This is a genomic window from Desulfosporosinus meridiei DSM 13257 (assembly GCF_000231385.2).
In the GTDB taxonomy this organism is placed as follows: domain Bacteria; phylum Bacillota; class Desulfitobacteriia; order Desulfitobacteriales; family Desulfitobacteriaceae; genus Desulfosporosinus; species Desulfosporosinus meridiei.
The window spans coordinates 2,209,215-3,131,960 of record NC_018515.1; the positions used below are offsets into that span (position 1 = coordinate 2,209,215).

The following is a 922,746-nucleotide window of genomic DNA, read 5'->3' on the forward strand; positions in this document are numbered from 1 at the left end:
CTTTAGTATTTGATGTACTAGTTGGCTTTTGGCGATATAAGGTCAGATATGATAGAATAAAGGCTCCTCAATACAAAACAAAAGAGGGGCCTTTATTATGTTGAGAGGAATAAATTGGAATATATCGTATATCTATGAAAGAGGACTTTATAGTTACTGCGTCGAATAAAAATGAGTTGCAGTACTTAAGAAATTGAAAGATTGAAGGAGCGATTATGGATTTTATATTAGCACTGGTTGATTTTATTCTTCATGTTGACAAACACTTGGTCGAGATAATTAGTGATTACGGAACATGGACCTACTTAATCCTTTTTGTGATTATCTTCAGTGAAACGGGGTTTGTGGTTACTCCTTTCCTCCCGGGGGATTCGTTGCTTTTTGTAATTGGAGCTTTAGGCGCTAAAGGAGCTTTAAGCTTTGAGTTTGCGCTTATATTGCTAATCGTTGCAGCTTTAGGGGGCAACACCTTAAATTATTTTATTGGAAAAATAATTGGACACCGCATACTTGCCATGAAAAATTCTCGCATCATCAAGAAGGAGTACCTTAACAAGACTCATGCTTTTTATGCCAAGCATGGCGGTAAGGCTATCATATTTTCTCGTTTTGTCCCCATAATTCGAACCTTTGCACCTTTTGTGGCTGGACTGGGTAAAATGAGCTTTTTGAGATATAGTATCTATAATATTATCGGTGGTGTTTCGTGGGTTTTATTATTTATGTTTGCAGGGTACTTCTTTGGAAACATTCCTACCGTGAAGGACAATTTCACCTATGTAATTTTTGCCATCATCTTTGTTTCCTTGCTGCCTACAATTATTCCGTATCTTCGCAGTAAACGAAGATAGGGTCAGTAATCCTGTAAAGGTTGACGCAAGATAGTAGTGTTGATTCTTTACGAATACGAAGGATGCAGGGGCATTTAAAGTTCACATTATAATCCATACTTTTTGCACAAAAATAGCAGATTTTTAGGATCTGCTATTTTCTTGTTAGTTTGGCCTGCCACGCGCATATCCTAATAGGTGAAAGTCTCTGACACACTCTTGAAGAAATCATATAGAAGCGTTTATGTATGACGTATCACTAGGATAACTGAATGTTGATTGTGACAAGATTGGTTACATCAAATCCATTTACAAAAAATTTACAAAGGGTTTTTTTCCTTTATCAAGAATATTAATAATGTCTGGAAGAGCGTGAAAGAATTATGCCACAAAATCGTTATAAAGAAGTTTCAAAAGGGGCTTGTTAACCAATAATAGCTTACTATTCTATTTAATCGTATTGATAAAATCTATGAAATCTCCACAGAGAAAGGGGTAGCAGATGGAAATAATTCATTCATTTAATTTATCGCTCTGGCAGTGGGTATGGGTAATTATAGCTGCATTCTTGGTTGGATTCTCCAAAACTGGAATGAGCGGATTTTTAATGCCTGTAATACCTATTGTTGCTTCCGTATTTGGCGGGAAGGAGTCTACGGGTATTATACTGCCCCTGCTTATCGTAGGGGATGCTTTTGCCTTATACTATTACCGGCGCCATGCAGATTGGAGTAATATTAAAAAGCTTTTGCCTTGGACATACGTTGGATTAATCATAGGAGTAATAGCGGGAAGCAACGTTAATGACAAACAATTTAAGATGTTCATTGCCATCTCAGTGATCTTATGTTTAATCATCTTAATCTATATGGAAAAAAAAGGTGAGAACTTTGAGGTTCCGAAGGGTGCGTGGTTTTATGCTGCCATGGGAGCCCTTAGTGGTTTTACTTCTATGATCGGTAACGCTGCCGGTTCTATATTCAGTATCTACTTACTAGCCATGGGTTTTAAAAAGAATGGCTTCATGGGGACAACTGCCTGGTTCTTTTTTATTGTCAATTTATCTAAAGTACCATTACAAGTCCTATTCTGGCATAATATCTCTTTCAAAACTCTGGGTCTTACTATAGGTATGCTTCCTGCAATTGCGGCAGGTGCTCTATTAGGGGCTATCGTCATTAAGAAGGTAAACGAAAAACAATTTCGTATTCTTATCATCGTCATGACAGCAGTTGCTGCGGTAAGACTGTTATTATAAACAATTTAAGTGTAAAAATGAGGCTTAATGTGGTTACAAAAGGAAGGTCTGCTCAGTACTCTCATTGGAAACGATGAGGGTTTCTTTTTTTATTAACTTCAAATTTTTATTAAAAGGGCTTGTAACTTCTGATGGGCTCTTAAATCCCCTTCGAAAGAAGATCTTGGCAAATTCTTCAGTAATGCTCTTTGAAAACTTACTACAATAGTGTAAAATTACACTGAAAGGGTGAATTTCTAATGACCAGAGACGATTTTATTGCCAAGGCTTCGGAAAAATTGAAGCTAATCCGAATTGAAAGGGATTACACCCAAGACAAAATGGCTGAGATATTGGGTATCTCTAAAAAGACTTTAGTACAGATAGAGAAAAGTCGAACAAACCTGGGGTGGGCTGGTGCAGTAGTCTTATGCACAATTTTTAGAGGCAGTGAAGTTTTGGAAATGACTTTTGGCGGAGATACTCAAGACCTTATTCAATCCTTAGCTTTTACCGATTACGAGGTCAACGAAATAGCTAACGAGAAAACCATGGGCGGAAAGATATGGTGGACAAATATCGAATGCTCAGATCAGTTTCGTATTCAGCAGAACATAATATCCAGGCACTTTAGGATTCTCGATAGTAAGGACCGAAGAATCTGCTCCTCCTTTGAGCATGAGTACATTCGCAAAAGATTTAGAGAGCTTTCCGGAGAAGGGGGAACAGACTAAATTGTTAAACTTTCTTAAAGCATACGTGGAATCTATGAGGCTGTACTATGCATTCGTCACCGGGATTGCCGGTTGGATTGGAATGGCGTTTTATGAGTACATCGCCAAGTCTCCCTTTCAGACCGTGGAGGTAGTACCCGAGACGGAGAAAAAGGCTGTTGTATTAATCATGCTCTTTCTTAGTTGGGGTATTAACCAGATTATTAATGATTATCTAGGCTTGGCAGAGGATCGAGTCAATGCTCCAAATCGTCCTATGGTCACTGGCGAACTTGATCCCAGGAAAGCACTAATCTTAACGGGAGTATTGCTAAGCTTATCTTTACTGACCACATATTCTTATTTGGAACCAATTGCCCTTTTTCCCGCAATCTTAGGAATTTTATTAAATATTGTTTATGAGTACGCTAAGGCTTATGGAGTTTTTGGCAATATCATCTTCGGCCTTATGATTTCTACCTGCACGGCCTACGGGTTCTTAGCAGCCGGGCCGACAACCTCGCCCTATTTTACCGAAAGCCGGGTCTCGGTCTTGATTTTAGTGGCAGTTATGAATGGTTTAATGACCTTCTATACATATTTCAAAGACTATGAAGGAGATAAAGCGGCAGGTAAACGAACCATCATCGTGCGTTTAGGGGTAGAGAAGTCCAGATATTTAGCAGCCGTCTCCTCTTTGTTTCCGACGGTTATCTTTTTGTTTTTATATCTCAACAATTTCATCGAAGCCAGAGTCAACAATATGTTTCTCATTCTGGCAGGACTAACCTTATTCCTCGAGCTGTGGACTGGCTACCTTTACTATCAAAACCCTCAGGGGGAGAGAACTTATTATTCCTTAGTAGCAAATTTTCGCTCCTGTATCTGTGGTCAGGCTACTCTGATTGCCCTGTTTAATACTGAACTGGCCATGATCCTATTTCTAGTATCTTATATGTTTGTAGGTTTTCTATTTGACCTGCACACCGACCCGAAATCTTAGGACGTTCCCGCAAAGAATCACTCAATTTGCGTAAAGAGTGGTTTTTAGGGGCTAGATCAGCAGGAGGTTAACATGCAACTCTTCGAGCCCGCCAGAATAGGCAATTGTCAATTGAAAAATAGGATCATTCGGTCAGCAACCTTTGAAGGGATGTGCGATTCTCAAGGCCACCCCTTACCGAAATATTATCAGCTCTATGAACAATTGGCTTCCGGTGGAGTGGGTGGAATCATTACAGGCTTTGTCTATATCTCTCCTGAAGGAAAAGCAATGCAGCCCGGTCAGGCGGGAATGGACAGTGAGGAGAAGATTCAGTTTTTTAGGTCTGTTACTGAGAGAGTACATCAAGACGGCTGTAAGATATTTTTGCAGCTTGCCCACACCGGCAGGCAGACACGGAAAAAGGAAACCGGACAAGAGGTCTGGGGTGTATCCAGTAAAAGATCCCTGTATTTCGGAGGGTCTCCTCGGAAATTAAGCACTGAACAAGTATATGGATTGGTTAAGCAATTTGGCAAGGCTGCAATGTCTGCACAAGCCGCCGGATTTGACGGAGTACAGGTTCACGCAGCCCACGGTTACCTAATTCACCAGTTTATCTTGCCGGCAATCAATAATCGACAGGATGAGTTTGGAATTAATAATGAAAGTATGCTAGGCACAAAGTTCCTGGAGCTTGTGCTAAAAGAAATTCGTAATAAATGTGGAAGAGAATTTACTTTGTTAGTTAAGGTTAGCGGAAGTGATGATTACTATCCCAGGTTTACCAAGGATCAGTTTACCAACCTGATCCGCTTTCTAGATGATCAGAAGGTTGATGGTATAGAGATAAGTTATGGGACAATGGATAATCCTTTAAACATCTTTCGCGGAGATGTCCCTCTGAAAGTAATCTTAAAACATAACCCGATTTTTAAATATTCCTATGACCTGAAAGCAATCCCCAGATCACTACATAATGCCTTGATTTACTGTCTAATGAAGGTAAAATTAAAACCTTTTACGCCAGTTTATAATCTTAACTATGCCAAAATTGCTAAATCATTAACCAACATTCCCGTAATTTGCGTAGGAGGTTTTCGAACCGGAGAGGAAATCCGGCATTGTCTGGACAAGGAGTTTGCAGATTTCGTTAGTTTGTGCAGGCCGCTCATTTGTGAACCGGACTTCGTTCAGAAACTCTATCAAGACAAAGATTATAGCTCTAAATGCCTCAATTGCAATATCTGTGCGGTGATGTGCGATTCAGATCGGCCAACCAGGTGTTATCGGAAAGGATGATTAGTGATGAATATTGAAGACAGAGTTATTAATTCGGTAAAAGGCGTTTTAGATAAACGTCCCGAGGTAACCTTAGACAGTCGTTTGCTTGAAGATCTATTAGTAGATTCTTTAGACAAACTAATGGTTCTCTCGGCAATTGAGGATGAATTTAGCATAGAGATCGAAGAAGAATTTGCTGATGTACATACGGTCAAGGATATAGTTGTTAAGTTGAAGGCGAGGGGTTTTTAGAGGAGATGGATCGAAAAGATTTTTATAAGAGGTTATGGGTGGATGAGAGTCTCGCTGAAGTCACGGGATATAATCCCTATTACTTGCCGGTTAATTCTGGTCTTAATGAACGACTGTTAGTCAAAGGGTGTAAAATGATTGACCTGGCCTCGAATAATTACTTGGGTCTGGCAACGGACAGTCGAGTAAAACAAGCTGCTATAGAGGCTGTTCAGAAATATGGAGTTTCCCTTTGCGGTACGCCCATCGCGACGGGGTATATTGATTTGTTCCAAAGGTTGGAGGAAGAATTATCGAGCTTTGTTGGCTTGGAGAGAACTGTTATTCTTCCTTCTTGCTACCAGGCTAACAACGGGTTATTCAGTTGTCTTGCCGGTTCTGAGGATCTGATTGTTGTTGACAAGTTGGTTCATTCTTCCTTGATTCAAGGGATTAAAACAGCAGGATGTAAAATCAGGCCTTTCTTGCATAATAATCTGAATCACTTAGAAGGAATCTTGCAAAGATCAAGCAGCTATCGGCAGGTTTTCGTTGTGACTGAGTCTGTTTTTTCGACGGAAGGCAGTGTTGCTCCCTTTAAAGAGATCGTTCAATTGTGTGAAAAGTACGGGGCCATGCCAATCATTGATGATTCACATGGTATCGGAGTGTTGGGTAAATCTGGCCAAGGTATCCTTGAAGAACAAAAAATTGAAGGATATCAAGGAATCTATACTGCCTCTTTAGGAAAAGCTCTGGCTAATTCCGGTGGAATGATCAGCGGAGAAAAGAGGGTCATAGAGTATCTCAAGTATTATTGCTCCCATCTCGTCTACTCTACAGCTCTTTCACCGGCGGTATTAGCGGGGGTTAGTGCTGTTCTGGATATTATTAGAGTGGAATTTGCAGGGATTAAGCATAGGCTTAATTCTTATCAACGACAAATCCATAAATCCCTAAGCGAAGGGGGATTTGAGGTAGCTGCCAGTGCAGCTCCTATTAATTCCATTCAAACCGGCAGTAAAGAAGTAACTTTTAGTCTGGCGCAGAAGCTCTATGCCAAGGGGATTCTCTCAACACCCTTTATAGAGCCCTCTGTTCCCCTAAACCAAGGACGGGTAAGACTGATTGCCGGAGCCGGCCTCTCTCAAGGGACTGTTAATGAAGCGATTGCGATTATTAAAAGGATAGGTGCCTCATGAGGTGTTTGTTGATCTTGAACCCCGGTTCTCAGGGGGGCAAAAGTAAAGCAAAGTTTGAGAGGATTTTTGCTTTTCTCCATAAGAATAGGGTGAAGTTTGATTATAGGTTGACAAAGACTCTGGATGACGCTTATACCTTCTCCTTAGCAGGAAATAAAAAAGGTTATGATGTGATCCTTGCTGTAGGAGGAGACGGAACGATTAACAGGGTGATCAGTGGGTTTTATGACTTGCAGGGCAAAAGGATTTCTAATTCCAAGCTGGCAGTGATTCATACGGGAACCAGTCCGGATTTTTGCAAGAGCTATAATTTGCCCTTAGAAATCGACCAGGCCCTAAACGCTGTTCTGGAGGGCAAGACTGTTCAAATTCCCATGGCTAAGATTACATATCTCAGTGAATATGATGAAAAGTTGGACGGCAAGCCACTCAGCCTAGCCCATGAAAAGCTTCAAACCAGTTATTTTGCCTGCTGCGCTAATATTGGGATTGGAGCCTCCGTGGCCAGGGGGGCGAATAATGGGATAAGAGACTATCTCGGAGATTTTGCCGGAACCTTAGTTTCCCTGATCAAGGCGCTGATCAGTTATCATCCCGTTAACTTCTCTGTTCGTATTGACGGAAAACAAGAGGTTTTAGAGAAGGCTTATAATATCTTTGTGGGTAAGACCACTTATATAGCGTCTGGGCTAAAAGTGAAAAACGAGTTAGCTTTAAATGACCCTCGGCTCTATGGTTTAATCATTCAAAAGCTTGGTCTTGTGAATTGGGTCAATGTCTTGAAAAAGCTATATAGTGGGGATGAGTTTGCTAATAATGCTGCAATGTCTTTGCTATATGTTCACAAGATGGAGATTTTCGGAAATCCTGCAAATAATGAAATTGAGTTTGATGGAGATCCAAGAGGATTTTTACCATGTAAAATTGAGCCTGCTGGGGAGGCTTTAGATGTAATCTGTCCACAGGATGGGTTACTCCGTTAGGGGATAGATGGTCAAGTGAGAAGGTTGATGATGAGTAGAGAAAAAGAATTGATCGAAGTTATCAATAAACAAATGCCTAGGAGTTCCAGTCAAGTTAATCACCTTTTTGAGTCGGATTCGGAAATCGTGACCTTCCACGGTAAGGGTCTTCTCTATAATATTGATGAATTTTCGGAAGAAGACTTATTTCGGGAAGATGACCCTTACAGGCTGGGCTGGAATATGGCCATAGGCAGTATCAGTGACATTCTGGCCTCAGGAGGCAGTCCTAAGTTTTATGCTCATAGCATGGTTGTTCGAGATTCCTGGAGTACGGAGTATATTGAAAAGCTGGCTCGAGGAATCGCCCAGGTAATTAAGGAAGCAGGTGCCGCTTTTATCGGCGGAGATTTTGGGATATCTAAAACCTGGAGATACACCGGTTCAGTCATTGGCGAGCTTGCAAGTAAAAGCTTATTAAGAAGCGGGGCTAAAGTGGGAGACAGAATTTATATTACCGGTGGCATAGGCAGAGGGAATGTGGAAGCTGCCCTCCAACTATATGGAGATAACTTATTAGTAATGAGTCTCACAGGAGGATGGAAAAACCTCTTGCCCTTGAGAAGTAAAGAAGCTGAGCTTATACGGAAATACAGCCGTTGCTGTATGGATACCAGCGATGGAGTCTTTAATGCCTTACGAATGATTTCAGAATTGAGCAGAACAGGATTTTTTATTGACAACCTACCCTATGTGAAAAGTGGATTATTTTTAGCTAAGACTCTTAACCTGCCCAAGGAAATACTGTTTTTAGGGGAATGTGGAGAGTACGAATTGCTCTTTACCTTGAGTGAAAAGAGAGAAGAGGGGTTCCTAAAAACTGCCGGGGAGCGGAAGTTGACATTTCATAAAATTGGGATAGTTAAAGAACCGGGGTCCCAAATTCTTTGGGAAAAAGGACGAGGGATAGATTTTCGGGCGTATGACCTGCGGGCCAGAGATTACTCAGATCCTAAAGACTATTTGCGGAAGGTCGTAAATTTTCTCAAGGAGGCAGCAAAATGAATCGAAGAGTTGTTATCACGGGGATAGGGCCGGCTACAGCTTGCGGAATTGGCAAAAGAGATTTTACTGCAGGTGTTTTCGGACAAAAGACCTGTCTGGCTGAGATCCCAGTGAGTTATGAACAAAACTATCAGTTTAAATCCAAATATTTCGTACCAAAGCCAATCTTTTCTTTAACCGATCTAGGGTTCCATAAGTCAGTGGAAGGAATGATGGAAGAGGCTGCGCGAATCTCAATCTTGTGTACAAAGCTGGCCTTAGAAGATGCTGGCTTTAAGATTATTAGTGGAGAAAAGTATCTCCAGGTAGAGGGCTTGGAAAACAGCGGGACGATTATTGGTATTGGGATGAGCAGCCTGCAGACTGCCTTCGACTCTTATACCGCCCATATATCTGATAAGGAAAAGTCAGTTGCCCAGCTAAACCCAAACCACATTCAAAGTCCCAATCAGCCTAGGTTTAACAGAATGGTCATTCCCATACTGATGACCAATTCCCCGGCAGCTTGGATATCCATCCTCTTTGGACTTGAGGGGTTCAGTTACACTCTTAACGCTTCCTGCGCTTCGGGAACATTTGCAGTTGGTGAGGGATATCGAGCTATTAGTGGGGGTAGAAGTGATGTGATCTTAACTGGGGGTGTTGAGGCCTTAACAGAAAAGAAGGGCGCAATCATGAGAGGCTTTGATATGCTCTCAACTCTTACCAGGTCAGAAGACGGGCGGCCTCAGCCTTTTTCGCGGCAAAGAAGCGGTTTTCTCTTCAATGAAGGGGCAGGATGTGTTCTTGTTCTGGAAGAGTTAGAACGGGCTCGAGCTAGAGGGGCAGATATATATGCTGAGATTGTAGGGTATGAGGCAGGCAGTGATGCCTACAGCATAGTTCAGATGGACCCCAGCGGAAATAATATTGCTGATCTTTATGAAAAGATTTGCCGAGGGATTGAGGTTGATTATCTGAACGCTCATGGCACAGGGACAAGGACAAATGACGAAATTGAGGCTAAGGTAATTCAAAAGATTTTTGGGGATCGGAGCAAGCAACCTTTTATAAATTCTACCAAGGGAATATTGGGGCACAGCATCGGGGCCAGTGGAGCCCTTGAAGCAGCTATAACTGCAATTTCTATCAAAGAATCCAGAATCCATGGTAACTTAACCTCTGATTCCCTGGATAATCTAAATCTTCCTTTGGAGACGATCACGACTCCCATTGAATATGCCTTATCTGCCTCTTATGGCTTTGGCGGGCATAATGCTTTAATCCTTTTCAAGAGGTACCAAGAAAATGGCTAAGAAGGGGGTTTTGATTACAGGTGGGACAGGATTTATCGGGAGTCATATTGCCAGGGCTTTTTGCGAAAATCAGGTAAAGGTTGGCTGCTTGATCAGGAATGACAGCCAATTAGCGAACTTAGAAGGGTTGCCTGTAGAACTAGAGACAGGAGATATTAGAAATATCGGGGAATTAAGAGAAGTTTTCCGTGGTTATGAGTGGGTAATTCACAATGCTGCAAAAGTAGCGGACTGGGGGAACTATCGGGAATTCTACCAAACGAATGTTGTTGGTACAGTCAATGTATTAAAGGCTTGCGTCCAGGCGGGCATAAAAAACGTTCTTATGACCGGATCAAATTCTGTCTATGGGGAGGAAAACTGTTTTGTCCTTAAGGACGAAGAATCCCCCTATAATTCACATTACCCATACTTGGGAGATGGTATTTTCCCCTGCAAGTTAAACTACTACCGTGATACAAAAGCAATGGCCAAACAAGAGGCTTTAGCTTTTGCCCAGAAGCATGATTTGAATCTAACTATTTTAGAGCCTGTTTGGGTCTATGGAGAGAGAGAATTTAACACCGGATTTTACGAATATCTTAAAACTGCGAAAGCTGGAATTCCCTTAGTCCCGGGTGCTAAGAAGAACAAATTCCACGTTGTCTATGCAGGCGACTTGGCTAGAGCCTATTTTTTAGCTTACAGAAAACAGCTGACAGGCCAGCATTGTATTCTGATCGGTAACGAGCAACCTGAAAATATGGATAGAATCTATGAACTTTTCTGCTCGGCAGCTGGATTAAGAAAACCCGGCAATCTGCCCAAAGCCTTAGGCTATCCTCTGGCTTTTCTCATGGAACTAATCTTTACAATCTTCAAAGCTCAGAATCCACCCCTTTTAACTCGAGGGAGAGTGAATATGTTCTATGACAATATTGAGTTTTCTGTTGAAAAGGCTAACCATATCCTAGGCTTCCGAAACTCCTTTAGTCTGGAGGAAGGGATCAAAAGAACAGTTTCATGGTATAAGGAGCAAGGCTTGATTTAATGCTTAGCTTTAGCTGAACAAGTTTACCTATGATAGATAGGAGGTAGCCTATGGTAAATGTAAGGAATATTACAGGTTTAGAGAGAACTTTCTTCAACTTAAGGTTGAAAATAAGCACTTTTTTCTACTTTCTTTCGTCTCTGAGGAAAGGCGAGCTTTCTATGCAGGAGTTTATTCTAGTATTGAGAAGGCTGCTTCTTTTTGTCTCCAGAATGAAGCAGAATAAATTTGTTAATATTGAGGGAAAGACTCGCCTGGGACTGTATATCCCCGGCTTTCCATCCGCCGCATTTCACACCGCCTGTCGGAAATTTAATCAATTTGAGGGAAAGATGCCTTGTACTACAGTCTTGTTATCGATTACATCAGCTTGCCCTTATCATTGCCAGCATTGTTATCAGAAACTTGATAAGGGTAAGGATGTGGATATTAAAGTATTAATAGGGATAGTCCGTAAGCTTCAGGAAATGGGAGTAGCTTTCTTTAATATCGAAGGTGGGGAGCCCTTTTTTGCTTATGAACGGCTTAAACAGGTATGCCAAGCTATAGATTCAAGATCTGAGATCTGGATCAATTCCACAGGTGCGGGCATGACTAAAGAAAGACTTGCAGAACTTAGCGGGCTGAATGTGACCGCGGTCATGTTTTCCTTGCATAGCCCCGATGCCAAGCTCTTTAACAAATTTATGGGGAAAGACTCTGCCTGGGAAACCATGAAGGCTGGAGTTGAGATGTGCCACGAAGCGGGTTTGGCGGTGGCTTTTAATACCTGCTTAATGCGGGAAGATTTCTATAACGGTATATTCGAAGGAATTATGGAGGCAGCCAAGGATTTCAAGGCTTGTTTGATCCAAATAATTAAGCCAAAGCCAGCGGGAGGGTGGCTGGAAAAAGGAGTTGTCGAATTCACCCCCCAGGACATTAAATATGTCAAAGGGAGGGTCAACCACTACAACTTACATAAGAAGATGGCTAGATATCCGGCTATCTCCGCACAAATCATTGAAGAAGATAAGTCGGTTTTTGGTTGTACTGCCGGGGGAACCGACAGATTTTATATCAATGCCAAGGGAGATCTACAGCCTTGTGAGTTTTTAAATATCTCCTTTGGTAACATAATCAAGGACAAATTTGAAGATATCTACTCCAAAATGCGTACTTGCTTTACATGGGGCGGAGAGGGTTATCTCTGTGAAAGCTGTTCGCAAGAAATTCATAGACTTTATGAGGAGAATGGCTTAGACACCCTCCCTCTGACCCCGGAGTTGTCAGAGAAGATCTATAGTTCCTGGGAGCGGGGAAGGAAAACGGATTTATATGAGAGGTTGGAGCGGATGAGGTAGAGCAATCACTATCGATATCCGGAAATTTTATTGTGTAACTTTTGGCTTGAAAATGAGTAAGAACATGGATTTTATGGGAATGTTAATGGCGGGATGAGGTTGTAGATATTTTATTTCATTCCATTCCAAGAATTACGCGCCCCTATACAAATTGTGTGGGGGCTTTTTTGTTCTATCACGGTTCTCTTTACAGAAAGCTAAATAATAGTTTATGATCTAAAGTAATTAATAATATACTGATAAAATCCAAACTATAAGTGAGGTAACTATGTCCGACTACATACTAACCTACTCAAAGATCAAGTTCTTTCCACTGGAACCAATTATGGAAGACATTAAGATTGAGGATATTGCCCACTCATTATCACTGATGACCAGGGTCAACGGTCATTGCAGTCACTTTTACTCAGTTGGGCAGCACTCAATTCTTTGCTATAGGGAGGCCAAAAGCCGAGGGTATTCCGAGCGAGTACAACTCGGATGCCTTATACATGATGCAAGTGAAAGTTATATTTCAGATTTGACAAGGCCGGTCAAGAAAAACCTCCCGGAGTACTTTGCAATTGAGGAAAAATTACAAAGTGTTATTTATGATAGATTTGGCCTAGGGGATTTGTCAGATGAAGAGCGGAAACAAATTGAAAATGTGGATGATACTCTTCTGCACTATGAGTTTGAAACATTAATGGAGTTTCCGATTTTTGATGTCCCACCGAAGAAGGGGATGGAACATGAATTTTCACTTCGGGATTTTGCCAGTGTAGAAAATGAATTTATATCTGTATTTAAGAACTTATATAATCAGGAGAATTAGAATGAAAAGCAAAACAAAGCTAGTTCGAAAACCAAGAACCAGAGCTCTTTTTAATACAGGCACACGCCCTCATAAAACGAACAAAGACTATACCAGAAAAGTAAAGCACAAAGAAAGTGCTTATGAAGATGGTGCGCAATAGCAACAGTAGGGATTAGAGGCGTATAAATTGTTTGGTTAAGTACATACTGCAATAAAACTTGAATTACTGGAGGCTATGTTTTAATGCAGCTATCTAACGATAACGATCAGGAAACAGATAATATACAAAAAGGCGGAGTAATTAGTGAAAACCTTGCGTCTAAACCTCAGGTTTTAAGCGATAAGAAACTTATTAAAGAAGAAGTCAAGCGACGACTTATCTCAGGTATCCAAACAGCAGCCCTGGAGTATGATTCTCTATATAATGAAGAGAAAGCAACCTTAAATAAGGATTATGTATTGTTGAGTCTGCTCTTTCAGAGAATGTTTTTTTATAAATTAAACGAGAAGCTCTCAGGGTTATCCTGCGACCATACCCTTCGATTCACTAAGCAGATCTTAACTCAGATGCAATTTAAAAGGGGAAAAATTAACGAGATAATTGATGTATTCAAAAAGAATGGTGGACAGTGTGATTGTGAGATTCTTTATAATGTGGAGAGTCAATTAATCGGAAAATAATTGTACCTAAAGAATTGCTGCGAAGAAGTTCGAGGATTTCTAGAATAAAGAATTTATGGAACCTGATCAAAGAATAATAGCTTACGAAAAACAGAGGAGGCTCCTATTTGTGAATGTAACTCTGGAATGTATTCCTTGCTATATAAAGCAAACGATTAATACCTTGGCACAAACTGAAATCACTGAGGAAAAAGCGAGAGAAATAATTCATGGAACCCTGCCCCTTATTTCCAGCTTAGATCCTCAAAGAACTCCGGCAGAGAACTCAACCATTATTCTTAGAAGAGCAAATGAGCTGTTGGGAATCGAGGATCCCTTTCATAAGGCTAAGAAAGAATCTAATGATTTGGCCCTTGAACTTCTTCCTCAACTCAAAGAGAGAATTCAGAAAAGTGCAGACCCCCTGTTAATGTCTTTGCAAATCGCAGTTGCCGGGAATATCATTGATATGGGTATTCTGAAGGATTTTGATGTTGAGAAGAGTATTCAGGAGGCCTTGGCTAAAAGTTTTACGCGGGACGATTATGTTTCTTTCCAACAAAGTCTAAATGAAGCCCAGGAGATATTGATTCTCGGAGATAACAGTGGGGAAATTGTCTTTGATAAGTTACTAGCTGAACAGCTTTTAGAATATGGGCTAAAGGTGACTTATGCCGTTAAAGATCAACCGATTTTAAATGATGCCACCATGGAAGACGCGGCTTATGTAGGAATGGGAGGGCAGATTCGGGTGATTTCGAACGGCAGTGGTTTTCTAGGGACGATTCTCCAAGACTGTTCGCCTGACTTCCTGGATGTATATAAATCGGCAGGCTTAGTGATCAGCAAGGGACAGGCAAATTATGAATCCCTCGAAGAACTTGGTAAAGATGATAGAAGGTTATATTTTTTGCTGCGAGCCAAATGTGAGATTGTCGCCGAAAACTTAGGGGTTAAACTTAATGAAATGGTGTTTTGCCGTAGTTGAAAATGCTTAAAAGGTGATAGTAGTAGTAGCCTGTCTGCACCTTAAAGGGTAACAGACAGGCTACTACTATGCTTCGTAACAGTTTTAATCCAAAAATAACCAAGGGGAACTCTGTGAAATTTTTCTTCTGACTCGCATATAGTTAAACGTTACTAGCCGAGAAGGGAGATACATACATGGAAGAGGATGCCAACCCTGCGGAATTGTCACAACTTCAAAACTTTCTGAAAAGGTATAAACCCTTTCTAATTATTCTTGGTATTCTAATGACGGCAATCGGACTGATCACTCTTACACTGGTTATATATACCTGGGACAGAGGGCAGATTGTTAGGGGTGTTGAATTAGAAATCCCTTTAGAAGAGCTAACTATTGAGGAAGCTCGAGATAAATTGGAACAACAGAGAAATGAATATTACCAAAGATCTGTTCATTTCATTGCGGACGATAAAAATTTTGTAATTAATATGAAGGATCTGGGTTTTACTTATGACTATCAAGAACCACTTCAAGAGGCTTATTTGATTGGTAGAGAAGGAACAATCTTGGATAAAGCTGTCAGCAAATATAAAGCAAGCTTTGGAATTATAAAAGAACCTAATTATCAATGGGATGATTTAATCCTAGCAGAGGCCCTGACTACTCATTCTTCGTTTTTAAACATGCCGGCTCAGGATGCACACTTTTTGATTAACCCAGATAATTCCCTGGATATAATCCCGGAAAATCAAGGAAAAGAAGTTGACCTCGATTCGCTTGCCCAGATCGTAAAGACACAGGCATTAAAGGGGGACAATTCAATCGTTGTTCCTTTCAAAGAAGTCAAACCCGCAATTACAAAAAAGAATCTTGAACTCGTCAATAAAAGCGATGTTATAAGTGAATACACCACAACTTTTGATCAGACCCTAATCGAGCGATCACTCAACATTAAACTTGCGGCAAAAGCAATTGATGGTAAGGTATTAAAACCAGGAGAAATATTCTCTTTTAATAATACCGTAGGTCCCAGAACAGAAGAGGCAGGTTACCAGACTTCTATGATAATTGAAGGGAATACATTCGTCCCTGGTCTAGGGGGAGGAGTATGTCAGGTTTCCAGTACTCTTTACAATGCTGTTTGCCTAGCTGCGCCTGCCTTAAGTGTGGTTGAACGTTCTCCTCATAGCTTGCCTGTGAAATATGTTCCCCTAGGACAGGACGCAACAGTGGCTTATCCTAACCTGGATTTTAAATTTCAAAATCTCTCAGAAGGATACCTCCTGATTAGGAGTATTGTTAATAGCAATACGTTAACGTTTAGGATATATGGAAAGCCCAAAGAACTGTCCTAACGATACCATCAACTATTTAATTAACCGCACTTTTAAAAGTGCGGTTTTTGTGTGGTGCAGGATCAATAGTTAAATAGGAATATTTTTACTTACATAGAACCCTAGCCATTAAGTTCATACTAATCATTAAAGTGATAAAGTATAAAATTTGATAGGGTGAGTTATACTTTGTTTTTGATGTTATAGGCAGAAGGGACTGTTTTAATGTGTTGAATTTATTCAAGTACTTAAAACCATACACAGCTATGATTGCAGGGGCTTTGGTGCTGATTTTTTTACAAACTTTAGGGGATCTTTATCTCCCGACCTTAATGTCAGATATTATCAATGATGGGGTGTTACATGGTGATACTGACAAGATTATGCAGATCGGTGGATTTATGCTTTTAGTCGCTGGGGGAGGAGCCTTGAGTTCGATCTTAGCTACTTACTTGTCTTCAAAATCTGCAGTAGGCTTAGGCACAATCTTACGCAGTAAAGTGTTTAAGGTGGTGGAAAGCTATTCGCTTCATGAATTTGATAAGATTGGAACTGCCACACTAATTACACGAACCACCAATGATATTAACCAGATTCAGATGGTTACTGTAATGATTTTGCGTATGATGGTCAGCGCTCCGATGATGGCGGTTGGGGGTATCATAATGGCACTACAGGAAGATAAAGAGCTTACCTGGGTGCTTGCCGTTGCTATACCGGTTCTGACGATTGTTATTGCCTTGATTGCCTCCAGGATGATCCCTCTTTTTAGATTAGTCCAAGTAAAAATTGATAGAATTAATCTTGTCCTGCGAGAAAAGCTGACAGGGATTCGGGTAATACGTGCTTTTAATACCGTAGAACTTGAAATGAAACGGTTTGACGATGCTAATGTGGATCTTACAGATAACTATATTAAGGTTAATAAAATTATGGCATACATGATGCCCTCCATTATGTTAATTATGAACTTTACTTCCTTAGCTGTGCTCTGGTTTGGCGGAATCCGAATTAGCAATGGCAGTATGGATCTGGGTGCACTCGCGGCTTTTACCCAATATGCAATGCAGATAATGTTCTCGATGTTAATGCTGTCTGTGATGTTTATTATGGTACCCCGTGCCCAGGCTGCAGCTGTGAGAATTAATGAAGTTTTGGATACGATCCCTGAGATTACGGATCCCAGTAAACGAATAGACTCCTTTACTGAAAAAGGCCATGTGCAATTCAGAGATGTTACCTTTTCCTATCATGGTGCTGAGGAACCCGCATTAAGTAACATATCCTTTGAGGCTCAACCCGGAAAAGTGACAGCTATTATAGGAAGTACCGGGTCGGGAAAATCCACCCTAATTAATCTGATTCCAAGATTCTATGATGTGGACAGTGGAAGTATTCAGGTTGACGGAGTAGATGTAAGGGAAATGACCCAGGAAACCCTGCGTGCAAAGATCGGATTCGTACCCCAAAGATCCCAGCTGTTTTCTGGAACTATCCGGGAGAATATTCGATTCGGCAATGAGCAGGTCACGGATGAAGAAATTAAACAAGCTGCTGAAATCGCTCAAGCAGGTGATTTTATTGAAAATTTTGAGGGCGGCTTTGAACACCATATAACCCAAGGTGGAACCAATGTATCAGGAGGACAGAAACAGCGCCTTTCCATAGCTAGAGCATTGGCCAGAAAACCTGAGGTCTATATTTTTGACGATAGTTTCTCAGCACTTGATTTTAAAACTGATGCACGATTGAGAGCAGCTTTAAAAAAGGAAATTGCTGAGGAAACAGTTATCATTGTAGCCCAGCGGGTAGGGACTGTCATGGATGCTGATAATATTATTGTATTGGATAAAGGACAGATCTCGGGAATGGGGACACATAAAGAACTATTAGCTACCAACGATGTATATCGTGAAATTGTTGCTTCACAGTTGTCAGAGGAGGAAATCGCATGAGTGAAGATAGACCACAAAATCCCGGCCCAAGACCTGGAGGGGGTGGGGGAGGCTTTGGGGGTGGTTTTGGAGCGCCAGTTCAAAAACCTAAGAACTTTAAAGCAAGTTTAAAAAGGCTAATCAAATATTTGAGTCCCCATAAAACCAACCTCATGGTTGTATTTATATTTGCGGTTGCCAGTACGATCTTTACCATAGCCGCTCCTAAAGTAACCAGTAAAGCGATGAATAAGCTTCAGGATGGATATATGGCCAAGATGATGCTTAGAGAAATGACTGAGGCCCAGACCCAGGTTACCCAGCAAATAAAGACACAAATGAATCAAATGCAGAAAACTCCAGGTCTTGGGCAGAGTCAACAATCTCCGGATCCTGAAACCCTTCGAGGAGTTCAAGAGTTTATGAATCTGCCAATGCTTAGTTCGGTGACAGACCCTAATCAAAAAGCAGACATTGTTCAGCAGATGTTGAATCTAGTAAAGAAAATGCCTGTGAGTCAAACTGAGGGACAATCGATAAAATTAACTGAGGATCAAATAAATGGAGTAATTCGTTCCATACGTGAAACCAATGGGGAATATGACTTTAATTATATAGGAAGGATTGTTTTAATCCTGATAGGAATGTATTTAATTAGTGCTGTCTTTAGTTTAGTTATGGGTTTAGTGATGTCGGGAGTGGCTCAGAAAACCGTTCGAGATATGCGCAGACAAATTGATCTAAAACTAAATAATTTGCCCTTGAGGTATTTTGATAAACATCCTCATGGCGACATCTTAAGCCGTGTTACCAATGATGTTGATACTATTGCAACTACATTGCAGCAAAGTTTAACACAAATTATCACGTCCCTAATTACAATTATCGGTTATATCATTATGATGCTGACGATTAGCCCAATACTTACTCTTATAGTTGTAGCTACATTACCTTTGTACATTATTTCGACCGCCACTATTGCGAAGAAATCTCAAAAGTATTTTGCTGCCCAACAGAAAGAACTGGGACAGCTCAGCGGGCATGTGGAAGAAATGTATACCGGGCATAAAATTGTTAAAGTCTTTGGTCGAGAGAAAGACTCAATAGATAAATTTGACGCAATTAACGACAGATTGCAGACAGCAGGCTGGAAAGCGCAATTCATTTCGGGGATCATGTTTCCTCTGATGAACTTTATCAGCAATATAGGCTATGTAGGTATTAGTATAGTTGGAGGAATCTGGATTACCCGAAATTTACTTGGGCTGGGTGACATTTTAGCCTTTATCCAATATTCAAGGTCTTTTACCATGCCTATTGCGCAAACTGCAAATATTGCCAACGTGATTCAATCCACAGTAGCTTGCGCAGAACGAGTTTTTGAGATTCTTGATGAAGAGGAAGAAATACCTGATAAATCTAAGGCTCAAATCATTGAGTTCTCGAAAGGGCAGGTAAGCTTTGAACAGGTAGATTTTCGTTATGAAGAAGATGTACCTTTAATTGAAGATATGAATCTCAATGTAGAACCAGGCCACACAGTTGCTATTGTTGGCCCGACTGGTGCGGGCAAAACCACCTTAGTAAATCTGCTAATGCGGTTTTACGAAATTAACTCAGGAACAATTAGGATAGATGGGGTTGATATCAGAGATCTAAAACGCAGCGAACTGAGAAAGATGTTTGGCATGGTATTGCAAGACACATGGCTGTTCAATGGAACAATTAAAGAGAATATAGCCTATGGAAAACAAGGAGCAACGACGGAAGAAATTGTGCAGGCGGCTAAAGCTGCACATGCAGATCACTTCATCAGAACATTGCCTGATGGCTACAATACGATGCTCAATGAGGAGGCAACGAATATTTCCCAGGGTCAAAAACAATTGCTAACCATAGCACGAGCCATTCTGGCAGATCCGAAAATTTTAATTCTTGACGAAGCCACCAGTAGCGTGGATACCAGAACAGAAGTTTTGATTCAAAAGGCTATGGCAAACCTTATGAAGGACAGAACTAATTTTGTTATTGCCCACCGGTTGTCGACGATACGTGATTCTGAACTAATCTTAGTCATGAACAATGGCAAGATCATAGAAATGGGTAACCATATAGAACTGCTTGAAAAAGCTGGTTTCTATGCAGATCTTTACTACAGTCAATTTTCCGAAAGTCTGGATACTAAGACTGGGTAGAGTAAGTAATCCTGTTTTAAGTTCAATTTAAGCCAATCCTCATCTTAGAAAAAGGGCGTTGTAAACTCCTTAGCAGTTTAAACGTCCTCTTCTATTACTAGCTTAACGGCTCGTTCAATTCAAAAGAAAAAGACTAAATGGTATATTCTATGGTAAAATATTCACGTAAAGAATTACGTGGGTAAACAACGATTTATCTAATTTAGATGATGCTTTCTCAGGTTTAAGGGGGATTTTCATGACGGAAGTTACATACACAGAAACACAATTCGCACCTGCAAAACGTTTATTAGATGGGGAAATTAAAATACAAGCAGAGCAAATAATAGATCAAAATTTAGTGCCTGACCTTTTTAAACTCATACCCAGTGTAATACTTGTGTTAAACAAAGAGAGGCAAGTCATTTATTCTAATGATGTTTTACTGGAAACTATAGGTGTTTCAGATAGAAGAAAATTCTTAGGTATGCGGCCGGGGGAATTGTTAAATTGTATTCACTCAAATACGACGAAGGGTGGTTGCGGAACCACAGAAAATTGCAGCGTTTGCGGATCTATTCAGGCAATCCTGGAATCACAGATAACCAAAGCACCGATTGCCAAGGAATGTCTGTTAACGGTGAATACCGAGCGGGGGGAAGAATGTTTAGAACTTTCAATTTATGCCGCGCCCATTAAACATGATTTTACATTATTTATAGTGAGAGATATTAGTGAAGAAAAGAAACGACAGATGTATGAACGGGTTTTTTTTCACGACTTGATTAACTCATCGGGAGCGGCTAAAGGACTTATTTCTTTACTAAAAGAGATTACGGACATAAATGAGGCGAGGGAATTGTCAACCTACGCCTTCGAGGCGATAGAACAGGTACTTGAAGAGATTAATAGTCAAAAGTCTTTAAGAAATGCCGAAAATGGCACGCTTAACTTAAACCTATCAGAATTCAGAGTAAAGGAACTCGTTGAAAAGCTAGTTGAACAGTATAAAAAGAATAACAGTGTCACATGTCCAATAGAAGTTAAATGCGATATTGATGTGATGGTTTTCAGTGATGTTGTTTTGGTTAGACGTGTCCTTAATAACATGCTGAAAAATGCTCTTGAATCATCCTATATGGATACTGTAACGGTTGAGGGGATAAAGAAGGATGGCTACGTAGAATTTAAAGTGAATAATAGACAATATATACCGAAAGATATCCAACTACAAATGTTTAAACGTACTTTTTCAACCAAAGGGGAAGGACGGGGATTAGGCACTTATAGTATGAAACTCTTAGGAGAGAAATATCTGGGTGGGTATATTAAATTTGTCTCAACAGAGGAATTTGGGACAACATTTGTTTTTGGCTTACCAATCCGAAAGGTTCAGAATCAAGCAATTTCATATTTTAACTAATTAAATTTATGTCATGTATCACGCTCCCCTCAATAGGTGTCAATGGTAGGTGTCAACGGGACGTTTTGTTTGCCCAGTATGAGCTTAGGAATGGTAGAAAGAAATAAATATATTGATCTGGGCTAGCAATCCCTTGCTCGATCGCATAAACAGCATTTTCTTTTAGATGATAGCCTCATCTAGAGGAAAGTGTTTTTTTATGTGCATCCATGACAGTTGATGCTCTTTGAGAATAAGAACATTTTCAAGATAAAAATTGGATTGGGCTAGAACAATTCGTCTGATATTAAAGCACAACCTGCGGGTAATGCTTCAATTTTCCTGTGATAGATGCAGAATAAGAAGTAAAGCAAGGGGACGTTTATGTTTGCAGATTGGCAAACAAAACGTCCCCTTGACATACTCTGATAATTTTGACTTATCAACCAAGGATAGATAGGAACTAAATCTTTATCCTTATTATGAGAAGACAAAACTTCGAAAATTGTAGAAAATATTAGTGTAAAGAAAAAAATCTGAAAAGAGCGTTTCTAAATAAAATTGCTTTAAGAGGTGGCATCGTGATTAACAAAAAACGACTATATAATCGCCTGATGGAGTTAGGGGAAATAGGTAAACAGGAATCTGGGGGTATAACTAGATTGGCCTTTACCCCGGAGGACCGTAGAGCAAAAGATCTCGTCACTTCCTATATGAAAGAAGCAGGTTTAAGTGTGCGAGAGGATGCGGTCGGTAATATTATTGGGCGCAGGGAAGGTCGTAATCCAGAAGCCCCGGCGGTTGTCACTGGCTCTCATGTTGATTCTGTATATAACGGCGGAATCTTCGACGGTGCATTAGGAATAATCGGAGGCATAGAGGTTCTGCAAACCATGCAGGAACAGGGCATTAAGACCGAACATCCTATTGAAGTCTATGCATTTAATGATGAAGAGGGGGCTCGTTTTAGCTTCAGTATGATGGGCAGCAGGGGAATGATCGGCAGTCTGAAACCTGAAGATTTAGAGCTGAAAGATAAAGAGGGAATCTCTCTGGCAACAATTATGAAAGCTCAGGGTATGGATCCGACGATGATTCGTTGTGCCGCTCGCACTAAAGGCACTATAAAAGCTTTTATCGAATTGCATATCGAACAAGGTAAGGTGCTTGAGAAGAATAATCAATCAGTAGGGATTGTCACAGGGATAGTTAATGAATTATGGCTTAAATGTACCTTTAAAGGTGAGGCAGGACATGCCGGAACAACACCCATGACAATGAGACATGACGCACTAGTTGCAGCCGCCGAATTTGTCCAAACTGTTGAACAGGAAGCCAGGAAGACCGGTACAACGGTTGCTACTGTTGGGAAAATGAGTGTTTTACCGGGCGGAATTAATATTATCCCGGGAACGGTTGAAATTACTCTAGATTTAAGAGATCTCAATCAAGAAGTTAGCGATCAAGTCGAAGATGCGATTTTTAAAGAAGCGAAACGAATTTGCCGCGAAAGAAATCTGGAAATGCGTACTGAAGTGTTACAGCGCATCCCGCCTTCACTTTGTTCGGAAGAGTTTCAACTTGCGGCCAAAGCAGCTTTTGAAAAATTAGGATTTGAACCCTTTTATCTGCCAAGCGGGGCTGGTCATGATGCCATGCAGGTGGTAAACATCTGTCCTATCGGTATGATCTTCATAAGATCAAAAGATGGAATCAGCCATAATCCGGCTGAATGGAGTTCGCCGGAGGATTGTGCGGATGGAGTTAATGTTCTCTTCCATACTCTTTTGAGTCTGGCAAATTAGTTTCAATTCGGTTCCAAAGGAGGGATGCCGAAATAATACATATTGTCATTGTCTATGTAGGCCTGATACTGGTTAGTTGATTAATGCTAATTCTATGAATAAGAGAGAGGGCATGCATGTGTTTAATTTAGTCATTAAAAATGGTAAGGTCGTAACTGCTGATAGAATTTTTGAAGCATCTGTTTGTGTTAATGATGGTAAAATTGCGGCAATTATTGATGCGGGAAATTCTGTTGAAGCAGAGGAAGTTATCGATGCTAAAGGAAGTTATCTTTTTCCGGGAGCTATCGATAGTCATGCACACTTAAATGATCCAGGTTACTGCTGGAGAGAGGATTATGCCCACGGCTCAGCAGCCGCTGCAGTTGGGGGATGTACAACAATTGTTGATATGCCTCTTCAAAATGAACCAGCCTTGACGGATGGAAAAATTTTCGATAAGAAGGAAGAAACAGTTTCTCCCAACGCCTATGTAGATTATTGCTTCTGGGGGGGCTTGGTTGACTACAACTTAGATAAATTGCCAGAACTCGATGCCAAAGGTTGCGTGGCCTTTAAATCCTTTATTGGCCCGGTTTCTCCTGATTATGTTTCCTTATCTATTGGGCAAGCCAAAGAAGCTTTGGAAATATTAAAAGATTGTGGAGGACGTGCAGGTTTCCATTGTGAAGATTATTCTATTATCAAATGGGAAGAAGCCAGAGCACAAAGAAAAGAGAAGAATGATTGGCAGGATTTTCTGAATACCAGACCGGTTATTGCAGAACTTATTGCCACCCAAAACATACTTGAACTGGCTCGGGAACTAGATGCCAAAGTTCATATCTGTCATGTAAGTCACCCCAAGGTAGCCAAAATAATTCGAGATGCTCAGTTAGAAGGTGTCGATGTAACAGGTGAGACCTGCGGTCACTACCTGACCTTTACAGATCAAGATGTCATCAAGAATGGAAGCTTGTTCAAATGTGCGCCTCCTTTAAGAGAAGCCAGTGCGGTTGAAGAAATGTGGGAATATGTGAACAACGGAACCTTATCCTGTATCGGATCTGATCACTCACCTTGCGAATTAAGTGAGAAGAGTGAAGAAAAACACGGAATTTTTGGAGCCTGGGGTGGGATCAGTGCCATTCAAAATGTAATGCAAGTTGTATTTAGCGAAGGGGTAGTCAAGAGAGGCTATAATCCTACTTTACTGGCTCGATCCTTAAGTGAAGGTCCGGCAAAGGCTTTCGGAATCTATGGTAAAAAAGGTGCGATTGAAGTTGGATTCGATGCTGACCTGGTCATTCTCGATCCTGAACTGGATTGGGAAATTACACCGGATTCCTTGCATTATCTCAATAAAATTTCTGCTTTCGTAGGCTTAAAGGGCAAAGGGCTGCCTGTATGTACCTTAGTAAGAGGTCAGGTAGTTGCCAAGGATGGTCAAGTAGTGGGTCAAAAGGGATTTGGCGAACTTGTGAAAAAATTGAAGTAGGGGGGATAGTACATGAGCAAGCGTTATGATGTTGTCATTCGCAACGGAATGCTTATTTGTCCGGAAGGCGTGAAGAAAGCGGATGTAGCCGTTAGTGACGAAAAGATTGTAGAAATAGGCTGCGAACTATCCGGGGATGCTAAAGAAACTATTGATGCTGCTGGTAAATATGTATTTCCCGGAGCAACAGACGGGCATGTTCATTTTAATGACCCAGGAAGAACTGAATGGGAAACTATAACAACCGGCAGCAGTGCTCTGGCAGCGGGTGGTGGAGTTGCTTACTTTGATATGCCCCTTAATTGCAACCCCTGTACACTGGACGCTAAAAACTTTAATGCCAAGCTTGCTGTGGCACAGAAAGATTCTCTCGTCGATTATGGATTCTGGGGAGGGCTCACTCCTAAAAATTTAGATAACCTTGAAGAGCTTGCAGAGTGTGGGGTAATAGGATTTAAAGCATTTTCCTGCTTTAGTGGAATTGACGAGTTCGAAAGAATGGACGATTTTACCGCATTAGTAGGCATGGAAAAATTGGCCAAGCTTGGCTTGCCTCTTATGGTGCATTGTGAAAATGCAGAAATTACAAGGGATTTAACGACCTTAGCACTTGCTAATAACAAGACTACAGTAAGGGATTATTTTGCAGCCCGTCCGCCAATTACGGAAATTGAAAATGTATCTCGAATGATTACCTTTGCAGAAGAGACAGGCTGTAAATTAATCATAGCCCATATCAGTACAGCCAAGGCTGTAGAGTTAGTAACTCAGGCCAGAAGCAGGGGAGTGGACGTTTGCTGCGAAACGATTGGACATTATTTGATTCTTACTGATGATGATGTGGAACGTTTAGGAACTGTCGCAAAATGCTCGCCGCCTATTCGCAATAATGGGAACCAAACAAAAATGTGGGCTAAACTGCTAAACGGCGAGATAGCCTTTGTATCCTCCGATCATTCACCCTGTGATCCGAAATTGAAAGATGGTGAGTTCTTAAAGGTTTGGGGTGGAATCTCAGCTTGCCAGACAACTCTCCCGGGCCTGCTTACCCATGCCTACCATGAACGGAAAGTTCCCCTTGAGGAAATCGCCAGATTAACTGCACAAAATGTTAATGAAATTTTCAAGATACAGGGGAAAGGGAAAATTGCACTAGGTTATGATGGAGACTTTGCCTTGGTAGACCTAGACAAGGAATTCACATTGCAGGCCGAAGATCTTTTCTATAAGTACCAAGTAAGTCCTTATGTTGGAGACAGATTCCGTGGGACTGTTACTCAAACAATTCTCAGGGGAACAACAGTGTTTAAAGATGGAAAGATTGTATCAAATCCCATTGGCAAACATCTGAGACCTAATTTGTAAACCACGATTACAGAAATAAGGACAGATATAAAAGAAGGAGTTGGGTGTAGGATGTCAACAAATACAGAAGCTGCAACTGCTACGCAGATCCAACATACCGGTGTGGATGAATCACTAATTCCCAAAACCCTAGAGGGTAGAACAGTAGGCCCCATAGACTATATGTTTATGTGGATTGGAGACGGTGTTAATTTAGGTAATATGACCCTGGGAGCCAGTTTGGTTGTTGCCGGAATTGCGACTCTAAATCTATTTCAGACATTTGCAGCAGCTATTATTGCCATTGGAATTATTTCAACTATTTTTGCTCTAAACGATCGGCTTGGCTACAGAACAGGGATACCTTATGTTGTCCAGCTGAGAATGTCTTTTGGAATCAAAGGTTCAGTTATCTCATCCCTTTTGCGTGGAATCCCCGCCATTGTCTGGTACGGCTTTCAAAGCTGGATCGGCGGTACTGCCTTAAACGAAATTGCCAAGGTATTTACAGGCGGTGCCTTTGATAATGTTGCAGTTTGCTTTGTAGTACTTCAATTAGTTCAAATCGGACTTTCCTTGTATGGCTTCCATGCCATTAAATGGGTAGAATCCCTTACTTCAATTGTTATTATGCTCGCTCTTGTTTATGTGTTTGGTGTTCTTCTGACATCTCATAGTGCGGTAATTGCTGAAAAATGGGTACATGCCAAAGGCTCATGGGGCTTGCCGTTCTTTGCCTTCATTATGATGTTTATGGGGAACTACGCAGCCATCTTCTTAAGTGCTGCAGACTATTCGAGAGAATTAAAAGCAGGGATAAGCGACGGAAAACGCGGATTCTTGTACTTCCTTCCTATATTAATAGCCTACGGCTTCGTACTGGCAATTGGTGCAATGCTTGCTTCTGCAACGGGGATATCTAATCCAGTGAAAGCCTTTGCAATCGTAGTCGATAATTCTTACATTACAGTCTTTGTATCGGCCTTTATTGTTATGGGTGCTATTGCAGTTAACATGGTTGCCAATATTATTCCGCCTACCTATGTTATCACTCTAATTACAAAGCTTAAGTACAAAGTGGCAGTTACAATAACCGGATTACTTGCGTTAGGTTCCTTCCCCTGGGTTCTTGTTCAGGATTCGTCGGCAAAAGGACTGGGTATGTTCATCCTGATATATTCCGCATTTTTAGGCCCCATTGTTTCAATTCTATTAATTGATTACTATGTCTTCAGAAAGCAAAAAGTAGATATTGTTGATCTGTACAAAGAAAACGGCCCTTATTCAGGATATAATCCGGCAGCAGTGCTGGCCATGCTGATTGGTGCAGCGGCAGCTTTTACCAAAGTAGAGCTGGCTTGGATTATCGGGTTGGTCGTGGCCGGGATCTCCTATTATCTTTTGACTAAGTTTGCCTTTAAAGATTCAAAGTTTAAAAAGGGTACGATCTTTGAATAAATTTCCTTCTGAAAGTTAAAGATTGAAAAGGCATTTCACAAACAAGTAAGGGAAATGCCTTTTTATACAATGGAGCTTGGTTGCGGAGGAGAGCCGTCCACTGTCATAGATAGTCAGTAAGAACTGTTCCCCCTGTTTAACTGAATTAGAGTTGAATCTCAAAAGTTACCCCAAGATCGCGGATTTGACAATCCCCATCGTAGAGAGGCTCAATGGAATCAGCGGTGGTTTCTTTACGGGTTGCTAAAATATAGCCAAAGGACTCTTCAAGCGGGAGAATTGTGCCATGCCAAACGCCACGGTGGATGACAAAGGCCGTATAACTTTCCAGTAAAAAGCAGCGTACTGAATCTGGTGAGGGCAGAGCTTCCAGGTCATTAGGGTCTGTGGCGGGAGCAACACTTATGATAGCAGGGCCGCCATAGAGGGGGAAGAACCCTTGGGTGACTTTTAAATGGCGTTCCAAGGCTGAAAACTTAAATTCCTTTCGTTTAAGTAAAGCATACACGAATTCGGCTGAGCCATCATCCACCTCAAAAGGGATTCGGTCGGCAAAAATTGGAGGTGTAGTCTTAATAGGAGGAATTCCCGGCTCACGCATCAGCAGATGACCATAAGGTGCAAAGGCTTCTTTAGTAAAGGGTTCGACTTTAATGATACGATTCATATTGAAAATGTCCCCTTTCAGTTTTGGTTCACAGTAGTTCTGATTCAATCTATAATTACTCATTCCCGTGCTTTTATCCTTTTACTACTATTGATGATGGTCAGGCTGTTCATTTATCCTAATTTCCTAACTCGGATTCATCCCAAAAATCTAGCAGCCTGATTTAAGGTTAATGGTTTATCCAAGATTGATATTTATTTGGGTTCCCATTTGACCATTTATTCTAAAGGTTGCCTTAAGCAAAGTGACGAATATATGACAATAGTCAAAATCTTGTTAATTTGAAAGGAGAAGTTATCTATGGGTTATCCAAATGATCTTTTAGCTACGAGGGCAATAGTCAAACATGGCAGATATGCATTGATTCCACCGGAAGGGCGTGTGAAAAACGTCATTCCTAATTTAGAGAATTGTAATACAAGTATAATTGCCTCTCCCGAGTTAGGGCCGAAGTTTGCAATGTATACTGTTGAAGTATTACCAAATGGCGGCACAACCACTGATTTCAAAGAAGAGGGGATTGAAACATTCGTTTATTGTATGGGAGGAGCAGGAACCGTAACTGTTGAGGGCAAGACTTATGAACTTACGGATGGCGGCTTTGTTTTTGCACCTGCCTCATTAGGAGTAGGACTGAAAAATTCAAGCAACGAACCATGGAAACTTCTTCTTTATAAACAACGTTATCGACCATTAGTGGGTTATGAAGCTAGAATTGTTGTAGGCAACTTAAATGATATCCCTGATGAAGCTTATGATGGTATGGAAAATGTTCGTATTAAAAACGTGCTACCTACTGAATTGGGCTTTGATGTTAATTTTCATACGCTTAGTTTTTATCCTGGCGGGTGTCATCCTTTCGTAGAAACCCACGTTCAGGAACATGGCCTGTATTTTCTAGAGGGTGAGGGAGTTTATTTGATTGACGATAAATGGCTTCCTGTGAAAACAGAGGATTTCATCTGGTTTGGTCCGTATGTCCCTCAAGCCTACTATGGTGCGGGAAGAAAACCTTCCACTTATATTTATACTAAAGATTGCAATCGGGACATTGAGCTGTAAAATAGAATTACGAATTAAAATACGAGGTTCGAAACTTAATCGAACCTCGTATTTCAAAACACTCTTATATTATTTAAGGCATATTGAAATCTGCAGTTTGAAAAATCGAACCTTATAGATAACAAGGGGGGTATCACACTGGAAATCACGGTAAAAGATGCCATGAAAATTGGCCCCTTAAGCACATCTGAAATTGTGGCCGGTTATCAAACGTTAGAAAATGTTGTCAAAGGCGTAACTATAATGGAAGCACCTGATATTGTAAATTGGCTGGCTGGTGGAGAGCTGCTTCTTACCAGTTTGTATGCCGCGCCTGCCGGAACCTTGAACTATAAAGATTTTGTAAGAAAGCTCGCTGAGAAAGGCGTAGCAGCCATAGCCATTAAAGTTGGTCGGTTTGTGGAACGAATTCCAGAGGATATGATCGAAGCAGCTAATCAATACGGCTTACCTATTATTGAGCTTGATGCTAATGTGCGATTTGTGGATGTCATGTATCCTATCATGGCTGAACTCTTTAATAATCAAGTCGTTAAATTAAATTACTACAAAATTATTCAGGAGCGTTTTACAGCCTTAGCATTACACTGTCTAGGGTTAGAAAAGATTATTAGAACTCTTGAAGATTTAATCGGAAATCCCGTTGCGGTTTATGATCGCAATTTTAAAAGCATGAGTACAACTACTCCTCAGATTGAAAAATTTATCGAGATTGCAGATTTATTTCAAAAGGAAAGCTTGAATGAAAAACTATCCTTCTATCGTCAGATGGTACGATTTCCGGATCTTGGCGAAGAACCCGTTCCTCAGGTTGTAGTACCAATACGGGCATTTAATCAAGTAAAAGCCTATCTCACCGTAGTAGAGAAGAATAAACGACTCCAAGAGATGGATTTAATTTGTTTAGAACATGCCGCTACTGTTGTTACTCTTGATTTAGTGAAGAAAGTAGCTGTACAGGAAGTTGAACAGAAATTTCAGAATGACCTGTTAGAAAATCTAATAACAGGAAATACAGCGCTTAATAATACTCTGGAAAGGGCTGCCTTAATCGGATGGGATTTAACTAAGTCCTATACGATTGTCCTTTTTGATATTGATAACATCGACGGGATTTTAGCGAATACTAAGGAGAGCCCGGATAAAATGTATTTGCAAGAGTTAAAATCTGACGTCGTTTCCATAATTACTAATGCTGTTAGAAGACACACAAAGAATTTTATCCTCGGGACGAAAAATGATGCGATTATTTTGCTTTGGCCCTCGCCTGAAGTTTACAATGGCCTCCTAGATCAGATCAAGAAGACAGGGAAAGAGATCCAGGAACAAATTAAAAAGAAAGTTAAATCTGTTTCCGTTGCCATTGGAATTGGAGATGTTGCTCTAAAAGTTGACGAAATCCCTAGGAGTTTTAAAGAAGCACGAGATGCAATTACCTTTGGTCGAATGATTCAAGGTCAACATGTTATCGAAGCTTTCTCTGAATTGGGTGTGTTTCGGATTTTGTGTAAGTTTGCGGAGAGAAATGAATTACATAGTTTTGTCCCGAAGCAACTGCTTGTTTTAATGGAGCATGATAAAACCAATGAAGCAGACCTCCTGAAAACTCTAGAAATTTTCTTAGACTGTAATGGGAATGCCAGTAAAGCTGCCAAAAAACTTTTTATACATTATAAAACAATACTTTATCGACTAGAAAGGATTAAAGAAATTACCGGTATGGATTTAGAAACTAATGAACATCGCTTGGAAATTGAGATGGGCTTGAAAATAATCCGCCTGCTAGGAAATGAACATAATAATTTTTAACATGTAGGATTTGACAATAGCCTTTGAATAATCTTAATTTAAAAACTTCAAAAGTCAGCACAGGTAATACGAATTGAAATAATTAAGTAATGAATCTTTCCTTGTTCTGAGCATCGAACGATGCTCATTTTTTTTAGTGGTAGCTGGGAGATCTAATCAAAATTATAATATGAAATTACTGATTAAAAGCTATCAGGATACACAAACTATCATGGTGATAAAAAAGTTCAAGCTTTACTAATGAAAGGAAAAAATATGGAAGTGAGTAAAAAGACCAACAACTTCATCGATGAGTACATTTTGAAATTTCCAGTTGATATCCAGGAGATACTTAAGTCTTTAAGAGACGTTATTAAGAAATCTGCACCAGATGCACATGAAAAGATAAGTTATCAAATGCCTACTTTTGATTTGCATGGAAACTTAGTGCATTTTGCTGCTTATAAAAATCATATTGGATTTTATCCAACTCCCAGTGGAATTGAGGCTTTCAAAGTTGAATTGTCGGAGTATAAAGGGGCAAAAGGTTCTGTACAATTTCCCATCGCCGAGCCACTACCCTTTGATTTGATAAGCAGAATTGTCAAGTTTAGAGTTGCCGAAAATATAAAACAGTGGGAAGACAAATCGAAGAAAAAACGATAATCATAAAGCTATGATAAATATTTTTTGAATACTATAAGTATTTCCTTTTTTGTGGAAGGATTTATGATAATTAGCCAGAATTGATAAAATAGCAACAATTAAAATGTCTATGGGCTGATTCTCAGGAAATATGGAGGGAAAGTGTAAAATGAATGAAGATGTTGCGATTATAGAAGGAGTTTATGATATCGCTTCACCTGAAGTGCCGGCTTCTCTTCATAGATGGGGAAGGAAAGTATGGCTTCGTGACATAGAGATTGGAGCTAAGGGAAAGCTCCTATTCTATGATGAAGATGGAGTGTGTAAGATTACGACTCTTAGTCGAATTACCGATATTACTAAAACTCCTGAGGGGATAGGAATATATACTCAATGTAGTATTTATAAACTTAAGATGTTAAATAAATCCTAAATAGGTTTTATTACCTTAAAAAATAATAGTCAATAGGTTTTTAAAGATAAAGCAGTGTCCGATAATCATCTGATACTGTTTTTTGCTATTTTTTCTTAAATACGAACCCCAATATAAGTATAAAATGAAGAGAAAAGATGAAATTTAATTGACGTTTACCAAAAGAGGAAATAATAACCTAAAGAGTTAGCAAAAACTCAAGTATAAATAATATTATATGAATAATTAAAGTGATGTTAATCTTTAATGCTAAAAATGGATTAATCTACAAATTGACGCTACATTTTTGTCATGCTACGATATCAATGCAATAGGAACTTCTGCAAAGTGAAGTTTAAATCGCAAATTTCTATCAAACCTATTTAATTATCTCTGGCTTAATGAGGTGATATATGAAAAAGTTTGCATTCTTATTAGCATTAGTTTTAATTATGGTTAGTTCAATTGCAGCAGGGACTTTGGCTATGTACAACGTTTCTATTGATACCTTAGCTAAAGGAAGTGTGGTTGCCAAAGAGTTCATTTTTGTTGGGGAAGGAACAGACAGCTTTCAGGAGGGACTAAAGATTGCTCCTTCAGAGACAGCCCAATGGCAGTTTAAGGTTAAAAACTATGAAAACCATATTGTCTCTGAAACGGATATCTATTATAAATTAACTTTTAATGTACAGGCTTTGCCGGGTAAAGCTGCCATAGAACCTTTGACTGTCACAGTTAAGGATCTCAATGGCACAGTGCTTAACAGTGTTACAGGAGTTGGGACTTTTGATGTTTTAGGTCAATTTTCACTTGCTGTGAATGGTCAAGAACGGGACTTCTTAGTGGAAGTGAACTGGCCGACAGAAGGGACTTCTGACATTAATTATGCCGGTATCAACTATGGTTCAATGATCAACGTAGATGCTATTGCCTCCCAAATTCCGTTAAAAGCTACTGACCCGGATCCAGTTGATCCACCCCAAGTCAGCGTCCGTTATGAAACCACAGTTCCGTGGCAAAATGGACAAAGTGGCAATTACCAATACGAATATAAGGTAACAATCACTAATAATTCTACAGAGCCTATTTACAATTGGAGTATAGCCTTTAACCTCCCCACAGATAAACTGACCAGTGCTTGGAGCAATGCCAACCTGGTATCTGATACACCAAAGGGATACTACAAATTCCTCAATCCCGGCTATAATAACCAATTAACAGATAGTATATTGCCTGGGAAAAGCGTATCCTTCCGAGGCCCTGCTAAAGGAATGGGCACTGAAGCAATTCGTTCCGTCATTGTAGGTGGAAGCAATATAACTGATTTAACAAACGTAGATTTATTATGTCAATTTGGAAAGGCGTCTCTAAATTAGAGGCCTTATTAAATCTCTCAATTATGCTGAGGAGGGAGGATATGAGAAAAAAGGTTCTTTTGATTCTTGCCTTAAGTGCTGTACTGTTTGTTTCTCTTACCGTTGGTACTCTATCCAGCTATACATCGGTTTCAAGCTTCGGTATCAGCATTTATTCGGATTTAGATAAAGCCAAGAACTAAATTTTGAAATTTTGTTAAGTATCTTAAACCAAATTTATAATTGGAGGTTAAATAATGAAAAAGGCACTAACAACTATTGCACTTGTACTGATTTTATCAACATCTGTGATCGCAGGGACTCTAGCAATGTATACTACAACTATTGATAATGTTGCTGAAGGCAGCGTTGTTGCTAAAGAATTTGTCTTAGTAGAAGGAGGTACGGATACCTTTGAGAAAAATGTAAAAATTGCTCCGGCTGAAACAGTGGATTGGCAGTTTAGTGTGAAAAACTATGATGGCGCGATAATAAGTGAGACAGCGATGGATGTCAATTATACTGTTGATGTTGTTGCAGAAGATGGAAAAAGCGTGATTGCGCCCTTAGAAGTAAGTATCAAAGATGCCGATGGTCAAGTTGTTGGAGGTTTAACTTCGAACGGTAAAATTGAATTCTCTGACGAATTCGCCTTGAATACAAGTGGTCAGGAAAAAGTTTATACTGTATCTTTAAACTGGCCAAGTAATGATAATGCTGATAAAACTTATGCAGGAGCTGATTATGGTACAGCTGTTAAAGTGTCAGTGACAGGAACTCAAAAGTAACCTGCCTGTGGTAGGCGTGTAAAGAAATTTATGACTGAGTATAGAGAAATAAAGATCCAAAGAGAAACAGAGTACGACTATATAAATCGTGCTCTGTTTCTCTTTGGTTTCTCTAGTCCATAGCTCTGATTTTTTACTTGAGGATAGGGCATAATAGGTGAAAGAGGGTTGAAATTTATGACGCCTACAAAGTATACGACACAAGAACAAATAGAGGCAATGCGCAAAGAAATTCTCCAGGAAAAGCAGAAGCTATTAAATGTTTCGGAAAGGAAAAAATCATTCCGAGGCTGGCGTCCACAAGGAAAGCAGATTGTAAGAAGCATCAGTGGAGCTATATTTTTGGGGGTTAGTTTATTTTTAATTTGGTCGATTATATCAATTCAAATGACAAAAAGCAGGGGTGAAATCCCGAATGTCTTAGGATTTCAGCTTTTAGAAATTGAATCCGGCAGTATGGAGCCTACTCTGGAAATAGGGGCTGTAATTGTCAGTAGGAAACCTAAGGATGCTGAAAGTGCTTTAAGAGTAAATGACATTGTTACCTTCAAAACCCTGTCTGAGGCTGTGGTTACCCATCGGATCGTTGAGATTATTGATAATGAAAATGGCAGCAAAGCTTATCGCACGAAGGGAGATAATCCTAAAAATTCAGTCGACCAGGAACTTCTTAGTCCAAACAGGGTGATCGGAGTGTTTGTTGCTAAATTACCCTTAACATAAAAGTTTGTTTAGTATCTGTCATCTACACTATATACTTACTCTCTAAGAAAATATTGATGGGAGAAGTGACATGGAACATGGTCCGGAAAATATTGTATTGATGGAAAATATCTCATCTGTGGAACATTTTTTGGTTAACGGAGGGAAATCTCGCAGAGTACTGGATGATATTAACCTGGTGATAAATAGGGCGGAAGAATGGGGTATTAAAGGAACTTCGGTGTTTGAGATTAAATTACTTCTAGAAATCATCGCAAATATCAGACCCTATGACAAAGGGAAATGTGTTTTGATAGAACGTGGCATGATGAGGCATAAAAGGGTAATCTTAAAGCACGTTTTTTATATCGGAAGCTCAGATATGCTTTACAATAATATGAATGTTCTGGAATATTTAATGTTTGCAACTGGTAAGTCTAAGATCAATAAGGTGTTGCTGCAAGAACAGATTTTTGAATACCTTATAGAAATCGGTCTAGGGCATTTATCTTTGACACCGAACCACATGCTGAACAGAGAGGAAAAAGCTGTAATCACTTTAATTGCAGCAGCCTATTCAGATAGTCAGATAATCGTATTTAATCTCCCTGAGTATGAATGGGATGAGGTACTTATTAAAGCAGTTGCTGAAATAGCAAAATTTATAAGAAAACAAGAAAAAACTCTAATTCTCTCAACTCAAAACTCTCTTATGATAGAGAAAGCTTGTTCCCATACAGCGATAATCAAAGATGGAAAATTAATATACACTGGCAGTGTGGAGAAGTTACGAATGACCTATGACAAGATAGAAGTTATTATTCGGGATAAAACTGCGAAAAGCTTGCTGGAAAAACTCAATCGACTTCTCCCAGGATATAATTTGGTCATGAAAGAGGACAGTCTATTTATTAGGAATGAAGGCCCGGAATTAAATGAGCCTGGGGAAATTCATAAAAAGATAATCGAGTCGGGATTCATTCCCGATTCTATAGAGATAAATCCAAAAACAGTTGAGAATGCCTACGAGGAGCTAATCCTAAAGCATGATTTATAAAAATAGCTATTTCAAAAAAGAACTTCGCCAGGCATATACGGAAAATAAAATTAGCACTAACCGAAAAATAGCTTTTGCTCTCTTTCTGGGGCTTTTTTCTTTTGCCCTATACTTTGTTTTTCAGACTCTCCAGGAAAGTGTACTTTCCGATGTGGTTCCCGAGATAATGCAACCCAGTTTTTTCTCGACAATTTACCTTTACATTCATATAGTCATTGCTTTTATAATCAGTTACTTCATCCTCTATTATGACTATCTTTTTTTTGCGGAAATTAGGAAAAACTCCTGGTATCTGCTTATTCAAATGGGCTATAATCCAGTAATCATGTTTTTCTCTAAGTTATTTGCTTTAATGTACTCTGTCATATTGATATATACTGTTGGCTTTATAGTAACAATAATTCTTACCTTTCTTTTGAAATACACGTTTATATTGGCTTATCTGCCGACGCTCTACTTAGTAGGCTTAGCAGATTTGTTACTAATCACGATCCTTTCAATGACCTTTTCACTTTATGCCAAAACTGTGCTTAACGGTCGATACTGGACTTTTTTTACGGCCATCCTTGTATTTGCTCTAAAAACAGCTTTAGGACAATATCCTATAATCTCCAATCGCGTGTACATGCAGAACTTCTCTACGCTGTTCAATCTGCAGCTTTCAGCGTATTGGCTGGTCGGCTCTGTCATAATAATAACCTGCGGTTTAATATGTCTTTTTAGGAGCAGAAATATTGCTAAGTACTATAACCTGGCTCCCGATCCTGATATCCTACCCTTAGATAAGGAAATTGTAGAAATTGACTCAATAACGGGTAAACAAAAATTAATTGGCAACATAGTTAAAAAGGGTTGGCGTGGCCGAATTCTCGATACGGTAACTACATTTTTGCTCATCGTTTTCATATGTGTTGCATTAGCTATTAATGTATTCGTTATTGTGATTAATGCTTCTACACCCGGGCAAGAAGTAAGTATACGCGGGGTGATTCCTTTTGTGTTTAGTTCTAGCACAATGGAACCGGAAATTGAGATTAACGATTTGACGTACTTTCAAAAGATTGATACCCAATACCAGATAGAGGAGGGGCAGATTATTCTCTTTGAAGAAAATAATTTACTCTATGTGGAACGGGTAGTATCCAAGACAGAAAATAATTTGATTGTGGATATTGATTATTATCCCCCCATGTCCCAGATTGGGGCTATGAAAAAAACAATCAGCCGACAAGGGGTGCATGGGGTATACAGTGGTAGAAATCGCTGGCTTGGCGCTTTAATTCTCTTTGCCAATACTATTGTAGGAAGGATTCTTTTCTTGCTGGTTCCAGCCGTGCTGTTATTTTATCAGGGCCAACTTTATAAGTATTTTAGAAAAGACAAAAGTACCTGAAAGGGAATTTTTAGATACTTACTGATGTTCAAGAACCACTTAACTTTGAAAGATATCTCATATAATATTCGCATAGGAGTGACGTCTCTGAATACAAATTTGTTAGGGTAGAATTGTATAAGAACAATAGAAAAAAGAATAGTTGAAAAAAGTATAGTTGAAAAAAGCATCAAGATTTAGCCATAATCGGCTAAAAATCTCGATGCTTTTTCATGATCTTAAAAATGAAATATAACTCGATTCTGATATCGTTTCTGTATTTACAAACAAATGCCTGCTATGCTTTAGGAGGTGTTCCTTCAGCGTTTGATACAACTGCATCGATTTGGACTAAAGCATCTTTAGGTAAAGCTGATACCCCAACTGTTCTTCGTGCAGGAACCCTGCTTGGGAAGAATGTTGTGTAAACTTCGTCTACTGCATTAATATCTGCGATATTTTTAAGGAAAATATTTACTTTAACCACATCGTCCATAACGTGGTCGACACTTTCTACAATTGCCTTGAGATTTTTTAAGCACTGTCCAGCCTGCTCTTTTACACCACCAGCTACCATTTCACCTGTTTTTGGGTTTAGTGGTAATTGAGCTGAAATATGATTGTAATGAGAAAAAGCTACAGTTTGTGTATATAGAGAACTTTTGGGTGCATTTCCCGTATTGTTTGCTTCTATGATGAGTCCATGCCTGTCTTCAACAGCTTGTGGGGGGGTACCATCTCCGTGTGAAACCACTGCTTCGATTTGTACCAAAGCACCCATAGGTAAAGCTGAAGCTGGAACTATTGTCCGTGCAGGGACATAGGCTACGGCCCTGGCGATACCCGAGTCTGGGAAAAATGTTGTATAAACTTCGTTTACGGCTTCAATATCCGAGAGGTTTTTGAGGAAGATATTAATTTTAACAATATCGTCAAAAGGAACGTCAATACTTTCTAAAATTGCCTTGATATTCTTTAAGCACTGTCCAGCCTGCTCTTTTACACCACCGGCTACCACTCTACCAGATTTCGGATCAATAGGTAATTGAGCTGAAAGATTATTGTAATGAGAAAAAGCTACAGCTTGCGTAGATAGAGGACATGTTGGCGCATTAGCTGTGTTATTTGTAAGCTTTATGAGGTCGCCTGCTTGTGGTGCGTTTGGAATTGTACCTTCACCGTTTGAAACAAGGGCTTCAATTTGCACCAAAGCATCCATAGGCAAAGCAGCAACTGCGACATTCGTCCGTGTAGGAACATAGCCTGGGAAGAATGTTTTATAAACTTCGTCTACAGCATCAATATCTTTGATATTTTTAACGAATACAGTGATTCTAACAATATCGCTCATAACATGGTCGATGCTGTCTACAATTGCTTTTATATTTTTAAAACACTGTTCAGCCTGCTCTTTTGCACCACCAGCGACTAACTTGCCAGACTTTGGATCGATGGGTAATTGAGCTGAAAGATTATTGTAATGAGAGAAAGCGACAGTTTGTGAATATGGACCGATACCCTTTGGAGCATTTTCCGTATTTCTTGCTAATACTGCGTTATAGTTGCTCATGATAGTATTCCCCTTTATGATAAATTTTTTAATAGATATATTTGTGTATATTTTAAGTTACTACGGCTTGCCAATTATATACACTACAGACTTATCCCTTAAAACATGCGCTTATTATTACTGATCTGTACTTATTTATCAATTAAATATGTATAAATCAACTGGTGTTATTTTGCTTTCAATTAGCATAATCTAAGCACGTTTTTGGAGTTATTTTGATAATGAAGTCCAAAAAATTTGCTAATAAATATAAGAGCACGTAATGATTTACCTAACACCAGTATAGATCGCTGATTACCTAACTAGGATCTTCCGACCATAATCAAGCAGGTTACCACCCATACTAATGATTCGTTCGACCTTACAAGATATCTACCCAGCTATACACAACCTCTCGGCTGTATATAACCGATCTTCTTACACATGCATATATCTAACGACATATGGTTGAGTAAGAACCTTCTCAACACCCGGTAAAATCTTAGCTCGACCCGTTAAGATAAGTCAGAACCCTAAAACAATCAGACTAGACTGCCATAAAGCCCTTTTCCCACCACTAAAAGATCTTCCCTCTGACTATATACAAGCGTTTTACCACCTGCATATAATCTTTGGCCGACCCATATACACCCGACTAAGAGCATATATAAATCTTGGCTCAACCATTACGTACCCTTATGAACCTAGTATGGCTTTTTGGCAGAGCTTTATTCTGGTAACTTTAGGTAACTATCATCAATAGCTATCGAGATATCCCATAAGTCAACAAAAGACACCTATTTGTATCTTTTTGTTGAATAGTACTAATAAACATAAGGCAAAAACTTTAAATAGTAAAAATTATAATAATTATCAAGAGGAAAACACCTAAACAATGTAGAATTCTGGTAAATGTACCTTTTTGAATAACTCATTAGGAGTGTTTACCAATGAATGAAGCCTATTTAAATAATTATTCGGTCAAAGAAGAGATTCAAGTCCAACTAGAATCTCTTCACAAAAAATTCAGAGAAAGTCAAATACAACTTCAAACGATATTTGATGAAGCGATTATAGGTATTGTTTTGTTAAATTATGAAACAGGTATAAGTCTATGTAACCCAGCATTTCAAGAAATGCTGGGTTATTCGGAAAATGAGCTTAAGACTATGAATTTTCTTGAATTTACACATCCGGATGATTTAATAAAGGAGCTGGAAATATATCGAAAAGTAACTGAGAGCAAAATTGATAAATATCAATTAGAGAAAAGGTATATTAGAAAGGATAAATCCATTATCTGGGGTTGGCTAAGTTTAACAATTACCAGAAACTCTTTAGACAAGCCTGAATATGTCATCGCAATGGTCGAAAACATAACACAGCGTAAATTAACTGAAGAGTCATTGCGCGAGAGTGAAGAACAATTTAGAAATCTTTTTGAAAATAGCATGGACGGGATTTGTATCACCAAGCCTGATGGCACCATTATTTCAGCAAATCCCGCAATCTGTGAAATGTTGGGTATGACGGATGGGGAGATATGTGCAGTTGGCAGAAAAGGTATTGTTGATTTTTCGGATGGTAGAGTAAGCAAACTTCTAGTTGAGAGAGAGCAAACAGGCAAATTCAAGGGAGAATATTATGCAATTCACAAGAGTGGTAAAAGAATTCCTGTTGAAGCAACCTCTAAGTTTTATTGGAATAGTAAAGGAGAGAAAGTTGCCTCAGTTATTTCGAGAGATATTACTGATAGGATAAAGACACGGCAGGAGATTGACCGATTAGATAGATTAAACTTGATAGGACAAATGGCTGCAGGGATTGGACATGAAATAAGGAATCCATTGACAATTGTACGTGGCTATCTCCAATTATTGGGGTCGAGGCCAGAAAACGCAGTTCAAAGGCCTACCTTTGATTTAATGATATCTGAATTGGATCGGGCAAATTGCATCATCACTGAATTTTTGTCACTTGCTAGAACCAAACAAACAGATCTAATAGTTCAAAGTCTAAATGATATTTTACACAATTTATATCCTCTCATAGAGGCAGACACATATAGTCAGAACAAACAGATTAGCTTCAATCCGGGAATTATCCCAAATCTCGAATTAAATAAGAACGAAATCTCTCAGCTCGTTCTCAACCTAACTCGCAATGCTCTCGAAGCAATGAAAGAACAAGGGAGACTTACTATTGCTACTGGTTTAGAGAATAAAAAGGTAGTACTTGTCATAGAAGATGAGGGGAGTGGCATATCCTCGGAGGAAATAGAAAAAATAGGGACACCTTTCTATACCACTAAAGATAATGGAACAGGCCTTGGACTTACCACATGTTTTAAAATTGCTGAAGCTCATCATGCAAAAATTGATGTAGAATCAAGCCCAAAGGGGACAAAGTTTTTAATAGCATTTCCTATCCCAAGTATCAATCCTTAGACCTCAGATGTATACATTTAGAATCAGGGCTAGTTCGCTCTTATGAACCTAGCCAAGAGGGTGCATATTCGTGTATAGTAATAATGGGAGGGATGCCATAGAAAAATGAATTGTGTTAAAATGCACTTACTTATTTAAGCATCTAAAACATAATTTTTTTTGAATGTGGTTAGAAAGAATGAAATAATCGTGAAGGGAAGAAAGCTAAGATGAAAAGAAGATGGTTAACACTATTAGCAGTAATCTGTACGGTGGCTCTTTTGACAGCGGGTTGTGCTCAGAAAGCTCCGGATACAAAACCGACAGACAAGGCTCAAACCGGTGACCAATCCTGGAATAAAATTAAGGAAAAAGGAGAATTTGTCATAGGTTTGGATGATAATTACCCGCCTGCCGGCTTCCGGGACAAAGCAGGGGAACTTGTTGGCTTTGATATTGATTTAGCTAAAGAAGCGGCCAAGCGTTTAGGTGTCAAAGCCGTTTTCAAGCCGGTTCAATGGGACGGAGTTCTCTTAAATCTTAAAAGTGGAGAAATAGACCTTATTTGGAACGCCTTGGGCATAACCCCTGAAAGACAGAAAGAGATTGGTTTTACGGATAGTTACATGGCAGACAGGAATATAATAGTAGTAAAGGCAGGTTCTCCAATCAAGTCTAAAGCTGACTTAGCAGGAAAAACCGTCGGCCTGCAATTAGGAAGTACTGCCGAGCCAGCGGTTACTAAAGATGAGATCTCCTCAAAGCTAAAAGAGATCAGAAAGTTTGAAAGCCCCACAGTCGCCTTAATGGATTTAGATGCAGGCCGTATTGATGCAGTGGTGACTAATGAAATGAATGCTCGTTATCTGGTTACTACTGAAAAAACTGCGGATAAATACTATATCTTGACGGAACAAGAAGGGGATTTTGGCAAAGAACCTTTTGGAGTAGGTGTACGCCTGGAAGACAAAACCTTCCTTGCAGAGCTTAACCGTGTTCTCAATGAAATGAAAGCAGATGGAACGGCTGCTAAAATCAGTAATGAATGGTTTGGTTCAAACATTATTAAGTAGTGAAAATGGGAATAGGAAGTTGGTGAATGAATCTCTTCCTATTCCCTATTTTTAAAGAATATTCCTAAGCCCTGATATACGGGTTATTAAGACATTCATGAGGGGATAAGAGAAAACGATGGATTACGTTCTGACGATATTACCCGTTTTGTTAAAGGGTTTAAAGCTATCCCTAACAGTTTATGGAATTGTAATAATTTTAATCTTTCCAATAGCTATTTTGGCGGCTATTGGTAAAGTATCGGGGCCGAAAATTCTCAAGAAAATCCTACAATTATATACTTGGATATGGCGAGGCACCCCTTTGCTGCTGCAATTATTTTTCATCTATTTTGGGCTGCCGTACTTTGATATTAATTTACCGCCTTTAGTTGCAGTAATTATTGCCTTTGTCTTGAATGTAGCTGCCTATGAAACAGAAATTATCAGGGCAGGTATTGAATCTATTGACAAAGGCCAGTATGAAGCTGCAAAGTCCCTGGGAATGACCTATTTTCAAACCATGAGGCGAATTATTATACCCCAAACAATCAGGAGGGTTCTGCCCGCCACGGCCAATGAAGCAATTCTTACCTTTAAGGACACAGCTCTCGTTGCAGCAATCGGTATGGGGGATTTATTGCGTTCGGCTAAGGAAGTTGTGACAACTGATTTTAAAATTACCGCTTTCTTTGTGGCGTTTGGTTTTTACCTAATTATTTCTTCACTTTTGCTTCAAGTTTTTAGCAGGTTAGAGAAGAAATATTCGATTTACGAATAAAATGCCGTCTGGTTTCCTTGAAAGGCTAAATATAAATATCCAGACAAGACAATTTCTTATAGAAGGCAAATGAAGGGATAAAAAGTAATGGATCATCTGGAATATGTTCTAAGTATACTTCCGTTTATCGCATCAGGTTTAAAATTAACTGCTAAGGTATATGCAGCAACTTTATTATTTGCTCTGCCTGTCGGGCTTTTAGCTGCTGTTGGCAAAGTAAAAGGTCCCAAGATAATCACCAGGCTATTATATTTATATACATGGATTTGGAGAGGTACTCCCTTGCTCCTGCAATTATTCTTCGTGTTCTACGGTTTGCCGATTATTGGAATACGGCTTTCTCCCTTCGCCGCAGCAACGATTACCTATACCTTGAATTCTGGGGCCTATCTGACAGAAATTTTCCGAGGGGGAATAGAATCCATTGACAAAGGTCAATATGAAGCTGCCAAAGTATTAGGGATGACCTATCCCCAGACTATGCGCAGAATCATTATCCCTCAAACAGTGAGACGGGTCTTACCTCCAACCTGTAGTGAGGCAGTAAATTTAGTAAAGGAAACTGCCCTCTTGGCCGTGATTGGGATGCCGGATTTATTACGTATTGCAACTCAGATTTTCACTCGAGATTTTAATATCACACCATTTATTGTAGCCTTTGTTTTATACCTAATCGTCTCTTCTGTTCTTGTCAAACTTTTTGGTACATTAGAGAAGAAATATTCGATATATGAATAGGAGAGTGTGAGGATTCAATGACAATGATACGTATGAATAACATTCATAAATATTTTGCTGGAGTACATGTTCTAAAGGGAGTATCTTTAGAAGTTAATAAAGGGGAGATTATATCGATTATTGGGCCAAGTGGATCTGGGAAAAGCACTTTGCTCCGCTGTATGAATCAGTTAGAAAAGATAGACCAAGGAAGTGTTGAGATAGAAGGAATTGTAGTTGAAGCAGCAGGGGATGTTGGTGTCAAGATTACTGCTACCCCTCAGGAGGTAAGAACAGCCTATCGGAAAATGGGTATGGTTTTTCAAAGCTTTAATCTATTTCCACATATGACTGCCCTAGGCAATGTAATTGAGGCACCAATGCTTGTTCATAGACTTAGTAAAGGTGAAGCTGTTAAAAACGCGGAGAAGCAACTTAACAAGGTGGGATTACTGGAGAAAAAGGATGCCTTTCCTTCCAAGTTGTCCGGTGGTCAAAAACAGCGAGTAGCTATTGCTCGTGCCCTGGCGATGAATCCGGATATTATGCTGTTTGATGAACCAACCTCAGCTCTTGACCCGGAGTTAATTGGAGAAGTCCTAAGTGTCATTAAGAACCTGGCTCAGGAGCATATGACTATGATTATTGTGACTCATGAAATGGGATTTGCCAAGGAAATTTCCGACCGGGTTATTTTTATGGATGACGGAAAAATTCTTGAAGATCAAAGTCCGGCTGTTTTCTTTGATAATCCACGTCATCCTAGGATAAAGACGTTTTTAGAAAAAATGCTCTAACAATTATATTGGAATTACTCAAAATGCCAGGGAATGGATATAAGTATATTTTATCATAATTGGTGCCCAATGCTTATGATTGACAGTATAATCTGATCTGCGGATACCAGCTGTATCTTGTTATGAAGGTTCTACCCCCAGGAAGAGGCTCTTTCCTGATGAATGGGTCCCCGAAGGACCTAGGCAGTGATTAATATCTAGATGTCTTGTGTTGAGAGTACAGGTAGATATTTAGTTATATTTGTAGCGATTGGTTATGACCAATCGCTTTTTGATATTAAAATTTAGGGTTGAATCCAGTAAACCTCTTAGTTTGTTATATGTAGAATTTTTAAAATAATGGTCTATATAAACCCTGGTATATTATATATTAATTGAGAACATAACGTATATCTATAGACAGTTAATCTTATAAGGTTTAAGCTTAACTTAAGGTAAATCACAAATAAACTAATCACCTTAGTGAAAAATAACACGAAAACTTGGGGGGTGAAAACTTACAATTATCTGGTGCTTGAAAGGTAATTCTCTAGAACTGGCTATATGCCCTTAATAAAGGAGGTTATGCCATGAGAAAGTGTGACGAGCATATTCAAAGATTTACCTTAACGGGTCAGGATAGAGGGATTAGGCAACTAAGTGAAAGTGAACTCGAAGAGTATAAAATAATCTATAGGGACCTAATTATCAAACTCATCGAAACTGGTGGAGAAGTTCCCGAAAGTTCCGATATTCAAGTGATTAATAAGATTTATACCTGCAACGACGAGTGTGTGACTCCTCTGGGGTTGGTCAATGTTTGCCTGGAATACCTGGCAAAACTGCTAACGTTCTGTAAGCAAGCAGGGATTCGTTGGCTAGTGGATATAAGAGAGTGCACAGATACCCACTTTAGGGAACTGTCATACTTTAAGATTATCGTCGATTGCTCAAAGGATAGATTCATAGAAGTTGCCAAAGAAGGAGGCTTTAGGTATTCAGCCATTAAATAATACACGGTGATCCTCTTTTCAGCTTACTCTTTTATTTCTATCAAAATCGTGGTATTATGCAAAATAAGAAAGAATCTGTGTCACCCATTGATTAACGCGTGACAAGGCCATAGACAAAGTGCTATGGCCTTATACATATTTTAAGACGCGAAAACTATTAGGAACAAGGTAAAATTAAGCAGAAAAAGTGATGGAGGATGATATGGGATCACACGCTGTGAAACGAATTTATGTGGAAAAAAAGCCGGGTTATGATATTGAAGCCCAGGGCCTTTTCAATGATCTAAGCGAAAATTTAGGGATCAATGGATTGCAGGGGTTAAGAGTTATCAATCGCTATGACATTTCAGGGATTACGGATGAGGAATATAATAAGTCCCGTCCTATTATCTTTGCCGAGCCTCCCTTAGATTTAGTGTATGATGAAAATTTAGAGATTTCCTCTGCGGATCGAGTTTTTGCTATGGAGTATTTGCCGGGCCAATATGATCAGCGGGCAGATTCAGCTGCTCAGTGTGTACAGATTCTGACCCAGAAAGAGCGCCCGACGATTGCTTCTGCTAAGCTAATGGTTTTGCAGGGTCAATTTTCTGAGGAAGAGTTTCAAAAAATTAAAGATTACTGTATCAACCCTGTCGAGTCACGAGAAGCCTCGTTAGAAAAGCCCGAGAGTCTGGATTTTGAATCGATTATTCCGCCCGATGTGGAAATTCTCGATGGTTTTATAGAAAAGTCGCCTGAAGAACTGAAAAAGTTTTTTTCAGAAACGGGTTTAGCAATGAGCTTTGAAGACCTGGCTTTCTGTCAACAATACTTCCGAGATACTGAAAAGCGGAATCCAACTATTACGGAAATCCGTGTGATTGACACCTACTGGTCGGATCATTGTCGTCATACTACATTTAACACTAAGATTGAAGAGGTGTCATTTCCCAAAGAGGAAATGGCTTATCCATTGACCCAAGCTTATCAGGAATATCTAAGCTCAAGAGATTATGTGTATGGTGAGAATCCTGCTGATCGAGATATCTGTCTCATGGATATCGCCGTCTTAGGCATGAAAGAGTTAAAGAAAAAAGGACTCTTACCTGATCTGGATTTATCCGATGAAATCAATGCTTGTAGTATTGTGGTAAATGTCGATGTCAATGGTCAAAATGAAGAATGGCTAGTGATGTTTAAGAACGAGACCCATAACCATCCTACTGAAATTGAACCCTTTGGAGGAGCGGCTACTTGTCTGGGCGGAGCTATTAGAGATCCCTTGTCTGGTCGCACCTATGTCTACCAAGCAATGCGGGTAACGGGAAGCGGAGATCCCCGGTTGAAACTGGAGGATACCCTGCCTGGAAAATTACCACAGAGAAAGATCACAACAGGTGCTGCTGCAGGATATAGTTCCTATGGCAATCAAATTGGGTTGGCTACAGGACAGGTAACAGAAGTCTATGACCCAGATTTCATTGCTAAGCGTATGGAAATTGGAGCTGTTATAGCGGCTGCTCCCCGTGAAAATGTGGTGCGAGAAGTTCCTGAAGCCGGTGATATCATTGTATTGGTCGGCGGAAGAACAGGCAGGGACGGGTGTGGCGGCGCAACGGGTTCCTCGAAAGAACATACCACAGAGTCCTTAATGACTTGTGGAGCAGAAGTGCAAAAAGGGAATCCACCCACAGAGCGAAAAATTCAAAGGCTTTTCCGTAATTCTCAGGTAAGCACCCTCATTAAACGATGTAACGATTTTGGAGCAGGTGGGGTTTCGGTTGCTATCGGAGAGTTGACAGATGGCTTAGAAATTGACTTAGATGCTGTACCGAAAAAATACGAAGGTCTTGATGGGACAGAGCTGGCAATTTCTGAATCTCAAGAGCGTATGGCTGTAGTAATTCGCGCCGAAGATTTCAAGACTTTTGCTGACTATGCTCATGAGGAAAACCTTGAAGCAACCTTAGTTGCTAAGGTTAGTTCTCAACCAAGGCTTAGGATGGTTTGGCGAGGGCAAGTGATTGTGGATCTTAGCCGGGAATTTCTTAATACCAATGGGGTTAAGCAAACTACTAGGGTTCAGGTTTCTCTTCCAGAGACAAGTCAAGATTACTTCAGTAGTTTGCCGGAAATAGTTGAAGAAAAAATAGCTTCGAATTCTCTTGAATGTTTGGAAAACGACGCTTCGTTAGTGAAAGAGGCTTGGCTTGCTAATCTAGCGGATCTGAACGTCTGCAGTCAGAAGGGATTAGTGGAAAGGTTTGACAGTACAATTGGGATGTCATCTGTCTTGATGCCCTTAGGCGGCAAATATCAGGCTACTCCATCTGAAGGTATGGTGTCTAAGCTTCCGGTATTAACAGGAGAAACAAATACGGCGACGGTGATGACTTATGGTTATAATCCACAATTAGCTAAATGGAGTCCCTTTCATGGTGCTTTATATGCCGTTGTAGATGCGGTGACAAAAGTGGTGGCACTTGGCGGGGATTATCGTAAGGTTCGACTAACTCTACAAGAGTATTTTGAACGCTTAGGAACTGATCCACAAAAATGGGGGAAGCCTTTCAGTGCTTTGTTGGGAGCTTTCTATGCTCAAAAGAAACTTGGAATTCCGGCTATCGGCGGAAAAGATAGTATGTCGGGAACCTTTATGGATTTGCACGTTCCTCCAACTTTGGTGGCTTTTGCGGTTAATGTGGTCGAGGCAGATAAGGTTGTTTCTCAAGAATTTAAAAAAGCAGGTAGTCATGTGGTGTTGGTGAGGGCCATTCGGGATGAACATCAAGTCCCGGATTTTGAACAACTAAGTGCCGGCTATCTGAAAATTTACGAGTTGATCCAATCAGGAAGTGTTTTGGCATCTCATACGGTTAGGATGGGCGGACTTGCAGCAGCACTCAGCAAAATGGCCTTTGGTAATCGAATCGGTATAGCTTTAGAAGGTCAAATTGATGTCAAGCAGCTGTTTACCGCAGATTATGGCTCTATTGTTTTGGAAATAGATGGAACTATAGATTTAGCTGAAGCCTTTGGTTCTCTAAAGTATCAATTGCTGGGGGTAACCCAGGAAACACCGCTGATAACCCTCAAGGATGTAAACATTGACCTAGACACGGCTTATCAGGCATGGGAAAAGCCTTTGGAAAAAGTCTTTCCGACTCAAACGGAAAAAGTTGCTCAGCCACAAAATGTGAATTTTAAGTTGCGAAATACCCTAACTCCTTCAATAAAAGTGGCAAAACCGAGAGTCTTTATCCCGGTTTTCCCGGGAACTAATTGTGAATACGATTCGGCCAAAGCCTTCGAGAAAGCAGGTGGAATCGTTGAAACCTTAGTTATCAGGAATTTGACTGCTTCAGATGTAGAGCAATCCATCAAAGAGATGGTTAAAAAGATACAACAGGCTCAGATCGTCATGCTTCCCGGGGGCTTTAGTGCGGGAGATGAACCGGATGGATCCGGTAAATTTATTGCAACGATGTTCAGAAATCCTTGGATTAGTGAAGCTATTACGGGACTTATGAATCAACGGGATGGTTTAATGCTCGGGATTTGCAATGGGTTTCAGGCATTGATCAAACTCGGTCTTGTTCCCTATGGAGAAATCATTGATCTAATGGAGGATTCGCCAACCCTCACCTACAACAAAATTGGGCGTCACGTTTCCAGCATGGTACAGACTAAAGTTGTCTCTGTCCTATCTCCTTGGTTTAGCGGGGTGAATTTAGGAGATATTCATACTGTCCCTATCTCCCATGGAGAAGGACGGTTTGTCGCAAACTCAGAAATGATTCAAACCTTAATTGACAATGGTCAAGTGGCCACTCAATATGTAGATTTAAAGGGAAACCCAAGCAATGATGTTATCTATACTCCCAACGGTTCCTATGAAGCCATCGAAGGAATTACTAGTCCCGACGGACGTATTCTGGGTAAAATGGCTCATTCCGAAAGAACTGGTTCTGAAATCGCTAAAAATATTCCGGGCAATAAGTATCAGCCGATTTTTGCCGGAGGGGTAAACTATTTCAGAGGATAAACACCTGGTGCCGGCAGAGGATAGCAGGTGTGTTCGGATGGGGGTGCCTTTTGAGGTCTTTAGATTTTTCAGAATGCCTTTTTAGAGTAAAAGGGTTTTCCGACTGTTTGTCGAACTAGAACAGGTGGAATGATTTGATATTTTAGGAGATGAATTTTACATTGAATACTACATTTGAAAGCGCTGTTGTAACAGTACAAGACAAAACGATTGCCGTGGTTTCAGTACAACCAACCGTATTCCAGAATTCATTTAATGCTTCAACCATTATAAAAGGATTACTCCCTGTGTTTAAAGGTATGTCGGTGGTTTTAATGACCTTAGATCCCCAGGGTAAGCCTGCATACTTCGGCAGATCAGATCTTATCTTGCTCTTAGAAACTATTAATATTAAAGAAGCAGAATGGAAAGAAGTCACTGCTGTCGTTGACCTGACCAATTCTTGCCCAATGAAAGAAGAACAAGAAGAATAGTATCTTAACTATTGAGGATAACATGGAAGATTTGGCGAACTATCGCAAGATATTACATGTGGATATGGATGCCTTCTACGCTTCTGTTGAACAGCGGGATGATCCCTCTTTGTTGGGTAAACCTGTCGTAGTCGGAGGCAGGCCGAATAGCCGGGGGGTCGTCTCTGCGGCATCCTATGAAGCCCGTAAATACGGAATACGCTCGGCAATGCCTGTTGCAGAAGCTGCCAGGCGCTGCCCTGATGCGGTTTTCCTGCCAGTGAATTTCAAGAAATATCGGGAAGTGTCCTGGCAAATCCGGGAAATATTTTTGACCTACACCCCAATGGTAGAGCCAATATCCCTGGACGAGGCTTTTTTGGATGTTACAGGTTCAACTAGGTTATTTGGGCCGGCAGAGGACATTGCCTTAACGATTAAACTACGCATCCGGCAGGAATTAAGTTTAACTGCTTCTGTTGGATTTGCATGTAATAAATTTTTAGCAAAGCTTGCTTCGGATCTGAAAAAACCTGATGGGTTTGTGGTTGTTCACCCGGATAAAGTTCAAGAGTTTCTTGATCCGCTGCCAATCGAAAGAATTTGGGGAGTCGGTGAAAAAACAGCGGAGCAATTGCACAGTCATCGGATAAATACAGTCAAAGATTTGCGCAGTTTAGAGTTGAAGTTCTTAACTAAGCTTTTTGGTTCATTAGGAAGTCAGCTTTATCAATTGGCACGGGGAATTGACGATCGCCCTGTGGAAAGCGATAGGGTAGTTAAGTCCATCGGTCGCGAGACCACCTTTGAGTCTGATATTAGGGACGGTGATTTCCTGGAGAAGACCTTGTTAATGCTGGCCATTGACGTAGGTCGAAGTTTGCGTAAAGAAGCGTTACGAGGAAGAACTGTAACTCTGAAAGTCCGTTATGATGATTTTCGCACCCTGAGCCGATCACGGACTATTCATCGGGCGACGGATCTTGATGATGTTATATTTCAAGAGGCTTGTAGCTTGTTAAGTGAATTATCCCTTAAACAGCCTCTGCGCTTGATAGGGGTTACAATGTCGAACCTGACAGATCAGCACGAAAATCAAATTTCTTTATTTGAAGAGCCTCGGCTAGAAAGAGAGAACCTCACTAAAGTGCTTGATCTAGTCAAAGAGAAATATGGTGAGAAAAGTATTACAAGGGCTAGACTTTTGTAATACTTATAAGTAGGTCATTTGCGTATTCTTAAGCAAATGGCCTATTTACCTATAGTCAGCCTCTAAGTAGTAGCGTAACGTCGATATTCAATACGATAATCTGCGAATTATACATAAAAATGTCGATAAGTTTATTGTCAGAAACACCGCTAAACTACGTCTATAAGTAGTGTAGAGCTTGAAAGCATATCACTTAGATCATATTGATCATGTATGCCCAAGGAGCAAGAATATAGTATCAGCAGAAGGAGGGGATAGGAGAAGTCGAGCAGTTGTATTTCAGCCTTGGCTGGACAGATCATTTTTCTCTATAAATTATTCGAGTTCGATCGGCGAGTATCGAACATTGAATCACGAAATTGGAGGTAATACAATGAAGAAAAATTGGCGTTCTTTCTTGGCCGCGGCTGTAGTTGCAGTTTTACTTGTTCCAACAGTTTCTGCACCTATCGTATTGGCTGGAGAAATTAGTTCTGCTGAAGCTGTTGGGACTTTGGCCGCACCCCAGGTGGGTCTGGAAAAAGCAATTCAGATTGTTAAGACTAACTTTGACGTTCCTAATCAATATAAGGATTTTAACTCTTCTTATAATACTTATAATGGACGTCAGGTTTGGGCTTTACGTTGGAACGGCACATCGGAACAACCAGGAGAGTTCGCAGCAGAAGTTAATGCCATTAATGGTGATATTGTCAGCATGAATTATTGGAAAAATGAAGATCAATTGGCCAGTAGCCCCTCAGTTCCGACCATTACTAAAGAGGGTGCTCAAGAAATCAGCGATAAGTTGTTGAGCCAGTTATTGGGTAAGAGAACTGAGGAACTGAAGTTAATTCCAAGTGAGTCGGAGGTTGTACCCCTAAGTTATGGCCCGTTTTATTATTCGGTTCAATATCAACGCTTCATAAATGGCGTACCCTTTCTTGGCAATGGAGTAAATGTACAAGTCTCCAGTAAAGATGGACACATTAATTCCTATACTCTCAATTGGAATGATGTCAAGGCACCTGATGTAAATGGAGTGATTAGCGTCGAAAAAGCCCAGCAAGCATTTGCTGAAGCACCATTTTTCAAACTCTTGTATTGGGTTCCATCAGGATACAAACCTATGCTTGTAGGTCAAAAGCAAGAAGCAAAGCTTGTTTACCAATTAACCGGGGACAATAGTGGCGGGGCAATTGATGCTTTAACGGGTAAGCCCCTTCAACTCAATCCGGGTGAGTGGTTGTCTACAGACGCCTACGGAGTTGGTGGTATGGGCAGAGCCGAGGCAGAAAAGGCTAGTCAGGCAAGTAACTCGTCACAAATTCTAACGCCTCAGGAACAACAAGAAGTAGAACGAACCTCAAAGCTTCTTAAACAAGATGAGGCAATTGCTGCTGTGAAGCGTTGGGTTGAGATTCCGAATACACTGACGTTAAGCAGTGCTAATTTGAGTAAAGACTGGCGCAGTACTGATAAGCGTATTTGGAGTTTTGACTGGAACAGTGTTGAGACGAATAAAGAGCTGGGAAATCCCCAATATCTTAGTGCAAGAGTAAGTGCAACAACGGGCGAACTACTTGGATTTTCCATCGCTACTCAACAAAACGGCAAAGATGATGTCAAATTTGACCGGGCAGCAGCTCAAAAAGTAGCCGAAGAATTTCTTAAAAAGGTTCAGCCTGAACGATTCAATCAAGTTGCCTTAGATCCGGAAACGGATTTGATGTACAAAATGAACCCTGAACCATGGAATAATCAGGCCTTTTCATATGGTCGGGTGGTTAATGGGGTAGCTTTCCCGGAAAATAGCATGATTGTCAATGTGGATCCTGTGTCCGGCAAAGTTACGAATTATGAACTAAACTGGTCAGACTATGATTTGCCAAGTGTAACAGGAATTCTCAGCAAAGATAAAGGTGTAGAATTATTTCTGAAAGCACGACCCTTAACCCTCACCTATGTTCGTATTTATAGCAATGGGATGCCTGGTGACTTGCGGTTAGTGTATTTGCCAATTGCCAAAGAGCGCAATATGCAAAATTCCAATATACTGGATGCAAAAAGTGGCGATTTACTCGACTTTCAGGGTCAGCCTATCGAAAAAGGGCCAAAACCCTATACATTTAATGATCTGACTGGCGTTACTGGCGCACCTGAGATCACAGTACTGGGGCAAGCCGGCTTATTTGGGGATTATGGAAATAGCTTTAAACCCCTTGAGAAAATGAGCGTAAGTTCAATGCTGCGGGCCATGTACCTGAGCCGTTTTGGATTATGGGGAAATACTGGCCTCACCGATAAAGAGATTATCAGTAAAGCTAAAGAACTGGGCTGGCTGAAAGAAGATCTGAAGCCCGGAGATCCAGTAAATAGAGAACTTCTTGCTAAAGTTCTACTCCGCTACATCCAGCTCAACAAGCTTGCAGAGCTCAAGGATATTTATAAAGTAAGTTTTCAGGATTCTGATCAAATCAGTTCGGATGCCCTGGGATATATTGCTTTGGCCAGCAGTACAGGGATAATCAAGGTAGAAGGGCAAGTTCTAGCACCACGTGATACTGTGAGCCGTGCTGAAGGTGCTACTGCGCTCTTCAGAGCTTTAAACTGGCGTAATTAAGAGTTAGAAACAAACTATGATTATCATTTCATCATGAGTTTGATATAAGTAGTGAGATGTGAATGCTTTACAGAAAGTCCCCTCGTTTAAATTGACGAGGGGACTTTTGTTGTCTGCAGAGAAGCTATTTGCTTCTTTCTACCTGCAGTGACATAACATTCATTAAATAATCGTAAAGGATGATAATTCATTGACAACATAAAGTAAGAATAATGCTATAATTACTTAGAACCAGATTTGAAAATCTCATATTTAAGTATCAACAATAAGGCAATATTACTACATACTAATCCACACTAATTTTTAATCCGGATAATCGTTCGGAGGGTTGGACGAGAACCATTTGACCAGTTTGGTTAAATTGAAACTGATACGATTCTCCGGAGGTTTGTCCAATCGCTGTTTTCCAGCTGAAGTTATTCATAGACACGCTTGGATCTCCACCACCGTTAGAGCTGCTTGTCCAGGCTACGACAGCATCAGGATCGACCACACAAGGTGCTTCTAACATAAGCGGGTTGCCATCAGTCATGACCGCAACTTGTTGTAGCTGATTTGAGATGTTCGTCAGGACAGTGGAGGCCAATCCCTTTTGGGATAGTACTCCGCTTCCTATTAAACGCACATCATATTTTAAGTCGGTGGGAAAGGCTAGTAGATTTTCACTCTCGACTGAAAGACAATCCCCGGGTTCAAGTTCGAAAACGGAGACATGATAAGCATTTTTTGCTAAATATATGATTCCTGAACCTTCGACGGTCATTAATTCTATGTTTTCTCCGGTTAGAGTTCTTTTGGCTAAACCAAGCAGAGAGCCCATGACACCTCCGCCATTGTCTGGTCCCAGCAACATCTTGTCGAACTTGAAGTTCCCTTTATAGGCGACCATTGTTCCTTTCTTGGCAATAAATTTACCCGTGCCTTCTATTTTACAGCATAGTTCTTCTTCGACATTAAACTTAAACATTGTATTAGCCTCCTTGCTAGATTTGATTTTCGATTTTTTGCTATATAAAGATATTTAGAATATATACCAAAAGTAATATCTGTACAATGAGTAAACAAATCAACGTTCAAAAGGGTTCGCGGAGATTTATTAGGTAAAGCTGAGGAGTGAGAGTATTGGACAAGGATTATAAATATGTCGGGCGCACTTTTCCAATTCATGATGCAGAGCAGAAAGTAAACGGTAGTCTACAATATTTAAGTGATATGAGGCTGCCAAATATGTTATATGCCAAACTGCTTTTGAGTCCAATCGCTCATGCTCACATTACCAATATTGATACGAGTAAAGCTGAGGCTTTACCGGGAGTTGTAAGAGTATTTACCCATCTAAATACCCCTGCCAAAACCTACAGTCGCTATAGAATAGTGCCTGACCAAGAGTTTTGCTTAGAGGATGAGCGTCTTTTAACTGAGAAGGCTCGCTTTGTCGGAGATCGCATTGCCGTTGTGGTAGCTGTCAGCAAAGAAATCGCCACCCAGGCTATTGATCTCATTCAAGTTGACTATGCAGAATTGCCTGTACTAAATACTCCCGAAAAAGCCCTTGAGGAACAGGCGGACAAAATTCATTCTGCAGGGAACCTGCTCCATGAATTTGAATACAAAATCGGGGAGATAGATCTTGCCGAAAACTGTGTTGAGGTTGAAACTTTAACCAATACACAAAAAGTGCATCATGCGGCAATGGAACCCCATGTTTGTCTGGCGGATTACGACAGTTCCGGCAAGCTCACTCTCTGGGCTGCCTGCCAAGGCGTATTTGGGGTAAGAACTGTGGTAGCTGATTTACTGGAACTGAGTTATAACAAAGTCAGAGTCATTAAAGTTCCTATGGGGGGGTCTTTCGGCGGCAGGCAAGAAATTATTTTTGAACCCCTAACTGCTTTTCTAGCCAAGGAGGTTAAGCGTTCGGTCAAACTAACCTTGACGAGGGAAGAGACCATTATATCTACAATGACTCGACCCGCAACGAGTTCCAGAGTAAGAACCCTGGTTAACCAAGAAGGTCGATTAGTTGACTGTAGAGTAGATACCGTATTAGACGCCGGAGCGTATGCGACGAGTTCTATTGACAATACTTATGTAATGGCTAAGAAGATATGTAAATTGTACAGAATCCCTTACTATGAACATAGGGGAAAAACCGTTTATACCAACACCCCCGTAGCCGGTGGAGCACGAGGATGGGGTGCACCGGAAATCATGACTGCTCTCGAAATTCATATGGATGCTGTGGCGAAAGGGTTAGGAATAGATCTTATAGAATTTCGGCTCTTGAATCTTGTCCATCCTTATGACTTAGATAAAACCTCTCAAATTTCTTTGGGGAATGCTCGGGTTAGAGAGTGTCTCCTTAAAGGTGCCGAAGCCTTCGGCTGGAGTGAGAAATTTCAACGATGGAATAAAAGGCCGAATCAAGGCAGATTCCGCAGAGGAGTAGGATTAGCCTGTGCTGCCCATAAAAATGGAATGTACGGAGGATTTCCCGAACACAGTACCATGACCTTAAAAATGAATGAGGATGGCAGTTTCATCTTGAACACCGGTCTCCATGAATTAGGGTGCGGAACCATTACCTCCATTACCCAAATTGTTGCAGAAGTCCTAGACATCGACCCTAAATTTATTACGACCTTAGAAGCGGATACAGAAAACGGTCCCTATGATTTTGGTTCTTACGGTAGCAGGGTTACTTATATCTGTGGCGCATGTGCCTACGAAGTTTCCCAGAGGGTAAGAGAAAAAGTATTGGAGTGTGCTTCGCAAATACTCCAAACACCTATTGAGTCTTTAGAAAATGGGGCGGGCAGAGTATGGGTTAGGGGAGATGAACAGCACTATCTAAGTTATCGAGAAATCGCCACAACCGCCAAACTTAAGTATGATACGGACATCGTGCTTACTCATACCTATCATGGAACGTCCAACCCAGGTGCTTATGCTGTGCATTTTGCCGAGGTGGAAGTTGACACAGCCACGGGAAGAGTCCAGGTCAAGGATTATTTGGCAGCCCATGATATTGGTAAAGCTATCAATCCCGGGATGGTTGAGGGGCAGATTCAAGGCGGTGTGCAAATGGGGATTGGTTATGCTCTCTATGAAGAAATAAAGGTTACGACTGATGGAAGTATTCTTAGCAGAAGCTTGAAAAATTATCATGTGCTTAATGCGCCGGACATGCCTGAGGTGAGAATTCTATTGATCGAAGAGGGTGGAGATGAAGGGCCTTACGGTGCCAAGAGTATTGGAGAAATTGCCTTTGTTCCGGTGGCTGCGGCGGTAGTCAATGCTGTTAATAATGCCTTGGGCACATCTTTGTCAAATTTGCCTCTGACACCGGAGAAGATTATGATAGCCCTGAATGCGAGGCGGGATGTTTCAGGCATAAGGCACGAATGAAACCCACTCTTTATTTAATGGGAAGAGTAAAGATATGTATTTAGGAAGAAATATCAAAAGGCAGAGGATAAGGGTGACAACATGCAAATTGAGTTTACGGTTAATTGGAAAGTGTACAATCTGACGGTTTCTCCAACCCTGCGGCTGATTGATTTGTTAAGAGAAGAACTGGGGCTAACGGGGACTAAAGAAGGGTGTGGTGAAGGAGAGTGCGGATCCTGCACGGTGATTATGAATGGGAAAGCTGTTAATTCCTGTTTAGTTCTTGCATCCCAAATTAGAGGCCAAGAGATCTTGACAATTGAAGCTCTTGAAAAAGATGGACTGGACAAGTTACAGGTATCCTTCATCAAAAATAGTGCTGTTCAATGCGGATTTTGCACTCCGGGAATGTTGATGTCAGCTAAAGCACTATTAATGAAGAATCCTTCTCCCTCGGAAGAAGAGATTAAAACTGCAATAGCCGGTAATTTATGTAGATGTACTGGGTACAATAAAATAGTCCAGGCAATTAAGGAAGCCGCCGAATAAGCGTGTTGCGGCGTGTTGCGGGGACGGTCCTTTTAACACACAAATGTGTGTTAAAAGGACCGTCCCCGCAACACGCCAACACGAAAGGAGTTGATGTTAATGAGCTGTAATTTTGATCAGGTAATCGATCGTCGCAAGACTTGTTCTGTAAAGTGGGATTTCAATCAGCGGATTTTTGGTCGGGAAGATGTTTTGCCCTTGTGGGTTGCAGATATGGACTTTCAGGCTCCTGAGGCTGTTATTGAGGCCTTAGTTCATCGTGCTAAGCATGGAATCTTTGGCTATTCAGATGGAATGGACGGTTATTATGAGGCCTTAACTAACTGGCTGCACCAGCGCTTTGGCTGGGAGATCCAACGAGATTGGGTAACCTTTAGTCCAGGAATTGTTTTTGGCTTATATCAATTAGTAAATAGCTTAACTAAGCCTGGAGATAAAGTTCTTCTGCAGTCCCCTGTATATCCCCCCTTTTTTAACGCTATTAAAAATAACCATCGTGAGCTAGTCAATAGCCAACTAATCTTTGCCAATAACCGATATGTCATGGATTATGACGATTTGGAAGAAAAGTTTTCCAACGGAGTTAAGATGATGATTCTGTGTAACCCTCATAATCCGGTTGGGCGGGTTTGGGAGCGGGGGGAACTCGAACGCTTGGGAAAACTTTGTCTCACCTATAAGGTCATAGTAATCTCTGATGAAATTCATGGAGATCTTATTTATAAAGGGCATCGCCATATTCCCTTTGCTACTCTTTCACCTGAAATAGCTCTTCAGTCAGTAGTTTGTACAGCGCCAAGTAAGACATTTAACCTTGCTGGTTTACAGACTTCTAACTTAATTATTCCGAATCCGGATTATAGACAAGCCTTTCAAGCGGCTAGGGATTTGACGGGGATACATAATCCTAATGTCTTTGGTATCACGGCTTTAGAAGCAGCCTATAGATATGGCTGGGATTGGCTAAATCAGTTGATGGACTATTTGCAGGGAAATGTGGATTACTTAATATCGTCACTTGTTCAAATCTCTCATGTTAAGTTGATTCAGCCCGAAGGGACTTATTTGGCTTGGTTAGACTTCAGGGATTTAGGGATGGATCCCAAGGAGTTACAGAAGTTTTTAGTACACAAGGCTGGGGTGGGACTAAATCCAGGCTTTCAATTTGGCCCTGGCGGAGAAGGCTTTGCCCGTCTTAATATCGGTTGCTCCCGTTCAACACTTGAAGATGGTTGTGAACGGATTAGAGTTGCAATTGATAAATTAGATCTCCATGTGTAAAAAACGAATATAAATATAATCCCATCTTCTCTGCTGATTACCGTTGGACGACATTTTACCACTTTTGCATGTATTACTGACAAAGGAGACCTATAAATATGATTGTTTATATAGCACTATTGCGAGGAATAAACGTAGGTGGAAAGAATGTTATAAAGATGGCTGAATTGAAAAAAGTATTTGAAGCTATCGGACTTTCTGATGTCAAGACATATATACAAAGTGGCAATGTATTATTCAAATCAAACCAAGGAGAGGAATTTCTGCGGGGAAAAATTGAGCATCAAATTGAGGCGGTTTTTGGATTTCCAGTTACGGTTATTTTGAGAACGTCGGCAGAGTTGGAACAACTGGTTTCGAATTGCCCATTTTCAGAGGAAGAATTAGCAGAAGCGGAGGCGTCTACTGAAGCAGAGAGTCAATATGTAGCACTATTAACCCACGTACCCTTGCAAGAAAAGATTGCATTGCTGGACGCTTATAGAGGTGAAAACGACCAGTATCGAATTATAGGGCGAGACGTATTTCTCTTATTCAATCATAGTATTAGAAATTCAAAGCTTGCTACTAACCTTTATAAACTTGGTGTATCAGCCACAGTACGTAATTGGAAGACGCTTAATAAACTTACTACGTTAGCTAAAGCCATGGATTGACGCTCTTATGCCCATTATTCTTGTTCGCGAACAAAAGTAGGATAATGAAAGTTCACTATATGGTAGTTTAACGAACAAGTTTATCTCTTCTTAAAGTAACTTATTCGGAAAGTTACTTAACGATATATGGAAACAAAAAAAGGTGTAAACCCCTTAATAAATGAGGGATTACACCTTCTAACTGAATAGTTATGCACTTAATACCTTCCGCGTCTGCAATCTCTAATTATATTGAAACCTAGAGCCTTTTCTTGAAAATATTCGGTATTATTTATATGCTTCGCGTTCGAATCTATCTTATCACTGTCTAAGGAGCTTGAGGACATTTCTTGATCGGTTCTTATAGAATCAGACAAGTGCTCCTTCGGCAAATCTATTGAATTGCTTGTAGAGAAAGCTACGGGCTTATCATCGTTAGCTTCATTAAGATATCCTCCATTTTTTAAAACGGTATATGCAAATTTGAATTCAGGAGGCAAAAAATAGAAATTCTCAATGGTTACAGGTTTTCCTGCTCCTGGAAGGTTTTTTAGTTCTCCTCTTTCAATAGCTTCTCGAATTTTTCGTTCAGAAACAATATCAACACACTTATCCAATTATTTCACCGCCTAAACACCTTTTAGTATTAGTAATATTATAAAACTAATTAATTGCTGATTCTAGTAGTATATTCTGTACGCCAGACGTTTTCAATCGGGTTTCAAAATAGAAATGTCCTTCGCTAAAGACCCATAATGTGAAAAAGTAATCAGTGCTACTTCTGCCGAAGGATTAAATTTATCATTTGTGTCTTTCATAATATTCCTAATAACATTTATAGTTTGCATTGTCGTAGCCTTCCTGTATTATGAATAATGAACGGGTACTTTTCAATGAACGCTTCGTAGAGTATGTGTTTTAAGGGTTGTCAACGAGAGACCCGGAAGGATTTGATCGGAAAAAATTCCACGTCCAATTACCAGAAGAGGACTTATCTTAATGAAAAATTCTACTACTCCTGGAGGGAAGCTTATGGATTTTATACTCAAGAATGATTGTTTGAATATTGACTGGAATTGTGTATCTCAAACTCTAAGAAAAGTTGGCATGGCTAATTTTGCTGCAGATATCCATCAAAAAGCTTTTGAAAATAGTCATACTGTGGTATTTGTCTTTGACGAAGAAAAACTGATTGGTTTTGGTCGTGCAATTTCAGATGGAGTATATCAAGCCGCTTTATACGATATAGCAGTATTACCGGAGTATCAAGGCAAAGGGATAGGACGAATGATTATCAATAATATTGTAAAATCACTTCCGATGTGTAACTTTATTTTGTATGCGTCCCCGGGCAAAGAAAAGTTTTACGAACGGTTAAACTTTAGAAAAATGAATACTGGAATGGCCTTATTTCAAAAGGCTAGTGATATGACGGAAAAAGGTTTTACTGTATGATTATTTATAATCAATAAAAATACTATACCGTAATCTTGCCAGCAAAAATTTAACTTGGGGCCATGCGGGTCTGGCCACAATGGTCAAGCATTGGCCAGCTTCTAATTGCACGGCCATAGGGTATCGCAATGTCGATTTTGAATATCAAAACTCAAGTTCTTTCCTCACAAAAAAATTGAAACAGCCACGATTCTGCGGTATTAAAATACCAAACTGCAGGTCGCGGCTTTTTTTGTGTTGTGGGGACGGTCCTTTTAACACACGAATGTGTGTTAAAAGGACCGTCCCCACAACACACACCACAACACACACCACAACACACACCACAACACACACCACAACACACACCACAACACAAAACTGGTAAATTTTCGAATCCCTCACCGTTTAGGAGACTTCCCAATACACTATTAAAAAACCGGGATGTGTAAGGGGGGGATGCCATTGAAACCAGTTGTCGAAGTTCATAATGTTGGCATGAAATATCAATCCCTAAACGGGGAAATTACAGCGCTGGAAAACATCAATTTTTCGGTTCAAGATGGAGAGTTTGTAAGTATTGTCGGCCCAAGCGGGTGCGGAAAGTCAACCTTATTATCAATCATTTCAGGCTTAATAGCATCTACCTCAGGTGAGGTTCTTTTATCGGGGGAGAAGGTCACGGGGACATCTCCGAAAATTGGCTATATGTTGCAAAAGGATCATCTTTTTAATTGGAGGACTATCTTTCAAAATGTAATGCTTGGCCTGGAAATTCGAAAAAATGTCACAAGCTCTGCAAAAGAGTATGCCATTAAACTTCTAAAAACATATGGGCTTTACGAATTTAAAGACAAATATCCTAATCAACTTTCAGGAGGAATGAGACAAAGAGTAGCTCTTATCAGAACTCTGGTAACCAATCCCCAGATCCTATTATTGGATGAAGCTTTTTCAGCATTGGATTATCAGACTCGTTTAATTGTTAACGATGATATTTATGACATTATCAAAAAGGAGAATAAAACTGCCATACTTGTTACCCATGACATATCTGAAAGCATAAGCATGTCTGACCGCGTTATTCTACTTTCCAAAAGACCAGGCGAAGTAAAACATATTTATGAAATTAATTTCAATATCAAGAACAGAACCCCTTTTTCATCTAGGGAGACACCTGAATTTAGATATTATTTTCAAGAGATATGGAAGGGGTTAGATGTCCATGTCTAATTTGATAGACGATAGGGTCTCGAAGGAGACTCAAGTCACAAATATTTCTCAGGAACACATTGATTACTTGCACAGAGTTAGGATGGAAAAAATCTCAGTGCGAGTTATTCAAATACTAATCTTTGGTGTGGCTTTCTTGCTTTGGGAAATATGTGCTAATACCAAAATAGTAGATCCATTTATTACAAGTCAGCCGTCGAGAGTTTTTAATACAATGGTTCGCCTTTATGAAGATGGGGTTCTTTTTCATCATATTGGAATAACCTGTTGGGAAGCCTTCGTGGGCTTTGTCTTAGGAACCCTTGTCGGGACGATAATAGCCATAATGTTGTGGTGGTCTGAATTTTTGTGCAAAATCTTAGAACCATACTTAGTAATTCTAAATAGTTTGCCTAAAATTGCCTTGGGTCCAGTTTTTATTGTATGGATTGGTGCGGGGCCTCCGGCGATTATTGTTATGACTTTAGCTATTTCACTGATCGTAACAGTTTTGGAAGTGTTAAACGGCTTCTTAACGGTTGATCGAGAGAAGATCAAACTTGTTCAGACCTTTGGCGGTTCAAAATATCAAGTCCTTACAAAAGTAGTGCTTCCGGCTTCTTACCCTACGATTATCAATGCTTTGAAAATCAATGTGGGCTTGTCATGGGTAGGGGTTATTGTTGGAGAATTTTTAGTTTCTAAAGCGGGGTTAGGTTATCTCATTGTCTACGGGGGGCAAGTATTTAAACTAGACCTAGTTATGACTAGTGTCATTATTTTAGGTGTGGCAGCAGCGGTCATGTATCAGGGGGTGGTTTACCTTGAAAAGATGCTTGTGAAAAACAAGGCTTGAGTCAATGCTTAGGCAGCATGTAAAAGGTTGAATATCTTAAAGGAGGAGCGACATGTTTAGAAAAAGATTTATGCCCGTACTTATTACCGTGATTCTTGGGATTTCTATGGTGCTCTCTGGTTGCAACAAGCAAACTGAGCTGACTAAGGTTAAATTATCTGAGGTTACCCATTCTGTTTTCTATGCTCCCCAGTATGTAGCAATGAGTAAGGGGTTCTTTAAAGAGGAAGGACTTGAGGTTGAACTAACTAATGGCCAAGGCGCTGATAAGGTTATGACCGCCGTATTATCAGGCCAAGTAGACATTGGTTTCGCTGGACCTGAGGCGAGTGTCTACGTCCATAACGAGGGAAAAGAGAATAACAGCGTTGTTTTTGCCCAGTTGACCAACGGGGATGGAACGTTTCTAATGGGCAGAGAACCTGATCCTGACTTTAAATGGAGTGATCTGAAAGGAAAGACCGTAATCGGCGGACGTAAAGGTGGAATGCCAGCGATTGTCCTCCAGTATGTGTTGAGCAAAAATGGCATGGCGGTAGGAAAAGATGTCTCCATTGACACGACGATGCAATTCGCGGCAATGCCCGGAGCTTTTATAGGAGGGCAAGGGGATTATGTAATTATCTTTGAACCTACTGCATCAAGCATGGAGAAAGAAGGTAAAGCTTATATAGTTGCTTCTTTAGGTAAAGAGAGTGGAGAAGTTCCTTATACTGCCTATTTTGCGAAGAAGAGTATGATCGAAAAAAATCCAGAGCTTATTCAGAAGTTTACGAACGCCATCTATAAAGGGCAGAAGTGGGTAGCAAGTCATACTCCTGAAGAAATTGCCTTGGCTATAAAGCTTCAATTCCCGGAAGAAAACGACCAAATTCTTATTAGTGCTATTAAGCGTTATAAAGAACAAAACTCTTGGAAAACAGACCCTATTCTCCAGGAAAATGATTTTTATCTCTTGCAGCAAATCATTAAAGATGCCGGAGAGCTTAACAAAATAGCACCTTACGAAAAAGTTGTCACAAAGCAATTTGGGGAAAATGCTATAAAGAATGTTAAGTAATCGAGTGAAAGTTATTTAAAATAACTTGGGATTAGGCTTATAGCTTGATCCCTTTTTCATATAAAGAAATATATCCAGAAGGCAAAAAATTAAGGATGAAAGAAAGTCCTACACAAGCTAATTGACAGAAATTCAAGAATACTGGATAATAGAGGAATCATCCTAAAAGACGTAAAAAGATGTTAGAGATTTTAAGCGGCTGAGTTTAATAAGTCCGATTACGATATGGAGAAAAGAATGATAAATCAAAAAGAGTCTACTGGGTTAGCGGTTTTATTAATACTTATTTCCACATTTGGTTTTAGCTTGTACCCGATTTTAGGAAAAGTAGTTTTTGGAGGAGGGGCAGGTCTTTCTACAGTATTATTTGTTAGGTTTTCCATAGCATCCCTTATATTCTGGGCGATAACCATTTGGCGAGAAGGATTCCCGCGCATGCCCCTTAAGACTTGGCTGATTTTATGGGGCATGGGCGGAGTTGGATATTCTATGATGGCCGGTTTGTACATATCTTCAGTATTATATATCCCGGCATCATTAGCAGCGTTGCTTCTATATGCCTATCCAGTAATTGTTACCATCATAGCAGTTTTGACAAAGCAAGAAGAATTTTCTTTACTCAAGTTGGCTGGCTTGATTATTGCAACCTTTGGCTTAGTCTTGGTTTTAGGCATAGCATTGGAAGGGATTAATTATCTCGGGGTCATACTTGCTCTTAGCGCTGCCTTCGTTTACTCGTTTTATATAATCGTTGGCAACAAGTTGTTAAAAACAACAACTCCTTTAGTAAGTACTTCAGTAATTTCGACCTCTGCAGCATTTACCTATGGCTTAATCGGTTTACCAATAGGCGGAACAACCTGGAATCTTTCCTGGGGCACGTGGCTGGGAATTGGGGGTATTGTTCTGTTCTCAACGATATTAGCTATGCTGACATTTTTTGAGGGTATAAAGCGTATGGGTCCGACTTCTGCCTCAATTATAAGTACGACTGAGCCTGTGATGACTGTTATTTTAGCAGTTGTTATATTCAATGAGAATATAACCCTCTGGCAGGCACTGGGGGGGGGATTCGTTATCATGGGGGGGATTCTAGCGGTTTTATCCCCAGCTCGAAAGCGGATTAGTCCAGTTGATCCATCAGCTCTTTAATTATAAGACACCCTGTTCTAAAACGGTCTTTAAATCCCTAGTGCTTCAGAATATACTCATCTAGTTTTCTAGCCTTTTACTGACTTCATAAAGTTGGTGAGAGGCTCTTGTCATTATGGTGAATAATTACCTTTCTCATTTCTTTGACATGTTTCAGCTTTTGTTGTAAGTACATTGTGGTAAAATGAGCTTAAGGAACACCTAATTATTAGAAGCAAGAGTCTTGAAATTAATCAAAGTTCATTTAGGATTATAGAAAGAAGGGATTTAGTTGGGAGATATGAGTACACTTCAGGGGAAGAAATCTAAGGTGAGTGTACTTTTTGCTAGATATTGGAGAAGACTGGGAGTTGTCTTTTTAGTTTTTATCATTTGTTTGACAGGTGGAATTACGGCTTATATATCCTCATTAGATATTAGTAAGTTACAAACACCTTTGGCACGACCTTCCTTCTTGTATGACCAAAATGGCAACCGAGTTTCCCAGCTTTCATCATCACGAATAGAACCTGTTTCAGGGCAGCAAATCCCACTGGTCATGAAAAATGCAGTAATAGCAGTAGAAGACCGTCGGTATTACGAGCATAAGGGGGTCGATCTTCGTTCAATTATTCGTGCTCTTTATCGTGATATAATTTCAGGTGACTTTTCCGAGGGTGGAAGCACCATCACTCAGCAATTGGCGAAGAACCTTTTCTTAGCTTCGGACAAAACTCTTGCCCGAAAATTAAATGAAGCGGCCTATGCCTTAAAGATTGAAGCTGTGCTGGACAAGGATGAGATTTTAGTCGCTTATCTTAATCAAATATATTATGGCGAGGGCTGTTATGGTCTGCAAAATGCGGCCCAGCTTTATTTTGATAAAGAGGTTGAAGATCTGACATTACCTGAATCTGCATTGCTTGCCGGATTGCTGAAAGCACCCAGCATTTATTCTCCGTTGAATAGTAAGGAAAAGTCCTTAGAACGTAGGAATATTGTACTTACTTTAATGAAGGAACAAAATTATATTTCCTTAGATGAGTATCAGGATGCCCTAGTTCAACCAATTGTTTTAAAGAAAGGTTCTCTAAGCGACCTTTCAGGCCAGCACGCACCTTACGTTGATTATGTGATTGAAGAAGCAATAAATCGTATCGGATTTTCTGAAGAGCAAATTCTTAACGGTGGTCTGAAAATCTATACTCAAATGGATCCTCTTGTCCAAAAAGCAGCTGAAGAGGTCTATGGAGAAAATCATTACTTTCCTAAAGGGACATCTGACCAACTCGTTCAAAGTGGTGTGGTTTTATTAGATCATAAAACCGGGGGGATCAGGGGATTAGTCGGATATCGTGGTGCGAGAGTTTACCGCGGGCTTAACCATGCCGCTTCATCCCAATTTCTGCGCCAGCCAGGTTCTACCTTGAAGCCCTTGGCGGTTTATGCTCCAGCCTTGGAAAAGGGCTATAATTCGGATTCAACGGTGGAGGATCATCCTCTAAATATTAATGGCTACAGCCCTCAGAATTATGATAATCAGTATCGTGGGTATATTACTATGCAAGAGGCTGTTCGACACTCTTGGAATGTGCCGGCAGTTTGGTTACTTAATAAGATAGGGATAGACAGCGGGGTAGATTTTGTGCAAAGGTGTGGGATCACTTTGGAGCAAGAAGACCACACCCTTAGTTTAGCTTTGGGTGGTCTTTCTCATGGGGTTACACCTTTACAGATGGCGCAAGCTTATGGAGCCTTTGCTAATCTTGGAGTTATGAATAAGGCTTATGCCATAAGTAAAATTACTACGGATGAAGGAACTGTGCTCTACCTTGCACAACCTGAAACAACTCAAGTGACCACTCCAAGCGTAGCCTATATGATGACCCTCATGCTGGAGGATGTGGTCACAAACGGCACCGGTGAAAATGCCAAGCTATCCCGACCGACAGCGGGCAAAACGGGGTCAGTTGAACTTCCCCAAACTCAAGAATTCGCGGACATCAGCAAAGGGGTTAAAGATGTTTGGTTTGTGGGTTATACACCGGAACTTACGGCGGCAGTATGGATGGGTTATGATAACACGGATCATAACCATTACCTTACTACCTCAGGAGGGGCAGAACCTGCTGTAGTCTTTCGTGAAATCTTGTCGCGTGCGCTAGAATCAACACCGGTTGTCCCATTTGAAATTCCAGAGGAATACATTGAGCAGAATAGATTATCCAATAAATTATATAAGTGGTTTGAAGAACATTTTAAAAGGTAATGCTGATAAAATGTCGAATAACTTATGTTGTGTTAAAATAGGGTACTTTTAAGATGAGGAGTGTCGATTAAATGAAAAAACAAATATCAAGGGTTGGTCTGGTATTAATGGTTTTAAGTATTGCCTTTTTTGTATTTGGCTGCGGAGCTCCTAAAAAATCGGAGAATCATTCTCCCATCAGTGAAGCCAAAGTAGTTAAGATCGGGGTCTTACCTATTGAAGATAATTTGCCCTTCTATGTTGCGGAAAAAGACAAACTATACACTAAAGAAGGTGTTCAAGTAGAACTAGTCAGCTTTGCCAGTGCTATGGAAAGAGATGCTGCACTTCAGGCCGGACAAATTGATGGTCAGGTAGCTGATTTGCTGGCAGTTGCTTTATTAAAGAAGATTGGTGCCGATGTGAAGATTGCCTCCATAGGGCTGGGGGCTACTCCCAAGGAAGGGCGTTTCGCTATTTTGTCTTCCCCTAAATCGGGCATCACAGACTTGGCGGGTTTAAAAGGAGGGACCCTTGGAATATCTCAAAATTCAATTATTGACTATGTCAGTGATCAAATGCTCCTGGATAAAGGGGTTCAGCTGGATAGTGTAAAAAAAGTATCAATTCCTAAGATGCCGGTGCGCTTAGATATGCTGCTGTCAGATCAGATCAATGCTGCTTGTCTTCCGGATCCGTTAGCCTCATTGGCCCAAGCAAAAGGGGCTCACCTACTTATTGATGATACTTATAAGAATATTTCTCAAACGGTTTTCCTCTTTCGAACCGAAAGTATAAAAGCTAATTCCGAAGGAATTAAAGCTGTCCTTCGGGCCTATGGTACTGCCGGACAAGCTTTGACAAATAATCCGGATCAATATCGAGATCTATTCTTGGAAAAAGCCCAGATTCCTCAAGAATTGAAGGATAGTTATCAAACCCCGACCTTCTCCAAGCTTCAGCTTCCAACTGAGGAAGAGGTTCAGAGTGTGATGAAATGGATGGTAGAAAAGAACCTCATTCCCCAAGCTTATAACTACCAAGAACTAGTTGATCCCAATCTTCTGCCCAGCTCGTAGTCTTAAATGGTCAGCTGATTAGGTTCTTGAGATTTTCACTTTATGCCTAATATCCCTTGGAAAAGGAGAGAATAACCTGTGATTGAAGTTTCGCACTGTGATTTCATCTATAATCAAGGAAAGTCACAGGTTAAAGTATACGATGATTTTAATTTGACGATTGAACGGGGAGAAAGCTTAGTCTTGATCGGCCCTTCAGGCTGTGGCAAGAGCACTCTTCTTTACCTGCTATCAGGATTACTGAAGCCTACGGTGGGCAAAATTAAGATTTTTGGCGAGTCTGTTAAAGGTACCCGTCAGAAAACAGCTTTTATACTACAAGAGTATGGGCTATTTCCTTGGCTTACAGTTGAGCAAAATGTAAGTTTAGGGTTACGAGTCAGGCATACGGTTAAGAGAAGCTATAAACCCCTCGTTGAGGAAATGATTCGGAAAATGGGCTTAGGAGAAGTAAAACACAATTTTCCCAGTCAATTAAGTGGAGGGCAAAGGCAGAGAGTCGCATTGGCTCGAGCCCTAACTCTCCAACCGGATTTGCTGTTAATGGACGAGCCTTTGTCAGCTTTAGATGCTTTAACCCGGGAAAGACTACAAGGGTTGCTCTTAGAAATTTGGCAGGAACAAAAGTTGACAACAGTTTTAGTAACTCATAGTATTGAAGAAGCCGTTTTCTTGGGAAGCCGTATTTTGGTGCTTCTTGATGGCAGACCAACAAAAGTTGTGGGGGAAATAACGAACCCACTAGTTGGAAAGCCGGGCTATCGTCAGACAGAAGAGTTTTTCCAGAAGACCAGCTATGTACGTTCACTTCTTGAAAGGGGTGGACTTGATGAATCTGCAAGGTAAAGTATTTCAAGGGAAGTCCTGGGGCTATTTAGGCGCTATAGTATTTTTACTAGCTCTTTGGCAATATGCAGCCTGGAGTCTTCAGACACCCCTTTTACCGACACCGCAGGCGGCAATCGCCGCCACTATTCGCTTATTTGATGCAGATCTCGGAAAACACTTCTGGGTTAGTACCTATCGGGTAGTATTATCAACATTGACTGCGTTTCTAATCGGACTACCATTGGGTATAATTATGGGCTATGAAGGTCGGATAGACCGATTTTTAGCTCCCCTAGTTTATATCACTTATCCGATTCCTAAGATTGTCTTTCTGCCGCTGATTCTTTTGTTTCTAGGATTAGGAGACGGTTCCAAGATCTTTCTGATTACCTTCATTGTCTTTTTTCAAATATTAGTCACAACTCGGGATGCGGTCCGTAAAGTACAGTCAGAAACAATTTCATCTTTGCGATCCTTAGGGGGAAACCGTTTCCAAGTCTACCGCTATGTACTCTTACCCGCAAGTTTACCAGATGTCTTCACATCTCTTCGTTTAAGCATGGGTACAGCGATTGCGGTTTTGTTCTTTGCTGAGTCCTTTGCAACCACCGAAGGTTTAGGGTATTTCATCATGGATTCGTGGAGCCGTGCTGCACCGGATGAAATGTTTGCGGGGATTATTATGATGGCCTTGCTTGGAGTCGGATTATTTATTGTTGTAGATTTTTTTGATAATATCTTTTGTCGCTGGCAGCACTTAAATGGATATAAGGAGGGGAAGTAATGGCAGAGTTCAGAGAAATCAGTTCTATTGAAGAGTTTGAAGGAATCTTAAACGAGTCTCAGTTACGCAAAGTTTTTATTTTCAAACACAGCACAACCTGCCCAATCAGTGCTCGTGCTTGGGTGGAAGTACAGGAGTTTATCCGGGAAAGCAACAATGAAGTGCTTGTGGTTATGATCAAAGTGATTGAATCTCGCCCCACTTCGAATTTTGTGGCTGAAAAAATGACGGTTAAGCATCAATCTCCTCAAGCGCTGCTGATTAGCCAAGGACAGGTTCTGTGGCATGCCTCCCATCAAACAGTTACTCAGACAAATCTTACGAAGGCTTTGGAAGGTCAAGATTTGCCTTTTAATTTAATGAGTTAAATGCATTCTTCCATTTTTCTCAGTTAGTTTGAATCTTAATTCCTTGGCTATGACACTGTTATCGTGATTCCTGTAAAACGGTTTTTACTTTTTGCGAGTAATGAAGAAATTGTAAAATTTAATATTAAGGGGCTGTGTGAAAACACAGCCGAGAGAAACCGCTAGAAATCATTAGATTTCGGCGGTTTTTCCGCGTATTTGAAAGAAAAATGGTATAATTAAGACAAGGAAAGTACGAATGAGGCAGGTGTTTTCCCTTGTCAAAACCGGGTAAGAAAGTACATAACCAAGTTGTTTTCAAAGAGTACAATCAGAATCAACTGAGCTTACCAATAGATTTGGAATGTCTTATTCCTCCCAATCATATGGTCAGAGTGGTAAACTCTGCTCTCGATCAAATGAATCTAGAACCTCTTTTAGCTAAATATCCTGGAGGTGGACGTTCGAGTTATCATCCCGTCATGATGACCAAACTGATCGTTTATGCCTATGCCGATAAAACGTTTTCTAGCCGCCGCATAGAAAAGGCAGCCCGCGAAAACATCATGTATATGTGGTTGTGCGGAGGAAATAGTCCGGATTTTAAAACCATCAACAGCTTCCGGGGCGAACGTATGAAAGATGTGTTGGTTGAGATTTTTAGTGAGGTTGTTGAACTTTTACATAAACAAGGCTATATCAAGCTGGAAAATTACTTCTTAGACGGGACAAAAATAGAAGCTAATGCTAATAAGTACAGCTGGGTCTGGGGAAAATCGACCAAGCGCTACAAAGAAAAGTTGCGGGAAAAGTGCCGAGAACTCTTTGAATTTGTGGATTTGGCCAATCAGAAAGAAAATGAAGAGTATGGGGACCGGAACCTAGAAGAACTAGGAGAAGAAAAACCGATTGACTCCCAGGCTATAGAAGAAGCGGTTAAAAAGATCGACGAACGATTAACCCAAAACCCAAAGGAAAAGAAATTTATTAAAGTTAAAAGAGTCTTGCTGAAAGATTACTTACCTCGTATGAAGAAATACGAAAAACAAGAGGAACTGCTGGCAGAGTGCAATAGTTACTCAAAAACGGATACAGACGCAACCTTCATGCGTATGAAAGAGGATGCCATGAAAAACGGGCAACTGAAGCCAGGTTACAATGTCCAAATAGGAACAGAAAATCAATTTGTCGTAGGATACTCCATCCATCAATCGGCGGGCGATACCAGTTGCCTGAAAGAACACCTGGAAGAGTTGAAGAAAAACCTAGGGGGTAAGCTTCCGGCCAACATCGTTGCCGATGCGGGGTATGGCAGTGAAGAGAATTACGAATATCTAGCTCAAGAGAACCTTGGGAACTATGTCAAATATAATACTTTTCATAAGGAAGCAACAGCCAAGGGGAAACCTGATCCGACCCTGGTTCAAAATTGGCTATATGATAAACAGAAGGATGAATACACGTGCGGGTTTAGGAGAGTTCTAAGATTCAAGTACATAAAAACTCAGAAAAGCAAGAGGGGTTACCGAAGTACCATTCGAGTCTATCAAAGTGATGATTGTCAAGATTGTCCATACCTCAAACGTTGTATCAAACAAAGTAATAATCCGGATTTCAAGAAGCAGATCTACATTAACCCTAAAGGCAATGAACTAAAAGCAGAGGCACGGGCTAATCTGACGAGCGAATACGGGCTAAAAATGCGCAGTTTAAGACCTATAGAGGTGGAAAGTGTCTTTGGAGATATCAAAGGCAATTTTGGTGTGCGACGATTTATCCTTAAAGGATTGGAAAAGGTCAAGCTGGAGTGGGGATTACATTGTATTGCCCATAACATGAGAAAACTGGCTGTCGTCTTGGGATAGACGGTCAGCCAGTTTAGCCTTCCCTATTCGAAACTTATTAAGGGGCGTGAGAAACTAAAGTTTCAACACGCCCCCTTAATATTTCTGTAAAACAAGTGGTGGTATGATTTGTTGAAGTATTTGTTGTATGATATGTTAAAGTGAAAGGAGTCAATTTGCGAGTTCGATTTGGAAGGGCGGATAATATGAAGTACACCGAATTTGAATTCAAGACAAATGATGGAACTAAACTTTTTGCACGGGAGTGGCAGCCGGTCAGCAGTCGGCTTCGGGGTGTTGTTTTCCTGGTTCATGGTTTAGGAGAACATAGTGGGCGCTATGCCAATCTGGCTCTAAAACTAACTCAGGCGGGGGTTGCATTGTCTGCCTTTGACCAACGCGGTCACGGTAAGTCACAAGGCCAGCGAGGGCACTCGCCATCTTTCGATAGGCTGTTAGATGATATTACCTGCTTTAAAAATGAGCGTTCAAAATGTTTACCAGGTTTGCCTTCTTTTCTATATGGACACAGTTTAGGCGGCAACTTAGTGCTAAATTATGTTTTGCGTCGACAACCCCAGTTTTCCGGGGTGGTGGTAACAAGTCCCTGGCTCAAGTTAGGGGTTGAACCTCCAACACTGCTTAGGGTACTGGTAAGATTTTTAAGTAAGCTGTGGCCAACTTTTACAATTTCCAGTGGACTGCTATTAGATGCCCTTTCTCATGATCCCAAGGTTATTAAAGCTTATCAAGAAGATCCTTATATTCATAATAAAATCTCTCTTGGTTTACTTACAGCTATGGATTGCGCAGGACTTTGGGCTATTAAAAATGCCAATCAATTTAATCTTCCTTTATTGCTAATGCATGGCGGAGGAGACAAAATTACATCTCCTGAAGGATCTAAGGAATTTGCCGCTTCTGTACCTGAAAATTGTACCCTAAAAATCTGGAGAGACTTATTTCACGAGCTGCATAATGAACCGTCGAAAGAAGAAATACTTAACTACGTCATTAACTGGCTGGAAACTCAAAGTAAACGTCAAGATCAGTGAATTAAATTGGATTATGATTGAGGTGTAATATGGAGGCGACTAGACAGCTCTATTGGAATATTGACGGGAAGTCAACAATGTATGCTTTTGCTCTGATCGCCTTGGTTGTTTTTACGATTGGAATCATTAACAAGATTAGGGGTTGGCAGCAGGGGAGAGCTTTGGCATTTGATAATTTGAGTTTGAGGCTTCGAGAGTTTATTTCTACAATGGCTAGGCACGACCAGGGAGTTTTTAGAGGGAAATTTCGCCGTTATGCCCATTTAGGAATTTTCTATGGTTTTATAGTTTTAACCTTCGGAACCTTGGTTATTGCTATTCAGGATCATTTTGGGATCCCTTTATTCTATGGGCTGAAGTATTTAGTTTTAAGCTTGTTGCTTGATTTGTCTGGACTCTTGGCAATGGTTGGAATATTGATGGCTGCTTACAAACGATATATCGATAAACCCGACCATGAGGATTACACACTAGACGATGCCCTCTTATTAATCATTGTATTTTCAATTCTGCTAACGGGTTTTTTCTTAGAGGGTTTAAGAATTTACTCTGTATATGACCCGTGGGCATGGTGGTCGCCAGTGGGTCTGTTCTTTGCTCTAATGATTCAATTATCCGGCTTATCGACTGAGTTGTCTTTAGCTGTCCATGCCTTTATCTGGTATTTTCATATGTTATTGACCTTTGGGTTTATTGCCTATATTCCTTATTCCAAGTTGTTTCATATGTTTGCCTCTCCACTTAATATCTTCTTGAAATCCAATTCACCCATTGGCACCTTGACTCCGGTTGATTGTTTGTCAGAAGGTGAGAAGAGGGTTGGGGCCGGGTATTATTATGAATTTAACAAGAAACAGCTGCTGGAATTAGATGCTTGTATTTCTTGCGGAAGATGCCAGAAAGGCTGTCCGGCACATTTAAGTGGAAGACCCTTGTCTCCAAGAGTTTTGGTGCAAACCTTAAAAAAGCATGCTAATAAAAAAGCTACTCCGCTAATCGATCAGGTGATTTCCCAAGAGACCCTCTGGTCATGTACGACTTGTGGACTTTGCGAGGTCAAATGTCCGATCTACATTGAACATATAAAAAGAATTGTTGATTTGCGCAGAGGCCTTACTTCCTCAGATAATGATTTTCCTGTTGAGATTCATTCGGTCTTTAATAATATTTCTGAATCCGGAAATCCTTGGGGAAACAATGTAAGATCGGTTTTTTCTAATTTAGAATTAGCATCCTCACCCCAGCAGTGGGAGAAAAAACAGACGGATGTCCTGTATTGGCTAGGGTGTTATGGCTCATATGAATCGCGTAATCAGAAGGTTTCTCAGTCAATGATTACTATTCTAGAGAAAGCAGGAATTGACTATGCGGTATTGGGAGGAAAGGAGAAGTGTTGCGGAGATTCCGTCAGGCGCCTCGGTAACGAAAAACTCTTTCAGCAGTTGGCCTATGAGAATGTTAAAACATTAAACGGATATAAATTTAAAACAATTTTGACACATTGTCCTCACTGCTTTAACACCTTAAAAAATGATTATCCACAGTTTGGTGGTTCTTATCAAGTGATGCATCATTCGGAATATATCCTAGAGCTTATTCGTTCCGGGAGAATAATACTCAAAGAATCCAATGGAAGCAAAGTTACCTTCCATGATCCCTGTTATTTAGGAAGATACAATCAGGTTTATAATGCTCCAAGAGAGGTTTTGAAGGAAATTCCTGGGTTAGAATTACTCGAGATGAAGAATAATCAAGGAATGGCTTTTTGTTGTGGCTCAGGTGGTGGTAGTATATGGATTGAGGATAAAGGAGATAAAAAAATTCATAGCCTTTTAGTCAAAAAGGCTATGAGAACTGAGGCAGATATTTTGGTCAGTGCTTGTTCATTATGTTTGAAGACCTTGAGTGAAGCGGTAAGTTCTGAGAGTGTGGATATGCAAAGTAAGGATATAGCTGAACTTGTAGCAGACGCTCTTTAACTATCTAATGGGATTACGAACCAGGCAACCAGATAGGCCAAAAATCCTGTTCCTCCTACGAACATTAGTAGAATAGCTGCAATCCGGACAAGACTTGGGTCTAGGTCTAAGTACTCTGCTATTCCTCCGCAAACCCCACCTATTTGTTTATTAAGGCTAGATCGATACAAGCGTTTCGACATATTTCCTCCTCCTTTTCGATCATTTTCAGCCTGTGAATAATTTCTCAGCTTTGTTTTCTCTTTGTGCTTTCTTTACCATTACACTCTTTATACGTACTAGGTAATGAAAAAGTTACAGATTTTTTATAAAATACTCTACCCAATTTGCTTATCTACTCAATAATCCTTTCAAAACAAACTCTTTAGGAATTAAGTTTATTATCGAAATCAGAATTATAAAAAAGAGTTCTTTAACCAATTGTTCGGTAAAGGGACGCTGATTGATTTATTAAAATATGGGTTGGCTTGGAATTGTTCTCGATAAGCAACTAATCAGTGATTTATATTATCAAATATATGTTATATTAATTTATCTTGCTAGACCTAAAATTTGACAAGCTTAAAAAAAGATAGAATAATGGTGGTAATAATCATGAATTTAATGGGGATTGAGGGATATATTTGAAAAAGATTATTGGAATATTTCTGAAGGGCTTACTCGTTTTAACACCTATTGTTCTGACATTTTACATTCTCTATAAGATGTTTATAGTAACTGATGGTTTATTTAAGGGGATTCTGGAACGAGAGGGGTTATACTTTCCGGGTCTTGGCGTAATAGTCACCTTGGCAGCTATTTTCTTGGTGGGAGTATTGGCTTCAAACTGGCTGACGAACAAAATACTCAATTACTTGGAAAAAGTTCTCATTAAGGTTCCGCTGCTAGGAAATATCTACGGAATTATTAAAGACACTGTAAATTCTTTTTCTTCAAATAAAAAGGGATTTTCTCGTTTGGTAAGAGTTTCTTTGTCTGAGGACATTAAACTTCTTGGCTTTATTACCAATGATGAAGAAAGTGCCTTTATTCCTAAAGGTTATGTGGCTGTTTATCTGATGCAAAGTATGCAATGGGCAGGGAATTTAATCTTAGTGCCGAAGGATCAAGTGCAACTGATTGATGTTTCTTCAGAGGAAGCACTAAAGTTTATTGCTTCTGCGGGACTTTTGAATAAACCCGTCTCCCCAAGCAACCTCAAAAATTCAGACTTACCCAATGGGTAAGTCTGAATTTTTCCCTGCGGAGGGATCATTTTCGAATTTGCTGATTTTTACTCAGGTAAAAAAGTTGCACAATCCGTCATGTCGGTACTTTTGGCATTTTGTGGTTGAACTTCAATTTTATCAGCGTAGCAGTGATCCCCAGATCCGTAATAATGGCATGTGTTTACAACACATTTAATCCCACCGTTAGGTTGAGGCATTTTATTGGCACGTCCAGTCATTTCAATTCCTCCTAGTAGCTTTTTTTAAGACTCAGGTAAAAATGTAGCACAGTCTGTCATTTCAGTGCTCTTAGCATTAGGGGATTGAACTTCGATTTTTTCGGCATAGCAGTGATCGCCGGAACCATAATAATGACATGTATTAACTACGCATTTAATTCCTTCATTAGGTTGAGGCATTTTCTTAATTTGCATTGTTGAACATTCCTCCTTTGTTTTTGAATCCAAAAGTATTGTTTCCGATTTGCCACTTTTAATGAATACCAATATGATCCAAATCAGATTCATACTTATGAAATAATTTATCTTAAATCTAGAAAGACTAGCTTAAACCATGCTATTCACTGAAATTTGCTTATGGTTTTGAGCTTTTATTTCTTTCTAGTAGAGGAGGGTTTAATGTGGATATTGATGATAAAAAACTAAAGCCATTTAAAGCTAAAGCTTTAGAGTATATAAAGGACAAGGATAAATCTATGGGCTTATTAAATGAAGCAATTCAGAAGGCCTCAGCACAGAGGAATCGATTAGGTGAGGTTTGGGAAAAGCTGCATTTGTTATTTGGTGTATTCAGAGACTGGCTTAATGGCAGCTATAAGGAACTTCCCAAACGATCGCTTTTCATGATTGTCTTAGGCATTGTCTATTTTGTATCTCCTATAGATGGTGTTTTCGACTACATTCCTTTTGGTGGATTAATTGATGATGCAGCAGTGGCTGGCTTTGTTATATCTCAAGTGAGTGCAGATCTTGAAAAATACAAGCTGTGGAAAAAGCAGGTTAATTCTGAGATTGAGTCTGAGGAAAACCGGGAAAATTCGAGCTAGCAAATGGTGGAACTATATTTCTTGATGAAATCGGGGATATGCCGATGCATCTGTCATACCTCTATGTAGGTGGACGGCATTTATAGAATAATTCGAGCTTGAGAATGGACTTTCCAATCACAACTGAGTTGAAATTATGTTTTCTATCCTTTTTTATGTAATCCACCTAAGGACAGGATAACCAATCCGCCAAAAACCAGAATCATCCCAACTTGAGAAAGAATAGATAATTTTTCTTTAAGCAGAAACAATCCTAATGCCGCTGCTGTAACTGGTTCCGCAAGGGATAAAGTTACTGCTTTGGGAAAGGGTATTTTGGCTAAACCATGTGAAAACAAAACATAAGCCAGAGCTGTGGTCACTAATCCCAAATGAAGGGCAACACCTGCACCTGGGATAGTTTTCAGCCACTCAAGGTTGTAATAAAAAAGAAAAGGAGAAAGTAGAAGTGCCCCAATGAAGAATACAATCCCGGCAACAGCTTCCGGAGGGTAAGACATTAGTAGTTCCTTGCTGATTGCGGCATAAAGCGCATAAGAGGCACCAGCTCCCAAGGCCAGGATGACGCCAATGGAGTTCAACGCTAGTTTCTGGCCGCCAGTAATTAGCAGAATACATCCAATAACTGCGAGTAAGGTGGCTGCTGTCCACTTAATCCCTGGGTTTTCTCGCCGTAAAATCAGAGATAGAAGCCCAGCGAACACCGGTGCACTACCAATAGTCACTACTGTCCCCACAGCCACTCCCGTTTTTAAAACTCCGGCAAAGAAGAAAAGCTGATAAGCAGCCATACACCCGGCTGCGAGGAATGTGGTTCCCTTGAACCAAAGGGAATTTCCCACCAAAGCTCCCCGCCGCCAGGCAAAAATTAAAAGAGCCGCTCCTCCTACCGCCAGGCGAACCGATCCGATGGACAATGGCGATACGCCGGGAGGGGCAAAGAATTGGGCTGTGCCTGTTGTTCCCCAGAGCACCGCCGCAGCCAACACTAAGCTAGAGAACAAAGTTTCATTTTGCTTCATTATTTTCTCCTTTAGCTGATTTCACAATTTGTCATAATATAGTAAAAGAGCAGCTTCTTTTTAGATAATAATAAAGCAAAGTCATAAAGTTATTTTCACCGGGATTAGGATTTTTTTTAGCGTATCTTCATATTGTTCCGCCGGTATTCAGCTGGAGTTATACCTTCGATTTCTTTAAATACCCTATCAAGAGAAGACTGGTGGACATATCCGACTTCCCAAGCAATCTGTAAGATATTAAGACTTGTACCAAGAAGCAGTTGTTTTGACTGCTCAATTCTCACTTTTTTCAGATATGCCATCGGGGTACAGTTCATAATGCCTTTGAACCATGAACAAAAATAACTAACGGTGTAATGTTCTAAAGAAGCGAGCTTCTCCAGGCTTATCTGTTCGTTATAGAATTTCTGAATATATTTAACTGACTCCGGAATCTGATATTCTGTCAAGTAGGTATTAAAAAAATGAAAAAGAGAACTGATCCTGGATGATTCGATTTTACCTTGACCAGCTTCACTTAAAAGAAGGAATCTAATGGCCTTCCATTTCTCATCCATTACATAGTTTTGTCCACTTGGAAAATTGTCCAATACACCCAATTGAAACATGAATCGGGGAATATCCAATACTAGAAATTTGTTGTTCTGCTTCGCCCAGAAGGTATGCTGGCAGGAAGGGGGAAGTAAAAACAAACGGGCCTCATCTAACTCTAATTCCTTACCGGCGGTCTTTATGTTCAGAACTCCCTGAAGCGGCAGTATTAACTGTACAAAGCTGTGGTCATGGGTGTTCATGACTTCGGTATATGTCCTATTTTCACAAATTATTCTATTATCCACTGCTGCCCCACCTTTAAAAAGCATTAGGGTGACCATAACACACTTCGATTATATATTATATTATAGGGTTCATATACAACTACCCCGGTTTTAATTAACTGGACAAACAGGCTTGTTACGATCAATATATAATTAACAAATTTGAGTTTAATGCTTAGTACCTTCGAATGACCATGATAGACGTTGAAAATGCTTAATTTTGGGTATTTCATATTTGTAATGGATAAGGAAGAAAACTATAATGTTAGGTTCATTTGCGGGGAGAGAATAATATTATTGTTCAAATTCGCCGACGCAGGCGAATTTGAACATTTTTGATTCCGCCTTTTTATAACGTTAATTACAGATAGGAAAATTAGAGAAATGGGACTCAACGCGAAAATTCCCATAGCGAATTGCAAATCCTAAATTGAGAAACCTTACAAGATTTGAACTTTGATGAATTTAGAAACTGTAAAAATGAAAGGAGGGCTGAACGCCAGAGAAACAAAGACCTATATCAGAATAGGTGTTGGTTTTTTGTTTCTTGATTTTTTATAAGTTCGGAGAACATAGCTTAAAGGAAAAATATAGATAAGTGTAGAAGCAATAAAGTGTGGGAGGATATTCAAGGGACTACAGGCAAAAATTTATATATGGGGTGTAAATTTGAAGTGTGGGAAGTATTGTATACTTAGTTTAAAAAAGTCTTGTAATCCTTAGCATCTTGTATTAAACTACGATTAATTCAATAGTTTAGTTATAGGTGCCCTTTAATTGAGGGTGAATAGGGAACCGGGTGAGAATCCCGGGCGGACCCACCACTGTATAGAGGAGACTTATGCATTTGCCACTGGGAAACCGGGAAGGCGCATACTGTCGGTGATTCTAAGTCAGGAGACCTGCCTATAATGTTGGATTCATGAATTAAGGTAAAGTTCATGGTCAATTCTCTTGTTAATATAACAAGAGAATTGACTGTGAACTTTTTATTATCTTCGGAAAGGGGGAAGGAACGGAATGGGATTTCTGGGTAGGGATGTTGAAGTTGTTTCTATCAACGAAACCCAATATCTGCTGGCTGCCTGTGACTCATGCGGGGCAATTGGTATGAAAGACTTAGATGCCTATAAGATTTCTTGGTTCATTACAGGGAAGTTGACCACAAGGGTCGCTCTTTTAGAAGTTATATCTACCGGTGGTGTAGCCCAAATGATCACTGTGGCGATTTCCAATGAGCCGTCTCCGGCGGGGGATGAGCTAATAAAGGGGGTGAAGGACGAACTGGAATCGGCTGGATTAGCCGACCTGCCCATTGTGATCAGTACGGAAAAAAACATGCCTACTCAACAGACAGGTCTGGGAGTGAGCGTCATTGGTGTTGCTGAAAAGTCAAATTTGCGCATTGGTACTTCTCAACCAAGGGATTACGTCTATTGCCTGGGACTGCCTAAGGTAGGCCCGGAACTTAGCGATCCAGAGGATCCGGAAATTGTTAACGTCAAAAGTGTCCGAGCACTTATAAAAAACTCATGGATTCATGACATAATACCAGTAGGTTCAAGGGGCATACGATTGGAGGCAGAACAACTTGCAGCCTCTATCAATACTCGCTTGCAAGTTGAACAAAGCTGTACCCTGGATTTGGGAAAGTCAGCCGGTCCGTCTACATGTTTGATTTTTTCCTCGGCAGAGGTTTTAGATGCGAACTATATTAGGGAGTTAAACTTGCCTTTAACAAGAATCGGCGAGTTGGCTTAATTTTAGGAGGGAATTTTATGCAAAGCTTAGGAAGAGAAGAACAGGAATTGAAACTATCTCCTTGGAATGTAAAAAGACTATCTATCATGGCAATTTTTATTGCCTTAAGTGCGGTTGGGGCACTTATTAAGATCCCCAGTCCCGTTGGTACTATCGGGATGGATTCCGCACCCGGTTTTTTTAGCGCTTTAGCCTTTGGGGGAACCACCGGAGGGATTGTCATTGCTTTTGGCCACATGTTGACCGCAGCTGTAAACGGTTTTCCCATGAGTATTCCTGTCCACTTATATATCGCTTTACAAATGGCTTTATGGGCCGTGGCTTACCGCTGGGTGAATGAAAAAATCGGCTTGATTCCTGCGGTCATCGTCGGAATACTCCTTAATGGTGTGGTATCCGCTTTTGCTATGCTGCCTATGATGGGGATGGGAGGAGTTTTAGGATTGTTGCCTTTCCTGGCTGTTGGGGCAGCTTTAAACGTGATTATCTCCGCTGTTGCATATAAAGCAATTAAAGGAAGCCGGCTCATTTAAGCTTGAGGTGAAAAATATTGATAGAACTTAAGGATCTTTCTTATACTTATCCAAATGCTTCGGAGCCCAGCCTGAGAAACATCAATCTCAGCGTAGAAAAAGGGAAATTCGTTGCGTTGCTGGGTTCCACAGGAGCGGGTAAAACTACTTTGAGCTTATGTTTGAATGGGCTGATTCCCCAACTTTTAGAAGGGAAACTATCCGGCCGGGTGCGTATTGCCGGAAAGGACGTGGGCAAGACTGCAGTTCAGACTTTAGCCAAGGTATTAGGACTTGTATTGCAGGATCCGGAAACCCAAATAATCGGGAGAAGTGTTGAAGAAGACACTGCCTTTGGCCCTAGGAATTTCTTGGTGCCTGCTACGGAGATTGAGCAGAGAGTAGATCAAGCCTTAGCAACGGTTCGCCTTACAGGATATAACCACCGCTTAACCGAGGAGTTATCTGGCGGTGAAAAACAACGCCTAGCTATTGCCGGGGTCCTCGCCATGGAACCTGAAATACTGGTCCTTGATGAGCCAACTTCAGAACTCGATCCCCTTGGAAGATCAGAGATCTATGATACCTTAACTGCTTTACGACGGAAAAAGAATTTAACGATTTTACTTGTCGATCATTCCACTGAGGAATTGATGGATAAGGTTGATGAGGTTGTTGTACTTAACCAGGGGGAGTTGGTTTGGAGAGGAGTTCCATCAGATCTCTTCCGAAATCTGCCTCTCTTGCGTAGGTGGGGAATAAAGCCCTTGCCCGTTAGTGAGATTGGCTGGGAGTTCTATGAAAGAGGGTGGATTTCTTTGGCGGAAATCCCCTTAGACATTCCTGCTGCGGAAGGTTTGATTAGAAAGTTGTTACCGACATACGGAGCTAGGCCTAGGCATCCTTTAGAGCGAGAAAAATATCTGGGGAAATCTCAACATCAAAGTCAACAAAATGGAGAGACCTCTCTTTCCATGCGGAAACCTAATCTTTCTGAGAAAGTCCTTGCCGTGGAAATCAAAGATCTAACCTACCAATACAACTCAGGTTCACCCGCTTTGAGAGGAATAAATCTAACAGTTAAGTCCGGCGAATTCCTAGCCTTGATCGGGCAAAATGGGGCGGGCAAAACCACCTTAGCGAAACATTTCAATGGACTCTTGCAGCCCACCGGCGGCGAAGTCATCATAGAAGGAATGAACACCCTGAGAGTTGATACCTCGGAATTGGCTAAAATCGTTGGCTATGTCTTTCAAAATCCCGACCATCAGATTTTCTCAGCGACTGTTGAAAAAGAATTAGAATTTGGTCTTAAAAATGCAGGTTATCGGGGTTCGGAGATTAAAAAGCGAGTTACAGAGGTTCTGGAGTATACAGGTCTGGAACCCTATCGCAGTGTTCATCCTTTCAGTCTGGGAAAAGGTGAACGGCAAATGATTGCTGTGGCTTCCATCTTAGTATTAAAACCAAAACTACTGATCATCGACGAGCCAACCACTGGGTCAGACTGGTCCGGGGTTCAGAAGATGATGGCTTTGATACAAAAGCTCCACTCAGCAGGGACTACCATCATCATGATCAGTCATGACATGGATTTAGTGGCTCAATATGCCAAGCGGGTCATTGTCATGAAAGATGGGGAGATTTCCCTGGATGGTACTCCCCAGGAAATATTTTCTGATGAAGAAGTGCTGCGGGAATCATTCCTTGCAGCCCCCCAACTCTGTAAGCTATCCTTACAGTTGAAGGATGTTCTGGGGCCTCAAATCTTTGTCGAAGCAAGTGAATTTATAGGGTTGTTTGAAAGCGGGGAGCAGAGGGGATGCTAGAATACTTGCCAGGGGATACCTTGATCCATCGACTAGACGTACGCACCAAAATGCTGGGATTTCTAGGGTTTATTATTGTATCATTTCTTTTTCAAGATCCAGTGTTTCAGCTTGGGATCCTTTTGTCGGCAGGACTAATAGCTCTATGGATAAAAATTCCCTTAAGGAAAATCTGGGGAATGATGATTCCCTTGATTCCCATCATCATATCGATTATTCTAATCACAGGGTTTACCTTTGCCCCGGAGCGTTTTGAACGGGTCTCCAGCCAAGCAATCCTCTTTTACGCCCTGCCCGGAGAAAGAGTAGGGGCTACTGTGGGTGGATTTATGATGGGAACTACGTTTATCCTGCGCTTAATTAGCATGATGATTACTTCATCAGTGTTGATGTTGACCACATCTCTGGAGGATTTTACTCAATTTTTTCAAAAGATGAAGGTTCCAGCCGAGGTTTCCATGATGTTAACTATGGCAATACGCTTTATTCCTACGTTGGATAAAAAACGTCGGCAAATTTTAGAAGCCCAAAAAGCTCGGGGAACAAAATTCAAGGAGAAGGGGATCATCGGTTCTATTCGTTCCTATCTGACCATTATGATTCCCATGTTTATTAATTCGATCATAATGGCGAATTCCTTGTCAATGGCCATGCTGAATCGTGGTTATGGCTTAACGAGAACCTGGACAACCATGGGCCAAATTACCTTTAATTCAAGGGATTACTGGACAATGGCTCTTATAGGTTTAGGATTGGGGATGGCCTTTTATGTGCGATTTGGCTTGCAGCTAGGAGTTCTTTGATAGAGACAAACTAACCTAATACATAATAATTGGGAAGTAGTTTGCATGGTGTTAGTACATGACCTATACTTTATTTAAGATAATTCATATCTACCTTCGATAGAATTCATACCAAGTGAACCTTTGGATTAATTGATGTGGGAGAGAAAACCATGGCAAGAGATAAAGATCGACATACTTGGCGAGAAGGATATACCACAGGAAGTTGTGCCGCCGGGGCGGCAAAAGCTGCCTGCCTCCTCTTGAGAGGAGAGAGTTTGGCTGAGCAGATTGAGATACCGCTCCCCAGTTCAGCCCGGCTGACTATGCCCATCCATAGTGGAGAAATCCATAACTTGGAAGGGAGAGCTTGTATTTTAAAAGACGGCGGAGACGATGCGGATATTACTCATGGCCTGGAGATTCAGGCCCTTGTGCGGTTAATCTCACCTCAGGGAGAGGTTCTTATTCGCGGAGGCCGGGGAGTTGGAACGGTTACTAAGAAAGGCCTGGCCATTCCCGTTGGAGAAAGTGCCATTAATCCTGTCCCCAGAAGGATGATCAGGGAAGCAGTCCGGGAGGTTTTCCCGGTGGAAGAAGTTGAAATTACTATCGAAGTTCCTGCCGGAGAAACCACGGCCTTGCGCACCCTTAATCCCAGGCTGGGAGTGATTGGAGGAATCTCCATCCTTGGAACAAGCGGGATTGTTCGGCCCATGTCTGAAGAGGCCTTTAAAACCTCGATCCTGCCGGAGTTGGATCAGGCTGTAGCTTATGGATATAAAGCCATTGTGCTTACTCCAGGGCATTATGGATTCAGAGTAGCGACAGAGGGCTTTAAAGTTCCCCCGGAGGCTGTCATTCAAATGAGTAATTTTGTGGGCTACATGCTGGAAGAAGCAGCTTATCGGGGTATTGAGGAGGTCATTCTCTTAGGGCATGTAGGCAAGCTCATCAAAGTCTCGGCTGGGATTTTCCACACTCATAATCGGGTCGCCGATGCTCGAATGGAAATCTTGCTCGCCCATGCTGCCTTAGCAGGACTCAATCTAGACAGCTTGAAGTATCTGGCTGAGTTTCCAACCACCGAAGGAGCAACCACTGAACTCTTGCAAATGGGTGAGCAAAAGCTGCTTCACCACTTGGCCCATTTGGCAAGTGAAAGAGCCCAGGCCTTCACCTTTGGGCGACTGAGTGTGGGGACAATTATGACCTTATTAGACGGACAGCCTGTGGGTTGGGATATGAAGGCCCGAAGAATCGTCGAGGAACAAGGGTGGGCCTGGACAAGTGAAATTTAGTTAAGTGAAACGCATGAAAGGTGGTAAATAGAAGCGGCGTGAGAGGTAAGTCCTCTCACGTCGCTTTTATTATCACTCTTCTTATTTAGATTTAGAGTATTTCGTCAGCACTTGATTTTGAAAATCATCCATAGTCATTCCAACCTGCTCTAAAAAAGATTCCGTAAACTGTGTCTTCTCATTAGTACTTAGGTCTTGGGCCTTGGGAATTCCTTTAAGCAAAATATCCGTTATGACCTTCTCACCTTTAGTTTTTATTAATTCGTAAACCATCATAAAGGATTCATTATAAGCTATATCACTGGCAGTTTCGGATTCTGTATTTTTCTCCCATTCGATATAACCCATTAAATCTTGTAAGGGGATCGCGGAATTCTTTAAGTCCGGAAACTCAAATTCTACATCTGTGAGATAACCTTCAGATCCATAATAAACTGCCAGTCCTTCATCGAACCATCGGGGAATGTCTTCCTTCAGGTTGTTTTCTGCCAGAAATCCTCGGATATAATAATGAGTATATTCATGCTCAAGGGTATGGATAATTTCTTCTTCATAATTCAGGTCTTGTAAATCCAGATCAAGGGAGGAAGTCTGGTAGATTTCTTCACTGACCTTTGTATTGGCCATATGAATACTTTTGTTGATATATAAGCCTAAAAGCCGTTGACTTTCGGCAATATCGTTACTCTTGCGAAACTGATCTAAATCATTGTATAGTATAAGTTCTATGGGGAAGGGTTCCTTGACATCAAACATCTTGTTTAACCGCTGTTCAATCTCGGGTATAACTTTTACTAATTTCTCAGCTAATTCTTTATCCTCTGTGAAATAGTAAACTGTTAAGCGATCATTAGGGCTTAGACTATCCAGGCTGTTAATATACTCTGCACTAGCTTTATTGGAGGAGATTTTTCGGGCCAAGTCTTTAATAAACTCAATTTTCTCCGAATTAGTTATCCTGTCTTGACTATTCTCATTCAGGAGCACCTGGGCCATAGCAGATTGACCGACACCTAATAAGAAGAAACTGGCTAGACAAGATATTAAGATGGCACTCCGAAAAAGCAAAGACCTTCGATTAGGTATTCTAAGGAAGTTAATTTTCCCTTTGATTAAACCAAATAAAACAATAATGATTAACGGCAGGCATAGGAAAAGTGTAATAACCAGTACATTTTCTAAATTACTATTGCTTGGAAGGTAAAAAAATACGATTAATCCTGCAAAAACTGTAAAAGCAATAACCCAAGATAAATAAATTAATAAAGATTTAAGGATTCCAATAATTTTTTTAGCTAAAATAGAAGCCCACTCCCTTTTTAATTTATAAATTTACAGCTTCATCAGTTTAGCAATGAATCTTGCTTTGCGCTAGAGGTATCCATTGGTAATCCTCACTGGCAAGAAAGGCAATTATTAGGCGCGAACTTGAAATGCAGATAAAATAAGGACAGAGGTGTGTTCACCTGAATCTATCACCCTCTGTCGGTTCCTTTGTTAAGGAATTAGAGATTAATTTAATATATCGATAAAAAAATAGTTAAAACCTGCCTTTCGCCTTTCGTCCTCGTTCTCCCTTGATTGTATTGCGGCATAAAAATAACGCTACTCAATAATTCTTTGTTGCAAAACGATAAATAATGTATTAGAATACAACTATCAAATAAGAGAGGTGCTATTGATGAAACGAGAAACATTCTTTTTAAAGTTAGTGGTTATTCTAATGAGTCTTCCTGTCCTTGCTTTATGTATTTTTGTGGTGCCTGAAATAGCTGAATTTTTTGCGGAGTTAAATCCAACGTTAGCTTATTTGCAATATCCCTTTCAAATGGGGTTGTATGTAACGGCGATAGTATTTTTCGTTGCCTTGTACCAGGCCTTAAGACTTTTAAGCTATATTGATAATAACCAGGCGTTTTCGGAGTTATCTGTAAAGGCTTTAAAGAATATCAAATACTGTGCCATCACCATCAGTTCTTTATACGTGGTATTTATGCCACTCATCTATCTCATGGCTGAGGTAGATGATGCCCCAGGCATTATAGTAATCGGAATGGTCATTATTTTTGGTTGCAGTGTGGTTGCGGTTTTTGCCGCTGTTCTGCAAAAACTATTAAGAAGTGCCATAGAGATAAAGTCTGAAAATGATTTAACAGTCTGAGGTGAATAAGATGGCGATTATAATTAATATTGACGTGATGTTGGCTAAAAGAAAAATGAGCGTTACAGAACTTTCGGAGAGAGTTGGAATAACAATGGCTAACCTTTCTATTCTAAAAAATGGGAAAGCCAAAGCGATTCGATTAACAACGTTAGAGGGGATTTGTAAAGCTTTAGAATGTCAGCCTGGAGATATTTTAGAATACAAAAATGACCAAGACAATTAATGATAATCAAGTTGGGATCTTTAAGTAAAAAGAAAGGGCAATGGAATGAAAATTAAATTAATCCAGCCAAAAATGAGTCTTAGACCCATGGATTCAGAATTTAAACGCTTAATGTCACCTTCCTTGTCCCTATTAGTATTAGCTGCTCTTACTCCGAAGGAACATTCAATAATCATTGAAGATGAAAATGCTAATCTACTTAACTTAGAGGATTCCCCAGATCTAGTTGGAATTACAGTGAATATTGATACTTCTAATCGAGGGTATCAAATTGCTGAGTATTATCGCAAGAAAAAGGTCCCAGTCATCCTGGGCGGGATTCATGTCAGTGCAAATCCTGAAGAAGCCTTACAGTTTGCGGATTCTATTTGTATCGGAGAGGCTGAAAACCTTTGGCTTGATATTCTTTCCGACGTAAGTCTAGGTCAACTAAAACCTAAGTATTATTCCACGATAATAGCTGATCCCAGCAAAATACCTATTCCACGCTGGAGTCTAACTCCCTCTGGAAAATACCTCTATACTAATATCATTGTTGCCAGCCGTGGATGCCCCTTTAAATGTGAATTCTGCTATAATAGCTGCGATTATGTACATCATCAATATCGCAATCGGCCAATAGCCAATGTCCTTGAGGAGATAAAACAGCTAAAAACCAAACACGTCATGTTCATTGATGATAACCTTATTGGGGATATTGGCTGGACCAGAGCATTTCTTGAGGAAATTAAACCCCTTGGTCTCAAATGGAATGCAGCTGTATCTGCTAATATACTCAATCATCTGGATGTATTAGATCAAATGCAAGAGAGTGGTTGTCAAAGCCTATTTATTGGCTTCGAGTCAATTAATGAACAGTCCATTCGAAGTGTTCAAAAGTTCCAAAATAAACGAGAAAATTATGAGCGCTTGATTCATGAGCTGCATAAGCGAGGTATTATGGTAAATGCCAGCCTTGTCTTTGGTTTTGATCATGATTCTCCCCAAGTTTTTCAAAACACTCTGGACTGGTTGGTTAAAAACAAAGTCGAAACAATGACAGCTCACATTCTCACACCGTATCCAGGTACAATTTTATATGAAAGGTTCTTTTCAGAGGGAAGGATTGTTGATTTTGATTTAAGCCATTATAACACTGCCAACGTTGTCTTTTCCCCTAAACAGATGAGTCAGAAAGAATTACTAGAGGGGTATTTGTGGATTTACAAAGAGTTCTACTCATTTAAAAATATTTTTAAAAGAATACCTGACCATCCGAAGCAAAAAGTGCCATATCTGTTATTTAGTTTAATCTATCGTAAATTTGGGAAATTAATTTCTAAAATTGCTAGTTTGGGTTTTATGAGTTCTGTTGGTAGATTAGCAAGGAAGCTTTCTTATCATATTGAGTAAGCTCTTAACCGAAGAACAGTGGCTTGTTTACTTACAACATGCCACTGTTCTTCGGTTCTATTTTCTTTCCTTATGAGTTAAGAAAAAACATCCTGCAAATCTATTATAAGATCTTGAAAAATGCCTACGACGATTGAATCTTCCTCAATATACACTTCCGGGCGGCTAAATTTTCCTTACTTAGTAAGTTGGAAAACCGAAATAGTCTTTTCCTCCGGGTGAACGATCCAGTACTCACGAACCCCAACTTTTTCATAAAGATTAAATTTATCTTTAAGGTCTTTTTGAAACGTAGAGGGTGAAGTTATCTCAATAACCAAGTCTGGACTTCCTATACAACCCCGATCGTCTAATTTATGTTTGTCACAAATGATTACAATATCAGGTTGTACGACAGTAGATGTTTGATCAGCACTCTCATGTACTTGGGGTAAACGTACATCGAAGGGGGCAGCGTAAACTCTGCATTGTTTTCATTTCATATAATTGTTGAATAGAGTATGTAACTGACCAGAAATCTCTTGATGCTTACGAGAAGGGGCGGGAGTCATATTGTAAGCTTTGCCGTTAATTAATTCCCAGCGCTCATCATCTGGCCACGTGAGGTAGTCTGGGTATGTAAACAATCGTTGATTGTACTTTAGATTCTTACCCAAGGAAATCCCTCCGTTCCATTTATTTCCTATCAATAATCTAACATATCCGCTTACGTAGAACAAGAACATAATAAGAATACCGGAATGACATGTATTTGAATAAACTTTGTGAATATTATAATGTTTTTAACAAATTATTTTGAAATAGAGGAATTTAGTATATACTTATAGAATAACTCATTATTGTTAAGACTCAATTTGTTAAATTAATATTGTTATGCTTAAGGTTCCTTTGAATTTAAAGGATCTAAGAGGGGAAGTCGGTGAAAATCCGGCGCGGTCCCGCCACTGTAAACAAGGAGTTTTCTTCGCCTAGTTGTGTTATTAGACATGATTAATGGAGAGAATGATGATCTGAAGCCAGGAAACCTGCCTTAAGTAGCATCACCAACCTACGAGCGATAGGAGATGTGTGTGTTTATTTGGGTAAACCATACGAGCCGCTCAGGCTCGTTTTTTTATACTATACTGAAAAAAGCGAAAATAGACCGAAGCCGCCTGACAGAAGGCTAACAAGTACTAAAACATCAACATTAGGGAAGAAGGGTAATGAATGTTACAGGTGATCGGCATTGGCCCTGGGAGGCCGGAATGGTTGCCACCCGCGATTAATGAACTTGTGAAGAACTGCGAAATCTTGATCGGAGGATCTAGGGCTCTGGAACTCTTTCCAGATTTCACGGGACAAACCTATGTCCTGTCCGGTAATCTGGCCAGGAGTATAGAAGTGATCCGAAGCGCATTAACGGAAAAGAACGTTATTGGAGTTCTCGTCTCCGGTGATCCAGGGTTTTTTAGTTTTTTACCCAGACTTAAGAAAGAGTTTCCCGAGGAGAGGATCGATGTACATCCGGGGATTAGTTCTCTGCAGTTTGCCTTTGCCAGAGCTGAGCTTGCTTGGCAGGAGGCAGACTTTGCCAGTGTTCATGGCCGCGAGCTGTCAGTATTACCTCAAGTGATAACCCGTCCGACAGCGGTTCTGACCGGTGGGGAAAACACTCCCCAGGCAATTGCTCAATTTTATCTGGAGCAGGGAAATAATCCGCAGATATCCATAGGAAATGCCCTGGCTTATCCGGAGGAATTTTGGGCAACAATGGATGCAGAGAAGTTGGCTCAGGAAGAGACCTTGCTAAAGAATGCCATTGTCATTCTTCATCCGGATTCTAAGCAAACGAGTATCTCTAATAACCAACCATCTGATTCCTATCCCCCTAAGAGAGGTACAAAGTTAAGTCTGGGAATACCAGACGAGGAGTTCTTAAGGGGCAAGGTTCCCATGACCAAAGCGGAAATCCGCGTCCAAGTCCTGGCCAAAGCCCAAATTTCTACAAAGGATCGCGTTGTAGACATCGGTGCGGGCACGGGGAGTATAAGTATTGAAGCTGCCGGTCTGGCTTCTGAAGGTGTGGTATACGCCATCGAACACAATACGGAGGCTCAGGAACTAATTCTAGCTAATCAAGAAAAGTTTGCAGTTCCAAATCTTCGGCTAATTCCAGGAGCCGCTCCCGATGTCTTCGGAGAGCTGCCTCCGGTGGATGTCTGTATCATCGGCGGCAGCAGCGGCAGACTGTCGGAAATACTACAAACAGTTCCCCTGATTAAAGGGGGAAGGATCGTGATCACAGCAGTAACCATAGAAACTGTTGCCCAAGGGTTAAAATTGCTCACGGATTACAACTATCAGGATATTGACACGATTTCTATTCAAGCTGTCCGCTGGAAAACAGTACAAACCTTGCATATGGCTCAAGCATTGAATCCAATCTTTATTATCTCAGCAAGAAAAGGGGAAAAGTGATGAATATATCATGGGGGAAATTCTATGGAGTCGGAGTCGGTCCCGGTGACCCTCAACTCTTGACCTTACAAGCTGTCGAAGTACTAAAATCCGTCGATTTAGTAGCCGTTCCAAAATCCAAGATGGATCGAGAAAGTGTGGCTTGGGATATAGCTAAAGTTCATTGTCCCTCAGATGCTCGTTTAATGGAACTAGAAATGCCGATGACTGCTGATCAGCAGGTTTTAGCAAAAGCTTGGCAAACTGGAGCTGAAGCCATTTTGGCAGAATTAAAGCAGGGTAAATCAGTAGCCTTCATTACCTTAGGCGACCCATCCCTGTATAGTACCTACAGTTATTTGCTTAATATTCTTCAGGAACAATTACCCCAGGAATGCATTAAAACTATCCCCGGAATAACAGCCATGGCTGCCGCAGCCGCCAAGATTAACCTGCCGCTGGCCACAGGGGATGAACCTCTCCTTATCTTACCAAGTACGGAAGATGTGGGAGACTACCTGAACTTCCCTAATCTAGTCCTGATGAAAGTCTCCCGCAGGCTTCCTGACATTTTGACGTTGTTGGAAAAACGTGAGAGAAAGGCAGTTTTGCTGACTCGTCTCGGACAAGCTGAAGAGAGAATTCGTTGGGAACCTAAGCCCGAGGATTTCAAATCGGAAAAAGTTGACTATCTCAGCCTGTTGCTTGTCAAAAAAGATTTATTGGGGAGGGAAAACAGTGAGCCAAAAGAAAACTAGCCAAGGCCAAGTGATTTTTGTCGGAGCCGGTCCGGGGGATCCTGAGCTCATCACACTCAAAGGAGCCCGGGCTATAGAGGGTGCAGACCGGGTGATTTATGCCGGATCGTTAGTTAATCCGGAATTACTGGGGATGTGTCGTCCGGGTGTCCCTTGCCATGATAGTGCTCATCTCACTCTAGAAGAAGTTGTGGCCCTCATGCTGGAGGGAACGAATAACGGAGAGACAGTTGTTCGCCTTCACACCGGAGACCCCAGTATGTATGGTGCTATTAAGGAGCAATTCGAATACTTAGATAAACAAGAGATTCCCTATTCTGTCATACCGGGAGTGAGTTCAGTGTTTGCAGCTGCAGCAGCGGTAAAGAGAGAATTTACTCTGCCGGATATCAGTCAAACCTTGATTCTAACTCGTTTAGCCGGTCGAACTCCTGTACCGGAGCGTGAGGCACTCTCTAAATTGGCTCAGCATCAAGCCAGTATGGCGATTTTCCTAAGTGTTCAAGACATGGGAACTGTGGTCAAAGAGTTGCTGGATGGGGGGTACCCTGCCTCAACTCCTATTGCCGTTATCGCTAAAGCAAGCTGGCCGGATGAAGAGATTCTCTTGGGAACCCTAGAAACCATCGTGGAAAAGGTTAAAGGGGCAGGAATCCGTAAACAGGCGCAAATTCTGGTAGGAGATTTCTTAGATCCTGCCAAGGGTTATGCACGGTCAAAACTCTACGATCCGACCTTTACCCATGAATACCGACAAGGGACAGATAAGTAAGTGAACACCGAAGCCAATAAGGTCACGACAAAAAACCACTACCAAGACTTTGATGGCATGGATAATCCTCCAAGCGGGAAAGCAGCTCTTTTGTCCTTAACTGACCGAGGCTTGGATACGATCCTGCGTATTGGCAAGACTTTACCGGATAATGTTAGATTTGAGGTTTATCTTCATGAAAAGGTACTCCGTCCGGGAAATAACCATAATCGACAAGCCCAAACCCAAGGCCAATCTCAAATTCAACTACAAACCTTCAGCCACTTAAGGGATGTTGTTCCTCGCCTGTGGCAAGAATCAGCAGTGCTGATCTTTGTCATGGCAACAGGAATTGTGGTGCGTCAAATAGCTTCTTTAATAGAAGGAAAAGATCGAGACCCAGCTGTTTTGGTCTTAGATGAGGAAGGGGAATTCGTAATTCCTTTGCTGTCCGGTCATTTAGGGGGCGCTAATACTTGGGCTAGGAAAATTTCCACACAGATTGGGGCAGTGCCCGTTATTACCACTGCTACGGATGTAAGAGGAATGGTGGCTCCTGACGAATATGCCCGTAGATTTGGCTGGAAGGTAGAACCGGTTCATCATTTGCCGGAGGTCAACAGCTTATTATTAAACCGAGAATATCTTAAGGTCTGGGCCAAGTATCCCTTAAAGCCAGAGCACCATGCCTTCACAAAGGATACTCATTATTGCTTCTTAACTGAAAATGAAAAGGATCAAGCTAATGTTATTATTGATGCTTTTCCTAATTTGTCGCTTAAAAGGGATTGTCTATATTTAGTCCCCCCGGTTTTAAGTGTTGGGGTAGGATGCAGACGAGGGGTTGCCCAGGAGGTCATTTTGGAGCGTATAAAAATGGCTGTAGAGCAACTCGGAGCTTCCCTTAAAGCCATCGCCGGTATTTATAGTATTGACCTTAAATCTGATGAAGTGGGACTGATTGAAGCAGCTAAATGCTTGAAGGTTCCCTTTAAAACCTTTCGTGCCGATGAACTGCAAAGAGTTAATCTTCAAGAACAATTAAGTCGATCAAATTTTGTAAGCGAAAAGATAGGAGTGGACGGTGTATGCGAAGCAGCGAGTTTACTGGGAGCCCAAATGGGGAGGTTAATTCTGCCCAAGACCAAGGGGCAGGGAGTAACGGTAGCCATCAGCATAGAAAACTATATGTCGTAGGTCTAGGGCCAGGGGATCAAGAACATATGACGGCAAGGGTTCAGTCGGTCTTAAATGAAGTTGAGTATATAGTGGGGTATAAAACCTATGTAGACCTTATCAAACCCTTTTTAACCCATCAACAAATTGTCGCCACAGGCATGCGTCAAGAAATAGATCGCTGCCGTGAAGCTATTCGTTTGGCAGCTGAAGGACATCGAGTTGCTGTTGTTAGCAGTGGAGATGCAGGGGTTTATGGTATGGCAGGGATTATTCTTGAATGTCTGGAACAAGAGAACCTTCTAGATATGCCCTTAGAAATCATCCCGGGAGTGACAGCAGCCTCTGCCGCAGCTTCAATGTTGGGTGCCCCATTAATGCATGATTTTGCAGTAATCAGCTTAAGTGACCTGTTAACTCCCTGGGAAGTTATTGAGAAACGAGTTCGCTTAGCAGCAGAAGGTGATTTTATCTTCGCCCTTTATAACCCTAAGAGCAACGGTCGCCCTCAGCATATTGAGACAGTACGGGAGATTATTTTACGCTACCGTCGTCCGGATACTCCGGTGGGTCTGGTTCGTGAAGCCTTGCGCGGAGAGGAATCCAGTGTTGAGATTACTACCCTGGAAGATTTCACAAAGTACAAAATTGACATGCTTACCACAGTTATTATTGGAAACTCTCAAACTCGGATTGTAGGACCTTATATGGTAACTCCCCGAGGATATAAGCTGTGAGGCTTTTAGTTTTAGCAGGAACTGAGGATGGCCGCGAACTGGCCAATGCTCTTAAGCAACGGGGGCATGAGGTGTTAGTTTCTACACTGACTCCTTATGGAGCGGAGTTAGCCCAAGAACAAGGATTGCAGACCCGTTGGGGAGCTATGGATGAAGAGAAGCTAATCAACCTTTTGAAATCAGACGATTTTACCGCCTTAGTGGATGCCACTCATCCCTACGCTTTACGGGTTAAAGAAATGGCTAAAAAGGTTTGCTTAGATTTGAAGATTCCTTACCAACGCTGGGAGCGATCAGAACTGGAGTTACCAGATCATCCTCTTATTTATTGGGCAGAGGACATATCCGGTGCCGCTCAACTTTCTGCCAAGTTAGGACAACGAATTATGCTGACGACGGGCAGCAATGGGTTGCCGGAATGGGTTTCTCATCCGTTAATGCAGGATAAATCCCTTTACGTCCGTGTTCTTCCCACGTCTGAGGTGTTGATGCGCTGTGAAAAATTAGGTTTAAAACCGAATCAAATCATCGCTGCTCAAGGCCCCTTCTCCCAAGAATGGGATGAGGCGATGTTCAAGCAGCTAAAGATCGAAGTCGTGGTGGCTAAAGAAAGTGGAAAAATAGGCGGTACCTTCGAAAAGGTAGAAGCCTGTCTTAATTTGAACCTTCCTTTAGTTCTTTTGAAACGACCGGCGGCAGAGATAGCTTCAAATCAACAAACCATTACAGAATTTATTAAACATTTGGAGGTAATAACATGAAATCAGAAATTATTATTCTAGGGCACGGCAGCCGTCGAGCAGAAGCAAACGAAGGACTTTTAGTAGTCGCTGAAAAAGTAAGCAGAATTATTGGGCAGCCTGTAACCCCCGCTTATATGGCTCATGACCACCCGAGCTTGCCGGAAGCGGTAGAGGCTAAAATTGAAAGTGGAGCAAAGCACATTGTTATAATGCCCCTCTTTCTTTTCCGTGGGATGCATGTGACTGTTGATATTCATGAAGAACTGCGTGAGATTCGGGAACAGCATCCCGAGGTTGAGATAGTCTTCACCAGAGAACTGGGAGCTGACGACGGAATTGCAAGTTTAGCCAGTCTTCGCATTAAGGAGGCTCTCGGCGAATGACAGCAGATTTTATTTTAGACCCCGGTCAAATTGAATCTGAAAGCATGAAGATTATTCGGGCAGGACTTACCCGTCCTTGGTTAGACACGGACCTCCCGGTTGTTGAACGCATCATTCATACTACGGGGGATCCTTCTTTAGAATCTGCAATTGCGATTCACCCGGAAGCAATTGCGTGTGGTCTTCAAGCATTGAAACAGGGTGCCACTGTCATTACCGATGTAGAGATGGTTAGAGCAGGAATTTCCAAGGAAAAGCTGAAATCCTTGGGCGGGACGGTAGAATGTTTTCTAAACACTCCCGGAGTTCCCGAACAGGCTAAAGCCTGGGGGATTACGCGTTCCATGACCGCATTTCGGATGAATGCCGAAGGTTTGAAAGGTTCCATTGTAGCCATTGGAAATGCCCCAACGGCTTTGCTTGAAGTTCTGCGTCTTGCAGAAAATCCCGAGACTCGTCCGGCCTTGATTGTCGGAATTCCCGTTGGCTTTATTGGAGCCAAAGAGTCAAAGGATCTCCTTTGGGAACACCAAGAGTTCCCGTCGATTACCGTACTAGGAACCCGGGGCGGCAGTCCAATTGCGGCAACAGTGGTTAATGCCTTGATTTATACGGTTTTAAAGCAAAAGTAAATTCATTAGAAAATGAATAATGGGTCGCTGGGGGCAGGGCGGATTCGCCCACATCCGATCACCAGCATTCCGAGGCTCGCCTACTCGCTTGCATGGGAGCTTCGCCAAACCTCTGGGCAATACCTGGAGTGAACCGTGGCTCCGCTATCCCACGCAAGCCTTGCAGTCCGTTACCGCCTCTCCATGCAATGGGTTCACTCCTGTTGGACGAATCCGCCCTGTCTTTTGGGTCTATTGTCGTTAAGAATGTTTTTGGGGTGTTTTCAGAGTCGTTTTCTGTTAGTATCTCGGTTAAGAAGCTCACCAGATTGATAAGCATTAATGACTAGTTGGCTTTGTAATTAGTTGGAAGCAAAAGTGCTGTCCCCTTGCTTCCGTAGAAAAGAGGGTGAAAAGATGTCTTCAGATACTCAAGCAACGGCCAAACTTATGATTCAGGGAACTTCCTCCAGCGTAGGAAAGAGCGTGTTGGCTGCTGCATTCTGCCGAATTTTTTATCAAGAAGGATATAAGGTTGCTCCCTTTAAAGCCCAAAATATGGCCCTCAATTCCTTTGTGACCATAGCTGGAGGGGAGATGGGGAGGGCACAAGTCGTTCAGGCTCAAGCTGCCGGAGTGGATCCGGATGTTCGAATGAACCCTATTTTGCTTAAACCAAGTGGACCTGCCGGATCTCAAGTGATTATTGTGGGCAAATCTCAGGGGAATGTAACAGCCCTGCGCTATCATGGGGAGTATCAGCGTATGACTTGGCCGTATGTTACTGAAGCTCTTCACTCCCTGATTGATGAGTATGAAATGGTGATTATCGAAGGGGCCGGAAGTCCGGCGGAAGTTAATCTTAAGTCAAATGACATTGTCAATATGAGAGTTGCCCTGGAAGCTAATTCCCCGGTCTTACTTGTAGCAGACATCGATCGCGGCGGCGCTTTAGCCTCTGTTGTAGGAACCTTAGAATTGGTAGAACCTGAAGAGAGAGCGATGATCAAGGGAATTATCTTTAACAAGTTTCGCGGAGAAATCAAACTGCTTCAGCCGGCCCTTGATTTTATTGAGGAAAAGACAGGAATTCCGGTGGTAGGGGTTGTTCCTTACTTTAAAATCCGTATTCCCGATGAAGATTCTGTTGCTTTGAGTGAAGCGGTAGAAAAGCCTTCGGTTTCCCTTGATCAGCAATTGGATGTAGCTGTAATTCGATTACCCTATATCTCTAACTTTACGGATTTTGATGCCTTGCAGGATGAGCCGGATGTCTCCGTACGTTATGTCACAGAGCGGGCCAATCTGGGAAAACCTGACCTTCTGATTATTCCGGGGAGCAAGAATACTCTTGCTGATTTGCGCTTTCTTCATGATAGTGGAATAGGGGAACAAATACTGGCCCTTTGCGGGGAAGAAGTTCCTGTGATAGGAATATGCGGGGGGTATCAAATGATGGGACGTCTGGTAAAGGATCCTCTGCATACGGAATCTGAGCTGGAAGAGGTAGCGGGATTGGGGATTCTGCCCATGGTTACAGAGTTCTATCCTCAAAAACATACTGTTCAAAGCAAGGGGACCATCTTGACGGATCAGGGCTTTTTTAAAGCCTGCACCGGAGAAACTGTTGAAGGTTATGAAATCCATATGGGCCGATCCATGTTGGATGAAGGGCATTTGCCTCTCTTCAATTTAACTTCCAATGGAGAATCCAATCTCGATGGTTTGCAGTCTGGAAATTCTTATGGAACTTATCTGCACGGGATTTTTGATAATGATAGTTTGAGGGCCTCCTTGTTAAACTGGTTGTGGGAGCGCAGAGGAACCCGGAGACCCGTCGAAGCTTCACTTTCCCAGGCTGCTCTGCGTGAATCGGCGTTTAATGAGTTGGCGGATTTAGTGCGGCAGAATGTGGATCTGGAACGGATACGAGATATTATGGGTTTAAGGGCTGATTTTTAGAAACGGGTTTAGGGATGTCTGCAGAATTGCAAAAGACCTATAGCAGAGAACTCTTGCTTTAAAGTAGGAGTCTAGGATGTGAAGTTTATTAATGATAGAAACGCTTAGTTGGTTTGGGGCAGTCCTTCCAATGGTTGTTCTCTGTGGGTTTATTCTCGATCAAGTTATTGGTGATCCACACAGCTGGCCCCACCCGGTTATAGGGATTGGCAAGGGGATTAGTTTTTTAGAGGAGAAGCTCAATCAGGGAACTCCGCAGGTACGACGGCAAAATGGGGTCTTGTTAACCTTAGCTGTCGTAGGTGGAAGCTATCTGCTTACTTGGGGGGCTGTCTCTCTCGCTAACTTTTTCCACCCTATCCTTGGTTTTGCTTTAAGCATATATATAGTATTTACCACCCTGGCCGCGAAATCTCTTTTAGATGCGGGGCAAAATGTCCTAGTCCCCCTGACTAAAGGGGATTTAAATGAGGCTCGGATCCAGCTTTCCTGGTTAGTCAGCCGTGATACGACAAGTCTATTCGAAGGGGAAATTGCCCGTGGAACCGTCGAAACTTTAGCGGAAAACTTTGTCGATGGAATACTATCTCCTCTCTTTTACGCGGCTCTGGGAGGTGCCCCCTTGGCCATGGCCTTCAAAGCCGTGAGTACCTTAGATTCAATGGTCGGTTATAAAAATGAACGGTATATAGACTTTGGCTGGTTTTCAGCTCGCACAGATGATTGGGCAAACTACCTGCCTGCCCGCTTATCGGTTCCCATCTTGCTCCTGGCAGGAAAATTGAGAAGAATGCCTGTTGCTCATGCGTACCGGATGTGGAAGCGGGACGCCTCAGGACACCCCAGCCCCAATGGTGGAAATCCGGAAAGTGTGGTTGCCGGTTTGCTGGGAATTCAATTAGGTGGAATTAATATTTATCACGGGAAGACCCATCATCGTGCTGAGATGGGGGATGCACTCCATCCAGTCAATGCCACTGATATTGTTCGCTGCCGTCAGCTGGTAAAAACATCCACCTGGCTGTCTCTGATACCCGCGCTTGCTTTAGCTTATCTACGCTAAAAAGATCCTACAAAAACAACCTGAACAATCTGCACCCAAACGCCCCTATTTTTCATTCTAAGCAAATTCAGTATAATGGCACGAACTACGAATATCGAACCACGAACATCGAGTTGGGGGGGATTAAGCATGAAGATTCCACGGATTGTCCTGGCAGGAACTCATAGTGGAGTGGGGAAAACAACCCTGGCAACGGGTTTAATGGCAGCCTTAAAAAAGCGGGAACGCCCAATCCAAGGGTATAAGGTTGGACCGGATTATATAGACCCCAGTTATCATAAGGCGGCTACGGGAAGGGCTTCCCGCAATCTTGACCGCTGGTTGTTGGGGGAGAGCCTGCCTTCCGTCTTTGCTCAGACTGCCAAGGAACGTTGGGCGGTGATTGAGGGAGTCATGGGAATGTATGATGGAATGAGTGGAACCGCGGGCTTTGGGAGCACTGCTGATGTGGCAAAACTCCTTGACGCTCCCATCGTTCTTATAGTCGATGCTTCCTCAATGTCTCGCAGTGTTGCAGCGTTAGTTCATGGATTTAGTACGTACGACCCTCAAGTTAAGCTTCGAGGAGTGATCCTTAATCGGGTTAAGTCCTCTGCCCAAGAAGCAATTCTTAGAGAAGCCCTTAGTGAAATTAGAATACCTGTCCTTGGAGTTTTACCCAAAGAACTATCCCTTAAGCTGCCTGAACGGCATCTAGGGTTAGTTCCGGTAGGGGAAGGCGGACTCTTAGAAGGATTTATCGATACACTTTCTGAGCTGATAACTAAACATGTTGACCTGGATCTGGTTGAAAGCATCATGCTGGATGCCCCCGAATTTAAACAATCATCTTTACCTGAAATAGAAAAGGATCATATTCTGGATCCTTCCGATAAGCCGAATATTATTGACCCAGAACAAGTGTCTGTTTCAACTACAAATAATGAAATAATCTATCCAAATATCCAGAGACAAGAAACTAGTAATAAGTTTCGGTTAGGCTTAGCTTGGGATGAGGCGTTTCTCTTTTACTACCAAGACGCCTTAGATCTTGCTGTAGATTTGAATGCCAGCATAGTACCTTTTAGCCCCTTACACGATCACTCTATCCCCGAAGATTTGGATGGGGTTTTCTTAGGCGGTGGTTTTCCGGAGCTGCATCTCAAACAGTTAAGTCAAAATAAGTCGTTTATAAAATCATTACAGGACTTTGCCGCCAGTGGTAAACCAATCTATGCTGAATGTGGAGGGTACATGTATCTCGGCAAGTCGATTACGGATTTTGAAGGAAATGAGCTGCCAATGGCCGGGATCATTCCCATGAAGGCTGAGATGACCAAGCGTTTACAAGGGATTGGCTATCGAAAAGGTGTCTTTCGTGAGGGTAATTTTCTCGGCCCTGATGGAACCACTGTTCAAGGGCATGAATTTCACTATTCTCGAGTCATCTATGAAAAGGAGTATCCTCCTGCTTATGAATTATTCAGAGGAGATAAAGCGGATCGTCTAGAAGGATATGCTAGAGACAACATAGTCGCTTCTTATTTGCACCTTCATTTTTCGGGACATCCGGAGTTACTGGAACATTGGTTTGCTTTCCGTCCCTGGAGAACAGAGGTATGATTATAGTTGAGCTAAACATGCTGAAACATCCTTTCTCTAAAGGGGTTAAAAGTCATAGGGGGATTGAATATTAATGGATTTCGCAGTCGGGTTAGCTCGTTGTCCGGGAACATGTGGAGAATGGGTACAAGGGGCTAGAGATGGAGTTCCATTTCTTATTGATTGTCCCATTGATCGATTTTCGGAAGCAAGAGTGACATTAAACTTGAATACTACTGGCTGGGATCTGCCCCTTAATAAAGTAAAAGCACTCCAAGTCTTGGAATTGCTCAAAAAAAGTTTAGGTCTGCCTAGGCTAGGGGGCAAGGTTGAGTTCTCTCTTCAGCTTCCGGAAGGAAAAGGGATGGCCAGCTCAACGGCAGATATTACTGCTGTGGCAGCAGCTGCTTTGGTTGCCCTGGGCGAAGAACCTGACTCGGAACGTTTGGCTGATTTTGCTCTCCGGATTGAACCCAGCGATAGTGTGATGTTTCCGGGTATTACGGAAATAGAACATGTTCAAGGGCATAACCATCGATTACTGGGACCCACTGTGCCGGCTTTGTTCTTAGCTTTAGATTGGGGCGGGGCCATTGACACGAAAGTCTTTAACGCTCGTCCGGAGCTTTCTGAACACTATCGGTGTCAGGAGAGCGCAATTAAGAGTGCGTATCAATTAGCCTGTGAAGGAATCAAGCAGGGTGACTTAGAAAAATTGGCAAGAGCCGGAACTATCAGCGCTCAGTGCAATTTAGAAATTAATCATAAATCATTCTTCCATCCTTTTTTAGCCTGGGTTCTGCAAAAGGGCGGGCTTGGCGTTGTCACTGCCCATAGTGGTACATTGTTAGCAGGAGTTTTTCCCCCAAGTGGAGCTTTAAATCAGGATGTCTGTAGGAGCTTACTAAATGAAGCTCAACAACGATTTACTCCTGCCTATTTGGACATCTTCCATAGTCATTCCGGCGGAATTGTCGCCAATAAAATCGAAATTACAGAGAATACGGGGTGATACTATGCACGGTGGCAATCTCCGCAGAGCCAAAGAAATCTATGGCTTGGAGTCATTTGTTGATCTCTCCGCTAATATAAACCCTTTTGGACCTCCACCTGGAGTATGGGCTTCTATAGAAAAGGGTATGAAGGATATTGTAAACTATCCGGATCCGGAGAGTATTGGGTTGAGGAAGAGTCTTGCAACACACTTTAATCAGCCTTTCGAAACAATTATGGTAGGCAACGGAGCCGGCGAACTAATCTTTACCATTGTCCAGGCGTTAAAGCCCCGGAGAGTGGCGATTCCTATTCCGACATTCAGTGAATACGAACGAGCTGCCCGAGCAGCCGGGTCTGAAGTTCAATACATTCCTCTGGGCCCGGAGGGCTGGGCAAAGTATCAAACGGATAAGAAGGGACATTTGTCTGAAGCTAATTGTAAGCAACAGATCTGGAAGGATGTTCTCAAGGATTGTGATTTGCTCTTTCTTTGTTCCCCTCATAATCCAACCGGGACTGTCCTGGAGAAAGAAACCTTTGAGGAAATTCTAGAATTCTGCCAAGAAATTGGCTGTCGAATTCTCTTCGATGAATCCTTCGTTGATTTTCTTCCGGATGCAGAGCGCTGGTCTGCTCGCGATTATTTAACTGCCAACGAGCATCTTATGGTTCTCTATTCTCTAACCAAGTTCTATAGTTTACCGGGGCTGCGTCTGGGCAGCGTTTTTGCCCAGCCAAGGCTAATTGCTGACTTTGAGCAGTATCGTGATCCATGGTCTGTTAATGTACTTGCTCAGCATGCCGGAATTTCGGCATTAGAGGATTTAAAGTATCCTGATGAGGTAAGGGGCAAACTGCAGGAGAGCAGAGAGTATTTCTATAGAGAGTTCCAGTCGGCAGGGTTTTTAAATCTAAAGCTCTGGCCGACTGTGGTTAATTTCGCCTTGATTGAAGTTTTAGACCAGCCTCCTGAAAAATTAATCGAACATTTAGGTCGCTCAGGGATCCTCGTGCGCAACTGTGCCAGTTTTACCGGCCTGCCTGGTAATTTTATACGGGTGGCGATTAAGGATATCTCAGTTATGCAACGCTTAATTGCTGAACTGAAGAGCTGGATTGGATTATCCTGTGGTAATGGCATTTTAATTTAAAAAATTATTGATAATATATTTAAAAACCTTCAATATAAAAAATAACTTCGTAAAAACACTTCCAAATGGAAGTGTTTTTTGCGGCGTCTCCAAAGCATTTTGGTTTTAGTTGAGAGGGAGTAGAAAGTAGCAACATTAGAAAAACTTCCAAGTGAAAAATAGATGAATGTAGTCGGAATATAAATAACAGACTAGCTTTGTCTTCTAAATATAAAAATAAACTTATAAATTTCAATATTAGAAGGAAATTAGCGAACTATGTCGAATTAATATAACTACAAATAAGGATATAATGGTATATAGCGGAACTTAGTTGAAAGTGCCTTTAGGAAATGAAATATAGTAAGGACTGGATAACTGAAGACCGACTATCTCCTTTTAGAAAAAAGCCATAATATAATTTATTAGTAACTTGGGCAATGGAGCTCTTCATCAACATCCCGGATATTATTGGGATGTTATGAAGGGCTAGTTTTAATTATATTGCGCATGAGGGGGGGCAGTTTATTGATATAAGGTTAAAATTAGACCTTAACAAGTAGAGAGATATGTTTATATCAGACTAGTAAGGAGCTTATTTGAATTTCTATACCTTTAAACGTTCATAGGGTTCTATTAAAAGGCATTAATTATAACCATTCAATTTAAAATATTAATTTACTTATATTTACAATTCAACATATGAGAAGTTCAGGTGCAATATTAAATTTAATTACTCTAGCACGCTTAAAGTGAGAATCAGAAAGAGGGGCTCTTGTTTATGGGTCTAAAAACTAAGTTAATCGCAATTTTTTCGTTATTATCCGTTATTATTCTTGCTGTATCATCAGTTGCAGGTTACACTTTCACAAAGAATCAGGTTGAGCAGAGTATTCAAAATGAATTGAAGGCAACAGAGATTTCCGGGATTAACAAATTAGATGGATGGCTGATAAGCAAGGCTAAGATGCTGGAAATGACGGCTGCTACACTCAAGAGTTCACTTGGAGACCAAGAGCCATCTGTTAACAATTTAGCTGGATTTAAAGTTGCTGACAAAGAACTATCTGATGTATATGTAGGAACGGAATCCGGCAAGTTGATCGACGGCAGTGGTTGGGTAGCACCAAAAGATTACGATCCTCGTGCAAGAGCATGGTATAAGAGCGCGACTCAAGAAGACAAGTTAGTCTTTACAGACCCTTATTTAGATCAAGTGACAAAAGAGATGGCTGTGGCTGTTGCGATGCCAATAAAAGATACAACAGGAAAAACAAGTGGTGTAATCAGTCAGGATATACTATTAAAAACTCTGGTGGCAAACGTTAGTGCTTTAAATTTGAATGGTGAAGGGAACGCCCTCTTAGTAGATAAGAAGGGGTTTTTATTAGCCTATCCAGATGTGGATGCCGTATCTACAAACATTTTTGAGAATCCTAAGCTGAAAGATATGTCTGTGATCCTAAAAGATGTTTTGGGGGAAAAGCTAGGAATAAAAAACTATACTTACCAAGGGCAAGATATGCTGCTTGTGTATGATATTGTTCCTTCAACGGGATGGACACTAGCTATATCAATACCAGTTGATGTGATTAATAAACCTTTGGCAGATTTAAGATTGCTATTTAGCATGTTAACATTTGGGTTAGTCCTGCTTGTAGTTGGCGTGACATTTCTAATGGCTCGTAAAATAACTAGGCCATTAGAAACTCTAAATAACAAAGCCAAATCCGTGGCAGAGGGTGATTTGACTGTTGAGATCGAGGTCGTGGGGAAAGATGAGAGTTCCCAACTTGCCGATACGTTTAATGTTATGGTGAAGAATTTTAAAGTGATCCTAGTAGGAATAGTTAATAACTCTCAACAATTGGCTGCTTCAGCGGAAGAGTTAACCGCTAGTGCAGATTCAGTTAGTGCATCAACTGAACAAATGGCATCTTCAGTTCAAGAAGTGTCCGATGGTGTAAACAATAAATTATCAGGGGTAGAAGCCACAGCTGGTTCGGCTAAACAAGTTTCTATGCATATGGAGAAAATAACTAGAGATATCCAAAAAGTAACTGAAGGGTCACTTAGAACCTCTGAAATAGCAGCATCAGGAGATAACGTCGTTAAAAAAGCTATCAATCAGATGCAGTCAATAGGTACTAAAGTAAACGAAGCTTCAAAGGTAGTTAATGAGTTAGGTGGCAAATCTGATGAAATTGGGCAAATAGTATCGCTAATCACAAATATCGCCTCGCAAACTAATTTGTTAGCTCTAAATGCTGCCATTGAAGCAGCCAGAGCCGGCGAACAAGGTAGGGGGTTTGCAGTAGTTGCCGATGAAGTACGGAAATTGGCGGAGCAATCCAGTGATGCAGCAGGTAAAATTCGTAGTCTAGTCGATGAGATTCAACACGAGACGACTAACGCTGTACAGACTATGCACGATGGTTCTTTAGCAGTCAATGAAGGTATTTCTATGGTTAATTCCGCCGGGGAAGCATTCAAAGACATTGTACAAGGTGTCAATGATTTTTCGTTGTTAACTAAAACTGTAGTAGATGTAGTACGTGAAGTTAGTACAAGCACTGAAGCAATTGTTAACTCAGTAATGGAGGTAGCGAATATCCCTAAAGAGATCGCTAGTAATTTAGAGGGCGTCGTAGCTGGGGCAGAAGAGCAAAGTTTTTCCATGGAGGAAATACGAAGGGCATCTAGCGAGCTAGCTAAAATGGCGATGGAATTTCAAACAAGTGTTGCCATGTTTAAATTGTAAAGTCGATTACATGATATTGTTACATTTTCTCAAAAGGGCCGTATGAAAACTTGGCTCCAAAAAATTTAAATGGTTATTTCTTAAAAGCGGTCTTTTTTCACTGTCGAGAGTGGAAAAGACCGCTTTTGCTTCGATGTTTTCAATTGTATAGAAGTGAAATGAAGGGATGTAAAACCAAGAAAGAATATAATACCTTCCGCAACCAAACCCGGTGTATGACGGTGGGAAACATCATAGGAAATGAAGAAATCGTTATAAAGGTGTAAATAAGGATTTAGACATATTAGTTAGAATAGCTCAATAATAAGCAAAAAAATCCCTATCATAATGGACAATTAATGACTAAAATTATAAAAACCAACAGAATTCAAAAGAGTGTGAACTATATTAATCGAAGTTGAGGGTGTGAAAAAGCAAATCTAAGCATGTACGGGTCAACGGGATGCTAAACAAAGATGAGGAGGAACTAAAATGCTAGTTGTTGGCGAGTTAATTAATGCTAGTCGCAAGGCCATAGGGGAGGCGATCAGAGCACAAGATGCTGCTTATATCCAGAAGGTAGCAAAAGACGAGTTTGAAGCAGGAGCAGATTATATTGATGTGAACGCGGGGATTTTTGTCGGCAAAGAGCCTGAATACCTGCAGTGGTTGGTTAAGACAGTGCAGGAAGTAGTCGATGCACCTTGCTGTATTGACAGTCCGGATCCCAAAGCCATTGATGCTGCCTTGTCTGTGCATAAAGGAGTGGCTATGATAAATTCAATCTCCCTGGAGAAGGAACGATATGATGCTTTAATCCCGGTAGTTGCCGGAACAGACTTAAAGGTTGTAGCACTATGTATGAGTGATGAAGGAATGCCTGAAACCATGGATGCTCGGTTGAAAATAGCAGAGAAACTAATTGAAGGACTTGTTAAAAATAATGTTCCCTTAAACAATATTTATGTAGACCCCTTAGTGCAGCCAATCTCGACGAATAATACCTTTGCTGTAGAATTTATAAATTCAGTTGAAGCAATTATGACGCGCTTTAAAGGGGTACATACCATGTGTGGATTATCCAATGTATCCTATGGGCTGCCGGTTCGGAAATTCATGAACCAAGCCTTTGCCATTATGGCTATTGGTAAAGGCTTAGATGGTTTAATTATCAACCCCTTGGATAAGATGATGATGGCCAGTTTAGTTACAGCAGAGGCTCTAGCCGGTCGGGATAACTACTGTGTTAATTATCTCAAGGCCTATCGCAACAAGAAATTCGATTTCTTAGGTTAGTTTTGCATGTCATAATCAAAGAAAGATTTAATGGGCTGTAACAAAATTGAATTTGTTGACGGCCCATTTCTTTCAGACTTGTTGGCGAGAGCGAACTCCTTCAGCTAATCAAGTTAAACAAAAGCTGAAGCCAAAGCTTCTTTCTCTAAACCATTACCTATAAAACTTACAATTCCGTCTGCAACTTCGCTGACTGCCATGATTGAATATTCTCCGGCAACATAATTAAACTCGAGGTAATGACTCCCCGAATTAATAATACCTTTAACTCGAATAAGAGCTCCAAAATGACCATTTTTACACTTTTCCAAGATGCTTTTCAATTGATCAAGGCTTATGGTTTTTGTAGTTTTAAGTCCTAGGGAGTCAAAGTTATGGCTTAAATATTGTTTAGAACTATTTAATACACACTCACAACTACCATTGATTAATTCTTTTATATCTAGCGTCGATAATTGTGCCCAATCTTTAGTGACAAGCTGGGCAGTTTCGTTGAGTGATTTTAATGAGTTCTCTACTTGAGTAAGCTCGTAGTCATTTACAAATTGTACTTTACTTAGCACCAAGGATGAGGCATGGCGGATTTGGTTCTTAAAGAATTCTGAGTAGCCCTGAATATTCTTTGAAAAGTTTTGCACATCAACGACAGTGGTGACTGAGTTTATAAAACATTTGCCGGAGACTTCAGAGTCTTTAAAGACGTCAAGGATCTCCTCCAAAACAAAGATCCCGGAGGGTTCGAAAATAATCCGATCGATCTTCTGACTTAATAGATTTTTAAGAGTAAGCAAAAAATCTCCTTTAAGCTTGCAGCAAACACAGCCATTAGATAGTTCGTAAACTTCGAACCCTTCGATTTCCAGCAGCTCTCGATCTACGTTGACTTCACCAAAATCGTTTTCTATAAGGACGATTTTTTCACAGGTATCCAGTGAATGTAGGATCTTTTTTACTAAAGTTGTTTTACCGGCTCCTAAAAATCCAGAAACAATATCAAATTTAACCATTTATCTTATCCTCCTATAATCCCAAAATAGCATCAATTATCATTGATGTAAGCGTAATGATAATTGCACAACTATACCATGGATTATTCTGTATTAATGGGGACATTTCGATTAGATTTACAGGGTTAGATAGTCCCATTTTCTCAGTTTTCATTAAAACAAACTCAAAAGAACAGGGAAAGATTTATCAAGATATAACAAAATAGTCCATGGTAAAGGAAGTCCTGAAAAGACTACAATAATAACATGATAACAGTCAAAACATTTAGAACATTCAAACATCTAAAATCATTCTGGAGTAAGAATTAGAGCGAGGTGAAAAGGAATCAACTATTTAATTAGTGACTTGGTAATCTCCTATTGCAAGCCTAACTGACTGAACCATGAGTTTAAACCAACAGTGAAGAAACGTATACAGAGGAGGATATATAATGTTTGATTTTTCTGGATTAAGCAATGCTGTCATTGAAGGTGACAGCGACCAAGTACAGGCAAAAGTTAATGCAGCCATCAATGCAAAGGTTGATCCTTTAGCAATCATTAATCAAGGACTTATCGGAGGTATGAATGTCGTTGGACAACGTTTTAAGGTTAATGATATGTTTGTACCAGAAGTATTGATGTCGGCTCGCGCCATGAATGATGGTATCGAATTGGTTAAGCCATTACTGGCAGGTGGTGAAATGACCAATAGGGGTACAGTTATCATTGGAACGGTAAAAGGAGATCTGCATGATATAGGCAAGAGCTTAGTCGGTATGATGCTCGAATGCTCAGGATTTAAAGTGGTTGATTTAGGAGTTGATATTTCTCCCGAAGAGTTTATTAAGGCTATTAAAGAAAATGACGGCAAGGTATTAGCACTTTCCGCCTTGTTAACAACCACAATGTTGTCCATGAAATCAACCATCGATGAATGTGTTGCTCAAGGTATGCGCAATGACGTTAAAGTTATTATTGGTGGTGCACCTATTTCTCAAGAGTTTTCCGATCAAATTGGTGCAGATGGATATGCCGGGGATGCTGCTGCTGCAGTTGAACTAGTTGCTAAATTATTGGCTTCTTAAATATTATCAAGGGGAGGGAATATTGTGGCTAATCTTCAATTTACTGAACTTGCTTATACTGACTTGAATGAATTTATATATGGTCAGGCTAAAAAGCCTGTCGTTTGCAGCAATGGTATGGTCATAGGTGGAGGTACTGTCTATCCGGAGGTAAATCTTACCTTGCCTACCATGTTAATTGACAGAGAAACTATGCCCAAAGTACTATCCCAGTACGAAGAGATGATTCACGGGATTTGCTCAAAAGCCCATGAGCTTCATTCGCCAGGGATTATCATTGAGATAGAACTGCTTCCTCCGTGTACCTTTAATCCTCAATGGGGGATTGATGTCACTAAGGTTGTTAAAGGTGTCATGAACGAGTATTATACAAAGTTTGGCCTGAAAAGTCTCTTGAGGATGACTGTTGTAGATGTTCGTGAAGGAAAAACCCTTACTCATATGTACAAGGGAGAACACTGGGATAATGTTGTTAATACCTTCAGAGGGTGTGCTGAAGCCGGGGCTGACTTCTTGGCCATTGAATCCATTGGTGGAAAGCACCTCCACGATGAGGCAGTTATGAACTGTGACCTGCCTAAAGCTTTATTTTCTTTAGGGGTAGTAGGATGCCGAGATATGATCACTTTATGGGATGAAATTGTCAAGATCGCTGCTGAAACAAATTGCATTCCTTCCGGTGATACTGCTTGCGGCTTTGCTAATACTTCTATGGTCATGGCACACAAGAATTTTATCCCGAAGGTCTTTGCAGCGATTGACAGGGTTATGTGTGCTGTCAGAACATTAGTTGCCGTAGAGCGTGGTGCTATCGGACCTGATAAGGATTGTGGGTATGAAGGTGTCTACCTTAAGGCAATCACAGGAACACCCATTTCTATGGAAGGAAGAACGGCGGCTTGTGCTCACTCAAGTTCAGTTGGAAATATTGCTGCTTGCTTAGCGGACTGCTGGAGTAATGAGTCTGTAGAAAATGTCAGATTGTTAGGCGGAATGGCTCCTACTGTCTACATTGAACAGCTAATCTATGATTGTAGAATCATGAACGTAGCAACCTCTCGAGGCTCTGCTCTGGAAATGAGGGATATTTTAGCTGAATCGGATAGAATGTATGATCCTCAAGCGTATGTCCTAGACCCTAAAGTGGTACTTAAGATCAGCCAAGAGATTGTTCAAGGAAAAACTCACTTTGAACGAACAAAAATTGCCGCTTCTGCTACTATTAAAGAATTGCGCTCTGCTTTCCAAGATGGTTTACTGCAATTAGATGCTAAAGAATTAAAATACTTAGATATATTGGAAAAACAATTAAAATCTATTCCTGATGATGAAGCTGAATTTACAAAAATGATGCTAAAAAATAGTACTATTGATAAATTCGACCCAGCAAAGTACGATTTTAACATCGACTCTGCGGCAAAATAATTTACTAGCAAGGTGAACGTTACAAATATTTTACCAAATATGAATGACTGACAGGTTAATTAGTTAATGGCACCCTTATCTTTGGTTATTTACCCTTTGTACCGAAGATAAGAGTGCCCCTTTGAGTTTTTTTTAATTAAAGGTAAAAGGAAATCTTTACTTGTGTTATAATATTAATAGAATATTTGCTTAATCTGCATTATCTTCCAAAAAAACTTGTATTCAAGAGTTGAATGAATAAGTATTTGCTCAGATACGTGTAAACTGGATTTGGAGGTGGTAATGTGAATCATAGTGATGTTAATCAAGACAAAAAGGTACAATGGCTTGAACAATTAGTTGGGCGAGACCTTTTAGACAAAATGCTGTGTTCATTTTCCAAGTCAACGGGATTAAAGGCAATTCTCGTTGACAACAAAGGAAATACGCTTATCTCTACTGATCATGCTATCAAGGACTGCGATTTTTGCCAAATGATAAAATCGGATAGCAATGGTGCTAAAAAGTGTCAGCGCTCTTATGCCCGAGCTTGTATTGAGGCCTCGAAATATGGAGAACCCTATATTTTTCGGTGTCACGCGGGTCTGATCATGTGGGCAGCACCTATTTTATTAGATGGATACGTAGGATCAATCATTTGCGGACAGGTTCTTATGTGGGAACCAGAGGACTATTTTCTGGAAGAGATAGAGGAAATGGTAAAGGGGCTTCATATAGATATAGCTGCTGTCAAATGGTCAGCCTCTCAACTGGAGATTATGTCTAGTGACAAGGTGCAAGCGGCGGCTGACTTGTTGTTCGTTGTAGCTAACCAAGTCATGCAAAGTGGAATGACTGTCTTAGAGCAACGAAGGGAAATCGCCGCTCAACAAGCCAGATTAGCGGAAGAAATTCAAGCGCGCAAACGGGCAGAAGTTGCTATGAGTACAATTGAATCTAGAACCAACAGAATAAATTCCTTAGAAAAAGAGCAAGAACTTAGGACCATGGTGCGAAACGGAGAAAAACGAGCAGCTGAAAGACTTCTAGAAAAAATATTGGTAGATATATTCGCCAAAAACTCTAATCATTTAGATACACTGAAGACAAGAGTTATGGAGCTCGTCGTTATAATATCGAGGGCAGCAGTGGATGGGGGAGCTGAACTAAGTGAGGTGCTGCAGCTAAACGCCATATTTTATCAAGAATTGCATGATATTCCTTCATCAGATGAACTGTGCCTGTGGACCAAAAAAATGTTAGAGTCTTATATGAGCTACTTAGAGAGCAATAAAAATCAAAAGAACTTGCAAGCAATCCAGAAGGCTGCTGAGTATATTCGGAATAATTATCGCAATAAACTGACAATCGATGATATTGCCCAGGCTGTTTATTTAAGCCCCTGCTACGTAAGCAGAATCTTTAAACAAGGTTTGGGTTGTACTCTAATGGAATATCTGACCCAGGTTCGGGTGGAGGAAGCAAAAACTATGCTGAAAAACCCCAAATATAACGTGATGCAAGTTGCTGAAGAAAGCGGGTTTGAAGATCCTGGATACTTTACCAGAGTCTTTAAAAAACTTGAGGGAGTTACACCCAGTCGGTTTAAACAACATGCTTTATAAAAACACTTGATGACTAACATACTAAGGAGAGTGAGGGAGTATGGTAAGGTCAGAATTGGAATTAGAATCAATCACCAAAGCTTTGATTAAAGGGCAAGCCAACCGAGTTAAGACCCTGACTCTTTTGGCTATTGAAAATGGTGTCAATGCGCAAAGGATTTTTCAACATGCCCTACTGCCTGGTATGCAAGCGATAGGCAGTCAATTTAGAGACAATACAATTTATATTTCTGATGTACTTATAGCTTCCAGGGCAATGCATGCAGGCTTGCATGTATTGAAACCTATTTTTTCGGAATCACAGCACTCCTCACTTGGTAAAGTGGTTATAGGGACTGTAGCTGGAGATCTGCACGATATTGGCAAAAATTTAATCGTCATGATGTTTCGTGGCGCGGGGTTAGAAGTAATTGATTTGGGTATAGACGTTCAAACAGAGGAGTTTGTAGAAGCAGTAAACGAACATCATCCGGATATTTTGGCCATGTCTGCAATGCTTACGACGACGTTACCCATGATACCTGAAACAATCGGGGAGTTAGAACGTCATAAGCTTCGCGATAGTGTTAAAATAATAATCGGCGGTAATCCTGCGACCCAGGATTTTGCCCAGGCAATTAAAGCAGATGGGTATGCAGGAGATGTGTTTAAAGCTGTTGATTTAGCATTGCAGCTTGTACAGTAATGATTGAATAAATGTTGCTTATCGAATAATACGATATGTGCTTAGAATAGAGCTAGGAGAATCTTTACTTAGACTGAAGGGGACTCCTAGTTATTTTGTTTTTGTGTGTTCGGGGGTGTGTTAAATGAGATTACCAATTGCGGTTGCAATATATTTAGTAATACCATTACTGATATTTTATAAATTAGTAATGAAGATACGGGTTAGAGATAAACATAGGGTAATTCTTTTCTTGGCTTTAATCGCAAGTTTTAGTATAGTAACCTACTTCTTATTTCAATACATCGAATATCAGGTTAACGTGAATATAACGAAATAGAGTAAGAACGGAATTTCATATATAAAAGAAATAGTCCTAAGACTTTAAAATTGCAAGATAATATCGTAATCCGTAATTTTGACGCTCAATAAATAATCTGTTTCCTGATTGTACGAAATATGGCCTGGTAAAAGTTTGGAATTTCGAGAAATACTTGTTATTTGAAGAATTCGAGATAATAAAAATATAGTTTATTGGTTATTAGAAGGGAGGCGTGGAAATGTCAGATTTCTTAGAAGGTATAAAGCGAGGCGCAAAAGCCTTTAAAAGTTCTTTAGGTCCCAGCCGATATGAGGCTGCTAATATCAAAATTGTCTGCCCTCATTGTCAAAATGACATTTTTGAAGAAGGATCTGCTCAATTGAATACAGCTGGTGCTAGTTTCTTAAATCTAGATTGGTTAAACAAATCTGCAATTATTTTAGTATGTACTAGGTGTGGATTAATTCAATGGTTTGGAAAGTCAATACAGAAGATTGACTAAGGTTTTGAATGTCGGCTTTAGCCAACATTCAAAACCTTTGGAAGGGAATGGGCTTATTCCAAATAATGAGATACACACCGCTATTTGTTTGAAAAAATAGTTGACAAAGTCAAATAAATTACAATATATTATAATTATAAAGTGCAAATTGAGGAGGATGGTCCATCTTGAGTTCCCGATACATGACTTTGATAAATACTATTCGAAGATTCAATCGGTTCTACATTAATATTTTGGGATTACTGGATAAGCATATATATGAAAGCGAATTTTCGCTTGCCGAAGTTCGGGTATTATATGATATTGGTCATACGGAAGTTTGTACTGCTAAGAAATTAATAGAAGAGCTAAAAATGGATCCGGGCTATCTAAGCAGAATAATAAAACGCTTTGAACATGATAGCCTTATATACAGAGTACAGTCCAAGGAGGATGGTCGGTTATATTATCTTTACCTTACAGATAAAGGTAAAGATACTCTTTCAAAGTTGGATGACCTGTCGAACGATCAAATCTATAAAATGATCAGCTGTGTGCCGGAAGAAGATAAAAAAAGCGTCGTAGAAAGTATGAAAACTATTGAAAAAGCGCTCTCAGAAAAATCTATAAAAATTAGAGATAAGATTATAATCCGCAATGAATTAAGACCGGGAGATGTGGGCTATTTAATTCATCTGCATGGCTGGATTTATGCTCAAGAATGTAAATTTAACCATATGTTTGAAGGCTATGTCTGCAAAACTATTTTTGATTTGTTTAATAATTATAACGTAGAAAAGGATAGATTCTGGTTTGCAGAAGCGAATGGAGTAATGATCGGTGCTATTGCTATTGTCGGACAATCTGCGAGTCGTGCTCAGTTAAGATGGTTCATCCTCCATCCACTATTCAGAGGAATTGGCTTGGGAAACACCTTGCTAAATGAAGCTATGAAATACTGCAAGGAGAAAGGATATAAGCAGGTATTTCTGGTGACTACTGATGACCAAGAGATTGCAATCAAAATGTACATGAAAATCGGGTTTAGGAAAGTGGCGGAACACGAAAATAAGGTGTGGGGAAAGAACTTGATTGAACATACCTATGAGTTAAATTTACCGTAAAGAAATCCAGCTACTTTAATACACTCCATATTTAGGGAAAATAGATTTAAGGTGGCATAAAGATGTAGTCCTGGTTTGTTAGGAGTACCATTTACTGCCGGATCCTCATCCAGATGAGAAGAAACAGTAAATAATACAATATCCCTAATTGCTTGATTGTGCTTATGAAGACAGCTAGGTTTTCTTACTTGGAAAGTAAGAAAACCTAGTTTTTTTGTATGGAAGCCTTTGCTTATAAGGTGTTAATGACCGGATAATTGAATATACATTAAACCTAATCCTAATTCAGGAAGGTTTATGCATATGAAGAAACAAAGTCTGGTAAAAGGAGCATTTGTTCTAACCATAGCTGCCTTCGTTACTAAAATATTAGTACTCGTTAATTCAATTGTTCAATCCCGAGTTCTCGGGTCTGAAGGAATAGGCATAAAAATGATGGTTATGCCATTAATGGGATTGATGATTACACTGACAACAATAGGGTTACCTATTGCTATTTCTAGATTAGTGGCGGAAGCTGATGCTCAAGGAAATGGAGCTAAGGTCAAGAAAATCTTGATTGTGGCTTGTGCTATTACAGGAAGCCTATGCATTGTAGTTGTCTGTCTATCCGTTTTTTTGGGTCAGGTATGTTCCGCATATTTTTTAACGGATCAGCGCTCTTATTATTCATTCATGGCTTTGATTCCCATCATTCCCATTGTTGCAGTTTCAGGTGTCCTTAAAGGTTATTTTCGAGGAATGCAGACAATGAATCCTCTTGCGCTATCTCAAGTTATTGAGCAGATTGCCCGAATTGGTTTTACATATTTTTTGGTTCAGAGTTTGATTCCTCTTGGCATAGAGTATGCAGCAGCCGGAGCTGTCGTTAGCAGTGTGCTTGGTGAAGCTCTCTCTCTAGTGTATTTAATAATTGCCTTTCGACTGTCTCACCAAACTAAGCTTCGTCTTCCCATTTGGAAGAAAGTAATGAAGGGAAGAGACATATTCATTGAATTATTATCGACGGCTCTTCCTACTACAGGCAACGGATTGATATTCTCAGTTTCCAAAGCAATTCAACCTATTATTATCACTAAGAGTTTAGCTATAGCAGGATTTACCTCTATAGTGATTGCCAAAGACTATGGAATGTTAACAGGCTTTGTCATGCCTCTGTTATTTTTCCCTGGTTTTATCAACCAGTCTTTAGGAGTTACTTTAGTTCCAGCCATTAGTGAAGCGAAGGCTAATAATCATCTTAATTTAATTCAGCGCAGATTATCTCAAGCAATATGTGTCGCTCTTGGTGTTGGAGTTCCTAGTACAGCACTCTTATATCTGTTTGCCCACGAATTGATGACGTTGATCTATAAATCTCCGCAGGCGGCACCTTTCTTGAAATTCATTGCACCATTCTTTTTATTTCACTATCTGCAAACTCCTCTTCAGTCTACTTTAGTAGGATTGGGGCATGCGAAAGCGGCAATGCTTAATAATATGATCTCTAAGGGAATGACCATTCTTCTGATTTATCCATTGTCTGCGAACCTTAAGCTAGGAATCTATGGAGTAATTTTAGCTATATGTATAGGAGTCATCTTAGAAACTTTGTTGCACATTTTTTCCGTTATAAAATTAATTGGATTTGATGTGAATTATTACGATATGATTAAGATCTTATTGGCGGGAATATCTATGGGTTTAGGCGGGAAGCTTGTATTCGTTTATTTGAATAATAGTGAGCTGAGATTAGGGACGGCAATCTTGATAACTTTTCTATTATCGATATGGATATATTTGATGATACTAATTTATTTAAAGGTAATTCGGCGCAAGGCTATCCTTAGAATACCTTTTGTTGGAGAAAAATTAGCTATGTTGTTTCCTATTGGCCGATGATTTTTGCGGTAATACAAGGATTGTTTATGTTGAAAATGGTAGAAACACATTCATCCTCCCGTCATAAAGTGCACAAGGCAATTTGATGCTACTATGAGTTTGCTTGTCCACGGGTTACGACCTGAAAACAAGAAGAAACGGTTTCCTCCTGGACAAATTTCATTATGACTGATACCTAAGAATGAAACAATTTATACTGAGGTACAAGGAGTTAAATTTAATGAGAAAGGGAAATTAGATTATATTAGTTTAGTTATTATTAAATCGTGTTATAATTTTTTAAAATAAAATCAATAGAGGGTGAGCATTAATGGATCTTAATATTTTAGATGAGTTAAAGAAGTTGCAAACAATTGCCGGAGCTTACAATGAATGGAGTAATTATAGATATAAAGTAACTGAATATATTATTAATAATACTACTGACTTTGAAAGTATAGCAATATTTGGTGCAGGTAAATGCAATGATATTGATTTAAATATTCTTGAATCTAAATTTAAAAAAATAATTTTAATTGATATAGATATGTCTTCTATGAAAGAGAGCATACACCAATATTCATTAGCAAATAGCAACAAAATCGAATTGATAGATTGTGACTTTTTAGGTATCGAGGATAGCGAATATAGAGATTATGAATATTTAGTAAGGAAATATTTTTTTACTAACACGAATAATTTGAGTACTCGACATAAATTATTAAGTTTTCTTGATAATCTTACAGTTAAAATTGAAAAGTATCCATTAGAGTTCGGAAAAGATGCTTATAAAAATAGTATATTAATTGGAGTCCATAGTCAGATAAATGTTTATTTACGGCAGATTTGGTCAATGTGTCTACAAATAACTGGCAAGGAAGATAATCTGGTTATCGACAAGATAAAAAAGATGAATGATATTGTGGCAAAAAAGCTTAATGCTGCAGTCATAGAAAGCACCGAAGATAAGTTGTTTTTTGGATATGAGATGGGGATAGAAGGACAGCACGGTCGAATTGAAGGGGCTATTCAAGCTGAAAATGACATAGAATTAAGATTAGAAAGTGGTTTGATAAATTTTAGCTCGGAGTTCAAGTTATTATGGCCTTTTAAGGCTGACTGTAAATATGATATGAGATTTATATGTATTGGTAAAAACATGTAATATATTCAAGTCCAATGAGCTTGAAAATATCTATATTGTATTTCAAAAATCCGTAACAAATTGCCTTGGAAATTAACTATTAATTGGTACTAATAATAATGTCTTCATCCCCTTCGTAACAGTAATTATTCTTAATTACTGTTACGAAAGCGTTTTTTTTATAATTCAAGATACGAAGCCGTCCTTTTTGGACGGCTTTGATTCTTAACAATCTTCTTCGCATTCCTTTGTTTTACTGATCCAAATTGCAGCACCTGTAGCTAGGGCAAGGATGAATAACGAGGGAGGACTAAATAAACTATCTGGCTTTCTAGTTCTCATTTTCAGACCAAGCATTTATAAGACCTCCTTTCAAAATTATATTGACAATTTAGGTTTTACATTTATGTCCTCGTTATACCAGTTAAAAAATGTATCTAATATGAGGTTTGAGAATTGTTGAAAATCAGAGTTTATCTGTGAACGAGACAAAATCCGTACACCAAACAGTTAGTTTGTCAAGCAAAGGACGGTTCCCTTGATTGAGTAGAACTCAGACAGGAGAACCGTCCTTTCTAGTTAAATATGATTTTTATTTTTTTAACAAAATATGTAATATGCAATAGAATAATACAAAGTTTCTTTTATCAGACTTTAGAAGAAATTGTTATATGCCAGTAAATGGTTATACTTGAGACGGAGGAGAGATAAGGTGGCTGAGCTAACAACTGGAATAATAGAAAATCCCCTAATCAGCGAGCTAAGAGAGACAACTACCTTCACAGTGAAAATATCGAATGATGATACAGTCGAGGGTAATATTCAGATAGTTGGTTTTTTTATTTCCGAGACAACTAAGATAATGTATGTATTAGAAGAATTTATATTGGCAGCCGGTGCCGTTGCTACTAGAAATTATTTTGCGGATTTTAGTGCATTCGAGTTTCAGTTTATTACAAGCTCGAATGGAATAAAGATATCCGCATGGGGAAAGGATTCAGCAGGGAATTTAGTCGCAGCACATCGTGTGTTACCAGCTGAGTTAGATCCGTTGGAAGATATATTAGGAGCAACTGGGGCAACCGGAGAAGCAGGCGCAACCGGAGCAACTGGGGCAACCGGAGAAGCAGGCGCAACCGGAGCAACTGGGGCAACCGGGGAAGCAGGTGCAACCGGAGCAACTGGGGTTACCGGAGAAGTAGGAGCGACCGGGGCAACCGGGGTCACCGGAGAAGCAGGAGCGACCGGAGTAACTGGTGTTACAGGGGAAGCAGGCGCAACCGGAGTAACTGGGGCAACCGGGGATGCAGGCGCAACTGGAGCAACAGGTGTTACCGGGGAAGCAGGCGCAACCGGAGCAACCGGGGTCACCGGAGAAGCAGGAGCGACCGGAGTAACTGGTGTTACAGGGGAAGCAGGCGCAACCGGAGTAACTGGGGCAACCGGGGAAGCAGGCGCAACCGGAGCAACTGGGGCAACCGGAGAAGCAGGCGCAACCGGAGCAACTGGGGCAACCGGAGAAGCAGGCGCAACCGGAGTAACTGGTGTTACAGGGGAAGCAGGCGCAACCGGAGCAACTGGGGCAACCGGAGAAGCAGGCGCAACCGGAGCAACTGGGGCAACCGGAGAAGCAGGCGCAACCGGAGCAGCAGGTGCTACAGGGGATGCAGGCGCAACCGGAGCAACTGGGGCAACCGGGGAAGCAGGCGCAACCGGAGCAACTGGGGCAACCGGGGAAGCAGGCGCAACCGGAGCAACAGGTGTTACAGGGGAAGCAGGCGCAACCGGAGCAACTGGGGCAACCGGGGATGCAGGCGCAACCGGAGCAACTGGTGTTACAGGGGAAGCAGGCGCAACCGGAGCAACTGGGGTCACCGGAGAAGTAGGAGCGACCGGAGTAACTGGGGCAACCGGGGAAGCAGGTGCAACCGGAGCAACTGGGGTTACCGGAGAAGTAGGAGCGACCGGGGCAACCGGGGCAACCGGGGAAGCAGGCACAACCGGAGCAACTGGGGCAACCGGGGAAGCAGGCGCAACCGGAGCAACTGGGGTTGCCGGAGAAGTAGGAGCAACCGGAGCAACCGGTTCGGCTTTGACCGCGGAAGGATTTTCGGCTTTTCTGCCTGCTGCCAGTGCGGCTGCGAGTACCCAGTTAGCAGGCTGGACGGTAACTTCCCCATATTATGACAGCGCTACCTTTGATGAAGTTACCGGTAACTACACTGTTCCTGTAACGGGAACTTACGCTATTGAAGCCACCGTCAATTATTCCTCGACTGCGGCGATTACGGTAAGCCTTGGCGCAGGAGTCACACCCTCATTTGTTGTACGGAGAACATCACCCACTGTAACAGATTTAGTTAGCGGACTTTTCCCTGTCTTAAACGTTAATGTTGCGCTGGTACTGACTTTACGAACCATTCTTGGCGATGGTACAGTAACGTTGACTGGCTCTGTGGAATTAGCTGCAGGTGATGTCGTAGGGTTATTCTATGAAGCTAATGGCTTAACGATACCTCTTGATTTAGGTGGTGCGGGTTCACCGGGCATCGTTTGGTCTATGTTCAGATTATCCTAAGCTCACCAGCATTGTCATAAAGCCATGCGGAAGATCTAAGCTATAGAGTGAAGATATATTGAAGAAGGACATTGGCTAATCGCCAATGTCCTTCTTCCTCGTAGATATAGACAATCAGATTACTATTGACTCTTTTGGGTAATAACTAGATTTTGTGAAGAAATCTTAATTGCTGTGAGGGAGAGGGATATACATGCTTTGGTATTTTATATTGTTAATTAACCTTCTACAGGTTTTTTTAATCGGGACGACAATTCTCCTGGAAAATCGTTCCCCGGGTAACACCATGACTTGGATCGTTATACTTGCTCTTCTTCCGGGATTAGGATTCATTCTTTATACCGTGTTTGGCAAGAAAACTCGAGGGGAGATATTTCGTAATAAACATATTCAAGATAACCAGATAAAGCCATGGGTCAGAGATCAGCGATCTTGTACTAACAGTGAAGAAATGAAACCGAGCCTAAAAACTGATTCAGCATTAAAACTGGTCAATTTACATATTAACTCAGGCTTTGCCCCATTAACCCAGCATAATCAAGTAGATATCCTCTTGAATGGTGGAGAAAAGTTTCAAGAATTATTTAATGCTTTAGAAACTGCAGTACATCATATTCACCTTAGTTATTATATCTTTAATGACGACGAAATCGGGAAAGATGTCTTGAAGATCTTAGCTCGTAAAGTAACTGAAGGAGTAGAAGTGCGAGTTATTCTTGACGGCATGGGTAGTCATTCCATTTCGGGAAGTTTTATTAATAGTATGAGAAAAGCAGGTATTCAAGCTAACTGGTTCTTTCCGATACGATTCCCCTATCTAACCTCTAAACTTAATCTGCGTTATCACCGAAAGATTGTCGTGGTTGATGGTAGTATTGGTTTTTTAGGAGGATTGAATATTGGGGATGAGTATATGTCCAGAGATTCGAAATTGGGCTTTTGGCGAGATACACATCTGAGAATACAAGGAAAAGCGGTTCAAACCCTTCAAGCAATTTTTCTGAATGATTGGTATTTCGTCACTCATCAGGAGATTAACGGAGAACGTTACTACCCTGAAACAAAGATTTCTCAAAACCTTCCTATTCAAATCCTGGCGTCTGGACCTGATTCAAAATGGAAATCTATTTTACATAGCTTTTTTAGTTCGATCACTATGGCTCAACACTGCATCAAAATAGAAACTCCTTACTTTATTCCGGATAAAAGTTTGATTATGGCCCTTAAAACAGCAGCTCTTAGTGGTATAGATGTGCGTCTCATTGTCCAAGGAATTCCAGAAAATAAATTGACGTTCTTGGCAATGAATTCATACTTCGAGGAATTACTCCAGTCCGGCATAAAAATCTTTCAATATATGAAAGGTACGCTTCACGCTAAGATTTTAATTGTTGATAATCATCTTGCTTTAGTAGGTTCTGCTAATATGGATATGCGTAGCTTTTTCTTGGATTTTGAGGTTAGTGCTTATATTTATGACCAGTCAACGTCGAAACGATTAATAGATCATTTTGAGATGGATTTAGAGGAATGCAGCGAAATTAAACTTGAGGAAATACAATCTCGTTCATTTATTGAGCGAGTAAAAGAGTCAAGTGCACGTATTCTTTCGCCTCTATTATAGACCTAGGATCTAGAAAGAAGGATGTAGACAGGTGGGCGGTTCTTCTCTCTGAGCTGAAACTTGGACAAGAGAACCATCCACTTGTCTACACAAACTACTGTTTAGATGTTTTGTATTTTTTTCGGAGTTAGGCGTCAGAAATTGCCGGGGAAATACGTCTTATAAGTAGCAAATTGTTACTTTAGGATGCAATTTATATGTTAAGATAGATTAAGCTAAAATGGACATACAGAATTAAATATAAAGAGAGAAGGCAGGAGGCTGACGACGAGGTGGAGGCCAATTCGTCCTTTGATGAGACCTATGAACTATTGTTTCCGGTAGTCTACCGATATGTTTCGATTCGGATACCTAAAGCAGATGTAGAAGATGTGACCGCTGAAATTATCGTGAAAGTGTGGCGCGGCTTACCTACCATGGAAAAGAAGACAGCGCTTAAGTCTTGGGCCCTAACAATTGCCGCCCATCAGATTGCAGACTATTATAGAAGTAATAAACGTACTCCCATGATGCCTTTGGAAGAAACCCCGTTACCCCCACATGAGCATTTAGATCAAAGTGAATCGTGGGCTACTCTATTAAGTGTTAAGGAGACCTTAGCTAAACTCTCTCCACAACAGGTTAGTGTTATTCAACTCCGGTTAATTGAAGGGTTTAGTGCAGGAGAAGTGGCGGAGATCCTAGGTACGACTCAGCAAGCAGTAGACAGCCTTTTATACCGGGCTAAGAAAGGGTTCCGAAAAATCTACCAGGGGAACCTGGACAGAGGAGGCAGAGTCCGATGAAAAGGTTTTTTGACAAAAAGACGGATCTCACCGCTCTCTGGGAAGAGGATGGTGATTTACAGCGTATGAAAACATTCTTCCGATCGATTGAGGCTGACTCTGCTGCTAATGAAAAAATCAAACTTAGTGTAAAGCAAAAGGCTCTAGAAAAAATGTCTGGACTGGGGGATTCAAGAGAGTCCCAAATAAATGTTTTTGATCAGGAAAAGGGTATAAGCCAAAAAGTAAAGCAAAAAGCAACCCTTTCTCAAAGAATACGTACGACTCTGCTTTCCGTGAGCAATTTTGGTCATTGGAAACTCGGCATTTCTGTGGCTGCCTTAGCGCTCTTTGTGATTATTGGGCAGCAAGCTATGAACGGCTCAGGGAACATCCTTCCTCGTATGGGGAGCAGTATGGAGAAATCGACTCAATCTACGGGTAGCTCTCCCCAGGATGGAAATTTTAATCTCGCTCTACAAGATTCAATGAATATGAACCAGGAGATCAGGGCCAAAGGGAAAATGCCTAGCAATGGCGCGGAGGAAGGTACAGCACCTAAAGCAGAGATGCAGTTCAGTATGGATAGCACCTCAGCAGCCCAAAACAAAGAAGTTCTTCCGGTTCCACCGGATCAAACGGATGCTCCGCCGGCGGATGCCGAGTTAGCCCGGAAGATAACTCATAATTTAGATTTAACTTTGGAAGTTTCAGCCATTAAGGACTCTGTCAATCAGATTAGCCAGGAGGTACAACAACTTGGAGGGTATGTGGTCACATCTCAACAAAGTGAATCAGATCATTACTCCTCCGCGAATTTAACAGTTAAGATCCCTTCCGATAAACTTAGCGGCCTGCAAAATTCTTTCTCTGCTTGGGGGAAGGTGCTTGATCAACGCTTACAGGCTAATGATATTACAAATGAATACTACGATTCGCAAGCCCGCCTGACAATTCTTGAGGCTGAAGAGAACCGTTATCTCGAAATTCTGGCTCAGGCGGTAACGGTTGACGATGTGCTTAAAGTGGAAGGTGCCCTAAGCAATGTTCGCCAACAAATTGAACAATTAAAGGGTCAGCTAAAACTTTGGAACCATCAAGTCGATTACTCCACGGTGACTATTCAAATTGTGACTCGTCAAAGCCCTAATCTCAATGTAACAAACCCCTGGCAGCCCATATCTTGGACTGAAACCTGGAAAGCTGCCGGGGATGCGGTGCTGAAAACTTTAAGCAGTACCTGGAATGGACTGAATTATTTAGTTGTCGGAATGGGCTATGCCTCACCGTATCTTTTACTGGGAGCTCTGGGTTGGAGTATTTATAAACTCTGGAGAAAAAGGACCGGTTAGCTGACTATGATCATGAGAGAAACGCACCCAGATGCAGAATAAGGAACACCCACATAGGAAGTGGGTCGCAGGAATTGATAAAAAGGGTTAAGGCTAGACAGCATTTTACGATGCTTTTGTCTAGCCTTAACCCTTTTTACATGGCGGCTAAAATACCTCTTTATCTAAGTTCCATATATACTCCACAAAGTCAAGGTTACGTTTCCGCCCCTTAACTTTACGCCGACTATATATCTCTGTATAATTAGTAAATATAACTTCACCAATTAAGTGGGGGGCATTTATTTGAAACTTTCAAAACGAGCAAAGTCTATTGGAGGGATTATAGGAATAGCTATCGGTGCTATCCTGGCTGCCTATGGAATTCAGGGCTTTATTGTCTATTCCGGCTTGAGTGGCGGTGGAGTCGGCGGGATTGCTTTACTCCTCTACTACACCTTAAATTTTCCAATCGGAGTTATGACATTTCTATTTAATGTGCCTTTACTGGTCTTAGGTTGGAAGGAAATCGATAAGGAGTTCGTTTTTAAGACTATTTGGGGTATCGCAGTTTTTTCAGTTTTCTTAGATTTATTTAACGGAGTTCGCCCCCTGGATTTTAGTGATATCTTTTTAGGGGCGCTATACGGAGGGCTCATTTCCGGAGTTTCTTCAGCGATTGTTTTCCACTTTGGCGGTAGTTTAGGTGGAACGGATATAATTTCTAAAATTATTCAACAGAGGTATGGTGTACCCATGGGAACCTCTGCTCTGGCGATCAATGGAGTTATTATCTTAATATCCTGGGCTGTTCTTGGCTCAAAAGCCGCTCTTTATACCTTGGTAATGCTATTTGTTTTTGGGCGAGTACTGGATTTAATCCAGAGTGGAGTTCCGGCCAAATCAATTACCATTATTTCCGATCATTCTGAAGCATTAGTTGAACGAATTATGGGTGATCTAGGTCGAGGTGCAACATTTTTGCATGGACGTGGAGCATACTCTTGTGAACCCAAAGATGTTATTATCTGTGTAGTGAGCTTACCTGAAATCGGGCGCTTAAAACGAGCTGTGCGGGATGTAGACCCCCAAGCTTTTATGATTATTCAAAATGCGGGAGAGGTTTTCGGCAGTGGGTTTTCCAATGAGTAAGTAATCTCTACTTGAGATCTGAATCGAGGGTTCTGAGTTCACTCAAGGTGACGAAACGATACCCGGAAGCCTTTAGGGCATTAAGGATAGGCTCCAGGGATTTCACGGTTTGAGTACGTTGATACCCTCCATCGTGCATGAGGATTATTGCACCGGGAAAGACGTTTTTCATAACATTATCAATAATTTGTTTGACTCCCGGATTTCTCCAGTCTTTACTATCGACGCTCCATAGTGCTACCACATGGCCATTTCTTTTAGTGGCTTCCATTTGAGTTTTTGAAACCAGTCCACCTGGTGGACGGTAGAAATATGTGTGATTCCCTGTTGAATTAAAGACGACCTGATCCGTTTGATTCATTTCTGCTACTAATTTGCGCTGTTGATAATCATGGGTGAAACCATGATTTCCTATTTCATGACCTTCTTTGACTAAACGCTTAAGTAAAGCTGGATTCGATTCTGCAGCCTTTCCTAAGACAAAAAAGGTGGCTCTTACGTCCTTTTCCTTTAAAATATTTAGAATATCCGGTGTATCAACGGGATCAGGTCCATCATCAAAGGTTAGAGCCACGACTTTTTCCTGGGTTTTGGCCATATAGTAAGTTCCGGGAGTTCGTACCAGAGAGGGAATAGTCTGTGTCAGTAAATTAATTGTCAGTAAGCCTCCTATAGTAATTAGGAACATAAGTAAGAGAATAAGTTTTCGGCGGGATAAAAAATAGATACGCAAATGTCCTTCACCCCCAAGTTGCTTCTTTAATACCTATGGATAAATAACAAATTACATGCATTCTTCCGCTAAAACTATTCTAGAATTACATGTCATTTCGCTAGGTTAGGTTAAGGCTAAACCAACTCACCTAACTCAATTAACCGGAAATGCCGGAAATATTATCAAATACCTCTCGGAAGCAGGGGCAACGAATACTTAAAGAAGGTAGGGATAGATTTTGGGTTTCCGTTTTGTATTTGGACGAGCAGGCAGCGGCAAGAGCACATTATGCTTAGAAGAAATCCGTAATGAGCTGCGCAGCGAACCCGGTGGAGCCCCTCTTATCCTTCTTGTTCCGGAGCAGGCTACTTATCAGATGGAGGTCGCTTTAGCAGATACTCCCGATCTCGGAGGAAGCTTGCGTGCCCAAGTCTTAAGCTTTCGACGTCTGGGCTGGAGAATTTTTTCTGAGACCGGTGGAGGGCAAAAGGTGCTGATCGGTCCCATAGGAAAACGAATGCTTCTGCGTAAAATTCTTTTGAAGCATCGCCTTAATCTCAAAGCATTTGCCCGATCCGCTACTCGTCCCGGCATGGCTGAACTTCTCGCTCAAGCCATTGGAGAGTTTAAGATTTATTGCGTCGGCCCCAATGATTTACTTAAGGTCAAAACAACAAGTAGCCTATTAGAAGACAAGCTTAGTGATTTAGCCCTAATTTACGAAGAATTTCAGGCAGCCTTAGGACTTGGAATTCGTGACCCGGATGATGAGCTGTCTGTTTTGGCTGAAAAAATTCCCTCTGCGCCCCTTATTCAGGGGGCAAAAGTATGGGTTGATGGATTTACAGGATTCACCCCGCAAGAATTAGAGGTTTTAAAGAGGCTGGTGTCAACCGCTCAGGAAGTTGTCATAACCTCTACTTTAGATCCGGTTTTCCTTACGGAGGAACGCCTGACTGGGGCGGGGATTTTCCAAGCGGGAGATGAGATGTTTGCCGGGCCTTGGAAAACCTATCAAGACTTGCAGCGTATTGCCTTAGAAACAGGCGTACAGATACATCCCCCAACCATACTCTTTGGTTCTAAGCGCTATAAGCATCCTTGGCTCTGGCATCTGGAAAAGTATTACTCTACTTACCCTACGGTTGCTTTTGCTACTTTTCAAGTAGATAATAATACTTCTTCAACAGGTAGCCTGACCAATGGAATTCAGGTCTTCTCGGCTGTCAATCGCAGAGCTGAAGTAGAAGGTGCAGCGAGAGAACTAAGGCGCTTGGCTAGAGACGAGGGTCATAGCTGGAACGAAATGGCCGTCACAAGTCGTGACCTTACGGGTTATGCCGAACTGATTGCTCAAGTGTTTACAGCTTATGAAATACCGCACTTCCTAGATTATAAACGCCCTGTCCTTCATCATCCCTTAATCGAACTCCTGCAATCGATTTTAGAAGCAATCAAGAGCAATTGGGGATATGAACCCTTATTTCGCTGTTTAAAGACAGACTTTTTTCCCCTGCAAAGGGATGCCGTTGATCGTCTGGAAAATTATGTTCTGGAATATGGCATTCATGGTGATGGTTGGACGAGGAATCAGCCTTGGAAATATCATAGACAATGGACTCTAGGTCAAAAGGAAGAACAACGAGCTTCGGAGCTTAAGTTTCAGACAGAGCTTAACACCTCTCGCCAAACTGTGGTTGATATTATTGCGCCCTTGGCTGAATTAAACCAATTGGCAGCTATGAATGTACGAATTGTCACAGAAGCCTTGTATTATTTTCTTGAAGGCTTAGATGTCCCCGGCACATTAAAGTTGTGGTCGCAAAAAGCTCAAGATGAAGGGGATCTTGCAGAGGCTAGGCTGCATGAACAAATCTGGGAATCGGTTGTCCAAGTCCTCGATGAAATCGTTGTGGGTTTAGGGGAAGAGAACTTAGAACTTGAGGACTATGCCCTAATTCTTTCTTCCGGTATTGAAGGAATCGAGTTGGGTCTGATTCCTCCCGGACTCGACCAAGTGTTAGTCGGATCCCTAGATCGCTCACGCAATCCTGAAGTTAGAGTGCTCTTTATCTTAGGAGCTAATGAAGGAATACTTCCGGCGCGCCCGGTTTCTGATGGGGTGCTTGACGCTGAAGAAAGAGAACAATTAGAAAGAGCCGGAGTTGCCCTTGCTCCAAAAGGCAAGGCTCAGACCTTTGAAGAACAATTCTTTATCTATACTGCACTTACTCGCGCCGTTGAAAGGCTGATAGTTTGTTATCCTTTGACGGATGAAGAGGGGAAAGGATTGACGGTTTCTCCGGTTGTTACCCGGTTGACTCATCTTTTTCCGATGCTTAGCGGATATTTTTTAGGAAACCAAGAGGATATCCACCAAATTAGCCAACCGGACTCCACTTTACAAAACTATGCCGAACAGCTTCGTCTCCTACGCCAAGGGGAACCTCTTTCTCCTTTATGGGAGGCCGCTGAAAAGTGGCTAAGTCAAGATCCCCTCAGGAAGAGTAAAGTTGATAGACTTCAAGAAAGTCTTACAAACCAGAATCAAGAGGATAAACTGCAACGTCCCCTAGCCCGACGCTTATATGGTAAACGCTTAATGGCTAGTGTCTCCCGTTTGGAACAATTCGCTAAATGCCCTTTTGGACATTATGCTCGTTATGGTTTGAAACTCCGCGAAAGATCGACTTATCAATTGTCCAGTCCAAATATGGGAGAATTCTTTCACACCCTTTTGCATGATTTTGCTCAGCAGCTCAAGGCCAAGGGTTTGGATTGGGGAAAATTGACTAAGCAAGAATCTTGGACATTGATTAATGAACTGGCGGATCAGATTGCCCCAAGTCTGCAGCATGAAATCCTCTTAAGCAACGCCCGTTATCGTTATTTGACTCATAAGCTAAAACGAACGGTTCATCACGCAGTACGAGTGCTGGGGGAGCATGCCCGAAAAGGGGTGTTCATTCCCATCCAACTTGAAGTTGGTTTTGGGCCACAGGAGAAACTGCCCGGAGTAGAGATTCCGTTAACCGACAGTGATTCGCTGTTGCTCTGCGGGCAAATTGACCGAGTCGATGCCGCCTTTTTAGACGGACAAGTCTATTTGCGAATCCTGGATTATAAATCTCGTGAATTGTCCTTATCCCTAGACTCGATTTACTATGGCTTAAATCTTCAATTGTTGACTTATCTACACGTGGCCTTACAGGGAGCAGAAGTCTTGTTGAATACTCCTACAGTGATGACCGATTCTGAAGAAGCAGATTCGGAAAACACCTTTAGTGAAATTGCTGTCGGCAGGGATAACCCCTTTCCGGAGAAGATTCCGGCGGGCTTTCTATATTTTCCCGTACTGGAACCTCAGCTCGAAGAGAAACTCCCCCTCAGTTCAGAAGAGTTAGATCAACGCCGTGTCAAAGCAGTTAAGGTAAGTGGCTATTTATTAGCTAATCCAAAGGTTTTAGAAGCCATGGATTCAACATTTTCAACGGGGCAATCTGAATTATTGGGACTAAAGTTAAAAAAAGACGGAACCTTTAAAAAAGGCACAAACGTCCTTACAGAGGATCAATTCTCTTTGCTAAGTAATTATCTTCAGCAGTGGTTTCGGCAGAAGGGGGAAGAAATATTAGACGGTGATATTTCCCTTTCTCCTTATCGGCGAGGAAAGAGTACCGGCTGCCAGTACTGCAGTTATAAGCCCGTATGCCACTTCGATCCCTACCTGCCGGAAAATCAATATCGGGACTTGTCTGCTTTGAAGTCTGAAGAAGTCTGGGAACGACTGGAAGGGTTTAAGGCCGAGAATTCAGATGACCTTTTGCAAGAGCAAGAGCAGGAGTTAGAAATAAAGGATTCTAAGGATCTCGTCTTAAACTGGCTTGGCGAAGCAACAACAGAGTCCGGCAAGAAGGAGCGAAAGCAGGAATCTACTAAGAAGAAAGGCGGTCATCTAAGTGAGTAAACCAAAATGGACACAAGAACAAACTGCCGCCATCAGGTTGCAAGGGGAACTCTTAGTAGCCGCTGCTGCAGGTTCAGGGAAAACTGCTGTACTTGTTGAACGTCTAATCCATAGAATTTTGAATACTGAAGACCCTGTCGATGTTGATCGGTTTTTGGTCGTTACATTTACTAAAGCAGCGGCCAATGAAATGAGGGAGCGTATTGGCAAAGCCTTAGACGATGCTTTATTTCAGGAACCAGACCCTAGGGAAATTGAGCGTATTCTCAAACAACGCAACCTGCTTCATCAAGCCAGTATTACTACCTTGCATTCTTTCTGTCTGGAATTAATCCGTAAGTACTTTTACCAACTGGAATTGGATCCTGCTTTTCGAGTTGCCGATCAAGCTGAGGCAGACCTACTGCGTCAGGATGTTATTGAGGATCTTTTTGAAGCAAGGTATGCAGCACAGGACGCTGACTTTCTTAAACTGGTTGAAGCCTTTGGCACAGATCGTGATGACCGACCCCTAATGGAGTATGTACTGAGTCTGTATTCCTTTGCCTATAGTCAGCCCCAGCCTAAGGCCTGGTTAAGTGATCTGTCCAGAGCATACACCTGGGAAAGTATCGAAAATTTGATGCAAAGCCAATGGGGTCAAGCTATTCGCCAAGGACTCTCTGATCTTGTCAGTGAAAGTTTAAATTTGTTCGAAAGGGCAGAACAGCTCTGTCAATCTCCCGGTGGCCCGCTGCCTTATGCTTTAGCTCTGCAAGATGATCTTAACCGCGCAGGCTTACTTGACCGTGCCTTAAAAAAAGGGGAGTGGGCTCAAGTAGAAGCGGAGTATTACTCTGCGATCAATTTCCCCAAACTGCCGGCGATACGCTCTAAATCCAAGAAGACAACCGCCGTTGCCACTGAGGAAGTAATAGTTGATGAATCTGCGCAAAAGGAATTGCAGGAAGAGTGTAAGAAATTAAGAGATGACGCTAAAAAGAAACTTAATTCAATAAAAGATGCAGTATTCGCTTATCCCCTTGAGAATCAGCTTCCTGCCTTGAGAGAGATGGGGGGGATGGCTGGGACGCTGGGAGAATTGGTCATTGAATTTTCACAGTCCTATTCGACGGCTAAAGGACAGCGTAGCATTGTGGACTTTTCGGATCTCGAGCATTTTGCGCTGAATTTGCTGGAAGAAGAGGGAGAAGCATCTTTGATCGCTCAAGGATTAAAGGAGTTCTTTGCTGAAGTATTAGTGGATGAATATCAGGATATCAATCCGGTTCAGGAACGCATTTTACATCAGGTATCCAGACAAGGGGAGTCGCCTAATTTATTCATGGTGGGAGATGTGAAGCAAAGCATTTATCGTTTTCGTATGGCTGACCCCAACCTTTTTATTGCCAAATATAATACCCTTCCTCATTGGCAGACTGACCAGCTAACTGACCCGACAAATGAGTCAAAGACAATGGTCATTGATCTAAACCGCAACTTTCGCAGTCGGGTTGAAGTCGTAAAGGGTGTGAATTATCTTTTTCGCCAGATCATGACCTTGAGTGCCGGAGAAATAGTCTATGATGATCAAGCAGCTTTACAATATGGTGCATCCTTTGTTGCGGGACAGAATCAAATCAGTACAGCTGAAGGGCCTATTGAAGTTCATTTAATTGACTCAAAAAGCATAAAAGGCGAGTTGTCTACATACTTTGATGAAGGAACAAAAGACGTTGTGGCAAACGAAGATCAGCGACAAGCTGAAGGCACAGAAAGCAGTAACTCTACGGAAAATCCAAGGGACTCAGAAGAAACTATATCGACAGAGGACATGGATAAAGCTCGACTGGAAGCCCGTTTTGTCGCAATGAGAATTCAAGGTATTGTTCAAGGAGCAGAATTTAAGATTTATGATAAGCACATGGGGGATTTTCGTCCTGTTCGTTATTCGGATATTGTGGTATTGATGCGATCCTACTCGGCAGTTGCCCCAATTTATATCGAAGAATTTCAAAGCAAGAGTATTCCGGTCTATGCGGAAACAACCAGCGGCTATTTTGGCGCCAGTGAAGTAGAGACCATATTATCCCTGCTTAAAATCATCGATAATCCTCATTTGGATATTCCTTTGGCAGCAGTACTTCGTTCTCCGTTAGTCTGTCTCAATGGAAGTGAATTGGGCAAAGTCCGAATGATGCTTCCCGAAGGGGATTTCTTTGAAGCCTTAACCATGGCAGTATGGGCTGGGTCTGGCACTGAAAACCTTAAGTCTGAGCAAGAGAAGGATTTCAGAGATATATTGGGCCTCTACGAGGACTCACTGCCGGAAAAGCTTTTGCAGGCTCGTCAGATTCTAGAAACTGCTCCTCAGTTAAAGGACAAAATCTCGGCTTTTTGGCATAATCTCCAGGGCTGGCGCACAAAATCCAGACGAACATCCCTTGCCGATTTGCTGTGGTCACTTTATGAAGAAACCGGGTACTTAGCCTATGTGGGCACCTTACCGGCAGGTGTACAGCGTCAGGCCAACTTGGGTGTGCTATATGACCGAGCACGTCGTTATGAAGCAACCCGTTATCGGGGGTTATTTCGTTTCCTTCGCTTCTTAGAGCGCTTCCAGGGACAAGGTAAAGACTTGGGAAGTGCACGAGCCTTAGGGGAAAATGAAGATGTGGTTCGCTTAATTACAGTTCATGCCAGTAAAGGATTAGAATTCCCCGTCGTATTTGTCGTTGGCCTGGGAAGGACCTTTAACACTCAAAGCCTCAAAGGGAAGATGCTTTTACATTCTAAATTAGGCGTGGGAATGCCGATCATTGATGTGGAAAACAATGTGCGCTACCCGTCGTTAATTCAATATGCTGTAAAACAACGTTTAGCTCAAGAATCTTTGGCCGAAGAGCTGCGTATTCTTTATGTAGCGCTTACCAGGGCCAAGGAGCGTCTGTTTCTTTATGGCTGCCTGGATAACTGGGATACAACTCTTAAGAAATGGTTTCGTAGCTTTGATTGGCAGGATATACCCTTACCAACGGGTCAACTAAGAAGCGCTAAGTGCTTTCTGGATTGGATCGGTCCAGCCTTAGTGCGTCATCCTGCTCAACTTTTCGGTGAAACAAGTCCCCAAACTACTTGTACCTTGCCGGAGTCAAATTCACAATGGAAAATTCTTCTTCATAATAGTGTCGAAGAAACTCATGAGGACTGCCTAGATTCCATTCCAACAGAAGGATTAGAGGAAAGCAGTTCCGGAGAGGCATCTGAAGTTGGGTCTGTAGAAGAGTGGTATACTGAAGTTAGCCGGCGCTTAAGCTGGCAGTATCCTCATGGAAAATCTGTTAGACAAGTGGCCAAAACAAGCGTCAGTGAATTAAAACGACAGCAGACCTGGCACGTGGATAACCAGGCATCTGCCATGCCCACTCTTAAGAAGCAATCAAACATTGTACTGAGGCCGAAATTTATGCAAGTTGCGCAACAATTAACGGCTGCAGAACGAGGGACTGCAATGCATACAGTGATGCAGCATCTCCCCTTTAACGAATTAGCTGAAATCTGGGCAACAATGTCTTATCGGGATCAAGTTAATGAGATAAGAGAATTTGTGCATAAACTTGAACAAACTGAAGTTTTAAATTATGAACAGCGTATGATCATTCAGCCCGAACAGATTGTTCATTTTTTAGGCACTCCTTTAGGGCAGAGACTTTTCAAGGCAAATCAGATTCTCAGAGAAGTACCCTTTACTCTGACCTTCCCATCAGAGAGCATGACAAAAGTTCTGGTCCAGGGCGTCATTGATGTGGTTCTTATCTACAAGGATGAACATGATAATAATTCAGCAGAAATTCTCGACTATAAGACGGATTCGTTTCCTGAAGATGAAGACAGTGATCCTGAGCAGATTCTCAGAGAGCGCTATACCCTTCAACTATCACTCTATGCCCAAGCAATTGAACGCTTAGTTAAAATCGAAGTTCGACGCTGTACCCTTTATTCATTTGCTCTTGGCCGGGAGGTAGCCATCCGGGAACTTCGGAAGAGCGCTTTAGAGGTGGTATTGCCTTTCTGATAATATTTAATATTCTATTCAATTAATTATTGATTATTAAGTTCAAAAGTGATAGTCTAATTTTAAGAATATGTGAAATGTTACATTACCTAAAAAGAAGTAGCTGAATGGATGGTTGTTCAACCACCAAATTGCACTAAAATCCCCTGCTTTAATAAAGCAGGGGTCTTGATGAGCGGTAAATCATTCAGACAATTGGGGATTGGTTTATTGAGCATATGTCAAGAATCAACAAATTAGCTATAAAATTATTTAATTCCATAATATTTCGTCTTTTTAAAAGAGGATTTTTTAATTTCTTGGCGAACATAGTTACTATTCCTTGTGATTGTTGTAACTATCTTTAATAAGGAGTAAGGATGAAAGAGGGGTTGTAATGAGTCAAAATAAAATAGGTTCTGTTTTGATTGTTGGCGCAGGGATTGCAGGGATTCAAGCAGCACTGGATTTGGCAGAGTCGGGATACTTAGTTCATCTGGTAGAAGAATCGTCAGCTATTGGCGGTACTATGCCGATGTTGGATAAGACCTTCCCAACCAATGATTGCTCCATGTGTATTTTGTCTCCAAAGCTAGTTGAATGCGGACGCCATCTGAATGTCAGAACCTACACCAACTCACAAGTTGTCAGAACTGAAGGAGAAGCCGGGAATTTCAAAGTCACCATTAAACAAAAAGCACGTTACATCGACCTGGAAAAATGCACAGGTTGCGGAGCGTGCGCTGAAGCATGTCCAGTCAAAGTCGATGATGAGTTCAACCAAGGCTTAGGAAAGCGTAAAGCTGCCTTCAAACAGTATTCCCAAGCTTTCCCTAATGCTTATGGCATTGACGAACAGAATTGCTTGTATCAAACCCGAGGAAAAGCCAAGGGGAAAGACATCTGCCTGAAATGTGTTAAAGCATGTCAAGCCGGTGCCATCGACCATCATATGGAAGACAAGGAATTTGAAGTCGAAGTAGGATCAATGATTCTTAATCCTGGCTTCAAAATATTTGATGCCGCTTCCTTGGATTATTACGGCTATGGAAAAATCAAAAGTGTCATCACAAGTTTAGAATTTGAGCGACTGCTCAGCGCATCCGGACCCTTCGACGGGCATTTAGTGAGACCTTTTGACAAAAAGGAACCTCAAAAAATTGCCTGGATTCAATGCGTAGGATCCAGAAATGCAAAAATCGGAAATAATTACTGTTCCGGTGTGTGCTGTATGTATGCAATTAAGGAAGCTGTAATTGCCAAAGAGCACAGTCATATTCCTGTAGACACAACCATTTTCTATATGGATATGAGAACCCCCGGAAAAGATTTTGAAAAATATTATAACAATGCCAAGAATCAACAAGGTGTTAATTTCATCCGTTCCAGAGTATATGAGGTCACCGAAGCTAAGGATGATTCTGGTGATGCAGTTATCAGATACTCCACAGAAGACGGTCAAATTTTAACCGATCAATTTGATTTAGTGGTACTCTCTGTCGGTTTAGAGCCAGGAGATAGCTCTAAGGAATTAGCTAAACTTCTAGACCTTAAAGTCAATAAGTATGGCTTCGCTGAGCTTGAGCCTTTGAGTGGGGTTAACACCTCTAAAGCAGGGGTTTTTGCTGCAGGAGCTTTCAGTGGTCCAAGAGATATCCCTGAAACCGTTATGCAAGCCAGTGCGGCTGCCGGTTCGGCCTCTGCTTTATTAGCGGAAGAACGGGGAACTTTAGTCAGTGAAAAAGAATATCCACCGGAAATGGATGTTGCCGGCGATGTTATTCGCACAGGAGTCTTTATTTGTCACTGTGGTGTCAATATCGGCAGTGTGGTTAATGTACCCAGCGTCGTTGAATATGCTAAAACCCTGCCCACTGTAGCTTATGCTACGGATAAGATCTATGCCTGTTCACAAGATGCTCAAGCATCGATTAAAGCGTTAATCAGTGAACAAAAATTAAACAGAATTGTTGTTTCCTCCTGTAGCCCAAGAACTCACGAGCCTTTGTTCCAAGAAACCTTGAAAGAAGCAGGGTTAAATGCTCACCTGTTCGATATGGCTAACATTCGTGACCAATGTTCCTGGGTTCATATGAATCAACCGGAACAAGCGACGGAGAAAGCTAAAGATCTCACAAAGTTAGCGATCGTTCGGGCCTCCATGCAGCAACAAACTCAACCAATCTTCATGGACATGAACCATGCAGCCTTGGTAATCGGCGGCGGTGTTGCCGGTATGACCAGTGCCTTATCCCTTGCTGATCAAGGGTATGAAGTTCATCTGGTTGAAAAGGACAGTGCTTTAGGCGGCGTCGCCAGAAGATTCTCCACCGGCTTCCGAGGAGAAGACATGAAAGCCTTTGTTGCAGAGCTTATCGAAAAGGTCAGCAATCATGCCAACATCAAGCTTCATGTAGGTGTAGGAATTAAAGATGTGGGCGGTTTCTTAGGCAACTTTACCACAACCTTAGAAAACGGAGAACAAATCGCTCATGGTGTTGCACTCCTTACTATTGGCGGTCAAGAGTATAAGCCTAATGAATATTTCTACGGTCAAGACGAGCGCGTCATGACCCAAATCGAAATGGATGAAGCTATTTACAACCATGATCCCAAAGTAGAAGGGGCCAAGAACTTTGTCTTCATTCAATGTGTAGGCTCACGTACTGTAGAAAACCCATACTGCAGCCGTACTTGCTGTACTAAATCCGTTAAATTAGCGCTGAAGATGAAAAAGAAAAATCCTGCTGCCAATGTCTTTGTTCTGTACAGAGATATGAGAACTTATAGTTACTTTGAAGAGGACTATGAGGAAGCAAGAAGAATTGGAATCATCTTTGTTCGCTACAGTGAAAACGCCAAACCCGTCGTTAGCAAAGAAGGGGATACCCTCCTTGTTACAGTTAATGATCATGTCTTAGACAGACCTATTGAAATAGAAACAGATGTCCTTTGCCTAGCAGCAGCTATCAAGGCTCCTGCCGATGGTAAAAAACTCTCTAAATGGTTCAAAATCCCCTTAAATGCCGAAGGCTTCTTCTTAGAAGCACATATGAAATTGCGTCCTGTTGACTTCAGCACTGATGGAGTATTTATGGCTGGTATCGCCCACAGTCCTAAAAACATGGAAGAAGTCATAGCTCAAGCTAAGGCTGCTGCAGGACGTGCGGGAGTAGCCCTGTCTAAAGATCAAGTAGAATCAGCGGGTCTAAATGCCTTTGTTAACAAACGTAAGTGTACCGCTTGCGGAACCTGCGAAGCTGTTTGCTCAGCTAAAGCTATCACCGTTGATCAAGTTAATCGCGTTGCAGTTGTCAATGATGCTCTCTGTAAAGGCTGCGGAGCTTGTGCTTCTAGTTGCCGTTGCGGAGCCTTAAGCCTCAGAGGATGTACCAACGAGCAAATTGTCGAGATGTTAAACTCCCTATAAATTTTTGGACATCGAATAACTAGGGAAAGGTAGATGATTATGGGAGAAATTCAGGTAGAAGCTGAAAATAAAAAGTACGAACCTAAAATTGCAGCTTTCTTGTGTAACTGGTGTAGTTATGCAGGAGCAGATTTAGCTGGTGTTGGCCGGGTACAATATCCGGCGACCATTAGGACGATTAGAGTCCCATGTTCCGGCAGAATCAATCCTTTATATGTTTTAAAAGCAATGGCTAATGGAGCTGACGGAGTCTTAGTTTCCGGATGTCACCCGGGTGATTGCCATTATATCAGCGGCAACTATGTAGCACGCCGAAAATTTGCGCTTATAAAATCCTTGCTCAACCACGTTGGCTTAGAGGAAGATCGAGTTAATTTTTCCTGGGTATCAGCAGCGGAAGGTATCCGCTTTGCAGAAGTCGTAAAAGGAGTTACCGAGCGTGTTAGTGCCCTCGGCCCTAATAACGGAATATTTAAAGTAGTTGATGACGGGGGTGCAGCAGCGGATGAATAATATCATTAACGATATCCGAGATAAAGCCCGTCAGTTGCTGGCAGAAGGCAAAGTTGACGTCGTTATTGGATACGAAAAGGGTTCCCTACCTCTTAAGGCCACACCATTCTTCGCCCATTCTCCTGCAGAGGTCGACTCATTGATTTGGGATGAAACCTGCGAGAATAACTTAGCCACTTATGTTGCTAAGACTCCCGGGAAAAAAGCTATTGTTGCTAAAGGCTGTGACAGCCGTGCCTTAGCAGTTCTCTTACAAGAAAACCAATTAGTCAGAGATGACTTGTATATTATCGGAGTTTCCTGTACCGGTGTTATCGACCAACGGAAAATCGTTGCTGAGGTGGGAGAAATCCTGGAAGCCGGCATCAATGACGGTAAAATTTCTGTAAAAGGAATGGCAGGGGATAAAGAGTATCTCTTCGCTGAAGTAAAAGATGCTACCTGCCAAACCTGTCGTTATCCTAACCCGGTCTTGGAAGATGTTCATATCGGAGAAACCGTAGAAGCTCCTCAGCAAGCTCCAGACTTTGCAGATGTTATAGCTCTGGAAGAAAAATCTACCGGCGAGCGCCAAGATTATTTCAAAGAACAAATGAGCAAGTGCATCCGCTGTTATGCTTGCCGCAATGCTTGTCCTTTGTGCTATTGCCAAGAATGCTTTGTGGATTGCAACTCCCCAAGATGGCTGACCGGCGGCGTGAATCGTGCCGAAAATCTCTTCTTCCAAGCCGGACGTGTCTTGCACTTAGCAGGCCGCTGTGTTGATTGTGGCGCATGTACACGTGCTTGTCCCCAAGGCGTCGACATCCGTGCCTTGAACCGCAAAATGACCAAAGATGTATACACCATGTACAATCATGAAGCCGGTATCAGTGAAGATGGCAAACCTGCTCTTAACGAATACACAACTAATGATCCAGAGCAGTTCTTGGTAAAGGAGTGAGGTGAAGATAATGAAGATAAGTAAAGAAAAATTTGGCCAGGCCTTTGATGCTTTGGTCGCTGATTATAAAGTAATTGCTCCTGTTAGTGATGGCAGCGGAATTGCTTTCACAGAAGTCAAAAGCTTCTCAGACGTCAAGCAAGATTATCTAAATTCTAAACTTCCTCCCAAAGCCTTTTTCTTTCCTCAACATGAAAAACTCATGTCCTATAAGAAAGAGGGTAAGGATGTCACCGTTAAGAGCGAACTGAAGGTTGAGAACACCATCCTTTTTGGCATAAGACCTTGTGATGCTAAAGGAATGCTGCTCTTAGATAAAGTTTTCAAAAATGATCAGTATACAGACCCTTATTATTATGAGCGTCGTGAGAAAGCTGTAATTATTGGTCTGGGCTGCACTAAAATTGCTCCTACTTGTTTCTGCTCTTCTTTTGAAATTTCACCTGCTGGAAGTGAAGGTTCGGATCTGTTTTTGATCGATCTCGGAGATTCCTATGAGGTAGAGGTTGTCACTGAGAAAGGAAAAGCTTTGGCTGATCGTTTAGCTCTTACTGAACTGACAGCTGATGAACAAGCCTTGGTTGAGAAAATTAAGAGTGCGGAAACCCCAAGTAAGATTGATGTTTCCAATACCACCAGTAAGCTTGATAAAATGTTTAACAGTCCTTACTGGGATACCCTCCAAGAAAAGTGCCTGGGGTGTAATGTATGTTCCTTCTCTTGTCCAACCTGCCATTGCTTTGATATTTCTGAGGAAGTACGCAAGAATGAAGGCACAAGAGTACGAACTTGGGATGCTTGCATGGCGCCGCTCTTTACACTTCATGGATCGGGTCATAACCCGCGGGATAACAAAAAGGCCCGTTGGCGTCAAAGATTGATGCATAAGTTCAACTATTTTGTCCACAACAATGGGTCTATGTCCTGCGTAGGCTGTGGTCGCTGCATAAAAAGTTGCCCAGTCAATATGGATATCCGACAAGTCGTTGATGGGGCTAACAAAGCAGAATTGGTGGTGGAATGATGCAACAGAATCCTTATCTCCCAATAACCATGAAACTAGTTAAGAATTTAGTGGAAACTGAAGATAGACTCATTAATACCTTTACCCTGGAATTTATGAACAAACAAGACGAAGAAAACTTCAAATACATGCCTGGCCAGTTTGCAGAACTTAGTGCCTATGGCCATGGCGAAGCTCCTTTTGGAATCGCAACCTCACCCACTGAGCCAGGAATTTTAAAATTCTCCGTAGCTAAGGTAGGCTGTGTCTCCAATGCTCTTCATCTCATGGAAGAAGGAACCATGGTCGGGGTTAGAGGCCCCATGGGTAACTACTATCCCATTGAACAGTTTAAGGGCAAAAATGTAGTTATCATTGGTGGAGGCTTTGCATTTACCACCCTGCGTTCCTTGGCAAAATACATGCTTGATGATAAGCATCGCGGAGATTATGGCGATATAACTGTTATTTACGGTGCCAGAAACCCCGGCTTATTGCTCTACAAAGAAGAATTAGCAGAGTGGGAAAACAATCCCAACATTAACTTAGTTACAACCATTGACAGACCGGCTGAAGGATGGACTAAACACGTAGGCTTTATTCCAAGCATTACTGAACAAATTGCTCCATCTTCCGTAGATACCTATGCTGTTGTCTGCGGACCACCGGCCATGATCAAATTCACCTTGCCTGTTTTAGAAAAATTGAACTTCCCTCCCGAGCGAATCTACACTTCTTTAGAAATGCGGATGAAGTGCGGGTTGGGAATCTGCGGACGTTGTAATATTGGTACAGAATATGTCTGTAAAGACGGCCCGGTTTTCTCCATGGCTCAATTGAAAGAACTGCCTAATGAATATTAATCAAGTCGGAGGTGATAGTAAGAATGGCTGAACCCATAAGAGTTAATGATTTAGATCCTACCCTTAGAGAAGAAGTGGCTGGACTATTAAAAGGATATGATTTCTCTAACTGCCTTACTTGCGGTATGTGTACGGCTGGATGTAAGTACAGTGATTTAGTTGAGGATAATGATCCGCGTAAATTTATTCGTAAAGTTGCTCTAGGATTACGTGAAGAAGTGGAAAATGATCCTTTTGTCTGGAGCTGCAATATGTGTGAGCGATGTACTGTTGAATGCCCAATGGGTGTCAATATTGCAGCTCTCACAAGAGCTTTCCGTGGAAAAACTGCTATGCCTCCGGGTCACTTACAACACATTGCCGATGACCATATACGTACGGGTAACCAAATGGCAGTCGAGCAACTTGATTATGATGAAACTCTAGAATGGCTCGAAGAGGAACTCCAAAAAGAATTAAATGATCCAAACTACAAAATTCCTATCGACAAGCCAGATGCAGATTTCATGTTCGGTTTCAATGCCAGAGAGGTCAAGCATTACCCTCACGAACTGCAAACCATCCTCCATGTCTTCTACGCAGCAAAAGCAAATTACACCCTGAGCAGCAGGCGTTGGGATGCTACTAACATCTGCCTGTTTACAGGTAAAAACGATGAGTTCCAAGAGATTTCCCGTCCGCTTTTTGAAGAAGTTGAACGTTTAAATGCTAAGGAATTAATCGTTACAGAATGTGGTCACGCATTCCGCTCGAGTAAAATGTTCCAGCGCAGCTTCTGGAAGGGAAAGCAATTCCCTGTACGTCATATAGTTGAACTTTACGCAGACTGGATCAAGGAAGGCAGACTGAAACTGGATAAGAGCAAGAATCCTCTGCCAGTTACCCTTCACGATCCTTGTAATACGGTTCGAAAAGAAGGGGTCTATGAACCACAGCGCTATGTTATTAAACATGTCGTCGAAGATTATCGTGAAATGAATCCAGATGGCAAGTATAATATTTGTTGTGGAGCTGGAGGCGGAGCATTGGCGGTTGCAGCGACTAAGCAACAGCGTATGGCTAAGGCTAAACCGAAAGTCGACCAATTAGTGGCAACCGGTGCTAAAATCGGATGTATCCCTTGCCACAACTGTATTGACCAGTTTAATGACATGAATAAATTCTATAAGCTAGGTATGAAAATGCACCATCTCAGTACTCTTATCGAGAATGCTTTAGTACCTGATGATGCTCCTGAGGCTCCGGCAGCAGAGTAACATAGGTCTAAATGCCACTAATAGCTTAGCTTAGACTAAAATCCTCTATGTATCGGAAAGCCCCGACGGCGGAATTATAACCGCATCGTCGGGGCTTTTTTAGGTATAATCATATACTTATTGCCGCGATGGAGAGTATAGGTGATTACTGGAAATACATCCATAACCATTGGTAGGAAATCGAGGACTTCCAACCAATGGTTATGGATAAGTGATATAATATCGTTACAGGATTTCATTCAACTGCTCTCTGAAGGCTGCAGATAACTCTATAATATTAAATATTACACATTGCTCTTCAAGAAAGGGTATAATATAAATTAGAATCGAGCCTATTGACCGCAGCATAGTTACGGAAACTACCTGCCTATAATCGGATCTGAATAATGATGAAAGAGAGCTAAACAATGGCAGTACAGATATTAACAGATAGTACAAGCTACTTACCTGAAGCAACCAGAAACGAATTCAACATAAGATCAGTGTCTTTAAATCTTACCTTTGGAACTGACAGCATTAGAGAAGTTGATATAGATAACCAGACTTTTTATCCAATGATGTCTGCGAAAGGGATTCCCATATCTTCCCAGCCTTCAATTGGCGAACTCTACCACGAAATGAAAAGTGTCGTAGAGACGGGGGATAGTATATGCTGCATCTTTCTGTCTGCTGAGATGAGTGGCACTTTCTCAACAGGTCAAATTGTCAAAGCTATGGTATTAGAAAAGCATAAGGATGCCCAGATAGAGATTATTGACTCCAGATCAAACTGCATGCAACTTGGCTTTGCAGTGCTGTTAGCGGCAAGAGCCGCGCAAGCGGGAGAATCGCTTGAACAAGTTAAAGAAGCTGCCTTAGATAATATTAGAAAAAGCAGGTTCATATTTATTCCGGATAACCTTGAGTATTTAAAAAAAGGTGGCAGAATTGGAGGCGCTAGTGCTTTAATTGGTAACCTTTTTAAAATAATTCCTATCTTGACAGTAGAAAATGGCAAGACAAATATTCTTATGAAAGTTAGAACTAAAAGTAATGCTGTTTTAGCTATGGTTGATAAGATGATGCAGGATATAAAAGAATATGGCTTAGGAGAAATTATCGTTCACCATATCAATTGCCAGACAGAAGCAAGGGACCTTGCCAGGGTGATTAAGGAAAAGATCAACGTAGATCCTGAAGTGCTAGATATCGGTCCAGTCATCGGTCTGCACGTCGGGCCTGGTGCAATCGGAATTGCTTATTATACAAAAATGCCCATGAGATCGTGATATAATGAATAGGTAAATATAAAGTGAACCGAGTAATCTTTTAGAAAGAGGTAATACTTGTGTACGAGTATAAAGGCATTAAGTTTAAAAATGCTAATCCAAAGCATTCCGATGGTACTAAAGCATGGAGCCAAGTGTGTAGAATTTGTGTATCTAACTATAAAATCGACCGCAGTAAACTGGAACTCGTTTGAAGTGGAACCTGTGGTGTGCAGGGCTGTACACGTCAAGCTAGTTTTTACATTAATTTTGAAGACGGAGAACTCATAGAAATAGATGATTTCTAAACTCTTAGGACTTGTGATACAATTAGAGTGAGGAGTAAGGAGGTCTTGACATGTCAAAATTCAGTAGAATAATTTGGTCCCTTGCGATTCTGTTAATTGTTAGCACAACGATTGTTTTTTCCTTTGGAGTCCTTATTGTCGGTGCAGTCACCCTGAGCCTATATGGATTATATCGACATTATTTCCCGAAAAAGAAATTAAAACATAGCACAAGATCCCAGATGTATACCTTTGGAGAAGTTATCGATATAAGATCAGAAGAGGTTCATGAAACAATTAATCTAAAAAAAATTCCTAAATAGCGTAAGCGAAAACCTTAGATAAGCTTAATAACAGTAACCGGATAGGTCAACGAAAGTTGATCTATCCGGCTTTTTTGTTACGGGTTCGATGATCTCCCTAAACATTTTTTTGTCTTTTCCTCGTGTTAAAGTTAAACCTATAAACTAAATCATAAAGACACAGCAGCATTATATAAGGAAAGAAGGTATCTATTATGGCAGTTTCAAGAGTCGGTATAGGTGAGTTTGGAAAAAGAAGTGGATCGCGGGGGACGCAAAAATGGTCAGTACTAGCAAATACTTTTTTAATCACTATGTCAATACTAACAGCTCTAGACCTTATGCTCGCTTATTTAAGTGGTGACACCTTAGTAAATTACACGATATCTGTACTAATGGATTTAACAATTTCAGGCTTGGGATTAGTCTTTTGCAGAGATTTAGTAACCAATAGGGATCAAGAATCTAGGATATGTTTTTTAGCCTATATGGTTTTTTTGTGGACATGTATTTCTGTTCTCAAATTAGTTTTCTGATCCTTAATAAAGGAAAGAACAAGTTTCAAGTAAGCTTGCTCCAGGAATATAATACCATATATTCTTGGAAGGAGGGCCACTATGGAGTTAAGTCAAAACAAACGCGTGGCTGATATGAACTATTTCGAATTAATTGCTTGGCTAGGTATAGGCAGTTCTCATCCAGGAGGCTTTCCTGCCACCAAACAAAATCTTGCTGTCCTGCAAATCTTGCCTGATGAGTATGTGCTTGATGCTGGGTGTGGCAGTGGTCTTACCGCATGTTATTTAGCTAAAACAATTGGCTGCAAAGTTATGGGAATAGATATAAATTCTCAAATGATTGAAAAAGCGCGCACTAGGGCCGAAAAAGAGGGAGTATCTCATTTGGTCGAGTTCAATATTGCCAATGTTTATGACCTGCCCTTCCCAGACAATAAATTCGATATTGTGATAGGTGAATCAATTACAGTATTTTTAGATAAAGTAAAGGTTTATCGAGAATTCTTTAGAGTACTAAAGCCTGAGGGAAGAATAGCTGACTTGGAAATGGCCTTACTAAAGGAATTGCCGGTTAATCTTCGGCATCAAATGGAAGATTGTTTCGGTGCAGGAACTAATCCGTTGTCTTTTGAAGAGTGGCATAACTGTTTAGCAGAAGCAGGATTTCAGGATGTAGAAATTAAGAACCCCCAAGCCTTAAAGGATAATGGCAATATAGTTATGAATGAGCTCAAAAAAGATTGGGTTTTAATTAAGGATCTCACCAATAAAATCAAAAGACAGCCCACTCTTTTGCCTAGATTGCAAAAGAATGCAGGCTTTATGAAGCGTAACCGGAGTTACTTTGGATTTGGTCTAATTTATGGTCGAAAACCTACACCAGTAAAATTGGGCTTTAAAGATTGGGTACGACAAGTAATATTTAGAAAAAAAACTAACAGTAGTAAGTAGTATTAAGGGATAAATTAATTAAGAAAATGTATGGAATATGAATATTTTGCCAATCCTATAGGGGCTTATAGGAGGTAAACATTTTACAATGAATAATCAAGCTTTAAAGACAAAATCTGAGGAGACGGCAACAAGAATCTATTTCAATCGTTGTTTTTCCTCAACTCACAAAATTATCCAAAGGTTTTTAGCAGATAATAATTCCCAAAAGTATGAACTTTATATTTCACACGTGTCACCGAATATCTATTTGGAAGAAATCGCTGATTATTTTGAAGTTGAGCCAGCTATCGATGGAAAGGACTATGCAGACTATTGTTTGGACTTTTGTCAGAAACACAATATTAATATTTTTATACCCAGATATAATGTATCAACATTGATTAAGTTTAAGGATCTCTTTGAAAATCTCGGGGTTAAAGTAATGTTTGTGGGGAATAGTGAAACTTATCAACTTCTTGACAATAAATTGAAAACTTATGAGGCTTTAAAGAACAAAGATATTTTAGGAATTCCGAAATCTTTTTCTGTTAGAAATTACCCAGATTTTCAGATGGCCGAAGATCAAATATCTAAAAACGGAAAGACATGTTTGAAGCCAATCTCTGGAATAGGGGGAGATGGCTTCAAACTTATCATAGACACTATGTCAGAAGAGGATGAACTTTATAAAACGACAAGTTCGACAATCGTTAAAGATAGAATCGTTAGGATATTAAAGAATTCGAATAATCTAAAACCATTTATGGTAATGGAATACTTAGAAGGTGACGAATACTCTATTGATTGTTTAGCAAACAGGGGAGAACTAATCATAGCAATTCCCCGCAGAAAGCTAGACCTATATCGGCAGAACATTGAATATCGAGAAGATCTCATTGAGCTGGCTCAAAAACTTGCTAAAGAATTTTCGCTGAGTTATTTATTTAATATTCAAATCAAATATCATAGAGGTAAAGCCTATCTAATAGAAATTAATACCCGCATGTCAGCTGGAATTCACAAATCCTGTTTTACTGGGGTAAACTTATTAGATCTAGGTATCAAGTTGCTCATGGGAAAGAAGGTTACTACTCCAGAAAATATTCGCTGGGGCATTCAAATACGAACAACTGAAAATTATGAAGTTGTTAATTTATAAAGCAAAAGATCAAGTGATTCTTAGCTTCAGATGGAGTTTTCCTAAGAGGAATACTTACTCCATCTGAGCTTAGAATCACTTATCTAGGGACGTAGCAGCCCTTATCTCATCCTCACCGCTAAAGTTGTTCTCGAAACCCTCACCCAGGTTTCGTTACTGGATGCTTTCTTACTTGTAGAAGATAGGAGTCTTACGACTGGTAGTCATCGGAGAAACTCAGGAATTGAGCTAAAATAAAAAAACCATTGAGCTGGTCAATAGTTTAAAATGAAATACTTATGTATAAAAATATGTTGGTGCCGATGACCGGAATCGAACCGGTACGGATGTTAAGTCCGCGGGATTTTAAGTCCCGTGCGTCTGCCAGTTACGCCACATCGGCATTTAAATTAGAGAACATTTTTGGTGGGCCATCCGCGACTCGAACGCGGGACACCCTGATTAAAAGTCAGGTGCTCTAGCCGACTGAGCTAATGGCCCAATGGTATTGGAGAGACGATTTATATATTACAGAATAATTGTCTAAAAGTCAATGACATTCTTAGGAAATAACTAGCACACATTCTTTCGATATAATTTTAAAGAGGATTATTACTCTTACAAGGGGTGAAATTCTAAGTATTCATACAGCGAGATTAAAACCCCACAAGTAAAGTAACACAAGGTTTAAATATAGGGAGGAAAAATAAATGGATGATTTAAAGAAATTGCAGGAAGCTCAAGAGAAAACTCTAAAGAATAATCAGAATCAAGGTGAAGGAAATCCGGATCGAAAACTCCCCAATAAACAACATAGTACCAACAAATAACCAATAACAAATAATTCAGGGACAGATGTTTCGTGTGAGTACATCTAGTCCCTATTTTTATGTGAAAAGTTATAGTGCCAGCTAAAAGCTATTGTTAAGGGAGGGCAGATGACCGCTTGAAAAAGTGAGAGTCTCAAAATTAATAAAGGCTCCCTATTATTTTGTAGTATTATAATTACGTAGTATAATTAGTTCATTGAAATCTTTTTAATTCAAATCACATTAACAAACCCTATCATGCTTTGAAAAAAGATAGGAAATGGTGTATAAAGATGTAGGTATCCTATGTTGACAAAGCTTGGTAAGACCAATGTATGGTAGCACTGACGCTATTTTTGCATGCTCAGTGCTATTATTATTCACGAACAATCTTAATTTGTGGCTGTTTTAGTGAGTTTTGCCAGCGCTAACCCATAGATTGAAGATGTTAGCATATTAAATACTTCAACCATTGTTTTCCTTCCCGAATTTACAAGCTATAGTATATAATCTTTATGTTAGTCCTTAATAACCTAGGAGTATTGCATGGAAATGGAGAGAGCTTAGGAATGAATGTAGCCTTTTTTCTGATACCTAAAAAGAATATCGTCTTTCTGAAAGAAGGTGCCACCATGCGCCAGGCCTTGGAGAGAATGGAATATCATAGTTATTCTGCTGTTCCACTTATTAATGACGAAGGAAAATACGTTGGTACAATAACTGAAGGGGATCTACTTTGGAAGTTGAAAAATACCCCCGGTCTGACTTTCCAAAACACTGAGGATATTCGTTTGAGCGAAGTAAAGCAACATGTTCAAAATATACCTGTTACGATTAATGCCCAAATGGAGGATTTAATTTCCAGAGCCGTTGTTCAGAACTTTGTGCCTGTAGTTGACGATCAAGAAGTTTTCATTGGCATTGTACGTCGTCGAGAAATGATAGAATACTGCTCTAAACTGTTAGTTCAACGAAATAATTAGCGATAACAGATGCCGAAGATTAATTTACAGAATTAGCTGTATTTAATGATCTAGTAATGAAAGGGTGTAATCAAATGAAAGATAATCCAAATAAAGTATGGGTGGTTGTTAGCCCTAAACGGGCCAGAAATCCAGAATATAATCAATATAATTCAATAGAAGAAGCACTTTCAGATTTTGATGATTGGACACAAGAAACGAGCAGTATAGCTGGATGCGAGATCCTCTATAGAGGAGTCACTTTAATGAAATCATCCAGAGGCATAGTGGGCGGAGCTGCCTGCGAGCAGTATCATCCAGACTGTACAGTAAAGAGTAAACTGCCAAACTCGATTGAGATTAAAAATTGTGAAGAATGCGTAAGGAAAATGATCGAAGATTACGTCTTATAGCAGTGGCCAATGGAGGTAAACTATGATTTTAGGTAAATCTTTAGAGGAATGGCAGCGGGAATATCCGCTTCTGATAGAAATGCTCAAGACTAATGAGGTATTCTGGTTAAATCCAAACTATCGTAATTATGAAAGCGCAGTTGCTAAGATTCCTTTGACCGAGGCTGATGTGAGGGATGCGGAAGAACGTTTGCGAAAATTCGCTCCTTATATTGCCAAGGTATTTCCTGAAACAAAAGAAAATGCTGGGATTATTGAGTCTCCTTTGATTTCTATTCCTCGAATGAAAGAGAAAATGGAGAGTCTATTCAACAAACCAGTTGTTTGCAAAAACTTATTGCTTAAGTGTGACAGTCATCTGCCTATCTCAGGGTCAATTAAGGCTAGAGGAGGCATTTATGAGGTGCTCAACTATGCTGAAAAATTAGCACTGGAATTTGGGATATTATCAAGAGAAGACGATTATGTGATTTTTGACAGCGATAAATTTCGGGAGTTCTTTTCCAAATACTCTATTGTGGTTGGTTCAACGGGTAATTTAGGCCTTAGTATCGGTATTATCAGCGCAAAATTAGGCTTTAAGGTTACTGTCCATATGTCTGCTGACGCAAAACAATGGAAGAAAGATCTTCTAAAGAGTAAAGGTGTTAATGTAATTGAACATCTGTCGGACTATAGTAAAGCAGTTGAGGTGGGCAGAAGACAGGCTGAAACGACTCCTAATAGTTATTTTGTTGATGATGAGAATTCAACTGCCCTGTTTTTAGGGTACGCTGTGGCTGCATTAAGAGTAAAAGAACAACTCAATCATCTAAATATTGTTGTCGATGATGCCCACCCATTATTCGTTTACCTGCCTTGTGGTGTTGGCGGTGGACCCGGTGGGGTATCTTTTGGGCTTAAACTGATTTACAAAGATAATGTACATTGCTTTTTTGCTGAGCCTACTCATTCTCCTTGCATGTTATTAGGCTGTATGACAGGAGAACACGATAACCTATGTGTACAAGATTTTGGGATTGATAACCTTACTGCTGCTGATGGGCTGGCTGTCGGGAGAGCATCAAGATTTGTGGGTAAAACCATCGAAAATCTATTAAGTGGTATTTACACTGTCAATGATCAAGTTCTGTATAGATTGTTAAGTAATATGGCCGATACAGAAGGGATATTTCTGGAACCTTCTGCTCTAGCAGGTGCCCCAGGTATCTTTAATTTGTTGGGCTCAGATGCTGGTCAAAAATACATTGAGTCTAATGGACTGCATGATATAATTCAGAACTCCTCGCATATTATCTGGGCAACTGGTGGTAAAATGGTACCGGCATCGGAAATGAATGATTATTATCGAGTCGATAGCTTGAAATAAATTAAGCTACTCAAACTTCTACGTTCTTAGGCAATAAGAACTTATGCATTTTTGAATACGAATTAAAATAAGCAGCAAAATATTAAGTAACAGTCAAAAATAGGTTAAGTGTTGGAGTGATAAAATGATTGAGTTTAAAGAAATAGAATTAGCTGATAAGAAGTGGATGGAACCTCTTCTTGTCACTTCAGATATGCGTGGTTGTCATCAAAACTACACAAACATATTCGCCTGGTCAAAAATCTACAACTATCGTATAGCCGAGGTCAATCATCACCTGGTGGTCAAAGGGGTTATCAATGATTCCCCCTATTATTTTTTTCCGGCCGGGTCAGATGATATTCTGTCAGTATTTGAAGCAATGAAGCAAGATGCAGCTACTTGCAGCCATGAATTTGTTTTAGCAGGCGTATCTCCAGAAAACATGGCAATTATGAATAGGGTGTTTCCGGAACACTTTGAATATAAGCCGATGCGCGAAAGCTACGATTATGTATATTTATTGGACAAGTTAGTAAAGTTAACCGGTAATAAACTTCATTCTAAGCGAAATCACATCAACCGATTTATTAAGGAAAACCCTGACTGGAGTTTTGAACGATTATCGTCGGAAAATATTGCGGAGTGCTGGGAGATGAACTTAGAGTGGTGCAAACTAAATAGTGCTCATGAGCAAGATGAGATTGCTAAAGAATGTTGTGCTGTCCGACGTTGTTTTGAAAATTATACCGATCTGGGTTTAGATGGAGGACTAATTCGTGTACAAGGTAGAGTAATTGCTTACACGATGGGGGAGAGACTAAATTCTGATACTTATGTTATTCATATAGAAAAAGCCTTTGGTGAGATTGCTGGTGCCTATCAAATCGTAAACCGTGAATTTGCTGCATTTATCCAGCAGAACTATCCTGAGCTCGTTTATGTAAACCGCGAGGAAGATATGGGTATTGAAGGATTAAGAAAAGCCAAGTCATCTTACCATCCTGAATTCCTAGAAGAAAAATACTTTGCCACTTATTTTGAGGCTTAAGATCATTGTTCAGATGATGACCTAGGTTTATTGAAGCACGTTTTACCCAATAATGATGGAGATAAATACAAAAAATGCTTGAAAAAAGGCTAGCCCAGACTGGTGAGATTGATCAACTTAAAGAGTTATGGAGACTTTGCTTCGGTGATCCTAAGGATTATATTGATTTATACTTTGCCAACCGTTATAAGAATGAAAATACGTGTATTTTGCTCAAAAACAATGAGATTTTGGCAATGCTTACTATGTTGCCTGTCAAAACTGTGTTCAAGGATCATTGCAGTATTGATACAGCTATGTTATATGCTATTGGAACCCACCCAAGCTGGCAAAACAATGGTTTTGCTACTCAATTAATGGATTTTAGTAACCAATATCTGAGGGCGAACAAATATGGACTTTCTATTTTAGTACCGGCAAAGAAAGAGCTCTTTGCATACTATCATAGGCGTGGCTATCAAGATGGGTTTTACGTTAGGGAGACTTTTCTTAATCGGACTGATGTAGATTGCTTGCCAATCGAAAAGCAATTAAATTGTGAAATACGATCGGCGACTCCGGAAGACTATAATAGAATAAGGAATAGACAGCTAGAAGGCCGACTTTATATTTCTTATCTTGATAAAGACATTCTCTACCAAAAAGAAATATCCCAGTACTCTGGCGCTGACATTTATGCTATTAATTTAGAAGGAATTGAAGGATGCTTTGCTGTTGAAAGAGTATCTTCAGATGTTGTCTTGATCAAAGAATGCTTGCTTCCTGAAGAGTTGCTAAACCCAGCAATCAAGCAGATTGTCCAACAAATTACCGCAAAGGAATATATACTCCGCACCCCCGCTTACTTAGGTGAACAATTAGGAGGTTCCCTACGTCTATTTGGACTGATTAAATCAAACAACGAAGAGGATGTAAGAATTTCCCCGAAAGACTTAGGGTATCTGGGGTTGGCTTTTGATTGAACGGGGCGAGATTAGTATCTCGCCCCGTTCTCGTTATAGTACTAAACTATCTTTTTCTCTTTGCCATAAGATTGCTGATAAATCCTTTAATTCCACCTTTTTTAGGTTCTTCCCAGGCTGGCTGTAAAGGGAGTTGTCCGCGTTGGTCTGGATATCCTTGATTAAATCTCTGAGGTGAGGGTGAATATCCTTGAACTTGCTGGCCTTGCATCCCAGGTATAGGAGATTGTTGTAGTGTGCCAAATCCTTGAGGAGGGTATCCGGGTGCCGAGTAGCCTTGACCACCTGGGTTTTGTGGATTGTTTCTCCAATTAGGATTCCTGCCAATTTGTCCTCTGCCTGCCGAGGGAAATCTCTGAAAGCTCTGATCTGGCCTCCATGTCTGGTTATTTGGGTTGAATTGCCCCATTGGTATAGGTTGGTAACCTGGATTTTGTTGGGGCAGGGATTGTTGATTCCAGAATGGGTTTATTCTATCATAAGACATAATATCATCTCCACATCAAACCATAATAGGTAATATATTCTAGATTATTCAGATCTTCAGGGTTTCGCCACAAATGTGGTCGTAATCTATATTAGCAATTTACTGAGGGTAGAACCCCCTGCCCTTGCCGCAGCACATTAGAAACCTTGGCTGGCGCCCGAAGACACTGGCTTCGCATGTATCAAACCTTCTTGCAGTATACAACGAAAGTTATACTTTCTGACTAGTACAAAAAACCGAAGCAAGCTTCGGTTCATAGTTGACGATTGTGTTTAATAGTACATTTGTTAAAAAGTAAAAGACTGTGAGGTGTGCTACTATTTACTAAACTTCTACTGTTGGGTCATCTGTTGGGTCATCTGTTATGTCTTCTATTAGATTTTCTGTAGGAACTTCGATTTCTTCAATTTTCAAACTTGTTTTTGTCAGGGCACCATTTTGAATCTCAGATATCAATGTTTTAAAATTTTCAACGAACTGTTTTTTTTTCTGGAGCCAATTTTTGCCGGTATTAAAGGTTACTTGAGTTTTCTCCTCGACATTTTGCAAAGCGCTCTGTGCTTTGTCTTTAATCACAACGGCTTTTTCTCCTAATTTGTGTGCCTGGTCCGCTAGATCTTGGCGCAATTCCTGACCGCTTTTAGGAGCTAGTAATAGGCCGGTTACTGCACCGGCAAGACTTCCAAACACGGCTGCCTTAATAACCTTTTTCCGCTCGACCTTGCTTTTCGCCATCTTTTCCACTCCTTTGAACTTAACAATTTGACTAAAAGTCATTTTAATAGTTCCGCATCTGAGAATTATCAGGAAAGTATACTCATCAAATAACTAATAAATATGTGACGGTTTATGTGGTACTTAAGGGGGAAGATATAGTACGGGGGTCGTGTTTGAATACAAAGTCATACTTTCATAGTTGATTTTTTCAGATCTAACCTATTATATGCTTCCAAATAGAAAACGCCTCAAGAACATCCCGTTTAAAGATTACATAAGATAGAATTAGATGACATAATTTTGTAGCTCAGATAGAGGAGGATTGACAATGTCAACCGATGATTTCATCAGGTCAAAGAGCGACTTGGTACATAAACCATTTACAAGTGTTGTAATTTTGCGTAAGAATTATCTGGGCATTGTCAATGCTTATCCTTCACCTTCACCAATGCATTCTTTACCGAACCATTGTTCAACCAAACCAGATTATCACCCTGAATTTGTTAATGTCCAATCTAGCCAACAAACAATTAGAAAAAATGAACCATTCAAACTAGGTCAAAAGGTTGATGAAATTGTAAGTTTAAACAAAGCCCTCTATTTTACTCCACCAAAGAGGTTTGTAAAACTACTATGCCTCGTCATAACTTTGAGTGGGATACTGATAGTTAAAAATAAAAAGTGGAAATTTCACTGATATATAAGGTTTACAGGAGAATATAACTCTAAATTATAAACTAAGGAATAGGCACTCTAAGTTATAGGATAGAGAGCTTATTCCTTTTGTCTCAAGATTGATATCTTCATTTGAGTCAGTTTAATATCTAAGTGAAGATTTAGAAGAAGTCGAAAAGAAGGTTATCTAACTGTTTGTAAAAGTTGTATAAATATAGTAAACCACACAAATAATAGGCTTGAAGGTGTTTTTTTCTACAAAGGAGGGCGAACAATGTCAGAACAAGATCAGATGCTTACTCAACGCGAAACTATTGAGCTTCATGAACTTCTTAGTATTGAAGTAATGGCAAAGAAAAAACTCAAAACTACTAAAACGACAATCCAAGATTATAGTGAACTTTCAAGTTATGTCGATGATGTTATTAATGCTAAAGAACAGAACGTTGAAGAATTAAAACAATTTATTAGTAGTAACGTACTACAATAGGAGGTGTTATTATATGGGCTGGTTTGAGGATCTATTTGGAATTCAAGATTCTGACACTACTAAGATGGCGGAAAAAGAAATTGCTATTGATATGCTGAAAGATTCGAAGTTTATGCTTAATTCAATGTCTATGGCGATAACTGAAACAACCAATCCTCAACTAAGAGAAATTCTTAAAAGGCAACTTAATAGCTCAATCCAAAACCACTTTCGATTGGTCGACCTATCTGTTCAAAATAATTGGTATCTGCCACGCTCAACACCCATCGAACAAGTTAAACAAGATTATGAAGAAGCTTCAACTACTTAGTTCTTAAGAAAATAACGTGCTAGGAGGGATTAGGTTGGCAAAACAAAATGAACTTACCACTCACGAAATGCTGGAGTTGCATGAAATACTATGTAATGAGACATTAGGAATAAAAAAAATTGAATCGATGATAAGTATAGTTAAAGACCAAGAACTTGCTTCTTATATCAAAAATAACGTAACTGCCCGCCGTGAAAAATTAAAGGGATTTCAGGATCTGGTTTTCGATAAGACTCTTCAATGATAGGAGGTTAAATATATGCCAACATTCACAAATGCCTTAAGTGACCAAGATATTGTTAATGACATGTTGAAAGACTCCAAGTTTGCAATTCATTCACTATCTGTAGCACTTGGAGAGAGTACTTCGACTGTCTTCAGAGAAAAACTTGTTAATCAGTTGAACACCTGCATAGATGATCACTTTAAGTTAAGTGACTTTGCTGCTCAGAAAAATTGGTATCAGCCTTATCAGTCACCGGAACAGCAGTTGCAGCAGGACATCAATACTAGTTTAGGCTATGTATAAAACTATATTCAATCTAAAAATGCATTGGCGAGAGGGATTTAAATCTCGCCAATGCATTTTTAGATTGAATTTCTTCTTTTGTCAGGCATCTAAAGCACATAAAATATTTGCAGACAATTTAAAATACAATAAAATATATGGAATATTTGTATTGTAATAAAGGTAATAAAAGGAAGGAATATGCTTTGCCTAAGTGAATGATTAAGCTTTAATAGGAGGGGAAGAGTATGTCATTAAACACACAATTCAGTAAAGAGAAGAGGCTAGAATTCAAAGAGAGAGAAAACAGAGAACAGATTTTTACTATCTTAGGAACTGTAAGTGCAGGGATTATTGTTTTAGTTTTTGTTGTTGCCAAGTTAATTAATTAATTTTGGATAATAGTAACTGGTTGATGTGGTATAATCTTTTTTGTAGCAAATGGCAATTTGATATGGAGATTTATATTTGCCAGTTCATTTTCGATTAGCTGGCTTTTTTTCTCTAAGATTAGTAAAAGTCAAAGCAGGTATTACTCAAATATTTTAAGAAGTTAATATCATTTCGGGGTTAAATCAATAGCTAGAAAAGCATCAAGTAACAAAAATGACGCCTTAATCAAAGCGTCTCCCTTTTTCTTTAAGATGTGCCCCATAATTGAAAACCAGAATTAATAATAAGCAGATAATGTACAAAATTAAATACTTCATATAACACCAACTTCTATAATTCCTTGCTCTGCATCAAATTTAGCCTATTAAATACCTTTCTATATCACTAAAGGAATTGCCAAAAGTAACAGCGGATATTCTCTTTCCTTTAATATACTTATGGGTCAGGTTTTTTTTGAAAGTCTTTTTGTAGTATGCAAGAAGACTTTCAAAGTTATCGACTTGGTTTATAATTATCTCAGGCTTGATAAAGCCATCTATTTCGATTTGGACTCCAACATATTGGTAATCAAGTTCTTTTGCGCGTTCAAAGGTACAGCTCAAATATTCAAGGGTTAAAGATCCCATCACTAATTCTCCTCATTATCAATCTAGTATTAAGAATATATTAAAATGTGTCTCTCCGTAATGACCTAAACATCCTATCATGAATAGGTCTAAAGACTCATTGGATTAACATTAGTCATTTCAATTGATAAATCTGTTTAAATGTAATAATATAAACACATTAATAAAAGACATTTATGAAAGTCGGGGATAAGATGATTAATAGAGTTAATAGCATGGAAGTGAGAAAGATTAATCGCAATGCTATCTATAAGTTTTTATATAAGCGGGATCCAATCTCAATTCAAGAAATAGCCCAGTCCTTAAATATGAGTTTACCTACGGTTACTCAAAATATCAAAGAATTGCAAGAAAGAGATTTAATTATTGAAACTGGTTTATTTGAATCAACAGGTGGTAGAAAGGCAAAGGCGATAACCTTTAATAGCCAGAAATATGCTATTGGCTTAGATATCACCCGAAATCATGTTGGAATTGTATTAATTGATTTAAGTGGGAAGTTACTTAAAAATGTACGCAAGCAGTATCCATTTGTCAACTCCAAAGAGTATTTTCAGGGCGTTGGTAACTTAGTAAAGGAATTTATTGATGAGAGCACTATTGAAAGTTCTAAAATTCTGGGTGTAGGTATAGCATTACCCGCAATATTATCAGCTGATAAACAAACTGTTAATTATGCAACTGTTATCGATTTCCAAGGGGGAAGCGTGAAGGAATTTTGTGAGTTTATACCTTATCCCTGCATTTTGAGTAACGATGCTAATGCGGCAGGGGTTGCAGAACTATGGAATGAAGACGATATTCAAAATGTGGTATATCTCTCTCTTAATAATAGTGTTGGTGGATCTATTATAATAGGAAAGAATATTTTTTCGGGACAAAATCAACGTAGTGGCGAGTTTGGACATATGACAATTGTTCAAGATGGACGCACTTGTTACTGTGGTCAAAAGGGCTGTGTTGATGTATATTGTTCAGCTAAAATCCTATCAGACAGTACTAACGGAAGTATTGCTGAGTTTTTTAGACTCTTAAAATTAAACAATGAACCTCAAAAAACTCTTTGGGATGAATATCTTTCACATTTAGTTGTAGTTATTAATAACTTAAGAATGCTTTATGACTGTAATGTAATTATAGGCGGATATGCTGGAGCCTATATGGACGAATACATTGAGGAATTGAGAGAATTAGTCTCAAAAAGAAATTCATTTGAGGTTGACGGAAAGTATTTGCATGTCTGCAAATACAAGTTAGAAGCCACAGCTGTCGGAGCAGCTTTACAACACGTGGAGAATTTTATCAATAATATTTAGTAGTGATTTATTATTATCGAGATCCTAGATCCTTGATAGGGAAACCTTAGTTACTCAGACAAATACTTGAATTTTTATGGAAAATATTGTAGTGAATTGAAATTGCAAAATTAATCTGAAATGTATAACTTTACAAGTAAAATGTAGGTTGACTTAGGCGAAAAATGAGTTATAATTTTATTGGAACTTATTAAAACATATTTACAAAAGTCTTATATAAATCGCAGGAAACAAGTTATTTTTACATTAACATGATTTAAGTCGAGAAAAATGAGGGATCTTAAGAGAAAAGATTCTATACCAATTACGGAAAATCAGCAAGCATGAGAAAGGATTATTCAAATAATCTCATGGGGGAAGAAAATGAAAGATAATATTAAGCTGCGGGTGTCACAAATTGAAAAGTCTTTTCCGGGTGTTAAAGCTCTAGACAAAATTGATTTTGCCGTAAAAAAAGGTTCGGTTCATGTTCTGTGTGGAGAGAACGGGGCCGGTAAATCTACCTTAATGAAAATCATTAATGGAATTTATCAACCGGATAGCGGTCAGATCTATATAGACGAAAAACCTGTAAAAATCAGTAATCCTATCCAGGCAAGAACTCTTGGAATTTCCATGATATTCCAAGAGATGAGTTATGTGCCGGAGATGACCGTAGAAGAAAATCTCTTTCTCGGAAATCTCCCCGTCAAAAAGTTCGGTAATGTTAATTGGAAAGAGGTAAGACAACGCACTCAAGACCTCTTAGTGGCGGAAAACCTTCCATACTCACCGACGACTCCACTCAAGGATCTAACTATCTCAGATATTCAGATGTTGGAAATTATTAAAGCCATTTCTTACAAGTCTGATATCATCATTATGGACGAGCCGACTTCAGCAATTACCCTTAAAGAAGTAGAGAAGCTATTCGTAAAGATAAGAGAACTTAAGGCACGTGGAGTAAGCATTATCTATATATCTCATAAGTTAGATGAAGTTTTCCAGATCGCCGATGATATAACGGTGTTAAGAGATGGAACAGTTGTAGAAAGCCACCCTAAGGAAGAGCTGGATATTGAAACAGTAATCGCCTTAATGGTAGGACGTAAACTGACTACGACATTTCCCAAGGAGCAAGTTCCTATCGGGGAAGATATGCTTCAAGTTGAAAACTTCACTTATCCCAATTTATTTCATAACGTAAATTTCCACGTAAAAAAGGGTGAGATTTTGGGATTTGCCGGGCTAATGGGTTCAGGACGAACTGAAGTTATGCGTTCATTATTTGGTCTGGAACCTAAAACAGCAGGTGTAGTGAAGATAAAAGGTCAAGAAGTTAAGATTACCAATGTTCAGCAGAGCATTCAGCATGGAATGGTCATGCTTTCAGAAGACAGGCGACGATATGGTATTATCCCTATGCGCTCCGTTAAGGAAAATACGACTCTCTCTAACCTGAAATCCGTTTTTTATTCCTGCAGAAACCACAAAAAAATCGAGAGAAAATTAGTCTCAGAAATCCTTAACAAAATGAAAATTAAAACACCAACCATTGATACCCCGATTGCTACTTTGAGTGGAGGTAATCAACAAAAAGTGGTTCTCGCTAAATGGATGTTGAGAAATCCGGATATTCTAATCTTGGATGAGCCAACTCGCGGGATTGATGTTGGGGCTAAATATGAAATATACAAGCTTATGACTGATTTGGCTAAAGAAGGTAAAGTTGTAATTATCGTTTCTTCTGAACTCCCCGAGGTCATTGGAATGTGTGATAGGATTTATGTCATGGCGAAAGGGACAATTACCGGGGAGATAAATCGAGAAGATTTTTCTCAAGAACTCATTATGAAATATGCTACTGGGACTCTAACAGCAGGGGGGGTGAACTAAAATGAAACTAGATAATCGTTTTTGGACCACAGTTAAAAAGAAATACAGTATTTATTTAATTTTAGTCGGTTTGTTTATTGTATGTTCGCTGGCTAACCCTAACTTTTTGTCAATTAATAACTTGACAAACATCTCCAGACAATTGTCCGTAACCACTATTCTGGCCCTAGGTGCGACGATGCTTATCATAAGTGGGATGCTGGACTTGTCATCAGGTTCTGTTCTAGCACTTGCTGGAGTATTTGCAGTATCCACATATAAAGCTACCGGATCTTTGTTACTGGCAGTTGCGGTGGGTATTTTCACCGGGATTATCTGTAATGCCATTAATGCTCTCATGATTAGTACTTTTAAGGCACCTCCATTTATTGCTACCTTGGCAATGCTTACTGTGGCACGTGGTGCTGCACTTCTCTACACAAAAGGACAGAATATCCTCCAGCTGGGGAATTTTGTAGAGTTAGGACAGGGATCAATCGGAGTTATTCCTATTCCGATCATTTTTCTGGTAGCGATTGCAATTTTGACCTGGTATTTATTGAATCATACCCGTTTTGGACGTTCTCTTTATGCGGTTGGCGGGAATGAAGAAGCTGCAATTGCTTCAGGGATTAATGTCCATAAAGTAAAATACACTGTATTTATCATTAACGGTATCTTTGTAGGGCTTGCCGGGGTTCTCTTTATGTCCCGTGTTAACGCAGGTCTCCCTAATGGCGCAATCAATTATGAATTTACAGCACTAACAGCCGCTATTATTGGAGGAACGAGCTTTTCCGGCGGGATTGGTACTGTTGGAGGAACACTTGCCGGTGCGTTTATTGTTGGCTTTCTAGACAACATTATGAACTTAAATAATGTGGACTCTTATATGCAGCAAATTGTGCGTGGTACAATTATCGCTCTTGCCGTAATCTATGATATCCGCTCAAGGAACCGTCGAGCAAACAGCATGCTAGGAAAAGTCGAGGATCAAGGGGCGGCTAAAAAGTAGAAGCATCAGTTAAGGTTATTTAATGATCAAAATATCATCTCTTTAACGAAACTAGGTTAAAGAACGATTAAATAGCCTTGCTGTTTAAAGATATAACATATCAAGAGAGAAGGATGGAGAAAAGATGAAGAAAAAACTGTTAAGCGTAGTTTCGTTGTTATTGATGGGGACTTTATTAGCTGGCTGTTCATCAAGTAAACCTACTACACCTGCTCCCAATGACTCAGCTAGTGGCGCGAAAACATACAAGGTTGCTTATATTGCACGAGCTCAATCCGATTCATTTGCTGCTTGGCTTGCTAATTCAGTAAAAGAGGAAGCCACAAAATATCCTAATATTAAGCTTGAGGTTTTTGATGGTCAAGCAAATGATGATAAAGAGAACTCTATGATCGAGAATGCCATTACCAACAAATTTGATCTGATTATCGTCCAACCAAACAGTGGAGAATCTCAAAGACCCTATGTAGAAAAAGTTGTACAATCAGGTATCTTTGCTATCACAACTAACGCACGGATTTCCGGTATTAAAGGCGCATCGTCAGTCGATGCTCAACCTTATGAGCAAGCAGCAGTTAATGCCCGTGCAGCTCTTACCCAAATTCCCCAGAATGCCAAAGTCGTTGTCCTAAAAGGACCTTCTGGTAACTTCCATGCCGATGAGCGTCGTGCCAGCTGGCAGAAAGAGTTTTTTGACAAGCGTCCCGATGTTAAAATTGTCGGTGAACAAATTGCTAACTGGAACAAAGATGAAGCTATGAAGTATATGGAAGACTGGGTTCAAGCTAACGATAAAATTGATGCTGTTATTGCCATGAATGATAATATGGCAGCCGGAGCATTAGAAGTTGTAAAAGGTAATGCTAAATATACAAATATGCTGGCTTATGGTGTTGATGGAACTGCAGAAGCTTTATTCCTGATCAAAGAGGGAAGAATGACTTCCACATGTCTACAAAACGCCAATGAACTTGCAGAAAAAATGCTCGATGCCAGTAACAAGCTTTTAACTGGTGCAGAAAAAGAAATTAACACAGACATCGGCAACCCACTTGTAAACAAAGATAATGTAGATCAGTATATTGAAATTCTAAAAAAATCCGGAACAATTAAATAATTCAACTCAGCTTAGCTCTCTGGAGTACGCAGGACATTCTTCCTCAGGGATGAATGTCCTGTTGGCTAAATATTACTTGGATAGCATTCATTTGTGCTTGCACCATTTTTAACTAACTTTCATCACTCAAGGAGGGGTACTCAATGAAAAATAGAGCTGCTTATATGACAGGTCTTAATAAAATGGAAATCCGAGAAATCAAAGTTCCTGTACCAAAAGAAAAACAGGTTCTTGTCAAACTCGAGTATGTGGGGATTTGCGGGTCTGACGTCCACTATTTAGAACATGGTAAAATAGGGGATTTTGTGGTCAATGGTGATTTTATCTTGGGGCATGAATGTGCGGGTATTGTAGAGTCCGTTGGACCAGGTGTAGAAAATCTTAAGGTTGGAGACAGAGTAGCCTTAGAGCCGGGGATAACTTGTGGTCAATGCGAATTTTGCAAGTCCGGCAGATACAATCTTTGTCCGGATGTAGAATTTTTAGCGACTCCACCTTACCATGGCTGTTTAATGAACTATATTGCCTTCCCGGAAAATATGGCCTTTAAGCTGCCGGAATCAATCTCAACCAAAGAAGGCGCACTTGTTGAGCCCTTAGCCGTTGGCATGCATGCTGCTAAGCAGGGTGATGTTAAGTTGGGAGATTCAGTAGTGATTCTCGGTTCAGGTACCATTGGTCTGGTTACGTTGCTGGCGTGTAAGGCCTTTGGCGCTACGGATATTACGGTTGTCGATGTTATTCCTAAGAGGCTTGAATATGCTAAAAAATTGGGAGCAACCACAGTTTTAAATGCCACAGAAGTAGATGTGTTAGCAGAAATTGATAAACTGACCAACAAAAAAGGGGTCGACATTGTCATTGAAACGGCAGGTTCTGCCCAAACTATTGCTCAAACCCCCTATCTTATTAAAAATGGTGGGCGTATAGTGCTTGTGGGTATGGCTCCTCAGGATATTATTGAATATAACATCGCTAAAGTCTTAGCTAAAGAAGCCGAAATCAAATCCGTCTTCCGTTATAGAAATATCTATCCGCAAGCGATCAATGCAATAGCCCAAGGGATTATTGATATTTCAGGAATTATTACTCATGAGTTTGATTTTGAGGATGTTGCCAAGGCTTTTGACTTTGTAATTAACCATAAACAAGATGTAGTTAAAGCTGTGATAAAAATCGGCTAATAGTTTCACCAATTATTATAGAATTGTGAAACAGGAGGGGTGCGCTGTGCAATTTTTACTTGGCGTTGATTTAGGAACTTCGGGTACAAAAACTGTGTTGTTTGATCTTGCCGGGAACGCAATCTGTTCAAAAACTATTGAATACCCATTATATCAGCCAGCAAATGGTTGGGCAGAGCAAGACCCTTCTGATTGGTGGAGTGCCACCTGTGCTGGTATTAAATATGTTATCACCACAAGTGGAATTGATGCCTCTGGAATTGCCGGAATAGGTCTTTCAGGACAGATGCACGGGCTTGTCATGCTTGATAGAAACGGAATTGTCTTAAGAAAATCAATCATTTGGTGTGATCAAAGAACCGATAATGAATGCCAACAGATGAATAAACTAGTTGGGGAACGAAGACTCATTGAAATCACGGCCAATCCTGCTCTAACAGGTTTTACGGCTTCGAAAATTCTCTGGGTTCAGAATAATGAACCTGAAATATATGAGAAATGTGCTCATATTTTGCTTCCTAAAGATTATATCCGTTATATGCTTACGGGTGAATTTGCGACTGAAATGTCAGATGCGTCAGGGATGCAGCTTATGGATATCCCTAAACGCTGTTGGTCTGATGAAATATTATCGAAATTTAACATTGACAAGTCTTTGCTGGGTAAGATCTACGAGTCGCCGGAGGTTACCGGTAAAGTACACGGAAAGGCCGCTGATTTGACAGGACTTCGTGAGGGAACAATCGTTGTGGGCGGTGCCGCTGACAATTCGGCAGCCGCAGTCGGTACCGGTGTTGTTAGGGCGGGGAATGCCTTTACAACTATTGGAACTTCTGGTGTGGTTTACGCAATTTCAGATGACGTTTCTATTGATATTAAGGGCAGAGTGCATACCTTTTGCAGTGCGGTACCAGGGAAATGGACAGTCATGAGCTGCACATTAGGTGCCGGCTTATCACTGAAATGGTTAAGAGATACTTGTTGCACTCCAGAAATGATCGAGGCAGAAAAACTCGGAGTTGACCCATATGTCATTATGAATACTCTGGCTGAACAGGTTAAGCCGGGAGCAGGTGGACTGATTTATCTGCCCTACTTAATGGGAGAGCGCTCTCCTCATCCGGATCCCTATTCCAGAGGAGTGTTTTTCGGATTGTCTGCCTCCCATACTCGTGCCAACATGATTCGTGCTGTTATGGAGGGGGTTGCCTATTCCCAGCTTGAATGTGTTGATGTCTTTAAGGAAATGCGGGTTAATGTAGCGGATATGATAGCCTGTGGCGGTGGAGGACGAAGTCCCCTTTGGAGACAAATGCTTGCAGACATGTACGGTTGTCCTGTCAGCACAATTAAAGCGGATGAAGGACCAGCCTTTGGTGTAGCCATCCTAGCGGGAGTTGGAGCAGGAATTTATGATTCTGTCGAAGACGCCTGTGACAACCTGGTTATCAAGAATAGTGTTCAGCCACCAAATGTAGCAACAGGTCAGGTATATGGGGAGTATTATCAGCTTTACAAAAAATTGTACCTTGATTTACAGGACTCGTTTAAGCAATTAGCCAGACTTCCAAAATAGGCTTACTAATAATTGAGCTCTCGGCTCGAAAAATATCATATGGTTTTTTCTATCAAAATAGGTCTCTTTCCACTGTTGAGGTGGAAGAGACCTATTTGCGTTGATGTTTACAAGTGAATTGGGAGATGATTTAGGAATTCATCAATGCTAGAGTAATTGCTGAAGTATCTCCACAAAAAACGAAATTTCAGTATTAAAATCCTTTTTATTACATTGAGCTCTTAATGTGCTATTGTGCTCGATTTTCTTAGTAAATTGCTAAATGACTCATTTTTTTTGCTATTAATCATAATTCTTTTCAGAAAAGAAAAATTTGCGATAAATAATGTTCTTACAATGCTATAAAACCTTTATTTATAGGCCTTTCCAGAATTTCAACCATTTTCTCATCTCATAATTACTTGTGATTTCGACATAGCTAGTAACGTATAATGACGATACTGGAAAATCTGATCACAATTAAGATATATAATATCTGAGTGAGATTGTAGTAAATGGAAACTGGATCATTAATCAAAAGTATAATTGTGATAATTTCAGACAGCTGCAACAATAGGGAGAGTGTTATCATTGGTATGGACAAATCTTATTATGAACAAGGAAAACGGAGCAAAGGCACCAATAGTCTTATTTTCTGTAGCCCTGGTCTCAGTATTATTAAGCTATCTTAGTTCACATCTACTTCAAGATATCTGGTATAATGACCCAATTTTTCTTCACTCTTCACTAGAAGGAGCTTGTATTTGCGTTGGAATATTTACGTTTCTTACCATGTGGCAGAATTATGAGCGTAGTTCTAGTATCAATCGACTGGTTGGCTTTGGCTTCTTGCTGGTTGGGGGGTTCGATTTCCTCCATACTTACTATTACCCTTTGCTTAATCATCATCCTTTGGGCTTCGATGACATATCTTCCCGGTATTGGATTCTTGGCCGCCTAACGGAAGGAGTTATTCTTCTCTTCGGAACTTTTGATAGATTTAAAGGGCCCAAAAATAGATCATTTGGTCTTGTAATAACGATTATACTTGGTGCATCGATATCCTATCTGGTTTATGCCTATCAAGGGTGGTTCCCGGTACTTCTTACAGCTAACGGTGGGGTAACAACTGCTAAGATTGTCTGCGAGTATATTTTAATTGCTCTATTCCTCCTGAATTTACTGCTCCTATATCCGAAGGTAAAGCAGGAAGAATACATCATAGAAAAGTATTTATTCGTCGCCCTAATTATTGCAATCCCTGCTGAGCAATGCTTTGCATCTTATTCAAGTTTATCATCTTTTGATTATACATACGGGCATATCCTTAAGTTTGTATACTATTTCTTTCTATATAAGGGTCTATTTGCATCGACAGTTACTCACCCCTATTTGTATTACGAGACCATTCTCAATGAACTACCGATAGGCATAATCAATTACGATAAATATGAAAAAATCAGATTTGTAAATACTGAAGCAGCAAGATTAATTGGAGTCACCCCAACGGAGTTAATTGGCCTGAGTTCTTTAGTCTTTGAAAAAAGGTTCTATAAAAACGGGGAAAAATCGACGATCAGAGACGTAAGAGAGGGTACTAAACGGTTTAATAATGTTTTTCGGACAATTGATAAAGGAGCGGATAAGGTAGAGCTAGAAATCAGTGGTTTCAGATTTTCACAGGGAGGTTGGCTGCTTTATTTTAATGATGCTAAGCTGGCTCATCTGTTTGAGAATTTGCAGCTCCAAACAAAGACGATTTTAAATTCAATGGACAGTATGGTTTTAGTTTCTGATGCGACCGGTCGAGTCACCATGTGCAATAACAGCTTTATTCACCTAACGGGTTTTACTGAAGAAGACGTTATCAATAAAAGACTCGGTAACGTTGAGAGCTTATTAAGGTTAAACTTAAGCAAGCCCAGCAAAATAAAAAAATCCCACGAAGGAATAGAAGGGTGTTTTCTAAGCAAAGATGGGGTGAATCGAGATATTGTTTTAAATCTAAATTCGGTTCAAGGAATAGATAATAGTTTGATTGGTAATGTGGTCGTTGCAACAGATATTTCTTCAGCCAGAAAGGAGGCTGAAAGGCTTCGTCAGCGCGAAAAACTTGCGGTATTGGGTCAAATGGCTGCAGGAATAGGGCATGAAATAAGGAATCCGATGACAACTGTTCGAGGCTTTCTGCAATTATTGGGAGAGAGAAACCAATACGCAGCCCAAAAACCAATTTTTGAATTAATGATCTCCGAACTGGATCGAGCCAATTCAATTATTACGGAATTTCTGATGCTGGCAAGGACTAAGCACACTAAGATGAAGTTTCAAAACCTTAACGACATCCTCAATCATCTATATCCACTTATTGAAGCAGACGCATTTAACCAAAACAAACAGATTAGGTATATTCCCGGTACAATTCCTAGTCTCAAGCTTAACAGAAATGAGATCTCTCAGCTTGTCATGAATCTAGTCCGTAACGGGCTAGAGGCAATGAAGGCGGGAGGAATCCTGACCATCAGAACCAATCTAATTGATGATAAAGTACTATTAGTGGTGGAGGACGAGGGATGTGGTATCCCTGTGGAAAACCTTGCTAAAGTTGGAACTCCATTTTTCACGACAAAGGATGATGGAACGGGATTAGGCCTTGCGACAAGCTTTACCATTGCAGAAACACATAATGCTCAAGTAGATATCAAATCAAGTTCGAAAGGTACTAAATTTTATATATCATTCCAGCTTCCCGATATGCTTCAGGATCAAGGCAAGATGATAGTTTAAATTATAAATAATTCCATTAATGAAATTTTATAGGAGGATAATTCTCCCTTCTGTCGAAGTATCAGGTGAAAGGGAGTGATTTAGATGCATTGCGACTTACTAAATAAGGATGTTCAAATTGAATTATGGAAAGAACTCCGCAACCCAAAGGATGAAATTGAAAAAACAGTCTATAAATGTAGCGAATGTTATGTAGAAATCAAAGGATCCGGCGGTAGAAAAATGTTTGTATATTGTGATAAAATGAGCGATTCTAAGTGCTTATTGAAGCATATGTAGCCATATCCTTCAGTAATTTTAGTGTGCGAATTATTTATAAGGCACTCTGATTAGAGTGCTTTTTTGTATTGTATCTATCTTAATCTATATAATTAAGGTGATTCACAATCTTCGCCTATGAGATATATTCTCAAATTAAGAGGAAAATGCTAAAAAATGATTATAAGTACTAATATACCTGGTACTTATAGTACTTATACGAAACTCGAATTTTTAAGTCTGAACCGGCAGGTTTATAATTAGACTTATGAATAGAGTCTTCTACCAACGAGGATAAAAAGGGAGATAGAATTTGTGAATAAAGAAGATCTGGCTAGTATTCGTAGAGAATTAAAAGTTAACAACTCTAAGCTAAATCTCCAGGAAATTTGTAGCTATTATATAAAACAAGAAAGTAAGGACATTCTTTGTTCAGAAGTATTATATTTTGCTATGATGGATGAAGAAAAGAAAGAGCTATTTCTTAAAAACTTTAAAAAAGTATTATCAGGAAAGATTGATTCAAAAACTTTTGAGTTAGAATTTAAAGATAACAAGCTGGGCCAGAACTCGACTCAAAGGAATATGCTTGATACTTTGAAAACAGAAGATTTTAGAGAAGCGACGTTCAAAATTGTCAATAAAATTCTGGCAGAAACCTGTGAAATTTATGATAAAGATTTTATGATCAGCTTTGTACGGGGAGAGGTTTATAAATCAATTAAAAAAGATAATGACGAGATAGATGATGAAAAAGCCTATTCTTTGGGTTTTTTTATTGGCAGCATTTGTCCAATTGTTCTACCTAAAAAGGCACTTAATTTTGATTTTGAAGAAAGAGAATTTAAAACCAGTGTTCCTATGAATGTTACTATTAATACGGATGCTCCATATGAGGGTTTTATGTTTCCCTCATTTAGCGAAGATGCTGCTGAGACTGATAAAGTTGTTTATTATACCCAAAAAGAAAACCAACCTAATCAATTGTTCGTAGAAAATGTTCTTGATTGTGAATTGAAATTAACAGCCGAGGCTGACAAAGCGCGGTTTTTAGAAGTTGTACGTGATGTTGTTGGAACAGAAATTGAGCCGGAAGTTGTTTCTAACATTTATACAGAAATCGGCCGGCGGCTGGAGGTAGAAGCTGAAAGTGGAGAGGTATCTTTAATCGGCTTAAAAGATATGGAAAGAATTTTGGAGAGTAGTGGGATTGCCACTGAAGATAAGTTGCAGTCTTCATTTTTGGAAATTATGGGTGCGGAAAACTACGAATTTAAGGCATCAAGTCTAGCCCCTAATTTTAAAACAAAGTCGATTAAAATTGATAGTGGCACAGCTTCAATTACGATTGGCCCGGAAGATCTTAAAAACGTCAAGCAAGTAACCAAAGATGGTATACGATATTTGATGATTCGCATTGATGATGCGGCTACACTGGAAGGCTTTGACTTGGTAACAGAGGAATTGTAATGTCCTGCACAGCTTTGTTGAGGGTTTCTCTAAAGACCATTTAGCATGTCCCAGAAACGACAGCGCTGTCGTTTTCTGGGACATGCTCTGTGATGAAGTTTGTTCTGGACAGACGGCTTTTCTTCAGTAAGGGTGCCGGTTTTATCAAATAGGATGATAAATTGACAGAAGGCAGAACAGTCTATTTAAATTTAATCAAGTCTGCAGCTCGCTTTAATTGCTCATCAAGGACTTTGGCATAAATTCTCGTGGTTCTGGGATCAGAATGGCCCAGAGCGTCCTGGACAATGGCCAAATTGTCCGTTTCCCGAAGGAGCAAAGTGGCAAATGTTGAGCGCATCTTATGAACACTGAAGCCCTCTGTGTTATGGCCAAGAGTTTTGAGAATGGTCATATATTTAGAGATAAGATTTTGTACGGCTCTCTTGCTTATTCGGTTTCCTTGGATTGAGAGAAAAAGAGGGTCAAGGTTTTTGCGGACATAACGGGGGCGCTCATTCTGCAGATAATCATTCAGGGCTTTGGCTACATCGTCATTAAAATAAATGACAGTCTCTTTATTCCCTTTACGGAGGATCTCAAAAAAGCCTTTATTAAGGTTTGTCTTGCTGATATCAAGGTTACAAAGTTCAGATAGCCGCAGTCCTGTACCAATCAAGGTAAGGACAATGGCATAATCTCGTTTCTCGGTATAGACGTGATATTTGAGTTGGCCTGCTGATAATCCTACACCAGTTTCTAAAGCGTCTGTTAAGTCGGCAATTTCATTAGGTTCTAAGGCCTTAGGAAGCTTTTGATTAACATTGAAGGGGTCTAGTTTGATTGTCACGTCTTTAGAAATCATATCCTCGCGTAGTAGATAGCGGTAAAGAGATTTTATGACTGCTTGCTTTCGGGCAAGTGCTCGTACGCCATTATTCCGCTTAATGCTCGCCCAACTTAAATAAGCTTCAATATCCCGATGTCCGATCTTATCCATGTGATATAATAAGTTAATGCCTTCGGGAGAGGAGGGGAAAGTGGGCAGAGAATCACAGAGGAATTGAAAGAACAGTCTAAGTTCATTGGAATATGCATATTGAGTATTTTTTGATTTATTAATAACAGCCAAGTGATTAATATAATCTTGTGCGAAATGGGGAAGGGTAGAAAATTCAGCGCTATAATTATCTTTCATACAACACCCTCCGGCAGCTAAATTAGAATCAATCTTGTGTAAGAAGTATAACGATATCGTTATTATATATATTAATCTAAGATTTTCAAAGTTTGTTTGATCGGAGGTTCTGTCAATGTCTTTTCTAATTATAACTAAAAGTGATGTATTAAAATTTGCTCTGCCTTTATATGATTATCTCAGTCAACATGGGTATGCAGCAGAGGCTAAGGCCATGGCCGACTTGGTGGACTCCTGTTATCCTCAGGACACTCAAGCTTTTGATGCCTATCAAAGGGCATTTCAACAAATCCGAGAAACAGTTCACGACTTGCCATCTCAATATCATCAAGCCCTGGATGATGCTCTAATAATTCTACAAAGCAACTAAGTTTTTGGTGACAGGACATTAAGGTTATGAAAATAACTAGATGTACTTTTAGTTAGAAAGAAGTGAACTAATAATGGAATATGCACAATATGGAAAAACAGGGATGAAAGTGTCTAGATTCGGACTTGGTTGCATGCGATTTCCTTCAGATGAAAAAGAGGCTATTGAAATGGTGCGTTATGCCATTGATCACGGGGTGAATTATCTTGACACCGCCTTTATTTACAAAGACAGCGAGATTATTACGGGTAAGGCTTTAAAGGGTGGTTATCGAAACAAAACCTACTTAGCTACCAAAAGCCCAATTTGGAATATTGATAAACACGATGACTTTGAAAAATATCTGGATGAAGAATTGATACGACTTGGAACAGACCATATTGATGTATATCTTCTTCATAATATGAATCACGGCCACTGGGAAAAGGTTAAAAAGTATGATGGACTGACCTTCTTAGATAAAATGGTTAAAAAAGGGAAAATTACTCATAAGGCATTCTCAATTCATAATACCTTAAATGCATTTAAAGAGATTGTAGACGCCTACGATTGGGAGATGGCTCAAATTCAGCTGAATATCTTAGACGAGAAGCAACAAGTGGGTGTGGAAGGTTTAAAATACGCAGCAGATAAAGGCCTGGCCGTAGTAATTATGGAACCGCTTAGAGGGGGCTATATATTAAATACTGTACCCCAGGAAGCACAGGATTTAATCAATCAATATCCCGAAAAGCGTTCGTTGGTAGAGTGGTGCTTTAGATGGCTTTACAATATGCCGGAAGTATCCCTAATCTTAAGTGGTACAAGTACTTTACAACAGTTAAAGGATAATCTGAAGATATTTGAAAATACGGCTTCCAATGTTATGTCAGAAGAAGATTTAAACTTGATCAAAATGATTCGTGAGGCATATGAAGCGAAAAAGAGCATTGGCTGCACCGGTTGTAGTTACTGTATGCCATGCCCACAAGGTGTAACAATCCCTGAAATATTTAAGCTTTATAACAGCCAGCAGCTTATGAAATCACATCCAATCGACAAAGTGGTCTATCAAAGTAATCTGGTGCCTAATGGCACTGGTGCAGATCAATGTGTAGCTTGTGGAATCTGTATAGAAAATTGCCCACAGTCTTTAGAAATTCCAGAGTTACTAGAAAAGGTTCATGCTGAATTTATGGGCAGCACCTACACACCACAGAGATAGGATTAAAAATATAGAATTACGATGCAAAAGGAGCCGGACTTGAAGTCTGATTTCTCCATTTTGCATCGTTTTTATATATTCGGTAACCGGTTTTCAAACGGAGTCATCTTCACAGGCTTCAGTATCATACCCAACAGAATAAACAATTAACAGGTCAATTTGAAGACGTCGTTGATCAGCTTGAAAATCAGATTACGGACTATGTCTTAAAAGTTACTGCCGGTAAAAGTCTCACATCTGAGCAAACGGATCAGAATTATCGGATTCTGCAAGCGATTGGTGACATAGAGCGTGTTGGAGATCATGCCACTAATCTAGTGGAACTTACAGATTATGCTATCGAAACGAAGGTTAAATTCTCAGAACAAGCCAACCAAGACCTTCTCAATATGTTCACTAAAGTTCAAGAGATCTTTACCATGTCCTTAGAAGTATTAAAAACAGATGATGTTGCCTTATCAGAAAAAGTGCTCCAATACGATGATATTATTGATGATTTAGAAATCACCTTGCGTAAGGGGCATATTGAACGTCTCAGTCAAGGAACTTGTAATGGAAGTCACGGTGCCACCTTCCTCAATATTATTAGTAATCTGGAACGTATTGGCGATCACGCTGTAAATATTGCAAAGTACACTCTATTACACAGGAAAGACTAAAACTTATCTGCCTACGAAAGGGTTGAATTACAGAGCGTTTTATCTGGAATTCAACCCTTTTTATAATTATTCTAATTAATAATGTATTAAATGTTTCCTAGCTAAGATCCGACAGAACAGCAGCTAGTAAGAAAAGGAATTTGCCGTTGGCAAATGAAGTCTCTAAAAAAGAAGCCATAGGCTTCTTTTTTTTGCGCCTACGCTTAAGGCATTGCGACAGATAAGTTTTCACACCTATTATCGTAACATTCTCCGGTTGATTTTCTAGGATTTTTTCGAGTGCATTTAGGAAGTGCACTTTTATGTATCCACTTTGAGGTTAAGAATTGTACTTGACCCTATAGTAACTATAGGGTATAGAATACCAAATATAGCGAATGGCAACGGGATGCCGATAATTTTATCGAACAAGAAGAAAGGCAATGAGGACAGGATGAAAAAGAAAATCTTAATTAAAAATGCCCGGGCCATTGTGACATGTGACGCTTCTGATCAAGTGTTTCAGGATATGGATATGCTTATCGAGGGATCACAGATTGTGCAGATTGGCAAGAGCATAGCAACTCAGGATGCTGAAGTCATCGATGGGCGAGATAAATTCGTTTATCCCGGCCTGATCAACACCCATCACCATTTTTTTCAAACCTTTGTCAGAAACCTGATGACCATCGATTATCCTAATCTGCTGGTAGTCGAATGGCTGGACAAAATTTACCGCATCTTTCAAAAAATTGATTCTGAGGTCATCTATTATTCCTCATTGACTGCTATGGGAGACTTACTTAAGCACGGCTGCACCTGTGCTTTCGATCACCAGTATTGCTATACACGCGCCTCGGGCAAGCTGCTGGTCGACCGTCAGATGGAGGCTGCTGCCCAACTGGGCATTAGGTATCACGCAGGCAGAGGCACTAACACACTCCCACGTAGTAAAGGGAGTACAATTCCCGATAACATGCTGGAGACGACGGATGAATTCATTTCCGACTGTGAGCGACTGATTGATTTGTATCATGATTCGGATCCCTTTTCCATGAAGCAGATCGTCGTGGCTCCCTGCCAGCCTATTAACAGCTACATAGAAACCTTTAAAGAATCAGTAGCTCTGGCTAGAGCAAAAGGTGTCCGCTTACATACCCACCTAGGCGAAGGAGAAAATGTAATTATGCAGGAACGCTGGAATAAGCGTACTCTGGGGTGGTGTGAGGATATCGGCTTTATCGGCTCGGATGTTTGGATTGCCCATGGCTGGGAGCTGCATCCCGAGGAATTCAAGTTCATGGGACAAACAGGCACAGGAGTTTCCCATTGTCCCTCACCTGCGGTCTTGGGGGGGTTCCCGATCCTGGATATGAAAGCTCTTCAGAAGGATAAGGTGATCATCAGCCTCGGATGCGATGGTTCCGCAACCAATGACAGTTCCAGTCTCTTGGATTCCTTGAGGATGGCCTATCTTATGCAGGCTTACCACAGTAAGGAGCGAGGAGGGTGCCTTTCCCCTTATGAATTGCTGAAAATAGCAACAGTGAACGGGGCAAAAACCTTGGGTCGGGATAAATTAGGCTCATTGGAGGTAGGAAAGGCTGCTGACTTGTTCATGATCAACACCGGAGTCCTAGAACTGACGGGCACTTTGCATGATCCAAAAAACATCCTGGCCCGGGTGGGTGTGACCGGTCCGGTCTGGCTGACGATGGTCAACGGTAAGGTTGTCTTCAAGGACGGTCAGCTGTTGGGTGTTGACGAAGGGGCAGTGGCCGAAGAAGGGGAAAAGGTTTGTACGCGGGTGCTGCGCAATGAATGTGAGGCCTTCCGCTAAAAATAGATTTAGAAAAATTAAATAGCAAAAGAAAGAGGAGATTAGAATGAAAGTATTTAAAGGGCTCGTACTTCTAATGTGTATGTTAGTTCTGTTAACCGGGTGCGGCAGCGGCGCTGCCCAAGAGACGACGTCAAAAGATCAGAAAATGAAAGTGGCCCTGCTCCTCTCCGGTCCCGCCAATGATCAGGGCTGGAATGCAACAGCTTTAGAGGGACTTAAGGCTGCTGAAACAAAGTTTGGGTTAGAAACTACCTATTCGGAAAATGTCGGCGTCGCTGACACGGAATCTGCTTATAATGATTATGCTGCGCGGGGTTATGATCTAATCATCGGCCACGGTTTTCAGTTTGGAGATCCGGCAGTTCGAGTAGCTCAAAAATTCCCTAAGCTCCATTTTATGGCAACAGAGGCCAATTCTCAAGCTGAGAATATGGCTTCCTATGTAATGAGCTGCGAACAAGGTGGATATTTGATGGGTATCCTATCTGCTTCAATGTCCAAAACTGGCAAAATCGGAGTCATCGGCGGTATCGAGCAACCATCAATTATCAAGGAACTTGAAGCTTTTAAACTGGGCGCAAAAAAAGTAAACCCTAACATTGTTGTTTATGAAATTTACGTTAATTCATTTACGGATGTTTCTGCCGGGAAAGATGCGGCCCTATCCATGATTGACAAAGGTGCGGATGTTCTCTACCACGTTGCCAACCAAGCGGGTACCGGTGCCATCAAGGCTGCAGAGGAAAAAGGTATTCTGGCTTGCGGAAATTCCTACGATCAGAATTCAATTGCACCTAATACTGTGATGTGTTCCACTGTGTATAATATGCCGACAGTCATCCTGACTGCAGTGGATGCTGTTAAAAATGGTACCTTCAAAGGCGGCATCACTCACTTAGGCATGAAAGAAAAAGTCGTCGATATTTCCCCGTACCATTCCTTTGAAAGCAAGATTCCCGAAGCTACCAAGAAACTCATCGAAGCTACCAAGAAACAGATTACTGAGGGAACACTAACCGTCCCAGTTATTGAGAAATCCACGAAGTAGGCATAAACATTTTGAAGATGTCTCGATGGATCATGTTGCGACTGTCCAGGGACATCTTCTTCTTTTATAGGAGGAGTAATCTATGGCTTTGCTTTCCATGAAGAACATCAATAAATCCTTTTTTGGAAAAATGGCCAATAGCCAGGTCTGTTTCGATCTGGAGCCCGGAGAAATCCATGCCCTCTTGGGGGAAAATGGAGCAGGGAAAACCACTTTGATGAATATTTTGTACGGCATCTATGCAAAGGATTCCGGTGATATTTTCTGGAAAGGGCAAGCGGTTTCCTTTACATCACCCAGAGATGCCATTGCTTTTCAGATTGGTATGGTTCACCAGCACTTCATGTTGGTTCCTACCTTAACTGTGTCTCAGAACATAACCCTAGGGCTAAAAGAGAAGGGATATCCCTTTCCTGACCGCAAAGCTCTTAATGCAACTATTACAGAAGTTGCACAGAAATATGGGCTTCAGATTGATGTTAATGCTTACATCTCTAACCTATCTGTGGGCGAACAGCAAAGAGTAGAGATTATTAAACTTCTCTACAGAGATGCGGAACTGCTTATCTTGGACGAACCCACTGCAATGCTGACTCCACAGGAGACAGAATACTTTTTTGAGGTACTGCGTAAACTGCGGGCGGACGGCCATGCGGTGATCATCATTACTCACCGCATCCCTGAGATTATGAACATTAGCGACCGGGTCACGGTTCTACGAGACGGGTATAATGTGGTGACAGCGAAAACCAGTGACATCAGCGAGCAAGAGTTATCTCGTTATATGATTGGACGTCAACTTCAGATTATTCAGCGGGAGGCTATCATGTCCAACACCGGCAGAGAGGGAATTGCCTTTGAAGAGGTTTCACTGCAAGAAAGGGGCAGAGAGCGGCTTAATTCCCTTTCCTTGCAAATTGCGCCAGGGGAAATCGTCGGGGTAGCAGGGGTTGATGGCAATGGGCAAAAGGAGCTGGTTGAAGTAATTCTGGGCATCCGTAAACAAACCAGTGGGAAGATCAGGATGGATGGGGTAGATATGAGCTCAATGAGCGTACTTGAACGTAAGAAGCTGGGAATTGGCTATATTTCAGATGACCGTCATCAAGACGGTCTAGTGATGGATATGAGCCTAATGGACAATATCCTTTTAAAAACCCACACCGACCGTCGGTTCATTAAGCATGGACTGATCGATACCCACTTAGTGCGGGCAGAGACCCAAAAGGCAGTTGAAGACTATGCCATTAAAACCCCAGGGTTGAATACCCCTCTGCGCTACCTTTCCGGGGGAAATCAGCAAAAGTTGATCTTAGCCCGGGAAATGGCAGGTAATCCCAAAGCTATCATAGCGCATCAGCCCACCCGGGGGCTGGATATTGGTGCAACGGAGTTTGTCCAACAGCAGCTGCTTCAACACAGGTCGAACGGGTGCAGTATTCTCCTCATCTCGGCCGATTTGGAAGAAATTCTTTTACTAAGCGATAGGGTCGCTGTGATTTATCAAGGGTGCTTCATGGGAATCTTCCCTAATAATAAAGAACTGGATTTATCCCAGATCGGACTTATGATGGCTGGCAAAACGTCTGAAGCAAGGAAGGAATCACTATGAAACAGTTTGGAAAACTTCTGTCTTTTCTCGGTATTGCTGTCCTGACGTTATCAATCTCGATTTTGCTCATTCTCTTGGTTGGCAGCAGCGTTAACCAAGCATTCTTCAGTTTTATATCCGGAATTTTCGGCTCCTTCTATTCTGTTTCTGAGGTTATGGTGAAAGCTACTCCGTTGATCCTGACAGGTTTAGGGGTTGCAGTGGGTTCTCGAAGTGGGTTTATAAACATCGGTGCTGAAGGGCAGCTTTATATGGGTGCTATTGCGGTTACTTGTATTGCTTTCTGGCTGAATGATCTGCCTGCAATAGTAATGATTCCTCTAGTGATTCTGGGCGGTTTTGTTTTTGGCGGCATTTGGTCGGTAATTCCCGGTTTTTTAAAGGCTCGGTTTGGGATATCAGAGGTAATTACTACTCTCATGTTTAATTATATCGCTCTAAGTATAGTAGGAATTTTAGTGCGCACTTGGCTCAAGGATCCCGCCACTTCCTTACCTATGTCGGCTTTTCTGCCCGATGGTGCTACACTGCCAGCCCTTATAAGCACTACAAGGCTGCACGCTGGCCTCTTGGTTGCCCTGATTTCTGTTGTCCTTGTCTGGCTTCTGGTTTGGAAAACACCTACAGGCTATGAAATGCGGGCAGTGGGTCTAAATCCCAGGGCCAGTAAGTGCTCTGGTATCTCCGTTTATAAAAACATCATCCTTTCCTCACTGATAAGCGGCGGGCTTGCCGGAATTGCAGGTGTGTGCGAGGTATCTGGATTGCATCACAAGTTGCTTGAAGGTATCTCCCCAGGCTATGGGTATATCGCAATTATAGTTGCGCTCTTAGGGAAGAATCATCCCGTTGGTGTGGTCATCTCCGCCTTGGGAATCGCGGCCCTTCAAGTTGGTTCATTAGGAATGCAGCGTATGGCCGGGGTGCCGACCTCTATTTCATCCATTATCATGGGGGTTGTCGTTTTATTAATTCTGGCCCGTAAAAGTTTATTCCGCCGACTTTTAACCGACGAATAGGAGGATCAAACAATGGATTCTGAAATTATTGCGCTGATTACCATGTATTTAGTAGCCTCTGTCAGGATGGCAACCCCGCTCATCCTAGCGGGATTGGGAGAGGCTGTTTCTGAAAAAGCTGGAATCCTGAATATCGGCGTTGAAGCAATTATGCTATCCGGAGCGTTTTTCAGCTTCATCGTTGCTTTTTTTACTGGTAATCTATTCCTGGGTCTATTAACGGGTATTGTTGGCGGGATCTTAGTCAGCATGATCCATGCTGTGTTGAGTATCCATTGTAAAGCAAACCAGACCATTGCAGGTCTGGCACTTAACTTTATGGTTATGGGGCTGACAAGCTTCCTGTTCTTAATTGTCTTTGGTCAAACAACGACCATTCCAGCTTGCAATATGTTTGGTGACCTAAAAATCCCTTTGCTGGCCAGTATTCCGATCATAGGCCCAGCTCTGTTTAATCAAAACCTATTTGTCTATTTAGCTTTAATTGGCATTATACTAACAGCGATTTTCTTTTATAAAACGGAGTGGGGCATCAATCTGCATGCTGTTGGAGAACACCCGCAGGCGGCGAATTCTGCAGGTCTGAATGTCTTTGCAATTCGTTACTTTGCCTGTTTTATAAACGGTGTATTAGGCGGATTAGGGGGAGCGAGTATAACCCTGGGACAACTGGGGTTCTTTATGGAGAATGTTACCTCAGGAAGAGGGTATATCGCCTTGGTGGCTGTAATCCTAGGACGGCGTAATCCCATCGGGATTCTTGCGGCTGCCATGGTCATCGGATTTTCCCAGGCACTGCAGTACAACCTTCAAACCTTGGGTTTCCCGATTCCGACTCAAGTATTCACCATGTTCCCTTATCTGGTTGCCGTCATCGTACTCTTCTTATCAATTGGTAAAAGTATTGACCCTTCTGCATTAGGTATCCCCTTCGAGCGCAATAAAAGGTAGCGACGATTTTTGAAGAAATCTGCACTAACCATTAGAAATTATACATAGCCAACATATGTCCGATTTTTCCTTGAGATCGCAAAGGTTAGTTAGGATAATAATATTTCTGCTCCTGAATAGGTCGAAAAACTACGGGATTGTCTGATGGGCAATTGATAGATATAATGACCTTAGCACAGGAAAGGAAAAGGCTATATGAAAGAAACTCTTAGCATTGGCGAGATAAGTGCTTTATTTCATTTAAATGTCCAAACACTCATCTATTATGATTCAATTGGGCTGCTAGTCCCCATTGAACGGAACCCGACCAACGGCTATCGCAAATATCGATTCGATCAGATCTATAAGCTGGCCACCATACGTTATCTGCGTCGCCTAGGTTATTCCCTCAAGGAAATTCAGGCTTCTTATTTAGAATCCCGTGATATCGATTCTAACTTGGAGCAGCTAAAAAAGCAGTCAAGTATCATCAGAAAAAAAGCAGAAAACCTGCTTAATACTGACAGGGCAATTCAGCAGAAAATTCATTTCATCGAACAGGAATTGCCCAATGTAGACATTGAGTGCGTTTCAATTAAGGCATTCCCCGAGAGGTTCTATTTTCCTATAGGAGGAGAAGAGCTGCTCTATGGGGATGATTGGTTCTATCTCAATCCAACGGTGGTGTTTTACAAAAACGATTCCAAATATTTTGGTGCTTATCTCTTTGACGATGGAGAAAACACAATCCTGCAAAAAGAAACGTCTGATTCTCTGCGCTTTCCTGTTATACCCGCCGGGCGCTATCTCTGCGGGTATCATCAGGGTGCTTATGAACACATCTACGCAAGTGCCCAGCGGATTCGTGAGGCGGGTGGAGATTTAGATCTTGCTGATATAACCATAAACTTTAATATCATTGATCAATTTGTGGAACGAGACAACAGGAACTACATTACTGAAGTGCAAATCCCGATTATCGACAGCGAGGAACATCGGGAGCTTTTATTAGGGATTTGAAAATCAGGTCATAGTAGATTGTGTAGATCATTGAAGCCCTGTCTAGCAAAGACGGACTTCTACCGGAGTGCCTATGGTTATCCCGTCTTCAGAAACTATCGAATCATAAGCCAGGATAGTCACTCCTTTTTCACTGGCGAGCCTTAAGGCTTTTGTGAATTCCGGATCCCTTATCTCAAAGGGGGTAAAATAGTTTACGCCTTTCATTTGAATGAGAAAGAAGATGAACCCTGCATACCCTTCTTCAACAGCTTTGATCATTTCATAAATATGCTTGCAGCCTCTCTGAGTAGGAGCATCTGGGAACATGGCAATGCCTTCAGTTTCAAGGGTTACACCTTTTACTTCAATGAACCCTCTTTGATCGTTGCTTTCAAAGTATAGATCAAATCTAGAATTACCGTAAATAACCTCTTTGGAAAGTTGTGTAACTTCGCGAAATTCCTTAATTTTCCCCTCATTGATACCATCAAACACCACCAGATTGGGGACTTGTGAATCGATATTGATCAGAACATCTCCCTTATAGCTGGCTATAAGGGAGTACTTCGTCTTGCGCCCTGTATTTTTTGCTTCTTCCAGAATTACCATAGCTCCTTCTTGGAGTATCTCTCTGCATCGCCCGGTATTTTTAACATGGACAATTTCTTCATTATTGTCTACTATTACGTGAGCAATAAATCTATTAGGCCGTCTTATAAATCTTGCAATTTTAACAGATGAATACTTCAATGTTTGCACTCCTTTTATTCATAAGCCATAGCCTGTCTAAAACTTAATTTCATGACAAGATTGCCGCCCATTGTAAAGAATAATATAGAGGATGGGATAGTTAATCAATTGTCATACTTAGAAAGCCACTTGGAAAATTCAAGGGCATTTATTTTTTCAGCTGTTAGGCCATCGGACTTGCTGGAAGCCAAGAATACAATGGGTTCTACCATAACTCTTGGGCGTAGAAGAGGGGATTTGATTTGCCCCCTAAGATCTTCGGGAATCATCCCCGTATCAGTTGCTCCGCCAGGAAGCAGCATATTAACGGATATTCCATATGGGAGGAGATCCTCGGCCATAATGTAGGACAGTGACTCTGCACCGGAGCCGGCAGGGCCGTAGGGGATAAAGCCTGTACGCCTCATGGTTTCTTGATTCATCGTAATGTTGATAATTTTCCCATGTCCCTGGCGGATCATCAGGGGGGTAAACCCTCGGGCCACAAGAAAATAACCCGTAAGATTTGTGTCAATTAAATTTCGGAACCCCTCAGGGGTAACTTGAAAAAAGGGCAGGGGTTCAATCAAGAAGCGCTTATTTACTGTGCGCATCCCAATTCCGGCGTTATTGACTAAAACATCAAGCTTTCCCCAGGTTCTTTGTACCCATTCCACTGAATCCGCTATCGATGTTTCCGAGCGAACATCCATAGGTAATCCGTATACATCCAAACCGGATGATTTAAGTCGTTTGACTTGATTATCCAGTTTCACGCCCGGTCTGGAAGCTAAGGCAACCCTAGCCCCTGCACGAAGAAGCCCTTCTGCCATTGCAAGTCCAATACCACTTGAGGCACCGGTGACAACGATACTGATTCCCGCTAAGTCAGTATTGGAATTTGAAGTATTAGTGTTTGTCATCTTATTCCTCCTAAATGTGCTATGAGTATAATACCGAAATTTTAAAATAAATACTATCAAGAAAACGAGGCTGGTGCCTGGCCTGCAGGAGAAGGCTGCCGCTTTTGTTCATCAAAATTGGTCATGATAGCGTTAAGGAGGTATAGTCATTTTGAAGAAAATCCTATTTAGATTAGCAACAATCCTGCAAATTCTTTTCATTATAATAGCCTATCTAATTCAAACATACTCAGTGAAAAAGATGGGAGTGATGCGATTCGTTGTTTATCTAAACAACACCTGGGAGGATTTGTACCCCATTGATGAAATTCTACATATTGGGGTCAGCATCTTAGTGATATTTACGATTATTACCCTTATTGTGTTTATTAAAATGATAAAAAAGAGTTCTGGTTTAGGCAAAGAGGCTGTCTCCTTGGTCGTTTTCCTAATTATCATTACACTGGCAGCTACTATTTTCACTATCGGCTTCTCAACAGAAGACTATCGCTCCTATTACTTTATCAGCTTCATATTGGCAATCGTCAACTTGATTCAAAACATTAAGATTATAGGATATTTAAAAAAGTAGGAGCCTCGGAATTGATCAAGGCCCGGAGGATTAGAACTGAAAAGCAAAGAGAGTCGACAGCTTTTGCTATCAGACTCTCTTTAAGCTATTAATTATTTTTTATAGTTAGCTGACGCTTCTTCGGGAGTAATGGCCTGAACCGGATTCTTTTCATCCATCTGCCATACGAACCAGCCGTCGTCATACAATTTAATATTTTTCCAACCATTTTCATAGGCCATGAGCCAAGGGATAGTTGCTCTCCAACCGGTTCCACAGTAAAAGGCAATTTCATTATCTTTTGTTATACCTTGGTCAGCCCACATGGCTACCGCCTTGTCAAAGTTGATGAATGTTCCGTCTTCATTGAGGTAGTCAGTTTCATCATGTCCCCAAACTGCACCTTTAGGTTCGCCAGCTCTTTTAATGTAACTATAGCCGCTTTTCTTACCTGTAAATTCATCTAAACTCCGAATACTTACTAATCTAAAGTTCTTGTCTTTTGCCAGCTTATCTTTTACTTCGTCAGTCGCTAAAACATAGTCCGGATGGGCAGGTATAGTTACCCCAAAATCTTTCGCTGTTGCTTGAGCAGTTTCTATACCGTCCTTAGTTGGATACCCGGCTTTTTTCCAAGCGTTCAATCCACCATCGAGGACCTTGACATTTTCAACTCCAGCCCAGATACATACGAATGCGACTCTCGCTGCACCTGAGTCTGCACCATAAACGATTACATTAGTATCTTTCGTTATACCATAATTTTTCATTACCTGGGTAATTTCCGCGCCTGTTCTGATATCCCATTTCTTTTCTTCTTCGATTTCATCTGTATTTAGATGGATCGCTCCCGGAATATGTGCTTCTGTGTAGGCTTTATCTTCGCTAACCTGGCCCCAAGCGGCCTCAATAATTACATAATCTTTTGATTCCGGTTGTTTACCATCAATGACACCTTTTACCCAATCTGCGGACACAAATACCTTTGTCTTTTCGACTGCCTTAACCGTCGGAGTTTCTGCCGCAGGCTTTTCCGGTGTAGTGGTGGAACTACAGCCAGTTGCAAATGTTGCTACCATCGCAATACAAATAAGGACAGTAAGTAATTTCTTTTTCATTAATGTTTTCTCCTCACAAAATATTTAGTTTAAACCTTTATATTGTACAAAATAGCGGCTCTCTCGATAAAATAATAACTGCAGATTATCGGAGAGAATATCGATTTTCACCCCCATATTCTTAGAACTATAGATCTACAGTTCAAGAAATGAATATAACCAAGCTAAATGTTATCATCGATAGCTGGTTATGTAAATATACTATCACCATATATCTATGTAATAGATTTGCAAATGCTTATGAGTGCGACAATATGGCGTTAATCAATGGGATATGTTGGTAAATTTAACAAATAGGCCATTGCACTCAGGGGTGATTTTCGCTATAATCTAACTAGTTGAATACCTGAAGATAGAGGCGGGTCAAACAAAAGTAGCTAAGATGAGGTTGGAGAGATACCTATGATCCTCAGCGAAAGGGGATGGCTCCGAAGGGTGGAATTTCTCTTTAATTCCATGCCTGGTTCCCGGATTAAGAGTCCTTGAACTGTCACCGTATCGCGGTGAAGTGCTATCGTTTTGTGTGCATTATTTAATTTTTATTAATTTTGTTTAGAACAAGGCGTCAGCTTAATCTGCGCCTTGTTTTTATATTATGAACAAAAAATGCACCTGTATAATAAGGGGTAAGGAGTGGGAATATGTCATTTGGAAGAATTCTTACAGCAATGGTTACACCTATGAACGAGGCTTTAGAAATTGATTATAAAGAAGCGGGGCGTTTAGCTTTACATTTAGTTAAGCATGGTAATGATGGGATTGTCGTCGCGGGGACAACCGGGGAATCCCCGACAATTTCATCTGAAGAAAAGCTTGAATTATTTAAAGTCGTTAAAGAAGCCGTAGGCTCGCGGGCTGTCGTTATTGCCGGGATCGGCTCAAACACCACAGAAGGAAGTATAGCATTAGCCAAAGAGGCAGCCGCAATTGGAGTAGACGGGCTGATGGCAGTGGTACCCTATTACAACAAACCTTCTCAAGAGGGCTTATATCAGCATTTCCGAAACATAGCCGCAGCCACTCCGCTTCCCTTAATGCTTTATAATATCCCGGGCAGATGTTCGGTGAATATGCTCCCGGAAACCGTGCTCAGACTGAGCAAAATCCCCAATATAACAGCGCTTAAGGAATCCAGCGGAATGATGGATCAGCTCAGCGAACTAAAGCGCATTCTACCTGAAAATTTTGCTATCTATAGCGGGGATGACTCCCTAACTTTGCCTATGCTGGCTTTGGGCTCCACTGGTATCGTCAGTGTGGCCGGACACGTGGTTGGTGACGAAATGAGAAACATGATCGACTCCTGGTTTGCCGGGGATACTCAAACAGCTTTACAATGGCATTTGAAGCTAACTCCCTTGTTTAAAGGGATTTTCGTAACCGCCAGCCCTGTACCGATTAAATACCTGTTGAAGTATCAGGGGATTAATGCCGGGGGAGTAAGACTTCCTTTGGTCGACGCTGTAGAAACCGAAAAAGCATTTCTCGATGATTTATACCTCCGAATTAAAGGTTAAAATGACAAGTATTTCTTATCGTACAAAACTGTAATATTATACTTTAATATAATAAGATTTTATTATAAAATAGGATAGATCCCAAGGTTGCTACTAAAGCGGCATCATCGGAGGATGAAATAGATTTTGGGGCTTTTTCTGGGTTAAATTTTAATAAAAATATAAGGAGAATAAAATGGGGAAAACAATCGCTGAAAAAATATTTGATGCACACAGGGTGAACATGCCGTTTCCGGATACCCATGTCTTAAAACTGGATAGAGTTTTCTGTCATGAAATTACCACCCCCATTGCCATCACGGATCTTATGGCCAGGGGAATGGACAGAGTCTTTGATCCTACGAAAATTAAGGCAGTCATCGACCATGTCACACCTGCCAAAGATTCTAAAACTGCTGAGCAGGGAAAGATTCTTCGGGATTGGGCGAAAAGACATGGTATCAAAGACTTTTTTGACATCGGGAGAAATGGTGTTTGCCATGCAATATTCCCGGAAAAAGGATTCGTAAGACCCGGCTATACAATTATCATGGGAGATTCACACACCTGTACCCATGGAGCTTTTGGAGCTTTTGCTGCCGGTGTCGGGACTACTGACCTTGAAGTAGGGATACTTAAGGGTATCTGTGCCTTCCATTTCCCCAAAACCATTAAATTTGTGCTTAATGGCAGCTTAAAGCCGGGGGTTTATGCCAAAGACCTGATCCTTTTTATTATCAAAGAACTGACAGTAAACGGGGCAACAAACATGGTCATAGAATTTACCGGACCGGTGATCGAGGGAATGTCCATGGAATCACGGATGACATTATGCAACATGGCCATTGAAGCCGGAGGCACTTGTGGCATATGCTACCCAGATATGACAACCGTTGAATACCTCTGGGAATTCATTCAAGACGAATTTGAAACTAAAGAAGACGCTTTGCTGGAATACTCAAAATGGACTTCAGATGCTGATGCTGCATATGAAAAAGTCTATGAATATGATGTCTCAACCTTAGAACCAATGGTTACTTTCGGATACAAACCAGACCAAGTAAAACCAGTCAAGGAAATGTCTCATACAAAAATTGATCAGGTGTATATAGGAAGTTGTACCAATGGTCGTATAGAAGATCTTAGAATTGCTGCTAGTATCATTAAGGATAAGAAGATAAGCGATGACGTAAGGGCCATTGTAAGCCCTGCAACCCCGGCTATTTATTCCTTGGCTTTAAAAGAAGGTCTAATTGAGATTTTCCAAGACGCAGGTTTTTGCGTTACAAACCCAACCTGCGGAGCTTGTCTTGGCATGAGTAATGGGGTTCTAGCTAATGGTGAAGCCTGTGCTTCTACCACAAACCGAAATTTTAATGGCAGAATGGGGAAGGGCGGTACTGTTCATTTGATGAGTCCTGCTACTGCTGCAGCTTCAGCGATTGAAGGAAAAATAACCAACTCACAATTGTATAAAGCTTGAAATATCGGAGGGAAAGATGAAAGAATTTAGCGGAAAAGTCTTATTCTTGGATAGAAGTGATATCAATACCGATGAAATCATTCCGGCCAAATATCTTACTGAAATTACCAAGGAGGCCTTGCAACCTTATTTATTAGAGGATTTGACACTTCCTGGATTTAACAATAAAGAAGATATTCAGAACAAAACTGTGCTTGTAACAAGAGCCAATTTTGGTTGCGGGTCTTCCAGAGAGCATGCTCCCTGGGCCTTAGAAGTAAACGGAATCAATGTGGTGATAGCTGAGAGCTTTGCCCGGATCTTCAGACAGAATATGTATAACTGCGGTATGTTAGCAATTGAATTGCCGGCTGATAAACTAAACTATCTTTTTGAGAACTACGCGGGGAAAGACACTTTAATAACAATTGACATTGATCGTAATAAGATTGTTGTAACTTCATCAGACCAATCAGAGGAAATTGATTTCCAAGTCGGCGAGTTTGACAAAACACTTGTCAAAGAAGGCGGCTGGGTTGGTTACGCTGATTCAAACTATTGATTTCTTAGGTCTATTATTTGTTTTTTAAGTTGAGCCTTTAACCCTGTACAACCCTTTGGTTTTGCAGGGTTTTTTATTTTACCCGTGAGTGCAGAATACGGAAAAAGTAAGAATAACCTTTTGCCAGTCTATTAACTATCAAACCATCCTTTGCGCTTAAACCACAAGAACATTAAAACACCGATACAAGACATTATTCCTAAAACTAGGAAGTAACCATATTTCCAGGATAACTCCGGCATATAATCAAAGTTCATTCCATAAATTCCGGCTATAAAGGTTAAAGGTATAAAAATTGTAGTGATCACCGTCAGTACCATCATATTTGTATTCATACGATTTGAATTGATGGATAAATAACTATCACGGAGGTCAGACGTTATTTCCCGGCTGGACTCAATCATATCTGAGAGCTTTAATAGATGGTCATGTATGTCAGAAAAATATATTTTATGCTCTTTGAAGCCTGGTAGTCGTTCAGAATTCAAGATTCTATACAACAAATCTCTCATTGATGATACGGTTCTTCTAAGTTTCAATAAATCCCCTCTTATTTGAAATACCTCATCTAACAATTTATGGATAAACTTACGATCTAGATTTGCATCTAATCCATCTAATTTATCTTCAATCATATAAACAGCCGGGAAAAAACGGTCAACTATTTTATCGAAAATTTGGTGTGCTACAAATATAGACCCTTTGTCCCAATGGGATGGATCTCCGGTAACTCGTTCCCAAGCCGCATCAATCTCAGGCAAGCTATCAGTATGGAAGGATATAATAGAATTTTGTTCGACAAATAAGGATACCTCCGAGGGGTCGAGAGTATCGTCTTTCAAAGCATTAAGAATGAAAAAGGTGTACCCTTCATAATAGTCTAGTTTGGGTTTGTTCAAAGAAAAAAGGGTATCCTCGATAGCCAAGGGATGGAACTTAAAGTGCTTTTGTAACAATTCTATTTCAGACTCGCTAGGGTTATCAAAATCAACCCAATACCATTGCAGATCATGATCACTTAAACTAGCTAGACTGAAGTTAAGATAAGGCTCCGAGTCCTTCTTAAATCCAAAGGTTCGAATCAAATTAACTCATTCTCCTGTCTTGGTTATAATATCTATTAACATGATAATTTTAACAGATAACTCATTAATTCGCATTAATTGCCTTAATACCCTCCAAGGGTTTTTGGGGTTGACCTGTAGCTTGAAATTGAATTTTGATATAAAATGTACGAGACAGTTTGGGGCACCACTTTTTGTGTAAAATTTTCGACTTAAGAATTAACTGGGGGAATTTTCATGAGTGCATGTTTATGGCCGGGAAATAATCCAATGATGCAGCTGTATCACGACCAAGAGTGGTGTAGACCAAGTCATGATGATTCATATTTATTTGAAATGCTTACCTTAGAAGGTGCTCAATCAGGATTATCCTGGAATATTGTTCTTTCTAAAAGAGAGGAATATAAAAGAGCTTTCCGCAATTTTGATATTGTCTATTGCTCAAAGCTAAGCGACGAAGAACTAGAGGGCATCAGAACTCAATATAATGTTATTAAACATCAATTAAAGCTAAAATCTGTTAGAAGCAATGCCTTAGCTGTTCTTAAAATTCAATTAGAGTTTGGAAGTTTCTCGAATTTCTTATGGCGCTATACTGATTTTAAACCGATCATCAATCATTGGGAGTTGGATGGACAGATTCCAGCGCAAACTTCACTTTCAGAACAAATCAGTAAAGATTTGAAACGAAGAAGTTTTAAATTCGTGGGTTCAGTAACTGTCTACTCATTTATGCAAGCAATCGGCATGGTCGATGATCATGTAAGATCATGCCTACACCATACAAATAATAGATGAGGCTTAAATTTGATAGAAAGAAGAGTAATAACAGGAAAGGATATATACTTAGCGTAATGGTTGAATCTTCTGTTGAAGTGATAATAAAATAAAAGGGAGCTTTAATGTTTATGATCCGAGTTTGGTTGTTATTAGCTATGGTAATTCTTGCAATTATGCATACAGCACTTACGCACTTCATGGTTATCCCTTTCTTTAACAGTATTATTGTTAAATGCTTGATACTGGGTATTGTTTTTGGGCTAATGAATTACCTTGTAGCAGAAGTGTTTGCCCGGAAATTTGATAAACTTAAAAAAATCAATAAGCAATTAAGAGTAAATCTTAATACTGATAATTTAACAGGAATACTCAATCGGAGAGCTTTTGACAATGATATAAAGAGTTTAGAAGAATATAAGGGTTCATATTCATTAATTTTTATTGACATAGATAATTTCCGGGATTTTAATAATCGTTTTGGTCACGATGTTGGTGATAGGGTACTGACTAAAGTTGGACAAACGATTCAAGCATCCACTCGCGCTTCAGATAGAGTGTACAGGTATGGTGGAGAAGAGATAGTTTTACTTTTGATGGACTGCAAAAAAGCTAATGCTTGGAAGATGGCCGAAACGATCCGCACAGAAATTAGTGCCCTAGATAATGAATCCTATCCTCAAATCACGATTTCCTTGGGCGTTTCAAGTTATCCTGACGATGGGGATACTATTCAGGAACTTATTGTGGCTTCTGATCAAGCTCTTTTATTAGCTAAACGAAATGGTAAAAATCGTACTATTTTATGTGGTCAGTACGCTAAATAAAGTAATCTATAAATAATCTCCTATAGGAACGCCTGCTATGAAAAAATGAGGTGGTTTGCAATGAGTACTTGTATAAACTGTGTTTGGGAGGAATTCAGTCTACCACTCAAAAGGTTTATTAAGAAACGGGTTGCCAATGAACAGGATGCCGAGGACATATTTCAGGAGATTTTTTTAAAAATCCATAAAAATATCGGCGGGTTGATGAAGGAGAATAGACTTCATGCTTGGATATTCAGAATAGCCCATAACACTATTAAGGACTACTATAGGAGGAATAACCTTAAGTTGGAAAGCACAGATCTTGGCGAAGATCTGGAAAGCAATACCGCAGAAGAAACTTCTGCGAATACTGAAATAGCATCCTGCTTAAAGATTATGGTGGAAAGTTTACCTGAGACCTATAAGCAGGCTATTCTGCTGACAGAATTTCAAAGCATGACTCAGAAAGAGTTGAGTGAGAAGCTAGGTATTTCTCTATCAGGCGCAAAATCCAGAGTCCAGCGGGGAAGAAAAATGCTTAAAGAAATGCTCTTAGGCTGCTGTCAGTTGGAAATTGACAGCAGAGGGAATATCATCGACTATAAGCATAAAAGTAGTGAATGCAAATATTGTTAAGGAAATGGACGTAAAGCTGCGTCCTTTTTTCTTTACCTGCGTCTTTACTTAGTAAAGACTATTTAATGAAAACTGATGGAGGGTATTTATGATAGACACTAAAGAAGAGATTAGAGACTTTATTAGAAACAACTATGCAGAGGTTGCCCGAAAAGGAGCTGAAGGAGGCTGTTGCGGCGGCGGATGCAGCTGTAGTGGTTCTCCGGTAGATATCAGTGAAATATCCGCTAGAATTGGGTATAGCGCGGGGGATATTTCAAGTGTGCCGCCTGAAGCTAATATGGGACTGGGATGTGGGAATCCAATTGCTATCGCAGCTTTAAAAGAGGGGGAAGTAGTTCTTGATCTGGGAAGTGGAGGCGGTTTTGATTGCTTCCTTGCTAGAAGGCAGGTCGGGGAAACCGGATATGTGATAGGGGTTGATATGACCCCGGATATGATTATGCTGGCGAGAAAAAATGCTGAGAAGAGTGGGTATACCAATATTGAGTTTAGATTGGGGGAAATTGAACATTTGCCTGTAGCCGATAGTTCAGTGGATGTCATCCTCTCGAATTGTGTTATCAACCTTGCTTTGGATAAGGAACAGGTGTTTAAGGAGGCTTTAAGAGTTCTTAAGCCCGGTGGAAGATTATCAACGTCCGATGTTGTTGCTACAGCTCAATTACCACAGACTATTAAACAAGACTTAGGAATGATTGCCAGTTGTATTGGCGGTGCCGAATATGTGGAAGACATCAAAGCAATGTTGCAGAATGTGGGATTCAAGGATATCTGCTTGACTCCCAAGGATAACAGCAGAGAGATTGTAAAGGCCTGGGCTCCCGATAAGAATATTGAAGATTTGGTTGCTTCTTATATTATCGAGGCAAGAAAATAAGCCAGTGAGATTATTAAACCCTGCTGTGTTCCTTCTTCAACGGGTAAATGCTGTTAAAGGTAAGGATTAATATGGGGCTGTGTGAAAACTTAATTCTCAAAATTCAAAGTGGGTACTGGTAGCAGGAAGTGTTTTTCTCCCACTATAAAAGTGGGATAAGAACGCCTTTTGATAATGATATTTAGACGAAAGTGGGGCTGTGATAAAACTTATTAACAAGTTTTCGCACAGCCCCATTAGTCCAGTGTCTTCGTGCGCCAGCAAACTTTTCTAGTAAGCTAAGCTTGTTCTTTATGCTTTGTTGTCTCCGATGAAACGACCTGCGCCATTATTAAGCAAATTTCCGAATGCCAGTTTTCTTTTTAGAGATAATAATGTATAATACTCATATAATCGCATAAACGAATGTAAGAGTATATGAGTATTATATAAAAGTTTAGTAAGAGGTGATTTCAATGGAAAAACTGTTAGATGCCTTAAAGGCCCTATCTGACGAAACCCGGTTAAGGATTTTAAACCTGTTATTTGAAAAGGAACTCTGTGTTTGCGATATCATGGAAACCCTACAGATTACGCAAGCTAAAGCATCGAGGCATTTGATCTATCTAAAGAACGCCGATTTGGTGAAAGACCGCAAGCATGCCCAGTGGGTTTACTATTCCTTGGCTATCGATGAACGGATCAAGTTTATAGACAGCTTGGTCTATGACAACTTGAGGAATCTGGAACTATATCAAAATGACCTGCAAAATTTAAAGGATTGGTTAAAGCGTAAGACTGTGAACTGTGATTAGATTTGGGAGGATGTTAGAAGTGGAAATCGTTAAACAAGCCAGGTTATCGTTTTTAGACAGATTTTTGACCCTTTGGATATTTATCGCCATGGCAGTAGGGGTTTTGGGGGGGTATTTCTTTCCTGACTTAGCAACGTCACTGAGTGAATTCAGCACAGGAACAATATCCTGGCCGATAGCCATCGGTCTGATCATCATGATGTATCCGCCTCTGGCCAAGGTGAAGTATGAAGAGATCGGAAAAGTGACAGAAAATAAAAAGATCTTTTCCTTTTCACTGATCCAAAACTGGATTATCGGACCTATTTTGATGTTTGTCCTGGCTGTATTGCTCCTGGGAGATAAACCCGGCTTTGCCATTGGTCTTATTATTATAGGCCTTGCCCGGTGTATTGCCATGGTTATCGTTTGGAATTCCCTGGCCAAAGGGGATAATGAATATTGTGCTGCTTTGGTAGCGCTGAATTCAATCTTCCAAATTCTTTTATACACTGTCTATATTTATATCTTTGTCACTCTGATACCTAAGTGGCTGGGACTTTCCTGGGGAGGCCAGGTCGTGGATGTTTCAATGTGGGAAGTAGCCAAGAGCGTTCTGATTTATTTGGGGATTCCTTTTACAGCAGGCTTTTTGACACGCTTTAGCTTAATAAGGATTAAAACAAAAGAGTGGTACGAGAAGGTATTCATTCCCAAGATTTCTCCCTTAGCTTTGATAGCACTCCTTTATACCATCGTCATTATGTTTATATCCAAAGGAGAGCAGATTATTAATAATCCCGGAGATGTGGTTAGAATTGCCATACCCATGTTAATCTACTTCGCCATTATGTTCTTTGTCAGTTTTTATATGTCTTTCAAAGGCGGTTTCAGATATGACCAAACAGTAACCCTTGCTTTTACAGCCGCAAGCAATAATTTTGAACTTGCCATAGCTGTTGCCGTAGCTGTCTTCGGGATCGCTTCAGATGTAGCCTTCACGGCAGTCATCGGTCCTTTGGTAGAAGTGCCGGTCATGATTGCTTTGGTGAATTCAGCTCTCTTCTTCAAACGCAAGTATTTTGCTGAAACTGGCCTGCCAAAGTACAGCCAATAGAAAGGAGTAACTATGACTCCGAAAATAAAGGTTGCCTATATTTGCGTTCATAATTCCTGTCGGTCACAAATGAATGTTGGAAATTTCCCTTGTCAAGGCCGTTGTATCGTAAGCTGAGATTATGTATCTAGGGAGATGATCGTTTGTTTATTTTTGAATGGTTAAATAACCAATTGCTTAGAATGGAGTGGCTTAGTAACTTAGTAAAGCTCCTGGTAGAAAACGTCTTTGGGTTAAGCATCCAGGAACGCTTAGGCGGAAGCATCCATTTCTATATTTATGATGTCATAAAAATTTTTATCTTGCTTTCAGTCTTAATCTTTACAATTTCCTACATCCAAAGCTTTTTTCCGCCTGAGAGAACTAGAAAAATATTAGGTAGATACAAAGGAGTTTCAGCCAACATTTTAGGTGCTTTACTTGGAACGGTTACTCCCTTTTGTTCCTGCTCATCCATTCCCTTATTCATAGGCTTTACCAGTGCAGGTCTGCCGATCGGGGTGACGTTTTCATTTTTAATATCCTCTCCGCTTGTCGATTTAGCCTCGGTTATTTTACTTGCCAGCATTTTTAACTGGAAAATTGCCATAGCTTATGTGGTTGTTGGGATTGTCCTGGCAGTGATTGGAGGTACCATCATTAGTAAGGCCAAGCTTGAGGAGTATGTGGAATCCTTTGTCTTTGGCAATAAGATACTTGAGGTGGATCAAGAAGAGCTGACGACTCGTGAAAGAATGGAATATGCCAGAGATCAGGTCTTCGAGATCATTAAAAAAGTATGGCTCTACATTCTTATCGGGGTGGGAATAGGGGCAGCCATCCACAATTGGATTCCTGAAAACATAATTTCAGCAGTCCTGGGCCAGGATAAATGGTATTCGGTCTTGTTAGCCACCCTTGTGGGTGTACCAATGTATGCGGATATCTTCGGAACCTTACCCATCGCTGAAGCCTTAGTTTTAAAAGGGGTAGGGATTGGAACTGCCTTATCCTTTATGATGGCTGTAACAGCACTTTCACTGCCCTCTATGATCTTGTTAAAGAAAGTTGTGAAGATGAAACTTTTAGCAATTTTTGCGGGGATTGTTACTCTGGGAATTCTTATTATTGGATACTCTTTCAATGCCTTTGGTTATTTGTTGATGTAGTCTAAGTAATTCTTTTATTTGATATTCTAATAAGAAAGTTAGGGAGTGGGTAGCATGATTATTAAAATTTTGGGTTCTGGATGTAAAAACTGTGAGACTCTAAAAGAAAATACCGAGAAAACGCTAAAAGAGACCGGCATAGTAGCAGAAATAATTAAAGTCAACGACCTTAAGGAGGTTATGGCCTATGGGGTAATGTCGACCCCGGCCTTAGTGATTGATGAGAAGGTTGTTTCCGTTGGTAAGGTTTTGAAGCCGAAGGAAATAGCTAAAATTCTCGCCCAACAATTTCAAGAAGGGGAAGCTTTGTGAGGCACCTAACCGACCGCTAGAAGACATGCCAATGGAAAAATAAGTAGGAATGGTCAGCGATATGGCAAGTAAGCCCGAGGAACTGTTTAACCAGTTTCTCGGGCTTATCGTGATTTTTCGTCTTAAGGCTACAGAGTAAACCAAAAGTAAGGACTTGTTAAACTTTTGAGGACTGTCACTGCATTTTCCTAACCTAAAGTGAGTAATTGAACAAGAGCGCGGTTGTTCAATTCAAAGATTTAGTAAGGGATCAGTCCACACTCCTCTAAAATTTGCTGACCTTGTTTGCTTAGAATTAAGTCCAGGAAATCCTTTGCGGGTTCCGGATTTTCCGCATTTTTCGGGATAGCAATGGCAAATTCAATAGGTGCACCGGGAATAGTGATCATCTCGCCAGAATTCTTTCCTTGCAAACTCACGGTAGACTGGCTGTAATAGTCCACATAGGCTGGGTTCGAGAGGTTTATCTTTTCCGGAAGAGTCAGATATCTCAGGCCAAACTGATTGACCACACAGAGGTATTCAAAGCCATAGTCTAGTTTACCTACCAACACATCAGAGGCCAAATCATAGGATTTGGGATAAATCAAGTTCCCCCTGCACATCTGGTCCAGCTGATTAAAGAGACCCGGCCGGCCGTAATATTGCTCCGACAGCTGCCAGACCATCAGTGTTCGATAACCGCAGGGGTCTAAATGTTGGTTAGACCGTCCAAAGGTTACCTCTTCCCTAAGCAGGATATCAAACCAGTTCAGGGCATTGATTTCCCCGCTGCCCCTGGAAAACTCGTTATAAGCCAGGACAATTTGGTCGTTAGCAAAAATATAGTATTTGTCTATATACTCAGGCCCAAGCAGCTCAGCAAAGAGCATGGGGTCTGCCAAAGCCAGGATATCCACCACCTTGCCCTCACGTACTTGTCTGGCACAGGCACGTGAGCCATAGGACTCCAGCTCAACATTTAGCTCCGGGCGAGCTTCTTGCAGCAACTTAGCACATTCCACCACCGGTTTGCGCAATGCCCCGGCATGTAATATTTTTAAGATTTGCTGATGGCTCATCTCTCCTTCACCTCCCGCTGGTACTGATCTAAAAAGGATTGCATTTTGATTACTTTTTCAGTAATTAACTGTACACAATACTCTAATGCCTGTTGACCTTCGGGGCTTAACTGGTAAGATCGTCGGGCGGGGCCGGTGTGGGCAGTTTCCCACTGAGAAAGGACTAGCCCATCATCTTCCATGCGGCGAAGGTTGCGGTAAATGGTGGCTGGATCTGCCTCGATTTCGGAGAAGCCTGATTCGTTAATCTTTTGAATTAACTCGTAACCATGGGCCGGCTTATGGGCCAGAAAATTAAGCAGAGCCGGTACCAGCATCTTATCTATGCGCCCGGCAATATAAGCAAAGGCCGGGTTTTGCGTTTCTTCTTTCACAGACTCACCTCGAAATTCCTTCTGCATCTAACATTCTTCTTCTGTTACATAAAACCTGCTAATGTGGTAATTAGCCTGCAGGGCAGTTTCCAAAATCTGATCATAGGATATCCTTTGGGAGTCATAGAAAACAATAACATCCCGGTGCTTTAACTGATACTGCAGAATTCCTTCTAACTGTCCCAGAATTTGCTGCAGACTTATTTTGTTCTCTTCATCAATATCCAGAGTTATTTCCCCGATGACCATACTCTACCACACCCTGTTAATTATTTATACCCCAATAAGAGAATACTCTCTTTAGATTACCTAGCGGTTGGGATGGAGTATAAATAAAGTAAATTTAGAAGAAATATTGTCCAATGTAGTTGAAAGCCAGGAACAGAATTAAACCGGTTAAGATAATCTTAATAATTCTATCAGGCAGAAACTTCTGAATGCGGGCACCCACATAAGTCCCCAGCAGACCACCGATACCAAAGAGTATGCCCAGCATCCAGTCCGGAGTCACTGCCGCACCGGCCGCAACATTGCTCGCAGCCAGAATGTGATAGTAGGTAACCCCGGCAATAGAGGTGATGAAGGTACCTGCCAAAGCTGCACCAGCAACGGTATAAACCGGCAGACCCAGCACAGCCACGCAGAAGGGAGAAATAATGGCTCCGCCGCCAATGCCATAAATGCCGCCGATTAAACCCACTACCAAAGAGAGGCTCAAAATGGATATTCCACTAAAGGAATAGGTTTCTCCCCAGAATTCATACTCAATCTTCTTCCAGGAAATAGTCTTTGTCTTAACCACTGCCTCTGCAGGCAGACCGGAAGCCATTCGGCCGGAATTTTCTTCCTTCAGTTTAGCCACTTGTTCGGCAAACTTGTTCTGCATAATTTTATTTTGTTCTTTCACCTTCTTATTCCAGCCCATCACTTCCGACAAAAGCCGATAGCCCAGGTACAATAACACTAAGCCTACAAAGAGTTTAAAGACTTTGGGGTCGGGTAAGTAGAGGATACGCACCCAGGCTCCAACGAAAACGCCCGGCAGAGTGCCAATGACCACAGCCCAAGTTAGGGGCCAGGCCATGCGCCCCTCTTTGATGTAGCGATAGAGACCGCCGGGGATAGCTACAATATTGTAAATCAGGTTAGTAGGACTTACTGCCGGAGTGGTAAAATTTAGAACACTTACCTGGAAGGGGAGCAACAGAAAAGCACCCGACACCCCAGCAGAAGCTGTTAATGACGATACTAGAAAGGCTACCAAAGGTGGAATAAAGGGTAATACATCGACTCCGGATACTGCAAAATGCATAGTAGTTCCTCCTTTCAATTTACCGTGGAAAACCAATTCATTAGAGGATATTAAGAAAGTAGATTCACTTATTTCTTCCAGATCTATATATGCACCACGACTATTGTCACCATGCACATATAGTCAATGAATATCTATTCTACAGCACATAATAATATCCTTCTTTTTAGAATTAATTTTTTCTGACTAGCGCCACAAACGTCTATTAAATGTGACACTATGACTTTAGGCTTGTATATTAAACCTCAGCTATTAACAGCTTAGTAATTAGAAAATATACGTTGGTTCATCCACTCTTAGAGAGAATGTCAACTAAGGTTTAAACAATTACAAGAAAAAAGTCTCTAAATAAATTACGCTAAAGTAAAGTAAAACATAAAATAATCCTCGCCGAAATAAGGCGAGGATTATTTTATGTCGCTTTATTATGGACATGCAGTAGCGGGATTTTGAGAGCGGACGAAGCTAGCTTCTTCGATGGTCTTTTAAAATCGGCAGGTTTGAGCTGAACAGAAAGAATTACGCAAAAATAAGCAATTTATTGTTATTAAATGCTGGATTACATCGAAACAAATGAAGGAAATCGGAATTTAATGTAGAAATATGTCTAACGAGCGTGGCAGAAATGTCAGACAATAATCAGTTATCAACAAAGAACCGTCAAAAAGTGAATTTTATCGAAAGGAGGTCGCTTAGAGAAAAAATTTACCTCAACATAATGCGGGAGAAATACTTGATTGCTTCAAGAAAATCATTGTCTCAGCTGGCTCAGCAAATGCTGCGTATCAATTATTCGAGGAGGGTTTCTATGAGGTTTACAATTCGGCTAAAAATGGCTCTAACTTTCACACTCATTATTCTGGTCCTAATGGGCTTGAGTGCCTACTCAATAACTGCTTTAAAAGAAATCAATTCAAAGTCGACAGAGATTGAAGTGGTCTGGCTTCCCGGCGTTGAACATTCCCTATCAATTAAAGCACTGGTGGCAGATTATAGAATCAAGGAACTCCAGCACGTCATTGCTTCAGACGCCGCAACAATGGACAAATATGAAAAAGAGGCCGATGCTATCCAGGGAGAACTCCAAAAAGCCTTTTCATCCTATGACAAAAGTATAATTGATGATCAAGACAGAGCACTTTTTACTATTGTTATGGATAATTGGAGTAAATACACCGAATTCCATAAACAAGTTATAGCCTCCAGCAAAGAGCTTAAAACTGAAGAAGCTATGACCTTACTTAATGGAGAATCCAAAAAAGCCAGAGACACGTTGGGGGAAACTGTAAACAAGCTGGTTGAATATAACTCTAACGGCGCAGTCAAGTCAAGCCAGGAGGGGAATGATCTATATGCGTTGACATATAAAATCCTCTTGATCGTAAGTATAGTTGCGATTATATTTTCCGTATTTGCAGCAATTTTCCTACTGTACAGCACGCTGAAACCACTGGGGTTGCTGAAAACAAAACTAAAGGATTTGGCGGAGAGAGGCGGAGATCTAACCCAAAGGATCGAAATTCAGTCAAAGGATGAGATTGGAGACCTTGCCCAAAGTACAAATCAATTCATTGAGAATATAAGGCAAATTTTGATTGAAGTAAATTCAAGTGCTGAAGGAGTTGATAATGTCGGCAAAAAAGTCACCGGATATTTGATTGACTTGAATTCTTATGTGGAAGATACATCGGCAGTTGTAGAAGAATTGGCAGCCGGTACGGAGGAATCCGCTGCAGCAGCTGAGGAAGTGAATGCGTCTTCTTATGAAATACAGAATGCAATTAATTCCATCGCAGAAAAAGCCCAGGAAGGAACTAGTGCTGTAAGTAAGATCAGTGAAAGAGCCGGAGCGCTAAAGGCAAATGCCATAGAATCTCAGCTTCAAGCAAACAGGATCTATGAAGGAGCAAAAGAAAATCTAGAAAAAGCGTTAAAGAAATCCGAGGCAGTTAAACAAATCAATGTGCTATCGGATGCAATCCTGCAAATTTCTTCTCAGACCAACCTGTTAGCGCTCAATGCAGCCATTGAGGCAGCCAGAGCAGGCGAGGCAGGCCGGGGGTTTGCAGTAGTGGCTGATGAAATAAGAAAGTTAGCCGAGAACTCAGAAAACACAGTTAACGAAATTCAAAAAGTAACTGAACACGTTGTTGATTCAGTAAAAGCTTTGGCAGAGAGTTCCGGAGAGATCCTAGTTTTTATTGATACAACTGTCAGAAAGGACTATGAAGGGCTGAAAACTACCGGCGAGCAGTACAGTAGTGATGCGGTATTTGTAAATGACCTTATTACTGACTTCAGTGCAACATCCGAGGAACTTGCAGCATCCATTCAGGCTGTAATAACAGCAATCAATAGTGTTAGCATGACTGTCAATGAAGGAGCAGCAGGAAATCAAATGATTGCCGGTAAAGCAACAACTATTGTCGAGAAAGTCGACGAGGTGAAAAATCAGATGGAGATTAGTCGGGAGAATACGGGTAAGCTTAAAACTGCGATCAGCAAATTCAAAATCTAGGATAATATTTCAGGAAAATGTGGGCTATGGAGTGCCGGATCAATGCCGAAAATCCTGCCGCTGGCTTTAAACCTTCACCGGGGCAGATCCAGATTTATCATGTGCCCGGCGGCGGGAGTGCGAGTGGACAGTGCCATTTATCAAGGCTATTCAGTGCCGCCTTACTATGACTCCCTGATCGGAAAACTGATTGTGGGATATTAGGAAAAAGAGAATCACGAAGTATATTACGTAAAAAAATATTCTTCTTGGAGTCCGTTATAAGATGGCGGCCACCTGACCGCCGTTGAGAGGGTGAATCCGCCTAAACCTGGGGCGGATCGTAAAGGTCGTTCGTCGAGGTATCAATCACTCGAATATCCCGTTTTTTAGCCAATTCGCCTCCTGTCGTAATGAAGATGTTTTTGGTTATAATCGTATCCATTACGGCTTCGGCTTCAGCCTTCGACAGGTCTGCCCGCGGATTAGGGAGCGTGATGGAAAAGTTCTTGCCGCCGACAGTGGTAAACGTTAACCTAATCACTTTATTGCTTGTTACTGCCATAGTATCACCTCTTTTCTTTCAAAATTGGAGAATAGTTACTCTTTATTCAGTTCAAAGTTTTTCTTGAGGAGCACCTGCAGCACCGGATAATCCACTAAACTGAACAATGCTTCGGCCACATCATAGAGATCCTCTTCTGTAGCATCGTGTTTCACGCCATTCAGACCTTTCTGTCTGACCACCGGGGCACCGGCGGGTGTCAGTTCGAACTGGTATTTCACAACCAGCGCCGAATCTAAGGGCAACGCTTCCACGGCCATACTTATTGCCTCCTTTCTAGACACTCACAGGCTAGTTCTACTTGGCCTGTCCGTATAGCTTATGAGATTGCTTAACCGATGTTACAAGAGAAAGGGAATATGAGAAACTATAGGGCATGTCCAACAATTCGACAGCGCTGTCGAATTGTTGGACATGCCTGTTGTGAGCTTGGCACACTCTTAAGTTCGGATACATATTCTGTAAATAAAGTAAGAGTTCGGAGGAAGTTATGATGTCTAATTTAATCACTACCCGCACGCCCTTCCTCATCGCAGCTGAAATAAATACGATCAAACAGCAGGTGGGGATAATCTTTCTGCAGAGTACCATAGAGATTGGGGGCCGCCTGAAGGAGGCCCGGGAGTTGCTTCAATATGGGGAATGGAGCAAGTGGTTAGAAGATTCGGTCAGCTATTCTCAGAAAACGGCGGAAAGAATGATACGCATTTTTGAGGAGTACGGGCCAAAACAGCTCGAATCCTCCGACGCTCAATCTCCTGCCACCGATACCCAGGCACAAAATTTGCCGAATTTGAATTTTACCCAGGCACTGATTCTCCTTGGAGTCCCTGAAGAGGTTCGAGGTGAGTTCATTGCCGAGTTGGATATTGATAACATAACCACTCGCGAGCTGCAGAAGAAGGTCAATGATTGGAAACTGGCCCGGGAAGAACGGGATCAAGCTCGGCAGGAAAACATAGGTCTCCGGAAAGTTGTGAATGAACAGGCAAACCAAATAACCCACCTGACTGAGGCTTACGACAACCTGATGACTAAGTCAGAAGAGTTAAGTGAGTCCAACCGAGCTCTGGAGCAGGAAACCGGAAAGAGGCAAGCAGAGTTGGAAAGAGTTAAAGATAGGGCCTCTTACAAGACCGTCGAAAAGATGAGCAAACGGCTTACTGATGTATATAACAAGGCAGTGGCAAATAAAGTGGCTTTTTTATACGGAAACCTGGAGAAAACATACAAGGAGCTAATGTGGGAAATGCAAGAGCTTGCCACCAAGGAACCCGAGACCCATCGCATATTCAAAAAAAATGTGACAGATTTCTTAATTAAGTCCTTAAAGGAGAATGTGGATACGGAGAATAAGCAGGCCTAAGATTTCTGCTAGGGCGACCCTGAAATTGCCTAACGAGGGGGGGAGAATTCTTTGTGAACGCAGGTCAAAAAGATAAGAATATTGATACGCAATGTTTACTCCATAAGGAGTAGACATTTTTTTATTTTACAAGAGCTTTGGAAAATACATATTGACAGGAATAAAAAGCAAGTGGTAATATTTACTTGCTAATGATATTGATAATCATAATCAAGTACTTCGAATAATTGTTTTCATTATAGGTCACTTGCCGTCTGCGAAAGAATCAACATGGACAGTATTCAACGCAGACAGCATTTCTATAGTTGACAATTTCTGATGTATTGGAACACAGATAAGGAGTCGTGACATGAATTTAAGTAAAAAAATCATTATCCCCGTTGTTCTCGTAATGGCCGCAGCAGTTTTTCTTTTGGGATACAGCATTCATGGGAGTATCAAGGAAAACCTTTCTGAGTTTTATCAGGAGAATTTAAACAAAAAAGCAGATGTACTACAGTCGGAAACAGACAATATGAAAGCCAAGGCCTTGAATGCAGCAGGTTGGTTGGAAAGTTCTGCCCAGCTGTCCCAAGCCTATCAGGCGGGCGACCGCCAGACAGTTATAGAACAGGGAGAATTGGCAATGGAGTCTTTTGAACTGGACTATTTTCTGATTACGGATTTAGAAGGCAAGGTTTTTGTCAGGGCTCATGAACCGGAGAAATTAGGGGACAGTATTGCTGGGCAAATGAATATTCAGAAGGCCCTCCAGGGTGAAAAAAGTGTTGGCATCGAAGAAGGAAAAGAAGTTGGGCTTTCTATCCGGGCAGGTTGTCCTCTGCGAAATGCCAACGGTGACATTATCGGAGCTATTTCCACAGGCTATGAACTGGGCAGCGAAGCCTTTGTCGACAGGTTCAAGAAAGTGTTTGATTCGGAAATCACGGTTTTTAGTGGCGATGAGAGGATAATGACTACATTTCTGGATGAAAAAGGGGATCGGATTATTGGAACAAAACTGGAAAACCGGCAAATAAGCGAGGATGTGTTAACGAAAGGACAAATATATTATGGCCAATCCGAGATTAGGGGCAGCGAATACAGCTCTGTTTACTCACCCATTGTTGATGTAGACAATAAAATTGTCGGGATGATATTCATCGGAGATGATAACGGATTGATCAAGAGCTTGATTGGGGAAACAACCAAAAGAATAGGGCTGACTTCTGTAGTCTTAGCTGTTTTCCTTGTTCTTGCCATGGCTTTGATTGTCCGAAGATTGATCATCAAGCCCCTGGGTGGGTTACTGGCTATTCTGAAAGGAGCAGCTGAAGGAAAAGGAGATCTTACCATAAGAGTTGAGGAGCAATCCCAAGATGAACTAAGTGAATTGGGGAAATACTTTAACCTGTTTGTAGAAGAAATTCAGGTCTTGATTAAGAGTATTGGCGGCTCAACAGGCCAAGTAAGCGCTTTTTCTGAGCACATGGCGGCCAATGCTGACCAAACCAGTAAGGCTGCTGAAGAGATTGCCCTAACCATCTCTCGTTTGGCCGAAGGTGCCAATAGCCAGGCTTTGTCCGTAAAACAAGGAACAGCTATGATTGAAGCAATCAATAAGGCTATCATAGCGATCAAAAATAGTACGGGCCAACTGGTTAAGGTCAGCGGGGAAACCCATAAAACAATGGAAACAGGATTCCAGGCCATTGCTACCCAATTTGACGCCATGGAAAAAAACAAAAAAGCTTCCACGGTGGTAGTCAATAAAATTAATGCTTTAGCTAATAAATCGGATGAGATCGGACAGATCGTCAATGTTATCAATGCCATTGCTGCTCAAACCAATCTATTGGCCTTGAATGCAGCTATTGAAGCTGCCAGAGCAGGGGTGCACGGAAAGGGGTTCTCAGTCGTTGCCGAAGAAGTACGCAAACTGGCGGAAAAGTCTACGGTTGCAACCCGGGAAATTGCCGGTCTGATCCAGGAAATTTTGAAAGAGATCTTTGAAACCAAGGAAGAGGTACTGCTGGCAAGCGAAGCAGTGAGCGCCCAGGAATCGGCAGTCAATGAAACACAAGATTCCCTGCGCGCTATCCAAGGTGCCGTCGAGAGGGTGATGACGGAAACCGGCAGCATCTCCTTCGCTGCGCTGGGGCTTGGCCGGGAAGTCAAAAACATGGTACAGACTATGAACAGCATTGCTGAAGTAGCGGAAGAGAGCGCTGCTTCCACTCAGGAGGCTTCAGCTGCTACCCAAGAGCAAACCTCCTCGATGGAAGAAATGGCCCTTAGCGCCCGGCAGATGAATGAGGCAGCGAAAGATCTTCAAAATATGGTGAAGAAATTTGTCGTTTGACTATGAGAATGTAAATCAAATGAGTAAGTCCTATGCCACTGTTAAAAACAAGGGATTACAAAGCTGTAATAATCTTGGCAAAAAAATAGTGTAAGTATTAAATAAACAAAAGGCCGGTTTCCTCAAAGGAAAACCGGCCTTTTGTTTCTAGAAGATGTCGTAACTAATTCCGGCTATGGTAACTGAAGTGCCAGCAGTGACTATTAGACTGGAGCGTGTTCGGGCGGAGTCTCAATTTTATCTATCGCCATCAAAATAAAAGTTAAAAAGTCTTTTGTAGAACAATTCAAAAGGAAAATAGTTTAAAAATTGGCAGGTAAATATAAGAAAGGGAAGAATATGTATATTAACGCAGCCTAGAACAATCAGATGTTGATAGCTTTTAAATTAAATGACAACGGAAGGAGGGGGAACGACCACTCTACTTATTAACAAAGCAAAGTTCTGGATGCACAAGATTATCCCGCATTTAGAAACTAGCAAAGAAATAGTTGAATAAGACAAGGTGGAAAGGATTGATAAAATGTTTAGGAAGATTCGCCATTTGAACATTGTGGTTATTTTTATGCTCCTTTTACAATTAGCTGTTTATCCTGCCAATACCCTTGGAAGTGAAAAAGCAAGTATTACAGTAGAGCAGGCCGTGCAGATCGTCAAGGATAACTTTAGTATACCCGAGAAATATTCACGAATGTCTACAGGATATAATAAATATAACGATCGGGCCACCTATAACATTGATTGGAGTTCAATGGAACAACCGCATGGGAGTTTCAATGCAATGGTTGATGCAACAACCGGAGACATTTTAAACATTAATCAATGGGAAGAATCGTTTCGGCCATCTTTTAAACTACCTGTCCTATCCGTGGAAGATGCGGAGAAAATAGCCACCGATCTGATCTCAAAATTAGCAAGTAAATATCAATCCGAAATGAAACTTGTAAAAGATGACCAACAGGTATTGGAATTAAACAATTCACAGCCCTTTGCCTACAATTTCCGATGGATCAGGATTGTAGACGGTATCCCGTTTCCAGGTAACGGAGTGAACGTGAGTGTTAGGGGTGACAATGGGCAAGTTAGGGATTACAGCTTTAATTGGACGCATGATCTTAATTTCCCCGCGGCGTCGAACGTTATCTCCCCAGAAACGGCTCGTCAAACGTTTTTAGATACTCCCATGCTCGAATTACAGTATTTTATACCTCCACTCATGAATCCTGAAATATCAGAACCTCAACGCGTACTCCTCGTGTACCAGTTGTCCAATAAATACTACGGAGGATCCGTTGATGCGTTAAGCGGAAAGCCTGTAACTCTTGATGATCAGGCAGTTGGCTATAAATCCATGAGTGCAGTAAGCAGTATTTCTGCTGCAACATCGACGACAATAATACCAGGAGTCGCTTCCCAAGTTGCAGAAGCTTCAACCAGTAAGGATTCTCCCGAAAATTCCCAACAAATCAGCCAGAGTGAAGCCGTTGAGATTGTCAAAAAAGCCATAAAAATTCCCAAGGAATTTGTGATGCAAAACTCTAGCCTGAATCCTGACTGGGATAACCCTAGTGAACAAGTTTGGGATTTAAATTGGAATACTGAGTCTTTTTATATGGGGGAACACCGTTTCATTGGTGCTCGCGTAAACGCTAAGACTGGAGATTTGATCAGTTTCCATATGTCCTACAACACAAAACCAGATGACAAGGCTAAGACCGTTACACGTAAAGAAGCGCAAGAAATTGCGGATGACTTTCTCAAGCGTATACAGCCTGAACGCTTTCAACTTGTTAAATTAGAATCAGAAAGGTTCTATGGTGGTAATATCCCTTCTTATATTCAGATGTTTTCCTATGTTAGGGTCGTCAATGGTATTCCGGTTTCAAGTAACCGAATTAACATAACTGTAGATACCGTCGCTAAACAAGTTATAAATTATAATATGAACTGGTCCAACATTGAATTCCCAAGTAACGCTGATGTATTACCTATTAACGAAGCAACAGATCGGTTCTTAAAAATGCGCCCCTTAGAGCTGAGTTACACCTTAATTTACAAGCAGGATGGGCAAAAACAGGAACCCCGCTTGGTCTATCAACCCAATTCTAACTTTACAATGTACGGTCCTGGGATGATTAACGCTAAAACTGGTGAACCTATGGATTGGTATGGAAAAACCCAATCTCAGTGGGCTAGTTCCCATAAATTTACGGATATCCAGGGCAATTATGCAGAAAAGGAAATAGGCATCGTGGGTCTGACGGGGGCCTTTGGAGAATATGGAGATACCTTCCGCCCGGATGAAAAAATCACCGCTGGTTCGCTCTTGCGGGGGATGATTACGTTGGAAGGAAACAATCGCGATCTTATTTTGGCTGATGAGGATGTATTGCAGATCGCCAAAGAGCGTGGTTGGCTCCATGAGGATTTAAAACTTGAGTCTGAATTAAGCCGAGATGATCTGTCGAAAATAATGATTCGTCTCATTAAAATGGAACCGTCGGCCAAGGCTAAAGGTATCTATGCTGTTCCCTTTACAGATGCCAACACAATTAAGCCTGATTCACTGGGCTATATTGCCCTCGCATGGGGATTAGGTATCTTAAAATTTGATGGCAATACCTTAAACCCAAACCAAGCGGTAACAAGAGCTGAAGCTGCTTATGCTTTAGTCCATGCTTATGCAATTGAGCAACCACAGAATCCTGATATGAGATGATTGAAGAGGCGGCAAAATAAGCGGATCGTATATGAAATCTTAAAAATTTTAAATCTAACAATCGAGCGAAGTTATATAAATGTTACATTGGCGGTGCACAACTCGTAGTTTAAGCGCTTTTGCTTGATTTGGGGATGACCGTCACTGTTTCCAGCGGGTTTTGTTTTTATATTCCCTTTTGACAGGTTCGCCTGTCATTTTTATTTGCTCCAAGTGGCAAGCATAAAATCATATAAGGAAGGGCGGGTTGGTCATGAGGATTTCAAGAGTCAATCTTGACACTACTTCTACCATGCACTACAATATAACCAATCTACTATGCACCGCAATGTAGACCGCACTTAGAAAGCAGGAGGAGTTATGTTTGATAAATCGCAGCTGATGCGCGGAACCTTAGAAGGCTGTATCTTAAAGATTATTAGTTTAGAGGTAACCTACGGTTATGAAATCATGTTAAAACTAACGGGCTATGGTTTTAATGACATACGTGAAGGTACAATTTATCCATTACTTGTAAGGCTGGAAAAAAAAGATCTTATCTGCGGGGAGTTTAAGCCATCTCCCTTAGGACCAAGCAGAAAATATTATTTCATAACCAAAAGAGGCAAAGAAGCATTGAATTCTTTCGAAGCCTACTGGCAGAGTATATCTGTAGCGGTAACCAAGATTTTAAGTTTGGAGGTAAAGTAATGGCTAATCAATTAGAGAAACTGCGTAAAGAAAATAATCTGCTGGATAAACAATTATCAAAAGAAAACAACACCATTATGATGGATATGGTGTGCTATCTTAGATCCTCAGACTTATGTGATTACGATATCGAAATCATTCGCAAAGAACTTACTGGTATGGCCCTGGAAGCTCAATTGAGGAATGAAAAGTTCAGTGACGCTGTCGGTGATGATTATAAGGCTTTATGCGACGAGCTGATGAAAAACGGCAGACAAAAAACACTCAATGAAAAAGCATTAGAAATATTATATGTCCTAGTTTTTGGAGTAGGAACTTTATATCTAGTTGAGATTCTTTTTTCTTCAACCATTATTAATATAGTTAAGTTTGGACAATTTACTATGCCAATAACGTCAGGATTCCTTGTTTCGACCTTTATTGCAGTGGTAATGGCATTCAGTGTTTATAACTATTTCACTAAAAATTCCTTCGAATTATCAAATCATAATCGCAAAACCCAAATAAAATTTATCATAGCTTTTACGGTTGTGTGGACAGCAGTATTATTAATAAGAGTGTTTATGGAAAATACGGTTTTATGGTCTGTAAATTGTCTGTATCCCGCCGCATTCCTAGCGCTTGCCTTTGTGTTGATAAAAAGGTTGGAAGACCGACATGCCAACAATTTGTTAAAATTTAATCGCTAACTCTGGTGCTAAATAATTACTTTCATTCATCGGATCGACTCACTTTTAGATATAGGCGGCTTATACGATTTGATAGTGTCAGATTACATGAGTATATTGAAATAAGGTGATTAAATGCAAATCAACCGATTGTTTGAAATCGTCTATATCCTGCTTGATAAAAAAGCCGCAACGGCTAAGGCGCTGGCAGAGCGATTTGAGGTTTCAACAAGAACTATTTATCGGGATATTGAAACGCTGTCTTCTGCAGGAATTCCAGTTTATATGAGCAAAGGTAAGGGTGGTGGTATTTCACTCCTGCCTGATTTTGTGCTGAATAAAGCTGTCATAACTGATGAAGAAAGAAATGATATTTTATCTTCGTTAAAAGCTGTAAATGCTGTTAATCTCAGCAAAACAGATACCGCACTTAAAAAGCTCAGCAGCTTGTTTGGTGACTCAAACCCAGATTGGATTGAAGTGGATTTTTCATCTTGGGCTAATCCACAGAACGAAACAGTAACATTCAATACAATTAAATCTGCAATATTAAACAAGAGAATCGTTACTTTTGCCTATGCCAGTGCCAAAGGACAGCAGACAGCCCGTGAAGTAGAGCCTTTAAAACTTTGCTTCAAAAGTGGGTCATGGTATTTATATGGATATTGTAAGTCCCGCTGTGATTTTCGTTTCTTTAAGTTAAGACGAATCAGGGAGCTTTGTGTATCAGAGCAAAATTTTCAGAGGAAATCCCCCAGCCAAATTCTTTCTAACGATAATGTGTTTCAAAAAGAGTATATTAAACTAAAGCTAAAGCTATCTGCGGAGGTTGCGTATAGGGTATATGATGAATTCGAAAGTTATGATCAACAAGAGGACGGAAGCTTTATTGCAGAAGTAAACTATCCAAAGGGTGAATGGATAGTTTACTACATAACAACTTTCGGCAGACATTGTGAAGTTCTGGAACCGCAGGACGTAAGAAATAATGTCCAAACAGAACTGCAGAACGCCTTGAAACATTATCTTTAATATGACATACAGCTGTCGTATTAAGCAAAGTATAATAGCTTTAGCAAAGAGAGAGAGGTTATTATAATGAACTATGAAATCGTAAATTTAGAGCAAAAAACAATTGTTGGTGTTAGTGCAATTACCGGCAACAATGATCCTAAAATGGGTACAGTTATCAGTGGACTTTGGGAAAAGTTATATCAAGGTGGTGTAAATACTGCAATCAAAAATAAGCTTAACGCGTATGCCATCGGGCTGTATTCGGATTATTCAGATGATCAATACTGCGTAACTGCCGGTAATGAGGTTTCTAAAGCAGAGAATGAAGAACTGACTGTAAAAATAATTCCTGCAGGAAAGTATGCGAAATTTTCGGTACACGGGCATATGGAAAAAGCAGTTGCCGAGGCTTGGGGCGAAATCTGGAAAATGGACTTAAACAGAAGCTTTACCGGAGATTTTGAGGAATATCTTAATAGTGATTGGGAGAACGCTGACATTGATATTTACATTGCTCTAAAATAATTAAACAGACAATATAGGGTATTGGGGAGCAAATTTTAGGTTTAGTTTATGAGGACTTTATTTAACGGACAAGTAGGTGTGTTGGACAGAGTTTAGGAATAGTAAAACAGCTATGAAGAATGAAACTTCAGAGCTGTTTTTTTAATCTATTCTTGACTATACCGGCTGGCCGGTATATCATCAAGGAGCAACAAACTGGAGGTGTCTATGGAGAATATAACTAAAACTACTAAAAATGACACTAGGCAGAAAATACTGAGGGCTGCCGCTCAGATTATTAATACCAAAGGTGTACTAGCTTTGACATTAGAAGCAGTCGCCAAAGAGGCGAAGATTAGTAAAGGCGGATTATTCTATCACTTCGCCACTAAGGACGACCTAATGAAAGGCATGAATGACTTTATAATGCACAATTTTTTTGATGACTTGGAGCGTATTACTAAGGACGATCCTCGTCATAACGGGAAGTGGACAAGGGCTTACACAAATCTTACATTTAACCTATTAGATAGTGAATTTGAAATGAATCTCGCATTCTTATCGGCGATTGCAACAAGCCCGGATCTTGTTAAGTCCATGGCCAGGGATTTAAAAGTACTTCAGAATCACATTGAAAATGACCAGATTAACCCCATCGTTTCAACAGTCATTAGACTTGCCGTTGACGGGATGTACTTCAATCAATTATACGGATTAAACCTAAGTGAAGATGTACGTGATCAAGTTTTAAACTACTTACTTTCGTTATCTGAGGAGGAAGAATAATGAACGGTTACGTTCTTTTAGCCATAGCAATTGTCTTTGAATTAGTGTCAACATCAATGATGAAAGCGTCAGAAGGTTTTTCAAAACTCATACCAAGCCTTCTATTTATAGGTGGCTATGGTATATCATTTTATTCAATGGGACTAGCTCTACTGACAATTCCTTTGAGCATAGCTTACGCAATCTGGGCAGGCGTAGGAACGGCACTAACGGCAGTGATAGGGATTCTATATTGGAAAGAACAACTCAATCTATATAACGGCCTGGGTATAGTATTAATCATTATCGGCGTAGCACTACTTAATTTAAAGGGTACGGCACATTGATTGTGACTGTAGGTTAATAAGAGCGTTTAAAAGCGCTCTTATTTCTTTATGCTACAAAATCTGCATTTATTCGATATTTGTAACTTTTTCGTAATATAATTTAAGCTTTTTGTAAAGCACTTGAACTCTAAACTTGGTATTGTGAAATGGAGAAATGGCTATGGTCTAAAAAGTCTAAAGCCTGGCATAATTTGGAGAGTGAAGATAAGAACATGAATTGCAGCAAGAAGACAAATCAAGTGAATTTACATCCAAGGGGATTACAGAAGAAGTCCATCGGCTACATGCCGGGATTAGACGGACTAAGGGCTTTGGCGGTGTTTGCCGTGATTGCTTATCATCTAAATTTGACTTGGATGCCGGGAGGGCTCTTAGGGGTAAGCCTATTCTTTGTGTTATCCGGATATTTGATCACCGGTATTCTTTTGAAGCAATGGGAGCTATCCGGAGGGATTGACTTGAAAGATTTCTGGCTGCGCCGGGCCCGTAGGCTGCTGCCGGCTGTTTTTGTAATGCTGGCAGGTGTGATGTCCTGGGTTATGCTTTGGGCTCCCGAGCGCCTGGCAGCCTTGAAGCAAGAAGCGCTGGCAGCCCTGTTTTATACCAGCAACTGGTATCTGATCTTCCATCAGGTATCCTATTTTGAAAGCTTTGGTCCGCCGTCTCCCTTGGGACACCTCTGGTCTTTGGCGGTAGAAGAACAGTTTTATCTTTTCTGGCCCCTTCTTTTAGTAATAGGATTACGTTGTTGCCAGCAGCGAAAATGGATTATCGGGGGAACAATGGCTGTCGCCCTGACTTCAGCTGCGGCGATGGCGCTGATTTACATACCGGGTCATGACCCCAGCAGGGTATACTATGGCACGGATACCCGTGCTTTTGCTTTGCTTGTCGGGGCAGTACTTGCCATGGTATGGCCCAGCTGGAAGATGAACGCAGATCTGACCGGCAAAAAGAGACTAGCCCTGGATTTGGCAGGAAGCTTGGGATTATTGGTCATACTATTGATGATCGGAACAACAGACCAATACCAGCCTTCTCTCTATCAGGGCGGACTCTTGCTTTACTCCGTGGCAGCGGCAGGTTTGGTGGCAGCTCTGGCTCACCCGGCCAGCTATTTGGGCAGGATATTCGGATGGGGACCTTTGCGCTGGTTAGGAGAATGTTCTTATGGAATTTACTTATGGCATTACCCGGTCATCATTCTCACAAATCCGGTTGTGAATACAGAAGGTTTGAATCTTTCCCGCACACTCTGGCAAATTGGGGTGAGCATTATCCTGGCTGCTCTGTCTCGCTACTTAATCGAGGAGCCGATCCGGTACGGACGACGGAAATACCTGCGGAGGCGGAGGTCGAATCTTAAATGGTGGCAAAGGCCATTGGCCCCCATTACCAAAATTTCATTGAGTACCTTGCTGATGTTTTTATTACTGTTTGTAACCCTCAATGGAGGCATGCATATTTCAGAAAAGGCTTTGGCAAAGAGCCAGGTGTCGCAAGATCCAGTGCAAACAGCTGGCCAGGAAGAGAGTACTGCCAGGGGGGCTAAGGCAACGGATAAAAAAACAGCTATCCAGGGGGATGAAATTACGATCATTGGAGATTCCTTAATGATCAATGTTGAGCCTGTTTTGCAAAAACGTTTACCTGGTATTGTAATCGACGCACAACTGGGCAGGCAGATGTATCAGGCTCCGGATCTCATTTCCAGGCTTGAAGAAGAGGATAAGCTCGGAAAAATTGTAATGCTTGAACTGGGAACAAACGGTTCGTTTACGGAGAAACAGTTAAGGAAAACCTTGGACTCCCTGGAAAGTGCCGTGGAAATCTTGCTGGTGAATACCCGGGTCCCGAAGCCTTGGGAAAGAGAAGTAAATGAGACCCTGACAAAGGTAGCGGAGTCATACCCAAATATCAAACTGATCGATTGGCATTTGCTCAGTAGTGGCCATGAAGAATATTTTTATCCGGATGGTGTTCACTTGACCCAGTCGGGTGTGCAAGCCTACGGGGAGATACTACTTGAAACATTGATTTCTGATCAAATGGATGGAGAATAGTTAAAGCTATTTCGCTACATTTCTTCCCGCAGAAGATTTCATATAAGGAAATATCCTCAGACTAAATTTCGGGAATTGCGATGGTTCTGCTATATATCAACTCTTGACATGGAGTTAACTCCAAGTGTTATAGTATTAAAAAGCCGAAAAATTTGGGCATCTAAACCATAATAAATTAATCAGCATGAAGGAGAATATAATGGACAAAAAATTGGGTTTGGATGTATGAGGTTACCGCTGAATAAAGACGACCAGACATCCTTTGATAAGTAAGGTTAAATAAACTAGTAGCTACCTTTATAGAGAGAGGATTTACATATTTTGATACTGCCTATGTCTATCATGGCTATTTGGTGAAAAAGTAATGAGAGAAGCTCTCGTAAAAAGACATCCCAGAGATAGTTTTGCACTTGCGACAAAGCTTCCTATAAGAGATGTAAAAACTGTGGCAGATCAAGAAACAGTCTTTAATGAACAGCTTGAAAATTGCGGAGTGGAGTATTTGGATTATTATCTGCTCCACAATATTGGTAACACTATAGACATCACATCAGAAGCGAGGGATATTCATTAAAGCTAAAAGATTATGGATTATGGGTTTGTTTTTGCTGGCTGTCTTATCACTAAGTCTAAAAACTGAATTTAACTCAGTTACTGCTCCAGAAGAGAGGCCTCAGTCTGCTAATAGATCCGCTGATCCAAAAGAAGCAATCCCCTTACTAGGACTTTCTTTATCCTCAGCTTCCGAACCAACCGATGAACTGAAATCGAGTCAAAATAATGTAAGCTTTGCGGTTATTAGTGATATTCATATTCTCTCCAGCGAAACCGCTCCAATGAAGTTTAGAACAGCCTTGGAAGATCTTTTTGTAAATCAACAACCGCCGCTTAATTTAGTAGTATTAAATGGTGATCTTGGCGACGGTACACCTGAAGACTATCTGACTCTTAGCCAAATACTTCGGTCTGTCCGGACGAATACAGGTAAGACAACTCCGATAGTTCCCACCATTGGAAATCACGAATTCTACAAAGCCTATCATGATCCAAACAGTAATGCTTGGAATTCCGATACTTTCCCAAATCAAGATACAGATCCTCTTGCAATACAGCGCTTTTTAGACTTTGCAGGGAGAAGTCAGGTATATACTGATCACTATATTAATGGTTTTCATTTCATATTTCTTGGCTCCGAAAAGTCGAGAATGTCTGATCTAACTATAGGTGATGCTGCCTATCTTTCAGAAACACAATTAACATGGTTAAAATCAAAAATCTCAGAAAACCTTACACCGGGAAAACCTGTATTTGTCTTTTTACACCAACCCATATTTTCCGCTAATAGTAAAGCCCAAAGAAAGTACAATTTAGTGGTTCAACAGAAAGAACTGGCAGAAATCCTTCAATCGGTTCCCAATGTCGTCCTCTTCGTCGGTCATTTACACATTAAGTTAGGTTCACCTGATTCTGTTGTTAAAGACACCTTTACAATGTTCAATGATGCTTCTGCGAGTAGAGTACGCCAAGCCCCAGAGGCCAGCCAGGGCTTAGTTGTTGATGTTAACGATGGTGTGGTTAATGTAAAGGGACGTGACTTTCTCAAACATGAATGGCTACCCGAGGCTCAGTATCAACTGGACTTTTCTAAGTAACTACAGCGGCCATAACTAAACAGCTGTAAATAGGACTTTTTCTGGAATAAAAAAAGAATGCAGTACTAAACTTACATTCTTTTACTCATCAGGCAAAAAGGCAGAAGAACGAATAGCAATAGGTATTCGTTCTTCTGCCTTTTGATTAAATGTGTCACTGGCTCTGTTCACTTTAATGCTGAAAAGCCGCCCTATCAAAGGACTCTGGCGGCTGTTCCATCCAGCCTCGTTCAATCATGAGCTTCATGCCTTCCTCACCATATCGGGATATTTCCACCATCAAAGCTGCATAATGAAAAGCTAAATCTTTTCTAAAAGAGAGAGACATGGCATAAGCGCATAAATAGATCCCTGCCGTAACGGATGTTGAAACCAGAAACATAATCAACTTATCTGAAAAAGGTGAGACGGTTGAATCAGTTACTTCCATACTTACCGGCATATTACCCAGATGTTCTTCATCCTTGAGAATTTTATTAAAAATATCAATCTGTTTTTCAGCCAGATCTTTTCCTTTCAGAAGATAATCTTTAATTTCTCGGTCTTGCATAACTTGAATAAAACCCATTAACATAAGCATACCTATATAATTTCTCTCAATGATGTAAAATATTTCGCCTAATTCCATAGCATTGAGAGGTCTATGCTCGCCAAACCAGGTTTCGATAAGAGAATCTCTTTTTTTAATAAATTCTACTTGGTGCGGATAAGGCATTTTAGGGGGTCTATCATAAATTCCTTTAGACAACATAAGGTTTAATGCTTTCTTAAATAAGGCACCACTCAAATTTAAGCATTCATAAAAAAATTCAACAATATCTGCCCTGGCTACTTTAGTTATTGTCACAGCATAATCACTAAAAACCATTTGGTTAAATCTGTAGACATAGCTAAGTCCATATAAGTCTGTGTAAAGGGCAGGGGCGGATAAGTTAATATCCTGATCAGAAAAACCTTGTGGTACAGGGAAATTTTCGTCTGAGAATATCTCTATAATTTTAGCCGTGAACTTTTGCAAAAGGTTTATTTGTTCAATAACTAAGGGCTTGATTTCGTAGTCCTGAATATAGGGCTCAAAATGCTTAAAAACACATAAATTAGAGGTATTTTGCATGTATGTTTTCCATAAACCTGCAATTTCAGGAGTTGTTAAGTTTATGTGATGTTCTTTCATAGGTTTCCTCCAAATAGACAGATTTTTAAATAATATGTACTATTGCTTCTGGTGCTATTCAGAGATTTTGAGGTTTCAACAAGAACTATTTATCGTGATATTTAAATACTACTTTGCAGGATCGCTTGTTCGGTATTGCAATCCACGCCCAGCTCAGGGGCTATTGCCGATTGGTTGAAGAATTAGTCTGGACTAGGGATCGACTTGTCAATCTCTGCAAATGCAACCAAAAGGATAAAAAATTAAGAAAAGGATAAAAACCAGCACGATTCTTGTCTCGAAAGTATATATTGATATGACTCTATATGCCTTCTATCAACCAATCAACCTTGAAGGGTATGAGCTGTTTTGTGCTGCCCATTATATTCTAGCGAAAGCGTGTGATAATCCTGATGGATAATAAACTAGCAATCTTCATTCCCAACCTTATTAACTGGGACGGAGAGAAGCAAATCATCGGCGGTTTGGAAAGATACATGATTGCCTTGGCAGAAATCATGACAGAAATGGGTTATGACCTCTCATTCCATCAATTTGCCCATCATGATTTCAGCAATTACAGTTTGGATTGGCCGGTCTACGGATATCAAGCTGACTCCCGGGAACTTCATAAAACAATAGGACGAATGGAAAAGGCAACCAAGGGGAGAGTCTTATATTCTTCCATTGTTCAACAAACCTCTTATAGGCCGCACTCTATATGTATTTCCCATGGAGTTTGGTGGGAATTGCCCGGCTCTTCCCCTGGGCATGCCCAAAAATATTATGAAAATCATGTAGCCAAGGCCTTGGAACAAGCTGGTTTAATCATCTCCTGTGATTATAATTTTCTTAATGTAACTCGAGCCATCTATCCTCACTTGGCTGATCAAAAAATACGGGTGATTCCTAACTTTGCCGATTCCAAGTATTACTATCCGCGAAAGCCAAAGAATACTGACCATGTCCGCATTCTTTACCCGCGTAGGTTGTCTCCTGAACGGGGCTTCGGGATTTTGCAAGAGGTTATTCCAGCGTTATTAAGTAGGTTCTCTCAAGTGGAATTTGAGTTTGCCATCGACACCAATAAGCCAGAATACCTCGATCTTTTTTATCAGTGGAGAGAGAACCTGACGGGCAAGGAACGTATCCTCTTTTGCCATCCGGATTATCAGTCCATGCCGGCGGTTTATGCCGAGGCAGATATTGTTGTTATTCCCAGTATTTATTCTGAAGGAACAAGCTTTTCCTGTCTGGAAGCCATGGCCATGGGTAAAGCGGTAATCGCCACTGATGTTGGTGGTCTCACCAATCTCATTATCAACGGTTATAACGGACTTCTTATTCATCCGTCCAAAGAAAGTCTCTATCAGGCTCTTCTTTATCTGATTGAGAATTCGTCAGTTTGCACTCGTTTGGGAGAATATGCCTATACTACTTCCCAGGCTTTTAGCCGCCAGGTGTGGGACGCTCGCTGGCGACAATGTATTCAGAAGATTTATCCTTTATCCTGAGTGAACTTATTCAACCACTAGAATGGATCAAAGCAGGTGAAAGATATGCCTAAACTTACAGCAATGATAATTGTCCGCAATGAAGCAGATCGCTATTTAGGGCGCTGTTTGGAATCTTTGCTGACTTTCGTCGACAATATCATCATCATGGATGATGCCTCCGAGGACGATACTCCCGAGTTATGTCTTAGCTACCCTCGGGTTAAGCTCTATCGTCAACCACGCTCCATGTTTTTGACCGATGAGGCTAAGCTGCGCCGGGAATTATGGCAGTATACGCTGGAAAATAAACCAGAATGGATTTTAGCAATTGACGCTGACGAGTTTTTGGAAGAAAGCTCTTTGAATGAAATTCCTTATTTATTAAGGCAAAGGAATTTTAAGGCCATTGGGTTTCGCCTTTTTGACTGTTGGGGGAGTGAAGACTCTTTCCGAGTCGACGGCCTATGGAATCCCTGGCTGCGCGGTTTTTCCACCTATTTAGTTAAGTATCAGCCTGAATTAGAATCTGCCTGGCCATCCTTAAAATTTCACTGTGGACGTCTCCCCCTAGCTTACAGACAATTGATTCATTATGAAAGTGCAATTCGAATCAAACACTTGGGTTGGGCAAATCCGGCAAATATAACAGCAAAATACGAGCGGGCTATCAGTCAGGATCCCGCCAATAAATATATGGGACATGAACACTACGAAAGCATTCTTTGGCCAGCGGAAAAAATAAAAACTTATAAATGGCGGGAACACTTGTCTATTTAGATTCATATCTTATTGTAGATCAATTAGAGAAAAGGAGTTTTAAAAATGGCTTTTACAATAACCAGTACCAATAGCGGTAGCACTGCCGGAACAGCTGATGTAGCTTTAACTTTGAGTCCCGCAACTGCTTTGTTTTCCCCGGCTGCACTTGTTCCCGGGGAATCCTTGGGCTCGCCTCAGCTCTCAGTTACCAACTCCGGGGATGTAGATGCTTTCTATTTCATTTTTGCTGATTGGCAAGCTGATGGTACCACCAGTGCGGTTCAAGCCCAAATTTTAGCGGACCGTTTAAATATTGGTATTGCTCAAGGAACTACTGAACTTTATAATGGACCTGTCTCCGGGCTCATTGAGCAACCGACTGGCGGCCGAATTTTAGCAACCACTGACGAGGAACTGTTGACTTTTGTTGTTAGTTTACCAGCTACCAGTAGCAATATTGTCGAGGGTCTTGACCTCAGCGTAGACCTGGTATTTGTTTCCCAGGCTTCCCCAGTAAGTTAATAATTTGGCAACTAGTATTTTTAGGCGGGAAAACTAGATTTTCCTGATGTTGAACTGGCTGAACTCAGCCAGTTTTAACACTCGTAAAGCAGATTGCCATTAGAATGTAATAGAGGTGAGGTCAAGAAAAATGACGAAAAAAGTAGCTCTACTAACAACCAACTTTTTTCATCCCAAGAGTGAGCGAATTATTACGGGAGGAGCAGAGCGCTACCAGGTAGACTTCTGTCGCCTACTACGGGATATGGGTTTTAAGGTGGAAGTATGGCAAATGGGAGACAACTGGACAAAAGAATTTGATGGAATAAAGATACATGGGGTTCCTGCTAATAAGACTGAATATCATACTTTTCCTGAACTGAATATGGCCTTTTATGAAAACTCTATGGCTTTTGATTACTCGGTATATTTTATTCTATCCTTAGCCTATCCATTAGTTCACGAAAAGAGTATAGGTATCAGTCATGGTGTGTATTGGGATTGGCCTGGATTTGACACAACCACCGGAAAACAGGAAATCAAGCAAGAATGGTTAAGGAGAATGGGAATTTCACTGTCCGGACCGCAAAAGCTCGTGTCTGTAGACACCAATACTATCAATTATTTTAATGCTACCTTACCGAGTTTTTATAATAAATGGGAGTATATTCCCAATTATGTGGATACCGATCTCTTCTGTCCTCCTGAAGAGGATTTAACAAAGGATATGATACGTATTCTCTTTCCCCGCCGGATGGTTCCGGTACGTGGAATCAATGAAACAATGCGGGCTGCCGAGATATTAACAGAGAAATATCCCACAATCGAATTTCATTTTTGTGGAAGAGGTCATGATGACACCATAGAAATGCTGATGTCCCAATGGGCAGATAAACAGGAACGCTGTTATTACTATTGGAAGCCTTTTGAGATGATGCCTGAAATTTATCAGATGGCAGATATCGTCCTTATTCCTTCCCGTTCTACTGAAGGAACAAGTCTCGCCGCCTTGGAATCTATGGCCTGCGGCAAGCCTGTAATCGCCGGAATGGCTGGCGGATTGTCTGATCTTGTTATTGATGGCTACAATGGTTATCTTCTAAAACCTTCTGTCGAAAACCTGGTATCTAGTATTGAAGAGCTTATTAAGGATTCTAAGAAGAGAAGGCTAATGGGCGAAAGAGGACGGGAGATCGCTGTAAGTTTTAATAAAAAAAGATGGGACGAGAGATGGGCAAAGATTATCGCAGACGTGTTCAGGTGATATGTGAAAAAAAATAATATATTCATAAAAGCAGGTATTTACTATGAGTTTCACATCTCCGTGTGCAATAAATTATAATAATAAATTTCATGTTGAGGTATTAAAACCGTGGTTTGGCTTTACTACGGGTTTATTTGAAAATACACCGGTTGAAGGCGTTAGGCCAACAGCTAGTATCGCCATGAAAATTGACAACGATGATATTGTTGGAGCGTCAGTCCAGATTCTGGGGTATTATTTAAGTGGTACAACCAACGTGCTGTACGTTTTAGAGTTATTAGATTTGAGCCCCGGTGAAGTGATAACACGCGACTATTATGCTCAATTTGATGCTTTTAAGTTTCAGTTTGAACCTAGTTCGCAAGCTGTCGAAATCTCTGTCTGGGGTAAAGACTCGGCAGGAAATTTAGTTGCTGCACATCGTGTTTTACCTTCAGAACTTAAGTCACTAATTCCTCACTGATTATGACCTAGAAAGCACAAAGGAAGAAAGCCAATTCCTTGTGCTTAACGGGTATTTGATCAGTAGTGTACATAAGGATTACTTTTTATTCCTTTTACTTTAGCCCAGTTAGGAATGATGATAAAATTGAAAATCATAATCTCTCCAGCGAAGAAAATGAATTTTGACGGGGATTTCCTCCCGCCTCGCCAAGCCCCTGTCTACCTGGATAAAACCCAAAAATTAAAAGAATATCTCCAAAGCCTTACCTATGACGAACTGAAAAAATTGCTTTGTTGCAACGATGAAATTGCCAGGCTGAACTATGAACGCTATCAAAGACTGGATTTGTGGGGGTACACAAACCCAGCCATTTTAGCCTACGATGGCATTCAGTATAAGTACATGGCCCCGCAGGTATTTGAGGGAGACTATTATGACTACATTGAAGATCGTCTGCGAATTTTATCTGGATTTTATGGGATATTGAAACCTTTTGATGGAGTTGTACCCTACCGCTTAGAAATGCAGGCAAAGCTGAAAACAGCCGTCTGTCACAATCTATATGAATTTTGGCAAGACGACATCTACCGGGACTTAACCCTGAATGATACCACGATTTTGAATCTTGCTTCGGCTGAATACAGTAAAACTGTTGCGAAATACCTAACTGCCGACGTCAATTATGTTAGCTGTAAATTTGGCGAGCTGATCGGTGGTAAAGTTATCGAAAAAGGAGTTTATGTGAAAATGGCTCGCGGTGAAATGGTGCGTTTCATGGCAGAAAACGCTGTTGATGATTTGGCTGAAATCAAAGAGTTTAATAGACTTGGTTTCGAGTATAAGGATGAGTTATCGGATAAGAATACATTTGTCTTTGTGAAGGTTACAAGTAAATTTAAATAATGGAACATGTGTCTAAGAAAATTTGAAATCAACCCTTATCGTTTTGACGGTGAGGGTTGTTATTTTTTGTGAGAATGACACCAAGCGAGTCGTAAAGGCGTAACTTAACGCAGCTTGAACATAACAAATTTTGAACAAGTTTAATAGAATATATGAAAAAAAGAATATACAAATCAATATAAGGAGAATTGTCAATGGCAGAATTAAGTACCGGATTGATTGAAAATACCCCAGTTGGTGGTATGCGACCAACTGTGACCTTTACAGTAAAATTTTCTAATGATGATAGTACATCAGCAGAAATTTCAATATTGGGGTATTACGTGACAGGAATAACAAAGACATTGTATGTACAGGAGGATTTCGTATTAGGAGCTGGAGAAGTAACCGACAGAAACTATTTTGCAAATTTAAATTCATTTGTGTTTCAGTTTACAACAAGTTCAGACGCAGTGGAAATATCGGCATGGGGTAAAGATGTTGATGGAAACCTGGTGGCACCACATCGTGTGTTACCAGCAGAGTTATATCAAATTGGCTCCGAAGATATATCAGGGGCGACGGGAGCCACAGGAGCTACTGGCGATGTTGGGGCAACTGGTGCAACTGGAGCTACGGGTGATGTTGGGGCGACAGGGGCGACAGGGGCAACTGGGGCTACAGGGGATGTTGGGGCAACCGGGTCAACTGGAGCCACAGGTGATGTTGGGGCGACGGGTGCAACTGGAGCCACGGGTGATGTTGGGGCAACAGGTGAAACTGGGGCCACGGGTGATGTTGGCGCAACAGGTGAAACTGGGGCCACGGGTGATGTTGGAGCAACCGGGGCAACTGGAGCTACGGGAGATGTTGGCGCAACCGGATCAACAGGAGCCACGGGTGATGTTGGATCAACAGGGGCAACTGGGGTCACAGGTGATGTTGGATCAACAGGGGCAACTGGAGCTACGGGAGATGTTGGCGCAACCGGATCAACAGGAGCCACGGGTGATGTTGGATCAACAGGGGCAACTGGGGTCACAGGTGATGTTGGAGCAACAGGGGCAACTGGAGCCACAGGTGATGTTGGGGCGACGGGCGCAACTGGGGCCACGGGTGATGTTGGAGCAACAGGTGCAACTGGGGCCACCGGCGATGTTGGGGCAACCGGATCAACAGGAGCTACCGGCGATGTTGGGGCGACAGGGGCAACTGGAGCCACAGGTGATGTTGGGGCGACAGGGGCAACTGGAGCTACTGGCGATGTTGGGGCAACTGGTGCAACTGGAGCCACGGGTGATGTTGGGGCAACCGGATCAACAGGAGCTACTGGTGATGTTGGATCAACGGGTGCAACTGGAGCCACAGGTGATGTTGGATCAACAGGTGCAACTGGAGCCACAGGCGATGTTGGAGCAACAGGTGCAACTGGAGCTACAGGTGATGTTGGATCAACAGGATCAACAGGAGCTACAGGTGATGTTGGAGCAACAGGTGCAACTGGAGCTACGGGTGATGTTGGAGCAACAGGTGCAACTGGAGCCACAGGTGATGTTGGATCAACAGGTGCAACTGGAGCCACAGGCGATGTTGGAGCAACAGGTGCAACTGGAGCTACAGGTGATGTTGGATCAACAGGATCAACAGGAGCTACAGGTGATGTTGGAGCAACAGGTGCAACTGGAGCTACGGGTGATGTTGGAGCAACAGGTGCAACTGGAGCCACAGGCGATGTTGGAGCAACAGGTGCAACTGGAGCCACAGGTGATGTTGGATCAACAGGGGCAACTGGAGCCACCGGCGATGTTGGCGCAACGGGTGCAACTGGAGCTACAGGTGATGTTGGATCAACAGGTGCAACTGGAGCCACAGGTGATGTTGGATCAACGGGTGCAACTGGGGCCACGGGTGATGTTGGATCAACAGGGGCAACTGGAGCCACGGGTGATGTTGGATCAACAGGGGCAACTGGAGCCACGGGTGATGTTGGGGCGACGGGTGCAACTGGAGCTACAGGTGATGTTGGATCAACAGGATCAACAGGAGCTACAGGTGATGTTGGAGCAACAGGTGCAACTGGAGCTACGGGTGATGTTGGAGCAACAGGTGCAACTGGAGCTACGGGCGATGTTGGAGCAACAGGTGCAACTGGGGTCACAGGTGATGTTGGATCAACAGGTGCAACTGGAGCCACGGGTGATGTTGGATCAACAGGTGCAACTGGAGCCACGGGTGATGTTGGAGCAACAGGTGCAACTGGAGCCACCGGTGATGTTGGGGCAACCGGATCAACAGGAGCCACTGGCGATGTTGGCGCAACAGGTGCAACTGGAGCCACGGGTGATGTTGGATCAACAGGGGCAACTGGAGCCACAGGTGATGTTGGCGCAACTGGTGCAACTGGAGCTACAGGGGACGTTGGCGCAACTGGGGCAACAGGTGAAACTGGAGCTACGGGTGATGTTGGCGCAACCGGGTCAACTGGGGCCACGGGTGATGTTGGAGCAACAGGTGCAACAGGAGCCACCGGCGATGTTGGCGCAACGGGTGCAACTGGAGCCACGGGTGATGTTGGATCAACAGGTGCAACTGGGGCCACGGGTGATGTTGGATCAACAGGTGCAACTGGGGCCACGGGTGATGTTGGATCAACAGGGGCAACTGGAGCCACGGGTGATGTTGGATCAACAGGATCAACAGGAGCTACTGGTGATGTTGGCGCAACAGGGGCAACTGGGGCCACGGGTGATGTTGGAGCAACAGGGGCAACTGGAGCCACCGGCGATGTTGGCGCAACGGGTGCAACTGGAGCCACCGGTGATGTTGGGGCAACCGGGTCAACTGGGGCCACGGGTGATGTTGGAGCAACAGGTGCAACTGGAGCTACGGGTGATGTTGGAGCAACAGGGGCAACTGGAGCCACGGGTGATGTTGGAGCAACAGGTGCAACTGGAGCTACGGGTGATGTTGGATCAACAGGTGCAACTGGAGCTACAGGTGATGTTGGCGCAACCGGGTCAACTGGGGCTACAGGGGACGTTGGGGCAACTGGAGCTACTGGCGATGTTGGATCAACGGGTGCAACTGGAGCCACAGGTGATGTTGGATCAACGGGTGCAACTGGGGCCACGGGTGATGTTGGAGCAACAGGTGCAACTGGAGCCACGGGTGATGTTGGGGCAACCGGATCAACAGGAGCCACGGGTGATGTTGGACCAACAGGGGCAACTGGAGCCACAGGTGATGTTGGATCAACAGGTGCAACTGGGGCCACGGGTGATGTAGGAGCAACAGGTGCAACTGGAGCCACGGGTGATGTTGGGGCGACGGGTGCAACTGGGGCCACGGGTGATGTTGGATCAACAGGTGCAACTGGAGCCACAGGCGATGTTGGAGCAACAGGGGCAACTGGAGCTACAGGTGATGTTGGCGCAACCGGATCAACAGGAGCTACAGGTGATGTTGGAGCAACAGGTGCAACTGGAGCTACGGGTGATGTTGGAGCAACAGGTGCAACTGGAGCCACGGGTGATGTTGGAGCAACAGGTGCAACTGGAGCCACGGGTGATGTTGGAGCAACAGGTGCAACTGGAGCTACGGGTGATGTTGGAGCAACAGGTGCAACTGGAGCTACGGGTGATGTTGGAGCAACAGGTGCAACTGGAGCCACAGGCGATGTTGGAGCAACAGGTGCAACTGGAGCCACAGGTGATGTTGGATCAACAGGGGCAACTGGAGCCACCGGCGATGTTGGCGCAACGGGTGCAACTGGAGCTACAGGTGATGTTGGATCAACAGGGGCAACTGGGGCTACAGGTGATGTTGGCGCAACGGGTGCAACAGGAGCCACGGGTGATGTTGGATCAACAGGGGCAACTGGAGCTACCGGTGATGTTGGGGCAACCGGGTCAACTGGGGCTACAGGGGACGTTGGGGCAACAGGGGCAACTGGAGCTACAGGTGATGTTGGATCAACAGGATCAACAGGAGCTACAGGTGATGTTGGAGCAACAGGTGCAACTGGAGCTACGGGTGATGTTGGAGCAACAGGTGCAACTGGGGCCACGGGTGATGTTGGAGCAACAGGTGCAACTGGAGCCACGGGTGATGTTGGAGCAACAGGTGCAACTGGAGCCACGGGTGATGTTGGAGCAACAGGTGCAACTGGAGCCACAGGTGATGTTGGATCAACAGGTGCAACTGGAGCTACCGGCGATGTTGGGGCAACCGGATCAACAGGAGCTACTGGCGATGTTGGCGCAACAGGTGAAACTGGAGCTACGGGTGATGTTGGATCAACAGGGGCAACTGGAGCCACAGGTGATGTTGGGGCAACTGGTGCAACTGGAGCTACGGGTGATGTTGGATCAACAGGGGCAACAGGAGCTACCGGCGATGTTGGAGCAACAGGTGCAACTGGGGTCACAGGTGATGTTGGATCAACGGGTGCAACTGGGGCCACGGGTGATGTTGGGGCGACAGGGGCAACTGGAGCTACGGGTGATGTTGGATCAACAGGGGCAACTGGAGCCACCGGTGATGTTGGGGCGACGGGTGCAACTGGAGCCACGGGTGATGTTGGGGCGACAGGGGCAACTGGAGCTACCGGGGATGTTGGGGCAACCGGATCAACAGGAGCCACTGGTGATGTTGGATCAACAGGCGCAACAGGAGCTACCGGCGATGTTGGAGCAACAGGTGCAACTGGGGTCACAGGTGATGTTGGATCAACAGGTGCAACTGGAGCCACGGGTGATGTTGGATCAACGGGTGCAACTGGAGCCACGGGTGATGTTGGGGCAACAGGTGAAACTGGAGCCACAGGTGATGTTGGATCAACAGGGGCAACTGGAGCCACGGGTGATGTTGGCGCAACAGGGGCAACTGGGGCTACAGGGGACGTTGGGGCGACGGGCGCAACTGGGGCCACGGGTGATGTTGGCGCAACAGGTGCAACTGGGGCCACCGGCGATGTTGGGGCAACCGGATCAACAGGAGCTACCGGCGATGTTGGGGCGACAGGGGCAACTGGAGCCACGGGTGATGTTGGAGCAACAGGTGCAACTGGAGCTACAGGTGATGTTGGCGCAACAGGGGCAACAGGAGCCACGGGTGATGTTGGATCAACAGGATCAACAGGAGCTACCGGCGATGTTGGGGCAACAGGATCAACAGGAGCTACTGGTGATGTTGGAGCAACAGGTGCAACTGGAGCCACGGGTGATGTTGGATCAACAGGTGCAACTGGGGCCACGGGTGATGTTGGATCAACAGGGGCAACTGGAGCCACCGGCGATGTTGGCGCAACCGGATCAACAGGAGCCACGGGTGATGTTGGGGCAACCGGATCAACAGGAGCTACAGGTGATGTTGGCGCAACGGGTGCAACTGGAGCTACAGGTGATGTTGGATCAACAGGGGCAACTGGGGCTACAGGTGATGTTGGCACAACAGGTGAAACTGGGGCTACAGGGGACGTTGGGGCGACGGGCGCAACTGGAGCTACAGGTGATGTTGGCGCAACCGGATCAACAGGTGCAACTGGAGCCACGGGTGATGTTGGAGCAACAGGTGCAACTGGGGCCACCGGCGATGTTGGGGCAACCGGATCAACAGGAGCTACCGGCGATGTTGGGGCGACAGGGGCAACTGGAGCCACAGGTGATGTTGGATCAACAGGGGCAACTGGAGCCACGGGTGATGTTGGCGCAACAGGGGCAACTGGGGCTACAGGGGACGTTGGGGCGACGGGCGCAACTGGGGCCACGGGTGATGTTGGCGCAACAGGTGCAACTGGGGCCACCGGCGATGTTGGGGCAACCGGATCAACAGGAGCTACCGGCGATGTTGGGGCGACAGGGGCAACTGGAGCCACAGGTGATGTTGGGGCGACAGGGGCAACTGGAGCTACTGGCGATGTTGGGGCAACTGGTGCAACTGGAGCCACGGGTGATGTTGGGGCAACCGGATCAACAGGAGCCACGGGTGATGTTGGATCAACAGGGGCAACTGGAGCCACAGGTGATGTTGGATCAACAGGTGCAACTGGGGCCACGGGTGATGTAGGAGCAACAGGTGCAACTGGAGCCACGGGTGATGTTGGGGCAACAGGGGCCACTGGGGTCACAGGTGATGTTGGATCAACAGGGGCCACTGGAGCTACTGGCGATGTTGGGGCAACTGGTGCAACTGGAGCTACCGGCGATGTTGGGGCAACTGGTGCAACTGGAGCTACCGGCGATGTTGGGGCGACAGGGGCAACTGGGGCCACCGGCGATGTTGGCGCAACAGGTGCAACTGGGGCTACTGGGACACCACAATTAGCGTTCAATAATAATACTGGTCCTATTAGTGTCTTTCCGCCGTTAAACACCGAAGTTACTGTGGCGAGTGTCACGCAAAGTGTTATAATAAACCAACGACTCAAAATTGATTATGCATTAGGAGTAGATTTTGTAGTAACGTCAAACTGGGCATTTGTTTTTGAAGTTAGATTGTATAGAGATGCAACATTAATTAATACCAGGACTTCAAATAGATCTGCCCAAACTGCTGGCTCCCAAAGATTTCCCTTATCGAGCACCTATGTGGATACAGCACCTGCTACTAGTGCTAGTTCAACCTACAGTGTTCGAGTCATCGTAACGACTGCTACTAATGTTACTTCAGCAGCTACGGGTAATAGTATTACTCTGAACATCATCACATTCACGTAAAAAACATTAGCCTTCGATTCAAATGCGACCCTAAAGGGTCGCATTTGTACTATTCAGCGTATCCAATTTCAAAGGAAGGATATGACATTCACTTGTCGAAATGATCTGATAATCAAGAGAATGGAGGAGGTTGCCATGAAAAAAGAAACCATCCGAGGATTAAACGGTTACGATATCCCGTGCGTGAACAATTTAAGTGGTGGGGAGAGGAGGATCGTTATCATTAGCCATGGACTCGGCAGCAGCAAGGAAAGTCCGACGGCTAAGTCTATGGCGGCAGCACTGTCGGAACACAGCATTGGGAGTTTCAGCTTTGATTTTCCCGCCCATGGCGACAGTCCTGTGGACGGCGAGCTGCTTAGGATACCCAACTGTCTGAACGACCTTTCTGCGGTAGAAGCCCATGTGCGTGTGCTCGGTACCAAGGCGGATATCGCCTACTTCTCATCCAGCTTCGGAGCATACATCAATCTGATCTATCTGGCGACACGCACCCCTCTGGGCAAGAAATCTTTCTTACGCTGTGCGGCAGTGGATATGCCGGGGCTGTTTCGGAACAGTACTTCCCCGGAGCAGTATACTCAGCTAAAGGAGCAGGGCTACATTATACCGGACTTTGACTACATTCGCCCTCTGAAGTTCACCAGGGAATTCTATGCCGACTTAGAGGAACATGATGTGTTCAAACTCTGCCGGCGGGAAATGGCGCTGATAGAGATGATCCACGGTGACGCCGACGAGACAGCCTCAGTGGTGGACGTGCGGCGTTTTGCACAGCAGTTCGGAGCAAGGTTAACTGAAGTCAAAGGTGCCGATCATCGTATTATGACTCCGGGCGGCTTGAAGCAGGTCATCGAGACTGCGGTACGGTTTTTCACAGCAAAAGAAGGCTAAGTCTATCAAATTTTCTGCGAATCCACCTGTAAGATCAACTGCGAACGAGGAGAAGAATATGAAATTCAGTTTAATGAGCTATGAAGGTGTTTGCCTCCATATTCCTGTTCAAAAATATGGGAGGAACGCCAAAGGCCTTTAGATTTGCTGAAAAAATGCTGGGGTGGGGAGGGGAGACTCGGGTGAAGATATTTCCGAATTGACCGAGCTTTTACCAGAAAAAGTGGCGGACATGAAAGATCAATTATTTTCCCATACTCAATAGGTAGAGTCCAATTCTTGCAATGAATGATTAGAATCCGGCAGTTTTGATGACTAATTCTCAAAACTGCCGGATTTACAAACTCGTGGATGAGATGGGATGGGATGGTCACACTATAGAGCAAAACCTACGTGATAAGATGACTATTGAGGACACTTGCCATAATTGAATCCCTATCCCTGCACCCAGGCATCCTGTTCATACCCTCGTTGACCCCAATAGCCAATATGATCTTCTTCAATTAACTCAATCCGATTCAGCCATTTGACAGATTTATAAGCATACATCTGAGGAACTATTAATCTAACCGGACCACCCAGGTCCTTCGGAATGGGCTGGCCATCGTGCAGCACCGCTACTATGATGTCGTCCATATCAGCTTGCTGCAAAGTAAGCGAGTCCGTATACACGCCATCCCCGGAGTAGAGCTTGACCACCCTCGCCTCTGCCTTAACTGCAGCTTTCGCCAACAGTTCTTTAAGAGGGATGCCTTCCCAGGTATTGTTATATACCGACCAGCCTGTAACGCAGTGAAAATTGCTGACTTGCACAGAACGCTTGAGGGCGACAAACTCCTCCCAATTCCAGGTTATTGGTTTTTCTACCAATCCATTAAGTGTAAAAAACCAGTTATCATTGGTAAAGTAGGGAAGCCTGGTGACTGAATAGCTGCGAAAGGAACCACTGGCTCCTCCGCCAACCGGTGGAGACGAATCTGCTGATGGTTGAGGAACCGGCAGCAGCCGGTTAGCTTCCTCTTCATTTTCCGCCCGGTCTGGCCCTGACCCGAGGTCACCGATCCACTTGATCAGAGCAGGGGCAACTGAAATGGCCAAGCCAGCACCGATGACGGTGCGAAGGAAGTCTTTACGGGTGTAGAACCGTCCGTAACCCTCGCTTTGATGCTGCCGGAGGTTCTTAAGCCGGCCGAGCTTTATTAAAGAATGATAAAGGATCAAGGGAAGCCCAATCCAAATTAACACATCATGAACCAGCAGGGCTGCATTGGAAACCGCCGGCCCCATAGCTTGGAACTGCCACAAAAGAACTCCCGAGCTAAACCAGCCTATAATTAACCATAGAACAACAATAATATGCAAACGCTGCCAAGGCTTACCCTTAAGCATCTGCCAGTGTCTGGCTGCTGACCCCAAGTAAGCTAGCCCCGGAAGAATTGAGACCAAGCCGATAATGATATGCAGCCACTTGATCCAGATCTTAGCTTCCCCCAGCAGCTCTTTCCAGGAACTGCTGAATAGCAAGAGCCCGGAAAATACCAACAACGCTACGAGCAAGGCGTTCCAATGATGGAGTAAAGCCAGCCTTTTAGCGAAGCCATTGACCTTTTCTTGGCACCCATTAGACATTCACCCAATTCCTCCTCTCAATTAGTCCCCTTTGGGCAACGTGAACCAAAAGCAGCTTCCGCTTCCCGGTCGACTAATCACTCCGATTTCTCCGCCTTGCTGTAGAACCAGGGATTTTGCAATTGCCAGCCCTAACCCCGATCCGCCCTCTGAACGGCTGCGAGAAGGATCAAGCCTGTAAAAGCGTTCAAATATCTGTTCTTTTGCTTGCTCAGGAACCCCTTTTCCTTGGTCAGTAACACTAACCCGAACAAAACCCTTTGCTACATCATCTACTTCGATGCCGATAATTCCATTTCTGGGAGAATGCCGGATAGCATTCTCTAACAGATTCTGGATAATTCGTTGAACCTGCTGCGGAACCATCTGACAGCGCAGGAATTGTTCAGGTAACTTCACCTGGAGGTCAAGGGCCTTGTCCTCCAGCAACTTGGCAAAGCGGGGAAGCAGTTCTATCAGCACATCATCTAAAAGTGCCGACACAGCTTCCTGAGATCGTTCCTCAGCATCCAGTATCGACAACTCAAAAAGATCCTGAATCAAAGTTCCCAGTCTCAGTGATTCGCTTCGGATGGTTGCCAGATAGCGCCGGAAGGTTTCCTCATCCTCTACTATTCCATCCTCTAATGCTTCCACATAAGACTGCACAGAGGCCAAGGGAGTCCGCAAATCATGAGCCAAATTAGCCACTAATTCTCGCCTTGACTTTTCCGAGGCTTTCACTTGGCGAAAACTCTCTTCCAGCTTAGTCCCCATAAGATTAAATTGTTCAGCCAATACTTTCAGTTCAACCGGTCCGACCACGGGCACCCGGGTGCGCAATGCTCCCGAGGCGAATTCGGCGGTTGCAGTCCCAATTCTCAGAACCGCACTGACTACCGGGCGCATAACAAAAAAATGAAGCCCTGCCGAAACACACCCCGCAGCAATAGCTGCTATAGAGAGCATAAGCAATTGCTGAGAAGAGAGCAGCATGTAACTATAAAAAACAAACAGCACCGAAACGATTGCCGCGATGCTGATTAAGTTGGCAAGTACCAGATAATTATTTAGTTTCATGAGGATTCTTTCCCATCCAGTTTATATCCGATACCCCAGACTGTTTTAATCCAGCGGGGTTGAGACGGATCCAACTCAAGCTTTTCTCTCAATCGTCTGACCAGCACAGTTACAGTGGTTGTATCTCCATTATAATCTGTATGCCAAATTCGTTTTAACAATTGGCTGCGGGAAAAGACTTGCCCGCAATGACATGCCAACAAAAAGAGAAGATCAAACTCCTTGGCAGTCAAATCCACCTCAGATCCTGCTGCCTTTACTCGCCGCTGGGATGGGAAAATGGATAGACCATCGAAATGCAGGGCCTCCTGAGCCTCTCTCGGTACCATGGCTTTGTGAGGACTTTGAGCCGGCGACACCCGCCGTAAAATATTTTTGACTCGCAGCACCAGTTCACGCGGACTGAAAGGCTTCGTCATATAATCATCCGCGCCCATACTTAGCCCAAGCAGTCGATCTGGTTCCTCTCCCCGTGCGGTCAGCAGGATGACGGGTGTCTCTCCGGCCTCCCGCACCTTTTCGCATACCTCCCAGCCATCGAGACCGGGCATCATAAGATCGAGCACCAACAGATCAGGAGATTGTTCCTTCCAAAGCCGTAAAGCTTCTTCTCCGTCATGTGCCACCCAAACCACATAACCTTCTCGTTCTAAGTAACGACGGCATACATCGGTGATATTTTGTTCATCATCAGCAACCAGGATGCACGCAGTCATTGGTTTTCCTCCTTGACCGGTTCTATGTCTAAAGCAACGTTAAGATGTTCTTAAGCTTTTATTATACTGTTAGTTATCAAATCATGGCAACTGGAGAAAAAAACTCACATCTGTAACTTTCTACATCTTATCAGTTGCCATGCCATCCTCCATAGGATCTTTGCTATCGTTCATTACATCGTTGTCGTCCATCATGGTATCTTTCCCGTCATTCATTGCATCCTTGTCATCCATCATGGTGTCCTTCCCGGCGTTCATTGCATTCTTATCATCCATCATAGTGTTTTGATCCTGCTTCATTTCCGTATTCTGTACCGTGCTTTCGTTACCCATTTTTTGCTTGTCGCTTCCACACCCGGTTAGCGGGAATGCCAAGGCGGCTGCCAACATAAATATTGCTGCTTGTTTTTTCATTGAATCTTCCTCCTCTGAGTTTCTTGACTACCTGCACAGTTTAACAGAGAAGGATTACTGTTCGAGAACGGTTTCCTCACAAAAACCTTAACTTAATATTACAAAAGTGTATCATTCGCTGCTAATACTAATTTTCTTCTAAAATATGGATATCGTTAAACTGCATAATTACTCAGTCAAGTCATAAGCAAACTAACTAATTCCATCGTATATACGCTTATTAGTATAAGGTTATCTTGAAACCCTCAATAATAAAGGACATAAGAAAGAATAGCAATCAATTTGTATCCTTTCTTATGTCCTTTTGTTAAATGTGTCACTGGCTCTGTTATTGTTCGGTGAACCGGTTGGAGATGCGAGGAGTAAACTAAAATAATCTGTCAGGCGCTTTTGAAAATGGATCCAGCAAAAGCAATTATTAAGAGACGCCAAAATGCTTTCCTCGATATTCAGAGGGGGTAAGACCCTCTGATTTTTTGAAAATCGCCGAGAAGTAGCTGCTGGAATTAAAACCGGTGGCAATGGCAATTTGATCTATTGTATCTGCAGACCGACGCAATTGATGTTTGGCTTTTTTCAGACGCACTTGGGTCAGGTAATCCGTAAAACCGACACCGGTGTTCTTGTTAAAGATCCTACTCAGATAAGCCGGACTGAGATGGACATGTTTCGCAACCATGTTGAGGGAGATATTCTCAGCATAGTTGTGGTCAATGTACTCCATGGCTTTGCGGATGAGCGTGAGCCCTTGGTTATGTTGCTGAATGGCTGAACCCAATAACCTAATGCACTTTTCTAACATTCCAGCCCCCCAAGCCTCTAGAGTCGAATGAGAGGTAATATGGGATAAGTTTTGCACGAGATCATACTCTGTAGAAGTCACCTCCCCAGGATCAGCACCTGCCGATAAGGCAGCCTGAAGGACGATGACCATAAGCCGCAAACCGAAAGAATAAAGCAAGGCGGTGGAGGGAAGAGGTTCAACTTCAGCTAGCTTGGCAAAAATCAGGGCTAATTGCCGCTTTCCTTCTCCAAGATCACCGACTTTAACCAGTTCCTCTAGATTTGTAAAGTCCATGGCCGGACCGGGCTGAAATTTTTGGCGGGAAAGCCTGTTTAGAGCCTGTCTTACAGCCTCAATGAGTAGTTGAGGCAGAATTGGCTTAAGCAAATAGTCTGTGGCTTGGGCTTTAATTGCTTTTTGAGAATAGGAAAACTTTCCGTAGGCGGTTAAGATGATCACCTCGGTAGATGGGTAAAAGGACTTAATTTGTTTAGTGGCCTCAATCCCGTCAATTCCGGGCATTTTGATATCCATAATGACCAGATCAGGTTGAAGGAGATGGACTTTTTCTAAAGCATCTCGTCCATTGACAGCCTCATGGATTGTAGCAATAGGCAGGTCAGAATTTTGTAAAGTTAACCACAAAATCTTGCGCTCTAATTCCTCATCATCAACCAACAATACTTTATACATTCTCTTATCATCCTCAAAAGATTTATAACCCTGGTGGTTAAGACAATTATACTTTTTTTCTTTAGCAATGAATACGTTTAGAATTATAAGATCTTTATATAAAATGTAAAAATATTAATAAAGTTATGCAAACAATCTGACAATATTTTTTTGTTTTTGAGCAACGATTTGATCTGGTAGGCAAACCTAATTATGAGATGATAAGAGCATAAACAGCCACCAGTTGAAAGGAGCGCAAATGCAAATGATTATCGGGGTACCGAAAGAAATCAAGAACAATGAAAATCGTGTAGCTCTCACTCCCGCAGGTGTTGTAGCCTTGGGCAAAGCCGGTCATCAAGTAGTCGTTGAAACGAAGGCGGGTGTTGGCAGCGGGATAAGGGATGAAGAATACATAGCTGCCGGTGCCGATATCCTGGCGACTCCGGCAGAGGTATATGCCCGTGCCGACATGATTATGAAAGTTAAAGAACCTTTGGCTTCAGAATATGAACTGTTCAAAGATGGTCAGCTATTGTTTACTTATTTGCATCTTGCGCCTGAACCAGCCTTGACAGCTGCCTTACTCAAAAAAAATGTCGTTGGAATTGCCTACGAAACGGTTCAGCCTGCTGACGGCAGCTTGCCTCTCTTGATCCCCATGAGTGAGGTAGCTGGCCGAATGTCAATTCAAATTGGTGCGCAATTCTTAGAAAAACAGTATGGTGGTGCGGGAATACTCTTAGGTGGAGTACCGGGAGTTTCCCCTGCTAAAGTTACCATCGTTGGTGGTGGGATCGTTGGTATCAATGCTGCTAAAATGGCTATTGGTTTCGGCGCGGAGGTAACCATCCTGGATGTCAGTAATAGCCGGCTCCGCTATCTGGATGATATCTTTGGTTCACGGATCAAAACCTTGATGTCTAACAGCTATAATATTCAGCAGGCAGTAGAACAGGCCGATCTCTTGGTTGGAGCTGTACTGATCCCCGGCGCAAAAGCCCCGAAACTCGTAACCGAGGAAATGGTTCGAGGAATGAAACCAGGATCAGTGATTGTTGATGTGGCCATTGATCAAGGGGGAAGCGTGGAAACCATTGATCATGTGACTACCCATGCGGAGCCAACCTATGAAAAGTATGGAGTAATACACTATAGTGTGGCTAACATGCCCGGTGCCGTGGCTCGTACCTCTACCTTTGCTTTGACGAATGCAACACTGCCCTATGCCCTTAAATTGGCCAATCTGGGGTACGCGGAGGCTATCAGAACGGATCTCGCTTTAGCTCGCGGTGTTAATGTTATCCATGGCAAACTCACTTATAAAGCAGTTGCCGAAGCTCTCAATCATGAGTACACACCGTTAGGTAGGGTGACCGATGTTCCCTCGGGTTTTTGAGGCAATTAAGAATTAAAGCCAAGATTTGATATGCTCCCCTTGTGGTCAATGTCATTAAGTTAAGGCCTGAAAAACACAACCATCCAGATAAAGATGGTTGTGTTTTTCTTATACATACAGGTGGGCATATAAAATTTATCAATTGTAAAAAAACACTTGACAAATAAATAAAAATCTAAGGCTTCGCCTTGAAAATGAGGACATTTTTAAGGAGGCCTTCTAAAATGAAAAAGATAGCATATCCAGAGCGGGTACGAACTGCGCTGCACCAAGCGATACGCTCAATCACAGCAGATTTACCGACTTGCGTGAAACGACCAGGGCAAGACTTTTCACGCGAACGCAAATTATCACTGCATACTATGCTGCTTATGCTTGTAGGCATGGGAGGCAATAGCCTTTCAAAAGAATTATATGATTGGCTGGCTATTCGTCAGAGACTGCAACCGCCTCAGCATTTGTCTAACAGAGAGACAAAATTCGTCCAGAAGCACTGAAACTACTATTTCACGAATTTACAAGGTTAGCAGTATCGAAGAATTCATTACAAGACTACAGGCTGCTCGCTGTTGACGGTTCGGATTTGAGACTTCCGTCAAATTCAAATGATGGATTCTCCTCCATCAGGAACAGCGAAGATAGCAAAAATTACAATCTTTTGCATTTGGATGCTATGTATGACCTGATGGGCAAGGTTTATGTCGATGCATCCGTGCAACCCAAGAAAGGCATGAATGAGCATAAAGCCTTAGTATCCATGGTAGACCAGTCTGAAATCAGTGGAACTGTAATTGCAATCATGGATCGTGGATATGAATTCAACAATATCGCTCATTTTCAGGAGAAATCATGGTACTATATCATCCGGGCGAAAGAATCCTATGGGATTATATCAAGGCTTTCTCTACCAAATTGCCCGGAATACGATGAAGAAATCACGTTAACCCTCACCCGGCACCAAACCAAGGAACGTTATCGCTTCTAAAAGCATACCCTCATCGGTATCGATGGATACAGCCACATACGACATTTGACTTCATTAAACCGAAAGATTCCAAGTTTTATGATTTACATTTTCGTGCCGTTCGCGTCGCTATTGCTGATGGTGTGTATAAAACGGTTTATACAAATCTCAATGCCGAAGATTTTCCGCCGGAGAAAATAAAACAGCTCTATAATCTGCGCTGGGGAATTGAGACATCTTTTAAGGAACTTAAATATGCTGTGGGTTTGGCGAGTCTGCACAGCAAAAAGAAGATTGCAAGAGATTTTTGCCAGACCAATTCTATACAATTACTCTTCCATTATCATGCACCACATCAGTATTCCTGAAGATTTGCGAGTAAATTTTCCAGTGGTTTTAAATATATGCCGTCAATTTTTGAGAGAGGTAATTCCAGCGGTCCAAGTTCTTAAACTGATAGGTAAGCACCTTTCCCCAATACGCCCTGACCGACAATTTCCTAGATTTCAAAATTCGATTTCAGCAGTAGGGTTCCAGTACAGAATTATTTGAGATTTAACATGTGTGATAGGACTTTTACAGATGCTTTTCGGGCATCTGCATTTGTGTTGCTCAAAATTCAAAAACACCCGTGTTTTCTATGTTATACCGTGTATACGACAACCCCAGCGGTATCACTTTTCTACCGCTGAGGTTTCTCATGAGCTTAACTTAATGACATTGCCCTTGTGGTAGACAGTTTGAAAAATAAAACTATTTATTTCAAGGAGGAGCTTTTTATGTCCCATAAATCAAAGATACCAGAATCAGAAAAGATAGTAGCTATTAAAAACATCTTCGGGTGAGGATTCACTTAATGCATAGGGCAAGGATTTCATGAACAGATGTAACAATCAAGAACCGTGCTGATAACCCCCTCAAGGAGGGGCTATCAGCACGGTATTGTCTTTGAGCTGGCGACACCCACTTAAACATTTTAAACCATTGGTTGGAGCAACAAGACAAGGATAGACATATTGTATAAATGGACATGTTTAGAATGGAGGAATAAAATGATTGCTCAATATATTCAATGGTGTGTAACTGTAATCCAGAATGCGGCTATTAGAGCAAGGCAAAGAAATAGGAGATTTAACCGTGATATTTTAATTGGAACATCACCAGAAACCTCATCTCTATATAAGACCGATTCCGTTTATAATGATATTGAATTAATTTTATTGCTAAAATCCTTACCCAAAATTGAATCTCAAGTTTTGTATTGTACCCTTATGCTGAATTTAACTCAAAAGGAAATATCGGAATACTTCAATATTAGCCAACAACAGGTAAGTCGAATTAAAGGGAAAGCCTTAAATTTGCTTCGAGAAGAGGCAGTTTAAATGGACTATGATCAATTAGACTTTGAGACTTTATGGGAACTTTTAAAGCAAAATGACGAACAAGCATTAGTACAAGTTTTAATCCGCTTTGACTCTTTAATTAAATCTAAATCCAGAGTTAATGGACGGATTAATGAAGATATTGCCCAAGATATCCGTGAGGCCTTTGTCAAAGCTCTCAAAAAGAAAATTAGAGAATAATTCTCGAGTTATGCGTAAAAAAAGCATTTATAGTCTTTATATAGTATGTGAGAACAAAATAGGCAATAAAGTTCTCATAAAAAATATTTTGAAAGGTGATTAAAATGAGCGTATCAAGTTTTCTTGCGCAAAACATTCAGGGGTACAACGTTACTGACTTGGCAAAGTGGGTCTCGTATCAAAGTTGGATTAGCGAAAATTTTGGTCAACTTACACCAGCGCTAATATTGATACAATGGGGATTGGAAAGTGGGTGGGGTGGTGAAGACATTAGTTTATACTACAACCCAGCAAACCAAGCTTCAGGGTGTGGTGTGGGTGCTGTTTGTGATCATCAACCAAATGGGCTTGCTGCCTTCTGCACCATTAAAGATGGAGTAAAGGCATATTCAGCGTTGATCATTAAAGGTTATCCTCACGTTATGTGGGCCTTTAGTGATAATGGTAATGGTACCAATGGACTGAAAGCGGCTGCTGGGGCTTTAGGTCAAGGTTACTACTCCGGTTACAACGGAGGAACAATAACCTTTTGCGGTGGATCTTACACCTTAACCTCTTCAAGCGGTGCTCGTATTTGGGCAACGAGTAAGTATGGTAGTCCAGCGGGTGCTGATATTATTAGTACGTTCAACGCCAATTCAAATTTACAAGCTTTGAATACTATAGTTAAAACTAATCCTTTACCAAAATTTTAACTATAGTAAAAAATAATTGGTTCGTGTAAAACTTGGGATTTGGGGAGCGTCGCATCGCTACTTTTTAATTAGTGAGCGAATGCCCCCCTTTTGTTTCGGGCAAGAAATTTGTTTATTATTTTTGGGAACTTCAATTGTCGTATTTTCTCACCTAAGGTTTAAAATAAACCTTTTTGGTTAGAATTCCTTAGTTTGACCTTTTAGAGGTTTTTACCAAGGTTTCTCTATTCATCGTGAAATATAAAAAAACAATGTGAATCTGTAGTTCAAGAAGGAATTTGGAAGAAAATGAAGAACTCCCCTAATGTGTAACGGTTACCAATTTGTTCCGAGATGATGAGAGTGAATCATTATCATACGATCCTGTTGCTCCTTGGTCATCTGATAGCCTTCAATAGACTCAACCACAGTATCCGCTTTTTCTTCAGGTATTTTTTGAGTAGGGATGAACAGTGTTCTGGGTCAAAGATATCTGTGGAAAATCAAGTAGTCGGTGATGGATGAGGTTGATTTGCCAAACATGTCAGAGACGACAGCATCAAGAGCTACATTGAAAACAGTGAAAGCATTTTGAAAACGATTCTTTTCACTGCTTTTGCAGGACACCAGTTTGTTGCGGTATCGGGTGTACTCACGAAGAATCCGTATTGGTTTTTAAGGAATATAGCTTCCTTGAACTAAGCCAAGACGAAATAACAAAATAGGTCACCAATCCATTTAGAATCCTCCAAGAGATAATAGATGAGAGTCCGTCATTTCACTGTGGACTCAATGTAAATATCAAAGCAGTTATTATCAATTACCCACTGCAATTGCAGGATTGCTTTATTGAAGGTAGAGAATCTTTTCTTTGAATACTAGGGAGTAATTCCTTTTGATTTGATTTGTGTGGCGACGAGAAATGTTTTATGTACATCGGACACCACAGCAAATAGAATAAACAACTGATTTATAGTATAACCTTCCCTCAAAAATAAGATAGCATTTTGGTGAAAGTCGCACACCATTCTTCATGACTATTTGTGCCGCCTGCGACAGCGGCGGAATGGAGATTAACATGACTTTTTTAAATAAAAAAAGAGCTATTCTGGCCACTGTACTGATAATTGGCATGATATCGCTGTCAGGCTGCGGATTCACTTTTGGGCAAGACACAAAAACCAGTCATTCTGATACACCAGTAATGAATAAAATAAGCGAGCCTAAGGAATTGACGAAAACAGATTTGAGCGTTGGTAAGTTGTTCATCGGCCAAACTTTGGAAAGCGTCCGGAAGGAGTTTGGAGAACCGACAATAATGAGTATATTACATGGTAATGGTGCACCTCAATGGGAGTATTCCAGTCAGGGACTTACAGTCGGAGGTGACCCTGTGTTTTTGATTATCGTTACTAATAAAAGCACAGGCATTACTCCGCGTGGAATACAAATTGGGAGCAGCGAGGAAGATGTCCAGCAAGCTTATCCCAATGCTAAAAGGGTGCAATACAATACACAGCTGTTCGTTGAATCGGAGGATAAACAATACACTATGGCCTTCTTCTTTTCGGAAGGTACCGTGACGGACATCATTCTGACCAATGAAATGCCTTAATTAAGCGCAAACGCATGCTCTGTCCACATTCATAGGCACGCGAACTTAAAGTACAAGTATGGGAATAGGCACTTTTGGTGTAGAGTACATTACATGGGTACAAGGAGGGAACAAAAAGGCATAGAACTGCATATCCTCAAACAATTACAACAGGATATCGCGGCAGATCAGTTAATCATCAAAGAGTTTGTTGACCCATTTAAAGGTGAGTAAATAGAAAAGAGCAAGAAAAAATAGTCCCACAGACTCCCTTTAGAGGTAGTACGGTGCGTAGTACGGTTGGCGGAACTTTCAGCCTTTAGTCTGGCCTGTACCCAACCCCTATAGGGCTAGAGCAAACCACCCGCTGAGCGGGTGGAAATGATTAATTTAAATCAGGATTTTGGGTTGTGGATCTTCACCCTTCCTGTAGGGGAATAAGGATGTGAACTGTGGTTAAACCTTGTTCAGGCAGCAACCTGACCCCATACCCAGGGCCAAATTGTAACTGCAAGCGTTTATGGACATTGCGCAGACCTATCCCGGCCTGAAGGGAATTTTCCTGACTCAAATCGAGAGTGAAGTAATGCTGGGACATCCCAACCCCATCGTCTATTACAGAAATCTCTACATCGTTATTCACCTTTTTAGCCACAATTCGGAGGTGACCCAGACCTTCTTTAGGTTCTAAGCCATGGATACAGGCATTTTCAACCAGAGGCTGCAGGCTTAAGAAGGGAATCGGTAAATCATGGAGGTCTTCCGGTACTTGAATGGCTACCTCCAAACGATCTCCAAAGCGATTTTTTTGAATCAGCAGATAACTTTCTACATAATGCAGTTCCTCTCGCAAAGGAACCAGTTCCTCCGGGTGATCAAGATTATGCCTCAGTAAATTAGAAAGGGCAAAAAGGGTATTTAACCCTTTGGTATTATCACCAAGGGTGACTAAACTGATAATAGTATTAAGGGTGTTGAATAAGAAGTGGGGTTTGATTTGAGCTTGGAGGTTTTTCAGCTCTGCTCTATGTAAGGTATGCTCCAACTCGACAATAATCCGAGCATCCTCAGCTGCTTTAAGCTTTTCTTTGCTTAAGGCTTCTTGACGATTGGCGCGATAGATCAGCTCAACAATATAACTTACGACAAATTGGATCAGGCCGCCGGCTGCCTGGCATTTTTCCATATTGATAACCTGGATTTCTTGAAAGGTTTTACTGAGATCTTGGGGATCCAGTCCTAAGTCGGCAGTTGCGGCAAGCATATCCTCAATATCTTTTGCTCCGGGCTTTTCCAGGAGCATCTGACCGCAGGTTATGGAACCGTAGAACTGACCATCAACGATGATAGGTACCGCCATTAAGATCACGCCGGCATGGCATTTGCCTATGCTGGAGTTACCTAGCTTTAGGGTATTAAAACCTAATTCGGCATTGGAATTAATACAACGCTTGAGGCCAACTTCTTGGGAACGAATACTCCGGCAAAATCCATAGAAATAATCATGCTGAACCACGGGAAACCCCAGGGCATCATTGATATCGATGGTGATGTCTGTAGCCTTGGTGAAGGTTTCAATGATTCGGACCAGCTTGTCTTCTTCAATCAGCTTGAATAAACTCTTTGGTTTAAGATCCATACAGCCTTACAATCCTCTCATTATCCACATCCCAATTTTATGTAAAATACTGGCATATCCTTGATTTTGCGTGAGTCATCCATCTAAAACTGACTAATAGATAGACTCGCTTGTCCTGATTATAGACTTAAATCCTTATCTTTGGCTAGGATAATTTCTTGGGATAGTAGTTGAAGTTTAATGCTACTGGTAAAAGAAGGATTAAGGTAGCTATATGGAGAAAACTATTCAATATGAATTTATTCGTGATGAAGGAGAATAATCAGTATGAATTATATGGGACCCAGCATTGGATTTGGCATATTTAGCTTTCTTGGTTTAATGATCTATCTTGGTTTTTTCGCTATAGTTGTGTATTTGATAATTAGTACTATCCAATTTTTCAAACGGAAAATTGAGGCTGACAGGGAACTACTGGTAAAACTTGATACTCTTATCCAGTTACAATCTCAAAAGAAAGCCATCTAACCATAAACAAAGTAGAGGTTTCACAATTTGCACGGGGGCATAGTTGAAACCTATATTTATATTTCTAGTTAGCATTAATTCAAAAGCAAGCGGCCCGTCATCCTTGGCGGGTTTAGGGATGCGTTATATTTATTCTATTGTAAAAAAGACGACAAAGGGAGTGACTATTTGAGTAGATATACGTTTATTGCATCTGATTATGAATTACAGGAAATTGATTCAATTTGGTTCGGGGAGAATGAATTTGAGGAAATGTTCCATAAAAAAATAGAATTATCTAAAATAAATAGTTGTGATTTTGAATTATTAGACCAGAGGGATTGTTGCTTTATTAATGAGGGATTTCATTCGTGAATAATAAAGCATAGGAAAGCATTAATCGGAACTAGAATTGTAAAGAACCGGAAACCTGGACGTGGGAACCGAGGTTTAAGGTTCACAAAGTAGCATCAGATGTAAAGATGCAACATATTGGAGGTTGGTATGGGACTTAAAAAGGGTAAAGTAAGAATCCAGTGGTTGTTAATGGGTATAATTTTTGTTTTATTTCTTGTTGGGTTAATTCACCTTCTATCACCTTTTCCGATAAGAGAATTTAAAGCCGAGAGACCCCCCGATCGATACGAAATATCTATTAATACCGGATTTGAACGTCAGGGTAAAAATCAATGTGCGGCCTTTTCGACTGCCTTCGTTCTAAGAACCTTTGGTCAAAGCCTTCAAGGTGCAGAGGTTTATGCTAAAATCCCCTATAAGATTCCTATTTCAGGATATGTCTTACCCAAGGGAGTAGTAAGTTATTTTCAGTCTCAGGGATTTAGTCCAGCTATTTATAGAGGAGATCTTAATTCATTAAAGACCAGGCTTGTGCAAGGGAATGAGCCAATTATTGTTCTAGTCGGCAATGGACTATTCTGGCAGCATTACATGACTTTTTTGGGCTATGATGATAAAAAAAAAGAGTTGTATTTTTTCGATTCCGGCAGGGATAACGATGAAAATGCTGACCTTACAGGTAATAGGACAATGACAGAGGATTATTTCTTGAAATGGTGGAGCAACGGTTTACCGGTTTATAATCATGTTTACATAACAGTGGAGTAAAGGTTAGGAGAGTTTTCTATGGATTACAAGCCAGAAGTCAGCAATAGATTTGCTTTTTGTGCAATGATAATTGTTATATTTCCATTATTTATGCTATTTGAACCAAAGTACCAGCATTCCATTATCGTCTTGATAATTATAGTCATTGGTAATGAATATGCTTACGCATTCCCGAGGCTGGCTATGAAATTATATGAAAGAATACTTTTTAAATCATTACCAGAAAGATTTCACGTAACAATTCAGATTGTAATACTAATCGGCATTAGTGTGACTGTAGTGTATACTCTAAAAGCACTCAATCTATTGCCATTATTTTTATTCGCATTTGTTTATCTATTATGGTTATCTTTTCTCCAGAAACAATCTCTAATAGTGGGAAGTAAAACTATAGCAATTGGACAAAGATTGTTCTCCTACGATTCAATTTCTTCATTAACTATTAATAAGGAAGGACTAGTTATAGAAGTTAATGACAATTCATTTAAATTCTATAATTGGGCACTTGGTAAAAGACGAGACAATTTAGAAGTAATAGTAAAGGAAATAAATGAACAGTTAAGACCAAATGAGTAGGTTATTGCTATTAATACCGTTAGTAGACAGTTAGGAGAAGTTAAAGTATTGATCGGACTACTCGTGACATTCTTGAAAGGTTAAATAAAGATGAACATATTTGAGGGACGGGTGTCATCATCACAACTTGCTTATTAAAGTGACTCAAAAAGTTTCAATATATGGAAATAAAAAAAGGAGGCCTGTAAAATGGAGAAATTTCCATGTGAATTGATTCATGAATTACCTGAGGCTGATACCGGCAAGAAGTGGCCGGGAAGACTTAAAGTAACAGGTCTCATCGGGCTCATTCTAATTATTTTTGCCAGCCTAGGAATTACTGTTGTAAGCAATAAACTTGGAAGTGAAGTGAAAAAAGATATTTTATCTGCGCAGGATATTAAGCTTACTGCGGAAGGATCGGGTTTGACCTTAACCTCCAATTCCACGGTTAACCCTTCCGACTATATGATGGGTGAGGCTGAGCCTGATGTTTATAAAATCAAAAATTTTGACGGAATGCTATTTATCTATAATTTCTCTTCTATCGGAGACAGGAATACAACCTATGATCAGTGGCAGGAAGCCAACAGGAAAAACAGCAGCGATTCAAATATTAATATGTTTTCGTCAAAGTGGAACTATAATTTAGCTTATGCCGCAAAAAATACCATCACTGTTGTTTGTTTAAACCTGTTTGTCAGCGAAGAGTATGTAAAGAAAGTTTCACCGAGACTAAAGAGCTTGGGCAAATGGATTTTTTATAACTTAAATGGAGGTCAACAAATCGTATACCAAGGAGAAGGAGAAAACTGGAAAGGGAAACTCAGAATCAACTACTACAATCACTTTTGGACCGACACTAAAGGAATTATCCACCAAGATGGCTGGAAACACCGAAAACCCGTACTGGAGTTTAAAGGGGATAACGGTACCATTCAGGGTGATTTTGGTTATAAATTTGAGTGTTTGGGCAGTAGCTTTAGCGAAACTGGTTCTGATGGGTTTGATGCAAGGAGATTTAGCGAAAGGGATACGGCCTCAAGTTATGGCAGTGAAATACTAGGTTTTGGAGCCATTACTGGGAGCAACTCAATGCCTTCCAGAGATGAAGTTTATAAGGTTACAGTCCAATGGAATAACACGCAGGAGACTTTTGAGTTAAAAGCTTGTGAGTAACCGAATTTGAAATCAGAGGTATGCTAAAAAACAAAATAATGTTATTGTGAGCGGCCTGTCAATCGAACACGTATAGGATTGACAGGCCGCTCTTCCCATTCACAGGTGACTTGGTGATTCCTACCATACTGATCGTCAATGAAATCCATATTTTTAAATGAGGATCCCGCCAAGATTTTATAATAATATATCAATTGACTGATATATTATTATCTGCTAATATGTGTAACATATTAATGTTTACTAATACGTTGAAAGGAGATTGCTTATGGATTATCTAGATGTCAAAGTTAAATTCATAAAAGGATTTGCGGATAGAACCCGTCTACAAATCCTTGAAGCTATTATAGATCAAGAAAAAACCGTGCAACAAATCGTTGATCAAATCAAGGGCAACCAATCTAATGTTTCCCAACACTTGGCCTGTTTAAAAGGATGTGGAATTGTTACATCCCGTCAAGATGGAAAGTTCATGTTTTATTCCCTGCGTGATGAACAGGTTAGAAGTCTTCTTAATATTTTTGATGCGGTTTTAGGTGATGTTAAAGAAAGCGTTGCCGCCTGTGACAAAAACGAAAAATGCCTTTGTGGAAAGAGTGAACTAAAATGCCTAACCAAGCGAAAAAAACTTTAGAAGCTAACAATTTTTCTTGTTGCGGACAAGATCCTAAGAATATTTTTCCCATGCTAGTAGAAATGGCTACCCACCAGACTTCAAACTGCAGCTGCTGTGAACCAACTGAAGAATCTAATGACCAGAATAACCTTCCCTTTATCATGATTAAATCACCTAGCAGTCCTGGTTGTGATGATAATTCATGCGGTGCTGAGGACAGAGAACTTGATATTAAAGAGGGAATTTCCGGGCACATCTTTGAGTTTCGGGTGGAAGGTATGGACTGTCCGGTTTGTGCTCAAACTCTTGAGAAAATTTTAATTAAGATACCCGGTGTAAATCATGCCAAAGTCAACTATAGCTCTTCAAAAATGCAAGTTGTGGCGGATGATGAGTCACTCCTAGAAAGTATTCAAAAACACGCCCAAAAACTCGGATTCACGACCACACCCTTTACCCAAACTAAGAAAAAGGGTCAAACTTTCAATATCGCAGGAATGGATTGTGGAGTCTGTGCTGAAACCCTGGAAAAATATCTGAAAACCTTACCGGCGGTAAGAGAAGCAAGTGTAAATTTTTCAACAGGTAAGTTGAAAATTGTCCACGATATGACCATAGAAGAAGTTATGAATGCTGTGTCTAAATCAGGCTATAAGGCTAGTTTGGTATCCAGTAGTAAAGAAAGAAATCTGAATACTCCTGTTACTGCTGCTAAGAAATTCAATGTATCTTCAAACTCAATCTCTGGTATTCTCTTAGCTTTAGGATATTTCGGCACATTGGCCCAGGTTCCAGAGTTAATTTCCACACTGTTCTATGCAGCGGCAGTCGCAATCGGTGGCTATAAACCGGCCAAAAGTGCCTATTACGCAGTTAGAAGCAAATCATTAGACATGAACGTACTCATGACGACTGCGGCTATTGGGGCAGCAATCATCGGTCAATGGCTGGAAGCAGCCACGGTGGTTTGGCTCTTTTCTCTGGGTATTTATCTGCAAACCAGGACACTGGACAAAACAAGAAATTCCATTCGTAGTTTAATGAGCTTGACACCGCCTGAAGCTTGGTTAAAAATAGGCCAAGATTTGATCCGTACTTCAGTAGACGATATCTCCGTCGGCGATACCATAGTAATTAAGCCTGGCGAAAAAATTCCCCTGGATGGAGAAATTGTCTCTGGAATCTCAAGCATTAATCAGGCTGCTATTACGGGCGAGTCTGTTCCCAGCGATAAAAGTGAAGGTGACACTGTGTATGCCGGAACAATCAACGAGAACGGTTCCCTGGAAGTAAAGGTTACTAAGCTAATTGAAGATACGACCATTGCCAAAATTATTCATTTGGTTGAAGAAGCACAAGGGAAAAAGGGAGAAACACAAGCCATAGTTGACCGTTTTGCCAAGATATACACGCCCATTGTCTTTCTTCTAGCAATACTTACAATTCTGGTTCCACCTTTGTTAGGTCTGGGAACTTGGAGTGCCTGGTTTTATAAAGGCTTAGAGTTACTGGTTATCGCTTGCCCCTGTGCCTTAGTGATCTCAACACCTGTGGCAATTGTATCAGCTATTGGTAATGCCGCCAAAAATGGAGTTTTGATTAAAGGAGGAACTTTTTTAGAAGTTGCCGGCACGATCCGGGCCATTGCTTTTGATAAGACAGGAACTCTCACCGCCGGCAAACCAAAAGTTGTTAAAATCTTACCAATTAAGGGGTCAGAGCTCGAGATTATCAGTGTTGCCAGAACCATTGAGGAACACTCTCAACACCCGATTGCCTTAGCTATTCTAGACTACGCCAGAGCTAACAATATTTCCAGCCAGAATGCAGACTCCTTCAAGGCGATTGTTGGTAAAGGCGCACAGGCATCCATCGAGGGAACAGAATATTTTGCGGGTAAACCGGAACTGTTTCGTGAATTAGGGTTGTCCCTTGACCGCGAAGTTCGTAATAGCATTGAGACTTCCCAAAATGAAGGAAACAGCATCGTCATGGTGGGAACTAAAGCTAAACTTTTAGGGATTATTCTAGTAGCTGATTTTGTCCGTGATGTAACAGTTACAGCTCTGAAAAAACTCAAAGAGGTTGGCATTGTACAGGCTGTTATGCTAACGGGAGATAATGAAGGAACCGCACGAAAAGTTGCCTCAGAAACAGGGGTTGACCAATATTTCTCCGAGTTGCTGCCTGAAGATAAGTTGAACACAGTGAAACAGCTCCAGCAAGAGTATAAAGTCGTAGCAATGGTTGGTGATGGCATTAACGACGCCCCTGCCTTAGCTACCGCAAATTTAGGAATTGCCATGGGAGGAGCAGGAACAGATACAGCCATGGAAACTGCCGATATTGTTCTCATGGCAGATAATCTGGAAAAGCTTCCTCACACCATCAAGCTAAGTCGACAAGCTCTAAGCATCATTAAACAAAATATTTGGTTCGCTATCCTTGTAAAGCTTGTCGCCTTAGTGCTTATCTTCCCAGGTTGGCTTACCTTATGGATGGCTGTAATGAGTGATACAGGAGCAGCTTTGCTTGTTATATTCAACAGCATGCGCTTAATGCGTATGAAAGACTGCTAGTCCGAACCCAGCCCAACCCAATTTAAGTACTAGCCAAGTTTAGTGATGATTGTATTATTTAAAGAAAAATGAAAGATAAATGGAGGATGTTCAATAGTGTTAAACGCCTAAGATTTTGGGGGTTGATGGATTTAATGGATTGATCGTTTGCTCAAATCCTGCCCAAGTCTCCGGATTCTTCCATGTCCATAGGGATAAACAAAATCTTAGTTTTAAGAATTCTGATTGAATTTATTCATGCTTTTCAGAATTAGGCCTAAGAGGAGAAGTACAACAAGAAATAGAGAACTATTTAAAAGCCATGTATTTCGTTCAGTCCAAGGCCTCGTGTCCCGTTCCTTGTAATGTGAATTTAAATTTCCCTCCGGTATTGTATACTGATTTAATTTCGTTAAATCAAGATTTGGAAGAAGTTTAATGAGGTCATATTGAGGAGAAGGGAGCCTTGAGTTCCCCCAGTACAGCGTAAAAGCAGCATTTGGGGTTTGAGGGAAGATGACGCAGGGGTTGCGGCCTCTTAGTTTAATTTCCTGAAGGTTTAAGGGCTGGTTATCTTGATTATAAATTTTGACTCGGTAATACTTCGAACTACCACTAAGCTTCACGAGATGATTAGACACCGTCGATTGATCTAGTCGATAATCAAATATTTCACCTTGTGCTAATAGATTCCAATCTTTTCCCGCAACACTTTCAAAGACTTCAACCCTTCGGGAATAATTACGGTCATCAGCTTGAATTTCAAGTTCTGACACCGGTAGGTTAGGGTACTTGAGTTCTAAAATGACTTCCTGCACCCCATTTAGAGCCGATGTTTGTTGGGTCACAGGCCGATCTTTTAACTCGGTGACAGTTGCTTGCTCCTCAAGGAGTGTTAATTGAATTCCCTGCCACTTGAGCGGAGGTTTACCCTCATTTAGGATCGTGATTCTAACTGAGGGTAAATTTGTTTTGGGGAAAGCTACTTCGGTATTTCGTGATTTATTCTCTTGGGACAGATCGAATACTGTGCGATCTGATTGGATAACGCGCCAATTTTTTTGGTCGGAACTTCCTTCCACCTTCACTTTACGAACAAAATTCGTTTCTAAAGTTTGTAGGATGAACCCAGTCAACCATTTCCCTTCAGGGCCTTGGACCTCAAAAATTTGATCACCAGAGGAATTTATTCCTTGGTTATACATCTCAGCTGAGATTGAATTTTCAACAGGGATGACATTAGAAATAAAAGCAAAGGGAACCTCTTCATTCTCACGATAAAGACGTAGGTCCGGGCAACCTGCCCGGGTTTGGCCAAGAACTTCGTCACTTATCTCAACCAAGCTATAGGAGTTTTGACTTGTCCCTGAGGATAGAAGAGGAGCTTGGTATTGAAACTCGCTGGAATCAGCAAATGTTAAAACAGGAAAGGTCAAAATCAGGATAAAGACGAAAAGACACAGATAAAGGTTATTCTTTCGGTTCATGGGATACCTCACCTAAAATCTGATATTTATAGCGCTGATAAAGCCAGGAGACGCCGAGCAGAATTACTCCCAGGACGACAAAGGAAAGAATCCGATACGGCGTGGATAAACTGGATAGATCAACGAAAAAGACTTTTAATATCACGACACTTAAATAACCGAGCCCAAACCAGCGAATCTCCTTAATCCGGCGCCAGAATCCGAGGATGACCAAAGTTGTGGCATGAATTCCCCAGAAAAGGGAGATTGCTGTGTTGCTGGCGCTCTGATAGGCGAAATAACTGTAATTCTCTTGGGCATGATGAGAGAAGGTTTGATAGTCATAATAGGCTGTAATTTCCCGTGTGAAGAAATAAACAATTAGAAGATTAAAAAGAATAGTCAAGCCAAAGAAATGAGAGTTGTCTTCCGGCGTTTTTGTAAGACGATAAAAGAAAGCAAGTAAGACACCAATAATCCCTAAAACAAAAAGATAAGCGAGTGTCGTATTATTCAAGAAATTCCAAGGGGTCAATACGCTATGAGCATCGTAAAAAGGCTCCTTACTCAACCGAAGAAGAGCTAAGCACAGAACCAAATATCCTGCATAACGAACTCTTATTTCATCCATTTTAAAACTAAGCAGGATGAGAATTGCTGCTTCAATCGTCCAGGCAACCGAAAGCCATGAGGATGTGATTTGAAGAGGCAAAGCTAAGGTAATAAAACCGGCGGCAATCCCTAAAAAAGTTAAGGCGAGGGTTTTATCTTTTTCATGATACCTATAAATCCAATGACCCAAAAGGAGATAAACAATTCCGAGAACCACTGGCCAATACCCTTTAATGTCACTAAAATAACGGTTTATAAAATTAAGGGAGAAGAGAAAGTAGACTCCGGCATTAGCCAGAATCAGGATTAAATCAGCCCCGTTGGCCTTTTCACTGAGGCGAACATTTCTCCCCAGAGTTACCCCCAGATAAGTGAGAAAATAGAAACTTAAAAATATAAAAGGCCAAATCGCGGCTGGATCCCTTAAGGCGAAATGGCTTAAGGCATACGTTAAATAGGTAAAAAAGAAACTTAGATAATTAAACAGCGACCACTTCTTATAAAAGGCAACGCCAATAACCCCAAGATTTAGGATACTGACATAGCTTAGCAGCGCGATTTGATTGGAGGAACTGTTATTTAAAAGAAAAGGTGTAGCAAACCCTCCAACAAGACCGAGGATACCAACTGCAACGGAATCATTGCGAATTGCTAAAAGGGAGGCAACGGTGGTTATCAAAATCATCAGCAGAAAAGCAACCGACTGAGAGATAAGCTCATAGAAAGCAAAGGCCGAGAAGATGGAGAAATATAAGATTGCGATCCCCCCTCCGGTAAAACCTTGGCCGTAACGCAGGAATTTTTTATGTTGAAAGAGTTCTCCGGCTCCCAGAAAACCAATTCCGATGAAGATACCGATTACAATTCGCCCGAGTTCACCAATTATGTGGTTGTCAAAGGACCACTTCAAGAAGAATACAACTGCTAGCATAATTGCAAAAATTCCCAATCTATTAAACCATGTACCTGCTAGTTTTTCTTCACTTAAGCGGCTTTCCTTCTTGGGTAAGGATTTTTTCATGAATTGAGTTTTAGGGGCTGAAGGAACCTCAAGGGATATAGAGCTTCGTCCTTCAAGAGCTTCGATCCGCTCAATTAAAGCTTGACTTGTTTTTCTAAGGTCTCGATACGTTCGTTCAAACACTCGCTCTCCTTTTAATAATTAATTCGAACTATTCGACCAGCAAAGGCAAAATACGTATGTTCCATTGCAAATAACTGGCCCACGCCTTTGATAGAAACGACTTTCGAAATAGGACTGACTTAAATCCTGAAGATTTAACTTTACTTTTTCAGGTCATCCGTCAAGGATGAAGGCTGCATCCCTTTTACTTCGTTTATGTTAATATCCATATACTTAACAATATGTTATATTATGTAGTTTGGCATTGCAATCACTATTTACCAAAGATTCTTGCTTTTCTGACGTGAAACCCTAGCCTGATGTTCGTCATTAAGTACCATGCCCGACCACTTTGTAACTCGTCTTTCAAATGGGTCTGTATTCTTATTGACAATAAAGGAAATATCTGCTAGCATACAAACTGTATTAACTGTACTAAGTCACATAGAACAGTTGGGAGGTAACCATGTTTCAATTGGACTATATGGATCATCGCCCCTTGTACGAACAGATTAAGGAGAAGATAAAAACCGTCATCATCAGCGGAGCAATGAAACCTGACGAGAAAGTTCCTTCTGTTCGTGAATTGGCTCAGTCCCTCACCATTAACCCCAATACCATTCATAAGGCCTACAAAGAACTTGAGCTGGAAGGATACATATACTCCGTCCGAGCCAAAGGAAGTTTTGTGACCCCCATCTACAATAAAATCAATCAGGCAAGAAAGGATAACTTGCTGCTGGAGCTGGACAAACTGGTTTCTGAGCTGGCCTACATGAATATTCCTAAGGAGCAGCTTATTGCCAGAATTGAGGAACTATATGGAAGAGGGAGGCAGAAGAACAATGATTGAGGCCCAAAAACTAACGAAATCCTTTGGCAACTATAAAGTTCTCGAGGATCTGAATTTAAAGGTCAATAAAGCATCCGTTTATGGCCTGCTGGGGCCAAATGGGGCCGGAAAGACCACTCTGATTAAGCATTTAACCGGATTATACCGCCAGGATCAAGGCATAGTGACTATTGATAATCAACCGATCTACGAAAATTCTCAGGTAAAAGGTCAAATGATTTACATTCCCGACGATTTGTACTTCTTTTCTCAAGCGAGCATTGAGGAAACTGCAAAGTTTTACGCAAAAATATATCCCGACTGGAATTGGAACCGGTATGAGCAATTAAAGCAGGTATTTCCCATCGACAGCAAGAGAAGAGTGATCAAACTCTCCAAAGGAATGCAGAAACAGGCAGCCTTCTGGTTAGGGATTTCCTCCATGCCTAAGGTCATGATCCTAGACGAACCCGTCGATGGCCTGGATCCTGTCATGCGCAAAAAAGTCTGGAGCCTTATCCTCCAGGATGTAGCGGAAAGGCAGGTAACTGTCTTGGTATCATCTCATAATCTGAGAGAACTGGAAGATGTCTGCGATCATATCGGCATTCTGCACAAGGGCAAAATCGTTGTGGAGAGGGAACTGGACGATATGAAATCCGATGTCCACAAGTTTCAGCTGGGCTTTGCCGGTGACATACCGGAAGGGTTTCTGGCTGGTCCGGAGGTTCTGCACAGAACCCAGACAGGAAGCATACTCCTGCTGATTGCCAGAGGGGATAAGAATGAATTGCTGCAAAGGATGAAATCAGCCAATCCTGTTATTTTGGATGTCCTGCCTCTGACACTTGAAGAGATATTTATCTATGAATTAGGGGGGATGGGTTATGACATTCAAAATATCCTTATTTAATAAAGCCTTAATCTTAAGTGATTTTAAACGTTTTTGGTGGGTAAGCGCTCTCTATACCCTGGCCCTTATCGCCATTATTCCCTTCAGTCACCTGATGAAAGCCATGGGAATGGAGGTCCAAAACATTACCTGGATCCAAGACACTATCGACAGAACACTGAGGTTTTCACAGGATGACGTTCAAGCAATTCTAATCTGTACCGTACCGGTGCTTATGGCAGTCTTGATATTCCGATACTTACAAGTAGACAAGTCTGCCGTTATGATGCACAGCCTACCCTTGAAAAGGAGCTCTCATTATGCCAGCCATTGCCTGGCTGGGTTTGTTCTATTAATAATCCCCGCCGTCTTAACTTCTCTGATTATGATATTATTAGAAAATTTTACGGTACTGGGAAGCTTTTATACGTTACCTAAGATTTTCTCCTGGCTTGGACTTAATATCTTTTTCTGTCTGTTCTTTTATAGTATCGCCGTATTGGTTGGGATGTTTACCGGATCTTCCGTAGCCCAAATCGTATTATCTTATATCATCCAAATACTGCCCATAGGAATTTATGTTTTGCTTAAATTCAGCCTAGAGCAATTGCTGTTCGGCTTCGGCGAAGTCCCTTACTTACTATTTAATGAGAATAATCATCCTTTATTTATTATACTCAATGGGGCTCTCCCGAGAACCTCGCATAGTGTAGGCTACTTTCCTGCTTACATCCTGGCAGCTGCCGCCTGTTTAGTCCTGGGCCAGTATGTCTATAAACATAGGAGACTGGAAACGGCCGGCGACATTATTGCCTTTCCGGCCTTCTATCCTGTATTTAAATACGGGATGACCTTCTGTTTGATGCTGGTTGGTGGAACCTATTTTTGCGGTGTTTCCAGACAATCCCTTCCCATGTTGATCCTAGGTTATGTTCTTGCTTCTGCTTTAGGCTATTTTGTTGCGGAAATTCTGATCCATAAGTCCTTCAGGGTTTTCCACCTTTATAAAGGTTATCTCTATTACGCCCTTGTTATTGTGCTGCTCTTGGGAGGCCTGTCCCTGGATGTTTCGGGCTTCGTTAAGCGAGTGCCCAGCCCTGAGGAGGTTGAAAAGGTTTATTTCGGCTATAACTACGATGATTGGTTCTATTTTGAAAAAGAAAAGAATCCCGAATTTCTGGAGTCCAGATACCAGGATAGGGGACACTTCGAAGATAATCCGCCTATCCTGCTGGAGAGTCAGGAAAATATTGCAGGAGTGATCGAGCTTCAGAAGCATTTGATCAAGGAAAGAAAGAGGGGGGCTGGTTCATCCCGTTATATTATTTACACCCTAAAAAATGGAGATTATATCCTTCGCCAATATAATATTAATGAAGCTGATCAGAGTGATGCCGCTTTCCTCAAGCCCATTTATGAATCCTTGGAGTACAAAAAATTGAAATTTGCGGCCATGCGTCTAGTGCCGGAGGACATAAAATTGATGTCTGTCCAAGATGACCGCAGCGGCAAACGGCCGGTAAATCTCACAGGAACTAAGGACATCCGGGAATTAACGGAACTTTTGAAAAACGAAACGACTAAGATGTCCTATGAGGATATGACTTCAAACAAAGATTCTTATATGCGTCTATCCGTATTGGAAAACAATAAGCGTAATGAACAAAATATCCTGGTTCAAAGCAGCTTTACCTCACTGCTGAGATGGCTTAAGGATAAAGACTACTATGATCAATTTGCCCTGCATTTGGAGGACATTGAATCCGTTGAACTGGAAAAAGCTGAGGACAGAGCATACTCCGACAATGCAGCAACTCCCAGCCGGGTAACCATCAATGAGCGGGAAGTGATTGAGGAATTATTAAATATTGATCCCAGTACAAACTACATCAGCAATGATGTCATCGCACGCTTTAACGTCCGTAATAATGTCTGGGAAAAACGGGTCAGTCTTGATACAGGGGTTTCGACAAAATTAAAGGGATATTTCGCAGAGTTGGAGGCAGAGCATTAATCATTGCTGCCACTGCCAGGCCAGCCGTACTTTGAAATGAGCGTTTCAAAGTACGACTGGCCTCTTTTATGTGTTATTTGCTATAATTTAATTTGTGTATTTTGACAAGATTCCCCTTACTTTGCAAAAAAGTTATGTAATGATTAAGATTGTCTAGTTCTAATAAAGGCTTTTTACATTGATAATCTAATTAACATTCGAATAAAGAGATTGTTGCTGGAGTTTATTAATATACATTAGTAGAAAAGGAGTGGAATTAGCATTAAAAATAATAAAGAGTTAGGAATTGGAAGTTTATCGTTGGTATTATGCATACTTGGTATCCTATTTAGCATTTCATATAGAAGTTTTTGTATTGGTGATTATATATTAAATGGAGTTGGACTAAGTTCATGGTCGAATAGTGGTAATGGAATCCATTATACGATTTTCTACTCACTGGCATTTTTTATTCCATCATTTGTAATTGGTCTAAAATATAAGGACAACTACGGTTCAAGGGCAAGTTCTATTTCTGGCATAATTGGAGGCACTATTATATTTTGTTATTCGGGATTGTTGTTTAACTGGTAATATTCTATCTTTTTAGTCTAGGGATATCGTGTAATTGCTGAGCTTTCTATTATAAGAAAGGAGCAAAACAGAGCGGAATGGTTGATGTTTGGATCGTAAAGCTAATTGTCACCGAAAAGTCTGCTACTTTCCTTCCATAAACGGAAATAGACCGCCTCTACCCATAGATTCGGTCTATTCAGTAAATGAAGTTGAGTTCAGCAGGGCTGATTCCTGACACGAAATGAGCGGCCTGTTCAATCGTAAAACGTATACGATTAAACAGGCCGCTCATTAAATTTAGCAGGTGACTTAGGTTATCCTCCCATACTGCTCGACAATAAAATCCATAAAGTAGCGGCTGGCAATGGGCAATACCTTCTTGTTTTTAAAGGCCAGGGAGATGGTACGGACAATGGGCGGGTACAGCTCCAAGGTTGAGATACGATAAGGGGACCTGCTAATGATTAATTTCGGCAGAATAGATATTCCCAAGCCGCTTTCAATCATGGACATAATCGTATAGTCATCATGAACACGGTATTGGACGTTGGGATGGAGATTTTCCCGTTTAAAAAACTCCAAGGGCACGCTTAATTGACCTTCATCCAAGAGGATAAAGGCTTCATTGACCAGGTCCTGAAGTAAAGTTTTCTTTTTCAGCGTTAAGGGGTGGTTTTTGGGCACCACCACCAGCATTTCGTCTTGTTGAAGGGGGATGGTCTTGAGTTCGGATACAGCTTGAGCATCGGGATTGACAAAGCCGAAATCCACGCTCCCTTCTTTAATCAACTGGGCAATGCTGGTATACTCCCCTTGGTGAAGCTCAAAGCATACCGAAGGGTACCTGGCTTTAAAATCCCTGATTAAATCAGGCAGCCAATTGCTGGAAATACTTGAGAAGGTGCCGATGCGAATAATCCCTGTTTGCAGTCCTTGCATTTCTCGGTGTTTTTCCGCAAGCTCTCGGAGGGAATTATGTACCCCTTTAATGTAAGGCAGGAATTCCTCGGCATCAGGCGTCAGAGAGATCCCTTTCCGAGAACGCAAAAAGAGTATGGTGGAGAGTTCCTCCTCTAGGGAGCGTACCATCTGGCTGATAGCAGATTGGGTGTAACCGAGTTCCTCAGCAGCTTTGGTAAAACTTCCTGTTTCGATGATTTTCATAAAAGCTTGATAGCGGTTCATTGCTTACCTCATATACATTAGAAAAACTTATATATTCATTATGGAAATTCGTTTTACTTATGTCAAGAGGGGAGAGTATGATGAAACAAATATAATGATAGATCAGAGGTAAGTTTCAATGAGCAACAAGATTATCCCCTGGAAAAACGGGATTAAAGACGGTATCCCCATCGCTCTCGGCTACTTCGCGGTTTCTTTTACCTTTGGCATTGTGGCGAAGAAGGCCGGGCTGACGCCCTTTCAGGCCGTCTTCATGTCAGCAGTCAACCTGACCTCAGCCGGACAATTCGGAGCTTTGGCTTTAATCGGGACTTCCGCGACTTATCTGGAAATGGCCCTGACCCAACTAATCATTAATTTAAGATATTGTCTGATGTCCTGTTCATTATCTCAAAAGTTCGAGGCAGGAGCAGGCTGGCCTCATCGCTTTCTGGTGGCCTTCGGCGTTACGGATGAAATATTCGGGGTATCCGTTTGCAAAGAAGGTAAACTGAACCCTTTCTACAATTACGGTCTGATGAGCGTTAGTATACCGGGCTGGATGCTGGGTACCTTTTGCGGTGTTGTTTCAGGGGAAATTTTGCCCGCAAGGATCATCAGCGCCTTAAGTGTCGCCCTTTACGGGATGTTTATCGCTGTGATTGTCCCGCCGGTAAAAGGAAACAAACTATTGACGGGAATCATTATCTCATCCATGCTGCTGAGTTTGCTGTTTGCCCAACTACCCATCCTTAGTCAAATCTCACAGGGATTTAAAATCATTATCTTAACGGTAGCGATAGCAGGAATTGCGGCTCTTCTGTTTCCGGTGAAGGAGGCTGCCCATGAGCGGTAATATCTATCTCTATATTCTCGTCATGGCGGGAGTTACATATTTGATCAGACTGATACCCTTGATTTTCATGCGTAAGGAAATCAGGAATGTTTATCTCAAATCCTTTCTATATTATGTTCCCTATGTCACTCTGGCGGTGATGACCTTTCCCGCGATCTTAAGTGCAACGGCAAACCTGTGGTCCGCCCTGGCAGGATTCGGCACGGCCTTAATCTTGGCCTATCGCGGTGGCAGTCTATTCAAGGTATCTATCATGGCTTGTTTATCGGTCTTTATTGTTGAGTTGATGGTATAAACCTGTTTATTGCTTCCGCTCACTATCCCTCCCAATAACCCCGGAGTATAGAAAAACTGAGCATCGCATTTCCCGGTGTTTTTCCTTAAGCTCTCGGAGGAATTATGCACCCCTTTCGAAAATCCGTTGGTAATCTCCCTGAAGTTAATTCCTGCTTAGATAATATGCTATAATTAAGTACCTTTACAGACATGACCGGAGAGGACAGACTTAACTTTAAATTATGTGGCATCATGGGGCTGACAGAATGTCAGCCTTTTATTGTATTAGTGGAAGGAAGGGAACAATGGTTTACTTAAGTATTTTTACATTTCCCAATGACGAGATGGAATTCGATTTCTTCCTAAAGGTAAAAAGAACATGCTATGACGTGTTTTATCCATTTAGGGTTTTATCCAGACATAATTTTGAGAGAATTGATTTTGAGCCGATTACGATTTTATATGGCGGGAACGGTTCAGGAAAATCCACGGCCTTAAATGTGATTGCAGAAAAAACAGGCATCAATCGAGATTCTATTTATAATAAATCTAATTTTTATTCCGACTATACTAATATGTGCGGGATGCACCTGGAGGCCGATATTCCCGAAAACAGCAGAATTATTACCAGTGATGATGTATTTGACTATATGCTGAATGTCCGTAATCTCAACGAAGGTATTGACCAAAAACGGGATAAACTTTTCGAAGAATATTTGGATGCCAAGTATTCTCAATTTCAGATGAAATCCCTTTCCGATTATGAGCTGCTTAAAACAGTAAATATGGCTAGAAGTAAAACACAGTCTCGATTTGTGAGAAAAAAACTGATGTCTAATGTACGGGAATATTCCAATGGGGAAAGTGCTTTCTTGTACTTTACCGAAAAAATTACTGACAATGGACTTTATATATTGGACGAGCCAGAAAACAGTCTGGCTCCCAAACGGCAAATGGAATTAATGAAATTCATTGAGGATGCCGCACGATTTTGGAACTGCCAGTTTATTATCTCAACCCATTCGCCATTTTTACTTGCCTTGCGGGGAGCAAAAATATATGATCTAGACGAAAATCCCGTAGATGTTAAACGGTGGACGAAATTGGAAAATGTGCAGACATACTATGAGTTTTTTAAACGATATGAAGAAGACTTCTCAAAAATTCCAGACTAAATCGGGCTGTGAATTATTCAGTATAGCTCATGTGAATCATGTAAGTATCAAAGGACCCGCGTCCATGACTGCCCTTGGTTAGATGGGGGAAAAATTATATTTTAGATAAGAAGGGAGTCATCAAGAACTGTATGGGTAGGGAGGACTTGATGCTCAGAAAAATGAATACCCAGGATATACCGCTGGTTGAGAAATGGCTGAACAAAGAGCATGTTCGAAAATGGTTTGGTATTCAGGGGAATGGCTCAACTTTAATTAGTTCTCGCCGTGAAAGGAGTGAGACAAAATGGTAAATATCGCGATTAGGCCTGCTGAAGAAAGTGAATGCGACGTCTTAACAAAGATTTCGTTTGCGGCAAAGAGATATTGGAATTATCCTGAAGCCTATTTTGATATCTGGAAAACAGAGCTGACCATTACCGCTGATTATATTAAGGATAATTATGTATACGTGGCTGAAGAGAATGGCCAAATAATTGGGTATTTCTCAGTCTTGGAAGTTCAAGAGGATTTTATGGTTGGCAATGTACTGCTTAAAAAGGGCTTTTGGCTGGAACATATTTTTATTTCGCCGGAGTTTATAGGTTGGGGAATTGGGACACAGTTAATTAGCGCAGCAAAAAGCATATGCATTAAAGGGAATATAGACGGCTTATTTGTATTGTCCGATCCTTACGCAAAAGGCTTTTATGAAAAAATGGGCGCAAAATATAAAGGTGAAGTGCCATCGAGCATTAAAGGAAGAACGGTTGCCTTATTTGAATTGAAAATCTAAATATAGACATTCTTAGCTATCACGATATCCTCGGCTTTACCAATCTGACTATATTGGAACAGCTCTGCTTCAATGTTTACGGTATTCGCCATCATTGGCTCCTGTATCATAGCCGCTTTCAGTTTCATTCCCAGTTTCCCTATGGGTTCGTCAGTTTTCATGAAGAAGCTCAGAGCGCTGTTCTTATGGATTGGTTCTGCATCCAGCCAGAGCTTGCTATAAAACTCTAGGAAGATATCCTCCTCACACTCATACCTAATAACCGGATAGAACATCCCTTTAGGGCAGATTCCAGAAAAGCGCTCCTCAAATTCCGCTTTACTCCGGGCCAGTTCCTCCGGAGATACTTGTTCCTTCAGCCGGTGATTATCAAATATCTTCGACATCTCCATCCACATGTCGCAGAGGGTAACGCTGTTAATCTGCACCCAATGCTGCTCTCCGCTTACCTTGTCCGTAAAGTACAGCTTGTCTGGGTACTCGCTGCCGACAGTCAAAGTCACAGGCTTTTCCACCAGATGACGTATGCTGTCCCGGCGCATGGAAAAACGAATGGGTGCTTCGATATCAAACGTCGGAATGGCCTCATACGTACCTACGAAAGTCAGATTCGTCAAAAACATAGCGCCAATATCCTGGGTATCAATCCCCACCGGACTCCAGCCCTTTAAGAGAAATTGGGTAAACAAGGCTACCTTATCCCACTGCTCTTTCCCGCATTTGCCATAGCCACTTTCATTGGTCGTCAGTTCCAAGTCACCAAAGCTTACTTTTTCTACGCTGTTAAAACGCAGGGTGGGTTTCAGATTCCTGTCACCCCGCTGGTCGATGCGGTTAGTAATCGGTTCCCCAGGGGAAGCGGTCAATACTGCAATTTCTGCAATCTCCAGCCTTTCTCGATACGCCTCGTCATACTGCAAAATCAACATCTGCAAATTACCATCGTCACGGCGCACCATACCCATGATATGACAGATTAAACCGTCAAGCTCCGCATTTCTGCTGATGACGACCAGTTCTTTGATTTGGGATAATTGGTTTTGTAATACTTGAAAATTCATGGAAGTCTCCTTTATGATTTTAGTGGGGTTTGTCACGTATCTTAATGGCATTCTGTGATGAATCATTCGACTGTTAAATGAATCCTTGTTTAAAATTTTTTTACAATTAGTTTAGCATAGCCCATCGCCGGATCCAAGCAAGAGATATCAATACTTAAAGGAGCTTTATCAAATCGCCGCTGTCTGATCATGTAACAATCGAAATTGTTGCAGATAACCATTATGATCAATGGAGATTCCAAACCGCCGCCGTCGAAATGATCCCTGCCCTTGCGGCAGCGGCAAGAAATATAAGAAGTTCTGCGAAAAATGAAAACAATGAATGATGGTTACCTTTGACTTGATATCCTTCCATGGTTCTTTCATTGCAGGCAGAGATGGCAATTTTACCATTTTCTCTAATGTTGGAAATTGTAGTTTCCAAAAACACATCACCTACTACTAGTTTGCCGTCATCGGTAACGTCCTTGAAAGCTACTGGTACGGCATTCGGCTCATCCGAATATGTACTTAAAAGCCACATTTGGTCCTTGAGAATTTCACTACATTAGCATTCATTTGAAGACCCTCCTCGTTGCTTTGCTCTTATTAAAGCTGCAAATTCGGCGAGTATCATCTTGATTACAACCACAGCTCTTCTGCAGCATATTTAGCCTCAGAAAAGCTTGAATAAAGGCCCTTTATTATATAAACTTAAAATCACAAGAACGACAGGGTATTCAGTCCAAAGGAATTAAAAGATTGAGGGATCTAAGCAGATTCAGGCCGAGCATAATGCAGCCTTTACACCCATTGACTTAAGGGACCTTACACAAACCAATGAGCTATAAATCCTCTTCCGAACATCAAGTGATATGATTGAGGTGAAGGTATGGAGACTAGGTTCAAGGATATTATAAATCAATATCCGTTTTTTGGTGACATTTTAGAAACCCTTGACGAAGCTGTATACTTTTGTGATGTTAATGGCCGATTGCTTTATATCAATAAAGTGGCCGAGAGACTGGATGGGTATACCAATGAAGAACTCTATGGCCGCACTGTAGGAGAGGCCTATAGCTTAGACGGGAGAACCAGCCCGATGTTGTTGGCTTTGACTACGGAAAAACCTGTGGTAGATAAAGCTTTTCGCTATATTGTTAATGGTCGGGAAGTTTATCAGATTTGTAATGCCCGTCCTGTTTTTTTTGAAGGGGAAAAAGTGGGGGCTTATACAATCCAAAAAGATGTGACTCAGTTAATGGAGGTTATAGAACAAAATATCATTCTTCAAAAAAAAATATATTTGCCCAATGAGGATGATCTCGAGGGATCTCGCCAAGATATGGGCGGACTTAATCGTCTCATCGGAGAGCATCCTCTTTTCAAGGAATGCAAAGATATGGCAATAAGATCGGCAAGAAGCGACTCCCCAGTTCTTCTCACCGGAGAAACGGGTAGCGGCAAAGAACTCTTCGCGCGCTGTATCCATCAAAACAGTAAACGGAAAGATGGTCCATTTCTGGCGATAAATTGTGCAGCTATTCCGGAAACCTTGCTGGAAAGCATTCTTTTTGGAACTTCTAAGGGTATTTATACCGGGGCAGTGGAACGGAAAGGACTTTTCGAAGAGGCTGAAGGAGGAACATTGTTTTTAGACGAAATCAATTCCATGCCTCTATTTTCTCAGTCAAAGCTGCTTCGGGCTTTGGAGGAAAAAGAAATTCAACATCTTGGGAGCAAACAGCGAATCAAGATCAATGCCCGTATTATCAGCAGCAGTAACGTTTTCCCAGAGGATGCAATCCGTAAAAAGCAGATTAGGGAAGACCTTTTTTATCGCTTGGCCGTAGTGAATATTATGATCCCTAACTTGGCCAGCCGCAAAAGTGATATTCTTTTACTAACTAATCATTATATTAAGTTGTATAATGAGAGCTTCCAAAAACATATTTTGGGCCTTGATGAGGAAGTTTTACGTTTCTTTATGAATTTTATTTGGCCCGGTAATGTCCGCCAGTTAAAGCATTGCTTAGAAGCAGCAATGAACTTAGTTACCGATGAAGATCTTAAAATCAAAATAAAGCATTTACCCGCTTATTTACTTTCCGGAAATAATGTTACCACTGGTGGTTACATCCAAAAAATGTCGATTGAAAATAATAAACATCTTAAATATCCTTCGCAGGAAAAGAACGGCGTATTTTCAACAATTTATCAGAAAGAAAAAGAAGAGATTATAGAAGCCCTAATAGAGAATAAAGGGAATGTTTCCAAAACCGCCAAACAATTAGGGATGCATCGTCAGTCTCTTATGTATAGGATTAAAAAATATAATATAACATAGCTAGCAATTTACATTGCATTATAAACAAGCCTGCCTCTCTTGGCAGGCTTGTTTATTTTTAAAAACACCAAACAATCTTAAACAATAATGTTAAATTATAAACAATTTTAGTCAAATGTATAAGCTTAAGTTCGCAATTATGGCATAATTCATAATATTTTACTGGCATGAATATTGCGTATATCAAATTGCAGTTGCCATTAAAAGTTAAGGAGGAATGCAGTCATGCAAAGGTATCAGATTTTATCACAAAATGAAATCGAACAAATTCATGAAACAAGCTTACGGATCATGGAGGAGGTGGGGGTGATTTTCAGTTATGCCCCGGCCCGGGAAATCCTGTCCAAAGGAGGGGCCAAGGTTGATGGGCAAAGAGTTTATTTTCCCAAAGATATGGTGGAAAGAGAAATAAAAAAAGCTCCTTCTTCTTTTACTCTTTACGCCAGGAATCCCGCAAAGAATGTTTTAATTAACACTCAGAGAACAGCATTTGTTGGTCCTTATGGTTCACCCTTTATCATGGATATGGACAACGGCCGCCGTTTCGCAGAGTTGAATGATTTTATTAACCTCTGCAAGCTCGAACACAAAATGGATAACATTGACATAATGAGCCACATTCCCTGTGAACCACAAGACGTGGATGCAAATGTTCGCAGTCTGGAGATGGTTTACCAGACACTGAAACACAGTGACAAACCATTGATGGCTACCGTATTAGGTTATGAGATGACAAAAAGGAACATAGAAATGGCTGCAATCGTTTTTGGCGGCCTAGAGGTAATCAAGGAAAAACCCGTTGCAGTGGGCATTCCCTGTACCTTAACCCCTCTTAGTTATGATGACAAAATGGCAGGGGCTATTATTGCCTATGCAGAATATCGACAGCCGCAGTTAGTGAACTCACTCTGTATTGCCGGTGCAACGACCCCCGTCACTATCGCAGGTACTGTAGCCCTTCAAAATGCCGAAGTACTTGCCGGTATAGTTCTTGCCCAGTTGGTCAGTGAAGGAACTCCTATTATCTATTCCGCCTCCTCTTCCAATGCAGAAATGCGTAACGGTTCTCTCGCTATCGGTACTCCGGAAGATGCAATATTTTCCCTTATCAATGGTCAGTTAGCCAAATTCTATAACCTTCCTTGCCGGATCAGCGGTGCTCTTTCCGACAGTAAATGTGCAGATGCTCAGGCGGCATATGAATCTATGCTTACCTTGAGTATGGCCCAAATGGCTGGTGGCAATTTCATTCTTCACAGTGCCGGTATCATCGACACCTATAACACTGTTTCACTGGAAAAAATGATGATTGATGATGAAATTATTGGTATGATTCGCCGTATTGGTCAGGGTGTTGTCGTCAATGAAGAGACCCTAGCCTTTGACGTCACCAAGGAAGTCGGTCCTCAGGGCCAATTCCTCACCCATGTCCATACCTTTACCCATTTCCGCAAAGAATTCTACCAGCCAATCCTGAGCGATCGCAATAATCCCACCCAGTGGGAAGCGGAAGGTGCTCTTACTGCAGAAAAGAGAGCTAATGCCCGGTGGAAGAAACTGCTTAATGAGTACGTAGAACCTGTTTTGGACAAAGATGTGGATGCCGCGTTAAGAAAATATATAGACAAATAGATCTGACAGAGGTGTAGAAATATGAATGACAAAAGCAATAATCAAGCCGAAATCGACCATATGTTGTTTTGGCCTCCATTGCTGGCGATTGTACTGCTTTGTGCTTTAATCGTTTTAAATCCTGAAGCAGGTAATAATGCCGTCAACAGTGTCTTTGCAGTGGTAACCGGTAAGCTTGGCTGGACATACGAGATATTTGTCCTGGCTAACATTGGGCTGATTCTTTACTTTATTTTCGGCAAATATGCCAAAAAGAGATTTGGGGATGAAAAGCCGGAATTCAGCACCTTAACCTGGCTGGGAATGCTCTTCACAGCTGGTACCACCGGCACTATATTTTTTTGGGCCACCATTGAATTTTATTACTTTCTCTCCGGGCCACCCTTTGGACTTGAGCCCTTTTCCCCCGAGGCCTGGGATTGGTCCATGGCTTACAGTCTCTTTAACTGGGGAATAGGGGGGTATGGACTTTATGTAGCAATTGGAGTTGTGTTTGGCTATTTCTTCTTTGTTCAGAAGAAAGAGGTTTTTCGCCCCAGTACGGCCTGTGAAACTTTCTTAGGTAAACATGCGAGTGGAGCTGCCGGCAAGGTAATTGACATCTTCTATATGATTGGAGTTATAGCAGGGGTTAGTACCTCAATTGGCTTAGGAACTCCGATTATTAGTGAACTAATTACCAAGATATCCGGCATTCAGCATACCCTGGGGTTGGATGCAGCCATCATCGTAATCTGGACGATCATTTTCACGATTTCCGTATATTCAGGCCTAGAAAAAGGTATTGCCTTTCTCAGTAATGTCCGAGTTTATTTGGGATATGGTTTGTTGATTTTTATTATACTTGTTGGGCCAACAACATTCATGTTAAACAATTTTTTTGATGCCTTAGGCATTTCCCTGAATAATTTTATGCGGATGAGTTTGTATACAGATGCCCACCTGCAGACCGGATTCCCCCAAGGTTGGACCATTTTCTTCTATGCCTGGTTTATGTCCTTTGCCCTCAGTACAGGTATCTATCTGGCACGCATATCCAAAGGACGTACTGTGCGCGAATTTGCCTTGGGAGCTACATTTTCCGGAGTACTAAGCGCTTATCTCTATTTTGCCGTGCTAGGCAACTACAGTATTCAGATCTTTAATGACCAGGTTATAGACGTAACAAAAATCTTTAACGATTTTGGGGCCCAAAGGGCTGTTGTTGAAATCTGGAATACGCTGCCATTAAGTATGATTGTCCTGCCAATTTTCGTGATTTTGATTTTTATCTCTACGGCTAATGTTATAAATAGCGTGGCCTATACTTTAGCAATGGTTTCGTCAAAAGAACTGAAGTATGGAGAAGAGCCAGGTAAATTGAGCAGGATAGTCTGGGCAGTCATTCTTGGCTGTCTAAGCCTAACCCTAATGTTTTTAGGTGGTCTTAAACCACTGCAGACATCTGCTACAGCCGGATCGTTTCCTACAATGATCATTATGGGTTTAATATTCTATGGATTTCTGAAGGGACCCAAACAGTGGGATTAAGGATTGTGTCCTGGGATAAAAATCCGAGGGAATGATCAAAAAAAATCGATGATTTGAAGAATAAAAGGCATTTAAATTCAAGAGAAATGGGAGGAAATAATAATGAGCGATTTCACTAAATTAGCAGAGGCCGTCTTTCGAGGAGACTTTGGCAGTGCCGGGCAAATCACCAAGGAATTTATCGATAATGGGACGGATCCCTTAGCAATCATCAACCAAGGATTAATCGCAGGTATGGACATCGTAGCACCTAAGTTTAAAGCAGGAGAGATGTTTGTGCCGGAAGTAATGATGGCTGCCAGAGCCATGGCTGTGGGCATGGAATTACTGAAGCCTTTGATTAATGATGTGGATATTCCTTCTAAAGGAACCGTCATCATTGGAACTGTAGCCGGGGATCTTCATGACATCGGTAAAAACTTAGTAGCCATGATCTTAGAAAGCGGCGGCTTCAAGGTAATAGATTTAGGTGTCGATGTCTCGGCAGATAAATTTGTTGAGGCAGCAAAGGAATATAATCCCCAAGTCATTGGAATGTCTGCTCTTTTAACGACAACTATGATTGCCATGAAGGATACTATCGATGCCCTTACGGAAGCAGGTTTACGTGAGAACATAAAAGTTATTGTGGGTGGAGCTCCTTTATCCCAAGATTTTGCCAACCAAATTGGTGCAGACGGTTATGCCTCGGATGCTATGTCCGCCAAGGAACTATGCGAGAAACTCGCGGTTTAGCTGAATGAATACGGTTCAGGCAGCAATATAACTGCCTGATCCCTTTTTAAATTTGGAGCAATTAATGAAAAAATATTAGAAAGCGGGCTAAGAGATGTTAATTATAGGAGAACTTATCAATACGAGTAGAAAAGCGATTAAAGAAGCAGTAAAAATGAAAGATGCCAATTATATTCAACAAGTGGCCAGAGAACAGTTGGAAGCTGGAGCTAATTATATTGACGTCAACTGTGGAACAATGGTTAATAATGAAGTTGAGATCATGGAATGGCTGGTTGATACTGTACAGGAAGCAGTTGAGGCTCCCCTCAGTATTGACAGCCCTGATCCGAAAGTCATTGAGGCCGGTTTAAGACTTGTTAAATATGGCCAGCCCATGATTAACTCCATTTCTGATGAGAAGGAACGTTTTGAGAGTATTTTGCCATTAGCAGTTAAATACAATCCTAAAATTGTCGCCTTATGCATGGATGATACCGGAATGCCGGAAACCGGCGAGGATCGCCTGCGAGTGGCCAAGAGTCTTTATCAAAAACTTACTGAAGCCGGTGTTCCTGACGAAAATATTTACTTTGACCCGCTGGTTAAACCGATTAGTGCCGTGGAAAAAGCCGGTATCGAAGTATTAGAGTCGATAAAATTTATTAAACTATCATACCCTAAGGTGCATTTTACTTGTGGTCTCAGCAACGTTTCCTATGGACTTCCCAACCGTAAGATATTAAACAGATTATTCGTCGTACAGACCATGACCATGGGTATGGATGGTTATATTCTTAATCCAACCGATAAAGAGATGATGGGAGCAATTTATGCTTCTCAGGCCTTATTGGGCCTAGATTCCTATTGTATGAATTATTTAAAAGCTCATCGTAAAGGCCTCTACGAAGCTTGATAAGTAGATCTTAAGCAAGCAATGAGAAGTGGTCTGGAGATATTGATACTTTGTTGTAAAACGAGCAGACAAATGCAAAGTGAAATTGCAAAAGATGCAATTTCATTTTGCATTTGTCTGCTGGAGGTACAAGTCTGGCGTACTGCAGCTCAACCCAAACAATTGTTTCAAATTATTTAAGTTAAGATATAAAAATAAATAATTGGAGGCATATATGAAAAGTGTAAGCAAAGTAGATAAACCGATTCTGTGGAGTTCACTGATAATTTCAGCCGCATTTGTCGTTGCTACACTGGTGACTCCTTCTGGTGTTTCAAAAATTTTTAATACAGTTTTCTCTTTTTTTACCAAGAACCTTGGGTGGGTCTACATGTTAACAGCGGCTATGTTTGTTGTTTTTTGTATTGGTTTGGCAGTAAGCAAATATGGCAATATCAAGCTCAGTAAAGACGATGAAGAACCTGAATACAGCCGCGGAAGTTGGTTTGCCATGCTATTTGCAGCGGGCATGGGAGTCGGCCTGGTGTTCTGGGGCGCAGCCGAGCCGATTATGCATTTTGACACTTCCCCTTTCGCGGACAGCAAGACTCCCGAGGCTGCCACCATTGCTATGCGTACGGTACTTTTCCACTGGGGACTGCATCCTTGGGCTTTGTATGCCGTGGTTGCCCTTGCCCTGGCTTACTTTCAATTCCGTAAAGGTCTGCCTGGCCTGATCAGCTCCACGCTCTACCCTCTAATTGGAGAAAAAGGCATCAGAGGCCCTATCGGTAAAATCATTGATGCCATTGCCGTTATTGTAACTCTATTTGGAGTTGCAACTTCCCTCGGGCTGGGTGCCCAACAGCTTACCACAGGAATGAGTTTTCAATTCGGTATTCCTAACACCACCACTGTAGCGCTTGTGTTAATCGCAATCATCACTGGTTTGTTTACCATCTCAGCTGTTACCGGAATTGATAAGGGTATTAAATTCCTCAGCAATACCAATATGGTTATTGCCTTCCTGCTGATGTTTTTCCTCTTATTCATTGGCCCAACAAGATACATCCTGAATGTTTTCACCGAATCGATAGGTAGTTATCTGCAAAACATTGTTTCTTTGAGCTTCTTTGTGGATACTCAGGGCATAGTTGCCAAACATACTGGATATGACTGGATCGGCTCTTGGACAGTTTTTTACTGGGCCTGGTGGATCACTTGGGCTCCTTTTGTAGGAAGCTTTATTGCCCGGATTTCTAAAGGTAGAACTATTCGTGAATTCATGGTAGGTATACTTATTGCTCCCACTTTGTTAAGTGCAATGTGGTTTAGCATCATAGGCGGCAGCGCTCTCTACATCGAACTGTATGGCAGTGGAGGAATTGGTGCCGCCGTTGCTAAGGATGTCCCCAGTGGTATTTTCGTAATGTTGAGTCATTTCCCCTTAGGTGGCCTGATGGCAGTACTTACGATGATATTACTGTCTATATTCTTCATCACTTCTGCTGACTCCGCCACATTCGTAATCGGTATGTTTACTTCTGGTGGAGAGCTTAACCCGGATAACCGGTTAAAAATCGTTTGGGGTGTTGTGGAAGGAGCTTTAGCCGCTATGCTCCTCATCGCCGGTGGACTTTCCGCAGTTCAAACGGTCTCGTTTGTATTTAGTTTTCCTTTCATGGTAATTATGATCCTAATGGTTGTGAGCTTGCTTAAAGCTTTAGGCAAAAGTAATCATAATCAGGCAAATTACGATCTAAAGGCAAGCAACGAAGGCAAAGCAGCTAATCTTTAGTTTGCCGCAGTACTTGGCTGTTTGTCCTTTTCAGCTCGATGTCGGGATTTCATGAGGAAAGTGCAGCGAGGTAGTTTTAATGCTGCCTTCAGAACCTACCATGATGCAGTAAGCTTTTCTCAGATTGTTTCACACTTGTGTGAAGAACCCTGTCAAATTGTCTGTCCGAGACGAGAAAAGGATGGAGCGATATCAACCAGTAACGCTTCGGCGAGAGAGTGGCACAGCGGGAAAGTCCGTTGTGCCCTCTATTCTTGCAAAACCTTTTTTGTTGACGACGAAACAAAATTGTGATACGTTATTGTTACACCGTCAACAAAAAGGAGAGACCACATGAATCAAGCTCTGAGAATCTTAGACATTTTTATGAAAATACAGGAGAACTCGGACTTACTCCAACATAAACAAGAGGGACTGTTGGCTGAACTCAGCTTTGCGGAAGTCCACTGTATTGACTGGATTGGTATGATTGACCATCCAAATGTCACAAAAATTTCCGAAAAGATGGGCCTGACGCGGGGAGGCATCAGCAGAATCAGCAAAAGGTTAATGGGGAAGGGCTTAATAGAGAGCTACCAGGAGCCGGACAATAACAAAGAAATTTATTTTCAACTAACTGAGCAAGGAAAGACTGTCTATGACCAGCATAAAAAAATTCACAACAAAGCACGTCAAGAGTGGTTAGCCTTTTTAGAACACTACAGCGACGATGAACAGGCTACATTATTACGGTTCTTTACAGAAATTAGCGTTCTATTTGACTGTGAATCGGCTGATCAGATGGATGAAAATTAATGCTGTTTCATGAGAGAAAATGGCGCTACGAGAATAACGGGCCAATACAAGGGTCAATCAAGCCCACTGCACCCAATGCGGAGTATGTCTGAATGTTTGTAAAATGGATATTGAACCCTATAAAACACCGAACCACATAGAATGCATCCGTTGCGGCAAGTGCAAAAAGAATTGCCCGACCAAAGCCATAACATCAGTATTTTTGAACCCCAGTGCTGATAGCCGGAAGGCTAAAATCAAAACCACAGCGAGAGTCATTGAATCCGAGAAGTAAGCCATTGGAAAAGAGAGCGATCCTGGATTAAAGAAAGAGAAAGAAGGGGCAAGATGCTAAAGAATATACTGTCTCGTCTCACTAGGAATGCAGAAGAGAAGCCGAAAATAAATCCAGTCACTGCTCTCTATCAGTATCAGATTAACGCTGAGGAATGCCGGAGCTGCGACCGATGTAGAAAAGTCTGCAAGGTCGGGGCGATCAGCGGAGAACGTGGCCAAGCAGCCTATGTAATTGATGAAGAAAAGTGCATAAAATGCGGAACCTGTGCGAAGTGGTGCAAGTATAAGGCAATACAAAGGTTGGATTCTGTTTAATCTTCTAATAGTTAATCCAAAACGTAAGAAGCAAACGCCAATAACGGTGTTTGCTTCTTACGTTTTGCATCCCGATATAGTAGTTTTGAGTATTAGGGGCACCTGTAAAATTAAGCAGGTGCTTTTACTCTTTAGATATTTTCAGGACTTATAGTTTCAGTTAAATATATAATTAATCACAATGGTCTTTTCATTGGAATCGGTTATGTTAAAGGGTTTGAGGAGATAAATAGCGAATTTCTATTTAGACTGCAAGAAGGTTTAAACCGTGCGAAGACAGTGTCTTCGTATAAAGCATTCTCACTGTCATCTCAAAGGAGTTTTATGTAAATGTCAAGACAATACAGACGAAAAATGAATTTTAAACTCGCTGCTAATCAACCTATAGATATATCCCAAAAAATGGAGTCCTATCATCAAAGCAATGAATTATACCGGGTATTAGTCGATCAAGCCGGTGTGGGCATTTTTGTAACTGATTGGGAATACCGCCTGATAAACATAAATTCCTGCCTCTGTTCAATGTTTGGCTATGCGAAGGAGGAACTTAAAGAGAAAAATCTCCTTGAGTTAATTGTTACGGATAGCCTGAATAATGGGTATGATCTGGTTTCTATTATTAAGGAAGGCAAGAAAATCATTGAAGAACTGTGGTGCCGGCGAAAAGATAACTCTGTTTTCTTGTGTGAATTAACGATTAATATACTTTCTGAAGGCAGACTGCAAGGGATTGCCCGGAATATTACCAAGTACAGGCAGACCGAACTGGCTTTAAAGGAAAGTGTGGCCCGCTACCAGGCAGTGGTGGAAGATCAGATCGAACTGATCAGGCGTTTTCGACCGGACGGCACGCTGACCTTTCTCAATAGTGCCTTCTGCAAATACTATGGTAAGGACATGGCTGAATTGCTGGGCCATAATTTCATGGAATTATTTCCGGCGGAGGATCGGGAAACTGTAAAACGGCAAATATTTTCCCTTAACAAAGATAACCCGGTGGCTATCGCTGAGCGCCGCTTTATCAGATCTAATGGGGAAGTTGTTTGGCAGCAGTGGACCAATAGAGCTGTCTTTAACGAGAGCGGGCAAATAGTTGAGTATCAATCCGTGGGCAGGGATATTACCAACCAAAAACAAGTAGAAGAGCAGCTCAAACAAAGTGAAGCCAGGTACAGGGCAATTGTGGAGGATCAGGTTGAACTGATCAGGCGGTTTAATACTGATGGAACCCTTACGTTTGTCAATGGGTCCTTTGGCAAATTTATTGGGCAGCCGGTGGAAGAAATTATTGGGCAAAATTTTACTACGTTTATTCGCGCCGATGACCGGGAGGAAATCAGGAGAAAAGTTTACGCTTTGACCCCGGAAAACCCTGTTGTAGTTACGGAACCGAGATTTGTTGACAATCAAGGAAAAGTTCATTGGACCCAGTGGGTGAACAGGGCTATCCTCAATGAGCATGGTGAAATCGTGGAATACCAGTCTGTGGGTCGAGATATCACTGCCCAAAAAAAAGCGGAATTAAAGATTGCCGAAGCCAGAGAAGCAACTGAAAGGGCTTCCAGGGTTGCCACCCTAGCCGTTATCGGCGGAGGAATTGCTCACGAAATTAACCAGCCATTAAATGCCATTAAAGTTTTGGCTGAAACAATCCTCTATCTCTATAACTCTAGGAAAGAGGTGCCTAGAGAAGAGATCATAAAAAGTGTCACGAATATTTCCCGGCAGGTTGACCGCATAGATTCCATAGTAAACCACTTGCGTTCCTTCCTTAAATACCGCCAGAGTTTTGATTATGTACCCTGTGATATCAACGAAGTGGTGGAACATTCCTTGCCCCTGGTCAATAACCAGATTTTATCAAGGCGTATTAAAGTCATCAAAAAATTAGAGGCTGTTTCACCTGTCTGCGGCTGCTTTGTTCGTTTTGAGGAAGTTGTGTTAAACTTACTAATGAATGCAGTACAGGCCTTAGAACCCTATAAACAGGAACATAAAGAAATCGTGATCAGTACCTGGGTAGCAGACCATAAAATCCACTTAACTGTTAGGGATAATGGACCAGGGATTGACCCAGAGATTGCTCAAAAAATATTTGAACCGTTTTTTAGTACCAAGGATGCCAGCAGTTCAATGGGCCTGGGAATGTCCATTGTTCATTCGATTGTTATGTCAAGTAATGGAACGATTGCAGTTGCTAATAACCCCGGTGGCGGAGCGTGTATTCATATTACCTTTCCTAGTTGTTAAGCATCATGGAGGCGATAAGCTGTGAAAATTTTACTGGTAGATGATGAGCGGGAGAGCAGGTCATTTTTAGCCAACTACTTAGCTCTCCAGGGTCATACTATCATCGAGTGTGATTCCGGCGAAGAAGCTTTGGAAGTTTACAAAGAGAACCGCTTTCAGATGGTATTATCAGACATAAAAATGTCCGGTATGTCAGGAATCGAACTGATTGAGGCTATCAAGTCCTTAGACACAGAACCCAAAGCAGACCTGGTACTTTATACAGGTTTTGTTGACGTATCTCTGGCCATTTCCGCTTTAAGGGCAGGAGCTTACGATTATTTAACCAAGCCCATTAACTTTGAGGAATTAACGTCGATTCTGGACCGTGTTGAGGAACACCAGAATCTCCTGTATGAAAATAAAGTGCTTACTGAGCACTTTGATGAGAAGTTAAAAGTGGCCACCAGGGACGCTGAACAACAATTAACCCAACTAAAGCAACTGGTTGCTAAACAGGCCGGGATTGAAAATATTGGGGTTTTTTCTGATGTCATGAAAAACCTGGTCAAGCATGCCCAGCAATATCATACTGATCGAACGGTACCTGTCTTGATTCAAGGGGAAACGGGGGTGGGGAAAGAGGTTATCGCCCGAATCATCCACTATGGAAATATGGAAACCCCGGGTCCCTTTGTGGATATAAACTGTGCTGCTATTTCCCCGACCCTATTTGAAAGTGAGTTATTCGGTTACGAGGGCGGTTCGTTTACCGGAGGGGTGAACAAAGGGCAAAAAGGTAAATTTGACATTGCCGCCGGCGGCACCCTGTTTTTGGATGAAATAGTCGAATTGCCTTTGGAACTGCAAGCTAAACTACTTCGTGTATTAGAAGAAAAAAGTTTCTATCGTGTTGGTGGCTTGAAGAAGATTAAAACGGATGTACGGATTATTTGTACCGCAAACTTGGACTTTGAAAAGCAAATTGAGGAAGGTATGTTCCGTATAGATTTATACTATAGGCTCAAAGTAGGGCGGATCTTAATTCCTCCCTTGCGTGAAAGAGCAGATGACATTCTGCCACTCACCCTCATGTTTTTAACAGACTTTTCCAAACGCCGGGGAAAACATTTTAGCAGGATCAGCGAACCGGCTGCCAAGTTTCTCTTGTCCTATCCATGGCCGGGCAATGTGCGGGAACTTCGCAACGCCATGGAATGGGTTTCCTTTATGTTTGATGATGAAGAGTTAACCTTAGAACACCTAAGTAATCTTACGCCCAAGAGTACAGAGGAGAAGAAGGGGACCAAATCTTTAGCGCCTGACCCTATTAACCTTGACGAGCACATCGATGATCTGATTGAGGAAGCACTGAAAATCTACAATGGCAACAAAACAAAAGCAGCCCATCATTTAGGAATTTCAGTGCGAGCCCTTTACTACCGCCTTGAAAGAATGAAGAAAAACGCTGCCAGTAAGAAGTAAAGCACCCTTTAGTTCTGATGGAAGAGTGTCAGTGGGGCAATCAAGTTATCGTACTATCAACTTATACAAACGTTCTTGAATTAGAATCTGACTGGATTTCGCTTGAAGTAGGTTTTAATGATTTTACGATAAAAAGAGCATCGCAGGACTGATAATAAGACTTACATCGATTCGTGTTATTTTTATTGTGATATTTGATGTGAAAATTGGTGTGATTTTTGAATTAACACTACAGGACTTACGAAAGAAAAAGTGACGGAAATGGCAGACACGGCATACCTACTGCAAAAGCGGCGGGTATGCCGTGTCTGTTGGGGCAAAATCCTTGGTTAGGCTTATTTATTCTTACTTTTTGTATAAGCTGCCTTATCTATAGTAAATAATATGGGATATGGTTAAAGAAAAGAGGTGATTTAAAATGGATAATTTACCAAATACACATGCACAATCTTCAGAAGTACCATCTGGAGTTATACAACATAATTTATCAAACATTGAGCCAACATCTTCAGAACTCGACGATCTTTGGAAGATGTATTTTACTGAAGGATGGCAACAGCAATGCTAAAACATTGACTGTAAGATCTCAGGACCCTGATTTCCATAATGTTTTATAGTTTGCTTTGGATGTATCAAGTTGGAATATTCAATTAATGGAGGGCCTGTTTAATACTATTCAACATCCTATTCCTAATGCTTTCGGCGAAAAGGATGTAAAGATTAATGCGCCTGCGCTATTTAGAGAAATATATTCAGTTAAATATACGAGACTATTCCGTGATCCGAAAAAACTAAACTTTGACCAACCTTGATGCTTCTGAAAAATGCAAATTTTAAACTATTTGTTGCGAATGTGCTAAGAAATTCAATCGAAGACATAATAACTGAGGCTTTAAAATACGTTATTATTAATGAATAAGAATTCATTAATAAGGCCTATCCTATATAAAATAGACGGTGGCTAAGTTGAATTTAGTCGCTGTCTTTTATGCATATTAACCAAATGTTCAATGTGATTTGCACCTGATAATGGAACCCGTTAATATAATCATTGAACTAGTTTGGAATATTCATTATATTTTGAATAGTTGCAGGACTTAGTCATGCCTGTGTTGAATAATATATGGAATCTATAATCTTTCAATTGTTAAAGAATAGGCGAAAGGAGGAATTAGTTTGTCCGATTTTTGTCCATTTTTTTTGGATACGGGAGATGCGAGAATTGTTGATGCTGGGTTAAGCACCCGTTATTGTACAAGTCAGATGAATCCTGGAAAAAAGATGGTTAAAGGAAGCTATAAAACATTATTAGCCAAGCGGGGATATGGACTAAAAAGTAAAATATGTTTTTCCGACTCCATGGTATGTCCTTTTTATGATGGAGTAAGTACAAATTTAAAAAAATAAACGACACTGAAATCTTTTACGATATTATAATTGAAACTGAAGGCTATAGCAGAAATGATTTTATTTGTGCCTACTCTATTTTAGTCCACGGTTCAACGGTCGATTATAAAGTTGCTATCATTGGAAGAGCATATGGAAATGTTGAAAATTGTGCTGTGTTAGAGGATGACAGACTTGTTGTGCTGATTGATAACTATTTTGTTTTATTTGACTTTAAAGAGTCAACGAGTAGAAAACATGGTTCTTATATTAAGCTTTGGAACGGGCATCGAAATATACCCGTTTGATGATGGTTACATCGTTAATGGAGAAATTGACATTATTAAAGTGGATAAGTTCGTAAATAAGGTTTGGGATTTTAGCGGAAGGGATATTTGGGTAAGACCTAACAGCGAGTCTTCAATCAAGATTTTAGATGACAGCTTGTTTTTGACTGACTGGGAAGAGAGGGCAATTTTGAGACATCTCAAAATTGCCCTCTTTATTTATTAGTAATCGGAATAATGCGCTTATATTTTGCGAAAAATAGTTAGTACTTTTTTATTACTAACTATTGACGTGTGAATAAGTTAGTAATAAAATAATACTAACATCAGATGGTAATGATTCAATACTAAGTAAGGGGTGCTTCAAATGGAATTAAGAGACCATCAAGAACTTACGGAACAAGAATTTTTAACGAGCTATGATGCGGGGCAATTTGAAAGACCTTCTGTAACTGTTGATACTGCGATTTTCACGATTACCAGTGATGATGAAGTCAACAAACGAAACCTTTCGAATCAAGAACTCCAAGTGCTTCTAATAAAGCGTGGTGGGCATCCATATTTGGGCCAATGGGCGTTGCCAGGGGGATTCGTTAATCCTAAAGAAGATGTTGACCATGCAGCAGTCAGAGAGCTTAAAGAAGAAACCAACCTAGACTGTAGCTACATGGAACAGTTATATACCTGGGGCGAAGTAAATCGTGATCCAAGAACCCGGGTGATCAGCATTTCTTATTTAGCGTTATTGGATTCCACAAAGTTTAATATTCAAGCTGGTGACGATGCGTCTGATGCGAAGTGGTATACGGTTAAAGATACTGTACTTAAAAAAGAAAAAACTCTATCAGAAGATGGTTTTATTCAGCAGAAGTGGGTTCAGCTTGAACTTATTAGTGATGAAGTAAGGTTATCTGCGATCATTAAGATCATCAAGATTGTAAAAGGCACCACCATTGAGTACAGGCGAGAAGTTGTCGAACAGACGGGAATTGCTTTTGACCATGCGCGCATCATTCAGTACAGCATCGAGCGCTTACGTAACAAGGTTGATTATACCGATATTGCTTTTAGGTTGATGCCCCATCGCTTCACGCTAAGCGAATTGCAGAAGGTCTATGAAGTTATTCTTGGTAAAAACCTTTATAAAGCTCAATTTCGTTTAAAGATCGAGAAGATGGTAAACGGGACCGGAGAGTTTCAAAGGGGAAAGGCACATAAACCCGCTGAACTCTTTCGATTTAACCCCAATTGGGATGAGGACGATAATTTTTGAAGGAGAAACTATTGAGGGGGAATTGAAGTGTTTGATAAACGTGATTTTTTAGGATTTGCGAATCAAGTTCTAAGCAAACAAGTTGATGTTCTTAACAACTTGGGGGCATTATCGGCCAGCGATCTAGACCTAACTAAAACAGTCCTTGTGGTCATTGACATGGTTAACGGGTTTGCCAAGGAAGGTGCACTTTACAGTCCCCGAATCGAAGGGCTTATCGCTGAAATCGAGAGAGTCATGCAAATTTGCAACGATCGTGGTATCCCCATCGTAGCTTTTGCAGATAATCACACCGATGAAAGTCCTGAATTCAAACGCTATCCCATACACTGCGGGTATAACTCTAAGGAATCAGAAGTCGTGGAGGAGTTCCGAGGCCTTTGTCTGGTCTTTAATAAAAACTCAATCAATGGTTATCTTGAAGCGGAGTTTCGAGAATGGCTAAATGTCCATCCAGATATTAATACATTCATCGTTGTTGGCGACTGCACGGATATTTGTATCGCCTCATTCGCTCTAACCGCTCAAGCAGATTTCGACCGGCGAAACAGGGACTCTTCGGTGATCGTTTTAACCCAAGGCGTGGAAACCTTTGATATCCCAGGTATTCATGATGGCGACGTTTATCAGATGCTTGGGCTAATGTATATGTCCTCAAATGGCGTGAGACTTGTCTCGACGTTAGTTGAATAGAAAGAAAGGAGCGATGAAGATATGAGTGTTTTTAACGGTCAACGACTGCCGGCTGAAATCTTTAAAATTGACACTGAACGGATGAGAAAAGGGTGGTACTCTGACGCGTATTTCTTAAATATCGTCAAAATCCTCGAAACTCTATCAGAAGAAGACTATACGTTTGAAGGCAAAAGTGACCTTCAAGATATTCCGGAGGATAAATTGGCCCAAGTAAAAAACGGTGATATTGTCGTTGAGATGCAATTTTTTACTCGACGAAAACCCTATAGTTTGGTGGCTGGGGTCGACGAGGCTTTGACTATTCTTAAAGAATGCACCGGTTATTATGATGATATTGGTGACTTTGTTAATATGTATCATACGCTTGAGATCGAAGTGGTTGAGGATGGGACATTCGTTAAATATGATGGAAACCCCATGGGCGTACAACCCGTGCTTAAAGTGAGAGGAATTTATCGCTATTTCGCATTACTGGAAACTCCGATTCTGGGGGCTCTTTCGGAGGCATCACGGGTAGCTACGAACGTTTATAATGTTCTTAAAGCGGCGAAAGGGAAAGATATTCTCTTCTTTCCAGCTCGTTTCGTTCACTACAAAATGCAGGCGCTGCACGGGTATGCTTATTCCTTGGCAGTACAAGCGTATAACGAGAAATACGGTAAGACATCCAATACCTTTGTTTCTACCGACGACCAAGGTGATTGGTGGGGCGGGAAAGCCGGGGGTACAATAGCCCATGCATCCATCGCGGCTTTCCTCGGCGATACGTCCGAAACCATGATGCAATTTTCGCGGATTATGCCGGTTGAAGTCCCCAGGATTGCCCTCGTGGATTACCACAATGATTGCCTTGGCGACACTCTTGAGGTGATGAAAAGGATGTTCAACAAGTATTGGAGTCTTTTAAAAGAGGGTAAAAAGGAAGAAGCCCAAAAGTATCAACTCTTTGGCGTTCGCCCAGATACCTCGGGGAATATGCGTGATGTGTCAATTCCTCCCCTGGGTGATAAGAAATTAGACTGTGGCGTAAATCCACGCTTAATCTGGGCACTGCGCAACGCGATCAATGATGTTTTTAAACAATGGGATATTCCATTTGAAGCGATTCAGGTGGCTAAAGAGTGGTGCCATGCGGTTCGGATTGTGGTTACAGGAGGCTTTAACGCCAAAAAAATCACGATGTTTGAGGAATTAGGTGTGCCGGTTGATATTTACGGGGTCGGTTCTTCACTTCTGGAAAACTCGGATGAAACAAATAACGATTACACATCGGATATTGTCCGAGTAAAGTTAGACGAAATATGGGTGGAAATGCATAAAGTCGGGCGAGGCCCTTGCGATAACCCAAATCTTGAGCGAATTCAGTAGGGGTGAGGGGATGGAAGGTTTCATTGCAGTATTTGGCGGGTCATTTAGTCCTGTTACAAATGCTCATTTAGCGATAGCAGAACAGATTACCAATCTCTATGACATTGAAAAGGTTATCTTTTTACCGGTGAGCGATTTGTATGAAAAGAGAGGACTCATGTCAGCTGAACATCGTGTGGAGATGTTAAAGCTAGCGTGTGAATCAAACACCAAGTTTGAAGTCTCTGAAATAGAGGTTCAGTCGACAACCCTGCTGAATACGATTGACTCACTGCGTAGGCTGCGAAAACAGTATCCGGATCATCCGATGGCGTTTGTCATAGGTTCCGACAATTTAAGGCTGATTGATACCTGGAACGATTTTCAAGAACTTATGGATGATTACTATTTTATTGTTATTCCCCGGAATGGAGATAACCCCCAAAAGATGATTCGGAAAAACCCGTCACTCCTGGCAAATTTGGAAAGCTTTTTAATTCCTGAAGGCTATATACGAAATGATGGAAATTCGACTCATGTCCGTGACTTGCTTAAAGTCGGTAAGAGTGTCCGTTATCTTGTACCGGAACCAACGTACTTTTATCTGGAAAATAATTTGAAGGGATGGGGTTTTAATGCGTGAATGGAATGAAGAGATTAAAAACAGAGTGGAATGGATTAAAGGTATCTTGAAAGACGCTGGAGCCAAGGGTATTGTGATTGGAATGTCTTCCGGAAAGGACAGCAACACTGTAGCTGCTCTTTCGAAATTGGCAACAGACAATGTTCTTGGTGTGGTCATGCCTTGTGATAGTGTTGAAACGGATAAACAGGATGCGCTCCGTGTCGCTGAACAACTCGGAATTAAGACAGTCGAAGTCAATCTGAAGGATAGTTATTCAGCGCTGTCTCAGAGCCTCAAAGAAGGAATGGGGGGACCCCTTTCTCTGATGGCTTCGGCAAATATTAAACCGCGCCTTCGTATGACCACACTTTATGCCGTTGCTCAAGAAAGGGGGTACTTGGTAGCCGGTACCGATAATCTCTCGGAAGCTGTGATGGGATATTTCACCAAGTGGGGTGATGGTTCGTTTGACTTTTGTCCGATTTCTGACTTAACAGCAACTGAAGTCGTGGAACTTGGCAAGGAACTCGGTATCCCAAAAGAGATTATTGAGAAAGCACCTTCAGCCGGGCTCTGGGAAGGACAAACTGATGAAGGGGAAATGGGGATTACCTACAAAGAAATCGATACCTTTATACGATTAGGTATCGCGAAGCCTGATAACATCGAGAAAATTAGAAAAGCTTACCACAAAAACGCTCATAAACGACAGTTACCATATAGCTATGGGACGATTGAGTCACCTGTTTTAGCAACTCTTTAATAACCTCTTATATGTATGACAGGTAAAATTGAAAGCGAGCCAGAGCTACTCTGTGCTCGCTTATAGTATTCAGAAGAAAAGGACGTATGCTGTCCCTCGGGAATATAGGGTAATTCGAATTTGATTCCAAGCAATTAATGCCAGGATAGTAGGTTAAAAATCCATAAACTCAAGTTCTATTTTAGGCTTGAGTTTTTAATAGCCGAAATTTTAGCAATGCTAAAATCCGGCTATTTTTGTGTCGTTTTCTAATTTTTCAATCCAGAACTGAACAACTTGGAATGGTGGTGAGGGTATTTGTTATCCAGAACCATGCAATATTTTCATACCTATACCAATAACGTATACGTCATTTAAAGTCTACCCAGAAGCTGATAAGTTTTTATTTGACTGCAAAATTCCATCAATTCCAGTAAATATGCGGGTTTGATCTATAGTTGCCAGAAAAAATATGAAGCTATTATTTAGGCATGGTTCTTGCTTATTAATGTTGTATAATGTCAAACCGCTCAACCATGTAGCAGCTAATAATATTTTTCCGGGAAAGGAGTAGGCAGGTTAGTGAAATAATTACCATACTCAGTTAATCAACCACAGATTGCACAGAGAATACCCGTTCAGAATTCCCCAAACAAACCAGTAAGTAGGTGGTGAATTTCGTGACAGAAAATATCTATCTGATAATGCTGCTGCTGTTTAGCGCAGGCATTTTACTGCCCATCCTCACGAGCAGCAGCCCAAAAATAACGAACATTTTAGCTCACGGTTTATCAGTGTTCGGTTGTTTAGCCATTGTGGCCTGTTCAGTTGAAGTATTTATTGCCGGTGGAGTGACTTTCACTTATGCTATGGGTCTGCCGGTGGGAGCGTTAATCATCCGAATTGATAATTTAGCTGCATTTTTCCTGCTGGCCTTAGGAGTAGTAGGGACAGCGGCCAGTATTTACGCTCTCGGCTACAGCCGGGAGTATTACAAGCAGCGATTAGGATTAATGGCCGCCCTTTATAACTGCTTTATCTTATCAATGGCTCTGGTCCTGACCGTCAGCCAGGTGGCCTATTTCCTGATCGCCTGGGAGCTAATGACCGTAGTTTCTTTCTTCCTGGTCAACCATGAATATGAAAAGACAGCTAACACCCGTGCCGCTTATAAGTACATTTTGATGACCACCCTGGGAACAGTCTTTATTACCACGGCCTTTTTAATTCTTAGTATGACGGTGCACAGTTTGGACTTCCAAATGTTCAAAGGTGCTTCCTTAACCAATACCCTGCGTAATCTTGTTTTTTTCTGTGCCTTACTTGGTTTCGGTACCAAGGCAGGTGTGATCCCCCTGCACATTTGGCTGCCTGAAGCACACCCGGCGGCACCCAGCCATGTCTCGGCTCTGATGTCCGGGATAATGATCAAGACTGCAATTTATGGTATGTGCCGGTTTTTCCTGGAGTTCTTGGGTGTCGGACCTGCCTGGTGGGGTGAGGTGGTTCTTTTTCTGGCCATTGTCTCCTCAGTCCTGGGTGTTTTATATGCCCTGATGCAGAACGACCTAAAGCGTCTGCTGGCCTATAGCTCGGTAGAAAACATCGGGATCATCTTGCTGGGTATTGGCGCGGGTATGGTCTTCATGAGTAACAATCAGCCTATCCTGGCGGGACTGGCTTTTGTGGCAGGACTTTATCACCTTTTTAACCACGCCGTCTTTAAATCCCTGCTCTTCCTGGGTGCCGGTTCAGTACTCTATTCTACCCATACTAAAAACATCGAGGACCTGGGCGGACTGATCAAGAAAATGCCATACACCGCAGTTTTCTTTCTGACCGGTGCCGCTGCAATCTCAGCTTTGCCGACACTTAACGGTTTCGTCAGCGAATGGCTGACCTACCAGTCACTTTTCTATCTGCCCCAGGCAGTAACCGGTATCATTCCTCGTTTAGGGTCTGTTATTTTGATCGGTTTGCTGGGCTTAACGGGGGCCCTGGCAGCGAACTGTTTTGTTAAGGCCTTTGGGGTAACTTTCCTGGCCAAGCCCCGCAGTAAACACGCGGAACAGGCCAAAGAAGTTCCCGCCACAATGCTGACCGGGATGGGCCTGCTGTCCCTAATGTGTTTGGCCCTGGGTGTTTGGCCCCAAGGGATGCTCAAGCTTTTACAGGGAGTTTTATCCCCATTTACCGGACTTGATGTCAGCACTCTGTTCAAACACCAGTGGTATGCTGCAGCCTTTAACATTCCACAGGCTAATGGCGTTATCGCCATGCCGTTGGTCATAGGCATGCTGGTTGTTGGTCTGATCGCCGCAGTGCTGATCTACAACTTCAATGGTAAACCGAAAAATGTGGAAGGGGAAACCTGGACCTGCGGTATTATTCCCAATGCCCGGATGGAATACACTGCCACCGGGTTTGCCCAACCGGTTCGCCGGGCCTATAAGGCTTTTCTCCGTACGAAAGACACGGTTACTGCCGATAAATCCCTTAATCCCTACCACGGGGTTAAGATGAAAATGACCGTGGGGATTAGCTATCTGATCGACGTGTGGCTTTATCGACCGGTCAAAAAAGGAATCTTGTTCTTGGTCAACCGTGTCAAACCCCTGCAATCCGGTAATTTGCAGCATTACATCGGTTATGTCCTGCTGGTAACCGTCGTTATTCTAATTCTGGGAGTGAGGTGGTAAGCATGTCAGTATTGTTCATGATCATTCAGGTTGTCGTGCTGGCAGTGCTGGCTCCTTTGGTAGCAGGTGTGATCAAAAACACCAAGGGCAAAATGCAAAGCAGAAGGGGACCCGGTTACTTTCAGGTTTACTATGACCTAAGGAAATACTTCAAAAAAGATAATGTAATTTCTCCGACAGTTTCCTGGATATTCTTGGCGGCACCTTATATTTACTTTGCCACAGCCCTGGGAGCGGCAGCCTTGGCCCCGACTCTCTTGTTTGACCGTGGTCTGCACTATGACAGCATCTTTGTCTTGATCTACATGCTGGCACTGGGCAGGTTCTTTCTGGCCCTGGCCTCCCTGGATGCCGGTAGTACCTTTGGCGGAATGGGTGGTTCCCGGGAAATGTTTATCAATGTTCTGGTGGAGCCTGTGATGATGCTGACCTTGTTCACTGTGGCTATGCGGGCTAATAGCACGGTAATGTCTCAAATGGCCGGTGCCGCAGCAGCTTCCGGAATTTCCTTATCGGCCATTCTGGCAGCCATCGCTTTTCTGATTCTTACGGTTGCTGAAACCGGACGTATCCCGCTGGACAACCCGGATACTCATCTGGAATTAACCATGGTTCACGAAGGTATGGTCTTAGAGTATTGCGGACGCTCAGTTGGTTTGATTTTTTGGGCTTCCGCAATTAAGCAGCTGGTTACCATCCTGCTGATGGTCAACTTCTTTCTGCCCTGGAACCCGGTTGGTAGCTTGCCCCCCGTTGTTTGGATGATCCTGAAGGTCCTGGTGATTGCGTTTGTCCTGGCTGGTATTGAAACCAGTACCAACAAGATGCGTCTTTTCAGATTACCAGGATTGTTGATCGCAACCGGCTGCTTATCACTACTGGCGATTATCGCCATGTAGCAAGGAGGGAAATATTCATGACACTATTAACAATCCTGCTCTTAGCCGGTGCGGTCATTTTAACCAGGGTATCCTCTCTGCGGACTGCTGTCGGTATCTTAGGGCTTCAATCGGTGATTGTGGCTCTGGCTTGTTTGATATTCGGTCTTAAGACCGGGGAATTTCATATGTATATCGCCGCTGTGCTGACGGCGGTCATTAAAGTTGGTTTAATCGTCTATTCCCTTTGGAGGGTTACCTTGCAATTAAAACATGAACGGGAAATCGCTAACTTCAACGTCTCGTTCCTCCTGGCCATTCTGGCGATCATTGTTTCCTATGGGTTTGTCAATAAAGTTTTGCCCCATATGGCGGGAGAAACCTTGGGAGCTGCCATCGCTTTAACGATGATCGGTCTCTTGATGATCATCGCCCGCTCTCAGGCCATTATGCAGGTTGTCGGTTTAATAACCATGGAGAACGGACTGTACCTTTTAGGTTTATCCATCACCAAAGGTTTGCCGCTGATCATCGAGATGGGTATCTTCTTTGATATCCTGGTTGCTGTGGTTGTCTTGGTAATTCTCACTCATAGACTTAAGTACTCCTTTGAGACCACAGACACCAGCATCTTAAACGAGTTAAAGGGGTGATATCGATGTTCGAGTTGATCTTAGCGGCCTTAGTGCTGCCGATTGTCGTAGGGTTAATTACCCTGACGCAAAAGAATCTTACCACGATCCGCTATACTAATCTGGCAGGGAGCGCCTTAACCAGCGGCATTATACTGGCGATAATTCGCAAAATTACCGAAATTAAAGTATTTAGCAGTGAGTTTCTGTATGTGGACTACCTGAGTGCTGTACTGCTATTAGTGGTAGCTCTGCTGACCTTTACTGCCACCTTATTTTCCCTGCCTTATATGGAGAGGGAAGTAAAAGAAGGGCATGCCACGGAAAAGATGATTCCCCGCTACTACGCCCTGCTTAACTTGTTTACCTTTGCCATGGTCAGCGTTCTGGTCGTGGGAAACCTGGGTCTGATGTGGGTGGCTGTGGAAGGTACGACTCTGGCTTCCGCGCTGCTGGTGGCCTTCTACTTCAACCGTTCTGCCCTGGAAGCAGCCTGGAAATACGTCATGATTTGCACGGTGGGTATTTGTTTAGCTCTGCTGGGTACGATGATACTCTATTACGCCCAGGTTAATGCGGTTGGCGAGACCCAGGCTTTGAATTGGCTCTACTTGAAGCAAATCAGTAACACCCTTAATCCTACCATTGTTAAATTAGCCTTTGTCTTCATCCTGATTGGTTACGGCACCAAGGCCGGTCTGGCTCCCATGCATACCTGGCTGCCGGACGCCCACAGTCAGGCCCCCTCGCCGGTTAGCGGGCTTTTATCCGGTGCGCTGCTGAGCTGTGCTTTCTACGCTCTGATTCGCAATATCATTATTATCCAAGGAACCATTGGGACAGAGTTTATTCATACAGTCCTGCTCGGACTTGGTATACTCTCTGTTTTGCTGGCCATACCCTTTGTCTTGGTACAGCATGATGTTAAACGATTGCTGGCTTATTCTTCCGTCGAACACATGGGCATTATCGCCATCGGTTTCGGTGTCGGTACCCCCCTGGCAGTGTATGCAGCCCTCTTACACATCATTAACCATGCCATAGCCAAGTCTGCTCTGTTCTATCTGGTCGGTATCATCAGCCAGGAATATAAAACCAGACATATTAAAGAGATCCAAGGAATTGCCCGAGTGATGCCCAGCGTAGCGACTATGTTCATGATTGGCATCTTAGCCATCACAGGGACACCGCCGCTGAACATCTTTATTAGTAAGTTCCTACTGATCATGGCCATGTTCGAGAACAAAATGTGGCTCCTAGGCGGGTTAACTCTTCTGTTGCTGGTCGGTGTCTTTGCCGGTTTGATGAACTACGCCTTAAAGATGACCTTTAGCAACGTTCCTGAAAAAATGAAGCGGGCCAATGTTTCGCCAGTCGCTCTAACTGCCATTGGTCTTTCTCTCTGCCTAATGATAATCGGTGGAGTTTACCTGCCGCCGATTCTAAGCGAAATCTTAACTAAGGCAGCAGAAATTGTGATAGGAGGTTAGGAAGCATGAAGGATTACAAAACGATTCCCGCTGCTGAATTAAGGGAGACTGCCTACCAGCTCTATGCTGACGGACAAAATGGTCTGATGTCCATGTTCGCCAATGACGAACGGCAATTAAACGGAAATTATGCTATCTACTGCCTGTTTTCAGTAGGTAAAAGTATGCAGGTCATCAAAGCTGTTTTGAAAGATAAAGGGAAATTGGAGTTTCCTTCAATTACACCTAAAATCTCAGGCGCTGCCTGGTATGAGCGTGAGATTTACGACATGTTTGGTCTAAAGCCCGTGGGTCACCCGGATTTAAGACCGCTGGCCCTGCATGAAAACTGGCCACAGGGGATCTTCCCGTTGCGCAAAGACTTTAACAGCCAAACACCTGTACCCACTGCTAAGAAAGAGTTCCCCATGGCCGGAGTGGAAGGGGAGGGAGTGTTTACGGTTCCGGTAGGTCCCATCCACGCCGGTATTATTGAACCCGGTCACTTCCGCTTTAGCCAGGCAGGTGAGGACATTATCCGCTTGGATGCCAAGTTATTCTTCCTGCACCGGGGCATTGAAAAAGCCATTGAAGGGGTGCCGATTGAACGCGCTTTTTACCAGGTCGAACGCATCTCAGGTATCTGCACAATTGCCCACTCTTTGTCCTATTGCCAGGCTATTGAAAATATAGCCGGTGTAACCATTCCGTTAAGAGCGCAGTATTTAAGAGCCCTGGTAGGTGAAATGGAGCGCCTTTACAACCATGTGGGGGATATCGGCAACCTATGTGCCGGGATGGGATTTGCTGTCGGAATTATGGCAGGTGCCCGTCTGAAGGAAGATATCATGAGGGTCAACGAAGCACTTACCGGTCACCGTTTCCTGCGCGGCATGGTGGTCCCCGGTGGTGTGCGCCTGGACATCAATGAGCAGTTAAGCGCTGAGATCAGGTTAATGCTGGACAAACTGATGCCTGACTTCGATGAGATGATCGAACTCTTTAGAGGAAATGATGCCTTCCTGAACCGTGTCGAGACCACCGGCATTGTACCCCGGCAGGCAGCTCTGGATTTAGGAGTAGTAGGAATCGGTGCCAGGGCCTCCGGGGTTGATGTAGATATCCGGCGGGATTTTCCTTATGGTTGTTATTCTGCGCTGCAATTTGACGTTCCGGTCTATACCGAAGGTGATGTGGCTGCCCGTCTGTGGGTCCGTGTCGATGAAGTGGCTCAGACAGTGAAGCTGATCCGCCAGATTTTAGAGAAAATGCCCCAGGGACCCCTGAAGGCAGCTATCCCCACCATTAAACCATACAGCAGCGGATTTGGCTGGTGTGAATCACCCCAGGGCAATAATCTTCACTGGCTGATGGTAGGGGAAAACAATACGGTTTACCGCCTGTATGCTCGGTCTGCCGCTTATCCTAACTGGCCGGCCCTAACCGTAGCAGCACCCGGCAACATCATCCCCGACTTCCCGCTCATAAATAAGAGCTATGAGTTATCATACGCCTGTGTTGACAGATAGGAGGGTGCGGCATTGTTAAAGGTTTGGAAAAAAGTTCTCGCCACTGGTAATGTAACAGAACCCTGGGAAAAGTCAGTACCTCCGGAACGTTCGAGGGGTGAAGTGGTCGTAGAGCAACATGCAGCCTGTAAGGGTTGCAAGCTTTGCGTCGATGTTTGTCCTACCAAGGCAATCAAATTATACGAAGGTTCACCGGTGATTAACCAGAAGGCCTGTGTCTTTTGTGGACTCTGCGTAGAGTCTTGCCAAGACGGTTGTTTAAAACAAACTTCTAATTACAAACTGGCAACCTTAGGCGGTTCACTGGTTGAGAATACCGGTTCAGAATTGAGAAATAAAATCCGCAGGGTCCTGGGCCGGTCCCTGCATATCAGGCATCTGGACATCGGTTCCTGCAACGGCTGTGATTTTGAAATGAACCATGTCTGCAACCCTGTTTACGATATCCAACAATATGGGATTGACTTTGTAGCCTCTCCCCGGCATGCGGATTTGTTGATGGTCACTGGGCCTGTCACCCGTAATTCTACCCAGGCGCTCATGATGACCTATGAGGCAACACCTACTCCCAAACTGGTCATGGCCCTGGGGGCCTGTGCCTGCAGCGGCGATCAGATTTTCGGTGAGAGCTATGCCATTAGAGGGGCTGTTGATGCCTTTGTTCCCGTTGATATCTACGTGCCTGGCTGCCCTCCGCGGCCGCAGGCTATTATTCATGGGTTAATGCTGGCTCTGGATCGGATGTAGCTTAAGGGAAGTAGGAAGGCAGCACTCTCCACACTCAACCCACTCCTTAGCTCAAAAACGAAATGCGTTTTGATTGCCCTGTTAAGTTCCAGAAAAAAGATACCGTTTTATATGTCACCCAGAAAGCACTCATTGCTGAAGAAACCCGCCAGAAAATGCAACAACCCGATGAACAAAAAACAAACAATTTGTGATTTCATTTTAGCTCTCGTTCTCATCTATCTGATGGTGTGGTTTCTAAGTTTAGAACATTTTTTTAGCCAAGATTTTGGAGAAAAGAGGTAAAGTTCAAAATGAAGAAGATTTTTATCAGTCACTCATCAGAAGATAAAGAGATGTGTGATGCATTTGTAGATGTTTTAGAACAATTAGGTGTTCCTGAAGCTGACATACTGTATACATCTTCAGAAAGGCATGGTGTAACTGGAGATGAAGATATATTCGAATATCTAAATAAGCATATTAAACAAAGATTGAATGTATTTTATATGTTGTCCAATAATTATTTTAAAAATATCCATTGTATCAATGAAATGAGGGCAGCTTGGAGAGCACAAAATGAATATTCAATTTATATCTTACCAAATTTAAATTACGTAGTGAAAGGCTTAAACAGTAAGAAAGGTTATAATTTAACGTCTGCTATCGAATTGACCAATCTCAAAGATAGAATAACAAAAATTTATAATACCTCTATACCAGAAAATAAATGGGAAGAAGTTAAAAACAAATTTCTTGAAGTAGTGTTATGATGAATCACTAAATTTAATATAAAGTATTCGCTAAAAAAGCTAATCACTTGATGATTGGCTTTTTTAGTTATTAAGATATTACAAGTGAACAATTAAAGTGTTCCTGGGGACACAGAGGGACGGTACAACTGTCCCCTTGTGTCTGTCTGGTTATGATCCTTTATAATTAAATTAGGATGGGTTGTTTAGCCTTTTCACGTTTCCTGCAGGGGAATAAGGAGGCGGACCGTCGTTAACCCTTGTTTTTAGGACCCTTTTATCAAGAAAATCTGGTATGAAAGAAAAGGTAATTATTTTATGCTTAACGAATAATCCAGATATGTTAAATAGGGAGGCTAAGATATGAAAGGGGCAGTTATATGTTAGCGGATATAAAAAGAATTTGTAACTTAGGAACAGGTACAATCGGTCCGGGGATCGCATTAACTTTCGCTTTAGCCGGTTACCAGGTCAATATGTATGGCCGAACCCAGGCTAGTATCGAGGGGGGGATTAAGAGGATAGCTGAAATACTGCAAAGGTTTGATGACCATGGTTTAGTTGATACCTCTGAGATGCCGCTTATCATGGAGAGAATCAGAGGTGTAACGACATTAGAGGAAGCAATGGCAGGTGCTGACTTTGTTATCGAATCGATTAGCGAAGATCTTTCTTCTAAACAAGAAATCTTTGCAAAAATCGAGAAATTTTGCTCACCTGAAACCGTTTTTGCTTCAAGTACATCTGGATTAAGCCCAACTGCCATTGCAGCAAAGCTAAAACATAAAGATCGTTTTGTTGTTGCCCATTTCTGGAATCCCCCTCAGCTGATACCGCTGGTTGAGGTAGTCCCGGGAGAACATACTTCCCGGAATTCCATTGTTCTTACCACAAAATTATTAGAAAAAATCGGGAAGAAACCCGTTGTATTAAACCGTGAAGCTTTAGGTTTTATCGGTAACCGTCTGCAGTTTGCCATGCTGCGCGAGGCCTTATCCATTATAGATTCCGGTATTGCCAGCAAAGAAGCCGTTGATACAACGATGAAATACGCCTTAGGACGCCGATTATCAACAACCGGTCCTTTTGAAAGTGCAGACTTAAGTGGTTTAGATATTATCGGCAGCATTTCAAGTTATCTATTAGAAGATCTTTGCACCAGTCATGAAGTCTCACCAGTTTTAAGAAAGGCTATCGCAGAAGGAAAGCTCGGGGCCAAAACGGGCTCGGGTTTTTACCAATGGCCGACGGATTCTGTGTTTAAAATTAATAAGATTCGGGAAGATAACTTGATTGAATGGTTAAGCAAAGATAAGCAAGGATATTTAGACTGGGAGGAGTAGGTTTCATCAAAATTCCAGATGCTGGGCAGCCATTCGTTGAAAGGATATTTCTGAGAGCCAAACAAATTTATCAGAGTTGTCACCATGCCAGACCCACTTTGGAATTCTCATTCCAAAGTGGGTCTGGCATGTTATGGCCATGAAAATGGGTAGTATAAGGTTAAAGCAGGTAGGGGAGTACTGTATGGAATGGATTTGAATCAAAGGCCAGGGAGATAGATCTTGCTGCATTTTCCTGGAGATATAGCTCACGCATAACGGAATTCATAGTATCACATAATAAGGTATCCAATACAAATAGGAAGAGTTGAGTGTATGTTTAGTTTCTTTCGCAAGAAAGAAGAGAAGAAATTAACCAATTCCGTCGACGCAAACATCAAATTATTTAAAGACATTTTCACAAATGATGATACATTGATTGTCAGGAAGTTTCAGAATAAGTATTTAAAAGCTGCTGCCTGCTGTGTTATCTACATTGATGGCATGGTAAATAACGAAGTGATCAATGAGAATATTATTCAGCCTATTTTAGGCGGAAACTTAAACGAAGGAATTTCTGATGGCAATCTACTGGAAGAATTGCAGTATAAAGTGATTGCCTCCGGCGATGTCAAAGAAACAGCCAATATTCAAGATTTGGTCGGGGCCGCAATCAATGGTGATACGGTCTTGCTGGTGGAGGGCTATAAGCAAGCTCTCATTATAAGTACCAAAGGATGGCAGACCAGGCCCATTGATGAACCCTTAGCCGAGAGGGCCGTGCGCGGACCAAGAGAAGGTTTTGTCGAGTCTTTAATCATAAACCTGTCCCTAATCAGGCGGAAAATCAAAAATCCGGACTTGAAGTTTCAATTCAAAGAATTGGGATCAAGCACCAAGACCAAAATCTGCCTTTGCTATATAGACGGGGTAGCCCCCGAAAACGTTCTTCAGGAATTGATTCACCGGCTGGATAACATTGAAATCGATGGGATTATGGATTCCGGCTATATCCAGGAACTCATCAAGGATGCTCCTTTGTCGCCTTTGGAAACGGTAGCTTCTACAGAAAGACCGGATAATGTAGCCGGGAAGCTGCTGGAAGGAAGGATTGCAATTGTTGTTGACGGAAGTCCGTTTGTGCTCACGCTGCCGTTTTTGTTTGTTGAATATTTTCAGGCAGATGAAGATTACTATAACGACTCCTTATTTGCGTCGGTCAGTAGAAACTTAAGGATGATCGGTACCTTTGCAGCAATATTCCTCCCGGCAATTTATGTATCCCTGACAACATTTCACCAAGAGATGATACCGACACCCCTTTTATTAAGTATTACAGCTGCCAGGCAAGGCACGCCCTTTCCGACAATCGTGGAAGCGGTGATTATGGGTTTTTTGTTCGAAATCTTGAGGGAAACCGGGACGAGAATGCCAGCGGCAATCGGGCAGACGGTAGTTATAGTGGGGGCATTAATCCTGGGGGGAGCAGCAATTGAAGCCAGGTTTATCAGCGCTCCTATGGTGATCGTCAGTGGATTGACCGGTATTACGGCGCTCCTGACCGTAAAGTTTAAAAGCTTCCCCATAATTCTAAGGCTATTATTGTTATTCCTTGCTTTTCTTATGGGCTTTTACGGAATTATCTTCGGTTTAATCGGACTGGTTATTTATTTTATGCAAATGCGTTCCTATGGCGTCCCCTATTTGTTAGGGACTACTGCTTTTGATGAGAACAACATCAAGGATACGGTTACCAGAACACCGTGGCGGCAAGTGAATTTTCACCCTCGGCTCCCGGTGGTGGAGAACCAAGAGTCAGATCATAGAAAATAGAGGTAAGCAGCTTAATGAAATCTACAAGTAAAATTCTATTAGTGATCTTGATTTTAGCGAATACCCTGTTTTTAGCCGGTTGCTGGAACTATCGGGAGATCGATACGCTGAGGTTTGTGGCGGGGATAGCCATTGACAAAGGCGAAAGCGGCGATCAATATCTGTTAACCGTCGAAACCGCGGATATTAAGAACGGTGGAGAAGCAATCATGAATTCAAATACCATTACAGTGGCTGGAGATACGCTGTTGGACGCTAAAAAAAATATGGATTCCATATCCGGGAAAAAATTGTATTTTGCTCATGCCAGGGTCGCTGTTTTAAGCCAGGCTGTGGCGAAAGAGGGGGCAGTAAAAGTTATTGATTGGTTAGCCAGGAACGCCGAGCTCAGGGAGGATATTGAAGTGCTGGTATCCCAGGCAAGCACTGCCCAAGAAATACTGGAAACCGGGAGCAAAACGGACCAAATCATTTCTTTTGAACTGGACAAGGTGATGAAAAATCAAAAAACTATCGCCAATGCCCCAGAGAAAGAGTTATGGAATTTGATCAACGATTTAGGTGGCAGCGGTATTTCAGCAGTCCTTCCGTTAGTGTCCCTCAAGAAAGTCAATAGCCGAACCTTGCCCTCTGTGACGGGAACCGCTGTCTTTAAAAAGGATAAGTTGGTCGGCTTTTTAAATGACAATGACACGAGGGACTTGCTCTTTATTCAAAACAAGGTTGATGGCGGATTACTTGTCCAGAATGGGGAAGGGGACAACGCCGGTTCAAAAGTATCTTTAAAAATATTAGATACTAGGACGAAACTAAAACCTGTTGAGAAAGATGGGAATGTAGAAATCTCCATTGATATTAAAACTACGGTTGCCATCGATGAGATCGAAGGCACGGAAAACTATATTGATGAACCGGGAAGGCTTAGGCTGGAGAAAAGTGCCGAAGAGAGTATGAAAAAGAGTATTGAAAATCTAGTCCAAGAAGTTCAAATGAAGTACAACTGCGATATCTTCGGGTTTGGAGCTAAAGTTAAAACGGATATGCCTGGTACTTGGAAAGAAATCGAGACATTATGGGGCGATAAATTTAAAGATTTAAAGGTTTCTGTTCATCCGGAACTTACCATCAAAAATAGTGCCGCATTCTCTCACCCTCTTAGAATTGGAGATTAAGGTATGGTTGTTTTGGTCATTTTTTCCTACGCATTGATTATCTATTTAGATTTAATTCCTTTATACAGGAAAAAGCTTTGGCGGGACTTTGGCGTCAATATGGCCCTTACTCTACTGACCTTTGCCATCGCCTTTTTAATCAGCTTGGATGTAGCAATACCCAGTCCGGTATATCCCATCAAAAATTTGATAATTTCAATCTTAGGGAAGTAGGTAAGGTATGAATAAGGAAATGATTACTACTAAACAGGGGGTTTACCTCTTAACCTTGTTCATGATAGGAAGCAATCTGTTTATGGGATTGGCTCCAGCTGCCAAGAGTGACGCCTGGATTGCCGCTCTTATGGGAACGTTGATGGCCCTGCCCATAATTTTTATCTACGCCAGGCTGCTCTCGCTTTTTAAAGGAAGGGATATATTCGATATTCTTAATTTGGTTTTTGGCAATGTTTTAGGAAAAATAGTAGCCCTAGCGTATATTTGGTATCCCTTGCATTTAGGAGCCATGGTTATCAGAGATCTTGGAGAATTCTTTAACACTGTTGCAATGCCGGAGACACCCATGCTTTTGCCCATGCTTTTTCTAGGTTTTTTATCCATCTGGGCGGTCATAGCGGGAGTGGAGCTTCTGGGACGCTGCAGTAAAATTTTCTTGCCCATCGTTGTTATTATCATGTTTATAACCAGCTTGCTGGTCATTCCTTATTGGAATTTTGCCCACCTCAAACCGGTAATGTATGATGGGATTGGGCCGGTTTTAAACAGCGCCTTTGATATCTTTTCCTTTCCGCTTGCTGAAACGGTGCTTTTTCTGGCTGTTTTTTCTGCCTTGAAGACCGAAACGTCAATTTACCGGGTATATTATTCGGGGCTGTTTATCTTTGCGGCCATCGGTGTCCTGCTTACCCTAAGAAATATCCTTGTTTTAGGCGGTGATATTGTCAGCGTGGTTAATTTTCCCCTCTATGTTGAAGTTAGCCGGATAAATATTGGTGAATTTATCCAGAGAATTGAAGTTTCAGTTGCTACGACATTTGTAATTACCGACTTTATAAAAGTGAGTGTATGCTTGTATGTAACCTGTATTGGAATCAGCAAATTATTCGGGTTAAAAAATTACAGATCAATTGTTGTTCAAACAGGCCTATTAATGGTTCTATTGGCTTATATCATGTATGAAAATATCATGGACATGATTTATTTTGCTTTTGAGATCTATGCTTATTATGCCCTGCCCTTTCAGGTGATTTTGCCTGCCATCATCCTAGTTATTGCTGAACTAAGAATCAGAACGGGTCAATTACATATCGGAAAGAAATATTGATGTGTTGATATAAGTTGCTGTCATGCACCGGCTTCCTACTATATGTAGATGGGTATGCTATACTGATTATACATTGAGTATTAGTAGATATGTGCAATTGAACATTTGTTAAAATTATATAAGTGGAGGAGATTGATGATGGAAAAGGTTATATGGGTTAGAAGTAATGGAAAAATGATCGGTGCAAAAGAAGATGACGGTTTGGATATCGTAAACAGGTATTTAGAAGAAGGCTGGAAAGTTAAGCATATATCTGCATGTGCTTTAGGCGAAAGTATAATCACAGGACAAGCATATATTGTTATTGAAAAAGATAGTGATTAGTGTAATTTTTTAAATATTAATGTTGCATCGTAAGCGATATAAGAAATATCAAAGAGGTCCCGCCAGCACGGAATATAATTAGCACCGATTTGGTTTGCCAAAACGGGGCTAACTATCTGCTAAAAGCTTGCGATTTCCTATGCTAAGGTAATCTAACCAGGCAAAACCCTCATATCCCAAAAATTGGACATGACAGTTTTGCCTGGTTAGGGTGAGGAGGGTAAGAGCTTTAATCCCCAAGGCTAGCTTAAATATTTATCCCCAATCACTATTTTACATCTTCTCAAGGACCAATCCATACTGGGGCTCCAATTGGAATCTGAGATGTATCGATCTTTACTAAAACGATCGTTCCATTTTCATAAAACTAAATATAAAATATTTGCTAGAATCTTTAAATAATATAACATATAATAGAATATGCTTTAACCCTTTAGTCTATATACTGGAGACACTTTAAAACTATCAAAATAACTAAAATAAGAATTATAATTACTATCTATGCCTCATTATCCTATGACAATTATTCAATTAAGAACAATAATTAAAGCAAGAATGCATAACTTTATGGCAAAGCAGTTTAAGGTAAATTGGCTTACATAAATGTTAGATTGTGAAAGGTGGAGCAAGAATTGTCAGCAGCGTGTCACATTCATACGGATATCGATAAGTGCCAGGGGTGTAATAATTGTATCAGACATTGCCCAGTCCATGGGAACATCGCATATTTAGACACAAGTGGGAATGTAAAAGTAAAAATCAGCGAAGAGAATTGTATTGAATGTGGAGAATGCTTAAAAGTATGTAGTCATAGTGCTCGGTACTATCAAGACGATATTACCTCTTTTTTTGCAGAATTAAAAGGCGGCAGCAGAGTCTCAATACTAACAGCTCCCGCAATACGTGTAAATTTTCCAAATTACAAACGGCTTTTTGGCTATCTTAAATCCCTTGGAGCTCATGCCTTCTATGACGTATCGCTGGGAGCAGATATCTGTACCTGGGCGTATCTAAAGACAATCAATGAAAAAAATCTAAAAACACTCATTGCTCAACCTTGTCCCGTAGTCGTCAATTATATTGAAAAATACGTTCCGGAATTACTTGAGCAACTTTCCCCCATTCACAGCCCTATGATGTGTACGGCTGTATATATTAAGCAGTACGTGAAAGACACTTCTGCCTTGGCAATGCTATCTCCATGTATCGCAAAGAAAACGGAATTCGAAAGTACTGACAATACAATAAGCTATAACGTAACCTATAATAACCTGGCAAAGTACCTCGAAGCCCACAATGTCAACCTCAATAATTACGAAGAAGTTGAATTCAATGACTTAGATTGTTCGTTAGGACTGCTATTCAGTCGCCCCGGCGGTCTTCGGGAAAATGTCGAAGCTAGAAACCCTGACGCATGGGTTAGGCAAGTAGAAGGTCCTCAGGAAGCTTGTGACTATCTAAAAACATATTCTTCTAGACTGAAGCAGGGCAAATCTGCACCCTTACTTGTCGATATCTTAAACTGTTCTCACGGTTGCAATATTGGAACAGGAACAAGTTTAGACAAGTCAGTTCTTGATGATATCGATAATACATTAAACAGCTTAAAGGTTGTTAAACGAGAGGAAAGGGTTAGGAATAAGCATTTTAGCAAGATGTCTCGTCTAAATTGGCTTGACGAATATTTCACTAAAAACCTTAGACTAAGTGACTTCTTTCGCGCATACGATAGGAATCGAGCACTAAAGCCCCTTAGCAATCCTTCTGAATCCGAACTGAACAGCATCTATATTAAAATGCACAAAACAACCCAGGAGGCAAAAGAATTGAACTGCACTGCCTGCGGGCACGCCACCTGTCGAGATATGGCAGTCTCTATCTATCATGGCTCAAATATCGTTCAAAGCTGTATCGACTATAGTAGGGCAGAAATTATATTTGCTAAATCAGATAGCATAGACGAGATGAATACCTTAGTCGACCAGCTTAAAGCTGCCGATATCGAGAAGGAAAAGGGCATTATTAAACGGCAGAAATATGTTGACTCCATTAAATCCACGGTTTTGCAAATGGCGAAGAGCAATGAGGAAAGTGTTTTAAGCTTAAACAACATTTCTAATTACATCTCTCAAACTTTAGACACGGCTATATTGCTTAAGGATAGCGTTAATGCGATGACCCAGAAATTAAACAATTTTGCCTCGGCTTCCGGTGAACTTGTCGAGATATCTAGCCAGACAAACCTACTGTCTCTAAATGCCTCCATTGAAGCGGCTCGGGCAGGGGAAGGCGGTCGCGGATTTTCGGTTGTAGCTCAAGAAGTGAAAAAACTGGCAGAGCAATCAAAGACTGTGGTTAGCAATACTATATCCGAGGAACGGGCCATGCTCGACGTATTGTCAGGAATTGAACAAGGGTCTTCTACCTTAGAGGAAAACATGCAACACATCTCCGATTCTGTTGCCGAAATGCTAGCAACAGTTCAGGAAATGGCTGCGCAAGAGGAGGAAATCCTCGTTGGTTTAGACTCTTCAATATAAGAGAATTATGTATAATTTCATTTGCAACATTGGTAGTGTTATACTTTCATTCCACAAACGGAAATAGACCGGATCTCAACAAAGGTTCGGTCTATTTCGCGCTTTCGATTGGAGTTTAAGATCTTGAATTTTATGGAGTAATTACACTATAATTAGTAAAATTACTAATGCCTCTAAATCTGATAGAGGGTAGTTTTATGGAGGCAAAAGATTTGTATCAAATAAATATCGCAGAATCCCAAAATGATCATTTTAGAAGAAGTACCTTAGCGGAGAATTTCCAGCGGGGAAAGATACTTGCAATTGTGATGATTATCTTTGACATAGTTTTAGCAGGGGTGGACATAAGTGCAGCTATTCTTAAATTGGATGGCCGATTTCATTTTAGCTATTATTTAATCATGTATGTCCTTATGATTCTCATAAATGGTATATATCTTTTGTATATCAAAAGAGTAGGTAACATTGAGAATAAATCAATAGCTCAGCTAAGGAATCTAGAAATAGGCCTGCTCGTCTATATAACTCTCATAATTTCTTGGGGAAGCATTGTCTCCTTGATGGATCAAAAACTTTATGGCCAGTTGATGGTATTTATGGTGAATATGATAATTTGTTCTGTAATCTACTATTTAGATCATAAAAAAATAATGATACCTTACGTTTGTTCAGTTCTTATTCTCTTAATAGGTTTGCCTTTTTTTCAGGATTCCAACGATATCCTTATAGGACATTACGTCAATTTGAGCGTTTTTATCATCATTTCCTGGCTGGCTTCAAGGATCATTTTCTTGAGTTATTACAGGGATTATAAGAGTAATAAAATGCTGCAAGAAACGAATTTGATTCTGGAAAGGAAGATCCTGGAGAACACAGTCATTAATTCAAAACTTGCTGCTCTTAATCTTCAACTTAATGAGTTGGCACTTATTGACGAATTAACGGGAATACCTAATCGCAGAAGTTTTAGAAATCATATCGATCTAGGCTTTGAACGATATGTCAAAGATAATTCCACGTTGTCCATAATAATGCTGGATATTGATTATTTCAAACAGTTCAATGATATTTATGGTCACAACGCAGGGGATAAGATTTTAAGAGCCGTTGCCAATCAGGTCAATTCTGTCGTGAGGCATGATATGGACTTTGTTGCCCGATGGGGCGGGGAAGAGTTCATTTATGGTGCCTTTAATTCTTCTGCAGAGGAAATTGAAAGAATCGCAGAAGCGATCCTAAGTAAGGTTTACGACCTCAAAGTTCCTCACCGGTCATCTAAGAAATGGGGCTATATTACTGTAAGTATTGGGATTTGTACGCTTAAAGTCAACGGAAAAGTTGATGTCAGTAAATGCATCGAAGGGGCAGACAAGGCTTTGTATTTAGCAAAATCACAAGGGCGAAACTGTGTCAGATTAACTATGCCAAGTTAAACTAAATCCTGCTGCCGCTCAAAAAATCATCTTCGCCGGCAGGCTCTTGGTATTTTCCATCTTTGGAGGAAATAAACAAACTATAGAGAATATCAGTAGAAGAACAGGCTGGATATTTTCAACGATTTTAATCGCTGCAGGTTTGCTTTATGAGAAACTGAAAGTTGGAGAATTGAAGATGCCGAAACCTAAAAAGAACTTAACGAGAAATCTTTATTTTCCTAAGCGGACAATTGATGCCCTCAAGGAAGTAACCAACTACCCTCTGACAATTGTCGAAGCGCCTATGGGCTATGGAAAAACAACGGCTGTGAGGGAGCTGTTGAGCAGGGATCAGGTAAATTTAATCTGGCTGAGAGTTCAGGACAGTTCCTTAAGTATTTTCTGGCAGAGGCTCTGCCGACAGCTGGGGGAGGTAGACTATGACCGATCACTAAGCCTTGCAGCCTTGGGCTTTCCCGGTAACAGCACAGCCAGGCAGGAAGCTCTGAACCTCTTTGAGGATATGGAGCTAAAAAGCACTACGGTGCTGGTGATTGACGATTATCATCTTGTGGAATGTCCTGAACTAAACAGCTTCCTGGAATTTCTGGTTATGAACGAAAGTACAGCTTTGCATCTGCTGCTGACTGCCCGTCATACTGAGTTACAGCGAACCGAGGAATTAAGCTTGAAAGGCTATCTGCTGCCTATCGGCAAAGAAGCCTTTGAGTTTTCTGTGCAAGATATCAAAGCCTATTACCGTCTTTGTGGTATTACCCTGAAAGATCATGAAGCAGCAAGGCTGTATGCACTTACAGAGGGCTGGATCAGCGCCCTCTACCTTATTATGCTCCAATACATGGAGATTGGAATCCTGGAAACCTCCCAGGATATTAATAAGCTGCTGGAAAGTACAATCTATCAGCATTTTCCCAATGAAATTAAGGAGCTTCTCCAGTCCCTCTGCCTCTTAGACAGCTTCAGTCTTGAACAGGCCATCTATTTAAGCAACAATACGAATTCGGAGGCGCTTTTGACAGAGATTATCGCCAAAAACGCCTTTGTAAAATATGATGAACGTTCGAAAACCTATCACATGCATAAAATATTTACCAGATATCTGCGCCACTTGCTTGAAGGCAGAGAAAAGGACTTTATTAGGCAGCTTTACCGCAAGATTGCCGAGTTTTCCCTGAAAAATAAAAACTATGTTGAAGCCATGGAAAACTTCTATCGGGCTGAAGAATTCGAAAGCCTGCTTTTAGCGGTAGAAGCGGATCGGGGACACAGTATTCACAACGAACAGCGCGAGGCTTTTATTCGCTTCTTTGAAAACTGCCCGAAAACAGTGCTTCTCAGGCATCCCACGGCTGTGCTGATTTACGCCCTTTGCCTTTTTTCCTTTAACGAAATGGAGCGTTTCCAACAGGTATGCGGAGAGTTTGCTGAAGCAGTCCGTTGCAATCAAGATCTTGAGCCGGAGAGCCTTGCCCAGTTGATGGGCGAGTTTGAACTGCTCTTATCGTTCACGGAATACAACAACATCCGGAAAATGTACGAACACATCAAAAGCGCAGCGGAATTATTAAAACAACCGGCTGAGTTTCTGGATACCAAAGGCAGTTGGACTTTTGGCTCACCATCAGTCCTGTATATGTTTTACAGAGAATCGGGAACCCTGAAACAAGAGGTGCAGAACCTGAAGGAAGCTATGCCGATATATAGCCGAATAACCAACGGGCATGGCTCTGGCAGTGAATATGTGCTGGAGGCAGAGTGGTATTTCAACCACGGTGATTTTGTCAGCGCAGAGATTGAAGTACAAAAGGGATTATATGCAGCTAAGCGCTGGGGTCAGGGAGATATTCTTTGTTGTGCTCTGTTTCTTCAAGCCAGATTGGCCCTTGTCAGAGGGGATTATTCCCAGACCCTTGATATTCTCCGGAAAATGCGCGAAGAACTCTACGGAAAACGCTGGTATAACCTGATGCACACCGCAGAGCTTTGTGACTCTTTTCTTCAGGCCTGCCTGAAGAGGGAGGAACGCATCCCCTTATGGATTAAAGAGCGGGACTTGGATTCTAGCGGGCTGTATTTTCCGGCCAAAGTATTCTTGAATCTCGTGTATGGCAGGGTACTGCTGGTTAAGGGGGAATATCTGAAAGTTTTAGGCACTGCCGAGGAATTTCTCGGTGAGGCAGGGGTTTTTCCCAACTTATTGGGAGAGATTTACGCCTACATCTATCTTGCAGCCGCAAATGAAAAGATCTTCCGGCGTACCGCTGCCCTGGAGGCCCTGGAGAAAGGGTTGGATCTTGCTGCGGTGGACGAGGTTTATTTGCCTTTTATGGAAAACAGTGATTTTATCCAGCCTTTGTTGGAGGAACTCGCTGGAAAAAGTCGTTTTCAAGACAGTATCCGAAGGATATTAGAGATTTCCAAGAGTTACCAGGCAGCACTATTGCAAATTAGGAGAGAACACTTTCCAGAGAACAGGCCTGCCCTGACAGAGCGGGAAACGGAGATTGTGCAGCTTGTCGTCCAGGGGCTGACCAACAAGGAAATTGGAGAGCGTTTATTCATCACGGTTAATACGGTAAAAACAACTTTAAAGAACGTTTACAATAAGCTGTCCATCAATAACCGAGTACTTTTGAAGCAGCATGTAACTTCCCTTTAATTCTCCTAACCCCACCTAAGATCACCCGCTGGGTGGTGTAACCGGTAAAAAAACCACTATACAATGATTTGTATAGTGGTTTTAACATTTTTGGGGGAGGTGAAGAAGTGGTTCAAATTAAAGAGGTCATCCCCCAAGAGGACTATCTGCTGGAAGTCATCCTAAATAATGGCAGCAGTATCAGCCTAAACATGAAAAGCAGGCTTAATACAGTACGCTTCAGGATGCTGGCAGATCAGGAGTTTTTTCGGAAGGTGACCAGTGACGGCAGATTTGTCTCCTGGGGAGATGAGGTAGAAATATCGGTGAGTGAGGTTTTTCAACTGGCTCAAAAATAACGCTGGCACAGAAATGACAGAAATGATGGGGGATAAGATGAGGGAGATAATCAGGAAAACAAAATGGCTATTCATGGAATATGTGGTCTGGTGTTTTATGCGGCCTTTTCTTTGGTTATGCCAATTAGAATTAAGGAACTATGATCATTTACCGGCTCAACCCTATATCATGGCTTTTAACCATGTCAGCTATCTGGACTGGCTGATCCTTTATCCCTTCTTTAACAAAATAAAGAAGCAACCGATAATTTTTATCGGCAAGAAGAGGCTGTTCGAACATCCCTTATTTAAACACTTTATGGAATATGCCCGGGTTATTTGTGTGGACCAGGAAAACGTGAACAAAACCTTTCTTTGTCAGGTAAGAAAGAGTTTGAAAGAGGGGAATATCTTGGGGATATTTCCGGAAGGAACACGTTCAGCGGATGGCAGGTTATTGAAAGGCCAGCCGGGCATAACCCAGCTGGCCATCATGAACCGGGTTCCGGTTGTTCCAGTGGGATTAAACGGCTTTTACAATATTCTGCCCAAGGGCAAAAAGTTCCCCAGAATCAATAAGCTGGCCATTGAGATTGGGGAGCCGATTTATCTTGATCAATACTATGGCAAAAGGCTCACTGAACAGGAAATCGAAAGCCTTACCCGCTTAATCATGACTCAGATCGGACATCTGACTCATCAGGAATATAACTTTTAGCAGGCAGCATTGGGGGAGGGACAGTCACTTGAACCAATACTACGTCGGGGTTGATGTTGGCTCCGTAAGTACCAACATCGTTTTGCTGGACAATAAGGACAATCAGAAACTCTCTGAGGCCTTGTACCTCAGAACGAAGGGACAGCCCATGGAGAGCCTAAGAGAAGGTTTTAAAATTCTCCAAGACAAGGGTTATTGCTCAGAGGATATTCTGGGGGTGGGGGTAACCGGAAGTGCCCGGGTCTTAATTGGCCATATTATTGGGGCAGACTCTATCAAAAACGAAATTACCGCCCACGCAGTTGCGGCCATTAATCGTTATCCCCAGGTAAAAACAGTGATTGAAATAGGCGGACAGGATTCTAAAATGATTATTCTGCGCGAGGGTGTGGTAGTGGATTTTGCCATGAATACCATTTGCGCCGCCGGAACGGGTTCCTTTCTGGACCAGCAAGCTTTCCGTTTAAACATTCCAATTGAAGAGTTTGGCGAGTTTGCCTTAAGAACTGTTGAGCCGGTTCGCATTGCGGGACGGTGTACGGTATTTGCGGAAACGGACATGGTCCATAAACAGCAGGAGGGGGCAACGAAAGAGCAAATTGTTGCCGGGCTGTGTGAGGCTTTAGTAAGGAATTATTTAAATAATGTAGCGAAGGGTAAAAGCATTGAAGAGCCGGTGCTCTTCCAGGGGGGAGTAGCCTTCAATCAAGGGATTAAAACTGCCTTTGAAAAGGAATTGGGGGTTCAGCTGGTCATTCCGGAGCATTTCAATGTTATGGGGGCCTTAGGTAGTGCGATCTTAGCAAAAGAAGCTATTCAGGAAACCAAGAAACCGAAACCGACTCTCTTCAAAGGGCTCGAGATTATGCAGAGAAACCATTTACTGAAGCGAGTGGAATGCCGGGATTGTTCCAATACCTGTGAACTTACGGAAGTGACTGTGTCAGGTGAAATTGTAGCAAAGTGGGGAGACAGATGTGGGAAATGGCAAAAATGATCAACTGTTGGCTGGGAAAATCATCGGTATTCCCCGGGGATTAAGTTACTATTTAGACAATTTCTCCTGGGAAGAGTTTTTTGAAATTCTGGGCTATCGGGTTGAATACTCTGAGGATTCTTCGGCAGAAACCTTTGCGGCGGGGAATCAGTTGGCGGGGAGTGAGCAGTGCTTTCCGGTCAAAGTTTATTACGGTCACGTGGTTTCTTTATTGCAGAAAACAGCGAACCTCTTTATTCCCCAGTATACCAGTTTGGAGCAAGGAACCTATTGCTGCCCCAAAGTAATCGCCTTGCCTCAGCTCATCAAAAATACCATCCCCCAGGAATTCAAGTTGCTGACGGCGGAAATCGATCTGGGAAGAGAAAAATTTACCCAGGGTAATATACGTTCCTTGACCAGGCAATTGACTTGGAATCCCCTGAGAATCTCCAGAGCTCTAACTTATTTTGGGCAAAACAGCAAAAGATTGCCTGCAGAAATCCCTGCAGGAGAAAAGTTGGTTAGCCCTAGCCGGGACCGGGGAAAGCATGGCTTGATCGGTGTGGTCGCCCATCAATATGCTTTGCAGGATTCTCTGCTGAATATGGGAATCATGAATCGACTGCAGGAATACGGTTTTGCTTATGTTACCTCTGAGCACTATCCCAGACCAGGATCGTCAGCCAATCCAGGATATTTTAAGCGGAGAGCACCCCATTGGGATTTTGGTCAGAACATCCTCCATGCTGTTCAGGCCATGCTGCTGGATAAAGACATCCGGGGGGTTATCTTTATCACTTATTTTGGCTGCGGGATTGACGCCTTTCTGGAGGAAATCTTCCAAGATCAACTATGCAACCAAAAGCCCTATTTAGGCCTGACTTTAGACGAACATTCAGGGGAAGCTGGCTTAATGACCAGAATCGAAGCATTTTTAGACATGATGATTCGAAAAGAGGGGAAAAACCACCATGCAGACTAAAATTACCTTTCCCCATGCCGGAGAGTATTACGTTGTGTTTAAGGATTTATTCACCAACCTGGGCTATGAAGTCGTCGTTCCCCCGCCCACCAGTCAGAAAACCCTGGATATCGGGATCAAGTTAGCTCCGGCTCAGGCTTGCCTGCCCTTTAAGATTACCTTAGGTAATTTAGTCGAGGGGATTGAAAAAGGGGCCAATCTGGTAGGCATGATCGGGGGCAAAACCGGAATTTGCCGCTTGGCTTATTATAGTGAGATGTATCAAAAAATTTTAGCCGATAATGGCTATCCTGTCGAGTTATTAGCAGTCAAAGCCAAACAAGAATTCTGGCATAATGTCAAAAAGCATCATCCGACCCTGACACTTCGCCAATTTATGCAGACCATCAGGGACTTCTGGCGAAAACTGGTGATCTTTGAATTGATCAGAGCAAGGTCCTTGGCAATTCGGCCCTTTGAAATCAAGCGAGGGGACTCTACCAGAATGAAAGGGAGATTCCTCCGCCAATTAGAGCAAACCACCAATGCTGCTGAGTTGAAAGACCTGAAGCAGGAAATTATCCAGGGCTTTGCTGCCATCCCCATTGACAAGGAGAGAAAAATCATCAAACTCGGTTTGGTGGGGGAGTTCTTTCTGCTGATTGATCAATTTTCCACCCTGAATATGGAGGAATTTCTCGGGAATAACGGTGTCTTACTGAAGTATTCCTTAAGCTTTTCCGAATTCTTTGTGGGGTCTTTGAAGCAAAAAAGATTTCTGGATACCTATCTGCCAACTCATAATCACCAAGTCTATAAATACGCTCAAAAGTATATCACCCGGCCAATTGGCGGGCACGGCAGAGAGTCTGTCGGGGAGGCAATTGTTTTTAAGCAGAAGGGCTATGACGGGGTTATCCACCTCTATCCTTTTTCCTGCATGCCGGAAGTTGTGGCGAGTTCAATTGTGCCCAGGGTCAGCGCGGATTGGGGGATTCCCATTTTAAGCATCTGTCTGGATGAGCATACGGGGGAAGCGGGTTTTCAAACCCGGCTGGAGGCCTTTACGGATATGATCAAACGCAAAAAATACCCTTTCATTGCTGAAGCTGAATAAGAAATACGTTCTGGGGGTTTAACCATGATTTTACGGGCCTATCTCTTTTTTCTCTGCGTGATTATCCTGATTTTCTCCCTGGCCTATGTGAAGAAGAGCCGAGAGACAGTCTTACGAGTAGCCTCATTTTTTGGGATTTTAAATGTCTTTTCCCTGGCTTCCATCCTGGGGGTTAAGGCTGTTTTTGGCTTGGTCTCCCTGATCCTCCTCTTAAGCCTCTATGAATTAGGGAAGAACTACCACCTTAAATACCCCATACTCTTAGCTCTGATCGTAGCAGGATGCTATGGACTGATGCTATCCTTCGCTTCCTATCTGATCTATTTTATCCCCCCGTTTCTGCTCCTGGTGGCCCTGACCTTCGCCGGAACCTTAAAGATGATCAGAAATCCCTTCTACGTCTATTGTTTCGGGGTAATGTTCCTGGCTGTTTCCGCTGCCAGCTTGGTGGCACTCTACTCACTGAATCCTGATACCCTGTGGTTTCTGGTCGCTATGCTGGCCTTTAACGATGTGACCGGATACTTCGCAGGCCGAAAATTCGGCAAAACCTTGGTCTTTAAAGTTCTGAGCCCCAAGAAAACCCTGGAAGGATATCTCGGAGGATTGGGAGGGCTACTGGCAGGCCTAGTTTTGTTTCACACCATCATTCCTGTTTTAGCCGAAACGACACTCTTCCAGAACGCAATTCTGCTCATCACCATTTTTATCGTTGGGAATGCCGGTGATTTAGTGTTTTCCAAGATTAAACGCAGTGTGGGGATTAAGGATTTCAGCAATTTTCTCCCGGGTCATGGCGGTATTCTGGACAGGTTTGACAGCACTTTCACAGTCTCACCGCTGCTGTTCATGTTTTTGTACTACCTGAACTAGAGGGAGGCCGGTCAAGCTGTGATGAGCACTTTAATATTCAAGAGAAATACAATCTACTTCTTTACTTCATTCATTTGGACGGCAACCTTAAGTATTTTACCTCAAGCTTATTTTATGTCCAATTACCCGGAACAGAAGAACACCTATCTGAGCTTGTTTCCGTTGTTAGGCACCTTGGCTTCCATTGGGGGAATTCTTACCTCCCAAAAGGATAAGTTCTATTTCTCGCTAATCGCTCCTGCCCGCCGCAGAAACTTCCTGACTGCCTGCTGCATTTTCACCATGGCAGCCTCCTTTTCCGGACTTTTGGGAGTTAAAAACTTAGGGCTCTATTTTGCTTGCTTTGTGCTCCTGAAATTTATCTCGAATTTTCTTTATAACTGCCTGGATCGTTTTTTTGTTGGGAAGACTGCAGGGGAGCAGTTGACAATCCATGTCCGCTCCAATCTTTTCTTTCAACTGCTGGGTATTATGCTGGCACCCCTCTATTTCTCCTGCTTCGCTGCCTACCCAAGCCAGAATATTATCTTAATCTGGACGATTGCCTTGCTGAGCATGCTTTTTCTTAGCCAAGATCCCCAAACAATCAGGCCTGATTTTCGAGCAGACGAAGGGTCGCTAGCCAAAAGTATGCTTACTTTTTATGATCAGTTATTTGTTGCTTATTCAGCCCTGATTTTAACAGCAGTAACCATGCTGATTTCCATGATGATCTATATTTTGAGTGATTATTATCAGTTCAGCAACCCAACGGCTAAGGGAGGAACGATTATTGGAGTTATCAGTATCTTTGCAGTGATCACAGTCTTAAGGTTCGGTTTTTTCTCCAAGCAGCCCATCAAGCTGACAGACAACCCGAACTTTTCTGCTCACTCTAACGGTATCGCCACGTTGGGATTAATCCTGATAACCTTGTTCTTTTATTTGAAAGTTTCCAGGTCCTTTGCCTTTCTGCTTGGTGGGTGCTCATTGGCCGGAATCTCCTACGGAATATTTCTTTTCTGTACCCGGAATTATGCCAGCAGCTCCTCGGCAAATATGGGGGCAAATTCAGGATTGATCTCCATCTACAACAACCTGCCTAACTATGCCTCCCTGGCCTGTTACCTGCTGACTCTTTCTGTGTCCCTATCAGCAAAAAATTACGGATTGGATTTCAGTAAGCTGATGCTCAAGATTATCTTGGGTTTCTTCGGGCTGGCCTTGATAACCTTATTTCTAATGTGGATTAAAGACAAACCTTTCCGAGTGATACAGCAGATAGATCCCCCCTAAAATGGAAGGGTTGGGCTTGAATAAAGGCTTTACTGTAGAGATATTGACGATAGATCAAAGTAAATAGAAGGGGCTGGCTGTGTGAATAATTACCCATTATATCAAGTGGATCAAGTCCTGGACTTGAGAGAATTCATGAAAAATTGCCTAACTAAGTATGCAGAGCGAATTGCCTTTAGGTATAAAGAAAAAGGCCAGGAGATTACAAGAACCTATCAGGATTTTTACAACGATGTGCAACTTCTGGGGATTTCTCTGCTTAAATTAGGGGTAAATAATCTCAAAGTTGCCGTGATAGGGGAAAATAGTTATGAGTGGATTGTGACCTATCTTGCCACGGTTAATAGCGGGAATGTTATTGTGCCTCTGGACAAGGAACTAGGCCCCAAGGAAATCAGTGGTATTTTAAGCGAAACTGAAACCGGAGCCTTGGTTTATTCAGGTCAGTATCAAGAAATTGCTCAAGCAGCAATCAAAGCCCTAGATAGGGACTTAATCTTAATTGAGACAGAAAAGGATCCTCAAACTACTAATTCCCTAAGTTTCCGGCAGCTGATTGATCAGGGGAAAAACTATGTGCAGGAAGGCCATCCGGATTTTGCAAGTATCAAGATCGAGAGAGACCAGCTGGCAGCCATAAACTACACTTCAGGAACGACAGGCTTAAGTAAAGGGGTCATGTTAACCCATCGGAATCTTGTTTCCAATACTATCGGGGCTCTGAATAATGTTCAAGTTTATACGACGTCCTTACTGGTTTTGCCCATTCATCATACCTTTGGTTTCACAGCAGGAGTGTTGAGTATGCTTCATGACGGGACTTGTATCTGCATCAACGGCAGCCAGAAGAGGTTAGCCGGTGATTTGCAGGATTATAAACCAGAGCATCTCTTTTTGGTGCCACTCTATGTGGAAACACTATACAAAAAAATCTGGCAGATGGCGAAATCAACCCATAAAGATAAGTTGCTCAAAAATCTTTGCAGGTTGAGTGATACTTTATTAGCTTTAGGAATTGACCTTCGAAAAATCCTCTTCAGAAATGTACTGGCTGCCTTTGGCGGAGAATTGAAGCTGATAGTCTGCGGCGGGGCACCTCTGGACCCCAAATATGTCAAGGGTTTTAGAAGTTTTGGCATTAATGTACTCAACGGCTACGGCATAACAGAATGCTCACCTATTGTAGCAGTCAACCGCAACGAGTATTACCGAGACGGCAGTGTTGGAACGGTCTTATCCTGCTGCCAAGTCAAGCTCCACAACCTCAATGAAGATGAGGAAGGGGAGATCCTGGTCAGCGGAGATTGTGTGATGAAAGGCTATTTTAAGAATGAGCAAGAAACTGACAGAGCTTTCCTGGCTGGGTGGTTTAGGACGGGAGATATTGGCAAACTGGATGCAGACGGATTTCTATTTATCACCGGCAGGACTAAGAACCTCATCATCTTCAGTAATGGTAAAAACATCTATCCTGAAGAACTGGAAATGCTCTTAATGAATATTCCCTCTGTTAACGAAGCCTTAGTTTATGCCGAAAGGAATAATGATAATCAAGAAATTCGTATAGTTGCCGAGGTCTATTTAGCTGAAGGATACGGGGAAGGTCAGCCCCTGGAGAATATTAAGCAAGAACTAGCTAAGGACATTAAACTGCTTAACAAGTCTCTGCCGGCTTACAAAAATATCAGGGAATTTAGAATCAGGCAAACTGAATTCGAGAAGACCACCACCAAGAAGATTATCAGGAAATGAGGGGAATTAAGCTATGTTTAATCAAGTCGTGGCAATCATCACGAAATACCAAGATGCTAACCTTGAGAAAATTCATAAGGACAGTCATTTAATCCATGATTTATCCTTAAACTCCTTAGAGATAGTGGAAATGGTCTGTGATCTTGAAGAATCCTTTGGCATTGAGATTCCCGATGCCCACATCAGCCAATTCAAAACAATTGGGGATATCTTAGAATACCTAGACCAAAGGACACACCAACAAGTTCTAAGCTAAGAGAGAGGGAGGGGTTGGCCTTGAAGAGAAAATTCGTTTATCTAAAGTACCTGAATATCCCCAATACCATCACCGGATGCTCTTTGGCTATCGGCTTTATCAGCTTGACCCTGATTTTCCAGCAAGAGCTTAAGCTTGCTTTAACTCTTTACGCCTTCACCCTCTTGCTCGACCGGCTTGATGGAATTGCCGCCCGGAAATTCGGGATGGAATCAGACTTTGGCAAAGAACTGGACAGTTTGGCAGACTTCTTCAACTTTTGCATCGTGCCTGCCATTATCTCCTATTTCCTGGGGGTGAACTCTGTTTTGTCGGTTCTGATTCTGATCGCCTATATCCTCTCGGGTGTAAGCAGACTGGCCCATTTCAATCTTGAGGGGATGGAGGAAATTGAGGGCAAAAAGTATTTTTCAGGGATTCCCACGACCCTGGCAGCAAGCTGGTTCTTGATTACTCTTTCTTTGCTGGAACTCTTCAATCTCCGGCATTTTCATGCTGTTTTGCCCCTGTTTTTTGGCGCTTTAGCTGTTTTGATGATTGCCCCTTTGCAGTGCAACAAAAATGGCCTGCTGGTTAAGTCCTTATACCTGTTAATCCCGACAGTAATCCTTTGTCTATGGTTATTTTAGCAAAGGATTGCAAGCTTTTCGCAAAGGATTATTGGCAAAGGGATTATTACAACTCACGATCAATTATGAACCAGGTAATATCTGGTTGACGGCTCAAAACGCAAAAATTAATTGAGATGAGAGGACAGGAAAAGAAGTATGCTTTATAGAGAAATGGGCAATTCAGGCGACAAGGTTTCCATTCTTGGTTATGGCTGCATGCGTTTTCAGGAAATCAACGGGAGAATCGATGCCCAGCGCACAGAAAGGCAGCTGCTTCAGGCGATTGATAGCGGTGTCAATTATTTTGATACGGCTTATGTCTATCATAGCGGGAAAAGCGAAAGCTTTTTGGGTGAGGTGTTTTCCAAGGGAATTAGAAACAAAGTTAAAATCGCCACTAAGCTGCCAACCTATCTGATCCAGTCCCGGCGAGGAATGGAAGAGGTTCTGGAAACCCAGTTAAAAAGACTTAAGACAGATCGGATCGACTATTACCTCCTGCACATGCTGACGGACTTTGCTTCCTGGGAAAAAATGAAAAACCTAGGGATTCTGGATTTTCTGCAAAGAGCCCGGAGGGACGGCAAGATCATTCATACTGGCTTTTCCTTTCACGGGGACAGAGAGAATTTCAAGCTGATTGTCGATGACTATGACTGGGACATGTGCCAAATCCAGTACAATTATCTTGACGAATATTATCAGGCGGGAACTGAAGGCCTTCAGTACGCGGCTGCCAAAGGGCTGGGTGTGGTTGTCATGGAACCCCTCCGGGGAGGAAGATTAGTGGGCAGGATACCTGCGGAGGTTGAAAGAATCTGGAGTTGCGCCGAAATAGCAAGGACACCTGCTGAATGGGCTTTGCGCTGGGTGTGGGACCACCCCGAAGTGACGATGTTGTTGTCAGGGATGAATGAAGAAGCGCATATTAGTGACAATATCCGAACAGCAGGGGAGGCTTATCCGAATTCCTTAACACAGGAAGAACTGGCTGTGGTGGACAGAGTTAAGGAGGCTTATCAACAACTGCTCAAGATTGGCTGCACAGGCTGCAGATATTGTCTGCCTTGTCCGTCAGGTGTCGATATTCCAAACTGCCTGGGGATTTATAATGATAAGCATCTTTTTCAGACCAAACGGACAAAAATCCATTACTTTCTCCTGACAAGCGGTTTGGTCGGGGGGATACCCAGCCATGCCTCACTCTGCAGTGGTTGTGGAAAGTGTGAGAAAGTATGTCCCCAGCAGCTACCGATCCGGAGTCATTTGCAGGATGTTGTGAGGACGATGGAATACCCGGCTATGAAGCAATTGACTAGGCTTATTCATTGGGGGATTAAGGGATTAAATATTGTGAAGAGAAAAAAGGATTAAGCTTGTGCACCTTAAAGTTTATGGGGGGTATATTGATGTTGACATTTAATGGTGTAAGTCAAACTACTCGAAGTAGCTTCAAAATAAAGCAATTATGCGTCAGGTGAACAGTGGTTGACAATATAAGGTATATTGTTAGTCTTCTAGCTGGGTCAGAGGTATCCCTATCAACCATATCTATATTGTGATAGATATATGCCCAGCAGAGTGGAGATGGTATACAGATGATACAAACCTGGTTTAGATATGTAAAAAGCACCCAAATTGAGTGCTTGTATGCTATAATTTACCTATAACAGAAAAAGGCTTGCAGGGCGGTCGGCATTCCTCCGAAGGGAGGTGATGCCATGGAAGTATACCAGACTTTGATGCTGATGATTTCATTTGCAACATTGGTGGTGTTAATACTTTCATTCCATAAACGGAAATAGACCGCCTCTCAACAAAGGTTCGGTCTATTCCGCACTTTTGACGCCGACCGCTCTTTAAGCGGCTGTTATATTGGAGTCATGCCTGTAACATGACTCCTCTTTGCTTATAGTATACCACAGTTGATTCAAAGTATCACTATTTTAGAATGATCGCCGATGTTTCTAAATCTGTTAAAAGGTAGTTTTATGGAGAAATACTGCGTTGTGTAACAATTAAAAGGATGGTAATAAATGGAGATTGATAGCATTATTTTTGATTTAGACGGCACACTTTGGAATTCCATGGCAGGAATTTGTGAGGCCTGGCAAACGGTCTTAGCCAACTATCCTAATCTTACAAAAGGAGTAACCCCTGAAGATATGCAAGGCTGCATGGGGCTGCCAATGGATGAAATAGGTGAAAAGTTGTTCCCGGAATTAGATAAAGCTGGTCAAAAGAAATTAATGAAAGAATTCTGTGAAACAGAACAAGCTCATTTAGAGAAACATGGCGGAATGTTATACCCTAAATTAGAAGAAACTCTTAAAAAGTTAGCTCAAAAATACAAATTGTTCATAGTTAGTAATTGTCAGGATGGCTATATCCAAGCCTTCTTTAAGGCCCACAGCTTAAATAAATACTTCAGTGATTTTGAATGTTGGGGTGTAACAGGGCTGTCGAAAGGGGAAACCAACAAAATCCTCATAGCAAGAAATGAACTGAAAAAACCTATTTATGTAGGAGATACCATGGGAGATGCCCAGTCAGCCAAAGTGGCGGAAATTCCGTTTGTATATGCCAGATATGGCTTTGGTAAGGTTGAAGAGTATGATTATGTGATTGATTACTTTGAAGAATTGTTAACGATAATATTCGCCTGAAAAACTGAACACTGTAGACTCTGCTACCGTGACTGTGAAATGACCGTTTCGGAGTTGCCTTATAGGTCTATAGAATAAAATAGGGCCTCCTTATGAAGCCCCGTGCGTTAGTTGTTTTGAGTAATGTATCGCATGTATGCATTCAGGATATTTGTATAATCGCCGGGATGAAGTGTTCCTATCTTAAATACTAGTTGCGAATGATCTAAAATTTGAGTCTTTGAAACTCGAGCAGTCGATTTAAAGTTCAAGTTTGCATATTGCCAATAGTTAATACGAATATCATATTTGTCATTGGGACGAGGAGGCGTTTTAGTTACTTTTACCACTAAAACAATAAGACGCTCCACGTCAAGAATTATGACTGGTCGAGAACGGAATACGGAATCATCTTCTTCAAGAGGAAACTTTGCAAACCAGACATCGCCATTTATGATGGTCATTTCTTTTTAAGGTCTTCGTACATTTTATCCCATTCTTCCTCATCACGCCAAGGATCATCTTTTGGGATAACAGTAAGACCGGATTCATTAATTACGGTGTTGGATTTTGCTATTTTATAGAGAAGTTCTTTGTTTTTGTTTATGAAGTCAGTGAAGGTTGTTTCCTCTTTTTTCTGAGGTATTGGCATTTTATCCATCTCCTCATGATTTGTTTTCTTATCCATATCATACCATCTCCGATAAGGTTGTTTCAATCAGTATTATGCCCGTTTTTAGAAAATAGAAGGTTTTTGCTTGATAAGTACAAATTAATGGTTATTTTTTCAGCACGGCCACTACGCATAACTTCTAGAGATTAATGAAGTTCGTTGATACCCCGCCAGGGACGATGTCTGCTTGGAATGAGGCAGGAGTTATGAGCTATGAACCTATATTAATAATCCCCATAGAAATTCAGATTCAGTCCTAAACAAAAATAAAATCTGACAAGGCATATAGAGCCAAGTCAGACTAAATTATTTATGATTCAAAGCTAATCAATTTTAACAATTTACATTTTCTATTTAGACGCAATTAAATGTGGTTTAATGACCGGTTTCGCTAAGTCAGAATCATCATTAGTTAAAATTCTCCGAATCAAATCCCGATTAGTTAACAGGTTGATTAAGATATTCTCCTCTTTAGTTTTCTTAATGTGGGCACCTGTGAGAATATTAAGGGGGCGATAAAGGGGGTTGTCTTCTATTTGTAATGTCTTAAAAACTTTTTGATCACTTTCTTTGCTAACAGTTAAGGCAGAAATGATGGTTATACCTAGTCCGGCAGCTACGGCATGTTTGATCGCTTGAGTACTTCCTAACTCCATTGCTATATTTAACTGCTCAGGATCAAGTCCGCTCTGCTTTAGCATAATCTCCATCACCTTACGAGTTCCGGAACCCTCTTCTCGGGTCAAGATGCGCTCGTTCATGAGTTCATCGAGTCTAATAGTTTTTCTCGCTGCCCAGGGATGGAAATTAGGAATAACAACTACCAACTGATCTTCCCAGAAACTTTTAACATTTAGATTTTTGTTCTTGCCCACAGGCCCCTCAATCAAACCAATATGCATATTTTTCTCTAAGATATCTTGGGATATGGATTCAGTATTGGCGATTTTAACCTTAAACTCAACTTCCGGATGAATTCTGTGCAAAAATGTTATGAGATGCGGAAGTATATATTCGCCGATGGTCAAGGTTGCGCCGAGACTGATTATTTTTTTCTGATTCTTAGTTAGAGCATCTATCGCCTCTTTGGCAGAGGTTAAGGTATCCAGAACACTTTGAACATAACCGTAGAAGACTTTGCCCTCTTTTGTTAAACTTACGCCTTTATTTGATCTGTTAAAAAATTCTGCACCATATTCTCTTTCTAGGCTCTTGATTTGTACAGTAACGGATGGTTGACTTATATGAAGTTTCTTAGCAGATAACGAAATATTGTTAGTTTTAGCTACTTCCTGAAATACAAGCAAGCGTTCATCCATAATACGATCTCCCTTCGCCGTAAGCTAATCCAAACACTGATAATTTTATCCAGTATTAATCCTAAGTGTATCTAAATCTCCATATGAATTTCCTATCTATGACCAGATAAATATCAGCATTACTAACCACTGCATCCACATAAACCACCCAATTATAAGGCTTTAACTCTATAATAAAAAATAGCACATTACCTTGAGCATTACTGTCGTTAATTTGACAAATCATTTGTCGTTTTTTCGACAATACTCTACTAAAGGAAGAACGAGCACAATTCATCATCGATAGGGATATCAAGGGAATGACCAACAGTTATCGGACTCAAGGAGCAAAATAAAGGTAAATACATATTGTTAGGCGAATAATAACCTGACCGTAGTAGGATTAAGCGTAGGAAAGATTGCCAGTTTTCTATAAATGAGAGGGAGTGTCGGTTTGCTAATCAGAAAAGCAGCGTATGAGGATTTAAATATAATCCTAGAAATATTTAAGAATGCGATTAAGGTAATGAACGACAACAATATTAACCAATGGGATGACCTTTACCCGACTTCTACAGATCTCGAACAAGACATATTAAATGGACAAATGTATGTTGGAATTAAAGATGGCGAAATAGCTTCAGCCTTAGTGATTAATAATGAATGTGAAGAAGAGTATAAGTATGGCAACTGGGGATCTGACAATGACAAGTTTGCTGTTGTTCATCGACTGTGTGTTAACCCAAACTACCAAAATAAAAAAATTGGGAAAGCCACTATGATAAAGATAGAAGAGATATTAAAGACAGAGGGAATTCAATCTATAAGATTAGACACGTTTTCTCTAAATCCATATGCCTTAAAAATGTATCAGACTCTTGGATATCAAAAGGTTGGAGAAGTGAAGTGGAGAAAAGGATTATTTTATTTATTTGAGAAGCAATTATAAAAAAGGACTTTTTGTTTAACATTATTCTGATACCACCCAGTAGGATTTTAATTGCACCCACATGGCAAGGATTTTAATTTAAGCCGATAATTGCCGGTGGGAGTTAAGGACGGAAAAACGTCTCTCTTGCTTAGTTTATTATTTTCGAATTTGAGCAGACCTTTAAAATAGTGCGGACAAAGATAGACCTGACAAAAGGGCTGGTTTTCTGCCAGCCCTTTTGTCAGGTCTATCTTCTTACACTTTCATTATAACATATAAAAAATTGTAAATGCAGACTATTTGTTACCATTTGCTACTGCTATAATGCAATAGCACGTTGGATACGATAATCAAAGACGGAATTGGCAAAGGAGGGAACGTATGAGTTTCTATGTGCTTAGTTTTCAGGATATTGACAAAACAAAACTCATGGTTGTGGGTGGTAAAGGCGCGAATCTAGGGGAACTTTGCAGGACTCCCGGAATACTCGTACCAGATGGCTTTTGTATTTCTACTGAAGCTTTTAAAAGAACACTCTCGGAAACCTCTTCGATTAACGAATTACTTGATCAGTTATCCCTTCTAAAGGTAGAAAACCGGAGTAAAATCGCTGAACTTAGCAGTGAGATTCGCTCACGAATCGAAGGTTTAGCCATTCCTCAAGACATTTATGAAGAAATAACCGTCTTTCTCTCCAAGCTTGGAGAAGAAAATGCCTATGCAGTACGATCCAGTGCAACTGCAGAGGATTTACCGACGGCTTCCTTTGCAGGCCAGCAGGATACGTATTTGAACATTATAGGAAAGGAAGCTATCCTAAAGCATATCAGCAAGTGCTGGGCCTCGCTGTTTACCGAGAGGGCCATAACCTACCGCATTCAAAACGGCTTTGACCACCGTAAGGTACACCTGGCTGTGGTTGTTCAGAAGATGGTCTTCCCGCAGGTGGCTGGAATTCTGTTTACTGCCGATCCTGTCACAGGCAATCGAAAGGTGTCATCCATTGATGCCGGCTTCGGACTTGGTGAGGCTTTGGTCTCCGGACTAGTGAATGCTGATATCTATAAGTTGCAAAGCGGCGAGATTATCGATAAGAAAGTATCCACTAAGAAACTGGCTATTTATGCCTTAAGAGATGGCGGAACGAAAGAACAAGAGACCCCGCCTGAACAGCAGAATAAACAAGCACTGACGGATGAACAGATTTTGCAACTTGAGCGCATTGGTAGAAAGGTTGAAGAACATTTCGGTTGTCCCCAAGACATCGAGTGGTGTTTAGCTGAGGATACATCAATTGGGGAGTTTTTTATTGTCCAAAGTCGGCCAATTACAACTTTATACCCCATCCCTGAAGCAAATGATGATGAAAAACACGTTTATTTATCTGTGGGCCATCAACAAATGATGACCGACCCCTTGAAGCCACTCGGAATGTCTTTAAAGGAGTTAATATCTTTTGGCCGCTGGTTTAAAGCTGGTGGCAGGTTCTTCGTTGATGTGGCACCAATGCTGGCTTCGCCAGATGGCAGAAAAGTCTTATTAAATAACATGAAACAGCTCGAACCCCTCACAAAAGACGCAATTATGACCATCATAGAGCGAGATTTCATAAAATGTTTGCCAAATGATAAGACAGAACAGAGTTCTGGTAATAGCGATAAAGTTAAGCCGCCTGCAGAACCTCAAGCCCAAATCGAAAACAATCCGTTAATTGTTGCTGATTTGATTAGCAAAAGTCAAACCTCCATAGAAGAGTTGAAACAAAACATTCTAGGGAAATCAGGAACGAATTTAATTGACTTTATACTAGAAGATATCCAGGAGTTAAAGAGAATCTTATTTGACCCACAAAGTACTGCTGTATTTACAGCCGCCATCAATGCTTCACTTTGGATCAATGAAAAAATGAACGAGTGGTTGGGGGAAAAGAACGCAGCAGACATACTATCTCAATCTGTACCCAACAATATTACTTCGGAAATGGGTCTGGCCTTAATGGATGTGGCAGATGTGATTCGCCCTTATCCCGAAGTAATTGATTATTTACTGAACGTAAAAGACGATAATTTTTTAGAAGAATTAGTTCAGCTTGATGGTGGGCGCGTTACCCAAGAGGCAATCCTGTCTTATCTTGACAAATACGGAATGCGATGCAGCGGAGAAATCGATATTACGAGAACTCGTTGGAGCGAAAAACCAATTACACTAATCCCTATGATTCTCAGCAACATCAAAAACTTTGAACCTAATGCTGGTAATCGAAAATTCGAGCAAGGGCGACGAGTTGCTTTGGAAAAAGAACAAGAGCTATTAGAGAGATTGAATAAGTTGCCGGATGGTGAAGAAAAAGTCAAAGAAACAAAGCGAATGATTGACCTAATCCGAAACTTCATAGGCTATCGTGAATATCCAAAATACGGCATGGTTAGCCGCTACTTTGTTTATAAGCAGGCATTACTGAAAGAAGCCGATCGACTCGTACAAACAAATGTCATTCAGGAAAAAGAAGATATATATTACCTCACTTTTGAAGAACTTCGCGAAGTCATAGCCACAAATAAACTGGATTCTCATATCATCTACAAGCGAAAAGAAGAATACAAATCATTTGAAAAACTAACTCCTCCACGTGTTATCACCTCTGAAGGCGAAAAAATCTCCGGCGAGTACAAACAGGAAAATCTTCCAGCTGGTGCTATGCCTGGTCTGCCTGTTTCTTCAGGAGTTATAGAGGGAAGAGCCCGGGTCATCTTAAGCATGGAAGACGCAAATTTAGAAGATGGAGATATATTAGTCACAACCTTTACTGACCCCAGTTGGACACCATTATTTGTATCCTTAAAAGGCCTAGTCACCGAAATTGGCGGACTGATGACCCATGGAGCAGTTATAGCACGTGAATATGGCCTACCGGCAGTTGTAGGAGTAGAAAATGCTACCAAACTGATCAAAGATGGGCAACGAATTCGCGTGCATGGAACTGAGGGGTATGTAGAAATCCTATAACGAGGAAGGAGCTAATGTATATCCTCCATCATTGGCTCCTCCATAATAGCAGCTTTCAGTTTCAGTCCCGCCCGAAAGGCAGATGATTTAATGTTTGTAAAAAGGGTTATTTGTTTATTGGCAGTCCTAATGCTTGTGGGATGCCAGCCTTTACAGCAAATTAACAATCAAGTACAGACCCCGGCACAACAAGCAGACCCAGTTAAGGAAAAACCAACTGAAAAAGACCCCATTAAAGAACAACTTAGTAAAATGACCTTGGAAGAAAAAATCGGTCAATTGGTAATTGCCGGGGTGGATGGATACACCAAAGATAATCACACTCTTGAACTTACCAGTAAATATCATGTTGGCGGTTTTATTATACTGGGGCAGAACGTAGAGAACGCCAGTCAATTGTTAACCCTAACCAATTCCTTAAAGGCAGACAATAAGAAAGTATCTACGATACCGCTGTTTCTGGGAATTGACCAAGAGGGCGGCAAAATCAACAGGATGCCCAATCAAATTCTCGGTACTCCCACCAATAAAGATATCGGCAAGATAAATAATCCAGGCTTTTCTGAGCAGGTAGGTGAACTACTGGGAGGAGAATTGAAATCCTTTGGGATGAACCTAGACTTTGCGCCGGTCTTAGATATTAACAGCAATTCTAAGAACCCGGTTATTGGTGACCGCTCTTTTGGGAATACCCCTCAATTGGTTAGTGATCTGGGCGTAGCAACCATGAAGGGAATTCAATCCGAAAAAGTGATCTCTGCAGTAAAACATTTTCCGGGGCACGGAGACACTTCGGTCGATTCCCATGTGGGATTACCGGTAGTGAATAATGGATTAGAACGAATTGAACAGTTCGAATTGATTCCCTTTAAAGCCGCCATTAAACAAAATGTAGGTATGGTGATGGTCGCCCATATATTACTTCCGAAACTGGATAACTCATATCCGGCCAGTATGTCTAAATATATAATCACCGACCTGCTAAGAAAGCAACTAGACTTTAACGGTGTGGTTATTACGGATGACATGACCATGGGAGCAATTACTAAGAATTACGATATTGGGCAAGCTGCGGTTCGTTCAGTGAATGCAGGTGCAGATATCCTATTGGTCTGCCATGATTTCGCCAAGGAAACCCTCGTGCTTAACACCTTGATTGCTGCAGCGAAAAACGGAAGTATTCACCAAAATACCATAGATGAAAGCGTGCATAGAATCCTTCAGCTAAAACAGAACTATGAGCTGGCGGACAACACTGTACCAACTGTAAATGTACAGAACATCAATGATTCAATTAAAAGGTTATTTAAAAAGTGAAACCTGGAGAGCGAGACAGATAAAGAGAATGAATAATCCCTGGTACACCGCCTCGTCCACCGCATCAACATCCCTATTTTCACTGCCTAAGTAAAGCAGCGCTGTGCGATATAGGCGTGCTTTCAGGAGTTCTGTTCGAGCGGCAAACTCGTTGCTGTCCATGTTGCTTCCGCCCCTTTCTATAGCAAGCTGAAATCTCATACATAGATTAGATATATTGATTTAGCTTTTTGATTTAGCTCAGAAAAATATTTTTGTCGCCTGTCAACTATGTGATAGCGGTGGGGTATATATAATCGGAAGGCCAATATGCTTGGATAAAGTATTAATAAGTATTCCTTCTATGGTATAATTCAGTTGTTAATATGTGTAAATGAGGGTGATTGATGGATGTCTTTGGCCGATAATAGACTTATTTCTTACGAAGATCTTCTTAAACTTAGGGAAGATACTGATGATAAAGTGGAGTTAATCGATAGTGTTGCATATATGACGCCAGCCCCAACACCTTTGCATCAAAAAATATGTTTTAAAGCAGCTCAGATTATGGATGATTTCGTTGCGGGCAAAGGTTGCCAGATGTTGCAGGGCGTTAATGTTAGGCTATATGATGAGCAAAAAAGAAAAATTGGAGATGTAATTCCAGACATTTCGGTATTTTGTCAGTATGAGGATCTCAACGTAACTTTTATTGATGATATCCCGACAATCATCGTTGAGATCGTTTCGCCATCTACAGTCTATACCGACAATATTAAGAAGGCTGATCTTTATAAAAGAGCTGGTGTCAAAGAATATTGGATTATAGATCCTAAATCAAAACTTATCACTGTTTGGAATTTTAACACTGATGAGCAGATGATATATAGTGAAATTGCTCATTCCTATTTATTTGAGGGATTAAACATAGAGTTAGAAAATCTCTTTACTTAATCGCGATGAAAGGGAAGGGTGTATACATTGTCCGAAAAGCATAGGCATCGACACGGAAGAACTGTCCCCTTGTGTCTCTTATATTGAGGAATATCTATACGAAATCATAACTTTTAACCGCTGCCCGTTCTACTTTGAAACTTGAGTTTCAAAGTAGAACGGGCAGTTAGTGTTTGGTATTCTTTCTGTTGTTAGAAATGGAGAAAAATTACTCTCCAAGCCAACCGCTTCATTACTCACCACGGCGAGGTATTGAGGGAGACGCTGGGGATTGACATGCTGCCTGAAAAAGCTCATGATTTATCTGAAGTGTTCGGCTAGTAGGAAGATGCAACGTGTATAGAGAGGATGAAAGCTTGATGTGTGGCCGATATTCCTTTTCCAAACCAAAGAACATTACGGAACGTTTTGGTATAGTCCAACTTGAGTTTGAGTTTGAGTTTGGCCCACGCTTTAACATTGCACCATCTCAAGAAGTTCCTGTGGTGATCCATAAAAATGGAAGTAACCTCTTACTAATGTTTCGCTGGGGGCTTATACCGTATTGGGCTAAAGATGAAAGCATCGGAAACAAATTAATCAATGCCCGAGCAGAGACCTTGGCTGAAAAGCCAAGTTTTCGCAGGTCCTTTGAGGAAAAACGATGTCTGGTCTTGGCAGACGGTTTCTACGAGTGGAAAAAAGAAGGTCGCATTAAAAAACCCTACAGAATCACTCTTCAAGACGGCAGACCCTTTGCTTTCGCAGGTTTGTGGGATTCTTGGTTGTCCCCGACAGGCCAAACTATAAACTCATGTGCGATTATTACGACTACACCTAATAAGTTGATGGAGCCTATACACAACCGAATGCCTGTAATATTGCCACAGGGCATGGAGTCGCTTTGGCTGGATAGTGGTGCTATCCCTAGCCGTGAAGTCAAAGGTTTGCTAACACCTTTTCCAGCGGAAGGAATGGTTGCTTACGAGGTATCACCACTGGTGAATTCTCCACGCAACGATGAACCTGAATGTATAGTTCCAGTAAACAGGCTTTTTTAGGATTATGAAATAATATTTGTGGTATGCGTGATGCTTCTTCTTGGAAATGGAAAACGATTCCGTTTTCATTTTCACTCGGTACGTCCAATAGGCTCACCCCTTTATCCAAAGAAATTACAACGACCTTTAGAGATTTCCAATTATTACAATAAACACACCCCAATATGAGGAGTATCTCGATCCGATAACGGGTTTGTTGATCCAGACAGTAAAGGACTTAAAAGTAGGTGCATTAAGTATGGAACAGATTATAGAAGAGAGACAGGAAATTTGTTCAACTGTTTCAAAGATTGTTTCCCTAATGATTTTCCGGCAAAGACCGAAGGGAAGTAATGAGGTAGGAGAAATTGTTGGATTTAAGTGTGAAAGCAGTAGTGCTAAATGTGAGTCTCGTTGCACTTATAAGATGATGATGGAAGATTTTTAGCTCGTAATTAATGCTAGCTGAGGCTAAAACGGCTTCAATTCAAAACGGTATCAGTAATATTTCTTTTAGGACAGAAGATGTACACAACTTAAAATTTTCCGATTTCCAATTTGATATTGTTGCCTCCAGGTTTGCTGTACATCATTTTTCCGATGTAAGACGTGCCCTTCAGGAAATGTGTAGAGTATTAAAGCCCTGTGGTAAGACGACACTCTTTGGAATTCCATAGCAGGAATTTGTGAGGCCTGGCAAACGGTCTTAGCAAACTATCCCCAGATTACAAAAGCAGTGTGGTCTGCACAGGCCTCCAATATTCAGCAGCAGATAATTGGGTGAAAACTTTAATTGATACAAAGTTATATTACATTGACTCGGCGGCCCTTTTTTACATATGTTGGGGGAGAATGCTTTTAACCCTCAATATTTCGGGACTCTAAGAGCTCTTTTCTTGTTTGTAGGAGGTGAAAAACCTAATCTTCAGATATGAAAATCACAAGGGAACACTTGTTCTAGATACTTATATTCGTTATAATAATGGCTATAAAAGTTGAAGAAGCTTATTGAAATAGAAATGCTATAAGCTCACTTCTATAAGTAGTGAAGACTACACAGGTACAGGAGTGATGTAAGATGTCAAAAAAACCAGATAAGAAAACAGAAGCTGCTTTAATAAGAGCATTGAAAAATGCAAAGGCCTTTAGCCAACAACTGCAGGAAAATAGAGAGAAGCGGCTTTGGAAGAAGGTTGATGTTCCATGTAGCCTTTATGAGGCCATTAACGGATTAACAAAAGCTGAAATGGATACAATCCGTAAAAACTATGATTTGAGAAATCTAAGCTCACTCAGAAAGGCAGAGTTGGCAGCGGAACTGGCAAAATTGATTCCTTTGAAGTTTAAGAAGATCATCTTTACATTGGATCAAAGCAGGTACGACTTTATTAAAATAATCATTAAGAATTCGGGAGTTATACCTGATATGGGTATTTCTGTTTCGAATGCGGAAGCATTCATGGGATTAAGTATTATATTTCCCGGATTATATGACGATCAAAAGGTATTATTTATGCCAACTGAACTGATAAACATTTTTTCCCAGATAGATAGCAGTGAGTTGCAGAACATTGTTCAACGCAATACCGAGTGGATACGCTTAACCCATGGATTGCTTCATTACTATGGTGTCATGGACGCTTGGCTCGTTAAAGCGAAGATAAGCGAGCTCATAGGGCAGGAAATCGACATTCTGGAATTTATGAATGTGATGTCCTTTGCCTGTGATTTCTATGGACAGGCTCGTTACACGTTATATGGATATCAGGATGACAGAGTTTTTGATGCAAAGAAAATTGTTGAAGAACACAGAATGAGACCAGGGGTTGATTATTATCCTTTTACAAAAAATCAGCTGTTAAAAGCCGGTGATCCGGATCATGTTGACAGAACACCGGAGATGAGCAGCTTTATCAGTTTCCTTTTAAAGCATTACAGGCTGTCTGATCAGGAAATAAACGAAATTGCATTACAGACAACCTATATGATCAATGCGGATTCCAAGCCGACGCTGATTATTCAATACCTGCAGAGCTGGATAGAGTTTCCGTCGTTCGAATTTGTACAGCAGTTAACAGCAAGAATAATGGAACTATATAATAATACTCGCCAGTGGGTGTTAAAGGGACATACTCCCAATGAGTTGATTCAGGAAGAAAGAAAATACTTGAAGCCTTTGCCGACTGAACCTTTTAAGATAAGTCAGCAGAATTCGAAAGTAATTGATCTGCAAACCCGCACCAAGATCGGTCGAAATGATCCCTGCCCTTGCGGCAGCGGCAAGAAATTTAAGAAGTGCTGCGAAAAATGAAGACAAATGAAGGATGCACCTAAAGAACTGAGTGCAGTTTAAAGGCGCTCTTTTTTGTTAGGCATACTATCATGAATTAATCATAATGCTTCGACGGCCAGCCTCTTCAGCTGACCCGCAAGGTATATGCCAAGATCGATACTGATCGCGCTGCGCAGCATAAGCTCTATGGAAGGATCATAAAGAATGGTGGCATTGGCCCTAACTTCTTCATCCCCTTGCCAAACTATCACACACAAAGGAATTTCAGGAAATGCCCTGAAAACCACGGACGCATCACCGAAGGGACCGGCTTGACCGCCCAAAGAGCGTGCAGCCGTCATTAACCGGCTGGTCTGATGTCCGAATGCTTCGATCAGCACTGAGATAGCCGTTTTATGAAACGCGGAATAAAATATCATTCCACCCGGTATTTCTTTAATGCTCACCCAGTTTGGGGCTGATTCCGGCAACGGCTGCGCATAGGCTAAGTAATTGAGGATAATGATTGTAGCCACCACATCGGGAACATATCCGTCTGCTTTCCGCCAGATTGTCTCCTTTGCGCTGTCCACGATATATTCCTCGTTAAAAAACATCACAACAAACTGACGGGTATAGCTACTGTACGAAAGAGCGCGTGCCGCCGTTATCTCTTTAGGATCGCGTTTCTTAATATCCTGCCAAAATTTATCATAAACAACACGGTAATTGGATTCCATCTCCATCCCCCTGTAGCCCATTTTCCGTTCACATCCTTTTTATTTCTCAAAAGCACCTGCAACTGCATTCTACTATTCCACATTATTCACCGATGATCTTGACCAGGACGCGTTTGCAGCGGTCTCTATCAAACTCACAGTAAATAATCTGCTCTCGAAGCCACCATAAACTACTCTAAAATTCTAGAAGTCCAGTAGTAAAACCAAGCATCTTCATTATATCAACCTTAGTTTAATATTTGGAGAATTACAAAAAAATAAGGTGATGAAAATTAGATGATATCAAGAACATGGAATGGTATTGTATCTATTCATATGAAGGATGCGTTTGAAAAATATGAATATGAAACAGAGATAAGGGATACAACGATAATAAAAGGAAACATGGGGGCATATTTGAAGATAGTTGAACAAGGGGAATATGCACATTTCTATTTATGTACAAAATGGGATACAATGGCTAGTGTGATTGCATATGCAGGTAATAAACCGACAATAGCTGTAACTTACCCGGATGACGAGCAATTTGGCCTAATTTCAGATCCGATTGTGATTATGCAAGAGGTGGCCGATGCGGAAAATCCTTTTTTATAATAAGAGAATCATAAGGCAAATAATGGGTATATGAAAGTAAATTTCTTCTAATTATATAATGCACAGATAAACAGAAATTTTTCGAGCAGATTATTTGTATTTAAGTAGGCAACCGGAGAATAAGCATGAAGAACAGAACCTATATCGCAATTGATTTGAAATCCTTCTACGCTTCGGTCGAATGTGTGGAACGAGGGCTTGATCCGCTGACCACCAACCTTGTTGTCGCTGATGCAAGCCGCACCAAAAAAACCATCTGCCTCGCCGTCTCTCCCTCCCTCAAAGGATACGGCATTCCCGGTAGGGCGAGGCTGTTTGAAGTTGTACAGAAGGTCAAGGAAGCAAATGCAGCACGGCTGGGCAAAGCTCCAGGACGAGCTTTTTCCGGCGTTTCCTGCAACGATACTGAATTGAAATTCTCACCGGGTCTCTCGTTGGACTACATTGTTGCTCCACCGAGGATGGCGTATTATATAGAGTACAGCACGCTGATTTACAATATCTATTTGAAGTACATTGCGCCCGAAGATATTCATGTCTACTCCATTGACGAGGTATTCCTTGACGTTACCGATTATCTGAACACCTACAATCTTTCAGCCCGTGAGCTTGCCGCGAAAATAATGCTAGATGTACTCAAAACAACTGGCATTACAGCAACGGCGGGAATTGGCACAAACCTGTACCTCAGCAAGATCGCTATGGATATTCAGGCAAAGCACATACCGGCTGATAACAACGGTATGCGGATTGCCGAGCTGGACGAAATGAGCTACCGTCGCTCTCTATGGTCACATCGGCCTCTAACCGACTTTTGGCGCGTTGGAAAAGGATATGCCAAGAAGCTGGAGGAAAAAGGTCTCTTTACAATGGGGGATATTGCAAGATGCTCTCTCGGTAAACCTACCGATTACCACAACGAGGATTTACTGTATAAGCTATTCGGCATTAACGCTGAGCTGCTGATCGACCATGCCTGGGGGTGGGAGCCATGCACAATTGCCGATATTAAAGCGTATAAGCCAAGCACAAACAGTATTGGATCGGGACAGGTACTGCACTATCCCTATACTTTTGACAAAGCGAAGCTGATCGTGCGGGAAATGACTGATCTGCTGGTACTTGATCTGGTAGATAAAAGACTTGTGAGCGACCAGCTTGTTTTAACGGTCGGATATGATATCGATAATCTAACAAATCCAGAGATTAATAAATCATATCACGGGGCAATCACCACTGACCATTACGGACGTAACCTTCCGAAATCCGCGCATGGTTCAGTAAATCTTGGCAGACAGACCTCCTCGGCAAAGCTAATCCTGGATGCTGTCACAGATCTGTTTGAACGCATCGTTGACAAAAATCTTCTGATCAGAAGAGTCAACATCACAGCGAATCATGTCGTTGATGAGGCAACTATTCAAAAGACGGGCAACTTTGAACAACTTGATCTCTTTACGGATTACGCGGCTGCGCAGGCAAAAAAAGAAGATGAAGAAGCTGAGCTTGCACGAGAAAAAAAGATGCAGCAAGCAATGCTTGAAATAAAAAAGAAATACGGCAAGAACGCCATTCTAAAGGGTATGAATCTGGAGGAAGGCGCTACCACTGTAGACCGGAACAGGCAGATTGGAGGGCACAAGGCATGACGAAAACATATGACGACATTATTAATCTACCTCACCATGTCTCTACGACACGCCCTCATATGACTGCTATTGACCGGGCAGCTCAGTTTTCCCCTTTCGCCGCACTGACCGGCTATGATGCCGCCATCAAAGAAACAGCAAGACTGACTGGCGAGAGAGTAAAATTGGACGAATATATGAAAGACGCTTTAAGTGAGAGGATGCAAATCATAGCAGATCGGATTAAAGAGTATCCTGAAATCGCAATTACCTACTTTCAGCCGGATGCGAAGAAGAATGGCGGCGACTATGTTACTGCTATCAGTACGGCTAAAAAGATAGACGAATATGAACGGGTTGTCGTTATGACCGATGGCACAGCGATTCCCATTGATGAAATAATCAGTATAGATGGGAAGCTATTCGAATTTATGGAAATACGTTGAACCAATAGTCAAGGTTGAACAGATAGTGAATACAAGTACTCACGGTTCTTAGCGTTGGAAAAATCAGCTTATTATTACCACATATTGTCTTAGAGTGGGTTTTACGTCATTATGTTGGCTCTACCCCTAACAATAAGCTCTCATAACATTACAGTTATGAGAGCTTATTGTTATAATTCGGAAAATTTATTTTCTTTATTACATTATGAACTAAATTTTGATTACAGTGCCTAATACGTTTTTGTAGTTCTGGCTATTATTTTCTGATAATAACAATAGCCGGCAGGAATATTTAGGAAAGTGATAGAATTCTAGTTGAAAGAAATTTAAATAAAAAAGCCCTTTTACAATATGAAAAAAGCCATGCAATGTTGGATCACAAAACAACGCATGCTTGGAACCAATTTCAAGTTCTAAGCAAAATATATTCAGTTCAGTTAATCGACAAGAGGAGCGAAGTCTATGGAAATGCTATATGGATTACTAAGAGCGCTTATTGGATGGCCCGGAATTATTACAGCTATCGTTCTTGTATGTATCGGAATATATTCCAAGAGAATTTGGTTAATCATTTTAGGTGGGATTTTTGCTATACCTATATCCTGGTATTTGGGTTCAACTCCAAGATTTAGATATATAATGTATGCACTTCCCATATTCTTTATTGGATCGGCACTTGCGATTAAATATGAAAAAAGTAAATTAGCGTGGATTTTTACATTACCATATGTTGGGGTTATCGTGTGGTTAGGTTTTACAGTTTTATTCCAATAAGCGCTCTGTACAAGGGACTTATTAATAAACGACTAGGTGAGATTTGAAGTTGCCACTTTACTTAACACCGTGTTGCCGACACTTAGAAGGTATCATTATTATAGATTAAATTTGAAAGGATAGGTGGTAATATAAAATTGAAAGTTTCAAAGCATGCAATAATTTCGGTAATATTAATTTTCTTCACTATTTTCTTAGGACACACCACAGAAACCGGATTTTCAATCGGTGACAAAATATTGTTGGGGTTAGGAATATCTCCATGGTCGAATGGTCAAACTGGGTTTCACTACCCTGTAGTAATTTACTTTGCGTTATTTATTATCGGATGTCTTGAGGCAAGAAGAATAATGACTATTCGACAACTTTTGATATTGTTACTTTTATTATTCATACTTACTCCGTCAGTTGTATCCTTTGTCAAGCCTTATTATTATGGAATTCATAGAGGTCTAGATTCAGTTGAATATGACTCAAGAAACAGTAATTTTAATATTAGAGGTTCAAATGATAAGAAGAAAATCGAGGTACTTGGTGCAGTTGTCCTAACCAATTATGGAAAGGATACTATAAAATTTGGTATTAAGATACCATCAGATAACTTTTTCCCTAAGGAATTGTTTCCTCAGGATTTAATTTTGACAGAAGTAGAAAATTCAGAGGAGCCTGGGAATTTTATTCTGCATTCTGGTGAAACGCGAACTATCCTATCTTATAATTCGATTACGGTGAAGAATGGTTATTACGGGCAGGGAGGTATGCAAGGGCCAATTCTTATTCTTTATACCGAAGATGAAAGCCGGACGGTAGGGAATAATCTTTGAATGATATACAGGTTTATGATTTGGAACTCTATATGTAGAATTTTAGAATCATGTTAATCTGTAATTGATTAAAAGAGAGACGAGATAATGGGAAGTTAGGATTATAATGAAACTGTAAAAAATTAAGACTGATAATCATTGCATACAAAAGGTTTACTGTGGATAAATCTGTAAAGACACGATTAATATAACTATTAATCCAATGTCTTGATAGTAAATGTATCATCCGCATTGAATATTAGTTGATACTTTCATTAAGGTCGTAAAAAATAATCAGAGAACTATAAGGCCCTACAGGTTCACACGTACTTCTGTGAAAAAACTTCTTTTTCAAGTAAATAATTGCGTCGTCATTTTCAGACGTTGAATGAATCCTTACATCAAGATTATCCAATTCAATCGCAAATGTATCGTTATTCTCATTAAGGTTTAACAAATGCTCACAAATGAGTTTTTCCCTAATTTCTTTAAGCTCATTTTTAATAATCTTCATTTAAAATTACCTCCTTGAGTTTTTATTAATTCTGCCCAAAGAAGCAAAAATTAATTATATATATGGGAATTCAGTAGCGTTGCCTAAAGGTTTCCAGTCAAAAAGCCTTTGGGCAAATTGTATATCCTAGCATTATGCCATGAATAAGCAAGTAAAAGTAGACTCTCTCCAAATTTTTTGCCTTTAAAGGATATCCCCTTATCATATTTAACTAAAGGGCCAGCCCGATAAACGTAAAAGTGAACGCTTATTGGGCCGGCCCCTATTTTATGGTCATTAACTTCAATTGCCAGGCAAATGAGGTTTGTCACAAGTGTAGGCCTAGCCCCATATTCTGTTATAAAGTAATGGAAAGGGCAGACAATATCATGAGTGATTTGCTCAAAGAGCGTACGCCGCTTGTGATCGCGGCAGAAATTAACACGATTAGACACCAGGCTGGGAAAATCATTCTTACCAGTGCCGTTGAAATCGGCCGGCGCTTGCAGGAGGCTAAGGACTTGGTTCCTTATGGAGAATGGGGCAAGTGGTTAAAGGAATCGGTTAATTACTCTCAGCGGACGGCCGATAGGCTAATGCAGCTCTGGGAAGAGTACGGGACGAAACTGCTCACCTCTCCCGCCAGTGACAGCTTGTCAGATTCGTCACTGGTGACGAATCTGACTTACACCCAGGCGCTGATCCTCTTGGGGATCCCGGAAGAGGAGAGGGAGGAGTTTATCGCCAAGCATGATGTGGAGAGCATGACCAACTTGGAATTGCAGCAGGCAGTCAAGGACCGAGACCAGGCCATTCAGGAGAAAAAAGACCTGCAAAAAGACTTGGATCTGAAAAGCAGCGAGCTCGCCCAATTAACCACTCAGGCTCAAAGCCTGGAGCAACAGGTGAACGACTACAAATCAAAATATACCGCCGAGCAGGAAAAAGTCACGTTAAAGGCCAAAGAGTTGGAGACAGTCAAAGAAGAGCTCCCCTCCACCAGTAAAATTACCGAACTGGAAAAGAAGCTCAAAGACACGGAAACAACATCTTCCGTCAAAACCCTTGAAGCAAAGTTTTCCATTCACCGGGATAACATGCTCAATGCCTACAATGAGCTCCTGAAAGTACTCACCGCCTTAGACAGAACGGATCGGGAAGTGAAGGAAAAATACAGGGAAAATGTGAGCACGATTCTGGTAAACATGGGGAAGATGGCGAAAGAATGGCCACCGGCCATTCAGACCAATTTAGCGATTAATTCGAACCAGTCCAAGGGGAAATAAATCCTGCGGCTACAACAACAATTTCGCCCATTGGTTCCGGGTGCAGGCCATGAAAAGAACGGAATAGACCCTCTCTCTCAAAGATTCGGTCTATTCCGTTCTTTTGAGGCCGCAGCTCTCTCTAATGGAGAAAAATCACTCTCTCTTTTTAATCATTCTTTGTTAATTCTTTTTCTCGTGATATACTTAAAGAAAATAAGAACAGTTGCAGAAGACGAAAGGAGAAAGGGTATGCTTTGGAAAGAAAAGTATATGGTGGGAGTTCCCCGGATCGATCAGCAGCATGAAGAGTTGTTTTCCCGGGTTACCGCGTTTGTAGAAACTCTGCGTTCCGATAAGCCCTGGGAGCAAAAGCTTGAAAAAGTCAGTGAAACGCTAGAATTTATGAAAGGTTATGTAGTGACCCATTTTGCCGATGAAGAAGCCTATCAGGCGGCAATCGCCTACCCTCATTATCAGGAGCATCAGAAGATTCATCAGAAAATGGTTGCCTATGTGGTGGCGGTTTCTGATGAGTACGAAAAAGAGGGCTTTAAGGAAGAACTCATGCAGCAATTCGGAGGGAAGCTTATAGCCTGGCTGATCAATCATGTGCTGGCAGATGATCAGAAAATTGCTGAGTATGCCCGAAGTAAGGGGGCTAATTAATGAATAGCGAACTTTTAACCTCCTTTTCGGATGCAGCCAATCAGACCTTTAAACTGCTCTTGGATCTAGACGTAATCACTGATACTGTTCAGTCCCCGGAAAACAATGATAAGAAGGAATACATAGAAAATATCGATATTGTCATACAAATTACAGGGGATCTCAATGGTGAGATAATGTATAGCTTTCCCAAAGATATGACCCTGGAAATGGTGAAAATAATGAGCGGTATGGAGTTCAAGGAAATCGATGAGTTTGTTAAATCGGCTTTAGGCGAGATCGCTAATATTATTAGCGGCAATGCTTTGTCGAGTCTGTCCCAAGCCCAATTGATCTGCGATATTCGTCCTCCTAAGGTCAGCGAAGGCCAGACTTTCCCTGTCAGTGAAGGGTGTTCCCTTTACGGGGCTAAGGTCAAGACATCTATAGGGGATGTGGGACTGAACCTCCGGACAATTCAGTCAGCGGGCTAGGCGAACTCCTTATAGATATGATAAAAAGCAGTTCAATTTGAGTGCTTGTATGTTATAATTTACCTGTAACAGAAAAGGCTTGCAGGGCGGTCGGCATTCCTCCAAAGGGAGGTGATGCCATGGAAGAAGTATACCAGACTTTGATGCTGATGATTTCATTTGCAACATTGATTGTGTTAATACTTTCATTCCATAAACGGAAATAGACCGCCTCTCTCAAAGGTTCGGTCTATTCCGTTCTTTTGAAGCCGTCCGCTCTTTGAGCGGTTGTTACATTGGAGTCATGCGTCAACATGGCTCCTCTTTTATTATAGTATATCATAGTTGATTCAAATTATCACTCGATACAATGCCAGAGCTGTTATCCAGGACATCAATGTTCTCCACGTCAACCGCTTCATCACTCACCACGACTAGCCCGGTTTCGCCTTTAAGTTCAGGATCATAAATCACCGTATAGGGTTTTTCCATTTGTTTGGCAAGATGTATATCTATTTAAGAAGCAATATTCACCCACACCTTGCAATTCATCTCAAAAAAGCTATAATTAGGAATAGGTGGAAATTAAAAAGTCGCCGTGACCTGAAAGTGTTGGCCCACTTCCAGGCACGCGCAGGTGAGCAAGCACCTACACGTAACAGACTGTCCACGACGACATTTTTATTATACAACGCTGCCCGTTTATGCACAAGCAAGGTGCCGGCAGGGTGAAGCGAGTGTAATGGGACGTCGGCAATGAGCAGACTGTGCGGCTTCACGCAGCAGGAGATTCAGCCTATTACCAACCCAGGCAGCAGAAAGGAACTGTTCGCGTACCCGCTAGGCGGACCGTTTTTCTGTGTACATTTAACTACCGGTTTGCTTCCGGTTGATAGGGTTGGTGTTTAGGATTCAACAAATAACGAAGCATTGCGCATGTGTAGGGTGAAAAAAACCTCCATGCGCTTTTTAATTTCCCCTATAAGAGCAGACGGCAGGACCGGGACATGACCCGGAGCCTTGCCGCTGCTTGAATAGGGGGTATAGACTGGGATGGATTATAAAACCATGTATTTTCAACTGGCGGCTAAAGTTGCCGATGCCCTGGATATCCTTTTAAAAGCACAGCAGGAAGGAGAAGCTCATTTCATGAACGAAGAGCCGGGACCAGGGCTTAAAGTCCTGGCTATTAAAGATGAAAACCGCGATTCGGAATAGTCCTGAATTCAGAAGTTCGGTAATAATGGTCCGACTCCTCTGTTTTATTGGCAGACCGGATAACGGCCTGTCTCTTTATCTTATGATGGATTTTTTTCCGGAGGTTAAAGAGGATTAAAAAAACGGAAATTAAACATGTCCCAGGAAACGACGAGTTGTCGGGTCCTGGGACATGCTGTGCAGGTTGTCACCTTAACGGACGGAGAATCTTCTCAGAATCAGGCGGGAATGGGATATTGACTAAGGAAACAGGCCGGATTCTGGCGTGAATTACGGACACATAGACACATAAAGGAATTTACCCTAAAAGACTTGAATACATAAGGTAAATCTGTAGCAGTGGGAATATGCCGAAAACGATTGCTAGTCGGTCCCGCTTTGGAAGGAGGCCAAGCAGAAATGACTTATTATAATCTCAAACCTTATTGGAGGCTACCAGTTATGAGAAAGTTATTATTTCTTGCACTTTTTTTCATACCTATTTCCTTAGTCTTCGGCTGTGCTCCGCAGAAAACAGAACTTATGTCTGATGATGTAGAGGTTATCATCCAAATCACTCCATTTTCATCTGTATATGAATATCGCAGGTATTTTGCTTTGAATTATTCAGATGATAAATATAATCAACCGGATGATAAGCATACCGTTCTAAGTCAAAAAACCAAACAAGTAATTATTTCTTGGGAACTCAACCCTGAGGTAAGACTCAATGATGTGAATCGCCTTTATTATGGACCGTATATTATTATCATTCCGCCAAAAGATGCATGGGAATACGCGGATACTACCCAGATTACCGGAAACTCCTTTACAAGAACTTTAACTGATGAAATAATGGCGACCATTTTAAGGGATTATCCTGAGTACAATTGGGCCAACGTCGAAACCTTTGGCTGGTATTTCCATGCTAAATCCTTTGACCAGGAAAACATACATGTAGCTTTTAAAAAGAGAACAGATTCATCTGACGAAAACCAGTCATTTACAGCATTTTACATCTATTTCAATCCAGTCACCAAGCATGGCTGGGCTAAAAAAGTCAGTAAGGAAATTACATAAATTAGGCTAATTGCAGCAAATCATCTCATTGACATAGTAACCATTGAACTTAATGAGGACAAAGGTAAAATGCAATTTTCAACAGAATTAAGGCGAGAGATTGATGAGATGATAACCTCAATTAGAGCATCCATTGATGAAATCAACGGGTGGAATAATTAGTTTCTGGCGAACAGAGGGGGGATAGGTGAAACTTATACGTAAAACTTATCTGCAGATTTTTGTCAATATTCCCCTTACTTTGCAAAGAAGATATGTAATGATTAAGGTTGTTCAGGTGCTAATTAAGGCCTTCTACATTAAGTATAGTCAAAAGCTTGCAGCTATTGGATTAAGAGGATTATGGACGAATTCATTTGAAAATATAAAAATTAATAGTTTATACATCTACAGGGAGTATTACCGACATGTGTCGGATACAGATATACGACACATGTCGGTGTTTATCATTATCGGAAATAGCCGGAGGGGGAGAGTATGTGAGGTTGACACTTAACAAAGTGGCTGGGATTGTTTTTGTTATCGCTATTACCTTAGGTATTTGGTTTCTATATTCTAGTGGGTATAGGTTTTCATCACTGGGAGCTGCAAAAGCTCATTTTAACGCAGAAAAATCTGTAACTGATTTCGGAGAGGTTAATTTCCAATGGGGGAAAGTTTACCTGTTTAGAACATCTAAGGGGCCACGTACTGTCCTTGCAATAAAGGAAGGATTCTTGTGGCGTGCCCCCGTAACTGTACATTTTCCCCAAAATTCAGACAATATTAAGACAGTTGGGTGGATGAGTTACACTGGTAAAGATCCGGCTACTGTGTTTGCCGTAGAAACCTCAGATCCAACTATATCATACATTGAAGTTGGCCCCACAACAGAAAGGATTAAGAAAGAAATTACAGTTAATAGCCCAGTTATTTTCTCCTGGGACAAACCAGTAGATTTTAATACTTTTAACCCCGTGGCACTTTCAAAAGAGGGCAATGTATTATTTGAATATAGATATCCTAAGAACACTACAACAATTAGCAGTGACGACTTAAAATGGTATCCATTCAGTGGCTCAAATTAAATTTGCCCGCCTAAATCAGGCCTTATTATTAATGTAAGACGTGTTCGTCTGGGAATTTTGGATTAGAATCCATTGATTTGAGCTGCGTATTGAATTGCCAGAGATAAGGAACAAATAATAGAACAAAAGGGAAGTAGATAATTTAAGAGTAATAATAAAATCTTAAAAGGAGCATTATGTTTAGCGATTTTATTAAACATTATAATATCATAAGAGATATTCTCAGAGATTGTTTTTTATACGGATGCTTTTCGATTGATGATTTCGAAAATAAAAGGAATGTCAGCTCCAGGAAAGTAAGTTATGAAATTCGCCGTATTCAGCAGTATGTCGAAAAGAGATATGTCAAAGTAGATAAGGATGGGCGCTATAAACTTATAAGCCTTACCTATGACTTCTTAAGACATACAGATAATTTCCTTGTTAATACCTTCATGACAAAAAGTTTTACAAGGACAGACCTATACTTGTATTTTTTTATTCTTATGTACCTTCAGTCAAAAGACACTCCTTGTTCAGTAAATGCTGTTGTAGATGAACTTATTGAGAATGACTATATAAACTTCGAAAAAATTAGCGTAAAGACAATCGAAAGAAAACTTAATGAATTATCTAAAAAAATCGGTATACTTTCTTGTGATACAGAGAAAAGGTCAAAACAATTCTCTATTGCTCCTGATATATTAGAACAACTTAGCTATGACCAGTTACTTGAATTACTTAGGGCCATTGATCTTTATAAAAATATTATTTTTCCTACAACTATCGGTTATTTCTGTGAACAAACGCTTCAGGATTATTTGATATATGAAAGAAAACGTAGCGTTACTTTTAACTTGTTTAATTATAAGTATGTTCACTTTCATCCCGTAATTGAGGAACAGATTTTATGGGACATTCTAAAGGCAATCAATCAAGAAAGAAAAATTAAAATTTACTATCATACAGCAAAAAAACCAGATAAGAACTCCTATAAAGTCTTAACTCCTTATAAAATACGATATGATGTACGTCATGGCAGATTTTATCTAATATCTTTCAATAATTATGGTAAGTGTATTATCTCGAGACTAGATAGGATAGAGACTGTTGAAATACAAAAGGAATCTTTCCGAAGGATAGATTATCAAAAAAGTTACACGGAGCGTATGAAATATACCTGGTCCAGTGTAGCTTTATCAGATGGAAAAGAACCAGAAAACATTAAATTAGAACTATTAGTTGATGAATCCACTGAAAGATATTTGATTGAAAAGATTAAAAACGAAGCACCTGGTGGGAAAATGGAGAAAGTAAAGGAAGGGTGCTATCACTATTCGCTGAAGGTTAGTGATAGTGGTGAATTGATTCCGTGGCTTAGAAGCTATACAGGTAATATTCGGGTCTTGGAAAGTACTGCGCTTGCAGAAAAGCTCGAAGCAGACTGGAAGGAGATTCTTTTGTCCTATGGAATTATTTGATGAAGTAAAAAACAGATATTTTCATCTAGTATTTAGAATTATTAATGAAAGTGTCACTGGGAAAACCAAAGATGAAATTCTAAGAATCATTGATGATGGAGAATTTGAACAAAAAGTTATCGGGAAGAATCAGCTTACTTTTGCTGATCTCGTCTTGAATAACGGAGACAAAGACGACAGCTTCAATCTATTAAAACAAGAGAACGATCTGTTTTTTCCAAGCATTAGAGATACCGGAAAAATACCACTACCCGTTCGTTTTACAAATATAGAAAAAGCATGGCTGAAAGCGCTTCTTTGCCAACCAGGAATAGAAATGATTTTAAGCGAAAATACTTTGTCGCAACTTCAAGCCATTCTTGGTGACTTCGATACTCCGATTATCAATGAATATCTGGAAAAGACAAATATCATTCAGCTGCCAGAGATTACAGAACCAGATATTTACCAATACAATTTTAGATTGCTATTAGAAGCGTTAATTCAAGAAAAACCTATTCGTTATGATAACAAGGATAGGAAAGGAAATCTTCATAAGAATAAACTGGCCTTGCCGGTTAGTCTTGAATATTCAATGAGAGACGGTAGATTTCGAATATCCATGTTTTCGATTGATGATAACCGGCCGATTATGGCCAACCTTTTTACGCTGTCAAACCTTAGAATCGTGAACGAGAAGGTACCAATAGATAGAGAAACCGCGAGAGCACAACTTTTAGAAAAATACTCTCAAGAGCCCATTGTTTTAGAAGTTACGGATAAAAAGGCAGCCATGGAAAGAAGCTTTATGTGTTTTTCTGGTATGGAGAGGTCAGCAAAACATTTAGGAAATAATAAATATGAGTTACGACTTCATTACTACATATTTGAAGAAGAAAATTTAATACGGAATATTATTTCTTTAGGCCCTTATGTCAAAGTAATATCCCCTCAAAGAATTGCAGATGAAATAATAAACCGAGTAAGAAAATCCTTAGAGTTTGCAACAAGATAAATGTTGCAAACTTTTTGTCTTTTGACCGGTAAATCATCCCGGTATACTAAAAATGTTCCTAATTCCTTTACATAGATTTCTGTATGATCTTGCGGTGCCAGATCTTGTTAAGATTTAGGTATGCCGGTATCGGAATGTGGAACTCAATAACCGAAGAACGGAGGTTCGATTCCTCCATTACTGTAAGGTAATTAGCTCAGCGGTAGAGCCTTCGGCAATATGGGGTTCGAATCCCCATCAGATTTAAGGATCTGAAGCTATGGTTAGCCTTCTATGGTCACACGAAGTTTGAATCTTTGGAGAGAATCCTATGTTTAGGCAGTATCACTGCAAAGACGCCGGGATTATAGCCATGAAGTGCGCGGATACCGAATAAAGCAAACCTAAACTCGTCTGAAGCAGTTCCTGCCAAGGCTATGTCTGTGGCAGAAACAATTGATCATGATAATGATAGGTAAGCTCTGTTCTTAAGCAGTACTCCGCTAAAGTTCCGAAAGGATTCTCGAAAAAGATTCACAAAATTGTTAAGAAAAGGATGGATTAAAATGAAGGTAAGCATTAAGAATGATGAAAGAGGTTTATTATTCAAAGACGGTAACTATACGAAATGCTTAAAACCTGGAAAACATTACTTTAATCCATTGATTAAATATCAAGTTGTGACATCCGATGTTAACAAAAGTTTTGACACAAATGGTAAAAACATCAACCTATTTCTTGGAGATCATGAACTTTTGCAGGAACTCAAAGTTATCGATGTCCAAGACTATGAGATTGCGATCCATTTTGAAGATAATAAGCTTGTTGAGGTGCTAAAGCCGGGAAAGTATGCATTCTGGAACATCATGAAAATTCATGAGTTTATTATCATAGATATACGCAATCCCGAAGTCCAATCGGAAATAGATCCTTCAGTATATAGTAACCCGATGCTGGCCGGTTTTTTGAGTTATTGTGAAGTTGCAAGCTACGAAAAAGGGATTCTCTATTATGACAACATAATTCATAAGATATTGGAACCAGGTAGATATTTCTTTTGGAAGAGTCCAGTACATATTGCTGTGAAAAATATAGATCTAAGGCAGCAGCAGATGGATATGACAGGCCAAGAGATTATGACAGAAGACAAGATCTCCTTAAGACTGAATTTTATATGTCAGTATAAAATTATCGATCCACTAAAAGTCATGGAAGTAAAGTCCTTTGAGGAACAGCTTTACATCTTTTTACAGCTCATTTTAAGAGAATATATTGGATCGTTAAAGTTAGACGATCTTCTTTTAAAGAAACATGAAGTTGGGAACTATGTCCTTGAAAAATTCCAAGAAAAAAGCTCCAATTATGGCGTTAAATTCATGTTTGTTGGTGTAAAAGATATTATTTTGCCCGGCGATATTAAAGAAATCCTTAATACCGTGTTGGTTGCGGAAAAGAAAGCGCAAGCCAATGTTATTACCCGTAGAGAGGAAGTCGCTTCGACCAGAAGTCTCTTAAATACAGCAAAGCTGATGGAAGAAAACCAAACCCTTTATCGGTTAAAGGAACTGGAGTTTTTAGAAAAAATCTGTGATAAGATCGGAAATATTTCGCTTACCGGTGGAGGCAGCCTGCTTGAACAGCTGAATAATTTGCTCTCGGCTAAATCAGTTAATTAACATGAGGGTTTCTTAAAATCTCTCTGATGAACCAATGGCTAGTAGGAGAGATTTTCTTCCTTCTGCAGATGAATCGAAAAAGAAGGTGATTTAACAATGAAATATCAGGATAAGTATTCTGCACATCAGACTCTAGTCAAACCAGTTCAAATGTTTGGATTTCCAAAAGTTAAAGACAAAATCGATGCCTTGCTTTGGTTAACTCAAGATGTTGATCCGAGTGATATTGAATATGTCTTTCCACTTATTTTCATAAATAATTCGAAGCTTGCTTTAACTGCTGCCCGAACAGCCGCAGGAATCATGAGTGAGATTGGGGACAAGGAGTGGAGCCGAGTCTACGATCAAGTTAAATACACTAAGATAGATGAGAAACGCCTAGTTAGGCTTTTAGAATTTGAGACCGATATCTCTATTCATCTATTAGGTATTGCATCACTCAATAGTAATGGCTATGTTCGGGAGAAGGCTTTGAAATTGATTTCTGATGCAAACAGCCCAAGTGCTCTTCCGTATATTCTTTTAAGGCTCAATGATTGGGTTGTATCTGTCAGAAATCTAGCAGAACATATTCTTAAAAACATGTTAATTCCTGACAATATCGATTGTTTTATCAATCACTTTGGTTTGATTAATAAATTACAAGATGCAGTTCGTGTTGACCTTAACAGTATAAAAACACAAATTGAAGATTTTCTCAAAAATGATTCAGTTCAAGATATGGTCAAGAGTAAGCTAAAACATCCTCAGGTTAAGACCCGGCTGTTCTGCTATCAATTATTGAAGGGGAAGATTGTCAATGATGAAACCATCATAACCTCCGCACTTCATGACAAATCATTTGAAGTCAGGATGTGGCTTGTTGAAGCAATAAAAACTCTTGAACCCCAAGACCGCTATGCGATTATTGAAGAATTGCTGCAGGACAAATCCGCTAAAGTTAAAACGGCAGTACTACGAGAACATGAAGACGTTGTCAGTTTGCACTTCAGAAGAATGTTGGAGATGCTCTTGGTAGATGAGAATGCTTCCGTGCGAGAGGACGCCAGATTTATTGTAAAAAAGCATTCAATGATCACAGATATTCCGGAATTCTATAGACTCCAAATTCTAAAAGACCCTTTACCGGGAGCTATTGCCGGGCTAGGGGAAATTGGCGGCCAGAGAGACTATGATATTGTATGTGATTTCAAAACTCATGAAGAGTCTAAAATGAGACTGGCTTCCCTGAAAGCTATGTGGCAGCTATCGAAAGTGGATTCCGTTGGTTTTGTATTGGATGCTTTAAATTCAGAGGTACCAAAAATAAAAAAGACAGCAAAACGTCTTCTCAAAAAGACAAAAATGCCAGAAATTCGATTGGCCATGAAAGAGAAATTAAGAAGCGAAGATCTTGATATGGGAATCTTTGCGCTTCAAATAATTTATAGTTACGGAGGGTGGCAGGCTCTTCTAGCTATTCTTTATGCTATCTCAAGAGAGCAAGAGCCGGTTTTGAGTAAAGCAAGAAATTTATTGAACAATTGGTTGCATAAATCTACAGGCTTATACTCCAGACCGGACGGAGACACAGAGGAGGCAATCATCGAACTTTATGAGAAAATCAGCCTAAAACAATTAATCAGCGAAAGTGTTATTAAAAATTTACAATTTGTTCTTACCATTAGAAGATAGTGAATCTACATTGCTATTTTCCGAAAGTTCAAGGAGGTTCACGAAATGTGGATGCAAATTAGCTCAGGGAAAGGTCCCGAGGAATGTGAACTGGCAGTTGGTCATTTTCTGCAAACAATTTTAAAGGAGAATAAAACTTCAAGAGTCATCGATGCAGTACCCGGACGCTATAACGGGACCTATAAGTCGGTTCTTTTATCCATCGATCCAGATGAATACAAAGGTGATTCTGGCAACACGAAGGGTACAATCCTTTGGATTTGTCAAAGCCCATACAGGCCTAACCATCGAAGAAAAAATTGGTTTATTAATATTGAAGTATATCAATCGGCTGAAAGGCTTAACTTTACAGAATACGATGTAAAGATTGTCGCCTTGAGACGTACTGGGCCAGGCGGACAAAATGTAAATAAAGTGGAAACAGCTGTCAGGGCGGTTCACATTCCCACGGGGTTAACGGTAACGGCGAGTGAGGAACGATCACAATATATGAATAAAAAGCTGGCCCTTGCTCGGTTGGCAAACCTTATTGAGACGAAAAATGAAGATAATAACAGTAACCATAAAGAATCTATGTGGAGGCAGCACAATCTTCTTACCAGAGGAAATCCCATGAGAATTTATGAAGGCAAGGAGTTTAAGCTTAAACAATAGTAAATATCAGATAATTGATAAAGATACGCATGTTGAAGCGATTGAATTCTTTACTTTTAAGAAGTAAGCATGGTACGCGAAGACTAACTTCAACCCAAAGAATGGTCTTTTTGAATCGTTGTGCCGCTTGCTAGAGCGTCAAAAATATAGGAATAGAAAGGTGTATTAAATGTTACAAATAGAAGGGAAGTTTAATATAGCGAAGGTGTATACGGATATTCTAGAAGAAGGAGCTGCTTCACAGATTGAGACCCTTTGTAATCAGGAGTTTGTAAAAGCAAGTAAAATCAGGGTTATGCCGGATGTGCATGCTGGAGCTGGCTGCACGATTGGAACCACCATGACTATTACGGATAAAGTGGTTCCTAACTTAGTAGGCGTAGATATTGGTTGCGGTATGGAAACCATCTCAATCAGCAACAAACGATTGGAATTGCAAAAGTTAGACAAGTTAATTTACGAGAAAATACCGTCAGGTTTTGAGGTGCGGAAGACACCGCATCGGTATAACGAGGAAATTGATTTAATAAGTCTCCGTTGTTGCAAAGCAGTACAGCTGGATAGGGCAGAAAAAAGTATTGGGACATTAGGTGGCGGCAATCACTTTATTGAGGTTAATAAGGATGAGTCGGGAAACTTATTTGTTGTAGTTCATTCAGGGAGCCGTCACTTAGGACTTGAGGTGGCAAAATATTATCAAGATGCTGGGTATAAGCAGTTAAATCATAATGACCAATCAGATATAGAAGCTCTCATTGTCCGATTAAAGTCTGAAGGACGTGATAAAGAAATCCAGAGTGCATTAAAGGAATTAAAAAATCAGGTGATGACCGAAATTCCGTTTCCGCTGGCTTATGTAGCCGGAAGTCTGTTTGAGGATTATATTCATGATATGAAAATCGTCCAGCAGTTTGCCGTGTTAAACCGTAAAGCGATGATTACTGAGATTGTGAAAGGCATGAAATTAGACCTAGTTGAGCAGTTCACTACGACTCATAATTACATTGATACCGACACGATGATCTTACGGAAAGGTGCTGTTTCTGCAGAAAAAGGAGAAAAGCTCTTAATCCCGATCAATATGAGAGATGGAAGTCTCATCTGTGTTGGAAAAGGCAATGAGGATTGGAACTATTCTGCTCCTCATGGTGCAGGCAGACTCATGAGCAGGACAAAAGCAAAACAAAGTTTTACCGTGTCAGACTTTAAAAAACAGATGAAGGATGTCTATACGACATCAGTTAATAAAGAAACCTTGGACGAGTGCCCAATGGCTTATAAGTCTATGGATGACATCGTAAACTATATTGGCCCGACAGCGGATATTGTGAAAGTAATTAAGCCGATTTATAACTTTAAGGCGGGAGAAAAGTAATTGTAAGATCAATAACCACTGTCCGTCCTACTTTGGAAAGCGCTTTCCAAAGTAGGACGGACAATTATGTTTAATGGGGCAAAATCCTCAGCGACCGTAGTCCTAACCAGAAATTGGCCCGCTCGGGGCCAATTTCTGACTAGCTTTGATGAGGTAATCTCACTCAATGAAGGACGCTCTGGTCTGTAAAGCTTAAAATTATTTCTGGCATATCTGACAACATTCCCCTTACTTTGCATAGAAGATATGTAATGATTAAGGTTGTTCGAATGCTAATAATGACTTTCCACATTGAAGGCTTTAACTTTCAAAATTAGAATAACAAATTTCGGTAATCATTATCAGGTAAAAAGCTATAAAAATTTTGTTTTTATTAAAGGGGAGTCGTTTTTGAAAATAAAGTATCAAATTTTTATTAGTTCTACATATGAAGATTTGAAAGAATCAAGAGACCAATTAATAAAATGCATTCTTGAGATGGGGCATATATTCGAGGATTAAAAAAAAGCATGACTTTAAAGATATTACTTTATGGGCTAGTTTTTTGGGGCAGCCGACTGCAGATAAAAGCTAATTTGCATAAATGAATTCGCGAAACTCTTGACGGTACCCTGTTATCCATATACCAATTAGGCTAATAATGATAAGTTCCGATAAACCAGGTTAAGGAACAAAAAGTAGAAGTGACGTATTCGTAGAAATATGTGCCACAAAGAAGGAGTGAGAATTTATTGACAAAGATGATTTATTTACTACTTATTTTCTGTTTGGTGCTTGCTACTACTTTGGGGGGCAATAAAGAATCTGATTCGGAGTTTTCTAAAGTCGTGAGGCAAGATATCCCTAAGGGAGTTGAGAATTTTATTGATACAACTAGTGAAAAAAATGGCGTCTATCTTTATGCTAGTAATATTGACAATGATGACTACGACTACCTTTTTTTGAATGCAATTAATGTTAATCAAGGAGACAGAGCATCTTTTTTCACAGATGTAGAGTTTGAAATAGAAGAACAAGAACATACACTTAAAATTAGTTTTAATGAAGAACTTGCTAATGATTCGAAGTATACTCAAAAAATTGAGAACATGTTAATTTATAAGATTAAGCTGTCAGAAAAGTTTGACACTATAAAGGTTTTTAAGAATGGCCAAGCAATTCCTATAGATGTAGTTGGCGTTTAATATCAGTTGGGTACTAAGGAATGAAAAAGTGGGAAGGTATTTGAAGTGCCTGGATTTATAAAAATAATCGCAAGTGTATTTCTAATTATTACCATAATAAATCCTAGAATTACATGGATGATTTCCGAAGGCTGGAAATTTAAAAATGCCGAGCCGAGTGAACTGTATTTAATAATTAACAGAATAATGGCTGTCGTCATCTTCATTGTTATTTGGGTATTATAGTTCCTAACTAAAGAGACTAATGAACATCATTCATAGGCAGTTATCCGAAGTTAGGTATAAAAAAATCAAGCTACATGGAGAGCTTGAGTATCTAAAAACCATATGCTAAGAGGATCAACGAACCTAACTTTGGATAACTAAAATAGCACGAAACCGCCGGCCCTCTCGCTATGGGGATTGAATATTTTGTTACCCATCGATTTTAACAAACAATAGCGAAAAACTCGTTTGCAAATGTATCAGCGTAGTACCCAATAACTTAAAAATGGACATAGCTTCCCCCTCCCCATATCAGGGCAATTTTTTAAACATATACAATTTCGTGAGTTATCGGTGGAGATTTACCAAGGTTCATAAATTGTTTAGGTTTATCTGAACCGCAGCTAGGACACTTAGATAAATCCATTCCGGTAATCTTCTGGATAAGTTGTAGAGTAGAGGTTTTTTCCTTGGTTAATAGAGGCGTATGGGTAAGCTGCTTGCACAGCTTCAGGTTGGTGGTCTTATTACGATTTCCAAGCAAACCGTAGTGTCTAATTTTCATAAATCTATCCGGGAGAATATGAATCAGAAATCGACGGATAAACTCGTCGGCAGAGAGTGTCATCAACTTTTGCTTACTGTCATCCTTGTAATCCCGCCATTTGAAGGTCACCGTATCTTTTTCAAGGCCGACGATGCGCTTGTTGGAAATAGCCACTCTGTGAGTATACCGGCCCAGGTATTCAACAACACAAGTAGCATTTTTAAACGGTGGTTTGCAGTAAACAACCCACTCTTTGTTATATAAAGAAGAGAGCAGCTCTTCAAAATCCGTATTGTTGGCAAGAACGGCTTGGCTACCGTGAAATTCTAACTTGTTTTGGTAGTAGAGTTGTTTAAGGTAATATAGAAATTTTCCTCTAAACTTCCGAGAGAGAACTTTAACCGGAATGAAGAATTTCTTTCGACTGTTTACCCATTTTCCGATTGAAGATAATCCGCCGCCAGGGACAATTGAGTGAACATGAGGGTGATGTATGAGATTCTGTCCCCAGGTATGCAGGACCGATGTAAAGCCGATTTTTTGCGCCAAGATATTTTTTATCAGACGCTAATTCAGTAAGCGTTTCAGCAACGGTCTTAAATAAGAGAGTATAGATCGCTTTTTGATTCTGGTAGGTCATTGAATTAAGTGAATCGGGGATTGTAAAAACCACATGGAAGTACCCGACATCCAGCAGATTACTTTTCTGGTTGTCAATCCAGCGTTCTTTGGCAAGAGTTTGGCATTTGGGACAATGCCTGTTGCGGCAAGAATTGTAGGAAATTCGAGTATGCCCGCAACTGTCACAAACCTCCTTGTGACCGCCTAACTGTGAGGTTCTGCATTTTTGGATAGCAGACATCGCTTTATGCTGGACCAGCGTGAGCTTATGGTTGGTTCGATAAGTATTGCCATAGTTGAGGAAGATATCTTGAACCTCAACCATTAGCCTTATCCAATTCAACAAGCTCATCCAGAGGACTCTTCACGTTAAGTGATTCGATTTTAAGTAAATGTAAATAGAAACACGTTGATGCAATGTCCGTGTGTCCGAGCAATTGTTTAATGTGAAAAACACTGACACCCGATGCCAGTAGATGAGTTGCAAAACAGTGTCTCATGCTGTGTACCGTTACATTTTTGCTGATATTAGCTTTAATAACATATTTATGGAACAGATTTTGAATAGCTCTACTGGTCATCGGAGCACTATTGCGATTTCTGCCGTAAAAAAGCCATTCTTTAGGACGATAAGCCTTCCAGTAAGTTCTGAGAATATCGAGGTTGGCTTGTGAAAGCAGAGCATATCGGTCTTTACTGCCTTTAGCATTACGGATGAACAACTGCATTTTGCTGCTATCGATATCTGAAACTTTAAGCGCAGCCACTTCACTAAGGCGAAGCCCTGCACCATAAAGAGTCATGAGAATGCATTTATCTCTTAAATTATCGCAGGCATCAAAAAGGGCCTGAATTTCCTCTTTGGTAAGAATTTCGGGGAATTTACGTTGTTTGCGGTGGCGGGGGATTTGCCTTAGATTCAACTTAATGTTAAATGTGACACCGTACAAAAAACGAAGAGCGCTGTTGTAAGTGTTTACCGAGCCAGAAGCTAACTTTTTTTCTGTCGTGAGATAGTGGAGGAACTGTCGAATATCCTCTTGGCCCAACTCGGTGGCAGGTTTATTGTAGTGTTCTTGAAAAAGTTTTACTTTGGTGTAATACTCGGCCTGGGTGTTTTTACTTAACCCTCTAAGTTCCACATCGAAAACTAATTTGGCTAAAACCTCTTCCTTTGTCATAGAAAAACATCTCCTTTAACGTAAAATCTCTAACATTTTACAGGAGATGCTAAAAGGCTTACAGTATATTTGATTAACCAGCAAAGACAAACTAACGAAAACCACCGCGCCAGCGGTTTAGTGCTATCCATATACTGGTTAGGCCAATAATTGGAAGTTATAACAACCTGGGTAAAGGTACAAAAAGTAGGAAATTGTGTCGTTATTATTTTTAGGGGGTAAATTATGCTGAAGACAATTTTGGGGACAATGATAGCCCTTTATTTATTCATATTCTGGCTTGGCTATCCTATCGGAGATTTAATTTTTCCAGGGGGTGGCGTTGCGGAATCCTACCTAAAGCCCATATATATGGGGATAGTTGTCTTGGGAGGATTAATTGTGGCATGTACCTGTCATATTGCTAAACGAATAGAAGGGCTAAAATCAGATAAAGAGGCTAATGAATAGTATTCATAGATAGCCTCACAAGGTATGTTCCTAATGCTTATAATCTTAAGCGTTGTGAATTGCACATTATCTATATATCGGTTAGGCTAATAATTTAAAACTAAGGTATTTTAAAGAAAATGTCTAATCACAACATATGAAACTGGTCTCCCTTGCGGAGTCTCACATTGGATGGCCAGTTTATCTATTAGCGGAAGTTATAACGTAAAAATTATAATAACGCTCGCATTGACTGTGAATGATTATGGCACATTCGCTATATAAGGCGTGGTATATCCTAAAGAAAGAGGCGTAACATATGCAAATAATAGATTTCATCCATGAGCATATCGAACAAGCCACCCTGCTGGCAAGGGCTAGCTATGCAGAGGAATGGGCACGTGTCACCGTTCTTCCTCAAGATATTACTATCCCTGATCTATCGGGATTTGCCGGTAATTGCCTTGGTGTCACCGCATTTGAGCAGGAAAAGATGGTTGGCTTTCTCTGCTGTTACAGCCCTTTTAACAACACCTTTGGCTCCACAAAGGCGCGAGGCGTATTTTCTCCCATATACGGTAATTGTTCGATCACAGAAAACCGAGCGGCCATATATGCCCGGATGTATCAAACTGCAGCGAAAAAATGGGCAAGGGCAGGTGCGTCTAGCCATGCAATTTGTTTGTATGCAGGCAATACGACAGTGCAGGAGCAGTTTTTCCGTTACGGCTTTGGGCTTCGCTGCGTCGACGCGATACGCCCAATGGATGCACTAAATGTTTCGTCGTATTTGGATATAGAATATACTGAACTTATTGGGGAAAAACGTTTTCATCTCCGATCGCTGGATGTTCTCCTTGATGAGCATATGGCTACCAGTCCCACATTTATCCGCAGAAATACCAAGACTGAGGATGAGTTCGTGCAAGAAATGCACGAAAGTAAAGACCGCTATTTCGCAGCGAAAAGCAATGAAGAAATAATTGCTTTTCTTAAAGTGAGCGATGAGAGTGATAATTTTATCACTGGTATGCCGGATATGCAAAGTATTTGCGGAGCCTTTTGCTTGCCTCAATATCGGGGAAAAGGTATTTTCCAGAATCTCATAAACCATGCAATCAGTATATTAAAATCAGAGGGCTACACCCGACTCGGTGTGGATTTCGAGAGCCTCAATCCCAATGCGGACAGATTTTGGAACAAGTATTTCATGGCATATACTCACAGTTTGGTACGCCGGATCGATGAGGATGCGTTGAAGAGAGGCACTTTATGAAGACCGGTTATCCTTTTCGGTATCGATAGTGTGTTGAAGATTAACTTCTTCAGATCCATATACCCATAGGGCTAATACTTGGAAGTGCTAGTACACCTAGGTTTAAAGAACATTGGTAGGATAGGACTAAACCGCTGGAGTGGAGGTTTAGTCTATATAATATGTGTAGATCTAAGTTCATGCATTTCTTATACATTTGGTTTACTGTGGGGAAGAGGGGAGTCACTACATGAATTAACATTATTAATTTTATAGTTAGGTAATGGGAGTAACAAAGATTGTTTATGAAAATAGGCATTTAACGTTAATTATAAAAATAGGGGAAGGGTATAAATATTAGCTGAGCAATGAATATAAAGAGGTGTAATATTATACCGTTGATAAGCATGTAGTAGGAATTTAGGTAAAATTCCGTAAATAATGCCGTTTTTGGCAACGGAAGGCGGTGCGGATTTGCAGCTTCAAAACAGTTATATCTTCATACCCAATCCTTACAAGAAGAAAGAAACCCCAAAGGGAAAAAAGATAGCGTGATATATGTTGGGAAAAGTTTAATTTCTTATTTGAAAAGTGCGTTTCCCGCTGCTGTTAAAGCTCCAAAGTGTAGGAACTTTTTTAAGTCAGAGTACACCTACACAGTTGAATTTGATGGAAACAGCATAGAAGCCAAATTTCTCATCCACGAAGTCGTTGAAAAGTATTATCTTGATGTCGTTGTAACAGGCAAGAGCAAGGCGCAAATTATTAAAGGCTTAGAATACATACAGGCAGCTATCGAGAAGTCTGATATTCTCAAAGATTATATAGAGATTGTTTCTTATGACGCTATTTCCGAGTACTATTGCAACAAGATATATCCCAAACTGAACGAGTTGGAGCGAAATTTACGTAAGCTTTTGTTCAATATCTACGTTGCGAACTTTGGGCGAGACTATTACCAAATGACTATTAGCGGTGACTTGCAGAAAAAGATAAAAAGTGTTATTCAAGCTAAAGGCAATGAAGAAAGAAAAGAAACAGAACGTTTGCAAAAATTCTTTTATTCAATGGAATTCGCCGATATACAGCAAATGCTTTTTGTACCGCATTGGACAGAGGTCAATGAAAGATCAAAGGATGACTTTCTTAAGAGTCACGAAGATCTTTCAAAGCTGACGGATGATGAATTAAGAAAAGCCTTTTCTGAAATTGCTCCGAGAAGCGATTGGGAGAGATTTTTCTCGGATAAGATGGATGACGATGATATTCAATCGTTGATTGACGAAATTCGCAGAAGTCGAAACAGTATTGCACACTGCAAGTTTTTCTATCAAGCAGAGTATGTAATCTGTAATAAGGCTATGAGTAAATTCAATAAAGCTGTTAAGTCGGCTATTGCCATAACAGAAGGTAAAGACTTTTCCGAGAAGAATAGCGAGAGCATTAAAGAAGCTTTTGCCAGTGTATCAAAGCGGTTTGAAGAATATAAAAAGTCTATGGCAGAAGCACTTCGCCCTATTTTTCAAATTTCTCAACAGTATAGTGAGATGAAAGAGGGTATGATAAAGAACATTTCAATAATGCTGGAAACCATTCAGCCTACCCTTCAATCCTTATCCGGGTTAAAAGCTTCTATACCTCTTAGCGATCTTTCTACCGAGTTATTGCAACATCCCAAAGAGGGTAATGATGAAAAAGGTGCGGATGACGAAGATTGTCAATCAAGTGAAAGCGAAGACGACTCAAACATCTAAGGCTATCTCAATTAGAACGGGGTACCGAAAATTACAGCAATATATACTCGTTTTAGAACTTAATGAAGCGTTTTGAGTTTCCCCCTAATGTTAAGGACAAGCAATATAGCAAATTGCGAAGTATCTCTAACGCTATTGAGCCACTGTTGAAAATAGACATCTGGCAAAAGATTCTATGATGTGCTACTTTTTCCGTTTACGGATTAAGTCAAAATTGTATTTTAAGTAAATGTATAGGTAATCAACTTCCCGTTATGTCTATAATGCGACGTTGGAAATCAGAAGATTATCGAAGAATTCATTAGCAAAATTATAAAAATAGGTCATGCATCTATAGGGGATATATACGACACATGTCGCAAATTCCTTAAGATATTAAGGGATTGCGACATGTGTCGTGAAATAGACGTTAGGCGACAGACCATGCGAAGGTCGCCCCATCCTTGGGGCGGATTTCCTAGGGAAGTGCGTTGAAGTTTTAAGGCGGAAGTAGATTCATAAAACGTTTTTATGCGAGGAGATATGTAATGTCACAGATTATTACTGGTATTGAAATTAAGGATATTGCTTATATGATTACAGCTCTTGTAGCGCTTTTGACTTTTGTAAAGGTGGTTAGGGAATATATTTTACAGGGTAAACAAAAAAGAGTGGAGTTGCTGGAAAAATATCGAAAAAGATTTCATGAGGCCGAATATGTAAAAAGTATTACTCCGTATATTGAAGATGATGATGAGTGCCTCATGGAACTACCTAGAATTGATAAATATTATTATTTGGGCTTTTTTGAGGAGGTCGCAGTTCTTCTGAACTCTAAAGTCATTAAGAAGGAAACGGTCCACTATTTCTTTGGTTACTATGCTATAAAGACCTGGGAAAGTAAGAATTTTTGGGGTGATATAAATAGAGAAAGTTTATACTGGAGTGAATTTAAGAGATTTGCTCAGTCCATGAAAGAATATGAGCAAAGAAGACGAAATAGATGTTTTATACGAAACCTAAAACATATCAGAATGAATCCTTTTGAATTTTTCATGGAAAACAAAAAAATCAAGGTATAAGAAGTTTTAGGAGATGATAGAATGCAAATATTTCGAGATGAGAATGAAATATGGCAAGTCATCTTAGATGAACAAGAGAGACAAGATAAAAACAAGTTTAATGACTGGTACATGGAAGCTATGCCACGGTATTTAAATGCTTTAGATTTAGCATTTAGGATAGCTCAAGAGAGTAATGAATTTGAATTCATTCTATGTCTGCTTAGGGTTCGTGGTATTGAAGATGCTGGTTGGGATCCTTTTGAGACTACTTTAAAGGTTATCCCAAATATTCTAAAAATTCATTCGGAAATAACCAACAATATTGAAGCTGCAAGACATATTTCATTGTGGACGTATGGACATATTCTTGAAGCTTCAGAACCATACGAATTACTTGCCAATTTAATTGATGTTGTCAATGGTGGAACTTTTATTATTAGAAGGTTTCCTCCGAAAGGGAATCGGCCTCAAAGTCCCGGAGAAAAGATACAAAAATTATCTGAAATGGCCAAAGTGGCAGGAGTTTCCGATGTTGTGATTCCTTTAGTTGAAATTTGGAATCGAAATTTGAGGAATGCAATTTTTCATGCAGACTATGCATTATTTGGAGAGAAAGTAAGAACTATTAGGCCTTCATCCAATTATACTCATGAAGATATTATGGAATTGATTAACCGTACCCTAGCTTACCATCAAGCTTTAGCTGGGTTATTTGAAGCGTATATTGAGAGTTACAACGAACCGAAAATAATTAAAGTTGACCCCAGGTTTTCACGTGACCCGGAAGAAATGGCAACCATTATCGTACGTAAGAATAAAGGATTGGCCGGGTTAAAGGACTCTTGGAATATGGACCAATTAAAAGCAGGGAAAATTCCCTTTAGAATTGGCCGATTTACTCCAAATGAGATTAGCTTGTTGGACAGTAATCCTTTGATATCAGTTCTACAAGATTGAAATATATTGGAGTATTTCCGACGCCACGACGTATAAAACAGGATTCACGATTAAAAGAAACTATTTTGCTGGCAAATGAGCTTCATAAATCCATATTACAAGGGAAAAGGATTATTAGTACTAATTAGGATAATAATGATAAGTTCCGATAGACCAGGTTAAGGAACAAAAAGTAGGAACTATGACGCATTCGTAGAATTTAGTGCAATAGTTATGGGAGGAGGATACACATGCCATTTATTTTGAAGGAACTTATTAAAGCTGGTATATATATCGGTATATTGACCTTAATTTTATATTATTTTGTAGACAATAAGCTCTCTACAGATTTTATAGTAGCATTGACTAATCAAGTGATTATATTTATTTTTGACTTTAAAAGAATCAGAAATGATTATAAAGCTAGTAAAAAAGTAAATCTGTAATGTTATTAATGCATATTATTCATATTTAAGCGTAGGGCACTCAGTAAAAATTGCCTGGTTCCCATTATCCATATACCAGTTAGGCTAATTAGCAGAAGTCCAAATATGGACTCGAGTGTCTACTATGCGAAGTTGGTAATGAATATGGATGTTAAGAATGAATTTTTATATGGCATAAATGATTGTGGCATATTCGTAAGACGTACTGAAATAAAGTAAATTTGTTTTGAGAAAGGGGAAATCTCCGAAATTAACTTCGGGTATTTCCCAAAATAGTAGGAATACCCGAACTAAATATTCGGGAATCCCGTAGTTAGCTGAAATTGCACTACCGGGGCTATTATTTTGAGGAGGAAGATTATGACTAGGTATATTTATATTATATTGAGTTGCTTGATTCTATTTTTATCAGGATGTAATGGTCCTATAAACAGTAAAGAAGTCAATTCCAAAGATCATTCACAGAATAACGGCTTTACACAAAATCTAAACGAAGTAGTTAATGTTGGAGAGCATAAAATCCTGATAAAAAGGGTTTTGTTTGACATTAGTGCTTTAACACTGGAGTATGAGGTATTAGAACAACTTCCATCATTAGACATTGTAATAACGTCAGAATCAAAACAAAGAAACACTGATAGAGTATCTAATTTTGGAGAGGTTTCGGTTGATTTTCCTAGTGATGTCTGCGAAGCCATAGTATCTTTCCCACACAACCTTGAACTTGTTAACCAAAGAGTTGAAATGCAAGTAAATATCGGTGACCAGACCAGCGAATTCTTTATAGACTTTCCAGGAGAGAAACTTGCACAAGTAACTAAAGTTCAGTACTTCAACGATAGCGGGGAGCCGGTTAGTGATATAAAACAGGCAGCTACCAAAGTAATAGTTGCTTTAAGTTATACGGAGGTCGAGAGCAAAAATCTTGGAAAAGATATAGTTGTTTTGGACTTAGGAGAAAAACGGGTTTTAAAACGAAGTATGGGTTCATACGCAGGTGGGGGCGACGTTATTGAAAATTTTGAACCAATATCCATGCCAAGAGGTAATATAAATATCAAGTTGGTACCGGAAGATAAGCTATTCATTATAAGCTATTAGTGCAACATCAGCTAACAGAGGGTTTGCAACATCGGAGAGAATATGAAGGTAATAACCCAACGTCGTAAACCCTCTGGACGTTATGTGAAATTGGTCTCGGAGAAAACCGCATCGTCCTGGCTCGCATTGAATAGGCTTTATTATTTGTATGTATAGATAAACAAAGAGCAGGAGGATTTTATGAGTTATTCAGAGGTGAACAGATCTAACCCACAATTACTACATACAACTAATGCCAAAGAAAATAAGGAAAATCACAAACGTCCTTGGATAAGATTTTGGGCCCGGTTGATTGATGTTATACTTTTTATGTTAATAATAAGTACGACTATTGTAATAATTAATCCTTCTGCTTTAAATCATAGTGCAGTACTATTTTGGTTTTTATTATTTATTTGGTCTTTTTTCGAAGCAGTATTACTTTCAACTTGGGGGACAACACCAGGTAAATGGTTGTTAAGAATAATTATACGTGATTTAAATGGAGAGAAACTTACTTTTGTTAATGCGTTAAAGAGAAGTTTAATCATCTGGGCAAGTGGTCTTGGTTCTGGAATAGTAATAATTCTATTTATTACATTGATATACCAATACAATATTATCAGTCGAAATGGTACGACAAGTTGGGATAAGTCTGGAAAGTATACGGTTACATATACAAAGATCGGTTTATTAAGATTTCTCGTTGCTATTTTAATCATTTTTGGATTTATAGGATTATGTATTCTCGGAAGTAAATAATTTTATGAATTAAGGGTGACTATTGCTGGAGTATAAGGGGTCGACGTCCTTGTCGACCTCTGGGGGCACCAACTTCACATAACAGCGTATTCCTAAAATCTGAGAGATTATGAAAGTAGTAACCAGACTTCGGGAATACGCGGGACGTTAAATGAAATTGGTAAGCGAAGCCGCCCCTGTCCTGACGCGGCTCGCACAAGTAGTTCAGGATTTCAGATTCAAAGTTCAATTGATTTTATAATACTAATTAGGTTAATAATTGGAAGTGCTAGTACACCTAGGTTAAAAGAATATTGGTAGGATAGGACTAAACCGCTGGAGCGGTGGTTTAGTCCTATATAATATGTGTAGATCTAAGTTCATGCATTCTTATACATTTGGTTTACTGTGGGGAAGAGGGGAGTCACTACATGAATTAACATTATTAATTTTATAGTTAGGTAATGGGAGTAACAAAAATTGTTTATGAAAATAGGCATTTAACTTGAGAAGGAATTATGGAATATCCAACACCGCAGAGATTTGATATTAATAACCAAAAGAAAAAAGTTAGGAAGAAAAGCATTATAACAACTCTTCACTAAATAGATATTTAACGCATAGTTTAAATTGCGACGGAAGACGTTCCTAGTAAAATCTTAAATCTTTCCTTTGAATAAAATAGAACCTCAATCGGAATAAATCGTTTACAACAAAATCGGTTGAGGTTTTAGCAATGGCTCAGCCATCAATATGTAATTTGTATCCTAACGCACATACGAACCCGTGTCACCATAGATTTCGTTAATTTAGATGATACATACTGGCCAAGATCCTTAAAGCATTCTAAAGGAATCTGAAACTGTTTTCTCATGAATATAGTTCTGGAGGTTAACCTTAATTCCGATATATAGTGATTCTTACAGACTGGATAGTGTTTGCTGGTAAACGAATAAAATTCTCAGTTTATTTACTGTCTATAATAATCCGAAGAACAGGAAACTCTCGACAAACATAGCCCAACCGAGTGATCTGGTTAAATATAATCAATGGTATTATATGGGTACACCTCTGCCGTAATTTATACTCTACTTTACATAATATCTATTATAGGACCCAAAATAAATTTCTCTATCTTTAAATCAATTGGCTTATGACGAGCGACATCAAAACAAATTCTTAAAACGAAAATCCTGCAATAACTCTTCACAATTCTTTTGTCACAAGACCTTTTAAACCATTCTAGCCTCATTAACCGATCGCCTTACTGTACTACATCCACAAAAGAAGTTTCATCAAATACGCTTCCATATCTCCGCAAATCATTCAAATCGCTCTGTAGTATACCATTATTGTCATAAAGCTCAATAACTTCAACATCAGCTAAAGATTGTGAAGTAATAATATAGCCTTTATCCACTTGATCGGAATAAACCTCACCATTTTTAAATCTCACCAAGATGTTTTGTATATCAACCGGTTTCTTTTTGTCAGGTTCAATTAACCAAGTTGAATCGTTGAAGTTCCCGAATATGATTTTGCAACCATTATATTCAATAACATTGACGGTAAAACACATGCTTAGTGGCGTCTGTCCTTGTGCTTTCTTAATAATTTTCTTGTTTTCATCCAGGAAAAACAAATTCGTATATGATTGCCCCTGTCCATCGTTTTTTTCGGTTAATACTAAAGTACCATCCATAAAAACCTTTTGGGCAAAAATATGAGTCTTTCCTTTATTATATGGTTCGTAATTTTTATAATACGACTCCACGATCTGGCCGAGACTACTCCGGTTATTAACTGTGTTACCCTTTGATTCAATCTGTTGCCCAACTCCGGTATTTGAGCAACCAGACAACATCAATGCAAGTACAAGCGTTGCGAAAAAGAATCCTATTTTTTTCAAGCGCTCACCTCCAATTATATTCAGGCGAATATCCCGCTAATTTTTTACAAAGCCAAGTAATTTATTCAATTTCTTGGTCAGACCTCGTTCTCACTTGGAAATACCATATTATCGAAATTATCGAAGCTTATATTATCCTAATTCTTTCGAAGGTAATTCCATTAACTCTACAAAATACCAAGTTTTCCCCTGATCATCTGATTTGTATTTTGCGCTAACTGTACCCCCCATGTAATCACCTTGTGGCCCCTGCCCTACTAAAAGAAATAACTGTCCTTCTTCAAAATATGGAGTTTCGGGTTGGATAAAAGGTTCAAGAGTGGTTCCCATCCAACTCTCTTTAACCGCAGGGATGATAATGGGTGCAAATGATTTACCTCCATCCTCCGTTCGATATAAATTAGTTTCAGCTCCATCTATCTTAGGATAGCTCATAAAACCTAGGTTTTCACCTATAAAACCAGCTGACTGCAATAGACTGGTTCTAGGCCCAGAACCAACCTCCTTCCATGTTGCACCCCCATCTGTTGTCTTATAGATTATTTGACTTTCCTGGGACATAGCTCTATCCCCTGTTGCTATGACATACCCCACTTTGGCATTTGGAAAACTGCAAAACTTTACTCTTACGCTGTCTAAGGTTTTACTGATTTGTGATGTCTTCCAAGTGGCTCCCTTATCCTCTGAATAGGTAGCCGTCAGAGGGACTTCCTTCGTACCACCATAGACAAAGGCAGTTTTTTCTGAAGTTATAACATAGCTTTTTTCCTGCAGTTTATTAAAATAAGGTCTTCCGTCTCCAACCGCTGCTAAGGACTCTATCGAAACAGGTACTTCTTCCCATGTAATTCCTCCATTATAGCTCACATAGCAAATATGATTTTCAATTTTGTATGTGTATTGTTGCTTGTCATAGGGGATTTCAGCTTCATACTTTTGCTTATACTCATCTCTTTCTTTTTCACCGCTGGTTTGATATTTTTCCAAATCATACCCAGCGGGTCTTTGAACTTTGGTTGCAGTATAGGTATAGGTTCCTTCCTCAGATGGTTCTACTTTAAACCATAAAACCCATTGACACTTAAGCTTATTTTCCTCCAAAACCCCATTCCACTTGGAAGCATTTGCTGTATCTAAGTTTTTGGTCACAACAGAAAAGTCTACTTGAATTACATTGGCTTCTCTATTTTCAATCTGATCAATAGAGTATTCAGCAACTTTTTGGCTCCAGGGTACATATCTTCCCTTGTATTGCTCTACGTATGACTCCAGCCATTTTGTCCCCCCTGCAATAAGGTCTTTGCTGTTAACCTCCACCGAGAAGCCCACAGGCTGAAACTTAATTTTACTTTGTTGATATTTATAAAAGCCGAAATAACATACGGCTAAAACTGCAATAACAAGGCACAATTTAGTCACTAGCTTGTTCATTTTCTCCTTTGGTTCGGAAAAAGAGGACATTCTATTTAAGCTCCTTCTTTTTTAAACATACTTATTAATTTTACAATAAAAAAGAAAGCTCTGGTAAACTTTCTTTACTTTAGATCACAGTGCGCAAATAAAAATATATAATTATGCTGACAACTGCTGAAATCCCCCGTAATAGTCTATTCCTTTTATCTATCAATACCTCGATAAACAGTACTGCGGCCAAGATAATCCATATTCTCTCAATTAGAAACAACCCCAATAATGTCGATATTGAAAATTTAAATATAGGTAGCACCAAAATCAGTGATGTTATCGCAATTGTCATTAACCAGATGAGTCTTGTCATTAGCGAATACTGTTTATAGTATGAAAACGCTATGAAACTTAAAACAAGAAATAGGACTATCCATTGAAAAATCATACATAAATCCTCCCTGTCCACTTTCTACACCACTCTAATTATATCCCAGGTTAATTGGTAAACCTAATATTCTTGAAGGTTGCTTCACAAGGGTTTAAAAAAACCAGCAGTCAGGGGATGAAAAATTCACCTGACTACTGGTTTTATCATTTCACTTTTCGTAAGACCTTTTATTGATTAGAGGAACTTAACTATACAAATAGGAGAACAAACCAACGTCTGAAAGAAGAATAGTGATCTTTCGAAAAGGGCAGGTACTTGTCGATTTGTTGGTCTCATCAAGTTCTTAGGCCCTGAACACGATTGTAATTATCTCTCGTATGCCTCAATTAATTTACTAATCTCGAACTTTTTCATTTTAAGAAAAGCTTCTGTAACTTGTGCTAGTTTTTTTGCGTCCTTATTCTGCATCATCTCATCCATAATTGCGGGAACAATCTGCCAGGAAAAACCGTATTTATCCTTTAGCCAACCGCATTGCTCTGCTTCAGGAACGGCAGACAGCTTCTCCCAATAATAGTCTATTTCAGCTTGAGTTTTGCATTTAACGACCAATGAAATTGCCTCATTAAATGTAAAGTTATGCTCATAAGCACTGTCCATGGCAGAAAACGATTGGTTATTCAAGGTAAAGTCGACATGCTGAATCATTTTCGGTTTATTTGGAGCTGCGCCCTCCCCGTATCTAAGGATATCCCCTACACTTGAGTGCTCAAATATTGTTGAGTAAAATCTGATAGCATCTTCAGCATTGCCGCACTGGTCTCCGACAAACATTAGCGTTGGGGTGATTTTTTGCTTAATCCCCATATCACCCATGTGCATTATCTGCCAAGATAAACCGTATTTGTCAACTAACCATCCATACTTTTGGCTAAAGGGATAGGTGTCCAAGGGCATTAGGGCAGCACCCTTTTCAATAAGTTTTCCCCATAAGCCCTCAACTTCTTCGCTAGAACTACAAGCGATGCGAAATGATACAGACGGTGTGAATTTGAATAATGGCCCGGCTGACAACAGCATAAATTCTTGTCCTGCAAGCTCGATAGTGATCATATCCACCGATCCGGAGGGTGTGCCACTTAATATGGTTTTGTCTTTTAGAATGGATCCTTCAAATAATGATAGATAAAATCTTGATGCCTCATCAGCTTCTTTATCAAACCATAAGTGCGGGATAATCTTTTGCATATTAGTCTCCCCTTAAAATTCAAATTTTTTGCTTATCGTCGATCAATGATAAATATTATTCCTTGAAAAGGCAAATCTTATATGTATTGAATTTGAACACCTTAAAGGAGATAGTATGCCTAAATATTTCGCTTATCCAATATTCACCATGGTATTTGCCTTAATTTTAGTCGCTATTGTGCCAAAACAAGAGACTAAGCGTCTTGCAATTTATGGAATCATTTTCGGAGGAATAATGGACTCTCTGGTTCACTTATTTGGCTATATCACTGGCTTGTTCTCTTGGATAAATTATGGTCCTTTTGGTTTCCTAGGCGTTCATCTATTCCCCGGTATATCTTGGTCAATATTTTTTATCTTATATTATTATTTTTTGCCTCAACAAAAACCTTTAAATTACATATTCGCTGTAGCGGCAATCTTTTTTTCCACTTTATATTATAATTTGCTCTTCGAAATAGATCTTCTGTATTCTGCCAGTAAATTATGGTTACCTCTAGCTGGGTTTGCTTTTTGGTTTTCAACAGCAACCTGGGGGTTTTATAGATTAAATACTTTTATGGAACTTAACTCTTTTAAAAGAAATCCAGAGAATGAGACGAGGGAATAAATTTTATTTCTATCGCTCAATATAGCATTGATTATGGAGGTAACCTAATTGGAAAACACTCATAATTTCATTTTACCAAAGACTAATCTAATAGGTATTGGGGCTATCAAAGACCTTCCCAACGAGCTATTAGCCTGGAAGCTAAGCAAAGCCCTGATCGTTACTGATAAAAACATGATAAGTCTCGGTTATGTAGAGAATGTAGAGAAGATCTTAAAGAACCTATTCATTTCATATGATATATTTGATGGAATACTGCACCCCAATCCTACCGTTTCCTTTGTAGAAGATGGCTTATCTTATTTTAAGAAAGGTCTTAATGTTTTACGCAACTATAAATTGATTATTTCCATCGGCGGCGGGACCAATCATGACTGTGCTAAAGCAATAGCAATAGTTGCTACCAACGGCGGTTCAATCATTGATTATGAAGGATATAACAAAGTAACGAAACCACCCCTACCCCAAATTTCAATTAATACAACCGCTGGGTCGGGAGCTGAATTAACTATGTTTGCCATAATCGTCGATAATTCAAGGAAAGTAAAAATGACCATCGCTTCGCCTTTTTTAACCCCCTATATTACTGTCAATGATCCAATATTTATGACAACAATGCCTAAAGAAGTTACCGCCAGCTCAGGTTTTGATGTTGTTTCCCATGCTATAGAAGCTTATGTGTCTACTGAAGCCTCTCCTTTAACCGATTCTTTTGCTCTTGATGCAATACGAATAGCATTTGAGTATCTGCCGAGAGCCTACGAGAATGGCAATGACTTAGAGGCTAAGGAAAAAATGATGTATGCCAATATAATGGCTGCAATGGCCTTTAATAATGCGGGATTAGGTTATGTACATTCAATGGCCCATCAGTTGGGCGGATTTTATGGTCAAACCCATGGTTGTTACAACGGGATCTTGGTGCCTTATGTATTTGAGTTTAATTCCGCGTCCATACCTAAACAAAGAATTATGAAATTATGTGAAGCCATGGGGGCTAGTACCCAGGACACTTCACAAGCTATCGACATAATTATTGATTCAATTAGAAGATTAACTGCCAAAATCGAAATTCCCGGTAAATTGCGTGAGATGGGACTCAAAGAGAACGATATTGAAACTCTCTCTCAGAACGCCATGAAAGATATAACCGTTTTTACAAACCCTAGAAAAGGGTCTGTTGAAGATTTTATGAGCTTATTTAAATCCGCTTATTGAGTGAAGAACTATCCATAACAAAGAAAGCGACTTGATGGTCGCTTTTACTATATGGATTTATCTTAAATATAATCCCTTAACACTACGCAATTAGGTTACTCTTATCCTTTATCAGCCTCGATAAACCTTATTACAAATGCAGCCATGATGATTGTGCTTAGTATGTAGCCCAGAATCATTTCGCTTGCAACAAACATTTTAGCCGTGTTGGTTATTGGATATATATCACCATAACCTGTAGTTGTAAAAGTAGTGATACTGAAATATACACTATCTATTGCCGATAGAATCATTCCGTCTTTAAATGCATGAGCAAGATCTCTGGATAGTTTATAGTAAAAATTAGCATACCCCAAAACTAAGATGATACTTAATAAGATGATTTTGGGAAAAACTAATTTCTTGTGCTCCTTATGAATTATCTTATTAGTTAAGATGGCTAAGCTGAGGAAAAAATAGGCAACAACAACAATTACAAAATATGTAGGCATGAAATTTATGTAGAAATCTATTAGGATGATACACAACAAAATCAGACTTAAATAAAGAAATCTGTTAAGTATTTTATGGGATCTCAATTAAATACCTCCACTCTCTCCAATCCTGAAACTAAATCTATATTATATCTAATGGATTTTTCCTTAACCCCTATGGATTCAGCATACATATATTATCTAATTCCACATCTTTCTTAAAATCTCCTCCCTGACCAGAAACAATTTCTCTTTTCAAACCGAACTATCCCCATTGATAAATGGTAATTCCACAGTGAATGTTATCCCTTTGACAATTAGTATATTTACCATTATTCTAACCACCCTAGCCCCCAAAACTATGTTTTAGGGGCTTAATTCGTAGGGACAGAAACCATCACATCAATTATAAACTTCGCAGTGCATCAATTGGATTAAGTTGACTTGCTTTTCTTGCAGGCATATATCCAAATACAATACCAACTAATCCAGAAAATCCGACAGCCAGTAGAATGGTAGCAATAGAAAGCGAAAATCCGATCCCAATTAAAGCTGCTGCAGTATAAGCTATTAAGCCCCCCAGAACCAAGCCAATGAGACCACCAACTAGGGAAAGGAATATTGACTCAATAACGAATTGCAGCTGAATTCTTTTGGGTGTCGCACCTAAGGCCTTCCGCAAACCTATTTCCGTCGTTCGCTCAGTAATAGACACGAGCATCATATTCATGATTCCAATACCACCCACTACAAGGGATATTGCCGCAATTCCTGCCAGAAGAAGTGACATCATGGACATCATTGATTCAAAAGATTCGATTATATCCCCCATATTGAAAACTGTATAGGCGTTATCTTTATAGTTAAAGGCAGGATTAAGCACCCCTTTAAGATCAGTTACAGTATCATCAGCTAATGAAGTATCTTCCAAGAATACATCTAGACTAGAAATATCCTTGACTCCCAAGCTTCGCATTGCCGTAGTATAGGGGATTATGACAGACTCATTATTCGAACCCATACTAAATCCACTTGAGGCATTTAATGTGCCAATTACAGTATAACTAGTACCGTTTATGACAAGGTCTTTCCCAATAGGATCGACACCATAATAAAGTTCATTGATGATATCGCTGCCAATAATTGCAACCTGGTTTTTACTGTTTAAGTCGAGAATATTTATTGGCCTCCCAGTCTTAAGCAGGCTGATATCCATGTTAAAATACACATCGTTTTTACCCTGTACTGTCACGTTTTCCATGAGCTTTCCTTCGTAGATAATGCCGGTTTTTCCAGAAATCGTAGGGGATACACCCTTAATATTCTCCTCCTTTGAAATGTTCAGCATGTCTTCTTGATTAAGCCCTTGTTTGAGAGGAGTACCCATAACATTCACAGTGATTTTATTAGCCCCCAGCTCTGTGACTTGATCGCTGATACTATTTGTCGCACCCTGGACGATGGTGATTAAAGCAATAATCGATGCTACTCCTATTACAATACCCAGCATTGTCAAAAATGAGCGCAGTTTATTTCTCACAATATTTTCATAGGACATTTTTATACTCTCAAGCAGCATCTACTGAACCTCCTGTTCCGATAAATGTCCATCGAGAATGTTGACAACTCTCTTGGCATGACGTGCAATCCCGATGTCGTGGGTTATCATAATTATTGTTCTTCCGTCGTGATTCAGTTCCTCAAAAAGCTCCATAACTTGTGCACCTGTTTTTTGATCTAAAGCACCTGTTGGTTCATCGGCCAGCAAAATTGTGGGCTCAGTTACCAAAGCTCGGGCAATGGCAACCCGTTGTTGTTGCCCCCCAGATAGCTGAGTTGGTAAGTTTTTTGTCTTATCAACTAACCCTACTCGATCGAGGATTTTCAGCGAACGTTCCTTTCTTTCCGCTGAGGAGAGGCCAGCGTAAATCAATGGTAACTCCACATTTTGAAGAGCACTTAAGCGTGGCAGGAGCTGAAAGTTTTGAAATACAAAGCCAATTTCCTTATTTCTAATAAAGGCAAGTTCAGTTTCATCCAGGTCTTCAATATCATTGCCAGAGAGTAAATATTTTCCTGATGTCGGCATATCTAGGCAACCAATAATGTTCATCATTGTGGATTTCCCCGATCCTGACGGACCAAGTAAGGATAGAAATTCACCGGAATTTACTGTTAAGTTTACCTTACTCAATACTTCTAGCTCTTCTTCCCCCATATAGTAGCTCTTAGAGATATTTTGCATGTTCAGCACTTCCGCCATTAATCATCACCACCTGTATTATTCATCCCACCTGAAGGAAATTTCGTTCCTTCCTTAGCTGCAGTCTTGGTATAGTAAACTGTCTCTCCACTTTCAAGGCCACTTTTTACTTCTACGACTATCCCATCATTTATGCCGGTAGCTATTTCGGCTCTAGTCACTGTACCACTCTCATCTTTTTTTAGAACATAGGGCTTGTTATTCTCGTCGAATTGAACCGCAGTTATAGGCAATGTGACAATTCCACTAACTTGATTGCTTATAATTTTTACCTCTGCAGACATTCCAATTCTTACACTTTCATCGTCCTCAAGATCGATTATAGCGGTAAAGAAAGTTACTCCATTAATAATCTGCCCCTCTTTAGAGATTGAGCTGATATTGCCCTTTATTTCTTTGTTTATTGCACCAAATTTAATAGTGGCTTCCTTACCTTTCTCAATCGCAGTAAGGTCATACTCATCTACTTTCACTTTGATTTGAAGATTATTATAATCCACAACTTCTAATAGTTTTGTACCTGCCATCACTTGTGCCTTTTCTTCTATATTGATATTAACAATTTCTCCCTGAATTTTTGACTTAATGTCTTCTCCAGCCGTAGTTCTAATTAAGACTGTCCCTTCTTTAACTAGGTCTCCCTCTTTGACTTTGATTTCCGAAATTTGCATCATCTTTTCAGAAGTCACAGTTTGACGATCTGTAGTTTCAACATTGCCAGTGAAAGAGTAATAGGTGGTTAGGTCGCCCGTCTGAGCAACAACGCTTTCATACGGTAGTTCAGTAGGTTCCTTAAGAAAGGTTATGCCTCCAACAGTTACAGCTACCGCTACCAACCCCAGAATAATCCACTTAACTTTAGATTTGTGTTTTTTCATTTTCTATGACCTCCAATTTTTTGGCTCCATGAACCATATCTTAAGCTGGTTATATGAATTCAATATGAACTTCAGTTTTGATTAGTTCTAACTTTAAATTTTGCACTGATCTTTCCAAAAATATGTAATGGAATATAAATCAAATAAACCCTCAACATGGCATTTCTGCCGATATTGAGGGTTTACTTTAAATATTCATTTTGCAGCTAGTTAAAGTCAGTTCCCTTATTGCTATTGTCATGTTGAATTCCGCTGAATCTAATGAAGGATCAAATTAGTTGTAAGTTGCAGTTTTAATAGATGGCAAAACATATAATAGCCAATATCAAAATGAATATCCATTCATTATTCAACTTTAGTCTTAAATAATTATACATTTTGCCTCAATTTGCTATAAAGAGATTGTATTACAAAATGCACAATATTGTAACATTCTCCATAATATGTCTAACCTTAAATTGAACTACCCCTCAAATTATTGGGACTTATTAACTTATACTAAATATTACTATCTAAATTAGGATTTTTGGAGTGAACATCCATATATTATCTTAATATCAGAGATGTTGACACAATGCAACCTTAAATGTTAGTCTTTGTCTATAAGAAAACTGGAGAGTATTATTAATAATCTTAAAAAACGAGTTAATAACTCGGAATTTTTTTACACTAATCAAGTTAAATTATTCACTAATATTACATTATATACAGAAAATTTGAAATTCATTTTAGGAGGATTGCTTATGGCAAAATTATTACCATCTAACTCTAGGTTTTTATTTTTTTGGGTATCTAAAACGTCTTGAAGTTATCTTTGGATTCTAAATTATCTGTAAATTGTTATTAATAATTTTTGGGAGGGGTTTAAATGCGTTTAGGATGGCTAATAGTTTTCGCTCTAATGACTGTCTTGGCAATTCTGTCCTTTAGTAAAGCTCTTAAGAAAAAAATCGGAATTTTGAGCTTAGGTGCCAAAGAAGAAAGATTTGACAACCCTAATCAACGTTTTATGAACTTTGTTAAGTTAGTACTAGGTCAGAGTAAATTAATTAATGAACCATATGGAGTTGTTCACTTTATCATCTTCTGGGGTTTTATCTTTATTTGTTTAGGTGAACTGCCTTTAATATTTGAAGGACTCTTCCCTGCTTATTCTTTCCCTATCTTGGGAACAAACCGCTATTTTTATATGATTAAAGATCTTATGACCGCCTTAGTAATTGTCGGCTTATGTTTCGGACTAATTAGAAGATGGGTAATTAAACCTGCTCATTTATCTCGAACACCTGAAGCAGCAATTATTGTAAGCCTGATCTTTGGCGTTATTGTCACAGAATGGATAGGAAGTGGAGCAAAAGTAGCTCTTGATCCTAGCAACAGCGTATACTCACTGGCCATTATGTATCAAAGTTTTGCCACTCTCTTTAGTGGATTAAGCACACATACTCTTGAACTGATTGAAAGTACTTTTTGGTGGATTCATATGCTGATTGTATTTGGTTTCCTGGTTTACATTCCAAATTCGAAGCATATGCACCTTTTAGCAGTACACCCTAACACCTATTTCTCTTCTTTAAAACCTATTGGTGGTCAAATTGAAAAAATTGACTTAGAAGATGAAGAATTAACTGAATTAGGGGTTAACCGGATTGAAAGCTTTACTTGGAAGCAACTATTAGATAGCTTTGCTTGCGGAGAATGTGGAAGGTGCATGAATAACTGTCCGGCCAACATTTCCGGCAAACCCTTGAACCCTAAACGTTTAATCAGCCGCCAATTAAAAGACCATCTTTTAGAAAAAGGTGCCGTCCTGAATGCTAAAGGCTTAACTTCCACCAGTGATGAAAATGCGGACGCATTAGCAGAAATTGCCGAAAACGATCCTCAAGCAGCTGAAATTCTTCAAAAATCTTTAATTGGGGATATCGTTTCCGAAGAAGAGATTTGGGCATGTACGACTTGTATGTCCTGCCAAGTACAATGTCCGGTTGCCAACGAGCATGTGAATAAGATCATTAATATGCGCCAATCTCTGGTTATGATGGATAGTAATTTCCCACAAGAGTTGCAAACGTCCTTCCGTAACGTCGAGAATAATGCCAACCCTTGGGGTATCGGCTACACCGAACGTGCAAATTGGGCTTCTGATTTAGATGTCAAATTAATTAGTGAACAAGAAAATGTAGACTACCTCTTCTGGGTTGGCTGTGCCGGTTCTTTTGATAGTCGTGCCCAAAAAGTAACCGTTGCTGTCTCGAAGATTCTTAAAGCTGCGGGAGTTAATTTCGCAATCTTAGGAACAGAAGAAAAATGTTGCGGTGACTTTGTTCGCCGATCAGGAAACGAATATCTATTCCAGACTGCAGCAATAGAAAACGTAGAAATCTTAAATAATTACAATGTGAAAAAAATCATTACAACTTGCCCCCACTGCCTCAATACTTTGAAGAATGAGTATCCTGATTTTGGCGGTAATTATGAAGTAATCCATCATACAAAATTTATCGATCAATTAATCAAGGATGGTAAATTAGTTCTCAATTCAAAAGCTGAATTTGAACCGCAAAGAATTGTCTATCACGATTCTTGTTATCTTGGTCGTTATCAGCAAGAATTTAATTCACCTCGTGCCCTTTTCAATATGGTTCCTGGTGTTGAATTGGTAGAAATGGATCGTCATCACAATAAGAGCTTCTGCTGCGGTGCCGGTGGCGGCCGGATGTGGTTAGAAGAACAAAATGATCAAAGGGTTAATAATCTTAGAGTTGAGCAGGCACTTGATAAAAATGCGGAAGTTATCGGTGCGAATTGCCCCTTCTGTATTACAATGATGGAAGATGGCATTAAAGACAAAGTTGACACCGAAAAACAAACTGTTAAAGTCCTAGATCCTGCAGAGCTCATTGCTAAGATGATAAGCTAGCTTCAAAGATATATACTTTCAGGCTAAGTTTCAATCCAAGGAGGCAATTCAATGGCAGAGTGTGAAGAGTTATTGAATAGATTTACTTCAGCAGGTCAAGATCGCAGCGTCAGAGAACTAAGGAGTCATGAACTTGAAGAGTATAAATCAATATATAATGACCTAGTGGCGCAGTACAATGATACCAATGGAGAAATCCCCGTTGATATGGATATTCAAGTAATTAACAAAATCTATACTCATAATGACATGAATACAACTCCATTGGGATTGGTTAACGTAAGCTTGGAGTACTTGGCCAGAATCCTGACCTTTGCTAAAGCTCGAGGAATTCAATGGCAGCTTGAGTGTAGAAAGTGTACAGATACTCACTTCAAGAAATTATCTCATTTTGAGGTAAAAGTCGATTGTGACAGAGATGTTTTCGTGACAATGGCTGTCGAGGCAGGATTTCGGTTTTGATCTAAAAAAAGTATTGATTAAAGGTATCCCACTAGGGATGCCTTTTTTCTTTTTACAAACCTTCTAAGCTGCTTCAGCCCTAAAAGCCTTCGGCCTTACATGAGCTTAGTTCTTCTGTTTTAGCAACCAATTTGCGCATAAGATTAGAAATGGATTTTCTTGCAATATCATCAATTAGCTTTCCATCTTGATCAAATTTTTTACTGGCGTTAGTGATTAATACTTTGCGGCTATTGATCGTTTGGAGTCCAAGTTTGCCACAAACTCTACGAAGATGATGTTGTACATAGCCCCCACCAAGCACTTCCAGAGACGCACTTATCATCGCCAGGGGTTTCCCTCGTAATGGTAAATCACTCCCGCGTGAAGCCCAATCTAAAGCATTCTTTAAGACTGGGGGTATGGAATAATTATACTCAGGTGTAGATATGATGAATGCATCTGCTTTCACCAGTTGCTCTTTCAAATCAATAACAGCTTGAGGTAATCCTTTGGCTTCTACATCCTCGTTAAAAATAGGGATCGATGATAGATCTACGATTTCCATAGATGCGCCTTCCGGAAGTAAGTCTGCCGCTGCTCTCAGAGCTGCTGTGTTGTATGAATTGTTTCTTAAACTTCCAGAAATACCAATGATCTTAATTGCTTTTGTCATTAAAGCACCCCCTATTAATCTTAGCCTTTGTATAAATGCGAGAATTAAATGGTGGGAATTATATTTCTGTTTAATATATTCCAAATATTCTACACTTTAGTGGCAATTCCTGCTTAGAGTAGTATAAATATTTTGATAATATAAAATAGTATAAAATAATAACAAAATTATAGGTCAGACCGTACTAACGATCTGACCTTACATATTTCCATATTTATAAATGACTACTCTTTGTGGGGCACATAAATTTAATTTTGCAAATATCTATATGAATAATCTTGTTAGTCTTTTATTAACTAATAAGACTAAGAACTGGAAAATCACTGGGTTTTTATTCTAAATACTTTTTTCTTACCATCAAGCTTGCCTCTACTAGTCTTTTCTTCTGAATTTAATAAGATATCATCTATCTCAATCTCGGCAAAATCTCCCTCTAGAGAATTAATGCATTGGCAGCAATTATCACATTGTTTTAGCGGATCAAGATCACAAAGATCGCATTCACCACATTGGGTACAACTTCGATCTTGCAAAACACATGGATCTCCCATAGTATTCAAACTACTTCTCTCCCCTATCATTTTGTAAGTTGTGGACTTCCTAAAATATTCCTGGACTTAAGATTAAGGAGTTCGGCTCTTTCGTTAATCCTTTTAAGGCTGCAGCAGTACGCTGCTCACTCCAAGCTTCATCGAGCAAGAGAATAGTATCTCTGTAGCGTTGCTTACTTCCTAATAAAACAACTAAGTAGTCCCCGTCGGATCTTGTTACATAAGAAACCAGACACTGCCCCGCCTCTGTTGTTGTTCCTGTTTTTAGTCCTTGGTTTCCGGGATAAATCCCAAGGAGACGATTAGTATTCTGCAAATCAGCTTCTCGTGATTTCCCTTGTCCATCTGTCCACTGAACATGGGCATTTGCCAGTTTGACAAACTTCATCAGTTCTTTATTTTCACTAAATCGAACTGCAATTTTACTTAGGTCATTAGCTGTTGTGTATTGATCAGGATCAGGCAACCCATGAGGGGTTGTAAAGTGAGTATTTTGACACCCTAAAGTAGCAGCGTACTCATTGATTTCTTGAGCAAAAGCAGGGATCGAGCCACTAACTTTTACTGCCAGGGCTGCAGCCGCATCATTGGAACTGTTAACATATAAGGCGGTTAAAAGATTATGTACGGATATTTCATCTCCCGGCTGGAGTCCCAGATGTGAGCCTTCTACATTCACTTCTGCCCCAACTCGGACAATATCTGATTCATTTAAGGATTTTAAAGCCACAAGCCCAGTAATAAGCTTGAGTGTGCTGGCCGGAGCACGCTGTATATCGGCATTATGGGATTTGATTACCTGATTGGTTAAGGGGTCAATAAGTACATAACTTTCGTCTTCTGTTGATAGATCTTGGGAAGAAGATCCAGCCTTTGATGATTCAGAAGATTGAACTTCTGAATTGGTCAATCCTTCAGTCTGTAAGTTGGCGATAGCTGGTCCAAAATAGTCTAATCCAATCAACAGAAAAACAATGAGCAGTATGCTAAACATTATTAAGTTGGCTTTTCTGGTTTTTCTTTTAGTTCTAGATTTAGGAACGTGATGATCTAATTGTTTCACAATAATCCCTCTTTTAAGCTAAGGCCTACCAGTCAGGTCTTATGATATTATAACATTCCATATCACAGCAAACATTTCTATTATAACTAATTTAATCCAAGGTGGCAAGTTTTGTTTGCTATACCTAACTAGGATTCTTGGTATCCGTCCATAATTGCCATACCTTTAAGAATGGATAAGGATTAATCCATTGTTCATTGGGAAGCTCTATGCCAAAATGAAGGTGGTCCGGAGTTGTCAGGGCATCACCGGTGTGACCCATTCCGCCAATGAAATCCCCGGCTGCAATTCTTGCCCCTTTCACAAGATCTGGAGAAATATATTGCAGATGAGCGTAGTAATAATAATTCCCATCATCTCCACGTACACCAACTCGCTCACCACCTAATCTGTTCCACCCCAGCTGTTCGATTTTACCACTACATACACTAACTATCCTTGTCCCTTCTTTTCCAAAAAGATCAGTTCCCTCATGTCTGCGAATCCCGCCTTCTCGATCTGCTCCAAAACTATCCTCATACCAAGTTGTTCCTTCAATGGGGAAGGTGTATTTATAAGGTCTATAATATGAATACTTGGCTAAAATTTCGCGATGTCTTTTGATCGCCTTAAGCTTATCTAAGGAAAGCTTGCCCCAATTAAGATTTGCAAAGGAAACATCGGTATGTAGTTGGGCAATCAGTTCTTGAGCTTCTATTTCAGGAATCGTCGACCGTATAGCTATAAGATCCTCAAAAGGGATTGTCGGGGTTCTGGAATTATCCCGTACACATTGTTTTACAAGGTCAGGAGTTATTGTTGATAAATAGGGATATACATCAGAATCAATTTTTACCGGCCGATGCAGTACCTGCCAGATTAGAAATGAAGAAAGTATCAAAATAATCAACTGGATTACTGAAATTAAACTTTTTTTTGAGCTTACTCTCATAAAATCCCCTACTCTCTTAATCATCCAAGAAATTATTAGTTATTTACGAACATTTGTTTGCACTTTTGGCGAATGAATGGTACAATATTCCTGACTAGATGGGGGTGTTTTTTTATGTACCCGGATTTATCGCCAAGACAAACGAAGATTTTGGAATTTATTAAACAGGAAATCCGTAAGAAGGGTTATCCACCTGCCGTAAGAGAAATCGGCGAAGCTGTAGGATTGTTATCTAGCTCTACTGTTCATGGGCATCTCCAGACATTGGAGGACAAGGGATACATTCGACGTGATCCCACTAAACCACGGGCAATCGAAATTTTGGATAGTTCCAGTGAAGCCCTTGAAATGAAAAAAGTAGTCCAAGTACCTATTGTCGGCCACGTCACTGCCGGTCAGCCTATCACGGCAATTGAAAACATTGAAGGGTCCTTTCCCTTATCCGCGGATTTTGTACGCCATGACAATATTTTTATGCTTCGCGTCAAGGGCGAAAGTATGATAGGAGCAGGAATATTGGATGGGGATTACATTATCGTTCGACAACAAAACGAAGCACGTAATGGTGAAATTGTTGTAGCCCTAATTGGTGATGAAGCGACTGTAAAACGTTTCTTTAAGGAAAGAACTCTGATCCGACTTCAGCCTGAAAACCCATCCATGGAACCGATCTACTCCCAGGATGTTTCAATCCTCGGTAAGGTCGTCGGCGTTTTTCGTACTATGTAATTACTTAACATTCCTAATATCAAAGATATGCGTAAGATGTATAAGATAACATTATTTTCTATTCATCTTTACCAGAAGAAGCACAAGAGTAAAAAAGCGTTCTCTCTCCACAGTCTAGTTGACAGTGAAGGAGAACGCTTTTCGCTTGCTGTACCAGTTGAATTTATGGTCTAAGTTTCACAGGCACTATTAGTCATTCTGGGAAATTTTACAGTTTTGTTTATCCTGAAAACGTTCCATACCCAAGATAATTAAGCGATCGATTAATTCAGTGTAGGGAATGCCTGTAGCTTCCCACAGTTTAGGGTACATGGAGATTTCAGTAAAACCTGGTAGAGTATTTATCTCATTAAGAAATATTTCATTTTCATCATTCACAAAGAAGTCAACTCGACTTAAGCCGCTAGCTTCAACTGCTTGGAAGGCTTGAATGGCCATAAGTTGCAACTTCTTAACGATGTCGTCTTCCAGCGCTGCCGGAATTAAAAGGCTTGAGCCAATGTTGGAGTACTTAGCTTCATAAGTATAGAACTCCTGGGCCGGTAGTACTTCCCCTGGAATAGAGGCGATAGGGCTATCGTTCCCTAAGACTGAAACTTCTATTTCATGCCCGTTAATGGACTCTTCGATAACAATTTTACGGTCAAAAATGGCGGCTGTCTTTAAAGACTCTTGGAGCTCTGTACGATCATGAGCCTTGGAGATCCCCACGCTCGACCCCAGATTGGCTGGTTTAACAAAGCAAGGATACCCTAGCTGAGCTTCAATCTTATTCAGATAAGTCTCAGGTTCCCTCAGGAACTCTGATCGCAGCAGAGTTACATATCGTGCCGAAGGAAGATTTCTCTCGATGAACACAGCTTTCATTCGATCTTTATCCATCCCCAGAGAAGATCCCAGAACTCCGGATCCTACATAAGGAACATTAGCCATCTCCAGTAATCCTTGAAGTGTACCGTCCTCCCCATAGGTTCCATGAAGAACAGGGAAAACCAAATCAAACTTCCCATCGTTGGGCAAAGATTGACCATTGATGGCCAAGAAATGTGGTTGAGTAGGATCGATGACTAAAGTTACCTGTAACCCCTCCGTAGTCGTCGGGAAACCTGTTTTCAAAATTTGATCCGGTATAACTCCCCAAAACCACTGCCCTTGTTTGTTAATACCAATCGTTTCTACATTATAACGACTTCTGTCAATCGCTTTGTAGATCGATGATGCAGAGTTTAAGGAAACTTCATGTTCCCCAGAGCGCCCACCGAACAGAAGAACCACAGTCGGTTTGTGATCATTCATTATACCCCATCCTCCTTAAATATGTAATTTACTTTCTCAACAAGAATGTCCTCTGTAAAAGATCCAACTATAGGAGTATATGCGATAAAAAGAAAAAAGCTCCTACCTAACGGTCAAGAGCTCCAATTTGATCTAAAGGCCAATATCGAAATAGAGTTCTTCCGGTAATATTCTCTACGGGTAAAAATCCCCATTCTCTTGAATCAGCACTGTTGTTGCGGTTATCTCCCATGACAAATACGGAATCGTTGGGAACAACAATTGGACCGAAATCACTGTTGGCATTATCTACCACATAAGGTTCCTCAAGTCGTTGATCGTTTACATAAGTTTTTTTGCTGCGTATTTCAACTTTATCCCCTGCTAATCCAACAACTCGTTTAATATAGTCATCCGTAGCATGAGCACTCGGTGGTGGATGAAAAACAATAATATCTCCATGATTAATATGATCAAACCTCTTAAAGAAGAACTTGTCCACAATGACCCTATCTTCAAGTTGAATTGTAGGGAGCATTGAACCCGTAGGGATTTTTCGCGCTTCAATCACGTAGGTGCGCAATACCCAGGAAAGCGCGAAAGCAATCAGGACAATTTCAACAAGCTCAATTAAGAATCGAAAAGAACTTTTTGGAGTCTCCGAACTTTCCATAAGTCACCTCTTTCTACTCTTCATATTAACATAAATTGATGGATGTTTAAAACAATAATTCAGCTAGCTCAGAAGTCCTTGCCGCCAAAGATTCAAAGCAGCCAAGATATTGCCCATCTGTACATAAGTGTAGGATATTCCTCCTTGCTGATAGACAACATAAGGCTCTCGCAGGGGTCCATCTGCTGAGAATTCACTGGTAGAACCTTGGATGAAAGTCCCTCCTGCCATGATGACTTGATCTTCATATCCCGGCATGCCTGAAGGAATAGGCAAGACATGAGAATCTATAGGAGAACCTTTCTGTAACCCTTGACAGAAGGCGATCATCTTTTCCCGGGAACCTAATTTTACAGCTTGAATAAGATCTGTTCGATAGCTTTCCGGTTCAGGATGTACCTCAAAGCCTAAAGCCTGCCAAAAGGCAGCAGAGAAAACGGATCCCTTTATAGACTCGGAAACTGTTAAAGGGCTAAAGAATAAGCCTTGATAAAACAAACGTTGCCATTCCAGGGTAGCTCCCATATGCTCTCCAACTCCCGGGGCTGTTAAGCGTTGTGCGCTGAGCTCAACCAAATCAGCACGTCCAGCAACATATCCGCCGGTGGGGGCTAAACTCCCGCCTAGATTTTTTATCAGTGATCCGGCCATCAAATCTACACCAATATCCCCAGGTTCTTTATCTTCCACCAGCTCACCATAACAGTTATCGACAAAAATAATTAACTGGGGATACTGGGTTCTTACGAATTCAACCAGTTCTTCCAGCTGAGCTATCTGCAGGGCGTCACGCCACGCATACCCGCGAGATCGTTGCACCATCAACATTCGAGTTTTAGGTGAAATTTTTTCTTTGATTAGTGGATATTGAAGTTTTCCTTGAGGGTCTAAGGAAATTGTGTCATGAAGAACTCCAAAGTCCATCAGGCTTCCTTGCCCTTTTCCTCTGAGGCCGATTACTTCCTCCAGAGTATCATAAGGATTCCCGCTTACTGAAATAACATGGTCTCCGGGCCGCAGAACCCCAAATAAAGCTGAAGCAATAGCATGAGTACCGGAAACAAATTGTCCACGGACAAGAGCTGCTTCTGCCCCTAAGATACGGGCAACGATGCGATCAAGCACTTCACGCCCCGAGTCACCCAGTCCATAGCCTGTTGTCCCATGTAAATGGTATGATGCAACTCGTTCTTCTTGAAAAGCCTGTAAAACTTTTTCGTGATTCTTACGGGCAATTTCTTCTAGTCTAGGTAACTGAGCTTTGAGAGACTCCTCTGCTTTTGCTACAGCCTTATTTATTATTTCTGGCCATTCGGGGTTTGAATACAAGCCATTTCCTCCTAACATGGCTCATTAACGTTAATTCAATAATGAGCTGAGAACTTTCCAAACTGGTTTTAGGGAATCCCCTTGTTTGAGGGAAATCTTAATGGGATAAGGCAGATAGGATGTTAACTGACTCAAATCTTCCTCGTAAACTTGGTCGATTTTATTTAAGAGAGTAATCATTGGTTTATCGGCACTTTCCAGCTGACTGAGAACCTCATGAACTGTTTCGGCGTGGTGTACAGCTTGAGGATGACTTGCATCAACAATGTGAATCAAAACATCTGCTTGTTTAACTTCCTCAAGGGTCGCCATAAAGGCACGCAAAAGTTGAGTTGGCAGTTTTCGGATAAACCCAACCGTATCACTTAAGAGGATCTCTAAAGATGAGTCAATTCTAATGCTTCGTACAATAGGGTCGAGGGTAGCGAATAGTTTATTCTCTCCAACCGGCAGATCAGATCGACTTCCGGCTTGTTCCATGGCCTTGGTCATAAAGGTGGTTTTACCTGCATTGGTATATCCGACTAAAGCAATGAGCGGCAGGCCGCTTCGGGTTCTTTGCCGGCGTAATACATCCCGCTGCTGTAAGACTAATTTTAGTTCTTTTTCCAATTGGTTAATGCGATCTCGCATCCGCCTTCGATCCAACTCCAACTTAGTTTCCCCCGGCCCCCGGGAGCCGACTCCGGCACCTAAACGGGAGAGTGCTAATCCCTGTCCCGTCAAATGTGGGAGAAGATGTTTAAGCTGAGCCAATTCAACTTGCAGTTTACCTTCACGGGACTGGGCCCTCTGGGCAAAGATATCTAAGATTAAGCCGGTTCGATCCAGCACTTTTAATCCTGTTTCTGCCTCTAAGGTTCTTAACTGGGTAGGAGAAAGTTCATCATCACAAATCAAGACATTAGCATCTGTTTCCTGTAACCGGTGGATTAGCTCTTCCAGCTTGCCACTTCCAAAATAGCTGCGTGTCTGACCGTAACGTCGAAGCTGAACAAGTTGCCCTACTACATCAACTCCCGCAGTGCGGGCCAGTTCTCGCAGTTCAAGCAAATCCTCGTTGGTTTCCGACTCACTGTCTTCAAGGGCGATCAAAAAAGCCCGTTCCTTGCCTGCTTGCCCGGATTCATTCTTAGTCTTCCCTTTACTTTTAGATAGGTCAGAAAGACTGGCATAATAATCAAACTCCGTCCATTTTTGAGGAGTCAGGTTAACAATATAGGGTGATTGCTCCTCCATCCGAAATGCAATCTCAATACCTGTCAGACTTCCTTGGAAAACTCCAATTGAAACCATGCTTTCCAAACCTAAGGATTCTAAGGCGCTGTAGTCCAAGGAACTTAGCTTATGATTACCATTTGGATGGGTGTGGATGCAGCGCAGATGTTTTCCAAGGGATCGTCCTTTTACCGGCGGAAGTGTAACCGTAGCATGACGCCCTACAGCAGAAGCCAGCAGGTTACCATTACGGGCAAGATAGACAGCTATCTCACGGTTCCAAAGCTCCGTCAGACGAATTAACTCATTAAGGATTTCAGGATGGATAAGCTCAGAGCGTTCTGTCTTAATTCCAGATAAGTTTTTAAGTTCTTGTATCTGACTTGCCCGAATCCCGGACAAGTCTCCCGAAATGTCCATCATCACTAATACCTCATATTCATAGACTATAAATGTTTCTTAATAATCATCAAAGATTGTCCATGTTTATATCGATGGGCAAGATTTGGATGAGTTCTTCACGGCTTGAGCTAGGCTTTTGAAATAAGCGAACAGCTTGTTGGCGAATAGTCTTCTCTACAAGATTGCGAACAAGTCGAGCATTTCCGGCATAACGGTGAGAACTTAGTAAGGTCTGCAGATGAAACCGGAGAGTATCTTCAGCAGCCAAGGTTAACTCGTATTGCCGAGATTTGAACATCATTTTTCCAATAGCTAACAGTTCTTCAATAGTATAGTCCGGAAAATCAATATGTATAGGAAAGCGTGACCTTAGCCCCGGATTAGTTTGCAGAAACCAGTCCATTTCTTGACTATAGCCAGCCAAGATCAACACAAGATTGTCTTTATTATCTTCCATTGCTTTTACTAAGGCATCAATTGCCTCTTTCCCAAAATCCTTCTCTCCGCCGCGAGCTAAGGAATAAGCCTCATCAATAAACAGAACTCCACCTAAGGCTTTCTTGAGCTGATCCCGAGTTTTTTGAGCTGTATGCCCGATATATTCACCGACCAAATCAGCACGCTCACACTCAATGATATGACCTTTTTGCAAAACTCCCATTTCTTTAAATAGTCGACCGACTAAGCGAGCTACAGTTGTTTTGCCTGTACCGGGGTTCCCTTTGAAAATCATATGGAGGACAAGGGGTTCAGCAATCAGCTTTTCCTGGCTCCTTCGCCTTTGAATTTCCACAAAAGCTTGCAGGTCTCGGATTAAGCGCTTAACAATGACTAAGCCGATGAATGACTCCAATTCAGCTAATATCTCAGCAACTTTTTCTTTATCTTTATCTTTTTCCTTATCCCTGTCCTTCTCTTTATCCAAGGAAGAAGGATTTGTTTTACGTAATCGTCCAATCCCCACCATGTCATTAATAGAACTATGTATTTTCTCAGTTCTGGGGGGTAATGGAGTCTGAATAACCGGAGGAATTTGGTTGTCCGGGCCAAATTTTATTTTAATTGTCAAAGTACAGGCACCTCCCATCTTTATTACTATACGCAAGTAAAGATGAAAGGTGTCCTAAAAAACCTATTGTTATTATTTCCCTGTTAGGGTCTTAGCATAGCGGACACGAGCGGTGTGATCAAGATATTTCTTGCGCAGACGGACGCTTTTAGGAGTGATTTCCACGAGCTCATCGTCGTTAATAAACTCTAAGGATTGTTCCAAAGAAAATTCTATAGGTTTATCTAAACGAAGAGCCTCATCCGCAGAACTTGTACGCATATTAGTAAGCTGTTTTTTCTTGCAAACATTCACTTCGATGTCTTGCTCACGCTTATTCTCTCCAACAATCATTCCTGCATATACATGAAGACCCGGGTCAACAAACAAGGTACCACGATCTTGAGCAGCATATAAACCGTAAGCGTTTGTCTCTCCTTCTTCGAAAGCAATTAATGCTCCACGACTTCTTCCCGGAATGTCACCTTTATAGGGTTCATAACCCAAGAAGACGTGGCTCATCATACCTTCACCTCGGGTTTGAGATAAAAACTCGCCGCGGAAACCTATCAGTCCTCTGGCCGGAATCTTAAATTCCACCCGTAGTTGAGTTGTTGAGAGATTAGTCATATTGGCCATCTCTGCTTTACGTTTCCCTAAGAGTTCCATTACAGCACCCAGAGCGTTTTCCTGAAGGTCGCAAATTAAGAACTCCATAGGCTCGCATTTGACTCCATCGATCATTCTATAGATAACTTCAGGTTTGGAAACTTGAAGCTCATACCCTTCTCTTCGCATGTTCTCGATTAGGATAGAAAGGTGAAGCTCACCCCGTCCTGATACTTTAAAACAATCCGCTGACTCTGTCTCTTCAACTCTTAAACTAACGTTGGTTTCTACCTCTTTAAAAAGACGCTCACGGATCTTGCGAGAGGTCACAAAATGTCCTTCACGCCCGGCAAAGGGGCTGGTATTAACCATAAAGTTCATGGACAAGGTAGGTTCGTCCACTTCAATAGTTGGTAGGGCTTCCGGATTTAAGGCACAGGCCACGGTTTCTCCGATATTAGCACTGGTAAGTCCTGTAAGGGCAACAATTTCTCCGGCAGAAGCCTCTGAAACAACCTCACGCTTCAAGCCTTCAAAAATCATGACCTTCCCAACTTTAGTACGTTCAAAACTTTCATCCCGCTTAATCAGCGTAACATTTTCATTCTGATGGATTGTTCCGCGCACAATCCGGCCAACAACGATTTTACCCACATAATCGTCATAATCCAGCGTGGTTACCAGCATCTGGAAAGGAGCTTCCAGATCAACAACCGGTGCAGGAATATGCTCTAAAATAACTGAGAAGAGCGGGGCCAAAGAATCATCTAGAGATTCTGGGGCAAGGCCTGCTATCCCTGTACGAGCTGAGGCATAGACAACCGGGAAATCTAACTGTTCATCGTCAGCGCCCAATTCGATAAAGAGATCTAAGACTTCATCGACAACTTCTCCCGGCCGAGCATCCGGACGGTCAATTTTGTTAATGACGACAATCGGTACCAGCTTGAGTTCTAAAGCTTTGCGTAAAACAAAACGTGTTTGAGGCATTGGGCCTTCAAAGGAGTCAACAATCAGGAGTACCCCATTGACCATCTGTAATACCCGTTCGACCTCACCGCCAAAGTCAGCATGTCCTGGAGTATCGATGATATTGATCTTTGTCCCTTCCCAATGAACAGCTGTGTTCTTCGACAAAATAGTAATTCCACGTTCACGTTCTAAATCATTGGAATCCATGACGCGTTCAATTACTTGTTGATTGGCTCGGAAGGTTCCACTTTGTTTTAACATGGCATCAACAAGCGTGGTTTTCCCATGATCTACGTGAGCGATAATAGCAATATTTCTTAAGTTGCGAGTTTCCATAGTAGGATTTTAGTTCCTTTCTTTCACTAATCTAATCATATCACTTTAAGATATCATAGTTGGGAAATGAATTCAAGCATGAGGAACTAAGTTCGGTAATAATGAACTTAGTTCCTCATGCTTTTAGGTTGTTCGTTTGTATTTACGTGGAATAATTTAAGTATTATCCTATTCGTCTACGATTATCCTTTTATTGGATTGGATTCTGCTGCAGTGGCAGCAGCTAGGTTAATTGGGCGTATCGGCATAACCGTAGAGATAGCATGCTTATAAACCATCTGTTGTCTGCCTTCAAACTCAATAACAACCGTGAAGTTATCAAATCCTTTAATAAGTCCCTTAAGTTGAAAACCGTTTACCAAATATATGGTCACAGGAAGGTTTTCCTTACGTACCTGATTTAAAAAAGTATCTTGTAAATTGATGGGCGATTTGTTCATTTATTTTCCTCCATCACCTTATTTTTCTATTCTTTATCTATTTTACACGAGATTGTTGAGCTCTGCAAGCTTGAACCACAGACTCTAGTAGTTGGTTAAAGTCCGTCTGGATATCATGCCAACTAATTCTAGGATCTCTGTTAAACCAGGTTAGCTGTCGTTTGGCAAAATGCCGCGTATCTCGCTGGAGCAGTCGCAGCATTTCAGGCTGAGTGACTAGACCCTTCAAATGCCAAATGGCGTGTCGGTAGCCGATGCTCTGTAATGGCTTCAAGGTGGGAGGATAGCCAGCCTTAATAAGATTTAAAGTCTCCTCTAACAAACCTTGAGAAAGCATTTCCACGCACCGTTGATTAATTCGCTCATAAATAAGGCTGCGGGGTGCAGTCAGCCCAAGATAGAGTACCGAAGGATCCAAAGGTTGGTATTGATCATCCTTAAATTGTCGTTGACTTGATTGAGGTTTCCCTGTCAATTCATAAATTTCAAGAGCTCGAGTAACTCTTAAGACATCGTTAGGATGAAGTTGCTCGGCGGTTTGGGGATCTCGTTTATTAAGTTCTTCATGGAGCAGCAAGTTTCCATGGGAATCGGCAAACTTCTTCCACTTCAACCGAATTTCCTCATTGCCGTGTTCTGAGAAGTCATAGGGATCAAGTAAGGACCTAATATAAAGCCCCGTTCCACCCACGATAATCGGAAAATGTCCGCGTCCTCTTATTTCCTCTATCAGAGGAGTTGCTAACAATTTAAACTGAGCTGCAGTGAAGGGTTCTGCGGGATCCAGAAAATCAATCAGGTGATGAGGTACGAGTTGGAGTTCTTCCGGTGTAGGTTTAGCCGAACCAATATCCAGCTTCTTATAAACCTGTACAGAATCTCCCGAGATAATTTCTCCGCCAATTTTTTGAGCAAGAGCTAACCCCAAGCCTGACTTACCAATACCCGTTGGGCCAATAATAATAACAAGTGGATACACCTAACCATCTCCAATGCCAATGTAACTCTTACAATAGGTTCACTTCTGTGGATCGAAGCCGCCTTGTTTTTGTGTCTAAGATTTACAGAGTAGTAGCCTTCCATACCGATGCGGCATCGCAGATGATGAAATACTAATACTGTCTTTCTAACATGCTAAGGATTCTTCAAGCCTTACGAGAGCCCCCCCAAAGTACTGCGCAAACTTCTAGCAAGCTGACTGGAGGAGCGCTTTTCTGCAAAGCGGATGCGTCAGTGAAGCCGCGGTAAGGCGAGCACAGACGGTTCGCGTCCCCGTAGCGCACCGCAGGTTTACATGCAGGAATACCTAGAGGTTCGGACGCGCTCGCGAACCGTCCAGCGAGCCAGCGGCGGAACTCGCAGACGCGTGCAGAACGAAGACACTGTCTTCGCACGGGTTAACACTGCTAAAAAGCGCTCCCCCAGAGACAGACAGAAGAACTGCCCCCCTGTTCCCCAGGATGAGTTTCTCAGAGTAGTATACCCTTGTTCTAATGCCCACAAACTTTAAACTCCCTGCACAGCAAGATAACGCCAAGTTCTTCCCCTTCGCTATTAATCTTAAGTTCGGTAAAAGCGTTTTTCAAGTTCAGAGCGTGTCATAGTAACCATCGTAGGTCGTCCATGGGGACAAGTATAGGGATTTTCAGTCCGACTTAAACTTGCTATTAGTTGCTCCATTTCCGGCAGGTTCAAAGAATCTTGCGCCTTAATGGATTCCTTACAGGCTAACATATATATCCATTCCTCTAATATTTTATCAAAGGTTGGCGGGGAGTCCTTCATGAGTACATTTTCGATGAACTGACGGAGCATTTCATCGGCCTGAAATGAACCTGTTTGGACTGGTATCCCTCGCAGTAAATAAGTTCGAGAGCCGAACTGTTCAATTATAAAACCCATTTCATTGAGAATCCAGAGATTTTCCAAAAGAACTTGTTCTTCCTGGAGTGTAAATTCCATAGGGATCGGAATTAAAAGTGTCTGACTGAATTGATCTGCTGCTTTGAACTCCTTGAGAAGTCTCTCATAGTTGATTCGCTCATGGGCAGCATGTTGGTCGATCATTATAAGAACTTTACCGTCAGTTGCCAGAATGTAGGTGTTGAAAAGTTGGGTTAATGGCCACATATGGTTAAGGGATTCCCCAGCTGACGTATTTAAAATAATATCTTTTTGATTCTCAATTTTTAGTGATTTAATTTGATCATCTTTTTGATATTCAGCTCCAATTGGCTGAGCTTGATCAACCTTTTTTTTATTTAAGCTATCATGACTAAGCATAGTCTCCTGAGGTAAAGAATTCAGTTTTTTTTCAGTGATAGGGAGTTGATGAAGAAAATCAATTTTCGGTTGTTCATAAGTTTTAGTTTGATTGGATTTTACTGATTGCCCAGAATTTATAACCTGCGGAATCGGCGGTTCAGATTCCCGTAGTTTTAAATCACTATAGGAGGATAAAGGCCGAGCCAGAGATTCCGGTCTTGAAAAACTTACAGGCGTGGGTATGTTTGATTGAGTAGTCTGAGTTGGTTGAGTTTGCATAGAAGGTAAAGGTTTGCTATTCAGTAAAGTATGATATACTGCTTCTTTAATAAATTGAGATAGCCCTTGTTCCTCCTTAAAGCGCACATCCATTTTTGTGGGATGAACATTTACGTCATAATCCCCCGGTGAAACCGTCAAATGTAGTACAACTATTGGGTGAAGCTTGACGGGAATTAACGTGTGATATCCCTCTGTCAGTGCCCGACTTAAGATGGAAGAGCGAACGGTTCGTCCATTGAGCATAAAATACTGAGACTGTTTAGAAGAACGGACTAAGTTAGGAGGGCTGATAAAACCTTCAAGCTGCCACTTTTCATGCCGGGCTGTGATTGGCATCAGTTGGCGAGCAATTGAATGTCCTAATACTGCTGCTATTGCTTCTCGTAAATCTCCACGTCCCGTTGTTTGCAGGACAATCTGACTTGGATGGGTCAGGGTAAAGGCGATTTCCGGGTGAGCTAAAGCAATCCTCCCGATTGTATCGCTGATCAGACCGAATTCCGTCGGTGTGGATTTTAAAAATTTCAAACGAGCCGGTGTATTAAAGAAAAGATCTCGGACGGTAACCGCTGTACCAATTGGGCATCCGATTTCTTCATACTCCCCCTGCCCTGCATCGTTCAGGGTTAGGCTTAACCCGGCTACCTCATCGGCGGGACGCGAAGAAATCTGCAGGCGGGAAACGGAAGCGATACTCGGTAGAGCTTCCCCTCTGAAACCCAAGGTCTTTAGATGATCTAAATCTTCAATCGTAGTAATTTTAGAGGTGGCATGACGGATCACAGCTAGAGGTAAATCCTTTGTTCCGATTCCACAACCATCATCCCGCACTCGTATCATGGGGACACCATTACCTTCGATCGAAATATCAATATGTTTTGCTCCGGCATCAATGGAGTTTTCCACTAGTTCCTTAACCACTGAAGCAGGACGTTCTACAACTTCACCTGCGGCAATTTGATTGGCTGAGTGAGCATCAAGAATATGAATCACCGGTGTCAAAACTTCCTCAATCCTTCTTTCCTGTTCCAAACGTAGTGTGTATCGTGAAGCTGATTCTGAAGAAATCCATAGGAAAAGCTTTCCTTAGAGTTTTGGAGATGCTCCCACAGGTCATAGCCTGCTTGCTCACAACTTGAGCAGGCTTGAAATGGAATCCGTACTAATATTGACTTTTCAGTGTACTTTCTGCTCTCAATGTACACTGTTCCTCCACAATCACTGCACTCACGAAGGTAATCATGTCTTGTCTCTTGAAAACCCTCAGTATCATAATAAACGGAATGAGGGCTATAAATCCAGTTTCCACTAGGAAAAAAGGGCTTGCTCTGAAAGGTTAGGCTGGGCTTAGCAGCTTCTTGCTGTCTTTTAAGTTCTTGAATATAGGGTTTTAAGGCTGCCAAAGTTACAGTATTGCGCTTTATTTTCTGCGGCTCCCGGACATGATGATAGTCCTCTCCGGCAAGTGCCAGTAAAATGGCCAAGTTGACATAAGGGAGTGCCCCCTCAATGGAATATCCACCTTCGAGGACCGCTAAATCCGGCTGAAGAAGTTCTGTAATTCGACCATACCCTGCAGCTGTCAAGTTCATAGAAGCCAGGGGATCTGTAAAATGGTTATCCTGACCGGCAGAATTAATAATAATATCCGGGGCAAAGGCCTGCAAACGCGGTAATACCCAGTTTTCCAAGACGTAATGGTAGCCTTCATCCCCTGTTCCCGGTGGAAGAGGAATGTTTAGAGTCTGATCCCAGGCATTAAAACCACCCTTTTCATTGACAAAACCACTTCCCGGATATAGTGTGCGCCCATCTTGATGGAGAGAAATAAAAAGGACATTAGGATCATGATAGAAAATATCTTGAGTTCCATCACCATGATGGACATCTGTATCGACAATTGCAATTTTCTTTTTTCCAAAACCGGCTCTCAAATAGTTGACCAGAATAGCTTCGTTGTTAAGAGAACAAAACCCTCGATTACCCCATACTGTAGCGCCGGAATGATGACCGGGGGGGCGGGCCATTACAAAGCCATTATGAATTTCACCCTTCACCTGTGCTTCTCCCAGCAGAAGTGAACTGCCTGCCGAAATAAGATGAGGATCCAGACCCGACCTATGGGCTTCCGGATTCGGGAATAAGGCTTGAGTTCTGAGGACATCTTTTAGAGAAGCAACTCGAGGGGAATACTGCTTGATCTGAGGCAAATCAAGAATCCCTTCTTCAAAAAGCTGTTCTTGGGTATAGAGGAGACGCTCTTCACGTTCCGGATGGGAGTCACCTAATGACCAATCGAAAGCGGGGAAAAACAATATTCCTGTTCTTTTCATCCTTGTACCCTCCCGATTACACCGGGCCGAACGTGTACAGACCCGCGGACGATTTGACCGACAGTTTGGTAGTTTTGAACGATGGGAAAGAAATCAAAGGATTCCTTCTCCATGTCCTGAACTTCAATACCATAGTCTGCAGCTTGCTGTTGAGCAAGTGCTTCGATAAAGCCTTCCACTTCACGGTGGGGTCGGAGAGCACCCATCCACTTCCCTTGTTCTCCTGTCTCTTCCACACGATACTGTTTCATATAAGTATCCAAATGTAGAGTACAGTCAAAGGTGGGTTTGGAGAGAGCTGCACCCAGAGCATTGGAAACTTCCGGAAAGACCCCCAGCTGTACCGGTGTTTTAAGTCTGATTCCCAGAGCCGTAGTAATTCCTCTTGCTCCCCCACCACTAACGATAGTCCGGAAAGTTTTGTTTTCCTGAGGATGAAGAACTTCCCAAACCTTGTAGGCCGGTTCTTCCTGCCATTCTCGTTGGAGAGAATCCACTGCTCTCGCTATTTTTTCAACCACGATATTGATGATGTCTAGAGCTAGCTTCTCAAGAGTCTCTGGAGTTCTTTGTTCCGATGGTAAAAGAGAGCCCAGTCCTTCTTCTGCCAGACCTAGGTCACCATAATCAATCAGCTGCAGGTAACGCATGGCATCTGTAGGGGTCGGATTTGCCCCCCCCAGACAATATGCCGAACCCAGTCGATAGTTTTCCAGCACAACACCTTGATCATTGAGGCGGACAACTGAGTCTCCACCTACCGGAATAGATCGCACGGCAAGTGAGCGGACAAGGGTGGAAAACTCACCGATCCGAGCTCCTTTTGAACTAAGGAGCGGAACCCCTGATAAAGCCAGACCAATATCTGTCGTGGTGCCCCCAATATCAACAATAATCGATGATTCATCAGGCGAGGTTTGAGTTAAGGCTGCCAGGACACTCGCTGCGGGTCCGGAATAAATAGAATCGATGGGTCGGATTTTGGCGAGAGGTAAGCTTCCTCCATCCGCCTTTAAAATGAAAATAGGGGCTTGAATGTTCCGGGCCCTAACCGCAGCTTGCAGTTGTTGAACAAATTGTTGGTAGAGGTCAGAAACACCTAGATTAAGATAAGTCGTTAGACTGCGTCGATAAAAATTTGACTGACCCCACTCATGACCAAGGGCCATTCTTATCAAAGGATTATGTTCTTTAAGATAAGCTGCCAACTGTTCTTCGTGCAGAGAGTTGCGGTGGGAAAACTTCCCCACAATTGCTACGTGGCTGTAATCATCCTCTAAATCGGCTAAGTTTAGTTTCTGCCATTCCTCTTGATCGGGTGACGTGATTTCTCTGCCCCGATAATCCATTTCCCCGCTAAGTTCAGTGTAAGTAACCGGCCAAGGAAGTGCATCAACTTTCATTCCATTCCCAGAGAATAAGAATAATTTAACCGGAGGAATTCTGTTCTGGAGTATAGCGTTGGTAACTAATGTGGTACTTACAGTGATCTGGCTGATCTCTTGTTCGTCTTGGATTTTCAAGTTGTCAAAAGCGTTCATAAGGGTTTCGACTAAGTTTTCAGACTGTGTGGGCACCTTGGCAGTGTGTTGGATCTGACCATTGGTAATATAAACGGCATCAGTATAAGTTCCTCCCACATCAATACCTATTCGGTTAAACATAAGTTACCCCCTTTATCGGTGTTCGAAGTTCAATGCAGGATCACAAACCTGCTACGAACTATCGAACTGTTTTCCTGAACATTACTTTTACGGGACTTGAAAGTTCACCTTACCCTTACCTGCACTGGGTCATCACCATATTGCATCCTACGATTTTCCTTTAAGAAATCCCACATCCGCAGGTTACCTTAAACTACGCCTTTCAGATTTCAAACCTCGAGTACCCTACAAGATTTCTGTCGATTGGATTCGCTCCCGCAAATCAAAGAGATATTGGAGGGCTTGACGAGCAGTCATATCTTCCAAAGGCAGCTTCTCAATCTCTTGCAGAAGCGGATGGACTTTCGGAACATCGAATAAGGAGAATTGAGTAATAACCTCTGCCGACTTATCAGAAGCATGTACGGGTTCAGAGGATTCCAGCTCTAAGAGTAAGGCTTTAGCACGAATAATTAGTTCCTGAGGCAGGCCAGCCAGCCTGGCCACTTGAATGCCATAACTGCGGTCTGCTCGACCGGGTAAGATTTTGTGCAAAAATACAATATCCTCTCCTCGCTCTTTAACTCCAACATGGAGGTTAACGAGTCCGGGGAAGTTATCCTGAAGCTGAGTCAACTCATGATAGTGGGTAGCAAAGAGAGTCTTAGGGGTAAACTGAGGATTTTGCACAAGATGCTCGCTGACGGCCCAAGCAATACTAAGCCCGTCATAAGTGGCAGTTCCTCGTCCGATTTCATCCAAGATGATTAAGCTATTTCTGCTGGCATATTTCAAAATGTGTGCTACTTCATGCATCTCAACCATGAATGTACTTTGACCTGCCGCCAAGTCATCCGATGCTCCTACCCGAGTAAAAATGCGATCAACCAAGGCAATATTAGCCTTTTTCGCTGGGACAAAGGAGCCAATGTGAGCCATTAATACAATTAAGGCCACCTGCCTCATATAGGTTGATTTACCAGCCATATTAGGACCGGTGATGAGCGCTAAATGTTGATTTTCGGACATAAGTGTATCATTAGGAACAAAGGTGCCTTGTTCAATCATTTTTTCAACGACCGGGTGACGACCTTCCGTTATCTGAATTTGTCCATCCGTCTTGATCTGGGGACGAACATAATGATTATTAACAGCTACTTCTGCTAAGCTGACAAAAACATCGATTTCTGCTAAGACTTGAGCAACACTGATGATTTTTTTGGCATTTGCCCGCACCTGTTCTCGCAGGGCCAATAAAAGTTCGTATTCCAGGTCTTTTAGTTTTTCCTCGGCACCAATAATTTTTAGCTCGTATTCCTTAAGTTCCGGAGTAATAAATCTTTCCGCATTAGACAAAGTTTGCTTACGTTGATAATCCCCAGGTACAAGATGAGCATTGGCATGAGTTATCTCGATATAGTAACCAAAGACTTTATTATACCCTATCTTTAGGGAGCGGATTCCGGTGCGTTCCCGTTCCGCATTCTCTAACTGGGCCAGCCACTCCTTACCACCCGATGAAATTATCCGTAATTCGTCAACTTCTTGCGAATAACCGGTCTTAATAAGATTTCCTTCTCGCAGAGATAATGGTGGGTTAGGATTAATCGCCTTCTGCAGATTCTCAACAAATGAACCTAGGCCATCTAGCTTAGGCACTTTGACTTTTAGCGTTTCGGCGGTGCTTGAAGTTATGATTGTGGAAATATCAGGAAGCAAAGCTAAGGTTTGAGTCAATAATAATAGATCTTTAGCATTAGCTGTACCGTAAGATACTTTTCCCATTAATCGCTCTAGGTCATAGACCTCTGAAAGAAGTTTTTGTAAATCTTTACGAAGAAAAGCGTCCGCAATTAGTTCTTCTATGGAGTTAAGACGTCCTTCTATCTCATCTTGCTTAAGCAAGGGCTTATCAATCCAATGCCTTAATAGTCTACCCCCGAAGGCAGTATGAGTGGCATCAAGAACAGAAAGCAGTGTTCCCTTCTTTCCTATACCTCTGAGGGATTCAGTGAGCTCCAAATTTCGTCGCGTCCATTGATCAAGGAACATCCAACGTTCAGAGCGGTATGTTTTGATTTCAACAATATGAGTAGGGTCAACCCCAGGCATAGTCTCCAATAAATAGCTCCATAAACCGGTAGCAGCAAAGGCTGCAATTGGAAATTCTGTGAATAATCCCTCTTGACTATGGAAATGCTCCCGCATGGCTGGGGTTTTAAAGGTTGTTTGTTCACGAACAGTACAGTAATATTGCACCCACGACTTAGGGTTTTTGCTGAGTTCAGGTGTTAGGAGAAGCTCCGCAGGATTTATACGAGCAATTTCGGCCAGCAAAACATCCAGGTGAGGAGTTTGAAAAACTGTGAATTCACCTGTCGATAAATCCAGAAAGGCCAGCCCCCATTGTTCAGAGTAATACACACTTGCTAAATAATGGTTTGATCCTTCGGCAACTGATTCTGTCAGTGTACCTGGAGATACGATTCGAATTATATCTCGTTTAACAATCCCTTTGGAAGCCTTTGCATCTTCAACTTGTTCACAAATAGCAACTTTATGCCCTGAACGAACCAGCTTTACTAAATAGTTTTCTACAGCATGATAAGGGATTCCACACATTGGAACTTTTTTCCCATCCCCGGCATCTCTTCCCGTCAAGGCGATTTGCAAAATAGGCGCTGCAACTTCTGCATCTTCACCAAACATTTCGTAAAAATCACCTAATCGAAAAAACAGAATCGCATCCGGAGCTTGTTCTTTTATACTCTGATATTGCAGCATCATGGGGGTAGTCATTATTGTCTTCTCCCCTTTAAGTCAGTTTATATCCATAAAAATCGGGCCAGCTAATCATTCTGTAACCCTTATAAATCCCAAAAGGGAAGAGCTCAGATTAAAGCCCTTCCCTCTCGTTAGTTTTGTGATCGATATTCAGGGGAATTAGATCCCTCCGCAACCACAGCCTGCACTTCCGCAACCTCCAGGAGTACATCCGCTGGGATCGCAACTGTCATCCCCGCAGGAACAACCTCCTGACGCTCCCGCAATAGCACCAGCTAGAATGGCATTAACACTATCCAACATTTCTGTGAATTTGTCTTGTGCATCCATATAAGCTGCAATGGCGTCATTGGCCTGAACTTTAGCTTCGATTTCGTCAACCGCAATTTTATCAGCTTCAGAAGGCTCTGCCCCATTTTGTTGAACTTCCATGAAATGTTCCTGAGCTTTCTGTAATTCTGCAATCAATTGTTGTGCTGAAGGATCAGCAGCCATTACATCTTCCTTACTGTGCAATTCAGCAAGTACGGAGCTTCGCGCAATAGCGTCAGCTAAGAGTCGAGCATGTTCGATTATTTCATTTGTCATGTATCACACCTCCTCATATTACATTCTACATAGAATAGTATGATTCCTGCTTATATTATGCATTCTCAAACAAATTCTACATTTCTGGGTTTACAATTTCTCCAACCAGTGTCCAAGTTGCAGCTTCAGTAATTTGAATATTTACTAAAGAACCAATAATGTCGGCATTACCTTTAAAAACAACTAGTTCGTTTCCGCGAGTTCGACCGGTAAAACGCTCAAGATTTGTTTTGCTCGGACCTTCGACCAATATCTCGTAGGTTTTCCCTAGCATACGTTGGCGCCATTCCAGACTCTGAGCGTTTTGAACACTCATTAATCTCTGTAACCTGCGCTTTTTGATATCGAGAGAAATTTGATCTTCCATATCGGCGGCAAGTGTTCCTGAACGTTTTGAATACATAAACGTAAAGGCATGACTATACTGGATTAAATTCATAATTTCTAAGGTTTGTTCAAAGTCCGTCTCAGATTCCCCGGGAAAACCAACAATTATGTCCGTGGTCAAGCTCGCCTGAGGCAAGAGTTCACGTATCTTACTGATTCTACTGAGGTAGTATTCCCTGGTATATTTCCGATTCATGCGTTCCAATATAAAATTACTCCCTGATTGGATGGGAAGATGAAAGTGTTCGCAAAGTTTCTCTCCTGAAGCAACGACGGAGATTAGCTTGTCTGACAAATCTTTAGGATGAGAAGTGATGAAGCGTACCCTCAAAAGTCCTGGGATCTGATCAACGTCCCGCAGCAAATCGGCGAAATCATACTGGGGCGAAAACTCCTTACCATAGGAGTTAACATTTTGCCCAAGTAAGGTAACCTCCCGACATCCACTAGCCACCAGGTCTTTAATTTCTTGAATTATTTCTTCAGGTTTACGACTTCTCTCTCGGCCCCGGACATGGGGGACAATACAATAGGAGCAAAAGTTATTACAGCCATACATAATATTAACATTTGCCTGAAGCTTGCCTTTTTCAGCGAGGGGAGTTGATTCTAAGGTTTTTTGGGGTTCTTTCCATACTTCCGCTGCTTTTTCTCCTTGCTCCGCTTTATGCAATAGAGCAGAAAACTCATGAAGATTATGGGTTCCTGTCCAAATATCTATATGGGGGGCCCGTTTTTGGAGTTTCTCTAAAGCACCCGGTTGTTGAACCATGCATCCACTAATGGCAATTTTCAAGTTGGGATTCTTTTCTTTCAGCCTTTTTAGCTCTCCGATCTTTCCCAATATTTTGTTCTCGGCACTTTCTCTTACACAACAGGTATTTATTATCACTAGATCCGCACTGGCAAGATCATCTGAACTGGTGTAGCCTTCTTGGCGGGTTATTTGTTTTAAGGTCTCAGCATCACGTTCTGACATCTGGCAGCCATAGGCTAAAGTAACTACTTTTTTTTCTTTTTCCAAGTAATGTTCAACTCCAAATCCCACTATTAAAATTATGCTCTTAGTTTAAGATTGCTGTTCGAATCTTGAGTGCCTGATTATATAGCTAGTTGCAAGAGATATTATGCACTTTCTCAGGCAATTTTATAATAATTCCTTCTCTAAGCCACATTATAACCCATCTCTTCTTCTCGACCGCCTGACCTGCCTTCGCCAATAAAGAGTTTTTCGTCGCTTCTTATACAAATAATTCAAGAAAAATATAGCGCCGGTAAGAAGCAATGTTCCTATAATCCAAGTCGAAAAGGTTGAAACAGATCCAGTAAGGGATGCTTTAACCGGTTCAGGATGAACTGACTTAGCAGCTTTCAAAGGAAAAATATCTATTTGGTTCTCCCCCTCCAAAACCGCAACTTGCGCAAGGACTTGTCCCTCTTCAACGGATGTTAAGGGGTCTGTCGATAAGGGTGTTACACGGAGACTTAGAGTATTTTCCGGAGCATTAAGCTTTTGGGTTGAATAGATTGGTTGATCGAGAACAAGATCTACAGGTTCAGTATTGACAGTAATTGATGAAATAACTGCCCCAGCGGGTTTGATTATCGTATTGCTAAACTGAGTAAAGCCATAATCAAACATACTTTGCATATCTGTATAGATTTCTCGCCCGGGTGACTTAAGAATTACCCCAATCAGCTGACGTCCATCTTTAGTGGCTGAGGCAACAAGACAATTTTGGGCAGCGGCAGTATAACCTGTCTTAATGCCATCAACCGAAGAGTCTCTCCATAATAACTTATTTTCATTAACCATTAAGACCGGGACATCTGTCTTCGATCTAGAGATAGGCTGGGTCTTAGTGCGTACGAACTCCGCAAATATTGGATTTTGATAGGCCTCTCGGGCAATAAGGGCCAGATCATGAGCAGTTGTCAAATGTCCTGTTTCTGTTAAACCACTTGGATTGACAAAATGTGTATTAGTTGCCCCAATTTCACTGGCACGCTGGTTCATCATCTCCACAAAGTGGGTTATGTCCTTACCTACATACTCAGCCAGGGTAACAGCAGCATCATTGGCAGAATTTAACAAGGTTGCATAGAGAAGATCTTTAAAGAGTATTTGTTCTCCGGGTTCAAGGTATATTTGAGTACCATAAACCACTTTATTATTTAACATAGTTTTACTAACCGTCACCATATCGTCAAAATTTCCATTTTCAATGGCTAAAAGCCCAGTCATTATTTTAGTAGTGCTTGCCGGAGCCAATTGTTTATCAGGATTTTTCACAAAAAGGGTTTGTCCAGATGATACGTCAATCAGATAAGCACCTTCTCCACGGACATCTGGCGGAGGAGTATTTTCAGCATAAGCAACAGGTGAGGAGCTAATTATTATGAATAATGCCAGAAAAACCGATCTAAATAATCTCAAAAAGTGTTCCCCCTATAACAGCTTTGAATAGTTTAGTGATCATACCATGATAAGCAAACTTTCTAGCGGTGCACTAATCTTAGAAAAATCCAAGGTTAGTCTGCACCGCACTTGTTTACCATTATTCAATAGTCAAGTATCTATATTTAGTTATTATGAATGGGATAGAAAAGAGACAAGGTTCCGGGTCCAGTATGACTTCCAACAACACATCCTATTTCACTAATCCAAATTTCTTTAACTCTAAAACGTTGGCGAATCTCATCAGCTAAGATTTGTGCATCATTAATACATGTTGAATGGGATATTCCAATCACTTGCTGTTCGAGATTTTCAACGTTTTCAATGTCATGTGCCATGACCTCAACCAATTTACGAATAGCTGCACGTCTGGTACGAACTTTAGCAAAGGGCTCAATCTTTCCTTCGGAAGTAATGTGCAAAATTGGCTTAACATCGAGCAGCCCACCAATAAATCCGGCTGGTCTACTAACTCGGCCACCTTTAACAAGATACTCCAAATTGTCTATTGTGAAAACGTAACGCATATTTTTCCGGTACTCTAAGATAGTTTTTTCAGCCTCTTCCCAAGAGGCAGCAAATTGTAAAGCATTTTGAGCATATAAGGCTAATAAGCCATAACCAAATGATGCACCTAAGCTGTCGATGACGTGGACGCGCTCGGGAGCAGTGGTCATCTCACGAATCATTCGAGCAGTGGAAACCGTAGAACTTAAACCTGAGGAAAGATGAATTGCAACAACCTCATGACCTTCTGACAAAATTCTCTCATAGGTTTCCAATAGGGTATTTGGATTGGGTTGAGATGTTTTAGGCAATTCTTTAAAGGTTTCAAATTTCGAATAGAAGTCATTAGTCTGTAAATTAATTCCTTCTAAAAATGTTTCACCATCAATTGTAACGGGCATTGGAACAGTAGTTATGCCTGCATTTGTTGCTTTGTCCAAAGGAATATCAGAGGCACTGTCAACAACTACTTTGAAGGACATTGCTACACCTCCTACAAAACGATACAAATCTATAACTCAATTTATATTCTGTGTAAACAAGGATTATCCTGCTACTCCAAAACAAAAATAAAAGCCCATCTTATGATGAGCAAATTATTTGCCTAATTTAATTCTTACACGAGACAGAAAGGAATTATCCGTAGTTCTATGATGCTATCTTTTGAATGATCGCGTGCTGACCAAGGATTGCCATTAGATTAGGAAGTTCTTGATTTTTAACGACCCGATAATTGACTTCTTCCCCTTCAATCCAAGTTACAAGAAACATAGGATCCCTTCTCTCTTTGTATTATGTATACATAATACCACATGGCAAGTAAGGATTCAAATATCCGTCATACGATTCTTTTATGTTGGAGTAGACTCCCATGCCGCTGCTAAGGAAGCACAAGCTTAGGATGAAAATTGGGGTCGCTTGGGGTAGGGCAGCTTCGTCCACATCCTGCAAGAAAGCTAATTCGTGCGAAGACATTGTCTGCAAGAAGGGTAATCCGTGCGAAGACAGTGTCTTCGTGTCACTCAGCACTCCGAGGCTCGCCTACTCGCTTGGGAGGGAGCTCCGCCAAACCACTGGGTAGTACCTGAAGTGAACCTGTGGCTCCGCTTCCCACCCAAGCTTTGTAGGCTCTACCGCCTCTCCATGCAATGAGTTCACTCCTGTGGATCGAAGTCGCCCTGTCTTCAGGTCTTTTATCTCAAGAGTGTTTTGAGGTGTTTTCAGGGGCCCTCACCTCTCACGCTAAAGATTCGCGAAGGCTTACCTGAGTCCCCAAGGTAATACTTACACTCCTAGCAAACTGGCTGGAGGAGCGCTTTTCTGCAAAGCGGATGCGTCAGTGAAGCCGCGGTAAGGCGAGCACCGACGGTTCGCGTCCCCGTAGCGCGCCGCAGGTTCACATGCGACGGAACAGGATGTTCCTAGTGCCGCATGCGCCACGGACGGCATAGCATGCGGCCAGGAATACCCAGAGGTTCGGACGCGCTCGCGAACCGTCCAACGAGCCAGCGGTGGAACTCGCAGACGCGTGCGGAACGAAGACACCGTCTTCGCACGGGTTATAAAAGCTAAAAAGCGCTCCCCCCGGATTTCTCCTACCATTTTATTCCTTTTTTGCAAATATAGGCTCCAAGCGACTCCATATGTCATATTTGCGAACATCGGCTAGCCGTCCCTTTTGATTCAAGAAAACATGAACAGTCTTTCCTTCTGCTAATAGGGTTTGATCTCGGTATATATGGTAATTAAAAACAACTCTACGTGAAGTCATGTTTTCGATTTCAGTAACAACAATAAGCTCATCATCATAGTGAGCAGGTTGACGATATCTGCAATTGGCCTCGATTACCGCTAAACCCAGACCTTGTTTTTCAAATTCTGTATAGGGAAGGTTTAACTCTCTAAACAATTCTGATCGCCCTACTTCAAACCAGATTAGATAATTAGAATGATAAACAATTCCCATTTGATCTGTTTCCGCATAACGCACGCGCAAAGTTGTTTTTGATGACAAAATCATTAAACAGCCTTCTTTCCTACTAAATATTGTGAGTTAGTACTTAATCATGGTTACTGGGCTAAATACTAGACCTGAAAATTATTAAAATGAAAAACTAATAGAAGCAATTCGTATAATTTGTAAGTAATTTCTCACTTATGCTATAATGAGCAGAAAATAATGATAGTTCGGTAGTTTGTGATTCAAATGATTATGTATATCCCAAAAAAGGAGGAGCATCTTTGAGTACTTCAGCCATACAAATATTTATCGAACGAATTAATGAGTTGTCCCGAAAAAAACGGACAGTTGGTTTAGAGGAATGGGAAGCCGCAGAGCAAGAATCCTTACGCCAAGAGTACCTGACTTTTATTCGTGAACAAGTTAAAGAAACTCTCAGCAATGTCCAAGTTGAAGAGGACTCCCCTCTACAATAACAAGAAAATTTACTCGAAATCAAGCAAATACTTATATTTTTAGAGCAAGCATTTCTTGCTCTATTTTTTATGTCTCTCCATTTAACCCTTTCAAAAAGCGTATTTGTTTTAATCATAAAGCAAATAATAACAATGTTAGATAAACTTCATGTAAGGAGGAGATCATCTTTGCCCGAACGCATTATTAAGTATGGTGGAGTTAAATTCCGAAATCTTGTGCCCCCGGTGAAAATAAACCGCTTTGTTAATAGTTTACCCCGGGATAAGCGGGATTCTTTGTTTGAGATTGCCAGTGAATTACAGCATGCCGGCTTAATTCGAGTCTTTAATGACCGGGAGCATAGTACAATTGATAAAGATTTGATTGATGATCAAATGACTAATACAGGAAATTATAATCATGATTTACAAAGTCTTAAAAGAAGCATGGATGATTCATTAACCCTCCCCAAATAAGTGAAAAAATCTAGATTAAACGCGAATAGTCCAAGGACTATTCGCGTTTCTAAGGTTATGCCTGGCCTTAAGCATTTTAAGTAGGCGATGGGTTGTGTATATTAAAATTATGAAGGTTAATCTCGATACATGGTTATAAAATGCTTACTGAACCCTCATACATCATTCCAGTTAAAGCATCAACAGTTAGTATCTGACCATCTTCAACCTTAGAAAAGGCTCCTCCGGCTCCAACAATTGTCGGAATTCCATATTGTAACCCGGTTATGGCTGCATGAGATGTTAAGCCTGCTTCTTCAACGACTAAGGCACCAGCCCGCGAGATTAAGGGTACAAATCGTGCATCTGTTGATTCCGCAATTAATACTTCCCCATCATTGAATACAGCTTGTTCAGGATCTTGAACTTTACGTGCTATACCCGAATAGGATTTACGCCCAATCCCAATTCCCTTAGACAAAATATTGCCCATTATTTGAACTTTAATCATATTTGTTGACCCGACTTTGCCAATTGGCACTCCGGCAGTTATTACAACAACATCGCCGGCCTTGATGAGGCTTCTATTTAACGATGTGTTAACAGTTACTGCCAACATTTCATCCGTTCCGGAACTCTCCGGAACAATAATGGGTTGTACACCCCATAAAAGGGAAAGCTTTCTTGCGGTATTGTCAAAAGGGGTTGCCGCAATAATCATAGCCATCGGTCTGTATTTGGAAATCATACGTGCAGTTAAGCCTGAATGGGTGGGAGTAAGAATTGTAGCAGCTTTGAGGTCTTTGGCAATCGTGTAGCTGGCAAAGCTGATTGCTTCTGCAACATTGGCAGAATGCCGAGATGCTTGATCATTCCTACAAGTTTTTTCAGTTCGCTGAGCAATCTTGTCCATCATTTTGACCGCTTCAATTGGAAATAACCCAGCTGCTGTTTCACCGGAGAGCATGATTGCATCCGTACCATCCAGAATGGCATTGGCCACATCACTGGCTTCTGCTCGTGTAGGCCTTGGCTGACGTATCATGGAATCTAACATTTGGGTAGCTACAATAACAGGTTTACCTAGCAAATTGCATTTACGAATCATTTCCTTTTGTCTGATAGGAACTTCTTCGACGGGGATTTCTACACCCAGATCTCCCCGAGCAACCATAAGCCCATCAGCAACCTCGAGAATATCATCTAAATTATTGATTCCTTCTTGACTCTCGATCTTGGCAATAATATGGACATCGGCACCCATTTCTTCCACTACTCTGCGGACATCAAGAATATTTAAGGCCTTACGAGTAAATGATGCAGCAATAAAGTCAATTCCTTGAGAAATACCAAAGCGTATATCCTCAATATCCTTTTCAGTAACTGCAGGTAAGTCAATCAGCGCATTGGGTGCATTAACTCCTTTTTGAGACTTAAGAATGCCTCCGTTGCGAACAATTGTCCGAATAATATTCTCTTCCGTGGAAGTCACTTCAAGGTCTATCTGTCCATCGTCGATAAGAATGTGACTACCGGGATCAATTTTACGCCATAAATTAGTATAAGTAATTCCTACTCGCTGCTGATTACCAAGAGTTAGATCGGTGTCTAAGATAAACTCAGATCCATTGCTCAGGGTAATACCGCCCTCAGGAACTTTTCCCGTTCGTACCTCCGGCCCTTTAGTATCAAGAAGTATTCCTAAATGTTTCCCAAACTTGGTAGCTTCCCTTCTTAAAGTTTCAATTCTTCTGCCATGTTCTTCGTGGGTTCCATGAGAAAAATTCAGGCGTGCAACATCCATACCGGAGGCAAGCAGTTCCTGAACTTTCTCTGGAGATTCACTTGCCGGACCAATGGTACAAACAATTTTTGTCCTTCTCATATATTTCTCCTTCAAGTTATAAGCCTTTTAAGACTATGAGTTTCACTAAATCCAAAACCCGGTTTGAATAACCCCATTCATTATCATACCAAGCTAGGATTTTGGCCATACGATCCCCTATCATCATGGTCGATAATCCATCGACGATAGAACTGGCTGGATTACCGTTGAAATCATGAGATACCAAAGGTAATTCTGTGTATTCCAGATACCCTTTCATCCTGCCAGTAGATGCTTGCCTCAAGACATTATTTATATCTTCCCGATTTGTAGGCTTACTTAAAGAAACGACAAGATCTACTAATGAGACGTTTGGAGTTGGAACTCGAACAGCCAGTCCTTTCATCTTGCCTTCTAGTTCCGGTATTACAAGGGAAACGGCTTTAGCTGCACCTGTTGTAGTGGGTATCATGGACTGATAGGCAGCTCTTGATCTGCGCCAATCTTTGTGTTCCAAGTCTAATATTCGTTGATCATTCGTAACTGAATGAGTAGTCGTCATTAATCCTTGCTCAATACCAAATTCATCAAGTAAAACTTTGGCAACCGGGGCCAGACAATTTGTTGTACAGGAGGCATTAGAAATTATATGATGTTTCTCCGGAATATAGAGATTTTCATTGACCCCCATCACAATCGTAATATCCTCGTCTTTTGCCGGCGCTGAGATAATTACTTTCTTAGCTCCTGCAGAAAGATGCTGGGACGCATCGTCACGTTTAGTAAATCTTCCGGTAGATTCAATCACAATATCCACACCCAGTTTACTCCAGGGCAAATCTAAGGGATTTTTCTCGGCAAATATTTGAATTTCTTTTCCATCTATGACCATTTTCTGGTTGTTGATTTCTACATCCTTCTCCAGGACGCCATGAACTGAATCGTACTTGAATAAATGAGCCAATAAATCTGGACTACCCAGATCATTGATGGCAACAATCTCGAATGGAAATGTTTTTTCAAGTGATGCTCGAAGTGAAAGTCTGCCGATTCGACCAAAACCATTAATCCCAACTTTTATACTCATACTAATTCCCTCCTCATGTTACCTTAAAGTACCTTCGTAATTAAAATTATTGCTTCTTTGAAATGTCTATTCTGTAGACAATCCAAAATCCCTGCTTTTCTCTTTGGAATACTTTACATATTTTTGCTTTAAAGAATAGTAGTATTTACCTCTAGATGGTAATATTTTCTGATTATACAGCTACAATTTATAATTCCCTAAAAAGAAAAAAACTTGCAACAATCTGGTATAAAGTTTTTGGGCAAAAGTTCATAATTAACTGTATTATTCAAACTTTATAGATTATTATTATTTCTTTCAGGCCTGTTCCAATAAACAGCTTCTTCCACCTCAGTGATTTTCACTTAGTAATTTATCAAGGACCCAAGGTAGCAGATATATAAAATTTTTCGGCTTATCAGGCATTAAATAACAGTATCCTGGCAGATTTGAAATTTTGGGTCTGCTTTTCCTAAACTTAAAACACTTCTCCAACTAATTGTATTCTTAGTGGTTAAATGTTATATTAAAAAACCAACTGATTTTAGTCAGTTGGTTTTTTATATTTAGTCTTAATAAAATTATTTGTTTTGTTTTAATTGTTTAAATTTCATTGTACTATTAAAAGTATTCTGAATATTTTAAGCAAAATTATAGGGCTTTTTCAAGTATTTCCGCTACATCTAATGCCTTTAGCTTTTCTCCAACTTCACGGGCCGCTATACCATCATTAATCATGGTTAAACAGAAGGGGCATGCTGTACCCACATAATCAGATTTAACTGCAATAGCTTCATCAGTCCGCATTTCATTAATTCTTTGACCATCATGCTCTTCGAGCCACATACGGCCTCCGCCGGCACCACAACAGAAACTCTTCTCACCAGTGTGTGACATCTCCCTAAGACTTAAGCCTACCGCCTTAAGCAGTTCACGAGGCTGTTCATAGATCTCGTTATACCGACCGAGGTAACAAGAATCGTGGTAGGTAACTGATTTTCTGTCCGCGTTTGTTAACTTAAGTTTGCCGGACTTGACTAGATCTAAGAGGAATACTGTATGGTGAATCACTTCGAAGTCCCCGCCAAGTTGTGGGTATTCGTTTTTCAAGAAGTTGTAGCAGTGTGGGCATTGGGTAATAATTTTCTTCACTCCATAGCCCTTCATAACTTCAATGTTTTCTGTGGCTAAGGAATAGAATAAATATTCGTTTCCTAACTTACGAGCGGAGTCACCACAGCACTTCTCTTCATTCCCCAGTATTGCAAAGTGAACGCCTGCAGCTTGTAATAGCTTAACAAGGGCAGCTGAAACTCTTTGATTACGAGCATCGAATGCTCCGGAGCAACCAGGCCAATACAGATACTCAGCGTTAGGATCTTCTTCATAAGTTTTAACTCCCAGCCCTGTAAGAAAATCCGCCCGAGTAGTCCAACCGATTCCCCATGGGTTACCGTTATTCTCCATGTTGCGGAAAGCTAATTGAGCTTCTGCTGGGAAGCGTGTCTCCATGAGTACAAGATTCCGACGCATATCAATGGTCTTATCAACGTGCTCAATGAATACCGGACATTGCTGTTCACAGGAACGACAGGTAGTACAAGCCCATAAATCTTCTTCAGGTATGACTTCACCGATTAGCGCCCGACCAGTCCATTCTTCAATCTCTTCAGCTTCGCTTGCCGCAGCAGCTTCCTGATCAGCAGCTTGCACTAATACTTTACTCTTAGCTTGGAGTGCCTCACCCATTTCCTCCATAAGAACTCGCATATCCTGAATAATTCGTTTTGGATTTAAATGCTTGCCGCTTAAGTAGGCAGGACAGTTATCCTGGCAGCGCCCACAGCGTAAACAAACATCTGTATTAAATAATGTCTTCCAGGAAAACTCACGTAATTGGCTTTTTCCAAAGGTTTCAAGGCTCTCATCTTCAAAATCTATTGGCTCAGGAATACCTATTGGTCCACGATTGCGGAAGAACTGATTAAGCGGGCCGAGTAAGACATGGAACAGCTTGGAATAGGGGAAATATGCTATGAAGGCCATGGCAAGGAAAAGATGGAACCACCAAAGGAAGACGTGCAGAGACAAGATTTGCGCTTCATTGAACAACGCTTGGATTGGAATAGACATCCACTGCCCAACAAATGCATAGGCGGCCCAAGGATCTGGCAATACTGCAATACGTGCTCCCTGAATGATGAACCCTGTCAAAAGGATTGCAAATAATAAAGCCAGGGTAATACCATCATCCGCCTTATTATCTAAACGATCCGGTCGCTGAATATATCTTCGGTAAGCAGCGACGATTATGCCTATTAAGGCAGCGAGTCCAAACAAGTTAGCAGTAACCTTAATAAATAGATATAGCCAACCGTGGAATAGATCAATAGAGAAATCTGCTTGGAGAGTGATGATGGCAGTGGCAAAAGCTAGGAATAAAAATCCGTAGAATATACCTGCATGCATCATTCCCGGGAAACTGTCTTTGAAAATCCGTTTATGAGCAAAGGTATAAACGAGTACATCTTTGATCCCCGGCCAAATGTCTTTCCAACGATTTTCGGGCTGTCCTAATTTCCAAAGCTTAACACGCTTATATACTCCATAAGCAAAGATAGCAAGTGCAATGATAAAGAATAAGTAAAGCCAATGATGTCCTTCAATATTCCAGTACACTTCACGTGTTGCCATTCTTTCCTCTCCTTACCTATTAAGGAAGCGCCTGGTTAGGCGCTTCACTTAAGTATTCTATATTCAATTTTATTCGTTGACAAGCTTTTTGAACTCTTCAGTTAGCAAGGGGACTACTTCAAAAAGGTCTCCAACAATACCATAGTCAGCTACATTAAAGATGTTAGCTTCCGGATCTTTGTTAATGGCCACAATGAATTTTGAGGAGCCCATACCTGCTAAGTGTTGGATTGCTCCGGAAATTCCGCAAGCAATATAGAGGGTTGGGGCAACTGTTTTTCCAGTCTGTCCAACTTGGTATTTATGCTCTTTCCAGCCCGAATCAACTGCAGCACGTGAAGCTCCTACAGCCGCACCAATTACATCAGCCAAGTCTTCGAGAATGCTGTAATTCTCTGGGCCTTTCATACCCCGTCCACCAGATACAATGATGTTAGCCTCTGTAAGCTCTGGGCGTTTGGAAGCAGCGATAGCGACTTCCTTAAGAATTGCCGTTAAATCAGCTGCATCAATATCAGCAACTTCTTTGACAACTTCTGCCTGACGAGCAGCATCCGGAGGCGTTACAGGGAATGTATTAGGACGAATCGTAGCCATAATTGGGCGAACGTTGGAAGTGAGATGAGCAAATGCCTTACCGGCGTAAATCGGACGTTTAAATGTTAAGAAGTTAGCGGAGTCAATTTCCATGCCTGTGCAGTCAGATGCTAAGCCAATTCCAAGACGTTGGGCCAAGCGTGGAGCAAGATCTTTACCGGCAGCAGTATTTCCGAGTAAAACAGCCTGTGGCTCTTCTTTACGAATGATCTTATTGAGCACAGAGGTATAGGCACCTGTGGAGTATTCTGCTAACTTAGCATCATCGATGACGATTACTTTGTCAGCACCACTAGCGGCAAGAGTTGGCGCAAGTTCATCAATGCCTTGACCAAGCACAACAGCTACTACTGACTCACCAGTTTGGTCTGCGATTTTACGGGCTTCACTAAGTAGTTCTAACGAAACTTTACGAACTTGCAGATTGCGTTGTTCAACAATAATCATAATTCCTTTAGCCATTTTAATTCCTCCTTTACAGAACCTTAGCTTCTTCACGCAAGAGTTTTGCTAATTCACTGGCAGCTTGTGCAGGTTCGCCATCAATTTTGCGCCCTGCTTTACGAGGTGTAGGTAAACTATATTGATTAATAACCATTTTCAAATCTCCAGCGCCAAAACCAAGATCTGCAAGGGTTAAGCTTTTTAATGGTTTCTTCTTAGCTTTCATGATACCAGCTACGGATGGATAGCGAGGATCATTTAAGCCTTTTTGGGCCGTAAATACTGCAGGGAAGCTAACTTCGATTAATTCAGTCCCGCCGTCAATTTCACGAGTTGCAGTTGCTTGGGTTCCGGCAACTTCTAGTTTAATAACACTGCTGACTGAAGGGATGCTTAACGCCTCTGCTAAACGAACAGCAATTTGACTTGCACCATCATCAATAGCAATACGTCCGGCTAAAATTACATCATGAGGAATATCGGCAACAACCTTAGCTAGTATTTGAGCTCTGCCGAATTCATCGGTATTCTCTAGTCCAGGATCGCTTACTAATACACCTTTGTCTGCACCCATTGCCAAAGCAGTACGGACTGCTTCTTGAGCACGTGAACCCCCCATGCTTACAACGGTCACTTCGCCGCCGTGCTTTTCCTTAAGTCTGATTCCTTCTTCAATGGCATACTCATCGTAAGGGTTAATAATTAAGTTAACCCCATTGGCATCGATTTTACCGCTAGCATCTAGTACGATTTTAGCCTCAGTATCGAATGTTTGTTTGATAAAAACGACAATATTCACACTGTTTCCTCCTTACTGCAACAAAATTAATCCTTTGAGAATATGACTTTTGATAATAACACCTTAAGACCGACAGATTCCTTAATCGACGAGGTAAGAGCATCATAATAGGATAACTTCGTCTCTGGTTCATAAAGCCCTTCTCCAGTAGACACCACAACTGTAATTCTTTTCATAACACCCCCTATAAAGCGTGAGAAGGAATTTATTTTCCAAACACAATATTATGACTCTGACTAGACAGAAAGCTAAGCAGAGTTCCCAGCAAAATCCTAGATACAAGCTCACTACATAAGATTTGTTTCACATATCCAAAATTAATAGATTTACAATAAAGCCAATTACTAGAAATCAAAGTAACAAAATGCACAATCTATACTATTCTTCTCACAAATTAAGACTAGCATTGAGCGTTGAATAAGTCAATATGGCCATAATTAAGAAATTATATACCAAACTTTTCCCTTTGCTTCCCTAAAAACATTTCCAATAGGCCCTTGTTTATTTAGAATGACAATTTATCGAATACACCGGATATTATGATATGCAAATATTTATGTAATTCAGATTATTCGACCAATAAAAGAAATATCCTTCTTTACAGTCAATATTATTTCGAATTGATACATTATCAAATGTTATATCAAAATTCATTATTTTTAGAGGAGAGGTTGTAACACCTGCTCCTCACCTGTCTTTTATTCTTTAAAACGATTTTTTTGTGGGCAACGGCTGTTGAATATTTCGTTCTTTATGCGTGTCATACTCTTGATAATGAGGATCTCTAACTGTAACTGATGCTTTGGCTCTTGATACTTTTTTGCGTGTTCCCATTATCATCCATCCTTTCCAATAAGTAAGCCAATCGAAGCTTAAAATTAGCATTCCCTACTAGAAAAACGGATATCCCACATTATTTTTGTAAAATAGTGTAAGCATGCCAATACTTTTCAAGAAATATCTCAAAAACTTAGGTAGCTAATGTTATAATATATCTGAAAGATAATTTTTATAAGGTTTGGTGATAAGATGATCAACGATCAGCAACTAAAGGATCTTTTATCTAAAGGATTTTTTTCAGGTAAAATGACACCTGAATTTATTAATTTTTGTCTCTCTCATGGAAGAATCCGACGTTATGCTGCTAAACAATATCTCTATTTTTCTGGAGATGAAGGTACTACTCTTTATTTTTTAATTAATGGTCGAGTTAGACTCTATTTAATGAGTGAATATACCGAAAAAATAATCCGGGTACTTAATGCTCCAGCTTTTTTTCCCGAGGTTATTCTCGACGGGAAACCTTACCCCCATTCAGCTCTTTGCATAGAGGAGACAGAAGTATTGACAATTGATCGGCTAACATTTATGCGTTTTATAGAGAGTAATCCATCCTTAATTTGGTTATTGTATGATGATCTTGCTCTTGATTTACGGCGTTCCTACCGACAAATTAGAAATCTATCCCTTGGGGATGCCCGCCTGCGCCTGGCTGCAAAGCTTTTTGCTCTTGCCCATGTACACGGTCAAAAAACCAAGAGCGGAGTTATGATTACCATACCTCTATCTGCCACAGAGCTTGCCGGCATGTGTAGTTTGGCTCGTGAATCTGTCAGTCGGATTTTAACAGAGTTAAAAGAAGTAAAAATCATTGAGATCAAGAAAAAAGATATAACAATTATGGATATGGAAAATCTTCGAATCTGGATACACGAGCGGGCTTCTCGCTCTCGAACTCTAGACTAAGCTAGATTTTCTGCTCAACAAAATGGGTGAATCTTTCTTGGGGGCCACCATTATTAAGATAGTCTTGAATAGTCTCTATTACCCAGGAAATTACCTCTTCATCTGTTTGAGCTTGTTTAACGAAAGATGCAAAACGTGGGTGTCGGCCCATTCTTCCACCTATGCGCAAGTTCCAGCCACTTTCACCTGCGGCTAGTGTACCTGAAGGGCAAACACTTAAACAATTTCCACAAGAGAGGCATTTCGATTTATCAATGACAACTACTCCATTTTTCTCTATGGTAATCGCATTTTCTAAGCATGATCTGACACAAGCATGGCAGGCTATGCAGGGATTATCCGTAGTTTGAGGAGTTACATATCCGGAAATGCTAAAGTCTTTAATATCTGGTCGGGAGCAGCCATTTGGACAACCAGCCAAACATATTTTCAGCAGATGATGGTGATTAACCTGTCCGAACTTTTTTTGAAGAGTTTCCTCAATATTCAAAGACGCTAAATTTGATGGTAATTCCTCTAAAAGCTCCCTCCATTCTCGAGTCGCCTTCGGACAATTTTGTCGGCAGTGTTCAATAATAAACCCCGGTTGTTTCATTTATATTCCCCCAGAATTAATTATGCTTGTATTTTTAGTCTTCTGAGGTAGTTTAACAAATATGCAATCAATTTAGTGTGGTTTCAATCACAATGGGAACTATTGGATATAAAGATATCCCTATGGCTAATTAATTAGTGCCATAGGGATATCTTTATTTTGTTTCTATTCGTTAAGATCCATCCTCTTACCATTACATATATAAACAATTTCTTCGGCTATATTCGTACAATAATCTCCCAGACGTTCCAAGAAACGGCTGGCAAACAGCAGATAATTGGCCTGTGTCACATTATTAGGGTTTTCCATCATAATGGTTTTTAGTTCCCCAAAGACTCCGGAATAAATCTTGTCAATCTCATCATCCATTAAGGACATCTCTGCAGCTGCGCCACAATCCTCGTCTACGTATGCTTTCAGACCAATTCTAATCATTTCTTGCACAATTCCACTCATTCGTGGAATGTCTACCAATGGTTTGATTAACTTTTCTTGACCTATTCTGATGGACACTTTAGCTAGATCAACAGCCAGGTCCCCCATTCTCTCAAGGTATATGGATATTTTGAAACCAGCTACAAGTTTGCGTAAATCACGAGCAAAGGGCTGCTGCGTTGCGATTAGGAGAATACATGTTTCTTCAATGTCTGCTCGCAAATCATTTAGTTCCAAATCTTTCACGACGATGGAATTAGCCAACTCTAGATCCTGGTTTATTAAAGAATTGACTGCAAGTGCTATTTGTTGTTCGGCCATCTTTCCCAGGGTTAAAATTTTCAGGCGCAGATCTTCTAGTTCATGATCAAATTTCTGGCGAGTAGGCATTTGTAGTCCTCCTCCCTTGCTTTTATTTTTATACAACAATTTTTATAGTATTAGCACCCAAAAAGTGCAGTGACCCCGTTCAGTCAAAACGGAACATCAATTTGGAGATATCAACCAAATCGTCCGGATATATAATCCTCTGTTTTCTTCTTTGCCGGTCGAGTAAAGAGTACACTTGTTATATCTTCCTCGATTAAATCACCGCTTAAGAAAAAGGCAGTTCTGTCCGAAACCCGGGAAGCTTGATGCATATTGTGAGTCACAATGATAATTGTATACTTGTCTTTCAGCTCTGCAATTAATTCCTCAATCTTCATCGTCGAAATTGGATCGAGGGCAGAGGTCGGTTCATCCATTAGCAAAATTTCGGGCCCCACTGCCAATAAGCGTGCAATGCAAAGTCTTTGTTGCTGACCACCGGAAAGTCCTAAAGCGGATTCATGTAAGCGATCTTTCACCTCGTTCCACAAAGCGGCATCTTTTAAACTGGTTTCAACGATTTCACTTAATTTCTTCTTGTCAGTTTCTCCGTGAATTCGTGGACCATAGGCCACATTTTCAAAGACTGATTTCGGGAAAGGATTAGGGTGCTGGAATACCATTCCTACCTTCTTCCTAAGTAAAACCACATCGGTGTCAGCTGCATAAACGTCCTGCCCATCGATCTTAACCTGACCTATGATTTTTACACCCGGTGTCAAATCTTGCATTCGGTTAAGCGTCCGTAAAAAGGTTGACTTTCCACAGCCGGAGGGACCAATAAGAGCAGTCACACTTCTCTCCTTCATAGCTATGCTGATACTATTTAAGGCCTGCTGTTCCCCGTAAAAAAGGTCGAGTTCTTTAACCACGATCTTATCCATATCATTTCTCCTCTATCTTTATATCCAGGGTACTAGCCCCTATGTTTCCCTTGAAGTCGATATTGCAGCCAACGACTTGGTATTGATAAACAAAGGTTAAAGACGATAACCATGAGGATTAACAGAGCGGCGGTTCCATCTGCAATCTGGTCGGAATTTGTGCCAGGTAAAGGATTTGACTTTACCGCAAATAAATGAACGGCTAGTGTCTCTCCGGCGGCTAGAGGGTTAACGTCAAAGAGAATTCGGGAGACATTCATTCCTGCTGTGAAGATCAGAATTGCTGTTTCCCCAAGTGCTCTGCCTGCAACTAGGGTTATTCCGGTAATCAGCCCTGGAAGAGCTGTCGGCAGAATAACCTTGCGCAAAGTTTGCCACATGGTTGCCCCTAAAGCTAAACTTGCTTCTCGATAACTTCTGGGGACTGCCCGTAAGGATTCTTCTGTAACCCGCACTAAGATCGGCAAATTGAGTAACGCCAGAGTGGCAGATCCTCCTAAGATTGTGAATCCCAAGCCAAACATATTGACAAAGACTATCATACCAAAGAGGCCGAAGACTATGGATGGTACACTGGCTAAGCTCTCTGTACTTAAACGAATGAGGTCAGTAAACCTATTCTGAGGTGCGTATTCAGCCATGTAGATTCCGGCACCTAAACCAATGGGGAGGGAAAATATTAAGGACAGAAATAAAATATAGAAGGAATTAAACAATTGCCCCCTGACCCCATCTGAACCACTAAAGAACTCAGCCGTCAGGTATGGTAGACCACGACCTAAAATTAGAGTTAAAAAAGCAACTAATAGTGCAAGGATGAAAATAGCGCCAATCCAAAGCAGAATGCTGGCAAATCGGTTTGCTTGATGTGCTTTCAACGGACTGCCCCCTTTCGCGAGGCCGTTCTAACTAGAATAATCATAATCAACGCAATAACTAAAAGAATAAATGCCATCATAAATAAGCCATTATTCCAAGTCGATCCATAAGGTGTATTGCCCATTTCCATAACAATATTACTCGTCAAGGTTGAGGTTGGACTGCCTAAAGAGTCTGGGAATCTCGGAGAATTACCTATAACCATCTGAACCGCCATGGTTTCCCCGATGGCTCTAGCCATGGCTAAAATAATCGCTGTTAATATCCCGGGAGAAGCGGCCGGCACAAGAATACGCCATATAGTTTGCCAGCGTGTGGCCCCTAAAGCTAAGGACGCCTCTTTATAAGAACCGGGCAAAGAACGCAAGGCATCTTCCGAAAGACTAATAACTGTTGGCAAGATCATAATAGCTAATACTATGCCTGCCGCCAACATACCATAACCGGTGGAAGAATTAGTGAGTTTGCGTGTAAAGCCTACTATCACCGTAATCCCCACATAACCATAGACTACAGAAGGGATCCCGGCAAATAAATCAGTGGCAGGGCGCATTATAGCCCGTACCCAAGGTGGCGCAATTTCTGCTAAAAAAACGGCTCCTGCCAGCCCTAATGGACCACCTAACAAAATGGCAATAAGAGTAGTACCAATTGATCCAGCAATAAAGGTCAGTGCACCGTATTGACCGGAATCCGGACTCCATTTACTGCTTGTGAAAAATTCAAGAAAGCTGACTTCTCGAAAGGTAGATAAACCCTGCATCCCCACAAACCAAATAATACATAAGATGATTAAAGATACTAGGACTGCACTGCTGATAAATAAGTAACGTGCTAAGCGGTCATTATAATATACCCATGACTTCGTAGGTTGAGGCAACCTGTACACCTCCAGATCTCTCTAAATTTAATGCTGGTATTCTCTCTTGATTCACTAGATTTGCTTGCTATAAGTTTAACTCATGTGTGTAAACTATAAATTAAGGGAATGTAAAGTTCAGGTTAACAATCTGACAAATATCCTTCCGATTCACTGGTCTATTAAGTGTGTGTAAAGCTTAAGGAATGACGAGAAAAAATAGGAGCAAGAAATTTTCTTGCTCCTATTTTTTGGATATGGATAAATTGTTACGAATTGTCCTTTGAGATTAGGATCATCTTTTTTTATTTTTTCATTTTACTAACAGGTATAAATCCTGCCTTCTCTACATTCTTTTCTTGGAATTCTGTACTTAAAATGTAATCCAGGAAAAGTTTGACGGTACCGGTAGGTTCCCCTTTAGTGTACATATGCTCATAAGAGTAAATTGGATACTGGCCGTTAATAACAGTTTCTGGGCTGTATGCTACACCATTAAACTTCAAAGCCTTAACTGTGTCTTTCAAGTAGGCAGCATCGATATAGCCTATAGCACCTGGAGTTTGAGCGACACCTGTCAGTAAATTACCTGTTGAATCTTGCGCAGCTGCTGCATCAGTCATTTTTTTGCCATCCATAACAATCTTTTCAATATTTAAACGGGTTCCAGAAGAAGCAGCACGGCCAATTATTGAGACTTTCATATCTTTACCGCCAACGTCTTTCCAGTTGGTGACTTTACCGGTAAATATATCTGCCGCTTGTTCTTTCGTTAAACTATCAACGGTGACATCTTTATTAACTATTAGTAAGAAGGGAGCTACACAGACTTGGTGATCAACTAATCCTGCGCTTTTAAGCTCATCCGGGCTGACAACGTCAGAATTACCAATTTCAATGGAGCCGCTAGCTACATTGTTTAAACCTGTCATAGAACCACCGCCGCTAAGGTTCACTTGCACCCCGGAATTTTGAGCCATAAAATCATCGGCTGCCAATTTTACGAGTGGTTGGAGAGCTGTTGATCCTGCGGCAGAAATTGTTTTCTTATCAATTGAGGTTGAGTTTGAAGATGGTGCTGGGGTTGTAGTTGGTGCTGCAGTCTGTCCACACCCTACTAGAGCAAGCATAGCAATGAGAGTAGTACTTACAAGTGCAATTTTCGATTTAGATTTAAACAATTTTAGTTCCTCCCTTAATTTACTCAGGTACAAGATGATTATAATAGACGATTGTAAAGTGTTAATGAAATCAATGTAAAGTTTGAGTTAAAATTCAGTGTTTGCGCCGGTGAGTAAAAGTATATCCAACTCCGCGCACAGAATCTAGAACCGGTCCTAAGGCTTTTAATTTATTTCTGAGGTGACTGATATGCACATCCAGCGCTCTGGTTCCGGAGCCGGAAAGGTTGCCCCAGACCTTTTGAATTAAATATTCTCGGCTAAAGACTTGGTAGGGATTTGACACGAAGAGAACAAGTAATTCAAATTCTTTCACTGTTAGGTTCAAAGGCTGTTCAGATAATCTTACAGTATAATTTTCTTTCCTAATTTCAAGTTCTCCCCACCTCAACAGGCTTTCCTGGGGATCTGCTTTACGATGAACTTCTCTGAGTCTGGCTTTAATTCTGGCCAACAATTCTCGAGGACTAAAGGGTTTTGTTAAATAATCATCCGCCCCTAGCTCAAGTCCGATTATTTTGTCGGTAATATCATCATTTACACTTAGCATTATTATTGGAATAGCTTGGGTATCTTCTAAGGAACGCAAGGTTTTAATGACATCAAATCCACTTATCAATGGAAGAGCTAAATCAAGAATAATAAGTTCTGGTCGGTTACTTCTGGCAAATTCGATACCCAGTTCGCCATCAGCGGAATTAAATACAGTAAACCCTTCAATTTCTAAGCTGGTTTTAATGACTTCTTGAATTTGCCTATCGTCTTCAATGACTAGAATACTGGCCATAAGAAAACTCCCCTCAATAAGGTCCCCCCTTTACTCGGTTCGCAACGTTGTTTTCGATACTCTTATCATAATTGACAAATGTAAAGTCTTAATGAACTGAAAGTAAAGTTCCCGTTAAATATTCTCCTCTTTAGGTAAACTGTTGACCTTTAAGAAATCATCCTCTTCTTACGGGTACTTAGGATTAATTTAAACATAGCATTAACAGTCCCTCCCGTAGATCGGCCCGTTAATGCTATAGCTGCCTTTTCTCGCATCCTGGTAATTTCCTGAGGATTTGTTAAATAGTACTCGATGAGCTGATGCAGATCTTGTTCACTATTAGCTAGGTTTCCTGCTCCCAGACGCTGTACAAAATCCGCATTTGCTTCCTCCTGACCCGGTAGTGCTCTGTAGATTAAGAGCGGCAAGTTTTTGCTAAGAGCCTCGGTAACTGTCAGTCCTCCGGCCTTCGTTATGAGTAACGAAGCAATTGACATTAGATCCTCCACATTATGAACGTAGGCCATCCTTAGAATAGGATTACGGGAGTGTTCAACCAACTCGTCTAAGGCATGAAAGAGTTGCTTGTTTTTGCCGCATACAATAATAGTCTGAACAGAAACATGCGAATTTGCGAGACTTTCGCAAATCCTTTTTATTCCTTTTGCCTCTTCATATGCCCCTCCCATCAGTAAAAATATGGGCAGCTTCGGATTCAAACCAAGTTTTTTAATAATGGTTTCCTTATCTTTGTCTAAATTGAACTTTGGACTAATCGGAATCCCAGTTGTAAAAATTTTCTCTGGTTTTATTCCCCAAGCTATCAGAGTCTCCTTAACTTCATCACAAGCTGCCACATACCCATCTACACCCGGGTGTACCCAGTGACTGTGCACTGTATAATCCGTAATGATTGTGATCAGTGGTATATGCAGAATTTGTTCGATTCTGAGTTGAGCTAATATCGAAGAAACCGTTGGATATGTGCAAACAATCAGATCCGGAGCAAATGACTGAATATATCTAAGAAATTCTTTCCGTCCTAACTGGTTTAAGAAACGTTGAGCAATCGAATCAGGCTGAAATTGAGAAGTTTTATAATAGAACTTCCCCCAGAGTTTTGGGGTGTGTTTAATCATCTCCATATAAAGGTTTTTGGCCATGCTATTAAACCGTTTACTAAGAAAATCACCAAAATCCAGATGATTGATGGTGGCTTCAGGTTCCTTTATAAGTATTTCTTCAATGACTGCTTCTGCAGCTCGGTAATGACCATTGCCAAATCCAGCAGAAAATATAAGGATTCTCGAATGCTTCACAATTTATCCCACCTTCAATAATTACTCTTGCTTTCTTGGAATAAGCCGGTTAAGTGTGATCTCAACAATGCTCTCGGGCATCATTTCGTAATCGTCTGTCGTCAAATAACTTGACAGCAAACTCTAAAAATCCTGCAGTGGTAGAAATTGTCAAAGGGATTAGGACTTTAGAAGCTTTTTCGTAGCTTTCTTCTGAACACCCATCCTTTTGGGAAACCAAACTGAACAAGGGAAGTGATTGTTGAGCATTGTAGTCAATCCATTGAGCGGGGTGAGAAAAGGGCAGATACATGCCACACTCGACAGGAAACCTGCTCCAATTTTGAGAGGCCCATGCTTCAAACTCCTTATGTCCGTCAAAAAGTATGCCCAGTGAATGGTGTGGTACGCACATGTCCTGCACTAGGTGTAGGGCTGCGCCAAAAAAGAACATTCCTTTGGCAATATCTCTAGGCAAAAAACTAATAGCTTTATTGAAATAGTATTGGCACTCCGCAGTCGCATCAGGCCACCCAGAGATTCCTTGCTTGTTTGGATGACTGTAAAAATGATTAATATTTTTCCATCCGCGATCCGCCCAGTATAACCCCCCTGTAAGTTCGGTGTGATAGAGTTCAAATAAACTTGCCGTCAATTCTTTACCATCAGACTTCAATATCTTATAGGCTGCTTCAAGACAATGCACATGGGTTACACCGGGGGCGTCCAGAAAATATTGCAAGGGAATTGTTGGAGCAAGTAGTATTTTCGTCATTCTGCTAAGTGTTTGACCAATAATCCGTTCATACATATGAAATAACCTCTCCTTCTTGTTTATAGTAGAAATGCAGATTAAAAGAAGCAATTATTCATTTTCTAATCTGAGATCAATTTTACGTCATGAGTGTAAAGAAAATATTATTCCTTGGTTAAAATTCCATAGGATTTGTTAAATTTGAGTTATTTCCTCAAGATATACTGAGGATCTTACCAGAATAAGATAAAACCAGAAACAATTACTCTTCAACTAATCATAAACTAGTTAAGGATGCATATAGAGGATATATTTAACACTAAATTAATATTCAGTTCATCAAACCTTTACAATAAGACATTATTATTTAGTAAGGATATTTATAAATCATGCTGATATCAAGGAAGTGTTTGAATAAAAAGGAGTTTTCTAATGTTTAAGTCGGTAGATATGAGCCAACGAAAACTATGCCGTCTTTTAAGAGAAGACAAAACGATCTGGGTCCTATACCTGGATATTGTTAAATTTCAGGAGGTGGAATTTCGCTACGGCTATAAAATCTGCAGACAAATCCTCGACGAAATTGAGCGTGAAATCAATCAAACGATTAAACAGCAACGTAACCTTTACCTGTTTTCTCATTTTGAATCTCGTGGTGGGGACGATTTTGTCGTTTATTTCGTACCTGGCAAAAACATTTCCTGGAATATTACAGAAGTTATCGAAAAATGGATAACTCCTCTGGAAACAAGGTTTAACCATCGAATACGGAAATTAGTTAATGAGAAAATAAGTCTTCGCTCCGGACTCGCCCAGTGCAGCAATGAACCTACTCGTAGTCCCGATTATTTACTTTATGCTGCCGTAAAAGAAGCTTTTCTGCTTAATAAATCAGAGCCTGATCCAAATTTTTTTGCCCGCCGTCAAGAAATTGCCTATTTAATCGATGATCCGGGCAAACACTTGAAGGCAGCTTTTCAACCTATCATTGATGCGCGAAGTGGAGAAGTCTTCGGATTTGAAGCACTAGCTCGTATCCCTAACTCTACTTGCTTCAACAATATTGCCGACCTCTTCCCTTTTGCAGAAAAGATCGGTCTCCTCTATCCCATCGAAACACTTTGCCGCCGCCAAGCCATTTCATCCTTCCCCCAGATTTCTCTGAATAAAGAACGTCTCTTTCTCAACATTAACCCTCTCGTACTTATTGATCCAGAATTCGGCTCGGGAAACACAAGAAAGCTACTCAATGAAAAAGGCTTAACTCCTGCGGACGTTGTCTTGGAAATCACCGAGAGAAGCTCCATCGAGGACTATTCTACCTTTCGGGATGCCTTAGACCATTATCGAAATCAAGGATATTTAATTGCCCTCGATGATGTGGGTGCCGGCTACTCTTCATTGCAATCTGTCGCGGAACTTCACCCTGATTATCTTAAAATCGACCGCTCTTTGATCAAAGGTGTAAATGCTGATCCCATCAAATGGGCCTTATTAGAAACCTTCGTAACCTTTTCCAAACGTATAGGCTGCCGCATCATCGCCGAAGGCGTAGAAACTGCCGAAGAAATGCGTACGGTTGTTCAATTAGGGGTGGATTACATCCAAGGATTCTACATAGCAAGTCCTGGCTTTGAACGACCCATCCTTAATCCGCTTAAAGAAATATTAAGTCCAACACTTCGTCATAAGTCTATTGAACAAAACTCAATTCTTTCCATGGTCGAACCCTTACCTCTCTTCACGGTTCATACCCTGGTCAATGAAGTTGAAGCTTATTTTCGCGAACATCCTCATCTATGGTTAGTAGGGATTATAGAAGACTCTCGTTTAGTTGGCGTCATGCAGCGGGATAGGCTATTTGCCGCTTTGGGTACTCGCTACGGTGTTACACTTTATTTAGAACGAACTGTAACAATTCTGATGGATACCAATCCTTTAATTGTTGAAGACACCACTCCCTTAGAAGTGGTGTCTAGTCTAGCTATGCAACGTTCAGGTTCACAGCTATATGACGGGATTATTGTTGCTAATCAACGTAAGCCAGTAGGTATGGTCTCAGTAGCTAATTTAATCAAAACAATGGCCGAGCGACAAATTCAAATTGCCAAAGGAGCTAACCCTTTAACCGGATTACCCGGCAATCTTCTTATCGATCAAGAAATTCGCCAACACTTAGATCGCAAGACGACCTTTGGTCTAATTTATGTAGATCTTAACAAATTTAAATATTACAACGATAAATACGGCTTTCAGCAGGGTGATGTAGCTATCAAAGTATTAAGTGAGGTTTTGGTTAATTCATCTCAAAACCTGGCTGAGGATTCCTTTATCGGTCATATCGGCGGTGATGACTTTATTATTATCTCTTCGCCTACAGGTCTGGAACAGTTAGCAAAGGAGATCCTCCATCAGTTTGAGCAATCTTGCCTGCAGATCACTGGATCAGAATATTTAAGTGTTGCGTTAGCTGGTCTCATCATAAATCCAGACCATAGCAGCACGCCCTTACTCGTCTCTGAAAGAGCCGCTCAGATCAAGAAAGAAGTAAAGGCAATAGGAGGAAACTCTTATATATTGCGCTAGGGGGAACAGTATCAATGAAGAGTTTTAATCTAAGCAAGTTTAAATTCAGTTTCCATAACTATAGTCGTAAAAGCTTTGGACGACCAAAATTTATATTACCCCATTTCAAATTGATAAAAACCATAAGACCGAAATTTACTTGGTTTAAGAATTGGAAAACATTTTCTAAAATCAATGCTTTAGTCGTGGTCATGATACTCTTTATGCTGGGACTAAGTTATCTGGGCTATTATTATTATCGGCAAGCTAAAGTAGCCATGAATGAAATTTATTCAAACTCTCTAATCTCTGTAAAACTAATCAATGATGCACATGCCAATGTGCGAATGATTCGTAGTGTTAATACTGAGCTGCTCTTAGCCCCCGTTGATCCTTCTCAAAAACAAAACCTTCTCATTCAGACCACAGTTTTACTGAGTTTAATCAATGAGTCTCTGGATAACTATACCCCTCTGGCCCAGGAATCCTTGGAAACGATTAAATTAGCTAAAGTAAGAGATAATCTTTTAAAATTCAGTGAAGAATGGCAGCAGATTGTCCCGATGATCGATAGTAATGACAAGCAGGCTGCATATTCCTACTATGTGAATAACCTGACGCCAATTTTAGAAGAGATTAACACCCTCCTTCCTGAGTTAGTTGAATTTAGTGCTCAGAAAGCAAAGAGTACCATTGTGCGCGAAAATTTAAATTTCCTCCAGGCTGAGAAAGTATTATTCGGCTTCCCCCTTGTGACTGCCGTATTGGCTGTTGCCATTGGGGCTCTTGTAGCAAGAGCAATCTCCAAACCTCTGCAAATAATGCTTACCAATGCCCAAGAACTGGCTTCCGGAAATCTTAGGGTAAACCAGATCAGCTCTAAATCTAAAGACGAAGCAGGACAATTAGCCCAGGCCTTTAACCAGATGACAACAAGTCTAGCTACATTAGTTCGACGAGTCTCCGATTCCTCCGAAGATGTTGCCTTATCAGCCTCTCAGCTCTTAAAGATTACTGAACAAGGCTCAATGGCCTCCGGGCAAATCGCTGTGGCCGTTACAGAAGTTGCCTGTGGTACAGAAAAACAAGCTGCTGCAGTCAGCGAGACTGTAGCAGCCATTGAACAAATAAACGCCAATATTCAGACCGTTGCTGAGGCAGGTCAGCATGTTACGAACCTAGCTTCTCAAACGGCTATTACTACGGAAAATGGGCAAAGAGCTCTCAGTCAGGCCATAGAACAAATGGGAAACATCAGTAAGAGTACTCTACTTGTCAAAGGTGCTATAAATCAACTGACTGATAGCTCGGAGAAAATCGCCAACATTGCTCGCTTAATTACCACTATTACGGAACAAACAAATCTATTAGCCTTGAACGCCGCTATTGAAGCTGCTCGGGCCGGTGAACAGGGCCGTGGTTTTTCTGTAGTAGCGGATGAAGTGCGAAAGTTGGCTGAAAAAGCCAAAGCAGCAACCGGACAAATAGCTGAATTGGTGGTTGTTAACAGGGAAAACATCTCTCAAGCAAATCTGGCAATGGTTGCTGAAGAGATTCACGTTAATGATGGAATTAAAGCAGTAAATAACGTTGGTCATGGTCTTGATGATATTCTTAAAATGGTTAATGAAGTTTCAGGACAAGTAGGCGGCATTTCCTCTTCTATCCAGCAAATGGCAGGAGGCAGCCAACAAATTGTCTCAGGTGTACAGGAAATCGGTGCGGTCAGTCAAGTCAATGCCAATCAGGCTTCCAAGGTTTCAACGGCAATTGAGGAGTTTACATGTTCTATTGATGAGATAAGCCTTTCTTGCCAGAGTTTAACAAATTCAGCTCAAGATTTGCAAATCGGGGTTAGCAGCTTTAGACTCTAGAAACACTTTCTAGAACCATTTAATACAAAGAAATCTTATTACAAGCTCTAAAATGAGGTCAGCATTTAGCTAGGCCTCATTGTATTTGGTGTTTCCAAATGGTTTGACTGTTAGATAGCATTGTCGCTCTTCTTTACGAAAAAGAATAAAATTTTTGCATAGAATGATTATCCTTGACTTTTATTAATACGTAGAAAATTTTGAAGTAATAGCTAAAAAAAGCAAATATATATATTGACAAATACTTATTTAATATGTTAATATATATCATTTTGCCAATCAACTAATTCTATGTTATACTTATAAAGATCACTCAGGAGGTGGATTAATGTTTCAAATTAGCGACAAAGTTCTTTATCCAATGCTTGGTGTAGGTATTATTGAAGCTATTGAAGAGCGAGAGGTATTGGGAAAAAACAAGCTTTTCTATAAATTGAATATGCCTCAAAACAATATGCAAATTATTATTCCGATAGAAAAAGCTACGACGCTTGGTATCCGTCAGATAGTTGAGCCGGATATCTTAGAAAATATTCTTACAGATTTCCACATTGGAAATACAGATCCAAGTATCTATGAAGACCGCCGTTATTGTAGAGATCTAAATAAAAGCAAAATAAAAACCGGCGATATTTACAAGGGAACTGAAATCATTCGGGATTTAATGCGAAAAAACCAAAGAAAACAGCTCGGAGCAGAAGACAAGACTATGTTAAACAGTGCCCGTCGGATGTTTATCAGCGAGGTTATGCAAGTCAAAGGAATTGCGCAGGAACAAGCCGACCTTCTGTTAGATGAAGTGCTATTAATTTTCAAACAAGAGACAGTTTTAACACAATGTTAACTGTTCTTTTTTTGTCTAAATTCTGTTACAATATTTTACCACTTTCATGAAATCACAGTATAATAAAAAAACCCGCAATTACTTGCGGGAGAATAGTTAATTTGGTGCGCCACCCAGGATTCGAACCAGGGACCTGCCGATTAAGAGTCGGATGCTCTACCAGCTGAGCTAGTGGCGCACAAGCGACATTTAGAATTATACCCCAGTAGATTATTACTGTCAATAACTTTTTTATTATGCTATATGATTATATTTTAATTATATAGCAAGTTATTCTAGCGGTTATTTAATTAATGTCAGCAGCCAAATTCAGAATAGCTTGAGCATAAACTTTAGTGGTTAAAAGCAGGTTATCGATAGAAATAAATTCATCAGGACAATGAATTCCATCCGGTTCACCGGGAAGGACGGGTCCGAAGGCTACTCCTTGGGGAATGGCCTTGGCATAAGTTCCACCGCCAATTGCGAAGGCATATGGTTCCAGGCCTGTTACCTCTGCATAGGCCTTCAGCAAAGATTGCACCAAGGGGCTGTCTTTGGGAACATGATGGGCTTCTTGATGATTAATGATCTCCACGCTAAATTGCTGGTTAAGAGCAATTTTTTTAATCGGCTGAAAAACTTCATCTCGCTTATAAGTTACCGGATAACGGATATCAATTACAAAACGAGTATTAATTGATGTCATCTCTAAAATGCCAAGATTAAGTGAAAGTTGACCGGAGGGTTCATCACTCAAGGCTATCCCAAATCCTTCTCCGTGGAAGCCCATTCCCGGATAGACCGAGATAAAATCAAGGGTTTGTTGCTCTTCAGCGCTCAGTGGCAGTGTTTTAAGAAATTGTACAGCGTAAAGCGCAGCATTCTTGCCATTTTGGGGGAGACTTCCATGGGCACTTGTTCCTTGGAAAAGCAGCTTAATTTCGGACTCGGATTTCTTGCTGATTATTGACGCACTTACTCCTTCCGGAAATACATAATTGTCTAATTGCTGGGCAATACCTTCATAAGAGAGCCCTTGGAGAATAACATCGCAGCGATCCGGAACAACATTTGCTCGTTCTCCGCCGCGAATACTAACAATGTGGGCAAAGGATGGTGAATGGGGCTTTGAGATTTCTAAATGAAGTATTCCTTTTTCGGCGTGAATTACAGGAAACTCAGCATCGGGAGCAAATCCCATTTGCGGGGTTTCTTCTTTTTTAAAGTAATAATCCATGTCTGCCCAACCTGACTCCTCGTCAGTACCTAAGATGAGGCGAACCCTCATCTTCAGAGGGATATTGGCATCCTTAATGGCTTTCATGGCAAAAAGAGCCGCCAAGGAAGGTCCCTTATCATCTAAGGCTCCCCTACCAAAAATCTTGCCATCTACGATATTTGCACCATAAGGCGGCACTGACCAGCCATCTCCTTCCGGAACAACGTCAAGATGACCAAGAATACCTAACAATTCACCCGTTCCCATCTCAATATGACCTGCGTACCCTTCAACGTTTTTGACCTGGAAACCCAAGGATTTTCCCAGGTCTAAGGTCCACTCTAAAGCTTCTTTAACTCCCAATCCAAAGGGGGCACCCTTGGAAATATGTTCTTCGTCTTTAACACTCTTTATTTGGATACAAGCTTGTACCGCGGATATAATTTCAGCTTTCATTGAATCAATCTGTTGATCGAGATGCATATATTATTCCTCCGAATTAATTATTTACCTAAGTCATCCTAGCTTACCCTGTTTAAGAAATGATAAACTCTTCATCACTGAGATATGGGTGAAAACTTCACCTCGACTGCCGAACCTCTTATTACAATCTTACCCGGTTGCGGGGACTGCTGGATTGCTAATCCGGTCCCCGAGAAGTTAAAATGCAGCTCTGATTTTGCTAGGGTTTCCCCTACTTCCCTCATTGTCATCCCTGTAAGATCAGGAATGACAATTTCTCCTCCAACAGGTACCCGCTCTGGAACAACCTGTTGAGGGGCGGGTCTAACAGCTGTATCACTGGGGGAAATAGTCACAGTGCTCTGAGTATCGTTAGCCACCGGCAGACCATAGTATTGCAGGGCACCCTCAATAATTGCTTTTGCCCTAGGGCCTGCCAAGGTACCCCCCTGATGTCCATCCTCTGTGTTTGGAGTATCAATTATTACAAGTACCGCAATCTTAGGATCTTCAGCAGGAGCATAAGCTGCAAAGGAAGCAACGAAGTCTGTTTTTGAATAAGCACCGGTTGCAGGATCTACCTTCTGAGCAGTTCCAGTCTTCCCAGCTACGCGGATGCCGGGAATATGGGCTGTATGGCCTGTTCCATTGGAGACAACTTCTTCGAGAATATTAGTCATCTGAGCTGCCGTTGATTGCGATATAACTTGCCGAACAGGAGTTGGTTTTTGTTGCTGAACAATTTGACCATCAAAGGATGAAATCTTATCAACAATATAGGGCCGGTAGAGAGTACCGCCATTGGCAACTGCTGATATTGCCGTAAGCAGTTGGATCGGAGTGACAGAGTTGGCTTGTCCAAATGACATAGTGGCAACATCAATATCACGCACCCTCTCTGCGGGCAAGAGTAATCCACTTTCCTCACCTGAGATATCTATGCCGGTTTTTTGTCCAAAGCCAAAGGCCTTTAGGTAGGTATCGAACCTTTCTTTACCTAACCTATTTCCGACTTGTGCTAAAACAACGTTAGAAGAAAGCTGCATTCCTTTTGTAAAGGTAATGAAGCCATGGGGCTTTTGGTCAGAATCCCAGTTGGTTATATAGAGAGGAGGAATCCTTAAAAAACCGGGATCGTCAAAGGTTTCATCCGGTTGAATAAGGCCTTCTTCTAAAGCCGCAGCTCCTGTAATAATCTTAAAGGTTGAGCCCGGTTCATAGGACATACTAATGGCTAAATTTCTCCGAACCTCAGGGGCAACCTTTGCGTAGTCAGTCGGATCAAAGGATGGACGTGAACCCATGCCCAGCACTCGACCTGTCTTTGGATCCATTGCCAAAATTGTGACACTTTTAGCATTCGTTGCTTTTTGAGCTTCATCTAATTGTTGCTCAATGTAGTATTGAATTGTTGAATCTATGGTTAAGTTAATTGAGTTACCGGGTCTTGACGGGTCACCTTGATTAAGGGCGTCCAAGATTGAGCGGGCTCTTGTATCTTGTTCTTTAGATTGAAACCCGGGTTTGCCAAACAACTCCTTATCATAGTAGTATTCAGCACCTTCCACCCCATGACCATCTTGATTGACAATTCCAAGAACAGAGGAAGCAAAAACACCCATGGGATAAATACGCTTCTCTTCATCGGAACAACCAACTCCGGGTATCTTTAAGGCTAATATTTCATCAGCTTTTGCTACCTCAACTTGGTGAGCCAGATTTACCCAGGAGAGATCCTTGTTTAATTTGTCCAGTATTTCTTGGGGATCTACCTCTAGGATGCCGCCCAGTTCTTTAGCCACATCATCCTTACTCTTTTTAAATTGGTTTTTTTCGATTGTGCTATCGAGAGTCCTTGGATCAGCATATACTTGTTTTACCGGAATACTTTGTGCTAATACATTTCCTTGAGCATCAAAAATCACCCCTCGATCAGGCCTGAGGCTCTGATCAATAGTACGTCTCTCAATACCCTTGGCCTTTAAGTCAGATGCCTGTACAACTTGGAGAAAGACGAGCCTGCCAAACACTATTACGACTACACTCAGTAAAATCACTTGAACCCAACGATCGCGAGAAAAATATTTCACCTTTGACTTAGTTTTCACAGTGCCCCTCCTATGCCTAAAAGAACTTACGCTTTCTTAACTAACGATGACCCGTTACGAAGTCACCTTGCTAAGAAACCGCAAGCTCTTGATTCTATTTTGTCCCTTGAAAAGAGAATAATACACACCGCTATAGAGGTATTTTTTTGAAACACTTGGAACAATTAGCACGCTGCACTGAGTTAATTTACACTTAGTTTTGATAGGAGCATCGTCGTTAGAAAGCCAATAATCAGACCTCCCAGGTGGGCATAATTATCAATCCCTGGTTGAGTAAGCCCAAATCCGAAATTGATAATTATAACTATGACTAAATTCATCCCTAAACCGGATTTCCAGAGGGATGGTCTTTTTAGACTATAATACAAAAGCGCTCCTAATAACCCAAAAATCGCACCCGAAGCTCCTGCAGATAAGGCCGTTGAAAAGAAATAGCTGGCGATGGATCCCCCCAGACCACTCATAATATAAATCACCAAAAATCGCCAATGCCCAAAATTTCTTTCACTGATGGGGCCTAAAGACCAAAGTGCATAGAGGTTAAAGAGAAGATGTAAAAACCCGATATGGATAAAAACACTTGTCAGAAAACGCCATAGTTCGCCTGCCTGAATTAACGGGTTAACTTTAGCTCCAAAGGCAATCAGGACAGATTGATTTTCTGATCCCCCTGCTAAAGTCATTAGGATAAAGACAACTATGTTAATACCGAAAAGAACGTAAGTTAAAAATGGCTTAAAGTCCTCAACATCCGGTTTGGCAAACCCAGATAGAGCATCCTTTCCACTGGCCAGTTGTCGCAGCCAGTTGGGAATCAAGGTATCATTTGTTGGTGGGAACGGAAAGAGGTTGCCTGTCTGAATATCCCAATACCATAGCTGAAGACCCGCAAAATGATGTTTTTTTAAATCAGATGAGTCTATTCCCTGAGGACAAAATACAATTACATCCCATTGTGATAAATCACTGCTTTGTAAGATTGGCTTAAAGTCTTGAGGAAGTTCATTAAGATTGCCAAAAATCAGTCCCCTATTCAGGGACTCATGAGTAGCAGATACCCAATTGCCCTCTAAGGCAACGAGTTTCCAGCCTGATTGTTGAAGAGTATTAAATATTTGAGGGAACATATCTCACCTCTGTTTCAATTTTCTCCCAACACTGCCCGCAGCAGACTAGGTATACCGTAATCATTTTTCCCGGAACCATATCCCGCATTAAGCAAAGCCATTTCCGGAAAAGTAGATTGCTTTGCTAAGGCACGAATCAGTGCTGCCCCTGTCGGAGTAATCAATTCGCCGGTAATTCCAGATTCTCGAAATTTGTAACCTTTCAAAAGCATTAGGGAAGCAGGTGCGGGCAAAGGTAACGTTCCATGAGCACATTTAACAAAACCATGTGACCAGGGCAAGGTCGATACAAGGATAGAATCTATGTTTAACTGATCCAGAGCAATACACGTCCCAACTATATCCACCAGGGAATCCACAGCCCCAACCTCGTGGAAATGAACCTTATCAATCGTCGTTCCATGAACACAGGCTTCAGCTTCGGCCAAAGCAGTAAAGACTTTAAGGGCAGTATTCTTAGACCGTTCAGATAAATCCCCACTAAGAATCATAGTTTGAATATCCGGCAGGTGGCGGTGGGAATGGCTATGATGATCTTGATTAGGGCACTCCAACTCATGGGGTTGAAGTACAACATTGATATCTGTCGCTTGAATGCCGTGAACTTGGCGCTCCTTCACTTCCAATACAAATTCTGTTAAGCCAATTGAATGAAGCTGCTTAACGATGATTTCCGGATCAGCACCTAAGGCTATCAAAGACCCTAAGGCCATATCTCCACTTATGCCTGCAAAGGCATCCCAGTATAGTATTTTCAAGTTAGATCCCCTTTCTTCCCAGCTCTCATTATGCGTCGTACTATTGCAGAAGCCAGAGAGGCAGCCCCAAATCCATTGTCGATGTTAACTACTCCAACTCCTGAAGCACAACTGTTCAGCATACTGAGTAGTGGCGCAAGACCTTGGAAATGTGCACCATAGCCAACGCTGGTTGGTACAGCAATAACCGGCTGTTCGACTAGACCTCCAACAACACTGGCTAAGGCCCCTTCCATTCCGGCAACAACGATAATTACCTCTGCTCTATCCATAAGTTCTTTCTGCTCTAACAACCGATGTATACCTGCAACTCCCACGTCAAACAAGGTGTCAACTTCATGCCCCATAAAACGAGCCGTCAGCAATGCTTCTTGAGCTACAGCTAAATCCGCAGTTCCGGCCGTCATAATCAGAATCTTACCGGGAACGGTTGGTTCTGCAAGAGGTCTGAGCAGAAGACAGCGGGCTTGTCGATCATACAAAGCATCCGGAAAGTGAGGCAAGACTATTTCGGCAGTGGGTATATCTAGTCTGGTTGCCAATACATTAAGTTCTTTGTCGCCCAGGTGTCTTAAAATTTTTATTATGTGTTCGGGTTGCTTCCCCTGGCAGAAAATCACTTCTGATTGCCCTGTTCGCAGTCCTCGATGATGATCCAATCTGGCAAAGTCTAAGTTTTCATAAGGCAAATCCTTTAATTGCTGTAAGGCACTATCTGGGGAACAGGTTCCCTGATGTACGGAGTCGAGCAGGGCTTTTAGGGTTTCTTCATTCATAAGTTGTCCTCCAGTTAAATGGGATTGAGACTTCCTGAACGTAGTCCCATTAAGTCTAATGTAACAAAGCGAAAACCCAGCTCAGACAATCTGTCTGTGATTTCTGAAGCTTCCGGAATAAATCTTGCAAATTCTTGACTGGGAATTTCGATGCGAGCCAGATCGCCGTGAACTCTGACCCGACATTCCGAGTATCCTTTTTGCTGTAGGATCCCTTCAGCACGGCTAATACTTTCCAGTAATTCCTTGGTAATTGGGTCTCCATAAGGAACCCTGGACGCGAGACAAGCCATCGAAGGTTTGTTCCAAGTAGGCAAATCACGGAGTTTTGATAAAACTCTTATTTCCGCTTTTGTTAATCCCACTTCAAAAAGCGGACTAACAATTCCCAGTTCTTGAAGAGCTAGCCTCCCTGGGCGATAATCCAGGGCATCAGAGGCATTTGTCCCTTCAATGACTACTGCATCATTTCGGTTATTCCATTTTAGGATAGTCTCAAATAGTTTCTTTTTGCAGAAATAGCAGCGATTAGGCGGGTTATCCCGAAATTCTTTAATGTTAAACACATCAAAGTCAATCACCTGTACAGGATATTTATACTTCTCTGCTAAAGAAAGTGCTTCCATTTCTTCTTGATTAGAAACCATTGCTCCTCGTGCAAGAACTCCTTGGCAGTTTTGTCCTAAGGTTTCTTGGGCGACGGCCAAAAGATAAGTTGAATCTACTCCACCGGAAAAGGCAACCAAAACAGTGTTTAACGATTTTAATTTATTAATGAGCGCAGTTTCTTTATTAAGTGCTTCTTGTCGTGTTCTATCCATTCAGGACTTATCCCTTCCTTCGTTTATATTCTACCTATTGTAGAAATGACTGTCAAAGAAACTTTGTTCATAAGAAAGAGCAAAGAAGGTTATGATCCCCCCTCTGCTCTGTGAAAAAATTACGTTTTCAGACATTTTCAGTAATTAATCACCCATTTTTCCAAGATACTCCGAATCCGCCTCTTGGATACTTCCAGTCAATATTGCCAAAGGGACACCCGATTAAGCAGGTTCCACACTCCAGGCAGCCTTCATAACCCACAGCAATACGTTTTTCTTCTTCATCCCAATCGTAGACATGGGCTGGGCAAAAACGCGTACAGGGTTTGTCTTGGCACTGCTGCAGGCATACACTTGGGTTAGCGATCTTAATGTGGCTTAGTTTATCTGTGTTAAACCGTACCAAATATAATTTATCATCTAATTTCATAAGAGCGCCCTCCATGCTCCATAAATATCCTTAAGCAAACCACCTTTAGAACGGTGTTCGAAGGCCATTTTGATAATTTCCTTTTGACGTTCTTTCTTCGGTGTTCCGTCCGCGGTTAAATACATCTTGGCAGCTCTCGAGAATAACTTGGGATAAATTTTTAGGAGATGAGTATTTTCTTCAAAGAACTTACCCATATGGCGATAGTGATGCAGGTCTTTAAGAACAAAGGAATCCCGCAGGCGGGTTTCATAAACACCCATCGCATGATCACTCACGTCTCCGGCTCGTATTGCCTGTGCCGCGACTTCCCCGGCAATTTTACCCGATATCATAGCTAGGTTCGAACCCTCACGATTCAAGGAATTCATCAGCATTGCCGTATCACCGACGACCATAACTCCTTGGCGATGAAGTTTAGGTACGTGGGTATATCCACCTTCAGGGATTAAGTGAGACAGATATTCCTTAGTTTCACCGCCTTGAAGAAGGCGTTTCACATAAGGTTTTGCTTTCATATTCTCTAATAAATCATTGGGGGTCCAATTATTACGAATTAGCTGCTGCAAAATAGTTCCAACCCCAATGGAAATCGAATCCTTATTGGTGTAGATAAATCCTACGCCCATCATTCCCGCTGTTGAATCTCCATACAATTCAATAGTGGCCCCCTGGCCTTCCTCAAGACAGAAACGGTCTTCGATCTTTTCTTTGGGTAAAGCAATTACCTCTTTGACCGTGACTGCCACTACCTCAGGTTTGAGTGGTTTGGCTAATCCGGCTTTAACTGCTATGAAGTTATTAACCCCTTCAGCCAGAATGACAACCTTCGCACCTAAATCTCCTTCAGCACGTCCTGTGCGAACTCCGACAACCTGGTCGCCTTTATATAAGAGATTTTCCACCAGTGTTTCAGTAATGATCATAACGCCGGCTTTTTCTGCTTGCTGAGCTAGCCAACGATCAAACTTCACCCTAAAAACTGAATGGGCGTTGTACGGCTCTTTCCCCCAGGCAGGATCACGATAACCAGCCAAGATTGACTCGTCGCCACTTAACATGGCAATACGCTGTTCAATGATTGGGCGTTCTAGGGGAGCGTCCTTCCAAAATTCAGGTACAACCATATCAGTAGCCTTTGTATAGAGGATCCCGCCCATGACATTCTTGGTTCCCGGATAATCACCACGTTCGATGACTACTGTTTTCATCCCGGCACGTGCAGCACTGAGCGCAGCAGATAGGCCAGCAGGACCACCGCCGATGACGATTACATCAAAGTTTTCCATGTTTGCCCCTCCTTAATTTGCCACGCCATGCTGAAGGCGTTTCTTAAACTCTGCAGTCAGTGCAGGAACTACTTGAAATAGATCTCCAACGATACCGTAATTAGCAACCTTTAAGATTGCAGCTTCCGGATCGTTATTGATGGCAATGATAAAGTCCGATGTCTCCATTCCGACTAAATGCTGGATAGCTCCGGAAATTCCGATAGCTATATATACTTTAGGACGAACCGTTACTCCTGATTGCCCCACTTGCTGATCATGAGTCAGCCAGCCTGCTTCTACAGCTCCACGGGTCCCAGCTATGGTACCCCCTAACACTTCTGCTAACTCCTCAGCAATAACCATGTTTCTTTTAGCTGCAATTCCTAAGCCTACTGCTACGATGATTTCAGCCTTATCTAAAAATGCGCTCCTAGCATCACTGCTTATAAACTCCAAGATCTTAGTGCGGAAGTTTTCTTCTTCAAGCGTAAATTCTTCTTGAATTAGTTCTCCCGCACGTCCATCCACTCGTTCGGGCATTGCCATTACTCGAGGACGAACTGTCGCCATTTGAGGACGGCTCGTTCGACAGAGAATGGTTGCCATAATATTTCCTCCAAAGGCTGGTCGAGTTTGTTGTAACAACTTTGTCTCTGGATCAATGCCCAGTACCGTACAATCTGCCGTTAAGCCTGTTTGCAGTTTGGTAGCAATTGCCGGGAATACATCTCGCCCCATCGAAGTTGCACCCATCAAGATAATCTCAGGTTGATATTTCTTTACGAGCCCGGTAATCGCCTCGGCATAAGGTTCTGATCGATAATCCTTTAGAATAGGGTGATCGATGACATACACCTTTTCAGCACCGTAAGCAAAGGCTTCTGGTATGACATTCTCAACCTGATACCCGGTTATCACTCCACTCAAGCCACATCCAATGGCATCGGCAAGTTTTCGGCCCTCACCAAGCAACTCCCAGGAAACTGGGGCAACCTTACCGTTTGTATACTCAATGATTACCCAGACACCGCTCCAGACATCTCCACCGGCCACAGGAGTTACTTGAGCTCGAATTGTTTTTTTATTGTTATCTTGAGCATAATCCTTAACGGTTTCAGGCAATGGATCTTTGAGGTTAAACTTAGACCCAGCCTCCGTATTAAGTTCATCGGAGGGCTTGGAAGGTTTCTTAACGACTGCCAGGGCATTAGTCGGGCATACTAAAGCACATTTCCCATGGTCTTCACATTTCTTGGGATCTACAACGGCTAAGCCATCAATTAGATCCAGAGCCTCTACAGGGCATTCCACGACACAAGCCCCGCACCCAATACACTTTGTCTTGTCAACGGCGACGGTCATTAGCGTTTCCCTCCCTTCGCTAGGGGACTAACCATGATTATGTTCTGTTGGAATATTTTTTGAACCACCGTTGCGGCGACACCTGACGGATCTTTCATTGCATCCATTATTTCTCCGCCACTGCGGCCAGGTGGTGCGAAAATTCTAGAAACACTAGTAGGAGATCCTTTAAGACCCATTTGCTTAGTATCAAAGGGTAGAGAGTTAACATCCCATACCTCAGGCTCATAAGTAGCGGCTTTCATCATATTAGGCAGAGTGGCATAACGCAAATCATTGAGTTCTTTCTCAACTGTCAACAATGCCGGCAACTGGGCTTGAACAACTTGACGCCCGCTTTCTGTCTTGCGTTCTACTGTAATAGTAGTTTCAGTAAGCTCTCTAACCTTAATTACATAGGTCAACTGAGGAAATCCTAGGCGTTGCGCAATACCAGGGCCAGTTTGAGCTGTATCTCCATCTATTGCTTCTTTACCGGCGAAAACTACATCAATTGGTTCAGTCTCATGGATCTTTTGCAGGGCCATTGAAAGAATATATGCTGTAGCCAGGGAATCAGAGCCTCCAAAAGCACGATCACTAAGCAGAATTGCTCGATCAGCACCATAAGTCATCGCTTTTTTCAAGGCATCCTTGGCTTGGGGAGGACCCATACTTACTATAGTTACCTTCCCTCCGACTTTTTCCTTAAGACGAATTGCTTCTTCTAAGCCATGGGCATCATAGGGGTTGATAATAGATGGTACACCCTCTCTCATGAGGGTATTCGTCGCCGGGTCAATGCGGACTTCGGATGTATCGGGAACTTGTTTAAGGCAGACTACAAAGTTCACTATAATTCCCTCCTTTGTAAACAACATTACATAGTTTTTGAAAGAAATATTCTAAATTGAATACTATTTTCTATATTTTATTATACAAATTAAAATATTACAATATAACATATGTCATAAACATATTTAGTCATTTACATATAAATTAAATTCTAATTTATTGGAATATTCTAAAGTATTTGTTTACTTATTTTACATTTTCCAAGTATTTTTCAACTTCTACTGCTGCTAAGGCACCATCACCAACGGCAGTGGCTACTTGGCGAAGAGGCGTATTACGAATATCTCCAGCGGCATATACTCCTTTAATGTTTGTTTGCAAAAGTGAATCCGTTAGAATATAGCCACGATCATCGGTTTCGATTTCTTCACCGATAAATTGCGCATTAGGATCAGTTCCAACATAAATAAAAACTCCGTCAGCAGGGATATCCCTTGTTTCCTTGCTTTGAACATTAAGTATACGTACCCCTTCAACTTGGTTAGACCCCAGGATTTCCTCAACAACTGCATTCAGTTCAAAACGAATTTTTGGATTCTCTTTGGCACGATTCATGGCAATTTGAGAAGCCCTAAAACCAGTTCGTCTATGTACAATCGTTACTTCATCGGCAAATTTCGTCAGGTAAGAACCTTCCTCAATGGCAGCATCCCCTCCTCCTACTACAACAACCTTCTTGCCTTTAAAAAAAGCACCGTCACATGTAGCACAGTAAGAAACTCCGCTTCCTCTAAAACGATCTTCACCCGGGACTCCTAATAATCGGGGCTTGGATCCTGCAGCAATAATAATAGAATGTGCCTCAAGAACCCTATCATAGGTTTGTACTTTTTTGATAGCTCCGTTGAGCTCTAAGGTTTGAACTTCTTCAAAAATAAATTCCACACCGAAAGCAATAGCTTGCTTATGAAACAGATTCATAAGTTCATACCCGTTGACTCCGTCTGGAAACCCTGGGTAGTTTTCTATATTCTCTGTAGAAGCAGCCTGCCCACCAGGCATTGCTAACTCTATGATGGCTGCTTTTAATCCTCCACGTGCTGCATAAATTCCAGCTGTTAAACCAGCTGGACCTGCTCCCACAATAATAACGTCATACATGACTTTCAACTCCTCTTAATTACTAGCATTAATACCCCTTTAGGGTATTAATCTGTTGTTAGTATATCATAGTTTATCCAGATTTAAAAAGAATTTGCCCTTGTATATAACAAAATATATGAAGGGATTTTCATTAATTGGGAAGAATATAATATTATGATTAAAACATACATAATCGTTTGGTTAGGTCTTAGGCAATTAAAGGGGGAATACTATTGAATCGATTTATTAAAATTATTATCGGCTTCATCATTTTGGTGACAATTTTAACCGCATCAAGTGGCTTATATGAAGATTGGGCTTGGTTTACAAGCTTAGGGTACTCTCAATTATTTTGGACTCCATTTCTAAGTAAAATACTATTTCAAGCAGTGAATGGAACGATACTTTTCCTTTTTATTGCCGGCACTCTCCTTTCCATTAGACATGCTATTGTGACATTTGTTAATGAAAGATTACGACTTCGTTTGAGATTGGTACAGGATATGAACCGCCCTGTTTTTAGCTTAAGTCAACGTAGAGTCACTGTCTGGCTACTTGTTATCTCAGCAGTCATTAGCTTTGGTATTAGTTTTGTAGCTGGGTTTACTGGCTGGTTAGATATATTATCTTTTACTCATGCAACTCAGTTTAGTCAGGCTGACCCGATTTTTGGGAGGGATTTATCATTTTACTTTTTCAGACTTCCTTTGTTAAATACTATTTTTGATGCATTTTTTGGCCCCTTATTTTTACTAACCTTATTTACATCAATTTTCTATATTGTTACAGGAGTTATTCGATTTAACTCTAGAAAACTTTGGCAAAATGGTGCAGTAACTATGGGCGCTTCCTGCCGTAAGCACTTAGCTTTTTTAGTTGGCATATTATTGGCCCTCAAGGCTTATGGCTACTTTTTAGACATCTTCAAATTACTCTATTCATCACACGGTCACATTGTTGGAGCAGGTTTTACTGACTTAAATATAACGCTACCGGCACTTAGAGTTTTAATTATTCTAAGTATTTTAGGATCGATCTTTGCTTTTATCTCTTTTGCTTTTAAAGACACACGTTTATTAACGATGCCGGTCATCGGGATTTTCGTCGTCGGTATTGTAATGTATAACATTATCCCAACCATGGTACAATCCTTTGTTGTTCTGCCTAATGAGTTAACTAAGGAACAACCTTATATTCAACATGAAATCGAGATGACTCGCTATGGCTATCAGTTAAACAACGTGAAGGAAGTTGAATACCCAGGTAATACTCCCATAACAATCGAAGCACTGAAGGCGGATCAAGGAACTCTTAACAATATCAGGCTTAATGACGCCCGACCTATGTTGCAAACCTACAATCAAAAGCAAGGCATAAGACTGTATTACAAATTTAATGATATTGACATAGATCGTTATCTCATTAATGGGGAATCTCGACAAGTTATGATCGGTCCAAGAGAAATCTCCGTCCCTGACCTAGATTCTAAGGCTAAAACCTTTGTCAACATGCGATTTAAATATACACATGGTTTTGGGGCTTCTGCTTCTTTCGCCAATGCTGTCACTTCTGAAGGGCTCCCTTCATTTGCTATTAAAGATGTCCCCCCAATCAGTGAGTTTGAAGCCTTCAAAATGACTGAGCCCAGAATATATTATGGTGAATTGACGAAGGACTGGGTAGTTGCAAATACTTCTAACAAAGAATTTGATTATCCCCTAGGTAATTCCAATGAAGAAAATTCCTATCAGGGAAAGACCGGAATTCCTTTAACCCCACTCAATAAACTCATGGTATCTCTCCGGCACGGAACCCCGCGCTTTTACCTCGCTGGTGAAGTAACTGCAGAAAGCAAAATGCTAGTTTATCGAAATATAGATGAACGGGTTCAAAAATTAGCTCCATTCTTAACCTATGATAGCGATCCTTATATGGTTATAAATGCCGGTCGAATAAAGTGGATCATTGATGCCTACACAACTTCTAATTCTCTGCCCTATTCACATTTATATTCCAATGAGGATTTTAACTATATCCGAAACTCAGTTAAAGTTATTATCGATGCCTATGACGGAACTGTTGATTTTTATGCTGCCGATCCCTCAGATCCAATTTTAATGACATATATGAAGATATTCCCTGGGGTTTTTAAAGACCTGGAAAGTATGCCTGCTAGCTTAAAAGCCCACCTGCGCTACCCAGAAACACTTTTCAGTGTTCAAAGTAATATGCTTAAAAACTTTCATATGACTAACTCCTCTGTGTTCTATAATAAAGAAGACTCTTGGGATATAGCTAAAGAACTTTTTGAGGCAACTCCCCAAAATGTGGAACCCTATTACACCATCATGAAAATCCCCGGAGAAAACAAACCTGAATTTGTGCTCATGCTGCCCTTCACGCCTGCTTCCAGTGCCACTAATACGCGTAATAATATGGTGGCCTGGATGGCTGCCAGGATGGATGGAGAACACTATGGTGAACTCATACTCTATAAGATGCCGAAGAATATCGAAATAGATGGGCCCTTGCAAATTGAATCCCGTATCGATCAAGATCCAACTATCTCTGAACAGCTATCTCTTTGGGATCAAAAAGGGTCAAGCGTAATAAGGGGTAATCTCCTAGCTCTACCAATCGGAGGTAACTTCTTGTATGTTGAACCCATATACCTGCAGTCCGATAAGGGTGGCAGTATCCCTGAAATGAAACGAGTGATTCTCGCCTATCAGGATAAGCTAGTTATGACCGAGAATTTAGGGTCAGCTTTAACTCAATTATTTGGAGATGGAGCACCACAACCCACTACTCTTGGTCAAAGTACCGCACTTCCAGGCCAGTCAAATGAAAGCGAAATTCAAGTTGACCCAAATTCACTAAACGTTACTACAATAATTGAGCAAATGAACCAAATCCGAGCACTATTGGATAGTCTTGAAACTCAACTGAAGGGGGCTCAAAGCCTGCCCCCTGAAACTCCCTAGATCTTCAAACATAACCACACAAAAAGAACACCATAAGGTGTTCTTTTTGTGATTCCTGACTTATTTATAGGATTGTACTAAAAGATTTTCAAGGAATTTATTACAATAACATTACTTTGAATTTAATGGTTGCAGCTCAACAAGGGTGGAAGTCCCTGATTTTTTTAGTGCTATAAGCTCCGCCCCATCATCAGAGATATAATTCTCATCACCGTTCAATGAGATCTCATTCAGTTCTCCTGATTTAATAATATAAGCAGTTTGTTGGTTGTAAATCACGACTTGCCCTTGAGAACCGATAAGGATGCTGACATTACTAAGTGGTATTGAGCCCTCCCATTCAGTTTTAAGGGATGGGTTATCACTTATCTCTGAACTATCCTCAGTTGTTTTAACTTTAACTAGTTCATTGTTTATGACTTCACCAATATATATTTTGCCATCTCGTATTCCTAAAACCTTGTCATTAGCATTCTTAGAAATGACATGTCGGTTACCAACTCCTAAAGAGACAACTTGTTTCGTGCCGCCAATCTTACTGTTGATATAAAGTGTTCCATACCTATCAGAGGCGGCCATGCCATCGACAATCTCACCAGTTCGATTTAAAGTACGGACATTTTTCATGACGTCAATTTCCATCAGCAGTTCTTTAGAGCCATCTTTAACCGTGAGGTATATCAGATTAGTAGAGGTTGAGAAAACTAATTCATCAATTTTTCCACCGGCAGGGAATTCGTTAATGGTTTGATTAAACCGGTCATCTGGTTCAGTATCCTCATCTGCACCAGGTAGCTCAAGGGTATATAATTCAGTTATCTGAGGGTTATTATACCGAACTTCAGTTTTCGTCTGGACGGGAGTCTCTTTTTGTTCAACCTTATCAACGGTTTTTGCAGGTTTCTGATTTGGATCTTCCACTTTTGGGTCGGTCTTAACATCGGTTTTTTGATCAGTTTTAGGGTCAACAGTTGGTGTTGTCGGTTTAATCGGTACAGTTACGTAGGTTACCGGATTAGGATTCTTCTTGGCGTAAAAGTAAAGCAAGGTATCACGGTCTGGCAACCATTGATAGGATAAAACACCCAGGGATTTATCAGTAGTCTTTTTTTCGAAGACAATCTTTTCTTTTTTCAGATTAAAAATCTTAAGGGTACCGTTTTCAGTATACGCTAAATAGTCCTTAGCATAAGATACTTGAATATTTTTAAACTCTGTACCGGGTATTGTTGCTTGAAGTTCTTTAGTAATTGGAGGACTGGCTTCATTAGGCTTTACGACTTGGGCTACCTTATTTTCTAGGTAGGAATACGCGCCAAATTGCATTAGAAGTGAAACTAAGACCCAGACGAATATAGTACGCAGTTTCTTTTTCATGCGGTATTTTTCTCCTTTATATACTGTTAATAATTAAGGGGTGACTACAAAGGCAGTCGGTATATATCTCTCACCAAAAATATTCCAAAGTTTATTCATAACCTTTCCATCATAAACAAGTTCTGAGGATGATCCTCCGTCCAGGTTAATGGCGTTGACAGCACCGTAGTCTTTAAAGACGTTCATCAGGTCACGTAAGTTTGCCCCTATGCTCCAAGTAGGTTGGCGACCGTCAATTACCACAAAAATCACCGTTCCATCAGCCTTTTGACCAATTCCCGTGCGCGGGGCAATTCCCCAACCTCCATCACCAGTAATCATTAATTTTCCATCCACAATTAGATTAGGTTCAAAGGTGACCGCTTCACGGACATTCTTCTCTTCTAATTGCTTGGCCGTCATCTTCCCAAGTACCATTTTTCCTTTGTCATTAAATCCAACAATGTTTACTGCCTTGTCCCCAACGTTATTGTGGACTATCTTGCCATCATGCATAGTTATTCCGTCCGGAAATGCTCCATTACCTTTGCCATTAGGGTCATAAAAACCACCTGCATTTATCCCAGCTACGGCATTCATATCTTTAACCAGATCAGTGACTCGTTCACCAGTAACGCCAATTTCCTTAGTAACGGCTAATTTAATTCGATTAGGATCTTTGATAAGCATAACTTTACCTTTAAAGCTTTGCCCTTTAATATCTTCGATTGTAATTCCTGAAGCTTTATCAGTAATCACTTCTGTACGTCCTAAAACCTGGCTAATACCGGTCCCCTGGGAATTGGTAGAATTCATAATACGACTTATCTCCTCTTCGGAAAGAAAAGCCTCTACGACCTGAGGATGCCGTGAGGTTGCTACTGCCCCTACTGTTACGATCTTAAGTGACTCAAAGGGTCCCCAAAACAATATAAAGGGTACTAGAATTGTCGCAAAGACAATATTGAAAACCAAAAATATCACAATCTTTTTAATTCGAATCTTACCTCGTTTTTTCATTTTCAGCATAACTCCTTTAATATATTTGTTAAATAATTTGGAAATAAAGTCATATTCCTAAGAAGAATACACATAAAAACAAGCCGCAGTTTTTTGATATGCGGCTGCAACTATTTTGAATAACGACGTTTTTTAAACTCTCGAGTAACTTTCCATATTGAATAGGCAATAAGAGCAACAAGAAATGAAATACTTAGCAATACAGATTCAAATATAGCATTACCCATAACCACATTAACAATTTGAATTGCTAAACTTGATAACATTCCAACGATGACTGTTAACCACATTTGAATTACGACATCATTTTTTTTGCGTCGAGTAATATAGTAAATATACAGAATTACGCAAATGAACAAAACACTTCTCAGAAACCCTAAAAGTAAAATCATTTTACATTATCCTTTGTTTCAAGTTGTTTCGACTCTTAGTATAACAAAACATCCATATTCTATCAAGGATTGTCTACATAGTCCCTACCCTTTATAGCTAATTAGTGTTATATAATGTAAATTAACTCCTATTATATATTTACCATTTTTACTCGGATCTGACAGATGTGATTTGACTGTTGCGTCAAGTAAATCATTAAATGTTAAAACGCAAAAGAGAGCTGCCTTTACAGCTCTCTTTTACTTAAAAGATTCCTAAGGGTTGATTTCAATACTGTAGGTAAGATTGGCAGCTTTATCAATCATATTAGCGATACTACAATATTTTTCCATTGAAAGCTGTACTGCACGCTCAAGATTCTCTTTGACAAGAGAGTCTCCCCAAAACTTATAAACTAGTTCAATATCTTTAAAGACCCGGGGATGATCGCTGGCACGTTCCCCTTCTACTGTCGTTTCAAAGCGATTAAATTTAACGTTCATCTTTTCAAGAATTGTAACAATATCCATCCCACTGCAGCCAGCAATGGTCATCAATAAAATCTCTGTCGGACTACTTCCTCGTCCGGTTCCTCCAGCAGTTACGCTAGCGTCCATATTAGTCACAACTTTTGAACTACCTTCACCTTGAAAATGCATTCCCTTTATGTGTTTAACAGAAACTTTCATTGTAGGAACTCCTTTCTGAAAAACCGTTTACATTATTTAAATCATTTGGCAATTGCATCAAGCTGTTGCTCATCTTCATTGCTATATTCCGGATTCTTTGCAAGCAGGGATTGTACTGCTAAGGTCCCCTCTAACCTAAGTGGAAATATAAGGATTAACAATGCCAAACCACCAATAGCTAAAGAGAGATATTGCAAAGATAAAACCGAAAATATCAGAGAAATTAATTTAGTGGATGTGCCAATGGCATAACTAAATGGCTGAATAAGCTTCAAATTTGCATTTTGCCGTTGTTCAATAGATATCTCAGCGCTCCCGTTTGAAGGATGAACCCAGACTTGGTCACCATCAAAATCCACAGAATTAATTAGTTCTTTTCCATTCTTATAATAAGGGTCTAACGAAGAAATAAAAATAAACCCTTTAGTTGTATATATCTTATCTAACTCTACTTGTGCACCAGTCATTGCAGCTTTTGTATAGGTTCTTTCAATACGCAGGACATCTTCTTTACCAATATTAACAGGCCCCTTTTCAGTAATCACCGAGTATAAGCCACGATCAATTAATTCAATATTAGTAACTTTAACATTTAAAAACTGAATTCCAATCACTGTTAGTAATATCATAAATAGGCTTATGATTATAATTGCTCCCGCTATACGTTCACGATCAATCTGTCCACTTTTAAAAAGCACTACTACACGTCCTTTACTTTGTATGTTCTTATTCGTCATTTGAGGTCTAAACATAGTTTGTCCACAAAACACATTGTACTATAAATAATTTAGTGAAACAAATGAATTTATTCCTATATATTTCCTATAACCACTAAGGAAAGAACTTTTTACCTTTCCTTAGTGGATTTTCTTCCATTCTTTGCTATCTAGGGTGATTATTTGCGTTAGTTTGCGTTAAAGTGCTTGCCAAATTTAGTAAACATTTTTAGCAGATCGTTTGGGGTAAAGGTAAGAGGATTGGTATTATTATTTGATGTGCTAGGCTTAGCAAGGGGTCTAGCTCCCGTGGATTCCGGGGGAACTACAGCTCTTACAAAAATCGTTGCTAGTAAACTTATAATCAAGATTGGCAGTGCTCCCCGCAGACCAGGAAACGTGAGAATCGGGACAATAATCTCTACAATGGGCGTATAGGGCTTATTTGAAAAGTTTCCGACGACGTAGATTGCAAGAATCATTGGGGCTTCAGGGCTTTGGGGCGTTTGAAAGCCTCTGTCACTGATCCCACCAATAATTCCGGAGTCTGAGTTTGTAATTTGATTACTCCCCGCAGAAGTCGAACTAAAGCTAGCAAACGTGTCGGATCCGTTAGCCATCCACTTTAAAAAGTCTTGGAGTTCAGAAAGGGGCATTTGTATGGTTTGGTTATTCTTAGGGTCCAGAATAGGGATGCTTTTATATCCTAATATGTGATGTGCAATGTAGAGAATAATCTGAGCTCCAATAATTACAGCGGAGGATTCAAAAACTTTTCCGGTTAAAAGAGGTTGAGCGAAGAATAGACTGGAACTTCCGGGAGCCGAGCTAATGGGGCAAAAGAATTCGAGCCCAATAACAATAGATTCTCCGCAACTTTGCACTGCCTGTTTATCGAACAATTCTACCCCCCCTTCAATACAATATATGGTAACAAGGGGTTTCGTGTACCTTTTCTGCAGTATTTAGAGTTGTAGCTGGGCTCTAACACTAAGAAATGTTAGGGCGACTTTTCCGACGATCAGCTAAATAATTTAATACTCTTTTGGGCGAACAATTGAGAATTTGCTCTTCAGCCAGTCCCACTTCTCTTACTAAACTGAGGGCATGACTAAAATCTCCTACTAGATCTGAAAAATGAGCATCGCTGCCCAAAATAACAGGCCCTTTGTATTGAACCATATATTTGGCAAATCGTCTGCAATTTCCCCAGGCCCCCAGTTTTTCGTTGGCTAGAGAACTATTATTGATCTCAACGGGAATACCTAACTCGGCTGACAAGTAAGCAATTCGTTCGAGATCCAGTTCAAATTCAGGACGCCCTGGATGCACCATCATATCCGTATAGGGATTTCTCATAGCTTTAATATAAGCCTCAGTATTTTGCTCAGCGGTTCCTCCAGGGTAGCAGATACCATGCAAACCCACTAGAACCAGCTTCATTTGATTCAGATATCTGATAGGAATATCTAACTCTCCTTCATGGCTTGTGATATTAGCTTCCACACCAGGCAATATTTTAACTGCATGTAGTTCTTCGGGAATAATGCCTAAATTTCCAAAATGGTATAGATGCGGTGCCCCTGGCATCGTCGGCCCATGATCAGTCATACCAAGTAATTCAATACCTTTCCGGGATGCTGCTATGGCGTTTTCTGCTAGTGTACTATAAGCATGTCCACTTGAAATGGTATGAGTATGTAAATCAACTTTTATTTCCAAAGTATCCACCTCACCTTGATCCAGTGTTTCCCCCTGCAAAATGGCGGAGGAGTTCTTCATTGGCACTTTTTGCTTATGTCCATTCTATTATATCCTTAATTCACTGAAAACAAAAATAAGTGCTTGACAGCACTTATTTTGAATATTTAACTTACTGCTTTTTTACTGTTGGAGGTGCCTTAACGGTTGTATCTACATTAAAACGGAAACTTGCTTCAGTAGTCTGCTCTACTCCCCCCTCAGGATTAGCATTAACTCTCAACGTAATTAAATGCTGACCCTCTGTGGCACTTTTACCTGAAGCATCCCCTAATACATTGATCTGACGAAATGCAACTCGTGCTGTAGCACCTGGTTCTAATACTTCCAAACTGCCTGGGGTTGTTACCTTTTTGGTGTCATCTCCAATTAAACTCATTTGCAATTCCACTGGAATATTTGTCATCTTTTTAGCGGTCATATTTTGTACTGTAATGACAAGATCAAAAGTTTTAGTTGTAATTACCTGGGCACCTTTTAATGTAACGCTGCCATAGGTGAGATCCTTAACAACTGACGCCGGCTCAACAGCAACTCCGATCATTTTTATCTCGGGATTACCCATGTTTTTAGAAACACCTTCATTCTTATTCTCCCAAAGAGAAAACCCAGCAAAACCAAGCAGACAAATCAAACAAACACTGGCGACCATGGCAATATACTTACGATTAATAGTTATAATTTTGGCCATAGCGGACACCTCCTTATTTTTTTACTTAAAAAAACCTATGCGCATCCTCTTAAGGACATGCATAGGTCTCAGAAAATATTTTTCAACTTAACAAAACTACTTAGCTTTAACTTCCCTTTCCTGATAAATCTGTAAGCGAATGTCTTTTTGGACTGTTAAACGAAATATTCTTGAAGATTGAATAATTCGAGAAGTAGTCCGCAATCCAATATAATCTTCCATTTCATCAAGAGAAAGATTAGACGTAATGACTGTTGGCAACTGTTCATTTAGGCGATAATTAATAATTGAATATAGTCTGTTTCTTGTCCACTCGGTATAATTATGAGCCCCTAAATCATCGAGGATTAAGATAGGTATACTTCGCGCAGAATCTAATAAATCAAGTTCATTAAGATCCGACTTGTACGTAGCCCTCAACTCATCTAGTAGATCCGGTACGATAAGAAAAAGAACCTTTAAATTATGTTCCATTAGCTCATTGGCAATTGAGGCGGCCAGATAGGTTTTACCCGATCCAACCGGCCCAGTAAATAGTAATCCCAAGCCATATGGAGAACGCAAACAATCATCTACAAAGCTTTTAGCAGCATTTAAGGCCTTGACTGCTCCTTCGCGATGTGACTCCGATAAATCTGCAGAATAATAATCAAAGCGAAACTTATCTAATCGACAGTTCATTAGTTCCCGAGAAATTCGAGCATGTCGAAATTGATTTTCCAACTTTCTAGTTTCCATACAGCTACAAGGATAGGCAATATCACCTTCCAGGACAATTCCCCGATCTTGACAAATAGGGCACTGACTCCCGTAAGAAGGGGATTCCTTTGACTCTTTTGGTTTCTCGTAATTGGGCCTTGAAGGTATGAGATTGGTGGATAAAATATCTTTGACATTTTTCATAGTTGAATATCCTCCTATAGAAAACTTGGCCTAGTACCAAATAATCTAAAGATAAAAATTTTCATATTTATTAGAAGTAGTCTTTGTTGCACCTTTACTCTTAGATTTAGTAGTCTTTTTTTCCTGACGCGATTGAAAAAACGCATCTTCTGCTTCGATCTCAGCTCGCGTGCGAAGCCCCTTTTTTTCCCATTCTCTAAGAATCGAATCTAAATAACGAAAGTTGCGAATGCCTGCACTAACCCCTCTTCTTAAGGCCTCAATAATTAATTCCTCCGAAAAATGTGAAGATAGCCATTTGTCCAGATTTTCACATTCTAAACGCGTAAGCAGACGTCCCAACTCTTGCTCAAAAGTTTGAATTAAGTTTTCCATCGCTGGATTAGGTGAAGTCGATGGGATATTTAAAGGGACTTGTTGTTGTTTAAGGATTCGTTCTTCTTCTAATTGCTGCGATCTCTCAATTGCCCATAATTCTGCAAGCTCTTCGATTAAACCAACAAAACTATAACAATTTCCCCACTTTTGTTCAACTGGGTTCCAGTACCTTTCGATGGAGAGAAGTTTTCGCTCAACTAACCCTCCCAATTTCTCTTCTATCTCAGACGATGAAGCAGTCATTCGTCCAGCTAGAGTTGAAATCGAGGGATATGGATTTACTTCGGATTCACATAATATCTGAATTAATACTAACATCTCGCTGTCACAGATACCGATTTTTCTATAATGGGTCAGTAAATATTTTGGAATAGAAACAACACCTGAAAAGAAAAGAGCTTGTGTAAAGCTCCCATAAACACTTACTTTGTTCATTGATAGTTCATCTCCCCATGTACCATCCGAAAATTATCTTTAAGTTTTCCGTTGATTTTTACATATTTCTCTTTACTAAATGCCAAAAATGTATATATAGATCATTTAATACAAATAAAGCAAAAAGACTCTTAAAACTGCTTCCATAAAATGGAAGGAAAATGGGAGTCTTTTGGCGTATATAGAACTAAACGAAGAAGGAGGCTAAAAAATGGATTTCAGGAAAGAGCTTATTCAAATTGTGGAAAAATCAGGAGCTCACTCTGCTTGGAGTGTCAAGCATTGTTTTAGAGTTTATCATCTAGCAAAAGAACTCTCTAGCCATTTAACCTTGGATGACGAGGTTCTTTATGCAGCAGCTATGCTGCATGATACTGGAAAATCCCCTGCCTATGCCCTTAAGAACATGGATCATGCTTTACGTTCAAAAGGTGTGACTGCAAACCTTCTTCCCCAAATGTCATATCCTTCAGAAAAAATCTCTCTTGTTTTAGATGCTGTAGAAAATCACATGTATTACTCGGAACCCGGGCGCAGTGATGAGGCAGTCTATTTAAGAGAAGCGGATATTTTGGATAATTTAGGAAATATCGGTTTAATGCGATTATTTAGCATAGTTGGACAAGACGACTTGATACAAACTCCTGAAGATGCTATTGAAAGGGCACGTCTTTTCGCAGATGCTCTGCCAGATAAAGTCTCTACAAAAGCAGGGAAGCGTCTAGCAATCAAAAGGCGTGAAGAAACACTTCGTTTTTTATCAGGGATAAAACGTCAAACCCTGGAATACGCTTGGCTTTAATTTGTAAGTCTTATCGTCTTGATTTTCGCTCTTGCTCTTCCAGCAATCGCGTTAAGCTATCTAATATATTAACGACACGGTCGAAATCTCGAGTTCTTAATCCTTGGTCGATAACTCTCTTAAGATGATGTCGCAGCCTAATATATGCTCTATTGACCTGTGAACGTGATGTCTTGGAGACGGTTGACTTTAATCTCTTATAAGTAGGAGCAGTTGGTTGAATTATTGTCTTGCTGATTAACTTTTCTGATGGACTTGAGGCAGTCTCCTTATCCATATCTTCCTTAGGAGCTATAGAAAGCCAAACTTTTTCAGGTGGATGTTGAAGAACTTTTCCTTCAGTAAATTCAATTGTTTCTCCAAGCTGTGGTATAAGAGGAGATTTACCAAACTCCTCCAAAACCTTCTCGGCAAATTTTGTCTGTGATTCTAATTCCCCATGAATAAGAATAATCTGCTCTGCTTTCTTCCCAAGTAATGAAAGCCAATGAATTAATTCTGCTTGATCTGCATGAGCTGAGAAACCGTCCATATGAGTAATCCGAGCATTAACCGCAACCTTTTCACCGTGAATAGTTACGGTATCAACTCCATCGGATAACATTCGACCAATGGTTCCTTGAGCCTGATATCCTACAAACAAAACTGTTGCATTACTTTTCCATAGATTATGCTTCAAATGGTGCTTAATTCGACCCGCATCTGCCATTCCGCTGGCAGCTATAATAATTGCCCCACCTTCAATACTATTTAAAGCCATGGAATCTTGAGCAGTTTGACTAAAATGAACATTGGGCATTGTTAAAGGGTTATTTCCCGTTTTTATTAGTTCACGAGTTACCGAATCGAAATTATCCGTGTTTTCTTGGAATATTTTTGTAGCTGCAATGGCCAAAGGACTGTCAATATATATAGGTAGTGTTGGTATCCGATGCTCGTCCTGCAATCGACGTAGATAAAATAATAAATCCTGAGTACGTTCAATTGCAAAAGCAGGAATAACTAAATTCCCACCGGCTTCATAGGTTGAACGGATTATTTGAGCAAGTTGCTCATAACGATCATTTTTGCTGCCGTCACTATTTTCGGAATGGAGTCGATTTCCGTAAGTTGTTTCCATAACAACGATGTCTGCTACACTGAGTATACTAGGATCTTGAATATATGGTTGGTTTACATTTCCTATGTCACCGGAAAACACAACGGTTTTATTGTAATTGGGTTCTTTAATATGAAGTACAGCATGGGTTGAACCAAGTATATGACCAGCATCGTAGAACTGAAAGGAAATAGTTGGCGCTAATTCAACGATTTCTTTGTACTGTGCTGACCTAAAGTAGGAAATAGTATTAATGGCATCTTGGACAGTATAAATTGGCACCAGTGGTTCAAGCCCTGCTCTATTACGTTTTCGATTTTTTCGTTCTACTTCCATCTCCTGTATATGCCCACTGTCCGGAAGCATTATTGAACATAACTTAATTGTTTCAGGTGTAGCCCAAATTGTGCCTTTGAAACCAGACTTAATCAGTTTAGGTAACATACCTGAGTGGTCTGTATGAGCATGTGTCAGAATAACAGCGTCAAGGCTTGCTGGATTATACGGGAATTCTCCATAATTTAACTCTTTGAGTGCTTTGGAACCTTGAAACATACCACAATCAATTAGGATTCTCGAATCCCCTGTTTCTAATAGAAAAGAAGACCCTGTGACAACCTGTGCTGCCCCAAAAAAGCTAATTTTCATCTAATCAATCCTCCAAAAATAGCGTCTCTATGCTTTTCTTGTCAGAATACTTCTCTGATAGAATAGCATTTGGACGCTTTTCTTTGAACAATGCTATTATATTTACCATTTTTACACTACTCTACAAACTTGTCTCAATTTATTTTACCTTTTTATTGGTAGTTTAGCAATCTATAATCATCTGTATAACCTAATCCAGCTGAAAAAGATTAAGTTTTACTGCCTTAAGAGCTGCTTGTGTTCGATCTTCGACAGCAAGTTTGCGATAAATACTCGACAAATGATTCTTAACAGTTTTTTCACTTATAAATAAAGAGGTTCCAATCTCACGATTTGAAGCCCCTTTAACGACATAATGGAGTATTTCCATTTCTCGATCACTTAGCCCACATGTATCCTTCATAGGGCTAGGTTGACTTAATTGATCAAGTAGCTTCCCTGTCACACTGGGGGATAAGATTGGCTCGCCAGAGTAAACCTTCCGAATAGATTGGATAAGAGTTTTAGAATCAACATCTTTCAGCAGATAACCTGCTACGCCAATTTGAAGAACCTGAAAAACCTTCTCATCTGAATCATCAACAGTTAGTACTAAGATACCAACCTCCGGACATTCACGACGAATTACTTTGCCGGCTTCTAAGCCATTAACCCCCGGCATATTTAAGTCCATTAATAAAATATCGAATTTCATTGCTCGTGCAATATTGATGGCACCTTGACCATCTCCTACTTCTGCAACGACCTCAATCCCATCTTCAAATTCTAAAATGCGACGAAGCCCCTCTCGTAATAAGGGATGATCATCAGCAATTACAATTTTTATCAAGTTGTCGTTCCTCCCTCCTGGTTAGATGGAATTGAAAGCTCAATCAATGTTCCTTTGCCAATTGTTGAGTGTATAGAAAATAAACCAGAGAACATTTCGACACGTTCACGCATTCCTACAAGACCAAAATGCTCGCCTGGAGAATTCATAGCCGATTTTACGTCAAAACCTTTGCCATAATCACGTATTTTAGCAATTGTCCAATCTTCACGATAAATCAAAGAAATGTCAACTTTACCAGAATGAGCATGTTTGGCAACATTCGTCATTCCTTCTTGTACTAGTCTAAACAGAGCAACTTCCATTGCCGGAAGAAGACGTCTTTCTCTACCTTCGATAAGCAACTCACATTTAATGCCATAATTTTCTTGGAAATTATCAAGGTATTTAGAAATTGCCGGAACTATTCCTAAATCATCTAAGGCCATTGGACGTAAATCAAAAATAATTCTGCGAATATCTTGTAAATTTGCACGAACCAGATTCTTAAGGTCTTTTAGTTCTGCTTTGACTCGACTCGGATCTAATTCTAATAGTCTTTCTGCAATTTCCAATCTCAAAACAATATTCGCAAGCGTTTGAGCAGGACCATCATGAATTTCTCTTGCGACACGACGCCGTTCTTCTTCCTGGGCTTTAATAACCCGCAGTCCCATCTCAACTCGTTGCTCGTGATTCTGAGTCTGCAAGGCTTCAACTACCCCGCCTTGCAATAAGCTAATCGCCATGCTTACCTGAGTCATAAGATTTTGAGCCCGTTCTATTGTAACATGCATTTGGGTAAGAGACCGCTCCAGGTCATCCCGTCGCTTGCGCAATTGAACTTCATTTTGTTGTAAAAGCTGCAACTTAACTTGGGCATCTTTTGCCTCTGTATAAGTATCCATCATTTCTTTTTGAGTATATTTTTGATAAGAGCGATTTACTTCCATCAGCTTTTGACGCATACGCCGTTCAACCTTATCTTGACAATCAACTTGTGAAATGATTTCTTTGATATTAGTTTTTAGTTGAGAGAGTTCATTAACAAGCCGCTGGGTTTCAGCTCGAGATGTTTCAGCAATTAAAAAGATTTCCTCTTTCCCTGATTCAATTGCCTTTAATGTGTTCTTGATTATTTCTCCCAACTGATCTGTCAAAATTATTCCTCATTTCAATAATTTGAATCTATTCACTTTACCCTTCTATATTGTTTTATTCGACACAGAAACAGTATTTCCTACTTCTTGATAGAAAAATAAGATAACTTATCTCTTTTTACTATTTTTACCCTGCCGAATAGTATTTTTGATGTTTCTTTCTAATCTTCGAGGATAATAAAGATCTTCATCGTTTATGATTAACACTCTCCAACCTTCCTGTTGAAGTTTTTCTGTTTCACAAGGGCTCGTTGAATCACTATGGCAAAATAGAATATCCTCTACCTGTGCAAATACTTTTTGTCCTGATATAGTAACATCCCACATAATAACAGCATTGACGAATACATGATTTAGAACTGTTTTAAGCCGATCTATATGGTTAGGAATCAAGATATTAGGGCTTGTCTCCGTTTCTTTAATAATAGTTTGCTGTTCTATCGGAAGAATTTGATCATAGATAGCGCCTAGAGCTGGGATACAATCCTCTATTTCTACATTCTCTATCTCCGCTTTATCAAACTTCAAATTATTCGTAGAGTCCGATAGATAACTTTTCGAGGTATCCGTTACTTTTAAAATACCTTCTTGTAACATTTTATTCATTATGTCTTTGAATGAAGGAAAGTTACCAATAACACGTGAGTCTGGCAATTGCTGTTCAATGATTTGTTTAAGAACATCCGCTAAGTACTCAGAAGGAAATGCGGGAAAATTCTGTAATAACGAAGCCAACTTAGTTACAAATTCGCATCCCTTTTGAAATTCTGCCTCTGATTCAACTCCTGTCAACAAACACGTTGTGAAAATCTCTTCAATGATTTTTTCTACCCATTCTCCAATTCTTGGATCATTATGATAATATGCCTCCATAATTATCCCCTTCCAGTTTATTATCTGTAATAGCTATGCTTGTATTCATGATGCTATGATAGGATTAAAGAGATTGTCTCTTAATTTGTCAATTAAGCATACTACAAGTGGATAATATTACTTACATGGATATTACCCTGTTTATTTCTTCAGGAATACGTTCAAACTTTCTAGGTTATTTTTAAATGTTACGACCAGTATGTTTTAGCTATTTATACTTAAGAGGGCTGCAGCAAACAAAGTTTACTGCAGCCCTCTTTCATGGTGTACTAATATAAATTAGACAATCTAATTGTTCTGTTGAACGTCAGGACTTAGAGGCCCAAAGGTAGCCCTCCCCCTGAATTCCATGTTGTAGATTATTTAGCGGGCACGGAATACTTTTAGATAGGAGTCAGCATAGACACTTCGATTCAAGAGAATCTGAGCTGTTGCTGCAACGTCGACTAAGTCATCATCATTGGCATCCATTATAGCGGCGTCAAGTCCACAAGCAATTGCCATAGCTAAATATGTGCGATTAATTAGGTTGCGATCCGGGGATTTCTGAGACACATTTGATAAACCTAAGACCGTACGTGGGGCTGGGTTTGCCAGCATCTTCACTTGTCTTAAAGACTCTAGGACTTCTGGAGCATGCTCTTGAGCAACGTTTACAGGAAGAATCAATGGATCAATATAGAGGTCCTCCATTGGTACTCCATATTCGTCAGCGGCGGCTACAAGCTCCATGGCGAAGGCAACGCGATTCTCGGCGTCTTTAGGAATACCCTTCTTATCCATAGTTAACCCGATTATACCTGCATTATATTGAATAGCCATTGGGAAGACCCGTTCGATTTTCACTTGCTCAGCTGGGCAAGAGTTAATAATTGCAGGACGTTTGCAGACTTTTAAGCCTGCTTCAATGGCATTATAGTTTGTTGAATCTAAGACGAGAGGTAACTCAGAAACTTCCTGAATGACATTCACCATCCACTCATAGGCTTCAACTCTCTCCTCTGAAGGAATGGCAGGACCAGAGTTGACGTCTAGGTAGTGAGCGCCTCCTTCTTGTTGCTTTACCGCCCAATATTGAAGCGGTTTTGGATCTTTGTTGCGAAGTGCCTCTCCAATATCAGTAAACATCCCGTTAATCCGTTCGCCAAAAATAATCATTCAGTTCACGTCCTTTCATTTTTTAGAGAAATACAAAATGAAGGTGGTTGGATTATGCTGGTGATTTCGGGGATTATTTTCCCATCAAATCAGCAATGTTCTTTTGGACCAAAGCAACTGCTGCAGGATTGCGCATTACCAGAATGCTAGCTCCGACTTGAAGAACGCCGGATGCTGTAACCGCTTCCCAAAGTACTCCACGATCTTCGAGATCCCCCCATCCGGGAAACTCCGCGACGGTTGCATAGGCTTCTTTACAACGATTAGCTTCATATCCTACTGTACAGATAATAGGCATAGAAAGCATTTTATCATTAGCCAAAGCTCCCAAACGAGCACGTTCCATAATTGAATAAACGTACTCAATTCCAAATCCTAGACCGGCAACCGTAGGGTCAATTACGATTTTGTTTAAAGGAAGCCCCATTTCATGGATCAAGATATTTAACTGTTTACAGATGTTAATATCAAGAGGCGAACGAGCAATTAGGGTATGTTTGTGAACCATTGCTGCAGCCGCAATTGATTTGTAATTATCCTGTTCCGCAATACCTATTAAGAGGTTTTCCCCTGCAGCAGCTTCAGCAATTACTGCCATGATTTCATTATTTTTCTCAGCATTGTCGCATCCTTCTACAACTAAGGGAACCCCAACTGCAGCTAAGACTTCTTTTACAATACGAGCACAATCTTCGGGAGAACGGTTTTCACCCTCTGGGTTCGCACCATCAAGCTTTAGATAGATGAGGTCTGCGCCAAAATCATCTACACATTTTTTAGCCCAGGCGGCGGGATTATTAATGACATCTCCGATTTGATTTTTTATTAAATCATTCCAAGAAGGCACAACATCTGTGACCTCCATAGCAATTACCGGACGGTTCTTTGTTTCTCCTTCAAAGTGGAGAAAAGGTAGGGCACTATCCCCTCCAACCGTAATTGTATGGGTTCTTGTTCCACCCTGTTCAGCAGTCGCGCCAAGTACTACCTCTCCAACTTTACTAGAATATTTTTCTTTTACTAACGCTACGGACATGAACTTCTCTCCTTTCTAGTTAAAGATTCCGGCACGGTTCAGAATAGCCTCTACTGCCTGTACCGAGACGGCATCATCGGGCAAATCAAATAATGGTTTGCCAGCCAAGTCATATTCCACAACTAAGGGATCCAACGGAATATCTCCGATTACAGTTAGGCCAGTACGTTGGATTTCTTCTTCTAACGATTTCATACTTCCCTCTGAAGTCTTGGTGACAATTAAATAGATAGTTTGCACAGCAGATTTAAGTCCTTTAATAAGCTCATGGACTCTTCCCGCTGAACGAATACCTCGGGCCGAAGAATCACTGATGACAAACATGACTTCGATCCGGGGAATCGTACGTCGGCTGATATGCTCTAATCCCGCTTCCGAATCCACAGCTACAAAATCATAGTTTTCTCCAATGTTCTCGAGGTGCTTGCGCAAGATATCATTAGGATAGCAATAGCAACCCGCCCCTTGAGGCCCTCCCATGACCAGCAGATCAATATCTTTCGATTCAACTAAGGACTGCTGAAGTTTGTACTCAATAAAAACATTTTTAGGCATGCCCTGGGGAATGGCTTTAGGATCTTTACTTTGCTCGAGCAATTCAGATATTGTCGAGGTTACCTCCAAGCCTAAAGCTTCACCAAGATTGGCATTGGGATCTGCATCGACTGCAAGAATCGAAGTCCCTTTTTCACGGCGAACCATTTGCCTAAGTAATAAAGCGGTGAATGTGGTTTTTCCTACTCCACCTTTACCTGCTACAGCTATATATTTTGACATAATAGACCTCCATAACAACGTTTATTGAAAAGATGGAAATAGTGACATATCCGTATGGGGCAAAAACAACGCGGCCATGTATTCGTCCATATAGGTTGCTCCTACTGAAAGTTCAACATAGGTCATTTTTCGTCCTAATTCTTCTGCTTCTCGCCAAGCATTTTGAGATAACAATGCCAGTCGTGCTCCTTTAACAGATGCATTCCCAACAAACTCAAACCGCTCTGGTTCAAGATCTGGAAGCAGCCCAATTTGGACTGAATCATGGATATTTAGATAGTTGCCGAAACCACCTGCGATAATTATTCGGCTAATCATTTCAATATCTACTGCAACCATGTTTAATAATGAGCGAATTCCAGCATAAATCGCACCTTTGGCTCGAATAACATTCTTAATATCGTTTTCAGTGATGACCACATCTTTCTCTCCACCGGCTTGATGAGCCCAAGCTAGAACAAACTGCTTATCATCGGCAGTCGCTCTTAAGCGCTGCGAACCTGACTTATGCTCTAACTGAAAGTTACCGGCACGGTCAATAATGCCTGCGCTCAAAAGTTTAGCTATACAATCCACAAGCCCCGATCCGCATATTCCTACAGGTGTCTGGTTATTGATAACTTTAAGAGATACATCCAAAGTTTTCGGATCCACAAAAATTCGTTCTATTGCACCCGGCATAGCTCTCATTCCAAAGGTAATTCCTCCGCCTTCAAAACTGGGCCCTGCCGAACAGGCGCAAGCAACTAACCAATCTTGGTTGCCAAGTACAATTTCTCCATTCGTCCCAATGTCGATAAAAAGTATAATGTCTTCACCACTGGCTAAATCCGTCACCAAAGTTCCTGCTACAATATCCCCTCCAACATAACTCGCTACTGAGGGATAGGAATGCACCAGGGCTTCGGGCAACATATGAAGCCCAAGCTCTCGAGCAGGGTATGAGGGAGCAGTTGTCATCGTGGGAATATAAGGTTCCAATCGAATGTACCGAGGATCTACGCCTAAGAACAGCTGAGTCATCGTAGTATTCCCTGCCACAACCGCACTAGAGATATCCTTACTACTCAAGGATTGACGAGCAAGGATCTTATCAAGCAGACCATTGACGGTTTCTACAACAGCATCTCTGATCTCTATTAAGTTCTGCTCTCTTTCAACCGCATACACGATACGTGTTATTACGTCGTCTCCATATTTAGCCTGCTTATTATAAGTACCTTGTTGATCGACGATTTCACCCGTAATGAGATTTACGAGGTAGACAACGACCGTCGTAGTACCAATATCAATAGCGACTCCATAAGGGGGGATATCATTCCCCTGTTCGATATGCGTAATCGTTAAACCAGCTTCAGTGTCTGTCATTGTAATGGATACATCCCAATTAGCTTTGCGAAGTAATTCTGGAAGATGTTTGAGTACTGATAAAGGAATATGAATGGGCTTTTCTCCTGTTTGTAAAACTCGACGGAGTTCTATACTCAGGCGAGACCAATCACTTGAATTTTCCGTCAAGGTTGGTTTAGAAAGTGAAATTCTCTGCTTTCTTGCTAAAGGATGACGTCCAAATTTATCGAGTAAATCATGTTCGCTTTCCTGTAAGAGTCCTTTTTGTACATCCCCTAATAAAACTTGATGTTCTTGTAACCGTGACTCAGGAGGTACCTCTATGGTCATATCTCCTTGAATCAGTGTTTTGCAAGCCAGCCGTATCCCTTTAGAGAGTTGCTCAGGAGTGAGATTTCCGGTTCCTTCAATAATGGGATCTCCACTTAACACGACAACTTTACAAGCACCACAAGTTCCCTTGCCTCCACATCCGGATTTAACCGTAATTCCGGCTTTTGCGGCTGCACTGAGCAGAGATGTTCCATGAGCGACTTCTATAACACGATTTTCGGGCATGAATTTAATTTGATACTGGGACATCGCATTCACTTCCTTACTTTACCAAGAAATCCCATTAGTGTGATCAATATAATAAAAACATCTTTCTTTCCTCTGATAGCCTGTTACAAAGTATTAGGATAGAGTTTTAGAGAATGATACAATACCGCTGGATTCACGTGGCCCGACAACGACTTTCCAACCAGATAGCTCAGATAATTTGCCTGATATTACTGCCACATAACCCGGAATTATGATATTGCGATGTTTTACTTTATCTGCGATACCACTTGCATTCATTGCTTCAACGATTTTTTCCGGTTCAAATTTACCTGCAGCATAGGCAGTAAGGACTGAAGTACCATCCGTATCTATTGGGAGTATATAACTTGGAATCTTGGAAGTTTCCACTTCACCTTCAACGCTATAGTAGGTTAGGGAGAAGTTAGTAGTAATGTAGAATGGGGAATTTTCATCAACATTACCTACAGAGTGTAATTTTGGTTCTACTTGAATTGGCTTTTGAGGATCAGTGTAAATGTTTTGTCTAAGTGTCATTAAGGGTAGCAGATGAGCTTTCTTACTGGTTTTTAACACAACAGCACTAGCGTATTTTGCCACATAAACTGTGGCTTCCATTATTTCCTCCATTGGATCCTGGTTACTGGTAAAGGTAATAACCGGGAAGCCAAAGGGGCGAAACTTCTTCTTAATAGCTAAACGCCGGAATTGGGTAAGATTCTCAAGGGTATTAACCGTAGTTCTTGAGCCGGGATCTAAAACAAATTCTTTATACCCTAGAGCTTGTGCTTTAGTAACAAGTTCTTCGAGAGCTTCAAGACCTTCTGCCTTGATGATCACAGGAACAGAGTTATCTTTAGCCAGATTAACCACAGCCTCGTAATTATCCGCGGTCGCAGAACCGATAAGTGGTTTGCGGGACGCCAAAGGCTCTAAAGCAGCTTTTAAAGCTACTACATCGTTGCTTAATAAGAGCAATGACTTATCCGTAGCTTCTGCAACAGTAGCAGCTACCTTAGCATAGCGGGCAGCATCTCCCGATTCTTGAACGACAGCTACACCGTCGATCGAGTATTGTAGTCCGACCCGTTCAAATTCTAAGCCTTTTATTTCTTGAATCTTGGCATTTAACTCATCATCACTAAGGGAATCGGAGACATGAATCAACAAAGTTGTAGGATGATAAAATGTCTTATCATGACGGAAAAGAACAGTCTCATCACCAAGAACAGAGTCTTTACCGAATTTTATAGCTTTGATAGGGGGGGCTGCTGCAGAGTCTAAGTTTTCTCTGGCTGCCTCAGTTACATATGGGCATGAATCTAAAGCAGCTTTTCCCGAAGCCAATGCCATAGCAAAGGCTAAACAAGTTGGCACTCCACATTCTCCGCAGTTTTTCTTGGGTAATTGTTTATAGATTTCTAAACCTGTTAGAGCCATTTTAAATCCCCTTTCTAATCGATCTCGAATAAGAAGCAGACTTGCAAGGTTATTAGAAACTTGGCTAGCGCCTAGTTCTAGACGTAGGCGATAGCCATAGTTTCAATCATACTGTTACATTAGAGGGTCAAGACCAAAGCATGGATGTCCATTTTCCTCAAGGAAAGGAATGATTTCTTCTGCAGTTGTACCAACTGACTCATCCGCGATTTTATCAATGAAGTCTGCACCCAAACCTTCATCAATTGAGCGTTGAACAAAGTCTTCACCTAAGAACTCTTTCAGCTCTTTAGGCATCCAAACAATTCTTGCTATTCCACCATCGGCAGGAATAAACTTTTTACTGAGCAGGTATGTTCTTCCAATTCCCATAAAGCCTGGAGTTTGCATACCACCACCACAGGTTCCGGCTAGTGAGGAGAAGGTCATACCACAAGGAGTCATTCCGGAATGCTCACGGGTTGTTAACATAAGTCCGTTTGCTTCGGGAACAATAGCCATAATAGCTTCAAAACATCCGCAGGATGTCATCGGCCTATCCATAAGTGTATAGAGGTTGACCTCTTCTAGGGTATTGTTAGAAGCTTTATATAGATAGTCATTGCATGATTGCCACATACCTTTTAATTCATCAATCGCTGGCCCTTTAGGGATTGGCTGGTTAGGTCCGTTGGGAGCTATCTCATGAGATGCTTTAGCATCTAACCAGCTCACGGCACCGCATAGACCAACCCGTTCCGGGGTAGTAATGCAAACGTGATTTGGAGCAAATGACTGACAAAGCAAGCAGGAGTAAAAGTCTTCAACAGACTCATCAGTCAAGCTCCTCATGCGGTCGTCACGAGCTCTATAACGTTCACGTGCAATGACAATGCCTTCATCAACCGCAGCTTGGTCAAGCATGATTGTAACCTCGACACGGTCGATAATTGCTGGGAATTCTTCTTTTAACTTAGCAATTAAGAGATCACCAAAGTGTTTCATTAAGAAACCTTTGGCTCTGGCATCTTTGGATATCCGTACCCAGCACAAATCACGTTGGGCCACGTGCCAAACGCCTTCACCATAGTTCGCAAAATAGTGAATTCGACGTTCAAAAACCCCTTCAAAATCTTCCTGCATCTTACGTCCGTAAATATCGATTTTAAGTCCTAATGGAAGTTTGGTTCCTTCCGGAACAGTATCAATATCGGGACCAATGACCGTGACCTGACCGTCTACGATATTATCGGGCCCAACCATGCGGACTAGTTCAAAAGCGGTGGTTCGTCCACCACCAAATTCGACATAGGTGTCTCCTTTGCGGATCGTCTCACCCTCAAATGCCGGTCCAAAGTTAATCGGAATCGGTAATTCGATATTGGTTAACTTAATTCCGCGAACTTCCATAGCCAAGGGGACTATTTTCTCATAATCGGGTTCGGAGATATACCAATCTGGGATTTGCATGTCTTCAGAAAGGGTTTGGTCCGTTAAAACTGGGAAGCCCATAAAAATTGCGCCCATTGATGCAGCAATCTTGACATCATCCAATTCGCCAAGATTGAGAACGAAAGCCCGGACTCTACGACGTTGATAATCACGATGGTTTTCCCGTTCTCCCGCCGGAATTCCTCCGAAAGCAAGCCCTGCTCTGAAGGCATAGTTCACAGCGTGAATAATTTGAGTAAAGTTTCCTACAGGGAAAGCGATGTAGTCTTCTCCGATTTTAACGTTTAATTCGAGCAATTGCTCGATGATCTCATCGCAAAGAAAGATCATGAACCCTTTTCCCATTAGGTTATCGACTATTTTCTTAGCGGCTTGAGAATCTTTTGCCCGTCCTAAAATTACTGCAACTCCAGGAATCGTCCAGTCAACCATCTTAATACCATGTTTCCGAACTATCGGGTCACCAAGGAATCCGGTCCAAGGTTTAACTTTTGGTTGCTCTCCACGCAAATAATTAAGTGTCTCAATAATTTCCGCAGCATAGAGTACAGACTCACCCCATAGCCGAGCATTATCAAACGTCAGATCTGTGCGAATTTGACTACGCATGCGATTAAGTATCGGAACTAATTCACCTAATTTGGTAACCTTTTCTCCAGAAAGACAGGTGATAACCGGAAGGTGATATGCTGTATCTGGATAACCAACTTCTTGATCCGTTCCAAAATCTTTAATTGCCCGATTTAATAAGATTTCCGCATAGGTCATCGCAATGGTGGTACCATCGTAGGCTCTGCGCAAGAGTTTCTTAGGCTGATTATTGGGGTCTTTAATTGCGTCTGCGTAAATTTCCTCCATAGACATATACATTCCTCCTTTCTTACCAACCTTGGGCTAATGCTGTTTCATTTTTTTCCGCTGTTTGCTTATGAATGCCAAGTTTCCAAGTTCTGTACTCCAAAGCGTCGATTAGCTTTGATGCTCCAAGTACTGGATCAACTTCAAATATGAAGTTGCCGCCAAAAACATCATGAGCAATTTGAGTTGTAATACCATAGACAAGGTCACTGCCTTCAACAGGAGGCAAGGAACCAACATGAGTAGGCAGGCCCATTGTGACACACCAAGATCCAATCGCAACTGCTTTTTCATGCATAGCCTCTGGAGCTGATGCAACAAAGGGAACTTTAGGGATATCCACTCCTAGTTCATTAGCCATGGCAACTGCTAAATCGACTGCACGACTGTTATCTACACAAGAGCCTACATGGAACACTAGTGGCAGACCTGTAGCCAATTGGGGATTTGCAGCTTCTAATGATTGAATAAATGATTTTAGTCCTTCTCCAGCATAAGTATCCACGGCTGCTGGGGACATTAAGCCAAATTTAGCAAATGCACCTGAAGAACAGCCAGTAGAAATAACAAAAACGTCATTTTTCACAAGCTCTTTTAGAACGATATTGTGGGATTCATCTTGGGCACGTTTTAGGTTGTTACAGCCAGCCATTAAACAAACACCTTTGATTTGGCCACTCAATATTGCATCTGTGAGAACTGAGATCGGACGCTCGGGATTGATTTTTGAGAAGATTTCAGTAAGGGCTTCCACACTGAAACCTGCAACAAGTTTATGTTTTTCATTAGGGATAGAAATTTTCTTAGGATCGCGGTTTTTGTATGCTTCAATTGCAATTCTGATAAGCTTCTTGGCATCCTCCATGGCCGAAGTGGTATTAAAGGCAATGTGTTGAGCACTAGGAACTTTCATAATCGCTTCTGTTGTAACTACCTTTGTATGGTAACATTCAGCAAGGGTTTGGACAGCAGGATAGATACATTGAATATCTACAACCATTGCGTCAAGAGCACCAGTAAGGATAGCCATTTCTTGAGAAGCAGAAGAGGTAGCTAGGTAAACACCTTCCCTCATGAGCAATTCATTTCCAGTACAGCAGATCCCAACGATATTAACGCCTTCAGCTCCTGCCTTTTCGGCATCAGCCTTCATTGCCCGTGCCGCGGCAACTACCATTTCACTTAACACAGGATTGTGCCCGTGCACAGCAATATTGACCATTTTAGGATCAATTACCCCTAAGTTAGCTTCTGAAACAATAGGTTGTGGAACTCCAAACAACACATCGCTTAGATTTGTTCCGATATATTCTCCGCCAAGGTCAGCAAGAGCACTTTTTAGTCCGCCAAAGATGATGTTAACTGGGTCACTATCAACACCCATAGCTGTTTGGGCAATAAGTTCTGTAATAGAACCATCAATATTTCTCGGCATAATATTGGTGTGTTGGAATTTCCGACGCCGTCCTTCTGTCATGAAAGAATCCAGGAAAGCCAAAGGTCGATCCTGATAGCGACCGAAGTCTGCATACCCAATTTCTACAACATCTCTAAGAATGTCCTTATCTTCACGATCTAAAGTTTCTACTCCCAACTTCTGTGCTAATTTACGAAGTTTTTCAGGAGATTTAATTTCATAATCGCCGGCATGTCCGTCGACTAAGGCATGAGCTGTATGCAATACATGACGTGCATGTTCGGAGTGAGATGCAGCTCCTCCAGCAATCATTCGAACTATATTACGCGATACAATAGTATAGGCAGAAGCACCACAAATTCCTCGACTGCCAGGACCATCATCCTTTTTAACCCGACAAGGCCCTGCAATACAGATACGACAGCAAATTCCTTTGTATCCAAACGCACATTGAGGTTGTTGAGCAACTACCCGATCATAAACCGTCTCAATATTTTTATCCTTAATCATGTCCAACATTTGAAGGGCACCTGGGTCGGTTGTACGAATGGGATTCTTCGGATCTACGACTCGTGGTGCATCGGATGGTCGGGCGGTATGGGTTAAATCCCGATATCTAGGCATATTACACCCTCCTCTTTTCTAAAATCTTGTCTCAGACAAATACTCACATCTTTACTACGAAACCTCTGTCATCTCCCTTCGTCAACGATTTTTTGATAAATTGTATTGAGCTCAACTCCCAGAGACCCGCCAGGTAATTCTAGATTACCTGTATTTAAGGACATTTCCAACAGCTCGTCACTGTAAGGGATGATGCCAATAAGCTGTTCTGAAGGAAAGTGGTCTCTAAGAAAATTTTCATCTTTAGGATTACGAACTTTATTGCCGACGACAAGGACTCGAGGTATACCTAGCTCTGCAGCAAGTTTTTGAATAACTTTTACAGTCTGAACGCTTACTTTACTGGGTTCAGTAACAATAACCAAAACATCCACACCCAAAGCTGTTCCCCTGGTAAGCTGTTCGATTCCTGCACCCATATCTAAAATAACAGTATCTTTTTCACCAAGGATCAGTGAATTAACCAAAGCCCGCAAAAAGCTGTTTTCTTTGCAATAACAAGAAGTTCCTCCGCCCTTTACATTGCCCATACGAAAGAATCTAAGATCACCTAAAGCAACACTGTAATCATCTAAAACATCATCTACATTAGGATTGAGGGGATAATAGGTTCCACTCCCCCCCATACGCTCTTCAATTAGTTCTTTCATATCGACAATAGGTTTTAAATTAGCCAAAGTATCATCAGGTATTCCTAAGATAGTTCCTAAACTAGCATCCGGGTCAGCATCAACCGCCAAAACAGAAATATCTTTACGGGATAGCCATTGGGCAAAATTAGCAGCAAAGGTAGTCTTACCAACGCCACCTTTGCCAGAAATTGCTATTTTCAACAAGCCTCCACTCCTTTACAGCGAAAACACAATCATTATCATAATCTTGCGATTTTATTAATTATGTATTCTTTTTTTCTTGGCTAAATCCTGCAAACTTTCTGAATATATTTTTTATTTTATATAATTTTTCGATATTACAATATTAATCAAACTAATATCAAGATAATTAAGCAGAATTTAATATAATATTCAGTATATTTTGATATCTATTTTTTAAACTGATATTTATAGTTACGTCATGTGGTTTAACACTAACTAATACCGACACACCAGTTCAGTTGTTTTTTGGGGTTAAGAACAAATGACAATAATTTTACCTTCGTTATTCATAGAATTCAGATCTTATTCCTTACGAGGTAAAATTATTGAGATTTGAGAATCTCTATCGAATGAGCCTATCATTCATGGTTTAATCTCAGAAGTCACCTCCTTTTTAAAAACCGTGATAAGTGAATAATATCCTTATTCTAAATAAGGCCACGGATGGAATGTTAATCCAAACGCGCCTGCTCCAACATGTGTAGCGATGACAGGACCTGCCTCAAACAAACGCACTTCATGCTCTGGGTAACGTTCCTTAAGTTCGTTAAGCAATATTACCCCTTCATCGGGTATATTGACATGCATTACACAAATTCTATAGCGTTTTCCTGAAGATAAAGCTCGTATTAATTCATCTAGTACACATTGCCATGCCCTGGAGCGCGAACGCACTTTGTCAAAAACATCAATATGAGCGCTATCATTAAAGTAGAGAATCGGCTTTATCTGAAGTAAAGTCCCAACTAATGCAGCTGCTCCACCAATTCGACCACCTTTTCTAAGGTTATCCAAAGTATTGACTATAAAATACAACTCTGTTTCATGTACAAGGCTTTTTAAACGCTCCATAATTTCAATAGCGCTAAGACCTTGTTCTGCCCATTCAGCAGCAGCCCAGGCTAAAACACCCAGTCCTAAAGCCGATGATCTAGAATCAAAGATATGAATATCTGACTTAGAAGCTAAATCTTTTGCCATTTGAGCTGAATGGATAGTGCCACTGATGGCTGAAGAAATATGAATACTTATGATATCTTCGACACCTTCTGCAAACATTGCTTCATAAGCTTCTAAAAACTTGCCAACAGAAGGTTGAGATGTTGTTGATAGACCAGATATCCGACTTAACTTTTCGAAATAAACACGATTGCTTAATTCTGTTTCAGGATATGTTTCATTCCCAATATTTACATTAAGTGGTACAACGCAAATTTGAAATTGATCTAAGATATCCTTAGATAAATATCCCGTAGAGTCCATGACAATCCCTATTTTCCTCAAATCTTTTCTCTCCTTATGTATAAACCATTGGAAACATCTGTATTTATTGCTTGTCTAAAGTATATCTTAAAATAATAGGTGTAGCAATCTCAACTCAGAATTAATACCCTAACATATTCCATTTTAAAGCTTATATTTAACAGTTTTGGAAATAGTGGTAATGCTATGCTATAGAGGTATTCTATTATATCAGGCTGAATTAATCAATGAATTACAATTCATTTTATTGAATATTGCTTGAAGTTTCAGTTATTTCAGTAACTTGAACAGTTTTATAAAATAATGTTGACAGATAGAATTTCATTTGTTAATATGATAATCGTTCTTAAAAAGTCGGGGCGTAGCGCAGTTTGGTAGCGCGCTTGGTTCGGGACCAAGAGGCCGCAGGTTCGAATCCTGTCGCCCCGACCATTCTTATTTTTTTAAATTCAGTAAATAACACTCTCAATTGAAATATTTATTTTTAATATTCGTGGAGGATTTGATAAAAACAAAGTTTTTGTCAAATCCTCTATTTGTCTGTTAAACCATAATACAAAATTTTAATAACTCACTAATTTATATGTTCATCTTTAAGTACTTTTGATCTTTAAAATAGTTAAACTTTAAAATTTAAATCCCTACTAAATATCTACTTAAGATCTCTTTCTTCTAGAACTACTCAAAGTACAAAATTTATTACTATTCATTGTTAATTTACAAAATAGTTATTATATTTTAAATATTACATACATCGAATTTTACTTGTATTAGCTAATATAGTAGAATATTTTCCTATCACTGTTATAGAGGATATAAAGGGTATATACTATAGAAGAATACTGTAGCCTATCTATGTATATTTTTATATAAGGAGTCGTTAATCATGCTACATGGTTTAAAAACTTCAGTGCGACCAGTTGAGGAAGATGACATTGATGAAATATACCAATGGTATAATGATCAAGAAGTTAATCTGTGGTCTACAGGTGCATGGCCTTTAAATACTCTCTTAAGTAAAGAGCAGATATCGATTAAATTCCTTGACGGTTCCTCTGATGGTTACAGGTATTCTATACTTGATGAAAATAAATATCTTATTGGAACAATTGGTTTTAAGGAGCTTAATATACCCAGTAGATCAGCGACCCTCTTCGTTGTGATCGGTAACAAATCCTTTTGGGGAAAAGGTTATGGTACTGATGCCTTGATCATATTTGCACGATATCTTTTCACGCAATGGAACTTTCACAGAATCTCATTGGATACTTGGGATGGAAATCTCAGAGCTATTAAGGCCTATGAAAAAGTCGGATTCAAAATTGAAGGTCGTCTACGCGAAGCACGCTATGTATTAGGAAGCTATCAAGATGCCATTCTAATGGGCTTGTTAAAAAGTGAGTTTTTAGCTATGCATGGTAACTAAAGAAAATTGTTATGAGGGTTGCTAAAATGGGAGGCGTGGAGTAAACTATAATAAATTCAATAATCGTAATACTCCTCTGGGGTTGGGTGAGATTCCCTACCGGCGGTAAAGCCCGCGAGCCTTATGGCAGATCTGGTGTAATTCCAGGGCCGACAGTAAAGTCTGGATGAGAAGAGGAACAGTCTAATTGCGTACATACGCTTTATTTGAGCTGTATCTTATTCAACACCTAGAGGAAGAGGTGTTTTTTTGTTTTTCCACCCTTAATTTTTAAGGTTTTGGAGACACTAAACGAAATATTAAGAAAGGAAATACTCATGCAAAAAGTAAGTTCTTCAACTTCCAGTGACGAACAGTTTATGAGAAGAGCTCTTGAACTAGCTGCCAAAGCTGTGGGCAGAACTAGCCCTAACCCCTTAGTCGGCTGCGTTTTAGTTAAAGATAACCAAATTATCGGAGAAGGTTTTCATCTTAAGGCAGGAACTCCTCATGCTGAAGTCCACGCTTTATCAACTGCAGGGGATCAAGCAAATGGTTCAACGGCTTATGTAACCTTGGAGCCATGCTCCCACTTTGGCCGAACGCCGCCCTGTGCTGACGCCTTAATTCGTGCCAAAATCAAACGAGTTGTTGTTGCTATGATGGATCCAAATCCACTGGTCGCTGGTCAAGGCCTTGACCGACTCCGCGAAGCAGGTATTCAAGTTGATTTAGGATTGATGAATCTAGAAGCACAACGTCTCAACGAAGTATTTATAAAGGCTATCTCGACAGGTCTTCCTTTTGTTATTTATAAATCGGCAATGACTTTAGACGGAAAAATAGCCACAGAAACCGGAGACTCTCGTTGGATAAGTAACGAAATCTCGAGAAAGTTTGCTCATCAACTTCGTAGTTACTGTGATGTTATTTTAGTAGGAAGTGAAACTGTCCATAAAGATAACCCCGCGCTTACATGTCGTAGTATAAACGGAAAGGATCCTATCAGATTAATAATCGACGGCAGTTTACGTATTAATGAAAATGCAAAAGTTCTTACTTCTTCTACAGCCAGTCACTGTATAATAGCCACGACATTGTCGGCATCGAAAGAAAAAATCAAACGTCTTGACTCTCTGCCTCGCGTAGATGTGTGGCAATATGATACCGAACGTTATGTCCCTTTAAATAAGCTTATGCGAGATCTGGTGCGAAACAGCTGGACAAGTGTTCTTCTTGAGGGTGGCGGCGGCTTAGCAGGTGCAATGCTGCAAGAAAATTTAGTCGACAAGGTAGAATTGTTTATCGCACCTAAACTGGTTGGTGGCAATGGGCCTTCTCCCCTCTCAGGTCTTCATATTGAGCGCATGGCTGAGGCCATAAATCTTAATGACCTTAGCGTGGATATGTCCACTGGCGACTTGCATGTTACTGGGTATATCCAGCCAAAAGTTTGATGGTTAGGGAGGATATTGATGTGTTTACCGGTATTGTAGAAGAACTAGGCATCGTCCGTGGCCTTCGACTTTTGCCAGATTCTGGTCAACTAATGCTTGAAGGTACTAAAGTACTGAATGGGACTCAGATTGGTGATAGCATTGCTGTTAATGGTGTCTGCTTAACTGTTATTCATCTAAATGGCCATGAATTTACCGTAGATGTAATGGCTGAAACCCTGGCAAAAACCAATTTAGCTGATTTAAAAAGTGGTAGTCGTGTTAATTTAGAAAGAGCTTTACAGCTTCAAACAAGGTTAGGTGGACATCTAGTTAGTGGGCATGTAGATGGAGTCGGCAGCATTCGTCGAATTGTCCCATGGGGAATCGCACAAGTCTATGAAATCAATGCTCCGCCTGCACTTCTCTCATTTATGCTCCCAAAGGGTTCAATTGCTATTGATGGGATTTCTCTAACAATAATCGATGTAGAAGCAGACTATTTCACAGTTTCACTTATTCCACATACTTCTAAAGAAACAACTCTAGGGATAAAAGGAATTGGCGCCGGTGTTAACCTTGAGACAGACTTGATTGGAAAATACGTTGCTCGTTTTATGGGCCTAAACACTAACCAAAGCACAAAGAAGCCAGACCTTTCGCTGGGTTTTTTAGCAGAGCATGGATTTATTTAAGAATATATTTTATTTAAAAGTAAGGAGTGAGTGCTATGTCATTCAATACAATTGAAGAGGCTTTAGAGGATATACGTCTAGGAAAAATGGTAGTTATGGTTGATGATGAGGATCGTGAAAATGAAGGGGATCTAGTCATGGCCGCTGAAATGGCTACTCCTGAAGCAATTAACTTTATGGCTACCTATGGACGAGGGTTAATATGTGTTCCCTTGACAAAAAATCGAATACACTCCCTCCAGCTAGAGCAGATGGTTAATAATAATACAGATCCTCATGGTACAGCTTTTACGGTAAGTGTTGATGCAATAACTAGCTCAACTGGGATCTCTGCTTTCGAAAGAGCCGAGACCGTAAAAGTTCTAGTGAATCCTCACAGCAAACCCAGCGACCTACAGCGTCCAGGTCACATTTTCCCACTTCAAGCTCGTGAAGGAGGAGTACTAGCTCGTGCTGGTCACACAGAAGGCTCAGTGGATTTGGCTCGTCTCGCCGGTCTTCAGCCTGCTGGTCTAATCTGTGAGATTATGAATGAAGACGGTTCAATGGCCAGAGTACCTGACCTTCAATTATTTGTTAAAAAACACAATCTTAAATTGATTACTCTAAAAGATCTTATCAGCTATCGACGCCAGTCCGAAAAACTAATTGAAAAAGTTGAGAGTATTCAGCTTCCTACTGGATTCGGTGAATTCCGTGCAGTGGGATACCTTAGTATCTTAGATAACGAAGAACATATCGCCTTAGTTAAGGGGACTGTCGATGATGGGCAGCCAGTTCTTGTCCGAGTACATTCTGAATGCTTGACTGGGGATGTTTTCCATTCTAAGCGGTGTGATTGCGGTGATCAATTGGCCGCAGCTATGGAAGAAATCGAACAAGAAGGTCGCGGTGTTCTGCTCTATATGCGCCAAGAGGGCCGCGGGATAGGTTTGTTAAATAAACTAAGAGCTTACAAGCTTCAGGAAGAAGGAAAAGACACCGTCGAAGCAAATCTGGCCTTAGGTTTTCCGGAAGATTTGCGTGACTATGGTGTCGGTGCTCAAATTTTAGCGGATCTTGGAATTTCCAAAGTTCGCTTAATGACTAATAATCCACGAAAAATTGTTGGTTTAGAAGGTTATGGTTTAAATGTTGTAGAACGGGTTCCTTTAGAAATTTCAAGTAAGCCGGAAAACACCAAATACCTTTGTACTAAAAAACAAAAAATGGGACATTTTTTATCAGAAGTACGTTAGTATTTAAATTATTTAATAGTAAAGTCTAGTCTATGCTCTTGATAGTACAGAAAGGATGATATTTATTATGAAAACTTATGAAGGAAACCTTATCGCCCAAGGATTAAAAATCGCAATTATTGCTGCACGTTTTAACGAGTTTATTACAGGCAAATTAGTTAGTGGAGCCATTGACGGCTTACACCGCCACGGTGCTCTGGAAAGTGACATTGAAATAGCTTGGGTTCCCGGAGCATTTGAAATTCCTTTAGTTGCTCAGAAAATGGCACTCACTAAAAAGTATGATGCAGTCATCTGCTTAGGTGCAGTGATTCGTGGAGCTACTCCACATTTTGATCTTGTTAGTAATGAAGTTAGTAAAGGAATTGCTCAAGTCGGCTTACAAACCGGGGTACCGATAATTTTTGGAGTTATAGCAACAGATAGTATTGAACAAGCTATTGAACGGGCAGGAACAAAAGCAGGCAACAAAGGCTTTGATGCAGCTATGACTGCTATTGAAACATCAAATTTATTAAAATCATTTTAAGAAATCTTATAGCATAGATTGTTTCAAATATTCTATTGGCAGATCATGGAGTATTGTCCACTAAATTATCCTTGTCAAATCGCATTAACTTTATTAAACTCTGATAGGTGAGTGCAATTTATTGACAAGGAGTTGAGAGCGCCATGACTTCGAACATTTGCAACCAGAATCAGGAGACTGCCATGCTTGAAGCAGCGCGCTCCGGCAATAAAGATGCTTTAAATGAGCTTATACTTTATTATGAACCAGAAATTCGTATGATTGCAGCAAAATATTATTTACCTCGGGCAGATTATGAGGATTTACTACAAGAGGGCAGAATTGCTATTTATCGAGCGATAATGTCTTATGACCAAGATACTACTATTCCCTTTCTTCATTTTTTAAGAATGGTCATAAAACGTAAACTAATTGATAGCCTACGTAAGTATACACGCCAAAAACACACTAATCTTAATGAAGCTTTTTCTCTAAATAATGCAATTTCCGAGTCTGATGAAACAAGTTTTTTAGAGTTATTGCCCAATGCTGAAGACCCTGCTTCAATGGTTATCGCCAATGATGAAGTGAATTCAATGATTAATGATCTAAATAAAAACATGTCCAATTTAGAACGTTTAGTGTTTGAACACTATTTTATACAGGGATTCAAACAGCGTGAAGTATCAAAGAATTTAGGACTTCATCCAAAATCGTTAGATAATGCTATTCAACGTATTCGTCATAAAACAGCTCTCTATCGTTCACGCAAAGTTGCTGGCTAATAAAAAGCAAAATAAAGAACCGGGAATTTTTTGATTCCCGGTTCTTTATTTTACGCTTACTAAGCAATTCCACCACTTTGGCTAATTAATTTGCTGACCTTACTATGGGCATTAGTTGCTTCATTAGCTAAACGTAAGTATATGTCTCTTAAATTTGCATGATGAGCACGTGTAGCCAATGTCATGTAACCCATAGCAGCAGCCGCAGCGTCTTTTTCATAATCATATAACATATCTAAATCTGAAAATTGACTCATATAAATCCCCTCCTTTTCTATTGAAGTTCTACCATTCCTTTTTTAAAATACCCAACTACATCTTCTAAGCCTTTAGCCTGTTCTTTAAAAAAACCCTTAACTGCAGCGTCTTTTGCCATTTCATTATACATCTGGCACTTTTTCATGGCGGTTTCATTTTCAATTAAACTTCTGGTTAACATGCCTCGGTCAAGGACTTTCTTTACTTCCATATCACTTAGTTGCATCTAAATCCCTCCTTTTAAAAAACTAGTTTACATAACAGTCTCAGGATGTGTAAATATGCAATAAATTATTCGCAGTTCAAACAAATTAACTCAAACTTTTAAAAAATCCTACTTACTAGACAGGTACTCAGGCTGATGAATATTTAGCCATATAAATGATCTATTTAAATAAACGAATCCTTCAGAGATTAAAAGCAGAACTCCTTGTTTAATAACGGGAGTTCTGCCTTTTAGCTTCAAGAAGGTTTTTGGACTTAACTAACCAATTTTAATTCCATACTCTTTCCAGCGCCGATCTACAAGTTTGACAGTCGCTTCATCCGGGACAACTTCACCGGGATAGCCAGGTTTCATACGAGCATCAATGAGAATAGGACCACGGTATACTAGACGATGGTTAAGTATTTCTGTATGGGCATAAATGTCATGGGCAGGATCAAAGCGAGTAAAGACCTGCCATAGAAAACCCGAACTCTCTGATGCAAGCTCTAAATCATCAACTAAAATTGCCAGAGGCCAATTATTAAGAACCTCCTTTTGAAGATGCCCCAGTACCTCCTGAGCAAGTTCAGGAGTATTACTAAATGAAGGTGCTTCAATTAATAAGCAACCTGCACAAAAGGGTTTAATTCTAAGTACTCCCGGTAATATGACATTATCAATTTGACGAGGAAGCTCTCGTTTTGGCGATCCTAGACCAAGCATGATTGCCTTGCTTCCATGATTAAGATGTCGTCCCGTATAATCCAATGTATCCATAGAAGTATCGTTCAAGATTAGAAGGTCAGACTCTGGTTCAAAACGCTCCAACACTTTTTCAAGGAGAGTTCTAAAATCTTGTAACTCAAGCTGAACATCCGTAATGATCAAAAACTTAGTTAAAGTGAGCTGCCCTTCCCCTAAGATCCTGAAGGCATGGGCTAGCGCTTCTCGATGATAGCTCTCTCGTACAATAGCAGCGGCCAAAGCGTGAAAACCTGTTTCCGCATAGGTCCAAAGAGCTTTAACTCCAGGCATAACCACGGGAAACATCGGCGATAATAAAGACTGCAAATACTCTCCAATGAAATAGTCTTCCTGACGCGGTTTTCCTACTACCGTTGCCGGATAAATTGCATCGCGTCTATGATATACAGCATGAATATTAAAAACCGGAAAATCGTGGGTTAGTGAATAATAACCATAATGATCACCAAATGGACCTTCTGGCTTACGAACATGAGCTGGAACCGTACCACAAATTGCAAACTCTGCCTCAGCAATGAGGGCATGAGAATGTGAAGGAACCTTAACTTTTGACAGCTTATCTCCCATCAAAAAAGACGTGAAAATTAGCTCAGGCAGCATTTCGGGGAGAGGGGCTATTGCGGAAAGAACTAGTGCAGGTGGACCGCCTAAGAAAAGTGTCGTGGGCAGATCCTGTCCCAATCGTTCAGCTTCATGATAGTGGAAACCTCCACCCTTATGTATTTGCCAATGGATACCTGTTTGCTTAGAATTGAATATTTGTATACGATACATCCCTAAATTGTGTTCTTTCGTGACTGGATGTTCTGTATAAACTAAGGGTAAGGTAATAAATGGTCCACCATCTTCTGGCCAACTGGTTAAAACAGGTAAAGTGTTTAAGTCTATTGACCTAGCTCTTATTTCTAGAACGGGAGCATTCTTGGAATTGATAGTCCGCATACCACTCTTCGCTAAAGATAGTATCCAATCCTTTTCTTGCCAGAGTATAGAGGGTTTCGGTGGAAGCAATCGATTTAGGGCTGCAACAGCTCGTTTTACAGTTTCTTCTGGTCTGGGTCCAACAGCTAGATCTACGCGACCACGAGTTCCAAATAAGTTTGTTACCACTGGGAAAGAACTACCCTTTACTCGTTTAAACAGCAAAGCTGGCCCTTCTTCATCAATAACGCGACGGTGGATCTCTGCTAATTCAAGGTATGGATCTACCTCTGCCTCAATTTCTATAATTTGCTTTTCTCGTCGCAGAGTTTCAATAAAATCCCGCAAATTTTCGTGCACAATGTCACCTCTTAATGATTGTTTTGTCTAACTTGAGAGCAGCAAGGGCTACTTCAGTTAAAATATCACAATGTCTTATTATCTTACTCAGTTCATCAGAACTTAGATCATTCGAGTGAATTCCAGCTGTTATTACGACTACGCTTTGGAGTTCTTTAGCCAATACCGAAGCAACTTTCTTGGCAACTTCTACATCTTTGTGGCCTGGCACTGGCGTGATATAAATATCAGCACTCCATCCTTCTCCTCGAAGACTCGGTCTAGGCAGAGCCATTACAACTCCTCCAATATGAGGTCTCTCCCCGCCGATCAGCAGCCCATTAATACCATCACCTGTATTATGTAAAGTCAAGGTAGTTCGACAACGCCCTTCTCCTTCTTGACCTTGCCAACTAGGGATATGGATGGAACTTAAATCAAGCACATGACTTCTCCTCGCTTTATATTGCTTGCTATTTTTACCTGCTTTTCGCATTACTATTTACATTATACAGTTTGTCTTCATTAGAGCCAAGTTTTATCAAAGGTATTTAGCATAACCACAATATAAATTTACTTAACAATCCATGCAAATCTTTCCCCTAAGCCCTTTAAAAAAACCACAAAAAAAATTAGGGAGTGCAGCATTACTAACTCCCTAATCTAAGACGATTAATATCTGGACATCCTAATCTTTACTGGAAAATGAGTAGTTTCCAAAATCATCTATATCTACCAGAATCCTTTGTCCTTCCTTGAATTCCCCCTGCAATAGTTTAAGGGCCAAAGGGTTTTGCAACCGCTGTAGGATTACTCGCTTAAGTGGCCTTGCTCCGTACACCGGATCATATCCCTCGTTAGTGAGTTGCTCTTTCGCCTTTAAGGACAGCTCCAATGTCAATTTCCTTTCGCTCAAACGTTTATGCAACTGATTGAGTTGGATATTGACAATTTGACCAATATGCTCGCGTCCGAGTGGATGGAAGACTATTATCTCATCGAGTCGGTTAAGAAATTCTGGCCGGAAGTAGTGTCTAAGTTCTCCGTTAATAGTGTTTCTAACTTCCTCTTTACTAGCATTACGTTGAGTCAGCTCTTGAATTGACGGACTGGCAATATTACTGGTTAAGATTACTACAGTATTTTTAAAATTGACGATTCTTCCCTGTCCATCCGTCAATCTTCCATCATCTAAAAGCTGAAGTAAAACATTTGAAACATCCGTATGAGCCTTCTCCACTTCATCAAACAGTATAACACTATAAGGTTTACGTCGTACCGCTTCCGTAAGTTGTCCGCCCTCTTCATAACCTACATAACCCGGAGGAGCTCCAATTAATCGTGAAACAGTATGCTTTTCCATATATTCGGACATATCAATTCTTACCATTGCTTGTTCGTCATCAAATAAAAATTCTGCTAAGGCCCTCGATAATTCTGTCTTACCAACACCTGTTGGACCTAAGAAAAGGAACGATCCTAACGGCCTATTGGGATCTTGCAGCCCGGCACGTGCTCGACGAACAGCATCAGCTACTGCGCGGACAGCTTCTTCTTGACCAATAACTCTTTGATGAATCCGATCTTCCATTTGGACAAGCTTTTGCAACTCACTTTCCAAAAGTTTAGTAACCGGAACATGAGTCCAGGTTGCAACGACCTCAGCTATATCTTGTTCTACGACTTCCTGCTTTAGTAAAGTGTCTTTCTTAACTTGAAGCTTCTCTTCAGTAGCTTTAAGTTCCTTCTCTAAGCTAGGAATTATACCGTATTGAAGTTCTGCAGCTTTATTATAGTCTAACTGCTGTTGGGCTTGCTCCATTAAGGTTCGGGATCGATCCACTTCTTCTTTAAGTTGTTGAATTCTAATTAGAGTCTCACGTTCCCCTTGCAACTGAGCTTCCATTCCATAGCGTTCTTCCTTTAGATTACCTAGCTCTTCCTCAATCTTAGCCAAGCGTTCTTTACTTGCTTCATCTTTTTCCTTCTTCAATGCTTCCCGTTCAATTTCCAACTGCATCATTCGCCGCTTTATTTGATCTAATTCATAGGGATCACTGGTAATTTCCATACGCATCCGTGCACCAGCTTCATCAATTAAATCAATAGCTTTATCAGGAAGAAAACGATCACTAATATAGCGATCTGATAATACTGCAGCAGCTATAATTGCGCCATCGGTGATTCGTACCCCGTGGTGAGTTTCATAGCGTTCTTTAAGACCCCTCAGAATCGATATAGTATCTTCAACCGTAGGCGCATCAACCATAATCGGTTGGAATCGTCTCTCAAGAGCAGCATCCTTCTCAATGTACTTTCGATATTCAGCGAGTGTTGTAGCCCCCAGCATGCTGAGTTCTCCCCGGGCAAGCATTGGCTTAAGCATGTTACTGGCATCCATCGCACCCTCAGCTGCCCCTGCACCAACTACAGTATGCAACTCATCTATAAATAATATTACATCATCACGATCCTGGATTTCTTTGAGTACAGCTTTTAACCGTTCTTCAAATTCTCCTCGATATTTTGCCCCGGCAATTAAAGTTCCCATATCAAGTGAAATCACCTGTTTATCTTTGATTGCTTCAGGCACATCTCCCCTAACAATTCTTTGGGCTAACCCTTCAACAATTGCAGTTTTCCCTACCCCCGGCTCACCGATCAGAACCGGATTATTCTTAGTCCGCCTAGAAAGAGTTTGAATAACTCGGCGGATTTCTTCGTCACGGCCAATAACCGGATCAAGTCGACCTCGCCTTGCTTGTCGTACTAAATTTAGTCCATATTGCTCGAGGGCTGCATAAGTTCCTTCTGGGTTTGGACTTGTAACCCGCTGAGTACCTCTGATTTCACGCAAGGCCTGAAGTAATTTTTCTCTAGTCAATCCGGCTTGCTTGAGTACCTTTTCCGCCGCTCCTCCAGATTTTTCCCAAATTCCAAGCAAAAGATGTTCTGTGCTTACATATTCATCCCCAAAAGGAGCCATCTCATCATGAGCTGCCACCAATACATTTCTTAGACGAGGAGAGATACTCATTTGCACATTGCTTCCACTAATTCGTGGAAAACGGTTAAGCTCTTGACGAATCGTCGAGATTAGACTGCCGACTGCTATACCTAATTTCGTTAAAACCTGAGGAATAACTCCATCACCTTGCTCTAATAGGGTGAGCAAAAGGTGTTCAGGCTCTACTAAACTGTTTCCATTTCGTTCGGCCATTGTTTGCGCTTCTGAAATTGCTTCCTGAGATTTCTGGGTAAAACGGTTTGTGTCAAATGACATAATGTTCTCACTCCTTTTTAAGCTGGTTAATAGTTATTCTGGCTGGGGATTTTTAAATTACTTTATACCTCGATTTGCCGCCAATTCACGAAGGGCTGAAAGCTCTGGATCACTCATATTATCAGGTAATTTAATTGTAACTTCGACAAAGAGATCTCCGTGCTGAGTGGACTTTTCTAAATTAGGCATTCCTTTACCTTTTAAGCGAAATTTCTTTCCACTTTGAGAAAGGGGAGGAACTTTTAGCAAGACTTCCCCATCGAATGTTCGGATACTTACTTCACCGCCGGTAATAGCTCTATAGAAATCAACTGGAATTTCAGTCCTTAAGTTATCCCCTTCTCGAACAAAACTCGAATGAGGGCTAACGATTATGATTAGATATAGATTACCTGCCGGTCCGCCAGATATGCCAGCTCCACCTTGACCTGATAGTCTTACTTTCGAACCTGTTCGCACACCCTTTGGAATCTTGGCCTCGATTTGTTTATCTCCAGTTTTAACGACTCTTGTAGTTCCGGCATAAGATTCTTCGAGGGTTACTTGAACCTCCACTTCTAGATCCTGACCTGGTCGAGGACGCCCAACAGTTCCACCTCCGCCAAACCCCCGTCCTGCTCCTCCAATTCCCCCGAAAAGCGTAGAAAAGAAATCTGAATAACCTTCCCCGCCAAAACTGAATCCTCCGGTTCTACCTGTACCACCAAATAGATCTGCAATATCTTCCGGAGACATAGTGTAGGTATATCCTCCACTCCCACCACTAGGGTTGGACTGCCAACGATCCCAATTATAGTCCCCTCTTCCTCCCCGAGCTTTCCATTGTTGGTAGTCTTGACGGAGTTCATCGTACTTACGTCGTTTTTCAGGATCACTGATTGCTTGATAGGCTTCTGTTGCCTCTTTAAATTTCTCTTCGGCACCCTTATCGCCTGGATTAACATCAGGGTGATATTTTTTAGCTAATTTCTGATAGGCTTTTTTTATTGTCTTTTCGTCGGCATCAGGCGAAACTCCTAAGCTGACATAGTAATCTTTAAAATCCATAAAATCACCTCATAAACTCATCTAAGTATTGTTTATATAATAACTATTCCCAACAATTTTCTATCCTAAAATTTTTTAACAAGATTTATACTATTAAGATTCTCAGTAATTTTTACTTGTTATCCAAATTATAGTTCATTTAAGCCCAAAGGTCAATATTGGTCAGAGATTTTCTTGACCAATATTGACCTTTGGGTTACATTACGATAGGTTATCATTGATTTTGGGATATCCTATTTCAAGTTGAGTATCTCTAATCTTAATCTCCCATCCTCCAGTTCACCTCTATAACATCAAAGCAAAAAACGGCCTCTTCCACTTCGCCAGTGGAAACAGACCGTTCTTAACATGAAACATTGTTATTAATATCCCCATAAACATAGTATACTTGGCATCAGTCTAAACTGGATCGGACCATGTCCGGGCTGCTCTCCATCCAGATCAAGCAAAATCCTTTGATCAGATGATACTACCACGGATTGACCTCTATATACCCCAACTCCAGGGATTTTTAGATGGGTTCCTCGATATATCTTAGGAATATTTCTTAATATTGTCCAAGTTGAGAAATCACCTAAAACCACAACATCGAATAGAGCATCATCTAACTCAGCATGTGGCGCGATCATCATCCCACCGCCGATATAACGACCGTTTGCAACCATAATACTATTAAGACGACCACTGCATATGACTTTCCCATCAATTTCGCAGCTCATCATCTTATTGCGATACTTAAAAATGCTTATAACTGAACCGATTAGAAAGGAGAGCTTCCCTCCAAGGAGTTTACTTTGTTGGTTAACTCGTGCGACGGTTTCCCCACCTAAACCAACATCAGCAACATTGAGAAAATATCTTTGAAGCTGCTTTCCGTAGTTATCGTAAAAGAGTACTTCCCCAACATCTACTTGACGCTTATTGCCTCGTTTTAAGATTTGAATAAAACCCTCAATCCCTTTAGGAATTTGTAATGTGCGAATAAAGTCACAGCCGGTGCCATGTGAAAAAACAGCCAGTTCAGCCTGTGGATTAATAAGCAGATTATCTGAGAAGAAACCGTTGACCACCTCATTCATGGTTCCGTCTCCTCCCACAGAGATAATATGTGTATACCCGTCATTCAAGAGATTTCGGGTGATACGGGTACCCTCACCCGGTCCAGTCGTATAAGTATAATCAATAAGATATCCTTCATCACGCAGACGTTTAAGATAGTGGGGCCATCGTTTCCGAGTTTTGCCGTTCGCGGAATGCGGATTAACAATAGCGAACCATCGGCTACTTTTATGCATTTAGATAATTCTCCCCTTTTGGTAGCGCCTCATCTCGGGAGAATTCGACGTTTACTATAAAATTCCTTTATTATAATTCTCCAGCTCGAATTTTAGCTATTCGAAACATGACATCTTCTTTTACGCCATGAAGTAAATCCTCAGCCTCCTCCAAGGTAGCTCCTTTCACGGAGAAGTAAAATTTAATTTTTGGCTCCGTTCCGGAGGGACGCACCATCACAAACCCGCCTTCTGCAAAAGAATATCTTAATACATTGGAACGCGGAAGTTTAAGAGAATAGTTTTCACCGGTTCTTAAGTCTTTTCCCATTCTCTGTTCATAATCATCTACTCTTCCAATCAAGATGCCACACATTTCGTGGATATCCAAGTTTCGAAAAGAATCCATTATTAAAGCTATTTCTTCTTTACCACGTTTACCTTCGAAAGTCAGGGATTCTTGATCCTCTAGATAATAACCAAATTGTTGATAGATACTATCAAGAACAGCAAAGAAATTACGTTTCTCTACCTGTTGATAATAAAGTGCCGCTTCAGCTAAGATAACCGAAGCTATAATTGCGTCTTTATCTCTAACAAAGTCCCCAGCTAAATATCCATAACTCTCTTCAAAGCCAAATTGGAAGGAACCCCAGCCTCCTTCCTCCATTTCCTTTTCTTTTTCAGCAATGAATTTAAACCCAGTCAGCACATTCTCTGCGCGAACATTAAAATATTGCGCAACTTGATCAGCCAAGTCTGTTGAAGCGACTGTTTTGATGATTGCTGCATTGTCTGGTAGAATTCCTAAGGCTTTCTTCTGAGATAAAATATAATAAGTTAGAATAATTCCGATTTGATTTCCGGTCAGCTGCACATAGTCCCCTTCAGGAGTGCGTAAAGCAACTCCTAAACGATCAGCATCAGGGTCAGTTGCCAGTAATAAATCTGCCTCAAGATTATTACCATATTTTCGGGCAAGTTCAAAAGTTGCTGGAATTTCAGGGTTGGGATAGGGAACTGTCGTGAAGTTAGGGTCGGGATGTTCTTGTTCTGCTACAACAGTGACTGAACTAAAACCAAGTTCAGCTAGTGCCTTTCGAACGAGCATATTTCCTGCTCCATGCAGAGGGGTATAAACAATTTTAAGGTCTTTACCTTTTTGTTTGTCAAGTTCAGGATATAGTACCAGCTCATGAACCCGGGCAAGATAAGGCTCATCAATATCCTGACCGATTATTTGCAGTAAACCGAGCTGTTTAGCTTCTTCAACTGAAAGAGTCTCAATACCAAGCCAGCTCTCACGAGCGTTAATACGAGCAAGAATTTGATCTGCTTTCGCCGGTGGTACCTGACCACCATCTTCCCAATATACTTTATAGCCATTATAGGATTTTGGATTGTGACTTGCAGTAACTACAATCCCTGCTAAGGCCTGTAAATAACGTACAGCAAACGATAACTCTGGTGTGGGACGAAGTGCCTCAAACAGATATACTTTGATTCCATTACGTGCCAGCACTAAGGCTGCTTCGAGTGCGAATTCAGGTGAGAACCTCCGCGAATCATAGGCAATAACGACTCCACGCTTCATGCCCTCTTCCCCTTGATCACAAACACACTCTGCTAAACCTTGAGTTACCTTTCGGATGACATATTTATTCATCCGATTTGTGCCCGCACCAATAATTCCTCTTAGCCCACCCGTTCCGAATTCTAAATCCGTATAAAAACGCTCCTCAATTTCTTGTGGATCGATAATGTTTTTGAGCTCTAATCTTGTCTCTTCATCAAAGTAGGAATTTTCCGACCATAAGCGATATCGATCTTGAATGCTCACCCAATAATCCTCCTTTTTGTATTCATGGATTGTTTCCAATTGAAACAATCCCGGCAACTGGATAATCTTCCCTATTAAGTGAGTATAGCATACCGAAACTTAGTTTAACAACTCAGTTAATTGCTAGATAGTATTATAGTAATAAGAGCGATAAGTTAGTCTACAAAAAAGCTCAGTCTATGACTGAGCTACGACAACTGGAGAAATTATAACACCTACAAGCCCAGGGCCTGTATGAACGCCCATGACCGGGCTAATCTGGTTAAAGAACAATTCTTCTATATTGGGTAGTTCTTTGGCTTTCTGCCATAGCTTGCGCGCTTCCTGTTCAGCCCCACCATGTACAATAGCCACAAGATATTGACCTGCTTGAGTGCTTTCAATCAAAATATCAAATAATTTTTTAAGAGATTGATCCCGCCCTCTAACTTTAGCATATGTAATATATTTGCCTTCTGAATTTACAGAAATAATTGGTTTAATATTGAGTAGCTCACCTATAGTACCGGATACATATCCTATACGTCCACCACGTTTAAGATATTCTAATGTAGATAAGACGAAATATAGTTTAGTTTTGCCGGAAACGCTTTGTGCTATCTTAACTATTTCTTGAAAGTCTGTCGAGGTCTGAAGTTTTCGAGCAGCTTCCAAAACGGGAAAACCCAGCCCCATTGAAAGCGCTTTTGAATCCATAACTTCGATTTTCATTTCTTTAAATTCTCTCGCAACTTGACTTACTGTCTCGTAAGTGCCACTTAGACCACTTGATATATGCATAGAGAGAACATGTGTATAGTTTTCATCTCTCAGTCGGCTAAACAAATTTGAAATTTCTGCAGGGGACGGTAGAGATGTTGTGGGAACTTCAACATCCATATTATCATATACCTCATTAGGACTGATATTTAGCCCATCAAGATACTCTCGGTCTTTATAAACAACATGCAATGGAAGAATTTCAATTCCAAGTTCCTCTGTCATGTCATTATTAAGATCGCTTGTGCTATCTGTGACAATTGCAATTTTAGGGTCTGAGTTTTGTCGCATGAAGCCTTGTTCCTTTCATAAAAGCATAATACTGTAATAATTAGTATAACATAATGAGCTATGATTCGACTAGATAAGTTTTTCTAATATTTAGGATATCAGTAACGATCGAGTGGCTCTATGTACTTCTAGGAATGCCTCAGGGGATTTTTCAATATCTCCAGCCTGATCAATCCCACTATATAAGCATGCCTTAGAGTATTGAATATCCAACATATGAAAAAAAGTCTTTATAGAACGCTCTGCACATTCAAAAACATTGGGCAACATTGTTCCTGCTGTAGAAATAAACAAACCCCTTCGCTCAGGTCCTGCCGGCTTAACCAATGTTTGATTGAGAAGATATTTACGAGCCCAGAAGGTTTGCATTCGATCTATCATAGTTTTTGTTTGAGAGTTAATCCCCATAAAATATATCGGAGCAGCAATAATTAAGCGATTGCAGTTTACCAACTTGTCTTGGAGTATTAAGATATCATCACGTATTACACAAATTCCTTTTGTAGAGCAAGCTCCGCATCCTTGGCAAGGGTTAATCTTAAGATCTGTCAGATAAATCAACTCTGCTTGATGTCCCTCAGTGTGAGCATCTTTTATGCTTTCTAATAGTAATCTGGTCGTATTGCCGTTTCTCCGCGGACTACAGGCTATCCCTAAAACTGATAAAGCCATATGTCTTCACTCCATTCACTAAATTACTCACTAAGTACAAAAGCGAGGTTCTTAGCACTTAAGAATCTCGCTTTCATATTTGGCTTTTTCCGAATGGGTCTAAGCTAATTAGGTTACACTTTAGGATTAGAATCCGGGTCAAAATACCGCTCCCTTTCTGTAACTATCTTATATTACTTATCCTTTTTCATGAATTCGCCTTTGGGTCTGAGTTGGCTTGATGGATTCTAGTCCTACAGACTCCAAAATTGCATTAATCATTAATTGATCTTTTTGTGTCATAAGCATTCTTCCTTTCCATTTAGTTAACAATTGATTATATATCATTTTTGATAAAATTACAAGTATTTAGAAAAAATTATAAAAGTTTACAACAGAAATAATTTTCATTACGGACTAACAACAAAAATCTTATCAGCTGTACAGATACCGACCCGCTTTTAATTATCCGGACTTAAATAGTTTATGCACGGGTTACTAACTTTATGACAATTCAAGACACATTTCATATTGGTTTGCAGTTGGGTTTATCCCATACAAGCTAAGAGCCGTAGAAATCCAATCATTAGGTTGATTGATAAGCGACAAGACAGAATCGGTGCGATGTAGGATCGCCGAGAGAATTTCCTTTGCTCCAGCTAAGTTAGAACTCCATACATCAAGCAATAATCCAGACTTATCACAGCTAAGTAAGGCACCAGCAGTTTCAGAATCATTTAGAAATGCCTTATAAGTGCTATAACGTCTTAGATACCTTTCTCTTCTCTGCCAAGCAGGGCTGAAAAAAGAGTGACTGCGATTAATAAAATACTCATCTAGTGTAGTTGAGAACACCGGAGGAATCCTAAGAATTTCATTTTTACACTCCTTAATATTCAGGGTACGATAGACATTAAGTTGGCGGGTATTGACAAAACCTATCGCTTGATAAGCTTTACGTGCATAATTCTGTTCTAATACTTCCAAGTAGATTTTTTTCAGAAAGATACTTTTTGCCAAATTTAATTGTGATCCCAGTAGTATTTTAAAAAGACCATTATTACGGTATGCAGGGTCAATACATGCCCCAGCAATCCATCCCTCATTTTTATCAATGGCAAGCAAAGTAAATCCTACAACACGCCTGTCGTGGTAAATGGCTGTGGAATATTCCAAAGAAACTCGACTTAACTCAAGCCAAACTTTCATATGTTCTCTTGAATATGACATATTATAATAATAACCAAGCCAACATCGATTCCATATTTCAGTAATCTCCTGCAAGTTAAGATTGGCAAGTGTTTCAACATGTACATTTCTAATATTTATCTCCAAAATTATATCCCACAATTCTGTATTTGTTTTAAGCTTCATATTATGAGTGATTACTAATAGTATATACTTGATTTCATGTACAGGAAATAATTATTTGCCACTTGCCTAATATTTACTTATAGTTAAATTGAGATGAGAAAGGTGGTATGTAAATGACAACTTCATATATTAGTAAGAAGGAACTAGTATTTGCGCAAGAACTACTTGACTTTATTGAACAAAGCCCATCATCTTTCCATGCCGTAGACAGCATAAAAGCCCTCCTTATCCCAGAAGGATTTCAGGAATTATCATTATCAAACAAATGGACATTACACCCTGGCGGAAAGTATTTTGTTACTCGCAATAATTCTGCGCTTCTGGCCTTCATTGTGGGCTCGGGAGAACCGGAGAAACATGGTTTTCGTCTCGTTGCAGCTCATACAGATAGCCCTACCTTCCGCGTCAAACCTTTACCCGAGATGTCAGTCGAGGGTAAATATCTAAAATTGAATGTGGAGGCCTATGGTGGCCCGATCCTTAATACTTGGCTTGACCGCCCTCTTTCACTGGCAGGTCGCATAATTAAACGGGGGGGTTCTCCGTTTACGCCTGAAAGCATTCTTTATCGTAGCCCTCAGCCCTTGCTAGTCATCCCAAATATATCGATTCATATGAACCGCAGAGTTAATGAGGGTTTAGAATTAAATAAACAAAAGGATATGCTGCCCTTATTGGCTCAAATCACCGAAGGTTTACAAAAAGAAGGGCTTCTGATTAACCATCTTGCCAAAAAGCTGAACTGTCTGCCAGAAGATATCCTGGACTTTGACCTATTCTTGTATGAAGCAGAAAAAGGGTGTCTTGTAGGACTTCAACAAGAGTTCATATCAAGTTCACGTTTAGATGATTTAGCTATGATCCATGCGGGAGCACAAGCCATGGCCAAGGCAAAACAGACATTACCAACTCAAGTGCTCATCTGCTTTGACCATGAGGAATGTGGAAGCACCACAAGGCAAGGTGCAGCATCACCTCTGCTTTCTCATGTATTAGAACGTATTATACTTGCCTTTAAAAAAGATCGTGAGGCTTACTTTCGTGCCATTGAGCATTCGTTTCTAATTTCTGCTGATATGGCACATGCTCTTCATCCTAATGCCAGCGAAAAGCATGATCCGATTAATCATCCAGTTCTTAACGGCGGTCCGGTTATAAAAATAAGTGCCAATCAAAGTTACACTACTGATGCTGAATCTTCAGCAATTTTTTCTTCCCTCTGCGAAGCTGTAGCAGTTCCCGTTCAGAAATTTGTCAATCGGTCCGATGAACGTGGAGGATCAACCATTGGCCCTATATCTAGTACACAGCTAGATATTCGTGCCGTAGATATTGGAAATCCTATCCTAGCTATGCATTCTGTTCGCGAGCTTGGAGGCGTCAAAGATCACTTAGCAATTACAAAAGTCTTAAGTGCATTCTATGAATCTCTTTAAAGGCACAGGCTATTCAGGAGGTCGTCTCTCTACTATAAATCACATCTCTCTATAGCGAGAAGCTATTTGTAGTACCAGAACGTTGTTTATGTAAATCCATTTCATAGATTTTAACAATCATGTTTGACAACTCATCCCCAGTAAAAGGCTTAACGATATAATCTCGAGCACCAGCCTTCATTGCACTTATTAAGTATGCCTGTTCACTTTGAACTGACATGATAATAACTGAGCAATCCGGCACACGTTGGGCAAGAAGTTCAGTGGTACGTATTCCATCCATTTCTGGCATATTTATGTCCATCAAGATAATATCCGGTCTTTTGGCCTCAGTAAACAATATCGCTTCAGATCCTGATCCAACATCACCTAATACCTCAATATCGTTTTTAAACTGAAGCAACCGCCGGATACTGTTCCGGGTGTCACTGATATCATCGACAATCAATACACTGATGCGTTTCACAGTAGTCCTCCTTACTTTCACTTATCAAATATTGTGGACTCTACAATAGTAATCATTTTTGACTCCCATGTGTCTCCTCTGAGTGAAGAACCCTACTGCTTGCAGTAGGGTTAGTTTTAAACGCAACCTTAGAAAAGGAATCTTGACGAGAATATCAAACTCATTTAAGATTATTCAATTTTGAGGCTCTTAATTTTTCAGGTATTCCTTTTCTACTTCTGTGGGGCTGGCTATACTCCGGTAATAATTCTGTACTTGTACTTCTTATTATAAGTCCGGATTATATATCAAGATATAAGGCAATAGTCGCGAAAACGCAAAAGAAGTCCTAGTCTTTGGTCCTAACTTTCTGAGGCCTGTCTTCATGCTATCCAAGACCTCTAGATAAAACAAAAATAGATAGGGCTTTTAGAGCTCTACCTACCTGTAGCTATATGTATTCTTCTATTATTGAAGACTAGATAGACATTTTTGTACAAATTCCGGGGCATAATTGCTGCGCACAGCAACAATCTGATCAGATGTTGAACCTAATGGCAAAAAGATTGCAACCACTTCAGTAAGGTCATAGATTTTTTCGCCGCTAAACTGGCATATTAAATAACCATTTTCTTTCAAAAGAGCTTCAAGTCTCTGAATGCCAACAATTCTATCTGGAAGTGCTCCCAAATAATTATGACTCAACTATATCACCTGTCTTTCGGTTTTTAGACTTTAGAGTTAGGACTAACTTTTAGTTAATAAGTTATTAGGCAATTTTATTCTTATGCAATTAAGCTGATTATTATTACAAACAAAGATTTCTTGTGTTTCGAGCCAAAGCTTTAGCAATCTGGCATTGCACTCATTGTCTTTCAAAATCAGCCAATTTTTCAATTATTTTATATTTGATATAGAATATAATGGTTACTATTCCATAGTTAGGATTGACTAGTATTTGGTCTTTAGTTATAATTAAGATGCTCGAAGTACTTGAGGATTTCCAAAAAGCTTCTCGATTGCCTAAGGCTGTGGGAAGATACAGAACTTCCCATGTCGCGGGTAATAAGATTTCGGAGGTTTTTTGATGTTTAGTGACAAAGTTTTGGTATGTAAAGAATGTGGTCGTGAATTTGAGTTTACAGCCTCAGAGCAGGAATTCTACGCAGAAAAGGGGTTCACTAATGAGCCAGGTCGCTGCCCAGAATGCCGTGCTGCCAGAAAACAAAATAGAAATAATGGCGGCGGATATTCTCGTCAACCTCGTGAAATGTTTTCAGCAATTTGTGCTACCTGCGGAAAAGAAACCACAGTCCCTTTTCAGCCCTCTGGCGATAGGCCTGTTTATTGCAGAGACTGCTACCAACCAAGATCACGAAACAACTGGTAAACAGTAAAAAATATGTCGATTTATTGATTAACTATATAGTTTATAATTACAAAAAAACCCATCCTAAACCATAAAATTTAGGGTGGGTTTTCTGTTCAATCTCTAGCTTATCTGTCTATGATGTCTAATTCGATGAGCTCACGATATAGTTCTTTTCTTCGATCAGCAAGAAAGAAGCTATCTCTCATAGATGTTCGCTCCGGACGACGGATATGATTGATCCTCTCTGCTGATAGGGTAGCTGCAAGGATTCCGTCCTCCCCAATTTGTGCTTTCTCAAACAAGTCACCTTTGGGCCCAACAATAATTGCCCCGCCACTAAAATTTTTGGATTTTCCGTTATTCCCGACTAAATTACAGGCACCTATATAGACAGAATTATCATAGGCTCTAGCACCAAGGTATCTCATCCAGATCTCTTTACGGTCTCCTGCTACTAATGGTGAAGCATGAGGTGCAAATAGTACCTCAGCTCCTTTGAGAGAATAAATTGCAGCTGTTTCAGGGAAATGCCAATCCCAACATATCCCAACTGCAAACGAAGTACCATGAGCCGTAAAAACCGGGAAATTATCTCCGGGTGAAAAGAATTCTAACTCACTACGTCCTAAATGGACTTTACGATATACCTTAGGTTCCTCACCAGGTGTCAAGATAACATGGGATATATAAGGCTTATGCTCCTTTGACTTCTGCTCAACCATACCAACTAGAAGGGTCAGTCCCAGGTCCATTGAGCACTCTCTTAGATGCTTAATCCACGTACTTTCCAGGGAGTTTGCTATTTCTGAAGCATGATTAGGAGAATACCCATTTAGGGCACATTCCGGAAAGCATAGCAAGGAGACCTCCTGCTTTTGAGCATTTTCAGCTAAATGAATGATATTATTAAAGTTCAGTCCAGTCTCCCCCACTATTGATTCCATCTGAACGAGTCCGATTCGGCAATCATCTTTCATCTTATCTTGTGCTCGTCCTTCCTTTTATCTCTAAGCATCTAATGTCCTATTCCATATCGACTATTTCATTATAATCTCTGCTTAAAACATCTGAAAGTAACCTGTGATCATGAAGCAGGTTTATCAAAATACGTTCATCTTTTGTTTGCGAAGTCCTAGCATTTGTAAGAATACTTAGAGGTCGATAAATAGGGGCATCTTGAATCTTTAAAGTTTTGAATAGTTTTTGATCCGCTTCACGGCTAACTGTTAAGGAAGATATTATAGTAATTCCTAGACCCGCTGAAACCAATTGTTTAATCGCTTGTGTACTGCCCAACTCCATTGAGACGTTTAATTGATCTGGATCCATTCCCCTCTCTTGGAGTGCCATCTCCATTACCTTTCGTGTTCCTGAACCATCCTCTCTTGTCACTAAGCGTTCATTGGGGAGTTCAGCAAGAGTAATGCTTTTCCGTGATGCCCAAGGATGAAAATTTGATACTACTACAACCAATTCGTCTTCCCAAAAGTTTTCGACATTTAAATCCTTGTGCTGTGGAACCGGCCCCTCAATTAAACCGATATGTATCTTCTTTTCAAGAACATCTTGTGAAATTGACTCTGTATTGGCTATCTTCACCTTAAAATCTACATCAGGGTGGGTTTTAAATAGAAAGGCTAAAATATTGGGAAGAATATACTCGCCAATTGTTAAAGTCGATCCGAGATAAATCAATCCCCGTTGATCCTTAGCAAGAGCGCTAATTTGCTCTTTAGCATTGGATAAAATATCCAACACACTACGTACATGTGCATAAAAGATTTTTCCCTCTTTAGTTAGAGTTACACCTTTATTAGTACGATCAAAAAAGCGCGCACCATATTGATTCTCTAAATTTTGAATCTGTAAACTAATACTTGGTTGACTCATATGCAGCTTTTTCGCAGCTAAAGTTATGTTTCTAGTTTCTGCCACCTCTTTGAAGACAAGAAGGTGTTGTTCCATGATGATGTATCCCCTTCCTAGATCCCTTATATAATTAGCTCTCTCTACAAATTCATTGTAAACACATTAAGCTATCACTATTATTAATAATCGTTGTTAAAATAAGGCCTACAAATGATCCTTAAAAAATTGGTGCTTACATCCAATCATAAAGAAATATAATGAAAAGATTCCCCTTCCCTCCTAGGTGTATTAAAAAAACATTTTTCCTTCATTGCAAATGGATCAATCTCTATTAATATAATATCACCCAAATCAGTTATTAGCCAGATGGAGACTAATTTTTTCGAAAAAAAGGTTTATAGCAATAGGAAATAACAAAATCAATAATAATAAAGCTTTCCAATATTGGAAAGCTTTATTATTATTGATTAGTATAGTGATTTTTAATCAATAGAAACTTAAGAACTATTAAAAATTCATATTAGCCTGATATTTTTTTGGCCTTTGACCATCTTGTATTGCTATAAAGTATAGCCATATTTATTAAACCTTCAGCCCATTCCGGACAACCCAAAGCATGAATGTGATTATATGCAGCAAATATATTTTTATAACAAAGTCCATCATGCTGACCATCAATTCCATGACCTCTCTTAACCTTGAAACCAAACTTCAGATTAGGTGCTAAATTAATAACACGAGAGTTATGGAATTCATGCCCCCGAATTTGAGTCTTATCTGGAAACCAAAGCTGATCGGGACTTGTCTCCATAATAGTATAACCGTGACCTTGAGGCTTACCTTCCATCTGAGTATCAAAAGGAAGCAGCCCAACCATCTCATAGTTTTGAGTAGAAGTCCGAATAGAGCGGCCAAGATACATTAGTCCGCCGCACTCTGCATAAATAGGTAATCCCTTTTCTCCGGCAAGTCGTATCTCATCGCGCAATAAACAATTAGCTTCGAGCCTTTGAGCAAAGACCTCAGGAAACCCCCCGCCAATATATAGCGCATCAAGATTATCAGGAAGTTGATTATCCAAAAGTGCACTAATAGAAACCACATCAGCTCTTCGTTTCAAAATTTCAATATTCTCCTGATAATAAAAACTGAAGGCCGCGTCCTGAATAATCCCTATCTTAGGCCTTATACTTCTATTCTTAAAAGATAGATCTGGAGACGAATTAAGAACTATAGACTCTGAATAACTTGGTAGTTCCGGAGCATTTTGTGCTAAGGCAAAAATCTTTGTTAAATCAACATGTTCACTAATTACATCAGCAAGATAATCTAGCAATTTTTCCGTTTCAGCATACTCTCCATTGGTAACCAAGCCAAGATGTCGATCTGGGATACATAAATTTGCATCTTTAGGAATTGCCCCTACAACTGGTATTTTACAAAACTCTTCTATAGCCTCTCTAGCAACCTTTTCATGACGAGCCCGTGCTACTTTATTAAGGACAACTCCAACGATTTTAACATCAGGATCAAAATGCTGGTACCCCATTACCATTGCTGCAATACTTCTAGTCATACGTGTGGCATCAACCACAAATAATACCGGGGTACAAGTGACTTTAGCAATTTCAGCGGTAGAGCTGCTACCTTGAAGGTCAAGACCATCATACAGTCCCATAGCTCCCTCAATGATCGTTATTTGCTTATCAGAAGCTTGATCAAGAATTGAGCTGCAAATTTGAGTTTTATTCATAAAAAAAGAATCTAAGTTACGACATGTCTTACCTGCGGCCGCTGAGTGCCAACTAGCATCAATATAGTCTGGGCCTTTTTTAAAAGGCTGTACAGCTAACCCTTGTCGTGCGAAAGCTCTGAGTAGTCCAAGGGTAAACGTTGTTTTTCCGCTCCGCCCCTGAGGTGCTCCAATTACTAAGCGAGGGACATTTTTAATGCTCTGATCATTGGTTAATAAAGATTTGATAATACCCACACCTTTCTTGGAGATATTTTTCAGGAGAGAAATTACGTTAAATAGTTATTAGGGTTGATCTTTCTCATGAGATAAAATTGACCACCCTGAATCCCGTTCCTATAATGCAGATCCAATCGGCAGAAACAGGAACATAGGGTATTTAGGATGGTCTATATACTCATAATGATCATGTCTATCTAGAGTAGTAGAATCAGTTCAATTAGTCTGGAGTTTGAACCTTACCTTTTAAGCAAATGAAGGTTGTAGTAATATAGAGGTACTCAACGAGATCTTCAGCAGTTAATTCCTTGACTGCATTGTCAACATCACTCTTTGAGGCTCCAATAGCTACGGCAACATCTCTGCTTTTAGCTTTTTGAACTTTGCCAAGGTATTCTAAAACCTTAGCTTTAATTTCGGGATCTGCTGGTCCTCTTGCCATTTTAAATACCAACTTTCTACATTATTCCTTCAGATTAGTACTTAAATTGTGCTGAAGTACGGAACGTCTCTCTTGAGAAGATATAGTCGTCGATCAACATGTCTGAGAACGGAAGCTCAGCCATGGTGAAGAATCTTTCCCAACCAATCCGCTCAACCCACTCACCAACGCGCTCACCATCATTAGCATTAGCAATCCAGAGTTCAACAATTTTTCGAATTGCTTCAGTTGTCTCAGGCCAACGAGGTGCGGTGTTTGGAAGGAAAGGAATAACCATACGAGAGAAGCTCGGCGAAGTACGAGCATTAGAAGTCTTTCCACCAATGAGGATGGCTATACCATCATTCTTAGGATCATAGATTTCCATAGCTGGAGACATTGTGTAGCAGTTACCGCAATACATACATTTATCTTCATTAACGATAACACTCTTGTTTTTCGGATCTGGACGAATAGCTCCAGTCGGGCAGCTAGCTACAAGACTTGGAATCTCTGTACCTTTACGAATTACTTCGTGGTTGATACGAGGAGGAGTTCTATGAACACCTACTATTGCAATATCACTGCAGTGTGCAGCTCCACACATATTCAAGCAGCATGCTAAGCCCATTTTTAATTTAGCAGGAAGCTTCATGGTATTAAAGTACTCATATAAGTCATCCATTACTGCTTTAACAACGCCTGAAGCATCAGTAGCAGGAGTATGACAGTGTACCCACCCTTGAGTGTGTACGATATTGCTTACGGAACGTCCAGTTCCACCAACACTTAGACCTTCAGCTTCTAATTTCTCGAGCAATGGATTGAGTTTAGCTTCGTCAGATACTAAAAACTCAATGTTGTTACGAGTTGTCCAGCGAAGGTAACCATCGCAATACTCGTCAGCTATTACACAAACATCGCGAATAAAATCAATACTGACTAATCGTGGGGTTCCAACACGGACGCTATACAGAGCTGCACCACTTTCACCAACATGTTTTAATACGCCTGGACGAGGAATTTCATGATATTTCCATTTGCCATAATTCTCTTCTACAATTGGAGGAAGCATCTTCTTATAATGCGGAGGTCCTTGATCTAAAATTGCCATCGTTATCCACCTCTCGTTAGCTACTTATTATTTTTAAAACTAGAGCTTTGATCCGTCAAGTGCTGTTCCGCTTCTGTCAAGGTCATCTTGGTTCCAGAACACATACGGATTAGCACGTGGGCGGAAGACCATTTGCGGTACAGGAGGAACATCGATACCGTTCAAGAATTTAGTCATTCCTAAGCGATAAATTGTTTCACCGATACGTTCGCGGGATTTGCCATGCTCATCCCACCACTCCCAGATACGACGCATAAGATCTTTAAACTCGGCAAAGTCGTCTTCTGCTTCCATTTTCATGAAAGGAATAATAACCCAAGACATGAAGGCGGACTGAACAATGGTTGATTTACCACCGATTAAGATGGTTGCGCCTTTTTCTTTTCCTGGCTGGATAGCTTTAGGCATAACATTGATACAATGCATGCAACGTGTGCAATCTTCTCCTTTTACGCTGAGTTCTTGTGTCTCAGCATTAAAGGTCAGACAGCTAGTTGGGCATTTGTCACAGACAGCTGCTTTAATATCAATTTTAGCAGCATACTCTTTAACAGCGTCTTGGTCAATTCTTAGTGTATCGCGCCAGGTACCAATTACTGAGCAGTCGGAACGAGCAATTGAAGATGTGCAGTCGTTTGCACAACCGGAAAACTTAATTTTGCTCTTATATGGCCACATAGGACGATGAAGCTCATCCATGAATTCGTTCGTAATATTATAACATGCTTCTAAGGTATCATAACAAGCATGTTCACAACGTCCTGGTCCAACGCAGCAGTTAGGAGTTCTTAGGCAAGATCCTGAACCACCGAGGTCGAATCCAGCTTCACTAAACTCGTCAAAGATAGGTTGGATATGCTCTGTTTTACAACCTAAAAGAATAATATCACCGGTAGATCCATGCATATTTGTTAAGCCACTACCATACTTCTCCCAAATATCACAAACCGTACGTAATGTTTTTGTGTTGTAGAACCATCCTGATGGCTGGAGTAAACGGACTGTATGGAACTCAGCTACGTTAGGATAAGTTTGTGGCTCGTCAACATAACGACCGATAACTCCACCGCCGTAACCTCTAACTCCAACAATACCACCGTGTTTCCAGTGTCCTCTACGCTCTTTATAGGATCTTTCCAAGACTTGGAGCAATTCGCCTGCAGCTTCACTCTTCACTGCAGCGCGTTTAATTTCCGTCACAAAACTGGGCCATTTACCTTTTTCAAGTTCGTCCAGTAGTGGCGTATTCTTTTCTGTCATGGCACACCCTCCGTCTTTTAGTTTATGGGGTCTATTTACATTTCAGTGATAGTGATAGCACCAGTCGGACAAACTGAAGTGCAGCTTTCGCATCCCATGCATTCTGATTCGTCACCAGTAACATGAGCCTTGTCCTCGCTAAATCCAAGCAGGTGGGCGGGGCATCCTTCAGTACAAGAGTCACATCCCGAACATAGATCTTCGTCGATTGATACGATAAACACAATATACACCTCCTTAAACTATTAAAGAGAACAATCAAACATTGGACACTGTAAAACTTTTCACTTGTGTAAATTAACACTAGTCCATGTAAATAATTTAACACCTGAAGTTCCATTCGTACAATATATAATACAGATTGTACTATATTGTTTTTTAATCATGGCCAAGGTTGTAGTGAGTATTTAAAATATGTTCTATAGACAATAATTCCTCTTTTGTAGAGATTAACTTTCTTAAACCCTCTTCTTTGAAGTAAACACGCAGTTCATGACCTCTAATTCCTTGACCCAAGACAGTGATATATTGAACAATTGGATGGTATTTATCCCTTCTTCTCATCAGTCATATAAACTTATAACTCTGAACTCTTTAAATGGCAGAGGACTACCTTCAACTTCTTCCGCCACTCGAGTATCAAGAATTTAGTTTTTCACAGGCTTGAAGGCGGTTCTGACGGTTTTTGTACTGGTTCTCTTAGCAAAACCTAAACCAATATTTTTTAACGTTGTTGCAGCGTGAATAAGAACTTCAATAGCTATTGTAAATGGAGGAGCATAAGCTAGCTCTATATCAATTATATTTACAATCATTGCCTCCGAGCACGGCCAATATACTTCACTCTCCATTATTTGGATTCTTTAAAAAAGGCCATTTCAGAAAGTTCTGAAATGGCCTTTTGGGATTTGTAAATAGCTAAAAAATACAGGTAGAGTACATCCTACTCCAAGAATTCAAGGAAAGGTTTCTTCATCGATACAAGGGCATTAACCATAAGTTCAACTAAACCACCGTACTGAAGGTTATACTTCTCAGACGCATCGTAATGCTCTAAAATACCGCGCATTGCCCCTTTGCAGTTAGAACAGGGTGCACAAATATATTTCGGAGTAGATACGTCTTCCATAGTTCCCTTAAAGGCTCCAAGTATTTGGTTGAATTTAACTCGAGATGCAACCTGAGTTCTAAACTCAGGGAAGTTGGCGTAGTTCATTATGGCGAAACCGCTACCTCCACCACAGCAATAATTGTCAACACCATGTGGAGTCATTTCTCTAAACTGGGGAGCAATTGCTTTAAGAATGTTTCTTTGCGGCTCAACAATGCCCATTTGCCGTACTATATTACATGGATCGTGGAGTGTGACCGGGAAGTTATTTTTACTTGGGTCAAGTTTTAGTTGTTTGTTTCTAACCATATCCCAAAGAAGAGGCAAACAACTTTCAACGGGAACCCTATCAGATGTCATACGATCACCTGTAATAATAGATGCCTTATGGGCATGCCCACACTCAGCTACAACCATTCTCTTGACGCCAAATTCTTTTGCAACCTTCATCTGCATCAAAGCAATCTTTTTGGCTTGGTAATCATCATACCAAAGACCGTAGTTTACACTGTCATACCCCATAATTTCGCTGCTAAGTGTCCAATTCAAGCCCGCTGCATCAAATAGAATAGCGAAGGCCACTGGGTTCTCGGGCCAAGCCATAAACTCTCCAGCATTATGGAGAACTAGGATATCAGCACCTTTTTTATCAACAGGAAACTTGAGCTTAATGCCAAATTTTTCTTCGGTGTCTTCTTCTAAAAACTCTAAAGTGTCTAGAAATGCTGGCTTACTTAATCCTGTTGATGAACCGGTCTTAATTTGCAACATCGTTCCTTTAGCATGGAGTGGTGTTGGGGCAATCCCCATTTCTTGGCTGAAAATCTTACGGATTTCCTTGGAAAGGATCGCATTGTCTAGGCCCAATGGACATGTTTGCGCACAACGTCGACAGAGGTTACAGCGATAGGCTAACTCACCTAATCGAGCAATTGTTTCCCAATTGACATCAATATCCGCTCCAACAAATCCGCCAAGCAGTTTTCCACTCGTTGTAAAATATTTCTTCACGATTTTACGCAAAACTTCCGAACGGAAAATAGGTCTATACATTTCATTATTTCCTGTAGCAGAATAAATATGACAGGCATCTGAACAAGTATTACATTTTGCACAGTATTCGAAAGACAGTAGGAGAGGCTGTAATACACCATTATTGGCATCAGAAAAGATTTTTTCCAAACCGCTCAAAAACTTGCGAACAAATTCATCTTCTTCTTCTTTAGATTTTGGTCGCGTCAGGGTATCGATCCCGACATATCCATCTAAAGATGTACAGAATTTCTCTCTCCAGGCAGGCTTGGGATCAGTTAAAGGGGGTTCCATCCCTGGTTTGTCGTATGGCGCTAATAAGGGTATGAGATTGTCCAACTTAATAAGTTGCTCATCTGAACGTCCCATATCTTTTGGACGTAAATCTCTTTGATTTAGCATGTCTTAGATCCCTCTTTCCATAAAGTTAACTTAGACGAATCAACCTATTTCTCGGGTGCGGCGGGTGGATTAATATGAGGCGCAGACCAAGATGTGCTTGGACGGAATGAAGATGCCTTCTTGATTTCCTGTTCAACTCCACTCCCCTTTAGATTCGGATTATTATCCCAGAGAACCTTATGGAACGTAAAATACTTCCCAACATAGTGGCTCATTTTGCTGATCGGAATATAAATTAACATGATACCTACAAGAAAAATGTGCAAAGTAAGCAGGCCATTAGCTGAAAAGGGCGTAAATGTTACAAGGTTTGCAGTCACTTCTCTGGCATAACCAAAGCTTAAGTCATTTCCCCATGTGAAAATTCCAGTAAAAAGTGCAGCGAAAATCAATAAAAGATTGAAGTACTCTTGAGGTGTAGTGTACTTTTTAAGCGTATTATCAAACGCTCTGCGTAGAAATAATAAACCTGAACCCAGGGTTGCAAGCGCCAGCCCAAAATAACCTGTTAAAGCAGTAACGTAATAGACCAAGAGACCCAGTATGCTTGAAGTACTTGCGGTTACTGAAATTCCATTAACTTCAAACAATCCACCCACAACTAAAAGGATTGTCCAGGCCATTAAGAAATAAATTCCTAAATGGAGTGCGTAAGAAATCCACCAGAAAGGTCGTTGATTTTCAAACAGCTTTTTGATAAATAAGATCTCTTTAAGCATTTCGGCAATTTCTCTCATGTGAGAGACTTCATGTGGTTTAGTCCACCAAGCTGTTTCCTCGTAGTATGATCCACCATGTTCGAAACCTTTTTCTTTAGGGACAGGATAAAGATCCATTCTTCCATGAAAGGGCATCTTCGCAAACTTATACGCTTTGAAAACCGATATACCTACGAAAAGACCAATGGAAAGATACGCAATAATACTAAGAATCACAATCCCCAACCTCCTTCTCTTGTTATCTTTGCACATTATAGTCTAAGTGAGTTTGTATGCCTTGTAAAATTATCATTTCTCATAATACAATTGTATATATTGATGACTATTCATTCGGATTTTCCCTAAATATGTACATTCTTTCACTTTTTATCCTTTCTAATTATTATAAATCAGCAATATATAGCCAATTAAATTAAATATTTAGTTAATACTTATGTTTTGTAATTTAAAAAAGTAATAAAGAGCACTCCATAAACTTGAATGCTCTTTAACATTTTATAAATTTTAGAAGATTACACCAAGGGCAATTAGAATGAGAATAGCAATTGAAATAATTCCAACACCTACATAACTTCCAACACCACATCCTGCTCCGTATCCGTACATGCAATTTCCTCCTTTCAAATCAACCAGAGTCTTAGACTAGAATACAATTCCCATTGCGATGAGTAGAAGGATAATAACTACTACAACTGCAATCCCCGGTAACCAGTTAGGTCCACTTGCTCCATCAACAACTCCGCCAAATGCCATTTTATATTCCTCCATTTCCTGTGTTTTATGGGTTTTTTTCTTAATTCAAATTATGCCTTTGCAGTAAAATTGTTACCACATTTTACCGTTTTAATATCCATATCCCACAGAGTCTTTAGAACAGTAAAAGCAAAGAAAATAGAGCCTTGCATTTATAACTTACCTGTTTAGGTAGCTACTGTCTAATAACTTTATTATTCTTAAATTTTGGTATAACATATGATTATCTGGTTATGTTCTAAATATAAGGAGGGTATCAATGAAAGCATTAGTTACTCTGACCTCAAGTGAATCAAAACGACTTATCGCCAAAGGAACAATTGGATTGCCTAGTGTACAAAACGCCTTAGAAAAACACACTATTATTGTTGCCGGCGGAACTACGAATGCCTATGTAGCTGAAGAATTGTTAGGAGTTCAAATCGAAGACAAAACAGGCTATACAATGGGCATTGTTACCAATGGTGAGCTAGGAATAAGCAAATCTTCTAAAAAAACTCAACCCTACGTAATTATTCAAGGACAAGCACAGGAAATCCCTTGGAAAGAATATTTGCCAAAATTGAAGAGGGGAGATATCTTTATCAAGGGTGGCAACGCAGTGGATCACACTGGTTTAGCCGCAGTAATGGTTTCAGACTCCATGGGAGGAACAATTGGGGCTGCCCAAGGGATTATATATGCTAGAGGTATTGAATTAATTGTTCCAATCGGACTGGAAAAAATGGTTCCCGATGTCCGTAAATCCGTGGAATTTATGACAAATTCTACACTTGACCAAGCCATCGGTAATAAGGTTGGACTGATCCCGATGGTTGGAGCTAGAGTGGTGACAGAATTAACAGCTCTAGAAACTCTTTATGATGTTGAAGCGTCTTGTATTGCCGCAGGAGGGGTCGACGGATCAGAAGGCTCGGTTACACTTGTATTAGAAGGACTTGAAGAAGAAGTTGAACGGGCAATCAAAGATATTCGTTCACTAAAAGGTGAACCGCAAATTTTAGTGAAATAGAAATAAAAAATGGGCCGAATTCATGAATTTTCCTCAACATGAATTCTAAAGCCCATTTTTTTCTTCATTAATATAATGAACTAATTCAATACTTCTAATTATTAGATTAGTTCATTATAATTTCCTTAAATGTTATCTAGGTGGTCGAGGGCCAAAAAATTGATAGTAATGGCATTCTAATCGACCATTATAGAGCTTACGACTTTTGTCCCAGCGTCTTCCGATTAATGTTTCTGGGGATTGAAAATTGGTTAATATATGAAGCGACCAGTCGTTGAGACGTTTATAAGTTTCTCCAAGTTCTTGATACAACCCTTTGACATCATCAATGTCTCCAAGTCGTTCTCCATAAGGTGGGTTTGCAATAAGATGCCCGAAGCTAAATCGGGATCTTACTTCGGCAACAGGCAAGCGCTGAAAGTGTATAATTCCTTCAACACCAGCTTCTATGGCGTGGATTCGAGCTAACTCCAAAGCTTTAGGGTCAATATCAGAACCATAGATATTTAATGTAGTCTCTCGTTCCCATAGATCCAGGGCCTCTTGCCAGGCTTCTTGCCAGAGTCCCCTAGGAATTTGGGGCCATTTTTCAGCTGCAAAGCTTCTCTTTAGGCCTGGAGCACGATTTTGCGCTATTAAGGCAGCTTCAATGGGAATAGTTCCTGTTCCGCAAAAGGGGTCGATTAAGGCCCGATCTTTATTCCAATAGCTGAGCTGAATCATAGCTGCCGCTAATGTCTCTTTAAGGGGGGCTTGTCCTGCAAGTTTTCGATATCCTCGTTTATGTAAACCGATCCCAGAAGTATCAATTGTTAAAGTGACATTATCGTTTAATAGCGCTACTTCGATCTGATAACGAGGACCACTCTCTTCAAACCAGTTACAATTATATGTTTCTTTGAGACGTTCAACAATCGCCTTTTTTACAATGGCTTGACAGTCGGAAACACTATACAGTTTCGATTTTACGGATTTCCCTTGAACAGGAAAATTAGCATCTATGGAGAGCCAATCTTCCCAAGGTAGAGATTTGGTTTGTTGAAAAAGCTCTTCAAAGGTTCGAGCTTCAAAAGATCCTATTCTTAATAAAACACGATCCGCACTTCGGAGCCATAAATTTGTTCGGCAGATTCCCAATTCATCAGTTTTAAGTATTACCTTTCCATTTTCTACAATTATATCATCATACCCCAGTTGTTTGAGTTCACGTGCAACAATAGATTCTAAGCCAAAGGCTGCTGTTGCAATAAGTTCAATTTTCGCCATCCGGATCAACCTCTCTCAGTTCAAGTGCTAAACGTTTTTTTATTCTTTTATATCATAAGGTGAGGAGATCTAAATGGCAAGTTTATTGATTTTTTTTCAACCTTCCATGAGGGACAGTACTAAAACCTTTGCCATCTCTATATCCTTTTTCATATGCTGCTTTACCTGCCAGACTGTCCTTTCGGGTATGTTGAGATGTTTTCCCACGGCCTAATTCCATATTCTTATAAGTCTGGATAACTAGTGCATCTTTAACAAGAACCAATCCCCATCCCTCTTTGCTGACTTGTTGTGCATACTGGGCCTCTAATCCTGAGATCCAACCTTCAACATAATTGTTTCTGACTCCTCTTTGCTGGGTAAGACTGGGGCGCTGTCCCTCTAGCTTTAGATATTCCATGCGATAATTCTTCATAAATAGGTCAGCTCCAAGCCGGATAGAATCCGTAGCAAATTTAAAGGCTATAACAGCAATTTCTGCATCTTCTTTTAATCCCATGAATGCTAGCCTGGTATACCCATTACATTTATTCAGATAAGAATAGCACCTAAAATTCTGAGCGATTACTTTGCCAAGACTCTTTTTCCACCAAGACAGTTTCTCAAATTCAGTAGCATAATCATCGAGTATCTCTTTTTTATAATCTGCTTCTCTAGAAGTGTTGATTTCTAATTCGTCAATTCCATTTTCAGCCATAAAACGCTGAGCCATTAATAGGGCAGATTTAGCTTCATTACTTTCTGGATCCCCCCCATTTCTCGCCAAGTTTAGTAATGCCCGCACTTTATGTAGGACTTTCTCATCGACTGACAAAGTATCACCTTCCTTTTTTTACATATCGCTTAATACTTCTCCTTGGACAGTTACAGTCATAACTTCCAAGGAGTCTTTAGTCTCTCTACCATCTTCGATCTGGTGTGATTCCCACACCCCTTCTCCATTTCTAAACAGTGTACGTCTGTTTTCTTGTATTTCCCATTTATCTTCTAGGATAAGATCTAAGACCTGTTCTCTTAACGAATCCTTCATTAGTTCAACGACATGGTTTAGCATAGATTCGTCATAATCCTCAATAGCAACGTTAACGTAGGCTCTTATGCTTTTAGTCATTTTGCATCTCACTCACTTCTATATCGATTTTAACTTGTGATATGACTATCTCTAATTATACACATTTTGCATAAACCTTCTATAAAACAAAATTAAACTATGATATCCCCACCTCTGAAGTGGTGTATCATAGTTTGATTTTAATCATGCTAACAGAAATGTATTTCCAAAATTCTTTTATTAAAGCATTTCCAGAAACTTGGTTATTGCCCCATTTACCTGATCCGGTCTCTCTAGCATAGCCATATGACCAGCATTATTAACAGGTACTAAATTTGAATTAGGTAAATTGTTACACAAGTAATCCGAGTATTTAAGAGGAGTCATCCGATCCTCTTCTCCACATATTACTAAAACAGGTATTTCTATCCTAGTTAGGCGATTCATAATATCAAACTTATTACAAGCATAAAAATCAGCTTTAAGAACATCAATTGGAACATCATTCATTGCTAACCTTGCCTTGTCTAGAATAGCTGGAGATGAATTCTTGGAGTAGCTGTACTCAATATTCTCGACTGGGCACCTACCCTTGGACAAGGCATCCAGTACAGAAGGATTTACACGCAGCCTTGCCCCACTACCAACAATAATCAAACCTTTTAAAACTATTGGATGCGCAATGGCAAACTCTAAAGCTATTGCCCCTCCCATCGAATGGCCCATAAGGACAAATGAACTCATTTCTAAGGCCTGCGCAAAGTTTAAAACAAAATCTCGATACTCATTAATACTGTCTGAGGGCGAACCTTCAGACAGGCCATGGCCCGGAAGATCTGGTGCAATCATGTTACATTTATTAAAGTTTGATAACTGATAGATCCAATTCTCACTGGTTCCCCCAGCTCCATGTACACAAAGTATTGTCTTCAGACCCGCTTGGAAATTACCACTTTGTTGAAAATACGTTTTCTTCCCTAATACATCTATATAAGGCAATCTGTGAATCTCCTTTGCTCCCCATTTAAGCTCAATATTATTATCTCAATTTTCAATCTAATACTCTTAGTACACCTTAAAACCTGGTAATAGTCAATAGGGTATTTGATTTATTGTGAAATATAAAAATGATACCAGCAATGGTTTGATAAGTATTAGAACCAATTAATTAGGAAACCCTAGCATTGGTTACCCGATTACTAATAAAAAGGAGAAAACAAATAATGAGCAATAAAAATACAGACAAATCTAGAACTCATGCCGCTAATCTTGATGACCAGAGTTTAAACTCGGATAATGATAAGAAAAAGGTACCAACTAGCCCTACCAATAAACCCAAGAGTCCCTGATAAATCAATGAAGCTGTAACATAAATTTGTTACAGCTTCATTGAATAATGACCAGACTTCACTCACCCAAGCTCACAGATAAATGAACTACTAAATCCTTATTGACCTTTTTCCGCAGACTCTTTAGCATCCTTTTGTTCCTGCTTAAACTCCGCACTTCGAGAATCATATTTAGCACTTGTATACCCTTCAGTGTGTCTTTGTATCTCACCAGTCTTTTTCATATCTACCTCCACTTATCTTTATTCACTCCGATTATAGTATGTTTCTGTATCATTAATATCATGTACGCCAAAAATTTTGTCACCTTTTTGTCTATAGATAAATATCATGCTAACAGAGCATAAAGCCTAAGATATCTTAAGCTAGAGGTGATTAAATGAATCTGAATTTTAAACTATCCCGATCTAATTATAGACATTTGATTGTCGGAGCTGATACTAAGATCCCACTTTCTAACGGTCTATATACAACAGCCATAAACTTCGACAACGCCGCTTCTACTCCACCGTTTGTTTCTGTCATGGAAGAGATAAATCATTTTGCAGGTATGTATTCGTCAATCCATCGTGGAACAGGCTATAAATCACAGCTTTCTTCGAAGGTTTATGAAGAAGCAAGATCTACAATCTTAAAATTTGTTAATGCTGATTCTTTTCGCGATACAGTCATCTTTGTGAAAAATACAACAGAAGCTCTTAATAAATTATCTTATCGCTTATGGGATGGGAACAAAAAAAGTGTTATACTCTCAACTTGGATGGAACACCATTCCAACGATCTCCCTTGGAGAAACAAATATCAAGTGGATTATGTACAGACAGATCCCTCTGGAAAATTAAGCCTCGAAGATTTGGAGACCAGATTAGCAAAACATAAAGGGAATGTTAAGCTTGTAACTGTTACGGGTGCCTCTAATGTTACAGGATATGTAAACCCGATACATAAAATTGCTGAATTGGCACACCGCTATAATGCAAAAATTCTCGTCGACGGGGCCCAGTTAGTTCCGCATAATTCTATAAATATGAATCCTCAAAACTCGCTGCAATCCATTGATTACCTCGTATTTTCTGCTCATAAAATGTATGCTCCTTTCGGAACAGGTGTACTTATCGGACCTGAAGAAACCTTCAATAGAGGTATTTCTGAGTTTGTGGGAGGAGGGACAGCAGAAACCGTAACCCATAATTGGGTAGTTTGGGAAAAGCCTCCTCATAACGAAGAAGCAGGAACTCCTAACCTGATGGGAGTTGTTGCTCTGTCAGCAGCGATTAAAACTCTCAGCGGATTGGGCATGAAAAATATAGATCACTACGAAAATCAACTAACTAACTATGCAAATTCAAAGCTCAATTCCATTCCCGGTATCAAAGTTTACTCTCATACTGTACCTGGCGAACCTAGAATCGGAGTGATTCCTTTTAACATTAAAGGGATTGCTCATGAACAAGTAGCAAAAATATTATCCAATCAGGCGGGAATTGCTGTAAGAACCGGTTGCTTTTGTACTCAACCTTACATTCAAAGTCTATTAGGGATTTCTCCAAAGCAAATGGAACTCTATCGGAAACGTCGAGACATTCCCCGCCCAGGGGTGGTTCGTATAAGCTTTGGGTTATACAATGATTTTAATGAGATCGATATTCTAATTCAATTACTTGAAAGAATCGCCAAGCATCCAACATCTTACATCTGATCAACTTATATAAAAGCTTATTTCTACTTATAATAGGCTTGAAAGATGATCAGTAAAGGGGTTGCACAAATTGAACAAGAAAATGAATCTACTTGTGTTTAGCGGAGACTATGATAAAGCTCTAGCAGCACTGATACTAGCTAATTCTGCCCGAGAATTGGATGTAGATGTGACAATGTTTTTTGCATTTTGGGGGCTCTGTCTAGTTCGCGATCCGGAAAAGGCTACATCAGATGACAAAACTCTTTACGAAAAAATGTTTGGAATGGTTACACCTAAAGGGCCTGAAGAATTACCTCTTTCACGGATGAACATGGTTGGCCTCGGAAAACAAATGCTTCTTGAAATGATGGAAGATGACAAAGCACCTTCATTAACCGACTTTCTCAATGGAGCCCGGAAAAAGGGAGTAAAGTTCTACGGCTGTAAACTATCTGTTGACGTAATGGGCTTTAAACCTGAGGAACTACTGCCGGAAGTTGAAATTATAACAGCCAAAGAATATCTATCCGATGCTCTTGACTCAGACATGCAGCTATTTATATAAATTACTTTGATCCTATCCCCAGAGCCTTCTTTGCTAACTGGTCTACGTAATCGTTAAAACGATCACCGCTATGACCAGCAACTTTTTGAAACTCATATAAACCTTGATGCTCTCTCATGAACTTAACGTACGCTTGAGTGAATTTATTTTTTGCTTGCCAATCCCCAGTAACCCAATGAGAAATACCTGAGTAATCATGAAAAATCCGTATCCGAACGTTTAATGATTTTGCTTTTTCTACAGCATGTTGTACCGCTGCGATTTCTCCCGCAACATTCCTCATGGCGGCGGCCTCTAGATCTTCTCCAACCCCATTACTTTCGAGAACCACTTCCCCATCTTTAACAAACGCATAACCATAAGAATATTTTCCGTTTACAAAGCTACCATCAGTATAGACCTCATAGTCAACATTGTTAATCGAAGAATCGTGTAGATTAAAACTTGTGCTTTCCTTATGGTTCGGACTTATTGAGTTATTTAACCATTCAAGTGCTTCAGGCTTTGTTTCAAATCCTTTATAGATTGCACCTTTATACCCTTTAACGGATGCTTGACATTCGGGCCAATTATTAAAGATGCCTGTCTTGTGACCTTGTTTAACACTATAATAGTTTTTTTTAGCCAAAGTTGTCACCCCCTAAGTGTATACTAATATAACCTCATAGTATTCCATTGATAAGACTACAAAATTTTTGCGTTTTGCTCCCATATATTAATGACTCCGGCAAGAAAAGTCAACTTATTAAATATGGTAAGCTCAAAAAAACTTTCTTTTGCATATAGTTAAAGGAGGAATATTCAGATTATTGTTGAAACTATAATAGTAACACCCCCTACCGGCCTTAACCCAATTAAAATTAAGTTAAAGGAGGAATATTTATGGAAACCTATCGGGTAAAGGTTGGAACAAAAGGAGAAATAATTTTACCCAAAGAACTACGTGAACTATTTGGACTAGTAGAAGAAGATACCCTAGATTTATGTGTCGATTCTGAAGGAAAAGTATTTGTACGAACAGCTGAACGCTCAGTTCGACCACTCTCAGATTTCTTTGAAGACTTAATTATTAGCGATTTACTGGCAGAAGGCTGTAATGGGGATTGTCTTAAACACAAATTATTAGAGCATAAGCTTAAGTTGAGCACTGTCCTAGATCGTTTATCGGAAGAAGCCCATAGAGCCCATAAAAATGGTCAATGTATTAGGTGGTGGGAAGCTCAAGCTTTATCATCACTGGGAATTCACAAGACTGATAGAGGACCATTCAATGTCATGATTACTACCCGGGGTGTTCATGATCTAGTAGTTCTGCGTAAGGAAGAACTCAAGGAAATACCAGCAGTTTTTGAATGCTTAGAACAAGATCCGTTTGCTTTTAAGCGACTTCGCGGGCCATTTTATGAAACTTATCGAGTATCTTTCCGCTGTGGTACTAAGGAACACCGAGTTGTTTACACTATCTTTTCTCAAGAAAATTTAATTGTAATTTTGACTGTAGGTGCTCGAGAGGTTATATATGACCGACTTAACGGTATAGCCTAAGGGAGCTGAAAACAATAACAAATTTTCAATGGCTGGAAAAGGAAGCCCTTAAGGTATCAGGGCTTCCTTAATCATTCACCGGGCACATACCTAGCACTCAGCGCATTTCCCATTACAGGACTGGTCAATTTCTGTACTCCCAAATAAACTAATACCTTTAGTCGACATATCTTCAACCTCAGCTGTAACCTTATCCAGTTGGGTGAAAATACTTTTTGATAAGGCTTCTGCCTTGCTATAGGATTCTTGAGCACTTACATGTTGCCCTGCTTTTACCGCCTCAATTCCAATTTGCCCTATTTTATGCAAATCATTATGAATAGCTTCAATTTTATTCCACTCTTCAGCTATGGAACAGTGGGACACTTGGACTGCATGGTAAAAATGCCCGAAAGCGCATTTAGTCCCATCTGTCTGCAGCGGATAAATCTTCATATCAGTAACTATTTTCTTCAAGTTTTCCAACCATTTGGTATGCGCCTTTTTAGCCTCGATAATAGTAGCAAGAAATTCTTCGTTGTTTAAAGCATTACTACTGCCAATTAATGAACTCATCTGCTCCTTAACAATACTAGATATTTCGTCATCAATAATAGCAATTTCTTTAGCTGATTCAGCGCTAGCTAGGGCGTCACTATGAATGATTTTGGTCATCATAGTCAACTCCTCAGCATCACGGCTCGACACTTCCATAGCCTGATTAATTTCATTAGTTGCAATTTTTATACCTTCCATTGATTGATTAATAAACTGTACATCTCGGATAGTTGTTTGCAGCATTTCCACATTTTTTTCCATAGTATCAGTGATAGTTTCAATCTTTAGGCTCATTTTTTCGGTTAAAGACATTGTATTATCCATGCTTTGCTTACCTTCTTGGGCAGCAGTTTGAATGTTTCCAACGAAAGACCTCATGCCTTCGAGGCTTCTTTTTGTGTCATCTGCCAATTTACGAATTTCTTCAGCAACAACAGAAAAACCACGTCCGTTTTCTCCAGCACGCGCTGCCTCAATTGAAGCGTTAAGAGCTAGTAAATTTGTTTGTTCCGCTATCTCCCCCACCCCGAGGACTATTTCATTAACTCTGTTAGCCATTTCAACTAATTGAGCGATTTTTTCACCCATAATATTAGCATCAAGCATAACATTGTCTTTCAGTTCATTTACTTCCTTAAGTTGATTTAAACTAATATGATTATTTCGAACAAGATCTTCTGAAGCTTCAGATAACTGGGATAATGTCTTCGAGGTTTTTTCCACCGTCGAATTCACCTCACTCATCCCAGCATTAGTTTGTTCTACAACTGCTAGATTTGACTCACTTAAAAGGGCCATTTTCTTTGCAAAATCAATAAGCTTTTGAGCAATATGCGACATATTTACGTCAAAGCTACTTAAAACAGCTGCAATATTCAATAGTTTCTTTGCTGAATTAGCCATTTGACGTTCATTATTAAATAGTTTTACAAAGTGCCCCACCATCCTCCTATGGATTGGATATTCAAGCTTTGGTTCGACTGCATCAATACCTTTGAATTTGTCTTCAACATATTTAAAAATATAATTTGTTTCATCACAGGGTTGTCTCTTAGAAAAAATATCGAGCACACTTTTCATTGTTTCTATCTCTCCTTTTATAAGTCTTAGACCACATCTCATAAGCCTTCAGAGGTACCTTAAACGCATCAATATTGGTATGATCTGACATAGTTTAAATACTCTACTTATTCACCATATTGCCTTAAATTCCTTTAAAATTATACCAAAAGTGAAGAATTTCTTTTTTAAAGGCTATTTAAAATACGATAAAAAAAAGCCAGTAACCCTTGATAAGCAAAGGCTACCGGCTTTATGTGAGGTCACTCCTTAACTAGTTTGTGTTTTGCAGCGATAATTGTTGCCGGAGAATTCTCCGTCCAAGGTGCTTTTTCATAATTACCCCACACCCCAGATATCTCCCAACCTGCCTCGAGTAAGGCCTTTTTCAAAACAGCACTTGTGATTGGAAATAAAATATTGACCCCAGAGACAACTTCTTTGGTATCTGGAAATTCAATCTTCATTGAAAAGTCAATTTTCCCATCGGGCCTATAATCATAGAAACGATAAAATGTTAGATGAGAGGTCTTAATGACAGGAAACTCACGAATTCTCGCAGCCAACATCCGGTCATAGTTAACTGTTTGAACTAACAGGTGAGTTCCCTTTTTCAAGAACTCAGCAATTACATAATTTAGTTCAGATTCACTGGAAACATGTGCTAAGGTATTTCCTAAACATAATACACCTTCGAATTCTGTCTCGATTGTGCTTAGATCCCGCATGTCTGCAACTGCGAAGGATGCGTCTCCCCCAAACCCCTGGGCCTTTTTCTTGGAAATTCCAATCATCTCATCGCTTAAATCAACACCAAGTACTTTTAAACCCATTCGACTAATTTCTAAGGCAAATGTCCCGGTACCACAGCCAATATCCAAGATTGATTTTAGCTTTTCTTGGGTCACATAATCAGCTAAAAATGACTTCAGCGGTTCCTTTAACGGAAATATCTCATCATAATGCTCAGATAAGGAGCGATAAAAATCCATCCTTTCAACCCCCTCCTCCCTACTTTACAATATTCTTAACCACATTTCCAATCCCATTAAAGGATTAAATGAATTTTATGTGTTTGACCATCATCCTTGAGGAGTATTACAGGTTCCTCTAACTCTTTATCATCAAGCATTATTTTCTGGCATCCGGAGGAGCGAGAATTTGGATTTTCTACCTTAATCTCGTAGTTTGTAGTTTCATATTGGTAAGTCATGCTAAAGCCCGCCCAGCGACTAGGAATACATGGTTTCAAAACTAAAGAATTTCCAAGACGTCTAAAGCCCAAGATACCTTCTACCCCAGCCTGATACATCCACCCTGCAGCTCCGGTATACCACGTCCATCCGCCTCGTCCTACATGTGAGTGCGTGGCATAAACATCTGCCGCCATTACATATGGTTCAACCTTATAGCGATTCACTTCATGTTCTGTTCTAGCATGATAAATAGGATTCAGCATTTGAAAAAGTTCAGTTGCTTTGTCCCCTTCCCCTAAAGTCGTGTAAGCTAATATAGCCCAAGCGGCTCCATGGGTGTATTGTCCTCCATTTTCCCTAACGCCGGGAACGTATCCTTTTATATAACCGGGATCAGGCAATAGCTTATCAAACGGCGGGGTTAAAAGGAGAAGTAAGCCGTCTTCTTTTCGCCATAAATAATGCTCTAGAGCTAACATTGCATCCTTAGTACGAGTACTCCTAGCTGCTCCTGAAAGTACAGACCATGACTGGGCTAGCGCATCAATCTGGCATTCAGAATTCTGAGAGGATCCTAAGGGGGTTCCATCGTCGAAATAGGCACGTCTGTACCATCCTCCATCCCAACCATGCTGTTCAATATTTTTGAGGAGTTCTTCCGCTAGCTTGCGGTAGCGGATTCCTCGCTCTTGATCTTGACGTAAATTACAAAGGTCTGCAAAGCGAGTCAGAGTTATATATAAAAACCAGCCCAGCCAAACACTTTCCCCTTTGCCCTTGTGTCCTATACGACTAAAGCCATCATTCCAATCCCCGGAGCCGATAAGGGGTAAACCATGCTCACCTAACTTTAAACCTCTCTCAATGGCACGCAGACAATGCTCATATACAGTGCCCTGCTCCTCCGAAACAGTTGGAATCGAATATCGTTCATCCTCACCGTCTTTTAATGGTTCATCTTCTAAAAACTCAGTTACTTCATCTAAAACACCTGTATCCCCAGTTCGGTCAATATAGTGGATAGTCACAAACGGTAACCACAGCAAATCATCGGAGAACTTAGTACGTATTCCCTTTCCTTTTTCCGCATGCCACCAATGCTGCACATCCCCTTCTCTGAACTGATGTTTACAATGAATGAGAATCTGTTGTCGAGTAACTGATGAATTCGTATATACCAGAGCCATCACATCCTGAAGCTGATCCCTAAAACCATAGGCTCCTCCCGATTGATAAAAAGCTGAGCGCGCCCATAAACGGCAAACTACCGTTTGATAAAGGAGCCATCTGTTTAAAAGCAAATTCATGGACAGTTCTGGAGTCTGTACCTGAATGTTTCCTAGTACTCTGTCCCAATACCGCTTAACTTCGGTAAAGGCATCAGTGATCTTCTCAGGTTGATGATAGTATTTGATAATCTCTTCTGCTGCATGGTTACTATCTGTTTCACCTACTAAAAATATCACTGTTTTGGTCTCACCAGGCCTTATTTTAAGTTCAAGCCTCATTGCCGTACAAGGATCAAGTCCTGCTCCAATTGTTCCGGAAAATGAATCCAGTTTTAAGCCAATAGGATCTTCTAAACTTCCGTTACGCCCAATAAATTCAGACCTATCTCCAGTATAACTTGTAACATCCGAGCCAAGTGCCGCTACAAATCCAATCCGTCCCATATACTCTTCTTGATAGGTGTTTCGGACAAAGAACGTCTTTATTTCTTGGTTATACTCAGTCACCAAATAAGGGGCTGTCTGATCACGAACTACTCCCATAACCCACTCTATATAATGGGTTGCACTTAGTTTTATTTCACCATCGCTAATATTTCCAAGAGTTAGTTCAACAATTTTAACCGGCTTATCTATGGGGACAAAAAGATTTAGCGTTTGCTTCAAACCTCGGCTGCAATGCTCAAAAATCGAATATCCTTGCCCATGACGAATTTTATAGACGCCAGCATCACGTTTAGGACTGGCTGTAACAGACCAAGATTCCCCAGTCTCCTCATCCGTGAGAAAAAGAGCCTCACCAACAGGGTCAAGAATCGGATCATTTGACCAAGGAGTAAGCTTGTATTCGCGACTATTCCTCGACCAAGTATATCCAGCTCCCACCTCAGATACTTGAAAGCCAAAGCTTGAATTTGCAATAACATTAATCCACGGTAAAGGAGTATTCATATCGTCTTGTAACTCGATAATATACTCTTTTCCATCTTCACTGAAACCACCGTACCCGTTAGCAAAATTCAGTGAATTTCCTGTTTCCTCAATGGGTTTTTGAATCTTACCGGCAATACTATGATCCGTTACTCGAGATATCTCTTTAGTTTCATTAGCGAGAAGCATAGATTCCTTAGAACTGAACTTAGCCTTTTTGCGTACTTGGGCAGAACAAGAGCCTCCCTCGCCATTAAAGGTTATTCTAGCTACAGTACAGAGTAAATTGAGATCCTCCCCTTGAACAAGATCTTTTTGTAGGAGAAAAACACCTCCCGGTTGATTCAGTAAATCTCTGGCGTGTCCCATGGAGACAAAATCACGCAATGTATCTTGAAAAGCCTGTACATATCCGCTATCGTCCTCATTAAGAATTACCAAATCAGCCAGTAGCCCTTTTAACCTCCAGTATTCATGAATTGTCAGGATTCGTCGTACCAAGTCTAAGTGCTCCGCACTAGAGACTCTAACTAGTACCACCGGAAGATCTCCAGAAATAGCATAAGGCCACAAAGCTGATTGTCCTCTGCAATTTTGTTTGATACATTCTTCAAATTCTCTGCGGCAAGGACTTAAATATAACAGATGTCCGCCAAGACTTAAAGCTTCATTAGCCTGAGCAGATGTCAGATTTAGATGCCTTAGTTCCATTTTGCTATGCGTCCAAGCTAGCTCAAATGCTCTATTTACTGAGAGAGGATCTCTATATTTCTCTGCAATGCGATTTATTTCCTCACGGCTCTCTGCATAGCCAATCGAAAAGGAGATTCTTACAGTTTGACCAGGTGGGATCTTTACTCGCTGACGCAGACTCATGATAGGGTCAAGAACTGCTCCAACCGTGTTGGATAAAGGGTGATTGGCATCCATTGCTCGAGGTCTCACCATACTTCGGCCTCGTCCAAGGAAACGAGAACGATCCGTTTCAAATTGCAAAGATCCTACTTTTTCTCCCTCTGTTGCAACAGTATGCATAAGCCATAATCTGGTTTGGTTTTCACTCCTAGGTCTTCGGGATGCTATTAAGGCATCATTAGCAAATTCAGTTTCAATAAAGAGATTGCTAAATGCCGGATGAGCCAAATCATCGTTTTGCCTGGCCAGAACTACTTCAAAATAGCTAGTTACCTCAACAGTTCTGTCATGCTCACTATGATTCGTCAAGGAAATACGACGCATTTCTGTATTGTCTTCCGGGGATACAACAACTTCAGTATGAGTTGTAATGTTTCCATCCTTCCGACAGTACTCGACTTGGTCCGGCGCGTAGGTCACCTTGTAATTTTCACCTAGAGTTTTACAAGGTTGATAAGCTGCTGACCATACATCTCCTGAATTGAGATTTTGAATATAAAAATAGACGCCCCAGGAATCCCTTGTAACATCCTCTCGCCAACGCGACAGACTAATATTTTTATAACGGCTAAGCCCCGCTCCCGAATTCGTCATCATAACAGAGTACTGGCCATTCGAGATACAATGAGCAATCGGTATAGGACTATTGACATTATTGAAAAGAACAAATTGATTCTTTTCAACATCTTGAGATTTCCTTTGCTTTTGCATAACCTGATACTCATCTTCGGGTTGAGGAATAATTGGCACAAAATCTGGAATCCGTTCTTGGAGTAAGAGCTCTGATGACTGAATTAGTGCTTCGTTGTGTAACCTCTCCTGCATAACATTTTCAAACAGCACATTATCGATTGCTAAGAGACTCATCCCTTGATGATGGGCCATAAAGCTTTGGACAACCCTATATGAACGCCCAACCGGAATACGATCCTTAGTAAAATCTATAGCCTCGTAAAGCCCGTAACGACCGCTAAAACCTTTTTGTTCCATGGCGGTAATATTAGTCACAGCTTCGCGAGAAGCAACTTGGAGAGCCAAAAAAGTGGCGTATGGCGCTATAACTAGGTCTTGAATCAATCCTCTTTTCAAGCCCAGTCCCGGAACACCAAATGCTTTGTACTGATAATTCAATTGTGGATCAAAAGCATAGAATCCTGACTCTGAAATACCCCATGGGATATTTCGCTCCTGGCCATACTTCTTTTGAACTTTTACAACGGAGTTATAGGTTTCATTGAGAAGAGTCCCCTCATAATTCCGCATCACTAGGAGAGGCATTAGGAATTCAAACATCGTCCCACTCCAGGAAACTAAACTCCGTTTACCCTTGGTTAAGGTTAAAGAACGTCCAAGTTTAAACCAATGGCTCGCTGGCACATCCCCTTTAGCAATTGCAAAAAAGCTGGCTTGGCGCGCCTCAGAAGCTAAGAGATCATAATAAGAATTGTCAAGCTTACTATCTGTGACTCGATAACCAATAGAAAATAGTTGACGTGATTCATCAAACAAAGGCATAAAATCTGTAGCTAAGGCCATCTTCTCAAGCTTGAGCTGAAGCTCCTTGGACAATTCAACACACTTAAGAACCTTGCTGAGAGCAGTCTCAATAACCCTTTTATCTTCAGGCACAGCAATACCGTTTACAAGTCCTTCAGAATACTGTTTTACCAAACTATCCATAGTTAAGTTAATCATAACTTTCTTGTCTAGTGTTGATACTTGTTCAGGGGTGCAAGAACCAGTTGCCCACGGACATAATTCTTCCAGTTCAAAACGAAATGATTCTACCATGGTATTAAGTCGATTGGCCCAATACAAGCCCTCTTTATCCAGATCCTGATTCAGAATATCTGCCGGCCATTCTGATAATAGCTTTAGCCATGTATTCAGATTCCAGTTTACTTCAGATGTACATAACACTTCATCTAAAGCAAGATTAAAGGCTTTAAGCTCATCACAAGCATCCTCGCCCAATGCTTCAAGTAAAAGAACCTGGGTATCCTTAAGCCCTTTTACAAATTGCCGGTCAACTAGAGGTCTTTCTAAAAGCTCTGCAAGCCCAGACTTCAATGTCAATAGGTACATAACGAAGTTGCCACTATCTACAGTTGAGATATAGCGAGGTTCTAAAGGGCTTAGGCTCTGTGTATCATACCAATTATAAAGATGCCCTTGCCATTGCTCTAAATTTTCTATAGTTTGAAACGTATGACGAATATTCTCAAGCACCTTCGTTAAAGGAATATAACCGAAATCTCTGGCTGCTAAATTTGTTAATAAAGCTAAACCTATATTAGTAGGAGAAGTCCTATGAGCAACACCATTAGGTGGTTCAATTTGAACATTGTCCGGTGGAAGCCAATGTTCCTCTTCACAAACAAACTCTTCAAAAAAAGCCCAAATTTTCCGGCTGTACCTCCTTAAGACAAGCTCTTCTGAAGTTGAGAGTGCTGCCTTTTGGTGTTCAATCGGCATACTTATATAATGGGCAACCCAGATTGAGACAAGCCAAGAGATCACAACAGGAATAAAATGCAATATTTTGGTTGAATAGAAATATACAGATAAAACTGAGAATAAAGCAAAGAGAATAACGGGCCACATGGAATTAGTCATTGTATTTAGATTAGCATCTAACCGTTTTTCAGCATCCGAAGCAGTTTCCCATTCTAATAAATTACGACGTGAAACAAATTGGCGATAAAGACTCCTGACTAAAGCATCCAACATAATCCAAGTATTATAGGGAAGGAACAAGAATTGCAGGACAAACTGTATCCCTAGCACCATTAAGTCTTGACTTAGATTCCCTTTGTCAGAACGCTCAGTGAATAGTTGACTAAGCAGATAAAGGACAATAGGCGACAGTAAACTTAGAGAAACTATTCCAACCCAAATAAGCGGATTTCCCGAAAGAACAATAAAACCCAGAACTATCAGCAAGAGTAAGGATGGGGCTTCCAAGCTTCTTCTTAAATTATCAAAGATTTTCCAACGGGATAAAAGCGGAAGCGGCTTGAATAACCAAGGTAACAACTGCCAATCCCCTCTTACCCATCTATGTTGACGACACATAAAGGCTAGATAATTAGCAGGGTAGCCATCGACAAGTTCCACATCAGAGACTAATCCTGCCCTCGCATAAACCCCTTCAATTAAATCATGACTTAATATTTTATTATCCGGAAATGATTGATCGGTTACTTGATGAAAAACATCTACATCATAAATTCCTTTTCCGGTAAAAATACCTTCTCCAAACAAATCCTGATATACGTCTGAGACGGCAGTTGTGTATGGATCAATCCCAACTTTTCCGGAAAAAATCTGTGCAAATTTTGAAGCATTAGCTTTTAGTACTGATACTCCTACTCGAGGTTGAAGAATTCCGTAACCCTGAACCACCCGTTTTCCATCCACGCTTAGTTTTGGGGTATGCAAAGGATGAGCAATAGTGCCGATCAGCTTCTTGGCAATCCCCCGGGGCAATTGAGTATCTGCGTCGAGAGTAATAATATACCGAATAGTTGAAAGTATCGAAGTTTCTCCAATTTGTACATTATAGCTTGTTGCACCTGCTTGCCTTAAAAGGCGATTAAACTCTACAAGCTTCCCACGTTTGCGCTCCCATCCCATCCATACGCCTTCTGAATCATTATAGATTCTTTTTCTGTGAAAGAATAAGAATCGCTCTCTGCCATATTTAGTATTCAATCTTTCAATGGCAGTAGTAGCTGCCGAAATAATTCCATTATCCTCTGGAGTACTTTCTTTAGCGGCATCAGCAAAATCACCAAGTAAGGCAAAATGAATGTTCTGATCACGATTAGCAAGATGATATACTTCTATTTCGCTGACAATCTCATTAACTCGATTCACATTTGTTAATAGAGTAGGAATTACAACCATTGTCCGTAATTCATCAGGGATACCTTCTCCTAACTCCAGTTTCGGTAAAAATGATGGCCTGAATAGTTCTGAAGATATCCAGTTTAGGAATGGGATGACCAGGCTACTTGACCAAATTAGCAGTCCAAATAGTAGAAATGCGAAACTCAAGGAGATTGATGTATGGTTAAGTACATAATTTAACACTAAAGTCAATATAATTCCTATGCCAATCAACATACTGCCAAAATAGTAAAGGTTAGGCCTTTTACGGATCTTTTGACGCACCTGATACAAGAGATCCCTTGATTCTCCAAAGTCCTCTTCTAATTCTTTCTCAAGGTCATTTCTACCATTTCCAAGCAGATAGTATCCGACATGGGCTACTTCAGTATCCTCCTCAGATCTAGCCTTTTCGGCCTTCGCAAGTATTTTGCGAGCCACAACTAATTCCGATACTTTGTAAATCCTAGAAATCTTTTCAACACAGTGACGATAGAAATCTCGGGACTGAAAATCCATGGCTGAATAAATGTTGCTGGGATCCTTTGCAAATAAACCTTCTACTAAACTAACATCTTCAAAAAAACGGGGCCAGTTTTCAGCGTTGATAAAATGAATGCTCAATATTGCATGGCCCATCGATACTTGATACATAGTTTGTCTCTGCCGTTCAAGTTTAGCGAGTTCTTCGATAGTCGTATCTTGTTTTGCTACTGCTCTGTCTACCCATTGTAAAAGGGGACCTACATCAGATCCAATGTCACGGATACGCTTCAGAAGTTGGTCTGCATAGGCAGATGAGTATTCCTCTTGAGGGGTCAGAGATTTTAAAAGACTACTCCACTCCTCAGACCCATGCTCAGTTTCTAGTAATGGTAATACCCATTGATCTGCAGCATCTCTTTCTTTTTGAGTAAAAATTATTTGTTCTGTGATTCTACGAATGTTTTCCAAAAGAATAATGCGCAACATAATTGGGATGGCCCAGAGTTCACCACTTGATAAAGGTACTTGAACTTGATAAGCTTTGATAAAAGCTTTAAGTGTTTCCCCCTTTATCTGACTATCCGTGTGTTCAACAAGTTCGATCAACAAACCATAAATTCTTGGATATCCTTGAAAATTACCCGTGGTATTTATTGGCAAATGACGCTCAAACTTATCGGGAAGACTATTTTTAATCTCAATTTTTAAATCTTTTAAGCTATAGTAATTATCCAATAACCATTCGGTAGCAGGTACACTATCTTGCGTTCTTGCAGAATAATCCGAGATATCTCGATAGGCTTGTTCTAAAAATTTTATGTTTTGCTTTACTCTGGGCAGCAGGGATCGCTTTAAATAGCCAGTCCCCTGATTGGCATTGGATCTTGCAATTTCTTCGGCGTGACTCAGCAAGTCTTCCCCATGAAGAACAATATCTTTATAGGGCTTATTCTTGGCTAATGATCGTGTAAAAAACTTCATTCTCCATCTCCGTCTTATTTTTTTACATTATTTATGGATTATTCCCATTTCCTCTCACTTCATTCATCCAAGAAATTTTTGGGTAACAAAAAATCACTCTTACCAAAAGGCAAGAGTGATTTTTTTGTTTACTTATCCAAAACGTTCGTTAAATTCTTCGAGAGTTATTAACACTTGTCGTGGTTTACTTCCTTCGTAACCTCCGACAACCCCTTGTTCTTCTAGCATGTCCATTAAACGTGCAGCCCTAGTATAACCTAATTTTAATCTGCGCTGAAGGAAAGAGACACTAGCCATACCTGTCCTAATTAATAGTTGACCGGCATCTATAAATAAAGCGTCATCCGGACCATTACCCTCTTCACTTTTGACAGTTGTTTCAGCAAAGAGTCTTTCAGGATCCAAGTACTCAGGTTTCCCCATCCCTTTCCAATGCATTATTACTCTCTGTACTTCGTCATCGGTTACCAAACAACCTTGTACTCGAATTGCTTTGTTTTGACCAAGAGGGGAATAGAGCATATCTCCTCTGCCCAGTAATTTCTCTGCCCCAGTTGCATCGAGTATAGTACGAGAGTCAATTTGTGATGAAACAGCAAAAGATATCCGACTAGGAATATTGGCTTTAATAACTCCAGTAATAACATCGACTGATGGACGCTGGGTAGCTATTACCAAATGAATACCTGCTGCCCTTGCCATTTGAGCTAAACGACAAATCGCTTCCTCCACTTCTCCAGCAGCAACCATCATCAAGTCTGCTAACTCATCAATTATCACTACAACGAAGGGTAATGCGGGTTTAGTTGAAGATTCCCTAAAGTTCAGACGATTATAGCGTTCAATGTCTCGAACTCCTGAAGCAGCAAATAGTTCGTATCTGTTTTCCATTTCTTTAACAATCCATTTTAGGGCACTAGCAGCCTTCTTAGGATCAATAACGACAGGTGCTAAGAGGTGTGGAATGCCGTTATATTGACTGAGTTCAACCATTTTAGGATCTACTAGTAACAGCTTAACTTCGTCTGGAGTAGCATTAAACAAAATAGAATTAATAATTGTAGTTATACACACACTTTTCCCCGAACCAGTAGCCCCTGCAACAAGCAAATGAGGCATCTTTATCAAATCAGCGATAACTGGTTGATCTGAAATATCTTTACCTAAGGCGACCTTAAGCTTTGAAGAATGCTGTCTAAAACTTGGGGTTTCTAACACCTCTCTAAAGACTACTGATAAAGCCTGCTTATTAGGAACCTCTATGCCGATTGCAGCCTTTCCCGGGATCGGTGCTTCAATTCGCACATCGCGAGCTGCCAAAGCAAGAGCAATATCGTCAGACAAATTCACAATTTTACTAATTTTAACACCGGGTGCAGGAGCTAGCTCATAACGAGTAATGACAGGCCCTCTCGTCACCCGAATTAATTTAGCTTTAACTCCAAAATCAAAGAGTACTTTTTCTAACTGCATAGAGGTTTCTGTATCTTGGATAATCCTTCTTTCCGGCAATGGGTCTAGGATATCAAAACCCGGAAACTCCCATTGCTTAAATTCTTCGATATTAACCTCGCACTCCTTTGTAACTTGTTCAATTACCTTTGGTTTTGAGACAGAATCTATCTCTTTATTCTCATAAGTATTATACCCTAAGATAAGCTCAGTCGCAGCAACCTCTGATTGAACATATGTAAGCTCAGAAATTTGATCTTTATAGCTGTCACTATAGTTATTAGTTTCGTTTTTGGTTTCGTTTTCAGTTTGAGCTTCGTATTCAGTTACAACTATCAGCTCGGATAATTCCTCAACATTGGATTCTAGTTCGATTTCTATTTCGTCAGATTGTTGAATTGCTACTTCTTGCTGAATCTCTGCAATATAGTTCTCCTCTACAGTGTCTTCAGAAACAACCGAATCAATTTCGTGAGAAGTACAATCTTCTTTATACTGAGCCAAGAACTCTTCTTGTTCAGTTTTAGTCTTAAATATTGGTGAAAATTTCTCTCGTTTTTCAGTAGAAATATTGGATTGATTCCCCGATTCATGGCGTTTATTTTGAAGACTATTAACACTGGCACTAGCTTCCTTATCAACTTCTGTAAAATAATTATTAAGCCCCTTCAAACTTGTTAAGCCATACCTTTTTGTGGGAAAAACAGATTTTCCTGTTCCAAAGTAAGACGGAAAATCTGTTCCTATTTCTTTCATTTCCTCATTCATTAAGTTATCTTTATCCTTCAGCTCTACCCATTCTGGAGAAGAAAAATATTGATTAAATCCTTTGAGGGATACAATTTTTCCTGCAGGTAGAGAAATGTCCGAAGAGTCTTGTATTGGTTCAAAATTCTTAGGGTTTTTAGGAGGATTTTTCTTGGGCACTTTAGATGGTTCCATTATTAAATCAGCAATTTTTGACGCATTAACCCAAAGCAAAAGTCCTATTATAAAGCATAAGAAGGGACCAGTCCAGGCTAGACTTCCCATGGTGAATGTGAATAAGTTATCGATATATTTGCCAATGGATAGACCAAAAGCACCTAAGAGCCCTAAAAAGGAAACTGTAAATAAAAGTGCACTTGCGAGTTTAAGCCAAAAAAAATAACTAGTTCTTGATTTCTTTTTTGACATATCTTCCACCTCCTCCAATTATTCATTATGGTAGATATTCTAGGGCAATGTCAAAGAGTTTTTTTGATATTAGGATTAATAACTCAGTTGCACACCTTTTTGATTGGGCAAAGGATGGAATATTTCATGAGATATTTCTCCCTCTAAGGTTAAATAGACATTACCAGTATAGATAAAATCACCCTTGGCCCAGTAACGCAAATCCAAGAATTCTACAACACACTCTTCATTATCCTTATAGTGAGCAATCACGTGATAATATGGTGTAAATTGATTGAATATCTCAGCTAGATTCCCTTCCAAGGCATTAGCAACAGACGGATTATCCCCGTTTACTTTAGGTAAGACACGACAAATTGCAGGCACCTGATGGCGAATGGTTCCAAAGCTTACCTGTTCCTTTTGGAAAAGCAGAAAGTTCCAAGTGAAAGGATGATACATCGCCGGAATAATCTTTACATGCTCCTTGTCCTCAAGATTATAAGCATTGGCCAAACGATCTCTTATTTCAAGCTTACCTAAATACCGAAGTCCTAAATATACAGCACTAAGCAGTATAGCACTAAGTGAAGATGTTCTGGCAATCTCAGGTTTAATAAGTGAGGTTATTAGCGATAAGAATACTAAACCTAGTACCACTGGATCTGTGAGCATAATCATATCGAGGGTTATCTTTTTTTTTGAAAAAGGCCACAAAAGTTCTGCCCCGTAAGAATTTAATAAGTCAAAAATTCCGTGAGACATTGTTCCTATTAAAGTCCAAATAAAAACAGTAGACCATGATGTAGTTGGAAAAAGAAAATATAGAGCGGAACTGAGCCCTAACGCAGATGTTGTCAAAGCAATTAGTGAGTGACTGGCACCTCTATGGTTTAAGAGATAATTCAAGCGACCTTTTACATGAGCAATAATATCTAAATCCGGGAGCATTGCACCTAACGTGCAGCCTAGAAAAACCGGATCATTAAGCTGTAGCGGATGACCTGATAGACTACTAAATGCGATCCCAATTAATCCATGTGTCAGTGGATCCAGAATAGTTCACCTCATCTTTACTTTGATGCATTTTTAAGGCATTTTAATATACAGTCATCATTATAGCACGACTAAGCTATGAAAAAACATTGTCTTTTTGTTTCTGTAATTCCATTTTATGTTTATGATTGAATAATTGAAGCAAGTTTATCAATCAAACCTATAGGCTAATATCATTTAACGAAAAGGTTTGAGGACAAAACTTTGAGCCCTCATCACACTAATAAGTGTTAAGAAGGCTCAGAGTATTGTGCTTATCTTAGTTATGCAGCTAAGTAGATTATTTATTTACTTGAATGTGCGGCCACTTTTATTGAATTATTAACTTCGTGAATTTCCGGAATGTGATGAATGATCTTTTCAGCCCATTCCCTATCTTCATCGGAGTAAACTTCGCCGGTTAAAAAGGCGATCCCGCCTTTAACAAAAGCGCGTATTTGCCCTGAATTTAGACGGTGTTGGCCAAGCTTAGAAACTAATTGTTCTGTTAACCACAGATCGTCTCCTTGAGATTGATGCCGAGTATAAATCTCGCTAACTACTGCCTTTACTCCAGACACTTTATAGGCGGTATCAACCGCCCATTCCATTGCTTCCTGAGTATCGACAAGACCGGTTAGGGTAATTAATCCATTACGGGCCTCAGTCTTAATCTCATGGGCATCTACCCAAGGTGACTCAACAAAAGCAGTTTCAACACGATTGACTAATGTAGCGTCGTCTACAGCTTTTTCTAAAAACTGAATTTCACTGCGAATTTCTTTAACCCCTCTAATTTGTGAAGCCAGACGTTTGGCAAATCGCTCGGCACTTTGATTATCTAAATGTCCCAGTAAAGTAACAATACCTCGGCTAACTCGGCACCCTAAGCGTGCTATATCCTCATAGTTAGACCCTTGGAAACGTTCAATAATGTCTCTTTCAATATCCTTATCCAGGATCTTCCCGTCATTGGCTACTGTCAGCGAATTATCCAGTTCTTTAATCCCAGCAATCCTTGCTATTCTACTTCCAAAAAAATCTTTTTCAACAAGGCTGTCTACTGTTCCCCAGATTGTCGCTCGATCCCCTTTCACCTCAACATGTATACCTTGAGCGCTCTCTCCGAAATGAGTCTGAATAAGTTTTTTAATATCCTGCAGGATGTCTTGTTCAGAACGTGAATTTCGCATAAATCTCCCTCCACCATGAAAAGTGTTTCTGCTTCGATAGAGGGTATTTTATCCCAAGACTTCTCCTTTTAACCAAAAGCAATCGGATTGTTAAGATTTACAATTTGAGAAGTCTGCGGCAAGTTCTTCTAACCGATGTAATTGATCTCTTAAACCTAAGACAATTAATAGATCTCCCTGGTATATTTCGTCCCCAGCACTGGGATTACTGATTACTTGATTTTCTCGTAAGATAGCTAGTACAATTGCACCTGTTTGTTGTTTAATTCCACTTGTTAGTAAGGTTCTACCAACTAAACAGGATCCTTCATCAATTTTCAGTTCTACCATTTCCATTTCGATATTATGGTCATGAATAACAGTTTCCAGATACTCTACACTAATAGGCTTTAATATGGACATGGCCATCCTCCAACCACTTAAGGTCGCAGGGGAAATGACTTTATCAGCCCCTGCACGAAGCAGCTTTTTTTCAGACTCGGGCTGATCCATACGTGCTACCACATTAATATTAGGGTTCAGTCCTTTGGCCGTCAAAGTGACAAAGACATTTAGAGAATCCTCCGGAAGAGCAGAGATAAGTCCCTTAGCCTTGCTTATGGCGGCTTTATTCAGGGTTTCGTCATGAGTTGCATCACTATTAATAACTAGAAAGCCTTCTGCAATAAGTTCGTTAGCCAGCTCTTCCTTCTGTTCTATTACAACACATTGGGCACCTTCTTTACGAAGGCGGTAAACAACTTGCCTGCCGACACGTCCCGCTCCGCAAACGATAACATGATCTTCTAGTGCTTCTATTTTTTTGTTCATCTTTCTTCTCCAATATACTCCAGCCAACTGACCCTCAATCAGAAAGGCCATTAATTGTCCAGCAAAATATAACATAGCACCGGCTCCACTCAGCATCAGGAATATTAAAAAGATATGGCCTGCTTCGGTTTGAGCCTGAATGTCTCCGAATCCCACCGTAGTTACTGTCTGAACTGTAAGATAGATAGCCCTTGATATAGTAAGATGCTCTGTAATTACTAGCCCAGCTGTGCCTATGATTATTGTAATAAGTAAAGCGATAAAGGCTATCCAAACCCTTCTAACCACGATTTGCACCTCTTCTGTTAAGTCAAGCATTACCTATTAAAACTCAAATTGTTAAGTAATCCCTTAGCTTAAGGATATTTTCATAGGGTATATCTATTTGTCCCAGCTTTACATACCCTGAAGGTCCATGATAATCACTTCCGCCGGTTGCTATAATTGCATTTTTTTCAGCAACCTCCGTGTAATATTGAATCAGCGCCGTTTGTTTTTCCCAATATCCATAATATACTTCAAGTCCTATTGGACGATAGGCCAATAACGAAAACACTATTTGGGGATCCCATAGCAGTCCTGGATGGGCTATAACGGGAAGTCCACCACAAGAGAATATTAAATCTACAGCATCCTCGAAAGCATGGTTTAAATAGGGTATGTGAGCTATTCCTCCTGGACGAAAGTGTGCTGCTATCTCTCGCCAGTTCTTAGAAGAGTTGCCATCTTCCTGGTGATACATAGCTCTCATGATATGCCCCTTTGTAACGGCACCATCGGCACCGACTTCTTTCTCAACATCTTGCCAATTTAGAGATATTCCATTGCTAATTAAACAATCAACCATATCATGGGCTAAATTAGTGCGCTGTGTTCGGATCTCTTTTAAACGCCCTTGGAGAAGCGGATGATTAACATTATTAAAATACCCCAGAAGGTGAACCTCATGACCTCGATAGCTTGTTAATAATTCTACACCAGGGATGATTTTGATATTTAGTTCTTCAGCAAGTTTTTCAGCCTTGCTGACGGCTTGCGTGCTTTCATGGTCCGTAATTGCTATAGTTTGAACATTATTAGCATGAGCAAGGCTAATGACCTCTTCTACTGAAAGCAAGCCATCGGACTCATGAGTATGAATGTGTAAATCGGACCTCAAGTACATCCCTCCCTAAAAATGTATTTTGCTTTCGTAATATATATTATAGTATGCCTATTCTTGTTTTTCTTCAAAAATCCTGCCTTCCTGTTCTATATTTAATGAATATTTCTTGAAAGAAACCTAAAACATATTGACACTTTTAACTTTTTCCGATATAATTCATTTCGTTGCAAAAAACATAGGGGATTAGTTTAATGGTAGAACAGCGGTCTCCAAAACCGTCAGTGGGAGTTCGACTCTCTCATCCCCTGCCACAAGAAAATTTGACACCGCAAGTGATTGCGGTGTTTTTAATTGCCATCACACATGTCAACGTTCCCTTTGTGCCGGTTGAACAGACACATCCCAGGACATGCTGAATAGAATATACAAACCTCTCATTCTTATGCGACTCTAAATGAGGGGGTGAACTGAATGCTTTTAGGATTCTTAGGTGTTTTAGTAGCTTTATTAATAATAATCGCTCTATTATTGGTAATAATCAGAAAACTTTAATGGTTCAGCTACAAAGTATAGCCTGGGTTTAAACCCGGGCTATCTGAGTCTAAAACATTTAACACAAATTTTGTGAATATCGCGTCAAAAAGCTCAACCTAAAAAATAGGCTGAGCTTTTAACTAATTTTAATCTAGTTTACACTCAATTAAGTTTGATTCTCCACTTAAAATAGAGAGCTTAGGTTCGAGTAAATTTTTCTCTTTTTCTAAGGCTGAAGGAGGATCTTCGAGAGTGGCTTTTTTAATATTTTCCGTAGCCACTGCAAGCATAAGTTTAATTCGATTAAGTTGATTGACTTCACTTGCTCCCGGGTCATAATCAATTGCCGCAATGTTGGCCTTCGGGTAGGAGCGTCTGATTTCTCTGATCATGCCTTTGCCGGTAATATGATTCGGCAAGCAAGCAAAGGGTTGTAGACAAACGATATTATTTACCCCACTGCGGATCAGTTCAACCATCTCTCCTGTCAGGAACCACCCCTCACCACACTGATTGGCTAGCGAAAGGTGTTTTTCAGCGTACTTAGCAATTTCTTCGATTGGTTTAGGTGGTTCAAAACGTTTGCTGGCTTCAAGTGCCTTCTTCATAACTTTTCGATAAGATTCAATTCGATTCTCCGAAAAATAACCTGAAACCATCTGCCAAAAGCTGCCCGATAATTGCTGATATTTTATTCGGTTATCAAAGGCACCATATAAAAGAAAGTCAGTTAAGTCGGGAACTACAGCCTCGGCTCCTTCAGCTTCCAACAATTCTATGATATTATTATTGGCTGTCGGGTGAAACTTAACTAATATTTCACCGACAACACCAACCTTCGGCTTGACCAAATCCTCGTATAGTTCTAAACCATCAAAATCTGCCACAATTTGGCGGATGTTCTCGGCGTGTTCTTTACTATTCCCATTTTTTAGAGATTCTTGGCACCGTTTCACCCAATAGTCATACAAGAGATTTGCTGAGCCCGGAAATTTTTCATAAGGACGCACCCTATATAATACTCTCATTAATAAATCTCCGTAAACTAGTCCTCGCATAATCTTATTAAACATTGGAATAGTAAATTTGAACCCTGGATTCGTTTCCAGGCCGGATGAATTTCCTGTATTCAAAGCTATGACTGGGACATGTTCCATGTTCGCATCTTTTAAGGCTTTTCGGATAAAGGAAATATAGTTTGTAGCTCGACAGCCTCCACCCGTTTGTGTCATTATCACCGAAGTGTTGTTTATATCATAGTCTCCTGATTTTAAGGCCTTCATTAACTGACCTACTACAATAATGGCTGGGTAACAAGCGTCATTATGGACATACCTTAAGCCTTCATCAACTGCTGATTTATCTACAGAGGGCAAAAATTCTATACTATACCCAGAATCTTCAAAGGCAGTCTTAAAGAATTGAAAATGAATAGGCGACATTTGGGGGGCTAATATCGTGTGTGTTTTCTTCATCTCTTTTGTAAAGACAGCTCTCTTAGGATATTGGGAAAGCTTCTTAGGGATGAATTTCCTTTTATCACGTTCTTTAATTGCAGCGATTAAAGAACGCAAACGAATCCTCGCTGCTCCCAGATTATTAATCTCATCAATTTTGAGGACTGTATAAATTTTTCCGTAGGCTTCAAGAATTTCTTTTATCTGATCTGTCGTCACGGCATCTAGTCCACAGCCGAATGAGTTTAGCTGAATTAATTCTAAATCTTTTTGCTGAGCTACATAACTTGCTGCATTATATTCTCTGGAATGATAAACCCACTGATCAACAACTCGTAATGGCCTTTCAACATTACCCAAGTGTTGAATTGAATCTTCAGATAGAACTGCAAAACCATAGGAACTTATCATCTCGGGTATGCCATGATTTATTTCAGGATCAATGTGATAAGGTCTGCCAACGAGAACAATCCCTTTGATTTTGTTTTCTCGAACATAGTTTATAGTTTCTTCCCCTTTTAATCTGACATCCTCTTTGTATCGATCTAATTCTGCATAGGCTTTATCAAGAGCTCGCGCAAGTTCGGACTTGGGTATTCCCTCAGGTTCCAATTCTACAGAGAGTCGCTTTAGCATTCTCCCGGGCATATCCAACGGTAAGAAAGGATGATAAAAGGTCACCTGTTGCTCTCTCAGGCTATCCATATTAGCGTTAATAGTTTCCGGATAAGAGGTAACTATCGGACAATTATAGTGATTGTCAGCTTCTTGATCTTCCTTTCGAGCATAAGGGATACAAGGATAGAATATCTTATTTATCCCTTTTTTAATTAAATCTATTATATGGCCATGGGCTATCTTAGCCGGGTAACAAGCAGAATCGGAAGGAATGGTATCCATCCCCAGTTCATAAATCTTATTAGAAGATCGACCAGAAATCAGAACGCGATACCCTAATTCTGTAAAAAAAGTGAACCAAAATGGATAGTCCTCATAAATGTTTAAAACTCTGGGAATTCCAATAGTTCCCCTCGTTGCTTCTTCATTGGTTAAAGGTTTATATTTAAAGATTCTTTTGTATTTGTACTCGTAAAGATTAGGAATATCACTTTTGATAAGGTCTTTTCCCAACCCTCTTTCGCAGCGATTTCCTGAAATATATTCATTTCCACCAGAAAAGTGTTTGATGCTTATCAAGCAGTTGTTTCCACATAATCCACAACGTTTCATTGTGGTCTTTGTAGTGAAGTTCAACAAGTCATGCCCCTGAACCAGGGTCGTTTGACAGCCAAGCTCATGTTGATCTCTAGCGATTAAAGCAGCCCCAAATGCTCCCATAATCCCAGCAATATCCGGTCTGACAACTTCTTTTTTGGTAATTATTTCAAGAGCCCTGAGGACAGCGTCGTTATAAAATGTTCCTCCCTGGACAACAATTTTCTGTCCCAGTTCTTCTACACTTCGCAACCGGATAACTTTAAATAAGGCATTCTTAATGACTGAAATGGATATTCCTGCAGAAATATCACTAATTTCTGCCCCTTCCTTTTGAGCTTGCTTTACTTTAGAGTTCATAAAAACTGTACAACGTGTTCCAAGATCCACCGGATGCCTGGATCTCTCGCTTAATTGAGCAAATTCCTTAACGCCCATGTTTAAGGAGTTTGCAAAGGTTTCTACAAAGGATCCACATCCTGAAGAGCACGCTTCATTTAAGGTAATTGACTCAATCACTCCATCACGGATAACCAAACTTTTCATATCCTGTCCACCAATGTCAAGAACAAACTCTACTCCCGGTTGAAAAAAGTTTGCTGCTGTGTAGTGGGCGACAGTTTCTATCTCTCCGATATCCACCCTGAGAGCCGCTTTAATAAGCTGTTCTCCATAGCCGGTAACAGCGGAATTTACGATTTTTACACCACTGTGTAGTTTACTGTATAAGCCTTTTAGTGCTTCTATCGTAGACTCTAAGGGTTTACCCATATTACTTCCGTAATAAGAATATAATAATCGCCCTTCTTCATCGACAAGAGCAAGCTTAGTAGTTGTTGAACCGGCATCAATACCCAGATAGGCATTTCCTTGATAATTATCTATATCTACTCTCGATACCTTATGCTCATCATGTCTCTTCTTAAAAGCATCGTACTCTGCCTTTGAAGCAAACAGGATTTCCAATTCGTGGTTTTCGGAGTTATCGATTTTATGAATCTCAGGTACTTTGCCAAACAAGCTTTTAACTGTAAAGGGAACCATTTCAGTCGATGATAATGCTGCACCTATGGCCACAAAAAATTGGGAATTATCCGGCAATATAACATTATTGCCTTCTAGTTTAAGGGTGTCAATAAAGCGATTTCTTAGCTCTGACATAAAGTGCAAAGGCCCACCTAATAGGGCGACGTTTCCACTAATGGGGCGTCCTTGGGCAAGTCCGCTTATAGTTTGGTTTACAACAGCTTGGAGAACAGAAACAGCAATGTCCTCCTTGGCAGCTCCTTCATTTAGTAAAGGCTGTATGTCTGTCTTGGCAAATACACCGCATCTGGAAGCTATTGGATAAATGTGATGATAGTTTTTGGCAAGTTCATTCAATCCGGGAGCGTCAGTCTGTAATAAAGATGCCATTTGATCAATAAAAGCCCCAGTACCTCCAGCACAGGTGCCATTCATCCTTTGCTCGATAGAATCTCCCAAAAAAGTTATCTTGGCATCCTCACCGCCAAGTTCAATAGCTGTGTCTGTGTTTGGAATTACAATTTTGATTGCATTCGTACAGGCAATCACTTCCTGAATAAAGGGCTTTTCTAGTTTTTGAGAAATATTATACCCGCCTGATCCAGTGACCATTAGGGTTAGTAAATGTCCATTTATAACACTTTTTGCATCTTCCAGTACGGTAATAACTGTGTTTCGGATATTGGAAAAATGCCGTAAATATCTCTTGTAAAGAATGTTTTTCTGATTATCTAAAACAACTATCTTAACAGTTGTAGAGCCAACATCCAAACCAATATTCAAAACTTTACTCATTCTCTTCCTCCACAATGTATGGTGAACATTCTAGTTAATAGTGTGACCTCATTACTTTTGAAGGCTTATGCCCTTTGTAAATATTTTAACATAATTTGAAATACATGTCTGAAGATCCGTGTTAAATGTTAGCTTGCTCATTACTAATGATGTGAAAAATAAGCCAAAGTTAGTTGCTAAAAAGCTAACGGCTAAGGTTTCCGGGTTCTCAACTATGACACCTCTATTCCGCATTTCTTCGAAATAACTACTCAAAAGATTCTTAAACTCATTCGGAAACTTCGATAACATTTTTTCAAATTGAGGATTAAATTCATCATTCTTTAAGTGCATCAAAATGATTTTTTGGTTTTTTCTTAATACATCTTGGTAGGAAGAACATATATTGAATAGGTCTCGTTCTAAATTCCATTCTAGGTTTTCAAAAAGAGCAATAAATTTCGGCGTGAAAACAAATCTATCAAATGCTCTTTCAAATAGATTATGCTTGTTTTCGAAGTGTCTAAAAAGGGTCATTTCACTAACGCCTGCTTCTTTGGCAATTTCTTTAGTGGTTACAGCAGTATAACCTTTTTGTGAGAAGAGGACAATTGCTGCATCAATTATTTTATCTTCTGTAGTACACATAGTGTCCTCCAATCAATGAAGAATATGTTAGTTCTTACTAACATAAGTATTTTATCATTCTTCTAAAACAACTTCAATCCATCATCATGATAGAAATGCTTACTATATTTGTATTCAGTTCACCAGATAAAAGATTATTCCCTGTCCAAAAATCTTTATAAGCATGAGCAGGCTAAAAATGTCATAAAAAGAGGAATTTCATTTCCACACAACAATAGGGCTGGAACTTTAATTTCCAGCCCTAGAGAATCTTTCTGTTAATTGTTGGCGGTTTTTAATTGATTGATTAATGCCTCGCTTATCTTGCTGGGGACTTCTTCATATCTAAGAAAACTCATGGTGAATGAACCCTTTCCTTGAGTTAAACTTCTTAAATCTATGGCATAGCGCATCATTTCAGCCTGCGGTACATGAGCGCGAATAGATGGCGTTTTTCCACTGCTATCCATTCCTAACACTCGCCCTCTTTTCCCATTTAGGTCAGCAATTACATCACCCATGAAGGCTTCAGGAACCCGCACTTCAATTTCAACAACCGGCTCTAGCAGGGTGGGTTTGGCTTGCTCTACACCTTTACGGAATGCCATAATCGCAGCAAGCTTAAAGGCCATTTCCGAAGAATCTACGGCATGATATGAACCATCACAAAGGGTAACCTTAATGTCCGTTACAGGGTATCCTACCATTGCCCCTTCGGCCATTGCTTCCCTAATTCCTTTTTCTACCGCTGGAATATATTGTTTGGGAACTGCGCCACCAAAAATCGACTCTGTAAATTCAAAGTCACTTCCTTCTAATGGCTCTAAGTTAATCCATACGTGACCATATTGACCATGACCACCCGTTTGTTTTTTGTGCTTTCCTTCAACTTTAACTGCCTTACGAATCGTTTCACGATAGGGAACTCGGGGAACTTTTAACGTAACCTCTACGCCAAACTTCCTGGCAAGTTTTTCTTGAAGAATATCGATTTGCATCTCTCCTAATCCTGTCAAAATCAACTCTTTTGTTTCTGTGTTTTTAGTTTTTATTATCGTCGGATCTTCTTCAAGCAAGCGTGATAATGCACTGCTAAGCTTATCCTCATCCCCTTTAGTTTTGGGTTGGATAGCTACTGACAGAGTAGGAATGGGAAAATCAATCCCCGCAAGCCTTAAAGGGTGGTCTTTTCCACATAAGGTATCTCCAGTTTTCACCTCTTGCAGCTTTGCGATCACTGCAATGTCTCCTGCACACACGAACCCGATAGGCTCTTGAGTTTTACCTCTAAGATAAAACGGCTGTCCAATTTTTTCTTCTACATCACGACTAGAATTATAGACTAAGGACTCTGCTTTGATTTTCCCCCCATAAACACGGAAGTAGGACATCTTCCCAACATAAGGATCCGTTAAGGTTTTAAACACAAGGGCTGATGTTTCCGAGACTACTTCCGGTACTGGAGCGTATTTTGCCAGGAAGTCCATAAGCTTTGAAACTCCAATATTCCTGCTCACTGAAGCGCAGAGCACGGGAATCACAAGATTTTGCTTTAACCCTAACTGCAAGGCATTCTGTAAGTCCGCCTCGGTCAACCCCTCTCCTTCCAGATATTTCATTAGTAATTCATCGTCTGCTTCGGCCACTACTTCAGACAATTGCTCTCTTAGAAGATCAACTTCTTCCTTGTACTCATCTGGAACTTCTTTAGTTGAGTACTTCCCACTGCCGTCCAAGTCATATTCATAGACTTTGTTATCCAGAATGTCTATGAGTCCTGTAAAACCAGATTCTTGCCCTAGGGGTATTTGAACAGGAACAAGCTTGGCCTGGGGATAAGCATCTTTGAGTTGATCCAAGACCTTATGGTAATTAGCATTCTTACGATCTAGTTTATTAATAACAATAATCCTAGGTAATTTTTGTTCTTCCATCAGACCCCAAGCTATTTCTGCTTGAACTTCAAGCCCAGCTGTTCCGCAGAGTACTAGTACTCCACACTCGACCACACGCAGGGCACTCTTTACTTCACCTAAAAAATCTAAATAACCTGGACTATCAAGGACATTTACTTTGACACCTTGCCACTCAAATGGAATAAGACTCGTACTTATTGACACCTTGTGTTTTACTTCTTCGGGTAGATAATCTGAGATTGTGTTTCCTTCAGAAACTTTACCAATACGATTGATCGCACCTGAATTAAAGAGAAAGGTTTCCGCCAGGGAAGTCTTTCCTGCTCCGCCGTGCCCAACTAGACAAACATTGCGAAGTTGTTTAGTGTCATAGGTTTTCAAGACGATTCCTCCTTGATTTGTTATTTAAGAAAAAGGTCACAGCCTTTTACTCGCAACAGATAACCGGAGTTTTTAATGTCTCAGATCCCAGATTAGTACTAATCTATTGATTAGAGTGGGGCAAGTATTCTCATGTTAGTTAATTATAAATTGCTTTGTTCGTAAGTTCCCCATACTTGGGGTTGTTTGTCGAGCACCATGCACTTTCCCAGGGCCCAGACAGCTTCAACCTCAAGATCATTATTTAAAACCACTAGGTCAGCATCATAGCCAACGCGAATCATTCCTTTATTCTTTAGACAAAGTATATTTGCTACATTCGCTGTAATTGTTCGTAAGGCGACGTCTAAAGGAAGACCTTCTAAAACCGCCGTCCTTATATCCCGCCATAGAACCTCTACTGATCCTACTCCCATGCCAATAAGCGCCCCAGCGTCGTTATAACGAGGCATACTTCCATTACCGTCGGATGTTACAGTGACTCGATCATTGAGCAAATGACGCTCATTCAGCATTCTCAAAACAGCAGGCACTCGGAGGTCAACGGAAAAATCGTCACACCCTGCCGTCAGATCAATATTTCCTCCCGCTAAAAGAAATTGAATCCCTTGATCTAATAGACTGCGGGTTCTATTAATATGAGTTGGAACAAATTGAGTGATAGGAATGTCTGTATGTTCCAGTATCGTCCATATTGGCTTTAAGCCTTGTTTTCCCTCACCGAGATGTATATGTACAACTCCAGCCTTCCCCCCCAGCATGCCACCTACTCGGGCCTCTGCAGCTAAATGTTGGAGTTCGCTGATTTGAGGTTGGGCTGAGCGATGATCCGAAATAGCAATTTCTCCTGCCCCTATAACCTTTGAAATCAATACTAAATCTTGTTCCAAGCTTGGCAATAAAGTTCTCATCGGCACGTGATAAGCCCCACTATAGATATAGGTGCTTAACCCTTCTTCCTGAAGGGCATTCGCCTTCACCAACAGTTCAGCCATAGATCGAGATATGGAATCAGTACCCAGACAACCTACGACTGTAGTAGTTCCAGTACGGGTAAGCTGCGAAAGCTGGAGTGCAGGAGTACGGGAAGCTGGCCCTGCTTCTCCTCCTCCTCCGCATATATGTACATGGGCATCAATAAAACCTGGCACTAATACTTTTCCTTGAAGGTCGATCACTTTTCCATCTACAAAATAGGGAAGGGTTAGATCTTTTCCGATGGCAGCAATACTAGTCCCTACAATTAAGACATCAGTTTCCGTTGAAAGGTTAGGACAATAAAGCTTAGCGTTTTTAAAGAGTTTCCACAAAGTTAAACCCCCTCCCAAGAGGTATAGTGCCCCATAGTTAGATTGATATGCGATAAGAATTAACATTCATCAACATTTTCTTCATAATATGCTAAATTCCTTTGCTTCGGAGAGGCTCTCTAAAAAAAAACCTAAGCATTTCTTTTTTTCTCTAAGCATATTCATATATATATCTCAGATTTGGGAGGGTCATATGGCGAGAAGGACTTTTGTCTACGGAGCTGCTATTCTTTTAGGAGCCAACATAATTAACCGCCTGTTGGGCTTCGCTTACCAATATTTGATAATGACTAATATTGGTGGGGAAGCCTATGGTTTATTTAATATGGTTTTTCCTATTTACATGCTTGCTCTTGTTATTACTACTGCAGGTATTCCTTTAGCAATTGCCAAAATGATTTCTGAGGAAGTATCCCTCGGTCATCTCTCCAACGCTCAATCCATTTTACGATTATCACTTATGCTGCTTAGTTTTTCTGGGGCTATTGTTTCAATTATTCTTTATTTCCTTTCTCCTTATCTTGCTACAAGAATATTTTCTGATCCAAGAGTAATTAATGCTTTTCTCATCTGTACTCCCGCGATTTTTGTTGTCTCTATTTCATCAGTCTTTCGGGGCTACTTTCAAGGCTTACAGAACATGGTTCCAACAGCTGTGAGCCAGATTTTCGAGCAAATTATTCGCGTAGCTATTGGTTATACAGCGTCACTGCGACTATTACAAAATAGTGTTGAGTGGGCAGCAGCAGGCTTAGCATTAGGGATGCTTGCCGGCGAATTAGTCGGATTGCTTTCAATTGTTTTTCAATATCAACGATCTAAATCAAAAGTTTCGCAGGATAATTCATCGTCAACCTATTCATCTCGCCAAATATTAAAAAGCCTCTGGAAATTAGCTTACCCAGTAACCCTTGGTCGATTGCTTGCTACAGGCTTATCTTCCCTAGACGCGATTATTATTCCTCTCAGACTTCAAGCAGCCGGATATTCTGCCCGTGAAGCAGTAACCTTATTCGGTCAGCTTGGTGGATCAGCCTTTACATTATTGACCTTTCCGAGTGTTTTTACCTTTGCCTTGGCAACCTCACTAGTACCGGCCATCTCAGAAGCAGCAACAAGACGCCAGCTCAATGTTGTGCGCGCCCGCAGCGCCGAAGCTATTCGCTTGACAATCCTTATTGGCATCCCTTGTCTAATTATCCTGTTTTATTTTTCACATCCCCTTACTTCGTTTTTTAAAAGTTCAGAGATAGCGCCAATTCTACAGATCTTAGCCTTAGGTGGTATATGCTCCTATATACAACAAACCACAACGGGAATTCTCCAAGGATTAGGAAAGGTTCAGCTCCCTGTCATCCATTCCATCGTTGCAGCGATTATTCGCATCCCGGCATTAATCTACCTTACTGGTCTTCCCCAATGGGGCTTGCGCGGGACGGCTTGGACTTATGTACTTGGTTACTTTATTATGGCCGTTCTTAATCTTTTGGCTATTTCAAGATATACGGGCATGCCTTTAGACCTTCAACGTTTTGTTCTCCAACCGATTTTTGCAGGAGTAGGAATGCTCCTTGTATTTCAATTCTTAGATCCATTTTTCAGGGGGAATCTAATAGGATATCCTTTGGAATTTTTGGTTGGAATAGTGGTCTATGGTATAATTTTGCTCTTTAATGGCGGAGTTTCCTTTAACGATCTAAGGCGACTTCCCTGGATAGGGAAATATCTACCTCTCTAGATATTTCACTTCCACCAACGACTGATTTGAGTCCCCCATTGCCAATATGTTAAAACAAATATTACCAAAAGGGCTAATAAGGCAAAGATCTTATAAATAAAGTATACTTTGATGACCGTTAAAAACACCATACCAAGTCCTAATAGAGCAGGTATAGCTAATAGTTTAAGAACCGATTTAGAATGACAGTTATCCTTCTGTTTGAGTCCCGGATAGGAAAAAATGATTATAAACAGCACAAAGTAGAAAATAAATGTTCCAATTATCATTAAAGCTTCCTCCATTAGAAAAAACGAATTGTGTAACCATTATTTATGTACAATAAACTTCTCAACATCTGTTAATACTAATATCGAGTTAAGATTTGAGAGGAGATGTGAAAATATATGAGTCGTAGAAATAATAAAAGCAGCGGAATTTTACCGGAAGCAGTCTTAGATCAATTTAAATGGGAAGTTGCCGAAGAATTAGGTTTAAGCAATAAAATAAAAAGTCAAGGATGGGAAAATATGACTTCACGAGAGTGTGGACATGTAGGTGGCAGAATTGGCGGAAGCATGGTCAAAACTATGATTCGGAGAGCTAAAGAATCTCTCAATAATAATCCTTAAAATATATTTTATAACAGAATTAAATAATGAAGCTGTAATGCTTAAAGGAGTACAGAAGAAGATCTGTACTCCTTTATTATACCCTTTTGAAGAGGAAAGAGTTAATGGGCAAATAATTTTTCCCAAGACTCAAGACTCTTAAAATCTGTCAAATCGCTATGCATTGGGGTGATAGAAATATAGTTATCTTGAATAGCTCTTAGATCAGTATCCTCTTCAAGATCTCTTATTCTTTCCCCACACTGCCAATAATAAGCTCTTCCTCGAGGATCGATCCTGCGTTCAAAGACATTATCATAGACAGTTTTTCCCAGCCTGGTTACTTTTAAGCCCTGCCACTCAGACGAGGGTTTACCGGGAAAATTTATATTCATTAAACCTGCCCCATTACTCTGAATTAGGGAATCTAAGTGTTGGGCGATATAGATAGCAGATGGTTCAAAATCTACGAACTCAAAGCTTGCTACAGAAACTGCAAATGATGGAACTCCCAAAATTACCCCTTCCATAGCTGCCGATACTGTTCCAGAATAAAAGATATCCGTGCCTAAATTTGATCCTTGGTTGATACCTGAGATCAACAGATCTGGCTTAGGAATAATCCCACCCTGAATAGCAAGCTTAACACAATCAGAAGGTGTTCCACTAATTGCATACCCTTTTTCATTACTCTCAAGATCGTATTCCGTTATAAATAAGGGATGAAACAAGGTTATGGAGTGTCCTGTAGCCGAACGCTGACCTTCAGGAGCAACGATAGAGATTTCATGCTCAGTATGGGCGCGTAGTTTGCGATACAATGATTGAATACCATCCGCATGATATCCATCATCATTAGTCAGTAATATATGCATATGGTCCTCCCGGTCACTCAACTTCATAAACAGAAATAACCATTTTATCTTCTTTCTTTGTTAAGCCAAACATTAAACGATATCCTTTAAGGTTTTTATTAAGAAAATCTACTACTTTATAGAGCTCCCCATTGACCCCCAAGCGTTGTGAGGCAATCAGTTCAATTTTGCCTTGACGGTCAGACGGGTTTATATTGTCATTCACCCAAAATTACCTCTTTCTTAGCATCTGTGTCCCTGAATTAATGAAAATGCTTCTGATCTCGTGATCGGGTTTGTCTTAAATATTCCTCGCACAGCAGAGGTTAAGGTTTGCGATCCTGCTTTCTTTACTCCTCTCATAGTCATACACATATGTTCAGCCTCAATGACTACTAAAACACCTAGTGGAGAGAGTTTAGCCACAATTGCGTCTGCAATGTCTGAAGTCAATCGCTCTTGCAATTGCGGCCTGCGGGCAAATCCTTCAACCACCCGGGCGAACTTTGACAATCCTGTAATTTTTCCTTTTCTCGGGATATAAGCTACATGAGCCTTGCCATAGAATGGTACTAAATGATGTTCACACATTGAATAAACAGGTATATCCTTGACAATTACCATCTCTTCATGTTCTTCAGAAAACTGCACATTTAAATGGTAACTTGGATCTTCATGTAATCCACTAAAAACTTCTGCATACATTCTCGCTACACGCTTCGGTGTATCCTTAAGCCCTTCCCGATCAGGATCTTCTCCTATGGCTTCTAGGATCATTTGAACAGCTTGCTCAATCTTATCTAAATCCATCCCCATACTTTTTTCTCCTTTTCTCTATGTGATCGTTTTTCACTATAGTTGTCCCATGAAAACATGCGTTTGAGGAATAACCCTCACATTTCTTAGTTTTTGAAGAAAAAAACTTTGCCAGCTTAGAAGTTGATAGGGTTTTGGAGTTACTATTCCACGTGTTGCTGTTACAGGCTGTAAAATTGTTTGGATTAACGGATCAACCTCCGCAATTAGGTCTCGAGCGTACTCAAGATCTACAAGCTTAGTATCTTCTTGAACAACGATTTTAACAAAGACCTCTTTTTGAAGACTTAAGCGTAAAAAGGATTTATGAATATCCCATAAATTATCATCATTAGATGGCAGCTTGATATCCATACTTATTATATCAACCCAAGGCATAACTTGTAGGAGTTGCTCAGGCAAAGTCCCGTTGGTTTCAAGGTATATCTTGATACCTTTCTCTTTTAAAAAAGGTAATAACTCACGCAATTCACTAGCCCACAAAAGAGGCTCACCACCCGTTACACTGATGGAATGATGAAGAGAAAAATTATAATTCTGAAGCAACTGTGATAGCGTATTAACGGAAATTGGATTTTTAAAAACACTAAACTTCCCCGAGCCCGGGTCTCTTTCCAGACGAAATTCTTGGAGGGTTTGGGTTACTGTATCACAGTAAGGACACCTTAGGTTACAGCCCGGCAAGCGAAGAAAAATTTGTCTAACTCCGACATAAGGGCCCTCCCCTTGTATTGAAGAGAACACCTCGGTTACTGGCAACATTATCATTTACAAACAAACCTCTCTTACCACTGAACAACATTTTAATCTTCTTCATAAATGGCCCAGGTATCGGGAGACTCAAATACTTTAACCCAAGCTAAGCGCTTCTCCTGAAGTGACAAGGCCTCCTTGAATTCTAAATACAAGTAACGAGCCAGGTTCTCGGCAGTTGGATTAACTCCACTAGCACCAAAGGGAGTTAAGTCGTTTAATAAACAATGATCAAGTAATTTTACTTCACTTCGTATTGCTTGTTTAATGTCTTTGAAATCAATTAGCATCCCTAAATGGTCTAACTTTTCACCTGATACACAAACCTCAATATCCCAACGATGACCATGTAAGTTAGAACAATCCCCGTCATAATCTCGAATATAATGAGCTGCATCAAAGTGAGCCCGAACACATACCTGAAACATTTAGCACTCCTTATTAGACAAATTATATTTTATTTTACCATTATTATTGACAAAAGAAAATGAAATATCAAAAAATCAATCCTTTACTATTATTTAATGCTTCCACTGAGAAAGTAGATAGAACACCCACTTATCCAGTGAGTGTTCTATCTCTGCTTAAAAGAGGAACTTTACACCATCTCTTTTAGGCAAGTTTTAAAGCCTTATTAAAGCAATCAATTGCAACATCGGACTGATCAATTTGGTCATAAATATTACCCAGCAGGGCCCAACCCGCGGAATGGTTAGGATCAATTTTTAGTAATTTATTGATCAGTTCAATACTTTCTTGCCAATTTCCTTTTCGAGTAAGGCAAACACTTAAATTGTAGAGAATCAAAGGATGGTCAGGTGTCAGCTCTAATGCCTCTCGATAATACTCAGCAGCTTTCCGAGTACGACCCTGATGAACCAATGTAAAAGCAAGATTATTAAGCAAAATCGGATCCTTCGGGTAAATATTTTTAGCCCGCTCCAACAATACTAATGCTTCTTGGGAACGTCCAAGATTTTGATAAACAGCTGCTAAATTACTTAAACTGTCATAATGATCCGGTTCATATTTCAAAGTATATTTATAGTACTGAATCCCTTTTTTGATCTCACCATCTTGAATGTAACAATAGGCTAATCTTGCGGCTAAATCAGGGGTCCCTCCATAGCGAAGTGCCTTCTCGTAACTACCGCAGGCATCTTTCAGTTGTTCTAAAAGCAAATGCATTTCAGCCTTCATTTCCCAATACAAGAATTCTCGGGGGCGAAGTTGACAACACCCTTGAAAGCATCTTAAAGCTTCATGATACTCTTCATGAAAAGCATAAATCATTCCTAATCGATAATTTGTTTCTGCGTTTTGAGGGGCGGCCCTCATTGAATTATCCAGGGCTTTAATGGCATCGCGCCAATCTCCCAGCTCTAGATTACAATCAGCAAGCAAATCCCAATACTTAGCAATCTGCGGTTTTACCTTAATTGCTTGCTCAATCTTTTCTTTGGCCTGGGGCAGTAAAGCTTGTCCGATATAGCACTTTGCGAGAAGATAATTAATTTCTGCTAATTCTTCATCAGAGTTAATTACCAGTTGTTCTAAGTATTCTCTAGCCTCTTGTAGTGCTTGGATCTCAATTAAATAACCTACTTCTTTTAACCGTGGTTTAGAAGATTCTCGATTTAATAGATCCACCCACTTCTGAATTGCATCATCAGTTTTCCCTAAGCGATGATGCCATCTCGCTTGGAGAAAATTCCACAAATATGAATTTTGAAGAGAGGGCCTTTGTTGCTTGTTATTAGAGGCTATAGGTAGAGCCATAGTTTTCTCTCCTTTTTACTTATTTTTCCATATTTATCTTCTCCTTTCACATTGTTTTCCCCTTTAATTTAGAACAAGAATCGAACGTCAAATGCCAATCAAATACGCGGTAATTCGCCTTATCATCTTCCTTTAATTAGCATACTCGTCACTTTCTGAGGATTCTAACTTATGTTCTTTAATATATTGCATAACCTTCTCTTAATATAAAAAAATGAGAGGAGCCTTTAATGCCCCTCTCCACATTCATTACAATATCCATAAAACTTTAAATCATGGTCCAAGATCTTAAATTGGTTACGCTTAATAATCACAGCTTCCAGTGACTCCAATAAATCATCATCGAATTCCGATACATTTCCACAACCCAAGCAAATCAGATGGTGGTGATGATGATGTTCATCTTTCCGGCTAAACTCATACCTACTTCGCCCATCGCCGAAATCATTTTTCAGCAGAATTCCTATTTCCGCTAATATGTCTAAGGTGCGATAAACAGTTGCTAGTCCAATCTCAGGATTTTGGGTTTTTACTAACATGTATACCTCTTCAGCACTCAAATGTCTATCAACGTGTTCTAGAAATGTCTGTAAAATTGTTTGACGCTGAGGGGTTAACTTATAGGAGCGGTTGCGTAACAAATTGCAAATGCTTTCGAAAGTTTTTACTTCCTCCATTCCCAGCCCTCCTCATACCTATTATATGGTAATAAAAATCCTTTGCAAGGGATTTTCTTGCAAATTATCGGTTAAACACCTCAAAGATTGCAAATTTTAGATAATCTGTTTCTTCGCTGCCCAGTAATACTGGATGATCTAAACCCGCACGTTTGAATTCTACAAGTCGTAAAACTTTATGGGCATCTGCTGCAGCCTCTTGGAGCATAGTAAAAAATCTAGCCGAACTCAAATGATATGAACAGGATGCTGTTATCAAAATCCCTTGGTTTCGTACTAATTTCATTCCTTGGAGATTTATTTCTTTATATCCTCGTACTGCCCCTTCAATTGATTGACGGTTTTTGGCAAAAGCAGGTGGGTCTAAGATTACAATATCCCATTTTCTTTTCGCATTTACCTGTTCTCGTAAATAATCAAAGGCATTGGCAGCAATGAATTCCGTTCGATGTAAGAATCCGTTAAGTAAAGCATTCCCTCTTGCCATTTCAATGGCCTTGTCCGAAATATCCACACAGGTCACTTTTTTTGCTCCATAGAGACAGGAATGTAACATAAATGAGCCGGTATGAGAAAAACAATCTAATACCTCAGCACCATCCCAAAAGGGATTTTTGATTACTTTCCCATTCTGATCTACCGGAAGACCTTCTTCGTTAAGTTCTATACCGTTTTTAACTCCCCATCCCTTAATCAGAGGTTTTAAAGCCGCTCTATTTTCCCTCTGATCGAAGAAATATCCAGTTTTTTGTCCTTCGGCGACATCTACTGAAATCTTTATTCCATTTTCTATAACTGTTGCCTTAGTATCAAACGGCTCATTAACAAAACCTTCCCGTAATTCAAGACCCTCGAGTTTCCTAACTGGGACATCACTTCGTTCATAAATTCCGCGTGGCTTAAAGATCTTCGTTAAGGCGTCATAGACCCATTGCCGCCGGATCTCTATCCCTAAGGAAAGTATTTGTACTACCAGAATATCATCATATTTATCAATAATTAACCCAGGCAAAAAATCAGCTTCGCCATGAACAACTCTACATGATTTTGCTTCCGGAACCAACCACTGTCGCCGCTTCCATGCTTGCTCAATCTTATGATGAAACATTTCCTGATCTATTTCTTGCTCCACCGAGTAACTAACAACTCGAATAATAAGTTGTGATCGTGGATTATAGAACCCCTTTGCCAAAAAATGTCCTACATGATTTACAATATGTACAACATCCCCACCTTTTGGATCCCCTTCTATCTTTTCAATTTCACCAGGGAAAACCCAAGGATGACCATGTTCAAGCCGCCTTTTGCGATTTTTTTTAAGATAAGCCTTCGGAACCGACAATATACTCCCTCACTTTCAATCTACCCTATAATATGACATTGGCATACTTCAAAATATACCTCGAAAACGAAAGAAAAGAAAGCCTTTGCTTTCTTTTCTTTCATTTTAACCCAGAATTCTAATACCATCCGCGATACGGATACCGATATTGAATGTGAGAAGTGAGCCAGTGCCGATGCGCTATAAATAATCAAGAAATAACGCAGGGGAAATTGATCAAGAACTATGAGAGACGATCTCGAAGAAGATCGACAATTTCATCGGCGCTTCTGCCTGAAGCATTAATCACAGGCATTTTTTCAGACCATTCACTGGCCAAAATATCCGTTCCATCTCCCTTAACCACAGCAGCCCTAACATTCTTAAAGGGCTGGCCTTCTAAAGGAGTTGTTTTAAAACCAGCATTATGAAGAGCCTGAATAACATTTCCAAGACCCTCTTCAACAGCAATCGTTGAATACATTTTCTCACCCTCCTCCAAATTATCTTTATAATTCCCAAATAGAATTTACCTATTCATAGCAATTCTTAAAAATCATACTTTTCTTTGAACCATATCTGGTAATCTATTGATAATAATTCGTGTTGGATCTGTATTCTCGGAGATGGGTCGGAAAACATTGCTTCTACTGAGCAACTTATTACCCCCTGGGTTGCGATGGTCAAATGAATGTGATTTCTCTGTGGAGGCGTTCTCTGTAAAACAATTGAGTACTTACCACTGATGTGTTGAATCCCTTTTAGTTCCAGTTTCCTCGGAAGCTTAGACATTGGCAAGAACTCATCTGTTAGTACTTCAAAGGGTTGATCGCTTTCCAGTCTAATACGAGTTAAGTACGGTTCCCGGGAATAGTTTAACCTCAAAGTGATATCCAGAATTCTTTGGCTATTTTTAGTTGTTTCGACCATTTCAGCCTCCATATTGATTGGCGGCTTTTCATTGAGTATAGGCACATAAATACTTTTGGATTCCTGACCACCGAGATCTTGAATTACTTTTGCAGGTAAGGGATCATCTGAATATACATGTACCTTTCCCTCGCTCTGTCCTGACCATTCCTCCTGAACAGCAACTACCTGTGGATAAGATTTTGTGTAAGCAGGAACCATTCCAAGGGCTAAGATTAATAAAATAATGGTACCTAAAGAAGGCTTACGGACTGCGAATAAAATCTTTTTAAAAAGACTTCGCTTGGGAATCCCAATGTGGAACAGGGACAGAAAGAAAGGAACCAGCAGAACACTGTAAATTACTAAAAAAACCAAAATATAATTATGAATTGCTTGATAAAAGCTGATCCATTGGTGGGAATTCAAAAGCTCCCAATGCATTGAAATAAGGAAATATGGGCCTATTAATACTAAGATAATGTTGGGTAATAAAAACTGAAGGTTCATACACAATAACCAAAATACAAAAGGAAATGCTAAGTCAATACGTGTAAGTGCTAGGATCAAACTAATCCCTAAAAGTAAGCTCACCCCAATAACCCAGTATAGCAGGGGATCTCGAACAATAGGCAGTTTATGTAAGTAACCAGCAATTAGCAGAAAAACCGCCAGAGCAATACCCAGTCGAGCTATTACAAAGATCAAAGGATAGGCAATATATAGAAGTTTCACCTCTTTAACTAGTCCCCACAGCACCTCACCAATTCCGCTTGTAATAACCACAATAACACTAAGTACTAGAGTAACTCCTATTATCGCCAATACTTTTTGCCAAGCATTCTCTTGCCTTTTATGATTCTTATAAATTTTAATCAACATTAATACCGTTAACAAGAATGTTAAGATTGTAATAATTCGTATTCCATAGGAGGGGACAATAATAACATATTTTCCTAACTGAAACGGCAGATAGAATTCATCCCATTCATGGGGCCCTATAGTGTCCATCCCCACTGTAGTCAATAACCGATAGCTGAAGTCTCCGACTTTCTGGAATTCCTCCAAGGATACTTGATCAAGACGATCTTCCGGTCGATGAAAATACCCTTCTGGTCTACCATAGATACCTAGACCAACTGCAGGAATGTTTTGATCTAAAAACGGACTGTAATCACTTGTTCCCCCTTGGGAACTCTCACGAGTCATGATTATCGAATCTCGACTAAGATGAAAAGGAATATCGCATTCGCCTGCCAAGGCTACTACTTGCTTGATTAAATCCGGTGGGGTCGATTTTTTACCGGCAACATCAATTTCCAGAGGACTTCCAACCATATCTATGTTAAGCATCCAACGAACCGCGGATAAGTCTGATTGAGATGTATAAAACTGTGAACCAACAAGACCATACTCTTCAGCTCCGAAGAAGACAAGTTGATAGGTTTCTTCGTGGGACTCTTGACTAAGCACCCTGGCAAGTTCCAATAAAACGCCAACACCTGAACCATTGTCCACTGCACCGGGAGCATTTACAGTAGCCGAGTCATAATGTGCCCCGACAATGATTGTATCGGGCCGTTTTCCTGGCAGTTCAGCGATAATATTCTGACTGCTAATCAGTTCAACTTGTTGTTCCCTTTGCAGCACAGAAGCTTCTCGTACAACGATTTTACTGAAAGGCTGCTCGCGCACCTTCCATCCATTTTGCCTTAGAACATAATCAATATATTGAGCGGCTTTTAATTCTGACTTGCTACCTGCTGGTCGTGGTCCAATTTTTTGTACTAGATGCTTTGTATGTTCATACGCATTATCTGCTGAAAACCCAGGTATTGAATCCTTTAGAACCGAAATGGAATCAGTTTTTGAAGAAGCCGACCACGAAAAAGCAGATAATCCTAACGCCAGTATTAAGATAATTATTATAAATCTGGATTTTTTCATAGTTCATGCCCCTTCGAACTTTAAACTCACTTTGCCAATTCTTATGAAAAACTTCTTACGGTTATGCCTACAATGGTTTTATCCGATAAGAGGTCTATGGTATAATGAGGTCATAATATTTTCCAGGGAGAAGTATGCGCATGCCAAAGAGGAATTCCATCATTTCGATTTTCCTTCTACTAACCTTCAACATTCTATTTATAAGCGGATGTACAATCAAAGTACCTGACCTTTTCCCTGAAGAAATAGCAATATCCGACCTGCCAGCTGAAGCGTTATTTATTGACAAAGACTCCATTTATAATCAGACAGTTAGACTTATCGAATCGGCTCAATCATCAATCTATGTAGAGCAGGCAGTTTTTGACGACCCAAATCTCATCCAACTGCTCATAGCTAAGTCAAGTTCTGGTGTCGATGTACGTATTCTTTTAGATCAGTGGCAAAAGGCCAATCGAACTACCTTGGATCAATTGAAAAGCCAAAATGTCTCAGTTCAGTTTTACCCAGCCCAAAAAGGACAGATTAATCATACAAAATACCTCATTATTGACCATACGCGAGCTCTCATCTACGGCCCTACCTGGACTGCTGAAGGCTTTCAAGCACACGATCTGGCGGTTGAATTAAATGGAAGATCTGCCTGGAAAGCGGCCACACTGTTTTCAAAAGATTGGGCGTTCACTACAACCTTACCCTTAGATGTCTCAAAAACATCCTCACTTCCAGAAGATAATATTATCTTAGCAACCAATGCTAACGTCCGGCAGCAACTTCTTGATCATATTTCTTCCAGCACAGAATCCATTTGGATCGAGACTACTGAAGTTACGGAGCCAGACCTGAAGCAAGCATTGATAGACGCCGCAGCTAAAGGATGTGACGTTCGTCTTATTCTTGATCGTTCATTGACTACTAAAACCCCAGTCACTCTGGAGGAATTGTCATTGAGCGGAGTTAAAATACGTTATTACCCAAGTCAAAGTCAGCTAGGGCTAAACTTAGCACTATTTGATAGCACTGCATTTGTGTTAAGCAGTTCTGGTTGGACACGTTATTCCTTTCTTGCTAACCATGAATTTTCTATTACCGTTCCTTCCCCGGTCGCCACTAACAAACTAGTCACTATGTTTAATATGGATTGGGAAAAAAGCTCCGAATAGAAATATTAGGACTAAAAATCTAAGGGCAGACGCTTCGGCGCCTGCCCTTAGATTTTTAAGTTATGTAACTTATCTACTCTAAACCATCTAAATGTTGACAATCTCCAATAACTAAGGGGATCCATTGATCTCCTTCAACTTCTAAGATATTAAGTGCAGTATTATGCTGCCAAGGAGTTTTAGCCCATTCATGAATTCCAAAACCCATTGCTTTGGTCACTATAAGCTTTAGGGTTAGTCCATGGGTCACCAGACATACAGTTTGGCCTTGATGTATTTGAATAATCTGCTGTAAATAATTCCAGGCTCTATCTGTCACAAGCTCCATGTTCTCTCCGCCAGGTGTTGTTACCAGATGTGGCTCTGAGTCCCATATTTTAAAGATATCAGGATTCCTATCCCTTAACTCTTGCCAAATGCAACCTTCCCAATCCCCAAAGGAAAACTCGCGCAAAGCTGGATCCGATAATATTTTTTTAAGTCCAATTCCCTTCCGAATCTCTTCAGCAGTGTTAATTGCACGAAGAGAATCACTTGTATAAATATGATTAATTCCCTCGTCCTTTAACCTCAGAGCCAAAGATCTCGCTTGAAGTATTCCTTTTTCAGTTAGGGGAGAATCTAAGCTGCCTTGAACTCGTCCTTCTATGTTCCATAAGGTTTGTCCATGTCGCGTTAGAATTATCCTTGTCATAACTACAACCCCTTATAAGCTTCCAGTATAAAATCTCCTGACAAAATAAGTCAGTCTTCAATCTGATATGAAAAGGGCAGGGATTATTTCCCTACCCTTCCCCCAACTTGCCGTAAGACTCCAGGTTTCTGACCCTGCTCTCGCAGGTGGGTACTTAGTTCGAACTTTCCAACTTCCCTTCCTCAAAGAGGGCTTGTTGTAATTATCCGGCATTTAGCTCCCTTGTCACATAATAGGATCAAAACCATGGTAGTCTATACGCACCAGCTAGGATATGTACATATTATAACACTACTGTGCAAAAAAATCCCTAGCAAATCCTTGGAAATTAACGTTTACGTATTTTGTCTTCAACTTCAGCTAGTCGATCTTGAAGTAAGGCAATGGCCATCTCTTGATTACGAACTCGACGCTTCAGATGATCTACCAGTAACGATAATTCACCTACTTCCTCCGTCATAGATTCGAGTGCTCCTCCATGCCGAGGAATTTCTTCGCTGATATCTTCTGATACTATTGGTGCAGTGCTCGGTGGATTTTCCTCAATATCTTGGGTTGCTAATAAATAGCGAAAACGAGCGTATCTTGAATTTCGTCCCGACTGAACTTCAATCACTCCGTCTTCAGCCAAAGCCTGAATAGCTCGCTTTAAAGTTACACTTGCCGCTCCAGTTTCTCGTTGAATATCAGAATATGCTAATTCAAATTCCTTTCCTTGATACATACTAGAAATCTTCTCGAAAAATTCGACAAATTTTCGATGAGTTTTTTCTTTTAATCTCAATGCAAGTCCATCCTTCCATAACGAGAGTAACACAACTTAAAAATCATTTTTATTATATCAAATTTATGGAAAAAAGCTATACTGAATATTGTTAATATTTAATTTTAATCAAACTATTAACTATAATATTTATTAATCACTCTACCTACTTCCACTTGTACAATTACAAATTAGAAAGTAGCCAGATTAATAATTTCAATATCTATCCGAAACAATTATTTATCACCATAAAGTTTTTGGATTACCTCGTCAGACAATCCAAAGGTATGCTCATCTGAGGGAAATAGGTTTGACTTTACTTCTTCTCCGTATTGCTTTATTGCTAGTACACTTGCAGCTCTTAGTTCCGCATATTTTTTTACAAATTTAGGGGTAAACCGTTTAAAAAGCCCTAAAATATCATGAAAGACAAGAACTTGTCCATCACATTCTGCACCGGCACCAATACCTATAGTCGGTATTTTTAACTCTTGGGAGATTTGTGCAGCAACTTGCCTTGGTATCGCTTCAAGTACAATCATAAAAGCACCTGCCCGCTCTATTGCCGAACCATCTTTGACTAGCCGGGTTGCACTTTCCAGGTCACGACCTTGAACTTTAAATCCGCCAAGCTGTGTGGCTGTCTGAGGGGTCAAACCAATATGTCCAACAACTGGAATTCCAGCACGAGTAAGAGTTTTAACGATTGGTTCGATATCTACTCCTCCCTCTAGCTTAACAGCATCAGCACCGCCTTCTTTTATTAGACGTCCAGCATTTAGAATCGCTAGATCTACCGTGGCGTAGCTCATAAAAGGCATATCAGCAACGATAAAGGTCTGTGGAGCTCCCCTGCGAACTGCTTTAGTATGATGCAGCATTTCTTCCATAGTGACTGGAACAGTCGACTCATATCCTAAAACAACCATCCCTAAAGAATCACCCACAAGAATTATATCGACAGCCGCTTCTTCAACCAACTGCGCTGAAGGATAATCATAGGCTGTCAACATACTAATTTTCTCACCGATTTCTTTCATTTTTTCAAAATCCGGAATGGTTTTTCTCATAGTGCTTACCTCCCTATATTTATAAATTTGATTTAATATTAATTTTCAGTCATACCCTGCATGACTCCGGCATAGGTAGTTATTAAATAGCTTTCAATAATCAGGCCTTGCTTCTGTCTAGCTATACAAAAGGAGGGATAAAAGCCCATGTCAAAATCCTTTCAAATCAGCTTAGTTTTAAAAGGTATTCTTGTAGCCTCGATTTTAGCAATGGTATTCTCTCTCATTTTTGGTATTCTACTTTCCTTCACATCTCTTCCGGAATCCAATTTGATAATCAACATTATCTTTGGGGCAAGCGTCTTTATTTCAGCCTTTATTACAGCCTACCAATCAGGCACTAGGGGTTTGTACTACGGAATATCTGTTGGAGTAGGATTCATTCTTTTGGTATTGATCATTTCCTCCGTTTTCTGGTCTGATACCCCAGTATGGCTCAAAATAGCTGAGAAGGCTATTGTGGCACTTCTCTCAGGTGGGATTGGTGGAATTATTGGAGTTCTGTTCCCTCAATCGTAGTTTATTATGCAAAACCTGGTCTTGCGAGAAGAGGGAAATCTCATAGTGAGATTTCCCTCTTCTCTATTGTTTATATTTTTCTACTTATATTCAAAAATTCCTGCCAGATACCTAGAACAATTTCTCTACTAACTTTTCATTTTACTCTCAAGGATATACAATTACTATGTTAATTAAGAATTGTTTGTTTAGGAGGAAAAGCCATGTGCATCGAAAAAACACCTTGGGAACAAGTAATAGAATTCCATGGACATACCTGTACCGAAATAGCTTTAGGCTATAGAGTAGCCCAAATTGCTAATCGAGAATTAGGAGTTTCTGAGATATTCGATCCAATGATTAAAGTTACTGCCTATATTCATTCCTGTGCACTTGATGCTTTTCAAATTATAAACCGAGCAACCTACGGGCGAAACTCTCTCTTTGTTGAAGAACAGAATATTCACAGCTATGTTTTTCAGACTAAGGACAATGCTGAAAAGTTACAAATCACCGTAACTCCAAAAATTATTGAAATAATAACTGAATCTGCAGTATCATTAGGCAAACGTGAACGCCAGGCTAAGACAATAGAAGCGATAAAGGTAATTCTTGGGGCTGAAGAGGCATTGTTCTGCGAAATAAAACACAAAGCCTAACCCTAAATTAATTAATAGAATTAGTCATTAGTCCTTAGTGACTTCCAGTTTCTTATCCTTCCATATTCTCCAAGCTAACAGGAGTAGCGCAATAAATACAGCCGCCATACTACTCCATTGAGCGGCTGTCCAGTTAAACAAAAACCTTGGACTATCTCCCCTCAAACTTTCCAAAAAGAATCTTGAAAGGTTATACAAAACCATATATAACAAGAATATCATACCTGAAGGCCACTTTCTTAGCTTCAATATAACAAGCAAGGCAAAAATAATGACGTCAACTTGCCCTTCCCACACTTCCGCAGGCCAGAGGGGTTGGTCTCCGAAGGTATTTCGTGCAATCGTGCCGATGGGATAAAGAATCCCAAAATCTCCGCCCGTTGGCCCTCCAAAAGCGTCTCCATTCATAAGATTGGCATTTCGGCCAACTGATTGAGCCAATATAAGTCCCGGTGCAGCAATATCTGCTAATTCCCAGAAGGATAGTTTCTTACGCCAAACATAGATTGCACCAGCTAATAACGCTCCAGCAACGCCACCCTGAATAGAGAGCCCTCCATGCCAGATAGCGATGATTTCGCTGGGATATTTACTATAATATCCCCAGTCGAAAAAAAACACTTGCCAGAAGCGGGCCCCCAAAATACCGGATAAAAGTAAGATCGGCGCTAAATCCATAAATGTGTCTATTAATTCCGGCCGTCCATCCGCTTTGGCAAAGTATAGCGTAAGCCCTACCCCAATGATGAACGCTAAAGCAAAAATTGTCCCATAGGCCCGAATAGGAAAATCACCAATAAAAAACCAATACTGATGCATGACTTCCTCCCTATATTTAATTCAAAAGAAGATCCTACCCCAGGTAAAAAGTGGGGGTTTAGTTCTGAAGGTTCATCTTCTGCGCTTTCCATTATAGCTCCTAGGAGATGTTATCTCAAGTTTCACGATAACCCCTCAAAAGAAAGAGACAGACTTAATGTTTTAAAGTCTGTCTTTAAATAATTACAAACTATTTAGTTTTGTGTAAAAAGGATCATATTTATTGGGATTAGGTATCACGGCATCACGTTCAGCTTTCCCAGCTGGTTTCTGAACCCTTTGGAAATAATCTGAATGTTTTTTCTTAGCCGACCCAGCATCGGAATATAATGTAATTACTAATGCAGCAAATACTATGAGTGCAACTAACCAATAAAATAACATTTCACAACACCTCCATACTCATTTTATGTCCTACAGCGATATTGTCAAGTTATTTTTCAGGCCTTTTTGTTAATTATTAACTTTTTCCCAATTTACCTTCAAGCGATCACCTGGATGTAAAACTGTTGTAAACTCTGCCGGCTGCCCATTAACCGTAAGGGTTAAAGTTTCACCTGTATGCACTTTATCAGGGAACTTAACATAGGGCAATAGCTCTGATAATATTGGTTTTTGTTTATATCCACTAACTCTTAGCTCCGTACCATCTCTAAGCAGCTCAGATTCTGAAACAGGCTGCCCCTGTGATGTGATAATAATTTCTTGAATAGGATATTCCACTTCTTCCTCGTTGATGTGGAAGACCATTGGCTGGGGCTTAAGCTTCAGATCTCCTACTGTAAGCTCCTTCAGTCGAGTCTCTATCGAATCTCCATCCTGTATAGGTCTGTTACCCTCTGCCAAGCAATTATTTACCCAGACCTGGCGGTCAAGTTCAAATCTAAGCAGTTCTCCATTAACCGTTATCTCAATGGCTTCTTTTTGATTTATATTATATTTCTTTTGCTGGAGCAAATTATCCAAATCATTATTATTTAGATAGGCTACTTTGTACCCATCTCGAATTTGATCTGTTTCACACACTAACTGATCATCAACAAAGATTTGCGGGACATACTTCTCACTTTGCCCATTCCACAAAATCCATTTTGTAACATATAACGGCAAGACATCTTTAAAACAAATCTGAGCATCTTTTCCGGATTCACCAGGGGTAAAGATAATCTCATCTCGAGCATTTAAAGATTGATCGAGCTTACTGGGTTTTCCGTTCACTAATAACTGAGCAGGACTCCCTAGGGTTCCTCTTATAACCTGCATTTCGCCATTTAGTTCAAAGGTCAAGGCTGCCCCCGGCTTCCCTAAAAATGAACGCGGCTGTATTCCAGCAGCTAACAAGGCTTCGGCTACCGTTGCTAATTGCAAGGCAAAAATAGGGACTGATGTCCCATTTACTGAGACCGTATAATATTGAAGCCCATTCCCTTCCAACGCTGCAATTCCAATTCCAATGGGCGTAATGGTTTCCGGCCCCTTTAAAGTTTTCTCACCACTAATTCCAGCTAATCTGTCCCTAACTTGAATCCCAACTCGATTCTGAGGAATTCCTAAAGTCTCTGCCAACAGTTCACTGAGTAAAGGGGTTAAACTTCCGCCCCCAATAAGAATAATGGCGTGGGGGACACCGTTATTTAACTTTAAAATCTCATTGGAAATATTTTCGGCAAGTCTTACAACCACTGGCTTAATAATTTCCAAGATGTCGGACTGTCCTACAACGACTTTAGCTCCCAAAAAATCCGTAAAACTTAGTTGTTTTTTCTTCTGCAGTTCTCGTTTGACCTTTTCTCCAACTTTGAAATCTAACAGATATTGGGTACAGATCTCCTCAGTGACCTCATCCCCGGCCATGGGAACCATCCCATAGGCGAAAAAGGAACCACTTCGAGTCAGCGCAATATCAGCAGTTCCTGCCCCCACATCCACTAAGGCTAGATTAAGACGTCTCATATTCGGGGGGATAGCTGCCTGACCAGCTGCAATCGGTTCTAACGTCAAACTCGTCATTTCCAGACCAACTCTTCCCAGCACTGCCACCAAACCATCGACGACGGTCCGAGGTAAGAAAGTCGCAATTACCGATACCTTCGCAACTCTCCCCCGCTGTCCGACTAGGTTCGCTATTTCCTCTCCCTCATTCCATCTGGCAATCGTATTATACCCTACACAGTGATAGCTTTGTAATTCTTCATTAGCGGACGACTGGAGCTGACGCAGAGCTTGATGAACAGCTTCAATTTCTAAAGCTAATACTTTCTCTCTCTCCCAGCGCACCGGCAAGAGTTCCTTTTGTTCAACTACAGCAACTTCTGTCCTAAGAGCACGACCGGCAGCAGCTACAGCAACCTGTTTCAACTTGGTATCTATCTTTTTTTCTAATTGTGTTTTAACCTTGTCAACTGCCCTCGCAACTTCATCCACATCATGGACTTGTCCATCATACATGGCTCGTTGACGGTGTTCAGTTTGAGCACTTGCTAATATCTCATAAGTTTGATCTTCATTCTTTATCATTACAAGTCCCATAACCATTCGGGTTCCAATATCCAGCGCAAAAATCGGTTCCAATTGTATCACCTCTCTATCCGTAAATTCGCCCTTATTAGAACAAAATCCTGCTCGCTATGAAAGCTGATAAGTCTCAACTCGATTCTTCCCCTTACTTTTAGCCAGATATAATGCCTCATCAGCTTGCTTCAGCAAGCTAAGACCTGCTGATTCTAAACTGGAACCATCAAACCCTTCAAGCTGTTCAGTACTCGTCATACCAATGCTCACAGTAAACATAATGTTCCCTTTTCTACTGATTATTTTAATTTCACTAATTCTTTCTCGAATCTTTTCAGCCACAATCCTTCCTCTTTCCAGAGACGTTTCCGGGAGCATGACTAAGAATTCTTCCCCTCCGAACCTAACGGGTAAATCCATTTCTCTAACTGAATCTCTCAGCACTTTGGCTAAAGCTTTCAGAGCTTTGTCCCCTTCTAAATGACCGAATTTATCATTAATGATTTTAAAATTGTCCACATCTAGCATTAACAATGTAGAAGGATGTTCTAATCGGCAAGCTCGATCTAATTCAAGGTTGAATTGTTGCTCAAAATACCGCCGGTTCGCCAAACCTGTCAAGTAGTCTTTTAAAGATAACTTTTCCAGTTCTTTATACTGAACTTTTAAATTTGAGGTCATAATATTAAAATTTTGGATGACTCGTTGGAAATCAGGATGTCCTTTAAAGTTAATCTGACGATTCAAATCTCCCGCCGCTACCTGCTCTGTGGCAAGGGTAATTTCTTCTAGGGGCTTAATAATTAGTTGAGCAAATATTACGCTGACTAATAAGCCTAAAGCTATAACCAGTAGCATTGTACCAATTGTCATATCCATATTAACTCTGCTCATGGCATAGATATCCTTATGGGGGATTTCATAAACAACTACCCAATTATTGGTATCTAGTTTGCCAAAGGCTACACACACATCTCCGATTTTTGTTGAAATAGAATCGACAATTCCCTCCTTTTGTGCGTAAATGTAGGATAGGATTTCTCGTTCAGCAACTGTTTTACCCACCATTTCCTTATCTTTATGGTAAACTATTGTCCCGTGTCCATCAACAACATATAGATTACCTTGTTTATTGTTCTGAAAGCCTTGAAATAATGAATTAAAAATATTGTTACTGTTCCATAGATTAATGCTCATGGCTAGAACTCCAGATGTTTGACCACCTTCTATCACTACATTACTGACAAAGATCACAGGAGAAGCATCGCTTGTTTTTGTTAGAACTACATCCGATAAATAGATTCGATTAGTTTTCAAAGGTGCCTGAATGTAATCGCGATAACTTATATTACTCGTTTGTCTTAATTCAACCAGGCCTTGAGGTGATGTATAAAAAAGTTGCACTATCCCTTGTAAATCTGTCAAGGCCCCACCTGTAAAAATCGAGCTGCCTTTTACAAATATCTCGATTGCCTCTCCGGCTTCTTTTAATCTCTGAGGGGTAGATAGCCCAATTTTTCGGGATAAATAATCTACATCGTTAAGGCTTTTCTTTAGGTTCCAGTCAAGCCTAGCTGCTAAAAAGTCAACATCATTTAGCATTACTTGGTGGTATCTCTCTTTTACTAAATGGGGAGTCATATAGAATAAAGTAAAAGCTCCAGGTATCCCTATAGCAAGAATAATCAAAATTACTATTATACCTATTAACTGTTTAAATAATTTACTTTTATAAATAAAGTTCAGAGAAGAATCCATAGAAGTTTCCTCCTTGAAGGTAGATTTAACCTCTATCATAATTTAATTTCATTAACTCACCAATTACTTCGATGATAAATAAAGGTTTCAGGGCAACTTAATAATATTTGACTGCGAAATCATATCATATAATAATTATAATCTCTATGATATTTCTCAATATTTCTTGATATTTCTATAATGAAAACCAAATCACAAGTAAAACCCTGAGTAACCATCTGCTCAGGGTTTTCTTGTGATTTAGTTTTGAACGCCATCTAACTTAATGTCATTCATTTAACCGATACTGAGTTTTCCCATACTCCTCAATTTCAAGCTTTTTCTTTTCGTAGCCCTTACGCCCCATTAAAGCGTAGGTTCCGTTTTTGCCTTCTTCAACTCCTGGTTGATCGTATGCGTTTATATTAAGCAACTCTCCCATGTAGGCTGTTTCCCACTCTAAGAGCAGTAAAAGTTGACCAATATTATACTCATCCAAGCTGGAAAGAATAATCTTTTGGTGTTGTCGATTAGCAAGGGTGAGTGCATATTCAGTCGCTTTTTGTTCTGCAAATAACAACTCTTCTAAGGTGCGTCCCCCTAAAAAGTGAATATCCTCGGGCAACCCTGAATCCAATGGAATTATTCGGCTTTCTTTGAATCTTTCAACTGTTACAAAGGTAAGGACTTTGTCATCCGGCCCCTCTACATAGAGCTGTACTTGGGAATGCTGATCAGTCACGCCAAGGGCTTTAACAGGAGTCTGACCTACGAATACCTCTCGCCCTTGAAGATCGTAACGTTTCCCCAGGCTTTCAGCCCATAATTGGGCGTACCAATCTGCCATGGTTTTTAAGCCATCTGCATAGGGCATAAACACAGAAATATTCTTTCCCTTTTGCCAAGATAAGTAGGCTAATCCTGCCCGTAATTGTGCTGGGTTAGCAAGTACCCCTTTAGATTCCCAGATCCAATGATCCATGCTTAGGGCACCATCCATAAGCTGATCAATATCAATGCCGCATACCGCCGCTGCCAGCAAGCCTACCGGAGTTAGTTCAGAAAATCGGCCTCCTATCCCCGCAGGTATAACAAAGCGCTGAAAGCCTTCTACAAGGGCAATAGGCAAAAGATTTCCTTTTTCTTTATCCGTGGTGACAACAATATGCTCTGGATAGCTGTTTCCACACTCTCTACGTAATATATCACGAACAATGAGAAACTGCGCCATGGTTTCTGACGTGTTACCCGATTTGGAAATCACATTAAATAGGGTTTTCTTTGGATCAAGTATCTCCATCAGCTCATTAAAACGAACCGGGTCGATATTGTCTACAACATATAAGCGGGGCCGATGCCCGCGCTTTTCTGGAGGAAGTTCATTGTAGTAGTAGTGGTTTAAGGCTTGATGAACTGCTAAGGGGCCCAGGGCTGACCCCCCGATTCCTAACACGACAAAGTTATCAAACCGGGTAGCAACAGTGTCAGCATACTTAATTATTTCCGGAACCTGTTCCTTTATAGAAATCAAAAGCTTGGTAAAATCTAGCTGGCCAGCCTCCCAGCGTATTTCAAGGGAAGTCTTAGCTTGGTCTAGCTTGGTTTGAAGACCCAGCAACTCTTCATTCCTAAATCCATCGGGGTTTTGTGGACCCTTCATCATCCCAGTATAGTCTATCTGTAATCCTAACTGACCTTGATTACCCATTCACTCACCTCATCTCCGCGTATGGACTTCCTGGCTAAATTGAAAGCTGATTTGCTAAATCATAAAGTTCTCTGTTAAAGGGTGGCATCTCGCCGTAGGCAACATCGAGAGGGATAGAAACCACATTCTGATTGACATATGCAGTCATTTTATTGGTCTCCTTAGACATAATAATTTCAACAGCTTTTCCTCCCATGGCTGCTGCAATCACAGCATCTAAAGCACTTGGGTTGCCGCCACGTTGAAGATGTCCCAAAATAGTAATCCTAGTATCAAAGCCTGAACGAGAGTGTAATTCCTCGCCAATTTTATAGGCGCTTCCTGCCCCCTCAGAAACAATGATAATACTGTGATTTTTCCCACGCTGATGACCCCGTTTCAACTTTTCACATATCTCATCGAAATCAAAGGGTATTTCAGGTACTAAAATTGACTCAGCACCACAAGCTATTCCTGCCTGAAGAGCAATATTTCCACAGTGCCTGCCCATAACTTCAACAACAAACGTCCTTTCATGGGAGGTCGCGGTATCTCTAATTTTACCAACAGCATCGATAACTGTATTAACTGCCGTATCAAAACCTATGGTTAGATCTGTCCCCGGGATGTCATTGTCGATAGTTCCAGGTATACCAACTATTTGAATTCCTTTCGCCAAGGTTTGGGCTCCTCTAAACGAACCATCTCCACCAATGACCACTAAAGCATCAATTTCATGCTTATGTAACTGCTCTAAGGCCTTTTGTTGGCCTTCAGGAGTCATCATTTCTGCCGAGCGAGCTGTTTTCAGGATGGTTCCGCCGCGCAGAACAATATCTGCTACAGAACCTAAGCTCATTTCTGTGAGTTCTCCATGGATTAACCCTTCGTACCCTCGACTAATTCCATACACCCTTAGACCATGAAAAATCCCTTTTCTGACAACGGCCCGAAGGGCAGCATTCATACCAGGAGCATCCCCTCCACTCGTTAGTACCCCTATACGTTTAATATCTCTTGACATTGAATCACCTCTTTCTATTATTTTTCTTTAATGTTGCTTTTTAGTCAAACACGCTACTCTATAGTTTCTTCATGATCAAAACAATTTAGTACTGACTGATAAATTCTAATTAATTCTTTATCTTTAACTAGCTTGTCCTGCATCTTTTGGTACGACAAGATAATGCTATTATGATTACGGTTAAAATAGCTAGCTATAGCCGGGAAAGAAATATGGCAAAGGCTTCGTATTGCATAAATAGCCATTTCTCTAACTTCATTAACATTTTTTTTACGACTTGCACTCTGTAAGTCCTCAACGGAAACTCCCATAGTTTGAGCTACATTTCTAATAATGTTGATTGGATCAGGGGCCTTAAGCATTTTGCGTTCTTTTTCGTACCAGTAAGCTTGAAAACAAGCAAGACTTAATTCATCTTCATGAAGTTCGGCAAATTTTATGTAATCCCCAATCGTCTTAACAGCGTCTGCTAAATTATCGATTCTCTTAGAGATCATGCATAATACGGATTTAGCTACGAAAAGACGTTTTTGATGGACATATTCTTCTAAAAAGGCTTCCAATTCAAATTCTTGAGGACGCTCTATAGGAATAGCGACACCACTTAATAGACGCGAAGCCAGCCGCTCACCTAAAAACCCCAAATCTAGTCGATCAGCTTCACACGTAATTACCAACTTGCCGCCATTATTATTGATATACTCGTAGGTATAATGTAACTCTTCTATTGTTTTGGCTTTTCCAGCCAGACATTGAAGGTCATCAATCAGCAACAGACGAGTTGAACGATACCTCTCACGAAATTGGTTGAGATTTCTTTCCTGAGCTGCGTAGGCATATTGACGTGCAAAGGCTAAAGCATCGGTGATTACCAGCCCATTTTCGGATTGGTTTTTTTTGTAGAGGTATTGGAGCAGAGCAGATTTCCCAACCCCTCGTGGTCCATAAATCAATGTTACATTAGGAGCATTCTCGAATTGAAATTTTTTTGCTAAACGGCAGGCTCGAATGTTAAAATCTCTTACAAACCAGTTCAAGCTAGCCTCTCCTTTATTAATGATTGACATAATATAAAATTAGTAGTTATTGTAATCTTTTAACACAAATACAAAAATACCTTTTCTCAAACAAATGTGGACTTTAAATATTTAATGGATTTATTGCTCCTTATCGGTCTTCTGATCCGCTAAATATCTATAGCATTCACCAGCAATAACTGTTAAGGGTTTACTGCGACGGGTTAAAAGATAAAAGCCACGTTCAATATTAAAGTCTTTAACCTTCGCCCACTTAATCCCTTGTTTTTCGCAGGACTCGAGTGCATGTTTTGAAAGAAATGAATAGCCTATACCCGAACGAACTGCATTTTTAACAGTTTCTGTACTTCCAACTTCTAAGGCAATATTAAAGTCATTGAGATCTAAATCGAGTTTAGCTAGAGCTTCTTCAAATGTTCGACGATGTCCCGATCCTGTCTCACGAATTATCATAGGATCCCCTTTTATGGAATCAAGGTCAATGGATTCACTAGTACTTAGAGGATGTTGGCAAGATACTACAAAACCCAATTCATCTTTCATCCAAAATTCGGAGGTCAATTTTTCGGTATCAAATATTGCCCCAACTACAGCGAAATCTACTTCATGAGCAAGTACTTTTTCTGCCATCTCCAAGCTATCCCCAATAGACAGTTTGAATTTTATCTCTGGATAAAGTTTTCGAAATTCAGATAAATATCCCGGCAGTAAGTATTCGCCTGGAATGTGTGAAGCCCCAATATGTACTTTTCCACTCATCAGTATTTCTGAATCTCCAATTTCCCGCATAAGCTCTGACCATTCAGCAAGCATGTGCAAGGTATGACGATATACCGTCTCTCCTTCGGGGGTAAGAGCAAATCCCTTACCTTTGCGATAAAGCAACTTGACCCCTAGTTTTTCTTCAAAAGCTCTGATTTGGTTAGAAACAGCAGGTTGGCTGATCCCTAATTTTCGCGCTACAACAGTAAAACTCTGTTCTTCGACTACCTGTCCAAACAACCGCATCAAATCTAACATATTGCACCTCTATCCTGAGTGAACTTATTCAACAAACCTTAGTATGGTAGCTTGGCCTGTAAATTATGATCAAATTAGATATAGAAAGAAGAGGGCAAGCCCTCCTCTTATGCTATAGAATCACTCAAAACAATTTACTTTATACTTAAGCTTGTATTGTAACTTTTTTCATCCTTTGATCTTCCAGAGGTTTATCCGATCTATCTCTCGGGGCGTTGACAATACGATCGACTTCCTCCATACCTTCAATCACTTTTCCAAAAGAAGCATATTGTCCATCTAGATGACTTGAAGCCTTAACAACAATAAAGAACTGAGAACTTGCAGAATTTGGAGCTGAAGTACGAGCCATAGATATTACGCCACGATCATGTCTCAAGTCGTTTTTAAAGCCATTACCGGTAAACTCTCCACGAATAGTCTTTTTACTTCCACCCATTCCCGTGCCATTAGGGTCTCCCCCTTGAATCATAAAGCCTGGTATACATCGATGGAAAATTAGTCCATCGTAAAAGCCTTCAGAAACAAGCGATATAAAGTTTTCAACAGTTTCAGGCGCTATTGATGGATAAAGTTCAATCTTAATCGTGTTGTCGTTTTCCATTTCGATGATTACTATTGGGTTTTCCTTTGCTTGATCTTGAGTTTCGTTTGTCACCCCAGTGACCTCCTTTATGTTTTGGATATTTTCCATTGTATATTATACCACCGGATTTAGAGTTTCCCTAATGTATGGAAAATATTTTAGTTGGTACGACTTGTCCTCCCTCGTTTTTGACTATAGAGATAGATCAAGAATACAATGATTGCTAATACAATTCCGCTCCTTGCCAAGTAATGGTGTAAGATATGAGTGATCTTCTGCCAATGCACGCCAAGAATTCTTCCTAACGAGATAAAGGTTAAAGACCAGATAAAAGCCCCTGTGGCAGCCAAGACAACATACCTTCCAAAATTCAGCTTACTCATCCCTGAGAAGTAAGCTGTAAAGTGACGAAATCCAGGAAAGAAGTAGCCAATTACGATAAGCCTATCACCATAACACTGAAACCATCCTTCAGCTCTAGCAATCTTCTTTTCATTGATATGAAGATAGGGAGCGACTTTATGTAAGAAGGGAATGCCTAATCTCCTTCCTATCCAATAACTTAAAATCATACCAAGAAAACTTCCAAAGGTAGCAACCATAAGTGTTTTTCCAAAGTCCATTCTTCCTAGAGAGGTCTGAAAACCACTAAAAGTCATCAGGAATTCGTCTGGGACAGGAACCCCAACCAGACCACAAGTAAGTAAAGCAAATAAACCGATATACCGAAAGTGATAGATTATGTCAATTAAATTCTGTTCTAACCCTTGCATGCCCTACCTGCTTTCCCCACTATATTACCCTAGGTAAATTTTAGGGCATAGTTTATTCTATACTGTCACGATTGATTTAGCTTAAGACATTTATCACAAATTGGCTAATTAAATAATACTTATGTCCGTGGGTATTTTACCATATACCTTAACTCTTAGCCATCTAATCTTATCATGAACAACATATGCTTTCTTCAGACAATTTTTTCCTCGAATCAAAGAGTATGCATATAAAGTAAATTCTACCTTGTGTGATTAAAATCCTTTATTTATCAATAAAAACAGACGCTATTTCTAGCATCTGTTTTCATTTGATTGAATTTCTCGTATTTATAGCTAATTACCGCCATTTTCTTCGTTTTTTGTTGCTAAACGACGGCTTACCATCCCATTCGATGATTCATAGATGAATTTCTTGTTATCGACTACTGTTTCAAGGGCGACTGATTTTCCCCAGAGAAATTGAACTAATGCTAAAGTTTTCTCGAGATAAATAATATCCAAATCTACCCCTTCATGACAGTGTTTTAGCAATAGCCCCCCTTTACCTTCAAAATCTCGTTCAATAACAACAATCCGTGGATGCCCTCCGTTAACTAATTGCTTGACTAGATTATCCCGAACCTTCTCCCATTCGTTTTCCGTAACCTGCCAATGAGCACCGACTTTACGATAATTGAATAGATTCAGATCCTCGACTAATTCTTTGCTAAGGTGATTTCGAATGAAAGAAAGGTCGTTTTCAATCTCGCGTAGTTCAAAAAGTTCAGAGGCAGATTTCTTTTCGGCTAAATGTTCCCAAATCTTCACTCCCAAGTAGTAAGGATTTAAGCCCAAGCGCGAAGGCTGGACAACCTGACTATGCATTAACGCAAATTCTAGTGATTCAGCGTCTGTAAGACTGAGTTCTCGCATGATTCTTGCGTGCCAGAAGGTTGCCCAACCTTCATTCATTATTTTAGTCTCAATTTGCGGATAAAAATAGAGTGATTCTTCTCGAACAATACTAACAATATCCTTTTGCCATTCTTCAAGACCTGGGGCAAATTTAATCAAGTATAACAGTAAGTCTTCATATTCCAGTAGTGGGTCAACATCAGCATCATCTCTTGACATGTCTTCCCACAAATCTTCATAAGGTGACGCGACACCCTTCTTATTCGTCTTCTTAACAGAATCTCCTTTCCCTAGGACTTTAACAACCCCTCCGCCACAGTTGCCTTTACACCCTTTACTTTGACAATTCAAGTTCTGCGCCGTGCTCATTCTGTCAATCTTCCCTAGATTATCGGATTCTTGTAGAGCGCCGATGTGGGCTCGATAATCTACGTGTTCTTGAATCGCCAAGACTGCATCCATGATTTTCTCTACTTTTTCTCTGCCATACTTTATTTCATAGTCGTGGATTCTCTCGGCATGCGCGCTCATCCGTTCAACCATATCCTTAGGGGTTCTTGAAAAATAATGATTATGCTTAAAGAAATCAACATGAGCATAAACGTGCCCAATCACAAGTTTATTCTGTACGAATCGATTTCCCTCTAACAAAAAGGCATAGGCTGGATTGGTATTAACGACTAATTCATAGATTCGGCTCAGGTTTAAATCATACTGCATTTTCATTTTATAAAAGGCTTTGCCAAAACTCCAATGAGTAAAACGAACCGGCATCCCATATGCTCCAAATGTATACAATGCTTCCGCTGGAACAATTTCAAAATTTACCGGGTAGAAATCAAGCCCCATACCTCGGGCCACTTGTGCAATCTCTTGCGCTGCCATATTCAAGGCTACCATCTCACTGTCCATGACTCCCCCCCTCGTATACCGTCATTTAGACTAAACCAACTTTACCTGAGCGTAGCTTACTTAAGAGAAAACTGTTTTAAGTGCATCATATACTTCGTTACGATCCCTAATCGTTACTAAACGCAGCTTCGGGTCTGATATACGCTTTAGGGTGGACATAAGTGTACTTGAATAATGGGTTCTTAAGATCTCTCCATATCCGACAACCTGACTTACTTCAACCAAGTTCTTCATCAGAGTCAATGCTCTAGAATTATCTGAACCAATGTTATCCCCATCCGTAAAATGAACCGGATAAATATTGTAATGAGCTGGGGGATAATCCTTTTCAATTAAATCCAGTGCAAACTTATAGACGGATGAGCAACGAGTACCACCGCTTTCACCCCGAGTAAAAAACTCTTCCTCAGTAACTTCTTTTGCTTCAGTATGATGTGCCAGAAAACGCATTTCGACGTTTTCATATTTTAAGCGTAAAAAACGCACCATCCAAAAAAAGAAGGTTCTGGAAATGTACTTTTCAAACTGGCCCATTGATCCTGATGTATCCATCATTGCTAAGATAACTGCATTAGTCTCAAAATTCGGTCGAGTCTCCCAAGTCTTAAACCGCAGATCTTCTGGAGTAATCTTTAAGCGTTTGTCTTTTTCTATCTTTTTCGAAAAAGCCTGCCGTTTAATACTTTCAAGTAACGTCCGTTTTTTGTCAACATTTGCCATTAATCCTTTCTTACGTACGTCATTAAATTCCGGACGATCATGAGCAATCAGCGGCCGTTTCTTATCATCAAGATTAGGCAGTCTTAATTCTTCAAATAATATATTTGCCAAATCTTCATAGGTAACCTCTGCTTCATAAATATCCTGTCCTGGTTCTTCACCTGCCCCACTGCCCTTACCCTTTCCTTTGCCGGCAACTTGTTCCCGTCCTAAGATATCTCCTGGAGCCATCTTTTTACTGCCTTGTCCGGTGTGGTTTTGCTTATTAAAGTCATACCTAAAGCGAAATTCCTCTAATGAGCGCATGGGAATCTTTGTGTTCTTTTTTCCATCAGATAGAATTATGCTTTCATCGACGATTAAATCTCCCATTTGTTGTTTAATGACTTCTTCAACTTTCTCCTTATGCCTTGATTGATCCAGATATCCTTTGCGATGCAAACTCCAGTCATCTCGGCTTACAATAATGTCATCCGCCATACAAATCCCTATCCTCTCTACCGGTTAAGGAGGGCTCCAACATATTTGACAATCTCATTGGCACAGATAGAACAGTATCCATGTTCTTTAACGAGTCTATCCATAACATTGTTAATTCTCCTCAGCTGTTCCTGATCAGGATGAGATACTGAAGTGGTAATTTTCACTATGTCTTTAAGATCGGCAAATAATTTCTTTTCAATAGCTTCTTTCAGACGCTCATGAGATTCGTACCCAAAGGTTCTGCCTTTTCTGGCATACATTGAAATGCGAATTAGTATTTCTTCTCTAAAGGTTTTCTTAGCATTTTCTGATACGCCAATTTGTTCTTCAATACTGCGCATAAGTTGTTCATCAGGTGCCATTTCTTCCCCGGTAATGGTATCGTATATTTTTGTAGAATTGCAGAAGGCTTCAACATTATCCAGATAATTATTTAAAAGTGACTTAGCAGATTCTTCATATGCATATACAAAAGCCTTCTGAACTTCCTTTTTAGCCATTTCATCATATTCACGCCGTGCTACAGCGATTAGATTCAAAAGATTTTCCTTATCTTCTTTCATTATCGAAGTATGCTGAGATAACCCATCTTTTAATGCTCTTAAAATATCTAAGGCATTAATACACTTATGCTCATCCCGAATTAAAGCAGTGGATATTCGGTTAATAACATAACGCGGATCTACACCGCTCATGCCCTCGGCCAGTTCTTCCCCTTCCATAGTCAGTTCTTTAATATCTTTTTGGTTAAATCCTTCAACATTCTCACCATCATAAATACGCAACTTCTTTACCAAGTCCATACCCTGCTTCTTTGAAGGTTTTAACCTTGAAAGAACACTAAAGACAGACGTGGCCCATAGACTGTGTGGTGCCAGATGTACATTTCTGATATCACTTTGGCTAATTAGTTTCTCATAAATTTTTACTTCATCACTCACCCGAAGATTGTAGGGAATTGGCATAACAATGATCCGTGATTGTAGAGCTTCATTTTTCTTGTTTCCAATAAACGCACGATATTCATTCTCGTTCGTATGCGCGATTACCAACTCGTCCGCGGAAATCAACGCAAAACGACCTGCTTTAAAATTTCCTTCTTGGGAAAGACTTAAAAGATTCCAAAGAAACTTCTCGTCTGACTTCAGCATTTCCTGGAACTCCATAAGCCCTCTGTTGGCCTTATTAAGCTCACCATCGAATCGATAGGCACGAGGATCTGATTCCGAACCATACTCTGTGATTGATGAAAAGTCAATACTTCCAGTCAAGTCTGCAATATCTTGAGATTTAGGATCGGATGGAGTAAAGGTTCCTACGCCTACCCGTTGTTCCTCTGAAAACAAAATCCTCTTTATTGGAAAACCTTCGACCTCCCCAGCAAACTCTTCATCCAGACGCAGGCGGCAAACGGGGCACAGATTTCCTTCGATACGAATCCCGTAGGTATCTTCAAATTGTTGACGTAAAGATACTGGCAACAAATGCAGGGGATCTTCATGCATGGGACACCCATCGATGGCATAGACCGCTCCTTCCTCTGTTCTCGTGTATTCTTCAAGTCCTCTTTTTAATAGACTGACAATAGTAGATTTTCCTCCGCTTACAGGCCCCATTAACAGTAAAATCCTTTTACGAACATCTAAGCGCTTCGCTGCACTATGAAAATACTCCTCAATCAGCTTCTCTAACGTCTTATCCAGCCCAAAAAGCTCTTTGTCAAAGAATTTATACGTTTTCTGATCCCCAATCGTTTCAACCCCGGCCGCTTTGATCATTTCATAGATTCGAGCATGGGCATGCAGGGCCAATTTTGGGTTTTTTGTGACCATTTGCAAGTAATCAGCAAATGTACCACTCCAAGCCAGTGCAGCCTCTACTTCGCGATATTCACGCAACCATTTTATGACTTCCATAGTAGCCCTCCCTTCACTAACAATCAACAAGACTTGTCGGGATAATACTTATATATATGCTTTGTCGAAGAATATAAGTCATTGAACCCTTGTGTATACTTAATTTAAAAAAACATCTCCGTAGAGATGTTTTTTTTTTAGTATTCAATTCCTTGGCGAGATCTAATTCCCTTTTCATACGGATGCTTTAAGGGCACCATTTCAGTTACCAAGTCCGCTTTTTCTATCATTAACTGCGAAGCATTTCTTCCAGTCAAGATCAGTTCCATATTAGATGGTTTCTTATCAATTAGTTCAGCGACTTCTTTTTCTGGTATAAGCTCAAACCATATTGCATTAAGTATTTCATCTAGAATGACAATATCCCAATCCCCAGAGTTCACTATTTCTTGTGCTCTTTGGAAAGCCTTCTTAGCCTCAAGGATATTTTCTTCAAGATTTTCTCCTTTATGCACCCACCCAGCTCCTCCATAATGCTCGAGCTGACATTCAGGACTTAGCCTTTTAATTCCCTCTAACTCCCCGTAACTGTTGTTCCCCTTCATAAACTGCAAAATGAAAACTTGAAAACCATGTCCGACAGCCCGCACCGCTAAGCCAAAAGCTGCTGTAGTCTTTCCTTTCCCATTTCCAGTATAAATTTGGACTAACCCTTGAGATAGATTCGACATTTTTACACCTTCCGTATCCATTTTTCAAGTTGAGGATGGATATAGACAACATTAGGAGAAATAAGAATTTCTGGAAACCGTTCCAACGTTTGACGGTTAAACGATATGGAAAAAAACAACTTAATCGATGATTTCTCATCCGTTGCTCTTAATTCTACTTTGTCAGGATAAAGATAATAGGAATAGTTGCCATCTCTCCACGAAACTTCCAGCTCTCCGATTTTAGTGGATATTATTCCGAATTCCTCGACCTTGACATAGGCAACACTGGCAAATGATTGTTTTAGCCGCTCTGCTTCTATAGCAACCTGTCCTACCTTAAATTGGGACTCTAGGAGTTGCTCAACAACAAGTCGAGCCGGAATCGATATATCTTCAAAGATCCGCCTCTCGCTTCTTATCTCAACAAGGAGCTGTTCAAATTTTTGGACATGAATCGAGCGAACCTGATGAGCCTTCTTTAAGGCCTTTTCAAAGGTGTGATACACATCTTCTAAGCATTCCAGAAGTATCAAATCTTCCTCACGCATGTTGATTATCCCCCCTGTCCTCTTTGCAACTATTTATTACTATTCTAACTGAATTTCATTGAATAATAAAGCTAGTTTTATAAGAATATGGAAACAGGCTTGTTTTTTACTTCTTACTGCGCAGACGTTTTGATACTTGCTGAACTCTATACTCTATCCAATCTGTTTCAATCTCTGTATCACGCCCCCTTTTCAAAGCTTTCCAATAGCATTCCAAAGCAGCACGGAAGTTATAACGTTTTTCATAAAACTCAGCCAAATATATCAAGGCAGCCAAAGTAAATTCTCCATGCAATTTATTCCTGTCGTCTTTTTCACTTTGAAAGTCTGGAAAACCTTCTTTTTGCTCTTGCATTTCTTTTATCAGAGCCAATGACTCATGAACTTCGCTAATACGTTGTTCATCCTGGAACAATTCAAAAAGATTTAGAGCTTTTAAATAGTACAACTCGGATCTTGAAAAATCCATCAAAAGAAAAAGTAGATTCCCCAAACTTTGATAACGCAAAGCCAGATCTATAGTTTGTTCTGGATAAAAGAGAACCGATAATTCTAAATAATAGCGGGCTTCTTTAAAATTTTCTAAATTCTGTTCGATTTTACTTAAGAAAAAGCAAGCTTCACTAAAAACCTCCTTAGAATCATGCTTTAAACTTAGGGCTACTGCCCTTTGTTGACTTTCAAAAGCCAATATTATTTTATTTTGGTCAAAATATAATAAGGCTAAATACTGAAGTGTCGTTGCTAAAGCGACCATATCATCTATTTGAGCGAAAAGTTGACAGGCATGCTTCAAGTATCCTAAAGCCTCGTTTTTCTGGCCCAGACGAAAGCACAATTCACCAGAAAGAACATTCAATTCAGCTTCCCCCTTAGGGAATCCATGTATACGGCAGAGGTTAAGAGCTTGAGTATATGATTGCTTTGCTTGAGCCCAATCATCAAGAGCTGTGTAGACTTGCCCTAGGTCAGCAAAAAGCATCCCAAGCCTAAGCTGGGGGGATGATTTTGGGTAAACGGCAATTGCTTGTTCATACTCTTTAACAGCTTCCTTAAGCCTCTTCTTTTTGACGGATATACTTGCTAAACCCGCCCAGGCTTCAGCCATCCCTTTGTCGTTCTCAATCTCTTGACAAATTCGCAGAGCTTCTTTAAAGCCCGCTTCGGCAAATTCGTAATTTCCCAGTCGCACCCTTACCGTTGCCAGAAGTCTTAGAGTAAATGCCACAATTTCCGGAACGGATAACTCGTACGCCTTTAGTAAGCCCTGAATATAGTATTTCTCCGCTTTTAGATACTGTTCATCTCCCAGAAACTGAGTTCCATCTTCCATAAGATTTCGCCAGATATATAAATCTCCATCGTGCATATTAATCCCTCCGTGTCTGCTCCATCATATGCACGAGTTGATTTATTGGGCATATCATAAAGATATAAGTTTCAAATAAAAAGCACTGCTGATTTTTCCATACATAACATTTTAACTTGCCCCTGCTACAGAGTAGTCGGATATTTTGGATTACTTACTATTGTTTAAAGACATCAGTTGATGCCTCAAATTGCACATGTGTTTTATTAAGTAGTTCGGATCGAACTAACTTGTAATCTAGACATAAAAGTCGAAATATGATAATCTTAAGCTCAGAAGGGAGTGTTTGGCTTGAATGCTTATCGTCCTACACAGTCTTCAAATTATTGGTTGTTCGCACTTAAAATCATCATTCTTGTACTAGGGTTATATCTTTCTGCCCTAATTCTAAGCAAGGTCTTTTCCTTGGTATTCGCTGTTACATTTTTCTTAATACGAATACTCGTCTTTATTGCTGTAACTTTTATAGTCTTACATTTTTTCCTAAAGCTGTTGTTCAAAGTAGATTTAATTCAGACAAGCAAACGATTTATCTATCGTTAACTAAAGAGATTAAAAAACAACATATTAAAAACGCCTTTTTTAGGCGTTTTTTTGTTTATCTTACATCATCCGGCTATTGTGTGAATATCCTTTAGTCGAAGGAGGAGTGCCAAAATGCGGATTATTATTTTCAAACGTCCCTCATGGCGAAATCTAGCTTTATGGGGAATCCTTTTATTCGTCATGCTTGCTTATCGTGAAAATGTGACTTCCGTTTTCTCTGGGAAATTAAAGCCTATCTACTCTGTGAACATTGACAGTAAAGCTATTGGTCTGACCTTCGATATTAGTTGGGGGGAAAAGACAGCAGAGCCCATACTAGATATTCTTAAGCAAGAAGACATTCGAGCTACGTTTTTTCTCTCAAGTCCCTGGGCCGAGAAACATCAGGAGTTAGTGCACAGAATGGTCGCAGAGGGGCACGAGATCGGTTCCCACGGAAACCGTCACATTGATCTTAATACACTGGCCTCGGAAGAAATTGAAAAAGAGATTATTGCAGCCCAGCAAGTTCTCGAACCGTTAACAAATCAGAAAATACGATTACTTCGTCCCCCCAACGGTGCCTATAATAACAAAGTAATTGCCACTGCTGATAAATTAGGTTATCGGGTGATCCAATGGAGTGTTGATTCTCTTGACTGGAAACGTCCTGGACCAAGCGCTGTTATTAACAATGTACTTAATGGTTCCCGCGCAGGAAGCGGCGCTAAGGCAGGAGATATAATCTTATTTCACGCTTCTGATTCTGCTCCGGATACTGTCGAAGCACTGCCCACTGTTATTAAGAGCCTTAGACTTAAAGGAAATACATTAATTCCTGTTGGACAATTGCTTTCAAAAGCAAGCAGCACCTGGCCTCCGGAGAGTAATTTAAAAGAAGAACCTCTCACAGCTAGATAACTACCATTTTTCGTTCATTTCGGCCACCACTTTTTGAAGACTTTTATCTGCTTTCAGACGCTCAACAATTTGATTCAGACTTTTTTGGGCATCAACTCCCAATTCGCCCTCTAACCCTTCTTTTTGAGCTTGATCAAGTAATTCTTTCCCTTTGTCTAAGTCCCCTTCTGTCAATGCTTTAATTCCATTCACGTACTTAATTGAGGCATCCCCTTGATGGAGCCCTTCTATTACGGAAAGGCTTTTAGACAGACCTATGGTATCGCCTACGCGAACTGCTAGAATAGCCTTTTTAGTCTCATACAACACATTAGTCGGCCGCCATGTTTGAGCATCAATCATCCGGCTAAGTTCTATAGCTCTTGCCCATTGCCCATCAGCAATAGCCTCATCAAAGGATAGTGAAAGACCTGCAGGGTTGTTGGGATTTAGTTGTTGGGCAGTTTGAAGCTCAACCTGGGCAGTCTGATGGTCTCCCCTAATCAAAGCTGCTTGAGCTACGATTAAATGCCTTAGGGTTTGTTCATCAGTTGATAGCTCTTTCCATTCTTGATTGCTCCCCGAGAGTACTTTAAGCGACTCTTCGGGCTTGCCATTAGAGATTGACATTAATGCCTTTGCCAATTGCTTAACCTTATCTTCACTCATTTTGTCCAAAACGTCTTGCGCCGACTGTTTGTCCTTTGGCAAATAATAAAGGTATAACCAAAAATGATGCTTTTCATCTTGGTATGAGGCTAACTCTGATACGTCTAGGCTTGCACTACCAGTATTAAGAGCAACCCAAAGTTTTGTTTCTTTAACGTAAGGTAGCTTTTTTAACCATCCTTTTTTCTCAATCCACTGTAAATCTTCTTGTACTATAGAAACATCGTATACACTTCTTGCCTGCTTCATATGTTGAATTCGCCAAATTGACGGCCCGAAAGTATATATTAAGCAAATAACCAGTAAAACAATTGAAATCTTCCAAAGATTTCTCGAACCACGTTTACGTCGTGTAAACAATCCTATCCCTCGCTTCAAGCTAGCTTAATAACTCTATAGAAGTTCTTTGCAACAATCAATAAGATCTTGAATCAAAGAATTTCTTAATGTCCTTTCCAAGATGAAAAGCCTTCACCGACCACTTCCGGTACTTCAGAAATCGCCACAAAAGCTTGAGGGTCATAATTACGAACAATTTCTTTAATTTGAGAAAGTTCTGAGCGATTAATAACACAATAAACAACTTGCTTAGCTTCACCTGAGAAAGCACCAGTTGCTTGGAAAAGTGTAACTCCTCGTTCAAGTTTTTCAATAATCTCTTCTGCAATTCTCTGAGGTTGGGACGTTACCACCAGAACTGACTTAGATACACTTAGGCCCTCCTGAACAAGATCCACCACTCGTGTAGCAATAAACATATAAATCATAGCATACATTGCCACCTCTGGCCCAAATAAAAGAGCTGCACATAAGAATATTATTGCATCAATTCCAAGCAATATTTGACCGACACTAAAAGAAGTCGTTCTTGCAAGCAGTACTGCTAAGATATCAGTGCCGCCAAGGGATCCTCGAGATCGAAAAATTAAACCCATCCCTATACCTGTGAGTACCCCTCCGGAAATAGAGGCCAGCAGAGTATCATGAGTTAGGGCTGGCAGATGCGCCGTCAGTGATAAGGTAGCGGATAGTACAGCGACACCAACTATACTGAATACTAGAAAATCCCTGCCTACCATTCGAAGTCCCAGGAAGAATAACGGCAGATTTAAAAAGAGAACGGCCCAACTCACCGGCCAATTAAATAAGTAATGCAAAAGGATTGCTATTCCTGTAACTCCACCATCGGCGATTTCATTAGGTATTATCAATGTGTTAATACTCACACTTACTACCGATGAACCGATTATAATTCCAATAAAGTGCTTAAACAACTGCCAAGTGAAGTAATCTCGAATCCGTCTTATCAATAGAAACCTCCATTTCTGCACAATTGTGCTAAACATTTTAAACTTAAATTATACAGTAGCGCCTTTCAAGTGACAAATCATATGTTCATTGAAAACAACCTCAATCTAGTATACCTCGATCTAGTATATAGCAACAAATATTGACCTGCTACTTGTACTCGCTAATTTTAACTTGACAAACTACATATAATTGGATAAAGTATTGAAGTGCCTCAATTAGCGCTCGTAGCTCAGTGGATAGAGTGACGGTTTCCGAAGCCGGAGGTCGCAGGTTCAAATCCCGCCGGGCGCACCATGATAAATACGCCACAACCCATTGTTGTGGCTTTATAATTTTCTTTGAAATAATTATTGATGGTTGGTAACAGAGTTGCCAACCTTTATCTTTTCATAAGTATTAATTGTCAAGTGGCAAGCTACAAAATGCTTATTACCTATATCGATTAACTCCGGATCCATTACTTTACAAATATCTTGCGTATTAGGGCAACGGGTATGAAAACGGCATCCTGAAGGAAGATTAACTGGACTTGGAGTGTCTCCCTTTAGAATAATTCTACCTTTTTTCTGATGAGGATATGGAAGCGGAATTACAGATAATAAGGCAATAGTATAAGGGTGTCGAGGGTTCAGAAATAATTCTTCTGAGCTTGTAAGTTCTACTAATTTCCCTAAATACATAACTGCTATGCGATTACTTAAGTGTTTAACCATAGCCAAATCATGAGCAATGAGAAGATAGGTTAAATTAAACTCTGCTTGCAAATCCTCCAGTAGGTTAATTACTTGAGCTTGAATTGACACATCTAAAGCAGAAACCGGTTCATCACAAATAATTAACTTGGGATTGACAGCCAACGCCCGAGCAATACCAATCCGCTGACGTTGACCTCCTGAGAATTCATAAGGATAGCGTTCCCCGTGATGAGTGTTGAGTCCTACAACATCTAAAAGCTTAGAAACACGTTTTTCCCTCTCCACTCGACTTAGAACTTCATGAATTACAATAGGTTCGCCGATAATATCTCGTACCCTCATTCGAGGATTTAACGAGGCCAAAGGGTCTTGAAAAATCATTTGCATTTGACTGCGAATTTTGCGCATTTCTTCGCGAGACAGCTCATTAAGAGTCTGCCCGTCGAAAATCACCTTACCCTTAGTCGGTTCAAGTAATCTTAAAATAGTCCGCCCAAGGGTAGACTTTCCACACCCGCTTTCTCCAACCATACCCAGGGTCTCCCCAGGATAAATCTCGAAGGAAACTCCGTCAACTGCCTTAACATCACCAACGTGCCTTTGAATAATCAGTCCCTTTTTAATAGGAAAATATTTCTTCAGATTTTCAACTTTCAAAAGTGTCTCTGCTGCTTTATTAGCTCCAATCATATTTTTACCCTTTCGTATAAAAAGCAACTTACAAAATGAGCTGGCTCGATTTCAAACAAGGTAGGCTTCTCACGCTCACAAACTGGCATTTTTCGACGGCATCTCTGAGCAAAATTACACCCTTGAGGCAAACAATATGGATCGGGGGGATGACCTTCTATGGGATCCAATCGTTGTTTTCTTAGCGCAAGTCTAGGGGATGATTCCAACATTCCAGAAGTATAAGGATGCATTGGCTTAGCAAACAATGTATTGACATCTGTATATTCAACGGTATTCCCGGCATACATAACTAATACTTTTTGACATAATTCTGCAATAACACCTAAGTTATGCGTAATTAGCATAATAGCAGTGCCCAATTCTTGCTGTAGGTTGTTCATTAAATCTAAAATTTGAGCCTGAATAGTAACATCAAGCGCTGTTGTTGGCTCATCAGCTATAAGAAGCTTAGGGTTACAAGATAGCGCCATGGCAATCATAACTCGTTGACGCATGCCTCCACTAAATTGATGCGGATAATTATACACCCGATCTTCCGCCTCAGGAATACCAACTCTTTCCAGCATCTCAATAGCCCTTCTTTTAGCCATAGAGCGACTCACTTTCTGATGAAGGACAATACTCTCAATTATCTGCTCCCCAACTGTAAGTACCGGATTTAAGGATGTCATAGGATCCTGAAAGATCATCGCTATCTCATTACCCCGGATTTTCATCATTTCTTTTTCCGACACTTTAAGCAGGTCTTTACCATGAAAAAGCACTTCTCCACTCTCTATCCTGCCTGGGTACGAGATTAGTCTCATAATAGACATGGCGGTTAAACTTTTTCCTGAACCCGATTCTCCAACTATCCCTAGGGTTTCCCCTAATCTAATCTCTAAGTTAACACCATCAACAGCCTTAACTACTCCGACATCGGTATAGAAGTAAGTTCTAAGATCTTTGACATGAATTAACAAGTCTCGACCCATTACTTTCTCCTCCTTGCTTAGAACGGGGATCTAGCCTATCACGCAAGCCATATCCCAATAAATTATAACCTATTACCGAGAATAATAGGGCTGCGCCTGGCCAAAAAATCAGCCAAGGGGCATTAAAAATAAAGTCTTTGCCTTCAGATAACATTATTCCCCAGCTCGGAGTAGGTGGTTGTACACCCAAGCCTAAGAAACTTAACCCAGCTTCAGCTAAAATAACCCCCGCAATATTCATTGTCGTATAGACAATTAAAGGAGATAATATATTTGGGAAGACATGATAAAGTATGATTCGACCATCCTTTGCACCAATTGAACGAGCAGCTTCTACATATGAGCTAACCTTAACTAAGATCACTTGTCCTCGTACAAGTCGGGCATAATTTGTCCATCCTACGATACCTAATACCAAAAAGACTGAGATCATACTTGGTTCAAAGAAAGTCATTATTATAATTGCCATCAGAAAATAAGGAAATGCAGAAAAAATATCCGTTAATCTCATGACTAAGGAATCAACCCATCCTCCATAATATCCTGAAACAGAGCCAACCATGATTCCAATAAGCAAAGAAATACTTGTTGCTATAACTCCAATCAAAAATGAAGCTCTTGCACCAAAAATAATTCTGCTCAAGATGTCTCTCCCTAGCAAATCTGTTCCCATGAGATGTTTATAATTGGGCCCTTGCAAAGAATCTTTCAAAACAACTTGCATCGGATCGTAGGGTGCAATAGTCTCAGCAAGAATGGCAACAAGGGTCATCAAGGCAACAATTACAAGTCCAAATTGCGACCCCTTTGATAATTTCAAGTTTGCCACCTCCTCCCAAGCATTAATCATATCTTATGCGCGGATCTAAAACTGCATATAAAATATCTACCACCAGGTTTACCAACACGAATACAAGGGCTAAAAAGAGCGTAACGCCTTGTACAACAGGATAATCTCGCCGGGAGACTGCATTAATAAGCATAGTACCTATCCCAGGAAGAGAAAAAATCATCTCTGTTAAAACAGTTCCCCCCATCAGGCTTGCAAAGTCCATACCCGCATGAGTTGTAACTGGGATAAGTGCATTTTTCAATCCATGCTTAAAGACTACCACAGGCTTGGAAAGTCCTTTGGCACGAGCTGTTCGAATATAATCCTCTCGTAAGACTTCCAACATACCCGAACGAGTTAATCCTGCATACATTGCCATAGAGGCAAATCCCAAGGTAAACCCGGGGAGAATATAATATTGTAGGTGAAATCCCTCACCACCAGAGCCACTAACCGGCAATATACGAAGTATAACTCCAAATATCAGTTGCAGTATCATTCCTAACCAAAAGCTCGGTACGGATATACCTAGCAGCGTAAAACCCGTAGCAAAAGTATCCCAAGGGCTGCGCTGCTTAACTGCAGACAATACACCAATGAGCACACCAGCTGTAATTGCGAAGGTCATTGCTACTAATGTCAGATTAAAGGTAATAGGTATTTTGTCAAGGAGCATCGTAGTTACTTCTTGGTGCTGAATATAGGACCGGCCAAGATCCCCGTGAAGGATATTCCAGATATAGTGAAGATAACGACTAAAAAAAGGCAGATCTAATCCTAATTCCTGGCGGACATTGTTCATAATTTGAGGAGAAACGTGTTGGCCCAGCATTAAGGTTACTGGATCCCCCGGTGCAAGAGACAGCATTATAAAGGTTAGCATTGATATCCCTAAACCAACAGGGACGCATTGAAGAATACGCCAAATGATAAAACGTATCACAAACTTACCTTCTTCCTAATAGTCGCGGACTCTAATAGTCCTTAATATGTCGCTTGACATTGAACAGGAGTTTATGAAGAGGTCATAAACTCCTGTTTAGAGGCCCAATATTCTATGATAACCACACACTACGCATATCTTTTTGATCAAGAGCATTAATCGTCAAATTATGAACCCTATCTCCATATATACGGAGATAGTTTGTACTAAAGGTCCAAATTGCCGGTTGATCTTCTACAATTAACTCTTGTATCTTTTTATAGATCGCCATTCGCTTTGTCATGTCAGTTTCCTCGAAGCCTTGTGTCAGCAACCGCTCAACTTCCGGATTAGAATAAAAAGTAACATTGTTCATTCCCCATTGAGATTTGGAATAAAGCATTCGTAAGAGATTGTCTGGATCGGGATAATCAGCGACACAGGCCACCCGGAACATTTGAAGTTCACCGGATTGCATAGCATTAATGTATGAACCCCATTCCATATTCATTAAATTAACTTGAATTCCCACCTCTTTAAGCTGGGCTTGAAAGGCTTCCGCAACCCTCTGGTTTTCTTGCGTGTAGTTATAGGCGTATTGAATAGGCGCAAGTCCGATCCCTTCAGGGTACCCGGCTAAAGCTAAGTATTCTTTAGCTTTTTTCTTGTCAAAGGTTGGTGCTCTAAGGTCAATATTATAACCTGGCATTGTATCAGGTAAGGGACCATTTGACACCATAGAACTACCCTCTAATACAGTATCGGCGATACTCTGAATATCAAGAGCATAAGCAATGGCTTTTCGGATATTTATATTATCCTTAAATGGATCCTTGGTTAGGTTGAATCCAATATACTGTGTTGTGAGTGTAGTTGTTTTTAGAATTTGATCCGGGAGTTCTTCGAGAATAGATTGTCTTTGACCCGGAGGAACCATATCCACATAATCCAAATTTCCTGCGCGGAACTCGTTAAAAGCTGTAGACTCATCTTTAAAGATTTTATAAAAGATTTTATCCACATGGGCCTTAGTTCCATAGTAATCAGTAAATTTTTCTAGGATTATGTCTTGATCAGCATTCCACTTAACAAACTTAAAGGCCCCTGTTCCAATTAATGTCTCAGGGCTTGCCGCCGGCGTGCCGAAATCTTTCCCAGCTTTGTTCGCAGCCTCGAGCTTATAAATACTTAATGCAGGGTGCCCTAAAGAAGTCAGAAAAACTATATTTTTTTCTTTTAAGGTCACTTCCAGTGTATAATCATCAATGGTTTTTAATCCAGAAATTGTTTCAAGTTCTCCACTGTTCACTTGAGCGAACCCAACAATAGGTTCAAGTAGAAAGGCTAAAGGGGATAGTGTATCTTTAGCGGCTAAACGATTCCACACATCTATAATATCCTGAGCTTTCAAACTCGTTCCGTCATGAAACTTTACATCTTTCCGAATATGAAACGTAATAACTTTTTTGTCTTCTGAATAATCCCAGCTTTCTGCTATTGCAGGTTTTATCTCTAGGGTATTAGGGTCATATCTTATCAATCCATCATTGAGTTCTTTGCAAATTTCGATACCATTAATTTCTTCTAAAAAAGCAGGTTCAAGAGCAGAGGGACTTGAAATCATTCCAAAACGGAAAACCCCGCCATCTACAGGGGTTGATCTGGTCGGTTTTTCTTCGTTTTTCAAGGCAGTGTTCAATCCACAGCCAGACAAAATTATAGTTCCTATCAATAAAAAAGCGATAGATATCACCCAATTTTTCTTAGCAAGCATTCCCTTCCCTCCTCCGTTATGAATAATACTCAAGTTTTTATAACTTTGGTAACAATTCTATAAATGTCCTTATGTATATCCTCCCTACTTCGCAGCTTTCCGTTGTCTACACAATTGACCTTTTCCCATCCGTATGATTCTCTTAACTGTGTGGCATTGTTGTAGGAATGAACTAAATAATCATGATTCCTTTCATGAATATCCTTTTCACCATTATCAGTTTGCAATGCTCTACTGTTGATAAGTATTTGGCTTACTTTTGGAGGCATATCCAGAAAGATAACGCAGTCTGGGATTGGGAGCTTAAACTTAACAAACTCCAAATCCCATAACCAATCTAGAAACAACTTCCGCTCAATTGGGTCTGTTATTTTGGCTGCTTGATGAACCATGTTTGAAGTGGTGTATCGATCTGCTAGTACAATACCTCCATCCTGATAGAACTGTCCCCATGCTTTTTTATAGGATGCAAATCTATCTGCAGCATAGAAACTTGACGCTGCGTATGCATTAACATCGTTAGGGTCATTGCCAAACTCCCCATTTAAATACATTTTGATTAAAGCAGAAGAATCACTGCCATAATCAGGAAATTCGACCTGTCTAACTTTATAATTGTCAGAGGATAGTTTATCAAACAGCAATTTAGTTTGAGTTGCCTTACCACTTCCATCCCCTGCTTCGATTACGATTAGTTTACCATTCAAGAAATACCTACTCCTTTATTGGCTATTTTTAAATTTGGGATTATTAGAGATTAACGTGGCTTTATGGTAATTAGTCTATCAATAAAAACCCTTTTCAACAACACTTTTAGTGTTGAAAGTTAATATTTCACACAATAAATCAAAAAGCAGTATTTCCTTTTGAATTTGAACATACCCCTGTATGAAATTAATTCCAATTATAATAAATATTATTAGCTTTTCCCCCTTAACTTTCTTTATTTAACCGTAATGTCTATATCGAAGTTAAAATTGTCTATACTATCCTTAGACTATAAAATTAGCGGAATAAAAACCAGCTTAAAACACAGAAGCGCGTCTTAAGCTGGTTTTTATTGTTAGGCATTTTTTCAATCAATATTAAGTATCTTTTGAACCTCAAAACTTTATTAGGCTATGTTCTTGATAGATTTATGAAACCTTACTCATGACGCGTAATTTATCAGCAAGTAAGGCGATAAATTCGGAATTAGTCGGTTTCTGTCGTTCAATATTCATGGAATATCCGAAAATTCTTTTTAGGGTATCTGTATGTCCGCGTTCCCAAGCCAGCTCAATTGCGTGTCGAATCCCACGTTCTACTCGGCTTGGAGCAGTGTCGAATTTCTTTGCGATACTTGGATATAGCTCTTTGGTTACGGCCCCTAGTAAAGATACATCCTCGACTACCATTAGGATGGCATCTCTAATATACTGATATCCTTTCACATGAGCTGGAATCCCAATTTGATGCATCATTGTCGTAACTTCAACATGCAAATTCAAACCGCTTCCTACGTTTGTTACAACTGGGGCAACTGAACTATTCTGAGCAGGTTGAGAAGATGGGATATCCTGAGTTAATGAGCGAATACGTTTACTGAGAATATCTAAATCAAAGGGTTTAAGGATAAAATAGTCGACCCCCAGCATCATAGCTTGATGAGTTAATGATTCTTGCCCAAATGCTGTGAGCATTATAATTTTAGGTCGATTCAAAGTTGTTCGTGAGTTAATTCTTTCTAATACGCCTAAACCATCTAAATTAGGCATCACTAAATCAAGAATAATCAAGTCTGGTTCTTGATTCTGAATGAGTTCCCAAGCTTCTAACCCATTATTTGCAACTCCAACAACGATTAAGTCTTCTTGGCCTTGGAGATAGTTTTGTAGCATTTGACATAAATTCCTATTATCATCCGCGACAATTATTTTTATTTTCTTACTCATTATACAATTCATCCCGCCTTAATTGTATTCCGGTTCAATTATATTGATTAGCATTTGCATCTTTCCGGTGCTTTTATTATACGCTAAGGCAGATGTCGAAATCGCAAATAATAAGGCAACATCCCTATCCAGTTAAAAATGCTGTAATTCCTTCACACAATGGGGTTATATGGATATTTATGGAATTTATATTTATCGCAAAATAGTCTAATATTTTTCATTTAGAATAATACTCCCTATATTATTAGCGAATTAATGTGAACACAATCGAGATTTATCTAACTTATGAGTTGAATACATAAAGATTCTAACATGAAAGATGAATTATAGTGAAAACTTTCAAAATTGGCCCGTTTTATGTTAAGTTTATTGTCATTATGGACATACTATCCTCGAATGATCTTAAAAGGAGGAAGTATTATGATAGCTGCAGTCGATAAAGACACATGTATTGGATGTGGAGCTTGCCCCGAATTTTGTCCTGAGGTCTTTAAAATGGAAGATGACGGATTAGCTGTAGCGTATACAAATCCAGTTCCTAGTGAAGTTGAGGGTGCTGCTAAAGATGCAGCTGACGGCTGTCCAACAGATGCTATCCATGTCAATTAGTAAAGATTGATTAGGTTAGTAAGAAACAGTAAAAGCGGATGATTTTCATCCGCTTTTACTGTTTCTTACTCTTATTCTTACTCTTACTGTTTTGCCTGCTCTGCAAATTCTCGTAGTCCTTCAATCCCAACACGGTCAATTAAGCGCCCAATTCTTTCCTGGGGTTTTGCATTCTCTTTATAGTATGAAATGACAGCATCCATGATTGGTAATATTTCTTCCTTTTTTAAGTTTTCTAAAAGAATATTCCCCTGTCGTGGCTTAACTCCACCATTTCCTCCTACATACAAGTGGTATCCTTTACTGGTACCCATTAATCCCAGATCTACGGAAGCAGAATCAGTACATTTATTGGGGCAGCCAGCAACACCAATTTTAAATTTTGATGGCAATTGCATACCATGATAGCGTTTGTCTATCTCCATACCCAAAGCCAATGTTTCTTGCAGACCTCTTTTACAGAAGGTATCACCAGGACATACCTTAACACTTCGGACGCATAATCCTACTGCATGACCCGGATCCATGCCTAATTCGTCCCATATCTTAGGAACATCTTCCGGCTTTAATCCTACAATAGCAATACGTTGAGCTGAAGTCACTTTAATTGCCTGAGCATGGTATTTTTCTGAGACATCAGCAATCTTTCGCAAAATTTCCGGAGTCACGACACCTGCCGGTATATGGGGTGCAATTGAATAAGTTTTCTTATCCATTTGCAGTATTCCTCCAGGGGGTTGAGCTTTGGCCGCAGCCTCTGCTGACATTTCCCCCTGTTCCACAGAATTGACCTTTTTCAGTAGAACATTTGGGTCAATATTATGCATCTGGGCAGCATTAGCTAATGTTTCATTAACTGAAAACGCACACCCCAAACAATGCAATCCCAATTCTTGCATAGCTTCTGCTGTCTTGGGATTCGAAGACATAATATCTTTTAATTTCATATCAAGTGTAAATCGCATTTACTCATCTCCTAACCATGAATGAGCATTGGCAAACAACGCGTACACACATGTTTCTCTTCGCCTTGATGAACATATGTCATCACTGGGGTTAATTCACTTGTTGTTCCACAGTTAGCACATTCTAACTCAGGAGCCTCTTTTTTTACGTCTGCCATATAAACGACCTCCTTTTATGGTTATAATCTTATCAGAAAGAAAAACTCTTAAGTGTGATCTAAGACACGATTCAGAGTGTCTTTGAGCACGCTCTAAGCAAACTAATTTCAACCTCAGTTTAAACCAATAGAAGACAAACTATTCAGAAGCTCAAAATTCTTTATTAAAGAAAAAAACCACGTTTTACCTTTCTGGTATACCGTGGTTTAGTTCCCTATAGTTCATCTAGTAGACAGATACAAAACCAACCCAATAGTTAAGTAGATAAAACCCGCGTACAAGCGCATTGGTGCTTTTTTTTTGCTTGAACTTTTGGAACTGTAAGGCCTATACTGACCTTCCATGATCTTCCCCTCCAATATACGAGAGGTCGTTAATACGCTTAATCCCTTGAATTTTCCAACCCTTTTCGGTTTTTACCAAATTCATAGAAAAGACAAATTGTTGCACTTTTTCTACCGTTGACGTCCATGAAACCCGTACAACAATCCCTTGTGAATCATTGGCGTCTGAATTCATAAATTCAACCTTTTGTAAAGACAGTAGCGGATCTTTGTTTACAAGAGATTCCCAGGTCTTGAATTCTTTTTCATCCATAGAGTCTTTGGGTAGGCTTAACAGTTCACGAGCTAAATCAGTTTGCCTCAGGTCCATAAACTTCCAAAATTGTTGAATCGTTTCCCTCGATGAATCCCCGTATTGCGGATCTGCCAGAGTCGATATCACTGCTTGAGGAGTCTTTAAGACAACGATTGTCATTAGACAAAACAGCGATATCCCAAGTAACCAAACATATCGACTTTTTCGCATAATATCCCTCCTTGCTTGTCTCTACTATATTCTAAGAGGGAAATGCTACTTTAAGACCACATTAGCCAAAAACTTTTCTTAATACATTAAGCACAAACTCCGGTAAACGGACATAATAAATACGCATATCTCAGTCCTCCTTTACACGCCTTTGATTCCAACGCTCAGTGGTAATGTATGCAGGCACAGTAAATATTGATATCCTAAACTGATTGGTAATTCTTCACAGCTTCTTCAAGTTGTGCAACGAGCAAACGCTCTTCCTCAGTATTTGCTGTGAAATACAGTCGTCCAATTATACCTGTAATCACCTTTAGAACATCTTCTAAAACTAACTTTTCCTTCATAGCTAATTGCGCGCTGGTCTCAATCAAGGCAATTCCAAACTGATGACCCACTCCTTCTTTTATCATGCGTGTACAGCTTTTCCCTAACAGCCTCATAACTAAAGATGCTTCCTGAACATCTAACTGACGTACCGCATCAATGGTTGTTGTTAGTCCCTGAACCATACGTAAACCTACGCTATTCCAGCTTATTTGTTGATTATCCATAATATGCCCCCCCTAAAGCAATTCTGTTCCCGTGCCATACTATATGCCTTTGCTCTAGTAAGGGTGATAAAAAGAAAAAAGCAGAAAAGGTAATTTCCTTATCCGCTCTCTCGTTACTTTTATTAACTTTTTAATAGATTTTATACCAAAGTAATTGTGATCTAGGAGATCCAAGACCCACACCGGAAGGCGCACATGAAATGTGCCTTCTTCACAGTTACGTCTTCCCCGTTCCAAGACCAGGGACGCAGGTCTCATAAGCGCGAAGTCTTTTACGTGAACAGAAAAGCAAACTTCCGTTTAACCTAACAATGAATCTCCCACCGTCTACTAAGACCCAAGCCGGAAGGTGCACACGAAATGTGCCTTCTCCCAAACAACGTTCCCCCGTCCCAAGACCAGGGACGCAGTGTCACACGAGCGCGGAGTCTTTACGTAAGCAGAAAAGCAAACTTCCGTTTAAGCGACCCAGATACGGGGCAGTGCACACGGACGTGCACTGCCGCCAGTGAGCCAAGGATGGCTCATCTGGCGGGAACCCCGCTCCCCAGAGAAAAGAGCTTAAACGGTTAGTTTGCTCTGCGTCGTAAGCACGGAGCGCTGTGTGATACAAGTCCCCTCTACTTCCCTAACTTTGCCACTTTAATCCTCGAAACCATAAGACATGCTAAAACTAACATGCTCCCTAGATAAATATACCAAGGCAACATATTGCGAAAAAACATTAATAAGGCCATAAACCCACCGGCAAAGGTGATGGGGACACCTACGAAATACGTAGTAATATTAAGCATATTAAACCGAGCTAAACGAACTGCTCCACATAAAGCAAATACTGCTGCAATACCTAGTCCAATGTATCTTACGTAGTCCGGTTGGGGGTATAAAATTGCTTGATAAGTAAGAATAGCTGGAGCAACCCCAAAAGATACCAAATCACTCAATGAATCCAGTTCTTTACCGAAATCAGAACTCACCGAAAGTCTGCGGGCAACCTTACCATCTAAACTATCCATTAAAACCGAAAGAACTATCATTGCAGCCGCCAGAGTATACTGCTGTTCGATAACCAAAATTAGGGCTAAAAAACCAAAAAGCAGATTTGCTAATGTAAAAATACTTGGGATCATACTAGTAGTAATTGGATTTCCCTTCATTTGAACCTCCTCCTCTTGATATTCTCTAGTTTATCATTTTTAAGGTGATTATAAAAGCTCTTAGCCTAAATGACTAGTATATTCCTCGATTTTACGAAATACGAGCTTGTTTTCCCCACGAACATGGGTTTTTATGGGTAAGGACCCCAGGAAAAATCTACCATAGTATTTTTCAATCACTCTGTCATCTAATAAAATAACTATTCCTCTATCCTCCTTTGATCGAATGAGGCGTCCAAATCCCTGTTTAAAGCGAATAACGGCTTCGGGCAATAAGAGTTCTCGAAAAGGATCTTTACCTTGCGATTTCAGATACTCGGAACGGGCCTCAATTAAAGGTAATGTCGGTGGCCAAAATGGAAGTTTCACTACTATAACGCAAGATAATGTATCACCAGGAATATCAATACCTTCCCAAAAGCTATTAGCACCTAAAAGAACACTCCTTGGATTTCTCTTAAAAGCTTCTAATAAACTGCTGCGTTCACCTTGTATTCCTTGAGCCAGTGATTGGATCTTTGTCCTAACTAATAAAGGATTTAGGTACTCATAGGTTTGCCGAAGCATTGCATGCGAAGTAAAAAGGACTAGTGTCCTACCATGCATACGCTCAGCGACTTCCGCTATAAAGTCTGCAAGCTCGGGAGCCTTCTGTCCCTTGGAATCTAAAAGTCTGATACCATTTTTAACGATAATTAATTGCATCTGTTGTTCATAATCAAAAGGAGAATCCACCTGGGCAGTAATTGTTGACCTAGGCAAACCAATATCTTGTAGAAAATGCTCGAAGGAATCTGAGATGCTCAAGGTGGCTGAAGTCATGATTACCGAGTTAAGTCGAGAAAATATTTTTTCTCTTAGAGTATCACTAACATCAATGGGAGACGTTTTCAGAAACAATCTAGATGATTGTTCTAACCAAGTAACTTGTTTAGGATTGTTTAGGTTTATTGCCAGTTTAAGCGTTTCTACATATTCCTGTAACTCTCTTTGATGACTGGATATCGCATACTTAAGGTCTTCGACCTCATCAGCATCATCTTCACTTAAAACACTCGCTAAACTATCCAATATAGAAAGTAGCGCTTTAATCCTTCCGGTAAGGTTTTCGATTTGAACATTTAACCCTTCCCACCATTGTCTGGTAGTATGTTGGGCAATAAATCGGAATGTTCTCTCCGATCCTAAAATCAAAGACAACAAATCAAATAGTTCCTTAGTTTGTTTTAAGACACTTACACTGTTTTCAGGAATCCCATCTAGTCTTTTATTAAAAATCTCCCAAGGGACAGAAGGAACTAAATTTTCTAAAGATCCCAAACGTTGCTTCGTAGATGAATAAAAACTAAGTCCTGTGGATCGGTAAATGCTATCTACAGCCCTAGTTACATTCTCCAAACATAATTCAGAGCCTAAATGCTGTAAAGCTGTTTGATAGATCTGGTGTGCTTCATCAAGGACTAAGTAATGATATTCCGGCAATACATTATAATCTGTTTTTAAATCAGAAAAAAGAAGTGAATGATTTACGATTAACACATCTGATTCTTCGGCTTTCTTACGAGCTCTGAGTAAGAAGCAAACTCCTGCCTTTGAACATCTTCCAGGAATACACATATCATTATCGGCATTTATATTAGGCCAAAGTTCCATTAAGCCGGGTACTTTTGATAGTTCCTGGAAATCACCCGTTAATGTTTCCCTTACCCAAACTAGAATAGTAAGCACTGCCAATTTTTGTTGCATACCAACGTTTTCTCGATTGCCTAAGCACCCCTGCCATTTCTTTATGCAGAAATAATTACTTTTCCCCTTTAATACTGATGCCTTAAAAGGAAAAGGCAGGACTGCTTCTAAAATCGGTATATCCTTCTTTTGAAGTTGTTCCTGTAAGGGAATAGTATGAGTTGCCACAACGACCTTATGGCCTGTTTTTTTGGCAGACCATAGACTTGGTATCAAATAAGCAAACGACTTTCCTGTTCCGGTGCCAGCTTCCACAACAACATGTTGTGAGGAAGAGAATCCCTTTGCTATGAGTTTGGCCATTTTCATTTGCCCCGATCGACTCTCATAACTCGGGATGTTTTGTTCAAGATTTCCTCCTGGAGCGAAGTTCTCCACAACCCAGTCTGTCGAGTCAGGAATCCTTACTGTAAAACTTTTCTCAACAGAAAATAACCCCTCAGAAGATGGGCTAAGAACCAGATCTGTACGAATCGGCCGTTCTGGAAATGTGCGAATTATTTCTCTCTGTAAGTCTTCAAAGAAGCCCTTGCCAGTCCATTCAGCAATAAATCCATTCGCCTGATTAAAGAAACTAAGATCAAACTTTAACCCCTTTTCCCAGCACGCTTCATAAAGCTTCCAAGTCAACCAAGTCTTTTCCTCTATTAGTAGTTGCTCCTCTTCTTTCCTTAACGGAAGAGATAGTTTTTCTGCTAGAAAATCGAGCTGATAATGATGCAGTGTAGGGAAGAAAATCCTTGCTAATTCTGAGGTGTCCCAAAAAGGCTGCAGAAAATGTAAATTTAATTCCCGCTGAAGAATAGTGAGGAACAAGTGCGCTTCATGACCTACTAAAACTGCCTCACTCATGAAATTAATAATTTCTTGACGATGCTTAGCTAACCAGTTATCGTTAGTAAAGTCAATATTTCTATGGCTATAGTCTTGACGACCTGGTTCTTCTGAGTCAATCGGTTGATAAGAATAACAGCATGATTCGTGAATCAGTCCTTCACGGACTCGAAGTGCTGATAATTGGACTATTCTACCTTGTGAACATTCAGAACCCACTGTTTCAATATCAAAAAACACGATATCTTTGACCACAAATGTTGACCCCTCTCTTTTGATATTGTACACTATTTTCATGACTGGAACCAACAAAAGCAGGATTTTTGAAATCTATAGCGAATACTCTTTCAAATACGTTCAGAAATTTGAAAATGAATTTGAATTCGACTATCTTTAATTAGGAAGAAGGATTCCCATTGTTAAGACGAAAGATATCGATGTTCGGACTCAGTCTCGCCATTTTATTCACTAGCCTTTTCTTGAACGGATGTTCTCCTAAGCCCTTTTTAACACAAGATGGAACTTATGTAATTTTGTCAGTTTCGCCAACAGGCATGAACCAATCAGAGCTCCTGGAATTACCATGGGACACTAATATGGCTGTTCTACAAAAGTTCCTCTTAGAAGCTTCTTTTGTATTGAGTGATCTGCACACACCCACTCCATCTGAGACATCTACGGAATCCCTAGTGATGGCGACAAAAATTCAGGCTAATTTCCCACAACCAAAGAGAATGAAGTTTATGGTTGATAACCACTCTCTTAATCTTGATGTACAGTCTATACAAATTGAAGTCGAGGGACCAAATGTCGGTCAGGTAATCATCAATCAGACCATTGTTTTACAAGGGCTTGAGAACCCTAACCTCCAACCTGCCTTTCAGGAATTATTGGATGCACTGCACAATAGCGAAGCGAAATAGAAAGTTGCTTAACCGCAACTTTTCTTTTTGTACAACTATCCTATCTTAGTTTCGAATATTTGCTAAACTTCGTATTCTCAGCTCTTGGAAGAGGTTATAAAGGAAGCTTTTCTTAGCAACACTATAAGGGATTACGTACATTTTAGATGTGCTAATTGAAGGGGATACAATTTATGATATTTTTGTTGGACAATCATGATTCTTTTACGTATAACCTTTATCAATACTTCGGAGAACTTGGAGAAGACATCATAGTTAGACGACAAGACGCTTGTAAACTTGAGGATATAGAAGAGGTACACCCCGACCTAATTGTAATCTCACCCGGCCCATGTACCCCCGATGAAGCCCCTTTCTCTTTAGCGGTCATTGAACATTTTAAAGGCCGTATCCCTATTTTAGGGGTTTGCCTTGGTCATCAAGCTATAGGACAATTCTTTGGCGGAAAAGTGATCAGAGCTAAGCAGCCAATCCATGGAAAGACAATGCCTATTCGACATGACCAACAAGGAGTTTTCCATGAGTTAGTCAACCCTTTAGTAGTGACGCGATATCACTCTCTGATAATCGAGCGCTCCACTCTTCCTGAAGATCTTGTAATTACTGCCGAAACGGACGACGGCGAAATCATGGGGATTCGACACTTCGACTTGCCGATAGAAGGTATTCAGTTTCATCCGGAAGCCATATTAACAGAATCTGGCCACCAGTTGTTAAAGAACGCCCTTCAAAATGCCAAAGACTGGAATTCTCATAATTCTCCGTCACAATGGGTTGTTCGGCCCCTCTCAGTTTCAATTCCTCCCCTTCGTTTATTTCCAGCCTTAAAAGGAGAATATTCACCATTCTTCTTAGATAGCGGCAACGGCTACCAAGAACTCGGAAAATATTCTTATATGGGGGCCTTCCCCTTTCTGGAAGCAACGGCCTATTCGGAAAAGCTCGAACTTTTCTATTCCGACAAATCTAAACTTGACATTACTCCCCTTCAAGAAACCAAAAGTCTGGAATATCTTGATCAGATTAGTCGAAAATATTACGTCCCCCATTCTCCCTTTCCCTTTTCGGGAGGGGCAGTGGGCTTTTTAAGTTATGACTTGAAAAATGAACTTGAGCATCTTCCTAAGGTAGCAAAAGATGACCTTAACTTACCACTATGGCGATTTGCTTGGTATGATGGAATAGTTATCTATGATCATGCCGAGAACAAATACTGGATTGCTGCCTGTGGAATGCAAGAAGATGGATCTTGCCGACGGGAATTGGCAAATTCTCGAATTGCGCGCCTAGAACAATCAATCAATGCTTTTCTTAAATGCGAAACTCAACAAGAATTATCAACCCTCTCGGATAATCGCCCCGCCGCTATTATTGAGCCTAGTGTAAGCAAGCAACAATACTTAGCGGACCTACAACGTGTAATTGACTATATCTATGCCGGTGATATCTACCAAGCCAACTTAACTCAACGCTTCTCCATAAATTGGGAAGGTGATACTTGGAGTCTGTATTCTCATCTTCATCAACAAAATCCTGCTCCCTTTGCAGCTTTCCTTCCTTACCAGGATTTTCAAGTTCTTTGTAGCTCGCCCGAACGATTTATACAAATTCGACCCGATGGACAAGTTGAAACCCGTCCAATTAAGGGTACTCGTCCACGCAAAGACTCACCTTCAGAAGATCAAGAACAAGCCATGGAACTTCAGAACAGTCCTAAAGACCGAGCTGAACTTACCATGATCATCGATCTAGAAAGAAATGATCTCGGACGGATCTGCAAGTTTGGAACCGTTAAGGTTCCTGACTTAATTAGGCTTGAAAAATATCCAACGGTTTGGCATCTAGTTTCCACAGTAACGGGACAACTGTTACAAGGATTAAAACCTAGTGAGATTATTAAGGCAATTTTTCCCGGTGGTTCCATTACAGGTGCTCCTAAAATCAGAGCTATGGAGATTATCGAGGAGTTAGAACCCCACTCTCGCGGCCTTTATACCGGTAGCATTGGTTATATCGGCTTTGATGGAGCTTGGGACTTAAACATAGTTATTCGGACAATATTAATAAAAGATAGCAAGGCCTTTGTTCATGTAGGAGGCGGAATTGTCGCTGACTCCAAGCCTGAGGATGAATATGATGAGACTCTCCACAAAGCAAAAGCATTATTTAAAGTTTTGAGAGGTCATCTGCATGACACCCATTAGTACAATTTCCACAAATGATCGTCTGGCTTTATTTGGATTAGGACTTTTTGAAACTCTCCTAATTACAACTCGCGGTGCACTCTTTGACGATCTGCATTGGGAGCGTATGTATAGAGGGGCTAAGATACTGGGCCTCAAAATGCCTGATCAACAGAAATGGCGCTTGATCATTCAAGATTTTGTCCGTCAATATAGTTATTCAGACCCTTTTGCCCTTAGAATTACCTTAAGTGGAGGAACACCAGCAACTAATCTTCCTTCTCAGTTACTGCTTCATCAACGCCCAATACCTTACACACCCGAACAGTACTCTTCTGGTATAAAGCTACACCTCTTGCCATATCCCCGAAATGAGCAATCTCCACTGTGTAATATTAAGTCAACTAATTATCTTGAGAACCTCTTGGCAAAAGAAGAAGCTGTAAGTAATGGATGTGATGAAGGAGTGTGGCTCAATACCCAAGGATATTTAGCTGAAGGGACAATGAGCAACCTCTTCTTTATTAAGGATAAGACTTTATATACCCCTGCACTGACAAGTGGATGTTTGCCTGGGACGCGCCGACAAATTATTCTTGATTTAGCTCGCTCAAAAAATATCTTTACCAAAGAAGGCTTCTACACCCTAAACGATCTCTTGTCTGCTGATGAAGTCTTCATGACTAACTCCTTGATGGGTTTAATGCCTGTACGAAGTTTGAATGGTTGTTCTTATAGAGTCTCATTGCCACACTCTAAAGATTCTATCATGAGAAATCTTGAACACTCTTACTCGAATTTGATCAAAGAACAATAATTCTCTACCTTTTATTTTAATAAGGCAAAGGTGCCAAAAGTTTGAATCCCTCAAACCCTTGGCACCTTTTTGAATTTAATTAATATTTTTCATCCAATACCTCAAACATTTGTGGTGTTGCTTGCTTGAAGGCTTTGTTTTCTCCAACTGTATCAGCCCAATTCTCATACGCAGTACGATTTTCCCATTTCGAAAAAAGCATTATATCTTTGGTGTTTTGTTGCTTATTAACTGAGGCAAATTTAAATCCCTCGATATCTTCAACAGATTGTATCCCTGTCCTAACTTCTCCCAGAATTCGATCCTGATCAGGACCATTGAACGTATGAATAACTGTTAACATAAAATATCCTCCCATTAACCTTAATTTAATATTTAGCGTTCTCAGTTTGTCCTGAATTTTCTGTTCACATACGTGATTTATCTATGAACTTTTATTCGACAATCAGCATAAATTAAGTTGACAGGAGTAGGAGATATAGCAAAATTGCCCATCGTGTTATCAATCATTTCATGCTATACTAAACCTGATACATCAGGAATCTCTGAAATTATCAGAGGGGGATTAAGTTTAAGATGAAGTTAAGTTACATACGAACTGACTTTCCTAACGGGCGCTCACACATACTAATGCGCGATTCTGAATCCACAAATCCTGAACTAGTTCATTTCTTATTAGTATTAAGTAGCAATGGAACCTTATGGGTTGACGTCTTTTGGCCATACGATGAAGAATCTGAAAGTTATACCCACAGAATCTCAGAACAGCAGTTCTGGCAGACTTTCCGTGAATGGAGACTTCAAGGCATCTTTTTAGGGGACAACGGCAAAGTTGCTAATATGCTGGCTCGCAAGCGATTATCACGGAAACAAGCTCATAAAGAATCTCTAACAAAATAATCACCTATAAAAAGCGGCAAATGCCGCTTTTTATTCTATATGTTGTTATAAAGCCCTTCTTGTAAGTTTTGCAACTGCTTAAGGTGATCATGTTCGTTTGAGAATATAGGATTTAAAACCTCTTTCTCAGCGCTATTTAAATACTGTTCTGAATATTGAACCGCTCTAGCCAATCCTTTATCTTCTCCGTCATAAAGACGTTTAAGCATTTCTGCGGGTGCGATCTCCCTCATATTTGCTAGCCTAGTTTTCCATTCAGCGATCATACCTGGGAAACCTGCCCCTTCTTCAACCTGCCCGCCATTGGTTTGAATATAATAAGCTATCCGGGTGGCATGCTCTTTATGATCTGTAAGAATTGCAATAAGATGGTTTCGTAGTGGGCTATCGGTTAATGTGTCTATATAGGCCTGGTATTGATCGATGGCCATATGTTCGCCTTTGAGTATAGTGTTTAAAGCTTCAAATGATGTCTTCATAAAGACCTCCTGCATCCTATTTTCATTGTATTAATAGTTTGCGAAGCATTCTCTGAATTATGTATCATTTATAACCTAGCTGTGGATTTAACTTTTTCTAACCGATATACAAAAGCTAACAATTCAGCGACAGCTTGGTAAAGTTGAGGAGGTATTTCCTTTGACAATTCAACTTGCATCAGAGCTTCCACAAGTACCTCGTTCTTTTGAATAGGGATACCTTCTTCTTCAGCGTTTTCTATTATTTTACGAGCAACTTCTCCTACTCCTTTAGCGACAATTCTCGGTGCCCCAGCCTGATCGTAGACTAAGGCGGCAGCCTTATCTTCTCTCTTATTTTTAGTCTTAGTCTTGTTTTCGTTATTTTCTATCATCTCAGAATATCAACTCCACTTCGTCGAGATCCATGTAGAAAATTAAGAAATTCATGGTTCTGTCTCAGTTCTCCCGATTCGACTCTTTCTAATTGAAAACCTAGTTTTATAAATTTCTCTTTTGTTTCAGGTATTGCTACTTCAAGGAGTCGCGGGAGCAAGGAATCATCACTTAGTACCCTGCATGTGAAAGTCTTCTCATTAAAAAAAGCATCAATTCCTATTTCTCCGAGTTCCTGGGTTTGAACTAAGATAGCAATTCGACAATGGTGTTCATCCATTTTTGATCCTTTACGAGAACTTTCGATAGCTATTTGAGCAGGGATAAGCTGCTCTTGATTCAAGAGTGGTAGATGTAGTATCAGGTACGCACTATCCAGGGCTCCTGTTTTTAACCACAATTGCTGCCCGGTTATTTTCTGAAGCATTTGAACTAGTGGGTTATCCGAATCATTCGTGTCCTCATTGTTTTGACTATGAATCGCTTTCAGAAGTACTCCTTTAAACGTATCCAGGAGACTTTGTTTTTCAATCTCTTTAGCAGGTTGATCTAATTTAAGCATATTATGTATCCGATGTTCGTAATTTAGACCAAGCCTTTTCAAGCTCTTCAGCAATTCATCTTTTCCATTATCTCCAGATAGACTACTCCACTGAGGAATTGCCTTTTTCAAGTATGTTAATAATTCACTGTTTAACGGAGTTCCCTGCATACTTCCGAATAATGCACTAAACACTTCTAAAGTCGTTGTTGGAAAGGTTTTTACTAATGCCACGATAGTTTGATTATTGGGTAACCCCCGCTCATTTACCTGTTGGACTTGTGGAGGAACAGATAAACTATCTTTTAGTTTGCCGGGAATTGGCTCACGAATAAGTAATAAGCCTCCCTCATTTAAATTCCCTACCTTCACCCAAAATTTCTCCCCCACCTGAGTTGAGGTTTCTAAAAGGGCATTTAAACTTTGTCCTTTAACCCTAATACTTCCTTCGCCCTTACCGGAAATGTTCATAACTTCTACCAGAAGCCGCTCTCCAAGCTGAAACTTGCTTAGAAGGGCTGCGTTAACCGAACTAGGTGCTAATATGCCACTTACTTCCACGCTTCTACACCATCCTTACATAAGCAGCCGATTCGCATGCTAAAGGTTAATGGCTTGAAATAATCTATCTTCAACTTTCTAGGCGTTATTCTATTTCTTACCTTTGCTTTTCTAAAGAATTTTTAAGCACTTTTAAGGCCTGCCTCATAGAACCATCCAGTTGATCAGCTACTGTTATTGATTTATCGTCAGAATAAGCATTTAACATTAGTCCTTTTTTAGCAGATCGTCGCTTCGATCTCCGCCCTTTAGCCATTGGGGTAGACTCGGATTTAATCCTCGATTTTGGCCAGACTTTCGTAGGCTTCTTCCCAGTGCGATTAATGGTGTTCGGCGAAGTAGTATCATCCTGTTCAACCGTTAAGATATAAGATGAAGGAAATTCTTTATTAACCCATTCCTTAATGCGCTGAGGGTATTTTGTTACGACAAAGGCTTCTTGGATTGAGCCACTACTTTTAAGCAACAGCTTACATCCTGTTTGTGTTTCATATTTATAAACAATACCTCTTTCAGAGGATCGGTTCACATCAATAACACCTGGAATGATGTCAGTAACTTCCACCAGAAGGCTTAGATTTTCTAACCATTCTAATGCATTTTGAATAATACCATGTTCACGTTTGACTTTATTCCTACGATGTTTCATTGATATCCTCCGGAACACATCCTGTTTAGCATTTAAAAATAAACATGCTTTGCTTGTATCTGCCCTTGTTCAATAGTGATTAGTCCAAAAGAAAAGTATTGCTCTCGTCGTTTGTCGGTTGGAGAACCAGGGTTAAATAAGAGAAGGCCATTTCTCCACTCCAAAAACGGCGTATGACTATGCCCAAAAACAATAATATCCACTTTTGAATCAACAAACGCATAATAAGCTCGATCAGGGGTGTTTTTTCCTTTTCCCACATGCCCATGAATTAAGCCAATATTTACACCCTCACATTCAATAATATCCCGATCAGGAAGTGCTACATCCCAACCATCACAATTCCCGCTTACAGCCCGAACTGGTGCTAGGGAGGAAAGATCCTCAAGCAATCCCATATTCGTCAAATCACCTGCATGTAGAATCATATCTACTTGATTCAAGTGTTCCCAGACAAAACCTGGCAGAGATTTACCAGGGCGCAAATGAGTGTCTGACAATACAGCAATGTGCATTATTTTCACCTCTTGGCTTTAACTTAATCCCGTTTGGGGGATACTGTCTTAATGATATTATAGTAGGTATCTCTCTCAACTGCCTCTAATCCCAATTCATGAATCATCTCAATTAGCTGTTGTTCCGTCTGCATCTGAGGACTGGTAGCTCCTGCAGTATGATAGATTTTCTCTTCGCGTACTACTCCGTCTAAATCATTGGCTCCGAAGGAAAGGGCCATTTGGGCTACTTGCGGACTTGAAGAAACCCAATAAGCCTTGATATAACGAAAATTATCTAAGATTAAGCGGGCAACAGCAATCACTTTTAAAGTTCGTACTGCACTTGCTTGAGGGAGATCCTCGAATTTTGTATTTTTAGGATGAAAAGCAGTCGGAATTAAGGCCTTGAAGCCTCCGGTCTCATCTTGCAAATTCCTTAAGGCTAAGAGGTGATCTATTAGTTCTTCATCTGTTTCAATAATACCATACAGAACATTTGCATTAGATGGTATACCTAGGGTATGGGCAAGGCGATGTATTTCTAGCCAGCGCTCTCCGCTCAACTTTCCTGGACAAATGATTTCTCGGACTCTCGGACTAAAGTTTTCCGCTCCTCCACCGGTAATAAAGCTTAGTCCTGCATCTTTAAGAATTTTTATTATTTCTATAACCGGTAAATTCTCTTTTTGCGCAAAAAAATCATATTCTGCCGCCGTGAAGGCTTTTAAACTTACTTGGGGAGCAGACTCTTTTATTTTTTTAATCATTTCTAAGTAGTATGAAAAGGGAAGATCCGGATGTATGCCTCCTACTATATGAAGTTCAGTAACCCCCTGTTTGGCAAAGTGCTTTGCTTTATCAACAACTTCTTCAATAGTCATTGTATAGGAACCCTTTTCCCCCGGATCTTTGGCAAAAGCGCAGAGTCCACATTTAACTTTACACACATTACTGTAGTTAATATGGGCATTGTTATTATAAAAAACTTGATCCCCGGTCATCATGCGTTTCTTTTGGTTAGCTAGATAACCCAGACCAAGTAAATTAGTTGTTTGTAAGAGTAATAAACCATCCTCTTTGTTTAGCCTTTGCTGAGTATTTATTTTTGTAGAGATTTTTTCTAAGCCATCGATTGCTGGAGTAAAATCCACAACGGACCCTTCTTTCCTAAAATTGTTATGTATTTCAATTATAACATAATTCCTGAAATTCGAGAAAAGATATAGGAAAGATGTCGAAAAGAAATAGGAAAGGACTGTAATTAATTACAGCCCTCTTAAAACATTAGTGATAATTTTTCACTGTTTTACGTTGTCGTTTGATAGCTTTACGAACCTCATTGGCCACACGCCAAGTCTCAGGTTGGTGAGGGGTTATTAATTCCAGACGACCAGAGCGTTTGTCAATTAATATATCCACGGTTGGTTTTCGTCCTTCTTTTTTCTCTTCCCCGGGATGTAAAATATCGATGCCTATTTTATTTTCATCGTATTGAGGAGGAACAAGATAATTTAGCACTTCTTCTGTTGCATCCATTAATTCAACCACTTGTTCTTGGGGATAACCTTCTCTCAGGAGAATATCTCTCACCTGTGTTAAAGGATGGTCTAGGGTGAGAAGCATCTGGGCGCGTTGTACCAAATTATAATCTATGTCCATGATGCACCTCTTTTAAATTATTTTTACGATACTTACATTTTTCCCTTAACTTTGTATTGAATACTGATACATCTTAACGGAATTGCCTTAATTCCCCACGGATATTTAATCTTAAGTGGTGAAAACTCGAGAATGCAATGGTTTCTGATTAAGTCTAAGATGATAGTTTAAGAGAATTTCAAAAAATTGCTTCAGGAGGATTTAAATGTCAAAATTACTTTCTCTCCCTTTCTTAATTGCTGCTATTTCTGGTGTTGCTATGGCAGTTCAAGGTACTTTAAACTCATCTTTAAGTCAAAAGACGTCACTTCTATCTGCCACACTCATTGTCCATATTATCGGTACACTTGTCTCACTAGGAGTAATACTCACTTGGCGAGCACCATTCTTTAACCATACCTGGAGCTCTATTCCATGGTACTTGTATCTAGGTGGGGTTCTTAGTGTCATTATCGTTGGACTTGTAGCAACAAGTATTCCAAAAGTTGGTGTCTGTAACGCTACTACTGCAATCATCATCGGACAAGTCAGTATGGCTGTACTTATTGATCATTTCGGCTTATTCGGAGTTACTAAGCTTCATTGGAGTCCTTGGCAATTGCTCGGTATCGGTCTATTCGCAGCAGGAGCTAAACTTCTTTTTCGCTAATAGACTACTTACTATTGCGATTTACGATTAAGGCCATATTTGTGATTATGGCGTATATTTCATCACTCACATTATACTTACTTATTTGGCCGTTTGAAGACAATATTACTGTAATTTTACCAGCAGCGTTTTTATCACTTTCTATTAAATGCAGCAAATAGGCATATGAATCACTGCTAACTGACAGTTGCTTAAACTCTCCATCAGCAACAAAGATAATCCAATACCCTATGGATACTTCGTTATTACTATTATTGTATAGTGCATTAGATACACTTGAAAAACCTTGGCCCAAGAAATTCTGATCACTTGTGAAATCAGTATTGGGATTTGCTGAGTTATTAAGAGAATATTGGTCGTTAATTGTACTCGCTTGGGAAACCGGATCTGAAAGATGACTATATATACTCTTAAAAAAGCTGGGAAAAAGGACATAACCAACAACTCCAATAATCAAGATCCACAAAGCAAGTGCTTGTAAGTCCCGCCATAGTTCATTGCGCGGTGGTCGTCCCCAAGTATTAGGCATATCAATCCCCTCCAATATACTTGAACTTTACTTTATCTGACAACCACAATGCCTCATATACCATATATACGTTTGTTTACATAAAGATATGATTATTAAACTTGCATCTCTCAATTCCAACCTCTAAAATAGACTTGAGGTGGGAATATTGAATCTGCTTCGACAGAAGCTATCCTTGTTGCCAGAAAAACCTGGCGTTTATTTAATGAAAGATAATCAAGCTCAAATTATTTATGTCGGGAAAGCAAAAGTTCTTAAAAACCGAGTTAAATCATATTTCACCGGTTCACACGACGGGAAAACTGCCCGACTAGTCAGTCAAATTTCAGATTTTGAATATATCACAACAGATTCCGAAGTTGAAGCTCTTGTCTTAGAGTGTAATTTAATTAAGAAATACAACCCAAAATACAATATTCTGTTGCGGGATGATAAATCTTACCCCTACCTATCGATTACCGAAGAAAGTCACCCTCGAGTTCTTGTAACACGACAGTTGAAGAAAGATAAAAGTAAATACTTTGGTCCTTATCCTAATGCAACGGCGGCTAGGGAAGCAGCTCGTTTGCTAAATCGACTATTTCCTTTTCGAAAATGTCGTCAAATCCCCTCCCAACCCTGCCTTTACTATCATTTAGACCAGTGCCTTGCCCCTTGTATTCAAGAGGTTCCCCCTGAAGTCTATAAAGAAATGCGCAAAGAGATATCAACTTTTCTAAAAGGGGATCAAAGTGGTATCCTTACTCTCTTACAAGGGAAAATGATTAAAGCTTCTGAAGCTCTACAATTTGAACGAGCCAAGGAATACCGAGACCTTATTGAGGATTTGAAGCAGTTAGGAGAAAAACAAAACATCACGCTCAATGATTTTATTGATCGCGATGTTTTGGGTTTTGCAACAACTACTGACCAGATGTGTATTCAAGTATTTTATTTGCGTCAAGGAAAATTGCTTGCTAGAGATAATTTTATTTTTCCCTATTACGAAGATCCGGAAGAAGCTTTTATTTCTTTTGTTGCTCAGTTTTATATAGAACGGGCAGTATGGCCTAAAGAAATCTTAATTCCAGCCATTGAGTCCTTGGCTTTATCCAAACTCTTCCCTATCACAACTCCTCAGAAAGGGAAAAAAAGAGAATTGGTACTAATGGCCATGACAAATGCTCAAACCACTCTTCATGACCAAATCACTCTGGAAATTAATCAACAACAAGAAACAGGTGATGCTCTAAATACACTTGGGGAACTCTTAAATATTTCAGTTCCCAGAAGAATTGAAGCCTTTGACATTTCCAATATTTCAGGAGCACACACTGTTGCTGGAATGGTACAATTTATTGAAGGTAAACCTGAACGCAGAGGTTATCGTAAATATAAAATCCAACCCATGGATACTTCTGATGATACCGCTGCCATGAAGCAAGTAATTTTTCGCAGATATAAACGATTAGTTTCCGAAAACGAAACTCTTCCTAACTTAATATTGGTGGATGGGGGGAAAGGGCAAATAAGGGCAGCATTAAGTGCCTTAAAGGAAATTAATCTAGTAATTCCAGTTGCCGGAATGGTTAAAAATGAACGTCATCAAACCCACGGACTAATTAATCAGTTCGGGGAGCAGGTACTATTACCGAAGAATCATCCTACGTTTTTTTTACTTGGCAGAATTCAGGATGAAGTCCACCGCTTTGCTATTACATTTCATCGTCAGCAGCGGGCCAAAAATATGACTTTTTCAATTCTGGATGATATTCCGGGAATCGGTCCGAGACGTAAGCAACAGCTGTTACATCATTTTCAGTCACTTGAAGATATTCAGTCTGCTAGCATCGTGGAACTACAAGCTTCCGGAATCCCTTACAATACTGCTAAAACAATCTACGATTATTTTAGCTCAGGTGATAAAAAGTGATGGATATGTAAAGGAGGAACCACAATTCCATGATCCTTAATTATCGAGTCGAACTATGTCGCAAGTGTTATTTTAAACGCACCCATAAATGCTCAATTACGGATTTCTATATTCATAATTCTGCAATTGCTCTGGTTAAACCGGGAGGAGAATGTACTAAATATACGCCTATCCCCTGGATACCACAACTATAGCTCCAACTTGTATTTGATTACAAAAAAGTCCAGCAAATTGCTGGACTTTTAAATCTTTGAACTAGTTAACCCGACGAGCACCGACATACCGCCCTGAATAGTAACTATCATTGAGGCTTGTAGTACGCACACCACTGTTCGAAGCATGTACGAATTTTCCACCGCCGATGTAAACACCTACATGAGACGGACCTTTCGCATAAGTCGAGAAGAAAACTAAGTCGCCTGATTGTAGTTCGTCTTTCTTTACTGGTGTCCCGACATTAAATTGCGCAGAAGATGTTCTGGGCAAAGATATCCCTGAACCCTTAAAAACATACTGTGTATACCCCGAGCAATCGAACCCCTTTTTGCTCGTTCCGCCAAATACATAGGGCACTCCTGTTAGGCTTAAGGCATTACTGACAAGAGTAGAATCACTTGAACGGGATACCTGTTGTTTTGGTGCTTCTGCAACTTGCACCGCTTTGGTCTCACTCTTTGCTGCCTGCGCTTTCTTTGCAGTTTGCACCTTCTTTGCAGTTTGTAGATCCATTGTTGGTTGAGCCTTCTCCGCAACAGTTACGGATGCACTTTGTGTAGTGATAGGTTCAGGCACAGATTTTTCTGGAGTGGGTATACTTGCCACACTATCACTGATTTTTGTTGTTATTTCAGTCCATTGTAATTGCTTTCGCACTGTCTGGGTATAGGTGTTATCTGATACTTCAGCAGAAGCTACTAATACGGGCTTCATTGGAATAGAAGTAGTAGTCATACTCTGTTCAGACGAAGCTAATACCGGAAGACTGCTTGCTAAAACCAGCCCAGCGAAAGTAATGCTTCCTAGCCACTTCCGCGTAGATGAGGAAACCACCAAATATACGTCCACCTTTCTTAGCTTACGAGGTTAGTTGACGGATTCGGGCAGTAGGTGTAAAGCCCTACACGTGAATAGGCACGTGATTCACCCCAAAATTATCCCCCGCTCCAAAGTACGGCATTTGGACTCAGCTTTTTCCTAATATACATTATTCGAGACAAACCTAAAATGTCCTGCATTTACTCTTGCGGAAATTTATTCCTCAGCGAATATATTCCAGTATTTCCATGTCTTTTAAATAAGCTCAAGGGGGTGGGCAAATCTATCATTTGCTAATACTGTCGTATTTACTCAAAATGAATGGTCTCACTCAAATCCCTACAACAGTGTATCCGAAATTCAATCTAACATCCATCCATTTTCTTCCGTCTTACAACTACTTCGTAATAAAATGAGCCTTATAAACGGAACTTGACAAATACCTAAACAGAAGTGCCCCCACCATTTAAGGTGAGGGCACCCAAGGAATAAAGCGAGCTAGTTAACCAAGGTATTCAGGCGACTGCCCACTAGAGGTTCTCTAGTAAGATATTGGTTCAAAAAACGAGCTAATATCCCACGATTAAGTTTAACTCATGAATTAAAACAGCGAAGACAATGTCTAATTAGTTAGGCTAATTATTGGTGCAGGAATACGACCTCCACGATGAACAAACAAATTCGACGAATACGGATGAATAGCAATTATCGGCGCTCCGCCTAATAGCCCTCCGAATTCGACTCTATCTCCGGCCTGTTTGCCAATCGCTGGGATTACTCGTACAGCAGTTGTTTTCTTGTTGATCATACCGATGGCTGCTTCGTCGGCGATAATTGCGGAAATCGTTTCTGCACTAACATCACCCGGCAGGGCAATCATATCCAGACCGACTGAGCAAACACAAGTCATTGCTTCCAGCTTGTCAAGTGTTAAGGCTCCTTCTTCAACAGCTCTTACCATTCCCGCATCTTCTGACACTGGAATAAAAGCGCCGCTCAGCCCTCCGACATGAGATGAGGCCATTGCTCCGCCCTTTTTAACCGCATCGTTAAGCAAAGCTAAAGCTGCTGTTGTACCGTGAGTTCCACAGCGCTCAAGCCCCATATTCTCTAATATTTCTGCCACGCTGTCTCCGATTGCAGGAGTAGGTGCTAGAGACAAGTCTACAATTCCAAAAGGAACGTTAAGTGACTTTGAGGCGGCTCGGCCAATCAACTCGCCCATCCGAGTAATTTTAAAAGCAGTTTGCTTTATTAAATTGGAAAGCTCACTGAAGTCTGCATTAGGATGTTCTTTTACAACCTTAGCCACAACCCCTGGCCCACTAACCCCGACGTTGATAACCCTTTCCGGTTCTCCGACTCCATGGAAAGCACCTGCCATGAAGGGGTTATCTTCCGGCGCATTACAGAATACAACTAACTTAGCTGCAGCTATTCCATCATTATCCGCAGTAAGCTGTGCGGCTTTCAAGATTATATTACCCATTTTTAGTACGGCGTCCATGTTAATTCCAGCTTTTGTGGTACCAATATTAACCGATGAGCAGACAAACTCTGTCTCGCTCAGTGCTTGTGGGATTGCATCAATCAGTGCCAAATCGCCATTAGTAAACCCTTTTTGCACAAGAGCTGAAAAACCGCCAATAAAATTTATCCCGATCTCACGAGCGGCTTTGTTCAAAGCTTTTGCAATCCGCACCATCTCTTCTGAGTTCATTTGAGCAGCTGCAATCGCTATGGGAGTCACCGAAACTCGCTTATTAATGATGGGAATTCCATAACGAGCTGATATTTGCTCACCCACTTCTACTAAGCGCCCAGCATTTTTAGTAATCTTATCGTAGATTTTCGTTTCCATTTTGCCAATGTCTTCAGAGCTACAATCGAGTAAACTTATACCCATAGTAATTGTTCTGATATCAAGGTTTTCTTTCTGAATCATGTTAATTGTTTGTTGAATTTCTTCTCGTGCGAACGTGATCGTCATTGACTTACCTCCACTATTCCACCTAATAGAATTAAGATAAATACCATTAAATGCGGTGCATAAACCTAAAGATATCTTCGTGTTGAACCTTTACCTGCAACCCTTTTTCATTACCCTCTTGCTCCAGAGTTTGAGCCAATCCATCAATCTCGATAGTCGCAGGTTCTAAGTCAACGATCATAATCATTGTGAAAAATTCATCAAGTATTGTTTGGCTAATATCTAGTACGTTTACCTGGCAATCTGCTAGGCGTCCTGAAACCCAAGCAATAATTCCAATCTGATCACGACCTATTACCGTAATAATTGCACGGTTTGATTCTTCTCGTGGCATTGTCATTGTTTTTCCTCCCTTTGTAGACCAATCAACTATATGGGGATTAGACTAACATATTTACGTTGTATACTCAAGCCTAATCTTCTAATGTAGACTTCGACAAGTTAGTTTACACAGTAATTACATAAAATGCACACTCAAAAAAAGTTCTCAAGGGATTTTTATCTAAAATGATCTTTTTAGTGTTTACTCTCGACTATAAGATTAAATGATTATTACTATTGAAAAAGAGAGCTCGTCCGAGCTCTCTTTGGATAACTTTTATGAACAACTTCCGCCGCAACTATCGCCACAACCTCCGCCAGACTTTGCTGTACGAATTTCGAATCCGCCACCATGACTGGATTCCACAAAATCGATAACAGCTCCCTCTAAGTGGGTTGTAAGTTTTTTATCCGTAAGAATTGAAACACCGTGCTCTACATCAAGAATATCTTCATCTGTTTTTGACTCTTCCAGAGTCATGCCGAAATTCGGCCCACCTCAGCCAATGCCTGCAAGATAAAGGCGGAGGAATGCATTCTCTTTATTTTGGTTCTTAAGCACTTCTTTAACTTTTTGGGCAGCTAGTTCCGTAATATTAACCATTATCTTCACTCCTTTTAATTCAACTGATTCTAAATATACCATACTTCAAGTTTTTTTAAAAGTATCTTATAAATATAACTCTAATTTTCTAATTTATACTTGTTTGCCATTGCTATTTGGTTGGAAATCATTCCAAAGACGACGAACCTCAACTTCAATACTTGCCGGCAGATCTTGTGAGAATTTCTGCCATTGCTTTAATTCCCCTTGGATTACCTGAACCCAACTATGATCTTTTGGCCAAGCAATAAAAGCCTTCGGTTGGGGAAGAAATATTGTCCGAGCAAGTCCTAAGAATACTAGAATCGTAAACAATCGCCAAAGCCAACGCATTATCGTGATTCATCCTTTCAAGCTTATCTACTATCAGCTTGTCCAGAATCTGAAATTTTAAATCGTTCGGTATGCAATTGTTGCCAAAATCCTTCCATATAAAGAAACAGTGGATCAAAAAAAGTCTGAGCAGTCTTCGTGAATAGGTGATCCCGATAACTACAGATCCTCTCGCGGTAAAACTTTTCACAGGAGTTTTCTCCTACTAAAGTCCAGCCTTGAACACCGGCCCATATAAACAATCGTCCTAATCCTATGGCACCAACAAAGTCTAATTTATCTGCATCGTACAAAATTTTCGCTTCAAGAGTCTTTGGTTCATGACCTGCCTCTCGAGAATGAGAAACGATAGCTTCTCTAACTTGGCGAACAATCTCTTCAGAATAGCCATTTTTTAAAAGTATGTTCACGGCTAAACCTGCACTGCTTTCGGCGTGAGTCCTCTCAACAGCTCCAGACCGACCGATATCATGTAAAAGGGCTGCCAATTCGACAACAGTGATATCGGCACCTTCTTCTAGAGCAAGTTTTCTCCCCCACTCTCTGACTCGTAGTGCATGGTCTAGATCATGGGCACGATCCTTTCTTGCATAAAAACCTTGAGCAACTTGAATAATCTGTTGTAAGGCATCGTGATTCGCTGTATTATCCATTTTCCAATCCCCCCCATTCCAGAAGGATAAATCAGTAAGATTTCAAACTTAGTGCTGGTATAAATTCATCTTATTCCCGCAACTTGGGCTTGTCAAGTTTACCAGTTATGGAATATTGTACTCATTATTCTTAATGCATTCTTTGGTTATCTAGTTTTTACCCATTTCCAAACCGATAATGTTAAATTATGATATACTTTTACTAAAATATATTTTACTTAGGAGAAGCTATGCGCAAATACTTACCAACATTTTTACTTATATTGGGGGCATCTATGGCAGCCTTCCTTTACATAATCTCAACTGAGTCTATGATTCCACTATCAACTCTTAATCAGGAATCCCCTGCGAACCACGAGCCCCTCCCCATATCCTCAGAGCAAAGCACTGATTCCCCCACTTCACAGCTTGATAAGCAACTGACTACCACCAGCCCCACCCAAACTCATCATATCTCTGACCCTCGTGCCCTTCTTCTCTATGATGAGGGACTGAAACTTTATTATCAACGCCAGTTTCCTGAAGCTCTAGATCTCTTTAATCAAGCTTTACAAATCGATGCCCTTTGTTATGAAGCTCTGAATGCCAAAGGGGCTACTCTTGCTTTTCAAGGGCAACACGATCAAGGGCTTGTTCTTATCAAACAAGCCCTTGATCTAAACCCCACTTTTGTTTATGCAAATTTCAATTTAGGCTTGGCCTATGAACTTGCCGGTAAGTGGGATGATGCTATCGCTTCCTATCAAAAAGCTTTACAGCTCGATGATCAAGATACCTGGAGTTATTATGGCATAGCCAGTATATACGGCCGCCAAGGCAATGTTGAGAAAGTCCTGGTATATCTGGAACAAGCTATAGCACTTGAACCTGAAGTCAAGTCAGTCGCCCGCAGCGAGCACGACTTTTCCCCTGTTCAACAGGATCCTCGCTTTCAAGCTCTGGTTAAGCCTTAATCTACCCAAGGAGTTTCTCCAATCGGTCTACTAGCTCCGAGAAAACTCCCAGCGCATTTCGTACTGGGGCAGGAGTCTCCATATCCACTCCTGCTTTTCTTAATAATTCGATGGGATAGTCTGAACTTCCACCACTTAAAAACTCTAGATACCTAGCCACCGCAGGCTCCCCTTCCTCTAAAATAGCCCGGGCAAAGGCAATCGCCGCGGAGAAACCGGTTGCGTATTTATAGACGTAAAAAGCATTATAAAAATGAGGTATACGTGCCCATTCTAAAGCAATCTCTGGATCTAATATTACGTCGTTACCATAGTATGCCATATTTAAATCTCGATACATTTCCGAGAGATTTTCGGCAGTTAAAGCTCCCCCCTCCTCGACTATTGAGTGTATCTTTTTCTCAAATTCCGCAAACATCGTCTGCCTGAAAATAGTACCTCTAAATTGCTCCAAATAATGGTTTACTAAGTAGGCCAATATTTTGGTATCTTTGGTTTCTTTTAAAAGATGTTCCATGACCAGTGATTCATTAAGCGTAGAGGCTACCTCAGCCACAAAAATTTTGTATCCGGCATAAAGATGAGGTTGACTGCGATTGGAAAGATAAGTATGCAGTGAATGCCCCATCTCATGAGCGAGGGTGAACATTGAATCGAGTGTATCTTGATGATTAAGTAATACGTAGGGATGAGAACGATAGGTGCCCCAAGAATAAGCCCCACTCGTTTTTCCTTCATTTTCATAAACATCAACCCAACTTTTGGAGAACCCTTCTTCAAGAATACTTATGTAATCGTTACCTAATGGCTTCAAACCTGCAATAACCATATTTTTAGCTTCTTCATAGGTTATTTTCATTGTTGTTTCAGGTACGATAGGTACATATATATCATACATATGTAATTCACTAAGCTTTAAAGCCTTTTTGCGCAGTTGCACATATCTATGCATCTGAGGCAAGAACTCATGCACCGTATTGATAAGAGAATCATAAACTTTCAAAGGAACTCGATCATCGTCTAAAGAAGCTTCTAATGCAGAAGGATAGTGCCTCGCTTTAGCAAAGAAAACATCTGACTTTATACTGGAATTTAAGGTTGCGGCCCAAGTATTCCGTTGCTTATCATAAGTACCGTACAATGTCCTGAAAGCTTCCTTGCGAACCTTCTGATTCTGGCTTTCCATAAATTGTATAAAATTCCCTTTGGTTAGTTCAATGGAACGGCCTGATTCATCGGTTATATTCGGAAACTTTAGGTCCGCATTATTAGCCATAGAAAAGATTGCTCCTGGTGCCTCTGCTAATTCACCAACTTCAGCTAATAATTTTTCCTCCGCCGAACTAAGAATATGTTCTTTCTTGCGCAGAATATCATCTAAGGCATGGTTATATAGTTCCATTTTAGGTGAAGTTGCGCGGAACTCTTCCAGCTTTCCCTCTGGCATGGCTAATAATTCCGGTACTACAAAGGAGGCTGCACTGCCGACCTTGACAGCGAGAGCTCCGGCACGATCGGTTAGGGCTTGATAATTTGCATTACGATTATCCTCATCACGCCTCATACGTGCATAAGCATAGACTTCTTCTAAACGAAGACTTAGATCGTCCATCCACTCAAAACAGGAGATAAGATTATCAGTATTATCTGCTAAATGCCCTTCAAATTTTTTCCCCTCTCCCAATAATTTCTCAATCTGAGAAAACTCTTCTTCCCATTTACTAATATCTAAAAAGATATCCTCTAAACGCCATTTATGAGCCTCTGAGATTTCTGTTCTAGCCTTTAGTCGTTGCTGATCCACAAATAGTAACCTCCTTTAGTAATAATTACCTCTATTATTATATACATCCTAACTGTAAATTACTATTTTCAAGAGACTTGGAAAATTATCCTTAAACACAGCGAAACAGGCAGCGTACGTTCCACTGCCTGCTCCACCTTGTCCACTATCCCCTTGGAAGGTTCCCCAACCTTCCAAGTTATATTTTACTCGATCATTGCGACCTATGCAAGTGTATTGATATAAGCTTTCGACGATAACTTGCCGTTAATCCCTATCTGTATTATGATAGTAGGAAAATACTCAATATTCATCAAGTATTTACATAATATGGCAGAATTGTAGCTCCTATAAGTAGGCTCTATAAGATTCTGACTCATCTTTAAATTGATGGGACAGTTTTTTTATACTTGCCCTTATTATGCTAATGCGTTCAACATTTTAACAAACTCTCTAAAGGTTCAAATCAGACAATTAACCTAGAGATTTGGCTACTGCTAATATCTCTTCATATATAGGAAGGAGATACATATGCAAAAAATTGGTTTCTTAGGTCCAAAGGGAAGTTTTTCAGAGGAGGCTATACTTTTATTTTTAGCCACTCATCCTGATTTAACAGCCACAGCCCCAGATCTGATCCCATTTTCAACGATACCCAAATTACTATTTGCTTGCAATGATCATGAAATCGACTGGGCTTTTGTCCCTTTAGAAAATTCGACAGAAGGTCAAGTAGGCGTAACAATGGATACACTAGGGCAAACTGAACACCTCTTTATTACCCATGAATTTATCCATCCAATTGACCAATGTCTCCTCGCCCACGAATCTATGCCACTTGAACAAATCGAACGAATTTATTCTCATGAACAAGCGATCGGGCAATGCAGGGATTTCCTAGAGAACTACCTTCCTAATGCCCAGCAAATCACTTGTCTTAGCACAGCGGAAGCTGCCCATAGAATATCTTCAATCCGGGAAAATTGGGCGGCTATCGGTCCGCGTCGAGCAGCCCGTCTCTATAATTTGCATATTCTCAAAGAATGTATCCAAGATGCTACCTTAAACGCCACTCGTTTCGTGATGGTTGGTCATAACCTTGCGGAAATGTCCGATGGTGAAGATAAAACCTCACTATTGGTGATTGCCGAAAATACTCCGGGCTCTTTATATCGGATTTTGGGAGAATTCGCCAAGCGACAGATTAATTTAAGTCGTATAGAATCTCGTCCCTCAAAACGAATACTTGGAGAATATGTTTTCTTTGTTGATGTCGACGGCTATGTATTTGCTCCCCCCATTCAAGATGTACTTTGGGCATTCAAAGAAGAACACATATCAGTCAAACTTCTCGGTTCCTACCCTAAAGCACACCCCCAAGAGAGAACTTTTTAAGGAGTGAGGATAATCCTCACTCCTTAATCATATAACTTTTAAATATTAGTTTTAGATAGCCTCTACTCAATGAACATTTTCTTGATCAGCTCTTTAATTCCTTCAGGCGAGCATGGTGTGGCCTTTTTCTCAGGTTTCTTATCCAAGCCTTGTAAACCTAAGGGGATTTTCCATCCTGTTAACTGACTTAATCCTGCCAAAGCTTCCCACTCATCTGAGCAGTTAGAATTTGAATATTTTGCCAAAGCACGGATTACATTTGAAGAAAATTTAAAAGGACTTGCTGTGGAAGCAATAACTGTGAATGTTTGATCCTTGGTTGCGGAAAGATAATCTTCATACACTTTCATCGCAACTGCAGTGTGCGGGTCAAAGACATATCGATAATCTTCATAACTACTGGCAATTGTCTGAAGAGTCTCTTCTTCATTTGCCCATCCTGCATAGACAGTAGCTTGACATTCTTTCAAAGTAGCGGAATCAACTGAAAATTCTCCTTGATTACTTGCATTATACCAGGACTGAATTTTTTCTGAATCCCGTCCACTCATTTCATATAAAAACCGTTCAAAGTTACTGGAGACTAAGATGTCCATAGAAGGAGATATCGTTTGAAAAAAGGGCCGCTGACTCTGATAGACACCAGTTTTAAAGAAATCTGCCAAGACATTATTAGAATTTGAAGCACAAATGATTCGGTTAATTGGCAAACCCATACGTTTAGCATAGAAGGCAGCCTGCAAGTTCCCGAAATTCCCGGTAGGGACTACAACATTTATTTTGCCCTCAGGTGTAATCGTACCTTGTTTTACAGCCTGTAGGTAGGCCCAATAATAGTAAACAATCTGCGGTAGAAGCCGACCCCAGTTAATAGAATTAGCAGAGGAGAAAATCAATTTCTTCTCTTGAAGTTGAGTCTTCAACGTATCAGAAGCAAAAATCCCTTTGACCGCTGTCTGACACTGGTCAAAGTTTCCGCCTACTACACCCACAACATGGGTATTTAATCCTTCAGTCGTTGTCATTTGACGCTCTTGAACCGGGCTCACACCGCCAGCAGGGTAGAAGACAACAATGTGCATTCCTTCTCTGTCTTTAAACCCTTCTAAGGCAGCTTTACCAGTATCACCAGACGTCGCCACCAGAATTAAGACATCCTCTTCTCGGTTAAAATGTTTAAGACTATTTTTTAATAAGTCTGGCAGCACTTGCAGAGCCATGTCCTTAAATGCCGCTGTCGGTCCATGCCAAAGTTCCAACACCCCAAAATTCCCTACGGGAACTAAAGGTGCCGGATCTTCTCCATCAAATCGACCATCAGAATAAACTTTGACAATTTCTGCAACTGCTTCCTCAGAGAAATCCGATAAATATGGCATCATAACACGTTTAGCGACCTCACCATATGTTAACCCCTGAAGGTCTTGCCAATTCAAGTTGGGAAACGTCGAAGGAACAAAAAGTCCCCCGCCTGGTACCATTCCTAATGTAATAGCTTGTGACGCTGTTTGACCGTAAAGATTACCCCGTGTGCTTTCGTACAATCCATTTCCCTCCTTGACCCCATTAACTCGATTAATTATTTACATTCTATTTGCTGTATATTCGCCTTATAAGAATAAATTTCCTTCTTAGTAGTTCAAAGTATATCTAGTCAATAAATTTACTCAAACTTTTGAAGGAAACACTAATTAATTGTTGAATACCTCTTAAGAAAATCCGCTGATTTCAGAAAGGAGCGCAGAAATGTCAGATTACTCAATTCGTAAATATCGTCAAACTCTTATTATTGGACTTATCGGAGTGGTCAAAGAACTCTTTCCCGGTGAACAACTTAAGATTTCTCACTCGATCCTCGATGGTGTATACTGTGAACTTGAAAATTCCGTACTTTCTTCTAGGGAAATTCAGACTATTGAGGATCATTTAAAAGTTTGGGTAGAATCAGATCAAACAATCTCCTATCAAACCTGTAATGACCATCTATATCATTGCCAAGTTGATCTGGATTTGATCACCACAATCTATCCTCCTCTGGAACGGTCCGGGTCTTTAAAACATTTTAAACTGATCCATTTTCTGCCTGGGTTTATCATTCTCTTTCCAAACGTAAACCATCCCGAATCTCTGTCTCCCTTTGTTCCACCCGAAAAACTATCTGCAACATTTTCTGAAACTCAGAGATGGCTTGAAAACTTACATCTTTCTTATGTTCATGATGTCAATGCTATTATTTCAGCTAAGTCTTCTCAAGATCTAATTTATTTGGCAGAAGCTTTGCACGAAAAGACGATTTCTTCAATTGCCGACCGAATCTTTAGGCAACGTTCAAAAGTCAGGGTTATCCTTATTTCCGGCCCTACATCCTCAGGAAAAACAACCTTTGCTCAACGATTGTCCACCCAATTACGTGTTAACGGTCTCCGCCCCGTTGCTCTATCTCTCGATAATTACTTCTTACCCCGGGATAAGACCCCAGTGGACAGTAACGGCCAATACGATTTCGAATGCTTAGAGGCTCTGGATTTACCCCTCTTGGCCGACCAATTAAACGCCTTGATCGGAGGATCTGAAGTTGAAACTCCACTCTTTGATTTTGTTTGTGGCGGGAGATGCCAAACCGGAAGAACCATGCGCTTAGGTTCTGACGAAATTCTTGTTATTGAAGGAATTCATGCTCTTAACCCATCATTACTCCCTTCACTCGACCGTTCACAAATGTTTAAGATATACGTCAGTGCCCTATTCCAGCTAAATATTGATGCTTATACTCGAGTTTCTACGACTGAAGTTCGTCTCATACGTCGTCTTGTCAGGGATAATCAATTTCGAGGAACTGAACCTGCTCGAACATTAGCACAATGGGATAGTGTTCGTCGAGGAGAAAATAATAACATCTTTCCCTATCAGGAAGAAGCGGATGTAATGTTTAACTCTAGCCTATTGTATGAACTTAATGCTTTACGCCCATATGCAGAGCATTTATTAGTCTCAATTACTCCGGAATGCCCAGACTATGAAATGGCTGTTCACCTTTTAACTCTGTTATCCTTTTTTGAAGTATTAGATATTTCTACAGTTCCTTTTAACTCCATTCTAAGAGAGTTTTTAGGAGGAAGTGCCTATAACGTATAACCCAACAAGACTCACTCCTACCACCCTGCTTTCGTGGATATAGCTTAACATTGTATTAATTGGAACGTTAAAGTGCGAAGAGATGACTCTTCGCACTTTTTTAGCAGATTCAACGGTCTAACTATTTATCGCTAGCAAGCTTACCAGCCTTTGCATAGTTTTCCTTAAGCATATCTCGAATAATAATTGAAATACTTTCTGGTGGCGCCCCAGTTGACTCAGTAATTGCCTGGGTAACCTTTTCCACTAGTAATCTTTTTTGATCAAGGGTTCGTCCTTCTAATAGATCAATTTGTACAATGGGCAATGTATTTTCCTCCCGATATTTAATTTATTACTATTTTAGGGATCTTTTGAAACCAACAAAACGGAAAAAGTAAGTCCCCGCCGCTCAGTCAGTTGATAAATATGTTCCGGCTCTTTTATCAGTTGGCACTTTTCTGTTCTGATACATCTTTTTATAGCATGTTCCAATTTTAATGCTTCACTCCAGGTTCCGACTTCCCAAGCTTGGGCTAAAGTAACCGGCAGATGTGATGAGGTGTATTTTGCACCTTTCCTACCGGAAGAACCGCGGTTATGTTCTTTAATCCTGCGGTCTAAATCTGTGGTTGCGCCAGTATAAAGTGTATTATTTCCGCACCTTACCAGGTATACCCAATAACCCATACTCTACTCCTTAGGCCAAAACTCAAGAACAGGACGACTAGGAAGTAGACCGAGTTCAAAACACAAGCCTAAATATTTATTTAATCCACACTCCAGTGAGCTATCTAAACCATAGTTAAACTGGGCGAAATATCCGGCCCAGAAACTACGTGTCCCTCCAAGCATGGTTTGACAGGTCAAGATAACATCATCCATATTACAGAGTGCCTTAACTTTAGCCTCGATAAGCAGTTTATGGATGATCCTAATTTCTTGCTCTCGCTCAGATAAGAGTGATTTGGGGAATGCCCACACTGCATACGTCATAGAACAACCAGTAAGTTTCAGCCACTCTTCTCCTAAGTCATAGATATAACAATCGGGCTGAAGTAAAGCCGATTGTATGGCTGCATCTCCGATAAGGAGTGCTGCATCAGCAACTAAAAACATTTCTTGGAGATTTGAAGACATGGTCAAATAGTGAGGGATTACTCCTAAGTAATGATGGAGTATAATTTTCGTCAAATTTACGGAAGTTGCCGAAGCATCGGTTAAGGCAATTGTCAAGCCATCTAAATCATTTAAAGGTACTTTCGAGAACAAGATAATCGATCCCACTCGTCCTTTTGTAGAAACCGAGAGATTGGGTAATATTGCGTAATCCTTCCAATGCTCACCGTAGGAGAATGCGCTTATGGGTGCCATGTCTATCTCTCCGGCAGCTAACATGGCATTATGCCCTGTTGGTTCAGCTATAACCGCTTCTATTAAAGGATGGTTCTTATCTAAGAAATGGAACATAGGCAACATATTTGTATTTGGGTTATGCCCGATGCGAATCATGCTTATACCCCCATGTATGAGATCATTTTTTGACAGTATTGCGCAATTCCCCGATTCCTTGAATCTTTACAACAACTTCATCTCCGGGGCGAACAGGGCCTACTCCTTCCGGTGTGCCAGTAAGTACTACGTCGCCAGGATTAAGTGTCATAACTTGAGATATAAAGCTTATAAGTTTAGGAACTGGGGTTATGAAATTCTGAGTATTTGAAGATTGCTTAATTTCTCCATTTAGTATTGACTGAATATCTAACTGACTGGAGTTTAAATCCGTTACAACCCAGGGGCCGATGGGACAAAAGGTGTCAAAAGATTTCGATCGGGTCCATTGACCATCCTTTTTTTGCAGATCTCTGGCTGTAACATCATTGGCACAAGTATAACCGAAAATTGCTGCTAAGGCTTCCATTTCAGTAGCTTCCTTTATAGATTTCCCAATGACAACAGCCAATTCAGCCTCATAGTCTACTTGTTGGCTAATTTTCGGATAAACGATCTCAGCGTCCGGGCCGATAACACTAGTTTCAGGTTTTATAAAAATAACCGGATCATCCGGTAATGAATGTTCCAACTCTTTGGCATGCAAAGCATAGTTTAGTCCAACACATACTACTTTACTTGGCTCTACAGGGGCAAGTAAGGTTACCTCATCAATAGATAACATAGTACCTGTAGGCTTACTAAGAGGATTCAGAAATGATCCACTCAGAACCTGCACTTTCTCTTCTTCAAGGATTCCATATCCAATTCCACTTTTACTGCGAAAACGAACATATTTCATAAGAATCAATCCTCTCTAATTTTCTGGGTAACCAAACCTTCCTCTTCCCGGTGCATCTTGCAATACTCGGAAACTGGGCATACCTCACATCCCGGCTTTCGGGCGTTGCAGATTCTCCTTCCATGGAAAATAAGAAGATGGTGAAGCAATGACCATTTGTCTCGTGGAAAGAGCTCCATTAGTTCGTCTTCTACTTTTTCAGGGGTTTTGCCAGTTGAGAGGCCCAAGCGATGGGCTACTCTAAATACATGAGTATCAACTGCAATTGATGGAATTCCAAAGGCATTGCTGACGACGACATTAGCTGTTTTTCGTCCTACTCCGGGAAGCCTCTTAAGCAAGTCCAAATCCCCAGGTACCTGTCCCTGAAAGTTTTCAACTAAAACTTGGCAGGCAGCAAGAATATTCTTAGCCTTATTGTGGTAAAGGCCCAAAGAGCGAATTTTGTTTTCGAGCTTGGCTAGCCCTAATTCTAGAACCGCTTGGGGGGTATTTGCTTCTGCAAATAGAGAAGCAGTGACAAGATTAACTCTTTCGTCTGTGCATTGTGCTGATAAGATTGTCGCAATTAAAAGTTCGAAGGGCGTGCTATACTCTAACTCGCAGCTTGCATCAGGAAATCTCTCCTGCAAAGCATTAAAAATTAACATCGAAACCGGCTCTTTTGAACCAATCTTTATCATGCTGTTACCTCCGCGACTAGCTTAAGACTTCCTCAATAAAGATTGTACGTTTTCCCACCATATTGTACTCTTTTACTACATTTGAGCCAAACTCAGACTCATCAAAAACACGCACAATTGGTCTGGCAGGCATACTCAGATTTTGATCGACCACGACCCCAATCTCGCCTGTATTAAGTCGTACTGTAACTCCTGTCGGATATGCTGCTATATTCTTTAAAAAAACTCTAATCATTTCTAAAGGATATAATACCCCAGCAAGACCCATAAGAATTTCACAAGCTTCGTGGGGCATAATTCGTTTAACATTGCTGTGGTCTGAAGTAAGCTTGTCGTACAGATCCGCAATCGCTACAATTTGGGCCAGTGGATGTATTTCGCCCTCTTTCAAGCGTCGGGGATAGCCTGTGCCATTGACATGTTCATGATGCTGAAAAGCAATGTGGGCAACAACAAGATTAAGATCTTTTCGTTTTCTAAGATCTTCAAATCCCAAGATTGTATGTGTTTTAAGAACTTCAATTTCTTCTTCTGATAAATCATCTTTGGCTATTAGCTTTGGATCAAGATGAATCTTGCCAAAATCATGCATTATTGCGCCAATGGCTAAGGTCTCTAGTTTTTCTCGGTCAAGCATTAAGGCCTTACCAAGAATAGTCGAAAGGACGCATACGTTGACAGAATGAGCAAACATCTGGTTGTCTAGGCTGCGCATATCCATCATATTGACTAGTATATCCTTTTTAAATAGGATCTCTTCGACAATTTTATTGATAATTCTTTTTAGGTCAAAACCATCCAAATCTTTGCCTAACCGTACCGACCTTGTACTTTTCTCAAGAATTTCCATAGCCTCACGGCGATGCTCTTCGCTGATAACATCTTCTACAATTACATCGTCAAAACGGTCATCTTCAATATAAACTATGGAAATTCCCATATCCCTTAATTTCGCAATATACAAGGGAGTAAGTTTAACTCCTTTACCTAACAGGACTCTTCCTGTGCTGGAGAAGATTGTCTTACCTAATATGTCACCCATCTTTAACGAATTAACACTTACTTGCCGCACTTATAGGTCTGCTCCTTCCTATGGAAGCATAGTTTTCAACCCAACAATTACAATCCTACACTATTTTCAACATTTTTCCCAGTCCTCAATATAAAAGTATAATGACTGTAACGAATATTGGGAGTATACTATAAAAGCAATTTCGTAAATGAGGTAAAAATAATGTTTTTTGATCTAACTATAATCTGCACTCTAGGTTTTTTTGCTGCGATGGTTGATGCAATTGCCGGTGGAGGTGGACTTATTAGTTTACCCGCTTTGCTTATGGTGGGTATACCCCCTCACTTGGCACTTGGGACTAATAAATTTTCTGCTTCCTTAGCATCTTTAAACAGTTCCATTACCTTTGCTCGTTCAGGAAAAGTTCACTTTCCGCTGGTCAAATGGCAAATCCCCTTTACATTGTTTGGTGCTGCCCTGGGTGCTTGGTCCGTGCTTCGTGTCAGTTCTGATTTCTTAAATAAAGCTGTTCTTGTCTTAATACTTGTAGTAGGAATTTATACCTTTGTCCATAAAAACCTGGGAATGGAGAATAGGTTTAAGGGACTTAACCCCTTCAACACAATTATTGGCTGTCTATTCGCCTTTGCCTTAGGCTTCTATGACGGTTTTTTTGGGCCGGGAACAGGATCCTTCCTGATTTTTTCCTTCATCGCACTATTTGGCTTTGATTTTGTTATTGCTTCTGCCAATTCTAAAGTTCTGAATTTCACTAGTAATATCGCATCCCTTTTTCTGTTTGCTTGGAATGGTAAAGTTCTCTATTCCTATGGTGTTCCAATGGCAGTATTCATGATTTTAGGCTCCTATGTCGGTACGAGGCTGGCTATTCATCGAGGTGCAGCACTTGTGAAACCTTTGTTCATTATAATGTCTCTTTTAGTCGCCGCCAAACTAATTCTTCAGTATATATAGGGAATGCTGAACATAGAGACTTCTGTGGGGGAGTCTGCCGAAGTAGAAGTTGACAACACCCACAAGAATGGGTGTCACGGAATTGAATAGCCTAAGATCAAGCAGCTGTTATAAGAAATCTTCGTGAAGAAATAAATTAAACTCTATATTTTGAAGTAGAAAAAGACTCCCGATAAGTCTATGCTTATCAGGAGTCTTTTGAATAATATCTTTAAATCTCACTTGGGATCCATATTCCAAGACTCCGGACCTCTTGGATAACCTTGAGGCTTTTGGAGTTTTGGGTGAGTATTATCAGCTATGCCAAACAAGCGTACTCTAAGCCAGTTCGTGCCTGTACGAGCACTTATTAGCAGATATCCTTGTGTGTCATTTCGAAAGCGAAAATCCAGAATTCCATAGGATACCGTGGCATCTTGACCTCGGATGACATAAGACACCGGCAGCGAATGAGTATGCCTTTCGACTATTGCGAGGTTAGCTTGGCGAACTGCTTGATATAGCGTACTTGAGTCCTGGCAAATACCTCCACCTATGTCTCTGATCATCGACCGATCAACAAAAACTATGGCTGGAGAATAGCCCGAAGCTGCTGTACGCTCTCCCACTACCTCATTAAATGAAAACACCCCGCCTGGTGGAATTAAGCGATTATTTAAGGCCATGGCAGCCAAACGAACGTTATTAGTACGCTGATCTTCATGAGGGTTAAAAAATGTCGAGTAATCCCCTAAAACATCTCCAATATTAGCTATATCATAAGTGCTTGGCTGAGGCTGAATAATATTAACCACTGCTTCAACTCGTTCTTGCTTATGTTCTTGGGAAAGTTTCAGCCAGGTTGCCTCAATATCAACTTCTATTCCAGTTGATCCATTGGTTCTTTTCAATTGACCATCCACAAACTCTATTGTAGCAATACGCTCAGGTTGATTGATTTTCCGGCTAAATTCTTGCAGCTGTGATATGCCTTCTTCTCGGTCTAAACTAAGATCGTCTATTCGAAAAGCGATTAAAGGTCGAGTTAGATTTTGAAGAACATCTGAAATCCATGATCCCGTTGTTGGAGGATAGACTTGATCCAACCATTGTTCAATCGCTGCGTTAGTCCTCTCCCACTTCAAAGGATAAACTTCCTCTTCATACGTAATAGCATTTGGTAGCTTTTCTCTTATTTGAGCAGATACTTGCTCTCTGCTCAAATAAGAAATATCTTGCCCCCAAATGAATAGGCCGGAAGGTGCCTGATCACGCGTTTTGCCATAAGAAACAACGGCTCCAAACCCTAGTGTAACACATAGTTGCAGCAATAAGACTAAGATAAGAAACCTTATTTTTTTCATAGTTGTTATTTCTCATTATTCTTTCCTTAGTTTTTCTGCAAATGAGAAGTAACTTCCATCAATGTACTTCTCGTAGTAATATGAGTTACCATTTCGGGTGTAATGAATTCACCGGCATGTAAGATATCTGCATTGTCCAAAATTATGTCCTTGTCTACTTTTTTCCCGATAAAATATTGGAGTTGTCGCTGCTCAAAAAGATTAAAATCAGTTTCACGTTCTTCAAGAATATCTACTTTTTCAAATAAATCCGGTCGAGAGTCAGCTACTTCAACAGGCTCTTGATTATTATCTTCTAGAATTTGGTCGTTACTGACTTGATCTTCCGTAACTTCATCTTCTACAAATATTTCTGGTGTTAGGGTTGAATTTGATAATTCGTCATTCAACTCGAAGCTCCCAAATGCAACGGGAGAAGATTCCTCTTCGATAATTAGCAACTCTTTCCCAAGTGTAATTATTTTTTCAGCCTGGATTTCTTGCATCTCTCCATCGGATTCAAATAGACAAGAAGCGATGCGACCAGTCTCCTCATTAATAATTACTTCTTTTACCTCGCCAATGAGTTGACCCTTTTTAGTTAAAACTTTTGTTCCAATTACGCGGATATCCTGCTTTAATAAATTTTGAATCTCTGAATTTTGAGCTACATCTTGTATGACATCCTGATTGGGAATAGTAATTGCAAACTCTCCAATACCTAATAAATCTGCATAAGAAATAACTTTTGCACCAAAATAGTCCGAAGGCTGATCAATAATTATAAAATCCAAGGATTTTCCCTGGGGGTTAAGAACTATATCTTTTACAACCCCAATTTGGGTTCCATCAGAAATACTAATAACTCGCAAGCCAATTATAATTTTTGTTGCTTTCACAGGCTAATGCCTCCTAATCATTAAATATTTGTTTGCTAAGATTCTCTTTGATTACCAATGTATCAAAGAGACGTCGAGGTTCTGGATCAAGCTGTGCTAAATATGTCTTAACGTAATTGTTTAATTCTATTAAGGAATACTCAGAGTCCCCCATATTATTTAGCAGCCAATAACAATCCATTATTAGACACAATGCTAAATCCGGTACTGGATTCAACCCTAAAGCCTGAAGGAAAAAACGGGACGCTTGATTGAAATTTCCTGCTTGCTTTTCTCTAAATCCTAAATCAATAAGTTCATCAATGGATAAACCACTTAATTCTGACTCATTACTACTTTCGAACAATATATCATCGAATATAGTCTCACCTGATATCGTTTCTTCTACTATTATTTTTTCTGCTACTGTGTTTTCTACTATTGCTTCTTCCGCTACTGTTTCTTCTGCTAATGCTTCTTCTGCTACAGTTTCTTCTACTACTGTTTCTTCTACTACTGTTTCTTCTGCTATTGCTTCTTCTGCTATTGCTTCTTCTGCTATTGCTTCTTCTACTATTGTTTCTTCTGCTATTACATCTTCTACTATTGTTTCTTCAGTAATCAAATCATTTCCGCCAATTTTACTAATTAATTTAATTTTCGGCCACATTGTCCCTAAAATTATCAAAACAAGCACTGACAAAATCCACAATGCTATTAAACCTGAGCGAAGGGCATAAGGAAACATCAAAACAGCACAACTTAACAGAACAGAAATTAAAAGTGCTCTCATTCTGGTTAATCCTAACATCTTCGCTTGCCAAATTAAAAACGCAATAAATGGAATACTTACTAAAACAACAGTAATATTATATGTCAGAACATGGGTCCCCCCCTTATTTTATTTCAGTGTTTGTTTAAAAATTCGACAGAAGTCCTGTTTCTCCTTCTTCTTACTCTTTGAATTGCATTCTTTTTGATGCATTTTCCAAAACTTTCTTTAGGGAAACAAATTATTAGCAAAGGATTATTTGATTTAAGATAGAATAGTATATATAGTTTGTCCTAATTCATTTATCCTCTAATTATACTCTTTAAGATTTCGGGTTATAGGGGGCATATATCTATGTCAAGTCATCAGAGAATGGATTCAAAAATCGACTCTACATTGATCGAACGAATTCAGCTATTAGAAAGCCAACTGGAAGAAATACGTTTACAGACAAATGTTCTTTTAGATATTGCCCGCGCGCTAAATGCATCTCTTGATCCTAAAGTTATTGCTGCTAACATTATAAGCGCTATTGCTTCCCTTATTAGCATTGATCAAGCTAGCGTATGTTTATTCAATGAAAACACTCAAGAGTTTGAAGTTATTGGAGTTTTTGATTCACGTACAATCAGTCCAAAAATTCCATCAAATCTTGATTTCTCTTTTCTCGCTGAAGTGTTATCGAAAGGTGTTACTTATTATTGCTCGCCTGGCAACAGAACACAGGACTGGGAATGGATATGTTGCTTACCACTTCAAAATGCTCAGCATAAAACTGGCACCATAAATATTCATGCTATTAGACAACCTGAAATAACTCCTGAGCAGATGCAATTTCTTGAAACTGTTGCTGGTCATGCTACTTCAGCCTTGGAAAATGCACTTTTGTATGCCATCGTAGAGCGAGAATCAATTACTGACGGCTTAACTGGTGTCTATAATCATCGTTATTTCCAAAAACGATTGCATGAATATATTTCACTTTGCCAACGTCATAAAAGATCTGTAACTTTTGGCTTGCTTATGGTTGATGTTGATAACTTCAAACAATTTAATGATTGCTATGGGCACCTATTCGGTGATACAGTTCTGAAAACTATTGTGCTAGAGCTTAGAAACAATTTACGAGAAGAAGATCTAATTGCCAGGTATGGAGGAGAAGAGTTCGTTGTTCTTATTCCAGAAGCAACGGAGAAAATTGTCTTATTTATTAGTGAAAAGATTCGGGAAGTGGTTGAGAATACCAAAGTATATCATCAAACATCTGCTTATGTATCTGTTACAGTGAGTATCGGTGCTACTTTATGGCGCCCCTCCGATACTCCCTCATCTGTAATCTTAAGAGCAGATCACGCTCTGTATGAAGCCAAAACTACCGGGCGCAACCAAAGTATCTACCGATAATACAGTTAGGTAGAAATATGAGATTTTACGCTCCAGATAGGATCAAAAAAAACACCCATTATGGGTGTTTTTTACATACAATTAGAGGTTTATTATCTAGGCTTGAACTGCCCTGGGCAATGTGCCATTACTTTTTGGTAAGTTGGTCGTTAATTTAACAAGTTGACAGCACGAAGCAGCGATTACGACTGCGCATCCCCCTAAGAAACCACCAATTATTAATACAGGAATGAAAGCTAACATAATAACTCCCCCTCTCAAATAATTGTTCTTCTGTCTACTAAAAGCTTAAGCAACAGCATTAATTGTTCTTATCTTCACTATTATAATATCAAACATATAAAAAAAAAGAAAGTGATTGTGATCACTTTCTTAAAATTTAACTCTTTAGAATAATCTAAATGTTCACACTGATCTGTTACCTCCAAACTACGCCCTGCTCTGTATAACTCACTTGTTTTTTACTGAAGTCATTAATCCATTGTGTAAATTCTTGAGACTCGACTTCCGGAACATGTACGAGTAGCTGAACAACCTCACTAAAATCTTCCTTTGAAATTATCCAATTACGTTGTCCAAATTGATACTTAATCATTTCAAACCATTCATAGGGTACAGTTAAATGGTACACCTGATAAAGTGACAATTTCTTTAAATTGGTCTCATTAATTAACTGCCGGGCTGTTCCGCCATAAGCTCTGGACAGACCACCAGTCCCCAGCAGTACACCGCCAAAATATCTCACCACAACCAATAATACATTCCATATATCTCCATGTTGTAAAATATCCATTATGGGACGCCCCCCTGTCCCTTGAGGTTCTCCATCATCAGAAGACTTCTCAATTAAGCCTTCATATAATCGATAGGCGTAGACGTAATGGCGAGCGTTGGGATAGTCATCACGAATATTTTTCATTGCCATGTCCAATTGATCAATTGAGGTCAGCGGAACTGCAATTCCTATAAAACGGGATTTATCGATTATTTGTTCCCAGGTATTCAGTTCAGAAATTGTATTAAAGGATTTCACGTTACATCCCCTGATTACGAGCTTGAGCTTTAGCTATAAAAGAATCGACATCAATGACAAAACGTTCATGATTTCCAACACCAATCTGTCCAGCATCATCAAATGCTTCTACTGTAAAAACTAGTTTTCGACGGTCTACTTCGACAAGTTCAGCTATCGCAAAAACATTGGCACCTAAAGGGGTTGCAGCATTATGCTTGATTGATAAGGAAGTTCCTACACTTGATTGTCCTTCAGGCAATTCTAAGGCATTAACAGCAGCTTGTTCCATAAGGGCAATCATTGCCGGAGTTGCAAAGACTTCTAGCTGTCCACTCCCCATAGTTTTTGCAGTATTTAAGGTACTTACAGTTGTCTGGGCCCGTCCTTTTCTTCCAACCTTTAAATCCAAAGCGAACACATCCTATTCTTTATAAGATTATCGATTTTCTCAATTAGTTTACCACAAAAACAGATAATAGCGTTGTGATTTCTTCACAACGCTATTATCTGTTTTATTATGCTAATCGAGTCATCTTTAAATTTATTAATGATGAGCTCCCTGTGAAATGTCACTAAGAGCATCACCTGCTTCATTGATATGAATTTTCTCAACTGCTAAATCCCCTAAAGCAACAATTCCGGCGATTCTTCCCTGCTCTAAAACCGGTAATCTCCTAATTTGATTATCCGCCATTATACGAGCAGCTTCGTGGACATCTTGATCAGAAGTCACAGTGATAACCTGGGAGGTCATTATGTCCTTAGCGGATACACTACTAACATTCTTTCCATCAGCAATAACCTTTAGGACAATATCTCTGTCTGTAATAATACCTAAAACTTTCTGCCCTTCACATACAGGAATAGAACCCACATCATTACGCTTCATTAAACGTGCAATTTCTTCAACTGAAGAACTGGGAGCCACAGTCTCAATCTGTCTAGTCATAACGTCGCGAACTTTCATACTAATCCCTTCCTTTTAACAAAATTTCATCGCATATCAAGGATAGTATGATCAATAAATACAGAATCATGCAGGATTAAATGTCCTTATGGTTTTTTCCCTGAAACAATTGCTACTACACCGCCAGCTAAATTGGTAAAACAAGTGTCCTTTAGTCCACACTCTGCAAAAATTCTCACTAATTCTTCTTGAGCAGGGAACTCTCGAGCTGAGTCATGCAGATATTGATATGCACTAGCTTTTCTCGTCCAAACTTTACCCATTAAAGGAATTAGTTTTTCAAAATATAACCAATATGCCTGTTTAAACCCCAATAATGATGGTTTTGCCATATCAAGTGAAACTACTTTTCCTCCGGGCTTAACCGTTCTTATCATTTCTTTTAGCCCTTGTCTCAAATCGGGCAAATTTCTTAATCCCCAGCCAACTGTGACACCGTCAAAAGAATTATCGGGGAAGGGAAGTTCCATTGCATTCCCTTGAATAAAACGTATATGAGCCGTATTTGAAGTTTGTTGCAAGGATCTTTCAGCGACTTCCAACATTTTTTGAGAAAAATCTAACCCAGTCACGTTTCCATCTGAGCCCACAGCTTGTCCCAGTTCAAAGGAAAGTTGACCAGTACCGCAACAAACGTCAAGTATATTCATACCTGGCATTGCTCCAACCTTTTGAACGGCAAGACGCCGCCATCCTTTATCCATTCCCAGGCTCATTAAGGTATTCATCAAATCGTATCGCGGGGCAATCGAATTAAATGTCTCTTTTACATATGTAGCCTTATCTTTCCCTGCAAAATCCATCATAATCTCCCTATCTAATGATTTATAGTTAGTATTAGCATTTTATTAAATACTACCCTTCCGTTAAGCATTTGTCTAGAGAGCTTCTCTTCTGGTTGAAATTATCTCGCCACATTCAAAACGTAATATCTTTCATGATTAGACTATCTGGTTAAATCTAGCAAATAAGCATACTGTATATTGCAGTATGCTTATATATACAGTATACTGTAATAAACAGTTAGGAGGCATCAATTTGAGCAGATCTAAACAGAGTCGTCACACGAATGCATTTATTCTTCTCCTTTTAGAAAAATCATCTTCTGCCTACGGTGCTCAAATTCTTTCTAGTTTGCAAGAAGAATTACCGTTTTGTTTAACTGACAGTCCAAGTGTTTATCGTGCCCTTCAAGATATGGAGGAAAAAAAATGGGTTGAAGCGAGTTGGAAAACTTCAGAGGCTGGATCTCCTCGGAAATGGTATTCCATCACTCCTTCCGGACAAGCTGCTCTGAATAATTATGCTCAAGACATTAATCAACGCAAAGCAAATTTGGAGTATTTTCTTAATACCTATACTCAAATCATTAACGACAAGTCTGAGAGGAGTATCCAAGATGACAGAATCTAATCAGTCCATTGAGTATTCAACAATTGGTATACTTTCGTTAGCTCATATGTTAAATGACATGTATAGCAACTACTTACCACAAATGCTTCCCTTTCTAGTAGCCGCAACAGCTCTTAACGCCACGAAAGCAGCAATATTAGTCTCAGCGTTTACTATCAGTTCTTCTTTCATACAGCCTGTCTTTGGCTATTTTCTTGATCGCCAAGGGAAACGATGGCTTGTACACGTAGGAACCTTATGGATGGCAATTATGCTCAGTTTGACAGGCTTAGTCAACAACTACTTACTTTTAGTTATCTTAGCCAGTCTTGCCGGTCTCGGAACAGCTGCCTTTCATCCTCAAGCATCAACAATGATAACTGTTGTCAGCGGTGATCGTAAAGCAGTTCTGCTCTCCACATTTATCGCCTTTGGAAACATCGGTTTTGCACTCAGCCCCCTCATACTCGTTCCCCTATTTCAGAACTATGGTCTCAGAGCGACAATTTATACGATTATCCCAGGTATCATTGTCGCGCTGTTATTATACTTTTTCGCCCCCAATAATCATGTACTTCGCGGGGGAACTACCCCACCTACTCTGGCCGAGGTATGGCTTTCCTTACTGAAAGCTCGCCAAGAACTTTTAGCCATTACTAGTGTCATTGCCATCCGTGCTTTGGCCTATACCGGTTTGTTAACCATTCTCCCCTTATATTTCCATGCACAACATCTTTCCTCTATAACCTCCAGTCATTTAGTCTTCATAATGCTCTTTGCTGGAGCAATTGGAGGGATTTTAGGGGGGTATATATCGGATCGATTTGGCAGGAAACCTTTAACGATCGGTTCTCTGGTTCTAGCTACACCATGCTTTTACGGTTTCCTTTACACAAATGGCACATTGAGCGTTGTTTTCCTAGCTCTTGCCGGTGCCTGCTTGTTATCCAGTTTTTCCGTAACTGTGGTTGCAGCTCAAGAAGCCATTCCCAATAATAAGTCTCTCGCCGCCGGGTTAACGATGGGATTCGCAGGAGGGGTAGGGGGCCTTCTGGTAATTCCTATCGGGAGAATCGGAGATCTTTATGGCCTATCAACTTCGATTTCGGTATTGTTCTTACTACCACTTCTTGCTGGACTTACTGCATTATTTATGAGAAATCGACCTGCCGCAAATGCACAACGGATTGCCGCACGGTAATTATTGTTACAGTATTCAAACTATTAATTGTAAAAAAGAATCTTTTCACTTCTACCATAATTTGTCTTACAGCCCGTTATTCATGAGATTTCTGGCCTTTTATATAGGGTTTCTGCTCAAATTCGGAATCGATTCCGAATTTGAACTGCCATGTCTGGAGCCGTGCCGAGTTTTTATTCCTAAGAGCGTCCCTTGGGCCGCAAAATCAACAGCCATCGGCAGGTGAGGCATTTTCCCCTCTGGCAGGCTTTAATACTGGAGCGGATCAACAAATCGCTTGTTGTTGAATCCGTTATTTTTAGATCTTTTTTACCGATCAATTCGCCGCCGGTGAGGAGAAACATAACCTTGGAAATAATCGGTTCGGCGCAAGGGCAAATATGCCCTCAATGTTATAACAAAGGTCAGGCGAAGGGTCTTCAGCTGCGTATTTGCCATACCGACTCCCCTTCTCCTCCTATGATCGATTGAACAGGGATTTATTCCTCAGTCAGGTCAAAGCGGTTATTCCGGGTTACGGATACCAACAGGTATTTCAACAAATCCAATAATGTGGTTAGTCCTTCTTATCTTATGCACCTTGTCCGGCAGGGGTTACCCTCGTCTGGGGTATTTATGACAAAATAATGGCAAAACCGTAAAGTACCTAGGCACTTTACGGTTTTGCCATTATTTTGTCACCAGTGAGGGCTTGAACACATAACCTATGAGTAAGGCTGTTCAAATCCATCTTCTCTTATGGGAGCCTTTCCTCCGGAAAAGCTTATGAATAAGCAGAGGAGCTCGAAAATCATGGTGAAGGGAATAAGCGAGCAGACACCGTAGATTAGCGCGGCCGAAATTAACAGTATTAAAGATCAGACCGGCAGAATGCTGCTTTACAGCTCCGTCGAGATCGGACGGCGCATGACGGAGGCTAAATCCATGGTCAATCATGGAGAATGGGGAAAGTGGAAATTCGGAATCGATTCCGAATTTGAGCTACACCCAAGGGATTATCCTCTGGGGAATTCCCGAGGAGAATACTCTCACCGCCAATCAAGGTGCAGTCACCAAAGTGCAAGGACTCTTCCTTACTAACAACGTGAGTTCATTTATTTAATATTGAAAGCTCCCCGCATAAGCTCATAAATTAACTCTTCAATTCCTTCTAAAGGACGAGGCTTCCTTGAACTTACCCAGTCGCTAATGGCAGCATCCAGAGTTCCGAAGAACATCTGCCGACCCACTTTTATATCCGCTAAAGTAATTTCTTCCTTTTGTACTCCTTCATTAAGAACTTGTTCAATTAAATGAAAGTACTCTCTTAAAGGCCCAGAAATAGCTTCTCGAATTTTTGGGTCAGATTGTCTTAACTCAATCTGCGTAACTATTGCCAAAGATCGATTTTCCTGCATGTATTTAAAATGAGTCCGAATTAAACAAAATAAGCGTTCTTTAGTTGTCGTACATTGCGCTATTGATTGTTGGATCTCACGAATAAAATTCCCCATACGATCCGAAAAAAGGCTAACCAAAATATCTTCCTTATTCTTAAAATATAAATAAATAGTTCCGTCTGCTACTCCAGCCAGTTTGGCAATTTTAGATACTTGGCAAGTAAAATAGCCGTATTCCGCAAAAGCCTCCGTGGCCGCATCCAGTATAGCATGATATTTCTCCTCACGGGGCTTAATCATCAAATCATAAACTCCCTTCATCTAGACCTTCAAATAGTTTAGATAAATTTAATTTCTATCCACTTGATATCATATCATATATTTAATTTTCCTACATCATCTTCCGAAACATCCACTTCTTGTAAGTGGATGTCCTTATTCTAGCTTCAGTAGGGCTAGACTCCCTACTGAAGTCTCGACGTTCAGCTTTAGCAGAACAAGTTCACTTACCGTAAACTTGATTTAGCATTGTCTGGCCTTTATCAGTCAGTCCCCAAAAAGTAAATGTTTCTGGTGAATGGAAGCCACAATCTTCACAGTGCCCACTGCAGCGATTCATTCCACAACTCGGGCTGCATGCTTGGCCAAAGATTTCTCGACAAATATATCCCATGTGTTCCATCTGTTCTAAAGCGCTTTCAATTTCCTTTAAGGAATAGCCTACCTCAAGTGCAAGCTGTGACATTGATAAGGTAGCTTCTTTACGAGACAAAACTTTCAAAATATCTGTAAGCAATCCGATTCACTCCCCAGGGTTTTTTCAATCACTGGATGCCAAGAAACATTCCGATATGGAGAATAAGCCAACCCACTATAAAACTAAGTAAAAGGTTATAGGCAACGCCAAAACTTGTCCAACCAATACTATGTGACTCTTTATAGGTCGTTACAACAGAAGCCAGACAAGGGATATACAGCATATAGACAACTAAAAAAGTATATGCTCCTAATGGAGTCATAGCTCCGGTCATGGCTTGGGCAATCGACTGGGATGCATCTGCAGCAACACCATATAGAATTCCTAAGGTTGAGAGAGTTGTTTCTTTAGCGGTAAAGCCAAACACAATCGCCACCATAATCCTCCAGTCAAATCCTAAGGGTTGTCCAATAACGGCCAGCCATCCTCCCATCTTACCTGCCCATGTCTCATCCATAGGGACTCCCTGGGGATAGGAACTTAAGACCCAAACCACAATTGAAGCAACTAAAATAAACGTCCACGCCCTTCTTAGGAAGGAATAGGTTTTTTGCCAGGTGGGCAATAAAATATTGCGCAGAGTAGGAATGTGGTATAAGGGAAGTTCCATAACAAAGGCTGAGCGTTCCCTTTGTTTAACGACTCTTCTTAATAAGATTGCTGAGAACATGACTAGAATCATGCTTAAAGATAAAAGACTAATCATAATAACGGCACCCATAGATCCTGGAAAAAAGGCTGCCACAACAGCACTCATTACACCTAAGCGCGGAACACAGGGAATCAATGGGTTAATTAACATGGTAATCAAGCGATCTTTAGGATCTTCTAAAGTTCTTGTTGCCATAATGCCCGGTACATTACAGCCAAACCCGGACACCAAGGAGAAAAATGATTTTCCATGGAGTCCCATGAGCTGCATAAACCGATCTCCTAAAAATGCAGCCCGTGCTAAATAGCCACTATCTTGCATTAAAGAGAAAAAAGCAAAGAATATTGCAATTTGAGGAACAAAAGCCAGAACTGCACCAACTCCAGCGAAAATTCCATCTCGCACTAAACTTTGAATAGCAACAGGAATCTGCACCTTCTGCATCAGACCTACAATCATATCTGCGGCCCAAGCCATTCCATCTGACACAGCACCACCTAAAGGTGCACTTGCAACAAAGGAAAACCAAAATACTACAGACAATATTATCAACATAATTGGATAACCCCATAGCGGAGATAATATCCATTCATCCAGTCTATCCGTCCAAGTGCGTTTTATCGGGCCCTCGTGTATCTTGAATTCTGGCAGGATCTTAGAAATATATTGGTACTTGGCATCCGCTATGGTCATTTCAAATTGATCTTTGCTCCACCCTTCAACTTCATAAGCCTGGAGCAAATCTTCTCCAGGCAAGGTATCCGTATCTTGCAGTACGTATTTTATAGAATCTCCTGAGTCACAGCAGGAATCATTATTCTTCGACCCTTTGGATGTCTGAGGTATACTCCTCCAGGTCTGTCCAATTTCCGAATCCCGTTCTAAACGTTTAATAGCCAACCAACGCAAGGGATACTTTGTCGCCCAGATTGTATCCGCTAATAAATGCTCCATTGCTTGAATCCGTCTTTCAAGTTCCTCTGGATAAGGAACCTCATCCCTTACAGGATCTTTTTTAAGCTTTCCCACTCGGATTGCCTCAGACAAGAATTCTTCGACTCCTTGTTCTTTGGCAGCAATGATTTCAACAACTGGCACATTTAAGACCTGGGCTAATTTATTAGAAAGTATTTTTATGCCTGCAGAATCAGCTAAATCCATCATGTTTAAACCGATTACAACTCTTGGCGCTAGCTCAAGAATCTGAAGAACTAAGTAAAGGTTTCGTTCAATATTTGAAGCGTCAACCAAAGCCATAACGACATCTGGTTTTTCGCGCAGAATATACTCACGCGTAACAATCTCTTCCTGAGAATATGCGGTTAGACTATAAGTACCCGGAAGATCAATCAGTTCAATTTGTTCATTGGCCCTCTGAATTACTCCTGATTTTCGTTCTACAGTTTTTCCCGCCCAATTTCCTACTTGTTGATTTGATCCAGTCAAAGCATTAAAAACTGTACTCTTCCCAACATTAGGATTACCCATAAGAGCTATTTTCATGACTCCACCGCCTCCTCTCTACGCAACACAAAAATTATGTCCTAGCGGCACCTCTATACGCACAATAACAATAATGCGGTTTTATTAACAATCGATATCATATAAAAATTAAATAATCAGAGCCTGATAGATGCTAAATCCGGGCAATTTTAGTAGAACTCGGCTAACGACTTGCTAACGATGGTTCCAGAAGATTTTGCTCAGGTACAGAAACTATTATCTTAGCACATTCCCCACGGCGCATAGCTAAATAATACCCTTTTAAACGAATCTGAAGCGGGCCACCAAATGGAGCACAACGTACAACTTCTATTTCTACTCCCGGGACAATTCCCATATCCATCATTCTTCGGCGCAACGCACCTCCGCCCTCAATATGCTCAACACGCGCCCATTCCCCAGGTTTTACATCCTGTAAAAAGCGTTCCATCAGTTCCCCCCCTTTATCAAAACGATAACCATTCTCAGGCCTAGTTGAAAATATAACTGAGAATACATCTCACTTCATTTACAGAATACTATTCATTTAAAACCCTGTCAATAATAAAATTCGAATTGCCTAGGGCGGTTCCTAACAACAACACATCGACCATTGCACCAACGCGTAAAGACATGATATACTTAAAGTAGTATTATATGGTAACAGGGGAGCTGGAGTTACTGGCTGAGAGGGACTATTGTCCGACCCTTAACCTGATCTGGGTAATGCCAGCGTAGGGAGCAGAGATAAGAACACGCCGCATTATTATTTGCGGTGTTTTTTTATATATTTCAACCAAATTAATAGGGAGGAAAGATTATGGCAAATATTATTATGGCTCTCCAAGTTGTTCCCAAAGTTGAAGAATCACGCATCTATGAAGTTGTGGACGAGGCCATTAAAGTAATTGCAAAGAGTGGAGTCACTTACGAAGTCGGCCCAATGGAAACTACTATGGAAGGAGAGCCTGACCAACTCTGGGCAATTATTAAAGAGGCTCAAGAAGCTTGCATTCGGGCTGGCGCATCCAGAGTAATGTCCTATATCAAGATGGATTACGTCCCTACAGGCTCTACAATCGGCGAAAAAATTGATAAGTACCGCACCAAATAGATGATCAAAAAGAAGTGGAAAGATAGAATTCCTTCACTGCTATTCTTCCTCTTTCTTCTCGGGATGTGGCAGTTCCTTACTATCGCCGCTCAAATCCCCCTTTGGATTCTTCCTACTCCTTCACAAATCGCTCAAGCCCTATGGGAAACACGCCAACTCTTATGGATGCATACTCTAACGACATTACTGGAAACAACTGTTGGGTTCCTTCTCGCCGTTATCTTCAGTCTAATAACCGCTGGTATTATGGTTTTATCCCCTTGGATTAAACGACTTATTTATCCGTTTTTGATTATATCTCAGACCGTTCCACTGATAGCCGTAGCCCCCCTACTAATTCTTTGGCTGGGATATGGCCTCGCCCCCAAAATTATTATCATTATTATCGTTTGTTTTTTCCCAATCACGATTAGCCTTATTGAAGGATTAGAATTGACTGATCGGGACCTACTTAATCTCTTGAAAAGTATGGGGGCCACACGTTGGCAAATCTTTTACATTGTTCGCTGGCCTCATGCCCTGCCTTCATTTTTCTCAGGCCTTAAAATCGCCGCAACTTACAGCGTCATGGGAGCTGTTATTGGGGAATGGCTTGGTTCTAGCTCCGGTTTAGGGGTATATCTGACCCGCTCGTCCCATTCGTTTTTGACAGATCGTGTATTCGCAGTAATTTTCACCATTACCCTATTAAGTTTTGTTTACTTTACACTTATCTCTGCTCTTGCTCGAATTGCCTTGCCCTGGATCGCTAAAGATCCGGACGATAATCTTAACTAGCAGGTATTTTTCATCAAGCTAGAATTTATTGGAAAGGACTTCTATATGAAAAAATTACTTTCTTTATTAATAATCTCTCTTTTACTGTTTGGATGCAGTGCAAATCCTTCAACAACTGATTCCTCTAAAGTAGAATCAACCACTGAAGTAACTCTTATGCTCGATTGGACTCCTAATACAAATCATACGGGTATCTTTGTAGCAAAAGACAAGGGGTACTTTGCAGAAGAAGGGCTAGCTGTCAAAATCCTGGAACCTTCCAGTTCCGGAAATGTTGAGCAGCTAGTTGCTGCAGGCAAATCAGACTTTGGAATTAGTCAACAAGAACAAGTTACTACGGCACGAGCTAATGAGGTTCCGATTGTCTCCTTAGCGGCAATAATTCAACATAACACCTCCGGGTTCGCATCTCCAACCATGAAAAACATCCATAATGCTAAAGACTTCGAGGGTAAGACCTACGGTGGGTGGGGACTCCCATCTGAAGACGCTATTTTAAAAGCACTCATGGAAAAGGACAAGGCTGATTTCTCAAAGATAAAGATGATTAATATTGGTGAAGCCGATCAACTAACCTCCTTAACAAAGGATATAGATTTGACTTGGATTTTTTATGGTTGGACAGGGATAGAAGCAGAATTACGCCAACAACCATTAGACATGCTTTGGCTAAAAGACGTCGATCCTGCTCTAGATTTTTATACTCCTGTTGTAATTACCAACGAAGCTACCATCAAATCTCAACCGGAGCTCGTAGGAAAATTTATGAAAGCTGTAAGCGCCGGGTATCAGTTTGCCATTAAAAATCCGGCCGAATCCGCCGAAATCCTAATAAAAAATGCACCTGAAGCAAATCCTGAGCTTATTCGCAAAAGCCAAGCATGGCTCAGTCCTCAATATCAGGCAGACGCTACTCGTTGGGGAGAACAGAAAACTCAGGTTTGGGAAAGTTATGCAAAGTGGCTTGTCGAGAGGGATTTATTACCACAAATGATCGATCCCGCCAAAGCCTACACTAACGATTTTCTACCTAATTCTTAGGGGGAAGAAGATGGGACTTACTCTTCAAGGTCTTTCGAAATCATATTATAACCCCCATCTTGATCGTCAAATGAAGATCATTAATTCTCTAAGTTTTGAGATAGAGACAGGTTCTTTTGTTTCTTTGATTGGTCCTTCGGGATGTGGAAAAAGTACGATATGCAATCTTATAGCAGGTATTGAAAGCCCCGATTGTGGCCAAATAATGCTGGACAGCTCCTTAATAAACGGCCTTTCCGGGAATATCGGCTACATGCCTCAAAAGGATTTGCTTTTACCCTGGCGTACTCTTCTAGAAAATGTTCTTCTGGGATGTGAGATACAGCATCAAGACAAACATAATGCGCTAGAGGAAGCTCATAAATGGTTAAACCAATTCGGACTTGCATCCTTCTCAAACCATTACCCCCATCAATTATCAGGTGGGATGCGTCAACGGGGTGCTTTGTTGAGAACAATTCTATTTGGCAAAAAAACTTTGCTGCTTGATGAACCTTTTGGAGCCCTAGATGCCTTAACCCGCCAGGAAATACAACGCTGGCTGTCATCTATCTGGAACCAAACACGCCATACAGTTTTGTTCATAACCCATGATATCGACGAGGCTATACTTCTTTCCGACAAAATAATTGTTTTGAGTCAACAGCCGGCCTGTGTTCTCCAAACATTGACTGTCCCCTTTCCTCAACCTCGTGATTCGGATGTATTACTTTCAAGTGCGTCGTTAGACCTTAAAAAAGAGCTATTGAATTTACTAATCAAGTGAACTCATGACCCTGACCCATTAACCTGAAAAACCAAAGGCTTTGATCAAATATGACCAAGCGCCTTTGGTTTTTAAATTTATCCGGTCTATATTAAGAAACTATCTCTTCAAACGGTTTCATTGGTGGGTTTAGTCTTTAAAAACTTCTGTCTGAGAAACCTAACATCATCATCAATAAATCTGTGTTGAACTTGCTTCACATTAAATCTAAAGAGCTTGAAGATAAACTGAATAATATAGCCAAGGGCAACAGACATAATCAACGTCCCTATTCCTACGAAGCCACCTAATAGGTATCCTACAATAAGAGCGCTGATTTCTATAGAATTTCTGATAAACCTCACTGATCTATTGGTCTTTTTCGTTAAAGCAATCATTAAACCATCACGTGGACCAGAACCTAATCCTGCTCCGATGTAGAAATAACTGGCAACTCCTACAATAAACATGCCTAAAAACATCATGATAAGGCCAGAAACAAGGTCTGCTGCTATCGGAATAAGATAATTTAACATTATCAAATCCATGAACAATCCAATAAACAGCATATTGCCAAGAGATCCCCATCCTACCCTCTCTCCTAAAGCTGCATTTATAATTACTAGAATAATTCCTACTCCAATACTAGCTTGCCCCATCGTAATACCTGTAAGATACACTATTCCTTGATGAAAAACATCCCAGGGAGCTAACCCCAGATTAGCATTAATTGTCAACACGATGCCAACTGCAAACAAGAATAAACCTAAAAATAATCTTATAATCCTTTGAACCATTATTATCACCATAGCCTTCTGCCTTAAAGACAAATACATAATTCTAATAGACAATTATCATACTTAGTATAGTGCACTATAGTTATATCTACTAATTTTTCTAAAATAAAGGAGGGACTCAAATTATGACAAAGCTTAACAAGCTCTCTGATCATGGAAATGTTAATTCATCTAAACATACTTCTAAAACTTCTCCTGAACCTAATACAACTGGAAAAAGCAAAGATGATGTGATTTTCACAAAGGATAAAAGCCCTGATGATCTAGAAATCTTAGATTAGACCATATCATTGCTCTTCACTTTGTGATCTTCGTTTTCCTGATTTTCTTTTGCTATTTCGAGATACCAATAAAGCTTTACTAGCCCAGTCAGCTATCTGTTTTCTATCTTCTAATATATCAACTGGAACCTCATAATATGGCATTAACATCGGTCTGTCAGAAAATGGTTTAAAGGGCTCCATTCCTGCTCGCTCATAGTCCGATCTGTTGGAATCGTCAACCTTGAAATAAAGAGTATCGTCTGCAATCAAGCCGAAAATAAATCCTTCAAAGTAAATCCCCGCACCGCCGAACATATTTTTAATTGTAACTGCTCCTAACTCACCAAGTTGATCAATCAAATATTCTTTGTAACTATTGTTAATCCCCATTAGACCCTCCGCAAAAACATTAAGTCAATTATAGTTACATTACAAAAGGCCAGGGAGATAAATCCCCTAGCCTTTTGTTGATCATCATTTTAGTAACGACGCATAGATTGGAAACAATCTCGGCAGTACACCGGTTTTTCACCCGATGGTTGGAATGGAACTTCCGTTTGTACACCGCAGCTTGCGCAAACTGCTGGGAACATTTCACGTTGTGGACGACTTCCGAAATTACCTCGACCGCCACCGCCTGATTGTTGTTTACGTGCCTGACGACAAGCAGGACAACGTGTTGGTTCATTTTCAAATCCTTTTTCAGCATAAAAGTCTTGTTCACCTGCTGAAAATACAAATTCTTGACTGCAATCGCGGCATATTAGGTATTTGTCTTGAGCCATGATAACTCCTCCTTATTTGGTGTTCTTGTATGTTGGATCCTACAAATTATCATCCGTGCACCAAATAAGGTCAGAACTATGGATTCCAATTTAAGTTAGGCCCAAGTTTTAACAAGCACACGGTCAGTATAGCAGAGGGTGTGCGGATTATCAACCAAAATTTTCTACAATTTATCATCTTTTCTTTAATTGTAATATCGAAACCTAATAGTCAGAAAGCTTGATCAGGTTTGAATATTCAAGTCCTCCAAGGCCTTTCTTAGTCTGGCAATATGAAAGGGTTTAGTCATATCTTGCCCATACCAATGACAATCTAATATGTCTGCATCTTTAACGATCTCCTCAAGTGGTGATCCGACTTCCTCCTTCTTAGAATGATTAATGACAGCCTGAATAATGAGCTCTTTGGTTTCCTTTGTTTCAGCTCTTTGACTAAGAAAAGCCCTTACTGGCTCCTCTCCTTTTGGGGCATGCTCATTCTGGCGGCCCGAGAACCACCTACCAATATCGTGCAAAGCACAGGCTAAGGCAGCCCCCTCCACATCTAGACCTCTTTTTTCCGCTAACATACGCCCAATTTGAGCACAACTTGTAGCATGAATTTTTTCCCACAAAATAGGATAATCCCGTTCAGCCGTCTGTGCACCTATTTCATCCAATAAAGAGTAGATGTCCTGCAAATCATTAATAAATTGCCAATTCATAACTTCTGCTCCTTTTAACTTTCTTTACCACAAAAAAAGAAATAATTGTCACTCTCGCCCCAATTGTCTCTCTTACCTCTGCGCTCAATTTTATCTTCAACTGCCTCTTAACGCAACTGCATTGGAATATAATAGATTCTCTTCCCCTTAATGCAGCTGGACTTTCTACCAAAATCCGCTTTGATTTTGTTAAGAGCTATGATACAAAAGGTGTGGCAATTTGCGTCTAAGTTATGAGGCCATCGCTTTGGCAAAAACTTGTTAGTAAAATTCAAAAATAATTGGATTAAGGAACGTTATAAGTTAACTGCAATAGTAAACTATTATCTTTAAACAGACGACTTCAGATTATCACTTTAAATAGAAGTTCTGATTTAATACTTCATTAATCGAAGGGTTAGTTATTATTATTTAATCTGATATTATCTACTTGTTCTTTTAAGGATAAACCATTATTATGGGACATAACCAGAATGATCAAAGGAGATGACCCCACCTATGCTTGAGCTTAAAAACCATACAGAAATAGTTGTCCAACAGGCGCTTAATAAATATCTCGACAATAACACTCTAAGTTGCTCATGCGAGCGTTGTCGGGCTGATATTATGGCATTGGCTTTAAATCGACTACCGGCACGCTATTATGTTTCTTCGCGAGGAGAAATAATGACTCAGTTAGAGTCGCAAACATCTCCTGACCAAGCACGCATTATGGCTGAGGTAGTGCGGGCTGCCCAACAAGTAAGTGCTACACCGTCTCACCAGCATGGTCAAATCATATAGTATAGTATAGCCTACTCAGCATTAATCACAGTTATTACGGATATAACTACCAATACAAATATAGCGAATACCCTAAAAGAATCATTAATTACCGACTTTATGCGTACCGGAGTCCATTCAATTTCTGTCATTTCCAATCCTCCTCACACTTAGTGTATGTATTTTATTAGATTTGTGAATAGAAAGACCTCAATTTTGAAATGAGGTGAATTCATGCTTAACTCTGAAGACCTTAGCCGTTTTTCCCTATTTTCGTCTTTAAGTTATCAGGATATCGCACCGCTTCTCCCCTATCTTATAGAACGACGTTACCGTCGGGGTCAGATATTGTTTGTCGAAGGCGAGATTGGATCATCAGTTTACTTTGTTCTTACCGGGCAAGTTAAACTCAGTAGATCTACTCAAACCGGCGAGAAGCAAATAATTGATTGGTGTGGCCCCTATGAATGCTTTGCTGAGGTTTTGCTACTAGAGTCTGGTTCATATGCAGCAACTGCTGAAGTAATTAAAGACAGTACATTATTAGTTTTAAACAATGAAATAATGCCCCAATTATTAGAAGCTAACCCAGCTCTATCAGTAGCTCTTATACGTACCCTCAGCCGACGATTAAGACTTGCTCAAGAATTTATAAGAATTTTAACAAATCGCTCAACCACCGGAATACTTGCAGCCCTTCTTCTTCGCTTAGCACGACCTGCAGTTACAACAGGAAAACCAATTTTTGTAGATGCTTCGATGACCCATAGGGATTTAGCCAGCATGATTGGAACATCACGAGAATGTGTCAATCGAGCGATTAATGGTTGGAAGCGGGCAGGGATTTTAAAACTGGTTGATGGTCGTTTAGAAATTCTAAAGCCCCATGAACTTGCTGACTGGCCCTAATTAAACACCATTGAACTTGTGCTTATTGGTCGCTCAAATTGGCATATGATCCGCCAACATTCATCCCAGCTTATGTTGGGTTGACGCCGCCAAAAAACCATAGCTGCACGAGTTTTTTCGCACTCTCGGTCATTAAGCAAACTTTGACTGGGAAGTTTTCCTCCCCAAGCATTGACCCATTCTTGATAACAATGAATCATTTCTGTTGATTGATCTCTCAGATATCGCATAGTATAGACACTTGTTAACCACTGAATAACCTTATCTTCACTGCCCCTAGCATATACTTGGCCATCCAAGTCAGTCCCAGCCACTAATAAAAGCAAGAATAAGAAGTGTACTCTAACAGCTTGCCGCAATGTTTCCGGATTGATCTCATTTAGCTCCGCAAATCGTCCTAAAGGTTTCAAAAACAATTTAACCGAAGGATCTCGATAATTACATATTCCAAACGCCGAAAGTGGGATTGGATATACATCTTCCAATCCACTTTCTTGTAATTGTCCAACTAACTCACGTTCAGCTTGGACTAGACGTTGTTCTTTTAACAGGAGTTGCTCCGCAGTTTCTCGCAAGAAGGATTCTGCCTCTTTTGGACGCTCTGGAAGGGAATCTGCCCATTCGCGCAAACGTGATCGCTTCGGCATAAGAATTTCAATAATCGAACCAGTTTCTTGATGTAATAATTTAAAACCTTGTCGAACCCGATCAGGATCTCGATACAGACCCCTCATAAGGGTTTCAGCTGGTTGGGGAATTTCTACAGATTCCTCAAACCGTACGACTACTTCTCCATTTCGCTGTGGAAACTTGAGTCCCATAGCCTTTTCAATCTCTAATCTTATTGAAGACATGTCTGATCCCCCCTAGCCTTGTCTCTAGTTTCATCCTATGGATTCAACCATTAATTCAGACCATGCCTGTATAAATTTGACCATTATTCATTGCTTTGTTAAAATTAGTAAAACATATCAGAAACGAGCTGACTAAAATGTCGAAGCGCACTTATCACGAAATGAGCCTGGACCCTTTTCAAGAAGAGGCTCTTGATGCCATTGATGCTGGCAAATCAGTTATTGTTGCTGCACCTACTGGTACTGGGAAAACCCTTGTTGCGGATTATTTAATAGAAAAGGCCATGAAAGAACATTTAAGAGTAATCTATACCGCACCAATCAAAGCACTCAGTAATCAGAAGTTTAGGGACTTTAAAAAAATGTTCGGAGAAGAAGCTGTAGGGATAATGACAGGAGATGTAGTTCTCAATCCCAATGCTCCTCTACTAATTATGACGACGGAGGTATTTCGCAATCAAGTTATCACTGAAGATCCGTCCCTAGAGTTTGTATCTCACATTGTTTTTGATGAAATTCACTGGCTGAATGACGAAGAGCGTGGGACAGTGTGGGAAGAATCAATTATTTTAGCCCCTCCAAAAATGAAGATACTTGGCCTAAGCGCTACAATTGCTAATGCCAAACATCTCGTGGACTGGATTGAATCGATTCGGCACGAAGAGGTTGCTCTTATTGAAGAACATAATCGAGTCGTACCCTTAGAGTACTTTTACTATACAAAAGACACCGGCCTTGTCGACTACGATCAACTATGGCGCTACTACCGCCGGAAACTTAAAGATCGAACAAATGACGAAAACCCCTTTGGCCCTACGACCCACTTAGACCTCATTCGAACCATACAACGCCATCATCTGCCAGCACTTTTTTTTGTTTTTAGCCGAAGACAATGTGCTATCAAAGCAATGGAATTAGCTAATATTTCTAACTATCTAAAACCTGCCGAACGAAAAATTGTTGAAGATAGATTTATTCATCTCTTTGGTTCTGAGTTTGACTGGTCATCTTCAACACGTCAACTTAAACGGTTATGTTCAAAGGGGATAGCTTATCATCATGCTGGTTTACTGCCCTCTCAAAAGGTTATCGTCGAAGAACTATTTCTGGAAAGGCTTATTAAAGTCCTCTACTGCACAGAAACATTTAGCGTTGGCATCAACTATCCTGTCAAGGCTGTCTGTTTTGATTCATTAAATAAATACGATGGCAGAAATTTTCGGCCTCTTGCCAATCATGAATTTTTTCAGATGTCCGGCAGGGCAGGACGCCGTGGTCTGGATGAAAAAGGCTATTCCTTCGCCTTAGTTGATCTGGGCTATATGGAAAAAAGTCCTCCGCCAAAATTCCAGTTAAATCGCCTAGAACCTCTAACCAGTCAATTTCGACTTACGTACAATACTGTCCTTAATCTAACAGCGACATTATCACAGGCACAAATAGAAATCTATTTCCAAAAGAGTTTTTCATCCTACAGCTACAAGCTGAGCTCAGAGAGGCTTAATTTAGAATTAGCCCAGATTCAGCAAAAGCTTGAAGGTACTCATCAGTATATTTGCGGAGAGGTCGGCTCCTTTAACTGTCCCCTAAAACACCATCCCAAGCGAAAAGAGTTAGAAAAGCTAAAAAAGACCTATAGATCCTTGGGGCCTCGCAAGCAATCCCGTGTATACGGACGAGAGATGGCTCGCAAGATACGTACCTGGGAGAAACTTCTCTCTCAGGCTCCGAAAAATTGTACGCCACAGCATCAGGAGAACTGTTTTGCTCAAAGTAAGTCTTACTTAGCGATCAAACAGCAGCAGCAGGAACTTCAAAATGCCTTGGCAGCCCTTCCTGCAGAAAACGCTTTTCTTCAGGAATTTGAATTTAAGAAAAACCACCTCAGACAGATTGGCTACTTAAGAGGTGATGAATTATTGCCTCGCGGAACCTGCGCTAGTCGTATTTATGTTCAAGAACTTTTAGTAACCGAACTAATATACTCAGATATTTTTACACAATTAGATGATGATCAACTCAATGCCTTACTTTCCAGCGTTGATTTTGAAGCTCGAAAAAATGACATGTTTCAAAAAACAAGCGTCTTTGATGCAAACCCTGTTAAAGAAATCGCTGAGTATATTCAAAGTATCTGCGGACAAGATTCCATTAGATTTGATCCGCGGGTGGCCGGGATTACCCACGCGTGGAGCCAAGGCAGTACGTTTATTGAAGTCCAAGCTATGTGCAACCTGGACGAAGGGGATATCATCAGTGTTTTTAGACGCACTATTGACCTCATGCGGCAGATGAGAGATGCTGTAAGTGACTCTGCCCTGCGTACCCGGTTGAAGGTATGCATGGAGAAGCTAGACCGGGATGAAGCTGCAATAATGGAACTCTAAAAAACTATACTATAAATGATGAACGGGAAAAGCTCTCAGCTTTTCCCGTTCATCATTTATCAACGCAACCGAATCGGAGGCATTTCAAAAATAACTCATATGTAAAATGTTACTCTGAAACCTCGAACATATCTTTACCTACCCCACATAGCGGACATACCCAATCATCAGGAATATCCTCAAAAGCTGTACCAGGTGCAATACCGGAATCTGGATCCCCAGCTTCAGGGTCATAGATATAACCGCAGGCTGAACAAACATATTTTTTCATATAACTTTCCTCCATTTCTAGTTTTAAGAATGGTATATTATCTATTCTAACATTATCCTCGTTTTTTTGCCAGTTTTCCCATCACTCCTTTCACTTTTCACCTTAGTGGAAATCCATCATCAAAACAGATATTATATTTTTTCAAAACATAAACCCGAAAATCCTCAGCACATTGGCAAGTCCCCCGATGATCACAAAAACCGACTTCTAATTTACCGGTTAAATGATGATGCAAAATATGAACATTAACATATAAATGACATACTTGCTCATTTAACTTGATATAGTGTCTCGCAGCAAAATAAAAAAGAATAAACATTGCTAAACTCATTACAATACCAACCTTGGGAAATAACCACGGCATTGTTAGCGCTAAAAATCCCAGGGTTAAAACAACAAACATTCCAATCGTTTCCTGGCGTCTTATATACTTCCACTCATTATATCGCCTTAGAAATTCGTAAAACAACTGCGCCATGCGTACAGAGGGAAAAGGCGGAGTTGATCTCTCTATATTACTATCGACGACGTAGTGGTAAAGGACCCCCACCCTAATCCTTCCTTTCTGTATCTTCGCAGTAAACTCGTTAGGTTAAAGCAGAACATCGTGCTTCAGCGGGGAATCTACTCACTGAAGTAGAATAAGGAACGCCCATTCATAAAGTAGATGGAGCTCGGAATTGATAAAAAGCAGGCTAAGATTATAACAAACCGTTACTAATAAGTCGGTAAAGATTCTCTAGCTGACCTGCATGATGATTCTGATCCTTGGCTTCTAAGGCTTTTTCAACTAAAAAGACCTGCATACCTAGTTCTTGACAGATAAGATCTTTGTTATGCGTACTTACTAACAAACAACCTTCTGGTCTAACTCCAAGCTTTTCAGCAATTTCATTAAAAAACTCTAGCTGAGGTTTAGTATAGTGGAAGTCATCTAAGGACGCAATCACTTTAAATTGTTCCGGATTAAGACCCGTCCAACTAATCTGTTCCCGAATGGCCACTAGCGGGATTAAGGGATCGGAAACTATAGCTGTTAAAAACCCTTCTTGAATCGACTTAGCTACAACTTTAACCCCTTGGGCATTTGGCTGTACTAGACAACGTAAAGCAGGGAAATCAGCGGTATAAAACCTATCAAAGATTTGCTTTATAGTTTGAACAGATTGGCCGGTAGCTTTTGAGAAGTCTTCGAAAAAAGCCTGCATTACTGTTTGTTCATGCTTCGGTTCCTTTTGAACGTTTTCCATAGATTTTATTAATTGTTTTGTAAACTTATCAGGAGAAATTATATGTGAAAAACGCGGTGCTAATATACCAAGATAATTCTGCATAAACTTTGCCATATCAAGATTGGTTAATGTTCCCTCTATGTCAAAGAGAATAGCTTGGATCACAATTATTATCCTCCTTATTGAGGTCTTAAACACAGATGTCTGTGCTCTTAAGTTAATATTCTCCCTTTTTATTTGAAATTCCTTCTAGAAATCTGAGATGTTTAAAGTTAACGAATATTATTCCCACCTTATTAAACTTGATTCTATCTACAACTTTCTAGAAATTAATTTCTGCACCGGGTTTTTAGGCTGACCTTAGTTGACGATAAAAAAGAACCCCAAAATGATGTCTTGGGGTTCTTTGAATCTCAGTTCTTGCAACGACCCGCTCTGTTTTCAGAGGTGCAATCCCTAAGGCACCCTTCCTTTGTATGCTGCAGGCACGTCGGAAGGGCTAATTAAGTAATAAGGCTTCAGTATCGGATACACCATTCATATCATAAAACGCATTGTATAGATTCTTAAAAAAGTTTGACGAGCATCGATTCATTCTTACAACTTAAGCTTTAGTAATAGTTCAAGTCCGACCCTTATAAGCTCTATAACAAAAAACGTCATTTAATGGTTTTCCGCTCTGGCCTCTCTTCTCTAGCCAACATCCTTTTTCCTCTAACGATTTCGCTCGCTTTCGTGGCAACACATTGCCTACTTTTTAAGACAAAAGGTTGTTTGCTTTACACTCACTTACTTCTTGCTGCCCACCGGAAAATCCTTGGCAGAAAAATAAATATTTATCACTAATAATGTAGAACCAGCTACTTAACTCTATTTTTCTTCATATTTTTTCGTTTATCTAAAAGAAGCTCCGCAGTATGGATTGCTCTTACTCCAGGATTTCGCTTATCAAGCCCCCCTGAGATCTGCATCAAACAACCCGGACAGTCTACAACCACAACATCCGCACCTGATTCTTCAATGTTATTTAGTTTTCGGTCTAAGATAGGACCAGATAACTCCGGAAATTTAATCGAATAGGATCCTGCAAAACCACAGCAACGATCTGATTCCTTCATCTCAATAAGTTGAACTCCTGAAGTATCGGTTAAAATCTTGCGTGGTTCAGTATATACTCCCATTGACCTTTTCAAGTGACAGGAATCATGATAGGTTACCTTGAGCGGAATTCCATCTCCGCCCGGTGTTAAGCCTCCCAAGTCAAATAACAATTTGGAGAAATCCTTTGCTTTTTTGCTTAATTCTTCTGCTCGAGAAGCTAAAGCCGGGTCATCATGCAGTAACTCTTTGAAGCTCTCCTTAAGCGCATGTGTACAAGTCGGGCAAGCAGAGACAACATAATCGACCTTTTCAGCCTCTAAAGCTTCAATATTCATAATCGCACACTTACGTGCATTCCCCCGGTCACCCATATAGGTCGCTGGGGCTCCGCAGCAAGATTGTCCATCAGGGAAAACAACTTCATAACCCTTTTCATTGAGAGCCTTAATTACCCCTTCTCCAATTCTGGGATAGACAAAATCGATTAAGCAGCCTGCATACAGGGCAATCTTCCCTTTTCGCTTTTTAACGTCCTGATTGATCGTTTTAAAAACATCCCGAAAAGGAACCTTGGCGACAGCGGGTAAACTCTTCTTCTCCGTGAGACCGGAAAGAAACATAGGTAAATGTCGGATAACAGGCTGTCCCTTAGTAAATGGCTTTTGAGCAACTGAGGCCATACGCAGCATTGAATGGAATAAACGTCGATTAGACACTACATCAAGGGCGAATTTTTGAGTGAATGGAAGACCAGTCTTTTCTCCCATCCGATTACGCAATTCCAAGATCATTTGAGGTATGTCTAATTGTCCGGGACAAACTTCTGAACACTTACCGCATTGGAGACAAAGATTTTGAGGATTCTGAGCATCTTTTTCAGAATTTACAAAGTTAGTTAATATTGTTCCGATGCCCCCAGTATAAATATGTCCATAGACATGCCCACCCACAAGTTGGAATGCTGGGCAAACGTTCAGACATGATGCACAGCGAATGCATTGAAAAGTCTTTTTAAACTTTTCATCCTCATACATCTTGCGTCTGCCGTTATCCATTAAGACGATATGGAATTCTTTATCTTGAACCGTCCCGTCTGGATAATAAGCAGGGGTCGGCCCTGTTACCATACTGACATAACTGGTAATTTGCTGACCTGTCGCACTTCTTGGTAGTGCTTGAAGAATGTGTGTAGCATCTTCAAAGTTTGGTACGAGTTTTTCTATGCCCACTAAGAAAACATGAGTAGGCGGCAAGGTTGAAGTTAAACGACCATTACCTTCATTGGTAAGCATAATTAGTGTTCCTGTCTCAGCAATTGCCATGTTAGCACCAGAAATACCCATGTCTGCTTCTAGAAAGGATTTTCGCAGTTCTTCTCTAGCTGTTTTAACAAGTTCAGCAATAACAGGCTGATTTAGCTTGTGCAAATGTCCAGAGAAGACGTCGGCAACCTCTTCTTTCGTCATATGGATTGCTGGCATAACCATGTGGGAAGGATGTTGTCCGGCAAGTTGGACAATCCATTCTCCTAAGTCGGATTCCTGTACTTCCATTCCTGCCGACATTAAGGTTTTATTCAGTAAAATTTCTTCTGAAACCATTGATTTAGACTTTACAACCCGTTTTACTTCCTTCTTTTTTGCTAACTCGAGAATATATTGTTTGGCGTCTTCACCAGTTGAAGCACGATATACTTTTGCGCCTCGAGCTGTAGCTTGTTTTTCAAATTGATCAATCATTTCCTCCAAATGACTGGCAGCATAGGATTTTACTTCTGCAATATTATCACTGATTTCTTTAAAATTGTAACCTTCATAAGCTTTTTCACGAGAAATCACATAGGCATCTCCAAAACGCCCCAAGGCTCCGCGTAAAACGTTATTATCTAGTGCATCAGAAATTTTCTTTTTAAACTGTTTGTCAGCCATTATGCCACACCTCCAACTTCCTCATCGACAAAGACAACTACAAGTTGCTTAGGACCGTGAACTCCGATTGTTAAAACTCGCTCAATATCTGAAGTCCTGCTAGGTCCTGTTATAAACCCTACAAAACCAGGTATTTCTGGCAAGCTGTGAATTGTGGCCATCGTATCCTTTAGGGTTGGAATTAATTTATCCGTTGAAATAAGTGCAATGTGTATCGGAACGAGGGTCGAACATAGACGCTGGTTTACATCTGCATCTGCCTGTACTAAAGAGCCCAGCTCCGCAATCGCATAATTTACTTGAGTTATACCGGCTTGTGCGTCAGGTGTTACCTGGCGGAAATTATCGGTGTAGACAATTATCCCTTTTTTCTCAAATGAATTTACAAAATCTCCTTTTTCAGAGATGGGCGAATTTAAGAGTGCCACATCTTTTATTCCTTTTTCAATTAAAACATTGCAGACAAGCTCACTGGCTTCTAATGCAGTGTTAACACGATAACACTCACCGGCTACTAATTCTATCTTTGTCTTGAACTTGTTATATAGATCGTCTTGTTGATCTTTATGCATGTAAACCTTCCTCCTAATTGATGAATCTTCTTAATTAACAAGTGGTCAGACCATCATGCCACCTTAGAATTTAATTTTAAGACATTTTAATGACAATTACAATAACTTAGGAACTAAAAATTAAAAATATTATGTTAGTAATTCTAATAAGTAAATCTTGACACAAACAATACATCAAAAATTCCAGCCGAACTACAGACTTCCTATAATTTACATATTGATTTTCGACATTATTTGCGTTATGGTTTAATCAGTAAAGTCTAGTAGTTAAATCTCCTGGATTTTGCGCAAAAGAGGATTTCCGGACGCGGAAATCCTCCTTAACTCATCTCGACCATAATGATAATTCTGATACCCTTAGATGACCAAGGGTTTCTTTATACATCTTCTGCCTAGCCTAGATTAATTGGTAACACATCTAATCTTGATTTCCGTATAATGAATTAAACCGTCATAGTTTAAAGGAGTTTATCTTATGTTCGAATTACTCCTCTTTGTACCGGGAATAATCACTTCGAGAGATCGCCCACGATATTATCCCTCTTTGTATTCTTACAGATGGTATTAGTTATTAGAATGAGAGCACTAAGCTTTTGTCACATAACTGAAACCTTTGAAATTCAAAAAAAGTCTTTCGCCTAGGTAATTTAAACCTAGGCTTTTGTTATACTATCACATCGGGTAGCATATCCCCTCTGACTCCTAGGAGCTTACCTTTTTAATTTAGACTAAAGTTAGTTGACATACTTAATGCATCAAAATCAATATAGGACTTTTTTTATTTAAATCCACTTAATTGAAGTGTTCTAATTATCTTCACTGAATAGTACTTATGAATGAGGGGATATAATGAGTAGTATTCAATACGATCCGGAAATTCTCTATGTACAAAAGTTGTATTTTTTCTTATATTTAGCTACAATCTCCATACTTATAGCCTTAATAATAATTGTTTACGTTGATCTTAGAAGCGGGTTATATAGCTTGGCAGTGGGTTTTGGCCTTTCCTACATAGGTATGGTAATGAAGAAAAACTTTAACCCTCCCGGAAAAAGGTTATCTGCTCAACGAATGGCACACACCATTTCTCAAGACAGCAGTCCTTTATCAATCGCTGGTTTTGCCAGCCAACTATATTATTACTTTCATGAACCAACTCAAGCAATTTCGATTCTTGAAAAATTCTTATCAAGTCAAGACCCCTTACTTTGTATGACCCTTGGAGATATTCTTCTTAAAGAAGGCAAGCCTATGCGTGCACTGTATATTTTGAGGGATAATCCTCATGCGTTAGTTGACCCTCTTTTACTGGCAACCCAAGGCCGTGTACTGATTCAAATTAACAAAATTCCAGAAGCAGTAAAAATGTTTGAGCGTAGTATACACCTTGCAAAACAAAACAAATTTCCTAAAAGCAGTAACAATTGGATTACGCAAAAAATATTAACCGTCAGCTATCTAGCAAATATTCACCATAGTCTTGCGGATTGCTATATTATGCTTAATGACTTTCATTTAGCAAAAAAACACTACCGTTCTGGTAATTACCGGGTCTTTGATGTGTCCCTTTGGCGTCATTGCCCATCAGTTCAGTTAGATTCCACAAAAAACCACAAAAATACTAAATAGTTCTCCTTTCTTTTCCCTTTTGTTTTCAATCCTTACTCCCTATTCCAACAGCTTTCTCGGATAGAATTCTCTATAATAAGGATAATACTTATAGGTTGTTCCAATATTGGACAAGACTTACCGCAAGTACTGAAATGGAGGGTGAAAAATGCTGTCAACTCATGCTAGTGAAATTCTGGGATTCATCCGTGATTTTGAAGCATCCTCTCGTGATTATCTCCTCTCCAAAGGCTTGAGTGAAAACGAGATGAAGAATGCCTATCTGGACTTCCAGTGGAACTTTCTACATACAATTCTCAAGAAACATTAGTAGGCAGTTGTAATAATACAAGGATTTTCTTTTAATAAGACAAAATGAGCTTTAAAATAATCAAGAGCCTTCACAGAAGGCTCTTGATTATTTTATTTAGGATAGATAAATTTATAAAATTTGATGATAAACAGAAGTTATCTGAAAAAGGATGCTTTATATAACCGTTGATAACGTTGCAGTGCACGGATAGCTGTCAAAGCTGTAGTTATAGGTTCTTCATAATTCCATCCTTTTGCATAGATCCCTCGATAAGACGGTGTAAAAGAGCCATTGCTGTTCTGTTCCGAGAGGAGATTTTTAATTCCACTTTCTAGAACTCTCAAGGGAACATTTCTTGAAAAACGCCATAGCCCTGCGATTGTCAAACCAGTTTCCACAACAGAGCCCCAGCTCCCATCCAACTTCTGTGATTCCACTAGATACTCTAGCCCCTTTTTCCTGGCTCCTATAACATGACGTGCAGTATTCCATCGTTCCCAACTGAACTTCCACTTACTTAACAATTCCATAGCCTGAGCTGTGCTATAAATTGAGCCCTCAAACCAAGATGCGGGAAAAGCCCCTTGGTCGTTCTGCTGTGCCAAAATCCAATTAAGCCCCTTCCAGATTTTTTCCTCTTGTGCACGCGAACTTCGCCATAAGGCTTCTAACACATGAATACTTACGTCTACACTGGAAATATAAACTGGAAATTCCGAGCAAACATTAGGTGGTATACCTTGGAAACTGGGAAATGTACTCCAACTCCCGTCAGGGTTTTGTAAACTCTCCAGTAGGTTTACTCCAAGGTTATTCCTTTCACCAACTACCTGATGTAAACCAATCAGAGCAACTGCCGTATCATCTAAATCCGGATGAGTGTATGGAGGGGTACTACCATAACTGCCATCTGTATTTTGAGCTCTTTGCAACCAGCTGACTGCTTCTTCAAGCCAAGGGATTTCTGAAAAGTTCTGAGCTACTTCCCCAAAGACACTTACTGCCCATCCGACTGACCATACTTTTAGTTGGTCAAAAGCAGCCCATCCTCCACTTGGATATTGTTTCTTTACCAACCACCTCCCAGCTTTTTGAGTTTGTTCTATATACATTCCCTTGCTCACTAAGGCTAGAATTGACATACTGGTCGCAATTATATCTTCGGCCCAAGAACCGTCCGACATTTGGCTATTGATAAGGTATTGGATCCCCTTTTGAATTCCAGCTTGAGAGTTTGAGGCCAGTAGCGAGGCAGCTATCACCACAGATCTTCCATAAAGGGGTAGTCTTGTTAATACCCTATCCTCGAGAATGGTAGGAAGCATTATTTCCTCAGGCGTAGGCCCCTCCAATCCCGGAATAACTCTTTGTCCAAGGGATAAAATCACGTGAGAAAATCTCTTGGCTTGTGAAAGAAGTTTAATCTTAGCTTTCCATCCGCCTTCACTTCCCTGCAGAACCATCCGAACTATTTGGGTAATCTCTTCATCAGGTTCATCACCGGGGAATTTCCCCCACCCTCCTTGATTTTGCTGCTTTAACCACTGTATTCCACGCAGTTGAGCGTTTTCAAATCCTCTTCCCACCGCCAGAAGGGCCAGCGCCGCCAAGGCTGTAGCCCCTTGGCTTGGAGAGACACTGTGCAATTCATCAAGTTTTCCTGACAGTATCTGATTCACACCTTCAGATACATATTTCCTAGCAAGGTCAAGACTCTCTTGGACTTCGTATTTTAAATCCATAGAATTCTCTCCGTCTTCATATTTAGCAAATGCCATAGTATTAACTATGAAAAGAAGAGAAATTCCGTTCCATTCAAAATGCCGAACTCTTAGTTCGGCATTTTGAATGGTACCTGTGAAAACTGCATTGAATGAAATTATAAAATCTTACTAACTGCAATTTCATCACAGTTGGGGAATTTTATACAGTTAATGCATTCGGTCCATACCTTTTGAGGCATTTGATCCTTACTAACCTCTTTATATCCACAAAACTTAAAAAATTCTGGTTGATATGTCAAGGCAAAAACTTTAGCACATCCAAGTTCTCTAGCTTCATCTTCAAGAGTTTTGACAATTTGAGTTCCTATTCCTCTTCGCTTGTAGTCACTAGCCACTGCCAACGCTCTTATCTCTGCTAAATCACTCCAGAGTATGTGCAGTGAAGCAACTCCAACTAAATTTTCATCTACTTCAGCTAGCAGGAATTCACGGATGTTCTCATACAACATATTTCTTGATCGGGGAAGCATGAGCCCTTGTTCTGCATTACTATTAATTAATGACATCATAGCTTCTACATCCGCTATTCGTGCCTTACGCAATTTCATCTTGATGATCTCCTTTTATGATTTTTGCATAATTATACACCATATCTAATTTTCTTGCATACCCATATTCGTTAATTTACAATTAATATTTTCTATCAGTATTTAAGCAAAAGGTTACCTGTCGGATTTTGTTCTATTTTTTTCCATCTAATTTTTCCAAGCACGCCTGTGAGGCGGATTTGTTATTATTCCTAAAAATATCATTTCTCCTTTTTCTTACATTTTTTTACCTCGTTATATGGTAAACTATGTCAGTGTGTTTCTTTTAGTAGTTTTTGGAAGGAGTCTTTCATTGTGGTTCCCCTTAAATTTCGATTTCATTCTTTCCATCGACAATGGGTTTTTAACCTATTCTCAGTTTTTTTTCTAGTCTGCGTTGTTTTATGTTATTACTTGCCCATCTCTCAATTAGTGCGCATTACTTTAGAATTTATCACATTCACAATCCTAGTTGTCTGGTTTGAGCCTTGGTTTACCTCATGGGGAAAAGTTTGGATAATAGCCTCGACCCTGCTTATACTGGGTTCATATCTAAATCCAGTACTTCCTTCTGGCCCATTAATGCTGGCACATGTCTTTTTTCTGCTTGTCATGATGCTTCTTTTTAATCATACAGAAAAACAAAAACTTCGTCTTCATGAACACCATCTCAAAACGATTCGAGTGCTTTTGCGGCAACATCCTCCTCTAATTCAAACAGCAGATTATACTAACGAAGCAATCATTATCCTGGATAATCTAGGTACTATTCTAGACATAAATGCAGAGTCCTCAATACTTTTATCTCTACCTGAGTCTAGCTTAGTTGGCAAATCCATTTATAATGTTCTAGGAATCTTACCAAATGCCCAACCGACTAATATACCTGAAAATGGTGATTTTAACTGGACACAACAAGGTGTTACCAAGTATTTGAAATTTCGAACCCGCCCTTTGCTAGACCGGAACAAACCTTCAGGAACTCTTGTGACCCTATTTGATATCAGCGAATCAATAAATCGTTTAGAAAATGAGTTACAAATCGAGAAGCTTTCGATAGTGAGTCAAGTTTCAGCCGGCTTGGCCCACGAAATCCGCAATCCCCTGACGACAATTAAAGGCTTTATGCAATTAATTACTCCTGAGCAATGGCCTGAAGTATTTCGCCCATATCAAGTACTAATACTCGATGAAATCGAAACAATTAACCAGCTGCTTAATAAGTTCATCTTAATTACCAATCCCTCTGCACCTCACTTTGAAAAGCTCAACTTGCTAGAATGCATTTCTTCCTTAACTGAAGCTACTATACCTTATATTTCAAAATATGGAGTGTTTCTAGATGTAGAATGCCCTTCGCAGTCAGTCTATGTAATGGGTGACAGAGAACAGCTTCACCAGGCATTAATGTCCATTGTTAACAACGGCGTTGAAGCTTCTCCCCTAGGCGGAAAAGTCAGCATCCAATTAACCCAAAATGAGTCCTGGGTCAGCATAAGCGTCACTGACGATGGCCCGGGTATTCCTGAGACTCTTCGCAGCAAAATTCTCGATCCTTTTTTTACTACGCATGAAGAAGGGACTGGACTGGGGTTAACTATTGCTCAACAAATTATTCTTACCCACCACGGTAAGCTTCATTTTTCTGATTCATCTATCACAACCGGTACAGTTGTAACAATAAGTCTTCCACGTTTAGATTTTACAGATACCCTTTCTGCACGAGTGACTGACTAAAGTGATTACTTTGACAATTTAGCGCATCAATTCCATTTTCTTGCCAGTCTTCTGGCAGTGTCCATATAGGGAACCTGCTGACATCACTTAACCAAGAGTAACTACGCCGAAGTTCCTCTTCTTTACCCGGTGTTGTAAGCCAGTGTACTCTACCATCCCATACTAAAAGATTTCCCTGATCGTCTTGGGCGCTGACTAATAACAGGCTCCTTTCCAGCACGGAAGCCAACAAAATACTGCGGGCAGCTCTCAATAAAGACTTGTCAAATATTGGACATACTACACTTAGCTGGCCATTTCCCTGAAAATAAAACCACTCTTCTAATTCTAGTACTGCGGTTTCACTACGGTCTTTGGGAAGCCATGGCCAGGCCCATGGACTCCCCCACAGCATCTTTAATGCACCTTCCCCATTATGTAGCATCAAAGCAAGATGATCATGGGGGCGAAGTTGACCTGCCTTCTGCAAAGATTCAAGGTAATCTAATATTTCTAAAATTGTCGCAGAAAACTCAGGGTTAAGAGAACCTGAAGCATCGACCCACCCTTGCTTTTGCCATTTTTGCATTTGTTCGGATGATTTGAGCCATTTTACTTTACTATTGAGCTCAAATTTTTTTCCTTTTTTCCTAACTTCAGCAATTTCATAGTTTCCCCAATAGATATTAATAGTTTGATTTTTTACCACAGTACGAACTCTTCTATCAGCCAGTTGACTAAAAAAATTATTCACTGTTACCAATTGTTGCCTGGCCACAGGATTAAGACTTTCTCCCCAACGCTTCCAATTTGGTCGGTCTTCGCCCATTGGATATCTGACACGACTAAATAGTTGCTTCTCCGGAATAGGATATAAGCTAGGCATTAATTTTTCACGCCAATACACTGCTCTTGCATCAATAATCCCTCCGACTTTTGACAGCCCTGTTAAGAAGGACGTTGAAAAGTCCGGGGCTACATAGTAAATCACCGTCTTTGTGCCATTGCTGAGTCGATGTCCCCATAATAATCCTGCGAGAAGAAATTCTTCTTCCCTATTTATTGTTGCACTTGCAATAATTCCTACTCGTAAAGTCGTCTCACCACCCATAAAATAAGCATACTGAAGAGGAAGACGACTTGCTCTTTTTTTATCTTCTGGGTATTCCTTCCATTCCTTAACGATAAAAACGTCAGGATGAGTTTCCCAGATTGAATTCCAGGTAATACTCAACAATGACCCTCCCTTAGCTTTACTCCATAAGGATGTTTACGCGCTAAGTACGAAGATCATGACAAATAATCTATATAACATTGCTATCACATTAACGTACTGCCAAACCGCCTTGCCAACTACGTAATATCTTTAGTGTTTCTTCGATAGGAAGGGCTAAACGAATACGCCCATCTCTTCCTTCCATAGTCTTAGCCAAAAACATAGAATTCCAAATACTCTCGGCACTTGCTTCAACGACTGCCCTAAAAAAATCATCTAAGGCCCAATCTGACAAGTATTGCTCATCATGAGTATTATTACTAACCATTAAACAAAAGTCACCGCTGCCTTGCATAGAGATCGAGCCAGTCCGACCCATTCCTAGACTTGCTTTACCAGCCAGTTGCTTCAATTGCCAACGGGACAGGGGAGCATTGGTTATTCCTACAAGAATTAAAGACCCCGGGATATAGCCTAATTCCTTTAGCGATAATAATTTTCCAACCGGGACACCCATTAAGATAAAATCCTCTAGTAAGCCAAAGTTTGCTAACGCAATTATTCCCACAACATAACTACGACCGTTTTGACCTTGAACTACCCGGGAGGAGCTCCCGATACCTCCTTTTAATTGAAAACAGGACATTCCAACCCCTGCCCCCACACTTCCCTGCTCAATAGGCCCCTTTGAAGCACGTTGTAATGCTAATATTGCATCCCAAGACTTTACATGACGTCCTCTAATGTCATTCAAATATGAATCATCACATTCTAAGACAACAATATTTGGAGTTCTGGCATCATTTCCTATTTCAGGATTCTGTTGCAAAAGATAGGTAATCACTCCATTTGCTACATCATTTACACTAAGGGTATTCGTTAATAAAACCGGTGAATTTAGAATGCCCGTTTCTTGAATGAAGGGAACTCCGAGAGATTTACCATAGCCATTTATTACCTCTATTCCAGCCTTACATGGTTGTCGATAGAGATTCCCCGGTCGAGGCAAAATCGCAGTTACCCCAGTCCTTACAGGTCCCTTTCCCTTAATCAGAGGGCCAGACCCTTCAATTAATGACAGATGCCCTACACGAACTCCCGGTACATCAGTTATATCATTCTTCTCTCCTGCTGGCATCAAACCCATCCAAAGCCCTAAATCTCTAGGTGTATTTCTTGCACACATCAAAAAACCCCTCCGTTGTAAGGTTATGTGTACAACGGAGAGATATGAGTAATAACAAATAATTATATAATCCCTTAGGCTTCCCACTTCTTTTTCGAGAGGCCATTAAAAAAGACAACCAAGGCGTGGTTTAGTTCTTCACGGAGATCTCCGTTCCCTGAAACATGCCAACGGATAAAGTGCTGAACCATCATTCCTTCAAGGCTCTCTGCCAAAAAAGAGGCATCATATTCACTATTGATCTCACCATTTTGTTGTCCAACCGTGAGAATTGCCAGTAAACCATAATGTAAACTCATATCGTAATCCGCACCTTCACGACTCCGAATAGTTACCCAGGCAATTTCACGATCCTCAATCATAAATTCAGCCCAGTCCTGTAAGAGGGCACTTAAACGTTGTAGTGTACCTAAACTAGGCTTATGGCGTCCTCTGTTTGAAAGATCCTGCCAAGATCGCTTGGAAAACTCTTTAATAACTGCTTCCTTTGTAGGAAAATAGTTGTAGAAGGTTCCTTTGCCTACATCAGCTTGCTGGGTAATCTGTTCAACAGAAGTAGCGGAAAAACCCTGCGAACGAAATAGCTGCATAGCATTAGAGAATATCTTTTCTCGGGTTTCATTCTTTTTTCTTTCTCTACGAGATAATTCACTCATCTATTCCCCCCCTTGCTTACTAATGTAGATATAGTTACTAATATATCATTCTACATCTTCCATTATTTACCTTCTTTTTCCAAGGGGAATTTAGTAGATTAAAATACTTTTCCTAATTAACACTGTCCCTTCCAAGTTTCCAAACCGTCATAACCCTCCAGACAGTACGCTCCAATTGGGATTTCGCCTTAGCAAAAGCTTGATCCAAGGTTCCGGGCCCTTCAGAAACACTAAAACAGCTTTGAATTCCTTGAGCAAAAAAAGCATCGGGAGAACCCTCAACAGACCCTGATATTACCAAAACCGGAACACTGTACTTTTTAGCCAACGCAGCAACTCCAACAGGGACTTTCCCGTAAGCTGTTTGAAAATCTGTTCTTCCTTCACCAGTGAGTACCAAGTCTGCGTCTTTAATCTTTTCCTCTGCATTTGACACTTCTAAGATAATTTGCGACCCCCCTCGCAACTGAGCACCTAAAAATCCTACTGCACCTGCCCCAAGCCCTCCAGCCGCTCCCCCGCCGCTTAATTCCAATAAATTAGTTCCTTTTACCAAACTCATATGCTCTCCCAGGTTTTTCAAAGCGGCATCCAGTATTCTTACATCATCTGGACTAGCACCTTTCTGTGGCCCGTAAACAGCACTTGCGCCTTCCGAACCACAGAGAGTATTTTGAACATCGCAAGCAACTTCAATTTTAACTTCGGACAAGCGCGGATTAATTTCTGACATATCAATTTCCGCCAAATCTAAAAGCGCTTCTCCTCCCAACGGTAAAGCCTTGCCCTCAGAATCCTGCAATTTCACGCCTAAAGCAACAGCCATACCTGCTCCCCCATCATTAGTTGCACTCCCACCAATCCCGAGAAGAATCTTATTAACCCCGCGCTCAAGGGCATCCCTTATGAGCAAGCCCGTTCCATAAGTCGAGGTGATTCTGGGGTTTTTCTCTTTATAGGCCAAGAGGGTCAACCCTGATGCAGCTGCCATCTCAATAATAGCTGTTTGACCATTATCGATAAGACCATAGGAGGCCTGTATTGGTCGTCCAAGGGGGTCCGTCACACTAACCTCGATCTTAACCCCCTTAACTGAGCTTAGGATTGCATCAACAGTTCCTTCTCCACCATCTGCCATAGGAATCATTTCAATATTGCTTTCCGGATAAACTCTTTGAACCCCCATACGCATTGCTTTGGCAACCTCTAAGGCGTTTAAGCAGCCTTTAAATGAATCTGGAGCAATAACAATTTTCATAATGATTCACTCCTTAGATTGAGCACGTCGTCCAACATAGATTCCAATGTTAAGATAAACAACAAGACTTGTAAAGTCAGCTACAACGATTAACCAACTTTCAATTGGAAACTCTACAAGATAAGCAATCAGATAGGATAATAGATTAAACAAAAAAGCCGCAATATATGCAGAACTTAAGTTTTCAGACTTCCCACGATAACCTACCAGAAACCCAACTGGATAAAAAAGTGCAAAATTAAAGGCTAATTGATTGAGTGTACCTCCCGAGTCAAAAAACTCACCCCAAAAAATGAAAAGTAAGCTCAAGATAAGAAGATAACGCCAAAAAGCTAAATTCATGAGTACCCCCTATATTACAGAAACTATACCGTTCACTAACTATTAGGGAGAGAGTAACACTCTCTCCCTCTTTTAGGTCGATTATCTGCCAATGGCTAATATGGTTCGTAGTTTATATCGCTCAATGAATAATGAATAAGTGGCTGTGTACTCCGAAAAACCCATCTTAGCAGGGGAACGGTTCTTCTGTCTGGCTCTGAGTCCTTCGATAAGGTTAAATTGGGCTGAATGTAATCTGGTTAACGGCTTTCTAGCTATAATTCGGTGCTTCCTTAGTTATCGTCACATCGTGAGGATGGCTTTCTCTAAGTCCAGCAGCCGTAATGCGAATAAAATGAGTCTTAGTTCTCAGCGCATCAATATTTGGAGTACCACAATATCCCATACCAGCCCGCAATCCACCAATCATTTGATAGATCGTTTCAGAGACAGGCCCTTTATAGGGAACGCGTCCTTCGATACCTTCCGGAACAAGTTTCTGATCCTTTTCTTGGAAATAGCGATCTCTGCTGCCTTCTTTCATGGCACCTATTGAACCCATCCCTCTATACACTTTAAAGCTTCGCCCTTGGTATATTTCTAAATCCCCAGGGCTTTCTTCCGTCCCAGCAAAGAGACTTCCAATCATAACGATTCGAGCACCGGCTGCCAAGGCCTTGACAATATCTCCTGAGAATTTGATCCCTCCATCGGCGATAACCGGTATTCCATATTTTTCAGCTTCTTCCGAACAATCCATAACAGCCGTAATTTGTGGAACGCCTATTCCTGCTACTACTCGCGTGGTACAAATTGAGCCCGGCCCTATTCCGACTTTAATTCCGTCAGCGCCTGCTTCGATCAAATCACGAGTAGCCTCAGCCGTTGCTACATTACCTGCGATGATTTGGGTCTCGGGAAAGCGTTCTTTCAATAGACTTACCATTTCTATTACCCCTTTGGAATGTCCATGGGCGGTGTCCAAGACGATAACATCGACACGAGCATTAACCAAGGCTTCAGCACGTTGTAATGTATCTACAGTAACCCCTACTGCTGCCCCCACTAGCAAGCGACCACTTTCATCTCTTGCTGAGTTCGGATATTGACGAGCTTTTTCAATATCTTTAATGGTAATAAGTCCTTTTAGCATACCCTCCGGGTCTACGATCGGTAACTTTTCGATCTTATGCTGCCCTAAAATTTCTTGAGCGTGTTCGAGGGTAGTTCCAACAGGAGCAGTCACTAGATTAGTCTTTGTCATAACTTCTGAAATTAGCCGTTCATAGTTTTTCTCAAAACGCAAATCTCTATTTGTTAAGATTCCAACCAACTTACCGGCCACAGTAATAGGCACCCCAGAAATTTTGTAACGCTCCATAAGTTTTAAAGCTTGCATAATAGTATCAGTTGGATTTAAATAGATGGGGTCAGTTATGACACCATGTTCAGAACGTTTGACCTTATCAACCTCTAAGGCCTGCTGCTTTATGCTCATATTTTTATGAATAATCCCTATTCCGCCTTCTCGCGCGATGGATATTGCCATCCGAGAATCTGTAACAGTGTCCATGCCCGCACTCATAAGGGGAATGTTAAGCTTAATCTTTTTTGTTAAGTAAGTACTTACATCGACATCTCTTGGTAATACCTCAGATTTAGCCGGAACAATGAGAACATCATCAAACGTTAGTGCCGTTTCATTGATTATACGATTGGACATAATTAGCTCCCTTCGAATAGTTTTCTAATTAGTATATCAGAAATAGACCAAAAAAACATAACAAAACAATTATTTTCATTTGAATTATTGTACCCCTCTTGCTTGTATAACATTATCATTGTTATTATGATGTATGAAGGAGGTAATGCATGTTTTACCGTATTCGCCAATTCATTCGAACTATTATGCCCCGTATTAAACCAGCCGATGTTGAATGGGCAACTAAGCATTTATCAGTAGCTGCTTCTGAACTTTTTTTGCGCCAGTCCAAAGCAGAGCAACGTCATGCCATTGATGTCGCCAAAAGTATTCATAAAGCCAGCTATCCTCTTTCTTATTTGGATTATCAAAATCTGATCTCCGCTGCTCTCCTTCATGATTGCGGAAAGTCAGTCGTCTCAATCCATCTCTGGCAAAGGGTTTATATTGTTCTTATGCATAAGGCACCTAAGCCTCTATGGTCTATCTTGGAAAAAGGGCCTTCATTTTTTTCGTTCCCCTTAAAAATTTATACCCGACACTCTCTGTGGAGTGAATACTTAGCCAGAAAAAACGGAATGAATTCCATTGTCTGTCACTTAATTCGTGAACACCATTCTCCAAATACTGATTTAGGGCGAATATTACAACAAGCGGATAACGCAAATTAACGCTTTAAATACTTTACTAAAAAAGCATGAACCACCGGAAGGTGGTTCATGCTTTTTTAGCGGATGATTCCATTTTATCTTGAAGCTCAACTATTTCCCTGTTCTTGATAAAAATCCATTTTGCAAACCTTTTGTTATCTCGCTGTAAGCGAACATTTTCCTTTTCCAGGTTGCGCACTAAAGCTACCTTTTCTCTTTCTACCTTCTCTAACAAGTTCATAAGCACTCTACGACTGACTCGTAAATGTTCGACGCGCTGCTCTAATTCTCCGACACGGGCCCTTAATAGCTTTATTTCCTCGTTTGAATTCAATCATTACGCCCCCCCGGCATTATCTGTATTAATAGTCTATGCCGGAAGAATGCAATTTAAACCCGTCGCTGCAGGAATCTATTTTTGGTTAAGAATTGATAGTCTCTGAATTTGTCGGAGAACAGTAAGAGGAACTCCCCATTCTCCTAGCTCAACTCCGGGCTTACGCTTTTCTCCATGAAAATCTGAACCACCTGTCATAATTAACTCATACTGTTGAGCAATTGCCATGTATCTTCTGACATCCTCTTCACTGTGCTCAGAATGTCTAACCTCAAGTCCCTGAAGACCGATTTTCGCCCATATAGCAATCTCTTCGTCAAGTCTCTGCATCCCCGGATGAGCTAGAACCGCCACACCCTGAGCTTCTCGAACTAAGCGTATTCCTTGTTCTGTACTTATTTTATAACGTGGAACGTAAGCAGGTGCACCCCTGCCTAGATACCTCTCAAAGGCATCACGTGTATCTCGCACAATTCCCCGTTCTACAAGGGCCTGGGCTATATGAGGGCGACCAATGGAATCCCCTTGTGATAGCTTCCGAACCTCCTCATCATGGAGCACTATGTCTAATGTGGCCAAACGCTTCAAAATATCTTGCATGCGGAGTTCACGAGCTTCACGAAGACTTTTAAGCTGCTCATTCAACTTAGGCGTATTGTCTAGTGCATATCCAAGGATATGTACTTCTTGCCCATTCCAATCTGTATTAAGCTCTACTCCCTGAAGTATTTCTATTTTATATTGGACTCCGGCTTCTTCAGCCTCATGCCAGCCTTGGATTGTATCATGGTCAGTAATTCCAATGCCTTTCAAACCTATCTCTGCCGCCATGCGAACAAGTTCTCGGGGGGTCAATAAACCATCAGAGGCAGTGGTGTGACAGTGCAAATCAACTTCATATAACGCATTTCTTGCAGACATTTTTTAACCCCTTTCTTGCGGCAGCAAAGTTGTTATTGCTTACTTTAAAACTTCTAAGAGTACTCTTCTAAAGTTATGATAACTAATCTTCTCAACATCTTTTGTCGAAAAGCCAACTTTTATTAAATCATCAAGTAAATCACAATACTCTCCAACATGTTCTAACCCCTTTGGCACTTCTGGAATTCCATCAAAATCCGACCCTAATCCAACTGCATCCACCCCTGCCACCTCTGCAATATGACAAATATGACGGACAACGTCTTCTCTCGTTGCCACCCCACTTTCATTTAGAAAGCCCGGATTGAAATTCACCCCCACTACCCCTTTATGCTTGGCCAAAGCCAGTAATTGCTGATCCGTTAAATTACGGGGGTGATTACACAACGCCTTAGAACAAGAATGTGTTGCAACGATAGGATCCTTAGACAATTCAATCACATGCCAAAATCCCTCTTCGTTAAGGTGCGAGACATCTATCAGCATCCCTAACTCATTCATACGTAAGACGACTTTTTCTCCTAAACTCGTTAATCTACTTCCAGTATTCAACTCTCCAACCCCATCTCCCAACTCATTGCGTTGGTTCCAGGTTAGTCCTAAGGCCCTCACTCCCAAACGATAGATTATGTCAAGCATAAAGAGATTTTGCCCTAATATCTCTCCCCCCTCCACACTTAACAAAATTCCTGTTCTTTTAGAGTCAGGAATATTATAAAGATCGTTCTTGCTCTGTATATGAAATAGTTGTTCCCTATGACTCTCAATAAGTCGATGAGCACCTTCAATTAATTGCAACCCTCGTTGTGTGGCCATCATGGGTTTATACTCTGTCTCAATATACGCAGCCAAAAATTGCAGAGCTATGCCTGTTGCCCTGGCCCGCTGGATATCCCAATGCCCTCCATCTAGGGGATCTTCCAATGTTCTTTCACCATTGACATAATGGCTTAAACTATCACAATGACCGTCAATAATATAATATTTCATGCAATCCGCCTCCCTCGATAATCGGAACGTCCATTTTTGTAAATCGGAATTACTAAGCTTTCTGACTAGTATAATAAACACCTGTTTGCTTTAGACCTAGGCAAACAGGTGTTTAATCGTTTCCTTCTATATTCCAAACTTCCTTAACGAGACTGTACAATTAATTTAATTGCTGTCCGCTCTTCTCCTTCAATTAAAACGTCTGTAAAGGCTGGAATACATATAAGATCGACTCCGCTCGGAGCCACAAAACCACGTGCAATTGCTACGGCTTTTACAGCCTGGTTAAGAGCACCGGCACCAATAGCCTGTAGTTCAGCGCCGCCCTTTTCACGAAGTACTCCCGCAAGGGCTCCTGCAACCGCATTCGGGCTTGATTTTGCTGAGACTTTTAAAACTTCCATAGATACATCCTCCTGCTCGAATTCATTTACAAGTATTACCACAACTTAGAATATATGTATTCGAGAAGGAGCAGACAAAATCCTCTATTTATCAATAAAGAATTTTCAGATTTTTTATTGATAACCATCTTTTCCATAAACCTTGGAATGAATTTGGGCAGTATCACTTCTCACCGGTCACTTGAATTGCTTCGATCCGCCGCGCTTTCCCTGTCTCTTCGTCAATATCTAAAACCACAGCATTCAGCTGTATTGGTCCATTTGCTAATTCAAACTTTGCAGGTAGCTGAGTTAAAAAGCGATTAATAATTATTTCCTTTTTTACTCCTAGTACTGAATCCCTGGGCCCTGTCATACCGACATCAGTAATATACGCTGTTCCTTGATCGAGTAAGCGAGCATCTGCAGTTTGGATATGAGTATGAGTACCAATGACTGCACTAACCTTTCCATCTAGAAACCACCCCATAGCAACCTTTTCCGAAGTTGCTTCAGCATGAAAATCCACAATAATGATGGAGGTTTCTTGTTTGATTTGATTAATCCAGCGAATAGCTCCACTGAATGGGTCATCTAGCGAGGGTAAAAATACCCGGCCTGAAAGATTCAAAACTCCTATTTTTTTACCCTTAGTACGGATGAAACCATGTCCCTGTCCCGGTGCTCCAACTGGATAATTAGCTGGCCTAATCAACCTAGATTCACGATCAATAAAGTTCATAATATCTCTTTGATCCCAAACATGATTGCCCATTGTTAAGAATTCAATTCCATTGGCATAGAGTTCATCGGCAATTTCTTTGGTTAAGCCTTTTCCTGCAGCTGCATTTTCACCATTGGCAATGGTTACATCAATTTGATGTTTCTCTTGAAGTGGTTTCAGGAATCGTTTAATAGCCTCTCTTCCGGGTTTTCCCACTATATCCCCTATAAACAATATATGCAAATAATTAACCCTCCTTCCCAGCGGCTAAACCCTAATTTAGCCAATATACATAGGATACCATTTTTTACTATACTAAATAACTGTTTAACTGAAATTTTGATAAAAAAACATGATCATTTACGTTTTAAAAACTAATACTTTGCCTTCCTCTCGCAAGGCTAGAACATTTTTATTAATATCATTACTCTGAATTGAAGACAACATCTGACTGATCTTTTCTTCCTGATATACCTGTTCATCTTCTGGCAAATATAATTCATCATAAATTAATTCCAGCTTGTACTTCCTTTTGATAAGCTCAACAATTAATCCTACCTCCCGCTGAGACATACTGTCAACATCTCTGGTCACAGTAATGACACAGACTGACTCCTCGCTTCTACAAACCACATCAAAAACTCGCATTTTTTGACCTTCTAAGTGATGGAAGAATTCCAAGGCAGGTGCTAATAAATCCTGGAGAGACTTAACCTTTTGAGGTTGGGAAACCAGGAACGTGAACTTTAGTGCATGTTCTTCTCTCCAATAGTGAACTGATCCCACCTCGTTATATCTCATGAGTATTGAAGTAAGCAGACCGACTCCGTCTTGCAAACGCCCTCCATCTTTATAAGTACTAAACATTCTCGATTTCAGCCCTCTCTATACGCTGTCCTAACATGCTTATTATTCGGCATCGTTCAACAATCTCCTGCACAATCAACGCATATTTAAGCTGGTCATTTATGGGATTAGCCCTAGAAACTAAGGCCTTAAGCCTTAGACCTTGGCTCCTAATAACAATCAGGCGACCAATGGTCGCCTGATTGTTCATTTTGTATAATAATTACTTTGCAAAATCTACAGCCCGAGTTTCCCGAATAACAACTACTTTTATTTGTCCCGGATATTCAAGTTCTTCCTCAATCCGCTTACTGATCTCTCGTGCAACACGCGGAGCCAACACATCGTCAATTTTATCTGGTTTAACGATAATGCGAACTTCACGTCCTGCTTGAATGGCAAAACATTTTTCTACCCCTTCGAAACTCTCAGCAATTTCTTCAAGCTTTTGCAGGCGTTTGATATAGGTTTCCAAAGTTTCTCTGCGCGCTCCAGGACGCGCTGCTGAAACTGCATCTGCCGCTGCCACAAGTACTGCAACAATCGTCTTTGGCTCTACATCATTATGATGAGCTTCGATAGCATGGGTTACTTCGGTGGACTCCTTGTATTTTTTGACCAAGTCAACACCGATTTGAACGTGTGTACCTTCCATATCATGGTCAACTGCCTTACCTATGTCATGGAGCAGACCCGCACGTTTTGCAAGCTGAATATCAACTCCCAACTCAGCAGCCATTAAGCCGGCTAAATGGGATACTTCTGTCGAGTGTTTTAGGACATTTTGTCCATAACTTGTACGGAACTTAAGTCGGCCCAGCAAACGAATCAATTCAGGATGCAATCCATGTACTCCTGTTTCAAAAGTCGCCTGCTCTCCTTCTTCTCTAATCTTTTGGTCAACTTCCTTCTGAGCCTTCTCTACCATCTCTTCGATCCTTGCCGGATGTATACGACCATCTGCTATGAGTTTCTCAAGAGCAATACGCGCAACCTCTCTGCGAATTGGATCAAAGCCCGATAGTATGACAGCCTCAGGAGTATCATCAATGATAAGATCAATCCCCGTAAGGGTTTCAATGGTACGGATATTACGTCCCTCACGACCAATAATCCGACCTTTCATTTCGTCGCTCGGCAATGCTACAACAGATACTGTTGTTTCAGCAACATGATCAGCTGCGCATCGCTGTATTGCTAAGGCAATAATATTTTTTGCCCTTTTCTCAGCTTCTTCCTTTGCACGAGTTTCAATTTCCTTAATTAGAATCGCCGATTCATAGCGAACGTCTTCTTCTACACGTTTAAGCAACAACTGTTTAGCCTCTTCCGAGGTCATACCAGATAAACGTTCTAGTTCCGCCTGTTCCTTACCTACAATCTGAGTCAACTCTTCTTTAAGTTGTTCTACTTCACTATCTTTGCGGTGTAGGTTTTCCTCTTTGCGTTCCAGTGATTCGATTTTCCGATCTAGACTCTCCTCTTTTTGAAGCAAGCGTCGTTCTAGCCGTTGAAGTTCGTTGCGCCGTTCCCGGGTTTCCTTTTCAACCTCATTGCGAATGTGCATAACTTCTTCTTTAGCTGCAACCACGGACTCCCTTTTCTTGCTTTCAGCTGCCGCATGGGCATTTTCAACAATCCGTTTTGCTTCCTCTTCTGCGGAACCTATACTCTTTTCAGCAGTATTCTTGCGGAAAAGCCAACCCGCAAAGATACCTAAACCTAATCCCACTAGAACCGAGACCAACCCTGTGATAATTAGTTCGATCATACGTCTAAACACCTCCTTTTGTTTAAATTTTCAACTCTATTATTACATAAAAAAAACTGGTTTCCAAAACCAGTCACTCTAAGCATAACCTTTAAAACAGGCGTTTCTCCTGTTTCCTACAACTCTCGCTCGCTAGTCAAAAAACCTTATTTTAGCTAACTACAACGAAATCTATAAGAAAACCTTTAAAGGTTAAATCTTAACAGAGACAGGTCTCTGTTAAGATTTTAATATCATTTGCAGTTAATGTCAAGCTTGTCCTAAATAGGTCAATTCTATACACTGCTGTCTTCTCTCGCATTTCCGATTTGAGTAATGACACTGCGCACCGTGTCTGTGGGGTAACCTCTCTGAACAAGCTTGCGAGTTACTTTTTGTCTAACCCATAGTTCGCGGGGGATTGTTCTTTTGGCATTGTCTGCCGCATACTTCGATTCCCACCGTTTCTCTTCTTGTGCATACCAGCGTTCCGCCAGCGACAAGCACTGCTCATACTCATTATTACTGGAATACGTTGTTTTTAAGGCCTGTTCGATCAGTTCCGATTCAATCCCTCGATTTTGCATATCTTGTTGAACCCGCCGCCGAGAATAACGCTTAAGTCGACTTTCCGAATACATTAACGCTAACTCTCGATCATTAACATAGCCCCATTCAAGAATTCTTTCTAGAACAGCCTTAATTTCCGAGCTTTCATAGCCTTTCTCAATCAGACGGGTTTCTAATTCATGGTAAGTAAGAAGCCGACGGGATAATGAGTCAAGAGCACTTTCCATTACGCTTTTACGAGGTTTAGAACTCTTCAAACGTGTCTGCCTCTTTATCAGCGGTAGCTGCTACTGGCATTAAGTTAGCGCGAATCCGTTGTTCTAGCTCAAGAGCTATTTCCGGATGTTGTTTAAGGTGCTCCTTGACATTCTCACGTCCCTGCCCCAACCGCTCTCCATTATAGGAATACCAGGCACCTGACTTGGCGATTATCTCCATCTCTGTTCCGATATCGACAATACTTCCTTCACGTGAAATACCTTCACCATACATAATGTCAAAATCAGCTTGTTTAAAAGGAGGGGCAACCTTATTCTTGACCACTTTTACCCGGGTCTTATTACCAATTACATCCTGACCTGACTTTATGGCTTCTTGACGACGTATATCCATCCGAATTGAGGCATAAAACTTGAGAGCACGCCCACCGGTTGTGGTTTCCGGGCTACCAAACATTACTCCGATCTTTTCACGGATTTGATTAATAAACACAACACAAGTATTACTCTTGCTGATTGATCCGGTCAGCTTCCGCAAGGCCTGAGACATTAGTCGAGCATGCAAGCCGACATGGTTGTCCCCCATTTCGCCTTCGATCTCGGCTCGCGGCACTAAAGCAGCAACAGAGTCAACCACGACTACATCGACGGCAGCACTGCGCACAAGAGCTTCACAGATTTCTAAGCCCTGTTCCCCTGTATCAGGCTGGGCAACAAGCAAGTCATCAATATTAACCCCTAATGCTTTAGCATATACCGGATCAAGGGCATGCTCTGCATCTATAAATGCAGCTGCTCCCCCCAATTTCTGCGCCTCCGCAATAATATGAAGGGCTACTGTAGTTTTTCCTGAAGACTCCGGTCCGTAGATTTCGATAATCCTCCCTCTAGGCACCCCTCCAACTCCTAAGGCCAGGTCAATTGCCAAAGAACCTGTCGGAATAATATCAATCATCCTATCTGTCGAGGACTCTCCCAGTTTCATAATCGAACCTTTGCCGAATTGCTTTTCAATCTGAGCAAGAGCAATATCAAGTGCCTTGAGCTTATTCGTTTCGGCCATTCTTAATCCTCCTTATCCTTCTCATATGCCTTAGCATTTTGTCACATTAGCAAAACATCTGTTCGGTTCTTATTATAGATGTCCTCCTCAATACTTGTCAATTTGTTTATGAAACTCTTATAAAGCCTTTTGCTTAATTACACAAAAAGCTAACCACAACGGTTAGCTTTTTAGCTTAGTCTAAATTACATCAAAAATTTTCACGTGCTTTAGCTGGTTCGACGCTCACTTTGCGACCTTTAATCATAGTCTGATGCATACAACTCTGGACTCTAGAAGCATATTTTTCAGGAATTTCTACAAAGGTAAATTTATCATATATATTTATTATTCCAATACTGTTTCCAGAGATCCCGCTTTGATCTGCAATCCAGCGGATAATATCCTGAGGCCGGACTTGTTGAACTCTTCCGATGTTTATAAAAAAGCGCACCATACCTGCAGATGCTCCCGTGTTCGCAAAGAGCTGTTCGTCTGAGTCTTTGCCTTCAACAAGTTCATCGACATTTGCTCCTTCTATGGCATATTTTAAGGCAGCAGCCGCTACATCCATAGAATCATATTCCTGGAGCAAGTCCCCAACAATTGCACGGTAGTTTCCCAGTCGATTGCTTTGCATTAACTTAATCAACTGCATTTTGATATTTTCAGCTTGACGCTCACTAATATCCGCCAAGGAAGGCAGCTCCTGCCGTTTAATCCTGGTCTTAATGAGATTTTCGATTAGGCGAAGCTGGCGATATTCTTTGGGGGATATTAAGGTTATTGCTTGCCCCTTACGGCCAATTCGCCCGGTTCGTCCAATTCGATGCACATAGGACACCGGATCTTGTGGAATATCAAAGTTGATAACATGAGTCACATTATTAATATCTAAGCCTCGGGCAGCAACATCTGTAGCAATTAGCAATTCAGTCTTCCCATCCCTAAACCGCTTCATAACTCGATCCCGTTGTTGTTGGCTTAAATCTCCATGCAATGCATCAGCAAAATATCCCCTGGCCTCGAGGGCCACTACCAGTTCATCGACTCCGCGTTTTGTACGGCAAAAAATAATCCCCTGACCGATATCCTCCATGTCAATGATCCGCCCTAAGGCATCCACTTTAATACTTTCTCTAGTCTCATAGAAAACCTGATCAATCAATGGCACGGTTAATTCATCCCGACTAACCGTAACAGAACGCGGGGAGTTCATGTAAGTTTGGGCTAATTTGCGAATTCCGGGAGGCATGGTAGCCGAGAAAAGCAAGACTTGCTTACCTTCTGCCGGAACTTCCCGGAGAAGACTCTCGATGTCATCGATAAAGCCCATATCCAGCATTTCATCAGCCTCATCCAAAACTACCATTTTTACGTGCTGCAAACGCAACGTTCCCCGGTTCAGATGGTCCAATAACCTGCCAGGTGTTCCAACAACTACTTGATAACCCATTCGTAATGCCCGAATTTGGCGATCAATAGGCTGCCCGCCATAGATTGGCAAGGGTTTTACGTGCTTATATTTGCCAAGCTTAGCAATTTCTTCCGAAACCTGAATAGCTAGCTCTCGTGTAGGGGTTACAATCAGCGCCTGAACTGCTTGAAACTTAGCATTAACTTTTTCCGTAATAGGAATTCCAAAAGCAGCTGTTTTACCCGTACCTGTCTGCGCCTGTCCGATAAGATCTACTCCGTCTAGAGCAACCGGAATTGCTTCTTTTTGAATTGGAGAAGGCTCTTCAAAGCCCATCTCCGATAAAGCTTGTAAAAGTGGTTTACTTAACTGTATATCCCCAAAGGTCTGTAAACGTTCAACCATCACCTAATTGTAATCTCCCTTCACTGTTCAACATATCAGGCGTACTCCATTAAGGGCAGCTTGAACGGTCAACTGACGAACAGACTCCCGTTCCCCATAAAACTGAAATTTTTCAGCATGGACACCCTTAGCCGTTGCAAAACCAATGTAAACTAGTCCCACTGGTTTCTCATCACTGCCTCCATCTGGCCCTGCTATTCCTGTTGTTGAGATAGCCAGATCTGATCCTGTCTTGGAACGAATACCAAATGCCATTTCCTTGGCAACCTCTTCACTCACTGCTCCAAATGCTTTAAGGTTTTTCTCACTTACACCTAGTAGGCCCTGTTTTAAAGAATTTGAATAACTCACTACTCCACCTAAATAAAACTTGGAGCTGCCCGGTTCCTGAGTTAAAGCGGCCCCAAGCAAGCCTCCAGTACATGATTCAGCAGTAGAAATTGTTAAATTCTTGTTATTTAGAGTTCTTCCAACAATGCTGACCATAGTTTCTTGATCTCGCCCAAATACTTTATTTCCTAAACGCCGGCGAATCTCCTCTTCCACTTGATCCAGAGCCTTATTAGCCTCACCCGACATGATTTCCGTGCTTCTGGCAACTAAACGAATGTGCATCTCAGCTCTTTTAGCCAATAAGGCCATCGTAAGATTAGGAAGATTCATCAGGTCATAAAGTACTTTCTCAATAGCAGATTCTCCCATACCAAAAACTTTAAGGACACGTTCATTCATCCGTTCAGCATGCAGCCCAATCACTTGCTCTAACTCTGGCCAAACATAATTATCAAACATAGGCTGCATTTCAAAAGGAGGACCAGGCAAGATAACAATGGTCTTGTTATCTTTAGTAATAAGAGCTCCCGGAGCGGTTCCTATAGGGTTAGGCAAGATCTTTGAACCTGTGGGAAAGAATGCTTGTTTCTCATTACTAGAAGGCATTGGAGCTTTTCTGCGGCCAAAGAACTGCTTAATCTGTTCTAAACTTGCGGAATCTATCTCCATTTTCAAATCTAAGACTTTAGCAACCAGTTCCTTTGTTAAGTCATCTATTGTTGGACCCAACCCTCCAGTTGTAACGATAAGATCACTGCGCTCAATTGCTTGGCGTAAAACTTGTTCTAATCGCTCTGGATTGTCCCCTACGGTCGTATGGTAGTCTACTTCAATGCCTAATGACGACAGTTTTCCTGTTAAATAGTGAGTACTGGTATTGAGGGTTTCTCCAAGTAATAATTCAGTCCCAGTTGAGACAACTTCAGCTTTCATATAGTTTATCACTCTCCTATAAGCAACGCAAATTCATGATTCATACCTGATTAATTATTTCTGATCTAGCACGAAAATATCCTTCTTTGCATGTTAAAATATCAAGGAAATGGAAAAAGCCCTCCCAAGTAAGGTTATCCTTCAACTTGGGAGGGCTTTGCTTAGGCTACAGTCTGCAAATAAGATCTTAAGACTTCCCCGCCTAAAGTCTCTTCTTCTTCAAGAATCTTTGTAATCCTCAATAAGGTTTCAATGTTCGCCTTAAGTATTTTTGTCGTTCGTTCTTCAAGCCCAGTCAAAATATCTCTTGTCTCAGTTTGACGTTGATCTGCATTCAAGCGAGAAATATCAGTAACTCCCAAAGAAGACATACCTGCCAGCAGCATCTTTTCAACAAGGTTTAAAGCTTGCTCATAATCTCCGGCGGCACCGGTGCTCCGGGTTCCTAAAATCTGTTCTTCAGCAACTGCTCCTGCTAAGGCCACCATAATCTGCTCTTCCAACATATCCTTTGTGTAAAGATATAGATCATCTTTGGGGTAATGGCGAACGTAACCAAGAGCATTTCCTCTAGACCGAATAGAGACCTGGGAAACAGAATTTGGTCGAACCGTTTCTGCCAGGAGGGCATGGCCACTTTCATGAATCGCAATACGCCTTAATTCCTCTGTGGTTGGTTTTCGATCAAGCTTTTCCCCCAACATCACCTTTTCAACAGCCTCATGTAAATGGTGTTCGTTAATTTCACTAGCTTCCTCACGCATTGCCAGGATAGCAGCTTCATTGGTTAAACTCTCTAAATGAGCACCTGAAAAACCAAAAGTCTCATGAGCAATACTTTCTAAGCGCACTTCCGGTGCTAGTGGCTTGTTCTTTGTATGAATTTTTAGTATTGCTAATCGTCCGTCTTTATCTGGCAGATCAACTTTCACTTGCCTATCAAAACGTCCTGGGCGAAGTAAAGCAGCGTCTAGTGCTTCCGGTCGATTCGTTGCCCCCATAACTAGGATGTTAGGACCTTGATCTGCTTTAAGTCCATCCATTTCAATAAGCAGCTGATTAAGTGTTTGATCATATTCATGATGGGATACATTGCTGCCACGCTTTGCCCCTAAAATATCCATTTCATCAATAAAAATAATGGCACTAGACTTCTTCTCCTTGCGCACCATTTCCCTTGCTCTGCGAAACAAGCCACGTACTCTTTCAGCTCCGACACCTGCGTACATTTCCACAAACTCACTACCAGAAACTGATAAGAATGCTGAATTTGTATATCTAGCAGCTGCCTTAGCTAATAGTGTTTTACCAGTCCCAGTGGGGCCGGACAATAATATTCCTTTCAAAGGGCGAATTCCTAAGGCTTTCATTTTATCAGAATAGAGCAGAAAGTCTAATGCTTCCTGCAACTCTTTTTTCGCAACGCTTTGCCCACCGATGTCCTCAAAATCTATTCCCGTCGTCGGTACGGCCACTCCACTGCCATTTTTGACCATCTGGCGAGAAATGACATATTTCCAAACCAGATAACTCGTTACAAAAAGTAACCCTATGGGAAACACGTTATAGCCCATTGTCACTAAAAAGGCAAAGACTCCTATCGCAAGGCCTAATAAGATGTCATATTTCATACCTTACCTTCTCCCTTTCTTAATTAAGTCATATCCTTTTCACTGGCCAGAAAATCACCTTGCCCATTCCGTTCGATAACCTCTATCAGTTGAGCTGGGTCCTGATTAAGAATCAAATAAATGGCATCACTATCCATTTCCAGTTCTAAATTGACTCCTTCATTTTCTGCTTGTGTTCTTAAGTTTTGCGCCATAACCGTAAAATTTCCACTTGCAATACCTTCCTGTACAGCAAACTGCATTTGCCCAAGAACCCTCTCAAGGGTTTCATTCCTGCTGTCAACAAGTCGTATCGGCACATTTTCCGCAACTTTTTTTAATATTTGGCAGGCTTGTCGAAGGTTAGTTATCTGATTGGTCTTTACAACCATCTCTTTTAAACCGTTGTGACTTTCGACTTTCGCTGAAACAACTCCCGGGATTTCCTGACTTTGACTTAAGATGGTAACATCAACCCACTGCTTCTGATAAACGAATTTACCTCCCAGTAGTAATCCAAATATCAGAAATCCAACGAGGCTAATCAACAGTATTCGGCGATTTGTCATCACATATTCCTCCATTTGATATACTGCATGCTATATCGACATTATAGCACGTAGTATATACTGGTGAATAATGTTTTATAGCCAAATATGGTTATATAAGGAAGTTTACTTTAAGTAACACTCTAATTAGAACATCAAAATGAGTGCTCATCTTTTGGAAAAGCACTCATTGATAAGTTGCGAAGAAATTTAGTTAAACTACTTGCGTAATAATTTACGAGACTTCATCAGATAATCAAGACCTGAAATAACTGTGAAAAACAGGGCTATGTACAAAAGCGGTTGACCAATATATATACCTACAAGAGAAAGTGGCCAATCGTGTAATAATATTGCTGAAATAGCAATTACTTGAGTCGTGGTTTTAATTTTACCAAGTTTACTGGCACTTATCACAACCCTGTCTACGGCAGCAATGGCTCGAAGGCCTGTAACTGCAAACTCTCTGGCCAAGATGATCCATGCAATCCACGCCGTAACCTCTCCGAGTTGAACTAAAGATATTAGAGCTGCTGATACTAAAAGCTTGTCAGCTAAGGGATCCATGAATTTACCTAAATTCGTAACTTGATTGCGCTTGCGCGCAATATAGCCATCTAAGCCATCTGTAGCAGCAGCCAGGATAAAGATGACCGCCGCCACCAAGTCTTGATAGGGAAAAAGCGTATAACCTTTTGGAAATTTCAATAACAATAAGGTCATAAAAACAGGTATCAATACAATTCTAGCCAGGGTTAATCGATTGGGTAAATTCACGAGACAACCACTCCCACTAAATCGTAGTTATCCGCCTCAATGATGCGAACTTTGACCATTTCCCCTTCTTCAAATGAGACCTGAGTATCCCTGATATAGACTTGACCATCGATTTCTGGAGCATCCCCTTCTGTTCGTCCCATCCACCGGCCATCGGGCAGTTTTACCTCTATAAGCACCTTAACAATTCTATTAACCCAACGCTGAAGTCTTTGCCGAGATATACTTTGTTGAATTTCCATAATCTGATCTCTACGCTGTTCACGGAGTTCCACGGGTACCTGATCTTCTCTTTGACCTGCCGGGGTATTTTCCTCTTGAGAGTAGGCAAAAACTCCAAGCCGATCAAATTGGACACGCTTAATAAAATCAAGCATGGTTTGAAATTCCTGCTCAGTTTCTCCGGGAAAACCAGTAATCATAGTTGTTCGCAGAGTTATGTCCGGGATTGCAGTCCGTAATTTATTAATCAGGATCTCTGCTTGCTCAATAGTTCCCCGTCGATTCATATCTCTTAATATTTTATTATCCGCATGTTGCAGCGGTAAGTCAATATATTTACAAACCTTCGGTTCTTGGCGCATAACTTCAATTAATTCATCCGTGAAACGCTCCGGATAACAATACATTAATCTAATCCATTCGATTCCTTCTATACGAGCAAGCTCACGAATGAGCTCAGGAAGTCGAAATTCATTATATAGATCCTGTCCATAACGCGTGGTATCTTGGCCCATAACCAGGATTTCCTTAACACCTTGAGCAGCCATTTCTTTTACTTCATGAATTACAGATTCCAGAGGGCGGCTACGAAAACGCCCGCGTACATAGGGAATAACACAATAAGTACAATAGTTATCGCAACCCTCGGCAACTTTTACATAAGCCAGATAATCCGGTGTAGAACGGATTCTGGCCATCTGTTCATTGTGAAGAAAATCCGGCGTTCCTTGCTTAATCAGAGAGGTACGTGATTCTTCAGTCGCTTGAACTAACTTTGTTATTTCATCGATATTCCCTGTTCCAAGAACACCATCTAATTCAGGAATATCCTGCATTAATTCTGAACCATATCTTTGGGCTAAACAGCCAGCTGCAATCAAGGTCTGACAATTACCAGATTTCTTAAGATTGGCCATTTCAAAAATGGCTTCAATAGATTCTTCCTTGGCAGATTGAATAAACGTACAGGTATTTACAACAATAACTTCTGCCTCTTCAGGGTTTTCGACAAATATGTGATCCTTAGCCAGTAAACCTGACATCACTTCACTGTCCACTTGATTTTTGGGACAACCTAAAGTGACAACTGCAACTTTCTTAGTCAACACTACACCTCATATCATTGGTCTGCTTTACTTAGTATAAACCAACACTTCAACAAGGTCAAAAAATATTAACAGTATTAGTATTCAGAGTATGCATTCTTTCAAACATTTGTTTACAAAAATTTATTCACTTGTTTAAATCCTGTCTCCCGGCTGTTGCAATGTATATGACATTTTCTCCAATATTAGTTGCGTGATCTGCAAACCTTTCTAGGTATCGCCCCACAAAGGCTAAGTACATACCTTGATCTAAAACTTCTGGCCTTTCTGTCATAATTACCAGTAAATCTCTGACAACTTTCTTATACAGCTGATCAACTTGATCATCTTGATCAGCTAAACCATTGGCAAGTTCCATATCCTCGTTAGCATAGGCTTCTAAGCCTCGTCTCATCATTTCAAGAGCTTTCTCAGCCATCAGCGGAATATCAATAAGCTGCTTAATTAAAGGCCCCTCGATTCTCCGGACAATCTTGGCTATATCAATGGCTAAATCCCCCATGCGTTCAAGGTCAGTGGATATTTTCATTGCTGAAATGATTTTCCGTAAATCTTTGGCAACAGGCTGCTGGGTTGCAATTAAACGCACACATTCATCATCGACTTGACGTTCGAAATCGTTAATTTTCTGATCTTCGGCAATCCAATAATCTGCTTGTATTCGATCTAAAGAAATCAACGTCTGCATACAACCCAATAAAATACGCTCAACCTCTTTTCCCATATCTTTAAGTAACTGGATTAAAACAAATTGTCCTTCGTTAAGTGACTGTCTCATTTAAACCACATACTCCTTTTCTAGCCGAATCGCCCAGTAATATAGTCCTCAGTTCGTTTATCTTTTGGGTTTGTAAATATTTCAGAAGTAGCTCCATGCTCAACAAGTTCTCCATTAAGAAAAAATGCTGTGGAATCTGCAATCCGTGCCGCTTGTTGCATGTTATGCGTAACTATAAGGATAGTGTAATTATCTCTTAACTGTCTAATTAATTCTTCAATGTGAGTTGTCGCTATGGGGTCTAAGGCTGACGCCGGCTCATCCATAAGCAAGACCGCAGGCTCTACTGCCAATGCCCTGGCGATACATAAGCGCTGCTGCTGACCACCCGACAAGCTAATACCGGAATAATTCAAGCGATCTTTTACTTCATCCCAGAGAGCAGCCATCCGTAAACTTCTCTCGGCAATGGCCTGTAGGTTCTGCTTGTTTCTCTGACCATTTAATCGTACCCCGGCAACTACATTTTCAAAAATACTCATTGAAGGAAAGGGGTTTGGTTTTTGAAAAACCATGCCGACAGTTTTTCTTAAGGCCACGGGATCTTGGTCATAAATACTTTCCCCATCTAAAATAATTTCTCCAATAACCTTTGTGCCGGGCAACGTCTCATGCATACGGTTTATACAACGAACAAAAGTTGACTTCCCACATCCTGACGGGCCAATAATAGCTGTCACATGATTAGCCTCAATCTCCATATTTATGCCTTTAAGAGTCTTGTTAGGGCCATACCATGCTTCAAGCTTACGAACACTCAAAGTCTGTCCCATATAGATCCCCTCCTAACTATGTCTCGAGCGAAATGCAAATCGGGCTGCCAAATTTATAATAATAATCATAAGAATTAATACCAAGGATCCGGCCCAAGCAAGTTGGTGCCACTCCTTATAGGGAGATGTAGCATATTGAAAAATTTGAACCGGCAACGAAGCAATCGGCTCATTAAGAGATCGTGCCCAATACTGATTACCTAAGGCTGTAAATAATAGAGGTGCGGTTTCCCCTGAAACACGGGCAATCGCTAACATTGCTCCTGTAATTATTCCTTTGGCAGCAGTTGGGAGTACAATTTTCAGAATTGTTTTACCCTTGGATATACCCAGAGCATATCCTGCTTCTCTAATTGAATGGGAAACAAGCTTTAGCATTTCTTCTGTGGAACGAATGATTAAGGGAATCATAATAATTGCCAAGGCCAAACCACCTGCCAAGGCCGAAAAGTTACCCATTTTTAATACTATGGCTGTATAGATAACTATCCCAACAATTATTGAAGGGATACCAGTTAATACATCAGTTGCAAACCGAACCGCTGTACTGAACCAACTATGGCGATCATATTCAGTTAGATAAATTCCTGCCAGAATCCCAACAGGGATACCGATCAAACTTGCAATTAATACCATGATCAAAGTCCCTACTATTGCATTGGCCATTCCCCCACCTGACAGCCCCATGGCTTTGGGTAAGTTGGTGAAAAACTGAATATTCAATGCCCCAAGGCCATTTTTCAAGACATACCCCAAAACTCCAAATAAGGGTACCAAGGCTATAATAGTTGCTGCGACAAAAACGCTCAACATTAACCAATTTTTATATTTTCGAATGTATTGCTTCATACCAAGTTTCCTCCCTTAGGCCCACGTGCTACGGACCAGACAAGGAGCCGAGCAAGAAAGTTAAGGACTAATGTAATCCCGAACAGGATAAATCCTATTTCCACCAGAGCGCTTAAATACAAATCATAGGTAGCTTCTGTAAATTCATTGGCAATCACTGCCGCCATAGAGTAGGCAGGGGCAAATAAGGAAGGAAGAATATCCGGACGATTGCCGATTACCATAGTTACCGCCATGGTCTCTCCAAGTGCTCGTCCTAAGCCCAACATTATACCACCCATTATTCCTGTCTTAGCATAAGGTAAAACAGCCACCTTAATCATTTCCCATTTAGTCGCTCCGAGAGCAAGAGCAGCTTCACGCTGCATATTGGGAACGGAAGCCATAACCTCCCTAGAGATAGCAGCAATCGTCGGCAAAATCATCATGGCCAGAATTAAACCACCTGCTAACATACCAAAGCCTACGGGAGTACCCTGAAATAGTGGAATAAAGCCTAACCACTTTGCCAGACCGGGCTCCACCGTTTCCCTTAACCAAGGGGCTAAGACGAAAATCCCCCACAGCCCATAGACAACACTGGGTATAGCTGCCAGCATCTCAACTAAAAAACCAATCACCGCTCGAAACTTTGATTCGGCCATTTCATTGAGAAATATTGCCACACCAAGTCCGATGGGGGCTGCTAGAAGCAAGGCCAGCAGAGAGGTCATTAATGTGCCATAGATAAAAGGGAGTGCTCCGAATTGTTCCTTTACCGGATCCCATACACGGCTGGTAATAAAACCAATTCCAAATGTATGAATACTAGGTCGCGCGGCATCAAACATTTGCCATCCCATCCATGCCATGAGTACCAAGACACTGAAGGCCATCAGGAAGGTGACAAGTCTCAGAAATTGATCTCCTAAAGAAGTTTTAAATCTTAGCTTTTTACTCATTTTCTTAATCCTTCTGCCTTCCCTTCATTTCTGCCCCCCACCGAGATTACTAATATTACTTCAGCAAAGGCTCTCCCTCAAAAGTAATGGTTTTTAGCATCCCTTCTTCACGACTTACTAAATTAGCAGGCAGCTTGGCATAATGTAACCCCTCTGAGAGCGCTTGCCCATCATGTATTGCCCAATTGATGAAGTTAACCAGCGCAGTCCCTTTGGCTTTATCTGTTTGATTCTGATAGATCAAAGCCCAAGCGAATCCAGCTATTGGATAAGCCTCAGCTCCGGGAGCATTGACGATTGACACCCTCATGTCCTCAGGGATTGTTGCAGCCGCTGCTGCAGCGGAGGTAGTTTGGAGAGATGGAGCGGTCCATTTGCCCTCCTTATTTTTCATCAGGGCATAGGTCAAGTTGTTCTGAACTGCATAGGCCAGTTCTAAATATCCGATTGAACCGGAAGTTTGTTGAATAACTCCGGCAACTCCGGAATTCCCTTTTCCGCCAATTCCCGCAGGCCAATTTAATGAAGTACCTTTTCCTACTTTTTCTCCCCATTCAGGACTGATAGTGCTAAGGTAATCCGAAAAAATATAGGTCGTTCCACTCCCATCCGAGCGATGCGCAACTGTGATTTGTAAATCCGGCAGAGCTACTCCCGGATTATCGTCGACGATTCTTTTATCATTCCAATTAGTGATCTTGCCGAGAAAAATATCCGCCAGCACCGCGGGACTAATTTTCAACTCCTTCGGAGTGCTCGGAAGATTGTAGGTAACCGCTACGGCACCTAGAGTTAAAGGAATGTGCAGCAGATTTCCTCCCTTTGCTGATTTGAGCTGTTCATCTGTCATCGGACCATCAGTTGCCCCAAAATCAATGGTTTGCTCAGAAACCTGTTTTATTCCTGCACCACTACCTGTGCTTTGATAATTGATGGAAATCTTAGGGTGATTTTTACGGTACTCTTCAATTTGTTGATTTAATAAAGGATAAACAAATGAACTCCCTGAGCCAGTGAGGTTAGCAGAGTCACTTTTTTCTTGTGCTGTTGGTTCTTTGTTTTCTCCTCCACACCCAGTCAGTGAAAGTGTTAAAACGATAGCTGCTAAACAAACTAAAAATCTGCATTTCCTTATTAACATAATAATCCCCCATTCAAGGTTTCTATTAACTTGATTCGGTAGACATTCCGACAAAAATTCTCATCTGTTTTAAAGTTTGCGTTAATTGGCTAGATTTAATGTATAAGTTTAGAGGAATTATCTTAAACTTGGCGAATTAACTCCCATTAATCTTTAGCGAGGTGCAATCAGTGTTTGATGATGATGAACTTTTAGAACCTACCGAAATGTGCGGTTGTGGGGATATAGGATATCTGACAGCCAGGACGATTCCAATTGATTTAGCCCACGGTGTCGGACGTGTGAATAATGTTCCAGTCTATCACTGTCGCAATACTTCATGCCCAGAATTTCGTCTCCCCTCAGTTGTTTCACGCCGTTTAGAAGTTATAGCTGAACAGATGGAAGAGGATCTGTCTACCGAATCAGTTTATACCTGGGAAACTCTGCAGCAGCCAATTAGCAACCCACTACCGGAATCAAGCGTAACTAGCCAACACCATACCAATAACCAGATTCCCTTACAGGCATTTACTCTTCAATTCGTCAATCGTCAGTATGAGGATGCTAAAGTGGTACAGATTGTACCTGGAGAAGCTGTTTTTTTTAAGAGTAACCTTGAAGACACTGAATACTACCTGCTTCGTTATGATGAAGATCCTCATTCAGAGGGTATTTCTTTTTCTTTTCTGAAATTTTACTATGATGATCCAAACTTCACCTACGAAAATTACCTGGAATGGTTGGAAGATGGCCATCTTAAGGAATTAGGGAGAGTGAGTCTTGATGATGTTGAGACTACTCTGATTGATGAGTTCGGGGCGGAACTCTATTAATAATGTATATTTTTTAATATCAACAAGGCCCCTAAGCTAATTTTCAGCTTAGGGGCCTTGAAATCCCTTATTTTATCTTTTTGGGGCTGGCATGTTTTTTTCGTTTAACATCCTTTGGGCCCTCGGGTTTACTTTGGTGCTGAACCCGATCGGACTTAATTACAACACTTTTTTTTGCATTCCCAGGTGATCCTTTATGAGAAGAAGATTTTCCCGGTACCTCTTTAGCCGAGGGATCCTTTTTCTTCATACCAGACCGTCTAGTAGGCTTTTTACCTTTTTTACTGCCCGCCTCATTTTGAGCATCTCTGACATAATTTCTAGGGCGAATTAAACATTTTGGCCCAAAGCCAATTAAATCTTCCCGATGAGCTAAGCGTAGAGCCTCTTCAACCAAGGCTCGATTTTTAGGATTCCGATATTGAATCAAGGCCCTCTGCATTGCTTTTTCATGCATACTTCTTGGAATATAAACTGATGTCATTGTCTTAGGGTCTAAGCCTGTATAATACATACAAGTTGAGAGAGTTCCAGGGGTTGGAATAAAATCCTGCACTTGCTCTGGATTTACACCCATATCCCGAACATATTCAGCTAATTCAACTGCTTCCTTAATTGTGCTTCCAGGATGTGAAGACATTAAATATGGAACTAAATATTGTTGCTTCCCTAACTTCTCATTGGCCTTACGAAACTCCTGAACAAACTCTTCGTACACACCTTTACCCGGTTTGCCCATGAATCTGAGAACCTCGTCACTGACATGTTCTGGAGCAACTTTTAATTGACCGCTGACATGATGCTCACAAAGCTCACGAATAAACTTGGATTTACGATCCGCTAACACTGCATCATAGCGGATACCTGAGCGGACAAAAACTTTTTTTACTCTAGGCAAGCTGCGCAGGCGGCGTAAAAGATCAATATACTCCTCATGGTCAACCTCTAATTTTGAGCACGGTTCAGGAAAAAGGCACTGTCTATGGGAACAGGCTCCCTTGGTTAATTGTTTCTTACAAGCTGGTCGTCGAAAATTAGCTGTTGGACCACCTACATCATGAATATAGCCTTTAAAACGAGAATTCCAAGTCATTTTCTCTGCTTCTCGAATAATCGATTCAGCGCTTCTGCTTTGAACAATTCTTCCTTGATGAAACGTCAAAGCACAAAAAGAGCAAGATCCAAAACATCCTCTTACACTTGTCAAGCTGAACTCTACTTCTTCAATTGCCGGTACTCCCCCCGCCTCTGTATAAGATGTGTGATAAGTTCCTGTATAGGGCAAGGAATAAATTGCATCCATTTCTGCCTGATTCAAAGGTATGGAGGGTCTATTCTGCAAGACACTTTTTCGACCATGAGATTGTACCATTGGCTTTCCTGTAAAAGGATCTTGCTGATTGTATTGTATCCAAAAAGCTGAAGCATATTTTTTCTTATCCTTTGAGACTTCTTCAAAGCTTGGCAGAACCAAAGCATCTTCTTGAAGTTTACAGTTCTCTGAAAGTAGTACCATAGTCCCCTTGACATCTGTTATCTGTTCAATTTGTTCCCCTGTATCCAGCCGTTGAGCAACTTCCACAATGGGCTTCTCACCCATCCCAAAGACCAGCAAGTCAGCCTGACTATCCAGCAGAATGGATCTTCTGACCTCATTACTCCAATAGTCATAATGGGCAAAGCGCCGGAGAGAAGCCTCTATCCCCCCAATAATTATGGGGACACCTGGCAGAGCCTCTCTTACACGATTAGAATAAACAATCGTCGCTCTATCGGGCCGAAGACCGGACGCTCCTCCCGGAGAATAAGCATCCTTGTGTCGTTTCTTTTTAGCAGCAGTATAATGATTAACCATTGAATCCAGGTTCCCGCCAGAAATCAAGCAGGCCAAACGAGGTTTTCCCATTACTTTAAATGTTCTAAGATCTTTCCAATCAGGTTGAGCTATAATTCCAACACGAAATCCTTTTTTCTCTAAAACACGAGCAATGATAGCTATACCAAAACTTGGGTGATCTACATAGGCATCTCCGGTAATTAAGAGAAAGTCAAGTTCATCCCAGCCTAAAGCCTCCATATCTGCTTTACATATTGGCAAAAAGTTTAATGTGCGCATTGTTTCACCTTTCTATCGTTAACCTGCTCAGCTAACACTGAACAACAAGTCTTCAGTAAATATACTACCCTATTCAGGTCTTGTCCAGCGAACTGCTGAGGAGGTATATGTCTGTACCCTCTTAAAGCTTAGGAAGAAATCACCCCCACTTGTTAAAAAAGTGGGGGGCATCGCCTGTTTAAGGCACAATAGTTTTTGCTTCAATTGTATTTCGAATTATGTTTACCTCTACACGACGATTTTTAGCCCGTCCTTCGGGCGTTTTATTCGTGTCAATAGGCTGGTACTCACCATATCCGATAGAACGAAATCTAGCCTGGTTAATGTTATTAGATTGCAACAGATACTTCATGAAATTTAAGGATCGTCTAGAGCTTAAATCCCAGTTCGAATCGAATTCAGCGTTTCTTATTGGAATATTATCAGTATGCCCCGCAACCTCTACTTTGTAGTCAGGATACATATTTAACATGTTTGAAATAACGGTCGCTAGCTTTTGAGCTTCTGGTTTTACTATGGCTTTTCCAGAATCAAATAAAGCATAGTCTTGGATTGTGATCCTCAACATATCACTTGTAAGCTTGGTTTGAAGCTGCATAGTCAAGCCATTTTCTGCAATAAATGTATCCAGATTTTTCTTAATAGCTTCCATGTCATTCTTCTCTTTATTGATCATATCTTTTAAAGCTTGATTTTGACCAGTGCCCTTCTGCTCCAAGCTTGCAACATCACTAGGAGATACATCATCCAATTTAATAGAATCAGATGCTTCAAAAATGTTCACTCCGCCATTAAAAGCGCTATTTAAGCCCGCCATTATCTGTGTGTACTTTTTTTCGTCGACTTGACTAGATGCAAATAGGATAATAAATAAAGCCAATAATAAGGTTAATAAGTCCGCATAAGGAATCAACCATGTCTCATCAATATGTTCTTCATGATGCTCTTTCTTATGCTTTTTCACCTTTTTCTCCCTCCATTACTTGACGCTCACTGGGGGTGAGGAAGACTGCTAATCTTTGGTTGATCGATAATACTGGCTCACCAGCCTGAATCGCTAAAAGACCCTCTGCCATCATCATCTTGATTTGGGTTTCTTTTTTGGATTTTTGCTTTAATTTATTAGCCATGGGATGCCACAAAACATAACCAGAAAAAATCCCCAGCAAAGTTGCAACGAAAGCTGCGGAAATCAAATGACCTAATTTTTCTACTTCGTTAAGATTACCTAGGGCTGCAATCAAACCAATAACTGCGCCTAAAACCCCTAGCGTCGGTGCGTAGGTTCCTGCTTGTGTAAAGATAAGCGCGCCTTGTCTATGACGATCCTCCATGGCCGAGATATTCTCCATAAGCACTTCTCGAATAAATTCCGGGTCGTTTCCGTCGATTACCATGCGCATCCCATTTCTCAAAAACTCATCTTCAATCTCCTCGGCCTTACTTTCCAGTGACAACAAGCCCTCTCGTCTGCTGACAGTTGCCCATTCCCCAATTTGGTTAATTAATTCACTTCTTGAGATTAATACTTGAGAAGTAAACAAAATTTTAAATAATTTGGGAACTGCTTTTAATTCATCTAGTGGAAAGCCGATAAATATAGTTGCTACCGTTCCTACAAAGATAATTAAAATCGCTGCCGGGTTTATTAAAGATGAAAGGCTGGCACCCTTCAAAACCATTCCAACACCTACGGCAATGACTGCGAGCGCCAAACCAATATACGTCGATTTTTCCATGCTAAATTTGTCCTTTCTTTTATCGAATAGTAGATTATTATTCAATATCGGTTCGACAAATTCCTTTAATATTCTTAACGAGAAATAAAAAAAACCATTAAATTAATAATCCAAAACTATAAACCAAATTGATATACTTTAAGACATATAAAATGCTTGGCGATCTTGCCAAGCATTTTGTTATGGAACCTCTTAATAGGATTCCTCAACGGGCTAAATAGTACACAAAACAGGTCTATACCTTTTATCGAAAATTTATAAACTGTAATTCTAATCCAAAATCCTCTTTACGGAGAAGAGCTATTGCCGCCTGTAAATCATCTTTATTCTTGCCGGACACTCGAATATCTTCCCCTTGAATAGAAGCATTGACTTTAATCTTACTATCCTTTAAAGCCTTGATGATTAATTTTGATTTTTCTTGAGCAATACCTTGGACTAACTTAACCTCTTGCTTAACCGTATCACCGGCAGCAGGTTGAATCTTTCCGTATTCCAGGGCTCTTAAAGAAACCCCTCGTTTAACAAGTTTGCTTTCGAGGATATCTACGACATTGGTCAATTTAAAATCATCATCAGATACTAAGATGATTTTATCACTCTCCAGGGAAATTGTAGACTTGCTGTTTTTGAAATCAAAACGCTGAGCCAGTTCTTTTTGAGCCTGGTTCACTGCGTTTGTGACTTCTGGAATATCCACCTTAGAAACAATATCAAATGAAGAATCTTTAGCCAAAATAAACTCTCCTTTAAAGATTATTAAAGTTGATTTAAAGTATCTTTAGTTAGAACAATATTATGAAGAACCTGTCCTGGTTTACCTAAACTTGGCATATCTTTACCGTTAAGTGTGACGGTAACCCCTCCTGCGTTGCCAATTGAAACCAGCTCAATTTTATCGGTTCCTTTAACCTCTTTACTGGTTCCCGCTGCAAAGGTGCCTTGAAAAGGTGCCTGACCGTCTATTTTAATCTCAATCCAACAGGCCTGGGTGAAAACCAGTTGCGCTGTTAAGCCATCCTGGGTTGAGGCTACTACACTGGGAGGGGAGCTGGGGGTGGGTGACTCTGGTGTAGTTTGGGAGGGTACAGTTGGTTCTTGGTCAGGTGCACTAATTAAAGGTGTCGAACTATAAGTCGGGTCTGGAGTTCCCTCTGGATGGTACAGACTTTTAATGCCTATAGCTAAAGCTATTGCCACTAGGGCCATCCCCCCTATGATCAACGGCCTCACCCACGAGGGTCGTGATTTAACAATTCTTTCTGGTGATTCAATGACAGGTGCAACTTCGGGCTTTATTGAAACACTATAGAGTTCAATAACCTCATCTGGATTTAAACCCAGTTGTTTCGCATAGGTCCTCAAATATCCCTTTACATAAGTAGCTCCGGGGAGTATTCCGTATTCCTCTTCTTCAAGGGCTTGAATGTAGCGAACACGGATCTTTGTGATTTCCTCAGTTTCTAATAAGCTCCATTCCTTTTCTTCCCGAGCGAGCCGGAGCATTTGTCCAACTCCTGCCATTGCCAAAACCCCCTTTCTATCCTTTTAACTCATGTCGAATGCTGTGAAACTCATAGAGATATCCTCCAAACGAATCACATCTTCTTGATGATGGCGAATTTCAATGATAAAATCCAGGTCAATTTTCAAACGTCCATCTCGCAAAAATATATCAGGATGTTCGATTATCTTTGATGTAGGCATTTGCAAGGTCTTCTCTAATAAGGCCCAATGTGCATCAGTACCCCGGGTTGTACTAGTGATACCATCAATCAGAAAAATACTGTTCACTGATTCATCAAGTAACAACTCTGTTCTTAAGGCTTGCCGAATGATCGTCGAGGACAATAGTATCCATCGTTTATTGGCGTAGACACAAGCTGCAATTGCCGCCTCTGTTTTACCTACACGAGGCATGCCTCGTATTCCAATAACCTGATTTCCGCCTTCCTTTATAGTATCTCCTAAAAAGTCTACCAGCACACCTAATTCTTCACGAACAAAACGGTAAGTCGGTGGGTTTACCTCGACCATGTCTAAACGTTTACCGTGACGCAGAGCAATTCGATCCAACAATGTAGGTTGTCGAAAGGCTGTTACTTTAATTGCCTCTACTTCATTTAAGGCATTAAGTAATGCTTGTACTTTACCCTCTGAATGAGTTTCTAAAAGAAGGCCTCGGCTTTTGGGTTCTATTCCAGTAACAGTTATAATATTTAGCCCGAGCATGCCTATCAGTGTTGTCACTGCGCCGAGCAAGCCTGGTTTATTTTGCTGAATGTCATATTCGAGATACAGTAAATTTTCCGCCTTGTTGGGCCACCTTCTCATCAAGATAGCACTCCAACTCCCTTATTGCCCTCTCGGACTTTTCATAATCTATATAATAGGCATAGTTGGAATTTGGTTCATTAGGATAAGCATATAGCTTATCATAGTAATCTACAAGTAATAACTCAGTAAATTTATCCAGACAATTTGTGTCTAACAAAGTCTTCAGTTCATTAACCTTTATATGCCCTAAGGTCTTTATTAGTCTTTCTAAGGCTATTCTAATCTCCTGGATCGCATTAGGCACTGAGGTATACTCCAAGATAAGACGCTGAACCCGATTTTCCAAGTTATCGTATTGAAGAATTTGGATACCCTCTTGCATCTCGGTATAGAAGCTTGCTGGTAAAGACACTCTTCCAATACGCTTGCTCTCGCACTCTACAATAATATAAGAAAAATCTCTTAATGATGCAAGTTCTTCATACAATAATCCTTCAAATTTTTTTTGGGAAGGAGGTTCCCCTAAACCCATTGCCCCAAAAACCGAACCTCGGTTATTGGCAAGTTTCTCTAAATCAATAGCTGGATATCCATCTGCTCGAAGACGTTTCAATAATTCCGTCTTCCCTGCCCCCGTATTTCCACGAAGAACCACAACCTGAAAGGGCAGTTTTTTTTGAAAATATTCTACGACTTGGTTACGATAGGCCTTGTAGCCGCCTTGCAGACGGTATATGGGGATACCCATTAAATCTACGACAGTCGCTATCGACTTACTGCGCATACCGCCTCTCCAGCAAAAAAGAACCAATGGGCCTTTTTTCGCAAGTTCACCAACTTGATTCACCAAATTCGGCAATTTGGGACTAACAATATTTAAACCCAACTCTCTAGCCAAACTCGGTGAAGTCTGAGTATATGTTGTTCCTATTTCAGCACGTTCTTCGTTGTTAAAAAGAGGAATATTGAAAGCCCCTGGGATTGTTGCTTCAGCATATTCTCCCTCTGAACGCACATCGATCAGAATCGGTTTATCTAGATTTCGTAGTTCTTCGACATTGATCTCCTTAATCATCTTTACTTCCTTCCAGTTCGATATACTTACTTAATATCATAAATCCTTAGGAAGTATTATGCAACTATGGAGCAACTTCATCATTCCATTGTCCATGTTTTAACTCAAACTGCCCCCTTGTCATCAACACTTCTCGAGGTTTAGAGCCCTCATACCCACCTACAACCCCTTTGCTTTCCAAAAAATCCATTAAACGGGCTGCTCGTGTATATCCAATGCGTAATCGTCGTTGTAAAAGAGAGACAGAAGCCGCTCCACTTTCAATGAAAAGCTGGGCTGCTTGATAAAATAGTTCATCCTCCATCTCTTCCTTCTTAACATCTCCGATATCCAGGTTTGGTATTTCTTGATACTCGGGCTTCGCCTGGTTTTGTAAGAATGAAACTACATTTTCTACTTCTTTATCTCCCAAATAACATCCCTGCACACGAAGGGGTTTACTATTACCCATAGGATAGTAAAGCATGTCGCCACGCCCTAATAGTTTTTCTGCCCCATTCATATCCAAAATAGTTCTTGAATCCGTCTGCGATGATACTGCAAAGGCGATTCTCGAAGGTATGTTTGCTTTAATCAAACCGGTAATGACATCAACCGACGGACGCTGGGTCGCTACGATTAAGTGAATTCCTGCAGCACGAGCCATTTGGGCTAAGCGACAAATCGCATCCTCCACATCACCCGGTGCAACCATCATCAAATCGGCCAATTCGTCTATGATCACTACAACATAAGGCAAGGGAGGATGTTCGTCGTTCTTATCCTGAGAACGCAGAAAATTATATCGGACAATATCTCTGACACCCGCAGCAGCAAATAGCTCGTAGCGAGTCTCCATTTCCGTAACGATCCACTTTAAAGCGCCTGCAGCCTTCCTGGGATCTGTCACGACAGGTGCTATTAAATGAGGAATCCCATTATAGTTGGCCAATTCTACCATTTTAGGATCCACTAACAAAAACTTAACTTCATCCGGACGAGCATTGAAGAGGATACTATGGATTAAGGTGTTAATACATACTGATTTTCCTGAACCTGTTGCCCCAGCAATGAGAAGGTGCGGCATTTTAGTCAAGTCAGCTATCACCGGGGTTCCCGTGATATCTTTGCCTAAACACAAGGCTAGCTTACTCGTAGTTTCTTGATATTCAGGTGTTTCTAGAACTTCTCGAAAATGAACCATCGAGATTTCCTTATTCGGCACCTCGATACCGACAACAGATTTTCCGGGAATTGGAGCCTCAATCCTTACATCCGCAGAGGCCAGGCTTAAAGCTATATCATCAGCTAAGTTGGTGATTTTACTCACTTTAACGCCTGGTGCAGGTTGGGCCTCATAACGTGTAATCGCCGGCCCTTGCGTGACCTGAGTGACTTTAACTTTTACACCAAAACTTCCTAAGGTTTCTTCCAGAATCTTAACGTTATCTGCTAAGTCCTTATTTAGTCTGGGATTTTTAATTTTGAGAGATTTATTTAGTAGCATAACTTGAGGAAGCTGAAAATTTCCATCTTCTCGAGTCTGACGAGAAACAGGAGTGCTTGTCACTTTTCCTGGAGGCATAATCGTATTTTCAAGCACTGGATTCGCCATTTTCTCAAATCCAATCTGCCCTTTAGGAGGTGTTTTAGTTTCCTCAGAAGATTCATTATGGTCTTCTAGGGTTTTGATCACCAGTGGCCGTTCCACGACATCAGGATCAAGAACTCGAGTTGTTTTTAGAGAGGTACTTTTCTTAGTTGGGTTTTTGACAGCTTTTAAATCGGGTTGAGCTGAGAATTCTTTTTCCTTAACTTCCTCCAGATTGGAATTTTTAAGGACATCAATAAAATCACCCATTTGATTTTTCATCCATTGTCCAGACTCTTTTCCAGCCAATCCGACTTCTTGTACACCTTGAACCAGCGAACGATTAGTAATCAATAAAGCTCCCATTATCGAAGTCATGATTAGGACGACATAACTTCCTGGAATTCCTATCGTTGTTTTTAAGATTGTCGCAATACCTGCTCCAAAAAGCCCACCGCCATGCCCCAGCATACCTGCGTCTATCATTTCAGCTGGAGAAAAGCCCTCGATATCTGGCAACTGAAGGTGCAGGATTCCAACTAAAACTAGCCATAAAAGGATTACTCCTAAGGCCTTATATCCTAAACGCGGAGTTTGTTTATTCATAAAAGCAAGCCCCCACGCCCCAACCAATAGGGGAATCGTAACCCGACCATTGCCTGCTAACACGGTAAGAATATGCTTAATTTGTAGTCCGATTACACCGCTTTTATCCGAGAAAATTGTGACCAATCCCAAACAGGCCATTCCCACAACAAAAACTCCAATTACTTCGTTGCGTATAGTTTCTTTTAAAGAGTTTACTTTCAGATTAATCTTTTTATTTACCGTACGGCGTTTCTTAGCCCTCGCCAATGAACCAGTCCCCCAAACATCCATAATTTAATACATAGAATACGACTTTATACTACAGATAAGTTTGTCCTAACTCTATTTAATTCCACACGGGAGAGAATATTCCTGTTTCTTTATGAAATAGAATTAGAAATCTCTAAAACCAACCCTTCACTCAACGATAACTCAAAAAAATGCCTAAGCCAAGTATCGGACTTAATATCCAAGTTATCCCTATACTCATAGATGGCGGGAAGACCCCTTCTAACATAGCGCAACCTTTAAGCACTTATGACTATGAAATATCATACCAGTTCTTTTTACTAATTCCCAAAATAAACAAAGCAGCTTTCGCTGCTTTATTCCGGGTTATTGTTTATTTCTTCAGATCTCGAAGGGATTAAGCTATTTAGTTCTTTAAAAGCTTCTTTCACTCCACCAACTGCTTGGATCAATCCGGCGTCAACTGCTTCTTGTCCAATTAAAATTGTCCCAATATCTTGAGCTAAATCTCCTGTAGTGAACATGAATTTTTCTAGCTTATCAGGCGTTATCTTGGAGTGAGAATAAATAAATTGATTAATACGTTCTTGCATTTTCCGAAGGTACTCAAACTGTTGGTGACCATTAATAACTAATCCCGTATACCTAATGGGGTGAACAGTCATTGTTCCTGTTGGAGCAATGAAGCTTTTTGTACAACTTACAGCAATAGGAATCCCAATACTATGACCACCGCCCAGAACCAATGATACAGATGGTTTACTTAAGCTATTGAGCATTTCTGCAATCGCTAATCCAGCTTCCACATCTCCACCGGCAGTATTTAGAATCACCAGTATCCCTTCAGTATTGGGGTTTTGCTCAACTGCCAAGAGTTGCGGAATAATATGTTCATACTTTGTCGTCTTGGATTGGGCAGGCAGAATTTGATGTCCTTCAATTTGTCCAATAATTGGCAAACAATAAATCCGTTCAGATACACTAGGAATTTGAATCTGTCCTAATTCCTTTAGATTTGATAAGGATTCATTTTTATCTTCTTCAGGTGAAGCCGTTTCATTAGAAAGCACTCATGAAACCCCCTTCTCTAAGTTAAGAACCTTTTCAGGTATCTAATACCTGCTATTAACTACATAAAATTGCTATTCATGTGGTGGTTCTCTTTTATTATGGAGGTTTTTCCTTAAATAATACATTTTAACTGGCCTAATTAATTATCATAGCGCACATTTCTGTTTATGTGTGATTGTTCAATAAGTTTCGATAGGCATCTAGGCTCTCAATTACTTCATCCAAGGGTAGATTCCCATTCTCCAATTCCACAAGTGTCTTCCCCTTAAGCCTTTCGTAAAAGGCGAATCCTTCATCGACGATTTCACCCGTATTTATTGTCACAATCATTTTAAATAGAACATCTTCAGCCTTGTCGTATTGTCCCATAAATTCATAATATCGGAACAGTAACTGATTACTTTCTTTCGGTATTTTATACTTTTTAAGAGCACCAACAATTTCATTGATTGTCTCATAACTATTATGTCCATGTGAACTCTTGGCTAAAATCAACTCTATAAATATATTCAAACTTTTGATATACAAGTCGACACTTCGCCCTGTATCCCCTTTATCGACATCCGCTTTCAACTTCAACATTTCAGCTAGGGCAAAACACTTTTCTGTGTTTATTTCCTTTCCACCACTTATAATGCTGATTAAGTCTTTATGTGAAAGTTTAAGTAATGTTTCTTCACTCATGCCTGTTAAATCATAAAGTGCTTCATTGACTATTTGATGACATTCTTCAATTTTATTCTTTGATTTTGATCCTAGAAGTGCAGCGACAGCTATAGACAATTGCTCAATCATTTTCATAATATAATCTTTTTTATACATATACCCTCCATAATCTGTGGAGTAACCAAAACACATATCCTTATTATACCATATGTCTCTTGCTAATGTATTGCCTTACAGTTAATCGAATGCAAGACACCTTTCGCAACACTGGGGCATACAATGCACTCTCCAGCAATGTGGATCCCGGAGGGATGGAACCCCGACTCCCCAAATTCGCCCACGTGGGCGAATTTAAGACACCCAGATAAGGTGGAAAGATGACACACAAAGACCACCTCATTCAGAGATGGTCTTTCGCTTGTTACCTGGCGATGACCTACTTTCCCAGGGGCTATGCCCCAAGTATCATCGGCCCTGGAACGAAAGGCACGATAGTGTCCGGTGGACAGTATCGCCGAGCCGCCTGCCCCAAAGGAATACCTTAGCGGCGAAGGAATGAGCCTTTCGCCACATTGCCTCCCCAGACACATTCTCCCTGCAATGTGGATTCTTAACTTCCGTGTTCGGTATACGAAAAGCGGACGAGCTTTTCGCCACACTGCGTCCCGAGATGCATTCTCCTGCAGTGTGGATCGAACGGGTGGAACCCCAGACCCTTAATTTACAGTATGACTAAACACAGAAAAACTACCTCGTAAGAGATAGTTTTTCGCTTGTTTTACCTGGCGATGACCTACTTTCCCAGGGGCTATGCCCCAAGTATCATCGGCCCTGGAGGTCTTAACTTCCGTGTTCGGTATGGGAACGGGTGGAACCCCTCCGGCATAATCACCAGATGTCTGAGATATCGCTTTCTTTCGATTGCTGTTCTCTCAAAACTGCACAGAGTCTATCTAGTATTGTCTAAGAATTTGAGCCACTCACCTAGCGTCTCGATTTAGGTCAAGCCCTCGACCGATTAGTACCAGTCAGCTCCACACGTCACCGTGCTTCCACACCTGGCCTATCAACCTGATCATCTTTCAGGGGTCTTACCAGCTTTCGCTGTGGGAAATCTCATCTTGAGGTCGGTTTCGCGCTTAGATGCTTTCAGCGCTTATCCGCTCCGAATATAGCTACCCAGCTATGCCTCTGGCGAGACAACTGGTACACCAGGGATTCGTCCATCCCGGTCCTCTCGTACTAGGGACAGATCCTCTCAAATTTCCTGCGCCTGCGACGGATAGGGACCGAACTGTCTCACGACGTTCTGAACCCAGCTCACGTACCGCTTTAATGGGCGAATAGCCCAACCCTTGGGACCTACTACAGCCCCAGGATGCGATGAGCCGACATCGAGGTGCCAAACCTCCCCGTCGATATGGACTCTTGGGGGAGATAAGCCTGTTATCCCCAGGGTAGCTTTTATCCGTTGAGCGATGGCCCTTCCACTCGGTACCACCGGATCACTAAGCCCGACTTTCGTCCCTGCTCGACTTGTAGGTCTCGCAGTCAAGCTCCCTTTTGCCTTTACACTCTTCGCGCGATTTCCAACCGCGCTGAGGGAACCTTTGGGCGCCTCCGTTACTCTTTAGGAGGCGACCGCCCCAGTCAAACTGCCCACCTGATACTGTCCTAATCCCCGATTCAGGGGACCTAGTTAGAATTTCAGTACAAAAAGAGTGGTATCCCACCGTTGACTCCACCAAGGCTGGCGCCCTAGCTTCTTAGTCTCCCACCTATCCTGTACATTTTATACCAAAATCCAATGTCAAGCTACAGTAAAGCTCCATGGGGTCTTTCTGTCCTGTCGCAGGTAACCCGCATCTTCACGGGTATTACAATTTCGCCGAGTCCCTCGTTGAGACAGTGTCCAGATCGTTACACCTTTCGTGCGGGTCAGAACTTACCTGACAAGGAATTTCGCTACCTTAGGACCGTTATAGTTACGGCCGCCGTTTACTGGGGCTTCAATTCAAAGCTTCGGGTTGCCCCTAACCTCTCCTCTTAACCTTCCAGCACCGGGCAGGTGTCAGCCCCTATACATCTCCTTTCGGATTAGCAGGGACCTGTGTTTTTGTTAAACAGTCGCCTGGACCATTTCTCTGCGGCTCTTGTTACCAAGAGCGCCCCTTCTCCCGAAGTTACGGGGCTATTTTGCCGAGTTCCTTAACGAGGGTTTTCTCGCGCGCCTTAGGATTCTCACCCCATCTACCTGTGTCGGTTTACGGTACGGGCACCTAGTCACTCACTAGAGGTTTTTCTTGACAGCTTGGAGTCGGTTACTTCGCTACTAATTTTCGCTCCCCGTCACGTCTCAGAGTCTCGCAGGGCGGATTTGCCTACCCTACCTCCTACTCGCTTGGGCCAACTCAACCAACGGTTGGCTTAACCTATCCTTCTGTGTCACCCCATTGCTCAAACATTTCTAGGTGGTACTGGAATCTCAACCAGTTGTCCATCACCTACGCCTTTCGGCCTCGGCTTAGGTCCCGACTTACCCTGGGCGGACGAGCCTTCCCCAGGAATCCTTAGATTTTCGGCGGGAAGGATTCTCACCTTCCTTTTCGCATACTCATACCGGCATTCTCACTTCTATCCACTCCACCAGACCTTACAGTCTGACTTCTCGGCTGATAGAACGCTCCCCTACCCCTGCGCATGAAGCGCAAGCCATAGCTTCGGTGATACACTTGAGCCCCGTTACATTTTCGGCGCAGAACCACTCGACCAGTGAGCTATTACGCACTCTTTAAATGGTGGCTGCTTCTGAGCCAACATCCTGGTTGTCTGTGCAATTCCACATCCTTTCCCACTTAGTGTATACTTGGGGACCTTAGCTGATGGTCTGGGCTGTTTCCCTTTCGACTATGAAGCTTATCCCCCACAGTCTGACTCCCAATCTAAATCTGATGGCATTCGGAGTTTGATAAGGTTCGGTAACCTGGTAAGGCCCCTAGCCTATTCAGTGCTCTACCGCCATCGATCATCAATTGAGGCTAGCCCTAAAGCTATTTCGGGGAGAACCAGCTATCTCCGTGTTCGATTGGCATTTCACCCCTACCCACAGCTCATCCCCTGCCTTTTCAACGACAGTGAGTTCGGGCCTCCAGTGGGTTTTACCCCACCTTCACCCTGGCCATGGGTAGATCACACGGTTTCGGGTCTACAGCATGTAACTTGCGCCCTCTTCAGACTCGCTTTCGCTTCGGCTCCGGCTTCTCGCCTTAACCTTGCTACATACCGTAACTCGCCGGTTCATTCTACAAAAGGCACGCTACTACACATAACTGTGCTGTAACTGCTTGTAAGCGTACGGTTTCAGGTTCTTTTTCACTCCTCTTCCGAGGTGCTTTTCACCTTTCCCTCACGGTACTGGTTCGCTATCGGTCGCTAAGTAGTATTTAGCCTTGGGAGGTGGTCCTCCCTGCTTCCCACGGGGTTTCACGTGTCCCGCGGTACTCAGGATTCCCTCACAGAATGTCCTTCTTTCGTCTACAGGAGTGTTACCTTCTTTGCTCGACCTTTCCAGATCTGTTCGACTAGAATTCCATTCTTAAAAGAGGGTCCTACAACCCCGAATCCCGAAGGATTCGGTTTGGGCTCTTCCCGTTTCGCTCGCCGCTACTCAGGGAATCGATGATTCTTTCTTTTCCTCCGGGTACTTAGATGTTTCAGTTCCCCGGGTTGTCTTCTTCAACCTATGTATTCAGTTGAGGATAACCGGACATGACTCCGGTTGGGTTGCCCCATTCGGGTATCCATGGATCAAAGCCTGCTTACGACTCCCCATGGCATTTCGCTGTTAACCGCGCCCTTCTTCGACTCTTAGCGCCTAGGCATCCACCGTACGCCCTTAATAGCTTGACCTATTGGTCGCTACTTTTAGGTTTACTCAATACGTCCGTATTGATGTGAATTCGTTCGACTTTACTAGTTTTCTCTATGCAGTTTTCAAAGAACAGTTCTGGTTTAAGTCTGTTAAGACTCTTACCCGTCAAAAATATAGGATATTAGTCAGGCATAACTGCCTTTCCTCAATCCTTTGTGAGTGAGGTTCCATAATTCATCGAATTCCTTCGATGTTTCCTGGTCTCTCAAAACTAAACAACAGCTGTTTCCAATGAGTTGCCGATCCCTCGGCGTGAGTCTTGCGACTCGTTATTGATCTTTACAGTCGATTTGGTTTTCAACCTCGTCCTCTGAAAGAATCGACCACTAGGATGTTCGTCTAAAGCCTAAGCTCTAAACCGTTCTCCTTAGAAAGGAGGTGATCCAGCCGCACCTTCCGATACGGCTACCTTGTTACGACTTCACCCCAATTATCGGCCCCACCTTCGACGGCTAGCTCCCTTTCGGGTTACCTCACCGGCTTCGGGTGTTGCAGACTTTCGTGGTGTGACGGGCGGTGTGTACAAGGCCCGGGAACGTATTCACCGCAGTATGCTGACCTGCGATTACTAGCGATTCCGACTTCATGCAGGCGAGTTGCAGCCTGCAATCCGAACTGAGACCGGCTTTCTCGGATTTGCTTCACCTCGCGGCTTCGCTTCCGTCTGTACCGGCCATTGTAGCACGTGCGTAGCCCAAGACATAAGGGGCATGATGATTTGACGTCATCCCCACCTTCCTCCGGTTTATCACCGGCAGTCTATCTAGAGTGCTCAACCTTACTTGTTAGCAACTAAATACAGGGGTTGCGCTCGTTGCGGGACTTAACCCAACATCTCACGACACGAGCTGACGACAACCATGCACCACCTGTCTCTACGCTCCCCGAAGGGCACTCCCTAGTTTCCTAAAGATTCGTAGGATGTCAAGCCTTGGTAAGGTTCTTCGCGTTGCGTCGAATTAAACCACATGCTCCACCGCTTGTGCGGGCCCCCGTCAATTCCTTTGAGTTTCAACCTTGCGGCCGTACTCCCCAGGCGGAGTGCTTATTGTGTTAACTGCGGCACAGAAGGGGTCGATACCCTCTACACCTAGCACTCATCGTTTACGGCGTGGACTACCAGGGTATCTAATCCTGTTTGCTCCCCACGCTTTCGCGCCTCAGCGTCAGTTACAGTCCAGAAAGTCGCCTTCGCCACCGGTGTTCCTCCACATATCTACGCATTTCACCGCTACACGTGGAATTCCACTTTCCTCTCCTGTCCTCAAGATTCCCAGTTTCCGATGCACTCTCAGGGTTGAGCCCTGATCTTTCACACCGGACTTAACAATCCGCCTACGCGCCCTTTACGCCCAATAATTCCGGACAACGCTTGCCCCCTACGTATTACCGCGGCTGCTGGCACGTAGTTAGCCGGGGCTTCCTCCTTGGGTACCGTCATGTGGCCTCAATATTTTCAAAGCCACCGTTCTTCCCCAAAGACAGTACTTTACAATCCGAAGACCTTCATCATACACGCGGCGTTGCTCCGTCAGACTTTCGTCCATTGCGGAAGATTCCCCACTGCTGCCTCCCGTAGGAGTCTGGGCCGTGTCTCAGTCCCAGTGTGGCCGTTCACCCTCTCAGGCCGGCTACTGATCGTCGCCTTGGTAGGCCTTTACCCCACCAACTAGCTAATCAGACGCGGGTCCATCCATAATCGATAGCATTTTCAGAGGCCATCTTTCCTTAATGCCTGATGCCAGGCTCTAAGATTATCCGGTATTAGCCCTCGTTTCCAAGGGTTGTCCCGGATTTATGGGTAGGTTACCCACGCGTTACTCACCCGTCCGCCACTAAGAATTTTTCTAAGCAAGCTTATCAAATTCTCCGTTCGACTTGCATGTGTTAGGCACGCCGCCAGCGTTCGTCCTGAGCCAGGATCAAACTCTCCAAAAAAAGTTATTTCAAACTTCTCATTAGAAGAAGATGATTGACTCATGATTTATTTTGAAACTCTTGCGAGTTTCTCTCATTGGCTGTCCTTGTTGTTTAGTTTTCAAAGATCAGGATTTTGGCTTTGACCCGTTTGGGCCGGAATCACATCTTAACATTTTCAACTAGCGTTGTCAACACTTTTTTTAGCCGTGTAGCACTGAGTATAAACTCTATGTACTTTTGGTTTTTGTGATTCTCTTTGGCTGTTTAGACCGGAATTGTATCTTAGCATTTCCAACTCTCGTTGTCAATAACTAATTTCCAACTTGTTGTTTAAGTGTTCGGCCTGTTCTTGGCCGGATGTACATATTAGCATCTTCAACTTAGGTTGTCAATGTACAAAATAATCTATTAACCTAGGGGTATATAGTACGGCATATCTAGCATTTGCAAATCAAACTATTTTTATACTCTGTATAAACTCAGCATTGATTAGTTCGTTGCCCTTTTTTGTCTCTACTTCAAGCCAATTTTCGTTGGCAGCTATTATAATACCCTTTACATTAGTACCAAAGGTTCCAGTGGATACTAGACACTTCTTACCGATATATTTCATAATAAGTTCGTTAGTCATCCAAACAACACCTTTCCTCTTTCTAATTTTTAATAATACTGCTTTTTGAACTGCACGTTGCTGAGGGAAAATAATAAAAAATAGAATAAACAGCGGCATGTAGATCGCAAGCAGTGACCCTGTATTCAATTAATCCTACTCCTCCTTCATTATATAAATATAATCTATACCTCTTCAACCCAACTTACCACATAGTCAGTGTCGAGGGGTTTACTAATACTCCCCGGATCGCTAATTTCCCATTTTCCCTTAATACCTTGTTCTTGAGCAGTAAGTTCAAAATGGCACATGGCAATTCCCATATCGACTCTTTGCAAATCGTAAGCCATAAATTTGGAGTAACCTTTAGTATGCTTAAGGAAAAAATGATTCTTATTATTATCCTTTATAATTCGCCATGGTTGCTTATTAGATGCTGAAGGAGCTAACCGAACCATTTCCAAAGGAATTAAGTATTTTCCAGCCTCTGCTTTAGAAAGTTGTTGATCAAAATTTCCAGAAAAAAAGAGCTGATTCCATTCTTTTCTGTTTTTTGATCCTGCGGTAAATCTCATAGCAGAATCGATCAAACTTTTTTTACTATTAGGATAACCAATTGGTGTAATGCATGGTAATACTTCTTGGTTCTTTTGCTTAATTGCCTTACCAAATTCACTTTTTTTAAAAGTACCACCAAGCCAACAAGTTCCCAGCCCCAAAGACGTAGCAAATAAAATCATTTTCTCTAATAAATATCCAAAATCCTCTAAATCTCTGGAACCTTTCTCTATCACGGCAACTAGATAGGTTGAAGCACCTCGTATCACACCATAAGTCCCAAGCGTTAGGTTAGATTCCTTAAGAATATTACTTTCAAGTAAATCAAATCGCAAGTTTCCTCCAAAAGGACCAGTCAACACCGGAAAAAACTTTCGGATTTTTTCCTTTAACTCAGGTGTCAATGGTCGGTCCATATATGTTCGGACAGAAATCCTCTTCTTTATTATATCTGTAATTGATGTTCCGAATAAACGTTCATTCAAAATATGACCTCCTCAGCAATCTAAATTTCTGAAATGTTCTAAGTATCAAGTATATCAAATAAGTTAATCCATTACAGGTTTACAACAAGTTATCATATATTATGACAGGACAACTATCATTTTCTTGTTTCCAAAGAAAAGACTTCGGAAGTAAAAATAGCCCGAAGTCATAGCAAACAGATTACAATTAGTTTTGAGATTTGAACTAGGATATTGGAGTTATAACTTTCTTCTCAGCCTTCTTCTTCATTTTCTCTTTGTTCTTGGGACTTTTGTCACCCATTTAAGGCACCTCCACTCAACCAGTTTAACTCTATTATTACAGGCAAATCTCATTCCCATACATATCCATTAGATAGGTTCAATTACTATTCATTATCACTCATCGCTTCTAGCCTGCCACTTAGAAATTAGGCTCACAACTGCCAACATTATAAGCAATACCACTGAAACTATCAAAAGAATCATTGCGCTATTATCCTCAGTTGAAACTGTTAGTACTGATCCACTTTTTAAAAAAATACTTGTAATCCCTGCCACCAGTCCTGCTAAACCTATAACTATGCCAATTCTACGTCCAAGACTCTTAGCCTTAACTTTAGGTCCAACATATGACTTATTCCATATTATCCGTACCAAATAATAGGCCATACACGCATTTATAATTACTACAACATTCATGGGATAATTTAACCAACGAAACCCAAACCCATAGAGACCTATGTCTAGCAAGAGCAGGTAAAAAAGAATCATGTAAGCCTGATTTCCTATCATATTTCGCTTTTGTAATTGCATTTCATCCAATTCACTTTTATGCATTTTCATCTTCCTCCCAAAATAATTGATCGAGGGTTTTTTCCAAAACCCTACAAATGGCAATACACAACTTTATCGATGGATTGTAGTCCCCTTTTTCTATGGCATTAATAGTTTGTCGAGTTACTCCAGTAGCAGCGGCTAAATCTTTTTGTGACATGTCTTTAGCTGCTCTCGAAGCTTTTAACTTCAAATTTTTACTCATACAACACCTCTTAGATTTATAGTAGCATCTTTTTAACTTTATGTCAATTATATATTACATTATATCAATATTATTTGTCACCGTATATTAAGGCGTATAATAAGGCCGTATAAAAAGACAAAACTAAAGCCTTCCACTGAATTCATAATGGAAGGCTCAACAATTACAAGAAATATCGCTCTCAAAATAATTAAAATATAAGGGGCAAATATTTATTTGTCATACTTTTGACACATATGTTGATTATACTTCAAATATTAGATCTACTTAGATGTGAAAGGGGCTAAAGAAATTATGAAAAAAATTAAAACTTACCTCATTGCTGCTACGGTGGTTGGACTACTGGGAGTAACCGGGACAGCTTTTGCTGCAGTTACCGGCACTACGCCAGCAGAGGTTACAGCTGGTTTAACTGGGAAAACAGTAGAACAAGTCATTACTGAAAGAGCCGATGGGAAAACATACGGAACCATAGCTGATGAAGCAGGAAAACTAGAAGAATTCAAGGCTCAAATTCTCGATCAGAAGAAATCGGTCTTAGACCAAAAGGTTGCAGATAGAAGGATCACTCAAGAACAAGCAGACGCTATTTATAACTCTCTCAAATCAAATCAGGCAAACTGTGATGGAACCGGTAATGGTATCGGGAAAAGCGCGGGAACTGGATTTGGTATGGGGCAGGGACAAGGAATGGGCCAAGGTGCGGGCCGCAAAGGCAAGCAAGCAGGTTCAGCCGCTGGAGGGGGTTTTGGCAGCGGAATGGGCAGTGGAACTTGTCTTATAAACTAGAATTAATTCCACAAAAATACAGCTAAGCAGCATTACGCTGCCTAGCTGTATTTGATTTAGAAAGCACTTTTATCAACCATCAGTCTCGGATGTAAAGCATCAACTCAAATAGGTTAACTTGAATTTATTAAAGTCAGCTGGTTCACACAACATTTCAAGAATTGTAATACAAAATCCCCCTGGGTTTAAGTATGATTACGAGTAAAAACATGGTAGTCTAGAGGAAGCGTACACTGGGTATAATCCGCTTAGTCTATTAAAATCACAATTAAAGCAACCACAGAATTGGAGATTTATTAATTATCCAATAGATTGGAATTGGTGATATGAAATCCTACAAAACCTACTTAGTCACTGAAGAACATCAAGGCCTTACAGTCGAAAGCTACTTAAAACAGATTCAAATGTACTCCGGAAGAAAAATCCAAAAACTCACACGCCTTAAAGGTATTATGCAGAATAATAAGGCCGTATTCTTACAGAAGAAAATTAAAGGCGGAGATGTTTTACGCGTACTGTCTTTAGAAGATTCTTCCTACGGTGTCGAACCAGAGTCAGGAACAATTGAGGTATTGTATGAAGATAATTATCTAATCGTCTTAAACAAACCTTCAGGCCTATTAGTGCATCCCACAGGCCAAACCTCCAGTGGTACATTAAGTAATTACCTAGCCTTCTATTTTCAACAACAGGGAGTAATCTGCACAATACGACCAATACATCGCCTTGATAGAGAAACTTCGGGGTGTATTGTCTTTGCTAAAGACAGTCGTACTCAAACAATCCTGGAGACATTGTTAAAGGACGGCAGTCTGAAACGAACTTACCGAGCCTTGGTTCAAGGAATTGCAGACCCTCCATCTGGAACAATCAATGCACCCATCGGATCTCATCCTACCAAGCCAAACCGCCGAGCGGTTAACCCCAAAGGGGATCCAGCTATAACTCATTACAAGACCGTTCAGGGGCTTTCAGACGCTTCCTTGCTGGAACTGACTCTCGAAACTGGAAGGACGCATCAGATACGAGTCCATTTAACGCATCTTGGATATCCTATTATAGGGGATAGAATGTACGGAAAACCCTCGAATCTGATAAATGGGCAAGCCTTACATGCTATTTCTGTTCACTTCTCCCATCCCGTTGAGCAGCACGAAATAACCGTTCAAGCTCCTGTGCCCACTAATTTCCTTCGAGTTCTGGAACACTACTCAAGTCAAAACAGCTAATGTTACCCTCCACTAGAAGGATTGATTAACGCTAACTCATCACCATCTTTGAGTAGCACAGAAAAACACCTTCAACTTTAGCTATTTAGGCTCAGGCTTAAAACCTATCGTAAGCTTGTTGTTTTCCACAACCAGCGGTCTAATTATTGCCTTAGGATTCGCGGCAAGAAAATCAGCAACGGCCATTTCGTCAGACTCCTGAAGTTCTTTCCCCAGCTCCTTAAATGTTTTGCTCCTCTTGTTCAGGAGACTAAGGATGGAAACCTCACCAAGCTTTGCTAAGTCTGTTAATTCCTCAACTGTGAGTGGTTTTTTCACAATGTTACGGTATTCAAACTCCATATTCTGTTGCAGAAGACCCGCTTCCGCTTTTTTACAAGTTGTTCACTGTGGAAAACAATAAAATATAAGCACAGATTTGTCCTCCAATTATATAAGATTGTCATTATTCCGCGTCGAATTCATTGACATGGTGACCGTCACTAAGCAGTTGCGATGAGTGTCTGGGATATGCTAACGTATTTTTGCCCCGAAAGGTATCAACCCAAGTTTCGCAAATTTAAAATGTTGAAGACCAAAAGGAATACCGACAATTGTTATACAAAAAATCCCACCAATAATTAAATGAGCTATTGCAAACTCCCAACCAAAAACGAAAAGCCAAATAATATTAAATATTAATCCACCCGCTCCAAAATGACCAAGTTCAATTTCCTTTCCGAAAGGCCACAATACAAAGAACGAGATCTTAAAACATTGAAGGCCGAAGGGGAGGCCGATAACTGTTATACATAATAGTACCCCTGCTAAGAACCAAACAATTGCAGCAAGGACACCTCCAAATACTAGCCAGATGATATTGCCAATGATATTCATCCTTGACCCTCCCGCTACTTAGTCATGACAGTCTGGAGTACCGGTAATCCATAATATACAAGTACTATTACTACTGCTATACTAATAGCCAATTTGAATAGCTTTTTCAAAATAAAACCCACAGCAAGGATTCCTAATCCTCCGATTAGTATTTCTTGAAACCCTAACCCAGCTAAATAATTTCCCATAATTAACATCTCTCCCTCTATAGTCCAAGATTTCTTTCTGATTATTAACTAACTAAACCTACAACAAACATATTGTATTCCAGTTTGAAACTTTTTCACTAAAAACTACTCAGCTACATTCTATATCACCCTTTGGCAAGAATAAAGACTCCAAAGCCATGTTTTAATGAATTAAGAGTTCTTAAAGAGGGCTGATCAACAGTAATTTCCAAAAATAGAGCAAAAATGAAGGAAATAAGGTCTGGTTATAGAATCTAAAGTTTAAAAGGTTTAGAATTCTAACAATTCTGCCAAGTACTTTTTCGAAAGGAGTATTTAATATGTCGAAACTAGATAATCCACTAAGTATATACAAGTTACTTCCAAAGTCGAATTGCAAACTATGTGGAGCACCAACATGTTTGGCGTTTGCTGCTGCAGTAATTAAAGGTGATAAACGTATCAATGAATGCCCTCACCTGGAAAAAGAGGACATCGAAGAACTTAATGGTCAAATCGTTAGGCAAATGACTCCTGAAGAACAATTAAAACAAATACTTGTTCCTTTAAAAGAAGAGATATTAAATGTAGACTTTTCGGCTGCAGTCGAGCGCTTAGGAGCCAAGTTTTCAGGAGATAAGCTAACCGTTAAGTGTCTCGGCAAAGACTTCATCGTTGATTCCAAAGGTAATTTCATATCTGACTGCCATATCAATGTCTGGGTGATTGTCCCGTTACTTAATTATATTATTCACAGCGCCGGCAAAGATCTTTCCGGAAAATGGGTCACTTTTAGAGAACTTAGCAGTGACACTGTCTGGATTTCATTTTTTGAGAAAAGGTTTGAAGAGCCTTTAAAGCAGCTTATTGATAGCTATCCGGATCTTATTGAGGATTTAATCCTGATTTTTAATGGCAAGCACGTAGAAAACAGTTATTCCTCGGATATTTCTCTTGTTTTATACCCTCTGCCAAAAGTCCCCTTATTAATCTGCTATAAAAAGCCTGTTGAGGATCTACAATCTCAACTCAATATTTTCTTCGACATGACGGCAGATGAAAATCTCAAAATCGATTCCATCTATCGGCTCTGTGTTGGACTATTAGTGATGTTTCAAAAGATCGCTTTGAGACATGCTTAATCAAATAATATCATAATAGCGATTAATTAAAGTTCTTGACCAATTGTAATTGGTTCATAGGGGTACCTATCTCTAACTTCCCTAATTCGGGTTGACCTAGGATTTGGGCATTTTCATGGGTAGCCCTGCCAAAGACTTCTAACCTCGGAATTCCAGCCTGAACCAGCCACTCAATTTCATCATAAAAGCTATCTCCATGCGGCACTTGATAGGCACCTGCGTCAGTGCCAACACCAAGGCGGACGTTTAAACAATAGGCCTCGTAAATCCTAGCTAGGTGAGTATCAAGAATACGTTTCAAGGTATCAAGTTCATGCCTGGAATATCGATTGGTTGGATATTTTAAAATATTTCCTATGGGAGCAACCGTTGGTACCCAAGCTATACTTTTTTCTTTCATTAACTCAAGATCTCGAGAGGTCATGTAATACCCGTGTTCGATGGAATCTACTCCGGCAGTTATGGCCATAGAAATCCCCTCTTCCCCACTGGCATGAGCCATAACAAGGGCTTGACGTGCATGGGCTGTTTCAACAATCTCTTTTAATTCCTCCACTGTCCACTGAGTTGGGCCGACTCTATTAAAATCATCAAACTTAATCAAGCCTGTCACGATTACTTTAAGTTGGTCAATCCCTTGATTAAAAAAACCACTCTGCTCCTCTTGCCACTCAGTCAGATTCTGAAAACCTCGGCCAAGGAAACGTCCGTACATTCCAGCACGCCCTACAGCCTCGTGCACAGATATCACCTGGGGCCCAGACCAGATTCCTTCTTCAACCTTGTTTTTAGCCCTCCAGGAAAATCCCGGCAAGTCGCCTCCATCGCGAATGGCAACAATTCCCTTCTCCAAGTATCTCCGTAGGTAAACTTTAATGTTATCCTCTATCAAGGCTGGCTGACTCCATTTTTCCAAACACTGATAAAAATCAAGGCTATCTAAGGCCAAATGAACGTGGGCATCGATCCATCCAGGTATGAGAAAGTACTGATCCCATTGCAATGATGTTTGAGGGCAAGCCTCTAAATGATTTACTGACTTCAATGATTCGACTTTCCCATCCTTCCATTGCAAGAGAATTGGCTGTGAGCACATACCCCTTTCATGGCTCCAATACCCAGCAATGAGGGATTCCCCATCATTGGAAATCTCCAATATACTTTGTTCTGCACTGCAAGAAATGTACATTCACTAATTCAGCTCCTCACATCCTACTTAAAAGAGCAAGAAGCACCCCTTGAGGGGCTAGCTTCTTGCTCTTATTTAGTCGTAAAAATACTCTTCTACCCTACCCAACGGATCTAGCAAATTATGACTGGTCTTTATCGAAACCTCTAATCCTATTTTAATTCTTCAATTAAAGCCTTAAAACCAGGTAAAGCCTTTTCGATGGTTTTATAAGCAACACAATAAGCAATACGTACATATCCCGGGCAGCCAAAGGCGGATCCGGGAACAATGAGAATATTTTTCTTGTTAGCCAAACTACAGAATTCAACATCATTCTCAATGGGGGTTTTGACAAACATGTAAAATGCCCCCTCAGGTTTAATGCATTCGTAACCAAAGGATAATAAACCTTTATAGAGAAGTTCACGATTTTTATTGTACACCTCAAGATCAACCTTAGCGTCTAAGCACTTGGCAATGACCCGTTGGAATAGTGCCGGAGCATTAACAAAACCTAAAATGCGATTTGCAATATTCGCTGCCGCAACAATATTCTCGTAATCAGCTGCTTGATCGGAAATAACTAGATAGCCAATTCGTTCTCCCGGTAGAGACAGTGATTTACTATAAGAGTAGCCAATAATCGTGTTCTCATAATATTTTGAGAGATAGGGGACTTCAGCATTATCATAAGCAAGTTCTCGATAAGGTTCATCAGCAATGATATAGATATCAGTTCCTAATTCCTTTTGTTTATCTCTAAGTATATTGGAAAGCTTAATAATGGTTTCTTCTGAATAGATAACCCCGGTAGGATTATTAGGAGAATTGATAATAACAGCTTTAGTATTTGCGGTGATTTTCTCTTTGAATTCCTCTAGGTTGGGTTGGAAGTCAAGGGTATTAGGGGAAACTACCACTAATTCGCCGTCATAGTTTTTAACATAATTTCTGTATTCTCCAAAAAAAGGAGCAAAGGTAATAACCTCATCCTTGGGATTAAGCAGGGTCTTTAAAATAACGTTTAGTCCCCCGGCTGCACCAACAGTCATGATAATGTTTTTGGGAGTAAAAGCAGTACCAAACTTATTATTGATGGAATTTGCAATTGCAGCTCTTACATCTTCATAACCAGAGTTATTCATATATCCGTGAATCCCTGTGGAATTACTATCATTTACAACCTCTAGGATTGCTTTTTTTACATCCTCAGGTGGTTCCACATTCGGGTTCCCTAGGCTAAAATCAAAAACATTTTCCGCGCCATAAATATCTGCTAACCTTTTACCTTCTTCAAACATTGCCCGAATAACAGAACTATTTTTTACTTGATCTTGCATTTTTTTAGAAATCATTACCCAATCATACCTTTCATCTAAGCTATATTAATCAAGTGACTCTTAGCTTCAGATGGAGTTTGCCAACGAGGAATACTTACTCCAGCTGAAGCTTAGAGGAACTTATCCAGGGACGTAGCAGCCGTTATCTCCCTTATAGCAGATGGGAGTCTTACGGCTGGTAGTCATCGGATAAAAGGAGCTCTGTCGATGTAAATAATAGAAAATAATACCTACCAATCATAATTTCGCTAGAAAATCTGATAATCCTGCATACCAGAAAGGATTATTGTTATCGCAAAAGAGGTTTATACAGTCCCATCCTTAAGCTTTTTAGTTGATGAGCTTCGAATATATAAATAGATTGATGTTAGTAGCGCTGCAGTTGTTTTTACGATCAGATCCGTTAGAGTATCGTCAAGTCCTCCCTTAACCATACTCGTCTTAAAAAAGTAATCTCCAAGAAACTCAAATATTTCCCAGATAGTTCCTAATGTAATTGTAACACTGAAAGCAGTTATTAGCTCAAATACTATAAATCGCAGGTCTGATACTTCATGCCTCTTTCTGAAAGTCCCTTGGAGTATAGACAGTGATACTATCACAACATAACTTCCAAAAATAGAGTGCAGAAGCAAATCCCACCACCAATACATATAATAGAAATTCTTAAATTCGCCAAAATATTGCGCAAGCATTATAAACACTAACGTTACCGAGGGAAAACTGGACGGTAATCTTATGTTCAGATGACTAGCCAGACAGACAATGGCAAATGGTACAAAAACACAAATTATTGTAAGGGTTGTCAGACCTAAACGAGCCCATTGCCGAGATAGGATTTCCGAGATAGCAGTAACTATTAGAACAATTAGAAACAACAACGCAATTCCAAGGGCTAGCTTGCTAAATTGGTTCCTCATATGATAACTCCTTCAAAACAGAATCTCCCCGGTTAATTCTCCAAACCAAAGGATTCACGCATTAGCTGCCAGGTAGCTTTTCGATAAGCTTCGGGTAAGACACCTAAAGAGGTCAAAATGGAGTCTTTGTCTAAGAGGATAGCTATTTCTTTTCTATCCTCAAATAACCTATCCCTTATTTTTTCAATGCTTTCTTGAAAAATCTCCAGAGCATTGGGAAACTGAGTAAGTCCCACTCCAGTTCCTACAATCCAGCGAATCTTATTGAAATTTACATCCTTCTTGTTATCTAAACTTTTAGTATGTCTTCTTACCGCAAACCCAATTGCTGCTGCTGTCAACTCAGCACGAAAGATCATCTCTTTTGGGGTTTTCGGATTTATCGTATTTAGTTTTTCCCACTCACTTCCATAATGCTCCATAACCTTCTTTTCTCCAATGAGCTTCACTAAGGGCAGAGTGTTGTTAATAACATTTAAGTCTTCTGCCATCGTTTCCTGAGACATATCTTCAATAATCGAATAGACGTTTGTCGATACTGGACTAACATCAATCACTAATACTTCTCCTACCTCCTCATAAATCACTTGGGCTGCCCGCAGGATTGCTTCCGAGGTTGGCATTAGTTTGTTTTTTAGGTAAGATGGCACCTTATGCTTCTCCAGTCGATGCGGTAACACTAGACTCGAGGCGTAAATAGTGATCTCATCTAAAGAACCTACAGTCCCTATCTCTTTTTCTAAATCTTGAACAGCAGATTTTAATCCTGCTTCAATATCTCCATGATGTACAGTAGTATATGAGATTCCTTGTCCAAGCAGCTTAGGATTTGCAGTATCTAAATCGACAAAGGTATTAATAACTATACTCTCATTCCCAATTTCAGCGACAAAAACCTTTTCCATAGTTTTTCTCCTCACCATAGCAATTTTGGTATATATTATCCTACCCTAAAAAAGAAAATGTACCCCAAGTATATAAACTGTATTCTAATATCTAATAGGCTAAATATGGGTATACAACCAACAACTTGTACTATACTTTCAAGTAGTCAGCATGTATACTTCACTCTACGAGGCCTTGAGGGTAGCAATACAGGAAAGGGGTAGTTATAAGTGAAAAAAAGGATTATCTTAATGATATTAGTTATTATGACTATTATCGCTTCTGCTTCAGCAGTTGAAGCTGCAACATTTCAGGTAGGCTCAACAGGTTCAGAGATTCGAATGTTACAATCAGATCTCCAAACCTTAAATTATGATGTTGGTTCAGTTGATGGCATTTTCGGAAATAAGACTAACACTGCTGTTCAAGCATTTCAACGGGATCAAAATTTATTGGTAGATGGAATTGTCGGGCCCCAAACATTAGAGGCCTTGAACAATGCTAAGGCTTTGCCACAGGCCAAAGTTTCGCCCCAGGAAAAGACAAATCAACTCATTAGTACAGCCAAAAGCTTTTTAGGGGTTCCCTATAAATGGGGAGGCACAACTCCATCAGGCTTTGACTGTTCCGGATTTACTCGTTATGTGTTTGCCAGCCAAAACATTACTTTGCCTCGGGTTAGCATTGATCAATACAGTGTTGGAACCTCTGTAAGCTTTACCAACTTAATTCCTGGTGATTTGGTTTTCTTTAACCTTGTTCCGGGAAAACAAGTAAGTCATGTAGGAATCTACATTGGGGATAATCAATTCATTAGTGCAACAAGCAGTAAAGGAATTGCTATCTATAGCTTTACTCCCTATTGGTCCAAGGCCTATGTAGGAGCGAAACGTGTCTATTAATACCCTGAACTAACCTGAAGTTTTATTTTGAGCTTACCACTTACAAGAAGTGGGGGGCTGCAAATTTCAAGGCCACGCATTGCGTGGCCTTTACTTACGTCTTTTTAATAAAACTCAACATTTTCTCTGACCATTTTTTCTTCCCATTCCATCTGTAACAATGCTAAATCATCAGTATAATCCGTTTTCGCTTCATCTTTATCATATTCAAGCTTCTCCAATACCTCAATCGTAAAGCTTCCTTCTCCATATTCTTTCCATTCCTTTTGTAACTCTGAGTTACGATGAGAACCTAAGTCTAATTGGAATTTAAGTCTATTTAGGGCAGCTTGTAATCTTTGGGTAACTTCGATAAAACACTTATTATTATGCTTTGCCCGAATCATCACTATTCCCATTTCCGGCTTCATCTGTAAATATTGTTCTTTCAACTCTTTCTTTCTATCCATGTGCTAATATCCCATCTCTTTAAGAATCCTAGATAAAGTACGTAAACGTTCTCCGATGAGTTCATCATCAGTGCTTAGTGCTTGGTTAAACAATTTGATATCCTCATTGATTTTTTCGTTTCCAGTACATACAGCCACCGTCATGGCATCACCCTGTATGCCAATTCTATCAATGACAGGATTATTGGCCTCATATAAATTCTCATAGCGGTAGGCTTCTCGAAAATGAAGTTTAGTTCGACAAATTAGTATTGCCAGGTCGAGGACGCGATGCATAGGTAATTCCTCTGACTGTCTCGACCATTTTTCTCCCGTATATCTCCACACTTTTGCAGATACGTCTACCTTACCACGATCATTCCACTGGGCTAAACCTAATGAAAGACCTTTAGCATCTGAATTATAGGCATATCTCCCATCAACATTCTCATAGTTTTCTGAGACAATTACTGGCTTATGCTTCAGGGTTGTCGGTATTTTCATGGTAATCTTCCTCTTCTCTTATTACTAAACTACTTATTTACTAAATCAGTAGTTTACTAGTTTAGTATAAGCCCACTAAAGGTTTTAGTCAAACACCACTGTTCTTTAAAATTGAGAGGCACTTGGACAGTAGTAAGCTATGATCCCATGTGAGCTCGTTCTACCTCTGATATTTTCACTAACAAAATTAGGGTTCTCAGAAGTCTTTCTGAGAACCCTAAAAATTTCAAGAATACACCCCTAATCCTTCCAAAGAATTATGGGTGTATTCTAACCACTCTCTATAGTTAAAAATCACTAATTTAATTTCATCGACTTCCTGATTCAATTACCATTGCCGCCCCGGATCATCTGCCATATTGTTAACAGTACCCCTCGGATAAAGCACCAGATAATGATCCATCATTGGATTCGAATCAGTAGCTGTTGGTATTGGGAACACAAACTCAATTTTATATTCCGAACTCACTGTATAGCCAATGATTTCCTCTCCATTTACTTTTTTATCATAAAAGGGCCCATTCTCAACTTTGGTTTTAGCATTATAAGCAGGATCCCCAAATAGTTCCTTTGTCTTAGCCATGGATAGCTGCTGCAATTGAGGATCAAAGGATCGGACTTCAAAGATTTGAGAACCTTTGTTGAAGCCAAAAACCATTGCCTGTTTAGAGTAGGTAGCGTAGTTCCCCTTAGCGGCGGCCACCCAATCAACCTTTTCTGGCTCTCCCCATTGACTCTTAACATCTTCAATCACGGTTGTCTTTACAGGAAAATTACAGTTAATCACTTTCCCTTGCTCCGCGGCTCCCTTAATATTTAGCAATAACTCCTTGGCCTCATCCCTGGTTTGGGAGGCAGAGGACGAGGGAGGAGTTTGAGAAGCCGAATCCGTCGTCTTTGAGGGGGTATCCTTGGGAGAGTTTAAGGGTGAACACCCGACTATCAGCGCGAAAGCAAGTGAAATAATGACGTACTTTAAGAGTTGTTTTTTGGCTAAATTGATCATGATTTTACTCCTTTTATTGATTGAGTGATTTAAGTATCCTCTTGCTATGAGACGTCAGGAAAGCTTAATATCTGACGCCTAATTGCTGGCTTGGATTTTTCAACTCATCAATATCATTTGCCGATCTCTTTCGCACATTTAACCATTGATATTGTCTCCTCAACCAGGCGGCTCCTAGTCTCTCAAGCTTTATATGATAAACAAGGTCAAATATTAAGCCACCTAATACTATCGAGGATAAGAGATCTAAGATAACATGCTGTTTAATAAACTGAGTAGCTAAAATAATTGAAATAGCAATTGTATAAACTGTGCACACATTGTAATAATTCTTGCCAGGATACTTGTTTATTGCCTTAATCATTAAAAAACTTAATAAAACATGAATGCTTGGAAATGCATTGTAAGGCTGGTCATTATTATATACGAAGGCGATCAGCATGGTCAAAAAGTCGTTACCTACTAAATCTGGCCTTGGAACATTTGTTTGAAAGAAAAAATAAATAGCATAAGATATCAATAAACCAAGATTAATAGCTATAAGAGTCTTGTAATAGATTCTTTTATTTTTAAAGCAAAAGTAAGTTAAAGTTCCAAAAATAAAAAAATACCATAACAGATAGGGCAAAATAAATATCTTTAAAAATGGGACACTTTGATCTAAGTCAGTGACTAAGCTATGAGTACCTCGATTTGCATTATTGAGCAGACAATAAATAATATTTGAAATTGGAATTGATAGCATTAAACAAAGGGGCTTCAGATTTTTAATAATGTTTGACATCGGTAACTCCCTTCAGTGTGAGAACTTTTTTTTCGAAATCAGCCGGTTCTTTGCTCATGTCTCAATTCAGTTATTAATTTAAACATAGAATCAACGGTCTGTTCTGCTGAATGACTAACTAAAGCTAATGACGCCTTCTCACGCATTTTCTCTATTTCTTCGGGACAACTCAAGAAACGGCTAAGAGTTATTTCTAACTCCTCAACTGAACCAGCAACCTGTCCTGCACCGATGAGTTGGACAAAACTTGCATTTTCCTCTTCCTGACCTGGTATGGGCTTATATATCATAAGGGGTAAATGCTTTGTAAGAGCCTCTGTCACCGTTAAACCTCCGGCCTTAGTTATAATCAGATCCGCTATTGACATGAGCTCTTCCATGTTATTTGCATAACCTAACCTTACCAGAGTGTTTTTGGCATTTGTAACCACCTCATGTAAAGAGTCATACAACTTCCCATTATTTCCACAAACAATAATTACCTGTAAGGGGATTACTGAATTTGCTAATTTTTCGCAGATTCTTGTTGTTTCTTCAGAACTTCCATATCCCCCCATCACAAGAAATGTGGGCAGATCTGATTTTAATCCTAACTTGTAATAAATCAACTCTCGATTAATCCTCTTCTCAAATTTAGGACTAATCGGAATACCTGTAACATGTATCCTATCCTCGATGATTCCCCCTGTCACTAACATATCCTTAACTTTCTCACAAGCCACCATATAGGAATCCACACCAGGATGTACCCAATGGCTGTGTACCGTATAATCTGTAATCACAGTAATCACAGGTACTTGCAGAATATGTTCTAGTCTAAGCTGAGCTAGAATTGAAGAAACAGTTGGATAGGTACAAACAATAAGGTCCGGGGCAAATTCCTTAATATAATTCAGAAAATCACTACGCCCTAATTGATTAAGAAAACGCTGAATTCTAGAATTATGCGTTAACTTAGAAGATCGATAATAAAATCTTCCCCATAGCCCCGGGGAATGCTTTATCAATTCGAGGTAAAGCTTTTTAATCAGATTATTGAATCGCTTACTTAAAAAGTCCCCGAAATCCAAATGAGTTACAATAGCGGAAGGCTCCTTAACACGGAGTTCTTCGATAACTGCTTCTGCTGCCCGAATATGTCCATTTCCAAAGGCTGCAGAAAATACAAGAATTTTTAACTGTTTCATAGAATATCTCCTCCCTCACTTAATGACAACGCAATTTTTAATCATAAAATTAAATATCTCTTTCAAAATGCGAGTTCATATTTGAACGCTTAAACTTATAATAGAATTATAGAGTTGAGATCTTAAAAAAAACCTAGTTAAATCTTAGGAATTTCTTAAAATCTAATTAAAAATTATTCTGCTGGACAAGTGTACTCAATGGGAGAAGAGGTCACTCATTTATAAAACCTCCATCACATGTTAATCATCATGCTTAACACGTAAAAAAGGACTTGAATCTAAGTTTGATCCAAGTCCTTTTATATAGAAATCCCTTTAGTACTTATTAAAGTTTTGGGATTGGTTTTCCTGCTTCTATTAATACTTTGTTACCTAACAAGAAAAATCCTTGAATAAACATCAGCAAGCCTGTTCCAATAAGCAACCATTCAATCATAATGATATCCGCTAACGGTCCGAACAAGAGCATTCCTAAAGGCATCATGGAGCTTGAAATCATTCCCAAAACTCCAAACACTCTTCCCAGAAAATCTGCCTCTACCTTTTCCTGTATTAGGACTGTTGAAGGCGTGTTGAAAACCGGCATTGCAATTCCGACCACCCCCATAAAAATGAGATAAATCCAAAAAACCGGAATCATTCCCAGAGCAAAGGTGCAGACTCCAATTACAAGACTTGATAGTGTCATGGTGTGAACCTTGTTCTTAAAACCACCCCAAGAAGTCATAATAATGCCGCCAAGCATCATCCCAATTGAAAAAGTAATTTCTATTGCCGTTAAACGCCAAACATCGTTACCGAAACTACGAGTAACTTGCAGAGGAGTTAAAAAGGCAACAGGTGCTGCTAAGAAAAAGAAGCCGGCACAAAACAAAAAAAACCTCTTCACATATCCATGACTTCTGATGTAATTGAATCCATCACTCAGATCTCTAAAATAACTCAGAGTTTGTTTTTTAAGTGCTTTCGTGTGGACAGGTACATGTAAAAATAAAAGCAGAACTAAAACAGCAATGACTGCTGTGATCACATCTATAAAAAATATTAATTCAATCGAAGCCATTGTCAGTAGGGCACCACTTAACATAGGGGACAGTAACATAACTAGCGCTTGGATTGTTCCGTTCGTGGCGTTCACTTGAGTTAGTTTATCCGCCGGTACTAGTTGGGGGAGGAATGCTCCTACTGCAGGCACTTGAATAGCTGATCCAAGTGCGCGTATGGCGGACATTACTAAAAGGAGCCAGAGGGAATAATGGCCTAGAAGAAACAAAATTGCCAGAACCAGCGTCGATAATGCAATCAATGAATCGGATACCATAATGAGTGTTTTACGATTATAACGATCAGCCCATACCCCAGCAAATGGTGAAAGAAATAAGGTAGGTAAAAAACCGCAGACAATGGCTAACGTCATCATTACTCCAGACTGGGATTTTAAGGTAATATGCCACATAATTGCATATTGAACCAGGGATGATCCAAAGAGGGAAATAGTCTGACTAACTAAAAAAAGTATAATATTTTTTTTCCAACCTATATTCATATCGTATTATTGTCTCCATATCTAATTTGCTTGCTGTTTCAGTTATTAGTTTACACTTCTCACTAAGCATTCAATTACACCTTTTTCACTACCAATCTTTTATTAAAATTAGATTATTACCCAATTCTTAGCCAAGTATAAAAAAACACGCATTTCACAATAGAAGCCTTTCCTGAAAAGGATTAATGAGATCTTTCACAAAATCTTGAACATTTAGTCGCTCCGGTCTTGTCTGGTTATACCATTTTCGCACGTTTTCCACAAGCCAGAAAGGCAGGGCTTTTCCGTCAATTAAGTGATAATGCTCCATATATCCTTCTTTTAAGTATTCCCACCTTTTATCGTTTCCTAGCTCCAGATACTCAGAGACATCAACAAGCTTTACTTTACCCTCATGAAATAGTATATTTTTCAGATGAATGTCTCTTGGGTTCAGTCCTCTGCTGCGCACATATTCTATCGCATTTTCAACCTCAATAATGACCTGTTCAGGTATATGAATTCCTTGTAATAGACAATCATATAGAGTAATTCCTGCTTCGTAACTAATCACCAGATAGTTTAATCCTTTGCCATAATACACAGGAAAATACTTCGAGTAACCTAATTTTAAATAAACTTTGCTCTCTTGTTCTAACTTTTCTAGCTTGTCATTACTAAACACTTTATAAGCATACTGGGGTGCGGAGATGAAGCGAAACACCGCAGCATCTGTCCCTCTACCAATACACTTAAGCTTATTAGATTTAGCTTGCACGAGAACAAGTTCATTTTTGCCATTTGAAGAGACTTTCACTTTACTTAATTCTCTCTTCGCAATATCCCACTCCATAAGCTCACACCCTTTGTCTCATGTCTCAATGATGCTCCACTTTCACACCCTCTAACCTCTATATGAACACGTATAAAAACCGTCATCGATTTTAAATTATGCTCGTCTTAGAGTAATCCTAGTCTACCATAAAAGGCTTCCAAATGGCGGCCTTTTATGGTAGACTAGGTGATTAATTCACATCAAAAGACAAATAGGCATGTCCAACAATTCGACAGCGCTGTCGAATTGTTGGACATGCCTATTTGTCTACAGTCTGAAGGCCACCAAATGGCGGCCTTTTCAGTAAAAGATACCTTTTGCGACACGGTCTGCCCAGTAATAGGCAAGCGATCTACCGCACACGCCTAGGAACAAAGAGGATACAAGTAATTCTCCTAAAAGCTACTCAATCATCTAAGTAACATAAGCGATAGAATTCTCATGCCTAATTATTTTACAATCTGTCCATCTCCATAAACCATGTATTTAATCGTCGTCAATTCTCTCAAGCCCATTGGCCCTCGGGCATGCAACTTCTGAGTGCTGATTCCTATCTCTGCTCCAAAGCCGAAGCGTCCTCCATCAGTAAATCGTGTTGAAGCATTAACATAAACTGCAGCAGCATCGATTTCTCTCAGAAATCTTTGTGCTTTTGAGTAATTCTCCGTAATGATGGTTTCAGAATGTTTTGTTGAATATCGGTAGATATGATCAAGCGCCCCATTAAGACCCGGCACGACTTTAACACTTAATATAAGATCGAGATGTTCTTCCATCCAGTCTTCTTCACTGGCAGGGGAAGCGTAAGACAAGATTTCACACGTTCTTGAGCAGCCTTTAATCTCAACTTGCTTTTTTTGCAGTTCTTCACCAATCAAGGGAAGAAAGTCTTCCGCAATCCCTTCATCCACAAGCATGGTTTCCAATGCATTACAGACCCCTGGATTTTGGGTCTTGGCATTGATAATAACAGGCACAGCCTTCTCAAAGTCTGCGTCTTGATCAACAAATGCATGACACATTCCGGTTCCGGTTTCAATGACTGGAACTGTGGCATTAGTTACCACCGTTTGAATCAGACCGGCACCACCCCTAGGTATAACCACATCAACATAATCATTTAAACGGATTAACTGTTGAACCCATTCTCGATTTGTCTCTGTAATCAATTGAATAGAACCTGATGGCAATCCGCTTGCCTCAGCAGCTTCAGCTATAACTCTCGCCAAGACTTTATTACTTTCCAAGGCCTCCGACCCGCCCCTCAGGATCACAGCATTTCCTGACTTTAGACACAGTGCAGCTGCATCGACTGTTACATTAGGCCTTGCCTCATAAATCATGGCCACGACTCCTAAGGGAACACGAGTTTGTTGAATGCGCAAACCATTCGGCCGTGTCCACACTTCCCCTTCTCCAACCGGGTCTCGTAACGCTACTACCTCATTGAGAGATTGGCTAATTTGAGCGATGCTCGCTGATGATAACTTTAGACGATTTACTAAGCTTTTCTTGAGACCCTTCTCTTCAGCAACTTTAACATCTAGGCTATTTGCCCTAAGGATTTCTTCCTCATTTTTCAGGAGTGCTTCTGCCATATAGACTAGGGCTTTATTTTTGGCCTCCGTGCTGGTGAAAGCCAATTGTCGAGCTGCTTGTTTAGCTTTATTCCCTATCTCAATTAATTCCGGGAAATACATATAACCGACCTCCCCTTAGAAAACATTATACTATATTCCAATTTAACCCATGCTTTAGGCATCAACCATAAGTGTCATATTGTCCCGGTGAACTACTTCTTCACCATCAAAGCTCTCAACAAATTGATGTAATTTCTCAGAGTGCAAACCCTTTACCAGCTTTACCTCAGCATCGCTTAGCTCGACAACGCCTCTAGCAATTTCTTCTCTCTGGGAATTAATTATTCGAACGATTTCTTTTCGTTCCCAAGTTCCTTCAACATTGGTAATTCCTTTAGCCAGCAAACTTTTTCCTTCTTCCACAAGGGCTTTGGCCGCGCCTTCATCAACTTGAATACTGCCTTCAGATAATCCTGCATAGGCAATCCAACGTTTACGACCTGCCAGTCGATGTTTGAGCGGTTGAAAAAATGTTCCCAAAGGTTCTTGGCTTTTAGTTGACGGGCTAAGTTCCGGCAATCTTGTAAAGTTTAAAAGCAGCATTCCAATTCCAAAACGTGTAGCTATCTTGGCGGCCCTAAGTTTAGTAACCATCCCTCCAGTTCCTAATAAGCTTCCTGCCCCACTCGCCATACATTCAACGGCTGAAACGTCGGTGACCTCTTTAATTAGTTGAGCGGATTGATCCTTTTTGGGATTTGCAGAGTACAAGCCATCGACATCCGTTAAAATGACCAATAAATCTGCCCCAACGAGTCCGGCAACTAAGGCAGATAAAGTGTCATTATCTCCAAAGCAAAGTTCATCTACCGCAACTGTGTCGTTTTCATTAATGATGGGCACAACTTGTAAACGCAGTAATTTCTCTAAAGTGTTTTGGGCGTTTCTATAGTGAGAGGCTTGTGCCAAATCAATACGGGAAAGTAATACCTGAGCCCCAATAATTCCTTGGCGTTCAAGATAACGGGTATACATCTCAATGAGGACTCCTTGACCTACAGCTGCTACAGCTTGTTTGCCTGCTAAATCACGTGGACGAGCTGAAAGCTTTAGTTGTCCCATCCCGGCAGCTACTGCACCAGATGAAACGATTATGCACTCAACGCCACTCTGTTTTAAAGCGGCAATGACTGAAGCAATCTCATTAATTGCACGCTCATCAATCCCACCTTGTGGATGGTTTAAGCTGCTGCTCCCTATTTTTAAAACAACCCTGCGAACCTCACTGATTTTCACTCCGAATACTCCCCTTCCAAGTCTTCCGCTCGCCTAGCACAAGCCCAAGCTGCGTTCTGAACTGTCTGAGCCAGTTTTTCCTCCATAAACACATTAAGGGCAGCATAGGTCGTTCCATTGGGCGAAGTGACTTCCTCACGCAGTTTTCCCGGTGATTTATCACTTTCCGCAATCATTTTTCCTGATCCAATTAGGGTTTCAAGCACTAAGACCTCTGCTTCCGCTTCACTAAGGCCTAATTCCACGCCAGCCTTGATTAAGCTTTCAGCGAAAAGATAAAAATATGCCGGCCCACTGCCACTGATAGCTGTTAAAGCATTGATGTTTTTTTCTGGCACCCACATAATCTTACCAGTGGCCGAAAAGATCTTTTCTCCCACACTAGCCTGTTCATCATTGACATTATCCCCCCGCACTAATCCCGTCATGGAATGAAGTACAGCAGTAGAAGTATTAGGCATAGCCCTAACCACTGCAACTCCTGGCAAATACTTATAAAACACCTTCAAAGGAACACCTGCCGCTACACTAATCACCAGTTTATTCTGCAACGAAAAACCTGCTAAATCTTTCAATACCCCTTGGACATCCTTCGGCTTTACTGCAATAATAAGAACCTTAGAATCTTCTACAAGCTCAGTTAATGAAGTAGCGATAACATTATATCTGTCAACCAACCCCTGAAGTCGTCCTCGATTGGAATGATTAGTCACTCTAATCTCAAGGGCACTATTTGCCTTCTTTAAACCACTAATCATAGCCTCCGCAATATTTCCCCCGCCAATGAAACCAATACTTTGTGACATATCACAACCATCCTTCCCAAACCATTATTTATTAAAAAACCAATCAGAAAAATGCTTAAGTCAGCCTTCCATAATTTCAAGCTAATACGCCTTCTCCTATTAGCATTTCCCTAACTGCAAGAACATTCTCTCTCAATCCCCAAACATCTTGAACAAGAAGTTCAAGGAAACCATACATCCTCAAATTATCCACCTGAACGGTCAATAACTCCCAACTTGCACATCCCCGTTCCCAGCCCCCATCGACCAGAAAGCTAAGGAGCCAATAGCTTAGTGAACACTTTAGTGGAGTTCACGTTAAAGCGAGTGCCAATGCTGAAGGCCAATTGCGCCCAGGTTCACTTCCTGCGCCGCCCAGAGGTTGGCGCAATTCCTTCAGCATCCAACGAGCCAGTGAACGCAACGTGTGTGAACGGGCTATGGCTCCTTACTTTCACAAGACACTATGGCTCCTTACTTTCATAAGACCCAAAGACCTAAAAAAGGCCCCTCTCATCCTTATATCAAGGACGAAAGAAGCCTTCCGCGGTACCACCTTTATTGCCAATGCCAACTCATCACTGCCAGATTGATCTAACAAAATTCCGCATAACGGTGGATACCGTCCGATTCATCATCAGAGCATCACGACTGGGGTTCTGATACCGAAGGTGGAAAAACTCTCAGCAACTGTTTTTCTCTCTGAACACCATCCTCTATCATACTAGGTCGATCACATGCTATAGTCTCTATCCAGTTAGGTATACTTTATCTTAAAAAATTGAACTTTTCAAGTCCTTTTCTAACATAACCTGGAAAAAACATTAAGGCAAGACAATACTACACACACTTTTAATCACTACTATCCTAACTATTTAAGCGCTTTAACAACAGCATCGCCCATTTCACGAGTGCCGAGAACCTTATCGCCTGGTTTTGCTAAATCAGCGGTTCTATACCCTTCTTGCAAGACTTGCTCAACCGCTCTCTCAATCTTCTGTGCCTCCTCTTCTAATCCAAAGGAGTAACGTAACATCAGAGCACCCGAGAGAATCGTGGCCAAAGGATTGGCAATATTCTTTCCTGCAATATCTGGGGCTGAGCCATGAGCAGGTTCATAGAGTCCTTTACTGCCATTTAAGCTTGCCGAGGAGATCATTCCAATCGATCCCATGAGCATAGAAGCTAAATCTGTCAGAATATCTCCAAACATGTTCTCAGTTACGATTACATCAAACTGCTCCGGCCAGCGAACCAATTGCATAGCAGCATTGTCGACATACATATGGGTTAATTCAACTTCCGGATAATTCTTGGCGACTTCAAGAGTAATCTCTCTCCAAAAACGAGAAGACTCTAGGACATTTGCTTTGTCAACGGAACAAAGCTTTTTACGCCGCTTCATTGCAGTTTGGAAACCAAGTTCAACAATACGCTGGATTTCTTCCTCAGTATAGATCAAGTTATCAAAGGCACTTCTGGGGTTAGTTCCTCTCCCTTTCTCCCCAAAGTAAAGTCCACCTGTCAATTCACGCAAAACAACAAGGTCAACGTTTTTAACCACTTCAGTTTTAAGAGTAGAGGCATCCACTAACATAGGGAGCATCTTGACAGGACGAATATTTGCAAAAAGACCCAAAGCTTTTCTAATCGCCAGCAATCCTCCCAATTCTGGGCGTTGGGGAGCTGGGAGGGTATCCCACTTAGGCCCACCCACTGAACCTAATAGAATCGCGTCAGCTGCCTGTGCTGCTTCAAGTGTTGCATCCGGCAAAGCTTTGCCCACTACATCAATTGCAGCTCCCCCTATCAAACCATATTCAAACTTCAGACTTTGGGGATGATCCTTTAATACAGCTTCTAACACCTTGACGGCTTCTGGGGTTATTTCTAACCCAATACCATCACCGGGAAGTACTAAAACATTAGGCATTATTCTTCCTCCTTCAACTTAGGGATAAGTCCACCGGCACGAATCGGTTCTTACTGTTTAATCTCAATCCAGCCTCGTGTGTAAGCTCGATTTACTGCTTGGAGATAACCTCTTACACTTGCTTCGATAATATCTGTACTAACTCCACGTCCGGCAACTAGATTCTCTCCAAATTTTACGCTTACCGTAACTTCCCCTTGCGCATCTTCGCCACCATCAAGTGCTTGTAAGGAATAATGACTTAATTTCCCTTGAGTTCCCAACACTTTATCTATGGCTTTAAAGGCGGCGTCAACTGGTCCATCACCGCAGGCAGCATCAGCGAGTCTTTGCCCTTGATACATTAACCCAACGGTAGCTGTGGGAACTAAATGAGTTCCGCTTGAAATCTGCAGGTAATCTAAATTTATCTGATCATTTTTCTCTTTCTGTTCATCTACCAAGGAGAACAAATCAGCTGTGGTCACTTCTCGCTTTCGGTCGGCCAAAAGTTTAAACCGGGAAAACAACTCTTCAAAATGACTATCCTCTAATTCCAGTCCCAGATCTGCCAGCCTCTGCTGAACAGCATGACGTCCTGAATGTTTCCCTAGGACAATGGATTCAGCATCTACTCCAATAATACTAGGTGACATAATCTCATAGGTGGAACGTTCTTTTAACATACCATCTTGGTGAATACCGGACTCATGGGCAAAAGCATTCTTACCTACGATGGCCTTGTTATGCTGAATCATCATTCCGGTTAGACGACTTACCAATTGACTAGTTCTGGCTATCTCCGAGGTTACAATACTGGTTTCCACATCAAACTGATCCCGGCGAGTGTGTAAAGCCATGACAAGTTCTTCTAAGGCTGCATTTCCGGCTCTTTCACCGATCCCATTTACAGTGCATTCCAGCTGATGTACACCTACTCCAACTGCAGCAAGGGAATTGGCGACAGCCAGGCCTAAATCGTTATGGCAATGAACACTGACTTTCACTTTCTCAATTCCAGTTGTTCGTTCCATAATTGCTTTCAAAAATGCGGCATACTCTTCAGGCGTGGCATAGCCCACCGTATCTGGAACATTAAGCACAGTTGCGCCAGCTTGAATAACCCCTGAGAAAACTCTAGCCAAGAAATCTACATTGCTGCGGGAAGCATCTTCAGCACTAAACTCAATATCACTAACCTTGGATTTTGCCAATCGAACTGCCTGGACAGCTTGTTCAAAGACTTCGTCCGGTGATTTTTGTAATTTATACTGCATATGTATGGGCGAAGTAGCTATAAAGGTATGAATACGGGGAGACTCTCCGCCTGATATTGCCTCCCAGGCACGTTCGATATCTTTGGCATTCGCCCGAGCAAGGGCGGCCACCCCTACATTTCTTACCTCTTGAGCAATCCTGCGCACTCCTTCAAAATCTCCTGGGGAGGCTATCGGAAATCCTGCTTCAAGAACATTAACTCCCAGCTTTCCTAATTGATGGGCAATTAGCAGTTTTTCCTCTGCATTTAGTGCTACTCCGGGAGATTGTTCGCCGTCTCTCAGAGTAGTATCAAAGATCTCAATCCGCCGCATTACTCAAACATCCTTCCGATTACTTTTGAAAAGCATTGTTGAAAAGAGTGACCAGTGAATCTGGGTGGAAACAAGACAAAACCCCAGCTAACAGTGTATTTATAGCCCCAAATTCTATCTTAAATTTAATCAGACCATTGCCACGAATGGCAATGATCTGCATTCCTTCAAAAATAAAGTAGTCTCAGCCGTAAAGCAGCTAAAAGATATTAACTATTCGTGTTTTTTCAACCAGCTCATCATTCCTCTTAATTGCTCCCCAACTTTTTCAATCGGATGATTTGCTTCGATCCGGGTCATAGCATTAAAGGTTGGACGATTAGCTTGGTTCTCAAGTAACCATGCTTTTGCAAAACGACCATCTTGAATTTCTTCAAGAACGCGTTTCATTTCTTTACGAGTTTCTTGATTAATAATGCGTTTTCCAATGGTCATATCTCCGTATTGAGCAGTATCAGATACTGAATATCTCATCCAGCTCATACCGCCTTCATACATTAAATCAACGATAAGTTTTAATTCATGCAAACACTCAAAGTAAGCAATTTCCGGCTGATAACCAGCCTCGACCAAGGTATCAAAACCAGCTTTAACCAGCTCAGAGGCTCCTCCGCAAAGGACTGCCTGTTCTCCGAAGAGGTCAGTTTCGGTTTCCTCTCCAAAAGTTGTCTCTAAAACGCCGGCTTTGGTTGATCCAATTCCTTTAGCATACGCTAGGGCCAATTCTTTGGCCTTACCGGAAGCATCTTGATGAACAGCAATCAGGGCTGGAACTCCTGCCCCTTCAGTGTAAGTACGACGTACTAAATGGCCTGGGCTTTTCGGAGCCACCATGAAAACATCCACATCACTTGGAGGAACGATTTGACCGAAATGAATATTAAATCCATGAGAAAAGACTAAAGCTTTTCCGGAGGTTAGATGTTGCTTAATCTCTTCATTATATACCTTACTTTGGGTTTCATCCGGAAGCAAAATTTGAATAACATCTGCCCGCTTTGCAGCCTCTTCTACTGTCATTACTTCAAAGCCGGCAGCTTGTGCACGTTCAGTACGAGCACTCCCCGGACGAAGCCCTATAACTACATTCAGTCCAGAATCTTTGAGGTTTTGAGCTTGAGCATGTCCTTGACTACCATAACCCATTACTGCGATAACCTTGCCTTTTAATAACTCCAAATTTGCGTCTACATCATAATACATTTTTGCCATCTTTCTAAAACTCCCTTTCAACTATAAGCTTTGCCTTTAAATAACCAAAGCCATTTTTATTATACTACACAAGGAAAATCTTTCACTATGCTTCTGAACGCAAAATTGCAACTTTTCCAGTGCGTACTAACTCCATTAATCCATAAGGTTGAATTGCGTGGACAAACGCATCAATTTTGGGTATATCTCCGGTTAATTCAACGGTTAAATTCGTTCTACCCATATCCACAACCCGCCCGCGAAAAATATCCACTGTTTGGAGAACCGCAGACCGTGTTTCACTACTGACTTGAACCCTAATCAAGGCAAGTTCACGATCAACAACACATTCACCAGTATAATCCGAAACCGAGTGAACAACCACTAGTTTGCTTAATTGATTTCGTACCTGTTCTATGATTTGATCATCCCCATTAACGACGATTGTCATTCGCGATAGCTCCGGATCTTCTGTTTGACAGACTGTCAGACTATCGATGTTATAACCTCGCCGGGTAAACAATCCTGCAACACGAATCAAAACTCCAGGATTGTTCTCCACAAGAACTGCCAGTGTATGCAACATATTATTACCTCACAATCATTTCAGTAATAAGTTTACCTGGGGGAACCATAGGTAAAACATTTTCATTTTCTGAGATAGCAATCTCCACCAGCACTGGTCCGGGATGATTAAACGCTTCCTCAAGAGCGCCGCGAACCTGTTCGAAGGAATTGACATGAATGCCATGGATACCATAGGCTTCTGCCACCTTAACAAAGTCAGGGCTGCCTTGAAGACTGATTTGACTATAACGCTCAGCATAAAACATTTTTTGCATTTGTCGAACCATACCAAGAACTCCATTATTCAGAAGGACAATCTTAATAGGAAGTTTATTCTGAGCAATCGTACCCAACTCTTGAATCGACATTTGGAAAGACCCATCACCGGTTATTACTACAACTTTTTCATTGGGACGTGCAATTTGTGCTCCTATAGCTGAAGGTAAGCCATAACCCATAACGCCAAGACCGCAGCTGGTTGCATAATTGCGCGGGTTTACTGCAGGATAATACTGAGCGGCCCACATTTGATGCTGTCCAACATCTGTGGTGACAATAGTTTCTCCGCCGGCTACTTCCCCGAGACACTGAATGACCATCTGAGGGGTAAGTCTGTCTTTGTCATACTCCAGAGTATGATTCGCCTTCCAGTCGTGCAGCTGTTTCCACCACTCTGTAACTTGAGGAACCGGAAAAGCCGGCAGAACCTCGAGCATCTCTGTTATTACTTGGCGCGCATCGCCAACGATTTGGATATCTGTTTTTACCACTTTCCTGATCTCAACCGGATCAATATCAATATGAATAACCTTAGCCTTAGTCGCAAACCGATGCCCTATACCGCTTGTTACACGGTCATCAAAACGCACACCCACCGCAATTAACAAATCACAATCGTCCACAGCATAGTTGGCTGTCACTGTTCCATGCATTCCTACCATACCTAATGAGTTAGGATGTTCAAAAGGAAGGCTTCCGGTTCCCATCAAGGTAGTAACCAATGGGATAGATGTTTTATCTATAAATTGCCTCAAAACATCTTCCGCCCCGGCGGTAACAACTCCGCCCCCCGCATATAACACAGGCTTTCGAGACTCCGAAAGTACTTTAACCACTTCTTCAATCTTTCCATTGTTAGCTTGACCAAACGCTTTATACCCTTTTAACTTCATTTCATTAGAAAAAGGAACAACGTTTTCAGCAGCTAGAACATCTTTGGGCAAATCAATAAGAACAGGCCCGGGACGACCGGTACGAGCTATATAAAAAGCCTCTCTGACAATCCTTGGCAGATCCCTGGCGTCTTTAACCAAATATGAATGTTTTGTGATAGGCATTGTAATTCCAATAATATCTACCTCTTGAAATGAATCGGAGCCAATAGAGCTTGTGGGAACCTGCCCAGTCAGGACAACCATAGGGATGGAATCTAAGAAAGCATTGGCGATACCGGTTACCAGATTTGTGGCTCCCGGACCTGATGTCCCTAAGCAAACTCCTACTTTCCCAGTTACTCTGGAATAACCATCCGCCGCAAAAACAACTCCCTGTTCATGCCGTCCCAATACATGACGAATCGGACTATCTAAGAGAGCGTCATACAGTGGAAGCAATACCCCTCCGGGATAACCAAAGATGACGTCAACACCTTCTTGCTGTAAGGCATTTAATAAGATATGAGCGCCAAGTAATCCTGTTTTTTCTTCTTCACTCATAGTTTTCCCTCCCTAAACAATTGCTCTTACATGCAGTATATTTCAGGGCCGTTCACCTGGGTAAGAGCCCTAAACTCCTTCAGTAACTGTTTAAATATTGCACCTGGTTTCCCCAGCCCAATCTCACGTCCATCGACAATTCGAACTGGAATTAATTCAGCAGCTGTACCGGTTAGAAAGCACTCATCAGCAGTATACATATCATGACGAGTAAATAACATTTCCTTTACTTCTATATCTAAGTCTTGAGCAAGTTGTATTACAGTATTTCGGGTAATACCTTCTAGTATTCCTGCCGAAAGAGGCGGAGTGAGCAAAACATTATTACGGTAGATAAAAATATTATCCGCTGTCCCCTCTGCGACATAACCGTCTTGAGTGAGCATAATCGCTTCTATAACTCCCGCTTGAGTACATTCTATTTTAGCTAAAACATTGTTAAGATAATTAAGGGATTTGATTCTGGGATTTAAAGAATCCGGATTATTCCTTCTAATTGCAACGGTTTTCACATTTAGCCCTTGCTCATACATAGTTTGCTCAAAAAGCTTAATTTGTGCTGCTATACAAATAACCGTGGCATTCGAACAATTATTGGGGTCAAGTCCCAGATCTCCTTTTCCTCGTGAAACGACCAGGCGAATGTAGGCATCTTTTAAATCATTTTTGCGGAGTGTTTCCAGGACAACCTCAGCCATAGCTTCCTTATCGATCCCGATGCTAAGATTAATAGATTTAGCTGATTCATAAAGGCGTTTTAAATGTTCTTCTAATTTAAACACTCTACCGTGATATGCCCTAATCCCCTCAAAAATGCCGTCTCCATATAAAAAGCCATGATCAAAAACTGAAACTTTGGCATCTTCTTCAGCAACAAAAGAACCATTTAGATAAATGAGCATTCCTATATCCTCCACTCCTGTTGTTAGTAAAAGAAATTAAAAATCCCAAGCGTAGTCCCCTTAGCAACGTGGAACTTTCCGCTTGGGTTTTTTCTACCCACGGTGTAAACCCATTATGGATTCTGTACCGCTCGGACCAGTCAGGTTCTCCCTTAATAGAGAGTTACCTCGGAACCCTAGATACACTTCCTGTTATATTACATTTGTATCGAGAACTTTGTGTATATGATACAGAATACACTCCTCAGTGTCAACCCTAATTTCATAGAATTGTAGGAAATTCCTATAGAATTTCCTTGTCAAAGCTAGATAGTCCAAGGTATAATGTCCACTATGCAGATACATTTGTATTTCGAGAGGAGTGACTTATCATGTCCATTAAAATAGGTATATTAGGTCTAGGCACTGTAGGATGCGGTGTGGTACAAGTATTGCAACAAAATGCTAAAGATATACAGACCCGTACTCATTGCGATCTTCAGATAAAGGCAATCCTTGACCGTGACCTTCATCGTAAGCGAGATGTCAGCGGCGATTTTCTGCTGACAGATCAGCCCGAAGAAGTTCTCCATGATCCTGAAATAGACATTATTATTGAGGTAATGGGCGGTATCGAGCCTGCTCGAACCTTTATCCTAGAAGCTTTGAAACACGGAAAAAATGTGGTTACTGCTAATAAAGATCTTATAGCAGTTCACGGTCACGAATTGCTTGACGCAGCCAATGAAGCCGGGAAAGACTTGTATTTTGAAGCAAGTGTCGGAGGTGGAATTCCGATTATTGCAGCACTTAAAGAATCTCTTTCAGCCAATAAAATTACTCATTTACTTGGCATCATTAATGGCACGACCAACTATATTCTTACTGCAATGGCTGAACAGGGGCGTGAGTATGCGGAAGTTCTTGCCGAAGCCCAGCAACTAGGGTATGCCGAAGCCAATCCTTCATCTGATGTGGATGGCTTAGATGCTGCGCGTAAACTGGCTATTCTGGCTTCTATAGCCTTCAATTCGCGAGTTGCTCTTAATGACGTCTTTGTAGAGGGCATTTCAAAAATTACTCGTGAGGACTTAACCTACGCTGCTGAACTGGGGTGTACAATTAAGCTTTTAGCTGTGGCTAAACATCAGGATGAAGGAATTGAGGTTCGCGTTCACCCGGCTATATTGCCTCTCACCCATCCCCTTGCTTCAGTAAATGGTGTTTTTAACGCTATTTATGTCGTTGGAGATGCTGTTGGGGAAACAATGTTTTATGGGCGCGGTGCTGGTTCATTGCCTACGGGGAGTGCAATCGTCTCGGATGTTATGCGCATTGCCCGCAATCTCAAATCGAATTCCATGTCTTCAATTAATTGTACTTGTTACCTGGACTTACCTCTCAAATCCTCCTCAGATTTTTATACTGCCTTTTATATACGTCTGCTTGTCAAAGACGAACCCCGTGTCCTGGCAACTCTGGCTTTACTTTTTGCTGAAGCGAACATTAGCTTTGCTTCCATTATCCAAAAACAACGAGGTAAGGATCAGGCAGAAATAGTCCTGGTAACTCACCCTTGTCGTGAAGGTGCACTCCAGGAGGCCCTGGATTCTGTTAAGGCCTACAGCAAAGTCCTTAGCATTGATAACGTTATCCGTTTTGAAAAAGATTATCCAGAATCATAATATCCCAATTCTTTTAAGGGAGGAATATGATGTTGCAAGTTAAGATACCAGCCACTTCTGCCAATCTCGGACCTGGATTTGATTGTTTGGGCATGGCTCTTCAGTTATACAATAGAATTACAGTAGAAACCAACCGACCTTTTAGAATTACTTTATCAGGCTCTTACAAAGAGGGCATCCCAACGGATGATACTAACCTGGTCTGGAAAACTATGTGCCATTTTTGGGATCTCATTAATTACCCTATCCCTAATCTCGACTTAACCTTTGAAAACTTCATTCCTCCTGCCAGAGGTTTAGGAAGTAGTTCAGCTGCCATTGTCGGAGGACTCGTGACCGCCAACACTTTAGCAGGATCTCCTTACACAAAGTTAGAGCTTCTTCAGGTAGCCAACGCTCTTGAAGGGCACCCTGACAATGTTACTCCGGCTTTATATGGAGGAGTTACTTTATCAGTTTCTACTGAAAACGGAGTACTTCCAAGAATTCTAACTCAGTCTCCTAACTTTAAAGCAGTTGTGACTATCCCCAATATGCACCTAAACACCAAAAAAGCGCGTGGGATCTTACCGGATCAGGTACATCGTAAGGATGCCGTTTTTAATATCTCCCACGTCTCCTTACTTACTGAAGCTTTTATTCGAGGAGACTATTCTCTCTTAAAAGAAGGTATGCGTGATACACTTCACCAAAATCAACGCGCTGCTCTAATTCCCGGATTACTGGAAACACTTGAAGCAGCTCTCGAAACAGGTGCCTATGGCTCTGCCTTAAGTGGATCCGGCCCAACGCTGTTGGCCTTAATCCCGGATAACCTCGAAAAAGATGTTCCTTTAAGCATGACGAAGGCGTTAGAGCGGCATGGAATAAACGCCACGGCTTTGGTTCTGGATATCGATACCAGCGGGGCATTCACTTCCTTAATCTAGGTAACACTTGTACTATTCCCTCATAACTTATAGTAAGACCAGCCTATCGGCAGTCAATAAAAAATGGGGGGACATGAAATGTCAGATTTAGTTATCTCGGATGAACGAACCTGTGTTAAACCCTGCCCTAAACCCTGCCCTAACCCCTGCTCTAATGATGGAATAAGTATGTTAATAGGTGCTTTTATTGCCGGAATCGGTCTCTTTCTCATTGGTTCTCCAACATCCGGCGCAGTTACTACCATCGTAGGATTTATTCTTTTCCTCATAGGAGTTATTCTTTTCACCCTTTAAGTACCAGTCCATTGGCATACTGAGGCCGATGTCAACGATGAGTTCGCTGACATCGGCCTCTTTGCGTGGAAAAACAGTTACAAACCATATTTGCTGATTGTATAAACAATCGAAGATAATTTTACATATTATAATTAGTAAATAATGGATTTAATTATTGTTAGAAAGGAGCAAATTCCTATGAATAGAGACTATCATTCAATTAAGCTATTCAAGAAAAATAGGGTAGATAGCACAGATTACGAGCCGCCGGTAAAAGAAGACTCTTCAAACACAGAGCACAAAAAACTACCGGAACTCGTCATTCAACCCTTGGAGTCAAAAGAAAGGGAAAACAGTTCAACAATTTCCGAACTGCCTCCTCTTCTGCCAAGCATCTCAACAATAGCCCAGACCCTACTGGGGGTATTCACAGAAAACCGTAATAACTCTCCTCTCAACTTATTAAAAAACAAAGATGTTCTAAGCTGGCCAATATGGTCAATATTCAAAAGTCCTAAATAGTTATTGGAACGACTAAAGCCGCTGTTTGCTATCATCTGCATCCAACGGCTTTAATCGATTAGTGGATTGGTACCACCTCATTAGAGGTTTGATCAACAGGATTCGTAGATTTTAAGCTATCTAAATATTTTACTGCCTGCAAAGCAGCCGTTCCTCCTTCTCCGGCTGCCTTAATCAATTGATACGGCTGCCCTGTACAGTCTCCTGCTGCAAATAACCCCGGCATACTTGTCTCTAATTTATGATTAACCTTAATCGCCGAGTCCTCCATTTCAAGACCGGAGATTAGTTGTTCTGCAGGTAAGGTATCACGTAAGATAAAGACGCCCTCAACCTCCAATTGTTCATTCCCAAGGTCAAGCTTTTCCACCTTTTGATTCCCAATGATTTCTTTAACCTTACCCTTTTTAATCTCAACTCGGGAATCAACTTTAACAATATCAGTGTAATAGGGGATATAGTAAACTTTCGAACAAATATTCACCATATAATTTGCTTCATCTTCCCCTTCTTGATTATAGGAAATAATAGCAACTTGTTTATCCTTGTAAAGAGGTCCATCACAAGTAGCACAATATCCTACCCCACGGCCTAATAATTCAGCTTCTCCCGAAAATAGCTTTTCCGCGGATACCCCTGTGGCAATAATCACGGAATCCGCCTCAAAGGATTGATCTTTGCCCATAAGCGTATAAGGCGGCCCGGGATAAATATTTGTCACTTTAAAATATTTAATGGGAATGTCTTTTTCCATTACGTGATCCAGGAAGCGCTGACGAAGTTCCTCGCCCCCTATTTCTGGGGTTCCAAGCCAGTTGTCAACTTGTGGGGCTTTGGAGAGTTTGGGACTACACACTTCAGATCCAAGTAAAACAAAATCTCGATTCCGAATCTTAGCATTAAGAGCTGCAGATAAGCCTGCTGGTCCACAACCGATAATGGCTAATTCGTAGTGTTCTTTTAAACCATTGAGTTCTTCAGACATCAAAATTTCCTCCTTTTTGCGTTACAATATGTCGTGCATAGTGTTCCCCGAATTATGTTAATACATATAACACAAAGAGATATTTTGACCTCAATAAGGTTTTTTAAAGAATTGCATTTTCCAGAAACCCTCCGTTGACGGTAATTGGTCAGAATAATATAATACAGCCAAGATCAGTGTCAGCGTAAAACTAGCTGAGGAGTAATTAAGATAATGATACGAATAAAGATGATTATAGAATGAAATGTGAGCTCTTAATAACTAATGGAATAATAATTGATGGTACAGGAAGGCCAGCATATAATGGCGATCTCGCTGTCAATAAAGGAAAAATCATTGCAATCTCCCCCCTAATAAATTGCCAAGCCGATAGAATTATTAACGCTGCCGGCTTAACCGTCTGTCCGGGATTCATTGATCCTCACGTCCATGAGGAGCTTACAGTTTTACAAAGCAGTATATTCGAAGAGTATTTGCGTCAAGGAGTTACTACCATAATTAACGGTAACTGTGGCCATTCTATAACTCCCTATTCTGCAGATAATATTTATAGCTACATGGTAAAAAAAGGGCTCATTTCGCATCAGACAAAAGAGCGAAATAAGCTTAACGTTCCTTCCTGGACAAACTTTTCCGGCTATATAGATATTGTCAAGAACAAGGGTTCAAATTTGAACATGGGGTTTCTCCTAGGACATGGCACTATTAAATGGAGTATTATGGGCGATACAAAAAATAGAAAAATGTCCGGCAAAGAAGAAACTAAGATTGTTAGTCTACTTGAAGAGGGTATGGAGCAAGGGGCTTTAGGACTATCTACAGGTCTAACCTATAGCCCGAGCAAATATGCCGATACTGATGAAATTGTCAAATGTGCTAAAGTAGTGCAAAAATATGATGGCATATATACCTCTCATATCCGAAGCTATTTAGGTACCCTGGAAGCAGTAAAAGAAGCAATCCAAATTGGAACCGCTGCAGGTATACGGGTACAGGTATCCCATCTAACCCCAAACTGTCCGGAAGGATTTGATGAGATATTAAACGCCCGCCAAAATGGATTAGAGATAGCTGTCGATACTATTCCTAAAAGCAGTGGGCATTTTCGACGTAAGGACAGATTGTTTCAGTATTTAACGACAAAAGAGTTTCTAACTTCTGAAGAAAAACAAAGGTTAGTAAAAAGATTATACTCTAAGGAGAATCTAGCCCTTGTAAACACTGGTATCCCTAACCTGGAAAATCGGACTCTGAAAGAAATCGCTTTAGAACGTATGATCAGTGTCGATGAGCTCATCCTAGAACTATTAAATAATGACCGTAAAGAAATTACCTTCTGTCAGGGCGGACTCATTCGAAAGGATTTTCCCGGAACACCTTATGCCGAGAATATAGCCCAAAACCCGTATTTGATGGTGGGCTCAGATAAGGTAAATGGAGAAATAGACGATCCCTTTGCCTGGTACGAACTGTATCGAAAGGGTGCCTTTCCGATTTTTATTAATTTGTGCAGAGAAAGCGGTATCAAACTTGAGGAGATTATTCGTAGGATTACCTCTTTGCCGGCAGAACATTTTCGTTTTAGTAATAGAGGGACACTTAGCCCTGGGAAAGCTGCTGATATCACGATTATTGATATCAATAATTACAATTATCCTACCGATAATGAAATCGACTATAAAACCCCCTTGACAGAATGCAAAGGGGTTAAGTATACAATTGTTAACGGCAGAGTAGCCTTAAATGATGGGATTATAGAGCATACTAATTCCGGCCAACTATTATCGAGAAATAGTCAGGTGTTATGAAAAAGCAAAATTATATTAGAGCACGATTAGGTTCCTAATCGTGCTTTAAATACATCCGTATAGACTCTCTTCCCGCGGATAGCCTTACTCTCAAACAGAACAATTTCAGATACTAAAAAATCACCAATTTTTCTTGACAAAGCATCTTGCATTGCAGGGTTGTCACAATTAGGTCGTGATGCCAAGGTAATATGGGGTTTAAATTGGCGTTCTTCTACTCTAAAACCCCTATCCTTCAGCTGGATATGCAGATCATTCCTTACTTTATGAAGTTGATCTAAATCTCCATTGACCGCTGTCCATAAAGTATGCGGCCTCTTAAAAGACGGAAATGCACCTAAACCAATAATATTCAAATCAAAAGGGGTAGAATCCCTGGCAACCTGGGAGATTACTTCGGACAGTGTTATAACTTTATCCGGGTCTATTTCCCCTAAAAATTCTAAGGTAATATGAAAGTTATCCTGGGATTTGAAGAACCCGCTAACTCCACGAGCTCTTAGCTCAGACTGAAATTCAACAAGGGCTTCTTTAAGTTGAACAGGCAAATCAACCCCGATAAATAATCTCATAGATCTACTCCTTAAGAATAATTAGTTGTTTGATTTTGCCTTTTGTTTTAACAATCCCAATACTTCATTCTTTTTATCCAGATTTTCAAAAATTCTATTTGGGATAATATGTGCTGAATTCGCATTTACATATACATAAATATGTTCTTTGTCTTCAACAATATCATGTATTTCAGTATATTGAGTCTTTGCTTCACTATTCTCACTTATATCAACGATCCCCGTGTTCGATAGGGTTAAGTCGTGTCTTCCTATTACACTTTTGTTTTTACCTTGTTCCAGCATCCTTGAAATTTTCCTTGTGACAATCTTTCTTATCCGTTTCGGGTAAAATGCAACCCAATATAAATATAATAATATACAAACAGTTAGCCAATACCCTAAGGGTATCGTACTGAAGTTTCTCAGGATAAAGGGTAAAATTAGAAAGGATAGCGAGAGAATATACCGTTGTATAAAAAACGACCTCCTAGACAATTTAGAATAGGTAATATGGAAAATATTAAAGTCAATTAGATCCTGCTTATTCAGTTCATACTTTAAATTCATAGTCGACTCCCTTCAATCTCCCAGTAGTTGCCATTCTTTATGAATGACTTAGGTTAAGAATCATTCAGTCACCCAATAGTCTTCCATAATTTTGAAAAATTCAGACTCAATCAATTTTCTGATCGTCAGGATTCGTTAGTTTCTTTTTATAACCTATATGAGTTTTAGGATCATATCCTGCAGATTCATAAAATTTACAAGCATCAATCCTGTTACGATCAGTCACTAGAATTATCTGAGAACAGTTCTTTTCAATGCCCTTTTTTTCTAACTCTGCAATCAGTAGTTTGCCAACTCCATTATTTCTACAACACTCATCAACAATCATATTTTCCAACACCATAAAGGGCCGGCAATCTCCATATATCTCCCCACAGATCACTCCCATTACAGAACCCATTAACTGATTGCCTTCAACTGCACTAAGCATAATGTGGGAACCACTTTTTTGTAATTTCTTAAGCCCTTCATACATCTTTTCAATGCGTGATTCTTCATTCCAAAACTGTTTATATAACTGTGCTAACTGTGGAATATCTTCGGTAATCATTTCACGAACAATCATACACAACCTCCCGTATTAGAAATTATGAATAAAAGTGGTCACAGCAATAAACTCTTACTCAACACTGGAATTATGCCTTGTTGAAAGAATTCAATTGCTTTATTTCCAAGTCATCAGTGCTATTAGGCCAAAAACAATAATGATTAACCCTGATACCCGATTGACCCATAATAATCTGGAGGCACTAAATCGTTTCCGAAATACGTTTATCGTAAAACTTAAGAGCATCCACCACGAGCCCGACCCGAGAAACACTCCCAAGACTAAGCTAAATGAAGAAAGATAACTAGATTTATTCGTCCCAAGACCTAATCCAGCAAAAACCCCCACAAAGGCAATAATGGTCATAGGATTGGTAAGCGTAAGTAAAAATGTTGAAAGGTAATTGCCTAATAAACCGTAATTATTGACTAAAGTTGGATTTTCAGCCGGTCTTTTAATAAACGTTCGAATTCCGAGATAGCATAAAAACATCCCGCCAACTATCCTCAGCCATGCTTGGTGCCCTATTAGAAAGCTTGTGACCACAGTTAATCCCAACCCTGCTATCATACCATAAGCAGCATCTGCTGTCGCAGCACCAAGCCCAGACAAAAATCCTGACATCCTCCCATATTCCAAAGTACGTCTAATACACAAAATGCCTATTGGGCCAACCGGCGCGGCAATAGAAAATCCCAAAATGAATCCTTTTAGAAAAAAGTTTATTTCCACTATGCTCTAATCCTCTCGCACCGGATAGATTAACAACGATCCCTACTACTTAACTCCTTAAGCCACAATAAATGAAGTGTTTTTAAGGTGAACCTTCCTTTAATTATGTTCTTGAAACAATCCCGAATTTCCTTTAATATTATAAACTTTGGCCAACTGTATTTTGATTGAGCTATACTGCATTTCTTAATTTCAGATCTTATGTCTTAGGTTTTATAGTATTATCGCTTTATTGTTTTATTGTTTTTTAAGTTATAGACATTGGACATCATACAATCTATAATATAATCATACAGCAAGAATGAAAGGGTGTTTAAATAATGAATAGTGCTGCAGTAACCAGAACTTCGCCACACCGTGCATTATTAAATGCGTTGGGTTTAACCAACGAAGAAATGGAACGTCCCTTAATCGGTATAGTTAGTTCTAAAAACGACATTGTTCCCGGTCATATGAATCTCGATAAAATTGTTGACGCAGTTAAGTTAGGGGTCGCTATGGCTGGCGGAACCCCCCTTGTTTTCCCTGCGATTGCTGTCTGTGACGGACTTGCTATGGGGCATCAAGGAATGAAATATTCCCTTGTTACTAGAGAATTAATTGCCGACTCTACTGAAGCCATGACATTGGCTCATGCCTTTGACGCTTTAGTGATGGTTCCAAACTGTGATAAGAATGTTCCCGGATTGTTAATGGCTGCAGCAAGACTAAATATCCCCACTATATTTGTCAGTGGTGGCCCTATGCTTGCCGGTAAAGTAGATGGTCATAAAATTAGCTTTTCTAATGTCTCGGAAGCTGTCGCCGAATTTCAAGCAGGAAAAATCACCAAAGAAAAACTACTGGAATACGAAAATAAGGGTTGCCCTACTTGTGGCTCCTGCTCCGGAATGTATACAGCTAACAGCATGAATTGCCTCACCGAAGTCTTAGGGATGGGGTTAAAGGGTAATGGAACCATCCCGGCAGTTTATTCTGCACGGATTCAACTGGCTAAGCACGCCGGCATGCAAATCATGGAACTGCTGAAAAAGAATATTCGTCCAAAAGATATTATGACTAAAGAAGCCTTCGAAAACGCCTTAACCTTAGATATGGCCTTGGGCTGCAGCACTAACAGTATGCTGCATCTTCCGGCAATTGCTCACGAATGCGGAATTGAATTAAATCTCGATATTGCTAACGACATCTCTGACAAAACGCCCAACCTTTGCCATCTGGCACCGGCAGGGCATAACTTTATTGAAGAACTCGATGAAGCCGGTGGAATCTACGCAGTCATGAATGAATTGAATAAACTCGGTTTGGTTAATACAGATTTGCTTACCTGTTCCGGAAAAACTGTGGGAGAAAACATTTCGGGCTGCGTGAATAAAAACTCTGAGATTATCAGGCCCGTGGAAAACCCTTACAGTAAGACCGGTGGGATTGCTGTACTAAAGGGGAATTTAGCCCCTGATTCCTGTGTTGTCAAGCGCTCAGCCGTGGCCCCGGAAATGTTGAAGCACCAAGGCCCGGCAAGAGTATTCGACTGTGAAGAAGATGCTATGGAAGCTATCAACTCGGGGAAAATTGTCCCTGGAGATGTTGTCGTAATCCGCTATGAAGGTCCGAAAGGCGGCCCGGGCATGAGGGAAATGTTAAATCCTACTTCAGCAATCATGGGGCGTGGCCTGGGGGAAAGTGTCGCTCTAATTACTGATGGACGATTTAGCGGTGCAACCAGGGGGGCGGCTATTGGTCATGTTTCTCCTGAAGCAGCCGTTGGGGGTAATATTGCCTTGATCGAAGAGGGCGATATGATTCAAATTGACATTATGGCTAACACTATTAATTTCGCCATTAGTGACACAGAACTTGAAAAACGCAGAGCAGTTTGGAAGCCGAGAAAACCTAGAATCACCAGCGGATACTTGGCAAGATATGCAGCTTTAGTAACCTCAGGAAACAGAGGCGCAATTTTAGAATACAATTAATAATAGTTTTAATTAAAGCTACCACCTTAGGTGGTAGCTTTTGTCATTCTTTAGAGCCAGTTCTAATACCTTATTTATTACCATCTCGCCTGTTTCCTCTTGAACTCATTGACTTACCGAAAACATAGATGATATTGGAAATGTCCTAATAGTCATGAAAACTTAAATAGCGCCTTCTCAAAATCTTTTACAAAGCAGCGCTTGCCTTTCTTGATTACCTCATGCCCTTCCATCTCTAATAACATTTTCTGCTGGTCAATTCCCCCGGGGTATTTGTCATTTAATTCCCCACCTTTTTTCAAGGTGCGCCAGTAAGGAGTTATATCCTTGCCTCCCAAAGCTTCGCGTTCTTGTGAGGCATTTGCTGCAATATTGATAAAAATTCCTGCAGTAAGATGACAAGTAAAGTCAGCCTCATGCTTCAGAGCTAAGTAATTTCTAATTCCATCGGAAGTAATAACCTTCCCCTCCGGGATCCTTTTCATTACCTCGTCATATTCCTTGGGAGCTGCGATAAGCATGTTTCCGCATCCAAAACCCTTAGCCATCTTATTATCAATACCTATGAATTCAATCTTGGGCAAGTCCCCAGAACTATTAAGTTTTTCGTTGAAAGACTTTCTGGCCATATCCACCCCTCCACAACTATCTTTTTACATACTCGGTAACCAAATCCGTAAAAAGGACTCCTTCCAAATGATCTATTTCATGACAAAAGCATTTTGCTAAATCTCCTGTACCAGTTAAGCTTATTTCCTCGCCATTTTCATTCAACGCCTGAACCGTTACTTTTGCGGGCCTTATTAACTTTCCGTAAATATTAGGAATGCTTAAGCACCCCTCAATCACCTTTTGTTCTCCTTCTTGCTCAATTATTCTTGGGTTGACCAACTTAATCAGACCTTGTCCCATATCTATTACAACCAATCTTTTTAATAATCCTACTTGGGGGGCAGCTAGGCCTGCTCCATTCCCGGCATTATACATTGTTTCCGCCATATCATCTAATATTTGTCTGATTTTCTCATCTACTATCTGAACTTCTTTACTTTTCTTTCTTAAAATTTCATTATCATAAAGTACAATTTGTCTTAAAGCCATTTACAGTTCACCTCTATGGTTAATTTGTTTTGTATTGAGTACTTATTGTTAATTTTAATCTCTTAAATTAATCCTAAATAGAACCATTTTGTCCAAGCCCAATATAATAAAGTAGTAACTATTTAAAAGGGGTGTGTGTGATGACAGATTTTATGGAATCAATTTTCCTTCCCAAAAGGCCGCTTGAAGTGGTGAGCATCCCCAATACACTATCAAAATCTCTCCAGGGTAAATATTTTGTCGGACAGACAGAATCCTTAACCTTTAGCAATACAACAAATGCTTGGGGCGCTTTAGTAAACCCAAACAACTCCGGAATAAATTTGTTTGCTAATGTCTATACCATTTCCAATTTTACGGACAAACCATTCTTAGTACAACTATGGTTTAATACAGATCCACCCGGGATTGGAGCCCCTTCAACTAAGGTCAGTCCTGCTAACACTGCGTTAATCCCACATCCGGTACCAAAAGTGGATGTGAAGTTTAACCAAAATGTCACTGGAGTTCCGGTTGGCGGTATTAATGTCTTTGACCGAATAGTTTCTCCTGGCGCAACCCTGGTCAGTGAAGAGGACGGAAAGTTAATCTTCCCCTCCGGAGGTAATTTAGTGCTTTTTCTAACCTCCCCGGGATCGGTGCCAATGACATTTTCGGCCATAGTGGCCTTTGGGTGGTGGGAAGAGAAAGTGAAGCATTGTAAGTAATAGTTTAAGGGAACTAAGAACTAAATTGGACGAAGAACTAATTGTTAAGTCATTAATTAGGGCTTGCTAATTTATCGCAAAGCTAAACTTTGCAAGGGTTTTCGGGTAGTGTTTTAATAAATATGTGCATGGAAAGCCATCCTTTGACGCCAAAACCGTGCACTTAGAGTAAATCAAATGGTGCATCGATGCACCATTTGCCCTCTCGGTTTGGACAAAGATGCTTACCAACAGTAATAGTGCAAGCAATCCCTATTATATATAACCATGCCGAATCCATCAGCCTCTGGTTAGCAAGCCCTAAATAGAACATTTGAAAGGTTGAAGACACCGTCGCCCTTCCTTAGTTCTTAGTTCTTTTTTATTTCTAAGCAAATCTTAAGATGAAATATCACTACAATCCAATTTTTCCTCTAATTAGTTCCACACCATTTAAGCCTATACAAAAGGCTAATGTCCATATCAACCAATCAATTTCAGTATAGTCGCCATAAACAACATACCACAATGCTAGCAAACCGAGAAGAATTGGTAAGAGTATATTCGCCAAAAACAGAACTCCTGAGATTACCTGATCGTTTGGGATACTCTTCGTTTTCCGGTCAGGAAAAATCAGACAAATTATGACTGCGATAGCCAATCCAAGAATAGGTGCTTTAAAAAAGACTTTTACTACCCATGACATAGGATAATTTAATATTCCATGACAAAAGAAAGCTAAATAAACTACGGTACCAAAGATGATTGATAAAATCCTCCCTTTCCCTACAGACATTTATTCACCCTCACTTTCAACAAACTCTGAAGGGCTCTATATTAATTTACATTGATCTTAAAGGCATTAGTCAACTGAATGGGAATCGTCCCAATAACTTGATAGTGTTTTTTAAATTTTAATTTCTGTTTTAAAGACAATAACCGCTTTCCCGCCAATTTTGACTTGTTCTGGCTCGCCCTTCTGTAAACGAACCGTCACGTTTACCAGACCGCTTCGTCCTATTGCGTACCCTTGCTCACCCGTGAAAGAAAAGCTTGAGTTATTATGGTTAACCAAGCCATGTTTAACTAAATATGCTCCAAGAGGACCGTTTGCGTTTCCTGTCACCGGATCTTCGTTAACCCCAATAGCAGGTGCAAACATTCTTCCATGAGTCAAAATATCCTTGTCTTCTGTATCCAAAGTGAAAACAAAAAAGCCGTTGCAGTTAATCATTTTGCTAATTTGAGCTAATGTTAACAAATTTGGAGATAACCGGTTCAATCTTTGTCGGGTTTTAATTCCAATCATAACTTTGGAATGTCCTGTTGAGACGATTTGAATTGGGCAACGTTGATCTAGTTCATCCTCTCTTAATCCTAGGGCATTAATAATATCCTCTCGATTCTTTACCGCAAGTTGTGGATAGAACTCAACTTTGCCTTGAGTCATCATTATAGAATAGTCATTACTTTCTTTAAAGATTTCAACTGGCAAAACCCCAATTCCAATCTTCTGGATCACGGTTGAAGAGCTTAGGTTATAAGAGATTGCCTCCGCGGGCTATCATCACCTTTGACTGCTCTTAAACTCAATATCGTTTTACTAATTATAAACGATGCAATATACGGAAAGGCTCCTGCCATGATAACGAAGTGTGCCAGTTGGTAAGGCGGTCTATTCCATATATCATAAGTATTTCTTTTTGAGATTAAGGAGCTTAAGCAAGACTCAAGTATACCCTGTGGCAGCACTTCAACTAAGGCAAAGAGAAACATTGAAATTAGCACTACTATTCCAGTCACAAAGTTCATGGAAAAGTCTACTTTTTTGTAATCCCCATTTAACGCCGGAAAAACCCATACACTTAAAAATGCTGACGCTGTTAAGACGATCAGAGCTATGTAATGGTAAAAATCCAGATTGACAGTTTGTATCTGGTTAATCATCATCACCATACTTGCCAAGGGTAGTAGAGAGAGGATCAATATATAGGTTAAAAGTTTTAGAGGGGTTTTCGATAGGTACCCTGATATAAATATAATCAGACCATCTAGAACTATCATCTTTTGCCTCCAATTAATATCTCTATTTCCATTTTCTTCGGGAATGGAACCAACGCCGGTACGTCCCCTTTGATATTTGATGTACGCAGAAATCAAATTCCCTTATTAGTTTCCTTTCTTCTAATCAAATTCCTGTCTATAATTTATTAATTCTAATTCAACAAAACAATTACATTTCCTTTATGCCATTCCAGTTAATCCCTAAATCTCAGTATAAAAAAGCCTCCATTGCTGAAGGCCAAATAGACTTAACTTATTCAGGGCTTTTCATGGATCCCGTTCGGGAAATTTTTAAGCATATGTAGCAACTGCTCCCGTTCCTCTTCTAAATCCTCTCGCTCAGCTACCAACTTTGGCTGCACCGAATGATAAGGCCAGCGTGCTTTTAAATCTGCCAGTTTTTCCTCTACATGGTCAAGTTTTGTTTGCAGCTCTTCCCTCTTATCCATTGTTTTTTTTCAACTCCTCTGACGCTCTAAAGGTGATTGCGCCATGCATGCAAGATTCCATACAAGCTTCACATTCAATGCAAACCGTTGGATCTACAACTGCAAGGTGTGAAAACATTGTGATCGCTTCAATGGGGCAGGAGTTAACACAACGTTTGCATCCCCGGCAAAGCTTTTCCAAAATAAATGCAGCCATGGACTCTAACCCCTCTCCTGTCTAGTCAAGGAAATCTCTCGTTTTCTCAATTAGCAAGCTGCTCAGCTAAAGCGGTGAGAAGCTATGCTTAAGTTTAACAATTAAGGACAACCCCTATATACCCCGGAGTGGTACATAATTCTAATATATTCGCCTCATTCCCATTTGTCAACCCTAGGAAAAAGTTCTGAGTTCAGTCGCAAATCCGACATAACTAGTTTTTAAATTGTAATATAATCAGATAACTAAGACAAGGGGGGGAGATTTGTTTCTATGAACATTTCCGAATTAAGCTTCGAAGATTTGAACACAAAGTTACAACTATTTTTAGATGAGCTAGAAGAATTAGAGGAAGAACGAAGTTTTGTCCTAAAGCAAACCGGCTTACATCTCCCGGGACATACAGTGAAGAAGTATGAAGCCGAAATTCAATCTCTTAAAAGTTCTATCGAAAAAGTAAAGTCTGAACTAGTTCTACGAATATCAAATGTACCCTAAAAAACACAAGTGGGCGCCGAAAGCAAAAGGGATTGTAACAACTAGATAGTTGCTACAATCCCTTGTTCACTGTTCAATTAGGCTAGATTCTTATCACTTGATAATTTAATCTGTTCAGCTAAGCTGCGAGCAATCTGATCAAAATCAGCGGACTGATAGTCTTCAATTTTACCATCATCTGATAATGTTGCAAGTGCCGGGTCGAGTGGCAAGGAGCCCAAGAAAGGAATACCAGTACGCTTTGCTTCTTCCTCTCCTTGAGGTTTTCCAAATACCTCTATCTTTTTGCTGCAATCCGGACATTGCACATAAGCCATATTTTCAACCAGCCCATAAATGGGAGGTTCATAATTTCTAACCATCTTGATAGCTTTCCGTACTACCATATTAGCCAAAGCTTGAGGACTTGTTACCATCACAACCCCATTAATCGGCAGAGATTGGAATAACGTGATTGCCACATCGCCTGTGCCAGGAGGCATGTCAATTAAAAGATAGTCTAACTCTCCCCAAATAACATCCTTCCAAAACTGATTAACTACTTGAGTGATCAGTGGCCCTCTCAAAATTACAGGATCATCTTCGTTTTCAATCATAAGGTTGAGCGACATGACTTTAATCCCGCCACGACTGGTTGGTGCAATAATCCCACCTTGGCTTGCGCCAGCCCGCTCCTTAATTCCAAAAATCTTTGGAATACTTGGTCCGGTTATGTCCGAGTCAAGAATTCCTACTTTAAATCCTTGTCGCATTAGGCTTACTGCTAACATACTGGTTACAGAAGATTTTCCAACTCCACCCTTACCGCTCATAACCGCAATGACTTTCTTAACGTTGCTGGCTTTCTGAGCCTTGGTTAATTGGGGCGCACTGGAACAAGTTTCTGTGTTGCATGAACCAGCTGCAGCACAGCTATTACATGATTCGCTCACTTTACTACCTCCAATTTTATTACTAAATTATTGCTCGCTCTTAGAGAAATGTCGCCAAAAATTATCTTACTCCCCAAAATCTTCATTTGTCAAGGTTATCCTTTTATCGAGCTCTTATTCCTAGTATCGCCGTAAAAACTTCCTTAGTGATGGTGATGGTGGCCATCTCCATGATCATGTGCACAAACAGAACCCGTACTAACGATCTTACCTAATGCATATCGGTTTGCAACATCTGCAACTTTCCCGGACGCTCCAGAAACAACTTCAAGGCCTACAGCATTAAGACCATTAATCATACCTCCGCCAATACCACCGCATACTAGGGCTTCTACCCCTTTGCTTTTAAACATATTGGCGAGTCCTTCATGCTGATGTTGAAGACCCGTAGAACTTAGTAATTCTACAAAACGAGCTTCATTTCCCTCAATCTCAAAGACAGTAAATCCAGCAGCTCGTCCAAAATGTGGGTCTAGTTCATCACCATTTGTTGGAATTGCGATTTTTTTAGACATATTATACCCTCCATATCATTATAATGTATCTTTTTAATTAGTCTGAGGAAAAACAGAACTAAATGAATATATAGTTACATGTTTTGTTAACCTTCAGAGGAATTCCCACAACAGTCACCTTTGCTGTGCCCCAGTTTTACTTTTTTCATACTCCCGCATTTAGGGCAAGCAATTTCATAGCCATGTTTCCCACCAGTTGCACAAGGTTCTGCTTCCCATACATTTCCGCATCCAATACACTCAAACACACGATTTTTCATCAAATAGTGACCACCTCGAATAATTATAGGTCGCCCTTCAACTAATGCCGAAGCGATTTTCGACCTAGCCGCTCCTAAAATTCGCTGAAACGTAGCTCTGGAAACCCCCATAGACGCTGCACACTCGATTTGATCCAACCCCACCTTGTCTTTAAGACGAATGGCTTCTAATTCCTCTAAGTTAATATTTATTTCTTCTAAACAAGATTGTCCCAGAGGAATGAAAGTCTGGCAGACTAGTGCATCGTCGATTAGGCCACAACAACGTCGCCTTGGCATCAAATCAGCTCCTTTTGGGCATATGCTCAATTAAAGTATATCAAATTTCCTGAATAAAGCAATTAAATTCGGCTTTAAAATAAAATATTATAGAATTCATTGATTATTTTCTTATTTTCCTGCTAACCAATTATAAAAAATAACTTATTACTTTAGTTAATTTGAGGGTTGATGATATAGAAGGCTAAGCGAACTCGGTTTAGCTAAATCTGAACATCGAGGCTTCGGCGGAGAACTCTACCCTCACCAAAATAAGGAGCACCTACTTACAAGAAGTGAGAGTCTCGTAAATATTAAAACCCAAAAGCCGCCCCCCCTTAAGAAAGAGTGACGGCTAAAATCTGAAGGTTTCACTGGTTAAGTTTCATAAGGGTTTCGATAGCATTATTCAGAACCTCTTGCCGATCCTCTCCCGAGTCAATGGCATCTAATAGACAGGAACTGGCATAACGTTGAGCTATAATCACAGATGTTTTATGAACTGCTGAGCGAATGGCAACAAGTTGCAAAAGGATATCTTCACAACTTTTCTCTTCCTCTATCATGCGCTCTACACCTGAGATATGTCCTCGTACAGTCTTTAGACGAGTTAGAATTTTTTGGACTTCTTCCTGATCAACCTCTTTCAAAAAGATACATTCCTTTCACCTGTAAATGGATACCTATCTCAACGCTATCCAAGTTATGTATGATAAAGTTTAATGTATTTTTGATAACTTTTCAAGACGCGCTGCACATAATCACGGGTTTCTTTAAAGGGAATATCCTCCTGCCGGATATTATTCGGGTCAATTTGACCGGATTCAATCCATTCTTGAACATGCCCTCTTCCACCATTATAAGCTGCAATCACTAAAGTTTGATTGTTAGAAAACAACTTTTGCAGACTAGCCAGATACCATGTTCCATATTGAATATTCTTTTCCGGATCAAGTAGATACTCATTACTATAACCCTTATCTCCAACACTTTGGGCTATGGATTGAGCTGTACTGGGCATCAACTGCATTAGTCCTACTGCACCCTTATGAGATTCTGATTGAGGAAGAAACTTACTTTCCTCTCGGATCACAGCAAGAACCAATAAGGGATCAACTCCGTATTGGGAAGCATACTTTTCAATGATTATCCGGTGCGGGTATGGATAGATAATCTTCTGTAAATCTACCAAATGAAAAATGCTATAAACTGCTAAAATACATAGCATAATAACCAGGCTAATTTGCCGGCTATTGATCTTACGCTTCAAATTCTTTTTAGCCATCCCATCTCCTTCTCACAATTAAGAAAGGTATTTATCCTTAGTCTATTTTCTCAAAGTCGTCTATTATGTATTAATTAATCTCTAGCCTATCTAGTAATTCTTCCCATTTATTAGAGAGTTGACACACTGTTTGATCCTCGTCCCCAGAATTATCAATAACAACATCAGCTAGCTTGCACTTTTCAGCTAGTGACCCTTGGGAAGCAATTCGGGCTTCCACCTCACCCAGACTCAGCTTGTCCCTTGCCAGAACGCGAGAAATTTGAAGGCTGCGTGGTACCCAGACAACCCAAACTTCATCGACATACTTTTTAAATCCTGATTCAAAGAGCAGAGGTACATCCCAAACACATATCTTAACCCCTCTCTGCTCAAGCGAATCTCGGTCTTCATTCATACATTGCTTTACACGAGGGTGCACGATGCGCTCTAAGCGCTTTCGTGCATCATCATCCTTGAAAACCAGTTTTCCTAGAGTGATACGATCTATTTGTTGATTCTTATTCAAAATTTCCGGGCCAAATTCAGTGACTAATTTTGAAATCGTCAATGAGTCAGTTTGCAACAAACGGTGAACCGTTTGATCAGCATCGAGAACTGGTATCCCTTTATTTTTAAACCATTGGGCAACTGTAGATTTACCACTGCCAATTCCACCCGTCAGGCCAATGTTAAACATACTTCTCACCTCAGATCAATTTTCCCAATCCGATTAAGATTAAAACAACACCTGGCAAATATTCCGCCTTACTAGTCCAATACACGGGAATTTTCCCTGCCATTTGCTGACCTAGCCGCAGCATCATTATTTGGGTCAAGGCTACGACTCCAATAACTGACAAAGTCATTCCAGCCATAGCAGCTCCTATTCCACTTGCAAAGGCATCTATAGCTAGGGCACTTCCTAACAGTAAGCTTTCTTTTAAACTGATTACCCCAGAACCATCGACATCTGCAATATCTGGTGTCTTAAGAACTTGAATTACCAAACCGAATAATTGTAATTGAAACCTGAAAACCGGTTCTAAAACAACTTTAGGTTGAGCATAAGCCATAGCTGGCACTGCTTTCGGAAAGACTTCTTCGCTCCCATTCCTAATAGCTTTCCCTAATTGAAAAACTCCTAGCGCGAGTAAAATTACAGCCCCTAATAACTGTGCAGGTATCACCTCTAGCCATAAGCTTACCCAGCCACCGAAAAGCATTGAAGTGCCCATTGCTAAAACTGTACACATTGCAATAGCTAAAAGCGAGTTTACCGGTATTCGAATGCGGCGCAGCCCGTACGCCAACCCAACACCAAGACCATCCAGACTTAAAGCCACTGCCATAAGCATAGCTACTCCCATAATATGTATCCCTCCATCTTGCGACTTCAGGATAATATATGGATTCAAAGTCTATTTGGTGAAATCAATCATTTCCAGCAATCCATTCTTCTAAAGCACTATCTCTTCGTTGCTTTGCCGCCTCATAATCTTCATGCAGCTTCATAGCTAACTCATAATTGGTATTGGCCATTCCAAGCTCTTCTTCTAATATTTGAAGTTTTGTTTCTAACTCTTCGATTTCTAATTCGAGTTGCTTCATTCGCTTTTTTTCACGTGCTTGAAGGCGGCTCTCTTGTTGATCTTGCCCACTTGTCTTATTATTTCGATCCAGAGGAGCATCACAAAGTTCTTCTTGCTGTTGTTTATACTCTTTGAACCCGGTGTAATCTCCATCATAAATCAGCAGTCCGCGAGGGGTTAGTTCGGCAATTTTGTTGGCAACCTTATCTAAGAAGTAGCGATCATGGGAAACCATTAGTACTGTTCCCTCGTACTCTTGAAGAGCTTCTTCTAAAACCCCACGAGTTTCAACATCCAGGTGATTTGTCGGCTCATCCAGCAGGAGTAAGTTCCCTTGCTCTAAGAAAAGTTTACATAAGGCTAAACGGCTCTTTTCTCCTCCACTTAAGACAGATATAAGTTTAAACACATCATCTTTTCGGAACCCATATCTGGCTAGAAGACTTCTAATCTCCGGATCCTTTAAATCGGAGACCTTTCGGATCTCATCCATTATCGTACCGGAAGTTCCCAGATTTTCATGTTCCTGTGAGTAATAGGCAAGTTTCACATTTGCTCCTAAACGAATGGTTCCCTTAAAAGGAACCTGATCAAGAATGGCTTTGAGAATAGTCGTTTTTCCGATCCCATTTTTGCCCAACAACGCTACTCTATCTTCACGTCTCAGATCCAGTTGTACATTGGAAAAAAGAGTCCTGGTTGCGAAGGAAATCGATAGATCTTCTATTGCAAGTACCCGATTTCCGCTTCTTCCACCACTTCCCATGGAGATTGAAAGTCCATGATCTACCTTGCTGACCTGAATAGGCTTAAGTTTTTGCAGCTGACTTTCCCGGCCCCTGGCCTGCTTGGAGTTGACTCCAGCCTTATTTCTACGAACATATTCTTCAAGCTTTGCAATCTTTTTCGCTAAACGTTCTGCTTCTCGATCTATTGTCTTGGCCTCTATAGCTTTGAGTAATTCATACTCAGAGTAATTTCCGGGATAACTCTTCAATCCGCCGTTTTCCAGACACAAAACTCTCGAGACTGTTCTATCCAAAAAGTATCTGTCATGTGAAACAATCAGCAAGGCTCCGGAATAATCTCTCAAGTACCCTTCAAGCCATTCCATGGCAGCAATATCTAAATGATTGGTTGGCTCATCTAATATTAAAAGTTCAGGTGCTCGAAGCAAAAGCTTACATAGAGCTAACCGGGTTTTTTGTCCCCCGCTTAACATAGCAACCTGAGAATTCATTTCCTCTTCAAGGCCTAAGCCTGCTAATATTTTCCGAACTAAAGCTTCTAAAGCATAGCCTCCTTGGCGTTCAAAGGATTCAGTCAAAACAGCATACTGCTCCATTACTTTTTCACTCGGAGTGGTACCCATTTTTTCTTCTAACTCCCTCAGTTGTTCCTGCAGATATAGTAAATCTGCACGTTCCCGGATTACACAGTCAAAAACCTTACCTTCATCTTCCACAATAGGAGTCTGAGGCAGATAACCGTAGGAACCAAGGATTTGAACCTCTCCACATTCTAAGCGCATATCACCTATACAAGCCCGAATGAGAGTTGTTTTACCTGCTCCGTTCGGACCAACTAAGGCCGCCTTTTCTCCATTTTCCAGGGCAAAACTAATCCGCCGAAAAAGTGGCTCACCGGATATATCAACACCGCAATCGCGGCAAAATAAAACACTCATTTTTCTGCACCTGCTCTATTGATATTCGTTACAACATTAATTTAACTTAAGTCTGGGTTGCTATTAACGTGGTTTCCTCGTTAAGAAAATAAAGCACCTCAATATTTTGACAAACAAGCTCGTTATCGAAATTTACTATATCATAGACCTTCTTTTCTAACAAACTCAAAAACATCCTTCGAGAAAGGAAAATAAGAATAAACGAATATTATCTGTATGGAAATTTTTTGCTAGGTAGTATATTTTTTCCGCAAAATGCGACACCGTTTTCGAGTTTCAAGGATTATGATACAAGAAAGATAGTAGAAAAGAGTGATCTTAATGAAAATCGATAATTATCATTCCGAAAAATGCAAATTGGATGAACTATTATCGTCTCATTTTTTCAACTGTATTCCTGAAGCCTGCGTAATGCTTGATCCATGGTTCTATATTGTAAAAATGAATTCTCAAGCCGAGGAATTTTTTCTTTTACCCCAAGAGTATTTAATGAGCAAACCCTTTTGGGAAATAGCACCTCAATATATTAATACCAATATATTTCATGCAATGTATAAGATAAAAAATGATCGCCAAAATACTAGTCTCGAATTTTGCGGCTCTATTACAAACCGGTGGTTCGAAGCTAATCTATGTATGATCGATAAATATATCGTCGTGTTCTTTAAGAATATCACACATCACAAACATACTCAAAATGAGCTGTTAAGAGCACAAGAACGGCTTTCAGCGGTCTTTCACAACAGTCATGCCCTGATGGCAATTGTTAATCAAGATAATAACCAGTTTGTCAGTGTTAATGATAGTTTCGCAGATTTCTTTGGTTATTCAGCAAACGAAATAATTGGTAAAACTAAAGAAGATATCTTCGAAACTCTGAACAATCAATTTTTTCCTCCCCAAATACCTGAAGATTATGACAACAATTCTTTTAGTAAACTAATATCAGTTAAGAGTAAATCATCTGATTCTTCTAAACACATTATCATTACTTCAGAATTAATAAACATTAATGAAAAACCATGTCGTTTAGAAATAGGAATTGACATTACTGACAACCTACGATGTCAAAAAGAACTCCGCAGGCTCGAGCATCTAAACCTTCTTGGACAGATGTCAGCAAGCATTGCTCATGAAATTCGCAATCCTTTACAGACAGTTAAAGGCTTCTTGCAATTGCTTCAATTTAAGGAAGGAATCTCTCCTTATCAGACGCATTTCAATTTAATGATTGACGAGCTTAATCGAGCCAATCAAATAATAACTGAATTATTGTGTTTGTCTAGGACTAAGCCAACAAATCTTAAAATGCATACTATTAATGATATCATTAATAGTGTATTACCCCTCATTGAAGCTCAAGCACTAGCAGAAGACAAAATTATTATGGTTGAACAAATGCCTGTTAGCCCTACACTGCTTGATGAAGATGAAATCAAACAAGTTTTGTTAAATATCGTTAAGAACGCCTTAGAAGCTACAAAATCTAAAGGGTGTGTCAAGATTATCTCAGAGAGCAATCAAACCTCTGTTAAACTAATCATCTGTGACAATGGTCAGGGAATACCTCCAGAGCTGCAGGATAATATCGGAATGCCTTTCTTTACAACCAAACAAAATGGAACCGGACTGGGGCTTCCTATGTCACTAAGTATTCTTGAACGACATAACGCCAAGCTGGATTTTATAAGCGATAAAAACGGGACATCTTTCATCATCATTTTCCCCATAGTAGCGTAGTTAACTTGCTTAATTCAGCCTTCGCTCAATCAATAATCCAAAATCAATTCCTAGAGTATAGGAAATCAGATCACTCCACAAAAATCCGCGACCTAAAACTAAACCGCCAATACTAGTGTGTCTTAATGAATCAATCCACTGGGAATGGTATAGTTGACTAATCTCAACTGCATAGGAAAAGATGAGCGCACTGGCTGCAACCACTCTTGTTGATCTGGCTCTGAACAGAAGACCGAACAAGAAAAAAATCATCAATCCCCATAAGATATCCCCTAAATACAAATTAATCCAAAGTGGTAAAAGCGAAGAGAACCTTCGTGCGCTTAAACCACATATCATAACTATTGTCACTAGCATTAGATATTTAAATGCATTCCTCTTACCGTACAAAGTACACACCATATCCTCTCTAGAATTATTGGGTTTAAGTTAATAATACTCACTTCTTGTGCAAGCAGATTAATTGGGTGCTATTCCACCCTATGGCTTTGTAAAAATCCAACGCTAAGCTGTTATTCTTATCGGCCAATAACTGCAATCTTTTTGCTCCCTTTTCCATCGCCCAGCCTTCAATGGATGAAAGCAATTCTTTGCCGATGCCTATTCCCCTATATTCATTATCCACTACCAGATCTTCAATGAGAGCTACATACCCGCCCTCGGCAGTAGAGACTAATATCTGAGCAGTGCACATTCCAATTACTTGCGTATTGTTCTCGGCAACCATAATACAACCCTTGGAATCATCCCGCAGCATTATTTCAAGCCCCTTGCGTTGTTTAAATTCATCAATTTTGAAATCACTTTCTATTGAAAAAAGAATTTCGAGTAACCTAACGAGAGCGGAAATATCAGTACTTTCGGCTCTTCTAATTATAGAATTAGACATGAATAGTTACTGCCTCCCTTTTAAGACAAAAATTCGTAGGCTCTATACCTAACTTTCGTTTCTAGGCGTCCCATTGCCTTGGCCGGGTAAAGGATGATCGTATTTTCGTGAAATTATCTCCCTTTGTGGTGTTAATTTGTGCCTGGGTAAGAAAGAGGCTTTTTCTTAAATCCGCTCCTCTGAGGTTCGCATCTCGTAAGTCAGCCCCAATAAAATCAGTTCCAGTCAAGTCAGTTCCTCTGAGGTCTGCAGCGATAAGGTAAGCTCCTCTTAGATTTGCACCTCTAAGATTAAATTTTCTAAGGTCTGCTCCAATAAGATTAGCTCCCCTACGGAAGGACTTCTTTCGCCCTGAACTGGTCTCCTGCCCTAGACGAGCTTCAGCTCGAACAAGTTCACTAGTTTTAAGCAGTAAAGCGTTAACCTCTGCACGTTGTGCAGCTACATCTATTTTCAAAAGAGCTTCAGGACAAAGGCCAGTTACAAGTTCAGTCTTATTAAGCATAACTTGCAGTTCCTTATGGATAGTTCGGGTTGGTTCTAATGTCAAAGCTTCCGACAGATACCAGAGCAATTCATGGAGTTGTCGCATAATAAGGAATACCTCGAACATTTGCTTGGCAGATTCAGGGTTTTTCCGCCAGTCCAGTCCCGAAAAGCTTACTTGAGCTACTTTTTGCCCCGCACCAAAGCAATCAAAAGCCATGCAACCTTTCATTCCTTTTTCCCTCAGGCTTTGATGAATGGAACAGCGAAAATCTCGCTGCAGATTAATGCAAGGTTGACCCGCGTCCTTGTCATTGGGGAAGCCTTCTGAAGCAGCGAAGTATAGTGCAACACAACATAAACCGAAACATTTTTCACAATCGGCCAGCAGATTACTGTATGCTTTATCTGTTTGATGAGTTGATAAGGAATTTTCTTGGTTCCAAGACAATCTGTTCTTCCTCCATATTTTCAGCAATCCTTAATTCAAAGTTTCTAGCGATTAAATACTACCTGTTAACATAGGCTCGTACATCATTATGGCATGATTTTCAGTGATAAACTCGTCTCCTAGCTGATTATTATGGAGATCAAATATCTGGCGGCTTATAACATTGTGACGCATGTACCCACCCCACCATTCTTGGGTAATCAAGTGGTCACTTTCATAAACTTTATATTTATGGGATAGAGGTTGTTCACATCGCCATTGGCCTTCCAGATCTGATTCTCCGACATTTATTTGAAGTTGATAATAATTTGGGGTCACATTTTTTATTTGGAGATCTATATAATTATAAACAATGGTGGCTCCGCTTCCAAAGGGTTGAGTCCTGTTAGCATCCGGAAATACGTCATGAGTGTGGCGCCAGCGTTCCTTTACTTGTAAGGGGGTATGTAAGGTCATCCAATAGATAAGATTGGAAAGTTGGCATAGGCCCCCTCCAACTCCCGGTACAAAAGACCCGTTTTTTAGCACCATCCCTTCCGAGAACCCTTTTGCTTTCGTTGGTTTTCCTACCAAACGCCAAAGGGAAAATGTCTCTCCTGGTTTAAGAACTAACCCATTTATCTTCGACACAGCCAACTTCAAGTTCGTTACCTTGTTTTCCTGCAACCACCTATCAACATTTTTAAGCTGCCGATACAATGGCGTTTTATGATCTGCCACTTTAAAAGGGAAGGCAAGATTCTGGAATGTAGATGCATATTGGGTTGACCTAGAAAAATACCATTGGAAGTAACGACGCCATGTAAAGAAAAGCTTGCCAAGAAGCAACCGGTATTTAGAACGTGTCACCGGCCTATCAGACTGATATCTAAACTTGGTAGCCAAGGGCTTTTCACTCCTCCCATGCGTATAACATAGCTTAACTGTCAGTTTGCTAGTATGTCAATCTACCCAAAACTATATTTAGTCCATAATGAATCAAGTCACTATTAAACCCTTTGGAAAAAACTAGTTTCCGCTTTCTCGTTTAATTGAAGCCATGAGCAAATTAGTCTTTAGGCAAATGGGAGTTAGCACCTGCTTTATAGTGTTTAAGAAAAAGGTTAAAGTATTGCTCGACTATTCTTTGCTGTTCTGTCTCCCCAGTACTTTTTAGAATTTCCATTGCCGCTTCAATCGTGCAAAGTGTTTTTTGAAGCCTACCCCTTCGCAATGTGAATTCAGACTCATAATCCGGCTTGATAGAGATTTGGGGAATGCTTTTCAAATAATCGCACTTCCTAAAGATCTTTCTTGCTTCCTTCCAAGTACCATCAATTAGAATGAATGCGTTCATTTCTTCTTGAAGGTTGCTTAGAGTTTTACTCTCAGAATCCTCATGCTCAGACGGAAATAATAAATACGTTTTACCCTTAAAGTTAGTCATCTTTTCGATCAATTTTTGCGAGGGTTTGGTTCGTTCCCATAAGAATATTTCCGTTGAAAGTGGATTTATCAATTTAAGTAATCTTCCAGTACTTGATGGCCTGGAAAATTCCCTTTCACTCGTTAAAATCCAAAACTTGGCTCTTGAATTTATCGGAGTAACCATATCACATATGCAAGTCAAAGTCGGCAAACCACATTGATTACAACTATCATATAGTTTGGTAATTTGCTTTACTTTAAAAGCATTATCCATTGCTCGCATGACTCCTTAAACTGTCGTACTTAAGATTAATTAATATTCCAAAGTAAGGTTCATTTTCTATAAGTTTAAATACATAGCCTTACTTAATTCTCTAAAACCATTATTAGCATAAAATTGGGCGGCATTAGAATTAAAGGAATATACTTTTAGCTCAATTCTATCTACATCCTTATTCTTAGCCCATTCAAAGACTCTTCTTAAAAGGAGTGTCCCAATACCATGTTTTTGGTAACCTTCCCTGACAGCTATACCATCTATTTGTATCCATTCCCTCTTCTTAATAATTGGGAAATTAGATGACTTTTGTAAGTAACATTCTGCAAAACCAACAACTTTTGAATCTGCCTCAGCAACAAAAAGCCCTTTATTAGAATCATTAATGCTTTCCAGTAGGTACTCTTTTGCCTTTGCATAATCTTCAGGCAAAATAAAAAGTTCAGGATGATTTAGCCGGTGTTGTTCGTCAAGTTCAATGTATACCTCGCATAAACTTTCATAGTCCTTTATGACTGCATCTCTAATCTTTATTTCCAAATTTACTCCTCCGATTTGTGCCACTTGAAAAGTTACGAAATCCGTTTTATCGCTGACTATGGATTATCTGATTTGCTCTATGGACATCCTCTTTCCTAACAAAAATTTCATAGTTTGTACTGTTGGGCATAACGGAGTTTCCTATACCGCCAGAAGAGTTATTGGTTGTTTTCGTTTTTGCCTTTACCCCATTATTCAGCAGCCTTCCTCGTATGCCGGCATATTTATCAATATTGTTTGTGAGATAAACCGTTTCCCAACCAAAAAAATAATCTAAAATCCTCTTGAACATTTAAACCCACCTCCCCTTTTAAGCCCTCACCGCAATTTCAACCCTTTTGGTGATTGTCTTTAAAGGATCATAATAATACCCATGCCTTACCAATGCATTTCATGGATAAACCGTTATACTACACATGTTCTCGAATTCTATGGTAGCTTATTCAGGTCATTATACTATATTTTGGCATTTCATTACAGCTCAGTATATTATCAAATGGTGCATCGATGCACCATTTGCCCACTCTTTCCCGAGGGGGGGGGCATCATAAAAATGCACTGAACATTAACCGCTCAGTGCTTGTACTTGACATTTTCTTGTAACAATCATTGTTTACTCAACTTTTGAACAGCCTGTTCTTCATTGGGCAGGAAAAATATATCCTTTCCTTTATTACTCTCATAAATGAAATCTTTAAGGCTCTTGCTGGTATACACTGAAAAATCGCCGACAATTGCTATCTTCACATGATAATTAACAAACTTTTGCAATATTTCACCTGCAAGTTTAGTTTTTAAATCGAAAAACTCTTCACAGATTGCTGATTTATAAATGATTATATGATCACAACCTGTTTCGTACCTAATTGTTGCCATTAAATCTAATGCTGATTGAACATCTGTTATCAATATTTCGTTACAATCTACTACAGCAATTTCTATATTATTATCTTTCACTGTATTAATTTTCATACCTTACCTCCATTTGAACGACTGAACGTTCATTGTGCCTGTTTGCTCCAGCGACCATGCTAGGGGGCTAGGTTTAAGAATTTTAGAATAGATTATTCTATTGCTAAGTTTACCGCCCCTATGGCATGAAGCGAAGTTGTATCAAATAAGGGTACAGACGAGTCCACTGGTTTAACTAACAAACCAATTTCTGTACACCCTAAAATAATTCCCATCGCGCCTCTTTCTATTAAATCCTCAATGATTCTTTTATATTGGACTCTAGATTCTTCAATAATCTGTCCCAGACATAGCTCGTTATATATTACTTTATTTACTATTACCCTATCCGTTTCCATTGGAATCAATACTTTTATTCCCCTAGTCTCTAAGCGAGATTTATAGAAATCCTGTTCCATAGTATATCTTGTTCCCAATAAGCCAACTGTTTTAATCTCGTTAGATAAAACATGTTGTGCTGTAATGTCAGCAATGTGAAGTATTGGAATATTTATGCCCGCCTGGATCTCTTTAGCAACCTTATGCATCGTATTCGTACAAATGATGAGAAAATCAGACCCTGCCGACTCCAGACTTTGAGCAGCATCTATTAGAATCTGGGTAGCCTTTTCCCATTCTCCATTTCTTTGACAGTTCTCTATTTCCTCGAAGTCTACGCTGTAGAGAACGCATTTGGCCGAATGCAGACCTCCGAGCCTTTGCTTAACTTCTTCATTGATAATGCGATAATATTCGGATGACGATTCCCAGCTCATTCCTCCAATTAAACCGATTGTCTTCATTTTGAATTCCTCCAAATAATTATTGTTTTCACTGATTAATGAATTTTTTTAGGAACTTGTCATGGAGATTGCTCATAGATGCTAATGCCATTATTGCTCCTAAAAGTGCCATAAACATGTCCCATTGTGTATCCCAAACATCCCCTTGAGTACCTAAAAATGCATCGGCTGCGCTACCGGTGGCCTCTGCCACTCCCCATTCAATTAATTCATAGGATGCACTAATGGCAAGACAGATGCTAATTATAAGGAACGATAATAATTTACCTCTTTTTAATGCTGATTTCCGCACTAATATTTCTCTGACGATAATAGCGGGTATAAAACCCTGGGCAAAATGCCCCAGCCTATCATAATAATTCCTAGCAAGATGAAAAGCATCTCTTAGCCAATTAAATATCGGCATTTCTGCATATGTGTAGTGTCCACCAACTATTAGTATGATCGCGTGGACTAATATCAAAAAGTAAACTAAATTGGTCAATCTAAATCGGTTATAAGTTAAGGTTACTACACTTAACCCAATCAGTGCCGGAAAAACTTCTAAAAACCATGTAAATAAATCCTTTGGATTTATAACCGACCAAATGAGCACGGCAAAAAAAATCACTAATAAGCCCCTATGGAATGGTTCTAATCTATCGTTCATTTTAATCCTCCCCGAGATCATTATTGTTCTTTTTTACATGCTGTCATCGGCCTTTTAGACTATGTAAAAACCTACCAACCAAGTCCTGGGCAATTTTTTGAGATTGCTCATTATAATTTTTACTAAAAGGATCACTGAATCCATGTTTTCCATCCAATATATGTGTTCTAACAAAAGGCTTGGTTTTAAGAGCATTACTTAATTCTAAAACATCAAAGAATTTTTCTTCCTTTGCCCAAATTAATAATACTGGGCATTTTGGATTTATAAATTGATAGTCCCGTATTCTAGATCCGTAGTAACAAATCGCCCCATCAACTGTACTCTCTAAACCGCTACATAGCCATGCTGCCGTAGCCCCAACACTAAAGCCTAGTAAATATACCCGTTTATAATTGCTATGTGCCTTCTGCAATATTTTCTCAAATTCCTCTGTCATCGAATTGAATCCAATGTGATCAATAAAATACTGATAAGCTTCTCCCTCTCTACTATAACCAAAGAATTCTTTACCCTTAAAGAAATCGGGGCACAAAACATCATATCCAGACTCCAAATAGTGTTCGCATACCCATTTAATGTGGGGGTTAATACCATAGATCTCATGCAAAACAATTACTGCGTATTCTTTACGTTCCATAATATTTAATATCGCTCCAAGCTATCATACTTTCTAAAGTGCCATTTCAAAGAACGTTCCGAAGGTTTTCCACGCCGGAGTTACTTAAATTCATATCCTCTCCGATATCTCAAACTCTATTAAGGGTGAAGCCTATTCTTCAAATAGTTTTCGTAAATAACGATCTCTATTTTCCAAGAAGCCTTTGGTAATTTGATAATGTGAGGTATCTTCATAGGTTGTTTGAGAAACCGGTGAAGTATCAAAATCGAGAATCTGGGCAGCTGGGTAAGCCAAAATAATTGGAGAATGTGTTGCAATAATGAATTGGGACCGACCGCCTTCTACTAAATCCCTAATAATTCTCAACAAGGTGAGCTGACGAGCTGGGGAAAGAGCAGCCTCCGGTTCATCCAATAAATAGATTCCCTTTTTCCCAAACCTATTAGCGAATATCGACAAAAATGATTCTCCATGGGATTGTTTGTGGAGGGAGTTGCCACCATAGGGCTCATAAGCAGCTGGGCCGAGACTATCAATATGAGAGGCAAAGTTGTAGAGGCTTTCCGCTCTGAGAAAAAAGCCATTCGTGATTTTGGGTGCCCAGGAAAGCCTAATATAATCACCTAATGCAGATTCTGAGGACTGGACTTCATAATAGTTATTTCTACCTCCACCGGCTGTGTTGAAATCACATTTATAGGCAATGGCTTCAAGAAGTGTAGATTTCCCTGACCCATTCTCGCCTACGAAAAATGTCACACTGTTGTTAAACTCAATCTTTTCTAAACTCTTAAACGCAGGTATGGAAAACGGATAAACCTTGTGGCTTGGAATCCTTTCTTTAAGTAAGCTCAATCTTCGCAAGAACATTCTTAGTCTCTCCTATCTTTGCTGACCAGGGTCGTGAACTAACGTTCTCATAGTTTGCGACGGGGTTACTAAATTCAATATTATCTCCAATGTTGCTAATCCTCTGTATATGATATCGTATTCCTACCCTAATCACAGCAAACGATCCCTCTATCCTATGTAACTTAGAAATATGAATATAATGAAAAGCCGATTTCCCTAAATAAGGATGATCGGCTTGTCTGTCTTTATGCCATATTTATTTTGTCAAAAACTCAGGGGCGCACTTTAGCCATAGTATAATTCAGCAGAAAGAAAAAGTCTATTCTTTTCTTAGCATCTCTGATATTATTCTTCATGCAGCTGCAAAAGATATACTTGGAGGTAGGATCATGAAAAAAATAAAAATTGAGAATAGACCCTTTGGCCCTTTTCCAACAGTGCTTGTAGGTGCGGATGTAAATGGCAAGCCAAATTACGCCACTCTCGGGGCATATGGGGTTGTTAGTATGAAACCTGTTCTTTATATCTCATTGAAAAGCACTCACCATACAACAGCGGGTGTCAAGGAAAATGGATACTTCAGTGTTAATATCCCTTCTGCAGATTTAGTTCAGAAGACAGATTATTGCGGTATCGTATCCGGGAAAACAACAAATAAGTCGAATGTTTTCACTTCATTTTATGATGACATTGGCAAAGCGCCCATGATTAGCGAATGCCCTATCAATTATCTGTGTAAAGTCATTCAAACTATACCCATCTTTGATTTTGAGATGTTTTTAGGAGAAATAGTTGCGGTTTACGCCAATGAACAATGTCTTAGCGACGGCAAGCCTGACCCGATTAAGGTCGATCCAATAATTATGATGGATCTCAATTACTGTAATCTTAACCAAGTGGTAGGCACTCCATTTGTAATAGGCCGAAGTGAAATGTAACAAAGGTGGTTACGATAGAATAAGTTCCTTTAAAGTCCTTGACCTCAACCTAAGGTAAGCCTTTATGATTATTTCGAGGTGAGAAATAATGTTATACACCGTAAAAGAAGTTGCAAATCTAACAGGTGTAACGGTAAAAACACTTTATCATTATCACAAAATAGGTTTATTGAAGCCTTGCAGAATCAGTGATGTAGGGTACCGAATCTACGGAGTCAAAGAATTAGAACGCTTGCAGCAAATTTTATTCTACCGTGAACTTGATTTCTCCCTCAAAGATATTAAAAAGGCGTTAGAGGATGAACCGAGTCGTCAGTTGTGTTTGACAAATCAGTATGAACTGCTTATTGCGCGCAGGCAGCGACTTGACTGTTTGTTAAAAACTCTAGAAGAATCGATTGTCCTTGCCGGAAAAGGAGTAATTATGAACAATCAATCTATGTTCAAAGGGCTTAATCAAAATGAATGGGAAAGTGCTCTATCTGAACAAAATGAGTATCTCAAAGAAAAATATAATTATGATATGATGGCAAAAAAAGAAATTCAAGTCGATGATTTAAACGAAAAAGCCGCCGAGGCTCAACAATTTCTTTTTAACCTCTCTAATGCTTTAAAAAGTGGATGGGCAGTAACAGATGAGAGATTGCATAATCTCATAGAGAATCACCTTAATTTTCTGAATACCCACGGCACAAGTATTGATTCGAAGTCATTTGCAAGTCAAACAAATTTTTTCCTAGAGGATGATTTTCATAGAAATATGCTTGAAACTCTGCAACCTGGACTTTGCTACTATCTGCATATTGCAGCAGACAAATTCTGCTCCATAAAGTAGGTTGAATTTTTTAGTTCATGAAAGTAATATTACTGAAATTCTGAAACCTGAGGTAAGCAATAGTTGCTTACCTCAGGTTTCTAAATTGACACTAACCATCCCGATTATTTTCGATTTCTGTTATTACTTGCTTATGGCCCAAAGGATTTTCTCTATACTCGGAAGTTAACTCTATCTGATATATGTAATTAGATTTGGCTTTCTGTCTTGTACATCGCCGACAATATCATCCTTATAGCCAAAAACCGCCGTATAGTAAGGCTTGTAACCCTCTGGTAATTTAAGTTCATTTCTTAATTCTGTTCCTAAAGGTGAATTAAACGCTAATAGGACGAAGAAAATCCAGCAAGCCCCCACCCCAATTGATTCTGCGGCCAAAAGTAAATTCTGAGTAGCAGCGGCACAATCAGCTTCTAGAGGTACGAAAGCCTTCTCATCGCCAGAAACAATAATTAATGTAGGGGCATGGTACAAGCAATTAAACTCTTTATCATTACCTAATGCCCTTAAGTGTTCAATATCCATTTGCTGAGCACCTTGCTTAGCTGCAAGATTCAGTTTCTCTAGTAATTTCTTGTTTTGAATTACAGTAAAATGCCAGGCTTGATTTCCAGCGTTAGGAGCATACATTCCCGCCTCAAGTATCGCCTGTATTTCCTCATCTTTGATTTGCTCTTCTTTAAAACTTCTTATACTTCTACGCTGCCTAATGACTTTTAAAGTTTCATTAGTAATCATGAAATTACCCCTCCATACCAGTTGTTTTTTTGCGACGCGTCCCAAAACGATAATCGCAGCTTCGACATAATTGGTAAGAATTTCAGGACTTTTAACCCTACTAAGATTTGATCATCCGACGTATAAATAAGCATGACAAATTGTTGTAATTTGCATGATTATACGATAGGAGGTATATAATGGCTATTTCAGGGACTATTTCAGATCTTAAAATACTGGTAGCATTGTATGGTAATGTGACTATAAAAGAAATAATCACATTTAAAGGTTTAAGGAATGTATCTATGGTTGCTTAACGGAATTGATTTAAAGTCTATAAAATAATCTACTTTTCATTTAACAGTCAACCCTAGTAATCTAGAAAGATCAACCGCTTGCATAGCATTCACTATGACACCATTAATATCTGGAATATTTACGCCTATCCCTTCAATATCACAACTTGTAAAATCTATTCCTCTTAGATTTGTGAAGTTCATTTGAGCCTCAACAAGATTAGAATCTTGAAATTCTACGTTAATTAACAATGAATTTTTAAAATCCGCAGAAATCAATTGACATTGTTGGAATACAACTTGCTTACAATTCGAATAACGAAAATAGGCATATTTACTATTACAGTTTATGAATGTTACCTCTCTCAATGTAGCTTCACTTAAATTAATACCCACCATCTTGCAATTTATAAATTCTACTCTGTGCAATATAGCTTTACTAAAATCAATATTTGATAAATCACAATTTTGAAAGCTTACATCTATCAGTTCTAAACGTTTCAAAATAATTTTGTTAAAAATGACTTTGTTTAATTTTACTTTTTTAAAAGTCATGCACTCTGCTTCATGATTTTCTAAATAGCAGTTTGAAATTATTCCATTGGAGACTATCATTTCATTCACTATATTTTCTCCAGATAGCTCTATGATATCTAAATCAAATTCAAATTTGGGTTTTGAAACTTTTGTCTTTATTTTTTTGTCTTCCATAGATTCTTGCCTCTTTTGAAAAAATATTTCAATCGCTAGATGTCTACTATTTTTGTTCGATTTCGGTAACACATTCGCTTTTAATCTTTTCTACCAGGAATTGCAGGGCATCAACTACATGTGGTCTGATATCGCCGCCTATCAGAACATACATTATGTCATCGCCTAATTCGAGCATGCCTTGATTAAGCCAAACCCTAACCTGGAAGATACCGTCCATCTTATAGGTTTCGGCAATCGCAGCATCAACCTTTGCAGCATCATAATCAAACTCCATTCCCCTCACCATAGAACCGTCATCAATTCCTTGGCGTACCTTAGCTTTGGGCGTTTGGCGGACAACGCCATTATGAACTAAAAACATCCCTTCCTGTAAAGCCGCAGGATTTTTTTTTGCTTCTTTGAGCCATTCATCGATTGATGGTGAGGGTTTTTTCATTCTTCCATTAATCATAATCTAATACACTCCTTATTTAAGTAGATACCTATAGAATCAAATCTATAATAGGATAAAGCTATAAAATAAAACTTTTCATTTATGGTTCTTTGTCATTTTTCTTTCGATATCTACATAATCAACCACATTTTAATACACATAATACTCTCTTTCTAAAACATGAACTTTGTCCTACTAGTGCACTCTGACAACCACTAATCCCTAATCCACGCAGTTTTTGCCTTTGGCTTTGCTAAAAGCAGCCAAGAAAGTAATAGACGCACCGACAGCTATTCCAAAATATCCATACTGGATTTACCTTTAGCACGTATTGAGCCCATATAAAGACCACTTTGTTAAATTAATAACGTAACCACACTCAATACAATAACCATTATTCCGCCCATAAATATAATATTATGAGGTGGTTATATGAACGTAATACATGGTCATTACTTTGAAGGTATTAGTGATAGAGTCTTCAATCATCAACATCGATATTCAGGTCTTAGTAGCGAATCGCCTAATAATCCTCTACATGTTCATGAGATATCTGGTTGCAGTACAAAAGATAATGGTCATAGGCACTACTTCAAGCTAATCACAGCTCCAAGCACTGAAATTGCTGGAGGACATTTTCATACTTATCAAGGCTTTACGACTACTGATCAAAGACACTATCATCTACTGTCCGGCGGCACTTTGATTAATAACTTCATGCCGAGTCCTCGTCAAAAATTCACTACCGCTGAAGCCCAGCAAATTGGCGAACAACTTGGAATAGATTGGAGCAAAAACCCATTTAATATAGAACAATTCAGAATAGGTCTAGATGTGGAATTGGAACACGGTAGAAGAGATCAGGCTACTAATGTTACAGAAGATGACCCGATTACAACAGCAAAAATAGCTTTAGCCCATTTAAATGAGTTTCCGGATTATTACACGAGGTTAACTAAACTTGAAAAAGAAGCTAAAGCATTTTGGCAAAGATAAACTTAAACAAGCCTCTTCGAATAGTTTGAAACATTTGTCTTTCAACTAAATAAGAAAAGTATAAATATTTAATTGATTAAATTTCGCCATGTTAATTCATATTCCTTCTTGGCTAAATCTTTATTACAATTTCAGTCTTTAAAACATTTCTAAATTCGAACTCTCAAGCTAAATTTCGTTGTGATATGAATGATCTGCTATTTATATAATCTCTTATCTTGATCCTTTTGTTTTGGTGGAATAAACATACAAAAGGAGCATTGATCACTGCGTTATAGCAGTTACAACAGCTCCTTTTACAGCATCTCTTAGGAGTACTCCATACTATCCTCTATACCCTCATCGGAATGACCAATGTGCAATATCCTCCCCAGGAAATTTTGGTAGATCATATTTCTTCACAAACCCAAATGGGCTTATTTTTGACACTGCGAACAATAAACCGTCGTCCTGCCGGCAAGGCGAACCCGTTCTAATTTCTGCCCGCAAACTTTACATGGTTCCCCTCCCCGGCCATACACTTGTAAAGCCCGTTCGAAGGATCCTTTCTCTCCATTGGCATCGCGATAATCTCGAAAGGATGTCCCTTGAGCATCAATCCCCGCTTGGAGGACGTTTCGGATTGCCTGATGAAGTTCAGCTAGTTCCTCTTCGGTTAGGGAATCCACAGTACGGTTAGGGGAAATCCTTGCTTGAAAAAGGGATTCGTCAACATAGATATTTCCTAAGCCTGCTAAAACATGTTGATCTAACAAGGCGGCTTTTACAGAGACTTTTTTCTTACCAAATCGCTCTTTCAAAACCTGAGGAGTAAATTCCAACTCTAAGGGTTCAGGTCCAAGTTTGCCTAAGGAAGAATCACTGATGCTCCGAGAGGTGGGTATTGCTTGGATACGCCCAAATTTACGAACGTCTGAAAAATGAACTTCCCCCTTGTCTAAACAGAAAACTACATGAGTATGCTTGTCAGGGGGTTGTTTTTCTGTGTAATAGTTTAAACGCCCAGTCATTCTCATATGGGCAATCAGTGTTAGATCATTATCTAATCTAATTAATAGATATTTACCCCGTCGATCTATCCTTTGAATTTGACGATCGGCGACTAGTACTTCAAATGGTTGATCTTCCCAACTGATAACCGCAGATGACCAAACTAATTTAACTTCTTTTATTTTCAAACCATTAACATGCTGGGCTAATGTCCTTCGGATTGTTTCAACCTCGGGAAGTTCGGGCATATTATTTCCTCACCCCTTATATTGAATGAAACGGCTGCATTTCGTACCAGTTAGGGCCAACCTTACATTCCACCGTCATCGGCACGGTTAAAGGATAGGCATTTTCCATTTGTTCCTTTAACATGCGGGCAACATTTTCCAGATCTGCCGGAGCTACTTGAAGCAAGAGCTCATCGTGTACTTGGAGAAGCATAGTTGCTTGAAAAGGTTTCAATCCTTCGGCTACTTTAAGCATAGCTAATTTCATGATATCCGCAGCTGTGCCCTGCACCGGGGTATTCATTGCAATCCGCTCCCCAAACTGACGTTGAACTCGGTTGGAATGCAGAAGCTCAGGAATGCGACGCAAGCGATTTAACAGGGTACGTACTTGTCCGTCTGTTTTGGCCTGGGTCACTACATCCTCCAGATACCGTTTAACTCCACTATAGCGCTTAAAATACTGCTCAATATAAAACTTAGATTCTTTACGCGGGATGCCCAAATCCCTGGAGAGACCGAATTCAGTTAATCCATAGACCAAGCCAAAATTAACCGCCTTTGCACTTCGGCGCATATCCGAAGTTACCTCTTCCAGTGAAATTCCAAACACTTCAGCAGCGGTCCTGGTATGAACATCTTGTCTCAGGGCAAAGGATTCACAGAGTAAAGGGTCTTGGGAATAGTGGGCTAAAATCCTAAGTTCAATTTGAGAATAGTCCGCAGAGAGAAGCACCCACCCTGGTTCAGTAGGATGAAAAACCTTTCGCAGTTGTCTTCCCTGCTCTAATCGAATTGGGATGTTCTGCAAATTGGGTTCCGTGCTCGACAAACGTCCGGTTGTTGTCACAGTTTGCTGAAAGGTGGTATGAATCCGACCTTCCTTGGCCTGAGCGAGTAATCCATTTACATAGGTAGACATTAATTTGTTTAATTGCCGATAGTCAAGAATCTTGGCCACAACAGGATGGGCAATGCGAAGTTCTTCTAAGGTCTCCGCATCTGTAGAATACCCAGTTTTCGTCTTCTTAGCGCTAGGTAGGCCCAACTTTTCAAAAAGAATAGTTCCCAACTGTTTCGTAGAGTTTATGTTAAAGGTTTCCTCAGCTAACGCATAAATATCCTGCTCCAGCTGTTTTAAGGTTAGACTTATTCCGTCCCCAAAGGCTTTTAATGCTTCAGAGTCGATGGCAATTCCGTGCCGTTCCATTTGCGCAAGAACCAAACTTAAGGGTTCTTCGATTTCGTGAAGAAGAGTAGTAAGTCCCAGAGTACTGATATCTTCTTCAAACTTAGGGGCAACTTGAGCTAAGGCTGCAGCTTCCTCGGCAATATTAGCGAATACATCTTGACTGGGAAAATACTCTTTAACTAAATCCAGAGGCGCAAACTTCGGTCGCGAGGATTGAATTAGGTAGGATGCCAGGCTTAGATCTAGGGCTAAACCCTTTAGTTGCACACCTTCGTTAGCAAGTAATAAAGCTACCGTCTTACTGTCTGCCAAGGTTTTAGGAATCTCATCGTTTCCCATTAATTCCAGCCATGCCTGACAAACCTTTTCCGATGCCTCATCACGATCCAGAATAAAGGTCTCCCCTTGGGCAGCTACTCCCCATTCCAGCCATTGTCCCCCTTGTAACCCTGTCCCCTTGTATCGACAAGCTAGGGTAAGAGGTTTCTTTTGGGACTTCCATTCGTCTATCTGAAGGAGCCAGTCCTCTTCTGACATTGCTCGTTCAGGCCAGGTTTCTAACACTGCCTCCGAATTTTCACTAAGAAGCCCTTCATCATTATGGCGCTCATGCCATAAACGCGTTACATTTCTCAGGTCATACTTCTGCAGAACCGGCAGAACTTTAGAGGCCTGTGGACGTCGATAAACAAAATCCTCGCTAGAAAAAGTCAAGGGAACTTCCGTCAGCATTGTAGCCAATTTCTTGCTTAGGATAGCCTGATCGGCATATTCTTTTAAATTACTCTGAACCTTTTTCCCAGATACTCTCTCAACATTCGCTAAAACATTCTCGACAGTTTCAAATTCCCAAAGTAATTTCAGAGCGGTCTTCTCTCCAATTCCTGGGACACCTGGGATATTATCCGAGGTGTCACCCATTAAACCCTTAAGATCAATAATTTGATGGGGCCGCAGTTGATAGCGTTCCCACAGAGCTGTCTCGTCGTATCGTTCAATTTCACTGATTCCCTTTTTAGTCAGAAAAATATTAGTTCTTGGGGATATGAGTTGTAGGGCATCCTTATCCCCTGTATATATTTGGATCTCCATTCCCTGAGCTTCCGCTTGTTTAGTTATAGCGGCAATTAGATCATCCGCTTCGTAGCCCGCCAACTCCAGGAGTGGGACATCCATGTCTGCTAATATCTCCTTGAGATAATCAAATTGTGGGCGTAATCCCTCTGGAGTTTCTTTGCGCTGTGCTTTGTAGCCGGCATACTGTTCAATCCGAACAGTTGCCTTCGTTTTATCGAAAGCAACCACCCAGTAATCCGGGTGCTGCTCTTGTTCTAATTTAAAGAGCATGGTTAAGAAACCATGGAGAACATTGGTTGGTCGCCCATCAGCTGTTGTTAAAGGCGGAAGTGCATAAAAGGCACGATTTGCAAGGCTATTTCCATCTAAGATAAGCATACGCGGCATCCTGAAAACCCCCATTCTTTATCATTTTACTATATCATACGGAATACCTTCTAACAAACTGAGGGAAACAGGACTCCCTTCAACTTATCGAATTAAGTAACCCTTGTTTACGGACTAGTTCCTATTAACAAATCCATATATTAAGAAGTAAAGCTGAGGAAAACGTGGTAAACTTAATGTGTACTTTGAAAGGGAAAACCCAACAACATTAAAAACCTTGAGAGGAAGTGAAATATCCTGGTTTATAGCAGCATAAATGAATAATCTACTAAGGATTACCTTAACGATTTAGTAGATCTCCTCTTTCCGGTATTCTGTGCAAACCATGTGTTGGAGTTGCTTCTAATCTTATTAGGGGTTATGAGCGTTTAGATACAACAAACATACCTTAGTAGTTAAAGTTCTGTAGTGCTGCCACTTTATTTAGTCGGTTAAGTGAATATGCTGGATGGTTTCTTAGCATTTGTGACCAGGAAGATTCTAATGTCCGATAAACAGGTTCGATTACTGATGGTTTTAACAAGTCTACTTTGGTCCGGCGCATTTATAACCGGAAAATTCTCCATTCAGGATTTTCCGCCCTATGCCCTTACTTTCTTTCGCTTCCTTTTTGCCTTACCATTTATCTTCACAATTTTGTATATCAAAGAACCGAAAAACCTTTTCCCTCGCGGCAAACAATGGCCGGCTCTTCTCTTGCTCGGCTTTGTCGGCACTTTCTGCTATCATGTCTTATTTTTCACTTCACTGAGCTATACTACCGCAATTAATTCCTCCCTGATCGGAGCCATCAATCCCATGGTTACTACCCTTTTGGCTGCGATGTTCTTCAGTGAAAGATTGACCTTCTACAGGGTATTAGGGATTTTCCTTTCTTTCAGCGGCGTCTTTCTCTTTATTACCAACGGGGATTGGCAAATAATCTCTCAATTTCAAGTAAATCATGGCGATTTTCTAATGCTGCTTGGAGTATTTTGCTTTTCGACTTATTCCCTACTTAGTCGAAGATACATGAAGCAATATAATATATCCCCTTTCATGATCACAGCTTATACCTTCTTAATATGTGTTATTATCTCTTTTCCCTTTGTTTTATGGGAAAACCCTGCTACTTATTTATCAACAGCCACTGCCAGAGGTTGGCTCTCTATTTTATACATGAGCGTATTTGCTTCAGTATTAGGTTATCTCTTCCAATCTATTGCCATTCAACGTATTGGTGCCTCTAGAACCGCCGTTTTTATTAATCTCGTACCTATCTTTACAATTATCCAGTCAGTGACAATCTTAGGGGAGTCCATTACCCTTATCAAATTAATGTGTGCAGCCATTGTTATCATAGGTGTTTATTTGGCAACACGTCCTGATACAAGAACCAATATTTTAAATTTACCTAATAAAGTTGCTTAATTAAACTTAGATAAGAAAAATCTATGATTAACTGAAACCTTCTCCCAATGTCAGAATCGGCTCCAAATCAAGTTAGTATATAGAAAATAAGCTATACTAGGATAATTTACTGGATTCCGACAGGAATCCGGTTTTTTATTTGATCCAGACATGTGCTTGATTAGCAATCCAACATTCAGCTTACGTTCAGCTAACGGTCAATTTATTTTCAGGAAACTGCTTTATAATTATTTCCAGTTCAACCAACAAGCAATAGACCCTAACTTAATTAAATATGCTGAGGTTTTTCAGGAGGCAATCATGAAGCTGTTGTTTATAGAACATAAAACCAATTCTTCAAAAACACTAAACACCCGCTTAAAAAGAGAAGGTTATGTGGTTGATAGCATTCACGATGGCGAAATCGGATTAGAGTTGGCCTTGCTTGGGTCATATGATCTTATTGTCCTAGATTCGTTTCTTCCAATGATTAATGGCCTAAATTTTATCAAGGAACTTCGAGCCCATGACATAGCTGCGCCCATTTTAGTTCTCCACACTAATAATGATATAAAGTTTATGATTAATTGTTTAGATGCGGGTGCCGATGATTATTTGCTAAAACCTTTTTCTCTTGAAGTTTTCTTAGCAAGACTAAGAGCACTTTCCAGAAGAATAGACAAAGATTATATTGACAATGAGCTGATAGTAGCAGGGTTAGTTTTAAACACCCTAAAGTGTAGGGTAGCGAAAGGAAATAGTGTCATTAAACTAAGTGCCAAGGAAACCCTATTGCTGGAAACTCTCATGCGAAACTACGGAAATGTTGTTACCAAGGAACGTATCTTCGAGAGACTTTGGGGAGCCAATTCTGTGATAGAATTTGCCAATGTAGACCTCTACATATGCTACCTGAGAAAGAAAATCGGCGCTTCAACGATAAAAACAGTACGTAACATAGGGTATTACTTAGAACAAACCAAATGACCAATAAAAAATGCTCAAGCCTTCTCTACTAATCTAACGAAGGTTTGAGCATTTTTGTTAAATTATCACTGGATTATTTCCAGCACATTCGTTCTATGTATATTTCGACTGTGAACCTCCCCCACCTACACTTCGTTAAGAACGAAAACACTGTTTTCGCCGTAGGATGGGGCTTCCGGCAAGCCCAAAATGCATGTCTCAATGGTATCCCGTTTGGAGATGCCTCACGGCGAAGACTTTGGAGAGAATTCACTCGCAAAAGTTGCTTTAATGGGCAAAAAAATACCCCCTATCTATTTAATAGGAGGATCTCTTAAAATATCTCAACACACTTATAAATTTTCCTTTGGGTTCCTAGATTTATTTCCAGATGCTATAATATTGGTAATCTTAAGCATTATTTCCTCAAGAAGTCAATCTAGTATTTAATTAAGGGTCTATACTCAACAATTATACACTTTGTTTATATCCTTCAAGTATAGGAAAAGAGGAGATTTCATGCAATCTATTCTCGTATCCGGTGGGGCGGGCTATATCGGCAGCCTTACCGTCAAAACACTTTTAGAGCAGGGTTACAAACCCGTTGTTCTCGATAATCTTGTGACCGGGCATAGGCAATCCGTTATAGGTGATGTTCCCTTTTTTTCGGGAGACATTGCGGATCCACATCTTGTTCAAAAGATTGTCGAACAAGAACAGATCAGTGCCGTAATTCATTTTGCCGCGAGGAGCTTGGTCGGGGAATCCGCGGAAAAACCTGATCTTTATTTCGAGGAAAATACTGCGAAGACTAACCGTTTTGTAAGTACGCTCCTTAAGTCAGGGGTAAAGCGCTTAATCTTCTCCTCCACGGCAGCAACTTATGGTATTCCCGAAGAAATACCCATTCCCGAAAGTGCACCTACAATTCCCATCAACCCCTATGGCCAGTCTAAACTTATGATTGAGCAATCCTTTTCTTGGCTTGAGAAAGCCTATGACCTCCAATGGATTGCTCTGCGCTATTTCAATGCTGCCGGAGCAGCACTTGATGGTTCTTTAGGTGAGGATCATCTTCCTGAAACACACCTTATTCCTCTGATTTTAAAGACAGCATTAGGGCAACGAAAAGAAATACATATCTTTGGTACGGACTATTCCACTCCCGATGGTACGTGCATTCGCGACTATATTCATGTTCTGGATTTGGCGAAGGCACATGTTTTAGCATTGGAAGCTCTGGGAAAGGGGATTGAAAGCGGAGTTTATAATGTTGGAACTGGTTCTGGCTTTAGTGTTAGAGAGGTCATCGAAACGGCCCGCCAAGTCACGGGGCGAAGAATTCCTCTGGTTGAATCTCCACGTCGGCCAGGTGATCCGGATAGACTTGTAGCGAAAGTGGAAAAGATTAAAGAACTTTTGGGATGGAGTCCACAGCATAGTACTTTAGAACAAATCATTGAGAGCGCTTGGGCTTGGCACCTGAGCCATCCCAACGGGTATGACCAATAAGCAGCTTATTTTACTTCTCATTGTATCCAGCTAAAAAGTTCCCTTAAATAACTACAGGAAGCTATTCTTAAGCTTCCTGTGGTTATTTTCATGGAAATCTTTTGATAGTCCCCTTAATTATTGTTCACAAAGTGTTTTTGCATTCATAACAAAAAAGGAGCAAACCTTTAATCAAAAACCGAGTTATTCTTCACAAGACTGGGGGAGCCATACATAAAACACAGTTCCCTCTTCTGCCAAACTTTCTACTCCAATGGTTCCGCAATGATGCTCTACAAGAGATTTTGTTATGGCCAGACCTAATCCCGCTCCCCCATATTTTCGAGTTCTGGATGAATCACTCCGATAAAAACGATCAAATAATTTTGGCAGATGTTCTGCCGGAATACCTGAACCATTATCTCTAACCGTCAACTCCACACCAGCTGAAACCTTCTCCAAAGCGATCTGGATATCCCCTTTTTCAGGATCAGTATGCTGCACCGCGTTATGAAAAAGATTCAAAATGACTTGTTTCATCTTGTCCTCATCGAAGCAACATTTTAAATGAGAAGCAAGCTTCAAAGTGACTTTTCGATTCCCAGCTAATAATCTTAACTGAGGTGCCATTCCTTTAATGATCTCGTCAAGTTCCCCTTCCGCTAACTGGATATTTGGTGAGCGATCTAGCTTCGCTAGAAGAAGCAGATCCTGAACTAACTTTTTCATCCGTTCGGATTCAGTATACATGCTAGTTAACGATCTGTGCAATTTATCAGGTTGATTCATAGCACCTCGAAGCAAAACCTCTAAAAACCCATGAATTGACGTCAAAGGCGTGCGTAGCTCATGAGATGCATCAGCAACAAAGCGCCGCATTTGTTCTTTCGCCTCTTTTTCCGCGTCAAAAGACGTTTCCAGCCTTTCAAGCATACCATTAAACGAATCGGCCAAGCGGTCAATTTCTACTTGCCCTTGGTCAACCGGTAACCGTTCAGCCAGATTCCCGGCATCGATTTGTTCCACAGTATCGACCATTTTAGACAATGGAACCAAGGTTTTTCTTAAAACAGGGATGAAGGCTAACATACCTCCGATCAAAGCAAGAAAAGAAATCAGTAAAAATGTCAGCAATTGCCGAGTCAAAATATCCCTTAAAGGTTTAGTATTTATACTTACCTGAACAACTCCAACCAATTGATCCCTCGATCTGATTGGCTGAAGAACAATCAATTTCTCATGTCCTGAAGCTTGATCAATAACCTTATAGTTTAGGTTGGGTTTTGAACGTGTGGCATTTTCATAATCCTTTTCGTCAAGTTTTGTAGGGAGTACACCATCAGCCGAAGAATCTGAGAACACTGAAAAGTTTCCCTTCAGATCATAGAAAGCAATCGTAGAGTCCTGCAGGAAGAAAAAAGGCGCCTTATTACGACCATTACCGGGAGGTTTATCACCGAATTCTTCTCCGGCTTTAATATCCGGGATTATCTCGGGTAGTTCATTGACATAGTCCCCCGCTAACCTTTCCCAAACATCCGGATGAATGGCTAATACCTGGTTTTGGACACTGATTACTTTATTTTGATAGATAAATTCTTGCATAAAGATATATTGAAAAAATCCTATGATCCCCAATAATCCAGCCATAAGCAATAGCGAACGGGATAAAAGTTGAAAACGAAGGGAGTTGGTTTTAGGTATAGTTCGAGTTATTTTTTTGATTAGGGCTTTCATTTTAGAGATCAACCCGATATCCAGCCCCGCGCAAGGTTCGAATTAGACGATGCTCTTTATCGTTTAATTTTTCCCGCAAAGACCTAATATACACCTCTACAATATTTTCATCCCCTCCGAAATCATAGCCCCACACCTTGTCCAAGATCTTCGCTTTGCTTAAGACTAAACCGTGATTCAGTACTAGGAATTTCAGCAGCTCATACTCCGTGGTCGAGAGTTCGAGAACTCTTTGCTCGTACAGGATTTCTTTACGCCTATCGTCAATCCGGAAGGCACCTAACTCAACCTCACCCAGGAGATTAGGGAATTGATTTCGAATTCTAGCCTGAATGCGGGCCAGCAATTCCTCAAAGCTAAAGGGTTTCATCATATAGTCATCAGCCCCAAGGGTCAGTCCTTTTACTCGGTCATCCACTTCATCCTTAGCAGTCAACATGATAATGGCCACATTTTCTGTCTTTTTTAGCATTCGACATACTTCAAAGCCATCCATACCGGGCATCATTACATCAAGAATAATAATATGAGGCTGGAATTGCTTGGCAAGTGTTACAGCTGCCATACCATCTTGAGCTGTTTGAACCTCAAATCCCTCCTCTTGAAGCCCCATCTCCAGAAACTGCAAAATGTTTGGTTCATCATCGACCAATAGTAGTTTGATGCCCTTTAATTTCTTCATGCTAGTAAGCTCCTTTACAACAGGCAAAGATCATTAATAATTTTACGCAAAACAGAAAGTATGACTTGATGGGCTTAAGCCTAATTATGTAATAAGAGGTTGAATCCTACCTGAGGGAAAGCTGAAAGTTTCCTGAATCCTGCCGACATTTCTACTTAAGTTAATAATGGTAATTCTCGTTACCAGAATAGTATAATCTACTTAACTAGAATAGCAAACTCACTCTTAATCCAACTTGGAATCCGGAATTTTGTTAGGTAAGCGGGGATTGACAGATTGATTAATCCATCCCTAATCCCTAATGTATTTTTAGTTCATCCAATCTTAAGCAAGAACTTTCGCAATAAACTATTAAGTTCATTTTTGATACTTTGTCGTTGTATAATAAGCGTAAAATTATTCGAGGTGTTAAAAATGTGCATAGAGTCTGACGATAAAGCAAAGATGATTAAAACATGTCAAGCTATCTTAGAATCTTGTGACAAACCTTTTGTCTGGGAAGAAGAAGGTACTTACAAATATGGAAATTACAAAAAACCTTTTAATCTTGTTCTTCCACATCAAACAATAGATCTCGAACTACATAATTTATTAGAAAAATTCTCAGGCTCCAGCTATTTGTACGATCAGATTAATGCGACGTGTAATCTTGATGAGGAATGGGTTGAATCTGGAACTTACGGCTTAGATAGAGACTTTAGCTGTGTTTTTAGAAAATATTCCTTAAAACCAGAATATGTTGAGCACGTAAAAACCTATTTTAGTGAACGACTTAGGGAATTGCAGTAATGAAAAAGGTTCATGATTGACCATAGATTTGAACAACCTTACTCGGATAGGCTATGTGTTCGAGCCCTCACTGTTGACAAAATAATGGCAAGACCGTAAAGGCGTGGCACTTTACGGTCTTGCCATTATTTTGTTATAAATACCCAGGCCCTACTCAAATCGATTCCGAAGTTAAGCAAAAACCAGCGGTGCTCTCCAGCCGTGATGTCGAGTTAAGCTTATTATCTCTGCAATATTTTTTCGTACAATCTTGGTTCCAAACTAAAAACAAAAAAGGCCCGAAGGCCTTGAATTTACTGTGGTGGGCGAGGGGGGACTTGAACCCCCACATACTCACATATATCGGATTTTGAGACCGACGCGTCTGCCATTCCGCCACTCGCCCGTTATGGAATTCGTCTCACAAATCGTGACGACTTAGATATAATAACACTAAACAAGAGACTTAGTCAAGCTTTTTTGTTAAATTTATCTCAGCAGATTCGCGAAACATTCCAATCTTCCTTAACTTCTGATAGCGTGTTTCACGAATTGCTTCCGGACTTTCTGAACGTAGTCTAACCAGATACTTGGAAATTACCTGTGACAATTCGTCAGCTGTTTGTTGAAGGTTATTATGGGCTCCCCCTTGAGGCTCCCGAACTAATTCATCAGCAACTCCTAATCTTAACAGATCCTTAGCAGTAAATTTCAAAGCAGCAGCAGCTTCCTTGGCCTTCGTTGTATCTTTCCAGAGTATCGAGGCACAGCTTTCCGGAGCGATAACAGAATAAAAGGAGTTCTCAAGCATTAAAAGCACATTGCAAACTCCCAGAGCGAGTGCTCCGCCACTTCCACCTTCACCAATAACCGTACTGATCACTGGCACACGATACCCAGACATTGCCAGCAAGCATCGGGCAATAGCTTCTCCCTGCCCACGTTCCTCAGCACCCAAATCACAGGCAGCTCCAGGTGTATCTATAAAGGTTAAAATTGGGCGCCCAAACTTTTCGGCTTGATCCATCAGACGTATCGCTTTGCGATACCCCTCAGGATGTGGCATCCCGAAATTACGCTTAATATTTTCCTTGGTATCCTTACCCTTCACTTGAGCAACCACTGTCACAGGAACCCCATGAAAAAGTGCAATACCCCCCGCAATTGAATGATCATCAGCAAACAGACGATCCCCTTTAAGCTCTATGAAATCTTCAAACAGCAAGGGGGCATAGTCATAGAAATTCGGCCGCTCGGAATGTCTGGCTATTTGCACTTTTTGCCAAGGCTCCAGGTTCCCGTAGATTTCCTTCTTTAATAAAAGAACTCTTTTCTCTAGGGTGTCCACTTCCTGGGAAAGGTCAATTCCCTTATCCGCAGAAAACTTCTGGAGCTCAGAAATTCTATGTTCTAATTCCGCTATAGGTTTTTCAAATTCAAATAGTTGAGCCATATTGAGCCCCTTCCTGATGGTATCGCAGTAAACGTGCTAACTCCGGACGCATCTGAGTGCGGGCCACGATAAGATCAATTAAACCATGTTCCTGGTTAAACTCGGCGGTCTGCGCCCCGGTCGGGAGCTCCTGCCTCATCGTTTGTTTGATGATACGTGGTCCTGTAAATCCAATCAAAGCATTAGGTTCGGAAATAATTATATCTCCCAATGAAGCATAGCTGGCTGTCACTCCACCAAAGGTAGGATCCGTAAGAACGGAAATATATAACAAATGGTTCTCCGCTAACTTTCCTAAAGCTGCACTCGTCTTGGCCATCTGATACAGAGAAAGAATTCCTTCTTGCATCCGAGCACCACCTGACGTAGAAAAAATAACCACCGGCAATCTCAATTCAATGGCGCGTTCAATAGCCCGGGCAATTTTTTCTCCAACGACAGAACCCATGCTGCCCATCATAAAACCCGCTTCATTAATAGCCACGACAAAGGGAATACCCTCAATCCGAGCACGCCCGGTAACTACTCCTTCTAAGACACCGGATTTTTCCTGTGCCTCTAAAAGCTTTTCTTTATATCCGGGAAACTCTAATGAATCCAAGGGGTTTAATTCAGAATCCCACTCTTCAAAGCTATTTTCATCGACTAATAATGCAAGACGCCCTTGAGCAGAAATTCTAAAATGGTGTTCGCAGGTCGTGCAAACTCGTCCATTTTCATCTAGATTCTTATTGAAGAGAACTTCCCCACACTTTGGGCATTTAACCCAAAGGCCATCAGGAAGTTCTTTCTTACTAACAATTGCCGCCTCTTCCTGCCGAGGTGCCTCAGAACTTCGATTTTGCTTCTGATTAGAATTGATAGTAACATACTTTGTCTTCCTGAATATATCTTTAAACATAGTTAGCTCCCCATAGCGCCAGTTATAATTTCATGGGCCTCTTCTGCTTCAGATTCTGGGACAAGAATTTCGACTGATGCATGCTCACCTAGGTGTGTTGATCCGATTGGACGAAGCTGGACAAGCATACCTTCGTCCGTGAGGATTTTTTTATACTTCTCGGCAATTAATTTATTGGGAGCAATATAAATAACAGTCCACATTTTTTGCAAATCCCCCTTTTTAAATCGATTTATGATACCACAGCCCTACTAAATGTGCAACAAAGGGGTTTAATCCACCTTCTTGGGGCTCGCCGCCAAACTGGCATACTTGGCAATCAGCGCCTTTTCTACATGCAAAGGTACAAAGTCCGAGACTCCGGCCTGTAATTTGGCAGCCCACTTGATTGCACTAGAACTGATAAATGAGTTTTCACTTTGGGTCATCAGAAATATAGTTTCAATGTCTGGGGCAATCTTTTTGTTCATTAAGGCCAGTTGAAATTCATATTCAAAATCGGATAAGGCGCGTAATCCTCTGATTATAGCAATTGCTCCACATTGGCGAGCGAATTCAACTGTTAACCCTTCAAAAACCCGGACGTTTACATTAGGCATGTCTTTAGTTGCTTCAATAAGCAAATCCATTCTCTCCTCAGGCAGAAATAACGGAGTCTTATTACTATCTGAGGCGATGGCAATAATTAAACCGTCAAAGAACTCTTTCGCCCGATCTAATATATCGAGATGACCTTTAGTCACCGGGTCAAATGTTCCGGGATATATAGCAATTCTCACTTTTACACCTTCTTAATTTGGATGTTTTGTTGGTTTTCGCCTTAAAGACTTAGATTCCTGCAAGTCAGTAGCCATTAAGCAAAATTTTTAGCTTGTCTCCAAACCACATTGCATTTGTCCATCACTTCACAAAGTTCTTTTGTTAACTCATCCCTATCGTCAACCCAGAAACTCTGTTTCCCTTCAAGTACTTTTTTGCTATCCTCAAAATAGAAGTAGACGGGTTGACTCCCTGGAAAACGTTGTAAAACACTCAACACTGTTTCCATTAAGTCACTGTTTTGATTTGAAAACCTCAGATAAAGACGTTTAGGTTTTTCTGAGACTTGAGCTACTGCCGCTAATTCTTGCTTAGGAGCCTTAACTGTGCTCGGTTTCAAGTCTTCTAATTTGGTAATTTTCTCAGCGAAAATCTTTTTCTCTTCATCCCTGATGTTGTACCGTCCTACTACAACAACTACATCATCATTACTAATAGAGGGAGTCTGGGCATACACCCTAGGAAACACTAAAACCTCAATCCCACTCGTCAAATCTTCCAATACGAAACTACCCATCATCTCCCCCTTTTTCGTAATATTCTGACGAAATCCGGTTACTAATCCTCCCAGGGCCACCTTCTTCTCTTCCTCCCCCTCCAGACAAGTCAAAATATCGGAAGACATATAATCTTTCAGCAACGGTAAGACAGACGACAGGGGATGTCCACTTAAATAAAGGCCCAGAAACTCCTTCTCCATGTCTAAAATCTCCCGTTCCTTGAAGTCTGGAATCTCAGGTAAAGCAGTACCTTCCTCCATGTCTTCATCTAAATCAAAAAGAGAAAATTGCCCTGAAAGCCGATCTTTCTGTCGACGGGAAGTTGTCTCTAATACCTGATCTATAACTGCCAGAGCCTGGGCTCTTGTACAAAGTGATCCGAAGGCACCTGAACGAATTAAACTCTCCACAACACGCCGGTTTAGAACCTTTTGGTCAACACGCAGGCAAAAATCATCCAGAGATTTGAACTCCCCCTCTTGCCTTGCTTCGAGTATTTTCTCTACAACATTGACCCCTACATTGCGAATGGCCCCTAAACCAAAGCGAATCGCTTGTTCTTCTAGCGAAAATCCTACCTGGCTATATTGAACATCAGGAGGAAGTACCTGTATTCCACTATTGCGAGCATCTTGAATATAAAAGGAAATTTTATCTGAAGAACCCATCACTGTGCTTAAGAGGGCTGCCATGAATTCTAGAGGGTAATTAGCTTTTAAATAAGCTGTTTGATAGGAAATAACAGCGTATGCCGTAGCATGCCCTTTATTAAAGCCGTATTCCGCAAACTTCGCCATTAAGTCAAATATTTCTTCAGCATCTTCGAGGGTCAAGCCCAATCTCAAAGCTCCTGGAATAATCCATTCTCCACTGCTATCCTGCAAGCCGTAGATAAAGTTCTGCCGCTCTTCTGCCATGATTTCTTTCTTCTTTTTACCCATCGCTCGACGGAGCAGATCAGCTCTTCCCAGAGAGTACCCGCCTAGATCTCGAGCAATCTGCATGACTTGTTCTTGATAAACGATAATACCATAGGTCGATTTAAGAATTGGCTCCAGTTTGGGATGCAGATAAGTAATGTTCCCTCCACGTTTCCTGCGGATAAATTCCGGGATCTGTTCCATTGGTCCAGGGCGGTATAAAGCTACGACGGCAATAATATCCTCAAAGGATGTTGGCTTAAGATCCTTGAGGATGGCACGCATTCCGCCGCTCTCCAGCTGAAAAATTCCGGTGCTATTTCCGGAAGCTAGTAGCTCATAGGTTTTTGAATCATCCAGGGCTAAGGTTAGTAGATCTAGCTTTAAACCATGAGTTTCTTCAATACGTCGGACAGCCTCTTGCAAAATCGTTAGATTTCTCAAACCCAAAAAATCCATTTTTAGAAGGCCGATTTCCTCGACAGCCTTCATGGGAAACTGGGTCATGACAAAATCTTCAGAGGTCCTCTGGAGAGGGAGATAATTTGTCAGTGGGTCTTTAGCAATCACCACCCCTGCCGCATGGGTAGAAGCATGACGAGTCATTCCTTCAAGTGATTTGGCAAGAGTATAGAGTCTTTTAATTTCTTCATCCTCATCTACCATACGAGCCAAATCCGGGGACACCTCTAAAGCTTTTTCCAAGGTCATTCCGAGATCTGAAGGTATTGCTTTAGCAACTTTATCAACTCGAAATAAGGGGATAGCCAAAACTCGTCCCCCATCTCTGATAGCCGCCTTTGCACCCATGGTTCCGAAGGTGATAATCTGACAAACTTTATCAGAGCCATACTTTTCTGTGACATACCGAATGACACGCTCTCGACCCTCCGGGTCAAAATCTATATCAATATCCGGCATGGAAATACGTTCGGGATTCAAGAAACGTTCGAAAAGGAGATCAAAGCGCAAGGGCTCGACTGAGGTTATGCCTAACAGATAAGCCACCATACTTGCCGCCGCTGATCCTCTTCCCGGACCAACCACCACTCCGTTCTCCCTGGCAAATCGACAAAAATCAGCCACAATTAAAAAATATCCTGAAAAACCCGTCTGGAAAATGACCTTTAGTTCGTAATCTAACCTCTGACATTCTAATTCAGTCATTTGAGGATAAAACCGAGGAAAGGCCTTACGGCATTCTGCCTCCAGATAATTGTCTAAGGTATACCCTGGGGGAACCTCAAACACCGGTAAATAATTTTCCCCAAACTGAAAATTCATCTGACAACGTTCAGCGATCATGGATGTGTTGCTCAAAAGTTCCGGGTGTTCCCCGAAGAGGAGAGACATCTCCTGCTCAGATTTCAGAAAAAACTCTTGACTGGAAAAACGCATCCGGGCTGTATCCTCCAAAGTTTTTCCGGTCTGTATACAGAGCAAAGCGTCTTGAACGAAGGCATCTTCACGATTAACATAATGTACATCATTGGTAGCCACCATTGGAATTCCTGTACTCTCGTGCACCCGCCACATTCCTTGATTAACCTTGCGCTGCTCTTCAATGCCATGATCTTGCAGTTCCAGAAAAAAGTTACCTTTCCCAAATATCTCCTCATACTCAAGAGCGGTTTTGATTGCCGTTTCCAGTTGGTCATGAACTAAGTAATCGGAAACTTCTCCAGCTAAACAAGCACTAAGAGCGATTATTCCCCGAGCATGTTTGCGAAGAATTTCCTTATCTACCCTAGGCTTATAATAGAAACCTTCAATATGCGCCATGGAAACTAATTTTATTAAGTTTCGATACCCCTGCTCAGTTTCAGCTAACAAGACCAAGTGATAATTTGAGTCGTCCTTTCCCTGTACTTTATCCGTTCTCTTATTAGGTGCGACGTAAACCTCACAGCCAATAATCGGTTTAATTCCCGCTTGTTTACAAGCCTTATAAAAGTCAATAACTCCATACATAACTCCATGATCTGTGATAGCCAAAGCCGACATTTTCAGTTCCACAGCACGCTGAACTAAATTTTTAATTCGTGCTGCCCCGTCTAGCAGGCTAAATTCTGTATGATTATGCAGGTGTACAAAGCCATGCATATTATGAGCTACTTGAGCCCTCATAAGGATCCCACCTACCTTCCTTAGAAAGCCCCCTCAATCCAGTGGACGAGGGGGCTTTAGCCACATCAATTTCCTAATGGGCTGTATCACTCACCAATTTCTTGTCCCCAATCCTAGCGGTCATTAATCCTTTGGCCACTAAATCATTATTAGCCATCACTTCGACTTCAATATTACAGTGCTTTTTAGCAACTAATAACAGCTTAGCTGTTACCACAATTTCTGTACCAACTGCAATGGGCTGTAATTGATAAAGAGTGAAATTCTCGGTAATTGCATTAAGTCGATACTTCTTACGCAGGGAAATGTAACCTGCCATATTCATAACTGTCACAATAACTCCACAACTGGCAGATCCGTAATCGTCACTCATAGCGTTAGTGATTTCTCCTTCAATTGTGAGATGCTCGGCATCATCAACAAAGCGGAACCCACTTAGCACAAGATTGTCTACGGTTTCGCCAAACTGTGGCTGTTTTTGAACTTGCTGATAAGCTTCAATTACATCTTGGAGACTAATGATGCCAATCAATTTCCCCTGATCCGCGACAACGGCAATTTCCCATCCTTCCCAAACCATAATTCGTGAAATATGGGTTACAGGGTCATCTCGTCCGACTAGAAATGGATTCGCATTCATTACGTCTTTAATAGGTGTCTTAACATCCGCTCCGGCAACATCCACAGCAGATACAATCCCTACCAGAGTCATATCCTTATCAACCACCGGAAAACGACTGTGGTCAGTATTTTGGGACAGTTTTCGCCAATCATCAACTGTCGCATCGATTGTAAGAAAACTGACATCCTCAACCATAATATCTTCAACTAAAATAAGTTCTTTTTGAATCAATCGGTCATAGAGTGCACGATTAATCATTGAGGTGACTGCAAAAGTATCATAGGGAGACTGAATAATCACTAATTCATGCTTGCGTGCTAATTCTACAACTTCCTCATCCGGCTCCAATCCCCCGGTTATTAAAAGTGACGAGTTGTTATTCAAAGCAAATATCTGGGCGTCTCTTCGATTTCCAACAATACACAATGCCCCAGCTTCTAAGTAACGTGCCATAGTGTTTAATTCCATCGCAGCAATAACGAACTTATTGGGGGAGCGATCAAGATGGGTGAAACCACAGACTACAACTCCTTCAGCAATCTGTGAAACTTCACGCAATGTCAGGTCCTCGATTTGTCTCTCCTTCAGCCCTTCAATTCGAATGGTTCCAACCTTTGGAATCGAACGAACAAATCCTTTTCCTTCAGCTTCTTTTATAGCCCGATAAGCCGTTCCTTCACTTACGTCCAGTTCCTTGGCAATAAACCGTACGGAAACCTTACTACCAATTGCCAGATCTTCAATAAAGGTTAAAATTTGTTGATGCTTTGTCAACTATTAACGCTCCCCACTATTTACTATATCGGACTATAATTATATCACATGAATTAATATTCACCTATGTCTTCTACTATCCACTAACTATCTTTTCGACGTCTCTGAGTCATCAATCCTCCGATACGCCCTGCATCCTTGGCACTTAAAGAATGCCAGCCTTTATTATGAATCTGGTCAAGTAATCCTAATTCAGCCGCGATCTCCATTTTTAGCGGTTCTAAAGGATCTATTCTCTTTACTTTTGGCTTCTTGGCCTTCATAGTTAGACCCTCCCCCTGCTCATGATGTTAAAGTCTTCTTCATAGTGAGGGCAGTTTGGACCACGTTCACCTAAAATATGTTCCAACCGACAGCGACCATTGATCCCATAAAGGCAACGAATCGTACATAATTTTCTTGTCATCATTTTCATCTCCTTAACTTATAAAACTCTCCTCACTCTTTAAGTTTGACCATTTCTCAATAAAAATATCCCACTTGGTAATCAAGTGGGATTAAAATAAACCTCTTTTTAAACTTCATATAAATCTCCTGGCTTAAGGGCCTTACCTTGGCTTTCCGGCACTCTGCGCTGTAGCAGATGCAAGAATTCTTCAACATCTTGAGCAATCACCGGAAAGGTATTATAGTGCATGGGGATTACTACTTTAGGGCGCAATAATTGGGATGCATGTACTGCTTCTTCAACCCCCATTACAAAATTGTCTCCGATTGGCAGCATGGCAACCTCGATGGGATAGCGTCGGCCGATAAGCTCCATATCTCCGAACAGTCCTGTATCCCCAGCATAGTAAAGCCATTTACCTTCCATCTGAATCAAAAATCCACAGGCTAGGCCCCCATAAATCATAGTTTCTCCGTCTGGACTTATTATCCCGGATCCATGCAAAGCTTGGGTTAACTTAACCAAACCAAAGGGGAACTGATGCTTTCCTCCAATATGCATCGCATGTGTCTTGGCCCCTTGACTCTTGCAATAATGAGCCAATTCAAAAACACAGATGATTGGAGCACCGGTTTGTTTAGACAATTCTATTGCATCCCCTAAATGATCGTCATGCCCATGGGTTACCAAAATTGCATCTAAATGTGTAAAATCTTCAGGTTTGACTGTAGCACTAGGATTCCCGCTTAAAAAAGGATCAATAAGAATTCGCCCTTCTACCCCTTCAATCTCGAAGCAGGCATGTCCATGGAAATGAAGTCGCATACTTAAAAAAACCTCCTATTTTATTTAACGATTTACATACTCTTCAAGTACTTCCCAAAAACGAGGATAACTTAGGTTCATCTCCCAAAGGGCAACACCGCGGATCCCCTTCTGAGTGGCTAGTTCCAACTTATCTCTCAAACTTCTTGGATCTTCAAAATATACCGTATGACGAACCCCTCTGGTCTCATAACGGAAGTAGGTGCTATGCTGCCTTGCATTCCACTGCAACGGAGCCCCATATCTCCTAGCCAGCTCAGTTGCTCGTTGATAGCCAATGACCTTCCCCGTCCCACCCTCAGGCCAATCATACCCATAGAGGGGAATCCCCATGTAGATTTTATCCCGAGGAATATTAGCTATCGCATAATCTAAAACCTGAGTTACCCAAGGAATAGAGGCAACCGATCCCGGTTCGCTATGTGACCAATGTTCCTCATAGGTCATTAATATAACCTCATCTACAGCTTGCCCAATAGGCCGATAATCAAACGAACCTCTCCAAGCATTTTGAGGATCATCGGAAACCTTGGCAGGAACATCTATTGAGACCAGGAAATTTCCCGCTCTAAACATAGCAGACCAGTTTTGAATGAATCTGGTAAACAGTGTCCGGTCAGTCGGTGCAGCCTTTTCTAAATCAAGATTAATTCCGTCTAATTGATACTCAACCAAAATATCGCGTATGTTCCTCCAGACTTGATTAGCAAAATCTTGATCCCGGATTAAGCGGGCCATTAACTCCGTAGAAAACTGTCCTTGGCGCGTTAAATTGCTGACTACCAATAGTACTTTGATTCCCATAGCATGAGCTTCATTAATAAGACTTCGGCTTGGACGCCCGAGAATCGTTCCATTATTCTGAATCGAAACCTCAAAAATTGCTAATTCCTGTATAGTTCTGCCATAACGTTTGAGATAAGGATAACCTTTAGTTTGCTCCGTTAAGCCATTATAAAAGGCAAATACATTTAATGGCATACTTATACCCCCTTTCCGACCATCATATGCATAGAAGGAAAAAGAAGTGTAGCTGCCTCATTCTGAAGAAAGTATTTCAGCCGTTTATTCTGGCTTATTTTGATTGGCGTCTACTAAGTCCTATAAGCTTATCTGTACGACGCATAAGAATTGTAACTAATAAAGCAAAGACAACTAAAAGCACTATAATGGCACCAATCCATTGACCCTTCGCTCCTAGTACCGCCGCCATTCCAAAGCAAGCGCTAATCCCGTACATTAAAAAAACAGCGTGCCTTTGGGTAAACCCCGCATCTAGCAGACGGTGGTGCAAATGCCCCCGGTCTGCCATGGCTATAGACTGCCCCCGTAGTTTACGTCGAATTATCGCAAAGGTTAAGTCAGTGACAGGCATACCTAAAATAAGCAGCGGGAAAACCAAGCCCAAAATTGTTGCCGTTTTAAGCAGACCCATGATAGAGATCCCACCAATGATGTACCCCAGGAACATACTCCCGGAATCCCCCATGAAGACCCGGGCCGGGGGAAAGTTAAAAAACAGGAACCCTAGAAGGGCACCAGCTAAAGCCAAGGTAAGATTAGCTGCTGAAAAGGACTGTATCCCATTCGCTGACCAAAACAGTAAAATTGCAACGATAAAGCAAATCCCTCCAGCTAATCCATCCATGCCGTCCGAGACATTAACAGTATTAACCAATCCAACAACCCAAAACAACATTAACGCCAGGCCAACAATGCCTAAATGAAGCTTATCAAAATTAAGGGGTTCTTGGAGGAAGGGAAGAGATATAGAATTCATGGAAAAATCGAAGAAGATAAGCACTGCAGCTGCTGCGATTTGCCAATAAAGCTTATATAAGGGTCGAATTTCACGGATGTCATCCCAAATGCCTACGGCCATAATAATACTGCTTCCAATGAATAGACCCCAAATGTTTTTATCCCAGACTTGTGTATAGTAAGCCGCAATCCAAAATGCAGCATAGATAGCTAAGCCTCCGAGACGTGGAATCGGTCGCCGATGAATATGCCGACCACCCGGATAGGCAATCGCTCCCCAATATTTTGCCAGTCTCATGGAAACCGGTGTAGCAAATACTGCAATAACTAAGGCCATAAGAAATGTCAGCCCATACCCATTCATCATGATTGATCCTCTACCGCCTTTACTTCACACTTATTCTCTATAGTTTGGGCGTCAAAACCTATAATGATAATCTCTTAAACAAGATCCGGAAAACCCCATTGCCGTAATACTTCATAAACGATAACCGCTACAGAATTCGAGAGATTTAAAGAACGGGCATCCGAGCGCATTGGTAATCGTATTTTTGTTTCGGGATAGCGATCAAGAATTTCCGGAGCCAACCCTTTCGTTTCCTTACCAAACAAAAGGTAACCGCCTGGCTCGTAGGAAATGTCCGTATAAGACCTGGAACCTTTTGTCGTCGCTAAGTAACGAGGTCCTACAGGGTTCTTCTCCTCAAACTCGGCAAAGTTTTCATAAATATAAATATCAAGCAGGTGCCAGTAATCTAAACCGGCACGTTTAAGATGTTTGTCATCAATGCTAAAACCTAAGGGTTTTACCAAATGTAGAGCAGCTCCGGTAGCAGCACAAAGTCGTGCTACATTTCCGGTGTTGGGAGGGATTTCTGGTTCAACCATAACTATATTAAGTCGCTTGTTCAAAAAGACAGTTCTCCTTTCAATGACATCCTGTACAATTACCACTGCAACTCGAAGAACAACTGCCCTTCCCACCACCACCAGGTATCCCAAGGCTGGCAAATCCTGAAATATTCTTCAGAAGTCCTGTGGTTCCACATTCACAGCACGATAAATGTTCTCCGTTTTCACCCATTTTGCATAATTCTGTGGTGATTCCACCACAACTTGGACATCTAAATTCATACATTGGCATATAATAACCCCTCTTAACAATTTATCAACTATCTCAACTATTATAACCTGAAAATCTGACAAACCCAACCTTAAATCTATCGAAACTTGTCATTAGAGTTTTAAATTAATAAAAATCCCTGAGAACAACCTGCGAAATATGTGATTTGCTTTGCTTCTCTTCAATTGCGGGTTTCATCATGTAGAACAACTATTGATTATAAAATTTACAATTAAAAAAAATCAATAGTTGTTACCGAGATATTTTGTATACATATAGGAAAACCCTAGATGTTTCCTCTTGTTTTTGGTAAAGTTAATACCAACTTCAAAGGAGGAATTATCATGGGTCATAATTTAGCTCAAAAAATACTCTCATCTCACTTAGTTTCCGGTGATTTAGCAGGCGGAAATGAAATAGCGCTGCGTATTGATCAGACACTTACCCAAGATGCTACAGGTACGATGGCTTATCTACAGTTTGAAGCCATGAACCTTTCTAGAGTACAAACCGAATGTTCGGTAAGTTATATAGATCATAATACACTCCAAACCGGGTTTGAAAATGCTGATGATCATGCTTTCCTGCAAAGTACAGCGGCACGCTTTGGGGCCTATTTTTCCCGTCCCGGAAACGGAATCTGCCACCAGGTTCATCTTGAACGCTTTGCCAAACCAGGCAAAACACTCCTCGGGTCAGATAGCCATACCCCCACCGCCGGTGGAATGGGGATGCTAGCTATGGGTGCCGGGGGGCTTGATGTTGCTGTGGCAATGGGTGGAGGAGCCTTTTACCTTCCCAGCCCTAAAGTCCTGCGGGTTTGGCTGACAGGAAAGCTTTCCGAATGGGTGTCTGCTAAGGATATTATCTTAGAAGTACTCCGACTCCTTTCTGTCAAAGGTGGAGTCGGTAAAATAATTGAGTATGCCGGGCCGGGAGTAAAAACCCTTACTGTTCCGGAACGCTCAACTATAACTAATATGGGTGCTGAGCTGGGTGCGTCTGCTTCGATTTTCCCGAGTGACGAACAAACTCTGCGCTTTCTTGAGGCCCAAGGCAGAGGGGAAGACTATATTCCCTTATCTGCGGATGAAGATGCCACTTATGACGAAGAGCTGAAAATCGATCTGTCTCTTCTGGTTCCCCTCATCGCCCAGCCCCATAGCCCTGATAATGTGGTTCCTGTAAGCAATCATTCTGCAACTGCTGTTCAACAGGTGGCGATTGGAAGTTGTACAAATTCATCCTATCAGGATCTAATGAGAGTTCGGGAAATTCTAAAAGGTAAGCAGGTCCATCCAAATGTGAGCTTAGTTATTTCTCCAGGTTCACGTCAAGTGTTGAGCATGCTTTCCAGCAATGGTGCCTTAACCGATCTTCTCGATAGTGGAGCACGTCTCCTTGAATCAACTTGTGGTCCCTGTATTGGTATGGGGCAATCTCCAGTCTCTAAAGGAGTCTCTGTCCGAACCTTTAATCGAAATTTCTTAGGCCGCAGCGGGACTCAAGATGCTTCAGTCTTCTTAGCCAGTCCGGAAGTCGCAGCAGCCTCTGCTCTCACCGGCTTCATCACTGATCCCCGGACTCTGGGGCTTTCCTCTGAAGTTGAGTTTCCGGAACGCTTTCGCCTTGATGACAGCATGATTATTCCTCCCGGTGATCCGGATACGATCATTCGGCGCGGACCCAATATTCAGCCACTCCCAATTGCCCCTGCTCTGGATAATTCTCTTGATTTGCCAGTCATCTTAAAGCTGGGCAATAATATTACAACCGATGATATCATGCCAGCGGGATCGAAAATCCTCCCCCTTCGTTCCAATATCCCGGCAATTTCTGAATATACCTTCCACAAGATCGATCCTCAGTTTGCCGAAAAAGCCAAAGCCCACAAACAAAGCATGATTATTGCCGGACATAATTATGGTCAAGGCTCAAGCAGAGAGCATGCTGCTCTGGCTCCTATGTATCTGGGTCTCCGTATTGTTTTAGCTCAGAGCTTTGCCCGAATTCATCGTGCTAACCTCATTAATTTTGGTATTCTTCCTCTTACCTTTGTCGATGAAAATGACTTAGACCGTCTAAACGCCGGTATGATCTTGCACCTGTCTGGTCTGCATCAGGCTGTAAAAACCTCCGAGCCATTTGCAATTACTTTAGATAACGACTCAAAGCCGGTTTGGGTTAAACACGATCTTACCGAACGCCAAGCTAAAATCCTTTTAGCAGGCGGACTTCTTAATTCGACCAAGGCTGCAGTTTAACAGACCTCCTTATTTGATCTTTTATAATAAATAAAAACATGCTAAGATGTGTTATATATTAGAAGCAACTATGGTTATGGACATTATTTTTGGGTCCATGGCCTTAGTTGCAATTATGCTCAAAACGTATACAGAATACAAAAAATAGTTTTGCTTTTTGAAGTATAATAGAAGAGGTGGATTAAATGCTCAGTGATAAGGATCGAACCCTGCTTAAACTAATTGCTGAAGATTGTAGACTTAAACCTGAAGAGCTTTCGATTCAAACCGGTTTAACGGTGGAATATATTGAAAAGCGTATCAGTGATTGGGAAAAGGAAAAAGTAATTGTCGGCTACCAACCCATGATTAACTGGGATCGAACTGGCGATGATAAAGTATCCGCACTTATTGAAGTCAAAGTCTTACCCCAACGGGGCTATGGCTTTGATAAAATCGCCAAACGTCTGCAAAGATACCCGGAGATCAAAGCACTTTATCTAATGTCAGGAGGATATGACCTATCTGTCCTGATTGAAGGAAAAACCATGCAAGATGTTGCCCTCTTCGTAGCAGAAAAATTAGCTTCATTAGAACATGTTCAAAGTACAGCAACCCATTTTGTACTTCGCCGTTATAAGCAGGATGGAATAGAGCTTATGGGCGAAGAAGAGACTCTTCAACGTCTGGTGGTGTCACCATGAACAATTATTTGGCAACCCATGTTGCAACCCTGCCACCCTCAGGTATCCGCAAGTTCTTTGACCTTGTAGCAACCATGAAAGATGTCATCTCATTAGGTGTAGGAGAACCGGACTTTGTAACTCCTTGGACTGTCAGAGAAAGCGGCATCTTCTCACTTGAAGAAGGACAGACTATGTACACCAGTAATGCCGGTCTTTTTGAATTAAGGGAAGAGCTATCTCACCATTTATCTAAAACCCTGGATCTTTCTTACGACCCTCATCATGAAATTCTCATTACCTCCGGAGCAAGTGAAGCGGTGGATCTTGTAATGCGTGCTGTACTAGAGCCTGGTGATGTTGTTTTAGTACCTGATCCGTCCTACGTTTCCTATGCACCCTGCGCTATATTAGCCGGAGCAAGTGTGAACTATGTCCCTACCTATGCTAAAGATGATTTTCGTATGCGTGTCGAGGAATTAGAGCGAGTGTATACTCCAAAGGCTAAGCTCTTAGTACTCTCCTATCCTAATAACCCAACCGGAGCAATCATGAATCGTGAGGATTTGCTGCCCATCGCTGATTTTGTAAGTAAGCATAATCTTCTTGTCCTTGCAGATGATATATATTCCGACCTAACCTATGATCAAACCCATGTCTCCTTTGCCAGTTTACCTGGAATGAAAGATCGCACACTGTTCGTGAGCGGCTTTTCAAAGTCATACGCCATGACCGGATGGAGGATTGGCTATGTGGCAGGTCACCCAGACCTGATTCAAGGAATGACCAAAATTCATCAATACACTATGCTTTGCGCTCCGATCATGGGTCAATTTGCCGCCATTGAAGCTTTGCGCTCGGCAACTGAAGCTAAAAACGATATGGTTACTGCCTATGATCGCAGGCGACGTTTATTAGTACACGGCTTTCGGCAAATGGGGTTGGACTGTTTTGAGCCTTTAGGAGCTTTTTATGTGTTCCCTAATATTTCAAAGACCGGACTAACTTCGGAAGAATTTGCTGAACAACTCTTAAAGGAAGAAAAGGTCGCAGTTGTTCCGGGGACTGCCTTTGGGCCCTCGGGAGAAGGACATATTCGCTGTTCATACGCCTATTCTATGGAACAGCTTCAGGAAGCACTTAAGCGTATTTCCAGTTTTGTAGAACGCAGAATAAATATATAGCAATTAGGATTAGTCCACTTTCCCAAATTTTTTCTTTTACTTTCATCTGGACATTACGATTGTATTTCAATAACATGGAGTAAATATAATGCGAAATAGGCACGAACACTTACCCATTCCGTGCTTATTTCGCATTTATAGTTATTCTTACTGGCTCTGTCCCCTCTCCCTTTCTTGCTTTCCAAGATATTAAGCCTATTATATAATGGTGCAAATAAGATAACTGATCTATCCTTAAAGTAGGAATTTATAAATAAGGGTTCTGTAATCCTATAAAAGAAGGAGAAATCATTTTGAAAACACTAATCATCTATTCTTCCTCTCATGGCACAACAGAAAAAGCTGCCCAAATCCTCAGTGAACAACTTCAGGGAGAGGTCGAATTAATCAACTTGAAAAGGCTTTCTAACCCCAAATTGACCAACTATGATTCAGTCATAATTGGCAGTTCTATTTATGCAGGGTCTGCCAAATCAAGAGTAAAGCAATTTCTCAAACAAAACCAACCTGAACTGCTTTCTAAGGGACTAGGCCTGTTTCTTTGCTGCATGTTTGAGGGAGATAAAGCTTTATCCCAATTCGAGACAACATACTCCAAGGAATTGAGGAACCATTCAAGGGCAAACGGTTTATTCGGCGGAGAATTTTTGATATCCAAGATGAACTTTCTAGAGCGACAAATCGTAAAAAAAGTCGCTGGCGTTACCAGCGATGTTTCTCAGCTTAATCTTAACGAAATCAGGCTTTTCGCAGAAAAGTTTAACCAGGCAAACCCTTGCTAAGAAGCAAATTATGCTTTCGCCTACTCTTGTTCTCTCTCTACATAAGGCAATATCCTGGGCGGAATTGCATTAGCTATTGTCTGGACGTTGATCCATTGCTTAGCACTAGTTTCCTTAACCTTGCTTAGAGCTAGGTATGCATTTCTCTGAAGGACTCCCTTTCCGCGCCAACCTGCTGCAGTGATCTTAAAGCGTTGGCCAAACTCACTTTTAGTCAAGTTAAGAGTTTCGACTAAATCTACACCTCGCCTGAATGAGGGCCGGGCAGCGGATGAGGAATCAGCAACAGTTAAAGAAGTCTGTTCCTCCTCTAACCATTTTTGATTATGCGGACATACTTCTTGGCAAACATCACAGCCAAAGATTTGGAGACCCAGGCTGGAAATCTCCTCGGAAGTTAACAACTCTTTACTCTGAGTTAAATAAGAGACACATTTGTTGGCCGGAAAAGGTTCCCTGCCAATAATTTGTGCCGGACATGAAATAACACATTTTTGGCAATTTCCGCATTGCTGGAAAACAAAAGGGTCATCCGACCTCAGTTCTTGATCTAGCAGAAGTAGGGCAAGTGTAACAAAAGATCCGACTCCCGGGATAATTAATTGTTGGTTCCGACCGATCCAGCCAATCCCTGCTCGTGTTGCAAATGCCCGCTCAACTAAGGGGCCAGTATCAACTTGAAAGCGACATAGCCCCAACCAATTGTTATTCACCATAGTATCAATTAGCTCCTGCACTTTTCGAAGAACCACCCGATGATAGTCCTCCCCAACAGCTGAGCGCGAAATCAAACCTTCTCCCTCTTGAGGAGATACTGTAAACGGGAGGGGATAAGCTAAGGCAACGACCGTCTGACAATCAGGCCAAACTGCTTGGGGATCAATCCTTTGTTGGATCTCCTTACTTTCAAAAGGTGTCGCCCAGCCCTGATCAATTCGAGCTTGTAGTATAGTGGCTAAATCTTCTATAGGTTCCGCAGCGGTAAATCCCACGGCGACAAAGCCCAACTCCCTTGCCCATCCTCCTATCATCTTTTTCCAGTGTATCTGTTCATCCAAATCCATGGGCCTTCTCCTTGATGTAAGCAAATTTACTTCGAGGCCCTAAAAAACGCATAGGTCATGGGATCCCCTTCTTGCAGAATTTCCCCTGCCGTGACATCCCCTAGGAAGAGAGTATGGGTTCCTGCATCCAATTGACCTGTTACCGTTGCTTCCATGGTTACAAGTACATCATCAAGCAGCAGAACTCCCGATTCTCCACGATGAACTGCTACCCCTTCAAACTTGTTAACCTCCCGACCGGTGCGATATCCAAACCCCCGGGCATAGTCTTGACCGGTTTGGCTTAGTACTGAAACACCAAACTTGCCACTTTTTTGAATCAGCTCGTGAGTATAGTTTTGCTTATTGATTCCGATTGCAATTCTGGCTGGTTCAGAGGTGATTTGAAAACATGTATTAGCACATTGTCCATTGTCCTTACCGTCAGCCTGGGCTGTTATAATAAACAGGCCATAGGAGATTCGATAGAGAGCTTGACGAATTGCCGCAGGTTTATCTAACTGAGAATTTACCGGCTTAGGTGCCACAACACCTGAGGTTGAAGCAGCAACATCCTTCTCCTCAGCGACTAGTTCAAAAAAGGTCGAATCAACTCCACAAACCGGACAGATTTCCGGCGGATTCTCGCCAGTATGTATATACCCACAAACGGTACAACGCCACTTCTTTTCCATGAACAACATCCTCCTCTGTGTTGTGATTTATTAATAATAATTATAACTTAGTAATTTATCCAGGTCAACCTTAATCTTCTAATCAAACTTTATGACAAGACTTTTCGAGAACATCCTTACTTCAAGTTCAATATTCAATAAGAATATTAGAGGGCGAGAGTCAATTTTTTACTTTAATCTGGGTTTACGATTATTCCTAGCAGATGATTCGGACTTACAGTAAAAGTTGTATTCTTTTTCCAAAAACCGCAAATCTGTCAGACTATACTTATCATCAAACATGACTCGCTTGCGAACCTGTTCTTTGAATTGACCGAACATCTCAGCCTCAAGCCCTTTCTCACGGGCAAAGCCCTCAAAGAATTTCCAATTCAAGAGGCGGGAACGCTCTTTGAGGAAAGTACAGGCAGATCGAATTTCGCTCTGAATCCCTTCAAGTCGGTATAGATTATCCTCGGCATCCTGCTTACCGCCAAGAAAATCTGCCTTCCAGAGATCGAGGAGATTCTCCACCCTTTCTGAGTTAAAACTCTGTCCATCCCAGCCAATTTCCCAAGCAAAACGACGGGCTTTCAGGCGAGTTTTAAGACTATGTATCTCGCCCTTCAATTCACTCATAAAGGTTAAGGTTCCTTGCATATGATGCCCTACCAAAAAATGAAGTTCTCGTTCACCACTGGTTCCTCCAGGTAAAACCATACTCCAGCGAAACCTAGTTAGAAATTCTTTAACCAAACGAGCGCTTTCCCTTTCATGCTGGAGAAAATGTCGTTTTCCGTTTAAGACCATTTCAAAGTGTTTTTCAGGTGAGGTTTGTACAGGTTTAATCCTTTTTACAACGATTGTATCAGGGTAATTGTCCAATTTTCCGCCGTGAACCTCTACATTTATATGTAACCAACGTTTCAGATTTTTTCCTATCAGGTTGAATTCATTGACTGTGTAGCCTCGTGCTGACGCCTTAATCTCCCCCCAAGTAAAACATTCACGACTAGCCGTTTCCCATTTTCCAATATCATGTAATAGGGCGGCCAGCCGCAATAACACTGTCGACGGGGCATTCTTTACTACCCGACGGGTATGATCCCAAGCATCTTTGGTATGATATTGATTTTGAATAAGACCTTTCAGTCTGGCAAGCTCAGGGATATACATTTTAAAATATCCTAAGTCATCAAGAAGTCCTAAAGCATTTTCGATTTCCTCAAGCATAAGAATCTTAGCTAATTCTTCGGTTACTCGTTCTAACGCTACTCCTTTAAGGAGTGAAATTTGCTTGACTGCAGCTTGCCAAGTATTGGGGGCTATGTCAAAACCATAGCGAACCGCAAACCTAATTAACCGCAAAATCCTGATCCCGTCTTCTTGGAAACGTTCTTCTGCTCCTCCGCATGACTCCAATCTTTTTTCCTTTAAGGCTTGGAGTCCACATAGGGGATCTTTGATCTCTCCTGTTTTCACATCCTGAAAGATTGCATTTATGGTGAAATCTCTGCGCAGAGCATCCTTTTCCAAATCTCCGGAAAAGGTTGCAATATCAAGTCTGTCCTTGCCTTGGAATAAGCTCACCGTTGGCTGATGAACCCCTATGGTATGTGGTTTATATCCCCAATTCGATAATTTAGTTACGATCTGATCAAGAGGAAGTACCGTAACTACATCAAGATCTTTGGAGGGAAATCCCAAGAGTGAATCACGAACAGCTCCGCCTATAATATAGACAGGGCTCAGACCACTTAGTTTTCTCAAGACCTCTTGTTGAAAAGGTGTTCCGATCATGAAATCCCTCCAATTAGCAAAGCACCGAGATTTTAGGCCCAATCTTAATAGCCCACGAACTCTCCGGGCCGTACTCTCCATCTAAATCCGATTGAATAGGGCGATCCGTAGATATCTTAAGTTCTTTAGTTTGGAATTCCTTGATCTTTCCAGAACTTGATTTGTCTCCCCGCAAAACATTCAATAGCAAGCGTATTGTTTCCGGCCAGCCTGAGGCCGGCACAATTAGCACTTCAAGCAATCCGTCTGTAAGTGAAGCTTTGGGCACAAGCTTCCTAAGCCCTCCAACTGAGTGGCCATTCACAGCCAGCAATAAAACTACCTCTTCGATATAGGGTTGCCCATCTTTCTCATACTCAATACGAAATGGTCGAAAGGAAGGGAGTGTTTCAATCCCCTTAAGAATGTAAGCTAATTGTCCAAGTGTGTTTTTAACACGAGTATCTACTTTTTGTGATACGTCTGTTAATAGACCCGCACTGGCAACATTAACAAAATATCGATCATTGACTTGTCCGGTATCCATTCTAAACACATTTCCTTTGGCGATTACCTTACACGCCTCTGGAATACTTTTTGGTAACCGCAAGGCATAAGCTAAATCATTCGCGGTTCCAACAGGTAGAATACCTAAGGCCGGACGTTGATCCTCCGGAATTCTAAGCAGCCCATTGCAAGCCTGATGAATACTGCCATCTCCACCGGCAATGACAAATCGATCCACATCTCTGCTCTGAAAGGCTATTTCTTCTATATCTTCCGGGGAGCAAGCCCTATGTACACACACCTCATTGCCGCTTTCCTGGAAGATTCGAATCACTGTATCTAGTTGGGCAGTTAATTTTCTTCGACCTGCATAGGGATTATAAACTAAACGCAATCGTTTCCCGTTCATGGACGTATAATCGACTCCTTGCTAATTGATTATCTATTATTATCAGGCACTCTATCCTCTTAAGTTTTCCGGATTTAAGGCCTCAAGCTCCGGTAAGACAAAGCGCCCATCTTTTCGAACTAACACATCATCAAAGAATATCTCTCCCCCGCCATAATCAGGTCTCTGGATACAGACCAAATCCCAGTGAATGGCAGATTTATTCCCATTATTACACTCATCGTAACAAGATCCCGGAGTGAAGTGAAAGCTTCCATCAATTTTCTCGTCAAAAAGTGTATCTCTCATAGGAGTACTAATATAAGGGTTAACACCTATTGCAAACTCTCCAACATATCGTGCTCCCTCATCAGTGTTAAATACAGATTCGATACGTTCTGAATCATTCGCAGTAGCCTTTATAATCCTTCCCTTTTCAAATTCTAAGACAATATTATCATAGGTGAACCCTTGATAAAGTGAAGGTGTATTATAACTAATTCGCCCCTTGACGGACTCTTTGAGAGGAGCACTAAATATTTCTCCATCGGGAATATTCAGATGACCATCACACTTTATAGCAGGCATCCCTTTTATTGAGAACTCTAAATTAGTTCCCGGACCAACAATGCGCACTCGATCCGTCTTCTCCATTAGCTCTTTCAAAGGATCCATAGCTTTTGACATCTTGGAGTAATCTAAATTACAGACTTTAAAATAAAAGTCCTCAAATCCTTCTACGCTTGTATTAGCCAACTGAGCCATTGCAGCATTGGGATACCGCAATACACACCAGCGAGTATGGGGCACGCGTTGCTCTGAATGAACAGGTTTTTGATAATAAGATGTATATATTTTCATACACTCATTAGGCACATCTGACCATTCATTGACATTATCTCCGCCCCGTATGCCAATATAGGCCTGCATTTCTTTCATACGCCCTCGATCCCAACGAGTCATTGCCTCAGCTTGTTCCACTGTGAGTTCTTTTAATAGTTCCCGTAGTAGGGTATGATTAATACTAGATAAAAACGGAACTCCACCAGCTCGATAGGCATAACGCACGCAGGCTTGGGCTAGTAGAATATCCGGACCAATCACTTCGATAAGAATTTTTTCCCCTGGCTGAAGAGAAATGGAATAATTTATTAGGGAATCGGCAAGTTTTTCGATGCGAGAATCTCTCACGTTAGGGCCTCCTTAGCACTCATTTCAATCCTATTACTATTCTGCACACAACATAATTTTCCTTTTTACTATTATTTAAAAGTATGTACACTCCACCCGTTTTTACTCTGTTTTTTATCTTTAATTCGGAGAATCCGAACTATGCACTAGGAGGACTTATGAATACACCACCCGATCTTTGGGAGTATCGTTTACAAGCGGAAGACTCCGGTCAAAAATATATGGCAATCTTACGTCATAAGTTTCACTTTTCGGTAAAATTACTACAGCATTTGAAACAAGGCGAACGGGTTTGGGTAAACGGGAAATTTTCTTATCTAACGGCCCGAGGAAAAGAAGGGGATACCCTATCCATTCAGCTTTTTTCCACTGAAGAAGCCAATATTCAAGGCGAAGATCTGCCTCTTGATATTCTTTACGAGGATGAATACATGCTAGCCGTCAACAAACCCGTTGGACAAGTCGTTCACCCCAACCGCCGCTATCCGACCAACACCTTAGGCAATGCTGTTGTTGGTCATTGGGAACGCAAGGGAGAAAGTCGGCTCTTCCGTCCCATCCACAGAATTGACCGGAATACTTCCGGAGTTGTTGTTATAGCCAAGAACCAATTCGCTCATCAGCAACTTGCTTGGCAGCTAGAGAGAGGGCATATCCATAAACGCTACCATGGTTTTGTCGAAGGGGTTGTCGAGGAAGACAATGGAATTATTGATCTTTCCATTGGATTTGCACCGAATAGCTTTATCAAACGTCAGATCCAAGCTGATGGTATGTCGGCCCGGACACTTTTCCGGGTTCTCCATCGCTATACTAATGTCACTTTTCTGGAATTCATCTTAGAAACCGGTCGCACCCATCAAATTCGCACTCATTGTGAAGGCTTCGGACATCCATTACTCGGAGATGATCTGTACGGTGGGACTCAAACACTTCTCTCTCGTCATGCCTTACACTCTTCAATGTATGCCTTTCTCCATCCTGCAACTAGACTTCCCATGGTAATTCGAGCACCTTTTCCTAAGGATCTTCGCTTATTACTAATCAAGCTGCGAGATTTGGATACTGACAATCCATAACCCCAGACTAGTTCTGTTTCTTAAGCAGATCTCTAATTTCAATGAGGAGCTGTACTTCCATACTAGGGGTTGATGGAGCTGCAGCTTCTTCTTTCTTTTCTTTTCTTTTTAAAGAATTAATTAGTTTAACGATTAAAAAAATCGAACCTGCAATAATTAGGAAGTCAAAGGTTGCCTGAATGAAATTACCTATATTCAGGGTAACAGCTTCCTGAGTAATTTTTCCCGTCCCATCGAAAACAGCATCCTTTAGTTTTAGTTTAATATCTGTGAATTTTATCCCTCCTACTATAACTCCTAGAGGAGGCATTATAATATCAGCTACAAGTGAAGAGACAATCTTCCCGAAAGCCCCGCCTATGATAACCCCAATAGCCAGATCCACAACGTTTCCTTTTGTTGCAAATTCTTTAAATTCATTGATTACGCTCATAATACCACTCCTTTTAAATTGGTATTACTAGCTTAACCGAAATTATAAAAGTGTCTATTTTTTTATAAATATTTTTCAGTAATTACTGTAATTCATGAATCATTCGCAACAACAATCACGACCCTGTAATTAAAAATGTTTGGTTTTATCAAATTTGGGGAACCTAAGACAAGATCATAATAGGAGGTTGATAACAAATGGATTTATTTTCAAAGGTTCTATGGCGAATTTCCAAACTCAGAAATTGGTTTATGCTAAGATATATTATTATTCGAAAACGTTGGAAGGTCTAATGCTAGGTCTTTTTAGTCCTGTTCAGTTAGAATTAAGGGCTTATCCTTAGTTACAGCAATAGTATGTTCATATTGTGCCGAAAGACGGCCATCTATAGTTCTGGCCGTCCACCTATTAGAGTCAATCTTCAAATGAAATCTTCCAATATTAATCATTGGTTCTATGGTGAAAACCATACCTTCCCGAAGCCGCTCTCCTCTATGGGGTCGACCATAATGGGGAACCTGCAAATCTTCATGCATTATTTGGCCAATTCCATGTCCCATAAAGTCTCGAACAACAGAAAAGCCCTCTGATTCGGCATGAGTTTGGATGCTATGGGAAATATCTCCGATTCTATTGCCAATAATCGAAGCCTCTATGCCAAGATAGAGGCATTCTTTCGTAACCTTTAACAGCCTTTCCGCTTCCTGCGAAATTTGCCCCACGGAATATGTCCAAGCTGAGTCTGCCAGCCACCCTTTCAAATTCACAACCATATCAATTTTTACAATATCTCCATCCTTCAAAGGCTTTTTAGTCGGAAATCCGTGACAGATCTCATCATTGACTGAAGCGCAGGTTGCATATGGATACCCTTTATATCCTTTTTGCTCTGGAGTTGCACTATGGGAACGAATAAAATTCTCGGCAAATTCGTCAATTTCCAAGGTAGTGATTCCGGGCCGAATTATGGAACGGATTTCCCTGTGACAAGCAGTCAGGATTTTTCCTGCTTCCGCCATATATCCAATTTCTTTCTCAGTCTTGATGATAACCAATGCTATACCTCCTCAGAAAAACTCATTTTGTTAATCTTCTGAGCCTTCCCTTTTGAATTTTGTCTCGTATATCAGAACCTGCGGATTTATTATCTGTCCAAATACTTATTATAATACTTTATAGAAAGCCCATGCAAACCTGCTTCACTAATTGCAATAGCCACAATTCCTTCTCAAGGATTGTGGCTATTGACTTTATTACCAGAAGTTAGTTACTCTTTAGATCCACTTTGGAAAATTTTCATGATTAGTTTTAACAATTCACCAAAGATAATAATGCTAAATGTGTAGCCAATGATTTTAAACCACATAACTAAGTCTAGAGGAACGGTTTTGAATACATCTCCACCAAACTGTGTTACTAAAACCTGAACCAAGAATGTTAGAAAAACAACCCCTACCATCATCTTGTTTTTAAGAAGATTTGGGAAGATGCTCCTTGACCCAAACTCTCGACTGTTAAAGGCATTCCACAACTGGAAGAGTACAAAGGAAGTGAACACGATCGTTGATTGTTGTGCCGCAGTCCCACCAAGTAATTGAGTATCCATGAGCAGGATCAAGGCTGTTACAATAAACAGACCATTAGAAATAATTTTAAACAGCATATCTTTCGTTACAATGGAAGCATTTCTCTTAATCGGCTGCTTTTCAAGCAGATGCTCTCTCGGTGGCTCTAAGCCTAATGTTAAGGCCGGAGGACCATCCATAATAATATTTACCCAGAGTAATTGCAAGGTGGTAAAAGGCATTGCATAACCCATAACTTCTGCCAAGATTACTGTGACAAAGGCCACGACATTGACAGTAAGCTGGAACTGAATAAAGCGCTGAAAATTCTCGTAAATACCGCGCCCCCACTTAATTGCTTTAACAATTGTGGAAAAAGAGTCATCCAACAATACTATATCCGAAGCTTCTTTCGATACTTCCGTGCCTGCTATTCCCATGGCAACTCCCACATCAGCAGCCTTTAACGCAGGTGCATCATTAATACCATCGCCTGTGACAACCACAGAGGCATTAATTTCCTGTAAAAGCTTAACAACTCTCATTTTTGCCGTTGGGTTAGAACGAGCGATTACCACAATATTAGGCAGCTTGATTTTTAACTCTTGATCACTCATAGCGTCAATGTCGGTAACTTCTAATACCAAGGAGTCCTGCTTAACAATTCCTAACTGAGTAGCAATAGCTCTAGCAGTGTTAATGTTGTCTCCCGTTAATATTTTGACAGAGATACCAGCTTGTCGGCAATTAGTAATTGCTTCTTTAACATCGGAACGCAAAGGATCTTCGATTCCCACGAATCCCGTATATATTAAATTCTTTTCGACATTATAAATATCTTCCCACTGAGGCTCTTCACTAAAATCATTAAAGGCAAAGGCTAACACCCGTCTGGCATTATCCTGAAGCTGAGTTATCTTAGCTTCAATCTCTTTAATATGCTCTGGAGTCAAGGGGATAATAGCACCCTTATAAAGAATCCGATTGCAAATGCTTAGTACCTTTTCCGGGGAACCCTTGGTATAGAGTCTATAACCCTTCGTAGTCTCATAAGCAGTAGACATCATTTTTCGAGCAGAGGTGAAATTGTATTCACTTACAGGCTCACTATGCTCTTTGCGATAATGCAGATAGTTAATATTATTCTTATCAGCACATACCAGCAGAGAGCATTCCGTCGGATTTCCTAAAAACTCATATTTTCCATCTTTTTTGGAAATATCCGCTGTAGAGTTAAGACAAAAATTCTCCAGCATTTCTTCACTTCTCAGTTGATCTACCGCAATCTCTTTACCGTCCGCCCAAACTTCAACGACTGTCATCTTGTTTTCTGTTAATGTGCCGGTTTTATCTGAGCAAATAACATTTACAGATCCAATAGTTTCACAAGCGATAAGCTTGCGCACTAAAGCGTTATTCTTAGCCATTTTTTGCATATTAAAGGCTAAGGTAATGGCAACCATCGTTGGCAATCCTTCAGGCACAGCCGCAACGATAAGAGCTACAGAGGTAACAAAGGCATCTTTAATTCCCGGAAGGGCAGCTCCTAGATTATCAAACACCAAGATACCCTGGTGATACATCTTGAAAACTTCGAAAAGAAAGATTACAGCTGCGACAATCGATCCAATTATTGAAATTCTTTTGCCCAGATCTGCCAATTTTTGTTGAAGCGGAGTTTCAGAGGTCAATTCACCTTTTAATTCGTCAGCAATCTTACCCATTTCAGTTCCATCGCCAATTGATGTTACAATCGCGATGGCTCTTCCTTCAAGCACCATAGTCCCTGAATAAAGCATATTTTTACGTTCAGCCAGAGGGCAATTATCTCTATCGATCTTCAGAGTATTTTTAGAAGCGGCTTCGGCTTCACCCGTGAGCATAGATTCGTCGATCCCTAAAGTTGATGCGTGTATGATACGAGCATCCGCAGGAACCTTATCTCCTGTTTCCAGATGAATAATATCGCCAATCGTAAGTTCACTTTGTGCTAGGAGAACGATCTTCCCCTCACGAACAACTTTTACATGGACATCTTCGCTTAGCTTAGATAATGCTTCAAAGGCCTTATCCGATTTGCCTTCTTGAATAATTGAAATTGAGGTCGCAATCAGTACGGCAACAAAAATCCCTATACCATCTACAACGTGCCCCATAGCTAAGGATATTACCCCTGAAATCAAGAGAATGAGAATCAGAGGCTCCTTCAAACTCTCAAATATTTTTCGAAAAAAACTTTCCTTTTCTTTAGGCGTAAAAAGGTTCTTCCCATACCGTTGGATTCTAATATCAGCTTCGGCCGCTGATAGACCCATCTCTTCATTACTTTTCAATTCAGAGATGACTTCTGCAACTTCCCTTCGGAAATAATCCACAACATAGTCCTCCTTGTTTTAATTTCATCTCATAACTAGCTTAGTATTTTATAGTATTTACGAAATAACCACTCCTTACTTTATTTTGGCAACTTGTTTATGCAAAATAAACAAAAAAGACTTTTAACACAGCCTAATGGCCATGTTAAAAGTCTCGTTACCGAAATCGGCTTACAAAGACAGGTAAGTCTCCTTACCGGGTATGTTGCCTTTGTAATAAAACTACTCCCTCTTAACAAGATCAGTGTACCTCAAATAGGATAGCTTGTCAAATATTCTTGAATTAATAACTCTAGGTTAATTCCTCTAGGTTAATTCCTTGATACTACTAAACAAGGCTCCTATTAGTCGATGAAATCCATGGGGGTTTTGTGCAGGTACCCTATATTGTTTGTTAATCTCTAACTGAACCGCCGGTATAGCCAATTCCCGGGCAACGTAATTAGCCACCGTGTTGGGCCCAGAGGCAGCAAAATAATCATAGGATATTTTCGATAACCCATAGTTGCGTAGGTTTTGTCCAATAATTTCCATTATTTTTTCTTTGCCCAAGAGGTTTTTTCCGCAATTAATTCCTAAATCAATATCAAACTCTCTTTCTCGAGCAGCACCATGAATGTCTAAAATAAACTTCACTTTGTTGGCAACGCAAAAATCAGAGATTTTTTCTTTGTAAATACACGGATCATCAGAATTGGGATCTCCTCCATAGAGCTTAGTTGTTGCTATGGCATGACAACCAGTAAGCTTATGTAATAGATAGACAATAGAACCTGTAAATTGGTCGGACATTTTTATCTTCTTTTGCCGAAAATGTCTAACAGCATGAGGTGCCGAAACTAAAGCAGGCAAATCCCCAACATTGAACCAAAAGGGCTCCTCCTGTTTAGGATTAATACGTTTATCCGTTTTATAAAAATGTATCTTTTCTATATTCACTGCCTCTTCATTGAGGCGCCTACGGTTAAACTCATTAAGAACCTCTTCATATTTATCCATATTCTTACCCCCGCAGGTTCATTTTTTGAGTTTCTTATAACCTGTAATACTCAGTTTAGCGATATGATCTCGATGTTCATTAAACACATCCACATTGTAATTAGCAATATTTTTAGAACTAGAAAGTTCTTTGGCCTCAGCTATCAAGGACTTTCCTTTTGATGCCATAAAATAGGATATATTCGAATTTATTGCCACGGTAACACTACCAGTAGCGTTGGCAGCAGCCGCAAAGGCAAAATCGGCCAAAGTAAAAATTACGCCTCCTTGGATAATGTCCACGCCGTTTAAATGCTTCTCCGATATTTCCATCTGGGTTATTGCATAGCCTGGCTCTACTTTTATTATCTCTATGCCAACATAGGCTGCGAACCTATCATTTTTCATAAGTTTCATTAGATCACTATCCATGACGGTTCTCTCCCTTGTCAATCTATTAAATAAAGCTTTTTCCAGCCTTTTCAAAACAAGCAGCTCTTATATTCAGACTTGAGATTACATCTCTAAGTATAGATTTTTTCTACAAGAGTAGCAATAAGATTCATTAATACGCCTATAATTAATAGGTCTTTAGTCCCATGCTCTTGGGACTAATTGTCTATACTTTTTAGATTTAGTGAATGTTACTATGGACTAAGATTATGTATTCGGAGGGATCTTTTTGCTGTGGCATAAAATCAATACCAAAAAACAAAACCTAATTATTATTGGTGGAACCATCATATTCTCTCTGCTTGTTGTTGGAATAACTAATGTAATCGTACACATCGGATAAGATAGGCGTTTAGGTATAAAGCGAACCCCTAAAGAGAACGGCCAGAGCCTTCTTCTTTAGGGGTTTTAGATATCTATGGTCAGTCAAACGAAATACAAAGATCAAACGTGAGCAAGCGAGAGTTTAAAATTAATAAGTCTCTTCAAAAACTTCAAAGTATGCTTGCGGATGAATGCAAGCCGGACATTCGTCAGGTGCACTAGTTCCTTCATGAACATAGCCGCAATTTCCACACTTCCAAAGTTTACTTCCATCTTTCTTAAATACCTTGCCATCTTTGATGTTCTGAGCTAGTTTATTATATCTGGTTTCATGCCTTTTTTCAGCCTCAGCAATCATCTTAAAGGCAAGGGCAATCTCTGGAAAGCCTTCTTCTTCTGCGACCTTGGCAAAATCCGGATATAATTCACTCCACTCTTCATTTTCCCCACTTGCTGCGGCCATCAAATTATCTAGGGTTGTACCCTGAGCAACAGGAAAAGAGGCACTTATTTCTAGAGTGGCAGGAAGTTCATTCTGGAAACCAGCTAATAAGAATTTATAAAATCTTTTCGCATGTTCCTTTTCGTTATCGGCTGTCTCAATAAATATGTTTTTTATTTGCTTGTACCCTTCTTTATCCGCTACTGAAGCGTAATAAGTATAGCGGTTACGTGCCTGTGATTCCCCTGCAAAAGCTTTCATCAGATTCTCAGCAGTTTTAGTCCCTTTTAAACTATTCATCCAAAAAACCCCTCACTTTGTTTTCTTTAAGCTAGCAGTACTGCTAATTGTAAATGTTTTCAATTACTTTTTCTACACCAAACAAGTGTATTTGAAATTATTACAAATACATTATATTTTTAAACAACATATACGTCAATACAAAAATTATACATTTTGTCTCTATGAATGGAAAAAAACTATCTTGTTTACAGTTCACTCATTGTCTTTAAGGCTTGTAAATCTATAATTCTAAAAGTTGACAAGTGGAAATCAATAACTCCCTCCTCCCTCATTTTGCTCATTTCTCTTGACATAGACGGTCGAGAAACATTTAAGAAATCCGCCAGTTCGTTGCGATTTAACGCTAATTCTATTTCTTTGCTCCCTGATTTGTTGTAATGTTCAAGTAAAAAAGAACATATTTTTCCTCGGATACTTTTTATGGTTAAGTACTCAACCTTTTTGTTCAATACTATTGCTCTTTCAGAGATTACTCTCAAGAAGTTTTGTATAAAAATCCTGTGCCAACTGCACATCTTATCACAATCCCCGACAATCTTACTCCTTGGTAAGAAGAGAATCTCACAAGCTTCCTGGGCCTGAACCGTTGCCGGCCATGTTGTCATACTTGAAAATGCAACTATCTCACCAAAGATATCTCTCTCCTTTAATAGAGTCATTACAATTCTATTTCCTGAAGTACTTTCTTTACTAACTGTCGCCGTTCCTTTAAGTACTACCCCAACATTTTCATAGGTTTGACCACTGGTGACGATATAATCGCCCTTTTTATAGATTCCTACTCTCGGCTTTAAACAATTCAGCATATTCGCAATGCCAGCTCTCTCAATACCGTAAAATAAACTTACATTTACGATCACGTCAAAGTATTTTTCTAACATCGTCTTCTCCAGCCTATTCTGTATCTCCAGATACCGATTTTGTATCTATTATTGTAATATAATGAACCTGCAAATAACAATTAAACAGGGGGAATAATAATGTTAAGAAAAATTATCAAAATAGATGAAGAAAAGTGTAATGGGTGTGGGTTATGTGTCAACGCTTGTCATGAAGGTGCTCTACAATTAATAGAGGGCAAAGCTCGCCTCATTTCCGAAAGCTACTGTGATGGTCTTGGCGACTGTCTGCCTGAGTGCCCTACAAACGCTATTATACTTGAGGAGAGAGAAACCGTAGAATACGATGAGGAAGCTGTCAAGAAACATATAGAAAAGAAACAACGGCCTGCCAACCCTACTCCATGCGGATGTCCGGGTACTCATGCCAAACTACTTGTTGACAAACAGGATAATACTACTCCGATACCCTCAGAAAGCACACCATCACAGCTCGCTCAGTGGCCCTGCCAGCTAAAATTAGTTCCAGTAACCGCACCTTATCTCGATAACGCACATTTACTAATAGCTGCAGATTGTACAGCTTTTGCCTATCCAAATATTCATCAAAAGTTTATGCGCAATAAGATCACCTTGATAGGATGTCCGAAGTTAGACGATGGCGATTACTCCGAAAAACTTACTGCCATATTAAAACAGCACGAAATCAAAAGTCTATCAGTTTTACGAATGGAGGTTCCCTGCTGTGGTGGTATCGTTCAAGCTGTAAAGAAGGCACTTATAAACAGTGAAAAACTTATCCCTTGGAGTGTGGTTACCATATCAACGAACGGAAGAGTTATCGAAGAATAGTATAAGCAAGATTATCAAGACCCACAGCATAATTGCTTGTGGGTCTTGATAACATTGTCCGTTTCCTATTTACTTAAAATTTAGCCAATTCATGAAAACCCATTACTATTTGCCCATCTTTTCAGATAAGAGCTGGTTACCACTTCCGATGTTGTCCATATCATTTTCTCGAATGATTGTAACAAATGCTTCTACCGGTATGTTTAGTGTTTCGCTTGCCTTTGAGGCTAATTCTTTAACTAACTTCGCCTTCTGTTCTTTGGACATTCTTCCAGCATCAATTGTAATTACGGGCATAACGCATTCTCCTTTCTTTTTGTACCACAATAAGATTTTTCCACTATTCCTTAAATTAAATCATTTCTATCAGGTGCCCATCCTTTCTTACTATGAACTCCATCACAAAAGGGGCGTTTTTCGGAATATCCGCAGCGGCATAATGCTATACGACCGCCTTCCTTTAACACTTTCCCGTCAATCCCTATTAGAAGAGACGAACCTTCAACCAAAAGCGGCCCGTTCGAACATACTTTTATCTTAACTTCTGATGGATTCCTATCCTCATAGTTAAGATTGCCAACACCATTAGCCCTTTGCGCATTAACTTTCGAACCCTTGGGTAAGGAGTATCTTAAAGCGCCTGAGGGGCATTGATCTATAGCCCTGATGATTTCCTCGGGTTCTGCAGCATCAACGTTAACCCAGGGACGTTGTTCAAGGTTAAATACCTTTGGCAAAAGCCTCAAGCACGTCCCGGGATGTGCACACAATTCCGGATACCAGTGAACTATGATATGTTCATTTCTATATTCTTTCATAGAACTTATTCCTTTCAACAAATTATATTCACATAAATTCACCTAATTCTATCATAACTACCCTTAATTTACCTTATTTTTTTCTTTTAGACCAATTGCCTGAATAAGTATAGACGCAAAAAACCGCACTTTAAGTGCGGTTACATTCTTATGGAGCGGGTGATGAGAATCGAACTCACGTAGCTAGCTTGGAAGGCTAGTGCTCTACCATTGAGCTACACCCGCAAAATTTTGGTACGAGGTTCGATATTCAAGAATCGATCTAAGTCGTCCTCAAAAGAAACACTCTACCTACTATATATGCCTATGTCCGTGCTATTGACTTTGAAGTTCTGCATTTGGTCAAATTTTGAACTTCCAACTACGAACATCGAATATCGAAAATGGTAGCAGGGGGGGGATTTGAACCCTCGAATGAGCGGGTATGAACCACTTGCCTTAGACCACTTGGCTACCCTGCCATGGCTCCCCGAGTAGGACTCGAACCTACAACCTACCGGTTAACAGCCGGTTGCTCCACCATTGAGCTATCGAGGAATATATTTTATGGCGGAGAAGGAGGGATTTGAACCCTCGCGGCAGTTACCCACCCTAACGGTTTAGCAAACCGTCCTCTTCAGCCACTTGAGTACTTCTCCAAAACATTCATTTTGGTGCGGAAGACGGGACTTGAACCCGTACGGAGTTACCCACACGCCCCTCAAACGTGCGCGTCTGCCAATTACGCCACTCCCGCATTAGCTGGAGCCATTGACCGGGATTGAACCGGTGACCTTATCCTTACCAAGGATACGCTCTACCAACTGAGCTACAACGGCACGTGATTTCTAGTATGGTGCGCTCGGAGAGATTCGAACTCCCGGCCTTCTGATTCGTAGTCAGACGCTCTATCCAGCTGAGCTACGAGCGCATTTTTTGGAGCGGGTGACGAGATTCGGACTCGCGACTTTCACCTTGGCAAGGTGACACTCTACCACTGAGTTACACCCGCGAATTATGGTGGGCCATCCGCGACTCGAACGCGGGACACCCTGATTAAAAGTCAGGTGCTCTAGCCGACTGAGCTAATGGCCCATAATTATGGCTGGGGTGGGAGGATTCGAACCTACGAATGCCAGAGTCAAAGTCTGGTGCCTTACCGCTTGGCGACACCCCAATATATAATGGTGGGCAGGGATGGATTCGAACCATCGTACCTCGCGGAACAGATTTACAGTCTGTCGCCTTTAACCACTCGGCCACCTACCCAAAACCAACTTTTTAATGGCGACCCCGATCGGACTTGAACCGACGATCTCCTGCGTGACAGGCAGGCATGTTGACCACTACACCACGGGGCCTAATCATTTTAAAGCCTTAGTAAGTCCATCACTTAAAAATGAATTACTAAGCGTTATTGGTGACCCGTACGGGATTCGAACCCGTGTAACCGCCGTGAAAGGGCGGTGTCTTAGACCGCTTGACCAACGGGCCACTATTAAGAGACAAATAGTCTCTCAAAACTAAACAACAGCTGTTTCCAATGAGTTGCCGATCCCTCGGCGTGAGTCTTGCGACTCGTTATTGATCTCTAGTTGAACTTGGTTTTTCAACCTCATCTCTGAAAGAATCGACCACTAGGATGTTCGTCTAAAGCCTAAGCTCTAAACCGTTCTCCTTAGAAAGGAGGTGATCCAGCCGCACCTTCCGATACGGCTACCTTGTTACGACTTCACCCCAATTATCGGCCCCACCTTCGACGGCTAGCTCCCTTTCGGGTTACCTCACCGGCTTCGGGTGTTGCAGACTTTCGTGGTGTGACGGGCGGTGTGTACAAGGCCCGGGAACGTATTCACCGCAGTATGCTGACCTGCGATTACTAGCGATTCCGACTTCATGCAGGCGAGTTGCAGCCTGCAATCCGAACTGAGACCGGCTTTCTCGGATTTGCTTCACCTCGCGGCTTCGCTTCCGTCTGTACCGGCCATTGTAGCACGTGTGTAGCCCAAGACATAAGGGGCATGATGATTTGACGTCATCCCCACCTTCCTCCGGTTTATCACCGGCAGTCTATCTAGAGTGCTCAACCTTACTTGTTAGCAACTAAATACAGGGGTTGCGCTCGTTGCGGGACTTAACCCAACATCTCACGACACGAGCTGACGACAACCATGCACCACCTGTCTCTACGCTCCCCGAAGGGCACTCCCTAGTTTCCTAAGGATTCGTAGGATGTCAAGCCTTGGTAAGGTTCTTCGCGTTGCGTCGAATTAAACCACATGCTCCACCGCTTGTGCGGGCCCCCGTCAATTCCTTTGAGTTTCAACCTTGCGGCCGTACTCCCCAGGCGGAGTGCTTATTGTGTTAACTGCGGCACAGAAGGGGTCGATACCCTCTACACCTAGCACTCATCGTTTACGGCGTGGACTACCAGGGTATCTAATCCTGTTTGCTCCCCACGCTTTCGCGCCTCAGCGTCAGTTACAGTCCAGAAAGTCGCCTTCGCCACCGGTGTTCCTCCACATATCTACGCATTTCACCGCTACACGTGGAATTCCACTTTCCTCTCCTGTCCTCAAGATTCCCAGTTTCCGATGCACTCTCAGGGTTGAGCCCTGATCTTTCACACCGGACTTAACAATCCGCCTACGCGCCCTTTACGCCCAATAATTCCGGACAACGCTTGCCCCCTACGTATTACCGCGGCTGCTGGCACGTAGTTAGCCGGGGCTTCCTCCTTGGGTACCGTCATGTGGCCTCAATATTTTCAAAGCCACCGTTCTTCCCCAAAGACAGTACTTTACAATCCGAAGACCTTCATCATACACGCGGCGTTGCTCCGTCAGACTTTCGTCCATTGCGGAAGATTCCCCACTGCTGCCTCCCGTAGGAGTCTGGGCCGTGTCTCAGTCCCAGTGTGGCCGTTCACCCTCTCAGGCCGGCTACTGATCGTCGCCTTGGTAGGCCTTTACCCCACCAACTAGCTAATCAGACGCGGGTCCATCCATAATCGATAGCATCTTCAGAGGCCATCTTTCCTTAAAACCTGATGCCAGGCTCTAAGATTATCCGGTATTAGCCCTCGTTTCCAAGGGTTGTCCCGGATTTATGGGTAGGTTACCCACGCGTTACTCACCCGTCCGCCACTAAGAATTTTTCAAAGTAAACTTTTCAAAATTCTCCGTTCGACTTGCATGTGTTAGGCACGCCGCCAGCGTTCGTCCTGAGCCAGGATCAAACTCTCCAAAAAAAGTTATTTCAAACTTCTCATTAGAAGAAGATGATTGACTCATGATTTATTTTGAAACTCTTACGAGTCTCTCTCATTGGCTGTCCTTGTTGTTTAGTTTTCAAAGACCATCTTTCGTCGGCCCCATCTGGCCGGAATTACATAATAGCATCATTAATCATTGTTGTCAAGATCTAACTTATCATTAATTTAGCATTTAGTATTTCCACAAAGGCCTTATTTGCCGCTCAATTAAGATACCATTTTTTTTGCATGCTGTAAACTATAATTTTTATCCAAATTACCTTTTCTTTATAGTGCAAGCTAAAAATCACATATTTTTATCCTTATGTTCATAAATGTCTTTCTGTAAATCCCTATTTATCTCATTAAGTAATTTAGCAAAATCCTCATTCTGTTCAAACTGTGGAAAATGGGCGGATTGATCAAATACAACAAACCCTTTCTTAGGGGCAAGAATGGAATTATAGTAGCTGCGAGCATTCTCTATAGGTGTTAAATAATCAAATTTCCCAGCAATAAAATAACAAGGAATTACTAATTCCGGAACTTCCAGGGGGATATTACTTTCTTTAATTTCTTTCCATAGTAAATTATCAGAAACGCCTAAACCAACAACATATCGTACTGCATCCAGCAAATTATATTCTGGATTTAATAGGAGTCCTGCTAAGATATCCTTCTTTTCATTAATAAGACGTACTGCTCCGCCATATTTCCATACAAAATTCCTTTTAAATGACTCACTGTGGTTAATTATGTTTTCCCGGCATCCCTCTATTCTTTTAACATCTACAAAGTCTTTCTGGTCAGTAGCCTGCCTTAGACAATATTCCAAAGCCTCCAGTTCTCCAGTCCAGAAATCTCCGACTTGACCAATTCCTATGTAGCAAAGATATTTTTCCGGAGCTCGATCTGCTGCTTTAATACCTACTATTGTTCCAAAAGAATGTCCCACTAGAATTACCTTTTCCGGACCATATTCCTTGTTAATATAATCGGTAAGGGCAATTAAGTCATCCACTAATAAACTAACGGAAAGATTGGTATAGTCCTCAAAAAAATGATAGGATTTCCCTGCTCCTCGTTGGTCATATTGAACGATTGTAAAATTCTGTTCCAGTGATTCTTGATACTTTTTCACATATGGAATTTCGGGACAGCCCGGGCCACCGTGCACAAATATTACAATAGGATTTCTTTTATCATATCCTCGGATCATGACCTGATGTTTGCTTCCATTAATCTCAATCTGTTTTAAAATATTAATACTATTCTCGTGACCTCTTATTGAAGGCGTCCATGTGGGAAATAGTAAACCTATTACTAAGATGGCTAATAGGATTTTGCCAAACTTCCTTTCTATATGAAAGACACCTCCGTTTTAAAGCTAGAAGAACTATCAAAAATATAATAGTTTATCCCCTTTAACTTGGCTATAGATAAGTTAAAAAAAATTACAATAAGTCACGACGAAGATTAACAAAAAGATAAAAAGAGCCTGATACCGCAAAGAAAATTGCTAAGACAAAGTAACCCGTTGTTAATGATACAAGAAAAGTGTAATCGGATGCACTTATATAGGTTGGATAGTTCTTTATGAGCAAGTTCTTCGAATACCCCATTCCATAAAACAGCAGAGACAACAAATAGCAAATTGTAGTTATGCTTGGCATTTTCACACCTCCATAAAGTATAACCAAACAGACATTCTTACCCACACATTGACCAATCCCCGGTAATGCACTCGGTACAACCTCCAATATGAATAAGTTTATTCAGACATACCGGGCATTTGTCGTGCCAGATTAACCACTGTTCGCAGGGTTCGATACAACTTGGCTGTCGATTGCATTTCAGACACAAGTCAGTCATTAAGCTCACCTCGCAGTACATGTATTTGATATTATTCGAACCTATGTTCTCATTATATCGAAATACCTACGAATTTCAATACCACTGTGCTCAAAACGAAAATTTTTTATCCGGTTAGTACCCGGGTATAATTTATATACTAAGAAACAAAAATTACATAATTAATTGCTTATTGATTAAGAATTGAGGAGGCTTTCTATGCTTGATGTTTGTCTATTGGGTACCGGAGGGATGATGCCTCTGCCGAACAGATGGCTGTCATCCCTGCTCTTAAGATCCATGGGGAGAATGCTTCTAATAGATTGTGGAGAAGGAACTCAAATCCCTCTTAGGAAAATCAAATGGGGTTTTAAAGGCATTGACGTTATTTTATTTACGCACTATCATGCTGATCACATTTCCGGGTTGCCAGGGATTCTTCTCTCAATCGGCAATTCGGGAAGGAAAGAACCATTAACACTAATGGGACCTCCTGGTATACAGAAAGTAGTTGACTGCCTAACAGTAATTTCACCTGGATTGCCCTATGATTTGTCATTAATTGAGCTATCAGATACTAACAGAACGACGACAATAATGAGTAACATTGAAATTAAGAGCATACCTGTTGAGCATACTCTTCCTTGCTTAGCATTCAGTATTGAGTTTAAAAGACAAGGTAAATTTGATGTTGAACGTGCTAGTAACTTGAAAATCCCTTTAAACTATTGGAATAGTCTTCAAAAGGGCCAGACAATTACATGGGACGGTAAAATCATAAAACCAGAGATGGTTGTGGGCGAAATAAGAAAAGGGATTAAAGTTTCTTATTGCACTGATACACGGCCAACGAATAGCTTAGTCCAATTTATAAGCGAGTCGGATTTATTAGTTTGTGAAGGTATGTACGGTAAACAGTCCGACTTAAGAAAAGCTGAGCAAAAAAAGCATATGCTGTTTTCTGAAGCCGGATTAATTGCAAAACTAGGAAGGGTTAAAGAACTTTGGTTAACTCACTATAGTCCATCCTTGACAAGTCCTGAAGAGTATATAGATCTTGTAAAATCGGTTTTCCCGAATACAATTCTAGGTCAGGATTTGCTTACTAAGACAATAAATTACTTTGAGTGATTTAAAAGGATCTTCTGAAGTTCTGAGACCAAATGTATAAACACGGAGCATAATCTCCCCCCCAAGCTTTGATTTGAGTTTCAAAGCTTGGGGGGGTTGTTTTTAGAGCCCTCAACAAAGCACTTTTTTTAGCTTAATTCAATATAATGACTTAGCAACACTTTCAAGGGATAGCTTGTGCAATTAATCTTTAACTAGCATCTTAAAGACCTTGTTTCGAATGTTTCTTTTTGCAGGGGGTAAAGATGAATAAATTAAAACGCATATCCAACGTCTTCGAATCAGCAGAAGTAATTCCTTTCGACAATTCCTCCAGGTTCATCCTAATGAGCGACGTCCATAGAGGTGATGGAAGCTGGGCTGATGACTTTTTAAAAAACCAAAACTTATATTTTGCAGCCTTAACTTATTACTATAATGAAAACTATACTTACATTGAGATCGGCGATGGCGACGAGCTTTGGAAAAACAAAAGGCTCTCAGACATTATGTACGTTCATAGCAATGCTTTCTGGCTTCTTTCTAAATTTTATAATGAAGGACGGTTACATTTAATCTTCGGCAATCACGATATGATCAAAAGCAAAAATAAATTTGTTAAAAATAATTTATGTGAATCTTATAATGAAAAGGAAAAAAAATATGTTCCCCTATTTGAAAAAATCCACGTCCATGAAGGGCTAGTTTTAAAGCACACTGATACAAATCAAAAAATTCTCCTTATTCACGGCCACCAGGTGAGTTTCCTGGATTATGAACTGTGGAGATTTTCGAGATTTCTCGTAAGATATTTTTGGAGGCCACTTGAATTGTTTGGTGTAAACGACCCTACAAGTACAGCCAAGAACTATGCCAAGAAAGATGCAGTTGAACTAAAACTTTCGGAGTGGGTAATCAGAGAAAAACACATGCTTATAGCCGGTCACACCCATAGGCCTATGTTTCCTGAAGTAGGTGAACCTCCTTATTTTAATGACGGAAGCAGTGTCCACCCTCGAAGTATAACAGCAATTGAAATTGATAGCGGAAATATTACCTTGGTTAAATGGAATGTCAAAACAAAAGACGACGGCACCTTGTTCATAGGCAGAGAAATTCTTGCCGGTCCAAGAAAACTAAGTGATTATCATAATGTAGACTAAAAAAAATGATTATGCCGATTTTCGGCATAATCTTGATGTTCAAGGCTTCCATCACCATTTGTAAGGTTTGGTTTTTACGATGGCCTTCATGGCTTGACGTTATGCCTGGTTATACTGGCCTTGTGCCCTCTTGCTAAAGATGCAAAAACGCCAATAAAACAAAGAATGGTAAAAACAATGAAGCTGGTTCTAGAGCTTCTAAGGAAACTCTCAACATAATATGGAGAATCAAGGGTTAAGCTTTTCATATCAAACGAAGTAATAAGGGCCACAATAGTCATACTCATAGTTTGACCAATAAGTCTCATCGTAGCTAGAGTAGAAGAAGCTACACCATAAAGCGGCCGTTCAACAGAACTCATAACTGCGTTTGTATTGGGCGAAGAAAACAGAGCAAAGCCAAGCCCGATGAAAGCAAGGTTAATTATGATAAACGTAATGGAAGTTACTTCTGTTAAAAAGATAAATAAGAATAGTCCTATTGTTGTTATGCCCATTCCTAAGGAAGCAAGAATCTTAGAATTAATTTTATCAGATAAACGACCAGCTAAAGGTGAAAGAACAGCCATAATAATGGGCTGTGAAAGGAGTATTAAACCCGATTGTGATGTATCTATCTTTTGTACATTTTGAAGATATATTGACATCAAATAGATTAAGGCAAATGTAGCGCTATAGTTTATTAGGGCAGCTAAATTGGAAAAGGAAAAGGCTCTATTTTCAGAAAACATCCGAACAGGCAGTAATGGAAATGAAGTTTTATTTTCGTAAAGTACAAAGGCAGCCAATAAGACGATACCTGTAATAAAGGCAGCGGTGTATTGGGATCCTTCACTGATATCCGATAATCCATAGAGAAACAACAGTATCCCAAATGTCCAAAAAACACTGCCTTTTGTATCAAATTGTTCGTTGTCAGCTCCGACCCACTCCCCTGAGAGCTTCGCAAGAGTTAAGCCAAACACTAGTAAAGCTATTAAAAAATTGAAATAAAATATCCCCCGCCAACTTATAGTACTGCATATTACTCCCCCTAAAACGGGGCCAAGTGAAAGACCAATATAGGTGGTAGCTGCACTTAAGCCCATTGCCCTTCCGCGTTCTTTTGGTGGGACAACTGAGGTTAGAATAGCCATGGAAGTTCCAAAAATCATGGCACTGGCAATTCCTTGTAAAACTCTGAAGATAATTAAAGCAGGGAAGGAAAATGCCAGCCCACACCCTAATGAAGTTACTGCAAAAAAGAACATTCCCATGAGAAATACTTTCTTTCTGCCAATAATATCTCCCAGACGTCCGAATGGCAGTAAAAAGGCAGCACTTGCTAGGAGATAACTGGTGACAACCCAATTTAGACCGGATTGGTCGACTCCATACTCCAGGCCAATCTGCGGAATTCCAAGATTTACAGCATTTCCAGTAAATGGTGCAATAAAAGATGTAATCATAACAATAATCATAGTTATCTTTACAAGTGATGGATTCTGATCCATGTCATTCCCCTCCTTAAATATTTCATTAAATTCATTTAATATCTTCCACAACCTTCTTCAATGTCCTTCAGAACACTAGAATTATTCGATGATAAATCTGCAACCAGTCATTTTTGATCTGATTATTATAATAGTAACCAATTTTCAAAAACCACCGATACTATAGCCCAACACTGTCAATCAACACTAATATTGTCATAATTTTCTCTTGAGAAAAGGGTATACTAAGGCAAATGTATTTGGAGGTTGCAATGGACCGACCAGAATTATATTCTAAAGTTCGTCGGTATATAGCCTATATTAGCCCTTATGGTATTACTCAACTTCAATTTAAGAACCCCTATGTAATAGCTTGGTGGTCCCTTGCCTTCCCCGGCTTAGGTCATATAATGATAGGCAAATACCTTAGGGGATATTTTTTGTTTTGTTGGGAAATTACAATTAATTACTATGCCCATATTAACCTAGCCTTGCTGTATTCCTTTACAGGACAATTCCAAATGGCAAAAGACATTCTTAATATTCAATGGGTACTCTTATATATTCCAACTTACCTTTTCATAGTATGGGATAGTTATCGAAGTACTGTCGCCTTGAATCAACAATATATTCTAGGGGCTAGAGAAAATGCTCAAGTGAAGTCATTTAACATTAGCTTATTTGATATTAATTTCCTCGACAAAAGGATTCCCTGGCATTCGGCGATGTGGTCAGTATTCATGCCGGGGCTAGGACAAGCTTCAAATTGGCTCCCATACGCTTTTTTTATAACAATTTGGTCAATATTTATTATAATTCAGTCCGAGCTATTGCCGGCCATACATTACACTTTATTGGGACAGTTTAACTCTGCTAAAGCTATTATCGATCCCCAATGGTTCTTAAACTTACCAAGTATTTATTTTTACTCTATTTATGATGCCTATGCTAAAACTGTTTCTCTCAATAAACTTTTCGATTGGGAACAGGCTAAATACTTAAAAAATAATTATCAATCTAAAGAATTCCTCATGCCCTTTTGTAAAGGTGATGAAAGAGGGAAAACCATGTATATTGTCTCAACATTTGATCATTCAACTTATCTTGAATTGGCTATAACGGCTATACAAATGAATGGAGTTCCTAAAGAGAACATTCTTGGTGTATCAATGGAAAAACGGGACGAGGAGAGCAAGCTTTTTGATACTATTCATTCCTCAGATGGTTTAAGCCTATTTGATTTACCCATAATTCTTGCAACCTTATTTTGTCTCTTTGGGAGTATTTATGGTTTCGTATTAACCTGGGGCCCGATTCTCTGGGGGATAATCGGTATTATCCTTGGATTTACGGCCGGCTTAATTATAAGGCTTATAATTAGAAAAGACGTCGCTGGCAGACAGAAAAAACAGCGGTCACCAGAGGTCGTATTAATAATTGAATGTGAGGAACACCAATTGGAAGTCGTTAAAGACTTACTGTGGCAGAACCATGCTCTTGGTGTTAGAAAACTTATTCTTAATTAAAAATCATCTTCAAGAAATGTGGCGAATTCCTCCAAGCCTGTCTAACTTAAAAAGCTTGATCACATTAATAAGGTTATTTATTTAACCTTCATTCCAGGGTTATGAAATTTCTTTTCTAAATTTTCTAAACCATCCAAATTACATAGGATTATTTATCTTCTTTGTAGAACATTTCCATTAAACACTTACAAGGAGGATGAACCCTATGGCTAATATTTTAATCATTTCCTGTTCTAAAATCCGTGATGTGAGTTGTATTGCTTGCTTAAAATGTTTTAAGGCAGCTGCTCTAAAAGATGGTGAATTTGCTAAGTATGACACAGTTCAAATTGCGGGACTCAGTGGTTGTGGTGATTGCCCTGGCCTAGTTATGCCTAAGGTTGGCTTAGTTATGGAAATGGCTGATTATTTATATCAGGATATTGATGCTATTCATATTGGTACCTGTGTGGTTCGAGCTGGAAGCACAGCTGCCTGTCCCATCGATATAGATAGTATCAAGGTGAAACTAGAAGGGAAATACGGAAAACCAGTAGTTATAGGCACTCATAACTATTAAATGACAAAATCGCCCTGAGAAAATTAAATAGAGCATAGCAGCCATATTTAAAGAACTACAAACTATCCAAAATGCGTTGGTAGGAGAAATTCTCTTCTTAACCAACGCATTTATGTATTTTATATGGAGCTTCGCTTACATAGAACCATTGCAGCTGGAAACATTAATAATGAGGTGATTAAAATGAATAAACTATATGGTAAAATAATGACCAAAGACGCCTTCCTAAATAATGCCCCATATGCTAAAGAACCATATGAGGGCATTATGGTAAGCCTTGATACAGAGAATAATCAATATAAGATCGCTGTACAGTTAAGCGAAAACCAAGTACTGCTGGTCGACAAGGTAAAAGATACGGAAGTTCAGGAGCGGTTAATTCAGTGGATACCGCGTGTCAATGAAATCCAGCTTCAATACGGAGTTGATAATGATTTAGAAAACTATTCAAGGTAATAGACTCTTAATTTTTAGAGTTTCAGCCTAATTCCTAGGTAATGATCACTTATAATTGGAGCTCATAAGCTGCTTATAAACAGCATTACGAGCTCCATATCTTTCTTCTCTCTTACATGCTAAATACTTGTAATCTCTAGATTATACTACTGTTAATGTAAAGGTAGTGGTGTCGAAGAACGATCCACAAGATACATTAACGATTGATAGCTTATTCCGCTATGTAACGATAGACCTATCTCACATGTTCTGCTATTAGAATAACCCGAAGTACATCCCTCCGGAATTGAGGGTTTAAGCCCAGCCAAGGCGGAACGGTTCAGTTCAGGGTATGAAAACCCCTTATCCCCAGCAAATCCGCAACAATGTACATCATCCGGCATCACTACTTTTTCTGCACAGGCCTCAGCTATGGCTTTAAATTTATCACTGAGATGCATTTTTACAGAACTACAGGTTACATGAACAGCCACAGTCTCAGGAAGCTTTCTCAATTTCAAGCGATTAAGCAAGAAATCATGGGTAAACTCTACGGAATCATGCAGCTCAATTCCAGACTTAAAAGCTCGTTTCATTCGATAGAGACAGGGGCTGGTGTCGCAAAGAATGGGGTATTTTCCATTTTCACTCGCTTTGAGCAGTACTTTCTCAAGCTCCTCACTTTTCTCATCAGCAATATCGAAGAAACCTTTGCTTTCCCAGGGCATACCACAGCACAGGTTGTCCATGTTTGGTGGGTAGATAATTTCATATCCAGCTTTGTCCAATAAAGAACTCATCACTTCGTGAAGAGGTCTTTGATCCCTATCCTTACTAGCAGGACCCATAGAGCGGCTAATACAGCTTGGAAAATAGACTACCTTTAAGAGGTCTGGGTTCATCGAAGCCGTTCCAGACGATTTCATACCCCGTGCTGTATTACCGGCTGGCATCTTGGGATTAGAGCCCCGACCAGGCATCCAAGGGTTCCAGTTGGGAATTCGATTCTTTGTGAGGGTGTGAGCCTTTGTTGCCAGTGTATCCATCAATCCAGTTCCCAGTAGTGAATGGGCCACATCTACGGCACCAAGTCCAAAGCGCATAAAAGTAGTAACCCCATTCATGTTTTTGGACAGACGTTGGGCAATAAAGCGAGCGGTGGGCGTAATGGCCTGTGAACGCAGGTATTTAGAATTATCTCCGGTATTAATAGAAAGGGGACATGATTTGGCACAGAGTCCGTCTGTAGCACAGGTTGCATTGCCGGCGTAGTCATAATCCTTAAGTAAACGCATTAAACGCTGGGGTTCTTTTCCTGTCCGTTTCAGAAAGGATATTTCACGTTGCAGGATAATCCTCATTCGCGGAGTTGTTGTAATATTCTTCGAGGGACAAATATCTTGACAAAAACCACAGTTTGTACAGCGATCAATCGTTTCATGAGACTCTGGCATCATTTTTAAGTCTTCCAAATAGACATTCTGATTATCATTGATAACTACTCCGGGATTTAACAGGCCCTGAGGATCAAAGGCGGATTTTATCCGTTTCATGAGCTGATACGCCTTACTCCCCCATTCCAGCTCCACAAAAGGCGCCATATTCCGACCGGTGCCATGTTCGGCCTTCAATGAGCCATCATATTTTTTGACAACTAGTTCATTAACCTCGTTCATAAGTCCTGCATATCGGTTAATTTCTTCATCCGTCTCAAACTTCGGTGTGAAAATAAAATGCCAATTCCCATCTAAAGCATGACCATAAATAATAGCATCCACATAGCCAAATTTGTTAAGAATATTTCTTAGATCCAGTGTGGCTTCAGCTAATCTTTCTAAAGGAAAAGCTACATCTTCAATAATTACCGCTGTGCCTTGTTCTCGCACTCCACCCACTGCAGGGAAAATCCCTTTGCGAATCTTCCAATAAGTTTCATACTCGGATTTTATGGTTGTAAAGTCAATGGGCAAAACTGTTGTAATAACCTTAAGACGTTCTTTAACTTCGCCAATCCGTTTTTCAAGAACCTCCCGATTTTCTGCACGAACCTCCACTAGGAGTGCGGTTGCCGTTTCTGAAAGAGTTCTTAAGTAATTGGGCATACCCGGCTCCTCTTCCATGGTTTTAAGGGAAGCTCTGTCCATCATCTCAGCAGCCGACACCAAATCCCGATTCAGTTTCATTACAGCTCGACAGGCATGATCCATATCCGGATATATAATTAAGGCAGATGCTTTATGCTCATGTTCAATAACTGTTTTATAGGTTATTTGAGAGATAAACCCTAAAGTTCCTTCCGAACCAATCATAACATGCTTAATAATCTCAATAGGATCCTCAAAATCAACAAAGGCATTTAGACTATAGCCAGTAGTATTCTTAATCTTATACTTCTTTTCAATCATCATAGTTAGCTCCGGGTCAGCCTTAAGCTCATCCCGAATGCTCTCTATTTGTAGGATAAGCTCCGGTTTACTTTGAAGAAAGGCTTTACGAGAATTAGGATCTGCTGTATCGAGAATCGTTCCATCGTCAAAAATGATTCGCATATCTTCAACTGTTTTATAGCTATTATCTGCAGTACCACAGCACATACCGCTGGCATTATTGGCGGCTATCCCACCGATCATGCAATGATCGATGGACGCCGGATCCGGGCCGATCTTCCTGCCATAGGATCTTAAGTACCGGTTTGCCTCTACTCCGAGAATCCCCGGTTCGAGGGTTATTTTCTTTCCTTCTTCCAAAACATCATAGTGCCGCCACGCTCCTTGCACCATGAGTAAGACAGAATCGGTTAAAGCTTGCCCCGATAAACTAGTCCCTGCACATCTAAAAGTAACTGGTGTCTTAAGATTCTGCGCAATTTTTAAAATTGCCGACATTTCATCATTGTTAAGAACCTTAACCACAACTTTAGGAATTAACCGATAAAAACTGGCGTCAATGCCAAACCCTAAAGTATAAAGTGGATCAATAAAGACCCGCTGGTAGGGAATGAACCGGGTTATTTCTCGGTAAAACTCTTGATAAGCTTTAGGAAGCGAGCCCAGATCCTCTTGTTTATAGGAAAGATTGCGTGGGTCTTTAGGATTTAAAGGATATAATATTTGTCGTGTGCCGCTACGTCGATGAGTCAAATCAGTCACTCCTTCAGACAAGTTTATTATCTAGTCTTTGCAAACTTAAGACGTCCAATTCTTCATCAGCATTTTCTTAGGCCAAAAACAGCTAGCAGCCTGTATGAAGCAGGACTGCTAGCTGTTGAAATCAAGACTTAAACTCTATTACTATCCCTATTTCTTACTCACTCATTTCTAATTCCGATCATCCAATTTAAAGTAAACATAAAAGGTAGAACCAGAAGGACTGGTTTCAACACTTATCCTTCCATTGTGTCGAGAAACTATGCCGTAACACGCAGTTGGTTTGTTACGATTTATGATTATGTTGTCCAAAACAACAGTATCCATGACCCTGCCACTCTTTCCCCAGACCCATTGTTACCCAATAAAACATTAGGTATTGGATAATTAAAATACACACTCCACCCTAACTTTACGCCTCGTAATTCAGGTTGTTTTAACGACTCGTTCAGGTTTATCACAATCATTCTCGCCAATGAACAAAGGCTCAAGTCCTATATCGGCTAGAATAGTTTCAATTATATGCTTTTCTTGTGCAGTCATACTCTCTCCTCCCAATATACCTGACTATTTTGAATTTTCATATTAAATCGGACCATATTATTGTAATCTAAGAAAGGGTATAGATAAAGCGAAATCTTTGTCACAATTTGTAAACTTAGAGGAATAAATATATAAACCCTTAATAGATCCACTAACCATTAAGTATGTAGATTTTAGCTTAATGTAGTAGTTTTAAGATTTCTATATAACTATATATACTCTTTAGAACTCATCTTGGTACCAAAAACGAACCCCAGTGGAGTTTTAAAAATTCCTATTCTCCCTATATTTAATAAAAATTTAAATTTTACGGCATACTTAATTCGAATCGTAAAAAGGGAGCGTTAAACAAATGAAGAAAGATAGGTTTGTTGCTGGAGGCATTGCAGGATTTGTAGCCAGTGTTACCTGTGATCTAGTCGGGATTATTTATAAAGCATTAGGCTGGACTGATAGGGCTTTCAACGATTACGCTACAATTGTACTTACAAATCAGATATTTTCCAAGCAAGGTTTTTTGGGTCTAGTCCTTTCAATAATTAGCCATGGAGCTGTGTGTATGATGCTTGGTATAGTCTTCGCCTATTTATTAATGTTTACTTCAAGTAATTATTTATATCTAAAAGGTTTAGGATACAGTTTAGCTATTTGGTTATTACTCAATACATTTGGTACATTACTAAAGCTTCCTCTCTTTATAAATATGCCCCTTAACGTAGCATACTCAACACTTTCTACTGCCCTAATTTATGGTCTAATGGTTTCCTTTACCTTAAGGATCATTGATAAAAGAATGCACTTGCTCTAGAGATAAAGATATGTTAAAAGAACCTAGGTAATTTTAAGATATTTAACTCATATCAACGCAATTTTAATATTCTCAAATTGAGCAACTTTGCTAATCAAAAAGTGATGTACCAAATTCAGGTACATCACTTTTCAAAAGATATTGGCCCTTTGGGTTTTGATGCGAATCCATTTATCCACGATCTTATAAAATTCTTCCGCATCAATTGGTTTTACTAAATAATCATCCATGCCGGCACTAAGGCATTTTTCTCTATCACCGACCAGAGCGAAAGCTGTCGTAGCTATTATCGGCGTATGCTTTTTTAATGGTTTTTCTGTAGCTCTGATTATTTTTGTAGTCTCAAAACCACTTATATCAGGCATTTGAATATCCATTAATATTAAATCAAAACATTGGCTTTTCAAAGTCTCAATTGCTTCAGTTCCACTTTTGGCAATCATCAAACTGATATTCTTTCGTTCACAAAGCTTTTTTATAAGAACTCCGCTTACATAATCATCTTCAACCAATAAGGCTGAGGAATATATTGGAATCAGGGCCTTAGCATTAGGGCTGTGATTGTCAAACCTTTCAAAATTCCGAGATTGTGTCAAGATTACACTAAATGAAAAATTACTCCCAACTCCTGCCTGGCTTTCCACACTAATTTCTCCATTCATCATGTTAATGAATTGTTTGGATATCGCCAGACCTAACCCTGTACCTCCGTATTTCTTAGTAACTGAATCATCACCTTGTGTAAAATAGGTAAATAACTGACCAATTTTATCCTCGTCTATTCCCATACCCGTATCTTTAATTGAAAAGAGCAACTGCACTCTGTCCTTACATACCTTTCCTTTTAGAATAGATAGTTCAATACTTCCATGTTCTGTAAACTTAATGGCATTTCCCAAAAGATTAAAGAGAATTTGCTTCAACCTACCTGTATCACCTAATAGCCGACTATTTATTTCATTATCTAGGAAAAATGAATAATTAAGTCCTTTACGGAGAGCTAATGGTTGAATTATATCATTTACTTCTTCGATTAACTGCCTAAAATCAAAATCTTCAAGACATAGGTTAATTTTGCCAGCTTCTATTCGTGAAAGATCAAGGATATCATTGATAATGTTTAACAGGTTGTCGCCGCAGGTTTTAATGATTTTGGCCATTTCCTTTTGTTTACCTTCTAGATCCATAATTAACAGTTGGGCCATTCCAAGAACACCACTCATCGGTGTTCTTATTTCATGACTCATGTTTGCCAGGAATTGGCTTTTTGCTTTGTTGGCTTTCTCAGCGTCTTCCTTAGCCTGTCGTAATGATTCCTCATAAGTCTTAATCTTTGTTATATCTTCAGCAATACCAACTCTCCGTTTTATTCCAGCATTTTCATTAAATATTGGGAATGTCCTGGCCCAAATCCAGCAAATTGATCCATCGGATCGAATAACCCTAAATTGTTCATCAAATATATTATCTGAATTAGAATTATCATTTTGTCTAAATGCTTTTATAAATGTGTCTTTATCCTTTGGGTGTATGCCTTCAATAAATGATTGAGAGTTGTTATATAAGCTTTGGCAACTTCTTTCAAATACGCTCTCATACTCTTTATTTATGTATACTACTTGTTTACCTTCACTAATCCAAATAACGTGTCCCAAATTTTCAGCTAGCTCTTTGAACCTTTCCTCACTCTCTTTGAGTCTAATTTCATTTAGTTTTCGTTCCGTAATATCTTGCACAACTCCATACCACCGAACAAGGTTTCCCGAGGTATCCTTATCATACTTTACCTTTTCATGAATCCATCTAACTTCGTTATCTGTTCTAATTATCCTGAGGTCTAATTTAAATTCGTTGTCAGGAGGAGGCTCTTTTATCACATTTTCTACTACGTGCCTGTCATCGGGATAAACAAGCTTAATGCCATCTGAAATAGTAGGTATAAACTCCTGTGGCTTATAGCCAAAGATTCTAAACAACTCATCCGACCAAGGATATTCTCCGGTAATAGGATCAAATTCCCAATATCCTAAATTAGCAAACTCTTGTGCTTCTATCAATTGTTCCTTAGTTTTCTGTAATTCCTTGGCTTGTTCTTCTATAGCTTGCTGATATTCCTTGTTTTCTATTTTACTGAGGACTCTCTCGGTTACATCTTCCAGTATGGAAATAATATACTTAACTTCTCCATTTTCTTCGATGGGCATTAAGGTATTATCCCAATACCGCTCATCAGTTGTACCAAGCAATCCTTCCCTTTCAGAGACATGCAAGCTGTTATTTGAATCCACCACATTTTTCCACTTACAGCCTTGAAAATCTGGGATAAAGTCCATAATTCTCAGCCCTAATAAACAATGCTTTTTCTTATAATCAACTCTAGGCAATTCAGAAGGGTTTGCAACAGGATTAATGGTTTCTAAGATATAGTCCTGGTACTTATCATTGGCTTTAAGGAGCGTAAAGTTAAGTGCAGAGTAAATGCCAATCCCAACTTTATTGTCCAGAAAGAACTTACTTAAGAATAATACCTTATCGCCGAGTCTTGAATTAGTCTTTTCTTGAAATATATAAATTTTCTCTTCCGCTGTTGATCCTTGTTCTATTTCCATTGTTATTTCTCTGGATTCATAGTTTTTTGTAAAAATAAAGCATTCTATTTGATTTAGATCCTTGCTCATATCATACGACTCAGTATTAATTCTTAGCAACTCGTGGATTACCTGGGATATTTTTTTGTCTAAAATATCCTCTTTCGAGAAATCAGTTAATTCTAAAAATTCCTTTCCTACCTTAACAACTTTAGCGTTGATTGTTATTAAGAAAGGCCTTATCTCAAGTTTATTTAACAAAGGATTTTCTGTCATTTCTATACCTCATTAGCAAATTCCCTACTTTATCTATTTATTTTCGACACAATTCATTTATACCCTCTATTTTCGACTATATATCTTAAGTTTCTTTTATGTAACGCTGCAAAATCTTTAAATTCTTCCGATACTCCCATCATTCTACCTTGATCTACAAATATCTTCCCTGTTGACTCAAGGTTCTTTTTGAGAGCTAAGGACTATATCTCAGAAAATGAAAGCATAATTATAAACCTTTAGAGCAACTCTGATATTCCAATTTCTTAGTGTCAGGCGGAGCTATCCGGAATATTATGTTATATATGGTAAAAGGGGGATATAATGATGTTGATTTTTGGTTGTGGCATTGCAATTGTATCAATTGCTATTCTTATGCTCATCGCATTGGGCATTGTATTCTAATCTAGCCAATAAAAAAACTACCCTTCTCCCTTTATGGGGAGGGGTAGTATCACGATACTATCATTCCTTTTGGCAGGATAACTTTCCTGCCTTATTTAATTTATGCCGTTAATTTTTAAGTTTGTCAAGGGCTCGGAACCTAAACATAAAAGTTTAAAACCAAATTTCATTAGCTGGACATCGTTATGCTGGATCTCATCTATTCCCTCTTGGCCCAAACTCAATTCTTCAAATAGGGATGGGTTATTCAGCAACAAGGTTCTAAATCTGTCCAGATCATAGCAAGCCATAAAGAAAAGCTGTTTAAGCTTTTCGTCAGTTTCTGGGTTACCGGTAAGTTTTAAATGGTTGGGTATTTCATTAAACCCTTGCTCAGTATCTTCGTAAATCCCTAACCCCTGCTCTTGGATCCAATCCTTTACGGTTTGTGTCTTTTTCTCATTTAGGCCGTGGCAATGGGAACTTTCAAAAATAAAAGAATACTTTCCACCCCCCAGCATGTCCACAGGTGCCATACGGCAGGACCAAGGTCTCTCTTTATAAACCTGACATCCCTTAGGTGTTATGAAAGGACATCTTAGTTTATTGTCCTTGGACATGTCTATTTGTACAATGGACAAACCAGTGTGAGGTATTTGTACCTTAAGTGTATACTCCTTCAGAAAATCCTCTGAAGAAAGGTTGAGATAATTTTTCATCCGGAGAACATCATATGGAGAGAGATAAATATTGATGTCCCGGCAACATGTCTTAAAGCACTCCAGTCCATCGTGACAATGGAATGCAAACTCACTGTCTTCATTTAGAACTAAATGTCGGTGATTCATAAAATTGCCCCCCTTCAATCCTTTACTATTATAAATTATCTCTGGAGGATAAGATAGTGATTTAACTGAGTTCTCCATCATCTTAGCTGCACGGTTTAACGTATAAAGCTTGTTTTTAAATTGTTATAAAAAATTTATATTTCAATTCTTTTATTAAGTCGATGAATTCAACCGTTGACATTGGATAATAGTTGTAAATTCAGATAAGGATGATACAATACTTTTATGGAAAATATTATTAAAATCAGAGGGGGAGTATAATTGAAAAGGTTTTCGGCAATACTATTAGTTCTTGTTTTGTTATGTTTCTCGGTGATTACTGGCTGTGGCAGTACAACTAGCCAAAGTGATGCAACAAGCAAAGGCTTCGAAATCGCGCTCATTACCGACAAAGGCAATATCGATGATAAGTCCTTTAACCAAGGTTCCTGGGAAGGGGTGGTTGCCTTTGCTGAGGCTAACAAAATTAGCCACAAATATTATAAACCTGAAGAAGCGTCAGACGCAGGCTATCTTGCTGCTATCGATCTGGCAGTCACAGGTGGCGCTAAGGTAATTGTTACACCAGGTTTCCTCTTTGAGGTTCCTATTTACGAGGCACAGTCAAAGTACCCTGAGGTAAAATTCATCCTTTTGGATGGAACTCCTCATACAGCTGATTATAAAACCTTTAAAACTAATGATAATGTAGCAAGTATTCTGTACTCTGAAGAAGAGCCCGGCTATTTGGCTGGTTATGCAGCAGTTTTAGACGGCATGAAGAAGCTTGGCTTCATGGGTGGTATGGCTGTTCCTGCTGTTCAAGCCTTTGGTTATGGATATTTACAGGGAGCAGAGGCTGCTGCTGTAAAATTGGGCCTTCCTGCAGGCGCAATTTCTGTTACATACCACTATACAGGGGATTTTGCAGAAACTGATACCAATAAGGCAACAGCAAAAACCATGTATCAGGAAGGTACTGAGGTTATTTTTGCTTGCGGCGGTTCCGTAGGTAAGAGTGTTATGTCTGCTGCTGCAGAAGCTGGAAAAAAAGTTATCGGGGTTGACGTGGATCAAAGATATGACAGCGAGACTGTTATCACTTCTGCAACCAAAGGACTTGGCGCTTCTGTTATACAGGTTCTTGAGTCTATCTATAAGACTGACAAATGGAGCACCTACGCAGGGAAATCTACCTATTTCAATGCATCTAATAATGGTGTAGGTCTGCCAACAACGATTATTGGCAAACAAGATGGCAATGCCTTTGACCGTTTTAAATCCTTCAGCAAAAAAGATTATGAGGCTATTTATGCTTCACTGGCTGATAGCTCAATCGATCCTGTCCGCACCCTAAAGGTTGAAGATACTAACGGTTATGCAACAGCTAAAGAGCTTATAACCGGCCTAAAACTTTCCAAGGTTACTGTTCAAGTTAGATAACAAATAATTATTGTAACTCTACTGAGCCTGTGGTCAGTAGAAGCCCTTTAATGACAAAGGGGAAAGGCCAAAAGCTCCTTTCCCCTTTATGTGTACTTAACTTGTTAAAAAAGGGGTTTATTAATGGAAAACTATATTATCGAAATGCTTAATATAACCAAAGAATTCCCCGGCATCATTGCCAATGATAATATAACTCTGCGCTTAAAAAAGGGCGAAATTCATGCTCTGTTAGGGGAAAACGGTGCCGGAAAATCCACCCTAATGAGCGTTCTTTTTGGCTTATACCAGCCGGAAATAGGTGAAATCAAGAAGAATGGCCAGGTGGTCAAAATTAACAATCCCAATGACGCTAATGATTTGGGCATCGGCATGGTGCACCAACATTTTAAACTCATCGATATTTTTACGGTTCTTGAAAATATCATTTTAGGAGTTGAGCCCAATAAGCTGGGTTTCTTGAAAAAAAAGCAAGCCCGGGAAAAGGTACTTAAACTTAGCAAACAGTATGGACTTGAGGTAAACCCTGATGCATTAATTGAAAAGATATCTGTTGGCATGCAACAGCGTGTTGAGATTCTAAAAATGTTATACCGCGAAAATGATATCCTGATTTTTGACGAGCCCACCGCAGTTTTAACCCCCCAGGAAATAGATGAGCTTATGGAAATAATGCGGGAATTCGCCAGAGAAGGTAAATCCATATTATTTATAACCCATAAATTAAATGAGATTATGGCTGTTGCCGATCGTTGCACTGTACTGCGCAAAGGTAAATACATTGGTGACGTTGCAATAAAGGATACTACTAAGGAAGAACTGTCCCGGATGATGGTGGGACGAGATGTGAACTTCAAGGTACATAAAAAGACTAAGGAGCTTGGAGATGTTGTTCTTTCCGCTAATAATATTACTGTTTCCTCCAAGATTCATAAAAACAATGCTGTGAAAAATGTAAGTTTTGATGTGCGGGCAGGTGAAATCGTATGTCTTGCCGGTATCGACGGAAACGGACAAACTGAGCTTGTCTCCGCACTTACAGGACTCGAAAAAATTAGCAGCGGAAGTATCACCCTTGGCGGCAAGAACATTACCAAGGCTAACATACGCACCCGTTCAATGTCTGGTATAAGCCACATTCCGGAAGATCGGCATAAGTACGGTCTCGTCCTTGATTATTCCTTAGAAAAAAATCTAGTCCTGCAGCGTTATTGGCAGCCTGAGTTTCAGACCTTCGGATTTATCAAAACCAAAGCCGTACGCTCTTATGCCGATAGGTTGATTAAGCAATATGATGTGCGCAGCGGGCAAGGACCCATCACTCCAGTCCGAAGCATGTCCGGCGGCAACCAGCAAAAAGCCATTCTTGCCCGGGAAATTGACAAGGAGCACGAACTGATAATTGCCGTACAACCTACTCGAGGTCTGGATGTCGGCGCTATCGAGTATATCCATAAACAGCTCGTTGCCAGGCGCGATGCCGGAAAAGCTGTCTTGTTGGTATCCCTGGAGCTGGAGGAGGTCATGAATTTAAGCGACCGAATTCTTGTTATGTATGAAGGGGAAATCGTTGGTGAGCTAGACGCCAAGGCGACCACTGTTCAAGAACTTGGGCTTTACATGTCAGGTGCCAAACGCAGCACCGCAAAGGAGAATGAAAATGCAGGATAAGATGGTTTCATCTTCAAAAGCTATTGAGAATCTTAAAAAAGCGGGGAAAAGCAAAGGCTTTTCCGCTTTTACAGCCGCTCTGCTGGCAATAATTCTGGGCCTTATTTTTGGCTATCTTATTATGAGGATTGCAAGTCCTGCCAACTCCTTCTTAGGCTTTCAGATGCTGCTGATCGGCGGTTTTAAACGTATAGGTGATGTGTTTTATTTTGCAACTCCCATCTTAATGACAGGTCTGGCTGTAGGCTTTGCCTTCAAAATGGGCTTATTTAACATTGGGGCCTCAGGCCAGTATACCATGGGCATGTTCTTTGCCTTGTATGTCGGGTTTATGTGGAAGCTGCCGGACAGTATTCATTGGATCGTCTGTATACTGGCGGGGATGATCGGTGGTATGCTTTGGGGTTTGATTCCCGGGATATTTAAGGCATTCCTGAACGTTAACGAAGTTATTACCTCCATCATGTTTAACTATATCGGCATGTACCTAGTAGATATGCTTGTTCAAGGAAATGCAGCCATGTATATTTCCTCGAAAACCAGAACGGCCTATCTTCCAGCTTCAGCTCAATTGCCCACTCTCGGAATCCCTCATTCCAGTGTCAATATCTCTATTATTCTGGCCATTACTTTAGCACTTATATTATTTATCGTTTTAAACAAAACCACCTTTGGCTATGAACTCAAAGCAACGGGTTTTAACAAATTTGCCAGCGCCTACGCCGGCATGAACGACAAGCGCAATATTATTCTCACCCTGGTCATTGCCGGGGCCATGGCGGGACTAGGGGGAGCATTCGCTATTTTAGCACCGTCGACTATCGCTGGGAGCAGTATGACCTATGAGCCGGTCAGTGTTATTGCAGCCAACGGATTTAACGGTATTGCCGTAGCCCTCCTGGGCAACTCCAACCCCATCGGAATTATCTTTTCTGCAGTGTTCATTTCCCATATTCAAAGGGGAGGCACACTCGCCAGCCTCTACGGCTATAAGCCGGAAATCATCGATGTTGTGATTGCAGTTATTATTTATTTTTCAGCCTTTGCCATGCTCATGAATGCAAGCGTCGCTAACCTTATAAAGAAGCGTTACAGCAAAAAACAATCAGTAAAAATCCTGCCTGCTGATCAAAAGGAGGGGGCGTAGATTATGGATACCTTCTATTATTTAATTCAGAATACCCTTCCAGTTGCTATCCCCCTGCTTTTGGTGGCCCTGGGCGGTATGTTCAGTGAACGCAGCGGTGTCATTAACATTGCCCTGGAGGGAATCATGCTGGTGGGTGCATTTTTTGGCTGCCTGTTCGTTTACTTTGTCCAAAGTTCCTCCCTAGACGCCCAAAGCATATTGCTTCTGGGTATGCTCGTTGCAGCAGGTGCGGGACTTCTGTATTCTCTGTTGCTATCACTGGCAGCAGTAACTATGAAAGCAGACCAGACTATTACAGGTACCGCCCTTAATATGTTGATTCCCGCAGCCATTCTCTTGTTCTCCAAAATGTTTTTCAACAGTGACGGTATAACCACAAACAAGAACTTCTATATTAAGGAAGTTCCATTCTTAAGTGAAGTACCTGTGCTCGGAAAGATATTTTTCCAAAATACCTATATCACTGTATATATTGGAATTTTGCTACTGGTTCTATCGGCAATCGTATTTTATAAAACGAAGTTTGGTTTACGCCTTCGCGCCTGTGGCGAACATCCTCACGCTGCCGACTCTGTCGGAATAAACGTCTATTTCATGCGTTATGCCGGGGTGAGCCTTTCCGGTATCCTGGGGGGAATTGGCGGATTCTTCTACGCCGTTGGTGTTATGAATGGCAACACCAACGGTCATACAGGGGTTGCGGGATTCGGCTTCCTGGCGCTAGCTGTTATGATCTTCGGACAATGGAAACCTTTTAAGATCCTGCTCGCAGCCTTATTCTTCGCCTTCCTGCGTACTGTGGCCTATTCCATTGCCCTCATCCCCTTCTTAGATGCTTTAAACATCAATCAAACATATTACAAGATGCTTCCATATTTAGCAACGATGGTTGTTTTGGCCTTTACATCAAAAAAATCCAGGGCTCCTAAAGCCGAAGGCATACCCTACGATAAGGGACTTAGGTAATTTATATCAGCCCATTGATTGGCCCTATCTATAGCCTTATAACGCATACCTTAAATATAAAGACCTTATCGAGTGAAGTCTGCATCCCCTTCTCGATAAGGTCTTTCACTATAAGCACCTAGTTAAGTAGTTATATTAACCAATTTTGTCATATTCCCGCTGAATAATCCCGGCCAGGATTTCAGCAGTTTGTCCAGATACCCTTAACTGATCATTGGTAAGGCAAAAACTTACATGCCGCTCATCAAGATCCAGATCATCAATTGCACTTGCAAAAAAACCTCTTACCTTTTTATCAATCTGAAGCACAATATTAATATTATCTTCTCGGGCCTCGAAGTAAACTTCAAGTTCATCAAGGATGCATAACCTAAGATTCAGTGTCACTTATGACTATCTTCTCTTTAACTCAAAAAAGATAGCAGGCTCTTAACCTGCTTAGTATACTACCTTCCATTATTTACTCTAAATATTTGGCCACAGCAGCCGCTGTTAGATATTTGTCATTTCCACTCAACAGAACTTCAGCTGGATGTTTGGTTGTAGGACCCCCTACGACTATCAATTTCTCAGCACTTTGGGCTTCATCAGGTACTGATAAATCTGCCGGTCTTACAAAAATAGCGCAGTTCCCATGCTTTGTTGCAACATCGTAACCCGCCCAAAAATCCTCCTTCGTGAACAATAAGACTGCTACCTTTAACACTTCGCTTCCTCCTTGCAAATCATTAAAGAGCCGATCCCAGGGAAATTCTGTTCCAGGACACCTAGCTCTATTAACAGAGTCGATCCTGTTATGCCCAATGATATTATCTCTGGTTACAGGAATCCCTAAAGTCTCAATTAACCAGCGATGTAAGGCAAGAGTTGCCTGGTACTGGGCTTCAGGCATCTTACTCCCGCTTAGGCCTTCGTGTTCAATTGAAACGGTGTAATAATTCGGATTAACTCCTGAAATAAGCAAAGGCCAATTCGGTTGATTCACACTTCCGTTTGCCCAAGCATGGTTTTTCAGATCCACGTACTGATGGATCTCTCCATTTTTACCGACTCCAAAATGAGAACTAACTTTACTCTCTGGCTTCGCAAACCATGAGTCTGTACCTACCAATGTACCTTCCATGATGTGATTTACAATCGCAATTATTTTATACCCCATCGGGCTACTGAAGTTAGGCGATCCGATCCATTTAATCGTTGGTTTAACCATTTTCACTCCCCTCTCTAGACATACTATGAGCGGAGCATCAATGATGTCACTACTAAACATGAACACTATATTTGTAAGGAACACTATGGAATAGCATCTTTCAGTTTAGGTCATCCTAATAATGCAGCAAGGATTGAATAGGAGTGATAACATTGGCCAAACCAGATGATCGATCAGATAATGAGGAACACCTTCAGAATCATATAGACCACACTTTTGTAAATTTGCGTGAAGCAGAGGATTACTTAAATGAACATGCAGATGAGATTTCTGATGAAGAGAAACAAGCTATTGAAGCGAAAAATGATCGACGCAGAGAAAGTATTGATTATTTCATAGCAGAAAAAAAGGATGAAGCTCGACGGTAAGGTAAGCTATCCTATCATTCTACTCGAACACAAGCAGCCAGATCCTTCATGGATGAGGCTGCTTGTGTTCAGCTTATGGTACTCTGAAATATCAGGTCTTCCCACTTTCAAAATTTACTTGTCTTTGTAGAAGTAATCAAGCAATACAATTGATAGATAAATTGAGAAAATAGATATTGTCGAAAAAACCACATACCAAAACATATTATAAAAGTAAAGGATATGCAGCTTATAGGCAATAAAATTTATGCCGTAAATCGCCAAAATAACCCCGGACTTCCAGCGCCATTTAAGCCTTAGAAAATAGATTGAAATTATAATAACTGCAACAAATGTATAATACAAGAGAGCTGCGACATATGGACTTCTTACCGAGTCAGGTATAAGATTCCGTGTATAATTTTGATATCCCGACAAAATAAACCCCCATAACAAGGTAATTATGTCCAGCGGAAATAATCCAATAAATATGTAAAAATACAATCTAAGAGGTTTAATACCCCTCATCAACCCTTTTATGTAATTCTTTTTTGCCCACCAGAAATATATAGTCAACCCCACAAGAGTCATCCAAGTTCGGTACCAGTTATGCGAATAGATACCTAAAGCCAAAAATAGTTCTTCTATTAGTCCGTATATTCCCGATAGAATTAATATCCAATAGTTCTTTAAATTTAAAACCGCTACTAACAGGGCAGTTGCTGCGACGGAAAACTGGGAGAAAAGGTTTCCTGCAAGAACGTCATCAAAAGGTGAAGTATGAATAATCATCGGATAATAGTTGTATGATTTAAACACAATAAGTATCATTGTTTCGAAGAAAAGAACCAGTCCTACTAAAGTCATATAAAAGGCAAAAGTAAACTTACGCCGCTTGGCTTTGCTTATTGAGTAAATTACTGTACTGATAGTCGAAATACCTAATAGGATATACCAAATTGTATTTGACCAAAAATAAACCATTGAGATACTTTCCTTTACTAAAACAATAGTTGCCAATTGGGGATTCTTAATATACCTTCTCTAGTATTAGAAAAAATTGAAGATAACATACCGTGAGGCTGCTATCGTAGAGGTGGCTACCATCAAATAATTTGGTAGTAGCCACCTTATGATTTCTAGAAGACACACATGGCATCCTTGTCATGTGTGTTTTCTGCGTATTTAATTAAGTGGAATTTTAAAAACTATCATGATCATAACCCCAGCAACAAACGAAATTAGCCAAGCCCACTGTGGTTTTATGTAATGTATGCGGAGTAAGGGAAACATGAACAAATTGAAAATAACCGAATATGTAAATTTCCAACCATTTAGATAAGCAAAATGATTAATTTTTAAAGCCCACAACTCTATTAACGAAAACAAAAGCACCCAAGTGATTATGTATATGAATTTCTTAGGGATATTTTTCGAGGGAAAATATGCCAAAAACAACAAGCCGAAACATGGAAAAAGCACAAGACTCATTAGCATATCAGCTAGGGATGAAGGTACTATCGTTGTAAATTTCCAAAGGGGTTTATTAATAGTAAGATAGAGGTAGATGAAATTACCTAGTGCCCAAAACAGAATTGTTGAGTAGTAATCTTTCCAGTGCCTCCAATCGCCCCATTGCCAAGTAATTGCTAAAACAATTATTGTGAGTAGAGGATCTTCCATTGTAACCTCCTTTAGAAGAAAGTTTGGCTAATCTAAATTATCCCCACTCACAATTGTCCTAATACCCTATCAGTAATAAATTTATCCTTTGGAACTCGAAACCGATTTATCCGGCCTGACTATCATTCCTGGAAAGTTTGTTTAATACGGTTTCAATAAATACGTTTAAGATCATTGGGTCAAACTGGATACCTGCATTGTTTTGTAGCTCTTCAAGAGCAATAACTTCCGGTAATGCACTTCGATAACTCCTTTGACTAGTCATAGCATCATAGGCATCAGCTATGGCGATAATTCTCGCTTGCAGCGGTATTTCTTCCCCCTTTAAGCCTTTGGGATACCCCATACCATTCCATTTTTCATGATGACATAGAACGTATTCTGCAATTTCTGCCATATCATTCACTGTGCTAAGTATTCTATAACCTATCTCCGGATGACGTTTTATTTCTTCCCACTCAAGCTCAGTCAATTTCCCCGGCTTATTGAGAGTGGCTTCCTCTATCGCAATTTTTCCTATATCATGAAGCAACCCGACTGTTTTTAGCTCCTCGATATCTCCTTCCGACAAACTAAGGGCTTTTCCGATACTTTTGCACAATTCCGAAACTCGATAGGAGTGCTGTTCTTCTCGTTTGTTTTTTTCATGAAGAGTACTAATGATAGCTTTAATGGTCTTTCCTCTCATACTGGGACTTTCAAAAAGCTTTTTCTTATACATTCGATCCTCAGCTTTTTTAAATACTTCTAAAATATTTTCCTCCGGATTGTGTTTAGTTTCCCAACCAAATGAAATGGATAGTTCAATAGAGCCTACTTGTTCATTTTTAGAGTAAGCTTTTATACCTTTAACAAGTTGTTCTGTTTCCTTAACACCTGTCTTAGGTAACAGAATAACAAATTCATCTCCACCAAGCCTAGCTATAATATCGCCTGATCGACAGCCTTTGGCTATTGCTGAACTTACCTTTTGCAAGAGCTCATCTCCCATGATATGTCCGAATGAATCATTGATAAGCTTTAACCCGTTCACATCTGCCATAACTATGGTTAGAGGAAGATTCCTTGGTACATCCAGCCGCTTCAATTCCTCTTCAAAAAATCTTCTATTGTATAGCCCAGTTAGTACATCGTTGTAGCTTAAATACTCTAGTCTATTTTCCAATTGTTTATGCTCAGTCACATCTCTTAACAAACCATGAAAAACTTGTTTGCCGTTGAGTAGAATAGAAGTTAACATGATTTCGACAGGGAACTCGATCCCATTCTCTTTTTTATGCCACCATTCAAATTTAACTTCACCCGTGGTCTTGGCCTGTTTATTCATTGCTTGGGCCTTTTCTTCAGAAAGAATCCCATCAGGTTGGTATTCAGGTGAAAGCTCCCATAAATTTTTACCGATTAAAATTTCTTTAGAATCAGTTCCTAATAATCTTGTCGTTGCTGGATTACAATCGATAATCTTATTTCCTTCCATTATTAAAATCGAATCAGAAGAGCCTTCAAAAAGCTTTCGAAAGGTGTATTCACTAGCCTCTACTTGTTGTACATACGCATGGAGTTCCTCATTTTTTCTCCGCAAATCATACAATAAGCTAATGTCCTGGATTACAAGAATTACACCTAGCAGATCATGTAATTTATCATCAATGATTTGTTTGTAAGATATATTAACTGGAATTCTTTCGCCACTTTTCTTCAATAGATTTATATCATTTAATTTACTGCTATCTTTCAAAGAGTCTATTAATATTCGTCTTCTTTTTTCTTCCAAAATAACATCAATATCCTGGTTTATCAGTTCATCCTCTTTAAATTCAAGTAAACTCAAAGTATGCTGAGATATCTTTATAATCATTCCTTTAGCATCCAACAATATGACCATATCCATAATTTCCTTAACAACTTCTTCAAATATGTAGCGTTCCGGAAGTCTTAGAAACTTATATTTAGTAATTACTCTATAAGTACCTAAGATCATAATAATGGAATACAATTGTCCCATTAGAGGAAATTGTATTGTTACAACAACCAGCGGAAGTATGTCTTGGGTCAATAGATTCAAAATAAAAGGAATCCCACTACAAGTTACTAATATAAAAGATTGCTTTTTGATTCTGACACTGCTCGATTTTAGGCCCCAAAATAGTAAGATAATTATACTAATCAATAAAAATAAAAAATTGTACAAAAAATCCCCAATATAAAAGATATTGGTAGTAACTTTAGACGTCTCAATACCTTCGCCAAATAAAAAAATTGCCATGTAAAAGAAAATTCCTGCTGGCAAAAAAATCAAAACCCTGGCCACTCGATATTTTAGAATTGGATTTTCTGTTATTAAAAGAACTAAATATAGCGAAAGAGCACTGAAACTACACCACCCAATAGCAGATATCTTGTTCCAAAAGGAAAAACTAATTTTGTCATGTGCTATGTAAGCGAAGGAATAAGCAAAAGACCATATCGCATAACTTGAACATAAAAGTAAAAATACTTTATGGACAAGAGATTTCGGATTTTGGGTGAAGGTATAAATACCAATGTAAGCATATATAACAACCGAAACTAATGATATTACTGAAAACAAACTCTCTGTACCCATACCACTTTCTACCTCAATATTTATGATATCTCAAGATTAATCATGATGTTCACAAGCCAAAAGAATGGTTGAGTGAATTGCTGCTACCATTACGTGTTTTTGTAATATGAACACTTTTCTTTTCTGCATCCGTGAGGATGTCTATCAACATACTTACAAACATTGTCTTCCCTGGCGATTGTTAAGGAAATACACAAATGCTCTTTAACCATTTTAACAGATTCGTCCAATGATTTTCGGAGGAAATTTTTACAACAACACGGCCCTGTTTCCTTAGCAATTGTACCAATAATTCTACCTGCTACGCTCATAACGATTGCAGTTTCTCTGTCCTTTGAACAGGATGCGCCAAGGATGACACTAAAGCATGCTCCAATTGCAGGAACAATCCCACATACCCCTGTTAGACCACAGTATCCTCCGATTGCTTGTTTCTTCGTCCTATTCAGTACTTCGACAATTAATTCATCTGTAACTTTAGCGGTTCCTTCATTCTTAAGCGCAGACATCAAAGCTGCCGCTGCTATCCAAGCATTTTCACAACCGAGCATTGGGACATTATCCAGATTCATGAGGTATTCAGCAATTTCTAAAGGATTTATTGATTTACTCTTTAAGACATAATCTTTTACAGTATCAAATAGGCCTTCCCCGTGACACTTATCGCATATATAGTGTCCATTGGGGCATACAATGTTAGCGGTTTCCTTTATGCCACATCGAAAACAAGATAATTCCCGGCCTAGATTAAAATACTCCAATTGTCCGTGGCAAATTTGACAGTTCTCAGTGCTTGTTCCATTGTGCTGACCAGCACTTACCACAGGTTCTCAACAATTTGCTGAGGCCTTATTATCGATCATGTTCTGATTTAGATTTATCAACTTCATCCCCTCCTTACCTGACTTTTCAACTGATATACAGGGTTATATTACAATTCTGCGCGTCCAATCACAAATCCTATCCAACCTGAAAATATTTTTAAGCCCCCTACAGAGCCGCAAGCTTTACTCAAAGTTCCACATTTTAAAAAACGCTAAACAGGCCTAATGGCGCAGCTTTAGCGTTTCTATTTTTTTGTGTCTTTTATGTACATTTCTATTTGTACAAATAACTTATATTGTTAAAAATGTTTATTCAAGGTTTCTCTAACCTTCCCTAGCATTTCTTTACGGGCAAGATCATCTACAGTAGTTACCGATCCAAACAACAAATGATCCACAGGTTCAATTCCAGTAAAACCAAAAACGCCTACATCCATTGTGGTTTTAAAGGCTCTATTCATACCTATAGATTCATATTGTTCCTCAGATGCACCATAAGTATTAATAATCAGGCCTTTCTTTCCCTTTAATAAGGGAACTGCACCTTGATCCCCCATGGTATAAGCAAAACCAAATGAAAACACCCGATCTAAATACCCCTTTAAAATAGCGGGCATATTTGACCACCAGATGGGATAAATGAAAATGATGACATCTGACTCAGAAATAAAGTCTTGTTCTATTTTAATGTCTTCTGGAATTTTTCCAACTTTCATTGAATCTGTATCTTCAGGTTTTAACACAGGTTGAAAGTTAGTTTTGTACAAATCACGAACGATAACTTCTTGTCCCTTTTCTCTTAAACTGGACTCCACCTGATCTAAAATTGCACGATTAAAACTCTCCTGATGTTGATGGGCGAAAACAATTAATTTTTTCAATTAACCCTGCCTCCTTTTAATTTAGTATTCTATTAAAAAAAGAAATTATTCAGTCATATTGACTATTCAAGTTAAACCATGACAATGGTTTCTCAGTGGAAGTATTCCTAACCTTATGAGTAACAAATGTTAAGGATAACACAATTTATAAATATAAAGCACATATGTAAATCAATTAGGACCTAGTTAAGTTAGCTTAGCTAGGTCCTAATGATTATCTTACTTGATTAAACGCTTTAAGCATCCGAAGATAATGGTTAGCTTCCCTTAGGATATGGTCGGCGAGTAGTGGAAGTGCAACAATTTTTATCTTACAGCCTAAAATCCCTTCTACCCCAGAACGTTTGAAGTTCCTGATAGAGGTGGTGGCTCTTATGCTATTCTTAGTTGCTTCAGGTAATTTATTAATGTCTTCACTAAGAGATATTGCCTCAGCAGTTAGTCGATCAAATTCCTTGCCAAACCGATGGGCTTTGTCAAATAACAACTCCTCCGTTGGATCTAACAGACCACGAACAAATTTAGCATGTTCGCCCATGATGCGATTCCAGAATGCTTCTTGCTCTACTGCTTCACGTACTAAGTTGAAAGGCACTTTATTTTGAAGTTTCTGAAGGGTTTTTAGATAGAACTGAGCTTCTCTGTTTATATGATCCAGTAGCAGAGGGTAACTGTGAGAAAAAGCACGACAACTCAGTACATCTTTTAAGAGACTTACTTTGAAATTAGATATAGCTTGGGTTACCACAATTGCATTGTTGTTTAATACAGCGACCTGATCTACTAAGGCCGAGGAATAGGTGGAACTTTCAATACTGCCGATTGTAAGCACGGATGTACTTACATCCCTATCTATCACAATACCCGTGAAAAACTCGGTTGCCTGTTCAGCATTTATTGTATAATCTGTGATAAATTCACCTGAACCAACGGCTTGAAGACCAATGCCGTTTGCTAAGGCTATCGTAGTCCTAAGCAGGTTAGTGGCTTCATTTCTAAGGGCAGTTATTTTATGACTTAGATGAATATCCCTATGCGACAAATCTGCTTCAATAAAGATCAGATGTTCTCTCATAATTCTAAGGAAAAACAGGTTAACTTCAAGCGAAGAACGCACAAAATTGTTGCCAATCATGGTATTGCCTCCAAAATAAAAATATATTATATCTTATTTCACAGTCAATTTTTTGAGTCTGTCTAAAAACTATAGTTTCTTGGAAAACATATTTAATCACTACAAAACTACGATCTCTCCATAAAGGTATGAGCATATTTATACACATAATAAGTAAACAATTAAAAAGCGAGCCAGATAAAAGCCCGCTAATTGTTATTTCGACAATAGCCTTAGATCCATATCTTCCTATATACTTAGTTATATTATAAGAGAAAGATAAAATTAACCTCGCGAAGCAGCTAATTATTAGGGACAGGAAGGGTAGTCTGTCCCTTCATAAGCATGTCTATGCCTATCTTCAATTGTTGTAATTCCTTTATAGCAGTGGATATGTCCACCACTCGGAAGGTGTATGGCTGGCCCAGTTTCACCTTTATAATAATGCACATGACCATTGTCTACGGTGGTTATCCCACGATAGCAATGAACGTGTGTATTCCCTCGTCTAATTCCTAGACTGGAAACACCAATTATTCTATGGGAGTGACCATGATCAAACGTTGTGGGAAAGCAATATTTATGAACATGTAATATATCTGAATTATAATACACTAAAATTTTCCTCCTTTTCTTTTTTTACATATTATGTATGTTAAGGAAGGAATGTGTAATCCCTCCCTCATTCCAAATGTTGATCTGAAAGTTGTGTCCTAATGCCTCACTCAGTTTATAATCCAAAAATAACAATTATGGACATGTTGCATAAGATATATCAGAATCCTAATCTTATAGGATTCCAAATAAGGAGGTGTATAGAAATGTTTATAGGTTTATTTGGATTATTAGGGTTTTTAGCGTTTTTAGTTGCATTGTTGATTTTAGTTTCTCCATGGTTATGGGGTGTAGGAACAAGAATCGCTATACCTGCTGCGAGTTAAAGCCTTTGGCCCAGGTAGTAGCCTGGGCCATTTATTCTCTAATCATTTATTTCCAGAACATCTAAGGACATGCTGAATAGAATAGATTAAGCTACCGTCTCTTCTTATGGGAATCCAATGAGGAGGTGAAATGAATGCTTTCAGGTTTTTTGCGTGTTCTCGTTGCATTGTGGAGAATCATTACTTGGCTGTTTGAATTATCCAGAAAAATTCCTACACCTATAACAGCATAAAGAATTTGCCTAGGCAATTAACGCCTAGGCTCTTTTGTTGGCTCGAATCTGCGCAAAAAATAGCCGCTCACAGGAGTGGCTATCAGCTATATTAAACATTAAGAATAACTAACACTTCATCTGATTTTGTACAAATATTGTTGATACAAGCAACTACATAAACGCGCCCTAGAGTTCCTGGCGGCACCTGCCAAAGAATCTCTGCTACACCTGTAACTGCACTTGGGCAGTCAATACCTATTAGACGTGCGAATTCACAAGTATCTGTACCAGTAGGTTCTAGAAAGAAGAAGGCACGTGAAACAGGTCGATTAAACGTTGCCCGGACTATAACCCTATCTGTAAGCTGAACCGCTCCATCCACTATGGGAAGCTGTTGGCCTGTTTCTGTCAAGAATCGCAGAGTTAGGACTTTCAATTGACTATCCGGCTGAAGTATAGTCGGAATACAAATTACCTGTCCAAGAAAGATAAGATTTGGATTAACTATTTGTGGATTTGCATCTCGAATCTGCTGGACTGTTACATTGAATCGACGAGCGATAAAATAGAGAGTATCTCCTGCTTGAACAGTGTATCGCATACCTTGACAACTGCCCGGACACGGGACTTCCTCACGGCTAGCAGAAACTATCATACTATTGTCAAATTTATGATCCGTCATCATAGTGCCTCCTCGCATATGTTGTAATTCAGCATATGCAGAGGAATAACAATGTGGAAATTACATTTTTACACCCTATTACGTGTAGGGTAAATGGATAAACCATTTTTAGGGGCTGTAACTGTAACTTATCTAACCGATCCTCTAGTTTATCCAATTTTATTTACAAATTGTCTCACATTTACCATATTATTCATAATATAATGTATCTCTTAAAAAAGGAGGGAACGCTCATGGCATTCGGTGGCGGAACAACTTTCGGTACAGGGCATGGCCTTGGCGCAGGTATTGCTGCGGTTGTCGTCATTATTCTCTTGCTCATCGCAATGGGAATTGTATTCTAATTGAAAGGAGGAAATAATATGTACGGAATGGGTTATGGCGGTGCTTGTGGCGGATCCGGCGGGGCAAACTATGTCGGTGCCGGAATCATTGCAATTGCTATTTTGATTCTTATTGCTTTGGCTGTAATTTTCTAATTCCCATTTACAAGCAAGACAGATTTATTCGAAATGGAAGAACAAAATTTTCGGGAGAGCTTTATAGCTCTCCTTTTTTTACTAGCCAATTATTTATCTCATTTTCATTCTCGAGAACCAAATTTTATTAACCTGAGGTCCTGTCAGTTTAATCTGAGAGACATCAAAGCAATTCGTGGTTACAGATGAGCCTGAAAACTTTTGCAGAAGATCACTCATCCAGCATTTCTTTGGCCTTTTGTGGATCGCCGCAGGATTTTTCGATTATTTCACGGACTTTATCATAACCTAAAAAGGGTGTATAGGCGGCTGTAAAAGCGTAGGATAATTCAAGCAACTCCCTGCATCTCTCTGGATTTGGTTTAATTTGCTCAATACACTTAGTTCGAAACAGCTCAGCAGCATTCAGTAAAAGGCCCATGCTTTCCAGCAGAGAATCGGCAATCAGAGGCAAAAAAGCGTTAAGTTCAAACTCTCCGTGGGCGGCGGCGGTTGAGATGGCTACGTCGTTAGCCATCACTCTCATGGAAACTTGCATCACCATTTCAGGAATAACGGGATTAACTTTACCGGGCATGATGGTACTACCCATTTGCAGCGGCATCAAGGTTATTTCCGAGATTCCTCCCTTAGGGCCTGAATTCATAAGACGCAAATCATTGGATATTTTCATCAGATTCACAGCCAGGGCTTTCAGTAACCCCGACACTTCAACGAATACATCATTGTTCTGAGTGATATCCATAGGATACTCGGCAGTGGCCAGACCTATCCCGGTTAATTCTCTGAGTACTTCAATGACTCTGAATCGATACTTTCTTTCAGCATTGTTTCCGATACCAACCGCTGTTCCACCGATGTTTACTTGCCGCAACCTTTCTTCAACTTTATACAGTCGCCAGCGATCCCTGGCAACAGCCTGGGCATAGGAACCGAATTCCTGTCCCAAGGTAATAGGCACAGCATCCATCAGCTCCGTTCTGCCAAGCTTCAAAATGCTGTCGAATTCATTCTCCTTTGTTTGCAGTGCTTGCTGAAGTTGGGCACAGGCTTCGCTTAGCTTTCTCAACATCTGAATGGCGGCAATGCGCAGAGCCGTTGGGTAGACATCGTTTGTAGACTGTCCGCGGTTCACATCGTCTAAGGGATGAACAATATGGTAACTTCCTTTTTTGAATCCCAGCTTCAAAAGTGTAAGATTAGCAATCACTTCATTAACATTCATATTCGTTGAGGTTCCGGCCCCACCCTGGAGGGCTTCGGTTACGAAGGCATCATCCAGTTTTCCCTGCAGAATCATATCGCAAACTTGAGAAATCTCAGCATAAACTCCATCCTTGCCCACACCAAGCTTCTGGTAGGTCATGGCAGCAGCTTTCTTGATGGTGACAAGAGCATAAATCAACTGTAAACTTGTTTTTTTATGCTGAAGTTTAAAATTATCCATTGCTCGGGCGGTTTGGATACCGTACAACTTTTCATCTTCCAGGAGGATTTCTCCGATCTTGTCTCTTTCACTACGCATAACCCTAGTCCTCAAATTCTGCTAGAATGTTAGGAAACATGGCAATGCTTCGCTTTAATATCCCCTGCATATAAGCAATGAGAATACCGTAGTTGGTAAAGGGTACTTGCTGATCCGCGGCACATTTTTGACGATATTTCATTTCTCTTTCGTTGAGCATGCAACCGCCACAGTGAACAATCAGTTTGTATTTGGACAGATTGTCGGGAAATTCCGTCCCTGAGGTGAATTCTAGGTTAATCTGCTTTTGAGAATAGTTTTTAATCCAGCGCGGCAGCTTTACCGTGCCGATATCGTCACACTGTCTATGATGGGTGCATCCCTCGGAAATGAGAATGGTCTCACCCTCCTGTAGGGAGTCCAGGGCTTTTGCTCCCTTAACAGCCGATTCCAGAGTGCCCTTGTATCTGGCAAAAAGAATGGAAAAGGAGGTTAGAAAAATATCCTGAGGTGTATCTGCCGACACCTTGGCAAAGACTTGACTGTCGGTAATCACAAGTTTCGGCTTTTTTCCGAGACTTTCCAGGGTTTCCCGCAACTCGAATTCTTTGACAACAATAGCTGTAGCATCGGCTTCCAGAATATCCCGGATAGTCTGCTGCTGCGGCAGAATCAGCCTGCCCTTAGGAGCGGCCTTGTCAATAGGGGTTACCAATACCACAAAATCTGAGGGATTAATCAAGTCTCCCACAATTTTTAGCTTGGGTTCCTCAGTAACCGCCAAAGCCGCTATCTTTTCCTTCAGTTTTTCAATATTGTGCCCAGTTTCAGCGCTGACAGATAGTTCATGCTCCGTTTCCGGTATTTCCTCTCCCGCCAGATCCGATTTATTGTAGGCAACAACATAATTAATCTTCTTCTCAGCGAATAGCGCAATCAGTTCTTCATCCTCCGAGGTTTTACCACTGGTTGAATCGATGACCAAGACGGCAACATCAGTTTTGTTAAGCACCTGACGGCTTTTTCTAACCCGCAGTTCCCCCAGGTCACCTGCATCATCAATGCCGGGGGTATCAATGATCATGACTGGACCCAAAGGAAGCAGTTCCATGGCTTTAGAGACGGGATCTGTCGTCGTACCCTTAACATTGGATACAACAGCTAGATCTTGTCCCGTAACAGCATTGACGAGGCTGGATTTTCCGGCGTTTCTCTTGCCGAAAAATCCTATATGAACTCGATTGGCAGATGGTGTTTCATTCAATCCCATGTTAATCAGCCTCCTAAAACCTGAAATCCCGGCTTCCATTGCTTATTTTTATCAGATTCTCCTTAGCAATCTCTCTTACTTTTTCCTTAGGAATATTTCCAATTTCTTCTTGAATAATAGCCTCACCGGCGGTTTTTGTTTCCTGTGAAGCGTAATCCTCCAGATATTCCTTGAGGGTCATCAGGGCATTAGGGTGGCAGCAGTTCTGAATCTGTCCGCTTTTCAAAAGAGTCATAAACCTGTCACCGGTTCTGCCTTCCCTATAGCAGGCGGTGCAAAAGCTGGGAATGAAGCCTAAGTCCATCAGCCATTTAACCACTTCATCCAGGGTTCTGGTGTCGCTAACCTCAAATTGTTGGGAATTGTCCTCTTCCGCTTCAGGCTGGGCATATCCCCCGACACTTGTCTTGGAACCTCCACTGATTTGCGAAACTCCTAAATGAAGCACTCGTTCTCGACATTCCTTGCTTTCTCTCGTCGAGACAATCATCCCTGTGTAGGGCACAGCTACGCGAATACATGCTACAATTTTAGCAAAGATATCATCATTGATTCCATTAGCAAAGGTCGAGGGATCAATATCATCAGCCTGACGTATTCTGGGGACACTGATGGTATGAGGCCCTACCCCAAATACTTCCTCCAGATGCTCAGCATGCATCAGTAAACCTGCAAATTCGTAGCGGTATAATTCAAGGCCGAACAATACTCCCAGACCGACATCATCGATGCCTCCGGTCATAGCCCTATCCATGGCTTCAGTATGATAAGCATAGTTGTGCTTGGGCCCGGTGGGATGTAATTTTTCATAGCTTTCCTTATGGTAGGTTTCCTGAAATAGAATATAGGTTCCAATTCCGGCATCCTTCAGTTTTTGATAATTTTCCACCGTGGTTGCCGCGATATTTACATTAACCCGACGGATGGCACCATTTTTATGTTTGATGCTATAAATGGTATCAATACATTCCAGTATGTATTCAATGGGATTGTTGACGGGGTCTTCCCCTGCCTCTAAGGCTAAGCGTTTATGACCCATATCCTGAAGTGCTATAACTTCTCTGCGGACTTCATCCTGGGTCATTTTCTTCCTGGCGATATGTTTATTCTTTAAATGATAAGGACAGTACAGACAGCCATTGACACAGTAATTGGATAGATAGAGGGGGGCAAACATTACGATACGATTGCCATAAAAATCTTTTTTAATTTGCTCGGCCAAGGCATAAATTTCCTGGTTTTTTTCCTCGATATCACAGTCCAACAAGACTGCAGCCTCTCTGTGAGAGAGTCCTTGGCGTAATTTTGCTTTTTGGATGATGCTGTCGATCAATTCGAGATTATGTTTGTTCTTTTCGGCATACTCCAGGGTGCTAAGAACTTCTTCATGGGCAATAAATTCCTCTGCTTTAGCTGATTTTGCATTATACATAACAAAATTCCTTTCTTAGCGGGTCAGACATGTCTTTCCCTTCAGTATTAGTATTTTTTCAAAGTTTGGATTTATGATCACCGCGGGTGACAGCGATTTTGTAGCCGATTTTTTCTATGCGGCCTTGCAGACAATTCCGACATTCCGCAGCTTCATCTCCGGTGCAGATTTTATTGTCATAGAGCAAATATTTCCCTCTTACATCAGTGGGTGAGAGATTAGGCATCACCACATTTGCCCCAGAAAGTATCCCCAGCTCCCGCCCTTGAGGGTGGATTGTACCCAAGGCGGTGGTAGCCGGCAACAGTACCTCAGGAAGCATCAAACGAACAATTCCCAGCAAATACAAGACCAGTTCCAGCTCTCCTGCTTTCTCTTTAGCAAAGGGCGTCTCATGATGAGGGATAAAGGGACCGATTCCCACCATATGAGGATTAAATTCTTTGATAAACAACAAGTCCTCAACCAGACAATCGGTATTCTGAAAGGGGGAACCCACCATAAAACCGCATCCTACCTGAAAGCCTATCTTCTTCAAGTCAGATAAACACTGTTTTCTGTTTTTAAGAAGCAGATTATGGGGGTGCAGTCGGCTATAATGTTCCTCGTTGGCAGTTTCATGACGCAGCAGATAGCGGTCAGCTCCGGCCTCAAAAAAAGCTTGGTAGGTTTCGAAGCTTTTTTCGCCCATGGAAAGTGTGAGTGCACAGTCGGGATGATTGTTTTTAATGGACTGGATAATATCGACCATCTTTTCATCGGTATAGTACCCGTCTTCGCCACCCTGCAGTACGAAGGTACGAAAACCCAGTTCATACCCCGTATCACAACATTGGAGAATCTGCTCCTTGGTTAAACGGTAGCGCTCCGCTGTGGAGTTGCTTTTCCGGATTCCGCAATAGTAACAATCATTCTTGCAATAATTCGTGAATTCAATGAGACCCCTAATATAAACATTGTTCCCGTAGTTTTCAATTTGTACTGCCCTTGCTTTGGCAAAAAGGTACTCCGAAAGCTCAGAGCAGCGGTTTTCGATGAGTTCTTTAAATTCTGCAGGTTCCAGCTCCCTGGTCTTATGAAGCTTATCGATCAGTTGTTTCATTAGATCCCTCATTTTCTGCCTTATCTTTTAACTTGGAATAGACCGCCTTAGTGCTGACCCCGGGGAGTTTACCCAGCTTTCCCGAAAGTGCACTGATGATATCTTGGGGTGCATCCACTGCCAGGCTAATTATATTGATACCTTTTTCACGATAGGGAATACCCATTCTGCCAATAATGTACTGCCCGTAGTTATGTAAGATATTATTTAGTTTATCAACTGATTCAACATCCTCGACGATGATTCCAATAATCGCAACTCTTGTCTCCATATAATTACCTCCCTTGTAAAATAAAAAATGCGCCAGAAAGGCGCAAAAATTTCATGATAATATGAAGCGTTGCAATGCCTTTCGCCTTATAACTTGTATTTGGCGTCAGTAACAAATTATTGTTTTCACTTTGTCAGCGGGACATCCCTTTGACTTAGTTAGGTACATTGTAATACGTTTTCATATTTTTTTCAATATTCGTAACAAAACTATTGGACAATTTTGTCTTAAAATAGTGAAATAAGGGGCAAATATGCTATTCGATTATTCTTCTTCTGATAATAATCTCTTGTAATAAAAATTACTGGTATATAAAGCCGCTGCAGGATTGTGCCCTGTAATTCTATCTTTAGTAATTAGATTTGTTACAATAGCCTCTGAATACTTGATGAACAATGAATCATGACCCACACATAAACCAATAATAACATTCAAGTCCGTTTTAGCTTCATTTAACAACTTGGCTTGTAAAACAGGATTACATAGCCCTTCTACACAATCCTTTTGTAATTTCAATTCATTAGGAATTCCAATTTCTGTTTTATCTACTGATCCAACCTTACAGATTACACAATAACACTCTAATCCTTTGGCCTTTAAAATTTTGCTGAATAGTTTAGCTTCATTATGTAACCCAACACAAGTAGCGATCCCGATCTTTCGGGCCCCTATTCGCTTGGCAAAAGCAATAATTTCTTCAGCACGGGTCAATTTACCGTAATAAATCCCTTCTATTTCAGCAGCTGTTTTAGCCAGTTTCGCGACTATATCATCACCCTTATATAAGTCGGTGCATTCATCAATTAGTTCTTGTCGAGTATTAGTAGTCAAGCAAAAGCTTGGGAAATTGCTGTCTTGATGAAAACAATTTGCTGTTCCACAATCACAGCAGCTTAAAGATTCCATTTTTTCCTTTTCCATTTGCAAATCCCTCCAGAATATATTTATTGATTTGTTATTGTTCTTTATCTTTATCAACTATTTCTTTCATCTGCTGTTTCGCGGCAGGGGACAATACATCGACTAGGTAATTACGATTTATTCCCTTTAATTCCTGATATTCTTTCCTAATTCTTTCGTTAGCCCTTTCGATCTCAACCTTCAGTTCTCTAGCAGAGAATAAAGCTGATCCTGCTCCCCTGATAATGAGCTGCTGCAAACCGTCTGAAGTTGCCACGGTGATATCATATTTTTTCTGATTGTCGTGGGCGAATTTTTCAATATACTGATCTGCCGTTTGAGCCTCCCTGGTAAAGACCGTATGGATATTATGATAGTCAATAACTTCCTCAAAATGCCCTTGAACACGGTAAGCATCAAAGACAACAATAATCTGACATCTCCGTATCCCCTGATAATTGCTTAGAGTATCCAGCAATTTCATTCTGGCCCCATCCATATTATCCTCGGTAAGCTCTTTCAGTTCAGGCCAAGCATGGATGATATTATACCCGTCCACCAGGAGGTACTCTTCCTTGCTTTCCTTCTGTCTGTCCCCATAGGCAGTGGGTTCATAATAACTGTCCCGAGCTGTTTTGCGTCTTTTCCAGACAGACTTCTTCCCTTGGTTGGCATAAAAGGTGTTATTGATAATTTGGTCAATCTCCTCTAAACTGATCGACCGCTCCTCTGGGTATGAGGGCTGATTGGGGACTGCTTCTACCAGCGAGCTTTTTTGCTGAAGATAGCTTTCAACATGCATGTAATCCTTGACGGCATACCATTCCACCAAAAAACCCGTACCATGAGCGCAGAATACCGAACCCGTCGGGTTTGCCAGGTCTCTTTCCGAATCATAGAAGCTAGTTTCAATGACCTCTTCGGCATTGTGGCACGGCTCGTACCCTTTCAGGCTGCAAAACAGCCTGCCGAGTCCTTTGGTGTAGGCCATTACTTCTTGCTGATAATTCCTCATAGTAACAACCGGGGCGCTCCCCACCAGAACTGCCGTCTCGCCATTGGTCTCGGATATTGCGCAAGTACCATGCATATTCTCTATATCTGTCATGGCTCTGCCTACCATTTTCTCAGGCAGTTCCAGCTGAAAGGCATAATAAGGCTCCAGCACTATGGATTCTGCTTCCTTTAGACCCTGACGGACTGCACGAAAGGTAGCCTCTCTAAAGTCGCCGCCTTGGGTATGTTTATTGTGGGCCCGACCTGAGACTAAAGTAATTTTCAGATCTGTAATGGCTGACCCGGTTAGAACTCCTTTATGAGCCTTTTCTTCCAGATGAGATAATATAAGTCTTTGCCAGCTTTTACTTAAGCTATCCTCACTGCATTCTGCCCCCAACTGCAGACCGCTTCCCGGCTCTCCCGGCGTGAGTAATAGGTGTACCTCCGCATAATGCCTGAGTGGCTCAAAGTGCCCTACCCCTTCTACTACATTAGTTATGGTCTCCTTATAAACAATTCTTCCTTCATCGAAGGCAACAGCTACACCAAAACGACTTAGGATAAGGCTCTGGAGGATTTCAATCTGCACCTCCCCCATAATCTGGGCCTGAATTTCTTGCAACTGCTCATCCCAGACAATCTGAAGTTCCGGCTCTTCTTCTTCAATTTGGCGCAACTTAGGGAGAATTACCCTTGGGTCACAACCTTCCGGAAGAATAATCTGGTAGGCCAACACGGGCTCCAATACCGGTGTATCTGAAGCTGCCTCTATCCCTAAGCCTTCTCCCGGTCTGGTTTGGCTAAGCCCTGTTACAGCGCAGACAGAACCTGCCCCTACCTCGTTCACTTGCTCGAATTTCTGTCCGGAATAAACCCGAATTTGATTAACTTTCTCACTCCAAAGGCCATTGGTTAAAACATCTTTCACTTTAAGTCTTCCGCCGGTAATCTTCAGGTAGGTAAGGCGGTTCCCTTGCTCATCTCTTGCTATTTTAAATATTTTAGCCCCGAATTCCTCAGGGTAGGCAGGTATCAGGGCATACTGCACTATACCCTGCATAAATTGCTCAACACCCTCTAATTTTAGAGCGGAACCAAAAAAGCATGGAAAAACTTTCCGCTCTGTGACAGATCTTTTAATCTGTGAAGTTTCAATCTTCCCCGTTACCAGAAAGGTTTCCATCATCATTTCTTCACACATGGCCAGTTGATCGTAGAAATCCTCCGTGGGAACTTGCCCGAATTCAATACACCCATCATGCAGCTGCTTTTTCAATTCTTTCATCAACTTGTCTTTATCAGTCCCAATCTGATCCATTTTATTGATAAAAAGAAAAACCGGTATCCGATAGGTGTGCAGGAGCCGCCATAATGTTTTGGTATGCCCCTGCACACCGTCCGCACCGCTTATCACTAAAATTGCATAATCCAGCACCTGAAGGGTTCTTTCCATTTCAGCCGAGAAATCTACATGTCCCGGGGTATCCAGTAAGATAATCTGAGTCTCCCCTATTTCAAACATCGCCTGCTTGGAAAAAATGGTGATTCCTCTTGCTCTCTCTAGCTCATAATTATCTAAATAAGCATCCTTATTGTCCACCCTTCCCAATCTGCCGATTTTACCGCTCAAATAAAGCAGACTCTCAGATAGTGTCGTCTTGCCCGCATCCACATGTGCCAATATGCCAATAACTAATTTTCTCATAATCTATTTCAAATCCTTCTGTTTAGCTGCTTCAATAAGCACAGCAGTATCGGCGTTTATGTCGATTCTTCTATTATTATGATAACAGTAAGCTTAAAGTTTAACAATTGAAATAGGAGAATGGGGAGAGGAAAGATTATGGAAGGCGTTTTCCCCAATAAAGATTACTTTTCCATGAGAATCTTTATCGATAATTAAAAAAATACAAAAAGCATCGCCTTCATAAACGATGCTTGAGACAAAGTTATACCACATTTTCGCTCTTTTCATCTGCTTTGAAGATACACTGGTTTCTGCCGGCTAATTTGCCCTGATAAAGAGCCTCATCTGCTCTGGCTATTAAAATGTCCAGAGAGGTGTTTTCCCTGTATTGACATAATCCAACAGTAATAGTAATGCTTTTGCCGATGTCTCCGTGCCGGTATTCCGCTACTGCCCTGCGTATCTCATTGGCCTTTTTTAAAATCGAATCAAACTCATCCATCTCCAGTACTATTAAGAATTCCTCACCGCCCCATCGACCAACAAAACCACAGTCGCCAATGGCAGTACTTATGATTGAAGATAAAAGCACAAGGATTTCGTCACCCTTAACATGCCCGTAGTGATCGTTAATCTCTTTAAAATGATCAATATCAGCTAAGCCAATATAAAAGCTTCTTTTCTGCTCAATTAGTTCCTTGATTTTGGCAAACACCAACCGCCTGTTAGGTAATTTTGTCAGGTAATCCGTTTTAGACATGACTTCCATTTCCTCCAAGGCATTTTGCAAATCGGAAGTCCGTTCCTTAACCAGAGATTCAAGATTACTGTTCAAAAGCTTAAGCTCTGACAAAATAGCCTTATTTTCTGCCGAGAGTTGCTCAGCTTTTGTAAAGGCATTGGAAAATCTGGCAGACAAGGTATAGGCCTGGGTAAGGGTAAATACTGCAACGCCGAAGGGAATTAGTGAAGGTGTATTGCGAAGTGTGATTTGATAAATAAAATCGTTGATAAAGGTTATCCCTAAAAAAGCGAAACCCAGAAAAACGATATTGGCAAAAGGAACACTTTGCCATATTCCAATAACCAGGCGAATCATGGCATAGCCTAATAAGGCAAATCCAAATACAGCATAAATCATCAGTAGTCTGTCCGCTGAACTATAGGGAATCCAAAGAAAGAGCAAACCAAACAATGATCCCAGAGTGATACTGACCCTGACGAACCATTTGGGGAATAGGCCATCCAAGGTATAGTATAAGAATCCACACAAAGCTGCAAATCCAATAAACACAGATAGATAAGCCATTCGTCCGTAAACAAAAAAACTGAGATTCAAATGACTTGGTAAAAAGCGTTCGCCTACCAATAACATACGAAGTGAAAACAAAAGGCAAAAAACCCCGAAATAGAGTGGTGCTCGATCCTTTGTCCGCATAATATACAGACCAAAATGATAGATCCCCATAATAAGCAGCATACCAAAAAGGAACAAATCTCTGCCTAAACCCAACTGTACTTCTTGTGAAATCTGGGAGGCTAAGCCGATTTTGGGTGCCACAATGGTACAATCTTCCGCTGTAAAATCGGATGTATGATAAATTAGCTCAACTTCATTACTTTCCGGGTTAAAGTAGGTGGTGAGTATATTGTAGTAAGGTACGCTATTCTCCCGGCTCGCTCCGACTTTTCCCACTTCACCCTGCAAATCGCCGTCAAGGTAGAGTTTAAAGGATGTCAGTATGATGCCTGTCCTGAGTCCGTAAGTCTTCCTACCTTCAGGCAGTTTTATAACGAGCCTCATCGTACCGTAGAATTTGTTTTCCGCAAAAGGCTTGAAACGCGCCATGCTCTCTTTGGTGCTGGGTATTTCAAGAGCTGTTGGCATAACATTAACGCCCCGCACAAAGTCTTCATGAGTCAGAAACCGATTAAAGTAGAATGACCAGGCGCCTGCTAAGCAAACAATTCCATTGTTCTCAAATGACCAGTTGCTTAAATCCAGGACACCGTTGATTGGTTTTGGTGGCTGCGCGGCAGTTGGTTTGTTTAAAAATAATGCAGCTGATAAAAGGATAATTAGCACTAAAATTACAAATATCGTAGCGATTTTCTTACTCATAATATCATCTCTATTTATTCAATCTGGCCCCGTCAATAAAGTGAAAAGGCTGCAGGGATGGTATATTGTCGCCTTTGTTAAAGTCATCCGGGCAATACCCGTTTGCTACGTATTCTGTAGAGATGAATCCCATCGCCATGAAGGTCTCTGCCGTTAATTCGCTGCAAAACACTTCCTTATCGGGCGCTGGTTTATTAAAAGACCTACCTTCTATGTAATATTTCAAGGCATTTTCAGCATTTGGAAATCCACGATCATGAACTTTGTACATGAAATCCTTAAGTTGTTCCAGCTCCGGTTGCTTCAACGAACGATTTAAATATTTCACCAAAAAATGCGTATCATAATGTTGATTAACATCTACCTGGATACGATCATGCAGTGATACGAGCATGGGGCCGTTTTCTTTTGGTTTGCCTGACAGGTAATCCGTCAGGCCGTCACCGGAGGCTGTCGACTCCCAAAAAAGAGGTTCTTTACCGGTCATGCCGATGTCTTTGGGTAAAACAACCATACCAACGTGTGACCAGAATGACCATTCAATCAATTCAATCAGCTTACTTGTCCTTTGAACACCATGGAATAAAATCAGATCTCCGGTTTTGAGGCTGTCTTTTACATCATCGTAAGCTATCTCTCTAATCATAATCTTAATCACCCTTTGAATTTATTTGGAAATACTTTTCCCCGCTCCAACCCTTTGTTAAATCACCTTTCATTTTAGACACCAATTATTATTTTTCGAGTTATCCATTAATATTTCCGCATGATTTGGTTATTCCCTTCCAAGACATTGGAAAAAAGTAAAAAAAATTAAGATCAGGTCTATAGACGGCGGAACAGGCGTTGGATAGATAAAGGAGGGAACATGAATTTATCTAAATGAAAATACCCCTCGATTTTTGATATTGAAAATCGGGGGGTATCTTTAGTCAATCTATTAATTCTGCCGCTACTCTCCATTTAGGTTAGCTTGGAGGTTTGCCGTTGTCAATTCACAATAAGAATTGAGGTTCCGCTGCTGGTCTTTGAAAATGATTTATCAGAATGCTAAACCTCATTTTATAATCCGTGAAAATCCGTAATTGGAATTACCGGTTTTGGATTGCAATTATGTTCTCCAATCATTTTCTCCATCCAAATCATATCGTACCAAGTATTAAACTTGTATCCGCACTTTGTAAAATGTCCTACCTTCTTATACCCTAATTGATTATGAAAATATGTACTCCCATTAGTAAGATAACCATCCTCGGTGGTGGTATATGCGATGCAAGCATTGAGGTTAAGAATATTTTGCTGCCTTAATATTTCTTCCAAAGCTAAATATAATTTCTTACCAACACCTTTACCTCGGCAATCCTGCCTTAGATATACGGTGGTCTCCACTGCCCAATCATATGCCGCCCGCTCTTTAAATGCTGACGCATAGGCATAACCAATAATCCGCTTGTTTTCTGTTGCAACCAGGTAAGGATATTTCTTGGTTATATTGCTAATTCTTTCTGCAAACGCTTGAACAGAAGGAACCTCATATTCAAAAGTAATAGCGGTATTTGTTACATAAGGTGCGTATATTTCTAAAATTTTTTCGGCATCTTCTTTAGTTGCCAGACGCCATGTGATGTCTGTCTCCAATTTTTGCCCTTCCTTTCACAAATTAAACTACCAAAAAAGGCCAAACCGTGGCCTTTTAATAACTTAACTATTCTCTGCAATATAGTAAATAAGCTTTTCTGTACTCTCCCAACCCAGGCATGAATCTGTAATAGATTTTCCGTAGATATTTTCATCGATACCTTGTCTGCCTTCAACCAAATAGCTTTCAATCATCAAACCTTTAATCATTTTCTTGAGTAACCCATCGTACTTTCTACTTAATAAAACTTCTCGAGCGATTCTCGGCTGTTCATAAAAACGTTTCATTGAATTAGCATGGTTGACATCGACGATAATAGCCGGATTTTTAAGGTCTAGTTTTTCATACTCGGCAGCAGTATGAATCAGATCTTCGAAGTGATAATTGGGGATATTTCGTCCAGTGAAGTCGACGGCCCCTCTTAAAATGGCATGAGAGTATGGATTTCCTTGGGTATCGACTTCCCAGCCGTTATAGATAAAGGTATGGCTGCTCTGAGCAGCAATAATTGAGTTTAACATAACAGTTAGATCTCCGCTGGTGGGATTTTTCATACCAATCGGTAAGTCAATTCCACTGACAGTCAGGCGATGCTGCTGATTTTCCACCGACCGTGCCCCTATAGCGATATAACCTAAAACATCTGCGAGATAACTATAGTTTTCCGGATATAACATTTCATCAGCTGCCGGCATACCAAATTCGGATAATGCTCTGATATGCAGTCTGCGAATAGCTTTAATTCCCTCACACAAATCAGGCTTTTTCCCGGGGTCGGGTTGGTGAACCATACCTTTATACCCCTCGCCTGTAGTACGAGGCTTGTTTGTATAAATTCTCGGTATGATTAATAGTCGGTCTTTCACCTTTTCCTGAACTTCAGCCAATTTCTCGATATAATCACAGACAGAATCCTCATTATCCGCCGAGCAAGGGCCGATAATCAGGATAAATCGATCATCTTGATTGGTAAAGACATTTCTCATTTCGTCAACTCGTTTGTCGCGCAGACTACTTATATGTTTAGGTAACGGTAACTGCTCAATGATTTCTTCAGCAGTCGGTATTCGTTTAATAAATTTCATGCTCATACCAGTGCTCCTCGCCCCATTTAATAACTAAAGTATAAATCAAATCCAGAAAAACGCAACTATAAGGACTCCCTGCAATTCATTTAAGCTGCTGATTATTCCGAAAAAAATCCTGCCAAGGATCACTGCCGCCAATCCTCCGGAGGGCCTCCGCCATATTGACATCGTCAGGAGCCACCGTGTCCAGTTCAGCCCAGGGGATAGGCATGGACACTCCGGCTCCGTTCCTAGCTCTCAGGGAATAGGGGGCTATGCTGGTAGCACCTCTGCCGTTGCGAATCCAGTCGATGAAGATCTTGTTGGTACGCTTAGCCTTTCTCACATTGCTAGTATAACGATCAGGCCACTTCTGTTCCATCACTTCGGCAACGCGCCTGGCAAAATCGTGAAACCTCTCCCAAGTCACGGCCGGTTTTAAGGGGACGACTACATGGTACCCTTTGCCGCCACTGGTCTTGAGGTAAGATTTTAGGGAAAGCTCGGCCAGAATATTTTTCACATCCCGCACACCTTGACGCACTCTGCTCAGATCCATTCCTTCGTCAGGATCCAGATCAAATACCATCAGGTCAGGTTCTTCCAGATGCTCCACACGGCTCCCCCAGATATGAAATTCCAGGGTGCCCATTTGTGCTTCAGCGATCAGCCCGGTGGGGGCCTCAATATAAAAGTAGTCTTCTTGTTCTCCGCTGCCGGTAGAAATAGGGATAGTGACAATTCCTTTGCTTCCCGGAACGGGATGCTTCTTATAAAAGCAAGCCTGGGCTATGCCTTTGGGACAGCGGACAATGCTGAGAATCCTATGGCTCACATAGGGCAGCATACGCTCTGCCACCTGAGCGTAATACCGGATCACATCCAGTTTGGTGATTTCCGAGTCGGCAAAGATCACTTTGTCCGGGTTAGAAATCTTGATTCCTTCGATGATGATCCCGTTGGTGTTTGCTTCCACAAGGCTCTCCGTTTTTTTAACAGCTGATGGAGACAGTGTTTCGTTATCCTCTCTATCTTCATCCGCTGTTTCTTGTCTAATATCCTTAGGATTCTTATCCCTCCGCAGACCTTTGAAGCTGCCCTGTCTTAACTGATGATCTGCGGTCCATTCGGCAAATTTGATTTCCGCCACCAATTCAGGTTCCAGCCAGGTGATCCTTTCATTGGATCGGGGCTTGGGCGCACACTGGAAAGGGGACTCTCCTCTCTGTAGGCCAGCAAATTCGCCCTCCAGCTTTTTTATATCCGCTTCGCTCAAGCCAGTGCCGGCCCGGCCGGCATAGACTAATTCCCCCCTTGCATAAACGCCTAGGAGCAAGGAACTTATTCCGCTGGTTTTTTTGTCAGAAAGGGTATACCCTCCGATCACAAATTCCTGCCTTTTATCGCATTTAAGCTTGATCCAGTCCCCGTTTCTTGCTCCGCTATAGAAGGAATCGGCTTTTTTACCGATTATCCCTTCCATATCCCCTTCACAGGCCGCCCGAAAACTCTCTTTGCCATTTCCTCTTACATGCCGGCTGTAGTGGAGATTTTCAGGGGCATCCTGCATCAAGTCTGCCAATCTTTCCTTCCTATCAATCAGGCGCTGGCCCCTGAGGTCTGTTCCATCCAGGGCCAGGAGGTCAAAGACGATATAGGTCAGGTTTTTGCCCTGGGGATTTTTCAGATAGTTCTGCAGGGCCTGAAAGTCCGTCTTGCCTGCTGGATCCGTGATGGCCATTTCGCCGTCCAGAATTATCGCCCGGCCCACCGCCCATTCAGTAAGGGAAGAGGCGACATCCTGGAATCTCTTTGTATAATCATGGCCGTTCCTGGTAATCAACCGGACACTGTTGCTTTCAATATAGGCCAGTATTCTGTAGCCATCGTATTTCAACTCATAAAGCCAATCCTCACCCTTAGGAGGCGTATGAACTAATTGGGCCAACTGTACACCGGTACTGCTGAAGGGGTTCTTCGTAATTTTTTCCTCTTCCCCTTCTTCAATTTCCGTCATGGTGCGTCCGGTTCTGATGCTGGTGGTAAATTCGGAAATCCCCTGGGCATTATTAGCATACTCATCTTTTTCTTTAAGCAACAGCCAGTTATCCTGCTTCTCCCCCGCTTTCCCTTTCAAGCGCACCAGAGCCCACTTGCCCTTAAGCCTGCGTCCTTTCAGAACAAACTTCAGCATTCCGGCACTGAGTCCTTCAGCTACATCACCAGAGGGTTCCCAGTACCCTTCATCCCAGAGCATAACCACACCGCCGCCATATTCCCCTCGGGGAATCGTCCCCTCAAAGTTTCTGTATTCCAAAGGATGCTCCTCCACCTTTATGGCCAGCCTCTTGTCACGAGTATCATAGGAAGGGCCCTTGGGCACTGCCCAGCTCAATAAAGCTCCCTCCCATTCCAGGCGGAAGTCGTAGTGATCTCTGCGAGCCAAATGGTGCTGAACCACATACCTCAGACCCTCTTGGGCAACTTCTGTTATCCCTTCCGGTTCTGAGGTTCTGGTGAAATTTCTTTTTTGATTGTACTCGTCGAGTTTTTCGGTCATCTAATCACGCCGGTTCCTTCTCATCTAGGATTTTGATAAGCCTCCGAGCTATTGTTTCCAATTGAATTATAAGTATCCCCTTTTTTCCCACACGCTTTCCGCTAGAACTGTTTTTCAAGTTTTGATAAAAACTGGTTCAATGATTCATTGATATCAATATTCATACGTTCTGCCAAGACAATTAGCCACCATATGCACTCGCTAAGTTTATGCTCCAATTCAGATACTGTATTACCGCCTTTTGGCCAACGCTCCTGCTGAGACATGGTCAAACGACCCACCAAGCCGGCATCAGTCAAGAAAGCTAAGGCATCCTCTTCCACGGTCCATTCTGATCCATGATGCTGTCGTTCCAGTTGTTGATAGAGTTTTCTTATTTGAATGCAACGTTCAACTACCTCGCTAAAATTCATATTATTCATGGTTTCCCCTCCTTTTTCCGAATACTTTTTGCTTATCTGTTATGGAATCACACGTTGTTATTCTACGATATCAAACTTGAAGGCAGCATGTCATATTAAGTAATCAAAATTTATTTCTTTCCACTAACAAAGTGCTATATACCCCTTGTCATACTATTAAAGCTGAGAGTTAACATGAAATATTCAAAAACCGAAAAGTAACTGTAGATAACAGAAGTTGGTGGCCAGATAACTTGCTCTTTAGTAAAAATTCTTAACAATATCTTTGAACTTATGGGAAGGTGAAGAAGGAATTAAAGAGCAAAATGTAGAAATTCGAATGTTACATTATAGAATGGGAAATTGGAATATGAGGGTGATTACTAATGAAGGAAGCACTTTTTGACCGGGTTGCTGCACATTATGATTCCTGGTATGATACTGAACTTGGATCAGTCTCTGATCAAGTTGAACGTCACTTGGCTCAGTCCATGTTTAAGACACCGGGTACCAAGGTTTTGGAGATCGGCTGTGGAACCGGACAATATACCAGCTGGCTTGTGCAAGAGGGATATGAAGTGACTGCTGTGGATATTTCCGCTGAAATGATGGCTCTGGCCCAAAACAAACTAGCGTCCCTTGAGGAGAACAATACAAACTCTAAACCTGTTCACTGGTGGCAGGCCGATATTACAGAGATTCTGGATCAACTGGAAACCTATGATGGGATTTTTTCCATGACTGCCTTTGAATTCGTTCCTGAACCGGAAAAAGTCCTGCAAAAACTATTTAGTCGTTTAAAGCCCGAGGGCTGTATGATGATCGGACTCATCGCCGGCAGGAGTGCCTGGAGTGAGTACTATGCTGAGGCAGCTCGTAAAAACCCCACTTCTGTCTTCGCCCGTGCTGCTCTTTATAGCAAAGAGGAAATAAGTTCCTGGCAAATTGGAGGACACGCGGAAATTGGAGAATGTCTTTTCTTCCCACCCAATGTTCAAACCACAGCAGAGGCCCTGGCCATGGAGGAGAAAAGAGCAGGAAATCCCGGCTTTGTGGTAGCCAAGTGGGTCAAGGACTGAGGAAATTACCAGTCAAGATGCAAAAAGGGAAGTTCAGTCATACTGGACTTCCTTTTCATATAAGTTCTAAGTACTTAGGGTGGGTTTATAAAATGGACCCTATAAAATAGACAGTTAAAAAAAGGCTCACTTGCCGTAAAATTAACTGACTCTATTTATAGGGTCTTTTTGTTATACTTAATACATCAAATTAGGAGAAAAGCTTGGATGGGGAAAAACTATTTTACTGAAGAACAACAGATCGAGCTACAAAAGAATCCATACATTAAAAAAGCAAGTGCAAAATCAATTACCTATACGAAAGAATTTAAAGAAAGGTTCGAAGAGGAATATCGCGCTGGAAAACTGCCGTCGCAAATTTTAGCAGATATGGGGATTGACCATCGTATACTCGGAAAGAAACGAAAAAACAGTCTTGTAGCCCGTATGAAGTTATATGAATTACGCCCTGAGGGGTGTGAAGACACCCGAAGAAATAACACCGGGCGGCCATCCACAAAGGTACTCACCAATACTGAAAAAATTGAGCGCTTAGAACAGGAAATTGCATACTTAAACCAAGAAAATGAATTCTTAAAAAAAAATATTCAGATGAATCGGCAGGCAAACTGGGAATACAAGCGAAACCATCCATCAAATACAAACTCATCAAAGAAATGATCGAACGAGATAACAACCTGTTAAATATCAGCTGGCTATGCAATACAGCCGGAGTATCACGCTCCGGTTATTATCGATGGCTAAATACTGTAGATACAAGAAATGAAAAGGAAGAACAAGACAAAAAGGATTTCGAACTGATTCTAGAAGCATATAAGTTTCGTGGTTATGATAAGGGTTCACGCGGAATTCATATGCGCCTTCTGAATCAGGGAGTTCGAATGAATCGAAAGAAAATACAGCGTCTTATGGGTAAATACGGATTAAAATGTCCGATACGCAAGGCAAATCCTTACCGTCGCATGGCAAAGGCCATGAAAACCAACAATGTTTCTAAAAATCTAGTAAACCGGGAGTTCCAAAAACATGGTCCGGGTATGATACTTCTTACCGACATCACATACCTTTTCTACAATCATGGTGATAAGGCATATCTATCTGTTATTAAGGATGCTTGTACCAAACAGGTAATGGCATATGTTGCTAGCGAATCCTTGGCAGTGGATTTCGTACTTGAAACGGTTAATATGCTTATAGAAAATCACGGAATCACATTAAATAGAGAAACGATCTTGCATTCTGATCAGGGATGCCATTATACAAGCATATCTTTTCAGCAACTTTTAAAGGATAAGAAGTTACGACAATCTATGTCCCGGCGAGGTAACTGTTGGGACAATGCCCCTCAGGAATCATTTTTTGGTCATATGAAGGACGAAATTCATCTGGAAAGGTGCAATAGCTTCTCAGATTTAAAGCTTGAGATTGATGATTATATGGACTATTACAATAATGACCGTTACCAATGGAGACTAGCAAAACTGTCACCAAATAAGTATGCCAATTACATAAAAACTGGGAAATATCCAATTAAAATTTAGAAAATGCCCTCACATCACATTTTTGTGACATGAGGGCATTCTTTTTCAAGACCCCTTTTTTAAAATGTCCTTGACATAGGGTCCGCTTTATTATGAACGTGATTGATAGACCCTTTTTTTATCTGGTGGTATAATCACCTTATTTAGGTTAACTTAAAAAGTAGTATCACACAAAGTAATGCTAAAAATAATCATAAAAGGAACTAACCTTATGGAAAAAGCAACCCTGATTGAAATGATCAAGAATAATCCTAATGCGATAGCCTATATCCCTAATCCCACCGAGGAGATTAAGTTATTGGCAGTACAAAAAAATGGTCTTACCTTGAAATTTATCGATAATCCAACCAGCGAGATGCAAGAATTAGCTCTGGACAATAATGGCCGAGCAATTCAATTTATTAATGACCCTTCTGAAGATATGCAGATCAAAGCGATCAAAGATGGCTGGGTTAACTTAGAGTACATTAAAAATCCCAGCGAACAGTTAATTAAATTAGCCCTCAATCAAGCCGGCTGGGCTATTAAATATGTTCAGAATCCCAGTGAGGAATTGCAATTATTGGCTGTGCAAAAAAATTACGATTCCATAAAATTCATCAAAGAACCTTGCGCAAGTGTTCAAGAAGAGGCTGTAAAAATTAATTATGATGCCTTAAGATATATCAATTCTCCTACCTATCAGGCAGAACTTATGGCGATCAAGAATAATGAGCGGGCTATTACCTTTATTAAGGATTTAGATCAACCTAAAATCCTAAAATTTTTGCAAGTCAACATTTTAATAATTAAATACGTTATGGACAAAATCACTAAAGCCGAATTAGAACAAGTGTTAATGGAATCCTTAGCTAAGGAAGATATTGACGAAAAATATGTCAGAGACTTTTTAAATTGCAGTTATATCCATAAAAACAGCGACCTGATGCCCTTGGATAAGATCATGATAATTTATAAATATGGCAGTAAAAAGGCCAAAAAAATAGCCGTCGATGAAAAACTGAAGATGCTATAGGAGTGAGACACCATGAATTTTACAGACACCTTAAGAAGTGTTGACTTAGTACTATCCACTGGAGAAGTCCCTTTAATCGTTGGGGAAAGCGGGATCGGCAAAACAGCTTTAGCTCAGGAAATTGCTCAGAAAAATCAGTGGAGTTTAATTGTTATTAATGGGAATCTCCTCAAAGAAGGGGAAATTGGCGGGCTGCCCACGATCGAATCTTATCCGGGGGTTAATGGTAAAGAAGATTCTATCGAAAAGAAAGCGACAGTCTATGCCGTACATCATAAGCTTAGGGAAATTGACGAGGAGATATCTCAGGGAAAAACTGTTCTTTTATTTATCGACGAGATCAATCGCTGCGAACATACCGTCCAACAGGAACTTATGAATTTAATCTTAAATCGGGAAATCAATGGCTACAAGTTACCTGAGGGTGTAAAAATCTTAGCCGCCATGAATCCTTCCAGTAAATATGGTTCGGATTTTGATTACCAGGTTGTCGATATGGATGCTGCCCAAGAAAATCGCTTTGTCTGGTTATCTATGGAACCAGATTATCTGCAGTGGATGGATTGGGCTATCGAGGCCGGAATTGAGGATAAGGTTATTGATTTCATCTCCACTTTCCCCGATTATTTGCATAAGATCAACGAAGATGATCTAAGAGCTACCCCCAGAAGCTACGAGCGAATTTCCAGCAGTTATAAGATTTATAAGGAGAACAAGGATTCCATTCCCAGGTCAGTTTTTTTAAATGTTGTTAAAGGAAATGTGGGACGCTTAATCGCTGAAGAATTTGTAAGCTTTGTAGAATCCGATTACACTTCCCTCCTATCCTATGAAGATGTTTTTTTAGAACATTCTCTGCCTGAATCTATCAGAGAAAGCATAAAAAAAGAAAGCCATACCAGGCTTTATCTAGCCGCCAAGAATATTCTCAAAAGCCTAGAAGCAAGCATCTTAAACCATCCTGCTGATTCTAGTTTTTATATAAACAGGTTGATGGAGTTTTTAAACCTATATCCTGTGGACTTAATGATAGGAATCATGAAAGATATTAAGAACAGTTATCCTGAAGTTTACAAACTAGCTTTAGAAAATGAGGCTTTTATCGAATCATATTTTGAATCTTATTGTTTAATCAGGTGATAAGCATGGAAACTTTTTTTGAAAAACAAGTTAAAGAACTTTATGAACATGCAGATAGTGTTGTTAATAGTTTTTTCATGTCAAAACGCAAAGATAGTCATTCTGAACTTAATGTACCCCAGGAGTTTAAAGAAGAGTTTTTCAGCCTTGTTGATAAAGTTAATTTAAGTCTTATGGAAGATAAAGATAATTTCTATGGCTACTTTTTGCTGCAAATGTCCAGAGAAATTCGCTTTGACATTAACAGCCCAACTGCTGTGAATTTTAAAGGGGCTAAGTATGTTATTTATTTTAATCCCCTTATTTTCTTAAATCTTAATATTAAGCAGATGGAAAGTACCATTAAACATGAAATTCTCCACATCTTATCCAGGCATTTAATCAGAGCCAAAGAATTTAAATCTGGCTACAGCACATTAGCCATCAATCTAGCCATGAATATCGTCGTCAATACCTATTTAGATCATCTTCCCCCCTATTCTATTACTTTAGAATGGGTTAATTTAAATTATTCCTTAACCCTCTTGCCCTTTAAACCCTTTGAATATTATGTGGAAGAGATTCAAACCGCCCTGGACTTGCTGGAAGCGGATGAGGATGCAGCTGATGAAAACAAAGATGAAGCTGATAATGCTCAGGATGACAAAGATCATGATCGGAATGAAACAATAGCAACAGAGTATAATCCGGAAAAAACCCATGACCTTTGGGCTGAATCCGGTGATATCGATGAAAAAACCCTGCAAGAATTTACTGAAAAGTTTATATCCAATGCTCAAAAAGGCAGTCTTCCCAATTATTTGGAAAGTATGATCTCTTCCCTTAAAAACAGCCAGGGGGAATTGCCTTGGAATTTATATCTCAAGCGACTGCTGGGGACGGTTGAAAGCAATAAAAAGAAGACGATAACCAGAAGAAACCGAAGACAGCCCGAGCGCTTAGATTTAAGAGGTGAACTGAGGAGTCATAAAGCCAAGATTGTGGTTGCTCTGGATATTAGCGGCAGCATTAGTGATCAGGAATTTAAGCATGCCCTGCGAGAAGTCCTGGAGATCGTTAAAAATCTTAATCATGAAATTACGATTATTGAATGCGACAATGAGATCAGACTAGTGTATACCGTCAAATCGGCAAAGGATATCAAAGATCGAATTAATATCAGTGGAGGCACCAAATTCAGCCCGGTTTTTGAATATGCTAATCAGCATAAGGTTAATTTACTGGTCTATTTCACGGATGGCAAAGGTGAAGAAAAGCTTCAGACAATACCTCGGGGATATAAAACCTTATGGGTTATTTCCGGGAAAGGGGATAAGCTTTCCTTAAAAGAAGCTTATGGGGCAGTTAAAAAGCTGAAGAATATTGTAATGAAGGATGATTCGTTGAATATGAGTGATGTTAAAAAAGATGGATTTTCAATGCAAGACCAGGAAAGTATGGGGATATGAGGCCCAAGCTGTTGAATTTACTTTTTCGAATGAAACTTGCTGCTTGGAAGATCATTTGAGTTAACCCTACAAAGTTCTTGCCAGTCTGTTTAGTTCCTCTGACATTGAAGTTATTTCTTCAATGCTCGCCGAAATCTCTTCTGCCGCCGCCGCTTGTCCCTGACTTGCATCTAAGGAGAGATCGCTTTTACGGCTGGCTTCATCAACTTTTTGTTTAATGGTTTCTGTCAGTTGTTTTATCTTTGGCACGGTACTCTTTGATTGATCAGAGAGTTTTCTGATTTCTCCTGCAACAACTCCGAACCCTCGTCCAGCATCGCCTGCTCTGGCAGCTTCAATGGCTGCATTAATTCCCAGCATCTTGGTTTCCTCAGCTATCAATTTTATGAATGCTGATACATCATTTATTTCATCAGTTATCTTAATAATATCATTGATTGTTGAATTAAGAGATCCTTCATTAGAATGTATTTCTGAAGCAGATGCTGCCAGTTCTTCTATGGCCGCAGCAATACCTTCCAAACTGTTTTCAAGGTTGCCCGCCATTCCGCGCAGGGCAACTGCTGCGTTTTTGGGAGTAATTATACCCAAGGTAGCGACAATGTTTTGATTTGCATCATCATATAATGGATAATTAGCTATAGTAAGGGGCTCACCGTATTTCAAGGCATCAACTTCTTCGATAATCGGTTTTTTTGATTGGATTACTCGATGAGAAATGTCTGTTTCTTGCAATTCGTACCCTACTGGGAGGGTTGGCATATCAAATTTCTTTGATGGCTGTGCATAAGCAATTTTAGTCAAATCGGACATATATATGTAAGACCCTTCAGGAAACATTTCCGCGATAATTGGGGCAAAATCCCCAAAGGCAGCTGCGACAGGATGCAGTTTGGGCATAGCTATAGAAAACGCGCCCACTGAGTTGCCATTGTCATCCAGCACAGGAATAGAGACTATTGAAACTCTTATACCATACACCGTGCGGGGAATATTCTTAACCAGAACCTTTTTTTCACGTATTGCTTGAATCGTTGTTGTATCGTCATTCAGCTTGTTGCCGACCTTAAAAATGTCCAGAGTAAAGGATTCGGACGATTTCACCCATACAAAAGTGTCTTTCTCTACTAACCCAAACACCACTCCGCCAGGTATTAAATTAGCTAAAAGTTCTGCTAATGATTTACATGACTCTACACCATTTAATGCTATCAAGACAATCTCTCCTCCTTATATTCTTAGATTTCAGCAACCATCGTTATTAGCGTTTATCTTCCTTGTGAATCAGCTCACTTTCGCATCGACGACTTTTAAACTGAATTTTCTATATTATAACACATTTTATTCTTTAAACCCCAGTAATTTGGTTCATTATTTAGACAAATTGTGATAGAATCATTCAGCTTACTATCCAACGCATTTTTTTCTTTACGCAGTTGTAAATGATAAAAGAAAAAACCCCTCGTAGGAGGGGTAAAAGAAGGAGGTAGTTTTGAGAAAAGATTAAAAAACCGTTTGAGGACAATCTCATTATGCAATAATAGTCTGAAACAAACCTGAGGACTAACTGAAAGATTACTGAAATGAAAAAGTCTTTAACTCACTTTCCAAATATACTTGAAAGAAACTCAGGATTAATGTTCTGGCCAATCGCAGCAAGGGTGATAATAATGGCTAGGATAACAAAACCTTTGATAATCCATTGCCCACCTGGGGTCTGCCAAAAGCTAGTTTCCTTTGTTACTTCTTCATGAGATGTCTCTAAGGTTGAAATACGTTTTTCCATAGTTTCTAATGTCTTTGAGGTTGTCTCCAAAAGCTGAGTGAGCTGAGTGATAATTATCTTTAAATCAATTATTGTCTCACTATGTGCATTCAATCTTCGCTCAGCGACTTCCAACTGCTTATCTACTCCCTTATGGGTTCTTTCACATAATTGTTCCGTGACTAAGTTTTCCCCCACCATAGCACCACCTCTTTTTTGTTGCTACCGACACCAAGCCCCCTCTGTCCCTAATTAAGACATGGAACTTATTGTACGTTTATAGATCATTTGCTGATGCCCTTAAACCTAGCCAAGCTTGACAATCCTTCACAAGCCGTTAAGCTTGTTCCTTATATGACATAGTATGTTGATGATTCGAATTCCGTGAAATACTTCAAGCACTGATTTAGAGAGAACTAAAAACTCATTATGCTAAGTATAGGAACTTGCACTCTAAAAAAGCAGCCTTCACATAAACAGCTGCTTTTTTGTGGTGCACTTATTACTCCTCAGCTTCCGCTAAAGGGATAAGCTTATCTGTTTCCTTATACTTAATCTTTTGATGAGGATACATCAAAAGACGTTTTTATGTTTGGGCTCCGATTAATTGTAGTCTTATTCTTGAAAAATCTTCTATCCTTAAGGATTTCCCCAATATAGGTTGAGCCCAAGATCAAAATCCCGCCCATAATCTGAGGGAGTGTTAATGTCTCTCCGAGAAAGATCACGCTGAACAAAATACCAAATAAAGGTTCCAAATAACTGTAGGACACTATTTCTACCGATTTCATATGTGTATAGAGGGAAAAGAACAGGGTATAGGCCACACTTGTATGTAATACGCCCAGTAGAATGGTATAAGTAACTGCCCTGGCATCTAAGTCTACAACCGATAAAATATTTCCATCAAACAATATGAAGGGCAGCAAAACAATCATCGCCGTAAATATTTGTACAAAGGTTGCCGTTTGATTATCCACCCTGATTTTAATACTGCGGTTAATCAACACAATGGTTGCGTAAAGCATCCCTGAAATAGCACTAAGTGCCAGTCCCATGTATCCATAACCTTCTGCTAAATTATCTCCAACAATCAGACAGAGGCCTAGAAAGGAGATAAAAATAACTGCAATTTGAATCTTTGAGATAGTCTCTTTCAATAACAGCGGTGCAGCAACCATGACATATACCGGACACATATTGTAGATCATAACGGCAGATGCAATACTGGTATGTTTGAACCCATAAAATAAAGTTAACCAGCCAAAACCCAGTAATGCACCTGAAATAAGATAGGGTTTTAACAGAGACCATTTTAACTGATCCGATTTTTTCATTTTCATAACTACAAAAAGAACCGGCAGGGCAATTAAGGCTCTCAGAAAAGCTAAACTTAAAGCAGATAAGGGGATGGATCTGGTAAACACACCCAGACTCCCCCAGATAATCATAATAAGTACTAATTTAATTCTATTCATAGCCACTCTCCTTATCTTTGCTAAGTTTAGATTAGCTAAATAATAAGGAGCTGTATTGTATAAAATTGACACTATCCTTTTATTTGCTGTGTATAGGTTGCCGGAGTAATACCATACATTTTCTTGAATTCTCGTATCAAATGGGCTTGATCATAAAATCTCAATTCCTCACAAATATCAAAAACGTCTACACCTTCACTTAATAACCTCTTTGCTTCAGCTACCCGATATTGTAAATGGTAGGCAGCAGGTGTGGTGACATATAATTTCTTAAAATTCCTGATTATAGAGAATTTATTTAACCCGGATATCTGCTGAAGTTTATCTAAGGTTATAACATCATTCACGTGAGTTAAGATATAATCATGGATGGTTTTGACCATTTCACTGGTATCTGTAGTAGTATTTTCCGAAATCTCTTTATCTCCAAACTCCAACAATAATTCAATAAGAATATTTTCCAAGGTGTCCGGAATCTTTTCTATTAGCAGTTGTTCAATGAAGCCTTTTAATTTCTGGGCTTGATTCCCTGTTAACTGTTTTGCTTGACTAAAGCATACTAAATCACTGTAGTAACTGGGATCAACAAATAACATAACATAGGCCCAGTGATTGATATCTTTTGGTGCACATCTGTGAGTCAGCAATGGAGGTATAATGACTCCATCGCCTGATCTATAATGGATAATCCCATCGTTCAATGACAAATCAGTGGATCCTTCCAGGATATACCCTAAGGAAAGTTCATTATGGACGTGTGACTTATAAGCATGGGGATTGTTTCTACACCGCTTGATTTCCACGCCTTCAATAATACTTCTGCTAAATTCCATATGTCTGTCTCGTTCAAAACTACTCAGATAATCCTTGTCCGATATATTCAAAATTCAAGCACTTTCCTTTCATTTTTTTACCTCTAAGTATAGGTTACCACACCAATCTATCTTTCCTGTATATCTGAAAAACTTTTTATGATTCATCTATAAAACGCAACCTAATAATAACAAAGAGGGGCTAATACACCCCTCAAATTTAACCCTATATAATTGACGGAATAAATGAAGTTGATCCTTGTGTGTAGTTCAAATGGTGCATCGATGCACCATTTGACTTCTCTTCTCAGGCAAGGGAGGAGAGTTTAGGTAATACCACTATAGGATATGCCGAGCTCCAGACAAGGGTGAGGGCTCTAGTGCCCATAAAAGAATAGGTTTCTGGACAAAGATGCTTCCCTACAGTAACCATAGTACAAGCAGATTCATATTATATAGAACCATGCCGAATCTAGCGGCCTCTGGATCAAGAGGGGAGGGAAAAGAGATGCCTATCATTGATAAGCCGTTGACTTCAACCTTAGTGTTGAAATATGAAGACGGGGTGGCACCTGCCGGTGGTCCCCAAATCAAGCAAAAGAGCTTAAACTTCGTGAAACCCGATGCTGATCATGAAGCCCTTCACGAAGTTGCTGCCGCCCTATTCAGCCTCTCAGAAAACCCGCTCAATGCCGTGATTTTGCGTGATAGTACGGAGTTAGTGGAAGAACCGGAAGAATAGCACCCTCTCACTCTTGGATGGGGCTGTGTCGAAACTTTAGTTTCACGCAGCCCTTTGAAGAGAAAAATTAACCCAGTGGGGCCTTGGCGGAATATTTTATTGACTAAGCAACTCATTAAGATTCCCGGTAAGGTTATTGACAAAGGTATCGTTATCTTGGATCACCCACATTTTTTTTGCCTTATCTTTGTTCAATGTAATCTCAAGTTCATTTGTCAGAACGGGAGCATCCGGCTTTGATATACTTTCCTCCAGATGCTTCATCAAGTTTTCTTCCATTTTTTCATCAGAAATTTCTTCGCCTGCGAAAGCGGAATTAAACGCTTCATCCATGATTTTCCCAATTATCTCTTCAAAAATTTTCTGGAGATCTAGATTGGTTAGCTTGACTTTAACAGTTGCCGTCTCGCCTTCTTCTACTGAAGAGAGGATTTCATGTTTCGTTTTTGAAAAGATTAATTTTGCAAGCTTTTCTTCATTTGGGTCAGCAAATGTAAAATTACCGGTATCAGAGGCACAATATGACTCTGCCTTTTTCAAATCAGCTTCGCTTAATGATTTGAAAAACCCATTTACGCTTTCTTCCGCCTTTGGAAACTCAGTATTCGTGCAACCAACCATAGAAAAAACTAATGTGATAATTGCCAAGATGACTAGCCATCTTGATGGGTGTGAAAATTTTGTCATGATATCTCCCCTTTAGTTTAATTTCAATCGAGTAATATAAATTTCTACAATTTTCTCGATTATTTTCATTGTAAATAAAAAAGCCCGACATTTAACCTATCGAAAGTTAGGTGAAAAGTAGGGCTTTTTTCTGTTTTTTATAAAAATTTAAAACTCAGTTGATTATGTTAAGACGTCTTGCCTTGTCCACTGCCTGAGTGCGCTTATTGACTTCCAGCTTGGAAAATATGTTGTTGATATGCCATTTGGCAGTTCCGGTTGTAATGAAAAGCTTTACAGCGATCTCATCATTGGACAGACCTTCGGCTATAAGCAGGAGAATCTCTATTTCCCTTTTCCTGAGAAGATCTGTCTGGCCGTAAATTTTTTTTGTCTCTTTCTCGAATAATTTATCAATAAATTCCGGAGCCATATCTCTCACTTTAGAAGGCAGTTCCAGCAGCTCGCTTCCCTCATCGATAAAATATCTTGCATAGCCTTCAGGGGCGGCTAGTGTCACTGCTTCTCTGACATAGACCAGAGCTTCGGCCTCCCTCCCCAAGTGTTTCTTGACCAGAGCTGACAGCAGAAGGACTGTAATTAACTCTCCATGCCTGCCTTCTTTTCTGACAAGTTCTTCTTTCTCTTCAAGAGCTGTCCGGGCATTGAAGAAATCTTTCTGCGCAATCAAAGCCCTTATGTAGGTAAAATAGGGGTTTATGTCCGATATCCCCGATATCCTATCAAAGGTGATTCCCGGTTCCTTCAGCCACATGGAAATCCTCTCAATATTACCTTCCCTAAGAAACAGCTCCATTTCCAATGCTTCAAAAAATACGGTGATCCTATAGGCTATAAAATCTTTATAATAAGCTTTTAATCGATATGCCATTTCGAAAGCCTTTTCCTTTTCTCCCGTATTATAAAGCAACAATACTAAATACCATTCCCCCAGCCCTCCCAAATGAGCAAAACCCAGTTCCTGGTATGATGCGATGCCTTCTTCCAGATACTTTTGCGCTTCTTCCAGCTTATTGGCGCAATACAGCAGCATCCCCACAGGCAAATAGACAATTTTGGCCATCGGCAAGTGATTCCCGCCATGATCCGTTAATCTTTCCAGGGTTCTTTCACATAAGGCGAGGGCTTCTCTTCTCTTCCCCATGCAATTAAGATAAAATGCCACATCGTGAAGAGAAGTCACCTCCAGGAAACGGTAACCTTTTCTGCGGGCTCCTTCATGAACCTTGGCATGCAAGGCTTCCGCTTTGCGGGTATGTCCGTTCAAACCATTGGCGTGTCCCAGAGCAATTAACCCTCCATAATAGAAAAGCTCCTGCTTGTCCTTCACGAGTGAAAGGCCTTCTTCTGCATCCTTCAAAGCCTGCTCTTTATCGTCACTTTTATATCTGAAAGGCGCGGATGCCTTTGCCATTCCTAGGATTATCGGATCATTGTTGCTCTCCTCTATATATTCCAAGCTATCGATCACTTGATTTGCTTCATTGATTTCTCCTGTAATCAACAGGCACCAGGCCCTATATACTTCCAGAATACCCTCCTTTTCCTTCTTTATTGCCAATACTGAATTCAACCATGAAAGTAGGGTTTTTAACTCCCCTTTTTGAAAAAGCTCCATTGCCTTATCTTTAACCAGACTTGCCGCCGCCTCTCCGTCTCTCGCCTCCAAGGCATATTCCAGAGCCGCTTCGGTAAATCCGTTCTCCCTGCACCACAGACTCGCCTTTCTGCACATTTCTGCCTTCCGGTCCTTATTCAGGCCCATCCTTAAAAATTCAGAGAATAGATGATGGTATCGATACCAGGTATACGTGTCATCCAAGGGTACAATAAAGAGATTATCCTTTTCCAACTGTTTTATGATTTTTCTGCTGTCTTTGATGCCCGTTACAGCTTCGCAGAGCTCTCCGTTAAATCTTTTCAACGTACAGGTCCCGTTCAGAAAAATACGGATTTGCTCCTCCTGGCTTTTCAGTACCTCATCCATTAGGTAGTCTGCAATGAACCGATTATTACCGTTAAATTCTTTCATAAAGCTTTTCGCCCGGGCTTTTTCCATATTCTTTATGGACAAACCGGTCAATTGCATGCCCGCAGCCCAGCCTTCCGTCTGCTTTTCAACGATTTTCAGCATATCATCGTCAAAATCTAAATTGAAATATCTGCTAAAGAAACTGCTGATCTCTGGACTTGTGAATTTTAAATCCGTGGAATTCAGCTCGGTTATTTTATCTTCAACTCTCCACCTGGAAAAGGCCAAAGAGGGTTCCTTGCGAGTAATTAAAATAAGTCTTGGAGCTGTGGAATCAAGCAGTTTTTTTAACAGTTCATTGATGTAGGCGTTATTAATAACATGGTAATCATCAAAAACCAGAATAAAAGGCTCTTGAACCTGTTCCAGCTCTCTTGCCATATATAAACTAACAGTTTCCACACCCGGCAGCTTTGGTGCAGCCATCAAATCCTCTACCATTGTTCCGAACCTTTTATTTATCTTTCGGACTGTGGCGAGCAGATAGCATATGAACTTTAAAGGATCGTTATCATATTCATCCAGAGATAACCAAGTGTAATTGTAGTCCAACCGGCTTAGCCACCCGGAAATAAGCGTTGTTTTACCGTATCCCGCCGGAGCGGAAACAATAAATATTTTATGCGCTTTATCCAGTCCCTCATCTAGCTTTTTATTAAGAATATCCCTGCGTATATGGTTCAGTCTGACAGACGGCATATGCAGCTTTGTATCCAGAAGAAATTTTGTATCCATTTTTCCCCTCGTACATGAAAAATTATCCTAATATAATATCGTATTATTTTGATAAAAAGAATAGCTTCCATCACATATTGCTAATAATCGAATTTCAAATTCAAGACGGCAAAAGCTTCCTTGCCTCGGCAGCAGTCATAGATATTTAATGTCTCTAATGTTTTTGGCACTACCAGTCAACTGGATTATGGTCTCTAAGTGCCTTGAAGATACCAAAAAGATGCCGCTTCCGGCATCTTTTTGTGAGCTAGTCTCGATCCTTTTTAATATTCAAATTTGTTTTAATCCCGGGAGGATATTTTTTCAGCGTCTCCACCATGTTAGTCGCTATCTTTAACGCTTCTTTCCTGTTTACTTCCTTCTTTACTGGGTCTGCTCTGTTTAAGTCAACGAGAGTTTTCAGGAGTTCCCCGTAAGCGCTGAGCATGTTGTCGCGGTGCATGGCGTATTGGGCGTCGTATATCATGCTGTCGGTATTGGTATTCTCTGCCGGCAGCGCAGCTTTCAGAGTTTTCGGCTTGATGATTTTTCGTTCCACCGGGATCAGTTCTATTGGTTTATCCAAAGGTATATCTATAGGTTTATCTATTGCATTTTCCTTTTCCGCTGCTGCCACTGCCTCTTCCGCTGCACTTCCTTGCTTTTGCTTCATCAGGTTTTCCGGCTCATGAAGGTCTTCTTCCTGAGGCGTCCGGCCACTAATTGTCTGCCGCAGCTCCCGCTGGCTCATATTCCCAACATCATTATCCGCTATAAATTGTTCCCGGTCCTCTAGCGGAATACCAAAAAGGATGAGCCCTTGGGTGTAGTTCAAATGGTGCATCGATGCACCATTTGGCCTCTCTTTTCCGTCGGGAGAGGAGAGTATAGGTCCGTACTCCCGGAAGGTTTTCATCAGTCTGCTGGCTGTGCTTCGGGAGTAACTCACGGATTCAGTCAACCATTTGAGCCACTCACCATGGGGTACCAGCTCTTTGGCTTCCGTCAGACACCGTCCGATCTCAACGGCGTTGCTAAGCAGCATTTTACCGCTTTCCTCCTTGATAAAGTTAATCTCGGACGCGATTTGCTCAAGCGTCCTGTTGGAATTTTCCATTCTCATATCGGCTGCCATCCTTTTACGGAATGTCTTTTCAGATACCGCTATAGGATATGCCATGCCCCAGAAAAGCGTGAGGTCTATAGTGCCAATAAAAAGAATGCAGTTTTTAATTTTGTCACAATATAGATGCTTTACAATCATTTCAGAGGTATTCAGACCTACCTCTTTGAAGTTAAGCGTCCTTTTTCAAAACTATTCTTTTAGATGATAGGGAACTGTGATAACAACTAAATCCGTTCTAAAAAGTAAGAAGGCTCGGATAAGTAAACTCGATTGGTTATGGAGAATATTGTGCCAACCTTTTTTGGGAATAAATTGCGGGATAATCACTGTAACTTGATAATTAAACTCTTTAGCTTTATGCTCGACGGTATCCATAAATTTAAATAGCGGTTGAATAATACTTCTATATTGAGAATGTAATGTGACTAAGCGAACGCCAGTCTGCCACTTATCCCACTTTTGTTCTAACTTCTTTTCATCTTCTCTATCAAATGATACATAGACCGCAATAATTTGCTGAGCAGATAAGGATTTTGCATAGTTTAAGGATTTCTCTACCACCCGGGTAATTCCTGCAACAGGGACAATGATTACGTTCCCTTCAATTGGAATAGCTGGTTCATGGGGTGAAATACGCAATTGATCGGCGATTTTTTCGTAGTGCCTATGAATACTATGAAACAGATAAATAATAATCGGTAAGAAGACTAGGACTGGCCATACCTGTAGAAATTTCGTTAAGAAAAACATTACCGTTACAATAAGGCTAATAAGAGCACCTAACGAATTAATAATAAGTTTTGAAGTCCAATCTTTTGGCTTCTCACGAATCCATTTTTTCATCATGCCTAACTGGGCTAAAGTAAAAGGAATAAAAACCCCAATAGCATAAAGTGGGATAAGATGTTCTGTTTCCCCTTCAAATACAATAATTAAAATTATGGAAAATAATCCCAGGATAATAATCCCATTCGAGTATCCCAGACGGTCTCCTCGTACGGTAAACATTCTTGCGATAAATTTGTCTTTGGCAAGATTGACAGCCAGTAATGGAAAAGCTGTATACCCTGTATTCGCTGCAAGGATTAAAATTAATGCGGTAGTACCCTGAATAAAGTAATACATCCAGTTACGCCCAAAGATAGTTTCAGCAATTTGGGATACAACTGTTTGTTCTACTACAGGGGTTATTCCGTAATAATAGGCTAAGCAAACAATTCCAGAGAATAATATCGCCAAGAGTGTTCCCATTGCAATTAAGGTTTTAGCTGCATTATTGGGCGCAGGGTCTTTGAAGTTAGGGATAGCATTCGAAATGGCTTCAACACCTGTTAATGCAGAACTTCCCGAAGCGAAGGCTTTTAGGAGTAAAAACAAACTAATTCCAGCCACAGGGGTTCCTATGGGGGTATGCAGTCCAGGTTGTACTTGGCCGGTAAAGATGTTATATAAACCAACACCAATTAATATTACTAAGGCTACAACAAACAAATAAACCGGATAGGCTAAAATAGAAGCGGATTCTGTTACTCCTCTTAAATTAAGAAGTGTAATACAAACAACAAAAAAGATGGCAATACTGACATTATGATTATGTAATGTCGGAAACGCGGAGGTAATTGCATCAGTACCCGCTGAAACGCTGACAGCAACTGTTAAAATATAATCTACCAACAAAGAACCGCCTGCGATTAGTCCAAAATTAACCCCCAAATTGTTTTTAGATACAACATATGCTCCACCGCCATGTGGATAAGCAAAGATAACTTGCCTATAAGATAAAATTAACGCTGCTAATAAAACAAGGACTCCCATTGCTATCGGAATTGAATACCAAATGGCCGTGGCTCCAATTGTTACCAGTACAATCAATATTTGTTCCGGGCCATACGCTACGGAGGATAGAGCATCAGACGAAAGTATCGCCAAGGCTTTTTTCTTGTTAAGTTTTTGTTCTCCTATTTCAGTTGATCTTAAAGGACGGCCAATTAAATAACGTTTAAAAGCATATTTGATTTTCAACACCACCTATATAGATGCTTAATTTAGAATGCCCTGTTCATGATAAAAACTCTCATATTGATACGTAAAACAAACCTTCTGCCTATCGCCTCTCAAGTCCGACATTCCTTTCAATACCGCTTCTATGCTAGGTTAGTGTTGACTTGCCGATGGAATCAATGTTTGATGAAACTGTTGAATATAATACTCCTATGCTGAAAAAATGTAAACAAATACGTAATATAATGCCAAAAAGAACGCATAAAAAGCAATCACCGCAAATAGCTGGTTTTTCTTATCTAAATATTAATAAATCGTCTTTTGTCACTAGGCAAGGAATCATTGCCTAGGACAGAAGATGTTTCATGAGAATCCTCTGTCGCTTCTATCAATCCTTTAACAAAGACCCGTTGAGCTCTCAGTCATGAGCACTCAACGGGCCTTTGTTAAAGGACGTGATTTTGAATCTGTGCTTTTGGATCAGCTTGCTCGTCTTCTAATATCCGTTTTCTTAGGGTGCTTTAAGTCTAAATTCGGCGTCATTATTTTAATCTCTTTATCCTTAATAGTCTTAACGTAAAATAAAAGGGAACCGTATAAAGCAAAGAAGATTGTTAAAACAAAATAACTCGTTGCTTGAGATACATAAGTAGTAGAAACACGAGTACTCACGTGACCTGCATTGAGCTCCAACACTTTTAAATATCCCATGGTATAGAACATTAGAGTACAAAGATAGCAAATAACCGATATTATTGGCACTTTAACACCCCCCCACACTTCGTCTCCAAAAGCCAGGAAATATAATCAGATAACTTCTTCATTCTTCATAGAAAAATCGCCACACCTTCTTGGCTGTGACGACTGTAGGTTTAACTGATTCGGTGATTCGGTAACCTGGCAATCATCAGTTATACAACTGGAAGACCCATGGCTTTGCGTCCTTGGCTTTCGCTCAAGTTTGCTAATGTCGTCACTGGTATATTTATTGGGTCAATTATACCATAGGAATAGGTCTTTTGTACCATTATTAATAGGACCTTTTTATCATTATTGCATTTATTTTTTATTAATCTTCATAAACGCCTCTTGGCTGCTTCAACTCATCCGACTGCTCATAGGTGTCTGGTACATATTTGACCTCAGCAAAATTCTTTGTTACTAATTCAGTCTCTAATATTTCCCCGCTTTTCCTTCTAATTATTTTATTTCTCCATATTTCATTTTTTCGGAAATATTTATTCCCAATTTTTAAAAACTGATGGTCTTTCTCAAATACATGATAAGCAAAGTCTAGGTTCTGATCGACCCTCAGTTCTCCTTCTAAGCACTTCTCCGAAAGCCAAAGTCTTAGTTGGAAAGTATATGCGGTACAATTCATAAACTGATAGTCTATATAGTTATAAAAAACGGTTGCCCCACTACCAAAGGGCAACACCCTTCTGTCATCTGGAAAAGGATCGAAACTGTGATGATACCGTTTGGTAACAGTCAAAGGACTATGAATAACCAACCAATGGATTAGGTTAGCTATTTGACAGATACCACCACCAATGCCAGGCTTTGCTTCTCCACAAGACAACAAAATACCTGGTAAATATCCCTTACGCTTAGTTGTGAGTCCTACTAGTTTGCAAAAAGAAAATGTTTCACCAGGCCTTATAATAATGCCATCAATCCGCCCAATCGCTATTGAGAGATTTTTAACTTTGTTATGTTGCAACTGCAGGTCTGTATCACCGAGTTTTCTAATCAGTACAGACTGATGTTTCTTCACTCGATATGGTAGCTTTTCGGTACTTTTTAGAGAAGCAAACGTTTTACCCTCAAAGCTCCACTTTAAATATGTTATCAATCTCCGAAACCATACCGATAAAAAGTAGAATATTGGGTGTACTTCGCTTAGCAACCTACGTGCCATTATCCTTTTCTCCACATCTCAAATAAATGATTACTCAAATGAAATTTACTACCCTAGCATTTTATCCGCTAAGTGCCGGGAACAGCTGAATCATTCCACTCTAATATTTCTACTCTTTTCCCCTCGCATCCTTCCTCTAAAGTAAAAATAACCCAATAAAAAAAGATTCAGATCAATATATTTCCGTACACACTCTGTCACCATAAAAAGAACACACACTTCTCAAATCCGCCTATACCAATGCTTTCACTCACCCCCGATATAGCACTGCCACTGACTCCACCTTTGATTCGTTTACCTTATCATAATGAGCCGCTTTAACTCAATTTTCAATTCTTCAGTCCGTTTGTCCAATGCTTGAATCACTTATTGATGCATACAATATTTAGAGGATCAAATAACTTCCTAAGTTATAGAACATGATTCTGGATATACATGTGCAGTTATTTAAGAAATAAGAAAGTGGGAATGTGAAATGAGTGCAGATCAGAAATGCCCTATATGCCCGAAATGCGAGCAGGAATATGATAATGCGAATTCTGGAGGAGAAATTAACGTCTGTCCAAATTGCGAAGCGATGGAAATGCTAAAAATTTACGCCAAGCACCTAGTCCAGGAAAAATAATAAACTGATTCATTTTGCCAGCTGACTAAATCCTATGAATAGCCGCATCATAAAGGTGCTCTTGATTAGGGGGTCGCAAATTTCTTCTTAATAGAATTGCGACACCCCCTACACGTGGCAAGCGGAGCAGACACATTTTGTGCTTGCTCCGCTGTTTTCAAAATAATTGTTTTTTAACTCTATCTCTCTGTATGCCTCTTTAACCTTTAATGTTTTTTTGATCTAATAGTCTGATGACCGGAATCAGTGAACAAAGTATAGCAATACCGATAATTAAAATCCCTGATATCAGAAACCAATGGTTTACACCAATTCTATCGGCAAAGAGTCCCGAGAGGATTAAGCCCATAGGCATAGCGAGGGAGATGATGCTTCCTGTAAGAGAAAAAACTCGTCCTAAATATTCCGGCTTAATTTTTTCTTGAAAAAGAGCCATTTGAATACCACTGTAAAACGGAACAGAAAGCCCCATAGTCGTACAACACAAAACAAATATCACAAAACCACTTGAAGGAAGAATTCCAGAAACAGTTAAACTTAACCCCATAAGAAAAATTGAAGCAGCCATTAGTTTAATTCGTTTCTGAAATCCGCCTAAAAGTCCTAACAACAGTCCCCCTGCCAGCATTCCGGCAGCATAAGCTATCTCTGTGATTGAAACGTGTATAGGTGTTCCATTAAAATAGCTCATACTCATCAGTGGGTAGAGGGCATTTATTGGCATATAGACAAACATATACAAAGTTCCTATTAAAAGCAGGGCAAACAATCCTTTATTTTCCTTCAAAGCAGCAAAGCCATCTTTCATTTCTTCCATAAATTTTTTCTTTATGGGACGTTGTTCTGCGTTGAGTTCCGGAATATTCACAAGGGCTACAGTTATACATGCTATTACAGCCCCTAATACGTCAAGCGCTATGATAAAATTCAAATCCCAAATGGAATATAGCAAAGCTGCAATTGCCGGGCTGACAATATAACTGATTGATTGCAAAGACTGGCTGTAACCTGCACATTTGGTCAGCTGTTCTTCCGGCACTAAAAGAGGGGTCATGGCACTTAGAGCAGGAGAATGGAAAGCTGTTCCGATACTGCGAATAAACAAAACCACCATGATAATCCCAACTGGCAATTCCATAGATAAGGCCATAAAGGCCAGTACTCCGCCAGCTCCAGCAATAGTTAAATCAGCAACAATCATAATCATCTTTCGGTTGTATCTGTCAACCAATACCCCGATGGCCGGCCCAAAGACTGCATAGGGCAGAAAGCCAACCAACGAAGCGATTGACAGCACCATCGCAGATTGGGTTTTTTCAGTAAGGTAAAAAATAATTGCCATTTGCAGGATGGCACTACTGATAAGCGAAACTGCCTGACCCGTCCATATTGTAAAAAAATCTCGTTTCCATTTTGAAGTTGTTATTGTCATATCTGCTTTCTCCTTGCCTTTTTTCGTTAGTTCGTTCTGAGTTTTAGGCAATAAAAAATGCAGCTAAAATCCGCAGTGCGGGCTTTAGTCTGCATATTGTCGTTATAAGACATTAGTAAAAACGTATAACCATAAATGGCTATACCTCACCCTTATCCATGTCTCAATTCGCAAAATAAGCACAACAAAAAAGCCCACCATTGTGGATGTTTTTACCTCTTTTTTATTGCCTGCTTATCTTAATCGAACAGAAAACATAGATAATATGTCCTCCTTTAATTCACTAAGTTCAAATCATTTTATCATAAATAATATACTCTGTCGATTTCTAAACTCACCAAGGGTTCCACTGATAATTTCTAACAATCTGCTTCTAAAAGTATTGACATTCATAGGATGATAGGTCGAAATGTGCCTAATTTCACAACCTATGTAAAAACTAAATCCTTGCCTCCCCCTATCTGTGAAAGCCATTCAAAATCGACACTGGTGTCGGTTTGAATGGCTTTCATAAATTATGATAATAATTCTCAAACTCATTTTTCTTAAATTTCATAATTAATCTATTACCAGTCCCATACTGACAGCATCGAAAAATATGCCGTCTATGTACAAATTCCTTGTCAGAACACCTTCTTTTCTGAACCCATACCTTTCATACAATCCAATAGCTGTCTCATTATCAGCACGAGTTACCAGATCAATTTTTCTCACAATCTGGGTTTCCTTGGCCCACTCTATCAGAACCTCCAGAAGAAGGCCCCCTATTCCCAGGCTCCAATACTTCCTAAGGACAGCGATCCCCATTTCTCCTCTATGTCTTTTCCTGACCCTGGTTTCCCCTTCAAAAGTAATAAAGCCGGCAATCTCGCCGTCCGTTAAGCCTATGATGATCACGGAGTTATCCATTCCGTTTTCAAAGTCAATGATTTTCCTCTCCGTTTCAGGGGTTATTTCCAGCTCACCTTTGCCAAAGGAAAGAAAGTCCGACTCCCCACTTATACACATTTTAAACTTTGCCATTTCTTCCCCATCATTTACAGTTGCTTTTCTGATCAGTAATTCTCTGCCATTTTTCAGGGTTACCTTTTTCATGGCTATCCACTCTTTCTTTATTCAATTAAGTCAGTCCAATTGATTGGCACACGGAATTGTTATTCCGACCTTTGGGGCAAGGGTGGACATATCCCTTCCCTCTGTAACCGGACTTCCCTTTTGCAAAGCCAAAGAGCATGAACTCCTTCCTATGACTTGGATTCATGCCCTTTGCTTTATGAACAGATAGAACGTATGGTAATTATCCAAGTTTGCTGTTAGGCAGCAAATGACTAAAGTTTTCAGCAAACTGCATAACAACGGATTGTACTTCCTCCAACTTTTCTGGCTTTAGCAAAGCAATCATTTTTGGCAAAAACAGCATTATATCATCTTGTGTAAAATTGCCTTCTGTCAGCTTCTTGAAGCTTTCAACAAGTAATTCCTTTGCTTCCTCTACCCTGTCATCTTTTACTCTTTCTAAAATGAAACTTAAAAATTGTTCCTGTCCGTTATTCATGTTTACCTCCATTAAGCTTTATCCATCCCACAGTATATCACAAATGTTTTGTGTGTTCACAGCTTACTTCTGCTCTCTGCACAACCACCCCGCTTCACATTTGGAACAACAGGAAACTCGTCAATCGTGTTGTCTTCTTCAAACATTCTCCCTTTTTTCAGCATACTATGGAATATCAAAACAGAGGGGTAATTCTAAGAATGATTGCTATAAATAATAGGACCGCTAACAATAATCAATATAAGTTGACTCTTAGTTTAATCAAAGATGAACGAATAGGCGATTTTCTTTTTCTTATTGCTGCGATTATAGCCCTAATCTCAACTTTCCAAGCCGAGAAGGAAATAATTTCTAAAGAATTTTATAAAGAGTCCCTCCCGGATGATTCTGCCTATACCATTGCAGCAGCAAGCTGGACATTCTTTATAGCAAGCATCATTTCCGCTTATGTAGTGATCGCCAGGTACAACCAAATTGCAACCGCCGATCGTGATGTTTCTCCGTTAACATTAAAGGGCGCAAAATATTCTACAATAGGAAATATCATTAGTGTTATTGGCTTTGGCTTGGCTGCCATCGGTGACCAATTAAAGGCAATGGCTTCTTCTTCCGGTGGGCCAGCAGTAATATCTCGATAATCCAGCCGCAGTTGATAACTCAATCATCGATAATTTCCCGGTTTTGAGTTGGCCATTACTTGAGTGCGGCCGTGATTATACCCATCCTGTAAACCTCTTCGGCATTGCACCCCCTGGAAAGGTCATTAACAGGAGCGTTCAGACCCTGGAGAATCGGACCGAAAGCATCAAACTTTCCCAGTCGCTGGGCTATTTTATAACTGATATTCCCTGAATTAAGATCGGGGAAAATGAAGGTGTTGGCCTGTCCCGCTACTCGCGAATCAAAAGCTTTTGTTTTAGCAACATCAGGAGAGAAAGCTGCATCAAATTGCAGCTCGCCGTCGACTGGAAAATCAAGGCTCATGGCTTTTAATTTTTCCGCTGCGTTACGTATTATATCGACAGTCTCACCTTGACCGGAGCCTAAGGTACTGTAGGAAAGCATAGCCACCTTCGGGTCTACAGCAAAACACCTGGCTGTTCTTGCTGTTTCTACAGCAATTTCAACCAACTCATCCTCTGTGGGTTTAACGTTGATAGCACAATCAGCCATGAGATATGTTTCCTCGCCATCCGGTGTAGAGCGGTGCAGAACGAAACAGCTTGAGACAAGCTTATTGCCCGGCTTTGTCTTAATAATCTGCAATGCGGGGCGAACGGTATCAGCCGTGGAATAAGTGGCTCCGCCCAGGAGACCGTCGGCATAACCCATCTTTACGAGCATGATGCCAAAATAATTGGCTTTTGCCAAAAGAGTACGGCAAGCAGCCTCATCCACTTTTCCCTTTCTCAAGGCAAACAATTCTGCAGTCATTCTATCGATGCCAGCATAGGTAAGGGGATCAATAATTTCAATCCCTTCTACCGGCCAACCAATGTCTTGGGCTGCAGCTTCTACCTCAGAACGATTGCCCAGAAGTACCGGCACGAGAATACCATCCTTATTCAGGAGACTTGCTGCCTCAAGAATCCTCGGATCAGATCCCTCAGTAAAAACGAGCTTTCGCTGCTGCTTCTTTAATAAAGCAATCATAGGTTCAAACATAGTTCATCCCCTGCCATTTCCCAATCTATTGAATACTCGCCGCTTTCTTTTCCAAATAGTATATTTAATTATACTGAAATTTTAAAATACCGTAAATATACTTTTCTGTAGAAGTAGCACATATTGTATTCCAAATTTCTTTTTTAATTTTCTTACTTTTTCATTGTCATCTTTCTTATCATACTATATAATTAAGTTTGTAACCATTACAATTTTACATAAATTATTAATTTTCTAGCTGAGTAGACAGAAAACAAGCAAAGCCTTGCCTCTGAACATAAAAATGCGGCAAGCTTGTCAGGGAATTTCAAACATTGACATCAAACAGAGAAGCTTGCCTGTTTGAGAATATAATCTCAAAAGCAAATAGATAAGGAGCCCTTTTTATGCACAGCGAAGCTGTGTAAATAACACTGTCGAGCCGCTGAACATTATGTTTCCGGCATCGTTGTCAAGTTTGGATGGTGTTTTTTCTACTTGCGTGGAAACTGCCATCCATAACTTGATAATCCAGATATGCACCTATTTAAGAAATTTAAGAGGAGGGAACTTTATGGATGAAAAAAGCAGATGCCCGGTAACAGGCCATACAAAAAGTGCTACGGCAGGGGGCGGAACTTCCAACAAGGACTGGTGGCCAAACCAACTGAACCTTAAGATTCTTCATCAGAACTCAAACTTGAGTAATCCCATGGCTCCGGAGTTTAATTATGCCGAAGAATTCAAGAAGCTTGATCTGAAAGCCCTCAAGAAGGATCTATATGCCTTGATGACCGACTCTCAGGATTGGTGGCCGGCGGATTATGGTCACTACGGACCTTTCTTCATTCGGATGGCTTGGCACAGCGCAGGCACCTACCGTACCAATGACGGCCGCGGCGGTGCGGGATCCGGCACCCAACGCTTTGCCCCTCTCAACAGCTGGCCGGACAACGTGAACCTGGACAAAGCTCGCCGTCTGCTCTGGCCCATCAAACAGAAATACGGCAGGAAAATTTCCTGGGCGGACCTGATGATCCTCGCCGGTACCTGCGCTATCGAGTCAATGGGACTTAAAACTTTTGGTTTCGCTGGCGGACGTGCGGACGTCTGGGAGCCGGAAGAGGACATATATTGGGGCTCTGAAGCCGAGTGGCTTGGCGACAAGCGCTACTCCGGTGAACGGGATCTGGAAAATCCTCTGGCCGCCGTACAAATGGGCCTGATCTACGTAAACCCGGAAGGCCCGAACGGTAACCCTGATCCTGTGGCCTCAGGGCATGACGTTCGAGACACTTTTGCCCGTATGGCTATGAACGATGAAGAGACTGTCGCCCTCGTCGCCGGCGGACACACCTTCGGCAAGTGTCATGGTGCGGGGGATGCGGCCCATGTCGGTCCGGAACCTGAAGCTGCCGGCCTTGAGGAACAGGGCCTGGGCTGGAAGAGCAGTTTCGGCAGCGGCAAAGGCGGAGATACCATTGGCAGCGGCATCGAGGGTGCCTGGAAACCGAACCCGACCAAATGGGACATGGGCTACCTGAATGTACTTTTCAAATATGAGTGGGAGCTGGTCAAGAGCCCAGCCGGCGCGCATCAGTGGCTGGCTAAGGATGTTGCTGAAGAAGACATGGTGGTTGATGCCCATGACCCAGCCAAGAAGCACCGACCTATGATGACCACGGCTGACCTCTCTCTGCGCTTCGACCCGATCTTCGAACCAATTGCCCGGCGCTACCAGCAAAACCCCGAAAAATTCGCCGATGACTTTGCCCGAGCTTGGTTCAAGCTCACCCACCGGGATATGGGGCCCCGTTCACGCTATCTCGGTCCCGAAGTTCCTGAGGAGGAGCTGATCTGGCAGGATCCGGTGCCGGCAGTGGATCACGAATTGATTGACGAACAGGATATGGCGGATCTCAAGGGTAAAATCTTGGTTTCGGGCCTGTCAGTCTCCCAGCTTGTCGGCACAGCTTGGGCCTCGGCATCTACCTTCCGCGGCTCCGATAAGCGCGGCGGGGCCAACGGGGCACGCATCCGTCTTGCTCCCCAGAAGGATTGGGAAGTCAACCAGCCAAGTCAGCTGAATGGGGTACTTGCAGTTCTGGACAAAATTCAAACAGAGTTTAACAGTGCCCAGTCAGGTTCAAAGAGGGTTTCCCTCGCTGACTTGATCGTCCTGGGCGGCTGTGCAGGTATAGAGCAAGCTGCCAAGAATGCCGGTCATAATGTGTCCGTTCCTTTTAAGCCGGGGCGCACGGATGCCCAGCAGGAGCAGACCGACGTTACTTCTATTTCTGTACTCGAACCTGCTGCAGATGGGTTCCGCAATTACTTAAAATCTAAAGTTTCCGTACGGGCAGAAGAACTTCTGCTGGACCGTGCCCAACTTTTGACTTTGACAGCTCCGGAGATGACAGTTTTGTTAGGCGGACTACGAGTACTGAATACCAATTACGGTCAGTCTCAGCACGGTGTCTTTACCAGGAAATCCGAGACGCTTACCAACGACTTCTTCGTCAACCTCCTGGACATGAACACTGCCTGGCAAGCGACATCTGACGATCAAAACGTGTTCGAGGGTCGCGATCGCACAACCGGCGAACTCAAATGGACCGGCACCCGTGTTGATCTCGTCTTCGGTTCAAACTCCCAGCTCCGGGCCATCGCAGAAGTCTATGCCTGTGACGACTCTCAAGCTAAGTTCTTGCATGATTTTGTTTCTGCCTGGAACAAAGTCATGAACGCGGACCGTTTCGATCTGGCTTGAATGTAGGTATCATCAATGACTTTGGATGAATAAATAACATCAAGCCCCTCAGCCGAGGGGCTTTTCCTATTTTGAAATGATGTTTTTAAGCCAATCATCAATTGCTTTCTTCTTATCTTCAGTGAACTCTTTCTTTGCTTCCTCATTTAGCCACGCTAGAGATTTTTCTGCTAAATATCTTCACATTTGTTCTTCTGCTTCTGTACACAGTTCTTACATTCTGCCCCCTCATAATCTATCCCAAGGCCGTATTAACGTATTGAGGATAATAAATATAAAAACAATGAATTTGTTGCTGTATGTATCTGTTTAGAGCAACAAAAGGGGGAGAAAAATTGAAGTGTAACTGCGGGGGATCTGAAATGGACTTAGCCCCAACATTAGAAGCTGAAGAAGTTACTGAGCTGCTTCAGAAAAATGGTGAAGCTGCGGAAAATGCACTGAACGCTCAAATAAGTTCTAAAAGGCCTAAAGAACTCAAGGTCGTCATTTTCTCAATCTTAGCAGTTTGCCTAATCACAACGGGCTGCTACTACTGGTATAAGAATGTTTATCAACCGGATGAACGCCTATCTATAGCTGCCAGACTTTTGGATTATAGCCAAGTATCTGAAGCTGATGAGGCCTATCGAGCCTTCATCTCGGATTACCCACAGCATGCCAAAGTTGCTTTTGCTTATGGAAAGCTCTTTGATCTGAATTTTAGTGATGAGTCAATATCCGAGGATATCTTAAAAATATTACAAGAGAAATATCCGAAATCAGAAGAATATGCTAATAGCTTAGCCAAATCTGCAGCCCGCAAGATCAAAGCTTACAAACCTCTTTACGATTACTACTATAATACTGGCTATGGAAAAGATAAATATTACCTTGAGGCTAAAAGTCTTCTTAACGAGCTTAATGCCTTCGGAGATTCAAGTGCCTTTATTGCGGCGGGCGGCACTGATCTTATCAAAAAGCTTAACGAAATTGTTAACCCTGCCTTCGGAGCTATCGAGTTTAAGCTTGCTTTAAGCGATTACATTAACATTGATTCTGTAGTACCTGCCGACAAACCAAAGATCACATTGACTAGAAGCGATGGAACATTGATTGAAGTACAATACGACCAAAAAACCGGAATTGTTAGTTCGGCTAATCTGAACCCAGGAAACTACCAATTGGATATTAATCTGACGAGAAGCTTTGGAACACGCCGCGGTAACTATTTTGGCGGGGAATCGCTTACCATCATACCTGGGCGCAAATACAAAGACACTACATACTTGTTTATGAAAAAGAAATCTGACGCAGGATCTGATAATATCGATCAACGATATTTGAATCTAGTCAATAATACTCAAGTCATTGTTGCTAATCAAATAACCCCATCTTCAGATTCGCCTGTGCCAACAAAGATCACTGTTGATGTTTTACCTAACGGCTACCGCATTCCTGCTAATGATCATTATCTCTTCGACTTAGATAATAATACGAAAAACGAGCTTATCGCTTATTACCTTAAAACACGCTCACTTGCTATCTTACAATGGAATGGCAAATCATTCGAGGAGCAATCAAAATTTCAAATTGGTAATAACGATTCTAAACTTGACTATCCTATGTTTCCAATCAGCATCAGATTATTTAATCTTGAAGGGATTTCCTTCCCTGTCCTAGGCCTAATAACTACAAGTGGTGAAAGCGGAAGTTATCCTGAATTAACACTTTTAACTTGGAATGGAATAGATGGCTACAATATTATTTGGGATGCTACAGCCGGGGATCATGGTGAATGGCAACTATCTAACAACAAAATCATTATGAGTCAAGAAAACTTCAGTGTAAGAGCACAGGCAGATGCCAATTCGAGATTTACCCAAGAATATGAATATAATGGGACTACCTTCGTCCTAGCCAATGCCTACACTTCCAAAAGATAAATTCCCCTAAACAAATATCCCCCCGCCATTACAGCGGAGGGATTTCTTACTTTACAGGGTCTAATTAACACGGTTTCTCATATAGGTTCTTGCGCTACTAGATTTTCTACTGCAGCACCTTCATCAAACGATTAATCCGTATGCCCTCATAACCGAGATCAACTTTTCACGGTTTGTATCCTCAATTGTTGTGAGAGGCATTCTTAGGTAATCCTTGCAAAAACCCATAGCTGCCATAGCAGCCTTGACCGGAATAGGGTTAACTTCACAAAACAGAGCCTCTGTAATGCCATAAAGCTTATATTGCTGCTCAGCACTGCCGGCAATGTCACCCTGAAAGAAACGGGTGCAAATCTCACGTGTCTGTGCCGGCATAATGTTGGAAAGCACGGAAATGCAGCCAACTCCACCAAGGGCCATAAGCGGAACTATTTGATCGTCATTGCCTGAATACAAATCAAGCTTGCCGTGGACACGCGCCATCGTCTCAACAATTTTTGAAATGTTGCCATTTGCTTCTTTGATCCCTACGATATTTTCGTGTTCAGCCAATGCCTCATAGGTTGCAGACTCAATATTAATTCCCGTCCTTGAAGGCACATTGTAAAGAATGATGGGCTTTGTGCTCTTATCGGCAATTTGTGTAAACATTTTAGTTAGGCCTTTTTGCGTTGCCTTGTTGTAATATGGGGTAACTACAAGCATTGCATCCGCACCTGCTTCGCAGGCAAAACTAGTGAGATCATGGGCGTATTCGATGTCATTGCTGCCTGTGCCTGCAATGATCGGCACTCTGCCTTTAGCTTGCTGAACTGCAAATGTAATTGCAGCTCTATGCTCAGCGTCAGACAAGGTCGAAGCTTCACCTGTGGTTCCACAAATCACCAGAGCATCAATCTTTTCTTCAATTTGCCAATCGATCAATTTGCCAAACTGCTCATAATTAATTCCTGTTTCGTCCAGAGGAGTTATGAGAGCAGTGGCAATACCTTTGAAAACAGTCTTCTTTTTCATGTTTATCCCCGTCTCCCTCTATAAAAAAATAGCTGATACGGAATTCAGCCACTAAATTACCCATATGATTTTCCAATCATACTGTAAGATAGATAGCTCTCCGCAAACGCGACAGTTAAACAAATCTTATTTTGTTCAACCAGCCCTGTCCCCACGTAATTGAGACCGACTTCGGCATCTACACCTTTCACCAAAGCTACGGTCTTACGTAAACCTTAACAACTTCGGGTACTGATTGTACGATGCACCTCTATCAATTCTTATTAAGAATATTCATATATTGCTATATTTGTCAAGCCTAAATTTGACGAACCTCTTAGGCAAACTCCATCTAAAGCTAAGAATAACTAGGTTGCGTACATAACCCGTATAAGCTGAATGAAAATTACTTATTAAGCAAATAAATAAAATGCCTATAAAATTGGAGGTGAGAAAGCATGGATGAAGTAATAACATTATTATTTTACCCTATATTTCTAGTCATGACCTATTTCTTAACATTAATTTTTATCCCTAAAAATAAATATAAAGAATACTTTATCTATGGAATTCTTATCGGCGGGTTAGGGGATATAATAGCAGTTGGTTTACTTCAAAACATACTAGGTATTATGTGGTTTAAGAACCTAAGCATCTTCTATGTTTTGAAAATGATGGCCCTGTCTCCACTGTGTTGGACGGTTACTGTTATGATTTTTCTTTATTTTTTACCCGCCAAAAAGTCTTTCAGGTATCCCTATATCTTAACTTGGGCCAGTATAAGCCTTGGTTTCGGATATATCGTACATAATGTTGGACTATTCGATTTCGTTAACTGGTTCTACCCCCTACCGGGTTATTTTTTATTTCTTTGCTGGTGGGGTTTTGCTTCATGGTTGTTTAGAAATACAAGTCCTTTGGCCAAAGAAGAGTGATTATGCTTAAGCGCATAAGTCTCTTGCACAGCTTGAGCTCATCCCGAGGATTAAAAAACCAGCTCTCCTGGTCGATAGCCGACAGGCAATTCCTCTTCACTCAAAAACTTGAAACTGTCATCACGCAGTATGGGTAAAAACACTTCGTAGGGTATCCTGAAAAACGCACAGGTATAATTACTGGATCCGACCCACCTACCCTCATTGCCACTAAAATTTAAACCTCTGGCAAATTTCGTATAGTTTGAGCAATCATGAACTGCTAAATCCCAGCTTTCTTCAACGGCTGTTTTCATGAATTTCAGAGTTAATTCCCGACTCCAAATGGGGGATATATAGCCATGTCTGGAAATATACATGTTTTCCCCGTCATAATTGTCTATGTTATTGGCATTTAGGTGCAATTCTGCGCAATTGATAAAATCGAGTTTCGTCTCTAAGATTGCTTGCTTCTTCCGGAAAAAGGTTTCGAAGAACTCCGGAGTCATTGGCGTTTCAATACCTACATTTTTGATGTATTTTTTCGCTATTGCCATATTTTTAATCACTTTGTCTGAACAATTTGAGGCCCCCAGGTTGAAACGCAACTCGTCAAGACCGGCTTCACCTAAAGCTTTCAAGGTCTCTGACCTAGCTAAAGTGCCATTTGTATAGAGATGTTGATGAATCCCTGCAGCACTGAATTTCTTGATAATCGGATAGTATTTTTCAATTTCCATGAATGGCTCTAAATAAACGTAGGAAATACCCGTGGGCTTCTGTTGGATGGAAAGAAGTAAATCAATGTCCTTCTCATAAAATTTTGTGTCTCCGATTTCCCACATACCTTCGCCAACCGGTGGAATTTCATCCAGTTCTCCATAATGATAGCAGAACTTACACTCTAAGTTACATTTGTTCGTTTTCCTGATGGCACTCAAACCGGTTCCCAAGAGACAAGAACGACATCCTTTGGGGAACTTGCTTTCATTTCCCACAAAAAAAGTTCTATTCTCCAAAGTTTTCAGGCCTCTGATTTCCGACATTAAGATATCATTTCTATGATCGATGGCTGCCTCAATTTGGGCAAAGGTTGCGTAAATGATTTCTTGTTGCTTGGTCATAATTTCCTCATCCTCTGGCAATATTGCAAAGAATTCAAACCAAGTCAAGGCATCTTTCTTGGAAATTTTCATAACATGTCCTCCTATAATTAAAAATCTACTACGGATTAGATTCGTATCTCCTGCTATGTTTTTTCATAATACCATAAAAGTTTCAGATTAACACGGATATAGCTAGGCTGGTCTCGATTTCCTCTAGTATTTTACCTTATGGAGATCAAAATGGATATGAGGACAAAAAAAATAGGACTCCAAAAATAACTTTTCAGCTGTCAGCTTGAAGTTCCATCATTATCATTAATTGCTTTATCTTTAGTCCTTACCTCTGGACCATGGGTATATCCTACAACAGTAAAATGCTCAGATAGCTCTTTAATTAACGCGTCATAGTCTGGTGACCTTGCTCTCAAGCAGGAAGAAAGGTGTACAGATTCTATCCCGGCTTGAATCATATTCTTTATCTTGCGATTTAAATCACCGCCAGTGTGAGTAAACGTTAGTAATTCTAGTTCTTCAGTATATCGGGCAAAGGAATCCTTTCTTTGAAAAAAAGCGTTAAGACAGCCCTTTCCCGTACAAATTTGCATGGTTTCTTCACGCACTAAAATTCCAATCTTCATAAAAAACACCCTTAACCATTATACTACAATTAAAATGGGCTAAGGTGTGACGTGCTTCACACTTTAGCTTGCAGTAAGTGGGAGAAGAGCTTCTTTGTTTATGCTATAATAAATGTCAGATAGACAGTAATTTCTACGTCTAAACGTATATACGAGCTATCTCCATCAAACTACAGATTAGAGGAGGCGAGGGGAATTGGCAGTAGGATTTATCGGCATTTTTGGAATCGTTCTATTCGTTTTGGTGCTTCTTATGATTGTTGCAGTCGTCCTTTCAGTTCGGTCACGACAAAAAAATATAGATCCTGTCTATCAAGATGAAGGGGGAAAAAAGATGATTAAGATGGTGTATACGTATCTTATTTTGTTTGCCACCTTGATGATGACCATTGGGGGAAGTGTCGCTTCCTTTATGGCAGTGGCTGACTTGGTTTCACCTCCAAGTTACTATATGACATATGAGGAATATAAGAGAGGGTATGTTGTTCCTCAAGAGTATAGCGACCCCAAACAACCTCAGCAAAAAGTCGAAGAGAAAAGCGAAGAAGAATTACAAAAAGATTATCAAATCCTTGTTAGTCAGGAAAAGATTCGAGCCCGTGAGCGTGCTTTGAATAGCCTGATTAAGAGTTTTGGTTGGATTGTAATTCCTCTACCGATCTTTTTGTACTATCAGCGGAGGTTGAAGCAGGAATAAAGAGCTATAAAAGGTAATCAGTATAAATTCAAGATCTGATTAATCTTACTGCAGTTGCTATACCTCTTGATAGCTCCTTATATCCTAAAAAGCTCAAACAACCTATTAAAAATATCATAAAAATTCGTATGTATGTCGGATATTTATTATTCCTTATTAACCAAAGATTCGATCGCATCCCCATAAGTCCAATAAAACCTCCAATGGCCCCACCGGATATCAATATTAGCGGAATGCAGCATAAAAGATATTCATACCAGCGAAGTGATTGAGCCAGATCAAATTCCACTGAATCCAATACGATTTTTGGTATTGGATCGAGTCCAAATAACTGTCGTTTAATTTTTAAGAATCGAAAACTATCCTTTGAAATTTGAATTTTATATTCATTAAGATTTGATTGCCGAATTATATTAAGTTCATCAAAATTGATATTAACCGCCCCGGACCAAAAGGATACGTTAATATCAATTACTTTATCCTCTGGATAATTTAGCTTAAACTCATACTTCATAAAAATCATCCTGCTTAATTCTCTTTATTTCCAAACAGACTCACTGTACTAGTCTCTTTTGTTAAAAACCATTTGCTTATCGTGAAAGGCCACCGATTGTCGCATAGTTCGTTACAGCCTTATTATAGTTCTAAGCCCCATAAAAATTGTTGAAATATTTGTATGTAAAGCATAAATAAAACATAAAAATTCTATAGATCATTCATCAATACTTTTTGTGTGCTACTATGCGAATTTTTCAGCTCTAGCTAGTAATAAATTAGAAGGATAGAAGGTAGAAAAGGACTGTAAGAAACTTTAGTTTCGTTACTGTCCTTTTTCTACTACATGTAGTGCATTTGACTATAGTACGAGATCCTTCTTCCTAGAAACTTTTTTGAAGTTGTACTATGGATGATCTCATGTTTATTTATTAGTAACAACTATGACTTTGGCATAGGGTTCGCCTCGCCTGTTCTGACAATTTGATCCTGTTAATTGCCATAGCAGTTAACCCGGCAAAAGCCTCTAATAAGCGAATACGCTCTGAGTCGAATTGCACTTCTGTTGTATTAAAACAAATACCCAGAACCCCTTGAACTCCCTGTTCTGTACTCAGGGGCAAATACAAAGCCGTAGCAGCACCTAAAGTTTCCGTTCCTTTCCCCGCTTTTCGCCCTTTATCAAAAACCCAACTAGCAACTGCCAACTCGCTATCATTTAAGAAGTTATTCAATCCCGAGTCTCTTTGCAATACTAATTTTCCCTTTTCATTGGGCAGTAGCAATACAACTTGCCCCTCCAATGTGCTTGAAACATTATTTACAATACTCTCCAGCACATCATCTAATTGACTCACTGCTGCAATATCCCGACTTAGAGCATACAGGGCCGAAACCCTATTCTCTCGCTGCCGTGAATAATTGATTTGCTTCTTCAAGCGATCAGAAAGAGTTCCCGTAATGATGCCCACCAGCATAAAGATCGCGAAACTTAGCACATAACGGATATCAGCAACAGTAAACGTAAAAATAGGCGGAACGAAAAAGAAATCCAAGGTTATCGCTCCCATAGCTGCTGTGATAACTGCAGGAAGTCTTCCCCAGCGGGCAGCACTGATTAAGACAGGTAGGAGAAAGAGCATCGAAATATTTACGATTCCAAGAAAGGAACTTATGGGGGTAATAATTGAAATCATCAATGTCATTAGCAAAGGCGCTAAAATATAAGGCACCGATGAAGAATGCACTAATTGAGGACTGATCCCCTTTTTCTTTACCCTTTCTGCAGGGTAATTTCTTTGCCCTGTTTCTTGTTGACTCCCTGGGATAACGTGAATACTTATACCTTGACTATGTCGTATCACTTTGTCAACGACCGAACCGTGGACAAAAGTCCAAAAGCGAGTATGCTCCGGTTTACCAATAATTATCTGTGATACATTGCGCTTTGCAGCTAAATGCAAAATCTCTTCGGCTATGTCATCCCCTGTAAGACCAATGATTTCGGCACCTAATTGTTCTGCCAAACGAAGGTTTTTGGCCATAGAATCCCTATCAGCTTCATTTCCGGAAAGGCGGTGCAGGTGGGGTTCCACATGTACCGCAAACCATTCCGCATTTTGACTTGCCGCCATCCTTTTGGCTACACGAATTAACTTAGCTGAAAAAGGGCTGGCACTTATACATACTAAAACCTTTTCCCCAGTGGGCCAGGGACCGGCTATTCCATGGACCCGCATATAAGATTCCAGTTGGCGATCTACTTTTTTGGCGGTATAACGAAGGGCTAACTCCCTTAGCGCATTAATATTCCCTGGGCGAAAAAAGTTTTTCAAGGCCTCGGTCGCCTGTCCGGCGACATAGACCTTACCATCTTTAAGTCGTTGAATTAACTCTTCAGGAGGTATATCAATAAGTTGGATTTGGAACGCGGTTTCTAAGATCTGGTCAGGAACAGTTTCCCGCACCGTTACTCCTGTGATCTGAGCTACTATATCGTTTAGAGTCTCTAAGTGTTGGATGTTTAAAGTAGTATATACATTGATTCCAGCTGCCAACAATTCTTGAACATCCATGAAACGTTTTTTATGCCGGGAGCCTGCTACATTGGTATGGGCAAGTTCGTCAACCAAGGCAATTTGGGGACGTCTTGCTAAAATGGCATCTAAGTCCATTTCATAAAAAGTCTTGCCTTTATAATCCTGAGGTTTTGTGGGAATTACGGGTAACCCTTCAAGCAGCGCCTTAGTTTCCGCTCTCCCGTGAGTTTCTGCCAAACCCACAACTACATCCATTCCTTCTGACAACTTTTCCTTAGCTGCTTCGAGCATAGCATAGGTTTTTCCGACCCCGGCGGCGGCTCCCAGGAAAATCGTAAGTTTCCCGAGACCCTCCTTCTCAAGGCTGGCCAGCAGCTCATCGGGGTCTATTCGTTTCTCCTTTTTCATTTAACATCACCAACTTATAAAGAATCTAAAGCGATGTTTATGTTTAACACGTTTACCCGTGGTTCACCTAAAAATCCGAACTGCCTACCCTCAGTATACTGGTCTACAAGTGCCTGAACCTGTTGAACGCTTAAATTTCTGGCTTTGGCTACCCTAGCTACTTGAATTTGAGCAGCATCTGGACTAATATGTGGATCCAAGCCGCTAGCTGAAGCTGTAATCAAGTCTCCAGGAACGGAAGCATTCGCAGATAACTCGTTCTCTGTTCTCACCTTTTCTGCTCGTTGGGCTACAGAGTCTAAAAACGCTTTATTCGTTGGTCCTAAATTAGAACCACTTGAACTGGCTGCATCGTATCCATCCTTGCCTGCTGCTGAGGGACGACCAGAAAAATAGCGTGCATCGCTAAAGTTTTGTCCGATTAGGAGAGAACCTATAGGTTCACCATTTTTATATGCAAGAGAGCCCTCAGCTTGTTTAGGAAAAATGACTTTCGATAGGCCTGTCACCACTAAAGGATAGGCGATCCCTGTTAGTAAGGTCAATACAAGCAACAACATAAAGGCCCTGCCCATTGTTTTAAACATATATATTCACACCCTTCCCAAATATCCAAGACTATTCGATTATCGTAATTCAAGCCCAAGTTAAACAATAGACTCTGGCTTCCGGCCTCTGTTCTAGCTTAAACCCAGCATAACCAGCAGCATGTCAATCAGCTTAATTCCAATAAAGGGAACAATTAGACCACCTAAACCGTAGATTAAGAGATTGCGCCTTAAGATTACATTAGCTCCCAAAGGACGGTAGGCAATCCCACGTAAGGCTAGAGGCACCAAGGCAACGATAATCAACGCGTTAAAAATCACCGCTGAGAGGATGGCGCTTTGAGGTGTAGCTAGTCCCATAATATTTAACACACCTAATTCGGGATAGGTCACTACAAACAAAGCTGGGATAATCGCAAAGTACTTGGCTATGTCATTTGCGATACTAAAGGTTGTCAGCGATCCCCTGGTCATTAACAACTGTTTTCCGATTTCCACAATCTCAATAAGTTTTGTTGGGTTACTGTCCAGATCCACCATGTTGCCGGCTTCTTTGGCTGCCTGGGTGCCACTGTTCATAGCCACTCCTACGTCAGACTGGGCCAAGGCAGGAGCGTCATTGGTTCCATCCCCGGTCATAGCCACTAATTGGCCTTTAGCTTGATACTCTCTAATTAGTTTTAGTTTTTGTTCCGGTGTTGCCTCCGCCAGAAAATCATCCACCCCGGCCTCGGCAGCAATTGCGGCCGCAGTTAATGGGTTATCCCCGGTAATCATCACTGTCGCAATACCCATGCGGCGAAGTTGAGCAAACCGTTCATTAATTCCACCCTTAACGACGTCTTTAAGGTAAATGACGCCTAAAGCTTGATTTCCCTCTGCCACAACTAGCGGAGTGCCACCTTTTTTAGCGATCCCCTCAATGGCTGCTTTCACCTCAGGGGCCATTTCTCCCCCTTTTTCACGCAAGTATTTTTCAATTGTGTCCATAGCTCCTTTGCGGATTTCACGACCCTGTAAATCAACCCCACTCATCCGGGTTTGGGCGCTGAAGGGAACAAAATTTGCTCCTAAATCAGTGATGTCTCGTTCTCTTAGGTTAAATTTTTCCTTGGCCAAGATTACAATACTTCGGCCTTCAGGGGTCTCGTCCGCGAGAGATGACAATTGGGCGGCATCGGCTAACTTTTCCGGTGATTCACCTGGAGCGGGTACAAATTCCGTGGCCATCCTGTTCCCAAGGGTAATAGTTCCGGTCTTATCCAAAAGCAATACCCCCACATCACCAGCCGCTTCCACTGCCCGGCCGGACATTGCTAAGACATTTCGCTTTAACAGACGATCCATTCCGGCTATACCAATAGCACTGAGCAAGCCTCCGATGGTGGTAGGGATCAAACAAACCAGCAGAGCAGCAAGCACAGGGATGGATAACGTTGCTCCGGAGTAGATGGCATAAGCCTCTAAAGTAGCAACTGCCAGTAAGAAGACAATGGTCAAACCGAGCAACAATGTGGTTAAGGCTATTTCATTCGGAGTTTTCCGACGCTTAGCCCCTTCGACCAGGCTGATCATGCGATCTAGAAACGTTTCACCCGGATTGGCTGTAATCTTCACCTTGATCCAGTCCGACAGAACCCTAGTGCCGCCGGTGACGGCATTGCGGTCACCGCCCGATTCCCGGATCACGGGAGCAGATTCCCCGGTGACCGCACTTTCATCGACGGAAGCAATGCCCTCAATAATTTCCCCATCGCCAGGGATCATCTCCCCTGTCTCAACAAGAACGATATCACCCTTAGCTAATTGCGAAGCAGAAATATTTTCTACTTTTTCTCTGACCAACTTTTTAGCGATGGTTTCACTCCTTGTTTTCCGAAGGGAATCAGCCTGTGCCTTCCCTCTTCCCTCAGCCAGAGCTTCTGCAAAATTGGCAAAAAGAACAGTAATCCATAACCAGGCTGCGATCTGCACGTCAAATCCAAATGTTTTAGACTGCAAAGCAATATCTCTAAGGGTAAAATAAGTGGTCAATACCGCCAAGATTTCTACCACTAACATGACGGGATTAGTCCATAAGACCCGAGGATTTAATTTTGCAAATGATTCTTTAATAGCCCTTGCTAAGATTGAACGGTTAAAATTTGAACTTGTACTCATAGTTTGCTCACTCCTCCTTAAAAGGCCTTGCCAGCCAACATTAATAGGTGCTCAACGATGGGCCCCAGAGCTAGAGCAGGAAAAAAGGTCAAGGCTCCCACAATCAAAACCACACCTGCCAAGAGACCGGAAAATAAGCCTCCCGTTGTCTGAAAAGTCCCAGCACCAGCTGGGGTTATTTTTTTGCCGGCCATACTACCCGCGATGGCCAAAACCAGCACAATTGGGCTAAAGCGGCCTATAAGCATACATACGCTAAGGATGATATTGTAAAAAACAGTGTTGACGTTTAGCCCGGCGAAGGCGCTCCCGTTATTGCCTGTTGCAGAAGAAAAAGCATAAAGTATTTCACTTAAACCATGAGGTCCGGGGTTGAGGATGGAGGAGGTACCTGCCGTAATTAGCACAGCCAAGGCGCTGCCTAATAAAATGCAGGCCGAAGGAATAAGCACAGCCAGGATGGCCATCTTCATCTCAAAAGACTCTATCTTTTTACCTACGTATTCCGGCGTTCGGCCGACCATAAGACCAATTATAAATACCGTCAAAATCACAAACAGCAACATAGCATATAAACCTGACCCGACACCGCCGAACACAACTTCACCCAACATCATCTGAAGCATAGGCGACAGTCCTCCAAGAGGAGTAAGACTATCATGCATAGCATTGACCGCACCGCAGGATGTCGCAGTGGTTATCGTGGCCCACAAGGCCGAGTTGACAACTCCAAACCGGACTTCCTTTCCTTCCATTACAGAAGAACCAGTTATTCCAATCTTGCTAACCAAAGGGTTGCCCGCTATTTCGGTACTATAGGTCGTGCCTAGGGTTAAGACCAACAAAATCAACATCGCCCCAAAGATGACCTTCCCCTGCTTGGCATCCTTTAACATCTTGCCAAAGGAAAACGTTAAGCCTACCGGAATAAGCAGCAATAACAGCATCTCTACAAGATTGCTAAAGGGGGTAGGGTTTTCGAAAGGATGAGCCGAGTTAGCGTTCATGAATCCGCCACCATTGGTACCTAACATTTTGATCGCTTCCTGAGAGGCCACCGGCCCCATAGCTAAGGTCTGATTCGCTCCTTGAAGAGTTTTGACTGTGAGATAGGGAGATAAGTTTTGAATCACCCCTTGCGAAACTAATAACATTCCTCCCACCAAGGATATCGGTAATAGTATCCACAATATAGTACGAGTTAGATCTACCCAGAAGTTACCTATTGTTTTAGCTTGGTGGCGGCTTAAACCCCGTATCAGAGCGACCACAACAGCTATTCCGGCGGCAGCCGAAACAAAGTTATGAACCGTTAAGCCAGCCATTTGACTCAGATAACTCATTGTAGATTCACCGCCATAGGCCTGCCAGTTGGTGTTAGTTGTGAAACTCACTGCTGTATTCCAGGCTAAATCCCATTTCAGTCCTCCAAACCCTTGTGGGTTAAGAGGCAAGTACCCTTGACCCAGTTGAAGGATAAATAGAGTAAAAAGACCAACAAAACTAAAGACCAAAAGGGATAAAGCATACTCCCACCAATTCATTTCCTTTTGGGCATCAATTCCACATATTCGGTAGATAAACGCTTCCAACGGTCCCATGATCGGATCCAAAAAGGTCTTCTCCCCCTGGAATACCTTAGCCATATACAGACCAAGCGGAATGGCCAAAGCAAAGAGCACTACAAAAAACACGATCAGTTGAATAAAATCGTTACTCATCATTACAATTCCTCCGCTTTCATCAGTGTGTAACTTAGATATATTAAAAGACCTATAGCTACAAAGCCGCCCAAAATCATATCCCCCATGGCTCTCCCTCCTTCTGAAGTTATAGCGAATATGCTTATTTGCTTTTTGTATGACCTTACTCGAGAACTTGTTATTCTGATTGCACCCTTATTATAGGACTATAGCTCGTTAAAATAGTGTTAAATAAACATTGATTACTATAAATAAACCGTAAAGATTCTCTACACAAAATAAATAATATCTGCATTTCATATTTTACAGATAACCTATAAAGACAGTGTTAAGAACACCATAACTCGTATAAATACGGTATTAAGGTTTTTAAGCATAAAAAAAAGCCTTTAAACAAGGCTTGTCATAGAACCATCTTTAAGTTACCTCGCACGATATTGCAAGGACATTTAAGTCTCCATGACAGATAGTTATAGCTTAAACATTGTGACACTACCTTGAAAGTCTGTTGCCATTTGAGCCAGAGAGGTTGCCGCCCTACGGATTTCCTCCATAGAAGCACTCTGTTCCTCTGTCCCTGCCACCACATTTTCCAGACTACCTGCAATTTTCTTAGGAATGTTTGCAACCTCCATGATTGAGGTAACAATTGTCTCGGTACTTACCCCAACTTCCTGAACTACGTCAGCAACGGACTGGGCCTGTTTTGAAAAGTCGTTGACTCCCTGCAAGATATCTTGGAAAGCTTCACCTGCGGAATTAATCATGTGAATCCCGTCTTGGGCCGCAACAGTTCCATTGTTCATGGTGTTAACTGCCTTCGTAGTCTCCTTTTGAATCTCGTTAACCAATCCACTGATTTTTCCGGCTGCATCACTGGACTGTTCGGCAAGTTTTCGAACTTCGTCAGCAACTACCGCAAACCCTCGTCCTTGCTCCCCTGCCCGTGCTGCTTCAATCGCTGCATTGAGAGCCAGCAGATTCGTTTGGGAAGCAATATTGGTGATAAGTGCTACTATCTGACCAATCTCTCCGGATTTTACTCCCAGATTATTGACAACATCAGCTGCTTCCTTGACGGTACTACTTATCGCTTGCATCTCGTCAACCGCTTTCCCAACGACACTATTACCTATGGCAGCCTTCTCGGAGGTCGCACGCGCTCCATCTGTAACTTTTTGGATATCCAGAGTTATAGTTTGCATATGCGCAGAAACTTGTTGCGCTGAAAATACCGTAGCATCAACTCCCGTCAGCTTTTGTTGTACCCCGTCGGAAACTTCCTGAATGGATCTCACAATTTGTTCAGTCGTTTTGCCACCCTCGTCGGCACTGGCGTTTAACTCTTCTGCTGAAGCAGCTAACTGCTGTGAACTGTTGACAATTTCCAGGATAATCGTCTTAAAATTTCCCATCATAATGTTAAGGTTTTCTGTCATCTGGCCAAACTCATCTTTAGATTGAACCCTAATGCTGTGGCTGAAATCGCCTTGTACGAGAGCCTCTGCAAACTGGTTCACCAATTTAATATTCTTAACGATGTAGCGGCTATAAAGAAAAAGAGCTGTACTGGCAATTAAGATTGTTAGTATAAATATTATGAGCATCTGATATAACAAAGCATTCAAAGGAGCTAATAAATCAGCCTCTGAAACATCAATAGCTAGTGTCCAGCCGAATCCTGGAACTGGTGCATAATAAACCTGTCTTGTCCCGTCTCGTGAGTATGTAAACGATCCTTCTTGACCACTGAACATGGTTTTGGCGGCATCGCTCAAGCTTTTGTTAGTGTCCTCTGTAATCTTCCCTTGCATTACTTTAGATGGGTCTGGATTGGCCAGATACTGCCCCTCTTTGTTCAAAAGGTAAACGTCCGCCTTGATATTTAAACGGATCTCACTAATTAGTTTTTGCAGAGTAACAAAATCAAGATCTCCTGTAGCTACCCCTATAAAAGCTCCTTGCTTATCGTACAACGGTGCGACGGCAGTGAGCATGGTGACCTTTGTAACATCATCAAAGTATGGATCTGTCCATGCAATCTTTTCTTTTGAGTTCTTACCGGTTTTATACCAGTCTTGGCCAGGGTAGTCATATTTTTCATCACTATATTCATCTGTATAGATCACTTTATCTTTTTCTTTATAAACATAGGGGCCATAATACTTAACGTCTTCCCTGTAGGCATAAGGCTCATAAAACACGCCCATCCCAAAGGTTACTTTACCGGATGCGATTGTTTTCTTAAATAAATCAGTATACTGCTCTTGGCTTAGGCTACCACCGACAGAGTCTACTGTACTGACCATACCTTGAACTAAAGTACCATGTTCCGTTAATTGTTTCTCGATACCCTCTATTGTTCCCTGTAATTTAGCGCTCATCTTGTTTTGGATCTCATTCCTAAGCAGTGATTCAGAATACTTGTAACTAATCCCAGACATAGCTACGAAGGTTAATACGATTATAGGCAAAATTGTAAGCATCGTCTTGCCCCGAACACTATAAACATTGAAAATCCTTTTAAACACTAGATCAGCTCCTTCATAGCTGTTTTTTAGACATATTTTTTTAAAATAGTATTTTATATTCTTCATATTACCAGAACATTGTTAAGCCATTATTGATAAAGTGTAAATTATACGTTACTTACAAAAAATTCGACATTCATCTCCTCAAAAAGAAAAAGAGCCTTAGTGGCTCTAATAATCTTTATTTTTTATGCCATTGCCCATCATTCAAAAGCACGTTACTTTTGTATGATTTGAATAAGGTTGCCGCAAGTATCATCAAAGACAGCTATTGTGACTTTGCCCAGTTCAGTCGGTTCCATGGTAAATTTCACCCTTTGCATTGTTTATTTTGCCATTTTGATTTCCTCTATTCTTTATCGCTGTAGGGCGCTTGATTATCAAAATATCTAAACACATACTGGACTAGTAAACAGATAACTCGACATACTATTGTCAGGTTATCTGTTTTATAATGTGATTGGGGTGATCATATTGCAGATAAACAGACTATTTGAAATCATATATATTTTACTTAACAAAAAGTCGATAACTGCCAAAGAACTGGCTGAACGCTTTGAGGTATCCGTAAGAACAATTTACCGTGATATTGATACCCTGTCTTCAGCAGGGATCCCAATTTATGCAAGCCAGGGTAAGGGCGGCGGTATTTCATTGCTCGACGATTATGTGCTCAATAAATCAGTTCTTTCAGAACGGGAACAAAACGAGATATTATACGCATTGCAAAGTCTGTCAATCACGCTGACTCCTGAAACGGATAAAGTTCTGGCAAGACTGAGTAGTCTGTTCAACAGAAACACAACAAATTGGATTGAAGTAGACTTCAGTCCCTGGGGCAGCAACGAAAATGGAACATGCCAATTTACAATGATTAAAAACGCCATTCTAAGCCGCCAAATCATTGAATTTAATTATTTTGGCTCTTCCGGTGAAAAAAGCATCCGCAAAGTCGAACCGGTTAAACTTGTCTTCAAAGTAAATGCCTGGTATCTGCAAGCCTTCTGCTTAACCAGAAACACATATAGAACCTTCAAAATTACACGAATGTCTGATCTCCAGATGACGCCGGAATCTTTCTCAGAGAGGAATTTTGAAGGAATCAAAGAAAATGAACAGGCGCAAACAACTCAAATCGATGTGTGCCTAAATATATCTGCCGAAGGTGCATATCGGGTATACGATGAGTTTGACGAGGAAGATATAACCAAAAACAACGATGGCTCCTATATGGTTAAGGCCTCTCTGCCGAGGGGTGATTGGATATATAATTATCTATTTTCATATGGACCGCTTCTTGAAGTAATAGAACCTAAAGAACTACGGCAGGAGATGAAGAATCGGATTAAAATCATGACGAATAAATATTAATACTTTAACCTGACGTACTGTCGTCAGGTTTTGTTCTTTATAATATTAATTGAGCATTAGGACAACATTATTCTAATAAGGAGGAGCAACTATGATTGCAAACAATGTACTGTTGAAGCTGAAAAATCCGAACAAAGATGTAAGTGAGGTGCAGTCCCGGCTTCTTAGTATGAAAGGAAAAATTGATGTTCTTTTGGACATACAGGTTGAAGAAAACATACGTCCTGAGGATAGTGCTTACGATGTATTATTCATCACGAAGTTTGCATCCATGGAAGATTTAGATGTATATCTTGCCCATCCGGCACATTTGAAAGTTTCTAAATTTATCGGCAGTGTCCTGGATACGCTGGCCTCTCTGTGTTATGAGTTGAAATAGCAAAACATTTCACGCACTGATTAATTAATCAGTGCGTGCTTTTTTCGGAACAATATCATCCAGGTAACATCATATACAGTATAGCTGTTATAACCTGACATACTGTTGTCAGGTTATAACAGCTATACTGAAATTGTAAATAAAACTCAAAACAGGAGGTTTCATTGATGGAGAATTTCAACCATATAATTATTGATCCCCAGGAATTGGAGGGCAAACGTATTCTTGTTACCGGTGGTACCAAGGGAGGAATAGGAGAGGCAATTGACGGCGGCATTGTCCGCATTATATAACAGAGTGCTGAACAGACTGCTTAATTTGATGGGGAATGAAAAGAGGATTATAGTAAATTATTCATTTCCTGCAGAATGCTGTTGATCTGGTTAAGTATGTCTAGGCGGTTGGTCTGGATGGAAGCTATTTCAGCAAAGGCTGTATCCATGGCAGCATAATCCTCTTCTTTGATCAAGCCTTTATATTCCTCTCTAATATCTTTGATTTGGCCTTTTGTATCTTTTAAAGAGTTCGCCAGTTCAGCGATTTGTGCCTTGTAAGCTTTTAACTGCGTGGTTGTTTCTTCCGGAATTACTGAGCCACTGTCTTTTAATGCTTCTAGTTTTTGGGCCAGGGTTAGGCGGAGTTGATTGTTTAGCTCGACAACGCCGAGGTTGTTTTCACGATTTTCAAGTACCTCCTGCTTGTGCTCTGCTAAATCCAGTTTGAACCCTTCGAATCCCTCTTTCTTGGTTGCTAGCTTTGACTGTTTTTCCAGGTTGCGGGCTTTGATTTCTTCAATCTTCTGCTGCTTTTCCTCCAATTTTAGAATGCGTTTGTCTAATTTGCTTCCGTCACCCGGAGTGGCGGCAAATACTGAAGTACTCGTGACAAGGGTAAGCATTAAAGCTAGTACGGTTACCGTTATTTTTTTCATTGTTAAAACCTCTTTTCTTTATTATGAGTTTGGGATATAAATTCCTCACTTGATACACCCGGTTTTCCTCAATTTGTCACCTCCCTGCTTTATCTTAACGTTTGACCTTTGCGCAAAACAAAGGTTAAACTGTGGCAAAGCTGTGGCAATTCTTTTTATCTGGCAAAGAATAGTCTACAATAGGGGCAAGGAAGTGATCCAATGAGAAAATTAATCTACCTGGCGGATGATGATGAAAATATCCGCGGCTTAATTAATATGTTTCTGTCTAATGAAGGCTTTGAAGTGAAATCTTTTGCCAATGGGGATGACTTACTTGCGGCGTTTTTGCAAAAGCCTGCCGATTTAGTCATTCTTGACATCATGATGCCGGGGACAGACGGACTTTCTGTATGTACACAGATTCGAAATTGCAGTAATACCCTGATTATTATTGTGTCCGCAAGAGACAATGAAATCGACCGGATAACAGGGATTACACTTGGTTCGGATGATTACATGACAAAGCCTTTTTCTCCTATGGAACTGATGGCCAGAGTCAAAGCATTGTTCCGCAGATTGGAATTAGATACAGGCGGCAGTTCCAGGCACATTTTGACAGCCGGCAATTTAATTATCAATGCCGCCACCCGAGAAGCAAAAGTAGATGGAAGTCAGTTTGATCTGACTCCGACGGAGTTGGCTTTAATGGTATATTTAATGCAAAACAGCACACGTGCCGTATCCCGGGATGAGCTCTTGAAAAATGTTTGGATGTTTGATTTTGAGGTTGACTCCCGGGCCACAGATGATGTGGTGAAACGTCTGCGCAAAAAGCTTGCCGCAGTCAAGTGCAGTGCAAAAATCGAATCTGTCTGGGGATTTGGATTCAAACTGAGTGAAGGGGGTGAATAATTTGTGAAGACGATAAAAAACGCTATTGTTACTCCCTTTGTCATCATGATCACGGTCTTTCCCCTCATAACACTGCTCTTATTCAATCTCTCGGTTAACTATTATTTAGATCGCAATGCCAGGACTGAACTGCGCGGTGTTGTGAAGACCATGGAAGGCGTGGTGAAAAAAGAGCTGCCGGATATCCGAAACACTGCTGTGGCAAATTTGGCTGCTCCTTTTGCCAAACTCTACAGAGCTCTGCGCTCTTCTCAATTAGCAGCGAACACTGAGATGCTTTTCTACAGTCAAAATCAGGAGCTTTTCTCTCCCCTCAGGGATGGGTACATTTCCGATAGTTTTATCAACAATCAGTTATTGAAACGACTCAGTGGGAAGCTGCCTTCGATGGAGGATAACCAAGTATATACCATCCGCATCGGAGGAGATAAATACTTTGTCCTGTTATACCCTGTCACAAATGCCGGGAGCCCGGCTGTTATTTTTGTATCCCATGGGGATAAGGAGCTCGCTTTAGTCCGTTTTATCAATCTCATATTAATAAGTATTATGCTGATCGGAGCCTTACTGGCTGTGTTGCTGGCTCATCGTTTGTCAAGCCGGATTACACGCCCCGTCGGCGAGCTGTGCAGACTGACCAGAGACATCGGCTCGGGGAACTTTTCCGCTCCGCTTCAGACCAGTAATCATGATATTCTTGAACTGCATATACTTAAACAAAGTATTGGGGAGATGTCCGCTCAGCTTGAAACCTATGATAAATCGCAAAAAGCATTCCTGCAGAATGCTTCTCATGAACTGAAAACTCCTCTTATGTCTATCCAGGGATATGCAGAAGGTATTATTAACGGGGTGCTTCCCGATGTAAAACACGCCTCTCAAATCATTCACAGCGAAAGCCAACGGCTGGGCAAATTAGTCGAAGAACTCCTGACACTTTCGCGGATTGAAAGCCAGACGTACAGCAAAGAACTCAGCCAAGTTAACTTGGGCAATATCCTCAAGGAATATGTCCAGCGTCTCGGCGGCCTTGCTGCAAAACATCAATGTGAACTGGCACTTGTCCTGCCGAATAAGCCTGTATATGTAGCGGCGGATGATACCCTTTTATCACAGGCAGTCATTAACATCGTATCGAATTGCCTGCGTTACGCCAAATCTACGGTGAGCATAACTTTACTGGAAGATGAAAATTCTGCAGTCATTCGATTAGCGGATGATGGTGACGGCATACCGGAAGCGGATTTGCCCCATATTTTCGAAAGGTTTTATAAGGGTAAAGGAGGAAATTTCGGTCTGGGGTTAGCCATTGCTAAATCTGCCGTAGAGTTTATGGGTGGAAGCATCCGGGCAGGTAACGGTCAAACAGGAGCCGTATTCGAAATAACATTAAGTAGCAGCCCCGGTTAACCAGTCAGCCCTGTTTAAACACTGGTTAGAAAGAGCTTAAGCCCTTTCGATGCAGTTTACCTTGAGACAATAATAAAAAGAATATTTCTTTTTAGTTCAAAAGAAATATTCTTATTAACCTATTTCAGGCATACCAGTAAGCTCTCCGATGTTTCGGAGTTAACCTCTGCAATAATTCCGTAAATATCGCCTCCATGCAAATACTTCTGCATAATCGATATTTACCAATAGGGATTACCATCGTACTTGTTACATGAGTCCTACTGCTTCATATGAGCACCGATCGCGAATACTTGATTTTTTGTTAGCAGTGTCAACAAAAAATTTAGCCATCGCAAGTGCAGATTCCAGCGTATCGAAAATTAGTAAAGTGTACCGAAACAATACTTTATTGTTTACCTGATGAATAACGTGGGGAATTCCGCTTTCCATTGCGAGTGACCTTAGCACAGGCTTCCTGCCTACTCTCATTAAGATGCTCAGAGCCTCTAATGAAACACATTTACATGGCATGCCAGATGCTATAGCTATCTGCACGTTGCATTTACTGGGAATTGCCGCATTTATATCTTTCGTATATTTTTTGTGCTCATCTTCCCATTCCTTAGACATTTCTCTGAACAGGTCACCAACCCCCTCTACTCCAAGAGTGTATTTACCAATAAATAGCTTAGGCATGTTCTCGAATTCAAAAGTGGTTACACCAATCATTATATTTCTTTTAGCCACTCACTTTCACTCCTTTATATAATTTTTTATACAAGAATGGAGAGCTTACTATTTTGTCAATTGAATCACCGTTATCTAATTAATGTTGGTGAATTCTATATATTCTGTATATTATGTATATTCTAACTATACACTAACTTGATATAACTCAGAAATACAAATGCTAAATCATGCTTGTTAATAAATTATATACCTACTTCTAATATTTGGATTAGATCTACTATCCTATCTTTACGTGCATTTGTTTAAAAGATTAATTTTAATAGTAACCGCCAAGCCGAGTCTATGAAATAATCCGAGAAAGACAAAAAAGGCCAGACCGTCCAAAACGATCTTACCTTATTTATTCAATACTTCTCCCCGGTCAACTTTAGGCATGCCCAAATAACCACAGTATAAATTAGCTGCTTACTGAATATGTTCCGGTGATTGAGTATCACTACACAGTGTTGCTCTCATAACTAGTTACCGCGCGAAAAGTTTCAATAACTTCCTTCAATGCACAAGCAAACTCGATGCAAGCTCCTTCTAGATCTTCTTCTGGTATAGAATTAAACCCAAAGAGGAAGATGTTTTCCGGTGCTTTTTGCTGGTTCCGCCAATAGACTTTCGTCCCATAAATTCCAAAGCCTCTTAATCTCATCTTCGTGATCAAACCTTCTTGACTCGTGCATCCCGATATTTGTATTAAGGTATGAGTACCTGCCGGCGCTGGGAAAATCTTAACGATACCTGCCAGATGTTCTTTTATCACCCGGTTAAATATTCCGTATTTTCTTCTGTTGGACAGTGACATCTTGCGTACATGTCTTTCGAGATGTCCATCTCGGATAAAATAGGCCAATGCCTTCTGATTATAAGTCGGAAGCGCCGAATAATAATACTTGTATCTATCTTCATATATTTCCATTAGTTTGTATGGCAGGACAAAATATGCACACCGAAGAGATGGGGAGAGAACCTTCGATAAAGTGCTCAAATAAATCACATTCTGCCCAGTGCTCAAAGATTGAATAGAGGGAAGGGGTTTTTCTCCATATAAAAATTCATTGTCATAATCATTTTCAATAATATAGGCCCGATTTTTTTGCGCCCATTCTAAAATATGTAAACGTTTTGTCAAGGATGTAGTGACTCCGGTAGGAAATTGATGGGATGGCGTTAAGTAAAGCAGATCACACATGGAGTTTTCTAGGACATCAATATCGATTCCCAGATCGGTCATGGGAAGGGATTTGATGGAGTATCCTTTATTAGTAACTATTCTTTGCATTCCAATAAAGCTGGGATCTTCCACTCCTATGGTATATACTTTGTCGTGCAATATATCGGTAATAATATCCATAGCATATTGTGTACCGGCGGAAATGACAATTTGCTCCCAACTGCATTTTACCCCCCGGCTGTTATTAATGTAATCGCACAGACTTTTCCGTAATTCTACATTTCCTTTGTTGCATTCATAGGTGATTTTCGCGGAACAGGATTCCTCCAACATTGCGTCCTGCATATACTTTCTCCACTTCGTCCAGGGAAAAAAACTTGACTCAATGCTCTCATAATTGAAATCATACTTCAGCGGAACAATAGACTCTCGTACTACCTCTTTTTGTCCCTCTCTATATAACACGCTGGATCTCGGTAAAGTTAACAAGTTCTCCACATAATAGCCGCTTCCCTGAACCGACCGGATATATCCTTCCGCCAGTAGCTGCTGATATGCCCTGCTCACGGTATTGATGCTGATGTGCAGTTCTTCCGACAAGACCCGAATCGGCTTAAGCGCGTCGTTAGTTTTAAGATCACTTTGTATAATACTCTGCCGTAAGGTCTCAAATAATTGTTCATACAAAAACGGTCCATTCTTATCCAGCAAGAGCATGGAAATCCCCCTCTTTCCCATTCCGGATATAAAAAAAATAACGCTCTTCTGGGAATAGGTTAAGCCTACCCCGAAAGAGCGCCGTTGCTCAGAGAAAATATCTTACGAATAAGTCATTCATAAAGCACGATGCATTTCTTCAATTAACTTAATATCACAATATATGAGGATTTTTCCCTTGTCAATAGTTTTGAACTATTGAATATTGTATTTTGCCAGCTTTCTTCCCGCCTTACAGTACATACAGGTTTTTCCTGAGGATAAGCAGTTCTCGCAATCCTTTCCGACGAAGTTTTGTTGGCTGTTTGTGACCAGAAAAAACCCAGCATAACTCTTTGTGGGCGACATAAAACCACTATCGAGCAATTTTAAACTGATTTTCTCGCCATCCAATATGGCAAAAAATTTTTCCAACTGTGAAACATCCATACCGAAAAATCCCGGTCCAAAATTATCTGAAACATACCTGTCTATATTGCAACTTAATCCCTGCAAATATTGTCTTAATATTTCCTGCCCGGCGTCCATGTAGGCATTTTGCCACATATCATAGTAAACCTGGTTCAGAATACTGACTTCACTCAAATTTAGTTCTCCAACAGTTAACAGGTAGATGTATATTCCCTCAATTTCCTCGCTGGGAATCTGAGCAAGAGCATTACAAGTAAACAGCTTTCCGTCTAGCAGCATATTTATTCCCTCAACACAAGTTTTTTCGTATTCTGAGATCAGGGCCTTAATTTCCAGCAGATGGTACACATCATTCAAACTTCTTAATGATCTGTCAATTATTTTCTGGGGTACAGGTTTTCCCCTGTTATACCCGCACATGTCTGTAAAATTCTTTTCGGCGATTTCCTTTCCTTGATCCTTATCTAAAAGAATCATATGGTTTTTCATTTCTGCCTTCTCTGTCAATCGGTTTTTTTGAATTTCCGTAAATCCTATACTCATACCCTCACCTATCTTCTGGCATCCGTAAATACCGTCTGGGAATATTTCATGAGTTTCCATTCCGGAATCTTGCACTTTTTACAAGAATTTTTATACCAACGATTGCGCAGCCATCTTGCACTTCGGCTATTTTTCGAATCCCACACGACAAAGGATTCTCCACAGTGTGTTGTTACCACCATGGTTTTACCTCTGTTTTCTATTGATTTTACGCCGTGAAGCATTCCTGACCGAGACGGCCATAGTTTGACCTTATTGATCAAGAGGAATAGCCTTTGATTTTTGAAGATATACCTTACGACTTTTTGTTTTTTAGCTTCCTTTATCTTTTGGTCCATATCTTAATCCTCTAACTGTTTCAGACAATCAAAATACATGGTTATGATGCCAAGCTCCAATGGATTATGGATTACCATGGCTTTTTCTCTGGCTGCAACCGTCGCTCCGCAGGGCATACCTGGTGCCGCAAGGATTGTTTTTTCGGTGAAGTCTTCTGCCGTAATAAAATCCCCCGTGGTACCGGCATCGATGATATAGGTAAACTGTCGGATTGGAGCCGGCGCAGAAACCCAGGCGGATTGATCTAAAGTTGCTGCCAAGGAAGCCGCTTTGTTATCGTCCAAATCGCAGATCACCGGTATCCCCTGTTGTTCTGCGATGTAATGGGCCGCCGCTTCTCCCACCGGGCCGGCTCCGATTATCAGCACCCGTTCCTGCAGCGGATTTATCCCCTGTTTCCTCATAGCCTCGATGATTGCCGCTGCAAAGCCCCTTCCCGTAGCCCAGCCATTGTCGGAGTGCACGGCACTTCCAATCCCTAAGGCCGCGCACACGTAATCGTCGGCCAGAAATGCGATTCCGCATTTTGACAGATAGGCTTGTTGGAGACCGGCAACGTCCGTTTTCTCCCCAATCAAGGTTTCCACCCGGAGATGACGAAGAATGGCTCCCACCGCTTGTGAGAATCCGGTGATCATGCCCAGTCCGCTCGTAACGGAAATGACTGCGGTCTTGACTCTTTTTGAATTTACCGTTAAACCCACCGCTTTTTGAGCAATTTCCTCCATGGTACAGCCTGTTTGTCTGATAAACAGATCTTCATAATCCTGAAGTTGTGTTTCAATCAAATCGATATCAGATTCCAGCAGTCTCGACATACCTCCCAACTCCTCTCATCATTCTATATACTCCCAGTCCTCAATTCCCAACTCTATCTTTAATTAGCGGCATGCTTATCTCTAGTTCTTCTGTCTGCAACCCAACGGCTATATTCCTGGGCCGTGGCATTCTCTAAATTACATTTCTTCAATGTATCCTGAATCCCCACTACCGTACGGAAGCCCTCATCAATATCATTTTTACAGTTTGCAACCCCCGCGAACCCTTGCCTAGGTGGAATGATAGAGGTCACAATGTTTGCCCCAGCCATCAGTCGCTTTTCAAGGCCGCCCAGCCCTTCTACATCCAAGGATGCCGGGATCAATACATCCGGGAATAGCAGCCTCATAACCGCGATATTCATCAGTTCGTTCTGATATCCCTGATTCCCCACACCAGCAAAAGGTGCTCCTTCTTGCGGGACAAAGGTCATAGTCCTGATTTGCCTTGCTCCCAGTTTTTTCATCTCTCTAAACGAATGAACCCTGTCCTCTAACCTGTCTCCGATTCCGGTCAACAAGCCTTCCTCAATGAGCATCCCCAGATCTCGGGCATATCCTTTGGCAAACATCCGTTTTTCGTAACTTTGCCCTTGCCGCAGTTGGTCAAACAAGGTTAGTCGATGTGTCTCCTGATACAACGCATACCAATCGGCCCCCGCCCCCTCAATCAGCTCTAAACCGTGCTCGTCCAACACTCCCGGCGATACCATGATAGACAGACCGGTTGCGTCTTTTACGGCTTTCACAATTGAGGCCAGTCTCTCCGGATGTTCTGTATAAAACCTATCGTCTCCCGTGGTCAAATCAATCAAATGCACTCCGGACTTCTTCAATTCCACGGCTATATTAACCACTTCCGGCAATGTTTTGCGATACCGTGGAGAATTCAAGTTTTCTTTTCTGAAATAACAAAAGGTGCAGCTGTTCTGACAGTAGGTTGAAAAATAGACGAAGCTATAGAGAAAGACTTTATTCCCGAATACCCCTTGCCGGGCCTTTCTTGCCGCCGCAAAAATCTGTTCTATTTCACTTTCATCCGTCCGGCTCAATAGGTAGACAATTTCCTCGGTCGATATTTGATTTCCTCGCTGGCATTTCCTGAGTATAGTTTCAAGCATTCTTTAAGCCTCCTGCTTAACTTTTTCCGAACATAGCATAAGCACCATCCCCAAAGATATGGATTTCAATCTACATTTTTCAACAAAAAATATAGGAATCTGCAAGTGCTAAACATACTTCCATGAGACATACCGGAATGTTTAGACTTTCAGACACCTATATACCGAAATGCATTATGGCGAAGAGTCCCGGAGTCGCACCCGGCTGTACGGATTTAGAGTCCGTAAGATCACTACGATCCACCCTCCATATAGTCATCTGCCAACAATCCGCAGATCAACTTATGAACTACCCTGAGTTAATAAGCGAAAAACCCACAGACTGCCGACAGATTAATACAGTAATAGTATTGGCACATTCAAGTAAATAACTAGTCAGTATGCCAGTCTATTTCGTGTCATACTGCGTCGGTATGGTTACCTAATAGCCCCACTATGAGGTAACCATACCTCCTTGTCTGACGCAAAATATCCTTGGCATCTTTGACTTGTTATTTTCTTTCATATGCCTTATGCCTGATTGAAATTAGTCATTCCAATATGTCAGGCCTAAATCAGTCATAATTTTAACAGCTTCATCGTAAACCTGGATATATTCCTCCGTCGGAACCAGTTTCTTTACATCATAGCATTCCTGGAAGGTTTTCCCTTCAGGTGCCGTTTTGTAATCTTTTTCATATAAGGAAACTAGTTTGTCCAACAGAATGTTTACTTCATGAAGATCCATTCCCGCAACTGCATGGGCTACCTCACCCATGAAACGTGCTTCCATGGCTGTAAAGAGGTCGGTGACAACACCTTTACCGGCAGCTACACCGGACAAGATCTCTCGTCCGCTGACTGTATCCGTAATAGCCTGAGCTGCTGTCTCCAGTAAGCACATGACTGTGCAGGGACCTGCTAAAGTATAATACTGATTTCCCAAGATCAGATGGCTATTCTCTTCAATGGCACGAGCTGCGTGGCCAGCAACGGCAAGAGCCTCTCTCGTCGTTGTTATGCCCCAGCGCACGTGCACCGGCCCATCCAAATGCCAGGTGGCCTGTAACATTACAAATGAGTTTAATGTTGTAGCGACATCAACGATTGTGGTCTCTTCCAGGCCACCTGCGTATCCGCCGAAGATAGGCATCTGTTCTACCATTACGATTACACCAGCTGTAGCGTAATGTGCTCCAACAACCAACGCACCTACGTCGATTTTGAGCTCATTCAGCTGAGAAACCTCATGTGAATCAGATGGCCTCATGCCGCCTTCAAAGTCAGCAGATATGACCCCTGCGGCACTTAATGATGTCTCATTGCCCTACGTGCCCATGCCTTTACGTCCGGCTCTGAGCTGTGCCTCGCGCACTTGTATAGCCTCTGATCGTACAGCCAGGATCTCCCAGGGAGAACCAGGCGACGGGTCCTTACCCATGACAGTCTGCAGCACACCGTCAACCATCGCATCTATGATCCGTTCTTGGGCATATGACTGATGGATTGCCAGGAACAGTTCCTCAGAACAGGGAGAGCCCGTTGGGCCACCCTGAATAACGGGAGCTTTCGGCGAATTATAACTCCTTGGCACCACATTTATGGCCTCTTTGCCTTCACCGTAGGTAAAATGGTCCGGTGCGGATTTAATGGCATGGAGTACCTCATCCTTTGTGTACTTGATTACCCGCCCGGTATCCATGCAGTAAACTCCGCACTCAACCAGCATCTCCAAGCCGGCATTAAACAGCTTATCTATAAGTTCTTTGTCCTCCGGGATAATTGTTTTTTTGTCCATCTTTATTCCGTATTTATCTTTCAATTTTCGGGCGGTCTGTGGTATTAATTTGAAATCCCAATCTTTTTCATCCATTTTTGGTCCGCTCTTGGCCCGATCATAGACGTCAAACACCGTAACGTTTTTCCCTATAGCTTTCATCAGTTAGGCACCTCTTTTCTTGGCAATCAAGTCTTTGGCCATTGCAGCTACCTCTGCAGCCGTATCGGTGTAACCGTCTGCTCCGATTTCACTGCACCACTTTGCAGATACGGGAGCTCCTCCGAACATGACGATGTATTTATCACGAATTCCGTCTTCCTTGAGAGAGTTGATAATTTCCTTCATCGAGGCCATTGTTGTCGTCATAAGGGCGGAGCCGCAGATAAGATCCACGCCGTATTCTTCAGCCTTTTTGATGACTAAGTCCACCGGCACATCACGTCCCAGGTCAAATACTTCAAAGTTGTTTGCCGACAACATTACACTTACTATGTTCTTGCCAATATCGTGAATATCGCCCTGCACAGTGTGAATAATAACTTTTCCACTGGAAGATTTGTGTTTCTCCTCGACAGACAGTGCACTTGTCAAGATATTGATTGCGGTTTCGAAGGCCTCGGAAGCCATCATCAAATCAGGAACAAAAGCTTCGCCTACATCGAACAAGTCACCCATAACCGCCATGCCTTTCGAGAGGCCCAAGCTGATACACTCCAACGGATCAAGGCCTGCTGCAATTGCCTCATTAGCTGCTTCTTCTGCTAAATCGGTATCCATTTCCACAATCGATTTTTTGAGTTTAGCATAAATCTCTTCGCTCAAGTGTGTTTCTCCTCCTTTGGTAGAACTTTCTTTTGCCTAGAATACTGACTCATTACAGACATGCTAACGATATGATTGATTTGACACAAGATTGTTTTACTGCGAGCAATACTCCCAAAAGCTATAATTGACAACAAAAAAAGGAGTCATAAGTATTTGCGACCCCATTGTCTGCTTAGCACTACGTCTCGTACGTCTCATGTGCCCAATCTATATGCAAATTATAAGATACCGTTCCTCGGCATCATAGATACAATTTCAGAATTTTTTCGGGATACAATTCCCTTTGCTACATTTTAGCCGATTTCAACGCCGAAGAAATTGTATCCTGAAAATCCTTTCAAATTGTAACTTCACAATTTTTAGACCATGATTTATACTTCTTTAAAATCAACAAGTAACTCGTCACAGCAAAGACAAAGACGCTTTACAATCTTATCGGAAGCGTCTCTTTGTATACGAAAACCCTGCATTTGACCCAGGGTTCGGTGGATGACTCATTTGAAAACGTCAGGAGGATACAAAATGGGTAAAGAATTGCTAATGAAGGTGTTGAATCACGAGGATACTAAAGGACAGCTTCCCTGGATTCCTTTTGCGGGTGTCCATGCAGGAAAGCTAAAAGGGTATTCAGGAAGAGACGTCTTAACTGATTCCGCTAAATTGATTGAAAGTCTGCGGGAAGTATACAAGCTTTATCAACCGGACGGTATGCCAATTACCTTTGACCTGCAACTAGAAGCCGAAATTCTAGGTTGTGAGCTTATGTGGGCTGATTACAACCCCCCCTCTGTTGTGTCTCACCTGTTTGACAAAGAAAAAGGGATTCCCTGTAAATGCAAATTCCCGACTCCGGAATCTGGCCGGATACCCGTTGTTTTGGAAGCAATGCGCGTGATGAAAGAAGAAATTGGCGATAAAACCGCGCTTTACGGGTTGATCTGCGGACCATTGACCCTCGCCTCGCATCTGCGCGGCAGCGACTTTTTTAAAGATATTAGAAAAGATCCTGATTACGTGGTACAGCTCACGTCCTTTTGTGCCGAGTATGCGCAGAAAATGGCCGACTTATATATTGATGCCGGCATGGATGTGATCGCTGTTGTCGACCCGTTGGTCAGCCAGATTTCTCCGAAGGTATTTGCCAATCTGATGCACGAGCCCTTCAAAGCTGTCTTTGATTACATCCGGTTAAAAGGCGTAAAGTCTTCCTTCTTTGTCTGCGGGAATGCTTCTTATCAAATAAAAGTGATGTGTGATACCTATCCGGATTCCATGGCGGTGGACGAAAACGTCGATATGGTTTCCGCCAAAGCGATTACCGATCAGTATAACATTGCGCTGAGTGGTAACATTCCACTGACAACCACCATGCTTTTCGGTACCCAACAAGATAATATCAAAGGCGTTCTGGATTTGATGGACAGCATCGACAACAAACACAACCTCATTATCAGTCCCGGCTGTGATATGCCCTATGATGTGCCTCTGGAAAACACAGCTGCCTGTGCTTTGGCTGTTCATCATCCTGATGAGGCCCGTGCCATGGTTGTGGACTATTCCGCAAGCGACTTTGACCAGATTGAAATCGAGATTCCCAATTACTCAGGCCTGGATAAAGTCTATATCGAACTGTTCACGTTGGATCCGGAACAATGTGCCGCTTGCACCTATATGGTGAAAAGTGTAACCGATATTTTTGATGAGATTAAAGATATGGCTGACTATATTGTATATAAGTATTTTATCAAAGAGGACATTGCCCGAACTGCTAAAATGGGACTGAAAAATCTTCCCACTATGTGCATTGACGGGGAAAGTGTGTACATTTCCATCATTCCCGATGGAGATGAATTGATCGCTGAGATAACCAAACGCTACAATGCTAAGCACAACAAATGAGAATGTACGATTCTAATATCAGAGATGGAAAGAATGATGCTTTATGACACAACTGATCCTGCTTACTGGCTTTCTGGGTACGGGAAAAACCACGCTTATGGAGCGCTTGCTTCACTACTATGGGGATAGCCCTGTGGGGGTAATCGTCAACGAATTCGGTGAAATCAATATTGATGCCCGTTTGCTGGAAAAAGACGGGACTATTATGCGTGAGTTATCCAATGGCTCAATATTCTGCTCCTGCATCAAGGAGAACTTTATCAAGGCTCTTATCGATATGTCGTCCCCAAACTTCGAATATCTGTTTATCGAAGCATCCGGACTGGCTGATCCCGGTAACATGCAGCAGATTCTGCAGACCATCGAACCATACACTGTTCATCCTTACCACTATTCAGGTTCTATATGTGTATTAGACGGCGAAGCTTTTCTCGAATTGAAGGATCTTCTTCCCGCAGTAGGGAACCAGTTGACCCAGGCGGGGGTTGTTCTTGTCAATAAAGAAGATCTGATTTCTCCCGCAATTAAGGCCGAAATCCAAGCCGAAGTACGGAAGGCCAATATCCAGGCCCCTATATATTTTACCAGTTACTGCAATATAGATATCAATACACTAGTGATGAATTTACAGCCCTCAAAATCGGCAAGCCTTGACAGCACCAATACACCGGAAAACAGGCCGCAGACGTTTATCATCAAGGTTCTGCCTTCTGTTACAATCAACGAACTTCAGGGTTTTCTGAACTTCGTTGCGCCCTATACTTATCGTATAAAAGGTTTTGTAACTGTGGGAGATAGCAATTATTCTGTGAGCTGTGTGCGCTCTCATATGATGATCATGCCATGGCCCAGGGATATTCCAGCTTCCGAAATAGTACTTATTTCCGCTGTTGGGATAGGCTTGACCGGAGCCATAGCTGACGGGATAAACATGAATGCCCCCAAATCAATAAAGCTATGATGAAATGTGCATAAACATAGTAGTTCAGCTTTTTACCGATTTCCGCCCTACAACCGTAAACTGTTTCTTGCGAAAAAAGCCTTTAGCATCATCCAACAACGTATAAATTACAGGTACAACTATGAGTGTTAAAAAAGTTGATGTAATTAACCCACCAATAATGGCATAAGCCATGGGTGAGCGTCCTTCAGATCCTAATCCTGTGGAGAGTGCTGTTGGAAGCATACCGAAGATCATCGCTAAAGTTGTCATAATAATAGGCCTAAGTCGTGTAGAAGCCGCCAGAAGTAACGCGGCGCTTAGTTCTTCTCCCTCGCCCAGCTTTTGCTTAGCATAGTCAACCAGCAAAATCGCATTTTTAGTGACCAGTCCCATCAACATGATAATGCCAATAAATGTCATCATGCTAAAACTGCTGCCGGTAAGAAACAGGGCTAACAGAGCTCCAATAATACCGAAGGGCAAAGCGAGGACAATCGCAAAGGGATCAATAAAACTTTCAAACAGGGCGGCCAGGATCAAGTAGATGAACAGAATCCCTAAAAATAGTGCTTTCATTAAGCTAGGGATAGCTTCCTCTATCACTTCCTGATCTCCTCCGCTAACTTGGCTGACTCCAGTAGGCATTTTTGTTTCATTTTCCAAGGCTGCTTTAATTTGAGTGTTAAAGCCACCCGTTGCAACGCCAAAGACATTGGCCGTCACTTGAATTTCTCTGGCCTTATCATACCTATTAATGGTCGTAGAGCCCGTGGCAAAAACTTGCTTTGTGACCCGATCAAGAGGAACCGTACTGTTATTTGAACCAGGCACATAAATCCCTTTTAAGCTGTCAAAGTCCTTTTTTTGATCATCCTGGAGCACTAGTTTAACGTCATAACGATCTTTTTCTGTTTCATACTGGGTTACAAGAGAACCATTAAAGAGGGTCTCCAACGTATTAGCAACGACCAGTGGACTCACACCGAGATCAGCCGCCCGCTCACGATCCACTTCAAGGGTTGCTTCTGCTTTGCCACTCTTATAGCTCATGCTTACATCAACTGCCCCAGGAATTCTCTTTATGGCGCTCTCCGCTTGTTGCGAGTAGTTCAAAAGTGTCTCAAAGTCATCGCCGGTAAAATGGTACTCAGCGTCCTTCGCTCCTCCACCCAGAGTTGAACCAGTCATCATAGAAAGGGTAATCCCCGGAATCTGCTTTAAACTCTCCCGCATTTTATTGGCAGTTTCACTTAAGGTCTCTTTTCTGGCATTCTTATCGATAAGCTGTACGCTAATGTTGATGTTGCTGGGGGTAACCGTCGAGTACAGGTGCACTACTCCAGGATACTTATTAAGAATACTTTCCATTTTTCTAGTTGTTTCTGCAGCCCTTGTCAGGGTTGTCCCTCCATCTGTTGCCGCTGATATTGTGATCTTTCCGTTGTCTGAGGATTCTAGAAAACTAGGATTAATGAAGTTAAGAAGGAGCAAACTGGCGAAGAACATTGCAGTTGCCATAGCTATGGTTTTAATCCTATGCTTCAGTGCTACACCGAGAAGTCTTGTATAGACTCTGGCAAGTTTAACAAACAAGTGATTGAACCATATTAAAAATTTACCCAAGGGACCGTGTTTTTTATCTTTATCATCATTTTCACTTTTTATATATTTAGACGCCATCAACGGCACTAAGGTAAAGGATACAAATAAAGAAATCAAGACGCTGACAGCAACCGTTAGACCAAATTCCTTGAAGTAGGCCCCGATCGATCCCTCAACCATGGTAATGGGGAGAAAGACAGCAACTATGGTAAAGGTTGTAGCCGTCACCGCCAGTCCAATCTCGCTCGCACCGTCTTTCGCTGCTTGCATTGGAGATTTCCCCATATTTAAGTGGCGTACAATGTTCTCAACGACAACAATTGCATCATCAATGAGCAAGCCAACCGCTAAGGAAAGGCCCATTAAGGACACGCTGTTGAGTGAAAAGTTCATCAGTTTCATAGCGGCAAAGGTCGTGATAATCGAGGTGGGCAGTGAAATTGCACTGATACCCGTGCTTGCTCCATTCCGCAGGAAGACGAAAACCACGAGAACCGCCAGAATACAACCTTCCAGCAAGGTTTTCTGAACTTCACTCACGGACGCTCGTATGACCAGCGAATTGTCATCAACAATATCTATTTTTACATCTTTAGGCAGTGACCCTTGGATCTCTGCAAGCTTCACTTTAAGTGCATCCACGACCTGGGTGGTATTTTCACCGGATTGTTTGACAATATCAATCCCAATCGATTCTTCACCTTTATAATAGGATAAACTGTCCCGCTCCTTAACCGTATCTTCCACTTGGGCAATATCTTTGATTCTTAGTTCAGTACCGTTACGATTGGCGACTAAAATATTCAAGAAATCATTAACTTCTTTGACCGTACCATTCGTTCTGAGGGAAACTTCTTTATCACCGTCGGAAACTTTTCCACTGGATCTGTCTATGTTGTCACTTTGCAGGCTCTGAGTGATTTCCGCCGTTGTCACATTCAGAGCCACCATTTTTTCTTTATCGAGTTTGATATGTATCTCCCTGACTTGCGCACCATAGGTGGTAACCGATCCAACACCTTTCACCGTATTTAGTTTTTTGGTGATCTCATCTTCGACCACTTGAGATAAGTCCTTGTTAGAAAGAGGGCTAGTGACCACGAAAGATATAATGGGTACGGCAGCTAAGTCAAATTTTTGAACAATGGGTTCATTAATGTCCTGTGGTAAAGTACCCCGTATACTGCTTATTTTATCTTTAATTTCTTGGGCTGCCACATTGACTTGCGTTCCAGAACTAAACTGAATCATGGTCTGGGAGAAGGATTCCGTAATAGTGGAGGAAATGTGTTTCACTCCTGAAATTTGTCCGACAGCTTCCTCAACTTTTTTTGTCACTTTTGTTTCCAGCTGTTCTGCTGCAGTTCCAGGCAGGGAAATGGTAACGGTTATCATAGGAACATCCACCTCAGGATTTTCGTTGATGGGTAGACCTATGTAACTTAAAGCACCCAGGGCAAGCAAAGCGATAACTATTACAGTGGCAAATACAGGCCGTTTCAGGCTGATATCTGTTAAAAACATAATCTAGTCCTCCTATTCCTTGACAACTGATACCGCATCGCCATCCTGCAGTGTATTCACATTGGTAATTATGACGCTGTCCCCATTTTTTACGCCGTCTTTAATCTCCACTAAGCCTTTGGAAATCTGCCCGATACTGACAATACGTTTACGGGCAACCCCTTGATCAATTACAAACACTGTATAATTTCCTGGATTTCCACTCAAAGCATCCGTTGGCACTGCGATCACTTCTGAGGTCTGATCACTAACAATATCCACCTTGGCATAAATACCCGGTTTCAGTGCTTGATCAAGATTGGTCACCTCAACTTTGCATTTAAAAACTCTTGAAGTCGTATCTGCTGAGGCTTCAATACTTTTAATTATTCCGTCATAGTCTTTAACGACGTTACTGCCAACGGTTACTTTGGCACTCTGTCCTACTTGCAAAGAACTTATATCGTTTTGGTCTACTTCTATCACAGCATAGATTGGGGATATAGCTTTAACTTTTGCTAGGACAACTCCCATGTTGGCATATTGTCCCAAACTCACGCTTTTTTCGTCTAAAATACCCGTAATGGGAGCAGTGATTATCGTATTTGCCAGTGAATCCGCAAGATTATTCACATCGATCTGGGCAGTAGTAAGATTAGCTTTTGCTGTTTCAATATTGGCTTTTTCTGTTTCCAGATCAATTTTGGCGTTATTTACCGCTGTTTCCGCACTTTCCAGTTCAACCTTGGAAATGGCTCCTCCGTCAAAAAGTTCTTTTGTTCTATCATAGGTACGGACTGCATTTTCTACGTTCAGTTGCATTTTCTGCAATCCGGTTTGTGAAGAGACTAATTGACTTTCTGAAGCTTTCAGCTGAGCTTGAGAAGAAGCTATGTTGTTTCTGATTTCCTGATCATCTAATTTGATTAACGGGTCTCCTTGGGTTACATATTGACCATTTTCAAACATCACTTGAACTACCTTACCACTGACCTTGCCACTTACAATCCCCTCTTCAGAGGCTTCTAATGATGCCTTATACGAAATGATGGCTTGCTCATTAACATTCTCGGCCACAGTGGCTTTGACATAAACTATATTTGGAGCAGTTTCGGCAAGGGTATTCTCCGTTTTTCCCATGAAACTTCTTACTCCTGTACCAGCCAAAATAAGTACAACAACAATTGTCAGAACTTTCTTCTTCGTAATTTTAAAGCCCCAATTTGCAAAACTGATTTTTTTCAAAACGACAAATCCCCCTCATATACTTCATTTGTACTTCTTAATAGGTCATCTATTTTTCTCTGAGAACGAACAGCCTCTAAGGACGGTTCGTTCACCCACATTACCATAAGTGCATATGCAGTCCTTTAAAATGTCCTATCAAGGATACACAATTCTTCATTTTACATGCCCCCTTATTCACATTTGTATAATAAGGTAAATAAATTCTAATCAAAATATACCGACCGTTCGGTATGTTTAACAGAAAAAAATTTACCCTTTTAGTTCCATATAAAAACTATCCCATAACTCTAACAAGGTATCACTGACATCCTCACTACGGTCTTTCATTAAACTAATACGGATTGCAATTCCATCATTTGTATATATAAATACCTTAGCAATTTGTTCATCGTTCATGACTGACCTGATCTCTCCGTTTTTTCTAGCTGTAGAGATAACCCCTTTCCATGCTTTCAGTTCATCTTGTTCGTGTTCAAGCAATTTTTTCCGGAGGCTTGGAAAAACCTTCAAAGCATCAAAAACAAGTGAGTAATAGTTC

General features: G+C 40.8%; 849 protein-coding genes, 20 tRNA genes, 4 rRNA genes, 1 other RNA gene, 10 pseudogenes and 8 riboswitches (1 of these 892 cut by a window edge). Of the genes and pseudogenes, 406 read left to right on the forward strand and 478 right to left on the reverse strand.

From position 1 onward, the window contains the following. Positions 1 to 215: 215 nt before the first annotated feature. The 24 genes from DESMER_RS10175 (at position 216) to DESMER_RS10285 (ending at position 27,525) form a co-directional block, all read left to right on the forward strand. The gene (locus DESMER_RS10175; protein ID WP_014902958.1) at positions 216 to 851 is read left to right on the forward strand and encodes a DedA family protein; all 636 of its coding nucleotides are present in this window, start codon (positions 216 to 218) and stop codon (positions 849 to 851) included. 481 nt (positions 852 to 1,332) lie between these two features. Then, the gene (locus DESMER_RS10180) at positions 1,333 to 2,088 is read left to right on the forward strand and encodes a sulfite exporter TauE/SafE family protein (protein ID WP_014902959.1); all 756 of its coding nucleotides are present in this window, start codon (positions 1,333 to 1,335) and stop codon (positions 2,086 to 2,088) included. Positions 2,089 to 2,327: 239 nt separating this feature from the next. Beyond that, positions 2,328 to 2,801 carry a helix-turn-helix transcriptional regulator gene (locus tag DESMER_RS10185; protein ID WP_014902960.1) on the forward strand — a complete coding sequence of 158 codons (474 nt, stop codon included), beginning with the start codon at positions 2,328 to 2,330 and terminating at the stop codon, positions 2,799 to 2,801. A 1-nt stretch (position 2,802) separates the two neighbouring features. Next, positions 2,803 to 3,783: a UbiA family prenyltransferase gene (locus DESMER_RS10190; RefSeq protein ID WP_014902961.1), complete on the forward strand. Its 981-nt coding sequence runs from the start codon at positions 2,803 to 2,805 to the stop codon at positions 3,781 to 3,783. A gap of 72 nt (positions 3,784 to 3,855) precedes the next feature. Further along, complete coding sequence (locus DESMER_RS10195) at positions 3,856 to 5,064, forward strand: NADH:flavin oxidoreductase (protein ID WP_014902962.1); 1,209 nt, start codon at positions 3,856 to 3,858, stop codon at positions 5,062 to 5,064. 6 nt (positions 5,065 to 5,070) lie between these two features. Beyond that, entirely contained in the window at positions 5,071 to 5,298 is a 228-nt protein-coding gene (locus DESMER_RS10200; protein WP_014902963.1) for a phosphopantetheine-binding protein, read from the forward strand. A gap of 5 nt (positions 5,299 to 5,303) precedes the next feature. After that, a complete protein-coding gene (locus DESMER_RS10205; protein WP_014902964.1) occupies positions 5,304 to 6,479 on the forward strand; it encodes an aminotransferase class I/II-fold pyridoxal phosphate-dependent enzyme in 1,176 nt (391 codons plus the stop codon). Beyond that, positions 6,476 to 7,462: a diacylglycerol/lipid kinase family protein gene (locus DESMER_RS10210; RefSeq protein WP_014902965.1), complete on the forward strand. Its 987-nt coding sequence runs from the start codon at positions 6,476 to 6,478 to the stop codon at positions 7,460 to 7,462. Before DESMER_RS10205 ends, DESMER_RS10210 begins: the two co-directional genes overlap by 4 nt. Before the next feature lie 15 nt (positions 7,463 to 7,477). After that, positions 7,478 to 8,506: a thiamine-phosphate kinase gene (locus DESMER_RS10215; protein WP_242831077.1), complete on the forward strand. Its 1,029-nt coding sequence runs from the start codon at positions 7,478 to 7,480 to the stop codon at positions 8,504 to 8,506. After that, a complete protein-coding gene (locus tag DESMER_RS10220; protein WP_014902967.1) occupies positions 8,503 to 9,801 on the forward strand; it encodes a beta-ketoacyl-[acyl-carrier-protein] synthase family protein in 1,299 nt (432 codons plus the stop codon). Before DESMER_RS10215 ends, DESMER_RS10220 begins: the two co-directional genes overlap by 4 nt. Then, positions 9,794 to 10,831 (forward strand): NAD-dependent epimerase/dehydratase family protein, encoded by a 1,038-nt coding sequence (locus DESMER_RS10225; protein WP_014902968.1) that lies wholly within the window; start codon positions 9,794 to 9,796, stop codon positions 10,829 to 10,831. Before DESMER_RS10220 ends, DESMER_RS10225 begins: the two co-directional genes overlap by 8 nt. Positions 10,832 to 10,881: 50 nt before the next feature. Continuing rightward, positions 10,882 to 12,174: a radical SAM/SPASM domain-containing protein gene (locus tag DESMER_RS10230; RefSeq protein ID WP_014902969.1), complete on the forward strand. Its 1,293-nt coding sequence runs from the start codon at positions 10,882 to 10,884 to the stop codon at positions 12,172 to 12,174. A 268-nt stretch (positions 12,175 to 12,442) separates the two neighbouring features. Continuing rightward, positions 12,443 to 12,988, forward strand: coding sequence for a phosphohydrolase (locus DESMER_RS10235; protein ID WP_014902970.1), 546 nt, complete (start codon positions 12,443 to 12,445; stop codon positions 12,986 to 12,988). A 1-nt stretch (position 12,989) separates the two neighbouring features. Then, complete coding sequence (locus DESMER_RS23960) at positions 12,990 to 13,130, forward strand: hypothetical protein (protein WP_014902971.1); 141 nt, start codon at positions 12,990 to 12,992, stop codon at positions 13,128 to 13,130. An 83-nt stretch (positions 13,131 to 13,213) separates the two neighbouring features. Next, a complete protein-coding gene (locus tag DESMER_RS10240; protein WP_014902972.1) occupies positions 13,214 to 13,651 on the forward strand; it encodes a DUF2695 domain-containing protein in 438 nt (145 codons plus the stop codon). Between the two features lie 109 nt (positions 13,652 to 13,760). Further along, a complete protein-coding gene (locus DESMER_RS10245; RefSeq protein WP_014902973.1) occupies positions 13,761 to 14,618 on the forward strand; it encodes a damage-control phosphatase ARMT1 family protein in 858 nt (285 codons plus the stop codon). A 176-nt stretch (positions 14,619 to 14,794) separates the two neighbouring features. Continuing rightward, complete coding sequence (locus DESMER_RS10250) at positions 14,795 to 15,952, forward strand: VanW family protein (RefSeq protein ID WP_014902974.1); 1,158 nt, start codon at positions 14,795 to 14,797, stop codon at positions 15,950 to 15,952. Between the two features lie 206 nt (positions 15,953 to 16,158). After that, positions 16,159 to 17,886 carry an ABC transporter ATP-binding protein gene (locus DESMER_RS10255; protein WP_014902975.1) on the forward strand — a complete coding sequence of 576 codons (1,728 nt, stop codon included), beginning with the start codon at positions 16,159 to 16,161 and terminating at the stop codon, positions 17,884 to 17,886. Continuing rightward, positions 17,883 to 20,060 (forward strand): ABC transporter ATP-binding protein, encoded by a 2,178-nt coding sequence (locus DESMER_RS10260; protein ID WP_014902976.1) that lies wholly within the window; start codon positions 17,883 to 17,885, stop codon positions 20,058 to 20,060. Before DESMER_RS10255 ends, DESMER_RS10260 begins: the two co-directional genes overlap by 4 nt. A gap of 238 nt (positions 20,061 to 20,298) precedes the next feature. After that, positions 20,299 to 21,462, forward strand: coding sequence for a sensor histidine kinase (locus tag DESMER_RS10265; protein ID WP_014902977.1), 1,164 nt, complete (start codon positions 20,299 to 20,301; stop codon positions 21,460 to 21,462). 560 nt (positions 21,463 to 22,022) lie between these two features. Next, positions 22,023 to 23,246, forward strand: a complete 1,224-nt coding sequence (locus DESMER_RS10270; protein WP_014902978.1) for a Zn-dependent hydrolase — start codon at positions 22,023 to 22,025, stop codon at positions 23,244 to 23,246. Positions 23,247 to 23,364: 118 nt separating this feature from the next. Beyond that, positions 23,365 to 24,723 (forward strand): allantoinase AllB, encoded by a 1,359-nt coding sequence (allB, locus tag DESMER_RS10275; RefSeq protein ID WP_014902979.1) that lies wholly within the window; start codon positions 23,365 to 23,367, stop codon positions 24,721 to 24,723. 12 nt (positions 24,724 to 24,735) lie between these two features. Further along, a complete protein-coding gene (gene allB, locus DESMER_RS10280; protein ID WP_014902980.1) occupies positions 24,736 to 26,088 on the forward strand; it encodes an allantoinase AllB in 1,353 nt (450 codons plus the stop codon). 51 nt (positions 26,089 to 26,139) lie between these two features. Continuing rightward, entirely contained in the window at positions 26,140 to 27,525 is a 1,386-nt protein-coding gene (locus DESMER_RS10285) for an NCS1 family transporter (RefSeq protein WP_014902981.1), read from the forward strand. A gap of 145 nt (positions 27,526 to 27,670) precedes the next feature. On the opposite strand, the gene DESMER_RS10290 is transcribed toward DESMER_RS10285, so the two are convergent. Further along, complete coding sequence (locus DESMER_RS10290; protein WP_042333654.1) at positions 27,671 to 28,192, reverse strand: ureidoglycolate lyase; 522 nt, start codon at positions 28,190 to 28,192, stop codon at positions 27,671 to 27,673. Between the two features lie 300 nt (positions 28,193 to 28,492). Here DESMER_RS10290 and allE point away from each other — a divergent pair, with 300 nt between their 5' ends. From allE to DESMER_RS10335, 10 genes are all read left to right on the forward strand, one after another. Next, positions 28,493 to 29,254 (forward strand): (S)-ureidoglycine aminohydrolase, encoded by a 762-nt coding sequence (gene allE, locus DESMER_RS10295; protein WP_014902983.1) that lies wholly within the window; start codon positions 28,493 to 28,495, stop codon positions 29,252 to 29,254. A gap of 138 nt (positions 29,255 to 29,392) precedes the next feature. Then, positions 29,393 to 31,063, forward strand: a complete 1,671-nt coding sequence (locus tag DESMER_RS10300) for a PucR family transcriptional regulator (protein WP_014902984.1) — start codon at positions 29,393 to 29,395, stop codon at positions 31,061 to 31,063. A gap of 255 nt (positions 31,064 to 31,318) precedes the next feature. Continuing rightward, the gene (locus DESMER_RS10305; protein ID WP_014902985.1) at positions 31,319 to 31,708 is read left to right on the forward strand and encodes an iron chaperone; all 390 of its coding nucleotides are present in this window, start codon (positions 31,319 to 31,321) and stop codon (positions 31,706 to 31,708) included. Positions 31,709 to 31,856: 148 nt separating this feature from the next. Beyond that, complete coding sequence (locus DESMER_RS10310) at positions 31,857 to 32,120, forward strand: hypothetical protein (protein ID WP_014902986.1); 264 nt, start codon at positions 31,857 to 31,859, stop codon at positions 32,118 to 32,120. Positions 32,121 to 32,512: 392 nt separating this feature from the next. Next, on the forward strand, positions 32,513 to 33,475 hold the full coding sequence (locus DESMER_RS10315) for a cellulose binding domain-containing protein (RefSeq protein ID WP_014902987.1): 963 nt from the start codon (positions 32,513 to 32,515) through the stop codon (positions 33,473 to 33,475). A gap of 41 nt (positions 33,476 to 33,516) precedes the next feature. Beyond that, positions 33,517 to 33,657: a hypothetical protein gene (locus tag DESMER_RS23965; protein WP_014902988.1), complete on the forward strand. Its 141-nt coding sequence runs from the start codon at positions 33,517 to 33,519 to the stop codon at positions 33,655 to 33,657. A gap of 54 nt (positions 33,658 to 33,711) precedes the next feature. Beyond that, on the forward strand, positions 33,712 to 34,242 hold the full coding sequence (locus DESMER_RS10320; RefSeq protein WP_014902989.1) for a hypothetical protein: 531 nt from the start codon (positions 33,712 to 33,714) through the stop codon (positions 34,240 to 34,242). Between the two features lie 177 nt (positions 34,243 to 34,419). Beyond that, the gene (locus tag DESMER_RS10325; protein WP_014902990.1) at positions 34,420 to 34,965 is read left to right on the forward strand and encodes a signal peptidase I; all 546 of its coding nucleotides are present in this window, start codon (positions 34,420 to 34,422) and stop codon (positions 34,963 to 34,965) included. Between the two features lie 70 nt (positions 34,966 to 35,035). Continuing rightward, on the forward strand, positions 35,036 to 36,001 hold the full coding sequence (locus DESMER_RS10330) for a P-loop NTPase family protein (protein ID WP_014902991.1): 966 nt from the start codon (positions 35,036 to 35,038) through the stop codon (positions 35,999 to 36,001). Beyond that, a complete protein-coding gene (locus tag DESMER_RS10335) occupies positions 35,991 to 37,394 on the forward strand; it encodes a peptidase S24 (RefSeq protein WP_014902992.1) in 1,404 nt (467 codons plus the stop codon). The genes DESMER_RS10330 and DESMER_RS10335 overlap by 11 nt, the downstream gene beginning before the upstream one ends. Positions 37,395 to 37,671: 277 nt before the next feature. Here DESMER_RS10335 and DESMER_RS10340 read toward each other — a convergent pair whose 3' ends face one another. Further along, positions 37,672 to 38,943 carry a RidA family protein gene (locus DESMER_RS10340; RefSeq protein WP_014902993.1) on the reverse strand — a complete coding sequence of 424 codons (1,272 nt, stop codon included), beginning with the start codon at positions 38,941 to 38,943 and terminating at the stop codon, positions 37,672 to 37,674. Positions 38,944 to 39,872: 929 nt separating this feature from the next. Between DESMER_RS10340 and DESMER_RS22580 the strand changes: the two genes are divergently transcribed. The 10 genes from DESMER_RS22580 to DESMER_RS10390 all read left to right on the forward strand — a co-directional run bounded on the left by DESMER_RS22580 (position 39,873) and on the right by DESMER_RS10390 (position 53,978). Then, positions 39,873 to 41,369 (forward strand): PAS domain S-box protein, encoded by a 1,497-nt coding sequence (locus tag DESMER_RS22580; protein ID WP_014902994.1) that lies wholly within the window; start codon positions 39,873 to 39,875, stop codon positions 41,367 to 41,369. Positions 41,370 to 41,578: 209 nt separating this feature from the next. Beyond that, positions 41,579 to 42,421 (forward strand): amino acid ABC transporter substrate-binding protein, encoded by an 843-nt coding sequence (locus DESMER_RS10350; protein ID WP_014902995.1) that lies wholly within the window; start codon positions 41,579 to 41,581, stop codon positions 42,419 to 42,421. 118 nt (positions 42,422 to 42,539) lie between these two features. Continuing rightward, positions 42,540 to 43,181: an amino acid ABC transporter permease gene (locus DESMER_RS10355; protein ID WP_014902996.1), complete on the forward strand. Its 642-nt coding sequence runs from the start codon at positions 42,540 to 42,542 to the stop codon at positions 43,179 to 43,181. A gap of 87 nt (positions 43,182 to 43,268) precedes the next feature. Then, entirely contained in the window at positions 43,269 to 43,919 is a 651-nt protein-coding gene (locus DESMER_RS10360) for an amino acid ABC transporter permease (protein WP_014902997.1), read from the forward strand. A 17-nt stretch (positions 43,920 to 43,936) separates the two neighbouring features. Further along, positions 43,937 to 44,695 carry an amino acid ABC transporter ATP-binding protein gene (locus DESMER_RS10365; protein ID WP_014902998.1) on the forward strand — a complete coding sequence of 253 codons (759 nt, stop codon included), beginning with the start codon at positions 43,937 to 43,939 and terminating at the stop codon, positions 44,693 to 44,695. Positions 44,696 to 45,264: 569 nt separating this feature from the next. Continuing rightward, positions 45,265 to 45,687 carry a hypothetical protein gene (locus tag DESMER_RS10370; protein ID WP_014902999.1) on the forward strand — a complete coding sequence of 141 codons (423 nt, stop codon included), beginning with the start codon at positions 45,265 to 45,267 and terminating at the stop codon, positions 45,685 to 45,687. Positions 45,688 to 45,889: 202 nt separating this feature from the next. After that, complete coding sequence (locus DESMER_RS10375; RefSeq protein WP_014903000.1) at positions 45,890 to 49,714, forward strand: phosphoribosylformylglycinamidine synthase; 3,825 nt, start codon at positions 45,890 to 45,892, stop codon at positions 49,712 to 49,714. A 161-nt stretch (positions 49,715 to 49,875) separates the two neighbouring features. Then, a complete protein-coding gene (locus DESMER_RS10380) occupies positions 49,876 to 50,187 on the forward strand; it encodes a hypothetical protein (RefSeq protein ID WP_014903001.1) in 312 nt (103 codons plus the stop codon). A gap of 22 nt (positions 50,188 to 50,209) precedes the next feature. After that, entirely contained in the window at positions 50,210 to 51,376 is a 1,167-nt protein-coding gene (dinB, locus tag DESMER_RS10385) for a DNA polymerase IV (protein WP_014903002.1), read from the forward strand. A gap of 373 nt (positions 51,377 to 51,749) precedes the next feature. Next, positions 51,750 to 53,978 (forward strand): YcdB/YcdC domain-containing protein, encoded by a 2,229-nt coding sequence (locus DESMER_RS10390; RefSeq protein ID WP_014903003.1) that lies wholly within the window; start codon positions 51,750 to 51,752, stop codon positions 53,976 to 53,978. A gap of 286 nt (positions 53,979 to 54,264) precedes the next feature. On the opposite strand, the gene DESMER_RS10395 is transcribed toward DESMER_RS10390, so the two are convergent. Further along, on the reverse strand, positions 54,265 to 54,945 hold the full coding sequence (locus DESMER_RS10395; protein ID WP_014903004.1) for an AIM24 family protein: 681 nt from the start codon (positions 54,943 to 54,945) through the stop codon (positions 54,265 to 54,267). Positions 54,946 to 55,091: 146 nt separating this feature from the next. Between DESMER_RS10395 and DESMER_RS10400 the strand changes: the two genes are divergently transcribed. From DESMER_RS10400 to DESMER_RS10415, 4 genes are all read left to right on the forward strand, one after another. Then, positions 55,092 to 57,386: a xanthine dehydrogenase family protein molybdopterin-binding subunit gene (locus DESMER_RS10400; protein ID WP_242831079.1), complete on the forward strand. Its 2,295-nt coding sequence runs from the start codon at positions 55,092 to 55,094 to the stop codon at positions 57,384 to 57,386. Between the two features lie 81 nt (positions 57,387 to 57,467). Further along, positions 57,468 to 57,917 carry a (2Fe-2S)-binding protein gene (locus DESMER_RS10405; protein WP_014903006.1) on the forward strand — a complete coding sequence of 150 codons (450 nt, stop codon included), beginning with the start codon at positions 57,468 to 57,470 and terminating at the stop codon, positions 57,915 to 57,917. 99 nt (positions 57,918 to 58,016) lie between these two features. Beyond that, the gene (locus DESMER_RS10410) at positions 58,017 to 59,198 is read left to right on the forward strand and encodes a MalY/PatB family protein (RefSeq protein WP_014903007.1); all 1,182 of its coding nucleotides are present in this window, start codon (positions 58,017 to 58,019) and stop codon (positions 59,196 to 59,198) included. A 98-nt stretch (positions 59,199 to 59,296) separates the two neighbouring features. Beyond that, positions 59,297 to 59,854 (forward strand): DUF1697 domain-containing protein, encoded by a 558-nt coding sequence (locus tag DESMER_RS10415; RefSeq protein WP_014903008.1) that lies wholly within the window; start codon positions 59,297 to 59,299, stop codon positions 59,852 to 59,854. 197 nt (positions 59,855 to 60,051) lie between these two features. On the opposite strand, the gene DESMER_RS22585 is transcribed toward DESMER_RS10415, so the two are convergent. Continuing rightward, positions 60,052 to 60,450, reverse strand: coding sequence for a DnaJ family domain-containing protein (locus DESMER_RS22585; protein WP_014903009.1), 399 nt, complete (start codon positions 60,448 to 60,450; stop codon positions 60,052 to 60,054). Between the two features lie 415 nt (positions 60,451 to 60,865). Here DESMER_RS22585 and DESMER_RS10425 point away from each other — a divergent pair, with 415 nt between their 5' ends. The 13 genes from DESMER_RS10425 to DESMER_RS10485 all read left to right on the forward strand — a co-directional run bounded on the left by DESMER_RS10425 (position 60,866) and on the right by DESMER_RS10485 (position 75,690). Further along, entirely contained in the window at positions 60,866 to 61,288 is a 423-nt protein-coding gene (locus DESMER_RS10425) for a GNAT family N-acetyltransferase (RefSeq protein ID WP_014903011.1), read from the forward strand. Positions 61,289 to 61,732: 444 nt separating this feature from the next. Next, the gene (locus DESMER_RS10430) at positions 61,733 to 62,500 is read left to right on the forward strand and encodes an ABC transporter ATP-binding protein (protein WP_014903012.1); all 768 of its coding nucleotides are present in this window, start codon (positions 61,733 to 61,735) and stop codon (positions 62,498 to 62,500) included. Then, positions 62,493 to 63,335, forward strand: coding sequence for an ABC transporter permease (locus DESMER_RS10435; RefSeq protein ID WP_014903013.1), 843 nt, complete (start codon positions 62,493 to 62,495; stop codon positions 63,333 to 63,335). The genes DESMER_RS10430 and DESMER_RS10435 overlap by 8 nt, the downstream gene beginning before the upstream one ends. 52 nt (positions 63,336 to 63,387) lie before the next feature. Continuing rightward, the gene (locus DESMER_RS10440) at positions 63,388 to 64,395 is read left to right on the forward strand and encodes an ABC transporter substrate-binding protein (RefSeq protein ID WP_014903014.1); all 1,008 of its coding nucleotides are present in this window, start codon (positions 63,388 to 63,390) and stop codon (positions 64,393 to 64,395) included. Positions 64,396 to 64,632: 237 nt separating this feature from the next. Then, the gene (locus tag DESMER_RS10445; protein ID WP_014903015.1) at positions 64,633 to 65,547 is read left to right on the forward strand and encodes an EamA family transporter; all 915 of its coding nucleotides are present in this window, start codon (positions 64,633 to 64,635) and stop codon (positions 65,545 to 65,547) included. Positions 65,548 to 65,827: 280 nt separating this feature from the next. After that, positions 65,828 to 67,795, forward strand: coding sequence for a transglycosylase domain-containing protein (locus DESMER_RS10450; RefSeq protein ID WP_042334439.1), 1,968 nt, complete (start codon positions 65,828 to 65,830; stop codon positions 67,793 to 67,795). Between the two features lie 71 nt (positions 67,796 to 67,866). Next, a complete protein-coding gene (locus tag DESMER_RS10455; protein WP_014903017.1) occupies positions 67,867 to 68,853 on the forward strand; it encodes an ABC transporter substrate-binding protein in 987 nt (328 codons plus the stop codon). A 78-nt stretch (positions 68,854 to 68,931) separates the two neighbouring features. Beyond that, positions 68,932 to 69,699, forward strand: coding sequence for an ABC transporter ATP-binding protein (locus tag DESMER_RS10460; protein ID WP_014903018.1), 768 nt, complete (start codon positions 68,932 to 68,934; stop codon positions 69,697 to 69,699). Beyond that, a complete protein-coding gene (locus DESMER_RS10465) occupies positions 69,683 to 70,465 on the forward strand; it encodes an ABC transporter permease (RefSeq protein WP_014903019.1) in 783 nt (260 codons plus the stop codon). Before DESMER_RS10460 ends, DESMER_RS10465 begins: the two co-directional genes overlap by 17 nt. After that, complete coding sequence (ytxJ, locus tag DESMER_RS10470) at positions 70,465 to 70,833, forward strand: bacillithiol system redox-active protein YtxJ (protein WP_014903020.1); 369 nt, start codon at positions 70,465 to 70,467, stop codon at positions 70,831 to 70,833. Before DESMER_RS10465 ends, ytxJ begins: the two co-directional genes overlap by 1 nt. Before the next feature lie 257 nt (positions 70,834 to 71,090). After that, the gene (locus DESMER_RS10475; RefSeq protein WP_014903021.1) at positions 71,091 to 72,677 is read left to right on the forward strand and encodes an IS1182 family transposase; all 1,587 of its coding nucleotides are present in this window, start codon (positions 71,091 to 71,093) and stop codon (positions 72,675 to 72,677) included. A 185-nt stretch (positions 72,678 to 72,862) separates the two neighbouring features. After that, positions 72,863 to 73,711, forward strand: coding sequence for an alpha/beta hydrolase (locus DESMER_RS10480; RefSeq protein ID WP_042333659.1), 849 nt, complete (start codon positions 72,863 to 72,865; stop codon positions 73,709 to 73,711). A 29-nt stretch (positions 73,712 to 73,740) separates the two neighbouring features. Further along, positions 73,741 to 75,690, forward strand: coding sequence for a heterodisulfide reductase-related iron-sulfur binding cluster (locus tag DESMER_RS10485; RefSeq protein WP_014903023.1), 1,950 nt, complete (start codon positions 73,741 to 73,743; stop codon positions 75,688 to 75,690). Here DESMER_RS10485 and DESMER_RS10490 read toward each other — a convergent pair. Continuing rightward, positions 75,687 to 75,872 (reverse strand): PspC domain-containing protein, encoded by a 186-nt coding sequence (locus DESMER_RS10490; RefSeq protein WP_014903024.1) that lies wholly within the window; start codon positions 75,870 to 75,872, stop codon positions 75,687 to 75,689. The two genes, DESMER_RS10485 and DESMER_RS10490, sit on opposite strands and share 4 nt — an antisense overlap. Positions 75,873 to 76,313: 441 nt before the next feature. Here DESMER_RS10490 and DESMER_RS10495 point away from each other — a divergent pair, with 441 nt between their 5' ends. Further along, on the forward strand, positions 76,314 to 76,916 hold the full coding sequence (locus DESMER_RS10495; RefSeq protein ID WP_014903025.1) for a DUF502 domain-containing protein: 603 nt from the start codon (positions 76,314 to 76,316) through the stop codon (positions 76,914 to 76,916). 47 nt (positions 76,917 to 76,963) lie between these two features. Here the strand turns inward: DESMER_RS10495 and DESMER_RS23000 are convergent, their stop codons facing one another. Further along, positions 76,964 to 77,137, reverse strand: a complete 174-nt coding sequence (locus DESMER_RS23000) for a DUF1540 domain-containing protein (RefSeq protein WP_014903026.1) — start codon at positions 77,135 to 77,137, stop codon at positions 76,964 to 76,966. A gap of 24 nt (positions 77,138 to 77,161) precedes the next feature. Continuing rightward, entirely contained in the window at positions 77,162 to 77,332 is a 171-nt protein-coding gene (locus DESMER_RS23005) for a DUF1540 domain-containing protein (protein ID WP_014903027.1), read from the reverse strand. Between the two features lie 206 nt (positions 77,333 to 77,538). Here DESMER_RS23005 and DESMER_RS10500 point away from each other — a divergent pair, with 206 nt between their 5' ends. Further along, positions 77,539 to 77,964 (forward strand): YkvA family protein, encoded by a 426-nt coding sequence (locus tag DESMER_RS10500; RefSeq protein WP_014903028.1) that lies wholly within the window; start codon positions 77,539 to 77,541, stop codon positions 77,962 to 77,964. Then, positions 77,940 to 78,017: pseudogene (locus DESMER_RS24925) on the forward strand (sigma 54-interacting transcriptional regulator); the annotation flags it as partial. The gene DESMER_RS10500 and the pseudogene DESMER_RS24925, both read left to right, overlap by 25 nt. 90 nt (positions 78,018 to 78,107) lie before the next feature. On the opposite strand, the gene DESMER_RS10505 reads toward DESMER_RS24925, so the two are convergent. After that, positions 78,108 to 78,986, reverse strand: a complete 879-nt coding sequence (locus tag DESMER_RS10505) for an EamA family transporter (protein ID WP_014903029.1) — start codon at positions 78,984 to 78,986, stop codon at positions 78,108 to 78,110. Positions 78,987 to 79,102: 116 nt separating this feature from the next. After that, the gene (locus DESMER_RS10510; RefSeq protein WP_014903030.1) at positions 79,103 to 79,825 is read right to left on the reverse strand and encodes an AraC family transcriptional regulator; all 723 of its coding nucleotides are present in this window, start codon (positions 79,823 to 79,825) and stop codon (positions 79,103 to 79,105) included. 726 nt (positions 79,826 to 80,551) lie between these two features. Next, positions 80,552 to 80,728: riboswitch (cobalamin riboswitch) on the forward strand. 96 nt (positions 80,729 to 80,824) lie between these two features. Here DESMER_RS10510 and DESMER_RS10515 point away from each other — a divergent pair. From DESMER_RS10515 to cbiD, 5 genes are all read left to right on the forward strand, one after another. Continuing rightward, the gene (locus DESMER_RS10515; protein WP_014903031.1) at positions 80,825 to 81,565 is read left to right on the forward strand and encodes a hypothetical protein; all 741 of its coding nucleotides are present in this window, start codon (positions 80,825 to 80,827) and stop codon (positions 81,563 to 81,565) included. Between the two features lie 17 nt (positions 81,566 to 81,582). Beyond that, positions 81,583 to 82,098 carry an ECF transporter S component gene (locus DESMER_RS10520; RefSeq protein WP_014903032.1) on the forward strand — a complete coding sequence of 172 codons (516 nt, stop codon included), beginning with the start codon at positions 81,583 to 81,585 and terminating at the stop codon, positions 82,096 to 82,098. Positions 82,099 to 82,115: 17 nt separating this feature from the next. Beyond that, entirely contained in the window at positions 82,116 to 83,906 is a 1,791-nt protein-coding gene (locus DESMER_RS10525) for an ABC transporter ATP-binding protein (protein ID WP_014903033.1), read from the forward strand. Continuing rightward, positions 83,900 to 84,709 carry an energy-coupling factor transporter transmembrane component T family protein gene (locus DESMER_RS10530; protein WP_014903034.1) on the forward strand — a complete coding sequence of 270 codons (810 nt, stop codon included), beginning with the start codon at positions 83,900 to 83,902 and terminating at the stop codon, positions 84,707 to 84,709. Before DESMER_RS10525 ends, DESMER_RS10530 begins: the two co-directional genes overlap by 7 nt. Before the next feature lie 152 nt (positions 84,710 to 84,861). Continuing rightward, on the forward strand, positions 84,862 to 85,989 hold the full coding sequence (cbiD, locus tag DESMER_RS10535; RefSeq protein ID WP_014903035.1) for a cobalt-precorrin-5B (C(1))-methyltransferase CbiD: 1,128 nt from the start codon (positions 84,862 to 84,864) through the stop codon (positions 85,987 to 85,989). A gap of 81 nt (positions 85,990 to 86,070) precedes the next feature. Here cbiD and DESMER_RS10540 read toward each other — a convergent pair whose 3' ends face one another. Further along, positions 86,071 to 86,985 (reverse strand): gluzincin family metallopeptidase, encoded by a 915-nt coding sequence (locus DESMER_RS10540; RefSeq protein ID WP_014903036.1) that lies wholly within the window; start codon positions 86,983 to 86,985, stop codon positions 86,071 to 86,073. A gap of 685 nt (positions 86,986 to 87,670) precedes the next feature. Here DESMER_RS10540 and DESMER_RS10545 point away from each other — a divergent pair. Genes DESMER_RS10545 through DESMER_RS10555 form a run of 3 tightly spaced genes read left to right on the forward strand, consistent with a single transcriptional unit; the run spans position 87,671 to position 89,768 of the window. Then, positions 87,671 to 88,150 (forward strand): DUF2975 domain-containing protein, encoded by a 480-nt coding sequence (locus DESMER_RS10545; protein WP_014903037.1) that lies wholly within the window; start codon positions 87,671 to 87,673, stop codon positions 88,148 to 88,150. Between the two features lie 10 nt (positions 88,151 to 88,160). After that, positions 88,161 to 88,376, forward strand: a complete 216-nt coding sequence (locus DESMER_RS10550) for a helix-turn-helix domain-containing protein (RefSeq protein ID WP_014903038.1) — start codon at positions 88,161 to 88,163, stop codon at positions 88,374 to 88,376. A 45-nt stretch (positions 88,377 to 88,421) separates the two neighbouring features. Then, positions 88,422 to 89,768, forward strand: a complete 1,347-nt coding sequence (locus DESMER_RS10555; protein WP_014903039.1) for a B12-binding domain-containing radical SAM protein — start codon at positions 88,422 to 88,424, stop codon at positions 89,766 to 89,768. A 77-nt stretch (positions 89,769 to 89,845) separates the two neighbouring features. On the opposite strand, the pseudogene DESMER_RS10560 reads toward DESMER_RS10555, so the two are convergent. Then, a pseudogene (locus DESMER_RS10560) lies at positions 89,846 to 90,424 on the reverse strand (Uma2 family endonuclease). Positions 90,425 to 90,631: 207 nt separating this feature from the next. Next, positions 90,632 to 90,815: riboswitch (cobalamin riboswitch) on the forward strand. Between the two features lie 162 nt (positions 90,816 to 90,977). On the opposite strand from DESMER_RS10560, the gene DESMER_RS10565 reads away from it, so the two are divergent. From DESMER_RS10565 to DESMER_RS10635, 15 genes are all read left to right on the forward strand, one after another. Further along, the gene (locus tag DESMER_RS10565) at positions 90,978 to 92,228 is read left to right on the forward strand and encodes a bifunctional cobalt-precorrin-7 (C(5))-methyltransferase/cobalt-precorrin-6B (C(15))-methyltransferase (protein WP_014903040.1); all 1,251 of its coding nucleotides are present in this window, start codon (positions 90,978 to 90,980) and stop codon (positions 92,226 to 92,228) included. Further along, positions 92,228 to 92,965 carry a precorrin-2 C(20)-methyltransferase gene (gene cobI / locus DESMER_RS10570; protein WP_014903041.1) on the forward strand — a complete coding sequence of 246 codons (738 nt, stop codon included), beginning with the start codon at positions 92,228 to 92,230 and terminating at the stop codon, positions 92,963 to 92,965. Before DESMER_RS10565 ends, cobI begins: the two co-directional genes overlap by 1 nt. Continuing rightward, a complete protein-coding gene (gene cobM / locus DESMER_RS10575; RefSeq protein ID WP_014903042.1) occupies positions 92,946 to 93,737 on the forward strand; it encodes a precorrin-4 C(11)-methyltransferase in 792 nt (263 codons plus the stop codon). Before cobI ends, cobM begins: the two co-directional genes overlap by 20 nt. A gap of 57 nt (positions 93,738 to 93,794) precedes the next feature. Next, complete coding sequence (locus DESMER_RS10580) at positions 93,795 to 94,913, forward strand: cobalt-precorrin 5A hydrolase (RefSeq protein WP_042334440.1); 1,119 nt, start codon at positions 93,795 to 93,797, stop codon at positions 94,911 to 94,913. Between the two features lie 26 nt (positions 94,914 to 94,939). Continuing rightward, a complete protein-coding gene (gene cobJ / locus DESMER_RS10585) occupies positions 94,940 to 95,629 on the forward strand; it encodes a precorrin-3B C(17)-methyltransferase (protein ID WP_014903044.1) in 690 nt (229 codons plus the stop codon). Continuing rightward, positions 95,626 to 96,390, forward strand: a complete 765-nt coding sequence (cobK, locus tag DESMER_RS10590; RefSeq protein WP_014903045.1) for a precorrin-6A reductase — start codon at positions 95,626 to 95,628, stop codon at positions 96,388 to 96,390. The genes cobJ and cobK overlap by 4 nt, the downstream gene beginning before the upstream one ends. Then, positions 96,387 to 96,755 (forward strand): sirohydrochlorin chelatase, encoded by a 369-nt coding sequence (locus DESMER_RS10595; protein ID WP_014903046.1) that lies wholly within the window; start codon positions 96,387 to 96,389, stop codon positions 96,753 to 96,755. Before cobK ends, DESMER_RS10595 begins: the two co-directional genes overlap by 4 nt. Then, the gene (locus tag DESMER_RS10600; RefSeq protein ID WP_014903047.1) at positions 96,752 to 97,387 is read left to right on the forward strand and encodes a precorrin-8X methylmutase; all 636 of its coding nucleotides are present in this window, start codon (positions 96,752 to 96,754) and stop codon (positions 97,385 to 97,387) included. Before DESMER_RS10595 ends, DESMER_RS10600 begins: the two co-directional genes overlap by 4 nt. Positions 97,388 to 97,783: 396 nt before the next feature. Continuing rightward, positions 97,784 to 99,328 (forward strand): cobyric acid synthase, encoded by a 1,545-nt coding sequence (locus DESMER_RS10605; RefSeq protein ID WP_014903048.1) that lies wholly within the window; start codon positions 97,784 to 97,786, stop codon positions 99,326 to 99,328. Positions 99,329 to 99,419: 91 nt separating this feature from the next. Further along, the gene (gene cbiB, locus DESMER_RS10610; RefSeq protein WP_014903049.1) at positions 99,420 to 100,391 is read left to right on the forward strand and encodes an adenosylcobinamide-phosphate synthase CbiB; all 972 of its coding nucleotides are present in this window, start codon (positions 99,420 to 99,422) and stop codon (positions 100,389 to 100,391) included. Positions 100,392 to 100,520: 129 nt separating this feature from the next. Continuing rightward, positions 100,521 to 101,993, forward strand: a complete 1,473-nt coding sequence (locus tag DESMER_RS10615) for a cobyrinic acid a,c-diamide synthase CobB (protein ID WP_014903050.1) — start codon at positions 100,521 to 100,523, stop codon at positions 101,991 to 101,993. A gap of 73 nt (positions 101,994 to 102,066) precedes the next feature. Further along, positions 102,067 to 102,984 (forward strand): GHMP family kinase ATP-binding protein, encoded by a 918-nt coding sequence (locus tag DESMER_RS10620; RefSeq protein ID WP_014903051.1) that lies wholly within the window; start codon positions 102,067 to 102,069, stop codon positions 102,982 to 102,984. 4 nt (positions 102,985 to 102,988) lie between these two features. Beyond that, the gene (cobD, locus tag DESMER_RS10625; protein WP_014903052.1) at positions 102,989 to 104,119 is read left to right on the forward strand and encodes a threonine-phosphate decarboxylase CobD; all 1,131 of its coding nucleotides are present in this window, start codon (positions 102,989 to 102,991) and stop codon (positions 104,117 to 104,119) included. Positions 104,120 to 104,879: 760 nt separating this feature from the next. Further along, positions 104,880 to 106,859, forward strand: coding sequence for a methyl-accepting chemotaxis protein (locus DESMER_RS10630; RefSeq protein WP_014903053.1), 1,980 nt, complete (start codon positions 104,880 to 104,882; stop codon positions 106,857 to 106,859). Between the two features lie 471 nt (positions 106,860 to 107,330). Then, positions 107,331 to 108,134, forward strand: coding sequence for a methyltetrahydrofolate cobalamin methyltransferase (locus DESMER_RS10635; RefSeq protein WP_014903054.1), 804 nt, complete (start codon positions 107,331 to 107,333; stop codon positions 108,132 to 108,134). A 113-nt stretch (positions 108,135 to 108,247) separates the two neighbouring features. Here DESMER_RS10635 and DESMER_RS10640 read toward each other — a convergent pair whose 3' ends face one another. Further along, complete coding sequence (locus tag DESMER_RS10640; protein ID WP_014903055.1) at positions 108,248 to 109,141, reverse strand: CobW family GTP-binding protein; 894 nt, start codon at positions 109,139 to 109,141, stop codon at positions 108,248 to 108,250. 431 nt (positions 109,142 to 109,572) lie between these two features. On the opposite strand from DESMER_RS10640, the gene DESMER_RS10645 reads away from it, so the two are divergent. The 8 genes from DESMER_RS10645 (at position 109,573) to DESMER_RS10685 (ending at position 118,853) form a co-directional block, all read left to right on the forward strand. Continuing rightward, positions 109,573 to 110,208, forward strand: a complete 636-nt coding sequence (locus DESMER_RS10645; protein ID WP_014903056.1) for a cobalamin B12-binding domain-containing protein — start codon at positions 109,573 to 109,575, stop codon at positions 110,206 to 110,208. A gap of 24 nt (positions 110,209 to 110,232) precedes the next feature. After that, positions 110,233 to 111,633, forward strand: a complete 1,401-nt coding sequence (locus DESMER_RS10650; protein WP_014903057.1) for a methanol--corrinoid methyltransferase — start codon at positions 110,233 to 110,235, stop codon at positions 111,631 to 111,633. Between the two features lie 284 nt (positions 111,634 to 111,917). Then, positions 111,918 to 113,237 (forward strand): PocR ligand-binding domain-containing protein, encoded by a 1,320-nt coding sequence (locus tag DESMER_RS10655; protein WP_014903058.1) that lies wholly within the window; start codon positions 111,918 to 111,920, stop codon positions 113,235 to 113,237. A gap of 40 nt (positions 113,238 to 113,277) precedes the next feature. Then, positions 113,278 to 113,922 (forward strand): cobalamin B12-binding domain-containing protein, encoded by a 645-nt coding sequence (locus DESMER_RS10660; protein WP_014903059.1) that lies wholly within the window; start codon positions 113,278 to 113,280, stop codon positions 113,920 to 113,922. A gap of 539 nt (positions 113,923 to 114,461) precedes the next feature. Next, on the forward strand, positions 114,462 to 114,725 hold the full coding sequence (locus DESMER_RS10670) for a hypothetical protein (protein ID WP_014903061.1): 264 nt from the start codon (positions 114,462 to 114,464) through the stop codon (positions 114,723 to 114,725). Positions 114,726 to 114,892: 167 nt separating this feature from the next. Then, the gene (locus DESMER_RS10675; RefSeq protein WP_014903062.1) at positions 114,893 to 115,828 is read left to right on the forward strand and encodes a bifunctional helix-turn-helix transcriptional regulator/GNAT family N-acetyltransferase; all 936 of its coding nucleotides are present in this window, start codon (positions 114,893 to 114,895) and stop codon (positions 115,826 to 115,828) included. Positions 115,829 to 116,131: 303 nt separating this feature from the next. Next, positions 116,132 to 117,709: a stage V sporulation protein B gene (spoVB, locus tag DESMER_RS10680; RefSeq protein ID WP_042333668.1), complete on the forward strand. Its 1,578-nt coding sequence runs from the start codon at positions 116,132 to 116,134 to the stop codon at positions 117,707 to 117,709. 310 nt (positions 117,710 to 118,019) lie between these two features. Further along, entirely contained in the window at positions 118,020 to 118,853 is an 834-nt protein-coding gene (locus DESMER_RS10685; RefSeq protein WP_014903064.1) for a hypothetical protein, read from the forward strand. Positions 118,854 to 119,057: 204 nt separating this feature from the next. Here the strand turns inward: DESMER_RS10685 and DESMER_RS24700 are convergent, their stop codons facing one another. Next, positions 119,058 to 119,189 carry a hypothetical protein gene (locus DESMER_RS24700; RefSeq protein WP_014903065.1) on the reverse strand — a complete coding sequence of 44 codons (132 nt, stop codon included), beginning with the start codon at positions 119,187 to 119,189 and terminating at the stop codon, positions 119,058 to 119,060. A 355-nt stretch (positions 119,190 to 119,544) separates the two neighbouring features. Between DESMER_RS24700 and DESMER_RS10690 the strand changes: the two genes are divergently transcribed. The 5 genes from DESMER_RS10690 to DESMER_RS10710 all read left to right on the forward strand — a co-directional run bounded on the left by DESMER_RS10690 (position 119,545) and on the right by DESMER_RS10710 (position 126,281). Continuing rightward, complete coding sequence (locus tag DESMER_RS10690; RefSeq protein ID WP_014903066.1) at positions 119,545 to 121,410, forward strand: collagen-like triple helix repeat-containing protein; 1,866 nt, start codon at positions 119,545 to 119,547, stop codon at positions 121,408 to 121,410. 193 nt (positions 121,411 to 121,603) lie between these two features. Then, positions 121,604 to 123,034 (forward strand): cardiolipin synthase, encoded by a 1,431-nt coding sequence (cls, locus tag DESMER_RS10695; RefSeq protein ID WP_014903067.1) that lies wholly within the window; start codon positions 121,604 to 121,606, stop codon positions 123,032 to 123,034. A 272-nt stretch (positions 123,035 to 123,306) separates the two neighbouring features. Further along, the gene (locus DESMER_RS10700) at positions 123,307 to 123,819 is read left to right on the forward strand and encodes an RNA polymerase sigma factor (RefSeq protein WP_014903068.1); all 513 of its coding nucleotides are present in this window, start codon (positions 123,307 to 123,309) and stop codon (positions 123,817 to 123,819) included. Next, positions 123,816 to 125,150 (forward strand): DUF4349 domain-containing protein, encoded by a 1,335-nt coding sequence (locus DESMER_RS10705; RefSeq protein ID WP_014903069.1) that lies wholly within the window; start codon positions 123,816 to 123,818, stop codon positions 125,148 to 125,150. Before DESMER_RS10700 ends, DESMER_RS10705 begins: the two co-directional genes overlap by 4 nt. A 285-nt stretch (positions 125,151 to 125,435) precedes the next feature. After that, positions 125,436 to 126,281 (forward strand): YitT family protein, encoded by an 846-nt coding sequence (locus DESMER_RS10710; RefSeq protein WP_014903070.1) that lies wholly within the window; start codon positions 125,436 to 125,438, stop codon positions 126,279 to 126,281. 7 nt (positions 126,282 to 126,288) lie between these two features. Here the strand turns inward: DESMER_RS10710 and DESMER_RS10715 are convergent, their stop codons facing one another. Next, a complete protein-coding gene (locus DESMER_RS10715) occupies positions 126,289 to 127,014 on the reverse strand; it encodes a polysaccharide deacetylase family protein (protein WP_014903071.1) in 726 nt (241 codons plus the stop codon). Positions 127,015 to 127,234: 220 nt separating this feature from the next. On the opposite strand from DESMER_RS10715, the gene addB reads away from it, so the two are divergent. From addB to DESMER_RS10785, 13 genes are all read left to right on the forward strand, one after another. Then, the gene (addB, locus tag DESMER_RS10720) at positions 127,235 to 130,963 is read left to right on the forward strand and encodes a helicase-exonuclease AddAB subunit AddB (RefSeq protein WP_014903072.1); all 3,729 of its coding nucleotides are present in this window, start codon (positions 127,235 to 127,237) and stop codon (positions 130,961 to 130,963) included. Then, positions 130,956 to 135,017 (forward strand): UvrD-helicase domain-containing protein, encoded by a 4,062-nt coding sequence (locus DESMER_RS10725; RefSeq protein ID WP_014903073.1) that lies wholly within the window; start codon positions 130,956 to 130,958, stop codon positions 135,015 to 135,017. Before addB ends, DESMER_RS10725 begins: the two co-directional genes overlap by 8 nt. 376 nt (positions 135,018 to 135,393) lie before the next feature. Next, the gene (locus DESMER_RS10730) at positions 135,394 to 138,426 is read left to right on the forward strand and encodes an FAD-dependent oxidoreductase (RefSeq protein WP_014903074.1); all 3,033 of its coding nucleotides are present in this window, start codon (positions 135,394 to 135,396) and stop codon (positions 138,424 to 138,426) included. A gap of 39 nt (positions 138,427 to 138,465) precedes the next feature. After that, positions 138,466 to 138,939, forward strand: coding sequence for a hydrogenase iron-sulfur subunit (locus DESMER_RS10735; RefSeq protein WP_014903075.1), 474 nt, complete (start codon positions 138,466 to 138,468; stop codon positions 138,937 to 138,939). Continuing rightward, complete coding sequence (locus tag DESMER_RS10740; protein WP_014903076.1) at positions 138,932 to 139,882, forward strand: 4Fe-4S dicluster domain-containing protein; 951 nt, start codon at positions 138,932 to 138,934, stop codon at positions 139,880 to 139,882. Before DESMER_RS10735 ends, DESMER_RS10740 begins: the two co-directional genes overlap by 8 nt. Positions 139,883 to 139,892: 10 nt before the next feature. Then, the gene (locus DESMER_RS10745; RefSeq protein ID WP_014903077.1) at positions 139,893 to 140,906 is read left to right on the forward strand and encodes a 4Fe-4S dicluster domain-containing protein; all 1,014 of its coding nucleotides are present in this window, start codon (positions 139,893 to 139,895) and stop codon (positions 140,904 to 140,906) included. Further along, positions 140,906 to 141,748 (forward strand): FAD/NAD(P)-binding protein, encoded by an 843-nt coding sequence (locus DESMER_RS10750; protein ID WP_014903078.1) that lies wholly within the window; start codon positions 140,906 to 140,908, stop codon positions 141,746 to 141,748. The genes DESMER_RS10745 and DESMER_RS10750 overlap by 1 nt, the downstream gene beginning before the upstream one ends. Positions 141,749 to 141,771: 23 nt before the next feature. Continuing rightward, entirely contained in the window at positions 141,772 to 143,004 is a 1,233-nt protein-coding gene (locus tag DESMER_RS10755) for a (Fe-S)-binding protein (protein WP_014903079.1), read from the forward strand. 407 nt (positions 143,005 to 143,411) lie between these two features. After that, a complete protein-coding gene (locus DESMER_RS10760) occupies positions 143,412 to 144,272 on the forward strand; it encodes a DegV family protein (RefSeq protein ID WP_014903080.1) in 861 nt (286 codons plus the stop codon). Between the two features lie 337 nt (positions 144,273 to 144,609). Beyond that, positions 144,610 to 144,861 (forward strand): hypothetical protein, encoded by a 252-nt coding sequence (locus DESMER_RS10770; RefSeq protein ID WP_014903082.1) that lies wholly within the window; start codon positions 144,610 to 144,612, stop codon positions 144,859 to 144,861. A 194-nt stretch (positions 144,862 to 145,055) separates the two neighbouring features. Further along, positions 145,056 to 145,376 (forward strand): hypothetical protein, encoded by a 321-nt coding sequence (locus tag DESMER_RS10775; protein ID WP_014903083.1) that lies wholly within the window; start codon positions 145,056 to 145,058, stop codon positions 145,374 to 145,376. A gap of 81 nt (positions 145,377 to 145,457) precedes the next feature. Further along, positions 145,458 to 146,309 carry a class I SAM-dependent methyltransferase gene (locus DESMER_RS10780; protein ID WP_014903084.1) on the forward strand — a complete coding sequence of 284 codons (852 nt, stop codon included), beginning with the start codon at positions 145,458 to 145,460 and terminating at the stop codon, positions 146,307 to 146,309. A gap of 88 nt (positions 146,310 to 146,397) precedes the next feature. Beyond that, positions 146,398 to 147,450: an ATP-grasp domain-containing protein gene (locus DESMER_RS10785; RefSeq protein WP_014903085.1), complete on the forward strand. Its 1,053-nt coding sequence runs from the start codon at positions 146,398 to 146,400 to the stop codon at positions 147,448 to 147,450. A gap of 294 nt (positions 147,451 to 147,744) precedes the next feature. Here DESMER_RS10785 and DESMER_RS10790 read toward each other — a convergent pair. Both DESMER_RS10790 and DESMER_RS10795 read right to left on the reverse strand, forming a co-directional pair. Then, a tRNA-Leu gene (locus DESMER_RS10790) sits at positions 147,745 to 147,832 on the reverse strand. A 21-nt stretch (positions 147,833 to 147,853) separates the two neighbouring features. Continuing rightward, positions 147,854 to 147,930, reverse strand: a tRNA-Lys gene (locus tag DESMER_RS10795). A gap of 209 nt (positions 147,931 to 148,139) precedes the next feature. Between DESMER_RS10795 and DESMER_RS10800 the strand changes: the two genes are divergently transcribed. The 6 genes from DESMER_RS10800 (at position 148,140) to DESMER_RS10825 (ending at position 152,974) form a co-directional block, all read left to right on the forward strand. Further along, on the forward strand, positions 148,140 to 148,259 hold the full coding sequence (locus tag DESMER_RS10800) for a DUF4023 family protein (RefSeq protein WP_014903086.1): 120 nt from the start codon (positions 148,140 to 148,142) through the stop codon (positions 148,257 to 148,259). A gap of 548 nt (positions 148,260 to 148,807) precedes the next feature. Beyond that, positions 148,808 to 149,221 (forward strand): CBS domain-containing protein, encoded by a 414-nt coding sequence (locus DESMER_RS10805; RefSeq protein WP_042333673.1) that lies wholly within the window; start codon positions 148,808 to 148,810, stop codon positions 149,219 to 149,221. Positions 149,222 to 149,295: 74 nt separating this feature from the next. After that, positions 149,296 to 149,613, forward strand: coding sequence for a hypothetical protein (locus tag DESMER_RS10810; RefSeq protein ID WP_014903088.1), 318 nt, complete (start codon positions 149,296 to 149,298; stop codon positions 149,611 to 149,613). A gap of 25 nt (positions 149,614 to 149,638) precedes the next feature. After that, the gene (gene dsdA, locus DESMER_RS10815; RefSeq protein WP_427854282.1) at positions 149,639 to 150,982 is read left to right on the forward strand and encodes a D-serine ammonia-lyase; all 1,344 of its coding nucleotides are present in this window, start codon (positions 149,639 to 149,641) and stop codon (positions 150,980 to 150,982) included. 124 nt (positions 150,983 to 151,106) lie between these two features. Beyond that, entirely contained in the window at positions 151,107 to 152,012 is a 906-nt protein-coding gene (locus DESMER_RS10820; RefSeq protein WP_014903090.1) for a DUF2156 domain-containing protein, read from the forward strand. A gap of 74 nt (positions 152,013 to 152,086) precedes the next feature. Further along, positions 152,087 to 152,974, forward strand: coding sequence for a GNAT family N-acetyltransferase (locus DESMER_RS10825; protein WP_014903091.1), 888 nt, complete (start codon positions 152,087 to 152,089; stop codon positions 152,972 to 152,974). Positions 152,975 to 153,020: 46 nt separating this feature from the next. Here the strand turns inward: DESMER_RS10825 and DESMER_RS10830 are convergent, their stop codons facing one another. Then, complete coding sequence (locus DESMER_RS10830; protein ID WP_014903092.1) at positions 153,021 to 153,461, reverse strand: hypothetical protein; 441 nt, start codon at positions 153,459 to 153,461, stop codon at positions 153,021 to 153,023. A gap of 324 nt (positions 153,462 to 153,785) precedes the next feature. Further along, on the reverse strand, positions 153,786 to 154,196 hold the full coding sequence (locus DESMER_RS22590) for a YtxH domain-containing protein (protein WP_014903093.1): 411 nt from the start codon (positions 154,194 to 154,196) through the stop codon (positions 153,786 to 153,788). A gap of 310 nt (positions 154,197 to 154,506) precedes the next feature. Here DESMER_RS22590 and DESMER_RS10840 point away from each other — a divergent pair, with 310 nt between their 5' ends. The 6 genes from DESMER_RS10840 to DESMER_RS23970 all read left to right on the forward strand — a co-directional run bounded on the left by DESMER_RS10840 (position 154,507) and on the right by DESMER_RS23970 (position 156,553). Continuing rightward, on the forward strand, positions 154,507 to 154,875 hold the full coding sequence (locus tag DESMER_RS10840) for a hypothetical protein (RefSeq protein ID WP_014903094.1): 369 nt from the start codon (positions 154,507 to 154,509) through the stop codon (positions 154,873 to 154,875). A gap of 252 nt (positions 154,876 to 155,127) precedes the next feature. Continuing rightward, positions 155,128 to 155,343, forward strand: a complete 216-nt coding sequence (locus DESMER_RS10845; protein ID WP_014903095.1) for a hypothetical protein — start codon at positions 155,128 to 155,130, stop codon at positions 155,341 to 155,343. A 13-nt stretch (positions 155,344 to 155,356) separates the two neighbouring features. Further along, positions 155,357 to 155,653 carry a spore coat protein gene (locus DESMER_RS10850; protein ID WP_014903096.1) on the forward strand — a complete coding sequence of 99 codons (297 nt, stop codon included), beginning with the start codon at positions 155,357 to 155,359 and terminating at the stop codon, positions 155,651 to 155,653. 34 nt (positions 155,654 to 155,687) lie between these two features. After that, complete coding sequence (locus DESMER_RS10855) at positions 155,688 to 155,897, forward strand: hypothetical protein (RefSeq protein ID WP_014903097.1); 210 nt, start codon at positions 155,688 to 155,690, stop codon at positions 155,895 to 155,897. Positions 155,898 to 155,912: 15 nt separating this feature from the next. Next, positions 155,913 to 156,182, forward strand: a complete 270-nt coding sequence (locus tag DESMER_RS10860) for a spore coat protein (protein ID WP_014903098.1) — start codon at positions 155,913 to 155,915, stop codon at positions 156,180 to 156,182. 227 nt (positions 156,183 to 156,409) lie between these two features. Then, positions 156,410 to 156,553, forward strand: coding sequence for a hypothetical protein (locus DESMER_RS23970; RefSeq protein WP_014903099.1), 144 nt, complete (start codon positions 156,410 to 156,412; stop codon positions 156,551 to 156,553). A 357-nt stretch (positions 156,554 to 156,910) separates the two neighbouring features. Here the strand turns inward: DESMER_RS23970 and DESMER_RS10865 are convergent, their stop codons facing one another. Next, positions 156,911 to 157,180, reverse strand: coding sequence for a hypothetical protein (locus DESMER_RS10865; RefSeq protein ID WP_014903100.1), 270 nt, complete (start codon positions 157,178 to 157,180; stop codon positions 156,911 to 156,913). 194 nt (positions 157,181 to 157,374) lie between these two features. Between DESMER_RS10865 and DESMER_RS10870 the strand changes: the two genes are divergently transcribed. The 9 genes from DESMER_RS10870 to DESMER_RS10910 all read left to right on the forward strand — a co-directional run bounded on the left by DESMER_RS10870 (position 157,375) and on the right by DESMER_RS10910 (position 169,736). Next, the gene (locus DESMER_RS10870) at positions 157,375 to 158,496 is read left to right on the forward strand and encodes an ROK family protein (protein WP_042334450.1); all 1,122 of its coding nucleotides are present in this window, start codon (positions 157,375 to 157,377) and stop codon (positions 158,494 to 158,496) included. Between the two features lie 363 nt (positions 158,497 to 158,859). Further along, a complete protein-coding gene (locus DESMER_RS10875) occupies positions 158,860 to 160,371 on the forward strand; it encodes a sugar ABC transporter ATP-binding protein (RefSeq protein WP_014903102.1) in 1,512 nt (503 codons plus the stop codon). Position 160,372: 1 nt separating this feature from the next. Continuing rightward, positions 160,373 to 161,365 carry an ABC transporter permease gene (locus tag DESMER_RS10880; protein ID WP_014903103.1) on the forward strand — a complete coding sequence of 331 codons (993 nt, stop codon included), beginning with the start codon at positions 160,373 to 160,375 and terminating at the stop codon, positions 161,363 to 161,365. A 124-nt stretch (positions 161,366 to 161,489) separates the two neighbouring features. Beyond that, positions 161,490 to 162,482 carry a sugar ABC transporter substrate-binding protein gene (locus tag DESMER_RS10885; RefSeq protein WP_014903104.1) on the forward strand — a complete coding sequence of 331 codons (993 nt, stop codon included), beginning with the start codon at positions 161,490 to 161,492 and terminating at the stop codon, positions 162,480 to 162,482. Between the two features lie 143 nt (positions 162,483 to 162,625). Then, positions 162,626 to 163,666, forward strand: a complete 1,041-nt coding sequence (locus DESMER_RS10890) for an NAD(P)-dependent alcohol dehydrogenase (RefSeq protein ID WP_014903105.1) — start codon at positions 162,626 to 162,628, stop codon at positions 163,664 to 163,666. 46 nt (positions 163,667 to 163,712) lie between these two features. Beyond that, positions 163,713 to 165,242, forward strand: a complete 1,530-nt coding sequence (xylB, locus tag DESMER_RS10895) for a xylulokinase (RefSeq protein WP_014903106.1) — start codon at positions 163,713 to 163,715, stop codon at positions 165,240 to 165,242. 561 nt (positions 165,243 to 165,803) lie between these two features. Next, positions 165,804 to 168,008: an MASE3 domain-containing protein gene (locus DESMER_RS10900; protein ID WP_427854275.1), complete on the forward strand. Its 2,205-nt coding sequence runs from the start codon at positions 165,804 to 165,806 to the stop codon at positions 168,006 to 168,008. Positions 168,009 to 168,092: 84 nt separating this feature from the next. Beyond that, a complete protein-coding gene (locus DESMER_RS10905) occupies positions 168,093 to 168,287 on the forward strand; it encodes a hypothetical protein (RefSeq protein ID WP_014903108.1) in 195 nt (64 codons plus the stop codon). 294 nt (positions 168,288 to 168,581) lie between these two features. Further along, on the forward strand, positions 168,582 to 169,736 hold the full coding sequence (locus tag DESMER_RS10910; protein ID WP_014903109.1) for a DUF4317 domain-containing protein: 1,155 nt from the start codon (positions 168,582 to 168,584) through the stop codon (positions 169,734 to 169,736). A 181-nt stretch (positions 169,737 to 169,917) separates the two neighbouring features. On the opposite strand, the gene DESMER_RS10915 is transcribed toward DESMER_RS10910, so the two are convergent. Continuing rightward, positions 169,918 to 170,913 carry a tyrosine-type recombinase/integrase gene (locus DESMER_RS10915; RefSeq protein WP_014903110.1) on the reverse strand — a complete coding sequence of 332 codons (996 nt, stop codon included), beginning with the start codon at positions 170,911 to 170,913 and terminating at the stop codon, positions 169,918 to 169,920. Positions 170,914 to 171,028: 115 nt separating this feature from the next. Here DESMER_RS10915 and DESMER_RS10920 point away from each other — a divergent pair, with 115 nt between their 5' ends. From DESMER_RS10920 to DESMER_RS10965, 10 genes and pseudogenes are all read left to right on the forward strand, one after another. Beyond that, positions 171,029 to 171,283, forward strand: coding sequence for a hypothetical protein (locus DESMER_RS10920; RefSeq protein WP_014903111.1), 255 nt, complete (start codon positions 171,029 to 171,031; stop codon positions 171,281 to 171,283). Between the two features lie 73 nt (positions 171,284 to 171,356). Then, positions 171,357 to 172,487 (forward strand): aldo/keto reductase, encoded by a 1,131-nt coding sequence (locus tag DESMER_RS10925; protein WP_014903112.1) that lies wholly within the window; start codon positions 171,357 to 171,359, stop codon positions 172,485 to 172,487. Positions 172,488 to 172,657: 170 nt separating this feature from the next. Next, a pseudogene (locus tag DESMER_RS24705) lies at positions 172,658 to 172,801 on the forward strand (PhoU domain-containing protein); the annotation flags it as partial. A 3-nt stretch (positions 172,802 to 172,804) separates the two neighbouring features. Continuing rightward, positions 172,805 to 173,146: a PhoU domain-containing protein gene (locus tag DESMER_RS24425; protein WP_042333678.1), complete on the forward strand. Its 342-nt coding sequence runs from the start codon at positions 172,805 to 172,807 to the stop codon at positions 173,144 to 173,146. Between the two features lie 433 nt (positions 173,147 to 173,579). Then, on the forward strand, positions 173,580 to 174,965 hold the full coding sequence (locus DESMER_RS10940) for an amidohydrolase family protein (RefSeq protein ID WP_014903113.1): 1,386 nt from the start codon (positions 173,580 to 173,582) through the stop codon (positions 174,963 to 174,965). Between the two features lie 46 nt (positions 174,966 to 175,011). Further along, positions 175,012 to 176,016, forward strand: a complete 1,005-nt coding sequence (locus DESMER_RS10945) for a BMP family protein (protein ID WP_014903114.1) — start codon at positions 175,012 to 175,014, stop codon at positions 176,014 to 176,016. A gap of 82 nt (positions 176,017 to 176,098) precedes the next feature. Further along, the gene (locus DESMER_RS10950) at positions 176,099 to 177,628 is read left to right on the forward strand and encodes an ABC transporter ATP-binding protein (RefSeq protein WP_014903115.1); all 1,530 of its coding nucleotides are present in this window, start codon (positions 176,099 to 176,101) and stop codon (positions 177,626 to 177,628) included. Then, positions 177,625 to 178,647: an ABC transporter permease gene (locus tag DESMER_RS10955; protein WP_014903116.1), complete on the forward strand. Its 1,023-nt coding sequence runs from the start codon at positions 177,625 to 177,627 to the stop codon at positions 178,645 to 178,647. Before DESMER_RS10950 ends, DESMER_RS10955 begins: the two co-directional genes overlap by 4 nt. 12 nt (positions 178,648 to 178,659) lie before the next feature. Then, complete coding sequence (locus DESMER_RS10960; protein ID WP_014903117.1) at positions 178,660 to 179,598, forward strand: ABC transporter permease; 939 nt, start codon at positions 178,660 to 178,662, stop codon at positions 179,596 to 179,598. A 195-nt stretch (positions 179,599 to 179,793) separates the two neighbouring features. Continuing rightward, on the forward strand, positions 179,794 to 180,597 hold the full coding sequence (locus DESMER_RS10965; protein WP_014903118.1) for a MerR family transcriptional regulator: 804 nt from the start codon (positions 179,794 to 179,796) through the stop codon (positions 180,595 to 180,597). Between the two features lie 42 nt (positions 180,598 to 180,639). On the opposite strand, the gene sfsA is transcribed toward DESMER_RS10965, so the two are convergent. Next, entirely contained in the window at positions 180,640 to 181,329 is a 690-nt protein-coding gene (gene sfsA, locus DESMER_RS10970; RefSeq protein WP_014903119.1) for a DNA/RNA nuclease SfsA, read from the reverse strand. Between the two features lie 104 nt (positions 181,330 to 181,433). Then, the gene (locus tag DESMER_RS10975; protein ID WP_014903120.1) at positions 181,434 to 182,231 is read right to left on the reverse strand and encodes an SDR family NAD(P)-dependent oxidoreductase; all 798 of its coding nucleotides are present in this window, start codon (positions 182,229 to 182,231) and stop codon (positions 181,434 to 181,436) included. Between the two features lie 151 nt (positions 182,232 to 182,382). Here DESMER_RS10975 and DESMER_RS10980 point away from each other — a divergent pair, with 151 nt between their 5' ends. Next, a complete protein-coding gene (locus tag DESMER_RS10980) occupies positions 182,383 to 182,802 on the forward strand; it encodes a hypothetical protein (RefSeq protein ID WP_014903121.1) in 420 nt (139 codons plus the stop codon). A 92-nt stretch (positions 182,803 to 182,894) separates the two neighbouring features. Here DESMER_RS10980 and DESMER_RS10985 read toward each other — a convergent pair whose 3' ends face one another. After that, the gene (locus DESMER_RS10985; protein ID WP_014903122.1) at positions 182,895 to 183,899 is read right to left on the reverse strand and encodes a sulfurtransferase; all 1,005 of its coding nucleotides are present in this window, start codon (positions 183,897 to 183,899) and stop codon (positions 182,895 to 182,897) included. A 345-nt stretch (positions 183,900 to 184,244) separates the two neighbouring features. After that, positions 184,245 to 184,421, forward strand: a riboswitch (Lysine riboswitch). A 119-nt stretch (positions 184,422 to 184,540) separates the two neighbouring features. Between DESMER_RS10985 and dapA (DESMER_RS10990) the strand changes: the two genes are divergently transcribed. The 3 genes from dapA (DESMER_RS10990) to leuD all read left to right on the forward strand — a co-directional run bounded on the left by dapA (DESMER_RS10990) (position 184,541) and on the right by leuD (position 187,419). Beyond that, on the forward strand, positions 184,541 to 185,416 hold the full coding sequence (gene dapA / locus DESMER_RS10990; protein ID WP_014903123.1) for a 4-hydroxy-tetrahydrodipicolinate synthase: 876 nt from the start codon (positions 184,541 to 184,543) through the stop codon (positions 185,414 to 185,416). A 175-nt stretch (positions 185,417 to 185,591) separates the two neighbouring features. Beyond that, positions 185,592 to 186,878, forward strand: a complete 1,287-nt coding sequence (locus DESMER_RS10995) for a 3-isopropylmalate dehydratase large subunit (protein ID WP_014903124.1) — start codon at positions 185,592 to 185,594, stop codon at positions 186,876 to 186,878. A gap of 16 nt (positions 186,879 to 186,894) precedes the next feature. Next, complete coding sequence (leuD, locus tag DESMER_RS11000) at positions 186,895 to 187,419, forward strand: 3-isopropylmalate dehydratase small subunit (protein ID WP_014903125.1); 525 nt, start codon at positions 186,895 to 186,897, stop codon at positions 187,417 to 187,419. Between the two features lie 131 nt (positions 187,420 to 187,550). On the opposite strand, the gene corA is transcribed toward leuD, so the two are convergent. Beyond that, complete coding sequence (gene corA, locus DESMER_RS11005) at positions 187,551 to 188,504, reverse strand: magnesium/cobalt transporter CorA (RefSeq protein ID WP_014903126.1); 954 nt, start codon at positions 188,502 to 188,504, stop codon at positions 187,551 to 187,553. Between the two features lie 216 nt (positions 188,505 to 188,720). Here corA and DESMER_RS11010 point away from each other — a divergent pair, with 216 nt between their 5' ends. From DESMER_RS11010 to DESMER_RS11045, 8 genes are all read left to right on the forward strand, one after another. Next, a complete protein-coding gene (locus DESMER_RS11010) occupies positions 188,721 to 189,281 on the forward strand; it encodes a DNA-3-methyladenine glycosylase I (protein WP_014903127.1) in 561 nt (186 codons plus the stop codon). A gap of 110 nt (positions 189,282 to 189,391) precedes the next feature. After that, the gene (locus DESMER_RS11015) at positions 189,392 to 190,087 is read left to right on the forward strand and encodes a GGDEF domain-containing protein (protein WP_042334452.1); all 696 of its coding nucleotides are present in this window, start codon (positions 189,392 to 189,394) and stop codon (positions 190,085 to 190,087) included. A gap of 60 nt (positions 190,088 to 190,147) precedes the next feature. After that, the gene (gene sigZ, locus DESMER_RS11020) at positions 190,148 to 190,705 is read left to right on the forward strand and encodes an RNA polymerase sigma factor SigZ (protein ID WP_014903129.1); all 558 of its coding nucleotides are present in this window, start codon (positions 190,148 to 190,150) and stop codon (positions 190,703 to 190,705) included. 88 nt (positions 190,706 to 190,793) lie between these two features. Continuing rightward, positions 190,794 to 191,585: an arsenite methyltransferase gene (locus DESMER_RS11025; RefSeq protein ID WP_014903130.1), complete on the forward strand. Its 792-nt coding sequence runs from the start codon at positions 190,794 to 190,796 to the stop codon at positions 191,583 to 191,585. Between the two features lie 455 nt (positions 191,586 to 192,040). After that, positions 192,041 to 192,379, forward strand: a complete 339-nt coding sequence (locus DESMER_RS11030) for an ArsR/SmtB family transcription factor (RefSeq protein WP_014903131.1) — start codon at positions 192,041 to 192,043, stop codon at positions 192,377 to 192,379. A gap of 10 nt (positions 192,380 to 192,389) precedes the next feature. Then, positions 192,390 to 193,475, forward strand: a complete 1,086-nt coding sequence (gene arsB / locus DESMER_RS11035) for an ACR3 family arsenite efflux transporter (RefSeq protein ID WP_042333684.1) — start codon at positions 192,390 to 192,392, stop codon at positions 193,473 to 193,475. Between the two features lie 143 nt (positions 193,476 to 193,618). Beyond that, complete coding sequence (locus tag DESMER_RS11040; protein WP_014903133.1) at positions 193,619 to 194,623, forward strand: permease; 1,005 nt, start codon at positions 193,619 to 193,621, stop codon at positions 194,621 to 194,623. Positions 194,624 to 194,677: 54 nt separating this feature from the next. After that, entirely contained in the window at positions 194,678 to 194,935 is a 258-nt protein-coding gene (locus DESMER_RS11045; protein ID WP_014903134.1) for a thioredoxin family protein, read from the forward strand. A 239-nt stretch (positions 194,936 to 195,174) separates the two neighbouring features. Here DESMER_RS11045 and DESMER_RS11050 read toward each other — a convergent pair whose 3' ends face one another. From DESMER_RS11050 to DESMER_RS11065, 4 genes are all read right to left on the reverse strand, one after another. Further along, entirely contained in the window at positions 195,175 to 195,996 is an 822-nt protein-coding gene (locus DESMER_RS11050) for an extracellular solute-binding protein (protein WP_014903135.1), read from the reverse strand. Beyond that, positions 195,993 to 196,397 carry a PadR family transcriptional regulator gene (locus DESMER_RS11055; RefSeq protein ID WP_242831082.1) on the reverse strand — a complete coding sequence of 135 codons (405 nt, stop codon included), beginning with the start codon at positions 196,395 to 196,397 and terminating at the stop codon, positions 195,993 to 195,995. The genes DESMER_RS11050 and DESMER_RS11055 overlap by 4 nt, the downstream gene beginning before the upstream one ends. After that, positions 196,398 to 196,619 (reverse strand): hypothetical protein, encoded by a 222-nt coding sequence (locus DESMER_RS11060; protein ID WP_014903137.1) that lies wholly within the window; start codon positions 196,617 to 196,619, stop codon positions 196,398 to 196,400. A gap of 94 nt (positions 196,620 to 196,713) precedes the next feature. Then, positions 196,714 to 197,682 (reverse strand): sulfite exporter TauE/SafE family protein, encoded by a 969-nt coding sequence (locus tag DESMER_RS11065; RefSeq protein ID WP_014903138.1) that lies wholly within the window; start codon positions 197,680 to 197,682, stop codon positions 196,714 to 196,716. Positions 197,683 to 198,490: 808 nt separating this feature from the next. On the opposite strand from DESMER_RS11065, the gene DESMER_RS11070 reads away from it, so the two are divergent. Both DESMER_RS11070 and DESMER_RS23015 read left to right on the forward strand, forming a co-directional pair. After that, positions 198,491 to 200,200, forward strand: coding sequence for a methyl-accepting chemotaxis protein (locus DESMER_RS11070; RefSeq protein WP_014903139.1), 1,710 nt, complete (start codon positions 198,491 to 198,493; stop codon positions 200,198 to 200,200). Between the two features lie 20 nt (positions 200,201 to 200,220). After that, positions 200,221 to 200,395: pseudogene (locus DESMER_RS23015) on the forward strand (acetyl-CoA carboxylase biotin carboxylase subunit); the annotation flags it as partial. Positions 200,396 to 200,504: 109 nt separating this feature from the next. Here DESMER_RS23015 and DESMER_RS11075 read toward each other — a convergent pair. Then, positions 200,505 to 200,744: a DUF2922 domain-containing protein gene (locus tag DESMER_RS11075; RefSeq protein WP_014903140.1), complete on the reverse strand. Its 240-nt coding sequence runs from the start codon at positions 200,742 to 200,744 to the stop codon at positions 200,505 to 200,507. A gap of 35 nt (positions 200,745 to 200,779) precedes the next feature. Beyond that, the gene (locus DESMER_RS11080; protein WP_014903141.1) at positions 200,780 to 201,004 is read right to left on the reverse strand and encodes a DUF1659 domain-containing protein; all 225 of its coding nucleotides are present in this window, start codon (positions 201,002 to 201,004) and stop codon (positions 200,780 to 200,782) included. 230 nt (positions 201,005 to 201,234) lie between these two features. Between DESMER_RS11080 and DESMER_RS11085 the strand changes: the two genes are divergently transcribed. The 12 genes and pseudogenes from DESMER_RS11085 to DESMER_RS11140 all read left to right on the forward strand — a co-directional run bounded on the left by DESMER_RS11085 (position 201,235) and on the right by DESMER_RS11140 (position 214,873). Next, positions 201,235 to 202,110, forward strand: coding sequence for a DUF3102 domain-containing protein (locus DESMER_RS11085; protein ID WP_014903142.1), 876 nt, complete (start codon positions 201,235 to 201,237; stop codon positions 202,108 to 202,110). Between the two features lie 349 nt (positions 202,111 to 202,459). Then, positions 202,460 to 204,451, forward strand: a complete 1,992-nt coding sequence (locus tag DESMER_RS11090; RefSeq protein ID WP_014903143.1) for a methyl-accepting chemotaxis protein — start codon at positions 202,460 to 202,462, stop codon at positions 204,449 to 204,451. A gap of 523 nt (positions 204,452 to 204,974) precedes the next feature. Then, positions 204,975 to 207,170, forward strand: a complete 2,196-nt coding sequence (locus tag DESMER_RS11095; protein ID WP_014903144.1) for a YcdB/YcdC domain-containing protein — start codon at positions 204,975 to 204,977, stop codon at positions 207,168 to 207,170. Positions 207,171 to 207,530: 360 nt separating this feature from the next. Continuing rightward, positions 207,531 to 207,860 carry a PadR family transcriptional regulator gene (locus tag DESMER_RS11100; RefSeq protein WP_014903145.1) on the forward strand — a complete coding sequence of 110 codons (330 nt, stop codon included), beginning with the start codon at positions 207,531 to 207,533 and terminating at the stop codon, positions 207,858 to 207,860. Next, positions 207,860 to 208,549 carry a DUF1129 domain-containing protein gene (locus DESMER_RS11105; protein WP_014903146.1) on the forward strand — a complete coding sequence of 230 codons (690 nt, stop codon included), beginning with the start codon at positions 207,860 to 207,862 and terminating at the stop codon, positions 208,547 to 208,549. Before DESMER_RS11100 ends, DESMER_RS11105 begins: the two co-directional genes overlap by 1 nt. Positions 208,550 to 208,663: 114 nt before the next feature. Further along, a complete protein-coding gene (locus tag DESMER_RS11110; RefSeq protein WP_014903147.1) occupies positions 208,664 to 209,560 on the forward strand; it encodes a helix-turn-helix transcriptional regulator in 897 nt (298 codons plus the stop codon). 66 nt (positions 209,561 to 209,626) lie between these two features. Further along, entirely contained in the window at positions 209,627 to 210,067 is a 441-nt protein-coding gene (locus tag DESMER_RS11115; protein WP_014903148.1) for a GyrI-like domain-containing protein, read from the forward strand. A gap of 207 nt (positions 210,068 to 210,274) precedes the next feature. Further along, positions 210,275 to 210,832: a TetR/AcrR family transcriptional regulator gene (locus tag DESMER_RS11120; RefSeq protein ID WP_014903149.1), complete on the forward strand. Its 558-nt coding sequence runs from the start codon at positions 210,275 to 210,277 to the stop codon at positions 210,830 to 210,832. Next, positions 210,832 to 211,158 (forward strand): DMT family transporter, encoded by a 327-nt coding sequence (locus tag DESMER_RS11125; protein WP_014903150.1) that lies wholly within the window; start codon positions 210,832 to 210,834, stop codon positions 211,156 to 211,158. Before DESMER_RS11120 ends, DESMER_RS11125 begins: the two co-directional genes overlap by 1 nt. A 212-nt stretch (positions 211,159 to 211,370) precedes the next feature. Continuing rightward, positions 211,371 to 213,221: an acyltransferase family protein gene (locus tag DESMER_RS11130; protein WP_014903151.1), complete on the forward strand. Its 1,851-nt coding sequence runs from the start codon at positions 211,371 to 211,373 to the stop codon at positions 213,219 to 213,221. 225 nt (positions 213,222 to 213,446) lie between these two features. Next, positions 213,447 to 213,753: pseudogene (locus DESMER_RS23020) on the forward strand (aldo/keto reductase); the annotation flags it as partial. 61 nt (positions 213,754 to 213,814) lie between these two features. Further along, positions 213,815 to 214,873 carry a metallophosphoesterase family protein gene (locus DESMER_RS11140; protein ID WP_148275281.1) on the forward strand — a complete coding sequence of 353 codons (1,059 nt, stop codon included), beginning with the start codon at positions 213,815 to 213,817 and terminating at the stop codon, positions 214,871 to 214,873. Between the two features lie 172 nt (positions 214,874 to 215,045). On the opposite strand, the gene DESMER_RS11145 is transcribed toward DESMER_RS11140, so the two are convergent. Beyond that, positions 215,046 to 216,047: a DUF3231 family protein gene (locus DESMER_RS11145; RefSeq protein WP_014903153.1), complete on the reverse strand. Its 1,002-nt coding sequence runs from the start codon at positions 216,045 to 216,047 to the stop codon at positions 215,046 to 215,048. 392 nt (positions 216,048 to 216,439) lie between these two features. Here DESMER_RS11145 and DESMER_RS11150 point away from each other — a divergent pair, with 392 nt between their 5' ends. From DESMER_RS11150 to DESMER_RS11185, 8 genes are all read left to right on the forward strand, one after another. Beyond that, positions 216,440 to 217,540 (forward strand): glycosyltransferase family 4 protein, encoded by a 1,101-nt coding sequence (locus tag DESMER_RS11150; protein WP_014903154.1) that lies wholly within the window; start codon positions 216,440 to 216,442, stop codon positions 217,538 to 217,540. A 45-nt stretch (positions 217,541 to 217,585) separates the two neighbouring features. Beyond that, complete coding sequence (locus DESMER_RS11155; protein WP_014903155.1) at positions 217,586 to 218,299, forward strand: glycosyltransferase family 2 protein; 714 nt, start codon at positions 217,586 to 217,588, stop codon at positions 218,297 to 218,299. A gap of 45 nt (positions 218,300 to 218,344) precedes the next feature. Beyond that, positions 218,345 to 218,803, forward strand: a complete 459-nt coding sequence (locus DESMER_RS11160; protein ID WP_014903156.1) for a hypothetical protein — start codon at positions 218,345 to 218,347, stop codon at positions 218,801 to 218,803. A gap of 130 nt (positions 218,804 to 218,933) precedes the next feature. After that, positions 218,934 to 220,046 carry a glycosyltransferase family 4 protein gene (locus DESMER_RS11165; protein ID WP_014903157.1) on the forward strand — a complete coding sequence of 371 codons (1,113 nt, stop codon included), beginning with the start codon at positions 218,934 to 218,936 and terminating at the stop codon, positions 220,044 to 220,046. Positions 220,047 to 220,089: 43 nt separating this feature from the next. After that, on the forward strand, positions 220,090 to 220,509 hold the full coding sequence (locus DESMER_RS11170; protein WP_014903158.1) for a hypothetical protein: 420 nt from the start codon (positions 220,090 to 220,092) through the stop codon (positions 220,507 to 220,509). A gap of 126 nt (positions 220,510 to 220,635) precedes the next feature. Then, positions 220,636 to 221,394, forward strand: coding sequence for a peroxide stress protein YaaA (yaaA, locus tag DESMER_RS11175; protein ID WP_014903159.1), 759 nt, complete (start codon positions 220,636 to 220,638; stop codon positions 221,392 to 221,394). A gap of 194 nt (positions 221,395 to 221,588) precedes the next feature. After that, positions 221,589 to 228,089 carry a collagen-like triple helix repeat-containing protein gene (locus tag DESMER_RS24165; protein ID WP_014903160.1) on the forward strand — a complete coding sequence of 2,167 codons (6,501 nt, stop codon included), beginning with the start codon at positions 221,589 to 221,591 and terminating at the stop codon, positions 228,087 to 228,089. A 135-nt stretch (positions 228,090 to 228,224) separates the two neighbouring features. Beyond that, the gene (locus tag DESMER_RS11185; RefSeq protein ID WP_014903161.1) at positions 228,225 to 228,983 is read left to right on the forward strand and encodes an alpha/beta hydrolase; all 759 of its coding nucleotides are present in this window, start codon (positions 228,225 to 228,227) and stop codon (positions 228,981 to 228,983) included. A gap of 435 nt (positions 228,984 to 229,418) precedes the next feature. On the opposite strand, the gene DESMER_RS11190 is transcribed toward DESMER_RS11185, so the two are convergent. The 5 genes from DESMER_RS11190 to DESMER_RS11210 all read right to left on the reverse strand — a co-directional run bounded on the left by DESMER_RS11190 (position 229,419) and on the right by DESMER_RS11210 (position 234,278). Continuing rightward, a complete protein-coding gene (locus DESMER_RS11190) occupies positions 229,419 to 230,612 on the reverse strand; it encodes a molybdopterin-dependent oxidoreductase (protein ID WP_014903162.1) in 1,194 nt (397 codons plus the stop codon). Positions 230,613 to 230,633: 21 nt separating this feature from the next. Beyond that, positions 230,634 to 231,671: a sensor histidine kinase gene (locus tag DESMER_RS11195; RefSeq protein ID WP_014903163.1), complete on the reverse strand. Its 1,038-nt coding sequence runs from the start codon at positions 231,669 to 231,671 to the stop codon at positions 230,634 to 230,636. Continuing rightward, complete coding sequence (locus DESMER_RS11200) at positions 231,668 to 232,387, reverse strand: response regulator transcription factor (protein ID WP_014903164.1); 720 nt, start codon at positions 232,385 to 232,387, stop codon at positions 231,668 to 231,670. The genes DESMER_RS11195 and DESMER_RS11200 overlap by 4 nt, the downstream gene beginning before the upstream one ends. A gap of 120 nt (positions 232,388 to 232,507) precedes the next feature. Next, positions 232,508 to 232,801: a hypothetical protein gene (locus DESMER_RS11205; RefSeq protein ID WP_014903165.1), complete on the reverse strand. Its 294-nt coding sequence runs from the start codon at positions 232,799 to 232,801 to the stop codon at positions 232,508 to 232,510. A gap of 418 nt (positions 232,802 to 233,219) precedes the next feature. Further along, positions 233,220 to 234,278 carry a response regulator transcription factor gene (locus tag DESMER_RS11210; RefSeq protein ID WP_014903166.1) on the reverse strand — a complete coding sequence of 353 codons (1,059 nt, stop codon included), beginning with the start codon at positions 234,276 to 234,278 and terminating at the stop codon, positions 233,220 to 233,222. 244 nt (positions 234,279 to 234,522) lie between these two features. Between DESMER_RS11210 and ald the strand changes: the two genes are divergently transcribed. The 9 genes and pseudogenes from ald to DESMER_RS24445 form a co-directional block, all read left to right on the forward strand. Then, positions 234,523 to 235,656, forward strand: coding sequence for an alanine dehydrogenase (ald, locus tag DESMER_RS11215; RefSeq protein ID WP_042333695.1), 1,134 nt, complete (start codon positions 234,523 to 234,525; stop codon positions 235,654 to 235,656). Positions 235,657 to 235,880: 224 nt separating this feature from the next. Further along, positions 235,881 to 236,153 carry a hypothetical protein gene (locus tag DESMER_RS24430; protein WP_242830978.1) on the forward strand — a complete coding sequence of 91 codons (273 nt, stop codon included), beginning with the start codon at positions 235,881 to 235,883 and terminating at the stop codon, positions 236,151 to 236,153. Between the two features lie 86 nt (positions 236,154 to 236,239). Beyond that, entirely contained in the window at positions 236,240 to 236,641 is a 402-nt protein-coding gene (locus tag DESMER_RS24710) for a transposase (RefSeq protein ID WP_282432989.1), read from the forward strand. A 122-nt stretch (positions 236,642 to 236,763) separates the two neighbouring features. Beyond that, complete coding sequence (locus DESMER_RS24715) at positions 236,764 to 236,988, forward strand: transposase (RefSeq protein ID WP_282432990.1); 225 nt, start codon at positions 236,764 to 236,766, stop codon at positions 236,986 to 236,988. 684 nt (positions 236,989 to 237,672) lie between these two features. After that, entirely contained in the window at positions 237,673 to 238,002 is a 330-nt protein-coding gene (locus tag DESMER_RS11225) for a sigma factor-like helix-turn-helix DNA-binding protein (RefSeq protein ID WP_042333697.1), read from the forward strand. Further along, positions 238,003 to 238,203, forward strand: a complete 201-nt coding sequence (locus DESMER_RS11230) for a helix-turn-helix domain-containing protein (protein ID WP_014903168.1) — start codon at positions 238,003 to 238,005, stop codon at positions 238,201 to 238,203. Between the two features lie 104 nt (positions 238,204 to 238,307). Continuing rightward, entirely contained in the window at positions 238,308 to 238,898 is a 591-nt protein-coding gene (locus DESMER_RS11235) for a glucosaminidase domain-containing protein (protein ID WP_014903169.1), read from the forward strand. Between the two features lie 1,057 nt (positions 238,899 to 239,955). Next, complete coding sequence (locus tag DESMER_RS11240; protein ID WP_014903170.1) at positions 239,956 to 240,492, forward strand: hypothetical protein; 537 nt, start codon at positions 239,956 to 239,958, stop codon at positions 240,490 to 240,492. 33 nt (positions 240,493 to 240,525) lie between these two features. Then, positions 240,526 to 240,705: pseudogene (locus DESMER_RS24445) on the forward strand (IS200/IS605 family transposase); the annotation flags it as partial. A gap of 184 nt (positions 240,706 to 240,889) precedes the next feature. On the opposite strand, the gene DESMER_RS11250 reads toward DESMER_RS24445, so the two are convergent. Continuing rightward, positions 240,890 to 242,110 carry a sensor histidine kinase gene (locus tag DESMER_RS11250; RefSeq protein WP_014903171.1) on the reverse strand — a complete coding sequence of 407 codons (1,221 nt, stop codon included), beginning with the start codon at positions 242,108 to 242,110 and terminating at the stop codon, positions 240,890 to 240,892. 267 nt (positions 242,111 to 242,377) lie between these two features. Here DESMER_RS11250 and DESMER_RS11255 point away from each other — a divergent pair, with 267 nt between their 5' ends. From DESMER_RS11255 to DESMER_RS11285, 6 genes are all read left to right on the forward strand, one after another. Next, positions 242,378 to 242,578 (forward strand): hypothetical protein, encoded by a 201-nt coding sequence (locus tag DESMER_RS11255; protein ID WP_014903172.1) that lies wholly within the window; start codon positions 242,378 to 242,380, stop codon positions 242,576 to 242,578. Between the two features lie 483 nt (positions 242,579 to 243,061). Continuing rightward, entirely contained in the window at positions 243,062 to 243,682 is a 621-nt protein-coding gene (locus tag DESMER_RS11265; protein WP_014903174.1) for a cysteine peptidase family C39 domain-containing protein, read from the forward strand. Positions 243,683 to 243,700: 18 nt separating this feature from the next. Continuing rightward, positions 243,701 to 244,258: a hypothetical protein gene (locus DESMER_RS11270; protein WP_014903175.1), complete on the forward strand. Its 558-nt coding sequence runs from the start codon at positions 243,701 to 243,703 to the stop codon at positions 244,256 to 244,258. A 189-nt stretch (positions 244,259 to 244,447) separates the two neighbouring features. After that, on the forward strand, positions 244,448 to 245,416 hold the full coding sequence (locus tag DESMER_RS11275; RefSeq protein ID WP_014903176.1) for a membrane protein: 969 nt from the start codon (positions 244,448 to 244,450) through the stop codon (positions 245,414 to 245,416). Positions 245,417 to 245,684: 268 nt separating this feature from the next. After that, the gene (locus DESMER_RS11280; RefSeq protein ID WP_014903177.1) at positions 245,685 to 246,050 is read left to right on the forward strand and encodes an ArsR/SmtB family transcription factor; all 366 of its coding nucleotides are present in this window, start codon (positions 245,685 to 245,687) and stop codon (positions 246,048 to 246,050) included. Further along, entirely contained in the window at positions 246,023 to 248,611 is a 2,589-nt protein-coding gene (locus DESMER_RS11285; protein WP_014903178.1) for a heavy metal translocating P-type ATPase, read from the forward strand. Before DESMER_RS11280 ends, DESMER_RS11285 begins: the two co-directional genes overlap by 28 nt. Positions 248,612 to 248,823: 212 nt before the next feature. Here DESMER_RS11285 and DESMER_RS11290 read toward each other — a convergent pair whose 3' ends face one another. Both DESMER_RS11290 and DESMER_RS11295 read right to left on the reverse strand, forming a co-directional pair. Continuing rightward, positions 248,824 to 250,077 (reverse strand): DUF3999 family protein, encoded by a 1,254-nt coding sequence (locus tag DESMER_RS11290; RefSeq protein ID WP_014903179.1) that lies wholly within the window; start codon positions 250,075 to 250,077, stop codon positions 248,824 to 248,826. Continuing rightward, complete coding sequence (locus DESMER_RS11295; protein ID WP_014903180.1) at positions 250,061 to 251,812, reverse strand: DUF2339 domain-containing protein; 1,752 nt, start codon at positions 251,810 to 251,812, stop codon at positions 250,061 to 250,063. The genes DESMER_RS11290 and DESMER_RS11295 overlap by 17 nt, the downstream gene beginning before the upstream one ends. A 445-nt stretch (positions 251,813 to 252,257) precedes the next feature. Here DESMER_RS11295 and DESMER_RS11300 point away from each other — a divergent pair, with 445 nt between their 5' ends. From DESMER_RS11300 to DESMER_RS11310, 3 genes are read left to right on the forward strand one after another with little or no spacing between them, the layout of a single operon-like run. After that, on the forward strand, positions 252,258 to 252,644 hold the full coding sequence (locus DESMER_RS11300) for a GntR family transcriptional regulator (RefSeq protein ID WP_014903181.1): 387 nt from the start codon (positions 252,258 to 252,260) through the stop codon (positions 252,642 to 252,644). Then, positions 252,637 to 253,536: an ABC transporter ATP-binding protein gene (locus DESMER_RS11305; RefSeq protein WP_014903182.1), complete on the forward strand. Its 900-nt coding sequence runs from the start codon at positions 252,637 to 252,639 to the stop codon at positions 253,534 to 253,536. The genes DESMER_RS11300 and DESMER_RS11305 overlap by 8 nt, the downstream gene beginning before the upstream one ends. Continuing rightward, complete coding sequence (locus tag DESMER_RS11310; RefSeq protein ID WP_014903183.1) at positions 253,511 to 255,529, forward strand: DUF6449 domain-containing protein; 2,019 nt, start codon at positions 253,511 to 253,513, stop codon at positions 255,527 to 255,529. Before DESMER_RS11305 ends, DESMER_RS11310 begins: the two co-directional genes overlap by 26 nt. Positions 255,530 to 256,393: 864 nt before the next feature. On the opposite strand, the gene DESMER_RS11315 is transcribed toward DESMER_RS11310, so the two are convergent. Beyond that, positions 256,394 to 257,269 carry a LysR family transcriptional regulator gene (locus DESMER_RS11315; protein WP_014903184.1) on the reverse strand — a complete coding sequence of 292 codons (876 nt, stop codon included), beginning with the start codon at positions 257,267 to 257,269 and terminating at the stop codon, positions 256,394 to 256,396. A 118-nt stretch (positions 257,270 to 257,387) separates the two neighbouring features. Between DESMER_RS11315 and DESMER_RS11320 the strand changes: the two genes are divergently transcribed. The 5 genes from DESMER_RS11320 to DESMER_RS11335 all read left to right on the forward strand — a co-directional run bounded on the left by DESMER_RS11320 (position 257,388) and on the right by DESMER_RS11335 (position 260,330). Beyond that, entirely contained in the window at positions 257,388 to 258,104 is a 717-nt protein-coding gene (locus tag DESMER_RS11320) for an AzlC family ABC transporter permease (protein ID WP_014903185.1), read from the forward strand. Then, positions 258,094 to 258,399 carry an AzlD domain-containing protein gene (locus DESMER_RS11325; RefSeq protein WP_014903186.1) on the forward strand — a complete coding sequence of 102 codons (306 nt, stop codon included), beginning with the start codon at positions 258,094 to 258,096 and terminating at the stop codon, positions 258,397 to 258,399. Before DESMER_RS11320 ends, DESMER_RS11325 begins: the two co-directional genes overlap by 11 nt. Positions 258,400 to 258,685: 286 nt before the next feature. Beyond that, entirely contained in the window at positions 258,686 to 259,555 is an 870-nt protein-coding gene (locus tag DESMER_RS11330; RefSeq protein WP_014903187.1) for an AAA family ATPase, read from the forward strand. Between the two features lie 149 nt (positions 259,556 to 259,704). After that, entirely contained in the window at positions 259,705 to 259,848 is a 144-nt protein-coding gene (locus tag DESMER_RS23785; protein ID WP_014903188.1) for a hypothetical protein, read from the forward strand. Further along, positions 259,842 to 260,330: a GNAT family N-acetyltransferase gene (locus DESMER_RS11335; protein ID WP_014903189.1), complete on the forward strand. Its 489-nt coding sequence runs from the start codon at positions 259,842 to 259,844 to the stop codon at positions 260,328 to 260,330. Before DESMER_RS23785 ends, DESMER_RS11335 begins: the two co-directional genes overlap by 7 nt. On the opposite strand, the gene DESMER_RS11340 is transcribed toward DESMER_RS11335, so the two are convergent. Further along, the gene (locus DESMER_RS11340; protein WP_014903190.1) at positions 260,327 to 261,391 is read right to left on the reverse strand and encodes a hypothetical protein; all 1,065 of its coding nucleotides are present in this window, start codon (positions 261,389 to 261,391) and stop codon (positions 260,327 to 260,329) included. The genes DESMER_RS11335 and DESMER_RS11340 overlap by 4 nt on opposite strands. 226 nt (positions 261,392 to 261,617) lie before the next feature. After that, positions 261,618 to 261,815 carry a hypothetical protein gene (locus DESMER_RS24450; RefSeq protein WP_486598923.1) on the reverse strand — a complete coding sequence of 66 codons (198 nt, stop codon included), beginning with the start codon at positions 261,813 to 261,815 and terminating at the stop codon, positions 261,618 to 261,620. Between the two features lie 447 nt (positions 261,816 to 262,262). Here DESMER_RS24450 and DESMER_RS11350 point away from each other — a divergent pair, with 447 nt between their 5' ends. The 48 genes from DESMER_RS11350 (at position 262,263) to DESMER_RS11570 (ending at position 314,562) form a co-directional block, all read left to right on the forward strand. Continuing rightward, on the forward strand, positions 262,263 to 263,717 hold the full coding sequence (locus tag DESMER_RS11350) for a sigma-54 interaction domain-containing protein (protein WP_014903192.1): 1,455 nt from the start codon (positions 262,263 to 262,265) through the stop codon (positions 263,715 to 263,717). Between the two features lie 225 nt (positions 263,718 to 263,942). Next, a complete protein-coding gene (locus DESMER_RS11355; protein WP_014903193.1) occupies positions 263,943 to 265,349 on the forward strand; it encodes a trimethylamine methyltransferase family protein in 1,407 nt (468 codons plus the stop codon). 21 nt (positions 265,350 to 265,370) lie between these two features. After that, positions 265,371 to 266,879: an L-carnitine/gamma-butyrobetaine antiporter gene (gene caiT / locus DESMER_RS11360; protein WP_014903194.1), complete on the forward strand. Its 1,509-nt coding sequence runs from the start codon at positions 265,371 to 265,373 to the stop codon at positions 266,877 to 266,879. A 102-nt stretch (positions 266,880 to 266,981) separates the two neighbouring features. Beyond that, positions 266,982 to 267,614 (forward strand): cobalamin B12-binding domain-containing protein, encoded by a 633-nt coding sequence (locus DESMER_RS11365; RefSeq protein ID WP_014903195.1) that lies wholly within the window; start codon positions 266,982 to 266,984, stop codon positions 267,612 to 267,614. A 94-nt stretch (positions 267,615 to 267,708) separates the two neighbouring features. Next, a complete protein-coding gene (locus DESMER_RS11370; protein WP_014903196.1) occupies positions 267,709 to 268,509 on the forward strand; it encodes a methyltetrahydrofolate cobalamin methyltransferase in 801 nt (266 codons plus the stop codon). Positions 268,510 to 268,723: 214 nt separating this feature from the next. Continuing rightward, entirely contained in the window at positions 268,724 to 270,286 is a 1,563-nt protein-coding gene (locus DESMER_RS11375) for a glycine betaine uptake BCCT transporter (protein WP_014903197.1), read from the forward strand. A gap of 333 nt (positions 270,287 to 270,619) precedes the next feature. Further along, positions 270,620 to 271,081 carry a MarR family transcriptional regulator gene (locus DESMER_RS11380; RefSeq protein WP_014903198.1) on the forward strand — a complete coding sequence of 154 codons (462 nt, stop codon included), beginning with the start codon at positions 270,620 to 270,622 and terminating at the stop codon, positions 271,079 to 271,081. Positions 271,082 to 271,184: 103 nt separating this feature from the next. Then, positions 271,185 to 271,355 carry a 4Fe-4S binding protein gene (locus DESMER_RS23030; RefSeq protein WP_083856478.1) on the forward strand — a complete coding sequence of 57 codons (171 nt, stop codon included), beginning with the start codon at positions 271,185 to 271,187 and terminating at the stop codon, positions 271,353 to 271,355. Positions 271,356 to 271,408: 53 nt separating this feature from the next. Then, on the forward strand, positions 271,409 to 271,672 hold the full coding sequence (locus DESMER_RS11385) for a DUF362 domain-containing protein (protein WP_042333701.1): 264 nt from the start codon (positions 271,409 to 271,411) through the stop codon (positions 271,670 to 271,672). A 330-nt stretch (positions 271,673 to 272,002) separates the two neighbouring features. After that, positions 272,003 to 273,922, forward strand: coding sequence for a PAS domain-containing sensor histidine kinase (locus DESMER_RS11390; RefSeq protein WP_014903199.1), 1,920 nt, complete (start codon positions 272,003 to 272,005; stop codon positions 273,920 to 273,922). Positions 273,923 to 273,943: 21 nt separating this feature from the next. Further along, positions 273,944 to 275,386, forward strand: coding sequence for a sigma-54-dependent transcriptional regulator (locus tag DESMER_RS11395; RefSeq protein WP_014903200.1), 1,443 nt, complete (start codon positions 273,944 to 273,946; stop codon positions 275,384 to 275,386). Positions 275,387 to 275,804: 418 nt separating this feature from the next. Then, positions 275,805 to 275,954 (forward strand): hypothetical protein, encoded by a 150-nt coding sequence (locus DESMER_RS23790; RefSeq protein WP_158405967.1) that lies wholly within the window; start codon positions 275,805 to 275,807, stop codon positions 275,952 to 275,954. Between the two features lie 608 nt (positions 275,955 to 276,562). Then, positions 276,563 to 276,793, forward strand: a complete 231-nt coding sequence (locus DESMER_RS11400) for a hypothetical protein (protein WP_014903202.1) — start codon at positions 276,563 to 276,565, stop codon at positions 276,791 to 276,793. Between the two features lie 237 nt (positions 276,794 to 277,030). Next, positions 277,031 to 277,285 (forward strand): hypothetical protein, encoded by a 255-nt coding sequence (locus DESMER_RS11405; protein WP_042333702.1) that lies wholly within the window; start codon positions 277,031 to 277,033, stop codon positions 277,283 to 277,285. A 141-nt stretch (positions 277,286 to 277,426) separates the two neighbouring features. Next, on the forward strand, positions 277,427 to 278,332 hold the full coding sequence (locus tag DESMER_RS11410; RefSeq protein WP_014903203.1) for an NUDIX hydrolase: 906 nt from the start codon (positions 277,427 to 277,429) through the stop codon (positions 278,330 to 278,332). A gap of 27 nt (positions 278,333 to 278,359) precedes the next feature. Next, on the forward strand, positions 278,360 to 279,025 hold the full coding sequence (locus tag DESMER_RS11415) for a cysteine hydrolase family protein (RefSeq protein WP_014903204.1): 666 nt from the start codon (positions 278,360 to 278,362) through the stop codon (positions 279,023 to 279,025). Positions 279,026 to 279,046: 21 nt separating this feature from the next. Further along, positions 279,047 to 280,396 (forward strand): nicotinate phosphoribosyltransferase, encoded by a 1,350-nt coding sequence (locus tag DESMER_RS11420; protein WP_014903205.1) that lies wholly within the window; start codon positions 279,047 to 279,049, stop codon positions 280,394 to 280,396. Between the two features lie 10 nt (positions 280,397 to 280,406). Next, on the forward strand, positions 280,407 to 281,018 hold the full coding sequence (nadD, locus tag DESMER_RS11425; protein ID WP_014903206.1) for a nicotinate (nicotinamide) nucleotide adenylyltransferase: 612 nt from the start codon (positions 280,407 to 280,409) through the stop codon (positions 281,016 to 281,018). After that, positions 281,011 to 281,763, forward strand: a complete 753-nt coding sequence (gene nadE / locus DESMER_RS11430) for an NAD(+) synthase (protein WP_014903207.1) — start codon at positions 281,011 to 281,013, stop codon at positions 281,761 to 281,763. Before nadD ends, nadE begins: the two co-directional genes overlap by 8 nt. A 659-nt stretch (positions 281,764 to 282,422) precedes the next feature. Next, positions 282,423 to 284,441: a hydrogenase 4 subunit B gene (gene hyfB / locus DESMER_RS11435; protein ID WP_014903208.1), complete on the forward strand. Its 2,019-nt coding sequence runs from the start codon at positions 282,423 to 282,425 to the stop codon at positions 284,439 to 284,441. Between the two features lie 2 nt (positions 284,442 to 284,443). Next, positions 284,444 to 285,340: a respiratory chain complex I subunit 1 family protein gene (locus tag DESMER_RS11440; RefSeq protein WP_014903209.1), complete on the forward strand. Its 897-nt coding sequence runs from the start codon at positions 284,444 to 284,446 to the stop codon at positions 285,338 to 285,340. Positions 285,341 to 285,357: 17 nt separating this feature from the next. After that, a complete protein-coding gene (locus tag DESMER_RS11445; protein ID WP_014903210.1) occupies positions 285,358 to 285,972 on the forward strand; it encodes a hydrogenase in 615 nt (204 codons plus the stop codon). 5 nt (positions 285,973 to 285,977) lie between these two features. After that, positions 285,978 to 287,441 carry a hydrogenase 4 subunit F gene (locus tag DESMER_RS11450; RefSeq protein WP_014903211.1) on the forward strand — a complete coding sequence of 488 codons (1,464 nt, stop codon included), beginning with the start codon at positions 285,978 to 285,980 and terminating at the stop codon, positions 287,439 to 287,441. 5 nt (positions 287,442 to 287,446) lie between these two features. Further along, the gene (locus tag DESMER_RS11455) at positions 287,447 to 288,949 is read left to right on the forward strand and encodes a hydrogenase large subunit (protein ID WP_014903212.1); all 1,503 of its coding nucleotides are present in this window, start codon (positions 287,447 to 287,449) and stop codon (positions 288,947 to 288,949) included. Positions 288,950 to 288,961: 12 nt separating this feature from the next. Next, on the forward strand, positions 288,962 to 289,696 hold the full coding sequence (gene nuoB, locus DESMER_RS11460; protein ID WP_014903213.1) for an NADH-quinone oxidoreductase subunit NuoB: 735 nt from the start codon (positions 288,962 to 288,964) through the stop codon (positions 289,694 to 289,696). Positions 289,697 to 289,989: 293 nt separating this feature from the next. Next, complete coding sequence (locus DESMER_RS11465) at positions 289,990 to 290,448, forward strand: toll/interleukin-1 receptor domain-containing protein (RefSeq protein WP_014903214.1); 459 nt, start codon at positions 289,990 to 289,992, stop codon at positions 290,446 to 290,448. Between the two features lie 359 nt (positions 290,449 to 290,807). Beyond that, positions 290,808 to 291,770, forward strand: coding sequence for a 3-hydroxyacyl-CoA dehydrogenase family protein (locus tag DESMER_RS11470; protein WP_014903215.1), 963 nt, complete (start codon positions 290,808 to 290,810; stop codon positions 291,768 to 291,770). A gap of 315 nt (positions 291,771 to 292,085) precedes the next feature. Then, complete coding sequence (locus DESMER_RS11475) at positions 292,086 to 293,582, forward strand: spore germination protein (RefSeq protein ID WP_014903216.1); 1,497 nt, start codon at positions 292,086 to 292,088, stop codon at positions 293,580 to 293,582. Between the two features lie 14 nt (positions 293,583 to 293,596). Continuing rightward, positions 293,597 to 294,754: a Ger(x)C family spore germination protein gene (locus tag DESMER_RS11480; RefSeq protein WP_014903217.1), complete on the forward strand. Its 1,158-nt coding sequence runs from the start codon at positions 293,597 to 293,599 to the stop codon at positions 294,752 to 294,754. A 3-nt stretch (positions 294,755 to 294,757) separates the two neighbouring features. Next, positions 294,758 to 294,967, forward strand: a complete 210-nt coding sequence (locus DESMER_RS11485; RefSeq protein ID WP_014903218.1) for a hypothetical protein — start codon at positions 294,758 to 294,760, stop codon at positions 294,965 to 294,967. 7 nt (positions 294,968 to 294,974) lie between these two features. Beyond that, positions 294,975 to 296,078 carry a GerAB/ArcD/ProY family transporter gene (locus DESMER_RS11490; protein ID WP_014903219.1) on the forward strand — a complete coding sequence of 368 codons (1,104 nt, stop codon included), beginning with the start codon at positions 294,975 to 294,977 and terminating at the stop codon, positions 296,076 to 296,078. A gap of 135 nt (positions 296,079 to 296,213) precedes the next feature. Beyond that, positions 296,214 to 296,402 (forward strand): hypothetical protein, encoded by a 189-nt coding sequence (locus DESMER_RS11495; protein ID WP_014903220.1) that lies wholly within the window; start codon positions 296,214 to 296,216, stop codon positions 296,400 to 296,402. Between the two features lie 632 nt (positions 296,403 to 297,034). Continuing rightward, positions 297,035 to 298,942 carry a [Fe-Fe] hydrogenase large subunit C-terminal domain-containing protein gene (locus tag DESMER_RS11500; protein ID WP_014903221.1) on the forward strand — a complete coding sequence of 636 codons (1,908 nt, stop codon included), beginning with the start codon at positions 297,035 to 297,037 and terminating at the stop codon, positions 298,940 to 298,942. 197 nt (positions 298,943 to 299,139) lie between these two features. Beyond that, a complete protein-coding gene (locus DESMER_RS11505) occupies positions 299,140 to 300,375 on the forward strand; it encodes a diguanylate cyclase domain-containing protein (RefSeq protein ID WP_014903222.1) in 1,236 nt (411 codons plus the stop codon). 178 nt (positions 300,376 to 300,553) lie between these two features. Next, positions 300,554 to 303,037 (forward strand): LuxR C-terminal-related transcriptional regulator, encoded by a 2,484-nt coding sequence (locus tag DESMER_RS11510; protein WP_014903223.1) that lies wholly within the window; start codon positions 300,554 to 300,556, stop codon positions 303,035 to 303,037. A gap of 107 nt (positions 303,038 to 303,144) precedes the next feature. Continuing rightward, positions 303,145 to 303,375: a DUF2442 domain-containing protein gene (locus tag DESMER_RS11515; RefSeq protein ID WP_014903224.1), complete on the forward strand. Its 231-nt coding sequence runs from the start codon at positions 303,145 to 303,147 to the stop codon at positions 303,373 to 303,375. 37 nt (positions 303,376 to 303,412) lie between these two features. After that, positions 303,413 to 304,072 carry a lysophospholipid acyltransferase family protein gene (locus DESMER_RS11520; protein ID WP_014903225.1) on the forward strand — a complete coding sequence of 220 codons (660 nt, stop codon included), beginning with the start codon at positions 303,413 to 303,415 and terminating at the stop codon, positions 304,070 to 304,072. A 28-nt stretch (positions 304,073 to 304,100) separates the two neighbouring features. Further along, on the forward strand, positions 304,101 to 305,069 hold the full coding sequence (locus tag DESMER_RS11525; RefSeq protein WP_014903226.1) for an acyl-CoA dehydratase activase: 969 nt from the start codon (positions 304,101 to 304,103) through the stop codon (positions 305,067 to 305,069). Further along, entirely contained in the window at positions 305,050 to 306,033 is a 984-nt protein-coding gene (locus tag DESMER_RS11530) for an acyl-CoA dehydratase activase-related protein (RefSeq protein ID WP_014903227.1), read from the forward strand. Before DESMER_RS11525 ends, DESMER_RS11530 begins: the two co-directional genes overlap by 20 nt. Continuing rightward, positions 306,023 to 307,129 (forward strand): acyl-CoA dehydratase activase-related protein, encoded by a 1,107-nt coding sequence (locus DESMER_RS11535; protein WP_014903228.1) that lies wholly within the window; start codon positions 306,023 to 306,025, stop codon positions 307,127 to 307,129. Before DESMER_RS11530 ends, DESMER_RS11535 begins: the two co-directional genes overlap by 11 nt. A 24-nt stretch (positions 307,130 to 307,153) precedes the next feature. Continuing rightward, complete coding sequence (locus DESMER_RS11540; protein ID WP_014903229.1) at positions 307,154 to 308,002, forward strand: phosphatidate cytidylyltransferase; 849 nt, start codon at positions 307,154 to 307,156, stop codon at positions 308,000 to 308,002. Positions 308,003 to 308,023: 21 nt separating this feature from the next. After that, positions 308,024 to 309,277, forward strand: coding sequence for a hypothetical protein (locus tag DESMER_RS11545; protein ID WP_242831110.1), 1,254 nt, complete (start codon positions 308,024 to 308,026; stop codon positions 309,275 to 309,277). Positions 309,278 to 309,358: 81 nt separating this feature from the next. After that, entirely contained in the window at positions 309,359 to 311,029 is a 1,671-nt protein-coding gene (locus DESMER_RS11550) for an AMP-dependent synthetase/ligase (protein ID WP_014903231.1), read from the forward strand. Between the two features lie 13 nt (positions 311,030 to 311,042). Next, positions 311,043 to 311,285, forward strand: coding sequence for an acyl carrier protein (locus DESMER_RS11555; protein ID WP_014903232.1), 243 nt, complete (start codon positions 311,043 to 311,045; stop codon positions 311,283 to 311,285). A 20-nt stretch (positions 311,286 to 311,305) separates the two neighbouring features. Continuing rightward, positions 311,306 to 311,914, forward strand: coding sequence for a CDP-alcohol phosphatidyltransferase family protein (locus tag DESMER_RS11560; RefSeq protein WP_014903233.1), 609 nt, complete (start codon positions 311,306 to 311,308; stop codon positions 311,912 to 311,914). A gap of 138 nt (positions 311,915 to 312,052) precedes the next feature. Further along, entirely contained in the window at positions 312,053 to 313,270 is a 1,218-nt protein-coding gene (locus DESMER_RS11565) for an aldo/keto reductase (RefSeq protein WP_014903234.1), read from the forward strand. Between the two features lie 347 nt (positions 313,271 to 313,617). Next, on the forward strand, positions 313,618 to 313,701 hold the full coding sequence (locus DESMER_RS24930) for a putative holin-like toxin (protein ID WP_366557028.1): 84 nt from the start codon (positions 313,618 to 313,620) through the stop codon (positions 313,699 to 313,701). Positions 313,702 to 313,932: 231 nt separating this feature from the next. Beyond that, entirely contained in the window at positions 313,933 to 314,562 is a 630-nt protein-coding gene (locus DESMER_RS11570) for an HAD family hydrolase (RefSeq protein ID WP_014903235.1), read from the forward strand. 107 nt (positions 314,563 to 314,669) lie between these two features. Here DESMER_RS11570 and DESMER_RS11575 read toward each other — a convergent pair whose 3' ends face one another. The 3 genes from DESMER_RS11575 to DESMER_RS11585 all read right to left on the reverse strand — a co-directional run bounded on the left by DESMER_RS11575 (position 314,670) and on the right by DESMER_RS11585 (position 316,533). Continuing rightward, complete coding sequence (locus tag DESMER_RS11575; RefSeq protein WP_014903236.1) at positions 314,670 to 315,005, reverse strand: type II toxin-antitoxin system PemK/MazF family toxin; 336 nt, start codon at positions 315,003 to 315,005, stop codon at positions 314,670 to 314,672. Then, positions 315,002 to 315,229, reverse strand: coding sequence for a hypothetical protein (locus DESMER_RS11580; protein ID WP_014903237.1), 228 nt, complete (start codon positions 315,227 to 315,229; stop codon positions 315,002 to 315,004). Before DESMER_RS11580 ends, DESMER_RS11575 begins: the two co-directional genes overlap by 4 nt. Positions 315,230 to 315,564: 335 nt before the next feature. Then, on the reverse strand, positions 315,565 to 316,533 hold the full coding sequence (locus DESMER_RS11585; protein ID WP_014903238.1) for a LysR family transcriptional regulator: 969 nt from the start codon (positions 316,531 to 316,533) through the stop codon (positions 315,565 to 315,567). A gap of 433 nt (positions 316,534 to 316,966) precedes the next feature. Between DESMER_RS11585 and DESMER_RS11590 the strand changes: the two genes are divergently transcribed. The 3 genes from DESMER_RS11590 (at position 316,967) to nagZ (ending at position 321,766) form a co-directional block, all read left to right on the forward strand. Continuing rightward, on the forward strand, positions 316,967 to 317,461 hold the full coding sequence (locus DESMER_RS11590; protein WP_014903239.1) for a GNAT family N-acetyltransferase: 495 nt from the start codon (positions 316,967 to 316,969) through the stop codon (positions 317,459 to 317,461). 363 nt (positions 317,462 to 317,824) lie between these two features. Beyond that, a complete protein-coding gene (gene ppsA, locus DESMER_RS11595; protein WP_014903240.1) occupies positions 317,825 to 320,449 on the forward strand; it encodes a phosphoenolpyruvate synthase in 2,625 nt (874 codons plus the stop codon). Positions 320,450 to 320,539: 90 nt separating this feature from the next. Continuing rightward, positions 320,540 to 321,766 carry a beta-N-acetylhexosaminidase gene (nagZ, locus tag DESMER_RS11600; RefSeq protein ID WP_014903241.1) on the forward strand — a complete coding sequence of 409 codons (1,227 nt, stop codon included), beginning with the start codon at positions 320,540 to 320,542 and terminating at the stop codon, positions 321,764 to 321,766. On the opposite strand, the gene DESMER_RS23795 is transcribed toward nagZ, so the two are convergent. Further along, the gene (locus tag DESMER_RS23795; RefSeq protein ID WP_014903242.1) at positions 321,752 to 321,928 is read right to left on the reverse strand and encodes a hypothetical protein; all 177 of its coding nucleotides are present in this window, start codon (positions 321,926 to 321,928) and stop codon (positions 321,752 to 321,754) included. The genes nagZ and DESMER_RS23795 overlap by 15 nt on opposite strands. 228 nt (positions 321,929 to 322,156) lie before the next feature. On the opposite strand from DESMER_RS23795, the gene DESMER_RS11605 reads away from it, so the two are divergent. The 5 genes from DESMER_RS11605 (at position 322,157) to DESMER_RS11625 (ending at position 326,029) form a co-directional block, all read left to right on the forward strand. Further along, positions 322,157 to 322,699, forward strand: a complete 543-nt coding sequence (locus tag DESMER_RS11605) for a Uma2 family endonuclease (protein ID WP_014903243.1) — start codon at positions 322,157 to 322,159, stop codon at positions 322,697 to 322,699. 359 nt (positions 322,700 to 323,058) lie between these two features. Further along, on the forward strand, positions 323,059 to 323,739 hold the full coding sequence (locus DESMER_RS11610; protein WP_042334468.1) for an SOS response-associated peptidase: 681 nt from the start codon (positions 323,059 to 323,061) through the stop codon (positions 323,737 to 323,739). 238 nt (positions 323,740 to 323,977) lie between these two features. Continuing rightward, positions 323,978 to 324,166, forward strand: coding sequence for a hypothetical protein (locus tag DESMER_RS11615; RefSeq protein ID WP_014903245.1), 189 nt, complete (start codon positions 323,978 to 323,980; stop codon positions 324,164 to 324,166). A 10-nt stretch (positions 324,167 to 324,176) separates the two neighbouring features. After that, the gene (locus tag DESMER_RS11620) at positions 324,177 to 324,395 is read left to right on the forward strand and encodes a class I SAM-dependent methyltransferase (RefSeq protein ID WP_042333712.1); all 219 of its coding nucleotides are present in this window, start codon (positions 324,177 to 324,179) and stop codon (positions 324,393 to 324,395) included. 401 nt (positions 324,396 to 324,796) lie between these two features. Beyond that, on the forward strand, positions 324,797 to 326,029 hold the full coding sequence (locus tag DESMER_RS11625) for a YecA family protein (RefSeq protein ID WP_014903246.1): 1,233 nt from the start codon (positions 324,797 to 324,799) through the stop codon (positions 326,027 to 326,029). Between the two features lie 80 nt (positions 326,030 to 326,109). Here DESMER_RS11625 and DESMER_RS11630 read toward each other — a convergent pair whose 3' ends face one another. Beyond that, a complete protein-coding gene (locus DESMER_RS11630) occupies positions 326,110 to 326,730 on the reverse strand; it encodes a DUF3786 domain-containing protein (RefSeq protein ID WP_014903247.1) in 621 nt (206 codons plus the stop codon). Between the two features lie 276 nt (positions 326,731 to 327,006). On the opposite strand from DESMER_RS11630, the gene DESMER_RS11635 reads away from it, so the two are divergent. The 5 genes from DESMER_RS11635 to DESMER_RS11655 all read left to right on the forward strand — a co-directional run bounded on the left by DESMER_RS11635 (position 327,007) and on the right by DESMER_RS11655 (position 330,996). Continuing rightward, entirely contained in the window at positions 327,007 to 327,324 is a 318-nt protein-coding gene (locus tag DESMER_RS11635) for a pseudouridine synthase family protein (protein WP_014903248.1), read from the forward strand. Positions 327,325 to 327,449: 125 nt separating this feature from the next. Next, a complete protein-coding gene (locus DESMER_RS11640; RefSeq protein WP_014903249.1) occupies positions 327,450 to 328,973 on the forward strand; it encodes a Y-family DNA polymerase in 1,524 nt (507 codons plus the stop codon). After that, positions 328,970 to 329,398: a hypothetical protein gene (locus DESMER_RS11645; RefSeq protein ID WP_014903250.1), complete on the forward strand. Its 429-nt coding sequence runs from the start codon at positions 328,970 to 328,972 to the stop codon at positions 329,396 to 329,398. Before DESMER_RS11640 ends, DESMER_RS11645 begins: the two co-directional genes overlap by 4 nt. Positions 329,399 to 329,860: 462 nt before the next feature. Beyond that, entirely contained in the window at positions 329,861 to 330,172 is a 312-nt protein-coding gene (locus tag DESMER_RS11650) for a hypothetical protein (protein ID WP_014903251.1), read from the forward strand. A 137-nt stretch (positions 330,173 to 330,309) separates the two neighbouring features. Beyond that, the gene (locus DESMER_RS11655) at positions 330,310 to 330,996 is read left to right on the forward strand and encodes a hypothetical protein (RefSeq protein WP_014903252.1); all 687 of its coding nucleotides are present in this window, start codon (positions 330,310 to 330,312) and stop codon (positions 330,994 to 330,996) included. A 238-nt stretch (positions 330,997 to 331,234) separates the two neighbouring features. On the opposite strand, the gene DESMER_RS11660 is transcribed toward DESMER_RS11655, so the two are convergent. Beyond that, entirely contained in the window at positions 331,235 to 331,489 is a 255-nt protein-coding gene (locus DESMER_RS11660; protein WP_014903253.1) for a hypothetical protein, read from the reverse strand. 368 nt (positions 331,490 to 331,857) lie between these two features. Between DESMER_RS11660 and DESMER_RS11670 the strand changes: the two genes are divergently transcribed. From DESMER_RS11670 to DESMER_RS24935, 4 genes are all read left to right on the forward strand, one after another. Next, positions 331,858 to 332,754: a DUF3102 domain-containing protein gene (locus DESMER_RS11670; protein ID WP_014903254.1), complete on the forward strand. Its 897-nt coding sequence runs from the start codon at positions 331,858 to 331,860 to the stop codon at positions 332,752 to 332,754. A 231-nt stretch (positions 332,755 to 332,985) separates the two neighbouring features. Next, entirely contained in the window at positions 332,986 to 333,402 is a 417-nt protein-coding gene (locus DESMER_RS11675) for a bacteriohemerythrin (RefSeq protein WP_014903255.1), read from the forward strand. Beyond that, positions 333,402 to 333,875 carry a chemotaxis protein CheX gene (locus tag DESMER_RS11680; protein ID WP_014903256.1) on the forward strand — a complete coding sequence of 158 codons (474 nt, stop codon included), beginning with the start codon at positions 333,402 to 333,404 and terminating at the stop codon, positions 333,873 to 333,875. Before DESMER_RS11675 ends, DESMER_RS11680 begins: the two co-directional genes overlap by 1 nt. Before the next feature lie 119 nt (positions 333,876 to 333,994). Then, the gene (locus DESMER_RS24935) at positions 333,995 to 334,081 is read left to right on the forward strand and encodes a putative holin-like toxin (protein ID WP_427854283.1); all 87 of its coding nucleotides are present in this window, start codon (positions 333,995 to 333,997) and stop codon (positions 334,079 to 334,081) included. Positions 334,082 to 334,193: 112 nt separating this feature from the next. On the opposite strand, the gene DESMER_RS24720 is transcribed toward DESMER_RS24935, so the two are convergent. Continuing rightward, complete coding sequence (locus DESMER_RS24720) at positions 334,194 to 334,370, reverse strand: DUF1694 domain-containing protein (RefSeq protein ID WP_345787943.1); 177 nt, start codon at positions 334,368 to 334,370, stop codon at positions 334,194 to 334,196. 537 nt (positions 334,371 to 334,907) lie between these two features. Here DESMER_RS24720 and DESMER_RS23985 point away from each other — a divergent pair. The 13 genes from DESMER_RS23985 (at position 334,908) to DESMER_RS24850 (ending at position 346,419) form a co-directional block, all read left to right on the forward strand. After that, positions 334,908 to 335,072, forward strand: coding sequence for a hypothetical protein (locus DESMER_RS23985; RefSeq protein ID WP_014903257.1), 165 nt, complete (start codon positions 334,908 to 334,910; stop codon positions 335,070 to 335,072). Between the two features lie 441 nt (positions 335,073 to 335,513). After that, positions 335,514 to 336,131: a hypothetical protein gene (locus tag DESMER_RS11685; RefSeq protein ID WP_014903258.1), complete on the forward strand. Its 618-nt coding sequence runs from the start codon at positions 335,514 to 335,516 to the stop codon at positions 336,129 to 336,131. Positions 336,132 to 336,318: 187 nt separating this feature from the next. After that, on the forward strand, positions 336,319 to 336,627 hold the full coding sequence (locus DESMER_RS11690) for a hypothetical protein (protein ID WP_014903259.1): 309 nt from the start codon (positions 336,319 to 336,321) through the stop codon (positions 336,625 to 336,627). Continuing rightward, on the forward strand, positions 336,611 to 337,198 hold the full coding sequence (locus DESMER_RS11695; RefSeq protein ID WP_014903260.1) for a hypothetical protein: 588 nt from the start codon (positions 336,611 to 336,613) through the stop codon (positions 337,196 to 337,198). Before DESMER_RS11690 ends, DESMER_RS11695 begins: the two co-directional genes overlap by 17 nt. A 176-nt stretch (positions 337,199 to 337,374) precedes the next feature. Continuing rightward, entirely contained in the window at positions 337,375 to 338,658 is a 1,284-nt protein-coding gene (locus DESMER_RS11700) for a WYL domain-containing protein (protein ID WP_014903261.1), read from the forward strand. Beyond that, positions 338,645 to 339,652: a WYL domain-containing protein gene (locus DESMER_RS11705; protein WP_014903262.1), complete on the forward strand. Its 1,008-nt coding sequence runs from the start codon at positions 338,645 to 338,647 to the stop codon at positions 339,650 to 339,652. The genes DESMER_RS11700 and DESMER_RS11705 overlap by 14 nt, the downstream gene beginning before the upstream one ends. A gap of 545 nt (positions 339,653 to 340,197) precedes the next feature. Further along, on the forward strand, positions 340,198 to 341,307 hold the full coding sequence (locus DESMER_RS11710; RefSeq protein WP_014903263.1) for a slipin family protein: 1,110 nt from the start codon (positions 340,198 to 340,200) through the stop codon (positions 341,305 to 341,307). A gap of 96 nt (positions 341,308 to 341,403) precedes the next feature. Further along, a complete protein-coding gene (locus DESMER_RS11715; RefSeq protein WP_014903264.1) occupies positions 341,404 to 342,981 on the forward strand; it encodes a HEAT repeat domain-containing protein in 1,578 nt (525 codons plus the stop codon). Positions 342,982 to 343,026: 45 nt separating this feature from the next. Next, positions 343,027 to 343,635, forward strand: coding sequence for a peptide chain release factor H (prfH, locus tag DESMER_RS11720; RefSeq protein ID WP_014903265.1), 609 nt, complete (start codon positions 343,027 to 343,029; stop codon positions 343,633 to 343,635). 169 nt (positions 343,636 to 343,804) lie between these two features. Further along, positions 343,805 to 345,010 carry an RtcB family protein gene (locus DESMER_RS11725; protein ID WP_014903266.1) on the forward strand — a complete coding sequence of 402 codons (1,206 nt, stop codon included), beginning with the start codon at positions 343,805 to 343,807 and terminating at the stop codon, positions 345,008 to 345,010. Between the two features lie 390 nt (positions 345,011 to 345,400). Continuing rightward, positions 345,401 to 345,511, forward strand: coding sequence for a DUF4062 domain-containing protein (locus tag DESMER_RS24940; protein WP_083856480.1), 111 nt, complete (start codon positions 345,401 to 345,403; stop codon positions 345,509 to 345,511). Positions 345,512 to 345,750: 239 nt separating this feature from the next. After that, complete coding sequence (locus tag DESMER_RS11730) at positions 345,751 to 346,194, forward strand: hypothetical protein (protein WP_242831111.1); 444 nt, start codon at positions 345,751 to 345,753, stop codon at positions 346,192 to 346,194. A gap of 45 nt (positions 346,195 to 346,239) precedes the next feature. After that, the gene (locus DESMER_RS24850; protein ID WP_042333717.1) at positions 346,240 to 346,419 is read left to right on the forward strand and encodes a DUF6199 family natural product biosynthesis protein; all 180 of its coding nucleotides are present in this window, start codon (positions 346,240 to 346,242) and stop codon (positions 346,417 to 346,419) included. A 304-nt stretch (positions 346,420 to 346,723) separates the two neighbouring features. Here the strand turns inward: DESMER_RS24850 and DESMER_RS11740 are convergent. After that, positions 346,724 to 347,891 (reverse strand): annotated as a pseudogene (locus DESMER_RS11740) (IS91 family transposase). Then, a complete protein-coding gene (locus DESMER_RS11745; RefSeq protein WP_014902801.1) occupies positions 347,884 to 348,747 on the reverse strand; it encodes a tyrosine-type recombinase/integrase in 864 nt (287 codons plus the stop codon). The pseudogene DESMER_RS11740 and the gene DESMER_RS11745 overlap by 8 nt, the downstream one beginning before the upstream one ends. Positions 348,748 to 348,972: 225 nt before the next feature. On the opposite strand from DESMER_RS11745, the gene DESMER_RS11750 reads away from it, so the two are divergent. The 8 genes from DESMER_RS11750 to DESMER_RS11785 all read left to right on the forward strand — a co-directional run bounded on the left by DESMER_RS11750 (position 348,973) and on the right by DESMER_RS11785 (position 356,452). Next, positions 348,973 to 349,197, forward strand: a complete 225-nt coding sequence (locus DESMER_RS11750; RefSeq protein WP_014903269.1) for a hypothetical protein — start codon at positions 348,973 to 348,975, stop codon at positions 349,195 to 349,197. A 298-nt stretch (positions 349,198 to 349,495) separates the two neighbouring features. Next, positions 349,496 to 350,452, forward strand: a complete 957-nt coding sequence (locus tag DESMER_RS11755) for a GNAT family N-acetyltransferase (protein ID WP_014903270.1) — start codon at positions 349,496 to 349,498, stop codon at positions 350,450 to 350,452. A gap of 530 nt (positions 350,453 to 350,982) precedes the next feature. Then, positions 350,983 to 352,185 (forward strand): hypothetical protein, encoded by a 1,203-nt coding sequence (locus DESMER_RS11760; RefSeq protein ID WP_014903271.1) that lies wholly within the window; start codon positions 350,983 to 350,985, stop codon positions 352,183 to 352,185. 527 nt (positions 352,186 to 352,712) lie between these two features. Next, complete coding sequence (locus tag DESMER_RS11765; RefSeq protein ID WP_014903272.1) at positions 352,713 to 353,246, forward strand: hypothetical protein; 534 nt, start codon at positions 352,713 to 352,715, stop codon at positions 353,244 to 353,246. A gap of 21 nt (positions 353,247 to 353,267) precedes the next feature. Continuing rightward, a complete protein-coding gene (locus DESMER_RS11770; RefSeq protein ID WP_014903273.1) occupies positions 353,268 to 354,185 on the forward strand; it encodes a hypothetical protein in 918 nt (305 codons plus the stop codon). A 230-nt stretch (positions 354,186 to 354,415) separates the two neighbouring features. Continuing rightward, a complete protein-coding gene (locus DESMER_RS11775) occupies positions 354,416 to 354,610 on the forward strand; it encodes a hypothetical protein (RefSeq protein WP_014903274.1) in 195 nt (64 codons plus the stop codon). 360 nt (positions 354,611 to 354,970) lie between these two features. Then, complete coding sequence (locus DESMER_RS11780; RefSeq protein ID WP_014903275.1) at positions 354,971 to 355,711, forward strand: hypothetical protein; 741 nt, start codon at positions 354,971 to 354,973, stop codon at positions 355,709 to 355,711. A gap of 180 nt (positions 355,712 to 355,891) precedes the next feature. Next, a complete protein-coding gene (locus DESMER_RS11785) occupies positions 355,892 to 356,452 on the forward strand; it encodes an RDD family protein (RefSeq protein WP_014903276.1) in 561 nt (186 codons plus the stop codon). 1,243 nt (positions 356,453 to 357,695) lie between these two features. Here DESMER_RS11785 and DESMER_RS11790 read toward each other — a convergent pair. The 3 genes from DESMER_RS11790 to DESMER_RS11805 form a co-directional block, all read right to left on the reverse strand. Then, complete coding sequence (locus tag DESMER_RS11790) at positions 357,696 to 358,340, reverse strand: hypothetical protein (RefSeq protein WP_014903277.1); 645 nt, start codon at positions 358,338 to 358,340, stop codon at positions 357,696 to 357,698. Positions 358,341 to 358,472: 132 nt separating this feature from the next. Continuing rightward, on the reverse strand, positions 358,473 to 359,771 hold the full coding sequence (locus tag DESMER_RS11795) for a WD40/YVTN/BNR-like repeat-containing protein (RefSeq protein WP_242830979.1): 1,299 nt from the start codon (positions 359,769 to 359,771) through the stop codon (positions 358,473 to 358,475). Positions 359,772 to 360,501: 730 nt separating this feature from the next. Next, positions 360,502 to 361,383, reverse strand: coding sequence for a VOC family protein (locus DESMER_RS11805; RefSeq protein WP_014903280.1), 882 nt, complete (start codon positions 361,381 to 361,383; stop codon positions 360,502 to 360,504). A gap of 115 nt (positions 361,384 to 361,498) precedes the next feature. Here DESMER_RS11805 and DESMER_RS11810 point away from each other — a divergent pair, with 115 nt between their 5' ends. Both DESMER_RS11810 and DESMER_RS11815 read left to right on the forward strand, forming a co-directional pair. Further along, a complete protein-coding gene (locus tag DESMER_RS11810; RefSeq protein ID WP_014903281.1) occupies positions 361,499 to 361,993 on the forward strand; it encodes a hypothetical protein in 495 nt (164 codons plus the stop codon). 48 nt (positions 361,994 to 362,041) lie between these two features. Continuing rightward, a complete protein-coding gene (locus tag DESMER_RS11815) occupies positions 362,042 to 363,211 on the forward strand; it encodes an iron-containing alcohol dehydrogenase (RefSeq protein WP_014903282.1) in 1,170 nt (389 codons plus the stop codon). A 101-nt stretch (positions 363,212 to 363,312) separates the two neighbouring features. Here the strand turns inward: DESMER_RS11815 and DESMER_RS11820 are convergent, their stop codons facing one another. The 4 genes from DESMER_RS11820 to DESMER_RS11835 all read right to left on the reverse strand — a co-directional run bounded on the left by DESMER_RS11820 (position 363,313) and on the right by DESMER_RS11835 (position 366,825). Then, complete coding sequence (locus DESMER_RS11820) at positions 363,313 to 363,702, reverse strand: potassium channel family protein (RefSeq protein WP_148275284.1); 390 nt, start codon at positions 363,700 to 363,702, stop codon at positions 363,313 to 363,315. Between the two features lie 388 nt (positions 363,703 to 364,090). Further along, positions 364,091 to 365,263, reverse strand: coding sequence for an ABC transporter permease (locus tag DESMER_RS11825; RefSeq protein WP_014903284.1), 1,173 nt, complete (start codon positions 365,261 to 365,263; stop codon positions 364,091 to 364,093). After that, positions 365,264 to 365,947 (reverse strand): ABC transporter ATP-binding protein, encoded by a 684-nt coding sequence (locus DESMER_RS11830; protein ID WP_014903285.1) that lies wholly within the window; start codon positions 365,945 to 365,947, stop codon positions 365,264 to 365,266. Further along, complete coding sequence (locus DESMER_RS11835) at positions 365,947 to 366,825, reverse strand: efflux RND transporter periplasmic adaptor subunit (RefSeq protein ID WP_014903286.1); 879 nt, start codon at positions 366,823 to 366,825, stop codon at positions 365,947 to 365,949. Before DESMER_RS11835 ends, DESMER_RS11830 begins: the two co-directional genes overlap by 1 nt. A gap of 868 nt (positions 366,826 to 367,693) precedes the next feature. Here DESMER_RS11835 and DESMER_RS11840 point away from each other — a divergent pair. Together DESMER_RS11840 and DESMER_RS11845 are read left to right on the forward strand one after the other, a co-directional pair. After that, positions 367,694 to 369,748 carry a heterodisulfide reductase-related iron-sulfur binding cluster gene (locus DESMER_RS11840; protein ID WP_014903287.1) on the forward strand — a complete coding sequence of 685 codons (2,055 nt, stop codon included), beginning with the start codon at positions 367,694 to 367,696 and terminating at the stop codon, positions 369,746 to 369,748. Between the two features lie 51 nt (positions 369,749 to 369,799). Continuing rightward, positions 369,800 to 370,210: a hypothetical protein gene (locus DESMER_RS11845; protein ID WP_042333720.1), complete on the forward strand. Its 411-nt coding sequence runs from the start codon at positions 369,800 to 369,802 to the stop codon at positions 370,208 to 370,210. A 79-nt stretch (positions 370,211 to 370,289) separates the two neighbouring features. Here the strand turns inward: DESMER_RS11845 and DESMER_RS11850 are convergent, their stop codons facing one another. The 4 genes from DESMER_RS11850 to DESMER_RS11865 all read right to left on the reverse strand — a co-directional run bounded on the left by DESMER_RS11850 (position 370,290) and on the right by DESMER_RS11865 (position 373,410). Continuing rightward, a complete protein-coding gene (locus tag DESMER_RS11850) occupies positions 370,290 to 370,865 on the reverse strand; it encodes an NADPH-dependent FMN reductase (protein WP_014903288.1) in 576 nt (191 codons plus the stop codon). 320 nt (positions 370,866 to 371,185) lie between these two features. Further along, the gene (locus DESMER_RS11855; RefSeq protein ID WP_014903289.1) at positions 371,186 to 371,425 is read right to left on the reverse strand and encodes a hypothetical protein; all 240 of its coding nucleotides are present in this window, start codon (positions 371,423 to 371,425) and stop codon (positions 371,186 to 371,188) included. Between the two features lie 40 nt (positions 371,426 to 371,465). After that, positions 371,466 to 372,479 (reverse strand): D-alanyl-D-alanine carboxypeptidase family protein, encoded by a 1,014-nt coding sequence (locus DESMER_RS11860; protein WP_014903290.1) that lies wholly within the window; start codon positions 372,477 to 372,479, stop codon positions 371,466 to 371,468. Between the two features lie 124 nt (positions 372,480 to 372,603). After that, positions 372,604 to 373,410 carry a M23 family metallopeptidase gene (locus tag DESMER_RS11865; RefSeq protein WP_014903291.1) on the reverse strand — a complete coding sequence of 269 codons (807 nt, stop codon included), beginning with the start codon at positions 373,408 to 373,410 and terminating at the stop codon, positions 372,604 to 372,606. Between the two features lie 114 nt (positions 373,411 to 373,524). On the opposite strand from DESMER_RS11865, the gene lexA reads away from it, so the two are divergent. Continuing rightward, positions 373,525 to 374,139: a transcriptional repressor LexA gene (lexA, locus tag DESMER_RS11870; protein WP_014903292.1), complete on the forward strand. Its 615-nt coding sequence runs from the start codon at positions 373,525 to 373,527 to the stop codon at positions 374,137 to 374,139. Positions 374,140 to 374,328: 189 nt separating this feature from the next. On the opposite strand, the gene DESMER_RS11875 is transcribed toward lexA, so the two are convergent. From DESMER_RS11875 to DESMER_RS11955, 19 genes are all read right to left on the reverse strand, one after another. Beyond that, a complete protein-coding gene (locus DESMER_RS11875) occupies positions 374,329 to 375,435 on the reverse strand; it encodes a D-alanine--D-alanine ligase family protein (RefSeq protein ID WP_014903293.1) in 1,107 nt (368 codons plus the stop codon). Between the two features lie 106 nt (positions 375,436 to 375,541). Then, positions 375,542 to 376,087, reverse strand: a complete 546-nt coding sequence (lepB, locus tag DESMER_RS11880) for a signal peptidase I (RefSeq protein WP_014903294.1) — start codon at positions 376,085 to 376,087, stop codon at positions 375,542 to 375,544. A gap of 63 nt (positions 376,088 to 376,150) precedes the next feature. After that, complete coding sequence (locus DESMER_RS11885; RefSeq protein WP_083856482.1) at positions 376,151 to 377,434, reverse strand: methionine gamma-lyase family protein; 1,284 nt, start codon at positions 377,432 to 377,434, stop codon at positions 376,151 to 376,153. A gap of 12 nt (positions 377,435 to 377,446) precedes the next feature. Beyond that, positions 377,447 to 379,054 carry a GTPase HflX gene (hflX, locus tag DESMER_RS11890; RefSeq protein ID WP_042334479.1) on the reverse strand — a complete coding sequence of 536 codons (1,608 nt, stop codon included), beginning with the start codon at positions 379,052 to 379,054 and terminating at the stop codon, positions 377,447 to 377,449. Positions 379,055 to 379,103: 49 nt separating this feature from the next. Then, entirely contained in the window at positions 379,104 to 380,105 is a 1,002-nt protein-coding gene (locus DESMER_RS11895; RefSeq protein ID WP_014903297.1) for an AAA family ATPase, read from the reverse strand. A gap of 72 nt (positions 380,106 to 380,177) precedes the next feature. Beyond that, positions 380,178 to 382,001 carry a translational GTPase TypA gene (typA, locus tag DESMER_RS11900; RefSeq protein WP_014903298.1) on the reverse strand — a complete coding sequence of 608 codons (1,824 nt, stop codon included), beginning with the start codon at positions 381,999 to 382,001 and terminating at the stop codon, positions 380,178 to 380,180. 182 nt (positions 382,002 to 382,183) lie between these two features. After that, complete coding sequence (gene hfq / locus DESMER_RS11905; RefSeq protein ID WP_014903299.1) at positions 382,184 to 382,441, reverse strand: RNA chaperone Hfq; 258 nt, start codon at positions 382,439 to 382,441, stop codon at positions 382,184 to 382,186. Positions 382,442 to 382,478: 37 nt separating this feature from the next. Next, on the reverse strand, positions 382,479 to 383,420 hold the full coding sequence (miaA, locus tag DESMER_RS11910; RefSeq protein ID WP_014903300.1) for a tRNA (adenosine(37)-N6)-dimethylallyltransferase MiaA: 942 nt from the start codon (positions 383,418 to 383,420) through the stop codon (positions 382,479 to 382,481). Positions 383,421 to 383,731: 311 nt separating this feature from the next. Continuing rightward, complete coding sequence (locus DESMER_RS23605) at positions 383,732 to 383,944, reverse strand: hypothetical protein (protein ID WP_148275285.1); 213 nt, start codon at positions 383,942 to 383,944, stop codon at positions 383,732 to 383,734. 57 nt (positions 383,945 to 384,001) lie between these two features. Then, positions 384,002 to 385,990, reverse strand: coding sequence for a DNA mismatch repair endonuclease MutL (mutL, locus tag DESMER_RS11915; RefSeq protein WP_014903301.1), 1,989 nt, complete (start codon positions 385,988 to 385,990; stop codon positions 384,002 to 384,004). After that, the gene (locus DESMER_RS11920; protein ID WP_014903302.1) at positions 385,987 to 387,321 is read right to left on the reverse strand and encodes a histone deacetylase family protein; all 1,335 of its coding nucleotides are present in this window, start codon (positions 387,319 to 387,321) and stop codon (positions 385,987 to 385,989) included. The genes mutL and DESMER_RS11920 overlap by 4 nt, the downstream gene beginning before the upstream one ends. Further along, entirely contained in the window at positions 387,318 to 388,985 is a 1,668-nt protein-coding gene (locus DESMER_RS11925) for a hydantoinase/oxoprolinase family protein (protein ID WP_014903303.1), read from the reverse strand. The genes DESMER_RS11920 and DESMER_RS11925 overlap by 4 nt, the downstream gene beginning before the upstream one ends. A 225-nt stretch (positions 388,986 to 389,210) precedes the next feature. Beyond that, positions 389,211 to 391,763 carry a DNA mismatch repair protein MutS gene (mutS, locus tag DESMER_RS11930; protein WP_014903304.1) on the reverse strand — a complete coding sequence of 851 codons (2,553 nt, stop codon included), beginning with the start codon at positions 391,761 to 391,763 and terminating at the stop codon, positions 389,211 to 389,213. Positions 391,764 to 391,907: 144 nt separating this feature from the next. Next, positions 391,908 to 392,336 (reverse strand): YlbF/YmcA family competence regulator, encoded by a 429-nt coding sequence (locus DESMER_RS11935; RefSeq protein WP_014903305.1) that lies wholly within the window; start codon positions 392,334 to 392,336, stop codon positions 391,908 to 391,910. Positions 392,337 to 392,412: 76 nt separating this feature from the next. Then, entirely contained in the window at positions 392,413 to 393,747 is a 1,335-nt protein-coding gene (miaB, locus tag DESMER_RS11940; RefSeq protein ID WP_014903306.1) for a tRNA (N6-isopentenyl adenosine(37)-C2)-methylthiotransferase MiaB, read from the reverse strand. Between the two features lie 150 nt (positions 393,748 to 393,897). Further along, positions 393,898 to 395,160, reverse strand: a complete 1,263-nt coding sequence (locus DESMER_RS11945; protein ID WP_014903307.1) for a D-alanyl-D-alanine carboxypeptidase family protein — start codon at positions 395,158 to 395,160, stop codon at positions 393,898 to 393,900. A 146-nt stretch (positions 395,161 to 395,306) separates the two neighbouring features. Further along, positions 395,307 to 396,170, reverse strand: coding sequence for a DegV family protein (locus tag DESMER_RS11950; protein ID WP_014903308.1), 864 nt, complete (start codon positions 396,168 to 396,170; stop codon positions 395,307 to 395,309). A gap of 166 nt (positions 396,171 to 396,336) precedes the next feature. Next, the gene (locus tag DESMER_RS24725; protein WP_014903309.1) at positions 396,337 to 396,459 is read right to left on the reverse strand and encodes a hypothetical protein; all 123 of its coding nucleotides are present in this window, start codon (positions 396,457 to 396,459) and stop codon (positions 396,337 to 396,339) included. An 832-nt stretch (positions 396,460 to 397,291) separates the two neighbouring features. Continuing rightward, positions 397,292 to 397,708, reverse strand: a complete 417-nt coding sequence (locus DESMER_RS11955) for an acyl-CoA thioesterase (RefSeq protein ID WP_014903311.1) — start codon at positions 397,706 to 397,708, stop codon at positions 397,292 to 397,294. Between the two features lie 221 nt (positions 397,709 to 397,929). On the opposite strand from DESMER_RS11955, the gene DESMER_RS11960 reads away from it, so the two are divergent. Both DESMER_RS11960 and DESMER_RS11965 read left to right on the forward strand, forming a co-directional pair. After that, the gene (locus tag DESMER_RS11960; RefSeq protein ID WP_014903312.1) at positions 397,930 to 398,124 is read left to right on the forward strand and encodes a DUF896 domain-containing protein; all 195 of its coding nucleotides are present in this window, start codon (positions 397,930 to 397,932) and stop codon (positions 398,122 to 398,124) included. Between the two features lie 168 nt (positions 398,125 to 398,292). Further along, complete coding sequence (locus DESMER_RS11965) at positions 398,293 to 398,580, forward strand: hypothetical protein (protein WP_014903313.1); 288 nt, start codon at positions 398,293 to 398,295, stop codon at positions 398,578 to 398,580. Between the two features lie 133 nt (positions 398,581 to 398,713). Here the strand turns inward: DESMER_RS11965 and pyk are convergent, their stop codons facing one another. From pyk to DESMER_RS24730, 7 genes are all read right to left on the reverse strand, one after another. Next, positions 398,714 to 400,444, reverse strand: coding sequence for a pyruvate kinase (pyk, locus tag DESMER_RS11970; protein ID WP_014903314.1), 1,731 nt, complete (start codon positions 400,442 to 400,444; stop codon positions 398,714 to 398,716). 16 nt (positions 400,445 to 400,460) lie between these two features. Next, complete coding sequence (gene gap, locus DESMER_RS11975) at positions 400,461 to 401,471, reverse strand: type I glyceraldehyde-3-phosphate dehydrogenase (RefSeq protein WP_014903315.1); 1,011 nt, start codon at positions 401,469 to 401,471, stop codon at positions 400,461 to 400,463. Positions 401,472 to 402,101: 630 nt separating this feature from the next. Further along, positions 402,102 to 404,144, reverse strand: a complete 2,043-nt coding sequence (locus tag DESMER_RS11980; RefSeq protein WP_014903316.1) for a heterodisulfide reductase-related iron-sulfur binding cluster — start codon at positions 404,142 to 404,144, stop codon at positions 402,102 to 402,104. 69 nt (positions 404,145 to 404,213) lie between these two features. After that, on the reverse strand, positions 404,214 to 405,203 hold the full coding sequence (locus DESMER_RS11985; protein WP_014903317.1) for an electron transfer flavoprotein subunit alpha/FixB family protein: 990 nt from the start codon (positions 405,201 to 405,203) through the stop codon (positions 404,214 to 404,216). 13 nt (positions 405,204 to 405,216) lie between these two features. After that, a complete protein-coding gene (locus tag DESMER_RS11990) occupies positions 405,217 to 405,984 on the reverse strand; it encodes an electron transfer flavoprotein subunit beta/FixA family protein (protein ID WP_014903318.1) in 768 nt (255 codons plus the stop codon). A gap of 26 nt (positions 405,985 to 406,010) precedes the next feature. Further along, complete coding sequence (locus tag DESMER_RS23800) at positions 406,011 to 406,160, reverse strand: hypothetical protein (RefSeq protein ID WP_158405968.1); 150 nt, start codon at positions 406,158 to 406,160, stop codon at positions 406,011 to 406,013. A gap of 529 nt (positions 406,161 to 406,689) precedes the next feature. Further along, positions 406,690 to 406,818, reverse strand: coding sequence for a hypothetical protein (locus tag DESMER_RS24730; RefSeq protein ID WP_014903319.1), 129 nt, complete (start codon positions 406,816 to 406,818; stop codon positions 406,690 to 406,692). A 195-nt stretch (positions 406,819 to 407,013) separates the two neighbouring features. Between DESMER_RS24730 and DESMER_RS11995 the strand changes: the two genes are divergently transcribed. Then, positions 407,014 to 407,730 carry a Crp/Fnr family transcriptional regulator gene (locus DESMER_RS11995; protein WP_014903320.1) on the forward strand — a complete coding sequence of 239 codons (717 nt, stop codon included), beginning with the start codon at positions 407,014 to 407,016 and terminating at the stop codon, positions 407,728 to 407,730. Between the two features lies 1 nt (position 407,731). Here DESMER_RS11995 and DESMER_RS12000 read toward each other — a convergent pair whose 3' ends face one another. From DESMER_RS12000 to DESMER_RS12040, 9 genes are all read right to left on the reverse strand, one after another. Next, on the reverse strand, positions 407,732 to 408,325 hold the full coding sequence (locus DESMER_RS12000) for a 4Fe-4S dicluster domain-containing protein (RefSeq protein ID WP_014903321.1): 594 nt from the start codon (positions 408,323 to 408,325) through the stop codon (positions 407,732 to 407,734). A gap of 165 nt (positions 408,326 to 408,490) precedes the next feature. Beyond that, positions 408,491 to 409,150 carry a phosphate signaling complex protein PhoU gene (phoU, locus tag DESMER_RS12005; protein ID WP_014903322.1) on the reverse strand — a complete coding sequence of 220 codons (660 nt, stop codon included), beginning with the start codon at positions 409,148 to 409,150 and terminating at the stop codon, positions 408,491 to 408,493. Between the two features lie 110 nt (positions 409,151 to 409,260). Continuing rightward, positions 409,261 to 410,013 (reverse strand): phosphate ABC transporter ATP-binding protein PstB, encoded by a 753-nt coding sequence (gene pstB, locus DESMER_RS12010; RefSeq protein WP_014903323.1) that lies wholly within the window; start codon positions 410,011 to 410,013, stop codon positions 409,261 to 409,263. Between the two features lie 32 nt (positions 410,014 to 410,045). Then, entirely contained in the window at positions 410,046 to 410,891 is an 846-nt protein-coding gene (gene pstA / locus DESMER_RS12015) for a phosphate ABC transporter permease PstA (protein WP_014903324.1), read from the reverse strand. Beyond that, entirely contained in the window at positions 410,888 to 411,772 is an 885-nt protein-coding gene (gene pstC / locus DESMER_RS12020; RefSeq protein ID WP_014903325.1) for a phosphate ABC transporter permease subunit PstC, read from the reverse strand. The genes pstA (DESMER_RS12015) and pstC (DESMER_RS12020) overlap by 4 nt, the downstream gene beginning before the upstream one ends. Before the next feature lie 284 nt (positions 411,773 to 412,056). Then, entirely contained in the window at positions 412,057 to 412,932 is an 876-nt protein-coding gene (locus tag DESMER_RS12025; protein WP_014903326.1) for a phosphate ABC transporter substrate-binding protein, read from the reverse strand. A gap of 94 nt (positions 412,933 to 413,026) precedes the next feature. Further along, positions 413,027 to 413,719, reverse strand: coding sequence for a response regulator transcription factor (locus DESMER_RS12030; RefSeq protein ID WP_014903327.1), 693 nt, complete (start codon positions 413,717 to 413,719; stop codon positions 413,027 to 413,029). A 149-nt stretch (positions 413,720 to 413,868) separates the two neighbouring features. After that, complete coding sequence (locus DESMER_RS12035) at positions 413,869 to 415,020, reverse strand: MGDG synthase family glycosyltransferase (RefSeq protein ID WP_014903328.1); 1,152 nt, start codon at positions 415,018 to 415,020, stop codon at positions 413,869 to 413,871. A 61-nt stretch (positions 415,021 to 415,081) separates the two neighbouring features. Beyond that, complete coding sequence (locus DESMER_RS12040; RefSeq protein ID WP_014903329.1) at positions 415,082 to 415,810, reverse strand: zinc dependent phospholipase C family protein; 729 nt, start codon at positions 415,808 to 415,810, stop codon at positions 415,082 to 415,084. A gap of 375 nt (positions 415,811 to 416,185) precedes the next feature. On the opposite strand from DESMER_RS12040, the gene DESMER_RS12045 reads away from it, so the two are divergent. From DESMER_RS12045 to DESMER_RS12055, 3 genes are all read left to right on the forward strand, one after another. Continuing rightward, positions 416,186 to 418,339 carry a GGDEF domain-containing protein gene (locus DESMER_RS12045; RefSeq protein WP_014903330.1) on the forward strand — a complete coding sequence of 718 codons (2,154 nt, stop codon included), beginning with the start codon at positions 416,186 to 416,188 and terminating at the stop codon, positions 418,337 to 418,339. Positions 418,340 to 418,353: 14 nt separating this feature from the next. Further along, positions 418,354 to 420,192: a methyl-accepting chemotaxis protein gene (locus tag DESMER_RS12050; protein ID WP_014903331.1), complete on the forward strand. Its 1,839-nt coding sequence runs from the start codon at positions 418,354 to 418,356 to the stop codon at positions 420,190 to 420,192. A gap of 328 nt (positions 420,193 to 420,520) precedes the next feature. Next, positions 420,521 to 421,036: a CarD family transcriptional regulator gene (locus DESMER_RS12055; RefSeq protein ID WP_014903332.1), complete on the forward strand. Its 516-nt coding sequence runs from the start codon at positions 420,521 to 420,523 to the stop codon at positions 421,034 to 421,036. Between the two features lie 102 nt (positions 421,037 to 421,138). Here the strand turns inward: DESMER_RS12055 and DESMER_RS12060 are convergent. The 12 genes from DESMER_RS12060 to trxB form a co-directional block, all read right to left on the reverse strand. After that, a tRNA-Lys gene (locus DESMER_RS12060) sits at positions 421,139 to 421,214 on the reverse strand. A gap of 108 nt (positions 421,215 to 421,322) precedes the next feature. Continuing rightward, complete coding sequence (gene pepV, locus DESMER_RS12065) at positions 421,323 to 422,720, reverse strand: dipeptidase PepV (RefSeq protein ID WP_014903333.1); 1,398 nt, start codon at positions 422,718 to 422,720, stop codon at positions 421,323 to 421,325. 74 nt (positions 422,721 to 422,794) lie between these two features. Further along, a complete protein-coding gene (locus DESMER_RS12070) occupies positions 422,795 to 424,807 on the reverse strand; it encodes a penicillin-binding protein (protein ID WP_014903334.1) in 2,013 nt (670 codons plus the stop codon). Positions 424,808 to 424,989: 182 nt separating this feature from the next. After that, the gene (locus DESMER_RS12075; protein WP_014903335.1) at positions 424,990 to 425,934 is read right to left on the reverse strand and encodes a rhomboid family intramembrane serine protease; all 945 of its coding nucleotides are present in this window, start codon (positions 425,932 to 425,934) and stop codon (positions 424,990 to 424,992) included. 14 nt (positions 425,935 to 425,948) lie between these two features. Then, positions 425,949 to 426,692, reverse strand: coding sequence for a nickel pincer cofactor biosynthesis protein LarC (gene larC / locus DESMER_RS12080; protein WP_014903336.1), 744 nt, complete (start codon positions 426,690 to 426,692; stop codon positions 425,949 to 425,951). Then, positions 426,689 to 427,468, reverse strand: coding sequence for a nickel pincer cofactor biosynthesis protein LarB (larB, locus tag DESMER_RS12085; RefSeq protein ID WP_014903337.1), 780 nt, complete (start codon positions 427,466 to 427,468; stop codon positions 426,689 to 426,691). The genes larC and larB overlap by 4 nt, the downstream gene beginning before the upstream one ends. A 14-nt stretch (positions 427,469 to 427,482) precedes the next feature. Continuing rightward, a complete protein-coding gene (gene larE / locus DESMER_RS12090) occupies positions 427,483 to 428,289 on the reverse strand; it encodes an ATP-dependent sacrificial sulfur transferase LarE (RefSeq protein ID WP_014903338.1) in 807 nt (268 codons plus the stop codon). Positions 428,290 to 428,437: 148 nt separating this feature from the next. Further along, positions 428,438 to 428,719, reverse strand: a complete 282-nt coding sequence (locus DESMER_RS12095; protein WP_014903339.1) for a ferredoxin family protein — start codon at positions 428,717 to 428,719, stop codon at positions 428,438 to 428,440. Beyond that, entirely contained in the window at positions 428,716 to 430,008 is a 1,293-nt protein-coding gene (locus DESMER_RS12100; protein WP_014903340.1) for an FAD-dependent oxidoreductase, read from the reverse strand. The genes DESMER_RS12095 and DESMER_RS12100 overlap by 4 nt, the downstream gene beginning before the upstream one ends. Before the next feature lie 12 nt (positions 430,009 to 430,020). Beyond that, on the reverse strand, positions 430,021 to 431,352 hold the full coding sequence (locus tag DESMER_RS12105) for an FAD-binding protein (protein ID WP_014903341.1): 1,332 nt from the start codon (positions 431,350 to 431,352) through the stop codon (positions 430,021 to 430,023). Continuing rightward, the gene (locus DESMER_RS12110) at positions 431,352 to 432,185 is read right to left on the reverse strand and encodes an electron transfer flavoprotein subunit beta/FixA family protein (RefSeq protein ID WP_014903342.1); all 834 of its coding nucleotides are present in this window, start codon (positions 432,183 to 432,185) and stop codon (positions 431,352 to 431,354) included. Before DESMER_RS12110 ends, DESMER_RS12105 begins: the two co-directional genes overlap by 1 nt. A 187-nt stretch (positions 432,186 to 432,372) precedes the next feature. Next, entirely contained in the window at positions 432,373 to 433,287 is a 915-nt protein-coding gene (trxB, locus tag DESMER_RS12115; protein WP_014903343.1) for a thioredoxin-disulfide reductase, read from the reverse strand. A gap of 215 nt (positions 433,288 to 433,502) precedes the next feature. On the opposite strand from trxB, the gene DESMER_RS12120 reads away from it, so the two are divergent. Next, positions 433,503 to 436,253, forward strand: a complete 2,751-nt coding sequence (locus DESMER_RS12120) for a UPF0182 family membrane protein (RefSeq protein WP_014903344.1) — start codon at positions 433,503 to 433,505, stop codon at positions 436,251 to 436,253. Positions 436,254 to 436,364: 111 nt separating this feature from the next. Here the strand turns inward: DESMER_RS12120 and DESMER_RS12125 are convergent, their stop codons facing one another. The 9 genes from DESMER_RS12125 to DESMER_RS12170 all read right to left on the reverse strand — a co-directional run bounded on the left by DESMER_RS12125 (position 436,365) and on the right by DESMER_RS12170 (position 444,574). Next, entirely contained in the window at positions 436,365 to 437,630 is a 1,266-nt protein-coding gene (locus DESMER_RS12125) for a hypothetical protein (protein ID WP_014903345.1), read from the reverse strand. Positions 437,631 to 437,663: 33 nt separating this feature from the next. Beyond that, positions 437,664 to 438,629, reverse strand: coding sequence for a phosphodiester glycosidase family protein (locus DESMER_RS12130; RefSeq protein WP_014903346.1), 966 nt, complete (start codon positions 438,627 to 438,629; stop codon positions 437,664 to 437,666). Between the two features lie 647 nt (positions 438,630 to 439,276). Next, positions 439,277 to 439,690 carry an OsmC family protein gene (locus DESMER_RS12140; RefSeq protein WP_014903348.1) on the reverse strand — a complete coding sequence of 138 codons (414 nt, stop codon included), beginning with the start codon at positions 439,688 to 439,690 and terminating at the stop codon, positions 439,277 to 439,279. A 41-nt stretch (positions 439,691 to 439,731) separates the two neighbouring features. Beyond that, positions 439,732 to 440,442, reverse strand: a complete 711-nt coding sequence (locus DESMER_RS12145; protein WP_014903349.1) for a hypothetical protein — start codon at positions 440,440 to 440,442, stop codon at positions 439,732 to 439,734. A gap of 152 nt (positions 440,443 to 440,594) precedes the next feature. Further along, positions 440,595 to 441,308, reverse strand: a complete 714-nt coding sequence (locus DESMER_RS12150) for a hypothetical protein (RefSeq protein WP_014903350.1) — start codon at positions 441,306 to 441,308, stop codon at positions 440,595 to 440,597. Between the two features lie 88 nt (positions 441,309 to 441,396). Then, positions 441,397 to 442,128, reverse strand: coding sequence for a phosphatase (locus tag DESMER_RS12155; RefSeq protein ID WP_042334500.1), 732 nt, complete (start codon positions 442,126 to 442,128; stop codon positions 441,397 to 441,399). Positions 442,129 to 442,279: 151 nt separating this feature from the next. Continuing rightward, positions 442,280 to 442,858, reverse strand: a complete 579-nt coding sequence (locus DESMER_RS12160; RefSeq protein WP_014903352.1) for a hypothetical protein — start codon at positions 442,856 to 442,858, stop codon at positions 442,280 to 442,282. A 96-nt stretch (positions 442,859 to 442,954) separates the two neighbouring features. Beyond that, on the reverse strand, positions 442,955 to 443,761 hold the full coding sequence (locus tag DESMER_RS12165) for an ATP-binding protein (protein WP_014903353.1): 807 nt from the start codon (positions 443,759 to 443,761) through the stop codon (positions 442,955 to 442,957). 45 nt (positions 443,762 to 443,806) lie between these two features. Beyond that, positions 443,807 to 444,574 carry a DnaD domain-containing protein gene (locus tag DESMER_RS12170; protein WP_014903354.1) on the reverse strand — a complete coding sequence of 256 codons (768 nt, stop codon included), beginning with the start codon at positions 444,572 to 444,574 and terminating at the stop codon, positions 443,807 to 443,809. 211 nt (positions 444,575 to 444,785) lie between these two features. Here DESMER_RS12170 and DESMER_RS12175 point away from each other — a divergent pair, with 211 nt between their 5' ends. Beyond that, entirely contained in the window at positions 444,786 to 445,376 is a 591-nt protein-coding gene (locus tag DESMER_RS12175) for an HD domain-containing protein (protein ID WP_014903355.1), read from the forward strand. Between the two features lie 10 nt (positions 445,377 to 445,386). Here the strand turns inward: DESMER_RS12175 and DESMER_RS12180 are convergent, their stop codons facing one another. The 13 genes from DESMER_RS12180 to DESMER_RS12240 form a co-directional block, all read right to left on the reverse strand. Next, a complete protein-coding gene (locus DESMER_RS12180; protein ID WP_014903356.1) occupies positions 445,387 to 447,123 on the reverse strand; it encodes an MBL fold metallo-hydrolase RNA specificity domain-containing protein in 1,737 nt (578 codons plus the stop codon). Between the two features lie 190 nt (positions 447,124 to 447,313). Next, complete coding sequence (locus DESMER_RS12185) at positions 447,314 to 447,952, reverse strand: response regulator (RefSeq protein ID WP_014903357.1); 639 nt, start codon at positions 447,950 to 447,952, stop codon at positions 447,314 to 447,316. Then, positions 447,949 to 449,091, reverse strand: a complete 1,143-nt coding sequence (locus DESMER_RS12190) for a sensor histidine kinase (RefSeq protein WP_014903358.1) — start codon at positions 449,089 to 449,091, stop codon at positions 447,949 to 447,951. The genes DESMER_RS12185 and DESMER_RS12190 overlap by 4 nt, the downstream gene beginning before the upstream one ends. A 108-nt stretch (positions 449,092 to 449,199) precedes the next feature. Beyond that, positions 449,200 to 449,964: a hypothetical protein gene (locus DESMER_RS12195; protein WP_014903359.1), complete on the reverse strand. Its 765-nt coding sequence runs from the start codon at positions 449,962 to 449,964 to the stop codon at positions 449,200 to 449,202. A 363-nt stretch (positions 449,965 to 450,327) separates the two neighbouring features. Next, positions 450,328 to 451,122: a methyltetrahydrofolate cobalamin methyltransferase gene (locus DESMER_RS12200; protein ID WP_014903360.1), complete on the reverse strand. Its 795-nt coding sequence runs from the start codon at positions 451,120 to 451,122 to the stop codon at positions 450,328 to 450,330. Positions 451,123 to 451,195: 73 nt separating this feature from the next. Beyond that, entirely contained in the window at positions 451,196 to 452,158 is a 963-nt protein-coding gene (locus DESMER_RS12205) for an acetyl-CoA decarbonylase/synthase complex subunit delta (protein ID WP_014903361.1), read from the reverse strand. Positions 452,159 to 452,173: 15 nt separating this feature from the next. Further along, positions 452,174 to 452,935 (reverse strand): ATP-binding protein, encoded by a 762-nt coding sequence (locus DESMER_RS12210; RefSeq protein WP_014903362.1) that lies wholly within the window; start codon positions 452,933 to 452,935, stop codon positions 452,174 to 452,176. Between the two features lie 21 nt (positions 452,936 to 452,956). Then, a complete protein-coding gene (locus DESMER_RS12215) occupies positions 452,957 to 454,867 on the reverse strand; it encodes an ASKHA domain-containing protein (protein ID WP_014903363.1) in 1,911 nt (636 codons plus the stop codon). 93 nt (positions 454,868 to 454,960) lie between these two features. Continuing rightward, entirely contained in the window at positions 454,961 to 456,286 is a 1,326-nt protein-coding gene (gene acsC / locus DESMER_RS12220; RefSeq protein WP_014903364.1) for an acetyl-CoA decarbonylase/synthase complex subunit gamma, read from the reverse strand. 114 nt (positions 456,287 to 456,400) lie between these two features. Continuing rightward, complete coding sequence (gene acsB, locus DESMER_RS12225; RefSeq protein ID WP_014903365.1) at positions 456,401 to 458,581, reverse strand: acetyl-CoA decarbonylase/synthase complex subunit alpha/beta; 2,181 nt, start codon at positions 458,579 to 458,581, stop codon at positions 456,401 to 456,403. A 16-nt stretch (positions 458,582 to 458,597) separates the two neighbouring features. Further along, a complete protein-coding gene (gene cooS / locus DESMER_RS12230; protein ID WP_014903366.1) occupies positions 458,598 to 460,616 on the reverse strand; it encodes an anaerobic carbon-monoxide dehydrogenase catalytic subunit in 2,019 nt (672 codons plus the stop codon). A gap of 68 nt (positions 460,617 to 460,684) precedes the next feature. Then, positions 460,685 to 461,449, reverse strand: coding sequence for an ATP-binding protein (locus tag DESMER_RS12235; protein WP_014903367.1), 765 nt, complete (start codon positions 461,447 to 461,449; stop codon positions 460,685 to 460,687). Between the two features lie 465 nt (positions 461,450 to 461,914). Next, positions 461,915 to 462,775, reverse strand: coding sequence for a DegV family protein (locus DESMER_RS12240; RefSeq protein ID WP_014903368.1), 861 nt, complete (start codon positions 462,773 to 462,775; stop codon positions 461,915 to 461,917). 334 nt (positions 462,776 to 463,109) lie between these two features. On the opposite strand from DESMER_RS12240, the gene DESMER_RS12245 reads away from it, so the two are divergent. The 7 genes from DESMER_RS12245 (at position 463,110) to DESMER_RS12275 (ending at position 468,821) form a co-directional block, all read left to right on the forward strand. Next, positions 463,110 to 463,186, forward strand: a tRNA-Pro gene (locus DESMER_RS12245). Between the two features lie 454 nt (positions 463,187 to 463,640). Beyond that, entirely contained in the window at positions 463,641 to 464,180 is a 540-nt protein-coding gene (locus DESMER_RS12250; RefSeq protein WP_014903369.1) for a GNAT family N-acetyltransferase, read from the forward strand. Positions 464,181 to 464,248: 68 nt separating this feature from the next. After that, positions 464,249 to 464,362: riboswitch (FMN riboswitch) on the forward strand. Positions 464,363 to 464,497: 135 nt separating this feature from the next. Then, positions 464,498 to 465,616: a bifunctional diaminohydroxyphosphoribosylaminopyrimidine deaminase/5-amino-6-(5-phosphoribosylamino)uracil reductase RibD gene (gene ribD / locus DESMER_RS12255; RefSeq protein ID WP_014903370.1), complete on the forward strand. Its 1,119-nt coding sequence runs from the start codon at positions 464,498 to 464,500 to the stop codon at positions 465,614 to 465,616. Between the two features lie 20 nt (positions 465,617 to 465,636). Beyond that, complete coding sequence (locus DESMER_RS12260) at positions 465,637 to 466,290, forward strand: riboflavin synthase (RefSeq protein ID WP_042333730.1); 654 nt, start codon at positions 465,637 to 465,639, stop codon at positions 466,288 to 466,290. Between the two features lie 35 nt (positions 466,291 to 466,325). Next, the gene (locus tag DESMER_RS12265; RefSeq protein WP_014903372.1) at positions 466,326 to 467,528 is read left to right on the forward strand and encodes a bifunctional 3,4-dihydroxy-2-butanone-4-phosphate synthase/GTP cyclohydrolase II; all 1,203 of its coding nucleotides are present in this window, start codon (positions 466,326 to 466,328) and stop codon (positions 467,526 to 467,528) included. 67 nt (positions 467,529 to 467,595) lie between these two features. Continuing rightward, positions 467,596 to 468,057 carry a 6,7-dimethyl-8-ribityllumazine synthase gene (ribH, locus tag DESMER_RS12270; protein WP_014903373.1) on the forward strand — a complete coding sequence of 154 codons (462 nt, stop codon included), beginning with the start codon at positions 467,596 to 467,598 and terminating at the stop codon, positions 468,055 to 468,057. A 143-nt stretch (positions 468,058 to 468,200) separates the two neighbouring features. Further along, entirely contained in the window at positions 468,201 to 468,821 is a 621-nt protein-coding gene (locus tag DESMER_RS12275; protein ID WP_014903374.1) for a sigma-70 family RNA polymerase sigma factor, read from the forward strand. 59 nt (positions 468,822 to 468,880) lie between these two features. On the opposite strand, the gene DESMER_RS12280 is transcribed toward DESMER_RS12275, so the two are convergent. The 11 genes from DESMER_RS12280 to DESMER_RS12330 form a co-directional block, all read right to left on the reverse strand. Beyond that, positions 468,881 to 469,078, reverse strand: coding sequence for a spore coat protein (locus DESMER_RS12280; RefSeq protein WP_014903375.1), 198 nt, complete (start codon positions 469,076 to 469,078; stop codon positions 468,881 to 468,883). A gap of 17 nt (positions 469,079 to 469,095) precedes the next feature. Continuing rightward, positions 469,096 to 469,305, reverse strand: coding sequence for a hypothetical protein (locus DESMER_RS12285; protein ID WP_014903376.1), 210 nt, complete (start codon positions 469,303 to 469,305; stop codon positions 469,096 to 469,098). A gap of 258 nt (positions 469,306 to 469,563) precedes the next feature. Further along, positions 469,564 to 471,333, reverse strand: a complete 1,770-nt coding sequence (locus DESMER_RS12290; RefSeq protein ID WP_014903377.1) for a UbiD family decarboxylase — start codon at positions 471,331 to 471,333, stop codon at positions 469,564 to 469,566. Positions 471,334 to 471,337: 4 nt separating this feature from the next. Next, positions 471,338 to 471,757 carry a prenylated flavin chaperone LpdD gene (gene lpdD / locus DESMER_RS12295; RefSeq protein ID WP_014903378.1) on the reverse strand — a complete coding sequence of 140 codons (420 nt, stop codon included), beginning with the start codon at positions 471,755 to 471,757 and terminating at the stop codon, positions 471,338 to 471,340. 243 nt (positions 471,758 to 472,000) lie between these two features. Further along, positions 472,001 to 474,595, reverse strand: coding sequence for an ATP-dependent chaperone ClpB (gene clpB / locus DESMER_RS12300; RefSeq protein WP_014903379.1), 2,595 nt, complete (start codon positions 474,593 to 474,595; stop codon positions 472,001 to 472,003). Between the two features lie 57 nt (positions 474,596 to 474,652). Further along, the gene (locus DESMER_RS12305; protein WP_014903380.1) at positions 474,653 to 475,642 is read right to left on the reverse strand and encodes a DnaJ C-terminal domain-containing protein; all 990 of its coding nucleotides are present in this window, start codon (positions 475,640 to 475,642) and stop codon (positions 474,653 to 474,655) included. Between the two features lie 362 nt (positions 475,643 to 476,004). After that, complete coding sequence (locus tag DESMER_RS12310) at positions 476,005 to 476,937, reverse strand: diacylglycerol/lipid kinase family protein (protein WP_014903381.1); 933 nt, start codon at positions 476,935 to 476,937, stop codon at positions 476,005 to 476,007. A 70-nt stretch (positions 476,938 to 477,007) separates the two neighbouring features. Next, complete coding sequence (locus tag DESMER_RS12315) at positions 477,008 to 478,756, reverse strand: phospho-sugar mutase (protein ID WP_014903382.1); 1,749 nt, start codon at positions 478,754 to 478,756, stop codon at positions 477,008 to 477,010. 177 nt (positions 478,757 to 478,933) lie between these two features. Then, the gene (locus DESMER_RS12320) at positions 478,934 to 479,806 is read right to left on the reverse strand and encodes a DegV family protein (protein ID WP_014903383.1); all 873 of its coding nucleotides are present in this window, start codon (positions 479,804 to 479,806) and stop codon (positions 478,934 to 478,936) included. 90 nt (positions 479,807 to 479,896) lie between these two features. After that, positions 479,897 to 480,478, reverse strand: a complete 582-nt coding sequence (locus DESMER_RS12325) for a flavodoxin family protein (RefSeq protein ID WP_014903384.1) — start codon at positions 480,476 to 480,478, stop codon at positions 479,897 to 479,899. A 483-nt stretch (positions 480,479 to 480,961) separates the two neighbouring features. Continuing rightward, positions 480,962 to 481,792 (reverse strand): GNAT family N-acetyltransferase, encoded by an 831-nt coding sequence (locus DESMER_RS12330; RefSeq protein WP_242830980.1) that lies wholly within the window; start codon positions 481,790 to 481,792, stop codon positions 480,962 to 480,964. Positions 481,793 to 481,944: 152 nt separating this feature from the next. Between DESMER_RS12330 and DESMER_RS12335 the strand changes: the two genes are divergently transcribed. Beyond that, the gene (locus DESMER_RS12335; RefSeq protein WP_014903387.1) at positions 481,945 to 483,267 is read left to right on the forward strand and encodes a M18 family aminopeptidase; all 1,323 of its coding nucleotides are present in this window, start codon (positions 481,945 to 481,947) and stop codon (positions 483,265 to 483,267) included. Positions 483,268 to 483,316: 49 nt separating this feature from the next. Here the strand turns inward: DESMER_RS12335 and DESMER_RS12340 are convergent, their stop codons facing one another. Together DESMER_RS12340 and DESMER_RS12345 are read right to left on the reverse strand one after the other, a co-directional pair. Next, the gene (locus DESMER_RS12340) at positions 483,317 to 483,733 is read right to left on the reverse strand and encodes a response regulator (protein WP_014903388.1); all 417 of its coding nucleotides are present in this window, start codon (positions 483,731 to 483,733) and stop codon (positions 483,317 to 483,319) included. Between the two features lie 447 nt (positions 483,734 to 484,180). Beyond that, entirely contained in the window at positions 484,181 to 484,417 is a 237-nt protein-coding gene (locus DESMER_RS12345) for a hypothetical protein (protein WP_014903389.1), read from the reverse strand. 382 nt (positions 484,418 to 484,799) lie between these two features. Here DESMER_RS12345 and DESMER_RS12350 point away from each other — a divergent pair, with 382 nt between their 5' ends. Further along, on the forward strand, positions 484,800 to 485,102 hold the full coding sequence (locus DESMER_RS12350) for a zinc-ribbon domain containing protein (RefSeq protein ID WP_014903390.1): 303 nt from the start codon (positions 484,800 to 484,802) through the stop codon (positions 485,100 to 485,102). Positions 485,103 to 485,209: 107 nt separating this feature from the next. Here DESMER_RS12350 and DESMER_RS12355 read toward each other — a convergent pair whose 3' ends face one another. The 10 genes from DESMER_RS12355 to DESMER_RS12400 all read right to left on the reverse strand — a co-directional run bounded on the left by DESMER_RS12355 (position 485,210) and on the right by DESMER_RS12400 (position 495,200). Beyond that, positions 485,210 to 486,061, reverse strand: a complete 852-nt coding sequence (locus tag DESMER_RS12355) for a nitrilase-related carbon-nitrogen hydrolase (protein WP_014903391.1) — start codon at positions 486,059 to 486,061, stop codon at positions 485,210 to 485,212. A gap of 46 nt (positions 486,062 to 486,107) precedes the next feature. Next, complete coding sequence (locus DESMER_RS12360; RefSeq protein ID WP_014903392.1) at positions 486,108 to 487,049, reverse strand: LysR family transcriptional regulator; 942 nt, start codon at positions 487,047 to 487,049, stop codon at positions 486,108 to 486,110. Between the two features lie 424 nt (positions 487,050 to 487,473). Continuing rightward, a complete protein-coding gene (locus DESMER_RS12365; protein WP_014903393.1) occupies positions 487,474 to 488,943 on the reverse strand; it encodes a cobyrinic acid a,c-diamide synthase CobB in 1,470 nt (489 codons plus the stop codon). Positions 488,944 to 489,145: 202 nt separating this feature from the next. Next, positions 489,146 to 489,367: a hypothetical protein gene (locus DESMER_RS12370; protein ID WP_034599150.1), complete on the reverse strand. Its 222-nt coding sequence runs from the start codon at positions 489,365 to 489,367 to the stop codon at positions 489,146 to 489,148. A 34-nt stretch (positions 489,368 to 489,401) separates the two neighbouring features. After that, complete coding sequence (gene dsrB / locus DESMER_RS12375; RefSeq protein ID WP_014903395.1) at positions 489,402 to 490,460, reverse strand: dissimilatory-type sulfite reductase subunit beta; 1,059 nt, start codon at positions 490,458 to 490,460, stop codon at positions 489,402 to 489,404. 39 nt (positions 490,461 to 490,499) lie between these two features. Then, positions 490,500 to 491,720 (reverse strand): dissimilatory-type sulfite reductase subunit alpha, encoded by a 1,221-nt coding sequence (gene dsrA, locus DESMER_RS12380; protein ID WP_014903396.1) that lies wholly within the window; start codon positions 491,718 to 491,720, stop codon positions 490,500 to 490,502. A 35-nt stretch (positions 491,721 to 491,755) separates the two neighbouring features. Then, entirely contained in the window at positions 491,756 to 491,944 is a 189-nt protein-coding gene (locus DESMER_RS12385; RefSeq protein WP_014903397.1) for an ATP-binding protein, read from the reverse strand. A gap of 423 nt (positions 491,945 to 492,367) precedes the next feature. After that, a complete protein-coding gene (locus DESMER_RS12390) occupies positions 492,368 to 492,571 on the reverse strand; it encodes a hypothetical protein (protein ID WP_042333734.1) in 204 nt (67 codons plus the stop codon). A 92-nt stretch (positions 492,572 to 492,663) separates the two neighbouring features. After that, positions 492,664 to 494,265, reverse strand: a complete 1,602-nt coding sequence (locus DESMER_RS12395; RefSeq protein ID WP_014903398.1) for a (Fe-S)-binding protein — start codon at positions 494,263 to 494,265, stop codon at positions 492,664 to 492,666. A 44-nt stretch (positions 494,266 to 494,309) separates the two neighbouring features. Continuing rightward, positions 494,310 to 495,200, reverse strand: a complete 891-nt coding sequence (locus DESMER_RS12400) for a respiratory nitrate reductase subunit gamma (protein WP_014903399.1) — start codon at positions 495,198 to 495,200, stop codon at positions 494,310 to 494,312. Between the two features lie 796 nt (positions 495,201 to 495,996). Here DESMER_RS12400 and DESMER_RS12410 point away from each other — a divergent pair. After that, a complete protein-coding gene (locus tag DESMER_RS12410; protein ID WP_014903402.1) occupies positions 495,997 to 496,749 on the forward strand; it encodes a hypothetical protein in 753 nt (250 codons plus the stop codon). 132 nt (positions 496,750 to 496,881) lie between these two features. On the opposite strand, the gene DESMER_RS12415 is transcribed toward DESMER_RS12410, so the two are convergent. The 4 genes from DESMER_RS12415 to DESMER_RS12430 all read right to left on the reverse strand — a co-directional run bounded on the left by DESMER_RS12415 (position 496,882) and on the right by DESMER_RS12430 (position 500,065). Next, on the reverse strand, positions 496,882 to 498,015 hold the full coding sequence (locus DESMER_RS12415; protein ID WP_014903403.1) for a THUMP domain-containing class I SAM-dependent RNA methyltransferase: 1,134 nt from the start codon (positions 498,013 to 498,015) through the stop codon (positions 496,882 to 496,884). Between the two features lie 82 nt (positions 498,016 to 498,097). Beyond that, the gene (locus DESMER_RS12420) at positions 498,098 to 498,829 is read right to left on the reverse strand and encodes a DUF2786 domain-containing protein (protein WP_014903404.1); all 732 of its coding nucleotides are present in this window, start codon (positions 498,827 to 498,829) and stop codon (positions 498,098 to 498,100) included. 18 nt (positions 498,830 to 498,847) lie between these two features. Further along, complete coding sequence (locus tag DESMER_RS12425) at positions 498,848 to 499,126, reverse strand: hypothetical protein (RefSeq protein ID WP_014903405.1); 279 nt, start codon at positions 499,124 to 499,126, stop codon at positions 498,848 to 498,850. A gap of 180 nt (positions 499,127 to 499,306) precedes the next feature. Further along, positions 499,307 to 500,065: an alpha/beta fold hydrolase gene (locus tag DESMER_RS12430; protein WP_014903406.1), complete on the reverse strand. Its 759-nt coding sequence runs from the start codon at positions 500,063 to 500,065 to the stop codon at positions 499,307 to 499,309. 224 nt (positions 500,066 to 500,289) lie between these two features. Here DESMER_RS12430 and DESMER_RS24735 point away from each other — a divergent pair, with 224 nt between their 5' ends. After that, entirely contained in the window at positions 500,290 to 500,415 is a 126-nt protein-coding gene (locus DESMER_RS24735; protein ID WP_014903407.1) for a hypothetical protein, read from the forward strand. 98 nt (positions 500,416 to 500,513) lie between these two features. Here DESMER_RS24735 and DESMER_RS24740 read toward each other — a convergent pair whose 3' ends face one another. Beyond that, positions 500,514 to 500,639, reverse strand: coding sequence for a hypothetical protein (locus DESMER_RS24740; RefSeq protein ID WP_014903408.1), 126 nt, complete (start codon positions 500,637 to 500,639; stop codon positions 500,514 to 500,516). Between the two features lie 155 nt (positions 500,640 to 500,794). Between DESMER_RS24740 and DESMER_RS12435 the strand changes: the two genes are divergently transcribed. Further along, positions 500,795 to 502,114, forward strand: a complete 1,320-nt coding sequence (locus DESMER_RS12435; protein WP_014903409.1) for an aminotransferase class V-fold PLP-dependent enzyme — start codon at positions 500,795 to 500,797, stop codon at positions 502,112 to 502,114. A 70-nt stretch (positions 502,115 to 502,184) separates the two neighbouring features. Next, the gene (locus tag DESMER_RS12440) at positions 502,185 to 502,661 is read left to right on the forward strand and encodes a DsrE/DsrF/DrsH-like family protein (protein WP_014903410.1); all 477 of its coding nucleotides are present in this window, start codon (positions 502,185 to 502,187) and stop codon (positions 502,659 to 502,661) included. A 1-nt stretch (position 502,662) separates the two neighbouring features. Here DESMER_RS12440 and DESMER_RS12445 read toward each other — a convergent pair whose 3' ends face one another. Continuing rightward, positions 502,663 to 503,289, reverse strand: a complete 627-nt coding sequence (locus tag DESMER_RS12445) for a ribonuclease H1 domain-containing protein (RefSeq protein WP_014903411.1) — start codon at positions 503,287 to 503,289, stop codon at positions 502,663 to 502,665. A gap of 254 nt (positions 503,290 to 503,543) precedes the next feature. Here DESMER_RS12445 and DESMER_RS12450 point away from each other — a divergent pair, with 254 nt between their 5' ends. Next, the gene (locus DESMER_RS12450; RefSeq protein ID WP_014903412.1) at positions 503,544 to 504,206 is read left to right on the forward strand and encodes an AbrB/MazE/SpoVT family DNA-binding domain-containing protein; all 663 of its coding nucleotides are present in this window, start codon (positions 503,544 to 503,546) and stop codon (positions 504,204 to 504,206) included. 90 nt (positions 504,207 to 504,296) lie between these two features. Here the strand turns inward: DESMER_RS12450 and DESMER_RS12455 are convergent, their stop codons facing one another. From DESMER_RS12455 to DESMER_RS12490, 8 genes are all read right to left on the reverse strand, one after another. After that, on the reverse strand, positions 504,297 to 505,823 hold the full coding sequence (locus DESMER_RS12455) for a methyl-accepting chemotaxis protein (RefSeq protein WP_014903413.1): 1,527 nt from the start codon (positions 505,821 to 505,823) through the stop codon (positions 504,297 to 504,299). 242 nt (positions 505,824 to 506,065) lie between these two features. Then, the gene (locus DESMER_RS12460) at positions 506,066 to 506,794 is read right to left on the reverse strand and encodes a class I SAM-dependent methyltransferase (protein WP_014903414.1); all 729 of its coding nucleotides are present in this window, start codon (positions 506,792 to 506,794) and stop codon (positions 506,066 to 506,068) included. Positions 506,795 to 506,850: 56 nt separating this feature from the next. Further along, on the reverse strand, positions 506,851 to 515,430 hold the full coding sequence (locus tag DESMER_RS12465; protein WP_014903415.1) for a glycoside hydrolase family 94 protein: 8,580 nt from the start codon (positions 515,428 to 515,430) through the stop codon (positions 506,851 to 506,853). 132 nt (positions 515,431 to 515,562) lie between these two features. Next, the gene (locus tag DESMER_RS12470) at positions 515,563 to 518,058 is read right to left on the reverse strand and encodes a DNA translocase FtsK (RefSeq protein WP_014903416.1); all 2,496 of its coding nucleotides are present in this window, start codon (positions 518,056 to 518,058) and stop codon (positions 515,563 to 515,565) included. A gap of 75 nt (positions 518,059 to 518,133) precedes the next feature. Further along, the gene (locus DESMER_RS12475) at positions 518,134 to 519,096 is read right to left on the reverse strand and encodes a metal-dependent hydrolase (RefSeq protein WP_014903417.1); all 963 of its coding nucleotides are present in this window, start codon (positions 519,094 to 519,096) and stop codon (positions 518,134 to 518,136) included. 281 nt (positions 519,097 to 519,377) lie between these two features. After that, positions 519,378 to 520,265 carry a BON domain-containing protein gene (locus DESMER_RS12480; protein ID WP_014903418.1) on the reverse strand — a complete coding sequence of 296 codons (888 nt, stop codon included), beginning with the start codon at positions 520,263 to 520,265 and terminating at the stop codon, positions 519,378 to 519,380. 90 nt (positions 520,266 to 520,355) lie between these two features. Next, complete coding sequence (locus tag DESMER_RS12485) at positions 520,356 to 521,363, reverse strand: potassium channel family protein (RefSeq protein ID WP_052314845.1); 1,008 nt, start codon at positions 521,361 to 521,363, stop codon at positions 520,356 to 520,358. Between the two features lie 43 nt (positions 521,364 to 521,406). Continuing rightward, entirely contained in the window at positions 521,407 to 522,234 is an 828-nt protein-coding gene (locus DESMER_RS12490; protein ID WP_014903420.1) for a PHP domain-containing protein, read from the reverse strand. A 183-nt stretch (positions 522,235 to 522,417) separates the two neighbouring features. On the opposite strand from DESMER_RS12490, the gene DESMER_RS12495 reads away from it, so the two are divergent. Beyond that, positions 522,418 to 522,491, forward strand: a tRNA-Trp gene (locus DESMER_RS12495). A gap of 369 nt (positions 522,492 to 522,860) precedes the next feature. Here the strand turns inward: DESMER_RS12495 and DESMER_RS12500 are convergent. The 4 genes from DESMER_RS12500 to iadA all read right to left on the reverse strand — a co-directional run bounded on the left by DESMER_RS12500 (position 522,861) and on the right by iadA (position 531,420). Next, on the reverse strand, positions 522,861 to 527,207 hold the full coding sequence (locus tag DESMER_RS12500) for a 2-hydroxyacyl-CoA dehydratase (RefSeq protein ID WP_014903421.1): 4,347 nt from the start codon (positions 527,205 to 527,207) through the stop codon (positions 522,861 to 522,863). Positions 527,208 to 527,258: 51 nt separating this feature from the next. Continuing rightward, positions 527,259 to 527,834 carry a TetR/AcrR family transcriptional regulator gene (locus tag DESMER_RS12505; RefSeq protein ID WP_014903422.1) on the reverse strand — a complete coding sequence of 192 codons (576 nt, stop codon included), beginning with the start codon at positions 527,832 to 527,834 and terminating at the stop codon, positions 527,259 to 527,261. 257 nt (positions 527,835 to 528,091) lie between these two features. After that, positions 528,092 to 530,110: an elongation factor G gene (gene fusA / locus DESMER_RS12510; RefSeq protein ID WP_014903423.1), complete on the reverse strand. Its 2,019-nt coding sequence runs from the start codon at positions 530,108 to 530,110 to the stop codon at positions 528,092 to 528,094. Between the two features lie 143 nt (positions 530,111 to 530,253). Next, positions 530,254 to 531,420 carry a beta-aspartyl-peptidase gene (gene iadA, locus DESMER_RS12515; protein WP_014903424.1) on the reverse strand — a complete coding sequence of 389 codons (1,167 nt, stop codon included), beginning with the start codon at positions 531,418 to 531,420 and terminating at the stop codon, positions 530,254 to 530,256. 193 nt (positions 531,421 to 531,613) lie between these two features. On the opposite strand from iadA, the gene DESMER_RS12520 reads away from it, so the two are divergent. After that, entirely contained in the window at positions 531,614 to 533,158 is a 1,545-nt protein-coding gene (locus DESMER_RS12520; RefSeq protein WP_014903425.1) for a putative polysaccharide biosynthesis protein, read from the forward strand. A gap of 5 nt (positions 533,159 to 533,163) precedes the next feature. Here the strand turns inward: DESMER_RS12520 and DESMER_RS12525 are convergent, their stop codons facing one another. Beyond that, positions 533,164 to 533,427 carry a hypothetical protein gene (locus DESMER_RS12525; protein WP_014903426.1) on the reverse strand — a complete coding sequence of 88 codons (264 nt, stop codon included), beginning with the start codon at positions 533,425 to 533,427 and terminating at the stop codon, positions 533,164 to 533,166. A 117-nt stretch (positions 533,428 to 533,544) separates the two neighbouring features. Between DESMER_RS12525 and DESMER_RS12530 the strand changes: the two genes are divergently transcribed. Next, a complete protein-coding gene (locus tag DESMER_RS12530; protein ID WP_014903427.1) occupies positions 533,545 to 533,769 on the forward strand; it encodes an alpha/beta-type small acid-soluble spore protein in 225 nt (74 codons plus the stop codon). Positions 533,770 to 533,870: 101 nt separating this feature from the next. Here DESMER_RS12530 and surE read toward each other — a convergent pair whose 3' ends face one another. The 10 genes from surE to DESMER_RS12580 form a co-directional block, all read right to left on the reverse strand. After that, positions 533,871 to 534,623, reverse strand: coding sequence for a 5'/3'-nucleotidase SurE (gene surE, locus DESMER_RS12535; RefSeq protein WP_014903428.1), 753 nt, complete (start codon positions 534,621 to 534,623; stop codon positions 533,871 to 533,873). A gap of 13 nt (positions 534,624 to 534,636) precedes the next feature. Further along, positions 534,637 to 534,828, reverse strand: a complete 192-nt coding sequence (locus tag DESMER_RS12540; RefSeq protein WP_014903429.1) for a YpmA family protein — start codon at positions 534,826 to 534,828, stop codon at positions 534,637 to 534,639. Positions 534,829 to 534,845: 17 nt separating this feature from the next. Continuing rightward, positions 534,846 to 535,418, reverse strand: coding sequence for a GTP cyclohydrolase I FolE (folE, locus tag DESMER_RS12545; RefSeq protein ID WP_014903430.1), 573 nt, complete (start codon positions 535,416 to 535,418; stop codon positions 534,846 to 534,848). A gap of 36 nt (positions 535,419 to 535,454) precedes the next feature. Continuing rightward, positions 535,455 to 536,186 carry a 7-carboxy-7-deazaguanine synthase QueE gene (locus DESMER_RS12550; RefSeq protein ID WP_014903431.1) on the reverse strand — a complete coding sequence of 244 codons (732 nt, stop codon included), beginning with the start codon at positions 536,184 to 536,186 and terminating at the stop codon, positions 535,455 to 535,457. A gap of 35 nt (positions 536,187 to 536,221) precedes the next feature. Next, positions 536,222 to 536,599 (reverse strand): 6-carboxytetrahydropterin synthase QueD, encoded by a 378-nt coding sequence (gene queD / locus DESMER_RS12555; RefSeq protein WP_014903432.1) that lies wholly within the window; start codon positions 536,597 to 536,599, stop codon positions 536,222 to 536,224. 184 nt (positions 536,600 to 536,783) lie between these two features. Then, positions 536,784 to 537,950: a tetratricopeptide repeat protein gene (locus DESMER_RS12560; RefSeq protein WP_014903433.1), complete on the reverse strand. Its 1,167-nt coding sequence runs from the start codon at positions 537,948 to 537,950 to the stop codon at positions 536,784 to 536,786. Between the two features lie 227 nt (positions 537,951 to 538,177). Continuing rightward, complete coding sequence (locus tag DESMER_RS12565; RefSeq protein WP_014903434.1) at positions 538,178 to 538,627, reverse strand: Fur family transcriptional regulator; 450 nt, start codon at positions 538,625 to 538,627, stop codon at positions 538,178 to 538,180. 64 nt (positions 538,628 to 538,691) lie between these two features. Then, entirely contained in the window at positions 538,692 to 539,969 is a 1,278-nt protein-coding gene (locus tag DESMER_RS12570) for a class I SAM-dependent rRNA methyltransferase (protein ID WP_014903435.1), read from the reverse strand. 223 nt (positions 539,970 to 540,192) lie between these two features. Next, a complete protein-coding gene (locus tag DESMER_RS12575) occupies positions 540,193 to 540,432 on the reverse strand; it encodes a YkuS family protein (RefSeq protein ID WP_014903436.1) in 240 nt (79 codons plus the stop codon). Between the two features lie 65 nt (positions 540,433 to 540,497). Then, the gene (locus DESMER_RS12580; protein WP_014903437.1) at positions 540,498 to 542,804 is read right to left on the reverse strand and encodes a M28 family metallopeptidase; all 2,307 of its coding nucleotides are present in this window, start codon (positions 542,802 to 542,804) and stop codon (positions 540,498 to 540,500) included. A gap of 140 nt (positions 542,805 to 542,944) precedes the next feature. Between DESMER_RS12580 and DESMER_RS12585 the strand changes: the two genes are divergently transcribed. Further along, on the forward strand, positions 542,945 to 543,967 hold the full coding sequence (locus tag DESMER_RS12585) for a phospholipase D-like domain-containing protein (RefSeq protein WP_014903438.1): 1,023 nt from the start codon (positions 542,945 to 542,947) through the stop codon (positions 543,965 to 543,967). 73 nt (positions 543,968 to 544,040) lie between these two features. On the opposite strand, the gene DESMER_RS12590 is transcribed toward DESMER_RS12585, so the two are convergent. From DESMER_RS12590 to panB, 4 genes are all read right to left on the reverse strand, one after another. After that, entirely contained in the window at positions 544,041 to 544,661 is a 621-nt protein-coding gene (locus DESMER_RS12590; RefSeq protein ID WP_014903439.1) for a histidine phosphatase family protein, read from the reverse strand. Between the two features lie 95 nt (positions 544,662 to 544,756). Further along, positions 544,757 to 544,938, reverse strand: a non-coding RNA gene (ssrS, locus tag DESMER_RS23045) — 6S RNA. 51 nt (positions 544,939 to 544,989) lie between these two features. Continuing rightward, a complete protein-coding gene (locus DESMER_RS12595; protein WP_014903440.1) occupies positions 544,990 to 545,445 on the reverse strand; it encodes a catalase family protein in 456 nt (151 codons plus the stop codon). Positions 545,446 to 545,660: 215 nt separating this feature from the next. After that, the gene (panB, locus tag DESMER_RS12600; protein ID WP_014903441.1) at positions 545,661 to 546,494 is read right to left on the reverse strand and encodes a 3-methyl-2-oxobutanoate hydroxymethyltransferase; all 834 of its coding nucleotides are present in this window, start codon (positions 546,492 to 546,494) and stop codon (positions 545,661 to 545,663) included. A 147-nt stretch (positions 546,495 to 546,641) separates the two neighbouring features. On the opposite strand from panB, the gene DESMER_RS12605 reads away from it, so the two are divergent. Further along, positions 546,642 to 547,013, forward strand: coding sequence for a TIGR04086 family membrane protein (locus tag DESMER_RS12605; protein ID WP_014903442.1), 372 nt, complete (start codon positions 546,642 to 546,644; stop codon positions 547,011 to 547,013). Between the two features lie 203 nt (positions 547,014 to 547,216). Next, positions 547,217 to 547,651: a formylmethanofuran dehydrogenase subunit E family protein gene (locus DESMER_RS12610; protein ID WP_014903443.1), complete on the forward strand. Its 435-nt coding sequence runs from the start codon at positions 547,217 to 547,219 to the stop codon at positions 547,649 to 547,651. Positions 547,652 to 547,678: 27 nt separating this feature from the next. Here DESMER_RS12610 and lgt read toward each other — a convergent pair whose 3' ends face one another. The 16 genes from lgt to DESMER_RS12690 form a co-directional block, all read right to left on the reverse strand. Next, positions 547,679 to 548,470, reverse strand: coding sequence for a prolipoprotein diacylglyceryl transferase (gene lgt, locus DESMER_RS12615; protein WP_014903444.1), 792 nt, complete (start codon positions 548,468 to 548,470; stop codon positions 547,679 to 547,681). Positions 548,471 to 548,653: 183 nt separating this feature from the next. Further along, positions 548,654 to 548,854, reverse strand: a complete 201-nt coding sequence (locus DESMER_RS12620; protein WP_014903445.1) for a hypothetical protein — start codon at positions 548,852 to 548,854, stop codon at positions 548,654 to 548,656. 69 nt (positions 548,855 to 548,923) lie between these two features. Further along, a complete protein-coding gene (locus DESMER_RS12625; protein ID WP_014903446.1) occupies positions 548,924 to 551,041 on the reverse strand; it encodes a cell division protein FtsA in 2,118 nt (705 codons plus the stop codon). 54 nt (positions 551,042 to 551,095) lie between these two features. Then, on the reverse strand, positions 551,096 to 552,739 hold the full coding sequence (locus DESMER_RS12630) for a sensor domain-containing diguanylate cyclase (protein WP_014903447.1): 1,644 nt from the start codon (positions 552,737 to 552,739) through the stop codon (positions 551,096 to 551,098). A gap of 268 nt (positions 552,740 to 553,007) precedes the next feature. Next, positions 553,008 to 554,426: a glucose-6-phosphate isomerase gene (locus tag DESMER_RS12635; protein ID WP_014903448.1), complete on the reverse strand. Its 1,419-nt coding sequence runs from the start codon at positions 554,424 to 554,426 to the stop codon at positions 553,008 to 553,010. A 34-nt stretch (positions 554,427 to 554,460) separates the two neighbouring features. Then, positions 554,461 to 555,429, reverse strand: coding sequence for a 6-phosphofructokinase (gene pfkA / locus DESMER_RS12640; RefSeq protein ID WP_014903449.1), 969 nt, complete (start codon positions 555,427 to 555,429; stop codon positions 554,461 to 554,463). Between the two features lie 53 nt (positions 555,430 to 555,482). Next, positions 555,483 to 556,466 (reverse strand): DnaA/Hda family protein, encoded by a 984-nt coding sequence (locus DESMER_RS12645; protein ID WP_014903450.1) that lies wholly within the window; start codon positions 556,464 to 556,466, stop codon positions 555,483 to 555,485. 120 nt (positions 556,467 to 556,586) lie between these two features. Further along, positions 556,587 to 557,486 (reverse strand): selenium metabolism-associated LysR family transcriptional regulator, encoded by a 900-nt coding sequence (locus DESMER_RS12650; protein ID WP_014903451.1) that lies wholly within the window; start codon positions 557,484 to 557,486, stop codon positions 556,587 to 556,589. 145 nt (positions 557,487 to 557,631) lie between these two features. Continuing rightward, entirely contained in the window at positions 557,632 to 558,144 is a 513-nt protein-coding gene (locus DESMER_RS12655; RefSeq protein ID WP_014903452.1) for a peptidylprolyl isomerase, read from the reverse strand. 86 nt (positions 558,145 to 558,230) lie between these two features. Then, on the reverse strand, positions 558,231 to 558,845 hold the full coding sequence (locus DESMER_RS12660; protein ID WP_014903453.1) for a DedA family protein: 615 nt from the start codon (positions 558,843 to 558,845) through the stop codon (positions 558,231 to 558,233). A 336-nt stretch (positions 558,846 to 559,181) separates the two neighbouring features. Beyond that, positions 559,182 to 560,654 (reverse strand): SpoVR family protein, encoded by a 1,473-nt coding sequence (locus tag DESMER_RS12665; RefSeq protein WP_014903454.1) that lies wholly within the window; start codon positions 560,652 to 560,654, stop codon positions 559,182 to 559,184. Between the two features lie 60 nt (positions 560,655 to 560,714). Next, a complete protein-coding gene (gene yhbH, locus DESMER_RS12670; protein ID WP_014903455.1) occupies positions 560,715 to 561,854 on the reverse strand; it encodes a sporulation protein YhbH in 1,140 nt (379 codons plus the stop codon). Positions 561,855 to 561,871: 17 nt separating this feature from the next. After that, a complete protein-coding gene (locus DESMER_RS12675; RefSeq protein WP_014903456.1) occupies positions 561,872 to 563,773 on the reverse strand; it encodes a PrkA family serine protein kinase in 1,902 nt (633 codons plus the stop codon). A gap of 137 nt (positions 563,774 to 563,910) precedes the next feature. Next, positions 563,911 to 564,444, reverse strand: coding sequence for a cob(I)yrinic acid a,c-diamide adenosyltransferase (cobO, locus tag DESMER_RS12680; RefSeq protein ID WP_014903457.1), 534 nt, complete (start codon positions 564,442 to 564,444; stop codon positions 563,911 to 563,913). Between the two features lie 2 nt (positions 564,445 to 564,446). Then, on the reverse strand, positions 564,447 to 564,974 hold the full coding sequence (locus tag DESMER_RS12685; RefSeq protein WP_014903458.1) for a hypothetical protein: 528 nt from the start codon (positions 564,972 to 564,974) through the stop codon (positions 564,447 to 564,449). Between the two features lie 106 nt (positions 564,975 to 565,080). Then, positions 565,081 to 566,343, reverse strand: coding sequence for a tetratricopeptide repeat protein (locus tag DESMER_RS12690; RefSeq protein ID WP_014903459.1), 1,263 nt, complete (start codon positions 566,341 to 566,343; stop codon positions 565,081 to 565,083). 657 nt (positions 566,344 to 567,000) lie between these two features. Between DESMER_RS12690 and DESMER_RS12695 the strand changes: the two genes are divergently transcribed. Next, positions 567,001 to 567,789, forward strand: a complete 789-nt coding sequence (locus DESMER_RS12695; RefSeq protein WP_014903461.1) for a polysaccharide deacetylase family protein — start codon at positions 567,001 to 567,003, stop codon at positions 567,787 to 567,789. On the opposite strand, the gene DESMER_RS12700 is transcribed toward DESMER_RS12695, so the two are convergent. Beyond that, positions 567,790 to 568,797, reverse strand: coding sequence for a hypothetical protein (locus tag DESMER_RS12700; protein WP_014903462.1), 1,008 nt, complete (start codon positions 568,795 to 568,797; stop codon positions 567,790 to 567,792). It abuts the gene before it with no gap. Between the two features lie 83 nt (positions 568,798 to 568,880). Beyond that, positions 568,881 to 569,783 (reverse strand): YitT family protein, encoded by a 903-nt coding sequence (locus DESMER_RS12705; protein WP_427854259.1) that lies wholly within the window; start codon positions 569,781 to 569,783, stop codon positions 568,881 to 568,883. Between the two features lie 183 nt (positions 569,784 to 569,966). Between DESMER_RS12705 and DESMER_RS12710 the strand changes: the two genes are divergently transcribed. Beyond that, positions 569,967 to 570,042: transfer RNA gene (locus DESMER_RS12710), tRNA-Arg, on the forward strand. A 53-nt stretch (positions 570,043 to 570,095) separates the two neighbouring features. Here the strand turns inward: DESMER_RS12710 and DESMER_RS12715 are convergent. The 7 genes from DESMER_RS12715 to spo0A form a co-directional block, all read right to left on the reverse strand. After that, positions 570,096 to 571,133, reverse strand: coding sequence for an ABC transporter ATP-binding protein (locus tag DESMER_RS12715; protein WP_014903464.1), 1,038 nt, complete (start codon positions 571,131 to 571,133; stop codon positions 570,096 to 570,098). Then, positions 571,130 to 572,110: an ABC transporter ATP-binding protein gene (locus DESMER_RS12720; protein ID WP_014903465.1), complete on the reverse strand. Its 981-nt coding sequence runs from the start codon at positions 572,108 to 572,110 to the stop codon at positions 571,130 to 571,132. The genes DESMER_RS12715 and DESMER_RS12720 overlap by 4 nt, the downstream gene beginning before the upstream one ends. Then, positions 572,073 to 572,939, reverse strand: coding sequence for an ABC transporter permease (locus tag DESMER_RS12725; RefSeq protein WP_427854261.1), 867 nt, complete (start codon positions 572,937 to 572,939; stop codon positions 572,073 to 572,075). Before DESMER_RS12725 ends, DESMER_RS12720 begins: the two co-directional genes overlap by 38 nt. Positions 572,940 to 572,952: 13 nt before the next feature. Then, positions 572,953 to 573,885 carry an ABC transporter permease gene (locus tag DESMER_RS12730; protein WP_014903467.1) on the reverse strand — a complete coding sequence of 311 codons (933 nt, stop codon included), beginning with the start codon at positions 573,883 to 573,885 and terminating at the stop codon, positions 572,953 to 572,955. Between the two features lie 112 nt (positions 573,886 to 573,997). Next, positions 573,998 to 575,638 carry an ABC transporter substrate-binding protein gene (locus DESMER_RS12735; RefSeq protein WP_014903468.1) on the reverse strand — a complete coding sequence of 547 codons (1,641 nt, stop codon included), beginning with the start codon at positions 575,636 to 575,638 and terminating at the stop codon, positions 573,998 to 574,000. 29 nt (positions 575,639 to 575,667) lie between these two features. After that, the gene (locus DESMER_RS12740; RefSeq protein ID WP_014903469.1) at positions 575,668 to 576,345 is read right to left on the reverse strand and encodes a dTMP kinase; all 678 of its coding nucleotides are present in this window, start codon (positions 576,343 to 576,345) and stop codon (positions 575,668 to 575,670) included. Positions 576,346 to 576,774: 429 nt separating this feature from the next. Continuing rightward, positions 576,775 to 577,572, reverse strand: coding sequence for a sporulation transcription factor Spo0A (spo0A, locus tag DESMER_RS12745; RefSeq protein WP_014903470.1), 798 nt, complete (start codon positions 577,570 to 577,572; stop codon positions 576,775 to 576,777). Between the two features lie 420 nt (positions 577,573 to 577,992). Here spo0A and DESMER_RS12750 point away from each other — a divergent pair, with 420 nt between their 5' ends. After that, positions 577,993 to 578,181: a ferredoxin gene (locus tag DESMER_RS12750; RefSeq protein WP_014903471.1), complete on the forward strand. Its 189-nt coding sequence runs from the start codon at positions 577,993 to 577,995 to the stop codon at positions 578,179 to 578,181. Between the two features lie 83 nt (positions 578,182 to 578,264). Here the strand turns inward: DESMER_RS12750 and DESMER_RS12755 are convergent, their stop codons facing one another. From DESMER_RS12755 to DESMER_RS12775, 6 genes are all read right to left on the reverse strand, one after another. Then, positions 578,265 to 579,146, reverse strand: a complete 882-nt coding sequence (locus DESMER_RS12755; protein ID WP_014903472.1) for a DUF1858 domain-containing protein — start codon at positions 579,144 to 579,146, stop codon at positions 578,265 to 578,267. Between the two features lie 11 nt (positions 579,147 to 579,157). Further along, positions 579,158 to 579,304, reverse strand: a complete 147-nt coding sequence (locus DESMER_RS23995; RefSeq protein WP_169315538.1) for a hypothetical protein — start codon at positions 579,302 to 579,304, stop codon at positions 579,158 to 579,160. 328 nt (positions 579,305 to 579,632) lie between these two features. Beyond that, positions 579,633 to 580,115 (reverse strand): hypothetical protein, encoded by a 483-nt coding sequence (locus DESMER_RS12760; RefSeq protein ID WP_014903473.1) that lies wholly within the window; start codon positions 580,113 to 580,115, stop codon positions 579,633 to 579,635. A 203-nt stretch (positions 580,116 to 580,318) separates the two neighbouring features. Continuing rightward, positions 580,319 to 580,669: a hypothetical protein gene (locus DESMER_RS12765; protein ID WP_014903474.1), complete on the reverse strand. Its 351-nt coding sequence runs from the start codon at positions 580,667 to 580,669 to the stop codon at positions 580,319 to 580,321. 620 nt (positions 580,670 to 581,289) lie between these two features. Beyond that, on the reverse strand, positions 581,290 to 581,826 hold the full coding sequence (pssA, locus tag DESMER_RS12770; protein ID WP_014903475.1) for a CDP-diacylglycerol--serine O-phosphatidyltransferase: 537 nt from the start codon (positions 581,824 to 581,826) through the stop codon (positions 581,290 to 581,292). A gap of 60 nt (positions 581,827 to 581,886) precedes the next feature. After that, on the reverse strand, positions 581,887 to 584,661 hold the full coding sequence (locus tag DESMER_RS12775) for a helicase C-terminal domain-containing protein (protein ID WP_014903476.1): 2,775 nt from the start codon (positions 584,659 to 584,661) through the stop codon (positions 581,887 to 581,889). 161 nt (positions 584,662 to 584,822) lie between these two features. On the opposite strand from DESMER_RS12775, the gene DESMER_RS12780 reads away from it, so the two are divergent. From DESMER_RS12780 to DESMER_RS12790, 3 genes are all read left to right on the forward strand, one after another. Further along, the gene (locus DESMER_RS12780) at positions 584,823 to 585,329 is read left to right on the forward strand and encodes a hypothetical protein (RefSeq protein WP_014903477.1); all 507 of its coding nucleotides are present in this window, start codon (positions 584,823 to 584,825) and stop codon (positions 585,327 to 585,329) included. Between the two features lie 173 nt (positions 585,330 to 585,502). After that, positions 585,503 to 587,533 (forward strand): aminodeoxychorismate synthase component I, encoded by a 2,031-nt coding sequence (gene pabB / locus DESMER_RS12785; RefSeq protein ID WP_014903478.1) that lies wholly within the window; start codon positions 585,503 to 585,505, stop codon positions 587,531 to 587,533. After that, entirely contained in the window at positions 587,520 to 588,329 is an 810-nt protein-coding gene (locus tag DESMER_RS12790) for an aminotransferase class IV (RefSeq protein ID WP_014903479.1), read from the forward strand. The genes pabB and DESMER_RS12790 overlap by 14 nt, the downstream gene beginning before the upstream one ends. Before the next feature lie 79 nt (positions 588,330 to 588,408). Here DESMER_RS12790 and DESMER_RS12795 read toward each other — a convergent pair whose 3' ends face one another. Further along, entirely contained in the window at positions 588,409 to 588,672 is a 264-nt protein-coding gene (locus DESMER_RS12795) for an antibiotic biosynthesis monooxygenase (RefSeq protein ID WP_014903480.1), read from the reverse strand. Positions 588,673 to 588,905: 233 nt separating this feature from the next. On the opposite strand from DESMER_RS12795, the gene DESMER_RS12800 reads away from it, so the two are divergent. Then, positions 588,906 to 589,229 carry a hypothetical protein gene (locus tag DESMER_RS12800; RefSeq protein ID WP_014903481.1) on the forward strand — a complete coding sequence of 108 codons (324 nt, stop codon included), beginning with the start codon at positions 588,906 to 588,908 and terminating at the stop codon, positions 589,227 to 589,229. A gap of 35 nt (positions 589,230 to 589,264) precedes the next feature. Here DESMER_RS12800 and DESMER_RS12805 read toward each other — a convergent pair whose 3' ends face one another. The 7 genes from DESMER_RS12805 to DESMER_RS12835 form a co-directional block, all read right to left on the reverse strand. Next, a complete protein-coding gene (locus DESMER_RS12805; protein ID WP_014903482.1) occupies positions 589,265 to 589,708 on the reverse strand; it encodes a DUF2383 domain-containing protein in 444 nt (147 codons plus the stop codon). A gap of 68 nt (positions 589,709 to 589,776) precedes the next feature. After that, on the reverse strand, positions 589,777 to 590,082 hold the full coding sequence (locus DESMER_RS12810; protein ID WP_014903483.1) for an EscU/YscU/HrcU family type III secretion system export apparatus switch protein: 306 nt from the start codon (positions 590,080 to 590,082) through the stop codon (positions 589,777 to 589,779). Next, positions 590,079 to 591,185, reverse strand: a complete 1,107-nt coding sequence (locus DESMER_RS12815) for a hypothetical protein (protein ID WP_014903484.1) — start codon at positions 591,183 to 591,185, stop codon at positions 590,079 to 590,081. Before DESMER_RS12815 ends, DESMER_RS12810 begins: the two co-directional genes overlap by 4 nt. A 97-nt stretch (positions 591,186 to 591,282) precedes the next feature. After that, positions 591,283 to 591,834 carry a DUF2103 domain-containing protein gene (locus DESMER_RS22600; protein WP_014903485.1) on the reverse strand — a complete coding sequence of 184 codons (552 nt, stop codon included), beginning with the start codon at positions 591,832 to 591,834 and terminating at the stop codon, positions 591,283 to 591,285. Between the two features lie 32 nt (positions 591,835 to 591,866). Next, positions 591,867 to 592,349: a metallophosphoesterase family protein gene (locus DESMER_RS12825; protein WP_014903486.1), complete on the reverse strand. Its 483-nt coding sequence runs from the start codon at positions 592,347 to 592,349 to the stop codon at positions 591,867 to 591,869. A 23-nt stretch (positions 592,350 to 592,372) separates the two neighbouring features. Continuing rightward, the gene (mqnE, locus tag DESMER_RS12830) at positions 592,373 to 593,482 is read right to left on the reverse strand and encodes an aminofutalosine synthase MqnE (protein WP_014903487.1); all 1,110 of its coding nucleotides are present in this window, start codon (positions 593,480 to 593,482) and stop codon (positions 592,373 to 592,375) included. A 133-nt stretch (positions 593,483 to 593,615) separates the two neighbouring features. Continuing rightward, a complete protein-coding gene (locus DESMER_RS12835) occupies positions 593,616 to 593,990 on the reverse strand; it encodes a hypothetical protein (RefSeq protein WP_014903488.1) in 375 nt (124 codons plus the stop codon). 205 nt (positions 593,991 to 594,195) lie between these two features. On the opposite strand from DESMER_RS12835, the gene DESMER_RS12840 reads away from it, so the two are divergent. Next, positions 594,196 to 594,639: a DMT family transporter gene (locus DESMER_RS12840; RefSeq protein ID WP_014903489.1), complete on the forward strand. Its 444-nt coding sequence runs from the start codon at positions 594,196 to 594,198 to the stop codon at positions 594,637 to 594,639. Positions 594,640 to 594,643: 4 nt separating this feature from the next. Here the strand turns inward: DESMER_RS12840 and DESMER_RS12845 are convergent, their stop codons facing one another. After that, the gene (locus DESMER_RS12845; protein WP_014903490.1) at positions 594,644 to 595,168 is read right to left on the reverse strand and encodes a hypothetical protein; all 525 of its coding nucleotides are present in this window, start codon (positions 595,166 to 595,168) and stop codon (positions 594,644 to 594,646) included. A 205-nt stretch (positions 595,169 to 595,373) separates the two neighbouring features. Between DESMER_RS12845 and uvrC the strand changes: the two genes are divergently transcribed. Next, a complete protein-coding gene (gene uvrC / locus DESMER_RS12850; RefSeq protein ID WP_242831112.1) occupies positions 595,374 to 597,080 on the forward strand; it encodes an excinuclease ABC subunit UvrC in 1,707 nt (568 codons plus the stop codon). A gap of 255 nt (positions 597,081 to 597,335) precedes the next feature. Here uvrC and DESMER_RS12855 read toward each other — a convergent pair whose 3' ends face one another. From DESMER_RS12855 to DESMER_RS12880, 6 genes are all read right to left on the reverse strand, one after another. After that, complete coding sequence (locus tag DESMER_RS12855; protein ID WP_014903493.1) at positions 597,336 to 598,130, reverse strand: C40 family peptidase; 795 nt, start codon at positions 598,128 to 598,130, stop codon at positions 597,336 to 597,338. A gap of 7 nt (positions 598,131 to 598,137) precedes the next feature. After that, a riboswitch (cyclic di-AMP (ydaO/yuaA leader) is annotated at positions 598,138 to 598,279 on the reverse strand. Positions 598,280 to 598,737: 458 nt separating this feature from the next. Then, positions 598,738 to 600,105 (reverse strand): PFL family protein, encoded by a 1,368-nt coding sequence (locus DESMER_RS12860; protein WP_014903494.1) that lies wholly within the window; start codon positions 600,103 to 600,105, stop codon positions 598,738 to 598,740. 46 nt (positions 600,106 to 600,151) lie between these two features. Continuing rightward, the gene (locus tag DESMER_RS12865; RefSeq protein ID WP_014903495.1) at positions 600,152 to 600,445 is read right to left on the reverse strand and encodes an ACT domain-containing protein; all 294 of its coding nucleotides are present in this window, start codon (positions 600,443 to 600,445) and stop codon (positions 600,152 to 600,154) included. A 258-nt stretch (positions 600,446 to 600,703) separates the two neighbouring features. Next, positions 600,704 to 601,030, reverse strand: coding sequence for a HesB/IscA family protein (locus DESMER_RS12870; protein ID WP_014903496.1), 327 nt, complete (start codon positions 601,028 to 601,030; stop codon positions 600,704 to 600,706). Between the two features lie 93 nt (positions 601,031 to 601,123). Next, positions 601,124 to 601,363, reverse strand: a complete 240-nt coding sequence (locus tag DESMER_RS12875; protein ID WP_014903497.1) for a hypothetical protein — start codon at positions 601,361 to 601,363, stop codon at positions 601,124 to 601,126. A gap of 23 nt (positions 601,364 to 601,386) precedes the next feature. Next, positions 601,387 to 602,016 carry an HD domain-containing protein gene (locus DESMER_RS12880; protein ID WP_014903498.1) on the reverse strand — a complete coding sequence of 210 codons (630 nt, stop codon included), beginning with the start codon at positions 602,014 to 602,016 and terminating at the stop codon, positions 601,387 to 601,389. A gap of 230 nt (positions 602,017 to 602,246) precedes the next feature. Here DESMER_RS12880 and DESMER_RS12885 point away from each other — a divergent pair, with 230 nt between their 5' ends. Further along, entirely contained in the window at positions 602,247 to 602,969 is a 723-nt protein-coding gene (locus DESMER_RS12885) for a tetratricopeptide repeat protein (RefSeq protein WP_014903499.1), read from the forward strand. Position 602,970: 1 nt separating this feature from the next. Here DESMER_RS12885 and pepF read toward each other — a convergent pair whose 3' ends face one another. Further along, entirely contained in the window at positions 602,971 to 604,773 is a 1,803-nt protein-coding gene (pepF, locus tag DESMER_RS12890; protein WP_014903500.1) for an oligoendopeptidase F, read from the reverse strand. A 510-nt stretch (positions 604,774 to 605,283) separates the two neighbouring features. Between pepF and pheA the strand changes: the two genes are divergently transcribed. Beyond that, positions 605,284 to 606,147 carry a prephenate dehydratase gene (gene pheA / locus DESMER_RS12895; RefSeq protein ID WP_014903501.1) on the forward strand — a complete coding sequence of 288 codons (864 nt, stop codon included), beginning with the start codon at positions 605,284 to 605,286 and terminating at the stop codon, positions 606,145 to 606,147. A 62-nt stretch (positions 606,148 to 606,209) separates the two neighbouring features. Here the strand turns inward: pheA and thrC are convergent, their stop codons facing one another. Further along, positions 606,210 to 607,691, reverse strand: a complete 1,482-nt coding sequence (thrC, locus tag DESMER_RS12900) for a threonine synthase (RefSeq protein WP_014903502.1) — start codon at positions 607,689 to 607,691, stop codon at positions 606,210 to 606,212. Between the two features lie 202 nt (positions 607,692 to 607,893). Here thrC and DESMER_RS12905 point away from each other — a divergent pair, with 202 nt between their 5' ends. Continuing rightward, a complete protein-coding gene (locus DESMER_RS12905) occupies positions 607,894 to 609,282 on the forward strand; it encodes a uridine kinase family protein (RefSeq protein WP_014903503.1) in 1,389 nt (462 codons plus the stop codon). 121 nt (positions 609,283 to 609,403) lie between these two features. Here DESMER_RS12905 and DESMER_RS12910 read toward each other — a convergent pair whose 3' ends face one another. From DESMER_RS12910 to DESMER_RS12935, 6 genes are read right to left on the reverse strand one after another with little or no spacing between them, the layout of a single operon-like run. Further along, entirely contained in the window at positions 609,404 to 609,589 is a 186-nt protein-coding gene (locus DESMER_RS12910) for a 2-hydroxymuconate tautomerase (RefSeq protein ID WP_014903504.1), read from the reverse strand. Positions 609,590 to 609,624: 35 nt separating this feature from the next. Then, positions 609,625 to 609,951 (reverse strand): GIY-YIG nuclease family protein, encoded by a 327-nt coding sequence (locus DESMER_RS12915; RefSeq protein WP_014903505.1) that lies wholly within the window; start codon positions 609,949 to 609,951, stop codon positions 609,625 to 609,627. A gap of 3 nt (positions 609,952 to 609,954) precedes the next feature. Next, complete coding sequence (locus tag DESMER_RS12920) at positions 609,955 to 610,773, reverse strand: menaquinone biosynthetic enzyme MqnA/MqnD family protein (RefSeq protein WP_014903506.1); 819 nt, start codon at positions 610,771 to 610,773, stop codon at positions 609,955 to 609,957. Between the two features lie 22 nt (positions 610,774 to 610,795). After that, positions 610,796 to 611,554, reverse strand: coding sequence for a fumarylacetoacetate hydrolase family protein (locus DESMER_RS12925; protein WP_014903507.1), 759 nt, complete (start codon positions 611,552 to 611,554; stop codon positions 610,796 to 610,798). Between the two features lie 5 nt (positions 611,555 to 611,559). Further along, entirely contained in the window at positions 611,560 to 612,237 is a 678-nt protein-coding gene (gene nth / locus DESMER_RS12930) for an endonuclease III (RefSeq protein ID WP_014903508.1), read from the reverse strand. A gap of 16 nt (positions 612,238 to 612,253) precedes the next feature. Then, positions 612,254 to 613,309 carry an HD-GYP domain-containing protein gene (locus DESMER_RS12935; RefSeq protein WP_014903509.1) on the reverse strand — a complete coding sequence of 352 codons (1,056 nt, stop codon included), beginning with the start codon at positions 613,307 to 613,309 and terminating at the stop codon, positions 612,254 to 612,256. Between the two features lie 162 nt (positions 613,310 to 613,471). Between DESMER_RS12935 and DESMER_RS12940 the strand changes: the two genes are divergently transcribed. Continuing rightward, complete coding sequence (locus DESMER_RS12940; protein WP_014903510.1) at positions 613,472 to 614,224, forward strand: TSUP family transporter; 753 nt, start codon at positions 613,472 to 613,474, stop codon at positions 614,222 to 614,224. 218 nt (positions 614,225 to 614,442) lie between these two features. Here the strand turns inward: DESMER_RS12940 and DESMER_RS12945 are convergent, their stop codons facing one another. Genes DESMER_RS12945 through DESMER_RS23805 form a run of 3 tightly spaced genes read right to left on the reverse strand, consistent with a single transcriptional unit; the run spans position 614,443 to position 617,217 of the window. After that, positions 614,443 to 615,567 carry a VanW family protein gene (locus DESMER_RS12945; RefSeq protein ID WP_014903511.1) on the reverse strand — a complete coding sequence of 375 codons (1,125 nt, stop codon included), beginning with the start codon at positions 615,565 to 615,567 and terminating at the stop codon, positions 614,443 to 614,445. A 26-nt stretch (positions 615,568 to 615,593) separates the two neighbouring features. Continuing rightward, on the reverse strand, positions 615,594 to 616,445 hold the full coding sequence (locus DESMER_RS12950) for a PRC-barrel domain-containing protein (protein ID WP_014903512.1): 852 nt from the start codon (positions 616,443 to 616,445) through the stop codon (positions 615,594 to 615,596). Between the two features lie 13 nt (positions 616,446 to 616,458). Beyond that, positions 616,459 to 617,217 carry a hypothetical protein gene (locus DESMER_RS23805; protein ID WP_014903513.1) on the reverse strand — a complete coding sequence of 253 codons (759 nt, stop codon included), beginning with the start codon at positions 617,215 to 617,217 and terminating at the stop codon, positions 616,459 to 616,461. Between the two features lie 333 nt (positions 617,218 to 617,550). Here DESMER_RS23805 and DESMER_RS12960 point away from each other — a divergent pair, with 333 nt between their 5' ends. Then, positions 617,551 to 618,600: a sensor domain-containing diguanylate cyclase gene (locus DESMER_RS12960; RefSeq protein WP_014903514.1), complete on the forward strand. Its 1,050-nt coding sequence runs from the start codon at positions 617,551 to 617,553 to the stop codon at positions 618,598 to 618,600. A gap of 96 nt (positions 618,601 to 618,696) precedes the next feature. Here DESMER_RS12960 and DESMER_RS24000 read toward each other — a convergent pair whose 3' ends face one another. The 5 genes from DESMER_RS24000 to ubiE form a co-directional block, all read right to left on the reverse strand. Then, complete coding sequence (locus tag DESMER_RS24000) at positions 618,697 to 618,843, reverse strand: hypothetical protein (RefSeq protein WP_014903515.1); 147 nt, start codon at positions 618,841 to 618,843, stop codon at positions 618,697 to 618,699. A 175-nt stretch (positions 618,844 to 619,018) separates the two neighbouring features. Continuing rightward, the gene (locus DESMER_RS12965; protein ID WP_014903516.1) at positions 619,019 to 619,633 is read right to left on the reverse strand and encodes an IMPACT family protein; all 615 of its coding nucleotides are present in this window, start codon (positions 619,631 to 619,633) and stop codon (positions 619,019 to 619,021) included. 1 nt (position 619,634) lies between these two features. After that, positions 619,635 to 620,024: a thioesterase family protein gene (locus DESMER_RS12970; RefSeq protein ID WP_014903517.1), complete on the reverse strand. Its 390-nt coding sequence runs from the start codon at positions 620,022 to 620,024 to the stop codon at positions 619,635 to 619,637. Positions 620,025 to 620,159: 135 nt separating this feature from the next. Beyond that, on the reverse strand, positions 620,160 to 620,582 hold the full coding sequence (locus DESMER_RS12975; protein ID WP_014903518.1) for a CBS domain-containing protein: 423 nt from the start codon (positions 620,580 to 620,582) through the stop codon (positions 620,160 to 620,162). Positions 620,583 to 620,668: 86 nt separating this feature from the next. Then, a complete protein-coding gene (ubiE, locus tag DESMER_RS12980; RefSeq protein ID WP_014903519.1) occupies positions 620,669 to 621,385 on the reverse strand; it encodes a bifunctional demethylmenaquinone methyltransferase/2-methoxy-6-polyprenyl-1,4-benzoquinol methylase UbiE in 717 nt (238 codons plus the stop codon). A 235-nt stretch (positions 621,386 to 621,620) separates the two neighbouring features. Here ubiE and DESMER_RS12985 point away from each other — a divergent pair, with 235 nt between their 5' ends. Then, positions 621,621 to 621,995, forward strand: a complete 375-nt coding sequence (locus DESMER_RS12985; RefSeq protein ID WP_014903520.1) for a PadR family transcriptional regulator — start codon at positions 621,621 to 621,623, stop codon at positions 621,993 to 621,995. Then, entirely contained in the window at positions 621,982 to 623,175 is a 1,194-nt protein-coding gene (locus DESMER_RS12990) for an MFS transporter (RefSeq protein WP_014903521.1), read from the forward strand. The genes DESMER_RS12985 and DESMER_RS12990 overlap by 14 nt, the downstream gene beginning before the upstream one ends. Before the next feature lie 309 nt (positions 623,176 to 623,484). Here DESMER_RS12990 and DESMER_RS24745 read toward each other — a convergent pair whose 3' ends face one another. After that, on the reverse strand, positions 623,485 to 623,613 hold the full coding sequence (locus tag DESMER_RS24745) for a hypothetical protein (protein ID WP_282433005.1): 129 nt from the start codon (positions 623,611 to 623,613) through the stop codon (positions 623,485 to 623,487). Between the two features lie 387 nt (positions 623,614 to 624,000). Here DESMER_RS24745 and DESMER_RS23065 point away from each other — a divergent pair. Beyond that, positions 624,001 to 624,193, forward strand: a pseudogene (locus DESMER_RS23065) (DUF3102 domain-containing protein); the annotation flags it as partial. A 76-nt stretch (positions 624,194 to 624,269) separates the two neighbouring features. Here the strand turns inward: DESMER_RS23065 and fadR are convergent. From fadR to DESMER_RS13010, 4 genes are all read right to left on the reverse strand, one after another. Next, the gene (gene fadR, locus DESMER_RS12995) at positions 624,270 to 624,854 is read right to left on the reverse strand and encodes a fatty acid metabolism transcriptional regulator FadR (RefSeq protein WP_042334520.1); all 585 of its coding nucleotides are present in this window, start codon (positions 624,852 to 624,854) and stop codon (positions 624,270 to 624,272) included. Between the two features lie 202 nt (positions 624,855 to 625,056). Next, a complete protein-coding gene (locus DESMER_RS13000) occupies positions 625,057 to 625,350 on the reverse strand; it encodes a winged helix-turn-helix domain-containing protein (RefSeq protein ID WP_014903523.1) in 294 nt (97 codons plus the stop codon). A gap of 28 nt (positions 625,351 to 625,378) precedes the next feature. Then, positions 625,379 to 627,466, reverse strand: coding sequence for a ferrous iron transport protein B (gene feoB, locus DESMER_RS13005; RefSeq protein WP_014903524.1), 2,088 nt, complete (start codon positions 627,464 to 627,466; stop codon positions 625,379 to 625,381). 163 nt (positions 627,467 to 627,629) lie between these two features. After that, positions 627,630 to 627,896, reverse strand: coding sequence for a FeoA family protein (locus DESMER_RS13010; RefSeq protein WP_014903525.1), 267 nt, complete (start codon positions 627,894 to 627,896; stop codon positions 627,630 to 627,632). 204 nt (positions 627,897 to 628,100) lie between these two features. Further along, positions 628,101 to 628,203, forward strand: a riboswitch (TPP riboswitch). Positions 628,204 to 628,265: 62 nt separating this feature from the next. Between DESMER_RS13010 and DESMER_RS13015 the strand changes: the two genes are divergently transcribed. From DESMER_RS13015 to DESMER_RS13030, 4 genes are read left to right on the forward strand one after another with little or no spacing between them, the layout of a single operon-like run. Then, complete coding sequence (locus DESMER_RS13015; RefSeq protein WP_014903526.1) at positions 628,266 to 628,559, forward strand: thiamine-binding protein; 294 nt, start codon at positions 628,266 to 628,268, stop codon at positions 628,557 to 628,559. After that, the gene (locus tag DESMER_RS13020) at positions 628,560 to 629,336 is read left to right on the forward strand and encodes an ABC transporter permease (RefSeq protein WP_014903527.1); all 777 of its coding nucleotides are present in this window, start codon (positions 628,560 to 628,562) and stop codon (positions 629,334 to 629,336) included. Positions 629,337 to 629,381: 45 nt separating this feature from the next. Then, a complete protein-coding gene (locus tag DESMER_RS13025) occupies positions 629,382 to 630,377 on the forward strand; it encodes an ABC transporter substrate-binding protein (protein ID WP_014903528.1) in 996 nt (331 codons plus the stop codon). Positions 630,378 to 630,387: 10 nt separating this feature from the next. Further along, positions 630,388 to 631,143, forward strand: coding sequence for an ABC transporter ATP-binding protein (locus tag DESMER_RS13030; protein WP_014903529.1), 756 nt, complete (start codon positions 630,388 to 630,390; stop codon positions 631,141 to 631,143). Positions 631,144 to 631,250: 107 nt separating this feature from the next. Here DESMER_RS13030 and DESMER_RS13035 read toward each other — a convergent pair whose 3' ends face one another. Continuing rightward, positions 631,251 to 631,919: a YczE/YyaS/YitT family protein gene (locus tag DESMER_RS13035; RefSeq protein ID WP_148275287.1), complete on the reverse strand. Its 669-nt coding sequence runs from the start codon at positions 631,917 to 631,919 to the stop codon at positions 631,251 to 631,253. Between the two features lie 125 nt (positions 631,920 to 632,044). Here DESMER_RS13035 and DESMER_RS23810 point away from each other — a divergent pair, with 125 nt between their 5' ends. Further along, entirely contained in the window at positions 632,045 to 632,200 is a 156-nt protein-coding gene (locus tag DESMER_RS23810; RefSeq protein ID WP_014903531.1) for a hypothetical protein, read from the forward strand. Positions 632,201 to 632,206: 6 nt separating this feature from the next. Here DESMER_RS23810 and DESMER_RS13040 read toward each other — a convergent pair whose 3' ends face one another. From DESMER_RS13040 to DESMER_RS13050, 3 genes are all read right to left on the reverse strand, one after another. Continuing rightward, positions 632,207 to 632,572 carry a TfoX/Sxy family protein gene (locus tag DESMER_RS13040; protein ID WP_014903532.1) on the reverse strand — a complete coding sequence of 122 codons (366 nt, stop codon included), beginning with the start codon at positions 632,570 to 632,572 and terminating at the stop codon, positions 632,207 to 632,209. Between the two features lie 89 nt (positions 632,573 to 632,661). Further along, positions 632,662 to 632,967, reverse strand: a complete 306-nt coding sequence (locus DESMER_RS13045; protein WP_014903533.1) for a zinc-ribbon domain containing protein — start codon at positions 632,965 to 632,967, stop codon at positions 632,662 to 632,664. Positions 632,968 to 633,191: 224 nt separating this feature from the next. Further along, positions 633,192 to 633,671, reverse strand: a complete 480-nt coding sequence (locus DESMER_RS13050) for an HD domain-containing protein (RefSeq protein ID WP_014903534.1) — start codon at positions 633,669 to 633,671, stop codon at positions 633,192 to 633,194. A 498-nt stretch (positions 633,672 to 634,169) separates the two neighbouring features. Here DESMER_RS13050 and DESMER_RS13055 point away from each other — a divergent pair, with 498 nt between their 5' ends. Both DESMER_RS13055 and DESMER_RS13060 read left to right on the forward strand, forming a co-directional pair. Next, positions 634,170 to 634,454 carry a late competence development ComFB family protein gene (locus DESMER_RS13055; protein ID WP_014903535.1) on the forward strand — a complete coding sequence of 95 codons (285 nt, stop codon included), beginning with the start codon at positions 634,170 to 634,172 and terminating at the stop codon, positions 634,452 to 634,454. 213 nt (positions 634,455 to 634,667) lie between these two features. Beyond that, entirely contained in the window at positions 634,668 to 635,342 is a 675-nt protein-coding gene (locus DESMER_RS13060) for a Crp/Fnr family transcriptional regulator (protein ID WP_014903537.1), read from the forward strand. Here the strand turns inward: DESMER_RS13060 and DESMER_RS13065 are convergent. After that, positions 635,339 to 636,196, reverse strand: coding sequence for a hypothetical protein (locus DESMER_RS13065; protein WP_014903538.1), 858 nt, complete (start codon positions 636,194 to 636,196; stop codon positions 635,339 to 635,341). The two genes, DESMER_RS13060 and DESMER_RS13065, sit on opposite strands and share 4 nt — an antisense overlap. Before the next feature lie 137 nt (positions 636,197 to 636,333). On the opposite strand from DESMER_RS13065, the gene DESMER_RS13070 reads away from it, so the two are divergent. Continuing rightward, positions 636,334 to 638,583, forward strand: coding sequence for a DEAD/DEAH box helicase (locus DESMER_RS13070; protein ID WP_014903539.1), 2,250 nt, complete (start codon positions 636,334 to 636,336; stop codon positions 638,581 to 638,583). A 109-nt stretch (positions 638,584 to 638,692) separates the two neighbouring features. Here the strand turns inward: DESMER_RS13070 and rd are convergent, their stop codons facing one another. From rd to DESMER_RS13095, 5 genes are all read right to left on the reverse strand, one after another. Then, positions 638,693 to 638,854 (reverse strand): rubredoxin, encoded by a 162-nt coding sequence (gene rd / locus DESMER_RS13075; RefSeq protein ID WP_014903540.1) that lies wholly within the window; start codon positions 638,852 to 638,854, stop codon positions 638,693 to 638,695. 97 nt (positions 638,855 to 638,951) lie between these two features. Then, a complete protein-coding gene (locus DESMER_RS13080; RefSeq protein ID WP_242830982.1) occupies positions 638,952 to 639,257 on the reverse strand; it encodes a hypothetical protein in 306 nt (101 codons plus the stop codon). A gap of 298 nt (positions 639,258 to 639,555) precedes the next feature. Next, positions 639,556 to 640,251: an HAD family hydrolase gene (locus DESMER_RS13085; RefSeq protein WP_014903542.1), complete on the reverse strand. Its 696-nt coding sequence runs from the start codon at positions 640,249 to 640,251 to the stop codon at positions 639,556 to 639,558. A gap of 695 nt (positions 640,252 to 640,946) precedes the next feature. Continuing rightward, positions 640,947 to 643,115 carry an L-lactate dehydrogenase (quinone) large subunit LdhH gene (gene ldhH / locus DESMER_RS13090; RefSeq protein ID WP_014903543.1) on the reverse strand — a complete coding sequence of 723 codons (2,169 nt, stop codon included), beginning with the start codon at positions 643,113 to 643,115 and terminating at the stop codon, positions 640,947 to 640,949. Continuing rightward, positions 643,115 to 643,687 carry a LutC/YkgG family protein gene (locus DESMER_RS13095; protein WP_014903544.1) on the reverse strand — a complete coding sequence of 191 codons (573 nt, stop codon included), beginning with the start codon at positions 643,685 to 643,687 and terminating at the stop codon, positions 643,115 to 643,117. Before DESMER_RS13095 ends, ldhH begins: the two co-directional genes overlap by 1 nt. 849 nt (positions 643,688 to 644,536) lie before the next feature. Here DESMER_RS13095 and DESMER_RS13100 point away from each other — a divergent pair. Together DESMER_RS13100 and DESMER_RS24005 are read left to right on the forward strand one after the other, a co-directional pair. Further along, entirely contained in the window at positions 644,537 to 645,316 is a 780-nt protein-coding gene (locus tag DESMER_RS13100) for a tetratricopeptide repeat protein (protein ID WP_014903545.1), read from the forward strand. Positions 645,317 to 645,464: 148 nt separating this feature from the next. Continuing rightward, entirely contained in the window at positions 645,465 to 645,626 is a 162-nt protein-coding gene (locus DESMER_RS24005) for a hypothetical protein (protein ID WP_014903546.1), read from the forward strand. Between the two features lie 137 nt (positions 645,627 to 645,763). On the opposite strand, the gene DESMER_RS13105 is transcribed toward DESMER_RS24005, so the two are convergent. Together DESMER_RS13105 and DESMER_RS13110 are read right to left on the reverse strand one after the other, a co-directional pair. Next, entirely contained in the window at positions 645,764 to 647,350 is a 1,587-nt protein-coding gene (locus DESMER_RS13105) for a prenyltransferase/squalene oxidase repeat-containing protein (RefSeq protein WP_014903547.1), read from the reverse strand. Between the two features lie 137 nt (positions 647,351 to 647,487). Next, a complete protein-coding gene (locus DESMER_RS13110) occupies positions 647,488 to 647,940 on the reverse strand; it encodes an N-acetyltransferase (RefSeq protein ID WP_014903548.1) in 453 nt (150 codons plus the stop codon). A gap of 294 nt (positions 647,941 to 648,234) precedes the next feature. Here DESMER_RS13110 and DESMER_RS13115 point away from each other — a divergent pair, with 294 nt between their 5' ends. Next, positions 648,235 to 649,656 carry a two-component system sensor histidine kinase NtrB gene (locus tag DESMER_RS13115; protein WP_014903549.1) on the forward strand — a complete coding sequence of 474 codons (1,422 nt, stop codon included), beginning with the start codon at positions 648,235 to 648,237 and terminating at the stop codon, positions 649,654 to 649,656. Here the strand turns inward: DESMER_RS13115 and DESMER_RS13120 are convergent. The 6 genes from DESMER_RS13120 to guaB form a co-directional block, all read right to left on the reverse strand. Then, a complete protein-coding gene (locus tag DESMER_RS13120; protein ID WP_014903550.1) occupies positions 649,622 to 650,869 on the reverse strand; it encodes a hypothetical protein in 1,248 nt (415 codons plus the stop codon). The two genes, DESMER_RS13115 and DESMER_RS13120, sit on opposite strands and share 35 nt — an antisense overlap. Before the next feature lie 91 nt (positions 650,870 to 650,960). Beyond that, a complete protein-coding gene (locus DESMER_RS13125) occupies positions 650,961 to 652,037 on the reverse strand; it encodes a DmpA family aminopeptidase (RefSeq protein ID WP_014903551.1) in 1,077 nt (358 codons plus the stop codon). Positions 652,038 to 652,111: 74 nt separating this feature from the next. Further along, positions 652,112 to 652,693, reverse strand: a complete 582-nt coding sequence (locus tag DESMER_RS13130; RefSeq protein ID WP_014903552.1) for a TetR/AcrR family transcriptional regulator — start codon at positions 652,691 to 652,693, stop codon at positions 652,112 to 652,114. 112 nt (positions 652,694 to 652,805) lie between these two features. Further along, the gene (locus tag DESMER_RS13135) at positions 652,806 to 653,951 is read right to left on the reverse strand and encodes a glycerate kinase family protein (RefSeq protein WP_014903553.1); all 1,146 of its coding nucleotides are present in this window, start codon (positions 653,949 to 653,951) and stop codon (positions 652,806 to 652,808) included. 6 nt (positions 653,952 to 653,957) lie between these two features. Continuing rightward, positions 653,958 to 654,293 (reverse strand): hypothetical protein, encoded by a 336-nt coding sequence (locus DESMER_RS13140; RefSeq protein WP_014903554.1) that lies wholly within the window; start codon positions 654,291 to 654,293, stop codon positions 653,958 to 653,960. Positions 654,294 to 654,543: 250 nt separating this feature from the next. Continuing rightward, a complete protein-coding gene (guaB, locus tag DESMER_RS13145; protein WP_014903555.1) occupies positions 654,544 to 655,995 on the reverse strand; it encodes an IMP dehydrogenase in 1,452 nt (483 codons plus the stop codon). A gap of 149 nt (positions 655,996 to 656,144) precedes the next feature. On the opposite strand from guaB, the gene DESMER_RS13150 reads away from it, so the two are divergent. Beyond that, a complete protein-coding gene (locus DESMER_RS13150; protein WP_014903556.1) occupies positions 656,145 to 656,645 on the forward strand; it encodes an HD domain-containing protein in 501 nt (166 codons plus the stop codon). 46 nt (positions 656,646 to 656,691) lie between these two features. Here the strand turns inward: DESMER_RS13150 and DESMER_RS13155 are convergent, their stop codons facing one another. The 20 genes from DESMER_RS13155 to pstS form a co-directional block, all read right to left on the reverse strand. Beyond that, on the reverse strand, positions 656,692 to 656,958 hold the full coding sequence (locus DESMER_RS13155) for a hypothetical protein (RefSeq protein WP_014903557.1): 267 nt from the start codon (positions 656,956 to 656,958) through the stop codon (positions 656,692 to 656,694). Positions 656,959 to 657,036: 78 nt separating this feature from the next. Then, positions 657,037 to 657,882, reverse strand: coding sequence for a PHP domain-containing protein (locus tag DESMER_RS13160; RefSeq protein WP_014903558.1), 846 nt, complete (start codon positions 657,880 to 657,882; stop codon positions 657,037 to 657,039). 39 nt (positions 657,883 to 657,921) lie between these two features. Beyond that, a complete protein-coding gene (locus tag DESMER_RS13165; RefSeq protein ID WP_014903559.1) occupies positions 657,922 to 658,872 on the reverse strand; it encodes a dipeptidase in 951 nt (316 codons plus the stop codon). A 143-nt stretch (positions 658,873 to 659,015) separates the two neighbouring features. Next, positions 659,016 to 659,276, reverse strand: a complete 261-nt coding sequence (locus tag DESMER_RS13170; RefSeq protein WP_014903560.1) for a stage V sporulation protein S — start codon at positions 659,274 to 659,276, stop codon at positions 659,016 to 659,018. 163 nt (positions 659,277 to 659,439) lie between these two features. After that, positions 659,440 to 660,222: a TIGR00282 family metallophosphoesterase gene (locus tag DESMER_RS13175; protein WP_014903561.1), complete on the reverse strand. Its 783-nt coding sequence runs from the start codon at positions 660,220 to 660,222 to the stop codon at positions 659,440 to 659,442. A gap of 117 nt (positions 660,223 to 660,339) precedes the next feature. Continuing rightward, a complete protein-coding gene (locus tag DESMER_RS13180; protein ID WP_014903562.1) occupies positions 660,340 to 660,846 on the reverse strand; it encodes a hypothetical protein in 507 nt (168 codons plus the stop codon). A gap of 202 nt (positions 660,847 to 661,048) precedes the next feature. After that, positions 661,049 to 662,596 (reverse strand): ribonuclease Y, encoded by a 1,548-nt coding sequence (gene rny / locus DESMER_RS13185; protein ID WP_014903563.1) that lies wholly within the window; start codon positions 662,594 to 662,596, stop codon positions 661,049 to 661,051. 275 nt (positions 662,597 to 662,871) lie between these two features. Continuing rightward, positions 662,872 to 663,402 (reverse strand): regulatory protein RecX, encoded by a 531-nt coding sequence (locus DESMER_RS13190; RefSeq protein ID WP_014903564.1) that lies wholly within the window; start codon positions 663,400 to 663,402, stop codon positions 662,872 to 662,874. Next, positions 663,389 to 664,426 carry a recombinase RecA gene (recA, locus tag DESMER_RS13195; RefSeq protein WP_014903565.1) on the reverse strand — a complete coding sequence of 346 codons (1,038 nt, stop codon included), beginning with the start codon at positions 664,424 to 664,426 and terminating at the stop codon, positions 663,389 to 663,391. Before recA ends, DESMER_RS13190 begins: the two co-directional genes overlap by 14 nt. A 190-nt stretch (positions 664,427 to 664,616) precedes the next feature. Next, entirely contained in the window at positions 664,617 to 666,230 is a 1,614-nt protein-coding gene (locus DESMER_RS13200; protein WP_014903566.1) for a DEAD/DEAH box helicase, read from the reverse strand. A gap of 24 nt (positions 666,231 to 666,254) precedes the next feature. Beyond that, positions 666,255 to 667,493, reverse strand: a complete 1,239-nt coding sequence (locus tag DESMER_RS13205; RefSeq protein WP_014903567.1) for a competence/damage-inducible protein A — start codon at positions 667,491 to 667,493, stop codon at positions 666,255 to 666,257. Between the two features lie 161 nt (positions 667,494 to 667,654). After that, positions 667,655 to 669,124, reverse strand: coding sequence for an AAA family ATPase (locus DESMER_RS13210; RefSeq protein ID WP_014903568.1), 1,470 nt, complete (start codon positions 669,122 to 669,124; stop codon positions 667,655 to 667,657). A gap of 23 nt (positions 669,125 to 669,147) precedes the next feature. After that, positions 669,148 to 669,672 (reverse strand): hypothetical protein, encoded by a 525-nt coding sequence (locus tag DESMER_RS13215; RefSeq protein ID WP_014903569.1) that lies wholly within the window; start codon positions 669,670 to 669,672, stop codon positions 669,148 to 669,150. A 198-nt stretch (positions 669,673 to 669,870) separates the two neighbouring features. After that, on the reverse strand, positions 669,871 to 670,428 hold the full coding sequence (pgsA, locus tag DESMER_RS13220) for a CDP-diacylglycerol--glycerol-3-phosphate 3-phosphatidyltransferase (RefSeq protein ID WP_014903570.1): 558 nt from the start codon (positions 670,426 to 670,428) through the stop codon (positions 669,871 to 669,873). Next, entirely contained in the window at positions 670,425 to 671,756 is a 1,332-nt protein-coding gene (gene rimO, locus DESMER_RS13225; protein ID WP_014903571.1) for a 30S ribosomal protein S12 methylthiotransferase RimO, read from the reverse strand. The genes pgsA and rimO overlap by 4 nt, the downstream gene beginning before the upstream one ends. Positions 671,757 to 671,883: 127 nt before the next feature. After that, positions 671,884 to 672,534: a phosphate signaling complex protein PhoU gene (gene phoU, locus DESMER_RS13230; protein ID WP_014903572.1), complete on the reverse strand. Its 651-nt coding sequence runs from the start codon at positions 672,532 to 672,534 to the stop codon at positions 671,884 to 671,886. Between the two features lie 20 nt (positions 672,535 to 672,554). Next, positions 672,555 to 673,307, reverse strand: coding sequence for a phosphate ABC transporter ATP-binding protein PstB (pstB, locus tag DESMER_RS13235; RefSeq protein ID WP_014903573.1), 753 nt, complete (start codon positions 673,305 to 673,307; stop codon positions 672,555 to 672,557). A 12-nt stretch (positions 673,308 to 673,319) separates the two neighbouring features. After that, positions 673,320 to 674,156 (reverse strand): phosphate ABC transporter permease PstA, encoded by an 837-nt coding sequence (pstA, locus tag DESMER_RS13240; protein WP_014903574.1) that lies wholly within the window; start codon positions 674,154 to 674,156, stop codon positions 673,320 to 673,322. Further along, positions 674,153 to 675,097 carry a phosphate ABC transporter permease subunit PstC gene (pstC, locus tag DESMER_RS13245; RefSeq protein ID WP_014903575.1) on the reverse strand — a complete coding sequence of 315 codons (945 nt, stop codon included), beginning with the start codon at positions 675,095 to 675,097 and terminating at the stop codon, positions 674,153 to 674,155. The genes pstA (DESMER_RS13240) and pstC (DESMER_RS13245) overlap by 4 nt, the downstream gene beginning before the upstream one ends. 55 nt (positions 675,098 to 675,152) lie before the next feature. Beyond that, positions 675,153 to 676,238 (reverse strand): phosphate ABC transporter substrate-binding protein PstS, encoded by a 1,086-nt coding sequence (gene pstS / locus DESMER_RS13250; RefSeq protein ID WP_014903576.1) that lies wholly within the window; start codon positions 676,236 to 676,238, stop codon positions 675,153 to 675,155. A 170-nt stretch (positions 676,239 to 676,408) separates the two neighbouring features. Here pstS and DESMER_RS13255 point away from each other — a divergent pair, with 170 nt between their 5' ends. Continuing rightward, positions 676,409 to 677,053, forward strand: a complete 645-nt coding sequence (locus tag DESMER_RS13255) for a hypothetical protein (RefSeq protein WP_014903577.1) — start codon at positions 676,409 to 676,411, stop codon at positions 677,051 to 677,053. Positions 677,054 to 677,120: 67 nt separating this feature from the next. On the opposite strand, the gene DESMER_RS13260 is transcribed toward DESMER_RS13255, so the two are convergent. The 17 genes from DESMER_RS13260 to DESMER_RS13345 all read right to left on the reverse strand — a co-directional run bounded on the left by DESMER_RS13260 (position 677,121) and on the right by DESMER_RS13345 (position 696,929). Beyond that, a complete protein-coding gene (locus tag DESMER_RS13260; RefSeq protein ID WP_014903578.1) occupies positions 677,121 to 679,169 on the reverse strand; it encodes a YgiQ family radical SAM protein in 2,049 nt (682 codons plus the stop codon). 178 nt (positions 679,170 to 679,347) lie between these two features. Next, positions 679,348 to 680,133 carry a flagellar motor protein MotB gene (locus DESMER_RS13265; protein ID WP_014903579.1) on the reverse strand — a complete coding sequence of 262 codons (786 nt, stop codon included), beginning with the start codon at positions 680,131 to 680,133 and terminating at the stop codon, positions 679,348 to 679,350. Next, complete coding sequence (motA, locus tag DESMER_RS13270) at positions 680,120 to 680,908, reverse strand: flagellar motor stator protein MotA (RefSeq protein WP_014903580.1); 789 nt, start codon at positions 680,906 to 680,908, stop codon at positions 680,120 to 680,122. The genes DESMER_RS13265 and motA overlap by 14 nt, the downstream gene beginning before the upstream one ends. A 244-nt stretch (positions 680,909 to 681,152) precedes the next feature. After that, entirely contained in the window at positions 681,153 to 681,644 is a 492-nt protein-coding gene (locus DESMER_RS13275) for a YajQ family cyclic di-GMP-binding protein (protein ID WP_014903581.1), read from the reverse strand. A 23-nt stretch (positions 681,645 to 681,667) separates the two neighbouring features. Continuing rightward, positions 681,668 to 682,432, reverse strand: a complete 765-nt coding sequence (locus tag DESMER_RS13280; RefSeq protein WP_014903582.1) for a helix-turn-helix domain-containing protein — start codon at positions 682,430 to 682,432, stop codon at positions 681,668 to 681,670. A 24-nt stretch (positions 682,433 to 682,456) separates the two neighbouring features. Then, positions 682,457 to 683,242, reverse strand: coding sequence for a DUF3388 domain-containing protein (locus tag DESMER_RS13285; RefSeq protein ID WP_014903583.1), 786 nt, complete (start codon positions 683,240 to 683,242; stop codon positions 682,457 to 682,459). Continuing rightward, a complete protein-coding gene (mnmH, locus tag DESMER_RS13290; RefSeq protein ID WP_014903584.1) occupies positions 683,193 to 684,260 on the reverse strand; it encodes a tRNA 2-selenouridine(34) synthase MnmH in 1,068 nt (355 codons plus the stop codon). Before mnmH ends, DESMER_RS13285 begins: the two co-directional genes overlap by 50 nt. Positions 684,261 to 684,324: 64 nt before the next feature. After that, positions 684,325 to 686,685, reverse strand: a complete 2,361-nt coding sequence (locus DESMER_RS13295) for an FtsK/SpoIIIE family DNA translocase (protein ID WP_014903585.1) — start codon at positions 686,683 to 686,685, stop codon at positions 684,325 to 684,327. A gap of 338 nt (positions 686,686 to 687,023) precedes the next feature. Next, positions 687,024 to 687,737, reverse strand: a complete 714-nt coding sequence (locus DESMER_RS13300; RefSeq protein ID WP_014903586.1) for a ClpP family protease — start codon at positions 687,735 to 687,737, stop codon at positions 687,024 to 687,026. A gap of 166 nt (positions 687,738 to 687,903) precedes the next feature. Then, positions 687,904 to 688,560: a DUF6483 family protein gene (locus tag DESMER_RS13305; protein WP_014903587.1), complete on the reverse strand. Its 657-nt coding sequence runs from the start codon at positions 688,558 to 688,560 to the stop codon at positions 687,904 to 687,906. A gap of 624 nt (positions 688,561 to 689,184) precedes the next feature. Further along, positions 689,185 to 689,300, reverse strand: a 5S ribosomal RNA gene (gene rrf / locus DESMER_RS13315). A gap of 102 nt (positions 689,301 to 689,402) precedes the next feature. Then, positions 689,403 to 692,313, reverse strand: a 23S ribosomal RNA gene (locus DESMER_RS13320). Between the two features lie 393 nt (positions 692,314 to 692,706). Continuing rightward, positions 692,707 to 694,273 (reverse strand): 16S ribosomal RNA (locus DESMER_RS13325). Together the 16S, 23S and 5S rRNA genes form the textbook arrangement of a ribosomal RNA operon. 433 nt (positions 694,274 to 694,706) lie before the next feature. Beyond that, positions 694,707 to 695,015: a DUF6897 domain-containing protein gene (locus DESMER_RS24460; protein ID WP_014903588.1), complete on the reverse strand. Its 309-nt coding sequence runs from the start codon at positions 695,013 to 695,015 to the stop codon at positions 694,707 to 694,709. A gap of 35 nt (positions 695,016 to 695,050) precedes the next feature. Further along, positions 695,051 to 695,908 carry a nitroreductase family protein gene (locus tag DESMER_RS13335; protein WP_014903589.1) on the reverse strand — a complete coding sequence of 286 codons (858 nt, stop codon included), beginning with the start codon at positions 695,906 to 695,908 and terminating at the stop codon, positions 695,051 to 695,053. A 378-nt stretch (positions 695,909 to 696,286) separates the two neighbouring features. Beyond that, complete coding sequence (locus DESMER_RS13340) at positions 696,287 to 696,727, reverse strand: DUF6773 family protein (protein ID WP_014903590.1); 441 nt, start codon at positions 696,725 to 696,727, stop codon at positions 696,287 to 696,289. Continuing rightward, the gene (locus DESMER_RS13345; RefSeq protein WP_014903591.1) at positions 696,720 to 696,929 is read right to left on the reverse strand and encodes a helix-turn-helix transcriptional regulator; all 210 of its coding nucleotides are present in this window, start codon (positions 696,927 to 696,929) and stop codon (positions 696,720 to 696,722) included. Before DESMER_RS13345 ends, DESMER_RS13340 begins: the two co-directional genes overlap by 8 nt. A gap of 294 nt (positions 696,930 to 697,223) precedes the next feature. Here DESMER_RS13345 and DESMER_RS13350 point away from each other — a divergent pair, with 294 nt between their 5' ends. Next, a complete protein-coding gene (locus DESMER_RS13350) occupies positions 697,224 to 697,718 on the forward strand; it encodes a hypothetical protein (RefSeq protein ID WP_014903592.1) in 495 nt (164 codons plus the stop codon). Between the two features lie 326 nt (positions 697,719 to 698,044). Further along, entirely contained in the window at positions 698,045 to 698,947 is a 903-nt protein-coding gene (locus DESMER_RS13355) for an RluA family pseudouridine synthase (protein WP_014903593.1), read from the forward strand. A gap of 81 nt (positions 698,948 to 699,028) precedes the next feature. On the opposite strand, the pseudogene DESMER_RS13360 reads toward DESMER_RS13355, so the two are convergent. From DESMER_RS13360 to DESMER_RS24015, 3 genes and pseudogenes are all read right to left on the reverse strand, one after another. Then, positions 699,029 to 699,319, reverse strand: a pseudogene (locus tag DESMER_RS13360) (arsenate reductase family protein); the annotation flags it as partial. 141 nt (positions 699,320 to 699,460) lie between these two features. Then, a complete protein-coding gene (locus tag DESMER_RS13365) occupies positions 699,461 to 699,823 on the reverse strand; it encodes a YccF domain-containing protein (protein ID WP_014903594.1) in 363 nt (120 codons plus the stop codon). Between the two features lie 14 nt (positions 699,824 to 699,837). Next, positions 699,838 to 700,011 carry a membrane protein gene (locus DESMER_RS24015; RefSeq protein WP_034600243.1) on the reverse strand — a complete coding sequence of 58 codons (174 nt, stop codon included), beginning with the start codon at positions 700,009 to 700,011 and terminating at the stop codon, positions 699,838 to 699,840. 320 nt (positions 700,012 to 700,331) lie between these two features. On the opposite strand from DESMER_RS24015, the gene DESMER_RS13375 reads away from it, so the two are divergent. Then, positions 700,332 to 701,132, forward strand: a complete 801-nt coding sequence (locus tag DESMER_RS13375) for a DUF3786 domain-containing protein (RefSeq protein ID WP_014903596.1) — start codon at positions 700,332 to 700,334, stop codon at positions 701,130 to 701,132. Between the two features lie 22 nt (positions 701,133 to 701,154). On the opposite strand, the gene DESMER_RS13380 is transcribed toward DESMER_RS13375, so the two are convergent. The 4 genes from DESMER_RS13380 to DESMER_RS13395 form a co-directional block, all read right to left on the reverse strand. Next, on the reverse strand, positions 701,155 to 702,321 hold the full coding sequence (locus DESMER_RS13380) for an amidohydrolase family protein (protein ID WP_014903597.1): 1,167 nt from the start codon (positions 702,319 to 702,321) through the stop codon (positions 701,155 to 701,157). A 152-nt stretch (positions 702,322 to 702,473) separates the two neighbouring features. Continuing rightward, positions 702,474 to 703,658: a pyridoxal phosphate-dependent aminotransferase gene (locus DESMER_RS13385; protein ID WP_014903598.1), complete on the reverse strand. Its 1,185-nt coding sequence runs from the start codon at positions 703,656 to 703,658 to the stop codon at positions 702,474 to 702,476. Between the two features lie 290 nt (positions 703,659 to 703,948). Next, positions 703,949 to 704,563, reverse strand: a complete 615-nt coding sequence (locus DESMER_RS13390; RefSeq protein ID WP_014903599.1) for a DUF2238 domain-containing protein — start codon at positions 704,561 to 704,563, stop codon at positions 703,949 to 703,951. A gap of 32 nt (positions 704,564 to 704,595) precedes the next feature. Next, positions 704,596 to 705,468, reverse strand: a complete 873-nt coding sequence (locus DESMER_RS13395; protein WP_014903600.1) for a glutamate mutase L — start codon at positions 705,466 to 705,468, stop codon at positions 704,596 to 704,598. 210 nt (positions 705,469 to 705,678) lie between these two features. Between DESMER_RS13395 and DESMER_RS13400 the strand changes: the two genes are divergently transcribed. Then, on the forward strand, positions 705,679 to 706,350 hold the full coding sequence (locus tag DESMER_RS13400) for a C40 family peptidase (protein WP_042333756.1): 672 nt from the start codon (positions 705,679 to 705,681) through the stop codon (positions 706,348 to 706,350). Between the two features lie 104 nt (positions 706,351 to 706,454). On the opposite strand, the gene DESMER_RS13405 is transcribed toward DESMER_RS13400, so the two are convergent. From DESMER_RS13405 to ilvE, 16 genes are all read right to left on the reverse strand, one after another. Further along, complete coding sequence (locus tag DESMER_RS13405; RefSeq protein ID WP_014903602.1) at positions 706,455 to 706,799, reverse strand: GIY-YIG nuclease family protein; 345 nt, start codon at positions 706,797 to 706,799, stop codon at positions 706,455 to 706,457. 3 nt (positions 706,800 to 706,802) lie between these two features. Next, positions 706,803 to 707,282: a DUF6530 family protein gene (locus tag DESMER_RS13410; RefSeq protein ID WP_014903603.1), complete on the reverse strand. Its 480-nt coding sequence runs from the start codon at positions 707,280 to 707,282 to the stop codon at positions 706,803 to 706,805. Between the two features lie 328 nt (positions 707,283 to 707,610). After that, the gene (locus tag DESMER_RS13415; RefSeq protein ID WP_014903604.1) at positions 707,611 to 708,288 is read right to left on the reverse strand and encodes a YjgB family protein; all 678 of its coding nucleotides are present in this window, start codon (positions 708,286 to 708,288) and stop codon (positions 707,611 to 707,613) included. A gap of 64 nt (positions 708,289 to 708,352) precedes the next feature. Next, positions 708,353 to 709,072, reverse strand: a complete 720-nt coding sequence (locus DESMER_RS13420) for a phosphatase PAP2 family protein (RefSeq protein ID WP_014903605.1) — start codon at positions 709,070 to 709,072, stop codon at positions 708,353 to 708,355. Between the two features lie 38 nt (positions 709,073 to 709,110). Then, entirely contained in the window at positions 709,111 to 710,259 is a 1,149-nt protein-coding gene (locus tag DESMER_RS13425; protein ID WP_014903606.1) for a UDP-N-acetylglucosamine--LPS N-acetylglucosamine transferase, read from the reverse strand. A 325-nt stretch (positions 710,260 to 710,584) separates the two neighbouring features. Next, positions 710,585 to 711,805: an MFS transporter gene (locus DESMER_RS13430; protein ID WP_014903607.1), complete on the reverse strand. Its 1,221-nt coding sequence runs from the start codon at positions 711,803 to 711,805 to the stop codon at positions 710,585 to 710,587. Positions 711,806 to 711,959: 154 nt separating this feature from the next. Then, positions 711,960 to 712,637, reverse strand: coding sequence for a protein kinase family protein (locus tag DESMER_RS13435; RefSeq protein WP_014903608.1), 678 nt, complete (start codon positions 712,635 to 712,637; stop codon positions 711,960 to 711,962). A gap of 431 nt (positions 712,638 to 713,068) precedes the next feature. Continuing rightward, the gene (locus DESMER_RS13440; RefSeq protein ID WP_014903609.1) at positions 713,069 to 714,319 is read right to left on the reverse strand and encodes a glutamate-5-semialdehyde dehydrogenase; all 1,251 of its coding nucleotides are present in this window, start codon (positions 714,317 to 714,319) and stop codon (positions 713,069 to 713,071) included. Positions 714,320 to 714,373: 54 nt separating this feature from the next. Further along, positions 714,374 to 715,489: a glutamate 5-kinase gene (proB, locus tag DESMER_RS13445; RefSeq protein WP_042334535.1), complete on the reverse strand. Its 1,116-nt coding sequence runs from the start codon at positions 715,487 to 715,489 to the stop codon at positions 714,374 to 714,376. A gap of 2 nt (positions 715,490 to 715,491) precedes the next feature. Further along, on the reverse strand, positions 715,492 to 716,301 hold the full coding sequence (gene proC / locus DESMER_RS13450) for a pyrroline-5-carboxylate reductase (RefSeq protein ID WP_014903611.1): 810 nt from the start codon (positions 716,299 to 716,301) through the stop codon (positions 715,492 to 715,494). An 850-nt stretch (positions 716,302 to 717,151) separates the two neighbouring features. Next, positions 717,152 to 718,213, reverse strand: coding sequence for a 3-isopropylmalate dehydrogenase (leuB, locus tag DESMER_RS13455; protein ID WP_014903613.1), 1,062 nt, complete (start codon positions 718,211 to 718,213; stop codon positions 717,152 to 717,154). Between the two features lie 50 nt (positions 718,214 to 718,263). Further along, positions 718,264 to 719,784 (reverse strand): 2-isopropylmalate synthase, encoded by a 1,521-nt coding sequence (locus DESMER_RS13460; RefSeq protein WP_014903614.1) that lies wholly within the window; start codon positions 719,782 to 719,784, stop codon positions 718,264 to 718,266. 213 nt (positions 719,785 to 719,997) lie between these two features. Then, positions 719,998 to 720,996: a ketol-acid reductoisomerase gene (gene ilvC / locus DESMER_RS13465; protein WP_014903615.1), complete on the reverse strand. Its 999-nt coding sequence runs from the start codon at positions 720,994 to 720,996 to the stop codon at positions 719,998 to 720,000. Between the two features lie 85 nt (positions 720,997 to 721,081). Beyond that, on the reverse strand, positions 721,082 to 721,561 hold the full coding sequence (gene ilvN / locus DESMER_RS13470) for an acetolactate synthase small subunit (RefSeq protein WP_014903616.1): 480 nt from the start codon (positions 721,559 to 721,561) through the stop codon (positions 721,082 to 721,084). Between the two features lie 4 nt (positions 721,562 to 721,565). Then, positions 721,566 to 723,257, reverse strand: coding sequence for a biosynthetic-type acetolactate synthase large subunit (ilvB, locus tag DESMER_RS13475; RefSeq protein WP_014903617.1), 1,692 nt, complete (start codon positions 723,255 to 723,257; stop codon positions 721,566 to 721,568). A 26-nt stretch (positions 723,258 to 723,283) separates the two neighbouring features. Beyond that, complete coding sequence (gene ilvE / locus DESMER_RS13480; protein WP_085931681.1) at positions 723,284 to 724,165, reverse strand: branched-chain-amino-acid transaminase; 882 nt, start codon at positions 724,163 to 724,165, stop codon at positions 723,284 to 723,286. Between the two features lie 365 nt (positions 724,166 to 724,530). Here ilvE and DESMER_RS13485 point away from each other — a divergent pair, with 365 nt between their 5' ends. The 4 genes from DESMER_RS13485 (at position 724,531) to DESMER_RS13500 (ending at position 727,550) form a co-directional block, all read left to right on the forward strand. Continuing rightward, positions 724,531 to 725,823, forward strand: a complete 1,293-nt coding sequence (locus DESMER_RS13485) for a homoserine dehydrogenase (protein ID WP_014903619.1) — start codon at positions 724,531 to 724,533, stop codon at positions 725,821 to 725,823. Positions 725,824 to 725,852: 29 nt separating this feature from the next. Beyond that, entirely contained in the window at positions 725,853 to 726,752 is a 900-nt protein-coding gene (gene thrB, locus DESMER_RS13490; RefSeq protein WP_014903620.1) for a homoserine kinase, read from the forward strand. 78 nt (positions 726,753 to 726,830) lie between these two features. Further along, a complete protein-coding gene (locus DESMER_RS13495) occupies positions 726,831 to 727,046 on the forward strand; it encodes a hypothetical protein (RefSeq protein ID WP_014903621.1) in 216 nt (71 codons plus the stop codon). A 180-nt stretch (positions 727,047 to 727,226) separates the two neighbouring features. After that, positions 727,227 to 727,550, forward strand: a complete 324-nt coding sequence (locus tag DESMER_RS13500) for a hypothetical protein (protein ID WP_014903622.1) — start codon at positions 727,227 to 727,229, stop codon at positions 727,548 to 727,550. Between the two features lie 58 nt (positions 727,551 to 727,608). Here DESMER_RS13500 and DESMER_RS13505 read toward each other — a convergent pair whose 3' ends face one another. Next, positions 727,609 to 728,535: an NAD(P)/FAD-dependent oxidoreductase gene (locus tag DESMER_RS13505; protein ID WP_014903623.1), complete on the reverse strand. Its 927-nt coding sequence runs from the start codon at positions 728,533 to 728,535 to the stop codon at positions 727,609 to 727,611. Between the two features lie 239 nt (positions 728,536 to 728,774). On the opposite strand from DESMER_RS13505, the gene DESMER_RS13510 reads away from it, so the two are divergent. Further along, on the forward strand, positions 728,775 to 730,343 hold the full coding sequence (locus DESMER_RS13510) for an N-acyl-D-amino-acid deacylase family protein (protein ID WP_014903624.1): 1,569 nt from the start codon (positions 728,775 to 728,777) through the stop codon (positions 730,341 to 730,343). A gap of 26 nt (positions 730,344 to 730,369) precedes the next feature. Here the strand turns inward: DESMER_RS13510 and thpR are convergent, their stop codons facing one another. The 4 genes from thpR to DESMER_RS13530 all read right to left on the reverse strand — a co-directional run bounded on the left by thpR (position 730,370) and on the right by DESMER_RS13530 (position 732,743). Then, positions 730,370 to 730,915 (reverse strand): RNA 2',3'-cyclic phosphodiesterase, encoded by a 546-nt coding sequence (thpR, locus tag DESMER_RS13515; RefSeq protein WP_014903625.1) that lies wholly within the window; start codon positions 730,913 to 730,915, stop codon positions 730,370 to 730,372. Between the two features lie 21 nt (positions 730,916 to 730,936). Then, complete coding sequence (locus tag DESMER_RS24465; protein WP_242830983.1) at positions 730,937 to 731,200, reverse strand: YcxB family protein; 264 nt, start codon at positions 731,198 to 731,200, stop codon at positions 730,937 to 730,939. 370 nt (positions 731,201 to 731,570) lie between these two features. Beyond that, positions 731,571 to 732,029: a GNAT family N-acetyltransferase gene (locus tag DESMER_RS13525; RefSeq protein ID WP_014903627.1), complete on the reverse strand. Its 459-nt coding sequence runs from the start codon at positions 732,027 to 732,029 to the stop codon at positions 731,571 to 731,573. 99 nt (positions 732,030 to 732,128) lie between these two features. Then, positions 732,129 to 732,743, reverse strand: coding sequence for a LysE family translocator (locus DESMER_RS13530; protein WP_014903628.1), 615 nt, complete (start codon positions 732,741 to 732,743; stop codon positions 732,129 to 732,131). A 320-nt stretch (positions 732,744 to 733,063) separates the two neighbouring features. Between DESMER_RS13530 and ilvD the strand changes: the two genes are divergently transcribed. Next, positions 733,064 to 734,719 (forward strand): dihydroxy-acid dehydratase, encoded by a 1,656-nt coding sequence (ilvD, locus tag DESMER_RS13535; protein ID WP_014903629.1) that lies wholly within the window; start codon positions 733,064 to 733,066, stop codon positions 734,717 to 734,719. A gap of 152 nt (positions 734,720 to 734,871) precedes the next feature. On the opposite strand, the gene DESMER_RS13540 is transcribed toward ilvD, so the two are convergent. Together DESMER_RS13540 and def are read right to left on the reverse strand one after the other, a co-directional pair. After that, positions 734,872 to 735,348 (reverse strand): MGMT family protein, encoded by a 477-nt coding sequence (locus DESMER_RS13540; RefSeq protein ID WP_014903630.1) that lies wholly within the window; start codon positions 735,346 to 735,348, stop codon positions 734,872 to 734,874. A gap of 16 nt (positions 735,349 to 735,364) precedes the next feature. Further along, positions 735,365 to 735,820, reverse strand: a complete 456-nt coding sequence (gene def, locus DESMER_RS13545) for a peptide deformylase (RefSeq protein ID WP_014903631.1) — start codon at positions 735,818 to 735,820, stop codon at positions 735,365 to 735,367. A 140-nt stretch (positions 735,821 to 735,960) separates the two neighbouring features. Between def and DESMER_RS13550 the strand changes: the two genes are divergently transcribed. Then, complete coding sequence (locus tag DESMER_RS13550; RefSeq protein ID WP_014903632.1) at positions 735,961 to 736,527, forward strand: DUF6143 family protein; 567 nt, start codon at positions 735,961 to 735,963, stop codon at positions 736,525 to 736,527. 394 nt (positions 736,528 to 736,921) lie between these two features. Here the strand turns inward: DESMER_RS13550 and DESMER_RS13555 are convergent, their stop codons facing one another. From DESMER_RS13555 to DESMER_RS13575, 5 genes are all read right to left on the reverse strand, one after another. Then, positions 736,922 to 737,302 carry a hypothetical protein gene (locus tag DESMER_RS13555; protein WP_014903633.1) on the reverse strand — a complete coding sequence of 127 codons (381 nt, stop codon included), beginning with the start codon at positions 737,300 to 737,302 and terminating at the stop codon, positions 736,922 to 736,924. A gap of 111 nt (positions 737,303 to 737,413) precedes the next feature. Next, positions 737,414 to 738,001, reverse strand: a complete 588-nt coding sequence (locus DESMER_RS13560; protein ID WP_242830984.1) for a PhzF family phenazine biosynthesis isomerase — start codon at positions 737,999 to 738,001, stop codon at positions 737,414 to 737,416. A 38-nt stretch (positions 738,002 to 738,039) separates the two neighbouring features. Continuing rightward, complete coding sequence (locus DESMER_RS13565) at positions 738,040 to 738,570, reverse strand: hypothetical protein (protein ID WP_014903634.1); 531 nt, start codon at positions 738,568 to 738,570, stop codon at positions 738,040 to 738,042. 257 nt (positions 738,571 to 738,827) lie between these two features. Beyond that, a complete protein-coding gene (locus DESMER_RS13570) occupies positions 738,828 to 739,019 on the reverse strand; it encodes a hypothetical protein (RefSeq protein WP_014903635.1) in 192 nt (63 codons plus the stop codon). Beyond that, entirely contained in the window at positions 739,012 to 739,215 is a 204-nt protein-coding gene (locus tag DESMER_RS13575) for a DUF362 domain-containing protein (RefSeq protein ID WP_014903636.1), read from the reverse strand. Before DESMER_RS13575 ends, DESMER_RS13570 begins: the two co-directional genes overlap by 8 nt. A gap of 273 nt (positions 739,216 to 739,488) precedes the next feature. Here DESMER_RS13575 and DESMER_RS13580 point away from each other — a divergent pair, with 273 nt between their 5' ends. Then, positions 739,489 to 739,713 (forward strand): hypothetical protein, encoded by a 225-nt coding sequence (locus DESMER_RS13580; RefSeq protein ID WP_014903637.1) that lies wholly within the window; start codon positions 739,489 to 739,491, stop codon positions 739,711 to 739,713. A gap of 77 nt (positions 739,714 to 739,790) precedes the next feature. Here DESMER_RS13580 and DESMER_RS13585 read toward each other — a convergent pair whose 3' ends face one another. The 8 genes from DESMER_RS13585 to DESMER_RS13620 all read right to left on the reverse strand — a co-directional run bounded on the left by DESMER_RS13585 (position 739,791) and on the right by DESMER_RS13620 (position 746,221). Beyond that, positions 739,791 to 740,645, reverse strand: a complete 855-nt coding sequence (locus tag DESMER_RS13585; RefSeq protein WP_014903638.1) for an Mrp/NBP35 family ATP-binding protein — start codon at positions 740,643 to 740,645, stop codon at positions 739,791 to 739,793. Between the two features lie 143 nt (positions 740,646 to 740,788). Then, entirely contained in the window at positions 740,789 to 741,160 is a 372-nt protein-coding gene (locus DESMER_RS13590; RefSeq protein ID WP_014903639.1) for a NifB/NifX family molybdenum-iron cluster-binding protein, read from the reverse strand. Positions 741,161 to 741,246: 86 nt separating this feature from the next. Beyond that, positions 741,247 to 741,699 (reverse strand): DUF134 domain-containing protein, encoded by a 453-nt coding sequence (locus DESMER_RS13595; protein WP_014903640.1) that lies wholly within the window; start codon positions 741,697 to 741,699, stop codon positions 741,247 to 741,249. Positions 741,700 to 742,049: 350 nt separating this feature from the next. After that, positions 742,050 to 742,328 (reverse strand): metal-sensitive transcriptional regulator, encoded by a 279-nt coding sequence (locus DESMER_RS13600; protein WP_014903641.1) that lies wholly within the window; start codon positions 742,326 to 742,328, stop codon positions 742,050 to 742,052. A 53-nt stretch (positions 742,329 to 742,381) separates the two neighbouring features. Next, the gene (locus DESMER_RS13605) at positions 742,382 to 742,963 is read right to left on the reverse strand and encodes a lytic transglycosylase domain-containing protein (protein WP_014903642.1); all 582 of its coding nucleotides are present in this window, start codon (positions 742,961 to 742,963) and stop codon (positions 742,382 to 742,384) included. Positions 742,964 to 743,033: 70 nt separating this feature from the next. Next, positions 743,034 to 743,642 (reverse strand): dephospho-CoA kinase, encoded by a 609-nt coding sequence (coaE, locus tag DESMER_RS13610; protein ID WP_014903643.1) that lies wholly within the window; start codon positions 743,640 to 743,642, stop codon positions 743,034 to 743,036. 10 nt (positions 743,643 to 743,652) lie between these two features. Continuing rightward, a complete protein-coding gene (ytaF, locus tag DESMER_RS13615; RefSeq protein WP_014903644.1) occupies positions 743,653 to 744,312 on the reverse strand; it encodes a sporulation membrane protein YtaF in 660 nt (219 codons plus the stop codon). A gap of 64 nt (positions 744,313 to 744,376) precedes the next feature. Further along, positions 744,377 to 746,221: an ABC-F family ATP-binding cassette domain-containing protein gene (locus DESMER_RS13620; protein WP_014903645.1), complete on the reverse strand. Its 1,845-nt coding sequence runs from the start codon at positions 746,219 to 746,221 to the stop codon at positions 744,377 to 744,379. A gap of 321 nt (positions 746,222 to 746,542) precedes the next feature. On the opposite strand from DESMER_RS13620, the gene DESMER_RS22605 reads away from it, so the two are divergent. Continuing rightward, entirely contained in the window at positions 746,543 to 747,961 is a 1,419-nt protein-coding gene (locus DESMER_RS22605; protein ID WP_014903646.1) for an ATP-binding protein, read from the forward strand. 9 nt (positions 747,962 to 747,970) lie between these two features. On the opposite strand, the gene DESMER_RS13630 is transcribed toward DESMER_RS22605, so the two are convergent. From DESMER_RS13630 to DESMER_RS13685, 12 genes are all read right to left on the reverse strand, one after another. Next, positions 747,971 to 748,363, reverse strand: a complete 393-nt coding sequence (locus DESMER_RS13630; RefSeq protein WP_042333764.1) for a ribosomal maturation YjgA family protein — start codon at positions 748,361 to 748,363, stop codon at positions 747,971 to 747,973. Between the two features lie 37 nt (positions 748,364 to 748,400). Continuing rightward, entirely contained in the window at positions 748,401 to 748,850 is a 450-nt protein-coding gene (locus tag DESMER_RS13635) for a GNAT family N-acetyltransferase (RefSeq protein WP_014903648.1), read from the reverse strand. A gap of 61 nt (positions 748,851 to 748,911) precedes the next feature. Continuing rightward, complete coding sequence (locus DESMER_RS13640; RefSeq protein ID WP_014903649.1) at positions 748,912 to 749,787, reverse strand: pentapeptide repeat-containing protein; 876 nt, start codon at positions 749,785 to 749,787, stop codon at positions 748,912 to 748,914. Positions 749,788 to 749,838: 51 nt separating this feature from the next. After that, complete coding sequence (locus tag DESMER_RS13645) at positions 749,839 to 750,672, reverse strand: VanW family protein (protein WP_014903650.1); 834 nt, start codon at positions 750,670 to 750,672, stop codon at positions 749,839 to 749,841. A 163-nt stretch (positions 750,673 to 750,835) separates the two neighbouring features. Further along, on the reverse strand, positions 750,836 to 751,468 hold the full coding sequence (locus DESMER_RS13650; RefSeq protein ID WP_014903651.1) for a tRNA-uridine aminocarboxypropyltransferase: 633 nt from the start codon (positions 751,466 to 751,468) through the stop codon (positions 750,836 to 750,838). A 66-nt stretch (positions 751,469 to 751,534) separates the two neighbouring features. Continuing rightward, the gene (locus DESMER_RS13655; protein WP_014903652.1) at positions 751,535 to 752,011 is read right to left on the reverse strand and encodes a GNAT family N-acetyltransferase; all 477 of its coding nucleotides are present in this window, start codon (positions 752,009 to 752,011) and stop codon (positions 751,535 to 751,537) included. 46 nt (positions 752,012 to 752,057) lie between these two features. Continuing rightward, positions 752,058 to 752,303 carry a hypothetical protein gene (locus DESMER_RS13660; RefSeq protein WP_014903653.1) on the reverse strand — a complete coding sequence of 82 codons (246 nt, stop codon included), beginning with the start codon at positions 752,301 to 752,303 and terminating at the stop codon, positions 752,058 to 752,060. A gap of 314 nt (positions 752,304 to 752,617) precedes the next feature. Continuing rightward, a complete protein-coding gene (locus tag DESMER_RS13665) occupies positions 752,618 to 752,983 on the reverse strand; it encodes a DUF4180 domain-containing protein (protein ID WP_014903654.1) in 366 nt (121 codons plus the stop codon). Positions 752,984 to 753,075: 92 nt separating this feature from the next. After that, positions 753,076 to 753,765 (reverse strand): aspartate/glutamate racemase family protein, encoded by a 690-nt coding sequence (locus DESMER_RS13670; RefSeq protein ID WP_014903655.1) that lies wholly within the window; start codon positions 753,763 to 753,765, stop codon positions 753,076 to 753,078. Positions 753,766 to 753,793: 28 nt separating this feature from the next. Continuing rightward, the gene (locus DESMER_RS13675) at positions 753,794 to 754,414 is read right to left on the reverse strand and encodes a DUF2238 domain-containing protein (protein ID WP_014903656.1); all 621 of its coding nucleotides are present in this window, start codon (positions 754,412 to 754,414) and stop codon (positions 753,794 to 753,796) included. 43 nt (positions 754,415 to 754,457) lie between these two features. Continuing rightward, positions 754,458 to 755,054, reverse strand: a complete 597-nt coding sequence (locus DESMER_RS13680; RefSeq protein ID WP_014903657.1) for a dienelactone hydrolase family protein — start codon at positions 755,052 to 755,054, stop codon at positions 754,458 to 754,460. A gap of 132 nt (positions 755,055 to 755,186) precedes the next feature. Then, positions 755,187 to 755,906, reverse strand: a complete 720-nt coding sequence (locus tag DESMER_RS13685) for an AAA family ATPase (protein WP_014903658.1) — start codon at positions 755,904 to 755,906, stop codon at positions 755,187 to 755,189. A gap of 371 nt (positions 755,907 to 756,277) precedes the next feature. Between DESMER_RS13685 and DESMER_RS13690 the strand changes: the two genes are divergently transcribed. Next, complete coding sequence (locus DESMER_RS13690; protein ID WP_014903659.1) at positions 756,278 to 756,826, forward strand: flavin reductase family protein; 549 nt, start codon at positions 756,278 to 756,280, stop codon at positions 756,824 to 756,826. Between the two features lie 88 nt (positions 756,827 to 756,914). After that, positions 756,915 to 757,661 (forward strand): MerR family transcriptional regulator, encoded by a 747-nt coding sequence (locus DESMER_RS13695; protein ID WP_014903660.1) that lies wholly within the window; start codon positions 756,915 to 756,917, stop codon positions 757,659 to 757,661. A gap of 171 nt (positions 757,662 to 757,832) precedes the next feature. Here DESMER_RS13695 and DESMER_RS13700 read toward each other — a convergent pair whose 3' ends face one another. From DESMER_RS13700 to DESMER_RS13710, 3 genes are all read right to left on the reverse strand, one after another. Continuing rightward, entirely contained in the window at positions 757,833 to 758,399 is a 567-nt protein-coding gene (locus DESMER_RS13700; RefSeq protein ID WP_014903661.1) for a nitroreductase family protein, read from the reverse strand. Positions 758,400 to 758,731: 332 nt separating this feature from the next. Next, positions 758,732 to 759,385 carry a pentapeptide repeat-containing protein gene (locus tag DESMER_RS13705; protein WP_014903663.1) on the reverse strand — a complete coding sequence of 218 codons (654 nt, stop codon included), beginning with the start codon at positions 759,383 to 759,385 and terminating at the stop codon, positions 758,732 to 758,734. A gap of 46 nt (positions 759,386 to 759,431) precedes the next feature. Next, positions 759,432 to 759,839, reverse strand: coding sequence for a molybdenum cofactor biosynthesis protein MoaE (locus tag DESMER_RS13710; RefSeq protein ID WP_014903664.1), 408 nt, complete (start codon positions 759,837 to 759,839; stop codon positions 759,432 to 759,434). A 414-nt stretch (positions 759,840 to 760,253) separates the two neighbouring features. On the opposite strand from DESMER_RS13710, the gene DESMER_RS23070 reads away from it, so the two are divergent. Continuing rightward, entirely contained in the window at positions 760,254 to 760,817 is a 564-nt protein-coding gene (locus DESMER_RS23070; RefSeq protein ID WP_014903665.1) for a DUF5661 family protein, read from the forward strand. 416 nt (positions 760,818 to 761,233) lie between these two features. Here DESMER_RS23070 and mutM read toward each other — a convergent pair whose 3' ends face one another. Both mutM and polA read right to left on the reverse strand, forming a co-directional pair. Beyond that, positions 761,234 to 762,055 (reverse strand): bifunctional DNA-formamidopyrimidine glycosylase/DNA-(apurinic or apyrimidinic site) lyase, encoded by an 822-nt coding sequence (gene mutM / locus DESMER_RS13720; protein ID WP_014903666.1) that lies wholly within the window; start codon positions 762,053 to 762,055, stop codon positions 761,234 to 761,236. A gap of 16 nt (positions 762,056 to 762,071) precedes the next feature. Continuing rightward, on the reverse strand, positions 762,072 to 764,690 hold the full coding sequence (gene polA / locus DESMER_RS13725; RefSeq protein WP_014903667.1) for a DNA polymerase I: 2,619 nt from the start codon (positions 764,688 to 764,690) through the stop codon (positions 762,072 to 762,074). A 483-nt stretch (positions 764,691 to 765,173) separates the two neighbouring features. Between polA and DESMER_RS13730 the strand changes: the two genes are divergently transcribed. The 3 genes from DESMER_RS13730 (at position 765,174) to galE (ending at position 768,557) form a co-directional block, all read left to right on the forward strand. Next, a complete protein-coding gene (locus tag DESMER_RS13730; RefSeq protein ID WP_014903668.1) occupies positions 765,174 to 766,100 on the forward strand; it encodes a DMT family transporter in 927 nt (308 codons plus the stop codon). A 300-nt stretch (positions 766,101 to 766,400) separates the two neighbouring features. Then, positions 766,401 to 767,066 carry a response regulator transcription factor gene (locus DESMER_RS13735; RefSeq protein WP_014903669.1) on the forward strand — a complete coding sequence of 222 codons (666 nt, stop codon included), beginning with the start codon at positions 766,401 to 766,403 and terminating at the stop codon, positions 767,064 to 767,066. Positions 767,067 to 767,564: 498 nt separating this feature from the next. Then, positions 767,565 to 768,557 (forward strand): UDP-glucose 4-epimerase GalE, encoded by a 993-nt coding sequence (galE, locus tag DESMER_RS13745; RefSeq protein WP_014903670.1) that lies wholly within the window; start codon positions 767,565 to 767,567, stop codon positions 768,555 to 768,557. 183 nt (positions 768,558 to 768,740) lie between these two features. Here galE and DESMER_RS13750 read toward each other — a convergent pair whose 3' ends face one another. After that, the gene (locus DESMER_RS13750) at positions 768,741 to 770,273 is read right to left on the reverse strand and encodes a sensor histidine kinase (RefSeq protein ID WP_042333771.1); all 1,533 of its coding nucleotides are present in this window, start codon (positions 770,271 to 770,273) and stop codon (positions 768,741 to 768,743) included. A 1-nt stretch (position 770,274) separates the two neighbouring features. After that, the gene (locus DESMER_RS13755) at positions 770,275 to 770,955 is read right to left on the reverse strand and encodes a response regulator transcription factor (RefSeq protein ID WP_014903672.1); all 681 of its coding nucleotides are present in this window, start codon (positions 770,953 to 770,955) and stop codon (positions 770,275 to 770,277) included. Positions 770,956 to 771,369: 414 nt separating this feature from the next. Between DESMER_RS13755 and DESMER_RS13760 the strand changes: the two genes are divergently transcribed. After that, positions 771,370 to 771,744, forward strand: coding sequence for a hypothetical protein (locus DESMER_RS13760; RefSeq protein ID WP_014903673.1), 375 nt, complete (start codon positions 771,370 to 771,372; stop codon positions 771,742 to 771,744). Between the two features lie 299 nt (positions 771,745 to 772,043). Here the strand turns inward: DESMER_RS13760 and DESMER_RS13765 are convergent. From DESMER_RS13765 to DESMER_RS23080, 14 genes are all read right to left on the reverse strand, one after another. Next, positions 772,044 to 772,129: transfer RNA gene (locus DESMER_RS13765), tRNA-Leu, on the reverse strand. 60 nt (positions 772,130 to 772,189) lie between these two features. Next, positions 772,190 to 773,176 carry an acetyl-CoA carboxylase carboxyltransferase subunit alpha gene (locus DESMER_RS13770; RefSeq protein ID WP_014903674.1) on the reverse strand — a complete coding sequence of 329 codons (987 nt, stop codon included), beginning with the start codon at positions 773,174 to 773,176 and terminating at the stop codon, positions 772,190 to 772,192. Beyond that, positions 773,160 to 774,077 (reverse strand): acetyl-CoA carboxylase, carboxyltransferase subunit beta, encoded by a 918-nt coding sequence (gene accD / locus DESMER_RS13775; RefSeq protein WP_014903675.1) that lies wholly within the window; start codon positions 774,075 to 774,077, stop codon positions 773,160 to 773,162. Before accD ends, DESMER_RS13770 begins: the two co-directional genes overlap by 17 nt. Before the next feature lie 2 nt (positions 774,078 to 774,079). Continuing rightward, positions 774,080 to 774,280, reverse strand: coding sequence for a putative signal transducing protein (locus tag DESMER_RS13780; RefSeq protein WP_014903676.1), 201 nt, complete (start codon positions 774,278 to 774,280; stop codon positions 774,080 to 774,082). Between the two features lie 69 nt (positions 774,281 to 774,349). After that, on the reverse strand, positions 774,350 to 774,856 hold the full coding sequence (coaD, locus tag DESMER_RS13785) for a pantetheine-phosphate adenylyltransferase (protein WP_014903677.1): 507 nt from the start codon (positions 774,854 to 774,856) through the stop codon (positions 774,350 to 774,352). A 74-nt stretch (positions 774,857 to 774,930) separates the two neighbouring features. Continuing rightward, complete coding sequence (locus DESMER_RS13790; protein WP_014903678.1) at positions 774,931 to 778,443, reverse strand: DNA polymerase III subunit alpha; 3,513 nt, start codon at positions 778,441 to 778,443, stop codon at positions 774,931 to 774,933. Between the two features lie 73 nt (positions 778,444 to 778,516). After that, positions 778,517 to 779,839: a DRTGG domain-containing protein gene (locus DESMER_RS13795; RefSeq protein WP_014903679.1), complete on the reverse strand. Its 1,323-nt coding sequence runs from the start codon at positions 779,837 to 779,839 to the stop codon at positions 778,517 to 778,519. An 83-nt stretch (positions 779,840 to 779,922) separates the two neighbouring features. Beyond that, the gene (locus DESMER_RS13800) at positions 779,923 to 780,102 is read right to left on the reverse strand and encodes an alpha/beta-type small acid-soluble spore protein (protein WP_014903680.1); all 180 of its coding nucleotides are present in this window, start codon (positions 780,100 to 780,102) and stop codon (positions 779,923 to 779,925) included. Between the two features lie 2 nt (positions 780,103 to 780,104). Continuing rightward, entirely contained in the window at positions 780,105 to 780,245 is a 141-nt protein-coding gene (locus DESMER_RS23075; RefSeq protein WP_083856489.1) for a cleavage protein, read from the reverse strand. Between the two features lie 108 nt (positions 780,246 to 780,353). Beyond that, complete coding sequence (locus DESMER_RS13805) at positions 780,354 to 781,052, reverse strand: metal-dependent hydrolase (RefSeq protein ID WP_014903682.1); 699 nt, start codon at positions 781,050 to 781,052, stop codon at positions 780,354 to 780,356. 24 nt (positions 781,053 to 781,076) lie between these two features. Continuing rightward, positions 781,077 to 782,033, reverse strand: coding sequence for a glycosyl hydrolase family 18 protein (locus DESMER_RS13810; protein ID WP_014903683.1), 957 nt, complete (start codon positions 782,031 to 782,033; stop codon positions 781,077 to 781,079). Between the two features lie 94 nt (positions 782,034 to 782,127). After that, a complete protein-coding gene (locus DESMER_RS13815) occupies positions 782,128 to 783,180 on the reverse strand; it encodes a glycosyltransferase family 4 protein (protein ID WP_014903684.1) in 1,053 nt (350 codons plus the stop codon). Between the two features lie 74 nt (positions 783,181 to 783,254). After that, a complete protein-coding gene (locus tag DESMER_RS13820) occupies positions 783,255 to 783,701 on the reverse strand; it encodes a tRNA (cytidine(34)-2'-O)-methyltransferase (protein ID WP_042334550.1) in 447 nt (148 codons plus the stop codon). Between the two features lie 40 nt (positions 783,702 to 783,741). Further along, positions 783,742 to 783,957, reverse strand: a complete 216-nt coding sequence (locus DESMER_RS23080) for an FmdB family zinc ribbon protein (RefSeq protein ID WP_014903686.1) — start codon at positions 783,955 to 783,957, stop codon at positions 783,742 to 783,744. Between the two features lie 323 nt (positions 783,958 to 784,280). Here DESMER_RS23080 and DESMER_RS13825 point away from each other — a divergent pair, with 323 nt between their 5' ends. The 4 genes from DESMER_RS13825 to DESMER_RS13840 all read left to right on the forward strand — a co-directional run bounded on the left by DESMER_RS13825 (position 784,281) and on the right by DESMER_RS13840 (position 788,828). Next, positions 784,281 to 786,200 carry an aconitate hydratase gene (locus tag DESMER_RS13825; protein ID WP_042334551.1) on the forward strand — a complete coding sequence of 640 codons (1,920 nt, stop codon included), beginning with the start codon at positions 784,281 to 784,283 and terminating at the stop codon, positions 786,198 to 786,200. A 185-nt stretch (positions 786,201 to 786,385) separates the two neighbouring features. Beyond that, the gene (locus DESMER_RS13830; RefSeq protein ID WP_014903688.1) at positions 786,386 to 786,883 is read left to right on the forward strand and encodes an Lrp/AsnC family transcriptional regulator; all 498 of its coding nucleotides are present in this window, start codon (positions 786,386 to 786,388) and stop codon (positions 786,881 to 786,883) included. Continuing rightward, positions 786,880 to 788,046, forward strand: coding sequence for an aminotransferase class I/II-fold pyridoxal phosphate-dependent enzyme (locus DESMER_RS13835; protein WP_014903689.1), 1,167 nt, complete (start codon positions 786,880 to 786,882; stop codon positions 788,044 to 788,046). Before DESMER_RS13830 ends, DESMER_RS13835 begins: the two co-directional genes overlap by 4 nt. A gap of 293 nt (positions 788,047 to 788,339) precedes the next feature. Next, the gene (locus DESMER_RS13840) at positions 788,340 to 788,828 is read left to right on the forward strand and encodes a flavodoxin domain-containing protein (RefSeq protein ID WP_014903690.1); all 489 of its coding nucleotides are present in this window, start codon (positions 788,340 to 788,342) and stop codon (positions 788,826 to 788,828) included. 20 nt (positions 788,829 to 788,848) lie between these two features. Here DESMER_RS13840 and queG read toward each other — a convergent pair whose 3' ends face one another. The 5 genes from queG to DESMER_RS13865 all read right to left on the reverse strand — a co-directional run bounded on the left by queG (position 788,849) and on the right by DESMER_RS13865 (position 794,410). Continuing rightward, entirely contained in the window at positions 788,849 to 789,892 is a 1,044-nt protein-coding gene (gene queG, locus DESMER_RS13845) for a tRNA epoxyqueuosine(34) reductase QueG (protein WP_014903691.1), read from the reverse strand. A 26-nt stretch (positions 789,893 to 789,918) separates the two neighbouring features. Continuing rightward, on the reverse strand, positions 789,919 to 790,566 hold the full coding sequence (locus DESMER_RS13850; RefSeq protein WP_014903692.1) for a flavin reductase family protein: 648 nt from the start codon (positions 790,564 to 790,566) through the stop codon (positions 789,919 to 789,921). Positions 790,567 to 790,734: 168 nt separating this feature from the next. Continuing rightward, positions 790,735 to 792,345: a tRNA nucleotidyltransferase/poly(A) polymerase-related protein gene (locus DESMER_RS13855; protein WP_014903693.1), complete on the reverse strand. Its 1,611-nt coding sequence runs from the start codon at positions 792,343 to 792,345 to the stop codon at positions 790,735 to 790,737. A 13-nt stretch (positions 792,346 to 792,358) separates the two neighbouring features. After that, positions 792,359 to 793,240, reverse strand: coding sequence for a diacylglycerol/lipid kinase family protein (locus tag DESMER_RS13860; RefSeq protein WP_014903694.1), 882 nt, complete (start codon positions 793,238 to 793,240; stop codon positions 792,359 to 792,361). Positions 793,241 to 793,291: 51 nt separating this feature from the next. Beyond that, entirely contained in the window at positions 793,292 to 794,410 is a 1,119-nt protein-coding gene (locus tag DESMER_RS13865) for an aminopeptidase (protein WP_014903695.1), read from the reverse strand. Between the two features lie 158 nt (positions 794,411 to 794,568). On the opposite strand from DESMER_RS13865, the gene DESMER_RS13870 reads away from it, so the two are divergent. Continuing rightward, positions 794,569 to 795,489 (forward strand): RluA family pseudouridine synthase, encoded by a 921-nt coding sequence (locus DESMER_RS13870; RefSeq protein ID WP_014903696.1) that lies wholly within the window; start codon positions 794,569 to 794,571, stop codon positions 795,487 to 795,489. A gap of 7 nt (positions 795,490 to 795,496) precedes the next feature. Here the strand turns inward: DESMER_RS13870 and mscL are convergent, their stop codons facing one another. The 7 genes from mscL to DESMER_RS13905 all read right to left on the reverse strand — a co-directional run bounded on the left by mscL (position 795,497) and on the right by DESMER_RS13905 (position 803,243). Beyond that, positions 795,497 to 795,922 carry a large-conductance mechanosensitive channel protein MscL gene (gene mscL / locus DESMER_RS13875; protein ID WP_014903697.1) on the reverse strand — a complete coding sequence of 142 codons (426 nt, stop codon included), beginning with the start codon at positions 795,920 to 795,922 and terminating at the stop codon, positions 795,497 to 795,499. Between the two features lie 305 nt (positions 795,923 to 796,227). After that, positions 796,228 to 796,977, reverse strand: a complete 750-nt coding sequence (gene map / locus DESMER_RS13880) for a type I methionyl aminopeptidase (RefSeq protein ID WP_014903698.1) — start codon at positions 796,975 to 796,977, stop codon at positions 796,228 to 796,230. Positions 796,978 to 797,189: 212 nt separating this feature from the next. After that, positions 797,190 to 799,862 carry a calcium-translocating P-type ATPase, PMCA-type gene (locus DESMER_RS13885; protein ID WP_014903699.1) on the reverse strand — a complete coding sequence of 891 codons (2,673 nt, stop codon included), beginning with the start codon at positions 799,860 to 799,862 and terminating at the stop codon, positions 797,190 to 797,192. A 306-nt stretch (positions 799,863 to 800,168) separates the two neighbouring features. After that, entirely contained in the window at positions 800,169 to 800,861 is a 693-nt protein-coding gene (locus DESMER_RS13890) for a hypothetical protein (RefSeq protein ID WP_014903700.1), read from the reverse strand. An 18-nt stretch (positions 800,862 to 800,879) separates the two neighbouring features. After that, entirely contained in the window at positions 800,880 to 801,272 is a 393-nt protein-coding gene (locus tag DESMER_RS13895) for a PaaI family thioesterase (protein ID WP_014903701.1), read from the reverse strand. Between the two features lie 493 nt (positions 801,273 to 801,765). After that, positions 801,766 to 802,359 carry a rubrerythrin gene (gene rbr / locus DESMER_RS13900; protein ID WP_014903702.1) on the reverse strand — a complete coding sequence of 198 codons (594 nt, stop codon included), beginning with the start codon at positions 802,357 to 802,359 and terminating at the stop codon, positions 801,766 to 801,768. 188 nt (positions 802,360 to 802,547) lie between these two features. Further along, positions 802,548 to 803,243, reverse strand: a complete 696-nt coding sequence (locus DESMER_RS13905; RefSeq protein WP_014903703.1) for a Crp/Fnr family transcriptional regulator — start codon at positions 803,241 to 803,243, stop codon at positions 802,548 to 802,550. A 99-nt stretch (positions 803,244 to 803,342) separates the two neighbouring features. Between DESMER_RS13905 and DESMER_RS13910 the strand changes: the two genes are divergently transcribed. Beyond that, positions 803,343 to 804,053 (forward strand): ATP-binding protein, encoded by a 711-nt coding sequence (locus DESMER_RS13910; RefSeq protein ID WP_014903704.1) that lies wholly within the window; start codon positions 803,343 to 803,345, stop codon positions 804,051 to 804,053. Between the two features lie 105 nt (positions 804,054 to 804,158). On the opposite strand, the gene dmpI is transcribed toward DESMER_RS13910, so the two are convergent. The 18 genes from dmpI to DESMER_RS14000 form a co-directional block, all read right to left on the reverse strand. Continuing rightward, positions 804,159 to 804,350 carry a 4-oxalocrotonate tautomerase DmpI gene (gene dmpI, locus DESMER_RS13915; RefSeq protein WP_014903705.1) on the reverse strand — a complete coding sequence of 64 codons (192 nt, stop codon included), beginning with the start codon at positions 804,348 to 804,350 and terminating at the stop codon, positions 804,159 to 804,161. 50 nt (positions 804,351 to 804,400) lie between these two features. Next, positions 804,401 to 804,871: a (4Fe-4S)-binding protein gene (locus tag DESMER_RS13920; protein ID WP_014903706.1), complete on the reverse strand. Its 471-nt coding sequence runs from the start codon at positions 804,869 to 804,871 to the stop codon at positions 804,401 to 804,403. Between the two features lie 151 nt (positions 804,872 to 805,022). Continuing rightward, positions 805,023 to 805,096, reverse strand: a tRNA-Gly gene (locus tag DESMER_RS13925). Positions 805,097 to 805,255: 159 nt separating this feature from the next. Further along, positions 805,256 to 805,332: transfer RNA gene (locus DESMER_RS13930), tRNA-Met, on the reverse strand. A 1-nt stretch (position 805,333) separates the two neighbouring features. Beyond that, positions 805,334 to 805,408: transfer RNA gene (locus DESMER_RS13935), tRNA-Asn, on the reverse strand. 10 nt (positions 805,409 to 805,418) lie between these two features. Further along, positions 805,419 to 805,509, reverse strand: a tRNA-Ser gene (locus DESMER_RS13940). 13 nt (positions 805,510 to 805,522) lie between these two features. Then, positions 805,523 to 805,607 (reverse strand) — tRNA-Leu (locus DESMER_RS13945). Positions 805,608 to 805,613: 6 nt separating this feature from the next. Further along, positions 805,614 to 805,689, reverse strand: a tRNA-Thr gene (locus tag DESMER_RS13950). A 15-nt stretch (positions 805,690 to 805,704) separates the two neighbouring features. Then, positions 805,705 to 805,781: transfer RNA gene (locus tag DESMER_RS13955), tRNA-Arg, on the reverse strand. A 6-nt stretch (positions 805,782 to 805,787) separates the two neighbouring features. Beyond that, positions 805,788 to 805,862, reverse strand: a tRNA-Gly gene (locus DESMER_RS13960). A 6-nt stretch (positions 805,863 to 805,868) separates the two neighbouring features. Further along, positions 805,869 to 805,945, reverse strand: a tRNA-Lys gene (locus DESMER_RS13965). 7 nt (positions 805,946 to 805,952) lie between these two features. Continuing rightward, positions 805,953 to 806,027: transfer RNA gene (locus tag DESMER_RS13970), tRNA-Gln, on the reverse strand. Positions 806,028 to 806,035: 8 nt separating this feature from the next. Further along, positions 806,036 to 806,119, reverse strand: a tRNA-Tyr gene (locus tag DESMER_RS13975). Positions 806,120 to 806,135: 16 nt separating this feature from the next. Beyond that, positions 806,136 to 806,211, reverse strand: a tRNA-Asp gene (locus tag DESMER_RS13980). Positions 806,212 to 806,268: 57 nt separating this feature from the next. Continuing rightward, positions 806,269 to 806,344, reverse strand: a tRNA-Glu gene (locus DESMER_RS13985). A 188-nt stretch (positions 806,345 to 806,532) separates the two neighbouring features. After that, positions 806,533 to 808,100 (reverse strand): 16S ribosomal RNA (locus tag DESMER_RS13990). 310 nt (positions 808,101 to 808,410) lie between these two features. After that, on the reverse strand, positions 808,411 to 809,322 hold the full coding sequence (locus DESMER_RS13995) for an alpha/beta fold hydrolase (RefSeq protein ID WP_042333781.1): 912 nt from the start codon (positions 809,320 to 809,322) through the stop codon (positions 808,411 to 808,413). A gap of 235 nt (positions 809,323 to 809,557) precedes the next feature. After that, positions 809,558 to 809,776: a hypothetical protein gene (locus DESMER_RS14000; RefSeq protein ID WP_052314847.1), complete on the reverse strand. Its 219-nt coding sequence runs from the start codon at positions 809,774 to 809,776 to the stop codon at positions 809,558 to 809,560. Positions 809,777 to 810,173: 397 nt separating this feature from the next. Between DESMER_RS14000 and DESMER_RS14005 the strand changes: the two genes are divergently transcribed. Together DESMER_RS14005 and DESMER_RS14010 are read left to right on the forward strand one after the other, a co-directional pair. Next, positions 810,174 to 811,085 carry a ribonuclease Z gene (locus tag DESMER_RS14005; RefSeq protein WP_014903708.1) on the forward strand — a complete coding sequence of 304 codons (912 nt, stop codon included), beginning with the start codon at positions 810,174 to 810,176 and terminating at the stop codon, positions 811,083 to 811,085. A gap of 245 nt (positions 811,086 to 811,330) precedes the next feature. Then, on the forward strand, positions 811,331 to 812,227 hold the full coding sequence (locus DESMER_RS14010; protein WP_014903709.1) for a metallophosphoesterase: 897 nt from the start codon (positions 811,331 to 811,333) through the stop codon (positions 812,225 to 812,227). An 86-nt stretch (positions 812,228 to 812,313) separates the two neighbouring features. On the opposite strand, the gene DESMER_RS14015 is transcribed toward DESMER_RS14010, so the two are convergent. Then, a complete protein-coding gene (locus DESMER_RS14015; RefSeq protein WP_014903710.1) occupies positions 812,314 to 813,720 on the reverse strand; it encodes an MFS transporter in 1,407 nt (468 codons plus the stop codon). Between the two features lie 251 nt (positions 813,721 to 813,971). Here DESMER_RS14015 and DESMER_RS14020 point away from each other — a divergent pair, with 251 nt between their 5' ends. The 3 genes from DESMER_RS14020 (at position 813,972) to DESMER_RS14030 (ending at position 816,240) form a co-directional block, all read left to right on the forward strand. After that, positions 813,972 to 815,225, forward strand: coding sequence for a hypothetical protein (locus tag DESMER_RS14020; protein ID WP_014903711.1), 1,254 nt, complete (start codon positions 813,972 to 813,974; stop codon positions 815,223 to 815,225). A 205-nt stretch (positions 815,226 to 815,430) separates the two neighbouring features. Further along, the gene (locus DESMER_RS14025; protein WP_014903712.1) at positions 815,431 to 815,784 is read left to right on the forward strand and encodes a CGGC domain-containing protein; all 354 of its coding nucleotides are present in this window, start codon (positions 815,431 to 815,433) and stop codon (positions 815,782 to 815,784) included. A gap of 183 nt (positions 815,785 to 815,967) precedes the next feature. Next, positions 815,968 to 816,240 (forward strand): hypothetical protein, encoded by a 273-nt coding sequence (locus tag DESMER_RS14030; RefSeq protein WP_014903713.1) that lies wholly within the window; start codon positions 815,968 to 815,970, stop codon positions 816,238 to 816,240. Positions 816,241 to 816,392: 152 nt separating this feature from the next. Here the strand turns inward: DESMER_RS14030 and DESMER_RS14035 are convergent, their stop codons facing one another. Continuing rightward, the gene (locus DESMER_RS14035; protein WP_014903714.1) at positions 816,393 to 819,359 is read right to left on the reverse strand and encodes an FAD-binding and (Fe-S)-binding domain-containing protein; all 2,967 of its coding nucleotides are present in this window, start codon (positions 819,357 to 819,359) and stop codon (positions 816,393 to 816,395) included. A gap of 901 nt (positions 819,360 to 820,260) precedes the next feature. Here DESMER_RS14035 and DESMER_RS14040 point away from each other — a divergent pair. After that, complete coding sequence (locus tag DESMER_RS14040) at positions 820,261 to 820,716, forward strand: hypothetical protein (protein WP_014903716.1); 456 nt, start codon at positions 820,261 to 820,263, stop codon at positions 820,714 to 820,716. A gap of 131 nt (positions 820,717 to 820,847) precedes the next feature. Here the strand turns inward: DESMER_RS14040 and DESMER_RS22610 are convergent, their stop codons facing one another. Together DESMER_RS22610 and DESMER_RS14050 are read right to left on the reverse strand one after the other, a co-directional pair. Next, positions 820,848 to 823,580 carry a hybrid sensor histidine kinase/response regulator gene (locus tag DESMER_RS22610; RefSeq protein ID WP_014903717.1) on the reverse strand — a complete coding sequence of 911 codons (2,733 nt, stop codon included), beginning with the start codon at positions 823,578 to 823,580 and terminating at the stop codon, positions 820,848 to 820,850. A gap of 500 nt (positions 823,581 to 824,080) precedes the next feature. Beyond that, on the reverse strand, positions 824,081 to 824,812 hold the full coding sequence (locus tag DESMER_RS14050; RefSeq protein WP_014903718.1) for a YkgJ family cysteine cluster protein: 732 nt from the start codon (positions 824,810 to 824,812) through the stop codon (positions 824,081 to 824,083). Between the two features lie 261 nt (positions 824,813 to 825,073). Here DESMER_RS14050 and DESMER_RS14055 point away from each other — a divergent pair, with 261 nt between their 5' ends. The 4 genes from DESMER_RS14055 to DESMER_RS14070 all read left to right on the forward strand — a co-directional run bounded on the left by DESMER_RS14055 (position 825,074) and on the right by DESMER_RS14070 (position 830,021). After that, positions 825,074 to 826,234, forward strand: a complete 1,161-nt coding sequence (locus DESMER_RS14055; protein ID WP_014903719.1) for a BMP family lipoprotein — start codon at positions 825,074 to 825,076, stop codon at positions 826,232 to 826,234. A 123-nt stretch (positions 826,235 to 826,357) separates the two neighbouring features. Continuing rightward, positions 826,358 to 827,905: an ABC transporter ATP-binding protein gene (locus DESMER_RS14060; protein WP_014903720.1), complete on the forward strand. Its 1,548-nt coding sequence runs from the start codon at positions 826,358 to 826,360 to the stop codon at positions 827,903 to 827,905. Further along, positions 827,895 to 829,052 carry an ABC transporter permease gene (locus tag DESMER_RS14065; protein ID WP_014903721.1) on the forward strand — a complete coding sequence of 386 codons (1,158 nt, stop codon included), beginning with the start codon at positions 827,895 to 827,897 and terminating at the stop codon, positions 829,050 to 829,052. The genes DESMER_RS14060 and DESMER_RS14065 overlap by 11 nt, the downstream gene beginning before the upstream one ends. 3 nt (positions 829,053 to 829,055) lie before the next feature. After that, on the forward strand, positions 829,056 to 830,021 hold the full coding sequence (locus DESMER_RS14070) for an ABC transporter permease (protein WP_014903722.1): 966 nt from the start codon (positions 829,056 to 829,058) through the stop codon (positions 830,019 to 830,021). A 135-nt stretch (positions 830,022 to 830,156) separates the two neighbouring features. On the opposite strand, the gene DESMER_RS14075 is transcribed toward DESMER_RS14070, so the two are convergent. Both DESMER_RS14075 and DESMER_RS14080 read right to left on the reverse strand, forming a co-directional pair. Continuing rightward, on the reverse strand, positions 830,157 to 830,408 hold the full coding sequence (locus tag DESMER_RS14075; protein ID WP_042333785.1) for a hypothetical protein: 252 nt from the start codon (positions 830,406 to 830,408) through the stop codon (positions 830,157 to 830,159). Positions 830,409 to 830,481: 73 nt separating this feature from the next. Further along, positions 830,482 to 831,231 (reverse strand): N-acetylmuramoyl-L-alanine amidase, encoded by a 750-nt coding sequence (locus DESMER_RS14080; RefSeq protein ID WP_014903723.1) that lies wholly within the window; start codon positions 831,229 to 831,231, stop codon positions 830,482 to 830,484. Positions 831,232 to 831,383: 152 nt separating this feature from the next. Here DESMER_RS14080 and tlp point away from each other — a divergent pair, with 152 nt between their 5' ends. After that, on the forward strand, positions 831,384 to 831,599 hold the full coding sequence (gene tlp / locus DESMER_RS14085) for a small acid-soluble spore protein Tlp (RefSeq protein WP_014903724.1): 216 nt from the start codon (positions 831,384 to 831,386) through the stop codon (positions 831,597 to 831,599). Between the two features lie 114 nt (positions 831,600 to 831,713). Here tlp and DESMER_RS14090 read toward each other — a convergent pair whose 3' ends face one another. The 21 genes from DESMER_RS14090 to DESMER_RS14190 all read right to left on the reverse strand — a co-directional run bounded on the left by DESMER_RS14090 (position 831,714) and on the right by DESMER_RS14190 (position 857,938). Beyond that, entirely contained in the window at positions 831,714 to 832,562 is an 849-nt protein-coding gene (locus DESMER_RS14090; RefSeq protein ID WP_014903725.1) for a hypothetical protein, read from the reverse strand. A 201-nt stretch (positions 832,563 to 832,763) separates the two neighbouring features. Beyond that, the gene (locus tag DESMER_RS24750) at positions 832,764 to 833,261 is read right to left on the reverse strand and encodes a CBO0543 family protein (protein ID WP_014903726.1); all 498 of its coding nucleotides are present in this window, start codon (positions 833,259 to 833,261) and stop codon (positions 832,764 to 832,766) included. A 106-nt stretch (positions 833,262 to 833,367) separates the two neighbouring features. Continuing rightward, positions 833,368 to 835,866, reverse strand: a complete 2,499-nt coding sequence (locus tag DESMER_RS14100; RefSeq protein WP_014903727.1) for an HD domain-containing phosphohydrolase — start codon at positions 835,864 to 835,866, stop codon at positions 833,368 to 833,370. A gap of 89 nt (positions 835,867 to 835,955) precedes the next feature. Continuing rightward, positions 835,956 to 836,756 (reverse strand): DUF5714 domain-containing protein, encoded by an 801-nt coding sequence (locus tag DESMER_RS14105; RefSeq protein WP_427854262.1) that lies wholly within the window; start codon positions 836,754 to 836,756, stop codon positions 835,956 to 835,958. A 233-nt stretch (positions 836,757 to 836,989) separates the two neighbouring features. Then, positions 836,990 to 837,571 (reverse strand): NAD(P)H-dependent oxidoreductase, encoded by a 582-nt coding sequence (locus DESMER_RS14110; RefSeq protein WP_014903729.1) that lies wholly within the window; start codon positions 837,569 to 837,571, stop codon positions 836,990 to 836,992. A 214-nt stretch (positions 837,572 to 837,785) separates the two neighbouring features. Continuing rightward, entirely contained in the window at positions 837,786 to 838,706 is a 921-nt protein-coding gene (locus DESMER_RS14115; RefSeq protein WP_014903730.1) for a DUF2935 domain-containing protein, read from the reverse strand. 288 nt (positions 838,707 to 838,994) lie between these two features. Then, positions 838,995 to 839,300, reverse strand: coding sequence for a YmaF family protein (locus DESMER_RS23085; protein WP_014903731.1), 306 nt, complete (start codon positions 839,298 to 839,300; stop codon positions 838,995 to 838,997). Positions 839,301 to 839,950: 650 nt separating this feature from the next. After that, on the reverse strand, positions 839,951 to 840,526 hold the full coding sequence (locus DESMER_RS14120) for a LysM peptidoglycan-binding domain-containing protein (RefSeq protein ID WP_242830985.1): 576 nt from the start codon (positions 840,524 to 840,526) through the stop codon (positions 839,951 to 839,953). Between the two features lie 687 nt (positions 840,527 to 841,213). After that, positions 841,214 to 842,527, reverse strand: coding sequence for an aspartate ammonia-lyase (locus tag DESMER_RS14130; RefSeq protein WP_014903736.1), 1,314 nt, complete (start codon positions 842,525 to 842,527; stop codon positions 841,214 to 841,216). A 4-nt stretch (positions 842,528 to 842,531) separates the two neighbouring features. Beyond that, positions 842,532 to 843,737, reverse strand: a complete 1,206-nt coding sequence (gene hydF / locus DESMER_RS14135) for a [FeFe] hydrogenase H-cluster maturation GTPase HydF (RefSeq protein ID WP_014903737.1) — start codon at positions 843,735 to 843,737, stop codon at positions 842,532 to 842,534. A 13-nt stretch (positions 843,738 to 843,750) separates the two neighbouring features. Further along, entirely contained in the window at positions 843,751 to 845,169 is a 1,419-nt protein-coding gene (gene hydG / locus DESMER_RS14140; protein WP_014903738.1) for a [FeFe] hydrogenase H-cluster radical SAM maturase HydG, read from the reverse strand. Positions 845,170 to 845,227: 58 nt separating this feature from the next. Beyond that, positions 845,228 to 846,271 (reverse strand): [FeFe] hydrogenase H-cluster radical SAM maturase HydE, encoded by a 1,044-nt coding sequence (hydE, locus tag DESMER_RS14145; RefSeq protein WP_014903739.1) that lies wholly within the window; start codon positions 846,269 to 846,271, stop codon positions 845,228 to 845,230. Next, the gene (locus tag DESMER_RS14150) at positions 846,252 to 846,542 is read right to left on the reverse strand and encodes a TM1266 family iron-only hydrogenase system putative regulator (protein ID WP_014903740.1); all 291 of its coding nucleotides are present in this window, start codon (positions 846,540 to 846,542) and stop codon (positions 846,252 to 846,254) included. The genes hydE and DESMER_RS14150 overlap by 20 nt, the downstream gene beginning before the upstream one ends. 264 nt (positions 846,543 to 846,806) lie before the next feature. Continuing rightward, positions 846,807 to 847,463, reverse strand: coding sequence for a DUF1847 domain-containing protein (locus tag DESMER_RS14155; protein WP_014903741.1), 657 nt, complete (start codon positions 847,461 to 847,463; stop codon positions 846,807 to 846,809). A 34-nt stretch (positions 847,464 to 847,497) separates the two neighbouring features. Continuing rightward, positions 847,498 to 850,146 (reverse strand): translation factor GTPase family protein, encoded by a 2,649-nt coding sequence (locus DESMER_RS14160; RefSeq protein ID WP_014903742.1) that lies wholly within the window; start codon positions 850,144 to 850,146, stop codon positions 847,498 to 847,500. Between the two features lie 244 nt (positions 850,147 to 850,390). After that, complete coding sequence (locus tag DESMER_RS14165; RefSeq protein ID WP_014903744.1) at positions 850,391 to 852,250, reverse strand: sensor domain-containing diguanylate cyclase; 1,860 nt, start codon at positions 852,248 to 852,250, stop codon at positions 850,391 to 850,393. Between the two features lie 10 nt (positions 852,251 to 852,260). Continuing rightward, on the reverse strand, positions 852,261 to 852,896 hold the full coding sequence (locus DESMER_RS14170; RefSeq protein WP_014903745.1) for a hypothetical protein: 636 nt from the start codon (positions 852,894 to 852,896) through the stop codon (positions 852,261 to 852,263). Positions 852,897 to 853,312: 416 nt separating this feature from the next. After that, a complete protein-coding gene (locus DESMER_RS14175) occupies positions 853,313 to 853,888 on the reverse strand; it encodes a GNAT family N-acetyltransferase (RefSeq protein ID WP_014903746.1) in 576 nt (191 codons plus the stop codon). A 63-nt stretch (positions 853,889 to 853,951) separates the two neighbouring features. Further along, positions 853,952 to 854,980, reverse strand: a complete 1,029-nt coding sequence (locus DESMER_RS14180) for a 3-deoxy-7-phosphoheptulonate synthase (RefSeq protein WP_014903747.1) — start codon at positions 854,978 to 854,980, stop codon at positions 853,952 to 853,954. 79 nt (positions 854,981 to 855,059) lie between these two features. Further along, positions 855,060 to 857,516, reverse strand: a complete 2,457-nt coding sequence (ligD, locus tag DESMER_RS14185; RefSeq protein ID WP_014903748.1) for a DNA ligase D — start codon at positions 857,514 to 857,516, stop codon at positions 855,060 to 855,062. Positions 857,517 to 857,617: 101 nt separating this feature from the next. After that, a complete protein-coding gene (locus tag DESMER_RS14190; RefSeq protein WP_014903749.1) occupies positions 857,618 to 857,938 on the reverse strand; it encodes a MazG-like protein in 321 nt (106 codons plus the stop codon). A 365-nt stretch (positions 857,939 to 858,303) separates the two neighbouring features. Between DESMER_RS14190 and DESMER_RS14195 the strand changes: the two genes are divergently transcribed. From DESMER_RS14195 to DESMER_RS14220, 6 genes are all read left to right on the forward strand, one after another. Then, positions 858,304 to 858,996: a class I SAM-dependent methyltransferase gene (locus DESMER_RS14195; protein ID WP_014903750.1), complete on the forward strand. Its 693-nt coding sequence runs from the start codon at positions 858,304 to 858,306 to the stop codon at positions 858,994 to 858,996. A 207-nt stretch (positions 858,997 to 859,203) separates the two neighbouring features. Then, positions 859,204 to 859,656: an HTH domain-containing protein gene (locus tag DESMER_RS14200; RefSeq protein ID WP_014902487.1), complete on the forward strand. Its 453-nt coding sequence runs from the start codon at positions 859,204 to 859,206 to the stop codon at positions 859,654 to 859,656. Then, entirely contained in the window at positions 859,629 to 860,537 is a 909-nt protein-coding gene (locus tag DESMER_RS14205; RefSeq protein ID WP_345787944.1) for an IS3 family transposase, read from the forward strand. The genes DESMER_RS14200 and DESMER_RS14205 overlap by 28 nt, the downstream gene beginning before the upstream one ends. Before the next feature lie 211 nt (positions 860,538 to 860,748). Then, positions 860,749 to 861,552 carry a hypothetical protein gene (locus DESMER_RS14210; RefSeq protein WP_014903751.1) on the forward strand — a complete coding sequence of 268 codons (804 nt, stop codon included), beginning with the start codon at positions 860,749 to 860,751 and terminating at the stop codon, positions 861,550 to 861,552. 12 nt (positions 861,553 to 861,564) lie between these two features. Next, positions 861,565 to 862,692 carry an ATP-binding protein gene (locus DESMER_RS14215; protein ID WP_014903752.1) on the forward strand — a complete coding sequence of 376 codons (1,128 nt, stop codon included), beginning with the start codon at positions 861,565 to 861,567 and terminating at the stop codon, positions 862,690 to 862,692. A gap of 5 nt (positions 862,693 to 862,697) precedes the next feature. Beyond that, complete coding sequence (locus DESMER_RS14220; RefSeq protein WP_014903753.1) at positions 862,698 to 864,140, forward strand: vWA domain-containing protein; 1,443 nt, start codon at positions 862,698 to 862,700, stop codon at positions 864,138 to 864,140. Positions 864,141 to 864,206: 66 nt separating this feature from the next. On the opposite strand, the gene DESMER_RS14225 is transcribed toward DESMER_RS14220, so the two are convergent. The 4 genes from DESMER_RS14225 to DESMER_RS14240 all read right to left on the reverse strand — a co-directional run bounded on the left by DESMER_RS14225 (position 864,207) and on the right by DESMER_RS14240 (position 868,216). Beyond that, on the reverse strand, positions 864,207 to 865,355 hold the full coding sequence (locus DESMER_RS14225) for a methyl-accepting chemotaxis protein (protein ID WP_014903754.1): 1,149 nt from the start codon (positions 865,353 to 865,355) through the stop codon (positions 864,207 to 864,209). A 385-nt stretch (positions 865,356 to 865,740) separates the two neighbouring features. Next, positions 865,741 to 866,106, reverse strand: coding sequence for a hypothetical protein (locus DESMER_RS14230; RefSeq protein WP_014903755.1), 366 nt, complete (start codon positions 866,104 to 866,106; stop codon positions 865,741 to 865,743). Between the two features lie 350 nt (positions 866,107 to 866,456). Next, entirely contained in the window at positions 866,457 to 867,383 is a 927-nt protein-coding gene (locus tag DESMER_RS14235; protein ID WP_014903756.1) for a DMT family transporter, read from the reverse strand. Between the two features lie 71 nt (positions 867,384 to 867,454). After that, the gene (locus tag DESMER_RS14240; protein ID WP_042333790.1) at positions 867,455 to 868,216 is read right to left on the reverse strand and encodes an AraC family transcriptional regulator; all 762 of its coding nucleotides are present in this window, start codon (positions 868,214 to 868,216) and stop codon (positions 867,455 to 867,457) included. Positions 868,217 to 868,703: 487 nt separating this feature from the next. Between DESMER_RS14240 and DESMER_RS14245 the strand changes: the two genes are divergently transcribed. Continuing rightward, a complete protein-coding gene (locus tag DESMER_RS14245; RefSeq protein WP_014903758.1) occupies positions 868,704 to 868,937 on the forward strand; it encodes a DUF1659 domain-containing protein in 234 nt (77 codons plus the stop codon). Positions 868,938 to 869,033: 96 nt separating this feature from the next. On the opposite strand, the gene DESMER_RS14250 is transcribed toward DESMER_RS14245, so the two are convergent. The 9 genes from DESMER_RS14250 to DESMER_RS14290 form a co-directional block, all read right to left on the reverse strand. Next, positions 869,034 to 869,624, reverse strand: coding sequence for a hypothetical protein (locus DESMER_RS14250; protein ID WP_014903759.1), 591 nt, complete (start codon positions 869,622 to 869,624; stop codon positions 869,034 to 869,036). Between the two features lie 154 nt (positions 869,625 to 869,778). Further along, positions 869,779 to 872,391, reverse strand: a complete 2,613-nt coding sequence (locus DESMER_RS14255) for a winged helix-turn-helix domain-containing protein (RefSeq protein ID WP_014903760.1) — start codon at positions 872,389 to 872,391, stop codon at positions 869,779 to 869,781. Positions 872,392 to 872,638: 247 nt separating this feature from the next. Continuing rightward, on the reverse strand, positions 872,639 to 873,493 hold the full coding sequence (locus DESMER_RS14260) for a DUF3102 domain-containing protein (RefSeq protein ID WP_014903761.1): 855 nt from the start codon (positions 873,491 to 873,493) through the stop codon (positions 872,639 to 872,641). A gap of 192 nt (positions 873,494 to 873,685) precedes the next feature. Further along, complete coding sequence (locus DESMER_RS14265) at positions 873,686 to 875,512, reverse strand: APC family permease (protein ID WP_042334564.1); 1,827 nt, start codon at positions 875,510 to 875,512, stop codon at positions 873,686 to 873,688. A gap of 465 nt (positions 875,513 to 875,977) precedes the next feature. Beyond that, complete coding sequence (locus DESMER_RS14270; RefSeq protein ID WP_242830986.1) at positions 875,978 to 876,259, reverse strand: hypothetical protein; 282 nt, start codon at positions 876,257 to 876,259, stop codon at positions 875,978 to 875,980. Between the two features lie 126 nt (positions 876,260 to 876,385). After that, positions 876,386 to 876,473, reverse strand: a riboswitch (cyclic di-GMP riboswitch). A 93-nt stretch (positions 876,474 to 876,566) separates the two neighbouring features. Continuing rightward, positions 876,567 to 877,418 (reverse strand): VanW family protein, encoded by an 852-nt coding sequence (locus tag DESMER_RS14275; protein WP_014903764.1) that lies wholly within the window; start codon positions 877,416 to 877,418, stop codon positions 876,567 to 876,569. 824 nt (positions 877,419 to 878,242) lie between these two features. Further along, positions 878,243 to 879,475, reverse strand: a complete 1,233-nt coding sequence (gene mef(A), locus DESMER_RS14280; protein ID WP_014903766.1) for a macrolide efflux MFS transporter Mef(A) — start codon at positions 879,473 to 879,475, stop codon at positions 878,243 to 878,245. A gap of 558 nt (positions 879,476 to 880,033) precedes the next feature. Continuing rightward, positions 880,034 to 880,570 (reverse strand): GNAT family N-acetyltransferase, encoded by a 537-nt coding sequence (locus tag DESMER_RS14285; protein ID WP_014903767.1) that lies wholly within the window; start codon positions 880,568 to 880,570, stop codon positions 880,034 to 880,036. 202 nt (positions 880,571 to 880,772) lie between these two features. Continuing rightward, entirely contained in the window at positions 880,773 to 881,030 is a 258-nt protein-coding gene (locus DESMER_RS14290; protein ID WP_014903768.1) for a hypothetical protein, read from the reverse strand. Between the two features lie 200 nt (positions 881,031 to 881,230). Between DESMER_RS14290 and DESMER_RS14295 the strand changes: the two genes are divergently transcribed. After that, positions 881,231 to 881,668 (forward strand): hypothetical protein, encoded by a 438-nt coding sequence (locus tag DESMER_RS14295; RefSeq protein WP_014903769.1) that lies wholly within the window; start codon positions 881,231 to 881,233, stop codon positions 881,666 to 881,668. A gap of 55 nt (positions 881,669 to 881,723) precedes the next feature. Here the strand turns inward: DESMER_RS14295 and pta are convergent, their stop codons facing one another. After that, positions 881,724 to 882,695, reverse strand: coding sequence for a phosphate acetyltransferase (gene pta, locus DESMER_RS14300; protein ID WP_014903770.1), 972 nt, complete (start codon positions 882,693 to 882,695; stop codon positions 881,724 to 881,726). A gap of 553 nt (positions 882,696 to 883,248) precedes the next feature. Here pta and katG point away from each other — a divergent pair. Together katG and DESMER_RS14310 are read left to right on the forward strand one after the other, a co-directional pair. Next, a complete protein-coding gene (katG, locus tag DESMER_RS14305; protein WP_014903771.1) occupies positions 883,249 to 885,444 on the forward strand; it encodes a catalase/peroxidase HPI in 2,196 nt (731 codons plus the stop codon). A gap of 335 nt (positions 885,445 to 885,779) precedes the next feature. Further along, positions 885,780 to 887,369 (forward strand): hypothetical protein, encoded by a 1,590-nt coding sequence (locus DESMER_RS14310; protein WP_174278163.1) that lies wholly within the window; start codon positions 885,780 to 885,782, stop codon positions 887,367 to 887,369. A gap of 123 nt (positions 887,370 to 887,492) precedes the next feature. Here the strand turns inward: DESMER_RS14310 and dapA (DESMER_RS14315) are convergent, their stop codons facing one another. Continuing rightward, positions 887,493 to 888,383 (reverse strand): 4-hydroxy-tetrahydrodipicolinate synthase, encoded by an 891-nt coding sequence (dapA, locus tag DESMER_RS14315; RefSeq protein ID WP_014903773.1) that lies wholly within the window; start codon positions 888,381 to 888,383, stop codon positions 887,493 to 887,495. Positions 888,384 to 888,468: 85 nt separating this feature from the next. Continuing rightward, a riboswitch (Lysine riboswitch) is annotated at positions 888,469 to 888,644 on the reverse strand. Between the two features lie 176 nt (positions 888,645 to 888,820). Between dapA (DESMER_RS14315) and DESMER_RS14320 the strand changes: the two genes are divergently transcribed. Then, the gene (locus DESMER_RS14320; protein ID WP_014903774.1) at positions 888,821 to 889,297 is read left to right on the forward strand and encodes a hypothetical protein; all 477 of its coding nucleotides are present in this window, start codon (positions 888,821 to 888,823) and stop codon (positions 889,295 to 889,297) included. A gap of 50 nt (positions 889,298 to 889,347) precedes the next feature. Here DESMER_RS14320 and DESMER_RS14325 read toward each other — a convergent pair whose 3' ends face one another. Beyond that, positions 889,348 to 890,472 carry a radical SAM protein gene (locus tag DESMER_RS14325; RefSeq protein WP_014903775.1) on the reverse strand — a complete coding sequence of 375 codons (1,125 nt, stop codon included), beginning with the start codon at positions 890,470 to 890,472 and terminating at the stop codon, positions 889,348 to 889,350. 200 nt (positions 890,473 to 890,672) lie between these two features. Beyond that, the gene (locus DESMER_RS14330; RefSeq protein ID WP_014903776.1) at positions 890,673 to 891,020 is read right to left on the reverse strand and encodes a CGGC domain-containing protein; all 348 of its coding nucleotides are present in this window, start codon (positions 891,018 to 891,020) and stop codon (positions 890,673 to 890,675) included. 196 nt (positions 891,021 to 891,216) lie between these two features. Between DESMER_RS14330 and DESMER_RS14335 the strand changes: the two genes are divergently transcribed. Beyond that, positions 891,217 to 891,717, forward strand: a complete 501-nt coding sequence (locus tag DESMER_RS14335) for a hypothetical protein (protein ID WP_014903777.1) — start codon at positions 891,217 to 891,219, stop codon at positions 891,715 to 891,717. Between the two features lie 28 nt (positions 891,718 to 891,745). Here the strand turns inward: DESMER_RS14335 and DESMER_RS22615 are convergent, their stop codons facing one another. The 7 genes from DESMER_RS22615 to DESMER_RS14365 form a co-directional block, all read right to left on the reverse strand. After that, a complete protein-coding gene (locus tag DESMER_RS22615) occupies positions 891,746 to 892,231 on the reverse strand; it encodes a hypothetical protein (protein WP_014903778.1) in 486 nt (161 codons plus the stop codon). A gap of 412 nt (positions 892,232 to 892,643) precedes the next feature. Continuing rightward, a complete protein-coding gene (locus DESMER_RS14345; protein ID WP_014903779.1) occupies positions 892,644 to 894,659 on the reverse strand; it encodes a sensor histidine kinase in 2,016 nt (671 codons plus the stop codon). Positions 894,660 to 894,673: 14 nt separating this feature from the next. Further along, positions 894,674 to 895,246 (reverse strand): potassium-transporting ATPase subunit KdpC, encoded by a 573-nt coding sequence (gene kdpC / locus DESMER_RS14350; protein ID WP_014903780.1) that lies wholly within the window; start codon positions 895,244 to 895,246, stop codon positions 894,674 to 894,676. Between the two features lie 93 nt (positions 895,247 to 895,339). Then, a complete protein-coding gene (gene kdpB / locus DESMER_RS14355) occupies positions 895,340 to 897,367 on the reverse strand; it encodes a potassium-transporting ATPase subunit KdpB (RefSeq protein ID WP_014903781.1) in 2,028 nt (675 codons plus the stop codon). 17 nt (positions 897,368 to 897,384) lie between these two features. Beyond that, complete coding sequence (gene kdpA, locus DESMER_RS14360) at positions 897,385 to 899,088, reverse strand: potassium-transporting ATPase subunit KdpA (RefSeq protein WP_042334571.1); 1,704 nt, start codon at positions 899,086 to 899,088, stop codon at positions 897,385 to 897,387. A gap of 2 nt (positions 899,089 to 899,090) precedes the next feature. Next, entirely contained in the window at positions 899,091 to 899,177 is an 87-nt protein-coding gene (locus tag DESMER_RS24945; RefSeq protein WP_083856490.1) for a potassium-transporting ATPase subunit F, read from the reverse strand. A 363-nt stretch (positions 899,178 to 899,540) separates the two neighbouring features. Then, positions 899,541 to 901,601 (reverse strand): methyl-accepting chemotaxis protein, encoded by a 2,061-nt coding sequence (locus tag DESMER_RS14365; RefSeq protein ID WP_014903783.1) that lies wholly within the window; start codon positions 901,599 to 901,601, stop codon positions 899,541 to 899,543. A gap of 474 nt (positions 901,602 to 902,075) precedes the next feature. Between DESMER_RS14365 and DESMER_RS14370 the strand changes: the two genes are divergently transcribed. From DESMER_RS14370 to DESMER_RS24755, 3 genes are all read left to right on the forward strand, one after another. After that, positions 902,076 to 902,972, forward strand: coding sequence for a helix-turn-helix transcriptional regulator (locus DESMER_RS14370; protein WP_042333794.1), 897 nt, complete (start codon positions 902,076 to 902,078; stop codon positions 902,970 to 902,972). Positions 902,973 to 903,063: 91 nt separating this feature from the next. Next, complete coding sequence (locus tag DESMER_RS14375; protein ID WP_014903785.1) at positions 903,064 to 903,351, forward strand: Dabb family protein; 288 nt, start codon at positions 903,064 to 903,066, stop codon at positions 903,349 to 903,351. Positions 903,352 to 903,518: 167 nt separating this feature from the next. Then, complete coding sequence (locus DESMER_RS24755; protein ID WP_014903786.1) at positions 903,519 to 903,644, forward strand: hypothetical protein; 126 nt, start codon at positions 903,519 to 903,521, stop codon at positions 903,642 to 903,644. Between the two features lie 47 nt (positions 903,645 to 903,691). Here the strand turns inward: DESMER_RS24755 and DESMER_RS14380 are convergent, their stop codons facing one another. After that, positions 903,692 to 904,282: a GumC domain-containing protein gene (locus DESMER_RS14380; RefSeq protein WP_014903787.1), complete on the reverse strand. Its 591-nt coding sequence runs from the start codon at positions 904,280 to 904,282 to the stop codon at positions 903,692 to 903,694. Between the two features lie 201 nt (positions 904,283 to 904,483). Here DESMER_RS14380 and DESMER_RS14385 point away from each other — a divergent pair, with 201 nt between their 5' ends. Continuing rightward, on the forward strand, positions 904,484 to 905,176 hold the full coding sequence (locus DESMER_RS14385) for a response regulator transcription factor (protein WP_014903788.1): 693 nt from the start codon (positions 904,484 to 904,486) through the stop codon (positions 905,174 to 905,176). A 3-nt stretch (positions 905,177 to 905,179) separates the two neighbouring features. Then, positions 905,180 to 906,586 (forward strand): sensor histidine kinase, encoded by a 1,407-nt coding sequence (locus tag DESMER_RS22620; RefSeq protein ID WP_014903789.1) that lies wholly within the window; start codon positions 905,180 to 905,182, stop codon positions 906,584 to 906,586. A 249-nt stretch (positions 906,587 to 906,835) separates the two neighbouring features. Here DESMER_RS22620 and DESMER_RS14395 read toward each other — a convergent pair whose 3' ends face one another. From DESMER_RS14395 to DESMER_RS14435, 8 genes and pseudogenes are all read right to left on the reverse strand, one after another. After that, positions 906,836 to 907,315, reverse strand: a complete 480-nt coding sequence (locus tag DESMER_RS14395) for a hypothetical protein (RefSeq protein ID WP_014903790.1) — start codon at positions 907,313 to 907,315, stop codon at positions 906,836 to 906,838. Between the two features lie 439 nt (positions 907,316 to 907,754). After that, the gene (gene pdxR / locus DESMER_RS14400; protein WP_014903791.1) at positions 907,755 to 909,197 is read right to left on the reverse strand and encodes a MocR-like pyridoxine biosynthesis transcription factor PdxR; all 1,443 of its coding nucleotides are present in this window, start codon (positions 909,195 to 909,197) and stop codon (positions 907,755 to 907,757) included. 195 nt (positions 909,198 to 909,392) lie between these two features. Continuing rightward, positions 909,393 to 910,151: a vitamin B12 dependent methionine synthase gene (locus DESMER_RS14405; protein ID WP_242830987.1), complete on the reverse strand. Its 759-nt coding sequence runs from the start codon at positions 910,149 to 910,151 to the stop codon at positions 909,393 to 909,395. A gap of 8 nt (positions 910,152 to 910,159) precedes the next feature. Next, entirely contained in the window at positions 910,160 to 910,489 is a 330-nt protein-coding gene (gene pylSn, locus DESMER_RS14410) for a pyrrolysine--tRNA(Pyl) ligase small subunit (protein WP_014903793.1), read from the reverse strand. Between the two features lie 3 nt (positions 910,490 to 910,492). Next, complete coding sequence (gene pylD / locus DESMER_RS14415) at positions 910,493 to 911,308, reverse strand: 3-methylornithyl-N6-L-lysine dehydrogenase PylD (RefSeq protein ID WP_014903794.1); 816 nt, start codon at positions 911,306 to 911,308, stop codon at positions 910,493 to 910,495. Positions 911,309 to 911,367: 59 nt separating this feature from the next. Continuing rightward, on the reverse strand, positions 911,368 to 912,429 hold the full coding sequence (gene pylB, locus DESMER_RS14420) for a methylornithine synthase PylB (protein WP_014903795.1): 1,062 nt from the start codon (positions 912,427 to 912,429) through the stop codon (positions 911,368 to 911,370). Between the two features lie 526 nt (positions 912,430 to 912,955). Further along, positions 912,956 to 914,347, reverse strand: a pseudogene (locus DESMER_RS24470) (monomethylamine:corrinoid methyltransferase). A gap of 3 nt (positions 914,348 to 914,350) precedes the next feature. Then, complete coding sequence (locus tag DESMER_RS14435) at positions 914,351 to 915,010, reverse strand: cobalamin B12-binding domain-containing protein (protein ID WP_014903796.1); 660 nt, start codon at positions 915,008 to 915,010, stop codon at positions 914,351 to 914,353. A 525-nt stretch (positions 915,011 to 915,535) separates the two neighbouring features. Here DESMER_RS14435 and DESMER_RS14440 point away from each other — a divergent pair. Continuing rightward, a complete protein-coding gene (locus DESMER_RS14440) occupies positions 915,536 to 916,912 on the forward strand; it encodes a uroporphyrinogen decarboxylase family protein (protein ID WP_014903797.1) in 1,377 nt (458 codons plus the stop codon). A gap of 43 nt (positions 916,913 to 916,955) precedes the next feature. Continuing rightward, positions 916,956 to 917,873, forward strand: coding sequence for a CobW family GTP-binding protein (locus DESMER_RS14445; protein ID WP_014903798.1), 918 nt, complete (start codon positions 916,956 to 916,958; stop codon positions 917,871 to 917,873). Between the two features lie 24 nt (positions 917,874 to 917,897). On the opposite strand, the gene DESMER_RS14450 is transcribed toward DESMER_RS14445, so the two are convergent. From DESMER_RS14450 to DESMER_RS14460, 3 genes are all read right to left on the reverse strand, one after another. Next, positions 917,898 to 920,981: an efflux RND transporter permease subunit gene (locus DESMER_RS14450; protein ID WP_014903799.1), complete on the reverse strand. Its 3,084-nt coding sequence runs from the start codon at positions 920,979 to 920,981 to the stop codon at positions 917,898 to 917,900. Positions 920,982 to 920,993: 12 nt separating this feature from the next. Beyond that, a complete protein-coding gene (locus DESMER_RS14455; RefSeq protein WP_014903800.1) occupies positions 920,994 to 922,205 on the reverse strand; it encodes an efflux RND transporter periplasmic adaptor subunit in 1,212 nt (403 codons plus the stop codon). Positions 922,206 to 922,457: 252 nt separating this feature from the next. Beyond that, positions 922,458 to 922,746, reverse strand: the final stretch of a protein-coding gene (locus tag DESMER_RS14460) for a TetR/AcrR family transcriptional regulator (RefSeq protein ID WP_014903801.1). Its footprint extends 314 nt past the window's final position; only the last 289 of its 603 coding nucleotides appear in the window; its start codon lies off the right edge, out of view; the stop codon is at positions 922,458 to 922,460.

Excerpts from the sequence above, each read along its gene's own strand:
- DESMER_RS12880 (WP_014903498.1), bottom strand. The coding sequence starts at position 602,016 with ATGGATAATACAGCGAATCACGATGCCTTACAACAGATTATTCAAGTT.
- DESMER_RS14190 (WP_014903749.1), bottom strand. The coding sequence starts at position 857,938 with ATGAATAATATGAATTTTAGCGAGGTAGTTGAACGTTGCATTCAAATA.
- DESMER_RS10395 (WP_014903004.1), bottom strand. The coding sequence starts at position 54,945 with ATGTTTAAGTTTAATGTCGAAGAAGAACTATGCTGTAAAATAGAAGGC.
- DESMER_RS13415 (WP_014903604.1), bottom strand. The coding sequence starts at position 708,288 with ATGATCAATTTAGCCAAAAAACAACTCTTAAAGTACGTCATTATTTCA.
- DESMER_RS13410 (WP_014903603.1), bottom strand. The coding sequence starts at position 707,282 with ATGAAAATACCGACAACCCTGAAGCATAAGCCAGTAATTGTCTCAGAA.
- DESMER_RS11320 (WP_014903185.1), top strand. The coding sequence starts at position 257,388 with ATGAGCAACAAGATTATCCCCTGGAAAAACGGGATTAAAGACGGTATC.
- rny (WP_014903563.1), bottom strand. The coding sequence starts at position 662,596 with ATGATCGAACTAATTATCACAGGGTTGGTCTCGGTTCTAGTGGGATTA.
- DESMER_RS24745 (WP_282433005.1), bottom strand. The coding sequence starts at position 623,613 with ATGGCAAATACGCAGCTGAAGACCCTTCGCCTGACCTTTGTTATAACA.
- DESMER_RS11865 (WP_014903291.1), bottom strand. The coding sequence starts at position 373,410 with ATGAGAGTAAGCTCAAAAAAAAGTTTAATTTCAGTAATCCAGTTGATT.
- DESMER_RS13690 (WP_014903659.1), top strand. The coding sequence starts at position 756,278 with ATGAAAAAAATAAAAATTGAGAATAGACCCTTTGGCCCTTTTCCAACA.
- DESMER_RS13385 (WP_014903598.1), bottom strand. The coding sequence starts at position 703,658 with ATGATTTCTAAAAAAATGCAAGATCAAGTAAAAAATAGTTCTGTTATT.
- DESMER_RS10370 (WP_014902999.1), top strand. The coding sequence starts at position 45,265 with ATGAGAAAGTGTGACGAGCATATTCAAAGATTTACCTTAACGGGTCAG.
- DESMER_RS12350 (WP_014903390.1), top strand. The coding sequence starts at position 484,800 with ATGTTTAGTGACAAAGTTTTGGTATGTAAAGAATGTGGTCGTGAATTT.
- DESMER_RS13040 (WP_014903532.1), bottom strand. The coding sequence starts at position 632,572 with ATGGGGATTAACAATAGTTACAAAGAATATTTGATTGATCAACTTGGT.
- DESMER_RS12585 (WP_014903438.1), top strand. The coding sequence starts at position 542,945 with ATGCCAAAGAGGAATTCCATCATTTCGATTTTCCTTCTACTAACCTTC.
- DESMER_RS12040 (WP_014903329.1), bottom strand. The coding sequence starts at position 415,810 with ATGTATGAACGGATTATTGGTCAAACACTTAGCAGAATGACGAAAATA.
- phoU (WP_014903322.1), bottom strand. The coding sequence starts at position 409,150 with ATGCCTACTCGCCAGAAATTTGATCATGAACTAGAAGATCTGCGCCTG.
- DESMER_RS10825 (WP_014903091.1), top strand. The coding sequence starts at position 152,087 with ATGCTTGAAAAAAGGCTAGCCCAGACTGGTGAGATTGATCAACTTAAA.
- DESMER_RS12160 (WP_014903352.1), bottom strand. The coding sequence starts at position 442,858 with ATGGCCAAAATTATAACTATTAATCGTAAGTATATTGCCATGGTCGCC.
- DESMER_RS12145 (WP_014903349.1), bottom strand. The coding sequence starts at position 440,442 with ATGTTTAGACCTCAAATGACGAATAAGAACATACAAAGTAAAGGACGT.
- DESMER_RS11370 (WP_014903196.1), top strand. The coding sequence starts at position 267,709 with ATGTTAATTATAGGAGAACTTATCAATACGAGTAGAAAAGCGATTAAA.
- DESMER_RS10540 (WP_014903036.1), bottom strand. The coding sequence starts at position 86,985 with ATGGCCCAGGTGCTCCTGAATGAGAATAGTCAAGACAGGATAACTAAT.
- DESMER_RS11365 (WP_014903195.1), top strand. The coding sequence starts at position 266,982 with ATGAGCGATTTCACTAAATTAGCAGAGGCCGTCTTTCGAGGAGACTTT.
- DESMER_RS10290 (WP_042333654.1), bottom strand. The coding sequence starts at position 28,192 with ATGAATCGTATCATTAAAGTCGAACCCTTTACTAAAGAAGCCTTTGCA.
- DESMER_RS10805 (WP_042333673.1), top strand. The coding sequence starts at position 148,808 with ATGAATGTAGCCTTTTTTCTGATACCTAAAAAGAATATCGTCTTTCTG.
- phoU (WP_014903572.1), bottom strand. The coding sequence starts at position 672,534 with ATGAGACAGTCACTTAACGAAGGACAATTTGTTTTAATCCAGTTACTT.
- DESMER_RS11080 (WP_014903141.1), bottom strand. The coding sequence starts at position 201,004 with ATGGCCGTGGAAGCGTTGCCCTTAGATTCGGCGCTGGTTGTGAAATAC.
- DESMER_RS13025 (WP_014903528.1), top strand. The coding sequence starts at position 629,382 with ATGAAAAAATTACTTTCTTTATTAATAATCTCTCTTTTACTGTTTGGA.
- DESMER_RS12305 (WP_014903380.1), bottom strand. The coding sequence starts at position 475,642 with ATGGATTTTAAAGATTACTATGTCAGCTTAGGAGTTTCGCCTGATGCC.
- DESMER_RS12175 (WP_014903355.1), top strand. The coding sequence starts at position 444,786 with ATGGATTTCAGGAAAGAGCTTATTCAAATTGTGGAAAAATCAGGAGCT.
- leuB (WP_014903613.1), bottom strand. The coding sequence starts at position 718,213 with ATGCCTAATGTTTTAGTACTTCCCGGTGATGGTATTGGGTTAGAAATA.
- DESMER_RS11885 (WP_083856482.1), bottom strand. The coding sequence starts at position 377,434 with ATGTTAGGAGGAAATGGCTTGTATTCAAACCCCGAATGGCCAGAAATA.
- DESMER_RS13485 (WP_014903619.1), top strand. The coding sequence starts at position 724,531 with ATGTCCATTAAAATAGGTATATTAGGTCTAGGCACTGTAGGATGCGGT.
- DESMER_RS13165 (WP_014903559.1), bottom strand. The coding sequence starts at position 658,872 with ATGAAATATTATATTATTGACGGTCATTGTGATAGTTTAAGCCATTAT.
- DESMER_RS13015 (WP_014903526.1), top strand. The coding sequence starts at position 628,266 with ATGGCAAATATTATTATGGCTCTCCAAGTTGTTCCCAAAGTTGAAGAA.
- DESMER_RS12750 (WP_014903471.1), top strand. The coding sequence starts at position 577,993 with ATGATAGCTGCAGTCGATAAAGACACATGTATTGGATGTGGAGCTTGC.
- DESMER_RS10890 (WP_014903105.1), top strand. The coding sequence starts at position 162,626 with ATGAAAAATAGAGCTGCTTATATGACAGGTCTTAATAAAATGGAAATC.
- DESMER_RS12525 (WP_014903426.1), bottom strand. The coding sequence starts at position 533,427 with ATGATAATTGGAACATTTATTTTCTACTTTGTGCTGTTTATAATCATT.
- DESMER_RS11625 (WP_014903246.1), top strand. The coding sequence starts at position 324,797 with ATGTCAAAAAAACCAGATAAGAAAACAGAAGCTGCTTTAATAAGAGCA.
- ilvD (WP_014903629.1), top strand. The coding sequence starts at position 733,064 with ATGAATAGTGCTGCAGTAACCAGAACTTCGCCACACCGTGCATTATTA.
- DESMER_RS11270 (WP_014903175.1), top strand. The coding sequence starts at position 243,701 with ATGGATTACAAGCCAGAAGTCAGCAATAGATTTGCTTTTTGTGCAATG.
- DESMER_RS11355 (WP_014903193.1), top strand. The coding sequence starts at position 263,943 with ATGCAAAGGTATCAGATTTTATCACAAAATGAAATCGAACAAATTCAT.
- DESMER_RS13680 (WP_014903657.1), bottom strand. The coding sequence starts at position 755,054 with ATGGAACGTAAAGAATACGCAGTAATTGTTTTGCATGAGATCTATGGT.
- DESMER_RS14130 (WP_014903736.1), bottom strand. The coding sequence starts at position 842,527 with ATGCGTAGTGAAAGAGACAAGATCGGAGAAATCCTCCTGGAAGATGAA.
- DESMER_RS14290 (WP_014903768.1), bottom strand. The coding sequence starts at position 881,030 with ATGAATAACGGACAGGAACAATTTTTAAGTTTCATTTTAGAAAGAGTA.
- hydE (WP_014903739.1), bottom strand. The coding sequence starts at position 846,271 with ATGAAACAACTGATCGATAAGCTTCATAAGACCAGGGAGCTGGAACCT.
- DESMER_RS14285 (WP_014903767.1), bottom strand. The coding sequence starts at position 880,570 with ATGAAAAAGGTAACCCTGAAAAATGGCAGAGAATTACTGATCAGAAAA.
- DESMER_RS11285 (WP_014903178.1), top strand. The coding sequence starts at position 246,023 with ATGCCTAACCAAGCGAAAAAAACTTTAGAAGCTAACAATTTTTCTTGT.
- DESMER_RS11095 (WP_014903144.1), top strand. The coding sequence starts at position 204,975 with ATGTTTAGGAAGATTCGCCATTTGAACATTGTGGTTATTTTTATGCTC.
- gap (WP_014903315.1), bottom strand. The coding sequence starts at position 401,471 with ATGAGTATAAAAGTTGGGATTAATGGTTTTGGTCGAATCGGCAGACTT.
- DESMER_RS11955 (WP_014903311.1), bottom strand. The coding sequence starts at position 397,708 with ATGATTTTGTCATCAAAAACAACTTTGCGCGTGCGTTATGCGGAAACA.
- DESMER_RS13350 (WP_014903592.1), top strand. The coding sequence starts at position 697,224 with ATGAAAAAAATTAAAACTTACCTCATTGCTGCTACGGTGGTTGGACTA.
- DESMER_RS11375 (WP_014903197.1), top strand. The coding sequence starts at position 268,724 with ATGAAAAGTGTAAGCAAAGTAGATAAACCGATTCTGTGGAGTTCACTG.
- DESMER_RS14320 (WP_014903774.1), top strand. The coding sequence starts at position 888,821 with ATGGATGAAGTAATAACATTATTATTTTACCCTATATTTCTAGTCATG.
- cls (WP_014903067.1), top strand. The coding sequence starts at position 121,604 with ATGCTTTGGTATTTTATATTGTTAATTAACCTTCTACAGGTTTTTTTA.
- DESMER_RS12410 (WP_014903402.1), top strand. The coding sequence starts at position 495,997 with ATGAAAGCATTAGTTACTCTGACCTCAAGTGAATCAAAACGACTTATC.
- DESMER_RS12845 (WP_014903490.1), bottom strand. The coding sequence starts at position 595,168 with ATGCCTAATACTTGGGGACGACCACCGCGCAATGAACTATGGCGGGAC.
- DESMER_RS12790 (WP_014903479.1), top strand. The coding sequence starts at position 587,520 with ATGACACCCATTAGTACAATTTCCACAAATGATCGTCTGGCTTTATTT.
- DESMER_RS10355 (WP_014902996.1), top strand. The coding sequence starts at position 42,540 with ATGGATTACGTTCTGACGATATTACCCGTTTTGTTAAAGGGTTTAAAG.
- DESMER_RS12705 (WP_427854259.1), bottom strand. The coding sequence starts at position 569,783 with ATGTTTAGCACAATTGTGCAGAAATGGAGGTTTCTATTGATAAGACGG.
- DESMER_RS14275 (WP_014903764.1), bottom strand. The coding sequence starts at position 877,418 with ATGGCACGTAGGTTGCTAAGCGAAGTACACCCAATATTCTACTTTTTA.
- DESMER_RS11210 (WP_014903166.1), bottom strand. The coding sequence starts at position 234,278 with ATGTATAAAGTATTGTTGGTTGATGATGAGGAATTAGAGCGCAAGATT.
- kdpC (WP_014903780.1), bottom strand. The coding sequence starts at position 895,246 with ATGTTTAAAACAATGGGCAGGGCCTTTATGTTGTTGCTTGTATTGACC.
- DESMER_RS12675 (WP_014903456.1), bottom strand. The coding sequence starts at position 563,773 with ATGGAAGTCATAAAATGGTTGCGTGAATATCGCGAAGTAGAGGCTGCA.
- DESMER_RS10955 (WP_014903116.1), top strand. The coding sequence starts at position 177,625 with ATGAAACAGTTTGGAAAACTTCTGTCTTTTCTCGGTATTGCTGTCCTG.
- DESMER_RS11780 (WP_014903275.1), top strand. The coding sequence starts at position 354,971 with ATGACTAGGTATATTTATATTATATTGAGTTGCTTGATTCTATTTTTA.
- nadE (WP_014903207.1), top strand. The coding sequence starts at position 281,011 with ATGCGTGAATGGAATGAAGAGATTAAAAACAGAGTGGAATGGATTAAA.
- DESMER_RS14345 (WP_014903779.1), bottom strand. The coding sequence starts at position 894,659 with ATGAAAAAGGAGAAACGAATAGACCCCGATGAGCTGCTGGCCAGCCTT.
- DESMER_RS14235 (WP_014903756.1), bottom strand. The coding sequence starts at position 867,383 with ATGAATAGAATTAAATTAGTACTTATTATGATTATCTGGGGGAGTCTG.
- trxB (WP_014903343.1), bottom strand. The coding sequence starts at position 433,287 with ATGTATGACGTTATTATTGTGGGAGCAGGTCCAGCTGGTTTAACAGCT.
- DESMER_RS13825 (WP_042334551.1), top strand. The coding sequence starts at position 784,281 with ATGGGTCATAATTTAGCTCAAAAAATACTCTCATCTCACTTAGTTTCC.
- uvrC (WP_242831112.1), top strand. The coding sequence starts at position 595,374 with ATGAAAGATAATCAAGCTCAAATTATTTATGTCGGGAAAGCAAAAGTT.
- guaB (WP_014903555.1), bottom strand. The coding sequence starts at position 655,995 with ATGTCCAATCGTATAATCAATGAAACGGCACTAACGTTTGATGATGTT.
- DESMER_RS10940 (WP_014903113.1), top strand. The coding sequence starts at position 173,580 with ATGAAAAAGAAAATCTTAATTAAAAATGCCCGGGCCATTGTGACATGT.
- DESMER_RS10975 (WP_014903120.1), bottom strand. The coding sequence starts at position 182,231 with ATGACAAACACTAATACTTCAAATTCCAATACTGACTTAGCGGGAATC.
- feoB (WP_014903524.1), bottom strand. The coding sequence starts at position 627,466 with ATGAAAATAGCTCTTATGGGTAATCCTAATGTTGGGAAGAGTACAGTT.
- DESMER_RS13010 (WP_014903525.1), bottom strand. The coding sequence starts at position 627,896 with ATGGAACGCTTTTTACAGGATGTAAAACCTGGGGAATGGGCGCGTGTT.
- cooS (WP_014903366.1), bottom strand. The coding sequence starts at position 460,616 with ATGCCTAGATATCGGGATTTAACCCATACCGCCCGACCATCCGATGCA.
- prfH (WP_014903265.1), top strand. The coding sequence starts at position 343,027 with ATGTGGATGCAAATTAGCTCAGGGAAAGGTCCCGAGGAATGTGAACTG.
- DESMER_RS14210 (WP_014903751.1), top strand. The coding sequence starts at position 860,749 with ATGGAAAAAGCAACCCTGATTGAAATGATCAAGAATAATCCTAATGCG.
- DESMER_RS10945 (WP_014903114.1), top strand. The coding sequence starts at position 175,012 with ATGAAAGTATTTAAAGGGCTCGTACTTCTAATGTGTATGTTAGTTCTG.
- DESMER_RS11540 (WP_014903229.1), top strand. The coding sequence starts at position 307,154 with ATGATTTTACGGGCCTATCTCTTTTTTCTCTGCGTGATTATCCTGATT.
- DESMER_RS13365 (WP_014903594.1), bottom strand. The coding sequence starts at position 699,823 with ATGAATATCATTGGCAATATCATCTGGCTAGTATTTGGAGGTGTCCTT.
- DESMER_RS14170 (WP_014903745.1), bottom strand. The coding sequence starts at position 852,896 with ATGATTAGAGAGATAGCTTACGATGATGTAAAAGACAGCCTCAAAACC.
- DESMER_RS12200 (WP_014903360.1), bottom strand. The coding sequence starts at position 451,122 with ATGATTATTTTTGGCGAACGGATTAACGGGATGTTTACTGATATTGGA.
- DESMER_RS11300 (WP_014903181.1), top strand. The coding sequence starts at position 252,258 with ATGTTTCAATTGGACTATATGGATCATCGCCCCTTGTACGAACAGATT.
- pylD (WP_014903794.1), bottom strand. The coding sequence starts at position 911,308 with ATGTCGAGACTGCTGGAATCTGATATCGATTTGATTGAAACACAACTT.
- DESMER_RS13735 (WP_014903669.1), top strand. The coding sequence starts at position 766,401 with ATGAAGCTGTTGTTTATAGAACATAAAACCAATTCTTCAAAAACACTA.
- DESMER_RS10995 (WP_014903124.1), top strand. The coding sequence starts at position 185,592 with ATGGGGAAAACAATCGCTGAAAAAATATTTGATGCACACAGGGTGAAC.
- DESMER_RS10260 (WP_014902976.1), top strand. The coding sequence starts at position 17,883 with ATGAGTGAAGATAGACCACAAAATCCCGGCCCAAGACCTGGAGGGGGT.
- DESMER_RS11810 (WP_014903281.1), top strand. The coding sequence starts at position 361,499 with ATGCCTAAATATTTCGCTTATCCAATATTCACCATGGTATTTGCCTTA.
- DESMER_RS10520 (WP_014903032.1), top strand. The coding sequence starts at position 81,583 with ATGCAAAGCTTAGGAAGAGAAGAACAGGAATTGAAACTATCTCCTTGG.
- DESMER_RS10555 (WP_014903039.1), top strand. The coding sequence starts at position 88,422 with ATGAAAATTAAATTAATCCAGCCAAAAATGAGTCTTAGACCCATGGAT.
- DESMER_RS11875 (WP_014903293.1), bottom strand. The coding sequence starts at position 375,435 with ATGAATGATCACAAACCGACTGTGGTTCTTCTGTTCGGTGGGCGCTCT.
- DESMER_RS10425 (WP_014903011.1), top strand. The coding sequence starts at position 60,866 with ATGGATTTTATACTCAAGAATGATTGTTTGAATATTGACTGGAATTGT.
- DESMER_RS11240 (WP_014903170.1), top strand. The coding sequence starts at position 239,956 with ATGACTTTTTTAAATAAAAAAAGAGCTATTCTGGCCACTGTACTGATA.
- DESMER_RS11630 (WP_014903247.1), bottom strand. The coding sequence starts at position 326,730 with ATGGAATCCAATTACCGTGTTGTTTATGATAAATTTTGGCAGGATATT.
- DESMER_RS13705 (WP_014903663.1), bottom strand. The coding sequence starts at position 759,385 with ATGGAAGACAAAAAAATAAAGACAAAAGTTTCAAAACCCAAATTTGAA.
- DESMER_RS13500 (WP_014903622.1), top strand. The coding sequence starts at position 727,227 with ATGAATAGAGACTATCATTCAATTAAGCTATTCAAGAAAAATAGGGTA.
- DESMER_RS11340 (WP_014903190.1), bottom strand. The coding sequence starts at position 261,391 with ATGAATTTTCAAGTATTACAAAACCAATTATCCCAAATCAAAGAACTG.
- DESMER_RS23800 (WP_158405968.1), bottom strand. The coding sequence starts at position 406,160 with ATGAAAAGAATTACAGTTGTGGTGTCTACTGGAGAAGGGCTTTATGAA.
- DESMER_RS14255 (WP_014903760.1), bottom strand. The coding sequence starts at position 872,391 with ATGGATACAAAATTTCTTCTGGATACAAAGCTGCATATGCCGTCTGTC.
- DESMER_RS10545 (WP_014903037.1), top strand. The coding sequence starts at position 87,671 with ATGAAACGAGAAACATTCTTTTTAAAGTTAGTGGTTATTCTAATGAGT.
- DESMER_RS12860 (WP_014903494.1), bottom strand. The coding sequence starts at position 600,105 with ATGACGATCACGTTCGCACGAGAAGAAATTCAACAAACAATTAACATG.
- typA (WP_014903298.1), bottom strand. The coding sequence starts at position 382,001 with ATGGAAACTCGCAACTTAAGAAATATTGCTATTATCGCTCACGTAGAT.
- DESMER_RS12905 (WP_014903503.1), top strand. The coding sequence starts at position 607,894 with ATGTCAGATTACTCAATTCGTAAATATCGTCAAACTCTTATTATTGGA.
- DESMER_RS10360 (WP_014902997.1), top strand. The coding sequence starts at position 43,269 with ATGGATCATCTGGAATATGTTCTAAGTATACTTCCGTTTATCGCATCA.
- DESMER_RS14040 (WP_014903716.1), top strand. The coding sequence starts at position 820,261 with ATGAAGAAAGATAGGTTTGTTGCTGGAGGCATTGCAGGATTTGTAGCC.
- DESMER_RS13870 (WP_014903696.1), top strand. The coding sequence starts at position 794,569 with ATGAATACACCACCCGATCTTTGGGAGTATCGTTTACAAGCGGAAGAC.
- DESMER_RS13855 (WP_014903693.1), bottom strand. The coding sequence starts at position 792,345 with ATGATCGGAACACCTTTTCAACAAGAGGTCTTGAGAAAACTAAGTGGT.
- DESMER_RS11805 (WP_014903280.1), bottom strand. The coding sequence starts at position 361,383 with ATGCAAAAGATTATCCCGCACTTATGGTTTGATAAAGAAGCTGATGAG.
- DESMER_RS12660 (WP_014903453.1), bottom strand. The coding sequence starts at position 558,845 with ATGCAAGGGTTAGAACAGAATTTAATTGACATAATCTATCACTTTCGG.
- DESMER_RS13065 (WP_014903538.1), bottom strand. The coding sequence starts at position 636,196 with ATGTCTTCAATAAGATTAGAGATTGAAAAGGCTATGGGACTCAAGTTT.
- DESMER_RS13345 (WP_014903591.1), bottom strand. The coding sequence starts at position 696,929 with ATGAGTAAAAATTTGAAGTTAAAAGCTTCGAGAGCAGCTAAAGACATG.
- DESMER_RS12920 (WP_014903506.1), bottom strand. The coding sequence starts at position 610,773 with ATGATTCGCATCGGGCATAACCCAAATACAAATATGTTGCCTATGTTC.
- DESMER_RS10755 (WP_014903079.1), top strand. The coding sequence starts at position 141,772 with ATGGCTGAACCCATAAGAGTTAATGATTTAGATCCTACCCTTAGAGAA.
- DESMER_RS11950 (WP_014903308.1), bottom strand. The coding sequence starts at position 396,170 with ATGTCCTTCAAAGTAGTTGTTGACAGTGCCTCTGATATTCCTTTGGAC.
- DESMER_RS10870 (WP_042334450.1), top strand. The coding sequence starts at position 157,375 with ATGATTAATAGAGTTAATAGCATGGAAGTGAGAAAGATTAATCGCAAT.
- DESMER_RS13390 (WP_014903599.1), bottom strand. The coding sequence starts at position 704,563 with ATGAGGAACCAATTTAGCAAGCTAGCCCTTGGAATTGCGTTGTTGTTT.
- DESMER_RS14080 (WP_014903723.1), bottom strand. The coding sequence starts at position 831,231 with ATGGTTAAACCAACGATTAAATGGATCGGATCGCCTAACTTCAGTAGC.
- DESMER_RS13580 (WP_014903637.1), top strand. The coding sequence starts at position 739,489 with ATGAACATTTCCGAATTAAGCTTCGAAGATTTGAACACAAAGTTACAA.
- DESMER_RS13405 (WP_014903602.1), bottom strand. The coding sequence starts at position 706,799 with ATGGATAGAAAGAAAGAGTTGAAAGAACAATATTTACAGATGAAGCCG.
- DESMER_RS11420 (WP_014903205.1), top strand. The coding sequence starts at position 279,047 with ATGAGTGTTTTTAACGGTCAACGACTGCCGGCTGAAATCTTTAAAATT.
- DESMER_RS23995 (WP_169315538.1), bottom strand. The coding sequence starts at position 579,304 with ATGGCAGACGTAAAAAAAGAGGCTCCTGAGTTAGAATGTGCTAACTGT.
- lexA (WP_014903292.1), top strand. The coding sequence starts at position 373,525 with ATGTACCCGGATTTATCGCCAAGACAAACGAAGATTTTGGAATTTATT.
- DESMER_RS13035 (WP_148275287.1), bottom strand. The coding sequence starts at position 631,919 with ATGGTTCAAAGGATTATAAGATTATTTTTAGGTTTATTCTTGTTTGCA.
- pstS (WP_014903576.1), bottom strand. The coding sequence starts at position 676,238 with ATGTTAATAAGGAAATGCAGATTTTTAGTTTGTTTAGCAGCTATCGTT.
- DESMER_RS13830 (WP_014903688.1), top strand. The coding sequence starts at position 786,386 with ATGCTCAGTGATAAGGATCGAACCCTGCTTAAACTAATTGCTGAAGAT.
- DESMER_RS14260 (WP_014903761.1), bottom strand. The coding sequence starts at position 873,493 with ATGAGAATGGAAAATTCCAACAGGACGCTTGAGCAAATCGCGTCCGAG.
- DESMER_RS11715 (WP_014903264.1), top strand. The coding sequence starts at position 341,404 with ATGAAATATCAGGATAAGTATTCTGCACATCAGACTCTAGTCAAACCA.
- DESMER_RS11045 (WP_014903134.1), top strand. The coding sequence starts at position 194,678 with ATGATTATTAAAATTTTGGGTTCTGGATGTAAAAACTGTGAGACTCTA.
- DESMER_RS10670 (WP_014903061.1), top strand. The coding sequence starts at position 114,462 with ATGTCAGATTTCTTAGAAGGTATAAAGCGAGGCGCAAAAGCCTTTAAA.
- DESMER_RS12265 (WP_014903372.1), top strand. The coding sequence starts at position 466,326 with ATGTCATTCAATACAATTGAAGAGGCTTTAGAGGATATACGTCTAGGA.
- DESMER_RS12575 (WP_014903436.1), bottom strand. The coding sequence starts at position 540,432 with ATGTATTCAACGATTGCTGTTGAAGAGGGTCTTGGAAATGTTATTCAG.
- DESMER_RS13420 (WP_014903605.1), bottom strand. The coding sequence starts at position 709,072 with ATGTCAAACATTATTAAAAATCTGAAGCCCCTTTGTTTAATGCTATCA.
- DESMER_RS11165 (WP_014903157.1), top strand. The coding sequence starts at position 218,934 with ATGACGAAAAAAGTAGCTCTACTAACAACCAACTTTTTTCATCCCAAG.
- DESMER_RS12690 (WP_014903459.1), bottom strand. The coding sequence starts at position 566,343 with ATGCACGATGGAGATTTATATATCTGGCGAAATCTTATGGAAGATGGA.
- DESMER_RS12030 (WP_014903327.1), bottom strand. The coding sequence starts at position 413,719 with ATGGCCAGTATTCTAGTCATTGAAGACGATAGGCAAATTCAAGAAGTC.
- hfq (WP_014903299.1), bottom strand. The coding sequence starts at position 382,441 with ATGAACAAATCGCCCATCAATTTACAAGATACTTTTTTAAATCAGGTA.
- DESMER_RS13150 (WP_014903556.1), top strand. The coding sequence starts at position 656,145 with ATGTTTTACCGTATTCGCCAATTCATTCGAACTATTATGCCCCGTATT.
- DESMER_RS14195 (WP_014903750.1), top strand. The coding sequence starts at position 858,304 with ATGAAGGAAGCACTTTTTGACCGGGTTGCTGCACATTATGATTCCTGG.
- DESMER_RS12165 (WP_014903353.1), bottom strand. The coding sequence starts at position 443,761 with ATGAAAAATGTCAAAGATATTTTATCCACCAATCTCATACCTTCAAGG.
- DESMER_RS10915 (WP_014903110.1), bottom strand. The coding sequence starts at position 170,913 with ATGAAAGATAATTATAGCGCTGAATTTTCTACCCTTCCCCATTTCGCA.
- DESMER_RS14200 (WP_014902487.1), top strand. The coding sequence starts at position 859,204 with ATGGGGAAAAACTATTTTACTGAAGAACAACAGATCGAGCTACAAAAG.
- leuD (WP_014903125.1), top strand. The coding sequence starts at position 186,895 with ATGAAAGAATTTAGCGGAAAAGTCTTATTCTTGGATAGAAGTGATATC.
- DESMER_RS13440 (WP_014903609.1), bottom strand. The coding sequence starts at position 714,319 with ATGTATTTCCCGGAATTAATTGAGATAGGGAATAAAGCTAAACAAGCA.
- DESMER_RS11575 (WP_014903236.1), bottom strand. The coding sequence starts at position 315,005 with ATGACCATCATAAATGGCGATGTCTGGTTTGCAAAGTTTCCTCTTGAA.
- DESMER_RS12500 (WP_014903421.1), bottom strand. The coding sequence starts at position 527,207 with ATGAGTAAAGTTTTGAATATTGGTTTGGATGTTGGCTCTACAACTGTT.
- DESMER_RS14450 (WP_014903799.1), bottom strand. The coding sequence starts at position 920,981 with ATGTTTTTAACAGATATCAGCCTGAAACGGCCTGTATTTGCCACTGTA.
- DESMER_RS13460 (WP_014903614.1), bottom strand. The coding sequence starts at position 719,784 with ATGCGGCGGATTGAGATCTTTGATACTACTCTGAGAGACGGCGAACAA.
- yhbH (WP_014903455.1), bottom strand. The coding sequence starts at position 561,854 with ATGGCGGATGACATTATTGTAAGCCGAGATGACTGGAGTTTGCATCGC.
- DESMER_RS14115 (WP_014903730.1), bottom strand. The coding sequence starts at position 838,706 with ATGATTGGCAACAATTTTGTGCGTTCTTCGCTTGAAGTTAACCTGTTT.
- DESMER_RS14180 (WP_014903747.1), bottom strand. The coding sequence starts at position 854,980 with ATGAGCATGAAATTTATTAAACGAATACCGACTGCTGAAGAAATCATT.
- DESMER_RS12130 (WP_014903346.1), bottom strand. The coding sequence starts at position 438,629 with ATGAAAAAACGAGGTAAGATTCGAATTAAAAAGATTGTGATATTTTTG.
- acsB (WP_014903365.1), bottom strand. The coding sequence starts at position 458,581 with ATGTCTATGGAGGAAATTTACGCAGACGCAATTAAAGACCCCAATAAT.
- DESMER_RS12760 (WP_014903473.1), bottom strand. The coding sequence starts at position 580,115 with ATGCGAAAAAGTCGATATGTTTGGTTACTTGGGATATCGCTGTTTTGT.
- DESMER_RS11785 (WP_014903276.1), top strand. The coding sequence starts at position 355,892 with ATGAGTTATTCAGAGGTGAACAGATCTAACCCACAATTACTACATACA.
- DESMER_RS14215 (WP_014903752.1), top strand. The coding sequence starts at position 861,565 with ATGAATTTTACAGACACCTTAAGAAGTGTTGACTTAGTACTATCCACT.
- cobD (WP_014903052.1), top strand. The coding sequence starts at position 102,989 with ATGCACGGTGGCAATCTCCGCAGAGCCAAAGAAATCTATGGCTTGGAG.
- DESMER_RS13860 (WP_014903694.1), bottom strand. The coding sequence starts at position 793,240 with ATGAACGGGAAACGATTGCGTTTAGTTTATAATCCCTATGCAGGTCGA.
- DESMER_RS10635 (WP_014903054.1), top strand. The coding sequence starts at position 107,331 with ATGCTAGTTGTTGGCGAGTTAATTAATGCTAGTCGCAAGGCCATAGGG.
- DESMER_RS10310 (WP_014902986.1), top strand. The coding sequence starts at position 31,857 with ATGAATGAAGATGTTGCGATTATAGAAGGAGTTTATGATATCGCTTCA.
- DESMER_RS13555 (WP_014903633.1), bottom strand. The coding sequence starts at position 737,302 with ATGTCTGTAGGGAAAGGGAGGATTTTATCAATCATCTTTGGTACCGTA.
- ligD (WP_014903748.1), bottom strand. The coding sequence starts at position 857,516 with ATGACCGAAAAACTCGACGAGTACAATCAAAAAAGAAATTTCACCAGA.
- DESMER_RS14250 (WP_014903759.1), bottom strand. The coding sequence starts at position 869,624 with ATGACAAAATTTTCACACCCATCAAGATGGCTAGTCATCTTGGCAATT.
- kdpA (WP_042334571.1), bottom strand. The coding sequence starts at position 899,088 with ATGAGTAACGATTTTATTCAACTGATCGTGTTTTTTGTAGTGCTCTTT.
- DESMER_RS10595 (WP_014903046.1), top strand. The coding sequence starts at position 96,387 with ATGAAATCAGAAATTATTATTCTAGGGCACGGCAGCCGTCGAGCAGAA.
- DESMER_RS14445 (WP_014903798.1), top strand. The coding sequence starts at position 916,956 with ATGACACAACTGATCCTGCTTACTGGCTTTCTGGGTACGGGAAAAACC.
- DESMER_RS14440 (WP_014903797.1), top strand. The coding sequence starts at position 915,536 with ATGGGTAAAGAATTGCTAATGAAGGTGTTGAATCACGAGGATACTAAA.
- DESMER_RS12565 (WP_014903434.1), bottom strand. The coding sequence starts at position 538,627 with ATGGAGGAAGTAAAAACTTTCGAAAGCATTTGCAATTTGTTACGCAAC.
- DESMER_RS10315 (WP_014902987.1), top strand. The coding sequence starts at position 32,513 with ATGAAAAAGTTTGCATTCTTATTAGCATTAGTTTTAATTATGGTTAGT.
- pabB (WP_014903478.1), top strand. The coding sequence starts at position 585,503 with ATGATATTTTTGTTGGACAATCATGATTCTTTTACGTATAACCTTTAT.
- DESMER_RS12630 (WP_014903447.1), bottom strand. The coding sequence starts at position 552,739 with ATGGATTCTTCTCTGAACTTTATTTATAAAAGTAAATTATTTAAACAG.
- DESMER_RS22590 (WP_014903093.1), bottom strand. The coding sequence starts at position 154,196 with ATGGCGAAAAGCAAGGTCGAGCGGAAAAAGGTTATTAAGGCAGCCGTG.
- DESMER_RS10960 (WP_014903117.1), top strand. The coding sequence starts at position 178,660 with ATGGATTCTGAAATTATTGCGCTGATTACCATGTATTTAGTAGCCTCT.
- DESMER_RS11730 (WP_242831111.1), top strand. The coding sequence starts at position 345,751 with ATGATTTATTTACTACTTATTTTCTGTTTGGTGCTTGCTACTACTTTG.
- DESMER_RS11605 (WP_014903243.1), top strand. The coding sequence starts at position 322,157 with ATGTCTTTGGCCGATAATAGACTTATTTCTTACGAAGATCTTCTTAAA.
- DESMER_RS10320 (WP_014902989.1), top strand. The coding sequence starts at position 33,712 with ATGAAAAAGGCACTAACAACTATTGCACTTGTACTGATTTTATCAACA.
- DESMER_RS13425 (WP_014903606.1), bottom strand. The coding sequence starts at position 710,259 with ATGAAACAGTTAAAAATTCTTGTATTTTCTGCAGCCTTTGGAAATGGA.
- DESMER_RS14375 (WP_014903785.1), top strand. The coding sequence starts at position 903,064 with ATGATTGCAAACAATGTACTGTTGAAGCTGAAAAATCCGAACAAAGAT.
- larB (WP_014903337.1), bottom strand. The coding sequence starts at position 427,468 with ATGAATGAAGAAACCCTAAAAGCCCTGCTCGACTCCGTACATCAGGGA.
- DESMER_RS14295 (WP_014903769.1), top strand. The coding sequence starts at position 881,231 with ATGATTGCTATAAATAATAGGACCGCTAACAATAATCAATATAAGTTG.
- DESMER_RS12840 (WP_014903489.1), top strand. The coding sequence starts at position 594,196 with ATGTCAAAATTACTTTCTCTCCCTTTCTTAATTGCTGCTATTTCTGGT.
- DESMER_RS11565 (WP_014903234.1), top strand. The coding sequence starts at position 312,053 with ATGCTTTATAGAGAAATGGGCAATTCAGGCGACAAGGTTTCCATTCTT.
- DESMER_RS11745 (WP_014902801.1), bottom strand. The coding sequence starts at position 348,747 with ATGACAAAGGAAGAGGTTTTAGCCAAATTAGTTTTCGATGTGGAACTT.
- ldhH (WP_014903543.1), bottom strand. The coding sequence starts at position 643,115 with ATGGCTGACAAACAGTTTAAAAAGAAAATTTCTGATGCACTAGATAAT.
- DESMER_RS11255 (WP_014903172.1), top strand. The coding sequence starts at position 242,378 with ATGAATTATATGGGACCCAGCATTGGATTTGGCATATTTAGCTTTCTT.
- ilvC (WP_014903615.1), bottom strand. The coding sequence starts at position 720,996 with ATGGCAAAAATGTATTATGATGTAGACGCAAATTTGGAGTTATTAAAA.
- DESMER_RS13095 (WP_014903544.1), bottom strand. The coding sequence starts at position 643,687 with ATGCATAAAGATCAACAAGACGATCTATATAACAAGTTCAAGACAAAG.
- DESMER_RS11105 (WP_014903146.1), top strand. The coding sequence starts at position 207,860 with ATGGCTAATCAATTAGAGAAACTGCGTAAAGAAAATAATCTGCTGGAT.
- DESMER_RS23790 (WP_158405967.1), top strand. The coding sequence starts at position 275,805 with ATGGATAATTTACCAAATACACATGCACAATCTTCAGAAGTACCATCT.
- DESMER_RS12055 (WP_014903332.1), top strand. The coding sequence starts at position 420,521 with ATGTTTCAAATTAGCGACAAAGTTCTTTATCCAATGCTTGGTGTAGGT.
- DESMER_RS14030 (WP_014903713.1), top strand. The coding sequence starts at position 815,968 with ATGAATAAACTATATGGTAAAATAATGACCAAAGACGCCTTCCTAAAT.
- DESMER_RS10375 (WP_014903000.1), top strand. The coding sequence starts at position 45,890 with ATGGGATCACACGCTGTGAAACGAATTTATGTGGAAAAAAAGCCGGGT.
- DESMER_RS12370 (WP_034599150.1), bottom strand. The coding sequence starts at position 489,367 with ATGGCAAGAGGACCAGCAGATCCCGAAATTAAAGCTAAGGTTTTAGAA.
- DESMER_RS12715 (WP_014903464.1), bottom strand. The coding sequence starts at position 571,133 with ATGATTGGAGCTAATAAAGCAGCAGAGACACTTTTGAAAGTTGAAAAT.
- DESMER_RS11380 (WP_014903198.1), top strand. The coding sequence starts at position 270,620 with ATGAATCAAGCTCTGAGAATCTTAGACATTTTTATGAAAATACAGGAG.
- DESMER_RS13375 (WP_014903596.1), top strand. The coding sequence starts at position 700,332 with ATGTCGAAACTAGATAATCCACTAAGTATATACAAGTTACTTCCAAAG.
- DESMER_RS12505 (WP_014903422.1), bottom strand. The coding sequence starts at position 527,834 with ATGTGTACTACAGAAGATAAAATAATTGATGCAGCAATTGTCCTCTTC.
- DESMER_RS11750 (WP_014903269.1), top strand. The coding sequence starts at position 348,973 with ATGCTGAAGACAATTTTGGGGACAATGATAGCCCTTTATTTATTCATA.
- DESMER_RS13850 (WP_014903692.1), bottom strand. The coding sequence starts at position 790,566 with ATGGAAAAGAAGTGGCGTTGTACCGTTTGTGGGTATATACATACTGGC.
- DESMER_RS13710 (WP_014903664.1), bottom strand. The coding sequence starts at position 759,839 with ATGATTAATGGAAGAATGAAAAAACCCTCACCATCAATCGATGAATGG.
- DESMER_RS14165 (WP_014903744.1), bottom strand. The coding sequence starts at position 852,250 with ATGAGTAAGAAAATCGCTACGATATTTGTAATTTTAGTGCTAATTATC.
- cobJ (WP_014903044.1), top strand. The coding sequence starts at position 94,940 with ATGACGGCAAGGGTTCAGTCGGTCTTAAATGAAGTTGAGTATATAGTG.
- DESMER_RS13620 (WP_014903645.1), bottom strand. The coding sequence starts at position 746,221 with ATGAGTGTTTTATTTTGCCGCGATTGCGGTGTTGATATATCCGGTGAG.
- dsrB (WP_014903395.1), bottom strand. The coding sequence starts at position 490,460 with ATGGCAATTTTAGATCAAGGACCTCCGCATTATAAGAAGATGCTTCCT.
- DESMER_RS10235 (WP_014902970.1), top strand. The coding sequence starts at position 12,443 with ATGTCCGACTACATACTAACCTACTCAAAGATCAAGTTCTTTCCACTG.
- DESMER_RS10820 (WP_014903090.1), top strand. The coding sequence starts at position 151,107 with ATGATTGAGTTTAAAGAAATAGAATTAGCTGATAAGAAGTGGATGGAA.
- DESMER_RS10850 (WP_014903096.1), top strand. The coding sequence starts at position 155,357 with ATGGGCTGGTTTGAGGATCTATTTGGAATTCAAGATTCTGACACTACT.
- DESMER_RS11710 (WP_014903263.1), top strand. The coding sequence starts at position 340,198 with ATGAAGGTAAGCATTAAGAATGATGAAAGAGGTTTATTATTCAAAGAC.
- DESMER_RS13695 (WP_014903660.1), top strand. The coding sequence starts at position 756,915 with ATGTTATACACCGTAAAAGAAGTTGCAAATCTAACAGGTGTAACGGTA.
- DESMER_RS23805 (WP_014903513.1), bottom strand. The coding sequence starts at position 617,217 with ATGAGAGCACTTTTAATTTCTGTTCTGTTAAGTTGTGCTGTTTTGATG.
- DESMER_RS24735 (WP_014903407.1), top strand. The coding sequence starts at position 500,290 with ATGAGCAATAAAAATACAGACAAATCTAGAACTCATGCCGCTAATCTT.
- DESMER_RS13675 (WP_014903656.1), bottom strand. The coding sequence starts at position 754,414 with ATGAACGATAGATTAGAACCATTCCATAGGGGCTTATTAGTGATTTTT.
- DESMER_RS10480 (WP_042333659.1), top strand. The coding sequence starts at position 72,863 with ATGAAGTACACCGAATTTGAATTCAAGACAAATGATGGAACTAAACTT.
- DESMER_RS13920 (WP_014903706.1), bottom strand. The coding sequence starts at position 804,871 with ATGAAAGAATATAGAAATGAACATATCATAGTTCACTGGTATCCGGAA.
- DESMER_RS11820 (WP_148275284.1), bottom strand. The coding sequence starts at position 363,702 with ATGCCTACATATTTTGTAATTGTTGTTGTTGCCTATTTTTTCCTCAGC.
- DESMER_RS14240 (WP_042333790.1), bottom strand. The coding sequence starts at position 868,216 with ATGGAATTTAGCAGAAGTATTATTGAAGGCGTGGAAATCAAGCGGTGT.
- DESMER_RS11050 (WP_014903135.1), bottom strand. The coding sequence starts at position 195,996 with ATGAGCCATCAGCAAATCTTAAAAATATTACATGCCGGGGCATTGCGC.
- DESMER_RS22600 (WP_014903485.1), bottom strand. The coding sequence starts at position 591,834 with ATGAAACATCGTAGGAATAAAGTCAAACGTGAACATGGTATTATTCAA.
- DESMER_RS11830 (WP_014903285.1), bottom strand. The coding sequence starts at position 365,947 with ATGGCGGAAGTGCTGAACATGCAAAATATCTCTAAGAGCTACTATATG.
- DESMER_RS13160 (WP_014903558.1), bottom strand. The coding sequence starts at position 657,882 with ATGTCTGCAAGAAATGCGTTATATGAAGTTGATTTGCACTGTCACACC.
- nadD (WP_014903206.1), top strand. The coding sequence starts at position 280,407 with ATGGAAGGTTTCATTGCAGTATTTGGCGGGTCATTTAGTCCTGTTACA.
- DESMER_RS11555 (WP_014903232.1), top strand. The coding sequence starts at position 311,043 with ATGTTTAATCAAGTCGTGGCAATCATCACGAAATACCAAGATGCTAAC.
- DESMER_RS11475 (WP_014903216.1), top strand. The coding sequence starts at position 292,086 with ATGTTTAGTTTCTTTCGCAAGAAAGAAGAGAAGAAATTAACCAATTCC.
- DESMER_RS10880 (WP_014903103.1), top strand. The coding sequence starts at position 160,373 with ATGAAACTAGATAATCGTTTTTGGACCACAGTTAAAAAGAAATACAGT.
- DESMER_RS10195 (WP_014902962.1), top strand. The coding sequence starts at position 3,856 with ATGCAACTCTTCGAGCCCGCCAGAATAGGCAATTGTCAATTGAAAAAT.
- motA (WP_014903580.1), bottom strand. The coding sequence starts at position 680,908 with ATGGAAAAATCGACGTATATTGGTTTGGCGCTCGCAGTCATTGCCGTA.
- DESMER_RS11275 (WP_014903176.1), top strand. The coding sequence starts at position 244,448 with ATGGAGAAATTTCCATGTGAATTGATTCATGAATTACCTGAGGCTGAT.
- DESMER_RS12605 (WP_014903442.1), top strand. The coding sequence starts at position 546,642 with ATGTCAAAATCCTTTCAAATCAGCTTAGTTTTAAAAGGTATTCTTGTA.
- DESMER_RS14220 (WP_014903753.1), top strand. The coding sequence starts at position 862,698 with ATGGAAACTTTTTTTGAAAAACAAGTTAAAGAACTTTATGAACATGCA.
- galE (WP_014903670.1), top strand. The coding sequence starts at position 767,565 with ATGCAATCTATTCTCGTATCCGGTGGGGCGGGCTATATCGGCAGCCTT.
- DESMER_RS10365 (WP_014902998.1), top strand. The coding sequence starts at position 43,937 with ATGACAATGATACGTATGAATAACATTCATAAATATTTTGCTGGAGTA.
- DESMER_RS12075 (WP_014903335.1), bottom strand. The coding sequence starts at position 425,934 with ATGTTCCCTCAAATATTTAATACTCTTCAACAATCAGGCTGGAAACTC.
- DESMER_RS10630 (WP_014903053.1), top strand. The coding sequence starts at position 104,880 with ATGGGTCTAAAAACTAAGTTAATCGCAATTTTTTCGTTATTATCCGTT.
- DESMER_RS14090 (WP_014903725.1), bottom strand. The coding sequence starts at position 832,562 with ATGGTTTATTTTTGGTCAAATACAATTTGGTATATCCTATTAGGTATT.
- DESMER_RS22615 (WP_014903778.1), bottom strand. The coding sequence starts at position 892,231 with ATGAAGTATGAGTTTAAGCTAAATTATCCAGAGGATAAAGTAATTGAT.
- DESMER_RS10965 (WP_014903118.1), top strand. The coding sequence starts at position 179,794 with ATGAAAGAAACTCTTAGCATTGGCGAGATAAGTGCTTTATTTCATTTA.
- pdxR (WP_014903791.1), bottom strand. The coding sequence starts at position 909,197 with ATGCTCTTGCTGGATAAGAATGGACCGTTTTTGTATGAACAATTATTT.
- pfkA (WP_014903449.1), bottom strand. The coding sequence starts at position 555,429 with ATGTCAAGAGATATTAAACGTATAGGGGTACTAACGAGTGGAGGGGAT.
- DESMER_RS11660 (WP_014903253.1), bottom strand. The coding sequence starts at position 331,489 with ATGAAGATTATTAAAAATGAGCTTAAAGAAATTAGGGAAAAACTCATT.
- DESMER_RS12530 (WP_014903427.1), top strand. The coding sequence starts at position 533,545 with ATGAGTCGTAGAAATAATAAAAGCAGCGGAATTTTACCGGAAGCAGTC.
- DESMER_RS12215 (WP_014903363.1), bottom strand. The coding sequence starts at position 454,867 with ATGTCCCAGTATCAAATTAAATTCATGCCCGAAAATCGTGTTATAGAA.
- DESMER_RS24700 (WP_014903065.1), bottom strand. The coding sequence starts at position 119,189 with ATGCTTGGTCTGAAAATGAGAACTAGAAAGCCAGATAGTTTATTTAGT.
- DESMER_RS11170 (WP_014903158.1), top strand. The coding sequence starts at position 220,090 with ATGAGTTTCACATCTCCGTGTGCAATAAATTATAATAATAAATTTCAT.
- arsB (WP_042333684.1), top strand. The coding sequence starts at position 192,390 with ATGTTAGAAGTGGAAATCGTTAAACAAGCCAGGTTATCGTTTTTAGAC.
- DESMER_RS13730 (WP_014903668.1), top strand. The coding sequence starts at position 765,174 with ATGTCCGATAAACAGGTTCGATTACTGATGGTTTTAACAAGTCTACTT.
- DESMER_RS13205 (WP_014903567.1), bottom strand. The coding sequence starts at position 667,493 with ATGAAAGCTGAAGTTGTCTCAACTGGGACTGAATTATTACTTGGAGAA.
- DESMER_RS12960 (WP_014903514.1), top strand. The coding sequence starts at position 617,551 with ATGTCAAGTCATCAGAGAATGGATTCAAAAATCGACTCTACATTGATC.
- DESMER_RS11520 (WP_014903225.1), top strand. The coding sequence starts at position 303,413 with ATGAGGGAGATAATCAGGAAAACAAAATGGCTATTCATGGAATATGTG.
- DESMER_RS14100 (WP_014903727.1), bottom strand. The coding sequence starts at position 835,866 with ATGGGTACAGAGAGTTTGTTTTCAGTAATATCATTAGTTTCGGTTGTT.
- DESMER_RS14005 (WP_014903708.1), top strand. The coding sequence starts at position 810,174 with ATGCTTGATGTTTGTCTATTGGGTACCGGAGGGATGATGCCTCTGCCG.
- DESMER_RS13685 (WP_014903658.1), bottom strand. The coding sequence starts at position 755,906 with ATGTTCTTGCGAAGATTGAGCTTACTTAAAGAAAGGATTCCAAGCCAC.
- DESMER_RS11670 (WP_014903254.1), top strand. The coding sequence starts at position 331,858 with ATGAGTGATTTGCTCAAAGAGCGTACGCCGCTTGTGATCGCGGCAGAA.
- DESMER_RS11190 (WP_014903162.1), bottom strand. The coding sequence starts at position 230,612 with ATGTCTAATGGGTGCCAAGAAAAGGTCAATGGCTTCGCTAAAAGGCTG.
- DESMER_RS13030 (WP_014903529.1), top strand. The coding sequence starts at position 630,388 with ATGGGACTTACTCTTCAAGGTCTTTCGAAATCATATTATAACCCCCAT.
- DESMER_RS13280 (WP_014903582.1), bottom strand. The coding sequence starts at position 682,432 with ATGGCAGGAGTTGGACAAATGCTCCGGCTCGCTCGGGAAGAAAAGGAA.
- DESMER_RS10285 (WP_014902981.1), top strand. The coding sequence starts at position 26,140 with ATGTCAACAAATACAGAAGCTGCAACTGCTACGCAGATCCAACATACC.
- DESMER_RS13080 (WP_242830982.1), bottom strand. The coding sequence starts at position 639,257 with ATGTTTGTTGTTTTAACCCTGGGATTTTTAGCGCTAACAATGCCGTGG.
- DESMER_RS10225 (WP_014902968.1), top strand. The coding sequence starts at position 9,794 with ATGGCTAAGAAGGGGGTTTTGATTACAGGTGGGACAGGATTTATCGGG.
- DESMER_RS10185 (WP_014902960.1), top strand. The coding sequence starts at position 2,328 with ATGACCAGAGACGATTTTATTGCCAAGGCTTCGGAAAAATTGAAGCTA.
- DESMER_RS11610 (WP_042334468.1), top strand. The coding sequence starts at position 323,059 with ATGTGTGGCCGATATTCCTTTTCCAAACCAAAGAACATTACGGAACGT.
- DESMER_RS12360 (WP_014903392.1), bottom strand. The coding sequence starts at position 487,049 with ATGGAACAACACCTTCTTGTCTTCAAAGAGGTGGCAGAAACTAGAAAC.
- DESMER_RS11645 (WP_014903250.1), top strand. The coding sequence starts at position 328,970 with ATGACGAAAACATATGACGACATTATTAATCTACCTCACCATGTCTCT.
- DESMER_RS14330 (WP_014903776.1), bottom strand. The coding sequence starts at position 891,020 with ATGAAGATTGGAATTTTAGTGCGTGAAGAAACCATGCAAATTTGTACG.
- DESMER_RS13660 (WP_014903653.1), bottom strand. The coding sequence starts at position 752,303 with ATGTTCAAGAGGATTTTAGATTATTTTTTTGGTTGGGAAACGGTTTAT.
- DESMER_RS13020 (WP_014903527.1), top strand. The coding sequence starts at position 628,560 with ATGATCAAAAAGAAGTGGAAAGATAGAATTCCTTCACTGCTATTCTTC.
- DESMER_RS13575 (WP_014903636.1), bottom strand. The coding sequence starts at position 739,215 with ATGGCTGCATTTATTTTGGAAAAGCTTTGCCGGGGATGCAAACGTTGT.
- DESMER_RS12325 (WP_014903384.1), bottom strand. The coding sequence starts at position 480,478 with ATGGCTTTATCAGTTTTAGGGATAGCCTGTAGTCCGCGGAGAAACGGC.
- DESMER_RS11635 (WP_014903248.1), top strand. The coding sequence starts at position 327,007 with ATGATATCAAGAACATGGAATGGTATTGTATCTATTCATATGAAGGAT.
- DESMER_RS11405 (WP_042333702.1), top strand. The coding sequence starts at position 277,031 with ATGGTTCTTATATTAAGCTTTGGAACGGGCATCGAAATATACCCGTTT.
- DESMER_RS11290 (WP_014903179.1), bottom strand. The coding sequence starts at position 250,077 with ATGAACCGAAAGAATAACCTTTATCTGTGTCTTTTCGTCTTTATCCTG.
- ribD (WP_014903370.1), top strand. The coding sequence starts at position 464,498 with ATGCAAAAAGTAAGTTCTTCAACTTCCAGTGACGAACAGTTTATGAGA.
- pyk (WP_014903314.1), bottom strand. The coding sequence starts at position 400,444 with ATGAGAAGGACAAAAATTGTTTGTACCATTGGTCCGGCAAGTGAATCT.
- DESMER_RS10405 (WP_014903006.1), top strand. The coding sequence starts at position 57,468 with ATGCAAATTGAGTTTACGGTTAATTGGAAAGTGTACAATCTGACGGTT.
- DESMER_RS11570 (WP_014903235.1), top strand. The coding sequence starts at position 313,933 with ATGGAGATTGATAGCATTATTTTTGATTTAGACGGCACACTTTGGAAT.
- DESMER_RS13540 (WP_014903630.1), bottom strand. The coding sequence starts at position 735,348 with ATGGCCAGAAAGTCTTTCAACGAAAAACTTAATAGTTCTGGGGACTTG.
- DESMER_RS10740 (WP_014903076.1), top strand. The coding sequence starts at position 138,932 with ATGAATAATATCATTAACGATATCCGAGATAAAGCCCGTCAGTTGCTG.
- DESMER_RS11330 (WP_014903187.1), top strand. The coding sequence starts at position 258,686 with ATGGTTTACTTAAGTATTTTTACATTTCCCAATGACGAGATGGAATTC.
- DESMER_RS11845 (WP_042333720.1), top strand. The coding sequence starts at position 369,800 with ATGGCAGAGTGTGAAGAGTTATTGAATAGATTTACTTCAGCAGGTCAA.
- DESMER_RS10505 (WP_014903029.1), bottom strand. The coding sequence starts at position 78,986 with ATGAAGCAAAATGAAACTTTGTTCTCTAGCTTAGTGTTGGCTGCGGCG.
- DESMER_RS10580 (WP_042334440.1), top strand. The coding sequence starts at position 93,795 with ATGGATAATCCTCCAAGCGGGAAAGCAGCTCTTTTGTCCTTAACTGAC.
- DESMER_RS12455 (WP_014903413.1), bottom strand. The coding sequence starts at position 505,823 with ATGAAAAGTGTGCTCGATATTTTTTCTAAGAGACAACCCTGTGATGAA.
- DESMER_RS10860 (WP_014903098.1), top strand. The coding sequence starts at position 155,913 with ATGCCAACATTCACAAATGCCTTAAGTGACCAAGATATTGTTAATGAC.
- DESMER_RS13100 (WP_014903545.1), top strand. The coding sequence starts at position 644,537 with ATGAGTAGTATTCAATACGATCCGGAAATTCTCTATGTACAAAAGTTG.
- DESMER_RS13105 (WP_014903547.1), bottom strand. The coding sequence starts at position 647,350 with ATGGATTTAAAATACGAAGTCCAAGAGAGTCTTGACCTTGCTAGGAAA.
- DESMER_RS12195 (WP_014903359.1), bottom strand. The coding sequence starts at position 449,964 with ATGGAGGCATATTATCATAATGATCCAAGAATTGGAGAATGGGTAGAA.
- DESMER_RS11985 (WP_014903317.1), bottom strand. The coding sequence starts at position 405,203 with ATGGCTAAAGGAATTATGATTATTGTTGAACAACGCAATCTGCAAGTT.
- DESMER_RS13670 (WP_014903655.1), bottom strand. The coding sequence starts at position 753,765 with ATGAAGACAATCGGTTTAATTGGAGGAATGAGCTGGGAATCGTCATCC.
- ytaF (WP_014903644.1), bottom strand. The coding sequence starts at position 744,312 with ATGGGAGTAGCTATGCTTATGGCAGTGGCTTTAAGTCTGGATGGTCTT.
- DESMER_RS11770 (WP_014903273.1), top strand. The coding sequence starts at position 353,268 with ATGCAAATATTTCGAGATGAGAATGAAATATGGCAAGTCATCTTAGAT.
- DESMER_RS12975 (WP_014903518.1), bottom strand. The coding sequence starts at position 620,582 with ATGAAAGTTCGCGACGTTATGACTAGACAGATTGAGACTGTGGCTCCC.
- cbiB (WP_014903049.1), top strand. The coding sequence starts at position 99,420 with ATGATAGAAACGCTTAGTTGGTTTGGGGCAGTCCTTCCAATGGTTGTT.
- DESMER_RS10660 (WP_014903059.1), top strand. The coding sequence starts at position 113,278 with ATGGTAAGGTCAGAATTGGAATTAGAATCAATCACCAAAGCTTTGATT.
- DESMER_RS11840 (WP_014903287.1), top strand. The coding sequence starts at position 367,694 with ATGCGTTTAGGATGGCTAATAGTTTTCGCTCTAATGACTGTCTTGGCA.
- cobO (WP_014903457.1), bottom strand. The coding sequence starts at position 564,444 with ATGTCGAATCTATCTCAAGGGTTAGTCCAAATTTATACTGGAAATGGG.
- DESMER_RS12805 (WP_014903482.1), bottom strand. The coding sequence starts at position 589,708 with ATGAAGACATCATTTGAAGCTTTAAACACTATACTCAAAGGCGAACAT.
- DESMER_RS12050 (WP_014903331.1), top strand. The coding sequence starts at position 418,354 with ATGAAGAGTTTTAATCTAAGCAAGTTTAAATTCAGTTTCCATAACTAT.
- ilvN (WP_014903616.1), bottom strand. The coding sequence starts at position 721,561 with ATGTTGCATACACTGGCAGTTCTTGTGGAGAACAATCCTGGAGTTTTG.
- DESMER_RS12590 (WP_014903439.1), bottom strand. The coding sequence starts at position 544,661 with ATGACAAGGATAATTCTAACGCGACATGGACAAACCTTATGGAACATA.
- DESMER_RS10335 (WP_014902992.1), top strand. The coding sequence starts at position 35,991 with ATGATTTATAAAAATAGCTATTTCAAAAAAGAACTTCGCCAGGCATAT.
- pylSn (WP_014903793.1), bottom strand. The coding sequence starts at position 910,489 with ATGGACCAAAAGATAAAGGAAGCTAAAAAACAAAAAGTCGTAAGGTAT.
- DESMER_RS14385 (WP_014903788.1), top strand. The coding sequence starts at position 904,484 with ATGAGAAAATTAATCTACCTGGCGGATGATGATGAAAATATCCGCGGC.
- DESMER_RS10220 (WP_014902967.1), top strand. The coding sequence starts at position 8,503 with ATGAATCGAAGAGTTGTTATCACGGGGATAGGGCCGGCTACAGCTTGC.
- DESMER_RS13590 (WP_014903639.1), bottom strand. The coding sequence starts at position 741,160 with ATGTCTAAAAAAATCGCAATTCCAACAAATGGTGATGAACTAGACCCA.
- hflX (WP_042334479.1), bottom strand. The coding sequence starts at position 379,054 with ATGGACATTTCGGGAGACTTGTCCGGGATTCGGGCAAGTCAGATACAA.
- DESMER_RS10920 (WP_014903111.1), top strand. The coding sequence starts at position 171,029 with ATGTCTTTTCTAATTATAACTAAAAGTGATGTATTAAAATTTGCTCTG.
- def (WP_014903631.1), bottom strand. The coding sequence starts at position 735,820 with ATGGCTTTAAGACAAATTGTACTTTATGATAATGAAATTTTAAGAAAG.
- kdpB (WP_014903781.1), bottom strand. The coding sequence starts at position 897,367 with ATGAGTACAAGTTCAAATTTTAACCGTTCAATCTTAGCAAGGGCTATT.
- pepV (WP_014903333.1), bottom strand. The coding sequence starts at position 422,720 with ATGCATCTCGATCAACAGATTGATTCAATGAAAGCTGAAATTATATCC.
- nth (WP_014903508.1), bottom strand. The coding sequence starts at position 612,237 with ATGATAAAGATTGGTTCAAAAGAGCCGGTTTCGATGTTAATTTTTAAT.
- DESMER_RS14015 (WP_014903710.1), bottom strand. The coding sequence starts at position 813,720 with ATGGATCAGAATCCATCACTTGTAAAGATAACTATGATTATTGTTATG.
- ilvB (WP_014903617.1), bottom strand. The coding sequence starts at position 723,257 with ATGAGTGAAGAAGAAAAAACAGGATTACTTGGCGCTCATATCTTATTA.
- DESMER_RS10390 (WP_014903003.1), top strand. The coding sequence starts at position 51,750 with ATGAAGAAAAATTGGCGTTCTTTCTTGGCCGCGGCTGTAGTTGCAGTT.
- DESMER_RS12735 (WP_014903468.1), bottom strand. The coding sequence starts at position 575,638 with ATGCTTGCTAAGAAAAATTGGGTGATATCTATCGCTTTTTTATTGATA.
- dapA (WP_014903773.1), bottom strand. The coding sequence starts at position 888,383 with ATGAAAAAGAAGACTGTTTTCAAAGGTATTGCCACTGCTCTCATAACT.
- DESMER_RS11490 (WP_014903219.1), top strand. The coding sequence starts at position 294,975 with ATGAATAAGGAAATGATTACTACTAAACAGGGGGTTTACCTCTTAACC.
- pstA (WP_014903574.1), bottom strand. The coding sequence starts at position 674,156 with ATGAAGCAATACATTCGAAAATATAAAAATTGGTTAATGTTGAGCGTT.
- rbr (WP_014903702.1), bottom strand. The coding sequence starts at position 802,359 with ATGAATAGTTTAAAAGGGACTAAAACTGCTGAGAATCTGATGAAAGCT.
- DESMER_RS13525 (WP_014903627.1), bottom strand. The coding sequence starts at position 732,029 with ATGATTGTTCGTGAAATGATTACCGAAGATATTCCACAGTTAGCACAG.
- DESMER_RS12875 (WP_014903497.1), bottom strand. The coding sequence starts at position 601,363 with ATGCGTTGGCTTTGGCGATTGTTTACGATTCTAGTATTCTTAGGACTT.
- allE (WP_014902983.1), top strand. The coding sequence starts at position 28,493 with ATGGGTTATCCAAATGATCTTTTAGCTACGAGGGCAATAGTCAAACAT.
- DESMER_RS10465 (WP_014903019.1), top strand. The coding sequence starts at position 69,683 with ATGAATCTGCAAGGTAAAGTATTTCAAGGGAAGTCCTGGGGCTATTTA.
- DESMER_RS11580 (WP_014903237.1), bottom strand. The coding sequence starts at position 315,229 with ATGGATAAGAAAACAAATCATGAGGAGATGGATAAAATGCCAATACCT.
- DESMER_RS11480 (WP_014903217.1), top strand. The coding sequence starts at position 293,597 with ATGAAATCTACAAGTAAAATTCTATTAGTGATCTTGATTTTAGCGAAT.
- DESMER_RS13770 (WP_014903674.1), bottom strand. The coding sequence starts at position 773,176 with ATGGCTCAACTATTTGAATTTGAAAAACCTATAGCGGAATTAGAACAT.
- DESMER_RS11585 (WP_014903238.1), bottom strand. The coding sequence starts at position 316,533 with ATGGATGAACGCTTGCTTGTATTTCAGGAAGTAGCTAAAACTAACAAT.
- hydF (WP_014903737.1), bottom strand. The coding sequence starts at position 843,737 with ATGGGATTGAATGAAACACCATCTGCCAATCGAGTTCATATAGGATTT.
- thrB (WP_014903620.1), top strand. The coding sequence starts at position 725,853 with ATGTTGCAAGTTAAGATACCAGCCACTTCTGCCAATCTCGGACCTGGA.
- DESMER_RS11620 (WP_042333712.1), top strand. The coding sequence starts at position 324,177 with ATGCTAGCTGAGGCTAAAACGGCTTCAATTCAAAACGGTATCAGTAAT.
- DESMER_RS24740 (WP_014903408.1), bottom strand. The coding sequence starts at position 500,639 with ATGAAAAAGACTGGTGAGATACAAAGACACACTGAAGGGTATACAAGT.
- DESMER_RS11440 (WP_014903209.1), top strand. The coding sequence starts at position 284,444 with ATGTCAGTATTGTTCATGATCATTCAGGTTGTCGTGCTGGCAGTGCTG.
- DESMER_RS13650 (WP_014903651.1), bottom strand. The coding sequence starts at position 751,468 with ATGGATAATGCTTTTAAAGTAAAGCAAATTACCAAACTATATGATAGT.
- DESMER_RS10800 (WP_014903086.1), top strand. The coding sequence starts at position 148,140 with ATGGATGATTTAAAGAAATTGCAGGAAGCTCAAGAGAAAACTCTAAAG.
- DESMER_RS12915 (WP_014903505.1), bottom strand. The coding sequence starts at position 609,951 with ATGGGTTATTGGGTATACCTGGTAAGGTGCGGAAATAATACACTTTAT.
- DESMER_RS13380 (WP_014903597.1), bottom strand. The coding sequence starts at position 702,321 with ATGTACATTTCTTGCAGTGCAGAACAAAGTATATTGGAGATTTCCAAT.
- DESMER_RS12415 (WP_014903403.1), bottom strand. The coding sequence starts at position 498,015 with ATGGCGAAAATTGAACTTATTGCAACAGCAGCCTTTGGCTTAGAATCT.
- DESMER_RS11335 (WP_014903189.1), top strand. The coding sequence starts at position 259,842 with ATGGTAAATATCGCGATTAGGCCTGCTGAAGAAAGTGAATGCGACGTC.
- pheA (WP_014903501.1), top strand. The coding sequence starts at position 605,284 with ATGCAAAAAATTGGTTTCTTAGGTCCAAAGGGAAGTTTTTCAGAGGAG.
- DESMER_RS10440 (WP_014903014.1), top strand. The coding sequence starts at position 63,388 with ATGTTTAGAAAAAGATTTATGCCCGTACTTATTACCGTGATTCTTGGG.
- DESMER_RS13810 (WP_014903683.1), bottom strand. The coding sequence starts at position 782,033 with ATGCCATTAAATGTATTTGCCTTTTATAATGGCTTAACGGAGCAAACT.
- DESMER_RS11120 (WP_014903149.1), top strand. The coding sequence starts at position 210,275 with ATGGAGAATATAACTAAAACTACTAAAAATGACACTAGGCAGAAAATA.
- DESMER_RS12755 (WP_014903472.1), bottom strand. The coding sequence starts at position 579,146 with ATGCGATTTACACTTGATATGAAATTAAAAGATATTATGTCTTCGAAT.
- DESMER_RS10785 (WP_014903085.1), top strand. The coding sequence starts at position 146,398 with ATGAATAATCAAGCTTTAAAGACAAAATCTGAGGAGACGGCAACAAGA.
- allB (WP_014902980.1), top strand. The coding sequence starts at position 24,736 with ATGAGCAAGCGTTATGATGTTGTCATTCGCAACGGAATGCTTATTTGT.
- DESMER_RS10205 (WP_014902964.1), top strand. The coding sequence starts at position 5,304 with ATGGATCGAAAAGATTTTTATAAGAGGTTATGGGTGGATGAGAGTCTC.
- DESMER_RS13890 (WP_014903700.1), bottom strand. The coding sequence starts at position 800,861 with ATGGATAAATATGAAGAGGTTCTTAATGAGTTTAACCGTAGGCGCCTC.
- DESMER_RS11110 (WP_014903147.1), top strand. The coding sequence starts at position 208,664 with ATGCAAATCAACCGATTGTTTGAAATCGTCTATATCCTGCTTGATAAA.
- mutS (WP_014903304.1), bottom strand. The coding sequence starts at position 391,763 with ATGACTACCCCCATGATGCTGCAATATCAGAGTATAAAAGAACAAGCT.
- DESMER_RS12310 (WP_014903381.1), bottom strand. The coding sequence starts at position 476,937 with ATGCATAAAAGTAGCCGATGGTTCGCTATTGTTAATCCGCATTCCGCG.
- DESMER_RS12125 (WP_014903345.1), bottom strand. The coding sequence starts at position 437,630 with ATGAAAAAGAAACTGCGTACTATATTCGTCTGGGTCTTAGTTTCACTT.
- spo0A (WP_014903470.1), bottom strand. The coding sequence starts at position 577,572 with ATGAGTAAGAAAATAAAAATAATTGTCGCGGATGATAATAGGAATTTA.
- DESMER_RS11410 (WP_014903203.1), top strand. The coding sequence starts at position 277,427 with ATGGAATTAAGAGACCATCAAGAACTTACGGAACAAGAATTTTTAACG.
- DESMER_RS12810 (WP_014903483.1), bottom strand. The coding sequence starts at position 590,082 with ATGATAGAAAATAACGAAAACAAGACTAAGACTAAAAATAAGAGAGAA.
- DESMER_RS12280 (WP_014903375.1), bottom strand. The coding sequence starts at position 469,078 with ATGAGTCAATTTTCAGATTTAGATATGTTATATGATTATGAAAAAGAC.
- DESMER_RS10530 (WP_014903034.1), top strand. The coding sequence starts at position 83,900 with ATGCTAGAATACTTGCCAGGGGATACCTTGATCCATCGACTAGACGTA.
- ald (WP_042333695.1), top strand. The coding sequence starts at position 234,523 with ATGATTATCGGGGTACCGAAAGAAATCAAGAACAATGAAAATCGTGTA.
- DESMER_RS10415 (WP_014903008.1), top strand. The coding sequence starts at position 59,297 with ATGATTGTTTATATAGCACTATTGCGAGGAATAAACGTAGGTGGAAAG.
- DESMER_RS11250 (WP_014903171.1), bottom strand. The coding sequence starts at position 242,110 with ATGGATCTTAAACCAAAGAGTTTATTCAAGCTGATTGAAGAAGACAAG.
- DESMER_RS10485 (WP_014903023.1), top strand. The coding sequence starts at position 73,741 with ATGGAGGCGACTAGACAGCTCTATTGGAATATTGACGGGAAGTCAACA.
- DESMER_RS10640 (WP_014903055.1), bottom strand. The coding sequence starts at position 109,141 with ATGGTTAAATTTGATATTGTTTCTGGATTTTTAGGAGCCGGTAAAACA.
- DESMER_RS13905 (WP_014903703.1), bottom strand. The coding sequence starts at position 803,243 with ATGTTAGAAAAATACTTTGACGTGATCGTAAATGTAAGTTTATTTTAC.
- DESMER_RS14405 (WP_242830987.1), bottom strand. The coding sequence starts at position 910,151 with ATGAGTATAGGATTTACGGAAATTCAAAAAAACCGATTGACAGAGAAG.
- DESMER_RS11130 (WP_014903151.1), top strand. The coding sequence starts at position 211,371 with ATGAATTGCAGCAAGAAGACAAATCAAGTGAATTTACATCCAAGGGGA.
- folE (WP_014903430.1), bottom strand. The coding sequence starts at position 535,418 with ATGGGGATGGATTTAGATAAGATTGAGCAAGCTGTTCAAATGATCCTA.
- DESMER_RS13805 (WP_014903682.1), bottom strand. The coding sequence starts at position 781,052 with ATGCGACTTCATTTCCATGGACATGCCTGCTTCGAGATTGAAGGGGTA.
- DESMER_RS11650 (WP_014903251.1), top strand. The coding sequence starts at position 329,861 with ATGGAAATGCTATATGGATTACTAAGAGCGCTTATTGGATGGCCCGGA.
- DESMER_RS12865 (WP_014903495.1), bottom strand. The coding sequence starts at position 600,445 with ATGACAATGCCACGAGAAGAATCAAACCGTGCAATTATTACGGTAATA.
- DESMER_RS12210 (WP_014903362.1), bottom strand. The coding sequence starts at position 452,935 with ATGTCAAAATATATAGCTGTAGCAGGTAAAGGTGGAGTAGGAAAAACC.
- polA (WP_014903667.1), bottom strand. The coding sequence starts at position 764,690 with ATGCCGCGTATGCTTATCTTAGATGGAAATAGCCTTGCAAATCGTGCC.
- DESMER_RS13815 (WP_014903684.1), bottom strand. The coding sequence starts at position 783,180 with ATGATGAATGGGTATGGGCTGACATTTCTTATGGCCTTAGTTATTGCA.
- DESMER_RS24465 (WP_242830983.1), bottom strand. The coding sequence starts at position 731,200 with ATGCTGGAACAAGGTAAAAACAAAAGTGTAATAGGAAGACACGACTTA.
- DESMER_RS12695 (WP_014903461.1), top strand. The coding sequence starts at position 567,001 with ATGCGGATTATTATTTTCAAACGTCCCTCATGGCGAAATCTAGCTTTA.
- DESMER_RS11310 (WP_014903183.1), top strand. The coding sequence starts at position 253,511 with ATGACATTCAAAATATCCTTATTTAATAAAGCCTTAATCTTAAGTGAT.
- DESMER_RS12095 (WP_014903339.1), bottom strand. The coding sequence starts at position 428,719 with ATGAAATTAGATGATAAATTATATTTGGTACGGTTTAACACAGATAAA.
- DESMER_RS11705 (WP_014903262.1), top strand. The coding sequence starts at position 338,645 with ATGGAATTATTTGATGAAGTAAAAAACAGATATTTTCATCTAGTATTT.
- DESMER_RS11775 (WP_014903274.1), top strand. The coding sequence starts at position 354,416 with ATGCCATTTATTTTGAAGGAACTTATTAAAGCTGGTATATATATCGGT.
- DESMER_RS23070 (WP_014903665.1), top strand. The coding sequence starts at position 760,254 with ATGAACGTAATACATGGTCATTACTTTGAAGGTATTAGTGATAGAGTC.
- DESMER_RS12720 (WP_014903465.1), bottom strand. The coding sequence starts at position 572,110 with ATGGGTCGAGACTTGTTAATTCATGTCAAAGATCTTAGAACTTACTTC.
- DESMER_RS13995 (WP_042333781.1), bottom strand. The coding sequence starts at position 809,322 with ATGATCCGAGGATATGATAAAAGAAATCCTATTGTAATATTTGTGCAC.
- DESMER_RS11070 (WP_014903139.1), top strand. The coding sequence starts at position 198,491 with ATGAGGTTTACAATTCGGCTAAAAATGGCTCTAACTTTCACACTCATT.
- DESMER_RS11465 (WP_014903214.1), top strand. The coding sequence starts at position 289,990 with ATGAAGAAGATTTTTATCAGTCACTCATCAGAAGATAAAGAGATGTGT.
- DESMER_RS13260 (WP_014903578.1), bottom strand. The coding sequence starts at position 679,169 with ATGCGCACATTAAACTTTTTGCCAATATGTAAAGCAGATATGGAGGCT.
- DESMER_RS13790 (WP_014903678.1), bottom strand. The coding sequence starts at position 778,443 with ATGAGGGCTCAAGTAGCTCATAATATGCATGGCTTTGTACACCTGCAT.
- DESMER_RS12450 (WP_014903412.1), top strand. The coding sequence starts at position 503,544 with ATGGAAACCTATCGGGTAAAGGTTGGAACAAAAGGAGAAATAATTTTA.
- DESMER_RS14065 (WP_014903721.1), top strand. The coding sequence starts at position 827,895 with ATGCAGGATAAGATGGTTTCATCTTCAAAAGCTATTGAGAATCTTAAA.
- caiT (WP_014903194.1), top strand. The coding sequence starts at position 265,371 with ATGAATGACAAAAGCAATAATCAAGCCGAAATCGACCATATGTTGTTT.
- DESMER_RS14230 (WP_014903755.1), bottom strand. The coding sequence starts at position 866,106 with ATGGTGGGGGAAAACTTAGTCACGGAACAATTATGTGAAAGAACCCAT.
- DESMER_RS24755 (WP_014903786.1), top strand. The coding sequence starts at position 903,519 with ATGGAGAATTTCAACCATATAATTATTGATCCCCAGGAATTGGAGGGC.
- DESMER_RS10775 (WP_014903083.1), top strand. The coding sequence starts at position 145,056 with ATGGCAGTTTCAAGAGTCGGTATAGGTGAGTTTGGAAAAAGAAGTGGA.
- DESMER_RS12180 (WP_014903356.1), bottom strand. The coding sequence starts at position 447,123 with ATGAAAATTAGCTTTTTTGGGGCAGCACAGGTTGTCACAGGGTCTTCT.
- DESMER_RS11155 (WP_014903155.1), top strand. The coding sequence starts at position 217,586 with ATGCCTAAACTTACAGCAATGATAATTGTCCGCAATGAAGCAGATCGC.
- dsrA (WP_014903396.1), bottom strand. The coding sequence starts at position 491,720 with ATGACAGAAAAGAATACGCCACTACTGGACGAACTTGAAAAAGGTAAA.
- DESMER_RS10200 (WP_014902963.1), top strand. The coding sequence starts at position 5,071 with ATGAATATTGAAGACAGAGTTATTAATTCGGTAAAAGGCGTTTTAGAT.
- DESMER_RS12635 (WP_014903448.1), bottom strand. The coding sequence starts at position 554,426 with ATGGGTAATCAAGGTCAGTTAGGATTACAGATAGACTATACTGGGATG.
- DESMER_RS14020 (WP_014903711.1), top strand. The coding sequence starts at position 813,972 with ATGGACCGACCAGAATTATATTCTAAAGTTCGTCGGTATATAGCCTAT.
- DESMER_RS13305 (WP_014903587.1), bottom strand. The coding sequence starts at position 688,560 with ATGTATAAAAAAGATTATATTATGAAAATGATTGAGCAATTGTCTATA.
- pstC (WP_014903575.1), bottom strand. The coding sequence starts at position 675,097 with ATGAGTAAAAAGCTAAGATTTAAAACTTCTTTAGGAGATCAATTTCTG.
- pylB (WP_014903795.1), bottom strand. The coding sequence starts at position 912,429 with ATGCTTGAAACTATACTCAGGAAATGCCAGCGAGGAAATCAAATATCG.
- DESMER_RS13700 (WP_014903661.1), bottom strand. The coding sequence starts at position 758,399 with ATGATTACTAATGAAACTTTAAAAGTCATTAGGCAGCGTAGAAGTATA.
- DESMER_RS10760 (WP_014903080.1), top strand. The coding sequence starts at position 143,412 with ATGGCAGTACAGATATTAACAGATAGTACAAGCTACTTACCTGAAGCA.
- DESMER_RS11265 (WP_014903174.1), top strand. The coding sequence starts at position 243,062 with ATGGGACTTAAAAAGGGTAAAGTAAGAATCCAGTGGTTGTTAATGGGT.
- cbiD (WP_014903035.1), top strand. The coding sequence starts at position 84,862 with ATGGCAAGAGATAAAGATCGACATACTTGGCGAGAAGGATATACCACA.
- DESMER_RS10490 (WP_014903024.1), bottom strand. The coding sequence starts at position 75,872 with ATGTCGAAACGCTTGTATCGATCTAGCCTTAATAAACAAATAGGTGGG.
- DESMER_RS13780 (WP_014903676.1), bottom strand. The coding sequence starts at position 774,280 with ATGTGGACTGTTATTTATATTGCTCCCAATAAATTAATTGCCGAGAAG.
- DESMER_RS14060 (WP_014903720.1), top strand. The coding sequence starts at position 826,358 with ATGGAAAACTATATTATCGAAATGCTTAATATAACCAAAGAATTCCCC.
- DESMER_RS13170 (WP_014903560.1), bottom strand. The coding sequence starts at position 659,276 with ATGGAAGTTTTAAAAGTCTCAGCAAAATCAAGCCCGAATGCGGTTGCA.
- DESMER_RS11795 (WP_242830979.1), bottom strand. The coding sequence starts at position 359,771 with ATGAACAAGCTAGTGACTAAATTGTGCCTTGTTATTGCAGTTTTAGCC.
- DESMER_RS13750 (WP_042333771.1), bottom strand. The coding sequence starts at position 770,273 with ATGAAAGCCCTAATCAAAAAAATAACTCGAACTATACCTAAAACCAAC.
- coaE (WP_014903643.1), bottom strand. The coding sequence starts at position 743,642 with ATGTTTAACATTGGCCTGACGGGTGGAATTGGCAGTGGTAAATCTACA.
- ppsA (WP_014903240.1), top strand. The coding sequence starts at position 317,825 with ATGAGTTTCTATGTGCTTAGTTTTCAGGATATTGACAAAACAAAACTC.
- mnmH (WP_014903584.1), bottom strand. The coding sequence starts at position 684,260 with ATGATTAAGGAGATCAATGTCGAAGAACTACGAAATCTAGATAAACCG.
- DESMER_RS12550 (WP_014903431.1), bottom strand. The coding sequence starts at position 536,186 with ATGATAATGTTGCCAGTAACCGAGGTGTTCTCTTCAATACAAGGGGAG.
- DESMER_RS11640 (WP_014903249.1), top strand. The coding sequence starts at position 327,450 with ATGAAGAACAGAACCTATATCGCAATTGATTTGAAATCCTTCTACGCT.
- DESMER_RS22580 (WP_014902994.1), top strand. The coding sequence starts at position 39,873 with ATGAATGAAGCCTATTTAAATAATTATTCGGTCAAAGAAGAGATTCAA.
- DESMER_RS11075 (WP_014903140.1), bottom strand. The coding sequence starts at position 200,744 with ATGGCAGTAACAAGCAATAAAGTGATTAGGTTAACGTTTACCACTGTC.
- DESMER_RS13355 (WP_014903593.1), top strand. The coding sequence starts at position 698,045 with ATGAAATCCTACAAAACCTACTTAGTCACTGAAGAACATCAAGGCCTT.
- DESMER_RS13135 (WP_014903553.1), bottom strand. The coding sequence starts at position 653,951 with ATGAAAATTGTTATTGCTCCAGATTCATTTAAAGGCTGCTTAAACGCC.
- DESMER_RS14000 (WP_052314847.1), bottom strand. The coding sequence starts at position 809,776 with ATGCCAAGCATAACTACAATTTGCTATTTGTTGTCTCTGCTGTTTTAT.
- DESMER_RS12800 (WP_014903481.1), top strand. The coding sequence starts at position 588,906 with ATGAAGTTAAGTTACATACGAACTGACTTTCCTAACGGGCGCTCACAC.
- DESMER_RS12520 (WP_014903425.1), top strand. The coding sequence starts at position 531,614 with ATGGCGAGAAGGACTTTTGTCTACGGAGCTGCTATTCTTTTAGGAGCC.
- DESMER_RS11510 (WP_014903223.1), top strand. The coding sequence starts at position 300,554 with ATGCCGAAACCTAAAAAGAACTTAACGAGAAATCTTTATTTTCCTAAG.
- DESMER_RS11765 (WP_014903272.1), top strand. The coding sequence starts at position 352,713 with ATGTCACAGATTATTACTGGTATTGAAATTAAGGATATTGCTTATATG.
- DESMER_RS11305 (WP_014903182.1), top strand. The coding sequence starts at position 252,637 with ATGATTGAGGCCCAAAAACTAACGAAATCCTTTGGCAACTATAAAGTT.
- DESMER_RS13510 (WP_014903624.1), top strand. The coding sequence starts at position 728,775 with ATGAAATGTGAGCTCTTAATAACTAATGGAATAATAATTGATGGTACA.
- DESMER_RS24935 (WP_427854283.1), top strand. The coding sequence starts at position 333,995 with ATGGAAGAAGTATACCAGACTTTGATGCTGATGATTTCATTTGCAACA.
- DESMER_RS12835 (WP_014903488.1), bottom strand. The coding sequence starts at position 593,990 with ATGGACATAGATTATAATTTGGTACAACGCGCCCAGATGCTTCTCACC.
- DESMER_RS11485 (WP_014903218.1), top strand. The coding sequence starts at position 294,758 with ATGGTTGTTTTGGTCATTTTTTCCTACGCATTGATTATCTATTTAGAT.
- DESMER_RS24750 (WP_014903726.1), bottom strand. The coding sequence starts at position 833,261 with ATGGAAGATCCTCTACTCACAATAATTGTTTTAGCAATTACTTGGCAA.
- pstB (WP_014903573.1), bottom strand. The coding sequence starts at position 673,307 with ATGGGACAGACTTTGAGTGTTCGTAAGCTTGAAGCATGGTATGGCCCT.
- DESMER_RS12620 (WP_014903445.1), bottom strand. The coding sequence starts at position 548,854 with ATGTTATTTTATTGGTTAGTTGCACTCATAGTATTTGCTGCATTAGTA.
- DESMER_RS11065 (WP_014903138.1), bottom strand. The coding sequence starts at position 197,682 with ATGCATTTTGCAGTATCCGGAGTCGATGTATTACCCTTTATTCCACCT.
- DESMER_RS13340 (WP_014903590.1), bottom strand. The coding sequence starts at position 696,727 with ATGCATAAAAGTGAATTGGATGAAATGCAATTACAAAAGCGAAATATG.
- DESMER_RS10515 (WP_014903031.1), top strand. The coding sequence starts at position 80,825 with ATGGGATTTCTGGGTAGGGATGTTGAAGTTGTTTCTATCAACGAAACC.
- DESMER_RS11030 (WP_014903131.1), top strand. The coding sequence starts at position 192,041 with ATGGAAAAACTGTTAGATGCCTTAAAGGCCCTATCTGACGAAACCCGG.
- DESMER_RS10925 (WP_014903112.1), top strand. The coding sequence starts at position 171,357 with ATGGAATATGCACAATATGGAAAAACAGGGATGAAAGTGTCTAGATTC.
- DESMER_RS12425 (WP_014903405.1), bottom strand. The coding sequence starts at position 499,126 with ATGACTAAAAGCATAAGAGCCTACGTTAACGTTGCTATTGAGGATTAT.
- DESMER_RS13045 (WP_014903533.1), bottom strand. The coding sequence starts at position 632,967 with ATGGCTCAAGACAAATACCTAATATGCCGCGATTGCAGTCAAGAATTT.
- DESMER_RS11185 (WP_014903161.1), top strand. The coding sequence starts at position 228,225 with ATGAAAAAAGAAACCATCCGAGGATTAAACGGTTACGATATCCCGTGC.
- DESMER_RS12285 (WP_014903376.1), bottom strand. The coding sequence starts at position 469,305 with ATGCAACTAAGTGATATGGAAGTAAAGAAAGTCCTTGACCGAGGCATG.
- dmpI (WP_014903705.1), bottom strand. The coding sequence starts at position 804,350 with ATGCCCGTAATTACAATTGATGCTGGAAGAATGTCCAAAGAACAGAAG.
- DESMER_RS12580 (WP_014903437.1), bottom strand. The coding sequence starts at position 542,804 with ATGAAAAAATCCAGATTTATAATAATTATCTTAATACTGGCGTTAGGA.
- dinB (WP_014903002.1), top strand. The coding sequence starts at position 50,210 with ATGGAAGATTTGGCGAACTATCGCAAGATATTACATGTGGATATGGAT.
- DESMER_RS10410 (WP_014903007.1), top strand. The coding sequence starts at position 58,017 with ATGAGCTGTAATTTTGATCAGGTAATCGATCGTCGCAAGACTTGTTCT.
- DESMER_RS12465 (WP_014903415.1), bottom strand. The coding sequence starts at position 515,430 with ATGAAGTTTTTTACACGATCATTAGCCAAGAATAAGCCCTATAAAGAT.
- lgt (WP_014903444.1), bottom strand. The coding sequence starts at position 548,470 with ATGCATCAGTATTGGTTTTTTATTGGTGATTTTCCTATTCGGGCCTAT.
- DESMER_RS10950 (WP_014903115.1), top strand. The coding sequence starts at position 176,099 with ATGGCTTTGCTTTCCATGAAGAACATCAATAAATCCTTTTTTGGAAAA.
- DESMER_RS12610 (WP_014903443.1), top strand. The coding sequence starts at position 547,217 with ATGTGCATCGAAAAAACACCTTGGGAACAAGTAATAGAATTCCATGGA.
- DESMER_RS14245 (WP_014903758.1), top strand. The coding sequence starts at position 868,704 with ATGCCTATCATTGATAAGCCGTTGACTTCAACCTTAGTGTTGAAATAT.
- DESMER_RS12560 (WP_014903433.1), bottom strand. The coding sequence starts at position 537,950 with ATGGCTCTACCTATAGCCTCTAATAACAAGCAACAAAGGCCCTCTCTT.
- DESMER_RS11450 (WP_014903211.1), top strand. The coding sequence starts at position 285,978 with ATGTTCGAGTTGATCTTAGCGGCCTTAGTGCTGCCGATTGTCGTAGGG.
- DESMER_RS11925 (WP_014903303.1), bottom strand. The coding sequence starts at position 388,985 with ATGTTTAACCGAATAGGTATTGATGTGGGAGGAACTTATACTGATGCC.
- DESMER_RS13055 (WP_014903535.1), top strand. The coding sequence starts at position 634,170 with ATGCTTGAGCTTAAAAACCATACAGAAATAGTTGTCCAACAGGCGCTT.
- DESMER_RS13605 (WP_014903642.1), bottom strand. The coding sequence starts at position 742,963 with ATGGCTAAAAAGAATTTGAAGCGTAAGATCAATAGCCGGCAAATTAGC.
- DESMER_RS13285 (WP_014903583.1), bottom strand. The coding sequence starts at position 683,242 with ATGAGAAGGTGGCCCAACAAGGCGGAAAATTTACTGTATCTCGAATAT.
- DESMER_RS10305 (WP_014902985.1), top strand. The coding sequence starts at position 31,319 with ATGGAAGTGAGTAAAAAGACCAACAACTTCATCGATGAGTACATTTTG.
- DESMER_RS14150 (WP_014903740.1), bottom strand. The coding sequence starts at position 846,542 with ATGGAGACAAGAGTTGCGATTATTGGAATCATCGTCGAGGATGTTGAA.
- DESMER_RS13110 (WP_014903548.1), bottom strand. The coding sequence starts at position 647,940 with ATGAAATTGCGTAAGGCACGAATAGCGGATGTAGAAGCTATGATGTCA.
- DESMER_RS14050 (WP_014903718.1), bottom strand. The coding sequence starts at position 824,812 with ATGAATCACCGACATTTAGTTCTAAATGAAGACAGTGAGTTTGCATTC.
- DESMER_RS10735 (WP_014903075.1), top strand. The coding sequence starts at position 138,466 with ATGGGAGAAATTCAGGTAGAAGCTGAAAATAAAAAGTACGAACCTAAA.
- DESMER_RS12825 (WP_014903486.1), bottom strand. The coding sequence starts at position 592,349 with ATGCACATTGCTGTATTGTCAGACACTCATTTGCGCCCTGGTAAATCT.
- DESMER_RS10330 (WP_014902991.1), top strand. The coding sequence starts at position 35,036 with ATGGAACATGGTCCGGAAAATATTGTATTGATGGAAAATATCTCATCT.
- DESMER_RS10810 (WP_014903088.1), top strand. The coding sequence starts at position 149,296 with ATGAAAGATAATCCAAATAAAGTATGGGTGGTTGTTAGCCCTAAACGG.
- DESMER_RS11445 (WP_014903210.1), top strand. The coding sequence starts at position 285,358 with ATGACACTATTAACAATCCTGCTCTTAGCCGGTGCGGTCATTTTAACC.
- DESMER_RS12885 (WP_014903499.1), top strand. The coding sequence starts at position 602,247 with ATGCGCAAATACTTACCAACATTTTTACTTATATTGGGGGCATCTATG.
- DESMER_RS13505 (WP_014903623.1), bottom strand. The coding sequence starts at position 728,535 with ATGTCTGAAGAACTCAATGGTTTAAAAGAACACTACGAATTAGCCATT.
- DESMER_RS13495 (WP_014903621.1), top strand. The coding sequence starts at position 726,831 with ATGTCAGATTTAGTTATCTCGGATGAACGAACCTGTGTTAAACCCTGC.
- accD (WP_014903675.1), bottom strand. The coding sequence starts at position 774,077 with ATGTTTAAAGATATATTCAGGAAGACAAAGTATGTTACTATCAATTCT.
- DESMER_RS13630 (WP_042333764.1), bottom strand. The coding sequence starts at position 748,363 with ATGGTGTGTACTTTGTACGGTAAGAGGAATGCATTTAAATATCTAATG.
- DESMER_RS10685 (WP_014903064.1), top strand. The coding sequence starts at position 118,020 with ATGGATCTTAATATTTTAGATGAGTTAAAGAAGTTGCAAACAATTGCC.
- DESMER_RS11150 (WP_014903154.1), top strand. The coding sequence starts at position 216,440 with ATGGATAATAAACTAGCAATCTTCATTCCCAACCTTATTAACTGGGAC.
- DESMER_RS11505 (WP_014903222.1), top strand. The coding sequence starts at position 299,140 with ATGGAGGCAAAAGATTTGTATCAAATAAATATCGCAGAATCCCAAAAT.
- DESMER_RS10730 (WP_014903074.1), top strand. The coding sequence starts at position 135,394 with ATGAGTCAAAATAAAATAGGTTCTGTTTTGATTGTTGGCGCAGGGATT.
- DESMER_RS10770 (WP_014903082.1), top strand. The coding sequence starts at position 144,610 with ATGTCAAAATTCAGTAGAATAATTTGGTCCCTTGCGATTCTGTTAATT.
- DESMER_RS10615 (WP_014903050.1), top strand. The coding sequence starts at position 100,521 with ATGAAGATTCCACGGATTGTCCTGGCAGGAACTCATAGTGGAGTGGGG.
- DESMER_RS13125 (WP_014903551.1), bottom strand. The coding sequence starts at position 652,037 with ATGTGTGCAAGAAATACACCTAGAGATTTAGGGCTTTGGATGGGTTTG.
- DESMER_RS11125 (WP_014903150.1), top strand. The coding sequence starts at position 210,832 with ATGAACGGTTACGTTCTTTTAGCCATAGCAATTGTCTTTGAATTAGTG.
- DESMER_RS14010 (WP_014903709.1), top strand. The coding sequence starts at position 811,331 with ATGAATAAATTAAAACGCATATCCAACGTCTTCGAATCAGCAGAAGTA.
- DESMER_RS13835 (WP_014903689.1), top strand. The coding sequence starts at position 786,880 with ATGAACAATTATTTGGCAACCCATGTTGCAACCCTGCCACCCTCAGGT.
- DESMER_RS23810 (WP_014903531.1), top strand. The coding sequence starts at position 632,045 with ATGACAAAGCTTAACAAGCTCTCTGATCATGGAAATGTTAATTCATCT.
- DESMER_RS10845 (WP_014903095.1), top strand. The coding sequence starts at position 155,128 with ATGTCAGAACAAGATCAGATGCTTACTCAACGCGAAACTATTGAGCTT.
- DESMER_RS11935 (WP_014903305.1), bottom strand. The coding sequence starts at position 392,336 with ATGACAAATGAAATAATCGAACATGCTCGACTCTTAGCTGACGCTATT.
- DESMER_RS24000 (WP_014903515.1), bottom strand. The coding sequence starts at position 618,843 with ATGTTAGCTTTCATTCCTGTATTAATAATTGGTGGTTTCTTAGGGGGA.
- recA (WP_014903565.1), bottom strand. The coding sequence starts at position 664,426 with ATGGCCGAAACGAATAAGCTCAAGGCACTTGATATTGCTCTTGCTCAG.
- sigZ (WP_014903129.1), top strand. The coding sequence starts at position 190,148 with ATGAGTACTTGTATAAACTGTGTTTGGGAGGAATTCAGTCTACCACTC.
- DESMER_RS23965 (WP_014902988.1), top strand. The coding sequence starts at position 33,517 with ATGAGAAAAAAGGTTCTTTTGATTCTTGCCTTAAGTGCTGTACTGTTT.
- nagZ (WP_014903241.1), top strand. The coding sequence starts at position 320,540 with ATGTTTGTAAAAAGGGTTATTTGTTTATTGGCAGTCCTAATGCTTGTG.
- DESMER_RS12000 (WP_014903321.1), bottom strand. The coding sequence starts at position 408,325 with ATGAAACAACCGGGGTTTATTATTGAACACTGCCGACAAAATTGTCCG.
- DESMER_RS12390 (WP_042333734.1), bottom strand. The coding sequence starts at position 492,571 with ATGGAGAGTGAAGTATATTGGCCGTGCTCGGAGGCAATGATTGTAAAT.
- DESMER_RS11145 (WP_014903153.1), bottom strand. The coding sequence starts at position 216,047 with ATGAAAGAACATCACATAAACTTAACAACTCCTGAAATTGCAGGTTTA.
- DESMER_RS11385 (WP_042333701.1), top strand. The coding sequence starts at position 271,409 with ATGCTAAAGAATATACTGTCTCGTCTCACTAGGAATGCAGAAGAGAAG.
- DESMER_RS13130 (WP_014903552.1), bottom strand. The coding sequence starts at position 652,693 with ATGAGTGAATTATCTCGTAGAGAAAGAAAAAAGAATGAAACCCGAGAA.
- DESMER_RS12100 (WP_014903340.1), bottom strand. The coding sequence starts at position 430,008 with ATGGAAAACTTTGATGTAATCGTCATCGGCGGTGGTCCTGCTGGCCTA.
- DESMER_RS24930 (WP_366557028.1), top strand. The coding sequence starts at position 313,618 with ATGGAAGTATACCAGACTTTGATGCTGATGATTTCATTTGCAACATTG.
- DESMER_RS12470 (WP_014903416.1), bottom strand. The coding sequence starts at position 518,058 with ATGTCAAAAAAGAAATCAAGAACTAGTTATTTTTTTTGGCTTAAACTC.
- DESMER_RS14070 (WP_014903722.1), top strand. The coding sequence starts at position 829,056 with ATGGATACCTTCTATTATTTAATTCAGAATACCCTTCCAGTTGCTATC.
- queG (WP_014903691.1), bottom strand. The coding sequence starts at position 789,892 with ATGGATTTGGATGAACAGATACACTGGAAAAAGATGATAGGAGGATGG.
- DESMER_RS11980 (WP_014903316.1), bottom strand. The coding sequence starts at position 404,144 with ATGGCAACACGTGAAGTGTACTGGAATATTGAAGGACATCATTGGCTT.
- spoVB (WP_042333668.1), top strand. The coding sequence starts at position 116,132 with ATGAAGAAACAAAGTCTGGTAAAAGGAGCATTTGTTCTAACCATAGCT.
- DESMER_RS10175 (WP_014902958.1), top strand. The coding sequence starts at position 216 with ATGGATTTTATATTAGCACTGGTTGATTTTATTCTTCATGTTGACAAA.
- DESMER_RS23970 (WP_014903099.1), top strand. The coding sequence starts at position 156,410 with ATGTCATTAAACACACAATTCAGTAAAGAGAAGAGGCTAGAATTCAAA.
- DESMER_RS11850 (WP_014903288.1), bottom strand. The coding sequence starts at position 370,865 with ATGACAAAAGCAATTAAGATCATTGGTATTTCTGGAAGTTTAAGAAAC.
- DESMER_RS12355 (WP_014903391.1), bottom strand. The coding sequence starts at position 486,061 with ATGAAAGATGATTGCCGAATCGGACTCGTTCAGATGGAATCAATAGTG.
- DESMER_RS11455 (WP_014903212.1), top strand. The coding sequence starts at position 287,447 with ATGAAGGATTACAAAACGATTCCCGCTGCTGAATTAAGGGAGACTGCC.
- DESMER_RS13180 (WP_014903562.1), bottom strand. The coding sequence starts at position 660,846 with ATGTTTAGTACTTATAAAGATGGAGGGCGTTTGCAAGACGGAGTCGGT.
- DESMER_RS24005 (WP_014903546.1), top strand. The coding sequence starts at position 645,465 with ATGCTGTCAACTCATGCTAGTGAAATTCTGGGATTCATCCGTGATTTT.
- DESMER_RS11195 (WP_014903163.1), bottom strand. The coding sequence starts at position 231,671 with ATGAAACTAAATAATTATCTGGTACTTGCCAACTTAATCAGCATCGCG.
- DESMER_RS11325 (WP_014903186.1), top strand. The coding sequence starts at position 258,094 with ATGAGCGGTAATATCTATCTCTATATTCTCGTCATGGCGGGAGTTACA.
- DESMER_RS11060 (WP_014903137.1), bottom strand. The coding sequence starts at position 196,619 with ATGGTCATCGGGGAAATAACTCTGGATATTGATGAAGAGAACAAAATA.
- DESMER_RS12395 (WP_014903398.1), bottom strand. The coding sequence starts at position 494,265 with ATGCTAAATCAAAGAGATTTACGTCCAAAAGATATGGGACGTTCAGAT.
- ribH (WP_014903373.1), top strand. The coding sequence starts at position 467,596 with ATGAAAACTTATGAAGGAAACCTTATCGCCCAAGGATTAAAAATCGCA.
- DESMER_RS10905 (WP_014903108.1), top strand. The coding sequence starts at position 168,093 with ATGCATTGCGACTTACTAAATAAGGATGTTCAAATTGAATTATGGAAA.
- DESMER_RS13800 (WP_014903680.1), bottom strand. The coding sequence starts at position 780,102 with ATGAAGGCCAAGAAGCCAAAAGTAAAGAGAATAGATCCTTTAGAACCG.
- thpR (WP_014903625.1), bottom strand. The coding sequence starts at position 730,915 with ATGAGATTATTTATCGGGGTTGATTTGCCTGTTCAACTTAAAGAAGCC.
- DESMER_RS12765 (WP_014903474.1), bottom strand. The coding sequence starts at position 580,669 with ATGGATAATCAACAAATAAGCTGGAATAGCGTAGGTTTACGTATGGTT.
- DESMER_RS11055 (WP_242831082.1), bottom strand. The coding sequence starts at position 196,397 with ATGCAGAAGGAATTTCGAGGTGAGTCTGTGAAAGAAGAAACGCAAAAC.
- DESMER_RS12170 (WP_014903354.1), bottom strand. The coding sequence starts at position 444,574 with ATGAACAAAGTAAGTGTTTATGGGAGCTTTACACAAGCTCTTTTCTTT.
- DESMER_RS10885 (WP_014903104.1), top strand. The coding sequence starts at position 161,490 with ATGAAGAAAAAACTGTTAAGCGTAGTTTCGTTGTTATTGATGGGGACT.
- DESMER_RS11010 (WP_014903127.1), top strand. The coding sequence starts at position 188,721 with ATGAGTGCATGTTTATGGCCGGGAAATAATCCAATGATGCAGCTGTAT.
- DESMER_RS10750 (WP_014903078.1), top strand. The coding sequence starts at position 140,906 with ATGCAACAGAATCCTTATCTCCCAATAACCATGAAACTAGTTAAGAAT.
- DESMER_RS12045 (WP_014903330.1), top strand. The coding sequence starts at position 416,186 with ATGTTTAAGTCGGTAGATATGAGCCAACGAAAACTATGCCGTCTTTTA.
- DESMER_RS10240 (WP_014902972.1), top strand. The coding sequence starts at position 13,214 with ATGCAGCTATCTAACGATAACGATCAGGAAACAGATAATATACAAAAA.
- DESMER_RS13435 (WP_014903608.1), bottom strand. The coding sequence starts at position 712,637 with ATGGAGTGGGATATTGCGAAGAGAGAATTAAGTAAAGTGAAAGTCTCT.
- DESMER_RS10565 (WP_014903040.1), top strand. The coding sequence starts at position 90,978 with ATGTTACAGGTGATCGGCATTGGCCCTGGGAGGCCGGAATGGTTGCCA.
- DESMER_RS11280 (WP_014903177.1), top strand. The coding sequence starts at position 245,685 with ATGGATTATCTAGATGTCAAAGTTAAATTCATAAAAGGATTTGCGGAT.
- DESMER_RS11225 (WP_042333697.1), top strand. The coding sequence starts at position 237,673 with ATGATTGCTCAATATATTCAATGGTGTGTAACTGTAATCCAGAATGCG.
- DESMER_RS11495 (WP_014903220.1), top strand. The coding sequence starts at position 296,214 with ATGATGGAAAAGGTTATATGGGTTAGAAGTAATGGAAAAATGATCGGT.
- DESMER_RS10455 (WP_014903017.1), top strand. The coding sequence starts at position 67,867 with ATGAAAAAACAAATATCAAGGGTTGGTCTGGTATTAATGGTTTTAAGT.
- DESMER_RS11100 (WP_014903145.1), top strand. The coding sequence starts at position 207,531 with ATGTTTGATAAATCGCAGCTGATGCGCGGAACCTTAGAAGGCTGTATC.
- DESMER_RS13215 (WP_014903569.1), bottom strand. The coding sequence starts at position 669,672 with ATGACAAATCGCCGAATACTGTTGATTAGCCTCGTTGGATTTCTGATA.
- DESMER_RS12795 (WP_014903480.1), bottom strand. The coding sequence starts at position 588,672 with ATGTTAACAGTTATTCATACGTTCAATGGTCCTGATCAGGATCGAATT.
- DESMER_RS12650 (WP_014903451.1), bottom strand. The coding sequence starts at position 557,486 with ATGTTAGATTTGATGCGGTTGTTTGGACAGGTAGTCGAAGAACAGAGT.
- DESMER_RS10435 (WP_014903013.1), top strand. The coding sequence starts at position 62,493 with ATGTCTAATTTGATAGACGATAGGGTCTCGAAGGAGACTCAAGTCACA.
- DESMER_RS11230 (WP_014903168.1), top strand. The coding sequence starts at position 238,003 with ATGGACTATGATCAATTAGACTTTGAGACTTTATGGGAACTTTTAAAG.
- DESMER_RS13760 (WP_014903673.1), top strand. The coding sequence starts at position 771,370 with ATGTGCATAGAGTCTGACGATAAAGCAAAGATGATTAAAACATGTCAA.
- DESMER_RS10250 (WP_014902974.1), top strand. The coding sequence starts at position 14,795 with ATGGAAGAGGATGCCAACCCTGCGGAATTGTCACAACTTCAAAACTTT.
- DESMER_RS10340 (WP_014902993.1), bottom strand. The coding sequence starts at position 38,943 with ATGAGCAACTATAACGCAGTATTAGCAAGAAATACGGAAAATGCTCCA.
- DESMER_RS23785 (WP_014903188.1), top strand. The coding sequence starts at position 259,705 with ATGCTCAGAAAAATGAATACCCAGGATATACCGCTGGTTGAGAAATGG.
- DESMER_RS23960 (WP_014902971.1), top strand. The coding sequence starts at position 12,990 with ATGAAAAGCAAAACAAAGCTAGTTCGAAAACCAAGAACCAGAGCTCTT.
- DESMER_RS12925 (WP_014903507.1), bottom strand. The coding sequence starts at position 611,554 with ATGAAATATGTTCGTTTTCGCAGTAAAAGTGGAATTGGATATGGAATC.
- DESMER_RS12275 (WP_014903374.1), top strand. The coding sequence starts at position 468,201 with ATGACTTCGAACATTTGCAACCAGAATCAGGAGACTGCCATGCTTGAA.
- DESMER_RS13755 (WP_014903672.1), bottom strand. The coding sequence starts at position 770,955 with ATGAAGAAATTAAAGGGCATCAAACTACTATTGGTCGATGATGAACCA.
- DESMER_RS13070 (WP_014903539.1), top strand. The coding sequence starts at position 636,334 with ATGTCGAAGCGCACTTATCACGAAATGAGCCTGGACCCTTTTCAAGAA.
- DESMER_RS13050 (WP_014903534.1), bottom strand. The coding sequence starts at position 633,671 with ATGAATTGGCAATTTATTAATGATTTGCAGGACATCTACTCTTTATTG.
- DESMER_RS10265 (WP_014902977.1), top strand. The coding sequence starts at position 20,299 with ATGACGGAAGTTACATACACAGAAACACAATTCGCACCTGCAAAACGT.
- DESMER_RS10210 (WP_014902965.1), top strand. The coding sequence starts at position 6,476 with ATGAGGTGTTTGTTGATCTTGAACCCCGGTTCTCAGGGGGGCAAAAGT.
- DESMER_RS12435 (WP_014903409.1), top strand. The coding sequence starts at position 500,795 with ATGAATCTGAATTTTAAACTATCCCGATCTAATTATAGACATTTGATT.
- DESMER_RS14325 (WP_014903775.1), bottom strand. The coding sequence starts at position 890,472 with ATGAAAATTTCCAAGAAAGATGCCTTGACTTGGTTTGAATTCTTTGCA.
- DESMER_RS12665 (WP_014903454.1), bottom strand. The coding sequence starts at position 560,654 with ATGGACAGTGAGATGGTAGCCTTGAATATGGCAGCGCAAGAGATTGCA.
- cobI (WP_014903041.1), top strand. The coding sequence starts at position 92,228 with ATGAATATATCATGGGGGAAATTCTATGGAGTCGGAGTCGGTCCCGGT.
- DESMER_RS13570 (WP_014903635.1), bottom strand. The coding sequence starts at position 739,019 with ATGGATAAGAGGGAAGAGCTGCAAACAAAACTTGACCATGTAGAGGAA.
- DESMER_RS12940 (WP_014903510.1), top strand. The coding sequence starts at position 613,472 with ATGTTTTTTGATCTAACTATAATCTGCACTCTAGGTTTTTTTGCTGCG.
- DESMER_RS23985 (WP_014903257.1), top strand. The coding sequence starts at position 334,908 with ATGGATTATAAAACCATGTATTTTCAACTGGCGGCTAAAGTTGCCGAT.
- DESMER_RS13595 (WP_014903640.1), bottom strand. The coding sequence starts at position 741,699 with ATGCCAAGGCGACGTTGTTGTGGCCTAATCGACGATGCACTAGTCTGC.
- pstB (WP_014903323.1), bottom strand. The coding sequence starts at position 410,013 with ATGGATAAGATCGTGGTTAAAGAACTCGACCTTTTTTACGGGGAACAG.
- DESMER_RS11535 (WP_014903228.1), top strand. The coding sequence starts at position 306,023 with ATGCAGACTAAAATTACCTTTCCCCATGCCGGAGAGTATTACGTTGTG.
- DESMER_RS11725 (WP_014903266.1), top strand. The coding sequence starts at position 343,805 with ATGTTACAAATAGAAGGGAAGTTTAATATAGCGAAGGTGTATACGGAT.
- DESMER_RS11755 (WP_014903270.1), top strand. The coding sequence starts at position 349,496 with ATGCAAATAATAGATTTCATCCATGAGCATATCGAACAAGCCACCCTG.
- DESMER_RS11085 (WP_014903142.1), top strand. The coding sequence starts at position 201,235 with ATGATGTCTAATTTAATCACTACCCGCACGCCCTTCCTCATCGCAGCT.
- DESMER_RS24730 (WP_014903319.1), bottom strand. The coding sequence starts at position 406,818 with ATGGGAACACGCAAAAAAGTATCAAGAGCCAAAGCATCAGTTACAGTT.
- ubiE (WP_014903519.1), bottom strand. The coding sequence starts at position 621,385 with ATGGATTTTGCAGGGAAAGATAAGGCTACATATGTAAAAGAGACATTT.
- DESMER_RS14120 (WP_242830985.1), bottom strand. The coding sequence starts at position 840,526 with ATGATGACGGATCATAAATTTGACAATAGTATGATAGTTTCTGCTAGC.
- DESMER_RS10550 (WP_014903038.1), top strand. The coding sequence starts at position 88,161 with ATGGCGATTATAATTAATATTGACGTGATGTTGGCTAAAAGAAAAATG.
- DESMER_RS11920 (WP_014903302.1), bottom strand. The coding sequence starts at position 387,321 with ATGAAAAGAACAGGAATATTGTTTTTCCCCGCTTTCGATTGGTCATTA.
- DESMER_RS10985 (WP_014903122.1), bottom strand. The coding sequence starts at position 183,899 with ATGAAAAAGAAATTACTTACTGTCCTTATTTGTATTGCGATGGTAGCA.
- DESMER_RS10840 (WP_014903094.1), top strand. The coding sequence starts at position 154,507 with ATGTCAACCGATGATTTCATCAGGTCAAAGAGCGACTTGGTACATAAA.
- DESMER_RS10445 (WP_014903015.1), top strand. The coding sequence starts at position 64,633 with ATGATAAATCAAAAAGAGTCTACTGGGTTAGCGGTTTTATTAATACTT.
- DESMER_RS11140 (WP_148275281.1), top strand. The coding sequence starts at position 213,815 with ATGGGTTTGTTTTTGCTGGCTGTCTTATCACTAAGTCTAAAAACTGAA.
- DESMER_RS14380 (WP_014903787.1), bottom strand. The coding sequence starts at position 904,282 with ATGAAAAAAATAACGGTAACCGTACTAGCTTTAATGCTTACCCTTGTC.
- pta (WP_014903770.1), bottom strand. The coding sequence starts at position 882,695 with ATGTTTGAACCTATGATTGCTTTATTAAAGAAGCAGCAGCGAAAGCTC.
- DESMER_RS13210 (WP_014903568.1), bottom strand. The coding sequence starts at position 669,124 with ATGAAATATGACATCTTATTAGGCCTTGCGATAGGAGTCTTTGCCTTT.
- DESMER_RS10605 (WP_014903048.1), top strand. The coding sequence starts at position 97,784 with ATGTCTTCAGATACTCAAGCAACGGCCAAACTTATGATTCAGGGAACT.
- DESMER_RS10830 (WP_014903092.1), bottom strand. The coding sequence starts at position 153,461 with ATGTCTTATGATAGAATAAACCCATTCTGGAATCAACAATCCCTGCCC.
- ytxJ (WP_014903020.1), top strand. The coding sequence starts at position 70,465 with ATGGCAGAGTTCAGAGAAATCAGTTCTATTGAAGAGTTTGAAGGAATC.
- DESMER_RS10350 (WP_014902995.1), top strand. The coding sequence starts at position 41,579 with ATGAAAAGAAGATGGTTAACACTATTAGCAGTAATCTGTACGGTGGCT.
- DESMER_RS10325 (WP_014902990.1), top strand. The coding sequence starts at position 34,420 with ATGACGCCTACAAAGTATACGACACAAGAACAAATAGAGGCAATGCGC.
- DESMER_RS10705 (WP_014903069.1), top strand. The coding sequence starts at position 123,816 with ATGAAAAGGTTTTTTGACAAAAAGACGGATCTCACCGCTCTCTGGGAA.
- DESMER_RS11615 (WP_014903245.1), top strand. The coding sequence starts at position 323,978 with ATGGAACAGATTATAGAAGAGAGACAGGAAATTTGTTCAACTGTTTCA.
- DESMER_RS12945 (WP_014903511.1), bottom strand. The coding sequence starts at position 615,567 with ATGAAAAAAATAAGGTTTCTTATCTTAGTCTTATTGCTGCAACTATGT.
- DESMER_RS13665 (WP_014903654.1), bottom strand. The coding sequence starts at position 752,983 with ATGAAAATTAATACAGTGAAAGATAATAATATAGAAATTGCTGTAGTA.
- DESMER_RS11835 (WP_014903286.1), bottom strand. The coding sequence starts at position 366,825 with ATGAAAAAACACAAATCTAAAGTTAAGTGGATTATTCTGGGGTTGGTA.
- DESMER_RS11315 (WP_014903184.1), bottom strand. The coding sequence starts at position 257,269 with ATGAACCGCTATCAAGCTTTTATGAAAATCATCGAAACAGGAAGTTTT.
- DESMER_RS22610 (WP_014903717.1), bottom strand. The coding sequence starts at position 823,580 with ATGACAGAAAATCCTTTGTTAAATAAACTTGAGATAAGGCCTTTCTTA.
- panB (WP_014903441.1), bottom strand. The coding sequence starts at position 546,494 with ATGAGAAAAACCATTCCGGATTTTGAAAAAATGAAAGAAATCGGTGAG.
- DESMER_RS11545 (WP_242831110.1), top strand. The coding sequence starts at position 308,024 with ATGAGCACTTTAATATTCAAGAGAAATACAATCTACTTCTTTACTTCA.
- DESMER_RS13635 (WP_014903648.1), bottom strand. The coding sequence starts at position 748,850 with ATGTCTAATTCTATAATTAGAAGAGCCGAAAGTACTGATATTTCCGCT.
- surE (WP_014903428.1), bottom strand. The coding sequence starts at position 534,623 with ATGCATATATTACTGACTAATGATGATGGATATCATGCGGATGGTATT.
- DESMER_RS10180 (WP_014902959.1), top strand. The coding sequence starts at position 1,333 with ATGGAAATAATTCATTCATTTAATTTATCGCTCTGGCAGTGGGTATGG.
- DESMER_RS10645 (WP_014903056.1), top strand. The coding sequence starts at position 109,573 with ATGTTTGATTTTTCTGGATTAAGCAATGCTGTCATTGAAGGTGACAGC.
- DESMER_RS12140 (WP_014903348.1), bottom strand. The coding sequence starts at position 439,690 with ATGAAAGTTTCTGTTAAACACATAAAGGGAATGCATTTTCAAGGTGAA.
- hydG (WP_014903738.1), bottom strand. The coding sequence starts at position 845,169 with ATGTATAATGCAAAATCAGCTAAAGCAGAGGAATTTATTGCCCATGAA.
- DESMER_RS24430 (WP_242830978.1), top strand. The coding sequence starts at position 235,881 with ATGAAAAAGATAGCATATCCAGAGCGGGTACGAACTGCGCTGCACCAA.
- DESMER_RS11675 (WP_014903255.1), top strand. The coding sequence starts at position 332,986 with ATGCTTTGGAAAGAAAAGTATATGGTGGGAGTTCCCCGGATCGATCAG.
- DESMER_RS11235 (WP_014903169.1), top strand. The coding sequence starts at position 238,308 with ATGAGCGTATCAAGTTTTCTTGCGCAAAACATTCAGGGGTACAACGTT.
- larE (WP_014903338.1), bottom strand. The coding sequence starts at position 428,289 with ATGGATAGAACACGACAAGAAGCACTTAATAAAGAAACTGCGCTCATT.
- DESMER_RS11025 (WP_014903130.1), top strand. The coding sequence starts at position 190,794 with ATGATAGACACTAAAGAAGAGATTAGAGACTTTATTAGAAACAACTAT.
- DESMER_RS12205 (WP_014903361.1), bottom strand. The coding sequence starts at position 452,158 with ATGTCCGTAGCGTTAGTAAAAGAAAAATATTCTAGTAAAGTTGGAGAG.
- DESMER_RS13565 (WP_014903634.1), bottom strand. The coding sequence starts at position 738,570 with ATGATAGTTCTAGATGGTCTGATTATATTTATATCAGGGTACCTATCG.
- DESMER_RS11390 (WP_014903199.1), top strand. The coding sequence starts at position 272,003 with ATGTCAAGACAATACAGACGAAAAATGAATTTTAAACTCGCTGCTAAT.
- DESMER_RS22605 (WP_014903646.1), top strand. The coding sequence starts at position 746,543 with ATGAAAATCGATAATTATCATTCCGAAAAATGCAAATTGGATGAACTA.
- DESMER_RS11470 (WP_014903215.1), top strand. The coding sequence starts at position 290,808 with ATGTTAGCGGATATAAAAAGAATTTGTAACTTAGGAACAGGTACAATC.
- DESMER_RS10745 (WP_014903077.1), top strand. The coding sequence starts at position 139,893 with ATGAAGATAAGTAAAGAAAAATTTGGCCAGGCCTTTGATGCTTTGGTC.
- dapA (WP_014903123.1), top strand. The coding sequence starts at position 184,541 with ATGTCATTTGGAAGAATTCTTACAGCAATGGTTACACCTATGAACGAG.
- DESMER_RS12105 (WP_014903341.1), bottom strand. The coding sequence starts at position 431,352 with ATGACCGTCGCCGTTGACAAGACAAAGTGTATTGGGTGCGGGGCTTGT.
- DESMER_RS14025 (WP_014903712.1), top strand. The coding sequence starts at position 815,431 with ATGGCTAATATTTTAATCATTTCCTGTTCTAAAATCCGTGATGTGAGT.
- DESMER_RS13910 (WP_014903704.1), top strand. The coding sequence starts at position 803,343 with ATGTTAAGAAAAATTATCAAAATAGATGAAGAAAAGTGTAATGGGTGT.
- DESMER_RS11200 (WP_014903164.1), bottom strand. The coding sequence starts at position 232,387 with ATGACTGCGTGCATCCTGGTTGCTGATGATGAACAAAATATCACCGAT.
- DESMER_RS13895 (WP_014903701.1), bottom strand. The coding sequence starts at position 801,272 with ATGGATAGTGATCTAATGAAACTTATGAAAAATGATAGGTTCGCAGCC.
- DESMER_RS11015 (WP_042334452.1), top strand. The coding sequence starts at position 189,392 with ATGATCCGAGTTTGGTTGTTATTAGCTATGGTAATTCTTGCAATTATG.
- fadR (WP_042334520.1), bottom strand. The coding sequence starts at position 624,854 with ATGATTAAGCCCCGTGAGGAGAAATATCATGCTATACTGGATGCGGCC.
- katG (WP_014903771.1), top strand. The coding sequence starts at position 883,249 with ATGGATGAAAAAAGCAGATGCCCGGTAACAGGCCATACAAAAAGTGCT.
- DESMER_RS11685 (WP_014903258.1), top strand. The coding sequence starts at position 335,514 with ATGAGAAAGTTATTATTTCTTGCACTTTTTTTCATACCTATTTCCTTA.
- DESMER_RS13060 (WP_014903537.1), top strand. The coding sequence starts at position 634,668 with ATGCTTAACTCTGAAGACCTTAGCCGTTTTTCCCTATTTTCGTCTTTA.
- DESMER_RS12335 (WP_014903387.1), top strand. The coding sequence starts at position 481,945 with ATGACAACTTCATATATTAGTAAGAAGGAACTAGTATTTGCGCAAGAA.
- mscL (WP_014903697.1), bottom strand. The coding sequence starts at position 795,922 with ATGAGCGTAATCAATGAATTTAAAGAATTTGCAACAAAAGGAAACGTT.
- DESMER_RS24165 (WP_014903160.1), top strand. The coding sequence starts at position 221,589 with ATGGCAGAATTAAGTACCGGATTGATTGAAAATACCCCAGTTGGTGGT.
- DESMER_RS23075 (WP_083856489.1), bottom strand. The coding sequence starts at position 780,245 with ATGACAAGAAAATTATGTACGATTCGTTGCCTTTATGGGATCAATGGT.
- DESMER_RS10620 (WP_014903051.1), top strand. The coding sequence starts at position 102,067 with ATGGATTTCGCAGTCGGGTTAGCTCGTTGTCCGGGAACATGTGGAGAA.
- pssA (WP_014903475.1), bottom strand. The coding sequence starts at position 581,826 with ATGAAGGGAAATCCAATTACTACTAGTATGATCCCAAGTATTTTTACA.
- DESMER_RS10600 (WP_014903047.1), top strand. The coding sequence starts at position 96,752 with ATGACAGCAGATTTTATTTTAGACCCCGGTCAAATTGAATCTGAAAGC.
- DESMER_RS11825 (WP_014903284.1), bottom strand. The coding sequence starts at position 365,263 with ATGCTGCTTGAGAGTATAAAAATGTCCTATGAAAATATTGTGAGAAAT.
- DESMER_RS10230 (WP_014902969.1), top strand. The coding sequence starts at position 10,882 with ATGGTAAATGTAAGGAATATTACAGGTTTAGAGAGAACTTTCTTCAAC.
- DESMER_RS10780 (WP_014903084.1), top strand. The coding sequence starts at position 145,458 with ATGGAGTTAAGTCAAAACAAACGCGTGGCTGATATGAACTATTTCGAA.
- DESMER_RS13395 (WP_014903600.1), bottom strand. The coding sequence starts at position 705,468 with ATGGAAAAGGTTTTTGTCGCTGAAATTGGGAATGAGAGTATAGTTATT.
- lepB (WP_014903294.1), bottom strand. The coding sequence starts at position 376,087 with ATGGAAAGTTCGGAGACTCCAAAAAGTTCTTTTCGATTCTTAATTGAG.
- DESMER_RS11350 (WP_014903192.1), top strand. The coding sequence starts at position 262,263 with ATGGAGACTAGGTTCAAGGATATTATAAATCAATATCCGTTTTTTGGT.
- DESMER_RS11090 (WP_014903143.1), top strand. The coding sequence starts at position 202,460 with ATGAATTTAAGTAAAAAAATCATTATCCCCGTTGTTCTCGTAATGGCC.
- DESMER_RS12480 (WP_014903418.1), bottom strand. The coding sequence starts at position 520,265 with ATGCGAAATTCACGTTCTGAACAAGACATCCTGCAGGATATTAAAAAA.
- acsC (WP_014903364.1), bottom strand. The coding sequence starts at position 456,286 with ATGGCTCTAACAGGTTTAGAAATCTATAAACAATTACCCAAGAAAAAC.
- DESMER_RS11995 (WP_014903320.1), top strand. The coding sequence starts at position 407,014 with ATGATCAACGATCAGCAACTAAAGGATCTTTTATCTAAAGGATTTTTT.
- DESMER_RS23005 (WP_014903027.1), bottom strand. The coding sequence starts at position 77,332 with ATGCAAATTAAGAAAATGCCTCAACCTAATGAAGGAATTAAATGCGTA.
- clpB (WP_014903379.1), bottom strand. The coding sequence starts at position 474,595 with ATGTCATTTGACACAAACCGTTTTACCCAGAAATCTCAGGAAGCAATT.
- rd (WP_014903540.1), bottom strand. The coding sequence starts at position 638,854 with ATGAAAAAATATGTTTGTTCAGCCTGCGGTTATATCTATGACCCTGAA.
- DESMER_RS23795 (WP_014903242.1), bottom strand. The coding sequence starts at position 321,928 with ATGGACAGCAACGAGTTTGCCGCTCGAACAGAACTCCTGAAAGCACGC.
- DESMER_RS10875 (WP_014903102.1), top strand. The coding sequence starts at position 158,860 with ATGAAAGATAATATTAAGCTGCGGGTGTCACAAATTGAAAAGTCTTTT.
- DESMER_RS10450 (WP_042334439.1), top strand. The coding sequence starts at position 65,828 with ATGAGTACACTTCAGGGGAAGAAATCTAAGGTGAGTGTACTTTTTGCT.
- DESMER_RS12320 (WP_014903383.1), bottom strand. The coding sequence starts at position 479,806 with ATGCGACAAAACTCAGACCCTAAAATTGCAATTGTCACAGATAGCACA.
- DESMER_RS24725 (WP_014903309.1), bottom strand. The coding sequence starts at position 396,459 with ATGTTTCTTGTAACTTGGATTGAAGGGGAAGAAGTCAATTATCGGGTC.
- DESMER_RS12250 (WP_014903369.1), top strand. The coding sequence starts at position 463,641 with ATGCTACATGGTTTAAAAACTTCAGTGCGACCAGTTGAGGAAGATGAC.
- mutM (WP_014903666.1), bottom strand. The coding sequence starts at position 762,055 with ATGCCCGAACTTCCCGAGGTTGAAACAATCCGAAGGACATTAGCCCAG.
- DESMER_RS11115 (WP_014903148.1), top strand. The coding sequence starts at position 209,627 with ATGAACTATGAAATCGTAAATTTAGAGCAAAAAACAATTGTTGGTGTT.
- DESMER_RS11680 (WP_014903256.1), top strand. The coding sequence starts at position 333,402 with ATGAATAGCGAACTTTTAACCTCCTTTTCGGATGCAGCCAATCAGACC.
- DESMER_RS14155 (WP_014903741.1), bottom strand. The coding sequence starts at position 847,463 with ATGGAAAAGGAAAAAATGGAATCTTTAAGCTGCTGTGATTGTGGAACA.
- DESMER_RS24015 (WP_034600243.1), bottom strand. The coding sequence starts at position 700,011 with ATGGGAAATTATTTAGCTGGGTTAGGGTTTCAAGAAATACTAATCGGA.
- DESMER_RS13550 (WP_014903632.1), top strand. The coding sequence starts at position 735,961 with ATGACAGATTTTATGGAATCAATTTTCCTTCCCAAAAGGCCGCTTGAA.
- DESMER_RS23000 (WP_014903026.1), bottom strand. The coding sequence starts at position 77,137 with ATGACTGGACGTGCCAATAAAATGCCTCAACCTAACGGTGGGATTAAA.
- DESMER_RS12990 (WP_014903521.1), top strand. The coding sequence starts at position 621,982 with ATGACAGAATCTAATCAGTCCATTGAGTATTCAACAATTGGTATACTT.
- DESMER_RS13820 (WP_042334550.1), bottom strand. The coding sequence starts at position 783,701 with ATGGTTGAACCAGAAATCCCTCCCAACACCGGAAATGTAGCACGACTT.
- queD (WP_014903432.1), bottom strand. The coding sequence starts at position 536,599 with ATGTTTCAGGTATGTGTTCGGGCTCACTTTGATGCAGCTCATTATATT.
- DESMER_RS23080 (WP_014903686.1), bottom strand. The coding sequence starts at position 783,957 with ATGCCAATGTATGAATTTAGATGTCCAAGTTGTGGTGGAATCACCACA.
- DESMER_RS12685 (WP_014903458.1), bottom strand. The coding sequence starts at position 564,974 with ATGCGTGAGGAAGATTTGATACTTCTGGAATGCTTAGAAGATGTGTAT.
- DESMER_RS11205 (WP_014903165.1), bottom strand. The coding sequence starts at position 232,801 with ATGAAAAAACAAGCAGCAATATTTATGTTGGCAGCCGCCTTGGCATTC.
- DESMER_RS11160 (WP_014903156.1), top strand. The coding sequence starts at position 218,345 with ATGGCTTTTACAATAACCAGTACCAATAGCGGTAGCACTGCCGGAACA.
- DESMER_RS23030 (WP_083856478.1), top strand. The coding sequence starts at position 271,185 with ATGGATATTGAACCCTATAAAACACCGAACCACATAGAATGCATCCGT.
- DESMER_RS13430 (WP_014903607.1), bottom strand. The coding sequence starts at position 711,805 with ATGAATATAGGTTGGAAAAAAAATATTATACTTTTTTTAGTTAGTCAG.
- DESMER_RS10865 (WP_014903100.1), bottom strand. The coding sequence starts at position 157,180 with ATGGGATCTTTAACCCTTGAATATTTGAGCTGTACCTTTGAACGCGCA.
- DESMER_RS12460 (WP_014903414.1), bottom strand. The coding sequence starts at position 506,794 with ATGGATTTTTATCGCTCCTTATCTGAGCATTATGATGAGATATTTCCG.
- DESMER_RS13140 (WP_014903554.1), bottom strand. The coding sequence starts at position 654,293 with ATGAATTTAGCTTTTTGGCGTTATCTTCTTATCTTGAGCTTACTTTTC.
- DESMER_RS14160 (WP_014903742.1), bottom strand. The coding sequence starts at position 850,146 with ATGAGAAAATTAGTTATTGGCATATTGGCACATGTGGATGCGGGCAAG.
- proC (WP_014903611.1), bottom strand. The coding sequence starts at position 716,301 with ATGTCACAAAGTATTGGTTTCATTGGCGGGGGAAATATTGCGGAGGCT.
- DESMER_RS11700 (WP_014903261.1), top strand. The coding sequence starts at position 337,375 with ATGTTTAGCGATTTTATTAAACATTATAATATCATAAGAGATATTCTC.
- DESMER_RS24945 (WP_083856490.1), bottom strand. The coding sequence starts at position 899,177 with ATGGGGGATATGATTTTGGGCGGCTTTGTAGCTATAGGTCTTTTAATA.